Annotated in this window: 859 protein-coding genes, 9 tRNA genes, 1 other RNA gene, 14 pseudogenes and 2 riboswitches (2 of these 885 running past the window's edge); of the genes and pseudogenes, 536 read left to right on the top strand and 347 right to left on the bottom strand. The window is 72.7% G+C overall.

Features of this window, described 5'->3' with window-relative positions:
* On the bottom strand, positions 1-226 hold the beginning of the coding sequence (locus ACN26Y_RS05990; RefSeq protein WP_422734447.1) for a hypothetical protein. Its footprint begins 1,082 nt before the window's first position; the window shows 226 of its 1,308 coding nt (coding positions 1-226); its start codon is at positions 224-226; its stop codon lies beyond the left edge, outside the window.
* Between the two features lie 132 nt (positions 227-358).
* Positions 359-1,969 (bottom strand): C40 family peptidase, encoded by a 1,611-nt coding sequence (locus ACN26Y_RS05985; protein WP_155329322.1) that lies wholly within the window; start codon positions 1,967-1,969, stop codon positions 359-361.
* Between the two features lie 240 nt (positions 1,970-2,209).
* On the opposite strand from ACN26Y_RS05985, the gene mqnE reads away from it, so the two are divergent.
* From mqnE to ACN26Y_RS05970, 3 genes are read left to right on the top strand one after another with little or no spacing between them, the layout of a single operon-like run.
* Positions 2,210-3,379 (top strand): aminofutalosine synthase MqnE, encoded by a 1,170-nt coding sequence (mqnE, locus tag ACN26Y_RS05980; RefSeq protein WP_422734446.1) that lies wholly within the window; start codon positions 2,210-2,212, stop codon positions 3,377-3,379.
* Between the two features lie 23 nt (positions 3,380-3,402).
* Positions 3,403-3,825, top strand: coding sequence for a hypothetical protein (locus tag ACN26Y_RS05975; RefSeq protein WP_155329320.1), 423 nt, complete (start codon positions 3,403-3,405; stop codon positions 3,823-3,825).
* Positions 3,826-3,864: 39 nt separating this feature from the next.
* Positions 3,865-4,131, top strand: coding sequence for a DUF4229 domain-containing protein (locus ACN26Y_RS05970; RefSeq protein ID WP_155329319.1), 267 nt, complete (start codon positions 3,865-3,867; stop codon positions 4,129-4,131).
* Positions 4,132-4,167: 36 nt separating this feature from the next.
* Here the strand turns inward: ACN26Y_RS05970 and ACN26Y_RS05965 are convergent, their stop codons facing one another.
* Positions 4,168-5,520 carry a C39 family peptidase gene (locus tag ACN26Y_RS05965; RefSeq protein WP_422734445.1) on the bottom strand — a complete coding sequence of 451 codons (1,353 nt, stop codon included), beginning with the start codon at positions 5,518-5,520 and terminating at the stop codon, positions 4,168-4,170.
* Positions 5,521-5,736: 216 nt separating this feature from the next.
* Between ACN26Y_RS05965 and ACN26Y_RS05960 the strand changes: the two genes are divergently transcribed.
* The 4 genes from ACN26Y_RS05960 (at position 5,737) to ACN26Y_RS05945 (ending at position 10,844) form a co-directional block, all read left to right on the top strand.
* Positions 5,737-7,614 carry a M14 family zinc carboxypeptidase gene (locus ACN26Y_RS05960; RefSeq protein ID WP_422734444.1) on the top strand — a complete coding sequence of 626 codons (1,878 nt, stop codon included), beginning with the start codon at positions 5,737-5,739 and terminating at the stop codon, positions 7,612-7,614.
* A 170-nt stretch (positions 7,615-7,784) separates the two neighbouring features.
* Positions 7,785-7,846: riboswitch (cobalamin riboswitch) on the top strand.
* 111 nt (positions 7,847-7,957) lie between these two features.
* On the top strand, positions 7,958-8,896 hold the full coding sequence (locus tag ACN26Y_RS05955; RefSeq protein ID WP_155329316.1) for an ABC transporter substrate-binding protein: 939 nt from the start codon (positions 7,958-7,960) through the stop codon (positions 8,894-8,896).
* A gap of 32 nt (positions 8,897-8,928) precedes the next feature.
* The gene (locus ACN26Y_RS05950; protein WP_155329315.1) at positions 8,929-10,032 is read left to right on the top strand and encodes a FecCD family ABC transporter permease; all 1,104 of its coding nucleotides are present in this window, start codon (positions 8,929-8,931) and stop codon (positions 10,030-10,032) included.
* Complete coding sequence (locus tag ACN26Y_RS05945; protein WP_422734443.1) at positions 10,029-10,844, top strand: ABC transporter ATP-binding protein; 816 nt, start codon at positions 10,029-10,031, stop codon at positions 10,842-10,844. Before ACN26Y_RS05950 ends, ACN26Y_RS05945 begins: the two co-directional genes overlap by 4 nt.
* Before the next feature lie 8 nt (positions 10,845-10,852).
* Here the strand turns inward: ACN26Y_RS05945 and ACN26Y_RS05940 are convergent, their stop codons facing one another.
* Positions 10,853-11,623: a VOC family protein gene (locus ACN26Y_RS05940; RefSeq protein ID WP_155329313.1), complete on the bottom strand. Its 771-nt coding sequence runs from the start codon at positions 11,621-11,623 to the stop codon at positions 10,853-10,855.
* A gap of 192 nt (positions 11,624-11,815) precedes the next feature.
* Positions 11,816-13,582, bottom strand: a complete 1,767-nt coding sequence (locus ACN26Y_RS05935; protein WP_230689143.1) for a HelD family protein — start codon at positions 13,580-13,582, stop codon at positions 11,816-11,818.
* Positions 13,583-14,113: 531 nt separating this feature from the next.
* On the opposite strand from ACN26Y_RS05935, the gene ACN26Y_RS05930 reads away from it, so the two are divergent.
* Positions 14,114-14,965, top strand: a complete 852-nt coding sequence (locus tag ACN26Y_RS05930; protein ID WP_155329311.1) for a menaquinone biosynthetic enzyme MqnA/MqnD family protein — start codon at positions 14,114-14,116, stop codon at positions 14,963-14,965.
* A gap of 31 nt (positions 14,966-14,996) precedes the next feature.
* On the opposite strand, the gene ACN26Y_RS05925 is transcribed toward ACN26Y_RS05930, so the two are convergent.
* A complete protein-coding gene (locus ACN26Y_RS05925) occupies positions 14,997-15,935 on the bottom strand; it encodes a hypothetical protein (protein WP_155329310.1) in 939 nt (312 codons plus the stop codon).
* The gene (locus tag ACN26Y_RS05920; protein ID WP_422734442.1) at positions 15,935-16,891 is read right to left on the bottom strand and encodes a hypothetical protein; all 957 of its coding nucleotides are present in this window, start codon (positions 16,889-16,891) and stop codon (positions 15,935-15,937) included. The genes ACN26Y_RS05925 and ACN26Y_RS05920 overlap by 1 nt, the downstream gene beginning before the upstream one ends.
* 352 nt (positions 16,892-17,243) lie before the next feature.
* Here ACN26Y_RS05920 and paaA point away from each other — a divergent pair, with 352 nt between their 5' ends.
* The 26 genes from paaA (at position 17,244) to ACN26Y_RS05790 (ending at position 45,613) form a co-directional block, all read left to right on the top strand.
* Positions 17,244-18,305, top strand: a complete 1,062-nt coding sequence (paaA, locus tag ACN26Y_RS05915; RefSeq protein ID WP_155329308.1) for a 1,2-phenylacetyl-CoA epoxidase subunit PaaA — start codon at positions 17,244-17,246, stop codon at positions 18,303-18,305.
* Positions 18,302-18,592, top strand: a complete 291-nt coding sequence (gene paaB, locus ACN26Y_RS05910) for a 1,2-phenylacetyl-CoA epoxidase subunit PaaB (RefSeq protein WP_155329307.1) — start codon at positions 18,302-18,304, stop codon at positions 18,590-18,592. The genes paaA and paaB overlap by 4 nt, the downstream gene beginning before the upstream one ends.
* The gene (paaC, locus tag ACN26Y_RS05905) at positions 18,589-19,314 is read left to right on the top strand and encodes a 1,2-phenylacetyl-CoA epoxidase subunit PaaC (RefSeq protein ID WP_155329306.1); all 726 of its coding nucleotides are present in this window, start codon (positions 18,589-18,591) and stop codon (positions 19,312-19,314) included. The genes paaB and paaC overlap by 4 nt, the downstream gene beginning before the upstream one ends.
* A 55-nt stretch (positions 19,315-19,369) precedes the next feature.
* Positions 19,370-19,846 carry a 1,2-phenylacetyl-CoA epoxidase subunit PaaD gene (gene paaD / locus ACN26Y_RS05900; protein WP_155329305.1) on the top strand — a complete coding sequence of 159 codons (477 nt, stop codon included), beginning with the start codon at positions 19,370-19,372 and terminating at the stop codon, positions 19,844-19,846.
* Positions 19,843-20,952, top strand: a complete 1,110-nt coding sequence (paaE, locus tag ACN26Y_RS05895) for a 1,2-phenylacetyl-CoA epoxidase subunit PaaE (RefSeq protein ID WP_155329304.1) — start codon at positions 19,843-19,845, stop codon at positions 20,950-20,952. The genes paaD and paaE overlap by 4 nt, the downstream gene beginning before the upstream one ends.
* A gap of 162 nt (positions 20,953-21,114) precedes the next feature.
* Complete coding sequence (gene mqnC, locus ACN26Y_RS05890) at positions 21,115-22,305, top strand: cyclic dehypoxanthinyl futalosine synthase (protein WP_155329303.1); 1,191 nt, start codon at positions 21,115-21,117, stop codon at positions 22,303-22,305.
* A gap of 296 nt (positions 22,306-22,601) precedes the next feature.
* Complete coding sequence (locus tag ACN26Y_RS05885; protein WP_422734441.1) at positions 22,602-23,777, top strand: hypothetical protein; 1,176 nt, start codon at positions 22,602-22,604, stop codon at positions 23,775-23,777.
* A gap of 195 nt (positions 23,778-23,972) precedes the next feature.
* A complete protein-coding gene (locus ACN26Y_RS05880) occupies positions 23,973-25,241 on the top strand; it encodes an LPXTG cell wall anchor domain-containing protein (RefSeq protein WP_422734440.1) in 1,269 nt (422 codons plus the stop codon).
* Positions 25,242-25,406: 165 nt separating this feature from the next.
* The gene (locus tag ACN26Y_RS05875; RefSeq protein ID WP_155329300.1) at positions 25,407-26,117 is read left to right on the top strand and encodes a demethylmenaquinone methyltransferase; all 711 of its coding nucleotides are present in this window, start codon (positions 25,407-25,409) and stop codon (positions 26,115-26,117) included.
* A gap of 62 nt (positions 26,118-26,179) precedes the next feature.
* Entirely contained in the window at positions 26,180-26,407 is a 228-nt protein-coding gene (locus ACN26Y_RS05870; protein WP_155329299.1) for a hypothetical protein, read from the top strand.
* Between the two features lie 177 nt (positions 26,408-26,584).
* Complete coding sequence (locus ACN26Y_RS05865) at positions 26,585-27,859, top strand: geranylgeranyl reductase family protein (RefSeq protein ID WP_155329298.1); 1,275 nt, start codon at positions 26,585-26,587, stop codon at positions 27,857-27,859.
* Between the two features lie 131 nt (positions 27,860-27,990).
* Complete coding sequence (locus ACN26Y_RS05860) at positions 27,991-28,356, top strand: NADH-quinone oxidoreductase subunit A (RefSeq protein ID WP_155329297.1); 366 nt, start codon at positions 27,991-27,993, stop codon at positions 28,354-28,356.
* A gap of 14 nt (positions 28,357-28,370) precedes the next feature.
* Positions 28,371-29,051 carry a NuoB/complex I 20 kDa subunit family protein gene (locus ACN26Y_RS05855; protein WP_155329296.1) on the top strand — a complete coding sequence of 227 codons (681 nt, stop codon included), beginning with the start codon at positions 28,371-28,373 and terminating at the stop codon, positions 29,049-29,051.
* A complete protein-coding gene (locus tag ACN26Y_RS05850; RefSeq protein ID WP_155329295.1) occupies positions 29,048-29,785 on the top strand; it encodes an NADH-quinone oxidoreductase subunit C in 738 nt (245 codons plus the stop codon). The genes ACN26Y_RS05855 and ACN26Y_RS05850 overlap by 4 nt, the downstream gene beginning before the upstream one ends.
* Entirely contained in the window at positions 29,782-31,107 is a 1,326-nt protein-coding gene (locus ACN26Y_RS05845; RefSeq protein WP_155329294.1) for an NADH-quinone oxidoreductase subunit D, read from the top strand. The genes ACN26Y_RS05850 and ACN26Y_RS05845 overlap by 4 nt, the downstream gene beginning before the upstream one ends.
* 44 nt (positions 31,108-31,151) lie before the next feature.
* Positions 31,152-32,279, top strand: coding sequence for an NADH-quinone oxidoreductase subunit NuoE (nuoE, locus tag ACN26Y_RS05840; RefSeq protein ID WP_155329293.1), 1,128 nt, complete (start codon positions 31,152-31,154; stop codon positions 32,277-32,279).
* Positions 32,276-33,592 (top strand): NADH-quinone oxidoreductase subunit NuoF, encoded by a 1,317-nt coding sequence (gene nuoF / locus ACN26Y_RS05835; protein WP_155329292.1) that lies wholly within the window; start codon positions 32,276-32,278, stop codon positions 33,590-33,592. The genes nuoE and nuoF overlap by 4 nt, the downstream gene beginning before the upstream one ends.
* Positions 33,592-36,108, top strand: coding sequence for an NADH-quinone oxidoreductase subunit G (locus ACN26Y_RS05830; protein ID WP_422734439.1), 2,517 nt, complete (start codon positions 33,592-33,594; stop codon positions 36,106-36,108). Before nuoF ends, ACN26Y_RS05830 begins: the two co-directional genes overlap by 1 nt.
* A gap of 61 nt (positions 36,109-36,169) precedes the next feature.
* On the top strand, positions 36,170-37,516 hold the full coding sequence (gene nuoH, locus ACN26Y_RS05825; protein WP_422734438.1) for an NADH-quinone oxidoreductase subunit NuoH: 1,347 nt from the start codon (positions 36,170-36,172) through the stop codon (positions 37,514-37,516).
* A gap of 1 nt (position 37,517) precedes the next feature.
* Complete coding sequence (gene nuoI, locus ACN26Y_RS05820) at positions 37,518-38,153, top strand: NADH-quinone oxidoreductase subunit NuoI (RefSeq protein WP_422734437.1); 636 nt, start codon at positions 37,518-37,520, stop codon at positions 38,151-38,153.
* Positions 38,150-38,920, top strand: a complete 771-nt coding sequence (locus ACN26Y_RS05815; protein WP_155329288.1) for an NADH-quinone oxidoreductase subunit J — start codon at positions 38,150-38,152, stop codon at positions 38,918-38,920. The genes nuoI and ACN26Y_RS05815 overlap by 4 nt, the downstream gene beginning before the upstream one ends.
* A complete protein-coding gene (nuoK, locus tag ACN26Y_RS05810) occupies positions 38,917-39,234 on the top strand; it encodes an NADH-quinone oxidoreductase subunit NuoK (RefSeq protein WP_155329287.1) in 318 nt (105 codons plus the stop codon). Before ACN26Y_RS05815 ends, nuoK begins: the two co-directional genes overlap by 4 nt.
* Positions 39,235-39,247: 13 nt before the next feature.
* Positions 39,248-41,203, top strand: a complete 1,956-nt coding sequence (nuoL, locus tag ACN26Y_RS05805) for an NADH-quinone oxidoreductase subunit L (RefSeq protein WP_422734902.1) — start codon at positions 39,248-39,250, stop codon at positions 41,201-41,203.
* A 79-nt stretch (positions 41,204-41,282) separates the two neighbouring features.
* Entirely contained in the window at positions 41,283-42,815 is a 1,533-nt protein-coding gene (locus ACN26Y_RS05800; protein ID WP_422734436.1) for an NADH-quinone oxidoreductase subunit M, read from the top strand.
* 55 nt (positions 42,816-42,870) lie between these two features.
* Complete coding sequence (gene nuoN / locus ACN26Y_RS05795) at positions 42,871-44,424, top strand: NADH-quinone oxidoreductase subunit NuoN (protein ID WP_155329285.1); 1,554 nt, start codon at positions 42,871-42,873, stop codon at positions 44,422-44,424.
* 103 nt (positions 44,425-44,527) lie between these two features.
* Entirely contained in the window at positions 44,528-45,613 is a 1,086-nt protein-coding gene (locus ACN26Y_RS05790) for a polyprenyl synthetase family protein (RefSeq protein WP_155329284.1), read from the top strand.
* Positions 45,614-45,693: 80 nt separating this feature from the next.
* Here ACN26Y_RS05790 and ACN26Y_RS05785 read toward each other — a convergent pair whose 3' ends face one another.
* Positions 45,694-46,890, bottom strand: coding sequence for an MFS transporter (locus tag ACN26Y_RS05785; protein WP_422734435.1), 1,197 nt, complete (start codon positions 46,888-46,890; stop codon positions 45,694-45,696).
* 154 nt (positions 46,891-47,044) lie between these two features.
* Between ACN26Y_RS05785 and ACN26Y_RS05780 the strand changes: the two genes are divergently transcribed.
* Complete coding sequence (locus tag ACN26Y_RS05780) at positions 47,045-47,827, top strand: IclR family transcriptional regulator (RefSeq protein ID WP_155329282.1); 783 nt, start codon at positions 47,045-47,047, stop codon at positions 47,825-47,827.
* Positions 47,828-47,946: 119 nt separating this feature from the next.
* Here ACN26Y_RS05780 and ACN26Y_RS05775 read toward each other — a convergent pair whose 3' ends face one another.
* A complete protein-coding gene (locus ACN26Y_RS05775; RefSeq protein ID WP_155329281.1) occupies positions 47,947-50,076 on the bottom strand; it encodes a PhoX family protein in 2,130 nt (709 codons plus the stop codon).
* 250 nt (positions 50,077-50,326) lie between these two features.
* Between ACN26Y_RS05775 and ACN26Y_RS05770 the strand changes: the two genes are divergently transcribed.
* Both ACN26Y_RS05770 and ACN26Y_RS05765 read left to right on the top strand, forming a co-directional pair.
* Positions 50,327-50,821: a sigma-70 family RNA polymerase sigma factor gene (locus ACN26Y_RS05770; RefSeq protein WP_230689141.1), complete on the top strand. Its 495-nt coding sequence runs from the start codon at positions 50,327-50,329 to the stop codon at positions 50,819-50,821.
* The gene (locus tag ACN26Y_RS05765) at positions 50,818-51,501 is read left to right on the top strand and encodes an anti-sigma factor family protein (RefSeq protein ID WP_155329279.1); all 684 of its coding nucleotides are present in this window, start codon (positions 50,818-50,820) and stop codon (positions 51,499-51,501) included. The genes ACN26Y_RS05770 and ACN26Y_RS05765 overlap by 4 nt, the downstream gene beginning before the upstream one ends.
* Before the next feature lie 12 nt (positions 51,502-51,513).
* Here ACN26Y_RS05765 and rarD read toward each other — a convergent pair whose 3' ends face one another.
* From rarD to eccE, 4 genes are all read right to left on the bottom strand, one after another.
* Positions 51,514-52,509 (bottom strand): EamA family transporter RarD, encoded by a 996-nt coding sequence (rarD, locus tag ACN26Y_RS05760; RefSeq protein WP_422734434.1) that lies wholly within the window; start codon positions 52,507-52,509, stop codon positions 51,514-51,516.
* A complete protein-coding gene (locus ACN26Y_RS05755) occupies positions 52,506-52,997 on the bottom strand; it encodes a GNAT family N-acetyltransferase (protein ID WP_155329277.1) in 492 nt (163 codons plus the stop codon). The genes rarD and ACN26Y_RS05755 overlap by 4 nt, the downstream gene beginning before the upstream one ends.
* A 73-nt stretch (positions 52,998-53,070) precedes the next feature.
* Entirely contained in the window at positions 53,071-53,457 is a 387-nt protein-coding gene (locus ACN26Y_RS05750) for a phage holin family protein (protein WP_155329276.1), read from the bottom strand.
* An 82-nt stretch (positions 53,458-53,539) separates the two neighbouring features.
* Positions 53,540-55,444 carry a type VII secretion protein EccE gene (eccE, locus tag ACN26Y_RS05745; protein WP_422734433.1) on the bottom strand — a complete coding sequence of 635 codons (1,905 nt, stop codon included), beginning with the start codon at positions 55,442-55,444 and terminating at the stop codon, positions 53,540-53,542.
* A gap of 259 nt (positions 55,445-55,703) precedes the next feature.
* Between eccE and ACN26Y_RS05740 the strand changes: the two genes are divergently transcribed.
* Both ACN26Y_RS05740 and ACN26Y_RS05735 read left to right on the top strand, forming a co-directional pair.
* On the top strand, positions 55,704-56,024 hold the full coding sequence (locus ACN26Y_RS05740; RefSeq protein WP_155333948.1) for a WXG100 family type VII secretion target: 321 nt from the start codon (positions 55,704-55,706) through the stop codon (positions 56,022-56,024).
* Between the two features lie 27 nt (positions 56,025-56,051).
* On the top strand, positions 56,052-56,345 hold the full coding sequence (locus tag ACN26Y_RS05735; protein WP_155329275.1) for a WXG100 family type VII secretion target: 294 nt from the start codon (positions 56,052-56,054) through the stop codon (positions 56,343-56,345).
* A 131-nt stretch (positions 56,346-56,476) separates the two neighbouring features.
* Here the strand turns inward: ACN26Y_RS05735 and mycP (ACN26Y_RS05730) are convergent, their stop codons facing one another.
* A complete protein-coding gene (gene mycP, locus ACN26Y_RS05730) occupies positions 56,477-57,754 on the bottom strand; it encodes a type VII secretion-associated serine protease mycosin (RefSeq protein ID WP_155329274.1) in 1,278 nt (425 codons plus the stop codon).
* A gap of 152 nt (positions 57,755-57,906) precedes the next feature.
* Between mycP (ACN26Y_RS05730) and ACN26Y_RS05725 the strand changes: the two genes are divergently transcribed.
* Positions 57,907-60,708, top strand: coding sequence for an SseB family protein (locus ACN26Y_RS05725; protein ID WP_155329273.1), 2,802 nt, complete (start codon positions 57,907-57,909; stop codon positions 60,706-60,708).
* Complete coding sequence (locus ACN26Y_RS05720; protein ID WP_155329272.1) at positions 60,705-61,070, top strand: hypothetical protein; 366 nt, start codon at positions 60,705-60,707, stop codon at positions 61,068-61,070. The genes ACN26Y_RS05725 and ACN26Y_RS05720 overlap by 4 nt, the downstream gene beginning before the upstream one ends.
* A 39-nt stretch (positions 61,071-61,109) precedes the next feature.
* On the opposite strand, the gene ACN26Y_RS05715 is transcribed toward ACN26Y_RS05720, so the two are convergent.
* The 5 genes from ACN26Y_RS05715 to acs all read right to left on the bottom strand — a co-directional run bounded on the left by ACN26Y_RS05715 (position 61,110) and on the right by acs (position 70,610).
* Positions 61,110-62,042: an alpha/beta fold hydrolase gene (locus ACN26Y_RS05715; RefSeq protein WP_155329271.1), complete on the bottom strand. Its 933-nt coding sequence runs from the start codon at positions 62,040-62,042 to the stop codon at positions 61,110-61,112.
* A gap of 109 nt (positions 62,043-62,151) precedes the next feature.
* Entirely contained in the window at positions 62,152-62,628 is a 477-nt protein-coding gene (locus ACN26Y_RS05710; protein WP_155329270.1) for a hypothetical protein, read from the bottom strand.
* Between the two features lie 127 nt (positions 62,629-62,755).
* Complete coding sequence (locus ACN26Y_RS05705) at positions 62,756-65,176, bottom strand: immune inhibitor A domain-containing protein (protein ID WP_422734901.1); 2,421 nt, start codon at positions 65,174-65,176, stop codon at positions 62,756-62,758.
* A gap of 388 nt (positions 65,177-65,564) precedes the next feature.
* Positions 65,565-68,267 carry an immune inhibitor A domain-containing protein gene (locus ACN26Y_RS05700; protein WP_422734432.1) on the bottom strand — a complete coding sequence of 901 codons (2,703 nt, stop codon included), beginning with the start codon at positions 68,265-68,267 and terminating at the stop codon, positions 65,565-65,567.
* Between the two features lie 354 nt (positions 68,268-68,621).
* Positions 68,622-70,610, bottom strand: coding sequence for an acetate--CoA ligase (gene acs, locus ACN26Y_RS05695; protein ID WP_422734431.1), 1,989 nt, complete (start codon positions 70,608-70,610; stop codon positions 68,622-68,624).
* A gap of 264 nt (positions 70,611-70,874) precedes the next feature.
* Here acs and ACN26Y_RS05690 point away from each other — a divergent pair, with 264 nt between their 5' ends.
* Positions 70,875-71,621, top strand: coding sequence for an oxidoreductase (locus tag ACN26Y_RS05690; RefSeq protein WP_155329267.1), 747 nt, complete (start codon positions 70,875-70,877; stop codon positions 71,619-71,621).
* A gap of 8 nt (positions 71,622-71,629) precedes the next feature.
* Here ACN26Y_RS05690 and ACN26Y_RS05685 read toward each other — a convergent pair whose 3' ends face one another.
* From ACN26Y_RS05685 to ACN26Y_RS05665, 5 genes and pseudogenes are all read right to left on the bottom strand, one after another.
* Positions 71,630-72,259: a TetR/AcrR family transcriptional regulator gene (locus ACN26Y_RS05685; protein WP_155329266.1), complete on the bottom strand. Its 630-nt coding sequence runs from the start codon at positions 72,257-72,259 to the stop codon at positions 71,630-71,632.
* Positions 72,160-72,429, bottom strand: a pseudogene (locus ACN26Y_RS05680) (isoprenylcysteine carboxylmethyltransferase family protein); the annotation flags it as partial. The pseudogene ACN26Y_RS05680 and the gene ACN26Y_RS05685, both read right to left, overlap by 100 nt.
* Before the next feature lie 134 nt (positions 72,430-72,563).
* Positions 72,564-73,367 carry an HAD family hydrolase gene (locus tag ACN26Y_RS05675; protein ID WP_155329265.1) on the bottom strand — a complete coding sequence of 268 codons (804 nt, stop codon included), beginning with the start codon at positions 73,365-73,367 and terminating at the stop codon, positions 72,564-72,566.
* Positions 73,368-73,896: 529 nt separating this feature from the next.
* Complete coding sequence (locus ACN26Y_RS05670; RefSeq protein ID WP_422734430.1) at positions 73,897-75,012, bottom strand: hypothetical protein; 1,116 nt, start codon at positions 75,010-75,012, stop codon at positions 73,897-73,899.
* Between the two features lie 198 nt (positions 75,013-75,210).
* A complete protein-coding gene (locus tag ACN26Y_RS05665; RefSeq protein WP_230689139.1) occupies positions 75,211-76,269 on the bottom strand; it encodes a hypothetical protein in 1,059 nt (352 codons plus the stop codon).
* A 399-nt stretch (positions 76,270-76,668) separates the two neighbouring features.
* Here ACN26Y_RS05665 and ssd point away from each other — a divergent pair, with 399 nt between their 5' ends.
* The 7 genes from ssd to ACN26Y_RS05630 all read left to right on the top strand — a co-directional run bounded on the left by ssd (position 76,669) and on the right by ACN26Y_RS05630 (position 82,014).
* A complete protein-coding gene (ssd, locus tag ACN26Y_RS05660; RefSeq protein WP_155329257.1) occupies positions 76,669-77,772 on the top strand; it encodes a septum site-determining protein Ssd in 1,104 nt (367 codons plus the stop codon).
* Positions 77,769-78,980 (top strand): TadA family conjugal transfer-associated ATPase, encoded by a 1,212-nt coding sequence (locus tag ACN26Y_RS05655; RefSeq protein ID WP_155329256.1) that lies wholly within the window; start codon positions 77,769-77,771, stop codon positions 78,978-78,980. Before ssd ends, ACN26Y_RS05655 begins: the two co-directional genes overlap by 4 nt.
* The gene (locus tag ACN26Y_RS05650; protein WP_370463299.1) at positions 78,977-80,200 is read left to right on the top strand and encodes a hypothetical protein; all 1,224 of its coding nucleotides are present in this window, start codon (positions 78,977-78,979) and stop codon (positions 80,198-80,200) included. The genes ACN26Y_RS05655 and ACN26Y_RS05650 overlap by 4 nt, the downstream gene beginning before the upstream one ends.
* A complete protein-coding gene (locus ACN26Y_RS05645) occupies positions 80,200-80,973 on the top strand; it encodes a type II secretion system F family protein (protein WP_422734429.1) in 774 nt (257 codons plus the stop codon). Before ACN26Y_RS05650 ends, ACN26Y_RS05645 begins: the two co-directional genes overlap by 1 nt.
* A 25-nt stretch (positions 80,974-80,998) precedes the next feature.
* The gene (locus ACN26Y_RS05640) at positions 80,999-81,166 is read left to right on the top strand and encodes a DUF4244 domain-containing protein (RefSeq protein WP_120727603.1); all 168 of its coding nucleotides are present in this window, start codon (positions 80,999-81,001) and stop codon (positions 81,164-81,166) included.
* Positions 81,163-81,525: a TadE family type IV pilus minor pilin gene (locus ACN26Y_RS05635; RefSeq protein WP_422734428.1), complete on the top strand. Its 363-nt coding sequence runs from the start codon at positions 81,163-81,165 to the stop codon at positions 81,523-81,525. The genes ACN26Y_RS05640 and ACN26Y_RS05635 overlap by 4 nt, the downstream gene beginning before the upstream one ends.
* Positions 81,526-81,612: 87 nt before the next feature.
* Positions 81,613-82,014, top strand: coding sequence for an Rv3654c family TadE-like protein (locus tag ACN26Y_RS05630; RefSeq protein WP_230688891.1), 402 nt, complete (start codon positions 81,613-81,615; stop codon positions 82,012-82,014).
* 121 nt (positions 82,015-82,135) lie between these two features.
* Here the strand turns inward: ACN26Y_RS05630 and ACN26Y_RS05625 are convergent, their stop codons facing one another.
* The 3 genes from ACN26Y_RS05625 to ACN26Y_RS05615 all read right to left on the bottom strand — a co-directional run bounded on the left by ACN26Y_RS05625 (position 82,136) and on the right by ACN26Y_RS05615 (position 85,569).
* On the bottom strand, positions 82,136-82,714 hold the full coding sequence (locus ACN26Y_RS05625; protein ID WP_155329252.1) for a hypothetical protein: 579 nt from the start codon (positions 82,712-82,714) through the stop codon (positions 82,136-82,138).
* An 82-nt stretch (positions 82,715-82,796) separates the two neighbouring features.
* Entirely contained in the window at positions 82,797-83,003 is a 207-nt protein-coding gene (locus tag ACN26Y_RS05620) for a hypothetical protein (protein ID WP_155329251.1), read from the bottom strand.
* 100 nt (positions 83,004-83,103) lie between these two features.
* Positions 83,104-85,569 carry a DEAD/DEAH box helicase gene (locus tag ACN26Y_RS05615; RefSeq protein WP_230688890.1) on the bottom strand — a complete coding sequence of 822 codons (2,466 nt, stop codon included), beginning with the start codon at positions 85,567-85,569 and terminating at the stop codon, positions 83,104-83,106.
* Positions 85,570-85,633: 64 nt separating this feature from the next.
* Between ACN26Y_RS05615 and ACN26Y_RS05610 the strand changes: the two genes are divergently transcribed.
* The 6 genes from ACN26Y_RS05610 to topA all read left to right on the top strand — a co-directional run bounded on the left by ACN26Y_RS05610 (position 85,634) and on the right by topA (position 93,696).
* Positions 85,634-85,969 (top strand): STAS domain-containing protein, encoded by a 336-nt coding sequence (locus tag ACN26Y_RS05610; RefSeq protein ID WP_155329250.1) that lies wholly within the window; start codon positions 85,634-85,636, stop codon positions 85,967-85,969.
* Positions 85,969-86,403, top strand: coding sequence for an ATP-binding protein (locus ACN26Y_RS05605; protein WP_155329249.1), 435 nt, complete (start codon positions 85,969-85,971; stop codon positions 86,401-86,403). The genes ACN26Y_RS05610 and ACN26Y_RS05605 overlap by 1 nt, the downstream gene beginning before the upstream one ends.
* Positions 86,404-86,724: 321 nt before the next feature.
* Positions 86,725-89,079 (top strand): sodium-translocating pyrophosphatase, encoded by a 2,355-nt coding sequence (locus ACN26Y_RS05600; RefSeq protein WP_155329248.1) that lies wholly within the window; start codon positions 86,725-86,727, stop codon positions 89,077-89,079.
* Positions 89,080-89,250: 171 nt separating this feature from the next.
* On the top strand, positions 89,251-89,793 hold the full coding sequence (locus tag ACN26Y_RS05595) for a hypothetical protein (RefSeq protein WP_155329247.1): 543 nt from the start codon (positions 89,251-89,253) through the stop codon (positions 89,791-89,793).
* A complete protein-coding gene (locus ACN26Y_RS05590) occupies positions 89,784-90,611 on the top strand; it encodes a hypothetical protein (RefSeq protein WP_155329246.1) in 828 nt (275 codons plus the stop codon). The genes ACN26Y_RS05595 and ACN26Y_RS05590 overlap by 10 nt, the downstream gene beginning before the upstream one ends.
* 274 nt (positions 90,612-90,885) lie before the next feature.
* On the top strand, positions 90,886-93,696 hold the full coding sequence (gene topA / locus ACN26Y_RS05585) for a type I DNA topoisomerase (protein ID WP_155329245.1): 2,811 nt from the start codon (positions 90,886-90,888) through the stop codon (positions 93,694-93,696).
* Between the two features lie 164 nt (positions 93,697-93,860).
* Here topA and ACN26Y_RS05580 read toward each other — a convergent pair whose 3' ends face one another.
* Positions 93,861-95,177 carry a D-arabinono-1,4-lactone oxidase gene (locus tag ACN26Y_RS05580; protein ID WP_155329244.1) on the bottom strand — a complete coding sequence of 439 codons (1,317 nt, stop codon included), beginning with the start codon at positions 95,175-95,177 and terminating at the stop codon, positions 93,861-93,863.
* Positions 95,178-95,403: 226 nt separating this feature from the next.
* Between ACN26Y_RS05580 and ACN26Y_RS05575 the strand changes: the two genes are divergently transcribed.
* Positions 95,404-95,997: a TetR family transcriptional regulator gene (locus ACN26Y_RS05575; RefSeq protein ID WP_155333944.1), complete on the top strand. Its 594-nt coding sequence runs from the start codon at positions 95,404-95,406 to the stop codon at positions 95,995-95,997.
* Between the two features lie 84 nt (positions 95,998-96,081).
* On the opposite strand, the gene ACN26Y_RS05570 is transcribed toward ACN26Y_RS05575, so the two are convergent.
* On the bottom strand, positions 96,082-97,290 hold the full coding sequence (locus tag ACN26Y_RS05570) for an alanine racemase (RefSeq protein WP_155329243.1): 1,209 nt from the start codon (positions 97,288-97,290) through the stop codon (positions 96,082-96,084).
* 218 nt (positions 97,291-97,508) lie between these two features.
* Here ACN26Y_RS05570 and tmk point away from each other — a divergent pair, with 218 nt between their 5' ends.
* From tmk to ACN26Y_RS05540, 6 genes are all read left to right on the top strand, one after another.
* Entirely contained in the window at positions 97,509-99,722 is a 2,214-nt protein-coding gene (tmk, locus tag ACN26Y_RS05565; protein WP_370463298.1) for a dTMP kinase, read from the top strand.
* The gene (locus tag ACN26Y_RS05560; protein WP_422734427.1) at positions 99,722-100,996 is read left to right on the top strand and encodes a DNA polymerase III subunit delta'; all 1,275 of its coding nucleotides are present in this window, start codon (positions 99,722-99,724) and stop codon (positions 100,994-100,996) included. Before tmk ends, ACN26Y_RS05560 begins: the two co-directional genes overlap by 1 nt.
* A gap of 146 nt (positions 100,997-101,142) precedes the next feature.
* Positions 101,143-101,472 (top strand): YbaB/EbfC family nucleoid-associated protein, encoded by a 330-nt coding sequence (locus ACN26Y_RS05555; protein ID WP_155329239.1) that lies wholly within the window; start codon positions 101,143-101,145, stop codon positions 101,470-101,472.
* A 1-nt stretch (position 101,473) separates the two neighbouring features.
* On the top strand, positions 101,474-101,779 hold the full coding sequence (locus tag ACN26Y_RS05550) for a hypothetical protein (RefSeq protein WP_155329238.1): 306 nt from the start codon (positions 101,474-101,476) through the stop codon (positions 101,777-101,779).
* Positions 101,779-102,456, top strand: coding sequence for a hypothetical protein (locus tag ACN26Y_RS05545; RefSeq protein ID WP_155329237.1), 678 nt, complete (start codon positions 101,779-101,781; stop codon positions 102,454-102,456). The genes ACN26Y_RS05550 and ACN26Y_RS05545 overlap by 1 nt, the downstream gene beginning before the upstream one ends.
* A 295-nt stretch (positions 102,457-102,751) precedes the next feature.
* A complete protein-coding gene (locus tag ACN26Y_RS05540; protein WP_155329236.1) occupies positions 102,752-103,588 on the top strand; it encodes a PSP1 domain-containing protein in 837 nt (278 codons plus the stop codon).
* Between the two features lie 112 nt (positions 103,589-103,700).
* Here the strand turns inward: ACN26Y_RS05540 and ACN26Y_RS05535 are convergent, their stop codons facing one another.
* Positions 103,701-105,485: a metallophosphoesterase family protein gene (locus ACN26Y_RS05535; RefSeq protein ID WP_155329235.1), complete on the bottom strand. Its 1,785-nt coding sequence runs from the start codon at positions 105,483-105,485 to the stop codon at positions 103,701-103,703.
* Between the two features lie 134 nt (positions 105,486-105,619).
* Here ACN26Y_RS05535 and ACN26Y_RS05530 point away from each other — a divergent pair.
* Positions 105,620-105,693, top strand: a tRNA-Thr gene (locus ACN26Y_RS05530).
* 17 nt (positions 105,694-105,710) lie between these two features.
* Here ACN26Y_RS05530 and ACN26Y_RS05525 read toward each other — a convergent pair.
* Positions 105,711-106,118, bottom strand: coding sequence for a tyrosine-type recombinase/integrase (locus ACN26Y_RS05525; protein ID WP_155329234.1), 408 nt, complete (start codon positions 106,116-106,118; stop codon positions 105,711-105,713).
* 38 nt (positions 106,119-106,156) lie between these two features.
* Here ACN26Y_RS05525 and ACN26Y_RS05520 point away from each other — a divergent pair, with 38 nt between their 5' ends.
* Complete coding sequence (locus tag ACN26Y_RS05520; protein ID WP_422734426.1) at positions 106,157-106,858, top strand: hypothetical protein; 702 nt, start codon at positions 106,157-106,159, stop codon at positions 106,856-106,858.
* A gap of 159 nt (positions 106,859-107,017) precedes the next feature.
* Here the strand turns inward: ACN26Y_RS05520 and ACN26Y_RS05515 are convergent, their stop codons facing one another.
* From ACN26Y_RS05515 to ACN26Y_RS05505, 3 genes are all read right to left on the bottom strand, one after another.
* The gene (locus ACN26Y_RS05515; protein WP_422734425.1) at positions 107,018-107,557 is read right to left on the bottom strand and encodes a hypothetical protein; all 540 of its coding nucleotides are present in this window, start codon (positions 107,555-107,557) and stop codon (positions 107,018-107,020) included.
* Positions 107,558-107,576: 19 nt separating this feature from the next.
* Positions 107,577-108,038 carry a hypothetical protein gene (locus ACN26Y_RS05510; protein ID WP_155329232.1) on the bottom strand — a complete coding sequence of 154 codons (462 nt, stop codon included), beginning with the start codon at positions 108,036-108,038 and terminating at the stop codon, positions 107,577-107,579.
* A 1,086-nt stretch (positions 108,039-109,124) separates the two neighbouring features.
* The gene (locus ACN26Y_RS05505) at positions 109,125-109,532 is read right to left on the bottom strand and encodes a hypothetical protein (protein WP_155329231.1); all 408 of its coding nucleotides are present in this window, start codon (positions 109,530-109,532) and stop codon (positions 109,125-109,127) included.
* A 121-nt stretch (positions 109,533-109,653) separates the two neighbouring features.
* On the opposite strand from ACN26Y_RS05505, the gene ACN26Y_RS05500 reads away from it, so the two are divergent.
* Both ACN26Y_RS05500 and ACN26Y_RS05495 read left to right on the top strand, forming a co-directional pair.
* Complete coding sequence (locus ACN26Y_RS05500) at positions 109,654-109,962, top strand: hypothetical protein (protein WP_422734424.1); 309 nt, start codon at positions 109,654-109,656, stop codon at positions 109,960-109,962.
* Positions 109,963-110,041: 79 nt separating this feature from the next.
* Complete coding sequence (locus tag ACN26Y_RS05495; protein WP_422734423.1) at positions 110,042-110,218, top strand: hypothetical protein; 177 nt, start codon at positions 110,042-110,044, stop codon at positions 110,216-110,218.
* Positions 110,219-110,335: 117 nt separating this feature from the next.
* Here the strand turns inward: ACN26Y_RS05495 and ACN26Y_RS05490 are convergent, their stop codons facing one another.
* Positions 110,336-110,632, bottom strand: a complete 297-nt coding sequence (locus ACN26Y_RS05490; protein ID WP_422734422.1) for a hypothetical protein — start codon at positions 110,630-110,632, stop codon at positions 110,336-110,338.
* A 93-nt stretch (positions 110,633-110,725) separates the two neighbouring features.
* A complete protein-coding gene (locus ACN26Y_RS05485; protein WP_422734421.1) occupies positions 110,726-111,373 on the bottom strand; it encodes a class I SAM-dependent DNA methyltransferase in 648 nt (215 codons plus the stop codon).
* Positions 111,374-111,469: 96 nt separating this feature from the next.
* Between ACN26Y_RS05485 and ACN26Y_RS05480 the strand changes: the two genes are divergently transcribed.
* Both ACN26Y_RS05480 and ACN26Y_RS05475 read left to right on the top strand, forming a co-directional pair.
* Entirely contained in the window at positions 111,470-112,069 is a 600-nt protein-coding gene (locus ACN26Y_RS05480) for a TetR/AcrR family transcriptional regulator (protein ID WP_422734420.1), read from the top strand.
* Positions 112,066-113,706: an isovaleryl-CoA dehydrogenase gene (locus tag ACN26Y_RS05475; RefSeq protein WP_155329227.1), complete on the top strand. Its 1,641-nt coding sequence runs from the start codon at positions 112,066-112,068 to the stop codon at positions 113,704-113,706. Before ACN26Y_RS05480 ends, ACN26Y_RS05475 begins: the two co-directional genes overlap by 4 nt.
* Positions 113,707-114,188: 482 nt before the next feature.
* Here the strand turns inward: ACN26Y_RS05475 and ACN26Y_RS05470 are convergent.
* Positions 114,189-114,638 (bottom strand): annotated as a pseudogene (locus tag ACN26Y_RS05470) (SRPBCC family protein); the annotation flags it as partial.
* 63 nt (positions 114,639-114,701) lie between these two features.
* The gene (locus ACN26Y_RS05465; RefSeq protein WP_155329225.1) at positions 114,702-115,319 is read right to left on the bottom strand and encodes a pyridoxamine 5'-phosphate oxidase family protein; all 618 of its coding nucleotides are present in this window, start codon (positions 115,317-115,319) and stop codon (positions 114,702-114,704) included.
* 147 nt (positions 115,320-115,466) lie between these two features.
* On the opposite strand from ACN26Y_RS05465, the gene ACN26Y_RS05460 reads away from it, so the two are divergent.
* The 3 genes from ACN26Y_RS05460 to ACN26Y_RS05450 are packed head-to-tail and all read left to right on the top strand — an operon-like array spanning position 115,467 to position 117,629.
* The gene (locus ACN26Y_RS05460; RefSeq protein ID WP_155329224.1) at positions 115,467-115,973 is read left to right on the top strand and encodes a DUF2231 domain-containing protein; all 507 of its coding nucleotides are present in this window, start codon (positions 115,467-115,469) and stop codon (positions 115,971-115,973) included.
* On the top strand, positions 115,970-116,515 hold the full coding sequence (locus ACN26Y_RS05455) for an Hsp20/alpha crystallin family protein (RefSeq protein WP_155329223.1): 546 nt from the start codon (positions 115,970-115,972) through the stop codon (positions 116,513-116,515). The genes ACN26Y_RS05460 and ACN26Y_RS05455 overlap by 4 nt, the downstream gene beginning before the upstream one ends.
* A gap of 7 nt (positions 116,516-116,522) precedes the next feature.
* Positions 116,523-117,629: a glycosyltransferase family 9 protein gene (locus ACN26Y_RS05450; protein WP_155329222.1), complete on the top strand. Its 1,107-nt coding sequence runs from the start codon at positions 116,523-116,525 to the stop codon at positions 117,627-117,629.
* A 53-nt stretch (positions 117,630-117,682) separates the two neighbouring features.
* Here ACN26Y_RS05450 and ACN26Y_RS05445 read toward each other — a convergent pair whose 3' ends face one another.
* Positions 117,683-118,561 carry a glycosyltransferase gene (locus ACN26Y_RS05445; RefSeq protein WP_155329221.1) on the bottom strand — a complete coding sequence of 293 codons (879 nt, stop codon included), beginning with the start codon at positions 118,559-118,561 and terminating at the stop codon, positions 117,683-117,685.
* Positions 118,558-120,321 carry a D-glycero-beta-D-manno-heptose 1-phosphate adenylyltransferase gene (gene rfaE2 / locus ACN26Y_RS05440; protein WP_422734419.1) on the bottom strand — a complete coding sequence of 588 codons (1,764 nt, stop codon included), beginning with the start codon at positions 120,319-120,321 and terminating at the stop codon, positions 118,558-118,560. Before rfaE2 ends, ACN26Y_RS05445 begins: the two co-directional genes overlap by 4 nt.
* Before the next feature lie 124 nt (positions 120,322-120,445).
* Between rfaE2 and ACN26Y_RS05435 the strand changes: the two genes are divergently transcribed.
* Positions 120,446-120,997: a type 1 glutamine amidotransferase domain-containing protein gene (locus ACN26Y_RS05435; protein ID WP_155329219.1), complete on the top strand. Its 552-nt coding sequence runs from the start codon at positions 120,446-120,448 to the stop codon at positions 120,995-120,997.
* 149 nt (positions 120,998-121,146) lie between these two features.
* The gene (locus ACN26Y_RS05430) at positions 121,147-122,814 is read left to right on the top strand and encodes an MDR family MFS transporter (protein ID WP_155329218.1); all 1,668 of its coding nucleotides are present in this window, start codon (positions 121,147-121,149) and stop codon (positions 122,812-122,814) included.
* Position 122,815: 1 nt separating this feature from the next.
* Here the strand turns inward: ACN26Y_RS05430 and ACN26Y_RS05425 are convergent, their stop codons facing one another.
* The gene (locus ACN26Y_RS05425) at positions 122,816-123,307 is read right to left on the bottom strand and encodes an NUDIX domain-containing protein (protein WP_155329217.1); all 492 of its coding nucleotides are present in this window, start codon (positions 123,305-123,307) and stop codon (positions 122,816-122,818) included.
* An 83-nt stretch (positions 123,308-123,390) separates the two neighbouring features.
* Between ACN26Y_RS05425 and ACN26Y_RS05420 the strand changes: the two genes are divergently transcribed.
* Positions 123,391-125,040 (top strand): fatty acid--CoA ligase, encoded by a 1,650-nt coding sequence (locus ACN26Y_RS05420; RefSeq protein WP_155329216.1) that lies wholly within the window; start codon positions 123,391-123,393, stop codon positions 125,038-125,040.
* A 176-nt stretch (positions 125,041-125,216) separates the two neighbouring features.
* On the opposite strand, the gene ACN26Y_RS05415 is transcribed toward ACN26Y_RS05420, so the two are convergent.
* On the bottom strand, positions 125,217-126,242 hold the full coding sequence (locus tag ACN26Y_RS05415; RefSeq protein WP_366601410.1) for an NADPH:quinone reductase: 1,026 nt from the start codon (positions 126,240-126,242) through the stop codon (positions 125,217-125,219).
* Positions 126,243-126,438: 196 nt separating this feature from the next.
* Here ACN26Y_RS05415 and ACN26Y_RS05410 point away from each other — a divergent pair, with 196 nt between their 5' ends.
* Positions 126,439-126,618, top strand: coding sequence for a hypothetical protein (locus ACN26Y_RS05410; protein WP_155329215.1), 180 nt, complete (start codon positions 126,439-126,441; stop codon positions 126,616-126,618).
* 53 nt (positions 126,619-126,671) lie between these two features.
* On the opposite strand, the gene ACN26Y_RS05405 is transcribed toward ACN26Y_RS05410, so the two are convergent.
* The 3 genes from ACN26Y_RS05405 to ACN26Y_RS05395 all read right to left on the bottom strand — a co-directional run bounded on the left by ACN26Y_RS05405 (position 126,672) and on the right by ACN26Y_RS05395 (position 129,154).
* Positions 126,672-127,325 (bottom strand): HAD family hydrolase, encoded by a 654-nt coding sequence (locus ACN26Y_RS05405; RefSeq protein ID WP_155329214.1) that lies wholly within the window; start codon positions 127,323-127,325, stop codon positions 126,672-126,674.
* A 124-nt stretch (positions 127,326-127,449) separates the two neighbouring features.
* Entirely contained in the window at positions 127,450-128,307 is an 858-nt protein-coding gene (locus tag ACN26Y_RS05400; RefSeq protein WP_155329213.1) for an SCO6745 family protein, read from the bottom strand.
* Positions 128,308-128,452: 145 nt separating this feature from the next.
* Positions 128,453-129,154, bottom strand: coding sequence for an FKBP-type peptidyl-prolyl cis-trans isomerase (locus ACN26Y_RS05395; RefSeq protein WP_230688887.1), 702 nt, complete (start codon positions 129,152-129,154; stop codon positions 128,453-128,455).
* Between the two features lie 89 nt (positions 129,155-129,243).
* Between ACN26Y_RS05395 and ACN26Y_RS05390 the strand changes: the two genes are divergently transcribed.
* Positions 129,244-129,636, top strand: a complete 393-nt coding sequence (locus ACN26Y_RS05390; protein ID WP_155329211.1) for a PPOX class F420-dependent oxidoreductase — start codon at positions 129,244-129,246, stop codon at positions 129,634-129,636.
* Positions 129,637-129,726: 90 nt separating this feature from the next.
* Here ACN26Y_RS05390 and ACN26Y_RS05385 read toward each other — a convergent pair whose 3' ends face one another.
* Entirely contained in the window at positions 129,727-130,740 is a 1,014-nt protein-coding gene (locus ACN26Y_RS05385; RefSeq protein WP_155329210.1) for a Ku protein, read from the bottom strand.
* An 85-nt stretch (positions 130,741-130,825) separates the two neighbouring features.
* On the opposite strand from ACN26Y_RS05385, the gene ligD (ACN26Y_RS05380) reads away from it, so the two are divergent.
* The gene (ligD, locus tag ACN26Y_RS05380) at positions 130,826-131,767 is read left to right on the top strand and encodes a non-homologous end-joining DNA ligase (protein WP_155329209.1); all 942 of its coding nucleotides are present in this window, start codon (positions 130,826-130,828) and stop codon (positions 131,765-131,767) included.
* Positions 131,757-132,668, top strand: coding sequence for a non-homologous end-joining DNA ligase (gene ligD, locus ACN26Y_RS05375; RefSeq protein ID WP_155329208.1), 912 nt, complete (start codon positions 131,757-131,759; stop codon positions 132,666-132,668). Before ligD (ACN26Y_RS05380) ends, ligD (ACN26Y_RS05375) begins: the two co-directional genes overlap by 11 nt.
* Before the next feature lie 64 nt (positions 132,669-132,732).
* On the opposite strand, the gene ACN26Y_RS05370 is transcribed toward ligD (ACN26Y_RS05375), so the two are convergent.
* Positions 132,733-133,869 (bottom strand): hypothetical protein, encoded by a 1,137-nt coding sequence (locus ACN26Y_RS05370; RefSeq protein ID WP_422734418.1) that lies wholly within the window; start codon positions 133,867-133,869, stop codon positions 132,733-132,735.
* A gap of 129 nt (positions 133,870-133,998) precedes the next feature.
* Between ACN26Y_RS05370 and ACN26Y_RS05365 the strand changes: the two genes are divergently transcribed.
* Positions 133,999-134,757 carry a TIGR03089 family protein gene (locus tag ACN26Y_RS05365; RefSeq protein ID WP_155329205.1) on the top strand — a complete coding sequence of 253 codons (759 nt, stop codon included), beginning with the start codon at positions 133,999-134,001 and terminating at the stop codon, positions 134,755-134,757.
* Positions 134,758-134,762: 5 nt separating this feature from the next.
* Here ACN26Y_RS05365 and ACN26Y_RS05360 read toward each other — a convergent pair whose 3' ends face one another.
* Positions 134,763-134,888 (bottom strand): hypothetical protein, encoded by a 126-nt coding sequence (locus ACN26Y_RS05360; protein WP_255456152.1) that lies wholly within the window; start codon positions 134,886-134,888, stop codon positions 134,763-134,765.
* Positions 134,889-135,139: 251 nt separating this feature from the next.
* On the opposite strand from ACN26Y_RS05360, the gene ACN26Y_RS05355 reads away from it, so the two are divergent.
* Positions 135,140-136,105, top strand: coding sequence for a zinc metalloprotease (locus ACN26Y_RS05355; protein WP_422734417.1), 966 nt, complete (start codon positions 135,140-135,142; stop codon positions 136,103-136,105).
* Between the two features lie 178 nt (positions 136,106-136,283).
* On the opposite strand, the gene ACN26Y_RS05350 is transcribed toward ACN26Y_RS05355, so the two are convergent.
* Complete coding sequence (locus ACN26Y_RS05350; protein ID WP_366601318.1) at positions 136,284-136,547, bottom strand: hypothetical protein; 264 nt, start codon at positions 136,545-136,547, stop codon at positions 136,284-136,286.
* Positions 136,544-136,792 carry a DivIVA domain-containing protein gene (locus ACN26Y_RS05345; RefSeq protein WP_422734416.1) on the bottom strand — a complete coding sequence of 83 codons (249 nt, stop codon included), beginning with the start codon at positions 136,790-136,792 and terminating at the stop codon, positions 136,544-136,546. Before ACN26Y_RS05345 ends, ACN26Y_RS05350 begins: the two co-directional genes overlap by 4 nt.
* Positions 136,793-137,193: 401 nt before the next feature.
* Here ACN26Y_RS05345 and ACN26Y_RS05340 point away from each other — a divergent pair, with 401 nt between their 5' ends.
* Both ACN26Y_RS05340 and ACN26Y_RS05335 read left to right on the top strand, forming a co-directional pair.
* On the top strand, positions 137,194-137,421 hold the full coding sequence (locus ACN26Y_RS05340) for a winged helix-turn-helix domain-containing protein (protein WP_196255787.1): 228 nt from the start codon (positions 137,194-137,196) through the stop codon (positions 137,419-137,421).
* Between the two features lie 14 nt (positions 137,422-137,435).
* Positions 137,436-138,239: an inositol monophosphatase family protein gene (locus ACN26Y_RS05335; RefSeq protein WP_422734415.1), complete on the top strand. Its 804-nt coding sequence runs from the start codon at positions 137,436-137,438 to the stop codon at positions 138,237-138,239.
* A gap of 68 nt (positions 138,240-138,307) precedes the next feature.
* On the opposite strand, the gene ACN26Y_RS05330 is transcribed toward ACN26Y_RS05335, so the two are convergent.
* The 3 genes from ACN26Y_RS05330 to ACN26Y_RS05320 form a co-directional block, all read right to left on the bottom strand.
* Positions 138,308-138,721, bottom strand: a complete 414-nt coding sequence (locus ACN26Y_RS05330) for a type II toxin-antitoxin system VapC family toxin (protein ID WP_422734414.1) — start codon at positions 138,719-138,721, stop codon at positions 138,308-138,310.
* The gene (locus ACN26Y_RS05325; protein ID WP_155329201.1) at positions 138,703-138,957 is read right to left on the bottom strand and encodes a FitA-like ribbon-helix-helix domain-containing protein; all 255 of its coding nucleotides are present in this window, start codon (positions 138,955-138,957) and stop codon (positions 138,703-138,705) included. The genes ACN26Y_RS05330 and ACN26Y_RS05325 overlap by 19 nt, the downstream gene beginning before the upstream one ends.
* Before the next feature lie 225 nt (positions 138,958-139,182).
* The gene (locus tag ACN26Y_RS05320; RefSeq protein WP_155329200.1) at positions 139,183-140,862 is read right to left on the bottom strand and encodes a DNA repair helicase XPB; all 1,680 of its coding nucleotides are present in this window, start codon (positions 140,860-140,862) and stop codon (positions 139,183-139,185) included.
* Between the two features lie 178 nt (positions 140,863-141,040).
* Here ACN26Y_RS05320 and ACN26Y_RS05315 point away from each other — a divergent pair, with 178 nt between their 5' ends.
* From ACN26Y_RS05315 to ACN26Y_RS05305, 3 genes are all read left to right on the top strand, one after another.
* Positions 141,041-141,913 carry a L,D-transpeptidase family protein gene (locus ACN26Y_RS05315; RefSeq protein ID WP_422734413.1) on the top strand — a complete coding sequence of 291 codons (873 nt, stop codon included), beginning with the start codon at positions 141,041-141,043 and terminating at the stop codon, positions 141,911-141,913.
* Positions 141,914-142,469: 556 nt separating this feature from the next.
* Complete coding sequence (locus ACN26Y_RS05310) at positions 142,470-142,850, top strand: hypothetical protein (RefSeq protein ID WP_155329198.1); 381 nt, start codon at positions 142,470-142,472, stop codon at positions 142,848-142,850.
* A gap of 94 nt (positions 142,851-142,944) precedes the next feature.
* On the top strand, positions 142,945-143,190 hold the full coding sequence (locus tag ACN26Y_RS05305; RefSeq protein ID WP_155329197.1) for a hypothetical protein: 246 nt from the start codon (positions 142,945-142,947) through the stop codon (positions 143,188-143,190).
* Positions 143,191-143,218: 28 nt separating this feature from the next.
* Here the strand turns inward: ACN26Y_RS05305 and ACN26Y_RS05300 are convergent, their stop codons facing one another.
* Positions 143,219-145,693 carry a helicase-associated domain-containing protein gene (locus ACN26Y_RS05300; RefSeq protein WP_422734412.1) on the bottom strand — a complete coding sequence of 825 codons (2,475 nt, stop codon included), beginning with the start codon at positions 145,691-145,693 and terminating at the stop codon, positions 143,219-143,221.
* Positions 145,694-145,777: 84 nt separating this feature from the next.
* Between ACN26Y_RS05300 and ACN26Y_RS05295 the strand changes: the two genes are divergently transcribed.
* Both ACN26Y_RS05295 and ACN26Y_RS05290 read left to right on the top strand, forming a co-directional pair.
* Positions 145,778-146,404: an HAD family hydrolase gene (locus ACN26Y_RS05295; RefSeq protein ID WP_155329195.1), complete on the top strand. Its 627-nt coding sequence runs from the start codon at positions 145,778-145,780 to the stop codon at positions 146,402-146,404.
* 28 nt (positions 146,405-146,432) lie between these two features.
* Positions 146,433-146,819 (top strand): cold-shock protein, encoded by a 387-nt coding sequence (locus ACN26Y_RS05290; protein ID WP_155329194.1) that lies wholly within the window; start codon positions 146,433-146,435, stop codon positions 146,817-146,819.
* On the opposite strand, the gene ACN26Y_RS05285 is transcribed toward ACN26Y_RS05290, so the two are convergent.
* Positions 146,780-147,652, bottom strand: a complete 873-nt coding sequence (locus ACN26Y_RS05285; protein WP_155329193.1) for a 1,4-dihydroxy-6-naphthoate synthase — start codon at positions 147,650-147,652, stop codon at positions 146,780-146,782. The genes ACN26Y_RS05290 and ACN26Y_RS05285 overlap by 40 nt on opposite strands.
* 950 nt (positions 147,653-148,602) lie before the next feature.
* Between ACN26Y_RS05285 and ACN26Y_RS05280 the strand changes: the two genes are divergently transcribed.
* Positions 148,603-149,421 carry a GNAT family N-acetyltransferase gene (locus ACN26Y_RS05280; RefSeq protein WP_155329192.1) on the top strand — a complete coding sequence of 273 codons (819 nt, stop codon included), beginning with the start codon at positions 148,603-148,605 and terminating at the stop codon, positions 149,419-149,421.
* Here the strand turns inward: ACN26Y_RS05280 and ACN26Y_RS05275 are convergent.
* Positions 149,415-150,134, bottom strand: coding sequence for a futalosine hydrolase (locus ACN26Y_RS05275; protein ID WP_422734411.1), 720 nt, complete (start codon positions 150,132-150,134; stop codon positions 149,415-149,417). The genes ACN26Y_RS05280 and ACN26Y_RS05275 overlap by 7 nt on opposite strands.
* A complete protein-coding gene (locus ACN26Y_RS05270; RefSeq protein WP_155329190.1) occupies positions 150,131-151,747 on the bottom strand; it encodes an MFS transporter in 1,617 nt (538 codons plus the stop codon). Before ACN26Y_RS05270 ends, ACN26Y_RS05275 begins: the two co-directional genes overlap by 4 nt.
* Positions 151,748-151,833: 86 nt before the next feature.
* Between ACN26Y_RS05270 and ACN26Y_RS05265 the strand changes: the two genes are divergently transcribed.
* Positions 151,834-152,673, top strand: coding sequence for a DUF3027 domain-containing protein (locus tag ACN26Y_RS05265; protein ID WP_155329189.1), 840 nt, complete (start codon positions 151,834-151,836; stop codon positions 152,671-152,673).
* 19 nt (positions 152,674-152,692) lie between these two features.
* Here the strand turns inward: ACN26Y_RS05265 and ACN26Y_RS05260 are convergent, their stop codons facing one another.
* A complete protein-coding gene (locus tag ACN26Y_RS05260) occupies positions 152,693-152,938 on the bottom strand; it encodes a DUF2530 domain-containing protein (protein WP_155329188.1) in 246 nt (81 codons plus the stop codon).
* An 88-nt stretch (positions 152,939-153,026) separates the two neighbouring features.
* On the opposite strand from ACN26Y_RS05260, the gene ACN26Y_RS05255 reads away from it, so the two are divergent.
* From ACN26Y_RS05255 to thpR, 5 genes are all read left to right on the top strand, one after another.
* Positions 153,027-154,499, top strand: a complete 1,473-nt coding sequence (locus tag ACN26Y_RS05255) for an NCS2 family permease (protein WP_155333937.1) — start codon at positions 153,027-153,029, stop codon at positions 154,497-154,499.
* Positions 154,500-154,618: 119 nt separating this feature from the next.
* Complete coding sequence (locus ACN26Y_RS05250; RefSeq protein ID WP_196255786.1) at positions 154,619-155,068, top strand: MarR family winged helix-turn-helix transcriptional regulator; 450 nt, start codon at positions 154,619-154,621, stop codon at positions 155,066-155,068.
* 68 nt (positions 155,069-155,136) lie between these two features.
* Complete coding sequence (locus ACN26Y_RS05245) at positions 155,137-156,417, top strand: MFS transporter (RefSeq protein ID WP_155329187.1); 1,281 nt, start codon at positions 155,137-155,139, stop codon at positions 156,415-156,417.
* A 103-nt stretch (positions 156,418-156,520) separates the two neighbouring features.
* Positions 156,521-157,030 carry a hypothetical protein gene (locus tag ACN26Y_RS05240; protein WP_155329186.1) on the top strand — a complete coding sequence of 170 codons (510 nt, stop codon included), beginning with the start codon at positions 156,521-156,523 and terminating at the stop codon, positions 157,028-157,030.
* Between the two features lie 10 nt (positions 157,031-157,040).
* Positions 157,041-157,619 carry an RNA 2',3'-cyclic phosphodiesterase gene (gene thpR / locus ACN26Y_RS05235; RefSeq protein ID WP_155329185.1) on the top strand — a complete coding sequence of 193 codons (579 nt, stop codon included), beginning with the start codon at positions 157,041-157,043 and terminating at the stop codon, positions 157,617-157,619.
* A 37-nt stretch (positions 157,620-157,656) separates the two neighbouring features.
* Here thpR and ACN26Y_RS05230 read toward each other — a convergent pair whose 3' ends face one another.
* The 4 genes from ACN26Y_RS05230 to ACN26Y_RS05215 form a co-directional block, all read right to left on the bottom strand.
* Complete coding sequence (locus ACN26Y_RS05230) at positions 157,657-158,643, bottom strand: aldo/keto reductase (protein WP_155329184.1); 987 nt, start codon at positions 158,641-158,643, stop codon at positions 157,657-157,659.
* 111 nt (positions 158,644-158,754) lie between these two features.
* Positions 158,755-159,831 (bottom strand): septation protein SepH, encoded by a 1,077-nt coding sequence (gene sepH / locus ACN26Y_RS05225; protein WP_155329183.1) that lies wholly within the window; start codon positions 159,829-159,831, stop codon positions 158,755-158,757.
* A 184-nt stretch (positions 159,832-160,015) separates the two neighbouring features.
* Positions 160,016-161,143 carry a phosphoserine transaminase gene (gene serC / locus ACN26Y_RS05220; protein WP_422734410.1) on the bottom strand — a complete coding sequence of 376 codons (1,128 nt, stop codon included), beginning with the start codon at positions 161,141-161,143 and terminating at the stop codon, positions 160,016-160,018.
* Between the two features lie 307 nt (positions 161,144-161,450).
* Positions 161,451-162,557, bottom strand: a complete 1,107-nt coding sequence (locus ACN26Y_RS05215; protein WP_155329181.1) for a citrate synthase 2 — start codon at positions 162,555-162,557, stop codon at positions 161,451-161,453.
* A 287-nt stretch (positions 162,558-162,844) separates the two neighbouring features.
* Here ACN26Y_RS05215 and pdxH point away from each other — a divergent pair, with 287 nt between their 5' ends.
* From pdxH to ACN26Y_RS05180, 7 genes are all read left to right on the top strand, one after another.
* Positions 162,845-163,471 carry a pyridoxamine 5'-phosphate oxidase gene (pdxH, locus tag ACN26Y_RS05210; RefSeq protein ID WP_230689137.1) on the top strand — a complete coding sequence of 209 codons (627 nt, stop codon included), beginning with the start codon at positions 162,845-162,847 and terminating at the stop codon, positions 163,469-163,471.
* A complete protein-coding gene (locus ACN26Y_RS05205; RefSeq protein ID WP_155329179.1) occupies positions 163,468-164,763 on the top strand; it encodes an MFS transporter in 1,296 nt (431 codons plus the stop codon). The genes pdxH and ACN26Y_RS05205 overlap by 4 nt, the downstream gene beginning before the upstream one ends.
* 18 nt (positions 164,764-164,781) lie before the next feature.
* Positions 164,782-165,714 (top strand): aldose 1-epimerase family protein, encoded by a 933-nt coding sequence (locus ACN26Y_RS05200; RefSeq protein ID WP_155329178.1) that lies wholly within the window; start codon positions 164,782-164,784, stop codon positions 165,712-165,714.
* 13 nt (positions 165,715-165,727) lie between these two features.
* The gene (locus tag ACN26Y_RS05195) at positions 165,728-166,357 is read left to right on the top strand and encodes a nitroreductase family protein (RefSeq protein WP_155329177.1); all 630 of its coding nucleotides are present in this window, start codon (positions 165,728-165,730) and stop codon (positions 166,355-166,357) included.
* A 162-nt stretch (positions 166,358-166,519) separates the two neighbouring features.
* Complete coding sequence (locus ACN26Y_RS05190; RefSeq protein WP_091593012.1) at positions 166,520-166,825, top strand: type II toxin-antitoxin system VapB family antitoxin; 306 nt, start codon at positions 166,520-166,522, stop codon at positions 166,823-166,825.
* Between the two features lie 21 nt (positions 166,826-166,846).
* Positions 166,847-168,007, top strand: a complete 1,161-nt coding sequence (locus ACN26Y_RS05185; RefSeq protein ID WP_155329176.1) for an acyl-CoA dehydrogenase family protein — start codon at positions 166,847-166,849, stop codon at positions 168,005-168,007.
* Positions 168,008-168,129: 122 nt separating this feature from the next.
* Positions 168,130-168,888, top strand: coding sequence for a DUF4230 domain-containing protein (locus ACN26Y_RS05180; RefSeq protein WP_155329175.1), 759 nt, complete (start codon positions 168,130-168,132; stop codon positions 168,886-168,888).
* A gap of 193 nt (positions 168,889-169,081) precedes the next feature.
* Here the strand turns inward: ACN26Y_RS05180 and ACN26Y_RS05175 are convergent, their stop codons facing one another.
* Positions 169,082-169,285, bottom strand: a complete 204-nt coding sequence (locus ACN26Y_RS05175) for a PspC domain-containing protein (RefSeq protein WP_155329174.1) — start codon at positions 169,283-169,285, stop codon at positions 169,082-169,084.
* A gap of 402 nt (positions 169,286-169,687) precedes the next feature.
* On the opposite strand from ACN26Y_RS05175, the gene ACN26Y_RS05170 reads away from it, so the two are divergent.
* From ACN26Y_RS05170 to ACN26Y_RS05145, 6 genes are all read left to right on the top strand, one after another.
* On the top strand, positions 169,688-171,094 hold the full coding sequence (locus tag ACN26Y_RS05170) for an L-serine ammonia-lyase (protein WP_155329173.1): 1,407 nt from the start codon (positions 169,688-169,690) through the stop codon (positions 171,092-171,094).
* Positions 171,095-171,125: 31 nt separating this feature from the next.
* On the top strand, positions 171,126-171,953 hold the full coding sequence (locus ACN26Y_RS05165; RefSeq protein WP_155329172.1) for an ABC transporter permease: 828 nt from the start codon (positions 171,126-171,128) through the stop codon (positions 171,951-171,953).
* Complete coding sequence (locus ACN26Y_RS05160; RefSeq protein WP_155329171.1) at positions 171,954-172,703, top strand: ABC transporter ATP-binding protein; 750 nt, start codon at positions 171,954-171,956, stop codon at positions 172,701-172,703.
* Positions 172,700-174,667, top strand: a complete 1,968-nt coding sequence (locus ACN26Y_RS05155) for a DUF5941 domain-containing protein (protein ID WP_155329170.1) — start codon at positions 172,700-172,702, stop codon at positions 174,665-174,667. The genes ACN26Y_RS05160 and ACN26Y_RS05155 overlap by 4 nt, the downstream gene beginning before the upstream one ends.
* Positions 174,668-174,869: 202 nt before the next feature.
* Entirely contained in the window at positions 174,870-176,180 is a 1,311-nt protein-coding gene (locus tag ACN26Y_RS05150; protein ID WP_155329169.1) for an ABC transporter ATP-binding protein, read from the top strand.
* Between the two features lie 157 nt (positions 176,181-176,337).
* Positions 176,338-176,802, top strand: a complete 465-nt coding sequence (locus ACN26Y_RS05145) for a DUF4442 domain-containing protein (RefSeq protein ID WP_155329168.1) — start codon at positions 176,338-176,340, stop codon at positions 176,800-176,802.
* Positions 176,803-176,920: 118 nt separating this feature from the next.
* On the opposite strand, the gene ACN26Y_RS05140 is transcribed toward ACN26Y_RS05145, so the two are convergent.
* Positions 176,921-177,331: a hypothetical protein gene (locus ACN26Y_RS05140; protein WP_422734409.1), complete on the bottom strand. Its 411-nt coding sequence runs from the start codon at positions 177,329-177,331 to the stop codon at positions 176,921-176,923.
* A 114-nt stretch (positions 177,332-177,445) separates the two neighbouring features.
* Here ACN26Y_RS05140 and ACN26Y_RS05135 point away from each other — a divergent pair, with 114 nt between their 5' ends.
* Complete coding sequence (locus ACN26Y_RS05135; protein ID WP_422734408.1) at positions 177,446-178,276, top strand: HAD-IA family hydrolase; 831 nt, start codon at positions 177,446-177,448, stop codon at positions 178,274-178,276.
* Complete coding sequence (locus ACN26Y_RS05130) at positions 178,273-180,648, top strand: glycoside hydrolase family 65 protein (protein ID WP_155329165.1); 2,376 nt, start codon at positions 178,273-178,275, stop codon at positions 180,646-180,648. Before ACN26Y_RS05135 ends, ACN26Y_RS05130 begins: the two co-directional genes overlap by 4 nt.
* 72 nt (positions 180,649-180,720) lie before the next feature.
* Here ACN26Y_RS05130 and ACN26Y_RS05125 read toward each other — a convergent pair whose 3' ends face one another.
* Positions 180,721-180,900 carry a hypothetical protein gene (locus ACN26Y_RS05125; RefSeq protein ID WP_155329164.1) on the bottom strand — a complete coding sequence of 60 codons (180 nt, stop codon included), beginning with the start codon at positions 180,898-180,900 and terminating at the stop codon, positions 180,721-180,723.
* A gap of 203 nt (positions 180,901-181,103) precedes the next feature.
* On the opposite strand from ACN26Y_RS05125, the gene ACN26Y_RS05120 reads away from it, so the two are divergent.
* The gene (locus ACN26Y_RS05120) at positions 181,104-181,754 is read left to right on the top strand and encodes a dienelactone hydrolase family protein (RefSeq protein WP_155329163.1); all 651 of its coding nucleotides are present in this window, start codon (positions 181,104-181,106) and stop codon (positions 181,752-181,754) included.
* On the opposite strand, the gene ACN26Y_RS05115 is transcribed toward ACN26Y_RS05120, so the two are convergent.
* A complete protein-coding gene (locus ACN26Y_RS05115) occupies positions 181,746-182,855 on the bottom strand; it encodes an AI-2E family transporter (RefSeq protein WP_422734407.1) in 1,110 nt (369 codons plus the stop codon). The two genes, ACN26Y_RS05120 and ACN26Y_RS05115, sit on opposite strands and share 9 nt — an antisense overlap.
* A 244-nt stretch (positions 182,856-183,099) precedes the next feature.
* Between ACN26Y_RS05115 and ACN26Y_RS05110 the strand changes: the two genes are divergently transcribed.
* A complete protein-coding gene (locus ACN26Y_RS05110; RefSeq protein ID WP_155329161.1) occupies positions 183,100-183,282 on the top strand; it encodes an antitoxin in 183 nt (60 codons plus the stop codon).
* Positions 183,283-183,337: 55 nt separating this feature from the next.
* Here ACN26Y_RS05110 and ACN26Y_RS05105 read toward each other — a convergent pair whose 3' ends face one another.
* Positions 183,338-183,937 (bottom strand): hemerythrin domain-containing protein, encoded by a 600-nt coding sequence (locus ACN26Y_RS05105; RefSeq protein WP_155329160.1) that lies wholly within the window; start codon positions 183,935-183,937, stop codon positions 183,338-183,340.
* 157 nt (positions 183,938-184,094) lie between these two features.
* On the opposite strand from ACN26Y_RS05105, the gene ACN26Y_RS05100 reads away from it, so the two are divergent.
* The 7 genes from ACN26Y_RS05100 (at position 184,095) to ACN26Y_RS05070 (ending at position 191,924) form a co-directional block, all read left to right on the top strand.
* Positions 184,095-185,348: a cyanophycinase gene (locus ACN26Y_RS05100; RefSeq protein ID WP_155329159.1), complete on the top strand. Its 1,254-nt coding sequence runs from the start codon at positions 184,095-184,097 to the stop codon at positions 185,346-185,348.
* Between the two features lie 147 nt (positions 185,349-185,495).
* Positions 185,496-186,932: a pre-peptidase C-terminal domain-containing protein gene (locus tag ACN26Y_RS05095; RefSeq protein WP_155329158.1), complete on the top strand. Its 1,437-nt coding sequence runs from the start codon at positions 185,496-185,498 to the stop codon at positions 186,930-186,932.
* 73 nt (positions 186,933-187,005) lie between these two features.
* Complete coding sequence (locus ACN26Y_RS05090) at positions 187,006-187,926, top strand: MurR/RpiR family transcriptional regulator (protein ID WP_230688884.1); 921 nt, start codon at positions 187,006-187,008, stop codon at positions 187,924-187,926.
* Positions 187,927-188,017: 91 nt separating this feature from the next.
* Positions 188,018-188,962 (top strand): ABC transporter substrate-binding protein, encoded by a 945-nt coding sequence (locus ACN26Y_RS05085; RefSeq protein ID WP_155329157.1) that lies wholly within the window; start codon positions 188,018-188,020, stop codon positions 188,960-188,962.
* A 117-nt stretch (positions 188,963-189,079) separates the two neighbouring features.
* The gene (locus ACN26Y_RS05080; RefSeq protein WP_155329156.1) at positions 189,080-189,934 is read left to right on the top strand and encodes an amino acid ABC transporter permease; all 855 of its coding nucleotides are present in this window, start codon (positions 189,080-189,082) and stop codon (positions 189,932-189,934) included.
* The gene (locus tag ACN26Y_RS05075) at positions 189,931-190,725 is read left to right on the top strand and encodes an amino acid ABC transporter ATP-binding protein (RefSeq protein WP_305070150.1); all 795 of its coding nucleotides are present in this window, start codon (positions 189,931-189,933) and stop codon (positions 190,723-190,725) included. The genes ACN26Y_RS05080 and ACN26Y_RS05075 overlap by 4 nt, the downstream gene beginning before the upstream one ends.
* Positions 190,722-191,924, top strand: a complete 1,203-nt coding sequence (locus ACN26Y_RS05070; RefSeq protein ID WP_155329155.1) for a M20/M25/M40 family metallo-hydrolase — start codon at positions 190,722-190,724, stop codon at positions 191,922-191,924. Before ACN26Y_RS05075 ends, ACN26Y_RS05070 begins: the two co-directional genes overlap by 4 nt.
* A gap of 121 nt (positions 191,925-192,045) precedes the next feature.
* On the opposite strand, the gene ACN26Y_RS05065 is transcribed toward ACN26Y_RS05070, so the two are convergent.
* Entirely contained in the window at positions 192,046-192,720 is a 675-nt protein-coding gene (locus ACN26Y_RS05065; RefSeq protein WP_155329154.1) for a C39 family peptidase, read from the bottom strand.
* Between the two features lie 310 nt (positions 192,721-193,030).
* Complete coding sequence (locus ACN26Y_RS05060; protein WP_230688883.1) at positions 193,031-193,420, bottom strand: pyridoxamine 5'-phosphate oxidase family protein; 390 nt, start codon at positions 193,418-193,420, stop codon at positions 193,031-193,033.
* A gap of 217 nt (positions 193,421-193,637) precedes the next feature.
* Here ACN26Y_RS05060 and ACN26Y_RS05055 point away from each other — a divergent pair, with 217 nt between their 5' ends.
* A complete protein-coding gene (locus ACN26Y_RS05055) occupies positions 193,638-193,973 on the top strand; it encodes a YkvA family protein (protein WP_155329152.1) in 336 nt (111 codons plus the stop codon).
* Between the two features lie 120 nt (positions 193,974-194,093).
* Here ACN26Y_RS05055 and ACN26Y_RS05050 read toward each other — a convergent pair whose 3' ends face one another.
* The 5 genes from ACN26Y_RS05050 to eccB form a co-directional block, all read right to left on the bottom strand.
* Positions 194,094-194,903 (bottom strand): hypothetical protein, encoded by an 810-nt coding sequence (locus tag ACN26Y_RS05050; protein WP_155329151.1) that lies wholly within the window; start codon positions 194,901-194,903, stop codon positions 194,094-194,096.
* 164 nt (positions 194,904-195,067) lie between these two features.
* Positions 195,068-195,481, bottom strand: a complete 414-nt coding sequence (locus ACN26Y_RS05045) for a hypothetical protein (protein WP_422734406.1) — start codon at positions 195,479-195,481, stop codon at positions 195,068-195,070.
* Between the two features lie 245 nt (positions 195,482-195,726).
* On the bottom strand, positions 195,727-197,052 hold the full coding sequence (locus ACN26Y_RS05040) for a WXG100 family type VII secretion target (protein WP_155329149.1): 1,326 nt from the start codon (positions 197,050-197,052) through the stop codon (positions 195,727-195,729).
* Entirely contained in the window at positions 197,045-197,413 is a 369-nt protein-coding gene (locus ACN26Y_RS05035) for a hypothetical protein (protein ID WP_155329148.1), read from the bottom strand. The genes ACN26Y_RS05040 and ACN26Y_RS05035 overlap by 8 nt, the downstream gene beginning before the upstream one ends.
* A gap of 97 nt (positions 197,414-197,510) precedes the next feature.
* Positions 197,511-198,968, bottom strand: coding sequence for a type VII secretion protein EccB (eccB, locus tag ACN26Y_RS05030; protein WP_155329147.1), 1,458 nt, complete (start codon positions 198,966-198,968; stop codon positions 197,511-197,513).
* 152 nt (positions 198,969-199,120) lie between these two features.
* Between eccB and ACN26Y_RS05025 the strand changes: the two genes are divergently transcribed.
* Positions 199,121-200,305, top strand: coding sequence for a type VII secretion protein EccE (locus tag ACN26Y_RS05025; RefSeq protein ID WP_155329146.1), 1,185 nt, complete (start codon positions 199,121-199,123; stop codon positions 200,303-200,305).
* 42 nt (positions 200,306-200,347) lie between these two features.
* Here the strand turns inward: ACN26Y_RS05025 and eccD are convergent, their stop codons facing one another.
* Positions 200,348-201,745: a type VII secretion integral membrane protein EccD gene (eccD, locus tag ACN26Y_RS05020; protein ID WP_155329145.1), complete on the bottom strand. Its 1,398-nt coding sequence runs from the start codon at positions 201,743-201,745 to the stop codon at positions 200,348-200,350.
* Positions 201,746-201,897: 152 nt separating this feature from the next.
* On the opposite strand from eccD, the gene eccCa reads away from it, so the two are divergent.
* From eccCa to ACN26Y_RS04990, 6 genes are all read left to right on the top strand, one after another.
* Entirely contained in the window at positions 201,898-205,860 is a 3,963-nt protein-coding gene (gene eccCa / locus ACN26Y_RS05015) for a type VII secretion protein EccCa (RefSeq protein WP_155329144.1), read from the top strand.
* A gap of 218 nt (positions 205,861-206,078) precedes the next feature.
* Entirely contained in the window at positions 206,079-206,387 is a 309-nt protein-coding gene (locus ACN26Y_RS05010) for a WXG100 family type VII secretion target (protein ID WP_155329143.1), read from the top strand.
* Positions 206,388-206,415: 28 nt separating this feature from the next.
* Positions 206,416-206,694, top strand: a complete 279-nt coding sequence (locus ACN26Y_RS05005; protein WP_155329142.1) for a WXG100 family type VII secretion target — start codon at positions 206,416-206,418, stop codon at positions 206,692-206,694.
* Between the two features lie 82 nt (positions 206,695-206,776).
* Positions 206,777-208,258, top strand: coding sequence for a S8 family serine peptidase (locus ACN26Y_RS05000; RefSeq protein ID WP_422734405.1), 1,482 nt, complete (start codon positions 206,777-206,779; stop codon positions 208,256-208,258).
* A gap of 31 nt (positions 208,259-208,289) precedes the next feature.
* Entirely contained in the window at positions 208,290-208,832 is a 543-nt protein-coding gene (locus ACN26Y_RS04995) for a hypothetical protein (protein ID WP_155329140.1), read from the top strand.
* Positions 208,833-208,847: 15 nt separating this feature from the next.
* The gene (locus ACN26Y_RS04990; protein ID WP_155329139.1) at positions 208,848-210,206 is read left to right on the top strand and encodes a WXG100 family type VII secretion target; all 1,359 of its coding nucleotides are present in this window, start codon (positions 208,848-208,850) and stop codon (positions 210,204-210,206) included.
* A 69-nt stretch (positions 210,207-210,275) separates the two neighbouring features.
* Here the strand turns inward: ACN26Y_RS04990 and mycP (ACN26Y_RS04985) are convergent, their stop codons facing one another.
* Together mycP (ACN26Y_RS04985) and ACN26Y_RS04980 are read right to left on the bottom strand one after the other, a co-directional pair.
* Positions 210,276-211,511, bottom strand: coding sequence for a type VII secretion-associated serine protease mycosin (gene mycP, locus ACN26Y_RS04985; protein ID WP_422734404.1), 1,236 nt, complete (start codon positions 211,509-211,511; stop codon positions 210,276-210,278).
* 9 nt (positions 211,512-211,520) lie between these two features.
* Positions 211,521-211,883, bottom strand: a complete 363-nt coding sequence (locus ACN26Y_RS04980; protein WP_155329138.1) for a helix-turn-helix transcriptional regulator — start codon at positions 211,881-211,883, stop codon at positions 211,521-211,523.
* Between the two features lie 207 nt (positions 211,884-212,090).
* Between ACN26Y_RS04980 and ACN26Y_RS04975 the strand changes: the two genes are divergently transcribed.
* Entirely contained in the window at positions 212,091-212,816 is a 726-nt protein-coding gene (locus ACN26Y_RS04975; RefSeq protein WP_155329137.1) for a carbonic anhydrase, read from the top strand.
* A 104-nt stretch (positions 212,817-212,920) separates the two neighbouring features.
* Here the strand turns inward: ACN26Y_RS04975 and ACN26Y_RS04970 are convergent, their stop codons facing one another.
* Together ACN26Y_RS04970 and ACN26Y_RS04965 are read right to left on the bottom strand one after the other, a co-directional pair.
* Complete coding sequence (locus ACN26Y_RS04970) at positions 212,921-213,937, bottom strand: coiled-coil domain-containing protein (RefSeq protein ID WP_422734403.1); 1,017 nt, start codon at positions 213,935-213,937, stop codon at positions 212,921-212,923.
* 4 nt (positions 213,938-213,941) lie between these two features.
* A riboswitch (cyclic di-AMP (ydaO/yuaA leader) is annotated at positions 213,942-214,072 on the bottom strand.
* Between the two features lie 166 nt (positions 214,073-214,238).
* Positions 214,239-215,585, bottom strand: a complete 1,347-nt coding sequence (locus ACN26Y_RS04965; RefSeq protein ID WP_422734402.1) for a YibE/F family protein — start codon at positions 215,583-215,585, stop codon at positions 214,239-214,241.
* A gap of 326 nt (positions 215,586-215,911) precedes the next feature.
* Between ACN26Y_RS04965 and ACN26Y_RS04960 the strand changes: the two genes are divergently transcribed.
* Entirely contained in the window at positions 215,912-218,083 is a 2,172-nt protein-coding gene (locus ACN26Y_RS04960; protein ID WP_422734401.1) for a heavy metal translocating P-type ATPase, read from the top strand.
* 20 nt (positions 218,084-218,103) lie between these two features.
* Here the strand turns inward: ACN26Y_RS04960 and ACN26Y_RS04955 are convergent, their stop codons facing one another.
* Entirely contained in the window at positions 218,104-218,406 is a 303-nt protein-coding gene (locus ACN26Y_RS04955) for a metal-sensitive transcriptional regulator (RefSeq protein ID WP_155329133.1), read from the bottom strand.
* 93 nt (positions 218,407-218,499) lie between these two features.
* Between ACN26Y_RS04955 and ACN26Y_RS04950 the strand changes: the two genes are divergently transcribed.
* From ACN26Y_RS04950 to ACN26Y_RS04930, 5 genes are all read left to right on the top strand, one after another.
* Entirely contained in the window at positions 218,500-218,709 is a 210-nt protein-coding gene (locus ACN26Y_RS04950; RefSeq protein ID WP_155329132.1) for a heavy-metal-associated domain-containing protein, read from the top strand.
* A 28-nt stretch (positions 218,710-218,737) separates the two neighbouring features.
* Positions 218,738-219,730: a hypothetical protein gene (locus ACN26Y_RS04945; RefSeq protein ID WP_155329131.1), complete on the top strand. Its 993-nt coding sequence runs from the start codon at positions 218,738-218,740 to the stop codon at positions 219,728-219,730.
* A gap of 11 nt (positions 219,731-219,741) precedes the next feature.
* Complete coding sequence (locus ACN26Y_RS04940) at positions 219,742-222,000, top strand: heavy metal translocating P-type ATPase (protein WP_422734400.1); 2,259 nt, start codon at positions 219,742-219,744, stop codon at positions 221,998-222,000.
* 67 nt (positions 222,001-222,067) lie between these two features.
* Entirely contained in the window at positions 222,068-222,241 is a 174-nt protein-coding gene (locus ACN26Y_RS04935) for a CsbD family protein (protein WP_155329129.1), read from the top strand.
* A 148-nt stretch (positions 222,242-222,389) separates the two neighbouring features.
* The gene (locus ACN26Y_RS04930; protein WP_196255966.1) at positions 222,390-222,533 is read left to right on the top strand and encodes a hypothetical protein; all 144 of its coding nucleotides are present in this window, start codon (positions 222,390-222,392) and stop codon (positions 222,531-222,533) included.
* Between the two features lie 50 nt (positions 222,534-222,583).
* On the opposite strand, the gene ACN26Y_RS04925 is transcribed toward ACN26Y_RS04930, so the two are convergent.
* Complete coding sequence (locus tag ACN26Y_RS04925; protein WP_422734899.1) at positions 222,584-222,766, bottom strand: DUF397 domain-containing protein; 183 nt, start codon at positions 222,764-222,766, stop codon at positions 222,584-222,586.
* Positions 222,767-222,800: 34 nt separating this feature from the next.
* On the bottom strand, positions 222,801-223,868 hold the full coding sequence (locus ACN26Y_RS04920; protein WP_155329127.1) for a helix-turn-helix domain-containing protein: 1,068 nt from the start codon (positions 223,866-223,868) through the stop codon (positions 222,801-222,803).
* Between the two features lie 357 nt (positions 223,869-224,225).
* Here ACN26Y_RS04920 and ACN26Y_RS04915 point away from each other — a divergent pair, with 357 nt between their 5' ends.
* Both ACN26Y_RS04915 and ACN26Y_RS04910 read left to right on the top strand, forming a co-directional pair.
* Positions 224,226-224,462 (top strand): hypothetical protein, encoded by a 237-nt coding sequence (locus ACN26Y_RS04915; protein ID WP_155329126.1) that lies wholly within the window; start codon positions 224,226-224,228, stop codon positions 224,460-224,462.
* Positions 224,459-224,707, top strand: coding sequence for a flavin reductase (locus ACN26Y_RS04910; protein ID WP_155329125.1), 249 nt, complete (start codon positions 224,459-224,461; stop codon positions 224,705-224,707). Before ACN26Y_RS04915 ends, ACN26Y_RS04910 begins: the two co-directional genes overlap by 4 nt.
* 72 nt (positions 224,708-224,779) lie before the next feature.
* Here ACN26Y_RS04910 and ACN26Y_RS04905 read toward each other — a convergent pair whose 3' ends face one another.
* Together ACN26Y_RS04905 and ACN26Y_RS04900 are read right to left on the bottom strand one after the other, a co-directional pair.
* A complete protein-coding gene (locus ACN26Y_RS04905; RefSeq protein ID WP_422734399.1) occupies positions 224,780-225,283 on the bottom strand; it encodes a GNAT family N-acetyltransferase in 504 nt (167 codons plus the stop codon).
* The gene (locus ACN26Y_RS04900) at positions 225,280-225,657 is read right to left on the bottom strand and encodes an ArsR/SmtB family transcription factor (RefSeq protein WP_422734398.1); all 378 of its coding nucleotides are present in this window, start codon (positions 225,655-225,657) and stop codon (positions 225,280-225,282) included. The genes ACN26Y_RS04905 and ACN26Y_RS04900 overlap by 4 nt, the downstream gene beginning before the upstream one ends.
* Positions 225,658-225,737: 80 nt before the next feature.
* Between ACN26Y_RS04900 and ACN26Y_RS04895 the strand changes: the two genes are divergently transcribed.
* The gene (locus ACN26Y_RS04895) at positions 225,738-226,223 is read left to right on the top strand and encodes an ArsI/CadI family heavy metal resistance metalloenzyme (RefSeq protein WP_155329122.1); all 486 of its coding nucleotides are present in this window, start codon (positions 225,738-225,740) and stop codon (positions 226,221-226,223) included.
* 167 nt (positions 226,224-226,390) lie between these two features.
* Here ACN26Y_RS04895 and ACN26Y_RS04890 read toward each other — a convergent pair whose 3' ends face one another.
* The 5 genes from ACN26Y_RS04890 to ACN26Y_RS04870 form a co-directional block, all read right to left on the bottom strand.
* On the bottom strand, positions 226,391-227,026 hold the full coding sequence (locus ACN26Y_RS04890) for a dihydrofolate reductase family protein (protein ID WP_422734397.1): 636 nt from the start codon (positions 227,024-227,026) through the stop codon (positions 226,391-226,393).
* A gap of 29 nt (positions 227,027-227,055) precedes the next feature.
* Positions 227,056-228,282, bottom strand: a complete 1,227-nt coding sequence (locus tag ACN26Y_RS04885) for a DUF2786 domain-containing protein (RefSeq protein WP_422734396.1) — start codon at positions 228,280-228,282, stop codon at positions 227,056-227,058.
* 269 nt (positions 228,283-228,551) lie between these two features.
* Complete coding sequence (locus ACN26Y_RS04880; RefSeq protein WP_155329119.1) at positions 228,552-229,514, bottom strand: sensor histidine kinase; 963 nt, start codon at positions 229,512-229,514, stop codon at positions 228,552-228,554.
* Positions 229,511-230,323, bottom strand: coding sequence for an MEDS domain-containing protein (locus ACN26Y_RS04875; protein WP_155329118.1), 813 nt, complete (start codon positions 230,321-230,323; stop codon positions 229,511-229,513). Before ACN26Y_RS04875 ends, ACN26Y_RS04880 begins: the two co-directional genes overlap by 4 nt.
* Before the next feature lie 75 nt (positions 230,324-230,398).
* Positions 230,399-230,827 (bottom strand): ATP-binding protein, encoded by a 429-nt coding sequence (locus ACN26Y_RS04870; RefSeq protein WP_155329117.1) that lies wholly within the window; start codon positions 230,825-230,827, stop codon positions 230,399-230,401.
* 240 nt (positions 230,828-231,067) lie between these two features.
* Between ACN26Y_RS04870 and ACN26Y_RS04865 the strand changes: the two genes are divergently transcribed.
* Positions 231,068-232,102 carry a PHB depolymerase family esterase gene (locus ACN26Y_RS04865; RefSeq protein ID WP_155329116.1) on the top strand — a complete coding sequence of 345 codons (1,035 nt, stop codon included), beginning with the start codon at positions 231,068-231,070 and terminating at the stop codon, positions 232,100-232,102.
* Positions 232,103-232,160: 58 nt separating this feature from the next.
* On the opposite strand, the gene ACN26Y_RS04860 is transcribed toward ACN26Y_RS04865, so the two are convergent.
* Entirely contained in the window at positions 232,161-233,204 is a 1,044-nt protein-coding gene (locus tag ACN26Y_RS04860) for a sodium:calcium antiporter (protein WP_155329115.1), read from the bottom strand.
* Between the two features lie 57 nt (positions 233,205-233,261).
* Positions 233,262-236,384 (bottom strand): isoleucine--tRNA ligase, encoded by a 3,123-nt coding sequence (gene ileS / locus ACN26Y_RS04855; protein WP_155329114.1) that lies wholly within the window; start codon positions 236,382-236,384, stop codon positions 233,262-233,264.
* 83 nt (positions 236,385-236,467) lie between these two features.
* Here ileS and ACN26Y_RS04850 point away from each other — a divergent pair, with 83 nt between their 5' ends.
* Positions 236,468-239,557 carry a BTAD domain-containing putative transcriptional regulator gene (locus tag ACN26Y_RS04850; protein WP_155329113.1) on the top strand — a complete coding sequence of 1,030 codons (3,090 nt, stop codon included), beginning with the start codon at positions 236,468-236,470 and terminating at the stop codon, positions 239,555-239,557.
* Here ACN26Y_RS04850 and ACN26Y_RS04845 read toward each other — a convergent pair.
* On the bottom strand, positions 239,547-240,098 hold the full coding sequence (locus ACN26Y_RS04845; RefSeq protein ID WP_155329112.1) for a dihydrofolate reductase family protein: 552 nt from the start codon (positions 240,096-240,098) through the stop codon (positions 239,547-239,549). The two genes, ACN26Y_RS04850 and ACN26Y_RS04845, sit on opposite strands and share 11 nt — an antisense overlap.
* A gap of 181 nt (positions 240,099-240,279) precedes the next feature.
* On the opposite strand from ACN26Y_RS04845, the gene ACN26Y_RS04840 reads away from it, so the two are divergent.
* From ACN26Y_RS04840 to corA, 10 genes are all read left to right on the top strand, one after another.
* Complete coding sequence (locus ACN26Y_RS04840) at positions 240,280-242,358, top strand: amino acid transporter (RefSeq protein ID WP_422734394.1); 2,079 nt, start codon at positions 240,280-240,282, stop codon at positions 242,356-242,358.
* 73 nt (positions 242,359-242,431) lie between these two features.
* The gene (locus ACN26Y_RS04835; RefSeq protein ID WP_422734393.1) at positions 242,432-243,643 is read left to right on the top strand and encodes an FUSC family protein; all 1,212 of its coding nucleotides are present in this window, start codon (positions 242,432-242,434) and stop codon (positions 243,641-243,643) included.
* A complete protein-coding gene (locus tag ACN26Y_RS04830; protein ID WP_422734392.1) occupies positions 243,636-243,893 on the top strand; it encodes a hypothetical protein in 258 nt (85 codons plus the stop codon). The genes ACN26Y_RS04835 and ACN26Y_RS04830 overlap by 8 nt, the downstream gene beginning before the upstream one ends.
* Positions 243,890-243,979 (top strand): K(+)-transporting ATPase subunit F, encoded by a 90-nt coding sequence (kdpF, locus tag ACN26Y_RS04825; protein ID WP_155329109.1) that lies wholly within the window; start codon positions 243,890-243,892, stop codon positions 243,977-243,979. Before ACN26Y_RS04830 ends, kdpF begins: the two co-directional genes overlap by 4 nt.
* A complete protein-coding gene (gene kdpA, locus ACN26Y_RS04820) occupies positions 243,979-245,634 on the top strand; it encodes a potassium-transporting ATPase subunit KdpA (RefSeq protein ID WP_422734391.1) in 1,656 nt (551 codons plus the stop codon). Before kdpF ends, kdpA begins: the two co-directional genes overlap by 1 nt.
* Positions 245,635-245,654: 20 nt before the next feature.
* Positions 245,655-247,850 carry a potassium-transporting ATPase subunit KdpB gene (gene kdpB / locus ACN26Y_RS04815; protein WP_155329107.1) on the top strand — a complete coding sequence of 732 codons (2,196 nt, stop codon included), beginning with the start codon at positions 245,655-245,657 and terminating at the stop codon, positions 247,848-247,850.
* Complete coding sequence (locus tag ACN26Y_RS04810; RefSeq protein WP_422734390.1) at positions 247,850-248,731, top strand: potassium-transporting ATPase subunit C; 882 nt, start codon at positions 247,850-247,852, stop codon at positions 248,729-248,731. The genes kdpB and ACN26Y_RS04810 overlap by 1 nt, the downstream gene beginning before the upstream one ends.
* A 73-nt stretch (positions 248,732-248,804) precedes the next feature.
* Positions 248,805-251,360, top strand: a complete 2,556-nt coding sequence (locus ACN26Y_RS04805) for a DUF4118 domain-containing protein (protein WP_155329105.1) — start codon at positions 248,805-248,807, stop codon at positions 251,358-251,360.
* Positions 251,357-252,040: a response regulator gene (locus tag ACN26Y_RS04800; RefSeq protein WP_155329104.1), complete on the top strand. Its 684-nt coding sequence runs from the start codon at positions 251,357-251,359 to the stop codon at positions 252,038-252,040. Before ACN26Y_RS04805 ends, ACN26Y_RS04800 begins: the two co-directional genes overlap by 4 nt.
* Positions 252,041-252,109: 69 nt before the next feature.
* Positions 252,110-253,216 (top strand): magnesium/cobalt transporter CorA, encoded by a 1,107-nt coding sequence (gene corA / locus ACN26Y_RS04795; protein ID WP_155329103.1) that lies wholly within the window; start codon positions 252,110-252,112, stop codon positions 253,214-253,216.
* A gap of 70 nt (positions 253,217-253,286) precedes the next feature.
* Here the strand turns inward: corA and ACN26Y_RS04790 are convergent, their stop codons facing one another.
* Positions 253,287-254,366, bottom strand: a complete 1,080-nt coding sequence (locus tag ACN26Y_RS04790; protein WP_155329102.1) for a glycoside hydrolase family 19 protein — start codon at positions 254,364-254,366, stop codon at positions 253,287-253,289.
* 186 nt (positions 254,367-254,552) lie between these two features.
* On the opposite strand from ACN26Y_RS04790, the gene ACN26Y_RS04785 reads away from it, so the two are divergent.
* From ACN26Y_RS04785 to ACN26Y_RS04760, 6 genes are all read left to right on the top strand, one after another.
* A complete protein-coding gene (locus ACN26Y_RS04785) occupies positions 254,553-255,578 on the top strand; it encodes a LacI family DNA-binding transcriptional regulator (protein ID WP_155329101.1) in 1,026 nt (341 codons plus the stop codon).
* A 388-nt stretch (positions 255,579-255,966) separates the two neighbouring features.
* The gene (locus tag ACN26Y_RS04780; RefSeq protein WP_422734389.1) at positions 255,967-257,346 is read left to right on the top strand and encodes an ABC transporter substrate-binding protein; all 1,380 of its coding nucleotides are present in this window, start codon (positions 255,967-255,969) and stop codon (positions 257,344-257,346) included.
* Between the two features lie 80 nt (positions 257,347-257,426).
* A complete protein-coding gene (locus tag ACN26Y_RS04775; protein WP_370463295.1) occupies positions 257,427-258,383 on the top strand; it encodes a carbohydrate ABC transporter permease in 957 nt (318 codons plus the stop codon).
* 12 nt (positions 258,384-258,395) lie between these two features.
* Complete coding sequence (locus tag ACN26Y_RS04770; RefSeq protein WP_422734388.1) at positions 258,396-259,283, top strand: carbohydrate ABC transporter permease; 888 nt, start codon at positions 258,396-258,398, stop codon at positions 259,281-259,283.
* Between the two features lie 83 nt (positions 259,284-259,366).
* Positions 259,367-260,968, top strand: a complete 1,602-nt coding sequence (locus ACN26Y_RS04765; RefSeq protein WP_230688880.1) for a glycoside hydrolase family 13 protein — start codon at positions 259,367-259,369, stop codon at positions 260,966-260,968.
* Positions 260,969-260,997: 29 nt separating this feature from the next.
* Positions 260,998-261,273 (top strand): hypothetical protein, encoded by a 276-nt coding sequence (locus tag ACN26Y_RS04760; RefSeq protein ID WP_155329097.1) that lies wholly within the window; start codon positions 260,998-261,000, stop codon positions 261,271-261,273.
* Here ACN26Y_RS04760 and ACN26Y_RS04755 read toward each other — a convergent pair.
* The 3 genes from ACN26Y_RS04755 to ACN26Y_RS04745 are packed head-to-tail and all read right to left on the bottom strand — an operon-like array spanning position 261,233 to position 264,701.
* Positions 261,233-263,050, bottom strand: a complete 1,818-nt coding sequence (locus tag ACN26Y_RS04755; protein WP_422734387.1) for a hypothetical protein — start codon at positions 263,048-263,050, stop codon at positions 261,233-261,235. The genes ACN26Y_RS04760 and ACN26Y_RS04755 overlap by 41 nt on opposite strands.
* Positions 263,047-264,093, bottom strand: a complete 1,047-nt coding sequence (locus ACN26Y_RS04750) for a macro domain-containing protein (RefSeq protein WP_155329095.1) — start codon at positions 264,091-264,093, stop codon at positions 263,047-263,049. The genes ACN26Y_RS04755 and ACN26Y_RS04750 overlap by 4 nt, the downstream gene beginning before the upstream one ends.
* Positions 264,090-264,701, bottom strand: coding sequence for an NUDIX domain-containing protein (locus tag ACN26Y_RS04745; protein WP_155329094.1), 612 nt, complete (start codon positions 264,699-264,701; stop codon positions 264,090-264,092). The genes ACN26Y_RS04750 and ACN26Y_RS04745 overlap by 4 nt, the downstream gene beginning before the upstream one ends.
* A gap of 130 nt (positions 264,702-264,831) precedes the next feature.
* Here ACN26Y_RS04745 and ACN26Y_RS04740 point away from each other — a divergent pair, with 130 nt between their 5' ends.
* Positions 264,832-266,961 (top strand): TIR domain-containing protein, encoded by a 2,130-nt coding sequence (locus ACN26Y_RS04740; RefSeq protein WP_422734386.1) that lies wholly within the window; start codon positions 264,832-264,834, stop codon positions 266,959-266,961.
* A complete protein-coding gene (locus tag ACN26Y_RS04735; protein ID WP_155329092.1) occupies positions 266,939-267,226 on the top strand; it encodes a RyR domain-containing protein in 288 nt (95 codons plus the stop codon). The genes ACN26Y_RS04740 and ACN26Y_RS04735 overlap by 23 nt, the downstream gene beginning before the upstream one ends.
* Positions 267,227-267,652: 426 nt before the next feature.
* Here ACN26Y_RS04735 and ACN26Y_RS04730 read toward each other — a convergent pair whose 3' ends face one another.
* From ACN26Y_RS04730 to ACN26Y_RS04700, 7 genes are all read right to left on the bottom strand, one after another.
* Positions 267,653-268,117, bottom strand: a complete 465-nt coding sequence (locus ACN26Y_RS04730) for a hypothetical protein (RefSeq protein ID WP_422734385.1) — start codon at positions 268,115-268,117, stop codon at positions 267,653-267,655.
* 11 nt (positions 268,118-268,128) lie between these two features.
* Positions 268,129-269,361, bottom strand: a complete 1,233-nt coding sequence (locus ACN26Y_RS04725; protein ID WP_155329090.1) for an ABC transporter permease — start codon at positions 269,359-269,361, stop codon at positions 268,129-268,131.
* Entirely contained in the window at positions 269,358-270,101 is a 744-nt protein-coding gene (locus tag ACN26Y_RS04720; protein ID WP_155329089.1) for an ABC transporter ATP-binding protein, read from the bottom strand. Before ACN26Y_RS04720 ends, ACN26Y_RS04725 begins: the two co-directional genes overlap by 4 nt.
* A complete protein-coding gene (locus ACN26Y_RS04715) occupies positions 270,098-271,264 on the bottom strand; it encodes an efflux RND transporter periplasmic adaptor subunit (protein ID WP_155329088.1) in 1,167 nt (388 codons plus the stop codon). Before ACN26Y_RS04715 ends, ACN26Y_RS04720 begins: the two co-directional genes overlap by 4 nt.
* A gap of 147 nt (positions 271,265-271,411) precedes the next feature.
* The gene (locus ACN26Y_RS04710) at positions 271,412-272,980 is read right to left on the bottom strand and encodes an ATP-binding protein (protein WP_422734898.1); all 1,569 of its coding nucleotides are present in this window, start codon (positions 272,978-272,980) and stop codon (positions 271,412-271,414) included.
* Positions 272,981-272,982: 2 nt separating this feature from the next.
* Positions 272,983-273,693: a response regulator transcription factor gene (locus ACN26Y_RS04705; protein ID WP_370463294.1), complete on the bottom strand. Its 711-nt coding sequence runs from the start codon at positions 273,691-273,693 to the stop codon at positions 272,983-272,985.
* Positions 273,694-273,760: 67 nt separating this feature from the next.
* Positions 273,761-275,098 carry an efflux RND transporter periplasmic adaptor subunit gene (locus tag ACN26Y_RS04700; protein WP_422734383.1) on the bottom strand — a complete coding sequence of 446 codons (1,338 nt, stop codon included), beginning with the start codon at positions 275,096-275,098 and terminating at the stop codon, positions 273,761-273,763.
* Positions 275,099-275,309: 211 nt separating this feature from the next.
* Here ACN26Y_RS04700 and ACN26Y_RS04695 point away from each other — a divergent pair, with 211 nt between their 5' ends.
* Both ACN26Y_RS04695 and ACN26Y_RS04690 read left to right on the top strand, forming a co-directional pair.
* A complete protein-coding gene (locus ACN26Y_RS04695) occupies positions 275,310-275,678 on the top strand; it encodes a hypothetical protein (RefSeq protein ID WP_422734897.1) in 369 nt (122 codons plus the stop codon).
* 150 nt (positions 275,679-275,828) lie between these two features.
* Positions 275,829-277,052, top strand: a complete 1,224-nt coding sequence (locus ACN26Y_RS04690; RefSeq protein ID WP_422734382.1) for a carbohydrate-binding protein — start codon at positions 275,829-275,831, stop codon at positions 277,050-277,052.
* A gap of 62 nt (positions 277,053-277,114) precedes the next feature.
* Here ACN26Y_RS04690 and ACN26Y_RS04685 read toward each other — a convergent pair whose 3' ends face one another.
* Entirely contained in the window at positions 277,115-277,633 is a 519-nt protein-coding gene (locus tag ACN26Y_RS04685; RefSeq protein WP_196255784.1) for an RNA polymerase sigma factor, read from the bottom strand.
* Positions 277,634-277,811: 178 nt separating this feature from the next.
* Between ACN26Y_RS04685 and ACN26Y_RS04680 the strand changes: the two genes are divergently transcribed.
* The 3 genes and pseudogenes from ACN26Y_RS04680 (at position 277,812) to ACN26Y_RS04670 (ending at position 279,238) form a co-directional block, all read left to right on the top strand.
* Positions 277,812-278,597, top strand: a complete 786-nt coding sequence (locus ACN26Y_RS04680) for a GerMN domain-containing protein (protein WP_155329085.1) — start codon at positions 277,812-277,814, stop codon at positions 278,595-278,597.
* 42 nt (positions 278,598-278,639) lie between these two features.
* A pseudogene (locus ACN26Y_RS04675) lies at positions 278,640-278,696 on the top strand (hypothetical protein); the annotation flags it as partial.
* 32 nt (positions 278,697-278,728) lie between these two features.
* Positions 278,729-279,238, top strand: a complete 510-nt coding sequence (locus tag ACN26Y_RS04670; protein WP_422734381.1) for a lytic polysaccharide monooxygenase — start codon at positions 278,729-278,731, stop codon at positions 279,236-279,238.
* 77 nt (positions 279,239-279,315) lie between these two features.
* Here the strand turns inward: ACN26Y_RS04670 and ACN26Y_RS04665 are convergent, their stop codons facing one another.
* A complete protein-coding gene (locus ACN26Y_RS04665; RefSeq protein ID WP_422734380.1) occupies positions 279,316-280,614 on the bottom strand; it encodes a hypothetical protein in 1,299 nt (432 codons plus the stop codon).
* A 615-nt stretch (positions 280,615-281,229) separates the two neighbouring features.
* Here ACN26Y_RS04665 and ACN26Y_RS04660 point away from each other — a divergent pair.
* Positions 281,230-281,305 (top strand) — tRNA-Arg (locus ACN26Y_RS04660).
* A gap of 256 nt (positions 281,306-281,561) precedes the next feature.
* Here the strand turns inward: ACN26Y_RS04660 and ACN26Y_RS04655 are convergent.
* Positions 281,562-281,837, bottom strand: coding sequence for a hypothetical protein (locus ACN26Y_RS04655; RefSeq protein WP_422734379.1), 276 nt, complete (start codon positions 281,835-281,837; stop codon positions 281,562-281,564).
* Between the two features lie 128 nt (positions 281,838-281,965).
* On the opposite strand from ACN26Y_RS04655, the gene ACN26Y_RS04650 reads away from it, so the two are divergent.
* A complete protein-coding gene (locus tag ACN26Y_RS04650) occupies positions 281,966-282,307 on the top strand; it encodes a hypothetical protein (RefSeq protein ID WP_155329069.1) in 342 nt (113 codons plus the stop codon).
* Between the two features lie 237 nt (positions 282,308-282,544).
* Here ACN26Y_RS04650 and ACN26Y_RS04645 read toward each other — a convergent pair whose 3' ends face one another.
* The 4 genes from ACN26Y_RS04645 to ACN26Y_RS04630 all read right to left on the bottom strand — a co-directional run bounded on the left by ACN26Y_RS04645 (position 282,545) and on the right by ACN26Y_RS04630 (position 284,630).
* Entirely contained in the window at positions 282,545-282,931 is a 387-nt protein-coding gene (locus tag ACN26Y_RS04645; protein ID WP_422734378.1) for a hypothetical protein, read from the bottom strand.
* Positions 282,932-283,007: 76 nt separating this feature from the next.
* Positions 283,008-283,397: a hypothetical protein gene (locus ACN26Y_RS04640; RefSeq protein ID WP_155329067.1), complete on the bottom strand. Its 390-nt coding sequence runs from the start codon at positions 283,395-283,397 to the stop codon at positions 283,008-283,010.
* A 118-nt stretch (positions 283,398-283,515) separates the two neighbouring features.
* Complete coding sequence (locus tag ACN26Y_RS04635; RefSeq protein ID WP_155329066.1) at positions 283,516-283,809, bottom strand: hypothetical protein; 294 nt, start codon at positions 283,807-283,809, stop codon at positions 283,516-283,518.
* Between the two features lie 203 nt (positions 283,810-284,012).
* Entirely contained in the window at positions 284,013-284,630 is a 618-nt protein-coding gene (locus ACN26Y_RS04630) for a hypothetical protein (RefSeq protein WP_230688871.1), read from the bottom strand.
* A gap of 135 nt (positions 284,631-284,765) precedes the next feature.
* Between ACN26Y_RS04630 and ACN26Y_RS04625 the strand changes: the two genes are divergently transcribed.
* The gene (locus tag ACN26Y_RS04625; RefSeq protein WP_422734377.1) at positions 284,766-285,743 is read left to right on the top strand and encodes a zinc-binding dehydrogenase; all 978 of its coding nucleotides are present in this window, start codon (positions 284,766-284,768) and stop codon (positions 285,741-285,743) included.
* Positions 285,744-286,126: 383 nt separating this feature from the next.
* Here ACN26Y_RS04625 and ACN26Y_RS04620 read toward each other — a convergent pair whose 3' ends face one another.
* Positions 286,127-286,714 (bottom strand): ClpP family protease, encoded by a 588-nt coding sequence (locus ACN26Y_RS04620; RefSeq protein ID WP_422734376.1) that lies wholly within the window; start codon positions 286,712-286,714, stop codon positions 286,127-286,129.
* Between the two features lie 169 nt (positions 286,715-286,883).
* Positions 286,884-287,504, bottom strand: coding sequence for a helix-turn-helix domain-containing protein (locus ACN26Y_RS04615; RefSeq protein ID WP_155329062.1), 621 nt, complete (start codon positions 287,502-287,504; stop codon positions 286,884-286,886).
* A gap of 154 nt (positions 287,505-287,658) precedes the next feature.
* Here ACN26Y_RS04615 and ACN26Y_RS04610 point away from each other — a divergent pair, with 154 nt between their 5' ends.
* Positions 287,659-288,675, top strand: coding sequence for a potassium channel family protein (locus tag ACN26Y_RS04610; protein WP_155329061.1), 1,017 nt, complete (start codon positions 287,659-287,661; stop codon positions 288,673-288,675).
* Position 288,676: 1 nt separating this feature from the next.
* Here ACN26Y_RS04610 and ACN26Y_RS04605 read toward each other — a convergent pair whose 3' ends face one another.
* Entirely contained in the window at positions 288,677-289,150 is a 474-nt protein-coding gene (locus ACN26Y_RS04605) for a MarR family winged helix-turn-helix transcriptional regulator (RefSeq protein WP_155329060.1), read from the bottom strand.
* An 82-nt stretch (positions 289,151-289,232) separates the two neighbouring features.
* Between ACN26Y_RS04605 and ACN26Y_RS04600 the strand changes: the two genes are divergently transcribed.
* Positions 289,233-289,880 carry an FMN-dependent NADH-azoreductase gene (locus tag ACN26Y_RS04600; RefSeq protein WP_155329059.1) on the top strand — a complete coding sequence of 216 codons (648 nt, stop codon included), beginning with the start codon at positions 289,233-289,235 and terminating at the stop codon, positions 289,878-289,880.
* A 70-nt stretch (positions 289,881-289,950) separates the two neighbouring features.
* On the opposite strand, the gene ACN26Y_RS04595 is transcribed toward ACN26Y_RS04600, so the two are convergent.
* Both ACN26Y_RS04595 and ACN26Y_RS04590 read right to left on the bottom strand, forming a co-directional pair.
* Complete coding sequence (locus ACN26Y_RS04595) at positions 289,951-290,985, bottom strand: 2-oxoacid:ferredoxin oxidoreductase subunit beta (RefSeq protein WP_155329058.1); 1,035 nt, start codon at positions 290,983-290,985, stop codon at positions 289,951-289,953.
* The gene (locus ACN26Y_RS04590) at positions 290,978-292,825 is read right to left on the bottom strand and encodes a 2-oxoacid:acceptor oxidoreductase subunit alpha (protein ID WP_155329057.1); all 1,848 of its coding nucleotides are present in this window, start codon (positions 292,823-292,825) and stop codon (positions 290,978-290,980) included. Before ACN26Y_RS04590 ends, ACN26Y_RS04595 begins: the two co-directional genes overlap by 8 nt.
* A 778-nt stretch (positions 292,826-293,603) precedes the next feature.
* Here ACN26Y_RS04590 and ACN26Y_RS04585 point away from each other — a divergent pair.
* A complete protein-coding gene (locus ACN26Y_RS04585) occupies positions 293,604-294,260 on the top strand; it encodes a C39 family peptidase (protein ID WP_155329056.1) in 657 nt (218 codons plus the stop codon).
* A 64-nt stretch (positions 294,261-294,324) separates the two neighbouring features.
* On the opposite strand, the gene ACN26Y_RS04580 is transcribed toward ACN26Y_RS04585, so the two are convergent.
* The gene (locus tag ACN26Y_RS04580) at positions 294,325-295,752 is read right to left on the bottom strand and encodes a hypothetical protein (RefSeq protein ID WP_422734375.1); all 1,428 of its coding nucleotides are present in this window, start codon (positions 295,750-295,752) and stop codon (positions 294,325-294,327) included.
* Positions 295,753-295,882: 130 nt separating this feature from the next.
* On the opposite strand from ACN26Y_RS04580, the gene ndhC reads away from it, so the two are divergent.
* The gene (gene ndhC / locus ACN26Y_RS04575) at positions 295,883-296,260 is read left to right on the top strand and encodes an NADH-quinone oxidoreductase subunit A (protein ID WP_155329054.1); all 378 of its coding nucleotides are present in this window, start codon (positions 295,883-295,885) and stop codon (positions 296,258-296,260) included.
* 47 nt (positions 296,261-296,307) lie between these two features.
* Here ndhC and folP read toward each other — a convergent pair whose 3' ends face one another.
* Positions 296,308-297,177, bottom strand: a complete 870-nt coding sequence (folP, locus tag ACN26Y_RS04570) for a dihydropteroate synthase (protein ID WP_155329053.1) — start codon at positions 297,175-297,177, stop codon at positions 296,308-296,310.
* A gap of 186 nt (positions 297,178-297,363) precedes the next feature.
* Here folP and ACN26Y_RS04565 point away from each other — a divergent pair, with 186 nt between their 5' ends.
* The gene (locus ACN26Y_RS04565; RefSeq protein WP_230688870.1) at positions 297,364-297,924 is read left to right on the top strand and encodes a DivIVA domain-containing protein; all 561 of its coding nucleotides are present in this window, start codon (positions 297,364-297,366) and stop codon (positions 297,922-297,924) included.
* Positions 297,921-298,418, top strand: coding sequence for an SRPBCC family protein (locus ACN26Y_RS04560; protein ID WP_155329052.1), 498 nt, complete (start codon positions 297,921-297,923; stop codon positions 298,416-298,418). Before ACN26Y_RS04565 ends, ACN26Y_RS04560 begins: the two co-directional genes overlap by 4 nt.
* Positions 298,419-298,589: 171 nt before the next feature.
* Here the strand turns inward: ACN26Y_RS04560 and ACN26Y_RS04555 are convergent, their stop codons facing one another.
* A complete protein-coding gene (locus tag ACN26Y_RS04555; protein WP_422734374.1) occupies positions 298,590-299,495 on the bottom strand; it encodes a sterol desaturase family protein in 906 nt (301 codons plus the stop codon).
* A 125-nt stretch (positions 299,496-299,620) separates the two neighbouring features.
* Between ACN26Y_RS04555 and ACN26Y_RS04550 the strand changes: the two genes are divergently transcribed.
* Both ACN26Y_RS04550 and ACN26Y_RS04545 read left to right on the top strand, forming a co-directional pair.
* A complete protein-coding gene (locus ACN26Y_RS04550; protein ID WP_155329050.1) occupies positions 299,621-300,202 on the top strand; it encodes a DNA-3-methyladenine glycosylase I in 582 nt (193 codons plus the stop codon).
* Between the two features lie 13 nt (positions 300,203-300,215).
* Positions 300,216-300,839, top strand: coding sequence for a hypothetical protein (locus ACN26Y_RS04545; RefSeq protein WP_155329049.1), 624 nt, complete (start codon positions 300,216-300,218; stop codon positions 300,837-300,839).
* Between the two features lie 33 nt (positions 300,840-300,872).
* Here ACN26Y_RS04545 and ACN26Y_RS04540 read toward each other — a convergent pair whose 3' ends face one another.
* Both ACN26Y_RS04540 and ACN26Y_RS04535 read right to left on the bottom strand, forming a co-directional pair.
* Complete coding sequence (locus tag ACN26Y_RS04540; RefSeq protein ID WP_155329048.1) at positions 300,873-301,664, bottom strand: enoyl-CoA hydratase-related protein; 792 nt, start codon at positions 301,662-301,664, stop codon at positions 300,873-300,875.
* Between the two features lie 4 nt (positions 301,665-301,668).
* Positions 301,669-302,487: a PaaX family transcriptional regulator C-terminal domain-containing protein gene (locus ACN26Y_RS04535; RefSeq protein WP_155329047.1), complete on the bottom strand. Its 819-nt coding sequence runs from the start codon at positions 302,485-302,487 to the stop codon at positions 301,669-301,671.
* 190 nt (positions 302,488-302,677) lie between these two features.
* Between ACN26Y_RS04535 and ACN26Y_RS04530 the strand changes: the two genes are divergently transcribed.
* Together ACN26Y_RS04530 and ACN26Y_RS04525 are read left to right on the top strand one after the other, a co-directional pair.
* Positions 302,678-302,845: a DUF3117 domain-containing protein gene (locus ACN26Y_RS04530; protein ID WP_007455245.1), complete on the top strand. Its 168-nt coding sequence runs from the start codon at positions 302,678-302,680 to the stop codon at positions 302,843-302,845.
* A 149-nt stretch (positions 302,846-302,994) separates the two neighbouring features.
* Positions 302,995-304,470, top strand: coding sequence for a leucyl aminopeptidase family protein (locus tag ACN26Y_RS04525; protein ID WP_155329046.1), 1,476 nt, complete (start codon positions 302,995-302,997; stop codon positions 304,468-304,470).
* Positions 304,471-304,557: 87 nt separating this feature from the next.
* Here the strand turns inward: ACN26Y_RS04525 and ACN26Y_RS04520 are convergent, their stop codons facing one another.
* On the bottom strand, positions 304,558-305,145 hold the full coding sequence (locus ACN26Y_RS04520; protein ID WP_422734373.1) for an O-methyltransferase: 588 nt from the start codon (positions 305,143-305,145) through the stop codon (positions 304,558-304,560).
* Between the two features lie 288 nt (positions 305,146-305,433).
* Here ACN26Y_RS04520 and ACN26Y_RS04515 point away from each other — a divergent pair, with 288 nt between their 5' ends.
* Together ACN26Y_RS04515 and ACN26Y_RS04510 are read left to right on the top strand one after the other, a co-directional pair.
* Complete coding sequence (locus ACN26Y_RS04515; RefSeq protein WP_366602566.1) at positions 305,434-306,747, top strand: S1C family serine protease; 1,314 nt, start codon at positions 305,434-305,436, stop codon at positions 306,745-306,747.
* A gap of 72 nt (positions 306,748-306,819) precedes the next feature.
* Positions 306,820-307,245, top strand: a complete 426-nt coding sequence (locus tag ACN26Y_RS04510) for a preprotein translocase subunit TatB (RefSeq protein ID WP_155329043.1) — start codon at positions 306,820-306,822, stop codon at positions 307,243-307,245.
* Between the two features lie 125 nt (positions 307,246-307,370).
* On the opposite strand, the gene ACN26Y_RS04505 is transcribed toward ACN26Y_RS04510, so the two are convergent.
* From ACN26Y_RS04505 to ACN26Y_RS04495, 3 genes are all read right to left on the bottom strand, one after another.
* Positions 307,371-308,519 carry an Mrp/NBP35 family ATP-binding protein gene (locus ACN26Y_RS04505; protein WP_366602568.1) on the bottom strand — a complete coding sequence of 383 codons (1,149 nt, stop codon included), beginning with the start codon at positions 308,517-308,519 and terminating at the stop codon, positions 307,371-307,373.
* 153 nt (positions 308,520-308,672) lie between these two features.
* On the bottom strand, positions 308,673-309,257 hold the full coding sequence (locus ACN26Y_RS04500; RefSeq protein WP_155329041.1) for a DUF1003 domain-containing protein: 585 nt from the start codon (positions 309,255-309,257) through the stop codon (positions 308,673-308,675).
* On the bottom strand, positions 309,250-310,539 hold the full coding sequence (locus tag ACN26Y_RS04495; protein WP_155329040.1) for a magnesium transporter MgtE N-terminal domain-containing protein: 1,290 nt from the start codon (positions 310,537-310,539) through the stop codon (positions 309,250-309,252). The genes ACN26Y_RS04500 and ACN26Y_RS04495 overlap by 8 nt, the downstream gene beginning before the upstream one ends.
* 92 nt (positions 310,540-310,631) lie before the next feature.
* On the opposite strand from ACN26Y_RS04495, the gene ACN26Y_RS04490 reads away from it, so the two are divergent.
* Positions 310,632-311,501 carry a PhzF family phenazine biosynthesis protein gene (locus ACN26Y_RS04490; protein WP_155329039.1) on the top strand — a complete coding sequence of 290 codons (870 nt, stop codon included), beginning with the start codon at positions 310,632-310,634 and terminating at the stop codon, positions 311,499-311,501.
* Between the two features lie 113 nt (positions 311,502-311,614).
* A complete protein-coding gene (locus ACN26Y_RS04485) occupies positions 311,615-312,124 on the top strand; it encodes a hypothetical protein (RefSeq protein ID WP_155329038.1) in 510 nt (169 codons plus the stop codon).
* A 63-nt stretch (positions 312,125-312,187) separates the two neighbouring features.
* Here ACN26Y_RS04485 and ACN26Y_RS04480 read toward each other — a convergent pair whose 3' ends face one another.
* On the bottom strand, positions 312,188-312,901 hold the full coding sequence (locus ACN26Y_RS04480; RefSeq protein WP_155329037.1) for an HAD family hydrolase: 714 nt from the start codon (positions 312,899-312,901) through the stop codon (positions 312,188-312,190).
* 106 nt (positions 312,902-313,007) lie between these two features.
* On the opposite strand from ACN26Y_RS04480, the gene ACN26Y_RS04475 reads away from it, so the two are divergent.
* Entirely contained in the window at positions 313,008-313,973 is a 966-nt protein-coding gene (locus ACN26Y_RS04475; protein ID WP_155329036.1) for a DMT family transporter, read from the top strand.
* Positions 313,974-314,067: 94 nt separating this feature from the next.
* Here the strand turns inward: ACN26Y_RS04475 and ACN26Y_RS04470 are convergent, their stop codons facing one another.
* Both ACN26Y_RS04470 and ACN26Y_RS04465 read right to left on the bottom strand, forming a co-directional pair.
* On the bottom strand, positions 314,068-314,787 hold the full coding sequence (locus ACN26Y_RS04470) for a GNAT family N-acetyltransferase (protein ID WP_422734372.1): 720 nt from the start codon (positions 314,785-314,787) through the stop codon (positions 314,068-314,070).
* 148 nt (positions 314,788-314,935) lie between these two features.
* Positions 314,936-315,760, bottom strand: coding sequence for an SDR family NAD(P)-dependent oxidoreductase (locus ACN26Y_RS04465; protein ID WP_155329034.1), 825 nt, complete (start codon positions 315,758-315,760; stop codon positions 314,936-314,938).
* A 130-nt stretch (positions 315,761-315,890) separates the two neighbouring features.
* On the opposite strand from ACN26Y_RS04465, the gene ACN26Y_RS04460 reads away from it, so the two are divergent.
* Positions 315,891-316,847 (top strand): HpcH/HpaI aldolase/citrate lyase family protein, encoded by a 957-nt coding sequence (locus ACN26Y_RS04460; RefSeq protein WP_155329033.1) that lies wholly within the window; start codon positions 315,891-315,893, stop codon positions 316,845-316,847.
* 61 nt (positions 316,848-316,908) lie between these two features.
* Here ACN26Y_RS04460 and ACN26Y_RS04455 read toward each other — a convergent pair whose 3' ends face one another.
* The gene (locus ACN26Y_RS04455) at positions 316,909-317,451 is read right to left on the bottom strand and encodes a DUF4190 domain-containing protein (protein WP_155329032.1); all 543 of its coding nucleotides are present in this window, start codon (positions 317,449-317,451) and stop codon (positions 316,909-316,911) included.
* Between the two features lie 119 nt (positions 317,452-317,570).
* Between ACN26Y_RS04455 and ACN26Y_RS04450 the strand changes: the two genes are divergently transcribed.
* A complete protein-coding gene (locus ACN26Y_RS04450) occupies positions 317,571-318,458 on the top strand; it encodes an SDR family NAD(P)-dependent oxidoreductase (RefSeq protein ID WP_155329031.1) in 888 nt (295 codons plus the stop codon).
* A 69-nt stretch (positions 318,459-318,527) separates the two neighbouring features.
* Here the strand turns inward: ACN26Y_RS04450 and ACN26Y_RS04445 are convergent, their stop codons facing one another.
* A complete protein-coding gene (locus ACN26Y_RS04445; RefSeq protein ID WP_155329030.1) occupies positions 318,528-319,001 on the bottom strand; it encodes a DUF4190 domain-containing protein in 474 nt (157 codons plus the stop codon).
* A 172-nt stretch (positions 319,002-319,173) separates the two neighbouring features.
* Here ACN26Y_RS04445 and ACN26Y_RS04440 point away from each other — a divergent pair, with 172 nt between their 5' ends.
* Positions 319,174-320,370: an acyl-CoA dehydrogenase family protein gene (locus tag ACN26Y_RS04440; RefSeq protein ID WP_155329029.1), complete on the top strand. Its 1,197-nt coding sequence runs from the start codon at positions 319,174-319,176 to the stop codon at positions 320,368-320,370.
* Between the two features lie 52 nt (positions 320,371-320,422).
* Here ACN26Y_RS04440 and ACN26Y_RS04435 read toward each other — a convergent pair whose 3' ends face one another.
* The 3 genes from ACN26Y_RS04435 to ACN26Y_RS04425 form a co-directional block, all read right to left on the bottom strand.
* The gene (locus tag ACN26Y_RS04435; protein WP_155329028.1) at positions 320,423-320,836 is read right to left on the bottom strand and encodes a CoA-binding protein; all 414 of its coding nucleotides are present in this window, start codon (positions 320,834-320,836) and stop codon (positions 320,423-320,425) included.
* A 22-nt stretch (positions 320,837-320,858) separates the two neighbouring features.
* On the bottom strand, positions 320,859-321,581 hold the full coding sequence (locus ACN26Y_RS04430; RefSeq protein ID WP_155329027.1) for a hypothetical protein: 723 nt from the start codon (positions 321,579-321,581) through the stop codon (positions 320,859-320,861).
* A gap of 108 nt (positions 321,582-321,689) precedes the next feature.
* On the bottom strand, positions 321,690-321,860 hold the full coding sequence (locus ACN26Y_RS04425) for a type II toxin-antitoxin system prevent-host-death family antitoxin (RefSeq protein ID WP_155329026.1): 171 nt from the start codon (positions 321,858-321,860) through the stop codon (positions 321,690-321,692).
* A gap of 35 nt (positions 321,861-321,895) precedes the next feature.
* Between ACN26Y_RS04425 and ACN26Y_RS04420 the strand changes: the two genes are divergently transcribed.
* Together ACN26Y_RS04420 and ACN26Y_RS04415 are read left to right on the top strand one after the other, a co-directional pair.
* Positions 321,896-322,990 (top strand): transposase, encoded by a 1,095-nt coding sequence (locus ACN26Y_RS04420; RefSeq protein ID WP_230688869.1) that lies wholly within the window; start codon positions 321,896-321,898, stop codon positions 322,988-322,990.
* On the top strand, positions 322,885-323,139 hold the full coding sequence (locus ACN26Y_RS04415) for a zinc ribbon domain-containing protein (RefSeq protein ID WP_370463292.1): 255 nt from the start codon (positions 322,885-322,887) through the stop codon (positions 323,137-323,139). Before ACN26Y_RS04420 ends, ACN26Y_RS04415 begins: the two co-directional genes overlap by 106 nt.
* A gap of 13 nt (positions 323,140-323,152) precedes the next feature.
* Here ACN26Y_RS04415 and ACN26Y_RS04410 read toward each other — a convergent pair whose 3' ends face one another.
* From ACN26Y_RS04410 to ACN26Y_RS04385, 6 genes are all read right to left on the bottom strand, one after another.
* Positions 323,153-325,018 (bottom strand): intein-containing Rv2578c family radical SAM protein, encoded by a 1,866-nt coding sequence (locus tag ACN26Y_RS04410; RefSeq protein ID WP_155329025.1) that lies wholly within the window; start codon positions 325,016-325,018, stop codon positions 323,153-323,155.
* A gap of 44 nt (positions 325,019-325,062) precedes the next feature.
* On the bottom strand, positions 325,063-325,758 hold the full coding sequence (locus tag ACN26Y_RS04405; protein ID WP_155329024.1) for a cellulose binding domain-containing protein: 696 nt from the start codon (positions 325,756-325,758) through the stop codon (positions 325,063-325,065).
* A gap of 101 nt (positions 325,759-325,859) precedes the next feature.
* A complete protein-coding gene (locus ACN26Y_RS04400) occupies positions 325,860-326,237 on the bottom strand; it encodes a DUF742 domain-containing protein (RefSeq protein ID WP_155329023.1) in 378 nt (125 codons plus the stop codon).
* Positions 326,215-328,095 carry a nitrate- and nitrite sensing domain-containing protein gene (locus ACN26Y_RS04395; protein WP_155329022.1) on the bottom strand — a complete coding sequence of 627 codons (1,881 nt, stop codon included), beginning with the start codon at positions 328,093-328,095 and terminating at the stop codon, positions 326,215-326,217. The genes ACN26Y_RS04400 and ACN26Y_RS04395 overlap by 23 nt, the downstream gene beginning before the upstream one ends.
* Entirely contained in the window at positions 328,092-330,638 is a 2,547-nt protein-coding gene (locus ACN26Y_RS04390) for a helix-turn-helix transcriptional regulator (protein WP_155329021.1), read from the bottom strand. Before ACN26Y_RS04390 ends, ACN26Y_RS04395 begins: the two co-directional genes overlap by 4 nt.
* A gap of 11 nt (positions 330,639-330,649) precedes the next feature.
* On the bottom strand, positions 330,650-331,912 hold the full coding sequence (locus tag ACN26Y_RS04385; RefSeq protein WP_422734371.1) for an Hsp70 family protein: 1,263 nt from the start codon (positions 331,910-331,912) through the stop codon (positions 330,650-330,652).
* A 294-nt stretch (positions 331,913-332,206) separates the two neighbouring features.
* Between ACN26Y_RS04385 and ACN26Y_RS04380 the strand changes: the two genes are divergently transcribed.
* The 3 genes from ACN26Y_RS04380 to ACN26Y_RS04370 all read left to right on the top strand — a co-directional run bounded on the left by ACN26Y_RS04380 (position 332,207) and on the right by ACN26Y_RS04370 (position 336,542).
* Entirely contained in the window at positions 332,207-333,109 is a 903-nt protein-coding gene (locus ACN26Y_RS04380) for an IniB N-terminal domain-containing protein (RefSeq protein ID WP_422734370.1), read from the top strand.
* Positions 333,110-333,222: 113 nt separating this feature from the next.
* The gene (locus ACN26Y_RS04375) at positions 333,223-335,076 is read left to right on the top strand and encodes a dynamin family protein (RefSeq protein ID WP_422734369.1); all 1,854 of its coding nucleotides are present in this window, start codon (positions 333,223-333,225) and stop codon (positions 335,074-335,076) included.
* Positions 335,073-336,542: a GTPase domain-containing protein gene (locus ACN26Y_RS04370; protein WP_155329017.1), complete on the top strand. Its 1,470-nt coding sequence runs from the start codon at positions 335,073-335,075 to the stop codon at positions 336,540-336,542. Before ACN26Y_RS04375 ends, ACN26Y_RS04370 begins: the two co-directional genes overlap by 4 nt.
* 64 nt (positions 336,543-336,606) lie before the next feature.
* Here the strand turns inward: ACN26Y_RS04370 and trxA are convergent, their stop codons facing one another.
* A complete protein-coding gene (trxA, locus tag ACN26Y_RS04365; RefSeq protein ID WP_155329016.1) occupies positions 336,607-336,969 on the bottom strand; it encodes a thioredoxin in 363 nt (120 codons plus the stop codon).
* 551 nt (positions 336,970-337,520) lie between these two features.
* On the opposite strand from trxA, the gene ACN26Y_RS04360 reads away from it, so the two are divergent.
* The 11 genes from ACN26Y_RS04360 (at position 337,521) to ACN26Y_RS04310 (ending at position 345,916) form a co-directional block, all read left to right on the top strand.
* A complete protein-coding gene (locus ACN26Y_RS04360) occupies positions 337,521-338,036 on the top strand; it encodes a MaoC family dehydratase (protein WP_155329015.1) in 516 nt (171 codons plus the stop codon).
* A 135-nt stretch (positions 338,037-338,171) separates the two neighbouring features.
* Positions 338,172-338,738 (top strand): hypothetical protein, encoded by a 567-nt coding sequence (locus ACN26Y_RS04355; protein WP_422734896.1) that lies wholly within the window; start codon positions 338,172-338,174, stop codon positions 338,736-338,738.
* 34 nt (positions 338,739-338,772) lie between these two features.
* Positions 338,773-339,396 (top strand): TrmH family RNA methyltransferase, encoded by a 624-nt coding sequence (locus ACN26Y_RS04350; RefSeq protein WP_155329013.1) that lies wholly within the window; start codon positions 338,773-338,775, stop codon positions 339,394-339,396.
* A gap of 72 nt (positions 339,397-339,468) precedes the next feature.
* Positions 339,469-340,167, top strand: coding sequence for a DUF6758 family protein (locus ACN26Y_RS04345; protein ID WP_370463291.1), 699 nt, complete (start codon positions 339,469-339,471; stop codon positions 340,165-340,167).
* Positions 340,168-340,282: 115 nt separating this feature from the next.
* Positions 340,283-340,441 carry a hypothetical protein gene (locus ACN26Y_RS04340; RefSeq protein ID WP_168004014.1) on the top strand — a complete coding sequence of 53 codons (159 nt, stop codon included), beginning with the start codon at positions 340,283-340,285 and terminating at the stop codon, positions 340,439-340,441.
* A gap of 6 nt (positions 340,442-340,447) precedes the next feature.
* On the top strand, positions 340,448-341,323 hold the full coding sequence (locus ACN26Y_RS04335; protein ID WP_155329012.1) for a PH domain-containing protein: 876 nt from the start codon (positions 340,448-340,450) through the stop codon (positions 341,321-341,323).
* An 82-nt stretch (positions 341,324-341,405) separates the two neighbouring features.
* On the top strand, positions 341,406-342,188 hold the full coding sequence (locus tag ACN26Y_RS04330) for a SigE family RNA polymerase sigma factor (protein WP_422734366.1): 783 nt from the start codon (positions 341,406-341,408) through the stop codon (positions 342,186-342,188).
* 53 nt (positions 342,189-342,241) lie between these two features.
* Entirely contained in the window at positions 342,242-343,432 is a 1,191-nt protein-coding gene (locus tag ACN26Y_RS04325; protein WP_422734365.1) for a hypothetical protein, read from the top strand.
* Positions 343,433-343,466: 34 nt separating this feature from the next.
* Positions 343,467-344,321, top strand: a complete 855-nt coding sequence (locus ACN26Y_RS04320; RefSeq protein WP_155329010.1) for a PHP domain-containing protein — start codon at positions 343,467-343,469, stop codon at positions 344,319-344,321.
* Positions 344,322-344,361: 40 nt separating this feature from the next.
* Entirely contained in the window at positions 344,362-344,976 is a 615-nt protein-coding gene (locus ACN26Y_RS04315) for a MarC family protein (protein ID WP_155329009.1), read from the top strand.
* Positions 344,977-345,007: 31 nt separating this feature from the next.
* Complete coding sequence (locus tag ACN26Y_RS04310) at positions 345,008-345,916, top strand: RecB family exonuclease (protein WP_155329008.1); 909 nt, start codon at positions 345,008-345,010, stop codon at positions 345,914-345,916.
* Between the two features lie 185 nt (positions 345,917-346,101).
* On the opposite strand, the gene ACN26Y_RS04305 is transcribed toward ACN26Y_RS04310, so the two are convergent.
* Both ACN26Y_RS04305 and ACN26Y_RS04300 read right to left on the bottom strand, forming a co-directional pair.
* Positions 346,102-346,965, bottom strand: coding sequence for an oxygenase MpaB family protein (locus ACN26Y_RS04305; RefSeq protein WP_155329007.1), 864 nt, complete (start codon positions 346,963-346,965; stop codon positions 346,102-346,104).
* Positions 346,966-347,009: 44 nt separating this feature from the next.
* The gene (locus ACN26Y_RS04300; RefSeq protein ID WP_155329006.1) at positions 347,010-347,438 is read right to left on the bottom strand and encodes a Fur family transcriptional regulator; all 429 of its coding nucleotides are present in this window, start codon (positions 347,436-347,438) and stop codon (positions 347,010-347,012) included.
* A 197-nt stretch (positions 347,439-347,635) separates the two neighbouring features.
* Between ACN26Y_RS04300 and ACN26Y_RS04295 the strand changes: the two genes are divergently transcribed.
* Entirely contained in the window at positions 347,636-348,118 is a 483-nt protein-coding gene (locus ACN26Y_RS04295; RefSeq protein ID WP_155329005.1) for a DUF2231 domain-containing protein, read from the top strand.
* A 95-nt stretch (positions 348,119-348,213) separates the two neighbouring features.
* Here ACN26Y_RS04295 and ACN26Y_RS04290 read toward each other — a convergent pair whose 3' ends face one another.
* Positions 348,214-348,546 (bottom strand): hypothetical protein, encoded by a 333-nt coding sequence (locus tag ACN26Y_RS04290; protein ID WP_155329004.1) that lies wholly within the window; start codon positions 348,544-348,546, stop codon positions 348,214-348,216.
* Between the two features lie 270 nt (positions 348,547-348,816).
* Between ACN26Y_RS04290 and ACN26Y_RS04285 the strand changes: the two genes are divergently transcribed.
* Positions 348,817-348,993, top strand: coding sequence for a hypothetical protein (locus ACN26Y_RS04285; protein ID WP_196255778.1), 177 nt, complete (start codon positions 348,817-348,819; stop codon positions 348,991-348,993).
* A 66-nt stretch (positions 348,994-349,059) separates the two neighbouring features.
* Here the strand turns inward: ACN26Y_RS04285 and ACN26Y_RS04280 are convergent, their stop codons facing one another.
* Both ACN26Y_RS04280 and ACN26Y_RS04275 read right to left on the bottom strand, forming a co-directional pair.
* On the bottom strand, positions 349,060-349,404 hold the full coding sequence (locus ACN26Y_RS04280) for an FmdB family zinc ribbon protein (protein WP_155329003.1): 345 nt from the start codon (positions 349,402-349,404) through the stop codon (positions 349,060-349,062).
* 118 nt (positions 349,405-349,522) lie between these two features.
* Positions 349,523-350,152: a 5-formyltetrahydrofolate cyclo-ligase gene (locus ACN26Y_RS04275; RefSeq protein ID WP_155329002.1), complete on the bottom strand. Its 630-nt coding sequence runs from the start codon at positions 350,150-350,152 to the stop codon at positions 349,523-349,525.
* Positions 350,153-350,237: 85 nt separating this feature from the next.
* Between ACN26Y_RS04275 and ACN26Y_RS04270 the strand changes: the two genes are divergently transcribed.
* The 6 genes from ACN26Y_RS04270 to ACN26Y_RS04245 all read left to right on the top strand — a co-directional run bounded on the left by ACN26Y_RS04270 (position 350,238) and on the right by ACN26Y_RS04245 (position 356,716).
* Complete coding sequence (locus ACN26Y_RS04270) at positions 350,238-352,439, top strand: GGDEF domain-containing protein (protein ID WP_155329001.1); 2,202 nt, start codon at positions 350,238-350,240, stop codon at positions 352,437-352,439.
* A 9-nt stretch (positions 352,440-352,448) separates the two neighbouring features.
* Positions 352,449-353,405: a UTP--glucose-1-phosphate uridylyltransferase gene (locus tag ACN26Y_RS04265; protein WP_155329000.1), complete on the top strand. Its 957-nt coding sequence runs from the start codon at positions 352,449-352,451 to the stop codon at positions 353,403-353,405.
* Positions 353,402-354,715, top strand: coding sequence for a gephyrin-like molybdotransferase Glp (gene glp, locus ACN26Y_RS04260; protein ID WP_155328999.1), 1,314 nt, complete (start codon positions 353,402-353,404; stop codon positions 354,713-354,715). The genes ACN26Y_RS04265 and glp overlap by 4 nt, the downstream gene beginning before the upstream one ends.
* Positions 354,716-354,758: 43 nt before the next feature.
* The gene (locus ACN26Y_RS04255; RefSeq protein ID WP_155328998.1) at positions 354,759-355,406 is read left to right on the top strand and encodes a GNAT family N-acetyltransferase; all 648 of its coding nucleotides are present in this window, start codon (positions 354,759-354,761) and stop codon (positions 355,404-355,406) included.
* Positions 355,407-355,584: 178 nt separating this feature from the next.
* The gene (locus ACN26Y_RS04250) at positions 355,585-356,388 is read left to right on the top strand and encodes a hypothetical protein (RefSeq protein ID WP_196255777.1); all 804 of its coding nucleotides are present in this window, start codon (positions 355,585-355,587) and stop codon (positions 356,386-356,388) included.
* A gap of 254 nt (positions 356,389-356,642) precedes the next feature.
* Positions 356,643-356,716, top strand: a tRNA-Ala gene (locus tag ACN26Y_RS04245).
* A gap of 130 nt (positions 356,717-356,846) precedes the next feature.
* Here the strand turns inward: ACN26Y_RS04245 and ACN26Y_RS04240 are convergent.
* The 3 genes from ACN26Y_RS04240 to ACN26Y_RS04230 form a co-directional block, all read right to left on the bottom strand.
* The gene (locus ACN26Y_RS04240; RefSeq protein WP_422734364.1) at positions 356,847-357,464 is read right to left on the bottom strand and encodes a DUF6461 domain-containing protein; all 618 of its coding nucleotides are present in this window, start codon (positions 357,462-357,464) and stop codon (positions 356,847-356,849) included.
* A gap of 92 nt (positions 357,465-357,556) precedes the next feature.
* A complete protein-coding gene (locus ACN26Y_RS04235) occupies positions 357,557-357,787 on the bottom strand; it encodes a DUF2188 domain-containing protein (protein ID WP_155328995.1) in 231 nt (76 codons plus the stop codon).
* Positions 357,788-357,930: 143 nt separating this feature from the next.
* A complete protein-coding gene (locus ACN26Y_RS04230; RefSeq protein WP_155328994.1) occupies positions 357,931-358,122 on the bottom strand; it encodes a general stress protein CsbD in 192 nt (63 codons plus the stop codon).
* A 206-nt stretch (positions 358,123-358,328) separates the two neighbouring features.
* Here ACN26Y_RS04230 and ACN26Y_RS04225 point away from each other — a divergent pair, with 206 nt between their 5' ends.
* Positions 358,329-358,808, top strand: a complete 480-nt coding sequence (locus ACN26Y_RS04225; RefSeq protein WP_155328993.1) for a molybdenum cofactor biosysynthesis protein — start codon at positions 358,329-358,331, stop codon at positions 358,806-358,808.
* 8 nt (positions 358,809-358,816) lie between these two features.
* On the opposite strand, the gene ACN26Y_RS04220 is transcribed toward ACN26Y_RS04225, so the two are convergent.
* A complete protein-coding gene (locus ACN26Y_RS04220; protein WP_155328992.1) occupies positions 358,817-359,473 on the bottom strand; it encodes a 4'-phosphopantetheinyl transferase family protein in 657 nt (218 codons plus the stop codon).
* Positions 359,474-359,687: 214 nt separating this feature from the next.
* Here ACN26Y_RS04220 and ACN26Y_RS04215 point away from each other — a divergent pair, with 214 nt between their 5' ends.
* Entirely contained in the window at positions 359,688-359,957 is a 270-nt protein-coding gene (locus tag ACN26Y_RS04215) for a hypothetical protein (RefSeq protein WP_155328991.1), read from the top strand.
* A gap of 68 nt (positions 359,958-360,025) precedes the next feature.
* Here ACN26Y_RS04215 and ACN26Y_RS04210 read toward each other — a convergent pair whose 3' ends face one another.
* The 3 genes from ACN26Y_RS04210 to ACN26Y_RS04200 all read right to left on the bottom strand — a co-directional run bounded on the left by ACN26Y_RS04210 (position 360,026) and on the right by ACN26Y_RS04200 (position 363,212).
* Positions 360,026-360,403: an MmcQ/YjbR family DNA-binding protein gene (locus tag ACN26Y_RS04210; RefSeq protein WP_155328990.1), complete on the bottom strand. Its 378-nt coding sequence runs from the start codon at positions 360,401-360,403 to the stop codon at positions 360,026-360,028.
* Between the two features lie 18 nt (positions 360,404-360,421).
* A complete protein-coding gene (locus ACN26Y_RS04205; RefSeq protein WP_155328989.1) occupies positions 360,422-361,075 on the bottom strand; it encodes an HNH endonuclease family protein in 654 nt (217 codons plus the stop codon).
* A gap of 448 nt (positions 361,076-361,523) precedes the next feature.
* Entirely contained in the window at positions 361,524-363,212 is a 1,689-nt protein-coding gene (locus tag ACN26Y_RS04200) for a dolichyl-phosphate-mannose--protein mannosyltransferase (RefSeq protein ID WP_155328988.1), read from the bottom strand.
* 92 nt (positions 363,213-363,304) lie between these two features.
* Between ACN26Y_RS04200 and rsmI the strand changes: the two genes are divergently transcribed.
* On the top strand, positions 363,305-364,144 hold the full coding sequence (rsmI, locus tag ACN26Y_RS04195) for a 16S rRNA (cytidine(1402)-2'-O)-methyltransferase (RefSeq protein WP_422734895.1): 840 nt from the start codon (positions 363,305-363,307) through the stop codon (positions 364,142-364,144).
* Positions 364,145-364,204: 60 nt separating this feature from the next.
* On the opposite strand, the gene ACN26Y_RS04190 is transcribed toward rsmI, so the two are convergent.
* Positions 364,205-365,092 (bottom strand): hypothetical protein, encoded by an 888-nt coding sequence (locus tag ACN26Y_RS04190; protein WP_230688865.1) that lies wholly within the window; start codon positions 365,090-365,092, stop codon positions 364,205-364,207.
* Positions 365,093-365,282: 190 nt separating this feature from the next.
* On the opposite strand from ACN26Y_RS04190, the gene metG reads away from it, so the two are divergent.
* Positions 365,283-367,085 carry a methionine--tRNA ligase gene (gene metG, locus ACN26Y_RS04185; protein WP_155328986.1) on the top strand — a complete coding sequence of 601 codons (1,803 nt, stop codon included), beginning with the start codon at positions 365,283-365,285 and terminating at the stop codon, positions 367,083-367,085.
* A gap of 85 nt (positions 367,086-367,170) precedes the next feature.
* Here metG and ACN26Y_RS04180 read toward each other — a convergent pair whose 3' ends face one another.
* On the bottom strand, positions 367,171-368,022 hold the full coding sequence (locus tag ACN26Y_RS04180) for an alpha/beta fold hydrolase (protein WP_155328985.1): 852 nt from the start codon (positions 368,020-368,022) through the stop codon (positions 367,171-367,173).
* Between the two features lie 88 nt (positions 368,023-368,110).
* On the bottom strand, positions 368,111-369,358 hold the full coding sequence (locus ACN26Y_RS04175) for a hypothetical protein (RefSeq protein WP_422734363.1): 1,248 nt from the start codon (positions 369,356-369,358) through the stop codon (positions 368,111-368,113).
* Positions 369,359-369,557: 199 nt separating this feature from the next.
* Here ACN26Y_RS04175 and ACN26Y_RS04170 point away from each other — a divergent pair, with 199 nt between their 5' ends.
* From ACN26Y_RS04170 to ACN26Y_RS04145, 6 genes are all read left to right on the top strand, one after another.
* Positions 369,558-370,466 carry a TatD family hydrolase gene (locus ACN26Y_RS04170; RefSeq protein ID WP_422734362.1) on the top strand — a complete coding sequence of 303 codons (909 nt, stop codon included), beginning with the start codon at positions 369,558-369,560 and terminating at the stop codon, positions 370,464-370,466.
* Between the two features lie 82 nt (positions 370,467-370,548).
* Entirely contained in the window at positions 370,549-371,418 is an 870-nt protein-coding gene (rsmA, locus tag ACN26Y_RS04165; protein WP_422734361.1) for a 16S rRNA (adenine(1518)-N(6)/adenine(1519)-N(6))-dimethyltransferase RsmA, read from the top strand.
* A 124-nt stretch (positions 371,419-371,542) separates the two neighbouring features.
* Positions 371,543-372,490 carry a 4-(cytidine 5'-diphospho)-2-C-methyl-D-erythritol kinase gene (locus ACN26Y_RS04160; protein WP_155328981.1) on the top strand — a complete coding sequence of 316 codons (948 nt, stop codon included), beginning with the start codon at positions 371,543-371,545 and terminating at the stop codon, positions 372,488-372,490.
* A gap of 295 nt (positions 372,491-372,785) precedes the next feature.
* Positions 372,786-374,588, top strand: coding sequence for an ABC-F family ATP-binding cassette domain-containing protein (locus ACN26Y_RS04155; protein WP_155328980.1), 1,803 nt, complete (start codon positions 372,786-372,788; stop codon positions 374,586-374,588).
* A 103-nt stretch (positions 374,589-374,691) separates the two neighbouring features.
* Positions 374,692-375,147 carry a DUF4383 domain-containing protein gene (locus ACN26Y_RS04150; RefSeq protein WP_155328979.1) on the top strand — a complete coding sequence of 152 codons (456 nt, stop codon included), beginning with the start codon at positions 374,692-374,694 and terminating at the stop codon, positions 375,145-375,147.
* Between the two features lie 311 nt (positions 375,148-375,458).
* The gene (locus tag ACN26Y_RS04145) at positions 375,459-375,932 is read left to right on the top strand and encodes a DUF4383 domain-containing protein (RefSeq protein WP_155328978.1); all 474 of its coding nucleotides are present in this window, start codon (positions 375,459-375,461) and stop codon (positions 375,930-375,932) included.
* A 1-nt stretch (position 375,933) separates the two neighbouring features.
* Here the strand turns inward: ACN26Y_RS04145 and ACN26Y_RS04140 are convergent, their stop codons facing one another.
* Together ACN26Y_RS04140 and ACN26Y_RS04135 are read right to left on the bottom strand one after the other, a co-directional pair.
* On the bottom strand, positions 375,934-376,617 hold the full coding sequence (locus tag ACN26Y_RS04140) for a TetR/AcrR family transcriptional regulator (protein WP_155328977.1): 684 nt from the start codon (positions 376,615-376,617) through the stop codon (positions 375,934-375,936).
* 94 nt (positions 376,618-376,711) lie between these two features.
* Positions 376,712-377,671: an acyl-CoA desaturase gene (locus ACN26Y_RS04135; RefSeq protein ID WP_155328976.1), complete on the bottom strand. Its 960-nt coding sequence runs from the start codon at positions 377,669-377,671 to the stop codon at positions 376,712-376,714.
* A 131-nt stretch (positions 377,672-377,802) separates the two neighbouring features.
* Between ACN26Y_RS04135 and ACN26Y_RS04130 the strand changes: the two genes are divergently transcribed.
* The 9 genes from ACN26Y_RS04130 to ACN26Y_RS04090 all read left to right on the top strand — a co-directional run bounded on the left by ACN26Y_RS04130 (position 377,803) and on the right by ACN26Y_RS04090 (position 386,347).
* Complete coding sequence (locus tag ACN26Y_RS04130; protein ID WP_155328975.1) at positions 377,803-378,663, top strand: helix-turn-helix domain-containing protein; 861 nt, start codon at positions 377,803-377,805, stop codon at positions 378,661-378,663.
* Between the two features lie 14 nt (positions 378,664-378,677).
* Positions 378,678-378,749, top strand: a tRNA-Gln gene (locus tag ACN26Y_RS04125).
* Positions 378,750-378,849: 100 nt separating this feature from the next.
* Positions 378,850-380,388 (top strand): bifunctional UDP-N-acetylglucosamine diphosphorylase/glucosamine-1-phosphate N-acetyltransferase GlmU, encoded by a 1,539-nt coding sequence (gene glmU, locus ACN26Y_RS04120; RefSeq protein ID WP_155328974.1) that lies wholly within the window; start codon positions 378,850-378,852, stop codon positions 380,386-380,388.
* 57 nt (positions 380,389-380,445) lie between these two features.
* On the top strand, positions 380,446-381,426 hold the full coding sequence (locus tag ACN26Y_RS04115; protein ID WP_155328973.1) for a ribose-phosphate diphosphokinase: 981 nt from the start codon (positions 380,446-380,448) through the stop codon (positions 381,424-381,426).
* Between the two features lie 260 nt (positions 381,427-381,686).
* Entirely contained in the window at positions 381,687-382,388 is a 702-nt protein-coding gene (locus ACN26Y_RS04110) for a 50S ribosomal protein L25/general stress protein Ctc (protein ID WP_422734360.1), read from the top strand.
* A gap of 112 nt (positions 382,389-382,500) precedes the next feature.
* Positions 382,501-383,091, top strand: a complete 591-nt coding sequence (gene pth / locus ACN26Y_RS04105) for an aminoacyl-tRNA hydrolase (RefSeq protein WP_422734359.1) — start codon at positions 382,501-382,503, stop codon at positions 383,089-383,091.
* 136 nt (positions 383,092-383,227) lie between these two features.
* Positions 383,228-384,061, top strand: coding sequence for an inositol monophosphatase family protein (locus tag ACN26Y_RS04100; protein WP_155328970.1), 834 nt, complete (start codon positions 383,228-383,230; stop codon positions 384,059-384,061).
* 70 nt (positions 384,062-384,131) lie between these two features.
* Positions 384,132-385,043 carry a sulfate adenylyltransferase subunit CysD gene (cysD, locus tag ACN26Y_RS04095; protein ID WP_422734358.1) on the top strand — a complete coding sequence of 304 codons (912 nt, stop codon included), beginning with the start codon at positions 384,132-384,134 and terminating at the stop codon, positions 385,041-385,043.
* Entirely contained in the window at positions 385,043-386,347 is a 1,305-nt protein-coding gene (locus ACN26Y_RS04090; RefSeq protein ID WP_155328968.1) for a sulfate adenylyltransferase subunit 1, read from the top strand. Before cysD ends, ACN26Y_RS04090 begins: the two co-directional genes overlap by 1 nt.
* A 59-nt stretch (positions 386,348-386,406) precedes the next feature.
* Here ACN26Y_RS04090 and galK read toward each other — a convergent pair whose 3' ends face one another.
* Together galK and galE are read right to left on the bottom strand one after the other, a co-directional pair.
* On the bottom strand, positions 386,407-387,642 hold the full coding sequence (gene galK, locus ACN26Y_RS04085; RefSeq protein ID WP_422734357.1) for a galactokinase: 1,236 nt from the start codon (positions 387,640-387,642) through the stop codon (positions 386,407-386,409).
* Positions 387,639-388,622, bottom strand: coding sequence for a UDP-glucose 4-epimerase GalE (galE, locus tag ACN26Y_RS04080; RefSeq protein WP_422734356.1), 984 nt, complete (start codon positions 388,620-388,622; stop codon positions 387,639-387,641). The genes galK and galE overlap by 4 nt, the downstream gene beginning before the upstream one ends.
* A gap of 175 nt (positions 388,623-388,797) precedes the next feature.
* On the opposite strand from galE, the gene ACN26Y_RS04075 reads away from it, so the two are divergent.
* From ACN26Y_RS04075 to ACN26Y_RS04045, 7 genes are all read left to right on the top strand, one after another.
* On the top strand, positions 388,798-389,820 hold the full coding sequence (locus ACN26Y_RS04075) for a hemolysin family protein (RefSeq protein WP_422734355.1): 1,023 nt from the start codon (positions 388,798-388,800) through the stop codon (positions 389,818-389,820).
* Positions 389,821-389,853: 33 nt separating this feature from the next.
* On the top strand, positions 389,854-390,879 hold the full coding sequence (gene trpS / locus ACN26Y_RS04070; protein ID WP_422734354.1) for a tryptophan--tRNA ligase: 1,026 nt from the start codon (positions 389,854-389,856) through the stop codon (positions 390,877-390,879).
* Between the two features lie 28 nt (positions 390,880-390,907).
* Positions 390,908-391,483 carry a 2'-5' RNA ligase family protein gene (locus ACN26Y_RS04065; RefSeq protein WP_155328963.1) on the top strand — a complete coding sequence of 192 codons (576 nt, stop codon included), beginning with the start codon at positions 390,908-390,910 and terminating at the stop codon, positions 391,481-391,483.
* A gap of 54 nt (positions 391,484-391,537) precedes the next feature.
* The gene (locus tag ACN26Y_RS04060; RefSeq protein ID WP_155328962.1) at positions 391,538-392,467 is read left to right on the top strand and encodes a YihY/virulence factor BrkB family protein; all 930 of its coding nucleotides are present in this window, start codon (positions 391,538-391,540) and stop codon (positions 392,465-392,467) included.
* A 20-nt stretch (positions 392,468-392,487) separates the two neighbouring features.
* Positions 392,488-392,853, top strand: coding sequence for a GntR family transcriptional regulator (locus tag ACN26Y_RS04055; protein WP_155328961.1), 366 nt, complete (start codon positions 392,488-392,490; stop codon positions 392,851-392,853).
* An 18-nt stretch (positions 392,854-392,871) separates the two neighbouring features.
* Entirely contained in the window at positions 392,872-393,525 is a 654-nt protein-coding gene (locus ACN26Y_RS04050; protein ID WP_155328960.1) for an SRPBCC family protein, read from the top strand.
* A 188-nt stretch (positions 393,526-393,713) separates the two neighbouring features.
* On the top strand, positions 393,714-394,157 hold the full coding sequence (locus ACN26Y_RS04045; protein ID WP_155328959.1) for a hypothetical protein: 444 nt from the start codon (positions 393,714-393,716) through the stop codon (positions 394,155-394,157).
* A gap of 147 nt (positions 394,158-394,304) precedes the next feature.
* Here ACN26Y_RS04045 and ACN26Y_RS04040 read toward each other — a convergent pair whose 3' ends face one another.
* Both ACN26Y_RS04040 and ACN26Y_RS04035 read right to left on the bottom strand, forming a co-directional pair.
* Complete coding sequence (locus ACN26Y_RS04040) at positions 394,305-395,939, bottom strand: glycoside hydrolase family 13 protein (RefSeq protein ID WP_155328958.1); 1,635 nt, start codon at positions 395,937-395,939, stop codon at positions 394,305-394,307.
* 215 nt (positions 395,940-396,154) lie between these two features.
* Entirely contained in the window at positions 396,155-397,228 is a 1,074-nt protein-coding gene (locus ACN26Y_RS04035) for a LacI family DNA-binding transcriptional regulator (RefSeq protein ID WP_196255776.1), read from the bottom strand.
* A gap of 351 nt (positions 397,229-397,579) precedes the next feature.
* Here ACN26Y_RS04035 and ACN26Y_RS04030 point away from each other — a divergent pair, with 351 nt between their 5' ends.
* The 3 genes from ACN26Y_RS04030 (at position 397,580) to ACN26Y_RS04020 (ending at position 400,919) form a co-directional block, all read left to right on the top strand.
* Positions 397,580-398,881: an extracellular solute-binding protein gene (locus ACN26Y_RS04030; RefSeq protein WP_422734353.1), complete on the top strand. Its 1,302-nt coding sequence runs from the start codon at positions 397,580-397,582 to the stop codon at positions 398,879-398,881.
* A 111-nt stretch (positions 398,882-398,992) separates the two neighbouring features.
* A complete protein-coding gene (locus ACN26Y_RS04025) occupies positions 398,993-400,012 on the top strand; it encodes a carbohydrate ABC transporter permease (protein ID WP_155328955.1) in 1,020 nt (339 codons plus the stop codon).
* 1 nt (position 400,013) lies between these two features.
* Positions 400,014-400,919 (top strand): sugar ABC transporter permease, encoded by a 906-nt coding sequence (locus tag ACN26Y_RS04020; protein ID WP_422734352.1) that lies wholly within the window; start codon positions 400,014-400,016, stop codon positions 400,917-400,919.
* Positions 400,920-400,988: 69 nt separating this feature from the next.
* On the opposite strand, the gene ACN26Y_RS04015 is transcribed toward ACN26Y_RS04020, so the two are convergent.
* Positions 400,989-401,585 (bottom strand): TetR/AcrR family transcriptional regulator, encoded by a 597-nt coding sequence (locus ACN26Y_RS04015; protein WP_196255775.1) that lies wholly within the window; start codon positions 401,583-401,585, stop codon positions 400,989-400,991.
* Between the two features lie 98 nt (positions 401,586-401,683).
* On the opposite strand from ACN26Y_RS04015, the gene ACN26Y_RS04010 reads away from it, so the two are divergent.
* From ACN26Y_RS04010 to ACN26Y_RS03970, 9 genes are all read left to right on the top strand, one after another.
* The gene (locus ACN26Y_RS04010) at positions 401,684-402,691 is read left to right on the top strand and encodes a hypothetical protein (protein WP_422734351.1); all 1,008 of its coding nucleotides are present in this window, start codon (positions 401,684-401,686) and stop codon (positions 402,689-402,691) included.
* A 120-nt stretch (positions 402,692-402,811) separates the two neighbouring features.
* On the top strand, positions 402,812-403,153 hold the full coding sequence (locus ACN26Y_RS04005; protein ID WP_155328951.1) for a hypothetical protein: 342 nt from the start codon (positions 402,812-402,814) through the stop codon (positions 403,151-403,153).
* Positions 403,154-403,429: 276 nt separating this feature from the next.
* Positions 403,430-404,494 (top strand): BMP family lipoprotein, encoded by a 1,065-nt coding sequence (locus ACN26Y_RS04000; protein WP_196255880.1) that lies wholly within the window; start codon positions 403,430-403,432, stop codon positions 404,492-404,494.
* A gap of 149 nt (positions 404,495-404,643) precedes the next feature.
* A complete protein-coding gene (locus tag ACN26Y_RS03995) occupies positions 404,644-406,317 on the top strand; it encodes an ABC transporter ATP-binding protein (protein ID WP_155328949.1) in 1,674 nt (557 codons plus the stop codon).
* Complete coding sequence (locus tag ACN26Y_RS03990; protein WP_422734350.1) at positions 406,314-407,642, top strand: ABC transporter permease; 1,329 nt, start codon at positions 406,314-406,316, stop codon at positions 407,640-407,642. The genes ACN26Y_RS03995 and ACN26Y_RS03990 overlap by 4 nt, the downstream gene beginning before the upstream one ends.
* A gap of 3 nt (positions 407,643-407,645) precedes the next feature.
* On the top strand, positions 407,646-408,926 hold the full coding sequence (locus ACN26Y_RS03985) for an ABC transporter permease (RefSeq protein ID WP_155328947.1): 1,281 nt from the start codon (positions 407,646-407,648) through the stop codon (positions 408,924-408,926).
* 14 nt (positions 408,927-408,940) lie between these two features.
* A complete protein-coding gene (locus ACN26Y_RS03980) occupies positions 408,941-409,645 on the top strand; it encodes a cytidine deaminase (protein WP_155328946.1) in 705 nt (234 codons plus the stop codon).
* Positions 409,646-409,649: 4 nt separating this feature from the next.
* Positions 409,650-410,930 carry a thymidine phosphorylase gene (locus ACN26Y_RS03975; RefSeq protein ID WP_155328945.1) on the top strand — a complete coding sequence of 427 codons (1,281 nt, stop codon included), beginning with the start codon at positions 409,650-409,652 and terminating at the stop codon, positions 410,928-410,930.
* Between the two features lie 102 nt (positions 410,931-411,032).
* The gene (locus tag ACN26Y_RS03970) at positions 411,033-411,713 is read left to right on the top strand and encodes a DUF4272 domain-containing protein (protein WP_155328944.1); all 681 of its coding nucleotides are present in this window, start codon (positions 411,033-411,035) and stop codon (positions 411,711-411,713) included.
* A gap of 7 nt (positions 411,714-411,720) precedes the next feature.
* On the opposite strand, the pseudogene ACN26Y_RS03965 reads toward ACN26Y_RS03970, so the two are convergent.
* Positions 411,721-412,332, bottom strand: a pseudogene (locus ACN26Y_RS03965) (methyltransferase domain-containing protein); the annotation flags it as partial.
* A 102-nt stretch (positions 412,333-412,434) separates the two neighbouring features.
* A pseudogene (locus ACN26Y_RS03960) lies at positions 412,435-412,722 on the bottom strand (putative RNA methyltransferase); the annotation flags it as partial.
* A gap of 133 nt (positions 412,723-412,855) precedes the next feature.
* Here ACN26Y_RS03960 and ACN26Y_RS03955 point away from each other — a divergent pair.
* Positions 412,856-413,935 carry an adenosine deaminase gene (locus tag ACN26Y_RS03955; RefSeq protein ID WP_422734349.1) on the top strand — a complete coding sequence of 360 codons (1,080 nt, stop codon included), beginning with the start codon at positions 412,856-412,858 and terminating at the stop codon, positions 413,933-413,935.
* A 19-nt stretch (positions 413,936-413,954) separates the two neighbouring features.
* Here the strand turns inward: ACN26Y_RS03955 and ACN26Y_RS03950 are convergent, their stop codons facing one another.
* Positions 413,955-414,560 (bottom strand): ATP-binding protein, encoded by a 606-nt coding sequence (locus ACN26Y_RS03950; RefSeq protein ID WP_422734348.1) that lies wholly within the window; start codon positions 414,558-414,560, stop codon positions 413,955-413,957.
* A gap of 193 nt (positions 414,561-414,753) precedes the next feature.
* On the opposite strand from ACN26Y_RS03950, the gene ACN26Y_RS03945 reads away from it, so the two are divergent.
* From ACN26Y_RS03945 to ACN26Y_RS03930, 4 genes are all read left to right on the top strand, one after another.
* A complete protein-coding gene (locus ACN26Y_RS03945) occupies positions 414,754-418,320 on the top strand; it encodes a nitrate- and nitrite sensing domain-containing protein (protein WP_422734347.1) in 3,567 nt (1,188 codons plus the stop codon).
* Positions 418,317-418,721 carry a roadblock/LC7 domain-containing protein gene (locus tag ACN26Y_RS03940; RefSeq protein WP_155328939.1) on the top strand — a complete coding sequence of 135 codons (405 nt, stop codon included), beginning with the start codon at positions 418,317-418,319 and terminating at the stop codon, positions 418,719-418,721. The genes ACN26Y_RS03945 and ACN26Y_RS03940 overlap by 4 nt, the downstream gene beginning before the upstream one ends.
* 92 nt (positions 418,722-418,813) lie before the next feature.
* A complete protein-coding gene (locus ACN26Y_RS03935) occupies positions 418,814-419,191 on the top strand; it encodes a DUF742 domain-containing protein (protein ID WP_155328938.1) in 378 nt (125 codons plus the stop codon).
* Position 419,192: 1 nt separating this feature from the next.
* Positions 419,193-419,783 (top strand): GTP-binding protein, encoded by a 591-nt coding sequence (locus ACN26Y_RS03930; RefSeq protein WP_155328937.1) that lies wholly within the window; start codon positions 419,193-419,195, stop codon positions 419,781-419,783.
* Between the two features lie 298 nt (positions 419,784-420,081).
* On the opposite strand, the gene ACN26Y_RS03925 is transcribed toward ACN26Y_RS03930, so the two are convergent.
* Both ACN26Y_RS03925 and ACN26Y_RS03920 read right to left on the bottom strand, forming a co-directional pair.
* Positions 420,082-422,409, bottom strand: a complete 2,328-nt coding sequence (locus ACN26Y_RS03925; protein WP_422734346.1) for a transposase — start codon at positions 422,407-422,409, stop codon at positions 420,082-420,084.
* A gap of 40 nt (positions 422,410-422,449) precedes the next feature.
* Positions 422,450-423,388 (bottom strand): DNA primase, encoded by a 939-nt coding sequence (locus tag ACN26Y_RS03920; protein ID WP_155328935.1) that lies wholly within the window; start codon positions 423,386-423,388, stop codon positions 422,450-422,452.
* Positions 423,389-423,503: 115 nt separating this feature from the next.
* Here ACN26Y_RS03920 and ACN26Y_RS03915 point away from each other — a divergent pair, with 115 nt between their 5' ends.
* Positions 423,504-423,845, top strand: coding sequence for a PadR family transcriptional regulator (locus ACN26Y_RS03915; protein ID WP_155328934.1), 342 nt, complete (start codon positions 423,504-423,506; stop codon positions 423,843-423,845).
* Positions 423,846-423,867: 22 nt separating this feature from the next.
* Here the strand turns inward: ACN26Y_RS03915 and ACN26Y_RS03910 are convergent, their stop codons facing one another.
* The 10 genes and pseudogenes from ACN26Y_RS03910 to deoC all read right to left on the bottom strand — a co-directional run bounded on the left by ACN26Y_RS03910 (position 423,868) and on the right by deoC (position 435,125).
* Positions 423,868-424,524: a permease prefix domain 1-containing protein gene (locus ACN26Y_RS03910; RefSeq protein ID WP_422734344.1), complete on the bottom strand. Its 657-nt coding sequence runs from the start codon at positions 424,522-424,524 to the stop codon at positions 423,868-423,870.
* 82 nt (positions 424,525-424,606) lie between these two features.
* Positions 424,607-426,355, bottom strand: a pseudogene (gene cydC, locus ACN26Y_RS03905) (thiol reductant ABC exporter subunit CydC); the annotation flags it as partial.
* A gap of 2 nt (positions 426,356-426,357) precedes the next feature.
* Entirely contained in the window at positions 426,358-428,034 is a 1,677-nt protein-coding gene (cydD, locus tag ACN26Y_RS03900; protein ID WP_155328931.1) for a thiol reductant ABC exporter subunit CydD, read from the bottom strand.
* Complete coding sequence (locus ACN26Y_RS03895) at positions 428,031-429,038, bottom strand: cytochrome d ubiquinol oxidase subunit II (protein WP_422734343.1); 1,008 nt, start codon at positions 429,036-429,038, stop codon at positions 428,031-428,033. The genes cydD and ACN26Y_RS03895 overlap by 4 nt, the downstream gene beginning before the upstream one ends.
* Before the next feature lie 11 nt (positions 429,039-429,049).
* A complete protein-coding gene (locus tag ACN26Y_RS03890; protein ID WP_155328929.1) occupies positions 429,050-430,300 on the bottom strand; it encodes a cytochrome ubiquinol oxidase subunit I in 1,251 nt (416 codons plus the stop codon).
* Between the two features lie 155 nt (positions 430,301-430,455).
* Positions 430,456-431,361 carry a M56 family metallopeptidase gene (locus tag ACN26Y_RS03885; RefSeq protein ID WP_155328928.1) on the bottom strand — a complete coding sequence of 302 codons (906 nt, stop codon included), beginning with the start codon at positions 431,359-431,361 and terminating at the stop codon, positions 430,456-430,458.
* Positions 431,362-431,371: 10 nt separating this feature from the next.
* Positions 431,372-431,866, bottom strand: a complete 495-nt coding sequence (locus ACN26Y_RS03880) for a BlaI/MecI/CopY family transcriptional regulator (RefSeq protein ID WP_366602246.1) — start codon at positions 431,864-431,866, stop codon at positions 431,372-431,374.
* Positions 431,867-431,912: 46 nt separating this feature from the next.
* On the bottom strand, positions 431,913-432,737 hold the full coding sequence (locus tag ACN26Y_RS03875) for an aldehyde dehydrogenase family protein (protein ID WP_155328926.1): 825 nt from the start codon (positions 432,735-432,737) through the stop codon (positions 431,913-431,915).
* Complete coding sequence (locus ACN26Y_RS03870) at positions 432,730-434,160, bottom strand: aldehyde dehydrogenase family protein (protein WP_155328925.1); 1,431 nt, start codon at positions 434,158-434,160, stop codon at positions 432,730-432,732. Before ACN26Y_RS03870 ends, ACN26Y_RS03875 begins: the two co-directional genes overlap by 8 nt.
* A 5-nt stretch (positions 434,161-434,165) precedes the next feature.
* Positions 434,166-435,125 carry a deoxyribose-phosphate aldolase gene (deoC, locus tag ACN26Y_RS03865; protein ID WP_422734342.1) on the bottom strand — a complete coding sequence of 320 codons (960 nt, stop codon included), beginning with the start codon at positions 435,123-435,125 and terminating at the stop codon, positions 434,166-434,168.
* A gap of 124 nt (positions 435,126-435,249) precedes the next feature.
* On the opposite strand from deoC, the gene upp reads away from it, so the two are divergent.
* On the top strand, positions 435,250-435,882 hold the full coding sequence (gene upp, locus ACN26Y_RS03860; RefSeq protein WP_155328923.1) for a uracil phosphoribosyltransferase: 633 nt from the start codon (positions 435,250-435,252) through the stop codon (positions 435,880-435,882).
* A gap of 63 nt (positions 435,883-435,945) precedes the next feature.
* Positions 435,946-436,623 carry a GOLPH3/VPS74 family protein gene (locus tag ACN26Y_RS03855; protein ID WP_155328922.1) on the top strand — a complete coding sequence of 226 codons (678 nt, stop codon included), beginning with the start codon at positions 435,946-435,948 and terminating at the stop codon, positions 436,621-436,623.
* An 86-nt stretch (positions 436,624-436,709) separates the two neighbouring features.
* Here the strand turns inward: ACN26Y_RS03855 and ACN26Y_RS03850 are convergent, their stop codons facing one another.
* Positions 436,710-438,431 carry a phospho-sugar mutase gene (locus ACN26Y_RS03850; protein WP_155328921.1) on the bottom strand — a complete coding sequence of 574 codons (1,722 nt, stop codon included), beginning with the start codon at positions 438,429-438,431 and terminating at the stop codon, positions 436,710-436,712.
* Positions 438,432-438,479: 48 nt separating this feature from the next.
* Entirely contained in the window at positions 438,480-440,483 is a 2,004-nt protein-coding gene (locus tag ACN26Y_RS03845; RefSeq protein WP_422734341.1) for a protein kinase domain-containing protein, read from the bottom strand.
* Positions 440,484-440,687: 204 nt separating this feature from the next.
* Between ACN26Y_RS03845 and ACN26Y_RS03840 the strand changes: the two genes are divergently transcribed.
* Positions 440,688-442,271, top strand: a complete 1,584-nt coding sequence (locus ACN26Y_RS03840) for an acyl-CoA mutase large subunit family protein (RefSeq protein ID WP_422734340.1) — start codon at positions 440,688-440,690, stop codon at positions 442,269-442,271.
* 656 nt (positions 442,272-442,927) lie between these two features.
* Positions 442,928-444,187, top strand: coding sequence for an amidohydrolase (locus ACN26Y_RS03835; RefSeq protein WP_155328918.1), 1,260 nt, complete (start codon positions 442,928-442,930; stop codon positions 444,185-444,187).
* Here the strand turns inward: ACN26Y_RS03835 and ACN26Y_RS03830 are convergent.
* Positions 444,144-445,184 (bottom strand): DUF4349 domain-containing protein, encoded by a 1,041-nt coding sequence (locus tag ACN26Y_RS03830; RefSeq protein WP_422734339.1) that lies wholly within the window; start codon positions 445,182-445,184, stop codon positions 444,144-444,146. The genes ACN26Y_RS03835 and ACN26Y_RS03830 overlap by 44 nt on opposite strands.
* 154 nt (positions 445,185-445,338) lie before the next feature.
* Here ACN26Y_RS03830 and ACN26Y_RS03825 point away from each other — a divergent pair, with 154 nt between their 5' ends.
* Genes ACN26Y_RS03825 through ACN26Y_RS03810 form a run of 4 tightly spaced genes read left to right on the top strand, consistent with a single transcriptional unit; the run spans position 445,339 to position 448,707 of the window.
* Positions 445,339-445,968, top strand: a complete 630-nt coding sequence (locus tag ACN26Y_RS03825) for an MBL fold metallo-hydrolase (RefSeq protein WP_155328916.1) — start codon at positions 445,339-445,341, stop codon at positions 445,966-445,968.
* A 6-nt stretch (positions 445,969-445,974) separates the two neighbouring features.
* Positions 445,975-446,910 (top strand): hypothetical protein, encoded by a 936-nt coding sequence (locus ACN26Y_RS03820; RefSeq protein WP_155328915.1) that lies wholly within the window; start codon positions 445,975-445,977, stop codon positions 446,908-446,910.
* A gap of 38 nt (positions 446,911-446,948) precedes the next feature.
* A complete protein-coding gene (locus tag ACN26Y_RS03815) occupies positions 446,949-447,689 on the top strand; it encodes an SCO6745 family protein (protein ID WP_155328914.1) in 741 nt (246 codons plus the stop codon).
* A 55-nt stretch (positions 447,690-447,744) separates the two neighbouring features.
* Positions 447,745-448,707, top strand: coding sequence for a GNAT family N-acetyltransferase (locus ACN26Y_RS03810; RefSeq protein WP_155328913.1), 963 nt, complete (start codon positions 447,745-447,747; stop codon positions 448,705-448,707).
* A gap of 73 nt (positions 448,708-448,780) precedes the next feature.
* Here the strand turns inward: ACN26Y_RS03810 and ACN26Y_RS03805 are convergent, their stop codons facing one another.
* Entirely contained in the window at positions 448,781-449,236 is a 456-nt protein-coding gene (locus ACN26Y_RS03805; RefSeq protein ID WP_155328912.1) for a gamma-glutamylcyclotransferase, read from the bottom strand.
* Positions 449,237-449,342: 106 nt separating this feature from the next.
* Between ACN26Y_RS03805 and ACN26Y_RS03800 the strand changes: the two genes are divergently transcribed.
* On the top strand, positions 449,343-450,746 hold the full coding sequence (locus tag ACN26Y_RS03800; RefSeq protein WP_155328911.1) for an NAD(P)H-quinone dehydrogenase: 1,404 nt from the start codon (positions 449,343-449,345) through the stop codon (positions 450,744-450,746).
* Here the strand turns inward: ACN26Y_RS03800 and ACN26Y_RS03795 are convergent.
* Together ACN26Y_RS03795 and ACN26Y_RS03790 are read right to left on the bottom strand one after the other, a co-directional pair.
* Positions 450,703-451,320, bottom strand: a complete 618-nt coding sequence (locus ACN26Y_RS03795) for a DUF998 domain-containing protein (protein ID WP_155328910.1) — start codon at positions 451,318-451,320, stop codon at positions 450,703-450,705. The two genes, ACN26Y_RS03800 and ACN26Y_RS03795, sit on opposite strands and share 44 nt — an antisense overlap.
* 149 nt (positions 451,321-451,469) lie before the next feature.
* A complete protein-coding gene (locus ACN26Y_RS03790; protein WP_422734338.1) occupies positions 451,470-452,108 on the bottom strand; it encodes a DedA family protein in 639 nt (212 codons plus the stop codon).
* A gap of 583 nt (positions 452,109-452,691) precedes the next feature.
* On the opposite strand from ACN26Y_RS03790, the gene thrS reads away from it, so the two are divergent.
* Positions 452,692-453,909 (top strand): threonine--tRNA ligase, encoded by a 1,218-nt coding sequence (thrS, locus tag ACN26Y_RS03785; protein ID WP_155328908.1) that lies wholly within the window; start codon positions 452,692-452,694, stop codon positions 453,907-453,909.
* Positions 453,910-453,959: 50 nt separating this feature from the next.
* On the opposite strand, the gene ACN26Y_RS03780 is transcribed toward thrS, so the two are convergent.
* The 4 genes from ACN26Y_RS03780 to ACN26Y_RS03765 form a co-directional block, all read right to left on the bottom strand.
* On the bottom strand, positions 453,960-455,867 hold the full coding sequence (locus ACN26Y_RS03780; protein WP_422734337.1) for an ABC transporter ATP-binding protein: 1,908 nt from the start codon (positions 455,865-455,867) through the stop codon (positions 453,960-453,962).
* 164 nt (positions 455,868-456,031) lie between these two features.
* Entirely contained in the window at positions 456,032-457,765 is a 1,734-nt protein-coding gene (locus ACN26Y_RS03775; protein WP_155328906.1) for an ABC transporter ATP-binding protein, read from the bottom strand.
* Positions 457,759-458,223 carry a MarR family winged helix-turn-helix transcriptional regulator gene (locus ACN26Y_RS03770; protein WP_155328905.1) on the bottom strand — a complete coding sequence of 155 codons (465 nt, stop codon included), beginning with the start codon at positions 458,221-458,223 and terminating at the stop codon, positions 457,759-457,761. The genes ACN26Y_RS03775 and ACN26Y_RS03770 overlap by 7 nt, the downstream gene beginning before the upstream one ends.
* 25 nt (positions 458,224-458,248) lie before the next feature.
* Positions 458,249-458,695 carry a DoxX family protein gene (locus ACN26Y_RS03765; protein ID WP_155328904.1) on the bottom strand — a complete coding sequence of 149 codons (447 nt, stop codon included), beginning with the start codon at positions 458,693-458,695 and terminating at the stop codon, positions 458,249-458,251.
* Between the two features lie 82 nt (positions 458,696-458,777).
* On the opposite strand from ACN26Y_RS03765, the gene ACN26Y_RS03760 reads away from it, so the two are divergent.
* Positions 458,778-459,347 carry a TetR/AcrR family transcriptional regulator gene (locus ACN26Y_RS03760; RefSeq protein ID WP_366600167.1) on the top strand — a complete coding sequence of 190 codons (570 nt, stop codon included), beginning with the start codon at positions 458,778-458,780 and terminating at the stop codon, positions 459,345-459,347.
* A gap of 1 nt (position 459,348) precedes the next feature.
* Here the strand turns inward: ACN26Y_RS03760 and ACN26Y_RS03755 are convergent, their stop codons facing one another.
* Complete coding sequence (locus ACN26Y_RS03755) at positions 459,349-459,876, bottom strand: MarR family winged helix-turn-helix transcriptional regulator (protein WP_155328902.1); 528 nt, start codon at positions 459,874-459,876, stop codon at positions 459,349-459,351.
* Positions 459,877-459,930: 54 nt separating this feature from the next.
* Here ACN26Y_RS03755 and ACN26Y_RS03750 point away from each other — a divergent pair, with 54 nt between their 5' ends.
* Positions 459,931-461,556 (top strand): DHA2 family efflux MFS transporter permease subunit, encoded by a 1,626-nt coding sequence (locus ACN26Y_RS03750; protein ID WP_155328901.1) that lies wholly within the window; start codon positions 459,931-459,933, stop codon positions 461,554-461,556.
* A gap of 57 nt (positions 461,557-461,613) precedes the next feature.
* On the opposite strand, the gene ACN26Y_RS03745 is transcribed toward ACN26Y_RS03750, so the two are convergent.
* Together ACN26Y_RS03745 and ACN26Y_RS03740 are read right to left on the bottom strand one after the other, a co-directional pair.
* The gene (locus tag ACN26Y_RS03745; RefSeq protein WP_155328900.1) at positions 461,614-463,053 is read right to left on the bottom strand and encodes a GuaB1 family IMP dehydrogenase-related protein; all 1,440 of its coding nucleotides are present in this window, start codon (positions 463,051-463,053) and stop codon (positions 461,614-461,616) included.
* A gap of 133 nt (positions 463,054-463,186) precedes the next feature.
* Positions 463,187-463,783, bottom strand: a complete 597-nt coding sequence (locus ACN26Y_RS03740) for a LysE/ArgO family amino acid transporter (protein WP_155328899.1) — start codon at positions 463,781-463,783, stop codon at positions 463,187-463,189.
* A gap of 70 nt (positions 463,784-463,853) precedes the next feature.
* Between ACN26Y_RS03740 and ACN26Y_RS03735 the strand changes: the two genes are divergently transcribed.
* A complete protein-coding gene (locus ACN26Y_RS03735) occupies positions 463,854-464,744 on the top strand; it encodes a LysR family transcriptional regulator ArgP (protein WP_155328898.1) in 891 nt (296 codons plus the stop codon).
* Positions 464,745-464,818: 74 nt separating this feature from the next.
* Here ACN26Y_RS03735 and ACN26Y_RS03730 read toward each other — a convergent pair whose 3' ends face one another.
* Entirely contained in the window at positions 464,819-466,570 is a 1,752-nt protein-coding gene (locus ACN26Y_RS03730) for an acetyl/propionyl/methylcrotonyl-CoA carboxylase subunit alpha (RefSeq protein ID WP_155328896.1), read from the bottom strand.
* Between the two features lie 186 nt (positions 466,571-466,756).
* On the opposite strand from ACN26Y_RS03730, the gene ACN26Y_RS03725 reads away from it, so the two are divergent.
* Positions 466,757-467,983 carry an MFS transporter gene (locus ACN26Y_RS03725; RefSeq protein WP_422734336.1) on the top strand — a complete coding sequence of 409 codons (1,227 nt, stop codon included), beginning with the start codon at positions 466,757-466,759 and terminating at the stop codon, positions 467,981-467,983.
* 116 nt (positions 467,984-468,099) lie between these two features.
* Here the strand turns inward: ACN26Y_RS03725 and ACN26Y_RS03720 are convergent, their stop codons facing one another.
* Both ACN26Y_RS03720 and ACN26Y_RS03715 read right to left on the bottom strand, forming a co-directional pair.
* Positions 468,100-468,753, bottom strand: coding sequence for an O-methyltransferase (locus ACN26Y_RS03720; RefSeq protein WP_155328894.1), 654 nt, complete (start codon positions 468,751-468,753; stop codon positions 468,100-468,102).
* Positions 468,754-468,775: 22 nt separating this feature from the next.
* Entirely contained in the window at positions 468,776-469,432 is a 657-nt protein-coding gene (locus ACN26Y_RS03715; RefSeq protein WP_155328893.1) for a Maf family protein, read from the bottom strand.
* 116 nt (positions 469,433-469,548) lie between these two features.
* Between ACN26Y_RS03715 and ACN26Y_RS03710 the strand changes: the two genes are divergently transcribed.
* The 3 genes from ACN26Y_RS03710 (at position 469,549) to ACN26Y_RS03700 (ending at position 471,423) form a co-directional block, all read left to right on the top strand.
* Positions 469,549-469,764: a type II toxin-antitoxin system VapB family antitoxin gene (locus ACN26Y_RS03710; protein WP_230688863.1), complete on the top strand. Its 216-nt coding sequence runs from the start codon at positions 469,549-469,551 to the stop codon at positions 469,762-469,764.
* Positions 469,761-470,186, top strand: coding sequence for a PIN domain nuclease (locus tag ACN26Y_RS03705; RefSeq protein ID WP_422734335.1), 426 nt, complete (start codon positions 469,761-469,763; stop codon positions 470,184-470,186). The genes ACN26Y_RS03710 and ACN26Y_RS03705 overlap by 4 nt, the downstream gene beginning before the upstream one ends.
* 118 nt (positions 470,187-470,304) lie before the next feature.
* Positions 470,305-471,423 carry an IS630 family transposase gene (locus ACN26Y_RS03700; protein WP_422734334.1) on the top strand — a complete coding sequence of 373 codons (1,119 nt, stop codon included), beginning with the start codon at positions 470,305-470,307 and terminating at the stop codon, positions 471,421-471,423.
* A 37-nt stretch (positions 471,424-471,460) separates the two neighbouring features.
* Here the strand turns inward: ACN26Y_RS03700 and mycP (ACN26Y_RS03695) are convergent, their stop codons facing one another.
* Positions 471,461-472,624: a type VII secretion-associated serine protease mycosin gene (mycP, locus tag ACN26Y_RS03695; RefSeq protein ID WP_422734333.1), complete on the bottom strand. Its 1,164-nt coding sequence runs from the start codon at positions 472,622-472,624 to the stop codon at positions 471,461-471,463.
* 900 nt (positions 472,625-473,524) lie between these two features.
* Between mycP (ACN26Y_RS03695) and ACN26Y_RS03690 the strand changes: the two genes are divergently transcribed.
* Positions 473,525-473,692 carry a hypothetical protein gene (locus ACN26Y_RS03690; RefSeq protein ID WP_155328891.1) on the top strand — a complete coding sequence of 56 codons (168 nt, stop codon included), beginning with the start codon at positions 473,525-473,527 and terminating at the stop codon, positions 473,690-473,692.
* 292 nt (positions 473,693-473,984) lie between these two features.
* On the opposite strand, the gene ACN26Y_RS03685 is transcribed toward ACN26Y_RS03690, so the two are convergent.
* The gene (locus ACN26Y_RS03685; protein WP_422734332.1) at positions 473,985-474,449 is read right to left on the bottom strand and encodes a hypothetical protein; all 465 of its coding nucleotides are present in this window, start codon (positions 474,447-474,449) and stop codon (positions 473,985-473,987) included.
* A 143-nt stretch (positions 474,450-474,592) separates the two neighbouring features.
* The gene (locus ACN26Y_RS03680; protein WP_422734331.1) at positions 474,593-474,805 is read right to left on the bottom strand and encodes an acyl-CoA carboxylase subunit epsilon; all 213 of its coding nucleotides are present in this window, start codon (positions 474,803-474,805) and stop codon (positions 474,593-474,595) included.
* 91 nt (positions 474,806-474,896) lie between these two features.
* On the opposite strand from ACN26Y_RS03680, the gene ACN26Y_RS03675 reads away from it, so the two are divergent.
* Together ACN26Y_RS03675 and ACN26Y_RS03670 are read left to right on the top strand one after the other, a co-directional pair.
* Positions 474,897-476,810, top strand: coding sequence for a serine/threonine-protein kinase (locus ACN26Y_RS03675; protein ID WP_422734330.1), 1,914 nt, complete (start codon positions 474,897-474,899; stop codon positions 476,808-476,810).
* An 89-nt stretch (positions 476,811-476,899) separates the two neighbouring features.
* Positions 476,900-477,130, top strand: a complete 231-nt coding sequence (locus ACN26Y_RS03670; protein WP_422734329.1) for a hypothetical protein — start codon at positions 476,900-476,902, stop codon at positions 477,128-477,130.
* Between the two features lie 102 nt (positions 477,131-477,232).
* Here ACN26Y_RS03670 and ACN26Y_RS03665 read toward each other — a convergent pair whose 3' ends face one another.
* Positions 477,233-477,985: a GH25 family lysozyme gene (locus ACN26Y_RS03665; protein WP_422734328.1), complete on the bottom strand. Its 753-nt coding sequence runs from the start codon at positions 477,983-477,985 to the stop codon at positions 477,233-477,235.
* A 171-nt stretch (positions 477,986-478,156) separates the two neighbouring features.
* Between ACN26Y_RS03665 and ACN26Y_RS03660 the strand changes: the two genes are divergently transcribed.
* The 4 genes from ACN26Y_RS03660 to ACN26Y_RS03645 all read left to right on the top strand — a co-directional run bounded on the left by ACN26Y_RS03660 (position 478,157) and on the right by ACN26Y_RS03645 (position 481,426).
* Complete coding sequence (locus ACN26Y_RS03660; RefSeq protein WP_155328885.1) at positions 478,157-478,900, top strand: M50 family metallopeptidase; 744 nt, start codon at positions 478,157-478,159, stop codon at positions 478,898-478,900.
* A 34-nt stretch (positions 478,901-478,934) separates the two neighbouring features.
* A complete protein-coding gene (locus tag ACN26Y_RS03655) occupies positions 478,935-479,918 on the top strand; it encodes a ketopantoate reductase family protein (RefSeq protein WP_155328884.1) in 984 nt (327 codons plus the stop codon).
* A 151-nt stretch (positions 479,919-480,069) separates the two neighbouring features.
* A complete protein-coding gene (locus ACN26Y_RS03650; protein ID WP_155328883.1) occupies positions 480,070-480,570 on the top strand; it encodes a SigE family RNA polymerase sigma factor in 501 nt (166 codons plus the stop codon).
* Positions 480,563-481,426, top strand: a complete 864-nt coding sequence (locus ACN26Y_RS03645) for a hypothetical protein (RefSeq protein WP_155328882.1) — start codon at positions 480,563-480,565, stop codon at positions 481,424-481,426. The genes ACN26Y_RS03650 and ACN26Y_RS03645 overlap by 8 nt, the downstream gene beginning before the upstream one ends.
* Before the next feature lie 123 nt (positions 481,427-481,549).
* Here ACN26Y_RS03645 and ACN26Y_RS03640 read toward each other — a convergent pair whose 3' ends face one another.
* Positions 481,550-483,133, bottom strand: coding sequence for an acyl-CoA carboxylase subunit beta (locus ACN26Y_RS03640; RefSeq protein ID WP_155328881.1), 1,584 nt, complete (start codon positions 483,131-483,133; stop codon positions 481,550-481,552).
* Positions 483,134-483,219: 86 nt separating this feature from the next.
* Here ACN26Y_RS03640 and ACN26Y_RS03635 point away from each other — a divergent pair, with 86 nt between their 5' ends.
* Both ACN26Y_RS03635 and ACN26Y_RS03630 read left to right on the top strand, forming a co-directional pair.
* Positions 483,220-484,095: a biotin--[acetyl-CoA-carboxylase] ligase gene (locus ACN26Y_RS03635; RefSeq protein ID WP_155328880.1), complete on the top strand. Its 876-nt coding sequence runs from the start codon at positions 483,220-483,222 to the stop codon at positions 484,093-484,095.
* Positions 484,096-484,176: 81 nt separating this feature from the next.
* Complete coding sequence (locus ACN26Y_RS03630) at positions 484,177-484,746, top strand: PH domain-containing protein (RefSeq protein WP_155333916.1); 570 nt, start codon at positions 484,177-484,179, stop codon at positions 484,744-484,746.
* 56 nt (positions 484,747-484,802) lie between these two features.
* On the opposite strand, the gene ACN26Y_RS03625 is transcribed toward ACN26Y_RS03630, so the two are convergent.
* The 3 genes and pseudogenes from ACN26Y_RS03625 to ACN26Y_RS03615 all read right to left on the bottom strand — a co-directional run.
* Positions 484,803-485,498 (bottom strand): GtrA family protein, encoded by a 696-nt coding sequence (locus ACN26Y_RS03625; protein ID WP_155328879.1) that lies wholly within the window; start codon positions 485,496-485,498, stop codon positions 484,803-484,805.
* A gap of 63 nt (positions 485,499-485,561) precedes the next feature.
* On the bottom strand, positions 485,562-486,092 hold the full coding sequence (locus ACN26Y_RS03620) for a GtrA family protein (protein WP_155333915.1): 531 nt from the start codon (positions 486,090-486,092) through the stop codon (positions 485,562-485,564).
* A 199-nt stretch (positions 486,093-486,291) separates the two neighbouring features.
* Positions 486,292-486,376 (bottom strand): annotated as a pseudogene (locus ACN26Y_RS03615) (GtrA family protein); the annotation flags it as partial.
* 136 nt (positions 486,377-486,512) lie between these two features.
* On the opposite strand from ACN26Y_RS03615, the gene ACN26Y_RS03610 reads away from it, so the two are divergent.
* The 4 genes from ACN26Y_RS03610 (at position 486,513) to ACN26Y_RS03595 (ending at position 491,537) form a co-directional block, all read left to right on the top strand.
* Positions 486,513-488,357 (top strand): phosphoenolpyruvate carboxykinase (GTP), encoded by a 1,845-nt coding sequence (locus ACN26Y_RS03610; RefSeq protein WP_155328878.1) that lies wholly within the window; start codon positions 486,513-486,515, stop codon positions 488,355-488,357.
* Between the two features lie 37 nt (positions 488,358-488,394).
* Positions 488,395-489,261 (top strand): hypothetical protein, encoded by an 867-nt coding sequence (locus tag ACN26Y_RS03605; protein ID WP_422734327.1) that lies wholly within the window; start codon positions 488,395-488,397, stop codon positions 489,259-489,261.
* Positions 489,262-489,592: 331 nt separating this feature from the next.
* On the top strand, positions 489,593-490,735 hold the full coding sequence (locus ACN26Y_RS03600) for a geranylgeranyl reductase family protein (RefSeq protein WP_230688860.1): 1,143 nt from the start codon (positions 489,593-489,595) through the stop codon (positions 490,733-490,735).
* Between the two features lie 31 nt (positions 490,736-490,766).
* Positions 490,767-491,537, top strand: coding sequence for an isoprenyl transferase (locus tag ACN26Y_RS03595; RefSeq protein ID WP_155328875.1), 771 nt, complete (start codon positions 490,767-490,769; stop codon positions 491,535-491,537).
* Positions 491,538-491,578: 41 nt separating this feature from the next.
* Here ACN26Y_RS03595 and otsB read toward each other — a convergent pair whose 3' ends face one another.
* The 3 genes from otsB to ACN26Y_RS03580 form a co-directional block, all read right to left on the bottom strand.
* A complete protein-coding gene (gene otsB / locus ACN26Y_RS03590) occupies positions 491,579-492,403 on the bottom strand; it encodes a trehalose-phosphatase (RefSeq protein WP_155328874.1) in 825 nt (274 codons plus the stop codon).
* Between the two features lie 103 nt (positions 492,404-492,506).
* On the bottom strand, positions 492,507-492,860 hold the full coding sequence (locus ACN26Y_RS03585) for a hypothetical protein (protein WP_155328873.1): 354 nt from the start codon (positions 492,858-492,860) through the stop codon (positions 492,507-492,509).
* 162 nt (positions 492,861-493,022) lie between these two features.
* Entirely contained in the window at positions 493,023-493,463 is a 441-nt protein-coding gene (locus ACN26Y_RS03580; RefSeq protein WP_155328872.1) for a helix-turn-helix domain-containing protein, read from the bottom strand.
* Between the two features lie 264 nt (positions 493,464-493,727).
* On the opposite strand from ACN26Y_RS03580, the gene ACN26Y_RS03575 reads away from it, so the two are divergent.
* The 7 genes from ACN26Y_RS03575 (at position 493,728) to ACN26Y_RS03545 (ending at position 499,416) form a co-directional block, all read left to right on the top strand.
* Positions 493,728-494,072, top strand: a complete 345-nt coding sequence (locus ACN26Y_RS03575) for a hypothetical protein (RefSeq protein WP_422734326.1) — start codon at positions 493,728-493,730, stop codon at positions 494,070-494,072.
* Between the two features lie 31 nt (positions 494,073-494,103).
* Positions 494,104-494,451, top strand: a complete 348-nt coding sequence (locus ACN26Y_RS03570; protein WP_155328870.1) for a hypothetical protein — start codon at positions 494,104-494,106, stop codon at positions 494,449-494,451.
* Between the two features lie 435 nt (positions 494,452-494,886).
* Positions 494,887-496,299 (top strand): PhoH family protein, encoded by a 1,413-nt coding sequence (locus ACN26Y_RS03565; protein ID WP_155328869.1) that lies wholly within the window; start codon positions 494,887-494,889, stop codon positions 496,297-496,299.
* A 279-nt stretch (positions 496,300-496,578) separates the two neighbouring features.
* Complete coding sequence (locus ACN26Y_RS03560; RefSeq protein ID WP_155328868.1) at positions 496,579-497,253, top strand: lytic transglycosylase domain-containing protein; 675 nt, start codon at positions 496,579-496,581, stop codon at positions 497,251-497,253.
* 109 nt (positions 497,254-497,362) lie between these two features.
* Positions 497,363-498,013, top strand: a complete 651-nt coding sequence (locus ACN26Y_RS03555; RefSeq protein WP_155328867.1) for a rhomboid family intramembrane serine protease — start codon at positions 497,363-497,365, stop codon at positions 498,011-498,013.
* Between the two features lie 117 nt (positions 498,014-498,130).
* On the top strand, positions 498,131-499,099 hold the full coding sequence (locus tag ACN26Y_RS03550) for an NAD(P)/FAD-dependent oxidoreductase (RefSeq protein ID WP_422734325.1): 969 nt from the start codon (positions 498,131-498,133) through the stop codon (positions 499,097-499,099).
* A gap of 113 nt (positions 499,100-499,212) precedes the next feature.
* Positions 499,213-499,416, top strand: coding sequence for a hypothetical protein (locus ACN26Y_RS03545; protein WP_422734324.1), 204 nt, complete (start codon positions 499,213-499,215; stop codon positions 499,414-499,416).
* Between the two features lie 20 nt (positions 499,417-499,436).
* On the opposite strand, the gene ACN26Y_RS03540 is transcribed toward ACN26Y_RS03545, so the two are convergent.
* A complete protein-coding gene (locus tag ACN26Y_RS03540) occupies positions 499,437-500,129 on the bottom strand; it encodes a TetR/AcrR family transcriptional regulator (RefSeq protein ID WP_155328864.1) in 693 nt (230 codons plus the stop codon).
* Between the two features lie 141 nt (positions 500,130-500,270).
* Between ACN26Y_RS03540 and ACN26Y_RS03535 the strand changes: the two genes are divergently transcribed.
* Positions 500,271-501,203, top strand: coding sequence for an NAD-dependent epimerase/dehydratase family protein (locus tag ACN26Y_RS03535; protein ID WP_155328863.1), 933 nt, complete (start codon positions 500,271-500,273; stop codon positions 501,201-501,203).
* Positions 501,204-501,248: 45 nt separating this feature from the next.
* Here the strand turns inward: ACN26Y_RS03535 and ACN26Y_RS03530 are convergent, their stop codons facing one another.
* Both ACN26Y_RS03530 and glpX read right to left on the bottom strand, forming a co-directional pair.
* A complete protein-coding gene (locus ACN26Y_RS03530) occupies positions 501,249-502,205 on the bottom strand; it encodes a DMT family transporter (protein WP_422734323.1) in 957 nt (318 codons plus the stop codon).
* Positions 502,202-503,233, bottom strand: coding sequence for a class II fructose-bisphosphatase (gene glpX / locus ACN26Y_RS03525; protein WP_155328861.1), 1,032 nt, complete (start codon positions 503,231-503,233; stop codon positions 502,202-502,204). Before glpX ends, ACN26Y_RS03530 begins: the two co-directional genes overlap by 4 nt.
* Before the next feature lie 157 nt (positions 503,234-503,390).
* Between glpX and ACN26Y_RS03520 the strand changes: the two genes are divergently transcribed.
* The 3 genes from ACN26Y_RS03520 to ACN26Y_RS03510 all read left to right on the top strand — a co-directional run bounded on the left by ACN26Y_RS03520 (position 503,391) and on the right by ACN26Y_RS03510 (position 506,137).
* On the top strand, positions 503,391-504,104 hold the full coding sequence (locus tag ACN26Y_RS03520; RefSeq protein ID WP_155328860.1) for a DUF4245 domain-containing protein: 714 nt from the start codon (positions 503,391-503,393) through the stop codon (positions 504,102-504,104).
* A gap of 95 nt (positions 504,105-504,199) precedes the next feature.
* Complete coding sequence (locus tag ACN26Y_RS03515) at positions 504,200-505,009, top strand: hypothetical protein (RefSeq protein ID WP_155328859.1); 810 nt, start codon at positions 504,200-504,202, stop codon at positions 505,007-505,009.
* A 285-nt stretch (positions 505,010-505,294) separates the two neighbouring features.
* The gene (locus tag ACN26Y_RS03510) at positions 505,295-506,137 is read left to right on the top strand and encodes a hypothetical protein (protein WP_155328858.1); all 843 of its coding nucleotides are present in this window, start codon (positions 505,295-505,297) and stop codon (positions 506,135-506,137) included.
* A 133-nt stretch (positions 506,138-506,270) separates the two neighbouring features.
* On the opposite strand, the gene ACN26Y_RS03505 is transcribed toward ACN26Y_RS03510, so the two are convergent.
* Positions 506,271-506,486 (bottom strand): exodeoxyribonuclease VII small subunit, encoded by a 216-nt coding sequence (locus tag ACN26Y_RS03505; protein ID WP_155328857.1) that lies wholly within the window; start codon positions 506,484-506,486, stop codon positions 506,271-506,273.
* A gap of 36 nt (positions 506,487-506,522) precedes the next feature.
* A complete protein-coding gene (gene xseA, locus ACN26Y_RS03500) occupies positions 506,523-507,689 on the bottom strand; it encodes an exodeoxyribonuclease VII large subunit (RefSeq protein WP_370463378.1) in 1,167 nt (388 codons plus the stop codon).
* A 225-nt stretch (positions 507,690-507,914) separates the two neighbouring features.
* On the opposite strand from xseA, the gene ACN26Y_RS03495 reads away from it, so the two are divergent.
* Both ACN26Y_RS03495 and ACN26Y_RS03490 read left to right on the top strand, forming a co-directional pair.
* Positions 507,915-508,904, top strand: coding sequence for a 4-hydroxy-3-methylbut-2-enyl diphosphate reductase (locus ACN26Y_RS03495; RefSeq protein WP_155328855.1), 990 nt, complete (start codon positions 507,915-507,917; stop codon positions 508,902-508,904).
* 39 nt (positions 508,905-508,943) lie between these two features.
* Positions 508,944-509,393 carry a hypothetical protein gene (locus ACN26Y_RS03490; protein ID WP_155328854.1) on the top strand — a complete coding sequence of 150 codons (450 nt, stop codon included), beginning with the start codon at positions 508,944-508,946 and terminating at the stop codon, positions 509,391-509,393.
* Between the two features lie 108 nt (positions 509,394-509,501).
* Here ACN26Y_RS03490 and ACN26Y_RS03485 read toward each other — a convergent pair whose 3' ends face one another.
* Together ACN26Y_RS03485 and ACN26Y_RS03480 are read right to left on the bottom strand one after the other, a co-directional pair.
* Positions 509,502-512,756, bottom strand: a complete 3,255-nt coding sequence (locus ACN26Y_RS03485; RefSeq protein WP_422734322.1) for a S8 family serine peptidase — start codon at positions 512,754-512,756, stop codon at positions 509,502-509,504.
* Positions 512,757-512,931: 175 nt separating this feature from the next.
* Entirely contained in the window at positions 512,932-514,077 is a 1,146-nt protein-coding gene (locus ACN26Y_RS03480; RefSeq protein ID WP_155328852.1) for a DNA recombination protein RmuC, read from the bottom strand.
* A gap of 54 nt (positions 514,078-514,131) precedes the next feature.
* Here ACN26Y_RS03480 and ACN26Y_RS03475 point away from each other — a divergent pair, with 54 nt between their 5' ends.
* Positions 514,132-514,905 (top strand): hypothetical protein, encoded by a 774-nt coding sequence (locus tag ACN26Y_RS03475; protein ID WP_155328851.1) that lies wholly within the window; start codon positions 514,132-514,134, stop codon positions 514,903-514,905.
* Positions 514,906-515,007: 102 nt separating this feature from the next.
* Here ACN26Y_RS03475 and ppc read toward each other — a convergent pair whose 3' ends face one another.
* Positions 515,008-517,794 (bottom strand): phosphoenolpyruvate carboxylase, encoded by a 2,787-nt coding sequence (gene ppc / locus ACN26Y_RS03470; protein WP_422734321.1) that lies wholly within the window; start codon positions 517,792-517,794, stop codon positions 515,008-515,010.
* A 302-nt stretch (positions 517,795-518,096) separates the two neighbouring features.
* Here ppc and ACN26Y_RS03465 point away from each other — a divergent pair, with 302 nt between their 5' ends.
* Positions 518,097-519,137 carry a S66 family peptidase gene (locus tag ACN26Y_RS03465; RefSeq protein ID WP_422734320.1) on the top strand — a complete coding sequence of 347 codons (1,041 nt, stop codon included), beginning with the start codon at positions 518,097-518,099 and terminating at the stop codon, positions 519,135-519,137.
* Positions 519,138-519,248: 111 nt separating this feature from the next.
* Here the strand turns inward: ACN26Y_RS03465 and ACN26Y_RS03460 are convergent, their stop codons facing one another.
* On the bottom strand, positions 519,249-520,163 hold the full coding sequence (locus tag ACN26Y_RS03460; protein WP_422734319.1) for a cyclase family protein: 915 nt from the start codon (positions 520,161-520,163) through the stop codon (positions 519,249-519,251).
* 404 nt (positions 520,164-520,567) lie between these two features.
* On the opposite strand from ACN26Y_RS03460, the gene mfd reads away from it, so the two are divergent.
* From mfd to ACN26Y_RS03440, 4 genes are all read left to right on the top strand, one after another.
* Positions 520,568-524,203 (top strand): transcription-repair coupling factor, encoded by a 3,636-nt coding sequence (gene mfd, locus ACN26Y_RS03455; RefSeq protein WP_422734318.1) that lies wholly within the window; start codon positions 520,568-520,570, stop codon positions 524,201-524,203.
* A gap of 50 nt (positions 524,204-524,253) precedes the next feature.
* Positions 524,254-525,027 carry a hypothetical protein gene (locus ACN26Y_RS03450; protein WP_422734317.1) on the top strand — a complete coding sequence of 258 codons (774 nt, stop codon included), beginning with the start codon at positions 524,254-524,256 and terminating at the stop codon, positions 525,025-525,027.
* A gap of 2 nt (positions 525,028-525,029) precedes the next feature.
* Positions 525,030-526,013: a nucleoside triphosphate pyrophosphohydrolase gene (locus tag ACN26Y_RS03445; RefSeq protein ID WP_155328845.1), complete on the top strand. Its 984-nt coding sequence runs from the start codon at positions 525,030-525,032 to the stop codon at positions 526,011-526,013.
* A 109-nt stretch (positions 526,014-526,122) separates the two neighbouring features.
* Entirely contained in the window at positions 526,123-527,742 is a 1,620-nt protein-coding gene (locus ACN26Y_RS03440) for a DUF885 domain-containing protein (RefSeq protein ID WP_422734316.1), read from the top strand.
* A 66-nt stretch (positions 527,743-527,808) separates the two neighbouring features.
* Here the strand turns inward: ACN26Y_RS03440 and nudC are convergent, their stop codons facing one another.
* Together nudC and ACN26Y_RS03430 are read right to left on the bottom strand one after the other, a co-directional pair.
* On the bottom strand, positions 527,809-528,831 hold the full coding sequence (gene nudC, locus ACN26Y_RS03435; RefSeq protein ID WP_422734315.1) for an NAD(+) diphosphatase: 1,023 nt from the start codon (positions 528,829-528,831) through the stop codon (positions 527,809-527,811).
* The gene (locus ACN26Y_RS03430; protein ID WP_155328843.1) at positions 528,828-529,520 is read right to left on the bottom strand and encodes a hypothetical protein; all 693 of its coding nucleotides are present in this window, start codon (positions 529,518-529,520) and stop codon (positions 528,828-528,830) included. The genes nudC and ACN26Y_RS03430 overlap by 4 nt, the downstream gene beginning before the upstream one ends.
* Before the next feature lie 245 nt (positions 529,521-529,765).
* Here ACN26Y_RS03430 and eno point away from each other — a divergent pair, with 245 nt between their 5' ends.
* The 16 genes from eno (at position 529,766) to ACN26Y_RS03350 (ending at position 543,344) form a co-directional block, all read left to right on the top strand.
* Entirely contained in the window at positions 529,766-531,049 is a 1,284-nt protein-coding gene (eno, locus tag ACN26Y_RS03425; RefSeq protein ID WP_155328842.1) for a phosphopyruvate hydratase, read from the top strand.
* A 32-nt stretch (positions 531,050-531,081) separates the two neighbouring features.
* A complete protein-coding gene (locus tag ACN26Y_RS03420) occupies positions 531,082-531,711 on the top strand; it encodes an FtsB family cell division protein (protein WP_155333913.1) in 630 nt (209 codons plus the stop codon).
* A 40-nt stretch (positions 531,712-531,751) separates the two neighbouring features.
* Positions 531,752-532,309 (top strand): DUF501 domain-containing protein, encoded by a 558-nt coding sequence (locus tag ACN26Y_RS03415; protein WP_155333912.1) that lies wholly within the window; start codon positions 531,752-531,754, stop codon positions 532,307-532,309.
* A gap of 1 nt (position 532,310) precedes the next feature.
* On the top strand, positions 532,311-532,823 hold the full coding sequence (locus ACN26Y_RS03410; RefSeq protein ID WP_155328841.1) for an amino-acid N-acetyltransferase: 513 nt from the start codon (positions 532,311-532,313) through the stop codon (positions 532,821-532,823).
* Between the two features lie 150 nt (positions 532,824-532,973).
* Positions 532,974-533,906 carry a Ppx/GppA phosphatase family protein gene (locus ACN26Y_RS03405; RefSeq protein ID WP_155333911.1) on the top strand — a complete coding sequence of 311 codons (933 nt, stop codon included), beginning with the start codon at positions 532,974-532,976 and terminating at the stop codon, positions 533,904-533,906.
* A 66-nt stretch (positions 533,907-533,972) separates the two neighbouring features.
* A complete protein-coding gene (locus ACN26Y_RS03400; protein WP_366600112.1) occupies positions 533,973-534,305 on the top strand; it encodes a PadR family transcriptional regulator in 333 nt (110 codons plus the stop codon).
* Entirely contained in the window at positions 534,302-535,312 is a 1,011-nt protein-coding gene (locus ACN26Y_RS03395; protein ID WP_422734314.1) for an HAAS signaling domain-containing protein, read from the top strand. The genes ACN26Y_RS03400 and ACN26Y_RS03395 overlap by 4 nt, the downstream gene beginning before the upstream one ends.
* 156 nt (positions 535,313-535,468) lie before the next feature.
* A complete protein-coding gene (locus ACN26Y_RS03390; RefSeq protein WP_422734313.1) occupies positions 535,469-535,951 on the top strand; it encodes an LppU/SCO3897 family protein in 483 nt (160 codons plus the stop codon).
* A gap of 199 nt (positions 535,952-536,150) precedes the next feature.
* The gene (locus tag ACN26Y_RS03385) at positions 536,151-536,837 is read left to right on the top strand and encodes a dienelactone hydrolase family protein (protein WP_422734312.1); all 687 of its coding nucleotides are present in this window, start codon (positions 536,151-536,153) and stop codon (positions 536,835-536,837) included.
* On the top strand, positions 536,830-537,570 hold the full coding sequence (locus ACN26Y_RS03380) for a uracil-DNA glycosylase (RefSeq protein ID WP_366600109.1): 741 nt from the start codon (positions 536,830-536,832) through the stop codon (positions 537,568-537,570). Before ACN26Y_RS03385 ends, ACN26Y_RS03380 begins: the two co-directional genes overlap by 8 nt.
* Before the next feature lie 19 nt (positions 537,571-537,589).
* Positions 537,590-538,360: a DUF4129 domain-containing protein gene (locus ACN26Y_RS03375; RefSeq protein ID WP_422734311.1), complete on the top strand. Its 771-nt coding sequence runs from the start codon at positions 537,590-537,592 to the stop codon at positions 538,358-538,360.
* A complete protein-coding gene (locus tag ACN26Y_RS03370) occupies positions 538,357-538,929 on the top strand; it encodes a hypothetical protein (RefSeq protein ID WP_422734310.1) in 573 nt (190 codons plus the stop codon). The genes ACN26Y_RS03375 and ACN26Y_RS03370 overlap by 4 nt, the downstream gene beginning before the upstream one ends.
* On the top strand, positions 538,926-539,933 hold the full coding sequence (locus ACN26Y_RS03365) for an AAA family ATPase (protein WP_422734309.1): 1,008 nt from the start codon (positions 538,926-538,928) through the stop codon (positions 539,931-539,933). The genes ACN26Y_RS03370 and ACN26Y_RS03365 overlap by 4 nt, the downstream gene beginning before the upstream one ends.
* Positions 539,933-541,354 (top strand): DUF58 domain-containing protein, encoded by a 1,422-nt coding sequence (locus ACN26Y_RS03360; RefSeq protein ID WP_422734308.1) that lies wholly within the window; start codon positions 539,933-539,935, stop codon positions 541,352-541,354. The genes ACN26Y_RS03365 and ACN26Y_RS03360 overlap by 1 nt, the downstream gene beginning before the upstream one ends.
* Complete coding sequence (locus tag ACN26Y_RS03355) at positions 541,351-541,911, top strand: hypothetical protein (RefSeq protein WP_422734307.1); 561 nt, start codon at positions 541,351-541,353, stop codon at positions 541,909-541,911. Before ACN26Y_RS03360 ends, ACN26Y_RS03355 begins: the two co-directional genes overlap by 4 nt.
* 101 nt (positions 541,912-542,012) lie before the next feature.
* Entirely contained in the window at positions 542,013-543,344 is a 1,332-nt protein-coding gene (locus tag ACN26Y_RS03350) for an NAD(P)/FAD-dependent oxidoreductase (protein ID WP_422734306.1), read from the top strand.
* A gap of 72 nt (positions 543,345-543,416) precedes the next feature.
* On the opposite strand, the gene ACN26Y_RS03345 is transcribed toward ACN26Y_RS03350, so the two are convergent.
* Positions 543,417-545,315, bottom strand: coding sequence for a hypothetical protein (locus tag ACN26Y_RS03345; protein ID WP_422734304.1), 1,899 nt, complete (start codon positions 545,313-545,315; stop codon positions 543,417-543,419).
* Positions 545,316-545,464: 149 nt separating this feature from the next.
* Here ACN26Y_RS03345 and ACN26Y_RS03340 point away from each other — a divergent pair.
* From ACN26Y_RS03340 to ACN26Y_RS03330, 3 genes are all read left to right on the top strand, one after another.
* Positions 545,465-545,545, top strand: a tRNA-Leu gene (locus ACN26Y_RS03340).
* 103 nt (positions 545,546-545,648) lie between these two features.
* Positions 545,649-546,464 (top strand): Bax inhibitor-1/YccA family protein, encoded by an 816-nt coding sequence (locus tag ACN26Y_RS03335; RefSeq protein ID WP_366600100.1) that lies wholly within the window; start codon positions 545,649-545,651, stop codon positions 546,462-546,464.
* 200 nt (positions 546,465-546,664) lie between these two features.
* A complete protein-coding gene (locus ACN26Y_RS03330; RefSeq protein ID WP_422734303.1) occupies positions 546,665-546,991 on the top strand; it encodes a hypothetical protein in 327 nt (108 codons plus the stop codon).
* A gap of 188 nt (positions 546,992-547,179) precedes the next feature.
* On the opposite strand, the gene ACN26Y_RS03325 is transcribed toward ACN26Y_RS03330, so the two are convergent.
* The 3 genes and pseudogenes from ACN26Y_RS03325 to ACN26Y_RS03315 form a co-directional block, all read right to left on the bottom strand.
* Complete coding sequence (locus ACN26Y_RS03325; protein WP_422734302.1) at positions 547,180-548,442, bottom strand: acetyl-CoA C-acetyltransferase; 1,263 nt, start codon at positions 548,440-548,442, stop codon at positions 547,180-547,182.
* Between the two features lie 111 nt (positions 548,443-548,553).
* On the bottom strand, positions 548,554-549,357 hold the full coding sequence (locus ACN26Y_RS03320; RefSeq protein WP_422734301.1) for an SGNH/GDSL hydrolase family protein: 804 nt from the start codon (positions 549,355-549,357) through the stop codon (positions 548,554-548,556).
* Positions 549,354-550,444: pseudogene (locus ACN26Y_RS03315) on the bottom strand (SGNH/GDSL hydrolase family protein). Before ACN26Y_RS03315 ends, ACN26Y_RS03320 begins: the two are co-directional and overlap by 4 nt.
* A gap of 150 nt (positions 550,445-550,594) precedes the next feature.
* Between ACN26Y_RS03315 and ACN26Y_RS03310 the strand changes: the two are divergent.
* On the top strand, positions 550,595-550,951 hold the full coding sequence (locus ACN26Y_RS03310) for a YkvA family protein (protein WP_422734300.1): 357 nt from the start codon (positions 550,595-550,597) through the stop codon (positions 550,949-550,951).
* Positions 550,952-551,028: 77 nt separating this feature from the next.
* Complete coding sequence (locus tag ACN26Y_RS03305) at positions 551,029-552,399, top strand: cystathionine beta-synthase (RefSeq protein WP_366600092.1); 1,371 nt, start codon at positions 551,029-551,031, stop codon at positions 552,397-552,399.
* Positions 552,400-552,464: 65 nt separating this feature from the next.
* Here the strand turns inward: ACN26Y_RS03305 and ACN26Y_RS03300 are convergent, their stop codons facing one another.
* From ACN26Y_RS03300 to ACN26Y_RS03290, 3 genes are all read right to left on the bottom strand, one after another.
* A complete protein-coding gene (locus ACN26Y_RS03300; RefSeq protein ID WP_422734299.1) occupies positions 552,465-553,421 on the bottom strand; it encodes a S1C family serine protease in 957 nt (318 codons plus the stop codon).
* 119 nt (positions 553,422-553,540) lie between these two features.
* Positions 553,541-554,050, bottom strand: coding sequence for a GNAT family N-acetyltransferase (locus ACN26Y_RS03295; RefSeq protein ID WP_422734298.1), 510 nt, complete (start codon positions 554,048-554,050; stop codon positions 553,541-553,543).
* Positions 554,047-554,976 (bottom strand): ribonuclease Z, encoded by a 930-nt coding sequence (locus ACN26Y_RS03290; RefSeq protein ID WP_422734297.1) that lies wholly within the window; start codon positions 554,974-554,976, stop codon positions 554,047-554,049. The genes ACN26Y_RS03295 and ACN26Y_RS03290 overlap by 4 nt, the downstream gene beginning before the upstream one ends.
* Before the next feature lie 401 nt (positions 554,977-555,377).
* On the opposite strand from ACN26Y_RS03290, the gene ACN26Y_RS03285 reads away from it, so the two are divergent.
* Positions 555,378-555,683, top strand: coding sequence for a hypothetical protein (locus ACN26Y_RS03285; protein WP_422734296.1), 306 nt, complete (start codon positions 555,378-555,380; stop codon positions 555,681-555,683).
* Between the two features lie 101 nt (positions 555,684-555,784).
* The gene (locus ACN26Y_RS03280; RefSeq protein ID WP_422734295.1) at positions 555,785-556,489 is read left to right on the top strand and encodes a hypothetical protein; all 705 of its coding nucleotides are present in this window, start codon (positions 555,785-555,787) and stop codon (positions 556,487-556,489) included.
* Here ACN26Y_RS03280 and ACN26Y_RS03275 read toward each other — a convergent pair.
* The 3 genes from ACN26Y_RS03275 to ACN26Y_RS03265 are packed head-to-tail and all read right to left on the bottom strand — an operon-like array spanning position 556,429 to position 561,232.
* A complete protein-coding gene (locus tag ACN26Y_RS03275; protein WP_422734294.1) occupies positions 556,429-557,622 on the bottom strand; it encodes an osmoprotectant NAGGN system M42 family peptidase in 1,194 nt (397 codons plus the stop codon). The two genes, ACN26Y_RS03280 and ACN26Y_RS03275, sit on opposite strands and share 61 nt — an antisense overlap.
* A complete protein-coding gene (gene ngg, locus ACN26Y_RS03270; protein WP_422734293.1) occupies positions 557,619-559,445 on the bottom strand; it encodes an N-acetylglutaminylglutamine synthetase in 1,827 nt (608 codons plus the stop codon). The genes ACN26Y_RS03275 and ngg overlap by 4 nt, the downstream gene beginning before the upstream one ends.
* A gap of 2 nt (positions 559,446-559,447) precedes the next feature.
* Positions 559,448-561,232: an N-acetylglutaminylglutamine amidotransferase gene (locus ACN26Y_RS03265; protein WP_422734292.1), complete on the bottom strand. Its 1,785-nt coding sequence runs from the start codon at positions 561,230-561,232 to the stop codon at positions 559,448-559,450.
* A gap of 439 nt (positions 561,233-561,671) precedes the next feature.
* On the opposite strand from ACN26Y_RS03265, the gene ACN26Y_RS03260 reads away from it, so the two are divergent.
* Positions 561,672-562,007, top strand: coding sequence for a hypothetical protein (locus tag ACN26Y_RS03260; protein WP_422734291.1), 336 nt, complete (start codon positions 561,672-561,674; stop codon positions 562,005-562,007).
* Between the two features lie 131 nt (positions 562,008-562,138).
* Here ACN26Y_RS03260 and msrA read toward each other — a convergent pair whose 3' ends face one another.
* Both msrA and ACN26Y_RS03250 read right to left on the bottom strand, forming a co-directional pair.
* The gene (gene msrA / locus ACN26Y_RS03255) at positions 562,139-562,801 is read right to left on the bottom strand and encodes a peptide-methionine (S)-S-oxide reductase MsrA (protein ID WP_422734290.1); all 663 of its coding nucleotides are present in this window, start codon (positions 562,799-562,801) and stop codon (positions 562,139-562,141) included.
* 75 nt (positions 562,802-562,876) lie between these two features.
* Complete coding sequence (locus ACN26Y_RS03250) at positions 562,877-563,836, bottom strand: Fic family protein (RefSeq protein ID WP_422734289.1); 960 nt, start codon at positions 563,834-563,836, stop codon at positions 562,877-562,879.
* A gap of 257 nt (positions 563,837-564,093) precedes the next feature.
* Here ACN26Y_RS03250 and ACN26Y_RS03245 point away from each other — a divergent pair, with 257 nt between their 5' ends.
* The 3 genes from ACN26Y_RS03245 to ACN26Y_RS03235 are packed head-to-tail and all read left to right on the top strand — an operon-like array spanning position 564,094 to position 565,042.
* Positions 564,094-564,282, top strand: a complete 189-nt coding sequence (locus ACN26Y_RS03245; RefSeq protein ID WP_422734288.1) for a Scr1 family TA system antitoxin-like transcriptional regulator — start codon at positions 564,094-564,096, stop codon at positions 564,280-564,282.
* Positions 564,273-564,461: a DUF397 domain-containing protein gene (locus ACN26Y_RS03240; RefSeq protein WP_422734287.1), complete on the top strand. Its 189-nt coding sequence runs from the start codon at positions 564,273-564,275 to the stop codon at positions 564,459-564,461. The genes ACN26Y_RS03245 and ACN26Y_RS03240 overlap by 10 nt, the downstream gene beginning before the upstream one ends.
* Positions 564,458-565,042 (top strand): GNAT family N-acetyltransferase, encoded by a 585-nt coding sequence (locus tag ACN26Y_RS03235; protein ID WP_422734286.1) that lies wholly within the window; start codon positions 564,458-564,460, stop codon positions 565,040-565,042. Before ACN26Y_RS03240 ends, ACN26Y_RS03235 begins: the two co-directional genes overlap by 4 nt.
* 73 nt (positions 565,043-565,115) lie before the next feature.
* Here the strand turns inward: ACN26Y_RS03235 and ACN26Y_RS03230 are convergent, their stop codons facing one another.
* From ACN26Y_RS03230 to ACN26Y_RS03220, 3 genes are read right to left on the bottom strand one after another with little or no spacing between them, the layout of a single operon-like run.
* Entirely contained in the window at positions 565,116-565,526 is a 411-nt protein-coding gene (locus ACN26Y_RS03230) for an HIT family protein (protein WP_422734285.1), read from the bottom strand.
* Positions 565,527-565,561: 35 nt separating this feature from the next.
* Positions 565,562-566,257, bottom strand: coding sequence for a nucleotidyl transferase AbiEii/AbiGii toxin family protein (locus ACN26Y_RS03225; protein WP_422734284.1), 696 nt, complete (start codon positions 566,255-566,257; stop codon positions 565,562-565,564).
* A complete protein-coding gene (locus ACN26Y_RS03220) occupies positions 566,254-566,580 on the bottom strand; it encodes a hypothetical protein (RefSeq protein WP_422734283.1) in 327 nt (108 codons plus the stop codon). Before ACN26Y_RS03220 ends, ACN26Y_RS03225 begins: the two co-directional genes overlap by 4 nt.
* Before the next feature lie 98 nt (positions 566,581-566,678).
* Here ACN26Y_RS03220 and ACN26Y_RS03215 point away from each other — a divergent pair, with 98 nt between their 5' ends.
* The 3 genes from ACN26Y_RS03215 to ilvA all read left to right on the top strand — a co-directional run bounded on the left by ACN26Y_RS03215 (position 566,679) and on the right by ilvA (position 570,623).
* On the top strand, positions 566,679-567,821 hold the full coding sequence (locus ACN26Y_RS03215) for a cystathionine gamma-synthase (RefSeq protein ID WP_366600073.1): 1,143 nt from the start codon (positions 566,679-566,681) through the stop codon (positions 567,819-567,821).
* Between the two features lie 16 nt (positions 567,822-567,837).
* Positions 567,838-569,247: an amidase gene (locus ACN26Y_RS03210; RefSeq protein ID WP_366600072.1), complete on the top strand. Its 1,410-nt coding sequence runs from the start codon at positions 567,838-567,840 to the stop codon at positions 569,245-569,247.
* A 155-nt stretch (positions 569,248-569,402) separates the two neighbouring features.
* Entirely contained in the window at positions 569,403-570,623 is a 1,221-nt protein-coding gene (gene ilvA, locus ACN26Y_RS03205; protein WP_422734282.1) for a threonine ammonia-lyase, read from the top strand.
* Between the two features lie 214 nt (positions 570,624-570,837).
* On the opposite strand, the gene greA is transcribed toward ilvA, so the two are convergent.
* Positions 570,838-571,335 carry a transcription elongation factor GreA gene (gene greA, locus ACN26Y_RS03200; RefSeq protein WP_366600070.1) on the bottom strand — a complete coding sequence of 166 codons (498 nt, stop codon included), beginning with the start codon at positions 571,333-571,335 and terminating at the stop codon, positions 570,838-570,840.
* Positions 571,336-571,496: 161 nt separating this feature from the next.
* Positions 571,497-571,931 (bottom strand): DUF4307 domain-containing protein, encoded by a 435-nt coding sequence (locus tag ACN26Y_RS03195; RefSeq protein ID WP_366600069.1) that lies wholly within the window; start codon positions 571,929-571,931, stop codon positions 571,497-571,499.
* A gap of 190 nt (positions 571,932-572,121) precedes the next feature.
* On the opposite strand from ACN26Y_RS03195, the gene mca reads away from it, so the two are divergent.
* The 3 genes from mca to ACN26Y_RS03180 all read left to right on the top strand — a co-directional run bounded on the left by mca (position 572,122) and on the right by ACN26Y_RS03180 (position 576,086).
* Entirely contained in the window at positions 572,122-573,003 is an 882-nt protein-coding gene (gene mca, locus ACN26Y_RS03190; RefSeq protein WP_422734281.1) for a mycothiol conjugate amidase Mca, read from the top strand.
* Between the two features lie 82 nt (positions 573,004-573,085).
* Positions 573,086-573,379: a hypothetical protein gene (locus tag ACN26Y_RS03185; protein ID WP_422734280.1), complete on the top strand. Its 294-nt coding sequence runs from the start codon at positions 573,086-573,088 to the stop codon at positions 573,377-573,379.
* 178 nt (positions 573,380-573,557) lie between these two features.
* Positions 573,558-576,086, top strand: a complete 2,529-nt coding sequence (locus ACN26Y_RS03180) for a putative bifunctional diguanylate cyclase/phosphodiesterase (RefSeq protein WP_422734279.1) — start codon at positions 573,558-573,560, stop codon at positions 576,084-576,086.
* A 95-nt stretch (positions 576,087-576,181) separates the two neighbouring features.
* Here the strand turns inward: ACN26Y_RS03180 and ACN26Y_RS03175 are convergent, their stop codons facing one another.
* Positions 576,182-577,210 (bottom strand): phosphatidylinositol-specific phospholipase C domain-containing protein, encoded by a 1,029-nt coding sequence (locus tag ACN26Y_RS03175; RefSeq protein WP_422734278.1) that lies wholly within the window; start codon positions 577,208-577,210, stop codon positions 576,182-576,184.
* A 118-nt stretch (positions 577,211-577,328) separates the two neighbouring features.
* Between ACN26Y_RS03175 and ACN26Y_RS03170 the strand changes: the two genes are divergently transcribed.
* The 3 genes from ACN26Y_RS03170 (at position 577,329) to purE (ending at position 581,175) form a co-directional block, all read left to right on the top strand.
* Positions 577,329-579,374, top strand: a complete 2,046-nt coding sequence (locus ACN26Y_RS03170; RefSeq protein WP_422734277.1) for a thioredoxin domain-containing protein — start codon at positions 577,329-577,331, stop codon at positions 579,372-579,374.
* A gap of 131 nt (positions 579,375-579,505) precedes the next feature.
* Entirely contained in the window at positions 579,506-580,687 is a 1,182-nt protein-coding gene (locus ACN26Y_RS03165) for a 5-(carboxyamino)imidazole ribonucleotide synthase (RefSeq protein ID WP_422734276.1), read from the top strand.
* On the top strand, positions 580,684-581,175 hold the full coding sequence (gene purE, locus ACN26Y_RS03160; RefSeq protein ID WP_422734275.1) for a 5-(carboxyamino)imidazole ribonucleotide mutase: 492 nt from the start codon (positions 580,684-580,686) through the stop codon (positions 581,173-581,175). The genes ACN26Y_RS03165 and purE overlap by 4 nt, the downstream gene beginning before the upstream one ends.
* An 80-nt stretch (positions 581,176-581,255) precedes the next feature.
* On the opposite strand, the gene ACN26Y_RS03155 is transcribed toward purE, so the two are convergent.
* On the bottom strand, positions 581,256-586,190 hold the full coding sequence (locus ACN26Y_RS03155; RefSeq protein ID WP_422734273.1) for an SCO7613 C-terminal domain-containing membrane protein: 4,935 nt from the start codon (positions 586,188-586,190) through the stop codon (positions 581,256-581,258).
* Between the two features lie 168 nt (positions 586,191-586,358).
* Entirely contained in the window at positions 586,359-587,786 is a 1,428-nt protein-coding gene (locus ACN26Y_RS03150) for a UDP-glucose dehydrogenase family protein (RefSeq protein WP_422734272.1), read from the bottom strand.
* 253 nt (positions 587,787-588,039) lie between these two features.
* Between ACN26Y_RS03150 and ACN26Y_RS03145 the strand changes: the two genes are divergently transcribed.
* Positions 588,040-589,203: an acyl-CoA dehydrogenase family protein gene (locus ACN26Y_RS03145; protein WP_422734271.1), complete on the top strand. Its 1,164-nt coding sequence runs from the start codon at positions 588,040-588,042 to the stop codon at positions 589,201-589,203.
* 40 nt (positions 589,204-589,243) lie between these two features.
* Here ACN26Y_RS03145 and ACN26Y_RS03140 read toward each other — a convergent pair whose 3' ends face one another.
* The gene (locus ACN26Y_RS03140) at positions 589,244-589,897 is read right to left on the bottom strand and encodes a hypothetical protein (protein ID WP_422734270.1); all 654 of its coding nucleotides are present in this window, start codon (positions 589,895-589,897) and stop codon (positions 589,244-589,246) included.
* Between the two features lie 23 nt (positions 589,898-589,920).
* Here ACN26Y_RS03140 and ACN26Y_RS03135 point away from each other — a divergent pair, with 23 nt between their 5' ends.
* Both ACN26Y_RS03135 and ACN26Y_RS03130 read left to right on the top strand, forming a co-directional pair.
* The gene (locus ACN26Y_RS03135) at positions 589,921-590,439 is read left to right on the top strand and encodes an acyl-CoA thioesterase (protein WP_422734269.1); all 519 of its coding nucleotides are present in this window, start codon (positions 589,921-589,923) and stop codon (positions 590,437-590,439) included.
* 218 nt (positions 590,440-590,657) lie between these two features.
* Positions 590,658-592,706, top strand: coding sequence for an acetoacetate--CoA ligase (locus tag ACN26Y_RS03130; protein WP_422734268.1), 2,049 nt, complete (start codon positions 590,658-590,660; stop codon positions 592,704-592,706).
* A gap of 6 nt (positions 592,707-592,712) precedes the next feature.
* Here ACN26Y_RS03130 and ACN26Y_RS03125 read toward each other — a convergent pair whose 3' ends face one another.
* The gene (locus ACN26Y_RS03125; RefSeq protein ID WP_366600053.1) at positions 592,713-593,399 is read right to left on the bottom strand and encodes a TIGR03089 family protein; all 687 of its coding nucleotides are present in this window, start codon (positions 593,397-593,399) and stop codon (positions 592,713-592,715) included.
* Between the two features lie 191 nt (positions 593,400-593,590).
* Here ACN26Y_RS03125 and ACN26Y_RS03120 point away from each other — a divergent pair, with 191 nt between their 5' ends.
* Together ACN26Y_RS03120 and ACN26Y_RS03115 are read left to right on the top strand one after the other, a co-directional pair.
* Positions 593,591-594,736, top strand: a complete 1,146-nt coding sequence (locus tag ACN26Y_RS03120; RefSeq protein WP_422734267.1) for a glycosyltransferase family 4 protein — start codon at positions 593,591-593,593, stop codon at positions 594,734-594,736.
* Between the two features lie 61 nt (positions 594,737-594,797).
* Positions 594,798-595,889 carry a mannose-1-phosphate guanylyltransferase gene (locus tag ACN26Y_RS03115; RefSeq protein WP_422734266.1) on the top strand — a complete coding sequence of 364 codons (1,092 nt, stop codon included), beginning with the start codon at positions 594,798-594,800 and terminating at the stop codon, positions 595,887-595,889.
* On the opposite strand, the gene ACN26Y_RS03110 is transcribed toward ACN26Y_RS03115, so the two are convergent.
* Positions 595,858-596,457, bottom strand: a complete 600-nt coding sequence (locus ACN26Y_RS03110) for an NUDIX hydrolase (protein WP_422734894.1) — start codon at positions 596,455-596,457, stop codon at positions 595,858-595,860. The genes ACN26Y_RS03115 and ACN26Y_RS03110 overlap by 32 nt on opposite strands.
* A gap of 66 nt (positions 596,458-596,523) precedes the next feature.
* Here ACN26Y_RS03110 and ACN26Y_RS03105 point away from each other — a divergent pair, with 66 nt between their 5' ends.
* The gene (locus tag ACN26Y_RS03105; protein WP_422734265.1) at positions 596,524-597,558 is read left to right on the top strand and encodes a hypothetical protein; all 1,035 of its coding nucleotides are present in this window, start codon (positions 596,524-596,526) and stop codon (positions 597,556-597,558) included.
* A 313-nt stretch (positions 597,559-597,871) separates the two neighbouring features.
* Positions 597,872-598,867: a transcriptional regulator gene (locus ACN26Y_RS03100; RefSeq protein WP_422734264.1), complete on the top strand. Its 996-nt coding sequence runs from the start codon at positions 597,872-597,874 to the stop codon at positions 598,865-598,867.
* Between the two features lie 25 nt (positions 598,868-598,892).
* Here the strand turns inward: ACN26Y_RS03100 and ACN26Y_RS03095 are convergent, their stop codons facing one another.
* Both ACN26Y_RS03095 and cofD read right to left on the bottom strand, forming a co-directional pair.
* A complete protein-coding gene (locus ACN26Y_RS03095; protein ID WP_422734263.1) occupies positions 598,893-599,981 on the bottom strand; it encodes a coenzyme F420-0:L-glutamate ligase in 1,089 nt (362 codons plus the stop codon).
* On the bottom strand, positions 599,978-600,925 hold the full coding sequence (gene cofD, locus ACN26Y_RS03090; RefSeq protein ID WP_422734262.1) for a 2-phospho-L-lactate transferase: 948 nt from the start codon (positions 600,923-600,925) through the stop codon (positions 599,978-599,980). Before cofD ends, ACN26Y_RS03095 begins: the two co-directional genes overlap by 4 nt.
* Positions 600,926-601,025: 100 nt before the next feature.
* Between cofD and ACN26Y_RS03085 the strand changes: the two genes are divergently transcribed.
* The 6 genes from ACN26Y_RS03085 (at position 601,026) to ACN26Y_RS03060 (ending at position 607,625) form a co-directional block, all read left to right on the top strand.
* A complete protein-coding gene (locus tag ACN26Y_RS03085; RefSeq protein WP_422734261.1) occupies positions 601,026-601,919 on the top strand; it encodes a hypothetical protein in 894 nt (297 codons plus the stop codon).
* A gap of 172 nt (positions 601,920-602,091) precedes the next feature.
* Positions 602,092-604,602 (top strand): bifunctional FO biosynthesis protein CofGH, encoded by a 2,511-nt coding sequence (locus ACN26Y_RS03080; protein ID WP_422734260.1) that lies wholly within the window; start codon positions 602,092-602,094, stop codon positions 604,600-604,602.
* Positions 604,603-604,759: 157 nt separating this feature from the next.
* On the top strand, positions 604,760-605,047 hold the full coding sequence (locus ACN26Y_RS03075) for a hypothetical protein (protein ID WP_422734259.1): 288 nt from the start codon (positions 604,760-604,762) through the stop codon (positions 605,045-605,047).
* 119 nt (positions 605,048-605,166) lie between these two features.
* Complete coding sequence (locus ACN26Y_RS03070; protein WP_422734258.1) at positions 605,167-606,567, top strand: DUF4331 domain-containing protein; 1,401 nt, start codon at positions 605,167-605,169, stop codon at positions 606,565-606,567.
* Between the two features lie 17 nt (positions 606,568-606,584).
* Complete coding sequence (locus ACN26Y_RS03065) at positions 606,585-606,920, top strand: phospholipase (RefSeq protein ID WP_422734257.1); 336 nt, start codon at positions 606,585-606,587, stop codon at positions 606,918-606,920.
* Between the two features lie 447 nt (positions 606,921-607,367).
* The gene (locus ACN26Y_RS03060; protein ID WP_013731688.1) at positions 607,368-607,625 is read left to right on the top strand and encodes a WhiB family transcriptional regulator; all 258 of its coding nucleotides are present in this window, start codon (positions 607,368-607,370) and stop codon (positions 607,623-607,625) included.
* A gap of 60 nt (positions 607,626-607,685) precedes the next feature.
* Here ACN26Y_RS03060 and ACN26Y_RS03055 read toward each other — a convergent pair whose 3' ends face one another.
* On the bottom strand, positions 607,686-608,135 hold the full coding sequence (locus ACN26Y_RS03055) for a metallopeptidase family protein (protein WP_366600036.1): 450 nt from the start codon (positions 608,133-608,135) through the stop codon (positions 607,686-607,688).
* Positions 608,136-608,288: 153 nt separating this feature from the next.
* Between ACN26Y_RS03055 and ACN26Y_RS03050 the strand changes: the two genes are divergently transcribed.
* The 4 genes from ACN26Y_RS03050 to ACN26Y_RS03035 all read left to right on the top strand — a co-directional run bounded on the left by ACN26Y_RS03050 (position 608,289) and on the right by ACN26Y_RS03035 (position 610,978).
* A complete protein-coding gene (locus tag ACN26Y_RS03050) occupies positions 608,289-608,660 on the top strand; it encodes a DUF3499 domain-containing protein (RefSeq protein ID WP_422734256.1) in 372 nt (123 codons plus the stop codon).
* Positions 608,661-608,791: 131 nt separating this feature from the next.
* On the top strand, positions 608,792-610,048 hold the full coding sequence (locus ACN26Y_RS03045) for a GNAT family N-acetyltransferase (protein ID WP_422734255.1): 1,257 nt from the start codon (positions 608,792-608,794) through the stop codon (positions 610,046-610,048).
* Complete coding sequence (locus tag ACN26Y_RS03040; RefSeq protein ID WP_422734254.1) at positions 610,026-610,307, top strand: anti-sigma factor family protein; 282 nt, start codon at positions 610,026-610,028, stop codon at positions 610,305-610,307. Before ACN26Y_RS03045 ends, ACN26Y_RS03040 begins: the two co-directional genes overlap by 23 nt.
* Positions 610,304-610,978: a hypothetical protein gene (locus ACN26Y_RS03035; protein WP_422734253.1), complete on the top strand. Its 675-nt coding sequence runs from the start codon at positions 610,304-610,306 to the stop codon at positions 610,976-610,978. Before ACN26Y_RS03040 ends, ACN26Y_RS03035 begins: the two co-directional genes overlap by 4 nt.
* Here the strand turns inward: ACN26Y_RS03035 and ACN26Y_RS03030 are convergent.
* The 4 genes from ACN26Y_RS03030 to ACN26Y_RS03015 form a co-directional block, all read right to left on the bottom strand.
* Positions 610,967-613,969, bottom strand: coding sequence for a hypothetical protein (locus ACN26Y_RS03030; RefSeq protein ID WP_422734252.1), 3,003 nt, complete (start codon positions 613,967-613,969; stop codon positions 610,967-610,969). The two genes, ACN26Y_RS03035 and ACN26Y_RS03030, sit on opposite strands and share 12 nt — an antisense overlap.
* A gap of 99 nt (positions 613,970-614,068) precedes the next feature.
* A complete protein-coding gene (locus ACN26Y_RS03025; protein WP_422734251.1) occupies positions 614,069-614,443 on the bottom strand; it encodes a DUF779 domain-containing protein in 375 nt (124 codons plus the stop codon).
* Positions 614,443-615,948 (bottom strand): aldehyde dehydrogenase, encoded by a 1,506-nt coding sequence (gene adh, locus ACN26Y_RS03020; RefSeq protein WP_422734250.1) that lies wholly within the window; start codon positions 615,946-615,948, stop codon positions 614,443-614,445. The genes ACN26Y_RS03025 and adh overlap by 1 nt, the downstream gene beginning before the upstream one ends.
* A 40-nt stretch (positions 615,949-615,988) precedes the next feature.
* A complete protein-coding gene (locus ACN26Y_RS03015; RefSeq protein WP_422734249.1) occupies positions 615,989-617,272 on the bottom strand; it encodes a GAF domain-containing protein in 1,284 nt (427 codons plus the stop codon).
* Between the two features lie 171 nt (positions 617,273-617,443).
* Here ACN26Y_RS03015 and ACN26Y_RS03010 point away from each other — a divergent pair, with 171 nt between their 5' ends.
* Positions 617,444-618,130, top strand: a complete 687-nt coding sequence (locus tag ACN26Y_RS03010; RefSeq protein WP_422734248.1) for a hypothetical protein — start codon at positions 617,444-617,446, stop codon at positions 618,128-618,130.
* Between the two features lie 102 nt (positions 618,131-618,232).
* Entirely contained in the window at positions 618,233-619,672 is a 1,440-nt protein-coding gene (locus ACN26Y_RS03005; protein ID WP_422734247.1) for an aldehyde dehydrogenase family protein, read from the top strand.
* A 61-nt stretch (positions 619,673-619,733) separates the two neighbouring features.
* Here ACN26Y_RS03005 and ACN26Y_RS03000 read toward each other — a convergent pair whose 3' ends face one another.
* Positions 619,734-620,966 carry an SUKH-3 domain-containing protein gene (locus tag ACN26Y_RS03000; RefSeq protein ID WP_422734246.1) on the bottom strand — a complete coding sequence of 411 codons (1,233 nt, stop codon included), beginning with the start codon at positions 620,964-620,966 and terminating at the stop codon, positions 619,734-619,736.
* 75 nt (positions 620,967-621,041) lie between these two features.
* Here ACN26Y_RS03000 and ACN26Y_RS02995 point away from each other — a divergent pair, with 75 nt between their 5' ends.
* The 5 genes from ACN26Y_RS02995 to ACN26Y_RS02975 all read left to right on the top strand — a co-directional run bounded on the left by ACN26Y_RS02995 (position 621,042) and on the right by ACN26Y_RS02975 (position 627,527).
* Positions 621,042-621,461 (top strand): YbaB/EbfC family nucleoid-associated protein, encoded by a 420-nt coding sequence (locus ACN26Y_RS02995; RefSeq protein WP_422734245.1) that lies wholly within the window; start codon positions 621,042-621,044, stop codon positions 621,459-621,461.
* On the top strand, positions 621,461-621,790 hold the full coding sequence (locus ACN26Y_RS02990; protein ID WP_422734244.1) for a hypothetical protein: 330 nt from the start codon (positions 621,461-621,463) through the stop codon (positions 621,788-621,790). Before ACN26Y_RS02995 ends, ACN26Y_RS02990 begins: the two co-directional genes overlap by 1 nt.
* 17 nt (positions 621,791-621,807) lie before the next feature.
* Entirely contained in the window at positions 621,808-625,878 is a 4,071-nt protein-coding gene (locus tag ACN26Y_RS02985; protein WP_422734243.1) for a toxin glutamine deamidase domain-containing protein, read from the top strand.
* Positions 625,871-626,200 (top strand): hypothetical protein, encoded by a 330-nt coding sequence (locus ACN26Y_RS02980; RefSeq protein WP_422734242.1) that lies wholly within the window; start codon positions 625,871-625,873, stop codon positions 626,198-626,200. Before ACN26Y_RS02985 ends, ACN26Y_RS02980 begins: the two co-directional genes overlap by 8 nt.
* 223 nt (positions 626,201-626,423) lie before the next feature.
* The gene (locus ACN26Y_RS02975; protein WP_422734241.1) at positions 626,424-627,527 is read left to right on the top strand and encodes a hypothetical protein; all 1,104 of its coding nucleotides are present in this window, start codon (positions 626,424-626,426) and stop codon (positions 627,525-627,527) included.
* A gap of 83 nt (positions 627,528-627,610) precedes the next feature.
* On the opposite strand, the gene ACN26Y_RS02970 is transcribed toward ACN26Y_RS02975, so the two are convergent.
* On the bottom strand, positions 627,611-628,081 hold the full coding sequence (locus ACN26Y_RS02970; protein WP_422734240.1) for a hypothetical protein: 471 nt from the start codon (positions 628,079-628,081) through the stop codon (positions 627,611-627,613).
* Between the two features lie 270 nt (positions 628,082-628,351).
* Between ACN26Y_RS02970 and ACN26Y_RS02965 the strand changes: the two genes are divergently transcribed.
* The 11 genes from ACN26Y_RS02965 to hpf all read left to right on the top strand — a co-directional run bounded on the left by ACN26Y_RS02965 (position 628,352) and on the right by hpf (position 641,382).
* Complete coding sequence (locus ACN26Y_RS02965; RefSeq protein ID WP_422734239.1) at positions 628,352-629,737, top strand: phosphomannomutase/phosphoglucomutase; 1,386 nt, start codon at positions 628,352-628,354, stop codon at positions 629,735-629,737.
* A 62-nt stretch (positions 629,738-629,799) separates the two neighbouring features.
* The gene (locus ACN26Y_RS02960; protein ID WP_366600016.1) at positions 629,800-629,985 is read left to right on the top strand and encodes a Trm112 family protein; all 186 of its coding nucleotides are present in this window, start codon (positions 629,800-629,802) and stop codon (positions 629,983-629,985) included.
* Positions 629,982-631,178 carry an SIS domain-containing protein gene (locus ACN26Y_RS02955; protein WP_422734238.1) on the top strand — a complete coding sequence of 399 codons (1,197 nt, stop codon included), beginning with the start codon at positions 629,982-629,984 and terminating at the stop codon, positions 631,176-631,178. Before ACN26Y_RS02960 ends, ACN26Y_RS02955 begins: the two co-directional genes overlap by 4 nt.
* Positions 631,179-631,215: 37 nt before the next feature.
* Complete coding sequence (locus ACN26Y_RS02950; protein ID WP_422734237.1) at positions 631,216-632,202, top strand: cation diffusion facilitator family transporter; 987 nt, start codon at positions 631,216-631,218, stop codon at positions 632,200-632,202.
* A gap of 3 nt (positions 632,203-632,205) precedes the next feature.
* Positions 632,206-633,369: a mannose-6-phosphate isomerase, class I gene (manA, locus tag ACN26Y_RS02945; RefSeq protein WP_422734236.1), complete on the top strand. Its 1,164-nt coding sequence runs from the start codon at positions 632,206-632,208 to the stop codon at positions 633,367-633,369.
* Positions 633,370-633,650: 281 nt separating this feature from the next.
* Positions 633,651-635,141, top strand: a complete 1,491-nt coding sequence (ahcY, locus tag ACN26Y_RS02940) for an adenosylhomocysteinase (RefSeq protein WP_422734235.1) — start codon at positions 633,651-633,653, stop codon at positions 635,139-635,141.
* A 413-nt stretch (positions 635,142-635,554) separates the two neighbouring features.
* The gene (mtrA, locus tag ACN26Y_RS02935; protein WP_350653182.1) at positions 635,555-636,244 is read left to right on the top strand and encodes an MtrAB system response regulator MtrA; all 690 of its coding nucleotides are present in this window, start codon (positions 635,555-635,557) and stop codon (positions 636,242-636,244) included.
* A 90-nt stretch (positions 636,245-636,334) separates the two neighbouring features.
* Positions 636,335-638,011, top strand: coding sequence for an MtrAB system histidine kinase MtrB (gene mtrB / locus ACN26Y_RS02930; protein ID WP_366598576.1), 1,677 nt, complete (start codon positions 636,335-636,337; stop codon positions 638,009-638,011).
* Positions 638,008-639,789: an LpqB family beta-propeller domain-containing protein gene (locus ACN26Y_RS02925; RefSeq protein WP_422734234.1), complete on the top strand. Its 1,782-nt coding sequence runs from the start codon at positions 638,008-638,010 to the stop codon at positions 639,787-639,789. The genes mtrB and ACN26Y_RS02925 overlap by 4 nt, the downstream gene beginning before the upstream one ends.
* A gap of 47 nt (positions 639,790-639,836) precedes the next feature.
* On the top strand, positions 639,837-640,499 hold the full coding sequence (locus tag ACN26Y_RS02920) for a ComF family protein (RefSeq protein ID WP_422734893.1): 663 nt from the start codon (positions 639,837-639,839) through the stop codon (positions 640,497-640,499).
* Between the two features lie 247 nt (positions 640,500-640,746).
* A complete protein-coding gene (gene hpf, locus ACN26Y_RS02915) occupies positions 640,747-641,382 on the top strand; it encodes a ribosome hibernation-promoting factor, HPF/YfiA family (RefSeq protein ID WP_366598558.1) in 636 nt (211 codons plus the stop codon).
* A 54-nt stretch (positions 641,383-641,436) separates the two neighbouring features.
* Here the strand turns inward: hpf and ACN26Y_RS02910 are convergent, their stop codons facing one another.
* Complete coding sequence (locus ACN26Y_RS02910; protein WP_422734233.1) at positions 641,437-642,546, bottom strand: GNAT family N-acetyltransferase; 1,110 nt, start codon at positions 642,544-642,546, stop codon at positions 641,437-641,439.
* On the bottom strand, positions 642,543-643,703 hold the full coding sequence (locus ACN26Y_RS02905; protein WP_366598556.1) for a GNAT family N-acetyltransferase: 1,161 nt from the start codon (positions 643,701-643,703) through the stop codon (positions 642,543-642,545). Before ACN26Y_RS02905 ends, ACN26Y_RS02910 begins: the two co-directional genes overlap by 4 nt.
* A gap of 160 nt (positions 643,704-643,863) precedes the next feature.
* On the opposite strand from ACN26Y_RS02905, the gene secA reads away from it, so the two are divergent.
* Positions 643,864-646,779: a preprotein translocase subunit SecA gene (secA, locus tag ACN26Y_RS02900; RefSeq protein WP_422734232.1), complete on the top strand. Its 2,916-nt coding sequence runs from the start codon at positions 643,864-643,866 to the stop codon at positions 646,777-646,779.
* Between the two features lie 162 nt (positions 646,780-646,941).
* On the opposite strand, the gene ACN26Y_RS02895 is transcribed toward secA, so the two are convergent.
* Complete coding sequence (locus ACN26Y_RS02895; protein ID WP_422734231.1) at positions 646,942-647,526, bottom strand: Rv3235 family protein; 585 nt, start codon at positions 647,524-647,526, stop codon at positions 646,942-646,944.
* Positions 647,527-647,629: 103 nt separating this feature from the next.
* Entirely contained in the window at positions 647,630-647,860 is a 231-nt protein-coding gene (locus tag ACN26Y_RS02890; protein WP_366598552.1) for a helix-turn-helix domain-containing protein, read from the bottom strand.
* A gap of 218 nt (positions 647,861-648,078) precedes the next feature.
* Here ACN26Y_RS02890 and ACN26Y_RS02885 point away from each other — a divergent pair, with 218 nt between their 5' ends.
* Positions 648,079-648,585: a DUF6912 family protein gene (locus ACN26Y_RS02885; protein WP_366598551.1), complete on the top strand. Its 507-nt coding sequence runs from the start codon at positions 648,079-648,081 to the stop codon at positions 648,583-648,585.
* Between the two features lie 21 nt (positions 648,586-648,606).
* Here ACN26Y_RS02885 and ACN26Y_RS02880 read toward each other — a convergent pair whose 3' ends face one another.
* Positions 648,607-649,641 (bottom strand): hypothetical protein, encoded by a 1,035-nt coding sequence (locus ACN26Y_RS02880; protein WP_422734230.1) that lies wholly within the window; start codon positions 649,639-649,641, stop codon positions 648,607-648,609.
* 272 nt (positions 649,642-649,913) lie between these two features.
* Here ACN26Y_RS02880 and pruA point away from each other — a divergent pair, with 272 nt between their 5' ends.
* The 9 genes from pruA to ACN26Y_RS02835 all read left to right on the top strand — a co-directional run bounded on the left by pruA (position 649,914) and on the right by ACN26Y_RS02835 (position 657,971).
* On the top strand, positions 649,914-651,542 hold the full coding sequence (gene pruA, locus ACN26Y_RS02875) for an L-glutamate gamma-semialdehyde dehydrogenase (protein WP_422734229.1): 1,629 nt from the start codon (positions 649,914-649,916) through the stop codon (positions 651,540-651,542).
* 200 nt (positions 651,543-651,742) lie between these two features.
* On the top strand, positions 651,743-652,258 hold the full coding sequence (locus tag ACN26Y_RS02870; protein WP_366598549.1) for a PadR family transcriptional regulator: 516 nt from the start codon (positions 651,743-651,745) through the stop codon (positions 652,256-652,258).
* A gap of 19 nt (positions 652,259-652,277) precedes the next feature.
* The gene (gene prfB, locus ACN26Y_RS02865) at positions 652,278-653,399 is read left to right on the top strand and encodes a peptide chain release factor 2 (RefSeq protein WP_422734228.1); all 1,122 of its coding nucleotides are present in this window, start codon (positions 652,278-652,280) and stop codon (positions 653,397-653,399) included.
* Between the two features lie 118 nt (positions 653,400-653,517).
* Positions 653,518-654,198, top strand: a complete 681-nt coding sequence (gene ftsE, locus ACN26Y_RS02860) for a cell division ATP-binding protein FtsE (protein ID WP_109802316.1) — start codon at positions 653,518-653,520, stop codon at positions 654,196-654,198.
* A gap of 58 nt (positions 654,199-654,256) precedes the next feature.
* Positions 654,257-655,132, top strand: a complete 876-nt coding sequence (ftsX, locus tag ACN26Y_RS02855; protein ID WP_366598547.1) for a permease-like cell division protein FtsX — start codon at positions 654,257-654,259, stop codon at positions 655,130-655,132.
* Between the two features lie 183 nt (positions 655,133-655,315).
* Positions 655,316-655,795, top strand: a complete 480-nt coding sequence (gene smpB, locus ACN26Y_RS02850) for an SsrA-binding protein SmpB (protein WP_366598546.1) — start codon at positions 655,316-655,318, stop codon at positions 655,793-655,795.
* Positions 655,796-655,901: 106 nt separating this feature from the next.
* Positions 655,902-656,277, top strand: a transfer-messenger RNA (tmRNA) gene (ssrA, locus tag ACN26Y_RS02845).
* A gap of 138 nt (positions 656,278-656,415) precedes the next feature.
* Positions 656,416-656,925, top strand: coding sequence for a hypothetical protein (locus ACN26Y_RS02840; protein ID WP_422734227.1), 510 nt, complete (start codon positions 656,416-656,418; stop codon positions 656,923-656,925).
* Positions 656,926-657,026: 101 nt separating this feature from the next.
* Entirely contained in the window at positions 657,027-657,971 is a 945-nt protein-coding gene (locus ACN26Y_RS02835) for a hypothetical protein (protein ID WP_422734226.1), read from the top strand.
* A 75-nt stretch (positions 657,972-658,046) separates the two neighbouring features.
* Here the strand turns inward: ACN26Y_RS02835 and mdlC are convergent, their stop codons facing one another.
* Together mdlC and ACN26Y_RS02825 are read right to left on the bottom strand one after the other, a co-directional pair.
* Positions 658,047-659,642, bottom strand: coding sequence for a benzoylformate decarboxylase (gene mdlC / locus ACN26Y_RS02830; protein WP_422734225.1), 1,596 nt, complete (start codon positions 659,640-659,642; stop codon positions 658,047-658,049).
* Between the two features lie 53 nt (positions 659,643-659,695).
* A complete protein-coding gene (locus ACN26Y_RS02825) occupies positions 659,696-660,499 on the bottom strand; it encodes an S-methyl-5'-thioadenosine phosphorylase (protein WP_422734224.1) in 804 nt (267 codons plus the stop codon).
* Between the two features lie 171 nt (positions 660,500-660,670).
* On the opposite strand from ACN26Y_RS02825, the gene ACN26Y_RS02820 reads away from it, so the two are divergent.
* Both ACN26Y_RS02820 and ACN26Y_RS02815 read left to right on the top strand, forming a co-directional pair.
* Positions 660,671-661,261: a YqgE/AlgH family protein gene (locus ACN26Y_RS02820; RefSeq protein WP_422734223.1), complete on the top strand. Its 591-nt coding sequence runs from the start codon at positions 660,671-660,673 to the stop codon at positions 661,259-661,261.
* 88 nt (positions 661,262-661,349) lie between these two features.
* Positions 661,350-661,422: transfer RNA gene (locus ACN26Y_RS02815), tRNA-Ala, on the top strand.
* Between the two features lie 94 nt (positions 661,423-661,516).
* On the opposite strand, the gene ACN26Y_RS02810 is transcribed toward ACN26Y_RS02815, so the two are convergent.
* Together ACN26Y_RS02810 and ACN26Y_RS02805 are read right to left on the bottom strand one after the other, a co-directional pair.
* Positions 661,517-661,612, bottom strand: a complete 96-nt coding sequence (locus tag ACN26Y_RS02810) for an integrase (protein ID WP_422734222.1) — start codon at positions 661,610-661,612, stop codon at positions 661,517-661,519.
* A gap of 239 nt (positions 661,613-661,851) precedes the next feature.
* A complete protein-coding gene (locus ACN26Y_RS02805; protein WP_422734221.1) occupies positions 661,852-663,012 on the bottom strand; it encodes a low temperature requirement protein A in 1,161 nt (386 codons plus the stop codon).
* Between the two features lie 344 nt (positions 663,013-663,356).
* Here ACN26Y_RS02805 and ACN26Y_RS02800 point away from each other — a divergent pair.
* The 3 genes and pseudogenes from ACN26Y_RS02800 to ACN26Y_RS02790 form a co-directional block, all read left to right on the top strand.
* Positions 663,357-663,467: pseudogene (locus tag ACN26Y_RS02800) on the top strand (NADP-dependent oxidoreductase); the annotation flags it as partial.
* Between the two features lie 172 nt (positions 663,468-663,639).
* Positions 663,640-663,810, top strand: coding sequence for a hypothetical protein (locus ACN26Y_RS02795; RefSeq protein ID WP_422734220.1), 171 nt, complete (start codon positions 663,640-663,642; stop codon positions 663,808-663,810).
* Positions 663,811-663,841: 31 nt separating this feature from the next.
* Positions 663,842-664,069, top strand: a complete 228-nt coding sequence (locus ACN26Y_RS02790) for a hypothetical protein (protein ID WP_422734219.1) — start codon at positions 663,842-663,844, stop codon at positions 664,067-664,069.
* Between the two features lie 13 nt (positions 664,070-664,082).
* Here the strand turns inward: ACN26Y_RS02790 and ACN26Y_RS02785 are convergent, their stop codons facing one another.
* Complete coding sequence (locus ACN26Y_RS02785; RefSeq protein WP_422734218.1) at positions 664,083-665,540, bottom strand: MFS transporter; 1,458 nt, start codon at positions 665,538-665,540, stop codon at positions 664,083-664,085.
* Between the two features lie 85 nt (positions 665,541-665,625).
* Positions 665,626-667,053: an aldehyde dehydrogenase family protein gene (locus tag ACN26Y_RS02780; RefSeq protein ID WP_422734217.1), complete on the bottom strand. Its 1,428-nt coding sequence runs from the start codon at positions 667,051-667,053 to the stop codon at positions 665,626-665,628.
* A 148-nt stretch (positions 667,054-667,201) separates the two neighbouring features.
* Here ACN26Y_RS02780 and ACN26Y_RS02775 point away from each other — a divergent pair, with 148 nt between their 5' ends.
* The 3 genes from ACN26Y_RS02775 (at position 667,202) to ACN26Y_RS02765 (ending at position 669,329) form a co-directional block, all read left to right on the top strand.
* Positions 667,202-668,131: an SDR family oxidoreductase gene (locus ACN26Y_RS02775; RefSeq protein ID WP_422734216.1), complete on the top strand. Its 930-nt coding sequence runs from the start codon at positions 667,202-667,204 to the stop codon at positions 668,129-668,131.
* Between the two features lie 60 nt (positions 668,132-668,191).
* Positions 668,192-669,028 carry a helix-turn-helix transcriptional regulator gene (locus ACN26Y_RS02770; RefSeq protein WP_422734215.1) on the top strand — a complete coding sequence of 279 codons (837 nt, stop codon included), beginning with the start codon at positions 668,192-668,194 and terminating at the stop codon, positions 669,026-669,028.
* A 70-nt stretch (positions 669,029-669,098) separates the two neighbouring features.
* Positions 669,099-669,329 carry a hypothetical protein gene (locus tag ACN26Y_RS02765; RefSeq protein WP_422734214.1) on the top strand — a complete coding sequence of 77 codons (231 nt, stop codon included), beginning with the start codon at positions 669,099-669,101 and terminating at the stop codon, positions 669,327-669,329.
* Between the two features lie 562 nt (positions 669,330-669,891).
* On the opposite strand, the gene ACN26Y_RS02760 is transcribed toward ACN26Y_RS02765, so the two are convergent.
* Positions 669,892-670,269: a DUF2637 domain-containing protein gene (locus tag ACN26Y_RS02760; protein WP_422734213.1), complete on the bottom strand. Its 378-nt coding sequence runs from the start codon at positions 670,267-670,269 to the stop codon at positions 669,892-669,894.
* Positions 670,266-670,458 (bottom strand): annotated as a pseudogene (locus ACN26Y_RS02755) (hypothetical protein). The gene ACN26Y_RS02760 and the pseudogene ACN26Y_RS02755 overlap by 4 nt, the downstream one beginning before the upstream one ends.
* Before the next feature lie 205 nt (positions 670,459-670,663).
* On the opposite strand from ACN26Y_RS02755, the gene ACN26Y_RS02750 reads away from it, so the two are divergent.
* Together ACN26Y_RS02750 and ACN26Y_RS02745 are read left to right on the top strand one after the other, a co-directional pair.
* Complete coding sequence (locus tag ACN26Y_RS02750; RefSeq protein ID WP_422734212.1) at positions 670,664-671,245, top strand: helix-turn-helix domain-containing protein; 582 nt, start codon at positions 670,664-670,666, stop codon at positions 671,243-671,245.
* The gene (locus tag ACN26Y_RS02745) at positions 671,242-671,637 is read left to right on the top strand and encodes a RidA family protein (RefSeq protein ID WP_422734211.1); all 396 of its coding nucleotides are present in this window, start codon (positions 671,242-671,244) and stop codon (positions 671,635-671,637) included. The genes ACN26Y_RS02750 and ACN26Y_RS02745 overlap by 4 nt, the downstream gene beginning before the upstream one ends.
* Positions 671,638-671,666: 29 nt before the next feature.
* Here the strand turns inward: ACN26Y_RS02745 and ACN26Y_RS02740 are convergent, their stop codons facing one another.
* Together ACN26Y_RS02740 and ACN26Y_RS02735 are read right to left on the bottom strand one after the other, a co-directional pair.
* On the bottom strand, positions 671,667-672,878 hold the full coding sequence (locus tag ACN26Y_RS02740; RefSeq protein WP_422734210.1) for a PP2C family protein-serine/threonine phosphatase: 1,212 nt from the start codon (positions 672,876-672,878) through the stop codon (positions 671,667-671,669).
* A 101-nt stretch (positions 672,879-672,979) separates the two neighbouring features.
* Positions 672,980-673,834: a helix-turn-helix transcriptional regulator gene (locus tag ACN26Y_RS02735; protein WP_422734209.1), complete on the bottom strand. Its 855-nt coding sequence runs from the start codon at positions 673,832-673,834 to the stop codon at positions 672,980-672,982.
* A 99-nt stretch (positions 673,835-673,933) separates the two neighbouring features.
* Between ACN26Y_RS02735 and ACN26Y_RS02730 the strand changes: the two genes are divergently transcribed.
* Both ACN26Y_RS02730 and ACN26Y_RS02725 read left to right on the top strand, forming a co-directional pair.
* Positions 673,934-674,698 carry an SDR family oxidoreductase gene (locus ACN26Y_RS02730; RefSeq protein WP_422734208.1) on the top strand — a complete coding sequence of 255 codons (765 nt, stop codon included), beginning with the start codon at positions 673,934-673,936 and terminating at the stop codon, positions 674,696-674,698.
* 94 nt (positions 674,699-674,792) lie between these two features.
* Complete coding sequence (locus ACN26Y_RS02725; RefSeq protein WP_422734207.1) at positions 674,793-675,749, top strand: lytic polysaccharide monooxygenase auxiliary activity family 9 protein; 957 nt, start codon at positions 674,793-674,795, stop codon at positions 675,747-675,749.
* Between the two features lie 9 nt (positions 675,750-675,758).
* On the opposite strand, the gene mgrA is transcribed toward ACN26Y_RS02725, so the two are convergent.
* The gene (gene mgrA / locus ACN26Y_RS02720) at positions 675,759-676,754 is read right to left on the bottom strand and encodes an L-glyceraldehyde 3-phosphate reductase (RefSeq protein ID WP_155333908.1); all 996 of its coding nucleotides are present in this window, start codon (positions 676,752-676,754) and stop codon (positions 675,759-675,761) included.
* Between the two features lie 101 nt (positions 676,755-676,855).
* Here mgrA and ACN26Y_RS02715 point away from each other — a divergent pair, with 101 nt between their 5' ends.
* The 3 genes from ACN26Y_RS02715 (at position 676,856) to ACN26Y_RS02705 (ending at position 679,900) form a co-directional block, all read left to right on the top strand.
* Positions 676,856-678,100 (top strand): sensor histidine kinase, encoded by a 1,245-nt coding sequence (locus ACN26Y_RS02715; RefSeq protein WP_422734206.1) that lies wholly within the window; start codon positions 676,856-676,858, stop codon positions 678,098-678,100.
* Positions 678,097-678,750: a response regulator transcription factor gene (locus ACN26Y_RS02710; RefSeq protein ID WP_422734205.1), complete on the top strand. Its 654-nt coding sequence runs from the start codon at positions 678,097-678,099 to the stop codon at positions 678,748-678,750. Before ACN26Y_RS02715 ends, ACN26Y_RS02710 begins: the two co-directional genes overlap by 4 nt.
* 76 nt (positions 678,751-678,826) lie before the next feature.
* Positions 678,827-679,900 carry a hypothetical protein gene (locus ACN26Y_RS02705; protein ID WP_422734204.1) on the top strand — a complete coding sequence of 358 codons (1,074 nt, stop codon included), beginning with the start codon at positions 678,827-678,829 and terminating at the stop codon, positions 679,898-679,900.
* Positions 679,901-679,962: 62 nt separating this feature from the next.
* Here ACN26Y_RS02705 and ACN26Y_RS02700 read toward each other — a convergent pair whose 3' ends face one another.
* A complete protein-coding gene (locus ACN26Y_RS02700) occupies positions 679,963-680,427 on the bottom strand; it encodes a GNAT family N-acetyltransferase (protein ID WP_422734203.1) in 465 nt (154 codons plus the stop codon).
* Between the two features lie 76 nt (positions 680,428-680,503).
* Here ACN26Y_RS02700 and ACN26Y_RS02695 point away from each other — a divergent pair, with 76 nt between their 5' ends.
* The 5 genes from ACN26Y_RS02695 (at position 680,504) to ACN26Y_RS02675 (ending at position 685,770) form a co-directional block, all read left to right on the top strand.
* The gene (locus tag ACN26Y_RS02695) at positions 680,504-681,097 is read left to right on the top strand and encodes a TetR/AcrR family transcriptional regulator (RefSeq protein ID WP_422734202.1); all 594 of its coding nucleotides are present in this window, start codon (positions 680,504-680,506) and stop codon (positions 681,095-681,097) included.
* A 54-nt stretch (positions 681,098-681,151) separates the two neighbouring features.
* The gene (locus ACN26Y_RS02690) at positions 681,152-682,657 is read left to right on the top strand and encodes a magnesium chelatase (protein WP_422735003.1); all 1,506 of its coding nucleotides are present in this window, start codon (positions 681,152-681,154) and stop codon (positions 682,655-682,657) included.
* Between the two features lie 2 nt (positions 682,658-682,659).
* Positions 682,660-684,612 (top strand): VWA domain-containing protein, encoded by a 1,953-nt coding sequence (locus ACN26Y_RS02685; RefSeq protein WP_155333902.1) that lies wholly within the window; start codon positions 682,660-682,662, stop codon positions 684,610-684,612.
* Positions 684,613-684,714: 102 nt separating this feature from the next.
* A complete protein-coding gene (locus tag ACN26Y_RS02680; protein WP_155333901.1) occupies positions 684,715-685,182 on the top strand; it encodes a hypothetical protein in 468 nt (155 codons plus the stop codon).
* 30 nt (positions 685,183-685,212) lie between these two features.
* Entirely contained in the window at positions 685,213-685,770 is a 558-nt protein-coding gene (locus ACN26Y_RS02675; protein ID WP_422734201.1) for a hypothetical protein, read from the top strand.
* Between the two features lie 28 nt (positions 685,771-685,798).
* Here ACN26Y_RS02675 and ACN26Y_RS02670 read toward each other — a convergent pair whose 3' ends face one another.
* On the bottom strand, positions 685,799-686,815 hold the full coding sequence (locus ACN26Y_RS02670) for a GlxA family transcriptional regulator (RefSeq protein ID WP_422734200.1): 1,017 nt from the start codon (positions 686,813-686,815) through the stop codon (positions 685,799-685,801).
* A gap of 125 nt (positions 686,816-686,940) precedes the next feature.
* Between ACN26Y_RS02670 and ACN26Y_RS02665 the strand changes: the two genes are divergently transcribed.
* Entirely contained in the window at positions 686,941-688,218 is a 1,278-nt protein-coding gene (locus ACN26Y_RS02665; protein WP_422735002.1) for an MFS transporter, read from the top strand.
* 16 nt (positions 688,219-688,234) lie between these two features.
* Here the strand turns inward: ACN26Y_RS02665 and ACN26Y_RS02660 are convergent, their stop codons facing one another.
* Positions 688,235-688,954, bottom strand: a complete 720-nt coding sequence (locus tag ACN26Y_RS02660) for an RICIN domain-containing protein (RefSeq protein WP_422734199.1) — start codon at positions 688,952-688,954, stop codon at positions 688,235-688,237.
* Positions 688,955-689,001: 47 nt separating this feature from the next.
* Positions 689,002-689,286, bottom strand: coding sequence for a DUF427 domain-containing protein (locus ACN26Y_RS02655; protein ID WP_155333897.1), 285 nt, complete (start codon positions 689,284-689,286; stop codon positions 689,002-689,004).
* Between the two features lie 120 nt (positions 689,287-689,406).
* Between ACN26Y_RS02655 and ACN26Y_RS02650 the strand changes: the two genes are divergently transcribed.
* The 8 genes from ACN26Y_RS02650 to ACN26Y_RS02615 all read left to right on the top strand — a co-directional run bounded on the left by ACN26Y_RS02650 (position 689,407) and on the right by ACN26Y_RS02615 (position 697,705).
* Complete coding sequence (locus ACN26Y_RS02650; RefSeq protein ID WP_422734198.1) at positions 689,407-690,789, top strand: FAD-binding oxidoreductase; 1,383 nt, start codon at positions 689,407-689,409, stop codon at positions 690,787-690,789.
* Positions 690,786-692,129 carry a class I SAM-dependent methyltransferase gene (locus ACN26Y_RS02645; protein ID WP_422734197.1) on the top strand — a complete coding sequence of 448 codons (1,344 nt, stop codon included), beginning with the start codon at positions 690,786-690,788 and terminating at the stop codon, positions 692,127-692,129. The genes ACN26Y_RS02650 and ACN26Y_RS02645 overlap by 4 nt, the downstream gene beginning before the upstream one ends.
* A gap of 99 nt (positions 692,130-692,228) precedes the next feature.
* Complete coding sequence (locus ACN26Y_RS02640) at positions 692,229-692,786, top strand: winged helix-turn-helix domain-containing protein (protein WP_155333894.1); 558 nt, start codon at positions 692,229-692,231, stop codon at positions 692,784-692,786.
* Positions 692,779-693,651, top strand: coding sequence for an SRPBCC domain-containing protein (locus ACN26Y_RS02635; RefSeq protein ID WP_155333893.1), 873 nt, complete (start codon positions 692,779-692,781; stop codon positions 693,649-693,651). Before ACN26Y_RS02640 ends, ACN26Y_RS02635 begins: the two co-directional genes overlap by 8 nt.
* Before the next feature lie 295 nt (positions 693,652-693,946).
* Positions 693,947-694,804 carry a CHRD domain-containing protein gene (locus tag ACN26Y_RS02630; RefSeq protein ID WP_155333892.1) on the top strand — a complete coding sequence of 286 codons (858 nt, stop codon included), beginning with the start codon at positions 693,947-693,949 and terminating at the stop codon, positions 694,802-694,804.
* A 137-nt stretch (positions 694,805-694,941) separates the two neighbouring features.
* On the top strand, positions 694,942-695,220 hold the full coding sequence (locus ACN26Y_RS02625; protein ID WP_230688857.1) for a zinc-ribbon domain-containing protein: 279 nt from the start codon (positions 694,942-694,944) through the stop codon (positions 695,218-695,220).
* A gap of 226 nt (positions 695,221-695,446) precedes the next feature.
* Complete coding sequence (locus tag ACN26Y_RS02620; RefSeq protein WP_422734196.1) at positions 695,447-696,841, top strand: MFS transporter; 1,395 nt, start codon at positions 695,447-695,449, stop codon at positions 696,839-696,841.
* Between the two features lie 105 nt (positions 696,842-696,946).
* The gene (locus tag ACN26Y_RS02615; RefSeq protein ID WP_155333890.1) at positions 696,947-697,705 is read left to right on the top strand and encodes a MerR family transcriptional regulator; all 759 of its coding nucleotides are present in this window, start codon (positions 696,947-696,949) and stop codon (positions 697,703-697,705) included.
* 42 nt (positions 697,706-697,747) lie between these two features.
* On the opposite strand, the gene ACN26Y_RS02610 is transcribed toward ACN26Y_RS02615, so the two are convergent.
* On the bottom strand, positions 697,748-700,081 hold the full coding sequence (locus ACN26Y_RS02610) for a VPS10 domain-containing protein (RefSeq protein WP_422734195.1): 2,334 nt from the start codon (positions 700,079-700,081) through the stop codon (positions 697,748-697,750).
* A gap of 120 nt (positions 700,082-700,201) precedes the next feature.
* Here ACN26Y_RS02610 and ACN26Y_RS02605 point away from each other — a divergent pair, with 120 nt between their 5' ends.
* Positions 700,202-700,486, top strand: a complete 285-nt coding sequence (locus ACN26Y_RS02605) for a putative quinol monooxygenase (RefSeq protein ID WP_422734194.1) — start codon at positions 700,202-700,204, stop codon at positions 700,484-700,486.
* Between the two features lie 124 nt (positions 700,487-700,610).
* On the opposite strand, the gene ACN26Y_RS02600 is transcribed toward ACN26Y_RS02605, so the two are convergent.
* Positions 700,611-702,158, bottom strand: coding sequence for a gluconokinase (locus ACN26Y_RS02600; protein WP_155333887.1), 1,548 nt, complete (start codon positions 702,156-702,158; stop codon positions 700,611-700,613).
* A 312-nt stretch (positions 702,159-702,470) separates the two neighbouring features.
* On the opposite strand from ACN26Y_RS02600, the gene ACN26Y_RS02595 reads away from it, so the two are divergent.
* From ACN26Y_RS02595 to ACN26Y_RS02585, 3 genes are read left to right on the top strand one after another with little or no spacing between them, the layout of a single operon-like run.
* Positions 702,471-703,619 (top strand): hypothetical protein, encoded by a 1,149-nt coding sequence (locus tag ACN26Y_RS02595; RefSeq protein ID WP_155333886.1) that lies wholly within the window; start codon positions 702,471-702,473, stop codon positions 703,617-703,619.
* A gap of 16 nt (positions 703,620-703,635) precedes the next feature.
* A complete protein-coding gene (gene yidD, locus ACN26Y_RS02590) occupies positions 703,636-703,899 on the top strand; it encodes a membrane protein insertion efficiency factor YidD (protein ID WP_422734193.1) in 264 nt (87 codons plus the stop codon).
* Between the two features lie 45 nt (positions 703,900-703,944).
* Positions 703,945-704,898, top strand: a complete 954-nt coding sequence (locus ACN26Y_RS02585; RefSeq protein WP_155333885.1) for a hypothetical protein — start codon at positions 703,945-703,947, stop codon at positions 704,896-704,898.
* Positions 704,899-704,969: 71 nt separating this feature from the next.
* Here the strand turns inward: ACN26Y_RS02585 and ACN26Y_RS02580 are convergent, their stop codons facing one another.
* On the bottom strand, positions 704,970-705,338 hold the full coding sequence (locus ACN26Y_RS02580; protein ID WP_155333884.1) for a VOC family protein: 369 nt from the start codon (positions 705,336-705,338) through the stop codon (positions 704,970-704,972).
* Between the two features lie 40 nt (positions 705,339-705,378).
* Positions 705,379-706,905, bottom strand: coding sequence for a GGDEF domain-containing protein (locus ACN26Y_RS02575; RefSeq protein ID WP_155333883.1), 1,527 nt, complete (start codon positions 706,903-706,905; stop codon positions 705,379-705,381).
* A 201-nt stretch (positions 706,906-707,106) separates the two neighbouring features.
* Here ACN26Y_RS02575 and ACN26Y_RS02570 point away from each other — a divergent pair, with 201 nt between their 5' ends.
* From ACN26Y_RS02570 to ACN26Y_RS02550, 5 genes are all read left to right on the top strand, one after another.
* The gene (locus ACN26Y_RS02570) at positions 707,107-707,604 is read left to right on the top strand and encodes a hypothetical protein (RefSeq protein ID WP_422734192.1); all 498 of its coding nucleotides are present in this window, start codon (positions 707,107-707,109) and stop codon (positions 707,602-707,604) included.
* 31 nt (positions 707,605-707,635) lie between these two features.
* On the top strand, positions 707,636-708,052 hold the full coding sequence (locus ACN26Y_RS02565) for a YunG family protein (protein WP_422734191.1): 417 nt from the start codon (positions 707,636-707,638) through the stop codon (positions 708,050-708,052).
* Positions 708,053-708,124: 72 nt separating this feature from the next.
* The gene (locus tag ACN26Y_RS02560) at positions 708,125-708,538 is read left to right on the top strand and encodes a GntR family transcriptional regulator (protein ID WP_422734190.1); all 414 of its coding nucleotides are present in this window, start codon (positions 708,125-708,127) and stop codon (positions 708,536-708,538) included.
* Positions 708,539-708,549: 11 nt separating this feature from the next.
* Positions 708,550-709,440 carry an ABC transporter ATP-binding protein gene (locus ACN26Y_RS02555; RefSeq protein WP_422734189.1) on the top strand — a complete coding sequence of 297 codons (891 nt, stop codon included), beginning with the start codon at positions 708,550-708,552 and terminating at the stop codon, positions 709,438-709,440.
* Positions 709,437-710,429 carry an ABC transporter permease gene (locus tag ACN26Y_RS02550; RefSeq protein WP_155333880.1) on the top strand — a complete coding sequence of 331 codons (993 nt, stop codon included), beginning with the start codon at positions 709,437-709,439 and terminating at the stop codon, positions 710,427-710,429. The genes ACN26Y_RS02555 and ACN26Y_RS02550 overlap by 4 nt, the downstream gene beginning before the upstream one ends.
* 78 nt (positions 710,430-710,507) lie before the next feature.
* Here the strand turns inward: ACN26Y_RS02550 and ACN26Y_RS02545 are convergent, their stop codons facing one another.
* Positions 710,508-711,185, bottom strand: coding sequence for a hypothetical protein (locus tag ACN26Y_RS02545; RefSeq protein ID WP_422734188.1), 678 nt, complete (start codon positions 711,183-711,185; stop codon positions 710,508-710,510).
* Between the two features lie 183 nt (positions 711,186-711,368).
* Between ACN26Y_RS02545 and ACN26Y_RS02540 the strand changes: the two genes are divergently transcribed.
* Positions 711,369-712,646, top strand: a complete 1,278-nt coding sequence (locus ACN26Y_RS02540; RefSeq protein ID WP_422734187.1) for an RNA polymerase sigma factor — start codon at positions 711,369-711,371, stop codon at positions 712,644-712,646.
* Between the two features lie 94 nt (positions 712,647-712,740).
* Entirely contained in the window at positions 712,741-713,109 is a 369-nt protein-coding gene (locus ACN26Y_RS02535) for a YciI family protein (protein ID WP_155333878.1), read from the top strand.
* Between the two features lie 37 nt (positions 713,110-713,146).
* On the opposite strand, the gene ACN26Y_RS02530 is transcribed toward ACN26Y_RS02535, so the two are convergent.
* The gene (locus tag ACN26Y_RS02530) at positions 713,147-713,419 is read right to left on the bottom strand and encodes a hypothetical protein (protein ID WP_155333877.1); all 273 of its coding nucleotides are present in this window, start codon (positions 713,417-713,419) and stop codon (positions 713,147-713,149) included.
* Positions 713,420-713,561: 142 nt separating this feature from the next.
* On the opposite strand from ACN26Y_RS02530, the gene ACN26Y_RS02525 reads away from it, so the two are divergent.
* Positions 713,562-714,200 (top strand): DUF998 domain-containing protein, encoded by a 639-nt coding sequence (locus tag ACN26Y_RS02525; protein WP_155333876.1) that lies wholly within the window; start codon positions 713,562-713,564, stop codon positions 714,198-714,200.
* A 14-nt stretch (positions 714,201-714,214) separates the two neighbouring features.
* On the top strand, positions 714,215-714,400 hold the full coding sequence (locus ACN26Y_RS02520) for a YciI family protein (protein ID WP_155333875.1): 186 nt from the start codon (positions 714,215-714,217) through the stop codon (positions 714,398-714,400).
* A 48-nt stretch (positions 714,401-714,448) separates the two neighbouring features.
* Here the strand turns inward: ACN26Y_RS02520 and ACN26Y_RS02515 are convergent, their stop codons facing one another.
* Both ACN26Y_RS02515 and ACN26Y_RS02510 read right to left on the bottom strand, forming a co-directional pair.
* A complete protein-coding gene (locus ACN26Y_RS02515; protein WP_155333874.1) occupies positions 714,449-714,967 on the bottom strand; it encodes a hypothetical protein in 519 nt (172 codons plus the stop codon).
* A 106-nt stretch (positions 714,968-715,073) separates the two neighbouring features.
* Entirely contained in the window at positions 715,074-716,114 is a 1,041-nt protein-coding gene (locus tag ACN26Y_RS02510; protein ID WP_155333873.1) for a saccharopine dehydrogenase NADP-binding domain-containing protein, read from the bottom strand.
* Positions 716,115-716,184: 70 nt separating this feature from the next.
* Between ACN26Y_RS02510 and ACN26Y_RS02505 the strand changes: the two genes are divergently transcribed.
* A complete protein-coding gene (locus ACN26Y_RS02505) occupies positions 716,185-717,147 on the top strand; it encodes a GlxA family transcriptional regulator (protein WP_422734186.1) in 963 nt (320 codons plus the stop codon).
* Between the two features lie 49 nt (positions 717,148-717,196).
* Here ACN26Y_RS02505 and ACN26Y_RS02500 read toward each other — a convergent pair whose 3' ends face one another.
* Entirely contained in the window at positions 717,197-719,311 is a 2,115-nt protein-coding gene (locus ACN26Y_RS02500) for an MMPL family transporter (RefSeq protein WP_422734185.1), read from the bottom strand.
* A 101-nt stretch (positions 719,312-719,412) separates the two neighbouring features.
* Here ACN26Y_RS02500 and ACN26Y_RS02495 point away from each other — a divergent pair, with 101 nt between their 5' ends.
* The 5 genes from ACN26Y_RS02495 (at position 719,413) to ACN26Y_RS02475 (ending at position 725,063) form a co-directional block, all read left to right on the top strand.
* Positions 719,413-720,726 (top strand): histidine kinase, encoded by a 1,314-nt coding sequence (locus ACN26Y_RS02495; RefSeq protein WP_422734184.1) that lies wholly within the window; start codon positions 719,413-719,415, stop codon positions 720,724-720,726.
* A complete protein-coding gene (locus ACN26Y_RS02490; protein WP_422734183.1) occupies positions 720,678-721,322 on the top strand; it encodes a LuxR C-terminal-related transcriptional regulator in 645 nt (214 codons plus the stop codon). The genes ACN26Y_RS02495 and ACN26Y_RS02490 overlap by 49 nt, the downstream gene beginning before the upstream one ends.
* Before the next feature lie 74 nt (positions 721,323-721,396).
* Positions 721,397-722,383, top strand: coding sequence for a hypothetical protein (locus ACN26Y_RS02485; protein WP_422734182.1), 987 nt, complete (start codon positions 721,397-721,399; stop codon positions 722,381-722,383).
* A complete protein-coding gene (locus ACN26Y_RS02480; RefSeq protein ID WP_422734181.1) occupies positions 722,380-722,838 on the top strand; it encodes a hypothetical protein in 459 nt (152 codons plus the stop codon). Before ACN26Y_RS02485 ends, ACN26Y_RS02480 begins: the two co-directional genes overlap by 4 nt.
* Positions 722,839-722,915: 77 nt before the next feature.
* On the top strand, positions 722,916-725,063 hold the full coding sequence (locus ACN26Y_RS02475) for an MMPL family transporter (protein WP_422734180.1): 2,148 nt from the start codon (positions 722,916-722,918) through the stop codon (positions 725,061-725,063).
* A 178-nt stretch (positions 725,064-725,241) separates the two neighbouring features.
* Here ACN26Y_RS02475 and ACN26Y_RS02470 read toward each other — a convergent pair whose 3' ends face one another.
* From ACN26Y_RS02470 to ACN26Y_RS02460, 3 genes are all read right to left on the bottom strand, one after another.
* Positions 725,242-725,433, bottom strand: coding sequence for a hypothetical protein (locus tag ACN26Y_RS02470; protein WP_422734178.1), 192 nt, complete (start codon positions 725,431-725,433; stop codon positions 725,242-725,244).
* A 229-nt stretch (positions 725,434-725,662) separates the two neighbouring features.
* Complete coding sequence (locus ACN26Y_RS02465) at positions 725,663-726,067, bottom strand: hypothetical protein (RefSeq protein WP_422734177.1); 405 nt, start codon at positions 726,065-726,067, stop codon at positions 725,663-725,665.
* On the bottom strand, positions 726,064-728,550 hold the full coding sequence (locus ACN26Y_RS02460; protein WP_422734176.1) for an AAA family ATPase: 2,487 nt from the start codon (positions 728,548-728,550) through the stop codon (positions 726,064-726,066). The genes ACN26Y_RS02465 and ACN26Y_RS02460 overlap by 4 nt, the downstream gene beginning before the upstream one ends.
* 70 nt (positions 728,551-728,620) lie before the next feature.
* Between ACN26Y_RS02460 and ACN26Y_RS02455 the strand changes: the two genes are divergently transcribed.
* The 5 genes from ACN26Y_RS02455 to ACN26Y_RS02435 all read left to right on the top strand — a co-directional run bounded on the left by ACN26Y_RS02455 (position 728,621) and on the right by ACN26Y_RS02435 (position 735,813).
* On the top strand, positions 728,621-729,427 hold the full coding sequence (locus tag ACN26Y_RS02455) for a hypothetical protein (RefSeq protein WP_230688853.1): 807 nt from the start codon (positions 728,621-728,623) through the stop codon (positions 729,425-729,427).
* Complete coding sequence (locus tag ACN26Y_RS02450) at positions 729,424-730,554, top strand: hypothetical protein (protein WP_422734175.1); 1,131 nt, start codon at positions 729,424-729,426, stop codon at positions 730,552-730,554. The genes ACN26Y_RS02455 and ACN26Y_RS02450 overlap by 4 nt, the downstream gene beginning before the upstream one ends.
* Complete coding sequence (locus tag ACN26Y_RS02445; RefSeq protein WP_155333862.1) at positions 730,551-732,065, top strand: hypothetical protein; 1,515 nt, start codon at positions 730,551-730,553, stop codon at positions 732,063-732,065. Before ACN26Y_RS02450 ends, ACN26Y_RS02445 begins: the two co-directional genes overlap by 4 nt.
* A 62-nt stretch (positions 732,066-732,127) precedes the next feature.
* On the top strand, positions 732,128-734,458 hold the full coding sequence (locus tag ACN26Y_RS02440) for a GmrSD restriction endonuclease domain-containing protein (RefSeq protein ID WP_155333861.1): 2,331 nt from the start codon (positions 732,128-732,130) through the stop codon (positions 734,456-734,458).
* A gap of 5 nt (positions 734,459-734,463) precedes the next feature.
* On the top strand, positions 734,464-735,813 hold the full coding sequence (locus ACN26Y_RS02435) for an AAA domain-containing protein (protein ID WP_155333860.1): 1,350 nt from the start codon (positions 734,464-734,466) through the stop codon (positions 735,811-735,813).
* A 57-nt stretch (positions 735,814-735,870) separates the two neighbouring features.
* On the opposite strand, the gene ACN26Y_RS02430 is transcribed toward ACN26Y_RS02435, so the two are convergent.
* Positions 735,871-736,401: a GNAT family N-acetyltransferase gene (locus tag ACN26Y_RS02430; protein WP_155333859.1), complete on the bottom strand. Its 531-nt coding sequence runs from the start codon at positions 736,399-736,401 to the stop codon at positions 735,871-735,873.
* A 422-nt stretch (positions 736,402-736,823) separates the two neighbouring features.
* Here ACN26Y_RS02430 and ACN26Y_RS02425 point away from each other — a divergent pair, with 422 nt between their 5' ends.
* Positions 736,824-737,273 (top strand): hypothetical protein, encoded by a 450-nt coding sequence (locus tag ACN26Y_RS02425; RefSeq protein ID WP_155333858.1) that lies wholly within the window; start codon positions 736,824-736,826, stop codon positions 737,271-737,273.
* A 32-nt stretch (positions 737,274-737,305) separates the two neighbouring features.
* Here ACN26Y_RS02425 and ACN26Y_RS02420 read toward each other — a convergent pair whose 3' ends face one another.
* The gene (locus tag ACN26Y_RS02420; RefSeq protein ID WP_155333857.1) at positions 737,306-737,836 is read right to left on the bottom strand and encodes an NUDIX domain-containing protein; all 531 of its coding nucleotides are present in this window, start codon (positions 737,834-737,836) and stop codon (positions 737,306-737,308) included.
* Positions 737,826-739,202, bottom strand: a complete 1,377-nt coding sequence (locus ACN26Y_RS02415) for a DNA-binding protein (protein WP_155333856.1) — start codon at positions 739,200-739,202, stop codon at positions 737,826-737,828. Before ACN26Y_RS02415 ends, ACN26Y_RS02420 begins: the two co-directional genes overlap by 11 nt.
* 228 nt (positions 739,203-739,430) lie before the next feature.
* Here ACN26Y_RS02415 and ACN26Y_RS02410 point away from each other — a divergent pair, with 228 nt between their 5' ends.
* The 6 genes and pseudogenes from ACN26Y_RS02410 to ACN26Y_RS02385 all read left to right on the top strand — a co-directional run bounded on the left by ACN26Y_RS02410 (position 739,431) and on the right by ACN26Y_RS02385 (position 742,088).
* Entirely contained in the window at positions 739,431-739,685 is a 255-nt protein-coding gene (locus ACN26Y_RS02410) for a hypothetical protein (protein WP_155333855.1), read from the top strand.
* Positions 739,682-739,945: a DivIVA domain-containing protein gene (locus tag ACN26Y_RS02405; protein ID WP_422734174.1), complete on the top strand. Its 264-nt coding sequence runs from the start codon at positions 739,682-739,684 to the stop codon at positions 739,943-739,945. The genes ACN26Y_RS02410 and ACN26Y_RS02405 overlap by 4 nt, the downstream gene beginning before the upstream one ends.
* Positions 739,942-740,181, top strand: a pseudogene (locus tag ACN26Y_RS02400) (hypothetical protein); the annotation flags it as partial. The gene ACN26Y_RS02405 and the pseudogene ACN26Y_RS02400, both read left to right, overlap by 4 nt.
* A gap of 21 nt (positions 740,182-740,202) precedes the next feature.
* A complete protein-coding gene (locus ACN26Y_RS02395; RefSeq protein ID WP_155333852.1) occupies positions 740,203-740,592 on the top strand; it encodes a GIY-YIG nuclease family protein in 390 nt (129 codons plus the stop codon).
* A gap of 103 nt (positions 740,593-740,695) precedes the next feature.
* The gene (locus tag ACN26Y_RS02390) at positions 740,696-741,460 is read left to right on the top strand and encodes a DUF427 domain-containing protein (protein WP_422734173.1); all 765 of its coding nucleotides are present in this window, start codon (positions 740,696-740,698) and stop codon (positions 741,458-741,460) included.
* Positions 741,461-741,539: 79 nt separating this feature from the next.
* A complete protein-coding gene (locus tag ACN26Y_RS02385; protein ID WP_422734172.1) occupies positions 741,540-742,088 on the top strand; it encodes a hypothetical protein in 549 nt (182 codons plus the stop codon).
* A 90-nt stretch (positions 742,089-742,178) separates the two neighbouring features.
* Here the strand turns inward: ACN26Y_RS02385 and ACN26Y_RS02380 are convergent, their stop codons facing one another.
* Positions 742,179-742,457, bottom strand: a complete 279-nt coding sequence (locus ACN26Y_RS02380; protein ID WP_422735001.1) for a GYD domain-containing protein — start codon at positions 742,455-742,457, stop codon at positions 742,179-742,181.
* A gap of 123 nt (positions 742,458-742,580) precedes the next feature.
* Positions 742,581-743,411, bottom strand: a complete 831-nt coding sequence (locus ACN26Y_RS02375) for an alpha/beta fold hydrolase (RefSeq protein ID WP_422734171.1) — start codon at positions 743,409-743,411, stop codon at positions 742,581-742,583.
* Positions 743,412-743,540: 129 nt separating this feature from the next.
* Here ACN26Y_RS02375 and ACN26Y_RS02370 point away from each other — a divergent pair, with 129 nt between their 5' ends.
* A complete protein-coding gene (locus ACN26Y_RS02370) occupies positions 743,541-744,518 on the top strand; it encodes a sigma-70 family RNA polymerase sigma factor (protein WP_422734170.1) in 978 nt (325 codons plus the stop codon).
* On the opposite strand, the gene ACN26Y_RS02365 is transcribed toward ACN26Y_RS02370, so the two are convergent.
* Positions 744,432-744,788 carry an STAS domain-containing protein gene (locus ACN26Y_RS02365; protein ID WP_366598464.1) on the bottom strand — a complete coding sequence of 119 codons (357 nt, stop codon included), beginning with the start codon at positions 744,786-744,788 and terminating at the stop codon, positions 744,432-744,434. The two genes, ACN26Y_RS02370 and ACN26Y_RS02365, sit on opposite strands and share 87 nt — an antisense overlap.
* A 79-nt stretch (positions 744,789-744,867) precedes the next feature.
* On the opposite strand from ACN26Y_RS02365, the gene ACN26Y_RS02360 reads away from it, so the two are divergent.
* From ACN26Y_RS02360 to ACN26Y_RS02350, 3 genes are all read left to right on the top strand, one after another.
* Positions 744,868-746,115 carry an FAD-binding oxidoreductase gene (locus tag ACN26Y_RS02360; RefSeq protein ID WP_422734169.1) on the top strand — a complete coding sequence of 416 codons (1,248 nt, stop codon included), beginning with the start codon at positions 744,868-744,870 and terminating at the stop codon, positions 746,113-746,115.
* A 72-nt stretch (positions 746,116-746,187) separates the two neighbouring features.
* Positions 746,188-746,796 carry a hypothetical protein gene (locus ACN26Y_RS02355; RefSeq protein WP_366598463.1) on the top strand — a complete coding sequence of 203 codons (609 nt, stop codon included), beginning with the start codon at positions 746,188-746,190 and terminating at the stop codon, positions 746,794-746,796.
* 258 nt (positions 746,797-747,054) lie between these two features.
* On the top strand, positions 747,055-748,662 hold the full coding sequence (locus tag ACN26Y_RS02350; protein WP_155333844.1) for a DHA2 family efflux MFS transporter permease subunit: 1,608 nt from the start codon (positions 747,055-747,057) through the stop codon (positions 748,660-748,662).
* Positions 748,663-748,750: 88 nt separating this feature from the next.
* Here ACN26Y_RS02350 and ACN26Y_RS02345 read toward each other — a convergent pair whose 3' ends face one another.
* The 3 genes from ACN26Y_RS02345 to ACN26Y_RS02335 all read right to left on the bottom strand — a co-directional run bounded on the left by ACN26Y_RS02345 (position 748,751) and on the right by ACN26Y_RS02335 (position 750,240).
* Positions 748,751-749,071: a GYD domain-containing protein gene (locus ACN26Y_RS02345; protein ID WP_155333843.1), complete on the bottom strand. Its 321-nt coding sequence runs from the start codon at positions 749,069-749,071 to the stop codon at positions 748,751-748,753.
* A 370-nt stretch (positions 749,072-749,441) separates the two neighbouring features.
* Positions 749,442-749,810, bottom strand: coding sequence for a DUF4180 domain-containing protein (locus ACN26Y_RS02340; protein ID WP_155333842.1), 369 nt, complete (start codon positions 749,808-749,810; stop codon positions 749,442-749,444).
* Positions 749,803-750,240: a helix-turn-helix domain-containing protein gene (locus ACN26Y_RS02335; RefSeq protein WP_422734168.1), complete on the bottom strand. Its 438-nt coding sequence runs from the start codon at positions 750,238-750,240 to the stop codon at positions 749,803-749,805. Before ACN26Y_RS02335 ends, ACN26Y_RS02340 begins: the two co-directional genes overlap by 8 nt.
* Before the next feature lie 162 nt (positions 750,241-750,402).
* Here ACN26Y_RS02335 and ACN26Y_RS02330 point away from each other — a divergent pair, with 162 nt between their 5' ends.
* Complete coding sequence (locus ACN26Y_RS02330) at positions 750,403-751,083, top strand: hypothetical protein (RefSeq protein WP_422734167.1); 681 nt, start codon at positions 750,403-750,405, stop codon at positions 751,081-751,083.
* 346 nt (positions 751,084-751,429) lie between these two features.
* On the top strand, positions 751,430-754,822 hold the full coding sequence (locus tag ACN26Y_RS02325) for an ATP-binding protein (protein WP_155333840.1): 3,393 nt from the start codon (positions 751,430-751,432) through the stop codon (positions 754,820-754,822).
* 127 nt (positions 754,823-754,949) lie between these two features.
* On the opposite strand, the gene ACN26Y_RS02320 is transcribed toward ACN26Y_RS02325, so the two are convergent.
* Genes ACN26Y_RS02320 through ACN26Y_RS02310 form a run of 3 tightly spaced genes read right to left on the bottom strand, consistent with a single transcriptional unit; the run spans position 754,950 to position 757,397 of the window.
* Positions 754,950-755,807 (bottom strand): ABC transporter permease, encoded by an 858-nt coding sequence (locus tag ACN26Y_RS02320; protein WP_155333839.1) that lies wholly within the window; start codon positions 755,805-755,807, stop codon positions 754,950-754,952.
* Complete coding sequence (locus tag ACN26Y_RS02315) at positions 755,804-756,817, bottom strand: ATP-binding cassette domain-containing protein (RefSeq protein WP_155333838.1); 1,014 nt, start codon at positions 756,815-756,817, stop codon at positions 755,804-755,806. Before ACN26Y_RS02315 ends, ACN26Y_RS02320 begins: the two co-directional genes overlap by 4 nt.
* 25 nt (positions 756,818-756,842) lie before the next feature.
* A complete protein-coding gene (locus ACN26Y_RS02310) occupies positions 756,843-757,397 on the bottom strand; it encodes an NADPH-dependent FMN reductase (RefSeq protein ID WP_422734166.1) in 555 nt (184 codons plus the stop codon).
* 102 nt (positions 757,398-757,499) lie between these two features.
* Here ACN26Y_RS02310 and ACN26Y_RS02305 point away from each other — a divergent pair, with 102 nt between their 5' ends.
* Positions 757,500-758,057 (top strand): GNAT family N-acetyltransferase, encoded by a 558-nt coding sequence (locus ACN26Y_RS02305; RefSeq protein WP_422735000.1) that lies wholly within the window; start codon positions 757,500-757,502, stop codon positions 758,055-758,057.
* Here the strand turns inward: ACN26Y_RS02305 and ACN26Y_RS02300 are convergent.
* Complete coding sequence (locus ACN26Y_RS02300) at positions 757,960-758,892, bottom strand: aldo/keto reductase (protein WP_422734165.1); 933 nt, start codon at positions 758,890-758,892, stop codon at positions 757,960-757,962. The two genes, ACN26Y_RS02305 and ACN26Y_RS02300, sit on opposite strands and share 98 nt — an antisense overlap.
* Positions 758,893-759,060: 168 nt before the next feature.
* Positions 759,061-759,597, bottom strand: coding sequence for a DUF1697 domain-containing protein (locus ACN26Y_RS02295; protein WP_155334388.1), 537 nt, complete (start codon positions 759,595-759,597; stop codon positions 759,061-759,063).
* A 211-nt stretch (positions 759,598-759,808) separates the two neighbouring features.
* Between ACN26Y_RS02295 and ACN26Y_RS02290 the strand changes: the two genes are divergently transcribed.
* The 5 genes from ACN26Y_RS02290 to ACN26Y_RS02270 are packed head-to-tail and all read left to right on the top strand — an operon-like array spanning position 759,809 to position 763,725.
* Entirely contained in the window at positions 759,809-761,455 is a 1,647-nt protein-coding gene (locus ACN26Y_RS02290; protein WP_155333835.1) for an AAA family ATPase, read from the top strand.
* Positions 761,456-761,486: 31 nt separating this feature from the next.
* A complete protein-coding gene (locus ACN26Y_RS02285) occupies positions 761,487-761,942 on the top strand; it encodes a hypothetical protein (protein ID WP_155333834.1) in 456 nt (151 codons plus the stop codon).
* Positions 761,939-762,151: a DUF2997 domain-containing protein gene (locus tag ACN26Y_RS02280; RefSeq protein WP_155333833.1), complete on the top strand. Its 213-nt coding sequence runs from the start codon at positions 761,939-761,941 to the stop codon at positions 762,149-762,151. Before ACN26Y_RS02285 ends, ACN26Y_RS02280 begins: the two co-directional genes overlap by 4 nt.
* Positions 762,135-763,040 carry a ComEA family DNA-binding protein gene (locus tag ACN26Y_RS02275; protein ID WP_196255766.1) on the top strand — a complete coding sequence of 302 codons (906 nt, stop codon included), beginning with the start codon at positions 762,135-762,137 and terminating at the stop codon, positions 763,038-763,040. The genes ACN26Y_RS02280 and ACN26Y_RS02275 overlap by 17 nt, the downstream gene beginning before the upstream one ends.
* Entirely contained in the window at positions 763,033-763,725 is a 693-nt protein-coding gene (locus tag ACN26Y_RS02270) for a 4Fe-4S single cluster domain-containing protein (RefSeq protein WP_422734164.1), read from the top strand. The genes ACN26Y_RS02275 and ACN26Y_RS02270 overlap by 8 nt, the downstream gene beginning before the upstream one ends.
* A gap of 78 nt (positions 763,726-763,803) precedes the next feature.
* On the opposite strand, the gene ACN26Y_RS02265 is transcribed toward ACN26Y_RS02270, so the two are convergent.
* From ACN26Y_RS02265 to ACN26Y_RS02250, 4 genes are all read right to left on the bottom strand, one after another.
* Positions 763,804-765,246, bottom strand: a complete 1,443-nt coding sequence (locus ACN26Y_RS02265) for an amino acid permease (protein ID WP_155333830.1) — start codon at positions 765,244-765,246, stop codon at positions 763,804-763,806.
* 86 nt (positions 765,247-765,332) lie between these two features.
* Positions 765,333-766,055, bottom strand: coding sequence for a YqeB family protein (locus ACN26Y_RS02260; protein ID WP_155333829.1), 723 nt, complete (start codon positions 766,053-766,055; stop codon positions 765,333-765,335).
* Positions 766,052-766,849, bottom strand: coding sequence for an ABC transporter permease (locus tag ACN26Y_RS02255; protein WP_155333828.1), 798 nt, complete (start codon positions 766,847-766,849; stop codon positions 766,052-766,054). Before ACN26Y_RS02255 ends, ACN26Y_RS02260 begins: the two co-directional genes overlap by 4 nt.
* Positions 766,846-767,745: an ABC transporter ATP-binding protein gene (locus ACN26Y_RS02250; protein ID WP_155333827.1), complete on the bottom strand. Its 900-nt coding sequence runs from the start codon at positions 767,743-767,745 to the stop codon at positions 766,846-766,848. Before ACN26Y_RS02250 ends, ACN26Y_RS02255 begins: the two co-directional genes overlap by 4 nt.
* A 131-nt stretch (positions 767,746-767,876) precedes the next feature.
* Between ACN26Y_RS02250 and ACN26Y_RS02245 the strand changes: the two genes are divergently transcribed.
* The 3 genes from ACN26Y_RS02245 (at position 767,877) to ACN26Y_RS02235 (ending at position 770,441) form a co-directional block, all read left to right on the top strand.
* Positions 767,877-769,124, top strand: a complete 1,248-nt coding sequence (locus tag ACN26Y_RS02245) for a sensor histidine kinase (RefSeq protein WP_155333826.1) — start codon at positions 767,877-767,879, stop codon at positions 769,122-769,124.
* Positions 769,103-769,819: a response regulator gene (locus ACN26Y_RS02240; RefSeq protein ID WP_370463289.1), complete on the top strand. Its 717-nt coding sequence runs from the start codon at positions 769,103-769,105 to the stop codon at positions 769,817-769,819. Before ACN26Y_RS02245 ends, ACN26Y_RS02240 begins: the two co-directional genes overlap by 22 nt.
* Positions 769,820-769,931: 112 nt before the next feature.
* Positions 769,932-770,441: a hypothetical protein gene (locus ACN26Y_RS02235; RefSeq protein ID WP_155333824.1), complete on the top strand. Its 510-nt coding sequence runs from the start codon at positions 769,932-769,934 to the stop codon at positions 770,439-770,441.
* A 97-nt stretch (positions 770,442-770,538) separates the two neighbouring features.
* Here the strand turns inward: ACN26Y_RS02235 and ACN26Y_RS02230 are convergent, their stop codons facing one another.
* Positions 770,539-771,315 (bottom strand): D-Ala-D-Ala carboxypeptidase family metallohydrolase, encoded by a 777-nt coding sequence (locus tag ACN26Y_RS02230; RefSeq protein ID WP_422734163.1) that lies wholly within the window; start codon positions 771,313-771,315, stop codon positions 770,539-770,541.
* Positions 771,316-771,611: 296 nt separating this feature from the next.
* Here ACN26Y_RS02230 and ACN26Y_RS02225 point away from each other — a divergent pair, with 296 nt between their 5' ends.
* Complete coding sequence (locus ACN26Y_RS02225) at positions 771,612-772,259, top strand: DUF6642 family protein (protein WP_155333822.1); 648 nt, start codon at positions 771,612-771,614, stop codon at positions 772,257-772,259.
* Positions 772,260-772,353: 94 nt separating this feature from the next.
* Positions 772,354-772,818, top strand: coding sequence for a PPOX class F420-dependent oxidoreductase (locus ACN26Y_RS02220; protein ID WP_155333821.1), 465 nt, complete (start codon positions 772,354-772,356; stop codon positions 772,816-772,818).
* Here the strand turns inward: ACN26Y_RS02220 and ACN26Y_RS02215 are convergent, their stop codons facing one another.
* Positions 772,819-773,460, bottom strand: coding sequence for an NAD(P)-dependent oxidoreductase (locus ACN26Y_RS02215; RefSeq protein WP_155333820.1), 642 nt, complete (start codon positions 773,458-773,460; stop codon positions 772,819-772,821).
* A gap of 44 nt (positions 773,461-773,504) precedes the next feature.
* Positions 773,505-774,737 (bottom strand): serine hydrolase domain-containing protein, encoded by a 1,233-nt coding sequence (locus tag ACN26Y_RS02210; RefSeq protein ID WP_155333819.1) that lies wholly within the window; start codon positions 774,735-774,737, stop codon positions 773,505-773,507.
* Positions 774,738-774,819: 82 nt separating this feature from the next.
* Here ACN26Y_RS02210 and ACN26Y_RS02205 point away from each other — a divergent pair, with 82 nt between their 5' ends.
* From ACN26Y_RS02205 to ACN26Y_RS02195, 3 genes are all read left to right on the top strand, one after another.
* A complete protein-coding gene (locus ACN26Y_RS02205; RefSeq protein ID WP_155333818.1) occupies positions 774,820-775,413 on the top strand; it encodes a pentapeptide repeat-containing protein in 594 nt (197 codons plus the stop codon).
* 208 nt (positions 775,414-775,621) lie between these two features.
* Entirely contained in the window at positions 775,622-776,563 is a 942-nt protein-coding gene (locus ACN26Y_RS02200; protein ID WP_422734162.1) for a hypothetical protein, read from the top strand.
* A 73-nt stretch (positions 776,564-776,636) separates the two neighbouring features.
* A complete protein-coding gene (locus ACN26Y_RS02195) occupies positions 776,637-776,984 on the top strand; it encodes a DUF1330 domain-containing protein (RefSeq protein ID WP_155333816.1) in 348 nt (115 codons plus the stop codon).
* 92 nt (positions 776,985-777,076) lie between these two features.
* On the opposite strand, the gene dacB is transcribed toward ACN26Y_RS02195, so the two are convergent.
* Positions 777,077-778,660 (bottom strand): D-alanyl-D-alanine carboxypeptidase/D-alanyl-D-alanine endopeptidase, encoded by a 1,584-nt coding sequence (gene dacB, locus ACN26Y_RS02190; RefSeq protein ID WP_155333815.1) that lies wholly within the window; start codon positions 778,658-778,660, stop codon positions 777,077-777,079.
* Positions 778,661-778,938: 278 nt separating this feature from the next.
* On the opposite strand from dacB, the gene ACN26Y_RS02185 reads away from it, so the two are divergent.
* A complete protein-coding gene (locus ACN26Y_RS02185) occupies positions 778,939-779,220 on the top strand; it encodes an adhesin (RefSeq protein ID WP_155333814.1) in 282 nt (93 codons plus the stop codon).
* A 7-nt stretch (positions 779,221-779,227) separates the two neighbouring features.
* Here ACN26Y_RS02185 and ACN26Y_RS02180 read toward each other — a convergent pair whose 3' ends face one another.
* The gene (locus tag ACN26Y_RS02180) at positions 779,228-780,325 is read right to left on the bottom strand and encodes a beta family protein (RefSeq protein ID WP_196255765.1); all 1,098 of its coding nucleotides are present in this window, start codon (positions 780,323-780,325) and stop codon (positions 779,228-779,230) included.
* A gap of 375 nt (positions 780,326-780,700) precedes the next feature.
* Here ACN26Y_RS02180 and ACN26Y_RS02175 point away from each other — a divergent pair, with 375 nt between their 5' ends.
* Complete coding sequence (locus tag ACN26Y_RS02175) at positions 780,701-781,093, top strand: cupin domain-containing protein (RefSeq protein ID WP_155333813.1); 393 nt, start codon at positions 780,701-780,703, stop codon at positions 781,091-781,093.
* Between the two features lie 49 nt (positions 781,094-781,142).
* Complete coding sequence (locus ACN26Y_RS02170; RefSeq protein ID WP_422734160.1) at positions 781,143-782,930, top strand: glycoside hydrolase family 15 protein; 1,788 nt, start codon at positions 781,143-781,145, stop codon at positions 782,928-782,930.
* 60 nt (positions 782,931-782,990) lie between these two features.
* Here ACN26Y_RS02170 and ACN26Y_RS02165 read toward each other — a convergent pair whose 3' ends face one another.
* Positions 782,991-784,184 (bottom strand): threonine synthase, encoded by a 1,194-nt coding sequence (locus ACN26Y_RS02165; protein WP_155333811.1) that lies wholly within the window; start codon positions 784,182-784,184, stop codon positions 782,991-782,993.
* A gap of 27 nt (positions 784,185-784,211) precedes the next feature.
* Positions 784,212-785,255, bottom strand: a complete 1,044-nt coding sequence (locus ACN26Y_RS02160) for a DNA polymerase ligase N-terminal domain-containing protein (protein WP_155333810.1) — start codon at positions 785,253-785,255, stop codon at positions 784,212-784,214.
* A 109-nt stretch (positions 785,256-785,364) separates the two neighbouring features.
* On the opposite strand from ACN26Y_RS02160, the gene ACN26Y_RS02155 reads away from it, so the two are divergent.
* From ACN26Y_RS02155 to ACN26Y_RS02145, 3 genes are all read left to right on the top strand, one after another.
* Positions 785,365-786,150: an aldo/keto reductase gene (locus ACN26Y_RS02155; protein ID WP_155333809.1), complete on the top strand. Its 786-nt coding sequence runs from the start codon at positions 785,365-785,367 to the stop codon at positions 786,148-786,150.
* Positions 786,151-786,304: 154 nt separating this feature from the next.
* Complete coding sequence (locus ACN26Y_RS02150) at positions 786,305-786,466, top strand: hypothetical protein (protein ID WP_196255764.1); 162 nt, start codon at positions 786,305-786,307, stop codon at positions 786,464-786,466.
* Positions 786,466-787,431: an N-acetylmuramoyl-L-alanine amidase gene (locus ACN26Y_RS02145; RefSeq protein WP_422734159.1), complete on the top strand. Its 966-nt coding sequence runs from the start codon at positions 786,466-786,468 to the stop codon at positions 787,429-787,431. The genes ACN26Y_RS02150 and ACN26Y_RS02145 overlap by 1 nt, the downstream gene beginning before the upstream one ends.
* Positions 787,432-787,523: 92 nt before the next feature.
* Here the strand turns inward: ACN26Y_RS02145 and ACN26Y_RS02140 are convergent, their stop codons facing one another.
* On the bottom strand, positions 787,524-788,675 hold the full coding sequence (locus ACN26Y_RS02140; protein ID WP_422734158.1) for a GH12 family glycosyl hydrolase domain-containing protein: 1,152 nt from the start codon (positions 788,673-788,675) through the stop codon (positions 787,524-787,526).
* Between the two features lie 305 nt (positions 788,676-788,980).
* Between ACN26Y_RS02140 and ACN26Y_RS02135 the strand changes: the two genes are divergently transcribed.
* Entirely contained in the window at positions 788,981-790,087 is a 1,107-nt protein-coding gene (locus ACN26Y_RS02135) for an FAD-dependent monooxygenase (protein ID WP_155333806.1), read from the top strand.
* 175 nt (positions 790,088-790,262) lie between these two features.
* Positions 790,263-792,023, top strand: coding sequence for a cytochrome c oxidase subunit I (ctaD, locus tag ACN26Y_RS02130; protein ID WP_422734157.1), 1,761 nt, complete (start codon positions 790,263-790,265; stop codon positions 792,021-792,023).
* Positions 792,024-792,443: 420 nt separating this feature from the next.
* Here ctaD and ACN26Y_RS02125 read toward each other — a convergent pair whose 3' ends face one another.
* The 4 genes from ACN26Y_RS02125 to ACN26Y_RS02110 are packed head-to-tail and all read right to left on the bottom strand — an operon-like array spanning position 792,444 to position 798,320.
* Positions 792,444-793,697 (bottom strand): MFS transporter, encoded by a 1,254-nt coding sequence (locus ACN26Y_RS02125; RefSeq protein ID WP_422734156.1) that lies wholly within the window; start codon positions 793,695-793,697, stop codon positions 792,444-792,446.
* A gap of 40 nt (positions 793,698-793,737) precedes the next feature.
* On the bottom strand, positions 793,738-794,319 hold the full coding sequence (locus ACN26Y_RS02120) for an isochorismatase family protein (protein WP_155333803.1): 582 nt from the start codon (positions 794,317-794,319) through the stop codon (positions 793,738-793,740).
* A gap of 19 nt (positions 794,320-794,338) precedes the next feature.
* Positions 794,339-795,625, bottom strand: coding sequence for a nicotinate phosphoribosyltransferase (locus tag ACN26Y_RS02115; RefSeq protein ID WP_155333802.1), 1,287 nt, complete (start codon positions 795,623-795,625; stop codon positions 794,339-794,341).
* Positions 795,626-795,629: 4 nt separating this feature from the next.
* Complete coding sequence (locus ACN26Y_RS02110; protein ID WP_155333801.1) at positions 795,630-798,320, bottom strand: helix-turn-helix transcriptional regulator; 2,691 nt, start codon at positions 798,318-798,320, stop codon at positions 795,630-795,632.
* A gap of 199 nt (positions 798,321-798,519) precedes the next feature.
* On the opposite strand from ACN26Y_RS02110, the gene ACN26Y_RS02105 reads away from it, so the two are divergent.
* The 11 genes from ACN26Y_RS02105 (at position 798,520) to rdgB (ending at position 807,840) form a co-directional block, all read left to right on the top strand.
* On the top strand, positions 798,520-800,076 hold the full coding sequence (locus tag ACN26Y_RS02105; protein ID WP_230688849.1) for a hypothetical protein: 1,557 nt from the start codon (positions 798,520-798,522) through the stop codon (positions 800,074-800,076).
* 115 nt (positions 800,077-800,191) lie between these two features.
* Positions 800,192-800,482 (top strand): ATP-dependent Clp protease adapter ClpS, encoded by a 291-nt coding sequence (gene clpS / locus ACN26Y_RS02100; protein WP_155333799.1) that lies wholly within the window; start codon positions 800,192-800,194, stop codon positions 800,480-800,482.
* A gap of 2 nt (positions 800,483-800,484) precedes the next feature.
* Entirely contained in the window at positions 800,485-800,979 is a 495-nt protein-coding gene (locus ACN26Y_RS02095; protein WP_196255962.1) for a DUF2017 domain-containing protein, read from the top strand.
* Between the two features lie 55 nt (positions 800,980-801,034).
* A complete protein-coding gene (locus ACN26Y_RS02090) occupies positions 801,035-801,523 on the top strand; it encodes a Mov34/MPN/PAD-1 family protein (RefSeq protein WP_155333797.1) in 489 nt (162 codons plus the stop codon).
* Positions 801,524-801,592: 69 nt separating this feature from the next.
* Entirely contained in the window at positions 801,593-801,991 is a 399-nt protein-coding gene (locus tag ACN26Y_RS02085) for a MoaD family protein (RefSeq protein WP_155333796.1), read from the top strand.
* Positions 801,992-802,002: 11 nt separating this feature from the next.
* On the top strand, positions 802,003-802,968 hold the full coding sequence (locus ACN26Y_RS02080; protein ID WP_155333795.1) for a PLP-dependent cysteine synthase family protein: 966 nt from the start codon (positions 802,003-802,005) through the stop codon (positions 802,966-802,968).
* A gap of 266 nt (positions 802,969-803,234) precedes the next feature.
* The gene (locus ACN26Y_RS02075; RefSeq protein WP_155333794.1) at positions 803,235-803,981 is read left to right on the top strand and encodes an MBL fold metallo-hydrolase; all 747 of its coding nucleotides are present in this window, start codon (positions 803,235-803,237) and stop codon (positions 803,979-803,981) included.
* A 92-nt stretch (positions 803,982-804,073) separates the two neighbouring features.
* Entirely contained in the window at positions 804,074-805,219 is a 1,146-nt protein-coding gene (locus tag ACN26Y_RS02070; protein WP_155333793.1) for a glycosyltransferase family 4 protein, read from the top strand.
* A gap of 52 nt (positions 805,220-805,271) precedes the next feature.
* Positions 805,272-806,390 (top strand): glycosyltransferase, encoded by a 1,119-nt coding sequence (locus ACN26Y_RS02065; RefSeq protein ID WP_422734999.1) that lies wholly within the window; start codon positions 805,272-805,274, stop codon positions 806,388-806,390.
* Positions 806,391-806,447: 57 nt separating this feature from the next.
* Positions 806,448-807,173, top strand: coding sequence for a ribonuclease PH (gene rph / locus ACN26Y_RS02060; protein ID WP_155333791.1), 726 nt, complete (start codon positions 806,448-806,450; stop codon positions 807,171-807,173).
* Positions 807,174-807,225: 52 nt separating this feature from the next.
* Positions 807,226-807,840, top strand: coding sequence for an RdgB/HAM1 family non-canonical purine NTP pyrophosphatase (gene rdgB / locus ACN26Y_RS02055; protein WP_155333790.1), 615 nt, complete (start codon positions 807,226-807,228; stop codon positions 807,838-807,840).
* Between the two features lie 8 nt (positions 807,841-807,848).
* On the opposite strand, the gene hutH is transcribed toward rdgB, so the two are convergent.
* From hutH to ACN26Y_RS02025, 6 genes are read right to left on the bottom strand one after another with little or no spacing between them, the layout of a single operon-like run.
* Positions 807,849-809,384: a histidine ammonia-lyase gene (hutH, locus tag ACN26Y_RS02050; RefSeq protein WP_155333789.1), complete on the bottom strand. Its 1,536-nt coding sequence runs from the start codon at positions 809,382-809,384 to the stop codon at positions 807,849-807,851.
* Entirely contained in the window at positions 809,381-810,583 is a 1,203-nt protein-coding gene (hutI, locus tag ACN26Y_RS02045; RefSeq protein ID WP_155333788.1) for an imidazolonepropionase, read from the bottom strand. Before hutI ends, hutH begins: the two co-directional genes overlap by 4 nt.
* Entirely contained in the window at positions 810,580-811,932 is a 1,353-nt protein-coding gene (locus tag ACN26Y_RS02040; protein WP_155333787.1) for a formimidoylglutamate deiminase, read from the bottom strand. The genes hutI and ACN26Y_RS02040 overlap by 4 nt, the downstream gene beginning before the upstream one ends.
* Positions 811,929-813,143: an allantoate amidohydrolase gene (locus tag ACN26Y_RS02035; protein WP_155333786.1), complete on the bottom strand. Its 1,215-nt coding sequence runs from the start codon at positions 813,141-813,143 to the stop codon at positions 811,929-811,931. The genes ACN26Y_RS02040 and ACN26Y_RS02035 overlap by 4 nt, the downstream gene beginning before the upstream one ends.
* A gap of 11 nt (positions 813,144-813,154) precedes the next feature.
* Complete coding sequence (gene hutU, locus ACN26Y_RS02030; RefSeq protein WP_155333785.1) at positions 813,155-814,804, bottom strand: urocanate hydratase; 1,650 nt, start codon at positions 814,802-814,804, stop codon at positions 813,155-813,157.
* A gap of 13 nt (positions 814,805-814,817) precedes the next feature.
* Positions 814,818-815,669 carry a MurR/RpiR family transcriptional regulator gene (locus ACN26Y_RS02025; protein ID WP_155333784.1) on the bottom strand — a complete coding sequence of 284 codons (852 nt, stop codon included), beginning with the start codon at positions 815,667-815,669 and terminating at the stop codon, positions 814,818-814,820.
* 133 nt (positions 815,670-815,802) lie between these two features.
* On the opposite strand from ACN26Y_RS02025, the gene ACN26Y_RS02020 reads away from it, so the two are divergent.
* The 8 genes from ACN26Y_RS02020 (at position 815,803) to ACN26Y_RS01985 (ending at position 828,584) form a co-directional block, all read left to right on the top strand.
* The gene (locus tag ACN26Y_RS02020; protein WP_422734155.1) at positions 815,803-817,134 is read left to right on the top strand and encodes a hypothetical protein; all 1,332 of its coding nucleotides are present in this window, start codon (positions 815,803-815,805) and stop codon (positions 817,132-817,134) included.
* 34 nt (positions 817,135-817,168) lie between these two features.
* Positions 817,169-818,707, top strand: a complete 1,539-nt coding sequence (locus ACN26Y_RS02015; protein WP_422734154.1) for a S1 family peptidase — start codon at positions 817,169-817,171, stop codon at positions 818,705-818,707.
* A complete protein-coding gene (locus tag ACN26Y_RS02010) occupies positions 818,694-820,820 on the top strand; it encodes an acyltransferase family protein (protein WP_155333781.1) in 2,127 nt (708 codons plus the stop codon). The genes ACN26Y_RS02015 and ACN26Y_RS02010 overlap by 14 nt, the downstream gene beginning before the upstream one ends.
* Positions 820,821-821,027: 207 nt before the next feature.
* Positions 821,028-822,086, top strand: a complete 1,059-nt coding sequence (locus ACN26Y_RS02005) for a glycosyltransferase (protein WP_230688848.1) — start codon at positions 821,028-821,030, stop codon at positions 822,084-822,086.
* A gap of 4 nt (positions 822,087-822,090) precedes the next feature.
* Positions 822,091-824,775 carry a glycosyltransferase gene (locus tag ACN26Y_RS02000; protein ID WP_196255763.1) on the top strand — a complete coding sequence of 895 codons (2,685 nt, stop codon included), beginning with the start codon at positions 822,091-822,093 and terminating at the stop codon, positions 824,773-824,775.
* A 77-nt stretch (positions 824,776-824,852) separates the two neighbouring features.
* Positions 824,853-826,028, top strand: coding sequence for a hypothetical protein (locus tag ACN26Y_RS01995; protein WP_155333778.1), 1,176 nt, complete (start codon positions 824,853-824,855; stop codon positions 826,026-826,028).
* A gap of 28 nt (positions 826,029-826,056) precedes the next feature.
* Positions 826,057-827,325 (top strand): DUF1800 domain-containing protein, encoded by a 1,269-nt coding sequence (locus ACN26Y_RS01990; RefSeq protein WP_422734153.1) that lies wholly within the window; start codon positions 826,057-826,059, stop codon positions 827,323-827,325.
* A 2-nt stretch (positions 827,326-827,327) separates the two neighbouring features.
* A complete protein-coding gene (locus ACN26Y_RS01985; RefSeq protein WP_155334386.1) occupies positions 827,328-828,584 on the top strand; it encodes a DUF1501 domain-containing protein in 1,257 nt (418 codons plus the stop codon).
* 12 nt (positions 828,585-828,596) lie between these two features.
* Here ACN26Y_RS01985 and ACN26Y_RS01980 read toward each other — a convergent pair whose 3' ends face one another.
* Both ACN26Y_RS01980 and ACN26Y_RS01975 read right to left on the bottom strand, forming a co-directional pair.
* Positions 828,597-830,084 (bottom strand): sugar transferase, encoded by a 1,488-nt coding sequence (locus tag ACN26Y_RS01980; protein ID WP_155333776.1) that lies wholly within the window; start codon positions 830,082-830,084, stop codon positions 828,597-828,599.
* A gap of 167 nt (positions 830,085-830,251) precedes the next feature.
* Complete coding sequence (locus tag ACN26Y_RS01975) at positions 830,252-831,319, bottom strand: LCP family protein (protein ID WP_155333775.1); 1,068 nt, start codon at positions 831,317-831,319, stop codon at positions 830,252-830,254.
* Between the two features lie 117 nt (positions 831,320-831,436).
* Here ACN26Y_RS01975 and ACN26Y_RS01970 point away from each other — a divergent pair, with 117 nt between their 5' ends.
* Together ACN26Y_RS01970 and ACN26Y_RS01965 are read left to right on the top strand one after the other, a co-directional pair.
* On the top strand, positions 831,437-832,270 hold the full coding sequence (locus ACN26Y_RS01970) for a class I SAM-dependent methyltransferase (RefSeq protein ID WP_155333774.1): 834 nt from the start codon (positions 831,437-831,439) through the stop codon (positions 832,268-832,270).
* A gap of 4 nt (positions 832,271-832,274) precedes the next feature.
* A complete protein-coding gene (locus ACN26Y_RS01965; RefSeq protein WP_422734152.1) occupies positions 832,275-833,093 on the top strand; it encodes an MOSC domain-containing protein in 819 nt (272 codons plus the stop codon).
* 15 nt (positions 833,094-833,108) lie between these two features.
* Here ACN26Y_RS01965 and ACN26Y_RS01960 read toward each other — a convergent pair whose 3' ends face one another.
* The 3 genes from ACN26Y_RS01960 to bcp all read right to left on the bottom strand — a co-directional run bounded on the left by ACN26Y_RS01960 (position 833,109) and on the right by bcp (position 834,411).
* Complete coding sequence (locus ACN26Y_RS01960; RefSeq protein WP_155333772.1) at positions 833,109-833,657, bottom strand: GNAT family N-acetyltransferase; 549 nt, start codon at positions 833,655-833,657, stop codon at positions 833,109-833,111.
* An 88-nt stretch (positions 833,658-833,745) separates the two neighbouring features.
* Positions 833,746-833,820 (bottom strand) — tRNA-Leu (locus ACN26Y_RS01955).
* A 114-nt stretch (positions 833,821-833,934) separates the two neighbouring features.
* Complete coding sequence (bcp, locus tag ACN26Y_RS01950) at positions 833,935-834,411, bottom strand: thioredoxin-dependent thiol peroxidase (protein ID WP_155333771.1); 477 nt, start codon at positions 834,409-834,411, stop codon at positions 833,935-833,937.
* Positions 834,412-834,590: 179 nt separating this feature from the next.
* Here bcp and ACN26Y_RS01945 point away from each other — a divergent pair, with 179 nt between their 5' ends.
* Genes ACN26Y_RS01945 through ACN26Y_RS01930 form a run of 4 tightly spaced genes read left to right on the top strand, consistent with a single transcriptional unit; the run spans position 834,591 to position 837,280 of the window.
* A complete protein-coding gene (locus ACN26Y_RS01945) occupies positions 834,591-835,307 on the top strand; it encodes an energy-coupling factor ABC transporter permease (RefSeq protein WP_155333770.1) in 717 nt (238 codons plus the stop codon).
* Positions 835,304-835,732: a PDGLE domain-containing protein gene (locus tag ACN26Y_RS01940; protein ID WP_155333769.1), complete on the top strand. Its 429-nt coding sequence runs from the start codon at positions 835,304-835,306 to the stop codon at positions 835,730-835,732. Before ACN26Y_RS01945 ends, ACN26Y_RS01940 begins: the two co-directional genes overlap by 4 nt.
* 10 nt (positions 835,733-835,742) lie before the next feature.
* Positions 835,743-836,513: a cobalt ECF transporter T component CbiQ gene (gene cbiQ, locus ACN26Y_RS01935; RefSeq protein ID WP_155333768.1), complete on the top strand. Its 771-nt coding sequence runs from the start codon at positions 835,743-835,745 to the stop codon at positions 836,511-836,513.
* Positions 836,510-837,280, top strand: coding sequence for an energy-coupling factor ABC transporter ATP-binding protein (locus tag ACN26Y_RS01930; RefSeq protein ID WP_155333767.1), 771 nt, complete (start codon positions 836,510-836,512; stop codon positions 837,278-837,280). Before cbiQ ends, ACN26Y_RS01930 begins: the two co-directional genes overlap by 4 nt.
* 37 nt (positions 837,281-837,317) lie before the next feature.
* Here ACN26Y_RS01930 and ACN26Y_RS01925 read toward each other — a convergent pair whose 3' ends face one another.
* Genes ACN26Y_RS01925 through ACN26Y_RS01910 form a run of 4 tightly spaced genes read right to left on the bottom strand, consistent with a single transcriptional unit; the run spans position 837,318 to position 840,337 of the window.
* Positions 837,318-838,472: a hypothetical protein gene (locus ACN26Y_RS01925; RefSeq protein ID WP_230688847.1), complete on the bottom strand. Its 1,155-nt coding sequence runs from the start codon at positions 838,470-838,472 to the stop codon at positions 837,318-837,320.
* Entirely contained in the window at positions 838,469-839,182 is a 714-nt protein-coding gene (locus tag ACN26Y_RS01920) for a DsbA family protein (protein WP_422734151.1), read from the bottom strand. Before ACN26Y_RS01920 ends, ACN26Y_RS01925 begins: the two co-directional genes overlap by 4 nt.
* Positions 839,175-839,693 carry a MauE/DoxX family redox-associated membrane protein gene (locus tag ACN26Y_RS01915; RefSeq protein ID WP_155333765.1) on the bottom strand — a complete coding sequence of 173 codons (519 nt, stop codon included), beginning with the start codon at positions 839,691-839,693 and terminating at the stop codon, positions 839,175-839,177. Before ACN26Y_RS01915 ends, ACN26Y_RS01920 begins: the two co-directional genes overlap by 8 nt.
* 59 nt (positions 839,694-839,752) lie before the next feature.
* Positions 839,753-840,337 (bottom strand): sigma-70 family RNA polymerase sigma factor, encoded by a 585-nt coding sequence (locus ACN26Y_RS01910; protein WP_422734150.1) that lies wholly within the window; start codon positions 840,335-840,337, stop codon positions 839,753-839,755.
* Between the two features lie 107 nt (positions 840,338-840,444).
* Between ACN26Y_RS01910 and ACN26Y_RS01905 the strand changes: the two genes are divergently transcribed.
* From ACN26Y_RS01905 to ACN26Y_RS01890, 4 genes and pseudogenes are all read left to right on the top strand, one after another.
* Positions 840,445-841,086, top strand: a complete 642-nt coding sequence (locus ACN26Y_RS01905) for a zf-HC2 domain-containing protein (protein WP_422734149.1) — start codon at positions 840,445-840,447, stop codon at positions 841,084-841,086.
* Between the two features lie 61 nt (positions 841,087-841,147).
* Positions 841,148-842,812 carry a copper resistance CopC/CopD family protein gene (locus ACN26Y_RS01900; protein ID WP_155333762.1) on the top strand — a complete coding sequence of 555 codons (1,665 nt, stop codon included), beginning with the start codon at positions 841,148-841,150 and terminating at the stop codon, positions 842,810-842,812.
* A 17-nt stretch (positions 842,813-842,829) separates the two neighbouring features.
* The gene (locus ACN26Y_RS01895; protein WP_422734148.1) at positions 842,830-843,567 is read left to right on the top strand and encodes a YcnI family protein; all 738 of its coding nucleotides are present in this window, start codon (positions 842,830-842,832) and stop codon (positions 843,565-843,567) included.
* A gap of 143 nt (positions 843,568-843,710) precedes the next feature.
* Positions 843,711-844,148: pseudogene (locus ACN26Y_RS01890) on the top strand (hypothetical protein); the annotation flags it as partial.
* Between the two features lie 538 nt (positions 844,149-844,686).
* On the opposite strand, the gene ACN26Y_RS01885 reads toward ACN26Y_RS01890, so the two are convergent.
* Positions 844,687-845,952: a glycosyltransferase family 87 protein gene (locus tag ACN26Y_RS01885; protein WP_422734147.1), complete on the bottom strand. Its 1,266-nt coding sequence runs from the start codon at positions 845,950-845,952 to the stop codon at positions 844,687-844,689.
* A gap of 68 nt (positions 845,953-846,020) precedes the next feature.
* Here ACN26Y_RS01885 and orn point away from each other — a divergent pair, with 68 nt between their 5' ends.
* Together orn and ACN26Y_RS01875 are read left to right on the top strand one after the other, a co-directional pair.
* Positions 846,021-846,617 (top strand): oligoribonuclease, encoded by a 597-nt coding sequence (orn, locus tag ACN26Y_RS01880; protein WP_155333759.1) that lies wholly within the window; start codon positions 846,021-846,023, stop codon positions 846,615-846,617.
* A 96-nt stretch (positions 846,618-846,713) separates the two neighbouring features.
* A tRNA-His gene (locus tag ACN26Y_RS01875) sits at positions 846,714-846,786 on the top strand.
* A 45-nt stretch (positions 846,787-846,831) separates the two neighbouring features.
* Here the strand turns inward: ACN26Y_RS01875 and ACN26Y_RS01870 are convergent.
* Complete coding sequence (locus tag ACN26Y_RS01870; RefSeq protein WP_422734146.1) at positions 846,832-848,103, bottom strand: Ig-like domain-containing protein; 1,272 nt, start codon at positions 848,101-848,103, stop codon at positions 846,832-846,834.
* Between the two features lie 130 nt (positions 848,104-848,233).
* Entirely contained in the window at positions 848,234-849,481 is a 1,248-nt protein-coding gene (locus ACN26Y_RS01865) for a L,D-transpeptidase (RefSeq protein ID WP_155333757.1), read from the bottom strand.
* Between the two features lie 187 nt (positions 849,482-849,668).
* On the opposite strand from ACN26Y_RS01865, the gene ACN26Y_RS01860 reads away from it, so the two are divergent.
* Positions 849,669-849,744: transfer RNA gene (locus ACN26Y_RS01860), tRNA-Lys, on the top strand.
* A gap of 1,005 nt (positions 849,745-850,749) precedes the next feature.
* Here ACN26Y_RS01860 and ACN26Y_RS01855 read toward each other — a convergent pair.
* Entirely contained in the window at positions 850,750-851,160 is a 411-nt protein-coding gene (locus ACN26Y_RS01855; protein ID WP_422734145.1) for a helix-turn-helix domain-containing protein, read from the bottom strand.
* A gap of 100 nt (positions 851,161-851,260) precedes the next feature.
* Between ACN26Y_RS01855 and ACN26Y_RS01850 the strand changes: the two genes are divergently transcribed.
* Genes ACN26Y_RS01850 through ACN26Y_RS01830 form a run of 5 tightly spaced genes read left to right on the top strand, consistent with a single transcriptional unit; the run spans position 851,261 to position 854,971 of the window.
* Positions 851,261-852,166 (top strand): AAA family ATPase, encoded by a 906-nt coding sequence (locus tag ACN26Y_RS01850; RefSeq protein WP_422734144.1) that lies wholly within the window; start codon positions 851,261-851,263, stop codon positions 852,164-852,166.
* Between the two features lie 58 nt (positions 852,167-852,224).
* Positions 852,225-852,644, top strand: coding sequence for a hypothetical protein (locus tag ACN26Y_RS01845; RefSeq protein ID WP_422734143.1), 420 nt, complete (start codon positions 852,225-852,227; stop codon positions 852,642-852,644).
* Positions 852,641-853,150, top strand: coding sequence for a hypothetical protein (locus tag ACN26Y_RS01840; protein ID WP_357145008.1), 510 nt, complete (start codon positions 852,641-852,643; stop codon positions 853,148-853,150). The genes ACN26Y_RS01845 and ACN26Y_RS01840 overlap by 4 nt, the downstream gene beginning before the upstream one ends.
* Positions 853,151-853,177: 27 nt before the next feature.
* Positions 853,178-854,035: a CBASS oligonucleotide cyclase gene (locus tag ACN26Y_RS01835; RefSeq protein WP_422734142.1), complete on the top strand. Its 858-nt coding sequence runs from the start codon at positions 853,178-853,180 to the stop codon at positions 854,033-854,035.
* A gap of 33 nt (positions 854,036-854,068) precedes the next feature.
* Positions 854,069-854,971, top strand: coding sequence for an S-4TM family putative pore-forming effector (locus ACN26Y_RS01830; protein ID WP_422734141.1), 903 nt, complete (start codon positions 854,069-854,071; stop codon positions 854,969-854,971).
* A gap of 127 nt (positions 854,972-855,098) precedes the next feature.
* Here the strand turns inward: ACN26Y_RS01830 and ACN26Y_RS01825 are convergent, their stop codons facing one another.
* On the bottom strand, positions 855,099-855,596 hold the full coding sequence (locus ACN26Y_RS01825) for an NUDIX domain-containing protein (protein WP_422734140.1): 498 nt from the start codon (positions 855,594-855,596) through the stop codon (positions 855,099-855,101).
* Positions 855,597-856,066: 470 nt separating this feature from the next.
* Between ACN26Y_RS01825 and ACN26Y_RS01820 the strand changes: the two genes are divergently transcribed.
* Complete coding sequence (locus tag ACN26Y_RS01820) at positions 856,067-856,864, top strand: DeoR family transcriptional regulator (protein WP_422734139.1); 798 nt, start codon at positions 856,067-856,069, stop codon at positions 856,862-856,864.
* Between the two features lie 146 nt (positions 856,865-857,010).
* A complete protein-coding gene (locus tag ACN26Y_RS01815; RefSeq protein ID WP_422734138.1) occupies positions 857,011-857,691 on the top strand; it encodes a YdcF family protein in 681 nt (226 codons plus the stop codon).
* Positions 857,692-857,697: 6 nt separating this feature from the next.
* Here the strand turns inward: ACN26Y_RS01815 and ACN26Y_RS01810 are convergent, their stop codons facing one another.
* The gene (locus ACN26Y_RS01810; protein ID WP_422734137.1) at positions 857,698-858,924 is read right to left on the bottom strand and encodes a helix-turn-helix domain-containing protein; all 1,227 of its coding nucleotides are present in this window, start codon (positions 858,922-858,924) and stop codon (positions 857,698-857,700) included.
* A 369-nt stretch (positions 858,925-859,293) separates the two neighbouring features.
* Here ACN26Y_RS01810 and amcA (ACN26Y_RS01805) point away from each other — a divergent pair, with 369 nt between their 5' ends.
* Genes amcA (ACN26Y_RS01805) through ACN26Y_RS01780 form a run of 6 tightly spaced genes read left to right on the top strand, consistent with a single transcriptional unit; the run spans position 859,294 to position 862,422 of the window.
* Positions 859,294-859,458: a multiple cyclophane-containing RiPP AmcA gene (gene amcA / locus ACN26Y_RS01805; protein WP_422734136.1), complete on the top strand. Its 165-nt coding sequence runs from the start codon at positions 859,294-859,296 to the stop codon at positions 859,456-859,458.
* Complete coding sequence (locus tag ACN26Y_RS01800) at positions 859,455-859,802, top strand: hypothetical protein (protein WP_422734135.1); 348 nt, start codon at positions 859,455-859,457, stop codon at positions 859,800-859,802. Before amcA (ACN26Y_RS01805) ends, ACN26Y_RS01800 begins: the two co-directional genes overlap by 4 nt.
* A complete protein-coding gene (amcB, locus tag ACN26Y_RS01795; protein ID WP_422734134.1) occupies positions 859,799-860,935 on the top strand; it encodes a cyclophane-forming radical SAM peptide maturase AmcB in 1,137 nt (378 codons plus the stop codon). The genes ACN26Y_RS01800 and amcB overlap by 4 nt, the downstream gene beginning before the upstream one ends.
* Complete coding sequence (gene amcA, locus ACN26Y_RS01790) at positions 860,932-861,114, top strand: multiple cyclophane-containing RiPP AmcA (protein ID WP_422734133.1); 183 nt, start codon at positions 860,932-860,934, stop codon at positions 861,112-861,114. Before amcB ends, amcA (ACN26Y_RS01790) begins: the two co-directional genes overlap by 4 nt.
* Before the next feature lie 60 nt (positions 861,115-861,174).
* A complete protein-coding gene (locus ACN26Y_RS01785; protein WP_422734132.1) occupies positions 861,175-861,837 on the top strand; it encodes a pentapeptide repeat-containing protein in 663 nt (220 codons plus the stop codon).
* 15 nt (positions 861,838-861,852) lie between these two features.
* On the top strand, positions 861,853-862,422 hold the full coding sequence (locus ACN26Y_RS01780) for a kinase (RefSeq protein ID WP_422734131.1): 570 nt from the start codon (positions 861,853-861,855) through the stop codon (positions 862,420-862,422).
* A 209-nt stretch (positions 862,423-862,631) separates the two neighbouring features.
* On the opposite strand, the pseudogene ACN26Y_RS01775 reads toward ACN26Y_RS01780, so the two are convergent.
* A pseudogene (locus ACN26Y_RS01775) lies at positions 862,632-863,045 on the bottom strand (HAD domain-containing protein); the annotation flags it as partial.
* 486 nt (positions 863,046-863,531) lie between these two features.
* Between ACN26Y_RS01775 and ACN26Y_RS01770 the strand changes: the two are divergent.
* The 8 genes from ACN26Y_RS01770 (at position 863,532) to ACN26Y_RS01735 (ending at position 876,896) form a co-directional block, all read left to right on the top strand.
* Positions 863,532-864,419 (top strand): replication-relaxation family protein, encoded by an 888-nt coding sequence (locus tag ACN26Y_RS01770; protein WP_422734130.1) that lies wholly within the window; start codon positions 863,532-863,534, stop codon positions 864,417-864,419.
* 353 nt (positions 864,420-864,772) lie between these two features.
* Positions 864,773-865,720 (top strand): DUF2637 domain-containing protein, encoded by a 948-nt coding sequence (locus tag ACN26Y_RS01765; RefSeq protein ID WP_422734129.1) that lies wholly within the window; start codon positions 864,773-864,775, stop codon positions 865,718-865,720.
* Entirely contained in the window at positions 865,695-866,105 is a 411-nt protein-coding gene (locus ACN26Y_RS01760; protein ID WP_422734128.1) for a helix-turn-helix transcriptional regulator, read from the top strand. The genes ACN26Y_RS01765 and ACN26Y_RS01760 overlap by 26 nt, the downstream gene beginning before the upstream one ends.
* On the top strand, positions 866,102-867,574 hold the full coding sequence (locus ACN26Y_RS01755; protein ID WP_422734126.1) for a tyrosine-type recombinase/integrase: 1,473 nt from the start codon (positions 866,102-866,104) through the stop codon (positions 867,572-867,574). The genes ACN26Y_RS01760 and ACN26Y_RS01755 overlap by 4 nt, the downstream gene beginning before the upstream one ends.
* A 224-nt stretch (positions 867,575-867,798) precedes the next feature.
* Positions 867,799-870,975, top strand: a complete 3,177-nt coding sequence (locus ACN26Y_RS01750; protein WP_422734124.1) for a helicase-related protein — start codon at positions 867,799-867,801, stop codon at positions 870,973-870,975.
* Positions 870,972-871,754: a DUF4391 domain-containing protein gene (locus tag ACN26Y_RS01745; protein WP_422734123.1), complete on the top strand. Its 783-nt coding sequence runs from the start codon at positions 870,972-870,974 to the stop codon at positions 871,752-871,754. The genes ACN26Y_RS01750 and ACN26Y_RS01745 overlap by 4 nt, the downstream gene beginning before the upstream one ends.
* A gap of 48 nt (positions 871,755-871,802) precedes the next feature.
* On the top strand, positions 871,803-873,794 hold the full coding sequence (locus ACN26Y_RS01740; RefSeq protein WP_422734122.1) for a site-specific DNA-methyltransferase: 1,992 nt from the start codon (positions 871,803-871,805) through the stop codon (positions 873,792-873,794).
* On the top strand, positions 873,795-876,896 hold the full coding sequence (locus ACN26Y_RS01735; protein ID WP_422734121.1) for a DEAD/DEAH box helicase family protein: 3,102 nt from the start codon (positions 873,795-873,797) through the stop codon (positions 876,894-876,896).
* A 148-nt stretch (positions 876,897-877,044) separates the two neighbouring features.
* Here ACN26Y_RS01735 and ACN26Y_RS01730 read toward each other — a convergent pair whose 3' ends face one another.
* The 4 genes from ACN26Y_RS01730 to ACN26Y_RS01715 form a co-directional block, all read right to left on the bottom strand.
* The gene (locus ACN26Y_RS01730; RefSeq protein ID WP_422734120.1) at positions 877,045-878,127 is read right to left on the bottom strand and encodes a phospholipase D-like domain-containing protein; all 1,083 of its coding nucleotides are present in this window, start codon (positions 878,125-878,127) and stop codon (positions 877,045-877,047) included.
* 891 nt (positions 878,128-879,018) lie between these two features.
* Positions 879,019-879,534 (bottom strand): topology modulation protein, encoded by a 516-nt coding sequence (locus tag ACN26Y_RS01725; protein WP_155333756.1) that lies wholly within the window; start codon positions 879,532-879,534, stop codon positions 879,019-879,021.
* Positions 879,535-879,599: 65 nt separating this feature from the next.
* Complete coding sequence (locus tag ACN26Y_RS01720; protein ID WP_155333755.1) at positions 879,600-880,175, bottom strand: flavoprotein; 576 nt, start codon at positions 880,173-880,175, stop codon at positions 879,600-879,602.
* A complete protein-coding gene (locus ACN26Y_RS01715) occupies positions 880,172-881,509 on the bottom strand; it encodes a hypothetical protein (protein WP_422734119.1) in 1,338 nt (445 codons plus the stop codon). The genes ACN26Y_RS01720 and ACN26Y_RS01715 overlap by 4 nt, the downstream gene beginning before the upstream one ends.
* Positions 881,510-881,933: 424 nt before the next feature.
* Between ACN26Y_RS01715 and amcA (ACN26Y_RS01710) the strand changes: the two genes are divergently transcribed.
* From amcA (ACN26Y_RS01710) to ACN26Y_RS01700, 3 genes are all read left to right on the top strand, one after another.
* A complete protein-coding gene (gene amcA / locus ACN26Y_RS01710) occupies positions 881,934-882,095 on the top strand; it encodes a multiple cyclophane-containing RiPP AmcA (RefSeq protein WP_422734118.1) in 162 nt (53 codons plus the stop codon).
* Between the two features lie 53 nt (positions 882,096-882,148).
* A complete protein-coding gene (locus tag ACN26Y_RS01705) occupies positions 882,149-882,409 on the top strand; it encodes a hypothetical protein (protein ID WP_422734117.1) in 261 nt (86 codons plus the stop codon).
* Between the two features lie 95 nt (positions 882,410-882,504).
* Complete coding sequence (locus tag ACN26Y_RS01700; protein WP_422734116.1) at positions 882,505-884,535, top strand: B12-binding domain-containing radical SAM protein; 2,031 nt, start codon at positions 882,505-882,507, stop codon at positions 884,533-884,535.
* On the opposite strand, the gene ACN26Y_RS01695 is transcribed toward ACN26Y_RS01700, so the two are convergent.
* Entirely contained in the window at positions 884,519-885,007 is a 489-nt protein-coding gene (locus tag ACN26Y_RS01695; protein WP_370463377.1) for an HAD domain-containing protein, read from the bottom strand. The two genes, ACN26Y_RS01700 and ACN26Y_RS01695, sit on opposite strands and share 17 nt — an antisense overlap.
* 493 nt (positions 885,008-885,500) lie before the next feature.
* Here ACN26Y_RS01695 and amcA (ACN26Y_RS01690) point away from each other — a divergent pair, with 493 nt between their 5' ends.
* Together amcA (ACN26Y_RS01690) and ACN26Y_RS01685 are read left to right on the top strand one after the other, a co-directional pair.
* The gene (gene amcA, locus ACN26Y_RS01690; RefSeq protein WP_422734115.1) at positions 885,501-885,683 is read left to right on the top strand and encodes a multiple cyclophane-containing RiPP AmcA; all 183 of its coding nucleotides are present in this window, start codon (positions 885,501-885,503) and stop codon (positions 885,681-885,683) included.
* Between the two features lie 62 nt (positions 885,684-885,745).
* Positions 885,746-886,408, top strand: a complete 663-nt coding sequence (locus ACN26Y_RS01685) for a pentapeptide repeat-containing protein (RefSeq protein WP_422734114.1) — start codon at positions 885,746-885,748, stop codon at positions 886,406-886,408.
* 70 nt (positions 886,409-886,478) lie between these two features.
* Here the strand turns inward: ACN26Y_RS01685 and ACN26Y_RS01680 are convergent, their stop codons facing one another.
* Complete coding sequence (locus ACN26Y_RS01680; protein WP_155333750.1) at positions 886,479-887,207, bottom strand: hypothetical protein; 729 nt, start codon at positions 887,205-887,207, stop codon at positions 886,479-886,481.
* A 175-nt stretch (positions 887,208-887,382) separates the two neighbouring features.
* Between ACN26Y_RS01680 and ACN26Y_RS01675 the strand changes: the two genes are divergently transcribed.
* Positions 887,383-888,468: a DNA glycosylase AlkZ-like family protein gene (locus ACN26Y_RS01675; protein ID WP_155333749.1), complete on the top strand. Its 1,086-nt coding sequence runs from the start codon at positions 887,383-887,385 to the stop codon at positions 888,466-888,468.
* Positions 888,469-888,480: 12 nt separating this feature from the next.
* Here the strand turns inward: ACN26Y_RS01675 and ACN26Y_RS01670 are convergent, their stop codons facing one another.
* Positions 888,481-889,308: a DUF72 domain-containing protein gene (locus ACN26Y_RS01670; RefSeq protein ID WP_230688846.1), complete on the bottom strand. Its 828-nt coding sequence runs from the start codon at positions 889,306-889,308 to the stop codon at positions 888,481-888,483.
* Between the two features lie 169 nt (positions 889,309-889,477).
* Here ACN26Y_RS01670 and ACN26Y_RS01665 point away from each other — a divergent pair, with 169 nt between their 5' ends.
* The 3 genes from ACN26Y_RS01665 (at position 889,478) to ACN26Y_RS01655 (ending at position 892,071) form a co-directional block, all read left to right on the top strand.
* Positions 889,478-889,996, top strand: coding sequence for a SigE family RNA polymerase sigma factor (locus tag ACN26Y_RS01665; RefSeq protein WP_155333748.1), 519 nt, complete (start codon positions 889,478-889,480; stop codon positions 889,994-889,996).
* Entirely contained in the window at positions 889,993-891,267 is a 1,275-nt protein-coding gene (locus ACN26Y_RS01660) for a hypothetical protein (protein WP_155333747.1), read from the top strand. Before ACN26Y_RS01665 ends, ACN26Y_RS01660 begins: the two co-directional genes overlap by 4 nt.
* Before the next feature lie 63 nt (positions 891,268-891,330).
* Positions 891,331-892,071 carry a Clp protease N-terminal domain-containing protein gene (locus ACN26Y_RS01655; protein WP_155333746.1) on the top strand — a complete coding sequence of 247 codons (741 nt, stop codon included), beginning with the start codon at positions 891,331-891,333 and terminating at the stop codon, positions 892,069-892,071.
* Between the two features lie 7 nt (positions 892,072-892,078).
* Here ACN26Y_RS01655 and ACN26Y_RS01650 read toward each other — a convergent pair whose 3' ends face one another.
* The 5 genes from ACN26Y_RS01650 to ACN26Y_RS01630 all read right to left on the bottom strand — a co-directional run bounded on the left by ACN26Y_RS01650 (position 892,079) and on the right by ACN26Y_RS01630 (position 894,847).
* The gene (locus ACN26Y_RS01650; protein ID WP_155333745.1) at positions 892,079-892,591 is read right to left on the bottom strand and encodes a hypothetical protein; all 513 of its coding nucleotides are present in this window, start codon (positions 892,589-892,591) and stop codon (positions 892,079-892,081) included.
* A gap of 93 nt (positions 892,592-892,684) precedes the next feature.
* A complete protein-coding gene (locus ACN26Y_RS01645) occupies positions 892,685-892,867 on the bottom strand; it encodes a hypothetical protein (protein WP_155333744.1) in 183 nt (60 codons plus the stop codon).
* A gap of 30 nt (positions 892,868-892,897) precedes the next feature.
* Entirely contained in the window at positions 892,898-893,959 is a 1,062-nt protein-coding gene (locus ACN26Y_RS01640) for a sensor histidine kinase (RefSeq protein WP_155333743.1), read from the bottom strand.
* Complete coding sequence (locus ACN26Y_RS01635; protein ID WP_155333742.1) at positions 893,952-894,647, bottom strand: response regulator transcription factor; 696 nt, start codon at positions 894,645-894,647, stop codon at positions 893,952-893,954. Before ACN26Y_RS01635 ends, ACN26Y_RS01640 begins: the two co-directional genes overlap by 8 nt.
* A gap of 62 nt (positions 894,648-894,709) precedes the next feature.
* Positions 894,710-894,847: a hypothetical protein gene (locus tag ACN26Y_RS01630; protein WP_155333741.1), complete on the bottom strand. Its 138-nt coding sequence runs from the start codon at positions 894,845-894,847 to the stop codon at positions 894,710-894,712.
* Between the two features lie 138 nt (positions 894,848-894,985).
* Here ACN26Y_RS01630 and ACN26Y_RS01625 point away from each other — a divergent pair, with 138 nt between their 5' ends.
* Together ACN26Y_RS01625 and ACN26Y_RS01620 are read left to right on the top strand one after the other, a co-directional pair.
* A complete protein-coding gene (locus tag ACN26Y_RS01625; RefSeq protein WP_155333740.1) occupies positions 894,986-895,648 on the top strand; it encodes a GNAT family N-acetyltransferase in 663 nt (220 codons plus the stop codon).
* A gap of 332 nt (positions 895,649-895,980) precedes the next feature.
* Positions 895,981-896,340 (top strand): STAS domain-containing protein, encoded by a 360-nt coding sequence (locus ACN26Y_RS01620; RefSeq protein ID WP_422734113.1) that lies wholly within the window; start codon positions 895,981-895,983, stop codon positions 896,338-896,340.
* 8 nt (positions 896,341-896,348) lie between these two features.
* Here ACN26Y_RS01620 and ACN26Y_RS01615 read toward each other — a convergent pair whose 3' ends face one another.
* Both ACN26Y_RS01615 and ACN26Y_RS01610 read right to left on the bottom strand, forming a co-directional pair.
* Positions 896,349-897,551, bottom strand: a complete 1,203-nt coding sequence (locus ACN26Y_RS01615; protein WP_155333738.1) for a PP2C family protein-serine/threonine phosphatase — start codon at positions 897,549-897,551, stop codon at positions 896,349-896,351.
* Between the two features lie 114 nt (positions 897,552-897,665).
* Positions 897,666-899,117 carry a glycoside hydrolase family 3 N-terminal domain-containing protein gene (locus ACN26Y_RS01610; RefSeq protein ID WP_422734111.1) on the bottom strand — a complete coding sequence of 484 codons (1,452 nt, stop codon included), beginning with the start codon at positions 899,115-899,117 and terminating at the stop codon, positions 897,666-897,668.
* Between the two features lie 165 nt (positions 899,118-899,282).
* Between ACN26Y_RS01610 and ACN26Y_RS01605 the strand changes: the two genes are divergently transcribed.
* Entirely contained in the window at positions 899,283-900,458 is a 1,176-nt protein-coding gene (locus ACN26Y_RS01605; protein WP_155333736.1) for an ROK family transcriptional regulator, read from the top strand.
* Positions 900,459-900,554: 96 nt separating this feature from the next.
* On the opposite strand, the gene ACN26Y_RS01600 is transcribed toward ACN26Y_RS01605, so the two are convergent.
* Positions 900,555-901,571: an ABC transporter permease subunit gene (locus tag ACN26Y_RS01600; RefSeq protein WP_155333735.1), complete on the bottom strand. Its 1,017-nt coding sequence runs from the start codon at positions 901,569-901,571 to the stop codon at positions 900,555-900,557.
* Positions 901,568-902,578, bottom strand: coding sequence for an ABC transporter ATP-binding protein (locus tag ACN26Y_RS01595; protein WP_155333734.1), 1,011 nt, complete (start codon positions 902,576-902,578; stop codon positions 901,568-901,570). The genes ACN26Y_RS01600 and ACN26Y_RS01595 overlap by 4 nt, the downstream gene beginning before the upstream one ends.
* Positions 902,579-902,701: 123 nt before the next feature.
* Between ACN26Y_RS01595 and ACN26Y_RS01590 the strand changes: the two are divergent.
* Positions 902,702-903,553 (top strand): annotated as a pseudogene (locus tag ACN26Y_RS01590) (ABC transporter ATP-binding protein); the annotation flags it as partial.
* Between the two features lie 4 nt (positions 903,554-903,557).
* On the opposite strand, the gene ftrA reads toward ACN26Y_RS01590, so the two are convergent.
* Positions 903,558-904,556 carry a transcriptional regulator FtrA gene (gene ftrA / locus ACN26Y_RS01585; protein WP_155333732.1) on the bottom strand — a complete coding sequence of 333 codons (999 nt, stop codon included), beginning with the start codon at positions 904,554-904,556 and terminating at the stop codon, positions 903,558-903,560.
* A gap of 72 nt (positions 904,557-904,628) precedes the next feature.
* Here ftrA and ACN26Y_RS01580 point away from each other — a divergent pair, with 72 nt between their 5' ends.
* On the top strand, positions 904,629-904,708 hold the start of the coding sequence (locus ACN26Y_RS01580) for a rhodanese-like domain-containing protein (RefSeq protein WP_155333731.1). It continues 379 nt past the right edge of the window; 80 of the gene's 459 nt are visible here — the first part of the coding sequence; its start codon is at positions 904,629-904,631; its stop codon lies beyond the right edge, outside the window.

Here is a 904,708-nt window from a genome sequence, read left to right as displayed (position 1 = left end):
GGGCCACGCCGCCCGGAGGCGGGGCGACCGCGGTGGCGACGCTGACCCGCCCACGCGTGGCGGCGGACGCCGCCGACCAGGGTGGGGCCTCGTCTGCGTCGGGGGTCGGGAGGTCACCGGCGGAGTCGGGCACGGAGGTCGTTCCCGGGACGTCGCCGCCCGGCTCGGCGGACCGGCCGGTGAGGTCGGGGGCGGACGGGTCCACCGGGACGTTCTGCTCGGCCATGCTCGCCCTCCGCGCCACGCTCGCACCCGGATCCGTGACGGCGGACCGGGCGTGCCTGAGTCTCACCGTGCCACATTCCGACCCGACCGCACAGCCGGAGTCGGTACCGGACGGCGACCCGTACGCGTCGCGTCAGCTGCCGGTGCTCGCCGACGTGCTGGCCGAGGCGCTGGTCGACGGCGTCGAACTGCTCGCCGCCGTGGTCGGGACGGCGCGGCTGGTCGTCGTCCCCGGCGACGGTGACGAGGGCTCGCTCGCGGGACTCGACGGGGCGCCGGGCTGCGGGGTGGGCGTGCTGCGCGTCGGCGACGGCGTCGGCGAGACCGACCCGGACTGGGTCGCCGACGGCGAGGTGGACGGCGAGGTGGACGGCGAGGTGGACGGCGAGGTGGACGGCGAGGTGGACGGCGAGGTGGACGGCGACGGGGACGTGCTGGGCGACGTCGTGGTCGACGGGGTCGGCCTGGGCGTGGCCGGCGGCGTCGGGGAGGCCGGTGTGGTCGGCGTGGGGGGCGGTGTGGTCGGCGCGGGGACCCCGCCGACGACCCGGGTGGCCGCGTAGAGGCGGGACCAGCGCACCGTCGAGATCTTGACCACGTCGCCGGTGCTCGGGGCGTGGATCATCTTGCCGCCGCCCACGTACATCCCGATGTGGTGGATGCTGGTCCAGCTCGACCCCGAGGCGAAGAAGAGCAGGTCGCCGGGGAGCAGGGCGGTGCGGGCCACCGACCGGTGCCGGGTCGCGAAGTACTGGTCGCGGGAGACCCGCGGGAGGTCGTAGTAGCCGGCCGACCGGTACGCGGCCCAGATGAGGCCCGAGCAGTCGAACCGGTCCGGACCCTCGGCGGCCCACAGGTACGGGTCGCCGAGCTGTGCCTTGGCGTACGCGAGCGCCTTGACCGCGACCGGGTGCGCGGCCAGCCCGTTCGCCGTCTCGTCGGCGATGTAGCCGGCGCCGAGGGCCTGCTCCGCGGCCTCCTGTTGGCGCTCCAGCTCGATCAGCTGCGCCGCGTTGTCCGTGCGCAGCTTGGCGAGCTTCGCCTCCTCGGCGCGCAGCGCCTGCTCGCCCGCCGTGTACGCCGTGCGGGCACCCTGCACCCGGCTCTGCGCGGCCGCGAGGGCCTGCTGGGCGGCCTGCTCGCCGGTGCGGGCCCGGTTGAGCTCGCGGGTCGCGGCGGTGGTGTCCCCGCCCTCGACCTCCTCGCCACGGGTGATCCGGGAGAGCTGGCTCAGGTCGTGCAGGTCGGTCGCGAACTCGGCGGGCGGCAGCGCCGCGGCGGCCTTGATCGCGTCGGCGACGGCGCTGTCGGCCCGCTCCTGGGCCCGGGCCAGCGCGTCCCGCGCCAGGGCGAGGTCCCGCTCGGCGGTGACGAGCTGCGCCTCGCCCTCGGTGCGCTTCTGCCGCAACAGGAGCAGCTCGTCGCCGAGCTGGCCGACGCGCGCCTCGGCGGCGTAGATCTGCGCGGCGAGCGGGCCGTTGACGAGGTTGGTGACAGGCGTGCCGACGGCACCGGGCGTGGGGACGAGCGGCACGCCGCCGGGCAGGCTGAGCGGGCCGGACACGACCGGGCGGGCGCCCGCGTCCGGCACGGTGGTGGGCAGGGCCGGCTCGGCGTAGGCGGGGGTGCACAGCACGGCGGCGGCGACGGCCCCGAGGAGGGCGGACCAGAGCTTCGGCCGGAGCACCGGTGAGATCACCGGACTCCGTCGACCCGGCCGTCGTCCGTACCTGCTGTCGGCCATTCCGCTCCCTGTCCGGTGCTTTGCCGCGCTTGGTGCGCGTGGCGCCAGGACGCTACCAGTGGTGTGTGTCGCGCCCCACCCTGTCTTACCGCACGCGGGCAGCGATGTCGATGTGTCGCCGGGTTACGGGTCGCTGAGAACGCGGTGAAGTGCGTCGCTGCCCGCCGACCGCGCTGCCGCCGGTTCGGCCGGCCGACGTAGGCTCGATCGGGACCGCAGGTGGAAGGGACGTGGCTGGACATGGACGCCGGACTCAAGCGTGAGCTCGAAGCGAAGGTGTACGCCGGCGAGCGGCTGACCCGGGAGGACGGGATCGCGCTCTACGAGAGCGACGACCTCGCCTGGCTGGGCCGGCTGGCGCACCACCGCCGCACCGAGCTGAACGGCGACCGGGTGATGTTCAACGTCAACCGGCACCTCAACCTGACCAACGTGTGCAGCGCGAGCTGCGCGTACTGCTCGTTCCAGCGCAAGCCGGGTGAGAAGGACGCGTACACGATGCGCATCGACGAGGCGGTCCGCAAGGCCAAGGAGATGGAGGACGAGCAGCTCACCGAGCTGCACATCGTCAACGGCCTGCACCCGACGCTGCCCTGGCGCTACTACCCGAAGGTGCTGCGCGAGCTGAAGGGCGCCCTGCCGAACGTCAAGCTGAAGGCGTTCACCGCGACCGAGGTGCAGTGGTTCGAGAAGATCAGCGGCCTCTCCGCCGACGAGATCCTCGACGAGCTGATGGACGCCGGCCTGGAGTCGCTGACCGGTGGCGGCGCGGAGATCTTCGACTGGGAGGTCCGGCAGCACATCGTCGACCACGCCTGCCACTGGGAGGACTGGTCGCGGATCCACCGGCTGGCGCACAGCAAGGGCATGAAGACGCCGTCGACCATGCTGTACGGGCACATCGAGGAACCCCGGCACCGGGTCGACCACGTGCTGCGGCTGCGCGAGCTCCAGGACGAGACCGGCGGCTTCGTGGTCTTCATCCCGCTGCGCTACCAGCACGACTTCGTCGACTCGGCGGACGGCAAGATCCGCAACCGGATCCAGGCCCGCACGACGATGGCGTCGCCGGCCGAGTCGCTGAAGACCTTCGCCGTCTCCCGGCTGCTCTTCGACAACGTCCCGCACGTGAAGTGCTTCTGGGTGATGCACGGCCTGTCGGTCGCCCAGCTCTCGCTGAACTTCGGGGTGGACGACCTGGACGGCTCGGTCGTGGAATACAAGATCACCCACGACGCCGACGCGTACGGCACGCCGAACACCATGCACCGCGACGACCTGCTGCACCTGATCTGGGACGCCGGCTTCCGCCCGGTCGAGCGGAACACCCGCTACGAGGTGGTGCGCGAATACGACGCCGCGCCGACGCTGGCCGAGCGGCGTGCCGAGCCGCAGCAGGTCTGGGCCTGAGCGCCGCGTACCCTCTTAGGGCCATGACCGAGCAGCAGAGCGGCTTTCCCCGGCGCGACGCCGACGGGCGCATCCTGACCCTGGGCGATCTGCTCGGGGTCAGTCTGGCCGGCCTGGTCGTCGGGCTGCTGGCGGTGGTGCTCTTCGACTGGGCCTTCGCCTCGTTCGGCGCCGGGGAGTTCGGCCGGGCCAACGGGTGGCTGGCGGTGATCCTGCCGGTGTGGCTCTACTGGGAGGACTTCCGCGCCTGGGAGTTCGGCGCCGCCCGGATCGTGACCGCGCTGGCCGCCGGCGCGGTGGCGGTGACGGCGGGGCTGGTGGTGGCCGGCCTGGCCGCCGGGCTGCCGCCGCTGCTGTCCGGCGCGCTGGGCGCGGCGGCCTTCACCGTCGCGTACGCGGTGGTGTGGTTCCCCGGCGTGCGGTGGCTGGCCCGCCGGACGGGCTGAGGCCGCCGCCCGACCGGCGGCGGAGAACGGAGTACGCAGATGAGCGCGGCGGTCAAGTACACGCTGGGCCGGATCGGGCTGTTCGTCATCGTGCTGGCGGCCCTCTGGTTCGTCGAGATGAACCTGTTCCTCAAGCTGATGCTGGCCCTGGTGTTCTCGGCGGCCGCCTCCTTCTTCCTGCTGAGGGGCTGGCGGGACGAGATGGCCGAGGAGATGGCCGCCGCCGCCGAGCGGCGCCGCTCCGAGAAGGAACGCCTCCGGTCCGCCCTGGCCGGCGAGGACGAGGAGCCGAGGAACAACCCCTGACCGGGAGGGCGCCGGTGCCCTCCCGGGCGGGGTCCGTCACCAGTTGGTGCTGCCCGGCACGTGCGGCCAGGGCAGACGTTCGGGCTTGATCAGGTAGGCCACCCCGCCGGAGCCGCCGGAGACGCCGCCGCTGGCGTTGATCCGCTTGGTCCGCAGCCAGATCTGCTCGAACTGCTCCCGCTGGTAGACGTTGCGGACCTCGTCGTTGCTGGACGAGGCGGGGTCGTTGACGATCACGTCACCGTCGGCGGTGAACCCGACCACCACGAACAGGTGCCCGGACGTGCCGTAGTTGGCCCCGTCCAGTTCGCTGGCGAGGAACGACTGGCTGGTCACCACCGGGATGCCGGCGGCGATGAAGCGCTCCACCTCGTCCAGGGAGTGCAGCCGGGTGACCCGCCCCTCCAGGCCCGGGAAGCTGGCGGCGTACGCGGTGTTGAACGGCCAGTTCCCGGCGCCGTCGTAGGTGTGGTCGTAGACCATCCGGGCGGCGTGGTTGACCGTCGGGTCCGGGTATGTCGGGTCCACCCAGGCGGTGTCCTCCTCGGACGCCTTCCGGCCCCAGTACTCGATCACCATGGTGGTGGAGGTGGGGGAGCACCAGGCCTGGCCGCCGCCGTCGTACTCCGGGTAGTGGCCGGTGTGGACGTTCTGCGAGTAGCGCGGCACCGGCAGTTCGACACCCCAGGCGATGCCGCCGGCGCTCGGCGTGACGGTGAACCGGTCCGGGACGAAGGAGCTCATCGCGCCGAGCGTGCGCACCAGCGGCGTGGCCTGCTGGCCGGGCGCCCGGTAGAGGGTGAGCCGCAGCTGGTACGAGCGCAGCAGCACCCCGGCGTCGGCGTCGTCGATGCTGAAGGTGTCGGTCCAGATGGTCGACCAGGGGTCACCCTGCCGGTTCACGCTGGTGCGCTTGATGTCGGCGTCGCCGGAGGCCCACCGGCCCATGACGTACCAGGGGGTCTGCCCACCGGTGTTGTACGTGCCCTGCAGCTCGATCTGGATCCAGGTGCCGGCCGGGGTGTCCGCGTTCCACGAGGCGACGAGTTCGCTGGCGTCGAAGCCGACCCGCGTCGACGGGGAGGTCCAGGTCGCGTACTCCCAGGTGCGGGTGACGCCGGTGTGCGGGTCGGTGTACTGCGTGGTGCCGGCCGGGCGGGCCAGGGTGAGGCCGGGGCGTGCGCCGGGCACGGCCCGGGTTCCGGCGTGGCTGCCCCGACGCCAGTCCGGGTACCGCGACCACTCGTGGAAGGTGATCTGCTCGTCGTGGACGGCCGGCCGGCCGGCCGGTGCCGCGACCGGCGTCGCGTGGGCGGGTGTCGTCGTGCCGAGGAGGGCGAGCGCCGTGAGGCCGGCGAGTGCGGCGGCGCGGAGGCGTGGTCTGGGCATCGGTACTCCACGGGAGAGGTGGGCATCGTTGCCGGTCAGTGTCCCGCCCGGAAGTAAGTTTCGCCATAGGTTGGTGGATAGAAAATCCTTGCCGGAATGAGGATCCGGCTGACATGGAAAGTAGAGATGGACGGATGTTGATATGACCATGTGGCGGGTGGTGGAGTGTGCTCCACCGAGCGGGAAAGATCTCCCGCGCCTCCCAGGAGGTTGTCCATGGCCTTCCGCACCCCCACCCTCCGCCGCCGCCTCGCCCTCGCCATCGCCGCGGGGCTCGGCCTGCTCACCCTCGCCGCGCCGCCGGTCTCCGCGGAACCGGCCCCGGACCGCTCCGGAGAACCGGCCGCCGTGCCCTACCGGGTGCTCGGCCCGCGTACGCTCGCCGACCGCAGCGCGGTCGCCCGCACCGGCGCCTCGATCGACTACTCCGAACACGGCGTCCTGCACGTCTCGGCCACCCGCGCCGAGGCTGCCGCCATCACCCGGCTCGGCTTCCGGTTGGAGGCGGTCGCGGCACTGCCCACCGACCGGGGCGCCGCCGACGGGGAGATCGGCACCCTCGACTTCCCGCCCGCCGACTCCAACTACCACAACTACGCCGAGCTGACGGCGGCCGTGAACAAGGTCGTGGCCGACCACCCGACCATCGCCCGGAAGATCAGCATCGGCAGCTCGTACGAGGGCCGCGACCTGATGGCGGTGAAGATCTCCGACAACGTCGCCACCGACGAGGACGAGCCGGAGATCCTCATCAACGCGCAGCAGCACGCCCGGGAGCACCTCACCGTCGAGATGGCGATCTACCTGCTCAACCTGTTCACCGACAGCTACGGCACCGACTCCCGGGTCACCAACGTGGTCAACAGCCGCGAACTCTGGATCGTGCCCACGGTGAACCCGGACGGCAGCGAGTACGACGTCGCCACCGGCTCGTACCGCTCCTGGCGGAAGAACCGGCAGCCGAACAGCGGCTCGTCGTACGTCGGGACCGACCTCAACCGCAACTGGTCCTACCAGTGGGGCTGCTGCGGCGGCTCCTCCGGCTCCACCTCGTCGGACACCTACCGGGGCCCGTCGCCGTTCTCGGCGCCGGAGACAAGCGCGCTCCGCAACTTCGTCAACGGCCGGGTCGTCGGCGGCGTGCAGCAGATCAAGGCCAACATCGACTTCCACACCTACTCCCAGCTGGTGCTGTGGCCGTTCGGCTACACGTACAACAACACCGCCCCGGGCATGACCACCGACCAGTACAACACCTTCGCCACCATCGGCCAGCAGATGGCGGCCACCAACGGCTACACCCCGGAGCAGTCCAGCGACCTCTACATCGCCGACGGCACCAGCATCGACTGGATGTGGGGGCAGCACGGCATCTGGGCGTACACCTTCGAGATGTACCCGGGCTCGGCCTCCGGTGGCGGCTTCTACCCGCCCGACGAGGTAATCGGGCGGGAGACCTCGCGCAACCGCGACGCGGTGCTGATCCTCGCCGAGTACGCCGACTGCCCGTACCGGGCGATCAACAAGCAGGCGCAGTACTGCGGCGGCGGTGGCGGCACCACGGTCTGGTCGGACACCTTCGAGACCGCGACCGGCTGGACGATCAACCCGAACGGGACCGACACCGCCACCACGGGCCAGTGGGAGCGGGGCGCCGCACAGGCCACCACCTCCAGCGGGGCCAAGCAGCTCACCCCGTACGCGGGCAGCAACGACCTGGTCACCGGCCGGCTGGCCGGCACCGGGGCGGGCGACTACGACATCGACGGCGGTGTCACCAGCGCCCGCTCCCCGGCGGTGACCCTGCCGTCGAGCGGCACGCTGACGCTGTCGCTGGCCTGGTACCTGGCACACGGCTCGAACGCGTCCTCCGCGGACTACCTGCGGGTCAGCGTCGTGCACAACGGCGGCACCACCACCCTGCTCAACCAGGCCGGCGCGGCTACCAACCGCAACGGCTCCTGGGCGGTGGCGAACCTCAACCTGACCCCGTACGCCGGCCAGTCCGTCCGCATCCACGTGGAGGCGGCGGACGCCTCCGGGGCGAGCCTCGTCGAGGCGGCCGTGGACAACCTCACCATCACCGCCTCCTGAGAACGGATCGGGGCCCCGTCCCGCCCCCCGGCGGGGCCCCGACCCCCTCTCGTCACAGGCCCGCGGCCAGCGGCGAGAGCGGTCCGGAGCGTGCGCTACCGTGCTAGTGCCTGTCCTCCCACGTGCCACCCGGCCCGTGCGGACCGGCACTACGACCACCCCGCAGCGAAGCCGGTGGGAAACCGGCGCTGTCCCGCAACTGTGATGCCCCGAGATCCGGGGACGAGCCAGGTCGCCTGCGCTGGGGGTCGCGAATCGCGCTCTCGAGGAAGGGCGCCTCGCGGACGGGCGCACCCGCTCCCTGTCGGCGAAGCACCACGCTCCTCGACCGACAGGAGGACCGATGTCCAGACGTACCCCCCGGCTCTTCGCCGCGACCCTCGCGGTGGCCGCGCTCGCCCTCGGCGCCTGCGCCGAGAAGACCTCCGACACCCCCGCGGCCGGCGGCAGCCCGTCGGCCGCCGCCTCGTACCCGGTGACGGTCGGCTCGCTCACCCTCGACCAGCGGCCGGAGAAGATCGTCTCGCTGTCGCCCACCGCCACCGAGATGCTCTTCGCGGTCGGTGCCGGCAAGCAGGTGACCGCCGTCGACGACAACTCCAACTATCCGGCCGAGGCACCGAAGACCGACCTGTCCGGCTTCCAGCCGAACGCCGAGGCCATCGCCGCCAAGAGCCCCGACCTGGTGGTGCTCTCCGACGACCGCAACAAGGTCGTCGAGCAGCTGGCCAAGCTGAAGATCCCGGTCTTCCTCACCCCGGCCGCGACCACCCTCGACGACACCTACCGCCAGATCACCGAGCTGGGCACCCTCACCGGGCACCCGGCCGAGGCCGCCGACGTGGTCAAGCGGATGAAGGACGACATCGCGAAGCTGGTCGCCGACCTGCCCAAGCGGTCCGAGAAGCTCACCTACTTCCACGAGCTGGGACCGGAGCTGTACACGGCCACCAGCAGGACCTTCATCGGCTCGCTCTACACCCTCGCCGGGCTGGAGAACATCGCCGACCCCGCCGACCCGGACGGCAAGAGCGGCGGCTACCCGCAGCTCTCCCAGGAGGTCATCGTCAAGGCGAACCCGGACTTCGTCTTCCTCGCCGACACCAAGTGCTGCCAGCAGAGCGCGGACACGGTCAAGGCCCGGCCCGGCTGGGCCGCGATCACGGCGGTGAAGAACAACCAGGTCGTCGCGCTGGACGACGACATCGCCTCGCGCTGGGGCCCGCGCGTCGTCGACCTGCTGCGCACGATCATCGACGCGACTGCCAAGGTGCCTGCGTGACGCTCTCGCGGCGTTAACAGGGGACCCTTTCCATGCAGCAGGCGTTAACAAGGGGCCCTTCCTTCCGGCCGGCCGGGGCGCCGCAGGTGTCCCGGCCGGCCGGGCTGCGGGCGCGGTGGGTCGTGGCTGGCGTGGCCGCGGTGGTGGTCGCGCTGGTCGCGGGCGTGTCGCTCGGCCCGGTCAGCCTGCCGCCGGGCAGCGTCGCGGTCGAGCTGCTCAACCTTCTTCCCGGGGTACGCCTCGACAGCGGGCTGACCGAGCGGGAGATCGCCATCGTCACCGAGCTGCGGCTGCCCCGGGCCGTGCTCGGCCTGCTGGTCGGGGGACTGCTCGCCCTGGCCGGCGGCGCCTACCAGGGCGTGTTCCGCAACCCCCTCGCCGACCCGTACCTGCTCGGCGCAGCCGCCGGGGCCGGTCTCGCGGTCACCGTCGTGATCACCGCCGGGGTGGGTGCCGGCGGTGCGCTGACCGGGCTGCCGGTCACCGTCCCGCTGGCCGCGTTCGTCGGCGCGATCGGGGCGGTCGTCATGACGTACCTGCTCGGCGCCGCCGGCGGCCGGAGCCGTTCCCCGGCGGCGCTGATCCTGGCCGGGGTGGCCGTCTCCGCGTTCCTCTCCGCCGGGCAGACGTACCTGCTGCAACAGAACTCGGACAACATCCAGCAGGTCTACTCGTGGCTGCTCGGGCGGCTCGCCACCGCCGGCTGGCACGACGTCCGGCTGGTCCTGCCGTACTTCCTGCTCACCGCCGTGGTGGTGCTGATGCACCGCCGTGAGCTGGACGTGCTCTCCGTCGGCGACGACGAGGCGACCGGCCTGGGCCTGCACCCGCAACGGTCCCGGTACCTGCTGATCGTCGCCGCCTCGCTCGGCACCGCCGCTGCGGTCTCCGCGTCCGGGCTGATCGGTTTCGTCGGGATCATCGTCCCGCACACCGTACGGCTGCTCGCCGGCTCCAGCTACCGGGTGATCCTGCCGCTGTCGCTGCTCTTCGGCGGGGCGTTCCTGGCGCTGACCGACGTGGTGGCCCGGACGGCCGCCGCCCCGGAGGAGATTCCCATCGGTGTGGTCACCGCCCTGCTGGGCGGCCCGTTCTTCGTCCTGGTCCTGCGCACCACGCGACGGATGCTCGGATGACCGGCCCACCGCGCGGCTCCGACCTGCCCGCCGGCGCCGGGGCGCCCGCCGTCGAGGTGCGTGACCTGCACGTCCGTCTGGACGGCGTGCCGATCCTCGGCGGTGTCGACCTGACCGTCGCCGCCGGCGAGTGGGTCACCGTGATCGGCCCCAACGGCGCCGGCAAGTCGACCCTGCTGCGGGCCGTCGGCGGCCTGCTGCCCGCCCCGGGCGCGGTCACCCTCTTCGGTACGCCCATCCAGGCGATGCGCCGCCGTGACCGGGCCCGGGTGGTGGCCACCGTGGCGCAGTCCCCGGTGGTGCCGCCCGGCATGTCGGTGCTGGACTACGTGCTGCTCGGCCGTACCCCCTACATCCCGCCGCTGGGCCGGGAGTCCGCCGCCGACGTGGCCGCCGCGCACGACGTCCTCGACCGGCTGGACCTGGCCGGCTTCCACACCCGGGAGCTGGCCACCCTCTCCGGCGGCGAGCGGCAGCGGGTCTTCCTGGCCCGGGCGCTCGCCCAGGGCGCCACCCTGCTGCTGCTGGACGAGCCGACCAGCGCCCTGGACATCGGCCACCAGCAGGAGGTCCTCGAACTGGTCGACCAGCTCCGGCGCGAGCACGGCCTGACCGTGCTCGCCACCATGCACGACCTCTCCATCGCCGGCGAGTACGCCGACCGCATGGTGCTCCTCGCCGACGGCCGCGTCGCCGCCACCGGCACCCCCCGCGACGTCCTGACCGAAAAGCTGCTGTCCCGCCACTACCGCGCCACGGTCAAGGTCGTCGAGGGCGACCACGGCCCGCTGGTCGTCCCCGTCCGCCGCTGACGCCACGGTCAGGGTCGCGGCGGCAGGGCTATCGCGTTGAAGAGGGCTCCCTGGGGGTCGCGGAGGGCGGTGTAGCGGCCGGCCGGGATGTCGCGCGGGGGCACCAGGACCGAGCCGCCCAGGGCGGCGGCGCGGGCGGCCGCCGCGTCGGCGTCGGCCACCCCGAAGTAGACCGACCAGTACGCGGGCGTGTCGGCCGGGAAGTCACCCAGCGGCACGGTCATCCCGGCCACGATCCGGGCGCCGAGCCGCCAGGCGGTGTGGGCGGCGGCCGACTCCCCCGCCTGACCGTCCGGATGCCAGCCGAAGACCAGCTCGTAGAAGACCTTCGCGCCGTCCGGGTCCGGGGTGACCAGCTCGGTCCAGCTCATCGCGCCGGGGACACCGAAGACCTCCCCGCCCGGCATCGCCATCGGCTGCCACACGCTGAAGGTCGCGCCCGCCGGGTCGCTGAACACCGCCATCCGGCCCCGGTCCAACACCTCGAAGGGTGGCACCACCACCTGCCCACCGGCCCGCTCGACGCGCCCGGCCACCAGGTCGGCGTCGTCGGTGGCGACGTACACCGACCAGATGGGCACCTGGTCGGGGATCGCCGGTGGCCCCGCCCCGGCCACCGCCCGGCCGTCCAGGAGGAAGACCGTGTAGCCGCCCGCCTCCGGCTCCGGCGCGATCTGTCCGGTCCAGCCGAACAGCTCCGGGTAGAAGCGCCGCGCGTCGGCGAGATCCGGCGTGGCAAGGTCGGTCCAGCACGGCGTACCCGACGGGACGGTGCTCACGTCGACCCCTCTCGGCCCGGGGACGGCCACCGGCGGCGCGCCCTGTCGGCATCGTGGCACCGCCGGTGCCCGGTCCGGCGTACGAACGGGCGAAACGTCCACTGAACCGGCGACCCGCGCACGTCCGCTTCGCCCCGCCCGACGCGGTCCGGGGCGGCGCCGGCGCCGGCCGGCACCGCCCCGGTGAACGCCCTAGTCGCCCAGCAGCGGTGCGGGCAGGGGCGCGGTGTGCAGCACCGCCAGCCGGGACACCGCCCGGGTGAGCACCACGTAGAGGCGGTGCAGGCCGCGTGGCTCCGCCGCGACGATGGCCGCCGGCTCGACGACGATGACGTGGTCGTACTCGAGGCCCTTCACCACCGTCGCGGGCACCACCGTGACGCGCGCGGCGGCCGTCGGGTCGTCGGCGGTCGCGGTCTCGATCCCGGCGCCGGCGAGCGCCGCCCGCAGCCCGTCGACCGCGGTGTCCGCCGCGATCACGGCCACCGAGCCGTCGTGCGCGAGCGCCGCCCGTACCTCGGCCACCGTCGCCGCCGGCAGTTCCCCGACGGTACGCACCTCCAGCGTGCCATCCCGACGCAGCGACTCGGCCGGGGGTACGTCGACCGCGAGCGACGGCAGCAGCCGGTTGGCGAACGCGACCACGGCGGCGGGCACCCGGAAGCCGACGGTCAGCGGCACCACCACCGCGTCCGGCTTGCCCAGGTGCCGCAGCGTCTCCCGCCAGTCCCGGGCGGCCCACGGCGCGGTGCCCTGGGCGAGGTCGCCGAGCAGGGTGATCGAGCCGTGCTCGCTGCGCCGCGCGATGGCCCGGCACTGCATCGGGGAGAGGTCCTGCGCCTCGTCCACCACCACGTGCCCGTAGCCGGCCGGCCGCTCGATCAGGCCGGCGGCCTCGTCGACGAGGACCGCGTCGGCGGCCGTCCAGCGCGTAGCCCTCGCCGTGCGGCCCACCCTGGTCCCGGACGCCGCCAGCAGGGCCTGCTCCTCGGCGCTGAGCAGGCCGTCGGCGGCGATGGCCAGGCGCTGCGGGTCGGCGTACAGCTCGTGCAGCAGCCCGTCCGGGGTGAGCGCCGGCCAGACCTCGTCGAGGAAGGCGGTCACCGGCCGGGATCTCGCCGTCCGGCGCAGCCAGGCGTCGCTCGGTGACTCGGCCCGCCGGGCCTCCGCCTGCCGTTGCAGCAGGCCCACCACCCGGGCGCGGACCCGCTCCCGGCCGACCGCGTACGGCAGCCCCTCCCGGCGGGTCTCCCCGATCACCCGGTGCAGCGGCTCCAGCCCGATCCGCCAGCGGAACGAGCCGTCCGAGACCACGATCGGCTCGGTCGGCTCGCCGACGTGCGCGGCCACCGCCCGGCGCAGCACGTCGGCCATCCGCGCGTCGTGCTTGACGGCCGCGACGGCCGGGTCGTCGACCGCGCGGACCGGCACCCGTTCGACCAGGTCCTCCACCGTGGCCTGCTCGACCTCCACCTCACCGAGGGCCGGCAGGACCGCCGCGATGTACGACAGGAAGGCCCGGTTCGGCCCCACGATCAGCACACCGGAGCGCCGCAGCCGCTCCCGGTGCAGGTAGAGCAGGTACGCGGCCCGGTGCAGGCCGACGGCGGTCTTCCCGGTGCCCGGTGCCCCCTGCACGCAGATGGAGTCGGCCAGGTCGGCCCGGACCAGTTCGTCCTGCTCGGGCTGGATGGTGGCGACGATGTCCCGCATCGGCCCGACGCGGGGGCGTTCGATCTCGGCGGTGAGGATCCGGCTGGCCGTGCCCAGCTCCTCGCCACGGTCCAGGTGCTCGTCCTCGAAGCTGGTCAGCACCCCGCTGTTGAACCCGAACCGTCTGCGTACCGCCACGCCCTGCGGGTCCCGCGCGCTGGCCCGGTAGAAAGACCGGGACACCGGGGCGCGCCAGTCCAGCACCAGCGGCTCGCCGCGGTCGTCGGTCACGTGGCGCCGCCCCACGTGGTAGCGCCGCCCGGCGTGGTCCCGGTCGGCGTCCCCGAAGTCGAGCCGGCCGAAGAACAGCGGCGTGGTCGGGTCGTCGGCCAGCTCGGCGACCCGCCGGGCCAGGTGCCGGCCGAGCTGCTCGGCCGTGTACGCGTCGCCGGCGACGCTGTCACCGGTGGCGAAGAGCGCCTCGGCGCGTTCGCGCATCCGCCGCAGGGCGGCGCGGGAGGTGTCCAGGTGTTCGCGCTCCGCGGCGAGGTCCTGGTCGAGAGCGAGGTCGGCTGCGGTCACGGTGACTTCCCTTGCGGTCATCGCTGATCGCTCGCGTGTCCGGGGGCGGATGGCCGGCGCCCGGCGCGGGGACGTCCGGTGCGGTGCGAAGCTCACCTCGGCCGTCAAGCGGCCTGCAAGCCTACGCCGCACGACCGGGGCGCTCCATCGAATTACGGACTCGCCGGCCGGTAGCGGGCGGCCGGTGGCTGCGGTCTTGGCCACTCCCACCCCGCCCGGCGCGCCGGTCCAGGTGGTGGGGGATACGGTCAGGTAATGGTCGAGCACGTCGCGCGCCCCCGGGTCGGGCACATCCAGTTCCTCAACTGCCTGCCGATCTACTGGGGGCTGATGCGCTCCGGCGCCCTGATCGACGTCGACCTGCACAAGGACTCGCCGGACCGGCTGAGCGCCGCCCTGGTCGCCGGCGACCTGGACATCGGCCCGATCACGCTGGTGGAGTACCTGAAGCACGCCGACGACCTGCTGCTCCTGCCCGATCTGGCGGTGGGCAGCGACGGTCCGGTGCTGTCGGTCAACATCGTGTCCACCCGGCCGCTGGCCGACCTCGACCACGGCCGGGTCGCGCTCGGGTCGACGTCGCGGACCGGCGTGCTGCTGGCGCAGTTGTTGCTGGCCGAGCGGTACGGGGTGAACCCGGAGTACTTCCGCTGCCCGCCCGACCTGACCCAGATGTTGCTGGAGGCGGACGCGGGCGTGCTGATCGGGGACGTGGCGTTGCGCGCCATGTACGAGGCCCCCCGCGGTGGCCTCACGGTCACCGACCTCGGGCAGGCCTGGCGCGAGTGGACCGGGCTGCCGATGGTGTTCGCCGTCTGGGCGGTACGCCGGGACTTCGCCGCGGCCCATCCGGGCCTGGTGAAGGAGGTCCACGAGGCGTTCCTGCGGTCCCGGGACCTCTGTCTCGGAGAGTTGGACCAGGTCGCCGAGGCCGGCGCCCGCTGGGAGCCCTTCGACGCGGCGACCCTGGCCACCTACTTCCGCGTCCTCGACTTCAGCCTGGGTGACCGGCAGGTTGCCGGTGTCCGCGAGTTCGCCCGCCGCGCCGCCGCCAGCGGGGCCACCCCCGAACTTCCCGCCACCGGCCCGGCCTTCTTCACGGGCTGAGGCTCCCGGCGGGGCTGAGAACCTCGGCGCGCTACGGGCGGACCAGAAGGGCTGCCGTGATCTTCTGGCAGTTCTGCATGCCGTACTCGTAGCCCTTCTCGATCGGGTAGCGCAGCATCACGCCCATCGTCCAGGTGTCGCCGATGGCGAGGCAGTTGACGTGGTTCTCCTGCTCGCGGGTGCGGTCGACCCAGCCGTTCTTGATCGCGATGGTCGTGCGCTCGGCCGCCGGGAACGCCTTGCGGATGCCGAAGTCGCCGGTGCCGCGGACCAGCCGCATCTCGTCGAGCAGCCACTCCGTCCACTCCGGCCCGGCGGCGCGGCCGTCGGCGATGCACGCCCCGAGGCGGGCGGTGTCGCGGGGCGAGAGGTTCGTCCGGCTCCAGCCGCCGTCACTGGCGACGCTGCTGTCGGTCAGCTCGCAGGTGGACAGCAGCCGCTTGATCGAGGCCGACCCGTCGAGGCTGTTGTAGAACTTCTGCGTACGCGTGTTGTCGCTGTCCCGGATGATCTTCGTGGCGTCGGCTAGCTTCGCGTCGCTCGGCGTGTCGCCCGCCTCGGCGGTGCGCCGCAGGTAGTCGGCCACGATCCAGGACTTGATCAGCGACGCGGTGGTGCTGGTCTCGTCCATGTTGTCCGAGCCGATGATCTCGCCGGTACGCCGGTCCAGCACGCTCCAGGAGTACCAGCCCTCGATGCCGAGATCGTCGAGATCCTGTGCCGCGAAGGGGAGCGGCTCCAGGGAGGGGCTGGGCGACGGCGGGGGCCGGTCGCGGCGGTCGGTGGACGCACCGGTCCCGCGGTCCGCCGGTACGGTCGGCTCGCCCCACCGGGCGGCTGCCCGGGACTCGAACGGCGAGCCGGGCAGCAGGCGCAGCGACACGACCACGAGTCCGATCAGGACGACCGCGACCAGGATCAGCCCTCCGACCGGCCCTGCGCCGCGCTTTCTGCGGCGCTGACGGGACATCAGAGCTTCCCGGCCGGCTGTTGCGGCACCTTGAGAGCGGCGCCGGGCTGCGGGGTGACGAGCTGGGCGGCGACGGTCGCGCAGACCTGCGAACCGTAGTCGAGCCCGCTCTTCCGGGGGTAGCGCAGCATGACGGCGAGGCTCCACCGGTCGGTCAGGGCGAGGCAGTTGACGTGCCAGTTGCCGTCGTAGTTGAGCTCCGTCCACCCGTTTTTCATGCTGACCGGGCCCTGGCTGGTGATCGAATCGGGCAGGCCGTCGATGATGCCCCACCGGCCGCCGCCGGAGCGGGTCTTCTGGTCCTTGGCGGCGGTCGTGCCGCGGACCTTGCTCATCTCGTCGAGCAGGTACGTCGTCCACTTCGGCCCGGCGGCCTTGCCGTCGCCGAGGCAGTCGCCGAGCCGGACCGCGTCGCGGGGCGACATCTGGGTGAAGCTCCACCAGCCGACGTATCCCGGCACCTTGCCCGGCTTGGTGTCGGTGAGGCCGCAGGTCTTGATCATCCGGCTGATGGTGGCCGACTTCCCGACCGCCGCGTAGAGGGCGTTCGCCGCGTCGTCGTTGCTGTCCCGGATGGCGGTGGTGATGTTCTTCTTCATCGCCGCCGAGGGCGCCTTCTCGCCGAGTTGATTCAGGTAGTCCGCGGCGAACCACGCCTTGATCATCGACTCGGTCGAGCTGGTGGCGGTCATGTTCCTCGCGCCGGAGATCGTGCCGCTCTCGCGGTCCATCAGGGCCCAGGAGAAGAACTCGCCCTTGAAGGCCACCGACACCGGCGCGGCCGCCAGGGTGGGCGGTGGCGGCGTGGTGGGGGCGGGGGCCGCGACGCTTCCGGCGCCGCCGCCCGCGCCGCCGCCGTCGCCGTCGGAGAGCCGGGCGTACGCGGCGGGCACGAGCAGGGCACCACCGAGGAGGACCGCCACGACGGCGAGCACCAGGGTCACGCGGGATCGCATGAGTGGGTGAGCTCCAGATGTCAGGGCCGGGGGGACCGGCTGCGTTGTCCGGACGGATCGGGTCGCCGAGGCCGGGGGTGGCGGCCTCTCGGGTGACCGTCGGGAACCGATCGCTGTGCCGGGGGAAGTCTACGTCCGGATCCGCGACCCGCCGAGATGTGACACCTGGCAACTTGCCATGAAGGCGGGGTGTTCGGACGGTTTTGCGACTTTTGGGCAGATTCATGGTCCCGCAGTGACTCAACTCACATCCGCCCAGAGTTACGAGTCGCCTTCGTTGGGTAGGGCCCGGACTCCGGCAACCCTGTTACACCCCCTAGAGTTTTCAGGGGTGAGCTGTAACACTTGAGGCATGTATGGCAATGACTTCCCGGCCGACGACGGCCCCGGCGGCGGTCTCCTCGGCGAGGTCGAGGCGGCCGAGGCGGCGCTGCGGGAGGCCGCCGAGCGGGGCCGGCGCGGCGCCACCGCCGGCGAGGACCTCGCCGCCTACTTCGCCGAGGTCATCGACGCCGACCAGAAGATCGAGCCGCGGGACTGGATGCCGGAGGCGTACCGGAAGACCCTGATCCGGCAGATCGCCCAGCACGCCCACTCCGAGATCATCGGGATGCAGCCCGAGGGCAACTGGATCAGCCGGGCGCCCTCGCTCAAGCGCAAGGCGATCCTGCTCGCGAAGGTGCAGGACGAGGCCGGGCACGGCCTCTACCTCTACGCCGCCGCGGAGACCCTGGGCGTCAGCCGGGACGAGCTGGTCGACCTGCTCCTGAGCGGCCGGCAGAAGTACAGCTCGATCTTCAACTACCCGACCCTCACCTGGGCCGACGTGGGCGCGATCGGCTGGCTGGTGGACGGCGCGGCGATCGTCAACCAGGTGCCGCTGTGCCGCTGCTCGTACGGGCCGTACGCGCGGGCCATGATCCGCGTCTGCAAGGAGGAGTCGTTCCACCAGCGGCAGGGGTACGAGATCCTGCACACCCTCGCCCACGGCACCCCGGCCCAGCAGGCGATGGCTCAGGACGCGGTGGACCGGTGGTGGTACCCGTCCCTCGCCATGTTCGGCCCGCCGGACACCGACTCCACCCACTCCGCGCAGTCGATGGCCTGGAAGATCAAGCGTTTCTCCAACGACGAGCTGCGCCAGCGTTTCGTCGACATGTGCGTGCAGCAGGCCGAGGTGCTCGGCCTGAGCATCCCCGACCCGGACCTGCGCTGGAACGACGAGCGGCAGGCGTACGACTTCACCCAGCCCGACTACGACGAGCTGATGCGGGTGATCAAGGGCGAGGGCCCGTGCAACCGGCAGCGGATGGAACACCGCCGCCGGGCCCACGCCGAGGGAGCCTGGGTCCGCGAGGCCGCCGCGGCGTACGCGGCCAAGCAGGCAGCGAAGAAGGAGAAGGTGGCCGCGTGAGCAGCCAGGAACACACCCCACTGTGGGAGGTCTTCGTCCGGGCCCGGCGCGGGCTGTCGCACACCCACGTCGGCAGCCTCCACGCGCCCGACGCGGAGCTGGCCCTGCGCAACGCCCGGGACCTCTACACCCGCCGCCAGGAGGGGGTGTCGATCTGGGTGGTGCCGGCGAGCGCCATCACCGCGTCCAGCCCGGACGAGAAGGACGCCTTCTTCGACCCGGCGGCCGACAAGGTCTACCGTCACCCCACCTTCTACCAGGTGCCGGACGGGGTGGCGCACCTGTGAACGGCCCGTTCGACTTCACGCTGCGCCTCGGCGACGACGCGCTGATCGCGGCACAGCGGCTCGCCGAGTGGTCCACCCGCGCGCCGGAGATGGAGGAGGACATCGCGCTCGCCAACATCGCCCTCGACCAGCTCGGCGCCGCCCGCCTGCTGCTGACGTACGCGGGCGAGCTGGAGGGCGCCGGGCGGGACGAGGACGCGCTGGCGTACCTGCGCGACGACCGTGAGTTCCGCAACTGCCTCCTCGTCGAGCTGCCCAACGGCGACTTCGCGGTGACCATGGCGAAGCTGCTCCTCCTGTCGGCGTACCAGTTGCCGCTCTACACCGCGCTGGCCGGGTGCGCCGACGAGCGGCTGGCCGCGATCGGCGCCAAGGCCCGCAAGGAGTCGGCGTACCACCTCGACCACGCCTCGCTCTGGGTGCGCCGGCTCGGCGACGGCACCGAGGAGTCGCACCGGCGGATGCAGGCGGCGGTCGACGAGGTCTGGCCGTACACGCACGAGCTGTTCACCCCGGATCCGGCCGCGCCGGTCGACCCGGCCAGCCTGCGGGCCGACGTCGACGCGACCGTGACGGCGGTGCTCGACGAGGCGACGCTGACGCTCCCGCGGACCGGCTGGGCGCCCGCCGGTGGCCGGGACGGCGTGCACACCGAGCACCTGTCGTACCTGCTCGCCGAGATGCAGGTGCTGCACCGCGCCCATCCCGGAGCGAGCTGGTGAGCGCGAGGAGTGCAGCGCAGCGGAGCCCCGCAGTCGCGAACGGAAGGTGGCACTGGTGACCAGCCCGAGGGAGGCCGTGGCGGCGGTGGTGGACCCGGAGATCCGGGTGGTCACCATCGACGAGCTGGGCATCCTGCGGTCGGTCGACGAGGACCCGGCCACCGGCCGGGTCCTCGTCACCATCACCCCCACCTACACCGGCTGCCCGGCGATGGACGTCATCCGCACCGACATCCGCCGCGCCCTGGCCGCCGCCGGTCACCCCGACGCCGAGGTCCGCACGGTCTACGCGCCAGCGTGGAGCACCGACTGGATCTCGGCGGACGGGCGGGCGAAGCTCGCCGCCGCCGGCATCGCCCCGCCCGGGCCGGCCCGGCGTGAGGGCGCGGTGCCGCTGACCCTCGCCGTCCGGTGCCCGCGCTGCGGCTCGCCGGAGACCGAGCAGGTCAGCCGCTTCGGCTCCACCGCGTGCAAGGCGCTCTGGCGCTGCCGGTCCTGCTCCGAACCCTTCGACCACCTGAAGGCACTGTGACTGTCACGATCACCCGACCGGTCCGCCGCCGGCCGGTCTTCCACCCGCTCCCCGTCGCCGCCGTCGACCGGCTCACCGCCGACTCGGTGGCGGTCACCTTCGCCGTGCCGGAGGAGCTGCGCGAGACCTTCGCGTTCGCCGCCGGTCAGCACCTCACCGTCCGACGTATCGGCGACGACGGGGAGGACGTGCGGCGGTCGTACTCGATCTGCTCCACCCCGGACGAGCTGGCGCGGCACGGCCGGCTGCGGATCGGTGTCCGGGAGATCCCCGGCGGCGCCTTCTCGGCGTACGCCTGCGGCGCCCTGCGCGGCGGCGACACCGTGGACGTGCTGCCGCCGCTCGGCCACTTCACCACGGCGTTCGTGCCGGACCGGGTGCGCCACTACGGCGCGGTGGTCGCGGGGTCCGGCATCACCCCGGTGCTGTCGCTGGTCGCGACGGCCCTGGCCGTCGAGCCCGCCAGCACCTTCACCGTGGTGTACGGCAACCGCACGGCCAACACCGTGATGTTCGCCGAGGAGCTCGCGGACCTGAAGGACCGCTACCCCACCCGGCTGCACCTGGTACACGTCCTCTCCCGCGAACAGGGCGAGTCGCCGCTGCTGTCCGGACGGATCGACGCCGACCGGCTGGGCCGGCTGCTCGACACCATCGTGCCGGGCGACACGATCGACGAGTGGTTCCTCTGCGGGCCGTACGGGATGGTGGTCGACGCCCGCGAGGTGCTGACCGCGCGGGGGACGCCGGAGTCGGCGGTGCGCACGGAGCTGTTCCACGTCGACGCGCCGCCGGAGCCGGTGCGGCGCCCGGGTGACGAGCCCGGCGCCGGAGCGGAGGTGACGATCGTGCTGGACGGCCGCTCCTCGACCTTCAGCATGGGCCGTGACGAGCGGGTGCTGGACGCGGCGCTGAAGGTACGCGGCGAACTGCCGTACGCCTGCAAGGGCGGCGTCTGCTCGACCTGCAAGGCGAAGGTCGTCGACGGCGAGGTCACGATGGCCCGCAACTACGCCCTGGAACCCGACGAGGTGGCGGCGGGCTACGTCCTGACCTGCCAGTCCAGCCCGACGACCGACCGCCTCACGGTCGACTACGACGCGTAACCCCCCTCGCCCCCCGCGATCTTGCGATTCCTGCCCCGACATATGCCGCCATCCGGGCAAACCGAGGGCACAAAGTGCAAGATCGCGGGAGGTGGCGTGGGGTGGGCGACAGAAGGGGGCGGTCCGGTGGCGGTGGTTCGCGGGGGACGTAGGCTCGGGGGCGTGACGGTGAGCCGGGAGATCGACGACATCCTGCAGCGCGGCGCGGACGGCGGGCGGATCACGCCCGAGGAGGCCCTGCTGCTCTACACCGACGCGCCCTTCCACGCGCTGGGCGAGGCGGCGGACGCGGTACGCCGGCGGCGGTACCCGGACAACATCGTCACGTACCTGATCGACCGCAACATCAACTACACCAACGTCTGCGTGACGGCGTGCAAGTTCTGCGCCTTCTACCGCGCGCCGAAACACAAGGAGGGGTGGACGCACCCCACCGAGGAGATCCTGCGCCGGTGCGGCGAGGCGGTCGAGCTGGGCGCCACCCAGGTCATGCTCCAGGGCGGGCACCACCCGGACTACGGCGTCGAGTACTACGAGGAGTTGTTCTCCTCGGTGAAGAAGGCGTACCCCAAGCTCGCCATCCACTCGATCGGCCCCAGCGAGATCCTGCACATGGCGAAGGTCTCCGGCGTGAGCCTGGACGAGGCCATCGCCCGCATCAAGGCCGCCGGGCTGGACTCGATCGCCGGCGCCGGAGCGGAGATGCTGCCCGAGCGTCCCCGCCGGGCGATCGCCCCGTTGAAGGAGTCCGGCGAGCGTTGGCTCGAGGTCATGGAGCTGGCCCACCGTCAAGGCGTCGAGTCGACCGCGACGATGATGATGGGCACCGGCGAGACCGCCGCCGAGCGGATCGAGCACCTGCGGATGATCCGCGACGTGCAGGACCGGACGCGCGGCTTCCGGGCGTTCATCCCGTGGACGTACCAGCCGGAGAACAACCACCTGAAGGGCCGCACCCAGGCGACCGCCCTGGAGTACCTGCGGCTGGTCGCGGTGGCGCGGCTCTTCTTCGAGACCGTGCCGCACCTCCAGGCGTCCTGGCTCACCACCGGCAAGGACGTCGGGCAGCTCGCCCTGCACATGGGAGTGGACGACCTCGGCTCGATCATGCTGGAGGAGAACGTCATCTCCTCGGCCGGCGCACGGCACCGCTCCAACCTGCACGAGCTGATCGGCATGATCCGGTCCGCCGACCGGATCCCCGCCCAGCGGGACACCCTCTACAACCGCCTCGCCGTGCACTGGACGCCGGCCGACGACCCGACCGACGAGCGGGTGGTCTCGCACTTCTCCTCGATCGCCCTGCCGGGCGGTGGCGCGGGGAAGTCGCTGCCGCTGGTCGACGCCCGCTGACGGACCGCCCCGCGCGTCCGTCACCGGGGGCGGGTCCATCACCGTGCGGGCACGGCCCGTGACGTGGGGTCGGTTGGCCGAACGGCCGATGTGGTCGACCGGAGATATCGATTCGGTGACCGTTCCACCGAAGCGTGTCCACAGTCGTCGATGACAACCCCCATGAATCCGGACAATCCTTAGGTCACGCTTAGGTGACCAGGCCAAACACCCGTTCCAGAGGGCTGGCGAGGTCGATCGCCGCCCGCTAACGTCCCCGCCCGTATGTTTCCTTCACCCCACGGGGGGACGCTTCCATGATCTTCCGTAACCGGCCGCTCGCGCGGCTCGGCGCGGCCGCGCTGCTGGCCGCCGGCGGGCTCGCCGTGGCGGCGACGCCGGCGCACGCCGAAGACACCAAGGCCGACCTCGCGGTGACCGTCGCCGGCACCACGCTGGCCGAGGGCGCCACCGAGAAGATCGGCTGGCTCAAGGTCAAGAACAACGGCCCGGGCACCCCGACCGCCCTGACCGTCGGCGTGGACTACTCCGGCTGGAACGACCAGCCCGTCGACGTCCTCCCGCTCGGCGAGGACTGCAAGGGCGACGGAATCTTCAGCATCCTGTGCACCGTGCCCGCGGAGCGGATCCCTGGCCCGGGCGAGGAACTCGAGTTCCCGATCGTCACCTTCAAGTACGAGCCCGATGGCATCACCAGCGGTTTCAGCGCCCGCTTCTTCCTGCAGTCGTCCGACGACACCACGCCGGACAACAACGACAAGAGGGTCCTGATCGAGTACGAGGGCGTGCCGGGCGTCGACCTCGGCGTGGTCGTGCCGGACGTCAAGACCCGGGCCGACGGGAAGGCGATCCACCCCGGCGACGAGGCACTCGTCTTCGGCGAGATCGTCAACCAGGGCGACACCTTCGCCGAGGGCGTCGAGATCAAGCTCCGGCTGCCGAAGGACGTCACCTTCACCGAGCAGTACGAGGGCTGCGAGTACTCGGCCGACGCGCGCACCGCGACGTGCCGCGACGACACCCTGGTGGTGGACAACGAGACGATCCTGCTGATCCAGTTCCCGGTCAAGGTCGCCGACGGCGTCCAGGCCCCGGCCACCCTGCCGGCCGGTTCGCTGACCGCCGACGCGCTCGGCATGGTGAAGCCGGACTCCCCGGAGGCCCGTGCCGCCCGGAAGACCAGCCTCGATAACGCCCGCCTGGTGAACAAGGGCGAGCGGATCACCGACGTCGACCCGACGGACAACGTGGACGGCTTCGCGGTCGTCGTGGCCGCCAAGGGCGGTGCCGGCGGTGGCGGCGAGGGTGACGGCGACGGCGACGGTCCCGGACTGCCGGTGACCGGGCCGCAGGCCGGCCTGATGGGCGGAATCGGTGTCGCGGTGCTGCTCGCGGGTGGTGTGATGTTCCTGGTCGCGCGGCGCCGCCGGATCGTCCTGGTGAGCCCTGGCGACGAGAAGCCGACCGCCTGACGGTCGTCCTCCATCGACCCGCGAGGGTCGTTCACATAACGCACGGCAGCGGAGGCGGGATGGTCCACCATCCCGCCTCCGCTGTGTCCACCGTCCGAGTGGGACGGCCGACATTCACCGCCGTGCCTCTGGCGTGCCGCGACGTCGCTCCGGTACCGTCCGCTCGTTCCGTACGTCCCTTACCCCGGGGGATCCATGACCTTCCTCCAGCGCTCCAGCCTGGCGCGGGCGGGTGCCGCAACCCTGCTCGCCGCCGGGCTGACCGCCGTCGGCACGCCCGCGCGGGCCGCCGACGCACCCGACCTCGTGCTGATTCCGATCAGCACGAGCCTGGCCAAGGGCGTCGACGAGGCCCAGGCCAAGCCGTTCAAGTTCACGGTCACCAACACCGGCACGGCCACCGCGAAGGACGTCAGCGTCCGGGTGAAGGTCGACCGGCTCAAGCTCAACCGCGTCGGCTATGTGATGCCCGACGGCTGCGTACGGGTCAGCGGCTCGACGATGTACCAGTGCCTCCTCGGCGACCTGCCCGCCGGCACCAGCGAGGACTTCGGCGTCCCGCTGTTCAGCACCGGCGGGAAGGGCAACGGCGGCGTGCTGACCGTCGGGGTCGCCACCGCCACCCCGCAGCCGAACGTCGCCGACGAGGGCGTCGACGTGCCGGTCGAGGTGACCCGCCCGGGCTACGACCTCACCGCCTGGGCACAGGACATCCAGGACAACGTCGTGGTCGACGGCGCCCTGCAGAACGAGCCCGACCTCAAGCCGGTGCGGCGCGGGGTCACCGTGCCGCTCGACTGGGCCGTCTACAACGACGGGAGCCGCAAGGCGACGGGCGTCTTCTACGGTCTCACCCTGCCCCGCGGCGTCAACTTCGTGCAGACCCCGGCGGGCTGCGTCCAGCAGGAGATCCTCGGCAAGGCCCAACTGCTCTGCGAGGACTCCGGCGTCGTCGTACGTCCCGGCGAGTACTACACCGCCGACGTGACGGTCCGGGTGGGCGCCGACGTCACCGAGCCGGTGCTGCACGAGGGTGACCTCTTCGCGTACGGGCTGGACGCGGCCGAGGGCGAGCCCGAGGAGGAGCCGAAGGTGGCCGACCCGGCCCAGCGGCGTGCCTTCGCCGAGGTCGACGAGTTGGACAACCACACGGTCTTCGAGGCGTTCGTCGACCTGTCGGCTCAGCCCAGCCCGAGCCCGAGCGGCACGCCGAGCCCCACCCCGACGGCGACTCCGACGGCCGGGCCGAGCCCGAGCGGCCAGCCGAGCGGCACGCCGACCCCGGGTGGCGGCGACGGCGGCGGCTCCGGCGACGGCGGTGGCCTGCCGGTCACCGGCGTGCAGGTCGGCCTGATCGCCGGCATCGGCGCGGCCGTGCTGGTGGCCGGCGGCGCGCTGCTGCTGCTGTCGCGGCGGCGGAAGGTCGTCCTGGTCGGCCCTGACGACGAGAAGCAGACCGACTGACCGTCGTGACCGCTACGGGGGCGGGGTGGCCACTGGCCATCCCGCCCTCGTCGCCTGTCAGCGCTGGTCGGGAACTCAGCGTTAACAAGGGTCCCCTTCTCTACCGGAGGCGTTGACAAGGGGCCCTTCCTTCAGCCCCCCGTGGGGGCTGGCAGAGTGGGGGGGGTGAGTAGTACACCCCGGGGTCAGCGCGCCAGTCTGGACAAGCAGCCGCACGAGGTCGCCGCGATGTTCGACGGTGTGGCCGCCCGCTACGACCTGACCAACACCGTCCTCTCGTTCGGGCAGGACCGGTCCTGGCGGCGGGCGACCCGGGCCGCGCTCGACCTGCGGCCCGGTGAGCGGGTGCTCGACGTGGGTGCCGGCACCGGCGTCTCGACGGAGGAACTGGCCCACTCGGGGGCGTACGCGGTCGGAGCCGACCTCTCCCTCGGCATGCTGTACGCCGGCAAGCGGGCCCGCCCGGCCGTGCCCCTGCTGGCCGGTGACGCGCTGCGGCTGCCGTTCGCGGACGCGAGCTTCGACGCGGTGACCATCTCCTTCGCGCTGCGCAACGTCAACGACACCGACGCGGCGCTGCGCGAGCTGGCCCGGGTCACGAAGCCGGGTGGCCGCCTGGTGGTGTGCGAGTTCAGCACGCCGGTGAACCCCGCGTTCCGGACGGTCTACCTGTCGTACCTCATGCGGTCGCTCCCGGCGGTGGCGCGTGCGGTCTCCAGCAATCCGGACGCCTACGTGTACCTCGCCGAGTCGATCCGGGCCTGGCCGGACCAGGCGGCGCTGGCGGCGCGGATCGGGGCGGCCGGGTGGGGCCGGGTGGCCTGGCGCAACATGAGCGGCGGCATCGTGGCCCTGCACCGGGCGACCCGGGCCTGACTGGCCAACCAGCTTTTCGTGAATATGGGGATATAGTCCATTTTGCCCCGTAGGCTCGCCCCATGACGGGACCCGATCGGGCGGACGCCACGGCACCCACCGACGACGACGCCGCCGAACTCATCGCCCAGCTCAAGGAACTGGCCGGCGCGGATCCCGCCGACGTGCGCCAGGTGGTGGCCGAGGTGCTGGCCGCGCTGGATCGGGCGGCCGGCGGGGCGTTGCGCGAACACCTCCCGGCGACCATCCGCGCCGAGGCCGGGCTCGACGCCGCGCCGGCCCGCCGCTGACCCGCCCGCGCGCCCGGCTCGCACCGAAACGGCGCCGACGCCCGGCTCGGCCCGCCGCTGAGCGGCCTGTTTCCGGCAAGTTAGGTACCCCTCACCAGGCGCGGGTGTAACGCCGGTCATAGACTCCACACCGTCTGGCTTGTGAAGCATTTCACGAGCACGCGGGAGGAGGCGCGGATGACCACGGTGGAGAACGACGCCGAGGTGATCGTCGTGGGCGCCGGTCCCGGTGGGTCGGCGACCGCGTACCACCTGGCTCGGCACGGCGTACGGGTGCTGCTGCTGGAGAAGACCGAGTTCCCCCGGGAGAAGGTCTGCGGTGACGGGCTGACCCCACGCGCCGTGCGGCAGCTGATCCGCATGGGCGTGGACACCTCGACCGAGGCCGGCTGGCTGCACAACCGGGGCCTGCGGGTGATCGGCGGCGGTGTCCGGCTCGAACTGGACTGGCCCGACCTGGCCAGCTTCCCCAACTACGGCCTGGTGCGCACCCGGCTGGACTTCGACGACCTGCTCGCCCAGCGGGCCGTGGCCGCCGGCGCCAAGCTGCGCACGAGCGTGAACGTCATCGGCCCGGTGCTCGACGGCGACGGCCGGGTGGTCGGTGTCGAGGCCGAGGTGGGGCCCGAGAAGGAGCCGGTCACCTACCGCGCACCCCTGGTGGTCGCCGCGGACGGCGTCTCCGGTCGACTTCCCCTCGCTCTCGGGCTGGCGAAGCGGGAGGACCGGCCGATCGGCGTGGCCGTCCGGCGGTACTACCGCTGCGAGGTGAAGCACGACGACGACTACCTGGAGTCCTGGTTGGAGCTGCGCAGCAAGGGCAGCGACGCCCTGCTGCCGGGCTACGGCTGGATCTTCGGGCTGGGCGACGGCCGGGTCAACGTCGGCCTCGGCGTCCTCAACTCGTCGTCGGCCTTCGGCAAGACGAACTACCGGCGGCTGCTGACCGACTGGCTCGCCAACACCCCCGAGGAGTGGGGGATGACCGACGAGGCGAACGCCGAGGGGCCGATCCTCGGCGCGGCGTTGCCGATGGGCTTCAACCGGGTGCCCCACTACACCCGGGGGATGCTGCTCGTCGGTGACTCCGGCGGCATGGTCAACCCGTTCAACGGCGAGGGCATCGCGTACGCGATGGAGTCGGGCGAGCTGGCCGCGGAGATCGCGGTGCAGGCCCTCGCCCGTCCGGCCGGCGCGGAGCGGGAGCGGGCGCTGATGGCGTACCCGACGGAGCTGAAGGCGCGGCTCGGCGGCTACTACCGGCTCGGCGGCATCTTCGTGAAGCTGATCGGCCGCCCGGAGGTCATGCGGGCCGCCACGAGGTACGGCATGCCCCACCCGACGCTCATGCGCTTCGTGCTCAAGCTGCTGGCCAACCTGACCGATCCGCGGGGCGGGGACGCGATGGACCGGGTCATCAACGCGATGTCGAAGGCGGCACCCGCCGTCTAGCGGGCGCCCGGGGCCGGCGACGTCCCCGGGCGTGACAAAGATCGACCCCCCGCCGGAAGGTGCGGCGAGGGACGTGAATAGTGTGATTTTCGTCAAGCACCGAGGGCAGGGAAGGACGAGCAGGAGAAACGATGTCGCTCTCGCCTTACGTACCGATCATCGGGCTGTTCGCCCTCGCCGCGGGGTTCGCCCTGTTCTCCGTGGCGGCCGCCCGCCTCGCCGGCCCTCGCCGCTACAACAAGGCCAAACTCGAGGCGTACGAGTGCGGCATCGAGCCCAGCCCGCAGCCGGTCGGCGGCGGCCGGTTCCCGATCAAGTTCTACCTGACGGCGATGCTCTTCATCGTCTTCGACATCGAGATCATCTTCCTCTACCCCTGGGCGGTCTCGTTCGACGCCCTGCCGATCTTCGGCTTCGTGGAGATGGTCCTGTTCATCGTCGCGGTCTTCGTCGCGTACGCCTACGTGTGGCGGCGCGGCGGCCTGGACTGGGACTGAGGGAGGAACCTCACATGGGTATCGAGGAGAAGCTCCCCGCCGGCGTCCTGCTCACCTCGGTGGAGAAGCTGGTCAACTGGTCGCGCAAGTCGTCGGTCTGGGGCGCCACGTTCGGCCTCGCCTGCTGCGCCATCGAGATGATGGCCGCCGGTGGCCCCCACTACGACATGGGCCGCTGGGGCATGGAGGTCTTCCGGGCCTCGCCGCGGCAGGCGGACCTGATGATCGTGGCCGGCCGGGTGAGCCAGAAGATGGCCCCGGTGCTGCGCCAGATCTACGACCAGATGGCCGAGCCCCGCTGGGTGCTGTCGATGGGCGTGTGCGCCAGCAGCGGCGGCATGTTCAACAACTACGCGATCGTCCAGGGCGTCGACCACGTGGTCCCGGTCGACATGTACCTGCCCGGCTGCCCGCCCCGGCCGGAGATGCTCATCGACGCGATCCTCAAGCTCCGCGAGAAGATCATGCACGAGCCGCTGGGCGCGAACGGCCGCAAGATGCTGGAGGCCCGCCAGGCCCGCGGTGACGTGCCGGTGGTCCCGTACGGCTCGATGCCGTCGTCGTACCGCAGCGACAAGGCCCGGCGGGCCGAGTGGACGAAGGCCGTCCGCGAGGGCCGCGAGGAGCAGCTGCGGATCGAGAACTGGATGAAGGCCCAGAACCACCTGCACCAGCACGGGGGTGTCCAGAAGTGACCGCGCCCAACGACAGGCTCGACGACGGCGGCGTACCGGTGCCGGTGACCCCGGCCGGCGCCTCCAGCACCGCCCCCGCCGAGTACCCGCCGGCCAGCCCGGCCGGCCGGGGCATGTTCGGCAACCAGGGCACCGGCGACGTGTCCGGCTACGGCGGCCTGGTCCGCCCGCGCCGGCCGGTCGAGTCGGCGTCGCGGCCGTACGGCGGCTACTTCGACGAGGTCACCGACGCGCTGGAGGAGGCGTACCCGGGCTTCGCCGACGCTATCGAGAAGGTCGTGGTGGACCGGGGCGAGCTGACCCTGCACGTCCGCCCCGAGCGGATCGCCGAGGTCTGCCAGGTCATGCGGGACGACCTCGCGCTCCGTTTCGAGCTGTGCTCCTCGGTGTCCGGGGTGGACTACCTCGGTGCCGACGAACGCCGGCTGCACGTGGTCTACCAGCTCACCTCGATGACGTACCGGCGGCGGGTCCGGCTGGAGGCCGCGGTCTCCGTCGAGGATCCGCACCTGCCCAGCGTGACCAGCGTCTACCCGACGGCCGACTGGCAGGAGCGGGAGACGTACGACATGTTCGGCATCGTCTTCGACGGCCACCCCAACCTGACCCGGATCCTGATGCCGGACGACTGGGAGGGCCACCCGCAGCGCAAGGACTACCCCCTCGGCGGCGTGCCCGTCGAGTACAAGGGCGCCGAGATCCCGCCGCCGGACCGGAGGAGGTCGTACCAGTGACCGCGTCCAACTACGCCACCGAGCGCGAGACCACCGAGGGCAAGGTCTTCACCGTCACCGGTGGGGACTGGGACGACGTCGTCTCCGGCACCGACCCGATCAACGACGAGCGGATCGTCGTCAACATGGGCCCGCAGCACCCGTCGACGCACGGCGTGCTGCGGCTGATCCTGGAGCTGGAGGGCGAGACGGTCCGCGAGGCCCGCTCGGTCGTCGGCTACCTGCACACCGGCATCGAGAAGAACCTGGAGTACCGCAACTGGGTCCAGGGCTCGACCTTCGTGACCCGGATGGACTACCTGTCGCCGCTGTTCAACGAGACGGCGTACGCGCTGGCGGTGGAGAAGCTGCTCGGCATCGAGGAGCAGATCACCGAGCGGGCGACCACCATCCGGGTCCTGATGATGGAGCTGAACCGGATCTCCTCGCACCTGGTCTGGGTGGCCACCACCGCCATGGAGCTGGGCGCGGTCAACATGATGCTGTACGGCTTCCGCGAGCGGGAGTACATCCTCGAGATCTTCGAGATGGTCACCGGCCTGCGGATGAACCACGCGTACGTCCGGCCGGGCGGCGTGGCGCAGGACGTGCCGGACGAGGCGATCGTCAAGATCCGCGAGTTCCTGAAGCTGATGCCGAAGAAGCTCAAGGAGTACGAGAACCTGCTCTCCGGCCAGCCGATCTGGCTGGAGCGGACGCAGAACGTGGCGGTGCTCGACGTGACCGGCTGCCTCGCGCTGGGCGTGACCGGCCCGGTGCTGCGCTCCGCCGGCCTGGCCTGGGACCTGCGCAAGACCATGCCGTACTGCGGCTACGAGACGTACGAGTTCGACGTGCCGACGCACACCGACGGCGACGTGTGGGGCCGCTACCTGGTCCGGCTCGCCGAGATCCGGGAGTCGCTGAAGCTGGTCGAGCAGGCGTTGGACCGGCTCGAGCCGGGCCCGGTGATGGTGGCCGACCGGAAGATCGCCTGGCCGGCGCAGCTCGCCATCGGCGTCGACGGCATGGGCAACTCGCTGGAGCACGTCGCCAAGATCATGGGTCAGTCGATGGAGTCGCTGATCCACCACTTCAAGCTCGTCACCGAGGGCTTCCGGGTTCCGCCGGGCCAGGTCTACATCGCGGTCGAGTCGCCGCGCGGGGAGCTGGGCGTGCACGCGGTCTCCGACGGCGGCACCCGGCCGTACCGGGTGCACTACCGGGAGCCGAGCTTCGTCAACCTCCAGGCCCTCCCGGCGATGGCGGAGGGCGGCCTGATCGCCGACGTGATCGCCGGTGGCGCCTCGCTGGACCCGGTCATGGGCGGGTGTGACAGGTGAGCGAGCTTGCGAGCCCCGCAGTCGCGAACGGAAAGGCGACTCCGATGAGCACGACCTTCAGTGAAGAGACCCGGGCGCGGGCGCGGGAGATCATCGCCCGGTACCCGGCCGACCGGTCCCGCTCGGCCCTGCTGCCGCTGCTGCACCTGGTGCAGTCCGAGGAGGGGTACGTCTCCCCGGCCGGCATCGCGTTCTGCGCCGAGGTGCTGGGGCTGAACAAGGCCCAGGTCGGCGCGGTCGCCTCCTTCTACACGATGTACAAGCGCCGCCCGACCGGTGACTGGCTGGTCAGCGTCTGCACCAACACCATGTGCAACGTGCTCGGCGGCCAGCAGGTCTACGACACGCTCGCCGAGCACCTCGGCGTCGGGCACGACGAGACCACCGCCGACGGGACGATCACTCTGGAGCACGCCGAGTGCCTGGCGGCGTGCGACTACGGCCCGGTGATGACGGTCAACTACGACTTCTTCGACAACGTGGACCCGCACACCGCGGTCGGCGTGGTCGACGAGCTGCGCGGCGGCGGCCGGCCGGTGCCGAGCCGGGGGGCCCGGCTCTGCACGCTGAAGGAGATGTCGGTGCAGCTCGCCGGGTTCGCCGACGAGCGTGAGGGCGCGGTCGCCGACGGCGTCCCGGGCGATCCGACCCTGCGCGGGCTACGGCTGGCGCAGGAGCACGGCATCGCCGTGTCGGGCTTCGACCCGAACACGCCCATCCGCAGCAAGGCGGAGGCCGACGAGGCCGCCGAGAAGGCGAAGGCCGAGGCGGCCGAGAAGGCACCGCCGGCCGCGGGCAACGGCGCCCGACCGGCCGGCAACGCCGGTGCGGGCGAGCCGGCCCCGCCGGCCGCGGCGGCCGGCAGCACCACCCGGGACGTCAAGGCGCCGGACGACAAGTCGCCCGAGGTGCGGGCGGCCGAGACCCGGCAGCCGGACGCGAAGACGGCGGTCCCCGACGCGCCGGGCACGAAGGTTCCGGTGGACGGCGTACCCCCGTCGCCCCGCGACGCCCGGGAGGCCGAGGCCGCGGGCGCGGCGGCGAACCCGCCGGCCGGTGACGGCAAGCCCGCCGGCGACGAGGCCGGTACGCAGGAGCGCAACCTCAGGGAGGCGGAGGCGGGGGCCGGTACGCGCTCCCCCAACGCGAGCGACAGGGGGGCCCAGAAGTGACCACTCCTCGGCCGGAGACGCTGGCCAAGCTCACGCCGGTGCTCACGAAGCGCTGGCTGTCGCCGGACGCCTGGCGGGTCGGCACCTACGAGAAGCTCGACGGGTACGCGGCGCTGCGCAAGGCGCTCAAGGCCCACCCGGACGACCTGATCCAGCTCATCAAGGACTCCGGGCTGCGCGGTCGCGGCGGCGCGGGCTTCCCGACCGGTCTCAAGTGGGGGTTCATCCCGCAGGGCGACGGCAAGCCGCACTATCTCGTGGTCAACGCCGACGAGGGCGAGCCGGGCACCTGCAAGGACCTGCCGCTGATGACGCACGACCCGCACTCGCTGGTCGAGGGCGTGATCATCGCGTCGTACGCGATCCGCGCGAACCGCGCCTACATCTACATCCGGGGCGAGGCCGTGCACGCCGCGCGCCGGCTGCGCAACGCGGTGCAGGAGGCGTACGCGAAGGGCTACCTCGGGCGGAACATCCTCGGCTCCCGGTTCGACCTGGACCTGGTGGTGCACTCGGGCGCCGGTGCGTACATCTGCGGCGAGGAGACCGCGCTGCTGGACTCGCTGGAGGGTTTCCGGGGGCAGCCGCGGCTGCGCCCGCCGTTCCCGGCGACCCACGGCCTGTACGCCAGCCCGACCGTGGTGAACAACGTCGGCACCGTCGCCAGCGTCCCGTACATCGTGCTCGGCGGCGCGGACTGGTGGCGGACCATGGGCACCGAGAAGTCGTCGGGTCCGATGATCTACTCGCTCTCCGGCCGGATCGCCAACCCCGGCCAGTACGAGTGCTCGATGGGCATCACGCTCCGCGAGCTGATCGAGCTGGCCGGCGGCATGCAGCCCGGCCACAACCTGAAGTTCTGGACGCCGGGCGGCTCGTCGACGCCGCTGCTCACCGCCGAGCACCTGGACGTGCCGCTGGACTTCGAGGGGGTGGCGGCGGCCGGGTCGATCCTCGGCACCACGGCGACGCAGATCTTCTCCGACCAGGACTGCCCGGTGTACGCGACCTACCGGTGGCTGGAGTTCTACCACCACGAGTCGTGCGGCAAGTGCACCCCGTGCCGTGAGGGCAACTACTGGATGGTCCGCGTCTACCGCCGGATCCTCTCCGGCCAGGGCACCCACGAGGACCTGGACACCCTGCTGGACACCTGCGACAACATCCTCGGGCGCTCGTTCTGCGGCCTGGGTGACGGTGCGACCAGCCCGGTCACCTCGTCGCTGAAGTACTTCAAGCAGGACTACCTCGACTACATCGAGGGACGTACCGCTCCGAAGCTCTCCGACAAGCAGCTGGTGGGAGCCCACTGATGACCGATGTAGCCAAGCAGACCGAGACGGTCACGCTGACCGTCGACGGGATCCAGGTCACCGCCCCGAAGGGGACGCTGCTGATCCGGGTCGCCGAGCAGATGGGCATCGAGATCCCGCGGTTCTGCGACCACCCGCTGCTGGCCCCGGCCGGCGCCTGCCGCCAGTGCCTGGTCGAGGTGGAGGGGCAGCGCAAGCCGGTCGCCTCCTGCACCCAGACCGTCGCCGACGGCATGGTCGTGCAGACGCAGCTCACCTCCCCGGTCGCCAAGAAGGCGCAGGAGGGGATCATGGAGCTGCTGCTGGTGAACCACCCGCTCGACTGCCCGATGTGTGACAAGGGCGGCGAGTGCCCGCTGCAGAACCAGGCCATGTCGACCGGCCGTACCGACTCCCGGTTCCACGAGCACAAGCGGGAGTACGAGAAGCCGGTGGAGATCAGCACCCAGGTGCTGCTCGACCGCGAGCGCTGCGTCCTCTGCCAGCGTTGCACCCGGTTCTCCGAGGAGATCGCCGGCGACAAGTTCATCGACCTGATGAACCGGTCGTCCGCCGAGGAGATCAACATCTACCGGGACGAGGCGTACGGCACCGAGGGCGACGACGGGGACGTCCCGTTCAACTCGTACTTCTCCGGCAACACCGTCCAGATCTGTCCGGTGGGCGCGCTGACCGGCGCGCAGTACCGGTTCCGGGCCCGCCCCTTCGACCTCGTCTCCAGCCCCAGCGTCTGCGAGCACTGCTCGGCCGGCTGCGCCCAGCGCACCGACTGGCGGCGCGGCAAGGTGCTGCGGCGGCTGGCCGGCGACGACCCGGCGGTCAACGAGGAGTGGAACTGCGACAAGGGACGGTGGGGCTTCCAGTACACCCGCGCCTTCGACCGGCTCACCACCCCGCTGGTGCGGGACGCGGGCACCGGTGAGCTGCGCGAAGCGTCGTGGAGCGAGGCGCTGACCGTCGCCGCCGAGGGCCTCCGCGCGGCGCGCGACGGCGGGCAGGGCACGGCCGTGCTCACCGGCGGCCGGCTGACCGTCGAGGACGCGTACGCGTACGCGAAGTTCGCCCGGGTCGCGCTGCACACCAACGACATCGACTTCCGGGCCCGCCCGGTCTCCCGCGAGGAGGCCGAGTTCCTGGCCAGCACGGTCGCCGGGGTCACCGACGTCACGTACCCGGACGTCGAGAAGGCACCGGCGGTGGTGCTGGTCGGCCTGGAGCCGGAGGAGGAGTGCCCGATCCTCTTCCTGCGGCTGCGCAAGGCGTACCTGAAGAAGACCTTGACGGTGTACGCCATCGCGCCGTTCGCGACGCGCGGCCTGGAGAAGCTCGGTGCCAAGCTGGCCCGGGTGGTGCCGGGCGAGGAGGCGAGCGTGCTCGCCGAGCACGCCACGGTCGCCGAGGCGCTGAGCCAGCCGGGGGCGATCCTGATCGTCGGCGAGCGGCTGGGCTCGGTTCCCGGTGGCCTCTCCGCCGCAGCGGACGTCGCCCGGCGTACCGGCGCGAAGCTGGCCTGGGTGCCGCGGCGCGCCGGTGACCGCGGCGCGGTCGACGCGGGTTGCCTGCCGAACCTGCTTCCCGGTGGCCGGCTGGTCACCGAGCCGGCCGCGCGGGCCGAACTGGGCGAGGCGTGGGACATCCCGGCCGGGGTCATCCCCAGCCAGGCCGGCCGCGACACCGACGGCATCCTCGCCGCGGCGACCGCCGGTCAGCTCGGGGCGCTGGTGGTGGCCGGGGTCGACCCGGCCGACCTGGCCGACCCGCGCCAGGCCGAGGCGGCGCTCGACGCGGTGCCGTTCCTGGTCAGCCTGGAGCTGCGGAACAGCGCGGTGGCCCGGCGGGCCGACGTGGTCTTCCCGGTCGCCCCGGCGGTCGAGAAGGCGGGCAGCTTCCTGGACTGGGAAGGACGGCTGCGGACGTTCGAGGCGGTCCTGCACACCGCCGCGATGACCGACGGCCGGGTGCTGGACGCGCTCGCCGCGCACCTCGACGTGCGGCTCGGCACCGCTGACGTGCCGACCGTCCGCCGGGAGCTGGGCGGCCTGCCGCGTACCCGCACCACCCGGCCGGCCGCGCCGTCGGTGGCCCCGGCGGCGGTGCCGCAGCCGGGCGCCGGCGAGGCGGTGCTCGCCACCTGGCACCAGCTGATCGACCTGGGCAGCCTGACCGACGGCGACGAGCACCTCGCGGGTACGGCCCGGCCGCCGGTGGTCCGGCTGGGCAAGGGCACCGCGGAGGCGATCGGCGTGGCCGACGGCGAGGCGGTGACCGTGGGCACCGACCGGGGCGCGCTCACGCTCCCGGCCGCGGTGACCGAGATGCCGGACGGCGTCGTCTGGCTGCCGACCAACTCGCCCGGCTCGACGGTCCGCCGCAGCCTGGGCGTCACGTCCGGCGCGGTCGTGCGGGTCTCCGCCGGCGCGAGCGCGCCGGCCGTTCCCCAGCAGGCCGACGCGCCGGTCGCCGCCGACGCCGCCGGCCGTCCCGGCCCGCTCCTCAACTCCGGGGGTGTCCAGTGAGCGCGAGGAGTGAACGAGCGCAGCGAGTGAGCCCCGCAGTCGCGAACGAAAGGTGGGCACAGTGACCTTCCTCGCGCAGGACCCGACGCTGGCGGACTTCGGCCGGGATCCGTGGTGGCTGATCCTCGGCAAGATCGTCTTCGCGTTCGCCTTCGGTCTGCTCGCCACCCTGCTCGGGGTCTGGTTCGAGCGGCGGGTCGTCGGTCGCATGGCGGTCCGGCCGGGCCCGAACCAGGTCGGCCCGTTCGGCCTGCTCCAGACCCTCGCCGACGGCCTGAAGATGGCCTTCAAGGAGGACATCCTCCCGAAGGCCGCGGACAAGGTCGTCTACTTCTTCGCGCCGGTCATCTCGGTGGTCTGTGCGGTCACCGCGCTGTCGGTGATTCCGTTCGGCCCGATGGTCAGCATCTTCGGGCACTGGACGCCGTTGCAGGTCACCGACGTGCCGGTGGCGGTACTCGTGGTGCTGGCCTGCTCCTCGCTGGCCGTCTACGGCGTCGTGCTGGGCGGGTGGGCCTCCGGCTCGACGTACCCGCTGCTCGGTGGTCTGCGCTCCACCGCCCAGATGATCTCGTACGAGGTCGCGATGGGCCTGAGCATCGTCGCGGTGTTCATGACCGCCGGCACGATGTCGACCAGCGGGATCGTCGCCGAGCAGGGTGACGCCACCCGGCTGACCGTGTTCGGCACCGAGATCTCGGCGCCCGGCTGGTACGCGATCCTGCTGCTGCCGAGCTTCATCATCTTCTTCATCGCCACGGTCGGCGAGACCAACCGGGCGCCGTTCGACCTGCCGGAGGCGGAGTCCGAACTGGTCGCGGGCTTCATGACCGAGTACAGCTCGCTGAAGTTCGCGCTCTTCATGCTCAGCGAGTACGTGGCGATGGTGACGATGTCCGCGGTCACCGTGACGCTCTTCCTCGGCGGCTGGCACGCGCCCTGGCCGATCACCATCTGGGAGGGCGCGAACTCCGGCTGGTGGCCGATGCTGTGGTTCTTCGGCAAGGTCGTCGGCCTGGTCTTCGTCTTCGTCTGGCTGCGGGGCACGCTGCCCCGGCTGCGCTACGACCAGTTCATGCGCTTCGGCTGGAAGGTCCTGCTCCCGATCAACCTGGTCTGGATCCTGGTGCTGGCCGGCCTGCGGTCGATCGAGGACTGGGACAGCCGCAGCAAGCTGATCGCCGTCGGCATCCCCGCCGGCCTGCTCCTGCTCGCCACGCTGTTCTGGCCGACCCGCAAGCCGGCACCGAAGCCGACGCTCGCCGAGCAGGTCAACAACCGTCCACCGGGCAGCTTCCCGCTGCCCCCGCTGGACCTTCAGGTGCCACCGAGCCCGCGGACCCGGCGCGTCGTCGCCGAGCGGGAGCCGGCCAACATCGCCGCCGGCACGGATTCCAGGGAGGTGTGACGTGGGCGCGATCACCGGAACGTTCAAGGGCTTCGGGGTCACCTTCTCGCACATGTTCAAGAAGGTCGTCACCACCGACTACCCGTTCAAGCCGCCGGTCTCGGCGCCGCGCTACCACGGGCGGCACATCCTCAACCGGCATCCGGACGGCCTGGAGAAGTGCATCGGTTGCGAGCTGTGCGCCTGGGCCTGCCCGGCGGACGCGATCTACGTCGAGGGTGGCGACAACACCGAGGAGCAGCGCTTCTCCCCGGGTGAGCGGTACGCCAGCGTCTACCAGATCAACTACGCGCGCTGCATCTTCTGCGGGCTCTGCATCGAGGCCTGCCCGACCCGCTCGCTCACCATGAGCAACGAGTACGAGCTGGCCCGGGACAACCGGCAGGACCTGATCTTCACCAAGGAGCAGCTGCTGGCGCCGCTGCTCCCGGGCATGGAGCAGCCGCCGCACCCGATGCGGCTGGGTGACAGCGAGAAGGACTACTACGTCGGCGCGCTGGAGAACCCGGGCACCTCCGCCGGTGCGGAGCACTCGCCGATGGGCCCCGGCCGCTACCAGCTCGAGGAGCACCCCGGGGTGACGTTCCCCGGTGCCGAGCAGGCCGCGCAGCGGGCCGGCAAGGGAGACGGAGCATGACCACGCAGACGGTGCTCGCCGCGGCGGGCTCGGTGTCCGGCGGCGAGGCGGTCACCTTCTGGATCCTGGCGCCGCTGGCGCTGCTCGGCGCGGTCGGCATGGTCGTCGCCCGCAACGCGGTGCACTCGGCGCTCTGGCTGGTGCTGACGATGCTCTGCCTGGGCGTGTTCTACGTGCTCCAGGCCGGGCCGTTCATCGGCATGGTGCAGATCATCGTCTACACCGGCGCGATCATGATGCTCTTCCTGTTCGTGCTGATGCTGGTGGGCCGTGACGCGTCCGACTCGCTGATCGAGACGCTGCGCGGGCAGCGGGTCGCGGCGATCCTCCTCGGGCTCGGCTTCGCCGGCCTGGTGGGCACCGGGGTGTACCGGGCGCTGGACGGCGGCACCGCCGCCGGGCTGACGGCGGCCAACACCGAGGGCAACGTGCAGGGCATCGCCCGGCTGCTGTTCACCAAGTACGTCTTCGCGTTCGAGCTGACCTCGGCGCTGCTCATCACCGCCGCGGTCGGCGCGATGGTGCTCGCGCACATCGAGCGCCGCAAGGAGGACCGGCTGGACCAGGTCGCCACCATGAAGGCGCGGTTCCGCCCCGGCAACTACCCCGGCCCGAAGCCCGGCCCGGGTGTCTTCGCCACCTCCTCGTCGGTCGCCACCCCGGCCCGCCTGCCCGACGGCCGGCTGACCGAGCGGAGCACCCCGGACATCCTGCCGGTGCGTGAGCTGACCGCCGAGGAGACCTCGCTGAAGGGGACCGACAAGTGAACGAGTTCTTCTCGGTCGAACCGAACTACTACCTGGTCCTCGCCGCGGTGCTGTTCACCATCGGCGCCGCCGGGGTGCTGATCCGGCGGAACGCGATCGTGCTGTTCATGTGCGTCGAGCTGATGCTCAACGCGGCCAACCTGACCCTGGTCACCTTCAGCCGGATCAACGGTGACCTCAACGGCCAGATCATGGCGTTCTTCGTGATGGTGGTGGCCGCGGCCGAGGTCGTGGTCGGACTCGCGATCATCATGGCGATCTTCCGGACCCGACGCTCGGCGAGCGTCGACGACGCCAACCTGCTGAAGTACTGAGGGGCCTGCGGTGATGGAGATTCTGGCGAACGCTCCGGTCGAGCCGGTGGGCGCCGTCACGTACGCGCCGGCCGACGGGCTGCTGGGCAGCGTCTGGCTGCTCGTCGCGATCCCGCTGGTCAGCGCCGCGATCCTGCTGCTGCTCGGCCGGCGGGCCGACCGGTGGGGGCACTGGCTCGGCGTCGCGTCGATCGGCGTCGCGTTCGTGCTCGGCCTGACCTACTTCTTTGAGCTGCGCGGCCTGGAGAACCGGTCCGTCGAGCTGAGCCTGTGGGAGTTCATCGCCGTCGGTGACCTGCACGTGGACTTCGGCCTGCTCTTCGACCCGCTGGCCGCGGTCTTCGTCCTGCTGATCACCGGGGTGGGCTTCCTGATCCACCTGTACGCGGTGGAGTACATGGCGCACGACGCCGGCCGCCGGCGATTCTTCGGGTACTTCAACCTGTTCGTCGCCGCCATGCTCCTGCTGGTGCTCGGCAACAACTACGTGATGCTCTACTTCGGCTGGGAGGGCGTCGGTCTGGCGTCGTACCTGCTGATCTCCTTCTGGTACGAGCGGCCGAGCGCCGCCACGGCCGGCAAGAAGGCGTTCCTGATGAACCGGGTCGGCGACGCCGGCCTGGCGATCGGCATCTTCATCATGTTCGCCACCCTCGGCACCACCCAGTACGACGAGGTCTTCAGCGGGGTCGGCGCGCTGACCTCGACCACGGTCCTCCTGCTCGGCCTGCTCCTGCTGCTCGGCGCGACCGGCAAGTCCGGCCAGTTCCCGCTCCAGGCGTGGCTCCCGGACGCGATGGAGGGCCCGACCCCGGTCTCCGCGCTCATTCACGCGGCCACCATGGTCACCGCGGGCGTCTACCTGATCGCCCGGTCGAACCCGATCTTCTCGGCCAACTCGACGCTCCAGCTGGTCGTGGTGAGCGTCGGCGCGCTGACCCTGCTGATCGGCTGCGTCATCGGCGCGGCCAAGGACGACATCAAGCGGGTGCTCGCCTGGTCGACCGTCAGCCAGATCGGCTACATGTTCCTCGGTGTCGGCCTCGGCGGTGCGGCGTACGCGCTGGCCATCGTCCACCTGCTGGCGCACGGCTTCTTCAAGGCCAACATGTTCCTCGGCGCCGGCTCGGTCATGCACGGCATGAACGACCAGGTCGACATCCGCCGCTTCGGCGGGCTGTCGAAGTACATGAAGATCACCTGGCTGACCTTCATGACGGGCTGGCTGGCCATCATCGGCCTGCCGCCGTTCTCCGGCTTCTTCTCCAAGGAGCCGATCATCGTGGCCGCGTTCGAGCGGGAGGGTTGGACGGCCTGGCTGTTCGGCACGGCGGCCCTGCTCGGTGCCGGCCTGACCGCGTTCTACATGACCCGGCTGTTCGTGCTCACCTTCCACGGCCCGGCCCGCTGGACCGAGGACATCGAGCACCCGCACGAGTCGCCGAAGCTCATGACCATCCCGCTGGTCCTGCTCGCCGTCGGCTCGCTCGCGGCGGGCGCGCTGATGGCCGGGCCGGTCCCGGAGTGGCTGGAGGCCACCGCCGGGCTGGGCGGCCAGACGGAGGCGCACGAGGCGGTGCTGTCGCACCTCGCGATCACGATCCTGTCCATCCTGGTCACCGTGGCCGGCGCCGGCCTGGCCTGGTTCCTGTTCCGGGCCGGCACGGCCACCGAGCCGCAGCCGGCCGGGGTGCTGGTCACCGCCGCCCGGAAGAACCTCTACACCGACGCCTTCAACGAGGCGGTCTTCGAGAAGCCGGGCATCTTCCTCACCCGGGCGCTGGTCTACCTGGACAACCGCGGCATCGACGGGCTGGTCAACGGCCTCGCCGCCGGGGTGGGTGGCGGCTCGGGCCGCCTCCGGCGGCTGCAGACCGGCTTCGTCCGGTCGTACGCCACCTCGATCCTGGCCGGCGCTCTGCTGGTGGTGGCGGCCTTCCTGGCCGTCGAGGCGGGGTGGCTGGCGTGATCGACCTCAAGAGGCTGTCCGCCTCGTACGCGGCCGTCGCCGGCGGACCGCGCAGTGACGACGGAGGTAAGGCCGCGTAATGTCCGACTTTCCGTTCCTCTCCGTGCTCACGGTGGCGCCGCTCGTCGGCGCCCTCGTGGTCGCCCTCCTGCCCCGTCACCGGCCGGAACTGGCCAAGCAGGTGGCGCTCGGCTGGTCGTTGCTGGTGCTGGCGCTCTCGGTGGTCATGTGGGTGACCTGGCAGACCGGCGGTGAGCGGTTCCAGTTCCGCGAGTCGTACCCGTGGATTCCCAACTGGGGCGTCAGCTTCACCTTCGCCGCCGACGGCATCGCGCTGGTCATGCTGATGCTGATCGCGGTCCTGGTGCCGCTGGTGATCCTGGCGAGCTGGCACGACGCGGAGGCGTCCAAGCGGTCCGTGCCGGTGTACTTCGCGCTGCTGCTCGTCCTCGAGTGCACGATGATCGGCGTCTTCGCGGCCGCCGACGTCTTCCTGTTCTACGTGTTCTTCGAGGTCATGCTCGTGCCGATGTACTTCCTCATCGGCAGCTACGGCGGCCACCAGCGGCAGTACGCGGCGGTGAAGTTCTTCCTCTACTCCCTGGTCGGCGGTCTGTTCATGCTCGCCGCCGTGATCGGCCTGTGGGTGGTCGGCGGGAAGACCTTCGACTGGGCGGCGCTGAGCCAGGTGGACATCTCCACCGGTACCGAGCGCTGGCTGTTCCTCGGGTTCTTCCTCGCGTTCGCGATCAAGGCACCGTTCTTCCCGTTCCACACCTGGCTGCCGGACGCCGGTGGCGCGGCGCCCGCCGGTGCGGCCGCCCTGCTGGTCGGCGTGCTGGACAAGGTCGGCACGTTCGGCATCCTGCGCTACTGCCTGCCGCTGTTCCCGGACGCGGCCAAGTGGTTCGCCCCGTGGGCGCTGGCGCTGGGCCTGATCGGCATCATCTACGCGGCGCTGCTCGCGGTCGGCCAGAACGACCTCAAGCGGCTCGTGTCTTACACGTCGATCGCCCACTTCGGCTTCATCGGGGTCGGCATCTTCGCCTTCACCAGCCAGGCGGCCACCGGCGCGGTGCTGTACATGGTCAACCACGGCCTCGCCACCGGCCTGCTCTTCCTGGTCGTCGGCATGCTGATCGCCCGGCGCGGCTCCGCCCTGATCAGCGACTTCGGCGGCGCCGGCAAGCTGGTGCCGGTCCTGGCCGGGGTGCTCTTCTTCGCCGGTCTCGCCTCGCTGGCGCTGCCCGGCACCGCGCCGTTCATCTCCGAGTTCCTGGTGCTGATCGGCACCTTCACGGTGAACAAGCCGGTGGCGGTGATCGCCACGCTCGGCATCATCCTGGCCGCCGCGTACGTGCTGTGGATGGTGCAGCGCACCACCCAGGGCACCCTCAACCCGGCGCTGACCGAGGTCGACGGCATGAAGCGTGACCTCAACCTGCGCGAGAAGGTCGTGGTGGCCCCGCTGATCGCGCTGATCGTGCTGCTCGGCTTCTACCCGAAGCCGGTCACCGACGTGATCAACCCGGCCGTGCAGGCCACCATGCAGGACATCGGCAGGACCGACCCGGCCCCGTCGGCCGGCGACGTCCAGGAGGCATCGCGGTGACCGCGAGACGTGAGCTCGCGAGCCCCGCAGTCGCGAACGAAAGGCGGCTCCGAAAGTGACCGAGCTGAAACTGCCGTCGATCGACTACGCGGCGCTCGCGCCGACGCTCATCATGCTGGGTGCCGCGCTGGTCGGTGTCCTGGTCGAGGCGTTCGTGCCGCGGCGGCTGCGGCACGTGGTCCAGCTGTCGGTGGCGCTGCTGGCGGTGCTCGCCGCGCTGACCATGGTGGTGCTGAACGCCGACGACCGCCTCATCACCATCGGTGGGGCGATCGCGGTGGACGGGCCGACGCTGTTCCTCCAGGGCGCGATCCTCGTGCTCGCCGCGATGGCGCTGCTGCTCATCGGTGAGCGCACCGTCGAGCGGGGCGGGGCGTTCGTGGCCCAGGCGGCGGTGACCGCCGAGTCGGCCGACGACCGGCGGCAGGCCGACGGGGCCAACGGCCTCACCGAGGTGTACCCGCTGACCACGTTCGCGATCGGCGGCATGCTGATCTTCGTGGCGGCGAACGACCTGCTGACCATGTTCATCGCGCTGGAGGTCTTCTCGCTGCCGCTCTACCTGCTCTGCGCGCTGGCCCGCCGCCGGCGGCTGCTGAGCCAGGAGGCGGCGCTGAAGTACTTCATGCTCGGGGCGTACGCCTCGGCGTTCTTCCTGTTCGGCGTCGCCCTGGTGTACGGCTTCACCGCCGGCATCCCGGGCCGCCCGGCCGGGGTGGACTTCGCCACCGTCCACGCCGCCGTCGCCGACAGCCCGGCCAGCCCGGTGCTGCTCTTCGCCGGCATGGCGCTGATCGCCATCGGCCTGCTGTTCAAGGCCGCCGCCGCGCCGTTCCACGTGTGGACGCCGGACGTCTACCAGGGCGCGCCCACGCCGATCACCGGCTTCATGGCCGCCTGCACGAAGGTCGCCGCGTTCGGCGCCCTGCTGCGGGTCTTCCACGTGGCGTTCGAGGGGGCACGGTGGGACTTCACCCCGGTCCTCGGCGTGGTGGCGGTGCTGACCATGCTGGTCGGTGCGGTGCTGGCGGTCACGCAGACCGACATCAAGCGGCTGCTCGCGTACTCGTCGATCGCGAACGCCGGCTACCTGCTCGTCGGCGTGCTCGCGCCGAGCAGGGAGGGCGTCTCCGGGACGATGTTCTACCTGGTGGCGTACGGCTTTTCGGTGCTGGCCGCGTTCGCCGTGGTGACCCTGGTCCGGGACGCGGACGGGGAGGCGACCCACCTGTCCCGGTGGGCGGGCCTGGGCCGCCGCTCGCCGTTCTACGCCGCGCTGTTCACCTTCATCCTGCTCGCGTTCGCCGGTATCCCGCTGACCAGCGGCTTCACCAGCAAGTTCGCGGTCTTCGGGCCGGCGCTGGACGGCGGGCAGGCGTGGCTGGTGGTCGCCGGTGTGCTGACCAGCATGGTGCTGGCCTTCCCGTACCTGCGGGTGGTCGTCATGATGTGGCTCTCCGAGCCCGGTGAGTCGACCCCGGCGGTCACCGTCCCGGGCGGGCTCACCTCCGCCGCGCTGATGATCGGCGTGATCGCCACCCTGGTCCTCGGCGTCGCCCCGGCACCGCTGCTCGACCTCGCCACGGGAGCCGCCGAGTTCGTGCGGTGACACCGCTGCCCCGCGGGGGCCGGTACGCGTTCGCGTACCGGCCCCCGCGGCGTCCGCGGAGCCGCGGCCATCCCCGGCCCGGGGCTGGTCGAACGGGTGTGGCATGGTTGGAGACGTGGTGAATCCGGGTGGCGAGCGTTCAGGTGCCACCGGCGCGGGTGGCCGTCCGCGCCGGCACGGCGCGGGTCAGTTCGGCGCGCTCGGCCTGCACCTCGCCGATCCCCGCGTCGAGGAGTCGGTGCTGGGTGTGCTGGAGAGGGTCGAGACCGAGCTGCGGGCCGGCGTGGAGAGCGCCGACCCGTTCGTCACCGAGGCGGCCCGGCATCTCGTCGAGGCGGGCGGCAAGCGGTTCCGGCCTTTGCTGGTGGCACTCGGCGCCCAGTTCGGCGACCCGACCGGCCCGCAGGTGGTGCCCGCGGCGGTGGTGATGGAGCTCACCCACCTGGCGACGCTCTACCACGACGACGTCATGGACGAGGCGCCCGTGCGCCGGGGCGCCCCGAGCGCCAACTCCCGCTGGACGAACTCGGTCGCCATCCTGGTGGGCGACTACCTCTTCGCCCGGGCCGCGGACATCGCGGCCGACCTGGGCACGGAGGCCGTCCGCCTCCAGGCCCGGACGTTCGCGCGCCTGGTGCACGGCCAGATCGCGGAGACCGTGGGGCCGCGGCCGGGCGACGACCCGGTGGCGCACTACCTGAACGTCATCGCGGAGAAGACCGGGTCGCTGATCGCCACCTCGGCGCGTTTCGGGGGCATGTTCGGCGGCGCCAGCCCGGAGCACACCGAGGCCCTCGCCGGCTACGGCGAGACCATCGGCGTGGCGTTCCAGCTCTCCGACGACCTGCTCGACATCGCCAGCGAGTCGGTGCAGTCGGGCAAGACGCCCGGCACCGACCTGCGTGAGGGCGTCCCGACCCTGCCGGTGCTGTACGCGCTCGCCTCCGACGACGCGGACGCCTCGTCACTGCGGCTGCGGGAGATCCTGGCGACCGGCGCGCTCACCGACGACGACCTGCACGCCGAGGCCCTCGGCCTGCTCCGGGAGAGCCCGGCCCTGAAGCGGGCCCGGGAGACGGTCCGCAGCTACGCCGAGGACGCCCGTGCCCGGCTGGCTCCCCTGCCGAGGACCCCGGCCCGCCGGGCCCTCGAATCCCTCTGCGACTACATCGCCGACCGCACCAGCTGACCCACCCCACCCCACCCCACCCGACGCCGCGTTGATCATGGGATTGGCGGGTGAGTTGATCTCGATATCACCCGCCACCTTCATGATCGACGGTGTTCGGCCGGTGGGGTGGACAGGAGGCGGCTGCCGGTCAGCATCAGGGCGGCGGCCAGCAGCATCGAGACGGCCGCCGTGGTCCACATCGCCGAGTAGCCCGCGTGGGCTGCGAGGGGGCCGAGGGACAGGGGGCCGAGGCAGCCGCCCGCGTACACGCCGGTCTGGGTGATCGAGGTGGCGGAGGCCGGAGCCTGCGGGTGGAGCCGGACCACGGCGAAGTTCATCAGCCCGGGCCACGCCCAGCCCAGACCGAAGCCGAGCACCACGCCGACCACCAGCGGGACCGGTCCGGTCATCGCGAGCAGACCGAGCCCGCCGGCCCCCACCACCAGCATCGCGGCGATGACCGCCAGGTGACCGCTCGCCCGGCGATCGGCGAGCCAGCCGGCGCCGACCCGGGCGGCGACGCAGACGGCGCTGCCGAGGGTCAGTGTCAGGCCGGCCAGCGCGGGAGCCAGGCCCCGGGTGGCGGCGGAGTCCACCACGAAGGTGCCGAGGGCGTTCGCCGAGGCGGCGGCGAGGGTCGCGGCCACCCCGACGACGACCAGGGCCCCGGTGGCGCGCCCACTCCGGGCCCGGGTGGTCGTCCGGATCGGGCGCGGCTCCCGCGCGGACACGGCCGGCAACACGGCCAGGGCGGCACCGGCGGCCACCACGAACGCCCAGCGCCACCCGACGGTCAGCGCCACGGTCGGCACCGCCACCCCGGCCAGCAGCGTGGAGACCGGGATGGCGGCCTGCTTCACCCCGAAGGACAGCCCCTGACACCGGACCGGGACGTGCCGGGCCAGTGCGGCGTTGCTGGCGAGCTGACCCAGGGCGTTGGCCGTGCCGGCCAGCGCGAGCAGGCCGACCAGCACCGGGTACGACCGGGCGAGCCCGGCCACGGCCAGCATGGCGCCCGCCGACACCAGGATGCCGGCCCGGGCCACGACGGCCGGGCCGTACCGCTCGGCGAGCGTGCCGGAGGGCACCGACGCCAGCGCGCCGACGCCGAAGTAGACCGCCACGACCACCCCGAGGCCGGCCGGGGAGAAGCCCAGCTCGTCGCCCATCTGCACGGCGAGCCCGCCGACCAGGAAGACCGGCAGGACGCAGGCGATGGTGACGGCGATGGCGCCGGCGGCGGCCCGTACGGGCCGGGTCGGGGCGTCGGGGGACTGGAGCGCGCTGTCGACCATGATCTGAACAACCTACGCGAGACGTTCTCGACCCACGCTTCGTGGCCGGACGGGTACGGCGGGTGGGTGACGATCTGGCATCCTCCACCCGATCAGGCATTTCGCGCCGGGCACGTATTTCATATGGTGTAAGTCCCCGGCTGCGGAGGTGGTTGTGCGCGACCCCTTGGCGGAACCCTCGGACCTGATCCGGAGCGTGTCCCGTGCGCTGCGAGTGCTCGAGTCGGTCGGCCGTGCCCCGAAGGGGCTGACCGTCAAGCAGATCGCGCGTCGGTGCGAGCTGACCGTGGCGACCACCTACCACCTGGTCCGGACCCTGGCGTACGAGGGCTACGTGATCCGCCGCGAGGACGGCACGTACATCGTGGGCCTGGAGGTGGCCGACCGCTACCGCGAGCTGGTCACGGCGTTCCGGGGGCCGCAGGCGGTCGGGGAGTGCCTTCGCCGCGCCGCCGCCGACACCGGCTACAGCCACTACCTCGGCAAGTTCGTCGGCGGGCAGGTGGCGATCACGGCGGTCGCCGAGGGCGCGCGCTCGCCGTACCTGGAGGACCTCGTCCCCGGCTTCGACGAGGGGGCGCACGCCACCGCGCTGGGGAAGGCGCTGCTCGCGACACTCACCGCCGAGCAGCGGTTCCGCTACCTCCGCGAGTACGGCATGCGTCCGTTCACCTCCGCCACGCTGACCACCGTGGAGGCGTTCGAGGCCGACCTGGCGGCGGGGGAGCGGCGGGGCATGCAGATGGAGCTGGGGCAGTACCGGCAGGGCGTGGCCTGCGCGGCGGTGCTGGTGACCCCCGACAAGGACATGGAGCGCCGGGTGGTGCTCGCCTGCGCGCTGCCGGCCAGCGAGATGATGACGTCCGCCCGGGTGGTCCGCGCGAAGCTGCTCACCACCGCCCGCACCATCGCGGACAGTCTCGCCGCCGAAAGTTGACGGGCGGCCCGGTTCCCCGGCCGCGGGCGGGTGACGTCCGGACGCGAACGGGCCCTCTCCCCGGATGGGAGAGGGCCCGTCCCGGCGGTCCAGCGTCGAACCGCCTTCGAGGGGAGCTGTCAGCTGCCGATCGGGCCGCCGTCCAGGCGCCACGTGACCACGACGCCCGGCTTGGCGTAGTCGCCGTCCGGCCAGTTGGAGGCGGGGTTCTCGACGGAGGCGCCGGAGATCTCACCGGGGTGCTGCACGGCCACGAAGACCGACCGGTTGTCGCCGGTGATGAACGGGCCGCAGGCCTCGGCGCCGAGCGGCACGGTGAGGAACTGCTTGAGGTGACCGCGCTCCGGGCCCTCGATGGCGGTCGCGAAGAGGCCGTCGTTGCTGCCCAGCGCGTTGCCGTCGGTGGAGATCCAGAGGTTGCCGGTGGCGTCGAACGCGACGTTGTCCGGGCACGAGATCGGCGACACCTTCGTCTTGTCGTACCCGGCGAAGTAGGTCGACGGGTCGGTCGGGTCGCCCGCCACGATCGGGACCGACCAGGCGAAGGTCTCGGCCGCGTTGTCGTTGCGGTCCTCGACCAGTTCCAGCACGTGACCGTGCTTGTTGGCGGTACGCGGGTTCGCCTCGTCCGCCGTCGGGTTGCCGCCGACACCACGGTTGGTGTTGTTGGTCAGCGCCACGTACACCTTGCCGGTGAGCAGGCTCGGCTCGACGTCCTCCGGCCGGTCCATCTTGGTCGCGCCGACCTTGTCACCGGCGATCCGGGTGAAGGTGAGCACGTCCGCCGCGGTCATCCCCTCGACGTACGACCGGTTGCCGCTGACCAGCTTGATCCACGTGCCGCGGCCGTTGAACGCGCCGTCGGCGGGGAGCTTGCCCGAGCCGTCGATCTCGGCCGCGCTGGTGTAGTCCAGCTTGGCGACGTAGAGGGTGCCGGACTCCAGCAGGGTCAGGTTGTGGTTCCGGGCGACCCAGGAGTTGCCCTTCATGAACTTCTTGTCCGACACGAACTTGTAGAGGTAGTCGAACCGCTCGTCGTCACCCATGTACGCCACGACGTGGCCGCTCCTGGCGACGATGACGTTCGCGCCCTCGTGCTTGAACCGGCCGAGCGCGGTGTGCTTGCGCGGGCGGCTCTCCGGGTCGTACGGGTCGATCTCGACGATCCAGCCGAACCGGTGCGCCTCGTTCGGGTGCCTGGCCAGGTCGAAGCGCTCGTCCGCACGCTCCCACTTGCGGTTGCCGCTCGGGTAGCGGCTGGTGGTGCTGATGCCGTAGCGGGCCAGCTTCGGCTTCAGCTCCTCCGGGGCACCGTCGCCGCCGACGAAGTACTGGTTGAAGTTCTCCTCGCCGGAGAGGACCGTGCCCCACGGGGTCACGCCGCCGGCGCAGTTGTTCAGCGTGCCGATGACCGTGCGGCCCTTGGGGTCGGCGGCGGTCTTCAGCCAGGCCGAGCCGGCGGCCGGGCCGGTCAGCTCGAACTTGGTGGTGTTGGCGGTGACCCGCCGGTTGTACTGCCGCCGGCCGGACTTCACCGGGCGCCACTCGCCGCTGCCGCCGACCCGCTCCAGCTCCACGACGGACATGCCGTGCGCGGCCATGGCGACCTTCAGCTGCTCCACGGACAGCGCGTCCAGGCTGGTGAAGCCGGGGAACATCAGGTCCTCGTTGGTGTACTCGTGGTTCACCACGAGCAGGGCCCGGTTCCGGCTCAGCGGCAGCACGCCGACGAAGTCGTTGTTGTAGCCGAACTGCTTCGCCTGCGCGGCGGCGGTCTGGCGGTGCAGGTCGAACTCGGGCGCCCCCGGGACCACCTCGTCACCCCAGCGGATGATGACGGTGTGGTCGTAGCCGTTGGGGACGATGAAGCTGTCCAGCTTGTTCGGCGGGACCGGCTTGAAGGTCAGGGCGCCGCTGCCGATACCGCCGCTGGGGCGGCCGAAGCCGGCGGCGTCCGGCGCCGCCGGGGCGGCGGGGGCGGCGGGGGCGGCCGAGGCGGCGCCGGCGCCGGCCAGCGCACCGGCCGCCGCGCCGCCGAAGCCGAGAACCAGCGCGCCGACCGCGCCGGCACGGACCACGCCACGGCGGGAGACCTCGGCGTCCACCAGGTCCCCGAAGTACGCGTTGTCGGAGGTGTTCGGCACCGGGTGGTCGCAGGCGTTGCCGCACCGGTAGAGACAGGTCATGGCGTCGCGGCTGCCGTGGCGGGTGGAGCCCAGCAGCGGGAGCAGCCGAGGACGGTCGCTCATGTGGAGGAGCCTCCTGAGTGGGATGGCGCACGACGGAGTCGGTCGAAGACGTGCGTACCCGCCGGACGCTAGGAGGGGCCGGTGGCCGCTCGTCAGCCTCGATATGAACCAGGTATGAACAACTCGCCCGGGGCAACGGTGATGACCTGCGGCTGAACCGATCGCGACGGCCGCACGTATGTCCGTGCGAAAGGCCTGCCGGACTCGCGCCGAGAGCGAGGAGACCGCCATCAGCGACCACGACGCCCACCTGCTCCGCGCCCTGCACGACGAGCACGCGGAGGCGCTGTACGCGCACGCCCTGCGCCTGGTCAACGGGGACCGGCAGCGGGCCGAGGACCTGGTGCAGGAGACCCTGCTGCGCGCCTGGCGGCACCCGGAGTCGCTCGACCCGCGCCGCGGCTCGGTCCGTGGCTGGCTCTTCACGACCGCCCGCAACCTGGCGATCGACGCCTGGCGCCGCCGGTCCACGAGAGTCGGGGAGGTCTACACCGACGAACTGCCCGAGCCGCCGGAGACGGTCGACGAGGCGGAGCGCGCGGTGGAGGCGTGGACCGTCGCCGAGGCCCTGAACCGACTCAGCCCCACCCATCGTGAAGTCCTGGTGGAGTGCTTCTACCAGGGCCGGTCGGTGGCGGAGGCCGCCGCGCGGCTCGGGGTGCCGCCGGGCACCGTCAAGTCCCGGACGCACTACGCCCTGCGCTCACTACGGTTGGTCCTTGCCGAGATGGGGGTGACCGGATGACCCGGTGCGAGTTCGCGCACGACGACGGCGCGTACGTGCTGGGTGCGCTGGCGCCGGCCGAGCGGACGGCGTACGAGCGGCACCTCGCCGGCTGCGCCGAGTGCCGCCAGGCGGTCGCGGAGATCGCCGTGCTCCCCGGCCTGCTCGGGCGGCTCGACCCGGCCGGCCTGGAGCAGTTCCTGCCGCCGCCGGAGGATTCCCGGCTGCCCGACCTGCTCTCCGCCGCGCGGGACCGCCGGCGCCGGGAACGGCTGGCCACCCGTCGCCGGTACGCCCTCACCACGCTCGCCGCCGCGGCGCTGGCGCTGGTCGTCGGCCTCGGCACAGCCGCCGTGCTACCCGGTACGGACCCGCGCGGAAGAGCGGACATGGTCGCCATGCAGCCGGTCGCCGGCACGGTGCCGGTGCACGCCGAGATCGGGCTGACCGGCACCGAGTGGGGCACCGAGGTGACGATGCGGTGCGGGTACGACTCCTCCGTCGGCTACCGCAAGGCGTCCGCCTTCCGGCTGGTCGCGCGCAGCGCCGACGGCACCAGCGAGCAGATCGGCTCGTGGCTCGCCGGCCCGGGCGACGACCTGCGGATCAGCGCCGCCACCCGGTTCACCGACGCGGAACTGGTCCGGCTGGAACTGGTCCGCGCCGACGGGACCCCGGTCCTGGCCTACGACGTCCGCTAGTGCCCCCCGCCGTTACCCGCGATCGGGCAGCTTCCGCCCGGACGGAGGCGGTGAACCGGGCGAAGCGGCGACCGAAACTGCGAGATCGCGGGAAGCGGGTGCCGGCCCAGCACGACGGTTGCGGACGCGGCGCTGGCGGTGGGCCGAGCGGACGGCGTCCGTCGTGAAGATGGCCAGGGCCAGCCACACCAGGGCGAAGCCGGCCAGGCGGGCCGGCGGCATCGGCTCGTGGAAGACGAGGACACCGCAGGCGAGCTGGAGGATCGGGGCGAGGTACTGGATCATCCCCAGGCTGGTGAGCGGCAGCCGGTTGGCCGCGCCGGCGAACATCAGCAGCGGGATCGCGGTGGCCGCGCCGGCCGCGACCAGCAGCGCGGTGTGCCCGGCCGCCACCGCACCGAAGGCGGCCCCGCCGACGCCGCCCAACCACAGCAGGTACCCCAGCGCGGGCAGGGCCAGCACCGCCGACTCGACGAAGAGCCCCTCGGCGGCGGGCAGCCCGAGCCGCTTCTTGACCAGGCCGTACCCGGCGAAGCTGAACGCCAGGACCAGGGCGAGGTACGGCAGCCGGCCGTAGTCGACGGTCAGCACCGCCACCGCCGCACCGCCCACGCCCAGCGCCACCCACTGCGCGGGGCGTAGCCGCTCGCGCAGCACGAACACCCCGAGCAGCACGACCACGAGCGGGTTGATGAAGTAACCGAGGGCGGTCTCCACCACCCGGTCGGAGTTCACCCCGTGGATGTAGGTGCCCCAGTTGAGGGCGATCAGCGCGGCGGCCGCTCCGATCCCGGCGAGGGCGCGGGGCCGGCGGAGCAGCGCACGCAGGAAGCCGACGTTGCGCAGCGCGGCCAGCACCAGCGCGACGAAGACCACCGACCAGACGATCCGGTGGGCCAGGATCTCCAGCGGGCCGGCCGGCTGGAGCAGCTTCAGGTAGAGCGGGAAGAAGCCCCAGAGCAGGTACGCGCCGATGCCGTACAGGTAGCCGAGCCGACGAGGCGTCACGCCTCCACCGTAAGGGGCGTATCCGGCTGCTGCTCCTTGCTGGTGACCGGGTTCACCCGCTGGTCCAGCTGCATCCACCGCTCCGGCTGCTCCAGCGGGGCGAAGCCGACCTTCGCGTACACGCCGTGGGCGTCGTTGGTGCCCAGCAGGATCCGGCGTACGCCGATCTCGGCGAGGTGGTCGCGGACCGCGGCGGCCAGCCAGGTGCCCAGCCCGCGCCCGCGTTCGGAGCGGTCGACGTACACGTCGCAGAGCCAGGCGAAGGTGGCGTGGTCGGTCACCGCCCGCGCCACCGCCACCTGGTGGCCGTCGCCCGGCCGGTACACCCCGAAGCCGATCGAGCCGGCGAAGGCGCGCGCCACCGTCGCCCGGTCCCGCCCGACGGCCCAGTACGCGTCGGTGCTGAGCCAGCGGTGCACCCGGTTGAGGTCGAGGCGCTCGGGGTCGGTGCTGATCAGGTAGCCGTCGTCACGGGTAAGGATGAACACCGCTCCGACGCTAGTCGCCGGCTCCGGTGGCCTCAGCAGCCAATTCCCGCGATCTGGACCCGCGCCGCCGCCGTCAGTCGCGGTCGAGGATGGCGCCGAGGATCCAGGTGACCACGCTGACGAAGAGCGCACCGAGCACGGCGGCCGGCCAGAAGCCGTCCACATCGAACGGCAGCCCGGCCTGGCCGGCGATCCAGCTGGTCAGCAGGAACAGCAGCCCGTTGACGACCAGCGCGATCAGTCCGAGGGTCAGCAGGTAGAAGCCGCAGCCCACGGTCTTGATGATCGGCTGTAGCACCGCGTTGACGACACCGAAGATCACGGCCACGAGAACCAGCGTCGTGACCGTCTCGGTGGCCGAGTTCGAGTCCAGCGTGATCCCGGGGATCAGCAACGTGGCCAGCCAGAAGGCCAGTGCCGTGACGGCCAGCCGGATCAGGAGCCCTTTCAGGAAACCCATGGCGGAAGATGCTGCCACGGACCGATCATCGGCGAAACCCTTCCGGCGCATGATCCGCCCGCTGCTGCCGGCCGGATGTCGGTCACCGGCGCGTCGGGCGGCCCACCAGTTGCGCCTCGATCGGGGACGGAATGAGCCGGGCCCACCGCAGGGCCCGTCGGTTGACCACCGCCACCATGTCCTCCCGGATCCGGGTGAGCCATCCGGCGGAGGCGCCGAGCCCCAGCGCGCCCCCGGCGAGCGCCGCCTCGGCGGGATCGAGCGGCTGGAGGAGCGCCAGGTCGGCGCGGCCCAGCGTCACGACGTCGGCCGCCGTCAGTTCGTCGCGGAGGAGCAGGGTGGCCTGCCACGGTGGCCCGGGCTCGGGATCGGGCGGGACCGGGCCGGCGTCGACGACCAGCAGCAGCGGGCGCAGGGGGGACCCCGGCTCGCCGCCGGGCGGACGGCCGGGTGGCAGCAGCGGGATCGTGCCGCCCGGCGCACCGACGCCCCGGACGAACGGCTCCCACGCGCGGGGGCGGGCGGTCTGCACCACGACCCGGGCGCCGAGTGCCATCGCGCGCAGAGCGATCAACTGGCCGGCGCGGAGCCCCCCGACGAGCACGACCCGGGTGCTCTCCGGACGGAACAGCCGGACGGTCAGGGCCGCTCCGTGCCGGTTCGCGCCGAGCATCAGGCCCGCGTCGCCGACGGTCAGTTCCACGGCGGCCGGCCCGGACGGGCCGGTACCGGGCAGGGCCAGCGGCACGGTCGCGGCCAGCCCGGCCAACTGCTCCCCGTCGAGCCGCCGCACCGCACCGCCCGGCCCGGTCACCGCGCGGTGCAGCGCCCGCTCCGCCGCCGCAAGCTCGGCCGGTGACCCGGCCGCGAGGCGTACGGCGAGCTCGGACGGGGCGGCCTCCGGGGCCCCGGCCCACGGCCCGGTGCTGAGGGAGACCGTGATCGCGGTGGCGGGCAGGGCGAGCAGCCGCACCACCAGGCCCCGGGCGGCCTCGGTGCGCGGGTCCGGCCACCGGTCGAGCTGGAAGGTCGCCTGCCACAGGTCGCCGGACCGGAGCGCGGGCCAGGTCTCCCGCGCCGGCCCGGCGTCGTGGTGAGCCAGCTCGGCCAGGACCCGCAGCGCGGCGTGCTCGCCCAGCGGCCGGGCGGCCACCGGGGCGAGCCGGCGGAGAATCCGGCGCACCGTGCCGTGCAGGGCCCGGCGCAGCTCGTCCGGGGCCACGCCGTCGACGCGGAGCACCCGGACGGCGAGCACCGCCCGCTCGCGGCCGGGCAGCCGGCCCTCGGTGAGTTGCCGGTACGAAGTGGCGACCGTGCCGCCGCCGAGCGCGACGGCGGGCGCCGGCACCCCGGCCAGCAGGAGCTGGATCCGCACCGGCGGGCCACCGGGTGGGGCGGCGGAGAGCAGGGCGGCCGGGGACGGCAGCGCCCGTGACCCGTCGCCGATCAGCTCCGCGGGGTCGACGATCTCCAGCAGGGCGACCATGCCGGTGGCGTCGTCCAGCGCGGCGGCCGGTGCGCCGGCCAGCTCGGCCGGCCGCAGCGCGGTGCCCGGGTCGACCAGCTCCAGCAGGGCGGCCGGCTCGGCCTCAGCCGGCAGGGCGCGCCGGCGGAGGGCGTACGCCAGGGCCGTCCCCAGCCACTCGAAGAGCCAGCGGCCGCGCAGGCGTGCTCCGGCCAGCACCACGAGCAGTGCGGCGAACGCCACGCCCGCCAGTGCCGTCGCCGCGCCCCGCCCGAGGGCGACGACCACGACCGCCACCGCGACCTGCCCGGCGACCACCTGGCCGGCCCGGACGTGCCGGGCCGACCGGCGCGGGCGGAGGCTCCACTGTGGCGGCAGGACGCTGCGGGCGCCAACGGTCGGGGCGGGGGCGCCAACGGTCGGGGCGGGGGCGGGCCGGTCGGCGCGGCCCGGCTCGCGTGGGGCGGGTGGCGTGTGCCCGGGTGGCGACGAGGGCAGGCTCGCCGTGGTGGTCACCGGCACCGCACCTCCTCATCGATCACGCGCTGCGACGCGACTGCCGCCCATCGTAAGCGTCCCGGCGTCGTGGCGGGAGCCGGCGGTTGTCCACAGGGGACGGGAACGGGGTAGCAGAACCGCGATCGTACGGCTACCGTCAGCGACGAGTTGAACGCTGACCCGCGCCCGCCGTGCTCGACGTCCCGGGCGGCGCGAGCGGCGCGCTCCCCGAGCGGGCGTGTCGACGGCCAGCCACGACGCAGGAGACGAGGTGACGTCCGGAGTGTCCGAGACCCAGGCGGAAGCCGCGGTGATGCAGCAGACCGCCGCGAAGTTCGAGCAGGTCGACCAGTCGTTGCAGTCGATGCTGAGCAGCCTGATGGCCGAGCTGGAGGTGTTGCAGCAGGCCTGGCGCGGCGCCGGTGGGCGCTCGTTCGAGCAGGTCAAGCAGCAGTGGGCGCAGGACCAGGCGGCGCTGCAGCGGGCTCTGCGGGAGACCGCCACGGCCATCCGCACCGCCGGCCAGCAGTACGACGTGTCGGACACCGACGCCGCGAGCCGGGTGTCCACGACCAACCGCGGCGGCATCCAACTGCCGCTGTAGACCCGGAACCGGGGGAGGAGACAAACGATGGAGCACGGTGTGCTGGTCGTCAACTTCGCGGCGCTGCAACAGGCTGGCGCGGACATCCAGAAGGCGCTGAGCACGCTCGACGCGCAGCTCGGTCAGCTCGAGCGGGACGCCGCCCCGCTGGTCGCGAGTTGGTCGGGCGAGGCCCGCGCGGCGTACGAGCAGCGGCAGGCCCGCTGGCGGTCCGCCTCGCAGGACCTCCAGGTGATGTTGCGCGACATCAAGGTCGCGGTGGACGACTCCGCCGCCGACTACCTCGACACGGAGAAGCGGAACGCCAACCTGTTCCAGTGACACCCGCGGGACGGACGCCGGCCGACCGGGTGGGCGCCTCGTCCCGCACGCCCGCCCCGCGCGCGACCGGTCACCGTCCCCGGGCGGTCGATCGCTCCCGCGCGGTCACCGCCGGACCCGGCCTTCCCCTCTCAGGCCGGGTCCGGCGGACGCCACCGGCGGCGGGCGCCCCGGGGCAGCACGAGGGCCAGCAGCACTGCCGCGGTGACCGTCCCACCGCCGATCGCGGCCACCAGCAGCGCCCGGTCCCGGGACGCCGCCCGCCTCGCCTGCTGGGCCAGTAGCGCCGGGTCGGCCCGCTCGTCGAGCAGGGCGGCGGCCGGCCGGGTGCGGGCCGGACCGCCGCCGCTCTCGGTCAGCGCCCGGTACGGGTTCAGCACACCCGCGCCGTACCCCGCCCCGGGAGCCGGATCGGTGGTGGCCAGAATCCGCTCCGCCACCTCGGTCGCGTCCAGGTCCGGCCGGTACTGCCGGAGCAGGGCGGCGGTGGCGGCCACGAAGGGCACGGCGTAGCTGGTGCCCTCCGCCCGGTGGTGTCCCTGCCCGGGGGCGGCGGTCACCACGTCGCTCCCCGGCGCGACCAGGTCGACGTACGGGCCGACCTGGGAGAACGAGGAGCGCACCCCGTCCACGCCGATCGCCCCCACCCCGAGCACACCGGCGTACGCGGCCGGGTAGGGCCGGGGATCACCGCTCTCGTGCAGGTTGCCGGCAGCGGCCACGACGACGACGTCGCGCGCGAGCGCGTGGGCGACCGCGTCCCGCACGGCGGGATTGTCCACGTACAGCACCACGGAGAGGTTGAGCACCTCGGCGCCGTTGTCGACCGCCCATCGGATCGCCCGGGCGAAGTCGCGGGCGCTGACCGTACGCCCCGATTCCCGGCCGTCGACCACCTGCTGCTCGCTGACCCGGACGGGCAGGATCCGAGCCTGGGGGGCGAGGCCGTGGAAGGCCACCCCGTCCTGGCGTGCGGCGACGATGACGCTCGCGACTCCGGTGCCGTGGCCGGCGCAGTCCCGGGTGCCGTCGCCGCCGGGGTCGAGCAGGTCGGTACCGGCGCGGACCCGCCCGGCGAGTTGCGGGTGCCGGGAGTCCACGCCGGAGTCGACCACTCCCACCGTCACGCCCGCGCCGGTGGCGAGCGGAGCCAGCCGCTCCGGGGCGTACCGCTGCTGCGGCCACGGCACCGTCGTGATGGGCCGTGCGGGCGCGAGAGGCGCCGCGCACGCCGGAGCGGCCCGACCGGCGAGGCCGGGACCGGCCGGTGCGCGGCGGCCGGCACCTTCCGGCTCGGTCGCCGCGACACCGGGAGGGGATGCCGCGGGGGGCGGCGCGGCGACGGCAACCAGGGTCGCCGCCGTCACCGCCAGAGCGGCGAGCAGCGGCCGCGCGGAACTCCGGGACATCGACCGCCTCCGTATCGTGTCGACTCCGGAACGCGATGTTATCTCCGGGTGCCGTTGCCGGCCGCCCCGGCGCGGTCAGCCGTTGTGATCTTGCTACTACCTTGTAGGTTGTACGCGATACCTGTGACCTGTTGCCGGGAGGAGGGGTGGCCGTGACCGAATGGGAGCCGGCCACCGAGGCCGAAGCCGCCCTTCGCGACGCGCTGCGCGCCAACGACCAGCCGCTCTACTTCCGCATCCTGTCGCGGACGGACCTGTTCCTCCCGGTCTCCGCGCAGGCGCTCGCCGGCCAGGCGCCGATGAACTGGGGCACCTGGACCACCGGCGGTCGCACCCACGTGCTGGCCTTCACCTCCGCCGCCGCGATGCGGGCCTGCCTCGGCGAGCACGCCGGCGCGAGCCGGCGCAGCACGTACGACGAGCTGGCCAGCCAGTGGCCGAATCATGACTGGTGGCTCGCGGTCAACCCGGGCCTGCCCATCGAGAGTTATCTGCCCGCCTGGTACGTCGCGCAGCTCTCCCGCGGTGACGTCCGGCTGCCCGGGCGCACGATCGGGGCGCGGGCGCGCCTGGAGCGGGCCGAGACGCTCGCCCGCGTCCGGGCGACGGAGAGCGGTCCGGGCAGCGGGGAGGGCCAGCCGACCACCGGTCCGCAGGGCCGCGAGCCCAGCGCCGGTCACGCACCCGAGGGCACGGTCCCGCTGCGACCGGCTCCCGCGCCCGTCCCGCCCCCGGGCACGCCGTTGCGGAGCCCGGCCGAGCTGCGTGCCGCCGCCCTGCGGCGACCCCTGGCCGACGCCGGCCGGGTGCCCGCGCCCGGGGACACGGACGCCCGGTGGCCGGCGCCGCCCGGGGGCGACCGTCCCGGCCGGCGTCCCGCCGAGGCACCCACGAACGGCCGCCCGGGCGGCGAGCCGGAGCGGCCGAACCGTCGATCGTTCTTCGAACCCGCTTCCGGCCGCGCCGGCCGGGACGAGCGGGCCGTCCCGCCGCCCCGATTCGCCCGCGGCTCCCAACCGTTCCCGCGCCGCCGGCCGCCCACCGACCCGGCGTCCGGGAGCCCCGCCCAGGCGTTCGCCGTCGGCGACGCGACCCGTACCGACCGGGATTCCCCGCCGGCCTTCGGGCCTCCCGCCGGGGAGACGTCCCGGACGCCGCAGCCACGGGCGGCCGAAGCGGAGAGCCGGACGGCCCGCTTCCCGGTGCCCGATCCGGCGACCCTCCAGGCGTACGCACGCCGCACGACGGACGACGAGGCCACGCAGGCGCTCCCGCGGCGTCACCCCACGCCGCCGCCCCCGGACCCGGAACCGGCGTCGATCGCGGAACCGGTCTCCGGGCCGCCGGCGCCCCGCCGGGGCTTCACGCCGATCGTCATCGAGGGCACGATCATCGAGTCGCGGGACCTCACCGACCCGGTCGCCGCCGCCGGGCTCCGCGACGACCCCGCCCCGGGTGCCGGAGCCGGTGCCACCGGTCTGCTCGCCGGGAGCCGGGGTGCCGGGGCCGGGGGCACCGGGCTGGCCGACGAGCGGGCCGCTGGCGGGCCGGCGCCGGCCGCCGACCCGCTCCCGCAGCGTCCCGCCGTCGCGGAGACCGCCCGGACGGCGGGCGGGTGGCAGCCCACCGGTCCGGAGGCCGGCCACCCGCAGCCCGGGCCGGCTCTGCGTCCAATGGATGGCCAGGAGGAGGTCACCGCTCCGATCCCGGCCCCGCGGTCCCAGCTGCCCGAGCCGGCCGCTGCGGCACCGGACGTGACCGTCCCGGCTGCGGAAGACCCGGCTCGCGCCGTCGCGGCGGGCACGATCACCACGGATCCGTCCGCCGCAGTGGGCACACCCGCCCCGGATCCCGTCGGCGTACCGGGTACCGCCGGCCCGGACATCACCGGCGCGTCGGCCGCCGGTCCGGCGGACATCACCGGCGCGTCGGCCGCGACTCCGGCGGACGCCGCCTCCCCACCGGCGGTCCCCGTCCCGGCGGACTTCGATCCGGCGAACGAGGTCGAGGAGGACCTGCTCGACGCGACCGGCGCGGGGAGCACCGACACCTTCCTGTCGACGCTCCTGCTCGCCCGCGTGCTGCTGCCGGTGGCGCCCGACTCGGCACCCGGCAGCCGGCCCGGCGAGCCGGGATTCGTCTGGCGTACGGAGGAGTTGGACGGCGAGACGTTCGTCGTCGTGTACACCTCCCCGGAGCGGCTCGCCGACCACACGGACGCCGCCGTCGAGACGGTCCGGGTGCGGTTCGTGCAGCTCATCCACCGTTGGCCGGACGAGTCGTGGTCCTTCGTCGTCAACCCCGGCAGCCCCATCGGCGCCAAGCTGCCCGGTGAGCAGATCATCGGGCTCGCCAACTGGGCGGCCGAGGTGGGCCTCGGTGCCGACACCGGCGCCGAGCCGGAGGCGTCACCGGCCGCGGAGGACCCCGCCGACCGGCCGCGCTACGAGCCGCCCGCCCCGGACCCGACCCGGCCGATCGTCATGCAGAAGGCCGTGGCGCCGAGCCAGCTCGCGTACTACCTGGAGCGGGGCTACGACCGGGTCTCCGGCTTCGTGCACCGGGCGGGCGAACTGGCCCACCTGACCACCCCGGCGCAGCTGTTCGACGCGCTCGGCCTCGGCTATCCCGCCACGCCGTTCGACCGGGCCGCCGAGGAGATCTACGTGCTGCGCTGGCCCGCGTACCGGCCGAGCCTCTACCGCATTCCCTACGGCGGCCAGAACGAGACCGCCATGCGGGCCATGGAGGGCTGGGTCATCGAGCGGTCCCCGTTCCGGGGCAACGGTTTCGCGCCGGGGGAGAGCAGCGACGTCGTGGCGGAGTTCAAGGTGGACAGCGCCCGGCTGCCGCACGGCGCGCAGCTGTGGCGGATCGGCGCGGACGGCAGCGAGCGCGTGGTGGCCACGCTGGACGCCGACGCGCTGCTGTGGCGGGAGGTGGACGAGGCGTGACCCGCGACGGGTACGTGGCCCGCTGGCAGGGCCGTGAGTACCAGGCCAGCCCGGACGGCGACGACGTCCGGCTCTACCAGCCCGGCCCGGGAGAGGGCTTCACCGAGGTGCGCCCCGGCCGGTACGTGCGGGTGGTGCCGGCGGCCGAGGTCGACGACCTGGTGTACGTCCGCACGACCTGCACCTGGCAGGGGGAGCCGTTCATCGTGCTCGGCGAGCACGACGGCTGGTTGCGGGTGGAGTACACGGGTGGGCGGTGGCCGGTCGCGCAGGCGATGGGCCTCGAGGTCTTCGACTTCGGCGTCTACCAGGGCTGGGCGCCCGCCGTCGAGGTCACCGACCTGCACGAGCAGCGGGTCTAGGCCGCGTCCGCGGTCCCGGCCCGGACCCGCCGGGACGGCCTACGACTTCGTCCAGCGCAGGATCTCGCCGAGCACCACGTCCCGGGCCTCCACGTGCGGGAAGTGCCCGACGTGGTCGAGCAGCCGCCACTCGTACGGGGCCACGACGTACCGGCCGGAGCCCTGAGCGGTACGCGGCAGGGCGGCGCGGTCGAGGGCGCCGTGCAGTTGCAGGGTCGGGGTGACCAGGGGCTTCTGCATGAGCCGCACGAACCGGTACCCGTGCAGCCGGAGCACCGACCGGAACGCCCAGCGGTAGCCCTCCAGCGCGCAGAACGCCGCCTGCGGGATGCGCATGGCCTCCCGGCACCGTGCGGCGTACGCGGGGAAGCCCGGGCTGTTCACCCACCGCGGCCCGCCCCAGCGGCGCAGCATCTCCTCCACCGCCGCCGCGTCGTCGCGGGTCAGCACGTGTTCGTAGCGGGGAAGTTGAAACTTCAACGTCGGTGTGGAGGCGGCGAACTGGCCGCGCGGGTCGGCGAAGATGGCGGCCCGCAGCCGCAGCGGGTGCGGCGCTCCGAGCACCACCAGCCGCCGGACCAGGGACGGGTGGAACGACGCCACCGTCCAGCCGATCAGGCCGCCGGCACCGCTGCCCACCACGGTCGCCGACCGCTCGCCCAGCGCCCGGATCAGCCCGGCGACGTCGGCGGCCAGCGTGTAGCCGTCGTACCCCCGGGGTGGCTTGTCGCTCGCGCCGTAGCCCCGCAGGTCGACCGCGACGGCCCGGAACCCCGCGTCGGCGACCGCCGGCAGCATCTCGTGCCAGGCCCACCAGTGCTCGGGAAAGCCGTGCAGGAACAGGACCATCGGGCCGGCACCGGCCTCCACGACGTGGAACCGGCTGCCGTTGGCGCCGACGAACCGGTGCGTCCACGGTCCCTCAGGGAGGACGCAGGACTCGTCGACGGGCCCGCCACGCTGCTCGGTCATGGGCACAGCCTAGGTCCTGGGTGCCGGGCGGCCCGCCGGCCGACCCGTCGGGTGGCCCGCGTCGCTCCCGTGGCGGCTGTCCGGGATCCCCGCATCTCCCGGCCGCCGCTCAACCGACCGGGCTGATCTTCACGATGGTGGCCGGGATGCCCGCCCCGCAGTCGACTCCGGGGGTGGCGGGGCCGATGGTCACCCGGACCCAGGTGCCGGTGGCGAAGGTTCCCACGCCCGCGCCGTGCAGTGCGTACTCCCGGCCGTCGTCGGTGGTCAGGCCGTAACAGGGTCCGTCGCCGCCCCGGGTGATCCGGCCGGCGAGCACGTTCGCCCGGTACGGGTCGGTCGGCCGTTTCGGGGGCGCGGTCGGCGGCCCCATGGTCGGCAGCGTCGTGGACGAGAGCGCGGGGCCGGTACGGGCCGGCGACCCGGCGCTGGCCGACGGCGGCGGGCTGTCGCTTCCGCCGGCCGGGGCCGGGGTGTGCTCCGCGGGCATGGGCGCTTCCTTTTCCGGGCCGGTGCAGCCGCTCGACAGTACGGCCACGGCGAGCGCGGTGGCCAGGGCCGCGGCGGGCAGTCCGGCGCCGCTCACGATGGGCACGGGAATCTGACGCGCAGCCTCCCGCTCCGGTTCCGAAACCGTGGGCCGGCGGGGCCGCCGAACGGGCGATGCCCGGGCAGGTGACCTGCCCGGGCATCGCGTCGTGCGGTTCGGCGGCTCAGAAGAAGCGGACCTTGATGGAGGTGCCCTTCTGCTCCAGCACCTTGATCTTCGTGCCGGTGGCGGGGAGCTTGACGCCGTGGTTCGGCAACTCCTCGTACCAGTACTTCTTGGTGTCGTCGAACAGCGGCTCCGCGGCCTGACCACGGATGTACTGCGGCCGGCTGTCGATGTGCAGCGTGAACGAGTCCGCCTTCTTGAGGCTGAACGGCGCGTCGTACACCTGGACCCGGGCCCGCCACGGCTGGCCGGTCAGGTTGTAGATCGGCCGCGGGCGCGCGTCGATGTAGAGGTTGCGGCCCTCGCCCGGGTGCGCGAACGTGTCGTTGTCCGCCCAGCGCGTGTTCCAGTAGGAGATGAGCAGGCCCTCCTGGTACGCGTAGTGGTCCACCCAGTCCGGGCGGGTGTTCGCGTACCCGAAGTAGTACGGCCCGGTCTTCAGGTACTTGTCGTACGAGACGTACGACCGGTGGCCGGCGATGTAGTAGTTGTCGAAGAGCCGGGTGTAGGTCTCCTCGGCGATGGTCCAACCGCCCAGCGTCCAGTCGCCGGCGCCGTTCTCGGCGCCGTCGCTGAGCACGGTCTCGCCGTCGGCGGTCACGGTGATCGCGTCACCGTAGAAGCCACCCTCGGAGACACCACCGTCGGTCTGGTAGCGCAGCCGGAACTGGACCACCTTGCCGGCGGCGGCGTCCATCGGGATGGTGATGTCGACCCACTTGCCGTCGCTGCTGCCGTCCAGGGCGAAGCGCCCCGGGGAGATTTCCTTGAGCGGCTTGCCGTCGGCGGTGCCGGGCAGCGGCGTCCACGTCTCGCCACCGTCGAGCGAGGCCTCGAAGAACAGGTAGTCGTAGTCGGCCTCGATGTTGTAGCGACCCTTCATCGACAGGGAGGCCGACGACTTCCCGGTGAAGTCCAGGGTCCGGGTCATCGTGTTGTTGAGGTCGTCCTCGTTGCCGGAGAAGAACTGCCTGGTGCCCTCGAACGGCTTGCCGTTGTCGAAGGTGTACTCGCGCTGCGGGAGCACGACCACGGCGGCCTGCGGCTTGGCGGAGTTGTACTCCTGCGGGCCGAGGGTCATGGTGCGCTTCTGCCCCGCGACGACCACCTCGTAGTCGAGCCAGCCGAGCTGGAGCTTGTTCCAGGCGCCGAGGTCACCACCGCGCTCGCCGATGCCGCCGTCGTTCTTGCCGCCGAGGCGGCTCTGCGCCATCAGGGTCCAGTGCTCGTTGTTGTTGTCTCCACCGTTGACGACGTTGTAGTCGTCCGGCAGGCCCAGGTCGTGGCCGTACTCGTGGTAGAAGACGCTGCGGCCGCCGTTCTCCGGCTGGATGGTGTAGTCACCGATCCAGATGCCGGTGCTGCCGATCTGGGTACCACCGGCCGGGAAGTTCGGCGGGCCGGTGCGCCCCTGGTCGGAGGCGAAGGCGTACCAGCGGTGGCTCCAGATGGCGTCCTCACCCTGGTTCGGGTCACCGTCGGCCATGTCGCCGCCGGCGTGGACGATCTGGAAGTGGTCGATGTACCCGTCCGACTCGTTGAAGTTGCCGTCGGAGTCGTGGTCGTACCGATCCCACTGGTCCATCGCCTTGACGTCCGCGGCGATCTGGGCATCGGTGCGGCCGGCGGCCTTCTGGTCGGCGACCCACTGGTCGGCGGCGTCGCGTACCAGCGCCCAGACGTTGGTGCAGACGTTGCTGCCGCACACCGCCGGGTCGTCGCCGTTGGCGTCGTCGGGGTCGTCCCCGGAACGGCCGTAGCGGGCCTCGTTGTACTTGACCTTCACCCAGTCGGTGACGGTGCCGTCGACGCTGTAGCGGCCCGAGGACTGGGCCTCGTAGTACTGCTTCAGCGACTCGTCTCCGGGCTTGGTGCCGAAGTACAGCGTCCGGTAGTGGTCGGCGCTGTAGTCCGGCTGCCAGACGGTGGAGTTGTCCACCGCGCGGTTCGGCTCCGGGATCTCGTTGTGCAGCGGCCCGTCGAAGCGCGCCGGCCCCGGCCAGGCCGGGTCGGTGTCCTTGTCGGGGTAGGACGGGTGCCGCTCGTTGCCGAACTCGGCCAGGATCACGAAGATCCGGTCGGTCTTCTCCCGGGAGAGCTCGACGTACTGGTCCTTCTTGCCGTCGCGGGCACGAGCCGCGCGGTCCGTGGCGGGGGCGCCGCCGGCCGTCTCACCGACCTTGACGACGGTGCTGCCGTTGATCCGCTGCGCCTTCGCCTTGCCGGAGAGGACCTCGCTCAGGCCCTCCTGGCGCAGTGCCCGCCGCTTCTCCTCCAGCGGGTTGGGCAGGTCGTGGTCAACGTGGGCGGGCTCGGCGACTGACGGTGCGGACGTCGGCAGCTTCGGTTGCGGCGCCGCGAAGGCGGACGGTCCGACCGCCAGCCCCGTCGCCGTCAACGAGAGCCCGAGCAGACCCACTGCGGCTTTGCGCACGTGGTACCTCCGGGTGTGAGGGACCGGCCCAACGGGGGTACGGGCCGGTGAAGATCGATCCCACGGGTGGGACCAATGGTGAACATAGACACTCGTGTGGCGGGTGTGAAGATGATCGCGTCGATTTATTGCAAAGAGTTGTTGGGAATGCTTTTCACTGTCACACCCCGACCGGTAACCCGACCCGTGTGACCTGCCCCGATGTCCGCCTGCCGCGTCGCCGTCAGTCGCGTTGATCACGACATCGACGCCGAACGGCGTGGGGCCGATGACGTTTTCCGCCACCGGCCCCACTGGAAACTGAATTGTCAGTTGTTGACCTCGACCACCATCTGGCCGGTCGGGTCGAACCGCCCCGGAGGGCGGTGGTTGATCACGGAGTCGCGGGGGTCACGTACACCGTGGCGTACGAGTTGTCCTTCGCGGCCCGCTTGATGGTGATGGAGACGCCGTACGCGGCGCCCGCGTCACCGGGGTTGCCCGAGCCGAGCACGGTGAACCCGAGGTCCGTGCCGTACAGGCTGGTGGCCGGGGTGCCGTCCGCGTTGGTGATGCGGGTCGTGTAGGGCACGTTGCCCTTCGACGGGATCACCACGGACGCGTCGACGTCCCGGGCGAACAGCGACGAACCGCGCACCTCGATGCCCGGGTACCAGCCCTTGGCGTCGGTGAACGTCGACACCGCCGGCTGGGAACCGAAGTTCGTGCAGTACTCGCTGTACGGCTCGCCCGCCGCCTCCAGGCACTCCTTGAAGGGGTACGTGGGGTTGAGCGAGAAGGCCGCGTTCGCGGACTGCGGACGGCTGGGCAGGTTGTCCAGCGTTGACGGGTCCTTGACGGCCGCCTCACCCTGCCGGCGGTACGGGTCGAAGTGCGAGTCCACGATCAGCAGGCCGCCCTTCGAGCCGTAGCTCGGCAGCGCGGTCGACTGCGCCGTCACGTGGTTGACGTTGCCGAGCGCGGTGTCCCGGTACCAGACCAGCATGCCCGGGGCGTTGTACGCGATCTTGTCGACCTTCCAGGCGTCCCGCGAGTAGACCGTGTCGTACGCGTACTTCAGGCCCTCGTCGAAGCCGTCGAAGTTGCGCCACTCGGCCAGGTAGTAGTGCGCCTGAGTGGAGGTGCCGCTGTCGATGTGCCAGCCGGCGCCGGTGGTGTCGACGAAGGTGCCGCCGGTCGCGGTCCAGCCCGCCGTACCGTTCTCGACGTCGTCGCTCCACGTGGTGGCGCCGCCACCGGTGACTGAGAAGTCGTCGGCGAACCAGCCCTTCTCCAGGAACGCCTCGTCGGTGGCGTACCGGAGGCGGACCTGTACGGTCTGACCGGCGTACGCCGACAGGTCGACGTAGTCGTGCCGCCACCCGTGGGTGTCACCGGTGAGCCCGTACTTCTTGTTGCCGAAGTCGACCATTCGGCCGTTCGGGTCGGCGTAGCCGTCGTCGGTGGTGACCAGCTTGCCGGTCGCGTCGTAGACCTTCTGCTCGGCCCAGGTCGCGCCGCCGTCGGTCGAGACCTCGACGAAGCCGTAGTCCCAGTCCGCCTCGATGACGAAGTTGTTCCACATCCAGAACTTCGCGTCGGCCGCCGCCGGCACCGCCACCTGGCGGGCGATCTTGACGTCTGCCCAGTCCTGGTCGGCGCCGGAGTACCACATGTTCGCGCCGCTGTGCGGCTCCGCGAGGGTGATCACCTTGTTCGGCAGGTTGATCTTGATGCCGTCCTTGGTGCCCACCGGGGTCCGCGAATTCTGGCCCAGCTGGACGCTCCGCGGGTCCTCGCCCGGGTTGATCTGCAGCGGGTCGGCCCAGCCGAGGATCCACTTGTCCCAGAGACCCATGTGGGTCGGCAGTGCCTGGAAGATCTCGCCGGAGTGCGAACCCGACGACATCAGGTCCCAGAAGTCGACGTCCGAGTCGGCGTTGCCGGAGGTGTCGTAGAGGTCGGGCAGGCCGAGGTCGTGGCCGTACTCGTGGGCGAACACGCCGAGGCCGGCATCCTCCGGCTGCACGATGTAGTTCGACACCTTGAGCTGGGTGCCCGGGATGGTGTGGCCGCCGGCCACCGACGACGAGTGCGCCCAGACGGCGTAGGTGCCCTGCGCGCCACCGCCGGCCGACTTGCCCTTACCGGCGTGCACCAGCACCAGGTGGTCAATCACGCCGTCCGGCTCGAAGAAGTTGCCGTCACCGTCCCGGTCGGCCTGGTCCTCGATGTCGTAGTCCGCCCACGGGAAGTTCGGGTCCATCTTCGCGAGCGTGTCGATCGCGTCGGTGGCCAGCCGCCCCGCACCCTGCGGGTTGTCCGGGTGGCCGTTCATCGACTGCTGCCGACCGGCGACCCAGTTGCCGTTCTCGTCCTGGAAGCAACGGGAGGCCGCGTACCAGCCCTCGGAGTGCGGCACCTTGATCCACGGGCTGGCCTGCCCGTCGACCGTGTACGCGCCCTTGGACATCTCCAGGTACATGTTGCGCATCGTCCGGCCGGCCAGGCTGACGCCCGGCTTGCCGTCCGGCCCGGTCAGGTCGGTGCGGACCCGCTCGGTGATGCCCTCCGAGGTGTAGAGCATCTTGTCGTAGTGCGCCGGCGAGAAGTCCGGCACCCACATCGAGTTGTTGTCCAGCTTCGGCAGGCTGGCCGGGTTCGGGATGTTGTTGTGCAGCGGTCCGTTCTGCACGGTGCCGAGGACACAGCTCCGGTCCTCGAAGACCGTCTTGGGGACCATCACGTCGGTGAAGTCGTCGTTGGCGTTCTCGTTGAACTCCACCAGCAGGGTCAGCAGCTTGGCGGTCTGCGTACCCTTCGCCTGCTTGATCTGGCGCGGGCTCTTCCCGGTCTTGATCGCCTCGGCCTCGGTCTTCGCCAGCTGGCGCGCCGTCACCGGGTTGCCGCGGGCGAACTTGCGGTCGTACGCCCGAGCCTCGTCGACGGCGGGGGCGTGCAGGCCGCCCTTGCCCTTGACCTCGCGGCCCTCGGTGTCCGGCTGCACCGCCGGCTCGGCGTAGTTTATGTAGAACTCGTCCGCCCCGATGGTGGCCGGGGCCGGACCGGACTGGGCCGACGCCGCCGAACCCGTCACGGTCAGTGACGTGGCCGCGAGGGCGATTACGGGCAGCGCGACGAGTAGGCGTCTGCGCGACCCAGGTTGGGGATTTTTGTTCATGCCGCTCCGTTCTCGGGCATGGGGAGAGAGGGAAATCGGCCGGTGCCGCTCATCGATGTGATGTCGATCGAACCGGTCCGACCTGCGTGAACCTAAATCAGAAACATGTCGAACGACAAGGCTGAGGGCTGCCTGTGTCCGTTCAGCTTCTCCCGCCTCCCCCGACCGACCGATGTGACAGTTGTCGGCCCGCCCCGCCGGAGCGCGTCAGAGACGGCGGTGGGGTGGCGGTCCGCGCGGACCGCCACCCCACCCGGAGTACGCCTGTCGTCAGTCCTCGTCGGACTTGCCGCCGCCCATGCCCGTGGAGATCAGGTCCATCACGGACGAGTCCTGGAGCGTCGTCACGTCGCCGAGCGACCGGTGCTCCGCCACGTCCCGCAGCAGCCGCCGCATGATCTTGCCCGAGCGGGTCTTCGGCAGCTCCGGAACCAGCATGATCTGCCGCGGCTTGGCGATCGGACCCAACGTACGGGCGACGTGGTTGCGCAGGTCGGCGATGAGCTGCTCGCCCGCCTCACCGGCGGTGTCCGCGTTGCCGCGCGGGATGGCGAACGCGACGATCGCCTGCCCGGTGGTCGGGTCGGTCGCGCCGACGACCGCCGCCTCGGCCACCGACGGGTGCGACACGAGCGCCGACTCCACCTCCGTGGTGGAGATGTTGTGCCCCGACACCAGCATCACGTCGTCGACCCGGCCGAGCAGCCAGATGTGCCCGTCGTCGTCCTTCTTCGCGCCGTCACCGGCGAAGTAGACCCAGTCGTCGCCGGTGTTGGCGCCGGCGCCGAAGCGCGACCAGTACGTCTCCAGGAAGCGGTTGTCGTCGCCCCAGATCGTGCGGAGCATCGACGGCCACGGCTCGGTGAGCACCAGGTAGCCGCCGCCCCCATTCGGCACCGGCTGGCCCTGGTCGTCGACGACATCCGCCTTGATCCCCGGCAGCGGGGTCATCGCCGAGCCGGGCTTGGCCTCGGTCACGCCGGGCAGCGGCGAGATCATCATGGCGCCGGTCTCGGTCTGCCACCAGGTGTCCACGATGGGCAGCTCGCCCCGGCCGACGTGCTGCCTGTACCACATCCACGCCTCGGGGTTGATCGGCTCGCCGACGCTGCCCAGCAGCCGCAGCGACGTGAGCTCGAAGCCGGCGGGGATGTCCTCGCCCCACTTCATCATCGTGCGGATCAGCGTGGGCGCGGTGTACAGGATGGTGACCCGGTACCTGTTTACGATCTCCCAGAAGCGGCCCCTGTGCGGGGTGTCCGGGGTGCCCTCGTACATGACCTGCGTCGCGCCGTTGGAGAGCGGGCCGTACACGATGTAGGAGTGGCCGGTGACCCAGCCGATGTCGGCGGTGCACCAGTAGACGTCGGTGTCCGGCTTCAGGTCGAAGACGGCGTGGGTGGTGTACGACGCCTGGGTCAGGTATCCGCCCGTGGTGTGCAGGATGCCCTTCGGGCGGGCGGTGGTGCCGCTGGTGTAGAGGATGAACAGCGGGTGCTCGGCGTCGAACGCCTGCGGGGCGTGCTCCGTCGACGCCGTCTCCACCGTCTCGTGCCACCAGTGGTCCTTCTCCGACCAGGCGACCTCCTCGCCGGTGCGGCGGACCACGAGCACGTGCTCGACCGACGGGCACTGCGCCACCGCCTCGTCGACGGTCGGCTTGAGCGCGGACGGCTTGCCGCGCCGGTAGCCGCCGTCGGCGGTGATGACCACCTTCGCCGTGGCGTCCTGGATCCGGTTGGTCAGGGCGTCGGCCGAGAAGCCGCCGAAGACCACGCTGTGCGTGGCGCCGATCCGCGCGCACGCCAGCATCGCCACCGCGGCCTCCGGAACCATGGGCAGGTAGATCGCCACCCGGTCACCGGCCGTCACCCCCAGGCCGGTCAGCGCGTTCGCCGCCTGGCAGGTCAGCTCGTGCAGCTCGGCGTACGTGATGGTGCGGGTGTCGCCCGGCTCGCCCTCCCAGTGGATGGCGACCTTGTCGCCCCGCCCGGCCTCGACGTGCCGGTCGAGGCAGTTGTACGCCACGTTGAGCCGCCCACCGACGAACCACTTGGCGAACGGCGGCTTCGACCAGTCGAGCACCTCGTCCCAGCGCTTCGCCCAGGTGAGCCGGTCCGCCTGCTTCGCCCAGAAGGCCAGTCGGTCGGCGTCCGCCTCGCCGTACGCCTCGGCGGTGACGTTGGCGTTCGCGGCGAGTTCGGCCGGCGGCGGGAACTGGCGTGTCTCGTTCAGCAGATTGGCCAATGCCTCGCTCATGCCGTACTCCCTCGTCGCTCGGGGTGACCTGCGTCTCTCGGTGCAGAGGTTAGCCGGGCAGAGCGTTCGCAGGCGACCGCCGAGCGCCGAGCGGCCACTGAGGCGCGCCGGGCGGTGGCGGTGCAAGGAAGGGCCCCTTGTTAACGCTTCCGGTAGCGGAAGGGTCCCTTGTTAACACTCCAGCGGCGGTGCCGGCGAGTGGCGGCGGTCGCGTTCCGGGCGGCTCGCCCGCGGGGCGTACCGGGCGGTGGATAGCGTGACGGGGTGACCGACGACCCGCTCGCCCCGCTGCTCGCGCTCGCCGACGTCGCGCCCGCCGTGGAGCGGGCCCGCGAGCGTTTCGACCAGGCGCTCCGGCACCGCGCCTTGCGCCGGCACGGCGGCCAGGTCGCGGCCGAGGTCAGCCTCCGGTCCGCCGTGGCCAGCGCCGCCCTGGAGGGGTACGCGCACGAGCGCGAGGAGGTCCGCGCCGGGACGGTCACCGAGCCGGCGCTCCAGGGCGCGCTACGGGTCGCCGGGGCGCTGCCGGGGCTGACCGACCTGTGGCCGAAGGCGCCCCGGCAGGCCCTCGCGAAGCTGCACGTCCTCGCCGCGCGCGACGTGGTCGCCGAGGCGGAGCTGGGCCGGCCGGTGAACGACGTGGTGGTGGCCGCCCGCCTGGACGGGCTGGCCGGCCTCGCGGCGGGCGGTACGAGGGTTCCGCCCCTGCTGCTGGCCGCCGTGGTCCACGGCGAACTGCTGAACCTGCGGCCCTTCGCCGGCCCGTCCGGGGTGGTCGCCCGCGGCGCCGCCCGGCTGGTGCTGATGTCCTCCGGCTTCGACCCCCGTGGGCTGCTCGCCGTCGACGTGGGCCACCGGGAGCGGGAACCGGAGTACGTCGGGTCGGCGGGTGCCTTCGCCACCGGCACGCCGGACGGGCTGCGGTCGTGGCTGCGGCACTACATGAGCGCCGTCGAGGTCGGGGCCGACCAGCTCACCCGGATCGGCGACGAGGTGCTCGCGGCGGCGTAGTGCCCTGGTCAGCGCCGGGCCGCTTTGCTGATCTTGCTCTGGAGGGCTCGGCGGGCGATCGGGCCGAGGTCGTCCACGATCTCGATCAGCACGGCCAGCTGATCCAGCGCCGCCATCGCGCGTTCGGCGGCGGGCCGGTCGACCCCGTCGTACAGCTCCAGGCCGACGAACGCGGCCGACACCGCCCGGGCGAGCCCCGGGACGTCGGCGACCTCGGCGAACGGCGACCCACCGAGCAGCCGGCGCAGGACCCACTCGATCTCGTCCACCCAGAGCTGCAACGCCTCGGCGGTGGGGGCGGCGAGCCGTTCGTCGGTCTGGGCGCCCGCGAGCATCTGCGCCAGGACCGACACGTTGCCCAGCACACGCTCCTCCTCGTGGAGCGCCCGACCGACGTCGAGGAGTTCCCGCAGCGATCGGACCTTGCGAAGCCGCGCCGACCAGTGGGCGACGCGCTCTGCGGTTCCGGTACGGCACGCCGCCGCCAGCAACTCGTCGACGGTCCCGAAGTGGTAGAAGACCAACGCCTGGTTGACGCCGGCGGCGGCGGCGATGGTGCGGGCCGAGACGCCGGCGATGCCGTGCTGCCGGATCGCGGCGAGTGTGCCGTCGAGCAGTCGTCGCTTGGTGTCCGACATCGCTTCCCTCCCGGCAGGTGTGGCGACTGCGATCATCGCACCGGTCGTGGGCCGGGCCAGCGAGGTCACGCCGGGCGGCCGCAGGCTCCGGCCGGCCCGGGCGCCGGTGCGGTGTGCGAGTCGCGCGGACGACGGCGGCCGCCCCCCGGTGTCGTGTGACCGTCGCCGCCCGCGCACTCCTTGAGCGTTCGCTCAGGAACAGGGTAGGTTGATTTGAGCGTCCGCTCAATATCGCGGTCGCGCCGGGAGGCCCGGGGGCGAGAGGCCCAGGCGGGTGGGGCAAGGGGGGTGGGGTGCGGATGGGTCAGGCGGCCGGGGCGGTACGGGTGCGACGGTGCCGGCCGTACCAGGCGATGCCGATCGCCACACCCACCCCGACGCCGAGTGCGGCGGCCGCCACCGGGACGGCGGGGCGTTCGCGAAGCCGCCGGCCCAGCGGCACCGGGTGCCGGAACTCCAACACCGGCCAGGAGTTCTCCAGTGCGAGTTTCCGCAGCTGGCGGTCCGGGTTCACCGCGGTCGGGTGCCCCACGCACTCGAGCAGGGGCCGGTCGCTGTACGAGTCGGAGTACGCGTACGAGTCGGCGAGGTCGTACCCCCGCTTGAGTGCCAGTTCGCCGACCGCGTCGACCTTGCTCGGGCCGGCCGCGTAGAACTCGACCACCCCGCTGTAGCGACCGTCGACCACGCCCATCCGCGTGGCGATCACGTCGGTGACGCCGAGCAGTACGCCGATCGGCCGGACCATCTCCTCGCCCGAGGCGGAGACCAGGACGACGTCCCGCCCCGCCGCCTGGTGCTCCTCGATCAGGGCGGCGGCTTCCGCGTACACGTAGGGGTTGATCAGTTCGTGGAGCGTCTCCGCGACGATCTGGCGGACCTGCTCCACCGGCCAGCCCTTGCAGAGCGCGGCGAGGTAGTCCCGGGTGCGGGCCATGGTCTGCTCGTCGGTGCCGCCCAGCCGGAACATCAACTGCGCGTACGCCGACTTGACGACGTCACGCCGAGTGATCAGGCCGTCCCGGTAGAACGGCCGACCGAACGCCAGGGCACTCGACTTGGCGATGACGGTCTTGTCCAGATCGAAGAAAGCGGCGCTTCGGCCCACGGCGCGAAAGTCTAGTCGGATGGTCTATGGTCTGCGGGTGCCCGGGGGTCGCCGAGCCCCCGGACCTGCGGACCGGGCGACATCACGTTAGCTGTGCGTGACCGCGATCACACCCAGCGAACATGAATTCGCAGGGAGTGGAGGCTACACCACTCGACGTAGCCAGGTTCGCTCAGGCAGACTGTCGGCACGACGAGCGTTCATGTCTCGGACAACCAACAGACCCTCGGCGGTTGCACCCCCCGTGACCGCTGAGTGGTTCGGCTCGACCCCCCCGGAGCCGAACCTCCGACGACCCCCGTCTCCCCCCGACGGGGGTCGTCCCTTTCCCGGTCAAATGCTCCGCAGCAGGTAGCGCCCTTCCTCACCCTCGCCGAACCCCGGCGTCCAACGGCCTCCCTGCGCCGGACGAATGCGGCCAGAATGCGGGCGCCGGCGTAGCCGTCTGGCGTGTGCGTATAACGATTCAGCGTCGTCCACGCCTGTTCGCGGCCCATGACCTGCTGCACGAGGTTGGGGTTCCGCACGGTCACTGGGATGGTGCGGAACCGAAGAGCCGTTCTGCAGACCGGCGTGTCCGCCCGATTCCGATCTTGCTGCAGAAGGCCAGATAGGTCGTGACGAGAGCGGTATCCCACGTGCCGTCCTGTCGCAGTCGTTCGAAGACCTGACCAGGGTCGGCGTCGACGAACTGGAGCTTTCCTTCCCAGCGATCTTTTGCGTGGATCGAATGCAGGCGGGCGATCTGTTCAGAGGTGTGGCCAAGGTTGGCTAGACCGAAGAAGTTCCACTGGTAGAACCTCATGTCCACACCGAACGCGAGGAACTTGAAGTCTTCGGCGGACGCCCTGACGCCGAGTTCCTCCCAACAACCTCTTATCGCGGTGTTGAGGATGCTGAGTCGACCGCCGCCAATTGAATCGTGGTCTGAGTGAATCCCTTCAACGATGCTGAGATCGCGCTGGCCTGGGCGGGCGCGTGCGGTAGGGCGGCGCTGTGCGAGGATGACCTTGGCGTCGTCGGTGAATGCCAGAATTGTTACACCGATGCCGTTGGCGAGTGCCGGGATTGGGCGATGGATGGCACTTGCCACGCTGTCCTGGTTCGGAAAGTATTCACGGCGGAGGGTCGTGCGCGCCAGGTTTCCCGAGGCGTCAGGCCGCTCGAACTCCGAGTCCAACGACAGCGCTGTCGCCATGAAGGTGGCGTAGTCCGTTGCCAACCCTTCCAGGCGCAAGGTCACATCCTCCCAGGGAGCCGTCCGAGAGGTGTGGTAGCGCGACAGGGCCACCAGGGAGGTGCTGTTCCAGTTCGCCACTCCGCCCTGGGTGTTCGACTTTTCGCGTGCCAGCTGCCGGATTGCGCGATGCCTGGCACGGGCGATAGCCGGTGGAAGATCAGCGCGGACCTGGCGGAAATTTACCGCGATGTTGTCCGGCTCGAAGACGGTCTGTCCATCACCTTCGATCAAATGCACTTCCGTCGTGTAGCGCCCGATCGAAACGGCGCCGTCTGCCGCCTGGGTGTCATGGATCGCACTGGCCAAGCGGTTCCGGCGTCGTCGTGCCAGCCAACTTTTCCAACTGTCCTGCCAGTAGACGGTCATTGCCAGGCCGGCAGCCGCTCCGACCACTGCTCCAATCACCAGGAGCAGGATGTCCTTTACCACAACGGCGCCCCGCCTCCGCCGGAGCCCTTACCGCGCGCTGCGGTCTCCATAGCCACGTGCACATCCTGCCGTCAGGTGCTGACGGATGGAAGGTGCGAAATCCGGCTGCCCGGTGAGTGAGGTTCTGGTCCGGAGTTGCAGGGCCACGCCCTCAACGAGCGGTCATCCGTACGGCTACTGGTTCCGGCCGTGACTGTCCTGGGCTTCTTCCCGGCTGCCCGATTCCTCGGCCTTCCGGATCGCGGCCGCCGACGCCTGCCGGCACAGCCGGCGGTACTCGGCCGTCACCACCGCGAGCAGGAAAAGGTCCACGCCGAGCGCGGCGAGCGCCCCGAACTGGTTGACGGTGAAGCTGAAGATCTGCCCGAACAGCAGGTCGACCAGGAGCGCGAGCTTGAACAGCCGGAAGGCCCGCACCTGGTCGGTCGGGAGCAGCAAAGCCCCACGGATCCCGAGCACCGCCGTGATCAGCGCGGAGAGCGCGACCCCGAGCACGGCGCCCCATTCCCGCTGGTCGGGCAACTGGCCGGTGACCGCGTCCTCGAGGACTCTGAGCACCACGACGAAGGGCTCGCCGACGAGATACAGAACCACCAGCGACACCACCCACCGGTGGGTGGTCACCCAGGTCAGTGCCCGGCGGCCCCGGTCGAGCCAGGGCTGCCAGAACCGGGTGCCGGGTGGCTCCCGTCGGGGCACCGCGTCGAGCAGCCGGGCCACCGCCTCCTCCACCTCCGGGCCGCAACCGCGGACCAGCCGCGTCACCGCCGCACGGCGCCGAGGGGTGAGGCCGGTGCCGAGCCCGCCGACCACCGTGTACAGGGCGTTCGCCGTCCGCTCCTGGTCGGTGAGCCGGGTCCGGTCACGGATCGCCTGGGTGATCACCACCAGCACCGCGAACGAACCGTAGATGATGCCGGCGGCGGGGGCATAGAAGTAGTCGGTGCCGGCGGTGACGAACTTGCCGACCTCGTCGACGAAGAGGCCGAAGCCCGTCCCGCCCAGGATCGCGCCGAGGATGCGCGCCGCACTGCCGAGGAAGACCAGGGCAACGCCCAGACCCGCGGTCATCAGCAGGCCACCCCAGAGCACGTGCGCGATGTGGAGCCCGCCGCCGCCCAGCCTCGGGTAGCCGGCCGCCTGGAGGAAGGCCCGCGTGACCAGCACCGTCACCACCCCGGAGAGGACGAACGCCTGCAGGTACGACGGTGCCTCGAGGACCCGGGGCGGCATCGACCAGCGGGACGAACGAGCCGGCATGGTCCCGACGCTAGTAGGGGCGTCCCGTGCCCTGGGCCGGTTCGTCGGAAAGGTCGCGCCGTCGATCGCTCCGCCGGGGCGACCGCTCCCGGTCAATCGTCCGCTCCCCCGGGGTCGACTCCGGCGGCCGCTTTTCCGCGGCCGGGTGCCACCACCGGTCTCCGCCCTGTGCGGTCAGGCGGCGTCAGCAGGCACGGCCACCTCGACGGACGCGCTCCTACCGGACGGCGGGCATAGCAGATCAACTGCCGTTTCGGGCGTTGTCCACAGGTGGCTCCGTCGTCCACAGGCGCCGTCCGAGGGGCGGCGCGGCGGGGGCGGAGCGAGCAGGGTTCCGAACCAGCGAATCCGAGCCGACCGCTGGAGGCCGTGATGCCACCCCGCACCTCCGTACCACCCCCTCGGCGCCTGCCCCTGCTCGTCACGTCCGACAGTGACCTGCTCGACGACCTGCTGCGGCTCGCCGCAGCCGGCGGCGTCGAGGTGGACCTCGCGCCGGATCCGGCGGCCGCCCGGTCCCGCTGGGCGCCCGCCCCGCTGGTGCTCGTCGGCACCGACCAGGCCCAGCAGTGCCTGCGGGCGCGCCTGCCGTACCGGCGTCGCCTGGTGCTGGTCGGTCGCTCCGGCGACCTTGAGCCCGGCTGGGAGGTCGCCGATCTGATGGGAGCCGAGCACGTCGCCACCCTGCCCGCCGCCGAGCCCTGGCTGGTGGACCGGTTCGCCGAGTGCGGCCCGGACCAGCCGGTCCCCGGCGGGGCCCGGGCCGTGGCCGTCCTGGGCGGTCGTGGTGGGGCCGGCGCGAGCATCCTCGCCGGCGGTCTCGCCGTCACGGCCGCCCGGTCCCGACTCCGCACGCTCCTCGTCGACGCCGATCCCCTCGGCGGCGGACTGGATCTCGTGCTGGGCTGGGAACAGCTGGACGGGCTGCGCTGGCCGGCGCTGACCGACGCCGAGGGACGGGTCGACGCGCCGGCTCTGGTGCGTGCCCTGCCGAGCCGGGGCGACCTGGTGGTGCTCTCGTGGGACCGGGGCGATCTCCTGCCGCTGCCCGCCCCGGCGATGGCGGCGACCCTCGACGCCGCCCGGCGTGGTCGGGACGTCGTCGTGGTCGACCTGCCGCGGCATCTCGACGACGCGGCGGTGACCGCTCTCCAGGCCGTCGACCGGGCGTTCCTCGTCGTCCCCGCCGAGCTGCGGGCCACGGCCGCGGCCGCCCGGGTGGTCGCCGCCGTCGCGCCGCACTGCGCCGACCTGTCGCTGATCGTCCGGGGGCCGGCGCCGGGCCGGCTCAAGGCCGCCGAGGTCGCGCGCGCACTCGGGCTCCCGCTCGCCGGGACGTTGCGCCCCGAGCCCGGGCTCTGCCGGGGCCTGGAACGCGGCGAAGCCCCAGCCGCCGACGGTCGGGGTTCGCTGGCGGCCCTGTGCCAACGGATCGTCGGCGAGCTGACCGGAGCGCCCGCGGCGGGTGCGGCGTGACCGGGCCCACCGACGGGGACGCGCTCGCCGCCCGCGTCCGGCAGCGGATCGCATCCTCGTCCGCGCCGGTCACCCCGGCCGCGATCGTCTCCGCCGTACGCGCCGAACCGACCGCCGCCGTGCTCGGCGACACCACGCTGCTCCGCCTGGCCGACCGGGTGCACGACGACCTGGTGGGCGCCGGCCCGCTCGCTCCGCTGCTGGCGGACCCCGAGGTGACCGACGTGCTCGTCAACGGCGTCCGGGTGTGGATCGACCGGGGGCAGGGCCTCCAACAGGTCCCGGTGCCGGTGGGCTCGGTGGACGACGTCCGCCGGCTGGCGCAGCGGCTCGCGGCGGGCGCCGGGCGCCGGCTGGACGACGGCTCCCCGTACGTGGACGCGCGGCTCGCGGACGGCACCCGCCTGCACGCGGTGCTGCCCCCGGTGGCGACGGACGGGCCGTACCTGTCCCTGCGGACCTTCCGGCAGCGGCCGTTCACCCTCGACGAGCTGGTCCGCCAGGGCACCGTGCCGCGTCCGGTGGCCCCGGTGCTGTCCGCGGTGGTGGCGGCCCGGCTCGCGTACCTGGTCGTGGGCGGCACGGGCTCCGGAAAGACGACACTGCTCAACACGATGCTCGGTCTCGTCCCGGCCACGGAACGGATCGTGCTCGTCGAGGACGCCGCCGAGCTGCACCCGAACCACCCGCACGTGGTGGGCCTGCAGGCCCGGACCGCCAACGTGGAGGGCTCGGGCGCCATCGGCCTGACCGACCTGGTACGCCAGGCGTTGCGGATGCGACCGGACCGGCTGGTGGTGGGTGAGTGCCGCGGGCCGGAGGTCGTCGACCTGCTGGCCGCACTCAACACGGGCCACGAGGGCGGCGCCGGGACGCTGCACGCCAACACCCCGTCGGACGTGCCCGCCCGGCTGGAGGCGCTCGGTCTGCTGGGCGGCCTGCCCCGGCCCGCGCTGCACGCGCAGGTGGCGGCGGCGCTCCAGGTGGTGCTGCACGTCCGGCGGCTGACGCGCGGACGGGTGCTGGAGTCCGTCTGCCTGCTCCTGCCGGAGGGGCCCGACCGGCTGGTCAGCGCCGTGCCGGCGTGGGTCCGCGGTGGCGGCCCGGCGTCCGCCGCCCGACGGCTGGCGGAGTTGCTGAAGGGGCGGAACGTCGCGGTCCCCCCGATCCTGCACGGGCCCTGGCCCGGATCGGCGGGGCCGGCATGATCCCGCCGTACCTGCTGCTGACGCTGGTCCTGGTGACCCTGACGGCCGTCGCGTGCCGGCCGCTGCTGGTCATCCGTCGACGTGCGCCCGGTGCCGGCACTACGCCGGTCGTCGAGGATCCCCTGGTCGCGTGGGTGACCAGCCTGCGGCGCGACTTTCCCGCGCCGGTCGGTGGCGCGCGACCGGACCGGGACGAGACCTCGACATCGACTCCCGGCGACCTGCCCGCGGCCGGGCCGGCGACGAAGGTGGCGCGGATCCCGATCTCCCGGTCGAGGGTGGACACGCCGCAGGGCGAGCCGTCGCCGGCCGATCCGGGCCGGGCGTCGGTGGCGGGCCCGACCGGAGTGGGTGAGTGGTCGCCGGTTCCGGTCGGCCGGCCGGCCCGCTTGTCACGTGCGCCAGCGGCGGCCGACCTGCGCACGTCGCCTGGTACGCCGGGCACGCGTGGCCCGGGCCGCACCGGACCGCCGCCTCGGCGGGATTCCCGACGGCCGGGCGGGTCACCTCCGCCTGCCGGCGACGGCCGTCGGGCATCAACCTTCCGCACGGCGGTCGCCGGCTCGGGCCGGCCCGGAGCGACGGGCATGGCGGGTCGGCGTTGGTGGCCGGCTCCGGCGGCGTCGCCGAGGCGCGCCCTGCTGGTGGTCGGTGTGGTGACGGCAGCCCTGGGTGCCCTGGTGGGCGGTCCGGTGGCGGCGGTCGCCGCCGGGGCGTACGGCACGGTGGGAGTCCGCGCACTGCTGCGACGGGAGGCGTCGCGTAACGCCCGACGAGCCCGGAAGCAGCGGCTGGACCAGCTCTGTGACCTCGCCGCCGACCTGCGGGCCGGCCTGCCGGTGGCCCAGGCGGTCGCACTGTCGGCAGCCGTGACCGACGGATCGGGAGGTTCGCTGGCCCGGACCGCCGTGCACCTCGCCGACCGGACCGGCGCCCCGCTGGCGGAGCTGCTGGAGCGGATCGACGTGGACGCCCGCTCGGCCGACCGGGGCGTCGCCGCCGCGGCAGCCCAGGCGGCCGGCGCGCGGGCGACCGCCTGGCTCCTCGCGGCACTGCCGCTCGGGGGAATGGGCCTCGGGTACGGCATCGGCGTCGACCCGGTCGCCGTGCTCCTGCACACCCCCGTCGGCGGGGGTTGTGCCGTCCTGGCCGTCGCCCTACAGGTCGCCGGGCTGCTCTGGGCCGAACGGCTCACGTCGATCCCCGTGCGAGACGCGTGATGGTCCGGACGGTCCTGACCGTGGGCTGCCTGTCCGCGGGTGTGCTGCTGGCGTCGGCCCTGTGGACGAGCCGTCGCCCGGTACGTCGCCTACGGGACCTGCGGCGCGCCCCGGCCGCCCCGCGACGGATCCGTTCAGGGACCCCGGCGGACGCGTCCAGCCGGCAGCGGCGCCGGCTCCGGCCGGACAGGATCCGGCTCGTCGCGGCGTTCGTCGGCGTGGCCATCGTCGTGGTGGTCGGCGGCTGGCCGGGGCTCCTCGGCGCGCCGGTCGCCACCGTGGTGCTGGACCGGGCGCTGCGGCGGATCGAGTCGCCGGCCGTACGCGAGCGGCGCCGCCGGGAAGCGGAGGACCTCCCGCTCGCCGCGGATCTCCTGGCCTCGGCGATGCGCGCGGGCGCCCCGGTCGACCGTTCGGTGCTGGCCGTGGCGGAGGCGTTCGAGAGCCCGCTCGGGGAGCGTCTCGCCCGGGTCGGCCGGCTCCTTCGGCTCGGGGCCGACCCGGCGGAGGCGTGGGCGTCACTCGAACCGGTGCCCGGCGCCGAGCGGCTGATCGCGGCGGCGCTCCGCTCGGCGACCAGCGGTGCCGCCCTGGCCGGCGCGCTGACCCGCCTCGCCGGCGACCTGCGGGCCGACCGGGCCACGGCGGCCGAGGCGGCTGCCCGTCGGGCCGGGGTGCTGATCGTGCTGCCGTTGGGGCTCTGCTTCCTGCCGGCCTTCATTCTCGCCGGTCTGGTGCCGGTGATCGTCGCCATCCTCGGTGACGTGCTCTGACCGCCTTCGAGAAAGGACAACGCACATGCGCAGACTCATCGCCCGCCTTCGCGGGGACGCCGGGATGAACACCGCCGAGTACGCCGTCGGCACGCTCGCCGCGGTCGCCTTCGCCGGCATCCTGCTCAAGGTGCTGACCTCCGGCAACGTGCAGTCCGCGTTGACGGCCGTCATCGACCGGGCACTCAAGTGACGCGGCGCCGGTGGGCCGGCCGTGACCGCGGATCCTTCACCGCCGAACTGGCGGCCGGGCTTCCGGCGCTGCTGCTGTTCCTGTTCACGGGCCTGACCGCGGTCCACGCGGTGGGCACGAAGGGCGAATGCGTGCACGCGGCCCGGGAGGCGGCGATCGCCGCCTCCCGGGGCGACGACGGACGGGCCGCCGCTGACCGGGTCGCCCCACCCGGGGCGGAGGTGTCCATCACCGTGGACGGGGACCGGGTACGCGCGACGGTCCGGGCCCCGGTCCGTGCTCTGGGTGCTCGGCTTCCCCGGCTCACGGTCGCCGCGACCGTTGTGGCCGCCGTCGAGCCCGGCGCCCATCTCCCGTGATCCGCAGATCGCCATCGGACACCTCCGCCCCAGGCGTGAGCGTCGATTTGCCGCGCTGAAATGACGTATCCGCTCGGGGGGAACGACATGAGGGCCGACGTGGACGAAGACCGGGGTGGCGCGAGCGTGCTCCTGCTCGCCGTCGGGATCGCGTTCGTCCTGTTCGGTACGGCCGGCGCGGCGGTGGCGGCCGCCCGGGTCGCGCGGCAGCACGCCGGTGTCGCGGCGGACCTCGGTGCCCTGGCCGGTGCCGGTGACGCCGTCCGGGGCGGTGCGGCGGCGTGTGCGTCGGCCGCCAGCGTCGTCTCGGACAACGGGGGACGGCTGGTCTACTGCCGGCTCGACGGGCTGGACGTCCTGATCACGGCGGAGGTGACGGTGACACCGATGCCGGGCCTGACCCGAGTGGCGACCGCCCGAGCCCGGGCCGGCCCGGTCCGAGCCGGGGCGGCGACGAACGGCGCGGGCGGCGGGGCGAGTCCGAGTTGACCCGGCGACGGCGCCCGCCCGAGCCGAAACCCGGGCCGAAACCGGGCCGGATCCCGGGCCGAGACCGGGCCGGTACCCGGCGACGGCGACGGCGACTTCGGCCCGGGCCGAAGGCTCGATGTCAGCGGGCCTGGAGGGCGTCCAGGGCGATGGCCATCGCGATCACCAGCCGGCGGTCGATCTCCGGGTGCTGGATCTGGACGACGTACCGGTCGCGGAGACCCCACTGCTTGACGACGGAGAAGACCGGCTGGCCGTCCGCGACGAAGTCGAAGTGGTACGGCAGCCAGGACAGCGAGTCGACGAAGCGCCGGAGCAGGGCCACCGGCAGGGACCGTTCCTGCCCGGTCACCTGGGGCAACCCGGCCTGCTCGACGTGCCAGGTCGAGCGGAGCAGGGACTGCGCGAAGTCCTTACGGAACGCCCCGATCGGGTTGCCGGCGTGGTCGGTGACGTCGTACGTGGCACCGAGGTCGAGACGCTGCCGCGCCTTGAAGCCGAGCAACGGCTGCTGCTTCGAGTCGTCGGTGTAGATCGTCACCTGCTCCTTGAAGGCGAGCCGCTTCTGCTGCGCGAAGGCCAACAGGCCGCCTTCGGAGCCGTCGGGGGCGACGGCGTGGACCTCGTACTGGTTGACCATCAACCGGATCCGCTGCCGGATGTGGAACTGCTGCTGAGCCTGCACATTGTCGGGTTGCATGAGATCTCCTTCAGAGGGTGGGGCGGAGTCTCGCACAGCCAGGGCCCCGCCGCCTGCCTCTTGAGCCCCGGACGGCCAAGTGTCAGCAGCGGCCGTCGGCCGTCGTGCGCAGGGCCCAGGTCTGGAGGATCTGGTGGATGGCGTGCAGCCGTTCGTTGATCTGGTCCAGCCGCTCGGCCTGGGCGAGCGTCGCGAGGGCGGTGCCGAGCGCGATCTGCTGGTCGGGAGTGAGGTTGTCCTGGTCGATCGTGTAGAGCAGGTCGACGGTCTCGGCGATGGTGTCGGCCATGATCCCTCCGTTGGCAGGGAGAAACAGATCCATGGAAGCGCTCCCAATAATGCCCCGGCGCGCGACGTTCCATGCCCGGCGGGCACCTGGTGGGACGCGCTCACGCCGGAAGGTTGGCCAGCACCACGTCGAGGACCCGGACGGCGTCCGGCTTGGAGAGCGGGTTGTTGCCGTTGCCGCACTTCGGGGACTGGACGCACGACGGGCAGCCGGACTCGCAGGCGCACTCCGCGATCGCGTCCCGGGTCGCGCGCAGCCAGGCCGACGCCGTCCCGTACGCGCGCTCGGCGAAACCGGCCCCACCCGGGTGCCCGTCGTACACGAAGACCGTCGGCGCCTCGGTGTCCGGGTGCACCGCCGTGGAGAGTCCGCCGATGTCCCACCGGTCGCAGGTGGCCATCAGCGGCAACAGCCCGATCGCGGCGTGCTCGGCGGCGTGCAGCGCGCCCGGCACGTCGGCCGGGTCGACCCCGGCCGCCGTGAGGGACTCCGGCGAGAGGGTGAACCAGACCGCCACGGTGCGCAGCTCACGGGCGGGAAGGTCCAGCGGGCGGGTGTCGATGACCTCGCCGGTGGCGATCCGCCGGCGCTGGTACGACACCACCTGGCTGGTCACGTCGACCTCGCCGAGGAAGAGCCCGACCGGCCCGGCGTCCACGTACGACCGCACCGACACCACCGACAGCGACGTGACGTCCCGGGCATGGGTGGACCAGTCCGGCTCCTCGGGGTGCACCAGCGCGCACCCGTCGGCGAGGTCGAGGGTGTCGACGACGTACGACACGCCCTGGTGCAGGTAGACCGCCCCGGTGTGGAGCAGGAAGTGCGACGACCCGCCGTCGACCGTGCCGAGCAGGCGGCCGGTCGCGGCCTCCACCACGCAGACCGGCGCGCCGTCCTCGCCGCGCAGGTCGACCTCGGGGCGCTCCCGGTGCCGCCAGTACCAGCCGGTCGGCCGTTGCCGCAGCGCGCCGGCCTCCACCAGCGCGTCGACGGCCTCCTTCGCCCCGTTGCCGAACAGTTCCAGGTCGGCCGGGGTGAGCGGCGCCTCGGCCGCCGCGCACGCCAACTGCGGCCCGAGGACGTACGGGTTGGCCGGGTCGAGCACGGTCGCCTCGACGGGCGCCCCGAAGACCGCCTCCGGGTGGTGGACGAGATAGGTGTCGAGCGGGTCGTCCCGGGCCACCAGCACGGCCAGCGCCTCCTGGCCGGAGCGCCCGGCCCGGCCGGCCTGCTGCCAGAGCGACGCCCGCGTGCCCGGGTAACCGCAGATCAGCACCGCGTCCAGCCCGACCAGGTCGACCCCCAGTTCCAGCGCGTTCGTCGAGGCCAGCCCGAGCAGGTCGCCGTGCAGCAGCGCCCGCTCCAGTTCACGCCGCTCCTCGCGCAGGTAGCCGGCCCGGTAGGCGGCCACCCGCGCACCGAGCCCGGGCATCGCGTCGTCCAGGGCGCGCCGGGCGTTCGCGGCCACCACCTCGGCGCCCCGCCGGGATCGGACGAACGCCAACGTGCGGACCCCCGACGCGACCGTGTCGGCGAGCAGGTCCGCGGTCTCCCGCAGTGCGGACCGTCGGACCGGCGCGAGATCGACGTCGTCGGGGGAGGCGCTGGCCGCGGGCAGCAGCGGCGGTTCCCACATCGCGAAGGTCACCCCGCCGCGCGGCGACGTGTCCTCGGTGACGGCCGTCACCGGCAGGCCGGTGAGCCGCCCGGCCGCCGCGGCCGGGTCACCCGACGTGGCCGAGGCCAGCACGAAGACGGGGGTACGCCCGTAGCGCGCGCACTGCCGCCGCAACCGGCGCAGCACGTGGGCGACGTGCGAGCCGAACACCCCCCGGTAGGTGTGGCACTCGTCGACCACCACGTACGCGAGCCGACGCAGGAAGCCCGACCACTGCGCGTGCCCGGGCAGGATGCCGTGGTGGAGCATGTCGGGATTGGTCAACACGAACCGGGAGTGCCGCCGGATCCACTCCCGCTCGGCGCGCGGGGTGTCCCCGTCGTAGCAGGCGGGGCGTACCCCCTCCAACTCCAGGTCGGCGACGGCGCGCACCTGGTCGGCGGCGAGCGCCTTGGTCGGCGCGAGATAGAGCACGGTGGCCCGGGGGTCGGCGAGCAGGGTGGCCAGTGCGGGCAGCTGGTACGCCAGCGACTTGCCGGAGGCCGTGCCGGTGGCGACGACGACGTGCGTCCCGGCGTACGCGAGATCGGCCGCCTCGGCCTGGTGCCGCCACGGCGCGACCACGCCCCGGCGGGCGAACGCCGCTCGCAGCTCGGCCGGGGCCCAGTCGGGCCAGGGCGCGGGCGTGCCGGGGCGGGCCGGCACCCGCTCCACGTGCGTGACCGGGTCGGCTTCGCCACGGGCGCGCAACCGGGCCAGCAGGTCGGCCGGCGCGGGGCCGGGGCCGGCGCTCGGCGTGGCGGCGACCGACGGCTTCAGGTCGTGGCGCGGCGTCGGACGCGCCGAGCTGAAGCTGTCGACAGTCACGTCCTGCACTCTCGCACGGGTGTTCGGAGATGAAAAGCAGGGGCCCGGGGTAAGAGGTGGGCCGCCGCCGGTGACCATCAGGGCATCCGGCGGTAGTGGTTGAATGCCCTGGAGAGTTTACGGCTCTTGCGAGGAGGGACCGATGGAGCTGTCACTGGCGACCCGCACCGTGGGCGAGCACACGGTGCTCGAGGTCGGCGGTGAGGTGGACGTCTACACCGCCCCCCGGCTGCGCGAACGGCTCCTCGAACTGATCGACGGCGGCGCCCGGCACGTCGTGGTCGACCTCGGCCGGGTGGACTTCCTCGACTCCACCGGGCTCGGCGTACTGGTGGGCGCCCTCAAACGGCTGCGCACCGCGGGCGGCACGTTCGCCCTCGTGTGCGACAAGGAGCCACTGCTGAAGATCTTCCGGATCACCGCACTCGACCAGGTCTTCCCGCTCCACCCGACGGTCGACGCGGCGACCGGCGCGTGATGGCCACCGTCCGCCTCTCGTTCTCGCCGGCACCGGTGCACGTCCGCACCGCCCGACTGGTCGGGGTCGCGGTCGCCCGGCGGGCGGGCGTCCGGGAGGACCTGCTCGACGAGGTGCGGCTCGCGATCGGTGAGGCGTGCACCCGGGCGGTCGCCCTGCACCGGCAGTACGGCCTGCCCGACCCGGTGCTGGTGGAGATGTCCGACTCGGGGGCGTACGCCGTGCGGGTCGTCGACCGGGCGCCGATCGAGGCCGGGATCGGCCTGGCCGCGCTGCCGCCGGACGAGTTGGCCAAGGAGTCGCTCAGCGAGGACGCCCTGACCACCGGCGTCGGCTTCGCGCTGCTCGCCGGCTTCGTCGAGGACCTCCAGGTGCGTCCGGTGGACGAGGGTGTCGGCACCGAGGTGCGGATGGTGTGGCCGGTCGCCCGCTGACCTGATCTTTCTTGCCGCAGGCCGCGTCCCGATCAGGGGGCGCGGCCTGATCGTCATGGACGCCCTCCTATATCAGATTTCTCCTCATAACACAGCGACGAAGATCATCCGGACACGGTGGCCCCTCGGTGTGACCTCCGACACTGCGGAGGGCTACAGTACCCGGGTTGTCAGCAAGTGATCCATCCCGCACCCAGCGGGAACGGTGTTCATCGCTGGTCCGCTCGGGGTGGGTTGGCGCGTGCTTGCGACACCGCATCCAGGCGCCGGCCGGTGCGTCTCCACCGGTCGGGCGCGAGCGTTCGGTACAGGAGGACACAGATGTCCGACACCTTGGCCGCAGACAGCGGCGGGATCTCCCTCACCGGGGACAATGTCACGTACGTGGTTCTCGCCGCCGTGATCGCGGCCGTGGCGCTGGTCTTCGCCGCCACGTTGACGAGGACCGTGCTGGCGGCCGGCAGAGGCACCACCAACATGCAGGAGATCTCGGGGGCGGTGCAGGAGGGCGCCTCGGCGTACCTGCTCCGGCAGTTCCGCACCCTGGCGATCTTCGTGGTCGTCGCCGTGGTGCTGCTCTTCCTGCTGCCGGTGCACGACACCGACGGCAGCGAGACGGCGGTGAAGATCGGCCGATCGGCCTTCTTCGTCGTCGGCGCGCTGTTCAGCGCGTTCATCGGTGGCGCCGGAATGTGGCTGGCCACCCGGGCCAACCTGCGGGTCGCCGCAGCCGCCCGCGAGCGTGAGGGCGGCCGCGAGGCGGCCATGCGGATCGCGTTCCGCACCGGTGGCGTGGTCGGCTTCCTCACCGTCGGCCTCGGTCTCCTCGGTGCCGCGCTGGTCGTCCTGTTCTTCAAGGGTGACGCCCCGACCGTGCTGGAGGGCTTCGGCTTCGGCGCCGCGCTGCTCGCCATGTTCATGCGGGTCGGCGGCGGCATCTTCACCAAGGCCGCCGACGTCGGCGCCGACCTGGTCGGCAAGGTCGAACAGGGTATCCCCGAGGACGACCCGCGAAACGCCGCCACCATCGCCGACAACGTGGGTGACAACGTCGGCGACTGCGCCGGCATGGCCGCCGACCTGTTCGAGTCGTACGCGGTCACCCTGGTCGCCGCGCTGATCCTCGGCCGCGCCGCCTTCGGCGAGCAGGGCCTGGTCTTCCCGCTGATCATCTCCACCATCGGTGTGCTCGTCGCGATCATCGGCGTCTTCATCACCCGGCTGCGCGCCTCGGACCGCTCCGGCCTGACCGCCATCAACCGGGCCTTCTACATCTCGGCGCTGCTCTCCGCGGTGCTGGTCGCCGCCGCCACCTGGGCGTACCTGCCGGCGACCTTCGCCGAGCTGGAGGGCGGCCTGACCGACGTGGACGAGAACCCGCGCGTGGTCGCCATCGGCGCGGTCGTCATCGGCATCGTGCTGGCGGCGGCGATCCAGGCGCTGACCGGCTACTTCACCGAGACGAACCGCCGCCCGGTGCAGGACATCGGCAAGAGCAGCCAGACCGGCCCGGCGACCGTCATCCTCGCCGGCATCAGCGTCGGCCTGGAGTCGGCGGTCTACTCGGCGCTGCTGATCGCCGCGGGCGTCTTCGGCGCGTTCCTGCTCGGCGGCAGCTCCATCACGCTGTCGCTGTTCGCCGTCGCGCTGGCCGGCACCGGCCTGCTCACCACGGTCGGCGTGATCGTCGCCATGGACACCTTCGGCCCGATCTCCGACAACGCGCAGGGCGTGGCGGAGATGTCCGGTGACATCGACGAGCACGGCGCCCGGACGCTGACCGAGCTGGACGCCGTCGGCAACACCACCAAGGCGATCACCAAGGGCATCGCGATCGCCACGGCGGTGCTCGCCGCCACCGCGCTGTTCGGTTCGTACACCGACACGCTGCGCACCGCGTACTCGGACGCGGGTGTCGCCGACGTCGGCGCCGAGATCCTCAACTCGCTGAACGTGGCGAATCCGCGCAACCTGGTCGGCCTCATCATCGGCGCGGCGGTGGTCTTCCTCTTCTCCGGGCTGGCCATCAACGCGGTGTCCCGCTCGGCGGGCGCCGTCGTGATGGAGGTCCGCCGGCAGTTCCGCGAGCTGCCCGGGATCATGGACCGCACGCAGCGCCCCGAGTACGGCAAGGTCGTCGACATCTGCACCCGGGACGCGCAGCGCGAGCTGATGACCCCCGGCCTGCTGGCGATCATGGCGCCGATCGCGGTCGGCTTCGGCCTCGGGCCGGGCGCTCTGGCGTCGTACCTGGCCGGCGCCATCGGTGCCGGCACGCTGATGGCGGTGTTCCTGGCCAACTCCGGTGGCGCCTGGGACAACAGCAAGAAGATGGTCGAGGACGGCGCGTACGGCGGCAAGGGCTCCGAGGCGCACGCCGCGACGGTCATCGGCGACACCGTCGGCGACCCGTTCAAGGACACCGCCGGTCCGGCGATCAACCCGCTGATCAAGGTGATGAACCTGGTCTCGCTGCTGATCGCCCCGGCCGTGGTGGCCTGGAGCGTGGGCGACGACCGCAACACCGGCCTGCGGATCACCATCGCGGTGGTGGCGACGCTGGTCGTCGTCGCGGCGGTCGTGTTCAGCAAGCGCAAGGGCGTGGCGATGGCGGACTCCGGCACCGGCACCGGCGCCGGCAACCCCGACCAGCGACCGGAGACGGTCAACGCCTGAACCCGACCCGGTCCCCGGCCGGCGTGGCCGGCCGGGGACCGGCGGGCCGACATCGACCGGGGACCGGCGGGCCGAGCGCAGGACCGGCGGGTCGGGCCTGACCGGCCGGGGACCGCACACCGGCCAACCTGACCGGTGTGCGGCGGGACGCGACGCCGTACGCTGCAACGCATGCGTACGTGCCGGGCGGCAGCCGCCGGAAAGCTGACGGCGCTGCTGGCCACGGTCGTCCTGCTGGGCGCGGGCTGCGCCGGCGGGCCGAGCCCCCGGGCCTGGGCGGCGTCGGTCTGTTCGGCCCTGACACCCTGGCGCGCCGAGATCAGCAAGCTCACCAGCAGCACCGACCAGCAGATGACCGCCCAGACCACACCGGCGCAGGCCAAGGAGAACCTGGTGCGGCTCTTCGACGGCGCGGAGCAGGCCAGCGAGACCGCGCGCCGCAAGGTCGAGCAGGCCGGCATTCCGGACGCCGAGAAGGGGGCCGAGGTGTCGGAGGGCTTTCGGACGTCGCTGGCGCGGATGCGCGACGCGTACGGCAAGGCGCGCGACGTCATCGACGGCCTGAGCACCAGCCAACCCACCGTCTTCTACGACGGGGTGCGGGCCGCGGTGGAGACGCTGAACCGGGAGTACGACGCCAGCGCGCTGGACACCACCCGGCTCAACTCGGAGGAGTTGAAGCGCGCCTTCGCCGAGGTCCCCGAGTGTCGTTGAGCGGTGCCGCCGGATCGTCGGACGCGGAGTCGCTGCCGACGCTCTTCCCGGTGCCCGAGCCGGCCGTGCCGGCTCCCGCGCGACCCGCTCGCCGGCGGCGTCCCGCCCCGCCCGTCGATCCGCCGGCCGTCGGCGCGGCGGACCCGGCCGCCGGGGCGGATTCCGGCACCGCCGAGGCGGACGAGGGCCCGGGGCGGAGCGGCGGGTCCCGCCCCGCCGGCCATCCGCCGGGCCCGGACGATCCCCGCCGGCAGTTGGCCTTCTTCGGCGCCGAGGCCACCGACCCGTCCGTCGCCGACCTGGCCGGCCTGCTCGCCGGGCCCGCCGACGTGTCGGTCATGGGCGGCACCGCCCGGCTGGCGGTGGTGGTCGACGCCGCGTGGCGGGTGCACGTGCTCGTCGCCGAACTGGCCGCCCGGGGCCTGCGAGCGAGCTGGGCGGAGACCGGGGACGGGCGGCACGCGGTGCGGACGTCGTACACCCGGCTCCTGAAGCCGCTCGCGGCGGCGTGGCTGGACGGCCCGGCGAAGCGCCCGCCGGACGGCTTCCACCTGAACGGCCGGCGACTGCGGCTGTGGCTCGCGGCCGCCGGGTCGGTGGAGCCGCCGGACGTCCTGCTGCGCCTCGGCGCCGCCGCCGACGCGCACCTGGCGGCGGTCGGCGCCGCCCTGGCCGCGGCCGGCCTGCCCAACGCCGTGCTCGACCCCGATGTCCCCGCCTACCGCGTCACCGGTCGCCGCGACCTGACCCGCCTGACCGAGCTGATCGGCGACCCCCCGCCGCGCACCCCACCGGGATCCTGGCCCATCCGCCCCTGACGACGAGGGGCGAGGGTGGGGGCGGCGAACGGGTGGGGACGGGTCGGCTACAGGGCTTGTTCGTCACGGGAGACCACTCGGCGGGCCACGGGCGGTGTACGGTGGCGCCGTCCGGCCCCGCCGGCCGCGAGAGGGAGTGGTTTGTCGCCCGCGAAACCCGAATCGCGGGCGACGCGTTACGTTGGACATCCGGACCGCCGGGCCCGGAGGGGTCGAGTGCGGCCCGAACCGGGCGGCCGGGCGGTCACGAACAGGAGTGAGGTCGGAGAGAGACGTGCCGAGCAACGCTGGAACCACCCGTCTGGTCATCGTCGAGTCACCGGCGAAGGCCAAGACGATCTCGGGCTACCTCGGCCCGGGGTACGTCGTGGAGGCCAGCTTCGGGCACGTCCGCGACCTGCCGCGCAACGCCGCCGACGTGCCGGCGAAGTACAAGGGCGAGCCGTGGGCGCGGCTCGGCGTCGACGTCGACAACGGCTTCCACGCCCTCTACGTGGTCTCGCCGGACCGCAAGCAGCAGATCAGCAAGCTGACCAAGCTGGCCAAGGAGGTCGACGAGATTCTCCTGGCGACGGACGAGGACCGCGAGGGCGAGGCGATCGCCTGGCACCTGGTGGAGACGCTCAAGCCCAAGGTGCCGGTCAAGCGGATGGTCTTCCACGAGATCACCAAGCCGGCCATCCAGGCCGCGGTGGCCAACCCCCGGGAGATCGACCGGGACCTGGTCGACGCGCAGGAGGCCCGCCGCATCCTCGACCGCCTCTACGGCTACGAGGTCTCGCCGGTGCTGTGGAAGAAGGTCATGCCGAAGCTGTCGGCGGGGCGGGTGCAGTCGGTGGCGACCCGCATCGTCGTCGAGCGGGAGCGCCAGCGGATGGCGTTCCGCACCGCCGAGTACTGGGACATCCTCGCGACCCTCGCGGTCGCCCGGGCCGGCGAGGGGCCGCGCACCTTCAACGCCACGCTGATCGCGCTGAACGGCGACCGGATCGCCACCGGCAAGGACTTCGAGCCGACCACCGGCCGGGTGAAGGCCGGCGCGGGTGTCGTCCACCTGGACGAGGGCGGGGCGCGCGGGCTGGCGGCCCGGCTGGAGGGCCGGCCGTTCACGGTCACCCGGGTGGAGGAGAAGCCCTACCGCCGGCGGCCGTACGCGCCGTTCATCACGTCCACCCTCCAGCAGGAGGCGGCCCGTAAGCTGCGGTTCTCGTCGCAGCAGACGATGCGTACCGCGCAGCGGCTCTACGAGAACGGCTACATCACCTACATGCGTACCGACTCGGTGAACCTGTCGGAGACCGCCATCGCGGCGGCCCGCCGGCAGATCGTCGAGCTGTACGGCGAGCGCAGCGTGCCGCCGGAGCCGCGCCGCTACACCGGCAAGGTGAAGAACGCGCAGGAGGCGCACGAGGCGATCCGCCCGGCGGGCGACAACTTCCGCACCCCGGGTGAGGTGGCCAAGGAGCTGTCCGCCGAGGAGTTCAAGCTCTACGAGCTGATCTGGCGGCGCACGATCGCCTCGCAGATGACCGACGCGGTCGGCTCCAGCGTGTCGGTGCGCATCCGGGCGACCACGGCCGGCGGCGAGGAGGCCGACTTCGGCGCCACCGGCAAGACCATCACCGACCCGGGCTTCCTGCGCGCGTACGTCGAGTCCAGCGACGACGAGAACGCCGAGGCGGAGGACGCCGAGCGCCGCCTGCCCACGCTGGTGAAGGACCAGCCGCTCACCGCCGACGAACTGGCCGCGCAGGGCCACCACACCCAGCCGCCGGCCCGCTACACCGAGGCGTCCCTGGTCAAGGCCCTGGAGGAGCTGGGCATCGGCCGCCCGTCGACGTACGCGTCGATCATGCAGACCATCCAGGACCGGGGGTACGTCTTCAAGCGCGGGCAGGCGATGATCCCGTCGTTCCTGGCGTTCGCGGTGGTCGGGCTGATGGAGCGGCACTACCCGCGCCTGATCGACTACGACTTCACCGCCAGCATGGAGAACGAGCTGGACGAGATCGCCGGTGGCGACCACGCGGCGGTCGACTTCCTCACCGCGTTCTACTTCGGCAGCGCCAACGGCGCCGGCGACCAGGACATCGCCCGTTCCGGTGGCCTGAAGAAGCTGGTCACCGAGAACCTGAGCGACATCGACGCCCGCAGCGTCAACTCGATCCCGCTGTTCACCGACGACGAGGGGCGCGAGGTCGTGGTGCGGGTCGGCCGGTTCGGGCCGTACCTCCAGCGGGCGATTCCCGGCGAGGTGCCGCCGCCGAAGGCGGAGGGCGAGGAGGGCGGCGCCCCGGGCGACCGCGCGCCGATCCCGGAGGGGCTGGCACCGGACGAGCTGACGCCGGAGAAGGTGCACGAGCTGTTCCTCGGCGGTGGGGGCGAGCGCAAGCTCGGTGACGACCCGGCCACCGGCGAGCCGATCCTGCTCAAGTCCGGCCGGTACGGCCCGTACGTGGCCAGCGGCGAACGCAAGTCGTCGCTGCTGCGTTCCCAGTCGCCGGACTCGCTGACCTTCGAGGAGGCGCTCAAGCTGCTCAGCCTGCCCCGGCTGGTCGGCGTCGACCCGGAGGGCAACGAGGTCTTCGCCAACAACGGCCGCTACGGGCCGTACGTCAAGCGGGGCGAGGAGTTCCGGTCGCTGGACTCCGAGGACAGGATGTTCACGGTCACCCTCGACGAGGCGCTGGCCCTGCTCGCCGCCCCGAAAGCCCGCCAGCGCCGGGCGGCCGCGCCGCCGCTGCGGGAGATGGGCGTCGACCCGCTGACCGAGAAGCCGCTGGTCATCAAGGACGGGCGGTTCGGGCCGTACGTGACCGACGGGGAGACCAACGCGTCGCTGCGGCGCGGCCAGACGCCGGAGGCGCTGACCATGGAGGAGGCGTCGGAGATGCTCGCCGAGAAGCGGGCGAAGGGTCCGGCGCCCCGCAAGAAGGCGGCGAAGAAGGCCGCGCCGGCCAAGAAGACCGCGGCGAAGAAGACCGCCGCGGCCACCAAGGCGACGGCGGCGAAGAAGGCGACGACCGCGAAGGCCACCCCGGCCAAGAAGGCCGCCCCGAAGAAGGCCACGACGTCGACGGAGTGACGCCGCCTCGGGCCGCGCGGTGTCATGGCGGCCGCGACCCTGCTCGGCGCCCTTTGCTCTGCTTCAACGGACGCAACGCTTTCTGAGCGGAACCGGTGCGTGGAGTGAAGCAGAGCAAAGGGGCCGGACCGGTCACCCGAGCCCGGCGGCGGGGACGTCCGGCGTCAGGAGCCGAGGACCCGGTCCAGGTGGGGCGACGCGAAGACACGGTCGGGGTCGAGGCGGTCGCGGACCTGCTGGAAGGCCTGCCAGCGCGGGTACGCGGACGCCAGCGACGCCGCGTCGCGCCAATGCAGCTTGCCCCAGTGCGGCCGGCCGCCCAACCCGGCCGCCACCTCCTCGAAGGCCCGGAAGTACGGCTCGTACGGCATGCCCACGTACTGGTGGACCGCGATGTACGCGGAGTCCCGGCCGTGACCGTGGGACAGCCAGACGTCGTCGGCGGCGGTGAACCGCACCTCCACCGGGAACAGCACCTTGAACGGCAGCCCGTCGACGATCCCGCGCAGGGCGTCCAGGGCCGGTTCGAGGGCGTCGCGCGGCAGCGCGTACTCCATCTCCACGAAACGGACCCGGCGCGGGGTGCAGAAGACCGTGTCGGAGCGGCCGGTGTAGCGGCGTTCGGTGAGCGCCCGCGCGGAGACCGCGCTGATGGTCGGCGCGAGCGCCGGCACGGCGCGGCCCAGCCGACAGGCCCCGGCGAAGACGGTGTTGGCGAGGAACTCGTCGTCAAGCCAGCCCCGCCAGCGGGGCAGCGGCCGGTCGTCGACGGGCACCCGGTCGTTGGTCTTGACCTGCACCCGGTCGGTGTACGGGAACCAGTAGAACTCGACGTGGTCGTGGCGGCCCAGCAGGGCCGGCAGGTCGGCCAGCACATCGGCTAGCGGCGCCGGGCGCTCGTGCGCGAGCAGCACGAACGCGTCCACGCAGCGCAGCGTCACGTCGACCAGCACGCCGAGCGCGCCCAGCGAGACCCGGGCGGCGGCGAACACGTCGGGCTGCTCGTCGGCGGAGCAGTGCAGCACCTCGCCGGTGCCGGTGACCAGGGTGAGCGACTCGACGAACGTGGACAGGCAGCCGTACCCGGCGCCGGTGCCGTGCGTGCCGGTCGAGATCGCGCCGGCGACGGTCTGCGCGTCGATGTCGCCGAGGTTGGGCAGGGCCAGCCCGTGCTCGGCGAGGAGCCGGTTGAGCGCCCGCAGCGTGATCCCGGCGGGTACGGTGACCAGTCGACGGTCGACGTCGACGCGGACGCCGGTGTCCAGGTCGGAGAGTTCCATCCGGTGCCCGTCGGTCAGCGCGACGGCGGCGAAGGAGTGGCCGCTGCCGACCGCCCGGATCCGCTCGCCCGCTGTGGCGGCGGCCCGGACGGCGTCGGCGACGTCGTCGACGGACCTGGGACGCAGGACGGCCGTGGCGGTGCCACGCTGATTGCCGGCCCAGTTCGACCAGGCGGTTACGGAGGGTGCGGTGGCGACCATGGGACACTCCTCGACATGAATATGAACTGACTTCATATCAGGAACGTTCTACCTGGTAAATACCGCAATCGAGGTCCGCTCGTTGTACCGGTAGTCACGGACTCGTGACGTGCAGATATGTTCATCCGTCGAAGGGGGGTGGCGCCGAGTGTCCACACCAGCCGCCACGACCGGGCCGCTGCGCCGCGTACCGGTGCAGGGTCGAAGTGTCGCGCGGGTCCAGCGGATGCTGGACGCCTGTGCCGAGCTCGTCGACGAGGTGGGGTACGAGGGGCTGACCACGACTCTGCTCGCCGAGCGTGCCGAGGTGGCGATCGGGTCGGTCTACCAGTTCTTTCCGGACAAGCGGGCGATCGTGCAGGCGCTGACCCTGCGCACGATGGAGTCCTACCTCCAGCGGCTCGACGAGAGGTTCGCCTCGGACGACCTGACCCACTGGTGGGACGGTGTCGACGCGGCGATCGACGAGTACATCACGATGCACCGTACTGTCCCGGGGTTCCGTACCCTGCACTTCGGCGACGTGGTCGACCTGCACCTGCTCGATGAGCAGCGGGACAACAACGGGGTGATCGCCGATCAGCTCGCCCGCGTGCTCACCGAACGCTTCGGGCTGACCGACGTACCGGACCTCCGGTTCCACCTGGAGATCGCGGTCGAGGCCTCCGACGCGCTCATCAAGCTGGCGTTCCGCCGGCAGCCGGAGGGCGACGCCCGGGTGCTGACCGAGGCCAAGGCGCTCATCCGGGAGTACCTGCACCGCCAGGTCGACGCCCGGGAGAGCGCGGGCCAGCCGGCGGAGGTGGCCCAGCCGGCCTGACCGCCGTACGACCTGCCCGGACCGCCCGCAACCGGCCCGGTCGGCGGCGACGCGACCACGCGGGCGCGTCGCCTCGCCGGCGGCTCACAGGAAGGCCCGGCCCTCACCGCGGTACGTCGGGACGGTCGCCACCGCGGTGTCGCCGTCGACCAGGTGCAGCTCGTTGACGTGCTCGGCGAGCTCGCCGGCCTTGGCGTGCCGGAACCACACCCGGTCGCCGACCCGCAGCGTCGCGGCGGCTGTGCCGGTCAGCGGGGTCTGCACCTCGCCGGCCCCCTCGGTGCCGACCAGCTCCAGCCCGACCGGGAGGACCGGCCGGGGGAGCCGGCTGCGCTCGGCGGGGCCGGAGGCGATCCAGCCGCCGCCGAGCACGGTGGCGTAGCCGGGGGCGGGACGGCGGACCACCGCGCAGGCGAAGAACGCCGCCGGGGTGGGGCGCCAGGCCCGGTAGGCGTCGAACAACGTCGGCCCGTACAGGCCCGATCCCGCGGTGACCTCGGTGACCGCGGGATCGGCGCTGGTGGCGGCCACGCTGCCGGTGCCGCCGCCGTTGACGAATTCCAGGTCGGCGTGCTCGCGGACGGCGGCCACCGCCGCGCTGCGGCGGGCCAGCAGCTCGCGGTACGACCCGCGCTGGGCCAGCCGGATCGCCGCGCCGAGCGCCGCCCGCCCCGGCGGCGCGTCGCCCAGGCCGGCGATCTGCGCCTCGTACGCCATGAGGCCGACCAGCCGGAAGCCGGCGCGGGCCGTGACGGTGGCGGCGAGCGCGCCGGCCGCCCGGGCGCTGTGCACCGGTGAGCGGCGGACGCCGACGTGCACCCGCCCGCCCAGTAGCCGCCACGACGCGTCCAGGTCGAGGCATACCCGCAGCTCGGACCGTCGATCGGGGGCGGCGACCGAGTCCACCAGGTCGAGCTGGTCGGTGCCGTCGACCATCAGCGTCACCGCGGCGGCGAGCGCCGGGTCGGCCGCCAGTTCGGCGAGCGCGGACCGGTCGGCCGTGGGGTACGCCACCAGCGCGTCGTCGGTCACGCCGGAGCGGACCAGCCAGAGTGCCTCGGGCAGGGTGAACGCCATCACGCCCCGCCAGCCCGGGTTCGCCAGGGTGCGGGAGATCAGGTCCCGGCTGCGGACGGACTTGCTGGCGACGCGGACCGGCTTACCTGCCGCGCGGTCCACCAGGGCGGCGGCGTTGGCGTCGAACGCGGCGAGGTCGACGACCGCGTACGGCGGGTCGAGGTGCGCGGTGGCGCGGTCGAGTCGATCGCGGAGGTCGTGCCTGTCGGTGGCCACGTGGTGCACGCTAACCGTCCCGGGCTCAATGCGAAATACCCTCGCGTCTGTCCGGGCTGCGGTGGGTGGTCGCGTCGGCCTACGCTCGGCGAGCAGGGGAATGTCGCGGTGGGGAGGGTCCCCACCGGGTCTAGAGTGTTGCACCGGGACCGCCCAGCGATGGGCCGCCACGTGGAGGTACGGCCATCGAAAGCCAGCAGAACGGCGAGTCGCCCGGCGTGTCGCCGTCCGGAGCGCAGCCCGACTCGACCGGCGCCCAGCCGGGACCGTCCACGTCCGGAGCCAAGACCGCCGCGCAGCCCGACCACTCGGGCTACGCCGCCATCCGCTCGGTGCTGCGCATCCGCCCGTTCCGGCGGCTCTGGATCGTGCTCGGCGCCGCCTCGTTCGGCGACTGGTTCGGCCTGCTCGCCACGTCCGTCTTCGCGGCCTCCCAGGTGGAGGGGAGCACCGCGAAGGGCGCGGCCTTCGGCGGCGTGATCGCCGTCCGCCTGCTGCCCGCCCTCGTGCTCGGTCCGATCGCCGGCGTGCTCGCCGACCGGTTCGACCGGCGGTGGACGATGGTCATCTGCGACGTGCTGCGGTTCCTGCTGTTCGCCTCGATCCCGCTGGTCGCGCTGCTCGGCGCGAGCGGGCCGGTGGTGGTCGGCTGGGCGGCGGTCGCCACCTTCCTGATCGAGTCGGTCACCCTGCTCTGGATCCCGGCCAAGGAGGCGGCGGTCCCCAACCTGATCCCCCGGGCGCGACTCGAGGCCGCCAACCAGCTCACGCTCATCACCACGTACGGCATCACGCCGGTGCTCGCCGCGATCGTCGCGGCGGTGCTGGACCGCAGCGTGCGGACCGTCACCGGCGGGGACCTCCCGTCCTGGGCGGAACCGGCCCAGCTCGCGCTCTGGATCAACGCGTTCTCCCGGCTGGCGACCGCCCTGGTCGTCGCGTTCGGCATCCGCGAGATCAGCCAGGCGCGGCCCGGCGAGCGGGAGCGCACCGAGCAGACCATGCTCCGCCAGTTCACCGAGGGCTGGCGGTTCATCGGCAAGACCCCGCTGGTGCGGGGCCTGGTGCTCGGCATCTTCGGCGCCTTCGCCGGCGGCGGCATCGTGATCGGCACCGCCCAGTTCTTCGCCACCTCGCTGAACGCCGGCGACGCGGCCTTCTTCCTGCTCTTCGGCGCCATCTTCATCGGCCTGGCGGTCGGCATCGGCCTCGGGCCGATGATCGTGAAGGAGATGTCCCGCCGCCGCTGGTTCGGCATGAGCATCGTGCTGGCCAGCGCGGCGGTGATGACCCTGGCCTTCGCCATCCACCTGTCCATGGCGATGGTCGGCGCGATCCTGGTCGGCGCCGGAGCCGGCATGGCCTTCCTCTCCGGCGTCACCCTCCTCGGCGGCGAGATCGCCGACGAGGTCCGCGGCCGGGTGTTCGCCGTCGTGCAGATCGGCACCCGGCTGGTGCTGATCCTCGCCATCGCGCTGGGCAGCCTCCTCGCCGGTCTGGGCGGCTCCCGCACCCTCGACGTCGCCGGCGCCGAGTTCTCGGTCTCGTCGACCCGGCTGCTGCTGCTCGTCGCCGGCGCCGCCGGCATCTTCGCCGGAATCAGCGCGTTCGGGCAGATGGACGACAAGAAGGGCGTCCCGGTCCTGGCCGACCTATGGGGCTCGGTACGCGGGCGCCCGCTGATGCCGGCCGAGCCGTTCGTCTCCACCGGGCTGTTCGTGGTGTTCGAGGGCGGCGAGGGAGCCGGCAAGTCCACCCAGCTCGGTCTCCTCGCCGACCGGCTGCGGGAGCAGGGGCGGGACGTGGTGGTGACCCGCGAGCCCGGCGCCACCCCGGTCGGCGAGCGGATCCGGTCCCTCCTGCTCGGCCAGCCCGGCTCCGACGTGCCGTCGCCGCGCGCCGAGGCGCTGCTCTACGCCGCCGACCGGGCCCACCACGTGGCCACCGTCGTCCGGCCGGCACTGGCCCGGGGCGGCGTCGTGATCAGCGACCGTTACGTCGACTCGTCGCTCGCGTACCAGGGCGCCGGGCGGACGCTGCCGGTCGACGAGGTCTCCTGGCTCTCCTCCTGGGCCACCGGTGGGCTCAAGCCCGACCTGGTGGTGCTCCTCGACGTGGATCCGCGTACCGGCCTGTCCCGGGTGGCCAGCCGTGGCGAGGACCGCGACCACCTGGAGGCGGAGTCGGTGAGCTTCCACGAGCGGGTCCGGTACGCGTTCCTCGACCTCGCCGCCGCCGACCCGAAGCGCTACCTGGTGCTGGACGCCTCCCGCCCGGTGACGGAGATCGCCGAGTCGGTGGCCCGGCGGATCGACGAGATGGCGGGTGCGCCGGGCGGCATCGCGCACCCGCGCCCGGCGAGTGGCCCGGACACCTCCGTGCAGCCGGAGTTATCCGACGCGGAGCTGGTGACGATGGAGCATCGGACCTGATGCCGGACGTCTTCGCCGACCTGGTCGGCCAGGACGAGGCGGTCGACACCCTGCGCCGGGCCGCCGCGGCGGCCGCCGCCGTGCTGCGCGCCGCCGCGCACCGGCCGGACGAGGCCGACGAGTTGGCCGCCCTCGTCGAGGAGGTCGAGGTGGCGTCGGGCGCGAGTGGCGTGTCGCCGGGCGACCCGGGGGCGGGCATGACCCACGCCTGGATCTTCACCGGGCCGCCCGGCTCCGGCCGCTCGGTCGCCGCGCGGGCCTTCGCCGCCGCGCTGCAGTGCGTCCACGGCACCGGCTGCGGCACCTGCCCCGGCTGCCACACGACGCTCGCCGGCACCCACGCCGACGTGCGGCTGGTGGTGCCGGAGGGGCTCTCCATCGGCGTCAGCGAGATGCGGGCCCTGGTGCTGCGCGCCGCCAGCACCCCGTCCGGCGGGCGCTGGCAGGTGGTGGTCATCGAGGACGCGGACCGGCTCACCGAGGCGGCCGGCAACGCGCTGCTCAAGGCCGTCGAGGAGCCCCCGCCGCGCACCGTCTTCCTGCTCTGCGCCCCGTCCACGCACCCGGACGACATCTCCGTGACGATCCGGTCGCGGTGCCGCGTCGTACCGCTGCGGCAGCCGCCGCCGGACGCGGTGGCCGAGGTGCTGGCCCGGCGGGACGGGATCGCGCCCGACGTGGCACGGTGGGCCGCGGCGGCCGCGCAGGGGCACGTCGGGCGGGCTCGGCGGCTGGCCCGCGACCCCGAGGCGCGCAAGCGGCGGGACGCGGTGCTGGCGGTGCCTCGCCGGCTGACCGGGGTGGGTGCCGCCTTCGACGCGGCCTCCGCGCTGATCGAGGCGGCCGAGGCGGAGGCCGAGGCGTCGGTGGCGGAGACGGACGCCGCCGAGCGCGCCGCGCTGGAGACCGCCCTCGGCGCGGGTGGTACCGGCCGCGGCGCGGCCGGCGCCATCCGGGGTGCCGCCGGGCAGCTCAAGGAGCTGGAGAAACGGCAGAAGTCCCGGGCCACCCGGGCGCAGCGGGACGCGCTGGACCGGGCCCTGGTGGACCTGGCCGGCTTCTACCGGGACGCGCTCACCATGGCGCTGCGCGCCTCCGTCGCGCCCGTGCACACCGACACCGCCTCCCTCGCCGAGGCCGGAGCGCGGAAGTGGGACGCCGAGGGCGCGCTGCGCCGCCTGGAGGCGGTGCTGGCCTGCCGTGCGGCGATCGAGGCGAACGTGAAGCCTCGCATCGCCGTCGAGGCGATGATGCTCGCCCTCTGGAAGGGCTGACAGCCGCCGACAGCTCCCACCGGCCGGACCGGTCGTCCACAGGGCATCGACAGGCGCGATTGCTGTGCGGTACGGTCCGGTGTGCCATGCACGGTGACCATGACGCCACGCTGAGTGAGGTCCGGGTCCGTCCGGGAGGAGCGCGGATGCCGCGGGGGGAGATCGACGAGGCCTGGATCGAGGAGGCGGTGCGGCGCTACCGCCGCGTCGAGTCCCTCCAGGCCGAGTTCGACCAGGCGGTCACGACGGTCGAGGTCACCGTCCGCTCGCCGGACGGGCTGGTCGAGGTGGTGGTGACCGCCGGCGGCCGGATCACCGACGTGCGTTTCCTCGGCCCCCTGCACAACCGGCACCCACGCGACGTCGCCGGCTCCGTCCAGGCCGCGGTCGCGGCGGCCGCCGACGCCGCTCAGTGGGCCCGGGAGAAGCTGCACAACGAGACGTTCGCCGCCTACCGTCCGCTCGCGGGGGCCTGACATGGACGTGCTGCGCGCCCTCGCCGCCCGGCTGGACGCGGCGAGCGAGACGCTGGCCGGCCTGTCCCGCGCGGTCACCGCCGGCGACCCGGCGCAGGTCGCCTTCGGCGGCGACGCGGCGGGCCGGCCCGGCGAGATCGGGCGGGCCCTGCACCGGCAGTGGACGGCGGCCACCGGTGACCGGGCCCGGGAGGCCCACGCCGCCGCGCTGCGCCTCGCCGCCGCCGCGGCCGCTGTCCGGGACGCCGCCGACCGCTACGCCGACGTCGACCGGGCCGCCGGCCGCCGGCTCGCCGGGGAGGCGTGATGGATCCGCTGGACCGGCTCGCCGAGCCCGGCCTCGACCTGCTGCGCCGCGTCGACACGCTGCTCGCCGCCGGTGCGCCCGAGGGGCACCGGGTCTGGCCGCTGCTGCGCCGCATGCAGGTGCTCCCCGGCGAGGCCGTCCGGAGCTTCCTGCACCTGCACCCCGCGCCGCTGGCCGGTGCCGGCCGGTCGGTGCGCCGGCTCGTTCCGGCGTACGACGAGGTCTCCGCCGCGCTCACCGACCCGGTGCTCTGGTCCGGCGCGGCCGCCGGCGCGTACGGCGAGTCCCGCGCGGCGCTGCTGCGCCACCTCGACGAGGGGCCGGAGAGCCTGGTGGGGCGGTTGGAGTCGACCGCCGGGTACGCCGACGCCCTCGCCGACTGGGTGGAGGGTAGCCGGCTGACGCTCGCCCGGGCCCTGGCCGACGTGCTGCGGTCCACCGAGGCGGTGGCGGTCGTCGCCGCGACGTCGGTGCCACTCGCCGTGTCCACCCCGCGCGCCTCGGCCGGGCTGGAGGCCGCCGAGATCGCGGCGCGGGTGCTGGCGGTGCTCTGCGTCGCGTACGACGGCGCGGAGACGCTCCTGCGGCAGTGGGGGCCGAGCCTGGCTGAAACCCGGTGGCGCGCACCGGTCAGCGGTGACCCCCGTTACGACGCCTCGACGCGGGTGGGCCGGTGACACCTGCCGGCGCCTTCGACATGGCGCACGGCGTCGCGCACGTGAGCCGTCCCCGGCTCCCGGCGCCGACGCCGTGGCCTTCCCCTGCACCCCCCGCAGGTCTGCCTTCCACTCAACGCCCCGGGCCGTGATTTGTCCCGCTGGTTGCGACGGAATCAGCCGTCCGGTCGAGGATCATCGGCCCGGCGGGACGGTCCGTGGATCGGCCGATTCGATCGACATGAATGGCTGCACGGTGTAGTCGTCCCGCGACGCCGGCCGGGCCGGGACGGCCCGAAGAACGTAGGGTGAGGGCATGGGCATGCTGTGCGCGGTCAGCTTCCACCGGTACGGGCGCCTCTACTACCTGGACCCGGGCGAGTTCCGTCCACAGGTCGGCGACAAGGTGCTGGTGCCGACGGACGACGGGCCCGAGGTGGCCGAGTGCGTCTGGGCCGCCCAGTGGGTGGCCGACGACACCGACGGGTTCCCCAGGCTGGCCGGGCTGGCGCAGGAGGAGGACCTGCGCCGCGACGAGGCGCTGCGCCGGCGCAAGGCGGAGGCCAAGGTCGCGGCGAAGCGCCTGATCCGGGAGCACGGCCTGCCGATGAAGGTGGTCGCCGTGGATCATGTGCTCGGCGGCGGGGAGGGCGGCGAGCGCAGCACCATCTACTTCACCGCTCCGCACCGGGTGGACTTCCGGTCGCTGGTCCGGGATCTCGGCGCGACCCTGCACTGCCGGGTCGAGCTGCGCCAACTCTCCGCGCGTGACTCGGCCCGGGTGCAGGGCGGCATCGGTTCCTGCGGTCGGGACCTGTGCTGCGCCACCTTCCTCACCGACTTCGAGCCGGTGACCATCCGGATGGCGAAGGACCAGGACCTGCCGCTCAACCCGCTGCGCATCTCCGGCGCGTGCGGCCGGCTGATGTGCTGCCTGAAGTACGAGCACCCGCTCTACCAGCGCTTCCAGGAGTCCGCCCCGGCGATCGGCGCCCGGGTGAGCACCCCGGAGGGGCAGGGCCGGGTCGTGGGCCACAGTGTTCCCCGGGACGCGGTGACGGTCCGCCTCGACGCCGACGGCTCCCGCTGTTCCTGCAGCCGCGCCTCCGTCTGCACCCCCCGCCAAACCCACGACGCCCACTACAACCCCTAACCCCACCCCCACCCCCACCCCCACCCCGGGTTTCGCCGTGTTGATCATGAAGTTAGCGGGTGTTTTCGCGATCAACTCACCCGCTAACCTCATGATCAACGTGGGTCGGTGGTCAGGTCACGGTGATCGGGGGTTCGGACAGGCGGGGGGTTAGTGGGGTCGTCGGGATCAGCCAGGAGGACTCGGGGGACTGGTCGGGGTTGATCCGCCAGTCGCGGGCCACCCGGTCGACGCCGATCGCGTAGATCGTCAGGGTGCCCTCCGGGCTGATGTGGAGCCGGACGAAGCCCTTCGAGTCCTCGATGCCCTGGCCGGCGAAGAGTTCGTTGACGTTGACCCCGAACGCGCCGGCCACCAGCAGGTACGCGGCCACCACCTGGCTCGCCAGCAGACCGATCACCGGGCCGTACAGCACCACGGCGGCCACCGCCGGCAGCGGCCAGGGCCAGTCGTGGAAGGGCAGCGCCAACCAGGCCCACGTGCCGGCCGCCGCCAGCCCGAGGTGGGTCACCCCGTGCCCCACACCGAGGATCCAGTGCCGTACGTGCCGCTTACCCCCGGAGGAGGGCGGCTTGGCGAAGAACGCCGCCCCGAGCAGCGTCACGAGCAGCATCGCCACCAGCGGCACGCTGAACAGCCGCTGCTCCGTCCCGCCGCGGTTCGTCGCGACACCGGCCATCGCCAGCATCAGCAACGTGTGCAGGGTGCCGAGCAGCGTGGTGAAGCCCGGGTTGCGGAACGGCAGCCGGGGGAAGATCCCCCAGGCGTACCGCCGGGACCGCGCCGCGTCGGGGTAGCGGCCCGCCAACTCGTACGTCTGGGACGCGCTCGCCCGGCGGGCCAGGGTGTCCCGCGGCGGGACCTCGATCCGCTCCGGCAGCTTGTGCGTGGGGTAGAGGTACGCGCCACCGCCGCCGCACGTGACCAGCTGGCGGTCCGGGCCGGCGTACCGCGCGTAGTGGTGCAGGTCGCCGGAGATGATCAGCTTCACCTGCGCCCCGGTGGGCGCGACGATGGTGCGGATGAAGTAGTCGATCGAGTCGTACGCCGTGGGGTGGTCGACGGCCTTGACCCACGTCGGCGCCGGCACGGCCAGGATCACCCGGCTCTCCGGCCCCAGCCGCTCCGCCACCGCGTCGAAGTAGGTGAGCTGCGGGTCGTCCAGGTACGAACCGGACTGGTCGTCGAGGCCGAGCAGCCACCAGTCGGCCGGCAGTTCGATCGCGAAGTACGACCGTGACTGGCCGGTGCCCCAACCGCCGAAGTGCCGGTCCCGGGACCGGACGAACAGGCGCAGAAAGGCGGTGAGGCCGTCGTACCAGTCGTGGTTGCCGGGGACCGCGAACAGGGTCGGCCGCTCGGGCGGGGTGACCGGCAGCGCCGCCTGGTAGGGGCCCTTGCACCGGTCCTCGTACGCCTCGAAGGCCGCCGACGGGTAGACCTGGTCGCCGCCCATCACGAGGGTCTGCGCCCGGGGCAGGCGGTGCCCGTCCACGACCAGCTCGCGCTGGGCGAGCAGGTACGCGACCGAGTAGGTGGCGTTGAAACCGTCGCCCAGGTCGGCGACGTAGTCCAGCCACAGCCCGCCGTCCGGCCCGACCTGCTTGGCGACCTTGGCGTCGAGGGCGTTCTGGAGTTCACGCTTGTCCAGGTACGCCCCGAAGAGCATCGCCAGCAGCGTACGGATGCCGGTGCTGACCAGCAGGAACGGCGCGAGCCACGGCACCGGCTTGCGCGGGGTGAAACCCAACTCGAGCGGGTCGGTGCTGGTCGGGCGGCGCGCGGGCCGACCACCGGCCGCCTCGCTGGCGTGTGGGCCCCCTGGTGGCGGGGTGGCCACGGGTTCGTGCGGCACGCTCTGGTCGTCCGGCGATCCGGAGGGATGATCGTCCGTCATCCGCCGGAGCGTAGTGCCGGTCGGCGCGCGGCGCTGTCCGGTGGACGTCCGAATGGACCTCGGTTTCGGGCCGGCGGTGTGGTGGGGATCCCGTTCGGCGGTGCCGGAGGGGTGGCGTACACTTGACGCTCGTTGCCGCCTTAGCTCAGTCGGCTAGAGCGACGCACTCGTAATGCGTAGGTCGACGGTTCGATTCCGTCAGGCGGCTCGGTGAGAAAGCCCAGGTCAACGGCCTGGGCTTCGCCGTTTCCCAAGGTCGACAACCACACCGCCGGCCGTGCCAGTCCGCAAATAGTCCGCATCCCGCGCCGCGACCGCCTCGTCCAGCCGGGTGGCAACGGCGTCCAGGTCGTCCCCGAACAGGCCCGCGTACACGTCCAACGTCATCGACGCCGACGCGTGCCCGAGCATCCGCTGCACCGCCTTGACGTTCGCCCCGGCTGCCACGGCCAGACTCGCCGCCGTGTGCCGCAGGTCGTGCGGAGTGAGCCCGGCGAGTCCCACCGACGCCGCCGCCGGCCCGAAGACCCGCGTCCGGAAGTTCGTGTTGCGCAGCGGCCCGCCGTTCGGGGCGGTGAACACCAGCTCGTCCTGGCGCTTCCCGGCGACGTGCCGGCGAAGCGAATCCCGCACGCCGTGCGGCGTTGTACTGGCGCTCTACACTCCGGCTCGTGCTGATTCGCAATTTCCGGCTGGTGAATCAGCTCGGTGCGGCGTATCTGGCCGTGTTGACCGTCGTGTCGGCACTCGGCGGCGCACTGGTCGCGCCCACGTGGATCCGCACCGACGTGGCGACCGTGCCGGGCACGATCGTGTGGTGCCTCGCCTTGGTGGCGGCGGTGCTCGTGACCGCTCCCGCACAGCCTCCCCGCATGGGCCTGCTGTGCCTGGCATGGCTCTTGTCCGGGCTGCTCTTGTTCGCCAGCGCGATGGGCCTTTACACCACCGTCCTCGAAGCGCGCGGCGAGCGGGTCGAGGCCACCGTGACGCAGGTACGCGACGGTACCGAGAAGGGGCGCCACCTCTACTACGCGCTGGCGGATCCGGAGGGGACACACATTCCCGGCGAGCTGGGCGCGTGGCCGGGCGCGGAGATCGGTGCGAGCCACAATCCCGAAGGCGAGGTCGGCGCGCGGGTCACGGTGATACGGGACCCGGAGGGCCTGGTCGATCCACGCCTGCCGGACGACGTCGATGGTCCTTCCGCGATGTTCATCTGGCTCGTGGCCTTCACCATGACCGCCGTGGCCTGCATGCTCGCGGGACGACCGCTGAAGCCCAGGGTCGTGGTGCGCCAGCCGCGCGAGACTTCCGAGACCGGACGTAGTCGAGCCCGGCGGCGACGGCGTAAGCGACGCCTCCGTCGGTCCTGACCTCGCCAGGCGGTGTACCGTCAGGCGGCTCCACGGAAGGGCCCAGGTCAGCGGCGTGATCGCCGATCATGACCGGGGCCTTCTCCATCCGATGAAGGGGCATGGAGGCGATCGAGACCCTCGGCCGTCTGCCAGGTCCGACGTCATCTGGCGGGTGGATCATCGTACGACGAAGCCGCCGTGGCTGACCGTCTGTCTCAGCCAGTCGATCCAGGCCGCCCACAGGTCATCTCCCTCCAACGCTGCCCGCAAAATCGGTGACGACGCCTGGTAGCAGTCGAGCGCCTGCTCGATCTCCCTCGCACCTACCAGCCAAGGGCCGTTACTCGACAGCTTGAACTCTGGGATGCCGACCATTCCGGGGACCGTCTGGGCCGAGGCCGCCTGTTCGGCTTCCTTGTACGCGTCACGCCGACGCTGATCAGCGGAATGCCAGTCGTCGATGCCATCGAAGGGCCAGGCGGGAAAAGGCTGCGGGGTTGCCTGGTAGGTCATGCCCGTGCGGCGCATACCGCCACGGCAGAAGGCCATGCCGACGATGTTCAGATGGAACTGGTAGGCAGCGGCAAGCGTCTCGTATTCGCCCAGACATGGGGGAGCGTGTACGCACAGGTCTCCCAGGTCAGAGCACGCCTCGAGGCGAGAACGAGCAGCGGCAGCAGATGCGGGTAGGTCAGCCCACTCGAGGTCGTAACTCATTGGACCCCTTCGCTCGTGATCAGTGCTGCGGGCGGAAATCCGGACCGTCGGCGGTCGTGACCAGTTCCCAGCCGAAGGCTTCCAGTGTGATGTCTGTCCGGGCGCCGAAGGCTTCGAACAGTGCGGCGACCGGGCCATCCGGAAGACTGTCGGCGACATCGCCGAACACCGCAGCCGGGGACGCCCCGAGCTGCCGCGCAACGATCCACGGCAATGCCAGGCCCACCATGAGGTCCCGGCCGTCATCGGGTTCCAGACACCCGGCGAGCCCTGTTGCAAGCAATGAACGACGCAGTAGGTCGGGACGGTTCTGCCTCAGCGCCAGTGTGGCGAGGCGCGCGCCGTACCGCCCGAGGGCGAGCGAAGCAGAGGGATCGAGGGAGCTGATGAACCTCTGATCCATGCGTTGCGGCGCGCGGGCGAGGATCGCCTCCGCCTGCCGGTCCTGCTTCCCCGGGATTCGCTCCAGGTTGGGCTTCACCGCGCCAGGATGACAGAACCCGACCAGTTCGACTGCCCCGGCACGAGGCCCAAGGCCGAGCCGCTCCGCGGTCGCCTACGGCGAGCCTTGACACGGCCGGGGACCTCGCGCAGGGGCGAGCCTGCCTGACCGAGGAGATCCCGCAGACGCGCCCGGAGCACGCCCCATGACCACCTTCACCGGAGAGGAAGTCGCACTACTGCGCAGCCTCGTAGATGAGTTCTACGTGGGCGACGACGTTCAGTTTGACGAGGACCAGCAGTTCCACGGACGTCGGCAGGTGCCGTCGAGCGGTGGCATGTTGCGTGAGCACCGGGCTTGTTCTCCGGCGATACGTTGGCCTCGTGCAGTGGGTGAACACCTACAAGGACTTGCTAGGCGTGGTGATCGCGACCCTCGCCGTGGCGTTATCGCTCAGCACAGTCCTTGTGCAGCGGGCCCAACAACGGCGCGACGCCTACCGGTACATGCACGAACAGTTGATCTCCCCAGAACTACAGCAGGGGCGACGGCTGTTGTTCGACGCCGGTAGGTCCGGGCAGCTCCCCGATGATCGTTCGCAGGACTTCTACCTCATGAACCGCGCCGTCGGCATGTACGACACCCTCGGCCTGTACGTCCGGCGCAAAGTGGTGCCCCGACGTTGGGTACTAGAGGTGTGGCATCACTCGCTACGCGACTCACGCGCCGGCACTGAACTGCTCGCCGCCCACCGAAGGGCGAGCCATCACTCCTGGTCGCCGTGGCCACATCTATGGCCGCTGTTGTCCCAGGCTGAGCGGTACAGGAGCGGTCTGCCTTGTTGTGTGCCCGCCCCGACGTCCCAGCCGCTCGTGCCAAGGTCACGCGGGAATCTTGCCGGAGAATCCTTGAAGCAGCCCAGCGAGCAGTTGAACCGGCGCGCGTCAGCGAACGAGCGCGGACCGGCACAGCCAGGTGGGTGCAGCTCTCGCGACCAGGAGCAGGAGGCAGAGACCGACTCGTAATGGTGTAGGTCGACGGTTCGACTCCGTCAGGCGGCGGTGCAGAATGCCGCAGGTATTACTGGCATCACGGCCGGTTGAGCGCGCTGTTCCAAACTGAAGCTCATCTTCGTCGGCGTAGCGCTCGGGACAGCCGATCGAGGCAGGCCTCGTTGTGCGCCGCGACGGCCGGAAGCACCCGCCCGATCTCCATGAACATGATCGGCGGTGTGTGGACGTCGCGCCCCGAGGGGCGCTGCCACCGCAGGGAGGGTAGGGACGTGAGTGCCACGACATCCGCGCGGCGGATGGTTCGCGAGCTCCGCAGTCCCCGCACGGTGATGTGCTCACCTGTTATCACCACCGACATGCGGTAGCCACGCACCGCCAGGAACACACCGGCCGCCATCGGAGCCAAGCAGGCGAACCACCTGCCTGCCGGAACCGCATGGAGCAGCCAGGCCAGCGTGGCGAGGGCGACTCCGGGCGCGGTATTGGCAATGCGCGTCATCAGCAGCGGGCGGAGGACCACCAGCCAATGGTCCGGTGCGACGGTTATCTGAGACAATGATCATCGTGATGGCTCGCGGAGCGCGTCGACGCCGTGGCTGTACAGCCATCTGTGATTCGGTGACCCGCGCCGGGGAGGTCGGATGGAGACATGGCGCTTCGTGGCCGCTGTCATGACGAGTCTGACCATGGGCCTCATCGGTGTCGCCCTGGCCACCAACTTACGAGGCGTGACGGAGTGGCACGTGCGGCGGTCGATGGCCACCGCGGGCGTGCTACGGCGAGTTCCGCCATGGCGTCGGCTACCGGATGCCCGGTACGACAAACGCCTGGCGCGTTTCGTTCTGCTGGAACGGGTGATTGGTGTGGTCTTCGCTGCGGCCGGCGTCATGTTCTTGATTGTTCTCGGCTACGGCATCCTGTCCGGCGAACCCATTCGGCCGAGCCGATGAGGAAGCCGCAGGCGTCCGGCCCTGCCCGGCGAGCGGTCCGCATCCGCGGTTCATGGCGGTCGCTTCCTACACTCGCGTCATGACCGAGCCCCAGCTTTCTTGCCCGCTCTGCCGAGGCACCGAGTTCAAGCAGGAGACGGCACGTCAGGACAGCCGGTGGGGGTTGACGAGCCACCGCATGACCTTGATGATCTGCCGTCGCTGCAGGTACGTGCTGCACTTCTATGACCGGCACAGCATCTTTGATTTCGACTGACGGCATTCCTTTGGCGTTCCGGGCCGTCGTGGCCACCGGCGAAGACGTCGATGCCATTTACCCTCGCACGAAACTCGCACTGCCGGATTCGGCCTCTCGGAGATGGCGTGGAAATGCCTACGTGCCGTGTCTGCCTGTCTCGATCAGCCCAGCGCCACGCTGCTCGACCTGCTCTGCGACCTTCGCCATGAACCAGCGCATGACCTCGTACGGGATGTCGCGTTCACCGGTGCTGCCAACGTGGATCACCGGCTCGGGATACGTGTCCTCGTCCGGTACCACCGCGACGAGGAAGGCCGGACCTGGCAGACGGGTAACAGCGTTCGCCTCGGTCAGTTCCATGCACCAAGCGTCCACGTCATACGCAAACTGAACCGAGTACGGAACCCCGGCATGTTCGAACTCCTCTGCCACGGCAAGACCGTACAGCCATCCATGCGGCAAGGTCCGGCGCGCCGCCGAGCCGCAGCGGGACCGCCCGGGCAGCCAACCGAACAACGGGCTGCGCTACGAGGGCCTGCGCGCCAAGAGGCAGGCCTGCTGCCGCTTCAGCCTTTCGCCCGGCTCCTGCACGAGCCGGGCGACGACGCCCAGTCCGGCGCGGCTCAGCAACTTGGCCACGTGGTCGGGCGGCAACAGGTGGGTGTCGTAGGACACCGGGTGGCCGTACGCGTGCGTCGGGCGCAGGCGCTCGGCCCCGACGTGGAACCCGACCAGGAGGTGGCCGCCCGGGGCGAGTGCCCGGTGGAACTCCGCGAACACCGCCGGCAGTTCCTCCGGCGGCAGGTGGTGAACGGACCACCAGGCGACGATGCCGCCGAGCGTCCCGTCGGGGACGGCCAGCGCGGTCATCGAGCCCACGTCGAAGCGGAGGTTCGGGTACGTCCGCCGGGCGACCTCCACCATCTTCGGTGACAGGTCGACGCCGGACACGGACACACCCAGCGACGCCAGGTGGGCGGTGACATGGCCCGGACCGCACCCGAGGTCGGCGACCGGCTGCCCGCCGTCGGCCCGGACGAGCTCGGCGAACGCCCCGAGCATCCCGCGTCCCAACGGGTCCGCCGCGAACCGCGGCGGCACCAGCTTCGCGTAGTCCTCGGCGACGGTGTCGTACGACTCCCGTACGGCGTCCAGGCGGGACGGTTCGGTCATACCGAGACGGTAAAGCCGGTGTGATCGCCCCCAGACCGTGGCGGCCAGCCGGTTCACCCCTTGCCGGCAAGAAGTGAACGGTGGTTCAATTCTTGCGTGGCGTACCGGACGACCGAGCGGGTCAGGGCTCGGCTCAGCGCGTCCCGCGAGCGGACGATCGCCGCGGCACTGGAGATCATGGCCGAACACGGGTACGCCGGCTGCACCGTCGCCGCCGTCGCCGACCGCGCCGGCATCGCCACCGGTAGCGTCTACCGCCACTTCCCGACCAAGGCGGACCTGTTCGCCGAGGTGTTCCGGACGGCGTCGCAACGCGAGATCGACGCGGTCACCCGTGCCGCGGCGCGGGAGCGTACGGCGGCGGCGCGGCTCGCGGCCGTCGTCGCCACGTTCGCCGGTCGGGCGTTGCAGGCGCCACGGCTGGCGTACGCGCTGCTGGCCGAACCCGTGGACCCGGCGGTCGACGCGCAGCGGCTCGTCTTCCGCCGCGCCCACGCCGACCTGATCGCGGGGTACGTGGCGGTAGGCGTGTCCTCCGGTGAGCTGCCCCCGCAGGATCCGGAGCTGACCGCGACCGCGCTGGTCGGGGCGCTCGCCGAGGCCATGGTCGGCCCGCTGGCCGCCGGGGTCGCCGGCCCGGACACCATCCCCGGACTGACCCGATTCATCCACCGCGCGCTGGGAGTGTCACCGTGACGACGCACGAGGTGTTCAACCAGGTACCACCGCTGGTCGGCTACGACGCGGCGGACGACCCCGCCCTGCTGGAGGGCCTCGACCGGGAAGGGGCCGGTTGGGCGGCCGCCGAGCTGCACGAGCTCGGCCGGCTCGGCGGCGGCGCGGAGGCGATCGAACACGGTCGGCTGGCCAACGAGTACCCGCCGGTGCTGCGTACCCACGACCGGTACGGTCACCGCGTCGACGAGGTGGAGTTCCACCCGTCCTGGCACGAGCTGATGCGGACCGCGGTGGGTCACGGCCTGCACGCCGCGCCGTGGGCCGACGACCGGGCGGGCGCGCACGTCGCCCGCGCCGCGAAGTTCTACACCTGGCGGCCGGACGCCGGGCACGGCTGCCCGATCTCGATGACGTACGCGGCGGTCCCGGCGCTCCGGCACGCCCCGGAGCTGGCCGCGCGGTACGAGCCGCTGCTGACCGCCTCGACGTACGACCCGGGGCTGCGCCCGCCGCTCGGCAAACGGGGACTGCTCGCCGGCATGTCGATGACGGAGAAGCAGGGCGGGTCCGACGTGCGCGCGAACACCACCACCGCGCGGCCCGAGCCGGACGGCAGCTACCGGCTCGTCGGGCACAAGTGGTTCACGTCCGCGCCGATGTGCGACCTGTTCCTCACGCTCGCCCAGGCCCCCGGCGGGCTCACCTGCTTCCTGGTCCCCCGGGTGCTGCCCGACGGCACGCGCAACCCGATGCGCCTGATGCGGCTCAAGGAGAAGCTCGGCAACCGGTCCAACGCGTCGTCGGAGATCGAGTACGAGCACGCGGTGGCCTGGCGGGTGGGGGACGAGGGCCGGGGGGTCCGCACGATCATCGACATGGTCAACCTGACCCGGCTCGACTGCCTGATCGGCGCGGCGGCCGGGATGCGCCAGGGAGTGATCACCGCCGTCCACCACGCGGCGCACCGCCGGGCCTTCGACCGCTACCTGGTCGACCAGCCGCTGATGCGCAACGTGCTGGCCGACCTGGCGGTGGAGTCCGAGGCGGCGACCGTACTCATGCTGCGGCTGGCAGGCGCGACGGACCGTTCGGCGCGCGGCGACGCCGGCGAGACCGCCTTCAAGCGGCTGGCCGTCGCCGTCGGCAAGTACTGGGTGTGCAAACGCTGGCCCGGGCACGCCGCCGAGGCCCTCGAATGCCTGGGCGGCAACGGGTACGTCGAGGAGTCGGGCCTGCCCCGGCTGTTCCGCGAGTCGCCGCTGAACTCGATCTGGGAGGGGTCGGGCAACGTGGCCGCGCTGGACGTGCTGCGCGCCCTCACCCGGGAGCCGCAGGTGCTGGCGGCGTTCGAGGCGGAGGTGGACGCCGCCGCGGGCGCCGATTCCCGGCTCGACGCGGCGGTGCGGCGGCTGCGTACCGAACTGGCCGACCCGGGTGAGGTGGAACTGCGGGCCCGGCACGTGGTGGAGCGGCTCGCGCTCGTGCTTCAGGGATCGCTGCTGGTGCGCCACGGCCACCCGGCCGTCGCCGACGCCTTCTGCGCGTCCCGGCTCGGCGGCGAACACGGCTACGCGTACGGGACCCTGCCGGCGGGCGTCGACCACGCGGCGATCATCGACCGGGCCACCCCGAAGGTCGGCTCACCGGAGGCGTGAGCCGGCGCGACCGTCGATGAGTTTCGGAGTGCCGACCGGTCCGTGATGCGAAGGGCCCGGACCCCAACCCTGGGGGTACGCGGGCACGTTCGCCGACCCCGACGGTCACCTGTGGATGGTGACGACGGTCCAGCCGCGGGCGGCCTGACGGCATGGGCCCGGTGGCACCTCGCCAGCGGGAGCTACCGGGCCCGTCGGGCGACGACCGGTCAGACGTCCCGCCGGGGCGCGGGCGGGTAGTTGGCGACGCCGCTCTCGGGGACATCCGTCACCACGTACTCCGTCTCGGTGGTGGGCGTCGGCGTGTCGTCCTCGTCGCCGTCGGCGCGGTGCCGGGCCGCCGCGGTCGCCGCCCCGGCGACCGCCGCGCCCGCCACCGCCGCTCCGGCGGCCACCGCCGTGCCGGAGACACCGGCCTTGCCGCTGTCGCCCCGGGTGCCCGCGGCGTACTCGACGCCCGGCGTGCCGACGCCGGCACCGGTGTCGACCGTGCCGCGCCAGGCCCCGGTCTCGGCGCCCCGGCTCTCGATGAACGACTTGAACCTCTCCAGGTCGGACTCGGCCTGCCGCTCGACGACGTTCAGCTTGTCGCCGGTCTTCTCGACCAGCCCCTCAGGCTCGTACTCCAGGTGCAGCCGGACCATCGTGCGGTCCGTGTCGACCGGCTGGAAGTAGACCGCGCCGGCGTTCGTCGCGCCCTCGGTCGCCGCCCAGGCCACCTTGCGGTCCGGCACCTGCTCGAGGATCGTCGCGTCCCACTCGCGCCGGACCCCGGCGATCTCGGCGACCCAGTGCATCCGCCGGTCGTCGAGCTGGCGTACCTCGCGGACACCGCCCATGAACTTCGGGAACTCCTCGAACTGGGTCCACTGGTTGTACGCGGTGCGTACCGGCACCTGTACCTCGATGGACTTCTCCACGGTCGTGGTCATGATGATTCCTCCTCGTCGGCCGTCCTCGTCGACCCCGAGGAATCAGTACCCTCGCCCGTCGGCTCAAACGTAGAGGCGGCGGGCGTACTCCGGGCCGTAGTGGCGTTCCAGGTCGGCCAGGTTCTCCGCCGGCGCCTCCACCTCCTTCACCAGCCGGGCCCGGGACGGCAGCACCTCCGGCGACCAGGTCTCCGGCCGCCACAGGTCCGACCGGAGGAACGCCTTCGCGCAGTGGTAGAAGATCTGCTCGATCTCGACCACGACGGCGAGCACCGGACGGTGCCCGCTGACCACCATGGAGTCGAAGAACGGCGCGTCGCGCAGCAACCGGGCCCGCCCGTTGATCCGTAGCGTGTCGGTGCGCCCGGGGATCAGGAAGATCAGCCCGACGTGCGGGTTGTCGAGGATGTTGCGGTAGCCGTCGGCACGCTTGTTGCCGGGCCGCTCGGGAATGGCGATGGTCGTGTCGTCGAGCACGAGGGCGAAGCCGGGCGGGTCACCCTTCGGCGACACGTCGCAGGTGCCGTCCGCCCCCGCCGTGGCGACCAGGCAGAACGGGGACGCCGCCAGCCACTGGCGGTCCCGCTCGTGCAGACGCGTCCGCTCCTTCGCGGCGGCTCGGGGCGCCGGCGTGCCCAGCAGCTCCCGCAGTTCCTCGTGGGTCGTGATCTCCACCGTCACGTGACCGTCCCCCGTCCGTTGACCATGGTGGCGACGTACCACCACCCGACAGCCTAGGCGGCCCTCACCAGGGCGAGGTTTGCCCGCCGGAGGCAGGGGTACCGCCTCACCCGACCCGCCGGCAGGACCCGAGCAGGAGGCCCGGTCATGGAGAGCCGACTCAAGGTGCTGGGCCACCCCGTCCACCCGATGCTGGTGATGTTCCCGGTCGCCCTGCTCGTCACCGCGGTGCTCTTCGACATCGTCGACACCGTGGGCGGTCCCGACTTCCTCGGCGAGGTCGCGTACTGGAACATCACCGTCGGACTGGTCGGCGGCCTGCTGGCCGCGGCGGCCGGGACGTTCGACCTGCTCGCCATCCCCACCGGCACCCGCGCCAAGCGGGTGGCGCTCCTCCACGCCGCCGCGAACGTGGCGGTGATCCTGCTCTTCGCCGCCGTCTGGGCGGTCCGGCTGAACGCCGAGTCCCGGGCCGCCGGCGGCGCGCTCATCGCGATCGAGGTCGTCGCCCTGGCCCTCCTCGGCATCAGCGCCTGGCTCGGTGGGGAACTGGTCGACCGGCTCGGCGTCGGCGTCGACCGCGACGCCAACCTGGACGCGCCCAGCTCGCTGCGGTCCCCGGCGGCCACCCAGCGGATCGGAGAGGTGAGATGAGCGAACACAGCGGTGGCGGTTTCGGCCGGGGTTGGCGCGGACGGCAGCAGGGCTGGGACCCGATGGGCGAGTTGCAGTCGCTGCGCGCCGAGCTGAGCCGGCTGGTCGGCGGTCGCTCCGGCTCGCCCGACCTGGAGCTGACCGAGACCGCCGACGGCTGGGAGGTCGTCGTGCGGCTGCCCGGCGTGGCCCCCGAGGAGGTGGCGGTCGAGTTGGACGACCGCGAGCTGTGCGTACGGGCCCGGTCGGAGGCCGAGGTCAACGCCGACCACGGCATCCCGGGCGGCTTCGAGACCCGCGGCTTCGAGTACCGGGTGGACCTGCCGTCCCGGGTGGACCCGGACGCCATCGACGCGGTGATGGACCACGGCCTGCTCCGGGTCCGGCTGCCCCGGGCCGCACGACCCGCGCCGCGCACCATCACCGTCGGCCGCACCGGCACGCGGGACGTCTCCGGGCGTACGCCGAAGCCGGTCGACCCGGCCGCGGACCGGGAACTCCACCACCCGGACACCGCCGCCGGCGACATCGACCGGCCGTAGGGGTCACGTGGTCGCCCCGAACCTGCTCGGCCCGACCGCCGAGCGCGTGCCCGACGTCGAGCGGATCGCCGTGCTCCGGGCCAACGCGCTCGGCGACTTCATCTTCCTCCTGCCCGCGCTGGACGCGGTGCGGGCCGCGTACCCGGAGTCGGAGATCGTGCTGCTCGGCGCGCCGTGGCACGCGAAGCTCTGGCGCGACCGGCCCGGCCCGGTGGACCGCGTCCTGGTGGTGCCACCCGCGCCCGGCATCCGCGCCCCGGACCTGGGCGAGCCGGAGTCGGCGATGGACGACTTCCTCGCGGCGGCCCGCAAGGAACGCTTCGACCTGGCGTTGCAGGTCCACGGCGGCGGCGCCAACTCCAACCCGGTCGTCGCCGCCCTCGGCGCGCGGGTGACGGCCGGCCTGCGTGCCGAGGACGCGCCGCCGCTGGACCGCTGGCTCCGCTACGTCTACTACCAGCACGAGGTGATCCGCTACCTGGAAGTCGCGGCGCTGGTCGGGGCCCCGGCCACCACCATCGTGCCGACGCTCGCGGTGACCGACGCCGACCGGGCCGAGGCGGCCGAGGTGCTCGGCCCGGTCGAGCGGCCCCGGGTGGCGCTGCACCCGGGCGCCACCGACACCCGGCGGCGCTGGCCGCCGGAACGCTTCGCCGAGGTGGCGCGCGAGCTGCACGGCGACGGGTACGAGGTCCTCGTCACCGGCACGCCCGCCGAGCAGGAGGTGGTGGACCGGGTGGTCGCGGCGGCCGGGGTGCCGGTGCGGCCGCTGGTCGGCGCGCTCAGCCTGGGCGGCCTGGCCGGCTGCTACGCCGGCTGCGCCCTGGTCGTCTCCAACGACACCGGCCCCCTGCACCTGGCCGCGGCCGTCGGCACCGCCACGGTCGGCGTCTTCTGGGTCGGCAACCTCATCAACACGGCGACCCCGCTGCGCGGCCGGCACCGCCCGATCAGCTCCTGGACCGTGCACTGCCCGGTCTGCGGCGTCGACTGCACCCCGGGCATCTACCCGCACCGCCCCGGCGACGGCGAGTGCCCGCACCGCGACTCCTTCGTGACCGACATCCCCACCGCGGAGGTCACGGAAGCCGCCCGCGAACTGCTGACGACGTAAGGAAGGGCCCCTCCTTAACGCCTCCGGTAGTGGAAGGGCCCCCTCCTAACACCTCACGCCGGTTGCGGGGCGTCCTCCTCGGCGAGGACCACCTCCCACGCCTCCACCTCGCGCTCGGTGACCGTGGTCGGGGACTCCAGGTGGTACGCGCCGCTGGGCAGGACTCCGGCGCCGCCGTGGCGCGCCAGCACGGCGAGCTGGGCGGCGACGTCCTCGCCCTGGTGCTTCTCCTGCACGCGCCGCCAGAAATCGAAGCCGCCCGCGTCGACCAGCTTCGCCCGGTCGTACAGCACGCAGCCGCCGATCCAGGACACCTTGTACGCCCGCCACGCCCCCGCCGGCAGGTCCAGTTTCGCCGTCACGTGCAGCAGGTTCGCCGCCGGATGGATCGACGCGCGCTGCCACTCCGGGGTGCCCGGACGGATCCGCTCCGGCACCGGCGGCCCGTCCCACTCCTCGTAGTGCCGGTGCGTCTCCGGGCGTACGTCGTCGACGTACGACAGGCCGTGCACCGCGTTGCCCACGAAACCGCAGCCCAACTCCTCCATGGCGGTGACCAGCCGGCGCAGCGCACCCGGTTCCAGCCACACGTCGTCGTCGAGGCAGAGCACGTACCGGGCGGCCGAGGCGGCCAGCAGCGACGCCCGGTGCTCCGCGAGACCGCGGCGCGGCAGCCGGCGGGTGAGCAGCACCGGGTGCCCCCGGTGGCGCAGCGCCCGGACCATCGTGGCCGCCGCCGGGTGCGCGTACGCGGGCTCCCCGTCGGACTGGTCGCTGACCACCACCCCGAAGCCGGGGACGCCCTCCTGCGCGGCCAGCCCGGACAGGGTGACCGCCAGCTCGGCCGGCCGGTTCCGGGTGGGGATCAGCACGTCGAGCAGCCGCGCGGCGCGGAACTCCCCGGGCGTACCGAGGTCGAGCGGTCGGTTCACGCCTGACCCGCCGCCGCGTCGGTGGTCACGTCCCGGCCGTGCGCGCGGATCCGGTCGATTATCGCCGAGGTGGACCGGTCCGGCACGTACCCGAGGGTGCGGACCTGCCCGCCGAGGCGGCGCACCAGCGGTGCCTCCGGCACCATCTCCGGCGGGTAGTCACCACCCTTGACGTACACGTCCGGGCGGACGGCCTCGATGAGCCGGGCCGGCGAGTCCTCCTCGAAGACGACCACGTGGTCCACACAGGCCAGTGCGGCCAGCAGGGCCACCCGGTCCTCGACCGGGTTCACCGGCCGGTCCGCGCCCTTGAGCCGGCGGACGCTGTCGTCGGAGTTGACCGCCACCACCAGCAGGTCGCCGAGCGCGCGGGCCTGCTCCAGGTACCGGACGTGTCCCCGGTGCAGCACGTCGAAGCAGCCGTTGGTGAAGACGACCGAACGGCCGTCGCGCCGGTGCTCGTCGGCGATCGTCGCCAGTGCGTCGGCGTCCACCAGGGTCAGCCGGCCGGCGTCCTCGGCCGGCTGGTCGAGCGCGCCGAGCAGGTCCTCGCGGCGGCACACACACGTGCCGGTGTCCGAGACGGTGATGGTCGCCGCGAGCTGGGCCAGCTGCGCGGCGGTCGGCAGCGGCGCGTCGGCGGCCAGCGCGAGCGTCATGGCCGCGAGGTACGCGTCCCCGGCCCCCACCGCGTGGCTGGCCGGCACCGGGGTGCTGTGGCTGCGGCGGTGCTCCCCGTCGGGCCCGCCGACCACCGCGCCGTCGGTGTCCAGCGTCACCGCCACGACGTCGGCGCCGGTGTGCGCCCGCAGCTCGGCGAGGCGGGACTCGGCCAGCACCGCCCGGTCCACGCCCTCCCCGGCGGTCGCGTTGACGGTGACGCCGGTGCCGGTGACGGTGAGGCCGTCCCCGGTCATCGCCACCCGGTCCTCGCCGGGTCCCGGTTCGCCGGTCGGGCCGAGCCGGGCGGAGGAGCCGTCACCGGGCGCCACGCCCACGGTCAGCTCGGACGGGCCGTCGGACGGGTCGCCGTCGGGGTGGTCCAGGTGCAGGTCGTTGGTGCTGGGCCGGGCTGCCGCGCGGGCGAGCAGCCGGCTCGCCTCGGCGAAGCTCGGGGTCACCACGGTCGGGGCGAGGCCCCGCCAGTCGGCGAGGTCGTGCGCGTCGAGCGCGACCGTCGCGTACCGCTCCCGGTTGGCCACCAGCCAGGCGCGGACCGGCGCGGGCAGCGCGCCCAGCGCGTAGTCGCAGACCACCAGGGTGGGCGCCTCGCCGGCGGCGACCGCCCGCAGCTCCTCCGTGGCGCAGTCGAGCGCGGTGAGCAGCCGGGCCACGCCGTCGTCGTCGAGGGTGTCCTCGGGGTCGCCGGAGTCCTCCCGGAGCAGGATCTGGTTGCCGGCCAGCATTCGCCGCTTCACGGGCGTCGGGCGGCCCGGCTGGTTGACCGTCCGGTCCCAGACGGCGGCCCGGTCCAGGCAGTCGTGCAGCTCGTCGCCGGCCACGTCCGCGCCGACCGGGGCCACCAGCGCCGCCCGGCCGCCGAGCGCGGCCACGTTCACGGCGGTGTTCGCCGCACCACCGGCGGCGGAGATCCGCCGCCGCAGCGTGAGGATCGGGGCGGGTGCCTCCCGGCAGAGCCGTTCGGACTCGGCGAACCGCCACTCGTCGAGCATCGCGTCCCCGACGACCAGAACGGGGCGCCCGAGCCAGCTCTCCACCACGGCGGCGAGCCGGCGCTGTTCCGCTGCTGCTCCTGCCATGCCTTCCCGGGTCCCCCCGGGCCGCCGGGTCAAACCTGCGCCCGTCCGGGGTGACGGTGGCCGCGTTTCGGGCCTGCGGCGGCGGGAACCGACGAGACATACCCCGGAGAGGAGTGGTAACGACATGGCAGCGACGACACTTCACGGCAAGCGGGTCGCCTTCCTGGCCGCCGACGGTGTGGAGGAGGTCGAGTACGTCCAGCCCCGCGAGGCGGTGGAGCAGGCCGGGGCGACCGTCGAGCTGGTCTCGCTCAAGCCGGGTGAGATCCAGTCCTTCAACCACCTGGACCAGTCGAAGACGTACCCGGTGGACGTGACCGCCGCCGACGCGGACGCCGGCCGGTACGACGCGCTGGTGCTGCCGGGCGGCGTGGCGAACCCGGACTTCCTGCGGACCGACCCGGACGCGGTCCGGTTCGTGAAGGCGTTCTTCGAGGCCGGCAAGCCGGTCGGGGTGATCTGCCACGGTCCGTGGACGCTGGTCGAGGCGGACGTGGTGCGGGGCCGCCGGATGACGAGCTGGCCGAGCCTGCGCACCGACCTGACGAACGCGGGCGCGAACTGGGTCGACGAGCCGGTGGTGACGGACAACGGCCTGGTCAGCAGCCGCAAGCCGGCCGACCTCCCAGCCTTCTGCACGAAGATCGTGGAAGAGTTCGCCGAAGGCCCCCACTGACCCCCACCCGCTGTCCCTTTCGGGTTGATCATGAAGTTGGCGGGTGGTTTGATCTCCGATTCACCCGCCAACGTCATGATCAACCCGGAGGTCGACGGGAAGGGGGTCGGCCGGGGGCATGTTCGGGACAGGGCGGGAAAAGACGCGGAATGACGACGCAGACCCCGGCGTTGAGCGCGCGCCAGATCCGGTTGCTGATGGTCGGTCTGATGACCGGCATGCTGCTGGCCGCACTCGACCAGACGATCGTGGGAACAGCCCTACCGACGATCGTCGGGGAACTGGGCGGGATCAACCACTACTCGTGGGTGGTGACCGCGTACCTGCTCGCGTCGACCGCCTCCACCCCGCTGTACGGGAAGATGGCCGACCTGTACGGCCGGCGACCGGTCTTCCTCTTCTCGATCGGGGCGTTCCTGGTCGGCTCGCTGCTCGCCGGCCTCTCCCAGGACATGACCCAGCTGATCGTCACCCGGGGCGTGCAGGGCCTGGGCGCGGGCGGTCTGATGACCCTCGCGTTCACGATCATCTCGGACGTCGTGCCACCCCGGGAGCGGGGCCGCTACCAGGGCCTCTTCGGGGCGGTCTTCGGGATCTCCTCGGTGGCCGGCCCGCTGGTGGGCGGTTACTTCGCCGAGACGGACTGGCGGTGGATCTTCTACATCAACGTGCCGCTGGCGATCCTCGCCATCGTGGTCTGCTCCCGGGTGCTGCGCCTGGTGCCGTTCACCCGCCGGCAGCACGCGATCGACTGGCTGGGCGCGGCGCTGCTGGTCGCCGGGGTGAGTTCCCTGCTGCTCGCGTTGAGCTGGGGCGGTAACGAGTACGCCTGGGGCTCCGGCGTCATCATCGGGCTGTTCGCGGCCGGGGCGGTGCTGGGCGTGCTCTTCGTGGTCCAGGAGGCCCGGGTCGCCGAGCCGATCCTGCCGCTGCGGCTGTTCCGCAGCGCCACCTTCGCCCTGTCGAACGCGGCGGGCTTCGTGCTCGGTCTGGTGATGTTCGGCTCGATCATCTTCATCCCGCTCTACCTGCAGATCGTCAAGGGCGCCTCGCCCACCCGCAGCGGTCTGCTGATGCTGCCGATGATGGCCGGCATCATCGTCACCTCGGTGCTCACCGGGCGGGCGATGAGCCAGCTCGGCCGGTACAAGTGGTTCCCGGTGGCGGGTTCGGCGGTGCTGGTGGTCGGGATGCTGCTCTTCACCCGGCTGGAGGTCCGCACCTCGCTGTGGCTCGCCTTCTTCTTCATGGTGGTGATCGGCATCGGACTCGGCCTGTGCATGCAGTCGCTGATCCTCGCCGTGCAGAACGCCGTGTCGACGCGGGACCTGGGCGCCGGTACCTCCTCGGCCACCTTCTTCCGGTCGCTTGGCGGGTCGTTCGGCGTGGCGATCCTCGGCGCGGTGCTCTCGTCCCGGCTCACGTCGGAGCTGGCCGGCCGGCTGCCCGGCGCGATCGCCCAGCTGCCGCCCGAGCAGCGGGCCGCCGTCGCGGCCGGTGGCGGTGCCGACGTGTCGGTCAACGACCCGGCGACGATCCTCGCCCTGCCGGGGCCGGTCCGGGCGGCCGTGCAGACGTCGTTCGTGGAGGCGCTGGACCTGGTGTTCCTCACCGCCGGGCTGATCGCGATCGTGGCGGTGCTGGTCACCCTGGCGCTGCCCGACGAGAAGCTGCGGGGGGCCGGCCCGGAGGGCGCGACCGGCGGCACGGACGGGCTCGGCGGCGACGCCCCGGCCCCCGGCGGCAAGCCCCTGGCGAAGGAGTCGAAGGAGGAGGCCGCCGCCGAGATGGAGGCCAAGTCCCAGACGCTGCTCTGAGCTACTTGAGGATCAGGCGGTTGGTCTGCTCGAAGACGTCCAGGTCGGCGAGGGTCTCCGGGACGCTGGCCGACAACGGGCTGGGCAGGTGGGTGCGGTTGAAGAAGCCGGCGTCGGTGGTCTCGTCGGTGATCCGGGCCAGCTCGCCGTCCCACTCCTCCACCCGGAACGCGGTGGTGAAGATCTGGTAGGTGTGCCCGTACATGTTGGTGTGGGTGCGGTCCGGGCCGGTGTAGAGGGCGAACGCGCTGACCCGCAGCGCCCGGAGCCCGGTCTCCTCCCGGACCTCACGGACGGCGCAGTCGGCGATCGACTCGCCCAGCTCCATCGCCCCGGCCGGCATGGCCCACTGGCCGTTGTCGGAGCGCCGGATCAGCAGGACACGGCCGGCGTTGTCCCGGACCACCGCGCGGGCGCCGACGAACATCAGCGTGCGGTCGCCGGCGAGGGCGCGCAGTTGCCCGACGTACGACTCTGCCCAGGAGATGCTCACCCGGACAATCTACGCAGCGACGCCGGAGCGGTCCGGAGATCCGGGGTTCCCAAGCTGTGACCGCCGACACTAGCTTGTTACTCATGCGTAGCACGATGATGGACGCCCCCCTCCAGATCTCCCGGATCCTCGACCACGGCTCCACCGTGCACGGCGCGGCCGAGGTGGTCACCTGGACCGGCGCCGAACCCCGCCGGATGACGTACGCCGAGGTGGGCCGCCAGGCGGCCCGGTTGGCCCACGCCCTGCGCGACGAGTGCGGCGTGACCGGCGACGAGCGCGTCGCCACCTTCATGTGGAACAACGCCGAGCACCTCGTGGCGTACTTCGCCGTGCCCAGCATGGGGGCGGTGCTGCACACCCTCAACATCCGCCTCTTCCCCGACCAGGTCGCGTACATCGCCAACCACGCCGAGGACCGGGTGGTGCTGGTCGACTCGACGCTGATCCCCCTGCTCGCGAAGGTCATCGGCGAGATGACCACCCTCCGGCACGTGGTGGTGGTCGGCGGCGGCGACCCGGCGCCGCTCGTGGCGGCGGCCGGGGACCGGATCTCCGTACACCACTGGGACGCCCTGCTGGACGGCCGGCCGGACACCTACGACTGGCCCGAGGTGGAGGAGCGTGACGCCGCCGCTCTCTGCTACACCTCCGGGACCACCGGCAACCCCAAGGGGGTCGCCTACTCGCACCGCTCCATCTACCTGCACTCCCTCCAGGTCTGCATGCCGGAGTCCTTCGGGCTCGGGCCGCGCGACCGGGTCCTGGCGATCGTGCCGATGTTCCACGCCATGTCGTGGGGCCTGCCGTACGCGGCGTTCCTCTCTGGCGCGTCAATGGTCATGCCGGACCGGTTCCTCCAGGCCGCCCCGATCGCCGAGATGCTCACCGTCGAGCAGCCCACCCTGGCCGGTGCCGTGCCGACCATCTGGACCGATCTGCTGGCGTACCTGGACAGCCACGACGTCGACACCGCCTCGCTGGCCGAGGTGATCGTCGGCGGCTCGGCGTGCCCGCCCGCGCTGATGCACGCGTTCGAGGAGCGCCACGGCATCCGCGTCATCCACGCCTGGGGGATGACCGAGACGTCGCCGCTCGGCTCGGTGGCCCGCCCGCCGGCCGGGGCGAGCGGCGAGGACGCGTGGCGGTACCGCTACACCCAGGGCCGGGTCCCCGCGGGGGTCGAGGCGCGGATCGTGGGTCCGCTGGGCGAGCCGCTGGCCGCCGACGGGACGTCCGTGGGCGAGCTGGAGGTCCGCGGGCCGTGGGTGACCGGCCGGTACGTCGGTGACGAGGTGCCGGACGAGGAGAAGTTCCGCGACGGCTGGCTGCGGACGGGGGACGTCGGCACCCTCTCGCCGGACGGTTTCATCACGCTGACCGACCGCGCCAAGGACGTCATCAAGTCCGGCGGTGAGTGGATCTCCTCGGTGGAGCTGGAGAACGCGTTGATGGCCCACCCGGACGTCGTCGAGGCCTGCGTGGTGGGCGTGCCGGACGAGCGGTGGGGCGAGCGCCCCCTGGCCACGGTGGTGCTCCGCGAGGGCGCGACCGCCGGCGCGCAGGAGCTGCGGGACTACCTCGCCGGGTCGGTGGCGCGCTGGCAGCTGCCCGAGCGGTGGGCCGTGATCGACGCTGTGCCGAAGACCAGCGTGGGCAAGTTCGACAAGAAGGTCGTCCGGTCCCGGTACGCCGAGGGCGGCCTGGAGGTTCGCGAGCTGGCGGCGCCGTAACGTTTCGAGGCGCACCGTCGCCTCTTGGGGTAGGGCTCTTTGGAGACATCCCTCCCCTAAGGGCGGCCCCGGCGTTCGCACCGCGCCGGGGCCGCCCGTCCATGCGGGGGTGACCCGCACCGTCATTCTTGCGAAACTTGTTCGCCTCTGTCCCGGCTATGGATAAAAGCGCCAGCTCACCCGGGTTGTTCGTCCCCGGCAGCGGTGATCAACACCTTGCCGACCGCACCATCCTCCACCGCCTTCTGCGCCGCCGGAGCCGCGGCCAGCGAGTAGTGGTGCAGCGGGAGCCCCGCCTCCGCACCCACCCGGACACCGCCCTGCGCGACCGCCGCCGACACGTCCGTGACCGCCTGCGCCTTCGCCGCCTTCGGCTCGGTGTAGACCAGCACGAACTGCCAGCGGGCATTCGGCACCATGAGCGGCCGGATCGGCAGGGTCACCTCCTCGCCGCCGTCGTCGGCGTACACGCACACCGCGCCGCCGGGCCGCAGCAACTGGACGTCGGCCGGGGCGTTACGCGCGGCGGACACCTCGACGATCGTGTGCACCCCGTCGGGCGCGATCTTGCGGACCTCCTCGACCACGTCCTGCTCGCGGTAGTTGACCACGAAGTCCGCCCCGGCCGCCGCCGCGAGCTGCGCCTTCTCGGCACTGCTCACCGTCGCGACCACACACGCGTCGGCCCAACGGGCGAGCTGGATCGCCGCGTTCCCGACCGCGCCCGCGCCACCCTGCACCAGCACCGTGTGATCACTCAGCGCACCCGCGTGCAGCTTGTCCGGCATGTACTCGCCGGCGGTCAGGCAGCGGTGCGCCGTCAGGAAGGGGATGCCCAGGCACGCGCCCAGGTCGAAGGAGGCGCTGCCGAGGCGTACCGCCTGGCGGGCCGGGACCACCGTGTACTCGGCGGCGGTGCCCCACGGCCGCTGCCAGGCCGCCTCCCACAACCAGACGCGCTCGCCGATCCGGATCTGGTCGACGCCCTCACCGACCGCCTCGATCACCCCCGCGCCGTCCTGCCCGGGAATCTGCCAGCCGGCCGGCAACGGCCACTGCCGGCGCGCCTTCCAGTCCGTCGGGTTGACCCCGGAGATCGCCACCCGGACCAGCACCTCACCGGGGCCGGGCTCCGGCACCGGCCGGTCGATCAGTTGCAGCACCGAGGCGTCGCCGGTGCGCTCGTACACGATCGCCTTCATCCCCGTCTCCTCACCCGCGCGTCCGCCGTCGGCTGCCGTACCCGACCGATCCCCGCTCATGCCGGCACCTCCGGACGCGGCCCGTGCGGGGCGCGGCACGCCGGTTCACGAACTCGCCGGCACCCGAGCCCACGGACACCGATCCCCGGAGCCCCGGAAACCGTACAACGGGGTAGTTGGCGGGAGGGATGGGGCCATGCGACACGAGGTGCTGGAGAAGGACGCGGAACCCGCCTGTACCGGGCGGCCGGCGGACCGGGACGCGGGACGCGGTGGCACGCCGGCGGCGACCATCATCGACGAGCCGGGCCGGTGGGACGCCGGCCGCCCGCCACGCCGGTTCCTGCCCCGGTCGAGCCGCAGCCGTTCGGTCTGACCTGCCGGCACCACGTCCCCTACGCCGACCCGATGGCGGCCACGGGGCCCCGGTCAGCCGAGCCGCGCGACAACCTCCGGCGTCAACTCGCCGATCGACCCCAGCGCCAACGCCGCGAGCCGCTCCGCGTCCGGATCCAGCGGGTACGCCCCGTGCGGCACCGCCACCACCGCCATGCCGGCCGCCGCCGCCGACCGCACCCCGTTGGACGAGTCCTCCACCGCGACGCAGCGGGCCGGATCGACGCCCAGCCGTTCGGCGACCGCCAGGTACACGTCCGGCGCCGGCTTCCCCCGCGCGGTCTCCTCCGTCGACAGCGTCGCGCCGAACACGTCGGTGAGGCCCGTCGCGGCGAGCGCCGCCGCGATCAGCCGGGTCGGGGACGAGCTGGCCAACCCCAGCGGCCACCGCCCGGCCACCCGGCGCACGACCTGGTCGGCCCCGTCGATCAGCGGTACGCGCTCCGCGTACCGCCGGGTCATCTCCTCGACCACCTCGGCGGCGACCTGCTCAGGCGTCCGGTCGACGCCCAGTTCCCCGCTGAGGTGGCGGGACCACTCGCCGGTGCTCATGCCCATCAACCGGCGCTGCGTGTCCGCCTGCCAGGTGCCGCCGTGCGCCGCCACGTACGCCCGCCGTACCTCCTCCCAGACCGGCTCCGAGTCCACGATCACGCCGTCCAGGTCGAAGATCACCGCATCCGCCACGTACCCATCCTGCCGGACGGGCGGTCGCGGCGCCCGCGCCCCGGCCGGGGTGGCCGCCGGCTGCGCGGCGGGTCGCCGGGGCCGGCTCCGCGTGGCGGGTCGCCGGGTCGGCTCCGCCGTGACCTCAGGCCTGGAGTGCGGGCAGACCGATCGGGCTGCCCGCCGGGATGACGGTGTGCGCGGCGCGGGCGATCGGGTCGAGCAGCTCGCGCAGCCGCTCGGTGCGCTCCGGGCCGAGCGCCCGCCACGGGCGGGCGGCGGCGTCGTCGGTGGCGTCCTCGACGGCGCGGAAACCCGCACGGCCGTGCTCGGTCGGCTCGCCGTCCGGCGTCAGCCAGCCCCGCTCGGCGAGCCGGCCGCGCGCCGCCGCCCACTGCTCCTCGCTCCACCCCCGGCCCAGCAGGTTGACCGGGGACATGTCCACGGCCACCCGCCAGGCCAGCGTCTCCACCGGGTCGAGGTCGGCGGCGACCAACGCGCCGATGTGCCCGTCGCCCCGGTGCTCCCGCAGCGTGGTGGCGGCCTGCCAGAGCCGGGCGAGCGGGTACTCGCCGCGGGGCAGCGCCGCGTTGGCCGCCCCCAGCACCCGGCCGGCCACCTCGACCTCGGCCGCGGCGGCCTCCAGCAGGTCGGCGGCCTCGGCGAGATGCGACTCGGGCAGCTCGTACGTCAGCTCCGCGAGCGCCTGCACGGCCCCGGTCAGCCGGGCCCGCAGCGCCTCCGCCGGGGTGGCCAGTTTCCACACCGCCGGCAGGGCGCGCTGCACCATGTGCGGGGCGAAGCTGTAGAACGCGGCGACCACCGGCGCCGGCTCGGTGGGGCCGAGCGGGGCGGCCCGCCCGGCGAAGTAGCCCCGCCAGTAGCCGCGCAGCCCGACCGCCTCGTACGCCGCCCGGGCGCGCGGATGGAAGTAGGTGACGGCATGCGCCGGCTCGAAGTGGGTCCACATCAAGCGGGCGGTCCGCCTCGCGTCGTCCGTCACGTGCACCTCCGCGGTCCGGTGGTCACCCCGGGGACGGCCGACGCCCCAGGGTGACGCCGAACCTACTGCCGGGGGGTGACGGGCCGGAAGCCCTCTGTGGGCAACTGCATCACCCCGGGGCGACATCCCGGACGATCCGCCCGGGTCACTGGGCGGCCAGCACGTCCACGACGAAGCGCAGCGGGCCGGTCGGCGCGCCGGCCGGCGGGTTGGCGCCGTACGCCAGCTCGGTGGGAATGTCGAGCTGCACCCGGCTGCCCACGGTCACGCCGACCAGGCCCTTGTCCCAACCGGGGATGACCTGCCCGACGCCGATCGCGAAGCTCGCCGGCTCCCCCCGCTTCCACGAGGAGTCGAACTCGCGGCCGTCGGCGTAGAAGACGCCCACGTAGTTGGTGGTGATGGTCTGCCCGGTCTTCACCTCGGGGCCGGTGCCCTTGATCAGCGGGGTGACGACCAGTTTCGTGAGGTCGCCCTTGCCCGCCTCCACGACCGGCTTGGTGTTCAGCGCCGGGTCGGCGCCGGCCGGCAGCGGGGCGCCCGCACCAACGGCGGCCGGCGCGGAGGCGCTCGCCGACGGGGTGCCGGCAGCCTGGTCCGCTTCGTCCCCACCACGCCCGACGATCACGAACACGGTGATCAGCACCGCCACCACGGCGATACCGGCGAGACCGCCGGCCCAGGCCTGCCGGCGACGCTTCTTCTCGGCCGCCTTCTGCGCGGCGAGCTGGGCGGCCAGCCGCCGTTCCGACTTCTGGGACCGGTTCTGCGTGCGCTCGCTCACGGCGTCGACTCCCTGCTCGAAGTGGTGGCCGGCACCGCGTGCCGGGGGTAGGCCGACGCACACGGTACCCGCCTGGCTCCCTGGTGTGCAGGCGTCAGGTGCGCGGGACGATCACCGGGCCGCGACCGGCGGTCGCCGGTAACGTCACCGATATGGCGATCCTCACCGACGAAGACGTTGCCCTGCTCGCCGAGCCGCAGCTCGCCCACGTCGCGACCGTCGAGGTCGACGGCACCCCGCACGTCACACCCGTCTGGATCGACACCGACGGGGAGCACATCATCTTCAACACCGCCAAGGGCCGGGTGAAGTACGACAACATCCGGCGCAACCCGGCGGTCGCGGTGTCGGTGGCCGACAAGGAGAACGACTTCCGGACCCTCTGGGTGAAGGGCACCGCCGAGCTGGTCGAGGAGGGTGCCGACGAGCACATCGACCGGATGGCGCAGAAGTACCTGGGGGAGGAGACGTACCCGTTCCGCCAGCCCGGCGAGGAACGGGTGATCGTGAAGATCCGCCCGACCCACAAGCTCGGCCGCGGCTGAGACCGAAGGAAGGGCCCCTTGTTAACGCCCACCGTTAAGAAGGGTCCCCTCCTCTACCGCTGGCGTTAACAGGGGGCCCTTCCTTACACCTCAGGCGGTCTTGCGGGCGGCCTTCTTCGGGGCGGCCTTCTTGGCCGGGGCCTTCTTCGCCGGTTCGGCCTTCTTCGCCGCCGTCTTCTTGGCGGCGGCCTTCTTCGGCGCCGCCTTCTTCTCGGCCGCCTTCTTCGCCGGGGCCTTCGCGGCCTTCTTCTCGGCCGCCTTCTTCTGCGCCGAGCGGGCCGCCGAGATCGGCGTCGGCTCACCCGCGCCGCGGGCCGGCGCCTCGCCGCGGGCCGCCCGGGCCCGCTCGACGGACGCCTTCAGCGCGGCCATCAGGTCCACCGCCGCCGCCGGGGCCTCCTCGACCTCCTCCGGCTGGACGACCTCCCGGCCCTCCACCTTCGCGTCGATGACCTCCTGCAACGCGGCCCGGTAGTCGTCGGTGAAGACGTCCGGCTGGAAGTCGCCGGCCATCGAGTCGATCAGTGAGCTGGCCATCGCCAGCTCCGGCGGCCGGACCTTCAGGTCCTCGTCGAGGAAGCCGAAGTCCGGCGTACGGATCTCGTCGGGCCACAGCATGGTGTTGAGCAGCAGCACCCCCTGGTGGACGCGCAGCGTCGCGAGCTGCTCCCGCTGGCGGATCGCCACCTTGACGATGGCCACCCGCTCCGAGTCGACGAGCGCGTCCCGCAGCAGCACGTACGGCTTGGTGGCCGAGCCCTCCGGCTCCAGGAAGTACGACTTGGCGTAGAGGATCGGGTCGACCTGCTCGGCGGGGACGAACTCCAGCACGTCGATCGCCCGCGAGGTGCTCAGCGGCAGCTCGGCGAAGTCCTCGTCGGTGAGGATGACCATCTCGCCGCCGCCGATGTCGTACCCCTTGGCGATGTCGTCGTAGCTGACCTCCTCGCCGCAGACCTGGCAGGTGCGCTTGTAGCGGATCCGGCCGCCGTCGTCGCGGTGGACCTGGTGGAAACGGATGTCCTTCTCCTCGGTGGCGGAGTACAGCTTCACCCCGATGGAGACCAGGCCGAACGACACGGCTCCCTTCCAGATGGCCCGCATCCTGCGCTCCCTTCCCCGGTATCGACCATGCTCCCATCCGATCGAACCGGACGCGAGGCGTTCCGCGTGCCACTACAGTCGGGTCGTGCCCGGCGCGCCGATCAAGCCGATGCTCGCGATGACCGGGCAGCTCCCGGCGGGTGGCGGCTGGGCGTACGAGTTCAAGTGGGACGGGGTGCGGGCCCTCGCCGACATCTCCGGCGGCCGGCAGCACCTGTACGCCCGCTCCGGCGTCGAGATCACCGCCGCGTACCCGGAACTCGCCACCCTGCACCGGCAGGTCGACGACGCGCTGCTCGACGGCGAGGTGGTGCTGCTCGGCGAGACCGGGCAGCCCTCGTTCACCGCGCTCGCCGAGCGGATGCACGTCCGGGACCGGAACAAGGCCGCGCGGCTGGCGGCGGTCATGCCCGTCACGTACATGATCTTCGACCTGTTGCGGCTCGACGGCGTCGACCTGACCGGCCGGCCCTGGGAGGAGCGGCGCGCGACCCTCGACGGGCTCGGCCTGGGCGGCGCGCGCTGGGCCGTGCCACCGGTCTTTCCCGACGGTCCGGCCACCTACCAGGCCGCGGGGGAGCACGGCCTGGAGGGGGTGATGGCGAAGCGGGCCGACTCGGTCTACCGGCCGGGCGTGCGCTCGCCGGACTGGCTGAAGGTCAAGCTGGAGGTCACCGGCGACTTCGTCGTGGGCGGCTGGCGGCCGGGGGCGCGGAAGATCGGTGGGCTGCTGGTCGGGGTGCCCCGGCCGGACGGGCGGCTCACCTACCGAGGCCGGGTCGGCGGCGGGATCGGCGCGGCCCTGGAGCGCGAGCTGCTGCGCGAACTGGAGCCGCTGCGCGACGGCGGGTCGCCGTTCGCGGGCGACGTGCCGCGCGAGGATGCCCGGGGCGCGATCTGGGTAACTCCCCGGGTCGTGGTGGAGGTGAAGTACGGCCAGCGCACCCCGGACGGGCGGCTGCGCTTCCCCCGGGTGCTGCGGCTGCGGCCCGACAAGCCCGCCGAGGAGGTCGAGGATGCCGGCTGAGCGGTTCCGCGTCGAGGTCGAGGGGCGCACGTTAGAGCTGTCTAACCTGGACAAGGTGCTCTACCCGGCGGCCGGGTTCACCAAGGGCGAGGTGATCGACTACTACACGCGGATCGCGCCCGTGCTGCTCCCGCACCTCGAGGACCGGGCGCTCACCCGGATCCGCTTCCCCAACGGGGTCGACGGCGGCTCCTTCTTCGAGAAGAACGCCCCGGCCGCCACGCCCGGCTGGGTGCGGACCGAGACGCTGCCCGTGCCCGGGTCCAGCAAGGGGCGGGAGACGATCGACTACGTGGTCGCCGACGACCTGCCCACCCTGGTGTGGCTCGCCAACCTCGCCGCGCTGGAGCTGCACACCCCTCAGTGGAAGGTGGGCGAGCATCCGGACATGATGGTCGTCGACCTGGACCCGGGCGCGCCGGCGGCGCTGAAGCAGTGCTGCGAGGTGGCGTTGCTGATGCGCGACCGGCTCGCCGACGACGGCATCGAGTCGTACCCGAAGACGTCGGGCAAGAAGGGCATGCAGCTGTGCTGCCCGATCGCCGGCACCCAGGACTCCGATCTCGTCTCCGGCTACGCCAAGCGCATCGCGCAGGAGCTGGAGAAGGCGCACCCGAAGCTGATCGTGTCGAAGATGGCGAAGAACCTGCGGCCAGGCAAGGTCTTCATCGACTGGAGCCAGAACAACGCGGCGAAGACCACGGTCGCGCCGTACTCGCTGCGGGCCCAGTCGGTGCCGTCGGTGTCCACCCCGCTGACCTGGGAGGAGGTTTCCGCCGGCGCGGCCGGCAAGCGGCCGTCGACCAAGCCGTACACGGCGACCGAGGTGCTCAAGCGGGTGGAGAAGCAGGGCGACCTCCTAACCCCCCTCCTATCCGGCGGCCCCCAGCTCCCGGTGTAAGGAAGGGCCCCCTGTTAACGCCTCCGGTAGAGGAAGGGTCCCTTCTTAACACCCGCCGCCGACGTCACACTGCCGGCCAGGTGGTGTACGAGACGCGGGCGTTCAGGTTGGCCGGCACGCCCCGCCAGGCGTAGCAGTTGACCCGGACGGACGTGTCCGTCGTGCCGGAACGCCCCCAGCCGGCCAGGACGCAGTGCCCCCGGCTCGGCTGGCTGGGGGAGGACGGCCCGTGGGCGTTGACGAAGGCGGTGCCGAACGCCGTCCCGGTGCCCCGGAACGTCACCTGGTAGCGGCCGGTGCCGAGCAGCGTCTTCACGGCGCCGCCGTACGTGCCCAGGGTCGAGTTGTAGCTGTCGCCGCCGAGCACCCCGTCGCCCGCGTACTCGCCGTAGAGCGTGCCGCTCGCGAAGCGGGGGCCGGCCGAGTGGCCGAGCAGGTCGACCCGGACGCCGTAGGTGACCGCGAAGCGGGCGTCGACCGGGGTGCCGACCGCGTTGGCGCAGCGGACCTCCCAGGAGTCCGGCCAGGCGATCTGGCAGTTCACCGCGGCGGTGCCGAGGGCGGTGACGTGGGCCATCGGGAAGTACGGGTGCCCGTGCTCGCTGGCCGGGTTGGGGTTCATGCGGAAGCGGTAGTGACCGGTGGCCAGCCGCTCGTACGCGATCGTCCCACCCGTGGAGTCGTACCGGTAGGTGCTGGCCAGGGTGCGCAGCCCGCTGGGCGCCGCCTGGTCGGTGACGAACCAGGCGAGCCGGCCCTGGTGGATCTGCCGGCGGTTGGTGAAGGTCGCCACGAAGCGGCTGTCGACGGCCGCGCCGGTCGCCGCGAAGCAGCGCACCTGGATCAGCAGGTCGTCGCCACCGAGCAGGGTCCGGTACCACCCGGCCACCGTGCAGTGCGCCGGCCCGCCGCCGTACGCCACCACGTGCGCGACGCCGCCGCTCGTCGCCGCGCCCTCCAGAACCACCGTGTACGCCCCGGTGCCCGTACGCCGGACGACCACGTCCCCCTCGGTGGAGTTCGCGGTGTAGGAGTTGGTCACCGGGTACTCGGCGGTGGTCGGCTGGTCCGCCCAGACGGTGGCGGTGACGATCGGGTCGATCTCGGGGATCGGGTCCGCTCCGGCCGGCCCCGGCACGGCCAGCGCCGCGCCGAGCAGCAGCGCGCTGATTCCCGCCGCGACCCATCCTCCAGCTCGCATGACAGCAGCCCTCCCGCCCGGCCGGGCCGGTCCGTGGACATCGGACACTCGACCCGCCCACGAGTCTGGCAACCGCCGTCAACGTGGGTCCGTAGGCTGGGGCGGAGCCTGTCGGAGGGAAGGTGTGCGATGGCACGGGTCGACGCGACGATGCCGGACGCGAGTACCGGGACCGTGGGCGCGATCCGCGAACCCGCGCTGCTCACCTGGCTCGACGGCGCGACCGGTGAGCGTGTCGACCTGACCGCGCCGGAGCTGGGTCGGTGGGCGGCCCGGTCGGCCGGCCTGCTGCGGGACGGGTGCGGGCTGGCCCCGGGCAGCCGGGTCGCGGTGCTGCTGCCGCCGCACTGGCGTACCGCCGCCGTGCTCCTGGGCGCGTGGGCGGTCGGGATGGCGGTGTCGTTCCGGCCGCGGGCCACCGCCGGGCTGCCGGTGCTCGAACCGGGCGCCGACCGGCCGTACGACGCGGTCTTCGTCACGCCGGAACGGCTCGACGACTGGCTGGAGGACGTACCGGAGGGTCTGCACCGGTACGTGGTGGGTCCCGGACCGTTGGCCGAGGTGCCCGCCGGCTGGCTCGACTGGTCCGTCGAGGTGCTGCGGCACCCGGACGCCCCGCCCGACCACGCGACGATCCGCGCGTCGGATCCGGCCAGCGCGGACGGCACCAGCTACGGGGAGTGGGGTGCGATCGCGGAGGCGGTGGCCGACCAACTCGACCTGCGGGCCGGCGACCGGCTGCTGGTGGACGTGGCCGAGCACGAGCAGCCGCTGAAGTGGCTGCTCGCCCCGCTGTCAGCCGGCGCCTCGGTGGTGCTCTGCGCCAATCTCGATGCGGCCCGCCGGGACGCCCTGGTCACAGCCGAGGGCGTCACGCGGCTGCTCTGACGGGCTCACTGGAAGAGCCGGCCCGGCCGCTTGGAGCGGCTCGGCTTGGCGACCAGGGCATCCCTGCGCCGGCGGCGCACCATGAGTGCACCCGTGCTCTTCTTCAGCCCCTTGATGAGTCTGTCCTTCATCGGATGCTCTCCTCCCGCGTACGCCAGATCGGAGATGTCGATTCCGGTATCTCCGCTCGCGTACCCCGGGAGGCGGCGGCCATGCGCGGCCGGGCTGCTCCCCGGCAGCGTCCGGTCCGGCGTTTCGTCTGCTCAGGGTCTGTTGCCGGACGGCAACCGCGTGTTCTCATACCGGAACGACGACGTCATCGACCTGGTCATGGCAACCCCGCGTCGGTCCGCACCGGTTCCATCCCCTGAAAGGTGCAACGATGCACAGGAGACCAACTTTCCGAGCGGCGGTCCTCGCCGCCACCGCCGTCACGTTCCTGGCGGGCGGCGGCGCCTCCGGCGCGGTGGCCTCGGCAGCGCCGACGACCGCCTCCCCGGGTGTCGAGGCCTGCGAGCCGGATGACCACGGCCACAGCGCGGCGCGGGTTGCCGAGGGCGCCACCGTCAAAGAGCCGGAGCTGTACTCGAAGAACGAGGCGAACGCCTACGGCGTGATCAAGGACTCGCCGCGGCTGGCCAACGGCAGCGTCACCGTCCCCACGGTCTTCCACATGATCTCCGACCACCCGCTCACCGCAACTGAGACGGCGCGTTGGAACACCATGATCGCGGACCAGATGGAGGTGCTCAACGACTCCTTCTCGGGCAGCACGGCGCCGGACGCCTCCGACACGCCGTTCCGGTTCGACCTCGTCGACACGAACTGGGTGGTGAACAGCGACTGGTACACGGTCGTGCCCGGCAAGAACGAGCGGGACATGAAGAAGGCGCTGTACACGGGTGACGCCCGCACCCTCAACGTATACGCGGCGAACATCGGCGGCGGCCTGCTCGGCTGGGCGTACTTCCCGAAGGGCTACAACAACGGCCGGGACTACATCGACGGCGTCGTGATCCTGGACGAGTCGATGCCGGGCGGCACGGCCGGCAAGTATGCGCTGGGTGACACGCTGACCCACGAGGTGGGGCACTGGCTGATGCTGGAGCACACCTTCGCGCACGGCTGCTCCGCCTCCGGCGACTTCGTGGCGGACACGCCGCGCGAGGCGCACCCGCAGTTCAACTGCCCGGTCGGCGCGGACACCTGCGCCGCACCCGGGCTGGACCCGATCCACAACTTCATGGACTACACGCAGGACTCCTGCATGAACATGTTCACCCCGGGCCAGGCGGACCGGATGAGCGACGCCTGGGTGGCGTTCCGCTCGGGTGGCACCAAGAACTGACCGGCACGTATCGGATGGGCGGGCCGCACGAGCGGCCCGCCCATCCCGCATCGGAGGTAGATCGACTCGACATCATTGAAGTCGGGCTGAAAACGCTCCGTGGATGCCCCGACTCCAGTGATGTCGAGTCGATCAAATGTGCCCGAGCCTGCCGTCGTCGCCGGGCCGGCTCCCCGGCTCAGCCGACGCGCGGCGGTAGCCGACGCGAGCACGGCGGCAGGTGGTCGGCTGGCAGCGCACACCGCGCGCCGCCGGGCAGTGGCCGGTCGCAGAAGACCCAGTGGCGTACGCACTGCTGGTCCTCGGCCGACACGGTCACCCCACCCGGCTCGACGCGGGCGCTGAGCCGGGCCAGCACCCGGGCGGCGGTACGGGCGAAGATCCGCGCGCGGTGCAGATCGGGCGCGGTGACCGGCAGGTGGATCACCCAACGGTCGGTCATCGGTGGCGGTGGTTGGCCGACTGGGCGCTCTGCCACGCACGCAGCGCGTTCTTGATCCGTACGTTCTCCTCCTGCACCGCGACCAGGGCGGCCTGGGCGACGGTGAGTTCGTCGGCCACCTGGTGCAGGAAGGCGCGGATCTCGACCGGATCGAGGCCGCGCCGGCGTACGTTGAAGCACCGCTCGCGGATCTGCCAGGGCCGTAGTCGCTGGAGTGGGCGGACTGCTGCCGGACGTGGTTCCACGCGTCGGCACGTCAGCCGGCGGATCAGGTTGCGCACGGTCGCCGCCCTTCGTCGGATCGGGCCAGAGTGGAGGGGGCGGTCTCCGCCGGTCGGGACGGCGGAGACCGCCCCGCCCTGCCACCGCAGCCTCGATCGGCGGTACGACGGCAGGGCCGCGCCGGGGGAGCGCGGAGGGTGAGGTCTCGGCGGCGATGCGAGACCGGTACGAGAGGCGCCAACCGACCGCAGCGGAACCGCATCACCGAGAGCGACGCTACCGATACCTCTCACCTCTGTCAACGCTCTCTTACCTGTCGAATCTGGCTAGCGCCTGCCTGCCTGCTGCACCTCTTTCAGTTGTTGCCGCTCTTTCACCTGGTGCTCGATACTGGGAGGGCCAACCGACTGCAAGGGGCCTTCACGTGCCGATTCCGCCGACCATGGACGAGTTGATCGAGGATCTGCTGAGGCGGATCGAGGTGGGCGAGTTTCAGCCCGGGTCGCAGATTCCATCCACACAGGAGCTGTCTGACCACTACGACGTGTCGGTGTCGACCATCCACCGTGCGGTGGCGAGGCTGCGGGGGCAGGGTGTGTTGGTCGGCCGACCGGGGCGCGGCGTCTTCGTCGCGGATTCGAGGCAGCGCTGACTCGGTCGACGAGGGTGGGCCCGGGAATCAACGCGCCCCCGCCCGATCGAGAGCTGCTGGACTTCGCGGTCGGGCTGGCCGAGCGAGCAGGGAGACTGGCCGCCGAGCGGTTCTTCGCGGCTGACTTCGCGATGACGCTCAAGGCGGACGGAACCGAGGTCACCGATGCCGACGTTGCCGTCGAGGCGCTGATCCGTACCGAGCTGGCGGAGCGGTTTCCGGCTGACGGCGTGTACGGCGAGGAGACCGGGGACACGGTTGGCAGCTCCGGCCGGCGATGGATCATCGACCCGATCGACGGCACGAAGTACTTCGCGTACCGCATCCCCGTCTTCGGCACCAACCTTGCCCTTGAGGACGAGCATGGCCCCGCTCTCGCCGTGATCAACCAGCCCGTCGCCCGGCAGTTGATCTACGCGGCGCGCGGCTGCGGTTGCCGTGTCCGCACCGACGGCAGGGATCTGGAGCCGGTGCTGCGGGATACCCCGGACCTGGCCGCCACCCGAGTGGAGCTGGTCAACCCGGCCGGCTGGCCCGCTGACGTGTTACTCGCGCTGCATCAGCACACGCGGATCACCGGTCATCTGGGCGGGATCGGGGGTCTGCTCACCGGACTGGTGGATGCGATCGTGATCGCCGGCCCGGAAATGGGGTACGAAGACCTCGCACCGCTACCGCTGATCGTCCAGGAGGCCGGCGGGAGGGCGACCGATCTTCGCGGTCGCCCGCTGCTCGCCGGGGACGGAACCGCGCTGCTCAGTACCGGCCGCCACCACGACGCCCTGTTGGACCTGCTGGCGCCGGTCCTGCCCACCTGATCAACTCCATGCCGGGGGCATCGGGGTTTCGGAGCTACCCGGATGCCGCCACGTCGCCGGCATCGAGGTTAGGCCGCGGTCAGCTGGATCTCACAACGGACGCCGCTGGCTTTGGCGAGGCGACCATCACCGGTCACGAGTGGGCAGGCCATCAGTTCCGCAACCGCGACATACGCCGCGTCGTAGGCCGACAGGTTGCCGCGCAATTGCCACATCCGATCGAGCAGCATCGAGGTGCTGACCTCGTCGATGACCAGCGACGGGAGTGTTTCGATCGCTTCCTGCGCCCGGGCAAGGCCGAGCTTGTTGCCGAGCACCTTGCCCCTGATCACGGACATGACCTCGACCAGGAGGTGGGCGGGGGCAGCCCAGTGCGGATCTCCGGTCAGCGCCGCCCGCGCCGCGTCGCCGATGGGGCCGTCGTCGACGAGAGCGTCGGCAAGTGCTGACGCGTCAACCACGATCACGCCGCATCTCCCCACGGCCCCCGCTGCTCCCGCTGCTCGGTCAGCTCAGCGGCACTCTCTCCAGGCAGGGAACGCGCACCGTCCGAGCGGCCGCCGAAGCGATCAAGGGCCGCCGTGTTGCGGAGACGTCGAGCCTGCGTCTCCACCAACTCCAACAGGTACGCCTGAAGTGACTGTCCGCGCGCCTTTGCCTGGGCTGCCAAGGCATCCCGCACTTCCTCCGGCACGTCGCGGATCTGGATAGCAACCATGCATTCATTATGCATGCAGAGGCGCCCGTGCTGCAGTTCGTTGCCGAATCGGGAATGCGCTGACGACTGAGTCATTCACGACATCAGCTCCAAAGCGACCGCGAGAAACGCTCGGACCGGCGGTCTATTGCTCCCGCACAGTGATCGACTCGGCTTCCCGGAAGTCGGGGTGTCCGACCAGCTCGAACGGCCCGACTTCCGGTAAGTCGAGTTGGTCGATCCTGGTCAGTCGACCGATGGCAGTTTCGGGCCGAGGACGTCGTCGGCGTCGACGATGGTGTACGCGTACCCCTGCTCGGCGAGGAAGCGCTGCCGGTGCGCCGCGTACTCGGTGTCGATCGTGTCCCGGGCGACCACCGTGTAGAAGTGCGCCTGCCGGCCGTCGGCCTTCGGGCGGAGCACCCGGCCGAGGCGCTGCGCCTCCTCCTGCCGTGACCCGAAGGTGCCGGACACCTGGATCGCCACCGCCGCCTCCGGCAGGTCGATGGAGAAGTTCCCGACCTTCGAGATGACCAGGGTGCGCAGCTCACCCGACCGGAAGGCGTCGAACAGCCGCTCGCGCTCCTTGTTCGTGGTCGACCCCTGCACGATCGGCGCGTCCAGGTACTCGCCGAGCTGGTGCAGCTGGTCGATGTACGCGCCGATCACCAGCGTCTGCTCGCCCGGGTGCCGCTCCACCAGCGCGCGAACCACCGGTAGCTTCGTGCGCGCCGTCGCCGCCATCCGGTAGCGCTCCTCGGCCTCCGCGGTCGCGTACGCCATCCGCTCCGCGTCGGTCAGCGTCACCCGCACCTCGGTGCACTCGGCCGGGGCGATCCAGCCCTGCGCCTCGATGTCCTTCCACGGCGCGTCGTACCGCTTGGGGCCGATCAGGCTGAACACGTCGCCCTCCCGGCCGTCCTCGCGTACCAGAGTCGCCGTGAGGCCCAGCCGGCGGCGGGCCTGGAGGTCCGCCGTGAAGCGGAAGATCGGCGCGGGCAGCAGGTGCACCTCGTCGTAGACGACCAGGCCCCAGTCGCGGGCCCCGAACAGGTCCAGGTGGGTGAACGCGCCGCCGCGCCGCGAGGTGAGCACCTGGTACGTGGCGATGGTGACCGGGCGGATCTCCTTGCGCTCACCCGAGTACTCGCCGATCTCCTCCTCGGTCAGCGACGTGCGGGCGATCAGCTCCCGCTTCCACTGCCGCCCGGCGACCGTGTTGGTGACCAGGATCAGCGTGGTCGCCTTCGCCTCGGCCATCGCCGCCGCGCCGACCAGCGTCTTGCCCGCCCCGCAGGGCAGCACCACGACGCCCGAACCGCCGGCCCAGAACGCCTCCACCGCCTCCCGCTGGTACGACCGCAGCGTCCACGGCTTCCGGCCGTCCTTGCCGGCCTCCGCCAGCTCGATCGGGTGGGCCTCGCCGTCGACGTAACCGGCCAGGTCCTCCGCCGGCCAGCCCAGCTTGAGCAGCGCCTGCTTGAGCCGGCCCCGCTCGGACGGGTGCACGGCGATCGTGTCGTCGTCGATCTTGTTGCCGAGCATGCCGGCGAGCTTCTTGCTCTTGGCGACCTCGACCAGGACCACCCGGTCCAGCGCCCGCAGGACCAGACCGTGGGCCGGGTCGTTGGCGAGCTGGAGCCGGCCGTACCGGTCCATCGTCTCCGCCACGTCGACCAGCAGCGCGTGCGGCACCGGGTAGCGGCTGTACTTGATCAGCGCGTCGACCACGGCCTCGGCGTCGTGGCCGGCGGCCCGCGCGTTCCACAGGCCCAGCGGCGTCAGCCGGTACGTGTGGACGTGCTCGGGGGAGCGCTCCAGCTCGGCGAACGGGGCGATCGCCATCCGGCAGGCCTGCGCGTCGGGGTGGTCGATCTCCAGCAGCAGGGTCTTGTCCGACTGCACGATCAGGGGTCCACCACTCACGGGAAGCGCCTCTCCTCGATCTCGGGTCGTCGGCCGCCGGGTGCGGACGTGACCTGCCGCGGGCCGACCATCCAGTGTTGCACGCGCTCACCGGACGTCAGGAAAACGTGCACCGGGTGCAACCGTTGCGCCCATGCCGTACGTCTGTAGGGCAGACGACCGTCCCAGGGGAGGCGCCATGATCAGGACCCGGCTCGCCACCCGGCTCCTCGCCGTGGCGGTTGTCACGCTGGTCGGCGCCGGTGCGTGCGCGTTCGATCCGCAGGCCGAGGGCGGTGGGGGCGGAGGGCCCGTGCCGGTCGGAGCGGCGGAGCAGTCAACGGGGGCGAGCGGCACGCCCGGGCCGGACCGGCCCGCACCGGCGACGTCGTCGCCGAAGCCGACGACCGCCCGGTCGAGCCCGACCGCCGAGCCGAAACCCAGCCGCACCGCACCCCGGCCGAGCGGTTCGCCGTCACCCGCCGGCTGCCCGCAGGGCGAGCACCAGCGCCAGGTCGAGACGTACCTCACCCGGCTGGGCGGCTTCGGCACGGTGACCGTGGACGGCCGCCAGTCCGCCGCCGACTGCGCCGCCATCAAACGCTTCCAGCGCAGGTACGACATCCGCCCCGCCCACGGCCGGGCCGGCCCCACCACGTACGACGTGGCGAAGCGGCTCGCCACCACCGACACCGACGTGTGCGGCGACCGCCCCGGGCTCACCTTCTGCGTCGACCTGACCCGGCAGACCACGTGGGTGAAGCGCGACGGCCGAGTGATCGTCAAGCCGACGGTGACCCGCACCGGCATGGCCGGCTTCCGCACCCCGGCCGGCACGTTCACCATCGACCGCCGCAACGTGAAGGAGTGGTCCAACCCGTACGAGGTGTGGCTGCCGTACTGGCAGCACTTCACCCGCGGCATGGGCTTCCACGAGACCACGACCTACCTGCACGACGGGTCGATCGGCTCGCACGGATGCGTCAACCTGCTGCACTCCGACGCCGTCCGCTACTGGGAGCTGGGCCGGGTCGGCAGCCGCGTGGTGCTGGTCGGCAGCCGTTCCGGGTGACACGCGAGGACGGATCGGGGATCGCCGAGCCAGGTCGGGCTGGCCCGTCCCCTACTGGCGGCTTGTCGTGTTGATGTAGTTGATTCCGTTCTTGTAGAAGCCGTCAACGGCGCGCGCTCAACTACGGCCTCGCCTGGTTGAGCAAGCGGGTGGGCGGGCGGCTGGACCCGGTGCAGCACGTCCTGGTGATGGACGCCGACACGGAACTGCACCACAAGTTCATCGAACGGGCCCGCAACGTCATCACCGCGGATCCCAAGATCGGCGGCGTCAGCGCCGTCTGTCTGGGCCGCACCGGGCTGTGGCGCAACCCCTGGCACCATGTCGGGAGCCGGGTCGTTCTACCGGGGCGTGGCGCTGCAATCGGTCATCGACAAGCGCGGCGCGGTGTTCTGGGAGGACCACCGCAACCTCGTCGAGGACTACGAGACGACGCTGACGCTCAAGGAATGCGGCTGGAAGGTGACCGCGAACCAGCTGTGCATCGCCTACACCGATCTCATGCCCACGCTTCGTGAGCTGCTGCAGCAAACGTCAGCGCTGGGTTCGCGGCACTGTGGATGCCCTGCGCGCCCGTGGCTGGACCAAGTTCACCTGGCACTCGATCGCGACGATGATCCTCGGGTTGCTGGGCGTCGTGTACCTCATCGGCTGGGGGGCCACCCAACTGGCCGCCGCCGTCGCGAACGGCTTCGCGCAACAGCCCATCTTCTGGTTGCTGTTCGCGTTCTGGGTCATCTACCCCGCGGTGATGGTACGCAACCTCGGCTGGAAGGCGATGCTGGTCGAGGCCCTGATCATTCCCGAACTGGTCTACACGATCGTACGCATGTACTGGCTCCTGTCGTCCCTCCTCAAGTCCTATTTCACGCCCGTGTCGGCATACCTGCTCTCGCGTCAGCGATACCGCAGGGACCGCCGGATCGCCGGCGACTGATCGCACACCCCGTGCGGCCGGGGACATAACCCCTGTCGCTTCCGCTCCGGCGGTGTCACGCTGGACGGCAGGGTGGGACACGCGGGGAGGCGCAATGACGGTTGAGCGGGATGCGATCCGTGAACAGCGGGCCGAGCCGACCGAGTCACCCACCGCCGTCACCACCGCCACCGTGGTCGCGTACGCGGCCGCCGGGGTGCTTCTCTTCGGCTGGTTTCTCTTCGGCTGGCTGGTGCAGCGCCAGGGCTTCGTCGCCTCGGTCGGTGAGACCGCCGGCACGGCGTTCGGCCTGCTCCTGCTGATCGCGGTCGTCGGCACGGTCCGCCGCGGCCGGCGCTGACCCGACGCCGCCCCGCGCCCGGCCGCGGTCAGTCCTCCAAGACCGCCGCCGTGATCCGGTGCAGGGCGAACGTGTGCAGCATCTCCGTCCGCTCGTCCTCGGCCCGCAGGTAGCCCGCCCCGATCGACACCGGCCGCACCAGCCGCGACGCGGTCGCCCCGTGCGCGTCGACGTACCCCACCCAGACCAGCGCCTTGTCCCGTACCGCCTGCTGCAGGACCGCCAGCGCGTCGCTGTGGCTGTGCACCGGCACCGGGCCGGTGGGGACCTGACCGCGCACCACCGCCGGTGCCCGCCGGGCCGCCCGGGCGGCGGCGTCGCCACGCCGGATCTGCTCGACCACGCCGAGCAGGCGGGGCATCGGCAACTTCGGGGCGGTGAGCGGGTCGACGGTCCGCGCGGCGACCGACACGCGCGCCGGAGCCCGGCGAGCCTTGGGCCGGGTGAGCACCGCCGCCCCGGTGGCGTCCTCCGGCACCGGCGCGTACCCCGCCTCACGCAACATCGTGAGCATCCGGCCCACCTGGTACGGGGTGGCCAGCACGGTCGGCGCGAGCCGGCGCAGCGCCAACGCCTCCAGCCGCCGGTCCGCCACCACCTCGGTGAGCAGCGCCTCGTCGTCGCTGCGCACGTACGCCCCCGCCGAGCCCACCCGCAGGCCGCCGTGCCGGCGGGCGATGTCGTCCACCAGGTACGTGAGCCCCTGCGGCACCGGGGTGCGGGAGCGCCGCCGGAACAGCCCGTGCAGGTCGTCGGCGGAGTAACCGGCGTCCAGCGCCCGGCGCACGCTCGCCGGGGTGACCCGGTGCACGCTGGCGCCGCCGGCCGACTCGTGCTCGGCCACCACGTCGAGTTCCGCCGCGAGCGTCGGGTCGGGCGGACCGGGCACCACGACGGTCAGGTCGGCCTGGACGAGGAAGTGGTCGACGGGGGCGGGCAGCAGCGCGTCCAGGGCGCGGACCGCTGTGGACGGCTCGCCCTCGGCGTCGGCCCGCAGCCCCAGCGGGTCGTCCGCGCCCCGCTCGTCGCCCGACGTCACGTCGGCGAGCAGCAGCCGCCCGTACGAGGTGAGCGCCCCCAGCCCGGTCACGCCCAGCGCGGCCGCCTCGGCCAGCACCTCCCGGTGCGCCGCCTCCCGTCCCCGGCTGCGCCGCGGCGCCCGCCAGTCGAGCAGGGCCAACACCTCCTCCGGGGTGGGCGCGGTGGCCGGCTCCAGATCCGCGAGGACCTGGAGCACCGCCCGCCGGACGGTTGGCGCCCCGGCCCGCTCCGCCTCCGGGGAGAGCACCGTGATCGGCCGGTCCCGGTCGTCGCGTTGACCGACCAGCCCCGGCTGCCGGGTCATCGTCAGCCACGCCCGGGCCAGCTGCTCCCACCGCTGGGCCAACGACCCGGCCCGCCACACCTCGAACCCGGCGCTCGGCACCACCTGCTGGTCGGCGCCGTGCCGGGTGGTCACCGCCCCGGGCAGCTCCAGCTCGCCGGTCAGCCCCGCCGCGTACGACGCCTCCAGCAGCAGGGCGGCCTTCGACTCGTCCAGCCCGACGGCACGAGCCAACCGGCGCAGGTCGCGGACACCGAGGCCACCGGAGCGCAGGACCGGGGCGGGCTCGGCGGCGAGCTGTTCGAGCAGCGACTCCGTCTGGCGTACCACCTCCATGGTCTGCCCGGCCCCGGCCGAGTCGACGGCCTTGGGCTCGCGGGGCGCGGCCGACACCGGCGGCGGGCTGGTGCGCAGCGGGCCGAGCGGGCCGGTGTCCCGGCGCAGCAGCAGCCCGATCTCCCGGGGCAGCTCCACCGTGCCGGGCCCGCCGCTCCGGCCGGTCGTGACGGGCACCAGCAGCCGGTGGTCGACCAGCCAGCGCACCGGTGAGCCGGTCGGCGCCCCGCCGTTCGTCAGGTCGGGCGGCAGGTCGTCCTCCGCGCCGACCGGTGGGGCCTGCAGGGCGCCCGGCGGCACGCTCCCGACCGGCGGCCCGGCGGCCAGCCGGTCCAGGATCGCCCGCGCCGAGGGCGGTGCCGCCAGCAGCGTGCGCCGCAGCTTCGCCGGGTCCGCGCAGAGCGCCGCCGTCCGCAGGTCCAGCTCCGCGGCCGGCCGGCCCAGCCCCGCCGGGTACGGGGAGATCTCGTCGACGCCACCGACCAGGTGGAGCCGGTCGTCGGGGCCGTACAGCAGCAGGAGGGACCGGAGCCGCTCCACCGCCGCCCGTACGGTGGCCGGGGCGGGCGGCTGCGCCCCGGCGGTCGCCATGGCGAGTACGGCGTCGACGCTGGTGGTGCCGTCCGACGGCTCCCGGGTGAGGCGGGCGGCGTCCAGGATCTGGAGCGTGAACTGGTCCAGGCCGTCCAGGGCGCGGGCCACCGACACCCGGGACTGGGCGCGGATGGCGAGCGCGGCGATGTCGGCCGGCACGGGCACGACGAGGTCGGGCCGCTGCTGGAGCAGGGCCGCGAGTGACTCGTCGGGCAGCGCGCGCAGGTGGTCGGCGAGTGAGGTGCTCATCGTCGTTCCACGCTAGCCCGGCCGGAGGCCCTCCCGCCCGCCGGACGTCCGGCTCGCCCGGCGGGGACGGGTACGGTCTGCGGCATGCCTTCGCCGCCGACGGTCGGTTTCGACCTCGACATGACCCTGGTCGACTCCCGCCCCGGGATCGCCGCCGCGTACCGGGCGCTGACCGCCCGGACCGGCGTGCACGTGGACGCCGACGCGGCCGTGTCCCGGCTCGGGCCGCCGCTGCGGACCGAGATCGCCCGGTGGTTCCCGCCGGAGCAGGTCGAGGACGCGGTCCGCACCTACCGCGAGCTCTACCCGGCGTACGCGATCACACCGACCGTCCCGCTGCCCGGCGCGCGGGCGGCGATCGAGGCGGTCCGCGCCCGCGGGGGTCGGGTGCTCGTCGTCACGTCGAAGCTGGGCCGCCTGGCCCGGCTGCATCTGGACCACCTGGGCCTGCTGGTCGACGAGGTGGCCGGTGACCTGTTCGCCGAGGAGAAGGCGACCGCCCTGCGGGAGCACGGCGCCACCCACTACGTCGGCGACCACGTGGCGGACATGGTGGCCGCCCGGACCGCCGGGGTGCCCGGGATCGCGGTGGCCACCGGTCCCTGCACCGCCGACGAGCTGCGTGCGGCCGGCGCCGATCTGGTACTGGATGATCTCACCGGATTCCCGGCGGCGCTGGACCGCATGATCCGGCTAGCCTTGAGGCAGTAGACGTCTTGAGCGAAGCAGAGGTTCTCAGGTGCCGACGGGCCGAGTGAAGTGGTACGACGCGACCAAGGGATACGGGTTCGTCACCAGTGACGAGGGTGGCGACGTGTTCCTGCCCAAGGCCGCGCTACCGGCGGGTGTCACCGACCTCAAGGGCGGTCAGCGGATCGACTTCAGTGTGGTCGACAGCCGTCGGGGCGCCCAGGCGATGGGGGTCAAGCTGCTGGAGGCCCCGCCCTCGGTGGCGGAGCTGCGCCGCCGGCCGGCCGAGGAGCTGCACGGCCTCGTCGAAGACATGATCAAGGTGCTCGAGGCGAAGGTCCAGCCGGACCTGCGCCGGGGCCGCTTCCCGGACCGGAAGACCGCGCAGAAGATCGCTCAGCTGGTCCACGCGGTCGCCCGCGAGCTGGAGGTCTGAGGCACCAGCCCGGCGTCGGCGGCCCGGCCGAGCAGCGCCTCGACGGCGGCGAACCCGGCCTCACCCAGGTCGGCGGTGAACTCGTTGACGTAGAGGCCGATGTGCCGGTCCACCACGTCGGGCTCCATCTCCTGCGCGTGCGTCAGCACGTACTCCCGGCTGGCCGCCGGGTCCGCCCAGGCCCGGCGGACCGACTCCCGGATCCACTCCGCGGCGGCCGCCGGGTCCACCGTGCCGCGCCGGGCCAGGATCGCGCCGAGCGGGATCGGGAGGCCGGTGTCGGCCTCCCACCACTCACCGAGGTCGACCAGGGCGGTCAGACCGTGTCGCGGATAGGTGAACCGCGCCTCGTGGATCACCAGGCCGGCGTCGTACCGTCCGGCCGCGACCCCCGGCATGATCTCGTGGAACGGCACCACCTCGATCCGGGCCGGCGGCCGGCCGGCCGACCACAGCCGGAACAGCAGGTACGCCGTGGTCCGGTCCCCCGGCACGGCCACCGTGGCGCCGGTCAGGTCCGCGAGGCTGGCGTGGCTGGCGCGGGCGGCTCGGCTGGCGGGGGCGCGGTCGGGTCGGGTCAGCACCAGCGGGCCGCAGCCCCGGCCGAGCGCGCCGCCGCAGGGCAGCAGGTGGTAGTCGTCGAGCAGCCACGGCAGCGCCGCGTAGCTCACCTTGACCAGGTCGAACGCCCCGCGTTCGGCGGCGGTGTTGGTGACGTCCACGTCCGCGTAGGTCACCTCGACCGGCGGTGCCCCCGGCACCTGCCCGTGCACGAGAGCGTGGAAGACGAACGTGTCGTTGGGGCAGGGCGAGATCGCCAGCGAGAGCGCCACGCCCCCACCGTAGCCCCGCCCCCGGCCCGCATCCTGGCCGGTGCTGCCGGTGCTGCCGGTGCTGCCGGTGCCGGTGCTCGGCGGAGAGATTCGTCGCTGCCTGTCCCCGGCTTGCAGCGGATGTAGAGCCGGTCGGCGAGCGGGTCCAGTAGCTCGCCAGGTGGCGTCGAGCCGCCGGGTAGCGAGACGCGGTCTGGCGTCCTTTGGAGCTGATGTCGTGGATGCATCAGGGGTCACACTCGCGTCCGTCGGCGGCGGCCGCGGCCACCTGGGCGGCGGCGACGTGGCGGGTCGCCAGAGCCGGGACGGGGGGCGGCTCCGCCTCGGGGCGGGGTGGCGTCACCGGAGCCAGTGCGGGGGACGGCTCCGCCCCGGAGGGCTTCGGCTTGGGGTGCGATCGCGTTCGCCGGTGCCGGTGCCGGTGCCGGTGCCGGTGCCGGGGCCGGTGCCGGGGCCGAGGCCGAGGCCGAGGGTGGGGGTGGGGCCGAGGGTGGGGGTGGGGCCGAGGGTGGGGGTGGGGCCGAGGGTGGGGGTGGGGCCGAGGGTGGAGCCGGGGCCGGGGCCGGGCCGGGCCGGGGGTGGGGCCGGGGCGGGGGGCTTCGGCTCGGAGGTGCGGTCGGGTCGCCGGACAAGCAGGCGGCAGAATCGCCGGCTTCCGCAGGTCGGACCACGCCAGCCTGGACCGGGCGGCGCGATGACGTGAACGAATCAGCTCCAAAGGACGCCAGACCGCGTATCGCTGGCAGGTCGGCCCGGTTTTCCACAGGTTTTCCACAAGCAGCGGGTGCCTGTTGAAACAGCTGGGGATACGTGGGGAGCATGAGGTCGTGGACGGATCGACGGGGAACGAGCTGCCAGGTGGCGGCGGGCCAGGCGGTGGCGGGCCAGATGGTGGCGGGCCAGATGGTGGCGGGCCAGATGGTGGCGGGCCAGGCGGTGGGTCGACGGATGTGGTGAAACTCGGTGCCCTGCTCCGAGCGCTTCGTCGCGCGGCAGATCTGAGCCAGCGGGAGCTGGCGGAGAAGTCCGGCGTGCCGCAGGCGACCCTGGCGCGCATCGAGGCGGAGCGTACGACGAATCCACGGTTCCGGACGGTGGAGCGGTTGGTGCGGGCGGCCGGCGGCGTGGTGGTCGCAGGGCTGCCGGGCTCCGCGGCGCATGTGGTGCCTCCACCGCCGGTGCCGCACGACGAGTGGACGGACGAGGCGGGGCGTCGCTACCCGGCGCACCTTGACGCCTGGGAGGTCCGCGAGCCGAGAGACTGGCCGGGTGCCTGGTGGGCGGAGTGGTACCGGCTGCCGCCGGAGCGGTACCCGCTCAAGGTTCCGGCGTTCGCGTACGAGGTGAACCGCCAATACCGGGACCAACGTCGGCGGGCCGAGGAGATCCGCCGGACCTTCCGGGTGCGGCGCGTGACCGGTGCCGGGCTGCCGGAGACCTCGTGGCGGTTCGTCGCCGAACTGCCGGACGGCGAGCTGATCGGTGAACTACGCGCCCACGAGCGCAGCCCGCACCTCCGTAACGGTGACGAGCCGCGTGGCGAGCGGGAAGTCGTGCTGGATGGGGTGCTGGTAGCCGCCTGGTACCGGCGCCTGGGCGTGGGCCGGCGCCTGGTCGAGCGCCTCGTGGAGGAGATGGACCGGGCGGGAGTCAGGACGTCGTGGGCGCTCGCCGACGTTGCCGAGTCCCGTCTGCTGTTCGCCTGTGGGTACCGGGCCGAGAGGCGAGCGTGGACGTTGCGGTTGGATCGCCCGCCCGTTGCCTACTGAGCGGCCAGGGCCAGGAGGGCCGGGGCGGCCTCGGTGAGGGCGGCGAGCGCCTCGCGCAGGCGCCAGGCGTCGCGTTCGCGCGGGCCGACCGGGTTGGAGACCGTACGCAGCTCCACGAAGGGCAGGTCGGCGTGCGCGGCGGCGACGGCAACCCCGTACCCCTCCATGGCCTCGGCCACGGCGTCGGGATGCCGGCGGCGTAGCGCGTCGGTGCTGGCGGCGGTGCCGGTGACCGTGCTGACGGTCAGCACCGGGCCCACGGCGGCGGCCGGGAGGGCGGTCCGGAGGGCGGCCACCAGCGCCGGGTCGGCGGTGACGGTGGTGCCGCCGCCGAGCAGCTCCGCCGGCATGCCGAGCTGGTCGACCGGGATGAAACCCGCCGGGGAATCGGCGCCCAGGTCGGCGGCGATCGCGCTGGTGCCGACGACCGCACCGCCGACCGCGACCTTGCCGGGGAAGCCGCCCGCGACGCCGGCGCTGACGACCGCCGCGTACGGCTGCCCGGCGGCCTCCGCCAGTGCCAGCAGCCGGGCCGTGGCGGCAGCCGCGACCGCCGGACCGACACCGACCGACGCCACGGTCGGAACCTGATCCGGGGCACCCGCGGTGCCCGGGCCCGACCCGGCGGGCGGGGTGGAGAGAACCGCGGCGAGGCCGGCCCGGACCGCGTCGGCCTCCGCGGGCACCGCCGTGACCACCAGCAGACGCGTCACGTGAGCGGCCCCCGGGGCTCCCGGCGGGTCTCCTCGTCGGTGCCGCCCGGGCCGGCGACCGCCGACGACGGGCGGTAGATGTGGTAGCCCGGTGGGGCCAGACCGTCGTCGTCCACCGGCCCGCTCCGGGTGGGAGCGGGGGAGGTGGGGGTGGCGTCCTCGACGGTGCGGCCCAGGTGCCCGGGCTCGTCGGGGGCCGACTCGTCCTCGGTGAGCTCGTCGTCGGCGAGCGGCCGGCCGGCCAGCTTCTCGGCGCGCAGCCGGCCCGCGACCACGACGCCGCGCGCGGTGGCGAGCGCCGCCACGCCCGCGGCGACCGCGATGCCGAGCCGACCGTCGAACGGGACGAGCCCCAGGCCGCCGCCGGCCACGAACGCGAGCATCAGGACGGTCTCCGAGTGGGCGAACGAACTGGCCCGCAGCCGCTCCGGGATGCGTTCCTGGATCGACGCGTCGACCGCGAGTTTCGCGATGCCGCTCATCAGGGCGGCGACCAGGCAGAGCAGCGCGACCATCGGGAGCGAGAACTTCAGCGCGGCGAGGACGGCCACGCCGGCGACCACGACCATCCCGCTGGACTGGAGTGCCGTCGGCCGGTGGATGCGCAGCCGGGTGCCGATCGCGGTGGCGAGGAAGCTGCCGACCGCCAGGGCGCCGCCGACCAGGCCCAGGGCCGCCTCGTCGCTGAGGGTCCGGCCGAAGAAGGTGGTGGTGAGGTCACCGGCCTTGATCGCGAAGGCGAGGAAGAGCAGGAGGAAGCCGTAGACGGCGCGCAAGGTGGCGGCGCCGACGAGGGTGGCGATCACGAGCCGGCCGTGCGGACGGCCCCGGCCCAACGGCCGATCCCCGGTACGCCGCCCCAGCGCCCGCAGCGGGCGCGGCACCCGCTCCGGCGGCTCCGAATCCGCCTTCGGTGGCAGGCGCAGCGAGATGACCATGCCGACCAGGAAGATCACCGAGGCGACCCGTAGCGGCCACTGCGGCCCGAACCAGAAGGCGGCCAGGCCGATCGGGGCGACCAGGGCCCCGGCGACCGTGCCGTAGACGCTGGCCCGGGCCCCGGCCTGGGACAGCCCGATGCCCTCCGGGAGCAGCCGCGGCACGGCGGCCGAGCGGGCCACCCCGTACGCGCGGGAGAGTGCCAGGACGCCGAAGGCCGCCGGATAGAGGCCGAAGCCGTGGATGTAGTCGGAGATCAGCCAGGCCAGGAAGGCCCGCCCGAGCATGGTGGCGGCCAGCGCGTACCGGCGACCGTGCCGGAAGTGGTCGAGCAGCGGGCCGACCACCGGCGCCAGCATGGCGAACGGCACCATCGTCACCAGCAGGTAGAGCGCGACCTTGCTGCGTGCCTCGCCGAGCGGGACGTTGAAGAAGATCGTCCCGGCGAGGCCGATCGCGATGAGCGTGTCCCCGGCGCAGGAGATCGCGTGCAGGTCGAACAGGCGGACCATGCCGACCTCGCCGCCGGCACCCCGCGCCCGGGCGCGCCCCGCCGAGCGGGTCACCCAGCGGCTGCTGCTGACCGAGCCGCGGAACAGCAGACGGACGGCCTTGATGCCCGTGCCGACGGTCCGCCCGAGGACGGAACGCTCGGACCGGGAGAACAACGGCATGAGCACCATCCTCGCCCATCCGCCCGGCGTACGCGCCACCACCGCCGCAGATGGTTCCGGGGAGTGCCTGTCAGGCAGCCGTCCGCATGGGGAACAATGGTGGGGTGACCAGGCCCGCCTCCGCTCGTGCCGCCCGCCTCGACCAGGTCTGCGCCGCCGCCGTCGAGTTGGCGCGCGACGCCATCACCGAGGTCGACCCATCGGACGTCGGCGACCACATCCAGGCCGTCGCGGACGGCGACCGCCTCGTCACGCACTACTTCGAGTGCCGGTTGGCCGGCTACCGCGGCTGGCGCTGGGCGGTCACCGTCACCCGGGTGCCCCGGAGCCGGACCGTGACCATCTGCGAGACCGTGCTGCTGCCCGGCCCGGACGCGCTGCTCGCTCCCGGCTGGCTGCCCTGGCAGGAGCGCCTGAAGCCGGGCGACCTCGGCCCCGGGGACCTGCTGCCCACCCCGCCGGAGGACGAGCGCCTCCAGCCCGGTTACCTGCTCTCCGACGACCCGGCGGTCGAGGAGACCGCGTGGGAGCTGGGCCTCGGCCGGGCGCGGGTGCTGTCCCGGGAGGGGCGCGGTGAGGCCGCCCAGCGGTGGTACGACAGCGACCACGGGCCCGCCGCGCCGATCTCCACCGCGGCCCCCGCCGCCGCCCGCTGCGGCACCTGCGGCTTCTACCTGCCGCTGGCCGGCGCCATGCGGCAGGCCTTCGGCGCCTGCGGCAACTTCTACGCGCCGGACGACGGCCGGGTGGTCAGCTCCGACCACGGCTGCGGCGCCCACTCGGAGATCCTCGTCGAGACCCCGGAGACGCCGGTCGAGGAGATGCCGACCGTCTACGACGACAGCGCGGTCGAGGCCGTCTCGGTCAGCCGGGCGCACGGGTCGGTGGAGGCCGCCGAGCCGGCCGAGCCGTACGGGCACCCGTAAGGTGACCCGCCGCTGCTGATCAGCGGCCGGCGCGGCGGCGGCGACGGTTCGCGTCGTGCCGCATCATCACGGCGAGACCGGGGAACCCCCACAGAAAACCGGCCAGGCAGGTCCACAGCCAGTTCTCGTGCCCGTTATCGATCAGCCGGTCGCGGAAGAGCAGCAGCACGACCCCGGCGACCGCCCAGGCGGCCATCCCGGCGAGGGCGAACGGCACCATCGGCGGGTCGAGCGGCTCGGGCCGCGGTGGCTGCTCCTTCGGCACGCGGCAAGCGTACGGGATGAACTTTCCCGCCCGGCCGGTGATCTGGGACGATGCGGCGCGACAACGGAAGATCACCTGCGAGGACCCGATGGCAGTAGCCCCGCCCGACAACGGCACACCGTCCGCAGAGCCGCGGAACGGTTTCGACCGCTACTTCGAGATCTCCGCCCGTGGCTCGACGATGAGCCGCGAGGTCCGCGGTGGCCTGGCCACCTTCTTCACGATGGCGTACATCGTGGTGCTCAACCCGCTCATCCTCGGCTCCGCCGTCGACGGTGACGGCCAGAAGCTGCCGATCCCCGCCCTCGCCGCGGCGACCGCCCTGATCGCCGGCCTGATGACGATCCTGATGGGCGTGGTCGGCCGGTTCCCGCTGGCGCTCGCCGCCGGCCTCGGCGTCAACGCGCTGGTCGCGTACGAGATCGCACCGGAGATGACCTGGGCGGACGCGATGGGCTTGGTGGTGATCGAGGGTCTGATCATCGCGGTGCTGGTGCTCACCGGTCTGCGTACGGCGGTGTTCCGCTCGGTGCCCACGCAGATGAAGACCGCGATCGGCGTCGGCATCGGCCTCTTCCTGACCATCATCGGCCTGGTCGACGCGGGCTTCGTGCGGCGGATCCCGGACGAGGCGAACACCACCGTCCCGGTCGGCCTGGGCATCGGCGGCAAGCTGGTCAGCTGGCCGATGCTGGTGTTCGTGGTGGGTCTGCTGGTGACCCTGGTGCTGGTGGTGCGCCGGGTCAAGGGCGCGATCCTCATCGGCATCCTCGCCTCGACCGCGCTGGCGATGATCGTCGAGGCGCTGGGGAACATCGGCCCGTCCTTCGTCGACGGTGTGTCGAACCCCAAGGGCTGGTCGCTGAACGTGCCGGAGCTGCCGAGCACGATCGTCGACGTGCCGGACCTGTCGCTGCTCGGCAACTTCAACGTGCTCGACTCGTGGAGCCGCGCCGGCTGGCTGGTCGTGCTGATGTTCGTCTTCACCCTGCTGATCACCGACTTCTTCGACACGATGGGCACGATGGTCGCGGTCGGCCAGGAGGGGAGCATGCTCGACGAGCGGGGCACCCCGCCGCGGGCGCGGGAGATCCTGCTGGTCGACTCGATCGCCGCGGCCAGCGGTGGCGCGGCGAGCGTGTCCAGCAACACGTCGTACATCGAGAGCGCCGCCGGTGTCGCGGAGGGTGCCCGGACCGGCGTGGCCAACCTGGTCACCGGCGTGCTGTTCCTGCTGGCGATGTTCCTGGCGCCGCTGGTGGTGGTCGTGCCGTTCGAGGCGGCGTCGACCGCGCTCGTCGTGGTCGGCTTCCTGATGATGACGGCGGTCCGGACGATCGACTGGACGGACTACGAGATCGCGATCCCGGCGTTCCTCACGATCGTGCTGATGCCGTTCACGTACTCGATCTCCAACGGGATCGGCGCCGGCCTGATCACGTACGTGGTGGTGAAGCTCGCGAAGGGCAAGGCGCGGGAGATCCACCCGTTGCTCTACGGCGTCGCCGCTCTGTTCGTGCTGTACTTCCTGCGCGGGCCCATCGAGTCCGTGCTGCAGTGACGTCCCGTTCCGGGCCGGGTGCTCCACATCGGACTCCCGGCCCGGAGCAGGGCAAACCTCCCCGTGAGCCTGGTCATATCGCATGTCGTTAGCCAGGCTCATTAGTTAGGCTAACTATCGTGACGGAGCGGACGGTGACGGCGAAGAGCATGCCACCGGCGCAACTGGCGGTTCAGTTGCGTGATGCGATCACCCGGCTCAACCGACGGGTCCGGCAGGCCCGGCCGGTCGGCGACCTCACGGTCACCCAGCTCTCCGCGCTCACCAGCCTCCGGCTGGCGGGCGCGCTGACGCCCCGGGAACTGGCCGATGTCGAACGGGTCCAGCCGCCGACGATGACCAAGATCGTCGCGAAGCTGGAGGAGCGTGGCCTCGTGCAGCGCACACCCCACCCGACCGACGGCCGGCAGGTGATCCTCGCAGCGACCGAGGGGGGCCGGGCGGTGCTCGACCAGTTCGAGCGTGCCCGGGACGAGTGGCTGGCCCACCGGCTGGCCGAACTGAGCGAGGAGGAACAGGACACGCTGCGCCAGGCGGCGGAGATCCTGCACCAGCTCGCCCGCGCCTGAGGCTTCGAGCCACCCGCGACCGCGCCGTCCGACGGTGATGACGCGTACGCGAGGGAGGCGCACCTAGAGTGCAGTCGAAGCTGAGCACGATGTTCCAGTCCCTGCAGGTCCGTAACTACCGGCTCTTCGCATCCGGGCAACTGATCAAGCTGATCGGCGTCTGGATGATGTTCATCGCCCAGGACTGGCTCGTCCTCGAGCTCTCCGACAACTCGGCCACCGCCCTCGGCGTCGTCACCGCCCTCCAGTTCACCCCCGTCCTGCTGCTCACGCTGATCTCCGGACGGCTCGCCGACCGGTACGACAAGCGCATGCTGCTCTTCGTCGCCAACGCGTTCTGGACGGTGCTGGCGCTGGCCATGAGCCTGCTGGTCATCACGGGGCTGGTGGAGCTCTGGCACGTCTTCGCCTTCGCCGCCCTGCTCGGCGTCGCCAACGCCGTGGAGACCCCGGTCCGGCAGGCCTTCGTGTCGGAGCTGGTCGGTACCCCGCTGCTGCCGAACGCCCTCTCCCTCAACGCGGCGACGTTCAACGCCGCGCGGATCGTCGGCCCGGCCCTCGCCGGCCTCGCCATCGCCGCCTTCGACGTCGGGCCGGTCTTCCTGGTCACCGCCCTCAGCTCGATCGCCCCGCTGGTGAACGTGGTCCGGATGCGACCGGCCGAGCTGCACCGCGAGGCGCTGCCGCCCCGCGAGGAGCGGGCGTCGGCCAAGGTCGTCGACGGGTTGCGCTACGTCTGGGGCCGACCCGACCTGCTCCTGCCGATGGTGATGATCCTGGTGATCGCCACCTCGATGTTCAACTTCCAGCTCACCCTCGCCGCGCTGGCCAAGACCGTCTTCAACACCGGCGCCGCGTCGTTCGGCCTGTTCAGCAGCGCCCTCGCCGTGGGAGCGCTGATCGGGGCGCTGGCCGGCACCGGGCGGCGCAGCCGGCCGTCCGTGTGGCTGGTGCTGGGTGCCGCCATCGCCTGCTCCTCCTTCGGCACGCTGGTCGGGCTGGCGTCCACGTACTGGCTGGTGGTCGCGCTGCTCCTGCCGACCGGGTTCTTCATGGTCTTCTTCGCGCAGGCGTGCAACCAGCGCATCCAGCTCGGCACCGACGCCGCCTTCCGGGGCCGGGTCATGGCGCTCTGGGTGCTGGTGTTCCTCGGCACCAACCCGGTCGGCGCGCCGGTCATCGGCTGGCTCGCCGAGACGTACGGCGCCGGCGCGAGCATCTGGATCGGCGGCCTCGTCTCACTCGTCACCGCTCTGCTGTCGCTCGCCTGGCAGCTGCGCCGCTCCGGGGCCCGGCTGCGGTTCCGGATCCTCCCGATGCCCCGCTTCTACGTCACCGAGCGGCTGTAAGGGCCCCCTGTTAACGCCTCCGGTAGTGGAAGGGTCCCTTCTTAACGCCGCGGATGCGGCCAATCCGGTGGCGGGGCGGCACCGGGCGGCTTAGCGTCGGTTCGTGGAGCTGGGACGCGCACTGTTGCTGACCCTGATGGTCGGCGCGGTGGTGTGCCTGCCCGTGGTGATCGCGCTGTTATTCTGCGCCGACGAGCTGGTCGACCGGCTGGCATGCGGCCTCGCGGAATGGCGGGAGCGGCGGCGGGAAAGGCGCACCATCGCCCGGCTGGATCGGGCGGTCGAGGCCGACGCGCTCACCCGCGACCTGGACCTGAGCGGGTTCGACCGGCCGGACCGGCGCCCGCTGGAGCAGCTCGCCGCCGACCTCCGGCGCCTCGGCGGCCAGCGGATCGGCGCGAGCGGACGGTCCGCGGTCTGGCACGGCGCGGTGCTCCAGGCGTACGACGAGCGGCTGCGGCGGGCCTGCGCGGCCCTCGGCGTCGTCGAACACCTCGACGAGCTGACCGGGGTCGACCGGGAAATCGAACGGGTACGGGTCGAAGGCGTCCTGCACCGGGCCGGGCTGATCCTCCCCGCCGCCCGGGCCGAGCACCACCAGCGCCACCGCTGAGAGGCCGGGCTTGAGGCTCTTCGCCGCCGTCTACCCGCCGCCCGCCGCCGTGGAGCACCTCAGCGCACAGGTCACCCGCCTGCGCGTCGGTGCGGCGGCCGCCGGCGGGATAAACGTCCGCCTCGCCGATCCCGCCCACAAGCACGTCACGCTCGCCTTCCTCGGTGAGGTGGAGGCGGACCGGCTGACCGCGGTGGAGAGCGCGCTCGGGCTGGCCGCCGAGTGGTCCCGGGACGGGCGGGAGGTCCCGCCCCGACTCCGGCTCGGCGGCGGCGGGACGTTCGGGCGGGGCCGCTTCACGGTGCTCTGGGTGGACCTGCTCGGCGACGTCGAGGCGCTGACCGTGCTGTCCCGGCTCATCCGGTCCCGCCTGCGCAACAACCGCCTGCCGTACGACGAGAAGCCGTTCCGCCCGCACCTGACGATCGCCCGCCCCGGCGACCGGGTGCCCGAAGCCGACGTGGCGGCCGACGTCGAGACCCTGCACGCGTACGAGGGCCCGGAGTGGCCGGCCAGCGAACTGGTGCTGATGCGCAGCCACCCGGGCCCCCGCCCGACCTACGACCGCGTCGCCGCCTGGCCGCTCTGACCGGGGCGGTCCGTCCGCGTCACCCGTCCGTCCCGCGTCACCAGGCCCAGGCCTCCGGGCCGGGGCCGCCGTTGCCGACCGGCGGGAACAGCTCGTCGAGCCGGGTCAGCGTGGCGTCGTCGAGTGCCACGTCGAGGGCGCCGAGAGACCGGTCGAGCTGCTCGACGGTGCGCGGCCCGATGATCGGGGCGGTCACCCCGGGCCGGGTGAGCAGCCAGCCGAGGGCCACATCCGCCGGGTCGTGCCCCAGGTCGGCGCAGAGCTTCTCGTACGCCTCGATGGTCGGCCGGTGCTCGGCGAGCGCGTCGGCGGCGCGGCCGGTGGTGCCGCGGGCCGCCCCGCCCTCGGCCATCTTGCGTAGCACGCCCGCGAGGAGCCCGCCGTGCAGCGGCGACCACGGGATGATGCCGAGGCCGTGGTGCTGCGCGGCCGGGACGACCTCCAACTCGACGTGCCGGGTGAGCAGGTTGTAGATGCACTGCTCCGCGACGAGACCGAGGAAGTTGCGGCGGCCGGCCGCCTCCTGCGCCACCGAGATGTGCCATCCGGCGAAGTTGGACGACCCGACGTAGACCACCTTGCCCTGGGCGACCAGGGTCTCCATCGCCTGCCAGATCTCCTCCCACGGGGTGGACCGGGAGATGTGGTGCATCTGGTAGAGGTCGATGGTGTCGGTCTGCAGCCGGCGCAGCGAGTCCTCACAGGCCCGGATGATGTGCCGGGCGGAGAGACCCTGCTCGTTGGGCCAGTCGCCCATCTTGCCGTACACCTTGGTGGCGAGCACGACCTTGTCCCGCCGGCCGCCGCCCTGCGCCAGCCAGCGGCCGATGATGTGCTCGGTGACCCCCTCGCCGAGCTTCCAGCCGTACACGTTGGCGGTGTCGAAGAAGTTGATCCCGTGCTCCAGGGCGCGGTCCATGATGGCGAAACTGTCCGGCTCGCCTGTCTGCGGGCCGAAGTTCATCGTGCCGAGGCAGAGACGGCTGACCGACAGGCCGGTGCGACCCAGGTTCGTGTACTCCATGGGCCAACCCTGCCACGGCCGCCGCCGGTCCGCCGCCCGCCGCCGGAGCTGAACCGGGAGGCAGCGCCTGCCGGCGACGTCCCTGGCCGACCAGGGACGTCGCCGCCGGTCCTAGGAGGACTCGCGGGCCGCCGGGCCGCTGCCGAAGAGCACGTCGTCCCAGCTCGGGAGCCGCTTGCGCGGCTTTCCGGTGTCGGTCGACTCGCCACCGGCGACCGCCGACGCGCCCGTCCGGCGCGGCCGCAGCACGGCCAGCGACGGGACGGCCGGGACCTCCTTCGGCGCGTCCGAGTCGTCGTCGAAGGCGGAACCGGGACCGCCGCCGAGCAGGGCCGCCGCCCCACCGCCGACCGGGCGCTGCCGCGGCGCGTCCGACCCGGCCAGGGCGGCCGGGGTACGCGGTTCGAGACCGCGGCCGGTCCCGCCCAGCGGCCGGTCGAGGGAGGCGAGCAGGGCGTCGCGGCCGGCGCGGATCGGGTCGCGGCCCGGGCGCGCGTGCTCGGCCGGTGCCGGCAGGCCGTGCCCGCCCCGGCCGGGCTCGCCGCGGGACGGGCCGGGCAGCGCGTGGCCGCCACGCTCGGGCGCCGGCTCCTGGCCGAGGATCGGCGTGGGACGCTCGGCGCACAGGTACTGTGCCATGTCGTCGTGCGGCGTGACGGACTGCCGGGTCTTGTCCAGATCCCAGACGGCCTGCGCGGTGGCCTTGCCGGACGGCCAGGTGGCCACGATCCGCCAGGTGCCGTCGTCGCGACGCCACGCGTCCCACGAGATCTTCTCGGTGTCGATCCCGTGCTGGGCCAGGCGACCGTTGACCACCTCGGCGAGCGGCGTGGGCTTCTCCGCGCCCTTGAGACGCGTGCGGCGGGCGTGCTGCGCGAGCATCGCCCGCTCCTGGAGCACCGGACCGGCGTAGCGCAGCACCCGGTCGACCGGGACGCCGGCGATGCGGGCCACGTCCTCAGCGGACTCACCCGAGCGGATCCGCGCCTGGATGTCGCGCGGCGACAGGGAGGGCGTCGGCTCGGCGGCGGGAGCCGGGGCGACCGCGAGCGGGGGGGCGCCGGGCTCGGCGTGCAACGCGGTGGCGACGCGCTCGTCGAGGGGCAGGGCGAGCAGACGCCCCACCTCGTCGGCGAGCACCAGGGCCTGGCCGTCCTCGGAGAGGGCGACGAAGCGTACTGGGCGCATAGCGTTGCCTCCGTCCCGCTTCGCTGGCCGCACGCCACAGGTCGGCCACCCGGGCGTCTCGCACCACCGTACGCTCATCTGCCCAGAGGTGGGGGATGCGACACCCGCATGTCGTGACTGAGCTGCGGTGATGATCACGGTGGGTGGCCGGGGCGGCCTCGCTGGCCACCCACCGTGACGATCGTCAGAGCCGCTCGACGACGTAGTCGATCGACGCGGTCAGCGCCTCGACGTCGGCCGGCTCGACGGCCGGGAAGAGTGCGATCCGCAGCTGGTTGCGGCCCAGCTTCCGGTAGGGCTCGGTGTCCACGATGCCGTTGGCGCGCAGCGCCTTCGCGATCGCGGTGGCGTCCACCTCGTCCGCGAAGTCGACCGTCGCGACCACGGTGGACCGCAGCGCCGGATCGGTGACGAACGGGGTGGCCACCGCCGAGCGCTCCGCCCAGCCGTACACGATGCTGGCGCTCTCCGCCGTGCGCTTGGCCGCCCACGCCAGGCCGCCCTGCGAGTTCATCCAGTCGGTCTGCTCCGCGGCCAGGAAGATCGTGGCCAGCGCGGGGGTGTTGTACGTCTGCTCCAGCCGCGAGTTGTCGATCGCGGTGACCAGGTCGAGGAAGGCCGGGATGTAGCGGCCGGACGCCTTGATCTCGGCGGCCCGGTTCAGCGCGGCCGGCGACATCAGGGCGAGCCAGAGGCCGCCGTCGGAGCCGAAGCACTTCTGCGGGGCGAAGTAGTAGACGTCGGTCTCGCCGACGTTGACCTCCAGGCCGCCGGCGCCGGAGGTGGCGTCCACCAGGAGCAGCGAACCCTGGTCCGCGCCCGGCACCCGGCTGATCGGCGCGGCGACGCCGGTCGAGGTCTCGTTGTGCGGGGTGGCGTAGACGTCGACCCCGGCCTCGGCCACCAGCGTCGGTGCCGTGCCCGCCTCCGACTTGCGGATCGTCGGCTCGCCGAGGAACGGCGCGTCCTTGACGGCCTTGGCGAACTTGGCGCCGAACTCCCCGAAGCTCGCGAACTGGGCCCGGTCCCGGATCAGGCCGAACGTGGCGACCTCCCAGAACGCGGTGGTGCCGCCGTTGCCGAGGACGACCTCGTAGCCGTCCGGCAGGGAGAAGAACTCGGCGATGCCCCGGCGCAGCCGCGCGACCTGGTCGCGGACCGTCTTCTGCCGGTGCGAGGTGCCCAGGTAGCTGGTCGCCACGTCGGCGAGGGCGGAGACCGCCGCCGGACGGACCTTGGACGGCCCGCAGCCGAACCGCCCGTCGGCGGGCTTGATGTCGTCGGGAATCCGGATGGTCGGTGCGTCAGCCACGGTTTTGGAGATCCTTCCGCATGGGCGAGGGCGGGCCCGTATCAGGTCGGGCGCGGATCGACGGCAAACGCGTGCGGGAGCGCACGGCTCGGCCGGGATCCGTACCCGGTCCGGCGACACTGCCGGCCCTCATCCTCCCACCTGCTGCCCGCCGGCCGGCCGCCGGTCCCGGCAGCGGCACTGAGTCGTGCGCCACAGCGGGCCCGGGGTACGCCGAAGGCCCCGGCCGGACGGGCGGCCGGGGCCTTCGAAGGCGTTAACAAGGGGCCCCTCCTCTACCGGAGGCGTTAACAGGGGGCCCTTCCTTTCAGACGCCGTGCGGGACCTGGTCCCAGCCGTCGACCTCGTGCGGCTTGCGGGGGGCCGGGCCGACGTAGCGGGCGGAGGGGCGGACGAGCCGCTGGAGCTTCTTCTGCTCCAGGATGTGGGCGCTCCAGCCACCCATCCGGGCGCAGGTGAACATCGAGGTGAACATGTGCGCCGGCACCTCGGCGAAGTCCAGCACGACGGCCGACCAGAACTCGACGTTCGTGGCGAGCACCCGGTCCGGGCGGCGGGCCTGCAGCTCCGCGAGAGCGGCCTTCTCCAGTGCCTCGGCGATCTCGAAGCGGGGGGCACCCAGCTCCTTCGCGGTGCGGCGGAGCACCCGGGCGCGCGGGTCCTCCGCGCGGTAGACCCGGTGGCCGAAGCCCATCAGCCGCTCGCCGCGGTCGAGGACGCCCTTGACGTACCCCTCGGCGTCGCCGCTGCGCTCGACGGCCTCCAGCATGCTGAGCACCCGCGACGGGGCGCCGCCGTGCAGCGGGCCGGAGAGCGCGCCGATGCCGGAGGAGATGCAGGCGGCGGCGTCCGCGCCGGTGGAGGCGACGATCCGGGCGGTGAACGTGGAGGCGTTCAGGCCGTGCTCGGCGGCCGAGATGAAGTACGCGTCGACGGCCTTGACGTGCCGCGGGTCGGGCTCACCCCGCCAGCGCTTCATGAAGCGCTCGACGATGGTGGACGCCTTGTCGATCTCCTTCTGCGGGACCGCCGGCAGCCCGAGGCCGCGGGCGGACTGGGCGACGAAGGAGAGCGCGGTCACCGACACCCGGGCCAGGTCCTCGCGGGCCTGCTCGTCGGAGATGTCGAGAAGCTGGTTGAGCCCCCAGTACGGGGCGAGCATCGCCACCGCGGACTGCACGTCGACGCGGATGTCACCGGAGTGCACCGGCACCGGGAACGGCTCGGCCGGCGGCAGGCCCGGGCCGAAGCGCCCGTCCACCAGCAGCGCCCAGACGTTGCCGAACGAGACCTGGCCGATGAGATCCTCGATGTCGACACCGCGATAGCGCAGCGCGCCGCCCTCACGGTCGGGTTCGGCGATCTCGGTCTCGAAGGCTACGACGCCCTCCAGTCCGGGTTTGAAATCGGCCATGTCGCTCTCTCCTGGATCTGCTCGGTGCGCCCGCCCGGGGCTCCGGCCCCGGCCCAGCCGGGCGAGCGCCTTAGGCGACCCTCAGGGATGTGTTCGTGTCATCTTGCCTGCTGGTTACGGAAGTGCGCGACCCGCGACCGCTGTGCTACACGCGACATCCCCGGCCAGGCGCGGTCCGGCCGGGTCGGTGAGACTGTGCGATGGGGGCTGGCCTGCGCGGCAGGGCGTCCATCGGCCGGACGGGGAGGGGAGACGACGTGACGGGCGACACAGTGCCGCCAGCGGACATGCGTAACGAGTACGCGGCGGACCTGGGCCTGATCGAGGCGGACCTGGCGGCTGACTGGCACACCCAGTTCGACCGCTGGTTCGCCGACGCGGTCGCGGCGGGGCTGCCCGAGCCGAACGCGATGGTGCTGGGCACGGCCGACGCCGACGGCCGGCCGAGCGGCCGGACCGTGCTGCTCAAGGGGTACGACCCGGACGGCTTCGTCCTGTTCACCAACTACGGGTCACGCAAGGGCGCCGAACTGGGCACGAACCCGTACGCCAGCCTCGTCTTCCCCTGGTTCCCCATGCACCGCCAGGTGGTGGTGACGGGCCGGGCGGAGCGGCTGGACCGGGCCGAGACCGAGGCGTACTTCGCCAGCCGGCCGCGCGGCTCGCAGCTCGGTGCGTGGGCCAGCGACCAGTCGCGGGTGCTGCCGGACCGGGCGGCGCTGGACGACGCGTACCGGGCGGCGGCGGAGCGGTTCGCCGACGTCGACCCGATCCCCGCGCCGCCGCACTGGGGCGGGCTGCGGATCCGCCCGGACTGCGTGGAGTTCTGGCAGGGGCGGGCGAGCCGGCTGCACGACCGGCTGCGGTTCCGGCGTACCGGCGCCGGCTGGGTCGTCGAGCGGCTGGCACCGTGACCGGCGTGCAGCAGGCCCGGCCGCGTGGAGCGCGCCGCTGGGCGATCGACCTGCGTCCCCTGGGGGTGCCGGCGTTCCGCCGGATGTGGCTCGGCAACACGCTGGCGATGTTCGGATTCCAGGTCACGGCGGTCGCCGTCCCGGTGGAGATGTACGCGCTGACCGAGGACTCGTTCTGGGTCGGCCTGCTCGGGGTCGCGGGCTTCGTACCCCTGCTGGTGTTCGGGCTCTGGGGCGGCGCGGTGGCCGACGCCCGGGACCGGCGGCGCGTGCTGCTGGGCGGGTCGGCGCTGCTCTGGGCGTCGATGCTCGGCCTGCTGGTGCACGCCGTGTCCGGGGTCGGCAGCCCGGTGCTGCTGCTGGCGCTGGTCACGGTTCACTCGATCGCGTTCGCGATCAGCTCGCCGGCGCGTTCGGCGATCCTGCCCCGGCTGCTGCCGCCGGAGCTGGTGCCGGCCGGCACGACGCTGAACTACACCACCTTCACGGCGGCCTCGGTGGTCGGCCCGCTCGCCGCCGGCCTGATCCTCGCGGTGTTCGGCACGGAACGTGGCCTGCCGGTCGCGTACGCGGTGGACGCTCTCCTCTTCACCGGCCTGGTGGTCGCCACCCTCCGGCTTCCCGCGATGCCCCCCGAACCGCCCGCCGACGGCGAGGCCCGGCGGGGCGGGCTGGCCGGGATCGTCGACGGCTTCCGGTACCTCGCCACCACGCCGGTGCTGCTGCTGTCCTTCGCGATCGACCTGATCGCGATGATCCTGGCCATGCCGCGGGCGCTGTTCCCGGAGGTGGCGCAGGAGCGGTTCGGCGGCGGCGCGGCGGTCGGCTGGCTCTTCAGTGCCATCGCGATCGGCGCGATGCTGGGCGGGCTCACCTCCGGCTGGATCGGCCGGATGCGCCGGCAGGGCCTCGGCCTGGTGGTCGCCGTGGTGGGCTGGGGGCTGGCCATCGCCGCGGCGGGGCTGGCCCGGCAGCTGTGGCTGATGGTCCTGCTGCTCGCGGTGGCCGGTGCGGCCGACCTGGTGAGCGCGGTGCTGCGCCAGTCGATGCTGCTGGTCTACGCGCCCGACCGGATGCGGGGCCGGCTCCAGGGCGTGAACACCGTGGTCGTGGCGGGCGGCCCGCGCCTGGGCGACCTGCGGGCGGGCGCGACGGCGGCCGGCCTCGGCACCGGGGTGGCCTGGGTCGGCGGCGGCCTGCTCTCCGCCGTCCTCGCGCTCGGGCTGGCGCTGGCGTTTCCCGCGCTGGTCCGCTACCGGGCGGCGGCCGGGTCGAGCGGAGAGCGGAGTTGACCGGTTAAGGTCCCCCGCATGGACACCCCCGAGCAGCGTCCCCCCTCCGGCGCGCAGTGGACCATCGCCGCCGCCGGCCACGAGGCCGTCATCGTCGAGGTGGGCGGCGGGGTCCGGACGTACCGGCACGACGGCGTGGACCTCCTCGACGGGTACGCGGCCGACGAGCTCTGCCCCGGCAGCGCCGGGCAGGTGCTCGCGCCGTGGCCGAACCGGATCCGGGACGGGCGGTACACGTTCGGCGACCGGCACCTGCAGCTGTCGATCAGCGAGCCGGAGCGCGACGTGGCCCTCCACGGGCTGGTCAACTGGGCCCCGTGGCGGCTGCTGGAGCGGTCGACCGACGCGGTGACCGTCGGGTACGACCTGCCGCCGACCCCCGGCTACCCCTGGTCCCTGCGGCTGCACAGCCGGTGGAGCGTGGGCCCCGACGGGCTGCGCGCGGAGCACGAGGTCACCAACACCGCGGCGGAGCCGGCGCCGTTCGGCTTCGCGGTCCACCCGTACCTGCGACTGCCCGGCGTGGCGGTCGACGACCTGACGATGCGGCTGCCGGCCCGCAGCCGCCTCCAGGTGGACGCGCGGCGGCTGCTGCCGATCGCCGTCACGCCGGTGAGCGGAACCGAGTGCGACTGGACCGGCGGGCGCCGCATCGGCCGGGCGACGCTGGACCACACGTTCGGTGACGTGATCCGTGACGACGACGGCGGCTCGGCCGTCGACCTGACCGCTCCGGACGGCTCGGCCGGCGTACGCATCTGGGCGGACCGGCAGTTCGGCTGGTGGCAGGTCTTCACCGGCGACTCGCTGACCGGGGAGCGGCACCGGCGGTCGGTGGCGGTCGAGCCGATGACCTGCCCGCCGGACGCGTTCCGCTCCGGTCGGGACCTGATCACACTGAAGCCCGGCGACACCTGGCGGGGTGTCTGGGGCATCCGGCCCGGGGCGTGAGAGGCGAGGCGGCATGGAGTTCGGCGAGGTGGTCCGGCGGCGCCGGATGGTCCGCAACTACGACCCGGACCGGCCGGTCCCGCCGGACGTGGTGGAGCGCCTGCTCGACCACGCGATCCGGGCGCCCTCGGCCGGGTTCTCCCAGGGTTGGGGCTTCCTGGTGCTGGACAGCGCCGAGGACCGGGAGCGGTTCTGGACGGCGGCCACCCCGGGCGGCGGCGGCCGGGACCGCTGGCTGAGCGGTATGCGGCGGGCGCCGCTGATCATCGTCCCGCACGCGAACCGGTCGGCGTACCTGGACCGGTACGCGGAGCCGGACAAGGGCTGGGCGGACCGCTCGACCGAGCGCTGGCCGGTGCCGTACTGGTACATCGACACCGGCTTCGCCGCGCTGCTGATGCTGTTGACCGCCGTCGACGAGGGTCTGGGTGCGTGTTTCTTCGGCATTCCACCGCACCGCCTCGACGACTTCCGGTCCGCGTTCGGGGTGCCGGCGGAGTACGACCCGGTCGGCGCGATCACCATCGGTTACCGTGCTCCCGACCATCGGTCACCATCCCTGCGTCGCGGACGCCGTCCGGTCGAGGAAGTGGTCCACCGTGGCCGGTGGGGGTCGTCCGACTCGCCGGATCTGTCCGGTTGAGAACCGGACGGCGCGGTAGCGAAACTGACATCAGGGAGCAGAACGCGACGTGACGTGGCGGGCTAGGCTGGCACGGTCATCGGTGCCGCTGGTCGCGGTGCCGCGCCGCGACCCGGCCCGGTGTCGCGGGTCGGCCCGGTGCGGGGAGGGGAGCGTGCCGTCGTGATCTTCAGAGCGGTCCGGGACGGGCGTCCCTACCCCGAGCACAACCTGACGCTCAAGCAGTGGGCCGAGATTCCGCCGCGCCCGCTGCGCCTGGACCAGTTGATCACCACCAAGCGCGAGCTGGCCCTCGACAAGCTGCTCGCCGAGGATTCGACCTTCTACGGCGACCTCTTCCCGCACGTGGTGCAGTGGAACGGCGGGCTCTACCTGGAAGACGGCCTGCACCGCGCGCTGCGGGCCGCGTTGCAGCAGCGCAACCAGATCCACGCCCGGGTGCTCGTGCTCTCCGAGGCGGTGGAGTGAGCCTTCGTTAAGGTGGCCCCCATGACGCCTCTCGACCTGCTGGACATCGACTCGTCGCTCAGCGATGAGGAGCGGCAGATCCGCGCCGTCGTGCGCCAGCTCGTCGACGACCGGGTCCGCCCGCACGTCGCCGGCTGGTACGAGGAGGGTCAGGTGCCCGCCCGCGAGCTGGCCCGCGAGTTCGGCAAGCTGGGCCTGCTCGGCATGCACCTGACCGGGTACGGCTGCGCCGGGTCCTCGGCCGTCGCGTACGGGCTGGCCTGCCTGGAGCTGGAGGCCGGCGACTCCGGCGTCCGGTCCCTGGTGTCGGTGCAGGGATCGCTCGCCATGTACGCCATCTGGCGCTACGGCAGCGAGGAACAGAAGCAGCGCTGGCTGCCGGCGATGGCCACCGGCGAGGCGATCGGCTGCTTCGGGCTGACCGAGCCGGATCACGGCTCCGACCCGGCGTCGATGTCCACCCGGGCCCGCCGGGACGGCGACGACTGGGTGCTGCACGGCACCAAGATGTGGATCACCAACGCGCCCGTCGCGGACGTCGCGGTGATCTGGGCGCGCACCGACGAGGGGGTACGCGGCTTCGCCGTACCCATGGACACGCCCGGGGTGACGGCGCGGGAGATCCGGCGCAAGATGTCACTGCGCGCGTCGGTGACCGGCGAGGTGTCCCTCGACGACGTGCGGCTCCCGGCGGACGCGCAACTGCCCGGGGCGACCGGGTTGAAGGCCCCGCTGAGCTGCCTCACCGAGGCCCGGCACGGCATCGTCTGGGGCGCGCTGGGCGCGGCCCGCGAGTGCCTGGAGACGGCCCTGGGGTACGCGACCACCCGCACGCAGTTCGGCAAGCCGCTCGCCGCGTTCCAGCTCACCCAGGCCAAGCTCGCCGACATGGCCGTCGAGTGGAACAAGGGGTACCTGCTGGCCCTGCACCTGGGCCGGCTCGCCGACGCCGGGAAGCTCCGCCCCGAACAGGTGAGCGTCGGCAAGCTGAACAACGTCCGGGAGGCGCTCGCGATCGCCCGGCAGTGCCGCACGATCCTCGGCGCGAACGGCGTGTCCGGCGAGTACCCGGTGATGCGGCACGCCAACAACCTGGAGAGCGTGCTGACCTACGAGGGCACGTCGGAGATCCACCAGCTGGTCGTCGGGCAGAAGCTGACCGGCGTCTCCGCCTTCGCCTGACCGGCGTCGCCGCCTTCCCCTGGCCGGGGCCGTCACCCGATCGGGTCGCTCGCCGCGCGGGTGTCGTACGAGGGCCGTAACGTTTTCCTCAGACGACGCGTCTGACGAGGACGGTGACGGCGATGGCCCGCGACGGTGACATCAACCAGCCCACCCGGGAGTTCCCGGGCTACCCGACCACCGACACGCTGAAGGCCCGGTCCGACGACGCACCGGAGCCGCCCGCGCCGACCCCGGGCGGCGGGCCGGTCCACCGCCTGCTGCTGGTGCTCGGCGCGGCGGCGCTGGCGGTGGTGGTGCTGCTCGGCGTGCAAGCCACCGGCATCCTGCCCGAGTTTCGCAACCCGTTCGCCAAGGAACAGACCGACCGCAGCCAGCCCGCGCTGCTCAAGTCGATCCAGGATCTGAGCCGCTACGTCGCCGCCGAGGGCAACTTCCAGGTCGTGGTCGACCTCCAGACCGACCGGCGCAACGTCCCGGACTGGCTGCTCAACCAGCGCACGCTCTTCGTGGGTGCGGGCAGCGTCGAGGCCTACGTCGACTTCGCGAAGATCTCCGAGGGCGCGATCGTCGAGTCCGCCGACGGGAAGTCCGTCGAGATCAAGCTGCCCGCGCCGCAGCTCGCGAAGACCAACCTCGACCTGGAGAAGAGCTACGTCTTCGCCGAGGAGCGCGGGCTGCTCAACCGGATCGGCGACCTGGTCGAGGGCGATCCCAACCGGCAGCAGCAGGTCTACCAGCTCGCCGAGGAACGGATCACCGCCGCCGCCCGGGACAGCGGCCTGACCCAGCGCGCCGAGGAGAACACCCGCAAGATGCTGGAGGGCCTGCTCCGCTCCCTCGGCTACGAGCGGGTCACCGTGACGTACACGGCTCCCTGACCGAGCCGCGGCCCCGGCGACGCCGACGGCGCCCGCCCACCCGGGCGGGCGCCGTCGCGCATCCGGGCGGGCGCCGTCACGCGTCCCTGGCCGCTGCGAGGCAGCACTTTCCCCGAAGTCGCGGCCTCACGTCCCGGGGGAGGCAGCACCTTCCCCGAAGGTGCCGCCTCCTCGCGCGGCCCACCCCGGTGGATCAGTAGGTGGTGACGTAGCGGTCCTCGTTCGGCATCAGGATCCACAGGATCGCGTAGACGATCACCTGGGTGCCGGGCAGCAGCAGCGACAGCAGGAACAGCAGCCGGACGAACCCGGCCGACCAACCGAACCGCTGCGCCAGGCCGGCGCACACGCCGGCGATCATGCGCCCCTGACGGGGCCGGACCAGTCTGCGACTCATCGTCGTACTCCCACTCTGCGGCGTTCCGCCGCCTCTGAGTCAACGGTAGAAAGGGGGCACCACCGCGCCCTCGGTCCCGAGGAGGATCGGCGGCCCGCTGACCCGTAAGTGCTTACCCGCCCGCCCGTGGTCCGACGCCCCCGACCCGAGACGCCGCCCCGCCGGTCAAGATCGCGCTCGATCCTGGAAGTACTCCCCCTCCGAGGGCTGCGACACCACTACTTCACGGATCGAGCGTGATCATGCGCGGGGGCGGGCGTCGCCGGGTGGCGCGTGACCTGGGCGGGTAGGCTGGCCGGTCGGGCGCCCACACCTCCGGGTGCCCGCCGACGGCCCCCGGACCGGGCGGCCACCAGCGGACCGGAGCCCGCACGACGGGCGCGGCGGCGAGGAAGTGCAGCCATGATCAGCGTCTTCGACCTCTTCAGCGTCGGCATCGGGCCGTCCAGCTCGCACACGGTCGGGCCGATGCGCGCCGCCCGGACCTTCGTCACCGGGCTGAAGGCGGACGGGCTGCTCGCCGACACCGTACGGATCCGCGCCGAGCTGTTCGGCTCGCTGGGCGCCACCGGGCACGGCCACGGCAGCGACCGGGCGGTCCTGCTCGGGCTGGCCGGCGAGGCGCCCGAGACGGTGGACACCGACAGCGTGGAGCCGCGGGTCACCGCGATCCGCGCCGACCGGCGGATCGCGCTGCTCGACGCCCACGAGATCGACTTCGACCCGGACCGGGACCTGGTGCTGCACCGCCGCCGGTCGCTGCCGTACCACCCGAACGGGATGACGTTCGCCGCCTACGACGGCGACGGCGCGGAACTGCGGGCCCGGACGTACTACTCGGTCGGCGGCGGGTTCGTCGTCGACGAGGCGGCCGCCGGGGCGGACCGGATCAAGCCGGACACCACCGCCGTACGCTACCCCTTCTCGACCGGTGCGGAACTGCTCGCGGTGACCCGCGAGACCGGGCTGTCGATCAGCGAGGTGATGCTCGCCAACGAGCTGTCCTGGCGCAGCGAGCGGGAGGTGCGCGCCGGCCTGCTGGAGATCTGGCGGGTGATGCGCGAGTGCGTGGCGAGCGGCTGCGAGCGGGACGGCGTACTCCCGGGTGGGTTGAAGGTCCGGCGGCGCGCGGCCGAGCTGTACCGCGGTCTCATGGCGGACGCGGACCCGGTGCGGTCGGCGGCGGGCGCGGCGGGCCGGGGGGCGGCGGACCCGCTGCGGGCGATGGACTGGGTCACCCTGTTCGCCCTCGCCGTCAACGAGGAGAACGCGGCCGGCGGTCGCGTCGTCACCGCGCCCACCAACGGCGCGGCCGGCATCATCCCGGCGGTGCTGCACTACTACGACCGGTTCGTGGCGGGCGCCTCGGCGGACGGCGTGGTGCGGTTCCTGCTGGCGGCGGGCGCGATCGGCGTGCTGTTCAAGGAGAACGCCTCGATCTCCGGTGCCGAGGTCGGCTGCCAGGGCGAGGTGGGGTCGGCCTGCTCAATGGCGGCGGCCGGGCTCGCGGAGGCCCTGGGCGGCACCCCGGAACAGGTGGAGAACGCGGCCGAGATCGGTATGGAGCACAACCTCGGCCTGACCTGCGACCCGGTCGGCGGCCTGGTGCAGATCCCCTGCATCGAGCGGAACGCGGTGGCTAGCATCAAGGCGATCACCGCCGCCCGGCTCGCGCTGCGGGGCGACGGGGTGCACCACGTCTCGCTCGACAAGGTCATCAAGACGATGCGCGAGACCGGGGCCGACATGAAGGTCAAGTACAAGGAGACGGCACGGGGCGGCCTGGCCGTCAACGTGATCGAGTGCTGAGCTTCGTCCGTCTCGCGGGCGGGAGGCGGCGGTGACCTCTGGCGTGGGCGCGCTCTGGTCGCACCGCGACGCGCTGCGCATCCTCGTCCGCCGCGACCTGGCGGTGAAGTACCAACAGTCCGTGCTCGGGTACCTCTGGTCGCTGATCGAGCCGCTCGGCACCGGCGCGATCTACTGGTTCGTGTTCGGTGTGCTGTACGCCCGGGACACCACCCGTCACCTGGGCGAGGCGGCCGGCTCGTACCCGCTGTTCCTGATCACCGGCGTGTTCGCCTGGAGCTGGACCAGCTCGGCCATCAGCGAGGCGGCCAACGCGCTGACCGGCCAGTCCCGGCTGATCACCACGATGAACATCCCCCGCCAGGTCTTCCCGATCGGCCGGGTCGTCGGCCGGGTCGCCGAGTACGCGGCGGGCCTGCCCATCCTGGTCGGCGTGGCGGTGGCGTACGTGGTGGCGGACCGGATCGACCTCGGCTGGTCGGTGCTCGCCCTGCCGCTGGCCGTGACCGTCCAGGGCGTGCTGCTCGTCGGGTTGGCGCTGCTGCTCTCCGCGGCCAACGTGCTGATGCGCGACGTCGAGCGGTTCATGCGGCTGGCCGTACGGGTGCTCTTCTACGCCACGCCGATCATCTACCCGCTCAGCCTCGTCCGGGACTCCGGCCTGCCCGACTGGGTGAAGGTCGCGTACGAGCTGAACCCGCTGGTCGGCATCTTCCAGCTGCACCACGCGGTGTGGTACCCGGACGAGTTCCCCGGCACCCGGCTGCTCGCCACCACCGTCGCCGGCAGCCTGCTCGTGCTCGCCGCCGGGTGGTGGACGTTCCGCCGCCTCGAACCGGCCGTGCTGAAGGAACTGTGAATGGCCGACCCGCTCATCGAGGCGGACGGGCTGGGCATCCAGTTCGTCCGCAACCGCCGCCGGCAACTGCGCCTCCGGGACCTCGTCATCCACCGGGGCCGGCGCGGCGGTATCTCCGACGGCCGGTTCTGGCCGCTGCGTGACCTGTCGTTCTCGATCGCGGCCGGGGACACGGTCGGCGTGATCGGCCGCAACGGCACCGGCAAGAGCACCCTGCTGCGGCTGATCGCGGGCGTGCTCATCCCCGACGAGGGGCGGATCAGCGTCCGAGGTGACGTGGCGCCGCTGCTGGAGCTGTCCGCCGGCTTCTCGAACGAGCTGACCGGCCGGGAGAACCTGTACCTGGTCGGCGGCCTGCACGGCCTGTCGGCCCGCTACCTGCGCCGCCACTTCGACGACATCGTGACGTTCGCGGGCGAGCAGGTGGAGAAGGCCATCGACACGTCGGTGCGGCACTATTCGTCCGGCATGAAGGTCCGGCTAGGGTTCGCCATCATCTCCCACCTGCCGCACCCGATCCTGCTCATGGACGAGGTGACCGCGGTCGGGGACGCGGAGTTCCGCCGAAAGTGCTATGCGACGATCGAACGTCTGCTCGGGGAGGGGCGCACTCTGGTGCTGGTGTCACACAACGAACAGGATCTGACCCGGTTCTGCCGTCGCGGTTTCTACCTGGACGCGGGCCGGATGACCGTCGACGGGACGATCGACGAGGCGCTGGCCGCGTACCGCCGGGCGGTGCCGCGGTGACGCTCGCGATCGTGCTGACCGCCGACGCGCCCGCCGGCGGGGTTCTCGCGGAGCGGCTGGCCACGCAGTGCCGCCGCGCCGGAGCCGACGAGGTCCACGTCGTCGGTGACCTGCGTGAGTTGGCCGACCTGGTCGAGGCGACCGCCGAACCGGTGCTCCTCACCGGGGCCGACCTGGTCGCGCACACCGCCGTCCTCCGGCACCTCGCCACCAGCCCGGTCGGGCCGACCGTCGCGCTGGTGCTCACCGACCCGCCCGCGCCGGGCCGCACCGCCGTCCGGGAGGACCGCGGCCAGGTCGTCGCCGCCGGGTCGCCCGACGAGGTGCAGGGCGCCACCGGGACGTTCGGCGGGGCACTGCGGGTCGGCACCGCCGACCTGCCGGCCCTCGCCGCCGCCGCGCGGTCCGTCGCGGCCGGGGTGGTGCCGGTCGGTCCCGCGCCGGCCTTCGGCACCGTGGTCGAGGGGCCCGCGGTGGACCGGCTCTTCGCCGACCTCGCGGCCCGGGGCGCGCTGACCTTCGTCCACCGGGTACGCCTGCTCGTCGCGCACCGCGTCGGCGACGCCGCCGAACTGGCCGCCGCCGAGGCGGCGGTCGCCGCGGTGGACGAGGACCGGGCGGAGCTCCGGCTGTCCGTGAAGGAGCGGGACGACTTCTTCACCACGTTCTTCGTCAGCACCTGGTCCCCGTACGTGACGAAGGCCGCCGCGCGACTGCGCCTGACCCCCACCTCCGTCACGATGATCTCGGTGGCGTTCGCGGTGGCCGCCGCGCTGCTCTTCGGCGCGGGTGGCCGGCCGGCGCTGGTCACCGGGGCGGTGCTGCTCTACCTGGGCTTCGTGCTGGACTGTGTGGACGGCCAGCTCGCCCGCTACACCCGCACGTTCAGCGCCTGGGGTGGCTGGCTCGACACCATGGCCGACCGGGCCAAGGAGTACGTGGTCTACGCCGGCCTCGGCTACGGGGCGACCCAGGCCGGCTTCCGGTACGGCTGGGCTCTCGCCATCGCCGCGATGACCCTGCAGACCGTGCGGCACATGACCGACACCTGGTACGGCGCCCTGCACGACGAGGCGGCGCGCCGCCCGAAGGCCGCCGGTGGTGGTGGCGGGATCGGCGACCGGCTCAGCGCCGCCTCGAACCGGGTGCAGGCGGACACCGGCTCGGTCACGTACTGGCTGAAGCGGACGGTGGTCTTCCCGATCGGGGAGCGGTGGGCGCTCGTCGCGCTCGTCGTGGCGCTGTTCGACCAGCGGGCCGCGCTGGTCGCGGTGCTGACGTGGGGGGTGCTGGCGTTCGCGTACACCGGTGCGCTGCGGACGCTGCGCGCCCGCTCGATGCGGGTGGGTGTGCTCGACACGGTCGACGCCACCCTGCACCGCGACGACGGCCGGTTGGCCCGCCGCTCGCCGGCGACGCGGCGGCCGGGGCCGCTGGTCCTGGCGGTGCTCGCCGCGCTGGTGGCGACGCTGATGCTCGGGGCGGCGATCCTCGACGACGTGCCGTCGTCGACACTGGTGCTCGCCCTGCTCGGCCTGCTGCTGGCCGCACAGGGCGCGCGGGCACGGCACGGCGGCGCGCTGGACTGGCTGGTGCCGGCGGCGCTGCGGGCGGCGGAGTACCTGTTCGCCATCGCGGTCGGCGTGGTCGGTGGCGTTCCGGCCTGGGTGATCTTCGGGTACGTCTTCGTGCTGACCCTGCACCACTACGACCTGACCGCCCGCCTGGAGAAGCGGAAGTCGGCCCCGCCGCTGCACGACGCCACGCTGGGCTGGGAGGGGCGCTCCGCGGTCCTGACCCTGGCGGCGATCGTCGGAATTGCCGAGATCGGACTGATTACACTCGGAACGTACCTTCTCGTGGTTTTCGTGGTGAGCGTCGCCCTCGCCTGGGTGGTTCTGCCCGCCCGCGCCGCGCGGGCGGCGGCCGGTCCCGTCAGCGCCGGAGGTGGCTCACCGGGCTGATGGAGGTCCGCCCCGCAACGCGGGGCGGACCCTCGCGCACCCCGCTGACGTGCCGGGTGTCCGGATTGCCGCATTGTCTTGGCTCGATGGCGCGTAATAGGACTGTCACGGGTAAAACATGGCACGTTCACCCGATGTGCGGTCGGGGTGCTCCTCGTCACAGTCATTCGGGGTTCGGCCGACCGAGCTGGGGGAGGAGACGGTGACCACCGTCGCGCTCAAGGATGTGACCAAGGTCTTCAAGGACGGCACGCTCGCCGTCGACAGCGTGAACCTGGACGTCAACGACGGCGAGTTCATGGTGCTGCTGGGTCCGTCCGGCTGCGGCAAGTCGACCGTCCTGCGGATGGTCGCCGGCCTGGAGGACCCGACCTCCGGCGCGGTGCTGCTCGGCGGGGAACTGGCCAACGACCTGCCGCCCCGGGAGCGCGGGGTGGCGATGGTCTTCCAGGACTTCGCCCTCTACCCGCACATGACGGTCGGCGACAACATCGCCTTCCCGCTCCGGCTGGCCGGCCTCGAACCGGACCGGCGGGGTGAGCGGGTCGCCGACGTGGCCGGCGCGCTCGGCATCGGCGACGTCCTCGCCCGCCGGCCCGGCCAGCTCTCCGGCGGCCAGCGGCAGCGGGTGGCCATGGGCCGTGCGATAGTGCGCCGGCCCGGCCTGTTCCTCATGGACGAGCCGTTGTCCAACCTCGACAGCGGCCTGCGCGCCGAACTGCGCGCGGAGATCTCCGGCCTGACCCGCGAACTGGGCGTCACCACGATCTACGTCACCCACGACCAGGCCGAGGCGCTGACCATGGCCGACCGGGTCGCCATCATGCGCAAGGGCGTCCTCCAGGACGTCGGCACGCCCACCCAGGTGTACGGCCGCCCGGCCACCCTGTACGTCGCCGCCTTCCTCGGCAGCCCCCGGATGAACCTGCTGGAGGCCTCCGTCTACGTGCACCTCGACCGGTACGTGACGCTCACCCTCGGGGAGCAGGCGCTCTACCTGCCGTGGGACGACATCCGTACCCGCGCCGTCGCCCACTACCACGGCGAGCGGATCGTGGTCGGCATGCGGGCCGAGGCGCTGACGCCGGTCACCCCGGACACCCAGGGCGACGTGCTGTACGGCCGGATCCGCTACCTGGAGCACCACGGCCACGAGTCGCTCGCCTTCCTCGACATCGGCGCCACCGCCGTGGTGGTGGACGAGATGGGCGCCCCGGTCGACCGGCCCGCCCCCGGCGAGCGCGGCCTGCGCCGGTTCAACCAGGTCGTGCAGCGCATCACCGGCCGCGCGGGGGAGCCTGCGTTGGACGAGGAGGTGACGCCGACGGCCGGCACCCGCACCAGCGTCCTCCCCGACCCGGGCCGGCACCACCGCCGCCCGGCCGAGCTGGCGGTCCGGCTGGCGCCGTACCCGGCGGTGTCCCCGGGTCACCCGCTCGCCGTGTCGGTCCGCATGGACGCCCTGCACTTCTTCGACGAGCGCGGCGACCGCATCGACGTCGGCTGGCGCTGAGGTGCAAGGAAGGGCCCCCTGTTAACGCCTCCGGTAGAGGAAGGGACCCTTGTTAACGCTCCGGCGGTGCCGGACGGCGGCAGCGGCCCCGGATGCCGCAGCCCGAGCCCAGCAATCGGGCCTTGCCCCAAAAGTTACCCACGGGTAACGTACGGGCATGACGATCGACTCTCGCCTGGTGGCGACCGCCATGCTCGAGGCCGTCCCGTTCGCCCGCACGCTCGACATCGAATTCGTCGAGGTGGCCCCGGAGGCCGACGGTGGGGTCCGCGCGGTCGTCCGGCTGCCCGACTCGCCGGCCACCCACAACCACGTCGGCGGGCCGCACGCCGGCGCCATGTTCACCCTCGGCGAGACCGCCTCCGGCGCGGTCGTCATGGCCGCGTTCGGGCACCTGCTCGACCGGGCCACGCCGCTCGCCGTGCGGGCGGACATCGCGTACCGGAAGCTCGCCATGGGCCCGGTGCGCGCGACCGCGCGGCTCGGCCGCCCGGCCGCCGAAGTGATCGCGGAGCTGGAGGCCGGCCAGCGGCCGGAGTTCCCGGTGCCCGTCGAGATCGCCACCGAAGAGGGCAAGGTGACCGGCGAGATGACCGTGATCTGGACGCTGCGCCCGCACTGACAACGGACCTCGGCGGTGCAGCCACCCGGCGGCACCGCCGATCGGCGGCGGCAGAGCCTGCCGTCAGCGCCGACGCAGGAGGTACACCAGCGCCCCGACCACAGGACGTCCGCGCGGCTCAGCCCTCGACCGTCCCGCCCTGGGTGGACCCGGACACCGGGCCGCGGCGGCCCAACTGCCGCATCCGGACGGCCACGGCGACCACGGCGTAGAGGGCGATGGCCAGCACGACGCCACCCACCACGTACGCGGTGACGTTCCCGTCGGCGTCGAGCAGGAAGACGACCGCCCCTACCGCCAGCGCGGCGAACCCGACGGCGGCGACCGCCCCCGCCACCCTGCTCGACCCCGCCGGCTGGCCGGCCCCGGCGGGCCGTCGACGGGCGACCACCAGCCCCATGATCCCGGCCAGGAAGGCGAAGCCCGCCAGGTACGGCCGGTCGACGGCGATCGCGTACACCGCACCGAGGAGGCATACCACCGACAGGGAGATCCGGTACCACGCCGGCCAGTAGTCGTCCTTCGCCATGCGATGGTCTTTCCCTGACCGGCCCGGGAGCCAAACGCGGAACCGGGGCCAGGTGCCGCGGCGGCTTCGGCCGAACCGGGTTTCCCCGGCCGAAGGTCTGGATAGATTCGTACCGTGCTGGGCCTACCTGCTCACGTGACCGCCTGTCTCTTCGATCTGGACGGTGTGCTCACGCAGACCGCCCGCGTCCACAACGCCGCCTGGACCGCCACGTTCGACGAGTTCCTGCGCCGTCGCGCGGCGGCCAGCGGTGAGCCGTTCCGGCCGTTCGACCCGGGCGACGACTACAACCGGTACGTCGACGGCCGGCCCCGCTACGACGGGGTGCGCACGTTCCTCGCCTCGCGCGGCATCGTGCTGCCCGAGGGAGAGTCGGGCGACCCCCCGGGAGTCGACACGGTGCACGGCGTCGGCAACCGCAAGAACGTGCTGCTGCTCGAGACGCTGCGTACCTCCGGGGTGGACGTCTATCCCGGCTCGGTGGCGTACCTGAAGGCGGCGGCCGTCGCCGGGTTGCGCCGCGCGGTCGTCACGGCGAGCGCCAACGGCCGCGAGGTGGTCGCGGCGGCCGGCCTGGAACCGCTGCTCGAGGTGCGGGTCGACGGCCTCGTCGCCCGCGCCGAGGGGCTGCGCGGCAAGCCGGAGCCGGACACCTTCCTCGCCGGCGCGCGGCTGCTCGGCGTGGAGCCGGCCAACGCCGCGGTCTTCGAGGACGCGCTCGCCGGGGTCGCCGCCGGACGGGCCGGCGGGTTCGGGTACGTGGTGGGTGTCGACCGGGTCGGCCAGGCCGAGGAACTGCTGGCGAACGGCGCCGACGTGGTCGTCGAGGATCTCGCCGACCTGCTCGACCCGGATCCGGCCGGTCCGGGCCGGGTGGCGGCCCCGCGGGAGTCGAGCCGGCTCGACCGCGGGCCCGTCGTGCGGGACCGGGAGCCCGGCGCATGATCCGGGAACGGGCGTACCCCGTCGAGCCGTGGCACGTGCGGGAGACCCGCCTCGACATGGACGTGCTGGCCCAGTCCGAGTCGGTCTTCGCCCTGTCCAACGGGCACGTCGGGCTGCGCGGCAACCTGGACGAGGGGGAGCCGCACGGCCTGCCCGGCACGTACCTGAACTCGTTCTACGAACTGCGCCCGCTGCCGTACGCGGAAGCCGGTTTCGGTTTCCCCGAGTCCGGCCAGACGATCGTCAACGTCACCAACGGCAAGCTCATCCGGCTGCTCGTCGACGACGAGCCGCTCGACGTGCGCTACGGCGAACTCCTCTCCCACGAGCGGGTGCTCGACCTGCGGGAGGGCACCCTGCACCGGTCCGTGCACTGGCGCTCGCCAGCCGGCCGGGAGGTGCGGGTCCGCAGCACCCGGCTGGTGTCGTTCCGGCAGCGGGCGGCCGCCGCCATCAACTACGAGGTGGAGGTCGCCGACGACAAGCCGCTGCGCCTGATCATCCAGTCGGAGTTGGTGGCCAACGAGACGCTGCCGCCGCAGAGCAAGGACCCGCGGGTCGCGGCGGTGCTGGAGTCGCCGCTGCTCGCCGAGGAGGAGTTGACCACGGACGACGGCGGCCTGCTCATCCACCGCACCAAGGTCTCCGGGCTGCGGGTCGCCGCCGCGATGGAGCACGAGGTGCAGACCGAGGCGCGGACCAGCGTCGAGTCCGAGGGGTACCAGGACTGGGTGCGTACCACGATCGCCTGCGTCCTCAAGCCCGGCCAGACGCTGCGGGTCGTCAAGTACCTGGTGTACGGGTGGTCGAGCCGCCGCTCGCTGCCGGCGCTGCGCGACCAGGTGGGGGCGGCGCTCGCCGCCGCCCGCCTGGACGGCTGGGAAGGGCTGCTGCGGGAGCAGCGTGAGTACCTCGACGACTTCTGGAACTCCGCCGACGTGCTGGTGGAGGGCGACCCGGAGGTGCAGCAGGCGGTCCGCTTCGGGCTCTTCCACGTGCTCCAGGCCGGCGCGCGGGCGGAACGCCGGTCGATCGCCGCCAAGGGCCTGACCGGACCGGGGTACGACGGGCACGCGTTCTGGGACACCGAGATGTTCGTGCTGCCGGTGCTCACGTACACCCATCCGCCCGCCGTGCACGACGCCCTCTACTGGCGGCACCGCACCCTGCCGACCGCGCAGGAGCGGGCTCGTACGCTCAACCTGGAGGGCGCGGCCTTCCCGTGGCGGACCATCGAGGGGATGGAGTCGTCCGGGTACTGGCCGGCCGGCACCGCCGCGTTCCACATCGCCGCCGCCGTCGCCGACGCGGTACGCCGGTACGTGCTGGCCACCTGCGACACCGACCTGGAGCGGGAGATCGGCCTGGAGTTGCTGGTGGAGACCGCGCGGCTGTGGCGGTCGCTGGGCCACCACGACCGGCACGGGCAGTTCCACATCGACGGGGTGACCGGCCCGGACGAGTACACGGCCGTCAAGAACGACAACATCTACACGAACCTGATGGCCCAGCGGAACCTGATCAGCGCGGCGGACGCGGTGATGCGGTACCGGGACGAGGCGTTCCACCTCGGCGTCACCGACGAGGAGGCGGCCGCCTGGCGGGACGCGGCGGCGTCGATGCACATCCCGTACGACGAGGAGATCGACGTCCATGAACAGGTGGAGGGCTTCACCCGGCTCCAGGAGTGGGACTTCGCCCACACACCGCAGGAGAAGTACCCGCTGCTGCTGCACTACCCGTACTTCGACCTGTACCGGAAGCAGGTGGTCAAACAGTCCGACCTGGTGCTCGCGATGCACTGGCGGGGGGACGCGTTCACGCCGGACCAGAAGCTGCGCAACTTCCTGTACTACGAGCGCCGTACGGTCCGGGACTCGTCGCTGTCGGCCTGCACGCAGGCGGTGCTCGCGGCCGAGGTCGGCCACCCCGAACTGGCGCACCTGTACCTGCGCGAGGCCGCGCTGATGGACCTGCACGACCTGAACGAGAACACCCGGGACGGCGTGCACATGGCGTCCCTGGCGGGCGCGTGGATCGCCCTGGTCGCCGGGTTCGGCGGGCTGCGCGACCACGACGGCCTGCTCTCGTTCGCGCCCCGGCTCTCCAGCCGGCTGAGCCGCCTGGAGTTCTCACTCCAGTGGCGGGGGATGCGGCTGCGGGTCGACGTGCGACCGCACCGGACCACGTACGCCCTGCGGAACGGCGACTCCGGCGAGACGATGGAGCTGCGGCACCACGGGCGGCGGATCCAGGTCACCTGCGCCGAGCCGGTGACCGTGCCGATCCCCCCGCCCGAGGTGTCCGGCCCCACCCCGGAGCAGCCGCCCGGCCGCGGCCCCCTGCTGCGCCTGCCCGAACGCGCGCCCTAGCGGGATGCAAGGAAGGGGCCCCTGTTAACGCCTCCGGTAGAGGAAGGGCCCCTTCTTAACACACGTGCCGGGTCAGAGCGCTCTGCCCTGCGACGGGCGACCCGCCGCGTCGCGGGGCGCCATCGCCCGCGGATCGTCAGCGGTACGCGCCTGCGCCGCCTCGTCCGCCCAGTCCCGGTTGCGCTCGGCGTCCTGTTCCCGTCGGTCCCGCTCGGCCGGCTGCTGCCGGGACCCTCGCTGCTGCTGCGCCATGGCGATCCTCGCGATCCGTCGGGGGCGCGGTGCGCGCCGGTACGGTCTGCGGTCGCCCACCGCCTTCCCGGCGCGCCGACGGGCAAACGCGCAGGCGGCTCCCGGCGGGCGGGTGTTAACAAGGGGCCCTTCCTCTACCGGAGGCGTTAACAAGGGGCCCTTCCTTGCACGCATGGCGGTGGGGTGGGTGGGAATGTGGGGGTATGGATGTGGGGAGCAGCGAGGTGACGATCCCGGCGGGGGAGGCCCGCCTCACGGCGGACCTGCTGGTGCCGGCGGAACCGGTGGGAGTGGTGGCCTTCGCGCACGGCAGCGGAAGCTCCCGGCACAGTCCGCGCAACGTGGCGGTGGCTCACGTGCTCAACCGGAGCGCCCTCGGCACCGTCCTGGTGGACCTGCTGACCCCCGCCGAGGACGCGGTCGACGCCCGTACCGCCGAGCTGCGCTTCGACATCGGCCTGCTCGCCCGCCGGCTGGCGGCGATCGTCGACTGGCTCGCCGCCGAGCGGCCGTTCGGTGCGGTGCCGATCGGGCTGTTCGGCGCCAGTACGGGTGCGGCCGCGGCGCTCGTGGCCGCCGCCGAGCGCCCCGACCTGGTCGGGGCCGTGGTGTCCCGGGGCGGCCGGCCGGACCTCGCGGGCCCGGCGCTCGGGACGGTCCGCGCCCCGACCCTGCTGCTGGTGGGTGGCCTCGACGAGCAGGTGATCGCCCTGAACGAGCAGGCCCAGGACGCGCTCCCGGAGACGGCCGAGCTGACGATCGTCCCCGGCGCCACCCACCTCTTCGAGGAGCCCGGTGCCCTGGAACAGGTCGCCCACGAGGCGGCGACCTGGTTCACCACCCACCTACGCTGACGCCCCGGACGAGGGGGCGGCGCGGTGCTGTTGGACGGTGTCGATCACCCGCCAGAGCACCGCCGTGATCGGGACGGCCACGAAGGCGCCGGCGATGCCGGCGATCAGGGTGCCGGCGGTGACCGCGACCAGGATGACGACCGGGTGCAGGTTCACCTGTCGCTTCATGATCAGCGGTTCCAGCAGGTTGCCCTCGATCTGCTGCACCGCGATCACGGCGGCCAGCACCAGCAGGGCGGTGACCGGGCCATTGGCCGCGAGCGCCACCAGTACCGCCATCGCGCCGGTCACCGTCGCGCCGATGATCGGGATGAACGCGCCGAAGAAGACGATCAGCGCGAGCGGGAACGCCAGCGGCACCCCGAGCAGCACCAGGGCGAGCCCGATGCCGATGGCGTCGATCGCCGCGATCATCAGCGTGCCCCGGCTGTACGCGCCGAGCGTGTGCCAGCCGTTCCGGCCGGCCTCGGCGGTGACCGTCCGGTTCGGCCCGGTCATCCGGTCGAGCACCCACCGCCACATCGAGCGGCCGTCCTTGAGCAGGAAGAAGAGCAGCACCAGCGCGAGCAGGGCGGATCCGAGCACCTCGGCGGCGGTGCGCGCGCCGGACACCGGGTCGAGGCCGCCCCCTCCGCCGAGGGCCCGCCGGGCCTGGTCGATCAGCCGGTCGAGCTGCTGGTCGGTGACCGGCAGGGTGCGGGTCACGAAGTTCCGCGTCTCCTGCACGCCCCGGATCAGCTCGCCGCTCAGCTTGTCGAACTGCTCCGCCGTCAGGTTCCACACCAGAGCCCCGACACCGACGAGGGCACCGAGCAGCAGCACCACCGTCAGCAGCGCGGCGAGGGATCCCGGCAGTCGCAGCCGGCGCAGCAGCCGTTGCACCGGGTCGAGCATCGCGGTCAGGAAGAGGGTGGCCGCCACCGCGATGGCGAGCGGCGCCAGCAGCACCGCGATCCGGCCCAGCAGGTACAGCCCGGCGGCCACCACCACCAGGCACACGCTCCACAGCACCGCGGAGCGAACCAACCAGGGCAGGCCGGCCCACGCTGCCCGGGGCCCCCGGTCCCTCGACTCCTCAGTCGTCCGTCCGTCGTCGACCACGTCGGCCCTCCTCGATCTCCGGGCGAGTCGGTACCCGGACAGCGCTCCCGCGACACCCACGCTAGGCCCTCGGCCGGCGTCGCGACGCGAGTCGCGGCGCGACCGGGCGGTGACGTCGCCGCCGGCCCCGGGGGCGACGCCCGACACGTGGAGCAGTGGGGCCGGCGCGGTACCGCACGTCCGCGTTTGTGCCATCCGCCCCAGGGAACGCGGAGGACCGAACCCCGATCGAGGAGGATCCGCCGTGAGCGACTTCATGGACAAGGCCAAGGACTTCGCGGACAAGCACGACAAGCAGGTCGACCAGGGGCTGGAGAAGGCCGGCGAACAGGCCGACCAGCGCACCGGCGGCAAGTACGACGAGCAGACCGACAAGGGCGTGGACATGGCCCAGGCACGTACCGGCCAGGGCGACCAGGCCCGCTGACCGGCGTACCCGATCCCGGGCCGTCCCCCTGCGGGGCGGCCCGGGACCGTCTGCGTCAGCTTTCCTTGTCGCGCAGCTCCGTCCTCGTGGTCGGGCGACCGCTCAGCGCGTCCCGCACCCGGTCCACGAGGCCGGTGCCCGGGGCGAGCAGCTTGTTCGCCGGGGGCCGGTCCGGAGCGGCCGGGTGTGGCCGGGTCGGCGCGGCCTTCTTGGCCGCCTCGACCTTGCCGGCCAGCTCCATCAGTTCCTCGTGGGCCATCGCGGCCCGCAGCCGGGGGAAGAGGTCGGACTCCTCGTCCTGCACGTGGTGCCGGATCGTGCGGGTGAGGTGGGTGAGCAGTTCGTCGAACCGGGGGTCGCTGGGGTCCGCCGACTCCAGGTCCTTCATGGTCCGCTCGGCGTCGGAGTGCTCGGCGATCTCGTGTTCGGCGATCTGGTCGCCGTCCGGCAGCGCCTTGCGGGCGGCCGGGTAGACGTACATCTCCTCGGCGACCGCGTGGCGGACCAGCTCGGCGATCACCACGTCGGCCAGGTGCCGGCGGTGCTCGGGGGTGCCCTGCCGGTTCTCCAGCTCGACGAAGAGGACCTCGACCTCGCGGTGGTCGGTGATGAGGACGTCGAGAACGTCGGGTCCCGTCGTCTGGGTGTCGGTCATGTCGTGCCCCTTACCGGTTGCGGAATCGGTGCGGGCCCTCCTACCCCGGGGTCGCCGGTCGAACCCACCGCCGTCGTCCGCGCGCCCGTTGTCATCGCCGTCCGGGCTGCCGTACGCTCGGCGCGGCCCGCCCTCACGGTCCCTGTGAGGAGCAGCCATGCCCTTGAATCGTCTGCTGGCCCTTGGGGTCGGTGCTGTCACGGCGGTCGCGCTGAGCGTCCCCCCGGCCCCGGCCGCCGCCGCGGCCGGCCCGTCCCACCACCGCACGGGCGGCAGCCTGGTGCTGGTCGGTGGCGCCCTCGCCGACGACAACACCGCCATCTACGGCGGTATCGTCCGGCTCGCCGGTGGCCCCGGCAAGGCTCGGATCGGGATCTTCACCGCGGCGGCTCCGGTGCCGTCGGAGGACCCGGACGCCGGCACCCCCGACTGCAACAACAGCGTCTGCAACGGCGAGTACTACGCGAAGATCCTCAAGAGCTTCGGCGCCGCCGACGCGCAGTGGATCCCGATCGACCTGGACCATCCCGAGAAGGCCGACGACCCCGCCGTGGTCGCCCAGATCGACTCGATGACCGGCTTCTTCTTCGGCGGCGGCGACCAGTACCGGTACGTCACCACGATGACCCGGGGTGCGGCCCAGCGGGACTCGGCGGCGCTGGCCGCGGTCCGCCGCAAGTTGCGGCAGGGCGCGGTGGTCGCCGGCACGAGCGCCGGTGCCCAGATCATGGCCGGTCGCGACATGATCACCGGCGGCTCGGTCGACCCGGGACTGCGCGACGGCGCCAGGCCGGGGTACTTCGAGGATTCGAGCATCCTCGGTTACCTCCCCAAGGGCGGGTTCGGGTTCTTCACCGACGGCCTTCTGGACACGCACTTCTCCCGGCGGGGCCGGGAGGCCCGGTCGATCCGGCTCGCGTCGGACACCCGCAACCACCGGGTCTTCGGCCTCGACGAGAACACCGCTCTGGTGGTGACCGGCGTCGGCTCGCGGCGTCAGCAGTTGCGGGTCGTCGGCCAGCATGGCGTGACCGTGCTGGACCTGCGCCGGGCGCGGGTGACCGGTACCCCGGTGTGGGGCGTCGAGGGCGTGCGGTGGACGCGGCTGACCGGGGGCGACGGGTACCGCGCCGACCGCTGGCAGCCGGTCTTCGGTCCGGGCAAGCAGCGGGTGACCGGCGCGGACACCTGCGACGTGACGCCCTCCGGGGACGTCTTCTGGAATTACGGCCTGGTCAACCTCGCCGAAGGGCTGGTCGTCAACGCCGGCTGCGCGTCGGTGTCCGACGTGTCGTGGGAGAACGACCCGCAGTGGGAGGCGACGCTGACCCGGGGCCGCGGCTTCGTCGCGTACCGGGCCGGTGGGTCGACGGCGTTCGCCGACGTCGTGATCGGCATCGGCGCGAAGTGAGCACCGGAGGGCCCCCGGGTGTGCCGGGGGCCCTCCTTCCGCTACGCCCGGGCTCGTCATGCGCGTGTAACAACGGTTACTTATTGAGGTTAAAGATTAATGGATGTAACTTCTGTTTCATCGATCCGTGGCCCCCCGGAGGTGCCCATGTCCCGTGCCCGCCACAACCCCGTCCGCACCCGCACGGCGGTCCTCGCCGCCGTCAGCCTCGCCGCCACCATCGCGCCGATCGGCGTGACCGCGGCCCACGCCCAGGTCATCCGCGACCGGCAGGGCAGCTCGACCGACGTCAGCCGGGCGTCGTGGTCCGGCCCGGCCTACACGTTCAACGGATCCGGCGGCGTGGTGGCCGCCACGATGACCCAGGCGATCAACGCGATCCGTGGCGGCGCCGGATCGATCGACGTGGCCGTGCTGGCCGGCTCGGACGGCGGCACGCCCGAGTGCGACGACATCATGGGTCTGTCCGGCGTGAACTCGTGCACCACGCTGACCCTGACGAGTTCGAACGACGGCAACAACAGCCAGGTCAACGCGGACGTCCGCAACGCCGAGTTCGTCTACTTCGCCGGTGGCGACCAGTGCCGCTACGCCGCGTGGAAGGGGACTCTGCTGGAGGCGTCCGTCGAATCCGTCGTGGCCAAGGGCGGCGGCGTCGGCGGTGGCAGCGCCGGCCACCACATCAACAGCGACATCGTGTACGACGCATGCGGTGGCAGCGCCACCTCGTCGATCGCGTTGGACAACCCGTACGACCGGTCGATGACCTTCACCACCGGCATGTTCCGCTGGCCGAACTTCGCCAACACGATCAACGACTCGCACTTCGTCGCGCGGGACCGGATGGGCCGGACGATGGCCTTCGTGGCCCGGGCCATCAAGGACGGACGCACCAGTGGCGGTGCCGCCTGGGGCGTCGGCGTCGAGGAGGGCGGTTCGCTGTTCGTCGACCGGAACGGGCGGGCGACGCTGAGCGGCACCAGCGCGTACGTGGTCCTCGGCGACCACCAGCCGGAGGTGGCCGTCGCCGGGCAGCCGTTGACGTTCTCGAACTTCAAGATCTGGCGGCTGTCCAACGGGCAGACCTACGATTTCGCGAACCGCCCGACCTGCGGCTACTACCTGAAGAGCGTGACCAACGGGGTCCCGAGCGGCAACCTCTACAGTGGCACCCCGGTCACCGACTGCTCGACGCCGCCGCCACCCGGTGGCGGATCCAGCTACGCCGAGGTGGAGCCGAACGACACGCGCAACGCCGCCAACGACGTCACCGGCAACAGCTACCCGCTGACCGTCACCGGTGACATGAAGAGCAGCAGCGACCGCGACTACTTCAAGGTGAGCCTCGCCAGCGGACAGACGATCGGCGTGAGCTGCGCCGTTCCGTCCGCGTACGACGCCGACCTGTACCTGCTGACCTCCAACGGGAGCACGGTGGTCCGCTCGGTGAACGACGGCGCGGGGGTGGACGAGTCGGCCTCCTTCACCCGGACGTCCTCGGGGTCGGCCACCTACTACGTCGAGGTCGAGGCGTACTCCGGCTCCGGTACCGCCGACTACACCTGCACCGTGTCCAAGTCCTGATCCTATTCGAACCGGGCGCGGCGCCCGGCGGCCGTGAGGAGGCCGGACGCCGGTCGGCGGTTACGCTCAGCGCGTGTCGACCTCCGATCTTGCCGGCGATCCCGGCCGTCCGGCCGACGACCAGGCCGCCACCGGTCCGGATCATCCGGGGGTGGCGGCCCTGATCCGGCAGCGCCTCGGTGAGTGCAGCCCGGCGGAACGGCGAGTGGCGCGGGCGTTGCTGGCGTCGTACCCGGCCGCCGGGTTGGGCACGGTGGCCTCGCTCGCCGAGCGGGCCGAGGTGAGCGCGCCGACGGTCCTGCGCTTCCTGAGCCGACTCGGCTTCGGCGGCTATCCGGAGTTCCAGCGCGCCCTGCGGGACGAACTGGCCGAGCGGGAGACCTCGCCGTTGACCGCGTACCGCGCGGCGGAGCGTACCGGCGTCCCGCTGGCCGGAGCGCGGTCCCGGGCCGCGGCCAGCCTGCCGGACGCGGTCGCCGGCACCCTGGCCGAGTTGCCGCAGGGCGAACTGGACGCCGCCGTCCGCCTCTTCGCCGACCAGCAGCTGCGGATCACCGCCGCCGGTGGCCGGTTCTCCGGCCTGCTCGCGCACTACCTGGTGCTGCACCTGATGCAGGTGCGGGGCAACAGCCGCCTGCTCCCGGCCACCCCCGTCGAACGGACCGACATGATGGTCGACGTGGGCCGGCGGGATCTCTTCGCGCTGTTCGACTTCCGCCGCTACGAGGAGCCGACCCTCGCCCTCGCCCGCGAGGTCACCGCCCGCGGCGCCCGGATAGTCCTGTTTACCGACCGGTGGCTCTCCCCGGTGGCCGGTCTGGCCGAGGTGGTCCTGCCCAGCCGGGTCGAGTCGCCGTCGCCGTACGACAGCTTCGTGCCGACCTTGGCGCTGGTGGAGACGCTGGTGGCCGCTCTGATGGACCGGCTCGGGCCGATCGCCGGCAAGCGCCTGAAAGCGATGGAGCAGGCGCAGCAGACGTTCGAGGAGAGCTGACTTCGCGTTACAGAAACTTGAAACTTCACAGCGCTCGTAATGAGCGTTACAGTCCGGGGGCTGGTTCGTCTGGCCCCCGGAAGGACACCCCATGCGCATCCGTCAGTTCGCCCTGGCCGCCGCGGCCACGGCCCTCCTCGCCGGCACCGCCGGCTGCGGTGGTGAAACCTCCACCGCAGCGGCCGGCGAGGACGTCACGACCGTCACCGTCACCATCGAGGGTGTCGGCGAGGTCACCACCGACACCGAGCTCGCCGAGAAGGTCCCCGCCGACGTCCGCGGCCGGGGCACCCTCACCGTCGCCACCAACGCCCCCTACCAGCCCTTCATCGACTTCAAGACCGAGGGCCGCACCGACGAGTTCATGGGCCTGGACTACGACCTGTTCATGGCCGCCTCCGCCCGGCTGGGCGTCAAGGCCACCTTCAGCCAGCAGCCGTTCGACGGCCTGGTGCCGGGTCTGCAGGCCGCCAGGTACGACGCGATCGTCGGCGGCATCACCGACAAGAAGGAGCGCCAGCAGGTGGCGACCTTCGTCGACTACTCGGCCTCCGGCACCGGCTTCCTGGTCAGGACGGGCAACCCGCTGGGCGTGAAGACCGTCGCCGACCTGTGCGGCCGCAAGGTCGCCGTGCAGAAGGCCAGCAACCAGGCGAAGAACCTCGCCGAGTACAGCAAGGCCAGCTGCGCCGGTAAGGCCGTCGACGTCAAGGAGTACCCGGAGAACCCGCAGGCGGTGCAGGCGCTGATCGCCGGCAACGTCGACGTGGTCGCCGCCACCAAGGTCAACCTGGTGGACGTCGCCCCCACCCTGACCGGCAAGGCCGAGCTGGTCGACGACCCGTCCGCCCCGAACGGGTGGCTGGCCAGCCCCAACGGCTTCGGCTTCCTCAAGGCGAAGAAGGAGCTGGCCGAGGCGTACCGGGCCGCCGTGCAGTCGCTGATCGACGACGGCACGTACACCAAGATCCTCGCCCGGTGGAAGCAGGAGCCGATCGCCGTCAAGCAGGCCACGATCGACCAGGCCATCGACTGAGCACGGCGGAGGCGACCCCCTGAACCGCGGTCGCCGGGCGCCCTTCCGACTCCGTGAGGGCGGGCCCGGAAGGCGCGCCCGGCGACCGCCGCACCCGTCCCCGCTGGAGGCACCTCAATGACGAGCGACACCGAGACCGTACGGGTCGTCCCCGTCCGGCACTACGGTCGCTGGCTGACCGCGATCCTCGTGGCCGGCGTGGCGGCCCTCTTCCTCCGGGCGCTGCTGGACAGCCCCAACCTCGAACCCGCCACCATCGGCGCGTACCTCTTCAAGGACTACATCCTCGACGGCGTCGTCACGACGCTCTGGCTGACCCTGCTGGCGATGCTGCTCGGCACGGCCGGCGGCGTCCTGCTCGCGGTGATGCGGCTGTCGGCCAATCCCGTGCTGCGCGGTGTCTCCTGGGCCTTCATCTGGGTGTTCCGCGGCACGCCACTGCTGGTGCAGATCATCTTCTTCGGCTTCCTCGGGGCGCTCTTCCCCCGGCTCACGCTGAGCGTGCCGTTCACCGGCACGGTGCTCTTCGACCAGCCGACCAGCGTGGTCGTCACCGGCACCGTCGCCGCCGTGCTGGCCCTGTCGCTCAACGAGATGGCGTACGCCGCCGAGGTCATCCGCGGCGGCATCCTCGCCGTCGACGCCGGCCAGAGCGAGGCCGCCGCCGCCCTCGGCATGAGCCCGGCCCTGACCCTGCGCCGGGTGGTGCTGCCCCAGGCGATGCGGGTCATCATCCCGCCGATGGGCAACGAGACCATCACCATGCTGAAGTCCACCGCGCTGGTCTCGATCATCGCCGGTCGCGACCTGATGACCGCCGTGCAGACCGTCTACCAGGGCAACTACAAGGTGATCCCGCTGCTCGTGGTGGCGGCGATCTGGTACCTCGCACTGGTCAGCCTGCTCTCGGCCGGCCAGTGGTTGATCGAGCGCCGGTTCGGGCGCGGCTTCGCCCGGGGAGGAGTCCGATGACGGCGACCGACGGGACGGTGGCTACGGCGACCCGTCCGATGGTGAAGGCCGAGGGCGTCACCAAGCGGTTCGGCCACGTCGAGGTGCTCAAGGGCATCGACCTCACCGTCGCGCCCGGCGAGGTCGCCTGCCTGCTCGGCCCCTCCGGCTCCGGCAAGTCCACCTTCCTACGCTGCGTCAACCACCTCGAACGCATCGACGGCGGGCAGCTCTGGGTCGACGGCGAGCTGGTCGGCTACCGCCGGCAGGGCGACAAGCTCTACGAGCTGAAGGCCCGCGAGGTCGCCCGCCGCCGACGCGACATCGGCATGGTGTTCCAGCGGTTCAACCTCTTCCCCCACCTGACCGCACTGGGCAACGTCATGGAGGCGCCGCTGCGCGTCCTCGGCGTCCCGCGCGAGAAGGCCCGCGCCGAGGCGCTCGCCCTGCTGGAACGCGTCGGCCTGGCGGAGAAGGCGACCGCCTACCCGGCCCAGCTCTCCGGCGGCCAGCAGCAGCGGGTGGCCATCGCCCGGGCGCTGGCCATGCACCCGAAGCTGATGCTCTTCGACGAGCCGACGTCGGCCCTCGACCCGGAACTCGTCGGCGACGTGCTCGATGTCATGAAGAGCCTCGCCGCCGACGGCATGACCATGGTCGTGGTGACCCACGAGATGGGCTTCGCCCGCGAAGTCGCCGACACCGTCGCGTTCCTCGACGGCGGGGTCGTGGTGGAGGCCGGCCCGCCCGACGAGGTGCTGGGCGACCCGAGGCACGCCCGCACCCGCGCGTTCCTGGACAAGGTCCTGTGAGCGTCCACAACCCGGTGGTGGAGAGCGCCGAGCTGCTCGCCGCGGCCGGCGACCGGCTCGCGTCGTACCACCAGCGGCTCGCCCAACTCGTCGCCGTCGACTCCGGATCCGGTCACGTGGACGGTCTGCGCCAGGTCGCCGACCTGGTGCAGACCTGGTGCCTCGCGGCCGGCCTGGCGGTCGAGCGTGAGCCGGTCACCCACCGGGGCGGCGCGCCCCTCGGCGACGTGCTGGTCGGCCGCCGACGTGGGCGCGGTGACCGGCGGATCCTGCTCGTCGGTCACCTGGACACCGTGTTCCCACCGGGGACCGCCGCCGCCCGCCCGTTCCGCGTGCAGGACGGCCGGGCGTACGGGCCGGGGGTCAGCGACGACAAGGGCGGCGTGCTCGCCGGCCTGGCCGCCGTCGAGGTGCTGGCCCACCTCGGCCTCGACGGGTACGGCGAGCTGCTGCTCGTCTGCACCCCGGACGAGGAGATCGGCTCCCCGGGGAGCCGGCCGCTGCTGCGTACCCTCGGCGCCGAGGCCGACGTGGCGCTCTGCCTGGAGTGCGCCCGTGACAACGGCGACCTGGTCTCCGCCCGCAAGGGCGTCGCCGACCTGGAGGTGACCCTCCGGGGCCGTGCCGCGCACGCCGGCATCGAACCGGAGCGGGGCGCGAACGCCCTGGTCGCCGCCGCGCGGTTGGCCGTCGCGCTGGACGCCCTCAACGGTCGATGGCCCGGGGTGACGATCAACGTCGGGCACCTCGCCTCGGGAGACCGGCCCAACGTGGTCCCCGACCGTGCGCGGATGCTGGTCGACCTACGGGCGTGGCACACCCGCGAGTACGAGGCCGCCCTCGCCGAGATCCGCCGCCTGGTCAGTGAGCCGCAAGTCGCCGGCGTACGCGCCGACCTGGCGGTGCACGCGCCCACCCCGCCGTGGGAGCACGGGCCGGCCGGCCACCGGTTGGCCGAGCTGGCCGCCAAGGTGGGTGCCGGGCTGGGTGTACCGGTGTCGCACACCGCCACCGGCGGCTGCGCCGACGCGAACCTGCTGGCCGAGGCCGGCGCGGCGGTGCTCGACGGGCTGGGCCCGGTCGGCGGAGCCGACCACAGCCCGGCCGAGTGGCTGGACCTGGACTCCGTCGTCCCCCGCACCGCGCTGCTCGCCGGGCTGGTCCACGAGGTCAGCCGGGGGTGGACCGTCACCCGTTGACCGGCGGGCGCCGGCATCCCGAGCGCGGCGACGGCCGGCGCCGGCTGGGCGACGCGGCCACCGTCCCCGGAGACGCCGACGGGCCGACCTCCCCGGTGAGGGGAGGCCGGCCCGTGACCGGTCAGGAGGAGTAGCCGCGCTCCGCGATCCAGTTCGCGACCTTCTCCAGGGTCATCCAGTACTCGCCCTGCGGCGCGGCCGGGTCGGCGATGCGGACGAGGTCACCGCCGTCGCGGTAGCCCACCAGGGTCAGGTAGTGGCCGCCCTCGTACGAGTGCGGGGCGCCGTCGGTGTCGACGGCCGTGCCCTTGACGTTCGCCACGACCGGACGCCCGGCGTCCACCGCGTCGAGCATGTCCTTCCGCAGCCGGTCGACCTCCTCCGGCTTGGCCAGCGGGCCCCGGATCTCGGTGGTCCGGTACTTCCCACCGGTCAGCTCGTTGAGCACCCGGGTGGTGTCCAGCGCCGAGTCGGTACCGGCCTCGGTGGTGCCCAGCATCTTCGCGACCTCGTCCTGCGGCAGCGCCTTGCCCTGCGCCGACAGCGCGATCCGGGTCGCGGCCGGGCCGCAGTAGTAGAAGTTGGGCTGGGCCTCGTACTCGATGCCCAGCATGCGCTCGGCCCGCTTGTCCCGGCCCGGCTTGTCGTTCCGGTCACCCTTGTCGGCCCGGACCGACGTGACCGGGTCGGTGCCGGCCGGGGCGGCGTGGGCGCTGGCGGTCGGCCCGACGACGCACCCGCCGGCGACGAGCAGGCAGGCGACGGACAGGCCACTCTTCTTCGCGATGAGACTCATAAGTCGGGCTCCATTCGGGGGGTCTGACGCCTCCGGCGGGCCGGAGACGGCAAGCACCAGGAAAGGCGCTCGGCTCAGCTACGTGAAAGCCCGGGGCGGGACGGCCCGCGGGCACACCGGTTCTGCAACGGGCCGGCCCGGACGCGATTCGCGTCGGGTTCGACCACCGGAGAAGACAACAGCAGGGGAAGGGCGGGGATTCCGGGGTACGGGTGGCGCCGGTCACGCGGTACGCCTGTGCTCGGGGTGCGGCGACGGGGGCCAGGCGGCTCGTGCGCCCCACTGGGCGCGGCCGAATCCGGTCAGCCGGTCACAGGCTTCCCAGCAGGCGCGTCACGGTGATCTCGATGACGACCCGGGCCGGATTGGGGCGCGGGGTGCGGTAGCGCTCGGCGTACCGGCGCTCGGCCTCGGCCACCGCCGCCGGGTCGGATCGCACGACCGCCCGGCCCTCGATGGTGAGCCAGCGCCGGCCGTCCACCTGGCACACCGCCACCGAAGCGCCCTCGGCGCCCGCGGCGGCCACGTGCCGGGCCTTGAGGGACGTCCCGCTGGTGATGACACGGGCCAGACCGGCGGCCGGGTCGAGCGTGACCCCCACCGGTACGACGTGCGGGGTGCCGTCGGCGCGCAGCGTGGTCAACGTGGCGAGGTGCCGCTCCCGGCTGAACTCGACAACCCGCTGATCCCGCAGCTCCACCCGCTTCCCCCTCCTCCCGGCCGGTCCGATCCTCGCACGCCGCCCGTCCGGTCGATCATCGACCCGTGGTGGGCGGTCTGTCATGGCATGCCGGATTCGCCCGGCACCGCCACTCCGGCACCGCAACTTCAGGATCACGGCGAGCGGTGCCGGCCACGGGGCAGCAGCGGCAGCGTGCGCCGGGCGAGGGTGGCCGGGTTGGGCTAGCGTGACTGGTGTGTCGCGGGAGGCCTGGCTGATCCTCGGCGTCGTGGCGGTCGCCACGCTCGTCGGCGCCGTGCTGCTGGCCATCCGGGTGTTCCGCATGCGTCGCATGCTCGGCGACCTCGGCGTGGGAGGCCGGGTCGCCTTCTACGGCGCGCTGATCTACACGATCCTGCCGGTCGACGTGCTGCCCGACCCGATCTACCTGGACGACATGGCCGTGCTGGCCGGCACCCTGCTCTACCTGGGCCGTCTCGTGCGCCAACGGCGGGCCGTCCACCGCGGCGACGCCGGGCTGCCCGGCCAGCCGACCCCACCAGCCGTCACCCGCCGGCCGGGCGGCCGGTAGGCGGGGACGGCCCGGACGGCTGCGCGGCCGGTAGGCCGGGACGGTCGGCAGGCCGGGACGGTCGGCAGGCCGGGACGGTCGGCAGGCCGGGACGGCTGCGCGGCCGGTAGGCCGGGACCGTCAGTAGGCCGGAATGGCCGCGTGGCCTCGGGCCACCGCCGCCGTCGGCGTCACCGCCGGAATCTCCCGGGTCTGCTCCGGCTCGCGCCCGCCGATCAACGCGAGCACCGACGGCTGCTCCTCGGGGCGGCGGCGGGTCGCCGCGTACGCCTCGGTGCGCAGGGCGCGTGCCGCCTCGGCGGCGCGCTCGGCGGCCCGCCACGCCGCCTGCTCCCGCTCCCGGGCCGCACAGTGGCGGGCGGCGAGGTTGTCGCGGGCCGCCCGGCGCAGCACCAGCTCCTGCTCGACCGGGTGCAGCCGGGGATCCCACCCGTCCTGATGGGCGAGGACGGCGGTGAGCTGCTCCACCGACAGTTCACCTCGCTCGTACGCGCCCCGCGCGGCCCGGTGCAGGAACCGCTCCCGCTCGGCGTACTCCGCCGGGGTCCGGACCGTACGCGGCAGAGGCAGCGCCGCGGCCGTGGTCAACCGGTGCACCTCGGCCTCCGCCTCCTGGTACGCCGTCCAGGCCGACTCGACCGCTTCCTGCGCGGTCAGCCACTCGGTACGCAGCCGGCGGGCGGTGGTCGCCGCCCGGTCCGCGGCGACGCCGACCTCCCCGGCGTACCGGCTCAACTCCCGTTCCTCCGCCGCCCGTTCCAACTCGCTCGGCATCGCGGCACGGTGGATCCGGGCGCCGACGCCGAGGCGCAGCCGGCCGGGCCGCAGCAGCAGGGCGGCAACGGTGACGGCGACCACCGCGAGCAGGCTGAGCCAGATCACGGCGGCACGGGGAACGTCGAGGAGAACGGCGGAGAGCACGGTCTGCATCAGGTGACACCTTGCGGTCGGAGGACGAACTCGACTGTGGTGGCCCGGTGACGGGCAGGAGATCGGTGTGCCGGCGGGATCCGGGAACGGTGCGCCCCTCGCGGGGCTTGTTCCCTTCCAACACGCGAAAGGAGGAGCGCGCGTCGCGCGTCAGGGGCGCCGGATCAGGCGGTGGGCGGGCCCCGGCGGGTGGTTCCACCCTCGCCCGGCTCGCCCGCCGGCTCGTGCCGGCCGTCGGTGACCACACCGCGGCTCACGGTCAGCTCGCCGAGCGGCCGGACGACGGCTCCGCCGGCCGGCGTGGACCCGTCCCACGTCGCGGGCACGGCGGCCCACGTCGCGACGGTCCGCAGGGCGGGCGAGTCGGTCGGCCCGGACGCCGCCACGGGATCGGCGTCGATCACGATGCCCGGTCGGGCCGCCTCGACGACCGCCGGCGGCGGTGCGGCGGTGGCGGTGGCCGGGGCGCCACCGAACCCGGCGCCGAGCGCCAGCGCGACGACCGCCAGCCGTGTCACCTCGCGCAGCGACCGCAGCACGGCGCCCCACAGCGGGCGGGCGGGCGCGACGGACGACACCCGACAAACCTATCGCCGGACGGCGGCCGGCGCAGCCTTCGGCGGGCACGAAGCGGGTGACCGCGACCACGTGTGCGATGTGGACCAGTGCGGGGCCGGCGTAGGTGTGCCGGCGTCCGCCGAGCACGCGCCTTCCGGTGGGCGTCACCCACGATCAATCCCACGGCACCACGCACCCGACGGTGTTCGAGAGACGCGGAAGGGGCCACCGACCGGGTGGCCCTTTCCCGGGGGTGCCTGTCGAATCAGTTGCCGAGCACCGGCGGCGCGCCCTCCGGGCCGTCCCGCCAGACCATCTCGTCCTCGGTGAGCCAGGTCAGCCGCCCGTCGGACGGCTCGTCGTCGCTGCCACGGCCGGCGCCGAGCAGGCCCGGGCGGGCGCCGGCGGCGGTCGTGCGGCCCGCGTCCGTACGCCCGATGCCGCTGACCGCCCGGTCACCCGGCACCCGGCTGGCGGCCGTGCCCTGGCGGGGGGCGGCGTCCCGGCCGGAGCCCTCACCGCGGCGGCCGTCGACGCTGCGGCCGATTCCGGTCGCGGACCGGCTGTCCGGTGTGGCGGTGCCGCCGGCGGGCCGGGCCGAGGTGGGTGCGGCGCCGCTGGAGCCGGCCAGCGCGCCGGTGCCGACGATTCCGCCGGCCGGGGTGCCGCCCGGAGTGCCGAACGTCAGGCCGGGGCCGGTGCCCGGGGTCGCCGTCGCGCCGCCGCCCCGGCCCAGCGCGGCCAGGCCGGCGACGGCACCACCGGCCAGCGCGCCGCCGAGCAACGGATCGGCGCCGGCGAGCGAGGTGCCGCCGACGGGTGCGGCGCCGAGCGTCCCGGTGCCCGCAGCGCCGCCCCCGGCCGGGTTCGCCGTGCCCCCGGTGCCGGACGTGGGCCCGCCCGACGCCCGGTCTTGCGTCGAGACCGTCGCCCCGCCCGTGCGGGCGGACAGCCCGCTCGCGGTCGGCGCGGCCGTCGGCGTGCCGACCGCCGGGCCGCTGCGCGGCGCCGTGCCGTCACGGTCGACCGAACCCGGCGTGTCCGGTGGTGGCGGCGGTGGGGGCACTAGCCGCCCGTACGCGGAGAGGTCGTAGCCGGCGGCCAGCTCGGAGACCACGTTGACCATCCGCTGGTGCGCCTTCTCCTGCTCGGCCTTGTCCTGCTGGTGGCCGAGCAGCCCGCCGACGACCATGCCGGGCACACCGAAGACCGCACCCTTCGCCGCGCCGGATATCGCCTGGTCGTGGTCGTCGGTCTCGGCCGGGCTCTCGGCCTGCTCCCGGGCGGTACGCAGGTGGTCGGCCATCAGGATCAGCCCGCGGCTCACGTCGGCCATGCCCTCGCCCAGCGACTCCGCGTACGCGGCGACGAAGCCCAGCCGGCGCTGGAACTCCTGGCCCGCCTCGCCCGTCCACGTGTTGGCCAGCTTCTCCAGATCGCCGTTGAGCTCGCGGCGGAGGTCGTCGACGATGCCCTTCAGCGTCGTCCACTGTGCGGCGACGCCCTCGATCTGACCGGGCTGACCGGCCATCACACCGTCGTAGAGGGCCTGGTGGCTCTCGGGCTGGTAGCGCTGGGTGTACTCAGACACGCGGCTCCTCCTTCCGGGTGATCGCCTCGTCGACCCCGGCGAGGGCGGCGGCGATGTCGGCGGAGTTGGCGGAGTTGCGGGCCTCGGCCGTGCGGTAGCGGGCCAGGATCGTGGCGGTTGCGCTCTGCGCCGCCTCGACGGCGGTGCGCAGCCGGGCGACGTGCTGGGAGTAGGCCAGGTGGATGTCGCTGTACCGTCGGGCGTTGTCGGTCGCGTCGGCGAACGTGCCCAGTGCCGGCGGCCGGCACTGCATCTCGGTGTCGAGCTTCCGCACCGCCCGCTCCGCCTCGGCCAGCCGGTTGGCGAGCTTCCGGTGGAAGTCCTCAAGGGACATCAGGTCGACTGTCGTGCGCCCGGTCATGGCAGTATCCCCGTACGTCGTGAGTCGATAACCGTTGGCGACGCTCAGGTTAGTCGACCGGGGCGACGCCGGGCGACCCGCCGACGGCCGGGTCCCGTCATTCGGCGGCCGGCGAGCCGGTCGCGGCCGGCGCCGCGGGCGGGGACGGGTCGGCCGGCGCGTACCGCGTCAGCGCGTCCTCCCGGTCCAGAGTGGGGCCGGTGGGGATGAGCGCCAGCAGCGAGGCCGGTACGACCAGCGGAGTCACTCCCTCGTACCCGAGCGCGGTCTGCGCGCCGGGACCGAGGGGGTGGCGGAGCCCCTGGGGGGTGACCAGGTGCACGGTGGCGCCGGGTGCGGGTGCGCCGCTCTCCCCGGAGCCGGTCGCGGCCTGGACCAGCACGCCCTTGCCGCCGGGAAGCAGCACGGTCTCCGCCGTGCGTACGCCGTCCCGGGAGGACTGCCGGAGCGGCAGCGGGCCCTCCCGGTCGGCGGACAGCTCGGCCGGGGCCCGGTCGAACACCTCGATGGTGGTGGTGGGCGGCCCGCCGTCCGCGCCCGCGCGGTACGTCGCGCAGAGCACCGACCGGCCCGGCGCGACCGGGTGCAGCGCGGGCAGGGTCTGCGGGAGGCCCTCCGCCTCCACGCGCTGATCGGTCAGCAGCCGCCCCGCCTCATCCGGAGTGATGTCGGTCACTGTCCCGCCGGCCCGCAGCAGCAGGAGTGCGCTCACCTCACCGATCGAGGCCAGCCCCTCGCGGGTGAGGACGTAGTGCCGGCCCGCCGCCCGGAAGACCTGACCGATCCGGGCCTCCGAGCCGCCCACCCGGACCCGGCCCGGTTCGTCGTCCCCCGGGATGGACGGCTCGCGCAGGGTCGGGCCGGCGGGCACCGCGTTGAGCAACTGCTGGCCGACGGCGACCGTGGGCGCCCCGGCCATCCGGAGGGCGGCGATCGCCGCGTCACCGCCAACCACCTGCAGCCGGGCGTCGCCGGTGAGCAGATGGCGCTGGCCGTCGACCTGGACCAGCACCGCCCGGTCGCCGAGCGGCGTGCCGCCGGGCAGCGCCCGGTCGATCACCAGGCGGGTGGCCGAGCGGCCGGCGCCGGCCGGGTCCGGCACGTCGCAGACCGACCAGGGCAGTCCGGTGAGGGACTTCCGGTCCGGCAGGGCGTCGGGGGCGCCGACGATGCCGACCGTACGGCCGCGCGGCCGGTCCCGGATCGACGCCTGCGACATCGTGCGGATCTCGGGGTCGGCCTCGCCGAGGATCAGGCGGGCCGAGGCGTAGTTGAGCGTGGGATGCAACTGGCCGTCGAGGAAGACGTACGTCGCGCCGGTCTCCCGCTCGATCACCAGCGTGTTCTGCTCCAGCGGGGCCGTGTTGCCGGTGAGCTGCCCGTACGCGCCGACGCCGCCGAGCACCACCGCCGCGGCGATCACGCTGCCGAAGACCGCCATGCCGAGCCGCCGCATCGGCAGGTTGTTCGTCTCCGGGTCGCCCGACAGCAGCGCCGAGACGATCCGACGGGTGACGAAGCGGTACGCCTGCACCTGGTCGCGGCGGGTCCGCATGGCTAACCTCCGGCGGGGGTGGGTCCGCGACGATCGGGTCCGTGTCGGCGCCGCGGGCTTCCCTACGATAAGGGGCCGTCGGCGGGCCACCGGGACCGCCGCCCGCGCCGGTGACGACGCCGCCGCGGTCCGTCCAGGAAGGACTGCCACCGATGACGCAGGTTCAGGCGCCTCCGGGCCGCCCCCCGCAGACCGGCGCACCGGCCCGGGCGGAGCGGCCGGCCACCGCCCCGTCCGGTCCGGCGCCCCGACGGGGTCGGCTCGGGCCCGTCGCGGTGGGGCAGCTCGTCGTCCTGGAGCTGTGCGCCCTCGCGGTCGCGGCGACGCTGGGCGGGCCGACCTGGCTCGCCCCGATCGTCGCCGTGCTCGCCGCCCTGGTCGTGGTCGCCGTGCTCGCCCGCCGGGGCGGCCGCTGGTGGTACGAGGACCTGCTGCTGCGCCGCCGCCTGCGCCGGCGCGCCGAGCGGGCGCGGAGCAGCGTCAAGGCGGGCACCGCGGTCGACCCCCGCCTGGCCCCGCTGGCGCCCGAGCTGACCGTCGTCGAGTTGACCGACCGGGGTACCCGGCTCGGTGTCGGACAGGACGCCCAGGGCTGGTTCGCCGCCGTGGCGGTGCAGGGCCGGTCCGGGCCCGGACCGGTCGAGGCCGCGGTGGTGGACCGGGCGGTCCGCGTCCTCACCGAGTTCAGCGGTCCGGTGACCCGCGCCCAGGTGGTGTCGCACACCCTGGTCTGGTACCCGGCGCCCGGCGCGCCCCCGGCCGCCCACCGGACGGTCTGGGTGGCGCTGCGGCTGTCGGTGCGCGACGCCCGGGTGGAGTCGGTCAGCCGCGGCGGCGGGATGCCCGGGGTGCACCGCACGCTCTCGGCGGGTGTCGGCCGGCTGGGCAAGGCGCTGACCGCGGCCGGCCTCGCCCACCGCCCGCTCGGCCGGGACGAACTGCGCGCCGCGGTTCTCTCGGCGGCCGGGCTGGACCTGGCGCCCGCCCCGCCCACCGAGACCTGGACCGGGCTGCGCGGCTTCGGCTGGACGCAGCGTTGCCTCACCCTCCGGCCCCGCGCCGAGGCGTCGTACGCCACGCTCGTGGACGCGGTCACCGCGACCTCCGCACCGTCGCACACGCTCGCTGTCGGGGTGCTGCCGGGCGGCCGGCTGGCAGCGCCGCTGCTACGCGTCGCGGCGCTCGACAACCACGTCGAGGCGCTGGTGAAGGTCGTCCGGGACGTCGCCCGCAAGTGCGGTGCGCCGTCCCGCCCGGTGGACGGCCAGCACGCGCCCGGCGTCTACGCCACCGCACCGGTGGCTGCAAGCGTCGACACCCTCGCCCCGACCGCCTGAGCGCGAGCCGGTGCCCCGTCCGCGCGGGCAGCTCCCCGCGGGTCAGGGGCGGAGGTTGACGATCCAGCCGTAGAGGCCGACGACCCAGACGGCCAGCGGTACCAGCGCGATGATGAGCAGGATCTCCACGATGTCGAGCAGCCGACCCCACACCGGGGAGATCCGCTTGCCGGCCACCGTGAGGCCGTAGATCAGGCTCACCACGGCGGCGAGCAGCAGGCCGCCGAGGATGAGACCGAGCCGCAGCGCCACGGATCCGTCCGTGAAGGCGGCCGCGGCCGCCAGGCCGAGCCCGGCGGTCCCCGCGAACAGCACCGGCGTCCGCTGCGCCCGGCCGAGGAACGGCCGCGCCCGCAGCAGGGAGAGCAGGGCCAGGACGAGGCAGAGCAGGACGGCCGGCAGCCGCCCGTCCAGCGCGAGCACCAGCTCGGCGCCCAGGACCAGCAACGAGACCGTCCACACCAGACCGGTGAGGAACTCGTCCGCGCGTTCGCTGAGCTGGAGCACCCGCCGCCCGTCCACGGACTCGCTGTCGGTCTTCAGGTCCTCCGGGCCGGTGGGGATGGACGGGACGGGCAGCCGGGCCAGTCGGTACGCGGCCATGGGCAGCGCCGGGACGGCCCCGAACGCCACGGCGGCCACGACCGCCGCGGCAGCCGCCGGGCCGATGCCGAACGCCAGGCAGAGCAGCGCGCCGACCGCGGTGGCCGCGCCGACCGCGACCGCGCCGAAGAACACCGGCAGCCGGTCCCCCACGGCCAGCGCCGCCACGGCCGCGCCGAGCACGACCGCCGTGGCGGCGAGCAGCACGTGCGGGGCGGCCAGCTCGGTCAGCGTACGGTCGCCGGCCAGCAGCAGCAGGCCGCCGACGGCCGCGTACCCCAGACCGGCCAGGGCGAGCGCCGACCCGGTTGCGCTGTCGGCGGCGGCCCGGGACAGCACCGCGGCGCCGACCAGCAGCGCGACCGCGACGAGCAGCGCGGCGAGTGCGCCGGGGAGCTGCGGTGGGCCGGTGAACAGCGCGGCCAGGGCGCCGCCGCCGAGTGCCACCGCCGCGAAGAGCACCGCGAAGGCGCGCGTGGTGCCGACCTGCCAGGCCCCCGGACGCTGGTTGGTGGCGGTCGCCACCGCGTCGACCACGTCGTCGAAGACGATCTCCGGCGCGGCCGAGGTGCGCGGGTTGAAGTAGAGGACCTCGCCGTCGCGGATGCCGAGCTGCGCGGCCGTCCGTCCCCCGTCCAGCGGCGGCCCGCCGAGCCGCGCCAGGCGCCAGCCGCCGTGCCGGACGCCCTCGTCCGCCAAGTCCTCGCCGGCGTAGCGCAGCAGCGTGGGCAGCAGGTCCGCCAGGGGTACGTCGGACGGCAGCGCCAGGTCCATCCGGGTGCGCGGCGCCACGATGGTGATCCGGCTCAGCCCACCGGTCGCCGTCTTCGTCGCCACAGTGGCCTCCTCGCTCGTCCTCCGGCCGGCCGGGCCCGCGCCGCACGGGTCCGTGACGCCCACGGGAGATTACCTACGATGGCGGGCGCGTACGATGCCCACCCGACGACCCGGGCCGCCCGCGCGATCGTCTCAGGGGGAAGGGGACAACCGTGAGCACGGTGGTTTTCCGCCGACCGCCACGCCAGGCGGGCCCGGCCCTGCCGCGGGGCGAGGTCCTGCTGGAGTCGCCGCCGGAACTGCCGGAGCCGACGCCGCGCGGGATGGGTCAGCTGCTGATGATCCTGCCGATGGTCTGCGGCGTCGGCGCGATGGCGTTCCTCTACGCCGGACGTGGCGGCGGCATGATGACGTACGTCGCCGGTGGTCTCTTCGGCATCTCGATGCTGGGGATGGCGATCGGCTCGCTGAGCCACGGCAACAACGACAAGGCGGAGCTCAACGCCGACCGCCGCGACTACATGCGGTACCTGGCGCAGATGCGCAAGCGCACCCGGCGCGCCGCCGAGCAGCAGCGGGCCGCGATGGCGTGGCGCCACCCGGAGCCGGACGCCCTGTGGTCGGTCGCCGCGTCGCGCCGGCTGTGGGAGCGGCGGATCACCGAGGACGACTTCGGCGAGACCCGCATCGCCACCGGCCCGCAGCGCCTCGCGGTGGAGATCGTGCCGCCCGAGACCAAACCGGTCGAGGACCTGGAGCCGATGAGCGCGATCGCGTTGCGCCGGTTCGTGCGCGCCCACTCGACCGTGCCGGACCTGCCGACCGCGCTGTCGGTGCGCGCGTTCAGCCGGGTGGTGCTGCGCGGCGACCGCGAGCCGGTGCTGGACCTGGCCCGTGCCGCCCTCGGCCAACTCGCGACCTTCCACGCGCCGGACGACCTGGTCGTCGCGGTGGTGGCGGCCCCCGACCGCCAGGGCGCCTGGGACTGGGTGAAGTGGTTGCCGCACGCCCACCACAGTGGACGAAGTGACGCGGCGGGTGCGCGCCGGCTGGTGTTCCCGAGCCTGGCCGAGGCGGAGGAGTCGCTCGCCGGCGAGCTGGCCGGCCGGCCCCGCTTCGCCCCGGAGGCGAAGCCGCTCACGACGCTGCCGCACCTGGTGGTGGTGATCGACGGCGGCGAGGTCTCGGCGACCTGCCAGCTGATGGGGGCGGGCCTGCTCGGTGCCACCGTCATCGACCTCTCCGGCGCCGTGCCGCGCGACGCCGGCCGCTGGCTGCTCTGCCTCGACGTGGGCGACGGCACCTCGCTGGAACTGGTCCGTGGCACCACGTCGTCCCGGCTCGGCACTCCCGACCGGCTGAGCGCCTCCGCCGCCGAGGGGCTGGCGCGGCAGCTGGCCCCGTTCCGGCTCTCCCAGCAGCAGGCCACCGCCGACGAGCCGCTGGCCCGCAGCATGGAGCTGCCCGACCTGCTCGGTGTCGGCGACGCCGCCACGCTGGACGTCCACCAGACCTGGCGGCCACGCAGCCACCGGGACCGGCTGCGCATCCCGCTCGGCGTCGGGCCGGACGGCAACGTGGTGGAGCTGGACTTCAAGGAGTCCGCGCACGAGGGCATGGGCCCGCACGGTCTGGTCATCGGGGCCACCGGTTCCGGCAAGAGCGAGCTGCTGCGGACGATCGTCGGCGCGCTCGCCGTCACCCACTCCTCGGAGGAGCTGAACTTCGTCCTGGTCGACTTCAAGGGCGGCGCGACCTTCGCCTCCCTGGAGGCGCTGCCCCACACCAGCGCGGTGATCACCAACCTCGCCGACGAGCTGCCACTGGTCGACCGGATGCGGGACGCGCTCGCCGGCGAGATGACCCGGCGGCAGGAGGTGCTGCGTGCGGCCGGCAACTACGTCTCGCGGTACGACTACGAGAAGGCCCGGGCGGCCGGCGAGCCGCTGGAGCCGATGCCGAGCCTGCTCATCATCTGTGACGAGTTCAGCGAGCTGCTCGCCGCGAAGCCCGACTTCATCGACCTCTTCGTGATGATCGGCCGGCTGGGCCGCTCGCTCGGGGTGCACCTGCTGCTGGCCAGCCAGCGCCTGGAGGAGGGCAAGCTGCGCGGTCTGGACACGCACCTGTCGTACCGGATCGGTCTGCGCACCTTCTCCGCGGTGGAGAGCCGGATCGTGCTCGGCGTGCCGGACGCGTACGAGCTGCCGAACGCCCCGGGCCACGGTTACCTGAAGACCGACACCAGCACGATGCTCCGGTTCCGGGCCGCGTACGTCTCCGGGCCGTACCGGGCGCCGGGGCAGGTGGCCGCGGCCTCACAGGCGATGGTCCAGCGGCGGATCGTGCCGTACGGAGTGGACTACCTCCCGGTGCGGGACCCGCAGGTTCCGGTGCCGGCCACCCCGGAACCGGAGCAGCCGGCCGAGGGCAAGGCCGTGGCGATGCTCGACGTGCTGATCGACCGGATCACGGGGCAGGGCCGCCCGGCGCACCAGGTCTGGCTGCCGCCGCTGGCCGACCCGCCCGGCCTCGGCGAGCTGCTGCCGGCGCTCAGCGCCCATCCGACGTACGGGCTCTGCACGGCAGACTGGGGAGGCCGCGGCCAGCTCACCGTCCCGGTGGGCGTGGTGGACCGCCCGTACGAGCAGCGCCGCGACCCGTTGCTGGTGGAGCTGGGTGGCGCCGGCGGCAACGTGGTGATCGTCGGCGCCTCGCTCAGCGGCAAGAGCACCATGCTGCGGACGCTGCTGGCGTCGCTCGCGCTGACCCACACCCCGCGCGAGGTGCAGTTCTTCTGCCTCGACTTCGGCGGTGGCGCGTTGCGCAGCCTGGACGGGCTGCCGCACACGGCCGGCGTCGCCGGCCGGCGGGACACCGAGGCGGTCCGGCGGACCGTGGCCGAGGTGGTGGCGGTCCTGGACGACCGGGAGACCCGGTTCGCCCAGTACGGCATCGACTCGGTGGCGAGCTACCGCCGCCGCCGGGCCGCCGGTGAGTTCGCCGACGACCCGTTCGGTGACGTCTTCCTCGTGGTCGACGGCTGGAACACGCTGCGCCAGGAGTACGAGGAGCTGGAGCAGACCATCACGAACCTGGCCAACCGCGGGCTGGGCTTCGGCGTACACGTGATCCTGACCGCCGTCCGGTGGGCGGAGATCCGGATCAACATGCGGGACCTGCTCGGCACGAAGCTGGAACTTCGCCTCGGCGACCCGAACGAGTCGGAGATCGACCGGCGGGCCGCCGCGAACGTCCCGACCGGCTCACCTGGTCGGGGCCTGACTCGCGACAAGCTGCACTTTCTCACCGGGGTCTCGCGGATCGACGGTCGCCGGAGCATCGAGGACCTGACCGAGGCGTCGGTCGCCCTCGCCCGGCACGTCGCGGCCGCCTGGCCCGGCCGGCCGGCGCCGAAGGTACGCCTGCTGCCGCGCAAGCTGCCCGTCACGGAGCTGGCCCGGATCATCGACCGCTCGGCGCCCGGCCTGCCGATCGGTGTCAACGAGTCGGCGCTCGCCCCCGTCTACCTGGACCTGGCCAACGAACCGCACCTGACGGTGTTCGGCGACGCGGAGTGCGGCAAGACGAACCTGCTGCGCCTGATCGCCCGGGGGATCACCGAGCGGTACACGCCGGCCCAGGCCCGCCTGGTCATCGCCGACTACCGGCGCGGGCTGCTCGGCGCGGTCGAGGGGGACCACCTGCTCGACTACGCCCCCTCGAACCAGGTGTTCGCGCAGGGGCTGGCCTCGATCCGCAGCGCGCTGTCGAACCGGCTGCCCGGCCCGGACGTCACCACGGCCCAGCTGCGCGACCGTAGCTGGTGGAAGGGCCCGGACCTCTACATCCTGGTGGACGACTACGACCTGGTGGCCTCGGGCGGGAGCAACCCGCTCAGCGCGCTGCACGAGCTGTTGCCGCAGGCCCGCGACATCGGCCTGCACCTGATCGTCACGCGGCGGGTCGGCGGTGTGGCCCGGGCCCTGTACGAGCCGGTGCTGCAACGTCTCCGGGAGCTGGACTCCCCGGGCCTGCTCATGTCCGGCAACCGGGAGGAGGGCGCGGTCTTCGGCACTCTGCGGCCCAGTCCGCAACCGCCGGGGCGCGGCACGCTGGTCCGGCGGCGGGACGGTCAGCAGCTTATCCAGACCGCCTGGGCGGAGCCGGCCTGAGCGGTGTCCGATATGGACGCCGGTGCTGTCGGAGTCGACATTTGCGCCAGCAACGAACGCGTCACCGTCCGTCACATTTGAGGCCGGGCGGGGCTGCGCCGCGTTGCTCCGTTCCGCTACGGTCTTCTGAGGAGTGTCCGTCGGTGGGGTTGTGTGCCTTGCCGCGGGGGAGGGGCGCGGCAGATCCGCCGCCACAAGAAGACGGAGGGGTGTGAAGCATGGCGTTCGAGGTCGAAGCAGCGACTCTACATACCGCCGCGAGTGACGTGCGGTCCACGCGCAGCGAGGTCGACGGTGAGCTCAAGAAGCTGTGGAACGTGGTCGACGATCTGGCGATCGCGTGGAAGGGCCAGGCGTCCACCGGGTTCCAGACGCTCATGCAGAACTGGAACGACAACACCGCCAAGCTGCTGACGGCGATGGACAACATCGCCGACCTGCTCGACAAGTCGGGCACGACGCACCAGGTCAACGACGAAGAGCAGCAGCAGATGCTGGACAAGTTCCACTCTGCTCTCAACCCGTGATCCGACGAGACGAGCAGGGGAGGAACTCATGAGCATCAAGGTCGATTACGCGGTCCTCGAGAACGCGAACCAGCAGATGCAGACCATCTCGCGGACCATCGACGAGAAGCTGGACACGCTGCGCTCGATGCTGTCGAAGCTCCAGTGGGACGGCCAGGACCGGGCCGCCTACGAGCAGCACCAGGCCCAGTGGGACTCGGCGGTGCGCGACATCAACCGCATCCTCAACGAGATCGGTGGCGCCGTGGGCATCGCCCGCGAGAACTACGTCAACACCGAGATGAGCAACGCCAAGGTGTGGGGCTGATCCGAACGCCGACGCGGCTCCGGTCCGGTCAGACCGGGCCGGAGCCGCGCCGTGTTCGCAGCCGAGTGTTCCTGGGGGAGTCATGGGTACGGGGAATCGTTTCCGGCCACTGCTGGCGCTGAGCGCCGCCGTCGTGGCCCTGGCCGTCGGGGCCGGTTCGCTGGTCGCGCCCGCCCCGGCCCGGGCCGCCGACACGATCCGCGGGCTCCAGTGGTATCTGGACTCGCTCAAGATCGCGCAGGCGCACCAGATCACCAAGGGGCGCGGCGTGACGGTGGCCGTCGTCGACAGCGGCGTCGATCCGACCGTCCCCGAGTTGCGCGGCCAGGTGCTCAAGGGGACCGGCGTCGGGAACGCCAGCGGCTCCGACGGCCGCCGCGACGACGACAAGGAGAAGGCGCACGGCACCTCCATGTCGGGCCTCGTCGCGTCGCGTGGCGGCGGCGAGATGCGGCACCTCGGCATCGCACCCGAGGCCAGGATCCTGCCGGTCGCGGTGGGTCGGCCGTTCGACACGGACGACGTCGCCGAGGGGATCCGCTGGGCCGCCGACAACGGGGCCGACGTGATCAACGTCTCCTCCGGCGAGAAGGGTCCGCTCCCGGTGACCGCGGGCCCGGAACGCGAGCGACTGGTGCAGGCGGTGCGCCACGCCCTCGACAAGGACGCGGTCGTGGTGGCCAGCGCCGGCAACCGGAAGCAGGGTGCCACGCGGGTGAACAGCCCCGCCAACATCCCCGGCGTCATCGCCGTGACCGGCCTGACCAAGCGCGGCACCGCGTTCGCCGAGAGCGTGCACGGGCCGGAGGCGGTGCTGGCCGCGCCGATGGAGGACATCATCTCTCCGCGTCCCCGGTCGGTGTCGCCCAACGGGTACGGCATCGCGAGCGGCACCAGCGACGCCGCCGCGATCGTCTCCGGCGTGACGGCTCTGGTCCGAGCACGGTACCCGGATCTCGACGCGGCCAACGTGATCAACCTGATGATCCGCACCGCCCGCGACGGGGGCGGGCCCGGGCGCGACGACCAGTACGGCTTCGGGGCCGTCGACCCGGTCGCCGCGCTCACCCGTTCGGTGCCGGCCGTCCGGTCGAACCCGTTGCTGACGTCCCCGGCCGACGCCTCGGCCGCCCCGACGCGTACGGCGGTGGCCGACGAGGACGACGGACCGGCCGTAGCCATCACCTTCAAGAAGGGCCCCGGCGCCTGGATCAGCGGCGCGTTCTGTCTCGCCGTGCCGATCGGCCTCGTGGTTCTCGTCGTGGTGCTGATCCGGCGCTCCCGCCGCCGGCCACCGGTGGGCCCGCCCGGTCTCCGGCCACCGGGCTACCCGCCGCCCGGCGCCGGCCATCCGGTGCCGCCGGGCTTCCCGCCGGGCCAGCCGGGCTTCCCGCCGGGCCAGGGCGGCCAGCCGGGCTTCCCGCCGGGCCAGCCGGTCGGGCCGGGATCGGTGCCGGGGCAGACGTATCCACCGCCGACCGGCCAGTCCGGGTTCGCGTCCGGCCCCGCGGCGTCCGGCGCGCCCACGCCGCCTCCGCCCGCACCCGGTGCGCACCAGCAGTAAGTCACATCCAGTCGGCTAGGGGGAGGAACCGATGACGGAGGACCGGGCCCAGCAGCCGGAGGAGATCCGGCTGGACAATCCGATACCGGTGCCGATCACACCGTTGGTGCCCACGATGCACCTCGACGGCGTCACGATGGACAACGTCAACCGGGCGGATCGGCCGACGGCGCTGATGCCCGGGGCGAACGAGGCCGGTGCGCGGACGGAGTGGGACGCCACCAGCCTGGAGGAGGCCATCCGGTGGCTGGAGTCGCACGCCGACTTCCTGCACAAGCAGTCGTACCAGATGGTGGAGATCCAGGACCGGATGGGCGGCAACGCCACCGCCGGCATGCCGACCGACACCAGCCCGCTCGGCACGTTCCCGAGGGCGCAGGACCTGGCGACGAAGCACTCCTCGCTCTTCACCACCACCCAGCAGAACGTCCGCAACCTCGCCGCGGACCTGTACCAGGCGGCGAACGCGCTGCGCGAGGTCAAGGAGAACTACGAGACGGCCGAGCGGGCCAACGCGATGTCCGCCGCCGAGATGGAGCGCGTCTTCAGCGACGCCTCCAAGCAGAAGGCCTGACGGGGAGGGGGAGCGGTGCCGAGCTGGGAAGAGATGTGCCAGCAGGTGGTGGTCGCGGGCCGGCCGGGTGACGTGGCCACCGCCGCCTCGCTCTGGGAGCAGCTGCTGAAGAACGTGACGGCGGTCAAGGAGAGCCTGGACAAGAACGTCAAGGATCTCGGCGAGGTCTGGAAGGGCGAGGCGTACGAGGCCTTCAAGACAAAGGTCACCGGAATGGCGACAAGAGCCGAGAAGATCGTCCAGGACGCCGAGGGCCACGACGGCATCGTCCAGTCGCTGCGGAACGCGGCGGACCGGCTGACCGCCGCGCAGTCGGCGTTCCCGGTCCCGGCGAGCTGCGTCAACGACGTCCTGGAGGCGCGCAACGGGCGGCTCGTCATCGACACGGGCCTGTTCGAGATGCGGGTGAAGCCCGACTTCATGGGTCTGCTCGACCCGTTGACCGGCCTCTACGACTGGATCAACGACAAGTCCGAGGAGGCGGCGAAGGTCTACGGCGACGTCAGCGGCGACTACGTCGCGGTTGACCAGGGGATGCCGGGATCGAGCCCGCAACAGGTCGACACGTCGCCGGACATGCGTACGCCGGACCTCGGCACCGGCCCGGGCGGCGCGGGCGGGCTCGGCGGCGCGCCGAGCGCCGGCGGGATGCCCTCCACGGGCGGCATCGGCGGCGGCGGACCCTCGCTCGGCGCCGGTGGTATGCCCGGTACCGGCTCCCCGGGCATCGGCTCCGGCGCCCACCCCGACCTGGCCGGCGGTGGCGGTTACGGCTCCGGCGGCGGGTACACGCCGGGCACCGGCAGTCTCGCCGACGACTACGGCAGCGGTCTGGCCGGTGCCGGCACCGCCACCGCGCCCGGTCTCGGCGGGGGCGGCCTGCCCGGCACCACCGGTCTCGGAGCCGGCGGCGGTGCCGGTGGCGGTGCGGGGCTGGCCGGCGGCGGCATGATCCCGGGTGGCGGTGCGCTGGGCCGCCCGGTGACCCCGGGCATGGCCCCGATGATGGGTGGCGGTATGGCCGGCGCGGGCCGCGGTGGCGGCCGCGGTGCCGGCGGCCGGCTCGGCGGGGCCGGCAAGCTCGGTGCGGGTGCTGGGATGGCGCCGATGATGGGCGGCGGTGCGGCCGGTGCCGGCCGGGGCGCGGGTGGCCGGGGTGCCGGCCGGGGAGTGCCGGGTGCCGGCGCGGCCGGCGTCGGGGGCGCCGCCGGCCGGGGTGCCGGTGCGCGTGGTGGTGTCGGCGGCGTCGCCGGAATGGGTGGCCACGGCGGGGCGGGGTACGGCGACGAGGAGGTTCCCCGCAACACCTGGCTCGAAGAGGACGAGGACGTCTGGGGCGCGGACGGCGGCGGCGCGCCCGGCGTGCTGCGCTGATCCGACGTCACGCCACCGCCCGCACCGCCCCCCGGACCAGGGAGCGGGTGCGGGCGGTGGCGCGTCCGGTCAGGTGGTCGTGCTGGGGTCGGCCGGGCGGCGGCCCGGTCGCCAGCCGCGCCGACGGCCCCGATCCAGGATCGGCTTGACGGCCAGGAGCAGCACCGCCACCAGCGCGCCGGTGGCGGCAACCCAGAGCGCCACGTCGCGTTGCCAGGCCAGCGGGTCCTCGGGCGCGGCCGGAGCGGCCAACGCGTCGGGCGGCGGGTCGCTCCGGTGCCCGAGCAGGGCGGACACCGCCCGGTACGGGTTGACCACACCGTGCCCGACCTCGGCGTTGTGGCCGTCGGGCGGGCTGTCCGCCGTCCGGGCGAGCCGGTCGGCCACCTGCTCCGGGTCGAGGTCCGGGTACGCGGCGCGCACCAGAGCCACCACACCGGACACGTACGCGGCGGCGAAGCTGGTGCCGCCCTGCGGTTCGGCGAGGTACCCGTCGCCGCCCGGGGCGGGGCCGACGATGTTCAGGCCCGGGGCGGCGATGTCGACGTACTCGCCGCTCACCGAACTGCCCACGTGGCCGCCCTGCTCGTCCACACCGGCGACCGCGATGACGCCCGGGTACGCGGCCGGGTACGCGGGCAGGTCCTGCTGATTTTCCTGCCGGTTGCCGGCCGCCGCGACCACCACGACGCCCTCGTCCAGCGCGTACCGCACCGCGTCGGCGAGGTCCGGCCGGTCCAGGGTGACCAGCGACAGGTTGACCACGTCGGCGTCGTTGTCCACCGCCCAGCGGATCGCCCGCGCGATCTCACCCGGCAGCCCTTCGTCCACTGTGGTGCGGGTGTTCGGCAGTACGCGCACCGGAAGGATCCGGGCCTGCGGCGCGATGCCACTGAACGGGACCCCGGTCCCCTCCCGGCCGGCGATGATGCCCGCCACGATCGTGCCGTGCCCGGCCAGGTCGCACTGGCCCTGCTCCTGGGGAAGGCTGTTGAAGTCGCGCCCCGCGCGCACCTGGCCCCGCAGGGTGGGGTGGGTGGCGGAGACCCCGGAGTCGATGACCGCCACGGTGACCCCGGCACCCCGCGAGAGGCGCCAGGCCGACGCCGGTTCCAGCCGGCGCAGCGGCCACGGCGTCTCGGTGGGCGCCGCCGTGCCCGGCGGCCCGCAGCGGGGCGCCGCCACGGCCGGAGCGGGCGCGACGACGACGGTGCCGAGCAGGAGGAGGGCGACTCCACTCAGGAGGACCCGTGCCCCGGCCCGGCGGGCGAAAGCGGGCCGGCCCGGTCGGAAGCTCTCGCGCACGCGGTGAGACTACCGCCGCCCGTCGCCGGCGCGGGTGCCGCCCGTCGCGCCGTCGTCCGCCGGTTCGTCGGTGAAGAGCGCCAGGAGAGCGCCGACCTGGCGGTCGGCCTCGGCGGGGTGCCGGAAGCGGCCGGCGGGGTTCAGCGTGTACTCGTTGCGCCGGCCCACCCGCGTGCGTTGGAGGTAACCACCCGCCTCGAGGTCGGCGACGATCGCCTGCGCGGCCCGCTCGGTGACGCCCACCTCGTCGGCCACGTCCCGCAGCCGGGCCGTGGGGTTGCGGGCGATGGCGAGCAGCACGTGCCCGTGGTTGGTGAGGAACGTCCAGTTCCGGGTGCTCCCCTGAGCTCCTGTTGTCGCCATGCCCGACATCGTATTTCCGTCGTTCCGGTTCGTGGCACGCCCGACCCGCGGCTCTCGGGGTGATCAACAGGGCGACTGCAAGGGGCCGACGACATATGAAGCACATATCACGCATATCTTGACGTGCGTTGTGCTGCGTGTGACGGTGGGTGACAGCCCGCGTCCAGCGCCGGTCCGGGTCCCACCAGGTTCGCCCACCCAGGACGAGGTGAGGGGATGAGTCGTCCCGGAACGCCCGGCACGCAGCCGGGCCCGGATCGGAAAGCCGCCGGCCCTACGAGCGGGGCTGCCGCCGTCGCTGGTCCAGCCGGGCCCGAGCAGGCGCTCGCCGAGCTGTACGCCGGCAACCGGCGGTTCGTGACCGGTGAGCCGCGCCACCCCAACCAGGACGCCGGACGTCGGGCGGCGGTGGCGGACGGGCAGCAGCCGTTCGCCGTGATCGTCGGCTGCTCCGACTCCCGCCTCGCCGCCGAGATCATCTTCGATCGTGGCCTCGGTGACCTGTTCGTGGTCCGGACCGCGGGGCACACCCTCGGCCCGGAGGTGCTCGGCAGCGTCGAGTACGCGGTCACCGTGCTCGGTACGCCGCTGGTGGTCGTGCTCGGCCACGACTCCTGCGGCGCGGTCCAGGCGGCCCGTCAGGCGGACGCGACCGGCACCCGGCCACCCGGGCACCTCGGGGCCGTGGTGGACGCCGTGGTGCCCAGCCTGCGCCGGGCCGACGCCGAGGGTGTCACCGACCTCGACGGTATCGTCGACGTCCATATCGCGCAGACCGTCGAGGCGATGCCGGAGCAGTCGGAGGCGCTCGCCGCGGCCGTGGCCGCCGGCCGGTGCGCGATCGCCGGCATGTCGTACCGTCTCGCCGCCGGTGAGGTGCGGACGGTGGCCGGGATCGGTGACCTGCCCGCCGCGGACCCGGCCGCCCACGCCGCCGCCTGACCCTCGCCGCCCGCACGGCCGCGCCGCCGGACGACACCCGCCGCCGACCGACCTACGCGAAGGGCCGCCCCGCACATCGCGGGGCGGCCCTTTCCCGTCGTCGGCTACAGCAACGAGACGTGCACGTGGTCGGTGTGGTTGGACGGCCCGCTGTACGACTTCCAGCCGGTCGCCGGGAACCAGATCTGCCGGTTCCAGATCACGTAGTAGATGCCGAGCCGGTCGGCGTTGCGGACCAGGAACGCGGTCAGGTCGTTGCCGTACCGGCGCATGTCGTTGTTGTGCCACGAGCTGAACCCGCTGTTCTGCAACGACCAGTCGCAGGCACGTCCCTTGGGGTGCTCGAAGGGGCCGCCGGAGCGGTGGCAGCCGACGAACCGTTTGAAACCGGCCCGTCGCACCTCGTTGTACATGTGCAGGGTCCGGGGGGTGACGCAGCCGGCGGTGGTCGGGTCGTTCTCGCTGCACGACTCGGACCGCCAGTCGCCGTCCGCGGTGCGGCCCGGGGCGATCCGGGCGACCGGGGACTCGGCGCTGACCAGGCCGCCGGTGAGCCCCTGCCCGCCGACCAGGCGGAGGGCCTTCTCGGCCTCGGTCTTGCCACGCTTCAGGTCGTTGGCAAGCTTCTGCTGTTCGCGGACCTCGGCGTCGAGGGCCAGCTTGGCCTGCTGGGCGCGGTTCCGCACCGCGTTGACCACGGCGAGGCGCTTGTCGTTGACGAGGTTCAGCTCGTCCAGGGCCGACGCGCGGGCGATGAACGAGTCGGGGGTTTTCGCGCCGAGCAGCATCGACATCGCGCCGATCCGGCCGGTGCGGTACGACTGGGCGGCGATCTCGTTCACCTGGGGGGCCAGGGCGTCGAGGTCGGCCTGTGCGCGCCGGAGTTCCAGTTCGAGGGCGAGGCGACGCTCCTGGGACTTCTTCAGCTGCGCCTGGGCCTTGACGAATTCGCGGTTCCGGGCCTCGATGAGGTCGCCGAGCAGCTTCGGCTCCGCGTCGTGCCCGGAGGGCTTGGGGGGTGCCGTGGGGGCGGCCGAGGCCGGTACGGGCCCGGCGAACACGGCCAGCGCGGCGAGCACGGCCACCACGGGTGTCGACCAGCGGCGTAGGGGTGCCGTCACAGTGTTCCCTTCCGTCGACCGCCGACCGGGTTAGCTGACGGGTTCGGGACGGAAGCGGCCCCTACCGCTGGCGCGGATTCACCCCACGTACCTGGTTCCCCGGCTCGCCTCGCGGCGATTGGGCGGTGGCCCCGCTGGCGCCGGTGCGCGCGTTCGGCGGTGACCGGCAGCGAGGTTACCTGACAGGAGTGCTGGGGATCTACGTCCGGAAGCCGACCAAATGCGCTATTTCGTATGTGCGCTGCGTGATCAGTGACGCGTTCATCAGACGGGTGGGACGGCGTCGTCACCGTGCGGAGTGTCACCATCCGGCGTCCGTACTCCTGTCTCGGTCGGGCCACCCACCAGGGGTGGCGGGGGCGGTGGTGCCGGCGCGCGGCGTGCTCAGCGCCTCCAGGGCGTCCGTCCGTCCGGCGGCCGGGCGGGGCGCCGGAGTGGGGGCGTCCGCGCCCGCTCTCCCGCCACCGCGCCGCCCGGCGGTGGTGACCAGGGCGGCGAGCGCGGTGGTGAGCGGAACCGCGGCGATCAGGCCGAGCGTCGCGACGGCGCTGCGGACGATCTCCTGGGCGAGGAATTCGCTGGTGAGGATCTGCGTCGCGGCCCGCGAGTCGGCGGTCAGCAGGAGCAGCACGGGCAGCGAGGCACCCGCGTACGCCAGCACGATCGTGTTGACCGTGGAGGCGATGTGTGCCCGGCCGACCCGGGTCGCGGACCGGTAGAGCTGCCCCCGGGTCAGCCCCGGGTTGGCGTGGGCCAGCTCGGTGACGGTGGCCGCCTGGGTGACGGTGACGTCGTCGAGCACGCCGAGGGAGCCGATGACGATGCCGGCCAGCAGAAGGCCGTGCAGGTCGACGTCGGCCTGGAACATCGACAGGGTGGTGGCCTCCTCGCTGCCGTACCCGGTCAGGTGCGTGGCCGCGGTGGCGAGCGTGCCGAGCACGCCGGTGAGCACCAGGCTGCCGAGCGTGCCGAGGACCGCCACCGACGTCTGTGCGGTGACGCCGTGCGTGAGGTACAGCACCACGAACATGATCAGTGCGGCGCCCACCACCGCGACCAGCAGCGGCGGCCGGCCGGCGCTGATCCCCGGCAGGACGAACGTCAGCAGGATGGCGAAGCTCGCGGCCAGGCCGGCGAGCGCGGCGAGGCCACGCCACCGGCCGAACGCGACGATCGCCGCGGCGAAGAGCGCCACCAGCCAGACCAGCGGTTCACCGCGCTGGTGCTCGGCGATGTTGTACGCGCTGGCCGACGGATCGGCCGGATCGGTCAGCTCGACCAGGATGATCTCGTCGCCGACCGCGACCTCGGGCGCACCCGGCCCGGCCGGTACCGGAGTCTCGACCTGCTGCCCCGAGTCCGGCCCCTGCTCGACCCGGACCGTCACCGTGCCGCACGGGCCGTCACCCGTCGCCGGGCCGCCCCCGGGTGCCTCCGGCGTGGGCGGGCACGGCTCGGTCACCACCTTCGTGACGGTGCCGTGGTAGCGGGGCGGCTCGGTGCCCGCGTCGGCCTCCCGGGTGTCCCGAGGCCAGAGCACCAGGGCGGCGACCAGGGTGGCGAGGAAGAGGGGGACCACCGTCGCGATGAGGATCCGCCGCACCCCGGGCGGGGTGGGCGGAGCGGGACGGGTGTGGTCGGCGCCCATCGAGTGTCTCCCAACGAATCCAGGGCGGGGTACGGGCCGGCGGGTCGAACGGTTCAGCGGCTCCCGGAACTCCTCATGAGGGGTGTCCGAGGGTGGTTCCGTGGCCACGTACCGTGCCGGCCGTGCCGGGCCGGACGCGACCCCGCGCGGTCGTCGGCGGCGTCGGAGCCCCGGCGCGGAGGCGGGCCGGGTGGTGCGGAATCCGTAGGGCCATCGGCCGAATGGTAGCCAGCGCGCTCCTTCGACGCAGGTCGTGTGCCGTGGTGTCGGCGGTCGGACCTGAGGGTTGGGGCCCGCGGGCGGGCGCGGGAAGGCATGTTGGGGGCATGGTTCGGCACGGGAAGCCCGGCGGGGACCGCCCGCACGGCGACCCCGCCTCGGGCGACCAACCGCACGGCGAGCACCCGCCGGGCGGCGGCGCCCGCGGTGGGCACCCGCACGGCGGGCACGACAAGCACGGCGGGCACGACAAGCACGCGGGGCACGACCCGGAGATGTTCCGCCGCCGGTTCTGGGTCTGCCTGGTGCTCACGCTGCCGGTGGTGGTGGCCAGTCAGATGGTCATGGAGTGGTTCGGCTACCAGTTGGAGTTCCCGGGCCGGTCGCTGGTCGGACCGGTGCTCGGGTCGGTGGTGTTCTGGTGGGGCGGCTGGCCGTTCCTGGTCGGCGCCGTCCGGGAGGTCCGCGACCGCGCGCCGGGCATGATGCTGCTCGTCGCCATGGCGATCACGGTCGCGTACGCCGCCTCCCTCGCCACCAGCCTCGGCGTCTTCGACCTGGACTTCTGGTGGGAGCTGGCCGCCCTGGTCACCGTCATGCTGCTGGGTCACTGGCAGGAGATGAAGGCGATCGGGCAGGCGCGCGGCGCGCTCACCGCGCTGGCCGCGCTGCTGCCGGACGACACCGAGCGGGTGGGCCCCGACGGGAGCGTCACCCGGGTGCCGGTGAGCGAGCTGCGGGTCGGAGAGGTGGTGCTGGTGCGGCCGGGCGGGCGGGTGCCGGCGGACGGGCGGATCACCGACGGGGCCGCCGAACTGGACGAGTCGATGATCACCGGGGAGTCCCGGCCGGTCACCCGGTCGGTGGGGGACCGGGTGGTGGCCGGCACCGTCGCCACCGACTCCGCCATCCGCGTCGAGGTGGCGGCGATCGGCGAGGAGACCACGCTCGCGGGCATCCAGCGGATGGTGGCGCAGGCCCAGCAGTCCAGCGGGCGGGCCCAGGTCCTGGCGGACCGCTTCGCCGCCGGGCTGTTCTACGTCGCCACCGTCACCGCCGTGGTGACCGTGGCGGCCTGGAGCGCACTCGGCGACGCCGACCAGGCGGTGGTCCGGACGGTCACCGTCCTGGTCATCGCGTGTCCGCACGCGCTGGGCCTGGCCATCCCGCTGGTGATCGCCCTGTCCACCGCGCTCGCGGCCCGCCGCGGGATCCTGGTGAAGAACCGGCTGGCGCTGGAGCGGATGCGGACGGTGGACGCGGTGCTGTTCGACAAGACCGGCACGCTGACGCGTGGCGAGCACGTCGTCAGCGACGTGGCCGCCGCGCCGGACGTCGACGAGGGCGAGGTGCTGCGGATCGCCGCCGGTGTCGAATCCGACAGCGAGCACCCGCTGGCCCGGGCGATCGTCGTCGCCGCCGGCCGCCAGGGCGGGCCCGCCGCCGCGAGCGGCTTCCGGTCGCTGCCGGGCCGCGGGGTGCGGGCCACGGTCGAGGGCCGGGAGTACGCGGTGGGCGGCCCCGCCCTGCTGCGCGAACTCGACGTACGGCTCCCGGGCGCGCTCGCGGCGGCGAGCGACCAGTGGTCGGACCGGGGTGCCGCCGTGCTGCACCTGGTACGCCTGCCGGACACCGTGCTCGGTGCGCTGGCGCTGACCGACGAGGTACGCCCCGAGGCGCGCCAGGCCATCGCGGAGCTGCGGGCGGAGGGCGTCCACACCATCGCCATGATCACCGGGGACGCCCGGCCGGTCGCCGAGGCGGTCGCCGCCGACCTCGGGTTCCGCCCGGGAGTGGACGAGGTGTTCGCCGAGGTGCTGCCCGCGGAGAAGGACGGCAAGGTCACCGAGCTGCAACGGCGGGGCCTGACCGTGGCCATGGTCGGTGACGGCGTGAACGACGCGCCCGCCCTGGCCCGGGCGGACGTCGGCATCGCGATCGGTGCCGGTACGGACGTGGCGATCGAGTCCGCAGGTGTGGTGCTCGCCTCGTCCGACCCGCGCGGCGTGAGCGCGGTGGTCCGGCTCTCCCGGGCCTCGTACCGGAAGATGCGGCAGAACCTGGGCTGGGCGGCCGGCTACAACGTGGTGGCCCTGCCGCTGGCGGCCGGCGTGTTCGCGTGGGCCGGCCTGGCGTTGAGCCCGGCCCTGGCCGCGGTGCTGATGTCCGCCTCGACGATCGTGGTGGCGCTCAACGCCCAGTTGCTGCGCCGCGTGCGGCTGGACAGCAAGGAAGGGCCCCCTGTTAACGCCTCGCGTGGTGAAAGGGGCCCTTCTTAACGCGCGCCGCCCCTTCGGCGTCAGCCGCGCTTCATCAGCCGGCCGACGGCGGCCATCATCTCGCTGGCCATCTCGTCGGCCCGGCCCTCGGCGGCCCCCTCGTGCATGCAGTGCCGCGCGTGCCCGTCGAGCAGGCCGAGGGCGACCTTGTCCAGGGCGGCCTGGATCGCGGAGATCTGGGTGAGGACGTCGATGCAGTACCGGTCCTCGTCGACCATCTTCTCGATGCCCCGGACCTGACCCTCGACGCGGCGCAGCCGCGCGAGCAGCTGGTCCTTCGTGGCGGTGTAGCCCCGGATCGGGGCGGGCGTGGGTGTGGTCATGCCGGCAAGGATAGCGTACCCCTGGGGGGTATGTTAGTGTCCTCGGCAGTTACCCCCTGGGGGTATCGTTGGTGACGGAGAAGGAGAGGTTCCATGGTCACCACCACGTACCAGGTGCAGGGCATGACCTGCGGGCACTGCGTGAGCTCGGTCAGCGCCGAGGTCAGCGCGATCAAGGGCGTCGGCGACGTCCAGGTGGATCTGGCCACCGGCCAGGTCACCGTCACCAGTGAGAGCCCGTTGGACATCGAGACCGTGCGCGCCGCCGTCGACGAGGCCGGCTACGACCTCGTCGGCGCCTGACGGCGACACGGGGAGACCGAGGCACCCCATGAACACGGCGACGAAGCTGAGCGGTTTCGCGCTCGGGCTCGCGGCGGTGTTCGGCGCGGCGTACGGGGTCGGTCAGGTGACCGGCCCCGTCGCCCCGACCGCCGAGACCCGCCACGACGACACCGGGCACGCCGGCGAGACCTCGCACGGCGACGGAACGGGGCACGCCGACGAGGCGGCCCACCTGCCCGGCGGCCTGCTGGTGTCCGAGCGAGGCCACACCCTCCGGCCGGTCGCGGCACCCGCCGGCCAGTTCGCCTTCCAGATCACCGGGCCGCTCGGCACGCCGGTGACCGCGTACGAGGTGGCGCACGACAAGCGGATGCACCTGATCGTCGCGCGCCGTGACCTTAGCGGGTTCCGGCACGTGCACCCCGAGATGTCCCCGGACGGCACCTGGCGGGTCGACTCACCGCTGGCCGGGCCGGGAGTGTGGCGGGTCTTCGCCGACTTCACACCGGGCGGCGGGGAGTCGCTGACCCTCGGCGTGGACGTGACCGTCCCCGGCATGCTGACCGACCGGCCGCTGCCGGCGCCGGCGACCAGCACCACCGTCGACGGCTACACGGTCACCCTGGCCGGAACGCCGCAGCCGGGCCGGACCAGCGAGCTGACCCTGACGGTGAGCCGGGACGGCGTACCGGTCACCGACCTGGAGCCCTACCTGGGCGCGTACGGGCACCTGGTCGCGCTGCGCCAGGGCGACCTCGCGTACCTGCACGTCCACCCGGACGGCGCGCCGGGTGACGGGCGGACCAGGCCCGGCCCCGACGTGACCTTCTTCGCCGAGGTGCCCTCCGCCGGCACCTACCGGCTCTTCCTGGACTTCCAGCACGGCGGTGTGGTCCGCACCGCCGAGTTCACCATCGTCGCCGGGGCGGCCGGCGGGACGGCCACCGCCGTCCCGGCAGCGCCGACGCCGACCGGCACGAGCGCTCCCGCCCCGACCGGCGCCGCCGACCACGGCACGCCCGGTCACGGGCACGACTGACGGGAGGCGTGATGACCACCACGAGCAAGCAGCCCCTGCCGATGGCGCCGCACCGGATCGAGCTGGCGATCGGCGGGATGACCTGCGCCTCCTGCGCCGCCCGCATCGAGAAGAAGCTCAACCGGATGCCGGGCGTCACCGCCACCGTCAACTACGCCACCGAGAAGGCCACCGTCGCGTACGCCGACGACGTGACCCCGGGCGACCTGATCGCCACGGTCGAGAAGACCGGCTACACGGCCGTCGTGCCGCCCCCGCCGGTCCAGGCCGGTGGTGAGCCGGCCGCCGAGCCGGTGGACGAGCTACGCGGTCTGCGTACGCGGCTGTGGGCGTCGATCGTGCTGACCGTGCCGGTGATCGTGCTGGCGATGGTGCCGGCGTGGCAGTTCACGTACTGGCAGTGGCTGTCGCTGACCCTGGCCGCCCCGGTGGTGGTCTGGGGCGGCCTGCCGTTCCACCGGGCCGCCTGGGTCAATCTGCGGCACGGCGCGGCGACCATGGACACGCTGGTGTCGCTGGGCACCCTCGCCGCGTTCGGCTGGTCGATGTGGGCGCTGTTCCTCGGCACCGCCGGCACGCCGGGGATGACCCACCCGTTCAGCTTCGACATCGTGCGCGGCGACGGTGCGGGCAACATCTACCTGGAGGCGGCGGCCGGCGTCACCACGTTCATCCTCGCCGGCCGGTACTTCGAGGCACGGTCCAAGCGCACCGCCGGGGCGGCCCTGCGGGCCCTGCTCGAGCTGGGCGCCAAGAACGTGGCGGTGCTGCGCGACGGCGTCGAGACCCGCATCCCGGTCGACCAGCTCGCGGTGGGGGACCGGTTCGTCGTCCGTCCCGGCGAAAAGGTCGCCACCGACGGCGTCGTCGACGAGGGCACCTCGGCGGTCGACGCGAGCATGCTGACCGGGGAGTCCGTTCCGGTCGAGGTGGCCCCCGGCGACACCGTGGTCGGCGCGACCGTCAACGCCGGTGGGCGGCTGGTCGTCCGGGCCACCCGGGTCGGCGGCGACACGCAGCTCGCCCAGATGGCGCGCCTGGTCGAGGCCGCGCAGACCGGCAAGGCGGCCGTGCAGCGGCTCGCCGACCGGATCTCCGGCGTCTTCGTCCCGATCGTGATCGCCCTCGCCGCCGGCACGCTGGGCTGGTGGCTGGGCAGCGGGGCGGGTCCGACGGCCGCGTTCACCGCTGCCGTGGCGGTGCTCATCATCGCCTGCCCGTGCGCCCTCGGCCTGGCCACGCCGACCGCCCTGCTGGTCGGCACCGGCCGGGGCGCCCAGCTCGGCATCCTGATCAAGGGGCCGGAGGTGCTGGAGTCCACCCGGCGGGTCGACACGGTGGTGCTGGACAAGACCGGCACCGTCACCACCGGCCGGATGGCCCTGGTCGACGTGCTCCCGGCGACCGGCGAGGACCGGGCGGAGGTGCTCCGGATCGCCGGCGCCCTCGAAGCCGCCTCCGAGCACCCGATCGCCCGGGCCGTCGCCGCGGGCGCGGCCGAGGCCGGCGGGCTGTCACCGGTGACCGGCTTCGCCAACCTCGAAGGGCTGGGCGTGAGCGGCTCCGTGGAGGGCCGCGAGGTGCTGGTCGGCCGGCCCCGGCTGCTGCGGGAGCGGGGTGTGGACGTAACCGGGGAGGTCTCGGCGGCGGTGACCACCGCGGAGGCTGCCGGGCGGACGGCGGTCCTGGTCGGCTGGGACGGGCGGGCCCGCGGCGTGCTGGCGGTGGCCGACGTGGCCAAACCGACCAGCGCGAGCGCCGTCGCGCGGCTCCGCGACCTCGGACTCAGCCCGGTGCTGCTGACGGGCGACAACGAGACCGTCGCCCGGGCGGTCGCGACCGAGGTCGGGATCGCCGAGGTGATCGCCGAGGTGCTGCCCGCGGAGAAGGTGGACGTGGTCCGGCGGCTCCAGGGTGAGGGCCGGGTCGTGGCGATGGTCGGCGACGGGATCAACGACGCCGCCGCGCTCGCCCAGGCCGACCTGGGACTGGCCATGGGCACCGGGACCGACGTGGCGATCGAGGCCTCCGACCTGACCCTGGTACGGGGTGACCTGACCGCCGCCGTGGACGCGATCCGGCTCTCCCGGCGCACCCTCGCGATCATCAAGGGCAACCTGTTCTGGGCCTTCGCCTACAACGTCGCGGCGCTCCCGCTGGCCGCGGCCGGGCTGCTCAACCCGATGATCGCCGGTGCCGCGATGGCGTTCTCGTCGGTCTTCGTGGTGGCCAACAGCCTCCGACTCCGGGGTTTCCGCCCGGTCGGGTGACGGTTGGCGGCGGTTTCCCGGGGTACATCGGGAGGCAAGCGGCACCCCCGGATCCCTGGAGGTTGACATGGGTATCGAAGACAAGGTCAACAACACCGCCGAGAACGCCGCGGGCAAGCTCAAGGAGGGCGCCGGGCGCGCCACCGACAACGAGCGGCTCGAGGCCGAGGGCCGGAACGACCAGGCCAGCGCCAGCCTCAAGCAGGCCGGCGAGAAGATCAAGGACGTCTTCAAGAGCTGATCACGGTGTACGCGTCACCGCCGGGCCGGCCCCGCCGCCCCGGCGGTGACGTGTCCCGCCGACGAGTCCACTCGTTGCCAGGACGACGCCGTTCGCGGCGTCATCGGCGTCCACAGGGGACGTGGTGGTGCAGAACGGGGGTGAGCCGATGTCCCGGACCGTCGTGCTCGCGCGGCGTGCCGCCGCCATCGCGGCCCTGGCCGTGCTGGTCCTCGGGGCGCACGACGAGCGCCGGGGCGAGGCCGGAGCCCCGCCACCGCCGCCTTCCGCCCCGGCCAGCGCCACCCCCTGACGGGCCGGCGTTTGGAGACCTTGGATTTCTGCCCCTCGGGGGCCGTTTCCTCAGCCCCGCTCGGCGACCTGGGCGACGAACGCCCGCCAGGCGCTGGAAGCGAAGGTCAGCGCCGGCCCGGCCGGGTCCTTCGAGTCGCGTACGGCGACCACGCCGGGGAGGTTGTCGGCGACCTCGACGCAGTTGCCGCCGTTGCCGCTGCTCTTGCGCCACCGCGCGCCGTTCAGGTCCATGATTCCGCCACGTCCCTTCGTTGACATCGCCCCGTCATGCTCGCTCGACCTCGCGGAGCATCAGAGCGAGGCTCTGTGAGCGCCGCTCGGCCGCGAGGGCATCCCACGCCCGTCGCGCGTACGCGACACCGCCCGCCTTGTCGCCGGCCTTCGCCATGGTGAGCCCCCGGTGCAGTTCGATGTGCGTCGCGAAGCGCGGTAGACCCTCGGGCCGGGTTCGGTCGGCCTCCTCCTGCGCTTCGGTGCCGGGGCCGGGCATCCCGAGTCGGGCGTACAGCATGCTGCGGAAGGTCGCCATCCGCCACGGCGGGACGGCGGTGTCGGAGACCTCGCTGTCGGGTGAGGCAACGTGATCGAAGACCCGGCGCGCCTCGGTGTCGAGGGCGACCGCCCCCGCCTTGTCGCCACGTCCCGCCGCGACGTGTGCCCTTGCCATGAGTGCCTGGACGCGACCGGGTGACGGCTGGTCGGACAGCGCAATCGCCTGGTCCGCATATCGTCGCGCCGTCGGAAGCGCCGCCCCCTCGTAGGCGAGGGCGATCGCGGCGCGGCCCCGTACCCACACCCGGACGGTCAGGTCCTCGGAACGGTCGGCGGCAGTGGTCGCCAAGTCGTACCACCGGATCGCCTCGACCGGGTCCGGGGTGGTCTTCCCGTAGGTGACCAGCGCCCTTGCCGCGTGCGACCACATGGGCGGCGTGTCGAGGTGCTGTTGCAGGATCACCAGGTCGCCTGCGAGGCGCGTCTGAAGTACCGCTGCTCCGACCGCCATGTAGTCGCGCCCGTACTGGTCGACCCGCTCGCGCCAGTCCTCCTCAGCGGCACGGCCTTGAAGCGCGGCGCTGAAACCGGCCCGGATGAGTTCACCGGCCACGACCGGGCCGACGACACCCGCCGCCAGGCCGAGCACTTGCCGTCGGTTCACGTCGCCCTCCCCGAGCGCCCGCGCGTAGGCGAGCACGATGTCAGGGGTCGCCGCTCGCCGTCCAGCCTCGACGTTGCTCAGGTGCGATGCCGAGTAGCACGTCCGCGCAGCGACCGAGGCGAGCGTGACGCCGGCCTCGGTACGAGCCTGCCGCAGTTGTGCGCCGAGATGATCCACCGGTCCTCCTGCTGAAAGCCGCTGAAAGCATCGACCTCCTTCCGAGCGTAGTCCCACGATCGCACTCTGAAAGGCACGGTGCGGCCGGTGGAGGTGACCGGAACCCGGCGGCTGCGCTGGTCACGGGGCCGCCTCGACATGAAGGCGAGGCGGCCCCATCCATGACACGAAGGAGGTCCACCCCTTGCGACTCAGATCTTGGCGATGCGAGCCTGTGCCGCCGCTTCCCCGGCGCATCCGCGGGGCCAACCTGCCGGCGGCGCTGTTCGCGCCCACCCGGCCACTACCCGCAGTCCAGCCGGGCCGCCCCGGAAACCTCACCCCGGCGCAGCAGTGGCGTGCGAACGGAGGCCGCTGGTGAGTCTCGTCGTCGGCCACACCATCCGTGTCCCCGAGGACGGCTACAAGTTCGGCACCGGTCCGCTGACCCTGCACATCTCCGAGGTGATCGGCCGCAGTGAGATCGACGGGGTGGTCTGGGCCGAACTGAGGGGCCGGGAGGTTCGCCCCGACGGTTCGGTCGCCGTCCGCGAGCGGTACGCCCTCGTCCGCGTCGACCGGGTCCGCGAGGTGGACGGGGTGCGGGGCCGGTGAGCCGGCGTCCCGTCGACCACCGTCCCTCGCGGCCGACCTGGCGCTGCGCGGCGTGCGGGATCGCCTGGCCGTGCTCGCCGGCGAAGCTGCGCCTGCTGGGCGAGTACCGCAACGACCGCGCCGCCCTGCTGGTCTACCTGGCGACGCTGCAGGCCGAGGCCGTCGAACACCTCACGGGGCTCGATCCCGGTACGCCGCCAGCCGACCTGGCCGACCGCTTCACCACGTGGGCCCGCGCCCGGTAGCGGGGCGTCGCACCGATCTTGGAGGATTTCGGCCCCTCCGGGGGCGTTTCCTTCCAAGATCTGGGCGCGGCCTCAGGTGACGACCGGGCTGCGGCGTTCGATGAGGGTGACGTCGCGCCAGACCCCGTGGTGGCGGCCGACCCGTTCCCGGGTGCCGACGGTACGGAAGCCGCAGGCGGCGTGGAGGGCGAGGCTGGCGGTGTTCTCGGGGAAGACGCCCGACTGGATGGTCCAGATCCCGGCCCGCTCGGTGGAGGCGATCAGCCCGGTCAGCAGGGCGCGGCCGACGCCTCGGCCCCGCGTGTCGGGGTGGACGTAGACGGAGTGCTCGACGACCCCGGCGTAGACGCACCGGTCGGACACCGCCGAGCAGGCGACCCAGCCCAGTACGCGATCGCTCGCGTCGACGGCGACCCACCGGTGGCCGGGCAGGCGGGTGGCGGTGAAGGCGGACCAGGTGGGCGGTTCGGTCTCGAAGGTGGCGTCACCGGAGGCGATGCCGAGCCGGTAGATGTCCAGGACCGCGTCGGCGTGCTGGTCGCCCATGGCGGTGATCGTGATGCCGACCGGGCTCATCGGGTCTCCGCGGACGTGGCGGCGGCCCCGGCGGCCGCGGGCAGTTCCAGCAGTGCGCCGAGCTGGCGGAACGCCTCCGGACGGACCCTGTACCACACCCACGTGCCGCGACGCTCGGAGTCGACCAGGCCGGCCTCCCGCAGCACCTTCAGGTGGTGGGAGATGGTCGGCCCGGACAGGTCGAACGCCGGGGTCAGGTCGCACACGCACATCTCCGGCACCGAGGCGATCATCGACATCAGCCGCAGCCGGACCGGATCGCCGAGGGCCTTGAACATCGGCGCGACCACCGACGCCTGCTCGGCGTCCAACGGGCGCACCGCCAGCGGAGGGCAGCAGGCCACCGCGTGAAGGTCCAGCGACTGTTTCGACATGCCTCTAGGTTGACAGATGTCAAAACAGGGTGCAACAGTGGGTGCGTTGCTTCGATAAGCATCTAGACAAGGAGAACCTCATGTCCCGTGTCCAGCTCGCCCTACGCGTCTCCGACCTGGAAGGCTCCGTCGCCTTCTACGCCAAGCTGTTCGGCGTCGAGCCGGCCAAGCGCCGCCCCGGTTACGCCAACTTCGCGATCGAGAACCCACCCCTGAAGCTCGTCCTGCTCGAAGGCGAGCCCGACCGGCCCACCGTCCTGGACCACCTCGGCGTCGAGGTGTTCAGCACCGACGAGGTCGGCGCCGCCACCCGGCGCCTCACCGACGCCGGCCTGATCACCCTGGAGGAGAGCGACACCGAGTGCTGTTACGCCCTCCAGGACAAGGTCTGGGTGCGCGGCCCCGGGCAGGAGCCCTGGGAGGTCTACACCGTCAAGGCCGACTCCCCCCAGCTGGAGAAGCCCACCGACAGCACCTGCTGCACCCCGTCCACCACGACCACCGCCACCACCACGACCGCCGATCCGACCCCGGCCACCACCGGCACCCGCGCGTCCTGCTGCTGACCGTCGATCTTGCACTTACTGCCCCGACATTCTTCGCATCCAGGGCAAAGCGAGGGCACAAAGTGCAAGATCGCGGGGGCAGTTCCCCGGCGCGGCTCGGCCGCGCCGGGGCAGGGCCCGGCGCGGCGCGCGCCCCCGTGTCGCGCGCCGCGCCGGGCCGGGGGCAGTCAGGGCAGGACGCGGTACGTCACGTGCGCGACGGTGGGGCCGGCGACCACCCGGGTCTGCTTCAGGCGCAGGTCGGCGAGGCCGTCGAAGAGGGGTTCGCCCGCGCCCAGCACGATCGGCACCACGTGCAGTTGGAGAGTGTCGACGAGACCCGCCGCCAGGTACTGCCGGACGGTGCTCGCGCCGCCCGCGATCGCGACCTCCCGGTCACCGGCCACCTTCCGGGCCTGCTCCAGCGCCGAGTGGATCCCGTCGGTGACGAAGTGGAAATCGGCGCCGCCGGCCATCGGCTGCGACGGACGGGGATGGTGGGTCAACACGAAGACCGGCACGCCGAACGGGGGCTCCTCGCCCCACCAGCCCCGCCACGTCATGTCCCACGGGCCGTCGCCGCCGCCGAACATGCGCCGGCCCATCACGCACGCGCCGACGTTCCGGGTCATCTCGTCGACGACCTGGGAATCCACACCGAACTCGCCCCCGGCCTGCCCGTGCTGCTCCCGCCACCGGCCGGCGGCGAAGAGCCACTCGTGCAGGCGCAGGCCGCCCCGGCCCAGCGGATCCTGGAGGCTCTGGTCCGGCCCCGCCACGTACCCGTCCAGAGAGATCGAGATCTGACACGTCACGGTAGTCATACGGGGTGGACGTCCGGGGCGTACCGAACTCATCGGTCGCGGCGCCGGACGCCGCGGACCGGCCGGGCCGGGCGGCCCGGCGTGGCGCCCAGCGACGCCCGGTCGGCGGCGGCGGTGCCCGACGTCCAGCCCTCGGCGTCGCGGACGGTGAGCCGGGCCCGGGTGACGCCCGGGAACAGGGCGTCGAGGTGCTGCCGCACCGCCTCGTTGCGTGCGGCGAGCACCGGCAGCAGCCGGTCCGGGCCGGCCTCCTCGGTGGCCGCCCCGGTCGCCGCCCGCAGGCGCTCGCCGATACGCAGGGCGAACGCGTTGAGGAACGACTCGTCGTAGCCACGGGTCCGCCGGCCGCCCGACTGCCGCCGCTCGCCCCGCCCCCGCAGCATGGCCGCGGTGGCCTGCACGAGCAGCGACGTGTAGAGCAGCTCCACCGCCTCCAGATCGGTCGGCCATCCGAGCACCGTGCTGAACCCCAGGTCGTCCGACCACACGGCCTCGCACCGGTTGGCCGCCGCGACCTCCTGCACCAGCAACGCCTTCGCCCCCGCGTACGGGGAATCGGTGCCGAGGCGCACCCCGGTGGGCAGGTCGGCCGGGTCCGGCGCGGCCAGCAGGGCCGCCTCGATGCTGTGCCGGGCCATCAGCTCCTGCGCCTTCGCCGTCAGGGCCTCCGCCTCCGCCGGGAAGGTGGTCGACTCGGCCTTGGCCAGTAGGGCCCGGACCCGGTCGAGCATCCGGGAACCACCGGGCGCCGGACGGGTCGTGGCCGCCGCCGGCGCGCCCGGCGGCGGCCGGAGCACCGCGATCGGCGGCAACCCCTCGACCAGCGCCAGCGCGTCGACGGCCGCGCGCAGGGCCGTGAAGCGGTCCGAGCCGGTGCGGGCCGACCAGCCGGCGAGGTGGCGGTCGTCCGCGTCCCACCACACCGTCGCGGCCAGCTCGCGAAGCTGCGCCTCCCACCAGTCGGGCACCGGATCGGCCAGGTCCCGGCGGTGCGCGGCGAGCGCGTCCACCACCAGTCCGGCGTCGCGCGGGCCCAGCCGGCGGGTCGCGATCCGGGCCAGGTCGACCGGCTGCCAGCCACGCGGCACGAGACGCCCGACGGTCCGCACCAGCCGCCGGAAGAGGGCGGCGTCCACTGCTCGCCCGCCGTCCGCGCCGCCGATCATCAGCCGGTCCAGCTGCCGCTCCGCGAGGCGTACGTCGGTGCCGCGCACCGCCGCCAGCGCATCGCTGACCAGCTCCTCGGCGTCCGGCACGGCCGCTTCCCCCTCGACAGGTCGGGCGCCCGACGAGGCCGGCCGCCAGCCGACCGTACCTCCGGTCGTCCGTGCGGCCCGGTCGCTCGTGACAGCCGCCACGTCCGCCCTCGTGCAGGAGCCCCGGGGCACGGCATGTGCGGCCCTCTCGCCGCGCGGCTCCGCCGGCGCTCACCGGGAGGCGCGATCCGACCCGGCGCCGTGGCCTGCGGGAAGCCACCGCGCCGTCGCGTGCCCGCGGCGCGACGGATCAACGCGCGGCGCGACGGTCAGCGCGCGGTGTACGGGGCGCCGGCGGTCAGCCGGAGGGTGAAGCCGTCCGGGCCGTCGTGCCGGCTGACGTGGTTGCACGACTGGTACGTGATCCACAGGCCCAGCCCGCCCGGGTTGCCGTTCGCAGTCGGCAGCAGCCCGACGTACGGGTTGGCCGGGCCGGTGCCGGTGTCGCTGACCGTGACGACGATGCGGTCGGGAGCGGCCCACAGGCGCATCCGGACCGGTGCCCGGCCGTGGCGCAGCGCGTTGGTGACGGTCTCGCTGACCGCGACCACCAGGTCCTCGAGGTCGTCGACCGGCAGCCGGCCCTGGTCGGCCCAGTGGACGGCGGCGCGGGCGTCCGCCGCCGTGGGGTCGCGCAGGTCGACGATCGGCGGGGTCGCCTGGATCGGGTCCGGCGTGACGGGCAGGTCCTCGCGAAGGAAGACCTCCGGCGGGGTCCAGGTCGGGCTGGGCACGTGCCCGCCGTCCGGGGTGGCGAACCGGGGATGGGTCCGGGCCACGTCCGCCAGCACCGCGGGCGGGACGATCCGGGTGTCGTACGCGCACATGCTCCAGAGCGGGAAGTCGTCGTACGCGTGGTTGATGGCCGACTCGTAGCGGGCCCACCAGTCCCACATGGCGCCGAGCGCCACCTCGGGGACCTCGCCGATGATCCGGATCTGCTTCGCGCCCCCGGCCACCTGCTCGGCGAGGAGCTGCCGGTAGGACCGGATGGCGGCGGCGGGTCGCGCGTACATGTCGCCGCCCGGTAGATAGTCCACGGCCGCTCCGGTGGGCAGTGCCGTCCGCACCAGCTTGGCGTTGCGCTCGCCCAGCGCCACGAACGTCGGCTCGCCCGCCTCGACACCGCCGAGCAGGAACGGCACCACGACCGCCAGCAGCTCGTCGTCGGTGTCGTAGCGGATCGCCTCGTGGTAGTAGCCCGGGTGCCCGGCCGCCGCCCCCGTTCTCATCGCACCATCTCCACGTGGATGCCGGTCAGCCCGAGCAGGTCGGCCAGCCGGGCCGGGGTCGGGCGGGACGTCCGCAGGACCACGGTGGCGTCCCGACGTCGCGCGTACGCCTGGAGGGCGATGAGCGTGCGGTGGTCGAGGAAGCGCAGCCCGGTGGCCTGGAGCACCAGCCGCCCGTCGGTCGGGCGCAGGTCGGCCCACTCCAGTGCGTCGCGGAACAGCTCGTGGTTCGACGGATCGAGCTCACCGGTGAGGGCCGCGTGCCCGTCGGCGGGAGCGGTGGCGAACAGGTGGAACAGCGGGTCGGTCTGGTTGCTCTCGGGATGCATGCAGGCCAGCGCGGCGACGGTCGCGTCGCCCAGCGCGGACCGGTCGTAGGCGCACATCGCGGCGAACGGCCCGGTGCGCATCCAGCGGTCGATCTGGTGCTCGTAGCGGGTGAACGCGTCGAGCTGCTTCGCGGTGCGGACCATGTCGGTCGCCTCCGCGACGACCCGCAGGCCGGTGAAGCCGGCGGCCAGGGCCGCCTCGGTGGCAGCGGCGTACGCCGCGACCTGGGTGGGCGGGTCGACGACCGCACCGGAGGTGTAGGTCTCGCCGAGCGGCACCACGGCGGCGGCGCCCCGGTCGACCGCCTCGGCGAAGCCGGGCAGGCCGGCCAGCCGCTCCGCCACCGGCCCGGTCGGCGTCGGCGTGACGAACCAGACCCGCTCGCCGCCGGCGAGGCCCGCCGCGACGTGGCGCTCCGCCTCGTCGGCGAAGACCTCCTGGTCGTCGTACGACCAGCAGAGGTGGCCATGCGGTGGCATCGGGTCCGTCACGTTGCTTGCCTCATGGCATCAGTCTATGCCGGGTCCCGTGACCGGCCACTCGGCCCGACCTGCTCACGTCCGGGGGAACGTCGCCCAGATGTTCTTCGTGGTGTCGGTCGCGTACCAGCCCACGTCCAGGGAGAGCTTCTGCGCGATCTGGAGGCCCCGCCCGCCGGAGCCGACCGGCCGGGTGTCGGCGAGCTCCGGGACGGTGCTCAGGTCGTGGTCGGCGACGTCGAGGACGAGGCAGTCGTCGGTGGCGAGCAGCCGAACGATGGTCGGCGGGATGCCGTGGCGCAGCGCGTTGGTGGCGAGCTCCGTCGCGATCAGCGCGATCAGCTCGGGCACCTCGTCCAGGGCGGCGCCCTCGGCGAGCACGGTGCCGGTCAGTTCCTCGTGCAGGGACGCGCGGAGCCCGCGCAGGTCCGTCGCGTCGGACAGCGTCCACCGCCGCAGCTCGGTGGCACGTGGGGGTGGTGGCGAGGTGCTCAGGCGGCCCATGGCCCTGTTGTACCCCGCCTTCGCCACCGCCACGCCCGCCGTGTCGGGGCGCACGGATGGCTGCCGGCGACATGGCGACGGACGCGTGGGTGTCGGCGCCGAGGATATCTGCTGTGGCCTATGTCACGCTACGGTCTCGGCACGCCGGCACCCGTCCCGCCGGTGTGGCACCCGGCACCGTCCGGCCGGCGTGGCGCGCCGTTACCCGTCCCGCCGGCGTACGCGGACAGGAGAGCCGTCATGAGGAGACCGCTGAGACTCGCCGCCACCCTCGCCACCGTCCTGCTGCTGGTGCTGTCGTCCCCCGCCCCCGTCGCCGCCGCCGCGGACCCGTACACGAAGACACCCGTGTCGGGGTCACTCGGCCGGTACAACATCTCCGCCGTCCACGTCGCCGGCGTCTCCTCCGGCGGCTACCTGGCCACCCAGCTCCAGGTCGCCTACTCGGCGCGGATCCGGGGCGCGGCCGTCTTCGCCGCCGGGCCCTACTACTGCGCGCAGAACAACGTCGCCCAGGCGCTGTACGGCTGCGGCGACAACCGCTACCCCACCAACCTGCCCAGCCTCACCAGTTACACCCGCACGTGGGCGTCGTACGGCTGGGTCGACGGGGTCGGCAACCTCGGCGGCCAGCCCGTGTACGTCTTCCACGGCGGGAACGACAACACCGTGAAGCGGTCGGTCACCGACGACCTGGTCCGCTACTACCAGCACTTCGGTGCCAGCGTGCAGTACGACTCGGGCAGCGCCGCCGGGCACGCCTGGGTGACCCCGTACGGGACCGTCGGCTGCACGGCCACCGCCGCCCCGTTCCTCAACGACTGCGGCACCGACCCGCAGGGTGCCTTCCTGCGCAAGCTGCTCGGCAGCGTGGCGGCCCCCAACACGGGACCGCTCGGCGGGACGCTCGTCCGGTTCGGCCAGAACACGTACGCCGTCAACGGCTGGGCCAACGGGCTGAGCATGGACAGCTCCGGTTTCGTGTACGTCCCGGCGTCCTGCGCGGCCGGGCAGTCGTGCCGGCTGCTCGTCGCGCTGCACGGCTGCCTCCAGGGCTACGGCCGGGTCGGCACCGCCTTCGTGGACCGGGCCAACCTCAACCAGTACGCGGACACCAACCGGCTCGTGGTGCTCTACCCGCAGGCGACCACGTCGGCGGCCAACCCGAACGGCTGCTGGGACTGGTGGGGTTACCTCGGCGCCACCAACTACCCGATCAAGGGCGGGGCGCAGATCGAGACGATCATGAACATGGTCCGCCGCCTCGACGGCTGAGCCGGCTCCGGGCGGCACCGGGCGCGACGCTGCCGCCCGGTGCCGCCCACCCCGTCGGTCACACCGCGAGGATGATCGTCATGGCGGCGTAGCCGGACAGCAGCAGGACGCCCTCGAAGCCGAGCCGCCCCCAGCCGCAGGCCTGCCGGACGAGCAGGCCGCCGAGCAGGACCGCCGTCATGAACAGGGCGCTGGCGGTGACGAACAGCTCGTCGGGCCCGGCGGTGTGGTAGATCGAGCCGCCGCGGTAGAAGGCGTCGCCGACGATCAGGTTGAGGGCGTCGAGGCTGTTGCCGCCGAGGACGGCGGCGATGGCCAGGGTGGGCGCGCCCCGGCGGACCGCCGCCACGGCGGTGACCGTCTCCGGCAGGGCGTTCACCGCGCCCATGAGGATCGCCCCGACGAAGCCCGCGCTGAGACCGGTGACCATGACCAGGCTCTCGGCGGCCCGTGCGATGGCCCAGCCGCCCACCGAGACCAGCAGGCCGACCGCGGCGAACCGGACCCAGAGCCCGGTCGCGCTGGTCCGGTCGAGGCGGCCGTGATCGTGCGGGACGTCCGGCAGCGTCTCGGTGGTGGCCACGGCCTCCCACAGCGGATTCGTTCCCGAACGGCGGATCAGGTGCAGCCCGCCGAGGTAGGCGCCGGCCATGGCGAAGGAGGCCGGGTGCAGGCCGCCGACGGTGACGTCCGGGGCGAAACTCCCGAGCAGGGCCAGCGCGAGCAGCGCGATGAGCAGGGCACCGAACAGCACGTTCGACAGCGAAGCCGCGGCGTGCTCCAGGTTGACCCGGCGGTGGAAGGCGTCCGCCACGGCGACGGCGGTGGTCTGGGCCGCGATACCGCCTACGGAGTTGCCGTACGCGAGTTGCGGTTGCTCGGCGACGGCGCTCACGGCGGTCATCACGATGCCGGACAGCGAGGTCGCCAGGCCGAAGAAGACCGCGCCGAAGAACGCCTCGCCCCAGCCGGTCCGGTCGGCGAGGGTGTCGCCCAGGGTGACCAGGCGGATGCTCCCGACCACCGTGAGCGCGCCGGCGACGCCGAACACCGCGATGCTGAGCCCCGGTGGCCAGGGCAGACTGGTCAGAAGCCCCGGCACCGGCCGGGGGTTCCCACAACTACCCGGCCGAATCCCGGTTGACCGGAAATGTCCGGCCTAGGCTCGGGTGAGCCAGAAGGTCAGGCCGAGCGCGTCGTCGGTGAACGGCACGTCATCCGGCCAGGCCGGCTCGCCCTCGGCGCAGTCGGCCGCCAGCACCTCCTCGGCGACCAGGTCGCGGTGCTCCGCGAGGGCCAGCGCCGTCTCCTCCCGGTCGGCCCGGTACCGCAGCCGGATCCGGTCGGTCACCTCCAGGCCGCTGCTCTTGCGGGCCTCCTGGATCAGCCGGACGGCCTCGCGGGCCGCCCCCGCCCGGCGCAACTCGGGCGTGAGGTGCAGGTCCAGGGCCAACGTCGCCCCCGCCTCACCGGCCACCGCCCAGCCGGCGCGGGGAGTCTCGGTCACCACGACATCGTCGGGGCTGAGTGTCACCGGCTCGCCGTCCACCACGACCGTCGCCGTACCGCTCTCCCGGAGGGACTCCTTGAGCGCATTCGGGTCGACGGCGGCGATGACCGCGGCCACCTGCTGCACCGCCTTGCCGAACCGCCGGCCCAGCGTTCGGAAGTTCGCCTTCGCGGTCGTGTCGACCAGTGAGTCGCCCGCCCCGCCCAGCGCGGCGACCGACCCGACGTTCAGCTCGGCCGCGATCTCCGCCAGCAGGTCCGGCGGCAGCTCCGCGAAGCCGGGGGCCGAGGCGAGCGCCCGGGACAGCGGCTGGCGCACCTTCATCCCGGAGTCGGCCCGGGCCGCCCGGCCCAACTCGACCAGCCGGCGGGCCAGGGCCATCCGCGTCGACAGCACCGGATCGACCAGCGCCTCGTCGACCACCGGGTACGCGGCCAGGTGCACCGATGGCGCGGCGTCCGGGCTGACCGGCACCACCAGGTCCTGCCAGACCCGCTCGGCGACGAACGGGGTGAGCGGCGCCAGCAGCAGGGTGAGGGTGGACAGCGCCTCGTGCAGGGTGGCGAGGGCCGCCCGGTCGCCCCGCCAGAAGCGCCGCCGGCTGCGCCGGACGTACCAGTTCGACAGGTCGTCGATGAAGCCCGCCAGCAGCCGGCCGGCCTGCTGGGTGTCGAACCCCGCCATCGCGGCGTCGACCTGCCGGACCAGGATGTTCAGCTCGGAGAGCAGCCACCGGTCGAGGACCGGCCGGTCGGTGGGTGCCGGGTCGGCGGCCGACGGGGACCACCCGGCGGTACGGCCGTACAGGGCCTGGAAGGCCACCGTGTTCCAGTAGGTCAGCAGGATCTTCCGGACCACCTCCTGGAGGGCCGTGTGCCCGACCCGGCGGGCCGACCACGGCGACCCGACCGACGCCATGAACCAGCGCACGGCGTCGGCGCCGTGCCGGTCCAGCAGCGGGATCGGCTCCAGGATGTTGCCGAGGTGCTTGGACATCTTCCGGCCGTCCTCGGCCAGGATGTGGCCCAGGCAGACCACGGTCTCGTACGGCGAGCGGTCGAAGACCAGCGTCCCCACCGCCATGAGCGTGTAGAACCAGCCGCGCGTCTGGTCGATGGCCTCCGAGATGAACTGCGCCGGGTACCGCTCGGCGAACGTGTCGGCACCCCGGTACGGGTGGCCGAACTGCGCGAACGGCATGGCGCCCGAGTCGTACCAGGCGTCGATGACCTCCTCCACCCGGCGGGCGGTCGCACCGCACCGGCACCCGAAGGTCACCTCGTCGATGTACGGCCGGTGCGGGTCCAGCCCGGTCAGGTCGGTGCCGGTCAGCTCGCCCAGCTCGGCCAGCGAGCCGACGCAGGTCAGGTGCCCCTCCGGGCACCGCCAGATCGGCAGCGGCGTGCCCCAGTAGCGGCGCCGGGACAGCGCCCAGTCGACGTTGTTGGCGAGCCAGTCGCCGTACCGGCCGTGCTTCACCGTCGCCGGGTGCCACCTGGTCCGCTCGTTCTCCCGCAGCAGCGCGTCCCGGACCGCCGTGGTCCGGATGTACCAGGACGGCTGGGCGTAGTAGATGAGCGCCGTGTGGCAGCGCCAGCAGTGCGGGTAGCTGTGCTCGTACGGGACCTCCCGGAACAGCAGCCCCCGGGCCGCGAGGTCCTCGACCAGCGGCCGGTCGGCCGCCTTGAAGAACAGCCCGCCGACCAGCGGCAGGTCCGGCTGGAAGCGGCCGTCTGGGCGGACCGGGTTGACCATCGGCAGGCCGTACGCGCGGCTGGTGGCCAGGTCGTCCGCGCCGAAGGCGGGCGCCTGGTGGACCAGGCCGGTGCCGCTGTCCGTCGTCACGTACGACGCCAGGACGACGATGTGCGCGTCCGGGACGTCGACCAGCGTGAACGGCGGCCGGTAGGTCCACCGGTCCAGCTCCTTGCCGCGGAAGGACTCCCCGGTGAGGTCCCACCCGTCGCCGAGCGCGGACGCGAGCAGCGGCTCGGCGACGACGAGCTGCTCCTCGCCGTCGGTCGCGACGACGTAACGGACGTCGGGATGCACCGCCACCGCGACGTTCGACGGCAGGGTCCACGGGGTGGTGGTCCACACCAGCAGCGACGCGCGGTCGGCGAGCGGGCCGGAGGTCAGCGGGAAACGGACGAAGACCGACGGGTCGACCACCGTCTCGTACCCCTGGGCCAGCTCGTGGTCCGACAGGCCGGTCTCGTCGCGGGGGCACCACGGCGCGACCCGGAAGTCCTCGACCAGCAGGCCCTTGTCGAAGATCTGCTTGAGCGACCACCAGACCGACTCGATGTACTCCGGGTCCATGGTCCGGTACGCGTCGGCCAGGTCGACCCAGTAGCCCATCCGCTCGGTGAGCTCGGCGAAGGCGTCCGTGTGCCGGGTGACCGACTCCCGGCAGCGGGCGTTGAACTCGGCGACGCCGTACGCCTCGATGTCCCGTTTGCCGGTGAAGCCCAGCTCCCGCTCGACGGCCAGCTCCACGGGCAGGCCGTGGCAGTCCCAGCCCGCCTTGCGGGCGACGTGGAAGCCCTTCATCGTGCGGTAGCGGGGGAACACGTCCTTGAAGACCCGCGCCTCGATGTGGTGGGCGCCCGGCATCCCGTTGGCGGTCGGCGGCCCCTCGTAGAACACCCACTCCGGGCGGCCCCGCGACTGCTCCAGGCTGCGCGCGAAGACGTCGTTCTCCCGCCAGAAGCGCAGGATCTCGTGGTCGAGCGCGGGCAGGTCGACCTGGCTCGGGACGCTGCGGTACATGAGTCCGGAGACTATCGCCGGGAATCGTTCCCCGCGCCGGTAATTCCGGGGGCGCGCCGGGCACCCCCGGTAGGGTGGCCGGCATGCGGTTCGGCGTCCTCGGGCCGCTCGCCGTCACCACCGACGCGGGCGACCCCGTCACCGTGCCGGGCGCCAAGGTCCGGGCGCTCCTCGCCGACCTGCTCGCCAACCGCAACCGGGTCGTCTCGACCGACCGGCTGATCGACGACGTCTGGGGTGACGCGCCACCGGCGAACCCGGCCGGGGCGTTGCAGGTGCGCGTCTCGCAGCTGCGCAAGGCGCTCGACGACGCCGAGCCCGGCGCGCGGGACCTGGTCGAGTCGCGGGCGCCGGGGTACGTGCTGCGCACCGGGGCCGTCGACGTGGACCGGTTCGTCGAGCTCGCCGCCGCCGACGACGCGGCGAGCCTCACCGAGGCGCTGCGGCTGTGGCGGGGTGAACCGTACGCGGACGTCGCCGACGAGGAGTGGGTACGGGCCGAGGCCACCCGCCTCGCCGAGGCCCGGCTGGTGGTGCAGGAGAAGCTGGCGGCGGCCCGGCTGGCCGGCGGCGAGCACGCGCTGGTCGCCGCCGACCTGGCGGAGCTGGTCGCCCGGCACCCGCTGCGCGAGCGCCTGCGGGCGCTGCACATCCGCGCCCTGTACGCGGCCGGCCGCCAGTCGGAGGCCCTGGAGAGCTACGCCGACCTGCGTCGTCGCCTCGCCGACGAACTGGGCCTCGACCCCGGGCCGGAGCTGGTGGCGCTGCACCGGCGGGTCCTCGACCAGGATCCGACGCTGACCTCCGCGCCGGCCGACGCCCACCCGGCCGCGCCGGGGCCCGCCGGCCTGCCCGCGCCGGTTTACGCCGGCCTGTCCGCGCCGCTGGACGAGCTGGTCGGCCGCGCCGGTGCGCTCGCCGAGCTACGGGAGCTGGTGACCGGCCGGCGGCTCGTCACGCTCGTCGGGCCGGGCGGCGTCGGCAAGACCCGGCTGGCCACCGAGGTCGCCCGGGGGCAGTCGTTCCCCGACGGCACGCACCTGGTCGACCTGACCGCGCTACGCCCCGGTGGGCCCGGCGTCGCCGACCTGGTCCGCGCGACGCTCGACGTACGCGAGATCGCCGGGGCCAGCGTGGCGGCCGACGACCACCTGGTGACGGCGCTCCGGCACCGGCGGGCGCTGCTGGTGCTCGACAACTGCGAGCACGTGATCGAGGCGGCGGCCGCGCTGGTGGCCCGCCTGCTGCGCGAGGCCGGCGGCGTGCGCGTGCTGGCGACCAGCCGCGAACCGCTCGGGCTGGCCGGGGAGACGCTGTGGGAGGTACGCCCCCTGCCGGTCCCGGCCGGGGACACCGACCTGGAGACGGTCCGGCGATCCGCCGCGGCCCGGCTGTTCGCGGCCCGCGCCGCCGCCCGGCAGCGCGACTTCCGGCTGGACGAGCGGACCGCGCCCGCCGTCGCGCAACTGTGCCGCCGCCTCGACGGGCTGCCGCTGGCCCTGGAGCTGGCCGCGACGCGGGTGCGCGCGCTCGGCGTGGACGGCCTGGTGGCGCGGCTGGACGACCGCTTCCGGCTGCTCAGCACCGCCCAGCGGGACGTGCCGGAGCGGCAGCGCACCCTCACCGCCGTGATCGGCTGGAGCTGGGACCTGCTGGCCGAGGACGAACGGGCGGTGCTCGCGCGCCTCGCCGTCCACCACGACGGGTGCACGCTGGAGGCGGCCGAGGCGGTCTGCGACGCCGACGTCGACGTGCTGACCCGGCTGGTCGACCGCTCGCTCGTGGTGCTCGACGAGTCCGGCGTCGAGCCGCGCTACCGGCTGCTGGAGTCGGTCGCCGCGTTCGCGCTGGCCCGCCTCGACGACGCCGACGCCGTCCGGGCGCGGCACGCGGCGTACCACACCGAGCTGGCCGAGCGCGCCGACCCGCTGCTACGCGGCGCCGGCCAGCGGGAGTGGCTGGCCCGGCTCGACGCCGAGGGCGCCAACCTGCGGGCGGCGCTGGCGCACGGCGGTGGCCTGCGCCTCGCCAACGCCCTGACCTGGTACTGGTTCCTGCGCGGCCGGCTGTCCGAGGCGCGCCGCGCGCTGACGCTGGACGGCGACGCCGCCGCCCGCGCCGAGGCCGCGGTGTGGCGGGTGGGGTTCGCGTTGCTGCAGGGCGATCCCGTCCCGCCCGCCGACGTCGGGGCGGCCCTCGACGGGTACGCCGACAGCCGCGCCACCTGGTTCGTGGCCGCCGCCCTGGTCGAGCGCAGCGAGCTGGCCGCCGCCGAGGCGTTGCTGGACCGGGCCGGCGCCGCCGGCGACGACCCGTGGGTCGACGCGGCCGTCCACGTGACGCGCGCCCGGCTGGCCCACGTCGCGAGCGACCTCGTCGCGCTGGAACGCGAGGGCAGCCGCGCCGCGGCCAGCTTCGCCGAGCTGGGCGACGCGTGGGGCCGGTTGCAGGCCACCGACTGGGTGGGCGGCCGGGCCGAACTGCTCGGGGAGTACGAGCGCGCCGCCGCGCTGCACCGCGAGGGGCTGCGGTGGGCCGAGGAACTGGCCTTGTGGCCGGAGGTCGGCAGCAAGCTGTCCTGGCTGGCGTGGATCGCGACGCAGACCCGTGACCACCAGCAGGCGCGGGAACTGGCCGAGCGGGCCCACCGGCTCGCCGTCGAGCAGGGGTCACCGGCGGCCCGCGTCTTCGCCGAGCTGTGCCTCGGCATCGCCGCGCGCCGCGACGGCAAGCTCGACCTGGCCGTCACGCACCTGGAACGCCTGGTCGAGGACGGTGGCGACGACGCGGTCTTCCTGCCGATGGTGCTGACCGAGCTGGGGCGCGCCGTCGCGGACGACGAGCCGGAGCGGGCGCTCACGCTGCACGCCCGCGCGTACGACCTGGCCGTGACGATCGCCGCGCCGCTCGACGTGGTCGGCGCCCTCGACGGGCTGGCCTCGGCGGTGCCGGAGCCGACGGTGGCGGCGCGCATCCTCGGGGCGGCGGCGGCCGCGCGGGCGGCCTCCGGCGTGCCGGTCGCGCCGGCGGAGCGGGACGACACCGACCGGCTGACCGCCCGCCTCGTCGCCGTGCTCGGTGCGGCCGGCTTCGCCGCCGCGTACCGGGCCGGGCACGACCTGAGCCCGGGCGAGGCCCGGGCCCTGGTCGTCGCGCCCGTCGTCAGCCCTTGACCGGCCGGTACGAGGCGATGATGACGCCGCTCTTCATGACCCGGCTGTCGGCCAGGGTGAACGTCGTCGGCAGCTGCCCCAGCGGGGCACTCACCGACACGCCGCCCTGGAACACCGGGTGGATCCAGAACCGGACCTCGTCCACCAGACCCGCCTGGACCAGGGCATGGGTGACCACGCCGTAGCCGTACATCAGGATGTCCCGGCCCTCGGTGGCCTTCAGCCGGGTGACCGCCTCGATCAGGTCGCCCTCCAGCACCTCGGTGTTGTTCCACTCCGGGTCGGTGAGCGTGGTCGAGGCGACGTACTTCTTCACGCTGTTGAAGTACTTCGCGCCGGTGGTGGGGTCGCTCTCGTCCATGTTCGGCCAGGCGGCGGCGAAGCCGTCGTACGTGTGGCGGCCCATGAGCAGGGCGTCGGCCGCGTCGGTCTGCTCACCGGCGAAGGCGGAGGCCTCGTCGTCGAAGTACGGCATGGTCCACGCCGGGTTCTCGATGACGCCGTCGAGGGTGAGGTAGGTCGAGTTGATGATCCGGCGCATGGTGTTTCCTCCTGGCTTCGGTGCCTTCTCTCTGGTGACACCCGGAACAGTGCCAGAGCCCGCTTACGATCCGCTTCAGGTGCACTTTCGGCTGCGTACCGGGTGCGGGGGGCCGGCGGTGCCGTCCGCGTACCGGACCGGGGGCGCCCCAGGACGTCGGCGGAACGGGACGGAGGCGTGGATGAACCCCGGTGACGAGCCGACCGCGCCGTCGTCCCGTGAGCGGCCGGCGGCGGAGGGGCCGATGGTTCCGGTGGCCGGCGCCGGCCGGCGCTCCCGGACCGGCCCGCTGCGGCTGCCGGCCTGCGTGGACACGCCGCGGGGCGCGGCGCCGGCCGCCAGCCGGCTCGGCCGGTGGCTGCTGGAACACCAGGTCCAGCCGGCGGGTCCGGAGACCGGCGAGTCGCACGCCCGGCCCCACGCCTGGTGGAAGGTGATGTGCCTGACCGGTGTCGACTACTACTCGACCCTGTCGTACCTGCCGGCCATCGCGGCCCTCGCGGCCGGGGCGCTGTCCCCGCTGGCGACCCTGCTGATCGTGGCGTTGACGCTGCTCGGGGTCCTGCCGATGTACCGGCGGGTGGCGCGGGAGAGCCCGCACGGGCAGGGCTCGGTGGCGATGCTGGAACGGCTGCTGCCGTTCTGGAAGGGCAAGGTCTTCGTCCTGGTGCTGCTGGGCTTCGTGGCCACGTCGTGGATCATCACGATCACCCTGTCCTCGGCGGACGCGACGGTGCATCTGCTGGAGAATCCGATCCTCCCCGACGGGTTCCCGCACGGCACCACCGCTGCCGTGCTCGTCACGGTGGTCCTCCTGCTGATCCTGGGCGGCGTGTTCCTGCTCGGGTTCAGCGAGGCGGTCGGCGTGGCCATCCCGCTGGTGGCGGCCTTCCTGCTGCTGAACGCGATCATCGTGGCCGTCGGGTTGGCGGAGGTGGTGCGCGATCCGGCCCTGCTCGCGGGCTGGACCGACACGTTGACCGCCGGTACCGGGGGGATCGGCGGCGTGCTCGGTCCGGCGCTGCTGGCGTTCCCGCTGCTCGTGCTCGGCCTGTCCGGCTTCGAGACCGGGGTGAGCATGATGCCGCTGGTGCGGGGGGACGGCCCGGACGAGCGGACCCGGCTGGAGGCGCGGATCCGCAACACCAGGAAGCTGTTGACCACCGCCGCGCTCATCATGAGCGCGTACCTGGTGACGACCACGTTCGTCACCACGGTGCTGATCCCCGCCGACGAGTTCCGGCCCGGAGGGGAGGCCAACGGCCGGGCGCTGGCGTACGTGGCGCACGAGTACGTGGGCGAGGCCTTCGGCACCGTCTACGACATCAGCAGCGTGCTGATCCTGTGGTTCGCCGGCGCGTCGGCCATGGCCGGGCTGGTCAACATCGTGCCGCGCTACCTGCCCTCGTACGGGATGGCACCGGAGTGGGGCCGCGCGGTGCGGCCCGTGGTGATGGTCTACACCCTGGTCAGTATCGCGATCACGGTCGTGTTCCGCGCGGACGTCAACGCGCAGGCCGGCGCGTACGCCACCGGCATCCTCGCGATGATGGTCTCCGCCGCCGTCGCGGTGACCATCTCCGCCGCCCGCCGGCGCCAGCGCGTCGCCGCCGCCGGGTTCGGGCTGCTCACCCTCGTCCTGCTGTACGCGCTCGTCGAGAACGTGATCGAGAAACCGGACGGCATCACCATCTCCGGGATGTTCATCGCCGGCATCGTCGTGGTGTCGCTCGTGTCCCGGGTGTCCCGGACCACCGAGCTGCGCGCCGAGCGGATCGAGTTCGACGGGCCGGCCCGCCGCTTCGTCACCGAGTCGATCGAGTTCGACGGTCGCCTCGACCTGATCGCCCACCGGCCGGACGTGGTCAGCGGAGCGGTGTACCACAGCAAGGAACGCACCCAGCGGGGCATCAACCCCGTACCCGGCGCCGCCGACGTCCTGTTCCTCGAGGTGGAGGTCATCGACCCGTCGGAGTTCAGCGACGTCCTGCGGGTGCGCGGCCTGACGGTCGGCGGGCACCGGGTGCTCCGGGTGCAGAGTCCCGCCGTGCCCAACGCCATCGCGGCGATCCTGCTGGCACTGCGCGACGCCACCGGCGTCCGGCCGCACGCGCACTTCGAGTGGTCCGAGGGCAACCCCGTCGCCCACCTGCTGCGGTACCTGATCCTCGGTCGCGGCGACACCCCGCCGGTGGTCCGGGAGATCCTCCGCAAGGTGGAGCACGACCCGGCCCGCCGTCCCGGCATCCACGTCGGCTGACCCCCGTCGCCGAGCCACCGGGAATGGGCCCACCGCGGGGGATTGCGCGGCCGGGGACGGGGTAGGCGCGGCCATGCCCGACGCCGGTCCGCCGAGAGGAGGCAGCGGCCCGGAGCCCACCGACCGTGACGCCCCGGCGGTGGCCCGCGTGTTCCACCACTCGGTCGCGGCGGTCCCGGAGCGGCTGCGCCGGGTCCGCGCCGGCCTCGGCCTGGCCACCCAGGCCGGGTTGGCCGCCGGCCTGTCCTGGTGGGTCGCCGACGACCTCCTGCACATCCCGCAGCCGCTGTTCGCACCGATCTCCGCGGTCGTCACGCTGGCCGCCTCGGTGGGCCAGCGGCTGCGCCGCACGATCGAGCTGGTCCTCGCGGTGGCCATCGGCATTCTCGTCGGCGACGCCCTGCTCTACCTGGTCGGCACCGGGCCGTGGCAGCTCGCCCTGATCGTCGTCCTGGCCATCATGGTCGCCGGGTTCCTCGGTCGGAGCCCGGCCTTCGTGGTGCAGGCGGCGGCCACGGCGGTGCTGATCGGCACCCTCACGCCGTCGGTGCCGGACCTGGAACTGCCCCGCTTCTACGCCGCACTGATCGGCGGCGCCGTGGCGCTGGTGGTCACCACCGTGCTGCTGCCGCTGAATCCGCTGCGGGTGATCAACCGGGCCGGCGGGCCGGCACTGGACCTGCTCGCCGAGCAGCTCGACGCCACCACGACCGCGCTTCGCGAACGGGACGCCGGCCGCGCCCAGGCCGCCCTGGACCGGCTGCGTGACAACAAGCAGGAGATCGGCGCGTTCACCGAGGCGGCGCAGGCGGCGAGGGAGGCGAGCAGCCTCTCGCCCGTGCGCTGGGGCAGGCGGGACGGTCCGATCGACCGGTACGTCCACGCCGTGGAACCGGTCGACCGCGCGATGCGCAACAGCGGAACCCTGATCCGGCGCAGCGTGACCCTGATCGAGGACGGGGAGTCGATCCCCGAGGCCATGCCGCCCGCGGTCGCCTCGCTCGCCGAGGCCGTGCGGGTCCTGCGCCGCGAATTCACCCGTGGCGCGGAGCCCCAGCGGGCCCGGGAGCAGTTGGTGCGGGCGGTCGGCGAGGCGGGCAAGGCCTACCGGGCCGGCGTGGGCTTCTCCGGAGCCGTCGTGGTGGCGCAGGTCCGCACCACGGTGAGCGACCTGCTGGTCGCCACCGGCCTGAAGCAGGAGGAGGCGAACCGCCTGGTCCGCCGCGCCTTCGGTCCGATGCGGCCGACCGCCGGGTCCGGGCGACCCTCCCGCGCCGGTGCGTGACCCGCTTCACGTGATCAGCGGTGGGCGTCAAAACCGCGTCAAGAAATCCCGTACCTCCGTCATGGTCGCGTTATGGACCGTGCCGGCGCGGTCCACCCGGCGTTGGAATGGCTCGGCGCGGCCGGAAGGCGGCCGTGACGATTCGTTCCGCGATGAGGAGTCAGACGTGTCTGACGTGGTGTTCGTGCTGGTGACGATGGCGCTGTTCGTGGCGCTCGCCCTGGTGGTGAGGGGCGTGGAGAAGCTGTGAACGTCGTCAACGCCGTCGGCCTGGTGCTGGCGATCGGCCTGGCCGTGTTCCTGGTGGTCGCCCTGCTGTTCCCGGAGCGCTTCTGATGACCATGACGACAGCCGGTGTGCTGTTCATCCTCTCGCTCGCGGTGGCGCTGGTCGCCGTCCACAAGCCGTTCGGCGACTACATGTACCGCGTGGTCTCCGGCGAGCGGCAGTCCCGCGTCGAGCGGGGCGTCTACCGCCTGGTCGGGGTCGACCCGGCCGCCGAGCAGACCTGGGGCGTGTACGCCCGCAGCGTGCTCGCCTTCTCCGCCGTCTCCATCCTGTTCCTGTACGGGTTCATGCGGTTGCAGAACCATTTGTGGCTGTCGCTCGGCTTCGACCCGGTGATGACCCACGGCGCGTGGAACACCGCCGTGTCGTTCGTGACCAACACGAACTGGCAGTGGTACTCGGGTGAGTCGACCATGGGCCACCTGGTCCAGATGGCCGGTCTCGCGGTGCAGAACTTCGTGTCCGCCGCGGTGGGCATCGCGGTGGCCGTCGCGCTGGTCCGCGGGTTCGCCCGCCGCCGTACCGGTGACCTCGGCAACTTCTGGGTCGACCTGACCCGGATCACGCTGCGGATCCTGCTGCCCATCGCGGTGCTCGGCGCCCTCGCCCTGATGATCGGCGGCGCCGTGCAGAACCTCTCCGCCGGTACCGAGGTCACCACCCTGACCGGGGGCAGCCAGACCATCACCGGTGGCCCGGTGGCCAGCCAGGAGGTCATCAAGGAACTCGGTACGAACGGCGGCGGCTTCTACAACGTCAACAGCGCCCACCCGTTCGAGAACCCGACGAGGTGGACGAACTGGCTGGAGATCTTCCTGATCCTGCTGATCCCGTTCAGCCTGCCCCGCGTCTTCGGCCGGATGGTCGGCCAGAACCGGCAGGGCTACGCGATCGCCGCGGTGATGGCGATCCTGGCGATCGCCAGCATCGCCCTGACCAACGCCTTCGAGTTGGCCGGCAACGGCACCGTCCCGCAGGCGGTCGGCGCGGCGCTGGAGGGCAAGGAGGTCCGGTTCGACGTGTCCAACTCGGCCACCTTCGCCGCCTCGACCACGCTCACCTCCACCGGCGCGGTGAACTCGTTCCACGACTCGTACACCGCGCTCGGCGGCATGATGCCGCTGATCAACATGATGCTCGGCGAGGTGGCGCCCGGTGGCGTCGGCGCCGGCCTCTACGGTCTGCTGATCCTCGCCGTGATCACCGTGTTCGTCGCCGGCCTGATGGTCGGCCGGACGCCGGAGTACATCGGCAAGAAGATCGGCTCGCGGGAGATCAAACTCGCGTCGCTGTACTTCCTCGTCACCCCGGCCCTGGTGCTGATCGGCGCGGCGGCGGCCTTCGCCATTGGCAACAACTCCACCGCGCTCAACGTGGGTCCGCACGGCCTCTCCGAGGTGCTCTACGCGTTCACCTCGGCGAGCAACAACAACGGCTCCGCGTTCGCCGGCATCACGGTCAACACGCCGTGGTGGAACACCGCGCTGGGCCTGTGCATGCTGCTCGGCCGGTTCCTGCCGATCATCTTCGTGCTCGCTCTCGCCGGCTCGCTGGCCCGCCAGCAGCCGGTACCCGCCTCCGAGGGCACCCTGCCGACCCACCGGCCGCTCTTCGTCGGGATGGTCGTCGGCGTCACCGTGATCCTCGTCGCGCTGACCTTCCTGCCCGCGCTCGCGCTCGGCCCCCTGGCTGAGGGGCTGTGACCATCATGAGAGAGAAGGACATGACCACCTCCACGCCGGCACCGCACGGCACCGCCGACGCGGCGACCGCCGGCACGCCGGCCACCCACGGCGACCGGGCCGGCGGCGGCCTGCTCGACCCGAAGCAGATGATCAAGTCGCTGCCGGACGCCCTGCGCAAGCTGGACCCGCGCACCCTGTGGCGCAACCCGGTGATGCTGATCGTCGAGATCGGCGCCGTCTTCACCACGGTGCTCGCGGTGACCGACCCGTCGGTGTTCGCGATCGCCATCACCGTCTGGCTCTGGCTGACCGTGCTCTTCGCCAACCTCGCGGAGGCGGTCGCCGAGGGCCGGGGCAAGGCGCAGGCCGCCGCGCTGCGCAAGGCGAAGACGGACACCATCGCCACCCGGCTGATCGGTTGGACGCCGGGCGCTCGGGCCAACGGTTACCGGGAGGAGGCCGTCCCCGCGCCCGACCTCAGGCAGGGCGACATCGTCCTGGTGGAGGCCGGCGACATCATCCCCGGTGACGGCGACGTGGTCGAGGGCATCGCCAGCGTCGACGAGTCCGCCATCACCGGTGAATCCGCTCCGGTGATCCGGGAGTCCGGCGGCGACCGGAGCGCGGTCACCGGCGGCACGAAGGTGCTCTCCGACCGGATCGTCGTGAAGATCACGCAGAAGCCGGGCGAGAGCTTCATCGACCGGATGATCAATCTGGTGGAGGGGGCCAACCGGCAGAAGACCCCGAACGAGATCGCGCTGAACATCCTGCTCGCCGCGCTCACGATCATCTTCCTGCTGGCCGTGGTGACCCTCCAGCCCCTCGCGATCTTCTCGAAGGACTACCAGGGCGCGTCCCCCGACACCCAGGCGATCACCGACGCCGGTGTCAGCGGCATCGTGCTGGTGTCCCTGCTGGTCTGCCTGATCCCCACCACGATCGGGGCGCTGCTCTCGGCCATCGGCATCGCCGGCATGGACCGCCTCGTGCAGCGCAACGTCCTCGCCATGAGCGGCCGGGCGGTCGAGGCCGCCGGTGACGTCAACACCCTGCTGCTGGACAAGACCGGCACCATCACCCTGGGCAACCGGCAGGCCGCCGAGTTCGTCCCGGTCGAGGGCGTGGACGCGGCCACCGTCGCCGACGCCGCGCAGCTGTCCAGCCTCGCCGACGAGACCCCCGAGGGGCGCTCCGTGGTCGTGCTCGCCAAGAACGAGTTCGGCCTGCGCGAGCGCGAACCGGGCCTGATCCCGCACGCCACCTTCGTGCCGTTCACCGCCCAGACCCGGATGAGCGGCGTCGACCTCGCAGCCGGGAGCGTCGACGGCGGTGTCCGCCGGATCCGCAAGGGCGCCGCCGCGGCGGTCATGAAGTGGGTCCGCGAGCACGGCGGCCACCCCACCGAGCAGGTCGGCCAGCTCGTCGACGAGATCAGCGGCATCGGCGGCACCCCGCTGGTTGTCGCCGAGCACTCCGCCGGCCAGCCGGCCCGCGCCCTCGGCGTCATCCACCTCAAGGACGTGGTGAAGGCCGGCATGCGGGAGCGGTTCGACGAGATGCGCCGGATGGGCATCCGGACCGTGATGATCACCGGTGACAACCCGCGTACCGCCCGGGCGATCGCGGACGAGGCGGGCGTCGACGACTTCCTCGCCGAGGCCACCCCGGAGGACAAGCTCGCGCTGATCCGCAAGGAGCAGGAGGGCGGCCGGCTGGTCGCGATGACCGGCGACGGCACCAACGACGCGCCGGCGCTCGCCCAGGCCGACGTCGGCGTCGCCATGAACACCGGTACGTCGGCCGCCAAGGAGGCCGGCAACATGGTCGACCTCGACTCCGACCCGACCAAGCTGATCGAGATCGTGGAGATCGGCAAGCAGTTGCTGATCACCCGGGGTGCGCTGACCACCTTCTCCATCGCCAACGACATCGCGAAGTACTTCGCGATCATCCCGGCCATGTTCGCCGGCATCTACCCGAGCCTGGACGCGCTGAACATCATGCGGCTGTCCAGCCCGGAGTCGGCGATCCTTGCGGCGGTCATCTTCAACGCGATCGTCATCGTCGCGCTGATCCCGCTGGCCCTGCGCGGCGTCCGGTACCGGCCGGCGTCCGCGTCGAAGCTGCTCAGCCGCAACCTGCTGGTCTACGGCCTCGGCGGCATCGTGGTGCCGTTCGTCGGCATCAAGCTCATCGACCTGCTCATCCAGTTCATCCCAGGGATCTCGTGATGCGCCTCCCCACCTGGCTCGCCCAACACCTCGCCGCCCTGCGCGCGCTGCTCGTCTTCACCGTGCTGCTCGGGCTGGCGTACCCGCTGGCCCTCGTCGCCGCCGGACGGATTCCCGGCCTCGCCGACAAGGCGGACGGGTCGCTCGTCTCCGCCGACGGGCGGATTGTCGGCAGCGCGCTGATCGGCCAGTCCTTCACCGACGCGGACGGCAACCCCGTCCCGCGCTACTTCCAGTCCCGCCCCTCGGCGGCCGGCGACGGGTACGACCCCACCGCCACCGCCGCCAGCAACCTCGGCCCGGAGAGCGTGGTCGACACCGTCGCCACCGACCCGGAGGAGTCGACGCAGAGCCTGCTCACCCAGGTGTGCCAGCGCAGCAAGGTCGTCGGCGAGCTGAACGGTGTCGACGGGCGGCGCCCGTACTGCACCAGTGACGGGGTCGGGGCGGTGCTGGCGGTGTTCCGCCGGGACGGCCTGACCGGTCCGGTCACCCGGGTGGTCAGCGTCAACCAGGTCGCGCCCGCCGCTCCGTTCGTCACCCGCTACGAGGGCGTGCCGGTGGAGCCGGCCCGGCCCGGCGAGGACTACGTCGCCACCGGTGGGCTGGTCACCCCGATCCGGGGTGACGCTCCGGCCGAACCGGCGGTGCCGGCCGACGCGGTCACCGCCAGCGGCAGCGGACTCGACCCGCACATCTCCCCGGCGTACGCGGAGATCCAGGTCGAGCGGGTGGCCCGGGAGCGCGGCGCGGACCCGGCGGCGGTCCGGCGTCTCGTCGAGGCGCACACCACCGGCCGGTCGCTCGGCTTCATGGGCGAGCCCGGGGTGAACGTCCTGGAGCTCAACCTGGCGCTGGACCGCGAGTTCCCCGCCCGTTGATGTGATTGGAAGGGCCCCTTGTTATACAAAAGGCGATAACAAGGGGCCCTTCCTTCGGAAGGGGAGGGTTGCGATGGCGCGAGGGGAACTCCGCATCTACCTCGGCGCCGCCCCCGGCGTCGGGAAGACGTACGCGATGCTGGAGGAGGCGCAGCGGCGCGTCGAACGCGGCACCGACGTGGTGATCGGGTTCGTCGAGACCCACGGGCGCCGGCACACGGCGGCGATGATCGGCGACCTGGAGCAGGTGCCCCGGCGCACGATGACCCACCGGGGCGCCGAGTTCACCGAGATGGACCTGGACGCGGTGCTCGCCCGGCGACCCGAGGTGGCGGTCGTCGACGAGCTGGCGCACACCAACGTGCCCGGATCCCGCAACGAGAAGCGCTGGCAGGACATCCAGGAACTGCTGGACGCCGGGATCACCGTCCTCTCCACGGTCAACATCCAGCACCTGGAGTCGCTCAACGACGTCGTCGCCCAGATCACCGGCACCACCCAGCGGGAGACCGTTCCGGACGCCGTCGTCCGCGCCGCCGAGCAGGTCGAACTGGTCGACATGACGCCGGAGGCGCTGCGCCGGCGGATGGCGCACGGCAACATCTACCGCCCCGACCGGATCGACGCCGCGCTCGGCAACTACTTCCGCGTCGGCAACCTCACCGCGCTGCGCGAGCTGGCCCTGCTCTGGCTCGCCGACAAGGTCGACGAGCAGCTCGACGCGTACCGCGCCCAGCAGGGCATCTCGGCCACCTGGGAGGCGCGGGAGCGGGTGGTCGTGGCGCTCACCGGGGGGCCGGAGGGGGAGACCCTGATCCGGCGGGCCGCGCGCGTCGCCGCCCGCAGCAAGGGTTCGGACCTGCTGGCCGTGCACGTCGCCCGCAGCGACGGGCTGGCCGGCGCGGACCCGGCCCAGCTCGCCCGGCAGCGGGTGCTCGTGGAGAGCCTCGGCGGCACGTACCACCAGGTTCTCGGCACCGACATCCCGGCCGCGCTGTTGGACTTCGCACGGGGCGTCAACGCCACCCAGCTCGTGCTCGGCGCCAGCCGCCGCGGTCGGTTCGCCCAGATCTTCTCCCGCGGTGTCGGCGTCACCACGACCGCGCTGTCCGGGGCGATCGACGTCCACCTGGTGACCCACGCCGAGGCCGGCCGGGGCCGGCGTGCGGCGGGGGTGCCGGCGGCGCTGTCCCGGCGGCGACGGATGCTCGGCTTCGCGCTGGCCGGACTGGGCATGCCGCTGCTGACGCTGCTGCTCTGGGCGCTGCCGGACATCACCCTCGCCAACGACATCCTGATCTTCCTCGCCGCCGTCGTCGGTGTCGCGCTGGTCGGCGGGCTGTGGCCGGCGCTGATCGCCGCGCTCGGGAGTTCCCTGCTGCTCAACTGGTTCTTCACCTCGCCCGTCTACACCCTGACCATTGCCGAGGTGGACAATCTGCTCGCCCTCGGCGTCTTCGTCGGTGTGGCCATCGCGGTCAGCTGGATCGTCGACGTGGCCGCCCGGCGTACCCGGGAGGCGGCCCGCGCGTCCGCCGACGCGCAGACCCTCGCCACCGTGGCCGGCAGTGTGCTGCGCGGCGAGCGGCCGTTGATCGCCCTGCTGGACCGGCTGCGGGAGACGTTCGCGCTGCGCTCGGTCAGCGTCCTCGAGTCGGTGGAGGCCGCCGAGGGCCGGCCCGGCCGGGCCCGCGAGGAGGGTGCCTGGCGGGTCGTCGCGAGCGTCGGCGAGGCACCCGCGACGAGCCCCGGCGCGGGCGAGACCGCCGTGCCGGTGGACGACCGGCTCACCGTCGTGCTCTGCGGCCGCCGGCTGGAGGCCGCCGACCGGCGGATCGTGGAGGCGTTCGCCGCGCAGGCCGCCGTCGCCCTGCGGCAGGAGCGGCTGGCCGAGGAGGCCGCCGCCGCCCGGCCGCTCGCCGAGGCCGACCGGATGCGGACCGCGCTGCTCGCCGCGGTCAGCCACGACCTGCGTACGCCGCTGGCCTCGGCGAAGGCGGCGGTGACCAGCCTGCGCAGCCCCGACGTGGAGTTCGACGAGGCGGACCGGGCGGAGCTGCTCGCCACCGCCGAGGAGTCCCTGGACCGGCTGGCCCGCCTGGTGTCGAACCTGCTGGACATGAGCCGCCTCCAGGCCGGTGCCCTCGGCGTCCGCCCGGTCGCCGTCGGGCTGGAGGACGCCGTCCCCCGGGCGCTGGACGAGCTCGGGCCCGTGGCCGCCGACGTGGTGACCGACATCCCGGCCCACCTGCCCGCCGCGCTCGCCGACCCCGGCCTGCTCGAACGCGTCCTGGTCAACCTCGTGGCCAACGCCCTGCGGCACAGCCCGCCCGGCCAGCCACCCACGATCACCGGCAGCGCCCACGCCGGGCAGGTCGAGCTGCGGGTCATCGACACCGGTTCCGGCATTCCCGAGGACCAGTGGGAGCACGTCTTCCTGCCGTTCCAGCGGCTCGGCGACCGGGACAACCAGACGGGCGTCGGCCTCGGACTCGCGCTGTCCCGGGGTCTCGCCGAGGCGATGCGTGGCAGCATCACCCCGGAGACCACGCCCGGAGGGGGACTCACCATGGTGCTGCGGCTGCCGGCCGCCACCGACACCGGCACGTCCGGAGGGCCACCGGAATGACCCGCATCCTGGTCGTCGACGACGAACCCCAGATCCTGCGCGCGCTGCACATCAACCTGCGCGCCCGCCGGTACGACGTCGAGGTGGCCGCCACCGGCACCGCAGCGCTGAAGGCCGCCGCCAGCCATCCGCCCGACCTGGTCGTGCTCGACCTCGGCCTGCCCGACCTGGACGGCATCGAGGTCATCCGCGGCCTCCGCGGCTGGACCACCGTGCCGATCATCGTGCTCTCCGGCCGCGCCGGCAGCGAGGACAAGGTGGCCGCGCTCGACGCCGGCGCCGACGACTACGTCACCAAGCCGTTCGGGGTGGACGAGCTGTTGGCGCGGATCCGTGCCGTCACCCGGCGGCTCGGTGCCGGCGCCGAGTCGGCCAGCGCCAGCGTGCGGGTCGGCCGGCACACCGTCGACCTGGCCGACCACGCGGTGACCAGTGACGACGGCACGGAGGTCAAGCTCACCCCCACCCAGTGGGGTGTGCTGGAGAAGCTGCTCCGCAACCCCGGCAAGCTGGTCAGCCAGCGGCAGCTCCTGCACGACGTGTGGGGGCCGGAATACCAGAACGAGACGAACTACCTGCGCCAGTACATGGCCCAGCTGCGGCGCAAGCTGGAGGACGACCCGGCCCGCCCCCGGCACCTCATCACCGAACCCGGCATGGGCTACCGGTTCCGGCCCTGACCACGCCCGGTTTGAGTGGTCCCGGAGCGGGGATCCCCGGCCGGTCGGGGCGGGACATCCGGGAGGGGCATGGGCGGGAACGGATGGTCCCGTTCGACCGGGGGGTTCGGGCGGCGTCTCGACGAGCACGAGCCCGGCCGTGAGACGCCCGGCCGGGGCGGCCTCGTCGACAGCGCCGTGTACCTCCAGGGTCGCCGCCACGCCACGCCGGCGAACCTCGCCGACACGTACCGGTGCCTGCAGGAACTCGGCGACGCGATGGCCTGGATCGGGCTCTACCGGCCCGGCCGGGGTCAGATCCACTCGCTGGCCCACGAGTTCCAACTCCACGAACTGGCCGTCGAGGACGCCATCAACGCGCACCAGCGGCCCAAGCTGGAGCGCTACGGCGACACCTTGTTCGTCGTGCTCCGCGCCGCCCGCTACGTCGACGTCCGGGAGGAGGTGGAGTTCAGTGAGCTGCACCTGTTCATCGGGCCGGGCTTCGTCATCACCGTCCGGCACGGCGAGGCGCCCGACCTGGTCGCGGTCCGCCGGCGGATGGAGGCCGAGCCGCAGGTCCTCACGCTCGGGCCGGAAGCGGTCCTCTACGCCGTACTCGACCAGGTCGTCGACGGGTACGCCCCGGTCGTCGCGGGACTGGAGAACGACATCGACGAGATCGAGACCCAGGTGTTCGGCGGCGACCCCAACGCCAGCCGCCGCATCTACGGGCTGAGCCGGGAGGTCGTCGTGTTCCAGCGGGCGGCCCGGCCGTTGCTCGGCGTCCTCGACGCGCTCATCGCCGGGTTCGACCAGTACGGCACCGACGAGGAACTGCGCCGGCGGCTGCGCGACGTGGCCGACCATCTCACCCAGGTGGTCGAACGCGTCGACGGCTTCCGGCACCTGTTGCAGAACATCCTCACGGTCAACGCCACCCTGGTCACGCAGGCGCAGAACGAGGAGATGCGCAGCCTGACCGCCGCCAGCTACGAGCAGAACGAGGAACTGAAGCGGGTGTCCGCCTGGGCGGCCATCCTGTTCGCGCCGACCCTCATCGGCACCGTCTACGGCATGAACTTCGCGGTCATGCCCGAACTCGACTGGCGGTACGGGTACCCGTTCGCCCTCGGGCTGATGGTGCTGGTCTGCGTCACCCTGTACCTGGTCTTCAAGCGTCGCAACTGGCTGTGACCCACCGGGGCCGGGCGGGTACGGGCCCCGCCGCCGAAGGGGTGCGGTGCGGCGGGGCCCGGATCGCTGGTCAGCAGTACAGGTTCGCTCCGGCGGGTACGCCGAGGACGCCGACGAACTGCTGGTACCGGTTGACGCGGCTCTGCACCTGGGCGGGGTTGCCGCCGTTGCACTCGATCGCGCCGTTGATGCTGCGGATGGTCTCGCCGAACCCGGCGCCGGTGACCATCGCGGTGTGGGCGGTCATCCGGCCGGGCCCGTTCTGGGTCATCCAGTACCAGATGGCGGTCTTCCAGGCCACCGCCGCGTCGTTCTGCACCAGCCACGGGTTGGTCAGCAGGGGCAGCCCGAGGGCGTTGCCGGCGGCGTTGTAGTTGAAGTTCCAGCTCAGCTGGATCGGCCCGCGCCCGTAGTAGGCGGCCTGGCCGGCGGGGCAGCCGTACGGCTGGCTCCGGTCGCAGTAGTGCGGGTAGTTGTTCGTGTTCTGCTCGACGATGTGGACGAGCCCGCCCGTCTCGTGGTGCACGTTCGCCAGGAACGCCGCGGCCTCCTGCCGTTGCACGGTGGTGCTGCCGGTCTTCGTGAACGCCGGGTAGGCGCTCAGGGCGGCGACGAGGCCGGAGTACGTGTAGAACGGGTTCCGACCCGGGAACATCTGGTTGAACTGGGCCTCGGTGACCACGAAGCCGCCGGGGTTGGGGGGCGGCGGGCTGCCGGTGGGCGGCTGGCTGCCGCAGGTGTACGGGTTCCAGTACCAGGTGCTGATGGTGGGGTCGTAGCCCGGGTTGTCGTGCTCGGCGATGTAGTACTGCCCGTTGGTGTACCGGACGATGCTGCCGGCGGGGTACCAGGTGCCGGCGACCCAGTTCGGGTGGTTGCAGGTCCCGCCCGGCGGTGGCGTGGAGCCGCCGCAGGTGCCCAGGTCCTGCCAGACGCCGGTGGTGCCCGGCGGGGCCTCGTTCTGGGTCCACCACTTCGCCTGGTAGTTGCGGCCGTTGTGGGACACCTGCATGCCACCGGTGTAGACGGCCGAGGACTGCCAGGGGGTCGCGCAGGCGGCGGCGGACGCCGCGGTCGACGGGACGATCGCCGCCAGTCCACCTGCGACGGTGAGCGCCGCCACCGCGAGTAGGGCGCGCAGTCTCGACATGTGATCGCTCCTTCCTGAGGATCCACGGGGTCGACGACGCGGAGCGCGCATCGACGACGCTCACTGTAGCATTACTGTTCACAAACTTTCCTATTAAGTTGCGCGGCGGACCGGCCCGGCTCGGCCGGTGCCGCTGCCGAGATCCCCCGTTCGAATCTTTCGGCTGTTTGCCGTAGCCTTTCAGCGGTGACGAAGCGGCTGACCGATGTGGCCCGGAAGGCGGGCGTGAGTGAGGCGACCGTCAGCCGGGTGCTGAACGGTCGTGGAGGCGTGTCCGAGGCGACCCGGACGGCCGTGCTGACCGCCCTCGACGTGCTCGGCTACGAACGCCCCACCAAGCTGCGCGGAGAGCGGGCCCGGCTCGTGGGGCTGGTGCTCCCCGAACTGCAGAATCCGATCTTCCCGGCGCTGGCCGAGGTGGTCACCGGCTCGCTGGCCCAGCGCGGCTTCACCCCGGCGCTCTGCGCGCGCACCATCGGCGGTGTCTCCGAGTCGGACTACGTCGACATGCTGCTGGACCACCAGGTCTCCGGGATCATCTTCGCCGGCGGGTCGTACGCGCTGGGCGACGCGTCGCACGAGCACTACCGGCGGCTGACCGACCGGAAGCTACCGGTCGTGCTGGTCAACGCGGGCGTGGAAGAGCTGACCTTCCCCCGCGTGTCGACCGACGACGCGGTGGCGGTGGAGCAGGCGCACGGCCATCTCCGCTCGCTGGGCCACGAGCGGATCGGCATGGTGCTGGGCCCGGAGGACCATGTCCCGTCGCAGCGCAAGTTGGCCGCGATGGCGCGGATCGCCCGCTGGACCGACGGGGGCCAGGAAGTGGAGCGGACCAGCTTCTCGATGGAGGGCGCCCGGGTCGCGGCCACCAAGCTGGTGCGCCGTGGGGTCACCGGGGTCATCTGTGCCAGCGACGTGCTGGCGTTGGGCACCGTCCGTGCCGTGCGCCGGCTCGGCTGCGCGGTCCCGGGCGACGTCTCCGTGGTGGGCTTCGACGACTCCGCGTTCATGACCTGCACCGACCCGCCGCTGACCACGGTGCGGCAGCCGATCGAGATGATGGGTCAGGCGGCTGTCGACCTGCTGGTCACCCAGATCGAGGGCGGCGGAGTGCTCGCCGACGAGCTGCTCTTCGAGCCCGAGCTGGTGGTGCGCGGCTCCACCGCGCCGGTCCCCGGCGGGGGCCCGGGCCGGTCCCGGTCTCGCTGACCGCACTTCCCGGCGCGGCCGCCGGTCGCCGCGCCGATCCCTGACCGGCACCCGGCGGAGACCGCCTCCCCGCCGCTGAACGACGCTCCGGCCGTCGACCGCTGCTCGTGGTCGGCGGCCGTTTCGTCGTGGTCCGACGAGGAACGGCCCACTTCCATGCCCCCGTCGCACGCTCTCTGGTTGCAGTCGCATCTTTTCAGTGTCAGATCGAAATCTTGCTGGAATGAGTTCGCCTCGCTACAGTGACTCCACTCACATCGGGCCCTGGAGCGGTTACCGGGCGTCAGGGCGCATGGCGGAACCGATCAGTAGCAGGGCACACGGCGGTGGCGATCACCGCGGATCAGCGAACTTCACGGAGACACCTCGTTCCCGAAGGGATGGACAGATGTCCGTACCGCAGTACCGGAAGGCTGCGGCGTTGGCGCTCGCGGCCGGCCTGGGGCTCGCCCTCACCGCCTGCTCCACGAAGAGCGACGACGCGACCGACGATGCGAGCGGCAAGGTCACCATCACCGTCGACTGCCAGCCGGTCGGCGCCCAGAAAGAGCTGCTTCAGAACTGGAACGAGGACGTCGCCGAGTTCCAGCGGCAGAACCCCGACATCGTCATCAAGAGCGTCAGCGTCGGCGAGCAGTGCAACAACCCGCCGGACTTCACCGCCCGCCTGGCCGGCGGCACGGTGACCGACGTGTTCTACGGCTACATGACCGACCTCCAGCAGGTGCTGGACTCCGGCCAGGCGATGGACATCACCGGGTACGCCACCAAGGACACGATCCCCACCTGGGACAGCGTCGACCCGGCGCTCAAGGAGGTGTTCAGCGACGGCGGCAAGCTCTACGCCGTCCCGGTGAAGAACTACTCGATGGGGCTGGTCTACAACAAGGTCCTGTTCCAGCAGGCGGGGCTCGACGTGAACAACCCGCCCAAGACGTGGCCCGAGGTCCGGGAGGCCGCCAAGAAGATCGCCGCGATCGGCAACGGCATCGCCGGGTACGCCGAGTACAGCGCCGGCAACACCGGGGGCTGGCACTTCACCTCGCTGCTCTACTCCCAGGGCGGTCAGGTGCTGACGCCGGACGGCAAGAAGGCCGACTTCAACAACGCCATGGGCAGGCAGGTCCTGCAGAACCTCAAGGACATGCGGTACGGCGACAACAGCATGGGCAGCCGCCAGCTGCTCCAGTGGGGTGACCTGCTGACCAACGCCGCCGCGGGCAAGGTGGGCATGTTCATCGGCGCGCCGGACACCACCCAGGCGATCGTCAGCCAGTTCCAGGGCAAGTTCCAGGACTGGGCGATGGGGCCGCTGCCCGGCCAGGACGGCCCGGCGAAGGCGACCCTCGGCGGTGGCGAGGGCTACTTCTTCAAGAAGGGCCTCTCCCCGGAGCAGGTCAAGGCCGGTCTCAAGTGGATTGCGTACCAGAAGCTGACGCCGGGCACGGGCCAGTTCGACTACGTCCGGGCCAAGCCGCAGAACTACCCCGTCGGGCTGCCCCAGCCACTGCTCTTCGCGGCCGGTAGCGACGCGCAGAAGCAGGAGCTCGACCTGCGCAAGGCGAACGCGAACGTCGACACCACGAACTTCGCGATCTTCGAGGCGAACCCGGTGCCGATCAAGGGTGAGCCGCGCAACGCGCAGGCGATCTACGCGGTGCTCGACGCGGCGATGTCCGGGGTGCTGACGAACCCGAACGCCGACATCGACGCGTTGCTCAAGACGGCTGAGGACAAGGTCAACCAGCTCCTCGCCGCCGAGAGCTGATTCGCTCGGGTGGGGGCCGGAGCGCCGGCCCCCACACCGTCCGCGCCGCATTGTCGGTCACCGACCCACCAGGAGTTGCCTTGGCGATCACCTCCGCTCCGGGGACCGTCGGAACAGCGGCTCGTCCCGCGCCGCCGTCCCCGGCCGGGCCTCGGCGTACGAGCCTCGGCCGCAAGCTGCGGGACAACCTCACCGGGCACGCGTTCCTGATCGGTGCGGTGCTCTGCTTCGCGGTCTTCGCCTGGTATCCGATGGTCCGCGGCGTCATCATGAGCTTCCAGCGCACCCGACGGGGCGAGACGACCTGGGTCGGCTGGGACAACTACGTCCGGATCCTCGACGACCCCAGTTTCTGGACCGCCTGGAAGAACACGTTCCACTTCACGATCCTCGCGCTCGTCCTCGGGTACGCGGTGCCGTTCTTCGTGGCGATCCTGCTGAACGAGCTCCGTCACGCCAAGGGGTACCTGCGGATCCTGGTCTACCTGCCGGTGATGCTGCCGCCCGCCTCGGCGCTCTACCTCTTCAAGTTCTACGCGTACGACCCCAGCGACGCGGGGCTCTTCAACGCGATCCTCAAGGCCCTGCACCTGCCGACGTCGCAGTGGATGCAGTCACCGGAGATGACCATGCCGGCAATGGTGATCGCGTCGACCTGGATGAACATGGGCGGCGCCGTGCTGATCTACCTGGCGGCGCTGCAGAACATCCCCGGCGAACTCTACGAGGCGGCAGAGCTCGACGGTGCCGGGATCTGGCGCCGGATCCGGCACGTGACCATCCCGCAGACCCGGCTGATCCTCGCGCTCCTGGCGTTGCTCCAGATCGTCGCCACCATGCAGCTCTTCATCGAGCCACTGATCCTCGCCAACGGCGCGGGTGCGGAGGACTCGGCCACCTCGGTGGCGTACCTGATCTACCAGCACGGGTTCTTCCAGAACGACCTCAACGGCGCCGCGGCGCTCGGCGTGATCATGCTCGTGGTGCTGGCCGGCTTCTCCGCCGGCTACCTGCGACTGACCGCGAAACAGGACTAGGACGGACGACCCATGGCACAGGACTCCGGCACCCGTACCCTCATCTCCCAGGCCCAGCTCCGACGCGGGCGCGGCCGGGCGATCTACTGGACGCTGCTCGCCGTCGTGATCATCGGGTTCACGCTCGTCTTCCTCGGGCCGCTCTACTGGATGGTCACCGGCGCGCTCAAGTCCGGCCAGGAGATCGCGCAGACCCCGCCGTCGCTGTTCCCGCAGGACCCGCAGTGGCGGAACTACGCCGACGCGTGGAACAACCTGGACCTCGCCAAGCTCCTGTTCAACACCTTCTACTACGCGGCCGGGGCGGTGCTGTTCCAACTCGTCCTCGACACCGCCGCGGCGTACTCCCTGTCGAAGCTGCGACCGATGTTCGGCAACGCGATCCTCGGCCTGATGCTGGCGACGTTGATGATCCCGGCGATGGTCCTCATCGTCCCGCAGTACGTGACCGTGATCGACCTGCCGATCCTGCACCTCAGCCTGCTCGACTCGCCGTTCGCGATCTGGCTGCCGCTGGTCGCCAACGCGTTCAACATCTTCCTGCTGAAGCGGTTCTTCGATTCGATCCCGGAGGACCTGATGGCGGCGGCTCTCATGGACGGGGCGACACCGCTGCGCACGCTCTGGTCGATCATCCTGCCGATGTCGCGCCCGATCCTCGGCGTGGTCTCGATCTTCGCCGTGACCGCGGTCTGGAAGGACTTCCTCTGGCCGAAGCTGGTCATGCCGTCGCCCGAGACGCGGACGGTCAGCGTCGGCATCTACGCCTTCGCCGGTGGCACGCCCATGAACGTGGTGATCGCCGCGTCCGTGATCGCCGCGATACCGACCGTCATCCTCTTCCTGCTCTTCCAACGCAACATCATGTCCGGCCTGACCACCGGCGGCCTCAAGGGATAGCCCCGGCGAACCCGCCGACGTACCGACGCAGAAAGCAGGTGCCCGTGTCCGCAGCAGACAGTGGTCCGTGGTGGCGTGAAGCCGTGATCTACCAGGTGTACCCACGTAGCTTCGCCGACGGCAACGGTGACGGCATCGGCGACATCGCCGGCATCCGGTCCCGGCTGGGCTACCTGTCCGCGCTCGGCGTCGACGCGATCTGGTTCAGCCCCTGGTACCCCTCCCCGATGGCGGACGCCGGCTACGACGTGGCCGACTACCGCGACATCGATCCGGTGTTCGGCACCCTCGCCGAGGTCGAGGCGCTGATCGCGGAGGCGCACGCGCTGGGCATCAGGACCATCGTCGACGTGGTCCCGAACCACTGCTCCGCCGCGCACCCCTGGTTCCAGGCGGCTCTGGCCAGCCCGGACGCGCCGGAACGGGAGCTGTTCTGGTTCCACCCCGGCCGGGGCCCGGACGGCGCGCGGAAGCCCACCGACTGGGTTTCCCCGTTCGCCGGCGACACCTGGACCCGGACCACCAACCCGGACGGCACGCCGGGCGACTGGTACCTGCACCTCTTCGCCCCCGAGCAGCCGGACTTCAACTGGGACCACCCCCGGGTACGCGCCGAGTTCGAGGACATCCTGCGGTTCTGGCTCGACCGGGGCGTGGACGGCATCCGGATCGACTCGGCGGCGATGCTGGCCAAGGACCCGACGCTGCCGGAGGCGACGCCGGACGGCCCGAGCCCGTTCGTCGACGTGGACGCCGTGCACGACATCTACCGGAGCTGGCGGCGGATCACCGACAGCTACCCCGGCGACCGGGCGCTGATCGGCGAGGTGTGGCTCCCCGACCACCGGCGGTTCGCCAACTATCTGCGCCCCGACGAGTTGCACGCCGCGTTCAACTTCGACTTCCTCGGCTGCGCCTGGGACGCGGACGCGCTGCGCGCCTGCATCGACACGACGCTGACCGCCCACGCCCTGGTGGACGCCCCGGCCACCTGGGTGCTCTCCAACCACGACGTCACCCGGCACGTCACCCGGTACGGCCGGGAGGACACCACGTTCAGCTTCGCCACCAAGCGCGAGGGAGTTCCGAGCGATCTGGAACTCGGCACCCGCCGCGCCCGGGCGGCGGCCCTGCTCTCCCTCTCCCTGCCCGGCGCCGCCTACGTCTACCAGGGCGAGGAACTGGGCCTGTGGGAGGTCGAGGACATCCCGCACGACCTGCGGCAGGACCCGATGCACGTCCGCTCCGGCGGGGTCGACCCGGGCCGGGACGGCTGTCGGGTCCCGATCCCCTGGTCGGGCGAGACGCCGCCGTTCGGCTTCAGCCCCGACAACGCCACCGCGACGCCGTGGCTGCCGCAGCCGGCGGACTGGAAGGACCGGACCGCCGCCGCGCAGGCCGGCGACGGGCAGTCGATGTTGGAGCTGTACCGGGCCGCCATCGCCACCCGCCGGGCCGAGCGGGCGCTCGGCGACGGCGGGATGACCTGGCTGCCCGCCCCGGACGGAGTGCTCGCGTTCCGGCGCGACCCCGGCTTCACCTGCGTGGTCAACCTCTCCACGACGGCGGTGCCGCTGCCGCCGTACACCGGGCGGCTGCTCGCCAGCGGGCCGCTCGACGACGACCTGCTGCCGCCCGACACCGCCGTCTGGCTGCGGACGCCGGAGACGACGCCGGCGACCTGACCCCCCACGTCCACTACTCCAAGCAGCGGGTGACGGAACTCGTGCCGGGGGAGCGGGTCGTGTGGCGCGTGGTCGACGCGAAGCTCACCTTCGCCAGCAACCCCAGCGAGTGGACCGGCACGGAGATCAGCTTCGACATCGCGGAACAGGGAGACCAGACGGTGGTCCGGTTCGCCCACGAGGGCCTCGTGCCCCGCTTCGAATGCTTCGACAACTGCTCCAACGCCTGGAGCTTCTACCTCAACGGCAGCCTGCGCCGCCTGATCACGACCGGGGAGGGGCCCACCCCGCCTCCCTGGGCCTGATCCGGGACCGGACCCGGTCGAGCAGGAGGCGACCGAGCAGGCGCACCCGGTGCCAGGCGCCGAACTGCACGGCAGCCCACCCGACGACCGCCTCACGCAGCGTGAACACCTCCCCGGCCCGAGGGAGCAGGAGCACCCGCCAGGACGCCGCCGTGGAGCCGAGGATCTCGGCCCGGCGCCGCTGCGCGCGGTAGAGCCCGCCCAGCTCGGCGACGAGCGTCTCGACGCGATGATTGTCCCGCAGACGCCGGTGCTGGTAGGAGAGGGCCGCGTGGACGTTGCCGGCCTCCAGGAACCACTCTTGGGTCTCGGCCGCCTCGGACTCCGGCCGAGGGGTGGCTGCCGTGGAGTGCCTCAGGCTTCCGGAGACGTCGGCGAGTCGCCGGAATTCGTGCAGCCCGTCCTGCTGGCGGGGCGCCGGCAACCAGCGGACGGCGTTGCGGCCCAGGCGGCGGCCCAGCCAGCGCAGGTCGGGCACCAGCCTCATGTGCTCGATGACCCGGGCCTCGGTCTCGGCGATCAGCCGCAGCTCCGCTTCATTCGAGGCGCGCCGCCGGTGCCACGTCAGCCACGCGTAGGCGGGCAGCAACCGGCCCTGGGCCCAGAGCGTCGCCCCGATGCGTTCGGTGCGGCGAAGCGACGGTGGCTGCCGCCGCCACCAGCGGCGCAGGTCGGCGTACCGGCCCTCCTCCCACATGAGGTCGGATCGAGCCAGGATCAACTCCTCGGCGGCAACGTCCGGCTCCTCCGGAAGAAGCCGACGGACCTCGGGAACGAGACCGACCGCGCGGAAGAACAGGAAGGTACCGGCCAGCCGGCGTCGGTCGTCCACGACGACGCTGACGGCGCGCGGTGGCCGCAGGACCGGCGGCGGCACCGGGTCGCAACCCCAGCAGGCGGCGAGCCCGTCGAGGAGTTCGGTGGTCGGCCCGCAGAGAAACGCGACGGTGGCCCCGGCTCTCCGCAGATGCCCGGCCAGGGCGGGCAGGGTACCGCCCGGGTTGCCGTGCTCAACCCCGAAGACGGCGGTGGACCGCTGCGGGACCGGCCGGTGCCAGGCGCAGGACGAGTGGTTGACCCAGTGGACGGTCCGGCCTTCCAGCGCGCCCGGCGGGAGGTCGGCGACCGCCACGTCCACGTCGAAGAAGTCGCTGCCGCTGTAGCCGACGATGACGATCCGGCGAGCCGGCCCCCGCAGTCGGTCGACGAGCGCCGCCCGGTCGTTGTCGTCGAAGCCGCGTTCGATGCGCGCGAGGGTGGCGCCCAGGCGGGCCGGATTCGACCCGTCGGAGAAGGCGTTGTGGAAGTGGTGGATCTGCCCGGGACGCGGCGACCGCCCCTGCCGTTCGTGGAATGCGCGTTCGACGCACAGGTCGAAGTTGGCGGTGAGCTGCCGTCCGCCCGCGTGCAGGTGAGCGGCGAGGAACCTGTGCGCCGGGTTGGGCCGGGCGTCCCGCACGTCGGCGAGGATCTCCCCAACCAGGTCGGGGCTCTGCTGCGCGCCGGCGCCGAGCACGGTCTCCAGCCGGGGCACCCGGGTCCCTGCCGGCTCGGCCGGACAGATGGACCCACGCCGCCAGCCCAGCAGTTCGTGGTACGCGAGGACGGTGTCCAGGGTGAACGGGCGGAACAGCGCCGAGAAGGTGCGCTCGGTGAGCTGCCAACCGGTCGGCAGGCAGCTCGGCGCGCCCCGGGAGATGCCGGCCCCGGTCCAGAAGAGGACACCCGCCGGGCCGGCCTCCGCGATCGTCTCGACCGCGTCGGCGAGCACGGTCATGCCGACTCGAGACCGCTGATGTCGCGGTGTTCGGTCAGCACCAGGCGGACGATCCGCTCCTCCAGGTCCGTGAAGGCGAGCAGATAGACGGTGCGTATCCGGCTGGTGGGGTGCGCCCGGAAGTAGTCCAGCGCGGCCTCGACCATGATCTGGGCGGTCCGCTCCAGATCACCACCGCCGTTACCGGTGCCGAGCAGCGGCAGGACGACCGTACGCAGCTGGTCGCCGCCGGCGTTAAGGCGGTCCATCTCGGCCAGCACGTTGCGCATGCAGCCGCCGATGTCGGCGACCTGCCGGTAGCCGGTGCCCGGTGAGCCGTCCACCGAGGCGACGTGCAGGACCCGCTTGACGCCGTTGTCCACCGCGAGCGTGCCGGAGGAGGTGGTGAAGACCGTGGCGGGGGCGACCGGGGTGCGCAGCGCCACCTCGCGCAGCTCGTTGTAGATCAGGTCGTCGACCAGGTTGCCGGCCGGGTCACGGCGGCCGCCCCGGTAACGGATCGTGCCGGAGATGGTCGGCTCCGTCGGGCGGGCCATCTCCATCTGGGTGTTCTCGGCGTTCACCCAGACGTCGACGCCGGTGACGTTGGCGATGTTGCCGGTGATGATTCCGAGCCGGTGCCGGCGGTCCTGCCGGATGAACGCCACGGTCCGGGTCGTGCGTTGCAGGCGTTGGGGCTGCTTTGCGGCCTCCACGATGGTGAGCCGCAGCTTCAGCTGCTCGACCTCCTGCCCGGCGCGGCGGACTTCGGCTTCGAGCGCGTCGCGCTTGCCGGCGCGGGCCAACCACTGGAAGGAGAGGGTGGTGAAGACCAGGACGAACGCCGCGGCGCCGCCGATGCTGAAACCGAGGGCGCGACCGTCGGCGTACGATTCCGGGAAGATCGAGAACATCAGCAGCGAGACCGCGACCGCATAGAGCAGCACCGACGGCAGTTGCATCGCGGCCTGCCGGCCGGCGCGCCGTGGGTCGGAGAACCAGATCTGCAGCAGGATTCCGATCAGCACCAGGGCGCCGGTGACGCCCAGCAGCAGCGGGTTCACGACCGTGACCTTTTCAGGTGCAGCCAGAGCAGCCCGGCCAGGGTTTTCGCGTCCTGGATCGTGCCGCTGTCGATCAGCGCCGGGAGATCGCCGAGCGGCACCGCGCGGCGGGCGATGTTCTCCGCCTCGTCGGCGCGACCGCCACCCTCATTCACCTGCAGACTGTCGTCGATCTCCGCGTAGAAGAGAATAACGCGTTCCGAAGATCCTCCGGGCGAGGGATAGAACGTCGCAATCCTTTCCAGAGCGCACACGTCGTACCCGATCTCCTCTTGGATCTCGCGGCGGATGGCGGTCTCCGGCGCTTCGTCGGCGTCGACCATTCCGGCCACCAGCTCGACCAACCACCCCGATCCGTGTCCCAGGGTCGGGAACCGGAATTGCTCGACGAGAACGAGCTCGTCGCGCGTGGTGTCCACGACGACCGCTGCCACGGAGTCGCCGCGGTCGGCGTTGACGAGGGTGACCGCCCTGCTCCAGTCGCCGGACAACGAGCGGTCCGCGCCATAGGTGCGGTAACGGAGTTCGGCTTCCCGGATGGTGAAGATCCGGGTTGTGAGGAGCACCTGCTCGGAGAGGATTTCGACGTTCCGCTGGCGATCGGGCACGTTGCCGCTCCTTGATCAAAAACGCGCGCGTTCCTCAGAAAGCGCGGCGGTTAACCTAAGCATAACTCCGATTCCAGCGTCGTTGATGTTGGGACGATCTGTCGGATTATGGCGTCACAGGAGACCAGAGATGCTCGACGAGCGCCCGGCGGCCTACTTCAGCCACAGCTACGACGTCCTGGACCGGCGGGTGACCGACTTCTTTCTGGAGGCGCTGTCGGAACGGTTCGCGCTCGCCGTCGACCCGCGCTCGGCGACCCTGTCCACGATGCACCTTGAATTGATGATGCGGCGAACCGCCTGTTTCGTCGCTGTGGTCACCCGTCGGGAAAACCAGCCGCAGTACCGCTGCTCGCCGTTCGCGGTGCACGAGTACGGGATGGCGGTACTGGCGAACCGGCCGAGGCTGGTAATCCCGGAGATCAACATTCCGGCGCGCCATTTCATCGGCGCGGACCTAGCCCGTCCGTTCAACCGCAACCGGCTCGCCGCGTACCGGATGCCCCTGGACGCTCTCGACGAGCTGGTGGCCCGCGCCCGGGAGCACACGGACGAGGTGGACCGCCCCTTGGGCGCCGCCGCGCTGATGCTCCCACCGACCCCCGAGTACGCGGCGGCCGAACCGGAGCTGCGCCGGCTCATCTCCCAGGCCGGTTGGCAGGTGGACAACATCTCCGAGGCCCTGCTGCGCGACGAGGTCGACGCCGCGGGCGCGGCGACCCTGCTGGACCGGTACGACTTCGTCCTCCTCGACGTCCTGGACCCACGGACACCGTCCTGGGTGCTGCCGTTCCTCCAGGCCCGTGGCGTGCCGACGGTCCGGCTGGTGTGCCACCGCGCCGACGACACCGCGATCCGGCAACTGCCCCGGCTCGCGGTCAGCCACGCGCTGCAGGCGTCCAGCGCGGTCAACCGGCACGCCATCTGGTGGTCCGACCTGGACGTGCTGCTGCCGGAGCTGGGCCGGGAGATCGGCCGGCTGCAGATGCCCCGGCTCCAGTTCGCCGGCTTGGAGGAGGCCCGCCGGTACGTGTGGAGTCTCGGCCGCGACCAGGGCCCCGTCTTCCTCAGCAGCGCCCAGGGCGACAACGACCTCGCGCAGCTCATCGCCCAGGAACTGGACCTGCGCAACGTCGAGCACTTCCACTACCTGTTCAACAGTGACCTACCGCGTGGCAAGGCGTGGGAGCACCGCCTGCTCGCCAAGGTGGGTGAGTGCCGGATCTTCGTGCCGCTGGTGAGCCGGCACTACCTGAACAGCATGTGGTGCAGGAAGGAGATGGACATCGCGCTGGAGCTGAGCGGTCAGCGGCGCATGCGGGTCCTGCCGTACTTCCTCGACCACGACGCCGGTGCCACGGTCCCGATCCAGGGCACCTCGATGATGCACCTGAGCGACACGGCACGGGTGCGGCGCATCGTCGACGACGTGGACCGGGCGCTCACCGACCTGACCGACCGGCGGCGCCGCCCCCGCATCGAGATCACCGTGGCTGGCGGGCGGACGGCGCCGGACGTGGACGTGATCGTGCTCGCCACCGGCCCGACGGAGTACGCAGCGGCGGCCCGCATGCTGCGCGAGCCGTCCCCGGTGGTCGGCACGGCCGAGCACCCCAACCGCTTCGACTGGCTCGGTGGCACGGTGTCCCGTCAGCAGGGCAGCGGCTACCAACTGGTGCTCTGCCGGGCCGGCGCGGACGGCGGCCGGGAAGCGTTGCGCGCGGCCGTCGAGGCGTTCGGGCCCGAGCACGTCGTGCTGCTCGGCACCGCGTCGGCCGTGGTGCCGGCCGGCGTGGTGGTGGCGGACCGGATCTGCGGCTTCCACCGGTTCAGCGTGGACAGCTCGTTCGTGCCCAGTCTGCACCGGGACTACCCGACCGATCCGGGTGTCGCGGCATCGGCGGAGGGGCTGCCATCGGTGGTACGGGGGACACTGACCGTCGGTGACGAGGTGGTGCACGCGCCGGACGCCCCCGCCTTCGCCCCAGTGCTGGACACGTGGCCCGACGCGGTAGCGGTGGGCGTGCTGTCGGTGGACACGGTCGAGCAGTTGGAGGACTTCCGGACGTACGGGCGGATCAGCCACTTCAGCGCGGTCGTCGGTGTCGCGTCGCCCGACGCGGACGATACGGCCCGGGGGACGGCGGCAGAGCGGGCGTTCACCGTCGTCAGCCGGCTAGTCTCGGCGCACTGGCCGCGACCGCCGCGCACGGACGCGGCAGACGAGGGGGCATTCGGTGTGGCAGCCGCAGCCGATTGACACCAGCGGAATCGAGGTGCCGCAGGCGGTGCGCAAGGAACAGGAGACGCTCTCCCGCCAGGCGCACGACATCTGGGCCGCGAAACGGCTCGCGGACGGCTGGAGGTACGGCGAGGTTCGGAACGACATCGAGAAGACCCACCCGAACCTCGTCGCCTACGAGGAACTGGACGACGACGACAAGTCCTACGACCGGGATCTCATCGAGGGGACCATCCGGCTCCTGATCAAGCTGGGTTTCCGGATCGAACGCGACCCCACCTGAGGACGTCCCGTCACCCGGCGACGGTCCATCCTGACCGGGTCGGGGCGCTGGTGACCGCGACGCCGCACGCCTTCTACGGTCGGGGCTACCCCGATGCCACACCACTCCTCGAATGCCAGACAGATCCGCAACGACTCGGCTGGTCGCGGCGGCGGCACGCCAGCACCTGCAAAGGGCGGGACTGCACCGGCCGGCGACCGCGGCAGGCGGGCGCTGCCGTGTCCGCTGGGCCGGGAGTGGAATGGCTGTGTTCTCCAGCAGATGTCCACCAGGGTGAACTCGTGCCAGCGCGGGTCACCGTGGCCGACCGCCGGGCGAATGCCACAACGGCGACGTGTGGCGGCATCCGGGCCGCCCGGTACTGCTGCGCTCGCTTGCTGAAGATCAGCAGAATGACCGAACGCCTGCCAGATGTGCATCTCGGCGCTACTTCTGTTGGGTGATCGTGGCGGCTGCGATCTCGCCGCTCTGCATGTTCCCGGTCACCACGACGGTGTCGCCGGTCCGGAGGTCCTTGAGCGCGCCGGGCAGCCGGACCTGCGTACGGTCGTCCGTCTGCACGGTGACCACCTCGCCGGACTCGCGCCGGATCTTCATCACATCTCCGTCGATGTCGGTGACGGTGCCGGTGGTGGCCGGGGTGGCGGTGGCGGCCGGGGGAGCGGCGCCACCGCCACGGGCACCGCCGCCGCGGGCCCCACCGGCGGGTCCGTCGATCGCTGCCCCGCGCCCCGCCGGTGCGGCTGCGGGGTCCGGCCCGTACGCCCGCTGCGCCTGCGCGCCGCCGGCGAAGCCGCCGACGAGTAGCAGCGCTGCCGCGAGCCACGGGGTGGCCCGGCTCCGCCAGGGGCGGGGTCTGGCGGCGAGAGCGGTGTCCAGGTCGGTCGTCATGTCTTCACCTGTCATTCGTAGCGGAGTGCGTCGATGGGGCGCAGGCCGGCGGCGCGGCTGGCGGGGACACTGCCGAAGAACAGCCCGATCGCGACGGAGACGCCCAGGGCCAGTGCGACGGAGCTGGGCACGATCACCGGTTGCACGCCGACGATGGTGAACCGGCTGCCGATGAGCGCGGCGGCCACGCCGAGGCCGCCGCCGAGGACGCTGAGCATGGTCGCTTCGGCGAGGAACTGGGTGAGGATGGTGCGTCGGGGTGCGCCGAGGGCCTTGCGGATGCCGATTTCCCGGGTTCGCTCGGTGACGGTCACCAGCATGATGTTGGTGATGCCGATGCCGCCGACGAGCAGGCTGATGCCGGCGACGGTGCCGAGCAGGACGGTGAAGGTCTGTGCGGTCTCGGTGCGGGTGGCGAGGAGTTGGGCGGCGTTCTGGATCCGGTACGGCGCGGCACCCGCACCACCACCGCCGCGTCCGGTGGCGGTGGTGCCGGTCGGCAGCTTGAGGCGTTGGTTGAGGATCTGGGTGACCTGTTGCTGGGCGGCGTTGACGCGGTCCGGGCCGGTGGCCTCGACGAGGATGGAGTTGACCGGGCCGTACCCGGTGATGGTCTGCTGCACGGCGGTGAGCGGGGCGACGGCGAGGTCGTTCGGGTCGGAGAAGCCGGACGCGGAACTTCTCTCGGCGAGAACGCCGACGACGGTGAACAGGGCGCCCCCGACGGTGACCTGCTGCCCGACCGGGTCGATGTCGGCGAACAGTTCGGTGGCGACGGTCCGCCCGAGCACGACCACCCGCCGACCCTGGGCCACGTCCTGGTCGGTGAAGGCCGCGCCGGCGGCGAGTGGGCTGTTCGACGAGCCGAAGTAGGTCGGGTGGGTACCGAGAAACTGCGCCACCGGGTGCTCCGTCCCGGCGTGGGTCATCGTCGGGGCGGTGCTGACCACCGGTGAGACCGCCCGGACGTCGGGGGCGAGTGCCGGGTCGTGCAAGGACTGCGCGATGTCGACCGTGAGTGCCGACGGCGCCGTTCCGCCGCGGGCGGTGCTGGACACGGTGATGGTGTTGGTGCCCAGCGCCTCGATGCTGCGGTTGACGGCCTGCGCGGAGCCGTTGCCGACGGCGACCAGCAGGATGACTGCGGCGACGCCGATGAGGATGCCGAGCATGGTCAGCGCCGAGCGCAGCTTGTTGGCGGCGACGCCGCGGCCGGCGAAGCGGAGGATCTCCAGCAGGCTCACCGGGCACCGTCCTGTCGTACGTCGGTGGTGATCCGCCCGTCGAAGAGGGTGACCAGCCGGCGGGCGCGGGCGGCCACCTCCGTCTCGTGAGTGATCATGACGATGGTGCGGCCGGCGGTGTGCAACTGGTCGAGGATGGCCAGCACCTCCTCGGTGGAGCGGCTGTCGAGGTTGCCGGTGGGTTCGTCGGCGAGGATCAGTGCGGGCTCGGTGACCAGGGCGCGGGCGACGGCGACGCGTTGCTGCTGGCCGCCGGAGAGCTGGTTTGGCTCGTGGTCGGCCCGGCCGGCGAGACCCACCATGTCCAGGGCCGCGAGGGCCCGCCAGCGTCGCTCGGCCGGCTTGACGCCGGCGTACGCCAGGGGCAGCTCGACGTTGGCCACCGCCGAGGTGCGGGGGATGAGGTTGAACGACTGGAAGACGAACCCGATGCGCCGGTTGCGGACGAGGGCCAGCCGGGCGTCGTCGAGTCGGCTGACGTCGACCCCGTCCAGGCGGTAGGTGCCGGCGCTGGGTACGTCGAGGCAGCCGAGGATGTTCATCAGCGTCGACTTGCCGGATCCTGAGGAACCCATGATGGCCACGTAGTCGCCGGCCGTGACGGTCAGCGACACGCCGCGCAGCGCGTGCACGGTCGCCTCGCCCTGCCCGTACACCTTGGTCAGGTCACGAACGTCGAGCACCGGACGGTTCTGGCTCTCGGTGGTGCGGTGAGCTCCGTCGACCAGGTAGAGGGTCACCGGTTGCCCCGCCCGCCGCCACCGGTCAGTCCGCCGCCCGCCGGCCCACCGCGCCCGCCGCCGGTGCTCGGGTCGGCGCCGCCGGTGCTGGGCAGCACGACCCGGTCGCCTTCGGTCAGGCCGGAGGTGATCTCGACGAGTTGGTCGCCCCGCAGGCCCACCTCGACCGGGCGGACGACCGGGGTGCCGTTGTCCAGGACGGTCACGGTGTGCCGGTTGCCGGCGCTGGTGACCGCGAGAGCTGATACCGCGACGACGTTCTCGGCCGTGTCGAGGGTGACGGTGACCTGCACGCTCTGGCCGGGCCGGGCGGCGTCGGGACGGTCCTTGAGGCTCAGGGTGACGCCGTAGGTCACCACGTCGTTGGCGGTGGTGGCGTTCGGGTCGATCGCGGCGAGCGTCGCCTCGGCGGTGGTGCCGGGCAGCGCGTTCCAGCTGACCGTGGCGGGCATGCCCGCCTTGAGCCGGGTCGCGTCGGCCTCGGGGACCGCGGCGGTGACCTCCAGCCGGGTCAGGTCGGCGATCTGCACGAGTCCCTCGCCTCCCGAACCGGATGCGGTACTGCCGGCCCCGGAGGCGCCGCTCCCGGTCGCGCCGCCGGTGGCCGCGCCGCCCGCCGAGGTGCCGGGATCCCCGACGCTGCCGTTGACGGCCACCACGGTGCCCGCGATCGGCGCGGTCAGGGTGGCGCCGTCGAGCTTCTCCCGCGCTGCGGCGACCTTCAGCTCCGCCTGGGTCACCGCGGCCTCCGACTGGACGGTCGAATCGTCTGCTCCTGCCGCCCGGTCCGCCGCATCCTGCGCCGCGTCCAGGTCGGCCTCGGCCGCCGTGAGCTCCCGCTTCGCGGCCGAGGCGTCGACCCGGGCGAGCACCTGGCCCTTCTTCACCGAGTCGCCGACGGCGACGGTGATCTCCGTGATCGGCCCGGCGGTGGCGAAGCTCGCGCTCGCGGTCGCCGCGCTGCGCACCGAACCGGGTACGGACACCGCGGACGTCACCGTCGCCCGGCTCACCGGCACCGTCCGGGCCTCGCCGGCAGCCGCCGTCTCCGGTCCGGTGAACGCGGTGTACGCCCACCCGCCCGCGATCAGCACCGCCACGGCGAGGCCGGTGTTGACGAGCAGGGACGGGCCGCGGGCAGGGATGAGTCGTCGCACACGCATGTCCGACAGCCTGGGGATGGCGGCTCGGAGCGGACCCGGCGCAACCTCGGAGCCGGCTGGGAGTCGGGCGGCGGTCAACTGTCGGCGAGGAGGTCCTCGATCGCGGGCTCCGGGTCCGCTGGACGTTTCCGGACAGTCGCCGGTGGGTCAGCTGTGCATGGTGCGCAGCAGGTCGACCAGTTCGTCGCGGTCGGCGTCGGGCACCGAGGGCAGCAGGACCCGGAAGGTGGCCCCCCGGCCGGGGGCGGTGAGCAGTTCGACCCGGCCCTGGTGTCCCCGCACGAGGGCCGCCACGATGGACAGGCCGAGGCCGGACCCGCCGCTGCCGCGGTTCCGGCTCGGGTCGGCGCGGTAGAGCCGTTCGAAGACCCGTACGGCCTGGTCGGCGGGGAGGCCCGGCCCGTCGTCGGTCACCTCCAGCACCGCTACCGGCGTTGCGGCGGGCAGCGGGTCTCCCACGGCCGTGACGGGCGGCCCTACCGGCGTACGGCGTAGCCGCCCGGCGCGGACCGTCACGCGGGCCTGCGGCGGCGTGTGCTGCAGGGCGTTGGTGAGCAGGTTGGCGGCCACCTGGCGCAGCCGGTGCTCGTCGCCGGTGACCATGACCGGTTCGAACCCGTCGTTGTCGTCGAGGGCGGCCAGGCGGATCCGCCGCTGGGGTGCGCGGGCGTGCGCGTCGCGGACGCTGTCGGCGGCGACGGCCAGCAGGTCGACCGGTCGGCGTCGCAGGGGGCGTTCGTGGTCGAGCCGGGCGAGCAGCAGCAGGTCCTCGACGAGCAGGCCCATCCGGGCGGCTTCGGCCTCGATCCGGGACATCGTCTCGTCCAGTTCCGGTCCCGGTGGCGTCCCGCCACGGCGGTAGAGCTCGGCGAACCCGCGGATGGAGGTCAGCGGCGTGCGCAGCTCGTGCGAGGCGTCGGCGATGAACTGCCGTAGCCGCCGCTCCGACTCGCGGCGGGCGGCGACCTCGGTGGAGATCCGGTCCAGCATCAGGTTGAGCGCTCCGCCGAGCCGGCCCGGCTCGGTGTGCGGATCGGCGTCGGGCACCCGGCGGGACAGGTTCCCCCCGGTGATCTGGGCCGTGGTCTGCTCCATCCGGGTCAGCGGCCGAAGGCCGAGCCGGACCACCATCGCGGCGAGCGACGCCAGCAGCATCAGGACGACCACGATCACGACCGCGTCGATCAGCAGCAGTAGGTCGGTGGTCTCCTCGACCTCGCGTAGCGACACCGCCAGCACCGCGATGCCCCGGTCGTCGCCGCGCTCGACCACCAGGACCCGCCAGGCGGCTGTGCCGTCGGTGGCCTCGACGGTGTACGGGCGGGTGTCGGTGGCACGGGCGACGAGCCGGTCGTACGGCTCGACCACCGGCACCGTGGTCGACTCGTCGGAACGCCGGACGTCCTCCAGGCTGCCGTCCGGGCCGTACAGCAGCACCACCTGCTCCGGGCCGAGCCGGGCGCGCGGCAGCACGCGGGTGCGCTCGCGCGGGTCGTAGGGCGGGACGGTGTCCCGGGTGAACGGCCGGCTGACCGCGGTGAGCTGGTCGTCGATCCGGTCGGTGAGGGTCCGGCGCAGCAGCACCAGCCCGGCCGTGTTCGCCACCACCAACGCCAGCGCGGTCAGCGCCGCCACGACCACGACCAGCCGGGCCCGTAGGGTCCACCGCCCCCAGCGGCGCAGTCGCCATCCTCGGGCGGCACGGCGGCGTCCCACCGTCACCCGCCCTCGGTGCGGGGTACCCGTAGCGTGTAGCCGACGCCCCGCACGGTGTGGACCAGCGGCGGGGCCTGCATGTCGATCTTCTTGCGCAGGTAGTAGATGTACGACTCGACGATCCGTCCGTCGCCGCCGAAGTCGTAGTTCCACACCCGATCGAGGATCTGCGCCTTGCTGACCACTCGGCCGGCGTTGACCATCAGGTAACGCAGCAGGTTGAACTCCGTCGGCGACAGTTCGACGATCCGGCCGCCACGGCGGACCTCGTGGGCGTCCTCGTCCAGCTCCAGGTCCGCGTAGCGCAGCACACCGTCCGGCGCCGGCGCGTCGTCGGCGCGGCTGCGGCGCAGGATCGCCCGGATCCGCAGCACCACCTCCTCCAGGCTGAACGGCTTGGTGACGTAGTCGTCCGCCCCGACGGTCAACCCGGAGATGCGGTCCTCCACCGTGCCCCGCGCGGTGAGGAACAGCACCGGCACCCCGGCTCCCGTGCCGCGCAGCCGCCGGGCAACCTGGAAGCCGTCGAGGTCGGGCAGCATCACGTCGAGCACCACCAGGTCCGGATCGAACTCCTCGGCCAGGGCCAACGCCTCATGGCCTCCGCCGGCCACCCGGACGTCGAACTCGACCAGCCGCAGCGTCGCCGACAGCAGGGCACGGATGTTCTCCTCGTCGTCGACGACGAGCACACGGGTCCGGCGATCAGACACGGTTGCCAGGTCTATCCGTAGAACCTCGGAGTGAGCTGGGAGCGACCTGTCCCGGAGCTGAGCGAGATCATCCGGCAGCGAGAAGCAGGTCGCCCTCGGCGAGGCCGGACCTGATCTCCACGAACTGGTCTCCCCGGACACCGATCACGACGGCGCGTGTTTCAACCGCCCCGGCGAGCAGTACGGTGCCCGAACCGTCGGGCCGAAACTCGACCGCGCCCGCCGGGACCCGCAGCACGTCCGCGACGGTGGCGATCCGGATCCGCACGGCGGCGCTCTGACCGATCAGCAGATCGTCCGGAGCGTCGTCCAGCGCGAGCCGGACCCCGAACCGGACCACCTGACCGTCGCTGGTGCCGACCGGGTCCAGCTGGACCACCTCGGCGTCCAGTTCGGTGTCGGACCGTCCGGCCGGGGTCACCGTGGCGGTCTGCCCCACCGCGATCTGCCCGGCGTCGGCTTCCGGGAAGGTCGCCGTGACCTGCATCCCGTCGACGACCGCCAGTTCGACGAAGCGCACACCCGCCGCCGCCCGGGTGCCCACCGGTCCGGCCACCGACAGCACCCGGCCGGCGACCGGCGCGGTGATGGTCGTACCGGCCAGCCGGTCCTGCGCCTCGGCCAGGGCCAGCTGCGCGGCGGTCACCTGCTGGTGCGCCCGCAGCAGCGGGTCGGTGCCGACGGCGTTCCCGCCCGGCCCGGAGCCACCCGGCTCCGTCGGGCAGCCTCGCGGGCCTGCCGGCGCCGGGGTCGTCGCGGTGACCGCCGGCCCCTTCCCGGTTCCGCTCGGCGAGGGCTTGGCGGGGGAGGCCGACGAACCCGTGGGAGTCGGTGTGGCCGACGGTGTGGGGGAGGGCGAGGACTGGTCGGGGTCGGGTCTCGGTGTGGGTGACCCCGTGTCGCCCGATGGCGTCGTCCGGACGGTGCCGCCGGCCGCACCTCCCGCGCCGTCTCCCCGCGCGGCCGAAACGGGCGACGTGGCGCACGCGAGAGCGTCCGGCTCCTCCTCCACCTCGAGGTCGTCGAGCGCGGCGCGCGCGTCGGCCAGCGCCTGCTCCGCGCGCGTCACCTCGGCGTGGGCCTCGCCGTCGTCAAGCACCGCGAGCACCTGCCCGACGGTGACGTCGGCGCCCGGGCGGACCCGGACCTCGGTCACGGTGCCGGCCGCGGTGAACGCCAGTCCACGGCTCGCCGCGGGCCGTACCGAGCCGGTCGCGGCGACCGCCGAGGTCACCTCACCCCGATCCACCCGTACGGTCGCCGCCGGCGCTGCGGTCCGGTCGGCGTCGCCCGAGAACGCGGACGCGCCCGCCGCGACAGTGACCGCGACCAGCGTGGCGGTGGCGGCGACGGTGGGTGCCGGCCGGCGCCGGACCGCCCGCCACACGTGCAGGTGGATGCCCATGGCTGCCGATCGTCGACCCACTTCCTGACAGGGGGCTCGGCCGCACCTCGGAGTTACCTCACAGCCCGGCATTCCGAGGCGACTCCCAGTTCCGTCGGAGCGACGCCGGAGGTTGATCGTCTCTGCTGACCCCGTCGCGCGGGCGTGGGCCCGCACCCCGAGATCCGAGGAGAGCCAGATGCCCCGCATCCTTCGACGACCGGCCCTGACCGTGGCGGTCGGCACCGCCCTGCTCGCACTCGCTGCCGGCTGCGGCGGCGAGCCGGCGGCCGAGCAGTCGGAACCGACCCAGCCGGCGTCCGGTGGGCTGGCCGCGTACGCGGCGTGCCTGCGCGAGCAGGGCATCGACGTACCCGAGGACCTGCCCTCGGCCCGACCCGGCCGCAGCGGGCAGGCGGACCGGACAGCCCGACCGACCACCCGGCCCACCGCCAGGCCCTCCGGACAGCCGGGCGAAGGGAACCGCCAGGGCGGGCAGGAGGCGCTACGGCCGGCCGATGTCGACGACGCCACCTGGGCACGCGCCCAGCAGGCATGCGAGGACTCACGTCCGCAGGGCGGCCGGCGCGGCGACGGCTGACCCGAGGCGGGACGCCGGGGCAGATGACCCGTGGTGGCGGCGAAACCTCCAACCGCGGGGCGGGGTGTCTGTCTTCGAGCCGCCCGACCGGGGCCGACAGTACCCGGTCCCGGCCGGGCGGCGACCACCCCTCGTACCGGAAGGACCTCCATGTCACGGATCACCCGTCCCGGCCTCACCGCTGCGACCTGCGCCCTCGCGCTCGGCGCCACGGTCGCACTGACCGGGCAGCCCGCGCAGGCCGCCCCGCCCGCCCTCGACTTCGGCTGTCAGCGGATCGCCTGGAGCTCGGACGGCAACTACCACGACCGCGACGACATCGGCGCGTCCGCCATGGCGCTGGCGCTGCTCGCCGAGAAGGGCCAGCAGTCCCGGCTCGTGCACTGGGACTACAACTCGCACCTGGGCAGCTCCACCGCGAGCTGGGAGCGGGACATGGTCACCGCCACCGAGGGCGTCGCAGGGCAGTTCGGCTACGACGTGGCCGGCATCTTCCGCAACAGCCAGACGAACCTCAACGCCGCGGTAACCCACCTCCGCGCGGCCGTCAACGCCTCCACCGCCACCAACACCCTCTGCCTCGTCGGTGCCGGCCCGATGGGTGTCGTGTACCGGGCGTTGCAGGGCTCGAACACCGCCGCGCGTCAGCACGTCACGCTGATCTCGCACTCGGACTGGAACAACAAGCACGACGACGACGACAACAGGTGGAACCTCGCCGACGTCCGCCGCGACTTCCCGCAGGTCAAGTACACGCGGATCCCGGACCAGAACGCCGGTCTGGGCACCGGCGGCGGCGAGGAGAAGTGGGCCTGGATGGCCAACAACGCCGACCAGCGGCTGCGCTACGTGCACAACGTGGTCAACAACATCATGAACAAGAAGGGCGACGTCTCCGACGCCGGAATGATGTACTACCTGATCACCGGCGACGACTCCGGTAACGCCAACAAGCTGCGTACCTTCCTCACCGCTCCGGGGGGCGGTGGAAGTTCCGCGGAGACGGTGCAGGGTGAGTCGTACACGTCGCACTCCGGCGTCCAGTTGGCGTTCCACAGCGCGGCGCAGGGCGGTGCCACGGCGGGCTACCTGCACGACGGCGACTGGGCCGGCTACGCCCAGGTGTCCACGACCGGCCGGACCGAGTTCTCCGCAAGGGTGGCCTCCGGCACCTCCGGCGGCACCATCGAGGTACGGGCCGGCTCGGCGACCGGCCCGCTGCTCGGCACGGTCGACGTGCCCACCACCGACGGCTGGACGACCTACCGGACCGTCTCGACGTCGCTGTCGGGCACCGGAACCGGGCCGCTGCACCTGGTCTACACCGGCGGCCCCGGCTTCCTCTTCGACGTGGACAGCCTCACCGTGAGCTAGGCACGGCCATGCCCTTTCCAGGGTGGGGTGCGGCGCTGAGGCCGCACCCCACCCAGCTCCGCTCAGGGGCGAAGGTGAGCGAGGAGGTCCTCGGTCCCGGTCGCCTCGTCCACCCGGAGCGCCGCCTGCAACTGCTGCCTGCCCCGCCGCAGCCACGTCTTGACGGTGTTCTCCGGAACGCCCAGCTCGACAGCCACGTCCCGCACGGAAAGGTCGACGACATAGTGCAGCACCAACGCCTGCCGGTGCCGTACCGGCACCGCCCGCAGCGCCTCGGCGACGGCGACACCGTCAGTGCTGTCGCCGTCGTGGACCCGGTCGCTGCCGAGCCGCAGCAGCGCGGCCGCGCCGCGCAGCGCCTTGCGGCGCCGGGAGAACGCGAGGTTGAAGGCGACCCGGCGGACCCACGCCTCCGGCGCCTCGTACCCGCTGATCTTCGCCCACCGGGGCAGCGCACGGGAGAACGCCTCCTGGGCAAGCTCCTCGGCGTCGTGGCGGTTGCCGGTCAGCACGAACAGCTGGCCCACCAGCCGACGGTACGTCGCCAGGTAGAACTCGGTGAACTCCCGATCTGTCGACACCGGACCTCTCGACACCTGTCGCAACGCGCGCATCCCCGATTCGGGCGCTTACCGTGCGGCGACCATCCGACCTGGACGCTGTCGTACTCATCCGCTTAAATAACGATCGCACCGTATGTGAATAATGTGGCAGCGTCAAACGGTAGAGTGGCGACGGCTACGCCCAGGGGAGATGACGGTGACTGACGGAATTCCGGACGCGGAGGCGACGCGTGACGCGCTGCGCCGGATAGCCGGGACCGCCGCCGACACCGCACATCCGCCGGATCTGGGCGACCTGCGCCACCGTGCACGCCGTCGCCGCGTCCGCTCCGTCGCCGCAGCCGGCCTGATCGCCGCGGCGATGGTGGCCGTACCCGTCGTCACGGCCGTGGTGGTCACACCAGCCGGTGAGCCACAGGTCGCCGCTCCCGTGCCGACGGCTCCCACCATCCCGGCGCCCGCATCGTCGGCCACGCCGCCCCGCCCGTCCGATGTCCCGTCCACCGCGACGGCGAGCGCCCAGGCGACGGAGACCGGCGGCCCGATCCAACCGGCGACCGAGCCGACCACCGGCACCCGCCGGGTCAAGCTGTTCCTGCTGCGTGAGCAGGCCGGCCAGCGCTGCCCGGAGGTCGTCACGGTGACCCGGGAGGTCCCGGCCCGCAGCGTCGCCAAGGAGGCCCTGCGGGCGCTGCTCGACGGCCCCACCCCGGCCGATCGCGCGGCCGGCCTGACCAGCGCCTTCGACGGCGACGCCCACCGCTTCCGCTATCTCAAGCTGGACGGGACGAACGCGCGGGCGGACTTCACCGACCTCGACGGCATCCTTGCCCCGGACGACAGCTGCGAGAAGACCAAGCTGCTGGAGCCGATGCGCCGCACCCTGGAACAGTTCGGCTGGATCGAGCAGGCACGGTTCTCCATCCGTGGCGACCAGCGAGCCTTCTACGTCGACGTGCTGCACGACCGGGTTCCCGACTGACGACCCTGCCTGACCGCATCCCGTGACGGCTGCGCTCGACGCGTGAAGAACACCGGCACCACCGCGACCGACAGTTGGCGGGTCACCTGGACCAACCCGGCCGGGACCGCGATCTCGGTGTGGAACGGACAGTGGATCGCATCCGGCGGGAGGAGGTGTACGTCACGAAGGACGGCTACGACCCGACCAAGCCCCTCGCCTGGTCGGACCTGGCGCCCGCCCCCTTCTCCACGGTGACCAACCCCTCGATCGTCAACGGCGCGTACCAGTGGGACGCCGTCCTGCCCGCCAACAAGACGGGGCGACATGTCATCTACTCCATCTGGCAACGCTCGGACAGTCCGGAGGCCTTCTTCAACTGCTTCGACGTGGTCTTCGGCGACGACGGTGGCAGCGGCCCGGGTACCGACGGGAAGTGTTCCGCGTCGGTGACCGTGGACCAGCGGTGGCCGGGCGGGTTGCAGGCGTCGATGACCATCCGCAACGACGGGCAGACGGCCGCGGGTTCGCGGCGACCCGTCTGGGCACTGAACCAGGTGCCCGGACGGGTCGCCGTCGTCTCATCTTCGAAGTGCCGGTGCGTTCTTGCGGCAGGGCCACCTCTCCCCGCGTGGCCGATCCGACGATCAGCTCGATCTTGACGGCGGCGGAGAACTCGTGCTCCGGTGCTTCCGTGGCGGAGCCGGCCGGGTGCCCCGGCTCCGCCACAGACATGCCGTCACCTGCAGCCGGTGACGACAACCTTGTTGCCGGAGGTGTTGGCACCCTGGAACGTGTTGGCGGAGGTGCTGCGCACCACCGAGCAGTCGCCGCCCTCGACACGGATGGTCTTGTTCTTCACACCGTCCTTGAACGCGTAGAGCGGCGCCTCGACCATGCCCGGATTGACCTTGCGGACGAATCCCGCACCGACGATCCTGATCGTCCGGGTGTCGGCCTTCGTGCCGCCGGCCCAGGAGAAGACGCCCTGGTTGTAGCCGTTGGGTGAGTTGGAGATGACGGTCAGCCCGTCCAGGCTCGCGGTGCCCTGCCCGTAGTCGCCCCAGGCCATCTGGATCGGCGCGCCGTTGCGGTTGTGCACGATCGTGGTGTCCCGGATGGTGAGGTCGCCGGTGTAGAGCTTGGCGGAGTCGTCCCAGGTGTCGATAAGGGTGTTCTCGATCAGCGAGTCGTCGCCGCCGCTGAAGCCGTCGGAGTTGTTGCTGCCCACGTCGCGGTTGTCGATGTAGCGCATGCCGGACATGACCACCTGCGCGTTCTTGGCCCACATGTGGTAGAAGCGCGGGTTCACCGAGGTGTAGTTGCGCAGGGTCAGCTTGATCTTCGCTTCGGTCGTCACGCCGGCCCGGGCGTAGTCCTTGGCGTGCGGGCCGTCACCGGTCAACTGGGACGTCTGCTTGTTCCGGCCGGTGATCGTCAACGCCTTCCTGCGGTTGGCGGGGATGAAGAAGTTGCCCTTCAGGGTCACCCCCGCGCCGATCACGATCTCCGTCCACGAGTCCGGTACAGAGAGCTTGCCGATGGTCTTGTTCGCGGTGAACGTCGCCACCCCGTTGCTGACCGACGGGTTCGCCGTACTCGCGTTGCCGCCGGTCGTCGGCGTCGGCGCCGGCTCGCCGGCCTGCTGGCCGACCGTGAACCGTACCGTCTGCTGGGAGGTGCCGCCGGGGCCGATCGCCCGCACCGCCAGCGCGTACGCGCCGTCCGGCGCGGAAGCCGCGTTCCAGCCCGGCGCGGTCGTGCCGTTGTTGCCCAGGAAGTAGTAGGGCGTCTGTCGCTCGGTCCAGGTCGCCGTGCTCGCGCCCGAAAGCGAGAACTCCACCCGGTCGACCGTGCCGCTGGTGCGCGCCTCGATCCGGGCCGTGCCGCTCAGCGTGGCGCCCTCGGTGACACCGGCGAGCTGCGTGATGCGGGGGGCGTCGTCGGCGGAGGCGGTCGGGGCCACCGCCCACGCCCCACCACCCGCAGCCACTACCAGGCCGGCAAGTGCCAGCTGACGCCAGGATCGTCGTGGCATCGTCGGGTCTCCTTGTGACTACTTGGGCTTCCGCTGATCGGCGGAAGCGCCGATCGACAGGGGACACTCCGCGTCACCGGCTCAGGTTTCGTCGAGGGAACGTCGGAAACGGCGCTGCCGCGACGAAACCGTCCACGACGCGTCTCACCCTCACCTTCGAGGGCGACGGCGACTACTTGCTCAACCTGGACCTTCTCGACATCGTCCGGCGCTGACGGCAACGCGCACCAGGTGTTCCGCCAGGCAGGACCCGGTCAGGCGGAACGCCGCCGCTGCCGAGAACAAATACGGAAGTCCGCCGCGAGATGATCATCATCATGGGCGTCACCGACAGAGAGAGTTGGCTGATCATGGTGCCAGCGCCCCGTCATCTCTCACCTCGCGGGCGGGCTGGGTTGAACGGGTGCGGCACCGACAGCCGTAGACCCTGATGCCCGGGAGGCGGTGGGTATGGCTGCGTGTGTTTCGCCGATTGCTTGGCTAACGGTAGGAGTCTCCATGTGACTCCGGGTGTGGTCCTGGGCTGGGCGAACACGGGTCCGGATGACGTGGGTGAACGTGGGCCACTCCCTGCCACCCCAGGTGAACCCCCAGGTCGCTAGACTAGGCCCTCGCGCCCTCGTAGCTCAGGGGATAGAGCATCGGTTTCCTAAACCGTGTGTCGCAGGTTCGAATCCTGCCGGGGGCACCAGGTCAGAGCCTTGATCGCGCCAGGCCCCTCGGGCAGCGTCGCCAGATGCTCGCGGAGCAGTTGGACGACGATCGCCAGCGCTTCCCCGATTCGCAGCCCGCCGTCGCCCTGGTAATGCGCTTCCAGATCAATCTGACGCTGCACGTTGCAGAGGGCCGGCGCAGAACATCAGCGCCAAGCTCACTCCCAGGAGCGCCAGCACGGGTAGTGGGCTGAAGCCGCTGCCGATTGCCATCACTGTCCCAAGTGCCAGTGCCTAGAGGATCAACCCCATTGATCCGCCAAGCATCAGTTGCCGCGCCGACTGTGGGTCTGGTCTCCCACGCCAATCACGATGCTTGATCCGCCAAGAGGTCAAGCCGAGCACCACCAGCAGGATCGGAATCACCACGCCGGCCCAACCGATCGCCGGCCACAGGAGCAGGCCGAGGAACCCGGACAGGGAGAACAGCGACAGGAACAAGAGAACGGGGGCGAGGGTCGCCACGTGGGACGAGAACCGAGGCTGATGGGGCTTCACGTAGTTGTGCACCCTGCTACGCATCTCCTGGTGCCAGCCCTGACGGTCTTCATTGTCCGAGTGTCCGGCGTGCCGGTACCTTCCTCAACTCAGACGGCCGCCGCACAGCCATGCGTACAACGGGGTGCCAGGATCGCTACATGTCGCTGTGGGAGATCATCTGGCGCATCGGGCAACCGCTGCTGGTCGTCTGCTGCGCCGCAACCGCCGTATCCATCGCGGTCTCCGACCCGCCCGACAAATTCTCCCGGCCACGCGGCTGGCAGTGGGCGTGGTTGGGGGTATGGCTGCTGATGGCTGGTGAGGCGGCGTTCGGCGACGACCGACCGTGGTTCGAGCGTGCCTGGAAGGGCACCGCCGCGCTGCTCGTTGCCGTGGCCGCTGCAGTCGCGGCGTGGCGCCACTACCGGTGGCGGAGGAATTCCCGGCTTGCGGGTGGCTCCCCTCGGCCCATCACCCGGCCGCCTCGGTCGGACTCGTAGTTCACAAGTGATCTGGTGGGCCGGCTAGCCGGCCGGGCCGCGCGGCCACAGGTCCGCGCGATGTAGCGGAGCGCACGCCGGCCGCCTCGGCGAGCTGGCGTTGCGGTCGCCCGACCCACCAGCGTCCGAACCTACGTCAAGGTTCGATTGACATGGCGGCCGGGCGGCGGCCCGCTCCCACGAGGAGAGCCGATGGCAGACGGGGTGGCAGGGGCGAGCGAGGTGCCCATCGGGCAATCACAATTCCCGCCACTCTGGCCACCGAGGCCAGGTGTCTGAGGTCAGGGCATCGAGCATGACGTGTTCCACCTGGTCCGGGGTTAGCTGGGGATGCTTCTGCGGGAGGCTGCTTCCCGGGCGGGCCGCGTACCACATCCGGTCACCGTCGCTCATCATGATGTCAGTCGGGGCACGTCCCTCGGCGACCACGCAGATCGATCCCCAAGGCCGATGGATGATCACCGTTTGGTTTCGCTCGTCATGGAGTTCGCGCAGCCACCGTACGACCGTATCCCGCTCGCCGAGGCCCACGGTGTCGCCGGTCACCACCTTCCGGAACAACCCTCGCCGCCTGGTCGTCAGACGCTCGACGACATCCATCGGTGCCGCATTCTCCTCGCCCATGTGCGCCCCTCACCTTCGCTTGCTGCAAAGCTAGGCCCTGAGCCCCTGGTCAAAGTGGTCGAGGGTAGTGGGCGGTCTACTCCCCATCCTCGTCGAGGCCGAACACATCGATCCGGACGGTTCGGGATGAGCGGTCGTCGAGCCACTGTGCGGTCAAGGCTTCGCCGCGATAGTGGAACCTGTTGTCGGCCCAGTCGGGCAGCTCGTCGTCGAGGTCGTCAACGTCGACGATGAAGTCGTCGAACACGCCGGCCTGCATCAGCACGAAACCGTGGACCTGCTCTTTCGCTTCGGACCAGGTCCGCCACCACAGACGCCCGCCTGGCTGCCACCAACACGTCTCCACGCGCAGGTACAGCGTCGCGACCGGCTCACCGTTGCGAACCAGACGCGCCGCACGCTCCCGGAAGGGATCGAGCCGCGGGTCACGCCGCGTCGGCCCGTTGGTCCGGCGATGCCATGACACGCGACCATGGTGCGTCACGGCAAAGCGTGTGCGAAATGATCAAGTGCAGACCAGTTCCCGCCGGGGGTGAGCACCTCCACGGCGACCAGCCGGTGCGTCGGTAGGGTGATGGGATCCGCTACAGTTCCTCGGTCATGTGTTCCCGCTCCGGGTGAAACGTTCGATCGCCCAGCGGGTGCCCGGGCACGGAGATGCAGTTCTGTCCGGGGTGGCTGCCGCAGACCGGACAATCAAGCATCTCCGCCGCTTCCAGGCAAGGCTGCCCGCGACCGCGTCTCACCGCGCACACTGTCCGGCTGATGTCTTGTGCCGCCTGGTGCAGTTCCTCGTCACCATGCCGCACGGCACCTTCACGGACCCGTCTGATGGCGTCCCGGAAGATCGCCAACAGCTCCGCGTTCTCCTCGGCCACAGTCTCGAGACTAGATGCCCGGAGTCTCGCCCTTGGCCGATTCGCCAGCCATCCGTACAGCCGGAGCCGCTCGCGGAGGCCGTCCCGTCGGCGTGGGAGCCGAGAGTCAACGACGGTCAGCGTTGAGAGGCCGCCAGCGACCAGCCGGAGATCAGCCTCAGGTCGCCGGACCCGCGCAGCAGCGGATCGTCGATCACCGTTGGTCAGCCGGACAGGCGCTGCGCCCAGTACACCTGCCCGTCGGGCCCCAGGTAGGCCAGGGCCAGCAGGAGGTCCGACATCGCCACCGGAGCAGTGGCCACAAGCGTCTCCTGGTCCGGCGCCTCCAGATGCGGGAACCGCGCGACGAACGTCAGGGGCGACGCGGCCTCGTCGAACACGCCCACCCGGTTGCCGCTGCCACGCCATGTGCCGTCTCCGACCGGGACATCGCCAGCCCCGCGTAGCCAGGGGTAGCGCTCCGGGATCCGGTTCTCGGCGCCGTGGCTGCCGATGCTGAGCGCCTGCGGCCGAGGCGCGGACAGGCCGAACACCCCGGGGCGGCGGTCGTTCCGCTTGTCGATGAGGAAGATCGCGAACCAGCCGCCGTCGAGCGGCTTCGGCGGCGCCTGCCAGGAGACCCGTCCGAGCACCAGCTGGTCCCCGTCGTTGGCCGCCGGTGCGTGGACCTGTGCGCCGAGCGCCGCTTGGGCCTCCTGGTACGTGACGAACGTCAGTGACGATCGCAGGGCCAGTGCTTCCGGGCCGTACGGTGGGCGGTTGTGCCACCAGCGCCATCCGGCGAGCGCCGCGACGACCGCCACGACCGCCACGACCGCCACGACCGGCCGGCTCCTTCGCCACCTCATGTGGGACAGTGAAGCACCCGGCTGCTCGCCGGCCGGGCGGTCAGCGTGAGGTGGCTGACCGCGGGACCCCCTTGACCTCAACTGTGGTTGAGGTTGTCGGATCGGATCATGCACGCGATCCGGCTCCACGAATTCGGTCCCGCCGGGAACCTCGTCCTGGACGAGCTGCCTGACCTCACACCCGGCCCGGGCGAGGTGCGCATCGCCGTCGAGGCGAGCGGCGTACACCTGCTCGACACCGCGCTGCGGCGCGGCGAGGCCGGCGGCCCGCTTCCGCTGCCCGAGCTGCCCACCGTCCCGGGCCGTGAGGTCGCCGGGATCGTCGACGCCCTCGGGCCCGGCGTCGACGACGACTGGTCGGGCCGGCGGGTCGTGGCCCACCTCGGCATGGTCCCCGGCGGGTACGCCGAGCAGGCGGTGACCGCTGTGGGGGCGCTGTTCCCCGTACCCGAGGGGCTGAGCTTCGCCGAGGCGGTGGCCGCGGTCGGCACGGGCCGCACCGCCCTCGGCATCGTCGAGCTGGAACGGCCGGCGGCGGGCGACGTGGTCCTCGTTCCGTCGGCCGCCGGCGGTGTCGGGTGGCTGCTGGCGCAGGCCGCGCGGCACGCCGGGGCGACGGTGGTGGCGGCCGCGCGGGGCGCGGAGCGTACGGCGGCGCTGGACGGCCTCGGCGCGCACCTCGTGGTGGACTACGGGCGCCCGGACTGGGCGGACCGGGTACGCGAGCGGTTCGGCGGCGTGACCCTGGTGTACGACGGGGTCGGCGGCCCGGTCGGTCGGAGCGCCCTCGAACTGCTGGACCCGGGCGGCCGGTTCATGATGTTCGGCTGGTCGGCCGGTGAGGCGACGCGGGTGGAGACCGCCGACCTGATCGGGCGCGGCCTCACCGTCGGGTGGCTCGGGCAGCGGATGCGCGCCCTGCCGGGCGGTATCCCGGGCCTCGCCGCCCGATCGCTGGAGCTGACCGGTCGTGGCTGGTGGCGGCCGCTGGTCACGACGTACCCCCTGGCCGACGCGGCCCGGGCGCACGCCGACCTGGAGGGACGCCGCGCGCTCGGCAAGGTGGTCCTGACCGGGTCGCGGTAGGACGATGGTGTTGTTAAGAGGGGTCCCTTGTACAACGCGAGGCGTTAACAAGGGGCCCTTCCTTACGCCCGCTACGGCGCGCGTCGGTTGCCGGGGGCAAGGATGTAACGAATTTGCTTCGAAAGGCGCTGCGCGCGCTCGCCGCGCGGAGTCCCGTGCGGCGGGAATAGGCTCCGACGTAACGACGGCGCGGCACATATTGCCGGAGACCGTCACAGGTGCGGAGGTCGGACGCGATCGAGGGGGCGCGTCCGACGTCGGTACGCACGCTGCGGAGGGGTCGGCGCACGCGCTGGTCCAGCTCTTGGACACAGGGACGCGGCGGGCGGCCGACGGGACCATCGCCGGCCGCCCGCCGCGCGTCCAGTTCGGACCGCCGCGGCTCAGCCCGACGTGAGCTGCGCGGCCCGGCTGATCACGTGGTCGACGAGGCCGTACTCGCGGGCCTGGTCGGCGGTGAACCACCGGTCCCGGTCCCAGTCCTGCTGGATCTCGTCCACGCTGTGCCCGCTGTGCCGGGCGATCAGCTCCTGCATGGTCCGCTTCACGTGCAGCATGTTCTGCGCCTGGATGGTGATGTCGGCCGCGGTGCCGCCCATGCCACCGGATGGCTGGTGCATCATGATCCGCGCGTGCGGCAGCGCGTACCGCTTGCCCGCCGTCCCCGCGCAGAGCAGGAACTGGCCCATCGAGCCGGCCATGCCCAGCGCCAGCGTGGCCACATCGTTGCGGACGAACCGCATCGTGTCGTACACCGCCATTCCCGCGCTCACCGAGCCGCCCGGCGAGTTGATGTAGAGGTTGATGTCCCGGTCCGGGTCCTCGGCGGCCAACAGCAGGATCTGCGCGCAGATGCGGTTGGCCGACTCGTCGGTCACCTCGGTGCCGAGGAAGACGATCCGTTCCTTCAGCAGCCGCTCGAACACCTGGTCGCCGAAACCCCGCTGCCCGTCGTCCAACATCCTGATCATCACGTGCGACCTCCACCGTGCCGGCGGGCGACCGCACCGCCCGGGGGACCGGCGCTTCCAGCCTGCGCGGGCCGGTGGTCGGGCTCCGAGCGTTTCTGCCGGCGGCAGATCGGCTCAGGGCAGAAGCGGCCGGTCGTTGCCCGGCCGCGCCCGGACGTCGGCGCCGGCGTTATCGCGCGGAGAGCCGGCGCCGGCCCGTGCGGGCCCGCCGTCGCGCCAGGATCCTGGCGGTACGCGCACCGGGGCGACCGGCCGGCGCGGAGGGGATCAACCGGACCCGCAGCCCGGACGCGGTGAGCGGGGTGCCGGCCCAGCCCGCCGGACCGCCGGTGCGGTCGGATCCGATCGTTCCCGGGGTGCCGGCGACGTGGAGCAGCCGCTCGGGCGCCCTCGCCGGGAGGGGGAGGCTCACGCCACCGGCCGTCACCGGACGGGCCGCGTACGCCGTCGGGCCGTCGGCGTGGAAACCGATCCGCACGCGCGGGCCGGCGGACTCGGCCCGCGAGAGCGGCACCCGGTCGAAGCGGGCCGGCGCGGACCCCACCGGCTCGTGCCGTTCCACGCGACGCAGATCGTCGCGGGCCTCCTCCAGCAGGTCGGACAGGCGGATGCCCAGCGCCCGGCAGATCGCCGCGAGCACCTCGGACGACGCCTCCTTGCGCCCGCGCTCGATCTCCGACAGGTACGGCATCGAGACCCCGGCGGCCTGGGCCACGTCGCGCAGCGTGCGGCCCTGCCGCTGGCGCAGCCGGCGCAGCACGCCGCCGATCACTCGTCGCAGCAAGGACATGCTCCGCCTCGCTCTCGCGGTCGTCGTCCGGGGACACTCCCATCATGCCCGGCCGGCCGCCGTCACGGCGTCCCACCGCCCCGGCGTGCGGATCACCGCTCACCCGATATGTTGTGGGCGTGCAGGCGACAGCGGAGTCCGGGCAGGGCGAACGGTGATCCATTTTCCCGCGCAACGGCGCGATCCGCTGAGCGCGCTGAGCCTGCGGCTGGCCGGTGCCCTGGGGCTCATCCTCACCACCGTCGCGGTTGTCTGGTTCGACCGGGACGGGTACCGGGACGTCAACGAGGACGGTCTGACCCTCCTCGACTGCTTCTACTACGTGGTGGTCTCCCTCTCCACCACCGGGTACGGCGACATCACCCCGGTCAGCCCGTCCGCCCGGCTGGTCAACGTCCTCTACATCACCCCCGCCCGGGTGATCTTCCTGATCATCCTGGTCGGCACCACCCTGGAAGTCCTGACCGAGCAGTACCGGACCGGCCGTCGCCTGTCGCGGTGGAGGAGAACCGTGAAGGACCACGTCATCATCTGCGGCTACGGCACCAAGGGCCGCAGCGCGGTCTCCGCGCTGCTGGAGAACGGGTTCGACAAGTCCCGGATCGTCGTGGTCGAGCGCAGCGGTGGCGCGCTCCGGCAGGCCACGGCGGCCGGCCTGGTGGCGATCGAGGGGTCGGCGACCCGCTCGGCGACCCTGAACGAGGCGCACGTCCGTACGGCCAAGGCGGTGATCATCGCGACCGACAGCGACGACGCGTCGGTCCTGGTGGCGCTGACCGTCCGGCAGTTGACCGCCGGCCAGGTACGGATCATCGCGGCCGCCCGGGAGGCGGAGAACGCCCCGCTGCTGAAGCAGAGCGGCGCGCACCACGTGATCGTGTCGTCGGCGACCGCCGGGCGCCTGCTGGGCCTGTCCACGTCGGCGCCGCCGCTGATCGACGTCGTGGAGGACCTGCTCACGCCGGGCCAGGGCATGGCGCTCGCGATGCGGTCGGCCGAACGGCACGAGGTCGGCAAGTCTCCGCGCGAGCTGGACACCCTGGTCATCGCCCTGGTCCGGCGGGGCAAGGTGGTCACCCTGGCCGATCGGGCGGGCGCGGTGATCGAGACCGGTGACATGCTGGTGCACGTCCGCGACGACCGCCCGACGTCGGCCACGCCGGTCCCGTGACTCAGCGGTCGGCGTCGTCCTTGAGTGCGTCGGCGCAGGTGCCGGCTGCCCCGGTGGCGCGCTTGAGCAGGTCGTAGAGCGTCTCCCGCTCGGCCGGCGCCAGCCCGCTCAGCACCTCGGCCTCCGCCGTGGCCAGGGCGCATTCCGCCTCGCCGAGGCGTTCCGCGCCGGTCGGGGTCAATACCACGGCGTGCCGGCGTCGGTCGTCGAGACAGCGTCGCCGCTCGACCAGGCCGACCGCCTCCAGTTCGTTGAGCAGCCCGACGAGGTTCGTGCCGTCCATCTCCAGGGTGCCGGCGAGGGCCTGCTGCGTGCTGCCGCCGCTGTCCCGGAGCACGGTGAGGGCCACCAGGTGGCGCGGCCGCAGGCCGAGCGGGGCCAGCACCGACTCCGACCGGAGCCGCATCCGCCGGGCCAGGTGCTCGAGCAGCGCACCACACCGGTGCTTCGACTGGTCGAATGCTGTCCCTGGCATGTGACCGAGTTTACCCGGGTCACCGAACATCCCTCTGCTATAAATGGTTTGCGTTACACAAACCATCTGTGGAGGATAAGCAATGCCGCACCTGCTGCACATCGACTCCAGCATCCGGGGTGAGCACTCCGTCAGCCGGCGGCTCACCGCCCGCGCCGTCGCCGCCTGGCGTGCCGCCCACCCGGACGGCACGGTCACCTACCGCGACCTCGGTAAGGAGCCGCTGCCGCACCTCGACGAGGCGGGCGGCATGGCCCGGATGGTGCCGGCGGACCAGCACACGCCGGAGCAACGCAAGTCCTGGGAGCTGACCGAGGAACTGGTCAGCGAGGTGAAGCGGGCGCACACCGTCCTGCTCGGCCTCCCGCTCTACAACTACGGCGCGCCGAGCAGCGTGAAGACCTGGGTCGACCACCTCATCGCGCCCGGCCTGGCGTTCGACCCGGCCACCGGCACCGGCCTGCTCGGTGACCGCGAGTTCATCGTGCTGACCACCCGTGGCGGCGGCTACGGCGCGGGTACCCCGCGGGAGGGCTGGGACCACGCCGAGCCCTGGCTGCCGCACGGCATCTCGCGCACCGGCCTGGAGCCGCGGTTCATCGCCGCCGAGCTCACGCTCGCCCCGCAGATGCCGGCCATGGCCGAGCTGATCCCGCTGCACGAGCAGAGCCTCGCGGCGGCCGAGCGTGCCATCGACGAGCTGTGGGCGTCCGCCTCGGCCGCGGCCTGACGCGCCGGTCACGAGAGGGCGGGCCGTTCCCCCGGAACGGCCCGCCCTTCCGCGTGTCAGTGCGTACGCGTCAGACGATCGTCCAGGTGTCGCCGCTGCCCAGGAGGCCGGCGAGCTGCTGCTCCGGCGTCTCGGTGACCTTCGCCCGCGCGGCGTCGAGCTGGCCCTGCACCACGCTGTCGTACGACGGGCGCCCGACCGAGCGGAACACGCCGATCGGGGTGTTCCGCAGGTCCAGGCCGGGCAGCCGGGACAGCGCGAACGCGTACGCCGGGTCGGTGACCGTGGCGTCGTGCACCACGATCTCCTCGGCCGGGGTGGCCGCCGTCTCGCGCACCTCGAGGCCGAAGCCGCCGGGCGGGTGGACGACGCAGAACTGCCCGTCCTTGCCGAACGTGATCGGCTGGCCGTGCTCCAGCCGGATCAGGTAGTCGTCCCGGGTGGCCGGCTCCTTGAGCTGGTCGAAGGCGCCGTCGTTGAAGATGTTGCAGTTCTGGTAGATCTCCACGAACGCGGAGCCCTGGTGCTCGGCGGCGGCCCGCAGCACCGACTGGAGGTGCTTGCGGTCGGAGTCGATCGTGCGGGCGACGAAGGTCGCCTCCGCGCCGAGCGCCAGCGAGAGCGGGTTGAACGGGGCATCGGCCGAGCCGACCGGCGTCGACTTGGTGATCTTGCCGACCTCGGACGTCGGCGAGTACTGCCCCTTCGTCAGGCCGTAGATCCGGTTGTTGAACAGCAGGATCTTGAGGTTGACGTTGCGGCGCAGGGCGTGGATCAGGTGGTTGCCGCCGATCGACAGCGCGTCGCCGTCCCCGGTCACCACCCAGACCGACAGGTCGGGACGCGTCGCGGACAGGCCGGTGGCGATCGCCGGCGCGCGGCCGTGGATCGAGTGCATGCCGTACGTGTTCATGTAGTACGGGAAGCGCGACGAGCAGCCGATCCCGGAGACGAAGACGATCCGCTCGCGGGGGATGTTCAGCTCCGGCATGAAGCCCTGCACGGCCGCGAGGATCGCGTAGTCACCGCAGCCGGGGCACCAGCGCACCTCCTGGTCGGACTTGAAGTCCTTCGCGGTGAGCTTGAGGGCGACGGGCTCAGACATTCTTCAGGACCTCTTCCAGCGTCGTCTCCAGCTCGTTGGCCGTGAACGGCAGGCCGCGCACCTGGTTGTAGCCGATCGCGTCGACCAGGTACCTGGCGCGGATCACGTGCGCGAGCTGGCCGAGATTCATCTCGGGGATGACCACCCGGTCGTAGGAGCGCAGCACCTCGCCGAGGTTCGCCGGCATCGGGGCGAGGTGGCGCAGGTGCGCCTGCGCGATCGAGTGACCCCGCTGGCGCAGACCCCGGCAGGCCGCACCGATCGGGCCGTACGTCGAGCCCCAGCCGAGCACGAGCACCCGGGCGTCGCCGTCCGGGTCCTCGACCTCGACGTCCGGCACCGGGATCGTCTCGATCCGCGCGGCCCGGGTGCGCACCATGAAGTCGTGGTTCGCCGGGTCGTACGAGATGTCGCCGGTCCGGTCGGCCTTCTCCAGGCCGCCGATCCGGTGCTCCAGGCCCGGAGTGCCGGGGATGGCCCACGGTCGGGCCAGGGTCTCCGGGTCGCGCAGGTACGGCAGGAACGTGCTGCCGTCCTCGCCGTTGGGTCGCGTGGCGAACTCGACCCGCAGGTCCGGCAGCGCCTCGACGTCGGGCAGCAGCCACGGCTCGGAGCCGTTGGCGACGTAGTTGTCCGACAGCAGGATCACCGGGGTGCGGTAGGTCAGCGCGATCCGGGCCGCCTCCAGCGCCGCGTAGAAGCAGTCCGCGGGGGACTTCGGCGCGATCACCGCGACCGGGGCCTCACCGTGCCGGCCGTAGAGCGCCATGTTGAGGTCGGCCTGCTCGGTCTTGGTGGGCATACCGGTCGACGGCCCGGCCCGCTGCACGTCGACGATGAGCAGCGGCAGCTCCAGGGCCACGGCGAGGGAGATCGTCTCGCTCTTCAGCGCCACGCCCGGGCCGCTGGTGGTGGTGACGCCGAGCGCCCCACCGTACGAGGCGCCCAGCGCCGCGCCGACCGCGGCGATCTCGTCCTCGGCCTGCATGGTCAGCACGCCGAACCGCTTGTGCTTGCTCAGCTCGTGCAGGATGTCCGACGCCGGCGTGATCGGGTACGCCCCGAGGAACACCGGCAGCCCGGAGCGGACGCCGGCGGCCACCAGCCCGAGCGACAGCGCCATGTTGCCGGTGATGTTCCGGTAGGTGCCCGGCTGCATCTTCGCCGGCTTGACCTCGTACCGGACCGCGAAGTCCTCGGTGGTCTCGCCGAAGTTCCAGCCGGCCTTGAACGCGGCGACGTTGGCCGCGACGAGCTCCGGCCGAGCCGCGAACTTGCGCTCCAGGAAGCGCAGCGTCGACTCGTACGGCCGGGAGTACATCCAGCTCAGCAGGCCGAGCGCGAACATGTTCTTGGCGCGCTCGGCGTCCTTCTTGGACACCTCGTGCTCGGCGAGGGCGCCGACGGTCATCGAGGTCAGCGCCACCGGGTGGACCACGTACCCGGCGAGCGAGTCGTCATCGAGCGGGCTCGTCTGGTAGCCGACCTTGGACAGGTTGCGCTTGGTGAACTCGTCGGTGTTGACGATGATGTCCGCCCCGCGCGGCAGGTCGGAAAGGTTGGCCTTGAGGGCCGCCGGGTTCATCGCCACCAGCACGTTCGGCGCGTCGCCCGGAGTCAGGATGTCGTAGTCGGCGAAGTGCACCTGGAAACTCGACACGCCCGGGAGGGTGCCGGCGGGTGCGCGGATCTCGGCCGGGAAGTTGGGCAACGTGGAGATGTCGTTGCCGAGCTGGGCCGTTTCCGAGGTGAACCGGTCACCGGTCAGCTGCATGCCGTCGCCGGAGTCGCCGGCGAACCGGATGACCACCCGGTCCAGTTGACGGATCTGCTTGGTCACGCCTGCACCTCGCTTCGGTCGGCGCGGTCACCCGGGCCGCCAAACCTGATCATGACCTCGCCCTGCCCGGCCACGTGACCTCCTCGGCGCACCGCCGTACCCCACCGTCGTGGTTGTCCGGCCCGCTGTCGTTTCTCACTTGAGAGCCTACGTCGGATCACCTCGTCAACCTCTCGAGAGGTCCGCCGACTGGGACCGGGAAAGGCGTGCTTTCGGCCGGATTGGTGTCGTATTGCCCCGCACGCCGTAATCCAGATCACCGGCGCCGGGCGGTGCCTGACGCCGCCACCTGGACAGGTGGCGGGCCGTGCCGCGGAGATCGCGCGACGTCTGACCTCTTCAGGGTTGCCGTTTCCGTCCCAAGACCCGGCGGTCCGGTCATGCGCCATGGTGACATCCGCGCGGTCTGGGCGCGGCGTCCGGTTCCGGCTGGGCGGGCTGGTGCCTGCGTCCGGTTTCGGGCCCTTTGCGCGGTGGTCGGGGGCGCTCTGGTCGTGGAATGGGTGGGTGGGTCGGGTCGTTGTACATGCCGTGACCGCGGGTGCTCCGGCGCCTGGTCGGGATCCCTGAGCCGCCCCCCGGGTGCGTTGGCGGTCGGCCGGAATGGTCCGGGGTCCGGGTTGGTTACATCCCCTGGTCGCCCGAGCAGCAGGCCGGGTTGATCCTGTCGGACCCCCTCGAGCACCCCCTGCCGGGCTGGTCCACCTTTCCCGAGCGCGTGCCGGCATCCCCCCTTTTCGCCGGTCGTGTTTCCCCCGATCGAAAGGGTTTGATCATCATGCGTAGCAACCTTCTGCGGAGCACTGTTCTGACCGCTGCCGGGCTGGCGTTCACCGGTGGTGCCGTCGCGGGGCCGGTCACCGGTGCCCTCGCCGCGGACAAGCCGGGCGCTCAGGTCGAGCGCAAGGCCGAGCGCAAGGGTGAGAAGAAGCGTGAGCTGGACGTGCGCTACGAGGCGCAGGACACGTTCTTCTACTGCGGTCCGGCGGCGGCCCGTAACGCCCTGTCGGTGCAGGGCAAGGACATCGATCAGCACGACATGGCCGAGCGGATGGGCACCACCGAGGCCGGCACCGACTCGATCAACGACATCACGCCGGTGCTGAACAAGGAGACCGGCCGCGATGTCTACCGCAGTGTCGAGATCTCCGGCCGTAAGGCCGACGCCGAGCAGACCGACAAGCTGCGTGACGATGTGATCCGTAGCGTCGACGACGGTCGGGCGCTGGTGGCCAACATCGCCGGTACCGCCATCGACACCGGCGGTGGGGTGCACTCCTTCGAGGGCGGCCACTACATCAGCGTGGTGGGCTACCGCGACGGCGGCGAGCAGGTGAAGATCGCCGACTCGGCCAACCCGGACACCGCCTCGTACTGGATGACCACCGAGGCCCTGGCCGACTGGATCGCCACCCGCGGCTACGCCACCTCCTGACCCACACACGACAAGGGCCGGCCCCCACCCGGGGGCCGGCCCTTGCGTCGTCATCCCCCGACGCCTACTCCCGCCCGACGGGCGGCACCGGACCGGTGACCGGCTCGGCCATCCGACGCCGCAGCGAGGTGGTCGCGAGAGCGAGGGCCGCCACCACGAGCAGGCTGGAGACGGCGATCAGGATCATGGCGGTGCGCTGCACCGAGTTCATCCCGTCGGTGGTGTCGTCCGACGCGCTGACGGCCCGGACGCCCTGGGAATGCTCCGGCCCGGGCGGTGACGCCACCGGCGTGGCCAGGGCCGCGGCGGCGACGATCCGGAAACTCAACCGGACCTGCCGGGCCTTGCCGCTGCGCGGGTCGAGCTCCCCGACGACCGCGCCGGCGAGCGGCGCGTCCCGCTGGGCCTCAGGCGTGGCCGTCACCGGCAGCCGCAGGTCGGACGTGCGGCCGGCGCGGACGATGCCGACGGTGCACCGCGTGCGGGTGGGGTCGACGGCGACGCAGCCGGGCGGCTGCGTCGGCACGGTCACCCCGGCCGGGAGGACCACCTCCACGCGCCCGCTGGCATCCACCGAACCGGTGTTGCCGAGCCGCACCTGGAGTGCACTCGCCGCGCCGCTCATGTCGAAGGCGACCTCGTCCGCCTCCAACTTGATGCCGGCGGCCGGCGGGCCGGACGGGAAGAGGACGGCGAAGCCCTGGTTGTCGCTCACCGGCGCGGCACCCGGCGCGGCACCCGGCGCGGTAGCCGTGACCTGCACCGAACCGCTCAGCGGCATCCGCCGCCAGGCGTCCCGGCTCACCCGCAGCCGCAGGTCGGTGCTGAACCGGGAGCCCGGCGCGCTGGTCCACGCGCCGCACTGGTGCCCACCGCCGCCCGTGGCGGCACAGCCCGCCGTGCCGGCGTCGGTGATCCCGGCCGGCAGGGTGTACGCGAGGCCGATCCGCTCGGAGACGCCGCCGGTGTTGGTGATGGTGACCCGGAGGGTCGTCACGGTGGATCGGGCGTTCCAGTACGCGGACGTGAGAACGACGTCGCCGGTGCTGACGGTCACGCCGAGCGGCGCGGCCTCGCCCGGCGGGGTGGGCTTGACCGGCGGGGGCGGGGGTGGCGGAGCCGCGGTCGTCGGGGCGGCCGTGGTCGGCGCGGTGGTGGCCGGGGCGGGATCCGGTGGCCGGGTGGTGGTCGGCGCGGGGTCGCCGGTCGGGGCGGTCGACGTCGGCTCCGCCGTCGTGGGCGGCGGGCTGGTCGGCACCGGGCCGGTCGAGGTCGGGTCGCCGGTCGGCGTCTCCCCGCCCGGCTCGGTCGCACCTTCACCGGGCTCGGTCGGCTCGGTGGTCGCGACGGCGACGCGGTCGAGGACCGGGGCAGCGGTGGCCCACCCCGGCATCGCGGCGACCGTCAGCGCGACCGCCAACGAGGCGGCCAGCCGGTACGCCGTACGCGGGTCGCGCGCGCGGCGTCCGGCGGATTGGTCCACGCGGGCCATCAGTCCTCCGTGAGGATCAGTGAAGAGTCAATACTCGGTAATCGTTGCCTGGAGGCACTAGTCCCACGGGGAAACAAATCCGTAACGTGTTCGGTGCGGGTCCCTGGGCGGACCGGTAGGCTGACCCACCGTGACCGGTTACCTGGGCTCGTACGCGACGCTCGGGCTGCTGCTCCTCGCCAGCCTCATCTTTTTTGTTACTGCGTTCTCAGCCAATCGGGTGTTACGTCCTGCCCGTCCGGCCGAGCCGGCGGGCAAGCGGGCCACCTACGAGTGCGGGCTGGACCCGGTCGGCGCCGACTGGGCGCAGGTGCAGATCCGTTACTACGTGTACGCGTACCTCTACGTGTTGTTCGCCGTGGAGGCCGTGTTCCTCTTCCCCTGGGCGGTCGTGTTCGACCGGCCCGGGTTCGGCCTGGTCACCGTCGTCGAGATGGCGGTGTTCGTGGCGGTGCTGGCGCTGGGCATCCTCTACGCCTGGCGGAAGAACATCCTGCGCTGGACCTGACGCCGGCCCGTCCGGGCGGCCGGCGTGGGTGTGGCGCCGGGCGGCTGTCAGGCCAGCCCGCGCCGCGTCAGCGTCGGCGGGCGGTCCCCCCGGATCGACGCCACCATGTCGAGGACGCGGCGCGTCGGCCGGACCTGATGGGCGCGGAACACCCGGGCGCCCAGCCAGGCCGAGATCGCGGTGGCGGCGAGCGTCCCCTCCAGCCGCTCGGCGACCGGCAGGTCCAGCGTCTCGCCCACGAAGTCCTTGTTCGACAGGGCGACCAGCAGCGGCCAGCCCGTGTCGGTCAGCTCGTCCAGCCGGCGGGTGATCTCCAGCGAGTGACGGGTGTTCTTGCCGAAGTCGTGCGCGGGGTCGATGAGGATGCCGTCCCGCCGCACCCCCAGCGTGACCGCGCGCTCGGCGAGCCCGGTCACCGTCGCGACCACGTCGGCCACCACGTCGTCGAAGGCGGCCCGGTGCGGCCGGGTCCGCGGCGTCAGCCCGCCCGCGTGGGAGCAGACCAGTCCCGCGCCGGTCTCGGCCGCGACCCGGGCCAGCGCCGGGTCGGCGCCCGACCACGTGTCGTTCAGCAGGTCCGCGCCCGCGGCGACCGCCTCCACCGCCACCTCCGCGCGCCAGGTGTCGATCGAGATCACCACGTCGGGGAAGGCGGCTCGCACGGCGGCGATGGTGTCGACGGTACGGCGGATCTCCTCCGTCGCGTCCACCTCGGCGCCCGGGCCGGCCTTGACCCCGCCGATGTCGATGATGTCGGCGCCGTCGGCGACCGCACGCTCGACCGCGCGCAGCGCGCTGTCCAGGGCGAAGGTCGCCCCCCGGTCGAAGAACGAGTCCGGTGTGCGGTTGACGATCGCCATGACCACCAGGTCACCGGGGCCGAACGTCCGCCCGCCGAGCCGAAGCGCGCCCGCCATCCCGCCTCCCGAGGATCTTCGCCGCCGGCCGTCCGGCCGACCACGACGCTAGCCGGTGCCCGGCCGGCCACGACGCTAGCCGGTGCCCGGGCGGGCCGGACCGACCGGTCGCCCTCGTCGCCGCAGGTGAGGAGTCGCTGGGGTGGTGGGGTCGCCCCGGTCCGTTCGACATGCCACGATCTGTGCATGGGTCAGGTTCTGCTCCTGCTGGTCGTGGCGCTGACCGTCGCGGCGGTCGTGTTCGGGGTGACGGTGCTGGTCACCGGTCGGGATCCGGGCCTCGCGCCGGCCGAGCCGGACGGGAAGGCCGTCCCCCTGCCCGGCACCCGCCCGCTGCGCGAGTCCGACATCGGGGAGGTCCGGTTCGACACGGCCCTGCGCGGGTACCGGATGGCCCAGGTCGACCAGGCGATGCGCCGGGCGGCGTACGACATCGGCTACAAGTCGGAGTTGATCGGCGTGCTGGAGGCGGAGGTCGCGGCGTTGCGCGAGGGGCGCACCGCCGAGGCCGACGCGCTGCGCAGCGCCCGTGAGAAGGCGGCCGGCGCGCAGCCGGCGCCGCCCGACGCCGCGGCTCTCCCGCCCGCCGACCCGGCCGACCGCACCGGCGCTCCGGCCGCCGCGGCGGTGGCCGGCGCCAACGGCGCCGCCCCGCCGCCCGGCGGTGGGTCCGGGCCGGACGCCGACGCGGCCGGTACGGGCCAGCTCGGCGAGCACGGCCCGGTGGTGCGCTCGGAGTCGGCGTGAGAGCCGAGGACGGCGCGGAGAACCTTCGCGAGGCGGCGCAACCCGGCGCCGCCGAGGTCACCGCCACCGTGATCGTCAGGGCGCCCGCGGAACGGGTCTTCGCGGCCCTGACCGCCTGGGAACGCCAGTCGGACTGGATCCCGTTCACCCGGGTGCGGGTGGTCGAGGGCGACGGGGGCGAGGGCAGCCTGGTGGAGGCGGTCACCGCGGTCGGGCCGGCCGCGCTCCGCGACGAGATGCGGGTGGTCCGGGTGGACGCGCCGTACGAGGTCGGCGTGGTGCACTGCGGGAAGCTGCTGCGGGGCCCGGGCGTGCTGCGCTGCACGCCGCTGGCCGGGGACCGGACGCAGGTCGTCTGGCACGAGTGGTTCCACCTGCCCGGCGGTGCCGCCGGACGGGTCGTCTGGCCGCTGCTGTGGCCCGGGTCGAAGGTCGGCCTCACCCAGGCGCTGAAGCGCTTCGGCCGGATGGTCGAGCAGGGCCGCCTCCCCTGACCATCGAGATCCGCCGCGCCCCGCCGTCCGTCAGCCGTGTCCCGGCGGCCGGACCGCCGCGCAGCCGGCGCACTCCCGCCCGGCCCCCTTTGCTCTGCTTCAACGGGCGCAACGGTCTCGCGCCGAAATCATTGCGTGGGTTGAAGCAGAGCAAAGGCGGCGACCGGGTGGTCAGCGGGTCGTCGCGGGCGCGGGCGGCGTGGCCGACGCCGGTGCGGTGACCGCCGGGTCCTGCGCCGCGACCGCCGGCTCCGGCTGCCAGCCGGGCGTACCGAACAGGTGCCCCGCCCGGTTCCGCCAACTCGTCGCCGCGCGCACGTCACGGGCGATCGCGGCGTACTCGTGGAAGGCCACCCGAACCGGGTTGTAGGTGGCGATGTTCTTGGTGAGCCCGTAGACGCACCGCTCCCGCTCCGGCGCGAACGTGCCGAACAGCCGGTCCCAGACGATCAGGATGCCGCCGAAGTTGCGGTCCAGGTAGCCGCCCTGGGAGGCGTGGTGGACCCGATGGTGCGACGGGGTGTTGAAGACGAACTCGTACCAGCGGGGCAGCCGGTCGATCCGTTCGGTGTGGATCCAGAACTGGTAGAGCAGGTTGAGCGAACCGCAGAACGCCAGCACGGCCGGGTGGACGCCGGCGAGGATCAGCGGGATGTAGAAGACCCAACTGGTGAGGCCCGTCCAGGGCTGGCGCAGCGCGGTGGAGAGGTTGAACCGCTGCGACGAGTGGTGCACCACGTGCGACGCCCACAGGATGCGGATGACGTGATGCCCCCGGTGCGACCAGTAGTAGCAGAAGTCCTGACCCAGCAGGATCAGCGGCCAGGTCCACCACATCTCGTCGAGCCGCAGCGGGGTGAGCGTGTAGAGCAGCGCGTACGCGGCGGCGACCGGAACCTTCCAGAGCAGGTCGGTGAAGACGCTGCCCAGCCCCATGGCGAGGCTGGTGGCCGTGTCGGCGGCGCCGTAGCCCACCTCGTCGTCGTCGCGGTGGATCAGGTACGAGATCCGCTCCAGCACGATGAGCAGCAGGAAGGCCGGGATCGACCAGGTGATGACGTCCGGGAAATCCTTCATCTCGGCGGCCTCCCCGTGCCGTTCCTGTGCCGACCGTCACAGCTACCGCTTGGTAACGAGCACCATAGGCAGCGGGCGGGCCGCCAGGCAATGGGTGCGTCGGTGGGCTGCCCTAGCGTTGACGCGTGACTGACCTGGTGATCGGCGCCGACGGGCTGCCGCGCTGCGCCTGGGGGGCGAGCACCCCCGACTACGCCGTCTACCACGACACCGAGTGGGGCCGGCCGGTGCGCGGCGACGACGCGCTCTACGAGCGGATGACGTTGGAGGCGTTCCAGTCGGGCCTGTCCTGGCTCACCATCCTGCGGAAGCGTCCGGCGTTCCGGCAGGCCTTCGACGGGTTCCGGATCGAGTCGGTGGCCGCCTTCACCGAGGCGGACGTCGCCCGCCTCCTCGCCGACGCGGGCATCGTCCGCAACCGCGCCAAGATCGAGGCGGCGGTCGCCAACGCGCGCGCCGCGCTGGACCTGCCGGACGGGCTCTCCGCCCTGCTGTGGTCCTTCGTCCCGCCGCCCCGGTCGGCACGCCCGACCTCGTTCGCCGAGGTTCCGGCGCTGACCGCCGAATCCACCGCGATGGCCAAGGCGCTCAAGAAGCGGGGCTTCCGCTTCGTCGGCCCGACCACGGCGTACGCGCTGATGCAGGCCACCGGCATGGTGGACGACCATCTCGCCGGCTGCCACGTGTCCGCTCCGGAGGCGACGTGATGGGATGGGGAGCATGACGACCGACGCCGCGTACCGGACCGACCGGACGACCCACGCCGACGGCACGGGCACCTGGGCCGTGCTGCTGCCGCCCGACCGGTACGAGGCCGAGCGGCTCGTCCACCACGACACCCTGGAACTCACCGGGCTCGACGACGAGCCCCGGCCCCGCCTCGGCGACCGGATCGCGGTGCTCGCCGACGAGCCGCTCCGGCTGGTCGCGCTGGGCCGGGTCACCGACGCCGGCGACCGCCGCCCGGAGGTGCCGGAGGACCCGCTGTCCGACCGCGTCGGGCCGCGGCTCGTGGTCGCGTACACCCGGCGGGCCTTCGACGGGCCGGTGCTCGTCGACGCGCTGGAGCTGGCCGGGCCGCTCACCGCGCTGGCCCCGGCCGCCTTCCGGGACCTGGCCGACCGGCTCGGCCCGCCCCCGCCACGGCGCACCTGGCTGGTCAGCCTGGACCTGCCGATCGAGGCCGCGTCGCCGGCGGAGGCGGTCGGGCTGTTCTGGTCGTACGTGCAGGAGTTGGGCCCCCGCGAACTGCCCGCGTTCGTCTCGCCGTCCGGCGACGAGCTGGCGATGCAGGCGTTCGTCCTCGGCGAGGAGGCCAACCAGGACCCGGAGGAGGACGACTGACCGGAGGGCCGCCCCTGACCGGAGCGGTTCGCGTCAGTGGCCCTCGAAGACCGGCTTCTGCTTGTTGACGAACGCCATGGTGGCCGAGCGGTGGTCGGCGGTGGCCCCGCAGATCGACTGCGCCTGCGCCTCGGCGGCGAGGGCGTCGGCGAGGGTGCCCGCGTCGGCGATGGAGAGCTGCCGCTTGATGGCCCCGTACGCGACCGTCGGGCCGGCGGCGAGCCGGGCAGCCAGCTCCTGGGCGGTCGGCAGCACCTCCTCGTCGTCGGCGACCAGCCGGTTGAGCAGGCCCAGCTGGCAGGCCGCCTCGGCGCGGACCGGCTCGGCGAGCATCAGCAGCTCGACGGCCTTGGCGTGACCGACCAGCCGCGGCAGCGTCCAGGACGCGCCGGTGTCGGCGGCGAGCCCGACCTTGGCGAACGCCATCAGGAAGCTGGTCGAGGGCCCGCCGATGCGGATGTCGGCGAGGAAGGCCAGCGAGGCGCCCGCGCCGGCGGCCATGCCCCGCACGGCGGCGACGACCGGCTTGGGCAGGTTCGCCAGCCGGGCGGCGATCGGGTTGTAGTGCGCCCGGACGGTGTCGAGCGGGTTGCCCTCGGTCGACTCCAGGGTCTTCACGTGCTCGCGCAGGTCCTGACCGGCGGAGAACGAGCCGCCCGCCCCGGCCAGCACCACCGCCCGGCAGGTCCGGTCGCTCTCCAGCTCGGCGAGGGTGTCCCGCAGGGCCTCCTTGAGCGCCACGTCGAGCGCGTTCATGGCCGTCGGCCGGTTCAGCGTCAGGGTGACGACGGCGTCGGTGCGGTCGACGAGCAGCGGCTCGGTCACGGTGTCAACGACCCTTCTGTCGGGCGATGCGGTTGCCGGCGTCGAGGCAGTGCTCGACGTACCGGTCGGCGGCCGGCCGCAGCCGGGCCGCGTGCCGGTCGAAGAAGCTGGCCGCCGCGGTGCCCGGCCAACGCTCGGGGAGCAGTGCTGGCGGCAGCTGCGGGTCCCGGAACAGGAAGGTACGCCACGCGTGCACGAGCCGGAACCGGGCCGCGTACGCCTCCTCGTCGGGGCTGCGGACGGTGACGCCGGACAGCAGCGGCCGCTGCTCGGCGACGAACTGCTCGTACGCCCGGCCGATCTCGGCCAGGTCCCACGCCCGGCGGACGACACCCATTGCTCCCGGTGTGCCGGCGGAGTGGGCGGCGGTGAACCGCTCGTAGCGCACCCCCGCCTCCTCCAGCAGCAGGTCCACGTCCTCGCCGGGACGGGTCGCCACCCAGGTGCACTCGTCGAGGGTGCCGTAGCCGAGGAAGCTCAGGTTGGCGGCGAGGCGTTGCCGCTCGCGCCGGGAGGCCGGCGCCTCCAGGACGAGCAGGTCGAACCGCCCGTCCCAGGTGATCCGGCCGGTGCGGTAGATGCGCGCCGCCGCCTCGTCGAGCCGGCGGGCGGCTTTTGGTGTGATGGCGTAGCCCGGCCCGGAGGCCATCCGGAGCGGCTCCAGCCATCCCTGGCGCACCATGCGCGAGACCGCCGTCCGCACCGCGGGCGGCGCGATGCCGAGCGGCGCCAGCAGCTTGACCAGGGCGGCGACCGGCGCCCGGCCGCCCCGGGGCCGGAGGTAGTCACCGTACAGGTCGAAGAGTGCCGACCGTGCCTGCATGACCGCACATTGTGACAGGCCTTCTCAAGATAAGCTAGATGCTGTTACATCAATGCTGCCTCGGTTTGGGTCCGGCGGTGTTCATCAGGGAAAATCGTTGGTCGACACCTCCGCACAGGTTGCGGATGGTCGTGGCGAAGTGGCTGTGGGGCAACCCACCGACCCTGGTTCAGGTCTGAGGGGAGACAACATGGCGGCGATGAAGCCGCGGACGGGCGACGGTCCGCTGGAAGTCACCAAGGAGGGCCGGGGCATCGTCATGCGGGTCCCGCTGGAGGGCGGTGGCCGGCTCGTCGTCGAGATGACTCCCGACGAGGCCAACGCGCTCGGTGACGCGCTGAAGGCGGCCGCCGGCTGATCAAGGAGCGGTTTGGGCGGCGTCCGCCGCCCGGACGGTTCGTCATACCCTGAGCCACCGGCCCGGCCGGTGGCTCAGGGTTTCACCGGCGTGGGGCGCCCGGGTCACTCCCGCTCCGCGCGATCTCAGTCCTGGAGGTACGGTCCCGCGTGCTCGCCATCCGTCTGGTCGCCGAGCCTGAGCGCCTCGACACGCTCGTCCTGCCCCTTTGTCCGGGCGGGGAGGGGGCGGGCGACGACGCACCGGCCGTGCCCGTACCGACCGCGGTGACGCTGCCCGACGGCGTCGCCGACGAGGCCGCCGCGCTGGCCCCGGCCGCCCGCTCCACCGGCCGCGCCGGTGAGGTCCGCACCCAGTTCCGCCCGGGGCGGACCCCCGGCGTGCTGGTCCTGCTCGGGATCGGTGACGGCGAGGAGGGAAGCTGGCGGCGGGCCGGCGCCGCGCTGGTCCGCGCCGTCGCGGATGAGACGCACGTCACGATCGCGCTGCCGCCGGACGCGTCGCCGGCCGCCGTCCGGGGCATCTACGAGGGGCTGCTACTGGCGTCGTACCGGTTCCGGCTGACCGACGCCGGCGGTGTGCCCGCGCTCACCGGGGTCGACCTGCTGGTGGCCGACCCGGACCGCTACGCCGCCGTGGTCGAGACGGCCCGGACCACCGCCCGGCTGACCCGGTGGGCCCGCGACCTGACCAACACCCCGTCGTCGGTGAAGAACCCCGAGTGGTTCGCCGGACAGGTGGCCGCCCACGCCGCCGGGGCGCCGGACCTGCACCTGCGGGTACGCGAGCCGGCCGAACTGGCCGCCGAGGGCTTCGGCGGCATTCTCGCCGTGGGCGGCGGCTCGGCCCACGGCCCGCGCCTGGTCGAGTTGGACTGGCGGCCGGCCGACGCCCGCACCCACGTGGTGCTGGTCGGCAAGGGCATCACCTTCGACACCGGCGGCATCTCGATCAAGCCGGTGCCGGCGATGAAGCTGATGCGCAAGGACATGGCCGGGGCGGCCGCGGTGGTGGCGGCCACCGTCGGCGCCGCGGCGCTGCGGCTGCCGGTGCGGGTCACCGCGCTCGCGCCGTTGGCCGAGAACATGGTCAGCGGCTCGGCGTTCCGGCCGGGCGACATCGTCCACCACTACGGCGGCCTGACCAGCGAGACCACCAACTCCGACGCCGAGGGACGACTGGTCCTCGCCGACGCCCTCGCGTACGCGGTCCGTGAGCTGCGACCGGACGTGCTGGTCGACCTGGCCACGCTGACCGGGGCGAACGCGGTGGCGCTCGGCAAGCGGACCGGCGCCCTCTACAGCGAGAACGACCGGCTCGCCGGCGACGTGCTGGCGGCGGTCGAGGCGGCCGGCGAGGCGGCGTGGCGGATGCCGCTGCCCGCCGACTACGTCGAGTACCTGGGCAGCGACCTCGCCGACCTGTACAGTGCGCCGAACCAGGGCGCCGGGTCGGTGGTGGCGGCCCTGTACCTGCGCGAGTTCACCGGCGAGCTGCGCGACCGGTGGGTGCACGTGGACATGTCCGCGCCGTCCTGGGCGGACGGCGACGACGCGGAGCTGACCAGGGGCGCGACCGGTTGGGGCGTACGCTCGCTGCTGCGCTGGCTGGACACGCTGCGCTGAGCCGCCCGACGGCGCCGACCGGCCCCGGACCGACGGGGGCCGGGCCGACGCCGGACGGGCTGTCGTGCCGGGCCGGCGGCGGCGCGCTCAGCAGCGCACGGCGGCGAGCAGGCCGTGGCCGACCGGCAGCAGGGCGGGGATCCAGTGCTCCGACTCGCGGATCGCCTTGACCGTCTCCCGGATCGTCACCGTCTCCATGTCCCGGGCCGCCGGGTCGCCGATCCGGCCGCCGGCCAGCGTGCCGTTGAGCGCGAGCACCCCGCCCGGGCGCAGCAGCCGCTGGGCGGCGTCCACGCAGGCGGCGAAGCCGGTCGACTCGGCGTCGACGAAGACCAGGTCGTACGCCCCGTCGGCGAGGCGGGGGAGGACATCCAGCGCCCGGCCGGTGATGATCCGCGTCCGGCCGGCGGGGAAGCCGGCCTCGGCGAAGATCCGGCGGGCGATCCGCTGATGCTCCACCTCGACGTCGATGGTGGTGAGCACGCCGTCGGGGCGCATTCCGCGCAGCAGCCAGAGGCCGCTGACGCCGGTTCCGGTGCCGATCTCCACGACCGCGCGCGCGTTCCCCGCGGCGGCCAGCAGCCGCAGCGCCGCGCCGGCGCCGGGCGTCACCGCGTCGAGGCCGACCTCACGGGCGAGACTGCGGGCCGTGCGGAGCACGAGATCCTCGGTCACGTACGACTCGGCGAACTGCAGGGCCTGAGCCGTCGACGGACCGGAACCGGCGACCGTGGCGATGGGACACCTCCGGGCGGCACATGTGGTACGGGTCGAGTGGGCACTGTGAGCCTAGATGTGACACGTGACGGGCGCAGCCGGGCGTCCCGGCATCGACGATCACGCGCGGCAACCGCTGACCCCACTCACGGCATCCGTGTAATCCTGGAAGCGGCGTCCGTCCGATCGGACGGGGCGGCCCGAGGGCCGCGTGGACGGGCCCGGGGACGAGTGGGAGGCAACGACGTGACCGACGGCTGGGACTGGCGCCAGCCCGGGACGAGCCCCGGACCGGCGGGCCCGCCACCGCCCGCGCACCCGCCGGCGGTGTCGCCGCCGGGCGGCACCGGTGGCACGGCCTCACCCTGGTGGTCCGACGCGCTCGCCGACCCGTGGCGTGACCCGGCGGCGCCCGCGGCGGTGGTGGTGCCCGCGGCGCCGGCCGCCGCCGGCGAGCCGGAGCCGGTGACCGACCCGGACGCCCCCGGTCGGCCGGCGCTGCGGCACCTGCTCCTCATCCCGCTGATCACCGCCCTGCTCGCGGGCGCGCTGGGCGGTGCCCTCGGGTACGCGTTCGCCGTTCGCGGCGGCGGTGGCGCGGGGTCCGTGCTCGGTGCTGGCCCGGTGCAACCGCCGGAGTTGGCGCAGCGGAAGCCGGAGTCGCTGGCCGGGGTGGCGGAACGGGTCCTGCCGAGCGTGGTCACGGTCCGCGTGGCCAGTCTCGGCGGGACGAGCGAGGGCTCCGGGTTCATCGTCAGCGCCGACGGCCACGTGATCACCAACGACCACGTGGTGGCGGGTGCGACCGGCCGGGCCTCCGTGGTCTTCAACGACGGCAGCACGGCCCCGGCCACCGTCGTCGGGCAGGACCCGGAATCCGACATCGCGGTCATCAAGGTCGCCAGGAGCGGCCTGCGGCCGGTGGAGTTCGGCGACTCCGACGCGCTTGCCGTGGGCGACCCGGTGCTCGCCATTGGCTCGCCGCTCTCGCTGGCCAACACGGTCACCGCGGGCATCATCAGTGCCCTCGACCGCACCATGCAGGCGGGTGAGCCGGGCGGCCCGACCCGCTACTACGCGGCGATCCAGACCGACGCGGCGGTCAACCACGGCAACTCCGGCGGTCCACTGATCGACGGCGCCGGCCGGGTGATCGGCGTCAACTCCACGATCAAGTCACTTGTCGCGGACGGGCAGGAGGCGGGCAACATCGGGCTCGCCTTCGCCATTCCCATCAACCAGGCCAAACGGATCACCCAGGACATCATCGGCACCGGCAAGGCCCGGCGTACGGTGATCGGCGCCCAGGTCGGTGGCCCCGGCCTGGGCGCGGGTGCCGGCGTACGGCTGAACTCGGTGGAGCCGTCCGGCCCCGCGGCGGGCGCCGGGCTGAAGGCCGGCGACGTGATCCTCAAGCTCAACGGGCGTCCGATGACCGAGCCCACCGACCTGATCGCCCTGGTCCGCAAGTTCGCGCCTGGATCCGTGGTGACCGTCGAGTACCGTCGGGGCACGTCCCAGCAGAACGCCTCGGTGACGCTCGCCGCAGACGTGAAGTGACGCCCGCACCCCCTCCCCGGGTGGCCTACGACGTGCGTAGGCTTGCGGTGACGCCGAGAGGAGGCCCGCGCAGTGTTCGACAACCTGAACTGGTGGGAGATCGGTGCGCTGCTGCTCCTGGCGCTGCTGATCTTCGGTGATCGGCTGCCCGCCGTCATCAACGACGGTCTCCGGATGGTGCGCAACCTCCGCCGGATGGCGACCAGCGCCACCAGCGACCTGAGCCGCGAGCTGGGCACCGACATCCAGCTGGAGGACCTGCACCCCAAGGCGTTCATCCGCAAGCACCTGCTCAGCGAGGAGGACGAGGCGGCCATCCGGAAGCCGTTGCAGGGTGTCTACGACAACCTGCGCGCCGACGTCACCGGCGTGCACAACGAGCTGAAGGACGTGGCCGCCGCCGCGGACGTGCGGTCGAACGGGAGCCGGCCGACCACGGCCACCGGCAGCACCCCCACCGCCCCGGCCCCCCGCGTCAGCTACGACGACGCGACCTGACCGCCGCCGTACCCGGCCGCGCCGCAAGATCGACTCGACCTACCGCACATCGCGGCGTCCCGGCACCGGGACACCGCGATTCACCGCACCTCGAATTCGCTCGGTAAGCCCGCGCCGGTCGGCCGTCAGCGGCCGGCGGGCTTGAGGCCCAGCGGCTTGCCGAGCAGGGACTCCCGCCGGACGGCGAGCCGGTCGGCGACCTGTCCCAGGGCCTTGGCGGCCGGCGACTCCGGCTCGGCCAGCACGATCGGGGTGCCCTCGTCACCGGCCTCGCGGACCCGCGTGTCGAGCGGAATCTGACCCAGCAGCGGCACCTGTGCGCCGATCGTCCGGGTCAGCGACTCGGCGACGGTCTGGCCGCCGCCCGCCCCGAAGACCTCCATCCGGGAACCGTCCGGCAGCTCCAGCCACGACATGTTCTCGATGACGCCGACGATCCGCTGGTGGGTCTGCAGCGCGATCGCGCCGGCCCGCTCCGCCACCTCGGCGGCGGCGGCCTGCGGCGTGGTGACCACCAGGATCTCCGAGTTGGGCAGCAGTTGGGCCAGGGAGATGGCCACGTCGCCGGTGCCCGGCGGCAGGTCGAGCAGGAGCACGTCCAGGTCGCCCCAGTACACGTCGGCGAGGAACTGCTGCAACGCCCGGTGCAGCATCGGGCCGCGCCAGACGACGGCGGCGTTGCCGGCGGTGAACATGCCGATCGAGATGACCTTCACGCCGTGCGACTCCGGCGGCATGATCATGTCCTCGACGCGGGTGGGGCGGCCGTCGGCGCCGAGCATCCGGGGCACCGAGTGGCCGTAGATGTCGGCGTCGACCACGCCGACGGAGAGCCCGCGGGCGGCCAGCGCCGCCGCCAGGTTGACCGTCACGCTGGACTTGCCGACGCCGCCCTTGCCGCTGGCGACCGCGTATACCCGGGTGCGGGACCCCGGCTGGGCGAACGGGATCACCGGCTCCTCGCTGGCGGCACCGCCGCGCAGCGTCGCCTGGAGCTCCTTGCGCTGCTCCGGGCTCATCACGCCGAACTCGATCTCCACGCCGGCGACGCCCGGCACCGCGCCCACGGCGGCGGTGATGTCGGTGCGCAGCTTGTCCTTCAGCGGGCAACCGGCCACGGTGAGCAGCAGCTCGACCCGGACGACACCGTCGTCCCCGACCGTGGCGGAGCGGACCATGCCCAGCTCGGTGATGGGCCGGCGGATCTCCGGGTCGTTGACGGTGGCCAGGGCGGCCTGGATCGCGTCGGAGACGGTGCTGACGGGTGCTGACATGCCCGCAATGCTACGTCGGCGGAAATCCGCCACCGCCGCTGACGGGGGCCGGTGTGAGCGATTCGATGGCCGGCGGTGTCTGGACGGGATCCGGCGGAAATGCGACGATCCGAGGCGAACGCCGCTCGCCTGGCCCCTTGAGGCAAGCGGCGTTCAACGCGTCTCCGGGCGGCCGTCGCGGGCGTAGTCGGTGTCCCGGTCGTCCCGGGGCTCGTCCAGCCCGTCCCCGCCGCCCGGCCGCCCCCGCCGCTGCCGGCGCTCGGCGGCGTCGTCCAACTCCTCGGCGAGCCGGGCCAGCTCCGAGCGGAGGAAGTCCCGGGTGGCGACCTCGCCCATCGCGTTGCGCAGCGCGGCGATCTCCCGGGCCAGGTACTCGGTGTCCGCCTTCTGCGCCGTCGCCCGGCGTCGGTCCTCCTCCAACGCCAGCCGGTCCCGGTCCGTCTGCCGGTTCTGCGCCAGCAGGATCAGCGGCGCCGCGTAGCTGGCCTGCAACGACAGCATCAGGGTCAGGAACGTGAAGGTGTACGGGTCGAAGCGCAGGTTCGCCGGCGCGAGGGTGTTCCAGGCGAACCACGCCATGATGACCAGCGTCATGTAGACGATGAAGTTCGCCGTACCCATGCCCCGGGCGATCCCCTCCGACCAGCGGCCGAAGGCCTCCGGGTCGAAGCGGGGCAGGGACACCCGCCGGGGTTCGCGGGGTTGGTCCAGCCGCTGCGGCCGTCGCTGCTCAACCATCCGTGCCGTCCGGTGCCTCGTCGTCGGCGGCGGCCGGGCCGGCGGGAACGGCGTCCCGCTCCCGCCAGTCCGGGGGCAGCAGGTGATCGAGCACGTCGTCGACGGTGACCGCGCCCACCAGCCGGTTGTTCCGGTCGATCACCGGCATGGCCACCAGGTCGTACGTGGCCATCCGGCGGGTGATCTCAGGCAGCGGGGTGGTCGGGCGCAGCGGGTCGATGTCGTTGACCACCACGCCGCCCAGCATGTCCGCGGGTGGCTCGCGCAGCAGCCGCTGGAAATGGACCATCCCGAGGTAACGGCCGGTCGGCGTGGTCATCGGCGCCCGGGCCACGAAGACCTGGGCGGCCACGGCGGGGGAGAGTTGGGGCTCCCGGACCCGGGCCAGCGCCTCGGCGACCGTGGCGTCCGGCGGCAGGATCACCGGTTCCGAGGTCATCACGCTGCCCGCCGTGCCCGGCGTGTACTTGAGCAGCTGCCGCACCGGGTCGGCCTCGTCCGGCTCCATCAGGTCGAGCAGCACGTCCTGTTCCGGCGGCGGCAGCTCGCCCAGCAGGTCGGCGGCGTCGTCCGGGTCCATCAGCTCCAGCACGTCAGCGGCGCGCTCCCGGTTCAGCGCGGCCAGGATCTCCACCTGGTCGTGCTCCGGCAACTCGCTCAGCACATCGGCGAGACGCGCGTCGTCCAACGCCGCCGCGACCTCGTTGCGCCGCGCGTCGGGCAGGTCCTGCAGGGCGTTGGCCAGGTCGGCCGGGCGCATGTCCTCCAGTACGGCCAGCAGGTTGGCGGTGCCCCGGGTGTCCGCGATCCCGCTCAACCCGCGGACCCGGTCCCACTCGACCTGGTGCAGGTGACCCCGGCGGGAGAGCCGGCCGGTCTGCTCCCGTACCGCGACCCGGGTGAGCGACCACTCGCCGCGGGTCGACTCCATCGCCACGTCCACCACCGTGCCCGCCTGCCCGCCCGGGTCGATCTGCACCCGGCGGTCCAGCAGTTCCTGGAGCACGAGCAGCTCGTTGGGGCGCTTCTCGAAGCGACGCAGGTTGAGCGTGCCGCTGCCCAGCACCACGGCGTCGGCGTCGATCGAGGTGATCCGGTTGATGGAGAGGAAGATCCGCCGGCGCATCGGCATCTCGGCGACCAGACCGACGACCTCCGGCGGACGCTTCGTGGGCCGCAGCCGGGCCACCGCGTCACGTACGCGGCCGACCTGGTCGCCGTTGGGGTCGTAGACGGCGACGCCGGCGAGGCGGGCGATGTAGACCCGGGTCGGCGAGCTCACGCGCACCAGCCTAGGGCCTGTCCTGGCGTCCCGGTCCGGCGCGGCCGGGCTGGAACGTCGATACCGGCCGGCAGCGCCTAGTGTTTATCACCATGTCGACCCTGGCCTACGAGATCGTGGACGTGTTCACGGACCGCCCCTTCGCCGGCAACCCGCTGGCGGTGGTGTTCGGTGCCGACGGGCTGGCCACCGAGCAGATGCAGGCGCTCGCACTCGAGTTCAACCTCTCCGAGACCGTGTTCGTGCTCCCGCCCACCCAGGCCGGCGCCACCTACCGGGCGCGGATCTTCACGCCCGTCGACGAGTTGCCGTTCGCCGGGCATCCGAGCGTCGGAGCGGCGGTCACCGCGAGCCGGCGGGGGCTGTTCGGCGCCGGCCCGGTCCTGCAGGAGTGCGGGGCCGGCGTCCTGCCGATCGAGGTCACCGCGACGGGCGCGACGCTGACCGGCGGCATGCCCACCCTCGGCCCCGAACTGGACCCGGACCCGCTGCTGGAGATGGCCGGGCTCACCGCGGACGACCACGTCGGCCCGGCGCCCCGGGTGGCCGGCTGCGGCCTCGAGTTCCCGTACCTCCCGGTGCGTGCGGACGCGGTGGCCCGCGCGCGGGTCAACGCGGCGGCGGCGCAGCGGTACGGGGTGGAGCACGTCAGCGTCTTCTCCTGGGACGCCGACTCGCAAACCGCCCACGCGCGGGTCTTCGTTCCCGGGCTGGGCGTGCCGGAGGATCCGGCCACCGGCTCCGCCGCCCTCGGGCTCGGGGTGTGGCTCGTGGCGAGCGGGCTGCTCCCCGGGGAGGGCCGGTCGAGCTACGCCGTACGCCAGGGCGTCGAGCTCAACCGCCCGTCGTCGCTGGCCTGCACGGTGACCGCGGCCGGGGGCACCGCGGTCGGCGCCACCGTCTCGGGTCAGGTGATGCCGGTGGCCCGCGGCGAGATCCTGGTCCCACCCTTCATCGGCTGACCCGCGCTGAGGTGCAAGGAAGGGCCCCTTCTTAACGCCTGCGGTAGGGAAAGGGTCCCTTGTTAACGCCGCCTGGCCGCGCGAGCCGGGTACGCGTACGGGAGGATGCGGGAGTGACGGACGCAGAGCGGACCACCACGCCCCTCGTCGACGAGGCGACGAAGAAGGCCGCTGTGGCCTGGGTCGCCGTGCCCGGCGGCCCGGCCCTCGCCCTCTGGTGCTTCCCCCTGGAGGGGGCGCTGTTGGTGGTGAGCGGGCCGGGCGAGCAGTCCGCGCCGGGGCTCGCCGACGCCACCCACGCGCAGGTCACCCTGCGGGGCGACCACGGCGGCCGGATCGTCACCTGGACGGCCGACGTGTCCCGGGTGGCCCCGGGCAGCGAGGACTGGGAGACTGTCGCGCCGTTGGTCGCGGCGAAGCGGCTGAACGCGCCCGGCCCGACCGCCGACCTCGTGGCGCGCTGGGCGGCTGACGGCTGCGCCCTCAACCGGCTGACGCCCGCCGGCGAGCCGTTGGCCGGCGCCGCGCTGCCCGCCGACTCGCTGGCCGAGGTGCCGCGCGAGGCGCCGGTTGTCCGGGCCACCCGCAAGCCGTTCCGCCTGCACCGGGTCCGGCGCCGCTGAGCGGTTGCGCCGTTAACAGGGGTCCCTTCCACTACCGCAGGCGTTAAGAAGGGGCCCTTCCTTTCACCCGCGGCGTGTCGCGGCGGTGGGTGCTGGCTCGTCAACCAGGTTCACCACCTCGGTTAGGGAGAGCAGCTCGGGGCCGGTCCAGGCGTCGTCGCGGTTGAACGCCATGTGGCCCGCGAGGTCGGGGGCGACCAGGCGGACGGCGGTCAGCCCGGCTCGCTCCGCCCCGGTCAGCTCCTGGCTGCCGCCGTCGCCGACGTACAGGCACTCGGCCGGTGCCACGCCGAGCCGGCGGCACGCCGTCCGGTACAGCTCCGGGGCCGGCTTGCAGCGGCCGACCTGTACGGAGAAGACGCGGACGTCGAGCAGCGGGTCGATCGGCAGGTGCGGCAGGAAGGCCGGCAGCTCGTGGGTGCAGTCGCTGACCAGCCCGGTCCGCACACCCCGCCGGCGCAGCGCGGCCAGGGTCGGCACCGCCTCCTCACGGAGCCGGGTGTCGGCCCGGACGGCGTCGTGCCGGGCGGCCACCGCCGACCGCACCGCCGTGTCGGAGGGGCGGACACCGGCCTGCTCGCAGACCCAGCGCAGGGTGGCCTCGGCGGTGCCCAGGCGGCCGGTGGCGCGCTGGTAGTAGGTGCGGTCGAGCACGTCGACGAGGACGTCGGGCGGGCATCCGAGCAGGTCGGCGGTCGTCCGGTGTGCCGCGCCGCGCTGCACCGAACGGGTCAGCGTGCCGAAGAAGTCGAACAGCACCGCCTGGAACATGGGCATGGGGGAGGGCCTCCGGGCGGTCGAGGGGGGTCGCCGACGGACGGCCTGGATCGTAACCGGGCGCTGACCGTCGGTTGTTACCGAAGTTGTGTGACTATTTCTCCCCGTGTCCTCCGCACCGCACCGCCCGGCACCGGACCCGCTGACGTTCGGGGCGCTCGCGCTCGCCGTGGTGGCCGTGTCGTCGTCCGCGCCCCTGGTCGCCTTCGCGGCCGCGCCGGCCCTCGCGATCGCCTTCTGGCGCAACCTGCTCTCGACGGCCCTACTCGGTCCGGTCGCACTGGTGCGGCGGCGGGCGGAGTTTCGGGCGTTGACCGCGCGTGGCGGCCGGCGCGAGGGCTGGTACTGCGTACTCTCCGGTGTCGCGCTCGCCGCGCACTTCGCCACGTGGATGCCGAGCGCGCAGCTCACCTCGGTCGCGGCGGCCACCACGCTGGTCGCGACCCAGCCCGTCTGGCAGGGACTGATCGCCCGGGCGCAGGGGCGCCGGCTGCCGGTGACGGTGTGGATCGGCATCGGTGTGTCGGTCGCCGGCGCCGCCCTGGCCACCGGGGCGGACTTCGCCGTGTCCGGCCCCGCCTTCGCCGGTGACCTGCTCGCCGTGACGGGCGGCATGTTCGCGGCGGTCTACACCGCGCTCGGCGAGCGCGCCCGTACGGCGGTGAGCACCACCACGTACACGACCATCTGCTACGGGGTGTGTGCGGCGTTGCTGCTGGTGGTGTGTCTGGTCGGCGGCGTGCCGGTGACCGGCTTCGACGCCACCACCTGGCTCGTCGTGCTGGCCCTGGTGGCCGGCGCCCAACTGCTCGGGCACTCGATGTTCAACTACGCCCTGCGCCGGGTGTCGGCGACCACGGTCAGCGTGCTGATCCTGCTGGAGGCCCCCGGGGCCGCGCTCATCGGCTGGGTGTGGCTGGATCAGCTGCCGCGTACCCTCGCGCTGCCCGGCCTGGCCCTGCTCCTGGCCGGGGTCGCGGTGGTGATCCTCGGTGGGGCCCGGACCCGCCGCATCCGGGCCACCTCGGCCGCGCCCACCGTCCCCGCGGACGCCGCTCCCGTACCGGACTGACGTCCGTCCGGCGGCGCCGTTCCCGCCGCTTCGGCTGCCCGGCTCGGCCCGTCCGTGACGGTGCGGGGGTCGCGAGCCACCTCACCGGTTGCGGTCAGACCTCCTCGACCTCGAGGACCCGGGTCGTCGGGGCGGCGTCGCCGAGGGCGGCCCGCAGCGCGAGCCGCTCCGGGTCGGCCAGGGCGGACTCGTAGCCCGCCCGCGTGTCGAACCGGATGACGTGCACCTCGGTACGCCCGTCACCGGTGCGCAGCCGGCGCTCCACCCGCCCGCCGTGCCGCCCCAGCAGGCCGAGCACCCGGTCCTCGTACGCCCGGCCTTCCTCGACCGCGCCGGGGGGCAGCTCCACCAGCGCGACCAGGCGCACCGCGGCGGCCGGGTCGGTCACCAGCGACTTCCAGAAGTGGTGGTCGACGTTCCCGCCGGGGATGCCCTCGCGGCGCCCGGTGTCCAGGTAGCCGTGCCGGCGGTAGAACTCCGGCGCCTGGAACGAGAACGACGACACCGACATCTGGGTGCAGCCGCGCCGGCGGGCCTCCTCCTCGGCGGCGCGCAGCAGCCGGCCGCCCCAGCCCTCGCTCCGGCGGTCCTCGCGGACCCAGACCATGTTGATCCCGGCGCAGTCGCCCCAGCTCCAGCCGGTCAACCCGGCGACCAGTTCACCGTCGGCGTCGGTCACCCGGACCGACAGGTCGGTCTCGTCCGCCGCCCCGGTCGCCCGGTTGTTGAACGCGGTCAGTTCCGCGCTGAGCCGCTCCTCCAGCTCCTTGTCCGCACCGAGCACCTGGATCGTGTCGCTCCCCGGGAAAGTCATGCGGCGGAGCATCGCAGCGCCGGCGCGACGCGGCAACCCGCCAAGGCCTGTCGCGCCGGTCATCTGTCGGCTCGCGGCGGGCCCGGACGACGCCCGGGGGAGCTGGAGCTTCGTCCGGGTACAACACCGGGCTGGGACGTCGGGCCGCCTACTCGCCGACGCCGACAGCCTTGGCGCTGGCCGTCCAGAGCCGGGCGGCGAGCTGCGGGTCGGCCGCCTTGGGTAGCGGGCGGCGCAGCCGGCGGTCCATGTAGTACGCGCCGCTGCGCAGCCGGTCCGGGTCCTGGTTGGCGAGCCAGACCAGGGTCTCCGCGCCCTTCTCCGGGCTGCGGAACGGCAGCAGGCGCATGCCGAGCGCGACCATCCGGCTGTCGTTGCCGAACCGCGTCCGCACCACGCCCGGGTGGAAGCAGTACGCCGGGATGTCCGGCCAGCGCCGTGCCGCTTCGGCGGTGAAGAGGATGTTGGCCTGCTTGCTGGTGCCGTAGGCGTTCATCGGGCGGTAGCGGCGCAGCGGCCGGTTGAGATCGTCGGGGTCGAGCGAGCCGCTGCGGTGCGCGCCCGAGGCGGTGACGACGATCCGGCCGACCCGGTCGCGCAGGAGGTTCGTCAGCAGGAACGGCGCGAGGTGGTTCGCCTGGATCGACAGTTCGTACCCGTCGACGGTGGTGATCGGCTGGAGCACGATCGCCCCGGCGTTGTTCGCCAGGACGTCGATGCGGTCGTACGCGGCGCGCAGCCGTTCGGCCAGCCCTCGCACGTCGTCGAGGACCGCGAAGTCGGCCCGGAACAGCTCGGGACGCTCGCCGGCGGCGTCCCGCACCTGCTCGGCGGCGGCTTGGAGGCGGGCGGGGTCGCGCCCGACGAGCACCACCTGGTCGCCCCGGGCGGCCAGGTCGACGGCGGCTGCGAGGCCGATGCCGGAGCTCGCCCCGGTCACCACCACCAGCCGACGCCCAGTGAGATCTTCCACAGGTCCATTCACCCCGGTCACGGCACGAGGTTACCGTGGCGTCACAACGCCCTTTGGGATCGTTAAGTTCTCGGAATCTCACGTTCAGGTGGCGTCGGCGTGCCCGCCGCACGCTGGAAGGAGCGCATCCATGGCCGCAGTCGGTCGCCCCCGCCGGTCCTGCCTCGCGGTACCGGGTTCCAGCGTCAAGATGCTGGGCAAGGCTCAGGGCCTCCCCGCTGACCAGGTCTTCCTGGACCTGGAGGACGCGGTCGCCCCGCTCGCGAAGCCGGACGCCCGCAAGAACATCGTCGCCGCGCTCAACGAGGGCGACTGGGCCGGAAAGACCCGCGTGGTCCGGGTGAACGACCTGACCACGCCGTGGACGTACCGGGACGTCATCGACATCGTCGAGGGCGCCGGCGCCAACCTCGACTGCATCATGCTGCCCAAGGTGCAGAACGCCGCCCAGGTGCAGTGGCTGGACATGACCCTCACCCAGTTGGAGAAGACGCTCGGCCTCGAGGTCGGCCGGATCGGCATCGAGGCGCAGATCGAGAATGCGGCCGGTCTGGTGAACGTCGACGCGATCGCCGCCGCGTCGCCCCGGGTGGAGACCATCATCTTCGGCCCCGCCGACTTCATGGCCTCGATCAACATGAAGTCGCTGGTGGTGGGCGCGCTGATCCCGGACTACCCGGGCGACCCCTACCACTACATCCTGATGCGCATCCTGATGGCCGCCCGCATGCACGACAAGCAGGCCATCGACGGCCCGTTCCTGCAGATCCGGGACGTCGACGCCTTCCGTGAGGTGGCCAAGCGCTCGGCCGCGCTGGGCTTCGACGGCAAGTGGGTGCTGCACCCGGGCCAGATCGACGCGGCCAACGACGTCTACTCGCCGGCCCAGGCCGACTACGACCACGCGGAGCTCATCCTCGACGCGTACGAGCACTACACCTCGGAGGCGGGCGGCAGGCTCGGCGCGGTGATGCTCGGCGACGAGATGATCGACGAGGCGTCCCGCAAGATGGCGCTGGTGATCGCGGCGAAGGGCCGAGCGGCCGGGATGAGCCGCACCTCGACGTTCACCCCGCCCTCGGAGTAGTCGCTTCCGTCCGCGTGCCGCCCCGGTGTCCACCGGGGCGGCACGCTGCTTTCCGTGCCGCTCAGAAGCTGCTACCGCTGCTGCCGCCCTCGGAGGCGATGGCAAAGATGATCACCACCACGTAGAAGGCGATCAGCAGCACCAGGAGACCGGTCAGGATCCAGCCGACGATGATGGCGGCCTTCGCCATGCCCTCGCCGCCCTCGCCGGTCTGCCGGATCTGCTTGCGCGCCACGTGGCCGAGGATGGCCCCGATCGGCGCGGTGATGCAGGACGCGATACCCACGAGCGACAGCACCAGCGCCACGATGGCCATGGTGTTCGTCCGTTGTGGCGGGTAGCCGTAGCCGGGGTGCGCCGGCGGCGGGTAACCGCCGGGGGCGTACGGGCCCGGCGCGGGCTGGCCCGAGGTCTGCTTGACGCCCGCGTACGGGTCGCCGGGCATGCCCGGGTACGGGTTAGTCGGCGCGTACGGGTCGCCGCCGGTCGGCTGGGTGGGAATGGGCTGACCGCTCACCGGGAGGGTCGGGTCGGCCGGAGGCGTCGGCTGCTGACCGGACCACGCCGGGTCCTGCCAGCCGCCGGACGGCGGGGGATAGCTCATCGTCTGCTCTCCATCGAGGTGCGGGTGAGCCGTCAGAGTAATCAGCCGGACGCAAATGCGAGGACGCCGCCACCGGGTGCCGCGTTGCCCGGACCCCGGTGACCGGGCAGGATCCTGGCATGGCGATTGACGCGAGAGCCGGCAGCCGACCGAGACGGGACGCGAGCCGTCCCGGCCTGGCCCGCCGCAGCCGGCTGGCGACCGGCCCAGCCGACCACGACGAGCCGGCTGCCCTGCCGGAGCCGGTCACGATGCGGCTCGACGGCAAGGTCGCGCTGGTCACCGGGGCCGGCAGCCCGGACGGCATCGGGTACGCGACCGCCCGTCGCCTCGCCGACCTGGGCGCCCGGGTCGCCATCGTCTCCACCACGCGGCGGATCCACGAGCGGGCCGGCGAGCTGGGGGTCACCGGCTTCGTCGCGGACCTCACCGACGAGTCGGAGGTCGGTGCGCTGGCGGACGCCGTCGCCGAGCAGCTCGGTGACGTGGAGGTGCTGGTCAACAACGCGGGCCTGGCCAGCCGGGCGAGCCCGGAGGTGCTGCGGCCGGTCGCCCAGCTCAGCTACGACGAGTGGCGGGGCGAGATCGACCGCAACCTCACCACGGCCTTCCTGTGCAGCCGGGCGTTCATCGGCGGGATGGCGGAGCGGGGCTGGGGCCGGATCGTCAACCTGGCGGCGACGGCCGGGCCGGTCAACGCCCTGCCGACCGAGGCCGCGTACGCGGCGGCGAAGGCCGGTGTCGTCGGGCTGACCCGGGCGCTGGCGATGGAGATGATCGCCGACGGGGTGACCGTGAACGCCGTCGCCCCCGGCACCATCCACACCGCCGCGTCGACGATGGCGGAGATCAAGCAGGGCCTGGGCACTCCGGTCGGCCGTCCCGGCACGCCGGACGAGGTGGCGGCGGCGATCGCCTTCCTCTGCTCGCCGGCTGCCTCGTACATCACCGGCCAGATGCTGGTGGTGGACGGCGGCAACAGCGTCCGCGAGGCGCAGTTCCGCTGACCGTGCCGGAGCCGTCGTCGGCGCGGCCCGCCCAGCCGGCCGGGCCGCAGCCCGATGGCGGCTCCGGCGTCAGTACGTCATCCCGTCGTTGCCGGCGATGGCGAACAGCGCGATCCATCCGCAGCAGACGAGCACGCCGAGCCCGGTGAAGATGTAGCTGAGGATGAGCCCCCAGGTGGCCAGCTGGTCGCCCTCCTCGCCGCTGGTGCTGATCTGCCGCTTCGCCAGGTGGCCGAGCACGATTCCGGCGGGCGCGAACACGAAGGCGAACACCAGCGAGAGAACGGCCAGGACGTTCATCCCCCGGCCCCCGCCGGGGGGCGGCCCGTAGCCGCCGTGTGGCGCGCCCCACTGCTGCCCGTACGGCTGGCCGCCCGGAGGAGGCCCGTAGGACGGTGGCGGCTGGTAGGGGTCGTACCCGGGTGGCGGTGGCGGTGGGGGCGGCTGGTTGGGGTCGTACCCCTGGGGCGACTCCGGGCCCGGCGCGGGCTGCTCCCAGGGCGACGGCGGCCGGTCGGGATCCGGGGGCGGCGGTTGGCTCACGGTCTCCTCCTCCTGCCGGATCACGTCCCTATTGCCGGACGCTACCCCGAGCGGTGAACCTTTTCACAGCGGTTGTGTGGACTGGTCACCTTGGCGGCGCCGCCCGCGCCGCCGATACTGACCCAGCGTTCAGTTACCCATGAGTAATGCGCCGATCCCCCCGGAGGCTGAGATGGCCCGACTCGCCCAGACACCCGGCCTGACCGACGTGCAGCGGTCGATCCTGGAAACCGTCCGGGAGTTCGCGGACAAGGAGATCATCCCGCACGCCCAGCGGCTGGAGCACGCCGACGAGTACCCGACCGACATCCTCGACGGGATGCGGGAGATGGGCCTGTTCGGCCTGACCATCGACGAGGAGTACGGCGGCCTGGGCGAGTCCCTGCTCACCTACGCCCTGGTGGTCGAGGAGCTGTCGCGGGGCTGGATGTCGATCTCCGGCATCGTCAACACCCACTTCATCGTGGCGTACCTGATCTCCCAGCACGGCTCGGCGGAGCAGAAGGCCCGGCTGCTGCCGAAGATGGCGACCGGCGAGGTGCGCGGCGCCTTCTCGATGTCCGAGCCGGAGTGCGGCTCCGACGTCTCCGCGATCAAGTCGAAGGCGGTCCGCCAGGGCGACAACTTCGTCATCAACGGCCAGAAGATGTGGCTGACCAACGGGGCGTACTCCTCGGTGGTGGCCACGCTGGTCAAGACCGACACCGGGGCCGACTCGGTCTACGGCAACATGAGTACCTTCCTGCTGGAGAAGGAGCCGGGCTTCGGCGAGACCGCCCCCGGCCTCACCATCCCCGGCAAGATCGACAAGATGGGCTACAAGGGCGTCGAGACCACCGAGATGGTGCTCGACGGCGTGACCGTTCCCGGCTCCGCCGTGCTCGGCGGGGAGGAGAAGGTCGGCCGCGGCTTCTACCAGATGATGGACGGCATCGAGGTCGGCCGGGTCAACGTGGCCGCCCGCGCCTGCGGCATCTCGATCCGGGCGTTCGAGCTGGCCGTCGCGTACGCCCAGCAGCGCCGCACCTTCGGCCAGCCCCTCGCGAAGCACCAGGCGGTCGCGTTCAAGCTCGCCGAGATGGGTACGAAGATCGAGGCGGCGCACGCGCTCATGGTCAACGCCGCCCGGCTCAAGGACGCCGGCCAGCGCAACGACGTCGAGGCCGGCATGGCCAAGCTGCTCGCCTCCGAGTACTGCGCCGAGGTGGTGCAGGAGGCGTTCCGCATCCACGGCGGCTACGGCTACTCCAAGGAGTACGAGATCGAGCGCCTGATGCGGGAGGCGCCGTTCCTGCTCATCGGCGAGGGCACCTCGGAGATCCAGAAGACCATCATCTCCCGCGGCCTCCTGAAGGAGTACAAGCTCTGAGGTGAAAGGAAGGGCCCCTTCTCAACGCCTCCGGTAGAGGAGGGGTCCCTTCTTAACGCGGCGGCTGACGGTTCAGGCCGGCGGCGGCGCGTTCCACGACCAGGCAGCGGTCCTCGACGTAGTCGACGCCGGCCTCCTCCGCGACCCGGCGCGCCTCCGGGCTCACGATGCCGAGCTGCAACCAGACCGCCGGGACGCCGATCGCCACCGCCTCCCGGACGACCTCCACCGCGTCCTCGGCCGGCCGGAACACGTCCACCAGGTCGACCGGGTGCGGGATGTCGGCCAGCGAACGGTAGACCCGCTCGCCGAACAACTCGTCAGCCGTCGGGTTGACCGGGATGATGCGCCAGCCGTACCGCTGCATCTGTAACGGGACGCTGTGCGCGGCCTTGCGCGGGTCGCGGGACGCGCCCACGACGGCGATCACGGCGGAGTCGGCGAGGATCTGCTGAGGAGAGCGCACCCGCCGACTCTAACTCCGACGGTCAGGACGCGCCGCCGAGCGCACGACGCAGCCGCGCGTACTCCTCCGGCGTCCCGATCGCCGCGCGGTGTTCGGGGTGGCGCAGGTAATGGTTGATCGCGGCGGCCAGGTGCGGTGGTGCCACGTCGAGGTCGCGCAGCCACACCCGCTCCTCGGCCCGCCGACGGCGGCGTCGGGTCGCCTGCTCGGGGCGGGCGAGGGGCAGGCGGAGCTCGCTGTCGTGCTCCGTCGCCGGCGGCGGCCCGAGGGGGTCCAGCGCCGACCAGGGTACGACCATGGCGCGCTGCGGCCCGTCGGAGGCGACGCCGTCGGGGGTGATCCGGAGCATCGGGAGCCGTGTCCATTGCCGGTGCCCGAACACGGCGATGGCGGCCACCGAGCCCAGCAGGAACATCCACCCGAAGGCGTCCCGCTCCCACCGGCTGCCGTACCAGGCGAGTTGAAAGGGCAGCCACGCGAGGAACACGGACACGAACGTCACCGCACCGCGCGGCGGCGCGTAGAACGCGGACCGGTCGGGTGCCTGTCGTAGCCCGGCCCGGCTCGGCCGACGGAAGAATCCGTAGTAGGCGAACAGCGCGGCCAGCGGGGCGGCCGTCGGCAGGAGCCGGGCCGGGTCGTCCTTCCACAACAGGCAGAGAAGCCCGAGGAGGGCGCCGAGGATCACGGCGCCCGTGGCGGCGCGGCGCTGTCGCCGCAGGGCGGCGTCGATGATCTCCCGCACGCCGGCAGCGTAGCGGCGGTCCGCTACCAGGAGGCGGCCAGTGCTCCGCGCTTCAGGGCGGGGGGTGTAGGCCCGGGTGGGGAGGGTCGTCAAGGCTCGGGCCGTGCCTTAGACCGGTGGCTTCTCGATCTGCTCGGCCGCGGGCACGGGGACGAGTGCGGCGATCCGGCGGCCGTTGCGGGTCACATAGACGATGCGGCCGTGCACGGCGACGTCGTTCAGCATGTCAGCCAGGTTCTGTCGAAGGTCGCTCGCGCGGACCTCGGTCGTGTCGCTCATGACCAGCGATCGTACTCCGCTGTACTCTGCTGTACGTGCAGCTGCGGCTTCGATACAACTACCGCGTCTACCCGGCGCTCGGGCAACAGGAAGCGTTGGCGAGGGCGTTCGGGTGCGCGCGGGTGGCGTTCAACGACGGGCTGCGCGCACGTCAGGAGGCCCGAAAGAACGGTGAGCCGTACCTGTCGGACGGCGAGCTGTCGAAGCGGGTCATCACCGAGGCCAAGCGCACCCCCGAGCGGGCGTGGCTGGGTGAGGTGTCGGCGGTGGTGTTGCAGCAAGCTATGGCGGATCTGAACAGCGCGTACCGCAACTTCTTCAACTCGGTCATGGGCAAGCGCAAGGGCCGCAAGGTGGCTGCGCCACGGTTCCGCTCCCGAAAGGACAACCGGCAGGCCATCCGCTTCACCCGTAACGCCCGGTTCGCGGTGCTCGACAACGGCCGCCTTCGGTTGCCGAAGATCGGCGACGTACCGGTCCGCTGGTCGCGCAACCTCCCGGCCGAACCGTCGTCCGTGACAGTGATCCGGGATGCGGCGGGCCGGTACTTTGCGTCGTTCGTTGTGCAGACCGCCGAGGACGAGACATTGCCGTCAAACGAGGCGGAGGTCGGTATCGACCTGGGCCTGACGCACTTCGCGGTGCTGTCGGACGGCACGAAGATCGCCGCACCGAAGTTCCTGCGCCGCGCGGCCCGCAAGCTGCGCCGGTTGCAGCAAGACCTGTCCCGCAAGCAGCGGGGTAGCAACAACCGTCAGAAAGGCTGTCGTCAAGGTGGCGAAGGCACATGCGAAGGTGGCCGACACCCGGCGGGACTGGCAGCACAAGCTGTCCACGGCGATCATCCGCGACAACCAAGCGGTGTACGTCGAGGACCTGTGCGTGGCCGGTCTCGGCCGGACCCGACTCGCCAAGTCGGTACACGATGCGGGCTGGGCCCGCTTCATCGCCATGCTGGAGTACAAGGCCACCCGGTACAGGCGCACCTTCGCCCGGGTGGACCGGTTCTTCCCGTCCCACCCGCATGTGCTCCGACTGCGGCCGGATCACCGATAAGTTGGATCTGTCGACCCGGTCGTGGGACTGCACGTGCGGAGCGGCCCACGACCGAGACGTCAACGCGGCCATGAACGTGCTCGCGGCGGGACGCGCCGAGAGCCTAAACGACCGTGGAGCGCGGGTCAGACCATCAGCGATGGTGGCACCGCGCGGCGAAGCGGTAATCCACCCAGACGCCGCGTGTTCCACGCGCAGCGTGGAGGGAATCTCGGTCCTTTAGGGCAGAGAGAACGTCAAAGCAGCGACAGTTGCTCGGGTGCCGGCGGCGGTGCCGGGTCGGGACGTTGGCGGTTGTCGCCGCGTTCGCCCCGGTGCAGGCCGTGCCGGCGTGCCGCGATCCGCACCCGGGCGGTGAGTTCCCGCTGGTACGACTGCGGGGCGTACGCGCCGGACCGGAAGAGCTCCCGGTAGCGGGGCACCAGGTGGGGGAACTCGCGGCCGAGCCAGCGCGCATACCACTCCCGGGCGCCGGGGCGCAGGTGCAGCGCCAGCGGCGTCACGCTGGCGGCGCCGGCGGCGGCGATCGCCGACACGGTCGCGTCGATCGACTCGTCGTCGTCGCTGAGCCCGGGGAGGATCGGCGCCATCAGCACCCCGACGGCGAAGCCGGCGTCGGTGAGCCGGCGGACCGCGTCCAGCCGGCGGCGGGGGCTCGGCGTGCCCGGCTCGACCGCCCGCCACAGGCGTTCGTCGACGAAGCCGACCGAGTACGAGATGCCGACCCGGGTCACCTCGGCGGCCTGGCGCAGCAGGGACAGGTCGCGCAGGATCAGGGTGCCCTTGGTGAGGATCGAGAACGGGTTGGCGAAGTCCCGCAGGGCGCCGATGATCTGCGGCATGAGCTGGTAGCGGCCCTCGGCGCGCTGGTAGCAGTCCACGTTGGTGCCCATCGCGACGTGCGCGCCGCGCCAGCGCGGCGCGGCCAGCTCGCGACGGACCAGCTCACCCGCGTTGACCTTGACGATCACCTTGCGGTCGAAGTCCGCGCCCGCGTCCAGGTCGAGGTAGGTGTGGGTGTTGCGGGCGAAGCAGTTGTGGCTGACCACCCCGTTGGCGATGAAGTCCCCGGTGCCGGTGGTGATGTCGAACAGGGGCAACTCCACACCGAGCGGCTCGACGGCGGTCACGCGCGGCGCCGTGACGCGGGGCACCGGCGCCCCCTCGACCAGACGGCCCGACGAGGCCCCCGTCAGGTGCAGGAACCGCAGGCGCTCGCGGAGCCCGCCGGTCAACCGGAGCTGGCGGGGCCCACCGGGAAGGTTGTGGTCCTCCCGGACGAACGTGAAGCCGAAGTGCTCGAGAGCCGCGGTGACGTCGTGGAACAGGTCGCCGTCCGGCAGGCCGATGCGCAGCGCGCCGCTGTTGGACCGGCCGGCCCGGTCGTACGCCCCGGCCAGCAGCCCCAGGAGCCACTCGTCGGTCGGCGCGTCCGGCTTCTCGGCCCGGTCACCGGCTCGGCCCGGAGGAGGTGGCCGGCCGGCCGACGTCGCATGGTGGTGCCCGCGGTCGTGGTCCGCCGAGTCCTTGTGGCCCTCGGCGAACGAGCCGGTGCCGAGCAGCCGCTCGCCCGGGACCAGCCGTCGCCGGCGACCCGCGCCCGGGGCGACGTACCGCCAGCCCTCGTCGGAGAGGAACCGGTGGTCGCCGCTCGCCACCAGGGTCGTGCCGTCGTCGAGCGTCAACCGGTACGCCGGCTTGACGGTGGACCACTTGGCGCGCACGGTCGTGACGACGTAGCGGCGACGCCCGCCCCGGCGCTCGGTGCCGAAGATCCGGTCGCCGATCTCCACGTCGCGAAGCTGCCGCTGCCGGCCGTCGGCCATGAGGATCGGGGTGTCGCCCGACACGCAGTAGACACACGCGTGGCTGCAGCCACGGTACGGGTTGATCGTCCACTCGAAGGGAACGCGGGAGGCGCCGGGCACTCGATTGATGATCGACTTGGCCCGCACCTCGTAGAAGGTCATGCCGGCGAAACCGGGCGTGTCGAAGGTGCGGGCGACCGCGCCGGGCAGCGCCAGCGGCAGGGGTGGCGTCGCTGGCGCTGGCCCGTCGGGACGCCCCTCGTCCGGGGGAGCGGAGAGGTTGTCCCAGCGCATGCCCTATTCGAACACGTGTACGAGCCGTACGCAAGGACCGCCGGTCAGTCGGAGAGCCCGGTGCAGGCTGCGCCGTCGATCGTGCAGGCCGTCGGCAACGAGCTGACGGAGGAGCCGCTCACCCGGAACGACACACGTAGGGAGCCCTGGCCGGGCACCTGCCCGCCGGGTCCGTCCGGTACGAACGTCCAGTTCGCGCCGTCGCGGCTCGCCCGCGCGCCCTCGACGGCCGTGACGTGGAGCGACTCCTCCGGCAGCGTGATCACCAGCGTCCAGCCCGGCACCGGACCGCTGCCCGGGTTGCCGATCGTCACCGCGGCCCGGTAGCTGAGCAGGGCGGTGTCCGTGACGGCGAACGCCGCGGTCAGCGCGACGGGTGCCGGGGGAGCGGCCGGCGCCGAGGACGGCGCCGGCGTGGCCGAAGGGCTGGCCGGTGGCGGCGTGCGGGAGGGGCCGCTCCAGGTCGGTGCCGGCCGGGTCGAGGCGGGGCTCGCCCTCCGCCCGGGCGTCCCGGCCGGCGGCGGCTCGACGACGGTCACGTCCGGCGGTGGGTCGAGCGCCACCGGCGCCAGTCGCTCCGGCGCGCGCAGCACCAGGACGACCGACACCACCGTCGCCGCCATGACGCCCAGCGCCGCGCCGACGGCGACCCACCCGGCACGGGAGCCGTCCCGGCCGCCCAGGGCGCGCGCGACGGATCCGGCCGTGGCCATGAGCCAGTCGAGAATGATGATGGCCACGGTCCGCCGTGGCTCGCGCGGTGATGCCGGCAAGTCCTTACCCTTCAGTTCTCCGCCGGAGGCGTCCCACCCACCCGGGCCGGCTCCGTCGTCGTCCGCGGTCACAGGGAGCGAAGTCCGGCGAGCAGCGCGGTGAGCAGTTCCATGGACGGCCGTTCGCCGGGCGAGGACGGTTCCCGCGTCTCGACCAGGCCGGCCTCCACCAGGTCACCGAGCAGTACCCGGACGGCGCCGACCGGCAGGTCGAGCGCCGCGCCCACCTCCGCCACCGAGAGGGGCTGCCGGCAGCGCCGCAGGATCTCCCGGTGTTCCGGGAAGAGCCCGCCCGGCACGACCGCACCGGGCCGGGTCACGACCAGGGCGATCAGATCGAACCGTCCCACCGGCGCGGTCCGGCCGCGGGTCACCGTGTACGGGCGCGCGACCGGCCCGGCGTCGTCGTCGTACCACGCCTCCTCACGGTCTCCGGAGTGGTCCACCGGTCTCTCCGTTCGTGGCCGCGGGAGCCGGCGCGACGTACGCCGGGTTGGTCGGTCCGCCCGCCGTCGCGGCGGGGATCTCGACGGTCGCGGGCCCGGCCGACGGCTGCTCGGACGGCTGGACCCGACCCGGCGGCTGGTCCGGCGCGCCGACCCGGTCGGCCGGGCGCGGTACGCGTCCGTTCGACCCGGCGGGTGCGCCGACCAGCGTCACCAGGGACGCGGGGAGGCCTACGACGGCCTCGGTGCCCCCGCGTCGGCCGGGGCGCAGGGAGATCGTGGCGCCGCAGCGGGCGGCGAGGCGGGCGGCGGCGTACAGACCCGCCCGTCCGGGTGGGACGTCCGGCGGGGGATCGGCCAGCAGGCCCTCCAGTTCCGCCCGCAGCTCGGGCGGCAGGCCCGGCCCGTCGTCGGCGACGACGACCTGGCAACCCGGGCCGGCGGGGACGCCGGTGACCCGTACCGTGGTGTTCGCGGGCGAGAAGGCGAGGGCGTTCTCGATCAGTTCGGCCAGCAGGTGCACGACGTCGGTGGCGGCCGGTCCCGCCAGTTCCCACGGCCAGTGCGGCGCGACCAGCACCCGCTCGTAGTCGGGCACCTCGGCCATCGCGCCCCGCGCCACGTCCAGCAGCGGCACCGGCCGCCGCCACCGCCGGGCCGGCGTCCCACCGGCCAGGGTGACCAGCTTCTCCACGTTCCGCCGGATCCGGGTCGCGAGGTGGTCCAGGCGGAAGAGGTCGGCCGAGTCCTCCGGGGCGCGATCACGTCGCTCCATCTCGTCGAGCAGGTCGAGCTGCGCCCGCAGGAGGGCCTGGTTGCGCCGGGTGAGCTGGAGGAACAGCTCCCCGGGGGCCGCGGCCACGCCGGACGCGGGCCGGGTCAGCGGGCGTACGGCCCGGGCCCAGCCCCAGAGCACGCCGAGCACGGTGATCAGCCCGAGCCCCACCACGGCACCGGCCCACCCGAGCGCGACGGCGGCGTCCACGCCGGCCCGCTCGACGCTGCGCCGGGCCGTGCTCCGCGCCAGCTCGTCGAGCCCGCCGAGAGCCGGCTCGACGCCGGACCGCCAGGCCTCCTCGGTGGGCGGCGCGCCGGCACCGGTCAGCCGGTCCTCCGCCAGCAGTAGGCCGAGGAACCGCGGGCTCTCCACCAGCCGCCGGTAGTCGTCCCGCCCGTCGGCGGGAAGGTGTGCGGCCGCCTCGGCGCGGGCGTGCCGCTGGACGGCCACGAGCCCGGCCAGGTGCCGGCGGTCCTCGGGGGAGAGCCCGCCGGCCAGCGCGCCGGTGAGCACGGCGTCCTGCCGGGCGAGCAGTTCGCGGGCACGGGCCAGGGCGACCACGGCACGGGTCTCGGCCGCCAGGTTGCTGTCCCGCGTGCTCCACACCGGCCCGTAGACCGCGAACGCGGCGTCGACCAGTCCGTCGTAGCCGGCGGCCGCGTCGGCCCACCGGACCCGTCCGGCATCGATCCGGGACCGGAGGTCGGCCAGGTCGCGCAGCCGGCCGGCGAGGTCGCCGGCCCGGTCCCGGGCCTCGCCGCCGCCGAGCAGCCGGAGGCTGAGCGTGTCCCGACCGGTCTCCACCCCGGTGACCGCCCGGTCCGTGCCGGCGCGGACGTCGGCGAGGGTGACCGGTGGCTCGCCACGGGCGATCGCGCCGACGGTGAGCCGGCGCTCGGCCTGCAGGGCGAGGATCAGCCGGTCGGCCGGCTGCCCGAGGCCCCCGGCGAGGGCCCGGACCCGGAGCATGTCGGCGGTGTCCCGGCTGGTCAGGTAGGCGGCGTACGACCAGAGGACGAGCAGCACGGCCGCCAGGGCGAGCAGGCGCGTACGGATCGCGCGGTCCTGGGTCGGGCTCATCGCGTCCTCCGCTCCGGCCAGAACCCGGCGCCGGCGCTGCTCGACCGGTCCGCCACGGCGGTCCGCAGCAGAGCCAGCAGTTCGGCGCGGCTCGCGCAGTTCAGCCGGGACCGCATCCGGGCCACGTGATGCTCCACGGTCTTGGCCGAGATGAAGAGCCGGTCCCCGATCTCGCGGTAGGTCAACCCGGCGACCACGAGCTCCGCCACCTCCTGTTCGCGTTCGCTGAGGCGGTGCCGCGGGCCGGCGGTGCCGCCCTCCGCGTCCGTCCCGCCACCCGTCGCCGACGGCTGCCCGCCCCGCTGGGTGGGCGGCCGTTCCTGGAACATCCGGGCGCAGTCCAGCAGCGTCGTCATCGCCCTCCGGTCGGCGGTGCGGATCGCCGCCTGGCCGGCCAGCCGGGCGGCGTCCCAGCGGAGTCCCACGTCGTGCAACCCGCGGGCGGCCGCCTCCACGCGCACCGGGTCGACCGACCCGCGCAGCACCTCGACCCAGCTCGCCCCGGCGGCGGCGACCACCGCCGCGTACCGGCTGCGGTCAGCCGTGGCGAGCAGCGCGGCGACGTGCTCGTCGGCGACCGCGGGCTGGTCGGCGAGGATCGCCGCGTGCAGCCCGCTCCAGTGCAGCGGTGTGCTCCACAGTGGCGGCTCACCCAGCCGGCCGAGCAGCTCGCGGGCCTCCCGCAGGTACGGCTCCAGCCGGGGCAGGTCCCCGAGCCGGGCGGCGACCACGGCCAGCTCGCCGAGGGGCAGGAGGGTGAACAGGTCGACCGGGTGCCGGACGACCGCCTCCAGCGCGCGTCCCCAGCCCCGCTGGAGGCCGGCGAGGTCGCTGTTGCGCCGCGCGACGCCCAGTTCCAGGGCGGTGGCGAAGAGTAGATCCCTCGACTCCAGGACCCGACCGGCCCCGATCTCGGCCAGCGCGCCGCCGGCGGCGACCGTACGGCCCCGGAGCATCGCGATCCACGCCTGCAGGAGTCGGTGCCGGGGGACCATCAGGGGCCCACCGACGCCGCTGGCCACCGCACGGTGCAGGACGCCCTCCGCGATGTCCAGCTCACCGCAGTGCATCCCGGTCAACGCCGCGAGTGCCGCCGGGCTGTCCGGCAGGAGGACCGCCCGGCCGTCCGGTTCCAGCAGCGCGGCGGCCTGCACGAGCGTGGAGAGGGCGGCGGTGGGCGGGCCGTCGACGCTGGCGCGTACCCCCTCGGCCAGCAACCGGGCGGCGCTGCCGTGCAGGGTGGGTGGCGCGCCGGTGTCGCCGGACGTCGGCGCGTCGGCGTCGGGGTGCCCGGTGGCCAGCGCGCCGACGGCGGCGAACGCGGCCGACGGCGGGCTCCCCGACCAGCGGTACAGCTCGACGCTGCGGCGCGCCTGGCCCCGGTGGGCCAGCGCGGTGGCGGCGACCAGCGCCGCCTCCGCGCGCTCGGTGGGGGCGGCGGTCGCCAGCAGCCGGTCGGCCAGCCGGAGGGCGGCGTCGAGGTCGCCGGCGAGGGCGGCGGCGAGCGCCTGCCGGGCGGCGGCGGGATGCCCGGCCGCCGTGGCCGACGCGTACAGCTCGGCGGCGAGGGCGGGCTCCCCGGCGAGGGCCTCCTCCGCTGCGGCGATCAGCACCGGCGCCGGGCACGCCGCCGTGCCGCCGGCGGGGGCGATGGCGCGGACCAGGGGAAGCAGCGGGCCGCCCCGCGCGAGCTGCGACTCGGCCAGGCGGCGCCACACCGCCGCCCGGTCGGCGGTGGGGGAGAGCGCGACGACCGCCCGCCGGACGAGGGGCGTGATCTGCTGGTCCGCGCCGAGGAGCCCGGCGGCCACGGTCTCGGCGACCAGCTCGTCCACCGCATCCGGCCCACGGTCGAGCAGGTCGCCCAGCAGGTCCACCGGCAGGGTGACGCCCGCGGCGAGAGCCAGCAGGAGCCGGCGGGCGTCGGCGCTCACGCCGGCCAGGTCGGGGCCGAGTTCCAGGAGGACGGACCGCGGCGGCTGGCTGGGGACGTCCGGTCCCCGCTCCCCGTCGGCCAGGGCGCGGCGCAGCCGCACCACGTCCCGCGGCACACCCCCGGTCTGCCGGTGCACGAAGTCGGCGAGGTCGGGCCGCCGGTCCAGCCCGGGCTCGACGCCGAGGCAGGCGGCGGTCTGGTCCGGCGTGAACGGCAGGAGCGGAGCCGCCGGCCGTCGGAGCGTGCCGGTGAGCCGGAGCAGCTCGGCGCGGCGCGGCCAGGGCCGGTGGGCGACCACCAGGCGGTGGCCCGCGACGGCGAGGTCCCGCAGCCGGTGCACCCGGGGCGCGTCGAGGAGGTGGGCGTCGTCGATCAGGAGCATCGCCTCCGGCTCGACCGGGGTGTCCGCGTCGGGCACGGACGTCAGCACCGGGAGACCGGCCTGCCGGTGGATCCGGGCCAGTTCCTGGAGGAGGAAGGTCTTGCCGTGGCCGGCCGGGGCGCTCAGCGCGAGCGCCAGCGGCCCGTCGGGATCCGCGGTGACCGTCTCGAGCAGGGCGTGCGGGGCGGTGCCCGGGACCGGCCGCGAGGGGCGGGTGCTGCTCATGATCATCATGGTCATCCTTCGCGTCCGCGTGCCCTGATCCGGGTGAGCCGGGACGCCTTCGGCAGGTCCAGCGGGGCGGTCCGGACCGGGGGGCGCGGTGGTGGTTCGTCCGGCACCGCCGGGTGGCGGTCATCGCGCCGGGGTCCGACGGCCTCGGCGGCGTACCGGGTGGCGGCGGGAGGGGTCTCCCGTGGCGTGGGGGGCCGCGGCGACGGCGAGATCACCTGACACGCGGCGAGTGCCGCCCCGACGGCGGTCGTGTGGTGGGGATCCGGTTCCACCTCGACCGGGATCCCGAGGGCGGCGGTGAGCAGGTCGGCGATCAGCGGGACCCGGGCGGAGCCCCCGGCTAGCAGGACACCGTCGAGCTGGGCCGGGGTCGGTCCGGCGGAGTGGACGGCGTGGAGCAGCAGGTCGACCGTCGCCCGGACGGCCGGCCGGATCATGGTCTCGAACTGCGGGCGGGTCACCGGCACCCGGCGGGTGCCGCCGGGTAGGGCCAGCAGCACGTCCACCTCGTCGCCCAGGCTGAGGCCACGCCTGGCCAGTTCGCACTGCGGCAGCAGGGTACGCAGGACCACCGGCGCGTCGAGCGGGTCGACGGCGGCGAGGTCCCGGGCGAGCACGGTCCGTACGTGCTCGGCGAGCGCCTCGTCGAAGTCGACGCCGCCGACCGTGTCCAGCGCCTGCGGGCGGCCGAACGTCTCGTACGTGCCGTACGGCGTCCGCCGCACCAGCGCCGCTTCGAACGTCTCGCCGCCGAGGGCGTAGACGGCGGCCGTCCCGTCCACGACGCCGCGGGCGGCGTGGCTCTCCGCCACGGTCACCGCGCGGGGCAGCAACGTCACGTGGTGCAGGCCGACCTCCCGCAGCGCCCACTGCAGCAGGTCCCGTCGGTGCGGGCCCCAGCTCGACGGGTGGCTGAACACCAGCGCCTCCGCGGGCCCGCCCTCCGCGCCGGCCACCTGGTCGACCACCCACGCCGCGAGCGCGGCGGTCAGCGTGTGCGGGGGCCACGCCTCGCCGCCGAGGAGCAGGGGCACCTCGTCGCCGACCCGGCGCAGGAAACACCGTGCGGTGCGGCCGGGGTCCGGCGGGTCGGGTTCACCGACGGTGAGCGTTCCGTCGACCGACACGTGCAGCACCGACGGCACGGTCGTCGACCTGCCGTCCAGGACGACCGTCTCCGGGCGGGCCCACGTCGCGCCCTGCCGCCGGGCGACCGCGGCGACTGTGTTCGTGTTTCCGATGTCTATCCCCAGGACGTACGACATTCGCTTCTTTCCGGCGCGAGCTGGCCCGGCCGACAGCGACGGTGCCCGTGCACCGGACGGCCCACCCCGGTGACCTCCCGGGGGCTCCTACGTTCGTACCAGAGATCACTCCGGCGTCGAGACCCTAACTCTGGCCGTCCCGGATCCCCCATTCCCCCTAACGGAGGAGCGTCGGCGCCCCCCGCGCCGCGGGCCCGGTTGCGGGCCGGTCCCCGATGTGCCACGCCGGCTTCCGTCCATATCGTCGCTGCCGGCGAACGATCGCTGGACCGCTACGTCGAGGAGAACGGGCCCATGGACTCGCACCAGACCCTGCACGATTTCGTACTCAACCTGCTCACCGACCCCGACGCCCGGGCGGCCTTCGACCTGGACCCGGAGGGTGCGCTGCAGGCTGCGGGCCTCACCGACATCACCGCCGCCGACGTCCAGGACGTGGTGCCGCTGGTGGTGGACTACGCCCCGGTGCAGGGTCTGGTGCCGCTCGCGACGACGACCGAGCAGCTCGGGGTCGACCCGCTGGTGACCGACGCGACCGACGTGGTCGGCCAGTTGCAGGCCGTGACGCAGCAGATCAGCGTCGGCACCTCGTACAACGGCGTGGACGTCAAGGCGGGTGTCCTCGGCGCCATCGCGGTCGACCCGGCCACCGTGTCCGCCGGCGTGAACGTGCTGCCCGGGATCGGCCTGGGCGTGGGGCCGACCGGCCTCACCACCGACCTGACCGGCGTGCACGACGTGACGCACACCCTGGACGCCGACGTCGTCGGCGCCGTGGACACCGTCGCGGACCCGGTCGTCGGGGACGCCACGGGCACCGTGGGCGGCGTCGACGGCACTCTCGGCACCGCCGAGTACGGGCAGTACGGCGACGGGCTGCTCGGCGGCGACCTGGGCGTCCTTCCCGGCACCCAGGCGCAGATCGACGGCGTCGTCGGGTCGCTCGGCGTCGACGACACCCTGGAGGGGCTCGGCGTGGACCGCGCCGTGTCCGGCGTGGTGTCGTCGGTCGACGTTCCGTCCACCGTGGGCGGTGTCGCACAGCCGGTGGACGGTGTCCTGTTTGGGGCCACCGGCACCGTGGGTGGCGTGACCGACGGTGTCGGCCTGAACCTGCGGAGTGACGGGGACGCGACCGGCGGCGCGAGCGCCTCCGGCAACGGCGGCCTGCTGGACATCACCGGTGGGCTGCTCTGACCGCACCTCGCGGGAGGGGAACGGAGGGCCGGGTCACCCATCCCGGCCCGGCCCTCCACCCGGCCCTATCCGATCCCTCTTGATAATTACGTTTAAATCAGCACACTTGTTGCGTGGTCGCGGGGATCTGGCTGGACATCCTGGACGAGATCGGCCGTACGTGTCAGGCGTACGGCCGGGGTGACCTGCTCCAGACGGTGCGCCGGAAGCGGGTCCAGTTGCTGGATCCGACGCTCCGCGTGCTGGTCGTCGGTGAGCCGAAGCAGGGCAAGAGCCAACTCGTCAACGCCATCGTCAACGCTCCGGTGTGCCCCGTCGGCGACGGTGCCACGACCGTCCTGCCGACCGTGGTGGGGTACGCGGAGGCGCCGGTGGCGACGGTGGTCGAGGATCCCACCCCCGTGCGGCCGGCGGTCGGTCCCGTACCGGCGAACGCCGAGCGGACGCCGGTGCCGCTGGACCGGATCGCCGCCGGGGTTGCCGGCACGTTCGGCCGGCACGCCGGAAGCGGGCCCGCGCACGTCGAGATCGGACTGCCGCGCGCCCTGCTCAAGGCGGGACTGGTGCTGGTGGACACGCCCGGCACCGACGAGGTGACCGCGATCGGCGCGGGCGTCCCGGCTGCCACGCTGGCCCGGGCCGACACCGTGCTCCTGGTCTCCGACTCGACCCGGGAGCTGTCCGTCGCCGAACTCAACATGCTGCTGCACGTCACCCGGTCGCATCCGAACGTGGTGGTGATCCAGACCCGGACGGATCTGGTGCCGGACTGGCGTGCCGTCGCCGAGCGGAACCGGAAGCACCTGGCGGAGGCCGGCGTCCCGGCGCCGCTGATCCCCGTCTCGGCCGCGTTGCGCCTGCGGGCCGCCGCCACCGACGACCACGCCCTCAACGCCGAGTCCGGCTTTCCGGCGCTGATCGCCCGGCTGCGACGGGACCTGGCCGGCAAGCCGGACCCGCTGGCCCGCGCGGCGGTCGGCCTGACCGCGCGTACGGTCCTGGAACAGCTCGCCGCGCCGCTGCGCGCGGAACTGGAGAGCCGGGAGGCCGAGAAGGACACCGGGCCGATCTCCCGGCTGCACGCCGCCCAGCGTGAGGTGGACGAGCTGCGCCGGTGCTCCGCGCGATGGCAGAACACGCTCGCCGACGAGATGACCGATCTCATCTCCGACCTCGAGTACGACCTGCGTGACCGCACCCGCGAAATCCTGCGTACGGTCGACGAGGCGTTCGACTCCGCCGACCCCCTGACCGCCTGGGACACCTTCCAGGAGTGGCTGGACCGCAGCCTCGTCGAGGCGGCGGAGTCGAACCGGGAGTGGCTCGTCCAGCGCTGCGACTGGGTCGCCCGCCGCGTGGCGGCCCACTTCGCCCGGTACGGCCACGACGTTCTGCCGCCCTGGTCCGCCGTGGTGCCGGAGCACCTCGCGGAACGGCTCCCCGAGATGGAGCGTCCCCGGGTCGACCGGTTCACCGCCACCCAGAAGGTCATGACGGGGATGAAGGGCTCGTACGGCGGCCTGCTGATGTTCGGCCTGGCGTTGACGCTGGCCGGGATGCCGATGATCAACCCGGTTTCGATCGGCGCCGGTGCGCTGTTCGGTGGCAAGAGCATCCACGACGAGAGCCGGCAACTGCTCCGCCGCCGCCAGTCCACCGTCAAGGCCGCCGTGCAGCGGCACGTCGACGACTTCTTCGTCCGCGCCACCCGGGACCGCCGCGACACCGCCCGCCAGGTGCAGCGGATGCTGCGGGACCACTTCGCCGTCCTGACCGAGGAGCTCCAGGAGGGAATCATCCGCTCGCTTCGGAGCGCCAAGGCGGCGGCCGACACCGACGCGGCGGCCCGCGACCAGCGGCAGCGCGAGATCCGGCTGAAGATCACCCGGCTGGCCGCGCTCTACGAGCAGGCCCAGCAGCTCGCCGTGGGGCGGCCGGCCTCCGTACCACTGGAAAACCTGACGTGACGGCCGCGACCACCCTGGTGGAGGAGGTGTGGGGTCTCCTGCACCGCGCGCTCCAGCTCTACCGGGACGACCCCCGGGCAACCGGCCGCCTGCGCGGCGAGCTGGCCCGGTTGGAGCAGCCGTTGCGGGTGGCGATCGCCGGGCCGTGGCGGTCCGGCCGGTCCACGCTCCTCAACGCGATCATGGGCGAGGAGGTCGCGCCCGTTGAGGGAGCGGACGGCGACACCTTCTTCACCTGGTACGAGGACGGCGACCGCCCGCGCGCCACCGCGTACCCGACCGGCCATCCGCCGCGGGACCTGACCGTCGTCAAGTCCGCGACCGGGATGCGGGTGGACCTGGTCGGCTGGCGGGCGGGGGAGCTGCGGGACATCGTGGTCCGCTGGCCCACCCGGGCGCTGCGGCAGCTCACCCTGATCGACACGCCGCCGGTAACCGGTCCGGACGAGCACGGTCGGGCGACGGTGCTGGACCGGGTGCTGCGCGACGCCGACGCGGTGCTCTACCTGACCCGCGACGGGCGCGCCTCCGACCTGCGCGTGCTGACCGCCGCCCGGGAGAGCGCCACCGGGCAGGTCGCCCCGGTGAACATGATGCTGGTGCTGTCCCGTGCCGACGAGGTCGGCGGCGGACGCGTCGACGCGTTGCTGACCGCCCGCCAGCTGGCCCGGCGGATGCACCGGGACCCGGCGGTCGGGGCGCTGTCCCTGACCGTGCTGGCCTGCAGCGGTCTGGTCGGGCTGGCCGGGCGGCTGCTCACCGGGTCCGAGTTCGCCGCGCTGGCGGAGTTGGCCCGCGTTCCACGGCCCGAGCTGGAGGCGTACCTGCTCTCCGCCGAGCGGTTCCTCCGCGGGGAGCCGCCGGCACGCGTGGACGCCGCGCAGCGCGCCGCGCTGCTGGACCGCTTGGGGCTCTTCGGGGTCCGGCTGGCGACGACCCTGGTACGTACGGGTTGCGACAGCCGGACCAAGCTGTCCGGGGAGCTGATCCGGCGTAGCGGCCTGACCGAGCTGCGGGAGTCCGTGAGCCGGCTCTTCATCGACCGGCAGGAGACGCTGAAGGCGCGCTCGGCGCTGGTCGGGCTGGAGGAGGTGCTGCGGGACGAGCCGGGTCCCGGTACCGCTGAGCTGCTCGGCTCGACCGAGCGGATTCTCGCCGGGGCGCACGAGTTCCAGGAGTTGCGCCTGCTCGCGGCGCTGCGCGGCGCCGGGCTCGGCTTCGACACGGAACTGGCCGCGGAGGCGCGTCGGCTGGTGGGCGGCGACGGAGTCGGGCTGGCCGCCCGGCTCGGCTTCGAGCACGACGCACCGGCCCACCAGCTCTGGCAGGCCGCGGCCGACGCGCAGTGGCGATGGCGGGACCGGGCGGAGGATCCGCTGCTCCGCCTGCCGCAGCGGCGTGGCGCCGAGGTCGTCGTACGGAGCTGCGAGGGGATGTTGGCGACCCTGGCCGCCGGCGGCCGGTGATCCTCGCCTGGCGTGACGAGGAACGGCCGGGCCCATGCGGGCCCGGCCGTCGTCGGTGCGTGGATCAGTGCTTGTGCTCGGCGAGCTTCTTGCGGACGTCGTCCATGTCGAGCCCCTCGACCTGCTCGATCAGGTTCTCCAGGGCCGACTCGGGGAGCGCACCCGGCTGCGCGAAGACGATGACGCCGTCGCGGATCGCCATGATGGTCGGGATGGACCGGATGTCGAACTTCGCGGCCAGCTCCTGCTGGGCCTCGGTGTCGACCTTCCCGAAGACGAGGTCGGGGTGCTTGTCCGAGGAGCGCTCGTAGACCGGGGCGAACCGCTTGCAGGGGCCGCACCAGTCGGCCCAGAAGTCGACCAGCACGATGCCGTCGCGGCTGGTCACCTCGTCGAAGTTTGCCGTGGTCAGCTCAACGGTTGCCATGGGAATCTCTCCGATCACCGCGGAATAGCTACGTCTGGTGGAACCAGGGCGTACCTCGTCGAATTCCCGGTCCAGAGGGGCTGAAACGGCTCGGGAAGGCGCGGGCGGGGTGGATCACCATCATCGACCGCCGTCGGTGGCGGGTGAGTGTGCGGAGCGCAAGTGCATGCCGCACTTGCGTGACGAGGGGTAATGGGAGCGTTTCCATGGAGATCGCGGCCGGTGGCTGTTACGAATCGGTAACTTGAGGCCTGACATGCTGGTACCCAGCGCCAGAGATCGCTCCCACAACTGATCTCGATGACCGAGAGTAGTGTTACAAAAGGATAAATGTGATCCCCGTCTCTGTCCGTTGGATGGTCGGGTGGGGCAGAATCTCTCGCATCAGAGCGTGGGCGGCGGGTGCCGGGGAGGGCCCCGCCGCTCATTGCGTCTCCCCCCAGGTCGCCGCCGTGTGACATTTCCCGGCCGCCACCGCCCCGCTCCTCGCCTTAACACCCGATAAGGCATGCTGTGCCGAACTCCATCGCCGCCCGTCGAAGGGGACAAGGATGCAGTTCGGCCGCTACTACGAGGAGTTCGAGGTCGGCGCGGTCTACCGGCACTGGCCGGGCAAGACGGTCACCGAGTACGACGACCACCTCTTCTGCCTGCTCACCATGAACCACCACCCGCTGCACATGGACGCCCACTACGCCGAGACGTCCAGCCAGTTCAAGCGGAACGTGGTGGTGGGCAATTACATCTACTCGCTCCTCCTCGGCATGTCGGTCCCGGACGTCAGCGGCAAGGCGATCGCGAACCTGGAGATCGAGTCCCTGCGCCACGTGGCCCCCACGTTCCACGGCGACACGATCTACGGCGAGACCACCGTGCTGGACAAGCGGGAGTCGTCCTCCAAGCCGGACCGCGGCGTGGTGGCCGTGGAGACCCGCGGCTACAACCAGGACGGCACGCTGGTGTGCGTCTTCCGGCGCAAGGTCATGGTGCCGAAGAAGGAGTACGCCGCGGCCGCGGTACCCGAGGGCGTCGACCCGGAGCGGCCGAGCTTCCCCGAGCCGCGCTGAGACAGGCGGCCGAGCTTCCCCGAGCCGTGCTGAGACAGGCGTACCGGGTCGGGCCGGGCGCGTGACGCCGCCCGGCCCGGCGGCCTATTCCGGCGTTTGCGCATGGAAGGGGCCCTGTCCGGTGAACCGGGGCATATGCTGACGCCGGAGGTCCCCATGAGCCACTCCGTCGCCGGAGAGCCGTCCTCTGCCGGCCGTCGTGCCGTACCGCTGACCACCGCCGTCTACTCCACCGCCGAGTGGGAGCTGCTCACCACCCTGCCCGGCCGCGTCGTGGTAGCCGCCGCCGCCCCGGGCCCGGGGCGCCCGGGACGCGGGGTCACCGCCGGGCTGGCCGGGCTCGACGCCGTCGCGGCCGGTCGGGCGTTCGACAGCGACCTGGTCCGTGCCGTGGTGGCCGCGATCTACGCCCGCCACGACGGCGCGTCGCCGTCGGCCGGCCGGTTCGCCGACCTGGGGTCCTTGTCGACGGCGCCGCCCGGGGCGACGACGCAGGCCCTGGTGGACCTGCTGGCCGCCGCCCGGGCCGCGGCCCGGGTGCTCCAGCGGCGCGCCGACCCGGCCGACTCGGCCGCGTACCGCCAGTGGGTGCAGTCGGTCGCGGCCCGCGTGTGCCGGGCGGAGCCGGGCGGGGACCGCTTCCCCGGTCCCGCCGACCGCCGGTTCCTCGACCGGCTCGGCGACGCGCTGGGCCTGCGCTGACCCGTCCCGGCGGTGGTCGTAACGTCTTATGACCGTGACCGGTGAACAGCTCGACGTCGGTGTGGGCCCGTGGGAGGGCGACCCGCCGGACGACCCGCGGTACGACCCGGAACTGCTCGCCACCGGCGACCGGCGCAACGTGGTCGACCGGTACCGCTACTGGCGGCGGGAGGCGGTGGTGGCGGACCTCGACCGGCGCCGGCACGACTTCCATGTGGCGATCGAGAACTGGCAGCACGACCTCAACATCGGCACGGTGGTCCGCAACGCCAACGCGTTCCTCGCCGCCGAGGTCCACATCGTCGGCCGGCGCCGGTGGAACCGGCGGGGCGCGATGGTGACCGACCGCTACCAGCACGTACGGCACCACGAGACGATCGAGGACTTCGTGGCCTGGGCGGCCGGCGAGGGGCTGCCCGTGGTGGGCATCGACAACCTGCCCGGATCCCGGCCACTGGAGACCACGACGCTGCCCCGGCGCTGCGTACTGCTGTTCGGCCAGGAGGGGCCGGGTCTCTCCGACGCCGCCCGCGCAGCCTGTGACGAGCTCTTCTCGATCGCCCAGTACGGCTCTACCCGGTCGATCAACGCCGGCGTGGCCAGCGGCATCGCCATGCACGCCTGGGTCCGCGCGTACGGCGGACCGCCGCCAGCCTGAGCGGTCGGCACCAGGTGAACGGAAATGCCCGCTCCGCTTGACGGGGTCGCTCCACGGGGTGACCGTGGGGTGGTGAGCGTCGCGGTGAGTTGTCCCCGGTGCGGCGGCGAGGTCCGGCCGCCGGACCTCATGCACTCCGAGTCGCGATGCCTCCTGTGCGGGCCGGTCCCGCCGCTGCACGTGCCGGAGCACATCGGGGCGGAGATCGTCGCCAGCGTCGTCGACCGCGTCACCGCCGCCGCCGACCCGCCGCAACGGCCGGCGGTCCCGCTCTGGTGCCCGTGGCCGCTGCCACCGGGATGGACGATGACCGGTGTGGCGTACGCCGGTGACGACCGGACCGGGGTGCGCGCCACGGCGATCGCCTGCGCCGGGCCCGAGCCGCTCGGCGGCGGCCCGGCGGACCTGGTCTTCGTGGCCGAGGAGCCGGGCGTCGGGCTGGGGACACGCTTCGCCGGCATCACCGGGCCCGACCCGGGTCCGCAGCTCGCGGAGGCGCTGACCGATCCGGGGCCGGGGCATCCGGAGCACCACGGCCAGGCCAGGATCCGGGTGGGCGGCCACCCCACTCCACTGTGGCTGGTGAGCTCGCCGACAGATCGAAGCGCGTACGCCGGCGAAGCTCGGGGAATGTGGCTGCATGCGATAGCCTGGCCGGCGAGTGCGGGTCATCTGCTCGCCGAGGACGTCATCCTGTGCGACCTCACCGAGTGGATGCCACCCGAACTCGTCTACGGCGCACCATCTCCGTATCTGCACGGGAAGGCTTGACAAGTCACCCGGAATGTCGGAGAACGGACGCAGGAATAACTGTACGACACGACGCTGATACTCTGAGTGCCGCTTCGGTAGACGGACCCGGCGCCGCGCGAGAGGATGGCCCGCCATGGTCAAGAAGGTCCTCACCTGGGCTGGTATCGCATTCTTGATCTTCTTCATCGCCTACCGGCCAAACTCCGCCGCCGACGTCTTCAAGTCCCTGGGCGGCGGCATCGTGGACATCGCCCAGGGGTTCGGCGACTTCTTCACCAACCTCGTCGCCTAGCCGTCGATGGGCAGCCCCTCCGGTCCCCCCTTCGACCCCGACGACCCAGACCGGGAGCGCCGGGAGCGAGACACGGAGCCCATCCCCCGCATCGGCCCGGACGACGGGCCGGGCTACGGCTCCGGTCCGGGCCTGTCCGACGGCCCTTCCCTTTCGGACGACGCCGGCTTCGGTGACGGTCCGGGCTACGCGGGTGAGGGGCGGTCGGGCCGGGCGTGGATCCGTGATCCCGAGGCCGGCTACCAGCCGCCCCAGATCTCCGAGGACGAGCTGGCCGGTCTGCGGGCGGACGCGGCCGGCATGGCACCGCGCCGGGTGCTGCCCCTGGAGGACGAGCCGAGTTCCCTCGTCGCCCGCTACCTGTTCCCCACCGAGCGGTACCGGGGCGAGTGGAAGCGGCACTGGATCCACCTCGCGACGCCGCTGCTCATCGGCATCGCCGCCACCTTCGTGCTCGGCTACCTCTCCGGCTTCCTCGCCGGGCAGGACGTGGGCGCCCTCACCACCGTCGCGGTGCTGCTCTGGTTCGCGGTGATGGGCTGGGTGGCGTGGAAGGTCGCCGACTGGTGGTACGACCGCTTCATCCTGACCAACAAGCGGGTGATGGTGGTCAACGGCATCATCACCCGGCGGGTGGCCATGATGCCCCTGGTCCGGGTCACCGACATGAAGTACGAGCAGACGCCGGCCGGGCGTGCGCTCAACTACGGCACGTTCGTGCTGGAGTCCGCCGGCCAGGAGCAGGCGCTGCGCGAGATCAAGAACCTGCCCAACCCGAACGAGCTCTACCTGCGTGTCGTCGAGGAGATGTACGAGCCGCAGGCGGTCGAGGCGCGGCTGGGCAAGGAAGCGGACGAGGCCAAGGCCGACGACGGCGCCTGAAAGTTTTTGTCCGAACATCGGATCAACGGCACACCATTTTCCGTGGGAGCCTGCCAGGCAGGACGGGGTACGGAGGTGGACGGTGGCGAGCAGGGACCCGCGGGAGGAGGAGTTCCGCGAGTTCGTCGCGGCCCGCTCGGGCGCGCTGCTGCGGACCGCGTACCTGCTCGCCGGTGACTGGGCCACCGCGGAGGATTTGCTCCAGACCGCGCTGACCAAGACGTACCTGGCCTGGAAGCGGCTGGGCGGGATCGAGGCCGTCGAACCGTACGCCCGGCGCGTGATGATCAACACCTCGACCAGCTGGTGGCGGCGGCGGTGGCACGGTGAACGCCCGACCGATGTGCTGCCCGAGCGGGCCGGGGTCGACGAGATCGAGCGGCAGCTTGACCGGGACCTGCTCTGGCGGCACCTGAGCGCCCTCCCGGCCCGGCAGCGCGCGGTGCTGGTGCTGCGGTTCTACGAGGACATGTCCGAGGCCCAGACCGCCGCCCTGCTCGACATCTCGCCCGGCACGGTCAAGAGCCAGACCTCCCGTGCCCTGACGACCCTGCGGCGGCGGATGGGAGTCGACGCCGCCGACCTTCCCGCCGAGCCGGCGTCGCTGCGGCAGCGGTCCACCCGTACCCCGGCACCTGTCGGCGTGCCGGCCCCGCGCACCGGCGTGCCGGCCCCGCGCACCGGCGTGCCGGCCCCGCGCACCGGCGTGCCGGCCCGTCCGGTCGACGAGCGGCCGGGTGAGCCGACGGTCATCGGCGGGACAGCACCCGTCCCGCCAGCGGTGACCGAGGAGCCGCCGGTGCCGGTGGGAGCACCGACCGGCCGCCGTGCGGGCGCCGGCGCGCCGCGCACGGAGGACCGGTGAGCGCAGCCCGTCCTCGTGACAACCGGACCGCGCCCCCGGCGCGTCCAACAGGCGTGACGCGGGACGAGCTGGAGCAGGCGGTGCGGGAGACCCTCACCCGGCAGGTCGCCGAGCCGCGCCTGCTCGGCGCCGACCACGCCGACGTCGCCATCCGGCGGGCCCGGCGGGCGCAGCGCCGCCGCACGGCCGTCGGCCTCGCCCTCGCCGCGGTCACCACGGTGACCGCCAGCGCGGGGCTGACGCAGCTCGCCCGCGATCCCTCCGTCCCCGGTCCCGCCGTCGTCGTCCTGGGTGATCCCGAGGACTCCGGGCGGTCCGCCCCGACCCCCGCGCTCCCGCTCCCCGCCCCGGCCGAGCCGGCGGCGGTCGACCTGATCGTCGACGACGTGCTCGTCACGACCGCCGCGCGGCAGGTGAGGCTGACCGGGGTGGGAGCCGTCGAGCGTGCCCAACGCTCGCCCGACGCCGGGTGGCTGCTCGTCGGGACCCCGACGCCGGCCGGCCGCTCGCTGTGGGTCGTGCGGCCGAACGGGGTCGCGCAGGTGCTGCTGGCCGGCGCGGCCGAGATCGCGCTGTCCCGGGACGCGCGCCTGGTCGCCTGGCGGGAGGGCGGCGAGCTGGTCAAGGGAAGCATCGTCAACAACCAGGTCATGACCGTGGCCCGGCACTCCCTGCCGGCCGGGGCGGCGCCGGTCGGCTTCGTCGGCGACGAGGTCCTGCTGCGGCTGCACGCGCAGCGCGGCGGCCACGGCGTCTGGGACCCGGTGACCGGCGAGACGACGACGGAGGCCGGCGCGGGCGCGCGCCACATCTACGGCGTACGCCCGGACGGGCTGGTCGTCGGGCAGGTTCTCGCCGGTACGCCCGGCCGCCCCTGTCTCGCGCTGCTCGACCCGGCCAGGGCGCTGACCGTGGTGCGAAGCGGCTGCGGTCCCGCGCTCGCCGGCGACGGCCGTGGCACGGTGTCCCCCGACGGGCGCTGGTTGCTGGTGAACGGCGAGGCCACCGCCCTCCTGGTGGACCTGGACCGGATGGAAGGCGCGCCGGTGACCCGTCCGGCCGGGCCGCCCCTGACCGGGCCCGCCGTCTGGACAGCGGACGTGGCCGTCCACGTGGTCGACGGCAACCGCCTCGCCCGGGTCGATCCCGAGCCGGTCCTGGCCGGGCAGGCGGTGCCGACCCAACCGCTGGCCGGCGTACCCGCCGACGTCCGTCCGCTGCCGGTCGCCGGCACCGGCTTCTGAGCGGACCGATCCGCTCGCCCGGTAGCTTCAGGCGATGAGCACGCGGATCGACCTGCACGCCCACTCCACCGCCAGCGACGGCACCCTCACCCCCGCCGAGCTGGTCCGCGCGGCGGCGGACGCCGGCCTCGACGTGCTCGCGATCACCGACCACGACACCACCGCCGGCTGGGAGCCCGCCGTCCGCGCGCTGCCGCCCGGGCTGCGCCTGGTTCGCGGCGCGGAGCTGTCCTGCCGGTGGTACGGCGAGGAGCCCGCCGTGCCGCTGCACCTGCTCGCGTACCTCTTCGACCCGGACCACCCGGACCTGGTCGCGGAGCTGGCCCGGGTACGCCTCGCCCGGGAGGAGCGCGGCGAGCGGATCGTCCGCCTGCTCCAGGCCGACGGCATCGAGGTGAGCTGGTCCGAGATTCTCGCCGGGGCGGGCGGCGGGACGGTCGGCCGGCCGCACATCGCCCAGGCGCTCATCCGGGCCGGGCTGGTCGCGACCACGACCGAGGCGTTCGGCCCGGACTGGTTGGGCGAGCGGTACCGGCTGCCGAAGGAGGACATCGAGGTCTTCGACGCGGTCCGGCTGGTGCTCGCGGCCGGGGGCGTCCCGGTCTTCGCCCACCCGCGCGCCACCCGGCGGGGACGGATCGTGCCCGACGAGCTGATCGCGGATCTCGCCGCGGCCGGACTGGTGGGGCTGGAGGCCGACCACGAGGACCACTCGCCGGCGGAGCGGGCGCACGTCCGCGCCCTCGCCGCCGAGCTGGGCCTGCTGGTCACCGGATCGTCGGACTTCCACGGCAGCCACAAGACGGTCCGGCTGGGCGCGTTCACCACCGACGTCGAGGCGTACGAGCGGATCGCCGCCGCCGGAGTGACGGCGGTCGCTTCCGGCTGATCCGCGTTTCCGCTCCGGACGGCGCGGCTAGGTTGGTCGGGTGGATCTCAAGCTCTTCGGCGAGGTCTTCGTGACCCTGCTGGTGATCGTCGACCCGCCGGGCATGATGCCCATCTTCCTCGCGCTGACCGGGCCGCTGCCGGCCCGGGACCGGAACCGGGCGGCCTGGCAGGCCGTGGCGCTGGCGCTCGGCGTGATCGTGATCTTCGCGGTGGCCGGACAGACCCTGCTCGACTACCTGCACGTGGACCTGCCCGCGCTCCAGGCCGCCGGCGGCCTGCTGCTCGTGCTCGTCGCCCTGGAGCTGCTGACCGGCAAGGCGGACGACCCCAGCCAGCAGGTCACCTCCAACATCGCCCTGGTGCCGCTGGGCACCCCGCTCCTCGCCGGCCCCGGCGCGATCGTGGCCACGATGCTCTTCGTCCAGCAGGCCGAGGGCACGGCCGACCACACCGCCATCGCGGCCGCCATCGTCGCGGTGATGCTCGCGGTCTGGGTGGTGCTGCGCTTCTCCGGCGGAATTGTCAAGATCCTGCGCCCCGGCGGCATCGAGGTGCTGACCCGCATCGCCGGCCTGCTGCTGGCCGCGATCGCGGTGCAGCTCATCGCCGACGCGGTGGCCGCGTTCGTCAGCCAGTACACGACCATGGCCTGATCCTGTCGGGGCGGGGTGGCAGGATCGCGGTGTGCGACGACCCGGCCGACCTTCCACCTCCCCGCCGCGCCCCCGGGGCGCCGAGCCCGAGCAGCTCGGCTTCGAGGGCATGCCCGAGCGGCTGTTCGTCTGCACGCCCAGCAAGCTCGGGGCGTACGCCGACTGTCCCCGGCGCTACCGCTACTCCTACGTGGACCGGCCGGCCCCGCCGAAGGGGCCACCCTGGGCGCACAACTCGCTCGGCGCCAGTGTCCACACCGCACTGAAGAACTGGTACGCGCTGCCCGCCGAGCGCCGCCACCCGGAGGTGCTGGCCACGCTGCTCAAGGGCACCTGGGTCCGCGACGGCTACCGGGACGACGAGCAGGAACGGGCCGCCTACCGACGGGCGCTGGGCTGGCTCGAGGCGTACGTGGCGACGCTCGACCCCGACACCGACCCGATCGGTGTGGAACGGGTGGTCGCCGTGAAGACCGGCGTGCTGGCGTTCAACGGCCGCGCCGACCGCATCGACTCCCGCCCGGGGCCGGCCGGCCCGGAGCTGGTCATCGTGGACTACAAGACCGGCCGCGCCGGGCTGGACGCCGACGACGCGCGCGGCTCGCAGGCGCTGGCGCTCTACGCGTACGCGGCCGAGCGGACCTTCCGCCGCCCCTGCCACCGGGTGGAGCTGCACCACCTGCCGACCGGCACGGTCGCCGCGCACGAGCACACCACGGAGTCGCTCGCCCGGCAGGTCGGCCGCGCCGAGGAGACCGCCCGGGACATCATGGCCGCCGAGCGTGCGGTGGCCGACGGCGGCGACCCGGACGAGGCCTTCCCCACCACGCCGGGGCCGCGCTGCGGCTGGTGCGACTACCGACGCACCTGCCCGGTCGGGGCGGAGACGCCGGGCAAGGACCCCTGGGCCGCCGTCGAGAGCGGCGTCGGCCAGTCCTGACGCCCCGCCGCGGGTCGGGGCGCCGTCAACGGCGGGGCCTGTCGCGGGTCACGGCGAAGTGCGGTGTCCCGGCTTCGGGAAGCCCGCGGTCTGCCGCATCCCGAGTCGGGGACGTGCCGAGCCGGCCGTCCCCGTGCTCGCGACCCCGTCCGGCCGGCCCAGGCCGCCCCGGACCGGGCAGCGGATCAGCCCGGCAGCGGTGCGCCGGCCAGCCGGGCGGCCCGCTCCCTGGCGGCCTGCGGCATCGGCCCCTCCCGCCACCGGCGGGGCACCGCCGCCAACGCCAGCCGCAGCGCGCGTACGGTCAGGTCGGCGGAGAGCGCGGTGGTCGGCAGGCCCAGCCCGCCGTACATCCGCCGGGCCCAGGCCGGCAACAGCGCGAGCGCCGTCCCGGCGATGCCGAGGTACGCCCAGCGGGGCGGCCCCAGGGTGAGCCCGAGCCGGGCCGGCAGGCTGAGCTTCCACGGCAGCGGCGGGGCGGTGAGGAACAAGGCGGTCTCGGCCGCCTCGCGGGTCATCCGCAGCTCGGGCCGGACCGTGCGGTAATACGCGGCCACCTCGGCCGCCGTCCCCGGAACGGTCTCCGGGGCAAGCCCCACCAGGGCGGCCGCCCGCCGCTGCTCGGTGTAGTACCCGTCGATCTCCCCGGCGCTCAACGGCACCCCGGCCCGGCGTGCGGTGTCGAGGAACGACTCCACCTCGGTGACGTGCACCCACCGCAGCAGGTCGGGGTCGTCGATCCGGAACTCCTCACCGGTCAGCGGGTCGGTGGCGCGCATCCGGTCGTGCAGTCGGCGCAGCCGCCGCCCGGCCTCCTCCGCCTCGGCGGTCGTGCCGTAGATCGTGGTCCCCACGTAGGTGGCGGTGCGGACCAGGCGGCCCCAGGCGTCCGAGCGGTAGTTGCTGTTCTGCGCCACCCCGGCCATCGCCCTCGGGTGCAGGGCCTGCAGGTAGAGCGAGCGCAGGCCGGCGACGATCAGGACCGGCTCCTCGTGCACCTTCCAGGTGACCGAACCCGGGCCGAAGAGGCCTACGTCGTCGGAGTCCACGGATCAAGAGTGCCACGACCGGGAGCGCCCGGCCGGGCGTGCGGTCACTCGTCCGCGGAGCGCCGGGCCTGGCAGGAGGGGCAGAGACCCCAGAAGGTCACTTCCGCCTCGTCCACCTCGAAGCCGTGGGCGGTGTGCGGGTCGAGGCAGGGGGCGCTGCCGACGGTGCAGTCGACGTCGGCGATCTCGCCGCAGCCCCGGCAGACCACGTGGTGGTGGTTGTCGCCGACGCGCGCCTCGTAGCGGGCGGGGCTGCCGGCGGGCTCGATCCGGCGGGACAGCCCGGCCCGGGACAGCGCACCCAGCACGTCGTACACCGCCTGGGTGGAGACGGAGTCGAGGCGCTCCCGGACCCGCCGGGTGATCTCGTCCACCTCCAGGTGGCCGCCGGCGGCGAGCACGTCGAGGACGGCGAGGCGCGGCCGGGTGACCCGAAGGCCCTTCGACCGGAGCAGCTCCTCACCAGCGGACATGTGCCAATGACAGCACGCGGCAGGTGAGTCGACAACCGAGCCCGGAGCCGGGTGGCCCCGACCACAGCCGGGAAGTTTCCGGAAACACTGTGAACCGGTCGGACGAGGCGCGCGTGTAGCCCCGGTGAGAGTCCTGGGCGGGCGGACCGGTGCACCGTAGGCTGGCGTCCCGCGATCGCTCCCTGCCGGAGGTGCCGATGTTCAAGGAGATCCTGGGTCTACCGGCGCATGCGCTGGTGGTGCACGCGGTGGTCGTGTTCGTACCCCTGCTCGCGCTGCTGTCGATCGCGTACGTGGCGCTGCCCCGGTTCCGGTCCCGCATCGACTGGGCGATCGTGCTGCTGGCGGTGGCGGCGCCGATCACCGCGTGGGTGGCGGTGCAATCCGGCGAGGAGTTGACCGACGTGTTCGTGGCCCGCGGGCTCCAGGGGCCGATCGTCGACCAGATCTTCGAGCACTCCCGGTACGGCGACCTCACGTTCCGGTACGTGCTGCCGCTGGCCATCGCCGCCGTCGTGCTGCTCGTGGTGACCAGCGGCCACCCGCGCGTCCCGAAACTACCGTTCTGGGTGACGCCGGCGCTGTCGGTGGTGGTGGTCGTGCTGGCCGGCGCGAGCCTCGTGTACGTCTACCTCACCGGGCACAGCGGCGCCGAGGCCGTCTGGGGCAACACGCTCTGACGCCCCTCGCACCCGGCACGCGCTGACACGGCTCCGCCCGGACCTGGCACGCGCTGACACGGCTCCGCCCGCGGACCCGGCACGCCGACGTGGCGTCAGAGGACCAGCCGCGAGCAGAGCAGGCACATCAGCACCAGGAGCAGCACCCCGGCCACGGCACCCACCGCCCAGGTGAGTCGCTGCGCCCGCTGCTCGGCGAGGTCGAGCTCGGCCATGTCCTGCGGGGGCAGCCGCCGGGGCGGTGGTGGCTGCACGTGCAGGGGCGGCCGCCAGCCGCTCGGGGGCGGGGTGGTGGGCGGGGGACCGGCGTACCCGCCGGCCGGTGCCGGCTGCTGCGGTGCCGGGCCGGTCTGGTCCGGGGGCGGACCGTCGGCGCCCGGGCCGGGCCGCCGCCAGTAGTCGTCCGGGGAGCTGCCGGGGGTCGTCACGCCGTCCGACGCTACCAACGCACCGGCCGTCCGACGCCCGGCGCGCGCGGTCGCCCCCGGATCGGCACACGGACGCCGTACGGCCCGGCCGGCGCACCGCCGCGCGCCGTCGCCCTCCGGATCGTGCACGGGGCCCGGCCTCCGGGTCGGCGCACGGGGGCCTGGCCTTTGGGTCTGGGCGCACGGGCCCCCGCCTCCGGATCGTGCACGGGCCCGGCCTCCGGGTCGGCGCACCGGCGGGGACACCCCGCTGCGCTAGTCTTGCCGCTCGTGAGCACCGAGGACCCCGCGACGCGCGGCGACGACGACCGGCTCGTCGACCTGAGCGACGACGACTTCGTGATGCTGCCCGAGCAGACCACCGACGACACGGACCGCGGCTGGGGCGAGCGCTCCGGCGGCAACGACGACTGGCTGCTGGAGCAGCGCCCGCCGCACTGGGACTGACCGTCAGGCGTTAAGAAGGGCCCCCTGTACAACGCGAGGCGTTAACAGGGGGCCCTTCCTTACATCTCAGGAGGAGCTGGCGCTGCTCGCGGCCGGGGCCTTGGTGGTGCTGCCGGAGGAGCCGTTCGACGACGAGGACGTCGACGTGGACGTGGACGAGCTGGACGACGAGCCCGAGTCGCTGCCCGCGGCGGGCTTGCTGGCGGAGGTGCCGCTGCCCGGGTCGGAGCCGGACGAGCGGGAGTCGGTGCGGTAGAAGCCCGAGCCCTTGAACACGATGCCGACGGAGTTGAACAGCTTCCGCAGCCGACCCTCGCACGTCGGGCACTCGGTCAACGGCTCGTCAGAGAAGGACTGCACCGCCTCGAGCTGGTGACCGCACGCGGTGCAGGCGTACTGGTACGTGGGCACGTTCTCCTCCGGTTCTGGCGCGGCCGGTTGGCACTCGACGTCTTCGAGTGCCAATGGTGCGTCATCGCCCCGGATTCGTCCAGCGGAAGTGTGGGGCGCGACACCCGCCCGCGCCCGGTCACGCCGGCGGGGCGGCGTCCAGCGTACGCAGGCCGCCGACCGGGGTGACCACCGCGCGGACCGGGCGGTCGTGCGCCTCGGCGGGCAACTCGTCGACCAGTTCGCCGTCGTGCAGTGGCACCACGGTCAACGCGGTCGACGGGACGCGGGCGAGAGCGCGGTCGTACGAGCCGCCGCCCCGGCCCAGCCGCACGCCCCGCCGGTCCACCGCCAGCGCCGGCACCACCACCAGCTCGGCCTCGGCCACGGCGGTCACGCCCAGCCGGGGCCAGGTCGGCTCCCGCATCCCCCGCCCGGCGGCCACCAGCGCGTCCGGCCCGGCCCACGGCGCCCAGTCCAGGTCGAGGTCGTCGCGTAGCACCGGCAGCAGCAGTTCGGCGCCCGTCGGCAGCGCCGCCTGCAGCACCGCCGGCAGGTCCGGGCCACCCGGCTCGGAGGCCACCGGCACGTACGCGGTCATCCGGCGCGGGCGCAGCCGGCGTACCAGGGCCACCAGCTCGGCCTGGACGCGCCCGGCGGCGGCGATCAGCTCCGGATCGGTCAGCGTCCGGCGGCGGGTGAGCAGCGCGGCCCGCGCCTCGCGCTTCGCATCAGGGGTCACTTCCGCTCCATCAGAAAAATCCGGCACGCAACACTCCTGACGCAACGCTGGTCATGTGGTGGCTCTGTGTCAGCATCGCAAGCATCGGCCGGCGAAGTTCCGGGGGGACCGAGTGACACTGCGCGGGCGCCTGACCGCAGCCTTCCTGACGGTGGTGCTCGGCCCGGTCCTGGTCGGGGCGTTCTTCGTGGGGTCGGCCGTGGCGGCGGTCGACCGCAGCCGGTCCACCGAGCGGCTCGCCGTGGCCGCCGCCGCCGTACGCACGTCGGTGGACGCCCTCTGTCAGCAGCTCCGCGCCGCCGCCGACGCGGTGGCCCTCACCGAGGACCGCGCCGCCGCGGCCGGTCAGGTGGTCAGCCGCGGGCTGGCCGCCGCCGTGCTGGTCGCCGACGTCGCGGGCGGTGTCGTCCACGCCACCCCGGGTGCCCCGCCGACCCCCTGGCGGGACTGCTCGGCCGGCGTCCCGGCGGCCGGGCCGCCACGGGCCCTCGCCGCCCGGGTGGACCTGCGGGACGCGGCCGGGGCGCCGCTGGGCACGGTCACCGCCGCGCAGCCGGTCGACCCGGCGTTCGTGGCGCGGCTCGCGGCGGTCACCGGGGTGGCGGTCACGTTGCTGGACGGGCCCGAGTCGCCGGTCCGGCTCCGCCACACCACCGAGTCGGCCGGGGTACGCGACGCGGTGCTCGCCGCCGCCGGCGGGCTGGACGGCGAACGGGTCGTCGGCACCGCCGACGGCCGGTACGTGCGCCGCGTCGGCCCGTCCGAGGGGCAGCCGCTACCGCTGGTGCTGTCCGTCCCCAGCGACCAGCCGCCCGGCCTGTACGCCGCCCTGGTCACCGCCGTGCTGCTCGCCGCCCTGCTGGCGGTGGCCGCCGCGTGGCGGCTGGCCCGGGTCACGACCCGGCCGCTGGTGGAGTTGGCGGGCGCGGTCGACCGGGTCGCCCGGGGCGATCTGACCGCGCGGGTGCCGGTGCGCAGCCGCGACGAACTCGGGCGGCTGGCCGGGGCGTTCAACCGGATGACCCGGGAGACGGGCACGTACGTGGCCGCCCTGACCAGCAGCCGGGACCAGCTGCGCGGGCACCTGGCCGTGCTGGGCGACACCCTGGCCAGCACCCACGACCTGCAACGCATCCTGCGGGTGATCCTGCACAGCGCGATCGCCGCCACCGGGGCCCGGGCCGGGGCGGTACTGCTGGTGGACGCGGGCGGGTCGCTGGTCGCGCAGGCCACGGAGGGGTTGGCCGGCCCCGACGACCCGCCCGGGCCGGTGCGGGTGCCGCTGGGCGGCGGTGTGGTGGGTGCGGTCGCGGTGACCGGGGAGCCGCGACGCGGCCGGGTGGAGCCGTCCGCCGTACCGCCGGGCGAGCCGCGTTGCCGCACGTACATCGCGGTGCCGTTCGCGGCCCCCGGGGAGGGCGGGGTCGCGCGTCCCGACGGCGCGGCCGCCCGGTCCGCCGTGGACGGGCCCGCGACCGCGCTCGGTGTGCTGGCCCTCTACGACCGGCTCGGCGGCGACGAGTTCGACGACGACGACCTGGTCACGCTGCGCACCTTCGCCGGCCACGCGGCCGTGGCGGTGGACAACGTGCGGGTGCACGAGGAGGCCCAGCGGCTGTCGCTGACCGACCCGCTCACCGGCCTGTGGAACTACCGCTACCTGCGGGAGTCGATCCGCCGGGAGGTGGAGCGGGCCAGCCGGTTCGGCCGGATGCTCAGCGTCCTCGCCCTCGACCTGGACCTGTTCAAACACGTCAACGACACCTACGGGCACACCGCCGGGGACACGGTGCTCGCCGAGTTCGCCCGCCGGGTACGCGACGAGATCCGCGAGGTGGACCTCGCCTTCCGGCAGGGCGGTGAGGAGTTCGTCGTGCTGCTGCCGGAGACCGACGCCCGCGGCGCCACCATCGTGGCGGAGCGGCTCGGCACCGCGATCCGGGGTACGCCGATCACCGTGGACGGGTCGGACACGCCGATCCTGGTGCCGGTGACCGTCTCCATCGGCGTCGCCGTCTACCCGGACCACGGCAGCACCGGCCAGCAGGTGCTCGACGCCGCCGACGAGGCGCTGTACGCGGCGAAGGCCGGCGGGCGGGACACGTGGCGGGTCGCCGCCGTGGCCCGCGCCGCCCCGCCGGTCCGGGAGATCCCGGTACCGGCGGGCGCGGTCACCCCGGACGACGGCCTGCCCCGGGCTGGTGCCCACCGTGAACTGCCGGCCGTCGACGGCGCGCCCGAGCCGGGGTCGCCCGCTCCCGGCGGCGGCGCGTCTTCCGGTCCTCACCCGCCACGGCAGAGCCGTGGCCGATAGTCTCGCGACATGTCGGAGCACTCAGCGAACCCCTCAACGACGGCCGCCGCGACCGGTCGTTCCCGCGCGGTCAAGGCCGTCATCCCGGCCGCCGGACTCGCCACCAGGTTCCTGCCGGCCACCAAGGCCGTGCCCAAGGAGCTGCTCCCGGTGGTCGACCGGCCGGTGCTGCAGTACATCGTCGAGGAGGCCACCCAGGCCGGCCTCAGCGACGTCCTGCTGATCACCGGGCGGGGCAAGACGTCGATGGTGGACCACTTCGACCGCCGCCCCGACCTGGAGGAACGGCTCGCGAAGAAGCCGGAGCTGCTGGCCGCCGTCAAGCGGACCGAGGAACTGGCCGCCATCTACACCTGCCGGCAGCCGGAACAGCTCGGCCTCGGGCACGCCGTCGGGTACGCCGAGTCCCACGTCGGCGACCAGCCGTTCGCGGTGCTGCTCGGCGACGAGTTCGTCAAGCAGTCCGAGCCGCTGCTGCCGGCCATGCTGGAGCTGCAGGCCCGCACCGGCGGCGTCGTGCTGGCCTTCTTCGAGGTCGACCCGGCCGAGACCACGCGGTACGGCATCGCGTCCGTCGAGCCGGCCGAGGCGGAGCTGACCGACATCGGTGAGGTCGTCAAGGTGACCGGCATGGTGGAGAAGCCCAAGCCGGAGGACGCCCCGAGCAACCTCGCCGTGCTCGGGCGCTACGTCCTGCCCGGCCGGATCTTCGACGCGATCCGCCGCACCGAGCCGGGCAGCGGCGGCGAGATCCAGCTGACCGACGCGATGGAGCTGCTGCGCACCGAGGGGGTGCCGGTCCACGCGATCGTCTACCGGGGCACCCGCTACGACACCGGCATGCCGCTGGGTTACCTCCAGACCGTCGTGCAGATCGCCGTCGAGCGCGACGACCTGGGTGCCGAGTTCCGCAAGTGGCTCGCCGAGTTCGTCAACTCCGACGCGTCGGGCGGTCCGAATACATGACCGCGACGGCCGACGCCGAGGCGGCCGCGAACGAGTTGACGCCGCTCGCCGACTACCTGGGCAGTGTGCTGCGCAGGTTACGCGCGCTGCCTCCGCTCGACCTCGACCTCACCCAGGCGTACGGCAACGTCCTCGCCGAGGACGTCGTCGCGCCGCACTCGTATCCCGCCTTCGACCAGGCCGCGGTGGACGGGTACGCGGCGCGCTGGGAGGACATCGCCGGTGGTGGCCGGGGGGTGGGCTACGTCCCGGCCCAGGCCGGTTCGCCGGGCGGGCGCGCCGTCCGGCTCAACGTGGTCGGTGACCTGGGCGCCGCGAGCTGGCGCCCGGTCCGGCTCACCCCCGGGGCCTGCTTCTCCGTCGCCGCCGGGGCGCCCCTGCCGATCGGCGCGGACGTGGTGGTCCCGGTGGAGTGGACCGACCAAGGCATGGCCGCGGTGGAGATCCACCGCGCCCCCAAGCGGGGGTACGGCGTCCGCAAGGCCGGTGAGGAACTGTCCGCCGGCACCCCGCTCGCCCGCGCCGGAACGTACGTCTCACCGGCGCTGGTGGCGGTGCTCGCCGCCACCGGCATCGGGCACGTGGTGGTCCGCCCCAGCCCCCGGGTGGTCATCGTGGCCACCGGCGACGAACTGGTGGAGGTGGGCCGGGGCAGCCAGCCCGGCCAGGTCGTCGACGTCAACTCGCACGCGCTGACCGCCGCCGCCGCCGAGGTGGGGGCACTCGCGTACCGGGTGGGCATCTGCGACGACGACCCGGAGGGGCTGCGCGGCCTGCTGGAGGACCAGACGCTGCGCGCCGACCTCATCATCACCACCGGCGGCACCGGCACGGGACCGGGCGACATGGTCCGGCGGATCCTGTCCCGGAGGGAGGGCAGCCGGGCGGGGCCGGTGACGTTCACCGAGGTGGCGCTCTACCCGGGCACCGCCCTCGGCTTCGGCACGGTCGGCCCCGAGGAGGTGCCGGTGGTCTGCCTGCCCGGCGAGCCGGGTGCCGCGCTGATCGGCTTCGAGGTGCTGGCCCGGCCCGCGATCAACCTGCTCGCCGGAGCGGAGCCGGTGTTCCGGCCCAGCGTCCGGGCGCACCTGCTGGAGACCATCTCCTCCCCGGCCGGGCTGCGCGAGTTCCGCCCGGCGCACGTCGCCGAGCGGCGCGGCGGCGGCTACACGGTCCAGCCGCTGCGCGGCGGGCCGCTGACGCTCTCCGGGCTGGCCGAGGCGAACGGCCTGATGGTGCTCGGCGAGCGGGTCACCACCGCCGCCGCCGGGTCCACGGTGGACGTGCTTCTGTTGGACCGACGTCGATGAGTCTGCTTGCCCTGGGCCGCGTCCCCGGCGGAGGATCGGCCGGGTGAGCCTTCTGGGACGCCGTACGCCCGGCTGGCCGGTCGTACTCGCGGACGGTCCGGTGCTGCTGAGACCGTACCGGCGCTCCGACGCCGCACCCTGGTCGGAGGTACGCCGAGCCAACGAGGCCTGGCTGGCGCCCTGGGAGTCGTCCCTGCCCGGCAGCTGGCACGAGCTGAACTCGCCCGCCGCCTTCCGCTGGGTTCACCGCGACCAGCGCCGCTCCGCCCGCCTCGGCGAGAGCATGCCGTTCGCGGTCTGCCTGCGCGAAAGCGGCCGGGAGAACCTCGTCGGGCATCTCAACATCGGCAGCATCGTGCGCCGGGCGTTCTGCTCCGGCTACGCCGGCTACTGGGTGGACTCCCGGGTGGCCGGCCGTGGCGTCGTCCCGACCGCGCTGGCCCTCGCCGTCGACCACGCGTTCGGCCCCGGCGGGCTGCACCGGGTCGAGGTCAACATCCGCCCGGAGAACCGGCCGTCCCGCCGGGTGGTCGAGAAGCTGGGGTTCCGCGAGGAGGCGTACCACGTGCGCTACATGCACATCGACGGTGCGTGGCGTGACCACATCGGGTACGCGATGACCAGCGAGGAGGTCGCCGCCGAGGGCGGGTTGCTGGCCCGCTGGCAGCGGCTGCGCGCCGCAACCGGGTGAACCGTCCCACCCGTGACGATCGGCGCGGCGTGTCACCATCAGGCACGACCGCCCGTAACCTCAGGTAACTGCAAGCTGCGGCAAGCGCGGCCCGCCCGTACGATCCTCGCCCCCGAGGCTGATCGGTGAAAGATCCTGCGGTCGGGTGGCGGTTGCTCCGAACTCGGTGACGGGAGGGGTGAGGGTGCCGACCTCGGTGCTCCTCGCCGTCCTCGCCGCCGCCGGCCTGCTCGCCCTCGCGCCGGCGCTGGTCCGCCGGTACGACGCCACCGAGCGGCTGGCGGCGGAGCGGGCGCAGTCGACGGCGCGGGTGCTCCAGCGCCGCCGACGGCGTCGTACTGTCCCGGGTCGCCGCCCGGTGAACCCTCCGCGTACCCTCATCGTCACGCTGAGTGAGGGGACTGGTTCGGGGGGCCGCTCCGCACCCGTCTCCGCCCCGCCCGGCCCGTCCCGTCGGTCGGACCGGCTGCGGACGGTCCCGCCGGCCGGTCGCGGCTCCGGGGCCGCCCGCCGTCGCCCACCCCGCCACCGCCACCACACCCCGGCCGTCTACCGGCGCCGCCGGGTGCTCGCCGCGCTGCTGCTGCTCAACACGGTCGAGTTGGTCGGCGTGCTGGTCGTGGGCCCCGGCTTCTGGATCGGCTTCGCGGTCACCGGCACGCTCCTCATCGTGTACGTCGTACACCTCCGCTCCCGCGCGCTCGCCGACCAGCGGCGCCGGCGCGCGCAGGCCCGCGAGGCCGCCTGGCTGGCCGCCCGGCAGGCCGAGGTCCGTCGCGAGCAGGCCCGCCGGGCGGCGGCCCGCCGGGAGGCGCAGCGCCGGCTGGCGGCCCAGCGGGAGGCCGTCCGGCGTACGGCGATGGGCCTGGACCGGCCGGCCGACCTGCCGGCGGTGGCGAACGGCGGCACGGTCTCCTACCGGCGCACGGGCGGCCTCCGCGGCCGCCCCTACCAGTCCGGCCGCGGCACCCACTCGGCCTGACCGCCGGGTGGCCGGCCGCGGTGAGCGCGCAACGTCCGGGAGATCGGGGTGTCGCGGTCGGGGTGAGCGCGCAACTTCCGGGAAGGTGCGGTGTCCGAGTCCGCTGGATGCCGCAACTTCCCGGAAGTCGTGTGGATCTTGGTGTGACCCCGGCGCGCCGGGGGTGATTCGCGGGGAGGGTCGGTGACCTGTTAGCCTTGTCGCCGGCCCGCCCGGTGAATGCCGGGTGGGACCGACGCCGGCACGCCGGCGGAGGGGCTGTGGCGCAGACCGGTAGCGCACCTCGTTCGCATCGAGGGGGTCAGGGGTTCAAATCCCCTCAGCTCCACCCAGCTCAAAGGCCGTTTCCCGTGGTGGGAGACGGCCTTTTTCGATCCTGTGCAGCGGCGGTAGAGCAGCCCCTGCTACGAGTCCCGGCACGGCGGCGTCTCAGGTGGAGCCGGGCGGGCGAGCCGCGATCAGTACCTGCCCGGTACGGCAGCGGCGCCGCACACGAATGTCGCTGACTGGAGGAGCTCCGGAGTCAGCCGGACGCCGGTGAGGTGTTCCGCGAGGGCGAACGCCGCCTCGATGTGGAGCTCGTAGCTGGCGTCGTCGTCCTCGCTGAGGTCGAAACCGACCTGCCGCATCACGTCCACCAGGCCGTCGGGGTCGCTGCCGTCCCGGCCGGCGGGAAACAGCGGCTCGAAATGCAGCCGCAGGTCCCCGTCGTCCAGCCAGAAGAAGTGGTCGACGGCGTTGACGTTGCGGAAGTGGGACACGAGCCGGGTGCCCTTCGACAGCGGGACGATCACCTCGTCGAGGGTGCCGAGGTAGCCGTTGGGTTCGACGGCGAGCGCCCAGTCGCCGAACGCGGTCGCGCCGACGAACAGCCGGTCAGCCTGGTGCTCCTCCCATGCCTCGTACGCCGGCTCGATCAGGTTCTCGGCACCGGTCACGCGGCACTCCTCCCGCGCGCCCAGCCGGTCCAGCAGCCCAGTGGGGGTCAGACCCTTGACCAGGGTCAGGCAGTAGGCCTCCAGCAGGCCGGGGAAGCGGTCGGAAAACCACGTGTAGTCCGAGGCGGTCGTGCTCATGTCCGGATCTTCGCAGGAGCCACCGACACCCACCCCGTACCGCAGAGGCCGCCTTCCCCACGGGTAGACGGCCTCTGCCGTACGTGCGCGGCTCAGCCGGGGATCTCTCGGGGGTCGCGGCTGCGCGGGTACGTGTTCTTCTCGCCGATCGTGCCGTCCTGCTTCTTGATCACGTGCTCGGCGTCGCGCTGCTTGGCCATCTCCCGGCCGGTGGCCTCCGCTTCCGCCTTGGTGTCGTGCACGCTGCTGGCGCGCTGGTTGCCCTCGGGGCGGTTCTTCCACTGGCCGTCCTGCGGGTACGTGTCGATGTCGCCCTTAGCCATGGTCGTGGCCTCCCTGGTCTGCATGGTCGGTCACGAATATCTGCCCCAACCGGGCGCCTCCTGAAACGTCCACACATGCCGCCACGTCAGGACCGAAGGCCGCCCCCGCGCACGGAGGCGGCCTTCCCAGAGAAAGAAAGCGATCAGGTGGTGAAGTTGTCCGGGGTGTCCCGGGCGTCCTCCTGGACGTGCTCGCCGGGCCGCTGACCGTGGATCTCGTCGTGTTTCCGTACCCGTTCCGCCTCGGACCGCTCGTTCCGGTTCAAGTCGCCCATCCGGGCCCGAGCCGGGCCGGCGAGTTGCTCGATGTTGTCGGTCGCCCGCTCCACGCTCATGTCGCCTCCCCTGTCGGCGCGGCGGACAGGGTAGTTCCCCGCCCTGTGGTAGGCGTCCCCGTCAGCGGGGAGGTGAAACGGGCTGGCCTCGTCCGTCCCGGCGCACCCGGTACGCGAGGTGGTGACGTCGGTGCCTCGACGACCCGGAGGGGGCCTTCCAGCCGAACGCCGAGGCCGTGCCGGGATCCCTTCGTAGACTCGACGGCGTGCCCGAGATCGTCCAGTTGCTGGCGTCACCCGTGCACCGCTACGTGGGCCGGCCGGCGGACGGCGCGGCGCCCGCGCCGCCCGGCGAACTCGTCGACGAGGTGCACCTCCGGGCCGGCCTGGGCATCGTGGGTGATCGCTACTTCGGCAAGCCGGCGCACCGCAACGCGAGCGTCACGGTGATCGCCCGGGAGTCGCTGCCGCCGGGCGCCGACCTGGTGCAGGTACGGCGGAACATCCTCACCGCCGGCATCGCGGTGGACGACCTGGTCGGCTCGGTGCTCACCCTCGACTCGGGTGACGGGCCGGTCCGGCTCCAGGTGAACCGGCCGGCGAATCCCTGCGCGTGGATGGACGTCGCGATCGGCGCGGGCGCGTTCCGGGCGCTGCGCCGCCGGGGCGGCGTCCGCTGCACACCCCTGGACGACGGCGTCCTCCGCGTCGGCCCGGTCGCCGTCGCCGTCGCCCACACCGGGTGAAGGGGCGGTTACTCCGGAAGGAGGACGGCTGCGGTACGCACCAGCGCCGGCTCGACGGCGAAGCGGCCGGTGATGACGGTCGGCGGGTCGGCCACCGGGGCGGCGGCCACCCGGGCGGGGGCGATGCGGGCGGTGAACGTCCCGGCCTCCGGGTCGAGCTGCACGTGCGCGTCGTGGAAGTCCAGCCAGGTGCCGACCATCGGGTTCCACACCTTGTAGACCGTCTCCTTGGCGCTGAACACGACCGCCGGCCAGGAAACACCCCCCGGCAGCCGCGCCAGGTGGTCCTCCTCCTCGCCGAGGAGGATCGCCCGGCGTACCCCCGGGTTGAGGTCCTTGTGCTGCTCGGCGTCGAGGCCGACGGACCGGACCTCCGCGGCGCGGGCCACCGCGGCGGCGCAGTAGCCGCGGGTGTGGGTGATCGCGCCGACCACCCCGGCCGGCCAGACCGGCGCGCGGTCGGCGGCGGCCGGCACCGCGATCGGCGGCAGGCCCAGCGCGGCGATGGCGCGCCGGGCGCAGACCCGGCCGGCGGTGAAGTCACGCCGCCGGCTCTCCACCGCCCGTTCGCCGAGGCAGGCCAGCTCGGCCGGCAGCAGGGCGCCCGTCCAGTCCGCGAGGTCGGCCACCACGACCGCGACCGCCGGTGGAACCAGGTCACGCATCCGGGTTCCTCGAGGGGTACGACGCGACGGGTGCCCGCCCGGCAGGTGCCCGGTGCACCGTCAGCGTGTCGACGACCATGGTCGATCAACGTACCGCAGTCATGTAACGTCTGGGCGTTTCACGACGCTGTAGGGCCGACACCCCGGTGGCCATCCACTGTCGACCGTGACTGGCCTGAACCGGGTCGAGGTGCGAGCTGCGAGAGGTAGCGCGATGACCGGTGCTGCGGAACCCCCGTTGTCCACGACGGGAGAACATGCCCCGTCTGCCCCGGAGTGGACCTGCGGGACCTGTGGCGCCGACTGGCCGTGCGAGCCGAAGCGCGACCTCCTGCTGCGGGAGTACCGGCTGGATCGCGCCATGCTCACCGTCTACCTCGGGTCCTGCCTCGCCGCCGCCACCCAGGATCTGCCGTCGCCGGCCGGTGCGTCGCTGCAGGAGCGGTTCATCGGCTGGCTGCCCCGGCAACCCAGGACCAGCTGATCGCGCCCCCACGGCGGTGACGCCGGAGCGGGCGACGCCGGCGTGCTCAGCGCCCGACGGTCACCCGTTCACCGCCGGTCGGTCGCGCCGCCGTCGAGCAGGGCGACGAGGCGGCGTGGGGCGATCACCCGGTACGCGTCCTCGCACAGCTCGGCGATCTCCGGCCAGTCTACCGGCCCGTCCAGGCGTACGCCGAGCCAACCGCGACCGCCCACATAGGGCGGCCGGAAGAAGCGGCCGGGCTCGGCGGCGGTCAGGGCCTCCTGGGCGCCCGGCGGGGCGGCGCACCACAGGTGCGGGAAGTCGTTGGCGTGGTGGCCGTCGGCGTGCAGCGTGACGAAGACGCTCTTTCCCCGGACGAACCAGGTCGGCGAGCCGTGGCTGGGCCGCTCGGTGACCTCGGGCAGGGCGAGGCAGATTGCGCGTACGCGCTCCAGCGGGCTCATCCGCCTCGCCCCTCTCGGTCAGTACGCGTGGGTCACGGTGACCGTAACGTTCGAGCAGGAGTTGGCAACGCTGGTCAGCGTGTTCTTCTCGCCGCTGTCCACGGTCAGCCGCCAGCGGGTCTTCACCGCCGCCCACTCGCGGACGTAGCGGCACCGCTCGTACGTCGGCAGCCAGGTCGCCGGGTCCTGGTCACCCTTGGCCTGGTTGACGTTGTCGGTCACCGCCACCAGCGAGCGGGCGTCGCCGAGGTCGTTGGCGAACGACTGCCGGCGGGAGGTGGTCCAGTTGCGGGCCCCCGAGTCCCACGCCTCGGCGAGCGGCACCAGGTGGTCGATGTCGAGGTCGGACGGGTTGGTCCAGTAGGCGGCGTCGTAGTAGGAGTACCAGCGACCGCCGGAGAGGTAGCAGCCGGAGCCGACCGAGGGCTTGGTGGTGGCCTCGGCGATCAGCACCTCGTACCGGGTGTTGCAGCCGTCCCCGTCGGCGTCGATCCAGTGCGGGAACAGGTCACGGGAGTATCCGGTGCGCACCTCGGAGGCGACGGGCAGGTCGGCGACGAGGGTGCGCAGCGGCACCGAGATCGTCGCCGCGCGCGCCGGGGCGGCGAGGCCGAGGGTCGAGAGAGTGGCGGCGGCCAGGAGGCCACCGAACCAGCGGAGGGTGCGGGTCATCGCGTACTCATCCGATCGGTCGGGGGGTCGGCCGACAGTGCAGTCGTGCCGGGTGCCGGTGGACCCCACGGGGGATGACGAGGATGTTAAATCCGTCGATACGCTGCGGGAATCCGCTGCACCTCGGCCGATCGGTCCGATTCACGCCGGTCTACCGTTAACCGTCTCGTAACGTCCCCATTGGCTGACGGACCGTCAGCTGTCGGATGTAAACCAACTGTCCGGCGTGGCTCCGGTCGGAAATCTGACCCGAGTCGACCCGTTGTGCCGCTGCTCCGGGCTGGTTAAGCTCTCACTGCGCGCTCCAATCGCCCGCTTCCCCCGTGGCAGGCGATCGGGGCGCGCATCTATGTGGAAAGGGCCCGCACGCGCTGCGTGCGGGCCCTTTCCGTCATCCGGCCGTCGGTGTCGTGGCGGCAGCCGGCCGCCGCCACGACACCGACGCAGATCAAATCCAGCGGCCGTCCAGCCACATCCGGTCGGACCAGTCGGCGTACGGGATCGTCTCGCCGACGAAGAGCGGATGGAAGTACGCGAAGCAGAGCGCGACCAGCAGCACGTACGCCCCGACGATGACCCCGCCGACGAGCCGGCGGTCGCGGCTGGCCTCCCGTGCCGCGGCGTCCCCGGGCGGGTCCGGCGGGCCGACGATCGCGCCCAGCACGTACGTCACCGCCAGCACCAGGAACGGCAGCGTCGGCGCGGTGTAGAAGGAGAACATCGTGCGCCCGCCGTCGACGGCGAACCAGAACCACGGCAGCAGACCGGCGGCCACGCAGAGCAGGATCGCCCCGGCACGCCAGTCCCGCCGGGCCAGACCCAGCCAGGCCAGCGCGACCAGGGCCGGCAGGAACGACCACCAGAGCAGGGGAGTGCCGAGCAGCAGGACCTCGGAGGCGCAGCTCGCCGCCCCGCAGGACCCGTCACCGGACCAGTAGAAGGCGACCGGCCGGCCCAGCAGCAGCCACTGCCACGGCCACGACTGGTACTTGTGGGGGTCGTCCAGCTGGGCGTGGAAGCCGTACGCGGCCTTGTGGTACTCGATCAGGTTGGCGAGCGCCCCGATCACCGGGGTGTCGCTCAGCGGGGCGTTCGGCCACCGCTGCGCGTCGACCACCCGGTAGTAGCCCTCGTCGCCCAGCAGCCAGCCGGACCAGGTGGCCACGTAGGTGACCACCATCAGCAGCCCGGCCAGCACCAGCCAGGGTGCCTCGTCCAGCACGGTGTCCCGCCAGGGCCGCCGTGCGCCGGCGGAGCGGCGGACACCGACCTCCCAGAGGATCACCAGGAGCGCGAACGCCGGCAGGAAGTACAGGGCGCTCCACTTCACGGCGCAGGCGCAGCCGAACAGCACCCCGGCCGCCAGCCGCCACCACGGCCAGTTCCGCCAGCCACCCGGGGGCCGGCCGGCGCGACCGGGCCGGCTCGGGTCGAGCCCGGCCTCCAGCGCCCGGGCCCAGCGCCGCCGGCGGGCGTCCCGGTCGAGCACCAGCGCGCCGAAGGTGGCCAGCACGAAGAAGAGCAGGAAGATGTCGAGCAGCGCGGTGCGCGACAGCACCAGGTGGAACCCGTCGAGGGCGAGCAGCAGGCCGGCGGCGCAGGCCAGCACGGTCGACCGGAACAGTCGCCGCGCGATCCGTACCAGCAGCAGCACGGACAGCGTCCCGACCAGCGCCGCCGAGAACCGCCAGGCGAACTCCGGGGCGGTGGTGACCAGGTGGCCGGCGGCCGAGACGCCGTGCTCGGCGTCGGAGTACCCGAAGGCCCACTCGCCGAGCCCGATCAGCCACTTGCCCAGCGGCGGGTGGACCACGTACGACGGGCCGCCGTCCTTGTAGTTCCACTCGACGCCCTTGTCGACCAGCCCCCACGCGTCGCGGGCGTAGTAGACCTCGTCGAAGACCTTGCCCGGCGGGTGGCTGAGATTGAGGAAACGCAGGATCGCCGCGATCGCGACGATCACCGCGGTCGCCAGCCAGGACCGCCCGTCGAGGTGGGCGTCGACGGTGGCGAGCCGGCGCCGGACCACACCGGAGAGGCCGCCGCTGCGGTCGCCGGGAGGCCGGTCCCGGTCCTCGGGAACCGCGTGCTCCGGCTCGGCTTGGCCGGCGGGGTGCGCTGTCGACGCCTGAGTCACCCCGCGATCGTAGGCTGCCAAGGTGGCCGGTGGCGGCCGTCCTCTCCACAATCCCTACCGCCGTCGATGAAGGAGCACCATTCGTGGGAGAAATGTCCGATCCCGGACGCCTGATCCTCCTCGGCGCGCCGCTCGGGAACCCGGCCGACGCGTCCGCGCGCTTCCGCGAGGTGCTCGCCGCCGCCGACGTGGTGGCCGCCGAGGACACCCGGCGGCTCACCCGACTCGCCCGAGACCTGGACGTGACCGTGCCCGGGCGGATCGTCTCGTACTTCGAGGGCAACGAGGAGCGGCGTACGCCGGAACTGGTCGACGTGCTCGCCGCCGGGTACGTGGTCGCCCTCGTGACCGACGGGGGCATGCCGAGCGTGTCGGACCCGGGGTACCGGCTGGTCCGGGCGGCGCTGGACGCCGGGGTTCCGGTCACCGCCGCACCCGGTCCCAGCGCGGTCACCACGGCGCTGGCCCTCTCCGGGCTGCCCAGCGACCGGTTCTGCTTCGAGGGCTTCCTGCCGCGTACCCCCGCCGCCCGGCGGTCCCGGCTCCGCGCGCTCGCCACCGAGGAGCGGACCCTGGTCTTCTTCGAGGCGCCGCACCGGATCACCGGCGCTCTCGCCGATTTCGCCGCCGCGTTCGGGGCCGACCGGCCGGCCGCGCTGTGCCGCGAACTGACCAAGACGTACGAGGAGGTGCTCCGACGCCCGCTGGGCCAGTTGGCCGAGTGGGCCGCCGAGGGGGAGCCCCGCGGCGAGATCACGCTGGTGGTGGCCGGTGCGCCGCCGGTCGCCGCCGAGCGGCCGGACGACGACACGCTGCGCGCCGCGGTCGCCGAGCGGGAGGCGGCCGGCAGGTCCCGCCGCGACGCGGTCACCGAGGTCGCCGCCGAGTACGGCCTGCGCCGCCGCGAGGTCTACGACGTGGTCCACCGCTGAGGTGCAAGGAAGGGACCCTTTCAGTGCACCAGGCGTTAACAGGGGGCCCTTCCTCGCACCTCACCAGGCGGCGGCGAGGAAGCCGACCGTGATGAGGAACGGCCCGGCGGCCGAGGCGGCGATCGCCCAGCGGCGGGCGCGGCGGTCGGCCAGCCGGGTGGCCCCGGCCCAGCGGGCGATCCCGGCGCCGCAGCCCACCACCGTCAGCAGGCCGAGCAGCCAGCGCAGGTGCCCGGCGGCCCCGCCGTCGACGTACGCGGTGCTGGCGTCCGGGCCGGTCATCCGGGCCGCCACCCAACTGCCGGGCGTAGCCCGCTCCGCCGGCACGCCGCTCACCGTCACCCCGTGCGCGACCCACCGGGCCTCGGTGGCGAGGAAGTTGCCCCGACAGCGCTGGGTGAGCCCGCCGCCGGTGCAGTCGTCGATCACCACGCGGCCGGCCGTGGAGTGCCCGACGGCGATCCACAGCGGGGCCGCGCTCACCCAGGCGAAGAACGCCGCCACCAGGCTGAGGGCAACCAGTGTGGCCAGCCCGGGCAGCGGGTCGGGCGGGTACGCGGACCGGCGGACCCGTCGCCGCCACCACTCGAACCGGGCCGACCGGGTGCGCTCGGGCTCCGGTTCCGTCTTGACCGGCGTGCCGTCCCAGTGCACCTCCTCGATCGGCGCCCACGCCTCGTCGCCGTCCGGCGTACCCCCGGCCCGGGAACGACCACGGCGCAGTCGGCGGGGCTGACGGACCGGGACCCGGCGGGGCAGGGCGTCGACCGGCGCCCCGGTGGTCGGCTCGACCTCGACGGCCGGCTCTGCCTCCGGCGGTGCGGAAGGGACCGGCCGCGGGTGCGGCGCCACGGCGTTCCCGCGTGGCGGTCCGGCGGGGTCGTGGCGGCCGCCGGCCGGCGGGCCGGACGGACGCTCGTCGGCTCGTCTGCCACTCACGGTGTCCATTGCACACCGCTGCGTGCATCCGGCCCGGCACGTCGGACCGCGTGTCGGCGACAAATCGGACGGGCTGCCCCGTCGGGGTCGCCGGACCGGCCCGCCGACCGGCCGGTCGCCGGCGGCCCGCGCACCGGGTGACCGACTCGCGCCCTATTGGTTCGCAGCCGTCCGGCGCGGGTCACTAGGCTTGCTGGTCATGAGTCACGTTCTCGCCGCGGTTGCCTGGCCCTACGCCAACGGCCCGCGCCACATCGGCCATGTCTCCGGTTTCGGCGTTCCCTCCGACGTCTTCGCCCGGTACATGCGCATGGCCGGCCACGACGTGCTCATGGTCTCCGGCACCGACGAGCACGGCACGCCGATCCAGGTGCAGGCCGACGCCGAGCAGGTCACCCCCCGCGAGCTCGCCGACCGCTACAACCGGGTGATCGTCGAGGACCTGCACGGCCTCGGCCTGTCGTACGACCTGTTCACCCGCACCACCACCCGCAACCACTACGCGGTGGTGCAGCAGCTGTTCGAGGGGATGCACCGCAACGGCTACATCGTGCCGAAGACCACCATGGGCGCGATCTCGCCGTCCACCGGCCGGACGCTGCCCGACCGCTACATCGAGGGCACCTGCCCGATCTGCGGCTACGAGAGCGCCCGCGGCGACCAGTGCGACAACTGCGGCAACCAGCTCGACCCGATCGACCTGATCAACCCCCGGTCGAAGATCAACGGGGAGACGCCGAAGTTCGTCGAGACCGAGCACTTCTTCCTGGACCTGCCGGCCCTGGCCGAGGCGCTGCGGCAGTGGCTGGACACCCGCGAGGGCTGGCGGCCCAACGTGCTGCGCTTCTCGAAGAACCTGCTCGACGACCTCCAGCCCCGGGCCATCACCCGCGACCTCGAATGGGGCGTCCCGATCCCGCTCGACGGCTGGCGGGACCGGCCGGACAAGCGCATCTACGTCTGGTTCGACGCGGTGATCGGCTACCTGTCCGCCTCGATCGAGTGGGCCCGCCGGTCCGGCGACCCGGAAGCGTGGCGCAGGTGGTGGTCCGCCGACGGGGAGGGCAAGGACGCCCGGGGCTACTACTTCATGGGCAAGGACAACATCGTCTTCCACTCGGTGATCTGGCCCGCGCTGCTGTCCGGCTACTCCGGTGAGGGCGCGCGCGACGGGCAGCCCGGCGAGCTGGGCCGGCTGAACCTGCCGACCGAGGTGGTCTCCAGTGAGTTCCTGACCATGGAGGGGCGAAAGTTCTCCTCGTCGCGCAAGGTGGTCATCTACGTCCGGGACTTCCTCGACCGGTACGACGCCGACGCGCTGCGTTACTTCATCGCCGTCGCCGGCCCGGAGAGCAACGACACCGACTTCACCTGGGCCGAGTTCCTCCGCCGCAACAATGACGAGCTCGTCGCCGGGTGGGGCAACCTGGTCAACCGGTCCGTCTCGATGGCCGCGAAGAACTTCGGCGCGATCCCGCCGGTCGACCCGGCCGGGCTCACCGAGGCCGACGAGGCGCTGCTCGCGGTGGCCCGCGGCGGCTTCGCGACGGTCGGCGAGCTGATCGGCAAGCACCGGCAGAAGCAGGCCATCGGCGAGGCGATGAAGGTGGTCGCCGAGGCCAACCGCTACCTGTCCGAGCAGGCGCCGTGGAAGCTCAAGGACGAGGCCGACAAGCCCCGCATGGGCACCATCCTGCACGTCGCCCTCCAGGTGGTCAGCGACGCGAACACGCTGCTCACCCCGTTCCTGCCGCACTCGGCGCAGAAGATCCACGAGCTACTGGGCGGCGCCGGCGTGCACGCTCCGATGCCGGTGATCGAGGAGGTCGAGGACCTCGACGGCGGGCCGGCGTACCCGGTGCTGACCGGTGACTACACGGTCGGCGCGCGCTGGGAGTCGGTGCCGCTGGAGGTGGGCCGCCCGCTCGCCGCGCCCAAGCCGGTGTTCCGCAAGCTCGACCCGTCGATCGTCGACGAGGAGTTGGCCCGGCTGGGCGGCTGACCCGCCACGGCCCCGGGGCCTCGTGAGCCCCGGGGCCTTCGACGCGGGCCGCGGTCTGCGCACGCCCGCCGCGTCGCGCGCCCGCTCAGGCGCGGGCCATCGTCGGCGCGCCGATGAACTCCATGATCGCCCGGTTCACCTCGGGCGCGTTGGTCCACGGGGTGCCGTGCGGGGCGCCCTTCAGCGTGACCAACTGGCTGCCCGGCAGCATCGGCTGGAGTCGCGCACCGGTCTTCGGGTACGGCAGCACGGCATCCTTGTCACCCTGGACGATCAGCACCGGCACGTCGATGTTCGGCAGGTCACCGCGGAAGTCGGTCTGCCAGGCGTCCACGCAGTCGTGGGTGCCCTTCGCCGAGGCCCGCGCGCCGATCTCCCAGTGCCCCCGGAACGCCTCCTCGCTGACCAGCTTCCCCTTGTTCTCCTGGTAGTTGAAGAACGCGTTGCAGAACTGGGTCAGGTACGCGAACCGGTCCTCGATGATCGCCTTCTGGAAGCCCTCGAACAGGCTCTTCTCGACGCCCTCCGGATTGTCGGCGGTCTGCAACAGGAACGGCGCCAACGGTGCGAGCAACACCGCCCGCTCGACCCGGTCCGAGCCGTACGCGCCCAGGTAGCGGGTCACCTCGCCGGTGCCCATCGAGTGACCCACCAGGATCGCGTTCCGCAGGTCCAACTCCGTCATCAGCACGTCCAGGTCGGCGGCGAACGTGTCGTAGTCGTACCCGAACGCCGGCTGCGCCGAGTTGCCGAAACCGCGCCGGTCGTACGTGATCGTCCGGTATCCGGCGGCCAGCAGCGGGCCGGTCTGTTTCTCCCACGTCGCGCCGTTGAACGGGAACCCGTGGATCAGCACGACCGGCTGACCGGAGCCGTGGTCCTCGTAGTACAGGTCGATGGGGGCGGAGTTCTCCGTCCCCACGGTGATGAACGGCATGCTCTCTCCCCGAGGTCGTGCACCCTCATCGGTCCCCGCGCGCATTCCCGACCCGGGATCCGGTATGCGCCGACGCCCGATCGGGACCTCAGAGCGGGTACGGGTGGTCCACCACCTGGTCGTCGGTCACCTCGGCGCCCGGCGCCCACGCCTCGTAGACGCCCCGCTCGTGGCACTGCGCGCCGGTCGCCACGACCGCCTCCGGGCCCGGTCGGCACAGCCGCATCCGCAACCAGCCGGCCTCCTCCCGCAGCACCAGGCACGGCACCCCCCGCCACCGCGCGAACCGCACCCGGCGGGCCGCCGAGTCGACCGGATACCGGGCCGCCCGGGTCATCGCCAGCACCCGGAAGCCGCCGGGCATGTCGGCGACCGCCTCGTAGTCGCCCCCGCCGTAGCTGCCGACCAACTGGGTGGAGCGGGGCGCCTCCCCGGTCGGGACGTACTCCTGGTCCGGCGACACACCCGGCACCGCGGCCAGCAGGTGCCGCCACTGCGGGCCCACCATCCGCAGCCACCCCCGCTGCTCCGCCTGGTACGTGTACAGCACCACCTCGCTGCCGTCCGCCGGGTACGCGAGCAGGGTCGCGTTCGCCGGCATCGGCAGGTCCGCGAAGTCCCGGGTGATGAACTCCGGCACCAACTGGTTGCTGCTGGGCACGAACCCGGTGCCGAGCACCGCCGCGCCCAACCGGTCCCGGGGCGCCAGCGCGGTCAGCCCCCGGTGCTCGACGCCCACCGGCACGTCGTAGTCGGAGGGGTCGGCCGCCCGCCAGCGCAGCGCGTACGTGATGTCGACGCCGTCCTGCGTCCCCGCACCGTCGCCGCGCAGCACCGCCGTGGCCGCCGGGGTGCGCAGGTGCGCGACGTCGTACTCCCGGTAGCAGAAGCCGTGCGGCAGCCAGCCCCGCACGTACCCGGCGAGCTGCCGGGCTGACAGGATCTTCACCATCCGGGTGCCGCGCCGGATCACCGCGGACCCCCGCACCGCCGCGAGCAGCGGGTCGTCGGCCGCCTGCGGCTGCTGCGAGAGGTGGTGCACGGACGCCCACCCCCGCTCGCGGTGCAGCGGCACCAGCAGCGGCGCCTCCGGCTCCTCGGCCGGCTCGGGGGCGCCGTGGACCGCCGCCACCTCGGTGGCGTGCACGAACCGGCGCCACGGCAGCGCCGACCCCGGCCGGGGCGCCCACTCGAAGCCGGTCACCTCGTCCGCGCTGAACAGCTCGTACGCCGCGCCGCGGGCGATCTCCTCGGCGGGGTACACCGCACCGCCGTAGGCGACGCGCAGCCCGGTCCGTTCCCCGGCGGCTCCGCTGGCCTGGGGGGTGATGCTCACGCCGTCACCTCGCTCCGCTCGGCGGCGACGCGCGGCGCCGGGCTGCCGGCCCGTCGGCGTCGCCCGACATGATCGCTCACGGTGTCATCTCCCGTACGCGACGCTCACTCACCCGGCGACGCTAAGCGCGTACGGCGTAGTCGAGGTGAACATCGGGTGGCGGCCGGGTGGACCACTTCGGTGTGTGATCCTTTGGGTGATGAACGAGCCGACCGAACAGACGACCGAGCCGACCGAATCGCGCCGGAATCGGGCCGCCCGGCGCGCCGGTGAGTTCCCTCCGCCACCCGAGCCGCTGCCCCGCCCGGTGCTGGACAGCCACACCCACCTCGACATCACGGTCAGCGAGGCCGGCGTGCCCGGCGGCGGCCCGGTCGACGACCCGGTCACGCGGGCGATCGAGGTGGCCGCGGCCGTCGGCGTCGACCGGCTGGTGCAGGTGGGCGTCGACGTCGAGTCGTCCCGGTGGGGCGCGGAGGTCGCCCAGAAGTACCCGGCGGTCGTCGCCACCGTCGCACTGCACCCCAACGAGGCGCCCCGCCTGTCCGACCTGGACGAGGCGCTGCGCGCGATCGAGACCCTCGCGGCCCGGGACCGGGTACGCGGCATCGGCGAGACCGGCATGGACTTCTACCGCACCGGCGACGAGGGCCGCGCCGCGCAGGAGGAGAGCTTCCGCGCGCACATCGCCATCGCGAAGCGGTACGGCAAGACCCTGGTCATCCACGACCGGGAGGCACACGCCGACGTGCTGCGGATCCTCGACGAGGAGGGTGCTCCCGACACGGTGGTGCTGCACTGCTTCTCCGGCGACGCGGACTTCGCCCGCGAGTGCGTCCGCCGCGGCTACCTGCTCAGCTTCGCCGGCACCGTCACCTTCGGCAGTTCCGCGGCGCTCCGCGAGGCCGCCGCGCTCACCCCGCTGGACCAGATCCTCGTGGAGACCGACGCGCCGTACCTCACCCCGATGCCGCACCGCGGCCGGCCGAACGCCTCGTACCTGATCCCGCTCACCGTCCGCTCCCTCGCCACGACCATGGGCGCGGACCTGGACGACCTGTGCGCCGCCATCTCCACGACCGGTGACCGCGCCTTCGGACCGTGGTGAAAGGAGGGGCCCCTTATTAACGCCTCCGGTAGGTGAAGGGTCCCTTCCAATCACCGCGGCCAGCCCGCATACGCTACGGGGCGTGACCGGTCTCCTCGGCCCGGCGGAGATCCGGGACCTCGCCGCCCGTCTCGGCGTGGCGCCAACCAAGAAGCTCGGCCAGAACTTCGTGCACGACCCCAACACCGTGCGCCGGATCGTCACCACCGCCGGGCTGGCCCCCGACGACGTGGCGCTGGAGGTCGGACCCGGACTCGGCTCCCTCACCCTCGCGCTGCTGCCCGTCGCCGCGCACGTGTACGCCGTGGAGATCGATCGCACGCTGGCCGGCGCGCTGCCGGAGACCGCCGCCCGGTACGCCGGCCCCGCCGCGGACCGGCTCACCGTGCACCACGCCGACGCGCTGCGGGTCACCGGCGCCGACCTCGCCGAGCCGGCACCGACCGCCCTGGTGGCCAACCTGCCGTACAACGTCGCCGTGCCGGTGGTGCTGCACCTGCTCGCCGAACTGCCCACCCTGCGGCACGGCCTCGTCATGGTGCAGAAGGAGGTCGCCGACCGGCTCGTCGCCGGTCCCGGCTCCAAGGTGTACGGCGTTCCGTCGGTCAAGCTCGCCTGGTACGCCCGTGCCCGCGCCGCCGGGAAGGTCCCACCCAACGTGTTCTGGCCGGTGCCGAACGTCGACTCCGGCCTCGTCGCCTTCACCCGCCGCGAGCCGCCCCGCCCCGACGTACCCCGGGAGCGGGTCTTCGCCGTGGTGGACGCGGCGTTCGCGCAGCGTCGCAAGACCCTCCGCGCGGCCCTGGCCGGCTGGGCCGGCGGCGCCGACCGTGCCACCGAGGCCCTCACCGCCGCCGGAGTGGACCCGGGCGCACGCGGGGAGTCACTCACCGTCGAGCAGTTCGCCGCCATCGCCGCGTCGGCCCCGGCCGCCGCACCCGCCGCCCGCTAGGCTGGCGCCGGACCCGCCCCGGGCCCACCTGAACGCGTACGCCGCCCCAACCGGCCGACTCCGCCGAGGAGCTGATCGTGACCAAGCCGTTCGACATCCGGCCGCACGTCGGGGACCTGATCCCGTGACCGAGGCCTGGCGACCGGACGACGACGAGCCGCGCGGTGCCAGCGGGCCGGTACGCGTGAAGGTGCCCGCCAAGGTCAACCTGCACCTCGGGGTCGGGCCGCTGCGCCGCGACGGCTTCCACGAGCTGAACACCGTCTACCACGCGATCTCCATCCACGACGAGCTGACCGCCCGGCGCGGCGACACCCTCACCCTGACCATGGAGGGTGAGGGCACCGGTGAGCTGGCCCTGGACGACACCAACCTGGTCATCCGGGCCGCGCACGCCCTCGCCGGCTACGCGGGCGTCCTCCCGCACGCCCGGCTGCACCTGCGCAAGCACATCCCGCTCGCCGGGGGCCTGGCCGGTGGCAGCGCCGACGCCGCCGCCGCGCTGGTCGCCTGCGACGCGCTGTGGGGCACCGGGTTGTCCCGCGACGAGTTGGCCGGCATCGCCGCCGACCTCGGCTCCGACGTGCCGTTCCTGATCCATGGCGGCACCGCGCTCGGCACCGGCCGGGGCGAGGCGGTCAGCCCGGTGCTGGCCCGCCCCACCTCCTGGCACTGGGTGGTCGCGATCGCCGACGGCGGCCTGTCCACCCCCGCCGCGTACCGGGAACTCGACCGGCTCCGCGACGCCGGGACCGCCAACCCGCCGCTCGGCAGCACCGACGGGCTGCTCGCCGCGCTGCGCCAGCGCGACCCCCGGGTGCTCGCCGCCGCCCTCGGCAACGACCTCCAGGACGCCGCCCTCTCCCTGCGCCCGTCCCTGGCCGCCACGCTCAAGGCGGGCGAGGCGGCGGGCGCGCTCGCCGGCCTCGTCTCCGGGTCCGGGCCCACCTGCGTCTTCCTCGCCGTCGACGAGGCCCACGCCGTCCGCGTCGCCGCCGAGCTGGCCGCCGCCGGGGTGTGCCGGGAAGCCCGCACCGCGCACGGGCCCGTCGCCGGCGCCCGGATCGTCTAAACGGACCCGCCGTCGGACGGTGATCGACTCGATGCCGCCGGCATCGCGGCCTCCCGGGCGTCCGGACCCCCGATGCCGGCGATCTGGAGTTGATCGAGGGAACAGGGCCGGTCCGTCGGGTCGTTGACCTGCGTCGGGCCGGCGGCTGCGCCGCTCGACGGGTGCGGCCCAAAGCGAGCACCGCTGTCAGCGTCACGGCGCGGCGGGCGGGCCGGCCGCTCCGCGTACCCTGGGAGGCCAGGCGTCCCCAGGTGCCCACCGGCACCGGGACGCCTTGATCATGAGAGGTGGGATAGTGGCCAACATCGTCAACCTGGACCGGGTGTCCAAGGGCTACGGCGCCGCCGGGCCGCTGCTCACCGACGTCTCACTCGGCCTCGACGACGCCGACCGGATCGGTGTCGTCGGCCTCAACGGCGCCGGCAAGTCGACCCTGCTGCGGCTGCTCACCCGGCAGGAGGAGCCGGACGACGGCCGCGTCACCCACCGACGCGACCTGCGGGTGGCCTGGCTCCCGCAGACTCTCCAACTGGCGCCGGACGCCACCGTCCGGGACCTCGTCCTCGGCACCGCCTGGCTCGGCGAGAGCATGGGGGCCGAGCACGAGTGGGCCGGCGACGCCGGCGTCCGCGCCATCCTCGACGGCCTCGGCATGCCCCACCTCGGCCTCGACGCGCCGGTCGGCCCGATGTCCGGCGGCGAGCGCCGCCGGGTGGCCCTCGCGGCGCTGCTCGTCCGCGACTCCGACCTGCTCGTCCTCGACGAGCCCACCAACCACCTCGACGTCGGCGGCGTCGACTGGCTGGCCCGGCACCTCCTCGGCCGCAAGGGCGCGCTCGTCGTGGTCACCCACGACCGGTGGTTCCTCGACGCCGTCTGCACCACCACCTGGGAGGTCGCCGACCAGGCCGTCCGCGCGTACGAGGGCGGCTTCGCCGCCTGGACCCTCGCCCGCGCCGAACGCGAGCGGGTCGCCGCCGCCACCGAGGCCCGCCGGCAGAACCTGCTCCGCAAGGAGATCGCCTGGCTGCGCCGCGGCGCCCCCGCCCGCACCTCCAAGCCCAAGTTCCGCATCGACGCGGCCAACACGCTCATCGCCGACGTTCCGCCGCCGCGCGACACCATGTCGCTGCAACGCCTCGCCACCGCGCGGCTCGGCAAGCAGGTGTACGACCTGGAGCACGTCCGCCTCCACGCCGGCCCCAAGGAGATCCTGCACGACCTCACCTGGCAGGTCGGCCCCGGCGACCGCATCGCCGTCCTCGGCCGCAACGGCGCCGGCAAGACCACCCTGCTGCGGATGCTCGCCGGTGTCACCCACCCCGACGGCGGCCGGTTCGCCGCCGGCTCCACCGTCCGCCCGGCGTTCCTCTCCCAGGAACTCGCCGAACTCCCCGGCCACCTGCGCGTCCTCGAAGCCGTCGAGGAGGTCGCCCGGCGCGTCCGCCTCGGCGACCGGGAGATCTCCGCCGCCCAGCTCGCCGAGGTCTTCGGCTTCGACGACCGGCGGCTCTGGACCCCCGTCTCCGACCTCTCCGGAGGCGAACGACGCCGGCTCCAGATGCTCCGGCTGCTCGCCGGCGAGCCGAACGTCCTCCTGCTCGACGAGCCCACCAACGACCTCGACACCGACACCCTGGCCGCCCTCGAGGACCTGCTCGACTCCTGGCCCGGCACGATCGTCGTGGCCAGCCACGACCGGTACCTCATCGAGCGGGTGACCGACTCCGCGTACGGGATGTTCGGCGACGGCCGGCTGGTGCACCTGCCCGGCGGAGTCGACGAGTACCTGGCCCGGGCCGCCGAGGGGGCGGCGGCCCCCGCGCCCGCGTCGTCGGCCGGGGCGCCCGCCGCGCCGGCGGCGGAGGGGATGTCCGCCGCCGAGGTACGCCAGGCCCGCAAGGAACTCGCGAAGCTGGAGCGGCAGGTCGGCAAGCTGGAGCAGAAGGAGGCGGACCTGCTCGACCGGCTCGCCGCCAACGCCACCGACTACGCCACGGTCGCCGACCTCGACGCCCAGCTCAAGGACGTCCGCGCCGAACGGGAGCAGGTCGAGGAGGCCTGGCTGGCCCTGGCCGACCGGCTCCCCGCCGCCTGACGGTCGCCCCGGCACGACCGGCGGGGGCCGTGTGCGGCGTCACACCGGGACATGCGGGAGAATCACCGGCGACCCTCTTCCGTTCGTCGTTGGAGACTCAGAGATGGCGCACACCCCCGTCAACCACCCCGCGCGGCCGATCTACCGGGCGATCGGCGGGCTGACCGGTCTGTACCTGGTCGCCTTCGGCGTGCTCGGCCTCATCGCCAGCGCCGGCAACGAGGTCCTCGCCCAGGACGACACCACCGTCATCGGCCAGGGCACGAACGTCGGCTTCTCGCTGCTCAGCCTGCTGCTCGGCGGTGCCGTGCTGGCCGGCACGGTCATCGGTCGCAACCTCGACGTGGTGATCAACCAGTGGCTGGCGTACGTCATCATGGCGCTCAGCCTGGCCGGGCTCGCGTTCATCCGGACCGAGGCGAACATCTTCAACTTCAGCGTCGCCACCGTCATCGTGCTGATGGTGGTCGGCCTCGTCCTCCTCATGGTCGGCATGTACGGCAAGGTCGGGACGGACGAGGAGAAGGAGGCGTGGCAGAAGGCTCGGCTGGTGCTCTGAGGCTGCGGCGTTCTCGCCGGAGCATTGGTCGCGGTGGGGGTTCTCGCCGGAGCCCGACCCGCTCCGGGCGGTCAGGCTTGATCCCTCCGCGGGTCGGGCTCCGGCGAGAACCTGTCGTGGTGCCGGTCCGGGCGCACCCGCCGGGTTGGGTGGGATTCCACGTGGTTGCGGTCCATGGGTCGGTGCGGGCTCAGGTGGTTGCGATCCGTTGGTTGGTGCCGGCTCTGGCGTCCCTGCTGGTGATTCGGGGTACGTGGGGCGCTCGTGCGGGTGACAATCCTCCTGAATGTCGTCATTCTCGTGGAGGGGTCATGGCGCACTTTCCGGTCAATCATCCGGCGCGGCCGATCTACCGGGTCCTCTCCGGGCTGATCGGGCTCTACATCCTGGTCTTCGGTGTCTGGGGCACCGCGTCGACGCTGGGCGACCCGCTCTTCGAACAGAACGGCGACTGGGTGCTCGGCCTGCGTACCAACCTCGCGTTCTCACTGGTCTCCGTCGTCTTCGGCGCCTTCCTGCTGGTGGGCGCGTCCCGGCGCGGCAACCTGGGCCACTACATGAACCTCACCGCCGGGATCGTCTTCCTCGTCACCAGCATCCTCATGATGTCGGTGATGCAGACTTCGGCCAACTTCCTCAACTTCTCGATGTCGACCGTCATCGTCTCGATGATCTTCGGGCTGATCCTGCTCGGGACGGGCCTCTACGACAAGGTCGGCCCCCCGGAGCACGCCGACGAGGCACGGCGCCACCGCAACCACCCGATCGGCGCCCCGCGCCCCTGACTCACCGCCCCCGTACGGTGATCAGGCCCGGCTTCGCCTCCAGGTGTGACAGGCCGTTCCAGGCCAGGTTCACCAGGTGTGCGGCCACCGTCTCCTTGCGCGGTTTGCGTACCTCCAGCCACCACCGGCCGGTCAGCGCCACCATCCCCACCAGCGCCTGTGAGTAGAGTTCGGCGAGCTTCGGGTCGTACCCCCGGCTGGAGAACTCGGCGCCCAGGATGTGCTCCACCTGGTGGGCGACGTCGTTCAGCACACTGCTGAAGTTTCCCGTGGCCGACATCAGCGGCGACTCCCGGACCAGCACCCGGAACCCGCTGGTCTCCTCTTCGATGTACGTGAGCAGGGTCAACGCCGCCTGCTCCAGCAGCTCGCGCGGGTGGCCGGCGGTCAACGCGGTGGTGATCCGGTCCAGCAGGCTGCGGACCTCCCGGTCCACGACCACCGCGTACAGGCCCTCCTTGCCGCCGAAGTGCTCGTACACCACCGGCTTGGAGACCTTGGCCCGCGACGCCACCTCCTCGATCGACGTGGCGTCGAACCCGCGCTCGGCGAAGATCTGCCGGGCGATCGAGATCAACTGCTCGCGCCGCTGCGTTGCGGACATGCGTACGCGGGAGGTCTTGCCGGCCGCCGGCACCGCCCGGCGGCGGCCCGCGGTGCCGTCGCCGCCCGCGGCATCCGTCATGTCGTCACCTCGTCGGCGCTCGGTGACGCCCTGTCGTGGGATGGAGCCGGTCACCCGGCCATACTGCCAGGTAACGTCGGGCGCTACCGACCACTTACCGCTCGGTGTCCGCCCTCACCAGCTTGGCCGCGATCCGCTCGGGCTTCGGCCACCGGACGTCCCGGGCGGCGCCCAGCTTCTCGAACAGCCAGATCACCCGGGCCGAGATGTCCACCTGGCCGGGCAGCACGCCGTGCCGGGCGCTGGTCGGGTCGGCGTGGTGCAGGTTGTGCCAGCTCTCGCCGAAGGACAGAATCGCCAGCGGCCAGAAGTTCGCCGCCCGGTCGCCCTGGCGCATCGCGAACGGGCGCTCGCCGTACACGTGGCAGACCGAGTTGATCGACCACGTGACGTGGTGCAGCAGCGCGATGCGCACCAGGCCGCCCCAGAAGAACGCGGTCATCGCGCCCTGCCACGACCAGGTGAGCAGCCCGCCCATCACGGCCGGACCGAGCACCGACACCGCCACCAGCGCCGGGAAGGACCGGTCGACGCGGTTGATGTCCCGGTCGGCGACGAGATCCGGTGCGAAGCGCTTCCGGTTGGACAGTTCCCGGTTGAACAGCCAGCCGACGTGGGCGTGGAACAGCCCCTTCGTCAACCCGCGGACGGTGGCGCCGAACCGCCACGGCGAGTGCGGGTCACCCTCCAGGTCGGAGAAGGCGTGGTGGCGCCGGTGGTCGGCCACCCACTGGATGATCTCGCCCTGCACCGCCAGCGAACCCGCGACGGCGAGGCCGACCCGCAGCGCCCGCGTGGCCTTGAAGGAGCCGTGCGTGAAGTAGCGGTGGTAGCCGACCGTGATGCCGAGCCCGGAGGCCACGTACCAGAATCCGGCGACCGCCACGTCCGTCCAGGTCAACCAGCCGCCCCAGGCGACCGGCACGGCGGCCACCAGGGCCACGAACGGAACGACCACGAACACCCAGAGGGCGATGAGGATGCCGCGGGACTGGGCGCCGTCGGTGAGGGGCTTCGGGCCGGTCGGGGCGGGTTCGACGAGAGCGGTCGACATGGCACCTCGCAGAGGGGACGGAGGTCACGAGCTACGCTTACGTCACCGTAACTTGGGCGGGCCGGGCGCGCACCGGACAGAGTCGCGAATGAATGGCTGCTTTTGTCGTACGCCCGTTCTAATGTGCCGGCATGACCGATCCGCTCGCCGCTGAAGTGCGCCGGCTTCGCGCCGTCGAAGGCTTGTCCGTCCGCGAGATCCGGGCCCGCACGGGCATCGGGCGCAACCGGGTGTACGAGATGCTGCGCGGCGTCCCTGTGCCTGCCCGCGTCCGCCGGCCCAACGCCAAGGACGACCTCCGGATCGAGGCGGTGGCCCTGCGTTCCCGCGGGTGCCCGGTGCCCGAGATCGTGGAACGGTTGGGCGTGAGCCGGTCGACCGCGTACCTCTGGGTCCGGCATCTGCCGCTCGTCCAGGACGACGAGGCCGCGCGGACGCGCCGCAAGGCGCACTCGAAGGCGATGACGGACGCCCGGTGGGCGGCGCACCGCGAGGCGCGCGATGCCGCTCAGGCGGCGGAGCACGCGCGAGCGGCCAGGGTGGTCGAGCAGCTCGACGAGCGCGACTTGCTGCTGCTCGGCGCGGCGATCTACTGGTGTGAGGGCGCGAAGTCCAAGCCATGGCGGCGTGCCGACCACGTCCAGTTCATCAACAGCGACCCCGGGCTGCTCGCGCTGTTCATACGTTTCCTCGAGGTCTGTGGCATCGAACGAGGTGTTCCGCGATACCGGGTCAGCATTCACGAGACAGCGGACGTGCAGGCCGCGGAGGAGTGGTGGGCGCGAGAGTTGAAGCTGCCTCCTGACCGGTTCGGCCGGGCGACTCTGAAGAAGCACAACCCAGCCACCGTCCGTCTGAACACGGGCAGTGACTATCGTGGTTGTCTGGTGATCAACGTGCCACGTAGTCGAACGTTGTATTGGCGGATCGAGGGTATGATCGCTGAGCTGTTCCGGATCACCGGCCGTACGGGCGATTTTGAAGGCCCGTAGGCTTGACATTTCCATGGGGTGTGGGGTAATGGCAACCCGCAGGCCTTTGGAGCCTTGAGCTCCTGGTTCGAGTCCAGGCACCCCAGCTCCTACCACTTCCGGCATTGCGGCGGTCATGCCAATGACACCTCGGTGTCTGGTTAGCATGGCCGCGAGACTGTCGCCGTCCCGACGGGAGCCCACGTCGTGTCCCAGCAGCCCCACCTCCGCACCGTCGTCGTGCTCGCCGCCGGTGAGGGAAAGCGGATGAAGTCCGCGCTGCCGAAGGTGCTGCACCCGCTGCTCGGCCGTACGCTCGTCGGCCACGTGCTGAGCGCGGCCGCACCGCTCGCCGCGGACCGCACGGTGGTCGTGGTGGGCCACGGCGCCGACCAGGTCCGCGCGCACCTGGCCGAGATCGCCCCGCAGGCCACGCCCGTGCTCCAGGCCGAGCAGCTCGGCACCGGGCACGCCGTCCGGATCGCGCTGGACGCCGTTCCGGACGCCGCCGGCACCGTGGTGGTGATCAACGGCGACGTGCCGCTGCTGCGCCCGGAGACGGTCGGCGCGCTCGTCGAGGCGCACGAGCGGGAGGGCGCCGCGGCGACGGTGCTCGCCGCGGAGGTGCCCGACCCGACGGGGCTCGGCCGGATCGTGCGTGACGCCGACGGGCGGCTCCAGCAGATCGTGGAGCAGCGGGACGCCACCCCCGCCCAGCGGGAGATCCGGGAGATCAACGCGGGCATCTACGCGTTCGACGTGGTGCGGCTGCGGGACGCGCTCGGCAAGCTCTCCACGGACAACGACCAGGGCGAGGAGTACCTGACCGACGTCTTCGGCCTGCTGCGGTCGGCCGGTGAGCCGGTGGCCGTGCACCTGGCGGCGGATCACGTGGAGACGCTGGGCTGCAACGACCGGGTCGAGCTGGCCGCGCTGCGGCGGCTGCTGCGCGACCGGGTGAACGAGGCCTGGATGCGCAGCGGGGTCAGCCTGCTCGATCCGGAGACCACGTGGATCGACGTGACCGTGGCGCTGGACCGGGACGCGGTGATCGACCAGAACACGCAGCTGCAGGGCGCGACGGTGGTCGGCTCCGGTGCGGTGGTCGGGCCGGACGTCACGCTGGTGGACACGGTGGTCGGGCAGGGCGCGACGGTGGTGCGCAGCCACGCGGTGGGGGCGGAGGTCGGCCCGCGGGCCAGTGTCGGCCCGTACGCGTACCTGCGGCCGGCGGCGCGGCTGGCGGAGAAGGCCAAGGTCGGCACGTTCGTCGAGGTGAAGAACTCGGAGATCGGCGCCGGGTCGAAGGTGCCGCACCTGACGTACGTCGGGGACGCCTCGATCGGCGAGCAGAGCAACATCGGCGCAGCGACCGTCTTCGTGAACTACGACGGTGTGCGCAAGCACCGCACGGTCATCGGCAGTCACGCCCGTACCGGTGCGGACAACATGTTCGTCGCGCCGGTCGTGGTGGGCGACGGCGCGTACACGGCGGCCGGTTCGGTGATCATCGACGACGTGCCCGCCGGCGCGATGGGTGTGGCCCGGGCACGGCAGCGCAACATCGAGGGCTGGGTGCTCAAGCGGCGGGCCGGGACGGCGGCCGCGGAGGCCGCCGAGCGCGCCCGGCGCGGCGGTGAGGGTGCGGTGGCGCCCGGTTTGCCGGCAAGTGAAGGTGAGGCAATCCACGGGGATGCCGAGCCGGTGGGCGGGGCGTCCGGCGCGGGAGATACTGCAACCGACTAGTCCCCGGCCCGCCATCCACCGCGCCGGGCACCACCGACCTACGGGAGCAGACGGGCCATGGGCAGCATCGTCGCCGAAAACCGCAAGAGCCTGATGCTCTTCTCCGGGCGGGGCTTTCCGGAGTTGGCGAAGGAGATCGGTGAGGTGCTCGGCGTCGCGCCGACGCCGGCCGACGCGTACGACTTCGCCAACGGTGAGATCTTCGTACGCTACAAGGACTCGGTGCGCGGTTCGGACGCCTTCGTGGTGCAGTCCGTGACGCACGGGGTCAACACGTGGGTCATGGAGACCCTGATCATGGTCGACGCGCTGAAGCGTGGTTCGGCCAAGCGGATCACCGTGGTCCTGCCGTTCTATCCGTACTCGCGGCAGGACAAGAAGCACCGGGGTCGGGAGCCGATCTCGGCCCGGCTCATCGCGGACCTGCTGAAGACGGCGGGTGCGAACCGGATCCTGACCGTCGACCTGCACACCGCCCAGATCCAGGGCTTCTTCGACGGGCCGGTGGACCACCTGTTCGCGATGGACGTCCTGGCGGAGTACGTGGAGCGCCGGTACGCGGGTCGGCCGATGACGGTGGTGGCGCCGGATTCGGGCCGGGTGCGGGTGGCCGAGCGGTGGACCGACCGGCTGGGTGGCTGCCCGCTGGCGTTCATCCACAAGACCCGGGATCCCTCCAAGCCGAACCAGGTGGTGGCGAACCGGGTGGTCGGCGAGGTCGAGGGTCGGGTCTGCCTGATCGTCGACGACATGATCGACACCGGTGGCACGATCACGAAGGCGGCCGACATCCTCCAGGAGTCGGGCGCGGCGGAGATCATCGTGGCGTCCACCCACGCGCTGCTGTCGGACCCGGCGACCGAGCGGTTGAAGAACAGCCCGATCAGCGAGGTCGTGGTGACCAACACGCTGCCGCTGCCGCCGGAGAAGCAGCTCGACAAGCTCACCGTCCTGTCGATCGCGCCGCTGCTGGCGCGGGCGATCCGTGAGGTGTTCGACGACGGCTCGGTGACCACCCTTTTCGGTGGTTTGAGCTGAACCACGGCGCTTTCCCCGCCGTCGTTCGCGGCGGCGGGAACGCTGACGAGGGGACTGCCGGAGAGGGCAGAATCCGCTCGGGTAGACTGGTGCGGTTGCCACGGCGAGGGTGCCCTGCGGGCCGCTGACTCAGTACCGCACGGAGCGCCGTCATCGACGCGGTGCTCCGGGCAGTCGTTCATGACGCATGAGCCCCAGCGAGCCCCTCGCCCAGCACCGCCAGACGACAAGCGCAGCAGCGAAGCATCAGGAGTTTCCCCGTGTCCGAGGTAAAGATCAGCGCCGAGCCCCGTACCGAGTTCGGCAAGGGTGGTGCCCGTCGTACCCGCCGGGCCGGCAAGGTGCCCGCCGTGCTGTACGGCCACGGCGAGAAGCCCAAGCACATCGCGCTCCCGGCGCGTGAGTTCGCGGCCGCGATCCGCAAGGGCGGTGCGAACCAGCTCTTTGCGATCGAGGTGAGTGACGGCACCCAGGTGCTGGCGCTGCCGAAGGCGATCCAGCGTGACCCGATCAAGGACACCTTCGAGCACGTCGACCTGCTGCTCGTCCGCCGTGGCGAGAAGGTCACCGTCGAGGTCCCGGTCCAGCTGGTCGGCGAGGCCGCGAAGGACACCCTGATCGTGCACGACCACGACACCCTCTCGGTGACCGCCGACGCCACCAAGGTGCCGGACCACCTCGAGGCGTCCATCGAGGGCCTGGAGGCGGGCACCCAGGTGACCGCGTCCGACGTCGAGCTGCCGGCCGGCGTCGAGCTGGCCGCCGACCCGGAGCTGCCGGTCGCCGCGGTGACCGCCGCCCCGACCGCCGAGCAGCTCGAGGCCACGCTGCCCGAGGTCGAGGAGGCCGCCGAGGAGGCCGAGGCTGAGGTCGGCGAAGAGACCGAGTCCTCCGAGGGCGCCGAGGGCGGCGCTCCGGCCGCCGAGGGCGAGGAGAACGCCGAGGCGAAGGCCGAGGCCTGATCGGTCCGCTGCGCAGCGACAGGCGTCCCCGTTCCTCGGGGGCGCCTGTCGGCGTATCGGGGCGGCGAGGAGCGGCGGTGGTCCGCCGGACGAGAGCGGGAAGGAACGGGCGGTGACGGACGAGACGGGGCCGTGGCTGGTGGTCGGCCTGGGTAACCCGGGTCGGGAGTACGCCGGCAACCGGCACAACGTCGGTTTCATGGCGGCCGACCTGCTCGCGGGGCGGGTGGGGGCGAAGTTCGGGCGGCACAAGCGGGCGGTGGCGGAGGTCGCCGAGGGGCGGCTGGGGTTCGGCGGCCCGCGGCTGGTGCTGGTCAAGCCGTTGACGTACATGAACCTGTCGGGCGGGCCGGTGGCGAGCCTGGCGCAGTTCTACAAGGTGCCGCCGGCGCAGGTGATCGCCGTCCACGACGAGCTGGACATCGCGTACGGCCAGGTGCGGGTGAAGTGCGGCGGTGGCGAGGGCGGGCACAACGGCCTGCGGTCGATGACGAAGTCGCTGGGCACGAAGGAGTACGTCCGGGTGCGGTTCGGGATCGGCCGGCCGCCGGGGCGGCAGGATCCGGCGGACTTCGTCCTGTCGGATTTCGGCGCGGTCGAGCGCAAGGAGCTGGATTTCCTGGTGGACCGGGCCGCGGACGTGGTGGAGTCGGTCATCGTCCGGGGTGTGGAGCCCACGCAGAACCTGTACCACGGCGGATAGCCCCGAGGCTTTCGTGCGGCGCGGGGCCGGCGTGCGGGTCGGGGCGGGTAGTCTGCGCCCTTTGGGGCGTGGCGCGGCGGCTGGCGGGGTTCGCTCGGGCGACGCGGATCGTGGGTGCGGCGACGGGAGCAGGGTGATGGGCAGTCCTCCGATGATCGACGGGGCGTTCGCCCGATGGCTGGCCGGCCGGGCCGGGCAGGCGCTGCTCGGTCTGCGGGCCGAGATGGGGTTCGCCGACGCGGGCGCGTTGAAGTCGGCCGGGGACAAGGTCTCGCACGACCTGATCCGTACGGAGCTGGCGAAGTGGCGGCCCGGTGACGCGGTCCTGTCGGAGGAGGACGAGGGGTCACGGCTGGCGTGGGCGGCGGAGGTCAGCGAGGGGGCGGTGTCCCGGCTGACGGCCGACCGGGTGTGGATCATCGATCCGCTGGACGGCACCCGCGAGTTCGCCGAGGAGGGGCGCTCGGACTGGGCGGTGCACGTGGCGCTCTGGGCGCGGAACGCGCCCGCCCCGCACGGGCTCGTGGCGGGCGCGGTCGGGCTGCCGGCGCAGCACCGGGTGCTGGGGACGGACTACCCACCGGCGTACCCGCCGATGACGCTGGAGGCGGCCACCGCGGGTGGCGCGCGGACGATCCGGCTGGCGGCGAGCCGGAGCCGGCCGCCGGTGTTCCTGACCGACCTGGCCGAGGAGGTCGGCGCGCACCTGGTGCCGATGGGATCGGCGGGCGCGAAGATCGCGGCGGTGGTCACCGGTGAGGTGGACGCGTACATCCACGCGGGCGGCCAGTACGAGTGGGACTCGGCGGCGCCGGTGGCTGTGGCGACGGCCACCGGACTGCACGCTTCCCGGATCGACGGATCTGCGCTGAAATACAACGAGGCCGACCCGCGGCTGCCGGACCTGCTGGTCTGCCGTAAGGATCTCGCCAGTCGGTTGCTTGCAGCGTTGCAGCGGCATTCCGGGTAGCCTGAGCGCCTGTTCTTCCCATGTCCGACCGGAAAGGTCTGGAAATGAGCGTGCGAATCGAGTCGGTGTCATGACCACCACGGCCGCGTACCAGGTTTCCCACCTCGACGCGCTGGAGGCCGAGAGCATCTTCGTGATGCGCGAGGTGGTCGCCGAGATGGAGCGCCCGGTGCTGCTCTTCTCCGGCGGCAAGGATTCGATCGTCATGCTGCGGCTGGCGCAGAAGGCGTTCGCGCCGGCCAACATCCCCTTCCCGGTCATGCACGTCGACACCGGGCACAACTTCCCCGAGGTGCTGGAGTACCGGGACCGGCGGGTCGAGGAGTTGGGCCTGCAACTCGTCGTGGCGAGCGTGCCGGAGGCACTGACCAGCGGCCTGGTGCGGGAGTCCGCCGACGGGATGCGCAACCGGATCCAGACCCCGGTGCTGCTGGACGCGGTCGAGAAGCACCGCTTCGACGCGCTCTTCGGCGGGGCCCGCCGGGACGAGGAGAAGGCCCGGGCCAAGGAGCGGGTGTTCAGCTTCCGCGACGAGTTCGGCCAGTGGGATCCGAAGAACCAGCGTCCGGAGCTGTGGGCGCTCTACAACGGGCGGCACCACCCGGGCGAGTCGATCCGGGTGTTCCCGCTGTCCAACTGGACCGAGCTGGACGTGTGGCACTACATCGCCCGGGAGCGGATCGAGCTGCCGTCGATCTACTACGCGCACGAGCGCGAGGTGATCGAACGCGACGGGATGCTGTACGCGGTCAACGAGTTCTTCCGCCCCCGGGCGGGGGAGGAGCGGTTCAAGGCGCGGGTGCGCTACCGGACGGTGGGCGACGCGTCCTGCACGGCGGCGGTCCGCTCGGACGCCGACACGGTGGAGAAGGTCATCGAGGAGGTGGCGGCCACCCGGATCACCGAGCGTGGCGCGACCCGCGGTGACGACCGGGTCAGTGAGGCCGCGATGGAGGACCGCAAGCGGGAGGGCTACTTCTGATGACCACCGAGACGATCGCGCCGGCCGGGTCCGACGCGTCCGCCCGCCCGATGGACCTGCTGCGGTTCGCCACCGCCGGCAGCGTGGACGACGGCAAGTCGACCCTGATCGGCCGGCTGCTGTACGACACCAAGTCGCTCTTCACCGACCAGCTCGCCGCGGTCGAGGCGGTCAGCGCGGCCCGGGGCGACGAGTACACGAACCTCGCGTTGCTCACCGACGGCCTGCGGGCGGAGCGGGAGCAGGGCATCACCATCGACGTGGCGTACCGCTACTTCGCCACCCCGCGGCGGAAGTTCATCATCGCCGACACCCCCGGGCACATCCAGTACACGCGGAACATGGTCACCGGGGCGTCCACGGCCGACCTGGCGCTGATCCTGGTCGACGCCCGCAAGGGTCTGGTCGAGCAGTCCCGCCGACACGCGTTCCTCTGCTCGCTGCTGCGGGTGCCGCACCTGGTCCTCTGCGTCAACAAGATGGACCTGGTGGACTGGTCGCAGGACGTGTTCGAGCGGATCGCCGACGAGTTCACCGCGTTCGCCGCGAAGCTCGAGGTGCCCGACCTGACCGTGGTGCCGATCTCCGCCCTGAAGGGCGACAACATCGTCTCCCGCTCGGAGAACATGCCCTGGTACGACGGGCCGTCGTTGCTGCACCACCTGGAGCGGGTGCACATCGCCAGCGACCGCAACCTGGTCGACGTGCGCTTCCCGGTGCAGTACGTGATCCGCCCGCAGTCGACCACCGTCACGGACTACCGGGGGTACGCCGGCCAGGTCGCCTCGGGCGTGCTCAAGCCGGGCGACGAGGTGATGGTGCTGCCGTCGGGCTTCACCAGCCGGATCGCCGCGGTGGAGACCGCTGACGGGCCGGTCGCGGAGGCGTTCCCGCCGATGTCGGTGACCGTACGCCTGACCGACGAGATCGACATCTCCCGGGGCGACATGATCTGCCGGCCGAACAACGCCCCGGCCGTCGCCCAGGACATCGAGGCGATGGTCTGCTGGATGGACGAGACCCGCCCGCTCCAGGTCGGCGGCAGGTACGCGATCAAGCACACGACCCGCTCGGCGCGGGCGATCGTCCGGGGTCTGCACTACCGGCTGGACATCAACTCGCTGCACCGCGACGAGTCGGCGGGGGAGTTGAAGCTCAACGAGATCGGTCGGGTCCGGCTGCGGACGACGGTGCCGCTGCTCGCCGACGAGTACCGCCGCAACCGCACCACCGGCGGCTTCGTGATCATCGACGAGACGACGAACCGGACGGTCGGCGCCGGCATGATCGTCGAGGCGGGCTGAGGCGGATGTTAAGAAGGGACCCCTCCTCTACCTGAGGCGTTAAGAAGGGGCCCTTCCTTTCACCCCAGGCGGGTGGCGCCGGTGGTGGGGAGGACGGTTGTCGTGTGGGGGGCGGTGAAGGCGCGCTCGGCGTACGCGTGCCGGACGGCGTCGGCGACGGCGACGGCGCGATCGGCGTCGACCAGGGCGAGGACGCAGCCGCCGAAGCCGCCGCCCGTCATCCGGGCACCCAGCGCCCCGGCGGCGAGGGCGGTCTCCACCGCGGTGTCGATCTCCGGGACGGTGATCTCGAAGTCGTCCCGCATGGACGCGTGCGAGGCGGTGAGCAGCGGCCCGATCTCGCGGACCCGACCGGCACGCAGCAACGTGACCGTGTCGAGCACCCGCTGGTCCTCGGTGACGACGTGGCGTACCCGGCGGCGGGTCTCGTCGTCGGGCAGCCGGTCGAGTGCGGCGTCGAGGTCGGCCATGGCCACGTCGCGCAGGGCGGGCACCCCGAGCGCCGCGGCGGCCCGTTCGCACGAGCGCCGGCGGGACGCGTACTCCCCGTCGGCGTGCCGGTGCGGCGCCCGGCTGTCGACCACGAGCACGGCCAGGCCGGCCTCGTCGAGGTCGAACGGGATGTGCTCGACCGACTCGTCGCGGCAGTCGAGGAACAGCGCGTGCCCGGCCCGGCAGCGGACCGCGGCCGACTGGTCCATGATCCCGGTCGGTGCGCCGACGTAGTGGTTCTCGGCCCGCTGCGCGAGCCGGGGCTGCTTCTCGGCGGGCAGGTCGAGGCCGCCCAGGTCGACGAGGGCCGCCAGCACGGCGGCCTCCAGGGCCGCCGAGGAGGAGAGCCCGGAGCCGAGCGGCACGTCGGAGGCGATCGCCAGGCGGGCGCCGGGCACGGCGTACCCGGCGTCGCGCAGCGCCCACACCACCCCCGCCACGTACGCGGCCCAGCCGGTCACCCGGCCCGGCTCGTCGACCGCCTCGGGCCCGAACTCCACCGGGTGGTCGGCGAGCTCCGACCAGACCGTCCAGCCCTGGTCCTCCCGCGCCGCGGCGGCGACCACGGTACGCAGCGGCAGCGCGAAGGGGAGCACGTAGCCGTCGTTGTAGTCGGTGTGCTCGCCGATCAGGTTGACCCGGCCGGGAGCCGCCCAGCGGCCCGCCGGCTCGGCGGCGTACCGGGAGCAGAAGCCGGCGGTGGCACGGGCCGCGACGTCGGCGGTGACGCCGGTGGTCGTGCCGGCCGTGCCGTCGCCGGCGTCGGCGTCGGCGTGGGCTTCCGAGACGGACCGGCCGGTCACGCCCCCTCCAGGACGTGGGTGCGGTAGAACGCCCAGGCGTCGTGGACCATGTCGTGCAGCGTCGGCTTGGCCGGCACCCAGCCCAGCTCCGCCCGGGCCAGGTCGGAGGCGGCGACCAGCTCGGCGGGGTCGCCCTCGCGGCGCGGCGCGACCTCGACCGGGACCGGGTGACCGGTGACCTCACGGACCACCTCGACCACCTGGCGGTTGGTGAAGCCGTTGCCGTTGCCCAGGTTGTAGATGCGGTGCTGGCCGGGGACCGCCGCGTCGAGCGCCAGCAGGTGGGCGCGGGCCAGGTCGGCGACGTGGATGTAGTCGCGGACGCAGGTGCCGTCGACGGTGGGGTAGTCGTCGCCGAAGAGCTGGAGCTTCTCCCGCCGGCCGGCGGCCACGTCGAGGGCGATGGGGATGAGGTGGGTCTCCGGGTCGTGCCGCTCGCCGAGGGCCACGTCGCCGTCGAGGTGCGCGCCGGCGACGTTGAAGTAGCGCAGCGAGACGGCGGCGAGGCCGTGCCCGGCCGCCTCGGAGGTGAGCGCCATGTCGACGGTGAGCTTGGTGGCCCCGTACGTGTTGGTGGGCGCGGTGACCGCGGTCTCCGGGATCGGCAGGTCGGTCGGGTTGCCGTAGACGGCGGCGGTGGAGGAGAAGACCAGCTTCGGCACTCCGGCGGTGCGCACCGCGTCGATCAGGGCGAGCGAGCCGATGACGTTGTTGTGCCAGTACAGCTCGGGCTTGACCATCGACTCGCCGGCGGCGATCAGGGCGGCGAAGTGCAGCACCCCGTCGAAGCCCGCGTCGGGGGTCAGCACCCGGGCCACGTCGTGGAGCGCGACGTCGACGTGCGTGGCCTCGGGCGCGAGCGCCTCGCGGTGGCCCGTCCGGAGGTCGTCCAGGACGACGACCTCGTGGCCGGCGTCGAGCAGCATCCGGGTCACCACGCTGCCGATGAAGCCGGCGCCGCCGGTGACGAGCAGTTTCACGTCGGTCTCCTCCTGCCTGGCCGCCGTGCCGGTGGCCGTTCGGTGATCACCCTACGGCTGCCGGCGGTGGGCGTGCTGCACCCCGGGCTCTCCGCCATTCCATCATAATCTTTCATGATTGAGCAGAGTCGAACATGGGCCGTTTCCCGCGGCCCCGGTGTCTACCATCCTTCTCATGCGGGAAGCGGGCGGTCCCGGGCTCCGGCGTCGAGCGCGGGGGCGGCCCCGCCGCGAACCCGGGCCCGTCGCCCGGGCGGTCGCCCGCGTCGTGGTCCGCGTCGCCACGGGCGCGACCCGGCTGGTCACCGACCTGCTCGGGGCCAGCCCCGCGTCCGGTCGGGAACGGATCAGCGAGGACGAGCTGCGCGACCTGGTCGCCGCGGCCACCGTGCTGGACCCGGTGGAGCGGCGGATCATCGACGAGGTGCTGGTGGCCGGCGCGAGCCTGGTCCGCGAGGTGATGATGCCGCGCACCGAGGTGGTCTTCCTCTCCGCCGCGCTCACCATCGCCGAGGCGGAACGGCTGGTGCGGCTCGAGACCCACACCCGCTACCCGGTGGTCGACGGCACCCACGACGACGTGGTCGGCTTCGTGCACCTGCGCGACGTGCTGCTGCGGCCGGACCAGGACCCGTGCACCACCGTCGGCGAGCTGACCCGGGAGGTCAAACGGCTGCCCGGCAGCAAGCGCGTGCTCCCGGCCCTGACCGAGATGCGCCGCGAGGGGCACCACCTCGCGGTGGTGGTCGACGAGTACGGCGGCACCGCCGGCATCGTCACCTGCGAGGACCTGATCGAGGAACTGGTCGGTGAGCTCCACGACGAGTACGACACCCCGCCCGAGCCCACGACCTACGGGCTACCCGCGATGGTGGACGGCCGGCTGAACCTCGCCGACTTCGCCGAACGCACCGGGGTGACCCTGCCGACCGGCCCGTACGAGACGGTCGGCGGGTTCGTGATGGCGGCGCTGGGCCGGTTGCCGGTGGTCGGCGACGAGGTGCCGGTGACCGCCGAGCCGGCCGGCGGCGGGCCCGCCAACGACCAGCCGGGTGCCGGCTGGTCGTTGCGGGTGCTCGCGCTCGACGGGCGCCGCGTCGCCCGGGTCGCCGTCTCCGTCGCGCGCCTGCCCGAGCCCCGGCGCGCCGTCACCGCCCCCACGCCGGCCGGGCACGCGCGACCCGCCGGCCCGTCATGACGGACGCCGGGTGTTGCTGACAGAATTGCCGGCATGTCCGACGTACCCGCCCGCCCGCGTGTCTTCTCCGGCATCCAGCCGACGGCCGACTCGTTCCACCTCGGCAACTACCTGGGCGCGGTACGGCACTGGGTGGCGTTGCAGGAGACCCACGACGCGTTCTACTGCGTGGTGGACCTGCACGCGATCACCGCCGGGCACGACCCGAAGGAGTTGCCGCAGCGGTCCCGGATGGCGGCCGCGCAGTTGCTCGCGGTCGGTCTGGACCCGGAGCGCTGCACGCTCTTCGTGCAGTCCCAGGTGCCCGAGCACGCCCAGCTGGCGTGGGTGCTGGGGTGCATCACCGGGTTCGGCGAGGCGAGCCGGATGACCCAGTTCAAGGACAAGTCGCAGAAGCAGGGCAACGAGCGGGCCAGTGTCGGCCTGTTCACGTACCCGATCCTCCAGGCCGCCGACATCCTTCTCTACCAGGCGCACGCCGTGCCGGTCGGCGAGGACCAGCGGCAGCACCTGGAGCTCTCCCGCGACCTGGCGCAGCGATTCAACACGCTGTTCGGGCCGACCTTCACGGTGCCCGCACCGCACATCGTCAAGGACACCGCGAAGATCACCGACCTGCAGGACCCGACTGCCAAGATGTCGAAGTCGTCCTCGTCGCCGGCCGGCATCGTCAACCTCCTGGAGGACCCGGCCCGGTCGGCCAAGAAGATCCGCTCGGCCGTCACCGACACCGGCCGGGAGATCGTCTTCGACGCCGACACCAAGCCGGGCATCTCCAATCTCCTCACCATCTACGCCGCGCTCTCCGGCCGGAGCATCGACGACCTGGTCGCCGCGTACGCCGGCAAGGGCTACGGCGACCTCAAGAAGGACCTCGGCGAGGTCGTCCGCGAGTTCGTCGGCCCGGTCCAGGAACGCACCCGGGCCTACCTGGACGACCCCGCCCAGCTGGACAAGCTGCTCGCCACCGGAGCGGAGAAGGCGCGGGCCGCGGCGGCGCCGACGCTGCGGGCCGCGTACGAGCGGGTGGGCTTCTTCCCGCCGGTGCGCGGCGAGTAGCGTCGCCGCGCGACGGTACGAGTGGGTCGTGGAGTCGGTGGCCGGAGGGGTGGCGCGGAGCGTGGATCAACGGGACGTGCCGGCGTCCGGCGACACCATCCAGATCGGCATCGCCGTGGACATCCCCGAGCCGTGGGGCGGCATGCTCACCCGGCGCCGGGTGGAGGCGGGTGACCCGCAGGCCGTACCGGCGCACGTGACGCTGCTCGGGCCGACCGAGATCCCGGTCGTCACGCTCCCGGCCGTCGAACGGCACCTGGACGCGGTCGCCGCCGCCCACCTTCCGTTCACGCTGCACCTGCGGGGCACCGGCACGTTCCGGCCGGTCACCCAGGTGGTGTTCGTGGCGGTGGCCGCCGGGATCAGCGAGTGCGAGCTGCTCGCCGCCGCGATCCGCGCCGCGCCGGAGCTGCACCGCGAGACCCGCTTCCCGTACCACCCGCACGTCACGGTCGCGCAGGACGTCGCGCCGGAGGCGCTGGACAAGGTGTACGAGGACCTGGCCGACTTCTCGGCGATGTTCGAGGTGGAGGCGTTCACCCTCTTCTCGCACAGCGGGCAGGCGCGGTGGCAGCCGCGCCGGGACTTCCGGCTCGGCGGCTGACACGGCGGCGTTCGGATCACCCCGCACGGGCCGGAGATCGGCGAGGATGACGGTGTGAACGTGTTCGGGCGCGTCGAGGCGACCATCGGTGCGCGCATCGACGCCGCCCGCCGTCGCTCCGGCACCTTCGACCACGTGTGGCGGGCCGGCGTGCTCTACAACGACCTGCTCGGTGGCCGGCTGGCCGCCGCGATCGCCTACTACGGCTTCTTCGCGGTGTTCGCGCTCGCCCTGGTCGCGTACTCCGTCTTCGGCGCGATCCTCGAGGACAACGACGAGGTCAGCGCGGCGGCGGCCGATTTCCTGCGGGAGAACCTGCCGTTCCTCGACCCGGTGCAGATCGCCGAGGACAGCGGTACGGTCGGGGTGGTCGGCCTGGTGATCCTCGCGTTCACCGGCATCGGCTGGGTGGAGGCGATCCGCTCGTCGCAGCGGCTCATGTACGGCATCAACCAGCAACCGGGCAACCTGGTCGTCCGCCGGCTGGTCGACCTGGGCGTGCTGCTGATCGTCTTCGTGCTGCTCGGCGTCTCGGTGGCCGCCGTCGACGCGCTGGAGGCCCTCCTGCGTTTCCTGCTGCGCAGCACCGGCTCGCTCGGCCTGACCACCGTCAGCGCGGTGCTCAGCGTCCTGGTGAACATGGTGCTCGCCACCCTGCTGCTGGTGGCGGTGCCGCGGCTGCGGATCAGCCGGGACCGGCTGCGCCCGGTGGTGCTGCTGGTGGCGGTCGGCATCACGCTGCTCAACACCGTGGGGCGCTACTACGTGGTGCGGACCGAGCGGAACCCCGCGTACACGGTCGTGGCCGGCGCGGTGGGCCTGCTCCTCTACCTGTACCTGCTCAACCAGCTCGTGCTCTTCGGGGCGGCCCTGGCCGCGACCAGTCAGCGGGGGCGGGTGGTGGACCTGGCGGAGGGGCCGGCGCCGGTGGACGTGGACGTGGACGAGGAGATCGAGCCGGGAACCCCGGGTGGGGCCGGCTGAACGGGGGAAGGGAGGCACACGTGCGGATCCTGATCGACCCGCGCTCGTCGGTGCCGCCGTACGAGCAGGTGCGGGCGCGGATCGCGGAGCAGGTGGGGGACGGCCGGCTGCCGGTCGGCACGCGGCTGCCGCCGGTACGCCAGCTCGCCGCGGACCTCGGCCTGGCCGTCAACACGGTGGCCCGGGCGTACCGGGAGCTGGAGGCGGCGGGGTTGGTGGAGACCCGGGGCCGGCACGGCACGGTTGTCGCACCCGGCCGCGATGATGCGACGGACCGGTTGCAGCGGGCCGCGGGCGAGTACGCGGCGGAGGCGGCCCGGCTGGGTGTGGCGCCGGAGACGGCGGTCGCCCTGGTCCGGGCCGCGGTCGAGGCGCGCACCGGCTGACGAGGCAGGAGGGCATCGATGACCGACTCGGACGGCACCGTGGTCGAGACGAGCGTGCAGGCACCACCGGAGCGGGTCTGGTCGGCGCTGACCGTGCCGGCGGAGATCCGGCAGTGGTTCGGCTGGGAGTACGACGGGCTCGACGAGGAGATCCGGTTCATCTTCGTCGACCACGCGGAACCGGCGCCGCCGGACCGGATCGCCATGTCCGACGGCTCCGAGCTGCGGCTCGACTCCGACGGCGACGGGACGCGGCTGAGCGCGGTGCTGCCGGCCCCGGCCGACGCCGCGGCGGCCGCCGAGCAGCGGGTGATCGCGGAGGGCTGGCGCACGTTCTTCGCCCAGCTGCGCTTCCTGCTGGAGCGCCGGCCGGAGGGTGCGCGCCGGACGGTGTTCCTGAGCGGCACCGGGACCGGCCGGGAGCTGCTGGCGGCGCTGGGCACGGCCGGCTCGACCGACGAGTGGTTCCACAGCCCGCGGCAGCGGATCGTGGTCGACCCGGACGGGCGGCTGCTGGCGGCGACCGCCGAGCGGCCGTTGGACGATCCGGAGCCGGGCACGGTCAACCTCACGGTGAGCGCCTTCGGCATCGACGACGCCGAGGCCGCCCGCCTGGAGCGGGTCTGGGCCGCCCGCTGGGCGCCGCTCGCCTCCGGCGAGGCGTCCGCGTGACCGACCGCCCGCCCGGCCGCTGGTCCGGACGAGGGTGATCGGTTCCGCCGCCGGCGGCCTGGCGGTGCCCGAGCGACGGGGGCCGCGCGCTGCCGGCGGCACCGGGGGTCGATCATGTGACACCCGAACAAGCGATGATGCCGGCGAACCGGGCACGTCGCGCCCTCTGCGGGGACGATGATGGGCGGGTGGGCGCTCTCGTGACACTCGACCTGCCGGACGACTCGCCGATGTTCGACCTGCCGTGGATCATCACCTTCGGCCCGCTGGGGGACGCTGACGAGTGGGAGCCGGTGGTCTGCGGCCCGTACGAGCGGGCGCACGCGTTGACCCTCGCCGAGGCGGTCGTCTCGGAGGAGCAGCTGATGGCGGTGGTCGAGCCGCTGCTGCCGGCGGTTTCGGTCGACGAGATCCGCAGCGAGATCGCCGCCGCCCAGATCGCCGCCGAGGACGAGGCGGCGCAGGTCGACAGCGCCGACCTGTACGGCGACTACGAGGACACCATCGACGAGGAACTGGAGGCGGCGGCCGAGCGGGACCGGCGTACCGGTCCGGCGGTGCCGCCGACCGAGGCCGAGCTGCGGGCCGGCTTCGGCCGCATCGCGGCCCGGCTGCCCGGCGCCGGCGGCTGACCAGGGACGGTGGATGGACACCGGCGCCCCGGGACCGAGATCCCGAGGCGCCGGCGCCACCTCACCCCCCACCACAAGGGGTCGGTTGCCCAGTCGCCCGGCGGCGCGGAGCACGACGGACGACCAGGTCGATGTGGGCTTACCCGCTCAGCGCCGTTCGAACCAGGCGGCGGCGTCGACCGGGAGCACGTGGGCGGAGCCCTGACGGGTGAGCGTCTCGCTGGCGACGAGCGGGTCGCCGTACCCGTCGATCACGGCCGGCGCGCCGCTGATGTTGACCACACAGGTCAGCACGGTGTCGCCGGCGGTGCGGCTGAAGGCGAGCACGCCCGGCTCGGTCTCCAGCCAGGTGATCCCGGACGCCGAGGCGGACAGCGCCGGGTGCGTCCGGCGGATCCGCAGCGCCGCGCGGTACAGCTCCAGCGTCGAGCCGGGTACGCCGGCCTGGGCGGCGACCGACAGCTCCCGCCAGGTGGCGGGGGCCGGCAGCCAGCTCAGCTCGCAGCCCTCCGGCCCGAAGCCGTACGGGGCCAGCTCGCCGCTCCACGGGATCGGCACCCGGCAGCCGTCCCGGCTCTCGCCGGTCCGCAGGAACGCGGGGTCCTGGCGCAGCTCGTCCGGCAGGTCGAGCACCTCCGGCAGGCCCAGCTCCTCGCCCTGGTAGACGTACGCGCAGCCGGGCAGCGCCAGCATCAGCAGCGTCGCCGCGCGGGCGCGGCGCAGCCCCTCGGGGCCGTCGCCGTAGCGGGTGACGTGCCGCTGCTTGTCATGGTTGGACAGCACCCAGGTGGTCGGAGCGCCGACGATGGTCGACTCGGCCAGCGCCGTGTCGACCACCTTGCGGAACGAGTCGGCCGACCAGGTGGCGTCGAGGAAGTCGAAGCTGAACGCCTGGTGCAGCTCGTCCGGGCCGATGTAGCGGGCCAGCCGCTGCGGCGTCTCGGCCCAGGCCTCCGCGACCGCCATCCGGCCGCCGGGGTAGCTGTCCAGGATCGGGCGCCAGGCGCGGTAGATGTCGTGGACCTCGTCCTGGTCGAAGTACGGCAGGCGGCCCTTGCCGAGCAGCTCGACCTGACGCTGGCCGGTGGTCATGCTGCTGAACCCGACGTCCGGCAGCCCTTCGGCCTTGATCATCCCGTGGGCGACGTCGATCCGGAAGCCGTCGACCCCGCGGTCCAGCCAGAACCGGAGCACGTCCTCGAACTCGGCGCGGACCTCCGGGTGGCGCCAGTTCAGGTCGGGCTGGGCCGGGTCGAACAGGTGCACGTACCACTGGCCGTCCGCGACCCGCGTCCAGGCGGGGCCGCCGAAGATGCTCTCCCAGTCGTTCGGGGGCAGCTCGCCGTGCTCGCCCCTGCCCTCGGCGAACAGGTAGCGCTCGCGTTCCGGGGAGCCGGGACCGGCGGCCAGCGCGGCCTGGAACCAGACGTGCTGGCTGGAGGTGTGGTTCGGAACCAGGTCGACGATGATCCGCAGGCCCAGCGTGTGGGCGTCGGCGATCATCTCGTCGAAGTCGGTGAGGGTGCCGAACATCGGGTCGACGTCCCGGTAGTCGGCGACGTCGTACCCGCCGTCGACCATCGGCGAGGTGTAGAAGGGCGTCAGCCAGAGCGCGTCCACCCCGAGGTCGCGCAGGTACGGCAGGCGCTGCCGGATGCCCTGCAGGTCGCCGATTCCGTCGCCGTCGGAGTCGGCGAAGCTGCGGACGTAGACCTGGTAGACGACCGCGGAGCGCCACCAGTCGTCGTCGGAGGTCAGCGGCGTGGGGTTGCTGGGGGTCATCGAGGAGTTCCCCGTTCTGTGGCGCGGGACGGCGGGGTCCGCGCGGGGGCATGGGAGCGCGGACGTCCGTCAAGGGTGCCGCTCTCCGACTGCAAGAGTCAAGCATTCCTTGCGCAAGAGATGACGGCGATCACGTCGCACCATGGGCCGGCGGCGAGCCGACGGCACGGCGACGGCCGGACCGTGCTGAACGGTCCGGCCGGGAGGGTGACAGGTCAGGCCGAGACGGCGAGGGCGGACGGCGCCGGGCGTTGCCGCTTGGGGCCGTCGGCGGAGGCCGTCCGGGCCACGGCGGTCGAGCCGCGGACCACCAGCTCGGGGCGGAACAGGTACTCCGAGTGGGGTGCGGCGTGCCCGTTGATCTCGTCGACCATGGCCCGCACGGCGGCCACCGCCATCGCGGCCACCGGCTGGCGCATGGTGGTCAGCGGGGGGTCGGTGAACGCCATCAGCGGGGAGTCGTCGTACCCGACGACGGACAGGTCGTCCGGAACGGACAGGCCCCGCTGCCGGGCGGCCCGGATCGCGCCGAGCGCCATCAGGTCGGAGCCGCAGACGATGCCGGTGACGCCGCGGTCGAGCAGCCGCGCGGCGGCGGCCTCGCCGCCCTCCACCCCGAAGAGGGAGAGCTCGGTCAGCTCGGCCAGCTCGGCGTCGGACACGTCGAGGCGCTTCATCGCGGCCTTGTAGCCGGTGACCTTGCGCTGCACGGGGACGAACCGGTCCGGGCCGGTGATCAGGCCGATCCGCCGGTGCCCCAGGGCGGCCAGGTGTGCGACGGCCAGCTCGGCGGCCTCGCGGTCGTCGCAGGAGACGAAGGGCGCCTGGATGCCCGAGGCGTACCCGTTGATCATGACCACCGGCAGCGGCCGGGCGGTCAGCGCGCGGTACCGGTCGTGGTCGGCGGCGGTGTCGGCGTGCAGGCCGGAGACGAAGATGATGCCGGAGACCTGGCGGTCCAGCAGCATCTCCACGTACTCGTCCTCGCGGACGCCGCCGGGGGTCTGCGTGCACAGCACCGGGGTGTATCCGGTGGGGGCGAGCGCGGACTCGATGATCTGCGCGAAGGCCGGGAAGATCGGGTTGTCGAGCTCCGGGACGACCAGGCCGACCAGGCCGGCGCTGCGCTTGCGCAGCCGGGCCGGGCGCTCGTAGCCGAGGACGTCGAGGGCGGTCAGGACGGCCTGCCGGGTCTCGGGGGCCACCCCGGGGCGGTCGTTGAGCACCCGCGACACCGTGGCCTCGCTGACTTCGGCCTGCTGGGCGATGTCGGACAGTCGAGCGCGCATGGCGGCACTGTAGCTCACTGAGTGGTTCTTGCGCAGTGGCCCGCAAGTTCTTGCAGGTTCGAGCAGTGACGATCTTCCGCCCGCTGCCGTCGCCCGGCGCGGCAGCGCCACCGCGGGCGCCCCGTCGGGTGCCGAGGGGAACGCGCAGGTGACGCAGGGTCCTGCGACGGTCACCGAGATGGGATCTGGGACACCTTCGGCCGCTGTTGGTTTGTCCCAAAGGCCCCAACCGAGGGATCGTCAGATGACAAGACGGGATCGGTTGTTGCAAGGGCGTTCGCAAGGGGTTTCTAATCCGGAAACTTCTTGCTACTGTCCCGCCGATACCCGGCAGGCAATCTAGGAGCGAACATGCGTCGCACAGCCAAGGGGATCGCCGTTCTCGCCTCCACCACCCTTGCTCTCGCCCTCGCCGCCTGCGGCGGGGAGGACAAGACGACGGAGGAGCAGCCGAAGGCGGATCCCGCAGCCCTCAAGGCCGAACTGACCTGGTGGGACACGTCCGACCCGAAGAACGAGGGTCCGGCGTTCCAGGAGCTGATCGCCAAGTTCAACCAGACCTACCCGAACGTCAAGATCAGCTACCAGTCGGTCCCGTTCGGTGAGGCCCAGAACAAGTTCAAGACCGCCGCGCAGGCCAAGACGGGCGCGCCGGACATCCTCCGGGCCGAGGTGGCCTGGGTGCCGGAGTTCGCCTCCCTCGGTCACCTCTACGCTCTGGACGGCTCCGAGCTGCTCGCCGACGAGTCGGACTTCCTGGAGACCCCGCTCGCGTCGAACAAGTACGACGGCAAGACGTACGGCGTCCCGCAGGTGACCGACACGCTGTCGCTCATGTACAACAAGGAGCTGCTGACCAAGGCCGGCATCTCCACCCCGCCGAAGACCTGGGCCGAGCTGAAGACCGCTGCCCAGACCATCAAGCAGAAGACCGACGCCGAGGGCCTCTACGTCAACCCGGCCGGCTACTTCATGCTGCCGTTCATGTACGGCGAGGGCGGCGACCTGGTCGACGTCCAGTCCAAGAAGATCACCGTCAGCTCGGACCAGAACGTCGCCGGGCTGAAGATCGCCAAGGACCTCATCGACAGCGGCGCGGCCGCCAAGCCGTCCGCCAACGACTCCTACGGCACCATGATGACCCTCTTCAAGGAGAAGAAGGTCGCCATGATCATCAACGGCCCGTGGGAGGTCAACAACGTCAAGTCGGCGCCGACCTTCGGTGGCCTGGAGAACCTGGGCATCGCCCCGGTTCCGGGTGGCTCGGCCAAGGCCGGCGGCCCGGTCGGCGGCCACAACTACACGATCTGGTCCGGCATGCCGCAGGAGAAGGTCGACGCGGCCGTCGCCTTCGTGAAGTTCATGAGCTCCGCCGAGTCGCAGGCCTTCCTCTCCGAGAAGCTCGGCCTGCTGCCGACCCGCAAGTCGGCGTACAACCTCGACGCGGTGAAGAACAACCCGATCGTGGCCGCGTACCAGCCGGCCGTCGAGGCCGCCATCGGCCGTCCGTGGATCCCCGAGGCCGGCCAGTTCTTCGGCCCGCTGGACCAGATGGCCACCGAGGTCCTGATCCAGAACAAGGACCCGAAGGCCGCGCTCGACACCGTCGCCAAGAAGTACAAGGCAGAGGTCGTCACCTCGTACGGTCTCTGATCCGACCGTCGGCGCTGGCAGCGGCCGGCGACCACTTCGGCACCCGGCAGGGCCGCGCGACCGTCCCCGGTCGCCGGCCCTGCCGGCTCACTCCCCTGGAGCACAGCTGATATGCGCACTGTGACAGCCGAGCCGGCGCCAGCGTCCGCGCCGTCCGGCCGCCGCTCCGCACCACCGTCCCGGCTGCGGCGCAGCTGGGACAAGCACTGGTACGCCTGGGCCATGGTCCTGCCCGTGGTCATCGTCCTGGCGGTTCTGATCTTCTACCCGCTCTTCCGCGGGGTCTGGCTCTCCCTCACCAACCTCACCGAGGCCAACCAGGTGGCGGAGATCTGCACCAGGTCGATCACCGGCAGCGAGGTATGCAAGGACAACCCCAACAAGTGGGAGTTCGTCGGCCTCGACAACTACGTCAACGTCCTGAGCGGCAACGTCGGTCAGTTCTGGCAGTGGACCGGCATCACGTTGATCTGGACCGTCGGATGCGTTGTGTTCCACTACGGTCTGGGCCTCGGCCTGGCCGTGATGCTCAACCGCCCGATGTGGGGCCGCGGCCTCTACCGGGTGCTGCTGGTGCTGCCCTGGGCGGTCCCGGCGTTCGTGAGCGCGTTCGCCTGGAAGTTCATCTTCAACGAGCGCTTCGGCCTGGCGAACTCAGTGCTCTCCTCGCTCGGCATCGACCCCGTGGACTGGTTCTCCAACCAGTGGACCTCGCTGTTCACCGCGATCGTCACCAACATCTGGCTCGGCGTGCCGTTCATGATGGTCGCCCTGTTGGGCGGCATGCAGACCATTCCCGGTGAGCTGTACGAGGCCGCCGAGATCGACGGCGCCTCGCCGTGGCAGCGGTTCCGCAACATCACGCTGCCGGGCCTGCGCTCGGTCAGCATGACGGTGATCCTGCTCGGCACCATCTGGACGTTCAACATGTTCCCGATCATCTTCCTGGTGACCGAGGGGCAGCCGGCTGGCGAGACCGAGATCCTGGTGACCGGCGCCTTCCGGGCGGCGTTCGAGGGCATCCGCAACTACTCGCTCGCGTCCACGTACGGGGTGCTGATCCTGTCGATCCTGCTGGTCTTCTCGGTGTTCTACCGGCGGGTGCTGCGCAAGCAAGGCGAGGTGTGGTGACATGACCCAGCTGACCACTCCCGCGGCGGCGACTCCCGCCGCGGCCGCCCCCGCTCGGAGCCCGGGGCGGCCCGGCCGCACCCGGCGCAGCCCGGCGAAGTCGCTGCTGCTGCACGGCACGCTGATCCTCGCGTCGCTGATCGCGATCGGCCCGATCGCCTGGGTGCTGCTGTCCTCCTTCAAGCCCGGGTATGCGGTGCAGAGCAGCGACCTGACCCTGGTCAAGGAACCGACCCTGGCCAACTACAGCTACGTGCTGTTCGACACCAACTTCCCGAAGTGGCTGTTGAACTCGGTGATCGTGGCGGCGTTCACCATGCTCATCGGCATCTTCCTCTCGGCCACCACCGGCTATGCGGTGTCCCGGTTCAACTTCCCGGGCCGCCGTTCGCTGATGCTGGTCTTCCTGGTCACCCAGATGTTCCCGGCGGCCATCCTGATCGTGCCGATCTACACGATCATGGCGCGGCTCGGCCTGATCAACACCCTGCCGGCATTGATCATCGCGTACCTGACCATCGCCGTGCCGTTCTGCGCCTGGATGCTGAAGGGCTACTTCGACTCCATCCCCACCTCGCTCGACGAGGCGGCGGCGCTGGACGGGTGCGGTCCGTTCGCCATCTTCTGGAAGGTGGTGCTGCCGCTGGCCCGCCCGGCCATCGCGGTCACCGCCTTCTACACCTTCCTCACCGCGTGGGGCGAGGTGATGTACGCGTCGGCCTTCATCCAGACCGACAACAAGTTCACCCTGGCGTACGGGCTCCAGCAGTTCGTGCCGCAGTTCAACCCGCAGTGGGAGTACCTCACGGCGGCGGCGGTCCTGGTGACCGTGCCGGCGGGCCTGGTGTTCATGTTCGCCCAGCGCCACCTGGTGTCGGGGCTGACCGCGGGCGGCACGAAGGGCTGACGCGGGGCCGGATTCGCGAAGGGCGGGCGTCGTTCGACGCCCGCCCTTCGTCGTCACCCCGGGAACCGCTCATCCGCCGGGGCGCAGGAGGGCGCGTACCCCGGCGAGATAGGTCGCCCGGTCCGGCCGGCCGGTGAGGATGCACTGGAGGAACCAGCCGGGGACCAGGGCGAAGAGGGCTGCCCCGACCGCCTCCGGGTCGGCGTCCGGTGGCACCTCGCCGGTGCGCTGCGCCCGCCGGGCGAGGGTCTCGAAGTTGCTCCGGATGCCGTCGTACGTCCGGGCCACGAAGGCTGCCAGGGCCGGCTCCCGCTGGGCCTCACCCCAGACCTGGATCGCGATCCGCACGACGCCGTCGTCGCCCATCTGGGTCTCGACGTACTCCAGCGCGCGGTCGAGGGCGTCCAGCAGCGGTGGCGGCGGGTCGCGGCGGATCAGGTCGGCGAGGATTTCCCCGACGCCGCCGACGGCCTCTTCCGCGATGGCGTTGATGAGGTCTGCCTTGCTCGGGAAGTAGCGGTAGACCGCACCGACCGACAGCCCCGCCTCGGCGATCACGTCCTGCATCGTCGTGCGGTGGAAGCCGTCCCGGACGAAACAGCGGCGGGCGGCGTCGACGATCTGACGACGACGGGCGGCGAGGTGTTGTTCCGAGACACGTGGCACGGGATACAGCGTAAAGCGAACGTTCGTTCTTGACAGTCGGCCTGCGGCCGGAGCACGCTGAGCCTAAAGAAGAACGAGCGTTCGTTTTGGGAGTAGCCATGTCGTCCCGTGTCCGGTCACCCCTGTCGCTCGCCGTGCTGCTCGCCGCTGTCCTGGTGGGTCTGCAGGCGCTGCTCGTACCCCTGTTCGCGGCTCCCGCCGCCAACCTGGCACCGCGGGACCTGCCGATCGCCGTCGCGGGGCCGGCGCCGGTCGCCGACCAGGTCGCCGCGCGGCTCACCGCCGCCCGTCCCGGGGCCTTCGAGGTCGCCACCCTGCCCGACGCGGCCGCCGCCGACCGGGCCCTGCGGGACCGGGAGGTCTACGCCGCCTTCGTCGTCCGGCCCGACGGACTCGCCCTGCACACCGCGCCGGCGGCGAGCCCGACCGTCGGCCTGCTGCTCACCGAGGCGGCGGACCAGGTCGCCGCCGGCCGGCCCGTGCCCCTGGTCGAGGTGGTCCCCGGCGATCCCGACGACGTACGAGGCGCGGGGTTCGCGGCGGGTTTCCTCCCGTTGGCCCTCACCGGCCTGCTCGCCGGAGCGCTGGTCGTCCTGCTGGTGTCGGGCCGCCTCGCGCGGATGACCGGCCTGGCTCTCTTCGGGGTGCTCGCCGGCGCGGTCGGCGTCGGGGTGCTGCACGGTTGGCTCGGTGTCATCGACGGCGACGGCCTCGCCGAGGCGGGGGCGATCGGTCTCTTCGCGCTCGCGGCGTCGGCGACGGTGGCCGGGCTCGGCGCCGTGCTCGGCCGCCCCGGCCTGGCGTTGGGGGCCGTGCTGGTGTTCCTGGTCGGCAACCCGCTGTCGGCGGTCAGCGCCGCGCCGGAGCTGCTGCCCCAGCCGTGGGGCGAGGTGGGGCAGTGGTTGCCGGTCGGCGCGGGCGGGACGCTGCTGCGCTCGGTGGCCTTCTTCGACGGCGCGGCGGCGGGCCGACCGCTCGCGGTGCTGGCCGGGTACGCGCTGGTCGGGCTCACCCTGGTGGCGCTCGCGCGCACCGGGACAGCCGGTGCCTCGGCGGGCGGAGCCGCCGCTGTCGTGCCGGATGAGACCGTGGCCGCCGGGCGCTGACGCGCCGCGCGCGGGCAGGGGCGGGCGGGCGCCGGTGGGTGCCCGCCCGTCGGCGTGGCGACGCGCGACGCGCCCGACCCCCTCTACTACAAAACGTCGTTGATGCGAGAGGATGGGGACGTGGAAGCTCTTCGACTCATCCTCCGGTACATCCACCTCATCGGCTTCGCGCTGCTGCTCGGCGGTGCGATCGTGCAGTACGTGACCGGCCGGATCCGGATCAATCAGCCCATGCTCTGGGGCGCGTGGACCATGCTGCTGACCGGAATCGCCCTTTCCGCGCCGCTTCGCGACGGGGACGAGCCGGCACCCGCGAAACTTGTTACCAAACTGGTGCTCGCACTGCTGATCTTTGTCATGGTCTTCTTCTCCCGCAAGCGGGACGTGGTCAACCGCGGCCACTTCCTCGCGATCATCGGGTTGACCCTGGTCAACGCAGCGGTGGCGGTCTTCTGGCGGTAACGTCCGACAGAGGCAGAGCCATCCGGGAACAGGACGTTCGCGCGCCCCAGCGCCCACTTACCGATACTGAGCGTGATTTGGCCCACCCACGGGTTACGTAGGGGTAACAGGCGCTCAACAGTCGTGCACGATTGTCGGCCGGTGGAGGGGCGTGGGCGTACGCTCTGCGTCCGTAACGTGGGACGCCGGCGGCACAGCGCAAGCCGGTTGACAAAGGGCTGCCACCGCGTGCAGCGGTGAGCAATGGAAGGAGACGTCTTGCGCTCGGTGCGTGGGATGCGGATCGCCTCGGTCTTCGCGGTGGGTGGCCTCGTGCTGGCCGCCGCCGCGTGTGGTGAGGCTCCGGAGGAGAACAACGGCGCCGGTGACGGCGGCAAGAAGTACAGCGCCTGCATGGTGACCGACGTCGGCGGCATCGACGACAAGTCGTTCAACACCTCGGCCTGGAAGGGCCTGCAGGAGGCCAAGGCCGAGAACGACAACATCGACATCAAGTACGTCGCGTCGAAGGCCGAGGCCGACTACGAGGTCAACCTGACCCAGTACGTCAACCAGGACTGCGACTTCATCCTGGCCGTCGGCGGACTGATGGAGAACGCCACCAAGAAGATCGCGCAGGCCAACCCGGACCAGCAGTTCGGCATCGTCGACTCCAAGCCGGGTGTGGGCAACATCTACCCGATGCAGTTCGACACCGCCCAGGCGGCCTTCCTGGCCGGTTACCTGGCCGCCGGCATGACCAAGACCGGTGCGGTGGGCACCTACGGCGGCCTGCCGATCCCGCCGGTGACCATCTTCATGGACGGCTACGCCGACGGCGTTGCGCACTACAACAAGACCAAGGGCAAGAACGTCCGCGTCCTCGGTTGGGACAAGGCGACCCAGAAGGGCTCCTTCACCAACGACTTCGTCAAGCAGGACGAGGGCAAGAAGGTCAGCGACGCGCTGGTCGCCCAGGGCGCCGACATCGTCATGCCGGTCGCCGGCGGCGCCGGCCTCGGCACCACCGGCGCCGCGAAGGCCTCGGGCGGCAAGTACAACACCATCTGGGTGGACGTCGACGGCTGCGAGAGCACCCCGGACTGCCCGGCGATCATCACCACCGTGGTGAAGAACATCCCGGACGCCGTGAAGGAGGCCGTGCTCAAGGCGGCCGGCGGCGAGAAGCTCGAGGCGGAGCCGGGCTTCCTGGGCACGCTGGCGAACAACGGCGTGTCGCTCGCCCCGTACCACGAGTTCGACAGCAAGATCCCGGCCGAGCTCAAGGCCGAGGTCGACAAGTTGAAGGCGGACATCGCCGCCGGGACCATCAAGGTCGAGTCGAAGGCCCAGCCGAAGTGACGCGTCGCCGGCCGCCGACGGTGGGATGATCACCGCAGGCGGCCGGCGAGCGGCAAGCACGACGATCGGCCGCTCCGGCGACACCGGGACACCTCCCCGGCGCCGGGGCGGCCGATCGGTTCCCACCCCGCCCGAGCCCGGCGGCTACCCTGCACGATCGCTTCGCACTCCAGGAGGTTGCGCTGAGACTCGAACTGCGCGGCATCACTAAGCGGTTCGGTGAGCTGGTCGCCAACGACCACATCGACCTGACGGTGGAGCCTGGAGAGATCCACGCCCTGCTCGGCGAGAACGGTGCCGGCAAGTCGACCCTGATGAACGTGCTCTACGGGCTGTACCAGCCTGACGAGGGCGAGATCCTGGTCGACGGCGAGCCGTTGAAGCTGCGGGGCCCGTCCGACGCGATCGCGGCCGGGATCGGCATGGTGCACCAGCACTTCATGCTGGTGCCCGTGTTCACCGTCGCGGAGAACATCATGCTCGGCGCCGAGCAGGTCCGCGGCGGCATCGCCGGCTTCCTGGACCGGCGGCGTGCCCGGCGCGAGGTCGCCGAGGTGTCCGCCCGCTACAACCTCCGGGTCGACCCGGACGCGATCGTCGAGGACCTGCCGGTCGGCATCCAGCAGCGGGTCGAGATCGTCAAGGCGCTCACCCGCGACGTCGACCTGCTGATCTTGGACGAGCCGACCGCCGTGCTCACCCCGCAGGAGACCGAGGAACTGCTCACCGTCATGCGGTCGCTCAAGGCCGCCGGAAAGTCGATCGTCTTCATCACCCACAAGCTCGGCGAGGTCAAGGCCATCGCCGACCGGATCACCGTGATCCGGCGCGGGAAGACCGTCGGCACCGCGTCCCCCGAGGCGAGCCGCGACGAGCTGGCCGCCCTGATGGTCGGCCGCAGCGTCCGCCTGACCGTGGAGAAGCAGCCCGCCACCCCGGGCAAGCCGGTCCTGGAGGTCGCCGGCCTCGTGGTCGACGACGACCGGCAGGTACGCGCGGTCGACGGCGTCGACCTGACGGTGCACGCCGGTGAGGTGCTCGGCATCGCCGGCGTGCAGGGCAACGGCCAGACCGAGCTGATCGAGGCGATCATGGGTCTGCGCCCGGTGCTCGCCGGCTCGGTGAGCCTCGGCGGCGAGCGGATCGACGGCTGGTCGACCAAGAAGGTGCTCCGGGCGGGCGTCGGCTACGTCCCCGAGGACCGCAGCGTCGACGGGCTGGTCAAGGAGTTCAGCGTCGCGGAGAACCTGGTGCTGGACATCTACGACCGGCCGCCGTTCGGCAAGGGCCTCGCGCTGAAGCCGGACCAGATCACGAAGTCGGCGAAGGAGCGGATCGCCCAGTTCGACGTCCGCACCTCGTCGGCGGAGGCGCCGGTGGGCACGCTGTCCGGCGGCAACCAGCAGAAGGTGATCGTGGCCCGGGAGCTGTCCCGGCCGCTGAAGCTCTTCATCGCCGCCCAGCCCACCCGCGGCGTCGACGTCGGCTCGATCGAGTTCATCCACAGCCGGGTCATCCGGGAGCGGGACGTCGGGACCGCCGTCCTGGTGGTCTCCAGCGAACTCGACGAGGTGATCGGGCTGGCCGACCGGATCGCGGTGATGTACCGCGGGCGGGTCATCGGCATCGTCGGCCCGGACACCCGGCGCGAGGAGATCGGCCTGCTGATGGCCGGTATCACCCCCGACAGCGCGTCGACCGGCACCGACGGGGCGCCGGCCACCGGTCCGGCCGGGACCGGCAGCGCGACGGCCACCGGTCCGGTCGCCACCGACGGCGCGGCTCCGGCCCCCGAGGGCCCCGGCAGCGAGGACAAGGCATGACCAACGTGAGCCCCGGTTCTCCGGACAAGGAGCCGGCGACCGAGGAGCAGGCCGCGCAGACGGCGCTCGGCAACACCGAGCGGGCCGAGACGGCGACCAGCCCGACGGCCGCGCCGGCACCGCAGGCCCGGCCGTCGCTCGGGCGGCTCTTCCTGGACAACCTCTGGGCCGCCAACACCTTCACGGTGACGGTGCTGTCGCTGGTGCTGGCGATGGTGGTCGGCGCGATCCTGATGATCGTCTCCGACCCGGAGGTCCTCGCCACCTACAGCTACATCACCGCCCGGCCGTCGGACGCGATCAACTCGAGCTGGACCCTGGTCAGCGAGGCGTACGGGAACCTGTTCAAGGGCGCCGTCTTCGACCCGGACGCGGTCGGCTTCACGGCTGCGCTGAGCCCCATCTCGGAGACGCTGACCTACACCGCGCCGCTGGTGTTCACCGGCCTGTCCGTGGCGCTCGCCTTCCGTGGCGGCCTGTTCAACATCGGCGCCCAGGGCCAGGCCACCATGGGCGTCATCCTGGCCGCGCTGGCCGGTTTCCTGCTGCCGCTGCCGCCGGGGCTGCACCTGCTCGTCGCGCTGCTCGCCGGCGCGCTCGGCGGGGCGATCTGGGGTTTCATCCCCGGCATCCTCAAGGCGCGCACCGGCGCCCACGAGGTGATCAACACGATCATGCTCAACTACATCGCCACGTACTTCCTGACCTGGATCATCGTGCAGAACGGCGTCCAGGACCCGAACCGGACCGACGCGATCAGCAAGCCGGTCGACGCGTCCGCGCAACTGCCCCGGCTGCTCGGCGACAACCTGCGGGTGCACGCCGGCATCATCCTCGCCGTGCTGGCCACCTGGGCGGTCGCCTGGCTGCTCAACCGCTCCACGCTCGGCTTCGAGCTGCGGGCGGTGGGCGCCAACCCGGACGCGTCCCGCACCGCCGGTATCAGCGTGACCCGGACGTACGTCCTGATCATGGTCTTCGCCGGGGCCCTGGCCGGCCTCGGTGGCTCGCAGATGGTGCTCGGCACCACCGCCGCCGCGCTGACCCCGCTGGTGGTCGCCCAGATCGGCTTCGACGGCATCCTGGTGGCGCTGCTCGGGCGGGTGAAACCGTGGGGCGTGGCGCTGGCGGCGCTGCTCTTCGGCGCGCTCCAGGCCGGTGGCAACCGGATGCAGTCGTACTCGGGGATCTCGCTGGAGCTGGTCACCGTGCTCCAGGCGCTGATCGTCATCTTCATCGCCGCGCCGGCCCTGGTGAAGGCGATCTTCCAGCTCCGGGCCGCGCGGGCCGCCCGGCTCCAGACGAGCCTCGCGAAGGGCTGGTGACCCGTGTCCACCATGGCTGTCGAGAACGTCGCGGTCGCCCCGGTCGACGAGGGGTTCTGGACGCGTACCCGAAAGGTCGGCCTGGTGCTGGCCGCGCTCGGCCTGCTGTCGGCGGTGCTCTTCGGGGCGCTCGCCACCGACCAGCAGGCGCGGTTCACGCTCAGCGAGGACGCGGCCGGTGCCGCCCTCGCGGTGAACGGCACGCTCGGCGCGATCCTCTTCGGGGTGGTCGCCCTCGCCGCCGGCGTGGCGATGCTCGCCGGGCTGCCGAAGCGCTGGTTCACGCTGGTGCTCACCGCGGGGCTGGTCGGGTTCGTGCTGAGCTTCCTGTGCTGGCAGGTCTCCGCCGCCCCGGCCGGGCAGAACTTCATGCCGCTGGTCAACGTCGTGCGGGGCACGTTCATCCTGGCCCTGCCACTGATCTTCGGCGCGCTGGCCGGTGTGCTCTGCGAGCGCTCCGGCGTGGTCAACGTGGCGATCGAGGGTCAACTGCTGATGGGCGCCTTCAGCGGCGCCCTGTTCGGCAGCATCACCGGCAGCGTCTGGGTGGGTCTGGTGGCCGCGGCCATCGGCGGGGCGTTCATCTCGCTGCTGCTCGCCGTGTTCGCGATCCGCTACCTGGTCGACCAGGTGGTCATGGGCATCGTGCTCAACCTGCTCGCGGTGGGCGTCACCGGCTTCCTCTACGAGCGGCTGATGCAGACCGACGCGGAGCGGTACAACAGCGCGCCGCGCTTCAGCAACTGGGAGATCCCGCTGCTGTCGGACATCCCGTTGATCGGGCCGGCGCTGTTCCGCGGCAACATCTTCCTCTACCTCGGCCTGCTGCTGGTGCTGGTGATCCACATCGCGCTGTTCCGCACCCGGTGGGGCCTGCGGACCCGCTCCGTCGGCGAGCACCCGACGGCCGCCGACACGCTGGGCGTCCGGGTGCTGGGGCTGCGCTACCGCAACGTGCTGCTGGCCGGCGTGGTCGCCGGCATCGGCGGCGCGTCGTACACGCTGGCGCTCTTCTCGTTCACCAAGAACATGATCGGTGGCAAGGGCTTCATCGCCCTGGCGGCGCTGATCTTCGGACGGTGGAGCCCCACCGGCGCGCTCCTCGCGGCGTTGTTCTTCGGGTTCGCCGACCAGCTCGCCACCTACCTGGGCGCGATCAACAGCACGATCCCGAGCCAGTTCCTGGCCATGCTGCCGTACCTGGCGACGATCCTGGCGGTGGCCGGGCTGGTCGGCAAGGTCCGGGCGCCGGCCGCCGACGGCAAGCCGTACATCAAGGGCTGACGGGGGAGCACCGGATGGAGATCGACTGGGGGCGGCTGCGCGCCGCCGCGACCGAGGTGATGCGGCACGCGTACGTGCCGTACTCGAAGTTCCCGGTGGGGGCGGCCGCCCTGGTCGACGACGGCCGTGTCGTGGTCGGCTGCAACGTGGAGAACGCCGCGTACGGCGTGGTGCTCTGCGCCGAGTGCGGCGTGGTCTCCTCGCTGCACGCCACCGGCGGCGGGCGGATCGTGGCGCTGTCCTGCGTCGACGCCACCGGCGAGCCGCTGATGCCCTGCGGGCGCTGCCGGCAGCTGCTCTGGGAGCAGGGCGGCCCGGAGTGCCTCATCGAGGCGAAGGGTGGCCCGCTGCGGATGGCGGAGCTGCTGCCGCACGCCTTCGGTGTGGAGGACCTGGAGGCGGTGACCGGGGAGACCCGGTTGCCGGTGGTGCCGGAGCGGCTGGCCGCCTGGCGCGGGCGCGGCACGGTGTTCGTGCATCCCGACCTGTCCGCCGGTCAGCAGGTGTGGACGGCGTACTGGGAGCGGTCGGCCGGGGACACCGAGGGCGCCGAGACCGGCGTGCTGGAGGAGGGCCCGAGCTGGGACGACCCGGCCGAGGCGATCACCTGGGGGCTGGCGCGGACACCCCGGGTCGTCGTGGTGGACGCGTCCGGCACGATCTTCTGGGCGGGGGAGGGCGAACCGCCTCTCGAGATCCCCGAGCGTTGGGATGGTTGAGCTGATGAGCGCATTTGCGGCGGTTGACGTCATCCGGGCGAAGCGGGACGGGGGTGTGCTCTCCGACGCGCAGATCGACTGGGTCGTCGACGCGTACACCAGGGGTGTGGTCGCCGACGAGCAGATGTCCGCGCTGGCCATGGCGATCCTGCTCAACGGGATGACCGGCCCGGAGATCGCCCGGTGGACCGCTGCGATGATCGCCAGCGGCGAGCGGCTGGACCTGTCCGCGGTCGACCGGCCGACTGTCGACAAGCACTCGACCGGCGGCGTCGGCGACAAGATCACCCTGCCGCTCACCCCGCTCGTGGCGGCCTGCGGCGCTGCCGTGCCGCAGCTGTCCGGCCGCGGCCTCGGGCACACCGGCGGCACGCTCGACAAGCTGGAGTCGGTGCCGGGCTGGCGGGCGGCGCTGAGCAACGAGGAGTTCATCGCCCAGCTTCGCGACGTCGGCGCGGTGATCTGCGCGGCGGGGCCGGGACTCGCGCCGGCCGACCGCAAGCTGTACGCGCTGCGCGACGTGACCGGCACCGTCGAGGCGATCCCGCTGATCGCCAGCTCGATCATGAGCAAGAAGATCGCCGAGGGGACCGGTGCCCTGGTCCTGGACGTCAAGGTCGGCTCGGGCGCGTTCATGAAGTCCGTCGACCAGGCCCGCGAGCTGGCCCGCACGATGGTCGAGCTGGGCGGTGCGCACGGCGTCCGGACGGTCGCGCTGCTCACCGACATGTCCACCCCGCTGGGGCTGGCCATCGGCAACGCGGTCGAGGTGACGGAGTCGGTCGAGGTGCTGTCCGGCGGCGGCCCGGCCGACGTGGTCGACCTGACCCTGGCCCTGGCCCGGGAGATGCTCGACGCGGCCGGCCTGCCGGACGCCGACCCGGAGGCCGCGCTGCGCGACGGCCGGGCGATGGACGTCTGGCGGTCGATGATCCGGGCGCAGGGCGGTGACCCGGACGCCCCGATGCCCACCGCGCCGGAGATCGAGGTGGTGTGCGCCGACGCCGACGGCTTCGTCGCGGAGGTCGACGCGTACGCGATGGGGGTGGCCGCGTGGCGGCTCGGCGCGGGGCGCGCCCGCAAGGAGGACCCGGTGTCCGTGCCCGCGGGTGTGGTGCTGCGCAAGCGCCCGGGCGACCCGGTCCGGGCCGGCGAGCCCCTCTACGAGCTGCGCGCCGAGGACGCGAGCCGGATCCCGGCGGCGCGGGACGAGGCCGCCCGGGCGGTGCGGATCACGCCCGCCGCGCCCGACCCGACGCCGCTGGTGATCGAGCGGATCGACTGATCGCCCCCGGCGTTCCGATGCTCGGGACGGTGGGGCTATCCTCCCAGGCCAGGGGGGACGACCCGGCGTCGAGCCGGCACGAGCAGACGAGGATGATCCGTCGTGGCCGTACCTGCCCCCGATCCCCGCGCGGTACGTGAGGCGAGCCTGGACGAGCTGGCCCGGCTGGGCCTGCCGCTGCCGCCGTCGCAGTTCCCTCTCGTGTGGGAGCCCGGGGACGAGATCGAGCTGCGCCCGACCGGCGAGATCGAGGCGCGGATCGCGGTGCTGCACCTCATCCTGGCCCGTTGCTTCGGCATGCCGCCCCAGGCGGCGATGAGCTGGCTGCTCACCTCGCACCTGATGGAGATGGTCACGCCGCCGGAGTGGCAGTTCGTCACCGGCGGCAAGGGCGACCACCGCTCGTTCGTGCTGCACCACGACGCGCTGTTCGCACTGGCCTGGGTGCTCGGCCTGACCAAGCAGCTGGATCCCACGCTGCCGGTGGACGAGCGGCTGGTGGAGCGGATGCCGAACATCGCCGCCGGTGAGACGTTCGGGCGCTGGCGGACCCGGATCCTCGCCGCGCCGCAGCATCCCGCCGACGCGGCGGCCCTGCTCGACCTCCACTACTGCCTGGACTGGGCGTACCTGGAGGTGGAGCAGGCCGGTCGGGTGCCGCCCGGGCTGGTCGACGCGAACGCGATCGGGCAGCGCCGGTGGGCGCTGGAGTGGGCGGTGATCCTGCGCGGGCCGTACCACGACGAGCCCCCGGGCTGGGAAGAGGTGGACCTGTCCACCTGAGCGGAGCTCAGCGCGGCCGGTGGACGCCGAGCCGCACGGACACGGTCACCGGTACCGGTTCGGGCAGTGCGGTGATCCGGGCGGCGAGCCCGGCCGGGTCGGTGTGCCAGGCGCTGGGGCCCATGCCGACCAGCGTGGCCACCTCGGTGCGGGTCAGCGTCAACCGGGCCCGGTGCGCGGTGCCGGACTCCTCGACGAAGTGCCCGCCGAGGCTCTCGGCGACCCGTTCCGCCTTGGCCGGGTCCACCCGGAGCAGGTCGAGCGGGTCGACCAGTTCGGCGAGGTGGTCGGCGGCCGGGGTGACCACCAGCAGCGCGCCGGCCGGGTCGAGGACCCGGTGGAACTCGGCGCCGTTGCGCGGCGCGAACACGTTCAGCAGCACGGCGGTGGACGCGTCGGCCAGCGGCAGCCGTTGCCAGGTGTCGGCCAGGGCTGCCGCCGCGCGTTCGTGGGCGCGCGCCGCGCGGCGCAGCGCCGGCTTCGACACGTCGAGCGCCAGGCCGACGGCGTCCGGCAGCGCCGCCAGCGCCGCGGCGAGGTACCGGCCGGTCCCCGCCCCGGCGTCCACCAGCAGGGGGTACGACGTCGAGCCGGACCCGGGTGCCGCGCCGGGTCGGGATGCCGCGTCCGGCCCCTTTGCTCTGCTTACCCCCACGCAACGGCTTTCGGTAGAAACCGGCGCGTCGGTTGAAGCAGAGCAAAGGGGTTGGGCGGGGGTGCCGTGGGCAGCGCGGTAACGGGCGACGGCTGCGGTGGCAGCGCCGGCCAGGGCGGCGGAGATGAGGTCGTAGTGGCCGGCGGCGAGGAAGTCGGCGCGGGCGGCGACCATCTCGGCGGTGTCCCCGGCGTGCGGCGCCCGGCCGGCGAGCAGGTTCACGTAGCCCTGTCGGGCCAGGTCGAAGCTGTGCCGGCGGGGACAGCGCAGCGCGCGGGCGGTGCCGGCGGTGACCTGCGTGAGCGGCTCGCCGCAGACCGGGCAGCGCAGCCGGTCCAGGATGCGGGGATCCACGTCAGGCGCCGGCCCGGCTCGGGTGGTGGGAGAGCCGGCTGCCGGACCGGCGTGGTACACCCATGGCACCGATCCTATCGCCGGCCAGGGCGTGGTCGGGCTGTGACGTCGACCCATGCCCTAGGGTCTGACCATGGTCGCGACTATCCGGTACGAGGACATCGTCAAGGTCCCGAAGGCGCTGCTGCACGACCACCTCGACGGTGGCCTGCGGCCGGCGACCATCGTCGAGCTGGCCGCCGAGGTGGGGCACGAACTGCCCACCACGGACCCGGAAGCGCTCGGCCGCTGGTTCGTCGACGCTGCCGACTCCGGTTCCCTGGAGCGGTACCTGGAGACGTTCGCCCACACCGTCGCGGTCATGCAGACCGCCTCGTCGCTGCGGCGGGTGGCCCGCGAGTGCGCGCTCGACCTGGCCGCCGACGGCGTGGTCTACGCGGAGGTCCGCTTCGCCCCCGAGCAGCACCTGGAGCGGAACCTCACGCTGGACGAGGTGGTGGAGGCCGTCGTCGCTGGCTTCGAGGAGGGGAGCGCCCTCGCCGCCGAGGCGGGTACGCCGATCCGCGTCGGCACCCTGCTCACCGCCATGCGGCACGCCGCGCGGTCGCAGGAGATCGCCGAACTGGCCGTCCGGCACCGGGACACCGGCGTGGTGGGCTTCGACATCGCGGGAGCCGAGGCCGGGTTCCCGCCCACCCGGCACCTGGACGCGTTCGAATACCTCCAGCGGGAGAACTTCCACTTCACCATCCACGCTGGCGAGGCGTTCGGCCTGCCGTCGATCTGGCAGGCGATCCAGTGGTGCGGCGCCGACCGGCTCGGCCACGGCGTACGGATCGTGGACGACATCACCGCCGGCCCCGAGCCGGTGCTCGGCCGGCTGGCCGCGTACGTGCGGGACAAGCGGATCCCGCTGGAGCTGTGCCCGTCGTCGAACGTCCAGACCGGCGCCGCCGACTCGATCTCCGACCACCCGATCGGGCTCCTGCGGGACCTGCGCTTCCGGGTCACCGTCAACACCGACAACCGGCTGATGAGCGGCACCTGCATGTCGCGCGAGATGGCGCTGCTGGTGGACGCCTTCGGCTACGGCTGGCGCGAACTCCAGTGGTTCACGATCAACGCGATGAAGAGCGCCTTCATCCCGTTCGACCAGCGACTGCGGATCATCGACGAAGTGATCAAGCCGGCGTACGCGAAGCTGATCGGCTGACCGGTCGCGCGCCCGGCGGTCAGGAACGGTGCGGGTGGCCGGCGAGCAGTCCGGCCACCCGGCGCAGCACCTCGCCCGCGCGGGCGGCCTCCGCGCCGAGGCCGGTCTGCCGGCGCAGCACCGCCGGCTCGGCGCGGAGCAGGGCCACACCGCGCCGGACCAGGACCCTGGGTGCCTTGCGCTGCTCGGCGAGGTCGCGGCTGAGCCGGCGGACGAAGGTCGCGCCCCGCGGCCGGCGGAGGGCGTACGCGCCGGCGAGCACCCCGCGGCGGCGGCACTCCGCGACGATCTCGGCGGCGAAAATCCCTTCGGCGATGAAGAGTGGCGATCCGGCTAGATCGAATGGCCGTGTGGCCACCTTGCGATCCTCCCCGATGGCATAGATCGGGACGTCCGCCCGACCCTCCCGGGCCAGCCGGACAATCGTCTCCACGGCTGCCCCGGCGTCCCACGAAGCGGGCGATTCCCAGTCGACCTGGCCGTTCAGGCGCGGCAACGTAGGGTCATCGCCGTTCTTGTAGAAGTCGTCCAGGCAGAGCACCGGCAGCCCAGTTCGTCGGGCTATGTGCGACTTTCCGGAGCCGGAAGGGCCGGCGAGCAGGACAACGCGGTACGGGTGTTCCATTACCTTCAGTTACTCCGGCCAGACGGATTGCTATCAGATCGCAAGAACATCTCATCACACCCTCCGCGACGGCCAACCTGGGCTTTCCGTTTCCGAGACGGCGTGATGGAATCTCGGATGGTCCGACCCGCCGGGTCGGCCGCTGGGCGTTGCCCGAGGGTAACGCGGACGCTGCAAACGCGAGGGCGGTGACGTGAGCAAACGGCCAAAGACGGCAGGCTCTTTCCTGTCGCGTCTGCGCCGGCCGGCCGGTCGGCTCCGCGACATGCCGATCTGGTCCAAGCTCGGTCTCATCATGATCGTGCCGACCATCGCCACGGTCGTCGTGGGTACCAGTGGTCTGGTCGACCACCTGCAGACGCTCAACAACGCCAACCGGGCGGGTGACCTCACCAGCCTGGTCGGCCACTCGGGCGAGCTGGTCAACCGGCTGCAGGACGAGCGCAACAACGCCATCCGGCTCGTGGGCTCGCCGAGGAGCGCCACCGACGGGTTCCGGAAGGCGTACGAGCAGGCGTCCGTCGGTGTCGAGGAGGCCAAGGGGCCGTACTCGCGGCAGCGCGCCGAGGTCGAGGACCTGCCGAACAGCTTCGAGAACGAGCTGCGCTTCATCGACCGCGCCCTGACCGACCTGCCCGGCATCCGGAGCCAGGTCCTCAACCGCAAGCTCGACACCGCCCAGACGCAGCAGCAGTACGACGACCTGATCGCCAACCTGCTCAACGTGCGGGACTCGGCGACCCAGCTCGCCGGGGACCTCGAGCTGAGCGACCAGATGCGCGCCGCCACCGCGCTCGCCCGGCACAAGGAGTTCCACTCGCAGGAACGCTACGTGGTGCACATCTCGCTGAACCAGCGCCAGCTCACGCCGAACCTGCGCGACATCTACATCTCCACGTTCACCGGTCAGCGCCAGTGGCTGGAGACCTTCAACACGGTCGCCGGCCGGCCCGCGCGGGAGCTCTACCAGCAGACCGTGGCGGGCGCCGACCTGCGCGAGGCCCAGGGCTACCGGAGCAACCTGAGGGGCCTCTCCAGCGCGCGTGATCTGACCCAGGCCGGCTTCAACGCCAACCAGTGGGACAGCGCGATGGTGGCCGAGGCCGGCCTGATCCGGAAGGTCGAGGCGAGGATCGACGCCGACGCGGTCCGGCTCGCCGACGACATCCGGTCGGACGTGCAACGCCAGGTGTTCCTGGAGACCGGCCTGCTGCTCAGCATGCTGCTGCTGGCCATTCTCTTCGCGTACCTGGTCGCCCGCTCGATGGCCCGGTCGCTGCGCGACCTGCGTCAGGGCGCCCTCTCCATCGCCCAGTACGGGCTGCCCCAGGCCGTCGCCCGGCTGCGTGACCCGCAGGTGACCGGCCAGCTCACCCCGGTGCAGCTGGCCAACCAGATCGCCGAGCCGCTGCCGGTGCGCAGCAAGGACGAGTTCGGCCAGGTGACCGAGGCGTTCAACGCGGTCCACCTGGAAGCCGTCCGCACCGCCGCCGAGCAGGCCGCCCTGCGGGCGTCCGTCGCGACCATGTTCGTCAACCTGGCCCGCCGGTCGCAGATCCTGGTCGACCGGCTGATCGGTCACCTCGACCGGCTGGAGCGCGGCGAGGAGGACCCGGACCGGCTGGCCGAGCTGTTCCAGCTCGACCACCTGGCCACCCGGATGCGCCGCAACGACGAGAACCTGCTGGTGCTCGCCGGTGCCGACTCGACCCGTGTGCAGCGTGAGCCGGCCGCCCTGATCGACGTGCTCCGGGCCGCCCAGTCCGAGGTCGAGCACTACACGCGGATCGAGTTCGGGATCATCGACCGGGACATCGAGGTCGCGGCGCACGCCGTCAACGACCTGGTGCACCTCGTCGCCGAGCTGTTCGACAACGCCACGGCGTTCTCCCCGCCGGACTCGCAGGTCGTCGTCGAGGCCCGCCGGGTCGGCGACCGCGCTTCGCTCTACGTCGAGGACCGCGGCATCGGCATCAGCCCGGACCAGCTCCGCGAGCTGAACGACAAGCTCGCCACGCCGCCGCAGGTGGACGTGGCCGTCTCCCGGATGATGGGTCTGGTCGTGGTCGCCCGGCTGGCGTCCCGGCACGGCGTCAAGGTGGAGCTGCGGCCCGGTGCCGAGCGGGGGACCGTCGCGGACGTGACCCTGCCGACCGCGGTGCTGGTGCCCCGGGCACTGGCGGGCCGGATGCAGCCGTCGTCCGCGCTGCCGCCGGCCGCCACCGGCCCGGCCCCGACCTTCGGCGGCCCCGCCCCGGCCTTCGGTGCCCTGCCGGCGCTCGGGAACGGCCCGGCCGCGCCGGTGCCCGGCCCGCGCCCCGGCGAGTCCGGCAACCAGGTGACGCTCGGCGGCCGCCCGTTCGACCCGGCGCACCGCAACGGTGCCGGCACGCCCGCGGCCGCGGGCGCGGCCCGGGGGATGCCGGCCTGGTCGGACCTCACCGGGGCCACCCCGGTCGTCAACGGGGCCAACGGCGGTGACGCGTTCGCTCCGCGTACCACCAACGGCCAGCCGATCGACCCGCTGCCGCAGCGCCGCAACCAGGCGGACCCGGGCACCACCGGGCAGCAGCCGGCGATCCCGCGGCAACTGCCCAGCAGCCCGGAGACCCGCCCGTACTCGGCGCCGACGGTCCCGCCGGTGTCGGCCCCGCCGATTCCGTACTCCGCGCCGCCCGTCTCCAGCCCGCCGACCTCGGGCATGCCGATCTCCGCCTCCCCGCTGTCGGCCTCGCCGGTCTCCGGGCAGCCGATCTCGGCCGCCCCGGCGTCCGGTCAGCCGTACCCCACGCCGCTGCCCCAGCGTCCGGTCTCGTCGACGCCGGCCCCGAGCGCCTCCGCCCCGCCGGCCTGGCCGCCGGTGCCGGGTTCGACCCGCGACGCCGCGACCCCGGCGGTGCCGGAGCGGCTCGCCGCGGCGCTGGACATGACCACCGAGCTGCCCCGGGTGGCGCGCCCGGCAGCCGAACCGTCGGCGAACCCGACGCCGCAGCAGTCCGCGCCGGTGCCGCCGCAGGCCGGTCCCGCCGTCACGCCGTCGGCCCCGGTCACCCGACCGGCTCCGGCCACGCCGCCCGCAGTGGCGCGGCCGACCACGCCGCAGCCGGCCCAGAACCGGCAGCGGTACGCGGACGAGACGATGGAGCTGCCGATCTTTCGGGAGCTGGAGTCGGCCTGGTTCCGTACCCGTCGTCCGGGCCCGGAGGAGGCCGCCAAGGCGGCCGTGCCGAACGGCGGCGCCACGACCCAGCAGTTCGCCAGGGTCGAGGCACCGCCGCAGCAGACACGACCCGCAACGACAGGTAACGCACCGATGGCAGAGACCCCGACGTCCGGCGGCGCTCCGCGCCAGAACGGCTCGACGGCGAACGGGAACCGCACTCCCGCCGAGGGGCTGCCGCAGCGGCCTACGCCGCCGACCAGCGGCGGCTGGCAGACCGCCGCCGACGACGGTTGGCGGGCCGCCTCGGCGGCCAGCGAGGTGCCGGTGGGGTCGACCACCCCCACCGGGCTCCCGAAGCGCACGCCGATGGCGCAACTCGTGCCCGGCGCGGTGGAGAAGCCCACGACGTCGGTGCAGCGGCGCACTCCCGAATCGGTCCGTGGCCTGCTGTCGGCCTACCACCGCGGTGTTCAGCGTGGGCGGAGCAACCCCTCCGACGGCAACTCGACCACCCCGGGGGAGACTCCGGGTGGGCAGTCCTCGCAGTCTGGCTCTGGCCCGGTGGCCGGGAGCGGGCAGAAGGAGCAAGAAGGATGACAACTACGCAGGATCTCGGTTGGCTGCTCGCCAACTTCGCCGACCGGGTGCCCGGAGTCGCGCACGCGGTCGCCGTGTCGGCGGACGGCCTGCTCCTCGCGGCCTCGCGGGACCTTCCGCGGGACCGGGCCGACCAGTTGGCCGCTATCTCCTCCGGCCTGGTCAGCCTCACCCAGGGTGCGGCCCGCTGCTTCGAGGGCGGTGCCGTTCTCCAGACGGTGGTCGAGATGGACAACGGCTTCCTGTTCCTGATGTCCATCTCGGACGGCTCGTCGTTCGCCGTGCTCGCCGCCCGCAGCTGCGACGTCGGCCAGGTGGGCTACGAGATGGCCCTGCTGGTCGACCGGGTGGGCGACGCGTTGACCCCGCAGCCGCGTGCGGCCGCGGGCATGCTGGGCTGACGTTCCGCTGACCGTGCGGTCGGCGGGGCAACGACAACGAGGGGTTCGACCGGCGCCAGCCGGTCCGGGGTACGAAGGAGGTGAGCGGGGACATGGCCGATCGTGACGAACCGACCGGCGCGTTGGTCCGTCCATACGCCGTGACCCGTGGTCGTACCCGCCCTCGACTCGACATCGCGATGGAAGCGCTCGTCGAGACGACGGTGCGCGGCCGGGCCGCTGCCAACGGCAACGGCGGTCATGGCCGCGAGCACCAGTACATCGCCGCGCTGTGTGACGGACGCGTGCAGTCGCTAGCCGAGATCGCGGCGCGGATGCAGCTACCGCTCGGTGTGGCCCGGGTGCTCATCGCCGACATGGCGACGGATGGCCTGGTCGCGGTCCACGAGCCGACCATTCTGGACGACTCGGACGACGCGGTGGGCACTGAACTGCTGGAGAGGGTGCTGAGTGGACTTCGCAGGCTCTGACATGTCGCGCCCGCCGACCGCGAGCGGGCGCGTGACGTCGGCGAAGATCGTTATCGCCGGTGGATTCGGCGTCGGTAAGACGACGCTGGTCGGCTCGGTCTCGGAGATCACGCCGTTGACCACGGAGGCGATCATGACCTCCGCGAGCGTGGGCGTCGACGACAACCGGCAGGTGCCGGGGAAGACGACGACCACGGTGGCCATGGACTTCGGTCGTATCACGATCGACCGTGACCTGATCCTGTACCTGTTCGGTACGCCCGGTCAGACCCGGTTCTGGTTCATGTGGGACGAGCTGGTCCGCGGTGCCATCGGCGCGGTCGTGCTGGTCGACACCCGCCGGCTCGCCGACTGCTTCGCGGCGATCGACTTCTTCGAGCACCGGCGGCTGCCGTACCTGGTGGCGATCAACTGCTTCGACGGCATGCAGTACCACGACCCGCAGGACGTCCGGGACGCGCTGGCCATCTCCAGCGACGTGCCGGTGGTGGCGTGCGACGCCCGGAACCGGGAGTCGACCAAGCACGTGCTGATCTCGCTGGTCGAGTACGTGCTCACCATGCGCCGGTCGCGGGCCGTCGCCCGGGCCTGACGTTCGCCCGTCCGCGCGCGGTGGTGGCTTCGGCCGCCACCGGGCGCGACGTGCTGTCCGGGTACGGCCGACCGGACCGGGTGGCCGGCGGCACGGCGCCGAACGCTGACCGTCCCGCACCCGGCTGCTCACGTCCACCCGGGCGCGACCACGCGCACTCCAGGCCTCGCGTGCGGCCTTGCGGACACCCGACGCGGCCCCGGCTCTGCCCGGCACACTCGGCCCCCGGTCAGGCCCGTGGACACACGACGAGGCCCCCGGGCTCTGCCCGGGGGCCTGCTGCGTCGTCAGTGTCCGGTCAGGACCGGTAGCCGGCGGACCGGTACTCGTACTCCCGGTCGTCGTCGCGGTCGCCGGTGTCGCGGCTGAAGTCCCAGCCGCCGGCGGCCTCCCGGCCCGGGCGCCCGCCCACCGCGAAGCCGCCGATCTCCTGCCCGCGACGCCAGCCGCGGAAGTAGCCGGTGGTGTTCTCGGCGAGGCTGGCGGCGTCGCGCACGATCCGCAGTGGACGCTCGTCGCGCAGCGGCGAGCCGGGGACGAGGTTCGCCTGCGGCACCCGCTTCGGCAGGCCGGCGGTGGTCTCGGAGCCGATCGCGGGCTTGGCGGCCTGCTCCGCCGCCTGCCAGCCGCTGTCGTCCAGTGAGGACCAGTTGAACTCGGTCGACTCACCGTGACCCACGAACCACGCCGACTTCGCCTGGGCGAAGATCAGCAGGTCACCGTCGCCGTCGTCGGACACCGGCGGGGGCCGGTGCTCCACCGGGGGCGCCGGCCGGTGCTCCACCGCCGGCGTACGCGGAGCGGGCCGTCCGTTGCGGGGCTCGTCGCGGTCGACGAGCCGCAGCGGCGGCGTCTCCAGGCCCGGGCCGGCCGCCGGGCCCTGCCCGTTGCGCAGGGCCCGGTCGGCCAGCGGCGGCGGCTCGACCAGGCGCAGCATCGGCGGTTCCTGGGGGAGGTCGTCGGCGAGCCAGGGCGGGGTGACCCGACGCTCCGTGCCCGGGTCGGTGGGGGCGTCGACGCCGCGCCCGCCGTACGAGCCGACCACCGGGTTCCGCGCCGAACTGTCGCCCGGGTCCTGCGGGTTGTTGACCAGCGGCCAGTTGGCCCGGGAGCCCGGGGTGGCCGGTTCCTGGCCGGGACGCGGCGTGGGCACCGGCACGCTGAGGTCGGTGGCGCTGAAGCCGCCGGCCGGGGCGGGCGGCTCGGTCGTGGTCTTCGGCCGGGGCGGGATGACCGTGCGCTGCCGCTCGGCGCGCGCGTTCTGGATCGCCGCCGTGGTCAGCGTCGGCCGGAACGGTTCGCCGGCCTCGGCCGGAGGCACCGAACCCCGCTGCGTCGGGGCGATGGGCGTGATGCCGGGAGGCGGGGGCGGCGGCGCCGAGATCGGCCGGTTCGTCGGGCCGTCGATACGGCTGGGCGACGCCTCGGGGCGGGCGGGCGGTGCGGAGACCGGCGGGCCCGCGAACGCGGCGGGGGCGACCGGTGCCGGAGCCACCGGCGGCGGCGCCACCGGTGCCGGCGCGACGGGGGGCGGACCGAGCGGCCGGGGAGACGGGGGCGGGGTCGCGCCGGAGACCGGTTCCGGGCGGGCCCGGCGGGCGCCGGTGGCCGGGCGGGCGGGCTCGGCCGGGCGCACCGCGCGCAGCGTGGCGCCGCTGGCGGCCGGGGTCAGCTCGCCGACCGGCTCGCCACGGCGGGCGGCGGCGCGACGGCCGGGCGTCGGAGGGCTCACCCGGTCGTCGAGCGCGCCGACCAGCGCGTCGCACCCGAGGTCACACGCGCGTACGGAGGCGACGGCCTGCCGGACCGTCTCGGCCACCGCGGCGGTGAGGGCCCGGTTGACCGTCGCCCGGCGGGGCGACTCGGAGATGGCGACCCGCAGGGCGGTCACCGCCGCCTCGATCTGGTCGGTGTCGGCGACACCGTCGGCGGCGAGGTCCGCCGCGACGCGGTCGGCCGTGTCGTCCCGGCTGCGGCCGACGGCGGTCAGTAGCCCCGGCTCGGGAAGGGCGTCCAGGACCGCGAGTGCGACCGGCTCGGCCGGGTCGGGGTACGCGCGCAGCGCGGCCGGGTACAGCTCGCGCAGCACCTCCCGCAGGGCCACCGCCGCAGAGTGCCGGCCGTTGGCGAGCGCGGCGTGCGCCGCGAGCACCTGCTTGTAGCCGGCAAGGTCCCGGGGGGCGGGCAGGGTGACGGCGGAGAGCGCTCCGGCCTGGAGGGCACGGGCCAGGCCGACGGCCCGCCGCTCCGCCGGGGGCGACTGCATCTCCTCCAGGGAGTCGTCGTCGGCGAACCGCTCGGCGAAGTCGTCCACCGAGTCGTCGTCGGCGATGGCGAGGGGTCGGCCTGCCGCGCTGAGCAGCGAGGTGACCGTGTGGTCGTCGCTGTCGGCGGCGATCGCCGCACCGCTCGGCCCGCCCGACCGCTCCACGAGCAGCGTGACCAGCCGGGCGTAGCCGGCGGGGTCGTCGCTGATCTCGCAGACATGCAGCAGACGGCCTGCGTCATCGACCACAGCGGACGTCAGCGTCGAACCGGCTGAAGCCGGTCGGTCGGCCGGATCCGCCGAGGCCAAACCGCAGTACACGCGCACGAGCGCCACGGCGTCGTCCTCCTCCCGGGACACAAGGTCTTCTCTGCCAGAGACTGATGCTCCCTGGTACGGGTCAGTCGCGCCAGTCCACGACAGCAGAGATCTTGCCGACAATGGTGCGCCAACCCAAACTTGCGGTTTGTGCCCCGATTTTCTTCAACCGACGCCGGCCGAGGAATCCGCCGATCCCCCCGTTGACAGAGGCCCGCAGTGCCTCGTCCAGATCGTCGAGGCTGGACCCGGCGGAGAGCATGTCCAGCACGGCCGGTAGCCGCAGTGCGTACGAGATGTCACGAGCGATCTCGCCGGCTTCGATGAGCAGCGTGGGATCCCAGGCGTCGTGCCCGCCGCGCAGGTTCTCCACCACCAGGTCGAGCTCGTAGATGTCCTCGTCGAGCGGGGCGATGTCGGCCGGTTCCACCCGTTCGGACAGTTCATGCCAGCTGTCCAGTTGAGACAGGTCGTTGGGCGCACCGGACCGGACGAAGCTGACCAGTGACTCCGGGGTCTTGAAGAGCAGCAGCCGGCCCTTGTGGCTGAGGAAGACCGGCACCTCCTCGTCGTCCGCCTCCTCCTCGGCCGCCTCGGCCTCGGCCTCGTCCTCCGTCTCACCCTTGCCGCCGCGGCGGGCCTCCCGGGCCTCCTCCTCGTCGCTCTCGGCGAACTCCTGGGCGACCTCCTCGTCGAGGATGACGACGCTCTCGTCGTCCTCGTCCTCTTCCGTCACCACCTGACGGCGGGCGAGGAAGGGGTCGTCCTGGTCCCGCTCCTCGACGTCGGTCGGGGTCAGCTCCCGGGCCGGCCGGTACGCCCGAAGGGTGTAGCCGGTGCCGGCGGGCAGGGCGATCTCGACCGGGTCGATCCGCAGTTCCTCCCAGAGTGCGCGGGCGGCCTCGGCGGACTCGGTTGCGGTGCCGGACTCGGCCGGGCCGTCGAGATCGGGCTCGTCGGCGTCGGACCGGTGAGGCGACTGGCGGGCCACGCTGACCTCCGTGTGCTTCGGGCTGCCCACCCGCCGGGCTCCTCCGGCGAGTGACTACGCGCACATACCCTAGTGGGCGACCCGGGCGTCCCGGTGTCCGCACCCCGGTGGCGGTCCGGCCGGACGACAAGTAGCGTTGCTACGTATGAAGGCCCAGGCGCTGCACGGACACCTCGACGCACTGCTCCTGGCGGTGCTCGAACAGGGACCACTGCACGGCTACGCCATCATCGAGGCGCTCCGCAGCCGGAGCGACGGCCACCTCGATCTGCCGACCGGCACCATCTATCCCGCGCTGCGCCGACTGGAGCGGGCCGGCCACGTCGCGAGCACCTGGAGCACCGTCAACGGCCGGGAGCGGCGGACGTACCAGTTGACCGACGCGGGCCGCCGGGCGCTGGCCGGTGAGCGGTCCGGCTGGCGCGAGTTCAGCTCCACCGTCGGCCGGTTCCTCGACGCGGACGCGCCACCCACCACACCCGCCTGAGGAGCGCCCTTCCCGGCGGCGGTCAGCGGACGGCGTGCACCCAGCCCCGGGCGGCGCGACCCAGCCAGAGGAAGCCGGCGGCCACCAGCACCGCACCGATGATCATCGGCGGCCAGGTGAGCGCGCCGTCCCAGAGCCCGACCGACCAGCCGAAGAGGGCAGCGCCGGCGAGCCCGCCGAGGGCGAGCAGACCGGTCAGGCCGGCGCCGACCAGCCGGTCGACGACGGGACTGCGCCGGCGTGCGCCGGCCACCAGGACGCCCAGCCCGCCGAGCACCGCGGCGGTGAACCAGAGCCAGTCCATCGACGCCGACAGCAGCAGGTAGCCCGCCGGAGGCCGGGGGCCGTCGCTCCAGCTCGCGCCGCGCCAGGTGAGGTCACCGGCGGCGATGCCGGCGGCGGCCACCGCGAGCACCCGCCAGGCCAGGCCGCGCAGCGCGCCGACGGCCAGCTCGGCCTGGTACGCCGGGGCGAGCTGCGCCGGCGTGCCGAACTCGGCCACCGCCCGGCGGCGGGCCTCCGCCGCCGGCAGCCCGTCCTCCCGGTACGCCTCGACGGCGTCCAGCAGCCCGTGCCGCGCCTCGGTCAGCAGATCGGCCTTCAGCCTGCTCGGCCCACGCAGCCGCTCCTCCAGCGCCCGCAGCCGCTCCTCAACAAGCACCTCGTCGCCGCCCCGCATGCCACCACCCTGCCACGACCGGCCGCCCCGTGCCGTCCGGGACATCCCTGGGCCGACCCGGATCCGACGTGTGCGGGGACGGTCAGGGAAGGGGGCCGAGGGCGAGGTAGCCGCGCTCGGCGGCCTCCTGGAGGAGCCACTGGTCCCGGTACCAGCCGGGCAGCGCGACCAGGTCGGCGTGCCGGCCGCGCTGCGCCACCCGGCCGGAGTCCAGCACCAGGATCTCGTCGAACCCGTCGAGTCCGCGCAGGCGGTGGCTGATCAGCAGCACGGAGTGCCCCGCCGGGGTGGCGGCCAGGACGGAGTCGAGCACCGCGTCCGCCGCCGTCGGGTCGAGCCCCTCGGTCGGCTCGTCGAGCACCAGCACCGGGGGCGCGGCGAGCAGCGCCCGTGCCAGGGCCAGGCGCTGCCGCTGGCCGCCGGAGAGTTGGCCGCCCTCCTCGCCCACCACGGTGTCCCAGCCGTCCGGCTGTGCGCGTACCCAGTCCAGGAGGCCGGCCGCGGCGGTGGCCGCGGCCAGGTCGTCCTCGCCCGCGCCGGGCCGCCCCAGCAGCAGGTTCTCCCGGACGGTGGCGTGGAAGACGTACGCCTCGGCGAGCAGACCCCCGACGAGCCGGGGCAGCGCCTCGGCGGGGTACGCCGACAGGTCGCGCCCGTCCAGGTCGACCCGACCCGAGGTGGGCCGCACCGAGCCGGTCAGGACGGCGGCGAGGGTGCTCTTGCCCGCGCCGCTGGGCCCGACGACGGCGATCCGCCGACCGGGCGGCAGGTGCAGGTGGAAATCGTGCAGGGCGGGCGCGGCCGCGGCGCGGTACCGGACGGTCACGTCCTCGAACCGGACGTCGGGGGCGGCGGCCGGGGTGGGCGTGGTCGGTGTCGGGGCCGGGGACGCCACGTCCTCGCTCTCGTCGAGCAGGGCGGCGACGCGGCTCAGGCCGGCTCGCAGACCGGTCCACTGGCGCGCCGCGCCGACCAGGGCGAGCGCGATCTCGACGGCGGCGAGCGTGCCGACGGCCAGCACACCGACCAGCACGCCGTCCACTCCGGCCGCCAGCGCCACCAGCACGACCGCGCCGGCGGTCAGCCCGGCCACCAGCACACCCGCCGCGTCGACGGCGAACCCGGTCGCGGCCAGCCGCCGTTCGAGCCGGGCCAGCCGCCGGGCCCGGTCCGCGGCCACCCCCAGCGCCTGCCCGGTGGCGCCGAAGGCGGCGAGGTCGGCGGCGCCGTGGGTCAGGTCGACCGCGTCGGCGGCCAGGGCACCGCGCAGCGGCGCCAGCTCGGCGGCGGCGTGCCGGGTGAGCGCGGTGGCCAGGGCCGGCAACGCGACACCGGCGAGCAGCAGGCCGGCCGCGAGCGCCCCGGCGGCGGCCGGGGAGACGAGGGCCGCCGCACCGACGGCGACCACGCCCACCAGGCCCGCGGCGGCGGCCGGTACGACGACCCGCAGCAGCAGGTCCTGTACGGCCTCGACGTCGGAGACCAGCCGGCTCAGGGCGTCGCCGGAGCGCTGCCCGGCGCTGTCCCGGCGGGCGGCCAGGGCGGCGAACACCCGGGCGCGGACGTCGGTGACCAGCCGCAGCACCGCGTCGTGCCCGGCCAGGCGTTCGGTGTAGCGGAGCACGCCGCGCCCGATGGCCAGTGCCCGGACGGCGACGATGGCGACGGTCAAACGGTCCAGCGGTGGCCGCTCGGCGGCGGACATCAGCAGCCACGTCGCCGTGGCCATCAGGGCCAGGGCGGCGAACTCGGTGGCGGCGGCGAGCAGGCCCGCGCCGACCAGCCGGTAGAGGTACGGGCGGGCCAGGCGCAGCACGGTGCGCTCCGGCGCGTTCACGGTGTCACCTTCCCGGCCGGGGCCGGGGTGAGCTCGGTGACCCGCCCGTCGGCGATCCGCAGGATGCGGTCGGCGTCGGCGAGCAGCGCCGGGCGGTGCGCGACCAGCAGCGCCGTCCGGCCGGAGATCAGGGCGCGGGTGGCGTCGAGGACGGCTGCCTCGCTGGCCGAGTCGAGTCGTGCGGTGGGCTCGTCGAGCAGCACCACGGGTGCGTCCCGCAGGAACGCGCGGGCCAGTGCCACCCGCTGCCGCTGGCCGCTGGAGAGGCCGTGCCCGCGCTCGCCGAGCATGGTGGCCAGACCGTCGGGCAGTGCGGCGACGACGTCGTCCAGCGCGGCGTCGCGGACCGCGCCGGCCAGTGCGGCGTCCGGGACGTCGGAGGAGCCGAGCCGGATGTTGTCGGCCAGCGAGGCGGCGAAGAGGTGGGCCCGCTGCGGCACCCAGGCCAGGTGCCGGCGCCAGGCGTCCAGGTCGGCGCCGGCCAGGTCCGTTCCGCCGACGGTGACCCGGCCGGCGGTCGGCGTCACGAAGCCGAGCAGGAGGCCCAGCAGGGTGCTCTTGCCGGCGCCGCTCGGCCCGACGACGGCGATCCGCTCGCCGGGCCGGATGGTCAGCGTGACGTCGCGCAGGGCGATGGTGCGGTCGTACGCGACGGTCACCCCCTCGAACCGGATCTCACCGCGCCCGTCCGGCACGGCCGCGCCCGCCCGGGGCCCGCCGGCCGGCGCGCCCTCGGCGAGCGTGAGCGCCTCGTCCAGTGCGGTGAGCCCTTCCATGCTGGCGTGGAAGCGGCTGCCGGCGGCCCGTAGCGGCAGGTACGCCTCCGGGGTGAGCAGCAGCACCAGCAGCGCGGTCTGGAGGGTGAGCCCACCGCCGAGCAGCCGGATGCCCACCGGCACCGCGACCAGCGCCACCGAGAGGGTGGCGACGAGTTCCAGAACCAGCGCGGAGAGGAACGCGATGCGCAGGGTCTTCATGGTCGCCGTGCGGTGCCCGTCGGCCATCCGGCGGACCACCTCGGTCTGCGCCCGCGCCCGCCCGAAGGCCCGCAGCGTGGGAAGCCCGGCCACCATGTCCAGGAAGTGGCCGCCGAGCAGGGAGAGTCGTCGCCACTGCCGCTCGGTCGCCGCCTGGGCCTGCCAGCCGAGCAGGGCGCCGAAGATCGGGATGAGCGGCAGCGTGACCGCGATGATGAGAGCGGAACTCCAGTCGGCGAGGAAGATCCGGGCGAGCACCGCCACCGGCACCGTCACGCTCAGGACGAGTTGGGGCAGGTAACCGGTGAAGTAGGCGTCCAGCGCATCCAGGCCGCGGCCGGTGAGCGTGGCGAGCTGGCCGGCGCGCTGCCCGGCCACCCAGGTCGGGCCGTGCCGCCCGACCGCGTCGAGCAGGTCGACCCGCAGCTCGGCCTTGACCGTCGCCGCGGCCCGTGCCGAGACCGTGCCCTGCGCCCAGACCAGCAGCGACCGGGCGGCGACCGCCGCGACGAACCCGGCCAGCGCCGGCCGGTCCAACCGTCCCTCGAAGGCGGTGGCGAGCAGCGCCGCGAGCGCGGTCGCCTGCGCCACCACCAGACCCGCGGCGAGCACGCCGAGCAGTGCGAGCACGGCGAGGTCGCGCCGGGCCGCGGGGACCCGGCGCAGCAGACGCGGGTCGAAGGGACGGCGGTTCACCAGTACACCGGTGCCCTGCCGTCGGTCCGTCCCCGGAACACCCACCAGCACATCGCCTGAAAGCCTAGTAGGGCCGGCAGGAGCGGCACCGTCAGCCAGCCCAGCAGGCGCAGGGTGGGCCCGCTGGCCGCCGCGTCGGTCACGGTCAGCGACGCGCCGGGATCGACGGTGGAGACCAGCGCGTACGGCCAGAGCGTCGCCCCGACCAGCACCACCGGCACCGCGAGGGCCGTGGCGGTGGCGGCGAACGCCACCCCGGGCCGCCGCCGGGCGAGCGCGAGCCGGGCGGTCAGCAGGGCCGCGACCAGCAGCGCCAGCAGGAGTACGCCCACCGCCGGCTGTTGCGCGGCGGCGCGTACCCGGTCCGAGAGCAGGCCCACGACGGCGGCGGTGCCGACGGCGGCGAGGGCCACCGGGACCAGCCCGCGGGCCAGCCGGGCCAGCGGCTCGGCGTCGGTGGCCGGCAGGCGGAGAGTGAGGAAGGTCGCGCCGTGCACCGCGACCAGGGCGACCACCGCGAGCCCGACGGCGGCCACGAACGGGGTGAAGAGGTGGGTCACCCCGGCGACGTGGCCGTCGGCGTGCAGCGGTACGCCCTGGAGCAGCCCGGCGAGCACGGCGCCCCAGCCCAGCGCGGCGAGCAGGCTGCCGACGAGCACCACCCGGTCCCACGTGGCGCGGGCGCGGTCACCGGCCGGACGGCTGCGCAGCTGCACTCCGGCGGTCACCAGGATCACGCCGGCCAGCGCCCCGACCACGGCCGGGTAGAGGCCGGCGAGCAGTTCTCCCTCCAGCAGCGGGAACGCGCCGAACAGGATGCCGACGGCCGCGACCAGCCAGACCTCGTTGCCGAGGAAGAACGGGCCGACGGCGTTGAGGGCGGCGCGCCGGCTCGCCGGCCCGGTGCGCCGGGCGAGCAGCAGCCCGACTCCGTAGTCGTAGCCGCCGAGCACGAGGTAGGCGGCGAAGAAGGCACCGAGCAGCGCGTACCAGGCGAGTTCCACGGTCGTCTCCCTCAGGCGAAGGCGGGTTCGGGGCGGGGGTCGGCCGGCGGTTGCTCCGGCCGGCGGCCGAGAGCGGGATCGACGGCGCCACCGGCGGCGTGCCTCGCCAGCAGCACCCAGTTGGTGACGGTGAGCGTGCCGAGGAGCAACGTGAAGCCGATGAGGGAGGCGAGCATCACCCCGGGGCCGACACCGGAGACGGCCTGGTCCGTGGGGAGCAGCCCGTACGCCACCCAGGGCTGCCGGCCGACCTCGCGGGCGATCCAGCCGAGGATCGCCGCGACGAAGGGCAGCGGCAGGGCGAGCAGCAGCAGCCAGAGCGGGAAGCGGAGCCGGATGATCCAGTCCCGCCAGAGCAGCGGCAACAGCAGCCAGAGCGTGCCGAGGCCGAAGCCGATGAGGATCATGAACCCGAGCCCGACGCTGGCCAGCGCCGGCGGGGTGTAGTCGCCGGGGCCGAACCGGGCGGTCCACTCGGCCACCAGCGCGTCCGCGCCCGGGCCGCCGCCGAACTTGGTCGGCTGCACCTCGCCGACCGGCCCGAACTGGGCGAACCCGAAGCCCTGCACCAGGGTGATCGACAGCGCGGCGGTGACCAGGCCGATCCGCAGGGCGGTGCGGTGGAGCGCGAAGTCGGGGGTGCGCCGCAGGAGGTGCCCGGCGCTCACCGCGGCCATCAGCATCCCGCCGACGAGCAGGGACGCCGCGATCACGTGCCCGAGCGCCATGCCGAGGCTCGGGTTGGTGAGCAGGGCGGTGAAGTCGGTGAGGTGCGCGATGCCGTCCCGGACCTCGTACCCGACCGGGTTCTGGAGCCAGGAGTTGGCGACCATGATCCAGAACGCGGACGCGTACGCGGTGATCGCCACACCGTAGAGCAGTGCCAGGTGGACGCCCCGGCGGAGCCGGTGCCAGCCGAAGATCCACATGCCGAGGAAGGTCGACTCCAGGAAGAAGGCGACCAGGGTCTCGATGGCGAGGGGCGCGCCGAAGACGTTGCCCACGTAGCGCGACAGCCCGCTCCAGTTCAGCCCGAACTGGAACTCCATCACGATGCCGGTGGCGATGCCGAGCACGTAGTTGATCACGTAGAGCTGGCCCCAGAAGCGGGTCAGCCGCTCGTAGACCGGCTTGTCGGTGAGCACCCAGGCGGTCTGCAGGCCGACCAGCAGCGTGACCAGCCCGAGCGTCACCACCACGAAGAGGAAGTGGATCGACGTCGTCGTGGCGAACTGGAGGCGGGCGAGGAGCAGCGTGTCCATGGTCGGCCCTCCCGATGATCGGCTGCTGTCGTAGAGAGCCTACACGTAGTCTGGCTACCTATAGCCGCTACTACGTAATGTCGTAGGGAACTCTACGACATTACGTAGTAATCGTGGGGGTCGGTCGGCCGGTCGAGACCGCCGGCGCGCCAGGCTCAGCTGAGGAAGAGGGAGACCGGCAGGGCGGCCAGGGTCGACGCCACGCTGAGCGCCGCCGCCCCGATCAGCCGGGACGGCCGGCCCGAATCCAGCAGGCGCTGCACCCGGACGTCCAGGTCCCGGTCGCCCATGCCGAGCGTGCCGGCCGGCGTGATCCGGGCGCCGGCGGCCGCGAAGCGGCGCAGCGCACCCGCCAGGGGCGCCTCGTCGTGCAGCTCACGGGCCTTGTCGTCGGCGCGCATCTCGACCAGCAGGGCGACCCGCTCGTGCGCGTCACGCACCCACCCGACCCACGGCAGCGCCCGGCAGAGCGCGGTGAACGGCAGCAGCACGAGGTCGTGCCGCTCCTGGGCGTGCGCCCGCTCGTGGGTGAGCACAGCCGCCAGCTCGGCCCGGTCCAGCAGGTCGAGGGTGCCGGCGCTCACCACCACGCGGGGCCGCACCCCCGGCAGGCAGTACGCCGCAGCGCTGGGGTGGTCGAGCACCAGCGCCCCCGGCACGGTCGGGTCCCGGCGGGCGACCAGCGTCAGCAGGTCGCGGTGACGGCGCTGGGCGCGGACGGCGGCATGCACGCTGCGGACGGTCGTGGTCAGCAGCACCGCCCCGATGCCGAAACCCACGCCGACCAGCCCCAGATGGATCGCGCCCACCCCGACCGGCAGGGTGCCGTCGCCCAGGTCCGTGGCGAGCGCCCACAGGGCGCTGCCGGTCGGCCGGTCGTACGCCGCCAGGCCCAGGGCGATCGGCAGGCCCATCGCGGAGAGGCCGACGGCCAGCCCGACCGCCTGCCAGCAGAGGATCGCGACCCGGGGGCTGTGCCACGTCCACCTCGAGCCCGCCAGCACCTGCGCGGTGAGCCAGCAGGCCAGCACCGAGACGCCGAAGTGCACCGCGTAGGACATGGCCCCGCCCCTACCGGTCCGCCGCCTCGTCGGCCAGGCGTACCCGCCCGGCCCGGTCGGTCGTGGGAGTCTCGACCCGCTGGGTGAGCGGCCCGGCGTCAGCCGGCCCGGTGCCCTCCGCCGGGGTGGCGGTGTCGCTCCGACCGGCCTCGGCGCCGAGCGCCGCGCGCAGCACGTCGGCCTCGGTGCCGGTGACCGAGCGGGCGAAGCGCACCAGCGCCGCGTCCCGGCTGCCGCCGAGGTCCAGCGCGTCGAGCATGAGCTGGGCGATGTGCGCCTCGCGGCTCCCGGCGGCCCGGTACCGCCAGGCCCGCCCCTCGCGCTCGCGCCGCACCATGCCCTTGCCCGCGAGCCGGTCCAGCACCGTCATCACGGTCGTGTACGCCAGCTCCCGCCCGGCCAGGGCGTCAGCCACCTCGCGCACGGTGACGCCGTCCGACGTGGCGGGGACCGAGTCCCACAGCACGTCCATCACCGCACGTTCGAGATCACCGAGCCGAGTCACGCCACAATCCTACCCCGCGTAGTAGAGCTTCCCCCGACGGGACGGATCAGACTCCCTTCGGGTGCCAGACCGTCTTCGTCTCCAGGAGGGTGGTCATCCGGGTGACGCCCGGGTCGGCGAACCAGTCGTGGTCGGCCGGAGCCGGCCGGAGCACCCGCTTGAGGTTCTCCGCCGCCTTGACCTCCAGGTCGGCGGCGAGCCCGGCGTCGGCCACCCCGGTCAGGTCGATCGCGTTGACGTCCATGTGGCTGGCCAGCGTCGGCACCGTCTCGGCGAGGCGACCGGTGAGGATGTTCACCACACCGCCGGGCAGGTCGGAGGTGGCCAGCACCTCGGCCAGGGTCACCGCCGCGAGCGGCGCCGACGGCGACGCCGCCACCACGACCGTGTTGCCGGTGACGATCGCCGGGGCGATCACGCTGACCAGGCCCAGCAGCGCCGGAGCCTCCGGCGCCACCACGGCCACCACGCCGGTCGGCTCCGGAGCCGACAGGTTGAAGTACGGACCGGCGACCGGGTTGGCGCCCCCGTACACCTGGGGGAGCTTGTCGGACCAGCCGGCGTACCAGACCCAGCGGTCGATCGCGGCGTACACCTCCTCGTCGCGAAGACCCAGGGCGCCGAACTGCTCGCGGCGGCCCTCCAGCATCTCGGCGACCCGGTAGAGGATCTGACCCCGGTTGTACGCGGTCGCCCCGGCCCACCCCTTCACGGCGGCGCGGGCGGCGACCACCGCGTCCCGCGCGTCCTTGCGGGAGGAGAGGGCGACGTTGGCGTCCTGCACGATGTACGACCGTCCCGACTCGCTGCGCGGGAACTTCCCGCCGATGAAGAGCTTGTACGTCTTGCGTACCGCGACCCGCTCAGACATTCAGGTAGCCCTCCAGCCCGTGCCGGCCGCCCTCGCGACCGTAGCCCGACTCCTTGTACCCGCCGAACGGCGAGGTCGGGTCGAACTTGTTGAACGTGTTGGCCCAGACCACGCCGGCGCGGAGCCGGTCGGCCATCCACAGGATCCGGGAGCCCTTGTCGGTCCAGATCCCGGCCGACAGCCCGTACGGGGTGTTGTTGGCCTTCTCGACGGCCTCGGCCGGGGTGCGGAAGGTCAGCACCGACAGCACCGGCCCGAAGATCTCCTCCCGGGCGATCCGGTGGGCCTGGGTGACCCCGGTGAAGATCGTGGGCGCGAACCAGAAGCCGCGGTCGGGCAGCTCGCACGGCGGCGACCAGCGCTCGGCGCCCTCGGCCGCGCCGGCGTCGGAGAGATCCCTGATGCGGGCGAGCTGCGCGGCCGAGTTGATCGCGCCGATGTCGGTGTTCTTGTCCAGCGGGTCGCCGACCCGCAGCTGAGCCATCCGGCGCTTCAGCGACTCCAGCACCCGGTCGGCGACGGACTCCTGGATCAGCAGCCGGGACCCGGCACAGCAGACGTGCCCCTGGTTGAAGAAGATGCCGTTGACGATCCCCTCGACGGCCTGGTCCACCGGCGCGTCGTCGAAGACGATGTTGGCGGCCTTGCCGCCCAGCTCCAGGGTGACCTTCTTGCGGGTGCCGGCCACCGCGCGGGCGATGGCCTTGCCCACCTCGGTGGAGCCGGTGAAGGCCACCTTGTCCACGCCCGGGTGCTCGACCAGCGCCCGGCCGGTGTCGCCGGCCCCGGTGACGATGTTGACCACGCCGGCCGGCAGGTCGGCCTGCTGGCAGATCTCCGCGAAGAGCAGGGCGGTGAGCGGGGTGGTCTCGGCGGGCTTGAGCACCACCGTGTTACCCGCCGCGAGCGCCGGGGCGATCTTCCAGGCCAGCATGAGCAGCGGGAAGTTCCACGGGATGACCTGCGCGGCCACGCCGAGCGGCTTGGGGTCGGGGCCGAAGCCCGCGTACGGCAGCTTGTCGGCCCAGCCGGCGTAGTAGAAGAAGTGCGCGGCGACCAGCGGGATGTCGACGTCGCGGGACTCCTTGATCGGCTTGCCGTTGTCCAGCGACTCCAGGACGGCCAGCTCGCGCGAGCGCTCCTGGATGATCCGGGCGATGCGGAACAGGTACTTGGCCCGGTCCCGGCCCGGCATCGGCCCCCAGACCTTCTCGTACGCCGTCCGCGCCGCGCGGACCGCACGGTCGACGTCGCCGGCGCCGCCCTCGGCGACCTCGGCGAGGACCTCCTCGGTGGCCGGGTTGACCGACTTGAACGTGCCGCCGTCGGTGGGGTCGACGAACTCGCCGTCGATGAACAGCCCGTACGAGGGCTTGATGTCCACCACCGAGCGCGACTCGGGGGCGGGTGCGTATTCGAACATCGCGCTCAGTCCAGGGTGAAGTAGTCGGGACCGGAGTACACGCCGGTCTTCAGCTTGGTGCGCTGCATCAGCAGGTCGTTCAGGAGGGTGGAGGCGCCGAAGCGGAACCAGTCCGGGTCCAGCCAGTCCGGGCCGACCGTCTCGTTGACCATGACCAGGTACTTGATGGCGTCCTTGCTGGTCCGGATGCCGCCGGCGGGCTTCACGCCGACCTGCCGGCCGGTGGCGGCGCGGAAGTCGCGGACCGCCTCCAGCATCACCAGCGTCACCGGTGGGGTGGCCGCCACCGGGACCTTGCCGGTCGAGGTCTTGATGAAGTCGCCGCCGGCCAGCATCGCCAGCCAGGAGGCGCGGCGCACGTTGTCGTACGTGGCCAGCTCACCGGTCTCCAGGATCACCTTCAGGTGGGCGTCCCCGCAGGCCTCCTTGGTGGCCACGATCTCGTCGTAGACCTCCTGGTAGCGGCCGGCCAGGAACGCGCCCCGGCTGATCACCATGTCGATCTCGTCGGCACCGGCCTCGACGGCCGCCCGGGTGTCGGCGAGCTTGACCTCCAGCGGCGCCTGCCCGGACGGGAAGGCGGTCGCCACGCTGGCCAGGTGCACGCCGCTGCCCTGGAGCACCTCGGCCACGTAGGGGACCATCGCGGGGTAGACGCAGACCGCGCCGACGTGCGGGCAGGACGGGTCGGCCGGGTCGGGGCGCAGGGCCTTCGCGGCGAGCGCCCGCACCTTGCCGGGGGTGTCGGCCCCTTCGAGCGTGGTCAGGTCGACCATCCGGATCGCCAGGTCGATCGCCTGGGCCTTGGCCGTGGTCTTGATGGAGCGGGTGCCGAGCTGGGCCGCCCGCTGCTCCGCGCCGACCTGGTCCACGCCGGGCAGGCCGTGCAGGAAGGTCCGCAGAGCGGTCTCGGATCGTCCCAGCTCGGAGAGGTCCGACCGGGCCGACGTCGCTGTCGCCGTCATGACCCGAAGTCTACGCACGTCACCGGTACGTGATCTTGGCCACGGCGGGGGTTCGGGTGAGCGCCGTCGCTGGTCCGGCCACACCGGCGGTGCCCGTCGCGGCGGGCGGGTAGGTTGAGCGACCGTGGACGTACTCGTCATTGACCACCCGCTCGCCCAGTCGCGGCTGACCGCGATGCGCGACGCCCGGACCGACTCCGCCTCGTTCCGGGCCGCGCTGCACGAACTCACCACCATGCTGGTGTACGAGGCCGCGCGCTCCTTCCCCGTCGAGCGGTACCCGGTGCAGACCCCGGTCACGGCCACCGAGGGCACCCGGCTGGCCAACCCGCCGCTGCTGGTGCCGGTGCTGCGGGCGGGTCTCGGCATGGCCGACGCGGCGCTCGGCCTGCTGCCGGAGTCGTCGATGGGCTTCGTCGGCCTGGCTCGGGACGAGGAGACCTTCGAGCCGCGCGCGTACATGGAGTCGCTGCCGCGGGACCTGAGCGGCCGGCCGGTGCTGGTCCTCGAGCCGATGGTGGCCACCGGCGGCTCGCTGGAGCACTGCTGCCGGCTGCTGGCCGACCGGGGCTGCACCGACATCACCGTGCTCTGTGTGCTGGCCGCCCCCATGGCCATCGAGCGGCTGGAGCGCTCCGGCCTGCCGCTGCGCCTGGTGACGGCATCGGTCGACGAGGGCCTCAACGACCGCATGTTCATCGTCCCCGGCCTCGGCGACGCGGGCGACCGCCAGTTCGGCGGCATGCCCCGCTTCTGAGCGCTCCGGCGTCGGGCGCGTCCCGGCGCACGGGGGTGCGGACAGGCGCTAGCGTTCCTGGCCATGACTGGTGTTGCGCTCGCCGAGGAGTTGCTCCTCCTCGCGTACGACGACGAGACCGGCAAGGCGACCATGCCCCGGATCAGCCTCGACCTGGGCATGGCCGCCGCCGTGCTCATCGAGTTGGCCCTGGCCGGACGGATCGCGTACGCCGACGGCAACCTCGCGGTGGTCGACCCGACGCCGACCGGCGAGCCGGTCGCCGACCAGGTGCTCGCCAAGATCGGGGCGGACACCCCGCACAGCCCCTCGTCCTGGGTGCAACGGCTCCGGCACGGGCTGCGCGACCGGATCCTCGGTGACCTGTGCCGCCAGGGCGTCGTCCGCGACGTCGACGAGACCGAGCTGGGCTTCATCCACGTGCACCGCTACCCGGTGGTCGACCCGAGCGTGGAGGCGGACACCCGCCGCCGGCTCGCGGAGGCGCTGACCGGCTCCGCCGCCCCCGACGAGCGGACCGCCGCGCTGGCCACGCTGGTCGCGGTGCTCCGGATGGAGCCGGCGCTCGGCGTCGACGGCGGGACCGCCGCCGACGCCCGCCGTCGGCTGACGGAGATCGCCAGCGGGGCCGGGTTCTCCGGCGACGTCAGTCTCGAGGACTCGGTGGTCCGTCCGTCCGTGGCGCTGGTCGTGACCGCCCTCGGCCATGCCGTCGACGCCGCCCTCGGCCCCCGCCGCTGAGCTGTAAGGAAGGGCCCCTTGTTAACACCCTTGGCTGTTAACAAGGGGCCCTTCCTCTACCGCAGGCGTTAAGAAGGGGCCCTTCCTTACACCCCCAGCGCGGTGGCCACCTCGGTGCGTAGCGTCGCGACGGCGGCCGCCGCCCGGGTCCGGGCCGCGGCGACGTCGCCGCCCGCGACCGGCTCCACCACCTCCAGGTACGCCTTGAGCTTCGGCTCGGTCCCGGAGGGCCGGATCACCACCCGGGCGGCGGCGCTGCGCAGGATGACGACGTCCGCCTCGGGCAGCAGGTCCCGGGATTCGGTGACCGGCTGGCCGAGCAGGGTGTCCGGGGTGGCGGCCCGGATCCGGTCCATCATCACGGCGATCACCCGCAGGTCGTCGACGCGTACCGAGAGCTGGTCGGTGTGGTGCACGCCGAACTCGGCGGCCAGTTCGTCGAGCCGGTCGGTGAGCGTCCGCCCCTGGGCCTTGAGGCCGGCGGCCAGCTCGGCCACGGTCAGCGCGGCGGTGATGCCGTCCTTGTCGCGGACCATGTCCGGGGCGACGCAGTAGCCGAGCGCCTCCTCGTAGCCGAAGACCAGCGGCGCCGACCCGCCACCGGCCCGCACGATCCACTTGAATCCGGTCAGCGTCTCGTCGTACGGCAGGTTCCGGGCGGTGCACATCGCGCGCAGCAGCGACGACGAGACGATGGTGGTGGCGTAGAGGCCGGTGACGCCGCGTCGCATCAGGTGGTCGGCGAGGAGCACACCCACCTCGTCACCGCGCAGCATCCGCCAGCCCGGTGCCCCTCCGCCCGCCCCTGGACCGGCCACCTCGGCGCGGGCGCTCGTCGCCGGGTCGGTCTCCCGCACCACCACCGCGCAGCGGTCCGCGTCCGGGTCGTTGGCGATGGCGAGGTCCGCGCCGGTCGACCCGGCCAGGGCGGTCAGCCGGTCGACCGCGCCGGGCTCCTCCGGGTTCGGGAACGACACGGTGGGGAACGCCGGATCCGGCTCGGCCTGGTCGGGCACCATACCGGGGACGGCGAACCCGGCCCGCGCGAACGCCGCCGTGAGCACCGCCGCCCCGACCCCGTGCAGCGGGGTGTACGCCACCGTCAGGTCGCGGGGCCCGTCCGGCGCCACCACCGCGGCGGCCCGCTCGACGTACGACGTCACCAGGTCGTCGCCGAGCACCTGCCCGGGCGGGCCCAGCGGGACCTCGGCCAGCGGGCCGACCGCCCGGATGGCCGCCTCGATACCGGCGTCCGCCGGAGGCACGATCTGCGCGCCGGCGCCCAGCTCACCGCCCAGCTCCGCGCCGAGGTAGACCTTGTAGCCGTTGTCCTGCGGCGGGTTGTGGCTGGCCGTCACCATCACCCCGGCGACCCCGCCGAGCCGGCGCACCGCGTACGCGAGGACCGGCGTGGGCAGCGGCCGGGGGAGCAGCAGGGCCGGCCGGCCGGCGCCGGTGGCGACCTGGGCGGTCCGTTCGGCGAAGGCACGGGAGCCGTGCCGGGCGTCGTACCCGATCACCAGCGGACCGGAGCCGCCCTGGGCCGCGAGCCAGGCGACCAGCCCGGCGGCGGCCTGGGTGACCACCGCGAGGTTCATCCCGTTCGGGCCGGCACGAAGCGGGCCGCGCAGGCCCGCCGTGCCGAAGGTCAGCGGGCCGGCGAAGCGGTCGGCCAGCTCGGGCGCGCTGACCGGCAGCCGGTCGAGCACCGCCTGGAGTTCCGCGCGGCTGGCCGGGTCCGGGTCGTCGTCGAGCCAGCGCCGGGCTTGCTCGCGAATGTCGTCGATGTCAGTGGTGTCCGCCGGCATGCCTCTTGATAGCACGCCGGCGGATCATCACGTGGGCTCGCCCTCGGCTCAGCCGGCGTCGGTGAGCTGGAACGAGTTCGCCATCGCCTCGAAGATCGGCCGGCTCTCCTCGAACTTCGCGTCCGTCGAGGTCAGGTAGAACGAGTACGCCTTGCCATCGTGGGCCACTCCCCGCCACACGCCGTGCCGCATGGTGTCGCCCTCACCGCACGTGTACTCGAATTCGGCGGCGGGCTTGCCGCCCAGCTGGGCGCCCATGTCCGAGGTGACCTGGCTGTACGGCTTGACGCAGGACGTGGAGCGAGTCTTCAGCCCGTTCTCCGCGGTCTCCGCCCACCGCTCCGAGGTGGTGGTCCACTTCTCGGTGATGATGCGGACCTTGCGGCCGCTGTCCTCCGGGTCGATGTAGTCCGTGTACGACCCGCCGGTGGCCTTCTTCCAGCCCTTGGGTACGAGCACCCGGACGCCGCGGGCCGAGTGTTCCGCCATCTCCGGCACCCCGGCGGCCGGAGCCGCCGAGGTGGGTGCCGCCTGCGGAGTGCCCGGCGGCCTGTCGTCGCCGCCGGACAGGGCGATGACGCCGAGCAGGAGCACCACGGCGAGCCCGCCGGCGGCGGCCAGCTGGACCTTGCGCGGCCAGCCCTTGACCCGGCCGACGAGCTGGCCACCGGTGCCGCGCACCCGGCCGACGAGTCCACCGCCGGCCGGGGTGGCCGGCGGCGCCCACGCCTGGCCGGTGCCCGGCACCGACCACTGGGCACCGCCCAGCTGCTGGGTGACGTGCGGCGGGCCGCCGTAGCCGCCGGCGGCGATGTGCTGGGTGGCGTCGGGCGCGCCGCCGTAGCCGCCGACCCGTTGGGTGGTGTCGGCGCCGTAGGTCCGGCCCGGTGCGGGCATCGCGCCGGTGGGCGTGTGCAGCGGCCCGGCGAGCGCGTCGGCGCTGGTGTCGTCCATCGCGGCGGCCTTGCCGGCACCGACCGCCGGGCGTCCGCCCCGGCGTAACGCCGCCAGCCGGTCGGTGAGCGACTCGCCCGGCGCGAGCATCGCGCGCCCGCCGATCTGGCCGCTCGGCTTCGGCTGCTCCGGCTGGACGGCCGGCGCGGGTGGCAACGGCCGCTGCTGGACGGGGACCACCGAGTACGGGTCGGTCACCGAGTGGACCGCGGCGGCGGTGCTGGTCAGCGGGCCGGCGAGCAGCTCACGCAGCATGGCCCGGGCGGTGTGCACGTCCAGCCGGCGGGCCGGGTCCTTCTCCAGCAGGCCCATCAGCACGGGGACCAGCGGGCCGCTGCGCTGCGGTGGGGCGGGCGGGTCCTCGACGACGGCGTGCATCGTCTCGATCGGGTCGCCCTTGTCGAACGGTGGCCGCCCCTCGACCGCCGTGTAGAGCGTCACCCCGAGGGAGAACAGGTCGCTGGGCGGGCCGAAATCCTGGCCCATGGCCCGCTCGGGCGAGATGAAGTGCGGCGAGCCGAGCACCATGCCGGGCGTGGTGAGCTGCACGTCGGTGGGCATCCGGGCCACGCCGAAGTCGGTCAGCACGCAGCGGCCGTCCGAGCAGATCAGCACGTTGGCCGGCTTGACGTCGCGGTGCAGCACGCCGATCGCGTGTGCCACCTCCAGCGCGCCGAGCAGCGCGATGCCGATCTTCGCGACCACCCGCTGCGCGACCGGCCCGTCCTCGATCACCATGTCGGCGAGGCTGCGGGCGTCGAGCAGCTCCATCACGATCCACGGCCGGCCGCCCTCGGTGACCACGTCGTAGACCTGGACCACGGCCGGGTGCTGGATCGCGGCGGCGGCCCGCGCCTCGCGCAGGGTGCGCTCGTACATCGCGTCACGGTCGCTGGGGGCCAGCCCCGGAGGCAGCACGACCTCCTTGACGGCCACGTCCCGGCGCAGCAGCGTGTCTGTCGCACGCCAGACCGTGCCCATTCCGCCGTTGCCCACCGCCGAGCGCAACGAATAGCGCCCGCCGATGGTGGTGCCGGATGTCGCGCGGCCGCTGGGGGGACTGACTGGTCCGCCGCTCCACGTCGGGATCTGAGTCACTGAAGAGCCACCGGGGGATATCGAGGGGGCTGGGACACAACCCCCCTATCTTGCTGGTTCCGGGGCCCGATGCGAAAGCCGACGCGGCGGACGTTTGGTGAACTGACGGTACGTGCCCGACCCTTCACCTCTGGTCGACCGTCCGGGACGGAGTGTGCGGAATCCCTCACCCGGGGCCCGGCCAGCTCGTCCTACCATCCGGGGATGAGCGAACGGCGGTCAAGCGAGTCCGGTTTCCCGATCAAGGGCGTGTACACGGCGGCCGACCTCCCCGGGGACCTGGACTCCCGGCTGGGCGGCCCGGGCGAGTACCCGTACACCCGCGGGGTCTACCCCACCATGTACACGTCGCGCCCCTGGACGATGCGCCAGTACGCCGGCTTCGGCACCGCCACCGAGTCCAACGCGCGGTACCACCAGCTGCTGCGGGCCGGCACGATGGGCCTGTCCGTCGCCTTCGACCTGCCGACCCAGATGGGGTACGACTCGGACGACCCGATCGCGCACGGTGAGGTCGGCAAGGTCGGTGTCGCCATCGACTCCATCGAGGACATGCGGCTGCTCTTCGACGGCATCCCGCTGGACAAGGTCTCCACCTCGATGACCATCAACGCCCCCGGCTCGGTGCTGCTCCTGCTCTACCAACTGGTCGCCGAGGAGAACGGCGTGCCCGGCTCGGCGCTGAACGGCACGATCCAGAACGACATCCTCAAGGAGTACATCGCCCGGGGCACGTACATCTTCCCGCCGAAGCCGTCGCTGCGCCTGGTCGCGGACACCTTCGCGTACTGCCGCAAGGAGGTGCCGAAGTGGAACACCATCTCCATCTCCGGCTACCACATGGCGGAGGCCGGCGCGTCGCCCGTGCAGGAGATCGCGTTCACCCTGGCCAACGGCGTCGAGTACGTGCGCGCCGCGGTGGCCGCCGGGCTCGCCGTCGACGACTTCGCCCCCCGGCTGTCGTTCTTCTTCGTCGCCCGTACGACGCTGCTGGAGGAGGTGGCGAAGTTCCGCGCCGCCCGGCGGATCTGGGCCCGGCTGATGCGGGACGAGTTCGGCGCGAAGAACCCGAAGTCGATGATGCTGCGGTTCCACACCCAGACCGCGGGGGTGCAGCTCACCGCCCAGCAGCCGGAGGTGAACCTGGTCCGGGTGGCGGTGCAGGGGCTCGGCGCGGTGCTCGGCGGCACCCAGTCGCTGCACACCAACAGCTTCGACGAGGCGATCGCGCTGCCGACCGAGAAGGCCGCCCGGCTCGCGCTGCGGACCCAGCAGGTGCTCGCGTACGAGACGGATCTGACCGCCACCGTCGACCCGTTCGCCGGGTCGTACGTGGTGGAGGCCATGACCGACGAGATCGAGACCGCCGCGGACGCGTTGATGCAGCGGGTCTTCGAGCACGGGTCGGCGGTCGACGCCATCGAGGCCGGCTTCCAGAAGCGTGAGATCGAGCAGTCCGCGTACCGGATCGCGCAGGAGATCGACTCCGGCGAGCGGGTCGTGGTGGGCCTCAACCGGTTCGCGATCGACGAGGAGGAGCCGTACGAGCCGCTGCGCGTCGATCCGGCGATCGAGGCGGCCCAGGCGGAGCGGCTGGCGAAGCTCCGTGCGGAGCGGGACAACGACGCCGTCGAGCGGGCCCTGGCGGAGCTGCGCGCCGCCGCCGAGGGCGGCGACAACGTGCTCTACCCGATGAAGGAGGCGCTGCGGACGCGCGCCACCGTGGGGGAGGTCTGCGGCACGCTGCGCCAGGTGTGGGGTCTCTACCGGCCGTCGGACCGCTTCTGACGGCACGCGTCGCGCGCTCGTCGAGATCTCGTCGAGGCGCCACCCGGAGACTTGTCCGGGTGGCGCCTCGTGTTGTCGTACGGGCGGCGCAGGTCGGCGGGGGTGTGATCGACGGCGTACAGTTGTCGCCACCTCCCCGCCGCCCGTCGGCGGCGCAGACGCGGAGAGGGGCGCGCGCGACGACGCCGGCGCCCGCTCCCGCCCCCGGGGCGGCGCGGCCCACCGGTCGCGGCGTGTGCCGGAGACCTTTTCCGGGTAACCCGGCCGGGTGATCGGGGACGCACACCGTGTGCGGTCGGGTGCAGCCCGAACGTGTGAACGTCTGCGGGGCCTCGTCGCCGAGCGTGGTCGGGTAGTTGTCGGAGTGTCAGTTAACACATCCGACTAATGCCACAATTCGGAAAGACGGCTCGGAGCCGGTGACGATTTCGTGACCCGCGAAACGGTTACGCGTTGTAGGAGGTGTGGGGCAGATGACGGCGTTCGACCGCGATCTACCTGCTGTCCCGCTGATTTACGAGCGCCCCGAGCAGGGTGTTCGTGACGCAGCGCGCTCCGACCGCTACCGGAACGAGGTTGCGCAGCGTCACCGCCGGAGGTCTAGGCTGTCTGCTGTTCCTGAAGATCCATCCATTTCTAGTGATCGAGAATTCGACGTGACGAGTGCGTTGACGCTGCCGACCGGCAGCCAGCTGGCGTCGTCCTGGATTGAGGCGCCGACCGGGTCCCAGCCCCTGCCCTTCGAGCTGGACCACCTGCTCGCCCTCCGGGTACCCGGGTTGATCGCCACCCGCCGTCACATCCACTCGCACCCGGAACTCTCCGGCGAGGAGTTCGAGACCGCCGCCCTGGTCGCCCGTGAGCTGTCCCTCGCCGGGCTGCGCCCGCGAATGCTGCCCAAGGGCAACGGCGTCATCTGCGACATCGACGGTCGCCCCGACGGCCCGGTGATCGCGCTCCGCGCCGACATCGACGCGCTGCCGTTGACCGACACCAAGGACGTGCCGTACCGCTCCACGGTCGACGGGGTCTGCCACGCCTGCGGCCACGACGTGCACACCACGATCCTGCTCGGTGTGGGCATGCTCCTCGCCCAGCTCGCCGACCTCGGGGAGCTGCCCGGCCGGGTGCGCCTGATCTTCCAGCCGGCCGAGGAGATCCTGCCCTGCGGCTCGCTCGAGGTCATCGAGGCCGGTGGTCTCGACGACGTCGCGCAGATCTTCGCGCTGCACTGCGACCCGAACCTGCCGGTGGGCAAGGTCGGCCTGCGGGTCGGGCCGATCACCGCGGCCGCCGACAACGTGACCGTCCGCCTCACCGGCCCGGGCGGGCACACCGCCCGACCGCACCTCACCGTCGACCTGGTGGACGCGCTGGGCCGGCTCATCACCGAGGTCCCCGCCCTCGTCGCCCGGCGGGTGCCGGCCAACAGCGGGCTGCTGCTGGTGTTCGGCCACGCCTCGGCCGGCACCCGGTACAACGTCATCCCGTCGGAGGCCTGCGCGGCCGGCACGCTGCGGGTGATGGACCGCGACACGTGGGAACTGGCCCCGAAGGTGGTCGGTCAGGTCGTGCGGGACGTGATCGCGCCGACCGGGGCGACGGTGGACCTGGAGTACCTGCGCGGCCGGCCCCCGGTCAGCAACGACTCCCGGGCCATCCAGATCCTCACCGCGGCCACCGCCGCCGCGCTCGGCCCGGAGGGCATCGCCGAGACCCCGCAGAGCATGGGCGGCGAGGACTTCTCCTGGTACCTGGAGTACGTCCCCGGCGCCCTCGCCCGCCTCGGCGTCGGCCGCTCCGGCCCGAACGTCGACCTGCACCGCGCGTCGTTCGACGTGGACGAGCGGGCCATCCCGGCCGGCGTCCGGGTCATGGTGCAGACCGCGCTCCGGGCACTGGCGGTGGCGAGCTGATCCCGCCCGGGTTCCCGACGCCCTGACCCGCCGTCTCCGGCGCCGCGGTGGCGGTGGCCGGGCCGGCGGTGGCGGTGGCCGGCATCGCGGCGACCAGCGCCGGCTGCGGCCGGCGGCGGCGCACCAGCCACACCAGCAGGCCCACCGGTACGCCCACCGTGACCAGCCACGGAAGCAGCGCCCCGAGGACGGTCAGCAGCACGGTCAGCGAGGCCAGGAAGACCTTCCACCCGGCGTCGAGCCCGGCCAGGAAGCCCACCCGTTCCTCCCCGTCGACCGGGCGGGCCTCCGGCCCGACCAGCGACACCGTGATCGTGGAGAGGGCGGTGAGATCGGCGAGCCGGCGCTTCTTCGCCTCGAGCGAGGCCAGGTCGGCCTCGCGGCGGGCCAGCTCGTTCTCCAGCGACACCAGGTCGGTGATCGAGGTGGCCCGGGCCAGCAGTCGCCGGCCGTTCTCGACCCGGGCCCGCTGGGTGGCGATCCGGGCGTCCAGGTCGACCGTCTCCTCGGTCACGTCCTCGGTGCTGATCTCCTGGCGTTGCCGCGTGCCCAGCTTGGCGATCTCGTCCACCACCGTGGTGAACTTCGCGGCCGGCACCCGCAGCGTCAGCTCGGCGGTGGCGTCCCCGTCGGCGCTGCGCCGCTGGTCGCCGCCGACGAAACCGCCGGCCGTCGTGGTCAGTGCGATCGCGTCCCGGGCGGCCCGGTCCACGTCCTGCACCTGTACCCGCATCGAGCCGGTGTAGACGATGGCGCGCTGGTCGACCCGCAGGTCCGCCGGTGCGCCGCCCGCCGCCGTCCCGGGCTGCCCGGCCCCGGCCTGCGCGTCGGCGGCCGCCGGCCCGCCCCGGTCCGCGCCGCCCTCCACGCCGGTGACCGGCTGCTCCGCCGCGCTGTCGTGCCCGCCGCTCCCGCCGCCGCAGCCGCCGGCGGCGAGTACCGCCACCAGCGCTGCCGCGAGCACCACACCCCGCCGGCGTGGTCCGATTCCGCCCATCCCCGCTCCGATCGTCGGCGGCCGGCCTCCGGGCCGGCCCGCGCCTTGTCCGCAGCCCCGTGACCGGGGCGATCGGTCAGACGGGACGCGGTGCCGCGTCCGTTCCGGCAGACTGCGCTGAGGACGTCACGATTCGATAATCGAGGAGTCACGAATGCGGCTGACCAAGTACGGCCACTCCTGCGTACGCGTCGAGCACGACGGCGGGGTCCTGGTCGTCGACCCGGGGATCGTCAGCGAGCGGGCCGCGCTGGACGGCGCGGACGCCGTACTGATCACCCACGAGCACCCCGACCACGTCGATGTGGCGGCCCTGGTCGAGCAGCACGACCGCCGCCCGTTCGCCGTGTACGGCCCGGCCTCGCTCGCCGCCACACTGGACGGTCTCGCCGACGTGCTCACGCCGGTCGAGGCGGGTGGCCGGTTCACCGCGGCCGGCGTCCCGGTCCGCACCTACGGCGGGCGGCACGCCGTGATCCACCCCGACATCCCGGTGGTGGAGAACCTGGCGTACCTGATCGACGAGCGGGTCTACCACCCGGGCGACTCCCTCGTCGTCCCCGACGACATCGAGGTGGACACGCTCTTCCTGCCGATCCACGCCCCGTGGACCAAGTTCTCCGAATCGCTGGACTTCCTCCGCGCGGTGGCGCCGCGCCGGGCGTACGCGCTGCACGACGGTTACCTCAACGACAACGGGCTGGGCGTGCTGAACGGCAACTTCAGCCGGCTCTTCGAGGGGGATTACCGGCGGCTCGAACCGGGCACCCGGGTCGACGCCTGAGCGGCGATGCCGGATCCGCCCCGGGAGCTGGTGCGCCAGCTCTACCGCACGCCCCCCGACAAGTTCGTCGCCGCGCGGGACGCGGCGGTCGCCGAGGCCCGGCGTGCCGGCGACGCGCGAACCGCCCGGGAGATCGCCCGGCTGCGCCGCCCCACGGTGGCCGCCTGGCTGGTCAACCTGCTCGCGCTGGAGCGGCCGGAGCTGGTCGCCGACCTCGGCCAGCTCGCCGAGTCACTGCGGGCCGCCCAGCGCGAGCTGCGCGGGGCCAAGCTGCGCGAGCTGTCGGCCCAGCGTCGCGCGGTCGTCGGTGCGCTGCTCGGCGAGGTGCGCAAGCTGGCGGCCGGGGTCGAGGGCGCCCCGCCGGCCGGGAAGCTCCCGCTGGGCGAGGTGGAGGCGACCCTCAACGCCGCGCTCTCCGACGCCGAGGTCGCCGAGCAGGTGCGCTCCGGGCGCCTGCTGCGGGCCGCCACGTACGCCGGGTTCGGTGAGGTGCCCCGGCCGCAGCTGCGCCTGGTCACCGGCGGCGAGGAGGAGGTCGCCGAGCCGCCGCCCCGGCCCCGCGGGGCGGACCGGTCGGCGATGCGGGCCGAGCAGGCGGAACGGGCCGCCCGGGCCGAGCGGGCCCGCCGCCGCCGCGCGTTGGAGAAGGAGCTGGCGAAGGCGCGTACCGACCAGGAACGGGCCGAGGCGGAGCTGACCGGCGCGACGGAGGCCGAGCGCGACGGCGCTGCCGCCCTCGACGCGATCGAAACTGAGCTGGCCGAGCTGGAGCGGCGGCGGGCCGTCGTGGAGCAGGACCTGAGCCGGGCCAAGCTGGCCCGGCGGGCCGCCGAGCGGACGCTCACCGCCGCCCGTCGCCGCACCGGCGAGGTCGAGGCGGCCGTGGAGGCGCTCGACGCCGAAGCGGAGGATGCCGGCACCCGCGGCGGCACGGCAGACTGACCCCTTGTGGACGGACGGGTGGTGCGGGGAGCGGGGGCGTGACCCCGGAGCAGGTGGCGGCCGGGTGCAAGCCGGCGGTGCTGGAGCTCGGGGACGCGTTCACCCGCTGCCCGGTCACCCTGCGCCAGGCCCGCCTGCTCGGCATCTCCGGGTGGGCGTTCTACATCGCCGGGCGGGCCGGCGCGCTCGGTGACGTACGCGCGGAGACGGTGGCCGCCGCGCTCGGGTTCATCGCACCGGAGGCGGTCGCCGACGGCTGGGACGCGGCCCTGCGGACCGTCCGGCCGATGCGGGTGGCGACCGCGACGCTGGCGGAGTGCTGCCGGTGGGGCGACGAGAACCTCGACTCCGTGTCCGGTGCCGGGCGGCTCGCCGTGCTGCTGGGCCGGGCGGTCGACGCCGCGGACGCCACCGGCATGCCGCTGTTCGCCGCGTGGCGGGCGATGCCGGTGCCGGAGCGGACCGCCGGCGCCCGGGTGGCGGTGAGCCTGCGCCTGCTGCGGGAGCACTTCGCCGGGGCGCACCTGCTCGCCGTACGCGCCGCCGGCATGACGCCGCTGGAAGCGGTGCTCGCCGGGCCGGAGGGCGAGGCCGGTGCCGTGGCGTGCGGCTGGCCGCCGCCGTACCCCCCGGTGGGCCCACTGGTCCGGCGGCGGCTGTGGGCGGAGGCGGTGACCGACCGGTTGGCCGCGCCGGCGTTCGCGGCGCTCGGCCCGGCCGACGGTGCCGAACTGGTGGATCTCCTGGCCGCCTTCCGCGCGCACCGGCGCCGCCCCTGACTGGCGCGCCAAAAATCGGCGGCGCTCCGGCCGGCGGTTTGCCAGGATCGGCCCCGTGACCCTCCCCGCCGGTTGGACCGCCCGCCGACCCACCCTCGACGACGTCCCCGCGATCCTCGCCGTGGTCCACGCCGCCGACGTCTTCGCCGTCGGCTACCCGGACTTCGACGCCGAGGACGTCAAGGCCGCCCTCACCGCACCCTTCACCGATCCGACCCGGGACTCCTGGGTGGTCAGCGATCCGGAGGGCAGGCTCGTCGCCTGGGCGACCGTGGACAACCCGACCGGGGTGGGCCGGGAGTTCGTGGAGGTCTACGTCGACCCGGAGCACGGCGACGACCTGCGTGCCCCGCTGCTCGCCCGGATGCTCGACCGGGTGGGCGAGCGGGCCGCCGAGCGGGGCGTGCCGGCGCTGACCGCCCGCGTGTCCGTCTTCGCTCCGGAGGTCCGGTGGGCGGCGGAGGTCGCCGAGGCCGGCTTCACCCTCGCCAAGCGGTACGTGGGGATGCGCCGGAGCCTGGCCGACCTGCCCGCCGAGCCGCCGCCCCCGCCCGGGGTCACCGTCCGCCCGCTGCGCGGCGACGACGAGTCGGACCTGCGGGAGTTCTACCGGATCTTCGACGTCGCCTTCCGGGACACGCCGGACTACGAGCCGGTCGGCTTCGAGCGGTGGCGGGAGCAGCTCCGCCTGTACGGCACCACCTGGGACGAGTGGTTCGTCGCCGAGGTCGACGGCGTACCGGCCGGCGTGCTGCAATCCTCCGACCAGGGGTTGGAGCAGAACGAGGGGTGGGTGCGGAGCCTGTCCGTGCTGCCCGCGTACCGGCGGCGCGGGGTCGGTGCGGCGCTGCTGTGGCGGGCCTTCTCGGCCTACGCGGCGAAGGGCCGGGAGTGGGCCGGCCTCGGTGTCGATCTGACCAACCCGACCGTGCCGGTCACCCTCTACGAGTCGGTGGGGCTCCGTGAGGTGCGCTGGACCGACATGTACGAGCTGGTCGTACCCGCCACCGGTGTGTGATTGACGACCTCCGGCGGGCCCGGCTCACGTCCCCGGCGTGACCAGTAGCAGACTGGAGGCCGTGCGACAGTCCCTAGGCCGAGGCGGTGCCGGTGGGGCGGGAGCGCAGGCCCGTGACGTAGTCGTCCGGCGCGCCCGCCTTCTCGGCGGCGTTCGCGATCTCCGACAGATACCACGAGGTCGGCAGGCCGCCCTCGTACCCGTCGAAGACGTAGATCCACGCCGTGACGTCGCCGTCCAGGGTCGAGACCCGCACGTGCAGCTTCCGGTACGTGCCGGCGGTGACGCCCTCGATCTCGTCGAGCTGCGCCGCGTCGTACGGGTGGATGTCGTAGAGCGCCACGAACACCCGGTCGCCGGGAGACTCGACGACCGTGCTGACCGCCCCCTCCCAGCCGATCACGCCCTCGCCCGCGAAGGTGAGCCGCCAGCCCTCGAGCCAGCCGGTGCCCACCATCGGCGAATGCGGACAGTAGGCGCGCATCCGGGCAGGGTCGAGGTTTGAGCCGTAGGCGGCGTAATGACGCACGGCGATGACGATAGCCGGGTCGGCCGGTGGGGGAGAATACGACGGTGCGTGTCGGACGCGTTCGGGAGAAGAAAGTCACTGTGAGCATGGACGAGGGGCGAGCGCTGTGAGCCGGATCGTGATCATCGGCGGGGGGCCGGCCGGCTACGAGGCGGCCCTGGTCGCCGCCCAGCTGGACGCCGACGTCACCGTGGTGGAGGCCGAGGGCGCGGGCGGCGCGTGCGTGCTGTCCGACTGCGTGCCGTCGAAGACCTTCATCGCCAGCTCGCAGGTGGTGACCGGCTACCGGGACACCGAGGAGTTCGGGGTGCACTCCGACGGCCTGGAGGCGGTCACGGTCGACGCGCCGGCCGTCCACGGGCGGGTCAAGCGGCTCGCTCTCGCCCAGTCCGCCGACATCCACGCGAAGCTCGTGAAGGCGGGCGTGACCTTCGTGGCCGGCAGCGCCCGGCTCGGTGAGGACACGCTCGGTCACACCCACCGGGTGGTGGTCACGCCCGGTGACGGCGGCGCGGAGTACTCGATCGACGCCTCCACCGTCCTGATCGCCACCGGCGCGACGCCGCGCCAGCTCCCCACCGCCGTGCCGGACGGCGAGCGCATCCTGACCTGGCGCCAGGTGTACGACCTCACCGAGCTGCCCCGGCACCTGATCGTGGTCGGTTCCGGCGTGACCGGCGCGGAGTTCGCCAGCGCGTACCTGGCGATGGGCATCGAGGTCACCCTGGTCTCCAGCCGGGACCGGGTGATGCCGCACGAGGACGCCGACGCCGCGATGGCCATCGAGCGGGTGTTCCGCAGCCGGGGCATGAGCATCCTCAACAACTCCCGTGCCGACGCGGTCCGCCGTACCGGGGACGGCGTCGAGGTCGAGCTCTCCGACGGCCGCAAGGTGCACGGCTCGCACGCGCTGATCGCGGTCGGTTCCATCCCGAACACGGCGAACCTCGGCCTGGCCGAGTACGGCGTCGGGCTGGCCCGTGGCGGATACGTCACGGTCGACCGGGTCTCCCGGACCAACGTGCCGGGCATCTACGCGGCCGGCGACTGCACCGGCGTGCTGCCGCTGGCCAGCGTCGCCGCCATGCAGGGCCGCATCGCGATGTGGCACGCGCTCGGCGAGGCGGTCCGGCCGCTGCGCCTGCGGACCGTCGCGGCGAACGTCTTCACCGACCCGGAGCTGGCCACCGTCGGCGTCTCACAGGACGAGGTCGACGCCGGCAAGGTCCCCGCCCGCCAGGTGATGCTGCCGCTCGCCGGCAACGCCCGGGCGAAGATGGACGAGGTCTCCGACGGCTTCGTCAAGCTCTTCTGCCGTCCCGCCAGCGGCCAGGTCATCGGCGGCGTGGTGGTGGCTCCCAAGGCGAGCGAGCTGATCCTGCCGATCACGATGGCCGTGGAGAACAACCTGACGGTCAACGAGCTGGCCCAGACCATCACGATCTACCCGAGCCTCTCCGGCTCGATCACCGAAGCGGCCCGCCAGCTGATGCTCCACGAGCTGGAGTGACCGTCGTCAGCGTGGCGGCGACGGTCGCCAGGAGGGCGACCTCGGCGAGGATCAGCAGGCGCTCCACGAGGCCGAGCAGCACCCGGTCCCCAGGGTAGGCCGACCAGACCATCGCGGCGGCGAGCAGGAGACTGGCGACGGCGAACCGGCGTACCCAGCGGGCGGTGCCGGCGGGCAGCCGGTCGGCGAGGAGCCAACCGCCGACCGGCAGCGCCAGGAACGCCGCGACGGAGGCGTACCGGTGCACGTACGCGGCGGTGTCCATCGGCAGGCCCGGCTCGTTGGTCGGCACGGCCGCGGCCAGCAGGAGACCGCCGATCCAGGCCGCCAGCAGCACCTCCGCCACCCGGGGTCGCCGCAGCCGCCGGAGAGCGGGAAGCAGGACGGCCGTGGCCACGGCGAGGACGACCATGGCGTAGTCGATGACGCCGCCCCGATCGGAGACGGCGAAGTCGCTGACCGTCAGCGACCAGGGGTCGAGGTCGTCCACGCCGAGGTGGCCGACCACGGCGAGCAGCGCCGCGAGGGCGATCCCACCGAGTGCGAGCAGTCCACTGTTCCGGCTTGCGGGCATGCCTCAGCCTGCCGCCGGAGCCGCCCGAGACGGATCCGGGCGACCCACCGACATCGATCCCGGGGTCAGCCCTTAGGTGCCGCTCACCCGGTGAGATCCTGGAAGATTTCGGCCCCTCCGGAGGCCGTTTCCTTCCAGGTTCCGAGTGTTCAGTCTGCTGGGAGGTCGGCGGGGCGGGTGGTGCGGGTGGTCAGGAGGGTCATCGCCCAGCCGGCCGCCGCGAAGCCGAGGGCCGCCGCTCCGGCGATGATCGCCAGGCGCCAGGCCGAGCCGGTCAGGGCGGCGCCGCCCAGGTGGCCGACCAGCGCGCCGTACGACGCCCAGCCCAGGGCGGCCAGCGACTCGTACAGCAGGAACAGCCGGTAGGGGTAGCGGCGACGGCCCGCCGCGAAGCACGCCGCCATCCGGCCACCGGGCACGAACCGGCACACCATGATCACCATCGGCCCGGGCCGGCTGAGCCCCCGCGCGACCCGCCCCGCGACGCGCCGGGCCGCACCGGGCTCGCGCGACCGCCGCGCCGCACGGCTGGCCCGCAGCGTGGCGGCGATCCGGGAGGACGGCGTGCCCCGGCCGAGCAGGTAGCACGCCAGGTCGCCGGCGAAGACGCCCGCCGCGCCGACCGCGATGGTGACGGGCAGGCTGAGGCCGCCGTAGACGGTCAGCGCGCCGGACGTGATCATGATGGCCTGGGTGGGGATCACCGGGATGAAGGCGTCGGCGATCAGCAGGCCGAGCAGCGCGATGTACGCCAGCGTCGGCGACGCGACCTCACTCAGTTCGGGCACGGCTGTCACCTCGCCGGACGGGCCGATCGGATGTCGGTGAGCCTGACGGAACGACCGGCGTCACCCGGGACGGGCCTCCTCGGTCGTGATCGCCGACACGGCAGGCCCATAGGGGTTCAACGGGCAGGTGGATGCGGTGGTGACGGCCTTCGCGGGAATTCCGGAGAGCCGGGGCGCTCGCGGGATCGGCGTCGATCGGCGTACCGTTGTCGGCGCGCGGCCCCGTCGGGTCCCCCGTTCCTGACGAGCAGGCCGCCGCGGGCCGCCGGCAGGTCCCGTGCCGGCGGCCCGCCCCCGTCCCGCCGCCGCCCGCACGACGGTCCCGGCCCGCGCCCGCAGCGCCGCCGCCCGCCCGACACCCGGTGCCGCCGCCCGCACCCCGGCCGGAAATGCACGTGCCCGTCGGTGGCGGCTCCGCGTACCCTTGCCGCATGAATCGTGCGGTCCGCACCACGACGCCGGGAAACCCCGGCGCGCCGCACTGACACGTCTGTCCACGAGGCCCCGGGGCGATCCGCCCCGGGGCCTCGTGCTGTTCCGGGCACCGGTCGCCTCCGGGCCGTACCCGAACCAGGAGCGCGACATGATCGACCACCGCAGGCTCGGCCGTGAGCTGGGCCTCTTCGTCTCCGACCCGCTGGCCGGCGCCGGCCTGCCGCTCTGGCTGCCGGCCGGGGCCGCCGCCCGCCACGCCGTCGAGGAGTACGTCCGCGACCTCGAACGCCGGGCCGGCTACCGGCACGTGGTCACCCCGCCGCTGGGCAAGCGGGAACTCTTCCAGCTCTCCGGGCATCTCGGCTACTTCGCGGACGACATGTTCCCGCCGATGCGGCTCTCCGCCGACGACGAGTTCGTGCTGCGGCCGGCGCTCTGCCCGCACCACGCGCTGGTGTACCGGGCGCGGGGCCGCTCCTGGCGGGACCTGCCGCTGCGGTTCGCCGAGCTGGGCGGCATGTACCGGGCCGAGCGCTCCGGCGTGCTGGGCGGGCTGGCCCGGGTACGCGCCATCTCGCTGAACGACGCGCACAACTTCTGCGCGCTGGAGCAGGTCGGCGAGGAGGTGGCGGAGATCCTGCGGCTGATCCGCGAGGCGCACGCCGCGCTCGGCGTCCGGCCGGCGGGGTTCCGGCTGTCGCTGCGCGGGCCGGGGGAGAAGTACGTCGGCGACGACGCCCGGTGGGCGCGGGCCGAGGACCTGCTGCGCGCCGCGCTCGACGGGGTGGAGTACGCGGAGGGTCCGGGCGAGGCGGCCTTCTACGGCCCGAAGATCGACGTCCAGATCGTCGACGCGGCCGGCCGGGAGTCGACCATCTCGACCGTCCAGCTCGACTTCGACAAGCCGGAGCGCTTCGACCTGTCGTACACCGACTCGGGCGGGGCGCGGCGGCGGCCGGTGATGGTGCACCGCAGCCTGGTCGGGAGCATGGAGCGGCTGTTCGCGTACCTGATCGAGGTGCACCAGGGCGCCTTCCCGCCCTGGTACGCCCCGGTGCAGTTGGTCGTCCTGCCGGTCGACGCCGGGCAGGACGCGGCGGCCGAGCGCCTCGCCGCCGACGCGCTCGCTGCCGGGCTGCGCGTCGAGGTGGAACAGGCCGGGTCGCTGGGCGCCCGGATCCGGGACGCCGCCCGCGCCCGCGTCCCGTACGCGGCGGTGATCGGCCCACGCGAGGCGGCCGACGGACGCGTCTCGCTGCGCCTGCGGGACGGCCGTGCCCTGGCCCCGGTGCCCGCCGCCGAGGCGCTCGGGCTGGTCGGACGGGTGGTCGCCGCCCGCTCGGCGGACCTGCTGCTGGCCGGCTGAGCGGCCCTCCGGTCCCCGCGCGTCGTGCGCGGGGACCGAACCGGCGGCGTTCACCGCGCCACCGCCGGCTCGGGCTCGCCCGCCGTCGCCCGGCTGAACTGGGCCCGATGGAGACGCGCGTACGCCCCGTCGGCGGCGAGTAGATCGTCGTGCGTGCCCTGCTCGACGATCCGGCCGTCCTCCATCATCAGGATCAGGTCGGCGTCGCGGATCGTGGACAGCCGGTGCGCGATGACGAAGCTGGTGCGGTCCGACCGCAGCGCCGCCATCGCCCGCTGGAGCAGCACCTCCGTCCTCGTGTCCACCGAGCTGGTCGCCTCGTCGAGGATCAGCAGGGACGGCTCGGCCAGGAACGCGCGGGCGATGGTGATGAGCTGCTTCTCACCGGCGCTGACGTTGCTTCCGTCCTCGTCGATGACGGTGTCGCAGCCGTCCGGGAGGCTGCGGACGAAGCGGTCGACGAACGTCGCCCGTGCCGCCGCCAGGATCTCCGCCTCGGTGGCGCCCGGTCGCCCGTACGCGATGTTGTCGCGGATCGTCCCGCCGAAGAGCCACGTGTCCTGGAGCACCATGCCGACCCGACCGCGCAGGTCGTCGCGGGTGAGCCGGGTGGTGTCCACCCCGTCGAGGGTGATCCGCCCGGCGTCCAGTTCGTAGAAGCGCATGATCAGGTTGACCAGGGTGGTCTTGCCGGCGCCGGTGGGCCCGACGATGGCCACCGTCTGCCCGGGTTCGGCGACCAGCGACAGGTCCTCGATCAGCGGCTTCTCCGGGGCGTACCGGAAGGAGACGTGCTTGAACTCGACCCGTCCGCGCGGGTCGGTGACCCGGGTCGGCACGGCCGGGTCCGGGGTCTGCTCGTCGGCGTCGAGCACCGCGAACACCCGCTCGGCGGAGGCCACCCCGGACTGGAGCAGGTTCGCCATCGACGCGACCTGGGTGAGCGGCTGGGTGAACTGGCGGGAGTACTGGATGAACGCCTGCACGTCGCCCAGGGTCATCGTCCCCGACGCCACCCGCAGGCCGCCGACCACGGCGATCGCCACGTAGCTGAGGTTCCCGATGAACATCATCGCCGGCATGATGATCCCGGAGATGAACTGGGCACCGAAGCTGGCCCGGAACAGCTCCTCGTTCTTCGCGGCGAAGGCCGCCTGCACCTCGCGCTGCCGGCCGAAGACCTTGACCAGCTCGTGGCCGGTGAACGCCTCCTCGACCTGCCCGTTCAGCTCGCCGGTGTGGGTCCACTGGGCGATGAACTGGCCCTGCGACCGCTTCGCGATCCGCTGGGTGACCACGACCGACAGCGGCACCGCGACCAGCGCGACCAGGGCCAGCAGCGGCGAGATCCAGAACATCATGGCGAGTACGCCGACGACGGTGAGCAGCGAGGTGAGCAGCTGGCTCAGCGTCTGCTGGAGGCTGATGGAGATGTTGTCGATGTCGTTGGTGACCCGGCTGAGCAGTTCCCCGCGCGGCTGCCGGTCGAAGTACGGCAGCGGCAGCCGGTTGAGCTTCGCCTCCACGTCCTCGCGCAGCCGGTGCACGGTCCGCTGCACGACGCCGGTGAGCAGCCACCCCTGCCACCAGGTCAGGGCGGCCGCCGCCACGTAGAGGCCGAGGGCCAGCAGCAGCACCCGGGCCAGCGCCGAGGTGTCGATCCCCGCGCCGGGCACCACGCCCATCCGGGTGATCAGGTCGGCGAAGCTGTCGTCGCCCGCCGCCCGGGCCGCCGCCGCGGCCTGCTCGGTCGTCGTACCCGGCGGCAGCCGCAGGCCCAGCACCCCGGCGAAGATCAGGTCGGTGGCGTGCCCGAGCACCTTCGGCCCGACCACGCTGAGCCCGACGCCGAGCACCGCGAGCCCGATCACCCCGACCAACTGGGGGCGGTGCGGTCGCAGCCGCCCGAGCAGCCGCCGGGCCGACGGCCCGAAGGCCATCGACCGTTCGGCGGGCATCCCGGCCCCCATCCACGGCGGACCGCCGCGCTGGCCGCCGGGCGGCAGCCGCCGGGGTGCCGCCCCGTCGGTAGCCGGCCTTCCCTTCGGTACGACCGGAGCCGGTCGGTCGCCCACGCCGCCGTGGGGCGTCCTCGCGCGGTGCCCGCCGGTCCGCTCGCCGCTCACGCCGTCACCCCCGTGGTCTGCTGGGACGCGACGATCTCGGCGTACGTGGGGCAGTCCGCCAGCAGTTCCGCGTGCCGACCGACCCCGACCACCGACCCGCCCTCCAGGACGACGATCTGGTCGGCGTCGACGATCGTGGAGACCCGCTGCGCCACGATGACGACCGCCGCGTCCTCGGTGACCGGCCGCAACGCCGCCCGCAGCCGCGCGTCGGTGCCCAGGTCGAGCGCCGAGAACGAGTCGTCGAACAGGTAGATCTCCGGCCGGCGTACCAGGGCCCGGGCGATCGCCAGCCGCTGCCGCTGGCCGCCGGAGACGTTGGTGCCGCCCTGCGCGATCGGCGCGTCCAGCCCTTCGGGCATCGCCTCGACGAAGTCGCGCGCCTGCGCCACCTCCAGCGCCGCCCACAGCTCGGCCTCGGTCGCGTCCGGGTTGCCGAGCCGGAGGTTGCTCGCCACCGTGCCGCTGAACAGGTAGGGGCGCTGCGGCACCAGGCCGATCCGCCGCCACAGCTCGTCGGGCGCAAGGTCCCGGACGTCCACCCCGTTCACCAGCACCGCGCCGGAGGTCACGTCGACGAGCCGCGGGGCCAGGGAGAGCAGGGTGGTCTTACCGGCGCCGGTGCCGCCGACGACCGCCGTGGTCGTGCCCGGCGCCACCCGGAACGAGACGTCCCGCAGCACCGGCTCGGCCGCGCCCGGGTACTGGAAGCGCACGTCCCGCAGCTCCAGCTCGGCCCGCCGCGGCAGCTCGGTGACCGGGCGCGCCGGGGGCGTCACCGAGGAGTCGGTGTCCAGCACCTCGACGACGCGCTCGGCGCAGACCGCCGCCCGCGGCACCATCATCAGCATGAAGGTGGCCATCATGACGGCCATCAGGATCTGCATCAGGTACTGCAGGAAGGCGGTGAGCGCGCCGACCTCGATCGCGCCGGCGCCCACCCGCTGGGCGCCGAACCACAGCACCGCGACGCTGGAGACGTTGAGCACCAGCATCACGACGGGGAAGATCAGGGCACCCAGCCGGCCGGTCCGCAGGGCCGTCGCGGTCAGGTCGGTGTTGGCGACGGCGAAACGTGCCGTCTCGTACGGCTCCCGGACGAACGCCCGGACGACGCGGATGCCGGTGATCTGCTCGCGCAGTACCCGGTTCACCGTGTCGATGCGGGTCTGCATGAGGCGGAACCCGGGCACCATCCGCCGGATCACCAGGCCCAGGCCGACGGCCAGCACCGGCACGCTGACGAGCATCAGCCAGGACAGCCCGACGTCCTCGCGCAGCGCCATCACCACGCCGCCGACGCTCATGATCGGCGCGGCCACCAGCGCGATGGCGCTCATCAGCACGAGCACCTGCACCTGCTGCACGTCGTTGGTGTTGCGGGTGATCAGCGACGGGGCGCCGAACCGGGCGACCTCGCGGGCGGAGAAGCGGTTCACGTGCGCGAAGACCGCCGCCCGGACGTCCCGGCCGAAGGCTGCCGCGGTGCGGGCGCCGAGGTAGACGGCGGCGATCGCACAGACGATCTGGACCAGGCTGACCGCGAGCATCCAGCCGCCGGTCCGGACGATGTAGCCGGTGTCGCCCCGGGCGATGCCGAGGTCGATGATGTCGGCGTTGAGGCTCGGCAGGTAGAGCGAGGCCATCGTGCCGACGAACTGGAGGGCCACCACCGCGGCCAACGGGCGGCGGTACGGGCGCAGGTGCGTGCGCAGCAGCCGGATCAGCACGTCGGACCGCCCTCCGGCATGGCGGCGTCCGCGCTGCCGATGACCGCGAGCAGGAATTCCCGGACCACCGCCGCCTTCGCCGGGTCGGCGTCGACCGGGGTGAGTGGACGGTCGGAGCGCATCATCGCCCGGAGCGCGTCGGCGCGGGCCCGCCCGGTGGGGGTGAGCGCCAGTTTGACGCTGCGCCGGTCGGTGGCGTGCCGCTGCCGCTCGACCAGGCCGTCGCGTTCCAGGGTGTCGACGATGCCGGTCAGGGTGGCCGGCTTGACGAAGCACCGCTCGGCCACCGCGCGGTGCGGCAGCTCGCCGTGCTCGGCCAGGGTCAGCAGGGTGACCATGCCGGCCTGGGTGAGGCCGTGCTCCTCGGCGAGCCAGCGGTTCCACCGCTGGCTGGTGAGGTGCCCGGCCACCACCAGCAGCCGCCCGAGTGGGACGTCGTCGAGGCGGATCAGGTCCATGAGCGCCAGGTTAGCGGCCTGACAGTCAGGGGCCAAACGAAATTGCGACGGCGGTGGCGACGAAGAGCACCTGGAGAGCCGAGCGGACGCCGATCGGCGTCACCGGGCGGCCCGCCAGGGTGAGGCGACGCCGGGCCGCCGACACGTTCGCCGGGAACATGGCGACCATCAGCACCGCCAGGCCGGCGGCGGCCCACCGGGCGGTGGCCGGGACGAGCAGCGCCACGGCTCCGAGCAGTTCGAGCACCCCGGTCAGCGTGACCAGGAGTTCGGGGCGCGGGAGTCGGGGCGGCACCATCGCCACGAGGTCGGCCCGGCGTCGCGGGCCGAAGTGGGCCGCGCCGGTCAGGACGAACATGAGGGCCAGCCCCACCCGCAGGGCCGGCTGCCACCCGTCGACCGCGTCCACGCCGGCCAGGCCGGCCAGTCGGGCCACGGCGGCTCCGGCCACCAGGGCGATCAGTGGAATCAACAGGACCTCCTCGGCATATCTTGTCGACGTCAAGATTTCCCCCGCCGATGGCATCTTGTCAATGGAAAGATAGGATCGGCACATGACTGGCACCGGGAGCTACCACCACGGCGATCTGCGGCGCACCCTGCTCACCGCGGCGGCCGAGGTGATCGAGGAGTCCGGGCCGGCGGCGCTGAGCCTGCGCGACCTCGCCCGGCGGGCCGGCGTGTCGCACGCGGCGCCCGCGCACCACTTCGGCGACAAGGCCGGCCTGCTCACCGCGCTCGCGGTGGAGGGCTTCGACCTGCTCGCCGAGGCGCTGCACGCTGCCGACGGCGGTCTGGTGGAAGCCGGGGTGGCCTACGTGGACTTCGCGGTGCGGCACCGGGCGCACTTCGAGGTGATGTTCCGCCCCGACCTCTACCGGGCGGACGCGCCGGAGTTGGCAGCCGCGAGGGAGCGGTCGGGGGCGGCTCTGCACGCGGGAGTCGCGGAACTCCCGCCGGGCCACGGCACGGCGGGCGACGCCGCCGGGGACGCCCTCGCCGCCTGGTCGATCGTGCACGGCTTCGCCACGCTCTGGAACGCTGGCGCCCTGCCGCCAGACACCGGCGACGACCCGCGGGCGGCGGCGCGGGCCGTCATCCGCCGCCTTTTCGGGCCCCGCTGACTCAGTCCGCCGTCGACCGCCTGCCCGGGTCGTCGGGGGCGGTGTCGACGTACTCCCGCATCACGGCCGCCACCTCCCGCAGGAAGGCGCTCGTCGCCGCCGCCTGCTCGGGTGTGAGCCGGGCGACCGCCTGCTCGATTCCGGCCAGCATCGGCCGTAGTGCCGCCAGCACCTCGTCGTACGCCTGGTCGGTGACCTGGAGCGCCAGCCGGCGCCGGTCCTGCGGGTGCGGCGTGCGCTCGACGTGGCCGGCCCGCACCAACCGGTCGACCAGGGTGGTGGCCGAGGCCGAGCGGATTCCGAGCCGGTTGCCCAGTTCCACCGGGCCGAGGGCGTCCGGGCTGGAGACGAGGTGGTCGATGGCGGCGGCGTCGGTCGCCCCGATCCCGAGGCGGCGGGCCAGGGCGCCCCGGGTGTCACCGGCGGCCCGGATCACCTCGCGCAGCGCCCGGGCGGTCTCGCTCGTCGAGGGGGCCTCGCCGTACGGTCCGCGGGGCGCGCCGCCGGTGGTTGACGGAGGAGGTTCCATGGGTGAAAGCTAGCATCTCACGTAGCTAGAGAAACTAGCGATCGGAGGCGGGGTATGCCGGAGCAGGGACGCGCACGCTGGTGGGGACTCCTCGCGATCAGCCTCGGAGTCGCGACGATCATCGTCGACGCCACCATCGTCAACGTGGCCGTGCCCGCGATCATCCGGGACCTCGGCATCACCGCCACGGACGCGCAGTGGGTGCAGGAGGCGTACACCCTCGTCTTCGCCGCCCTGCTGCTGGTCGCCGGCCGATTCGCCGACCGCGCCGGCCGGCGGCGGACGTTCGTCACCGGCGTCGTGGTCTTCGTCGCGGCCAGCGTGCTCGCCGCGGTGGCCGGGTCCGGCGAGGCGCTGATCGGCGCCCGGGTGCTCCAAGGGCTCGGCGGTGCCATGATCCTGCCCACCTCGCTGTCCCTGTTGAACGCCACGTTCACCGGACGGGAGAAAGGGGTCGCGTTCGCGATCTGGGGCTCCACCATCGGCGGGGCCGCCGCCCTCGGCCCGCTCCTCGGCGGCTGGCTCACCACCGAGCTGTCGTGGCGGTGGGCGTTCGGCATCAACGTGCCGGTCGGCGCGCTCGTGGTGGCCGCCACGCTCGTGCTGGTACGCGAATCGCGGGACGAGCGCGCGGAGCGGGGGCTCGACTGGCTGGGCGCCCTGCTCTCGGTCGTCGGCCTGACCGGTGTCGTCTTCGCGCTCATCGAGGGGCGCACCTACGGCTGGTGGGAGCGGGAGAAACCGTTCAGCCTGTTCGGGGCGGACTGGACGGCCGCGATCTCGCCGGTGCCGGTCGCCGCGCTGGTCGGGCTGGTCACCCTCGCCGGCTTCGTCGCCCACCAGGTCCGCCGCGACCGGGCCGGCCGGGCGGCCCTGCTAGACCTGTCGCTGTTCCGGATCGGCTCGTTCCGCAACGCCGTCGTCGCCGCCGCGATCGTCAGCCTCGGCGAGTTCGGCCTGCTCTTCGCCCTCCCGCTGTGGTACCAGAACGTCCTCGGCTACAGCGCGTTCGACACCGGCCTCGCCCTGCTGCCCCTCGCCGTCGGCAGTTTCCTGGCCAGTGGTCTCGGCGCACCTCTGGTCCAGCGGTGGGGCGCCACCCGCGTCGTCCAGCTCGGGGTCGCCGCCGAACTCGCCGGCATCGCCGGCCTCGGCACGGTCGTCGCCCCCGACACGTCCTGGTGGGCGCCGCTCGGCTACCTGTTCCTCTACGGCGTCGGCGTCGGCCTGGCCACCGCCCAACTCACCGGGGTGTCGCTGCGAGAGGTGCCGGTCCGGCAGAGCGGCCAGGGATCCGGCGTGCAGAGCACCGCCCGGCAGCTGGGGTCGGCACTCGGCATCGCGGTGCTCGGCACCGTGCTCTTCGCCGGCCTGGGTGGGACCCTCGGCGACCGGCTCGCCGGCCAGCCCGGCGTCGATCCCGCCCAGCGGGAGCAGATCGTGGCCGCCGTCCGGGAGAGCGCCGGCGCGGCGATCGGCGGTCTCGCCGCCGATCCGCGTACGGCGCCGATCGCGCAGGAGGCGAAGGCCGCCCTCTCCGACGCCACCCGGTACGCGGCCTTCTGCGCCGCCGGCTTCCTCCTGATCGGCCTGCTCGCCTGCGCCCGGCTGCCCCGGGACCGCCCCGAGCCGTCGCCGCCGTCCCGGCGGCCGGCGCCGGCGACGACGTCGGGCGGCTGAGCCGGCCACCGACGCCGGGCGGCCGGGCCGGTCACCGAGGCCGCCCGGTTCAGCCGGTCACCAGCTCGTCGGCAGCGGCATCCCCTCGGTGTAGCCGGCCGCGCTCTGCACGCCGACCAGCGCCCGCTCGTGGAACTCCGCGAGATTGTGCGCCCCGGCGTAGGTGAAGGCGCTGCGTACCCCGGAGATGATCTCGTCGATCAGGTCCTCGACGCCGGGCCGGTTCGGGTCGAGGTACATCCGTGCCGAGGAGATGCCCTCCTCGAAGATCGCCTTCCGGGCGCGGTCGTACGCGGAATCCTCCGCCGTCCGGGCGCTCACCGCGCGGGCCGAGGCCATGCCGAAGCTCTCCTTGTAGCGCCGGCCGTCCGCCTCGACGTAGAGGTCGCCGGGCGACTCGTACGTGCCGGCGAACCACGAGCCGATCATCACGTTCGAGGCGCCCGCCGCCAGCGCCAGCGCCACGTCACGCGGATGCCGGACCCCACCGTCGGCCCACACGTGCCGGCCCAGCTCGCGTGCCGCCGCGGCGCAGTCCAGCACGGCCGAGAACTGGGGCCGGCCCACCCCGGTCATCATCCGGGTGGTGCACATCGCGCCCGGGCCGACGCCCACCTTCACGATGTCGGCGCCCGCCTCGACGAGATCGCGTACCCCGTCGGCGGTGACCACGTTGCCGGCCGCGACCGGGACGGCCGGGTCGACCTTGCGCACCGTCCGCAGGGCGGAGATCATCCGCTCCTGGTGGCCGTGCGCGGTGTCCACGACCAGCGTGTCGACCCCGGCCTCCAGCAGCGCCTTGGCCTTGCCGGCGACGTCGCCGTTGATGCCGACCGCCGCGGCGATCCGGAGCCGGCCCCGGTCGTCGACGGCCGGCTTGTACAGCGTCGCGCGCAGTGCGCCCTGCCGGGTCAGCACCCCGACCAGCCGTCCCTGCGCGTCCACCACGGGAGCGAGCCGGCGGCGGCCCGCCGAGAGCCGGTCGAAGCCGGTACGCGGGTCCGCGTCCGCCGGCACGGTGTGCAGCTCGGTCGACATCACGTGCCGCAACTGCGCGAACCGGTCCACACCCACCGTGTCCGCCTCGGTCACCACGCCGACCGGCCGGCCCGCCTCGTCGACCACGATCACCGCGCCGTGCGCCCGCTTCGGCAGGAGGTGGATCGCGTCACCGACAGTGTCGGTCGGGCCGAGTGTGATCGCCGTGTCATGCACCAGGTGCCGCTGCTTGACCCAGGCGACGACGTTCGCGACCACCTCGATCGGGATGTCCTGGGGGATCACCGCGATGGCACCGCGCCGGGCGACCGTCTCCGCCATCCGCCGGCCGGACACCGCGGTCATGTTCGACACCACCAGCGGGATGGTGGTGCCCGTCCCGTCGCTGGTCGCAAGGTCGACGTCGAGGCGGGACGCGACCTCGGAGCGGGCCGGCGCCATGAAGACGTCGTTGTAGGTCAGGTCGTGCGCGGGGACCGCGCCGTGAAGGAACTGCACCCGGCCATCATGACCTCCCACCGCCCCCTCCGCCGCCGAGGGGCAAGGAAGGGCCCCTTGTTAACGCCTGCGGTAGAGGAAGGGCCCCTTCTTAACAGCCGCAGTCGGCAGGCGGTCGCGCAGAAAATCACAGTCAGGCCAGCAGCAGCGCCGCCGCCAGCCCGGCCATCACCACGGCGATCACGCCGTCGAGCACCCGCCACACCGCGGTACGCGCGAGCACCGGCCCGAGCCGGTACGCGCCCGCCCCGAGCGCCGTGAACCAGGCGAGGCTGGCCGTGGCCGCTCCCACCCCGAACACCCACCGGTGCGGGTGCTGCTGGGCGACGCCGCCGAGCAGCAGCACGGTGTCCAGGTAGACGTGCGGGTTGAGGTAGGTGAAGGCGAGGCACGCCAGCAGGGTGGTCCGCAGGCGGGCCGGCGGACGGTCGGCGGGTCGCAACGCGTCCGGACGCCACGCGCGGCGGGCGGCGAGCACCGCGTAGCACAGCAGGAACGCGGCGCCGCCCCACCGTACGGCGGTGAGCAGGCCGGGCCGGTCCGCCACCAGGGCACCCACCCCGGCGATGCCGGCGCCGATCAGCAGGGCGTCGGAGAACGCGCAGGTGAGGACGACCGGTACGACGTGCTCGCGGCGCAGCCCCTGACGCAGGACGAACGCGTTCTGCGCGCCGATGGCGACGATCAGGGCGACGGAGAGCGAGAACCCGGCGAGGGCGGAGGCGATCACCCCATCGACGGTAGGCGGACCCGCTTCATGCGGTCCAGCTAAAGATTTTGATGTTCCGTAAGATTTCCTCATGCTCGACGCCGTTCAGCTCCGGACGCTCGCCGCCGTGGTCGCCGAGGGGAGCTTCGACGCTGCCGCCCGGCTGCTGCACGTGACGCCGTCCGCGGTGAGCCAGCGGATCAAGACCCTGGAGGAGACCGTCGGCCAGGTCCTGGTGCGACGGCACCGCCCGTGCCGGCCCACCGAGGCGGGGGAGCCGCTGCTGCGCCTCGCCGGCCAGCTCGCCCTCCTTGAGCAGGAGGCACTGGCGGAGGCGCGGGGGCCGCTGGGCGGTGGCCGGGGGCGTACGCGGGTCGCGGTGGTGGTGAACGCCGACTCCCTGGGCACCTGGTTTCCCGCCGCGCTGGCCCGGGTGCCGGAGCCGCTCGACCTCTCCTTCGACATCCGGCAGGACGACCAGGAGCACACCGCCGAGTTGCTCCGCGACGGATCGGTGACGGCGGCGGTGACCGCCCAGCGGGAGCCGGTGCAGGGGTGCCGGGTGCAGCCGCTCGGCGCCATGCGCTACCGGGCGCTGGCGTCTCCGGCGTACGTCGGGCGGTGGTTGCCCGAGGGCGCCACCCCGGCCGCGCTGGCGGAGGCGCCGGTGATGGTGTTCGACCGGAAGGACCGGTTGCAGCACCGCTTCCTGCGGTCGGTCACCGGTCGGGCCCTGGACCCGCCGGCGCACTACCTGCCGTCGGTGCCGGCGTTCAGCGAGGCGATCCGGCTGGGGCTCGGCTGGGCGCTGGTGCCCGAGCAGATCGCCGACGCCGACCTGGCGTCCGGGCGCTGCGTCGACATCGCCCCCGGTCGCACGGCGGACGTCCCGCTGTACTGGCAGCACTGGCGGCTGGAGTCGACGGCGCTGACGGCGCTCACGGCCGCCGTCCGCGCGGTGGCCGCCGAAACCCTCCGCTGACGAGCCCCGGAACGGTTGTTAGGAAGGGACCCTTTTACTACCGCAGGCGTTAACAAGGGGCCCTTCCTTACACCTCAGGCGATGGTGCAGATCGCGGCGCCGGCGGTGATGACCGCGCCGACCTCGGCGCCGAGGCCGCTGATCGTGCCCGCCTTGTGGGCGTGCAGCGGCTGCTCCATCTTCATGGCCTCCAGCACCACGACCAGGTCGCCCTCGGCCACGGTGTCACCGTCGGCGACCGCGATCTTCACGATGGTGCCCTGCATCGGCGAGGTGAGCGCGTCACCGCTGACCGCGGCGCCGGCCTTGGCGCCACCGCCCCGCCGGGCCGGCTTCTTCGCGACGGGCGACACGGTGGCCGCACCCCCGCCGAAGCCGGCCGGGAGGCTGACCTCCAGCCGCTTGCCGCCCACCTCGACCACGACGGTCTCGCGCTCGGCCGGGCCCTCGACGGCGCCGGCGGGCGCGGTGAACGCCGGGACGGTGTTGTCGAACTCGGTCTCGATCCACCGGGTGTGCACGGTGAACGGCTCGGCGGTGAACGCCTCGTCCCGGACCACCAGGCGGTGGAACGGCAGCGCGGTGGCCATGCCCTCGACGACCATCTCGTCCAGCGCGCGGCGGGCCCGCTCGATCGCCTCGGCGCGCGTCTCACCGGTGATGATGACCTTGGCGAGCAGCGAGTCGAAGTTGCCGCCGATCACGTCACCGGCGGAGATACCGGTGTCCACCCGGACGCCCGGGCCGGTGGGCAGGCGCAGCGCGGTGATCGTGCCCGGCGCGGGCAGGAAGTTGCGGCCCGGGTCCTCACCGTTGATCCGGAACTCGATGGAGTGCCCGCGCGGCGTCGGGTCCTCCGTGAAGCGCAACTTCTCGCCGTCGGCGATGCGGAACTGCTCGCGGACCAGGTCGATGCCGGCGGTCTCCTCGGTCACCGGGTGCTCGACCTGGAGCCGGGTGTTGACCTCCAGGAAGGAGATCGTGCCGTCGGCGCCGACCAGGTACTCGACCGTGCCCGCGCCGTGGTAGCCGGCCTCGCGGCAGATCGCCTTGGCGGACTCGTGGATCTGCGTCCGCTGCGCCTCGGTGAGGAACGGCGCCGGGGCCTCCTCGACCAGCTTCTGGTGGCGGCGCTGGAGGGAGCAGTCCCGGGTGCCGACCACGATCACGTTGCCGTGCTGGTCGGCGAGGACCTGGGCCTCGACGTGGCGGGGCTTGTCCAGGTACCGCTCGACGAAGCACTCACCCCGGCCGAACGCGGCGACCGCCTCGCGGGTGGCCGACTCGAACAGGTGCGGGATCTCCTCCATCGTGCGGGCCACCTTGAGACCGCGCCCGCCGCCGCCGAAGGCCGCCTTGATGGCGACCGGCAGGCCGTGGTCCACGGCGAAGGCCATCACCTCGTCGGCGCTGCCGACCGGGTCCGGCGTGCCGGGGACCAGGGGCGCGCCGGCACGCTGGGCGATGTGCCGGGCGGTGACCTTGTCACCGAGGTCGCGGATCGCCTGCGGAGTGGGGCCGACCCAGGTCAGCCCGGCGTCGATGACCGCCTGGGCGAAGTCGGCGTTCTCCGAGAGGAAGCCGTAGCCGGGGTGCACGGCGTCGGCCCCCGACTTGCCCGCGACGTCGATCAGCTTGTCGATCCGCAGGTAGCTGTCGGCTGCGGTGTCACCGCCGAGGGCGTACGCCTCGTCGGCCAGGGTGGCGTGCAGGGCGTCCCGGTCCGAGTCGGCGTAGACGGCGACGCTGCCCAGGCCGGCGTCGCGGCAGGCGCGGATGACGCGGACGGCGATCTCGCCGCGGTTGGCGATGAGTACCTTGCGCACCTTGGTGGCTCCTCCCGGGAGGTCGTTGACCGGGAGTGTATCGGCCACTCTGACGCACCTAACGATCGCTCAGTGTGGGATGCCGCACTGTGCCGCCGCCCGCCAGTTCACCGGTGGGGCCCGGGGAAAGAGAGCTGTCTCTCATCCGGAGCGGGGCGACGGTGGGGCGCTTGTAGCGTGAGGCCAGTGCCGCGCCTCACCCGTGACCGGACCACCTGGCTCGCCTACGCCCAGCTCGGCCTGTGGGGCTTCTTCCTCTACGGCTTCGGCCCGGTGGTGCCGCTGCTCCGCGACGAACAGGGCACCTCGGCCGCGGTCGCCGGCCTGCACAGCACCGGCATCGCCGTCGGCGCGCTGCTCGGCGGGGCGCTCTTCGCGCCGCTGGCCCGCCGCGTCGGCCGCAGTCCCGCGATCTGGACCGGCCTGGCCGGGGTCGCACTCGGCATCACCGCCCTGGCAACTCTGCACGCCCTGCCCGCCACCATCACCGCCATGGCGGTGATCGCCACCTTCGGCATGATGGTGATCAGCGGCGTGACCGTGGTGCTCACCGCCCGGCACGGCGTCGCCGCGCCGGCCGCGCTGAGCGAGGCCAACGCCGCCTGCGCCGGCATGGGCGTCCTCGCTCCGCTGGTCATCGGCGCCAGCGTGGACGCGGGGTGGGGCTGGCGGCCGGCGATGGCCGCCGAGGTCGGCCTGATCGCGTTGGTCGCGCTCGCCGCCCTGACCTTCCGGGTACGCGGACCGCTGGCCGACCCCGCTGCCGCGGCTGCCGGTGCCCGGCCGGCGGTGCCCGCCTCCGGCACGGCGGTCTCTCGGCGGCTGCCGCAGGCGTACTGGGTCGCCTGGGTCCTCATGGCGGTGACCGGTTCGATCGAGGTGTGCCTGTCGCTCTGGACCGCCGACGTGCTCCGTACGCACGCCGGGCTCGGCGCGGGCGCCGCCTCGGCCGCCGTGGCCGCGATCGTCGGCGGGATGTTCGCCGGGCGCGTGGTCGGCGGCCGTATCGCCCTGCGGTACCGGCCCGTCCCGCTGCTGCTCGCTGCGCTGGGACTCTCCCTGGCCGGTTTCGCCCTGTTCTGGGCCACCCCGGTCGGGGGCCTCGCGGTCGCCGGACTGCTTCTGCTCGGCCTCGGCAACGCACTGCACTACCCCTTGGCGATCTCGATCGCGCTCGCCGTCGCGGGGCCCGCCGCGGACAGGGCGGCCGGTTGGGCGTCGTACTCGATGGGGGTGGGTTTCGGGATCGCGCCGGTCGCCCTCGGCTGGGTGGCCGACGAGGTCGGCCCGCACCTGGCGTTTCTGCTCCTGCCCGCCTTCATCGGGGTGGCCGCGCTGCTCGCCGTCCGCCTCGGCCGGGCCCTCCGCGCCCCGACCCCGGAGGCCGCCCGGACCCCGGTCGGCGCTGCCTAAAACCGGCGGTCCTTGCCCGTCGCCAGCGGCGGTGCTTGGCCGTCGCGGCCTGCGGCCGTCGCCGGACGCGGCGATGCTTGGTCGTCGCCTCGGCCCGCCGCAGGTCGGCGCAGGCCCTACAGCACCCGGGCCAGCGTGAGTCCGTCAGCGACGGGGAGCATGACCGCCTCGACCCGGACGTCGGCCAGGACCTCGTCGTTGAACGCCGCGATCGCCCGGTCCGCCGCGTCCTGCGGTGCGATGACCCGGCCGCCACGCAGGACGTTGTCCACCGCGATCACTCCGCCGGGGCGCATCCGTGGCACCAGCTCCGACCAGTAGATCGGGTACCCGGTCTTGTCCGCGTCGATGAAGGCGAAATCGAGGTGACGGTCGTGCGGCATCTCGTGCAGCGTGTCGGCGGCCGGCCCGATCCGCAGGTCGATCCGGTCCGCCACGCCCGCGCGGGCCCAGTACCGCCGGGCGATGCCCGTGTACTCCTCGGAGATGTCCAGGCAGGTCAGCCGCCCACCCTGGGCCAGGCCACGGGCGATCGCCAGCGCGGACAGCCCGGTGAAGGTGCCCACCTCGACCGCCTGCCGCACGCCCAGGAGCCGGGTCAGGAAGGTCAGGAACGCGGCCTGCTCCGGGGCCACCTGCATCTGCGCGTCGTCCGGCAACGCCGCGCGCGTCTCGTCGATCAGGTCCCGCATCACGTCGTCCGGCGGTGAGCCGTGCGCCACGAGGTACGCGTGCAGCTCCGGCGTGAGCGGGATGGACTTCGTGGTCATCGTGCCTCTTCTCGTACCGGCGTCAGGCGAGCGGCTCGACCGACTGGTTGCCCGGCGTGACCTTCGTCCACAGGTCGGTGATCCGCAGGTCCAGTTCGGCCAGGAGCCGACGAAGCAGGGGTAGGGACAGGCCCACCACGGTGCCCGGGTCGCCGTCGATCCGTTCCACGAACGGCCCGCCCAGCCCGTCGATCGTGAACGCACCGGCCACCGCCAGCGGCTCGCCCGTGGCGACGTACGTCGCGACTTCGTCGTCGCTGATGTCGGCGAAGTGCACGGTCGTCGAGGCGACCGCCTCGGCCCGGCGACCCGCCACGATGTCGACGAGGCAGTGCCCGCTGTGCAGGACGCCGCTGCGCCCCCGCATCCGCTTCCACCGGCGTACGGCCTCCGCCGCGTCGGCCGGCTTGCCGAAGATCCCGCCGTCGAACTCCAGCACCGAGTCGCACCCGATCACCAGCGTCCGCTGGTCGTCGGACGGCCGCAGCCGGGTCAGGACAGCCTGTGCCTTGAGCCGTGCCAGTTCGAGGCAGAGCTCCTCCGCCCGGTCCGTCACCACCAACGATTCGTCGACGCCGCTGACCAGCACGTCCGGCTCGATGCCGGCGGCCTGGAGGGTCTTGCGGCGGGCGGGGCTGGCCGAGGCGAGCACGAGACGGAGCGGCAGAGATCGGGACACCCCGCCGACGTTACCGGGCGCCGTGGACAGCTGGGGCACGACGGGCCGCAGAGCGCCGAACGGCCCGATTCGGGACCGCGCTGAAGATATACTGGAAGCCTTCACGGTATATAGGGATGGCCATGACCAAGATACTGGTGGATGTGGACGACGAGGCCCTGGCCGATGCCGCCGAGGCCTTCGGGACCAAGACCAAGAAGGAAACGGTGAATGTGGCACTCCGGGAGGGCGCGGCGAGGCTCCGTCGCGCCAGGGCGCTCGCCGAACTCGCCAACCGCGCTGAGGCCGGTGACTTCGATGAACTGCTCGACAAGGGCGCCTACCGGCCGTGAGGCTTGCTGACTACCTGGTCGACACCAGCGCACTGGTTCGTCTGCTGCGCAACGCTGAACTGCGCGCCCGGTGGGAGTCGCCCCTGACGGCCGGTCTGATCGCCGTCTGTCCCGTCGTCGAGTTGGAGTTCCTGTACACCGCCCGGTCCGCCGCAGACCGCGAGTGGCTTCAGCATCAACTCCGAACGGTGTTCGGCTGGGTGATGATGCCGGACCGCGGCTACGAGCGGGCTGCCGAGATCCAGCACGACCTCACATTGCGGGGCGTGCATCGCTCCGCCGGCGCGGTGGATCTGCTCATCGCGGCAACGGCCGAGTACCACGGTCTGTCCCTGCTGCACTACGACCGCGACTTCGATCAGATCGCGAACGTGACCGGGCAGCCCGCCACGTGGGTGGCTCGCGCGGGTTCGATCAAGTAGTCGCGGGCCCGGGTGCTCTTGATCGCCTCTAGTGCCGTGACCACGAACGTTCACGGTGTTGGATGACACGCCGTCCGGCCTGTCGGCCGGGCGGCGTTGTGGCGGTCAGGCTGTGGCGGTGGCAGAACCCGTTCGCGTTCGGCGGCTCAGTGACCAGGAGGGTCAGCAGCTGCTGAGGATCACTCGTAGAGGTACCGGCTCGCCGATCCGGTTACGGCGGGCCATGGTCGTGCTCGCCTCGGCCGGTGGGAACACGGTGCCGGCCATCGCCCGTCTCGTGCAGGCCGATGAGGACACGATCCGGCAGGTCATCCACCGGTTCAACGAGATGGGGATGGCCAGCCTGGACCCTCAGTGGGCGGGTGGCCGTCCCCGCCAGATCAGTAGCGACGAGGAACAGTTCATCGTCGAGACGGCCAACACCCGACCCGAGAAACTGGGGCGGCCGTTCATCCGCTGGAGCATCCGCAAGCTCGCCGACCACCTGCGCCTGCATGCCACCCGGCGGGTCCGGATCGGGCGGGAACGGCTGCGGCAGCTCCTGCACCGGCACCGGATCACCTTCCAGCGGACCAAGACGTGGAAGGAGTCCACCGACCCTGACCGGGACGTCAAGCTCGCCCGGATCGAGTACGTCAGCAGCCACTTCCCGCAGCGGACGTTCGCCTTCGACGAGTTCGGGCCCTTGGTGATCCGCCCTCAGGCCGGCACAGGGTGGGCGCCCGCCGGCCATCCGCACCGGCTGCCCGCGAACTACCACAAGCTGTACGGAGTCCGGCAGTTCCACGGCTGCTACAGCGTCGGCGACGACCAACTCTGGGGCGTCGTCCGCAGGCGCAAGAGCGCCGCGAACACCCTCGCCGCCTTGAAGTCGATCCGCGCCGCACGGCCGGACGGCGCGCCGATCTACGTCATCCTGGACAACCTGTCCGCGCACAAAGGCCTCAAGATCCGCAGGTGGGCGGCCCGGAACAAGGTCGAGCTCTGCTTCACCCCGACCTACGCCTCCTGGGCCAACCCGATCGAGGCCCAGTTCGGGCCGCTACGCACCTTCGTCATCGCCGGCTCGAACCACCCCAACCACACCGTGCTGACCCGGCGGCTGCAGGCCTACCTGCGGTGGCGCAACGCCAACGCCCGCCACCCCGACGTCCTGGCCGCCCAACGCCGCGAACGCGCCCGCATCCGCAGCGAACGACAACGACGCTGGGGCCAACCCACCACCCGCGCAGCCTGACCCCACACCGTCAACGTTCGTGGTCACGGCACTAGCCTCACCGGCTGATGCGGGGCGGTGGATCATCGCTGCGCCGGCGGCGCCTGGCGATGAAGGCCCACGCACCGCCCGCTGCCACGATGACTCCCAACGTGACGAGGCCACGAGTTGTCGCTGCCCGGTCGCTGTCAGACCGCTCCGCCTCGGCTTCCGTCGGTCGGGCGGCTGGCGCGGCAGCGGTTGCAGATTCGAAGCCGAGCGGCGGTACGTCGGCAGTGAGCGCAGCGACGATGTCGATCACGCCATAGCCGTACTGGTCGTCCCGCCCAGGCGGTCCCTTGTCGACAGCCGTCGCAGTCAACCGATGCACCACCTCATCCGCCGGCAGATGCGGATACTTTGCCCGGATCAAAGCAACCGCCCCAGCAACAATGGCAGCTGAATCGGAGGTTCCAGTCCCTTTGCGGTACTTGTTGTCCATGCTAGTGCTGTAGATGTCTACCGCAGGCGCGACGACATCAATCTGCGCCCCAGCGACTGCCACCGCTGCATGATTTCCGTTACGGTCGATGCCTCCTACAGCAATGACACCGGGACCTGTTGCTGGATACATGATGCCGGGGTCCTCAGGGCGGTTACCTGCGGACGCAACGACGAGCACGTTGGCCGTACGCGCATCTTCGAGTGCGCGGGAGAGGCGTGGACTAAAACCGCCAGCGGCTGAGATGCTGATTACGTCCGCGCCAGATGAGATTGCATATTCAACGGCGGCCGCTAGATGGTCGGCCTCGGCGCCTCGCTCGCTGTCGAAGATTTTGATTGGCAGAACCCTAGCCTTCGGGGCGATACCCAACGCTCCGATGCTTCCACGCCGGCCATGTGCGGCAATTATCCCGGCCATGCCCGTTCCGTGGCCGTTTTGATCTTCCCGGCCGTCTCCTCCACCAGCGACTACGTCGGTTCCTGGAAGCAAATTCGCTGACAGATCGGGATGAGGGTCAACGCCGCTATCTGGCACGGCGACAATTACCCCCTCGCCCTGGCTCACTTGGTGTGCCTTCTGAACGTTGAGGTAGCGCAGATGCCACTGGTCGCCGCGCACGCGCTCAACACCGTCAATATGAGCCGCATCACTGCCGTAGGCAGGCGCGGTCGCACCTACCAAGAGTGCCGCGGCGAGCGTTAGTAGGCCGCCGAGTTCGCGTTTTCCACAGACCGTCACCTGGTGAAACCGATGGCTGGGCCGGGATCGATCGGCCCGTCGTCCTTCGGAGGCCGAACTACCGGGTCTACCCCTGTATCGATTTCCCATGGATGATCTGGATCCCAGGTGCGCTGCTCCTCATCTGTCCGATCGCCTCGGCTAGGGCGGCCAGGCGCTGTGGCCGCGTGCGGGGTGCCGGACATACCGGAGGCCGCGCCGAACGGCGGTATGCCGTGGACGCCGGGGAAGCCTCTTGCACCTCCAGGGCGTGAGCCAGCTCCGCCGGTTGGAGCGGTACCAGCACCGCCACCTCCGATCACGCCGCCGATCGGGTTGATCCGACGAGGCTGGGTGTTGCCGGAAACCGGCTGGCTCAGTCCAGCGCCGGGCAGGCCGCCGATAATGCCTCCGGGTGGCATGGCACGTGGGGAGGCCGGGACCATAGGCGAGGGGCCCTTTGCGCCTCCAGCGACTGGCGGTCTGAGATGACTGACGCTGGGGTTGGTGGGCCTACTAGCCGTACCGACCGGAGGAGTTGTTGGGGTGCCGAGCCCCGGCGTTGCAGGGTGACTGGGCGGGCTCGCGGGACCCGGCGGAACGGGGGTTGCCTTGGCGGGAGCGAGGCCAGTGCCCGTACCGCCGAGCACGGGTCCGACGGCTGGAGTAGGGGGAGCTGGCACAGGTCGTGCGGCCGATTTTCGATGGGTTACCGCCGATGGCATTGCTGCTGGTATAGGCACGATCGGAGGAATGATCGGGCTCGGCGAACTGGCGTATGCCTCTGGGCTCGTGGGGTCTCGACGTGTAAACGCCGGAGGTGGGGGTTGGCGTAGGGCTACTTGGGCTTGTTGGAGTTCGCTGCTGAGGCCGTACATGATGCCGCGCGCCTGGACGTTCAGCCGTTCCAGGTCCGCGTCGGTGACCGGCGGTTCGGAGACGCGGCTGCCGGCGACCGCCTTCGGGTCCGCGGCGGTGGCCTCGTACGACCGCTTCTGTTGGAGCTTCACCGCGTACTCGTCGTGGATCTTCTCCAGGGCGGTGCGGGTGCTGCCGATGGCCTGGGTGGCGGCGGCGAGCGCGGTGTAGTTCGCCGCCGCCGCGTCGTGGGTGTGCTGCACCCTGTCGATGAGCTGGTCGAGTTCGGCGAGGTACGTGCGGGCGGCGGCGTTGGTGTCCGGCGGCCACGCCTCGGCGAGACCCCGGCGGTACGCCTGCAACCGGCCGAGGTGCGCCTGGGCCAGGTCGCAGACCTTGCGCCAGCCGGCGACGTGCCGCCACTGGTTGGTGGTGTCCTGGTCCTTGAGGCAGGCCCACATGCTGGCCACATCCATCAGGTGCCAGTCGGTGAGGCCGCCCGAGCGGCCGACTCCGGGCTCGTTCACGGCCGCACCACCGGGCCGGGCCGGGTCTCCTCCGGGCCGGTCGGGTCAGGCAGCATCACGGGCGACCCGGTCGGCGCGACGGCGGTCGGGGCGGCGAGGGCCCGTTCGACGTCGACCACGCGGGCGGACGAGAAGGCGTCGGAGTCGCGGTAGCGGTCGGCGACGGTGCCGGCCGCGGCGGCCAGGTGCCCGGTCGCCCCGCCGACGCTCCAGACCAGGTCGGCGGTGGCCTGCTGGGTCTCCCAGTGGGCGTGCAGGAACTGCACCAGCTCGATGAACGCGTCCGCCGGGTTGGGCACGGCGGCGGTCATGTCCGCCTTGATGTACGACAGGTGCGGCGTGTACTGGCGCTCCACCTCGGCCTGGAGCTTCTCGGCGAACTCCTGTAACTGGCGGATGTCGGCCTCGATGCCGCCGTAGCCACGGAGCCAGGCCGCTGGGCGGTCCTCCTCGGGGATCATTGTCCCTCCCTACGCGTCACCGCACCGTTTCCGAGAGTGAGGTTAACGGGTGGCGGCTGGGAGTTGCAGCCCCAGAGTGGTGCACACCGGGCGACTCGCCGTCGACGTAGCCGCGAAGACCTGCGCTGATGCGTACGAAAAAGTCAGCGCGGCAGGCCGGACGCGCGCCATGCGCCGGGACCGGCCGTGCGGGCCGCGCCGGCGGGGCGGGCGCTTTGCGCCCAGGCGGACACCGGGGTGGGGGCGGGCGCGGCGGCCGGGCGGGACCGGACGACGATCGCGCCCACCAGGGCGGCCAGCTCGTCGGCGGTCGGTACGCCGCGGACGATCCGGAACAGCGGCTCTTCGGCTGACATGGCGTCAGGGTACGCGGTCGGAACTTGACCTTCGCCGCACAGTGGCGTGCCGGCGGTGTGACTGTCGTCGCCGCCGGGTACCGTCTCAGCGATGTCGAACGCGCTTCCCCAACTCGTCGCTGACCGATACCGGCTCATTTCGCCGCTCGGTCAGGGTGGCATGGGTCGGGTGTGGAAGGCGCGCGACGAGGTGCTGCACCGCGACGTGGCGATCAAGGAGTTGGTGCCGCCGCCCAGCCTCACCGACGAGGAGCGCCGCGAGATGCGGGAGCGCTCGCTGCGGGAGGCGCGGGCCATCGCCCGGCTCAACCACATCAACGTCGTCCGCATCTTCGACGTGCTGCGCACGGACGGCGATCCGTGGATCGTCATGGAGTACGTGCCGTCGAAGTCCCTCCAGGACACCATCGCCGAGGAGGGGCCGGTGTCGCCGGCCCGGGCGGTGGAGATCGGGCTCGGCGTGCTCGCCGCCCTGAAGGCGGCGCACAAGGCGGGCGTCATGCACCGCGACATCAAGCCCGGCAACGTGCTGCTGGGCAACGACGGCCGCGTCGTGCTGACCGATTTCGGCCTCGCGACGATCCCCGGCGACCCCAACGTCACCCGCACCGGCATGGTGCTCGGTTCGCCCGCGTACATCGCGCCGGAGCGGGCCCGGGACGGCACCGCCGGTCCGGAGGCCGATCTCTGGTCGCTGGGCGCGACCCTGTACGCGGCGGTCGAGGGCAAGTCGCCGTACGCGCGGCCGTCGGCGATCGCCACCCTGGCGGCGCTCGCCACCGAACCGCTGCCGCCGCCGAAGAACGCCGGCCCGCTCCGGCCGGTGCTCAACGGGCTCCTCCGCAAGGACCCGAACGAGCGGATCACCGCCGAGGTGGCGGAGAAATTGCTGCGCCGCGCCGGCGGGAAGCGGTCCCGCACGATCCCGCTGCTCGACGGTGTCCGCCGGCCCGGGCCGAACGGCAGACGCGAGCCCCGCCCGCCGGTCGTGCCGTCGCCGCGCCCGGCGGAGCAGGAGTCCGACAAGCCCGTCGCCCCGCCCGCGCCCCGCCAACCGGCGGCCGGTGCGGTCGCGGCCGCAGGTGCGGACGCGCCCGCGCAGGTGACCCCGACCACCTCGGATGCCGCCCCGACCGCCAAGGTCACGCCCCCGCCGTCCACTCCGGAAGCCGGTCCGGCGACGAAAGCCACCGAGCCCGCGCCGCCGCCCGCGCCCGACGACACGAAGGGCGAGCCCGCCGCGACGTCCGTCCTGCCCCGCCCGGCTCCCGCGCCGGCCGGGCGCGCGCCGGTTCCGCCGTCCGACGGTACGAGACGCGACACGACCCGCCGGAACCTGCTGATCGGTGTCGTGGTGGCCGTGCTGCTGCTCGGTCTCGCCGTGGTCGTGCCGCTGCTCGCCAACGACGACGACGGTGGCGACCCCTCGGGAGCCGGTGCGACGAGTGGCGCACCCACGTCGGCGGCGGCGCCGACGTCGGCGCCCGCCCCGGCCGACCCCGCGCCGAGCAGCGCCGCACCGACCACGCCACCGGCCAGCCCTACCGGGGATCCGAACGCCCTGCCGGCCGGCTGGAAGCTGCATGAGGACCAGGCGGGCTTCGCCCTGCCCATCCCGGAGGGCTGGGTGCGCCGCAGCGGCGGGGCGAACACGGTCGTCTTCGACGAACCCAACGGCGTGCGTGAGCTGCTCGTCCAGTGGACCGACCGGCCGAAGGCGGACGCCTACGAGGACTGGCAGAACCTCGAGCCGGCCCGTAAGAACCTCGTGCGCGACTACGAGTTGCTGAGCATCAGGCGCTGCGACTACGGGCGCACCTGCGCGGACTGGGAGTGGCTGGAGACCCGGGACAACACCCGGATCCACGTCCGCAACCGGGGGTTCGCCACCGCAAGCAACCGCGGATACGCGCTGCGCTGGGAGGTCCCCGACGAGGACTGGGCGGCGGGCCAGCGGGACTTCGACGTGATCATGAAGGGCTTCGTGCCGGACCGCCAGGACTGACGCGTGGGATTCGTGCCGGTGCGAAGCTGATCCGCATGACCTTCCGTCGTACGGGGTATCTGACTGCCCACGACGGAAGGAGGTACGAGATGAGTTACCGACGGAAGGACACCCGGCCCCGGGTGGCACTGTGGATGCTCGTCGCGCTCGGCGACGTCGTCCTGCTCCTCGCCAGCGCCGGCCTGCCGGTCCTGGTCGCGCTGCTCACTGTCGGCACCGTCACCGTCGCCGGGGTGGTGGTCTGGCGACTGTTCCGCCGGGCTACCCTCACCCGGACCGACGCGGTGACCGTCCCGGTGGCGGCACGGCGGCGGGCCTGACGACCCGCCGCGAGGATGGCGTGGCGGCAGCCGGACCAGTTGTCGACCGTACGGTGACAGCCGATCCCGCTGCCGCCAACTACCTCCCCAGGGTGGTGTGGCTCAGGTGTTGTTGGCGAGCGCGATCAGCCGGCTGCGGTCGCCGTTCCAGTAGTTCCGGTCGACGTTGCCGCTGATGCCGGCGACCCGGCCGGTGCTGGTGTACTGCCAGAAGCTCCAGAACGGCGCCCCGGGCGGCAGGGCGCCCGGCGAGCTCGCCCAGCGGGCGATCCAGAGCGGGTGGTTGCCCCACGGGCCGCTCCAACTGCCGGTGCACGTGTTCCAGAAGCTGGTGGTGGTGTAGATGACGGCGTACCGGCCGGTGCGGGAGCGGTAGGTGTTCAGGAAGTCCTGCACCCAGTTCCGCATCCCGGTCGTGCTCAGGCCGTAGCAGTACCCACCGCTGTACGGGTTCGCTTCGAGGTCCAGCGCGGCGGGCAGCGTGCGGCTGTCCGCCGACCAGGCGCCGCCGTTCGAGGCCAGGTAGTTCGCCTGCACCCCGCCGGAGGAGATGTTCGGCCGGGCGAAGTGGTACGCCCCGCGGATCACCCCGGCGTTGTAGGCGGCGACGTAGTTGGTGTTGAACCGCGGGTCCTTGTAGCTCGTCCCCTCGGTGGCCTTGATGAAGGCGAACTGGATGCCCGCGTTGCGGACGCTGGTCCAGTTGATGGCCCCCTGGTAGTGGGAGACGTCGATGCCGGGAACGGTGGCCGCGGACGCGGGGGTGGCGGTCGCGACGAGGGCCGCGGCCGCGGTGGCGACCGTGGTGAGAGCGGCGGCGATCAGCCGGCGCAGCGGTGATCTGGTACGGGCCATGGATGCCTCCAAAGACGCCGATCGATTGACTGACATCATTGAAGACGGGTGCCGCCCGAGGCAACACATGTTGAGGAAAAGTTTCACCGCCGACGGGTGAACGCCTGCCGCGTCGGTTCAGCGCAACCGGCCCGGGATCAACACGGGACGAGGGCGGTAGGCTCCCCGCCCATGGTGGCGATCGACGGCCTGACCGACCTGTGGGAGACGCTGCTCAGCGCGCAGCCGGACCCGCCCCCGCTGCTGGTGCTGCTCACCGGCCTCATCGGGTTGGTGGTGGTCTCCACCCGGGTGCCCTGGCGGATCGGCCGCAACGCGATCACCATCGCCCACGAGGGCGGGCACGCCCTCGCCGCCCTGCTCACCGGCCGGAGGCTGCACGGCATCCGGCTGCACTCCGACACGTCGGGGCTCACCCTGTCCGCCGGCCGGCCCACCGGCCCGGGCATGGTCCTGACCCTGCTCGCCGGCTACGTCGCCCCGCCGCTGGTCGGCCTTGCCGGCGCGTGGATCCTCGGCGGCAACCGGATCACGCTGCTGCTGTGGATCGCCGTGGTGCTGCTGCTCGCCATGCTGATCATGATCCGGAACGTCTTCGGCGTGCTGTCGCTCCTGGTCACCGGTGGGATCGTGCTCGCCGTCTCCTGGTACACGAGCCCGCAGGTGCAGGCGGCGTTCGCGTACACCGGGGTGTGGTTCCTGCTGCTCGGCGGGATCCGTCCGGTGGTGGAGCTGCAACGGCTGCGCGCCCGGGGTCGGATGCCCGCCTCCGACGCCGACCAGCTCGCCGGCATCACCCCGTTCCCGCCGTTCTTCTGGGTCACGCTGTTCGCCCTGGTCAACCTGGTGGTCCTCGTCGCGGGTGCGCTGCTGCTCGCCGGCCCGATCCTCACCGAGGCCGGTCTGGCGCCCTGAGCCCCGCCGGGCCGCGCCCGGGCAGAATGGGGCCGTGCGTTACGTGATCATCGGTGCGGGGGCGGTCGGGGGAACCATCGGCGTGCAGCTCGGGGCAGCCGGGCGGGACGTGACCCTGGCCGCCCGTGGCGCGCACCTGGCGGCCATCCGGGAACGGGGTCTGACGCTGCGTCGGCCGGACGGGGAGACGACGTGGCACGGGCCGGCCGTCGACGGGCCGGGGGAGCGGCCACTGCCGGCGGACACCGTCCTCGTCCTCACCGTGAAGTCGCAGGACACCGCGTCCGCGCTCGCCGCCTGGGCGGACGCGCCGGTCGCCGGCGGCGGGACGGCGGCCGAGCGCCTACCGCTGGTCACCGCGCAGAACGGGGTGGCCAACGAGCCCGCCGCGCTCCGGCTCTTCGCCGCCGTGCACGCCGTCTGCGTCTGGCTCCCCGCGACCCACCTCGAACCCGGCGTCGTCGTCGCCAACGGCCACCCGCACCCGGGGATGCTGCACCTCGGGCGGTACCCGTCCGGATCGGACGACACCGACCGGGCCGTGGCCGCCGACCTGACCGCGGCCGGCTTCGTCGCGCCGGTCCGCGACGACGTGATGCGGTGGAAGTACGGCAAACTCCTCGCCAACCTCGGCAACGGGCTCCAGGCGCTGCTCGGTGCGGACGTCCCGGACGACCTGTCGGACCGGGTACGCGCCGAGGGCGAGGCCGTGCTCGCGGCGGCCGGCATCCCGCACACCGACCGGGCGGAGGAGGTGGCCGAACGGGGCGACCTCGTCGGGCACCGGCCGGTCGGCGGCGAGCACCGGTCCGGCAGCTCCACCTGGCAGAGCCTCGCCCGGGGCGCCGGGTCCGCCGAGGCCGACCACCTCAACGGTGAGATCGTCCTGCTCGGCCGCCTGCACGGCGTGCCGACCCCGGTGAACGCGGCCGTGCAGCTCGGCATGCGGCGGGCCGTGCGGGAACGGATCCCGGCCGGCACGTTTCCGCGCGTGGACCTGGAGCGGCTGCTGGGCTGAGCTCCGCCGTACGGTCCGGGTGGCGCTGCGGCTGTCCGTGCGCGGCGCGGGTGGCGTCGGTCGGTCGGCGGGAGAAAGCGGGGGCTCCGCGGCAACCGGCGGGGTTCGCTGGTGCGTGTCCTCTGCGACCCACCACGGGGAGGTAGCAGAGGTGACCGACGCCGAGGGCTTCGACGACTTCTACCGCGGCAGCCGGCAGCGGCTGCTCGGGTTCGTCTACGTGCTGACCGGGGACGTCGCCGAAGCCCAGGACGCCGTGCAGGAGGCCTACATCCGGGCGTGGCAGCGCTGGTCGACGGTGAGCGCGTACGACGATCCGGAGGCGTGGGTACGGGTGGTGGCCAGCCGGATCGCCGTCAGCCGGTGGCGCAGCCTGCGTAGCCGCGCCCGGGCGTACCTGCGGCACGGCGCGTCGGAGACCGTTCCCGGCCCGGGCATCGAGACGGTCGAGGTGGTCGAGGCGCTGCGCCGGCTGCCCGAGGCGCAGCGGATCGCGATCGCGCTGCACTACCTCGTTGGTCTGCCGGTCGCCGAGGTCGCCCGGCAGACCAACGCGCCCGTGGGCACGGTCAAGGCCCGGCTCTCGCGGGGACGCGCCGCGCTGGCCGGTCTGCTCGCCGTCGCTGACCTGGAGGAGGTGGCCGATGCGTGACGAGATGAGCTTCGTCGAGCGGGTGCAGCGCGACCTGAGCGACGTCCGCTGGCCGGAGCCCGCGGAGATCCGGGCGCGTGCCCGACGGCGCAACCGGCGTACCACTTTGGTGGCGGCCGTGCTCGTGGTGGCCACCACGTCGACCGTCGCCCTGCTGGCCGGTCGGTTGGTGCCCGCGCCGACCACCACCAGCGCGATGGAGACGACTCCGACGCCGGTACGCAACGAGATCGCCTGGGAGACGCTGCTGCAACCGGGGGATCTGGGCGTCGAGACCGACCCGCCACTGACTCAGGCCGAGATCGGGGCCCCGGTCCGGGTCGCCGACCTGTTGCTCGTCTGCCACGAGTCGCAGGGCCGAACGGCGGCCTGGGAGACGTCCCGGTACTCCCGATCCCAGACGCTCCTCCGGCAACGGCCGCCCGGCTTCGACCACCCCCCGAGCGATGTGCTGCTCAGCCAGGACGTGTACCGGTTGGCGCCGGAGGCGGCCGGACGGTTCTTCCAGAGCGTGGGAACCCTGATCGCGCCGTGCGTCGCGTGGCGGTCGGTCGGTCCGACGCAGTGGGGAAGTCGGGTCGTCCAGGCCGAGGCCATCCACAGCTGGGAGGCGGTGGAGCGTGACTTCACCGGTGACGAGTCACTGCTCCTGCGGCACACCGTCACCCGCGCGCGGAACCTCGAGACGGGCGAGTTCGCCGGTGCCGCGCCGAAGCCCACGACGGTTGCGGTGGTCCGGGTGGGTGACCTGGTCACGGTGCTCAGCCAGGGCCGCGACGGCACGGAGCCGGATCTGCGTCGCCTCGCCACGCTTGCCGCCCGGCGTCTGTGTGTCGCCGCCAACCCGCCCTGCTGACAACCTCGCTGACGACCTGCGGATGACCCGAGCAACTTCGGGGAAAGAGTGGCCTCCCAGTGCGGGGAGGGGACTCTTCCCCCGAAGTTGCGCGGATCTTGCGCCGAGCGTGCGGCACGCCGGCTACAGCGGGATGTTGCCGTGCTTCTTCGGGGGGAGGGTCTCGCGCTTGGTGCGCAGCACCCGCAGGGCGCGGACGATCTGCGCCCGGGTCTCGTGCGGCGGGATGACCGAGTCGACGTACCCGCGCTCCGCCGCGATGTACGGGTTGGCGAGCGTGTCCTCGTACTCGGTGATCAGCTCGGCGCGCAGCGCCGCCTGGTCCTCGGCGGCGGCCAGTTCCTGCCGGTAGAGGATGTTCACCGCGCCCTGGGCGCCCATCACCGCGATCTGGGCGGTCGGCCACGCGAAGTTCAGGTCCGCGCCGAGGTGCTTGGAGCCCATGACGTCGTACGCCCCGCCGTAGGCCTTGCGGGTGATGACGGTGACCTTCGGGACGGTCGCCTCGGCGTACGCGTAGATGAGCTTCGCGCCGCGGCGGATGATGCCGTCCCACTCCTGGCCGGTGCCGGGGAGGAAGCCGGGAACGTCCACGAAGGTCAGCACCGGGATGTTGAACGCGTCGCAGGTGCGGACGAACCGGGCGGCCTTCTCGGACGCGGCGATGTCCAGCGTCCCGGCGAAGTGCATGGGCTGGTTGGCGACCACGCCGACCGGGCGCCCCTCGACGCGGCCGTAGCCGATGATGAGGTTCTGCGCGTACAGCGGCTGCACCTCGAGGAACTCGCCGTCGTCGAGGACGTGCTCGATGACGCGGTGCATGTCGTACGGCTGGTTGGCCGAGTCCGGGATCAGGGTGTCCAGCTCCCGGTCCTCGTCGGAGATGTCGAGGTCGACGGGGGCGTCGTAGACCACCGGCTCGTCGAGGTTGTTCGACGGCAGGTACGACAGCAGCGCCTTCACGTACTCGATCGCGTCCTCCTCGTCGGTGGCGAGGTAGTGCGCGTTGCCGCTGCGCGAGTTGTGGGTGCGGGCGCCGCCCAGCTCCTCCATCGCCACGTCCTCACCGGTGACCGTCTTGATGACGTCCGGGCCGGTGATGAACATGTGGGAGGTCTGGTCGACCATCACCGTGAAGTCGGTGACCGCCGGGGAGTAGACCGCGCCGCCGGCGCACGGGCCCATGATGAGCGAGATCTGCGGGATGACGCCGCTCGCCCGGACGTTGCGGAAGAAGATCTCGCCGTAGAGGCCGAGCGAGGCGACGCCCTCCTGGATCCGGGCGCCGCCGGAGTCGTTGATGCCGATGACGGGGCAGCCGATCTTCATGGCCAGGTCCATCACCTTGACGATCTTCTCGCCGAAGACCTCGCCGAGCGAGCCGCCGAAGACCGTGAAGTCCTGCGCGAAGACGCACACCTGGCGGCCGTCGATGGTGCCGTAGCCGGTGATCACGCCGTCGCCGTACGGGCGGCTCTTCTCCAGCCCGAAGTTGGTCGACCGGTGTCGGGCCAGCTCGTCCAGCTCGACGAAGGAGCCCTCGTCGAGCAGCATCTCGATCCGCTCGCGCGCGGTCTTCTTGCCCCTCGCGTGCTGCTTCTCCACGGCGCGCGCCGACCCGGCGTGCACCGCCTCGTCGACCCGACGCTCCAGGTCCGCCAGCTTGCCCGCGGTGCTGTGGATGTTGATCCCGGTCTCGGTAGTCACCCAGGGAATATAACGATGGTTCAGGCGGATGCCGCTGTGCAGTACACCTCACTACCCTCCGTCCGCGCGGCCCGTAGGCTGGCGGGATGCCGGGCTCCCCGTACACCGATCTGGACCGCCCGCCGTTGTCGGCGGCGCGGCTGCGGCGGGCGCTGGTCGCGCCGCACGGCCCGTGGGCCCGGCTGGAGTTGCGCGCGGAGACCGCCTCGACCAACGCCGACGTCGCGGAGGCGGCCCGCACCGGCGAGCCGGAGGGCCTCGTGGTGGTCGCGGAGCGGCAGACCGCCGGCCGCGGGCGGCGGGGCCGCGCCTGGCAGTCGCCGGCCCGGGCGGGCATCGCGACGAGCGTCCTGCTCCGGCCGGGCGAGGCCGTCGCCGACCGCGGCTGGCCGCCGGCGCCTTCGTCGGCGTACGGATGGCTGCCCCTGCTCGCCGGCGTCGCGCTGGTCGAGGCGGTGGCCCGGCTGGCCGAGCTGGAGGCCACCCTGAAGTGGCCGAACGACCTGCTCCTCGGCGACGCGAAGTGCGCCGGGATCCTCGCCGAGACGGTGACCGGAGCGACCCCGGCGGCGCCGCCGGCGGTCGTGCTTGGCATCGGCCTGAACGTCACTCTCCGCGCCGACGAGCTGCCGGAGAACCCGACCGGCCTGCCGGCCACCTCGCTGCAACTGGCCGGTGCCGCCGCCACCGACCGGGATCCGCTGCTGCGCGCCCTGCTCCGCTCGCTCGCCGACTGGTACGGCCGCTGGCGTGCCGCCGGCGGCAGCGCCGTCGAAAGCGGCCTGCACGCCGCCTACCTCGACGCGTGCGCCACGGTCGGCCGCCAGGTGCGGGTCCTGCTTCCCGGCGGCGGCGAACTGACCGGCACCGCAACCGGCGTCGACCCCGACGGCCACCTCGTGGTGACCGCACCCGACGGCGACCACCGCCTGACCGCAGGCGACGTCCTCCACCTCCGCTGACGCGGCGTCCGCGCGGCTGATCCCCCGGCGGCGTCCGAGCGGTTAGCGTCTGCGCGTCCCGTTCTGGTCATGGAGGTGTCTGTGGCGTTTCCCGAGGACGTGCTCACCGAGGACGAGCACGTCGTGCTGCACCTGCACCCGCATTGGAAGGCCCTGGTCCGGCCGGTGGCGGTGGTGGTGCTCGCCGTCGCCGCGGTGCTGGCGGCCCTGATTCTGCTGCCGTCGGGCGGAGGCGGGACCGCGGCGCTGGCCGTGATCGGCGGGCTGGCGCTGCTGGCGGTGCTCTGGTTCGCGTTCTGGCCGTTCCTGGTCTGGCGCACCACCCACTACCTGTTCACGAACGAGCGCGTGCTCATCCAGCAGGGTGTGCTCTCCCGGGACCGCCGGGACATCCCCCTGACCCGGGTGAACGACCACGCGATGAACCAGCGGTTCAGCGAGCGCCTGTTCGGTTGCGGCACTCTCACCATCGAGTCGGCGGGCGAGCGCGGCCAGTCGGTGCTGCACGACGTGCCGCAGGTCGAGCGGGTCCAGACCACGCTGTACGAGCTGGTGGAGGCGCACCACGACAAGCACTCCCTGGGCGACGCCGAGATGCGCGACATGCTCGCCGACGTCCAGGACGGCAAGCCGCTCCGCGAACCGAGCTGACGGCCACGCGAAACGGCCGCGTCACCCGACGGGGTGACGCGGCCGTCGTCGCGCGGTCAGGGTTGGCGGCTCCGGCGGGTGCTCGCCTGGAGTTCGGCGGCGAGCTCCGCCTCCAGCTCCCGGTCGAGGGTGAGCCCGACATCCTGCGGGATCCCCCGGCCCTGGAGCGGGGTCCCGGCCGCCCGCCGGGTGCCCGGTGGCGGCTCGGCCTCCTCCAGTTCGGAGACGGACTCCGCCAGCTCGGCCACCGGGTCCATCTCGGCCATCGTGTCCCACTCGTCCCGGGGGATGGTGTGCCAGGTGTCCGCCGCGTGCGCGGGAGCAGGTTGGAAGACGAACGTCCGGTACGACCAGAAGCGGAAGAGCGTGGCGAGCCCGACGCCGCAGGTCTTGGCGACGTTCAGCGCGAGGAGGCTGGTCACTCCGAAGCCGTACTTGGCGGCGGCCAGCACGCCCAGTTCGATCAGGAGGCCGACGCCGTTGAAAAGGAAGAACAGGGCGTATTCGCGACGCATCGCCGATTTTGGGCGGTCACGGTACGTCCAGTGACGATTCATCAGATATGACGTGATCGTGGCTACGACGGTCGCGATGACCGTGGCCTTCAACTGACCGTCCCGGAAAACGGTGAGTGCCAGGGCATTGAACACCGCGTAATTGATGACGGTGTTGACGCCCCCGACGACGCCGAATTTGAGCGCCTCGCGGACGAACTTCTGCCAGCGCTCAGGCAGGAGACGGACAAGACGCATGCGGAACACCTTAGAAGAGTTGACAGGGCCGGAACGTCCCGGCCGGGCGGGATGGGCGCCAGGTCACGCCGCGTGTCGGTCGTGCGTCACTTCCCGAACGGACGGGGTTCCCGCTTCCGGGAAGACGAACCGCCGGTAGGACCAGAAGCGGAAGAGCGTCCCGAGCCCGGTCCCGACGATGTAGCCGGAGATGTTGTCGGCCAGCGGCGTCCGGAAGATCTCCGGCCAGACGCTGCCCAGCCCGTAGCGGCTGATCGCCATGCAGGACACCGCGATCGCCAGCCCCACGCCGTTGAAGAGGAAGAAGAGCGCGTATTCGCGGGCCGGGTTGGAGCGCTGGCGGTGCCGCCAGGTCCAGAAGCGGTTGCCGAGGAAGGCGACGGTCGCGGCGATGACGGTGGAGATGACCCGCGCGGTCACCGGCTCGACGCCCAGGGCCAGCGTGAGGTAGTTGAAGATGGTGAGGTCGACCAGGAAGGCGACCCCACCCACGGTGGCGAACTTGCTCAGCTCCTGGACGAGGTGACCGAACCGGTCGAGCAGGGAGCGGAACAGACCCGGGTCGGTCTGTCGGGAGCCCGGCCCCCCGATCATTGTCGCGGCCACTCCGCGAGCCTACCGGCTGTGGACCCGCCGTACTGGTAGCAACGGCGAGCAGGGTGGCTGGCGGCGACGGCGATGAGCGGAGCGTAACCGGCCCGGTGCCGGCGCGGTGGTCGTTCCGCGAACCCCGGTGGCGACCCTCGGCATCGGACGGCGGTTGGTCTCCGTCGGGCCCTCGTTCCGAGGTTCCCCGCAGGATTTGCGTGAAACTGCGCGTGAAAGCGGGTATCAGCTCGTGATGCCGCAGCGTGGCCGTACCTTGTGCAGTTCTTCACAACCAGTCCCACTGACTGGCGACGCAACCCGGTTTACGCTGAGGCCAATCCCAGGTTTCCACGAAGGCGACGCATAGCGCCGTCAAGACTCGTGCATCCCATAGACCGGTCAGCGTCGACCACAAGGAGATGTGTCATGGTTGCTCCGGCCACTGTTCGGGGTATCGATCAGGCCCCGACGTCCCACCCCAAACTGCTCGCCTGGGTCCGTGAGGTCGCGGAACTGACCACCCCCGACCGGGTCGTCTGGGTTGACGGGTCCGACGAGGAGTGGCGTCGTCTCACCGACGAGCTCGTCGACGCCGGCACCCTGATCCGGCTCAACCCGGAGAAGAAGCCAAACTCGTTCTACGCGCGTACCGACCCGACGGACGTCGCCCGGGTCGAGGAGCGCACCTTCATCTGCTCCGTCGACGAGGCGGACGCCGGCCCCACCAACAACTGGATGGCGCCGGCGGAGATGAAGCGGACGATGACGCAGCTGTACCGCGGCTGCATGCGCGGGCGCACCATGTACGTCATCCCGTTCTGCATGGGCCCGGTCGAGGCCGAGAGCCCCATGTTCGGCGTCGAGATCACCGACAGCCCGTACGTGGTGGCCTCGATGCGGATCATGACCCGGATGGGGTCGAAGATCCTGGAGGCCATGGGCGACGACGCCGACTTCGTGCACGCGCTGCACTCGATCGGCGCCCCGCTCGCGCCCGGCCAGCAGGACGTGGCGTGGCCGTGCAACGAGACGAAGTACATCTCCCACTTCCCGGAGACCCGGGAGATCTGGTCCTTCGGCTCCGGCTACGGCGGCAACTCGCTGCTCGGCAAGAAGTGCTACTCGCTGCGTATCGCCAGCGTGATGGGCCGCGACGAGGGCTGGCTCGCCGAGCACATGCTGATCCTCAAGATCACGTCGCCGGAGGGCAAGGTCTACCACATCGCCGGCGCCTTCCCGTCGGCGTGTGGCAAGACCAACCTCGCCATGCTTGAGCCGACCATCCCGGGCTGGAAGGTCGAGACCATCGGTGACGACATCGCCTGGATGCGGTTCGGCCCGGACGGTCGCCTCTACGCGATCAACCCGGAGTACGGCCTGTTCGGCGTCGCGCCCGGCACCGACTGGAAGACCAACGCCAACGCGATGCGGACGCTGGAGCGGGGCAACTCCGTCTTCACCAACGTGGCCCTGACCGACGACGGGGACATCTGGTGGGAGGGCATGGGGGAGCCCCCGGCGCACCTGATCGACTGGAAGGGCAACGACTGGACGCCGGAGAGCGACAGCCTCTCCTCCCACGCGAACAGCCGGTTCTGCACCCCGATCACCCAGTGCCCCATCCTCGCCGAGGACTACTACGACCCGAACGGCGTGCCGATCGACGCGATCCTGTTCGGCGGCCGCCGCCGGGACACCGTCCCGCTGGTCACCGAGGCGCGCGACTGGGTGCACGGCGTCTACATGGGCGCGACGCTCTCCTCGGAGACCACGGCCGCCGCGTCCGGCGCGGTCGGCGTCGTCCGCCGCGACCCGATGGCCATGCTGCCGTTCATCGGCTACCACGCCGGTGACTACTTCCGGCACTGGATCGAGATGGGCAAGGGCGCCGACGGCGACGAGTCGAAGCTGCCCAAGATCTACTACGTCAACTGGTTCCGCAAGGACCCGGAGGGCAACTTCCTCTGGCCCGGGTTCGGCGAGAACTCGCGCGTGCTCAAGTGGATCGTCGAGCGGATCGAGGGTGGCGCCGAGGCCGTCGAGACCCCGATCGGGATGGTTCCGGCGCAGGACGCGCTGGACGTCGAGGGCCTGGACATGACCCCGGAGGACGTCCGGATCGCCCTGAAGGTCGACCCCGACGAGTGGCGCGACGAGCTGCCGCTGGTCACCGAGTGGTTCGAGAAGTTCGGTGACAAGCTGCCCGGCGTGCTCTGGGCCGAGCTGGACGCGCTGCGCGCCCGCCTCGACGCGGAACAGCCGCAGAAGTAGGTGTGATCCCCGCGCCCGTGGGGCACCACCGGATCCCATGAGGACGGCCGCCGAGACCACCGAGGTCCGGCGGCCGTCCGCCGTCCGGGCGCTCACCACCCTGCTCGCCGTGACGGCGGCGGCGACCGTCGTGGTCGAGCTGCTCAATTTCTGGTACGCCCCGGAGCAGGGCTTCGGTCTCGCCGTCCGGACCGGGTGGGCGCTGCTGCGGTCGCTCGGCTTCCTGCTGCTCATCGGGCACGTCCGGCGGGGCCGGACCGTCGCCCGACCGTTCGGGCTGATCCTCGCTGTCACCACCGTCTTCGCCGTCGGACGGCTGATCGTGCCCCGGCAGGGCGTGCCGGCACTGCCCGGGCTGCTCGGCTTCGCGCTGCTCACGACGCTCTGCGCGGCGGTCGTGTGGCTGCTGTACCGCTCGCCGGCGCTGGCCGGGCACCTGGTGCGACACCGGCCCCGGCTGGTCGTCGACCGCCGTGGCGTCCGCCTGCGGGAGATCCCTCCGCGCCGGCCGGAGGTCAGCGGCTGGCTGCTCACCGGACGGGTGGCCGCGTTCACCTACAGCCCGCTCATGCTCGTCCCCGCCCTGGTCGCGTGCGGTGCGGTGCTCGACGGCCGGTTGGCGGCGATGCCCGCCGTGCTGCTCTGGTTCGCCGCGGGGATCCTCACCAGCTACGCGGTGCTGTTCTGCACCGCCTTCCTGCTGCGCGGCATGCACTGGGCCCGCACGCTGCTCGTCGTGGTCACGTTCGCCGTCCTCGCCGTCGACCTGCCGTTGTGCTGGTGGCTGCTGGGCGTCGACGGACTGGTCCGGGACGGCGGCCCGCTGGTCGCCGCCGCTGCCCTGACCCTGTACGCCCTCCACCGCGCCACCCTGGCCGAACACTCCGGCACGCGCGCCTCCTGACCGACCGGCCCGCGACATCGGCGGAGCGCTCGCTCTCCGGGGCCGGCCGGTCGCCGCTAGCACCGATCCGGCTGTCGACCGTCGCTGGGGGCGGATGTGCACATCCGGTCCTTTGGAGCTGATGTCGTGGACGGATCACTGCCATGAGGCGTGCCGGTGTGGGCGTTTCGGTCGGCGCGGTGGCGTGATGTCGTGGACGAGTCACCTCCAAAGGCGGTCCCCAGTGTCCTGCCGGCCGAAGGGTTCGGGTGGCCGGTGCGGTGCGGCATCGACGGTGGTGCCGTGCGTCGGGGCAGGATGGCGGTGGGGAGCCGGGCACGGAAGGGGCGCCGTGGACGACGAGTTCGACGTGGTGGTGGTCGGGGCGGGACCGGCCGGGGCGGCCGCTGCCCTCGCGGCGCGGCGTGCGGGAGCGCACGTGCTCCTGGTGGACAGGTCCGACTTCCCGCGGGACAAGCCCTGCGGCGACGGTATCGCCGCCCACGCGCTCGACGTGCTCGCCGAGTTGGGCGTGCCGGACGCCGTGGCCGGGTACGCGCCGCTGCCCGCGCTGCGCCTGGTCGGTCCGGGAGGCGGATCGGTGGCGCGGGCGCTGCCCCGGCCGGCGTACACCGTGCCCCGGACGGTCTTCGACGCCCGGCTGGTCGCGGCGGCGGTCGCGGCGGGCGCCCGGCTGCGCCGGCACGCGGTCCGCCGAGTCGAGGTGCGCTCCGACCGGGTGGTGCTCGACGGACGGATCGCCGGGCGTGCCGTGGTGGGCGCGGACGGCGCCGGCTCCGTCGTCCGCCGCGCCCTCGGGCACCGCCCGAACCCGGACCGCCACCTGGCCCTGGCCCTGCGGGGCTACGCGCCCGCGCTGCCCGGCCCGCCCGAACAGCTCATCGTCACGTCGGCGCCGCGCTGGCCGGCGTACGCCTGGTCGTTCCCGATCGGCGACGGGCGCGCGAACGTCGGGTACGGGGAGGTGCTGCGGGGCGAGCCGCTGACCCGTGCCCACCTCGTCGAGCGGCTCGGCGCGCTGCTGCCCGGCACGGACCCGGCCGCGGTAACCGACCTGCGTGCCCACCATCTGCCGCTGTCCACCCGTCGACCCACGCCGGGGCGGGGGCGGGTGGTGCTGGCCGGGGACGCGCTCTCGCTGATCAACCCGTTCACCGGGGAGGGGATCTTCTACGCCCTGCTGTCCGGGGCGCTGGCGGGTGCGGCGGCCGCCGGCGCCCCGGAGCACGCGGCCCGGCGGTACACCGAGGCGCTGCGGCGCCGGCTCGGCGTACACCTACGGCACAGCTCGGTGGCGGCCTGGCTGGCCCGGCGGCGCCCCGTCGTGGACGCGGCGGTCCGGGCGGCCACCCGGGACGACCGCGTCTACCGGACGGTGGTCGAGCTGGGGCTCGGTGACGGCCGCCTGGACGCCCGCACGCTCGGCCTGATCGGCCGCGGCCTCGTGACGCCGGAACGGCATCCCGTCCCCTGATCCGTCGCTCCGGTCGCTACCCTGGCAGGTGATGACTCTGCGGGATCTTGTCTATTCGGTGTACGAGCGCCGGCTCACGGCCAAGCTCGCGGGCAAGCCGGTGCCCCGGCACGTCGGCGTCATGTGCGACGGCAACCGCAGGTGGGCCAAGGAGATGGGCTTCGTCGACCCGAACGACGGCCACCGGGTCGGCGCCGAGCGCATCAAGGAGCTGCTGCGCTGGTGCGACGCGGCCGGCGTCGGGCACGTGACGCTGTGGCTGCTCTCCACCGACAACCTCTCCCGGCCGGCCGCCCAGCTGGATCCGCTGCTCCAGATCATCGAGGACCTGACGACCGAGCTGGCCGAGGAGGGCAACCCCTGGCGGCTACGCATGGTCGGCGCTCTCGACGTGCTGCCGGCGCACCACGCGGCGGCGCTCAAGGCGGCCGAGGAGCGCACCCGGGAGCGCACCGGCGGCGCGCAGGTCAACATCGCGGTCGGATACGGCGGCCGGCGGGAGATCGCCGACGCGGTGCGCTCGCTGCTCCACGAGCACGCGAAGGCCGGCACCAGCATCGAGCAGCTGGCCGAGGCGCTCGACGTCGAGCACATCGCCGAGCACCTCTACACCCGGGGCCTGCCCGACCCGGATCTGATCATCCGGACCAGCGGCGAGCAGCGCCTCTCGGGCTTCATGCTCTGGCAGTCCGTGCACTCGGAGTTCTACTTCTGCGAGCTCAACTGGCCGGATTTCCGCCGCGTCGACTTCCTCCGCGCGCTCCGCTCGTACGCCAACCGTCAGCGGCGCTTCGGCGCCTGAACCCGGGCCCGGCGCCCGCCGGACGTTCGCGCGGCGGGACGTCAGGTGATCCGGCGGACGGCGTCGGTGAGGAAGTCGCCGAGGGCGGCGGGGGAGTCGATCGTCAGGTCGGCGGCGTCGGCGACCTCCTGACCGGTCTCCGGGTTCGCCACGGCGACGCAGACCCCAAAGAAGTGCGGGTCGGCGGCGGCGCGGGCGCGCAGCGCCGCGAAGGCCTTGATGTCCGAGACGTCGTCGCCGAAGTACCAGGCGCCCTCCGCGTCCCGGACCAGCTCGTCGATGACCATGCCCTTGTCGCGGTCGACCGGAGGTTTCAACTCGAGGACCATCCGACCGGCCTGGACCCGCAGGCCGAGCTGCTCGGCCCGGGCGCGGCCCCACTCCTCCACCGTCGCCCCGAGCTGCGGGGCGGTACGCCAGTGCAGCGCCACCGAGAGCCGCTTGTACTCCACCAGCGCACCGGCGGGCAACTCGGCACGGGCCTGGTCGGCGACGTCCGCCATGGTGGGCACCCAGGGCAGCGCGGCCGGCTCGGTCACCGTCTCGCCGCCGGAGTGGCTGTGCTCCAACCCGTACAGGCCGTAGAGGTCGACTCCGGCGAGCCCGCCGAGGTGGTCACGGAGGAACTCGACCGGGCGCGCGGAGACGATCGCCACCCGGCGTACGACGGGGGCGAGCGCCTCGATGGCGGCCAGCACCTTCGGCGCCGGCTGGACGGCGGTCGGGTCGTCGTCGACCGGCGCGAGCGTGCCGTCGAAGTCGAAGAAGAGGACTGTTCCGGCCGCCCGGGCGGCGGTCGTGCGCCAGGCCAGGTCGGCGTTCAACGGGGTCTTCGGCTGCTGCTTGCCCAGATTCAACGGCGGCACGCGCGTCAGCGTACCCCGGGTGTGGCGGCTCATTCCCGGCCGTGACGTACCCCTCCGCCCGGCCTCACGGTGGGCGGCCGCGTGGGGCCGGCGGATGCGCGGGTCAGCGTTCGGCGGCTCCCCGTCCCCGGCGTCCGAACGGCACGACGGCCGCCTCCTGGCTGTGGCTGAGCAGGTACCCCTCCACGAACCCGGTGTTCCGGTCACCGGTGCTGGTCTCGATCTCGTTGAGCCGGGCCACCAGGAACTCGGTCAGCGCGCTGACCCGGTCGTTGAGCCGGTCGTGCAGTTCGGCCACGACGGCCAGGACGACCGCGGTGCCGGTGGCGGTGAGCGTGAGGAGGTTGACGAGCAGGGGAAGCTGCCCGCCGTTCACCGCAAGGATCACCGCGTTCCCGGTCAGGCACAGTGTCAGCGACACGGTGGCGACCATGACTGCCAACCACTTCAGGGTCATGGACAGACCCCTCCTTCTGTCCCGCAGGGCTGGATTCGGCCTTGTCCCGTCCCCCCGCCGACGACGAGCCCAAGCAGTACGAATACGGACGCTAGCGCGCCGAATCCGGCCCCGGAGCGAAACGAATGAGTCTGACCAGCCGTTCTTTCGCCATCTGAGGAACTACCCGGCCTGTTTACCTCGTTTTCGGACGTCGACCGGGAGAGTCGGGCGATATGCGAGGTACCGGATGGTCTCCCGGATGTGGAACTTCTCCGCATCCGACACGGTGGGGTCGACCAGCCGGCGCAGCAGCGCCTCCACGTCGGGATCCATCGGCGGCGGTGCCGGGGCGGTCCGCGGGGTGGCCCGCCGGTCCCAGCCCAGCGCGGCGAACGCGGTGGCCGGGTTGAGGCCCAGGCCCTCGCAGAAGGCCACGACGCGTTCGGCCTCCGGGTCGCTGGCCCAGTCGCCCCGGACCCACCGGTTGATCGTCTGGCGGGAGACGCCGGTGCGTCGGGAGACCTCGGTCCCGCTCCACGCTCGGGTGGCACGTGCCTCGTCGAGGGCGCGGCGGACGAAGGTGGCGAAGGCGATCTTCCGTGCGTTGGCGGTCTCGGTCACCCGGTGACCGTACGACCAGCCGGTCGTCGCCGCCTCGCCCGGCACGCGCTTGTCACGCGAACGTGACGGCATGTTCGGATTCCCGGTAAACGATCCGGGTGCGCTTCTGAGGGGTGTCACCTGGGCAGAATAGATAACCGTATGTGCGGGGGTAATCAGACGAAAAGCTGATACTGTCACGTCCATGGGACAACCTACCGTGTGTCACGTGCAGGAGACGATGAGTGCTCACATGCGTGACATCTCCGGCACGAGGGGGACACGGTGACCGAACTCGCCACCCGTGCGCAGGCCTTCGGTCTGATCGCCGACGGTGTCGCCGCCGGCCTGACCGCGCCCTGGCGCCTCTACCTGGCCCGGGGCTGCCGCTACCTCTCCCTCAGTGTCGGCGACCGTGCAGAGTGGAACGCCTGGCGTACCCACCTCGGCTGCCCCGAACTCAGCGTCCGGGTCTACGACGCCGGCGGCGAGATCCGCCGCGCGTCGGTGGCGGAGGTCGTGCTGGACGGGTGCCGGATCAGCGTCGAGCTGGTGGAGGAGGTCAGCACCGACGACCTCGACCGGCTGCTGGTCGTCGATTCCACCCCGGCCGAGCCGGAGGAGCGATGAGCACACAGGTACGGCACGCCGGAGCGGCCGGATGAGTCCGTTCCTCGCCGTCTTCCTCGTCCTCGTCCTCGCGGCCACCAGTTATGCCGCGGGCCGCCTGCACGGTCAGCTGAGCTACCGGATCGGCTACCGGTTCGGATACCGGCAGGGCTACTTCGACGGTGACCGGGGTGCCTGGAACCGGCGCCGGCGGGACGCCCAGGCGGCCATCGCCTCCGCGCTCGCCGGGCCGCCGCCGGCCGACAACGCCGCCCGGACCCGGGTCACCGGCACGGTGGTCCGCCCCGGCACCACGTACACCGGCTCGTCGTTCACCACGCCGGCCGCGCCGGTCACCGGACGACACCCGACCGGCACGCTGGTACGACGGGCCACCTGAGCCCGGCCGGCGGGGACCCGAGACCCGCCGGCCGGTACGTGAGGGCACGGTGCGTCGTCCGCGGCGGACACGCACCGTCGGGGTCAGGTCAGACCGGTGACGCTGACCCCACCGGCCGGGATGCGCGCAGGGGGCATGCATCCCGGCCGGTTCCGCCGCGTGGCCGGCGCTACCCGCCCCGGTCCGGCTCGGCGCGTTGGCGGCCCTCGGGTGCCGACCCTGTTCACCCCCCCGGTCGGTGGAAGATCCACGTGGCCCTCTAGCCGGGACGGTCCGGCGCCGCTAGCGTCTAGGCATGGCGCGGGGTTGTCCCGGGCCAGCCGGCAAGCCCGGATCTGCGACCTCGCGCACGGGGCCCGCATCCGACCCCGTGTCCCCGGGCACCGGAGGAGGCGGAACGCGGGTGGCCGGGTGCCCATCCGCCGGAGCAGGCCTGTGACGACTCGCCGTACGACCGCCGGTGCCGACCAGACCCCGGCCGCGACTGCCACGACCCGCCGCGCCACCCGGAGCCGCCGCCCCGCGGCCGTCCCGGCCGGCAACGAGGAGCCCCGACCATCCGGCCAGGCGTTCGTCCTGGACACCTCGGTGCTGCTCTCCGACCCGGCGGCGTTCCACCGGTTCGCCGAGCACGAGGTGGTGCTTCCGCTGGTGGTCATCTCCGAACTGGAAGGCAAGCGACACCACCCGGAGCTGGGCTGGTTCGCGCGCCAGTCGCTGCGACTGCTGGACGAGCTGCGCGTGCGGCATGGCCGGCTGGACCGGCCGGTGCCGGCCAACGACCACGGCGGCACGCTGCGCGTCGAGCTGAACCACAGCGACGACGGGGTACTGCCTCCGGGCTTCCGCACCGAGTCCAACGACGCCCGCATCCTCTCCGTGGCGTTGAACCTCGCCGCCGAGGGACGTGCGGTCACGCTGGTCAGCAAGGACATGCCCCTGCGCGTCAAGGCGGCGTCGGTGGGCCTGCGGGCCGACGAGTACCGGCACGGCCAGGCCAGCGACCCCACCTGGACGGGGATGTCCGAGCTGGAGCTGACCGAGGACCAGATCAGCCGCCTGTACGCGGGCGAGTCGCTGGACGTGGACGAGGCGGCCGGGCTGCCCTGTCACACCGGTCTGGTGCTGCACTCGACCCGGGGCTCGGCGCTCGGCCGGGTGCTGCCCGACAAGACCGTCCGGCTGGTCCGGGGGGACCGCGAGGCGTTCGGCCTGCACGGCCGCTCCGCGGAGCAGCGCATCGCGCTCGACCTGCTGCTGGACGACTCGGTGGGCATCGTGTCGCTCGGCGGCCGGGCCGGCACCGGCAAGTCCGCCCTGGCGCTCTGCGCCGGCCTGGAGGCGGTGATGGAGCGCCGCCGGCACAGGAAGGTGGTCGTGTTCCGCCCGCTGTACGCCGTCGGCGGGCAGGAGCTCGGCTACCTGCCGGGTTCGGAGTCGGAGAAGATGTCGCCGTGGGCGCAGGCGGTGTTCGACACCCTCGGCGCCGTGGTCCACGAGAACGTCCTCGACGAGGTCACCTCCCGCGGGCTGCTGGAGGTGCTGCCGTTGACCCACATCCGGGGGCGCAGCCTGCACGACGCCTTCGTCATCGTGGACGAGGCGCAGTCGCTGGAGCGGGGCGTGCTGTTGACGGTGCTGTCCCGCATCGGCCAAGGCTCCCGTGTCGTGCTGACCCACGACGTGGCCCAGCGGGACAACCTTCGGGTCGGACGGCACGACGGGGTGACCGCGGTGATCGAGGCGCTGAAGGGCCATCCGCTCTTCGCGCATGTCACGCTCAGCCGATCGGAGCGGTCGCCGATCGCCGCCATGGTGACGGATCTTCTGGAGGACAACCCGCTCTGACGTCCGATTTCGGTATCTTTGTCCACATAATCTGTGTGGCACAAGTCACAATCGGGCCTGGTGGTTTCCCATCAGCCTCACTGTGCGCGATGGTGTCCCACGAGCGCTCGCGCACCACGAAGATCGTCGGTGATCGTTCGCCCGCTCCGGCGGGACGACGTCGACGACCCCGGGGTGGGTCGACCGCGACCGTTGGGTCGGGGCGCTCGCGGCGCGGATCCCCGCCCATCCGTGGTGCGGTACGCGTCGTGTCCTTGCACCCGACGAAGGGACCACTTCGTGAGTCGGCTGTGGAGCCGGTTGGGCGCCCGTACGGCCGCTGTCGCGCTGCTCTCCGTGGGCGTCGCCGGTGGCTTCTACCTGGGCGGCGACCGGGATCAGGGCCAGAGCGCGCAGGTCGGCGTCGCGGTCGAACAGGCCGCGCTGCAGCAGGCCCGCCAGGTGCACTCCGCGAAGGAGCGGACCACCGAGTACCAGGAGAAGCTGCGGGCGGCCGCGGCCGCCGAGGCGGTCGCCGAGCGGAAGCGCCGGGCGGAGGCCGCCGCGGCGTCGCGGAAGAAGGCCCGCGAGGCCGCCGCCAAGGCCGCCGCCGAGACGAAGGCCGCCGAGAGCAAGCCGTACGACGGACCGATCCCGTCCTCCTGCGAGGAGTTCAGCGGAAACCGGAAGATCGGTTGCGCGTTGATGATCGACGCGGGCTTCGGGATCGACCAGTTTCCCTGCCTGAACAAGCTCTGGGACAAGGAGAGCGGCTGGAACCACAAGGCCCGCAACCCCTCGTCCGGGGCGTACGGCATCCCGCAGGCGCTGCCCGGCAGCAAGATGGGCTCGGTGGCGGACGACTGGCAGACCAACCCGGCCACCCAGATCAAGTGGGGCCTCGGATACATCAAGGGCCGGTACGACACCCCGTGCGGGGCGTGGGCCCACTCCCAGGACGTGGGCTGGTACTGACCGGTCACCGGTGGCGGGGTGTGGTCGACCACATCCCGCCACCGGTGTTTCCGCCGTCGGACACCCGCTCGGGTGGCGGCTGTGGCCGTCACCTGATAGCTGTTGACAGGTGACCCTCCTTCCGGGAAGCGGCGACCCCCACCGGTTCGGCACCGAGGCGTTCTACGCCGCGCTCGGCCGGGCCTTCGTCGCCATGTGCGCGGTGGTGCCGTTCCTGTTCCTCATCGAGGCCGTCGACCAGGGCCTGGCGTTCGGGCTCGACCCGGCGGCCGGCATCATCCCGAAGCGGATCGACGGCCTCGACGGGGTCTTCTTCTCACCGTTCCTGCACCACGGCTTCGACCACCTCTACAGCAACAGCATCCCGCTGATCCTGCTCGGCACCTTCGTGCTCGCCGCCGGCGCCCGCCGCTTCCTCTGGTCCACCCTGATCATCGTGCTGGTGAGCGGCCTCGGCGTCTGGTTCACCGGCTCGTCCAACTCGGTGGTGGTCGGCGCGAGCGGCGTCATCTTCGGCTACCTCGGCATCCTGCTCACCCGTGGCATCGTCGAGCGGAGCTGGTGGAACTTCGCGGTCTTCCTCCTCGTCGGCCTGCTCTACGGCTGGCAGCTCGTCGGCATCCTCCCCACCGACGAGCGCATCTCCTGGCAGGGCCACCTCTTCGGGCTGCTCGGCGGGATCGTCGCCGCGATCATTTTCCGGCGTCGCCGGCCGGACCTCGGTCCGTACCACTCCGAGTCGACGCTCACCCTGCCCTGAGCTGCGGCGACGCGACGCGCCGCCGCACCTGGGACACCCTTGCCTGACCGTCGCGCCGCCTCTACCGTCGAGAGATCAGCACCCGTTGATCCGTGAGCGGAAAGCGACGGTACGCCCATGCGCGAGGTCGATGTCGCGGTGATCGGAGCCGGGCCCGCCGGCCTCTTCGCGGCGTACTACGCCGGGTTCCGGGGGCTCTCGGTCGCGGTGATCGACGCACTGCCGGAGCCCGGCGGCCAGATCACCGCGATGTACCCGGAGAAGCTGATCCTCGACGTCGCCGGGTTCCCCGCTGTCAAGGGGCGGGACCTGGTGGCCAACCTGGTCGCCCAGGCCGCCCCCTTCGGGCCGCGCTACCTGCTCGGCACCCGGGCGGAGAAGCTCTCGTACGCCGACGGCCGGCCGGTGCTCGGTCTCGCCGGGGGCGAGCAACTGGCCTGCGGAGCCGTCCTCATCACCGGTGGCCTGGGCAGCTTCACGCCCCGGCCGCTGCCGGTCGCGGAGCACTTCGTCGGCGGCGGGATCGTCTACTTCGTACCGCAGCCGGCCGACCTCGCCGACCAGGACGTCCTCATCGTCGGCGGGGGCGACTCCGCCTTCGACTGGGCACTGACGCTTCAGCCGCTGGCCCGCTCGGTGACCCTCGTCCACCGCCGGGAGAAGTTCCGGGCGCACGCCGCCACCGTCGCCCGCGTGCTCGGCATGCCGGTTCGGGTGATCGTCAACGCCGAGGTGACGAGGCTGCACGGGGACGGCACGGTGACCGGCGCCGAGATCACCGTCCGGGGCGGCGCGGCGGAGGTGCTGCCGGTCGACACCGTCGTCGCGGCGCTGGGTTTCACCGCCGACCTCGGGCCGCTGGCCGAGTGGGGGCTCCGCCTGAACCGCCGGCACGTCGTGGTCGACAGCACGATGGCCACCAACCTGCCCCGGGTGTTCGCCGCCGGCGACATCACCGAGTACCCGGGCAAGGTCCGGCTGATCGCCACCGGCTTCGGAGAGGCCGCCACGGCGGTGAACAACGCGGCCGTGGTGATCGACCCGAGCGCCCACCTCTTCCCCGGGCACTCCTCCGACGGCACCTGATCTTCGCCCGGTCGTGGCCGGAATGAGACCCGTCACTGCAGCGGGAGGCGCTGGCCGGCCGGTACCCGGAGCCCGGGGACGTCGACCGGCACTTCTCCTCGCCGGAACTGGTCGTGTTCGGCGCCGAGGGCGGCCACGGCGTCCTCGCCGCCAACGGCCGGGACGGGTTCGCGTTCCGACACCCGGACGGCCGGTGGGAGCGGGTGGGTTCGCTCCACGTCGACTGGGAGAACGACACCGCCGAATGGGCGGCCCGGCTGGCCGATCCGGCGCGGCCCCACGCGGCGGACCCGTCGCACCCGGCCGGGCAGGCCTGACGGACTAGACCGGACGGGGCTCAGGCCGGCAGGCCGATCAGGTCGGCCATCAGGGCAATCTGGTGGTCGAAGTACTCGTCGCGGTGGGGCAGGGCGCGGTTGATCCGACCGAACAGTTCGAAACTGATCAGCCCGAAGAGCTGCGTCCACCCGGCCATCCCCCGGGCGAGCAGCGCCTCCGGCATTCCCGGGAAGTACGCCGCCGCGATCTCGGCCAGGTCGGCACGGACCGGCTCGGGCAGCTCGTCGGTCGGCGGCGGGGTGAGCTGCCCGGCGGCCAGGCCGTCCCGCAGGATGCCGACCAGCGTCAGCGGAGGGCGCTGCGCGGGCTCGATGGTGTCGTCGGGCGCCGTGTAGCCGGGGACCGGGCTGCCGTAGAGCAGCGCGTACTCGGCCGGGTGGGCGAGCGCCCAGCCCCGGGCCGCCCGGCACACCCCGTGCCAGCGGCCGCGCAGGTCGGTCGGGTCGGCGGCGGCGTCCGCCGCCTCGACCGCGTCGCCGAGCGCGTCGTACGCCTCGAGGATGAGCGCGGTGAGCAGGTCGTCGCGGCTCGGGAAGTAACGGTAGATCGCGGACGAGACCATGCCGAGGTCCCGGGCGACCGCGCGCAGCGACAGGTTGGCCCCGTCGGTGGCCAGGTGGCGGCGGGCCACGGACTTGATCTCCTCGATCATCCCGGCGCGCACCCGGGCCCGGAAGGTGTTGGCGACCATGGGCCCACTCTGCCACGAGTGAGAGCGCCAATCAAAACCGAGAGCACTGCTCTTGACGGAGTCGCGCGGGTCCGGCATGCTGGACACGCCGCCGAGAGCAGTGCTCTCGGATTGGATCCCCGATTCGAAAGGTGACCTCTGATGTCGCTCCACGTGATCGTCGGCGCCGGACCCGTCGGCACCGCCACCGCCCGCCTGCTCGCCGAGCGCGGCGAGCGGGTGCGGGTGGTGAGCCGCCGGGGCGCCGGCCCCGACCACCCGGCCGTCGAGCGGGTCGCCGCCGACGCCACCGACGCCGACCGCCTCACCGCCCTGACCACGGGCGCCGCCGCCCTGTACAACTGCGCCAACCCCGCGTACCACCGGTGGCCGGTCGACTGGCCGCCGCTCGCCGCCGCCCTGCTCAACGCCGCCGAGCGCACCGGCGCCGTGCTCGCCACAGTCGGCAACCTCTACGGGTACGGACCGGTCGACGCGCCGATGACCGAGGCCACCCCGCTCGCGGCGACCGGCACCAAGGGGCGGGTCCGCAACCGCATGTGGGCCGACGCGCTGGCCGCCCACCAGGCGGGCCGGGTCCGGGTGACCGAGGTCCGCGGCTCCGACTACCTCGGCGCCGGCACCACATCCCTCACCACGATGGTGCTGCCGGCCGTGCTCGCCGGCCGCCGGGTGGTCGTCCCGGCCGACGTCGACGCCCCGCACACGTTCACGTACGTGGGCGACGTGGCCCGCACCGTGGTCGCCGCCGCCACAAGCGAGCGGGCCTGGGGGCGGGCGTGGCACGTGCCGAGCCCGCCCGCGGTGACCGTGCGCGACCTGGCCACCCGCGCCGCGACCCTGGCCGGCGTACCCGCGCCGAGAATGACCCGCCTGCCGTACGCGGCGGTGTGGCTGGGCGGACTGGTCAACCCGTTCGCCCGGGAACTGCGGGAGACGGCGTACCAGTTCGACCGCCCGTACCTGATGGACTCGACGGCCGCCGAGCGGGCGCTCGGGATCGCGCCGACCCCGCTCGACGAGGCGCTCGCCGAGACGATCGGTGCGCTGCGGGCGGGCGCCGCCAAGCGTTAGGAAGGGACCCTTTTACTACACGAGGCGTTAATAAGGGGCCCTTCCTTACCGCGCGGCGGCGACGAGCACGGCGAGCAGGGCCAGCGCCGCACCGAGCAGGGTGGTCGGGCCGGGTTGCGAGGCCGCGGTGGGCAGGACCAGGTCCAGCGCGACCGCACCGATCACCTGGCCGGCGATGGTGGCCAGGCCGAGCAGCAGGACACCGGTGAAGCGGACGATGGCGGCGGCGATCGCGATGAAGACGATCCCGATCAGGCCACCCAGGTACAGCCACGGCTCGGTGGGCAGCGCACCGGCGGGACGGCCGCGTACCGCCACGTCGACCGCGAACACGACCAACAGGGCCACCGTGCCGACGGTGAAGTTGACCAGGGTGGCGGTCAACGCGCTGCCGGCCGCCCGGCCGACCCGCCCGTTGACCGCCTGCTGCCAGGCGATGCCCACCCCGGCGAGCAGCGGCAGCAGGGCCAGCGCCAGGGCGTCCGGGTCGCCGATCCGGTCGCCGACCGCCAGCACGACCGCGACCACCGTGAGCCCCGCCCCGGCCAGGCGTCGGGCGGTCAGCGGCTGCCGGCCGGTCGGGCCGATGCCGGCCCGGTCGACCGCGAGGCTGCTGCCGGACTGGCCGGCGACCACCGCCACGGTGAAGACGGCGACGCCCAGGGTGCCGATCGTGAGGCCCTGCGTCGCCACCAGGAACGCCCCGCACACCCCGCCGAGGCACTGCCACGGACGCAACGTCCGTGCCGCCAGCGCCCCGCGCAGGGCGGCCAGGCCCCGCCGCCCGCGCGGGGTGGCGGGGACAAGCACCAGCAGCACCAGCAGGCCCCCGCCGAACGAGATCACCGCCGCGGCGATCCCGTCGGCCAGGCGTACGCCCAACTCACCGTTGATCCGGGACTGCACGGCCACGGCCAGCCCGGAGGCGGTCGCGAGGCCCACGCCGGTGATCCGGCGGGTCGCCGACGGGGTCGGCCGGACCAGCGTCCCGGCGGAACTCACTCCTGCTCGGCCAGGGGACGGCCGTCGAAGTCCACCGCCGAGTACAGCGCCAACTTCTCCAGCCGGTGGTACGAGTCGATCACCCGGATCGTGCCGCTCTTGGATCGCATCACGATCGACTGCGTGTACGCCCCGCCCGCCTTGTACCGCACGCCGCGCAGCAGGTCGCCGGAGGTGACCCCGGTGGCGACGAAGAAGCAGTTGTCGCCGGTCACCAGGTCGTCGGTGGTGAGCACGCGGTCCAGGTCGTGCCCGGCCGCGATCGCCTTCTCCCGCTCCTCGTCGTCGCGCGGCCACAGCTTGGCCTGCATGGCGCCGCCCATGCACTTGAGGGCGCAGGCGGCGGTGATCCCCTCGGGCGTGCCGCCGATGCCCATCAGCACGTCGACGTCGGATTCGCCCCGGGCGGCGGCGATGGCGCCCGCGATGTCACCGTCGGAGATGAAGCGGATGCCCGCCCCGGTGCGCCGGATCTGGGCGACCAGGTTGTCGTGGCGGGACCGGTCCAGGACGCAGACCGTGACCTCGGAGACGTCCGTGCCCTTGACCTTGGCGATGCGCCGCAGGTTGTCCGCGACGCCGGCGTTGATGTCCACCACGTCGGCGTAGACCGGGCCGACCGCGAGCTTCTCCATGTAGAAGACGGCGCTGGGGTCGAACATCGCGCCGCGCTCGGCCACCGCCAGCACGGCGAGGGCGTTCGGCATGCCCTTGCTCATCAGCGTGGTGCCGTCGATCGGGTCGACCGCCACGTCGACCTCCGGGCCGGTGCCGTCACCGACCTCCTCGCCGTTGAAGAGCATCGGGGCGTTGTCCTTCTCGCCCTCGCCGATCACCACGACGCCGCGCATCGGGATCGAGTTGATCAGCTTGCGCATGGCGTCGACGGCGGCCCCGTCGCCGCCCTCCTTGTCGCCCCGGCCGACCCAGCGGCCGGCGGCCATCGCTGCGGCCTCGGTGACCCGGACCAGGTCGAGGGCGAGGTTGCGGTCGAGGTCCTGTGGGGTCCGCGTCCTGGTGTTCGTCATGACGGCTCCTCCTCGCGACGGTGCGGGGTGGACCGGCAGGGCGCGGCGTCGCCGCTGCCGGCTTTGTGGCTGATCCTCACACGATCCCGGGTGGCGTGTGGTGGCGGGGCGGTGATGGGTTGGATACGTCTCGTCGGGCGGCTGCGAAGATGTCGGGGTGGAACCCGCACAGCCTGCCGACCGCGTACCCGCCGACCGCACTCCGCCGGAGGGCCAGCCGCCGGTCGACCCCGCGTCCGCCGGAGCCGTACCCCCGGGGGAGCCGGCCCTGGTGGAGCCCGTCGGTGCCCCGGCGACGCCGCCCACCGTGGGCGCGGCGGAGACCGGGGAGCTTCCGGCCCCGCCACCCGCCGCGGACGTGCGTCGCTCGGAGCGCTCACCGAAGGACATGGCGATCTCGCTGCTCGTGCTGCTGATCCCCATCGCCCTGCTGCTCGCCTTCTACCGGGGTTTCCTCGGCGGCGACCAGCCCACCGTGGTCGACCCGGCACCCGCGCTCGCCTCGGCGCGGGCGGCGAACGCCTTCCCGGTCAGCCAACCGGAGGGCCTGGGCGAGGGGTGGCGCCCGGTCAACGCCTCCTTCCAGCAGGTCGAGGGCGGTGCGACGCTGCGCCTGGGGTACCTGACGCCGGAGGGCCGGGGCGTCCAGGTGGTGCAGAGCAACGTGCCGGCGGAGCGGCTGCTGCCCGCCGAGCTGACCGACCAGGGCCAACCTCAGGGGCAGACCGACCTCGGGGGGCGTACCTGGCAGCGGTACACGGCCCGGGGCAACGAGCAGGCGCTGGTGCTGCTGGAACCGGCCCGTACGGTGATCGTCGTCGGTGACGCGCGGGACAACGAGCTACGGGCGCTGGCCGGGTCGCTGAGCTGAGCGTGCCCCCCACGGGTCGGGAAGATCGGCTAATCTGCCTCGGCTCGATGCCCGGCGGATTCGTCCCGCCGGGTGCCGTCCTGTTTCGAAGAGAGATGATTGTGAACATTCGACGGTGGACCGTCGGCGTCCTCGCCGCCACCCTTTTCGTTCCCGGCCTGGCCGCCTGCAACTCCGGCTCCACCGAGCCGACCAGCGGCGCGAGCCCGGTCGTGCCGGCCGACCCGAAGGAGGCGCTCCTCGCCTCGACCAAGGAGATCGAGAAGGGCAACTTCAACTTCACGCTCACCGGCGACGGGCTGACCGGGCAGGGCCTGGTGCACAAGCCCAGCAACAGCGCTCAGTTCACCGTGACCTTCGACGAGGACTCCGAAGCGGCCGGGATGTCCATGGAGTTGATCTACATCCAGTCGGACAGCTGGATGAAGCTCGATCTCGGCGCGCTGGCCGAGAGCCTTCCCCCGCAGATGACCGCCCAGCAGGACAAGTACCAGCACCTCGACCGGTCCCGCATCAAGGACTCCGAGGCGCTCGCCTTCGACCTGGAGGACGTCGACCCGGCCGGCGCCGACGTGCTGTTCAAGGCGGTGACCGACGTGCAGAAGACCGGCGAGGGCGCGTACGCCGGCAAGCTGGACGCCACCGCCGCCACCGATGCGGAAGCCCTGGACGCCGATGTGCTGAAGGCCCTGGGTGACCAGGCCAAGGCGCTGCCGTTCACCGCGAAGCTGGACACCGAGGGCCGGCTCACCGAGCTGGTCATCTCCGTGCCCGCCGCCGGCGACACCAAGGCGCACGACATCAAGGTCACCTACGCCGACTACGGCGCCGCCAAGGGCGCGCAGAAGCCGCCGGCGAACCAGGTCGTCGAGGCTCCCGAGTCGACCTACGAGATGCTCAGCTAGACCGATCCGACGGACGAGGGGCTACTTTCCGACGCCCTGCTCGGGCCTGTGTCGACGTCACCGCGGACGCCGGCGCAGGCCCGTTCCGCGTTCTGCGGCCGGGTCGTCCGGGCGGGGATCCGGAGACGCCGGTGATTGCGTGACGCGACGGCAGGGAACAGACAGGGGTGCGACCTGGCCGGCTCCGGCAGCCGGACGTGGCTCGCGCGGCGCGGCCGGCGGTGGCGCGCGCCGCCCGGTACCGGCCGCCGCGAGGCGTGCCGGGTGACCCACCTGGAGACACGCATGACTGTTCGACGTCTGAGCGCCGGCCTGATGGCCGCCGCGTTGTTCGCACCCGGTCTCGCCGCCTGCAACGCCGACGGGACCCCGCAGGGCGGCTCGTCCGGCACGCCGACGGCCACCGCGTCCGGACCGGCTCCCGCCACCGGCGTCCCCGCCGACGCCAAGCAGGCGCTGCTGGACTCGACGCGGGAGATCAGCAACGGCAACTTCCGCTTCACCATGTCCGGTAGCGGGTCCACCGCCGAGGGGCAGGTGCACGAGCCCAGCCAGAGCGCGCAGATGAAGGTGGTGCTCGGCAAGCCGACCGACGACCTGTCGATGACCCTCGACCTCGTCCACATCAAGCCGGACAGCTGGGTGAAGCTGGATCTCGGCGGCCGGACCGCCAGCAGCGTGCCCGGCGTGCAGAAGCTCAACCTCGGCAAGTACCAGCACCTCGACCAGTCCCGGATCCAGGGGAACCGGAACCTGGGCTTCGACTTCGACCAGGTCGACCCGGCCGGCAGCACGGTGCTCACGCAGGGCATCACCGAGGTACGGAAGACCGGCGAGGGCACGTACGCCGGCACGCTGGACGCGTCGAAGGCCGCCGACGCCGGGTCGGTCGACCCCGCCGTGATCACCGCGCTCGGTCCGCAGGCGCGTACGGTGCCCTTCACCGCCAAGCTGGACCTGCAGGGCCGGCTCAGTGAACTGGTCCTTCAGATCCCGGCCGCCGGCCAGTCGGCCGCGCAGGAGATCCGGATGGCGTACTCCGACTACGGCAACGCCACGCCGGCCCAGCAGCCGCCGGCCGACCAGGTGGTCGAGGCGCCCGCCGAGTTCTACAACCTGTTCACGTGACGGGCGGCGCGGGCGGCCTCCGGCCGCCCGCGCCGGGACGCACTCCGGCGGCCCCGCCGCCGCCTCGTGGGTTTTGCAGGAATGCGGCCCCTCCGGGGGGCGGATCCTTCCCGGGATCTGGCGACCGGGGCGGTCAGGACTCGGCGGCCTCCTGGCGGGCGGCGTCGAGGCGGGCGCGGGCGCCGTCCAGCCACGCCTGGCAGACGCCGGCCAGCTTCTCGCCGCGCTCCCAGAGCGCCAGCGACTCCTCCAGCGTGGTGCCGCCGGCCTCCAGCCGCTCGACCACCGACGCCAGCTCGGCGCGGGCCTGCTCGTAGCTGAGCCGCTCGTCCTTGGTTTCCTCGCTCATCGACCCCATCCCATCACACCCGCCGGACGGACGGTGTCAGCCGTCCACGGTCGCGGCCAGCTCGCCGTCGGCGAGGCGTACCCGAAGCGGATCCCCCTTGGCGACCTCGGACGCCGCGCGGACGACGTGGCCGTCGGCGCGCTGCACGATGGCGTACCCGCGGTCGAGGGTGGCGGCGGGGGACAGGGCGCGCAGGCGGGCCAGCGTGTGCCGCAGGTCGTCGTCGGCGGCGGCCAGCCGGTGGTCGAGGCAGCGCAGAGCCCGCTGGCGCAGCCCGGTCACGTCGGTCGCCCGCTGCTCGACCATCACCTGCGGCCGGGCCAGCACCGGCCGCGACCGGAGCAGGTCGAGGCGGTGCGACTCCCGGTCGACGAGGTTGCGGACCGCCCGCTCCAGCCGGGACCGGGCCTGCCCGATGAGGCGGACCTCCTCGGCGAGGTCGGGAACCACGCGCTTGGCCGCGTCGGTCGGGGTGGACGCGCGGACGTCGGCGACGTAGTCGAGCAGCGGCGCGTCGGTCTCGTGGCCGATCGCGCTGACGACCGGCGTACGGCAGGCGAACACGGCCCGGCACAGCGCCTCGTCGGAGAAGGGGAGCAGGTCCTCGATGCTGCCGCCGCCCCGGGCGATGACGATCACGTCGATGCTCGGGTCGGCGTCCAGCACCTTGAGCGCGTCGACGATCTGCGGCACGGCGCTCGGCCCCTGCACGGCCACGTTGACGGTGCGGAACGCCACCGCCGGCCAGCGCCGGCGGGCGTTGGTCAGCACGTCGCGCTCGGCGGCGCTCGCCCGCCCGGTGATCAGCCCGATCCGGTTGGGCAGGAACGGCGGGCGGCGCTTGCGCGCCCGGTCGAAGAGGCCCTCGGCGGCCAGCAGCTTCTTCAGCTTCTCCAGCCGGGCCAGCAGCTCGCCGAGGCCCACCTGACGGATCTCGTCGGCGCGCAGGCTCAGGGTGCCCCGGGCCGCGTAGAACTCGGGCTTGGCGTGCAGCACCACGCGGGCGCCCTCGCGCAGCTCCGGCGCGCCGGAGTCCAGCACGTCCCGGTTGGTGGTGACGGTCAGGCTGAGGTCGGCGGACGGGTCCCGCAGGGTGAGGAAGACGGTGGTGGCGCCGGGGCGGCGGCTGATCTGCGCGACCTGCCCGTCCACCCACACCCAGCCCAGCCGCGCGATCCACGCGCCGATCTTCTGGCTGACCACCCGGACCGGCCACGGCTCCTCGGAGCTGCTCCGCGGGATCTCCGCTCCCGTACCCACCCGCCCACCCTAGTTCCCACCCCCGACCACGCCCGCGTCGATCATGAGGTTGACGGGTGCCGAAAAGATCGAACCACCCGTCAACTTCATGATCAAAGGGTCGGGCAGGGGGCTGTGGTACGGGTCGCAGGCGCTGCCGGTGGAGAAGCCGGCACGTACGATGGGCGGGTGACTGAGGCTGAAGCGACGTCCCGGACCGGCAAGCGCGTGATCCTGGCGAAGCCCCGCGGCTACTGCGCGGGCGTCGACCGGGCGGTGCAGACCGTCGAGGAGGCGCTTAAGCTCTACGGCGCGCCGATCTACGTGCGCAAGCAGATCGTGCACAACAAGCACGTGGTCCGCACCCTGGAGGCCCAGGGCGCGATCTTCGTGGAGGAGAACGAGGAGGTGCCGGAGGGCGCCACCGTCATCTTCTCCGCCCACGGCGTCGCCCCCGAGGTGTACGAACAGGCGAAGGCGCGCTCGCTGAAGGCGATCGACGCGACGTGTCCCCTGGTCACCAAGGTGCACCAGGAGGCGAAGCGGTTCGCCGCCGAGGACTACGACATCCTGCTGATCGGCCACGAGGGGCACGAGGAGGTCGTCGGCACCTCCGGTGAGGCCCCCGAGCACATCCAGCTGGTCGACGGGCCGGAGGGCGCCGACCGAATCACCGTCCGCGACCCGAACAAGGTCGTCTGGCTCTCGCAGACCACGCTGTCGGTGGACGAGACGATGGAGACGGTGGCGCGCCTGAAGAAGCGGCTGCCGATGCTCCAGTCCCCGCCGAGCGACGACATCTGCTACGCGACCAGCAACCGGCAGCACGTGGTCAAGGAGATCGCGCCGGACTGCGACGTCGTGATCGTCGTCGGCTCGAAGAACTCCTCCAACTCGGTCCGCCTGGTCGAGGTGGCCCTCGACGCCGGCGCCCGCGCCGGTCACCTGGTCGACTTCGCGCACGAGATCGACGACGCCTGGCTGGAGGGCGCGACGACGGTCGGCCTGACCTCGGGCGCCAGCGTTCCCGAGGAGCTGGTCCAGGACGTGCTGGCCCACCTCGCCGCGCGCGGCTTCGCCGACGTCGAGGAGGTCGTGACCGCCAACGAGCGGCTGACCTTCTCCCTGCCGCAGGAACTCAAGCGGGACATGAAGGCCGCCGCGGCGGCCCGGGGTTAGCGTGGAACGCCGGCGGCCGCCGGTACGTCAGATACCGGTATGAGGACCCTTCGGCTCGCCGTCCCGGCGCTGGCCGTCTGCCTGGCGCTCGGCGCCTGCGGCGGCCAGGGTACGGGCGACGGCACCCCCACCCCGACGGGAGCATCGCCCGTGACCGACTCGCCGATCCCGGAGCCGACCACCCCCGGCGCCGTCCCGCCGACCTCGCCGGCCGCCCCCACGCAGCCGGTGCCGACGGTCAGCCCCAAGCAGCCGGGCGGGCCGACCAAGCCACCGCCGGTCGGGGCCGCCACATTGACCGGGAAGGTCGAGTCCGGTGTCGAGCCCGGCTGCCTGCTGCTCGACGGGTACCTGCTGATCGGCGGCCCGCGCGACGTGCTGACCGCCGGCGCCACGGTGACGGTGACCGGGAAGATCCAGCCGGACATGATGACCACCTGCCAGCAGGGCATCCCCTTCCTGGTGGAGACCGCCTCCCGGCGGGGCTGACGCGCCGGACGCCGAGGAGGCCCTCCGGGGCTTCCGAGACCTCGCGACACGTGACAGGAGCCCGCCCCCGGCGAACCGGGGACGGGCTCCTGCCGTGTTACGGAAGGGTCAGTTCACCGCGCCGATGGCGACGGCGCCGCGGCCGACGACCGCGCCCTCCGACGTCACCACGGCCAGCTCACCGTGCAGCTCCCGGCCGGCGGCCGGGGTGGACTGGGCGGTCACCGTACCCGTGAGGGAACCGGTGGCGCCGTGCGCCAGGGTGAGCGGGGCCGACGACGCCGACAGGGTGCCGAGCGCCGGGGCGGAGAACGAGTCCCGGTAGTCGTACGCCGTGCTTCCGCCGGCACCGTCCACCGCGTACCCCTCGACGACCACCCGGTAGGTGCCCGCCGTCGGGTTGGTGAGGGTGACCGCCTCCTCGGAGTCACCGTCGGCGGCGAAGCCGACCCGGGTAGCGCCGAGGAACACGTACAGGTCCAGGTCGGCGGCGGCGTTGGCCGGGTTGCCGATCCGGGCCGTGAACTGCGTCGCCCCGGCCGGCACCTCGACGAGGAACTCCTGCGAGGCGCCCTCGGCGATGGTCGGCCGCTCGGTGTTGACGCTGGAGAGCGGGCCGCCCTGGCCGGTCACGGTGACCGGGCCGAAGGTGTTGGTCAGGCCCCAGGTGACCGGGGTCGCCGCACCGGCCTCGACCGACGGCAGCTCGACCACGGCCGGCTCGACCGCGACGCCCTGGATCCGCGCCGTGAGCTGGAACGGGTTGTTCAGCGACGGCGAGGTACGACGCGACTCCACCTCGATCTCCCAGATGCCCGGGATCGGGTTCTGGTAGTCCCGCTCCTGCGGCTTGCAGGCGTTGGCGTCGGAGAAGTTGGTGTAGCAGGCCAGGCTGGAGGTGCTCTCCACCGGAACGCCGTACGGGTTGAACGCGATGAACCGCGTCTGCGAGCCGGTGGCGATGCCGGCGAGGTTCACCTGGAGCGCGCCGGCCCCCGGCGGCACGGTCACGAAGTACGACGTGAAGCCGTTCCGGTCCACCGAGCCCTCGGCCGAGAACGAGAAGTTCGGCTTCCGGGTGTCGGTGGACGCGACGACCACGAGGGAGACCTCGAAGTCGATCGTGTTGGTGGCCGGGTCGTCCACCGTCATGATCGCCCCGTGCGCACCGGCACCCGGCTTGGCGGTGACGGTGACGGTGACGGTCTTGTTCAGCGGCAGCGAGACGGTCTTCGGTGCCTTGAAGGTGCCGTCGTTGCCGCGCAGCCCGATGGTGTGCTTGACGCTGCCGGCCGGGCCGCTGGTCCGGGTGAGCTTGACCTGGTAGGTCTTGGTCTGGCCGATCCGGTGGCCACCCTCCGCGGAGGCGCACCGGTTGTACAGGCCGGTGCCCCGGTTCGGGTTGGCGAGCTGCTCGGAGAGCACGGTGCAGACCGGCGCCTCCGACGTGTACGAGCGGGTCTCGACGCCCTGGCGCAGCAGCTTCCAGGCACCCGGCACGTCGAACATGCCGAAGCCCTGACCGTACGTCGGGACGCCCTTGATCGGCTTGGCCGAGCTGACGAGCGCCCGGCGCAGCATCGCCGGGGTGACGCCCTTGTCGGTCGCGCGTGCGGCCGACAGCAGCAGCGCGGCGCCGCCGGCGGCCTGCGGGGAGGCCATCGAGGTGCCGTTGAACATGCCGTAGCCCGGCGGGAGGGCGTAACCGGCCTCGGCGACCGGCGCGCCGGCCTGCCAGACCGGGATCGTGGAGATCGCGGAACCCGGCGCGGCGATGGTGGGCTTGACCCCGCCGTCCTCACGCGGACCGCGCGAGGAGAAGTTGAACAGGGCGTTCTTCGTCCGCACCACCGAGCCGTAGTTCGCCAGCCAGGTGTCCTTGCTGATGCTGGCCGCGACGCTGACCACGTTGGCCGACACCGACGGGTCGCCGATGGTGTTCAGGCCCGGGCCGGAGTTGCCGGCCGAGATGAACATCTGCACGCCGTACGTGTTGATCAGGTTGTTGTACAGCTCGGCGCGGGCGTTGTTGCCGTCGTTCAGCGCGGGCAGGCCGCCGATCGACATGTTGATGACATCGACGCCACGGTTGATGACCAGGTCCGCCATTCCGGTGGTGAGGGCGGCGTAGGTGCAGCCGCCGCCCCACGTGCAGGCGCGGGCGGAGACCAGCTTCGCACCGGGCGCGGCGCCGTCGAACGCGTCGTTGCCGAGCATGTCGTTGGCGGCGGTGATGCCGGCGACGTGGCTGCCGTGCGCGTCCTCGACGATGCCGATGTTGACGTAGTCGACCAGGCCGGGACCGCCCACCGGCGCGGTGTCGACGTCCTCGCGGTACTCGACCACGAACGGCATCTGTTCGCGGACCGCGGTCGACGGGTTGTCGGTGCCGAAGTGCCCGACGTCGAACTTCTCCTTGTACGGCCGCATCGCGGCCTCGTCGGTGAAGTCCCGGTCGAGGTCGGCGTCCACCCAGATGTCGTGGGTGGTCGGGTTGTAGAGCACGCCGAACACGTCGGTCTGGTCGCCGTCGCGGTTGACGTCGCCGCCCGGCTCGCTGGCCGCCGTGATCGACTCGCGGAAGGTGTTGAAGCGGTAGGTGCCCGCCGGAGCCGTCCAGGTGGCACCGGCCGCACTGAAGGACGGGCCGGTCACCTCGGTGATCATCGGTCGCCACGTGGCGTCCTCGAACGGATCCGTCGCGGTGATCCAGTCGACGATCTTGCGCTCGCCGGTGGTGGTCTGCTGAAGCGCCGGGTGGTCCAGGTCCACACCGGAGTCCATGATGCCGATCGTCACACCGCGCCCGTCCCACTCCGGGTGCTGCGAGATGAACCGCACGGCGCCGATCTCGTTGGTCGGCATGTAGGGGTTGGCGGCACGGGTGTCGGCGCCGGGGCCGCTCAGCGTCGCGCCCTGCTTGGCCGCCTTCTGGCCGGAAGGTGCGGCTTCCGGACTCGGCTCGGGACGCTGGATCGTCTCGTCCAGGTCGACACCGGAGACGCCGGGCAGCGTGGCGGCCTTGACCACCTTGTCGGTGGGGACCTTCGCCAGGACGTACCCGATCGTGTCGTACCGCTCGGTTACCGCGGCGCCGAGACCCTTCAGGTCGTCGGCGACGTCCTTGGCCTCGCCCTTCTCCGTCGCCACGATCAGGGTGACGGTGGGGGCCTTCTCCGCCTCTGCCTCCGCGAGCAGCTTGGCGTCGTGGGCGCCCAGCACCTCGACGGGGGTCGCGTCGGGTGCGGCCGGTGCGGCGCTCGCGGTGGCGGCGCCGCCCGCGACGGTCACGGCACTGGCCGCGATGACCGACGCGAAGAGCGCGGCGGAGGTACGCCGGCTCAGATTTCGGGGTTTGCTCACGTTCTCTTTCCTCCAGAGAACAGGGCCCTCAGATGCAGGGCACGCGTGAGCGAAATCCTTCGCGGTATCGACGTCCGGTGTCACTACCAGCCAGTTCGTTGTGACCATCTCGTGACATGCGTGGACACGCATTGTCACATCCACCGCTTGATGTGGACGGACGGTGAACGTCCACTCAGGCGCCCGGCTCCAGCAGCTCCGGCGCCTGGGGCTGACGTGGAGTGACCTCGACCTGAGCCGGCGCCGCCAGCTCGTCGTCGGACACGCCCAACTCGGCGAGCTTACGGGCACTGACCAGCACGCGCGCCTCCAGCGAACCCACCGCACGGTTGTACGCGGTGACCGCCCCACCGAGCGACGCCCCCAGCTTCCCGACGTGGTCGCCCAGGGTGGACAGCCGCCCGTACAGCTCGCGGGCCAGGGAATGCACCGCCACCGCGTTGCGGGCCAACGCCTCCTGCCGCCACGAGTAGGCGACCGTGCGCAGCAGCGCGACCAGGGTGGCGGGGGTCGCGAGCACCACGTTGCGGGCGAACGCGTGCTCCAGCAGCGTCGGGTCGCGCTGCAACGCGACGTCGAGGAACGGGTCGGCCGGCACGAACAGCACCACGAACTCGGGTGCCTGGTCGAACGCCGCCCAGTACGTCTTGGCCGCCAGCGCGTCCACGTGGGCGCGCAGGTGCTTCGCGTGCGCGTCGAGGTGGCCGTCCCGGCCACGCTCGTCGCGGGCCTCCATCGCGGTCAGGTACGCCTCGAACGGCGCCTTCGCGTCGACCACCACCGACCGGCCGCCGTGCAGACGCACCACCAGGTCGGGTCGGACCCCCTGATGGTCGGTCGCGGCGGTGACCTGCTCGGCGAAGTCGCAGTGCTCCAACATGCCGGCCGCCTCGACGATGCGACGCAGCTGGTGCTCGCCCCACCGGCCGCGCACCTGGGGTGCCCGCAGCGCCGCCACGAGCTGCTTGGTTTCCGTGCGCAGCTCACCGGAGACCGTGCTCATCGTGCGGACCTGTTCGCGCAGCTCGGCGTACGCGTCGACCCGGTCGCGTTCCAGCTCGGCGACCCGCAGCTCGTACCGCCGGAGGGTCTCGTGCAGCGGCGCCACCGCGCGGGCCACCGCCTCCTGGGACTGGGCGGTGGCCTCGTAGCTGAGCGCGCGCATGGACTGCTCCAGGCGGCCCTCGCCCTCCCGGGTGGCCGCGAGCGTGGCCTCCAGCCGGGCGATCTCGGTGGCGGACCGGACGCGGGCGGCGTACCAGCCCACCGCGCCGCCCGCGGCGAGGCAGACGACCACCACGGCCAGCGTCGGAAAGTCCATGCCGCCGAGCTTGCCAAACGGGTACGACCGGGCGCGCGTGGGTAGGTACGCGTCATGGAACTTCTGCTGTGCCTCGGCATCGTGGCTCTCGGCGCGGTGATCGCCTTCGCGGTCGCCCGTGCCCAGGCGGGCGCGCGCCGCGGTGACGAGCTGGCCGACGCGCGGGCGGAGGCGCAGCGCTGGTACGAGCGACTCGGCGGGCAGCTGATGAACCTCCACGGGGAGGAACCCGCGGTCCGGCAGGCGCTGGCCGACGCCGGGGAGCGGTACAACGCGGCCGGCTCCCAGCTGGAACAGGCGCGGACACCGCACCAGTTCGCGCTCGCCCGGGAGACGGCGCTGGAGGGACTGGCGTACATCCGGGCGGCCCGGACCGCGATGGGCATCGACCCCGGGCCCGACCTGCCGCCGCTCGCCGCGGCCAGAGGTGCCGGGCAGCTCACCCGGGACCGCGAGGTGGACGTGCAGGGGCAGACCTTCAAGGCCGGCCCGCAGCCCAGCCGGGACACGCCCTACTACTACCCGGGTGGGCGGTTCCAGGGCCGGCCGGTGCCCGCCGGTTGGTACTCGACGCCGTGGTGGAAGACCGCGCTGGGCGCCGGCGCGGGCGTGGTCGGCGGCCTGCTCATCGCCGACGCGCTCTTCTCCCCGATGTGGGGCGATCCCGGGTACGGCTACGGCACCGGCTACGAGGAGGGCTTCCAGGACGGGGCCGACCAGGGCGACGCCGGCGCTGCGGGCGGCGGTGACGTGGGCGGCGAGGGCAGCGGCGGCGCGGGCGCCGGCGACTTCGGCGGCGGCGACGATTTCGGCGGCGGCGACTTCTGAACCGCCGCCGAGCGGTAAGGAGGGGTCCCCTGTTAACAGCCGACTGTTAACAGGGGACCCCTCCTCTACCTCAGGCGTTAATAGGGGGCCCTTCCTTACGCCTCAGCCGGTGTTGCGCATGCCGGCGGCGATGCCGTTGACGGTGGTGAGCAGGGCGCGCTCCAACGCCGTGCCGTCACTCGGCGCGCGCCGGCCGCCCGGCGCGGTGGCCACCGCACGACCCGCCGCGCCCGATTCCCGGTACTGCCGCAGCAGCGCCACCTGGAGGTGGTGCAGCGGCTCCAGGTAAGTGTCCCGCACGGCGAGGGTGCGCTGGAGCACCGGCGAGCTCTCCAGCAGGGCCGGCGAGGCGGTCACCGCGAGCACCTCGCGCTTGGTCAGCTCGTACTCCTGCTCGATCTTGTGGAAGATCGGGTGCAGCTTCTTCGGTACCAGCGTCTCCACGTACCGGCGGGCGATCGTCAGATCCGTCTTGGTCAGCATCATCTCGACGTTCGACAGGAACGTCCGGAAGAAGTGCCAGCTGCGGTGCATCTCGGCGAGCACGTCCGCGTGCCCGGCCTCGCGGGCGGCGGCCAGGCCGGAGCCCACCCCGAACCAGCCGGGGACGATCTGCCGGGTCTGGGTCCAGCCGAACACCCACGGGATGGCCCGCAGACCGGCCAGCCCGGCGCCGGTGTTCGGGCGCTTCGCCGGCCGGGAGCCGATGTTCAGCGCGCCCAGCAGCTCGGTCGGGGTCGACGCCCAGAAGTACGCGGGCAGGTCCGGGTCCTCGACCAGCGACCGGTACGACCGGAACGCCGCCTCGCTGACCACGTCCATCGTCGCGTCCCACCGCTCCAGCATCTCCGCGGGCTGCCGGGGCGCGGTGTGCAGCAGCGTCGCCTGGAGCACGGCGGCCATGGTCAGCTCCAGGTTCTCCCGGGCCAGCGCGGGCAGCGTGTACTTGTCCGAGATCACCTCGCCCTGCTCGGTCACCTTGATCGCGCCGTCGAGCGTCCCGTACGGCTGGGCCAGGATCGCGTCGTGCGTGGGCCCGCCGCCCCGGCCGACCGTGCCGCCGCGGCCGTGGAAGAGCCGCAGGTGCACGCCGTGCCGGGCGGCGACGTCGCGCAGCGCGCGCTGCGCCCGGTGGATGGACCACTGGCTGGTGGTGATGCCGGCCTCCTTGTTGGAGTCGGAGTAGCCCAGCATCACCTCCTGCACGTCACCGCGGGCCGCGACCAGCGCCCGGTACGCCGGCAGCGACAAGAGCTCGTCCAGCAGCTCACCGCCGGCGTTCAGCTCGGCGGGGGTCTCCAGCAGCGGCACGAAGCCGATCCGCGCCCGGCCGCTGTGTACGTCGATCAGGCCGGCTTCGCGGGCCAGCACGACCGCGGCGAGCACGTCGTCCACGCCGAGGGTCATCGAGATGATGTACGACTCGATCACTTCGGTGCCGAACCGGTCCTGCGCCTCCCGGATCGTGCCGAACACGTCGAACGTCTTGCGGGCGGACTCGGTGAGCGGCGTGTCGAGGGTGGACAGCGGCCGCCGGCCGGTCAGCTCGTCGGCGAGCAGCTTGGTGCGCTCCAGCCGGCTCAGCGACGGGTAGTCCTCCACCTCGCCCACCGCGCCGTACAGCTGGGCCAGCACCTCGTGGTGCTTCTCGGCGTGCTCGCGGACGTCCATGGTGGCGAGGTGCAGGCCGAACGCGGACACCGTACGGATGGTCGACGCGAGCCGGCCCACGGCGGTGAGCTGGCCGGAGTTGCGGGCCAGCGAGGCGCGCAGCAACTCCAGGTCGGCGATCAGCTCGCCGGACCCCCGGTAGTCCCGCCCCGGCACGTGGGCGGTGCCCTGCCGCAGCCGGTGCCGGGTGTTGGCGAGCTTCGCCTTCACGCAGCGGGCCTTCAGCCGGTACGGCTCCTCGGCGTTGACCCGGCGGAACCGGGGTGCCACCTCGGGCAGCGCGTCGAGGTCGGCGGCCAGGCTGGCCGAGAGGTCCAGCGAGACGCCGCGTAGCCGGCGGGAGACCGACACCTCGTTGATGAGCTGGTCCATCGCCTTCTCGGTGGCCGCGATGCCGTGCTCGTGCTGGATGATCAGCACTTCGCGGGTCACCGTGGGGGTGACGAACGGGTTGCCGTCCCGGTCGCCGCCGATCCAGGTGCCGAAGGTCAGCGGCCGGGCGGTCGGCGAGGTCTCCACCCCGAGCATGCGCAGCGTGTCGGCGAGGTCGTCGAGCACCTGCGGCGCCGCCTCGGCGTACAGGTCGCGCAGGTAGTAGATGGCGTTGCGGGCCTCGTCCGTCGGGTCGGGCCGGTCCAGCCGCAGCTCGTCGGTCTGCCACATGAGGTCGAGCAGTTCGGCGAGGCGGCGGTTGGCGGGGCCCTCGTCGCTGGCCCCGTACAGGATCGCGTTGCTGGTCTCGGTGTCCAGTTCGTCGGCGATCGCGCGGAGCTTCGACAGGATCGACCGGCGGGCGGCCTCGGTGGGGTGGGCGGTGAAGACCGGGCGCACCGCGAGGCGGCGGGCCACCGCGGCGATCTCCTCGGCGGGCACCCCGCGCTCGGCGATCATCTTGGCCGCCTGGTCCAGCCAGCCGCCCTGGATGGCGCGGCGGCGGCGCAGGTCGCGGGCGCGGTGGACCTGCTCGGTGATGTTGGCCAGGTGGAAGTACGTGGAGAACGCGCGGGCCAGCTTGGTGCCCGTGGTGACGTCCAGCCCGGCGAGCCGCTGGGCGGCGGCCGGGGCGTCGGTGCGGACCTGGGCGCGGATGTCCTCGACGAGGTCGAGCAGGGGGCGGCCCTCCTGGCGGGCGAGGGTCTGCCCGAGCAGGGTGCCGAGGCGGCGGATGTCGGCGCGCAGCGCGGCGTCGGGGCCGTCGTGGTCGTGCTGGTCGGTCACGGTGCGCTCCTTACGTGAGTACGAAGGACAGCGCTGTCCGACTCCCTGGATGGTATCCGCGCGGACCAGGGTGTAAGGAGGGGCCCCTTGTTAACGCCTTCTGTTGTGGAAGGGTCCCTTCCTAACATCTCAGGCATTCGCGCAGCTCCCGGCCGGTGCCACGGCACGGACGCCGGGCCGTGGCGGCGGAGCAGGGTGTCGCCGATCACTCCGCCAGCCTAGAGTCCGGTTCGAACGGGTACGCCGTTTCGCCCCGGCTCCGGCGCGGATGCCCACTGGCGGGCGTCGGTAGCGTTCGGATCGTGCCGACGTTGCGCTATCCACCAAAGCCGCGCCCCGGCGACCGGGTCGCGGTCGTCTCCCCGTCCGCCGGCCTGCCGGGCCTCTTCCCGCACGTGTACGAGCTGGGCCTGCGCCGGCTGCGCGAGGACCTCGGCCTGGATCCGGTCGAGTACCCGACCACGTGTGTCATGGACGCCGACCCGCGCGACCGGGCGCGGGACCTGACCGCCGCCTTCGCCGACCCCACGGTCACCGCCGTGCTGGCCACCGTCGGCGGGGAGGACCTGATCACGGTCACGCCGCACCTCGACGACGCGGTGCTGCGGGCGAACCCGAAGCCGTACTTCGGCTACTCGGACAACACCAACATGCTGAACCACCTGCACCGGCTGGGGACGGTCGGCTACCACGGCGGGTCGGTGTTGGTGCACCTCGGCCGGCCCGGTGCGCCGCACCCGCTCACGTTCGACTCGCTGCGCGCCGCGCTCTTCACCACCGGCTGGTACGACCTGACCCCGGCCACCGAGTGGGGCGACCAGCCGAACGACTGGAACGACCCCGCCACGCTGGCCCGCGAGCCGGTGATGTTCCCGGCCTCGGGCTGGACCTGGGCCGGGGCGCAGCGGGTGGTCGAGGGCCGGATCTGGGGCGGCAACCTGGAGGTGCTGCACTGGCTGCTCGCCGCCGACCGGGTCGCCCCCGTGGCGGAGCTGGCCGGGTCGGTCTTCGTGCTGGAAACCTCCGAGGAGCTGCCGTCGGCCACCGAGGTCTTCCGGATGTTGCGCAACCTGGGGGAGCGGGGCCTGCTCGGGACGTTCCCCGCCGTGCTGGTCGGCCGGCCGAAGGCGTGGGAGTTCAGCCGGCCGCTCGGCCCGGCGGAGAAGGTGGCGTACGCGGCGGAGCAGCGGGCCGCGGTGACCCGGGCGCTGGCGACGTACAACCCGTACGCGGTGGTCGTCTTCGATCTGGACATCGGGCACACCGACCCGCAGCTGATCCTCCCGTACGGCGGTGACGTCCGCGTCGACGCCGCCGACCGCCGCATCTCGGTGCGCTACTGATCGGTGAGCGGCCAGGAAGATCCACTCGATGCCCCGGGCATCGCGGTGTCCAACACGGTGCGATGCCGCGATGCCCGGGATCCCGTGTCGATCTTGCCGGTGCCGGCGCGATCAGCTCACGACGGCGAAGGCGCGGACCGGGAAGGTGCCCATGCCGGCCACCCGTGGTGGCGCGGCGGTGAACCGGAATCCGGACGGGGGAAGGGCCTCCAGCCCGGTCAGGTGCTCCACGATCGGGATCCCGGCCGCCAGCAGGCCGCTGTGCGCGGGGCGCTCGCCGGCCGCGGCCGGGCTCATGTCGTCGATGTTGATCGAGTCGATGCCGACCAGGGCGGCGCCCGCCTCGACCAGCGCGCCGGCGCCGTCGCCGGTGAGGTACGGGGCCTCGGGTGCGCCGTACCGGTCGGTGCCGAAGTGCGCCGACCAGCCGGTGTGCAGCAGCACCGCCTTGCCGGCGACGTCGTACGGGGCCAGCAGCAGCCGGTCCACCGCGCGGGTGTCGGCGGGCACCCGGACCACGACGCCGGGCAGGTCGGCGAGCCGGTCGAGCGGTGTGCCGGTGAGATCGGCACCGTCGGCGTAGCGGTGCGCGGGGGTGTCCACGTACGTGCCCGTGTTGGCGATCATGTCGATCCGGGCGACGTGGAACTCGGTGCCCGGGGCGTAGTTCGCGCGGGACGCCTCCCGGGTCAGCCAGTCGGTGATCCGCGGCGCCGGCCAGCCCGGAAGTGTGACCATCCCGTCGGTGACCGGGTGGCTCAACTCGACCAGCCGGCGGCCCGGCGCATCCTCGCCGGTCCCGGAAACGCCGCGCCCGCCCTTGTGCGGCTCCTCGATGATCGTCTTGTTCGTGATGCGGACGTCGGCCACCATCAGCAGCCCGAGGTGCCGGACGAAGAGCGCGGCCAGGTCCGCGTCGTCGATCTCCCGACCGGGGATGTCCAGCCGGAATCCCTCGGTTCGCAGCCCACCACCGTTGGCGAAGGTGACCTCCGCGTCGAACTGCACGCGCCACTGTCCGCTCATGGGTTCAGCCGACCATGACGGCGCGGCCGGGTCAAGATCCACCTCATGGGACGGGACCGGCGCAACTTCGGGGAAGGTGCTGCCTCCGGGCTTCGGAAGGCAGCGCCTTCCCCGAAGTTGTCCGGATCTTGAGCGCGCGAACGCCGACGCGGATCGCGGATCGCGGATCGCGGATCGCGGGAGCGGGGGCGGGGGCGGGAGCGGGGGCGGGGCGGCGCGAGGCGGGGGTGGCGGCGGCGCGAGGCGGGGGTGGGGCGGCGCGGGGCGGGGTGAGGCGGCGGGCGACGGTGGCGGGAAGCGGGCAGAACGTCGGGGGACGGAGATAGGCTGGCAGGCGTGCACCCCCCGTCCCGCCGGACGAGGGGCTTTAGTCGTGTGCCGACGCCCCCTGGAAGTGATCACACATGCTCACCGGACTCTTCGCCGCCGCCCTGGCCGACCCGGCCCTCGCCCGGGCCCGTGACCTGGCGCGATCCGGTGCTGCCCGCCTCGACGGGCTCGACCTGACCGCCCCGCCGTCGCTGCGGCCGTTCGCCGTCGCCGCTGTCGCGGCCGACGAGCCGGTGGGAGGCGCGGGCCGGCCGGTGCTGGCGGTCACCGCCACCAGCCGGGAGGCCGACGACCTCGCCTCGGCGCTGGGCAGCCTGCTCCCGGCAGAGCAGGTGGCGGTCTTCCCCTCCTGGGAGACGCTCCCGCACGAGCGGCTGTCACCGCGTTCGGACACGGTGGGCCGGCGGCTGGCCGTGCTCCGCCGGCTGGCCCACCCCGACTCGGCCGACGCGCACGGCCGCACCGGCCCGCTGCGGGTGGTGGTCGCCCCGGTCCGGTCCCTGCTGCAACCGCAGCTGAAGGGCCTCGGCGACCTGGAACCGGTGCGGCTGGCCGCCGGCGACGAGGCCGACCTGGAGGAGGTCGCGCGCCGGCTCACCGACATGGCGTACGCGCGGGTCGACCTGGTCACCAAGCGCGGCGAGTTCGCCGTACGCGGCGGCATCCTCGACGTGTTCCCGCCCACCGACGAGCACCCGTCCCGGGTCGAGTTCTGGGGCGACGAGGTGGAGGAGATCCGCACCTTCGCGGTGGCCGACCAGCGCACGATCGAGGCGGTTCCCCAGCTCTGGGCCCCGCCCTGCCGGGAGCTGCTGCTGACCCCGTCGGTGCGGAAACGGGCCGCCGCCCTCGCCGAGGAGCACCCGGAGCTGGCGGAGATCCTCGACAAGCTGGCCGAGGGCATCCCGGTCGAGGGCATGGAGTCGCTCGCCCCGGCGCTGATCGGTGCCGATTCGATGGAGCTGCTGCTCGACACCATGCCGGCCGGCACCCACGTGCTGCTCTGTGACCCGGAGCGCATCCGCACCCGGGCGCACGACCTGGTGCGTACCGCAGACGAATTTCTCCGAGCGAGCTGGGAGGCGGCCTCGAGCGGCGCACAAAGGCCGATTGACCTCGGTGCCGCCGCCTTCCGGACCCTCGCGGACGTCCGGGCGGCCGCCCGCGTCCAGGGCCAGCCCTGGTGGACGGTCTCGCCGTTCGGGCTGGCCGAACCGGCCGCGGCCCCCGCGCGACAGCCCTGGGAGGACGAGCCGGTCGAGGTGGACGTCACCCCGGACGACGCGATCGCGGTGACCCTCGCGGCCCAGCCCGCCCCGCTCTACCACGGCGAGACCGCCCGCGTGGTCGACGACCTCAAGCGCTGGGCGGGCGAGGGGTGGTCGATCGCGCTGGTCTTCGCGGGGCACGGTCCCGCCCAGCGGGCCGTCGAGGTGCTGCGCGACGCCGGCCTGGGCGCGCGGATGACCGAGGAGGTGCCGACCGCGCCCGCCCCTGGGGAGCTGCTGGTCACCTGCGGGTCGCTGATCGGCGGTTTCGTCGACGAGGCGTCCCGGTTCGTGCTGCTCACCGGGGACGACCTGACCGGCGGCCGGGGCACCTCGACCCGGGACATGCGCAAAATGCCGAGCCGGCGGCGTAACACCATCGACCCGCTGGAGCTCAAGGCCGGCGACTTCGTCGTGCACGAGCAGCACGGCATCGGCCGGTACGTCGAGCTGGTGCAGCGGACGGTCAACGGCGCCAGCCGGGAGTACCTGGTCATCGAGTACGCCCCGAGCAAGCGCGGCCAGCCCGGCGACCGGTTGTTCGTCCCCACCGACCAGCTCGACCAGCTCTCCCGCTACGTCGGCGGTGAGCAGCCCACCCTGCACAAGATGGGCGGCTCGGACTGGCAGAAGTCGAAGGCCCGCGCCCGCAAGGCGGTCCGGGAGATCGCCGCCCAGCTGATCCAGCTCTACGCCGCTCGGAAGGCGTCCAAGGGGCACAACTTCGGGCCGGACACCCCGTGGCAGCGGGAGCTGGAGGACGCCTTCCCCTGGCAGGAGACGCCGGACCAGCTCGCCGCCATCGAGGAGGTCAAGCGGGACATGGAGCAGACGGTCCCGATGGACCGGCTGATCAGCGGCGACGTCGGGTACGGCAAGACCGAGATCGCCGTCCGAGCCGCGTTCAAGGCGGTGCAGGACGGCAAGCAGGTGGCGGTGCTCGTGCCGACGACGCTGCTCGTGCAGCAGCACTACAACACGTTCGCCGAGCGGATGAGCCAGTTCCCGGTGACGATCCGGCAGCTGTCCCGCTTCCAGACGCCGAAGGAGGCCGAGCAGACCCTGGCCATGGTCGCCGACGGCACCGCCGACATCGTCATCGGCACCCACCGGCTGCTCCAGGCGTCCACCCGGTTCAAGTCCCTCGGCCTGGTCATCGTCGACGAGGAGCAGCGCTTCGGCGTCGAGCACAAGGAGCACCTGAAGGCCATGCGGGCCGCGGTCGACGTGCTCAGCATGTCGGCCACCCCGATCCCGCGGACGCTGGAGATGGCGATCACCGGCATCCGGGAGATGTCCACCATCGCCACCCCGCCGGAGGAGCGGCACCCCGTGCTCACCGCCGTCGGGGCGTACGACGAGCGGCAGGTGGCCGCCGCCATCCACCGTGAGCTGCTCCGCGACGGTCAGGTCTTCTACCTGCACAACCGGGTCGAGTCGATCGAGCGGGCGGCGCGGAAGCTGCGTGAGCTGGTGCCCGAGGCGCGGGTCGCGGTGGCGCACGGCCAGCTGGGCGAGGAGGCCCTGGAGAAGGTCATGGTCGGCTTCTGGGAGAAGGAGTTCGACGTCCTGGTCTGCACCACGATCGTGGAGTCCGGCATCGACATCCCGAACGCCAACACCCTGATCGTGGAACGCGCCGACCTGCTCGGCCTGGCCCAGCTGCACCAGATCCGCGGCCGGGTCGGCCGGGGCCGGGAGCGGGCGTACGCGTACTTCCTCTACCCGCCGGACAAGCCGCTCACCGAGCACGCCCACGAGCGGCTGGCCACGATCGCGCAGCACACCGAGCTGGGCGCCGGCATGTACGTGGCGATGAAGGACCTGGAGATCCGGGGCGCCGGCAACCTGCTCGGCGGCGAGCAGTCCGGCCACATCGAGGGCGTCGGCTTCGACCTGTACGTGCGCATGGTCGGCGAGGCGGTGCAGGCGTTCAAGGGGGAACGTCCGGAGGAGGAGGTCGAGGTCAAGGTCGACCTTCCGGTGGACGCGCACCTGCCGCACGACTACGTCGGCGTGGAGCGGCTGCGCCTGGAGATGTACCGCAAGCTGGCCGAGGCCCGCGACGAGGAGCGGCTGCGCGAGGTGGTCGCCGAGATGACCGACCGGTACGGCGAGCCGCCCGCGCCGGTGCAGAACCTGGTGGCGGTGGCGCGGTTCCGGCTGCTCGCCCGCCGCTACGGCCTCACCGACGTCAGCATGCAGGGCAAGCACATCCGGTTCGGTCCGCTGCCGCTGCCGGACTCGAAGCAGCTGCGGCTCAAGCGGTACCACCCGGACGCCGTCTACAAGGCGGCGCTCGACCAGGTCAGCGTGCCGCGGCCGAGCACCCGCCGGGTCGGCGGCGAGCCGCTGCGCGACCAGGCGCTGCTGGAGTGGTGCGCCCAGCTCCTCTCCGACGTGCTCGGCGAGCCGGCGGCCCTCGCGGGGGCGGCCCGGTGAGGCGTGGGGGCCGTCACACCGCGCCGGGACGGCGTGAGAGAGTGACCGGCATGCGTGCTCGCCGTCTTGTCGCCGTCGCCAGCGTGGCGGTCGGCCTCGTCGCCCTCGCCGGATGCCGTACCGAGCCGGGTGTCGCCGCGTACGTCGGTGACCAGCGGATCACCGAGGAGGCCGTGAACGGAATCCTCGACGAGCTGCGGGCACAGACCGCCGCCCCGACGGCCGCGCCGGACGCGCCGGAGGCGGCCCAGCCGGCGCCGCCGCTGCCCGGCCGGGCCCAGATCGTCGGCACGCTCGTGCTGGGCGAGGTGTGCGAGCGGGTGTCCGCCGACAAGGGCTACCGCCCGCAGGGCCGGGCGGAGCCGGCCCAGGTCGCCCGCCAGCTCGGCCTCGCCCCGGAGACGGAGTACGTGCGCGAGGTCGCCACCCTCTACACCTGCCTCTCCGGCATCCCCACCGGCGCGCCGGCCGCGCCGACCGAGCAGGAGCTGGCCGACCTCATCGCCGCCGGCCGCAAGGCGGGCGTGATCCCGGCGGACGTTCCCGACGACGCCGCCGCCGGGCAGCTCGACGGCGACCAGCTGCGGCTGGCCCTCGCCACCCGCCGGTCGCTTGCCGAGGCCGTCGAGGGGTACGACGTGACGGTCAACCCCCGCTACCGGCCGCTGGAGTTCCCGGTGCTCAGCTTCGCCGGCGACGCGCCCGCGGTGAGCGTGCCGCTGGGTGAGCCGGGCTCCGACGCGGTCACCGACATCTCCACCCCGGAGCCGCTGCCGACGGTCGAGCCGACCGGCGCCGAGGCGACCGAGCCGGTCGCCAGCTGAGCATGTCGGCGCGGATCGTCCTGCTGGTCACCTCGCCCCGGCTGCCGGCCGGGCTGCTCACGGCGGCCGCCTGGGACGTCGTACGCCGGCACCCGGTGCTCGCCGGGGCGGAAAGCGCGACGGCGGCGGCGGTCCGCGCGGCGGGCGCCGAGGTGACCGTGGTCGACGGTCCGGCCACCCAGGCGCTGCTGGACACGGTCGCCGCCCACGGCACGGCGGTGTGGCTCGCCGGCCCGGCCGGCGACGAGTCCCTCGCCCGTGAGCTGGGTCTGCGCCTGGCCCGGGAGCCGGGCCTCGCCGAGCTGGAGCTGATGTACGGCTCGTGGGACCCGCCGGGTGCCCGGCTGCTCGACGCGGTGGCGGTGATGGACCGCCTCGTCTCGCCCGGCGGCGACCCGTGGAAGCGGGCGCAGACCCATCGGAGCCTCGCCCGTTTCCTGCTGGAGGAGTGCTACGAGGCGTACGACGCGATCAGCGCCGGGGACACCGACGCGCTGCGCGAGGAGTTGGGGGACGTGCTGCTCCAGGTGGTGCTGCACGCCCGGCTCGCCGAGGAGCTGCCCGAGGACGAGCGGTGGACCGTCGACGACGTGGCCGGTGGCCTGGTCGACAAGATGGTCCGGCGTAACCCGCACGTCTTCGCCGACGGCCGGGCGGCGTCGATCGAGGAGATCGAGGCGAGCTGGGAGCGGATCAAGCGGGCCGAGAAGGCGCGCGACTCGGTTCTCGACGGCATCGCCATGAGCCAGCCCGCTCTCGCTCTGGCGGCGAAGATCCTCGAGCGCGCCGCCCGCATCGGCCTGGCCGTCCCACCCCCGCTGGCGGACACCCAGGTGGACCCGGAGGCAAGACTCGGCGCAGGTCTCCTGACCACGGTCGCCGCCGCGCGGGAAGCCGACCTGGACCCGGAAGCGGCCCTCCGCCGCGCCACCCTGGCCTACGCGGAAGCCGTCCGCACCGCCGAAGGCGCCGCCCCGCAAAGCTGATCATGAAGTTGGCGGGTGCGTACGAGATCGAACCACCCGCCAGCGTCATGATCAACGCCGATCGGCGCCAGGCGGGTGCGGGTGCTGGGTGATCGGTAGGGTGCTTCCCATGCAGGAGTTCGGGCCGCTGGCTGAGCGGATCGTCGACGCGTTGCTGGAGAGCCGGCCCGGACTGGCCGCCACGGCGGGGGATCACCGGCACGACGACCGGTTGCCGGACTGGTCCGCCGACGCGCTGGCCGCCGATCGGGCGATGCTGCGGGACGCGGCCGACGCGCTGTCCGAGGTGGACGGTGACGCGCTCGACGTGGACGACCAGGTGGACCACGCCCTGCTGACCGCCCTCGTCGACCGGGAGCTGTTCGAACGGGACGAGATCCGCGCACACGAGTGGGACCCGCTCCGGCACAACCCCGGCGGGCTGCTGCACGCGCTGGTCGCCCGCCCGTACGCCCCGGTCGAGGTCCGGCTGGACAGCCTCGCCGGCCGGCTGGAGGCCCTGCCCGACGCCCTCGCCACCGCGCGTGCGACGCTGCGCGACATGCCGCGGATCCACGCCGAGACGGCGGTCGGGCAGTTCACCGGCACCGCGGCGCTGATCCGCGACGAGGTGCCGGCGCTGCTCGACGCGGCACCCGCGCGGCACGACCGCGTCGCGCCCGCCGCGGCCACGGCCATCGCGGCGATCGAGGAGTTCGTGGCGTGGCTGCGCACCGGCCTCGCCGCCGACGCCGGGCCGGGCCGCGACCCGCGCCTGGGGCGCCGCCGGTGGGAGGCGCGGCTGTGGCACACGCTCGACACCGAGCTGGGCGCCGCCGAGATCCAGTGGCGGGCCTGGGCCAACCTGGACCGGGTCACCGAGGAGATCCGTGCGGCGGCCGTCGAGCTGGTCGGTGGGCCGGCCGACGACGAGACGGTACGCCGGGCGCTGGACCTGCTCGCCGCCGAGCACCCGGACGACCACACCATCGTCGACCTCGCCTCGACGACGCTCGACGAGGCGAGCGACTTCGTCCGCGCCCACGACCTGGTGACCCTGGTCGACGACCCGTGCGTGATCCAGGTGATGCCGGAGTTCGCGCGCGGCGTGGCGGTCGCGTACTGCGACTCGCCGGGGCCGCTGGAGACGGCCGACGTGCCGACGTTCTACTGCATCGCGCCCACCCCGGCGGACTGGCCGGCGCACCGGGTCGAGTCGTTCTACCGGGAGTACAACGACCACATGATCCGCAACCTCACGGTGCACGAGGCGATGCCCGGGCACTTCCTCCAACTCGCGCACGCCCGCCGGCACGTCGGTGGCACCCGGGTGCGGGCCCTCGCCCGGTCCGGGCCGTTCATCGAGGGCTGGGCGGTGCACGCCGAGGAGGTGATGGCCGGGCGCGGTTTCGGGGGTGTGCCGGTGCGGTTGCAGCAGCTCAAGATGCAGCTGCGGATGACGATCAACGCCCTGCTCGACCAGTTGGTGCACTGCGAGGGGATGACCGAGACGGACGCGATGGCGCTGATGACCGAGCGTGGCTTCCAGGAGGAGGGCGAGGCCGCCGGCAAGTGGCGGCGGGCGCTGCTCACGTCGACGCAGCTGTCCACGTACTTCGTCGGGTACACCGAGGTCGCCGAGATCGCCGCCGCCCGCCCCGACGGGGTGTCCGTCCGGGACTGGCACGACGCGATGCTCGCCCACGACTGCCCGCCCCCACGCCACCTGCGCACCCTGCTCGGGGTGTAAGGAAGGGCCCCCTGTTAACGCCCGCGGTAGAGGAAGGGCCCCTTCTTAACGCTGATGCTCGGCGCGTCAGCGCCGCCCGCCGGTCGCGGCGGCGTCGATCAGCCAGCGGGAGATCGAGTACGCGGGCGGCAACTCCGCCGGCAGCCGGTCGAGCGGGAACCAGCGCGCCTCGGTCAGCTCCGTCCCGTCGACCACCGGCTCGGCCGGCGGGCCGGCGGCTCGGGCGGCGAAACCGGTCAGCAGCGTCCCCGGCCCGGACATCGCCCACGGCTGGCTGCCGAAGTACGCCACCTGGGCGACGGTCAACCCGACCTCCTCGCCCACCTCCCGGTGGACGGCCGCCTCCAGCGTCTCGCCGGCCTCCACGAAGCCCGCGACCAGCGCCCACAGCCCGGTCGGCCCGTACGCGTGCCGCACGAGCAGTAGCTCGTCGGGGCCACCGTCGGGGCCGGTTCGGGTGATCGCCACCAGGACGGCGGCGGAGAGCTGCATCGGCACGTACAGCTCGCAGCCGGGGCAGCGCCGCGCCATCTCGCCGGGCACGTCGGCGAGCTCCGCCCGGCAGGCCCCGCACCAGCGGTGCGTCCGCCGCCAGGTGACGACGGCCAGTGCCCGCCCGGCGAGCGTCGCGTACGGCTCGGGGACCAGGGCGGCGAGGGACGGCCAGCTGTGCCACCGGCCGGGCAGGCTCTCCGCCACCGGCGCGTCGACGGCCCACACCGGGCGGCCGTCGAGCGTGCCGAGCGGCACCCACGGGCTGTCGGCGGGCAGGTCGGCGACCCGGAGGAAGCTGCCGTCCGCGCCGGTGAGCAGCTTCCGCCCGGCCACCGGCAGCGCCAGGTCCCCGGCGTCGGGTGTGCCGGCGGCACCGGCTCCGGAGACGAAACCGGGGGCAGCGACGGGACCGGTCCCGCCGCCGGACGCGGAGGGACGAGCCGCGCCCGGGCCCTCCGCCGGGGGCGGGCCGACCCTGCGGTTCCCGTCCGCCGTGTCGTTCCCGGCCGTCCGGTCGTTCGCGTCCGCCGTGCCGTTTCCGGCCGTCCGGTCGTTCCCGTCCGCCGTGCCGTTCCCGGTCGTCCGGTCGGTCACGACCCGGCCGGCCGGCGGTCGACCACGCCCGCGCCGGGCGGCAGCTCGAACGCCATGCTGTCGACGGCCTCCCGGTAGCGGGTGAGGGCCAGCTCGACCGGCTTGCCGTCCACCTGGCCGGTGAAGCTGGCCAGCGCCCCTTCCGTGGTGACGCAGGCGCTGAAGTCGTCGGCCGTCTCCCGGACCTCGACGCAGGTGGCGTGCCGCCCGGCGAGGGTGGTGTCACTGTTCGTGATGACCGCGTCCGGGTCGAGGGCGGCGGCGGTCAACAGGCCCACCACCACCGGCGGGGTGACCAGTCCCTGCCGCTTGGCCTCGGCGAACACGGTGACCGACGGCTTTGTGGTGGCGACCGGCGGCGGCTCCAGCGTGCAGACCGTCTGACCGCCGGACGTCTCGCACCTCGTGGTCGCCTCCTCCGTAACCGTCAGCTTGCCCCCGGGCCACGTGTACGCCGACCGCGCCGGCTCCTGGTCCTGGGCGATCGTCGCGGTCTTGCCGGCGGGGAGCTGGTAGTCGGCCGAGTAGGTCAGCGTCAGAGCCCGGTCCAGCCGGGTCGCGAGATCGTTGACCAGGTCGGAGCGGCCGATGGCCCGGCCGGCGTCGTCGAGGGTCTGACAGCCGGTGACCGTGAGCGACGCGACGACCGAGACGGCGAGCAGGCGGAGCGGGGTCGAGGGGGCGGCCATGGCGACCAGCCTTGCCGATCGGGTCAAGCGCGCGCAAACCCGTTGTCGGTTGACGTACGAGAATCCGGGAATGTCCGTAGCGCGGGCGACAGCCGGACACACAGCGTGACCGGCGGGCCGTCCGCCGGTACGCCGGGCGACGCGGTGCGGCACCGGGACGCCCGATACGCTGCGTGGCAACACCTGCCTCAGCCGCACCGTCGCGGCCCATACCGGACCGGCACACACAAACGAGGAGCGACTCAGTGGCAACCATCGAGGGAATCGTCGCCCGGGAGATCCTCGACTCGCGGGGCAACCCGACGGTCGAGGTCGAGGTCGGGCTCGACGACGGCACGATCGCCCGCGCCGCGGTCCCGTCCGGCGCCTCGACCGGCGCCTTCGAGGCGATCGAGCTGCGCGACGGTGACAAGGACCGCTACCTGGGCAAGGGCGTGGAGAACGCCGTCTCGAACATCGAGGACAAGATCGTCGACGAGCTGATCGGGTACGAGGCCAGCGAGCAGCGCCTGATCGACCAGAAGATGCTCGACATCGACGGCACCGACAACAAGAGCGAGCTGGGCGCGAACGCGATCCTGGGCGTCTCCCTGGCGGTGGCGAAGGCGGCCGCCGGCAGCGCCGAGCTGAGCCTGTTCCGCTACCTCGGCGGGCCGAACGCGCACCTGCTGCCGGTCCCGATGATGAACATCCTCAACGGTGGCGCCCACGCGGACTCCAACGTCGACATCCAGGAGTTCATGATCGCGCCGATCGGCGCGCCCAGCTTCCGCGAGGCGCTGCGCTCCGGCGCGGAGGTCTACCACGCGCTCAAGTCGGTGCTGAAGAAGCAGAACCTGTCCACCGGCCTCGGTGACGAGGGCGGCTTCGCGCCGAACCTGCCCACCAACGCCGCCGCCCTGGACCTCATCGCGGAGGCCGTCGAGAAGGCCGGCTACCGGCTCGGCACCGACATCGTCTTCGCGCTGGACGTGGCGGCCACGGAGTTCTTCGAGAACGGCACCTACACCTTCGAGGGCGCCACGAAGACCGCCGAGGAGATGAGCACCTACTACACCAAGCTCGCCGACCAGTACCCGATCGTGTCCATCGAGGACCCGCTGGCGGAGGACGACTGGTCCGGCTGGCAGACGCTGACCGCGTCCATCGGCGACCGCATCCAGATCGTCGGCGACGACCTGTTCGTCACCAACCCGCAGCGCATCGCCCGCGGCATCGCCGAGAACGCCGCCAACGCCGTCCTCGTGAAGGTCAACCAGATCGGTTCGCTCACCGAGACCCTGGACGCGGTGGACCTGGCCCACCGGGCCGGTTTCAAGTGCATGATGAGCCACCGCTCCGGCGAGACCGAGGACACCACCATCGCCGACCTGGCGGTGGCCACCGGCTGCGGCCAGATCAAGACCGGCGCCCCGGCCCGGTCGGACCGCGTCGCCAAGTACAACCAGCTGCTGCGGATCGAGGAGGAGCTGGCCGACGCGGCGCGGTACGCCGGGGCGGGCGCCTTCCCGCGCTACCGTTCGGCCTGAGGGTCGCGAAGCCTCGGGGGAGGGGTGTGACGATGCAGCAGCGCCGCACGCCGGGTGGTCAGCGTCCGGCCCGCCGGCCGGGTCAGACCGGCCGGCCGGGCGGGGCTCGCGGTGCCCGGCCGGTCCGGGACGGCGGCGTCCGCGCGGAGCCGCGGTCGACCGACGGTCGCGCGTCGGCCCGCGCCACCGACGGAGTACGCTCCGCGAACCGCCCGGCCGCCCGGCGGGCGGCTGCCGGCGGCAGCGTCAAGCGGCTCGTCGCACCCCACCCCCGACGTTTCACCGGGCGGGCCACCGTGCTGTTCGCGGTGCTGATCGCGCTCGCCCTCGGCTACACCTACCCGGTCCGGGTCTACCTGGACCAGCAGGCCGACATCGCCCGCATGGAGGCCGCCCAGGCGGAGCAGCGGGAGACGATCAAGGAGCTCTCCGAGCGGGCCGCCAAGTGGCAGGACCCGAAGTACATCGAGGCCAAGGCGCGGGAACGGTTCTTCATGGTCCGCCCGGACGAGAACATCATGGTGGTGCTGCGCGACCCCGAGGGCGCCGCCCGGGACGCCGGCCGTCAGGCCGGCCCGGCCGGGCCGGCAGCCCCCGACGCCTGGTACGACACGCTCTGGTCGAGCGTGGAGGCGGCCAACGGCGAACGGCCCGCCGCCTGAGCACCGGATCAGCACCCCGCACGAACGAGGAATGAGCAGCGTGACAGTCGTACCACCGCAGGAGCCGGCGGCGGCCTCCGTACCCCTGCCGCAGCGCGAGCCGGCCACCGAGGCCGACCTGGCCGCGGTGGCCGCGCAGCTCGGCCGCGCGCCGCGCGGCACGCGGGCGGTGGCCCACCGGTGTCCGTGCGGCCTGCCCGACGTGGTGGAGACGACGCCGCGCCTGGCCGACGGCACTCCCTTCCCGACGCTGTTCTACCTGACCTGCCCCCGCGCGACCGCCGCGTGCAGCCGGCTGGAGTCGGCCGGGCTGATGAAGGAGATGGCCGACCGGCTCGCGGAGGATCCGGAGCTGGCCGCGCACTACCGGGCGGCGCACGAGGACTACCTGGCCCGGCGGGAGGCGATCGGTCACGTGCCGGAGATCGCCGGCATCTCGGCCGGCGGGATGCCGGGCCGGGTGAAGTGCCTGCACGTGCACCTCGGGCACGCGCTCGGCGCCGGCCCGGGGGTGAACCCGTTCGGTGACGAGACGCTCGGCCTGGTCGAGCAGTGGTGGGCCGCCGGGCCGTGTGTGGACGTGCCGGCGGGCGAGTGAGATGACCGCCGTCGACGAGATTCTTGTGCGGCGTGCCCGGACGGCCGACGTCCGGGGCATCCGCCGCCTGGTCGACACGTACACGGACGACCGGCGGCTGCTCAGCAAGGCGACGGTCACGCTCTACGAGGACGTGCAGGAGTTCCGGGTCGCGGTCACGCCGGACGGCACCGTGGTCGGGTGTGGGGCGCTGCACGTCATGTGGGAGGACCTGGCCGAGATCCGTACGGTGGCGGTCGACCCGGCGTGCCGCGGCCGCAAGATCGGCCACCGGATCGTCGGCGAGCTGATCGACGCGGCCCGGGAGCTGGGCGTGGCGCGGATCTTCGTGCTGACCTTCGAGACCCGGTTCTTCGCCTCGTTCGGCTTCACCGAGATCGACGGCGCGCCGGTGCCGCACCCCGTGTACGAGCAGTTGCTGCGTTCGTACGACGAGGGCGTCGCCGAGTTCCTCGACCTGGAGCGGGTCAAGCCGAACACCCTCGGCAACACCCGGATGCTGCTCCGGCTCTGACCCCTTGATCCACTCCTTGTCGCCGGCATCATGGGGTTGGGGACCTGCGGATACCGCGATGCCGGTGGCACGGAGTCGATCACGCGACGGGCTGCGGTGTCGCGGCCCGGGCAGCCGACCTGCCGTAGGGTTGCGGGCGTGACGACGCGCGTGGCCGCCATCGACTGCGGGACCAACTCGATCCGCCTGCTGGTCGCCGACCTGCCCGACCCGGCGGCGGGCCCCACCGCGCCGCTGGCCGACGTGAGCCGCCGGATGGAGATCGTCCGGCTGGGCCAGGGCGTCGACAGGACCGGCCGGCTGGCCCCGGAGGCGATCGAGCGGACCCGGGTGGCGCTCGCCGACTACGCCGCCGAGATCGAGAAGCTGGGCGCCGAGCGGGTCCGGATGTGCGCCACCTCGGCGAGCCGGGACGCGGAGAACGCCGCCGACTTCCGGGCCATGGTGCAGGAGACCCTCGGCGTGCCTCCGGAGGTGGTGACCGGGGACGAGGAGGCGCGGCTGTCGTTCACCGGGGCGGTGCGCGGGCTGCCCGCGGACGCGCGGGAGCCGTACCTGGTGGTCGACATCGGCGGCGGCTCGACCGAGTTCGTCGTCGGCACCCGCGCCGACGGCGTCGACGCCGCGATCTCCATGGACATCGGGTGCGTCCGGATGACCGAGCGGCACCTGCACGGCGACCCGCCGGGCCTGGACGAGATCGCCGCCGCGCAGGCCGACATCGCGGTCGCGGTGGACCGCGCGCTCGACGTGGTGCCGGGCCGGGAGGCCGCCACGCTGGTCGGGCTCGCCGGGTCGGTGACGACCGTCGTCGCGATCGCCCAGGGCCTCACCGAGTACGACCCGGAGCGCATCCACCACGCCCGGGTGTCGTACGACGCGGTGGCCGACGTGACCGCCGACCTGCTGGCGAAGAGCCGGGGCGAGCGGCTGGCGATCCCGGTGATGCACCCGGGCCGGGCCGACGTGATCGGGGCCGGCGCCCTGGTGCTCCGCGTGATCATGGAACGCGCCGGCATGGACTCCGTCGTCGCCTCCGAGCACGACATCCTCGACGGCATCGCCTGGTCCCTCCAGCGGTAGCCGACGGAACCGTGCCTCGGCGCGTTTCGTTGACGCTACTTCGCAATGCGCACTAGTGTGCAATGCGTGGACACCACACAACTCTTGAAGGGTGTGCTGGACCTCGCGGTCCTCGCCGTCCTCCGCGACGAGGACGGCTACGGCTACGACATCCTGCGCCGCCTGCGCGAGGCCGGCCTGGACGAGGTCGGTGACGCCTCCGTGTACGGCACGCTGCGCCGCCTCTTCGCCGCCGGCCTGCTCACCACGTACGTCGTGCCCAGCGAAGCCGGACCGCACCGCAAGTACTACGCACTCAACGCCGCCGGCCGCGACCAGCTGACCCGGTCCGGCAAGCTCTGGCGTTCCTTCGCCACCACCATGGACACACTGCTCGACGATCGGGGGAGGGCGGCATGACCGTCTCGGAGCAGGAGATCACCGACTACGTCGCCCGGGTCCGGGCCGCGCTGGCCGACCTGCCACCGCCGGTCCGCGACGAGCTGACCGAGGACCTCGCGGAGCACCTGGCCGAGGTCGCCGCCGAGGCCGGCGGGTCGCTGGTCGAGCGGCTGGGCGAGCCCGAGGCGTACGCCGCCGAGCTGCGCGGGGCGGCCGGCGTCGGCGTCGCGGGCGGCGGGCGCCGCTTCGGCCGCCGGTTCGGCGCCGCCGGGGACCGGCTCCGCGCCCGGGTACGGCGGTGGGACGTCCAGCTCGGACCACCCCTGGGGTACGCCACGGCGAGCGAGTTCCTCCGGCTGCTCAACCCGGCCTGGTGGGTGCTGCGCGGCTACCTCGCGGCCATGCTGGTCACGGTGATCACCACCGGTGATTCGTTCGGCCTGGTGCCGAGCCTCAACGGCAGTGAACTCGCCGGGCTGGTCCTGCTGGGCGGTAGCGTGCTCGCCTCGATCTGGCTGGGTCACCACACGGCCGGGCTGAGCCGGCCGAAGCGCCGGCTGCTGTTCGCCGGGCACGCCGTGCTGGTGGTCTTCGCCCTGGTCGGCCTGGCCAGCGTGGACGACCGTGCCCGCTGGAACGACTACGGCGGCTACGAGCAGATCTCCATCGACGGCCGGTACGACCACATCCGGGACGTCTTCGTGTACGACAGCGAGGGGCGGTTGGTGCAGAACGCCCGGCTCTTCGACCAGAACGGCGACCCGATCCGGCTGGGCTATCCGGACTGTCCTGACCTCGGTGACCCGACCGGCCGGGGCAACCCGCTGCTGCGCCCCTACCCGTACTGCCCGGACGCGGCGCCGTTCGCGCCGCGGTTGAACCCGACGCCGCCCCAGCCGGTGCTCCCGCCGCTGCCCACGGCCACGCCCGGGCCGACCGCCACAGCCGCGCCCACGGCGACTCCTGCCCCGACGGGGTCCGCTTCGCCGACTGCGCTGTCGCCGAGCGCGGAGCCCACCGGCTGAGTGTTAAGAAGGGGCCCCTTCACCTCGCCAGGCGTTAAGAAGGGGCCCTTCCTTGTTCCTGGGAAATGGCTGAAAGGATGAGGCTCACGGGGCGGCGGGCGGCGCTGATGATCGCTACGGTTTCGTCCGCACATTCACCCCTCGGAAGGAATCCCCGTGTCAGAGCAGGTCGCACCGCCCCCCGCACCGGACGCCGCCCAGCCCCAGCCCGGCGTTCAGGCGCCGCCGCCGGTGGAGGAGCCGGCCAAGAAGTCCGGTGGCAAGAAGGTGCTCGGCATCGTCGGCGCGATCGTCGTCGCCCTGGTGATCGCCGGTCTCAAGTTCGGCGTCGGTTCGGCGATCGGAGGCTTTTTCAACAAGGACGAGACCGCCGACGCGAAGGCCGGTGACTGCATCGCCGAGCTGCCCGAGGTGACCGGCTCCGAGCAGGAGGAGGTCGACGGCGCCAAGGTGGTCGAGTGCACCTCCACCGACGCCGCGTACACGGTGGTCGGTCGGGTCGACGGCCAGACCGAGGCGCAGGCCCGCACCGGTGCGGCCTGCGACCAGTTCTTCAAGGAGGGCCAGGAGGGCTACGTCTTCTCCGCCATCGAGCCGGGCAAGACGGGCTACCTGCTCTGCCTGACCAAGAAGGCCTGACCGGCCCGACCGGAGGAACCGACGGCGGCGCGGCTCACCACCGCGCCGCCGTCGCCGTGCCCGGGCCACCGACGAGCGAACGGGAGGTGAATGCCACTTCTCCGGCGTCTTCCCGGCACGGTCGCGGCGTGGCAGGCTACCGGCACGTAGGACCACTGGGCGACCAGCCAACGATGACTGACCGCTAGGAGGACGGCCGATGGGCGAGATGGTGACGTACCGGAGCAACGGGGGTACGGGCGAGGGGTATCTCGCGATACCGTCCGGCGGTGCGGCCAGCCCGGCGGTCATCGTGATCCAGGACTGGTGGGGCCTCGTACCCCACGTCCGGGCGGTCGTCGACCGGTTCGCCGAGGCCGGTTTCGTGGCCCTCGCCCCGGACTTCCGGCACGGCGGGCCGGCCAGCAAGCCGGACGAGCCCCGCCAGATCCTGAACAGCACGCAGATGGACGAGGCCGCCGCCGACATCGCGGTCGCGGCCGACTACCTCGCCGGCCGCCTCGAGGTCGCCGGCAAGATCGGCTGTGCGGGGTTCTGCGCCGGGGCGAGCCTGGCCCTGTGGGCCGCCACCCGCACCGAGCGCATCGTGGCGACCGCCGCGTTCTACCCCCGCCTGCCGTGGGAGGGGATGCGTCCGGAGTGGAGCGACTACGCGGGCAAGGCCGCGGTCATCCACTGCTCCGAGGCCGACGGCACCTCGGCGGCCGACGGCGTCCAGACGGTCCGCCGGGCCATCGAGAACGCCGGCGGCACCTGCCAGACGTACGACTACCCGGGCACCGCGCACGCGTTCTTCAACGAGGACCGGCCGGAGAACTACGACCAGCGGGCCGCCGCCACCGCCTGGGCCCGCACCCTCGAACTCTTCCGGGCGAAGCTTGGCTGAGGCACGTACGGCCGAGGAGGTCGTCGCCCGCGCCGCGCGGGCGACCGACCTGGCCGACCTCGACGGCGCGGTGAGCGACTGCTTCGCCTGCCCTCGGTTGGTCGACTGGCGGGAGGAGGTCGCCCGCACCCGCCGGGCGGCGTTCCGCGACCAGGAGTACTGGGGCCGCCCGGTGCCCGGCTTCGGCGACCCGACCGCCCGCATCGCGATCCTCGGCCTCGCTCCCGCCGCTCACGGCGGCAACCGCACCGGCCGCATCTTCACCGGTGACCGCTCGGGCGACGTCCTCTTCGCCGCCCTGCACCGGGCGGGGCTCGCGAACCAGCCGACCAGCGTCGCCGCCGACGACGGGCTGGCGCTCCGGGACACCCGGATCTTCGCGGCGGTGCGCTGCGCGCCGCCGGACAACAAGCCCACCCCGGTCGAGCGGGACACGTGCGCGCCGTGGCTGCACCGGGAGGTCGCGCTGATCCGGCCGACGCTGCGCGTCGTGGTCACGCTCGGTGCGTTCGCCTGGGCCGCGTGGTGGCCGACGCTGCGTCAGGTGTACGGCGTGCGCCCGCCCAGCCCGCGACCGGCGTTCACGCATGGGGCACACTGGTCCGGAACGGCCGTACCGGAAGTTCTCGGCTGCTACCACGTCAGCCAGCAGAACACCTTCACGGGACGGCTGACACCAGGGATGCTGGACGACGTGTTCACCCGGGCGAAGCGGCTGGCCGGGGTGGAGTAGAGGCTGCGGGGCGGTGGCGATGACGGACGGTACGCGCCGGCCCCCGACGGCGGCGGGGGTGGACCTCGGCGTGCTGCGCAGGTGGTGGCCGGTCGCCCTGGTCGCCGCCCTGCTCGCCGTCGCCACGGTCACGGCCGCGCACTCGTCGCTCGGCGCGAGCCGCATCCCGCCGGTCGCGGAGGACCTGCCCCTGGTTCCGGAGTACCCGACCGCCGAGCCGGTGCCCTCGATCCCCGTCGAGCCTCGCGAGTCGGCTGACGAGACCCGCACCCGCATCCCGCCGTGGATCGCCACGACGGCGTTGGTGCTCTTCGGCCTGGCGCTGCTCGGGGCGTTCGGCTACCTCGCCGTGACACTGGTCCGCGGCGCGGTGCGCCGGGCCACCCGGCGGCTCCCCGCGCACCGCCCCCGGCGCACGTCGCAGGGCACCGCGCAGGAGGTCGTGGCGGCCCTCGACGCCGGCCTGGTGGATCTGGACGACGCCGACACCGACCCGCGCACGGCGGTCATCGCCTGCTGGGTACGCCTCGAGGAGGCCGCCGCCGGAGCCGGCGTGCCCCGGCTCGCCGGGGACACCCCCACCGACCTGGTCACCCGACTGCTGCGCGGCGATCCCGCGGCGGGTGTCCCGGCCATCGCCAGCGCGGACGTGCTGGCGGAGTTCGCGCACGTCTTCCGTGCGGCCCGGTACGCGACGCGGCCGGTGGACGAGAGCACCCGCGACCAGGCCCGGGCCGCCCTGCGCCGGTTGCGCGGCGAACTGACCGCCGTGGCGGGGACGACGGCATGAGCAGCACCAGCATCGACGACCTGCTCAGCGCCGAGGAGGACCGGCCGCCCCGCCGGCCGCGCTCCGGGGGCCGGGCCGGGCAGGTGCTGCGGACCCTCGTCGCGGTGGCCGCCGTCGTGGTCGTCCTGGTCGCCGCTCTCCGGGCCGTGGGCCTGCGGGTGTCGCTGCTGGTCCTGGTGGCCGGGGTGGTCGCCCTGTTCGCGGTACGCCGGATCGTCTCCTCCCTGGCGCCGCCGGCACAAGCGCGTCCCGCCGCTCGCCGGGTCGCACCGGACGAGGGGGCGACCCCCGGCGGAGACGCGCTGCGCACCGCGATCAACGGGTGGGAACGGCCGCTGGACTGGGCGTCGGGCAACCGTGACCGGTTCGCCGAACGGATCCTGCCCCGCCTCGGTGAGCTCGCCGACGAGCGCCTGCGCCAGCGCCACGGCCTGACCCGGGAGTCCGATCCCGCCCGGGCCCGCGCCCTGCTGGGTGACCCGCTGTGGACGTTCCTCGCCGCGCCCTCCCGCCGCCCCCCGTCGCCGCGTGACCTCGCGGCGGTCGTCGCCGAACTGGAGAAGATATGAACGACGTGGCCCGGACCATGCCCCCCACCGAGGTCGGTCACCTCGCCCGGGCGGTGCTGGACGCGGTCGGCGAGGTCGTGGTCGGCAAGCGGGAGTCGCTGGAACTGGTGCTCGCCGGCATCCTCGCCGGCGGCCACGTGCTCCTGGAGGACCTGCCCGGCCTGGGCAAGACGCTGACCGCCCGCACCTTCGCGCAGGCGCTCGGGCTGGACTTCCGCCGCCTCCAGTTCACCCCCGACCTGCTGCCGGCGGACGTGACCGGCTCTTTCCTCTACGACCAGCGCAGCGGCGACTTCGCCTTCCGCGCCGGCCCGGTCTTCACCAACCTGCTCCTCGCCGACGAGATCAACCGCACCCCGCCGAAGACCCAGTCGGCGCTGCTGGAGGCCATGCAGGAGAAGCAGGTCTCGGTGGAGGGCGTCACGTACCGGCTGGACGAGCCGTTCCACGTGCTCGCCACGGCGAACCCGGTGGAGTACGAGGGCACGTACCCGCTGCCGGAGGCGCAGCTGGACCGCTTCCTGCTCCGGGTCTCCTTCGGGTACCCGGACCACGGGGAGGAGTGGGAGGTGCTGCGTCGCCGGATGGCCCGCCGCCGCGAGGAGGCCGAGATCAAGCCGGTCGTCGACTCGGCGACGCTGCGCGCCATGCAGGCCGCGCTGGAGGACGTGGCCGTGGAGGACTCGGTCGGCCGGTACATCGTGGCCCTGACCGCGGCCACCCGGGAGCACCCGTCGGTGCTGGTCGGCGCCTCGCCGCGGGGCTCGCTGGCGCTGCTCCTGCTGGCCCGTGTCCGCGCGGTGATGGCCGGCCGCGACTACGTCGTGCCCGAGGACGTCAAGGACGTGGCGGTGCCGGCGCTCGCGCACCGCATCACGCTGCGCCCGGAGATGTGGCTGCGCCGGGTCGACCCGTCCTTCGTGGTCGGCGAGGTGCTCGCCGGCACTCCGGCCCCCGCCAGCGGCGCCCTGCCCAGCTACGCCGCCGGCCGGCCCGGGCTCTGATGGCACTGCCCGCCCCGCCCCCGTACGCGACGGCCGAGCCGGAAGCCGTGCCGCCGCCGGCCGAGCCGGAGACCGGCTGGGTGCCGACCCCGGCGCTGGGCCGGGCCGTGCTGCTCACCGGGCTGCTGCTGATCGCCGCCGTCCTGCTGGGCCGGGTCGACCTCATCGTGCTGGCCGCGCCGATCGCGCTGGGCACCGCGTACGCCCTGCGCCGCCGGCCCGCCACGGCGCCGCAGGTGTGGATCACCGCCGCCGACGGTCACCTCGTCGAGGGTGGGGAGTTGAGCGGCACGGTCAGCGTGGGCAACCCGGACCCGGTGGGGTACGACGTGGCGGTCCTGCGTACCCGGGTGTCACCCTGGCTGCGGGTCGAGCGGGCCACGCTCGCCGGCGCCACCACCGCGACCGCCTCCGAGCGGGTCCCCTCGGTGGTGGACCGCCCGTTCGCGACGTCGGTGCCGCCGGACGCGGCGGTCGACCTGGAGCTGACCGGCACGGCCCGGCGGTGGGGCCGGCACCCGCTCGGCCCGGCCGGTGCCCGGGTTGCCGCCGCGCAGGGCCTGCTCGTCTCCCGGGCGGTGATCGTCGAACCGGCCCGGGTGCGGGTCTACCCGGTCACCGAACCCTTTGACGCGGTCGAGGCGATGCCCCGGGCCGCCGGGCTGGTCGGCGCCCACCACTCCCGCCGGCCCGGCGAGGGCGGCGAACTGGCCGGTGTCCGGGTCTTCGCCCCCGGTGACCGGCTGCGCCGGATCGACTGGCGGGTCTCCCTGCGCACCCGGCAACTGCACGTGGCAGCGACCCTTTCCGACCGGGACGCCGAGGTCGTGGTGCTGCTGGACGTGCTGGCCGAGGCGGGCGCGTCGGGCGGGGTCAACGGAACGGCGTCGGTCCTGGACACCACCGTCCGGGCCGCCGCGGCGATCGCCGAGCACTACCTGCACCGCGGGGACCGGGTCGCCCTGCAGGAGTACGGCCCGGCGGCGCGGCGGCTGCGGCCCGGCACCGGCCGGCGCCACTACCTGACCGTGCTGGAGTGGCTGCTGGACGTGCAGGCCGGCAGCTCCCCGCACGAGCCGTCCGAGTTCGCGTTCGGCACGCAGATGATCTCCCCGGACGCGCTGGTGGTCGTCCTCACGCCGCTGCTCGACGAGCGGGCCGCGCAGATGCTCGCGCGGCTCGCCCGCTCCGGCCGGTTCGTGGTGGCGGTGGACACCCTGCCCGCCGACCTGCCGCCGCCGAAGGAGCGGGGCTGGGCCGAGGTGGCGTACCGGCTGTGGCGGCTGGACCGGGACACGATGATCGAGCAGTTGCGCGAGCACGGCGTGCCGGTGGTGCGCTGGGCCGGCGCGGGCAGCCTCGACCAGGTGCTGCGGGACGTGGCCCGGCTGGCCACCGCCCCGAGGGCGGGGACCAGATGATCAACGTGGTTGCGCGGGTTCGCGCCACCCGGGCCGCCGCCGCCCGGATCGGCCCGGTGCCGCTGCTGGTGCGGGCCGGGATCTTCCTCAGCGCCCTGCTCGGGCTGGTGCTCGCGTACCCGGCGGAGGTGCTGCTCGGTCGCCCGCTGGCGGCGCTGCTGCTGGTGGCGCTGCTGCCGGCGCTCTCGCCGCGCCGCGTCTGGCCGACGCTCGCGGCGCTGGTCACGGTGGCGGGCTGGCTGGTCGCCACCGACGGGTACGGCCGCCCGATCGCCCTCTGGCGGCTGCTCGCCGTGGCGGCGCTGCTCTACCTCACGCACACCATGTGCGCGCTGGCCGCCGTGCTGCCGTACGACGCGGTGGTGGACCCGGACCTGGTCCTGCGCTGGCTGCTGCGGGCCGGCGCGGTGGTCCTCGGCGCCGCGGTGCTGGGTGTGCTCCTGGTGGAGCTGGCGGGGGCCGGCGGGGAGAGCGGTCTCCAGGCCGCGACGGTGGCCGGCCTGGCCGTGGCGGCGGCGGTGACGGCGTTGCTGGGGTGGCTGCTGCGCCGCCCCTGACTCGCGGGAAACAGGGTTACGCAGGTCACAGGGGTTGTGCTCCGTCACAACGAAGGGCCGCGCGCGGGATTAGCGGAGCCGCCCGGGGAAAGATAGATGACGTGAATCCGAAGCGGATCCTTGTAGTGGGGGCCGGACACGTCGGCCTGTACGCGGCGCTGCGCCTGTCGAAGAAGCTCAGCCCGCGTGAGGCTGAGGTCATCGTGGTGGACCCCCAGCCCCACATGACCTACCAGCCGTTCCTGCCGGAGGCGGCGGCCGGCAACATCTCGCCCCGGCACTCCGTGGTGCCGCTGCGACGCGAGCTGCGCAAGTGCAAGGTCCTCGCCGGCGCGGTGACCCGGATCGACCACGCCACCAGGACCGCGGTGGTGCAGCCGATCGTCGGCCCGACCCGCGAGATCCGGTACGACCACGTCGTGGTCGCCCCGGGCTCGGTCTCCCGGACGCTGCCGATCCCCGGCCTGCACGAGCACGGCATCGGCTTCAAGACCATCGGTGAGGCCATCTACCTGCGCAACCACGTGCTGGACCGGCTGGACGTCGCCGCCGCCACCCCGGACCCGGAGGTCCGCCGGAGCGCCCTGACGTTCACCTTCGTCGGCGGCGGGTACGCCGGCATCGAGGCGCTCGCCGAGATGGAGGACATGGCGCGGGACGCCCTGCGCTACTACCCGGAGCTGAAGCCGGAGGACATGCGCTGGGTGCTGGTCGAGGCGACCCAGCGGGTGCTGCCCGAGGTCGACCGGGACATGGGCGCCTACACGGTGCAGCAGTTGCTCAAGCGGAACATGGACATCCGGCTGGACACCCGCCTGGAGTCCTGCGTCGACGGGGTGGTGAAGCTCTCCGACGGCGACACGTTCCGTTCCGACACGATCGTCTGGACGGCCGGCGTGAAGCCCTCGCCGATGCTGGACCGCACCGACTTCCCGCGCGACGAGCGGCGCCGCATCACCTGCCTGCCCACGCTCCAGGTCGTCGACGGCGACCGGGTCGTGGAGGGTGCGTGGAGCGCCGGTGACTGCGCGGCGGTGCCGGACCTGACGAAGGAGCCGGGCAACTACTGCTCGCCGAGCGCCCAGCACGCGGTGCGCCAGGCGGCCCGGATGGCCGACAACATCGTCAACGTCGTTCGCGGCCGGGAGCCGGTGGACTACAAGCACAAGCACGCCGGCAGCGTGGCGAGCCTCGGCCTGCACAAGGGCGTCGCCCAGGTGTACGGCGTGAAGATGAAGGGCTGGCCCGCCTGGTTCATGCACCGGACGTACCACATGAGCCGGATCCCGTCGTTCAACCGCAAGGTCCGGGTCGTGGTCGACTGGTCGCTGGCGTTCTTCCTCAAGCGTGAGGTGGTCGCCCTCGGCCAGCTGCACGACCCGCGCGAGGAGTTCGCGGAGGCCTCCCAGCCGGTCGGTGCCGGCGCCCGCTGACAACGTAAGGAAGGGCCCCTTCTTACCGCCTGCGGTAGAGGAAGGGGCCCTTCTTAACGTTCCGGGCGGGGGTCAGACCCGCCAGATCCAGGCGTCGGCGATCCGCGTCGAGGGTCCGTAGAGCTGCTCCAGCGTTCCGCGCAGGCTGTCCGCGTGCCGGGTGTCGACGGCCAGAGCCACGCACGAGGCGCCCCAGAAGTCGACATCCTGGGCGGCCTGCCGCCGCTGCTCCTCGCCGACGATCGGCTGGACCCCCCGCTTCCACACCTGGTCGAGAAGGACCGAGGTGGGCCGCCGGGCGGTACCCATCGCCGCCGTTCCGTCCCGGCCGTACGGCCCGATGAAGAACCCCTCGGGCATGCCGAACCCGGCGTCGGCGCTGGTCGCCCAGCGCATCGGCCACGGTTCGCGGGGCGTGGCGAGCGGCACCGGGACCAGTACGCCGCCGGGCGGCACACACTGCCGCCAGTGACCGGCCGTGATGAACTCGGGCACGGCCGGTCGGGCGGCGGTGGGCAGCGGAAGCGGGAACAGCGGCAGTAGCGCCGCGCCGACCGCCGCCGGCACCCACGCCCGGGCCCGGCCGCCACGGCGCAGCGCGCGGTCGAGCGCCAGCACCAGCACCGTGCCGATCAGCGGGAGCACCGGGAGCGCGAACCGCATCGGCAGCGCGCCGTCCACCACCGGCAGGCCGGAGATGAGGGCGTACGGCCCGGGAAGGGCGGTGCGGCTTCCGTCGAGCACCACCCGCGGGCCGAGCGACAGCGCACCCATCACGAGTGTCGCGACCACACACGCCACCACGAGCGGGCGGCGACCGAGCCAGAGCGCGCAGGCGGCGGCGACCAGCAGCAGCGGCCAGCCGAGGAAGGTGTTGTACTCCGCCGGGCCGGTGGTCAGCCGGGCCGAGGAGTCGGTGCCGAGGAGCGACAGCGGCGACACCGCCCACCAGCTGCGCAGGTCGGCCGAGAAGTAGTGCGGGCTGAACATCCCGTCGGCGACGCCCTGCGGCCCGGCGAACTGGAACCACAGCGGCCACACCAGCACGAGCAGGGCGGTCCCGGTGGCGAGCAGCATCCCGCCGGCGAAGCCGGACAGCGCGCGGCGGGCGAGGTCCCGGTCCGTCACCGCGTACGTGACGGCCATCACCAGCAGTGTGAGCGCGGTGAGGAAGAGCACCTCCTCGCCGATGAACACCTGGACGCTGACCGCCGCCGCCAGACCCAGCGCGGGCCCGATCACGCGCCGCCGGTCCGGCCCGGCGACTGCCGGGCGTACGCCGTTCCTGGCGGCCGGGTTCGGGGCGGCCGGGTCGGCGGTGGCCGACGTCACGGCGGGCCCCGGGTCGGCGGCGCGGAGCAGGCGGACCACCAACCAGACGATCACCGGGACCAGCCACTGCGCCGTCATGTGCAGGTGGCTGTTGGCCTGCGACACGATGCCGGGGCCGAACCCGCAGAGGGCGGCGCCCACCGCGGCGGCGGCCGGCCGGACCCGCAGCGTACGCGTGTAGAGCAGGTACCAGGCGGTCGCTGTGCCCGCCAGGTTCGCCGCCGCCAGCAGGGCGAACGTGACCGGCGCTCCGAGCAGGAGGGTGACCGGGGCCAGCAGCACCCCCAGGGCGATCACCGTCGTGTTGGCCATCATGTTCACGCCGTCGGGGGCGTTCAGCCGATCGGTGAGCAGGCCGAAGTCGCCGAGCAGCGCCCGCGCGTCGACGGCGAGGAACCACTCGTAGAGGGCCTGGTCCGCGGGGTTGAGCAACAGGACGCGCGCCCCCGGATCGGGCCAGAGACCGTGGGTGAGCCATCCGGCCAGCGCCAGGAACGACAGTGTGACGGCGAGGTCGACGCGGCGCCGGGCGAGCGCGGCCGGCAGCCGGGCCGGCCAGTGCCGGAGCGAGAGCCTGTTTGCGGGGCGGACAGCCTGGTCGGCGGCGGCGTCGGGGGCCGGAGGGGCTGCGCTGCTCACGGCCTCGACCCTAGTGCCGGCCGGGCGTCGGGGTACGCCGGGTCGCCAAGGAACCGCTACGGTGACACTGCACCAGGCGTGTGGACGGGCTGGTGGCGCACGCGGCGCCGCAGCGTCCGGGTCCGTCCGTCGACGCGCCGGTGGCACCGGCCCGGGTGGTGGAACGGCAGACACGGCCGCCTTAAAAGCGGCTGCCGCAAGGCGTGCGGGTTCGACCCCCGCCCCGGGCACTTTCAGTCATCGCTCAGCTTTGCGATCTCCGCGGGATGGCGGGGCCGTCTATCCTTGAGTCTGCACGTTGACGTGCAACGACCCCCTGAGGGAGGCCAGACAGTGAAGACCTCGAACCCGGTGCTCGCCCGGCTCGGCCAGGCGGCCGAGCGTGAGCGCGCCGCCGGGTACGCCCCGACCGGGCCCTACGGGCAGCCCGGCTATCCCCAGCAGTACCCGACGGAGGCCGGTTACCCGGCCGCGCCGCCCACCGCCAACACCATGTCGGTCGACGACGTGGTCGTGAAGACCGTCACCCTGCTCGGCATCCTCGGCGTCTCCGCCGCGGCCGCGTGGGCGCTGATTCCGAACCAGCTGCTCGGTGCTGCGTGGATCGGCGCCGCGATGGTCGGCCTGGTGCTCGGCCTGATCATCTCGTTCTCCCGGATGGCGAACCCGGCGCTGGTCGTCGCGTACGCCGTCGTGGAGGGCGTCCTCGTCGGTGCGGTCAGCAAGTTCTTCGAGTCCCTGTACGACGGCATCGTCCTCCAGGCGGTCGTCGCCACGTTCGGCGTCTTCTTCCTGATGGCCATGCTCTACAAGGCCAAGGTCATCCGCGCTACGCCGAAGTTCGTCAAGGGCATGATCGCGGTGATGGCCGGCCTGTTCGCGGTCATCATGATCAACCTCGTGCTGTCGCTCTTCGGCATCAACACCGGCCTGCGGGACGGCAGCCCGCTGGCGATCGGCTTCAGCCTGGTCGTCATCGTCGTCGCCGCGCTCAGTTTCGTGCTGAGCTTCAAGGAGGTCGAGGACGGTGTCCGGATGGGCCTGCCGCAGCGCTACTCCTGGGTCGCCGCGTTCGGCATCCTGGTGAGCCTCGTCTGGCTCTACATCGAGATCCTGCGCCTGCTCAGCTACTTCCAGGGCGACGACTGACCGCCCGCCGCGCTGACGGCGACGCCCGGCCCCGCTCCGCGGGGCCGGGCGTCGCCGTTCCCGCCGTGTCTCGGCTCGCCGCCGTCCCGGCCGCTCTTCGCGATCTCGCACGTTCCGCCTGGGCAGAGGCGCCCGGAGCGGACGAATTGGGGCCTGGAAGTGCAAGATCGCGGTAGGAGTGGGGGCGTAGACTCCGCCGGGTGGGTGATCCGGAGGAGCGGCTGACGCGGGCCGTCGAGCTGCTCGTACGGCAGGTGGGGCACTGGCAGCAGCCGCGGTGGGCTGCCGTGGCCGCCGGCGGGAATGTCTCCCGGGCGGATCTGGTGCACCGGCTGGTGCAGGAGATCGCGAACCTCGCCGCGGGCGCCGAGGGCGCCTCCCGCCGCACGGTGCCCCGCCTCGCCAACGACCTGGTCCTGCCGGACCAGCTCCGGGTGGTCGCCGCGGATCTCGTCGCCGCCCGCCCCTCCGCCGAGACACTGGCCCGGGCCGTCGACGAGGTGGCCGCGACCCGTACCGCGCTCTGACCCGAGCCGGCCGCACCGCCGCTACCCGCCCGACGCGGAGTGGATGCTCGTCGAGCCGGCAGCCGGGGAGGGCGGCTACTCGTCGACGACTGGCTGCTCGCCGTGCCGTCCGGCCGGCCCGGTGCGCCGCGCCTTCCGACGCGGCGGCCCGCCGACCCGGGCGGGTCGGCGGGCCGGACGCGGGTCGGTCAGCTCAGGCGCTCGAGGACCATGGCCATCCCCTGGCCGCCCCCGACGCACATGGTCTCCAGGCCGATGCTCTTGTCGTGCCACTCCAGCGCGTTGAGCAGCGTGCCGGTGATCCGGGCGCCGGTCATGCCGAACGGGTGGCCGACGGCGATCGCGCCGCCCATCACGTTCAGCTTCTCGACCGGGATGCCCAGCTGCCGGTACGAGGGGATCACCTGCGCGGCGAACGCCTCGTTGATCTCGACCAGGTCGACGTCGTCGATGGTCATGCCGGCCCGCTTGAGGGCCTGCTTCGACGCCTCGACCGGGCCCAGGCCCATGATCTCGGGGGAGAGCGCGGTGACGCCGGTGGAGACGATCCGGGCCAGCGGGGTGATCCCGAGGTCCCTCGCCCGCTGGGCGCTCATGACGACCACGGCGGCGGCGCCGTCGTTGAGCGGACAGCAGTTGCCGGCGGTGATCCGGCCGTCGGGACGGAAGACCGGCTTCAGGCCGGAGACGGCCTCCAGGGTGACACCCGGGCGGGGGCCGTCGTCGGTGCTGACCGCGGTGCCGTCCGGCGTGGTGACGGGGGTGATCTCGCGGGCCCAGAAGCCGTCGGCGATCGCCTTCTCGGCGAGGTTCTGGCTTCGTACGCCGAACTCGTCCATGTCGGCGCGGGTCACGTCGTACACCTGGGCCAGGTTCTCCGCGGTCTGCCCCATGGTCAGGTAGATGTCCGGCAGCTCGCCGGACTCGCGCGGGTCGGTCCACACCTCGGCGCCGCCCTGCGCGCGGGCCTTCGAGCGCTGCTGCGCGGCGGCGAAGCGCGGGTTCTCCCAGCCGCCGCCGACCAGCGCCTGCGCCTCCGGGGGCAGGCCGTCGGAGCTTCCCCGGGCGTACCGGGAGACGGTTTCGACACCGGCGGAGATGAAGACGTCCCCCTCGCCCGCCCGGATCGCGTGCATCGCCATCCGGGTGGTCTGGAGCGAGGACGCGCAGTAGCGGGTCAGGGTGGCGCCGGGCAGGCCGTCCAGCCCCATCAGGGTGGCGACCACGCGGGCCATGTTGAAGCCCTGCTCACCGCCGGGCAGACCGCACCCCAGGTAGAGGTCGTCGATCTCGGTCGGGTCGAGCTGGGGGATCTTGTCGAGGGCGGCCTGCACGATGGTCGCGGCGAGGTCGTCCGGGCGGACGTCGCGCAGGGACCCCTTGTGCGCCCGGCCGATGGGGGAGCGGGCGGTGGCGACGATGACGGCGTCGCGAGACGACTCAGTCGGCATGAACCCACGTTAACCCGCCAGTAACATCGGGCGGAAGCCGCGCGGGCGGCGGGAAATGTCACCCCGCGCGCGGTCGGCGTCGTTCCGGCGCGGGGCGCGGGCCGCTCCGGGTCAGTGACGGGTGGCGACCGCGGCGGCGGCCGCGACCGCCGGGAGCAGGGCGTGGGCCCACACCCGGTAGCCGTCGGCGGACGGGTGGAACCCGTCGTGACAGAGGGTGCCGGCGTCGGCCCGGAAGACCGGCCCGGTCTCGGTCGCCAGGTCGACCACCGTGCCGCCAGCGTCCAGCACCGCGACGATCTGCGCCCGGGCGACCCGCCGACCCGACCAGCCGACCAGGTGCCGCAGCGGCGGCGCGATCGCGCGGACCGCGCCGAGGTCGGGGCAGGTGCCCACGACGACCTCCACGCGGGCCTCGCGGAGCCGGTGCACGGCCGCCCCGAGGTACGCGGCGGCGTCGGTCGGCCGGCGCATCGTGGTCGCGTCGTTGGCACCGATGAGGATCACCGCCACGTCGGGACGTTCGCCGAGCAGCGCCCGGGCGACCTGCGTGGCCAGGTCCGTCGAGCGGGAACCGGAGACGCCCACGCTGGACAGGTGCACGAGCCGCCCGGTCGGGCCCTCGGCGAGCAGGTTGGCCAGCTGGCCGCCGATGGTGTCCTCGAGCCGGTCGACGCCGACGCCGAGCGCCGACGAGTCACCGAGCAGCACGAGCCGCAACGGCGGCGCGCCGGCCCGCCCGATCGTGGCCCGCAGGGCCAGGCCGAGCTCCGGCTCAGCGTACGGGCGGTGCCGCGCGGCGAAGGCCTGACCGGCCAGGACGGCTGCGCCGCCCACCGCCCCCGCCGCCAGCGAGAGCGCCGCCGCGCGGCCCAGCCGGCCGGCGAGGCGCGACGGGAGGAGGTGGCCGGTCACGACGACACCGGCCGGGGGGCGACGATTCGCTCGGTCATGCCAGTCCCTCCACTGTGGGTGAGTCCGCGGCCGGACCGGGTTGTGGCACGGCGCCGACACCGAACAAGGCCCGTCGGCGAAGCTGCGCCCACCGACCGGCCGGGCCGCGGTCGCGACCCCGGACCTGGGCGCCGCTGACCTCGGTCCCCGCGTGCCGCGCCGCCTCCTGGGCGGCCTCCGGCAGCGACCGTACGCCCTCACCCCGGGTCGGCGCAGCCCTGCGTTCCTGACCGGCGCCCAGGGCGGAGAGGAGCGTCGGCAGCAGCGCGGCGGCGGCCACGGCGTACCCCTCGGCGGACGGGTGGAACCGGTCCCAGGCGAACATCCGGCCCGGCTCGGCGACGAACCGGGGGCCGAGCAGGTCACCGAGGGAGACCGTCCAGCCGCCGGCCTCGACCACGGCCACCGTCTGGGCGGCGGCGAGCTGCCGGCTCCACCGGCGGGCCAGCCAGCGCAGCGGCGGCTGGATGGGCCGGATCGCGCCGAGGTCCGGGCAGGTGCCGACGACCACCTCGCAGCCGGCGGCGCGCAGCGCGGTGACCGCCTCGACCAGGTAGCGCACGGCGAGCGCGGGCGGGGTGCGGTTGGTGACGTCGTTGCCGCCGACCAGGATCACGGCGATGTCGGGGTGGCAGTCCAGTGCGGCCTCGACCTGGTGCCGCAGCCCGGCGGAGAGAGCGCCGACCACGGCGAACCGGTGCAACCGGACCGGCCGTTGCAGCCGCCGGGACAGGCCGGTGGCGAGCAGCGCGCCCGGCGTCTCGCGGCGGCGGTGCACGCCGTACCCGGCGGCGGAGGAGTCGCCGAGGACGACCATGGTGATCGCGGGGCCGGGCAGCTTGGCGCCGTACACCCCGTCGCAGCGCGGCGGCGGGGCTTCGGCCATCGGAATGGTGCGGCGGGCCTGCCGGGCCTGGCCGATGAGCACCCCGCCGGTGGCGACGGCGGCCGCCGCGGTCGCGCCCGTGCCGAGTGCGACCAGCCGGGCGACGCGCTGGACGTTGCGCCAGCGCGGACCGGCCGGAACGACGGAACCAGCGACCCCCATGCACCGACATTATCGCGACCTTGCGACACGCCGCTGTCACCGTCACGGCACGCCGGTGCCTGGAAATCGACGTGTCCGGGTACCTGTTCCCACGACCGCCGCCCGGGTTGCGCCGGGGCGGCACGCTGGCGTGCGGGAGGGAGCGACGAGATGGGGAAGACACTGCAACGGCGGGCGGCGTTCACCGCGCTGGCCCGTGCGCTGATGGCCGGGGCCCGGGGCGGGCCGTCACTCGGGGCCCGGCTGGCCGCGCTGCCCCGGATGATCCGGGCGACGGCCCGCGGGGAGTACGACGGCGGCCTGCGGCTGGCCCTGATGACGGCGGCCACGGCGTACATCGTCTCGCCGGTCGACCTGCTACCGGAGATCCCGTTGGCGATCTTCGGGCTGGCCGACGACGCGGTCATGGTCACCTGGCTGGCCGGCAGCGTGCTCGCGGAGACCGAGCGGTTCCTGGAGTGGGAGAAGCGCCGCTCGTCCGTCGTCCCGGGCGAGGTGGTCGGCTGACGGCACGTAGGCTGGGCGCGGGTATTCGTCTGCCCGGCCGCCCACCCGGCGGCGCCGGAGGAGAAGGGCACAACCAGGTGCAGTACTACGACAACGTCGTCGAGTTGATCGGCAACACCCCGCTGGTACGGCTGCGCAACGTCACCGAGGGCATCCAGGCGACCGTCCTGGCGAAGGTGGAGTACCTGAACCCCGGCGGGTCGGTCAAGGACCGGATCGCCCTGCGCATGGTGGAGGACGCCGAGAAGGCGGGCATCCTCAAGCCGGGCGGCACGATCGTCGAGCCGACCAGCGGCAACACCGGCGTCGGGCTGGCGCTGGTGGCCCAGCTCAAGGGCTACCGGTGCGTGTTCGTCTGCCCGGACAAGGTCAGCCAGGACAAGCAGGACGTGCTGCGCGCGTACGGGGCCGAGGTCGTGGTCTGCCCGACCGCCGTCGCTCCGGAGGACCCGCGTTCCTACTACAACGTGTCCGACCGGCTGGCCCGGGAGATCCCCGGAGCCTGGAAGCCCAACCAGTACGCGAACCCGGCGAACCCCCGCTCGCACTACGAGACCACCGGGCCGGAGCTGTGGAAGCAGACCGAGGGCCGGATCACCCACTTCGTCGCGGGCGTCGGCACCGGCGGCACGATCTCCGGCATCGGCCGCTACCTGAAGGAGGCGTCCGAGGGGCGGGTCCGGATCGTCGGCGCGGACCCGGAGGGCTCGGTCTACTCCGGTGGCACCGGCCGCCCGTACCTGGTCGAGGGCGTCGGCGAGGACTTCTGGCCGGAGACGTACGACCGGGGTGTCGCCGACGAGATCATCGAGGTCTCCGACAAGGCGTCGTTCGAGCTGACCCGCCGCCTGGCCCGCGAGGAGGGGCTGCTGGTCGGCGGCTCGTGCGGCATGGCGGTCGTCGCCGCGCTGGAGGTGGCCCGCAAGGCCGGCCCGGACGACGTGGTCGTGGTGCTGCTGCCGGACGGCGGCCGGGGCTACCTGTCCAAAATCTTCAATGACGCCTGGATGGCCCGGTACGGCTTCCTGGACAACTCGGGCTCGGAGCCGACGGTGGCCGACGCGCTCGCCGCCAAGCCGGGGGCTCTGCCCGAGCTGGTGCACGTGCACCCGACCGAGACGGTCCGGGACGCGATCGACTACATGCGCGAGTACGGCGTCTCCCAGCTGCCGGTGCTGAAGGCGGAGCCGCCGGTGGTGACCGGCGAGGTGGCCGGCTCGATCGCGGAGAAGGACCTGCTCGACGCGCTCTTCACCGGGCAGGCCCACCTGCACGACACCATCGAGCGGCACATGGCCGACCCGCTGCCGATGATCGGCGGCGGTCAGCCGGTCAGCGAGGCGGTGGCGCTGCTGGAGAAGTCCGACGCGGCCCTGGTGCTGGTCGACGGCAAGCCCAGGGGTGTCCTCACCCGCCAGGACCTGCTCGCCCACCTCGGCGCCCGCTGAGCTGTAAGGAAGGGCCCCTTGTTAACGCCTGGCGTAGAACAAGGGGCCCTTCTTAACGCCGGCGGTCAGCGATTCAGCTCGGTGGGCACCGCCACCACGTCCACCAGGGCGCCCTTGCGGAGCACGGTCACCGGCAGTCGGCTGCCGATCGCGTCGCCCAGCATCAGCCGTTGCAGCCCCTGGCCGTCGCTGACCGGCCGGCCGCCGGCCGAGAGGATCACGTCGCCCAGGTAGATGCCGGCCAACCCGGCGGGGCTGCCCGGCACCACCTCCACCACCCGCAGGCCGCGCCGCTGGCCGGTGCGTACGGCGATCTCCGGTGGCAGCGGCACCGGCACGCTCGCCACGCCCAGCCAGGCCCGGCGTACCCGCCCGTGGGCCGTGAGGTCGCCGATGATCTGCCGGGTGGTGGCGTTGATGGGCACGGCCAGGCCCAGCCCGTACCCGGCGACCGCGGTGTTCACCCCGACCACCCGGCCGGCGGAGTCGGCGAGCGCGCCGCCGGAGTTGCCCGGGTTGAGCGCCGCGTCGGTCTGGATGACGTCCTCGATGAGGCGGGTGACCCGGCCGTCCCGCGCCGGCAGCGACCGGCCGAGCCCGGAGACGACCCCGGCGGTGACCGAGCCGGCCAGCCCCATCGGGTTGCCGACGGCCACGACGAGCTGGCCGATGCGCAGCCCGTCGGCGTCGCCCAGCTCGACCGGCGGCACGGTGGCCTCCTCGACGCGCAGCACCGCGAGGTCCGAGAGCGGGTCGGCGCCCACGACGCGGAACCGCTTCTCGGTGCCGTCGCCGAACGTCGCCGAGCCGTCCAGCGTGCCCTGCACCACGTGGGCGCTGGTCAGCAGCAGTCCGTCCGTGCCGACGGTGACGGCGGAGCCGGCGCCGCCGCCGCGGGCGGTCCGCACCGACAGGGCGGCCACGCTGGGCAGCACGCGCGCCGCGACGGTCGTGACGACCTGGGAGTACGCGTCCAGCGCGGCCTCCTCGGCCGAGCCGGAGGCGGTGCGATCGGTGTCCATACCGCTGCCAACGCCGCCGGATCGACGCCCATGCCCCGATCCGCTCAGAGCGAACGCCGCGCCCTCAGGGTTGATAAGGGACCCCTCCTCTACCGCAGGCGTTAAGAGGGGGCCCTTCCTTACACCTCGCGCGTGTAGCGGAGTTGCGGCGTCCGCGTGGAACCGATGCGGTCCTCGCGTTCCGTGCCGGTCTCCACCCAGCCGCCCCGCTCGTAGAAGCGCCGTGCGTGCGCGTTCTCGCGCAGCACCCAGAGCGCGGCGTGAACCCAGCCGCGCGCCCGCATCGCGGCCAGCGCGTCGACCATCAGCTCGCGTCCCACGCCGCGTCCCTGCTCCGCCGGCTCCAGATGGAGTGCGTACAGCAGGCCGGTGGCGGGGTCGCCCTCGTCGTCGGGGCCGACGTAGCTGAAGCCGGCCAGCTCGCCGTCCCGCTCGGCGAGCGTCATCCGGTGGCTGTCCCGCTCCCAGCCCCACCGCTCGGCCCAGTACCGCCCCATCTCCTCGCCGGTGGGCGCGGCCAGGGACTCGGGCGGCAGGAACGACGAGTACGCGGCGACCCGGGACCGCTGGTGCAGCGCACCCACCGCCATCAGGTCATCGGCGGTCGCCGGACGGAGCGTGATCGTCACCCGGCCGAGGCTACCCGCCGGGGCGGGACCGGCACGGTCGTCAGGTCCTCGGCGATCACCAGGTCGCCGTCGAAGTGCTTCCGGGCCTCGTCGGCGAAGCGGTTCGCGTCCGCGTACCGCTGGGAGAAGTGGGTGAGCACGAGCCGGCGTACCCCGCACTCGCTGGCCACCCGCGCGGCCTGCGCCGCCGTGAGGTGGCCGACCTCGGCGGCGAGCGCGGACTCCGACTCCAGGAACGTCGACTCGATGACCAGCAGGTCGGCGTGCTCGGCCAGGGCGTACACCCCGTCGCAGAGGCCGGTGTCCATCACGAAGGCGAACCGCTGCCCCGGCCGGGGGACGCTCACCTCGTCCCGGGTGACGCGACGCCCGTCGACGTCCAGGTGACCGACGCGGAGCAGCTCACCGACGGCCGGGCCGGCGATGCCGTACGCGGACAGCTTCTCGGGCATCATCCGGCATCCGTCCGGCTCGACCAGCCGGTAGCCGTACGTCTCGATGGGGTGCCGCAGCCGGCGCGCCTCCAGCGTGCCGCCGCGCAGGGCGATCCGCTGACCGTCGGCGTCGATCGGTTCGACGGCCAGTTCGGCGGTCTCGTAGAAGCTCGACGCGTGTCGCAGCCGGTTGAAGTACTCGGCGCCGCCGGCCGGGAAGTGCACGGCCACCCGGTGCGGCACCCGGTCGAGGGAGAGGCGCTGGATCATGCCGGGCAGCCCCAGGCAGTGGTCGCCGTGGAAGTGGGTGACGCAGATCCGGGTCAGGTCGGTGGCGGTGACCGTGCTCTGCACCAGTTGCCGCTGGCTGCCCTCGCCGGGGTCGAACAGGATCACCTCGTCGTCCCAGCGCAGCACGTACCCGTTGTGGTTGCGCGTCCGGGTCGGCGCCTGGCTGGCCGTCCCGAGCACCACCAGCTCGCGCATCGACACGGTGATCTCCCCGGAGATGAAACGACCCCCGGGGCTTCCGCGCTCGCGCGCGGGCCGGCTGGACTGGGCCGGCACCCCGGGGGTCGGGTGGCTGTCGTGGATTCGCCGCACCGCTGCCACACGGTCTCGACGATTTTGCCGGTGCCCACCCCTCGCGGGGCGGACGGGATCACTGTCGAGGACAGCGGCTAGCGGACAGCCACCTCACGAGTCCGATTGCTATACAAGTCTGGACCACCTCCTTTCCCGTGTACCGCCACGCTATCCAGAGCCCGGCGGCCGGGCAACGGATTTCGATCACAGGCACCACCGGGAATGCCGGCCCGGTGTTCACCGCCCGGCCAGCTGCCCGTCATCCGGAAACGCCTGTGTATCGGCTGGTCGCGGGTCATCATCGGCTCATGGCGACGAGCGAGGCGGGAGCCGGACCGCGGCGACGGACGCCGGGTGGGCGCCGCAGGGCGGTCCTCGGCTGGGGCGGCTGGGCCGCCGCGGTGGCCGTGCTGTCGATGCTCGGGCGCTGGATCGGCGGGGCCGCCGAGCCGGAGTGGGCCGAGGAGGTCGCGCTGGTCCTCGTGATCGGCCTGGCCAGTGTGGCCGCGCCACCGGTGCTCGACCGGCTGTCCGCCGGGTCGCCGGAACCGGGCGAACGCGCTCGGGATGCGGCGCGGCCAGCCGCAGCGTCAGCCGGCCCTCCTCGACCGTGAGCCGGCGGGTGCCGGACCGAGCCGGCACCGGCCGCCCCGCCCCAGCGCGGCACCGAATCGCAGGCTGCCCCTACTTGCTCCGGTAGGGCAGGATCCGGGGGATGAGCGACGACGATGGCCGGCGGGATTGGCTGCGCGAGGTCGCGAGGTTCGCCGCCACCTTCGCGCTGTTCGTCGCCATCGACGAGTGGCGGGGTGGAAACGGCATGGACGACGACTTCCCGACGCTGCTGGCCGAGATCCTGGCTGCCGCCCTCCTCGTCAGCCTGCTCGTTCGGACCTCCCGCTGGCTCCGCCAGGCCGTGCGGGCGCGGCGGGCCGGCCGGCGCGGCGCACCGGCGCCGCCCCGGCCACCCGGCTCACCCCGGTTCCCGCTGCTCGTCGTGCTGGTGGGGCTGCCGGTGCTGGTCGGCCTGCTAATTCTCGGTGCCCGGCTGTGGAGTGCCGGCTGGGCGCCCGCCGTGGAGCGGACCGTCACCTCGCCGTACTCGTGGATCATCGTGGTGGTCTACCTGGGTCATGCGCTCGCCCCGGGCCGTACCGAGCCGGCCAAGCAGCGCCGGTGGCCGATGTGGCGCCTGGCGGAGAACGTTGTGGCCGCGTTCCTCTGGGTGGGCCTGGTCAGCGGCGACCTGCTGCCGGACCGGTGGTACGGCACGCTGGGCGAGACCGTACTCGCGTTGCTCGCCGCGACGGCTGCGGGGGACGTCGCCCTGCGGGTGTTCGGTGCGCCGGCCGGCCCCGATCAGGAGGCGGCGGTGATCCCGATGGGACCCTCACGCGGGCCCTCCTCGTTGGCGGGCTGAACGGCCAGCGACGGGAAGTCCGCGAGGTCGCCGGCCGGCTCCGCGTCCCACTCCGGGAAGACCAGGTCGCTCTGGAGGTAGAGGCAGAGCAACTGGGTCAGGTGACGCAGCCCGTCCAGGTGGGTGCGTTCGTGGCCGTGGGTGGCGTCCACCCCGAAGCCGAGCAGCGCCACCCGAGCGTGGGCGCCCGCCTCGACGGCCGCCGCCACGTCCGAGCGGTAGTAGTCGAACACGTCGCGGACCAGGTCGACGCCGTGCTCGCGGGCGATCGACGCCAGGTTGCGGGTGAGGTGGTAGTCGAACGGGCCCACCCCGTCGCCCATGGCCAGCGTCGCCGCGTCCTCCCGGGACTGCTGACCGGGGGCCACCACGGCGGCGTCCACCGAGACGATCTCCGCCACGTCGGGGTCCAGGCCGTGCGAGGCGCCGTGGCCGATCTCCTCGGTCACCGTGATCAGCAGGTGGGCGGTGACCGCCGGGGTGACGCCCGCGTCGACCATCGCCTTGCACGCGGTCAGCACGGCCGCGACCCCGGCCTTGTCGTCGAGGTGCCGGGACTTCACGTACCCGGACGGGGTGATCTGCGGGTTGGGCAGCAGCGCCACGAAGTCGCCCGCGTCGACGCCCAGCGCGCGCAGGCCGGCGATGTCGTCGACCGGCTCGTCCACCCGTACCTCGACCAGTTCCCAGCCGATGCCCTGGGAGTCGACGGCCTCGTTGTAGCGGTGGCCGCTCGCCTTCAGCGGGAGCACCTGCCCGGTGATCACCCGGTCCAGGTCGTCGGTGAAGATCCGGACGTGGGCACCCTCGGCGAACCGGGCGCTGTGCGTACCGATCGGCTTCAGCTCCAGCCGGCCGTTCTCCTTGAGCCGCTTCACCATGCCGCCGATGGTGTCCGTGTGCACCACGACCGCCCGGTCCGCCCCCGTGGTACGGGGACCGGGCAGGCAGGCGCTGAGCGCGCCGCGCCGGGTCAGCGTCGACGGGATCCCGAGCGCCGCCAGCCGTTCGCCCACGTACTGCTGCACGTGGTCGGTACGCCCCGACGGGCTGGGGATCTCCAGCAGCTCCAGCAGCACCTGGCGCAGGTAGTCGAGGTCGAGGGGGAGCGGAGCGGGCTTGTTCGCGGTCATGCCCCTGAGCTTGCCGCACCTGCCGGGGACCACAGTCGTTGAGGGGCCCGGGTGCCGGGGAAGAGCAGGTCGACGAAGCGCTCGGCGGTCGGCTGCGGTTCGTGGTTGGCCAGGCCGGGGCGCTCGTTGGCTTCGATGAAGACGTGCTCGGGTCGGTCCGGAGCGGGCACCAGCAGGTCCAGCCCGGTCACCGGGATGTCCAGTGCCCGGCTCGCGGTCACGCACGCCTCGGCGATCGCCGGGTGCAGTTCGGCGGTGACGTCGTGGATCGTGCCGCCGGTGTGCAGGTTGGCGGTGCGCCGGACGGCGAGCACCTGCCCCTCCGGCAGCACGTCGTCGAGGCCGTACCCGGCCTCGGCCACCACCTCGCGGGTCATGTCGTCCAGCGGGATGCGGGACTCGCCGCCGGTCGCGGCCGCCCGGCGGCGGCTCTGCCGCTCGATCAGCTCGGCGATGTCGTGCACCCCGTCGCCGGTGATCGACGCCGGCCGGCGTACCGCCGCGGCCACCACCTCGTGGTCGATCACCACGACCCGCAGGTCCTCGCCCGTGCACAGCTCCTCCAGCAGCACCTCGGGGCAGAACCGGGTGGCCAGCTCGACGGCGGTCCGCAGCGCCTCGGGCGTCGTCACCCCGACCGTGATGCCGTTGCCCTGCTCGCCTCGGGCCGGCTTGACGACCACCTGGCCCACCTCGGCGAGGAACGCCGCGTCGGCCTGGCCACCGACGGCGGTCCGGCCGCGCGGCACCGAGAGCCCGGACCGGGCGAGGATCCGCCGGGTGACGCGCTTGTCGTCGCAGCGGCTCATCGCCACGGCCGAGGTCAGCTCGGACAGCGACTCACGGGTGAGGATGGTCCGGCCGCCGCTGCTCAGCCGCAGCTCGCCCCAGGCCGGGTCGGTCACCTCGACCCGGATGCCGCGGCGCATCGCCTCGTCCGCGACGATCTTCGCGTACGGGTTGAGCCGGTCGTACCCCTCGGGCATGGCGGGCAGGAAGAGGCGCTCGTTGATCGGGTTCTTCCGCTTCACGCAGAGCGTGGTGGTCCGGTAGAAGCCGATCCGTTCGTAGAGCCGGATCGCCCCGGCGTTCTCGGCGAGCACGGACAGGTCGACGTACGCCCGGCCCCGCTCGACCAGCCGGGCCGCCAGCTCGGTGATCAGCGCCTGGCCGGTGCCCGGCGGCGCGGCGTTGAAGTCCACGGTCAGGCACCACAGGCTGGCGCCGTTGTCCGGGTCGTCGAAGACCGCCACGTGGTCGACGCCGGTGATGGTGCCGACGATCTCGCCGGCCGCGTCCTCGGCGACGAGGTGCAGGAAGCGGTCGTCGTCCGCGTTGGCGACCAGCACCTTCACCGGGGCGGTGACCATGCTGTTGGCCGCGTAGATCCGGTTGACGTCGTCGGCGTCGTCCGCGTCGCGCAGCGGCCGGATCCGCAGCCCGGGGATCTCGGGGGCGTCGGGCTGCCCGCCGTCCAGCGGCAGCCGGTAGGTCAGCGACGGGTCGATGAACAGCTCGTCCGGCAGTCGGGAGACCAGCACGTGCGGGTCGCGCAGGTAGATGCAGATGTCCCGGGCGCCGGCCGCCTCCGAGCGCAGCACGTCGGCGACGGCTGCCTGGTCGGTGAACGTCTGGCCGAAGACCAGCCGGCCCCAGCCGCAGTCCAGCACCACGCCGTCGGCGCGCCCGCCGTCGGTGCCGTCCTCGGCCGGACCGGCGTTCGCCGCCACCGGGTCGCCGCCCGGCCCGACCCGCTCGTACCGCCGGCTCCGGCCGCGCACCTGGTCCGCGAGGGCCACCCCGGTCGCGAGGGTGTCCGACACGGTCAGTCGATTCCGTGGCTCTGGAGCCACATTTCCAGGAGTCCGAGTTGCCACAGCTTGTTTCCGTTCAACGGGGTCAGTTCGGCGTTCGGGTCAGCGAGCAGCGCGTCGACGTAGTCGGCGCGGTACAGGTCGCGGCGGCGGGCCGCCGGTGCGGTGAGGGCGTCGCGTACCCGGTCGAGGAGCTTGCCCTCCAGGTGGGTGAGGCCGGGGACGGGGAAGTAGCCCTTCGGCCGGTCGATGACCTCGTGCGGGAGGACCCGGCGGCCGATCTCCTTGAGCACGCCCTTGCCGCCCTGCGCCAGCTTCAGTTCCGGCGGGCAGCTCGCGGCGAGCTCCACGAACTCGTGGTCCAGGAACGGCACCCGGGCCTCCAGCCCGTGCGCCATGGTCATGTTGTCGACCCGCTTCACCGGGTCGTCGGTCAGCATCACCTGGGTGTCGATGCGCAGGCCGGCGTCGACCGCGGTCGCCGCGCCCGCCCGCGCCAGGTGTGCGGCCACGAACTCCCGCGCCGGGTCGCCGTCGGCCAGCCACCCTGGGTTGAGTACGCGGGCCAGCCCGGCCGCGTCCCGGTCGAAGAACGCCCTCGCGTACGTGTCGAGCGCGTCCTCCCGGGCCACCCGGGCCAGCGGCGGGTACCAGTGGTAGCCGCCCAGGATCTCGTCCGCGCCCTGGCCGGACTGCACGACCTTGACGTGCCGGGCGACCTCCTGGCTGAGCAGGAAGAACGCGACGCAGTCGTGGCTGACCATCGGCTCGCTCATCGCGGCGACGGCCGCCTCCAGCGGCGGCACCAGGTCGCCGGTCGGCACCTTGATCTGGTGGTGGTCGGTGTCGAACGTCTTCGCCACCAGGTCGGAGTAGCGGAACTCGTCGCCCTCCCGGCCGCCCACGGCGTCGAAGCCGATGGAGAACGTGGACAGCCCCCGCTGGCCCTCGCCGGCGAGCAGGGCCACCACCAGGCTGGAGTCCAGGCCGCCGGAGAGCAGCACGCCGACCGGCACGTCGGCGACCATTCGCCGGCGCACGGCGGTGGTCAGCGACTCCAGCAGGGCGTCCTGCCAGTCCTTTTCGGACCAGCCGGCGTGGTCGGCGTTCCGGGTGAACGACGGGTTCCAGTAGATCCGCTCGTGCGTACGGCCGTCCGGCTGGTAGACCCGGATGGTGGCCGGGGGCAGCTTCGCCACACCGCGCAGGATGGTCCGCGGCGGCGGCACGATGCTGTGGAAGCTCAGGTAGTGCGCGAGCGCGACCGGGTCGATGGAGGTGTCGACCCCGCCGCCGGCCAGCAGCGCGGGCAGGGTGCTGGCGAAGCGTACGACGCCCGGCGACTCGGCCACGTACAGCGGCTTGATGCCGAGCCGGTCCCGGGCCAGCACCAGCCGGCCGGTGTCCCGCTCACTGATCGCGACGGCGAACATGCCGATCAGGTGGTCGACGAAGTCCAGGCCCCACTCGGCGTACGCCTTGAGCACGACCTCGCTGTCGCCGGAGGAGAAGAACCGGTGCCCCTTGGCCTGGAGCTCGGCGCGCAGCTCCCGGTAGTTGTAGATGCAGCCGTTGAAGACGCCGGTGAGCCCGGCGGCGGCGTCGACGAGAGGCTGCCCGCTCGCGGCGGACAGGTCGATGATCTTCAGGCGGCGGTGCCCCAGGGCGGTCGGCCCCTGCGCCCACACGCCGCTGTCGTCCGGCCCTCGGTCACTCATCGTGGCCGCCATGCGCTCCACCGCGCCGACATCGGCACGCGAACCGTCACGACGGAACTCTCCCGCAAGTCCGCACATGCCGGCCCATGCTGCCAGAGGATGTTGCGATTCGCCTGTTGAGATGATGACGGTCGTGTAAAGGGTTGCTAGGATTCGCGCCCCTCGGTCGCAGAGCGTGACGGTGGGCGGGGGGCCGTGGCGGTTCGTGTCTGGGGCCGTCACCCTGGGCGGATCTCGAGCGCCCGCTGGCTGTGATAATCACCGCACCTCCGGTGCGGCTGGTCGATTGTCTCGGCGTCGGCCACGGCGTCGCCCGATTCGGGATGCCTCCCACCCGGCGGCGCGAGTTGCCCAGATGGGTCGCCTAAGGGCCGGTCGGCCCAAAGCCGAAAAAACTACACTTATCATCTGCAAGCCGGTTTGCCGCAGAAACCCGGAAACTGGCACGAGAGAACATGAATCCTCCTTACGTTTGGCGTGGCTCATCTTCCCGAGCCGTCCGGAAGGGAGAGGAAACATGTCGAAGAGGTTCGTGACCAAGCTCGCCGGCGCGGCCGCACTGGGCGGTGCCGCCCTGCTGCTCGGTACGCCCACGGCCGCAATGGCCTACGGCGGCGAGGACTCGTCGGACAAAAACGTCTGCGGCACCATCGAGCAGTCCAACGAAGCGCTCGCCGCCAGCGTCTTCGAGAAGAACTTCATCGAGGACAGCGACGTCGACGTCGACGTCAACCAGAACATCGAACAGCAGAACAGTACGGAATTCGGTCCAGACAACAAGATCATCACTGTCTGCATCAACGACGTGGAGGTGGAACTGGAGCTGGGACGGTCGCTGCCCGTCCCGCGCTAGGGCGCGAGTGTCGGGCATCAGCTAGCCCGTGCGCCAGCGTCCCGGACACCTCGCGGTGCCCACCGTGGCCGGAGGTGCGGTCGTCACGATCAAGGTCAGGAGGCCCCGGCTGAGCCGGGGCCTCCTCCGCGTCAGCCGGCGGTGCGGGCGATGCCGACCGGGCAGCTCAGCCCGTTGGGGCCATGGTTGCAGTAGCCGTTCGGGTTCTTGGTCGGGGCGAGGTACTGCTGGTGGTAGTCCTCGGCCAGGTAGTAGTCACCGAGCCGGCCGATCTCCGTGGTGATCTCGCCCTTGCCCGCGCGGGCCACGATCGGCGCGAACGCGTCCCGGGACGCCTGGGCGGTGGCGAGCTGCTCGTCGGTGGTCGCGTAGATCGCCGACCGGTACTGGGTGCCCACGTCGTTGCCCTGGCGCATGCCCTGGGTCGGGTCGTGGTTCTCCCAGAAGACCTTGAGCAGGTCCTCGTACGTGATCAGCTCCGGGTCGTACACGACCTGGACGACCTCGGCGTGGCCGGTACGGCCCGAGCAGACCTCCTCGTACGTCGGGTTCGGCGTGTAGCCGCCCGCGTAACCGGCGGAGGTGGTGAACACGCCGGGCAGCGTCCAGAACAGGCGCTCGGCGCCCCAGAAACAGCCCATCCCGAACACGGCGACCCGCGATCCCTCGGGGAACGGGGGCTTCAACGGGGTGCCGAGCACCTCGTGGCGGTCGGCGACGGGCATCGCGATCAGGCGGCCGGGCAGGGCCTGCTCCGGGGTGATCATTTCGGCCTTCATGCGGCGCAGGAACACGGTGGGGACTCCTCTCGTACCCTTCGCAGCCTGCAACGCCCGTAGACCCGTATTCCTTACCCGTCCCACCCACTGTCAGGCGCGGTTACGCCGCCATCGCGTCTGTGCGTACTCATCCACCCAGCTCCTGCTGCTCCGCCAGGCGCCGTCGTCTCCCTTCACCGCCCGCAAGCGCCCCCGGTTGGCAGCGACACGCAGTGCGGCCTCCGACAGGTCCGGCGACGCGAGAGCCGGCAACGGGACGAGTTGTGCCGGCTCGGCCACGGCCGGCATCAGGAAGCGGTAGATGTTCGTCGTGACGCTACGGGCAATCAACTCGCCAAGAGGGCCCGGGTCGCCACGGTCCGCTCTCTGCATCGCCCGAAGGTACGCAGCGCGGTCGCGCTTGTAGATGATCGCCGGTGGGTAGCCGAGTCTGCCCAGCAGGAGACTGAGGACAAGCCGGCCTGCGCGTCCGTTGCCGTCCAGAAAGGGATGAACGACCTCGAAGCGGTGATGGACGACGGCCAGGCGTTCGGCGAGAGGTGTCTCGCCGTTCTTGCGCAACTCGTCGGTCGCGTCGACCCAACTCCGCATCAGGGAGTCCACCTCAGGCCAGGGGGGCGGCTTCATCCCCCCGGGGAACCTGGCGATCTCATGCCGGCGGAAGTTTCCCGGAGTCTCACTGTCGAGAGCGTGCGGGTGGGGAGCCACTGTCCAGACCGGGGTCATGGCGAGGTGATGAATGTGCCGGAGCTCCTGCAACGACACGAGTGAGCCGTCCTGCCAGTCGCCGGGCTCCAGTGCTTGGCCGTAGACCCATCGCGCCGCCTCCGCGTACCCCTGAACTTCCAGGTAGTCGCGGAGAGCCTTGGCGCCGACCGCCCGGCCCTCGTCGAGGAGCTTCTCGACCTCGGACAGCACGAGTATGTTGCCCTCGATGGCGGTACTGTGGTGCGCCTCCTGGTGCCAGATGTCCGACCAGATGTCGGCGGCGTCCCGCGGAGAGGGCAACCCTCCCATCTGGTCACGCAGCTCCCGGACGGCCTCCTCCATCCGCTGATGGACCGCTGCCCGGCTGGGACGTCCTGGTCCCGGCATGGGGACCCCTCCAAGATTTTGTTCGCTAGGGCCAAACTAATTGTACCGAACAGTTTCGGTATTTGTTCGCAAGCGGCTCAAGAGCTTGAACGAACAAATCTGGCTCCGGCTGTGCATCTCCGCGGGCGGGGCTGGTGTCTGCCCCCACATCGCGGGTTGTGCGGGTCGCGACGCTTCCCGTGCGGGTGATCGAGTCACTACTTTCTGCACTGGTGGGCGGCGATGTCGCCCGGACAGCGGGTGATGTGGCCTATCTGGACAACCAGCTCCAGGGGCACGTGGTCTCGCACGGACCGGACGTACCATCGCTGCTGCGGACCTGGGAGTCGGTGCGCGCCGAGGCGCTGTCCGCCCGGCAGAGCACCGAGCTGATCGAGGAGGCGGCACAGGCATGGACCTGACCGGGGCGGTCTGGGTGAAGAGCACGCGCAGCAGCGGCAACTCCGGTGACTGCGTCGAGGTCGCCGGCAACCTGCCCGGGGTCGTCGCCGTGCGGGACAGCAAGGACCGGCAGGGTCCCGTGCTGACCTTCCCGCCCGCCGCCTGGCGCGCCTTCGTCACCACGCCGCCCACCCGGTGACCGTTCCGCCCCTCTCCACCGGCCCGAAGCAGCCGACGATCACCGCGATCCGGCCGGACGCCGACGAGGCGTTGGCCCGGTCGGTGCTCGCGGTGCAGCACGCCGCGTACGCGGTCGAGGCCGCCCTGATCGGCGACGACCGCATCCCGCCGCTGCACGAGACGGTGACCGACCTGCGCGCGGCGCCCCTGCGCTGGCTCGCCGCGTTCGCCGCCGACCTGCCCGGCGACGGCCCCGGCGTGCAACCCGGTGCCGGGCCTCCCGCCTCGGCCGCCGACCTGCCGGGCGACGGTGCCAGCGTGAATACCGGTGCGCCTCGACTGGCTGGCGCGATCGCCTGGACCGAGGACGACGCGACCGTGGACATCGACCGCCTGGTGGTCGACCCGGCCGCGCACCGGCGGGGCGTCGGGCGCGCTCTGGTCGGCGCCGTGCTGGCCCGAGCCGGTGCCCGTCGCGTCGTCGTCGCCACCGGCCGGGCCAACCAGCCGGCCCGCCGCCTCTACGAGTCGCTCGGGTTCACCGCGATCGGGGACGAAGAGGTCATCCCGAACCTCTGGATCTCGCGCTACGTGCGGTAGCCCTGAAGATCTTGGAAGGAAGCGGCCCCTGGAGGGGCCGAAATCTTCCAAGAACTCGCCCGGTCCAGTCCGCTCAGAGCGCCGCGCGGATGCGGTCGGCGTGGTCGGTCGCGTCGGCGTCGTCGGCGTAGCGCGTGCGGGGCCAGAAGAAGCCGCGCAGGCCGTCGCCCTTCGTCCGGGGCACCACGTGGGTGTGCAGGTGCGGCACGGACTGGGAGACCTTGTTGTTCATCGCCACGAACGTGCCGCCGGCGCCCAGGCCGGCCTCGACCGCGATCGCGAGCCGCCGTACCAGCCCGAAGTAGCCGGCCAGCGCCTCGGGCGGCAGGTCGGCCAGCGTGACGAGGTGCGTACGCGGCACCACGAGCACGTGCCCCTTGAACACCGGCCGGGTGTCCAGGAACGCCACCCCGTCCGCCTCGTCCACGACCCGGAACGCCGGCACCTCGCCCGCCACGATCCCGCAGAACACGCACCCCGCCATCGCCCCCACGCTAGTGCCATCCGTGCCGGCGGGACTCAGGCCGGATCGAGATAGGCGTCCCACTCGTCGTCCGCCACCCCGATCGGGCCGGTCTCGCCGTTCGCCAGGCGCGACCGGATGTCCGACTCCCATGCGAGCGCCCACCGACACAGAACCTCGATCGCAGCCTCATTCAACCCGTAGGACAGGAAGGTGCGAGGGTCACGTTCGACGACGCCGCCGAGGCGGTCGGCCAACTCCTCAAGGGAGAAACCGGCGGTGTGCCGGGCCCCCAGGTGCTCCATCTCCATCCACGTCAGCCGGGCATTGGCTGCCCTGATGTCGATGTAGTCGCGGTGGGCGGCACGGTCATGCAGCGCTCGCATCTTCAGACCTACCGCGTCCTCGAAGGCGACAACCGGCCCGATCGCCAGCCGGGCCGGGGGCCCGAGCCCTTCCTTGAGGAGATCGACTTCGCACGACGCGGTTGTGTCGGAGACGACCATGCGGGCCATCCGCGGGGTGACCTCAACGACCTTCGTCTCGTAGCCGGCGTCACGGTAGGCGCGGGCCAGCCGATCGACGACGGTGATCAGTGGCAACGCGGTGGCGGTAGCGAAGTCGATGTCCTGCGAGGGGCGGTCGAGCAGCTCATGGGCGGACATCGCGTAGCCACCCGCCAGCATGAGACCCAGCTCGTCGCCGGCATTGAAGCCGATCACGAGCAGCCGCTGGTGCAGGGCGTCGATCATGCGGCTGACAGGTCGGGAAGCCGGCGTTCCCAGAGGGCAGTGAGACGACGGGCGGTAAGCCGACGGATCCGTGGCCAGTCACGTCGCAGCAGCACCGGGTTCACGTAGCGGACGACGTCGTCACGTTGCCCGCAGTCGATAAGCAGGCAGTAGAGCGTCAGCCGCTCGCGCGGGTCGGTGACGTCGAACTCGGTCAGGCCGGACCAGGCCAGTCGCACCGGCAGGGCGACGCGGCCGTGATCGGGGCCGGCCATCATGTCCAGCGAGGCGGGAATGCGGTCGGCCGCGCCGATCAGGCGGGACGGCAGGGCGGTCGAACTCACTCGGCCAGTATCGCCCACCGCCCTGACACTCCGCTTCCACCGACCCGCGGGGGTGGGTTCCATGGGCTGGGAAGGACTGGACGACTAACGTCTCGGGAATGAGTCACGGCTTCGAGACGCTCGCCATCCACGCCGGCCAGGACCCCGAGGCCCGCACCGGCGCGGTGATCCCACCGATCTACCAGACCAGCACGTACGCGCAGGACGCCGTCGGCGCGCCCCGGCTGGGCTACGAGTACAGCCGCTCCGGCAACCCGACCCGCGACGCGCTCCAGGAGTGCCTCGCCGCGCTGGAGGGCGGCACCGTCGGGCTCGCCTTCGCCAGCGGCCTCGCCGCCGAGGACACCCTGCTGCGTACCGTCTGCAAGCCGGGCGACCACGTGGTCATCCCCGACGACGCGTACGGCGGCACCTACCGGCTCTTCGCGAAGGTGGTCGAGCGGTGGGGGCTGCGCTACACCCCCGCCAAGGTGTCCGACCCGGCCGCGATCCGGGCCGCGATCGAGCCCGGCCGGACGAAGATCGTCTGGGTGGAGACGCCCACCAACCCGCTGCTCGGCATCGCCGACATCGCGGCCCTCGCGGCCGTGGCGCACGACGCGGACGCGCTCCTGGTCGTGGACAACACGTTCGCCTCGCCGTACCTCCAGCAGCCGCTCGCGCTCGGCGCGGACGTCGTCGTCCACTCGACGACGAAGTACATCGGCGGGCACTCCGACGTGGTCGGTGGCGCGCTGATCGCCGGCGACGCCGGGCTCGGCGAGGACCTGCGTTACCACCAGAACGCGATGGGCGCGATCAACGGGCCGTTCGACGCGTGGCTCACGCTGCGCGGCATCAAGACCCTCGGCGTACGCATGGACCGGCACTGCGACAACGCCGAGCGGATCGCCGCGTACCTCGACGGGCACGCCAAGGTGGGTCAGGTGATCTACCCGGGCCTGCCGTCGCACCCGGGTCACGAGGTGGCCGCGAAGCAGATGCGCCGCTTCGGCGGGATGATCTCCTTCCGGGCGGCCGGCGGCGAGGAGCACGCCGTCGAGATCTGCAACCGGGCGAAGCTCTTCGTGCTCGCCGAGTCGCTCGGCGGCGTGGAGTCGCTCATCGAGCACCCGGGCCGGATGACACACGCAAGTGCCGCCGGCTCGCCGCTTGAAGTTCCCGGCGATCTCGTGCGACTGTCTGTCGGCATCGAGACGGTCGACGACCTGCTCGCCGATCTGGAGCAGGCGCTGGGCTGACCGCGGGCTGGGGAGGGTGGCCGTGCAGGACATCATGCCGACCTGGGTGGGGGCGACCGCCAAGCAGATCGCCCGGGGCGTACGCCGGGGTGACGTCTCCGCCACCCAGGTGGTGGCCGACCACCTCGACCACATCGCCCGCGCCGACGCCGAGCTGGCCGCGTTCCGTGCGGTCCGCGGCGGTGAGGCGGTCACCGAGGCGGAGAAGGTCGACGAGCAGGAGGACCTGGCCAACCTCCCCCTGGCCGGCGTGCCGGTGGCGGTCAAGGAGAACACCGCCGTCGCCGGGCTGCCCACCTGGAACGGGTCGGCCGCCGTGCGTACCCCGGTGGCGGAGGCCGACCACGAGGTGGTCCGGCGGCTGCGCGGCGCCGGCGCGGTGATCCTCGGGGTGACCCGGATGCCGGAGCTGGGCCTGTGGGGCGTCACCGACGACGAGACCGGGGTGACCCGCAACCCGTGGGACCTCGGGCGTACCCCCGGCGGCTCCTCCGGTGGCTCGGCCGCCGCGGTGGCCGCCGGCCTGGTGCCGATCGCCCACGCCAACGACGGCCTCGGGTCGATCCGGATCCCGGCGGCCTGTTGCGGCCTGATCGGCCTCAAGCCCGGGCGCGGGGTGGTGCCGTGCCAGCTCGGCGCGGACGACTGGTTCGGCCTCACCGAGCACGGCGTGCTGACCACCACGGTGGCCGACGCCGCGGTCGGCTTCCAGGTGCTCGCCGGCCGTCGGCAGGAGAAGCTGGTGCCGCCGCAGCGGCTGCGGGTCGGGGTGTCGCTGCGTTCCCCGGTGCGCGGGGTCTCGCCGGACGCCCCGAACCGGGACGCGGTCGCCGCCGCCGGCCGGCTCCTCGCCGCCGCCGGGCACGACACGGTGCCGGCGGACCCGGTCTATCCGACCGCGCTGGGCCTGCAGGGCATCGCGACCTGGTTCGCCGCGGCCGCCGCCGACGTGCGGGCCGCCGGCCTGGACCGGCGGATCCTGCAGCGGCGCAGCCGCCGGCACGTCGCCTTCGGGGAGTGGGCGGAGCGCCGGGGGTACGTGCGGGAGGCCGACCGGGCCGCCTGGCGCGAGCGCTCGATCGGGTTCTTCGCGGACCACTCGGTCGACCTGCTGCTCACCCCGGCGCTGGCCACCGTGCCGCCGGAGGCGGCGAGCTGGTCGGCCCGTTCCTGGCGGGCGAACATGGTGGCCAGCATCCGGTACGCCCCGTACGCCGCCCCGTGGAACATCGCCGGCCTGCCCGCGCTGGTGGTGCCGGTCGGCCGCCGCCCGGACGGCCTGCCGGTCGCGGTCCAGCTCGTCGGCCCGCCCGGCTCGGAACTCCTGCTGCTCGGCGTGGCCGGCCAGTTCGAGATGCAGGCGCCCTGGACCCGCCACGCTCCCGGCTACCCCCGCGTCGGAACGGGGTCGCCGGCCCCCGCCTGATCCAGCCCCGCGGTCGGGCCGGGCACCGACAGACGCGATCTTGCACCTATCAGCCCTGGCGAAGTGGGTCGGAAGCCGCGTACCGGCGACGGAAAGCGCATGATCGCGGGGAGGGGCGCGGGTCGGGGGCGGGGCGCGGGTGCGACGATCGGCGTATGACGGAACTGGTCAGCCTGGACGACGTACGGGCCGCGCGGGAACTGCTCGCCGGTGTCGTCCGCACCACCCCTTTGGAGCCCTCCCGGCCGCTCAGCGCGGCGCTCGGCGGGCCGGCCTGGCTCAAGTGCGAGAACCTGCAGCGCGCCGGCTCGTACAAGGTGCGCGGGGCGTACGTGCGGATTTCCCGGCTGTCCGAGGCGGAGCGGGCCAACGGCGTGGTCGCGGCGAGCGCCGGCAACCACGCGCAGGGTGTCGCGCTCGCCGCCGGGCTGGTCGGCACGCACGCCACCGTCTTCATGCCGGTGAACGCGCCGCTGCCGAAGGTGGCCGCCACCAAGGGGTACGGGGCTCAGGTCGAACTCGTCGGCAACACCGTCGACGAGTCGTTGGTGGCCGCGCAGACGTACGCCGAGCGCACCGGGGCGACGCTGATCCACCCCTTCGACCACAAGGACGTGATCGCCGGGCAGGGCACGGTGGCGCTGGAGATCCTCGAACAGTGCCCGGACGTGAAGACGATCGTCACCGGGGTGGGCGGCGGCGGTCTGGTCTCCGGGATGGCGGTCGCGGCGAAGGCGCTGCGGCCGGACGTCCGGGTGATCGGCGTGCAGGCGGCCAGCGCCGCCGCGTTCCCGCCCTCGCTGCTGGCCGGCGAGCCGGTACGCCTCCCGTCGTTCAGCACCATCGCCGACGGCATCGCCGTGGGGCGCCCGGGCGAGTTGACCTTCCTGCACGTTCGCAAGCTGGTCGACGAGGTGGTGACGGTCTCCGAGGAGGACATCTCCCGCGCGCTGCTCATGCTGCTCGAACGGGGCAAGCAGGTGGTCGAGCCGGCCGGCGCGGTGGGGGTGGCGGCGCTGCTGACCAGGGCGGTCGAGGTGGAGGCCCCGGTGGTGGCGGTGCTGTCCGGCGGAAACATCGACCCGTTGCTGATGCTGCGGGTGATCGAGCACGGCCTGGCGGCGGCTGGCCGCTACCTGCGGGTCACCGTCCGGTGCACCGACCGGCCCGGCCAGCTCGCGTCGCTGCTCAGCGAGATCGCCGAGCACCGGGCGAACGTCGTCGACGTCGAGCACCAGCGGGCCAACCCGCACCTGCGCCTCGGCGAGGTGGAGGTCGCGCTGTCGGTGGAGACCCGGGGTGTGGAGCACTCGGACACGCTGATCAGCGCGCTACGGGCCAGCGGCTACCAGGTGGTCTTCGCGGGCGAGGGCTGACGCCGGCTCGTGGCGGGCCGGCGTGCGTGACGCGCGCGGCTCAGGCCGGGCCGGCGTGCGTGACGCGCGCGGCTCAGGCCGGGCCGGCGTGCGTGACGCGGGCGGCTCACGTCGGGTCGGCCTGCGTGACGCGGGCGGCTCACGTCGGGTCGGCCTTCGGAAAACGCGACGCGCCGGTGCCCAGCCGGGCGCCGGCGCGTCGGGACGGTTTCGCTCAGCCGGAGAACGGCTCGAAGGCGACCACGGTCACCTTGATGTCGGCGCCGCTCGGGGCCGTGTAGGTGCACGTCTGGCCGGGGCGGCAACCCAGGATCGCCTTGCCGATGGCGGACTCGGGACTGTAGACCGTCAGGTCCGTGGTCGACGCGATCTCGCGGGAGCCGAGAAGGAAGCGCTCGGTGTCGTCCTTGTCGTCGTCGAAGTAGATCGTGACGACCATGCCGGGCGCGACCGTGTCGGCGGTGGGCGCCTCGCCCACCTGCGCGGTGCGCAGCAGCTCCTTCAGGTAGAGAATGCGCCCCTCGGCCTTGCTCTGCTCCTCGCGGGCAGCGTGGTAGCCGCCGTTCTCCCGCAGGTCGCCTTCCTCGCGCCGGGCGTTGATCTCGGCGGCGATGACCGGTCGGTTGGCGATGAGCTCGTCGAGCTCGGCCTGGAGGCGGTCGTGCGCCTCCTGCGACAGCCAGGTGGCGGGCGCCTCGTTGCCGTTGGACACAGGCGATCTCCTCAGTCGTGCGTGCTGGCTGACAGTGAACTTCCAAGTTACCAGTGACCACCGACAAGGGGTGTCGACGATCACTCACGGCCGCTCGGCGGGCGGTCACGCCAGCACCGGCGACCGCCTTCCGGCGCCGGTGGGATCGGGATCGGCGCCGGTCAGGCCGGCGGTCGGCAGCGCAGCACCTCGCCGATGAAGGCGCGGCCGCTGGTCACCAGCCGGTGCTGCTGCGTCACGTGCCGTTTCCCGGGCTGCGCGGTCACGGTGACCTGCTCCCGGGCGACCTCCGCGCCGGCCCGGTCGCGGGCGCGCAGCACGCAGACCGCGGACCCGCCCGGCGGCACGGTGACCCGGAAGTCGACCAGTACCTGGGTGTCCGTGATCCCGGTGTAGGTGATCACCGTGGCGTCGTACTCGGGGTCGCCGTACTGCTGGTAGAGGCGGACCGTGACCAGGCCGAGGACGGCGGCGAGGCCGAGCGCCAGCAGCCCGGCCAGCAACGGCCGGCGGCGGCCGGGCTCGCGGCGGCGCCCGTACCGGCCGGGCGGGAAGACCGGCGCGCCGGACGGAATTGTGGCGTGCGTCTCGCTCACCGGCGGGTAACTCCTGGCGTCGTTGTCGGGGGCATCGGCAAGAATGGCAGAGTTCATTCTCCCAGCCCGGTCCTGTCGTCCAGCATGACAGGTCGGCGCCGGCGGGTTCCGGCACGGGGGGAGCATTCCGGCAGGTCAGCCGGGCGGCCCGAGGGGCGGACCGCCGGGGCAGAGACGAGGAGCGCCGACGTTGGCAGAGCGACTGCGGCTCATGGCCGTCCACGCACACCCGGACGACGAGTCGAGCAAGGGCGCGGCGACCACCGCGAAGTACGTGGCCGAGGGCGTGGACGTCCTGGTCGTGACGTGCACCGGCGGCGAGCGCGGCAGCGTGCTCAACCCGAAGATGGACCGGCCGGACGTCTGGGCCAACATCGCCGAGATCCGCCGGGCCGAGATGGACGCCGCCCGCGCGATCCTCGGGGTCGAGCAGGCCTGGTTGGGCTTCGTGGATTCGGGCCTGCCCGAGGGTGACCCGCTGCCGCCGCTCCCCGAGGGCTGCTTCGCCCTGCAGGACGTGGCCGAGGCGGCGGGGCCGCTGGTGCGCCTGATGCGGGAGTTCCGTCCGCACGTCGTCACGACGTACGACGAGGAGGGTGGCTACCCGCACCCGGACCACATCATGACCCACAAGATCAGCATGGCCGCGTTCGAGGCCGCCGGTGACCCGGAGCGCTACCCGGAACTGGGCGCACCGTGGCAGCCGTTCAAGCTCTACTACGACATCGGCTTCTCCAAGGGCAAGATCCTCGCCCTGCACGAGGCCATGCTCGCCGCCGGCCTCGAGTCGCCGTACGAGGAGTGGATCAAGCGCTGGGAGGACCGGGAGGACAAGGGCCCGCGCATCACCACCCGGGTCGAGTGCGCTGACTACTTCCCGGTGCGGGACGACGCGCTGCGGGCCCACGCGACCCAGATCGACCCGGACGGCTTCTGGTTCCACGTGCCGATGGAGCTCCAGCGGCAGGCCTGGCCCACCGAGGACTTCCAGTTGGTCCGGTCGCTGGTCGACAGCCCGCTGCCCGAGTCGGACCTGTTCGCCGGGGTGCGCGAGACGGCGCACGCCGGCTAGCCGTGGTCCCGCCGCTACTCGACGGACGCCCTGATCCGACACGGGGCTACGCTGGGTACCAACCGCTCATCGGAGGAACGCCATGCTGACCGCTGCCCAGGTGCTCGCCCAGAACAACTTCGGGGACACCCGCACGGGTGGCCTGGCGGGCCCGATGGGTCTCCTGCTGATCCTGGTGCTGGCCACCGCCACCGTCCTGCTGATCCGCAACATGAACGCGCGGCTGCGCCGGCTGCCCGACCGGTTCCCGCAGCAGGCCGGGCCGGCCGACGCGGCCCGGGCGGACGCCGCAGTCGTTGATCCGACAGACGGCACGGGAGCGCAGGATTCATCGGCGAACCCGCCCAACGGGCCCCAGCAGCGCCAAAACGGCTAGTCCCCGCATGATTCACGTCCGAGCAGGTCGTCACCCCCTGTTGCGGTCACCGGTATTGGCTTAGCCTTCCGCCGGGGGGACCGTCAGTCTCTTCGGCCGTGCGGGAGGGGGCGCCGATGACCAGCACAGCAGCGGCTGCCCGTCGCACCTCCGCCCGGCCCGTCGCCGGAGGGGGTCGGTGACCTCCGCCCCGGCGGGGGAGTCGCGGGTCGAGACCCGCGACTCATCTCCGCGGCTGCTCGTGCTCACGGTTGCGGTGGCGGTGACCGCCCTGGTCGCGGCGGTGGTGGGCCTCACCCTGCCGGTCGGCCTGCCGGCCGACGATCCCTTCGGCGGGGCCGCCCGCTTCGGGTTCGCCGTCGCCCTCTTCGCGATCGCCCAACTGGCCCGGCTCCGGTTCCGGGCCGCCGCCGGCGCGGTCAGCATCACCTGGGGTGAGGCCGCGCTCATCGTCTGCCTGCACCAGGTGCCGTCCGGGTGGCTCCCGGCGGCCACCCTTCTCGGTGTCGGGCTCGCCTGGACCGGCATGTCGCTGCTCGGGGACCGCCGGCCGGTGCTGGAGATCGTCCGGATCGCGTCGTCCCTGGCCGCGGCGACCGCACTGGCCGTGGCGGTCACCACGGCCCTGGGCCGGCCACTGCTGGCCACACCGACGCCGGCCCTCGCGCTCGCGGTGGGCGCCGGCGCGGTCGTCTACCTTCTCGCCAGCGCCTGGCTGGGCGGCGTCAGCCTCACGTTGCGGAACGGCACGTCGCTCGGCGCGGTGCTGCTCGCGGCGCTGCGCGGCAAGCTGCTGATGTTCGTCGGCAACGTCGTGGTGGGTCTGGTCGTGGTGGCTCTCGTGGACCTGGATCCACGCTGGTTGCTGCTGTTGCCTCCGCCGCTCTGGCTGCTCCAGCAGACCTACCGGCACCGGCTGCGCGCCGACCAGGAGCGGCGTTCCTGGCGAGCCTTCGCGGAGGCGACGGCTGCGCTCAACCAGCTCGACGAGCGGGGCGTGGCGAGCGCGGCGGTGTCCGGCGCGTTGACGCTCTTCCAGGCCGAACTGGTCGACGTGGACGTCGCCCGGGGCGACGGGCGCTGGCGGCGCTACCGGGGTGACGCGGGCGGGCAGATCGTGGAGCGGGAGGTCGGTGTCCCCGAGCCCGACGAGGCGGACGACCACCGCCTGGTCCGGGCGCTCACGGTCGGGGACACGCAGGTGGGCCACCTTCGGGTCCGGTTCCCGCCCTCCGCGCCGCCCGGCGACCGCGAGCGGGATGCGGTCGCCGCGTACGGGGACGCTCTCGCGGCGGCGCTGCACGACGCGGCCACCCACCGCGAGCTGCGCCTGGTCACGGCGCGGTCGTCGTACGAGGCGGTGCACGACGCGCTGACCGGCCTGGTCAACCGGGCGGCGATGCTGAGCAGGGGCGACCAGGCGCTCCGGCAGCTCGCACACGACCACCCGGTGGCACTGCTCCTGCTGGACGTCAACCAGTTCAAAGAGGTCAACGACACCCTCGGGCACGCCGCCGGCGACCAGTTGCTGCGGCTGACCGCCAACCGGCTGGGTGCGCTGGCCCGCGGCGGGGACCTGCTCGGCCGCCTCGGCGGCGACGAGTTCGCCGTCCTGCTGACGTCGGTCCCGGTCATCGGGGACCGCGCGGCCCCGATGGCGTACGCGCTGCGCCAGGCCCGGGAGATCGCCGAGCGGCTCGCCGCGCCCACCGAGGTGGCCGGCGTACGGATGTCGGTGGAGGTCGCGGTCGGGGTGGTGGTGGCCGACGCGGGCACCGCCGACATGACGGAGCTGCTGCGCCGCGCCGACATCGCCATGTACCAGGCCAAGGAGGGCGGTGGCAGCGTCGCCGCTTACGACTCGACCCGGGACGCCGCCAGCACCGACCAGCTCGCCCTGCTGGCCGAGCTGCGGGAGGCGCTGGCGACCGACGACCAGCTGGTGCTGGCCCTGCAACCGGCGGTCGACCTGGCCACCGGTGCGCCGACCGGCGTGGAGGCGCTCATCCGCTGGCGGCACCCGCGCCGCGGCTGGCTGAGCCCGCACGACTTCATCCGCCCGGTGGAGAACAGCGAGCAGCTGGGCACGTTCACCCGGTACGTGCTGGACAAGGCGCTCGCCGTGGCGGCGCAGTGGGCCCGGGAGGGCCTCGACGTGCCGATCTCGGTGAACCTGTCGGCTCGCAGCCTGCTCGACCCCCGGCTGCCGGCGGAGATCGCGGACGCGCTGCGCCGCCACCAGGTGCCGGCGCACCGCCTGGTCCTGGAGATCACCGAGACGGTGGTGATGAGCGAGCTGGAGGTCATCGACGAGGTGCTCGCCACGCTGCGCACGATGGGCGTGCAGCTCGCGGTCGACGACTTCGGCACCGGCTTCTCGTCGCTGACCTTCCTCACCCGGATCGCGGTCGACGAGTTGAAGGTGGACCGGTCCTTCGTGATCCGGATGGCGGATTCGCCGGAGGCGGCGGCGATCGTGCGGACCACCGTCGGGCTGGCCCAGGAGTTGGGGCTGCGGGTGGTCGCCGAGGGCGTGGAGACTGCTGAGCAGCGCAGCGCGCTCGCCGCGCTGGGCTGCACCGCCGCGCAGGGCTACCACTTCTTCAAGCCGATGCCCGCCGACAAGATCGGCGCCGTCCTCGGCACCCTGCTGGACGAGGCCCGCCCCCACCTCTTCCCCCTCCGCACCGCCGACGACGCCTCCTAACCCCCACCCGGCCACCCAGATCGATCATGGAGGTGGCGGGCTGTAAGGAGATCAAACCGCCCGCCAACTCCATGATCAACGGGTGTGGTGGCGGGTCAGGCGCGGGGAAGGACCAGGGGGAGCACGGTGGGGAACCCTGCCCAGTCGGCGCTGGCGATGCTGGCGTGGTGGGCGGCCAGTTCCGCCACTCTTGCGCGGGCGGCGTCCGGGTCCGTGCCGACCGCGGGGGGCACGTGCTGGGCGTCGGTCATGATCAGCAGGTAGTTGTTGGTCGAGTACCAGGCGGTGTCGATGCCGCCGGTGACGTACGCCGTCGCGTCCCCGTCGAAGACCACGAACCAGGGGCGCAAGCTGGTGTCGGCGTACCGGCTGCGGGGATCACCGGCCTGTGCCCGGTGCACGGCCGGGAACGCCTGGGCCCGGGCCAGCGTGCCGGCGCCGGCGAGGGCGGCCAGGTGGCGGGCGTACTCCACGTCGGTCCAGAGCACGTCGGTCGGGTTGCTCTCCTCCACCGTGCCGGGGATCAGCTCGACGATCACCTTCCCGGCGAGCTGCGCCCGGGTCGGCCAGGCGTCCGCGCGGGCGGCGGCGTCCAGGGAGGGGTACGCCCCGCGCAGCTGGGCGGGGGTGAACACGCGGTCGCCCAGCCGGGCGGCGAGCACCGCGTCGAGTTGGGCCGGCCCCTGCCCGGTGCGGCTGCTGAAGCCGGTCTTCAGCTCCAACTTGAGGATCAGCGGTCCGGCGTCCGGGTGGGCGGCCAGCCACAGCCGGATGTTGTCCAGGCAGTGCTCCAGGTTCCGGTTCCGGTTTCCCGTGTAGAGCTGGGCGGCGCTGGTCGCGGCCACGCAGTTGTTGTCGTTGCCGAGCGGGTTGGAGTGGCTGACCCGCCACTGCCGGACGAAGATGTCCGGCCAGACGTCCAGCTCGATCAACCCCGGGCGGGCGTCGAGCGCCTGCGCGAGGTAGGTGTACGTCGACTTCTCGTACGCGTTGTGGGTGCCGACGGCGGTGGCCGCCGAGACGTGCGTGGCCGGGTCGACCGCCGCCTGCGCGGGGGCGGGGGTGAGCAGCGCCGCGGCGACCGTGCCGGCGGCGAGGGCGGACAGGAGCGGGAGTCTGCGCATCGGCGGTGTCTCCTCGGGTCGGGGATGCCTGCACAGATCCAAATAGATAAATGTGAACGGCGGAAGGCGTGCCGCTGACCGCGGAGCGGGCAGCGCCGGGGCTGGTTATGGTCGTCGGGTGAACCGACTCGCTGACGCCACCAGCCCGTACCTGCTCCAGCACAAGGACAACCCGGTCGACTGGTGGCCGTGGTGCGACGAGGCGTTCGCCGAGGCGAAGCGGCGGGACGTCCCGGTCGTCATCTCGGTCGGTTACGCGGCCTGCCACTGGTGCCACGTCATGGCGCACGAGTCGTTCGAGGACGAGCAGGTCGGCGCCCTGATGAACGAGAACTTCGTGTCCATCAAGGTGGACCGCGAGGAGCGCCCGGACGTCGACGCCGTCTACATGACGGCCACGCAGGCCATGACCGGGCAGGGCGGCTGGCCGATGACGGTCTTCGCCACCCCGGACGGCACCCCGTTCTTCTGCGGCACGTACTTCCCGCAACCCAACTTCATCCGGCTGCTCCAGTCGGTCACCACCGCCTGGCGGGACCAGCGGGACGCCGTACTCCGGCAGGGGGCCGCGGTGGTCGAGGCGATCGGCGGCGCCCAGGCCGTCGGGGGGCCGTCCACCCCACTCACCGCCGACCTGCTCGACGCCGCCGCCGACCAGCTCGCCAAGGAGTACGACGGGACGCACGGCGGTTTCGGCGGGGCGCCCAAGTTCCCGCCGCACATGAACCTGCTCTTCCTGCTGCGGCACCACCAGCGCACCGGCTCCGACCAGAGCCTGGAACTGGTCCGGCACACCTGCGAGGCGATGGCCCGCGGTGGCATCCACGACCAGCTCGCCGGGGGCTTCGCCCGCTACTCGGTGGACGCGCACTGGACCGTGCCGCACTTCGAGAAGATGCTCTACGACAACGCGCTGCTGCTGCGCGTCTACACGCACCTGTGGCGGCTGACCGGCGACCCGATGGCGCGGCGGGTCGCCCGGGACACGGCCCGTTTCCTCGCCGACGAGCTGCACCGGCCGGGCGAGGGCTTCGCGTCCGCGCTGGACGCCGACACCGAGGGCGTCGAGGGCCGCACGTACGTCTGGACGCCCGCCCAGTTGGCCGACGTCCTCGGGGAGGAGGACGGCCGCTGGGCCGCCGACCTGTTCGACGTCACCGAGTCCGGCAACTTTGAGCACGGCACGAGCGTGCTGCGGCTGGCCCGGGACGTCGACGACGCCGCGCCGGAGATCCGGCAGCGCTGGCAGGACGTCGTGAGCCGGCTGCTGGTCGCCCGCGACGCGCGCCCGCAACCGGCCCGCGACGACAAGGTGGTGGCCGCGTGGAACGGCCTCGCGATCACCGCCATAGCCGAGTTCCAGCAGGTCGCCGCCGGGTACGCGCAGGACGCCCCGGGCGACGACGCCAACCTGATGGAGGGCGTCACGATCGTCGCCGACGGGGCGATGCGGGACGCGGCCGAGCACCTGGCGCGCGTACACCTCGTGGACGGGCGGCTCCGGCGGACCTCGCGGGACGGCCGGGTCGGCGAGTCCGCCGGGGTTCTGGAGGACTACGGCTGCGTCGCCGAGGCGTTCTGCGCCATGCACCAGCTCACCGGGGAGGCGCGGTGGCTCGCCCTGGCCGGCCAGCTCCTCGACGTGGCGCTGGAGCGGTTCGGCGCTCCCGACGGCGGGTTCTACGACACCGCCGACGACGCGGAACGCCTCGTCACCCGGCCGGCCGACCCGACCGACAACGCCACCCCGTCCGGCCGCTCGGCGATCGTCGCGGCGCTGGTCGCGTACACGGCGCTGACCGGGGAGAGCCGGTACCGGGAGGCGGCGGAGGCGGCGCTCGCCACCGTGGCGCCGATCGTGGCCCGGCACGCCCGTTTCACCGGGTACGCGGCGACCGTCGGCGAGGCGCTGCTCTCCGGGCCGTACGAGGTGGCCGTGGTCACCGACGACCCGGCCGGCGAGCCACTGGTCCTGGCGGCGCACCGGCACGCCCCGCCCGGTGCGGTGATCGTGGCCGGCCGGCCGGACCAGCCCGGGGTGCCGCTGCTCGCCGACCGGCCGATGGTCGACGGGCGGCCCACCGCGTACGCCTGCCGGGGTTTCGTCTGCGAACGCCCGGTGACCCAGGTCGGCGACCTGGTGGCGCAGCTCACCGCCCGGTAGGTCCGGTGGCGGCCGGTGTGTCCGGCGGAGCGGAACCGGGCGGTGTCCCGGGCTACCCGCCGGGCGGCGGGTGGCCGGTAGGGCCGGGCGGCGGCGGGACGGAACGGCAGGCCGGATAGGCTGGCGCCGCTATGGATTCCCGTACCGGTCTGCCTGTTGTCGGCATGGTGGGCGGCGGCCAGCTGGCCCGGATGACCCACCAGGCCGCGATCGCCCTCGGCCAGTCCCTGCGCGTGCTCGCGCTCGCCCCCGACGACGGCGCCGCCCTGGTGGCCGCCGACGTGCAGTACGGCGACCACACCGACCTCGCGGCGCTGCGCACCTTCGCCAAGGGCTGCGACGTGGTCACGTTTGACCACGAGCACGTCCCCACCGAGCACATCGCGACCCTGGCGGGCGAGGGCGTGAAGCTCTTCCCGCCGGGCGAGGCGCTGGTGCACGCGCAGGACAAGCAGGTCATGCGGGAGCGGCTGGGCTCACTCGGCGCGCCGAACCCGGCCTGGCGGCCGGTGGCGGCCCCCGCCGACCTGGTCGCCTTCGGTGACGAGGTCGGCTGGCCGGTGGTGCTCAAGGCCGCCCGGGGCGGGTACGACGGCCGCGGCGTGTGGCTGGTGGACGACGAGGCGCAGGCGGCCGAGCTGGCCGCCACGCTGCTCGCGGGCGGGACGCGGCTGATCGTCGAGGAGCGGGTTACGCTGTGCCGGGAGCTGGCCGTGCAGGTGGCCCGGTCGCCGTTCGGGCAGGTCGCCGCGTACCCGGTGGTGGAGACCGTCCAGCGGGACGGGATCTGCGTCGAGGTGCTGGCCCCCGCGCCGGACCTGCCCGAGGAGCTGGCGGTCGGTGCGCAGCAGCTCGCCATCGACCTCGCCACGGCGCTCGGTGTGGTGGGCCTGCTGGCGGTGGAGCTGTTCGAGGTGGCCGACTCCTCCGCGCCCACCGGCAGCCGCATCGTCGTCAACGAGCTGGCGATGCGTCCCCACAACTCGGGGCACTGGACGATCGAGGGGGCCCGGACGTCGCAGTTCGAGCAGCACCTGCGGGCGGTCCTCGACTACCCGATGGGCGACACCTCGCTGACCGCGCCGGTCGTGGTGATGGCGAACGTGCTCGGCGGCGAGCCGGGCGGCATGTCGATCGACGAGCGGCTGCACCACCTCTTCGCGGCCGAGCCGGGCGCCAAGGTGCACCTGTACGGCAAGCAGGTACGCCCCGGCCGCAAGATCGGGCACGTGACGGTGCTCGGCGACGACCTGGACGACGTACGGACGCGGGCGGCGCGCGCCGCCCGCTGGCTGCGGGAGGGGCGCTCGTGAGCACGGTCGGTCTGATCATGGGCAGCGACTCGGACTGGCCGACGATGAAGGCCGCCGCCGAGGCGCTGGACGAGTTCGAGGTGCCGTACGAGGTCGGCGTCGTCTCCGCCCACCGCACGCCGGTCAAGATGATCGAGTACGCGCGTACCGCCGCGGACCGGGGCCTCAAGGTGATCATCGCCGGGGCGGGCGGTGCCGCCCACCTGCCGGGCATGGTCGCCTCGGTGACGCCGCTGCCGGTGATCGGCGTGCCGGTGCCGCTGAAGTACCTGGACGGGATGGATTCGCTGCTGTCCATCGTGCAGATGCCGGCCGGCGTGCCGGTGGCCACGGTGTCGATCGGCAACGCCCGTAACGCCGGCCTGCTCGCCGTCCGCATCCTCGCCGCCGCCGACCGCACGTTGCTCGACCGCATGTCGGCCTACCAGGCCGGCCTGGAGCAGCTCGTCGCCGACAAGGACGCCGCCCTCCGCGCCTCCCTCAGCTGACGGCCCGCCCGCTCCGGAAGGGTGGGTGCGGCGCCGGCACGCTCTGCTCGACCTCGACGAGGATCCAATGACCCTCGAATTCACCGCATGCCGCGGAGGGCGGTCTGGAGGCGTTCCTGGGCGCGGCGGCGCCGTTCGTTGCTGGCCCCCAGGATCAGCAGCAGGATCCCGACCGGGATCAGCGCCAGCCACGGGCCGAGGCTGAACAGCGCGTGGATGGCCGTGATCGCGGTGACCGTCGCACCCACGATCACCGGCGCCTGCTGCTGGCTCATCGAGCCGAAGATCAGTACGGCGACCGCGCCGAGCAGCAGGAGCACCTGCCGCAGCGTGCTCGTGTCGGTGGCCAGCACGATCGCCAGCGTGGGGACGAAGGCGGCCACCAGCGCCGGCCCGTACGCCACCCAGCTGCTGATCTCGGCGTGCTGGCGCAGCTCCAACACCCCGACGAGCAGGGCCAACGCGGCGAACGGCAGAGTGTACGCCTCGGGCAGCGCGACCTCGGCGACCCGCATGAGGATCCACCAGGCGGCGATCTCGCAGACCACGACCGCCCAGAACAGGATCCGGCGTTCCACCGGCCGACGGCCGGGTCGCGCCGCCGCCACCCCGAGGACCGCGCCCCAGGCGGCGAGCAGCGCGGCGATGTGCCGGGGTGAGTCGTACGCGAGAGCCAGGGCGATCAGTGCGGCGGCGTGGCCGCTCCACTCGACGGTGGCCGCCTCGCGCTGCGCCTCCGGGCGGCGCAGGCGGGGCAGCGTCGCCGCGAACACCTGGAGGGCCGCGCCGACGGCCAGGACGCCGAACGCGGACCACACCGCCGCGAGACCGGCGACCAGGCCGGCGGTGAGCACGAAGAGCTGCGCCATCAGCGAGGCGAACAGCCAGCCGAGGATGCGGGCCCGCTGCGTGGCGCCGAAGATCGCCGCCACCGTACCGACGCCCACGGCACCGCCCAGCGTGAACAGGGTCAGCTCCCGGGTGGCGAGGCTGCCGGCGAGCCCGGCACCGCCGGCGGCCAGCCCGATCACGAAGACGAGCACCCGGGCCAGGCGGAGCGAGCGGGCCCGCTCGACCAGCGCCGGCGGCGGCGTGAGGGCCAACCCCAGCATCGAGATCGTGAAGACCGCCAGCCCGGCGAGGGTGGTCGCCCGCCAGCCGATGCCCAGGGCCACGGGTGTGATGAGCAGGGTCACCGCGGCACCCGGCAGCACCACCGGCACCGCCCGGCTCCGGCGGCCGCCGCTGAAGCCGACCGCGGCCAGCGCGGCGGTCGCGGTCAGCAGCAGCGCGGTGAGCACGTGGGTCGGGTCCACCGCGGCGGGCGGCGGGGTGAGCAGCTCCGGCGGCGGCCCCTGCCAGATCCGGCTGAGGGTGCGTTGCGGCTCGACCAGCGCCACGTACAGCGCTGGTGCCAGCGACACCAGGGCCAGCACCGTCGGCAGCGCGGCCGCGGCGAGGGCGCCGGCGGCCGGGTTGACCCGCCAGCGCCGTGTGCCGGTCTCGGGGAAGCGCCGGAGAGCGCCGTCGAGGAGCACCGACCACCGGCGCACCGGCGCCGCCGAGCCGGCGGGCGGCTCGGTGGCGCCGCGGACCAGCTCGGCGAGCACCCCGAGGAGGGTCGCGGCGGCGGCGTACACCCCGACCGGGAGACCGGTCGGGGCGGCGGCGAGGGCACTGACCGTCGCGCCGCCGACCACCGCGACACTCACCCAGGGCAGGTACTGCGGCACCTGCCGGCGGACGGCGGCCACGGCGGCCAGACCGAGACTGGACGCGGCCAGCGCGGCGGTCAGCACCACCTGCGGCGAGCGACCGAACTCGGCGGCCAGGGCGGCCACGGCGCCGGGTAGCGCGAGCAGTGCGGCGCCCGTCGCGGCGCCGCCGATCTGGGCGAGGTGCGACGGCATCCCCTCGACGTCGATGTCGTCCACCTCGGGCGTCGCGAGGGTGCGGGCCAGCGCCGCCACCACGACGCCGATCAGCACGATGCTGCCGAGCGCCAGCGCGGTCGTCCACGGCCGGACCAGCCCGGCGCCGGCCGCGTGCAGCGCCACCACACCGGCCACGACGGCCCGGGAGACGGCGGCGCGCGGGTCGACGGAGGCCACGGCGGCCATGCCGTACACGGTGGCGACCGTCGCGCCGACCAGCACCGGCGACCACCACTCCAGCGCGAACGCGGCCGGAGCGCCGATGGTGGCCAGGACGACGGCGGCGCCGGAGACGTCGTACCGCCACGGCGGCGGCAGCAGGACCGCCGCGGCGACGGCCAGCAGCAGCAGTGCGACCGGTGCCTGCCAGGTGGAGCCACCGGTCGGGGCGGCCGGCCAACCCGTCAGGTCACCGGCCCAGATCGGCCCCGGGGTGGCGAGCACGCCCAGGCCACCGCGCAGGGCGGACCAGCCGGCCAGCAACCCGATGAGCACGCCGCCGACGGCGAGACCGAGGGTCGGCCCGCGCCGCCACTCCTCGGGCAGGGCGCGGGCGGCCATGGCGACGACCAGCACCAGCCCCGCCGCCACCGCCAGCTGCCCGCCGGGGGCGATGACAGCGGCGATCCGGAGCAGGGTGGCGATCAGCGCGGCGGTCACCGCCGCGGCAGCCAGGTCGGATCCGTCCAGGGTGAGGTCGGAGCGCCGGCCGGCGTCGATGGACGGCGCGAGGAACAGCAGGACGGCGGCGACCAGCAGCAGCGCACCGACCCACGCGTCGGCGGCGGTGGTGCCCGGTGCCCCGAAGCCGGCGGCGGCCACCGCCAGGGCGCCCAGACCGGTGCCCACCGCCAACGGGACCGGAAGGTGCCGCTGCGACACCTGCACGATGGCGGCGTACCCGAGCGTGACGCAGACGGCGAGGAAGCTGGCGGCCAGCACCGGCACGGTCACCTCGCGCACGCCGGCCGGCGTGAGGGTCGGGCCGGCCGGCGCGGTGGCGGCGACGAAGGCGGCCACGGCACCCGGTAGCGCGAACGCCGCGCCGCCCGCGGCCCACGCCGACACGGTGTCCGCCGGGGCCGGAGCGAGGCGGACCCGGGGTGCCGCGGCGACCAGCACCCCCGCCGCGAACAGCGTGAGCAGGACAGCGGCGGTCAGCGCGGGCCGGGCCAGGCCGGCCCCCGCACCGAACAGCCCCACCCCGGCGGCGGTGGCGGCGTGTGCCAGCGCGGCCCGCTCCGTCCGCGCCGACAGGCCAAGCACCCCGATGACGATCGCGGCGAGCACCATCGGCCACGGCGCCGCCGCCCACCCGAGCCCGAACGACGCCGGTACGGCGAGCGCGGTCAACGCCCCACCCACCACCGCGAACTCCCGGCGGATCTCGGACGGCAGGGCCACCACGGCGGCGACGGTCAACAGCAGGGCGCTCGCGGCGAGCTGCCCGGTGACCGGGCCGGCCGCGGCGGCCAACTCGGTCGCGTACCGGTCGAGGTCGGCCGCCCACGCCGGCTGCGCGGCCCGGACCGCGGCCACCCCGGCGCGCAGGGCGCCGCCGGCCACCACCACACCGCTGACCGTCAGCGCGATGGCGGAGGCGAACTGCGGCCCGCGCCGGGCCGCCTCCGGAACGGCACGGACGGCCACGCCGGTGATCGCGATGACGGCGGCGATCAGCAGCAGCGACTGACCGGGCAGCGCCACCGAGACGACCCGGCCCACCGCGCCGATCACGGCGAGGGTGACGATGCCGGCCCCGACGTCGGGCAGCGGAGGCCGGCCCAACCCGAGCGTGCCGGCGAGGCAGACGACCGCGGCGAACAGCAGCGCGACACCCGCGCCGGTCGCGGCCGGCACGGTGGTCGCGCGCAGCAGCGCGGTGACGGCGTACGCGAGGGCGACCGCCACCGCGACGGCGTGCAGCCCCCAGGCCACCTCCCGCAGCCACGGCACCGGGCGGGCGGCCGGGGCGTCGGCGCCCGCCACGGGGCCGCCGAGCACCTCCTCCGCCTCCTCGGGGGCGCCCTCGGGCCGCCCGGTGCCCTGGCGCTGCCGCGGCGCGACCGGGGTGCCGTCCGGCCGCCCGGTCGTGGCTTCCGGTGCGGCGGTCGCGGGCGCCTCGGGCACGTCCCGGCGGACCGGTCGCTCCACGGTGACCGGTGAGCGGGCCAGCCAGAGGTCGAGGACAGCGACCAGGGTGAGCAGCACCGCCCAGCCCCCGGGCCCGGTGACCCGGTCGTACGCGAGCAGCGGCAGCACGGGTTGGGCGGCCAGCACGGTGGCGAACCGGGGGGCGCGCAGCCCGGTCCAGCCGGCGTACGCGAACGACACCCCGGCGGTCACCGCGAAGATCACGCCGGCGAAGACCGCGCCGGAGGCACCGCCGTTGCCGATCCGGTCCACGGCCCACAGCGCGTACCCGGCGAGTGGCACCAGGAGCAGCCCCACGGCGGCGATGGTCTCGGCGGTGGAGGTCAGCCCACGCCGGGCCAGCACCGGCGGTGCGAGCAGCATCAACACCGTCGCGAGGAGCAGCACGCCCAGCCGGGCGAGCGCGTCCATCGAACTGGTGGCGACCGCGGCGAAGACCACCGCGGCGACCCCGAGCAGCAGCGCGCCGAGGCCGAGCGGGATGTTCTGCACCTCACGGCTGGACGCCTCCGGCGGGTGTTCCGGGTTGTCGGCGTCCAGCCAGGCGGCCGGCGGAGGTGGTGGCGGCGCGTCGTCCGACCCCGGGGGCGTGCCCTGGCGGGGCACCCGCGGCGGCGCGCCGGTGGCGGCGGTCGGCGGGCGTCGGCCGGGCCGGCGGCGCAGCACCCGGCGCGGGCGGGTGGCCTGCTTGGTCCGTTCCTCGCCGGCGTGGGCGAGGATGTCCCGCTGGAACAGCGCGGCCTGCATCTTGGCGGCGATCTGCCGCTGCTCGCGGGCGATCTCGGCGTCCCGCGCCTTCATCTCCGCGATGGACCGCTCGATCTCCGCCAGGTGTTCCAGCCACTGTGGCTGCTCCGCGCCGCAGTGCGGGCAGCGGACGGCCGGCTTGATCTCACGGCCGCACGAGGAGCACTGAAAGCTCGCCACGACACCCCTCCACCCGCACTGTGGACCTCCACTGTCGCAGCATGCCCAAAGCTGGCGTGGATTTCGACCGTTGTCGGCGGGTCCGGGGTGACGACCGTCGGCGTACCCGATGACGGCCGGCCGCGGCAGAGCCCGCGCGACCGGCCGTCAGGCGAGGTCAGGCAGGTGTCAGGGCCGGCCCATGCCGCGGTACTCCCAGCCGGCCTGCGTCCACAGTGTCGGGTCGAGGCAGTTGCGGCCGTCGACCACCTTGCGGCCGGCGACCAGCTCGCCGAGAGCCACCGGGTCGGCGTTGCGGAAGTCGGCCCACTCGGTCAGGACGCAGACCAGGTCGGCGCCGGTCACCGCCTCGCTGACGCCCGGCTCGTAGGTCAGCTCGGGCGCCACCGCGCGGGCGCGCTCCATGCCCTGCGGGTCGTAGACGTGCACGTCGGCGCCGGCCTTGCGGAGCAGCGACGCCACCGCGAGGGCGGGCGCGTCGCGGACGTCGTCGGTGTTGGGCTTGAAGGTCGCACCCAGCACCCCGATCCTCGTGCCGGACAGGTCGGGGCCGGCCGGGCCGGAGCGGCGGCCGAGCAGGTCCGCGGCGAGCTGCACGACGCGGGTGCGGCGGCGCAGGTTGATCAGGTCGACCTCGTGCAGGAAGCGCAGCGCCTCGCCGGCGCCCAGCTCCTGCGCCCGGGCCTGGAAGGCCCGGATGTCCTTGGGCAGGCAGGCGCCGCCGAAGCCGAGACCGGCCTGGAGGAACCGGTTGCCGATCCGGGGGTCGAAGCCGATCGCCCGGGCGAGGTGGGTCACGTCGCCGCCGGACGCCTCGCAGACCTCGGCCATCGCGTTGATGAACGAGATCTTGGTGGCGAGGAAGGCGTTCGCGGCGACCTTCACCAGCTCGGCGGTGGCGAAGTCGGTGACCACCAGGGGCACCTCGCGGTCCTCGGTCGCGGCCAGGTCGAAGACGCCCTTGTGGGCGGCGTAGAGCATGCCGTTGGCCCACTCGCTCTTGACGCCCACCACGATCCGGTTGGGTCGCAGCACGTCGTCGACGGCGAAGCCCTCCTGGAGGAACTCGGGGCTCCACGCCACCTCGACGCCGAGGTCAGCCGGTGTGTGCTTGCTCACGAGCTGCTCGACCCACTCGGCCGTGCCGACCGGCACGGTCGACTTGCCGACGATCAGCGCCTTGCGGGTGAGGTGCTGGGCCAGGCTGGTGACGGCGGCCTCGACGTACGACAGGTCGGCGCCCATGCCGTCGGCGCGCTGGGGGGTGCCCACGCAGATGAAGTGCACGTCGCCGAAGTCGGCGGTCTCGGCCATGTCGGTGCTGAACCGCAGCCGCCCGGCCGCGAGGTTGCGCTTGAGCAGCTCGTCGAGGCCCGGCTCGTGGATCGGCACCTCGCCCGCGTTGAGCATGGCGATCTTGTCGGCGTCGACGTCGAAGCCGAGCACGTCGTACCCCAGTTCGGCGTAACAGATGGCGTACGTCGCGCCGAGATAGCCGGTGCCGAGGAAGGTCACCCGGGGACGGGCGGCGCCCGAGGGCGGCGTCACCGCGCCGATGGGAGGCATCGGCTGGCTGTTCGGGTAGGGGATCGTCACGCCTGTCTTCTCCGCTCGCACTGGCGCCGCTCGTAGCGTCGCATCCTGCTGCGGCGCCTGCCAGGGCACCGGAGGTGGTAGTGGTATTCGTCCTGTCCTGTCATGGTCGCCGGCAGGTCGGAGGTGTGGAAGACCCCAGCCCTACGCGGCGGTAACATCGCCCGGACCGTGGTCGCTATCCTTCAGTCTGCGCTGTCCGCGGCCGTGTGACGCTACAGACTGCGCATGATAGCCGTGAAGGGGAGGGGCCGACATGGCCGCAGAGCAATCATTCGACGTCTACCGGCTTACCGACGAGTACCAGGCGGTCCGGGAGGCGGTCCGTGAGGTCTGTGCCGCCAAGGTGGCTCCGCACGCCGCCGAGGCCGACGAGACCGGCGAGTTCCCGAAGGCGTCGTACGACGCCCTGCGGGCGGCCGACTTCCACGCACCGCACATCCCGGTCGAGTACGGCGGCGCCGGGGCGGACGCCCTGGCCACCGCCATCGTGATCGAGGAGGTCGCCCGTGCCTGCGGCTCGTCCTCGCTCATCCCGGCGGTCAACAAGCTCGGCACCATGCCGCTGATCCTGGCCGGCTCCGAGGAGCTCAAGCGGAAGTACCTGACCCAGGTCGCGTCCGGCGACGCGATGTTCTCGTACTGCCTTTCCGAGCCGGAGGCCGGCAGCGACGCCGCCTCGATGACCACCCGGGCGGTCCGCGACGGCGACCACTGGGTGCTCAACGGCGTGAAGCGGTGGATCACCAACGCCGGGGTGTCCGAGTTCTACACGGTCTTCGCCGTCACCGACCCGTCCGCGCGGTCCCGGGGCATCTCGGCCTTCGTCGTCGAGAAGTCGGACTCCGGGGTCAGCTTCGGTGCGCCGGAGAAGAAGCTCGGCATCAAGGGGTCGCCGACCCGCGAGGTGTACCTGGACAACGTCCGCATCCCGGCCGACCGCATGATCGGCGCGGAGGGCACCGGCTTCGCCACCGCCATGAAGACCCTGGACCACACCCGGGTCACCATCGCCGCCCAGGCCGTCGGCATCGCCCAGGGCGCGCTCGACTACGCCCTGGGGTACGTCCAGGAGCGCAAGCAGTTCGGCAAGCCGGTCGCCGACTTCCAGGGCATCCAGTTCATGATCGCCGACATGGGCATGAAGCTGGAGGCGGCGCGGCAGCTGACGTACACGGCGGCCGGCAAGTCCGAGCGGGGCGACGCCGACCTGACGTACTTCGGCGCGGCGGCCAAGTGCTTCGCCTCCGACGCCGCCATGGAGATCACCACCGACGCCGTCCAGCTGCTGGGCGGGTACGGCTACACCCGGGACTACCCGGTCGAGCGGATGATGCGCGACGCGAAGATCACCCAGATCTACGAGGGCACCAACCAGGTGCAGCGCATCGTGATGGCCCGCCAGCTGCTCAAGGGCTGACGGTCGGGGGCGGGCCGGTCGTCCCGGCCCGCCCGCACGGTCAGCGCAGTTCGGTGGTCGTGTCGTCCGGCCGGCTCGCGCCGCGCGGCGGAGCCGACCACGGCGACTCGCCGCTCGCCCGGCGGGGCAGCGGCTCCGTCGGCGTCGGGTCGGGGTAGCCGAGCGTCATCGGGGCCGTGTCCCGCTCCGACGTCGTCGGCCAGTCGCTGAGGGTGAAGTTCGTCCGCTGCGGGCCGTCCACCGGGGTCAGCTCCGCCCCGGCCTCCGGCCGTGGCCACTGCCGCCAGCGCTGCCCGCTGAAGGCGGCCATCATCAGCATCAGGCCGAGGAGGAAGAGCGTCCCGTTCTCCACCGGCAGCCGCAGCGGGAGCGGGTCACCGAGGACCTTCCACCCGTCTGGGATCCGGTCGCGCACGGTGAACGGTGCGACGAACGTCCCCACGTACGGGGCGGCGAGCAGCAGCCCCGCGACCAGCGGGCCGACCGGCGAGACCCGCAGGGTGCCGAGCAGCCCGAGCAGGATGCCGCCCACGGCCAGCCAGACGGCCGGCTCGATGAGGTTGGCCGAGTTGAAACTACCGATCTCCACCCAGCGGGCGACGGTGCGGGCCGAACCGTCCTGCCCGAGGGTGACCAGGACCCAGGTGACGGGCGCCACCACCAACCCGGCGAGGAAGCTCCAGAGATGTCGCATCCGCGCACCGTACCGTTTCCGTCATGACCGAGCACCCCTCCACCACGCCGCCAGGGAAGCCGACCTCGTACTCCCGGGTGACCCTGAGCCGGATCATGACCGCCGTCGACGTGAACCTCTACGGCACGGTGCACGGCGGCGTGCTGATGAAGTTCGTCGACGACGTGGCGGGGGCCGCGGCGGCGCGGCACAGCGGCGGGACGGCGGTGACCGCGGCCATCGACGAGATCGTCTTCTCGGAAGCGGTGCGGGTGGGTGACCTCGTGCACGCGTACGCCCAGGTCAACTGGACCGGGCAGACCTCGATGGAGGTCGGCGTACGGGTCACCGCCGAGCGGTGGGACTCGGCCGAGGACCAGGCGGTCCGGGTCGCGACGGCGTACCTGGTGTTCGTCGGCGTCGACGTCGGCGGCACACCGCGGATGATCCCGCCAGTGCTGCCGGAGACCGTCGAGGACGAGCGGCGCTTCCGGGAGGCGGAGATCCGCCGCGCCCACCGGCTCGCCCGCCGCCGCGCCATCCAAGCCCACCGCGCCGGCTGAGGTGCAAGGAAGGGCCCCTTGTTAACGCCGCCGGTAGAGGAGGGGCCCCTTGTTAACACCTGTAGGCCGCGCGACCCACACAGGGTGGCACTCGGGCATGTGGGCCCGGCACGTGCGCCGGCCGGGGCCGGGTGCGGAGAATGGCGCTGCGAGGTAGGGCAAGATGGCGCCACGGCCCATGCACAGCGTCGTGCCGGGGCCCGAGGGAGGGTGGAGCAGTGGGTGACGTGCTGTGGACGCCGCCGGCGGACGTCCGTGAGCGGTCCCGGATCGGGAACTACCTGCGCTGGCTGCGCGAGCACCGGGGGCTCGACTTCGCCGACTACGACGCGCTGTGGCAGTGGTCGGTCACCGACCTGCCCGCCTTCTGGCAGTCGATCTGGGACCACTTCGAGGTGGTGGCACACACCCCGCCCAGCGCCACGCTCGCCGACCGGGGCATGCCCGGCGCGCGCTGGTTCCCCGACGCCACCCTCAACTACGCCGAGAACGTGCTGCGCATGCCCGGCCGCGCGGACGACGACCCGGTGGTGATCGCGCACGGGCAGACCCGGTCGCCCGCCACGCTCACCGCCGCCGGGCTGCGGGAGCAGGTCCGCCGGGTCGCCGCCGGGCTGCGCCGGCTCGGCGTCGGCACCGGCGACCGGGTGGCCGCGTACGCGCCGAACATCCCCGAGACGTACGTGCTGCTGCTGGCCACCGCCAGCCTCGGCGCCGTCTTCTCCTCGTGCGCGCCCGAGTTCGGCACCCGCAGCGTCACCGACCGCTGGCAGCAGATCGAGCCGAAGGTCCTGGTCGCCGTGGACGGCTACCGCTACGGCGACAAGCCGGTGGACCGGCGCGCCGAGGTGGCCGCCATCCGCGCCGCGCTGCCGTCACTGCGGCACACCGTCGGCATCGCGTACCTGAATCCGGCCGGCGCAGACGGCCATGATGCGGCCTCCGCGCCGCTCGACGGCGCTGCGGACCGGATGACGACCGCGCCCGAGGGCGCGCTCACCTGGGCGGACCTGGCCGCCGAGACCGACGAGCCGCTGACCTTCACGCCGGTGCCGTTCGACCACCCGCTCTACGTGCTCTACTCCTCCGGCACCACCGGCCTGCCCAAGCCGATCGTGCACGGCCACGGGGGCATCCTGCTGGAGCACCTGAAGATGCTCGCGCTGCACCACGACCTCGGCCCGGCCGACCGGTTCTTCTGGTTCACCACGACCGGCTGGATGATGTGGAACTTCCTGGTGTCCGGGCCGGCGGTGGGCGCGGCGATCGTGCTCTTCGACGGCAACCCCGGCCACCCCGACCTCGGGGCGCTGTGGCGACTCGCGGCGGACACCGGCACCACGTACCTCGGCACCTCGGCCCCGTTCCTGCTGGCCTGCCGCAAGGCCGGGCTGGCCCCGAAGGAGATCGCCGACCTGTCCGCGCTGCGCGGCCTCGGCTCGACCGGTGCGCCGCTGCCCGCCGAGGGCTTCACCTGGGTGTACGAGCACGTCGGCGACCACCTCCAGCTCCAGTCGCTCTCCGGCGGCACCGACGTCTGTACCGGCTTCGTCGGCGGCGTGCCGCTGCTGCCGGTGTACGCGGGCGAGATCGCCTGCCGGGCGCTCGGGGCGAAGGTGGAGGCCCGCTCGGGCGACGGCACCCCGGTCATCGGGGAGTTGGGTGAGCTGGTCATCACCGAGCCGATGCCGAGCATGCCGGTGGGTTTCTGGAACGACCCCGACGGCAGCCGCTACCGCGAGGCGTACTTCGACGTCTACCCCGGGGTCTGGCGGCACGGCGACTGGATCACGATCAACGAGCGCGGCGGCTGCGTGATCACCGGCCGCTCCGACGCCACCTTGAACCGGGGCGGCGTCCGCCTCGGCACCGCCGAGTTCTACTCGGTGGTGGAAGGGCTGGACGAGGTCGTCGACTCGGTCGTCGTCCACCTGGAGGACGACGAGGGTGGCGCCGGCGAACTGCTGCTCTTCGTGGTGCTCGCGGAGGGGCTCGACCTGGACGACGCGCTTCGCGCGAAGATCTGCCGCGAGCTGCGTACCGCCCTGTCGCCCCGGCACGTGCCCGACGAGATCCACCAGGTCCGGGCCGTCCCGCGCACCCTGTCGGCGAAGAAGCTGGAGGTCCCGGTCAAGAAGATCCTCACGGGTACCCCGGTCGACAGCGCCGCCGCGAAGGGCGCCCTGGCGAACCCGGAGTCCCTGACGGCGTTCGCCGCCCTGGCGACCCAACGCCGCGCCGAGCACGACCAGTCCACCCCGGCCTGACCAGGCTCAGGTCCGGCCGACGGTGCGGGTGACCTGCTCCGCCGCAGCGCGGGACTCGACGCGGGCGGGGTCGAGGTTGGCGCAGAGGACCGTGCTGGCGCCGGCCGCCAGCGGGGCGAGCAGCCAGTCGACCGGATCGGGGTACGCCCCCGTGTCGATCAGGACGCGGTCGTCGCGGGCGATGCCGAGTTCGTCCGCGCGTCGCCGCGCGCGCTCCACCGGCTCCTCCCCGCCGGCGGCGTACGGGGTGAAGTGGTCGCCGTGCACGCGTACCTCGGACACGAAGTCGGCGAAGCCTGGCGGGACCTGCCGCATCGGCAGGGCGAACGGGTCCAGGGCGAGGACGTAGCGGTCGCCGGCGGACCACGCGTCCGCCTCGGCCAGCCGGCCGGCGGCGACGAAGAGGACGTCCACGTCGCCCGGATCCCCGGCCACGCCCAGGCCGGCCGACCAGGTGCCGAGCAGGACGGCGGCGGTCTGCCAGTGCGGCGGCAGCAGCACCGCGGCCGTGTCGCCGGGCCCGAGGCCCAGCCCGTCGACGAGCAGGTTCGCCGTCTTGGCCACCCAGTTCGCGCAGGTCGCTCCGGAGAGCTCGGTCCGTTCACCGGTCGCGTCGTCGTACCAGGTCAGCAGCGGTCGGGTCGGGTCGGGCGCGGTCGCGGCGGCGAACACCCGGGCAATGTTGTCGGCCATCGGCGCGAACGATACGCCCCCGCCGGCCGTAGAAGATGGCGACGACCGAGAGACTGCCGGCGTGCGGCTACCCGACACTCTCCAGGTCGGCGTACCGTCGGGTCGCAGTCATTGCCCACCGGGGGGCCCGGCGTAGGCTTGCCCCCGGAGTGTTGTTCCCCACAGGCCCGCCAGTTTCAAGGAGTCGCCCCGTGACCGCCGGCCGACCGCCCCGCGTGCTCATCGACGCCACGAGTGTCCCCGCCGACCGCGGCGGCGTCGGTAGATACGTCGACGGCCTGCTCGGTGCGCTCGGCAAGGTGTGCGGGTCGGGCGTGGACCTGGCGGTGGTCAGTCTCCGCACCGATCTCGAGCGCTACACCCGCATGCTGCCCGGCGCGGAGATCATCCCGGCGCCGGCCGCCGTCGCGCACCGCCCCGCCCGGCTCGCCTGGGAGCAGACCGGCCTGCCGCTGCTCGCCCAGCAGGTCGGCGCGCAGGTGCTGCACTCGCCCTTCTACACCTGCCCGCTGCGTGCCGGTTGTCCGGTCACGGTGACCGTGCACGACGCGACGTTCTTCACCGAGCCGGAGCACTACGACAAGAGTCGCCGCACCTTCTTCCGCAGCGCGATCAAGACCTCGCTGCGCCGGGCCGACCGGGTGATCGTGCCGAGCAAGGCCACCCGGGACGAGCTGATCCGGCTGCTGGACGCCGACCCGACCCGCATCGACGTCGCGTACCACGGTGTGGACCACGCCGCGTTCCACGCGCCGGGCGAGGAGGAGAAGGCCCGGGTCCGGGCCCGGCTGGGGCTCGGCAGCCAGAGCTACATCGCCTTCCTCGGGGCGAAGGAGCCCCGCAAGAACGTCCCCAACCTGATCCGGGGTTGGGCCCGCGCCGTCGCCGACCGGGAGAACCCGCCCGCCCTGGTGATCGCCGGCGGTCAGGGCCACGACGACGACATCGACCGCGCGGTGGCCGAGGTTCCGTCGCACCTGCGGCTGCTCCGCCCCGGCTACCTGCGGTACGCCGACCTGCCGGGCTTCCTCGGCGGGGCGCTCGTCGCGGCCTACCCGTCGTACGGCGAGGGCTTCGGCCTGCCGATCCTGGAGGCGATGGCGTGCGCCGCGCCGGTGCTCACCACCCCCCGGCTCTCGCTGCCGGAGGTGGGTGGCGACGCGGTCGCGTACACCAGCGAGGCGCCGGACCAGATCGCGACCGACCTGGCCGCGCTGCTCGACGACGAGCCGCGCCGGCTGGCGCTCGCGAAGGCCGGCTTCGACCGGGCCAAGGAGTTCACCTGGGAGTCCAGCGCCGAGGTGCACATCGCGGCCTGGTCCCGGGCGCGGGCGTGAGCGCGGGTTCCGTGGGGGTGACCGCCCGACCCCCGCTTGCGGCGTCGGGCATGATGTCCCGGTGATTTACGCCGTCATCCCGGCGGGAGGCAGCGGCACCAGGCTGTGGCCGCTGTCCCGCGCCGGGCACCCGAAGTTCCTCCACCCGCTCACCGGCACCGCCGCGTCGCTGCTCCAGGCGACCGTGGATCGGCTCGGTCCGTTGACCACGCCGGAGCGCACGCTCGTGGTGACGGGGGCGGCGCACGTCACCGCGGTGGCGCGTCAGCTGTCCGTGCTGCCGGAGGAGAACATCCTGGTCGAACCGTCGCCGCGGGACTCGTGCGCGGCGATCGCCCTGGCCGCCGCGGTGATCGCGCGGCGGGAGCCGACGGCGGTGATGGGGTCGTTCGCGGCCGACCACCTGATCGGCGACCCGGAGCGGTGGCGGGAGACCGTCCGCCAGGCGGTCCGCGGCGCCGAGCAGGGGCTGCTGATGACGGTGGGGATCACCCCCACCCGCGCGGAGACTGGCTACGGCTACCTGGAGACCGGGGAGCCGGCCGGTGACGGGCCGCTGCGGCCGGTGGCCGAGTTCAAGGAGAAGCCGGGCGCCGACGTGGCCGAGGCGTACCTGCGGTCCGGGCGGCACCTCTGGAACGCCAGCATGTTCGTCTGGCGGGTCGACGTCTTCCTCGCCGAGCTGGCCCGCCAGCAGCCGGCCCTGCACGCGGGCATCGCCGCGATCGCCGGGGCGTGGGGCACCGAGGACCAGGACGACGTGCTGGGCACGGTCTGGCCGACGCTGCCGAAGATCTCGGTGGACTACGCGGTGATGGAGGGCGCGGCGACGGCCGGCAAGGTGGCGACCGTGCCCGGCGACTTCGGGTGGAACGACGTCGGCGACTTCCACACGCTCGGCGAGGTGCTGCCGGCCGACCAGGACGGCAACGTCGTGCTCGGCGGAGACGCGAAGCCGGGTGTTCTCCTGCGGGACAGCGCGAACCTGGTGGTCGTTCCGTACTCCGGTCGCCTCGTCGCCACCGTCGGGGTGCGCGACCTGATCGTGGTCGACACCCCGGACGCGCTGCTGGTGTGCCCGCGCGACCGGGCCCAGGACGTCAAGAAGATCGTCGACGAGCTCAAGGAACGGGGCGAAGAGGGGCTCGTCTGAGTGCCGCCAGCGCGGGCGCGATCAACTGGGTGGTGCCGCCGGCCAGCGGCTCCGGCAGCCGGTCCGGCGGGAACCAGCCCAGGTCCTCGGACTCCTCGCTGACCCGGGCCTGCGCGCCGGGCGGCGCGAGGACGGCGAAGCGTACGTCGTGGTGGAACGAGCCGCCCTGACAGCCGACCGGGTGGACGTCCACGTCGATCGGCACCGGGTCGATCCGAAGACCGGCCAGTCCGGACTCCTCGGTCGCCTCGCGCAGGGCGGCGGCGGCCAGCGTACGGTCGCCGGGCTCGCAGTGCCCACCGAGCTGCACCCACCGTTGGAACTTGCCGTGCAGGCAGAGCAGCACCCGCTCGCCGGTGGCGTCCAGCACGAGCGCGCTCGCCGTGACGTGCCCGGCCCGGTGTTCGCGGCTCATCGCGACCGGCCCGGCGGCCAGCAGGTCGAGGGTGCGGTCCCGGGCGTCCGCGGCGGCGGCCGAGGTGGGTGTCCAGCCGCGCAGCACAGCGACGGCGTCGGCGTGCAGCTCCGTGTTAGGAAGGGACCCTTTTACTACGTCAGGCGTTAACAAGGGGCCCTTCCTTTCATCCGCGGGCACCTGGACACCTTACGTGCGGGGTCTTCGTACGCTGGCGCGGTGACGTTGCGACTCCTGGAGTTCGTGGTGGCCGGTAACGAGGCCAGCGACCTGCTCCCCGTGCACTCCACGGCCCTGCTGCGGGCGCACGGCGCCCGGCGCGGCTTCTGGACCGTCCTCGACGAGGGCCCGGTCGAGCACTGCCTGGCTCTGCTCCTCGAACTCGACGACGGCACCTGGACGGCGCACCACGTGGCCGCCGACGCCGGGCCGGAGAACGGCCGCACCGAGGACGGCGAGGCCCTCGCCCACCACGACGGCTGGGTGTACGTCTTCGGCTCGCACTTCGGTTCCAAGGCCGGTCCGCTGCGCCCGCGCCGGGCGTTCGTGGCCCGGTTCCGGGAGGACGACGCGGTGGGTGGCCGGCTGCCGGTGCAGGTGGTGCGCAACCGGTTCCGGGTCCACCGGGCGGTCAACGACGCCCTGCTCAAGGCGCCGTTCACCCCGCTCCCGTCGGGGGAGCGGGTCCGGTCCCGGTTCATCGGCGAGACCGTGGCCCGGGGCACCGCCCGGTCCAAGGGCTGGGTCGACCGGCTGGTCCCCGACGACCTGCCGCTGAACGTGGAGGCCGTCGCGTTCACCCCGGCCGGTACGGCGCTGCTCGGGCTGCGGTTCCCGGTCACCGCCGCCGGCGAGCCGATCCTCGTCGAGCTGGCCGGGGTGCCGGGCATGTTCGACGCCGCGCCGGTCTGGCCGGAGGCCCTCGGCGCGTACGTCCTCACCGGCGTGACGCCGCCCGGCGCGCTGACCGGGTTCCGGGCGGTCGCGCCCACCGCCGACGGCGGGTACGCGGCGGTGATCGGTTCGATCGACGCGCTCGGCAAGGGATCGGTGCTGCTGGAGGACCACCCGGCCGGCGGTGACGTCACCTCCCGGCACGTCCGCTTCCGCCTGCCGGGTGCGGGCCACCTGGTCACCGGCGAACTGGTCGCGGACCTGGCGCCGTTCCACCATGTGGAGGGGCTCGCGGAGCTGGACGGGAGCTGCTTCTACGTCACGGACGAGGACCACCGGGTCGCGCTCTGGGTAGGCTGACCGGGCGGTGGCCGCGAACCAGTCGGCGGCCGGGCGGTGGCCGCGAACACGTCGGCGGCCGGGCGGCACCTCTGCGGACGTGCGGCCCGCAGACCCTCGTGGTGCCACCCGGTCGCCGATCGGTTCCCGGCCCCCGGGTTGCCCGGCCACACCCCGCCGTGCGGCGTGTCGTGCCCGGGCAGTGGAAGCATGCCCAACCCGCCGGGGAGGCGTCGAGGATTTTCAGTTCAGGCTTAAAGGTGGTGATAACTGCCGCCCAGGTAGAGTGCGAAAAGCCGTCGGTGCCCCCTCCGCCGCCGGCACGGGAGTGCCCATGCTGAGGATCTACTTCACCGGAGAGGACATTCTCCGCACCCGGGTGGCGCTGGCACCGGACCCGCTCTGGGAACTGGTCCTGAGCCTGCATCTGCTTCAGGGCCGCAGCCGTGACCCGCTCATGTCGACCTGGCGGCGCAGCGTCACCCGACGGCTCAGCCAGGACACCGCCGCCGACCAGATGCGGCTGCTCTTCGCCCTCAACCCGCCGCGCGGCTACTTCCCCGACTTCCTGACCCCGTACGAGAGCGTGTCGGGCTTCGACGCCGGGCTCGACGCGGTTCGCAGCACTCCCGCGCCCATGCTCCGGCGGGACGTCGCCCTGCTCGCCGGCGCCAACCCTCTGCCGGCCTCGGCGTCCGCGCTGGCGCGGGGCGAGACCGAGGTGCTCGCGCAGCTGACCCGGTCCATGGAGCAGTACCGCGACCTGGCGATCAGCCCGTACTGGCCGCGGATCCAGGCCGCGGTGGAGGCCGACCGCAACCGGCGGGCCCGGGCCCTGCTCGACGGCGGCGTGGAGGGGTTGCTCGCCAGCCTGCGCCCCGCGATGCGGTGGGCGTCGGGCGTGCTGGAGGTCCGCGACTACCCGCACAGCCGGGAACTGCACCTCGAGGGCCGGGGGCTGCTGCTGGTGCCGTCGTTCTTCTGTGCGCGTACGCCGGTGGCGCTGCTCGACCCGGCGCTGCCCCCGGTGCTGGTCTATCCGGTCGACCGGCTGGGCGGGCTCGCACCGGCCGCCGGTGGGGACGGCGTGCCGGCCGCCGGGCGAGACGCCTTGGCGGCGCTGCTCGGGCGTACCCGGGCCGCGGTGCTCGAGGCGAGCACCGGCGGCTGCACCACCGGGGAGGTGGCCCGCCGCCTGGACATCTCGGCCGCCGCCGCGAGCCAGCACGCGACCGTGCTCCGCAACGCCGGCCTGCTGGTGAGCCAGCGCGACCGAAACACCGTCCTGCACACCATCACCCCGCTGGGCCGCGCGGTCCTGAACGCCTGACCGGCCCCACGGGTGCGGGCGCGGGTCAGAGCGCCAGGGCTGCTGTCGCGGGGGTGCCGGGTGGGGGTGGCAGGAGGGTCGATCGGAGGCCCTCGGCGGCCAGGGCGGCGCGGAGGCGGTGCACGTCCGCCCCGAACCGCACCAGACCGAAGGGATCGACCGGGGTCGCCGGGGAGCCGAGCACCAGCGTCGTGGCCCCGGCGGGCCAGTCGGGAACGGTGGCGACGAGCCGTCCGCGTACCTCCGGATCGGTGACGTGGGTGAAGACCGTGCCGGGCGCGACCGCGTGGGCCACCGCGGCGATCGCCCGGTCGACCGCGGCCGGGTCGGGCGGCGCGGTCGCGGTGCCGTCGGCGAGGCCCGCGGCGTCGGCCAGCCCCGCGGCCCGGGCCTCGGCGGTGCCGAGCGAGAACAGGTCGAGCGACGAGTCCCGGACCAGCGCCTTCGCGCCGGCTCCGTCGTCCGCACCCGGGGTGGCCAGGTAGCCGCGGACCACCGCCACCGGCACCTGGTCGCACTTGCCCTTGATCAGCTCGCCGGCGCCGGCCAGTTCGTCGACCACCGCCATCTCGGTGAGTTCGAGCTCGTTGCCGTACGGGTCGACCTCGCCCCGGTGGTCCCGGATGGCGTCCATCCCGGCCACACCGAGCGCCACGTCGGTGAGCCCGTTGCGCCAGGGCCGCCCCATCGTGTCGCTGATGATCACCGCCACGTCCAGGTCGTACCGCTCGCGGAGCGCGGCGCGCAGCACCCGGGCCGACGCGTCCGGGTCGACCGGCAGCAGCACCAGCCGGGTCTTGTCCACGTTGGAGGCGTCGATGCCGGCCGAGGCCATGACGAAGCCGTGGTGCGTCTGCACGATGCGCGTCGCGCCCCGGGTGGCGACCACCCGTGCGGTCTCCGCGGCCAGGACGTCGGCCCGGGCGGCGAGCCGCTCCGGACCGTCCGCCGGGACGTCGACGAGGCGCCCCTCCGCCTTCGAGACGATCTTGCTGGTCACCACCAGCACGTCCCCGTCGCGCAGCCAGGGCGCGGCGGTCGTGATCATGGCGGCCAGGTCGTCGCCCTCGGACACGTGGCCGATGCCGAGCACCGGCAGGATCTCCAGCCTCACGTCAACTCCACCGCGGCGCGGACCATGGCCGCCGTCGCCGCCTCGTCGGTCATCCGCAGCGGCACCGCGCGGACGGTCACTCCCGGCACCGTCGTCTCCGCGTCCTCCGGCGCGACCAGCCAGCCGTCGAGCAGGCCGCCGTCCGGGCGTCCGCCGTAGAGCCGGCCGACGCCGGCCGCGCTGCACTCGACGCCGAGGACGGCCAGGCAACGGTCGGCCATCCCGCGCACCGGGGCGGCGCCGATGATCGGCGACACGCCGACCACCGGGGCGGGACCGTCGGTGACCGCTTCCCGCAGCCCGGGCACGGCGAGGATCGGCGCGATGCTCACCACCGGGTTGCTGGGCGCGATCAGCACCACGTCGGCGCCGGCGATCGCCTCGCTCACCCCGGGGGCCGGCTTCGCGGTCTCCGCGCCGACGAAGACGAACCGGTGCGTGGGCAGGTCCGCCCGGTACCGGATCCACCACTCCTGGAAGTGGATGGCCCGCTGGCCGCCGTCCACGTCCACGACGACGTGGGTCTCCAGGCGGTCGTCGGTGGCCGGCAGCAGGCGCACGCCGGGCTCCCAGCGGCTGGCCAGCGCCGCGGTGACCTGGTGCAACGGGTACCCGCCGTCGATCATCGTGGTGCGGACCAGGTGCGTGGCGACGTCCTTGTCGCCGAGGCCGAACCAGGTGGGCTCCGCCCCGTACGCGGCCAGTTCCTCCTTCACCGTCCAGCTCTCGTCGACGCGGCCCCAGCCGCGCTCGGGATCGGCGCCTCCGCCCAGCGTGTACATGACGCTGTCCAGGTCGGGGCAGACCTTGAGCCCGTGCAGATAGAGGTCGTCGCCCACGTTCACCACGGCGGTCACCTCGGCGCCGACCTCCCGGGCGTACGCCCGGACGCCGAGCAGGAACCGGGCGCCGCCGATGCCGCCGGTCAGAACCACGATGCGCATGTCGACCATCCTCGCGTACGCGCCGCCTCCGGGGCCCCGCCCATCCGGGAGACTAGGCTCACGTCGGCATCTGTCCGCTTCCGCCCCGAAGGGGGACTTCTTGACCAGCCCCGCCGAGCCGGCGTCGACCGATCCGACGCCGGCCAGCCAGCTGACCCGGCCGCTGCGTGAACCGGCCGCGTTCGTGCTCCTCGGCGCGAACGCCGTCTTCCTGTTCGTCGGCCTGATCCGACTGCTGACGCCGACCGGGTACGGCACCTTCACCGGGCGCGCGGGCAGCGCGTTCTTCGCCTTCGCCGGGATCGAGGCGGTGGTCCTGCCCCTGCTGGCGGTGCTGCTCGCCACGCACCTGCGGCCGGTCCTGCCCAGGGCGAAACTGATCACCCAGGTGGCGGTCGGGGAGTACGCGGTCAGCACCGCCCTCGGCGGGCTGACCTTCCTGATCTGGTCGTTCGGTCGTCTCGCCGAGGGTGAGGTGACGGACGCCTTCCTCGGCGTGCTGGCCCGGCTGGCCGGGCTGGCCCTCCTGGTGACCGCCGGGTACGCCGTGTACCGGATCTGGCGCACGCTCTACTACGTGCCGAAGCCCAAGCCGCAGCCGGGCGTCTACGGCAAGCCGCAGTCCGGGTGGCCCGGCGGCCACCCCGGCCACCCCGGCGGGCACCCCGGCCAGCCCGGCCAGCCTGGCCAGCCCAACCACCCTGGCCAGCCCGGCCAGCCGGGCTGGCCCGGCACCGGCCAGTCCGGCGGCTGGACGGCCCCGACGCAGTACGGCGCCCCGTACGGCCAGCCGGCCCCGCCGTTCCCGGCCGCACCGCACCCGGCCCCGCCGGCGAACCCGGCGCCCCACCCGGCCCCGCCGGCCGGGCCCCCGTTCGGGCAGCCGCCCTCGGCCGATCCCACCCAGGCGATCCCCCGCCAGCCGGCCGAACCTCCGGCGCCGCCGCACGACGAGTCCCACCGCACGCAGCGCATCAACCCCGCCGACGAGTGACCGGCCCCGCAGTCGAGCGGTGATCAAGAGGTTTTCGTCCCGGTAGCACCCGCACCGCACCGAAAACCTCTTGATCAATGCGGTGGAGGCGCCGGGGGCGGGGACGCGTGGGGTTTGCCACCGCGCGGATCGGGTCGAGCGAGCCTCCGTGCCGACCGCCTACGCTGAGCGGATGGTTGATCGCACGGAGCCGAGGCCCACCGACGCGAGCGTGCGGCGGGCACTGCGCCGGGCCGCGTCCGGCCGGGCGCTCGACGCCGACGAGGCCACCGCGCTGCTCGGCGCGCGGGGCGACGCGCTGGACGAACTGCTGCGGGTCGCCGGGGCGATCCGCGACGCCGGGCTGCGCGAGGCGGGGCGGCCGGGCGTCGTCACGTACTCGAAGAAGGTCTTCATCCCGCTCACCCGGCTCTGCCGGGACCGGTGCCACTACTGCACCTTCGCCACCGTGCCGCACCGGCTCCCGGCGGCGTTCCTCGACCGCGAGGAGGTCCTGGCGATCGCCCGGCAGGGCGCGGAGCTGGGCTGCAAGGAGGCGCTGTTCACCCTCGGCGACCGGCCGGAGGAGCGCTGGCCGGCGGCCCGGCAGTGGCTGGACGAGCGCGGGTACGACTCCACGCTCGACTACCTGCGCTCCTGCGCGGTGGCCGTGCTGGAGGAGACCGGCCTGTTGCCGCACCTCAACCCCGGCGTGCTGACCTGGTCCGAGCTGCAACGGCTCAAGCCGGTCGCGCCGAGCATGGGGATGATGCTGGAGACGACGGCCACCCGCCTGTGGGCGGAGCCGGGCGGCCCGCACTACGGCTCGCCGGACAAGGAGCCCGCCGTCCGGCTGCGCGTGCTCGACGACGCCGGCCGGGTGAACGTGCCGTTCACCACCGGGCTCCTCATCGGCATCGGCGAGACGCCGGCCGAGCGGGTCGACGCGCTGTTCGCGATCCGCCGCGCGCACCGGGAGTACGGCCACCTCCAGGAGGTGATCGTGCAGAACTTCCGCGCGAAGCCGGACACGGCGATGCGCGGGATGCCGGACGCGGAGCTGCGCGATCTCGCCGCCACCGTCGCGGTGGCCCGGGTGCTGCTCGGCCCGAAGGCCCGCATCCAGGCCCCGCCGAACCTCATCGCCGGCGAGTACGACCTGCTGCTGCGCGCCGGCATCGACGACTGGGGTGGCGTGTCCCCGCTGACCCCGGACCATGTGAACCCGGAGCGTCCCTGGCCGCAGATCGACGAGCTGGCCCGGCACACCGAGAAGGCCGGTTTCACGCTGCGGGAGCGGTTGACCATCTACCCGGAGTACGTCCGGGCCGGCGATCCGTGGCTCGACCCGCGCCTGCTGCCGCACGTCGACGCCCTGGCCGACCCGGCCACCGGTCTCGCGGTGGAGGAGGCCCGGCCGGTGGGCCGGCCGTGGCAGGAGCCGGACGAGACGTACGGCGGGCGGACGGACCTGCACGCCACCATCGACACGACCGGCCGTACGGCGGACCGGCGCGGCGACTTCGACCACGTCTACGGCGACTGGTCGGCGGTGGCCGGCAAGGTGAGCGCCGGCGCGACGACCGGCTCCGGCGACCACGACCTGCGGGCCGGCCTGCGGCTCGCCGCCGCCGATCCGGCGGTGCTGCTGGAACCCCGGCACGCGGAGGCGGCCCTGGCGCTGTTCGCCGCCGACGGTCCGGCGTTGGCCGAGCTGTGCCGGATCGCCGACGACGTCCGCCGCGACACCGTCGGCGACGACGTGACGTACGTGGTCAACCGCAACATCAACTTCAGCAACGTCTGCTACGTGGGGTGCCGGTTCTGTGCCTTCGCCCAGCGTGAGCGCGACGCCGACGCGTACCGGCTCTCGGTGGACCAGGTCGCCGACCGGGCCGAGGAGGCGTGGTCGGCCGGCGCCAGCGAGGTCTGCCTCCAGGGCGGCATCGACCCGAAGCTGCCGGTGACCGTCTACGCCGACCTGGTGCGCGCGATCAAGGCGCGGGTGCCCGGCATGCACGTGCACGCGTTCTCCCCGATGGAGATCGTCACCGCCGCGGCGAAGGCGGGCGTGTCCGTCCGTGAGTGGCTGACCGGGCTGCGGGAGGCCGGGCTCGACACCATCCCCGGCACCGCGGCCGAGATTCTCGACGACGACGTGCGCTGGGTGCTCACCAAGGGCAAGCTGCCGGCCGCCGCCTGGGTCGAGGTGGTGGGCACGGCCCACGAGCTGGGCATCCGGTCCAGCTCCACGATGATGTACGGGCACGTCGACCACCCGGCCCAGTGGCTCGCGCACTTCCGGGTGCTGGCCGGGGTGCAGGACCGCACCGGCGGGTTCACCGAGTTCGTGGCGCTGCCGTTCGTGCACACCAACGCCCCGATCTACCTCGCCGGCATCGCCCGCCCGGGGCCGACGTGGCGGGAGAACCGGGTGGTGCACGCGATGTCCCGCCTGCTCCTGCACGGGCGCATCGACAACATCCAGTGCTCGTGGGTCAAGCTGGGGGACGAGGGCACGGCCGAGATGCTCCGCAGCGGCTGCAACGACCTGGGCGGCACCCTGATGGAGGAGACCATCTCCCGGATGGCCGGCTCCGGCAACGGTTCGGCGCGTACCGAGGAACAGTTGATCGCGATCGCGGCGGCTGCCGGGCGCCCGGCGCGCAAGCGGACCACCGCGTACGGTCACGTCTCCTCGTAGTTTCGAACCTTTCCCCGCCGCCGGCCGTACCAGAGCGTGCCGGCGGCGGTTACGGCGAGGACCGCCGCCGGCGACCCCCTCCGCGGGGCGGGCACCGCCGGCCGGGCCCCGCGTCCGTCACCGCGGGCGCACCGTCCCGCCGCCGGAAAGGTTGCCCATGCCCAGCGATCAGCTTGATCAGCCGAAGCGGCCCTGGCCGCGACTGACCCGCCGGCAGACGTTGACCGCGGCCGCGAGCGCCACGCTCGGCGCCGCCGCGCTCACCGTGCCGGGTCTGTCCGCGGCACAGAACGCGCCGGGTGCCGCGGCGAACGCGGACGACCCGATCGTCGTCCACCTGCGCGACGCCGCCACCGGCACCATGGACGTCTTCGTCGGCACGTCCCGCATCGAGGTACGCGACCGCGGCCTGGCGGACCGGCTGCGGCGCGCCGCACGGCGCTGAGCCGTACCCCGTGGCGCTGAGCCGCCGCACGGCCGTTCGGCACGTCCCGGCCGGGCGCGGGCTCCCGGCGCCCGGCCGTCCGTAACTCCCCTTCCCCGCACAGTGAGGTTTGGTCCGCCATGTCTTCGCACCGCGAGGCACCGGAGATCGCCAAGGATCCGGTCGCCGACAGCTCCGACCTGTACGCGTTCGTCAGCCCCGACCGGCCCGACTCGGTGACGGTCATCGCGAACTACGTTCCGCTGCAACTGCCGTCCGGCGGCCCGAACTTCTTCGAGTTCGGCGACGACGTGCGCTACGAGATCAACATCGACAACGACGGTGACGGTCAGGCCGACGTCACCTACCGGTTCGAATTCACCACCGAGATCACGAATCCGAACAGCTTCCTCTACAACACCGGGCCGATCGACTCCCTGGACAGTCCGAACTGGAACCGCCGGCAGTTCTACAGCCTGACCCGCGTCGCGGACGGCCGGGAGCACCGCCTGGCGCACAAGCTTCCGTGCCCGCCCTGCAACGTGGGCCCGCTCTCCACCCCGAAGTACGCCGACCTCGCGCGGCAGGCCACGTACACGCTCTCCACCGGGGAGCGGGTGTTCGCCGGGCAGCGGGCCGACGGGTTCTTCGTCGACCTGGGCGCCATCTTCGACCTGGGGACGCTGCGCCCGTTCCAGCAGCTCCACGTGGCCGGGAAGAAGATCTTCAAGGCCGAGGGGGAACCGGTCAACGCCACCGACCGGATGAACGTGCACAGCATCGCTCTCCAGATCCCCTTCACCAAGGTGCGCCGGCGCGCCAACCGGTACGGCGTCGGCGACCGCGCCTCGGTCATCGGGGTGTGGACGGCGGCGTCCCGCCGGCAGGTCCGGGTGCTCGGCGACCGGGGCGCGGCGGACATCCCCGCCGGCCCCTTCACGCAGGTCTCCCGCCTCGGCAATCCGTTGTTCAACGAGGTGATCGTGCCGATGGCGCAGAAGGACGTCTGGAACTCGCTGCCGCCCACCGAGGACAAGCGGTTCGCGAAGTTCGTGGAGCGGCCGGAGTTGGCCGCCCTGCTGCCGGCGCTCTACCCCGACGTCTTCCCGAACCTCGACCGGCTCAACAAGGCGAAGAAGGCCCGCGCCGACCTGGTGGCGATCCTGCTGACCGGTGTCCCGGAGGGCCTGATCGAGGGCTTCACCAACAACACCGGCGAGATCCAGGCCGACATGCTGCGGCTGAACACGGCGATCCCGCCGAACCGCACACCGGACCGCTTCGGTGTCCTGGGTGGAGACGTGGCCGGGTTCCCGAACGGCCGCCGGGTCACCGACGACGTGGTGAGCATCTCGCTGCGGGCCATCGCCGGCCTGACCGTGCCGCTGGTCGACCGGGCGTTCCAGCCGGACGCGGCGGCTGCCGCGGTGACGCCGGGGCTGAGCGCCGCCGACGTGACCGCTCCGTTCCTCGCCAACTTTCCCTACCTGGGTACGCCGTACGACGGCTTCAACAATCCGCCGGCCGACTCGGCCGCCTGACCGGACCGGGAGCGCTGATGCACACGCACGAGCACGCGTACGGGCCGTCGGAACGGGGGAGCGTCGTCCTCGACCTGGGCGGCGACACCGGGGCCCTGATCATCTACACCGGACAGGACGAGCGTGGCCGGGAGATCGAGGTCAGCCGGCCGGACACCCCCCGGACGCACTCGGCCGTGCGGGAGCGTCGGGTCCAGGACGGCACGTTCCACAGTGCCGTCTACCCGGATCTGCCGGCCGGTCGCTATACCGTCTGGTGGGACGAGCGTACGCCCGCCGGGACGGTCGACGTCCTGGGGGGAGCGATTGCCGAATTCGTCTGGCCGACCAGCGCTCGAGGGGTGGTGGGCTGACCCTCCGCCCCGTTCCGGCCGCTGCGCCCTGTCCACCATGTGGACAGGGCGCTTGCGGCGTTCACCGGCTCGACGGGCGGTCGGCGCGCAGTCGCGTTAACCTGACCCTCACCAAGATCAACGATCCCCGGGGCGGAGGCGGTCCACCGGACCGGCGGGGGCGCCACGGGAGAAAACTCCGGCAACTCGCCGGAGAGGGCGTTACTCGGTCGGGGTCTGAATCGATAGGGCAGGTTGCGAGGCCGGGTGGCCGGATGGCCGTCCGGAGGGTGTCGGGAGGGCGACTCCATTATCAAGTTTGGCTTGACGGCGCACGCATTACACGCGTGTAATTTGAATGGGGTTGTTCGCGCGGAACGCTACAAATCGGTACCGGACGGACAAGCACGCCTTTCGCGTGGGGGGTTGCAGCGGCGATGACGCCGGTGCGCGACAAGGAGGCAATTGATGGACGGCCAGCTTGAGGCGGCCGACCTGCTCGGAAACGCGCCGGAGTGGCAGGAGCGGGCGCTGTGCTCGCAGACCGACCCGGAGGCGTTCTTCCCCGAGAAGGGCGGCTCGACCCGTGAGGCGAAGCGGATCTGCTCGCGTTGCGAGGTCAAGACCGAGTGCCTCGAATACGCTCTCGGCCACGACGAGCGGTTCGGCATCTGGGGCGGCCTCTCCGAGCGTGAGCGCCGCAAGCTCAAGCGCCGGGCCGCCTGACGCAGCGACGGATCCGGGGTGGTGGGGGCCGCTCCGGATCCGGTCCGCGCGTCGACCGTCTCAGGCCAGCTCGTCCGGATCGACGCCGAGCAGGTTCGCCACCTGCTCGATGATGACGTCGTGGACGAGGTCCGCGAGGTCATCCCGGTCCATTGCGCGGAACTCCAGCGGCCGACGGTAGAGCACGATCCGCGGGGGCACCTCCTGCCGGCCCGGCCGGCCGGGCAGCAGGCGGGCGAGCGGCACCTCGCCGTCCTCCAGCACGTCGGAGTCGTAGACGTTCAGATCCGGGGGCACGTCCTCGACGGCGAACTCGACGCCCGCCAGCTCCTTGGCGAACCGCCGTTCGAGGGTCTCCACGGTGTCCAGCACCAGGTCGTCGAAGATCTCCGCCTTGGTGCGTGCCAGCGGCACGGTGGCCGGAACCAGGCGCCCGCGCAGGCCGCGTCCGTGCCGGTCGCGGCGGGTGCGCCGGCCGGAGCCGGGGCGGCGGTGTTCCGGGCTTCCCATGACGCACAGGGTAGCCCCCGACCTGGGCCGGCCTGCGGCAGCGCCGCCCATCTGGCGCGGCGGGAGCCGACCGGCCGAATTGTGATCACCAAGACGGGCGTGTCGTAACGCGAACCGGTGCGCCGGAGCCGGTAATGGAGATACCCTGCCGCCGTGAGGTCACCACGGCGCTGCTCCCGAAACGGCTGCCCCCGGCAAGCGGTCGCCACATTGACCTATGTCTACAACGAGTCGACCGCCGTGGTGGGCCCGCTGGCCGCCTTCGCCGAGCCGCACACGTACGACCTCTGCGAGCCGCACGCCCGTAGCCTGACCGCCCCGCGTGGCTGGGACGTGGTCCGGCACGAGGGCGAGTTCGAGCCGCCCCCGCCCACCACGGACGACCTGGTCGCCCTGGCCGAAGCGGTCCGCGAGGCCGCCCGCCCGGTCGCCCCCCGCCCCCCGGAGGACGACCACGGCCCGGCCCCGGCCGCACCCCCCACGGGCCGCCGCGGCCACCTCCGCGTGATCCCCCCAACCCACTGACCCACCCCACCCCAGACCCTCCGTGTCGATCATGGAGTTAGCGGGTGGATTGATCTCCAAATCGCCCGCCAACTCCATGATCGACGGGGGCGAGGCTTGCGGGTGACGTGCCGGGGGCTGAGGATATGGGGATGATGCCGCCGACCGCCGATGCGGCCACCGGGCGGATCCAACTGCGTGACCTGTCCAGGGAGCCCGAGCCCGCCCTGCTGCGGCAGGCGTACCACGAGATCCTCGCGCCCAGCTTCACGCCGGACCAGTTGGTGAGCTTCGATTCCATTGCCGAGTCCGACACGACGTACGTCGGTGTCGCGCTGCACGACGGGTCTCCCGTCGGCGCTATCGTGTCCGATCCTTTCGACCGAGTGCTGCTGCTGAGCTACCTGGCGGTTCGTCCAGGAATCCGCGGTGGCGGGGTCGGTGGTGCGCTGCTCAGCCACCTGCTGCCGGCTTGGCGGCGCCGCTCGGGATGCGATGTGGTGTTCGCCGAGGTCGAGGACCCCCGCGTGCACCCTGCCGGTGAGTTCGGCGACCCCGCAGCCCGGCTACGTTTCTACCAGCGGGCAGGGTTCGGCCTGCTGCCGATCCCCTTCGTCCAGCCGCGGGTGAGCAGCGACGCCGAACGGGAACGCGGCATGTTCCTCGCCGTGCACCCGAGTGGCGAGGCGGTACCGCAGGAACTGGTCAGGTCGTTCGTCGTCGACTACTACGAAGAAGCCGAGGGGCAGGGCGTACACGACGATCCTGAGTTCGCTGCCCTGCTGGCGGCCGTCGATCGGCAGCCGCCCGCGCTGACCCCGCTCACCCCCGACCGGTACGCGGACATACCCACCCTGGACGTGCCGGCCGAGTTGCTCCGTCGGGACTACCCGGCGACTGCCGCTGCGCTGGACCTGCTGGCCACCGACGACCGCGCCGGAGCGGTGCTCGACACCGCCTGGGCGCGCGTGCTGGTCCGGTTGGCCCGAGGGGAACGGCTGCCCCGGCCACGGGTCGCCGTACTGACCGAACTGCTCGACGCGCTGTCGCACGACGGACTGCTCTTCGTGTCGGCGGAACCCGCCGACGCGGCCGTGCTCCAGTGGTGGTTCGCCGGCGAGGACGACCCGTGGGCCGGATGGTGGCGCAAGGACCCGCCGGAGTGGACCGACGAGATGCCGCTCCAGCAGTTGGTCGCGCAGGCCGTCCGGCGGTTGCCTCCGTTGCCCCGGGTCACGCTCATCCTTGCCGACGTACTCGGCGTTGCGCCCGCCGAGGCGGCGGCCGTCCTGGGTCAGGGCGAGGAGGAGTACCAGGAGCTGGTCGGAGCCGCTCGCGCCGAGGTGGTCGCACTCATCGACCAACGACTCGACGAGGAGGGGACCGGTGGACGCCTTCCTGCGCTGTGACAGCGTGGTGGCACTGACCGCTCGCCTGGCCGACGGCACCGTGGCCGCGGACCGGCGGGAACTGGTGGAGATGCACCTGCTGGCCTGCCCATCCTGCCTCCAGCACGTCCGCAAGGTACAGCTCATGCGGAGCAGCCTCACCGCGCTGCCGGGCCGGCACGCCCCGGAACACCTGGTCACCCTGATGCAGGGGACCGCTCCGGCGGGGTCCACAGCCGGGACGGGCGAGGGCGAGCTGGCGGAGGGCACTCCATCGTGAGGTACTACAAGTTCCTCGGCGCGGGCCAGGTCGCACCCTTCTCCGGCCAGGCGTGGTCGACCAGCTGGCTGGAGGTGCCGGAGGTGTCTCCGTGCGAGCGCGGGCTGCATGCGTGCCGGGTCGAGGACCTGCCCTACTGGTTGCACGACGAACTGTGGTTGATCGAATTCGATGGCCCGGTCACCGCCGTGGGCCACAAGGTGGTCGGCCGGCGCGGCCGGTTGTCGGCTCGGGTGTCCCGGTGGAACACCGTCACCTCGGCTGCGTTCGCCCGGGCATGCGTCGGGCGGACGGCGGCGCATGCCGCCGCCGAGTGTGGCGACCTCGACGACGGTTCCCTGACCGAGGTGGCCGAACGGCTGCTGGCGCCGGCGGCCGGAGATGGTGCCACCGTCGCGGGCCTCGACCCGTTCACTGGTGTGCGTGAGCTGGCTCTGCGCCGGCAGGAGGCGGCGGCGCGGTCCGCTCGGCGAACGGCCGCCCTGGTCTGCGGCTACCTGGCCGACGCTGTCGAGATGGCCACGGTCTACCCGGTGCCGGCGCTCAGCTATGTCGCGGCCCGGGCGGCTCAGGCCCGCCGCCCCGACCCGGCCGGTGACCGCCACGACGTTGAGCGGCGCTGGCAGGCTGGCTGGCTGGTCGACCGTCTGGGGTTGAATTCAGGCGACTGACTCATCGGCAAGTGCGTCGGCGAGCTGGTCGACGCGGTCTAGCTCGGCCCCGGCGTCCAGGTCGAGTCGGTCCACGAGGTCCCCCCAGTAGTCCGTGAAGGGGCCTCTGCGCTGGTGCAGCTCGTTCGGCAGGGGCCCACGCGGGAAGAGCGTGGCCGCCAGCGCTGCGGCGTCGGTGCCCGCATCGCCGCCCGAGCCGAGGACCTCGACGTCCGGCACCGTGCCGGCGGTCGCTTCGACCAGGGCCGCCAGGATGGCCCTACAGTGGACGTGCCCGGCCCACTCGGCCATCCGGTTGGCCGCTCGGGTGGTCATCTCGTCGTAGAACTGGCTGGTGTACTCGTCGGGAGCGCTGATGGCGGGATCGAGCGAGTTGTCCATGCGGTGGAACACGAACGCCCGCTTGACAGCTTGCCCGTACTGCTGCGCGGCGACGACCGGGTCGGTGTCGTGCAGCAGGTCGCCCAGCAGTCGGTGCACGTAGGCCAGCAACTCCGATTCGACCTCCCCCGCTTCGGCCAGCCGTCGGATCAGCGCGCTCGACCGTCGGCAGCGGGCTGCGGCCGAGCTGCGGTCACCTGCCCCGAGCGCGACCTCCGCCCACTCGAAGTAGAGCCAGGCGAGCATCCATTCGTCGTCGAGGTCGAGGAACTCTGGTTCCAGCTGACGGTAGGCGTCCTCGGCCTCGGCGAACCGGCGGTCGTACCAGTAGGTGTGGGCGGTGAACAGGCGCAGGTAGAGCCATGCCCGACGGTGGACCTCCGCAGCCTCCGACGAGCGTCCCGGAGCCCGCCAGCCGTGGCGGATGCCGCACAGCTCACCGACCGTACGCAGCGCGTGCCGCGCCTCGGTCCAGTGTGCGCCCGCCGGCTTGTCCGGCCCGGTCGGGTAGTTGCGGTGGAAGCGGCGCATCTCGTCGAGCAGGTCTCTGTCGTGTTGGGTCCGGACCGCCCGCTGCCAACTCTCCAGCAGTTGGTGACAGAACGAGAAGTCCACGTACAGACCCCACCACCAGAACGCCTCCAGGAACAGCACGACGATCTGCGCCCGGGTCAGGTCCCGATCGTCGGACAGTTGCGCCGAGTGGAACATCCATTCGGTCTCGTGCATCTGCCAGACGGCGTCCTCGTACTTGAACCAGGACCCGTACACGCTCGCCGTCTTCGCCTCGATCGTGGTTATCCGGCGGTAGTAGTAGGCGGCCGCCCGCCGGTGGATGTGCGTCCACCTGTCCGGCGTGAACCTCCGTACCGCCTCGGCCATCGCGGGTCGGATGAAGTCGTGCAGGCGGAACCGTCCGGCGACCGACAGCGGGTCGAGCAGACCGAGTCGCTCGACCTGCCGTACGGCGTTGCTCACCTGCTCCGGGTCGGCCCCCAACTCGTCGCCGTCGAGCAGGTCGAGCAACATCGGCACGTCGAAGCTGTTCAGGAGCGATGCCACCTCGGCCACCCGCCACACGTTCGGGTGCCGGTCCGGTCGGATAACCTCCCGGACCAGCCGGTCGAGCCGCGGATCGCCGCCGTCGGAAAGGTGGATCAGCATCTCCCACAGCCGGTCCGCGTTCAGTGCGTCGTCGATGTGGGCGTGGATGAACTGCACGACGAGCTTGAGCCCGTACGGATGGCCGCCGGTGAACTTCGTGACGACCTGCGCGAGGCGGACCCCGGCCCGGTCGCCGAAGTGGTAGGTCAGGTAGGCATGCGCCTCGGCCACGGTGAACCGCGGCAGTTCCTCGACGAGATCCGGGTCCAGCACCCGGCGGCCGTGCTCGGCGTACTCCCGCGGTACCAGGGACAGCACCACCGCGGTGTCCGGCAGGCGTCGGGCGAGCTTCACGAACCACTGGCCCACCGCGTCGTCGATGAGCGTCTCGAATCCGTCGAGGATCAGGATCGCCCGCCGACCGGCCAGAAAGGTGCGCCAATCGGCGAGGAATGCGTCGTCGATGCGTCGTTGGGCCCGGCTCAGCCGTTCGATCGCGCTCTCCGCCGGGGTCTTCACGTTCACGTCGAACTGGGCGTTGGAGAGGGTGCTCCAGGATTTCGCGACCAACGTGTTGTGCATCGTGACGGCGGTCGCGCGCGGGGCCCCCTCCTTGGCGACGACGAACCCGCTGAACTGCTCTACCACGTCCTGCACCAGGTCGCCGAGGAGCTGTGTCGACTTGTCCAGGAGCAGGGCCGCGACAGCGGGGGTGGTGGCGGAACCGTACTGGCCGCTGTACGCGTCGCTGAGCCCGTACAACTCCGGTGACTCATGCGGCCGCATCGGCATCAGCACCGCGTCCGGGAACTCCCGCCGGACGGCGTCGCGCAGCATGTTCAGGAACGAGGTCTTGCCCATGCCGTGCCCGCCGACCACCGCGAAGGTTCCCCGGCCGGTCTCACGGATGCCGGTCAGCACCGTGCGTAGTTGGTCGTCGCGGTCGATCAAGCCGTCGACCACGTGAATGACGGGTTCGGGGCCGGTCCTGCCGGATGCGCTCGCCACGCCGGCCGGCCCCGCCTCGGTGACGGCGACGACTCCGTGCGCCGGGGCGGCGGTTACCGCCGTCCCACGCGCCGATCCTGCACCTCGTTCCGACCTCGGGTCGTCCAGGTGCGGTGGTTCCGGCCGGGCGGGCGGCGTCGGCGCGACCGGCGGTGCCGGCGCGATCGGCGGTGCCGGCGCCGCCGGCCCGGCCGCCTGGATGTCCTCGATGACGCCGCCGGTCCCGGCGTGGAAGGTGCTGCCGCCCTCGCTGGGGAGGACCACCCTGCGGATCTTCCCGCCGAGCCGAGCGGTGAGACGGTGGCCCACTTGGCGGGAAAGTGCGCCGCCGGTGCCGGAGGCGAAGAATGCCACTGTTGCCACGAAGCTGCCGAAGCCGGCCAGCCAGCTGACCACCTCCACGCCGCGCAGACCCCAGAAGACCGCGACAACCGTGAGGACGAGCGCCGAAACGGCGGCGGCCAGGGCGCGCAGCTTCTGCGACGTCGTTGATGGCATCTTGCCATTGTGGACAGAATAGTCAAACGTCTCGATCAGATATCTGGATGCTTCGCGTCAATTGAACGGCCAACTGTTCGGCTGAACGTGCATGTTCTGTCAGTTATCCGATACTGCCTCCTCGACGGGCCCGGCGAGGTGGGAGCGGATGAGGAAGCGGACTCCCTCCGGGGCTTCGAGGGAGAAGCCGCCGCCTCGGCCGGGGACCACGTCGACCGTCAGCCTCGTGTGTCTCCACAGCTCCCACTGCGATCGGGACATCCAGAAGTCGACCGGCTCCGGCACGCCCTCGACGGTGAGCGACGCGAGCAGGACGTCCGACGATCCGGTCCGGAACTCGCCGGCGGGGTAGCACATCGGGGCACTGCCGTCGCAGCAGCCGCCGGACTGGTGGAACATCAGCGGTCCGTGCCGCCCCCGCAGCGACCGGATCAGCCCGGCCGCCGCGGGGGTCACCGTCACGACATCGGCCATCAGAAGAAACCCAGCTTCTTCGGGGAGTAGCTGACCAGCAGGTTCTTGGTCTGCTGGTAGTGATCCAGCATCATCTTGTGGTTCTCCCGGCCGATGCCGGACTGCTTGTACCCGCCGAACGCGGCGTGCGCCGGGTACGCGTGGTAGCAGTTCGTCCAGACCCGCCCGGCCTGGATGGCCCGCCCGGCCCGGTACGCGGTGTTGATGTCCCGCGTCCACACGCCGGCGCCCAGCCCGTACAGGGTGTCGTTGGCGATCTTCACGGCGTCGTCGAGGTCGGCGAACGAGGTCACCGAGACGACCGGTCCGAAGATCTCCTCCTGGAAGATCCGCATCGAGTTGTCCCCCTCGAAGATGGTCGGCTCGACGTAGTACCCGCCGGAAAGCTCGCCCCCGAGGTCGGCCCGGGCGCCGCCGGTGAGCACGCGAGCGCCCTCCTGGCGGCCGATGTCCAGGTAGGACAGGATCTTCTCCAACTGGTCGTTCGACGCCTGGGCGCCGATCATGGTGTCGGTGTCCAGCGGGTGCCCCTGCACGACGGCGCGGGTCCGTTCCACGGCCGCCGCCAGGAAGTCCGAGTAGTGCCCCTGCTGGATCAGCGCCCGGGACGGGCAGGTGCACACCTCGCCCTGGTTGAGGGCGAACATGGTGAAGCCTTCGAGGGCCTTGTCGAAGAAGTCGTCGCGGGAGGCGCTGACGTCGTCGAAGAAGATGTTCGGGCTCTTGCCGCCCAGTTCCAGGGTGACCGGCCTGATGTTCTCGCTGGCGTACTGCATGATCAGCCGCCCGGTGGTCGTCTCGCCGGTGAACGCCACCTTCGCCACTCTCGGCGAGGACGCGAGCGGCTTGCCCGCCTCGACGCCGAAGCCGTTGACGACGTTGACCACGCCGGGCGGCAGCAGGTCCGCCACCAGGGACAGCCAGTAGTGGATCGACGCGGGCGTCTGCTCGGCCGGCTTGAGCACCACCGCGTTACCGGCGGCGAGCGCCGGGGCGAGCTTCCAGGTGGCCATGAGCAGCGGGAAGTTCCACGGGATGATCTGGCCGACCACGCCGAGCGGCTCGTGGAAGTGGTACGCGACGGTGTCGTCGTCGAGTTCGCCGAGGGACCCCTCCTGGGCTCGGATCGCCCCGGCGAAGTACCGGAAGTGGTCGATGGCGAGCGGGATGTCGGCGGCCAGCGTCTCGCGTACCGGCTTGCCGTTCTCCCAGGTCTCGGCGATCGCCAGGGATTCCAGGTTGTCCTGCATGCGGTCGGCGATCCGGTTGAGGATCAGCGACCGCTCGGCGACCGGCGTGCGGCCCCACGCGTCGGCCGCGCCGTGCGCGGCGTCGAGGGCCTTCTCGACGTCCTCGGCGGTGCCCCGGGCCACCTCGGTGAAGGTCTGTCCGGTGACCGGGGTCGGGTTCTCGAAGTACTGCCCGCCGTGCGGCTTCACGTACTCGCCGCCGATGAAGTGGTCGTAGCGGGACTGCCAGTGGGTGGGCGCGTCGTAGCGCGTCATGGGGACCTCCGCCGTCTACAGGTGGTGGACGGCGGTGACGCTAGTTCCGGGTACGTTGCAGCGACGTTGCGCGGCCCACGTCGTACTCCTCGGCGAGCTGGCGGATGCGTGTGACCGCGAGGGGCCGGCGGGGCGCTCCCGGCGGTAGTGCCCGCGCCAGGGCCTCCCAGGCGGCCAGGTCGTCGGCGCCGGCGGGCGTCGCGGTCCAGACCGCGAGCAGCGCCGGGTCCGCGGTGGCCAGCACGGCCGCGCGCAGCTGGCCGTCGACCAGCCGGCGCAGCCGCGTCACTCCCGGCGCGTCGGAGCCGGGCAGCAGAATCCCGGGGTACGCGTCGAGCGCGCCCGCCGGGTCGCCGCGCTCCAGCAGGTCGGTGACGGTACGGAAGTCGGCGCGCACCCGCCCGCGCAACCGGTACGGGCGGGAGTCGAGCAGGTCGCGGCCGAGCACCCGGCGCAGGCGGGAGAGTTCGGCGCGCAGGGTGACGGGGTGCAGCCGGTCGTCGCCGTAGAGGTCGAGGCCGAGTTGCTCGCCGGTGCGCCCCTCAGGGTGGTCGACGAGCAGGACCAGCAGTTCGCTGTGTCGGCGGCCGAGCCGGATCCGGCTCCCGCCGACGCGCAGCTCCGCCTCGTCCCGGCCGAGTGCGGACACGTGGACCACGTCCGGCTCGACGGGCGCCGCGCCGGCCAGGAACGCCTCGGCGGCCCGGGCGGTGGCCCGGACCAGCGCCAGGCTCTGCGGGTTGGCCAGGTGGTCGCCGCCGGTGATGTCGACCGCGCCGAGCAGCCGGCCGGTCGCCGGGTCGTGGATCGGGGCGGCCGCGCAGGTCCACCGCTGTACGCGGCGGCTGAAGTGTTCGGTGGCGAAGATCTGCACGCTGTGGTCGACGGCGAGGGCGGTGCCGGGGGCGTTCGTGCCGGCGTGCGGCTCGTCCCAGCGGGCGCCGGGCACGAAGTTCATCCGCTCGGCGTGCCGCAACACCCCCGGGTGCCCCTCCACCCAGAGCAGCCGCCCGTACGCGTCGCAGACCGCCATCAGGTGCGCGCCGTCCTGCGCGATGCCGCCGAGCAGGTCGCGGAAGAGCGGCAGCACCCGGGACAGCGGGTGGGCGGCCCGGTAGCGCTTCAGCGCGTCGTCGGTCAGCTCGACCGGGGGCGTGGTCTCCGGGTCGAGCAGCGCCGACCGCTCCCAGGACCGGCGGACCACCTCGCGTACCCGGTGCGGTGCGGCCCCGGCGGTGAGGAACGCCTCGTGGGCGGCGCCGACCTGCGCGATCCGCTCCGCGGGATCCGCGCCGAACTCCAGAGCCAGCCACGGGTCAGCCATCGGCGACCTCCTCCGCCCCATCGTGACGCAGCTCACCCCCGATCGCCAAGGCGGATCGGGGGCCGGTTCATTCGCAGGTTTGTTTTCGATAGATGTCACAGCGCTGAACTGATCCGCGCTCCCACGCCGTACCCGCCCGCGACACGGCACCACCGGACGAGGAGGAACGACGTGAAGGTGCAGCGGAAGCACGTACTGGCGGCGGGCGTGGCGGTGGTAGCCGCGGCAGCGGTGGCGGTGGGAACCGGACTCGGGTTCGCGGACACCAACTCCACCCGGGCGTCGGTCTGCCAGGGGTCGGTGACCTTCTCGGCCGACGGTGGCGCGCCGGCCGCGACCAGCAACCGGTTTCCGGCCGGCACCCGGCTGCGGGTGACCAACCTGGACAACAACCGGTCGGCCGAGGTGACCGTGACCGGACCGTCGGGCAGCTGCGTCCTGCTCAACGCGGCGGCGATGGAGCTCGTGCGCGAGCCGGGCAAGAACGTGGTCCGGCGCAACGTCGTCGAGGTGGTCGGCGGCGGCGCGGCGCAGTCGGGGGCGGGTGCGACGCCTCCGGACGCCGGCACGATACGGCCCGGTGCGGCCTCGCCCGGGGCGTCCGGCCCGGCCCCGGTGTCGGCCTGCCAGGGGGCGCTCACCTTCTCCGGTGAGGCCGGTGCGCCGGCGGCGACCAGCAACCGGTTCCCGGTCGGGACGCGGCTGCGGGTGACGAACCTGGACAACGGCAAGGCGGTGACGGTGAGCGTCACCGGCCCGTCGGGCAGTTGCGCGCTGCTGAACCTGTCGGCCATGGACGCGATCCGCGAGCCCGGCAAGAACCTGGTCCGCCGCAACACCGTCGAGGTGCTCCGCTAGCCGGGCGTGCAAGGAAGGGCCCCTTGTTAAGAGGCGTCTGTTAACAAGGGGCCCTTCCTTGCACCCGCGGGTCTGGTCGGCGTCCCGTCTAGGCTGCTCAGCGTGGAGTCCGTAGCGTTCTATGTCGCCTCCCGGCCCGCCCACGGCGAGGGCGAGCTGACCGTCCACCACCCGTACGACGGCCGCGCCGTCAGGCGTACCACCCTCGCCACGCCGGACCAGGTCGAGGCCGCGATCGGGGCAGCCGCCGGGGTGGCCGCGGCGGCCGCGGCCCTGCCCGCGCACGTGCGCGCGGCGGCCCTGGACCACGTCTCCCGGCGGCTCGCCGAGCGGGCCGACGAGGTCGCGGCGCTGATCACCGCCGAGAACGGCAAGCCGGTCAAGTGGGCCTGCGCCGAGGTCGGCCGGGCGGTCTCCACGTTCCGCTGGGCGGCCGAGGAGGCGCGGCGCTTCTCCGGCGAGCTGCAACGACTCGACACCGATTCGGCCGGCACCGGGCGGATCGCGCTGGTCCGCCGGGTGCCGCGAGGCCCGGTCCTGGGCATCGCACCGTTCAACTTCCCGCTCAACCTGGTGGCACACAAGGTCGCCCCGGCCATCGCCGTCGGCGCCCCGATCATCGTCAAGCCGGCCCCGGCCACCCCGCTGTCGGCGCTGCTGCTCGGTGAACTCCTGGCCGAGACGGACCTGCCGGCGGGCATGTTCTCGGTGCTGCCGCTGCCCAACGAGCGCGCCGCCGACCTGGTGACCGACCCGCGGCTGCCGGTGGTGTCGTTCACCGGCTCCGGGCCGGTCGGCGCGGCCATCCGCCGGTCCGTGCCGGACAAGCACGTGACCCTGGAACTGGGCGGCAACGCGGCGACGGTGATCTGCGAGGACTGGAACTCCGACGACGACCTCAGCTTCGCCGCGCGGCGGATCGCGCTCTTCTCCAACTACCAGGCCGGGCAGTCGTGCATCGCGGTGCAACGGGTGTACGTGCACGAGTGGCTCTACGACGGCTTCCTACCCCGGCTGGTCGCCGCCGTGCAGGAGTTGCGCACCGGTGACCCGACCGACCCGGCGACCGACGTCGGGCCGCTGGTCTCCGAGGACGCGGCGCTCCGGGTCGAGGCGTGGGTGGACGAGGCCGTCGCGGCCGGCGCGACGATCGAGGTCGGCGGCCGGCGCGAGGGCGCCAGCTACCCGCCGACCGTCCTGTCCGGCGTGCCGAAGGACGCCAGGGTCAGCACCGAGGAGGTCTTCGGCCCGGTGCTGGTGGTCGCCCGGGTGGAGACCGACGACGCCGCGTTCGCGGCGGTCAACGACTCGGCGTACGGGTTGCAGGCGGGCGTCTTCACCCACCGTCTGGACACGGCCTTCCGCGCCGGCCGGGTCCTCGAGGTCGGTGGGGTGATCGTCGGGGACGTGCCGTCGTACCGGGCCGACCAGATGCCGTACGGGGGGATGAAGGGCAGCGGCGTCGGCCGCGAGGGCGTCCGCAGCGCGATGGACGACTACACCGAGCCGCGCGTCGTGGTCCTCACCCGCGTGGCGCTGTAAGGAAGGGCCCCCTGTTAACGCCTGGCGTACTGAAAGGGTCCCTTCCTAACACCTGCCGGGCTCACCAGGTGCCGTCGTCGCGGACGCGGGCCGGGCTGCGGCCGAGGACGAGGGCCGTCAGGGCGGTGTCCACGTCTTCGCCGAGGAACCACTCGCCCGCCTGGTCGAGTGCGAAGACCCGGCCGTGCTCGTCCACGGCGAAGACGCTCTCGCCGAACTCGGAGCCGAACGGGAACAGGCGCGCCCCGATCACCGCGCCGAGGTCGGCCAGGATGTCGGCCGAGTGGGCGCCGTGCAGCGGGTTGGTGGTGAACCGGCTGATCCACACCGTCTCGCCGGGGCCGCGGCGGCTGCTCACCACGGCGGGAAAGGCCGTGAGGGCCCGCCGGGCGGCGGGGAACGGCTCGTGGCGGTGCGTCCGGCCCGGCACCTCGCACGTCTCCCGGATCGCGCCGTTCGCGAGAGCCGGATTGAACTCGCTGTCCTCCCAGCCGCCCTCCATCAGCGCGTCGGCGACCTCGGTCGGGAACCGGCCCGGGTGGTGCGGCACCTGCGGGTCGGGCCGCCACTCGGCGGTGAAGGCCAGCTCCGACCAGGGCAGGACGTTGAAGTGCACCAGGAAGTTCAGGCACGAGTCGCAGCTGCGCTCGGCCCGCCCCGCGTAGCGGTCGCCCGGCTCGCGGACCCGGAACACCTCGAAACGGGCGCGCGCCAGCAGCGTCTCCGCGTCCGGCATGGCCATCGGCTCGATGCCCTCGGCGGCGCGGCGGTGGTCGTACTCGTGCAGGACGTCCGAGACGACCACCAGTTCCGCGTGCCGCTCCCCACCGCGGACCAGATGACCCGGGGGCAGCTCCTCCAGGTAGGCCCGGACGAGTGGGTGGTGGTTCAGCTCGACGTCACCCTTGGCGCCCTGCGCGCGGAACAGTTGCCCGTCGACGCTGAGGTGCGCGGCGGTGGCCGGCGTCGGTATCCGCCGGATCTCGCGGAGCAGCTGACCCGCCGGATCGACGGTGCGCGGCGCGGGCGGCCCATCCGGCCGGTTCCGCCGGTACATCCGCTCGACCTGTTCGACCGGCACGCGAGGCCACGTGGTCACCTCGCCGGTCTGCTTGTCGACCACCGTGGTCGGCAGGTCGCCCGGGACCGTGCGGACCTCGGCGGCCACAGTGGACCGGATCACGAACCCGAGGTCGAACTCGTCGACGATCGGATGGCACTCGTGGCCGAGACGCTGTGAGTCGCGGCGGGCCCACACGGCGGCGAGCTGCTCGGCCTGCTGGCGGTCGATCACGCCTCTGAAACTACCGGACCCCACGGTTTCGTGGCGCCCGGTATGGTTCGCCCTACCGACAGTGACCGGGGGAGGGTGACGTTGGGCGAGAACGCGGACCGGGACGCCAATCGCGCGCTGCGGGCGCGGTTCGACGAGGTGTACGGCCAGTACCAGCGGTTACGGTCCGGAGTGGACGACCTGCAGCGGAAGCTGGCCGAGCTGCGTGTCACCGAACGCTCGGACGACGGACGGGTGACCGTGGTGGTCGGCGCCCGCGGGGACCTGGTCTCGGTGGACCTGGATCCCGCGATCTACCGGGACCGGGACGCGAAGGGGCTGGCCCGGACGATCACCGAGACGGCGCAGCGCGCCGCGGCCGCGGCCGGGAAGGCCACCCGCGACCTCACCGCCGGCTACCTCCCGGAGGACACCGGGGCGGCCGGCTTCCTGCGTACCGGCGATCTGTCGGCCCTGCTCGGGCGGGCCGACGCCGCACTGCACCGGGACGCGTGATGGGCGATCAGCTCTGGCTCGACCCGCACCGGGCGCGGCGCGGCGGCGCGGACCTGGCGCACGCCGGCGCGGAGGTCACCCACCGGCGCCGGCAGGTCGGCGGCGAGATCGCGGCGGCGAGCGCGGGGCGGCCCTGGGGCCGCGACGACATCGGTGCCGCGTTCGAACGCGGCTACCGGGGGTTCGAGCAGACCGTGCTCCGGGTCTGGGAGGGCGTGGGCCGCCACCTGGAGGGTCTCGGCGCGGACGTGGTCCGGTCCGTCGACGCCACGGTACGGACCGACGCGGCGAACGCGGGCCGGATCGACCGCGTGGCCGACGGGCGCTGACCGGCGAGGAGGTCCCGATGACCCTGTTGCCGAGTCCGATTCCGCACCCGCTCGACTACTCGCCCTGGGAGCTGCCCGGCTGGATGTACGACGCCCTGGACTGGGTCGTGGGTGTGCAGTGGCCGGACGGCGACGAACGTGCCGTGTGGGACCTGGCCGACCAGTGGTACGCGGTCGCCGCCGTCCTCGCCGGCCCGCACGCCGACGCGGCCGCCGCCGCCGCGGAGGTACGCACCGGGTACGGCGGGGTGGGCGCGGTCGCCGCGGCCTTCGACGGCGCCTGGCGACGCGTGGCCGAGGGCGACGACGCCCCGCTGCCGCTGCTCCTGACGGTCAGCACCGACCTGGGTCGTCTCGTCGAGGAGTGCGGCTGCGACATCGAGGCGGCCAAGCTGGAGGTCTGGATCGAGCTGGGCATCCTCGTCGTGGAGCTGGTCGGCCTCGCGGTCGTCACCGTGCTGACCGCCGGCGCGGCCTCACCCGCGGCCGCCGCCGCGATCACCGCCACCCGCGTCATCGTCCAGCAGATCTTCAAACGACTCCTGGCGCAGCTCGCCCGCAAGACCCTCCGGCAGGGGCTGAAGGAGGCCGGCGAGCGCGCCGCCAAGGACGTCGGCAAGGGCGGCGTCCGCGGCTTCGCCCGGCGGGCCGCCGTCGGCGGTCTGGCCGAGGCGGGCGAGGAGACCGGCGTCACCCTCGCCACCCAGGCGTACCAGAACTCCACCGGCCGGCGGGACGGCCTCGACCTGGCCGAGCTGGGCACCTCCGCCGTCGGCGGGCTGGCCGGCGGCGCGGTGGCGCCGCTGGCCGGGCTGGGGCGGCACGCGACCGGACGGGGCGCCCGCGTCGGTGAACACGTGGCCCGCGAGATGACCGGCGAGGTGCTCGCCGAGCAGGCCGCGAGCCTCGCCACCGGCCAGGGGCCGACCTCCCTGGAGGAGGCCGCGCGGGCGGCCGTCTCGGGTGCCCGCGGCTCGGCCACCACCCAGGCGGACGCCGCGCTCCAGGCCCGCCTCGACGGCCGGCTCAGCGCCCTCGCCGGCACGAACCTGCCGCCGTCCGTGCTCGCCCCGCCCGTCGCCGCCGGCACGGACGCGCCGTCGACGGGCGGTGCCCTGCCCGGCACGGACGCGGGAGGGGCATCCGGATCGGGCGGCACGGACGCGGGTGGGGCATCCGGATCGGGCGGCACGGGTGCGGGTGGGGCATCCGGTGGGATCGCGCCTACGCCGAGCGTTCTGGCCGGCCCCGCCGTCCCGCCGGTGGCGGTCGGGTCTGCCGAGGCCGCCGGTGCCGCGACGACTGCCGGGCCGGCCGAGGCCGCAGCTCGTGTGCCGGCTGACGGGCCCGACACCGCGAGCCCCGCGGCAGCGTCGAACCCGGTGGTGTCCGCGGCTGCGGGACCGGTGGAGCCGCCGCAGGTGCGGGCCGAGCCGCCCGTCGCCGCCCCGTCCCGGCCGCTCGACGTGCCGTCCCTGCAGGTCGACGCGTCGCCGTCGCTGGCCGGGACGCCGACGCTCTCCTCGGTGGCCAACGGGCCGCTGCCCTCGGCCGGGCTGGCCGGTGCCGACGGTCCGCCGGTAGCCGCACCACCGGTCTCCGCGGGACGGTCACCGGTCACCGCCGGCCCGGTGGCGCAGTCCGCCGCCGCGCCCCTCGCCGGCTCGGTCGCCGCCGTCTCGGTTGGCCCGGTGCCCCAGACCGGCGCGGCGACGCCGTCGCTTGCCGGCCCGATGCCGCCGGTCGTCGGCTCGACGCCGCCGGTCGTCGGCTCGACGCCCGCCGTCACGGACGGCCCGGCGGCGCGGTCGGGTGCCGCGCCACCGCCGCTCGCCGGTCCGACGCCGCCCGTCACCACCGATCCGGTGGCCCGGTCCGGTGCTGTGGCGCCGCCGCTCACCGGCCTGAACACGCCGGCACCGGATGACGCGGTGACGCGGTCCGGGAGCGCGCCGCCGCTGGCCGGGCCGGACACCCGGCACGGCACCGGCTTCGCGCCACCTCTCCCGCCTACGCCACCACCGTCCCTCCGGCCGTCGGACGCCCCGTTGGTGGTCGGACCGGAAGCGCTCCGGCCCCGCACCCCCGAGTGGTACGCCGCGCGGTGGGCCGCCGACCACGAGGCCTTCGAACGGCGCCGCTACCGGGGACACTTCGAGCACCAGCGGAACAACCACGAGGAGAACCGCCGCCGGGACCGCGCCGACCACCTGCGCCAGGCGGCGGACCGCGCGTACGACGAGGCGCGCTGGCTGATCGGCGAGAGCCGGCGACTGGCCCGGGCCGGCTACCGGGCGGTGTCAGAGCGGATCTTCGCCGAGGGCCGCGAGCGTGAGAGTTGGTGCCACCGGCAGCGGGATGTCGCGGACGCGGTCCTGGCCGGGACGCGGGCGCCGGGCGTCGTCGCTGTCGTCGGCGACGACTTCGAGCGCATCAACGACGACGTGGGGGACCTGGCGCACGGCGCGGTCGGGACCAGTGACCGTTCGGCGCTGACCGGCGACGACCATCCGCCGCCGATCGACCGCACCCGGCGGTACCACCGTCGAGGTGGCCTGCGCCCGCCGCTGGCGCTGCACCAGCGCGACGTGGAGCGGCGGATGCCGAGACGGTCCGACGGCACCGTGACCCGTACGGCGGACCCGCGCGTCGGCGGGTGGTTCGGGCTGGTCAACGACGGCGGGCCGCAGGCCGACCCGACGCGCGGCATCAACTGCGTCGACTGCACCCTGTCCCTCTTCGACACCTGGGTGCACGGGCGTCCCCGGGTCTCGGCACCCCGCACCTTCGACGCGTACGCCCTCGGCGACGTCACCCGGCCCCTCAACGGTGAGGCGGACGGTCCGGGACGGATCGAGGACGTCACCGGCGGGCGCTTCCAGCGCCTCTGCGAGACGCCGACGGAGATGCCGCCGGCCGAGCGGGCGCGCGTTCTCGACACCGGGTACCGGAACCTGCGCGACCAGTTGCTCGTCGGCGGCCACGGCAGCTTCGCGTTCGTCATCAACCAGTGGGAGGGCGGCGGCTCCCACATCTGGGTGGCGTTGAACCAGAACGGGACCGTCCTCTACCTCGACCCGCAGTCCGGCGAGATCGCCGACGAGCCGATGGGCCACCACCGGGGTGCCCCACACCCGTACAACGCCGTCGACGCGGACGTCCTCATCCTCGCCGGTGACGGCGAACCGATGCCGCTGGCGGGGCTGCGGCGTGGCCTGTTCAGCCAACGACCGGACCTGCCGGCGTACCCACCGGCGACCGAGCATCAGGGGTACGGCGAGCCGTACCTCAACCGCGTCCATCTCCTCGCCACCCCCGGCTCAGCAGACCCTGAATCTGCCCGTCCCGGAGGAGAACAACCGGGACGAGGCCAGGGCGAGAGCGGGGGTCAAGGGCACTGGGAACCCGTGCGAGGGCTCCTCCCGTCGGATGACTCTGGGTATCGAATTTCGCCACGGGACTGCGAATTCCTCGGCATCACACCGGAGGCGGTAGCGATGTGGGCCGAGAGGATCGCGCCCCTCGGCTTGACGCCAGAGGAGTTCGATCGGCTCTCCAAGGACCTCTTCCGTGCGCTCGAGGCAGATGGTATCGAGGCGAATCAGGTCGATGTTCGCCTCAAAGGCTCCTCGTCCGCTTTCTTTTCCGGTCCTCATAAGCGGCTGCCGGCAAAGGAAGAGTTGGCCGAACGTCCGGAAGCCGCGGCGCGGCTGGACGCGTGGCGGGGAGACGGTGACCTACCCGTACGGCGGCCGTTCGACTCTATGCACAAGCTGGGCCTGGAGGATCCGAGCGACTATGACTTCCAGCTTTCGTCGGACCTGATGGTGGACCGAGCGCGGGAGTTGGGTGCCCAGCATTTTCCGGATGTGCCGGTCGTCAACAAGACATACGGCTTCGTGACGAAGAAGATCGCCCGGCTGTGCTTCCCTGCCCTGTTTACATGGGCCGGCGAGTACACGCGACTCCTTGGCCGGGACGTTGTGCCGGCGATCTTCACGGGTGCCGGGCCGCCGGACCGCTCACACCTAGGCGTATCGTCCCATTTCAGAGACTCCGACTGGCGAATCGAGGGCGGCCGTGATTAACAGTTGGGCCGTCAGGCTCGGCGAGAAACTTGACCAGTCGAGCCTCGATGAACTCAGGTCGAAGCTGGGCATGCGCGCGTCGGGCAGGCTGACGGACGACTGGGACGAGTTGTTCGGCGAAGGCACGAGGGCGATCGGCGACAAGTCGGTCCAAGTCGAACTGTGGCGGGACGTTGACACGTCAGAGTGGCGCCTCGATATCGAGATGCCCTCGGAACTGTCTGAGGCTCAGGCAGCAAGGGTTCTGGCTGAGGTCCAAGAGGCCGCAGCATCCATGGGCCTGACGATCGTGTCGAGCCTCAGACGGCCAAGCAGGCGTTGACCTGCAAGCGCGCCGGGCGGGGCCCGGGCGGGCGGCACGAGACGGGCGAACGGGTGGGGCGGGCGGCACGAGACGGGCGGATGCGTGCGGGTGCAGCTCCGAGTGGAGGGCGGTCCAGCAGGGTAATGCGGGGCACATCCGGGGCGCTCTATGACCGGGCGTTGTCCACCCCCGGTAGTAGCCTGACCGGCGGACCCCCGTCCCCCGGGGGAGGAACGGCGAGGTGATCATGTCGGTTCGGCGGCACGCGGCGCGGCTCGCCGCGGTCTGCGCGGTGGTGGGCGGCCTCGTCGCCCTCGGTGCGACCCCGGCGATCGCCGACCAGGACTCGGTCCGGGTGGGCGCCGCCGGGCGCTTCACGGCCGGTGGCTCGGCTGGGGGCGTCGCCGTGGAGGTGCGCAAGCGTACGGACGGCTGTGTCCTGCTGCGCACCGCGCTCGCCCTTCGTCTGGACGGGCTCCGGGCCGACCAGGTCCGGGTGGAGGTCAACGCGGGCGGACGCTGGTTCCCGGTGGCGCTGTCCGGGGGTGGGGGCGGTGTCAGCACCGCGGCCACCTCCCCGGCGAACCCGCGGCTGTGCAAGGGCAAGAGCATCACCGTGCGGTACCGGGTGGCGTTCGCCGCCGGCGCACCGGACGGCCGGTTGACCGTCGTCGGCGAGGCGACCAACGCGGTCGGCCAGGTGCTGGGCCGAGGGTCGGACGCCTCCCGCGTGGATGGTGGCCGGGTCTCCGCCTCGCCCACGCCGTCGCGGTCGCGGACCCCGTCACCGACCCCCAGCGCGGCCGTGACGGAGGCTGCCGCCGAGGACGGGGCGTCCGTCGAGGCCCTCGCCAATCCCGCGGGTGGGGCGGCCAGCCCGGTGGCGGCCGAGGAGTCCGGCGGGTCCCCGATCATGTTCTTCGGCCTGGCCATGGTCGCGGTCGGGATCGTGCTGATCGTCCTGCTGGTCCGCCGCTTCCGGGAGGACAAGGAGGAGCCGGGGAGCGGTGCCCCGACCTCCGGTGGCAGCACCTACCGCTCGGCGCAGGGCCCGCCGGTCCTGCCCGGCCAGCCCGGTCAGGTGTATGGGCAGCCGGCCACCGGCCGTCCGGCCACGCCCGGCCTGTACGGAGCCCCGCCCGCCCAGCGTTCCGCCGGCCTCTACGGCACCCCGCCGGACGCGACCCAGGCGATGCCGGGTGCGCCCACCCCTCGGGACCCCTACGGCACCCCGCCACCGTCGACTCCTCCCGTACCCGGGCAGCACGGCACGCCGGCTTCCGGAACGCCCGGAGGCGCCGGGGATGAGGACCGCACCCGGTTCATGCCCCGGATGCCCGACTGACTCCGGGCGGACGGCGCAGCGCGCCGCCCGCCCGGGTGGAACCGTGCAGGGCGCCGGTGATTCGGCCGGGCGCCTGCTGCCGGTCAGCAGTGACCGGACACGGTGGTGCTCTTGATGTCCTTGACCTCGATGCCCGGACCAAAACGGGTGTCGTACAGCTTCGCGATCGCGTGGTATTTCTTCTTCGGATCGACGTCAGAACACGGCTCGGAGGTCGAGAGATACGTGTAACCCGAGGCGTGGAAGCCCTTGTACCGGCTGGCGACGGAGGTGTTGCCGTGCCAGTCGTCGCGATAGATGGAGATGCGAATAGCGAAGTGTTCCTTCTTCCGGCAGTTCACGTCCGCCCGGGCGTACATCGAGCCCGGGTCTTTGCTGATCTTCACGCTGAGGCTGCAGTCGTGCGGCCGCGCTGCGGCGGGGGAGGCTGGTAGCAGCGCTCCCGCAGCGGCCAGGGACGTGGCGGCCACGGACATCGCGGCGAGCCGGAGAAGTCGCTTCCTTCGTGCCAAGGTTGCTCCCATTTCCATAGCGCCTGCATTGCGGTACGCCACGTCCCGACACCGATAAAGGTGCCCGGACCGGGGATTGGCGCGGATGCTGTTCGGCAGCATTCCTCAGGCGCTGGAACAGAGGCTATTGCGCGTTAAGGAATCCCTGCAACCCCGCATACACAAATCTAATTATTCTGGGAATTGCGGACGTGGCCCGTCAACGGGTGGCCGCACGAGTTCACCTCCCGGCTCCGCGCCTGAGCCCAAGCGCGGAGCCGCCCTCCGATACGCTCAGGCCGTTGACGACCTGCAGCCCGAGGAGCGGAACCGGTGTCTGATCTGTCCCAGATCGTGAAGGCCTACGACATTCGTGGGACGGTGCCGGACCAGTGGGACGAGCGCACGGCGGAGGCGCTGGGCGTGGCCTTCACCCAGGTCCTCAACGCCTCCGGTGAGCCCGGCGAGGCGGTGCTGGTCGCCCACGACATGCGCGCCACCGGCCCCGGCCTCGCCGCGGCCTTCGCCGCCGGCGTCCGCACCGAGGGTCGTACGGTCATCGAGCTGGGCCTGGCCTCCACCGACATGCTCTACTACGCCTCCGGATCGCTCGACCTGCCCGGGGCGATGTTCACCGCCAGCCACAACCCGGCGCAGTACAACGGCATCAAGATGTGCCGTTCCGGGGCCCGGCCGATCGGCCAGGACAGCGGCCTGGCCGAGATCCGCGACCGGGCGCAGGCTCTGCTGGACTCAGGCGAGGCGCGGCCCGCCGGCGACCCGACCGCGCCGGCGCAGCAGCGCAACCTGCTCGCCGACTACGCGGCGTACCTGCGCAAGCTGGTCGACCTCTCCCGGATCCGGCCGCTGAAGGTCGTGGTGGACGCGGGGAACGGCATGGGCGGGTACACCGTCCCGACCGTGCTCGGTGACGCCGCGCTGCCGGCCCTGCCACTGGAGATCGTGCCGCTCTACTTCGAGCTGGACGGCACGTTCCCCAACCACGAGGCGAACCCGCTCGACCCGAAGAACCTGGTCGACCTCCAGCGGGCCGTGCTCGAGCACGGCGCGGAGATCGGCCTGGCCTTCGACGGCGACGCGGACCGGTGCTTCGTGGTGGACGAGCGTGGGGAGCCGGTCTCGCCGTCCGCGATCACCGCGATGGTCGCCGCCCGTGAGCTGGCCAAGCACCCCGGCTCGACGGTGATCCACAACCTCATCACGTCCAGCGCGGTGCCCGAGATCATCCGGGAGAACGGCGGCCAGCCGGTCGTCTCCCGGGTGGGGCACTCGTTCATCAAGGCGGAGATGGCCCGGACCAACGCGGTCTTCGGTGGTGAGCACTCCGCCCACTACTACTTCCGGGACTTCTGGTTCGCCGACACCGGCATGCTCGCGGCGATGCACACCCTGGCCGCGTTGGGCGAGCAGTCGCTGCCACTGTCGGTGCTGGCCGGCGAGTACGAGCGGTACGTCGCCTCCGGCGAGATCAACTCCACCGTGGCCGACCAGGCGGCGAAGATCGGCGAGGTGCGCGACGCGTACCCCGACGCGGAGGCGGACGAGCTGGACGGCCTCACCCTGCGTTTCCCCGACGGCGCCTGGTTCAACCTGCGGGCCTCGAACACCGAGCCGCTGCTGCGGCTCAACGTCGAGGCGCCGACCCGGCAGCGGATGACCTCGCTCCGCGACGAGGTGCTCGACCGGGTTCGCCGATAAGATCGCGTGCGCCGGTCGGCACCGCCGTCCGGTGAAGCCGCACACGTGGAAGGAGCCGTGCCATGGCCCTGGATCCGCAGTTGCTCGAGATCCTCGCCTGCCCGGACACGCACCACGCCCCGCTGGACTACGACGCCCAGGCGCAGACGCTGACCTGCACGGAGTGCGGCCGGATCTTCGAGGTCCGCGACGACGTGCCGGTACTGCTGCTCGACGAGGCGCGCGGCGGCCCCGCGGAGCGGTCGTGATCGACGGTACGGCCGGAGTGAGCGGCCACCGCAACGCCGACGAGGCCCTGCTCGACGACCCGGACGCGCTCGCCGAGCGGGACCCGGGCGGAATGCTACGGCACATCGCCTCGGCGGGTGCGCAGGTCCGCGAGTCGGCGGCACTCGCCGCCGAGGCCAACCTCGCCGTGCTCGGTGACGAGGGGCGGCCACGCGCGGTCGTCATCGCCGGCATCGGCACCGCCGGGCGGACCGGTGACGTCCTCGCCACGGTCGCCGGCCCGCGCTGCCCGGTCCCGGTGATCCCGCACCGCAGCGCCGGCGTGCCCGGCTGGGTCGGCGCCGCCGACGTGGTCATCGCGGTCAGTGCCTCCGGCCGGAGCCCTGAGGCGCTCGGCGCGGCCGAGGCGGCTCACCGGCGCGGTGCCCGCCTGGTCGCGGTCGGCGCCCCGGACTCGCAGCTCCAGTCCGTGGCCGAGCGCGCCCGCGCGCCGTTCATCCCGGTGCCCCGCCGCGCGCCGGCCCGGGCCAGCCTCTGGGCGCTCACCGTGCCGGTTCTGCTCGCCGCCCGTACGCTCGGCCTCGTGAAGGTGAACGAGGCGGACCTGGCCGAGACCGCGGCCCGGCTCGACGCCGACGCCGACCGCTGCCGCCCGACGGCCGAGTCCTTCGTCAACCCGGCGAAGTCGCTCGCGCTCGGCCTGGCCGGCTCCGTTCCCATCGTCTGGGGCTCGTCACCGCTGGCGACCGTCGCGGCCCGCCGGTTCGGCGACACGCTGTCGGCGAACGCCCGCTACCCGGTCGTGTCCGGGGCGCTCGGCGAGGCCGGCCGGGGCCGCGTCGGCCTCCTCGACGGTGTCTTCGGCGGCCTGGTCGAGGGGGAGCGGGACATCTTCGCCGACCCGGACGAGGAACGACCCGCCGGCACGCGGCTGCGGCTGGTGCTGCTGCGGGACGGCGGGCTCAACCCCGAGGAGGACGCCGACGAGCCCCTCGCGGTCGAGGAGCGGCGGGCGGAGGCCGTCCAGACGCTCGCCGAACGGCGGGGCGTGCGCTGCGACGTGGTCACCGCCGAGGGCGGTTCCGCGTTGGAGCGGCTCGCCTCTCTGGTCGCGGTCCCGGACTTCGCCTCGATCTACCTTGCCCTGGCACACGGGCTGGACCCCATGGCCGTCCCGGCCATCACGGAGATGAAGGAGCTGGCGAACCAGTGAGCGAACGCAAGACGGCGCGGCGGAGCGAGGCGGCGGCGTGAGTGCCGACGGTGGTACGAAGGCGATCGTCGCCGCGCTGCTGGCCAACGTCGGCATCGCCATCACCAAGTTCATCGCGTTCCTGCTGACCGGCCTCTCGTCGATGCTGGCCGAGTCGATCCACTCGGTCGCCGACTCCGGCAACCAGGCGCTGCTGCTGCTCGGCGGCAAGCGGGCCAAGCGCGCCGCCACCCCGCAGCACCCGTTCGGGTACGGGCGGGAGCGCTACATCTACGCGTTCATCGTGTCCATCGTGCTGTTCACCGTCGGTGGCCTCTTCGCCCTCTACGAGGCGTACCACAAGTGGTCCCACCCCGAGACTCCGGACAAGTGGCAGTGGGTCCCGGTGGCCGTGCTGGTGGTGGCGATCGTGATGGAGTCGTTCTCCTTCCGCACCGCGATCGTGGAGTCGAACCGCGTTCGGGGCAACCAGTCCTGGGTGCGCTTCGTGCGGCGGGCCAAGGCCCCCGAGCTTCCGGTGGTGCTGCTGGAGGACCTCGGCGCGCTGCTCGGTCTGGTCTTCGCGCTCTTCGGCGTGAGCATGACGCTGATCACGGACAATTCGCGGTGGGACGCCGCCGGCACCGCCATGATCGGTGTGCTGTTGGTGGTCATCGCCATCATCCTGGCCATCGAGACCAAGAGCCTGCTGCTCGGTGAGGGTGCCGAGGCGCATGACGTGACGGCCATCGAGAAGGCGATCACGGCCGGCCCGGAGATCGAGCGGATCATCCACATGAAGACGCTCTACCTGGGCCCGGATGAGCTGATGGTGGCGGCGAAGATCGGCGTCCGCACCTGGCACAGCGCCGAGGAGCTGGCCGGTGGCATCAACGCGGTCGAGGCGCGGATCCGCACGGCCGTTCCCGCCGCCCGGGTCATCTACCTGGAGCCGGACATCTACCACGCCGGCGCGGACCGGGCCGACTCCGGCGCCGCCGGCCACACCGGGCCCGGAGAAACCGCCGGGCGGTCCGGGGGCTGACGGGTGGAGCTGCTGTACGGGCCGATCCGGAACTACGCCTGGGGGTCCCGGTCGGCGATCGCCACTCTGCAGGGGCGGCCGGTGCCGAGCGACGAGCCGGAGGCGGAGCTGTGGCTGGGCGCCCACCCGGGCGCTCCGGCCACGGTGGACCGGGACGGCGACCGCGTCAGCCTGGTCGACCTGTTGCTCGCCGAGCCGGGGCACTGGCTCGGCGAGCAGGTGGTCGACCGGTTCGGCACCCGGCTGCCGTTCCTGCTCAAGGTGCTCGCCGCCGACGCGCCGCTCAGCCTCCAGGCGCACCCGGACCCGGACCAGGCCCGCGCCGGGCACGCCGCTGACGCGGCGCGTCCCGAGGCGCAACGTAACTACGTGGATCCGCACCACAAGCCCGAGCTGCTGGTGGCGCTGTCGTCGATGGAGGCGCTCTGCGGCTTCCGTGATCCGGCGGTGTCGGCGGAGGTGCTCGCCGCGTTCGGCGTACCGTCACTGGAGCCGGTGCTGACCGCGTTGCGCGCCGGGCCGGCGGGCCTGTCCGACGCCGTGCGCCTGCTGCTGACCTGGCCCGCCGCCGAGCGGGACGCGCTGGTGTCCGCCGTGGCGTCGGCGCCGGGCGGCGGGCTCGACGCCGAGTTGGCGCGCGACCTGGCGGCGGCCTATCCGGGTGATCCCGGGGTGTTGGTGGCGCTGCTGCTCAATCGCGTGCGGATCGCGCCGGGAGAGGCGATCTGGATGCCGGCCGGCAACCTGCACGCCTACCTGCGTGGCACGGGCGTGGAGATCATGGCCGCGAGTGACAACGTGCTGCGCGGTGGCCTCACCCCGAAGCGTGTGGACGTGGACGAGCTGCTCCGGGTGCTGCGGTTCGAGGTGCTGCACGACCCGGTGGTGCGTGCCCGCGACGTCGCGCCCGGGGTGGTCTGCTGGCCGGTGCCGGTGGACGACTTCGCACTGCACCGGGTGCGGGTGGGCGCGGACCTGCCCGAGGTGACGCTGCCGCTGGCCGGGCCCCGGGTGGTGCTCTGCGGGGCCGGCGGGCTCATGGTCGATGACGGGACCGGCAAGGTGGCGCTCGCGCCGGGGCAGGCCGCCGTGGGCCCGGCTGCCGCGGGTGACCTGCACCTCTCGGGTGCGGGTGAGGCGTACGTCGCGAGCTGCGGCCTGCGCTGAGCGGGGCGGGTCCTGCCGAACGCGCAAGTCCGACTTTCCCGGAATGGCTTGACGCGGTATCAGCGCAGTGTGACTCTATGGGTACGCAGCGTTATCGCGACGACGGTCCCGAGAACGCGCGGGGAACCAAACCGGGGGGATGCACGGGGCGGCCGGCCCGTGGGCGGAAAGTCCGTCCACCACCGACCGCCCCGTGCGCTGTTCACCGACCGGGCGGTGGTCCGTCGGGATGCGCGCGTAAGGTGGATGGTCGCGCTGCACATCGTCCGACAGGAGCTTTCATGACCAGCACCCTCCCGGCGTCCGCCAGCGGAACGCCCCGGCCGAGCACCCTCGCCGAGGGCGACTACAAGGTGGCGGATCTGTCGCTTGCTGAGTTTGGGCGTAAGGAGATCCGGCTCGCGGAGCATGAGATGCCGGGTTTGATGGCGATCCGTGGTGAGTTCGCCGGGGCGCAGCCGTTGGCGGGTGCGCGGATCACGGGTTCTTTGCATATGACGATTCAGACCGCCGTGTTGATTGAGACGTTGGTGGCGTTGGGTGCGCAGGTGCGGTGGGCGTCGTGCAACATCTTCTCCACCCAGGACCATGCGGCGGCGGCGGTCGTGGTCGGTCCGGACGGTACGCCGGACAGCCCGGCGGGTGTGCCGGTGTATGCGTGGAAGGGTGAGAGCCTTCAGGAGTACTGGTGGTGCACGGAGCAGGTGTTGGCGTGGCCGGATGGTGGGGGTCCGAACATGATCCTCGATGACGGTGGGGACGCCACGTTGTTGGTGCACAAGGGTGTGGAGTTTGAGAGGGCGGGTGTGGTGCCGCCGGTGGAGTCGGCCGACAGTGAGGAGTACGCGGTCATCCTGGGTCTGCTGCACCGTTCGTTGGCCGAGGATGGTCAGCGGTGGACGCGGATCGCGGCGGGGATCAGGGGTGTGACGGAGGAGACCACCACGGGGGTGCACCGGTTGTATGAGATGCACCGGGCGGGCATGTTGTTGTTCCCGGCGATCAACGTCAACGATTCGGTGACGAAGAGCAAGTTCGACAACAAGTACGGGTGTCGGCATTCGCTGATCGACGGGATCAATCGGGCCACCGATGTGCTGATCGGTGGGAAGATGGCGGTGGTCCTGGGTTACGGGGATGTGGGTAAGGGGTGTGCGGAGTCGCTGCGGGGGCAGGGTGCCCGGGTGGTGGTGACCGAGGTGGACCCGATCTGCGCGTTGCAGGCGGCGATGGACGGCTATCAGGTGGCCACGTTGGATGACGTGGTCGAGGTCGCGGACATCTTCATCACCGCGACGGGTTGTTTCGATGTGATCACGAATGAGCACATGGCGCGGATGAAGCACCAGGCGATCGTGGGGAACATCGGGCACTTCGACAACGAGATCGACATGGCCGGGTTGGCGAAGCGGCCGGATGTGTCCCGGGAGAACATCAAGCCGCAGGTCGACCTGTGGCGGTTCGATGACGGGCACGCGGTCATCGTGTTGTCCGAGGGTCGCTTGTTGAACCTGGGTAACGCCACCGGGCATCCCAGCTTCGTGATGTCGAACAGTTTCGCCAACCAGACGATCGCGCAGATCGAGTTGTACGCGAAGACCGACCAGTACCCGGTCGGGGTGTACGTGCTGCCCAAGCACCTCGACGAGAAGGTCGCCCGGCTGCATTTGGCCGCCCTCGGCGCGAAACTGTCCACCCTGACCAAGGAACAGGCCGCCTACCTCGGAATCTCCCCCGAGGGCCCGTTCAAACCCGACCACTACCGCTACTGAGTCACGAACTGCCGGGCCGTCGCTGACCACCAGCGGCGGCCCGGCGGTCTCAGTCCGGCTCGCGGCGGCGCCGGGCAGGTCGGACCCACGTCCATCCGCACCACGCGAGCCAGGCGAGCGAGACCGCCGCGGCTCGGGCCGCCGAACACCGCCGGATTCGGCAGGGAGTGGGGTCGCCACCGGGATACGGCTGCTGTCGCCCGTCCGGCGACCGGTGTGACAGGTGTGGCGGCGGTGGTGGCGCGGACCGGCACACGCAGGGATCATGGTGACACGCGGGATCCGATCGGACGGCCCCGTGGGCCCGGCGGCGACGTCGCGGGCGCGGGTTGCTGGGCTACGGCGGCCGACGGCAGTACCGTGCCGGAGGACGCGGATCCCACCGAAGGAAATGGGGATGGAAAATTAATCCCATGAGAGCCCGGGTACTGGTGGTCGACGACGACCCCGCGCTCGCGGAGATGCTCGGCATCGTCCTGCGCAGCGAGGGGTTCCTGCCTTCGTTCGTGGCCGACGGGGAACGCGCCCTGGCCGCGTTCCGGGAGAACCGGCCGGACATCGTCCTGCTCGACCTCATGCTGCCCGGCATGAGCGGCATCGACGTGGCGCGGTCGATCCGGGCCGAGTCGGGCGTGCCGATCGTCATGCTCACCGCCAAGAGCGACACGGTTGACGTCGTGCTGGGGCTGGAGTCCGGGGCCGACGACTACGTGGTCAAGCCGTTCAAGCCGAAGGAGCTCGTGGCCCGGATGCGGGCCCGGCTGCGGCGCGGTGAGGACGTGGCCCCCGAACTGCTCACCATCGGCCCGCCCGGCAACCAGATCACCATCGACGTGCCCGCCCACACCGTCAGCCGCAACGGCGAGGAGGTGAAGCTGACGCCGCTGGAGTTCGACCTCCTGGTCGCGCTCGCCCGCAAGCCGCGGCAGGTCTTCACCCGGGAGGTGCTGCTGGAGCAGGTCTGGGGTTACCGGCACGCCGCCGACACCCGGCTCGTCAACGTGCACGTCCAGCGGCTGCGGGCCAAGATCGAGCCGGATCCCGAGCGGCCGGAAATCATCCTCACCGTGCGGGGCGTGGGCTACAAGGCGGGTACCGGATAACCTGGTCACACTGTGGCCAGCCCCCCGATCTCCGACCTCGCGACGGCAGCCTCCCAGCGGCGTGGCGCCGCCTGGGAGCTGTGGCGTGCGCTGAGCGGGCGGGGTGCGCGGCTGTTGGCGGGGCTGCACCAGACCTGGCGCCGCTCGCTGCAGGTGCGCGTGGTGACGATCACACTGCTGGCGTCCAGCCTGCTGGTCGGGGGCTTCGCGTACCTGATCGCTGACAAGATCACCAACATCCTGCTGGAGAACGCCAGGAACGACGTGGAGACCCGCCTGGACAGCGGCGCGGGGTACGCGGCAAAGCAGTTCGGCCTCTACAACCAGCCGCAGGAGGCGCAGTTCCAGGAGACCGTCGACGGGACGGTCAACTACCTGGCCGGCGGTGACCCGCAGCAGACCAACGGCGTGGTGGTCGCCCTCACCGCCGACAACTTCAGCGGTGTCATCCAGTCGCGCACGTCCCCGGCGGTCGGCAACCTCAACTCGGTCGTCAGCCCCGAGCTGCGCGCCACCGTCGCCGGGGGCAGCGTCGCCAGCCAGATCCGCACCGGCCGGCTCGGCGAGGAACGGACGAAGTACCTGGTCTACGGCTCGCCGGTGCCCACCCGGTTCGGTCAGGTCGAGCTGTACTACCTGGTTCCGCTGACCCGGCAGGACGCCGCCGCCACCGAGGCCCGGGCCACCGTGGTCGCCACCGGAGCCGCCCTGGTGCTGCTGCTCGGCCTGCTCGCCGCCCTGGTGACCCGCCTGGTCGTGACGCCGGTACGGGTGGCCGCCCGAACGGCCCAGCGCCTCTCCGCCGGCCTGCTCGACCAGCGGATGGTCGTCAACGGGGAGGACGACCTGGCGCTGCTCGCCGCCTCCTTCAACCAGATGGCGACGAACCTGCAACGGCAGATCCTCCGGCTGGAGGAGATGTCCCGCCTGCAACGACGCTTCACCTCGGACGTCTCGCACGAGTTGCGGACGCCGCTGACGACGGTCCGGATGGCCGCCGACCTGATCTTCGCCGAGCGGGACGAGTTCGACCCGGCGGTCGCCCGCAGCGCCGAGCTGCTCCAGGCCGAGCTGGACCGGTTCGAGGAGCTGCTGACCGACCTGCTGGAGATCAGCCGCTTCGACGCCGGCTTCGCCGCTCTCGACGCCGAGCCGACCGACCTGGTGCCGGTGGTGCACCGCGTCGCCGACCGGTTGTCCTGCCTCGCCGAACGGGTCGGGGTCACGATCGAGCTGGACGTGCCGAGCGGTCCGGTGATCGCCGAGATCGACCCGCGACGCGTCGAGCGGGTGCTGCGCAACCTGGTCGGCAACGCCGTGGAGCACGGCGAGGGCAAGCCGGTGCGGATCACCCTCGGCATGGACGACACGGCGGTGGCGCTCACCGTGCGCGACCACGGGGTCGGCCTCAAGCCGGGCGAGGAGAAGCTGGTCTTCAACCGGTTCTGGCGGGCCGACCCGTCCCGCGCCCGGCAGACCGGCGGCACCGGGCTCGGCCTGTCGATCAGCCTGGAGGACGCCCGGCTGCACGGCGGGTGGCTCGAGGCGTGGGGGGCGCCGGGCCAGGGTGCGCAGTTCCGCCTCACCCTGCCGGCTCGTGCCGGTGACCGCCTGACCACCTCGCCGCTCCGGCTCGTCCCCGCCGACGCGTCGCTGCCGTTCGGCGGCCCCCGCGACGGTGGCCTGCTGGCCATCGGCCCGGGCACCGCGGGCGCGTTGGCGGTCGGGCCGGCGCCGGCGGTGGAGCGCGCGGAGTCGCGGCCGTGAGCCGGCGACAGGTTCTGGGCGGCCTGCTCGCCGTGCTGCTGCTCGGTCCGGTCGGCTGCGGCATCCCGGCGAACACGGAGGTCCGCGTCGAAGGGCCGGGTCCGGCGGCGGAGGCGGGTGCCAGCAGCGGCGGCCGGGTCGAGCCGCCGACCCGGACCGCCAGCGACAGCCCGGAGGAGTTCGTCCTCAACTTCCTCTCCGCGGCGGCCGGTGAGCCGGACGGGTCGTACGACCGGGTCCGCCAGTTCGTCGACAGCGCCGACCGGGCCCGTCTCAAGGAGAAGCAGGGCAGCGCGGTCTCGCTGACCGTCGTCCGGCTGATCGCGCCCCCACGGATCGTCACCTCGCCCGACCAGAGCCGGGTCACGCTGCGGGTCCAGCAGGTCGGGCAGTTGCGGGCCGACGGCGTCCTGGAACCGCCGGAGGTGACCGCGACGTCGTACGAGTTCGGGCTGCGCCCGACCGTGCAGGACTCCGGCATCGAGACGGACTGGTACGTGGTCGACCCGCCGGCCGTGCTCCTGCTCAGCGTCGAGGCGCTGGAGCGCTACTACTCGCCCCGGCCGGTCTACTTCTGGAGTTCGGACCGCAGTCGCCTGGTGCCCGACGAGCGCTACCTGCCCCTGGCCGTGCCCAGGGACCGGCTGGTCAGCGAGGTGGTGCGGTGGCTCACCGGTGGCCCCTCGGACTGGCTGCGCAAGGGTGTCAGCCTCCTACCGGACCGCACCGAGTTGATCAACAACGCCACCCGGACGGACGGCCGCTGGGAGGTCAACCTGAACATGTCCGGTGCCGACCGCACCCAGCTCGATCAGTTGGGTACCCAGCTCGCGTGGTCGCTTCCGGAACTGGAAGGTCCGGTCGACCTGAAGATCAACAATCAGTCCCGGTTGACCATCGAGGACGTCGCGCAGCGTCGCCGGGCGTTCCCGGCCCACTCCGTTGACGACGCCCCGCAGCGGTTCTGCGTCTACGAGGGCGCGGTCCACTCCCTCGCGTACCCGGGCGAGCCGAGCGGCCCGGTGCCGGTGGCCGCGCCGGCGAACACCCGGGTGGTCGCGGCCGGGCTCAGCCGCCACGAACGGGGCATCCTCGCCGCGCTCGTGGTGACGAGCGAGAACAGCCGGCAGCACCTGTCGGTGGGGGTCGGCGCCGAGCCGGTGACCACCTTCACCCGCAGCCGGGGCACGGGCTTCGGCACGATGGGGCGGCCGGTCTGGCTGCGCTCGGCCGATCCGCCGTCCGGCCTGGTCGTCGCCGACAAGCGGCTGTTCCGCTTCGACGCCCAGGCCAGGCTGAGCCCGGTGCCGTTGGGTGTCGCGGGGGACGTGACGGCGGTGGCCGCCTCCCCGGACGGTCACCGGCTCGCGGTGATCGTGAACGGTGGCCTGTACGTGCTGGCACTGAACCACGACGGCGGCGTGCTCGACGCCGGGTCTCCCCGCCGGTTGTTCACCTCGCTCACCAACCTCTCGGCCGTCGACTGGTACGGCGAGAACAGCCTGGTGGTGGGTGGGTCGGCGGGCCAGCCGGCGATCTACGAGATCAGCGTGGACGGCGCCCGGGAGAGCGCGTTGCGGGACTCCACCGGGGCCGCCGTGACGCACCTGTCGGCGTACCCGGCCAACCCGGCGGCCCAGTTCAGCGGCAAGGTGATGTACGAGGCCAACAGTGTGGCCTACCGTGGCGTCCCCTTCGAGCGGATCCAGCGGGAGCAGGTGCAGGAAGCGGCCGGTGTCCGGGCCGGCAACCCGACCGCCCCCTTCTTCCTGTACTGATCGCCGTGCGGGACGTCGGCCGGCTCGTCGCGGACCTGGGCGACCTGGTGCTGCCGGTGGAGTGCGCCGGATGCCGGGAACGCCGTGCGGGGCTGCGGGGCGGCGTGTGCGCCGGCTGCGTCGCCGCGCTCGACGGCCTGCGCCCCCGCCCGGTGCGCCCGACGCCCGCACCGGCCGGTCTGCCGCCCTGCGTCGCGCTCGGCCCGTACGCCGGCCCGCTGCGGGAGGTGCTGCTGGCGTACAAGGACCACGGCCGCCACGGGCTGGCCCGGCCGCTCGGCGCGCTGCTCGCCGAGGTGGTGGCCGTCGCGGTCGGCGACGTACGCCCGGTGCTGCTGGTGCCGGTGCCGGACACCGCGGCGGCGGCCCGCGCACGCTACGGGGACCACCTGGGCCGGCTGGCCCGGCACTGTGCGGGCCGGCTGCGCCGGGCCGGCTGGCCGGTCGAGGTCCGCCGGGCGGTACGCGCGCTGCCCCGCCCCGACTCGGTGACGCTGGACAGCGCCGGCCGCGCCGCGGCGGCCGAGTCGGCCTTCCGGGTGCGGGACCGCCGGGCGCCGGTCCCGGCGGGCGCGGCGGTTGTCGTGCTGGACGACATCGTGACGACCGGCTCCACTCTCGCCGCGGTCAGCCGTGCGCTGAGCGCGACCGGTAGCTCACCGGCCGTCGCGGCCGTGCTCGCCGCGACGGAGAAGCGCGCTCCGGTGTAACCGTTCGTGTTTCCGTTTCACCCGTTGGTGTATGAGCTGTGAAAATTCCTGGGCGGTCTCGGCAACCAGGGGTGACTGCCGGGCGAACAGGAGTTAGCGTTCTGCTGTCGGGGGTAGGAGGCTTCCCATCCACTCCCGGTGGTGAGAGGAGGCGTAGCCGTACTGACCGGTCGACGCCGAGTGGGGCCGCCCCGAGGACGCGCGACCGGGTAACGCATCGAACGACCGTCCGATCGAGGGAGGTCACGTGGACATCGTGGTCAAGGGCCGAAATGTCGAAGTGCCGGACCATTACCGGGTGCACGTAGCGGAGAAACTCGCAAAAATCGAACGCTACGACCACAAGCTTATCCGTGTCGATGTCGAGTTGTTCCACGAGCGCAATCCGCGCCAGTCGGACCACTGCCAGCGGGTGGAGATCACCTGCGTGTCCCGGGGCCCGGTGATCCGGGCCGAGGCCTGCACGAACGACTTCTACAGCGCGCTGGACTCGGCCATCGCCAAGCTCGACACCCGGCTGCGCCGGGCAGCCGACCGCCGCCGGGTCCACCGGGGCCGGCACGCACCCATCTCCGTCGCGGCCGCCACCGCCGGCCTGCCGGTCACCGACCTCGTCGCCTCGTCGCTCAACGGCGACGGCGCCTCCGCCGGTACGGCCACCGCCGTCGCGGAACGGGTCGAGGAGGAGTACGACGACCAGCCCTGGCACATCGCGCGGGAGAAGGTGCACCCCGCCGAGCCGATGACCGTCGACGACGCCCTGTTCCAGATGGAACTGGTCGGGCACGACTTCTACCTGTTCCAGGACAAGGAGTCCGGTCGGCCCAGCGTCGTCTACCGGCGGCACGCCTACGACTACGGGATCATCTCCCTGGACATCTGAGCCGGCGCGTGCCGGGGGCCGGGTCGGGAGGACCGATCCGGCCCCGGCCGGCCGTCAGTCGGTCAGATCCTCGGGCAGGAGCCCGTAGACCGCGTCGTCGATCCGGGCGCCGTCGAGCCCCGGGACCGCGCCGCGGATCAGTCCCTCCCGGCGGAAGCCCACCCTCTCCAGCACCCGCTGCGACGCGGTGTTGTCGGTCAGGGTCGTGGCGGACAGCCGGGCCATCCCCACGGTGCCGAACGCCCATCCGGCGAGCAGCCGGACCGTCCGGGTGGCGTACCCGCGTCCGCGCCACGCCGGCAACAGCGCGTACCCGACGGTGCCCTCCCCGGCCGCGTCGTCGTACGACAGCCCGGTGCTGCCGGCCGGGTCCCCGGTGGCGGCGTCGAGGATCAGCATCCGGGCGATGCTGCCGGTGAGCCAGGCGCTGCCGGACAGCGCACAGCGCCGGTCGACCGCCGCGCGGGTCGGCGGCACCGGGGGCGCCTGGTTCGCCACCACCTCGGGGCGGGTGTGCAGGGCGTACATGAGGTCCGCGTCGTGCGGGCCGAGTGGGCGCAACGTCACCGTGCCGTCGGTGAGCCGGCCGTCGGGCAGGTCGGGCAGCAGCCGCGGCGTGGGGCCCGTCGGGTCGTCGGCGAGGCGTACCCACGCCAGCAGGTCGTGTCGCCCGCCGCCGCGGGTGGGGTTCGCGTCCCGGCGTACGCCCTCGTGCCGGAAGCCGGCCGCCAGCGCCACCCGCTGGCTGCCGACGTTCTCGCCGCTGGTGAGCAGTTCCAGCCGGGCGGTTCCGGTGGCGAACGCCCGGTCGGCGAGCGCGCGGGTCGCGGCGGTGGCGACCCCCCGGCCCCGCGCCCAGGGGGCGACCCAGTAGCCGATCTCCGCCTGGTTGCGGGTCGGGACGGGGTTGCTCAACCCGATTCCGCCGAGCAGCCGGTCGCTGGTCCGGTCCGCGATCGCGTACGCGGCGCCGCCGGTGGCCCAGGCCGCCGGCGCGCCCTCGGTGATCCACCAGCGGGCGTCCGCCTCGGTGTACGGCGAGGGCAGGCCGGAGATGAACCGTTGCGTCTGCGGGTCCGCGCAGGCGGCGGCGGTGTCGGCGGCGTCCTCGGGGCGGAACAGGCGCAGCCGCACCCCGTACGCCTCGATGGTCTCGGGGGTCATGCCAGGTCCTCGGCGAGCAGCGCGCCGACCCACGCGTCGGTGCGGGTGCCACGGTGGTTCAGCGCCGCGCGGGCCGTGCCCTCGACGGTGAAGCCGGCCTTCTCGGCGGCCCGCCGGGACGCGGTGTTGCCGACGTTGGCCCGCCACTCGATCCGCGCCAGGCCCAGCGTGGTGAAGCCCCAGGCGGCCAGCGCGGCCAGCGCGGCGGGCAGGTAGCCGCGGCCCCGGGCGTGCGGAGCGGTCATGAAGCCGACGCTGGCCTGGAGCGGGTCGGCGGCGGAGAGCCGCAGGTCGATCGCGCCGGCGAACCGGTCGTCGGCGCCGGCGATCGCGTAGCAGGCGCTCGTGCCGGCCGCCCATGCCTGCCGGGCGTACGCCAGGTAGTCCTCGGCGTCGGGACGGTCGTAGGGGTCGGGGACGGTGGTCCAGCGGATCGTGTCGGCGTCACGGCAGGTGACCACGATGGCGTCGACGTCCCGTGCCTCCATCGGGCGCAGCCGCACCTCGCCCTCGCCCGCCGTGGCGAACAGGACCGGCTGGGGCCGGCCGAAGACGGTGGCCCGGCGGGCGTCGAGCGTGCCCGGGCCGGCCGGCCCGACCTCGTCCGGTGCGGGCACCTCACCGGGCAGCAGGGAGCCGAACCACTCGTGGGTGCCGTACTCGGGGTCGGCGGCGCGGAGTCGGCCCTCGATCTGGAACCCGGTCCGGAGCGCGACGAGCCGGGAGGCGTGGTTGCCGACGAGCGCCCCCCAGAGCAGTCGGCGCAGCTTCAGCTCGTCGAACGACCACCGGGCGAGGGCCCGGGCGGCACGGACGGCGACCCCGCGCCCGCGCGCCCAGGGTGCGGTCCAGTAGCCGATCTCGCTGGCCTGGTGGGCGGTCCGGTCGATCGTGACGAGCCCGCAGGCGCCGAGCAACTCGCCGGTCGCCGGGTCGCAGACCGCGAACGGCGCTCCGGTGCCGCTCTCCCACTGCCGGGTGGAGAACTCGGTGACGAACCCGCGGGCGTGTTCCGGCAGGTACGGGCGGGGAACGGTCGTCCAGCGCTGGATGTCCGGGTCCTGGCAGGCCCGGTGCACGGCGCCGGCGTCGGCGGCGCGCCACGGTCGCAGCAGCAGGCCGGCCTCGGTGATCTCGACGGGCTCCACCCGTGCCATCGTGCCGGATCTTTCGCCCACGGCGTAACCGGATATCGCGCCACTCGCGACCCAACCGACCCTTATGTCGGTTTCGCCCGTTCGGACCACCGCCACCAGTGACCATCGCGCCGATGGAGCGCCTACGATGGTTCGAGACCGTCTAGGGGAGCGTTGATCCGTGTCGATTCTGGAAAGGGTCCTCCGCGCTGGCGAGGGCCGCATGCTGCGTCGGCTCAAGGCCATCGCGGCCGCCGTCAACTCGATCGAGGACGACTACGTCAACCTCACGGACGACGAGCTGCGGGGGATGACCGAGCAGTTCAAGGACCGGCTGGCCGACGGCGAGACCCTCGACGACCTGCTGCCCGAGGCGTTCGCGGTCTGCCGGGAGGCGGCCGCCCGCGTCCTCGGCCAGCGCCCGTACGACGTCCAGGTGATGGGTGGCGCCGCGCTGCACTTCGGCAACATCGCCGAGATGAAGACCGGTGAGGGCAAGACCCTGACCTCGGTCATGCCGGTCTACCTCAACGCGCTCTCCGGCAAGGGCGTGCACGTGATCACCGTCAACGACTACCTGGCCCAGCGCGACGCCGCCTGGATGGGCCGGGTACATGAGTTCCTCGGCCTCACCGTCGGCGTGGTGCTGCCCAACCGGCCCGCCGCCGAGCACCGGGCCGCGTACGAGTGCGACATCACGTACGGCACCAACAACGAGTTCGGTTTCGACTACCTGCGCGACAACATGGCCTGGTCGAAGGACGAGCTGGTCCAGCGTGGGCACAACTTCGCGGTCGTCGACGAGGTCGACTCGATCCTCATCGACGAGGCCCGCACCCCGCTGATCATCTCCGGTCCGGCCGAGCACTCCGCCCGGTGGTACGGCGAGTTCGCCGCCGTCGTCGCCCGGCTCCAGCCCGGCAAGGACGGCGAGGGCGACTACGAGGTCGACTACGCCAAGCGGACGATCGCGGTGACCGAGCGCGGCGTCGCCAAGGTCGAGGACCGGCTCGGCATCGACAACCTGTACGAGTCGGTCAACACCCCGCTCGTCGGCTACCTGAACAACGCGATCAAGGCCAAGGAGCTCTACAAGCGCGACAAGGACTACATCGTCTCCGAGGGCGAGGTCCTGATCGTCGACGAGTTCACCGGCCGCATCCTCCACGGGCGCCGCTACAACGAGGGCATGCACCAGGCGATCGAGGCCAAGGAGGGGGTGGAGATCAAGCAGGAGAACCAGACCCTCGCCACGATCACCCTCCAGAACTACTTCCGCCTGTACGAGAAGCTCTCCGGCATGACCGGCACCGCCCAGACCGAGGCGGGTGAGTTCAACAAGGTCTACAAGGTCGGCGTCGTGACCATCCCGACCCACCGGCCGATGGTCCGGGAGGACCGCCCCGACGTCATCTACAAGACCGAGAAGGCCAAGTTCAACGCGGTCGTGGAGGACATCGCCGAGCGGCACCACGCCGGCCAGCCGGTGCTGGTCGGCACGGTCTCGGTGGAGAATTCCGAGATCCTCTCCCAGCTCCTGCGCCGCCGCGGCATCCCGCACTCGGTGCTGAACGCCAAGTTCCACGCCCGCGAGGCGGAGATCGTCGCCCAGGCCGGCCGCAAGGGCGCGGTGACCGTCGCCACCAACATGGCCGGCCGTGGCACCGACATCCTCCTCGGCGGCAACGCCGAGTTCCTCGCCGCGAGCGAACTCCGCCAGCGCGGGCTCGACCCGATCGAGCACGAGGAGGAGTACGCCAAGGCGCTGGAGGAGGTCCTGCCCAAGTGGAAGCAGGCCTGCGAAGCCGAGGCGGAGGAGGTCGCCGGCGCCGGCGGTCTCTACGTGCTGGGCACCGAGCGGCACGAGTCGCGGCGCATCGACAACCAGCTGCGCGGCCGGTCGGGCCGGCAGGGCGACCCGGGTGAGTCCCGCTTCTACCTCTCCCTCCAGGACGAGCTGATGAAGCGGTTCCGCTCCGGGGCGGTCGAGGCCGTCATGGAGCGCTTCAACATCCCCGAGGACGTGCCCATCGAGTCGAAGATGGTCACCCGCCAGATCAAGAGCGCCCAGGCGCAGATCGAGGCCCAGAACGCCGAGATCCGCAAGAACGTCCTCAAGTACGACGAGGTGCTCAACAAGCAGCGCCAGGTGATCTACGCCGAGCGGCTGCGCGTGCTCAACGGCGAGGACCTGTCCGACCAGGTCCGCAACATGATCGACGACGTCGTCGAGGCGTACGTGCGGGGTGCCACGGCCGAGGGGTACGCGGAGGACTGGGACCTGGAGCAGCTCTGGTCCAACCTCAAGCAGCTCTACCCGGTGGGGATCACCATCGAGGAGCTGGAGGAGGAGGCCGGCGGCTCGCGGGCCAGCATCGACGTCGACTTCCTGCTCAGCCGCCTCAAGGAGGACGCGCACGCCGCCTACGACCGGCGCGAGGAGCAGCTCGGCGAGGACGGCACGCGTCAGCTGGAGCGCATGGTCCTGCTCCAGGTGATCGACCGGAAGTGGCGCGAGCACCTCTACGAGATGGACTACCTCCAGGAGGGCATCAGCCTCCGGGCGTACGCCCAGCGCGACCCGGTGGTGGAGTACCAGCGCGAGGGCTTCGACATGTTCGCCACCATGATGGACGGCATCAAGGAGGAGACGGTCGGCTTCCTCTACAACCTGGACGTGCAGGTCCAGGAGCCGGAGCCGGCCGCCGACGAGGTGCAGTTGCTGGAGAAGCCGGTCGAGATCCGGGCCAAGGGCCTGGGCCGCGCGCCGCAGCAGCAGGGTCTCCAGTACTCCGCGCCGACCCTGGACGGCGAGGCGGGCGCCGGTGCCGTGGCTCTGGAGACTCCCGACGAGGCCGCGCCGACGGCGGGCCGGCCCGCTCCGGCCGCTCCGGCGGCCCCCGGGCGGACGGCCCCGACGGCTCCCCAGCGGCCGGCGAGCGGGTTGCGCGGGCCGGTCGTCCCGGCCGGTGCCGCTCGCCGGGCGGCACCGGGGCAGGCGGAGGCCGGCAACGGTCCGTCCCGCAACGCACCGTGCCCGTGCGGCTCCGGCCGCAAGTACAAGCGCTGCCACGGCGCGCCCAACGGCGGCGCCTGACGGTGATTCCGGCGGGCCCGCCCGCCGGTCCGCTTCGATCCGGGCCGCGGTCCCTCCGGGGGCCGCGGCCCGATCCGTCTCCGGGCGCGCGGGCGTCGCTGTGGTTCGGTCGGCCCGGTGCGGGTCGCGCGGGCGGTCGCCGCGGTTCGCGCCGGCCCCCGGTCAGAGGACCTGGAGGGCGGTGCACAGCCAGGTGCCGCGGCGGTGTTCGAGGCGGAACGCCATCGCCCACACCCGGCCCGCCGGCCCGGCCAGCACCGCGGCCGCCTCGACCGCCCCGCCTCGTGGCTCGCACACCCGCAGCCGGCGCAGGTGCACCAACGGGCGGGTGGACCGGCGGCGCGCCGGACCGGAGCGACCGGTCGCCCGGCCCACCTCGGGCAGCAGGTCGGCTGCCCGGGCCGGGTCGAGCAACGGCCGGAGCTGGCCGGGTGGCCGGTAACCGTTGACGACCTCCAGGCAGGTGGCGACGAAGCGGTGGGCGGCCCGGGACGCCTCGGCAGTGGCGGTGACCAGGGCGCCGGGCGGCACCGGACGGCCCGGCCGTCCGGGCGCGGGGCCGGGCCGGCGACGCCGGTCCGGCGGGCGGGCCGTCCCGCGCCGGGCCGCCTCGAACAGGTCGAGCGCGAGTTGACCGTGGACCGGCCAGCCGGCCGGGTCGTCCTCGACACAGGGCGGGTCGAAGGACGGGGCCGGGCGGAGCCGGACGGGAGGTCGGACCGGACCGGGGCGGCGCGAGTCGGCCATCATGATCTCCCGTTGTTCTTACGTTTGCCTTCGTTTGCCTCCGACTGACGTCATTCTCGGGTATGAGAGAGCCCAGGGTCAATGCCTCGCCGCACTCGCCGGCTCACTCCGGGTCGCGGTCGGCGAGCGGGTTGCCGCGCACCCACTCGGCGGTCTCCGCGTACTTCCGCTCGATGTACTCCTCCAGCCGCGCGCGCTCGACGCGCCACTGGCCGCGCCCACCGATCTTGATCGCGGGCAGTTCGCCGCTGCGCACCATGTGGTAGACCTGCGAATCCGACACGTTCAACTCGGTGGCCACGTCGGACAGGAGCAGGAACCTGGGCTCCGCCACGGAGACTCCCTCGGTTGACGGCGTTTGGTTCAGTTTGCCACCACCGCCTGACCCCGCCCAGGGACGGATCCCCGAGCGCTCACGAACTCGCCGGAGGACACTGCGGTGGAGAACTTCCACGTTCGCGGGTGCGAGGTGTATGACGGTCACGGCGTACGGCATGATCGGCGCCCGGGCCGGCACCCGCCGGTGGAGGACCTGAGCAGGGGAGACGAGCGGTGACCGACGAGCTTGTCCGGGTGTACGTGCCGGCGACCGTCCCGATGCTGACCCTGCTGCGCGCCGACGGCCTGCCGGCGGCGTCCGCGCACGCGGTCACCCCGGCGCTGCGGGAGTGGTACGCGGAGGGCGACGAGGAGGAGTTGGAGTACGTCGCCTTCACCCGCGCCGCCCAGGACGCGTTGCAGCTGCTCCGAGCCGATCCGGCCGCGCCCCGCCGCCGCGTCGTCGTGTCGGCGGACGTGCCGGCCGCCCTGGTCGGGCGCGGTGGCGGTGACCTCGGGTCCAGCACGGTGGAGCTGACCCGGGCGGTACCGGTGTCGGCGGTGGCCGCGATCCACGTCGACGGGACGGACGCGGTCGAGGACGTCGCCGCGGCGGCCGAGGTGGTGACCGAGGCGCTCGCCGGCGACCCCGACGCCCAGTTCACGGTCGACGGTGCCGAGGACCACGAGCTGGAGTGGTACGACGCCTCCGAGCTGGACCAGCTCCTCGACGCCGGCTGACGGCCGGGTGCCGGCGTGACCTCAGTCGGCCGGCTCGGTCTCGTCCTCGTCGCGCGGCGCCGGCCCGAGCGTGCGGCCGAAGGCGACCATCGCGGTCAGCGCGCCCACGAAGAGCACCCAGATGGCGTTGTCCACGCGTGAGGTGCCCAGCGAGGTCTGCGCCACGGCGTCCGCCTCGCTCAGCGCGCTCGCCAGGTCGAGCAGCTTCCGGCCGCCGGTGCGGAGGATCACCTCGGCGACGAGCAGCAGCAGGCCGGGGCCGGCGCCGGCGAGCAGGTACGCCGGCCAGCGCAGGGCGGGCGCGGCCGGATCCCGCCGGGCGGTCCGGCGCCGGGCCCAGGTGAGGTAGCCGAAGGCGAGCAGCCCGGCCACCAGGCCGGCGAGCAGGGACTCGGTCCGGGAGACCCACGTGGCCGCGTTGAGCAGTGACTCCTGCGTCTCGCCCGCGCCGAAGAGGTCGAAGAGCGGGTCCCGGGCCCGGCTGAACGCCACCACGAAGATCAGCGTGCCGAGCGCGGCGGCCACGACCGCGCCGACCACCGGCGCGGTGCGGGCACCGGCGACGGCCCCGCCGATGATCGCGGCCGCGGCGGTCGTGCCGGCGATCACGTTGGTGGTGGCGTTGTCGGCGTACGTCAGGTTGACGGCGAACGCGGCGGCCAGCCCGACCAGCAGGCCGGTGGCGACCGCCGCCACGAAGCGGAGGGTGGCCCGCTCCCGGCCCCGCCGGGCGAGCAGGTCCACGCCGAACAGCGCGAAGGCGGCCCCGGCGACCAGCGCGGCCGAGATCACGCCGGGAAGTGCGAAGGCGGAGAGGCTGATCGCGGTGACGCCGGCGGCCGCCGAGTGGATCGCCTCGCGGGTCGACCAGAGCATCGCGGCCAGCCAGCCGAGGGCCAGCAGCGCCAGGGCGGGCGCTCCGGGAGCGGGCGGCGGACCGGGCGAGCCGTCGTCGGGGGCCGTCTCCGGCCGGTCCGGGGTCACGGGTGCCTCGTCGGTGACCGGGCTCGGCTGCTCCGACTCCGCGGCGGAGGAGCCGCCGGGCTGCTTGGTCATCGTCTTCCCTTCGACGGACACCCGGCCTCCAGCGGGGCCGGCGTTCACCGGTCACCCAGGGTACGCGCCCACGGCCGACGGCTCCGAGGGCGCGTCGACCAGCCTGCGGAGGCCGGGCGGTGGTGATGGGGCGGGGCGCCCGCCGTGGGAGAATCGGCCGAGGTCCCGCCGCCGTGACCGGCTCTGCCGTCCGGCGCCCGGCACCCGGTCGTCCGGCCGGTGCCCGCGGGTCCGATTTCGCCACCGCTGTCGAGATCGCACAGGAGCCTGTGATGGACGCCGTGTTCTCCGTACCCGAGCCGCGCAACGAGCCGGTACGCACCTACGAGCCGGGGAGCGCCGACCGGGAGCGGCTCCAGCGGCGGCTGACCGAGCTGGCCGCCGAGCGGATCGACCTGCCGATGACCATCGCCGGTGAGCAGCGCATGGCCAGCGGCAAATCGATCGACGTCGTGCAGCCGCACCGGCACGCGCACGTGCTCGGCGTCACCGCCCACGCCACCCACGACGACGCCCGCGCCGCCGTGAAGGCCGCGAAGGACGCGGCACCGATGTGGCGGGCCCTGCCGTTCGAGGAGCGGGCCGCGATCTTCCTGCGGGCCGCCGAGCTGCTGGCCGGCCCCTGGCGGGACACGCTGAACGCCGCCACGATGCTCGGCCAGTCGAAGACCGTGGTCCAGGCCGAGATCGACTCGGCCTGCGAGTTCATCGACTTCCTCCGGTTCAATGTGCACTTCGCCCGCAAGCTCCTCGCCGAGCAGCCGATGTCGTCCCCCGGCGTGTGGAACCGGTTCGACCACCGGCCCCTCGAAGGCTTCGTCTACGCGATCACCCCGTTCAACTTCACCGCGATCGCCGGCAACCTGCCCTCGGCGCCGGCCCTGCTGGGCAACACCGTGGTCTGGAAGCCGGGCCCCACGCAGCAGTTCGCGGCGCACTTCACCATGCGCCTGTTCGAGGCGGCCGGGCTGCCCCCGGGCGTGATCAACATGGTCACCGGGCGGGGTGAGGAGGTCTCCGACGTCGTGCTCGCCGACCCGGACCTGGCCGGCATCCACTTCACCGGCTCGACCAAGGTGTTCCAGCACCTGTGGCGGACCGTCGGGGAGAACATCGCCCGCTACCGGGGGTACCCGCGGCTGGTCGGTGAGACCGGCGGCAAGGACTTCGTGGTCGCCCACTCCAGCGCCGACGTGGACGCGCTGCACACCGCCCTGATCCGGGGTGCCTACGAGTACCAGGGCCAGAAGTGCTCGGCCGCCTCCCGCGCGTACGTTCCCCGGTCGATCTGGGAGGGTGGCCTGCGCGACCGGCTCGCCGCCACCGCGGAGGGCCTCGCCTACGGCGACGTGACCGACTTCCGCAACTTCGGCGGGGCCGTCATCGACAACAAGGCGTTCTCCCGGCACACCGCGGCGCTGGAGCTGATCTCGGACGACGACACCTGCCGGATCCTCGCCGGCGGCACCGCCGACGACTCCGTCGGGTACTTCGTCCGGCCCACCCTCTTCGAGTGCAGCGACCCGGCCCACGAGACGTTCACCACCGAGTACTTCGGTCCGATCCTCGGCGTGCACGTCTTCGACGACGGTCGCTTCGACGAGGTGGTCGCCCAGGCCGAGTCGATCGCGCCGTACGCCCTGACCGGGTCGATCTTCGCGACCGACCGCCAGGTGGTCGACGCGGTGGCGGAGAAGATGCGGTACGCGGCCGGCAACTTCTACATCAACGACAAGCCGACCGGCGCGGTGGTCGGGCAGCAGCCCTTCGGCGGCGCCCGGGCCAGCGGCACCAACGACAAGGCCGGCTCCTGGCACAACCTCATCCGGTGGATGTCGCCCCGGACCATCAAGGAGACCTTCGTCCCGCCGACCGACCACACCTACCCCCACATGGGATGAGTTGCAAGGAGGGGCCCCTTCTTAACGCCTCGTGTAGAGCAGGGGCCCCTTCTTAACACCCGAGACGGGTGGGACAGCGGATGCCACCGGTGGCGACCCTGCGCACTGTCGCCGGCCGACAGTGCACATAGGAAGTCCCAACGGGTGGCGAAACTGTGAAATCCTGGACGCCACGTCGGCAAAGTGGCAGCGTGAGGGGCATGGCGGATTCCGGAGTCAACCCCACGGCGGCGGCCCTGCTCGGGCTGCTCCATGAGGGCCCCATGACAGGTGGCCAGTTGATGGCCGCCGCCGAGCGCCGGCTGGCGCCGTACTGGTCGATGACCCGCAGCCAGGTCTACCGCGAACTGCCCGTCCTGGCCGAGAAGGGACTGGTCCGGCTGGGCAAGCCGGGGCCGCGGATGAGTCAGCCGTACGCGATCACGGCGTCCGGCAAGCGGACGTTCTCCAAGTGGCTGGCGGAGGACCCGGGCCGGGACACCATCCGCAACCCGATCGCCCTGCGGATCGCCTTCGGCAACCTGCATTCGGCCAGCCAGCTCAAGAGCCTCCAGGCCGCCGCGAACGAGTACCACACCGAAGCCCTGGCGCGGGTCCGGGAGCAGGTCAAGAGCGCGAAGAAGGAAGGCGACCCGTACGACGCCAGCGCGCTGGAGTTCGCCGTCGCCTACCACAAGGCCGCGCTCTCCTGGCTGAAGTCCGCCCCGGTCGGGTGACGCAGTACGCTTGTCTGTCGTGACCGCTGCCGACTACGCCGAACAGCTCAAGGACCTCGACGCCACCCTGCGCAACATCGAGTCGGTGCTCGACATCGACAAGCTGCGGGCGGACAAGGCTCGCCTGGAGGAGGAGGCCTCCGCCCCCGACCTGTGGGACGACCAGGCCAAGGCACAGGAGGTCACCTCCCAGTTGTCGTACGTCAACGGCGAGATCAGCAAGCTCTCCGGCCTCCGCTCCCGCCTCGACGACGCCCAGGTGCTGCTGGAGCTGGCCGAGGCCGAGTCCGACCCGGGTGTCCTCTCCGAGGTCGAGTCGGAGATCACCGGGCTGTCCAAGGCCATCGAGGAGATGGAGGTCCGCACCCTGCTCTCCGGCGAGTACGACTCCCGGGAGGCGCTGGTCGCCATCCGGGCCGGCGCCGGTGGCGTGGACGCGGCGGACTTCGCCGAGATGCTGCTCCGCATGTACCTGCGCTGGGCCGAGCGGCACGGCTACCCGACCGAGGTCTACGAGACCTCGTACGCCGAGGAGGCGGGCCTCAAGTCGGCCACCTTCACGGTCAAGGTGCCGTACGCGTACGGGACGCTCAGCGTGGAGTCGGGTACCCACCGGCTGGTCCGGATCAGCCCGTTCGACAACCAGGGCCGCCGGCAGACCAGCTTCGCCGGCGTCGAGGTGCTGCCGGTGGTGGAGCAGACCGACCACATCGACATCCCCGAGAACGAGATGCGGATCGACGTGTACCGGTCGTCCGGCCCGGGCGGGCAGAGCGTCAACACGACCGACTCGGCGGTCCGGATCACCCACATCCCGACCGGCATCGTGGTCACCTGCCAGAACGAGAAGTCCCAACTTCAGAACAAGGCGTCCGCGCTGCGCGTCCTCCAGGCCCGGCTGCTGGAGCGTAAGCGTCAGGAGGAGCAGGCCAAGCTCCAGGGCCTGAAGACGGACGCCGCCGGCTCCTGGGGTGACCAGATGCGCTCGTACGTCCTGCACCCGTATCAGATGGTGAAGGATCTCCGAACCGAGCAGGAGACCGGCAACCCGTCGTCGGTGTTCGACGGCGAACTGGACGCCTTCATCGAGGCGGGCATCCGCTGGCGCAAGCAGCAGCAGCTCGCCGGCGACAGCGCGTGACCGATCGTGGGCGCAGCGCGTCGTCGATGTCCACGATCCCCAGTTAATCGATGACTCGTCCCGCAACCGTGGGGCGTGGGACTTGGCTCTCCGGTTACACCGCGTAGACTCACCACCCGTGATTCAGCTTGAGCAAGTGACGAAGACGTACCCGAAGGCGTCCCGGCCTTCGCTCGACAACGTGTCCGTCTCGATCGAGAAGGGCGAGTTCGTCTTCTTCATCGGCCCATCCGGCTCCGGCAAGTCCACGATCATCAAGATGCTGCTCCACGAGGTCAGCCCCAACAAGGGTCGGGTCGTCGTGAACGGCAAGGACGTGACGTCGATGCGCTCCTGGAAGCGACCGCACTTCCGGCGCTCGATCGGCTGCGTCTTCCAGGACTTCCGTCTCCTGCCGAACCGCACCGCGTACGAGAACGTGGCGTTCGCCCTCGAGGTGATCGGCAAGACCAAGGCGGTCGCCCGCCGGGTCGTGCCCGAGGTGCTGGAGCTGGTCGGGCTCGGTGGCAAGGAGCACCGGTACCCGCATGAGCTCTCCGGTGGTGAGCAGCAGCGGGTGGCCGTCGCCCGGGCGTTCGTGAACCGTCCGCTGATCCTGCTGGCGGACGAGCCGACGGGGAACCTCGACCCCGACACCTCGATCGAGATCATGCGCCTGTTGGACCGGATCAACCGCACCGGCACGACCGTGGTCATGGTCACCCACGACTCCAACATCGTGAACCAGATGCGCCGCCGGGTCGTCGAGATCGAGAGCGGCCGGATCGTGCGTGACCAGGCCCGCGGCGTCTACGGGTGAGCCGGCGCTCCACCCCGCCTGACGACGAAGACATGCCGGAGACCCGGAGGAATCCCCGATGCGCGTGAAATACGTCCTGTCCGAGGTACTGGTCGGACTGTGGCGCAACGTGACCATGACCATCGCGATGATCATCACGATGGCGGTCTCGCTGACCATGCTCGGTGCCAGCGGTCTTATCTACACCAAGGTCGCCGACATGAAGGAGCTGTACTTCGAGAAGATCGAGGTCTCCATCTTCCTCGACAACGAGGTGACCGATCAGCAGAAGGCGGACATCCAGGCCAAGCTCGACGCCGACCCGCTGGTCCAGGAGGTCACCCTCGTCACCAAGGACGAGGCGTACAAGCGCTTCCAGGAGATGTTCCGCGATTCGCCCGACCTGCTGAGCGCCGTCAAGCCCGACGTGCTGCCCGAGTCGTACCGGCTCAAGCTGGTCGACCCGCAGCAGTACACGGCGGTCAGCGACCAGTACACCAACGTCGAGGGCGTCGACCAGGTCGTCGACCAGAGCCGCGTGCTGGACAAGATCTTCAACCTGTTCACCGCCGGCCAGAACATCGCCCTCTTCGCGGCGATCGCGATGGCCGTCGCCGCACTGCTCCTGGTCGCCAACACGATCCAGGTCGCCGCGTACAGCAAGCGGCGTGAGGTCGCGGTCATGAAGCTCGTCGGTGCCTCGAACTGGTTCATCCAGGCACCGTTCGTCCTGGAGGCCGTGGTCGCCGGTCTGATCGGTTCGGTGCTCGCCCTCGGCGCCCTCATCGGCCTGAAGATCTTCCTCTTCGACGGCGCGCTCAGCGCGCTCCAGGGCCTCTTCGCGCCGGTCAGCTGGGGCGAGGTCTTCCTGACCTTCCCGGCGATGGCTGCCGTCGGCGGCTTGATCAGCGCCGTCACCGCCTGGGTCACCCTCCGCTTCTACCTGCGGGTCTAGTCGCCGTACGGGTGCCGAACGCCGTTCGCGCGGACTTCGAGGTTCGTAAGCTCACTCCTCGTTCGCGCTGGCGAGGGCCCTTCCGTGCCGGAATAAACGGCGCGGAAGGGCTCTTGTTGTTCGGGTAGCATGATCTCCGCTCTCCGGACGGCCGGGAGCGACCAGGAAGGGAGGTGGCGCCGAATGCCACGGGAAAAGGGACGGAAGGTCGTCGCCTCCAACCGCAAGGCCCGGCACGACTACTCGATCCTCGACACGTACGAGGCGGGGATGGCGTTGACCGGCACCGAGGTCAAGTCGCTGCGGGCCGGGCGGGCGTCGCTGGTCGACGCGTTCGCTCAGGAGCGCAACGGCGAGCTGTACCTGCACGGGATGCACATCCCGGAGTACACGCAGGGGACGTGGACCAACCACGAGCCCCGGCGTACCCGCAAGCTGCTGCTCAAGCGGCTGGAGATCGACCGGCTGATCGGCAAGACCCGGGAGAGCGGGCTCACGCTGGTGCCGTTGCAGGTCTACTTCTCGGACGGCTGGGCCAAGGTCGAGATCGGCCTGGCCAAGGGCAAGAAGGCGTACGACAAGCGGCAGGACCTCGCCAAGCGGGACGCGGACCGGGAGATCGCCCGGGTCGCCGGCCGGCGCGGCAAGGGGATGGATGACTGATTTGTCTGCCTTGTCCGGGCCGGCGCGCCGTCCCGGGGGCTCGGGATGAAACCCGTTGCGGCAGGCGTTAGGCTTGACGGTGCCGCCGAAAGGGGCGGCCTGTCGAGGGGGTGACTGGTTTCGACTTCGTACGTTGCGGCAGGGGAAGCGAGCCGAGGAAGCCGACGTCGTCTCGTGAATCGGTCGTCGGAAACCAATAAGCGCCAAGAACAATCGCGCTGACTTCGCTCTCGCCGCCTGAGGCGAGTAGCGAGTCTGTCGGCCTGGGAGCGCCTTCGACCCAGTTAGCCGGCATCAGCTAGAAGGCTGGCCAATCGGACCCGGTCGCGGGGTCCGTGCGGCGAGATCAATCAGCGACTGGGCCCGTCACACCGACTCGCTCGCGTGATCGGAGGGGCCGAGTAGAGGCACAGCGAGCTGCGCTCGGAGAAGCCCTGACAAGGCGGCGAAGGACCCGGGTTCGATTCCCGGCACCTCCACCACCTGACCTGTGCGCCCCGGTCCACCGGACCGGGGCGCACAGTCGTCTCCGGGCCCTTCGCCGGGACGGATGTGACCGCCGGTGCCGGTGGGACGGATGGGGTGACTGTGGCGGGCGCCGGCCCTGGACAGGCCGGCCGGTGAGGTTCACCATCGGCGTACGCGGTCAGCAGCGCTGGGAGGTGCCCATGGTCACCGGTCCGATCCAGCAACCGTCCGTCGCCCCCACGTCGGCCCGGCCCACACCGGCCCGCCGACCCCGGGCCAACCTGCTTCCCGGCCCCCATGCGTTGAGTCGGGCGCTCGACACCGAGCCGTACTGGCGGGAGCGGCTCCTGCGCCGCCTCGGACCGGTGCGACAGGAGTTCGCCGAGCACGTCCGGCTCACCGAGGGCCCCGCCGGCAGGTACGCGGAACTGCTCCACCACGCACCCCGGCTGCAGCACGGCGTAACGCGCCTGGTGCGGGAGCACAGCGTCATCGTCGCCGCCCTCGACGCGCTGCGGCAGGCCGCCGAGCGTCCGGGCGTCGCCGCCGAGGAACTCCGCCGCGCCACCGAGCACCTGGTGTGGGCGCTCGCGCGGCACCGGCAGCGCGGCGCGGACCTGCTCTGGCAGGCGTACCAGACGGATCTCGGCGGCGAGGACTGATCTCCCGGCGGTGCGGGGGCACTCGCGCCGGGCGCACCCGCATCGTCGAGGCGAACAAGTGGTGACGGAACCGGCGCATGCGTTGTCGCGTCCAAGCGGGTATGCGTCGAATGGTCACCCTGCTGAGCCTGTCCCTGCTGGTCGCCGCGGGTTGCGCGCCGGCCGGCTCCGAGCCGGACGTCGCCCTGCCCTCGCGCGACACGTGGCCGGCGTTCGACGAGCGGGCCGCCCAGGTCGCCGAGGCGTGGCGGCCCGACCCGCGGTGGAAGAGCGGGTACGTGCCGCTCCAGGAACCCACCGTGCTGGTCGGGAAACCCGGCTTCAGCCCCGACACCGAAACCGCCTTCCGGGCGGGGTGGTACCGGGACCAGATTCCACTGCCGACCGCCCGGCGCGCCGACGGCACGATCCGGTTCCCGGACGGCACGCTCAGCGTGCCGCTGGTCGCCGCCGCCGAGGCGTACCGGCAGCTCGACCAGGGGGACCCGCCACCCTGCGACGGGCGCCCGAAGGATCCCGGCACGCCGCCCCCGGCGACACCGGGTGGGCCGGACGGCGCGGTGAGCAGCGCCCCGCAGACCGCGTGCGTCCCGCTGACCGTGACCGCGGTGGAGCTGGGCACCGTGCCGGTCCGCACCAGCCGTGGCGAGGCGCAGGTGCCGGCGTGGCTGTTCACCGTCGACGAGTTGACCGCCCGGGTGGCCCGGCTCGCGGTCGCCCCGGCCGCCGTCGGCGCGGTGCCGCAGCCGACCCTCCCGCCGGCGCCCGCCCCGGAGGGGGTGGTCGGCGCCCAGGACCTGCGCGCGGTGGACGGCGCCACGCTGACCGTGCGGCTGGGGCTCGGCGCCTGCGACACCGGTACGACCCCGCTGGTGCTCGAACGTGACGACGTGGTGGTGGTCGGCGGCGGTGTGATCCGGTCCACCGGCGTCTGCACCGACCAACTCGTGCTGGAGCCGGTGACTGTCCGGTTGGCCGCGCCGCTGGGGGAGCGGCCCGTGCTCGACGTGCTCACCGGCGCGCCGCTGCGAATCACCACCGGCTGACGCGGCTGCGGACCGCCCCGAGCCACCACCGCTCACCGGGTGCGCCCGGCTCCGGAACCCCGGGGCCGGAGCGGCTCAGAGCAGCCCGGGTACCTCGGTGCGGATCGGCACCGGCAGCACCGTGGGGCGGTCCGCCCGCAGGCCGGCGGCCAGCGCCTCGCCGAGCTGGTCCGGCGTCTCGACGGTCGCCGTCGCGCAGCCGTAGCCCCGGGCCAGGGCGGCGATGTCGAGGCCGGGCAGGTCGAGGCCGGGTACCCCGGGCGTCTGCTTGAAGTCGGCGAACGCCTTGAGGATCGCGTACTGCTGGTTGACCGGAACCACGACGACGAGCGGCAGGCGCAGCTGCGCGGCGGTCCACAGCGCCTGTATGGAGTAGTGGAACGACCCGTCACCGATCACCGCGACCACCGGCCGGCCCCGGCCGGTGTCCCGCTGCGCCAGGGTGACACCCACCGCCGCCGGGAGACCGTAACCGAGCCCGCCGCTGGCCATGGTGAAGTACGACGCCGGCCGGGTGATCGGCAGCCGGCGGCGCAGGGCGGACAGGTTCGACGGCGATTCCTGCACCAGGATCCCGTCGGCCGGCCAGTGCCCGGCCAACGCGGCGAACAGCGCGTCCGGACTGAGCGGCGTCCCGTCCTCGGGCGGAGCCGGCGCGGGCCGGGGCCGGGGCGGCGGGCGGTCACCCGGCGGGAGCAGGTCCAACAGATCGGCCAGGGTCAGGCCGGCGTCCCCCAGCAGGCTGTCGCCGACCGGGGCCCGGGCGGCCTCGTCCGGGTCGTCGGTGACGTGCAGCAGGCGAACCCCCTCGGGCAGGTGGTCGCCGGGGACGTGCGGGTAGTAGCGGAACACGGGTGCGCCCACGACGAGCACGGTGTCGTGGGTCCGCAGCTTCTCGGCCAGCGGCGCGATCGCGTACGGCAGGACGCCCTGGAAGTGCGGGTGGTCCTCGGGGAAGGTCGCCCGCTCCGGGGCGGGCGCCGTCCACACCGGGGCGCCGAGCCGCTCGGCGAGCGCGACGGCCGCCGGCCAGGCGCCGGCCCGGTCCACCCCGGCCCCGAACACGAGCGCCGGCGTGCGGCTGGCGGCCAGCACCGCGGCGAACTCGCCCAGCCGGTACGGGTCCGGCGCGATGCGGGTGGAAACCGTACGCGGCGGCCGGTACGGGTCGGCGGGCTGACCCCAGTCGTCCAGCGGCAGCGACAGGAACACCGGCCCGGCCGGAGGCTGCACGGCGGTGGCGTACGCCCGCATGAGCGCCGCCGGGACGTCCTGCGCCCGCACCGGCTCGTGGCTCCACTTCACGTACGGCTGGGGCAGCTCGGTGGCGCGGCGGTTCGTCAGCCGGGGCTCGATGAGCAGCATCTCCCGGGTCTGCTGGCCGGCGGTGACGATCAGCGGAGCCCGGTTGTGCCAGGCGGTCACCAGGTTGCCCATGGCGTTGCCGGTCCCCGGCGCGGTGTGCAGGTTGACGTGCGCCGGGCGGCCGGTGACCTGCGCGTACCCGTCGGCCATGCCGACCGCCGACGCCTCTTGCAGAGCGAGGACGTACTGGAAGTCGTCCGGGAAGGCGGCGAGGAACGGCTCCTCGGTCGAACCGGGATTGCCGAACACGGTCGTCATGCCGAGGTCGCGCAGCAGGTCGTAGGTGGTGTCGCGGACCGTGGCCATCGCACCTAACGTATCGGGGCGGGCCGGGTGGGAGGGGTTGTTTCGGTCAGCCGCTACGGCAGTGCGAACGGCAGTTTGATGCCGTCCAGCGCCCGGCCGCAGTCGCAGTCCCGCCCGGCCGGCAGCGCCCGCACCGCCTCCAGCAGCAACCCGCGCAGCCGGTCGGTGTTCTCGCCGAAGACGCGGAACACCTCCTCCTGCGTCACCGAGCCGCCGCCCGCCACCCCCGCGTCGTGGTCGGTGACCAGCGCGATCGACGAGTAGCAGAGGGCCAGTTCCCGGGCCAGCACCGCCTCGGGATGACCGGTCATGTTGACCACCGTCCCGCCGATCGACGCGAACCAGCGTGACTCGGCGCGGGTGGAGAAGCGCGGACCCTCCACCACCACCACCGTCCCGCCGTCCACCGCCGGCACGTCCCGTCGCTGCGCGGCGGCGAGCAGCGTACGGCGGCCGACCGGGCAGTACGGGTCGGCGAAGGAGACGTGCACGGCGCCCCGGTCGTAGTAGGTCTGCACCCGACCGCTGGTGCGGTCGATCAGCTGGTCCGGCACCACGAACGTGCCCGGACCCAGCTCGGGGAGCAGACCGCCGACCGCGCACGGGGCGAGCACCTGGCGGACGCCGAGCGAGCGCAGCGCCCACAGGTTCGCCCGGTAGGGGATCTTGTGCGGCGGGTGCCGGTGGTCCCGGCCGTGCCGGGGCAGGAACGCCACCCGCCGGCCGCCCAGGTCGGCGATGGTGACCGGGTCCGAGGGCGGCCCGAACGGGGTGTCGACCCGGTGCTCGGTGGCGTTGTCGAGCAGGGCGTAGAGGCCCGAGCCGCCGATCACCGCCAGTTCCGCAGTGGCACCCATCGGTCCTCCCTCACGTCTGTCGATCACCCGACGGTCAGACCTTAGCCACCGGCCCGGGTGCAGGCTATGGTGCCAGGCATGGTGTTAGGGCTTGTTGCGGAGGCGCTGACGGCGCGGCTGACACCGGTGCCCCCGACCGCACCGGCGCGGTCGGTCTGACGGGTGTCCGGCATGCAGGGAGAGGGGCAGGCGATCGGCGGGCGGGCGACGGAGTCGATGGCCGGGCGGCTGCTGGTCGCGACACCGACCCTGAAGGATCCGAACTTCGACCGTACGGTCGTGCTGTTGGTCGCCCACGAGCCCGGCGGCGCCCTGGGGGTCGTCCTCAACCGGGCCACCGAGGTGCCGGTGGCGGACGTGCTCGGCGACTGGGGCGAGCTGGCCGGGCACCCGGCGGTGCTCTTCGAGGGCGGCCCGGTGCAGCCGGACTCGGCGATCTGCCTCGCCCGGATGCGCCAGCCGATCAAGCGGGTCAAGGGTTTCCACCAGGTCTCCGGCGCGGTCGGCACCCTCGACCTGTCGGTCGACCCGGACCGGCTGCGGGAGAGCATCGGCGGGATCCGGGTCTTCGCGGGCTACTCCGGCTGGGGTTCCGGTCAGGTGGAGCAGGAGATCGAGGAGGGCTCCTGGTTCGTGCTGGACGCGCTGCCCGGCGACGCCTTCGTCGACCGTCCCGACGACCTGTGGCCGATGGTGCTGCGGCGGCAGGGCGGCATGATGGCGGCGGTGGCCCACTTTCCGCCGGACGTGGCGCTCAACTGACCCCCGCGCGGTCGGACCCCCGCGATGTGACCATGCCGGATGACGTGTGTATAGTTCTCCCGTGCCCGGGCGACCGGCACGACACCACGGGGCCGTGGCGCAGCTGGTAGCGCACCACACTGGCAGTGTGGGGGTCAGGGGTTCGAGTCCCCTCGGCTCCACCCGTGAGAACGCCCTGATGAGGGATCGAATCCCCCATCAGGGCGTTTGTTGGTTCTGGCCTCATCAGATGCTACGTGCCAGAGCCGTGCCAGATCAGGCGCCGATCTTGCCTCGCGCCTCCTCGATCAGGGCGTCCAGGGTGGCAGCGATGGCATGATCCCGGTCACGGGTTGCGTGTTGGTAGATCATGGCGGCGCGCGTGAGGGTACGCGCCTTTGAGGCAACACCCTGAACGTGAGCCCACCGGCGAGGCAACGTCCCTGAAAGGTTCTGCCGGCAGACCTCAATAGGCCCACGAGACGAGCGACATGCACAGACCATAGCGCCGTCTGTGCCTGGCCAATACTCCTTATCCGGCCGCTGCCGGCCCAAAATGTCGGGTCTCATGACCTGCGTGACAGCTCAGTCTCGGGACGTGGGTGACGCGTCTAGCCAGGTGGTGACGGCCGTTCGGGTGGGCGTCCTCGGGCGCGGGCTGCGTCGGCGGCGGCGATCCCGGCAAGGACTGCGGTGACGGCGATGGCGGCAGGGAGTGGTGACCCGACGAGCATTACCGGAGTCAGGGCCGCGAGCACGAGAATCCCGATCGGCCGGGTCCAGGACACCCGTGCAAAAACGGTGTACTCGAAGCCCGCGCGGCCGGCCAGAAACAGTGCGGGTCCGCCGAAAATGGCAACGCTCCAGGCCGGTGTCGTTGGCCCGAGCGGGTGCTCGATGACGAGTACTTGACCGACGGTGGTGACAACGACGCCGGCCACCATGACCAGGTGAACGTATACCTCCCAGCGGGCAACGCGGGTTGACGACTCGGCCTCGGAGAAGGCTGCGGGGAGAAGTTCGCCGGCGCGATAGATGTAGATCCGCCACAACAGTGTGGTGGCGGCGATCGACACCACGAACGCCGCCGTCTTGTCGAGCGTGAAGCCGCTGGCACTGAGCGCCAGCCCGCTGAGCAGGATCAGCTCGCCGAGGGCGATGATGAAGACCTGTCGGTAACGCTCGGCCATATGCTCGGCGGCAGGTGGCGGAGCCGACGCTGGCTTGCGGCCACCCCCCGGCCTGCGATAGGCGAGGGTGTGTCCGGCGTAGTCGGCAGCTACCGCAAGAGTCCACAGGACACCGCGGGTGATGCCGTGCGTGAACCCTCCCACGATCCACGGCAGAGCGGACACACCACACCACAACAAGCCTCGTAGGGCGGTTCGCTCAAGTTCGTGCCCGCGCATGATGACCATCACGAAGGTGATGCGACCGAGCTGGGTGGCGACATAGACGCCCGCGAAGATCAGGCCGTGTTTGCCGAACGCTTCCGGAACCGCGGCGGCTAGAGTGGCGCTGCCGAGCAGGCTCACCATGACCAGTAGCTGCACGGGTGCCCAGTGCTGGTCCAACCGGTCGGTGATCCAGGTTGTGCCGGTCCAGTTCAACCACACGGCCAGCAGCAAGACCATGGTCTGGGCCGCGCCGCTCCAGGTCAGATGATCGAGCAGCAGGTGCGAGAGTTGGGCGAGCGCCAAGACGAACGCCAGGTCGAAGAACAGTTCCAGAAACGTCGCCTGCTGCGGGGCCTCGGGCCGGCGCAGCGGCACAGCCGCCCGCCTCGTCGCCATCGACTCGCCCGTTCTGTCAGCTGACCCTGTAAAGGCAGTCGTACCACGCGGCCGCGCTGTTGGATGCGGATGTGCCGCCGTGGCCCATGGCCCGAGCGGCTCCGGTACGCGGACGGGCGACGGTAGAGGTCCGAGTCCATCCCAAAGCCATCGCGACGAACGCCCCCACCGCTAGGACCACGAAGCGATCGCCCGACTCATGCGCCTGCCGTCGGCGACGCCAGCCGCGCCACGGGCGGGAGCGGCGAGACATCCGGGGAGGCTTGGAATGCCGCGATGGCGAGCGCGGCGAAGCGCCGGGCGGCGGCGACCTGAGCCGTCGGACCACGCTGCTGATCGAGGACGCGGCTGGCGGGGTCGGTACGACCGCGATCCAACTCGCCGTCGCCCGCGGCGCGGCCGTCATCGGCACGGCCAGCGAGCGCAACCACGAGGCGGCGCCACTGCGCGCTGTGTCCGGCGGCGAAGGCATCCAGATCCACGTTGGCTCCCAGATGGGCGACGGCGGCGGGCGGTTGGCGATCCACCCCGTTCGCCGGACGCCGCCGAGCGTACCGGTCGGGGAGACCCACGAGACCGCCGTCGTCGCCGCCCGATTCGTCACCGGTGACGCGGTCCGGCTCGACCTGCCCGGTGGCCCGACTCGGCTCCCGCATGCTGGCCCGGCTGCTGGACACGCTGCTCCAGATCATGCTCTACGTCGTCGGGTGGACCGCCGCCGTCGCGGTCGTCGGGCTCGTCGGCGCCAGTGGCGCACTGGTCGTCGGCTCCGCCTGATGCGGGGCATCGCCATCACGGTCCTGCGACGATGGTGCTCGGCTACCCGGTCGCCATGGAGGCGCTCGCCGGCGGCCGGACCATCGGCAAGATGCTGCCAGGTTTGCGGGTCGTCCGGGACGACGGCGGGCCGATCCAGTGCCGCTCCGCCGCGGTCTGGCCGGACCTGCCACAGCCGGAGCCGCCGGGGGCGACCACGTCGCCGCTGCCGCGCTCCCCGGTGCCGCCTACCATACGGCCGGCCAGCCCGCCCCGGTGAGGACTGCGCGACGTCAGCGCGGTCCGTCTCGGGAGGGAAGACCCGCCGGCGCGTCCACGACCGGCGCCTCGGCGGCTCGGTGCCGGTTGCCGGGGCCGCCCGGAATCAGCACGCCGACGAGTACGGCGGCGAGGCTCGCGAGGCCGGCGACCAGGAACGCACGGGCGTATCCGGAGGCGGCGGGCAGCCCGCCCGAGACCGCGCTAGCGGCCGTGATGGTCGCGGCGACCTGGGCGCCCAGCGAGGAGCCAACGGAGCGGACCAGCGTGTTGACCCCGGTGGCCTGGCCGGTCCGGTCGGCCGGGACGGCCTCGATGACGAGGTTGGGCATGGCGGCTTGGGCCAGCCCGATCCCCGCGAAGACGATCAGGCTGTAGCCGAGCAGAGCGGCCCGGGAGTCGAAGTCGCGGGCCAGGGCGAACAGTCCGGCCGCGGTGACGAGCGCACCGAGGATCAGGGCACCCTTCGCGCCGTACCGTCTGCTCAACGCCCCGGCGAGCGGGCCGGTCAGCAGCATCACCAGGCTTCCCGGCAGCAGCAGCAGGCCCGCTCCGGTAGCGGTCACGCCGAGCCCGTACCCGGTGGCCGGTGGGGCCTGGGCGAGCTGGGGCAGCAGGACGAACGCCCCGAACATCCCGAGGGCGATGAAGACGGTTGCGACGTTGGTCAGCAGGACCGTGGGCCGGGCGAGTGTCGGGATGTGGACCAGGGGATCCGCGGTGCGCCGCTCGATCCGGACCCAGCTGGCGAGGGTGAGCGCGCCCACGGCCAGCAGGCCGACCGTACGGGCGTCGCCCCAGCCCCAGCGGTTCCCCTGGCCGATCGCGACGAGCGGCGCCGCCAGGCCGAGGCCGAGCACGGCAGCGCCCAGCACGTCGACCCGTCCGCCACCGGCCACGCGCGACCTCGGCAGGAGGAACCGGACGGCGACCGTCGACAGTGTCCCGGCGCCGGCACCGAGCCAGAAGATCCATCGGTACGGGGCGTGGTCGGTGAGCACTCCCCCGATGACCAGACCGAGGCCGGCGCCGAGGCCGGAGAGCGCGGCGAGCAGGCCGATCGATCCCGCGACCCGCCGGGGCGGCAACTCGTCGCGGAGGATGGCGAAGCCGAGCGGGAAGACGCCGCCACCGACACCCTGGATGATCCGTCCCGCCACCACTGATGGCAGGTCGGGGCCGGCCGCGGAGACGACCGCGCCGACGGTGAAGCAGAGCAGGGCGAGGGTCAGCAGCCGGCGCTTGCCGAACATGTCGCCGAGCCGCCCCATCAGCGGGGTGAAGATGGCCGCCGCGATGAGGTGTGCGCTCAGCGTCCAGGTCACGTCCACGGCGGAGGCGCCGAGCGTGCGGGCCATGGCGCCGAGCGACGGGACGACCGCGGTCTGCGCCGCGGCGAAGGCGAGCGTCGCGCCGGCGATCACGGCGATGGTACGCCCCGCCCCCGGGCCAGGCGCGATGTGCGTTGTCATCGAGAGGGGATCCCTTCCGCCGACCGGCCACGCCCCGCGAACCGCCCGCCGCACAGGCTCGTGGTTCGCGGGGCGTGGACTGGCGTCATCGCTGGATCGACTTGGTCTCCAGGAACTCCTCGAGACCGAGGCGGCCGAACTCGCGGCCGTTGCCGGACTGCTTGTAGCCACCGAACGGGGCGAGCGGATTCCACTGCGCGCCGTTGATGTCGACCTGTCCGGCGCGCAGCCGCCGGGCGACCGCGAGGGCGTGCTCGGGCTCGCCGAAGACGCCGCTGGTGAGGCCGTACACGGTGCTGTTGGCGATCTCGACGGCCTCGTCCTCGTCCGCGTACGGAATGATCGTCAGGACCGGGCCGAAGATCTCCTCCTGGGCGATGGCAGAGTTCGGGTCCACGTTCGCGAAGATCGTGGGGCGGACGTAGGCGCCCTTCTCCAGACCCTCCGGCTTACCGGGCCCACCGAAGACCAGCGTCGCGCCGTCGGCGATGCCGCGCTCGATGTAGCCGTTGACCTTCTCCCGGTGCGCCTCGGACGACATCGGGCCGATCCGGGTGGCCTCGTCCGTCGGGTCGCCCACGGTGTACGCCGCGGCGGTCGCGACCGCCAACGCCACGATCTCGTCCTGCCGCGAGGCGGGTACGAGCATCCGCGGCCACGCGCCGCAGACCTGGCCCCCATTGCTGAACGCCATCATCACTCCGGTCTCGACGGCCTTGGGCAGGTCGGCGTCGTCGAGGATGAGGTTGGCGCCCTTGCCGCCGAGTTCGAGCGCGAGCCGCTTGACCGTCTCGGCGGCGACGGCGGAGATCCGCCGGCCGGCGCGGGTGGAGCCGGTGAACGAGATCATGTCGATGTCCGGGTGCGCGGAGATCGCCTCGCCCACCACCGGGCCGGTGCCGTACACGACGTTGAAGACGCCGGCCGGCAGGCCCGCCTCGGCGGTGACCTCGGCGAGGATCCGCGCGGTCAGCGGGGCGACCTCGGACGGCTTGAACACCACGGTGTTCCCCGCGATCAGGGCGGGCGCCAGCTTCGACACGATCTGCTGCAGCGGGAAGTTCCACGGCGTGATCGCCCCGACGACGCCGATCGGCTCGCGGACGACGAGCGAGTTCCCGATCTCTTCGGTCCAGCCGAAGTCCGCGGCGAGCGCGGCGAAGGACTGCGCGACCGCGACCGGGAAGCCGATCTGGGCGGTCCGGGACAGGCTGAGCGGGGCGCCCATCTCGGCGGTGATCGCGGTGGCGATCTCCTCGCTGTGGGCCTGGATGCCCTCGCCGATGCGGCGTACCACGGCGGCGCGGTCGGCCGGCGGGGTCGCGGCCCAGCCGGGGAAGGCGGCGCGGGCGGCGGCGACCGCCCGGTCGACGTCGGCGGCGGTGCCGGTGGGCACCTCCGCGACGATCTCCCCGTTGGCCGGGTTGACGACGGTAATGGTTTCGGCGGATCCGGCGGGGACGACCTCGCCGTTGATCCAGTGGCCAGTTGCGGTGTGGGTTTGTTCGGTCATGGATCCGAGTGTTGGCGCGCCTGATCAGGGCAGCCAGGGACAGCCGATCCGCGGACACGGGTAGCCAGGGACTGTCGATCCCTGGTCACCCGTCGTCCCCGGTGTGACTGTTGCACCCGCCGGAAACACCGTCTACCAGGGAGTTGTTATGAAGAGCGTGACCGTGCCCAAGCTGACCGGGAAGCTGACCGTGGTGACCGGCGGCAGCGACGGTCTCGGCCTCGGACTCGCGAGGCGGCTGGCCCAGGCTGTCGCCGAGGTGGTGCTGCCGGTACGGAATCCGGACAAGGGCGCCGCCGCGGCCGCAGAAGTACGGGCGGCGGTGCCGGGCGCCAGCATCTCCACCCGGAACCTCGACCTCGCCGCACTCGGCTCGATCCGGGCGTTCTCCGACATGATGCGCGACGAGGGACGCCCGGTCCACATCCTGGTCAACAACGCCGGGGTGATGACCCCGCCGACCCGGCATGCCACCGCCGACGGCCTCGAACTGCAGTTCGGAACCAACCACATCGGCCACGTGGCGCTCACGGCCGGCCTGCTGCCGCTGCTGCGGGCCGGGCAGGCGCGGGTGACCACCATGTCGAGCAGCGCCGCCCGCTACGCGAAGCTCGACTGGGACGATCTCCAGAGCGAGCGGAGGTACTCGCCGGTCCGCGCGTACAACCGGTCGAAGCTGGCCACCCGGCACTTCGGTCTCGAACTGGACCGGCGCAGCCGGGCGGCCGGCTGGGGTGTCACCAGCAACGTCGCCCACCCGGGCACGACCATGACCAATCTGTACGCCGCCGGCCCGAACCTGGGCCGCTCCCGACCGTCGGCGCACGAGGCCATGATGCGGCGGCTGCTGCGGTGGGGTCTGTTCGTGCAGACCGTCGAGGCCGGCTTGCTGCCCGCCCTGTACGCGGCGACCAGCCCCGACGCGCAGGGGGGCCGGTTCTACGGGCCGGACGGGTTCGGCCAGTTCACCGGTGGCCCGACCGAGCTCGCCATCTACCGGTCGGCCAGCGACACCGCGGACGCGGCCCGGCTCTGGACCGTCTCGCAAGAGTTGGCCGGCGTCGAGTTCGGCGGGTGAGGGCGCGAGGTTGCCGTGCGGCCCCCTCGACCGGGGCGCCGCGAATCGAAAGGAGTCAGTATGGACCGCGCCCGTCTCGCCGAGTTCCTCCGGACCCGGCGCGAGGCGCTGCAGCCCGAGGACGTCGGGCTGCCCCGTGGGCAGCGGCGGCGGCGCACCGGCGGGCTGCGGCGCGAGGAGGTCGCCGCCCTCAGCGACATGTCGACCGACTACTACAGCCGGATCGAGCAGCAGCGCGGCCCGCATCCGTCCGAGCAGATGCTCGCGGCGATCGCCCGTGGCCTGCGGCTCTCCCTAGAGGAGCGGGACCACCTCTTTCAGCTCGGCGGCTATCCCACACCCCGGCGGGCGCCCCGCACCGACCACATCAACCCCGGCATGATGCGCATCTTCGATGGCCTCGGCGACGCTGCCGCGCAGGTGGTGAGTAGCCTCGGCGAGACGCTGATCCAGACTCGGCTGGCGAGCGCCCTGCTGGGCGACGAGACCGGATACACCGGCCTCGCGCGCAGCCTGCACTACCGGTGGTTCGCCGACCCGGTTTCCCGGCGCGTCTATCCCGTGGAGGAACACCCGAGGCAGAGTCGTCTCATCGCCGCCGACCTGCATCGCGCGTACACCCGGGACGGGCGGGACTCGCGGGCCGGACAGATCGTCGACGCGCTGCTGGCGCGCAGCCCGGAGTTCGCCGCGCTCTGGCGCGAGCACCCGGTGCCGGGGCCGTACTGCGGTCCGAAGAGCATTCAGCACCCGCAGCTCGGGTTCCTCGAACTGCACTGCCAGATCCTCGTCGACCCCGACCAGTCCCAGGCACTGCAGGTCTTCACCGCCACCCCGGGCAGCGAGAGCCACGAGAAGCTCCAGCTCCTGTCGGTCGTCGCCGGCCAGGGCCTCTGACCGGCGCCGGTCAGCTACGCAGGAAGGCGAGCAGCAGGAGACGATCAAGGGCTGGCTCTAGAGCCAGCCCTTGATCAACTACCAGCCGACGATACGGTTCGCGTACACCGGATACCCGTGGCTCGCACGACACCGGGAAGCTGTCGGGCGTGAGTTCGTGACCGCAGCCGTCACCCTTGCCGAGGCCCTCGCCGACCGACCCGCCGAAGCCAGGGCCGTCCTCGACATCGCCGCCCGCCACCACCCGGCTGACGAACTCCTCGCCACGGCTGCTGCGGGGATCCTCGATCAGGCGAGCTGACCGTCGCCCTACCGGTGAGGCTGTCGCAGCAAACCAGAGGCTCCCTACCCCCCAAACCGGCTCCTGTCAGATTCTGCGAACGCCCCACATTCGTGATCTTGTGAGATTCACCCGAAAAGGCTGATGGCCAAAAGCTTCGAAAGGCGAGCAAAGTCGACATCGACGGGATCGACTCACCGGGCCACCACACCGTCAAGAACGAGCTGCTCGTTGTTCCGCCTTCCCGGACTTGTTGGTAACAAGGCGTCGGACATGACGTTCGGACACGCCGGCCGCCAAGGCCAACTCCGCCAGGCTGGCCTGCGGGCGCTCGGCACGCAGCCGAGCCACGATATCCGCCGTCCGCTCCACGCGCCCTGTCGTCCGGATCGGCCGTGTGGTCGACCGCCGCCCACGTGCCGATACTGGCCTCGTCGCCGGACCCTCGGCGACCGCGGTCGGCTGTGCTTCCCCCACCGCCTCGGACAACGAGATGTCCGATGGGTGCGACCCCACCGGCAGGGGCGCGGTGCCGGAGACCGGCGACTCGCGCGGCGGGCGAGCGGTCTCGGACGTGCGGTGGTTATTGCGTGCCGTCGGTTGCGATCTGGTCAGCATCTTCACGACCAGCAGCAGCGCGACCGCCGGCCAGGCAGCGACAACTCGCGCTCCGGGGCTCGGTTCGGCGGCAGCGATGTTCGCCGCCACGCTGGCCGCCACCCCCCGCTGCGAACGCGATCCGGGCAGACCAGCGCACCTTCCGGCCGGCGCGTTTGTCCTCCATCATCGCCGCCGAGGCGACAACGAGCATCCCGTCGACCGACAGCGGCAGTACGTAGGCGACCTCGGGACGCTCGCCGAACCTCAACGCCACAGCGACCATATGGCTCCAGGACGACCAGGCAGCGATGCCGGCCACCGCCACCGTGCTCACGTCCCGGGCGATCCGGGTCGGCGTCATCGATCGACCCCCGAATCGAGCCGCTGCGCGATGGCCCGGACCTCGGCGGGGTCCAGCGCCGGACGTCCTCCGATGTCCAGCCGCGTCTGGACATCGGTCCACCGCCGCCACCGTCCGAGCGACGGCATGGTCATGAAGATCGAGAAGGAGTTGGAACGGGTTGATCTCTTCGGCATCGGCGAACCGCACCGGCGGTTCGGTCGGTCGGGCCGGGTGCTCCGGGCACCACCGGCCGCTCTTGAGCTGGGCAAACTCAGTGGTAGCGGGTCACCGGCGAGCGTAGCGGTGTGGGAGGGATTCGATCCCCATCAGGGCGTTTCTGTTTCTGGCCTGGCACCTGCTGCCCGAGCCGAACCCCTCCGCTTCAGCGGAAAAGTTCCGCTATTGTCGTCGGGTGGATCTCGACGGACTCGGCTTGCGACTGCGCAGCCAGCGTCAACGACGGAGACTCAGCCTCGACGCGCTGGCCACCATCAGCGGCGTCAGTAGGAGCACGATCTCCGACATCGAGCGCGGCGCGAAGTCGCCCACCGTACTGGTTCTTGCCCGGGTCGCCACCGCGCTCGGCGTCACTGTCTCCCGCCTGCTCGGCGAGGACCAGCCCGAGCGGGTGATCACCCTCCGCCACGATGACCAGCCGGTCATCACCGACGCCGATGGCTGGCAGCGGCGGATTCTCTCCCCCAATCTGCCCGGCGTCGAGTTCGAGTTCATCCGTACCACCGTCCCGGCTGGCGTGGTGGTCGGAACGTTCGCGGCCCACGCACCCGGCTCCCGTGAGTACGTCGCGGTCGAGGTGGGGCACCTCACTGTGACCCTCAACGGCGTCCCCCACACCCTCGACGCAGGCGATGCCCTCTACTACGCGGGCGACTGCACTCACGCCTTCGCCAATCCCGGAGACATCGAGTGCGTCTACTACACCGCCATGCACGTCACCATCGACCACCACCGTTCGGCGCTGGAGGGCACGTGAGCACCTTCGACATTCAACAGCTCAACCCGGCGATCCTGCCCGAAGCGACCGGCAACTACACGCACGGCACCGTGGTCACCGGCGCTCGACGCATGCTCTTCGTCAGCGGCCAGGTGCCTTGGGCGGAAGAGGGGAAGGTCCCGGAGGACTTCGAGAGCCAATGCCGGCTCACCTGGCGCAACGTGCTCGCGGTGCTGGCCGAAGCCGGCATGGTCGTGCGGAATCTGGCCAAGGTGACAATCTATCTTTCTGACCGGAAGTACCGCGAGGCGAACGGCCGGATCCGCGCCGAAATCCTCGGCGAGCACAAACCGGCACTGACCATCATCATCACTGACATCTACAGCGAGGACTGGCTGCTGGAGATCGAGGCGGTCGCCTTCGACGGTTGAGTCGAGCCCTTCGGGGACCGGGCGTCCGCTCACGTGAGCCGGCGGATGGCCAGCAGAGCGATGTCGTCGGCCGGGCGCTCGGCGTCGAGGGTCGCCATGATGGTCGTGGCGACGGTGTCGACGGGAGCCAGCGGTACGGCTTCCGTCAGGCGGGCGAGCCCGGTGTCGAACAGCTCACCGCGGCGCTCGATGAGCCCGTCGGTGTAGGCGACCAGGACCGCGCCGCGTGGGACGTCGACCGTCGTGGTGTGCCGCTGCGGGCGCCGGCGGCCGGTGCCGAGGGGAGGGTCGACGCGCGCGGGCAGGACGACGTTCGGCCGGTCCGGCGCGGCCATCACGGGCCGGGGGTGCCCGGCCAGGGACAGGTGCATCGTGGCGTTGTCCGGGGAGATCATCGCGTACAGCGCGGTGGTCAGGCTGCCGGCCTCGAAGTGGACCACCTTACGGTCGAGGAGGGTCAGCGCCTCCGCCGGGTCGTCGCAGATCAGGGCGTACGCGCGCAGCGCACTGCGGACCCGGCCCATGACCACCGCCGACTGCAGCCCGTGGCCCGACACGTCCCCGACGACCACCCCCAACCAGCCGGAGGGCAGGGTGAAGACGTCGTACCAGTCCCCACCGACGCCGGAGGCGTGGCCGGGGATGTACCGGCCCGCCATCTCCAACCCCGGCACCTCGGGCAGGTCGGTGGGGATGAGGCTGCGTTGCAGGGCCAGGGCCGCCGTCTGATCCAGGGTGTTCGCGCGGGCCCGGCTGGCGAGGCTGACCCGGTCGGCGACGAGTTCCAGCAGCCGGACGTCGTCGGGGGTGAACCGGCGGGGCGTGAGGGTGCCGACGTGCAGCACGCCGACCAGATCACCGTGTGCGGTGATCGGCACGCCGAGGAGGGACCGGACGCCGGTCTGCAACAGGACCGGGTTGACCACGTTCTCCGAGGTCACCTCCTGGAGGATCACCGGCTGCCTGGTGAGGGCGACCTGGCCGGCGAACCCCCGACCGATCGACACGCGGAAACCCTGGCGGACCTCCTCCTCCAGGCCTCTCGCCGCGGTGGCCACCAGCTGCTGGGCGCGTACGTCGAGCAGGAGGATGGCGGCGGTGTCGACCCGGAGCAGGTCGCGTACGCGGTCGAGCAGTTCGTCGAAGAGGTCGGCGACGTCGAGCCGGGACAGGGTTGCGTCGGTGACCGCCTCGATGCGGCGCAACCACTGCTCATCTCCGACCACGTCAACCGGGACCACCCCCGGATCCTAGTTGCGCAGGAGCAACTTCCGCTCCTGCCGGCCCTGGGGATATCGGCCGTGGCCAGGAACCCGGGCTCCGCCGTGCGTCGGGACGCGGCCTAGCCGAGCCGTACGTCGGTCGGGAAGCGTTCGTGCCCCAGTACGCCGAGCAGCCGCAGCTTCTCGTACCCCTCGGAACGAGGGGGAGCGGTGAGCACGAGCAGCGCCTGGGACTGGTCCTCGGTGAACAGGGCCTGGCAGTCGAGCTCGATCGGGCCGAGCTGGGGATGGATGAGGACCTTGTGGTCGGCGAACCGCGTCCCCACCTCGTGCCGGTCCCACAGCTCGGCGAACTCCGGGCTCGCCTTCTGCAACGCGCGGACCAGCTCGCCGGCCCGCGACCGTGGCCCCATCGAGCCGTAGGCGGCGCGCAGGTTCGCCACCTGGGCCCGGCTCTGCCGGTCGCGGTCGTCCTCGGGGTAGCGCAGCCGCTCCTCCGGCATGGTGAACCAGCGGTAGATCTCGCTGCGCGCCAGGCCCGTGTAGCCGGACCGGTCGCCGAAGAGCGCCTCGGCCATCCGGTTCTGCACAAGCGTCTCCCCGAGGTTGGACAGGACCAGCGCCGGGGTGTCGTCGAGGCGGTCCAGCACCCGCAGCAGCGCGGGAGCGACGTGCGTGGCCGCCGACGCGGATGCGGGAGCGTTTCTCCCGGCCACCTGGAACAGGTAGTCGCGCTCGCCGTCGGTCAGTCGCAGCGCCCGGGCGAGCGACGCGAGCATCTGCTCGCTCGGCTGCGGCCCACGCTCCTGTTCCAACCGGGTGTAGTAGTCGGTCGACATCGCGGCGAGCGCGGCGACCTCCTCCCGCCGGAGCCCTGCCGCCCGGCGGCGGGCGCCCACCGGCAGCCCGACGTCCTCCGGCCGCAACGCCTCCCGCCGACGACGCAGGAAGGACGCCAGTGCTGCTCGGTCCATGACTCCAGTATCCGCCGGTTCCCGGCGCGAACCAGGGACTGCGGATCCCCCGACAAGCGCTCTCTGCCCCTGCCCCGGCGGACCGGCGAGGCTCAACGCATGAACATTTCCGGAAACACCGTCTTCATCCCCGGCTCCACGAGCGGCATCGGTCTCGCCCTCGCCCTCGCGCTGAAGGCCCGGGGGAACACCGTGATCGTCGGGGGCCGGCGGGCCGACCTGCTGGAGCGGATCGTCGCGGAGCACCCCGGTCTCGACACCGTGCGGATCGACACGACGGACCCCGCGAGCATCGACTCCGCCGCCCGGGAGGTGCTGGCGCGGCACCCCGACCTGAACGTCCTGGTCACGATGGCCGGCATCATGCGCGTCGAGGACTGGCACGAGCCGGACGGGTTCCTCGCCTCCGCCGAGGAGGTGGTGACGACGAACGTGCTCGGCCCGATCCGCCTCATCGCCGCGTTCGTCGAGCACCTGCGGACGCGGCCGGACGCCACGATCATGACCGTCTCCTCGGGCCTCGCGTTCGCGCCGCTCAAGGCCACCCCCAGCTACAACGCCTCGAAGGCCGCGATCCACATGCTCAGCGAGTCGATCCGGCTGCAACTCGCGGACACGACCGTCAAGGTGGTGGAACTCGAGCCGCCGTCCGTGCGTACGTCGCTGCTGCCCGGTCAGGAGCACAGCGACTTCGCCATGCCGCTCGACGAGTTCGTGGCGGAGGTCGTCGAGCTGGTCGAGACGCAGCCCGACGCGACGGAGATCCAGGTCGAGCGCGTCAAGTTCCTGCGGTACGGCGAGGCGCGCGGCGACTACGACCAGGTCGTCGCGACGCTCAACGCCGCCGACCCGCACGGAAAGTAGGGGGAGCAACGCCTGCCGCCACCAGTACGGCGATCGCTGATCCGTCGAACTCTTCGGCGATCGCGCCCGTACCAGTGTGCGGGAGGTGGACGCCATGCCCGTACGCCGAGTCGTCGCCGCGGCGCTGGCCGCGGTGGCCGCCGTACCGGTCGTCGGCACGCCGGCCCACGCGCACGGCGCGCCGACCAGCCCGCTGAGCCGCGCCGCGGCCTGCGGCCCCGAAGGCGGGCAGGCGGACAGTCCGGCCTGCCAGGCGGCCATCGCCGCCGGCGCGGCGCTGCGGGAGTGGGACAACATCCGCGTCTTCGGGGTCGACGGGAAGGACCGGGAGCGCATCCCGGACGGCGAGCTGTGCAGCGGTGGACTGTCCGCGTACCGGGGACTGGACCTGGCCCGGGACGACTGGCCGGCGACGGAGCTGACCGCCGGTGCGCGGTTCACCTTCCGGTACCGGGCGACCATCCCGCACGAGGGCACCTTCCGGCTCTACCTGACCCGGTCGGACTACGACCCGTCGAAGCGGCTGCGCTGGGCGGACCTGGAGCGGGCGCCGTTCGTCCGGGTGACCGACCCGCCACTGCGGGACGGGGCGTACCAGTTCGCGGGGCGGTTGCCGCAGCGGACCGGGCGGCACCTGATCTACACGGTGTGGCAGAACTCCGACTCGCGGGACACCTACTACTCCTGCTCCGACGTGGTGTTCAAGGAGCCCGTCGGGCGAGCCGGCCTGGGTGGGCCCGGCCGGTCGCCGTCGCCGGCCGCCGAGGTTCCGGTGGCGGAGGGCGCCACGAAGGCGGGTCCGGTAGCCGCCGGAGGCGGAGGGCCCGCGGGTGCGCGTACCTCATCGGAGAGCGTGACCGACGGCGTGCCGGTGGCCTCGGTGACGGACCTGGACCGTGCCGGCTGGCCGGTGGTCGGCGGCGCCGGCGCGGCCCTGACGCTGCTGCTGGCCGTGGTGGTCGCGGCGCGCCTGCGCCGCGCGGGCGCCGTCCCGGTCGGCCGGCGGTGCGAGGTACGCAACCACCGGGCCGGCCGGCGACGGGAATGGTGAGCCGGCGCCCTAGGCGAGGTGGCCCTCGATCTCGGCCAGCTCCTCGGCGGTGAAGTCGAGGTTGGCCAGGGCGCCGATGTTCGCCTCCAACTGCGGGACGCTGCTCGCGCCGATGATGAGGCTGGTCATGCGCGGGTCCCGCAGGGCCCAGGCGAGGGCGAGCTGCGCGAGGGACTGGCCGCGCCGCTCGGCGATCGCGCCGAGCGCCCGGACCTGCACCAGGTGCTTCTCGCTCACGTCGCTCTCGTCCAGGAAGATGCTGGTGCGGACCCGGGAGTCCTCCGGGATGCCGCCCAGGTAGCGGTCGGTGAGCAGGCCCTGGGCGAGCGGGCTGTAGGCGATGCAGCCGGCACCGACCCGCTCCAGCGTGTCGAGCAGGCCGTCGGCCTCCGTCCACCGGTTGAGCATCGAGTACGACGGCTGGTTGATCAGAAGCGGCGTGCCGAGGTCGCGCAGGATCGCGGCGGCCCGCTCGGTCTGCTCCGAGTCGTAGTTGGAGACACCGACGTGGAGCGCCTTGCCGGAGCGCACGACGGCGTCGAGCGCGCCCATCGTCTCCTCCAGCGGGGTGTCCGGGTCGAACCGGTGCGAGTAGAAGATGTCCACGTAGTCGAGGCCGAGCCGGCGCAGCGACTGGTCCAGCGACGAGATCAGGTACTTGCGGGAGCCCCACTCGCCGTACGGGCCGGGCCACATCAGGTACCCCGCCTTGCTGGAGACGACCAGCTCGTCCCGGTACGGCTTCAGGTCGGTGGCGAGCATCCGGCCGAAGTTCTCCTCGGCCGCGCCGGGCGGCGGGCCGTAGTTGTTCGCCAGGTCGAAGTGGGTGACGCCGAGGTCGAAGGCGCGCCGGACGATGTCCCGCTGCCGCTCGTACGGCCGGTCCGGGCCGAAGTTGTGCCACAGGCCGAGCGAGATCGCGGGCAGCCGCAGCCCGCTGCGCCCGCTGCGCCGGTAGGTCATCGTGTCGTAGCGCTCATCGGCGGCGAGGTAGGTCACGATCATGAGCCTACTCGCGCCGCCGGCCGGCGGGACGGGGTGCGCCGGGCCCGACCTCCCCGACGTGGGGGAGTCGCCGCGTGGCGGGTCGGCGGCAGAATGAGCCGGTGAAACCCCCCGCGGTCCTCGCTCCGCTGCTGGCCGCCAGCACCTGGCGGCGTGGCGTGTTCCTGCTGCTCGGTGGGGTGCTGGCGCTGCCGTACGCGCTGCTGGCGGTGACCTTCGCGCAGTTGCTCACGCAGCAGGCGGTTCCCCGGGCGCTGGTGCTGGCGCTCCTGGCCGTGGCGGCCGGCATCGCCGCCGTGCCGGTGTTCCTCGACGGGCCGCGCGCCCTGGAGATCGCCGCGGCCCGCTCCCTGCTCGGCGTCGACCTGCCCGATCCCGCACCCGGCCACAGCACCGACCGGGAGACTCGGCTCCGGTCCGCGCTCTGGGTCGCGCTGCACCTGGCCAGCGGCGGCCTGGTGGTGGCGGCCCTGTTCAGTGCTGTGCCGATGGCGCTGGCGTTCATCGCACACCAGGCCGGTCTCGACACCGGACTGACCGCCGACGACCGGTTCGGACCGTTCGACGGGCGGGACACGGGTTGGCTCAGCGTCGCCGGCGTCGTCGTACTGGTCGCTCTCGGCTACGCCGTGGCCGGGCTCGGGGCCCTCGCCGCGTCGATGGCGCCGGTGCTGCTGGGGCCGGCCGAGTCGGAACGCGTCGCCGCGCTGGAGGCCCGCGCCGCCCGGCTGGCCGAGCGCAACCGGCTGGCCCGGGAGCTACACGACTCCGTGGGACACGCGCTGACCGTGACCACGCTCCAGGCGGGGGCCGCCCGGCAGGTGCTGGACCGGGACCCGGAGTTCGTCCGGCGGGCGCTCACCGCGATCGAGGAGGTGGGGCGGACCGCCATGGACGACCTGGACCACGTGCTGGGGCTGCTGCGGGAGACCGGCGGCGGTACGGCCGTGCCGGCGCCGCAGCGTACGCTCGCCGACCTGGACCGGCTCCTCGCGGAGACCCGCGCGGCCGGGCTGCCGGTCGAGGCGCGGCACAGCGGCGACCTGGTCGACCTGCCGGCGGTGGTCTCCCGGGAGGGGTACCGGATCGTCCAGGAGGGGCTGACCAACGCGGCGCGGTACGGGCGAGGGCCGGTGACCGTACGTGTCGACGCCGGGCCGGACGCCCTGGAGCTGGAGCTGGTCAACGCGCTGGGCCCGGTGCGCCGGTCCGGGCTCGGCCGGGGCGGCCGGGGGCTGGACGGAATGCGGGAGCGGGTGCTGCTGCTCGGTGGCCGGCTGACGGCCGGGCCGGACGCCGACCGGTGGCGGATCCGGGCCCGACTGCCGCTGGAGGGAACCCGGTGACGCCCATCGGCGTGCTGATCGTCGACGACGACGAGCTGGTCCGCGTCGGCCTGCGGGCCATCCTCGACGCCCAGCCCGACCTGCGGGTGGTTGGCGAGGCGGCGGACGGTTCGGCGGTGCCGTCGCTGGTCGCCCGGCTGCGCCCGCAGGTGGTGCTGATGGACGTACGGATGCCGGAGATCGACGGCATCCAGGCCACCCGGCGGCTGCTCGCCGACTCCGCCGACCCGCCCGGGGTGCTGGTGATCACCACGTTCGCCAACGACGAGTACGTCTACGACGCGCTGCGCGCCGGTGCGAGCGGGTTCCTGCTCAAGCGCGCCCGGCCGGCGGAGGTGGTGGAGGCGGTACGGGTGGTGGCCCGGGGCGAGTCCCTGCTCTTCCCGGCCGCGATCCGCCGGCTCGCCGGCGCGTACGGGAGCCGGGGCGCCGACCGGCTCGCGGCCGCCCGGCTGACCGAGCGGGAGGCCGAGGTGCTGCGGCTGATGGCCGCCGGACTGTCCAACCCGGAGATCGCCGACCGGCTGGTGGTCGGTGTGGAGACGGTGAAGACACACGTCGGGAACGTGCTGGCCAAGCTCGGCGTACGGGACCGTACGCAGGCGGTGATCGCCGCGTACGAGTCGGGGTTCGTCACCCCCGCCGGCTGATCGCTCCCCCGGGCGGGGGAGCGGGTTCCCCCTCGGCCGGGAGGGTTTCCGGGGCGCTCCGGACGAGGCTGAGGACATGACGACGACTGCCGCACGCCCCCACTCCCGGACGTCCCGCTGGCCCGACCGGCTCGCCCCGCTCGCTGCCGGGTGGCTAGGGCTCTGGGGCGTCCTGGCCCTGCTCGCCACGATCACCGGCGCCGGCTACCCGTTCGGCGCGAACGACCCGGCCGGCAGCGAGAACAACCTGCTGCGGCTGGTGCCCGCCGAGGCCGGGCCGCCGCTGTTCGCCGTGCTGCTGCTCACCGCCGCGGTGGCCGCGCTCACCATGACCGGCGCGGCCCGTCCGGCCGGCTTCCTGCGGGCGGTTCTGCTCGGCTACGGCTGGGCGGTCGCCTTCGTGCTGGCCGTCGTGGTGCCGGACGCCCGGGTGCTGGTCCTCCTCGGCTACGCGCCCATGCTGATCGTCGGCGCGCCGTTCGGCTGGCCGCCGGTGGACTACTCCGAGGTCTTCACCTGGGCGCTCTTCGCGCGGATCGCCGCGCTGGCGGGTGGCGTGCTGCTCGCCGGGGCGGTGCTCGCCTGGCAGCGGCGTACCGCCGGCGCCTGCGTGGCGTGCGGCCGCGGCGGCACCGACCGGGGCTGGGCCACGGCGGCGGCCGCGACCCGCTGGGGCCGCTGGACGGCCTGGACCGCCGCGGTCATCCCGTTCGGGTACGCGCTGACCCGGTTCGCCTGGGCGGCCGGCGTTCCGCTCGGCATCTCGCCGGACATGCTCGACGAGCTGAAGGAGACCGGCGCGGTCTGGGCCGGTGCCGGGCTGGGCGCGTTCGCGACCGCCGGCGCGATCCTCACCCTCGGGCTGGTGCAGCGCTGGGGGGAGCGGTTCCCGCGCTGGCTGCCGGGGCTTGCCGGCCGGCCGGTGCCGGTGAAGCTCGCCGTGGTCCCGGCGACCCTCGTCGCGCTCGCCGTCACCGCCGCCACTCTCGGCCTGCTGAGCACCCCGGACTTCTGGCGGCTCGGCGGGAGCTTCAGCATGGCGTCGGCGCCGATGCTGCTCTGGCCGCTGTGGGGCGTTGCGCTCGGCGCGGCCACGTACGCGTACCACCTGCGGCGGCGGGGGACGTGCCGAGCGTGCGGGCGCGGCTGACTGTGCCCGGACGGTCCGGTCCCGCCGTGGTGGGACCGGACCGCTGGGGTGCGGCGGCAGGGTCAGGGAAGGTCTCGGGCGTAGCAGACGGACAGCGGCTCGCCCTGGTAGACACCGAAGTTGGGGATGCGCCGGTAACCCTCGCGCTCGTAGAAGCGCATCGCGTCCGGCTGGGCGGTGCCGGTCTCCAGCAGCAGGGTGCGTACGCCCGCCGCGCGGGCCGCGTCCTCCAGGGCGCGCAGGATGGCCGTCGCGACGCCGGTGCCACGGGCGGACGGGTCGACGTACATCCGCTTGACCTCGGCCTCGCGGTCGCCGAGGAACCGTAGGCCGCCGCAGCCCAGCGCGGTGCCGTCGGCGTCCCGGGCGACCAGGAAGACGCTGACCGTCTCGCCGGTCGGCGGCTCGCCCGGCTCGTGATCGTCGTTGCCGTAGCGGGCGTCCAGCTCGGCGCGCTGGGCGGCGCGCAGCCGGGTGGCGTCGGCCGACTCCCACGGCTCCCGGTCCACCGAGACGGTGCGGATCATGCTGCCCTCGTTTCCGTAACAAGCGTTACCGTAACGCATGTTACGGTACGCGGGCGGTCGGCGGAAAGGGGCAGCGGTGGCGCGACGGCGGGACCTGACCGGGCAGCGGGAGCGGCTCTCGGCGGCGACCTGGTCGGTGCTGGCCGACCACGGCCTCGCCGGCCTCACCCTGCGGGCGGTCGCCGAGCGCGCCGGCTGCACGACCGGCATGGTGCTGCACACCTTCGCCGACAAGCGTGCCCTGCTCGTGCACGCCCGCGAACTGCTGCACCAGCGGACCGGCGAGCGCGCCGACGCCGCCGCGTCCGCCGGCGGTGACCCGTCCGACGCGCTGCGGGCGGTGCTCCTCCAGGCCGCCTCCACCACCGAGGAGAAGCGGGAGGAGGCTCGCGTCTGGATCGGCTTCCTGGCCGCCGCGCTGGCCGACCCGGCCCTCGCCGAGCTGCACCGGCGCTACAACCGCTCCTTCGTGGACCGGATCCGGCGGCTCGTCGCCGCCGCCCGCCCCGACTGGGACCCGGCGGCCTGCGCGGCGACCGCCACGACCCTGGTCGCGCTCGTCGAGGGGCTGAACACCCTCGCCGCCGTCGATCCGGACACCTACCGCGACGAGGCGCAACGCTCCGCCATCGACGCCGCGCTCGCGCCGGTCCGGCTGAACGCTCCGTGAACAGGGGGCTGAAGCTCGTCGGCGCGCCCGCCACGGTGGGAGTGCCGAGATAGCCTGGGTCGGGTGACTGCGCCTTCCCCGGTTACCCCGGTCCCGCCCGCCGACCTGCCCGGCACACTCGGTGAGCTGCGCGCGGCGGGCCACCGGTACCGCACCGTCAAGCAGGAACTCCGAGACAACCTCCTGGCCCGGATGCGCTCCGGCGCCGACCGGTTCCCCGGCATCGTCGGGTACGACGACACCGTGCTGCCCGAGGTCGAGCGGGCGCTGCTCGCCGGCCACGACATGGTGCTGCTCGGCGAGCGCGGCCAGGGCAAGACCCGGCTGATCCGGTCGCTGGTCGGGCTCCTCGACGAGTGGACCCCGGCGATCGCCGGTTCGGTGCTCAACGAGCACCCGCTGCACCCGATCACCCCGGCCTCCCGGGCACTCGTCGCCGAGGCCGGCGACGACCTCCCGGTGGGCTGGCTGCACCGTTCGATGCGGTACGGCGAGAAGCTCGCCACCCCGGACACCAGCGTGGGCGACCTGATCGGCGACGTGGACCCGATCCGGATCGCCCAGGGGCGTACGCTCGGCGACCCGGAGACCATCCACTTCGGACTCGTACCCCGGACCAACCGCGGCGTCTTCGCCGTCAACGAGCTGCCCGACCTGGCCGAGCGGATCCAGGTGGCGCTGCTCAACGTGCTGGAGGAGCGGGACATCCAGGTCCGCGGCTACCAGCTGCGGCTGCCGCTGGACCTGTTCCTCGTGGCCAGCGCCAACCCGGAGGACTACACCAACCGGGGCCGGATCATCACCCCGCTCAAGGACCGGTTCGGCGCCGAGATCCGTACCCACTACCCGCTCGACCTGGACCTGGAGCTGGACCTGATCCGCCAGGAGGCGGATCTGGTCGCCGAGGTGCCCGAGCACGTCCTGGAGGTGCTGGCCCGGTTCGCCCGCGCGGTCCGCGAGTCGCCCTCGGTGGACCCGCGCTCCGGGGTGTCCGCGCGGTTCGCCATCGCCGCCGCTGAGACGGTCGCCGCCGCGGCGCTGCGCCGTGCCGGCCTGCTCGCCGCCGGCACGCAACCCGCCGAGGCGTTAGGAAGGGACCCTTATACAACCGGAGGCGATAACAAGGGTCCCTTCCTTACACCGGTGGCGCGGGTGGGGGATGCGGTTTCGGTGACGAGCACGCTGCGGGGGAAGGTCGAGTTCGAGAGCGGTGAGGAGGGGCGCGAGATCGAGATCCTCGGGCACCTGCTGCGGACCGCCACCGCGGAGACGTTCCGGGCCCGGCTGGCCGGGCTGGACCTCTCCGGCTTCACCGCCCTCGTCGACGACGACCGGGTGATCGAGACCGGTGAACTGGTCAGCTCGGCGGAGCTGCTCCGGCAGGTCGGCACGGTCCCCGGCCTGGCCAAGGTGCTCGACCGGCTCGGTCTCGGCGACGCGCCCAGCCCCGAGCAGGCCGCCGCCGGCGTCGAGTTCGTGCTCGAGGGGCTGCACCTGACCCGCCGGCTCGGCAAGGACGTCACCGACTCCGGCCGGACCCGCTACGGCGGCCGGGACTGACCATGGCCGGCGACCGGTTCCGGTACGGGCAGTGGCGCGGCGGCCCCGACCCGCTCGCGCCCCCGTACGACGTGCGGGCGGCCGTCGACGACGTCGGCGCCGAGGTGCTCGCCGGCGGCAGCCTCCGGGAGGCGCTGCGTAACCTGCTGCGACGCGGTCCGCAGGGACGGGGCGGCCTCGACGACCTGGCCGCGCGGGCGCGCCGGCTGCGGCGGGAGGCGCTGCGCCGGGGCGACCTGGACGGCGCGGTGACCCGCGCGCGGGCGCTGCTCGACCAGGCGCTCGCCGCCGAGCGGGACGAGCTCCGTGGTCGCGACGACGAGGGCGCGCGGTTCGCCGAGGCGGTGCTGGACAACCTGCCCCGCTCGACGGCCCGGGCGGTGGAGGAGCTGGCCGGCTACGAGTGGGCCAGCGCGGAGGCCCGGGCGACGTACCAGCGCATCCTCGACGGGCTGCGCGACGACGTGCTCGGGCAACGCTTCGCCGGGCTGCGCGACGCCGTCCGGGCGTCCGCGGACCCGGCCGCGCAGCAGCGGCTGGCCGAGCTGATGCGCGACCTGAACGAGCTGCTGGCCCGGCACGCCCGGGCCGAGGACACCACCGACGCGTTCGCCGAGTTCATGCGCCGGCACGGCGAGTTCTTCCCCGAGCAGCCGCGCGACACCGACGAGCTGGTCGACGTCCTGGCCCGCCGGGCGGCGGCCGGGCAGCGGCTGATGAACTCGCTCTCCGACCGGCAGCGCGAGGAGCTGGCCGGGCTGATGCGCCAGTCGCTGGGCGACCGGCTGGCCGGCGAGCTGGCCTCGCTCGACGCGAACCTGCGGGCGCTCCGGCCCGACCTGCGCTGGGGTCGCGGGGAGCGGGTCCGGGGCGAGCAACCCCTCGGGTACGCGGACGCGGCCGGCGCGCTCGACGAGATCGGCGAGCTGGACGACCTGCTCGACGCCCTCGAGCAGGAGCACCCGGGCGCCACCCTGGACGACGTCGACGTCGACGCGGTGGCCCGGACGCTCGGGCGGGACGCCGCCGACGACGTACGCCGGCTGCGGGAGCTGGAGCGGGAGCTGCGCCGGCAGGGCTGGGTGAACCGGGACGCGGAGGGGTTGACCCTCAGCCCGAAGGCGCTGCGCCGGCTCGGTGGGACCGCGTTGCGGCGGGTCTTCGCCGACCTGACCGCCGGGCCGCGCGGTCAGCACGACCTGCGCTCGGCCGGCGCCGCCGGCGAGGTTAGCGGCGGGTCCCGGCCCTGGGAATACGGCGACGAGCAGCCGCTGGACGTCGTGCGTACCCTGACCCGGGCCGTCCGGCGTTCCGGCACCGGGGTGCCGGTGCAGCTCGCCGTCGAGGACTTCGAGGTGGTGGAGACCGAGCGGCGGGCGTCGGCGGCGGTGGTGCTCTGCGTCGACCTGTCGTACTCGATGATCTCGCAGGGCCGGTGGGGCCCGATGAAGCAGACGGCGCTGGCGCTGGCGCACCTGATGGCCACCCGCTTCCCGCAGGACGCGCTCCAGATCGTCGGCTTCGGCCGGGAGGCGCTGCCGCTGACCCAGCAGGAGCTGGCGGCGGTCGAACCGGACCTGCAGCAGGGCACCAACCTCCAGCACGCGCTGCGGCTGGCCGGCCGGCACCTGCGCCGGCACCCGGACGCGGAGCCGGTGGTCCTGGTGGTGACCGACGGGGAGCCGACCGCCCATCTCGACCCGGACGACGGGGAGGCGCTGTTCCACTGGCCGCCGCTGCCGGAGACGGTCGAGGCGACGATCCGGGAGGTGGACCGGCTGAGCCGGTACGGCGCGACGCTCAACCTGTTCCTGCTCGGGGACGACCCGGGCCTGCGCCGCTTCATGGCCGCCGTGGCCCGCCGCTCGAAGGGCCGCCTGTTCACCCCCGACCCGGAGGACCTGGGCGAGTACGTGGTGTCCGACTACCTCCGCGCCCGCCACGGCCGCCGCTGAGCGCGTCGATCATGGGATGGTGGTGGATCACAGCCGCCCATCCGGGTGAACCGGGCACCACAACTCCATGATCGGCGGGGCGGGGCGGGGTTGACTGACCGCATGGACAGCACCGCGCTACGGCGGGCTTACGAGGAGGTGCTCGCCGAGGTCGACGTCGGCGAGTTCGGGGGGCCGCCGGAGGGGCAGCTCAGCGCCGAGCAGATCGTGGCGCACCTCGCGGCCAACGACGAGCTGATGAGTGAGGCGACCGAGGCGGTGCTCGCCGGCACGCCGTACGCGTACTACGACCTGGCGGGGGTGCACCGGCCGGACCTCGACGCCCTGGCCGCTGGATGCGGCGGCCTGGCCGGCCTGGCGACCCTGCTGCGCGCCACCAGCCAGAAGCTGGTGGCCCTGGTCGACCGGCTCGGCCCGGCGGCCGACACCCCCGTCGAGACGCACCTGCGCGAGGGCTTCGACCTGATCGTGGACGAGCCCCTGCCCTGGGCCCGGGTGCTCGACCTGCACACCCGCGTCCACCTGCCGAAACACCTCGCCCAGCTGCGGATGCTGCGCACCGTGACCTGATGCTGGCGTGGGCGATCTACCGTCGTCGGCATGTCAAGCGTGCGGCGGGCGCTCGTGCGGCGGGTCGACCATGTGTGGGACCTAGGCTGGCTCAATCTGATCGGGCTCGCGGCCGTCGCCTTCTTTCTCCTGTGCGCGTCGTTCCCGTTGCGGGACGGGATCGACAACCTCCGAGCCGAGAAGTCGGGGATCGGCGGGACGCTGACGCTGACCCGGTGTGCCCTCGACGAGTGGGCCAAGGGCGACCCGTGGTGGTGCCACGGCACGTTCGTCTCCGCCGACGACGCGGTGCGGATCATCGACGTCCGCTACGGCTTCTCCTTCGGCGACGACCCGCTAGCCGCCGGTGAGCCGGTCACACTTGACGTCCGGGTCGCCGAGCCGGGCTCGGCGGAGGCCTGGCCGCCGGGAGACGAGTGGCAGCCCTCGCTGATCACCGGGGTCTTCGTCCTCGTCCTGGCCGGGATCGTCCTCGCGTGGTGGACCAACCCGGGTGAGGAGGGAGCCGTCTCCGCACCCGCCGGCCGTCGCCGCCCCAGGTCCGCTCGGCGGGTGCGCAGGTGGGGCGGCCGGCGCCGAAGGCGGTGAGGCGTACCCGGTCCTGACCCGGGCGGCGTCAGTGGCGTGCCGACCCGGTCGACTCCGGGCTTCCGCGGAAGGCGCGGCGGTACGTCGACGGGGAGACGCCGACGCGGTGGTGGAGGTGTTGGCGGAGGGACGCTGCCGTGGTGAAGCCGCTACGGCGGGCGACCTGGTCCACCGACAGGTCGGTCGTCTCCAGCAGCAGCCGGGCGTGGTCGGTGCGCTGCTGGAGCAGCCACTGCGCCGGGCTCAGCCCGGTCTCCGACCGGAACCGCCGGGTGAAGGTCCGGACGCTCATCCGCGCCTGGTCGGCCAGGTCGCGCAGGCTGACCGGCTCGTGCAGCCGCTGCCGGGCCCACTCCCGGGCCCCGGCGGTGCTCGCGTCGGCCACCCTCGGCACCGGGCGCTCGATGAACTGGGCCTGACCGCCGTCGCGCCAGGGCGGCACCACGCAGCGGCGGGCCGCCCGGTTGGCCACCTCGCTGCCGTGGTCGGTGCGGACGACGTGCAGGCACAGGTCGATCCCGGCGGCCACCCCGGCCGAGGTGAGGACCCGGTCGTCGGCGACGAAGAGGACGTCCGGGTCGAGATCCACGTCGGGGTACCGGGCCCGGAAGCGGTCCGCGTACGCCCAGTGGGTGGTGGCGCGGCGGCCGTCCAGCAGCCCGGCGGCGGCCAGGGCGAACGCGCCGGTGCAGATCGACATGATCCGAGCGCCCCGGTCGTACGCGGCGCGCAGCGCGTCGGCCACCCCGGCAGCGAGGAGCCGGTCCGGCGTGAGGGCGTCACCGTGCACGCCCGGGACGATCACCGTGTCGGCGGTCTCCAGCAGCTCCAGACCGTGGTCGGGGAGCACCTGGTAGCCGGCGGTGCTGCGGACCGGCCGCCCGCCCGGCGTGCAGACCTCGATCGTGTATAGCCGGACGCCGGCGGGGGTTCGGGCGGTGCCGAAGACCTGGGCCGGCGTGCCGAGGTCGAGGCCCACGACGTCGTCGAGAGCGAGGACGGCGATCCGGTGCGGGGCGGCGACCATGGCCCGATTATTGCGCATGATGGCTTTCCGGCCACTCGTCGGCGATCCACTCACCGCCGAGACTCGACACCGTGACCCGTACGACCACGGGCCCGGCCGCGCCGGGCCGCACGCGACCCGGCCGCCCGGGCCGTACCCGCCGCCTGCACCCCGCCTGGACGGTCGCCGCCGTCGCCTTCGTCGCGCTGGTCGGCGCCGCCGGGTTCCGCGCCACCCCGTCGGTGCTGCTGCACCCGCTGCACGCCGAGTTCCGCTGGCCACTGGCCACGATCTCGGCGGCTGTCTCGGTCAACCTGCTCCTCTACGGGCTCACCGCGCCGTTCGCCGCCGCGCTGATGGACCGGTTCGGTATCCGGCGGGTGGTGGCCGTGGCGCTGCTGCTGGTGGCCGCCGGCAGCGGGCTGACAGTGTTCATGACCGCGAGTTGGCAGCTCGTCCTCTGCTGGGGCGTACTGGTCGGGCTGGGCACCGGCTCGATGGCGCTGGCGTTCGTGGCGACCGTCACCGGCCGCTGGTTCGTCCACCGCCGTGGGCTGGTCACCGGTGTGCTCACCGCCGGTGGGGCCGCCGGTCAGCTGGTCTTCCTGCCCCTGATGGCGGTGCTGGTCGCCGAACACGGCTGGCGGGTGGCGGCACTCGTCGTGGCCGCGGCGGCGCTGGCGGTCGTACCCCTGGTGGTGTGGCTGCTGCGCGAGCACCCGGCGGACGTCGGGCTGCCCGCGTACGGCGCGGCCGAGGTCGTACCCCCGTCGCCGCCGGCCGGCGGGGCGGCGGCGCGCGCGGTCTCGGTGCTCGCCCAGGCGGCGCGGACCCGGCCGTTCTGGCTGCTCGCCGGCGGGTTCGCGATCTGCGGCGCGACCACCAACGGGCTGGTCGGCACGCACTTCGTGCCGGCGGCGCACGACCACGGCATGCCGCAGACCACGGCCGCCGGGCTGCTTGCCCTGGTCGGCCTCTTCGACATCGCCGGCACGATCGCCTCGGGCTGGCTGACCGACCGGGTCGACGGCCGGGTGCTGCTCGGCGTCTACTACGCGCTGCGCGGCGGCTCGCTGCTGGTGCTGCCGGGGCTCTTCGCCGCCACCGCCGAACCGAGCATGCTGGTGTTCGTCATCTTCTACGGGCTGGACTGGGTCGCCACGGTCCCGCCCACGGTGGCGCTGTGCCGGGAGTACTTCGGCGACTCCGGCGCGGTGGTCTTCGGCTGGGTGTTCGCCGCGCACCAGGTCGGTGCGGCGATCGCCGCCACCGGGGCGGGCCTGGTCCGCGACCAGCTCGGGAGCTACGCCCTGGCCTGGTACGTCGCCGGGGCGTTGTCGATCGGCGCGGCGGTGCTGTCACTGCTGCTGCGCCGCCGGCGGGTGGCGCCGCCGGTGCCGGCCGTCACGGCGGCGCCACGGGCCTGGAGCTACCGGGGCTAGGGCACCGCGCCCGGGATCACCCGAGCCGCCACTGCTGCTCGGGTGCGCTCGTGCAGGTCACCTGCTCGATGTCGGTGCCGGCGTCGGTGTCCGCGTCGTCGGCCTGGGCGCAGCGACCGCTGTGCAGCGCCGCGAGCAGCACCCGCCCGCCGCCGACGGGCACCAACCGCCACTGCTGGTTGGCCTGGCCGTGGCAGCCGTACTGCTGGAGCTTCGCGCCGTCGTCGCCGCTGGCGCCCTCCACGTCGAGGCACATCCCGGTCGCCGCGTTGGTCAGCGTCACCAGGTCCGCTCCGACCGGATTGGCGACCCACCGCTGCTCGGGGCCGCCGGTGCAGTCGGCGAGCTGGGCGACCGCCTTCTCGCCGCCGCCGTCGAGCCCGAGGCAACGGTTCGCGGCGACGCCACGGAACACCTTCGGCCCGGTGAGCGGGACCGGCGCGACACTCGGGGTGGCGCTGGGAGTGGGCGGCGGCGCGGCCGGTGTGGTCGGGGCGGGCTCGCTGGCCGGCGCGGTGGCCTCGGCCGTCGAGGGCGTGCCGGCCGCCGCCGGCACCACCGGCGCGTCGGCACCGCCGCCCAGGACACCGGTGGCGAAGAACGCCCCCAGCAGGACGCCGACCACGCCGACGACGACCGCGACCCGCAGCAGCGGATCGCGGGGCAGCCCGCGGCGGGGGGCGCGGCGGCCGTAGACCGTGCCGGATGGGTCGGGACGTTCAGCGGGGACCGACATACCGGCATCCTGACCCACCCGGCCGGTCCACTGCCAGCCGGCCCGGCTCAGTCGACGACCCGGACGTCCTTCCAGAACGCCACCCGGTCGCGGACCATCTCCGCCTCCGGCTTCGGGTCGGGGTAGTACCAGACCGCGTCCGGGCTGGTCCTTCCCCCGTGGTCGAGGGTGTAGTAGGAGGCGGTGCCCTTCCACGGGCACACGGTGTGGGTGTCGGACTCGCGGACCAGGTCGTCCCGCAGCGCCGAGCGCGGGAAGTAGTGGTTCCCCTCGACCAGCACGGTGTCGTCGCTCTCGGCGACGACGATGTCGTTCCACATGGCCTTCGGCATGTCCCCACGCTAGGCCGTGTCCGGTGCGGACGGCCACCGGAACCGTGCGGAAGCGCTCGATGCGAAGTGGCCACGGTGGACATCCCACCTGACCGGGCGTCGACAGCGTAAGGTGATCTCATGTACGCCGTGCGTGATCATGACCAGGCGGTGGCCCGGCTCCGGCGGTCGTACGCGGCGGTGCCGCCCGACCAGCCGGTCCGCCTCGCCAAACGCACCTCCAACCTGTTCCGCCCCCGCAACGCCCCCCGGGCACCCGGCCTGGACGTGAGCGGCCTCGGCGGGGTCCTGCGCGTCGACCCGGCGGCCCGCACCGCCGACGTGCAGGGCATGTGCGCGTACGAGGACCTCGTCGACGCCACCCTGCCGCACGGCCTGATGCCGCTGGTGGTGCCGCAGCTGCGCACCATCACGCTGGGCGGGGCGGTGACCGGCCTCGGCATCGAGTCGACCTCGTTCCGCAACGGCCTGCCGCACGAGTCGGTGATCGAGCTGGACGTGCTCACCGGGGCGGGCGAGATCGTCACCGCCCGCCCGGAGGGGGAGCACGCCGACCTGTTCACCGCGTTCCCCAACTCGCTGGGCAGCCTCGGGTACGCGACCCGGCTGCGCATCGAGCTGCAACCGGTCGGCCGGCGCGTGGCCCTGCGCAACGTCCGGTTCACGCGGCTGGAGGAGCTGACCGACGCGATCGGGGAGGTGAGCGCCACCCGGTCGTGGGCCGGCGAGACGGTGGACGCGATGGACGGGGTGATGTTCAGCCCCGGCGAGGCGTACCTGGTGCTCGCCACGTTCACCGACGAGGCCGGGCCGGTCAGCGACTACACGGGCCAGGACATCTACTACCGGTCGGTGCGCCGGCGGACCCGCGACGCGCTGACCGCGTACGACTACCTGTGGCGCTGGGACACCGACTGGTTCTGGTGCTCGGCGGCGTTCGGGGTGCAGCACCCCGTGGTACGGCGGGTCTGGCCGGCGCGCTGGCGGCGCAGCGACGTGTACCACCGGCTGGTCCGGCTGGAACACCGGCACCAGGTGGCCGCGCGCATCGACCGGTGGCGCGGCCAACCGGCGCGGGAGCGGGTCGTGCAGGACGTGGAGATCCCGTTGGACGGCACGGCCGACTTCCTGCGCTGGTTCGACAAGGCCGTGGGGATGACCCCGGTCTGGCTCTGCCCGTTGCGGCTGCGGGAGCCGTCCGGCCCGGGGTCGGCGCGGGCCTGGCCGCTGTATCCGCTTCGGCCGGGGCAGGACTACGTGAACATCGGTTTCTGGGGGAGCGTGCCGATCCTCCCGGGCGCCGCCGACGGCGACGTGAACCGGGCGATCGAACGCGAGGTGTCGGAGCTCGGCGGGCACAAGTCGCTGTACTCCGACGCGTACTACGACCGGGAGGTGTTCGACCGGCTCTACGGCGGCGACACCTGGCGTGCGGTCAAGGACCGCTACGACCCGGACCACCGGCTCACCGGACTGTACGAGAAGGCGGTAGCACGACAATGAGCCTCATCGATCGAGACCAGGGGGCGGCAAGCGCTCCCGCGACACCGCCGGCGGGGGGCCGGCGCCCGCGGCCGACCGTGGCCGACGTCGTCCGGGCGTTGACCACCGGGGCCCTGCCGGTCCGGGTCGCCGGGTACGACGGCAGCGCCCTCGGCCCGGCCGACGCCGGGATCACCCTCGCCATCCGTTCCGAGCGCGGCCTGTCGTACCTGTTGACGGCCCCCGGCGACCTGGGCATGGCCCGGGCCTACGTGAGCGGCGACCTCGGGCTGGAGGGGGTGCACCCGGGCGACCCGTACGAGGCGCTGCGGGTGCTGAAGGACGAGGTGCGGCTGCGCGTCCCACCCGTGGCCGAGGCGCTGTCCCTGGCGCGGGCGCTCGGCTGGGAGCGGCTGCTGCCGCCGCCGCCCCCGCCGCAGGAGGCGCTGCCCCGCTGGAAGCGGGTGGTGAACGGGCTGCGGCACTCCCGCACCCGGGACAGCAGCGCGATCTCGCACCACTACGACGTGTCGAACGCCTTCTACGAGAAGGTGCTCGGCGAGTCGATGACGTACACGTGCGCGGTGTTCCGCTCCCCGGACGACAGCCTGGAGACGGCGCAGGCCGCGAAGTACGACCTGGTCGCGCAGAAGCTCGCGCTCAAGGCGGGGATGCGGCTGCTCGACGTGGGCTGCGGCTGGGGCGGCATGGTCCGGCACGCGGCCCGGGAGTACGGCGTGCAGGCGCTGGGCGTGACCCTGTCGCGGGCGCAGGCGCAGTGGGCCCAGGCCGCGATCGAGCGGGAGGGGCTGACCGGTCTCGCCGAGGTGCGCCACCTCGACTACCGGGACGCCCCGCCTGAGCAGTTCGACGCGGTCTCCTCGATCGGGCTGACCGAGCACATCGGGGTGCGCAACTATCCCGCGTACTTCGGTTTCCTGCGGAACCGGCTGCGTCCGGGCGGACGGCTGCTGAACCACTGCATCACGCGCGCGGACAACCGGGCGCCGCACCGCTCGGGCGCGTTCATCGACCGGTACGTGTTCCCCGACGGCGAGCTGGCCGGGCCCGGCCGGATCATCTCGGAGATCCACGACGCCGGTCTCGAGGTGCACCACGAGGAGAACCTGCGGCAGCACTACGCCCTGACCCTCGCCGCGTGGTGTCGCAACCTCGTGGCGAACTGGGACTTCTGCGTGTCGGAGGTCGGCGCCGGCACGGCCCGGGTGTGGGGCCTCTACATGGCCGGTTCACGGATGGCGTTCGAGCGCAACGGGATCCAACTGCACCAGGTGCTCGCGACCCGCACCGGCCCGGCCGGCGAGACGACCTACCCCCTGCGCCCTGACTGGCTGCCCTGACCGCCGTTCGACACCGGCACGAAGGCCGCGCCGTGGGTCGGCGCGGCCTTCGTCGTAGCCATTGACAAAGAAGTTTTGTACGTACAAACTGATTTTGCCATGAGAGATGTCCTGTACCTGGAGCAGCTTGAGCAGGCCGAGGTCCTGCTCAAGCCGCAGCGCGTCGAGATCCTGCGGCAGCTGGCCGAGCCGCGCACCTGCACCGAGGTGGCCGCGCGGCTCGACCAGACGCCGCAGCGCGTCTACTACCACGTCAAGCAACTCGTGGCCGCCGGCCTGGTGACGCAGGTCAGCGAGCGCAAGGTGCGGGGTATCAGCGAGGGCATCTACCAGGCCGCCGCCCGGTCGTACTGGCTGTCGCCCCGGCTCGTCGGGCACATCGGCCTGCGCCGGGCCCGCGACGAGCTGAGCCTCGGCTACCTGCTCGACCTCATGGAGGAGGTCCAGGCCGACATCGCGGCGCTGGACCGCGCCGCCCCCGAGCTCCCCTCGGTCGGGGTCTCCGGCGAGATCCGCGTGCCCGCGGAGCAACGCCAGCAGTTCCTGCACGACCTGCAGGCGACCCTGCAGGACCTGTTCACGCGCTACGGCGGCGCCGAGGGTGACGCCTTCAAGCTCGCCGTGGCCGTCTATCCGAAGGGAACAGACCGTGAGTGAACCGATGAAGCTGACCGTCCTCCTCGCCGCTCCGGTCGAGGTCGTCCGCCGCGCCCTCACCGACCCGGCCGAGCTGCGTGTCTGGCTCACCGAGCACGCCCGTGTCGAGCTGCCGACGACGTACGAGTTCTGGGGTCGGCACACGCCCGAGGGCGACGCCCCGCACCAGCGGCTGCTGCACGTCGACGACGACACACTGCGCTTCGCCTGGCTGCTGGACGGGGTGGAGACCACCACCGAGATCTCGCTGCGTCCGGAGGGTCCGGCCGCCACCGTGCTGACCCTCGCGCAGAGCCACGTCACCTTCGCCGAGGCCATCAGCGGCGGCACCATCCGGGGGGTGCTCCAGACCTGGTGGAGCCTGGCGCTGGCCAATCTCGACGCGCACCTGGCCGGGCAGCCGCTGCTGCCGAAGGTCGACTTCACCTCCGCCGAGATGCGCGGCGAGCTGCTCATCGCCGCCCCGATGGCGAAGGTCTGGGAGTCGCTGACCGACTCGGAGCAGGCCAGCGCCTGGTTCGGGTACCCGATCGGCATCGAGCCCTGGGTCGGCGGCCGGTACGCGATGGGCGGCTTCGAGGCCGGCCACGCCGCCACGGTGGTCGACGTGGAGCCGGGGCGGCGGATGTCCGTCGACTGGGGTCCCATCGGCGTCACCACGTGGGAGCTGGCCGAGTCCGCGGGGAAGACGAAGCTGACCTTTGTGCAGAGTGGCTTCGACGAGCAGAACCCGCCGTACTCGGGCTGGGCCGGGTCGGTCTCGGGGCTCGCCGAGCTGCGCCGCTACCACGAGATGGCCGAGTGGCGGCCGATCTGGCTCTCCGCCGAGGTGCCGGGCATGGAGCCCGCGCCAGCGGCCGGCTGAGCATCCCCGGCAGGAAGAAAGGAGCCCGACCGCGCCGGTCGGGCTCCTTTCGTGGTAAATGTCCCCCAATAGCGGTACGTCCGGGAGATACCCGAAGGCCAAATCAGTAAGCTCTTCATCTCTTGCGCGGCGAATGTGTAACTATTTCGCTATAGGCGCCTGGTCAGGATGAGTGGCGTAGATCCTCACACTCTGCCCCTGACTGAACGGTGCCTCCGCCTGTGTCCTCAAACGAATGGATGACCTATCCGTCGATGAGTCTGGCCAGGCAAGACCTAGGTGAGGAGCAGCAGTGATGATGGGACGTACCCGACTGTGGGCAGTGGCGCTGGCGGCCGGCGCGGCGGTGGCGGCCACCGCTGCGGGCGGCGTGGCCATGGGCGGCGGCAAGGACGACGCCGGCGACCGCCGCGACTGGAGTGACTCCCGGGACCGGGATGACGCCAAGGGCGAGCGGTTCGACGTGCGGGCGAAGCTCGACGGCTACCAGGAGGACCCGCTCACGATCTCGACACCGGGCAACGGCCGGTTCGATGCGCACGTCGACGAGCGGAAGAAGGAGATCGAGTTCCGGCTCAGCTACGAGGACCTCGAGGGGAAGGTGAACGCGGCGCACATCCACTTCGGTGGGCGGCACCAGAGCGGGGGGATCATCGCCTTCCTCTGCGGCACCCCGTCGAAGGACGGGAAGGGCGGCGCGCCGAAGGGCACCAAGGAGTGCCCGGCGTCTCCCGCCAAGGTCGAGGGAACGATCAAGCCCGCCGACGTCATCGGCCCGCAGGAGCAGGGCATCAAGCCCGGCGAGTTCGACGAGCTGGTCGACGCGATCAAGGCCGGCGTCACGTACGTCAACGTGCACACCGACAAGTACCCGAACGGTGAGATCCGGGGCCAGATCAAGAAGGAAGACCGCAAGAAGGACGACCGCAAGAAGGACGACGAGAAGCCGGACTGGAGCAGCAAGGACGACGAGAAGCCGGACTGGGACTGGAGCAAGGACGACGAGAAGCCGGACTGGGACTGGAGCAGCAAGGACGACGAGAAGTCCGACTGGAGCGGCAAGGACGACGAGAAGTCGGACCGCGACGGTGAGCACGGCAAGGACGAGCACTCGGACGAGAAGGACTGGGGCTCGGAGCACCGCGAAGGCTGAGAGCTTCCCGTCGTGCCGGCTGATGCCGTGCGGCATCGCCGACCTGCGTGCGGACCGGACCCGAAGGGGCAGCCCCTGGTGGGATGCCCCTTCGGGGTGGGCCGGCACCCGCACGCACGACGCGGGGAAGATCGTGCGTGGGCCGAGGTGATTACGGCGGTTCCGGTGGGTACTGGCGGGCGATGTTCTTCATCTTCGGCCTGCGTACCAAGGTCAGCCAGTCCGGCGTGGTGCGGCAGGTGTGCCGCCACTGCGGCAACCACGCCGCCCAGGTGATCACCCGCCGGTCGACGAAGTTCACCCTGTTCTTCATCCCGCTCGTCCCGGTCCGCACGCGGTACGTGCAGCAGTGCACCTTCTGCGGTGCCCAGTACGAGATCTCCCGGTCCGACGCGCAGCGGCTCGCGGTCGGCTGAGCGCGTGGTGCGCTTCCTCTGCTGGCTGATCGGACGGGAACCGGTCGCACCCGCCCCGCCCCCCGCGCACACCGCCTCCCGCCCGCCCTGCACTGCCGGGCGGCGGCACGGTCGCCGGAAGCGCCGGCCGTTGGCCGGGACCGTCCTGCCCCGCTCGCCCTGGAACCGCTCCGCCGGCCGCTGACCCCGACCTCTAGTCTGAACCGTTCCGAGGAACGGGGGAACGTTGCGCAACCACCGGGCCGTCGTGCTGGTCGCCGTCCTGCTGTCCACCTTCTCGCTGCCGGTTTCGCTGACCGGGGCCTCGGTCGCGCTGCCCGACATCGGGCGGGACCTCGACGCCGGTCTCGCCTCCGTTCAGTGGGTGGTCAACGGCTACAACGCGACCTTCGCGAGCTTCATGCTCGCCACCGGCGCGCTCGCCGACCTCGTCGGCCGGCGGCGCGTCTTCGCCGGCGGGGTGGCGCTGTTCGCGGTGTCCGGCCTGCTCGCCGCGGTCGCCGGCGACATCCTGCTGCTGGACGTCGCCCGCGCGGTCGCGGGCGTCGGGGCCGCAGCGGCCGCCACCAGCGCCTCCGCGCTCCTCGCGGGCGCCTTCCAGGGGCCGGCCCGAGCCCGCGCGTTCAGCGTCTTCGGTACGACGATCGGCGCCGGCCTGGCCTTCGGCCCGTCGGTCGCCGGGCTGCTGATCGACACGCTGGGGTGGCGGGCGGTGTTCGCCGCGCCGGCCCTGGCGGGCGCGGCGGTGCTGCTGCTCACCCCGTGGCTGCCGGAGTCGCGCCAGCCGCACGCCGGCCGGATCGACTGGCCGGGCACCGGGTCGTTCACCGCCGCCCTGCTGTTGCTGATCTTCGGCTTCGTGCAGGGTCCCGAGTACGGCTGGGACGACGTGCGGATCGTCGGCGCCTTCGGGGTGGCGCTGGCGCTGCTCGTGGTGTTCGCCCGCGTGGAGCGGTCCCGTCCCGATCCGATGTTCGACCTGGCCCTGCTGGCGAACCCCCGGTTCGTCGGCATCTGCCTGGCGGCGGCCACCATCGTCGCCGTCATGGTGCCGCTGCTGGTCTACCTGCCGTCGTACTTCACGACCGTGGTCGGGCTGACGCCCGCCGCGGCGGGCGCGACGCTGATCCTGCTCACCGCGCCGACCCTGGTGCTTCCGCTGCTCGCCGGGGCGCTGATCCGGCGGGTGCCGGCTCCGGCGGTGATCGTCGCGTCGGTGGCGGTGGTCGCGGTGGGTGCGGCCTGGGCGACCGTGCTGGGCCCGACCAGCGACGCGGCCGTGCTGGCCGGTCCGCTGCTGACCATGGGCGCCGGGATCGGGCTGTCCATCGGCCTGCTGGACGCGCTGGCGATCGGCAGTGTCGGCCCGCACCGGGCGGCCACCGGGGCCGGCATGATCAACACCGCCCGGCTGGCCAGTGAGACGATCGCCATCGCGGTCGTCGGCGCGGTGCTCGCGAGCACCACGGCGGGCCGGCTCGCCGACCCCGGCTTCACCGGCGGCCTGCGGGCCGTGCTGTGGACGATGGCCGCCCTGGCGGCGCTCGCCGCGGTGGCCGTCGCGGCGCTGCTCCGCTCGGGCGCCCGGAGTCGCGAGCCGGTCGCGCAGCCGAGCCGTTAACAGGGGACCCTTCTTCTACCGGAGGCGTTAAAAAGGGGCCCTTCCTTCCCCTTGACCCTCACGTTGCGGGAGGCGGGAGCCTGGATCGCGGAAGGGAGGGAGACCATGGCGTACACGGTGGGGCAGGTGGCGAAGGCGGCCGGCGTGACGGTCCGGACGCTGCACCACTACGACGAGATCGGCCTGCTGTCGCCGAGCGGTCGCAGCAGCACCGGCTACCGGCGCTACGACGATGCGGACCTGGAGCGGTTGCAGCTCATCCGCTACTACCGGGAGCTCGGTTTCCCGCTGGAGGAGATCGCCGCGATCCTCGACGACCCGGCGAGCGACCCGGCCGAGCACCTGCGCCGGCAGCACGAGCTGCTGAGCGCGCGGATCGGCAAGCTGCAGGACATGGTCGCGGCGATCGAGATCGCGATGGAGGCACGGAAGATGAACATCCCGCTGACGCCGGAGGAGCGGTTCGAGGTCTTCGGCGACTTCGACCCGGACGCGCACGCCGAGGAGGCGGAACGCCGCTGGGGCGGCACCGAGGCGTACCGGGAGTCGGCCCGGCGCACCGCCGGCTACTCGAAGGAAGACTGGCTGCGCAACAAGGCCGAGAACGAGGACTGGGGGCGCCGGTTCGCCGAGGTGATGGCCGCCGGCGCGCCGGCGGACAGCCCGGCGGCGACGGACCTGGCCGAGGAGCACCGGCAGCTCATCAGCCGGTGGTTCTACGACTGCTCGTACGAGATCCACACCGGTCTGGCCGACATGTACGTCGGTGACCCACGGTTCACCGAGTACTTCGAGAAGATCCGCCCGGGGATGGCCGCGTACCTGGCGGAGGCCATCCACGCCAACGCGATCAGCCGGGCGTGACGCCGACCGTGGCCCCGGGGAAGCCCGGGGCCACGGTCCCGGTCAGTCGCCGATCGTCGCGTGCAGGATGCCGCGGCCGAACGTCGCTGCGAACAGCGTCTTCGACCCGGCGTGGAAGTGCACGTCCATGACGGGCACGGCGGGGAACGTCGCGCCGACCTTGAGCCAGGTACGGCCCAGGTTCGGGGTGAAGAAGACACCCATGTCGGTGCCGACGTACAGCCACTGGCGGTGCTTCGGGTGCCGGATCACGTCGTTCACCGGCGCCTGCGGCAGGTTGCCGGAGATGTCCCGCCAGGTCGCCCCGCCGTCGGTGGTCATCAGCACGTGCGGCTGGGTCTCGCTCTCCCAGCGGAAGCCGGAGTACGTGACCCAGGCCGTCCGCGCGTCCGCCGGGTCCACGGTCACCCGGGTGACCCACCGGTCGGGCAGGTCGGGGTCGGTCAGCCGGGTCCAGGTGCCACCGCCGTCCCGGGTGACCCACAGGTAGCCGTCGTCGGTGCCGACGTACACCACGTCCTCGTCGGTCCGGGCGATGCCGATCGCGGTGATGGTCGCGTACGACGTGGCGTTGCGCGGCGTCGGCCCGCCGGTCAGGTCGGGGCTGACCGCCCGCCAGGTGCGTCCCCGGTCGTCGGAGCGGTTGAGCACGTTGGAGCCGAAGTAGACGGTGTCCGGCGTGCCGGGGGCGATCTCCAACGGCGACACCCAGTTGAACCGGGTGCCGGCGAACCGGGCCCGGATCGAGGTCATCGTGTCGCCGCCGTTGTCGGAGCGGGCGCAGCCGCCGTTCTGCGAGCAGGCGTACACGTTGTCGAGGTCGACCGGGTTGATCCGGTTCATCATCCCGTCGCCACCCCGGTACAGGTTCCAGTCGGTCCCGCCCCAGGACCGCAGCGAGCCGTTGTCCTGGGTGCCGCCGGAGGCCCGGCGCACGTCCTGCGCGCTCACGTCCATGGCGTAGAACTGCATGTACGGCTGGACGGACGCGGCGTTCCACGGGCCGACCACGTCGCCACCCTGGTCCGACCAGTAGAGGCCGCCGTCGTTGCCCACGTACACCCGGCCCGGCGTGTGCGGGTCCCATGCCATCGCGTGCTGGTCGACGTGGATGCCCCGGCCGGTCACCCAGGTCAGGCCGCCGTCGCGCGACTCCATCATCGGTACCCCGGCGGAGAAGACGTGGTTCGCGTCGGCGGGGTCGACCCAGAGCCGGCCGAACCACCAGGCGAACCCGCCGTCGGCGGCGTCGAGCGCCGGCTCGCCGGTCATCGGCTGGGTCCAGGTGGCGCCCGCGTCGTCGGAGACGAAGAAGCCGGTCAGGTTGCCGATCCGGTCGTTGGTGATCGCGTACGCGCGGTTCGGGTCGCCAGGTGCGAACGCGACGCCGATGCGGCCGGGGTCGCTGGTCGAGGCGGGCAGGGGTGCGCCGAGCCGGGTCCAGGTGGCGCCGCCGTCGGCGGAGCGGTACAGGCCGGATCCGGGGCCGCCGTACTCGCGCCCGTCGGGGTAGCGCAGCTTGTCCCACATGGCCGCGAGCAGGATGTCCGGGTCGGTCGGGTTGATCGCGACGTCGATCGCGCCGGTGGAGTCGTTGAGGCCGTCGAGCAGCTGCTTCCACGTCTCCCCGCCGTCGGTGGTGAGGTAGACGCCGCGGTCGCCGCCGGTGTCGAACAGCCGGCCCTGCGCGGCGACGACGATCCGGCGCGGGTCGGTGGGGTCGATGCGGATCCGCCCGATCGCGCCGGTGTCGGTCAGCCCGAGGCTCTCCCAGGTCGCGCCGCCGTCGGTGGAGCGGTAGACGCCGGTGCCGTAGTACGACCCGCCGCCGCCGTGGTCCGGCTCGCCGGTGCCCGCGTACAGGGTGCCGTCGGGCGCGATCGCGAGCGCGCCCATGGACTGCGGCAGGTCGTCGGCCCAGGCGCTGGTCAGCGTGGCGCCGCCGTCGACGCTCTTCCACACCCCGCCGGTGCCGGCGGCGACGTAGACCGTGCCGGGCGTGGTCGGGTGGACCACCACGTCGATGAGTCGCCCGCCGATGTTGGTCGGGCCGAGCAGGTTCCACGTGACGTCGGACAGGTTCGGCGCGCCGCGCCGCGTGGCGTTCTCCAGCGTCCGCGACTGGGCCAGCGCCTCCTGGTAGGCGGTGGCCGGGATCGAGCCGTCCGGGTTGGCCCGCTGCGCCCACATCCATTCGGCGGGCGCGGCCGGATTCTCCTCCTCCTGAAGGGCGACCGGGCGCGGTGGATCACCGGCCAGGTGCACCAGGGTCGTCGCGACCGTGAGCGCGGCCGCCACCACCCCCGCGCCGATCAACCGGAACCGTGTCCGCCTCGACAGCACCGACCGCATGGGTTCACCGGCCTTCCGCAGCATCGTCGCCGCTCGATGTGGCGGTCAGCGTACGCGGGTATCGACGTCTGTGGAAGGTGGCTTCGACTGTCGTAGGACTGTGAGACTGTCGCGTCAGGATCGCACACATCGGAGGTTCGACAGGTGTTCATCGTCGCCGGAAGCCTGTACGTCGACCCGGAGGACCGGGACGACTACCTCGCCGGTTGCGTCGAGGTGGTGGAAGCCGCCCGCAAGGCGCCCGGGTGCGTCGACTTCACCATCAGCGGGGACCTGGTCGAGCCGGGCCGGGTCAACGTCTACGAGCGGTGGGAGTCCGAGGAGGAGCTGCTGGCGTTCCGGGGCTCCGGCCCGACGGAGGAGCAGCAGGTGGCGATCCGCGGCGCGGAGGTCCACCGGTACCTGATCTCCGGCGTCGAGGCCCCCTGACGGGTCGCTCGCTGACCGCCTCCGGCGCGGGCGCGGTCAGGTAGTCGTGGACCGTCCGGGCCATCCGGGCGTACCACCTCGTCGCCGGTGGCGATCGGGCCGCCGGTCAGGAACGCGGGCGGGGTCACTTCGGCGGCGCCGCCGGCGGAGGCTCCGGCGGCAGGCTGGGCGCGAGCCGGCGCAGCGTGAAGAAGGCCGGCACCAGCGCCTCGTACAGCTCCGAGAAGAGCGGCAGCAGCGTCGCGTACGTGGCGGCGGCGGCCGGGTCGGGCCGGACGGCCTCGTCGATGTCGACCAGTTCGGCCGCGACGTCGATGGACGCGACCAGGCCCAACGCCTCCATGCCCAGCAGCGCGGCCCCGAAGCCGGACCCCCCGCGGCCCGCGGGGAAGCGCACCGGCATGCCGAGCACGTCGGCGAGCATCTGCCGCCACAGCGGACTGCGGGCGAAGCCGCCGCTGGCCCGGACCTCGTGGACCTCGTTGCCGGCCGCCCGGATCGCGCCGAGCACCAGCGCGAGCTGCTGGCAGACCCCCTCCAGGGCGGCCCGGACCAGGTGCCGGCGGCGGTGCCCGTGGGTCAGCCCCACGTACGCGCCGCGCGGCAACGCCGACCAGTTCGGGGCCCGCTCGCTCAGCAGGTACGGCAGCATGAGCAGCCCGCCGGAGCCGACCGGCGCCCGGGCGGCCTCGGCGAGCAGTTTCTCCTCGGCGTCGGGGCCCAGCTCGGGAGCGAGCGCTTCGCCGGCCCAGTCGAGCACGATGCCGCCGTTGTTGATGGCGCCGCCGACCGCCCAGCGCTGCTCGGTCAACGCGTAGCAGAACACCCCGCCCAGCGGGTCGACGCCGGGCCGTTCGACCATCACCCGCATCGCGCCGCTCGCGCCGATCGAGCAGGCCGCCATCCCCGGGGCGACCACGCCGAGCCCCAGGTTCGCCAGCGGCCCGTCCCCGGCGCCGACCACCACCGGCGTGTCCCGGGGCAGCCCGGTCGCCGCGGCCACCTCGGCGGTGACGCCCGGCAGGACGTGGGTGGTGGGGACCAGCTCGGGCAGCTGCATCGGCGTGATCCCGGCGATACCGAGGGCCTCGGAATCCCAGGCCAGCTGGTGGATGTCCAGCAGGCCGGTCGCCGAGGCCATCGAGTGGTCGGTGACCAGCGCGTCACAGAGCCGCAGCAGCAGCCAGTCCTTGATGCCCACCCAGTACGCCATCCGGCCGAAGAGTTCCGGCTCCATCTCGGCGTACCAGAGCAGCTTCGGCAGTGGCGCCATCGGGTGGATCGGGGTGCCGGTGCGCTGGTGCAGGGCCAGCCCGGACGGCACCGCCCGCAGCCGCTCGGCCTGTCGGGCGGACCGCGAGTCGGCCCAGGTGATCGAGGGCGTGATCGGGGCGCCGGTGGCGTCGAGCCCGATCAGGCTGTGCATCGCGCTGCAGAGGGAGAGGGCGGTGACCGGTCGGTCGAGTCCGGCCACCGCGCCCCGGACCGCCTCGATCACCGCCGCGTGGATGCGGTGCGGATCCTGCTCGGCGTATCCGGGGTGGGGCTCGTCGAGCGGGTACCCGGCGGAGTGGTGGGCGACCAGCCGGCCACGGGTGTCGTACGCGGCGGCCTTCGTGCTGGTGGTGCCGACGTCGACGCCGATCACGACGCCCAGGGCCCTGTCGGTCACCGGCCCCACCCCCTCGCCGTGCGCGGCCCCCGGCCGCCGCTGACGTTACCGAGCCGAAGGCGGGCGGGACGGCGAATCCGGTTGCGCGCGCGGTTCGGCGTGCGGTCGCGCCGCGTGTCGTGCGGGCCCGCCGCCGGACCTCGGGTCGCGCGACACGCCCGCACGGCATGAATCGACGCAGCGAAACCGCCCTATCGTCCGGGTTGCTCCACCGATCGGGCAATTTGCACCCGGCAACCCGTCCCCGAGCGGGCCCCACCACGGTTAACAGATGTGACACCCCGGTTGGTGGCCCAGGGCCTAGGAGTCGGCGTGGCAATGACTGATTCGACCGGTTCGACGTGGCGGTACCGGTGGGCATACCGGCAGAACGAACGGCGGCAGCGGGTCTTCCGCGACGCCGACGAGGCGTGGCGGCGGCGCGACGAGGAACTGCGCCGGCTGCGTACCCTCGCCGAGGAGTTCGAGGGCTCGACCGACGCGGGTTCCGGCCTCCCCCTGGAGCTCACCCCCGGCGAGGTGGTCTTCTGGGCCTGGCCCGCCGCCCAACTGGTCGAGGTCCGGCACACCGCGGTGCTGCCCGCGCCCGACCTCACCGTCACGCCGCGGCCGACGTCGCTGCGCAACCGCCGGCCCGACGGCATCCGGGTCGCCGACGCCGGCATGGCGGTGATCACCAACCGCCGGCTGGTACTGCTCGGCGGGCGCGGCCGGCGCGACTGGACGTACGGGAAGATGACCGGCCTGGCCCACGACGCGACCGCGCCGGTCACGCTGATCCAGGTGCTCGACCGGCGCCGCGCCTCCGGGCTGCTGCTCCCGGTCGACGTGGCGGCCGACTTCCGGTTCACGCTGACGCTGGCGTTCGCCGACGCGATCGAGCAGCGCGGCGCGGTCATCGCCCAGCTCGACGAGGCGATCGCCGAGCACGAGCAGCTCAAGCCGTTTCGGCCGGCCATCGCCACGCCCGCCCAGGCGCGGCTGAGCGGATTCGTGCCCGGCGGCCGGCGGACCGTGGCCATCGCCGCCGGCATCGCGCTGCTGGTGCCGGTGGCGCTGCTGGAGACCGACCCGTCGGATCCGGGCCGCTCCGAGGTCGCGGTCGCCGCCACGCCGGCACCCACCATGACCACCGCCGCGCCGGTCGAGGCCGCCGTGTCGCCGACGCCGCGCCGCGAGGACCCGTCGCCCGCGCGTTCGTCACCGCCCGCTCCCTCGTCACCGCCGTCGGACGACGAGCTGTGCGGGGCGCCGGCCAACCCGATGGGGTACGGCTTCTGCAGCGGCACCCGCATCCGCCGGCCCGCGGCCGAGGTGTGCGACTGGTTCGACTGCGTGCCCGAGTTCTGGGCCGGACGCGGGTACCTCGTGCAGTGCCGGGACGGGTCGGTCAGCCTCGCCGGCGGCAGCCCTCGGGCGTGCCGCGCGTACGGCGGCGTCCGCCGTACCTTCCGGCGCTGATCCGCCGGGAGGTGGCGTGCCCGCGACCGCTCCCATACACGGCGCTGCCGGCCGGCCACTGTCGCTGGTGGACCGGGCGGGGCGGGCGGCGATCCTCGGGTACCGGCGCTGGCCGTCGCACCGCTGGCCCGGGCAGTGCCGCTACACCCCGACGTGCAGCGCGTACGGGCTGGCCGCGGTCGAGCGGCACGGCCTCGCCGTGGGCGGGCGGATGGCGGCCGACCGGCTGCGGCGCTGCCGACCCGACGTCCCGTGCGGCACCCACGACCCGGTCCGCTGACCGGCCGGGGCGTGTCCGGGCGGGATGTGAAACGTTGTACTGTGCGTGACGGCGACCTCACCCCCTGCTGCGCCGCGACCGCCGTGGCGGGTCCGGTGGGCTGAGCGGGAGAACGACCGGCGGCGGCGGGCCCACGCCGGTGACGCCGAGGCGTGGCGTCGCCGCGCCGACGAGCTGACCCGGCTGCGGGTCGAGGCGACCTGCTTCCTCGGGTGCAGCCTGCCGCCGGACGCGCCCGTCGTGCACCTGGGCCGCGGCGAGGTCGTCTACCGCGTACTCCCGAAGGTGGAACTGGTCGAGGTCACGGCCCGCAACCTCGCCGGCCTGCCCGCACCCGGCCTGGCCGTCGACCCGGCCGGCACCGACGCGCCGGGCCGCCCCCTGCCGCCGGGCCTCCGGGTGGTCGACGCCGGCACCGCCGTGGTCACCGACCGCCGGGTGGTGTTCCTCGGGCGGCACCGCCAGCGGATCTGGTGGTACGCGGACCTGGCCGGCCCGGCGCACCACCCGCGCGCCCCGCTGACCCTGCTGCACACGAAGGACGGGACCCCGCTGGCGGGGCTGCTCGCGCCGCCGCCGGCCGCGCTGAACCTGCGCTTCTACCTCACTCTCGCCTTCGCCGACGGCCTCGGCAACCGCGACGCCGTCGCCGCCTGCCTCGACGACCTGGTCGCCGCCCACCTGCGCGCCCGACCGGTCGCGCCGCCGCTCGCCGCACCCGCCGAGGCACCGGTGACCGCCCGCCTGCACGACCGCCGGCTCGCCGCCGCCGCGGCGGCGCTGGCCGCGTCGGCGGTCGTCGCCGTCACGTTCGCCGTCGGCCGGACGCTCACCCCGACCGTCCCGGCCGGGACACCGAGCCCGGTCGTGGTCAGCGACGTGACCGGCCCGGTCGACGGCTCGCCGACGCCGACGTCGTCGCCCGGGCCGGTCGAGCGTCCGCCGACGCCGACCACGCTCACGCCTCAGCCGGGCCGGCGGTCGCCGTCGACGCGCTAGTCGGTGTCCAGGAACGTCCGCCGCGACACCGGCGGCGTTCCTGGCCGCCGCACCGGCGGGGGAGACCCGCCCTACTCCGGCTTGTGGCAGACCGCTTCGACGTTGTTGCCGTCCGGGTCGCGCACGAACGCGCCGAAGTAGGTCGCGTGGTACTCCGGCCAGAGCTTCGGGGCGTGCAGCACCTCGGCGCCGGCCGCCACGGCCGCGTCGTGGAACGCCTGCACCGCCGCGCGGTCCGCCGCGGTGAACGCGATGTGCGCCTCGACGCCCTGCGCCTCGCCGTCCAGCGGGCTGAGCCAGAAGTCGGGGGCGCTGCTGCCATACCCGACCGCTCCCGGGAACTCCATCATGCGGCGGGCCCCGAGCGGGGCCAGGACGGCGTCGTAGAAGGCGAGGCTGGCGGGCAGGTCACGCACCTGGATCCCGAGATGGTCGAGCATGACGGCTCCTCGTCGGCGATGGGACTTTGACGGGCGCACGCTACGACCGGGGTGTGACACGCTCCGACGTGGCGAGGCAGATCTGCAGGCCGGGGCCGGCGCGCCGGTCCTGCTTCGCGGTGTACATCGCGGCGTCCGCGCGCCGGATCAGCCGCTCGCCGTCCTCGGGCCGGTCGTTCCACGCCACGCCGATGCTCGCGCCCAGGCGCACCGGCCCACCGGCGACGATGAACGGCGGGCGGAAGACCCGCTCGATCCGCCGGCACAACTCCGTCGCGTCGTCCCGCTGCGCGTCCAGGCCGAGGATGACGAACTCGTCGCCGCCGAACCGGCTCACCGTGTCGCCGGGGCGGACGCAGCCGCGCAGCCGCCCGGCCATGTCCACCAGCACCTGGTCGCCCGTGGCGTGGCCGTACCGGTCGTTGACGGTCTTGAACCCGTCCAGGTCGCAGAAGAGCACCACCACCCGGCGACCCGCCGCCAGGGCGGCGTCCAGGCGTCGGAGGAACTCCGCCCGGTTCGGCAGGTTGGTGACCGGGTCGACGCTCGCCTGGTAGCGCAGGACGCGTACCCGCTCCGACCACACGTTCCAGATCCGCAGCATGACCAGCGGTGTCACGGCGGCGGTGTTGACCGCGAGCAGCGCCGTGTCGACGTCCCGGCCGAGCAGTTCGCTGGCGCTGCCCACGGCGGGCATGGCGCACAGCGCGAGCCCGAGGAAGATCAACCGCTCCTTGCTCAGCTCGTCGGTCGGCGCCGGCCCGGGCTGGAGCAGGCGGACGACCGACCGGGCGAGGGCCGTCAACCCGACCGCCGTGTAGCCCGCCAGGTACGCCATGTCCGTGTACGCCGGCCGGTCGCTCGACCCGGGGACGACGACCAGCGCGACGCTGACCACCCCGACGAGGGAGAACCCCATCGCCGTGAGCAGGAACCACAGCGCCGGGATGAACTCCCGGGCGGTCAGCAGCAGCCGGACCAGGCACCCGAAGATGCCGGTCAGCATGAAGACCATCACGCAGGTCGAGATCTGCGTCATGGCCGGGGCGTCGACGTCCCGCAGGTGCGGCAGGAGCAGGAAGTTCCACAGCACCCCACCGGCCACCATGGACACGATCGTGGCGTCGATCAGCCCGCCCACGTCGTCGCGCCCGCGCCGTACGACGATCGTGATCGCCCCGGCGAACATGAACACCTGCGCCAGCGCCGCGAAGATCCCCACGACCGTGCCGTCACCGCTCGGGAGGCGCATCGCGAAGACGTACCAGTACCAGGCCACGTTGCTGGCGTTGAAGCTGACCAGGGCGGCGAGCAGGAACCAGAAGGGCTTCCGGTGCCCGGCGGGCGTCCGGTTCAGCCCGATCATCACCGCGGGCACCGTCGCGAAGGACAGCAGCAGGAAGTCGACCATCTTCTGCACGTCGGACAGGTACGGGTACCCGACGATGCCGACGCCGCAGAAGATCAGGTAGCCGACGCTCAACCCCAGCCCGCCCGGCTCCTGGTGCAGGCCGCGGTACCGGCCCGCCCGGCGCGCCGCCCAGTTCACCTCGTCGAAGACGTTCACGATCGACACGGTAGGGAGCTGGGCCGCCGTGCGGTAGCTGTGGCGCACATGGTGGACGGTGGCGGTTCGGCCGGCCACTGCCCGGCGGCGCCGGTCCCGGATGCCGGTTCACGCGTGGCGAGGGGACACCGGTCTTAGTACCGTACGCGGGACGAGCGGGTCGTGCCGGACGGTCCCGGGCCCGTGTTTGGTGAGGACGAGGTGACCGGTTCCACCGATGACAGCCGCCCCGGCTGGGACGGGGCAGGGGTTCGTGCCGGCCAGTGCCCGGGCTGCGGCCGGTCCACGGCCGACGACGTGTGCCTGCACTGCGCCGCCGAGGACCACTTCCGCAGCGCCTCGCTGGTCCGGGGCTTCGTCGCCTTCCCCGGCCGCGACCCCGGCCAGCCGGCTTCCGGCCCGCCGGCAGCGTCCGGGCTCGGCGACCGGGTACGCCGACCGCCGGGCAGCGGCGTCGCCGGGCCCTCGTTCGTGCGGACACCGCCCCGGCCCGCGCCCACCCGGTCCGCCGCCGGCACCCGTACCCGCCGGCGGAACGAGGGCGGCGGTCGGGGGCCGCGGAAGATCCTCCTGAGCGTCGCCATCGCGCTCGGCGCGATCCTGCTCGCCGCGCTGGTCGGCATCGTGGGCGCCGTGATGACCGGTCCGGTGAGCGGCCCGGGCGCTGACGCCACCCCGACCGCTGACCGGCCGGGCTGAGCCTGTCGTACCCGCCTGGCAGCATCGCGCCATGGTTCTGACGTCCCTGGCCGAGGTCGAGCGCGCGATCCGGGCGGCGTGGTCGCCGGACACCTGCGACCCGGTGGATCTGCCGGACTGGTCGCCCGCCAACCCGGCGCGCGGGCAGTGCGGCGTGACCGCCCTGGTCCTGCGGGAACTGGTCGGCGGGGAGCTCCTGCTCGGGCCGGTCCTGCGGCGCGACGGGACGCGGCAGGGCGTGCACTACTGGAACCGCCTCGACGGCGGGATCGAGGTCGACCTCACCCGTGAGCAGTTCAGCGCCGACGAGATCGTGCAGGAGCCGGTGGTCGTCGATCCGCCACCGGGTGCCCCGGCGCGGTTGCGCGAGCAGTACCTGCTGCTGCGCGGTCGGGTGCACCACGCGCTCGGCATCGCCGTCCGGCTGACCGTCGGCCGTGGAGCTTGACAACCGACCCGGTCGTGCCCACGCTGTCCTATAGTCCTACTTGCGTAGGACAATAGGGGAGGGTCGCGGCGAGTGATCGAGTTCGTGTTGGACAGCCGGTCGAAGGTGAACACCTACGTGCAGCTCGTGCAGCAGGTCAAGCAGGCCCTGCGGGTGGGCCTGCTGAGCCCGGGCGACCAGTTGCCGAAGGTGCGCGACGTGGCGCAGTCCCTGGCCATCAACCCGAACACGGTCCTCAAGGCGTACCGCGAACTGGAGATCGAGGGCCTGGCGGAGGGGCGCCCCGGGGTGGGCACCTTCGTCACCCGCAGCCTCGCCGGTGCGTCCCTGCCCAACCAGGCCGAACTCCGCGCGGACCTGGTGGCCTGGCTGGACCGGGCGCAGGCCGCCGGGCTGACACCCGAGGACATCACCGCCCTGGTGGAGACGACGCTGCGGGCGTCGCTCCCACTCGAACCACCACAGCAGACCGCGTCGGCACGATGAGAGGACACGCCATGCAGGCAGCGGTGGAGACCGACCAACTCGGCAAACGGTACGGCCGACAATGGGCGCTGCGGGACTGCTCGCTGCACCTGCCGGCCGGCCGCATCGCCGCCCTGGTCGGGCCCAACGGAGCGGGCAAGAGCACCCTGCTCCACCTGGCGGTCGGGCTGTCCCGCCCGGACGCCGGCGCGGTGCGGATCTTCGGCGAGACCCCGTACCGGAACCCCGCGGCCCTCGCCGGGATCGGCTTCGTCGCCCAGGACACCCCGCTCTACCGGGACTTCACCGCCGCCGAACTGATCACGATGGGCGGCAAGCTGAACCGGCGGTGGGACGCCGCGCTCGCCCGCGCCCGCCTGGCCGACCTCGGCATCCCGCCGGACAAGCCGGTCGGCCGGCTCTCCGGCGGGCAGCGCGCCAAGGTCGCGCTCGCCCTGGCCCTGGCCAAGCGGCCCCGGCTGCTGCTGCTCGACGAACCGGTGGCCAGCCTCGACCCGCTCGCCCGGCGGGAGTTCCTCCAGACCCTGATGGGCAGCGTCGCCGACACCGGCACCAGCGTGCTGCTCTCCTCGCACCTGCTGGCCGACGTGGAGCGGGTCTGCGACTACGTGATCGTGCTGAACGCGGCCCAGGTGCGGCTCGCCGGCCCGGTCGACGACCTGGTCGTCGCGCACCGGCGGCTGGTCGGCCCCCGACACGACGGGTCCCCGGTCGCCGGTGTCGCGGAGATCGTCCGGGCCAGCCACACCGACCGGCAGTCCACCCTGCTGGTCCGCATCGACGGGCCGGTCACCGATCCGCGGTGGACGGAGCGCGACGTGACCCTGGAGGACGTCATCCTGGCGCACCTCGCCGACGGCGACACGAAGGCCAGCCACGAGGCGTGGGGGGTGCCGGCATGATCTGGCTGACCTGGCGGCAGCACCGCCGAGAGGCGTTCTTCGCCGTGGCCGCGCTCGCGGTCCTCGGGGCGTTCATGGCCGCCACCGGGCTGGCCATGCGCAACGCCTACGACGACTACGGGCTGCCCGACTGCGTGACCCGCTTCCGGGAGATCGGCGCCGGACCCGGCCTCGGCGAGACCTGCCACCGGGCCTTCAACCAGTTCTACGACCAGTACGACATCCTCAACCTGGTCGGCGTGCTGTTCCTGGCCCTACCGCTGATCGTCGGCCTGTTCTGGGGTGCCCCGCTGGTCGCCCGTGAGGTCGAGCAGGGTACGCACCGCCTCGTCTGGACCCAGGGCGTCAGCCGGCGGCACTGGGCGCTGGTCAAGTTCGGGCTCGTCGGCACCGCCGCGCTGATCGCGTCCGTGGCGTACGGCCTCGGCGTGGTCTGGTGGATGGTCCCGCTCAACCAGGGGTGGGAGCAGGGCCGGTTCGACGCCTTCTTCTTCGACATGCAGGGCGTGGCGCCGATCGGGTACACCCTCTTCGCCGTCGCGCTGGGCGTCTTCGCCGGCACCGTCTGGCCCCGCATGCTCCCCGCGATGGCCGCGACGCTGGTCGGCTTCGTCGGCGTACGCGTCGCCGTGGGCGTGCTGGCGCGGCCCCGCTACCTGCCCGCCGAGGAGCTCACCTTCCCCGTGCGGGGCGCCACCGGCGAACCGGGCCGGATCAACGGGGACTGGCTCCTCGCCAACGGTGTCCGCGATGCCTCCGGCAAGCTGGTCGCGCCCAACGCGCAGGTGTTCTGCCCGCCGGGCGCCACCGGCCCGGACGGCCGGGCCTGCGGCGCCGACCTCGGGCTCGGGCCGGGCGCGTACAACTGGCAGCTCTACCAGCCGGGCAGCCGCTACTGGCTGTTCCAGACCATCGAGACGGGCATCTTCGTCGCCCTCGCGGCGCTGCTGATCGTCCTCGCCGTCCGCCGGATCCGTCGCCTCGCCTAACGACGACGGGGGTGCGGGCCCCGATGCCCGCACCCCCGTCCCAGCCGCTGACTCTGGATGAATCGCGCCGTCAGCGGCTCATGGGGAGGGTTGGCGCGTCCAGTTCGGGGACCCGGCCGGCCTGCCCCTGGCGTCGTCCGAGAGCAGGTGGGACCAGTCGGAGCGACCGGCCCAGCCCGGACCACCGGCCGGAACCGGCTCGGGTGCCGGTTCCGGTGCCCGGCCAGGTTGGCCCAGGCCGAGACCGTCCACGCCCACCGGGCGGTCCTTGTCGGGCACGGCCGGGATGATCTCGTCCGGGGTCAGCGTCGCGGGTGCGTCGGCGGCCGGCTCCGGCCAGCGCCGCCAGCGGCGGATGCTCACGACGCCGACGAGGAGCAGCGAGCCCACCAGCAGTGACGTGCCGTTCCGTACCGGAGCCATCAGATCCACCTGGTAGCCGGCCAGGGTCAGCGTGTGGTCGAACACGGTCGTCACCAGGCCCGGGCTGACCAGCAGGACCAGGTAGCTCGCCGAGTAGATCAACCCGGCCAGCGCCGCGCCCAGCGGGGAGATCCGGAGCGTGGCGATGAGCCCGAGCAGGATCCCGGCGGCCGCCAGTACCAGCAGGGGGCGGAGGAGGTCGCCACCGTCCGGCACGCCGCCGTCGGCCGCCTCCGCGAACGCCCGGGCCGACCGGTCCTGGCCGGCGGCGAACAGGAGCCACGACAGCGGGCCCACGAGAATTGCGGCGATCACGGTTCTGAGGTGTCGCATCCGGGCAAGGTACCGATCTTCCCCAGCTGTGGGCAGGCTCGCTAAGCGAAACTTAAATCGCCGCGAGGCAACCATTCCGGTCCTTTCGCCAGCGGCCGGACGGTCCGCTTCCGAGTGATCGCTGACAGCCGACGCGCCGGGGGATGGTGGCGGCACGGTGGCCCCGACTGCTGTCATGTGCGGATGAGCGAGTCCGAGGTACGGCGCACCGTCGAGGCGGTGTGGCGGTTGGAGGCCGGGCGGGTGGTCGCCGGCATCGCCGCGATCGTCCGCGATGTCGGCCAGGCCGAGGAGTTGGCCCAGGACGCGCTGGTCGCCGCACTCGAATCGTGGCCGCGCGAGGGCGTACCCGCCAATCCCGGCGCGTGGTTGACGACCGTGGGGAAGCGGCGGGCGATCGACGCGGTGCGCCGCCGGCAGACCGGGGAGCGGGTGGTGGCCGCGCTCGGCCGGGACCTCGACGAGCAGGTCACCCCCGACTTCGACGCCGCGCTCGAGGACCGCATCGAGGACGACCTGCTCCGGCTGATCTTCGTGGCCTGCCATCCGGTGCTCTCGCCGATCGCGCGGGCCGCGCTCACCCTGCGGCTCGTCGGCGGCCTCACCACCGGCGAGATCGCCCGCGCCTTCCTCACCACCGAGTCCACCGTCGGCCAGCGGATCACCCGAGCCAAGGCCACCCTCGCCGCCGCTCGCGTTCCCTTCGAGGTCCCCGGACCGGCCGAGCGCGCCGAGCGGCTCGGCTCGGTGCTGGAGGTCGTCTACCTGATCTTCAACGAGGGGTACGCGGCCACCGCCGGCGACGACTGGATGCGCCCCACCCTCGTGCAGGAGGCCCTGCGCCTGGCCCGGCAACTCCAGGGGCTGATGCCCGACGAACCCGAGGTGCACGGCCTCGCCGCGCTGCTGGAGATCCAGGCGTCCCGCGTCCACGCCCGCACCGGCCCCGACGGCGAGCCCATCCTCCTCAACGACCAGGACCGCACCCGCTGGGACCAGTTGCTCATCCGCCGCGGGCTCGCCGCCCTCGACCGGGCCCGCTCGCCCGGCACCGGCACCGTCGGCGGCGCGCCCGACCAGCCCGGCCCGTACACGATCCAGGCCGAGGTCGCGGCGTGTCACGCGCGGGCGCGTACCCCCGGGGAGACGGACTGGGCGCGGATCGCGACCCTCTACGCGGAGCTGGCCCGGCTGGTGCCCTCGCCGGTCGTGGAGCTGAACCGGGCGGTCGCCGTCGCCCAGGCCGACGGGCCCGCCGCCGGCCTGGAGATCGCCCGGGCGCTGGCGGACGAGCCGGCGCTGGCGCAGTACCACCTGCTGCCGAGCGTGCTCGGCGACCTGCTCGCCAAGCTGGGACGGCGGGACGAGGCGCGGCGGGAGTTCGAGCGCGCGGCCTCGCTCGCCGGCAACGCCCGGGAGCGGGCGCTGCTGCTCGACCGGGCCGCCGCGTGCGGCTCGTAAAAAATCTTGGCAGCGGATGTCGGATCCGGCCCGACCCGATCGACGCGTCAGTGACAGCCCGAGATGGTGTCCGAGACCTGGAAGGAATCCTGAGATGCGCTACATGCTGATGCACAAGCTCGACGAGAACGAGCCCCTCGCCTTCGACCCGAGTCCCCAGTTCATCGAGCGGATGGGCGCCTTCATCGAGGAGGCGCAGAAGGCCGGCGTGTTCCTCGCCGGTGAGGGCCTGGAGAAGAGCAGCAAGGAGTCCGGCCGGATCACCGCCGACAAGGGCAAGGTGACCGTCACCGACGGGCCGTTCACCGAGACCAAGGAGCTGATCGCCGGGTTCGCGCTGCTGGAGGTACGCGACAAGAACGAGGCGATGGAGTGGGGGCGGCGGTTCGTCAACCTCTTCATCGAGGAGGGTGTCTACGTCGAGGTCGACGTCCGCCGGGTCTTCGAGTTCCCGGAGGGCTGATCGTGCAGGGGTGCGGACGGTCGCGTCCGCACCCCTGTCACGAGTCGGGCAGAAGATGCCCGAGTACGGCCGAGAGCCGCTCCAACATCCCGTCGACCTGACCGCGGTCATATCCCCTCAGAGCCAAGGGCAGTTTGCCGCGCTCGCGGTCCAATTCCGTCTTGGCCTGCTCGATACGCGATGCCTGGTCGGAGTTCAGCGCGTCCACGCATCGCCCGATCAGCTCGTCCACCCGGCGCTTGTCGTACCCACGCAATCCGCTTGTGAAGGTCGGTGTCTCGAACACCGGTCGGTCCAGGGGCGGTTCCACGCGCGTACCTCGATTCCTGAGGGGCCGTCGTGGGAAGCATGGCACGGCGGCACAAGGGCGCCGAAGAATCTTGAGGAGGGATGTCGGATCCCGCTCGGCCTGATCGACGCGTCAGTGAGGACCCACCGACGAGGAGCTCGAGATGACCAGTACGACGTTGACGTCGACCCGGGCCGGCGTACCGACCCCGGCCCTGCTCGCCGCCGGCATGGCGGCCGGGCCGTTCTTCCTGGCCGTGTCGTTCGCCCAGGTGTTCACCCGGGACGGCTTCGATTTCAGCCGGCAACCGCTCAGCCTGCTCGCTCTCGGCGACCACGGCTGGATCCAGATCGCCAACTTCGTCCTCGCCGGGCTGCTGACCCTCGCCGGTGCCGCCGGCCTGCGCCGGGCCCTGCGCGGCCGCCCGGGCGGCACGTGGGGCCCGGCGCTGGTGGCGGTGGCCGGCGTCGGCATGGTCGTGGCCGGGGTGTTGACCGCCGACCCGAGCATGGGCTGGCCGGCGGGCGCTCCCGAAGGCTCGCCCGACACGATGAGCTGGCACTCGGTCGGGCACGGCGTCGGGGCGATGCTGTCCTTCGGGTCGCTCACCATCGCCTGCCTGGTCCTGGGTCCCCGCCTCGGCCGTCGCTGGGCGGTCTTCTCGGTGCTGGTGGCGCTGGCCACCGTCGTCGTGATGGCCTGGCCCGACCAGGGCAGCATCAGCGTCCGGATGGCCGCCGGTTCGGCCCTCATCTTCGGCTGGCTCACGGCCGTGTCCGCCCGCCTCCGCGACCTGTCCTGAGAGGAATCTCCGAGATGCGCTACACCGACGGGCCGTTCACCGAGACGAAGGAACTGATAGCCGGCTTCGCCCTGCTGGAGGTGCGGTCGAAGGATGAGGCGGTGGAGTGGTCGAAGCGGTTCGCCGGCATCTTCACCGACTTCGGGCTGGACGTCGAGGTCGACGTCCGCCGGGCGTACGAGGGACCGAAGGCGGTCTGACAAGGGCGTACGCGGGGGAGCCGGATGTGATGGCCGGCTCCCCCTGCCCTACTGGGCCTCGGTACCCTCGCGCGCCCGGCGGAGCTGCCGCGCATCCGTGAACCGGCCTCCGGCGAAGCGGGCCAGGGCTGTCGCCACCTCGTCCGCCGGCTCACGGACCCGGTTGAGGCCGAGCAGGACCAGAGCCCTCCGCCCGTCCAGCGGGCTCGTGCCGTCCAGCGGACGATCGATGGTCGACCCGGCCGGTACCAGCAGCAACGTCGGGGATGCCGGCTTGTCGTGACCGGCGGCCGGCACCGGCACGTCGAGAATGATCGCGTCGATCTCGGCCCAGGACACCAGCCGGTTGACCCCGGAGACTCGCAGGGTCAGCCCCTCCGCGCCGATGTGGAACCGGAACGGCCTGAGCTCGCGGACGGCGATCGCGCCGCTGATCACCAGCCCGAGGCCGCCGAGGATCGCCGCGGTGCCGGACCCGGCGGCGGAGCCGCACACCAGCACGAGCACGCTGCATGCCGCGAACCAGCCGCCCATGACCAGCAGATCGCGGCTTCTGTGCAGCTCCACGCCCGTACCTCGATCCTCGTGAGGGGTCGCTGTGGAGAATCGCATGACGGTGCGAGCGTGTCTGTCGGATCCTGGCGGCGAACGACGTGTCACGTCGCATGGTGCGTCAAACAGCGGACGTGTCACCGACCGCGATGCGGAGCGGGCCGGCGGCGAGGACGGCCAGCACCTCCCCGGCGTCGAAGATCTCACCGGGGGCGGCCACGCCGGTCGTGAGCGTACGACCGGTGAGGAGCCGGACGACGCCTTCGACGACGATGGGTGCGGTGACGGCGTAGATGTCGCGGCCGGACGCGGCGATCCTCCGCTCCTGGCCACCCCGGCGCACGACCACCTCGACGGCGAACCGCTGGGCGGACCGTCCCGACTCGTCGGTGGCCACCGGTGCCGGTGTCGCCGGGTCCCGCAGGTCGCTGAGCGAGGCGGTGTTGAGGTAGGAGGTCAGGTCACCCACCGGTAGGTGACGGGCGATGGTGACGACCTCAGAGAACGGCAGGCCGACCATGCGCTGCTCCCCGAACGGCTCCGGGAACCGCCAGGTGCTCTCCGGCGCCGGCTCGGCGAGGGGCGCGAGCCGCCCGTCGTTCACGACCAGGCGACGGACGGTGTTGCGCCGGCCGGTCGCGCGAGTGCCCTCGGTCGGCCACCACCTGTCCAGCGCGATCGCGACCGTGATCTCGTCCACCGGCGCGGAATCGTGGGCCGAACCGCCCGTGGCGACCGTGGCGAGCAGGTCGGCGAGACCGCCGTAGAACGCCATCGCGGGCACCACACCGACCCCCGCCGAGCGGGCGGGATCGGCCAACTCGCGGTACACCGCCTGCACCGCCGCCTGCTCGGCCGTCACGTCCAGGTAGTGCGCACCCGCCGCCACCGCCGCGGTCGCCACCGGCAGGGCGGTGTCCAGGAAGGGCCCGGCGCAGTTGACGACCACATCGATGTCGTCGAGCGCCGGCGGTGGCGCACCGTCCGCCAGCGGCCACGATCGCCATTCGAGCCCACCGTGCGCACGGGCGAGCGCCTCCAGTGCCGGCGCGCTGCGACCTGAGAGCACCGGCGTCAGGCCGCGGCGGAGAAGTTCGTCGACCACGAAGCGGCCGGTGTGACCGTTGGCGCCGTAGACCAGCACCCGTCCCATCTCGTTCATGTCTCCATGGTCAACACTTGTGCCGGGTGCCACCAGCGTCCGATCTGACGGCTGCCGTACAGTTTCGGACATGCACCGGGTCGCGCTCGTCCTGCACGAGACCACGATGCTCTACGAGGCGGCCATCGCCGCCGAGATCTTCGGCGTGGACCGGTCCGAGCTCTCACCGGCCGGTGACTGGTACGACCTGGTCGTGTGCACCCCGGACGGGCGGCCGAACCGGTGGCTCCCGGACGCGCGGACCGCGCGCTTCGACGAACTGGTCCGCGCCGACAGCGTCGTCGTCCCCTCCACCGACGACCCCGACGCACCACCGGACCCGGGCCTGCTGGAGGCGTTGGCCCGGGCGCACCGGCGCGGTGTGCGGATCGCCTCGCTCTGCACCGGCGCCTTCGTGCTCGCCGCCGCCGGCCTGCTCGACGGTCGCAGCGCCACCACCCACTGGATGCACGCCGACGACCTCGCCCGGCAGCATCCCCTGGTCGACGTGCGCGCCGACGTCCTCTACACCGACGACGGGCAGGTGCTCACCTCCGCCGGCAAGACGGCGGCCCTGGACCTGTGCCTCCACCTGGTCCGCCGCGACTTCGGCACCGCGGCCGCCAACAACCTCGCCCGGCGGATGGTCGTACCCGCACACCGGGCCGGCGGCCAGGCGCAGTTCATCGCCCCACCGGCCGCGCCCGACAACCCGGACCGGCTCGGCGCCATGCTGGAATGGGCCCGCAGCCGTCTGGACCAGCCGCTCACCGTGCCGGACCTGGCCCGCGAGGCCGGGCTCAGCAGCCGCCACCTCGCCCGCCGGATGCGGGCCGAACTCCGGCTCAGCCCGCTCGCCTGGCTGCACCAGCAGCGGATCGCCCGGGCGCAGGAACTTCTCGAACGTAGCGACGCGTCGGTCGAGCAGATCGCGACCCGCTGTGGCCTGGGCACCGCGACCACCCTGCGTCGGCACTTCCACAAGCACGTGGGCGTGAGCCCCACCGCCTACCGGACCGCGTTCCACTCCCTGGCTGCCGAACAGCACAGGTAGGAGCGGCGCCGGCCGTACCTCTGCGGTACGGCCGGCGCTGCCGTGAGCCTTACGACTCCGCCGGCACCCGCTCGACCGGCGGGGCGGCGACCGGCCGGAACGCCGGTCGGGCCAGGGTGCTCGGCCACCAGGTGCGCGGGCCGAGGTCCAGGGCCAGCGCGGGGACGAGCAGGCTCCGGACGAGGAACGTGTCGAGCAGCACGCCGACGCTGATGATGACCGCAGTCTGCACGGACGGCACCAGCGGCAGCACGCTCAGCGCCCCGAACGTGGCGGCCAGCACCACGCCCGCGCTGGTGATCACCCCACCGGTGACGGTCAGTGCGTGCAGCACGCCCGGCCGGTGCCCGAGCCGCGCTGTCTCCTCGCGCGCCCGGGTGGCGAGGAAGATGGTGTAGTCCACGCCGAGGGCGACGAGGAACAGGAACGTCTGCAACGGGATCCCGACGAACAGCTTCGGGTAGCCCATCGCGTCCAGGATCAGCCCGGCCGCGCCCATCGCGGCCACATAGGACAGCACCACGCTGGCCAGCAACAGCAGCGGTGCGACCAGCGCGCGCAGCAGCAGCACCAGGATGACGAAGACGACCGCCAGGACCAGCGGCACCACGATCCGGTTGTCGCGGCCGACCGTCCGCTCCTCGTCGATCAGGTACGCGGTGTCCCCGCCGACGAGGGCCTGCGCACCGGGCACGGCGTGCACCGCGTCGCGCAGCCGATCGACGGTGGCCAGCGCCGCGTCGCTGTCCGGCGGGTGGGTCAGGACCGCGGCGACGCGTACCCACCGGCCGTCCGGGGAGGGTTCCGGCTCGCCGACCTCGGCCACCCCCGGCACGGTACGGGCGGCGGCCACCACCTGGTCGGCCGAGCGGGCGGCGGCCAGGACCTCGGCCGGTGCGACGGTTCCGCCCGGGTAGTGCGCCTCGATCATCCGCTGGCCGGTGATCGAGCCGACCTCCGTCGTGAAGGTCTCGTCGCCGGGCAGGCCGATGCTCAGGTTGCCGATGCCGAAGCTCAGGGCCACCAGCGCCGCGGCCGTACCCAGCCACACCGGGCGGGGCCGCCGGCCGACGAACCCGGCGATCCGCCGCCACACGCCGTGCTCGGCCGCCACGTCGAGCTTCACCGCGTCCGGCGAGTAGCGCGGGACGAACGGCCAGAACAGCCACCGCCCGAAGATGACCAGCACGGCCGGCAGCAGCGTGGTCATGGCGAGGAACGCCGCGGCGATGCCGACCGCGCCGACCGGCCCGAGGCCCCGGGTGGACGGCAGGTCCGCCGCGAGCAGGCAGAGCAGGCCGATCGCGACGGTCGCCGCGGAGGCGCCGATCGCACCGTACGACCGGCGCAGCGCGACGGCCATCGCCGCGTGCCGGTCGGCGTGCCGGCGCAGCTCCTCCCGGTAGCGGGCGATGAGCAGCAGGGCGTAGTCCACGCCGACCCCGAAGACGAGGACGGTCAGGATGCTCTGGCTCTGGAAGTCCACGGCCAGGCCGGCGTGCCTGGCCAGCAGGTACACCACCGCACTGGCGAGCTGGTTGGCCAGCGCGACCGTGACGAGCGGGATCAACCACAGGACCGGGCTGCGGTACGTGACGAGCAGCAGCAGCGCGACGGTGGCGGCGGTGGCCAGCAGCAGCGTGGCGTCCATGCCGGCGAACGCGTCGAAGACGTCGTCCTCGGCGGCGGCCGGACCGGTCAACGCTGTTCGCAGTCCGGCGGGTGCGTTCTCCAGTTGGGCCTTGATGTCCGCGACCGCGTCGGCCCGCTGGCCGGCGTCCCCGGCGACGGGGAAGGAGACCAGCAGCGCCTGCCCGTCCTCGCTGGGCACCGGCGGGGGCACCTGGCCGCTGTCGGCGTACCCCAGGAAGGCCGTGCGGTCGGCCTCGGCCTTGGCGCGGTCGGCGTCGGTGAGCCCGCCCGCGCGGACGTAGACCGCGACGGCCAGGGGCTGCTGCGAGTCGGGCAACGCCTCCTCCGCGCGCTGCAACGCCCGGCTGGCCTCGGCGGTGGCGGGCAGCGCGCCGAGGGTGTCGTTGTCCTGCACCTCGGTCAGCTTGACGGCGAGGGGCCCGGCCGCCGCGATGAGGACGAGCCAGAAGACGAGCATCGCGTACTTGCTGCGGCGGCCTGGTGCCAGGCCGGTTCTCTTGTTCCTGGTCATGCCCTCGATCCTTCGAGCGGACCGGGTCGAGGACAGGAGTGCCAGGCCCCGTTCGGAGGTGGTGGTAGCACCACCGAAATCCGTGGCACCGGGGGCGGAGAATGAGCGCCGTGGACAGCTCCGTACGCGCCGTGGTGTGGCAGTTGGTGCGGCCCGGCGCGGTCGCCGCCGGGCAGGGACTGGCCGTGGCGCTGCTGAGCCTCGTCACGAACACGGTGCTGTTCGTGCTGTCGGTGGTGTCGCTCGCCCTCATTCCCGTGTTCGGGATCGGGTTCGCGCTCTTCCCGGCGGTGACCGTGCTGGTGCGGCTGTCGGTGGGGCTGCAACGCCGGCTGAGCCGCTGGAGCCGGGCGCCGATCGCGTCGCCGTACCAGCCGGTCCCGGCCGGCGCGTCGCTCGGGACCTGGAAGCGGTTCCGCTGGGTGGTGTCGGATGCGGCAACGTGGCGGGACTTCGCCTGGCTGATCCCGGGCGCGATCACCGGCGGCGCGTGCCTGCTGGCGTTCGCGCTGCCGGTGTACGGCCTCGAAGGCGTCCTGCTCGTGCCGCTGCTGCTGTACCTCACCGTCGACTGGTACGGCTACGGCGTGTTCTGGCCGATGGACAACTTCCTGGAGGCGTGGCTGTCCATGCCGCAGGGCTGGCTGCTCCTCGGCGGCGGGCTGGCCGTCGCGCCCTGGCTGGTGTGGCTGCACTTCCGCTTCGCCGGCTTCTTCCTCGCGCCCACCCAGGCCCAGGAGTTGGCGCTGCGGGTACGGCACCTCGCCGCCACCCGCGCCGACACCATCGACAGCCAGGCCGCCGAGCTGCGCCGCATCGAACGCGACCTGCACGACGGAGCGCAGGCCCGGCTGGTCGCGCTGCGGATGAGCATCGGCCTGGCCGAGGAACTCCTCGCCGACGACCCGGCGAAGGCGGCGCGGCTGCTCAGCGAGGCCCAGGAGGCCAGCGGCCAGGCGCTGGTCGAGCTGCGTGACCTCGTACGCGGGATCTACCCGCCGGTGCTCGCCGAGCGCGGCCTGGACGGCGCGGTGCAGGCCTTCGCCCTCACCGTCACGCCGCCCGTGGACGTCGAGGTACACCTGCCCGGCAGCCCGCCGGCGGCGGTCGAGTCCGCGGCGTATTTCGCGGTGGCCGAGCTGCTGACGAATGTCAGCAAGCACAGTGGCGCTTCGCGGGCCTGGGTGTCTCTCCTACACCGGGAGGGTGTGCTGCGCTGCGAGGTCGGCGACGACGGGCGTGGTGGCGCTTCGCCGGATGCGGGGAGCGGCCTGGCGGGTGTGCGACGCCGGCTGGCAGCCTTCGATGGCACGATGACCGTCACGAGTCCGCCCGGCGGACCGACCGTCGTGACCATGGAGCTGCCGTGCGCGTTGTCATCGCGGAGGATCTCGCCCTCCTCCGGGACGGGCTGACCCGCATCCTCGACGCGTACGGCTTCCGGGTCGTGGAGGCGGTCGCGGACGGGCCGTCGGTGCTGCCGGCGCTCACCCGGCACCGGCCCGACGTCGCGGTCCTCGACGTACGCCTGCCGCCCACCTTCACCGACGAGGGCCTGCAAGCGGCGCTCGCAGCTCGTCGGGAGCTGCCCGGGCTGCCCATCCTCGTGCTGTCGCAGCACGTCGAGCAGCTGTACGCGCGGGAACTGCTCGCCGATCGCGGTGGGGGAGTCGGCTACCTGCTCAAGGATCGGGTGTCGAACGTCGGGCAGTTCATCGACGCTGTCCGCCGGGTCGCTGAGGGCGGCATGGTGATGGACCCGGACGTGGTGTCCCAGCTGCTGGCGCGTCATTCGGGCACCGATCGGTTGGGGGAGTTGACCGCCCGGGAGCGGGAGGTGCTGGGGCTGATGGCGGAGGGCCGGTCGAACGCGGCGATCGCGGGGCGGCTGTTCGTGACCGAGAAGGCGGTCAGCAAGCACATCAACAACATCTTCAGCAAGCTGGGGATGCCGCCGTCGGACGACGACAACCGCCGGGTGCTGGCGGTGCTCGCGTACCTGAACGGCTGATTCGCCGGCCAACAGGGTGTATAAGTATTACTCATGGAGGCCAGGTAACGCTTATATCGACGTTTGTGTGGCGCATGCTGACCGAAGCTGGCGTCGCGCTCATCCCACGCGGTGCCGACCGCGTCGAGCTGAGCTACGCCGACGCCCGCGCCACCTTGACTGTCGTCGCGTCTCCGACCCCGCTGAGTCCTCGTGACATCGCTGCTCTGATCAGCCGCCATCCAGAACCTTGTTTGATCATCGTTCCGGCGGCTACGCCCGCCGTTCAAGAGACGGTCGAGGCGGCGGGCTGGTCGTGGCTGGCCGAAAGCGGGCAGGCAGTCACGGGTGGCCTGCGCATCGACGGGGAACGAATCGCGCTGCAGCCTCAGGTAGAAGCGGCTGAGCGACCTGCCAAGCGCGGCCCGGTGCCGTGGGGAACCTTCACCCTGCTTCGTCGGATGGTCCAGCGCCCGTACGCCACCCAGCAGGAACTGGCCGTCCTCGTTGGCGTCTCCCAGCCGCGGGTGTCCCAGGCCTTGCGCACGCTCGCCGATCAAGACGTCGTGCAGCGCACGTCGAGCGGGTGGACGCTCCGGAACCTCGATGAGGCGATCCGGTGGTGGCTGGAGAACTACCCGGGAACGGGAGGCATCAGCACGTACTGGTATGGCTTGGCGCCAGCGGTCGAGCAGGCCCGGACGGTCGTCGAGATGGTGGCGGCAGCCGACCCGCATGGCGTCGCGGTCTCCGGAGATGTCGCGGCCGACATCGTCGCTCCCTGGCGTGCCCCGACCCGCGCCATCCTCTATGCCAGCACCGGCGTGAACCTGGCCGATGCGGGCTTCATCCCCGCCGGCGCGGAGGAGGCAACGCTCGAATTCACCGTGCCGAGAGACCCGGGTCTGTGGCAGCCGTCCGGTATGGCGGTACCCGCCATACCGGACGGTCTTCCCCTCGCCGACCCGATCCAGATCCTCTGGGACGTGCGGCGTTCGCCGGGCTCAGACAGCGAGGACGCGGCGCAGCGTGTGTGGGACCTGCTGCGCCGCGATCACCGTGATCGGGGGTACGCGGCATGACCAGGCCGATGCCAGCGAGTCCGGTCCCGGCCGAGCCGCGACCTGTCTCGCTCATCTCCACCAGCCGGGCCGCAGACGCCGGATTTCTGACGCTTGCCGACCTGGCGCAGATCACCACCACTCTTGACCTGGACTACCGGATCGTCGGTGGGCACATGGTCACCCTGCTCGTGGCGCTGCACGGGGTCTCCGCGCAGGTGCCACTGCGCGAGACCGCTGATGCGGACTTCGCCGCGTTGCCCACCGTCATCGCGGACCCTCGTCTGCCAGCCGCCCTCATCGAGCGCGGCTACCGGTCTCGAAAAACAGCCAACCGATTCACGCGTGACACCGACGATCACCGTTGGCCGTCTTCACCGCCGCCTGCCACCCTGACGGCTGATACCCGCCCGACCCGCTGTTCCTCCGGCGTCCGAAAAGGATTGCCCGGCGGCGGTAGGCTGCACAGCGGGTAGCGAAGGATGCCCGGCAGCGTGACGAGCGGGCGCCCAAGGGGCCCGAACGTCGATTGGGCCGAAACACGGGGGATTCCATGTTCGAGCGGCTGGGCAGATTCGTCGTGCGCAGGGCGTGGTGGGTGATCGCCGGCTGGTTGCTCGCGGCGCTCGCCATCATCTTCACCGCACCGTCGCTGGGCGACATCACCTCCGCCGACCAGGAGAGCTTCCTGCCCCGCTCCTACGAGTCGGTGCAGGCCACCGAACTCGGCCAGAAGGCATTCCCGCAGGCGGCCACGGCGACGGCGATCATCGTGGTCAAGCGCGCCGACGGGCAGCCGCTCACCCCGGCGGACCAGGCGAAGGTGGGCCAGCTCGCCCAGTCGCTCAAGGCCGAGAACATCCCGCACACGTCCGGCTACCTGACCGGCCCGCAGGCGGTCGCGCCGGACAGGTCCGTGCAGGTGATCAACGTCGGGCTCGACGCCCCCGCCCCGGACGACCCGGCCCTGCTCGACGCCGTACGCGACCTGCGGGCCGCCATCGGGCCGGAGCTTCAGGGCAGCGGGCTGACCGCGGGCGTGGCCGGCGACGTGGCGAGCTTCGTCGACAACGAGGAGACCTTCAACGACGCCTTCTCCGTGGTCGGCATCGCGACGATCATCCTGATCATCGGGCTGATCCTGATCATCTTCCGCAGCCCCATCGCCGCGCTGCTGCCCATCGTGGTGATCAGCGTGGTCATGAGCGTCACCACCGGGCTCGTCGCCGCCGCCGGCAAGGCCTTCGACCTGAACGTCAGCCAGGACCTGCAGACGATCCTGCTGATCGTGCTGTTCGGCATCGGCACCGACTACATCCTGTTCCTGCTCTTCCGCTACCGCGAGCGGCTGCGCGCCGGTGACGACAAGCGCACCGCGATGGTCGTCTCCGTCCAGCGGGTCGGCGAGGTCATCACGTCGGCCGCCGGAGTGGTCATCGTCGCGTTCCTCGTGCTGCTCCTCGCCTCGCTGGGCTTCTTCGGCTCCCTCGGCCCGGCGCTCGCGATCGGCGTCGGCGTCATGCTGGTCACCTCGCTCACGCTCATCCCGGCGGTCGTCTCGCTGCTCGGCCGGTACGTCTTCTGGCCGTCCAAGGCATGGCAGCGTCCCCCCAAGGCGACCATCTCGCACCGGCTCGGAACGGTCATCGGGCGCCGGCCGGCGCTCGTCGCGGCGGCCTCCGGTGCCCTGCTGGTCGCGCTCGCCGCGGGCGTGCTGGGCTACAAGGCCGACTACGACTTCAGCGCCGGCTTCCCGCAGGACACCGAGTCGGCGAGGGCCGCGCAGGACCTGCAGAGCGGGTTCGCCGCCGGTGCGCTCGCCCCCACCGAGGTCTACCTGACCACCGGCAACGGGACGCCGCTCACCGACCAACAGGTCACCGACTTCGCGGCGGCCGCGGCGAACGCCCCGGGTGTGGGTCAGGCACAGCCCCCGGAGCGCGGCAGCGACCCGAGCGTGGTCCGGATCAGCCTGCTGCTCAACGAGAACCCGGTCTCCAACGAGGCGATCACACTCGTCCGCGACGACCTGCGCGACGCCCTGCACGCCGCCGCCCCACCCGGCACCCGGGCGCTGGTCGGCGGGACCACCGCGATCTTCGCGGACATCAACTCGGCGAACAACCGCGACCTGTCGGTGATCCTGCCGGTGGCGGCCGGCCTGATCGCGCTCATCCTCGCGCTGCTGCTGCGCAGCCTGGTCGCGCCGATCTACCTCGTGATCGCGGTGCTGCTCAACTTCGCCGCCACCCTGGGCGCCACGGTCTACGTCTTCCAGGGACTACAGGACCAGCCCGGCGTGACCTTCCAACTGCCGATCATCCTGTACCTCTTCGTGGTGGCGATCGGGACCGACTACAACATCCTGATGATCGCCCGGCTGCGGGAGGAGGCGCGGGAGGGCAACGAGCCGCACCAGGCGGCGGCCATCGGCGTGGAGCATGCGGGGCCGACGGTGGCCGCAGCGGGACTGATTCTCGCCGGGACGTTCGCGGTGCTGATGTTGGCGCCGATCTCGTTCCTGCAGCAGATGGGCTTTGCTGTGGCAATCGGCATTGTGCTGTCGGCGTTCGTCATGTCGATGTTCTTCGTGCCGGCGTTGACGGCGCTGATCGGGCACAAGGCGTGGTGGCCGGGGCATGGGGACGAGCGGCCAGCGCCGCACACCCCGCCGGCGCCGGCGAGCGTGACGCAGGCATAGCGGCGGTGGACCGGTCATGCCTCAACCGGTAGTGACCGAGCTTGCGCCCCTTAGGCGGCGATGGCGCGGGCGGCGGCGTAGTGACATCCCCGGAGATGCAAAGTGAGACGCCCCGGGCGGGTCACCGTCCTAACGGATCACAGATCAGCGATAGGACGGGCGCCCTCGGAGGATCGAACTACATTCGGACGGAGTTGCTCGCGCCGCTCTTGCGCATCGCGAGGAACGGGGCGATGAACAGCCACAGGCCGCCCGTGATGAAGAACATGAAGATGTGGAAGCCCAGCCCGCGACGTCGCCGGCCGCCGATGTTCACGGCGTTCTGAACGATGATCGTCGGTTGTTGCGCTTGCTGCGGTTGCTGGCTCATGTCCCGCCTGTTCCAGGTAAGTGGGGTTGACGACGGATCAAGTTAGCCGGGCCAAACGCGTACTCGCCTCGCACAAGTAGCTGAAACTCGTGACCTTGGGGTTGAGTCGCGTGGGCTGGTCGAGCCTGTCGGCGTCACCTACTGGTCGCCCGGGTGTGCGGCTCGCTGGGTGGTAAACAGGGGTGCGGTAGTAAGCCCCCTGTTACCGCAGGTCATAGACCGCCGCGTCTCAAGGGTCGACTTCGGATGGCGGCGCTGGTCGTTCCAGGGCAGCGAGGTCGCCGATCACTGTCGCCACCGTCTCCCGGAGCCGTCGAAGCTCCGCTGCGGTGAGGCCGAGCTCGTAGCAGTGGTGGTGTCCGGCGCGTGACAGCGCCGACCAGGCGTATCCCGCCCGGGCGGCAACGTGCCGGCCAGCGTAGCGGTCCAGGATCAGGAACTGCGGCGTCCTGGCGCGCAGCGCGGCGACCTCAGGATGGCACCGTTGCCAGTAGTCGTCCATGGCTGCCTCGACTGCGAGCCGCAGCAGCCAGGCACAGGCGCGGGGCCATGCGCCGCGGGTGCCGCGTACGACGCTGGTCAGCAGCTTGTCGGCGGCGGCGAGGCAGTCTTGCGGCGAAGCGGTTGTCGTCATCGCAGTTCCTCGGCGAGTCGGCGGCTGTCGCGGACCAGCACCGCGAGGTCGAACATCCCAGGCCTGTGGACGCCCTGCTTGCACGCCTGGAACACGTCACCGGCCCATCCGCCGAACCTGTTGAGCCGGCCGAGCACCTTGCCGCCCTGGTGCATGTCGCCGAACAGTGCGAGCGCGGCGACCTGGTTGAGCGTCAGCGCCTTCTCGATGAGCTCCTCGACGTCGCCGTGCCGCTCACCCCGCGCGATGCGTTCCCGCCGGATCCGCTCATGGCAGGCGGCTTCGAGCGCCGACCGGCAGAAGCCGGAAACCAGCGGGTAGCGGGCATTGTCCGCCAGTTCCTCGGCCTTGAGGATCGCGGTGGCGTCGGCGAGGTACCGGTCGACCGGGTCGCTGTTCTTGCGGATCTCGACCTCCGACCCGTCGCGGCGGGTGACCGCCCAGATGGTGGCCTCGATGCGCAGCCGGCGTACCGCCTCGGGCAGCCGGTTGTCGTGCGTGAAGACCACGACCTGCCGGGTCTCCGCGAGGCTGGCGAGCACCTGTGCCAGGCCGTCGACCTTCGACGGGTCCATGCTCTGGACCGGGTCGTCGATGATGACGAACCGGAACGGGCTGTCGTCGGCGCACGCGCGGGGCAGGAACACCGACAGGCCGAGGGCCTGCAGTTCCCCCTGGCTCATCACGGCCATCGCCGAGGTGTCGGTGCCGTCGACCTTGGCCGGGAAGGAGATCTTCCGGCGGGTGTTGGTGCCGTCGAGCCGCATCCCGCTCAGCTCGACGTTGCTCTCCTGCCGGAGTTCCTCCCAGATCTGCTGCGAGCGCTGGGCGAACGGCTCGAACCGCTGGTCGCGAAGAGCGGACAGCGCGGTTTTCAGCCAGTCGCGGGCGGCACTGACCAGCTTGAGCTTCGCATCGTTCTCGACGCCGGCCCGCGCCTGGCTGAGCCAGCCCTGCAGCGCGACGGCGTGCTCGCGCCAGGCGTCGTGCCGCTGCCGCAGCCACGCGCTTGTCAGCTCCTGCAGCTCGGTGAAGGCGTCGAGCAGCGGCAGGTAGGTGGTGCGTAGGCGCGCCGCGAGCTGATCGGGAGGAAGCGAAGCGGCGTCGGCACACAGGTCGTCGACCCTGGCCCGGTACCGCTTCACCGCCTCCGGCTGGTCGAGCACGCCGGCCATCGCCTCCAGGTCGTGGACGCTGATCCGCCGGTCCAGGTCGAGCAGCCGTACGGCTCGGGCCTGCGCCTCCCGCAGCCGCCGGTGCGCTCCCTCGGCCGCCACGGTGTCGCGCTGCAGCCGATCCAGCGTCGATTCCGCGCGACCGCGCCAGGCGGCGTCGAGCGTCCCGGCGCCGCACACCGGGCAGCTGCCGTCGCCGTGGTCGTCGTGGAAGGCGACCGCCATCCGCAGCAACTGTGCTGCCTGGTCGGCGGTGCCGGCACGGGTGGTGGCGAGGCCGGCGACCTGCGCCGTGGCGGCCGCGAGTTCGTCCGCCACCTCGGTGGCGTACCCGGCGTCGGGGAGGGCGGCGGCGACCAGGCGCCGGGCGGCGACCGCCGCCGGATCGGTGGTGTCGCTGCCGGCGTCGGCGAGCAACTGGTCGAGAGCGTCGAGGTCGACGGTCCGCTTCGCCAGGAGCGCGGACGCAGCCCGGGCCCGCTGGTCGTCGACGAGGCTCAGCGCGTCCCGCAGGGCGGCGCGGGCCGTCTTGACCGTGCTGATCTGGTCGTTCAGCGTTCGGCGGACCCGCATCAGGCGGTCGTCGGCGTCGACGAGCGGGTCCATGCCGAGGATCGGTGCGAGCGCGTCGAAGAGACCGCTGGGCTTGGAGGTGATGAGCCGGCCCAGGTCGCTCGCGGTGAGGAACGGCCGGTACGCGTCCAAGGACTTGCGCCAGCCCAGCTCCGTCGTCCCGGTGTAGCGCTGCCCGTCGTCGGCCAGGACGCTGCCGATGCCCTGGCTGGCGTCGGTGTGGTCGTCGCGCCAGGTTCGGCGTACCCGGATGGGTTTGCTGGCCCCCTCGGCGCGGACCTGGACCTCGATCTCGCAGGGCGACCCGTGGTGGAGGTTGCGCCAGCCGTCCTTGAAGACGCTGTTGCGGTCGGCCCAGCGTGCGCTGTCGCCGGTGAGGGCGAGCTCGACGGCCTCGGCGAAGCTGGACTTGCCGGAGCCGTTGCGGCCGACGACGAGGGTGAGGCCGGCGTGCGGCTGCAGCCGGACGCTCTGCTGTGGACCGACGCCGCGGAAGCCGGCGACGGTAATGGATTCCAGGTAGAGCGGCTGCGGGCGGGGCCGCTGGGTCGGGTCCCGCTCGGGCAGGTCGACGGACTCGCCGGCGAGGACGCCGCCGAGCGCCTCGTCGCCCACGTAGGCCGCGAGCACAAGGTCGATCACCGCATCGGACACGTCGTCTTCGGCCAACCGGTCGAAAACCTGGTCGAGTAGAGACTGGTCCCAGCCCATCCGGGTCTCCCTTCCAGGCGTCACCGTAAGTAGTGTTCCGCTTATCAACAATCCTGGTTACGGGGGATTGCTGGGAAACACTGGAACTTGTAGCATGCTCGTCGTGGCGGAGTCCATAGAAGACATCGAAGGTCGGATAGACGACCTGCGGGCGGCGGTCCGACGAGCGGTGGTGGCGCGGGACGCGGCTCGTGTCAAGGCGTTGCGTGCCGAACTGCGGGACGCCGAGCGGGAGTGGGAGCGGGCCATCACCGACCTCGCCGACCGCACAGAGGCGGACAACCGGCCCGCACGTGTCGAGGCGCCCCTGGTGTCGATGCGCGACCAGGTCCACCACGCCCTCACCCTGCTCTCCGCCCCGGCCGCACCGAAGCTGATCGCCGAGGTGCACAACGCCTTCTTCGGCACCGCCAGTCCCGGCCTCGTCCCCGGCAAGCTGACCCACCTGCGCCGGGACGAGGAGCGCTCGTTCCGCACCGCCCCGCGCTCCCGGCCGTACCATCTCTGCTCCGCCCTGACCGCCGAGCACCTCGCGCCGGCCCGCGGCCTGCTCGCGGTCTCGACCTGGCCGCTGGAGCGGCGCATCATCGGGCCGCTGAGCCCTCGTGTCGACTTTCTGACAGCCACCATCAAGGTCGCGGAGCAGGCTGCTCGGATGCCGGAGCAGAACCTCACGGTGGCGCGCCTGCTCCGCCGGTTCGCCACCAGCATCCCCGGAGCCGTCGACGGCTACGAAGCCGTCGACCCGGCGATCGTCATCAAAGCCGCCCAGGCCGAGCTGGCCGTGCACGCCGACGCCGACCGGGCCGACCGCGCCGCGGCGGCCGATCGCGCCCGCCGGCTGGACGAGGCGGAGCAGCTCTACGGCAGCCGCCTGCGCGTCATCCGGGGGTCGGCATGACCGACCTCGCCCAGCGCCTGGCCACCATCCGCGGCGGCGTCGCCCCGGCCCGGCACAACGCCCGCACCATCGCGGTCCTCACCAGCAACCCGGGCTGCGCCCGCCGGGCCGTGCTGGACTGCGCCGGCGTCGACAAGCAGCGCCTCGCCGCGTACATCGACCACCCGGCCCGGTTCGGCCAGTCCCGGTTCGCCATCACCCGCGGCAACGCGTTCGAGGCGCAGGTCAAGGCCAACGGCTGCGCCGAACTGCTGCGGCTGCTGCGCGAGCTGCTCGACCTGGAGATCCAGGAGGTCGCCTACGACGACCTGGAGTCGGTCGCCGGCCACCCAGGCAACGACGTCCGGTACGCCCGCGCCCGCACCCTGCTCACCCGCGCCGCCGCCGAACCCGAGCGGGCCGGCACGCTCTTCGACCACCCGCTGCTGCGGCTCGACGTCGCCGGCCAGCAGGCCTACCTCGAACCGGACCTGATCGCGTTCCAGCACGCCGGCCGGTTCCACGTCGTCGAGATCAAGAGCTTCGCCGTCATCGACGGCCAGGCCGACCCCGGCAAGGTGGCCGCCGCCGCGATCCAGTCCGCCGTGTACGTGCTGGCCATGCGCAAGCTGCTCGAAGACGCCGGCCACGACCCGGAGATCGTCTCGCACGACGTCGTGCTGGTCTGCCCCCGCGACTTCTCCAACCAGCCGATGGCGGTCCTGGTCGACGTCCGCAAGCAACTCGCCGTGCTGCGCCGGCAACTGTCCCGGATGACCCGGATCGACGCGCTGCTCGCGGAGCTGCCGGCCACGCTGAGCTTCGACCTGGCGGCCGACGACACGGGCGTACCCACCCGCTCCCCGCAGTCGCTGATCGACGCCCTGCACGAGGTCGAGGCCCGGTACTCGCCCGAGTGCCTGGCCACCTGCGAGCTGGCGTACTTCTGCCGGCACGAAGCCCGCGGCTGCACCGCCGCCCTCGGCAAGACCGTGCGCGAGGAACTGGGCGGCATCGAGCGGGTGGAGACGGCGCTGGCCATCGCCCGCGACGAGCGGGCGCCCGCCGAGGACCAGCAGGAGGCCGCGGAGCTGTTGCGCGCCGCCGCCCGGCTGCGGGCCGAGCTGCTCAGCGGGGTGGCCGGATGAGTACGCTCACCAGCCTCGCCCGCGCCGAAGCCGTCGTCACGGAACGCGCGCAGCGGATCACCCTGGTCCGGCACCTGCACGTCGCCGACCGTCCGCTCGTGTTCATCCCGCTCACCATGGCCGGCGAGGCCAACGCACCGCTCGCCGCGCTGGTCGGCGACAACCCGGACGACCCGACGCTGCTGATCGTGCCGCAGCCCCGGAACCGCGACCAGCGCTTCGCCTTCGCCGCTTCGCTGGCCGCCGTGGTCCTGCCGTACGTCGAGAGCTTCCGCGGTGACGTGGAGGCGGTGTCGGCGAACCGGGGCAAGGAGATCCGGGTCCGGTACACGAACGCGCCCCAGCTGCTCGTACCGAACCGCGGCGGAGTCGCCTTCACTCGGCTCTTCGGCCGCTCCACCCGGTTCCGGCGCACCGACGGCGACTACCCGGTGCACCCGACGGTGCCGCTGCTCGGCCGCTGGCTCACCTGGTTCGCCGACCGGGCCGAACACCCGGGATCCTCGGCGGTGCTGGCGATGACCGAAGCGCTCGGCCTGCACTGGGCCACCGGCCAGAGCCCCCTCGAAGACGCCCAGCTCGCCGCCCTCATGGCGTGGATCGCCCCGCCGGACGGGATGACCGGCCCGGAGGCGGCCGCTCTCGCGGAGGATCCGGTCGCCTCGCCGCCGGCCGGCCCGGCCACCGACCCGAGCTTCGACAACGAGGTCCTCGCGCCGGCGATGGCCGCGTACGACCGGGCGGTCGCCGCCGACTCGCTGGTCGACCGGCGGCGCGCCGAACTCGAGGACATCCTGCGTGGGCAGCTCGACCCGACCTGGCGGCTGATGTGGCAGGCCGTCGCGCTGCTGCACGACCTGCCGGCCGGGTCGCGGGTTGCCGGCCGCTGGGCCGAGGACCGGGACGCCTACACCAACTACTGCTCGTACCTCGACGACGGCGGCCTGCCGCAGCCCCGCCGCGACGGAGCCGTGGCCGCCGCGCAGCGGCTGCACCGGCTGGAACGGGCACAAGCCTCGTACGACGTGCAGCGCGCCTACGACGACCCGATGGTGATGGCCGACTACCGGCTCACCGGCGAGGCGTTCGTCGGCGAGGTGACGGCCGCCGACCCGACCCGGGTGGACCACAGCGGGAAGCGCCGCGTCCTGCGCCCCTGGATCACGGTGACCACGGCCGACCCGGTGCTGGTCACCCCGGGCACAACGCTGTACTCACCCGACCGGCCCAGCAACCAGAAGGCCAAGGTCGTGTCGGTCGCCCGCGACGACGACGGAACCAGCGAGGTGGTGCTGGAGCTGACCGGCGGCATGGGGTCGTCGCTGACGCCGCCGCCGGGCAGCGTGCCGGAGGTGGGGGATCGGCTCTGCTACACCACGCTGACCGACTCCTTCTTCCCGGCCGGCGCCTTCCCGACGCGGGAGGAGACGCCGTGGACCCACGGCGGCCCGCCCGCGCCTTTCGATGATGGTGCTCCGACCGCCGAAGATGCCCGCGAAGAGTGGTCCTGACCCAACCTGATCCACCGCAGCACAACAAACAACCAGACGTTCAGATCCGTGGGGGAGCTGACATGAGCAAGTTGGGCACGATCCTCGACCAGATCGACTCGGGCACGGTGCTGCTGCCCGAGTTCCAGCGCGGCTACGTGTGGAACCGCGACCAGGTCCGCGGCCTGATGCGCTCGCTCTACCTCGGCTATCCGGTCGGCGCCCTGCTCGTTTGGGAGACCGAAGCCGACCATGGGTCGGTGCGGGGCAGCAGCAAGGCTGGTGGCGGGATCAAGCAGCTGCTCCTGGACGGTCAGCAGCGGATCACCTCCCTCTACGGGGTGGTGCGCGGCAAGCCTCCGGCGTTCTTCGAGGGCGACCCGGCGGCCTTCACCGGCCTGCGCTTCAACGTCGAAGAGGAGACCTTCGAGTTCTACGCGCCGGCCAAGATGAAGGACGACCCGACGTGGGTCGACGTCACCGAGCTTTTCGTCGACGGCATCGAGCCGCACATCGGCAAGCTCTCGGCCGACCCGGCCACCATGCCGCACTTCGCCACGTACATGGGTCGGCTCATCCGGCTGCGTAACATCCTCGAGCGCGAGTTCCACCAGGAGAAGATCACCGGCGCGGACAAGGGCGTCGAGGTCGTCGTCGACATCTTCAACCGCGTCAACTCCGGCGGCACCAAGCTCTCCAAGGGCGACCTGGCGCTGGCAAAGATCTGCGCCGACTGGCCCGAGGCGCGCTCGACCATGCGCAAGCACCTCAGCACGTGGTCGACGGCCGGATTCCAGTTCAACCTCGACTGGCTGCTGCGCAACGTCAATGCGGTAGCGACCGGCCGGGCCCAGTTCGAGTTCCTGGAGGGGGTCGGCTCGGCCGACTTCGCCCAGGCGCTGACCTCCAGCGAGCACTACATCAGCGGCTTCCTCGACGTGATCTCGGGGCGGCTCGGCCTGGACCACGACCGGGTGCTGATGGGTCGCTACGCCTTCCCGGTGGTCTCCCGCTTCCTGCACCTCAACGGCGGCTCGTTCGCCGACGCCACCCAGCGCGATCGGATGCTCTTCTGGTACATCCACGCCGCGCTGTGGGGACGCTTCGCCGGCTCCACCGAGACGATCCTGACTCAGGACTACGAAACCGTCGCCCGCACCGGCATCAACGGCCTGATCACCAGCCTCAGCCGCTGGCGCGGCGGCAACCTCGTCATCGACGGACAGGACTTCGAGGGATTCGGCCGCGGCTCGCGCTTCTACCCGCTGCTCTATCTGCTCACCCGCGTGCTCGGCGCCCGCGATTTCGGCTCCGGGCTCGAGCTCAGAGCCGAGATGCTCGGCTACCTCACCTCGCTGCAGGTGCACCACATCTTCCCGAAGGCGCTGCTCTACAAGCACGGCTACGGTCGCTCCGAGGTCAACGCCGTCGCGAACTTCTCCTTCCTGACCCAGCAGACCAACCTGGCGATCGGCAAGCGGGCGCCGGAGGACTACTTCGCCGAGACCCAGCAGAAGCACCCGGGCGCGCTCGAGTCGCAGTGGATCCCCACCGACCCGCAGCTCTGGCGTCTCGATCGCTACCGCGAGTTCCTGGCCGCCCGCCGGGAGCTGTTGGCCGAGGCCGCCAACGGATTCCTCGCCAGCCTGCGTGACGGAACCAAGCCGGCGGCCGAGCCGCTGCGACCGGTGGTCGTGGTGGCCGAGGAGGACGACGACGTCCGCGCCCGCCAGATCAAGGCGCTGGTCGACGAGCTGACCGCAGCCGGCTGTGCCGAACCCGCGCTGGACAGCGAAATCGCCGATCCTGCCACGGGACGTGTCCTGGGGGTGGCCGAGGCGTACTGGCCGGACGGCCTCCAGCCGGGTCTCGGCAACCCGGTGGTGTTGGAACTCGACGCCAACCCCGACCTGCCGCGCATGGAGGAACTCGGGTACGAGGTGTTCACCTCGGTGGACGCGCTCCTCGGCTACGTGGCCCGCCGCAACGAGCAGGCAGCCGGACCGTCGGAGGACGACGACCACGTCGGCCCGGACGAGTCGACCGTCGAGGACGCGGCGCTGGCGGCCGGCCCGCCGTCCGCGACCGTGCCGGCGCAGGCCGCGGTTGGCGGCACGGGCGCCGACTTCGACCGGGCGATGCGGCAGCTGTACGTGGCGGCGCGCGACGAGGCCGGCTACAACGCCACGCTCTTCCTCAGCATGCTCGCCGAGCACGGAAGCATCTCCACCGCGAAGAAGCTGCTCGCCAGCTCCGTGGTGTCCGACGGCTTCGTCGCGCTGTGGGAGCGGGGCCGGCTCGACCTGACGGTCGAGGCTCTGGTGACCAGGCCGGAGTTCGAGTGGCTGTTCGATCCCGCCGAGCTGGAGGTCGCGCGCACCCGCCTGCAGCAGTTCGAGTACGAGGCGCGGTGATGTCCATGGCCGTCAGCAACCTGCTGCTTCCGCGACAGCCGGCGGTATCGCCGTCGGCTCAGGCCGAGCAGGTCATCACCGAGGTGCTGGCCGACCTGCACTCCCGCGAGCACCGGGGCGTGGTGGTCGACTCGCCTCCCGGCGCCGGCAAGTCGACCCTGGTCGTCCGCGCCGCCATCGAGCTGGCCCGCGCCGGCGAGCCACTGATCGTCATCGCCCAGACCAACGAGCAGGTCGACGACCTGATCGACCGGCTTGCCCGGCAGGCGCCCGACCTGCACATCGGCCGCCTCTCGGCGAACGACTACAGCGCCACCGAGCGGATCAAGCGGTACGCCACCGTCCGGGTCGCCGCCAAGGTCGCCGACCTCGGCGGTCCGTCGATCACTATCGGTACGGCCGCAAAGTGGTCGATGGTGTCGGAGGGCTGCTGGCCCTGGGCGATCGTCGACGAGGCCTACCAGATGCGGTCGGACGCGCTGCTGCGGGTGGCCGGCCGGTTCGAGCGGGCGCTCTTCGTCGGCGACCCCGGCCAGCTCGACCCGTTCTCCACCGTCGAAACCGAACGCTGGGTCGGCCTCACCTGGGATCCGATGCAGTCCGCGGTCGCCGCGCTGCTGCGACACAACCCGGACCTGCCGGTGCACCGGCTGCCGGTGTCGTGGCGGCTGCCGCCGTCGGCGGTGCCGGTGGTCGCCGAGGCGTTCTACCCGTTCACCGGGTTCGAGGCCGGGACGACGCCTGGCGAGCGGTCGCTGTCGTTCAGCACCGCCGGGTTCGGGGGCGGTCTGGTCGACGCGGCGTTGGAGACGGCGGCGGCGAGCGGGTGGGCGCTCTATGAGTTGCCCGCCCGGCACACGGCGCGCACCGATGCCGAGGCTGCTGCGGCGTGTGCCGCCCTGGCGCGCCGGCTGCTGGAGCGTGGGGCCGTCGCAGTTTCGGAACGCGAGCCCGGTGGGGCGCCCGTCACGGCCGATCGGATCGCGATTGGCGCTGCGCATCGGGACCAGGTCGCCGCCATCCGTGCTCACCTCGGCGAGGCCGAGTCCGGCGTCACCGTCGACACCGCCAACCGGCTTCAAGGCCGGGAGTACGACGTGACGATCGTGTTGCACCCGCTTTCGGGCCGGCGGGACGCGACCGCGTTCCACCTGGAGTCGGGGCGGCTCTGCGTGCTCACGTCCCGACATCGGCAGGCGTGCGTCGTGGTGGCTCGGGCGGGGATCGCCGAGCTGCTCGACGCCCACCCGAGCACTGAGCCGGTGCACCTGAACGTGCCGGTCAAGTTCCCCGACGGTTGGGAGGCCAACCAGTCCGTCCTGGCTCATTTGCTGGCACATGGAGTAAGGAGCTGACGGTGGCGAGCCGTTGCAAAAGGTCGCGGGCGGGAAGACCCCCAATCGAGACGTGACCTAGCGAACGAAGACCATGAACATCGGAGCGCCCTCCCACGCTGGCTTGAGCCGTGCTACGCATTGCCACCCCCAGGAGTCGTAGGCGCGACGCGCACCGACGTTGTCGGGCCGGACGAGCAGAGTGGCGCGCTCCTCGGTCCGGCTGCGCATCAGATCGTCATGTAGGGCTCGGGCTATGCCTCGTCGCTGCCACGCGCTGCGTACCAACAACTCGCTGACGGCAAAGGTTCGTTGGTCAGTTTCCTCGGTGAAGCCGGCCGGCACAGGTTCCTGGATGCCATCCCACCACCGGGTGTCCGGCGCCAGCGGGAATCCGTAGATGTAACCCACCAACTGGTCGTCGACCGTCGCTGCCACCAGCGACCAGCCTGGGCGTGGCATGTGCGCGGCGAGCTGCTTCCCGTATCGCTCGGTGTTGTAGAGCGGCCCGTCGTTCGCATGGGCGTCCAGGTAGACGTCGATGAGCTGGTCAACCAACGTCTGGGCCTCCTCAGCCGTGTAGTGCCGCAGCCGCAGGTCTTTCTGCATCAGGCCGGTGTCCCGTCGTAAGCGTCGTTGAACTCCCGGACGTGGGGGAGCGAAGTGCCTGCACCCGCAAGATCGGATCGTACTTCGGCCAGCAGCGCGCTTATTCGTCCCGACCGCACCCGCCCCATTTCCGGCAGCGGTTCGCAGGTGTCACCGGCAACCTCGCCGTTCGCGGGTGGCTGTGCCCATTGCGCTCTGTCGAGCCTAACCCAAACCGTTGCCAGGGTTCGCGGTATACGCCCCACGTATATCGACCATCCTCGCGCCGCCATCTCGGTCGCCGCCGGTCCTGCCCGACGTGGTGCCTCGCCTTCGCCGGAAGTCGAGGCGGAGGGCTGGCTGCTCCTCGGGTTCGAGTACGCCGCCGGCCGCCACCCCGACCTGACCCCGGATCGCCCGATCTGCTTCCGGTGGTGCAACTGTTGAGCGGACTGAGCTGTCAGCTGACTCCGGCTCCGCCCATTCCGCTGCAGCGATTCGCCGACCGTTGGCGGGACCTCATCGCCGCCGAACTGGTCGACGGCGACACGCTCCTGCACACCGACATGATGCCGCGGAACTTCCTCCTCGCCGACCGGCTGCGACTTGTCCACTGGTCCAGCCCGGCGCACGGAGCGGCGTGGATCGACACCGCGTTCCTGCTGGTACGCCTCATCCGCGCCGGCCACGAACCGGCCGCCGCCGAGGCGTGCGCCCGGCAGGTCCCGGCGTGGGCGCACGCATCCGGCGAGGCGGTGAACGCCTTCGCCGACGGGCTGGGTGCGCCTCTGGGAACGCAAGCAGCAGACCGCGCCCGGTCCCCACCCGCGGACCGATGCTGGACGCAGTGTCCGCGTTGGCGGACCTACCGGAGCGCTATCAGCCGGCGATAGCAGATTGTGACAGCGAATCTCGCAGCCCGGGTTCAGCGGTTTGAAGGATCAGTGCCGTTAAGTAGATATCGCGGTGCTGCGGCTTGGGCGGCGAGGAGTGCTTGCGTCAACCGGTTGTGAACGTATGGGCGGAGGAGTCCTCGTGCCGCCCCCAGTGGGTAGAACTTGCACGCCAGCAGTTCGTCGTCCATTGGTCGGAGCGCGGCGAGCTGGCGGTTGTTCAGGACGCCGCCGTCGAAGATGAACATGAGGCTGTCGTCCCATGCGCCGTGGGGCGCCACCCAGTCCACCACGAGCATGGTCCGGATCCGGAGGTCGAGGCCGAGCTCTTCGCGAAGCTCTCGCTCAGCGGCCTCGTGCGGAGGCTCGTTCGCCTCGGCCATTCCGCCGGGCAGGTCCCAGTCGGGCTTGTATCGCGGGTTGACCAGCAAGATTTCACCCTGCTCGTTGCGGATCAGGACGTCCGCGCCGACCCGCTTGCGGGGCTGCTTCGCGTTGCCTTCAGCTAGATGGACCCGCCATGCTTCTGGATCGCGCTCGTAGAGCGGACGGTCATCGCGCATGCGCCTGACCTGCACTAATCACCGAGTGAAGTCCTCCCATGATGCCGATCCACGCATTCTCGCGGATGGCCTCGCCGATCCGCACCATCGTCGCCTGCGCTTCGGTGGAGCGCGAGGCGTGCGGCTTGAGCAGCATCTCCACGTGCCGGAGGTGTTCCACGACCACAGCCGAGCTTAGGCCGGTGGTGAGTTCCAGCACGCGGTGGGTGACGACACACGCTTCATCGAGCAGTCCCCGTCCCAGTAGCGCCGTCACGAGCATGAGCTGGGCGAGTAATCGGCTCCGCACCCTCTCACTGGCACGCGCAGTAAGCGCATCTTCCAAGCGTCTGTGCGCCTCGGCGAGATCACCCATGCGGAGGAAACAGCGTGCAGCTTCGATGGCGAAGGAGGTCTCGTCGAAAGGGCTCAGCCACTTGGAGACGACGACCGTTTCCTCGGACAGGGCGCGTTCGGCGTCTTCAAGCACGCTCATCGCCTCGGCCGGTTTCCCGGCGATGGCCAGGCTGCGGGCCTGTATGGCCAGTAGCCGTGCCTTGAGTAGACCGTGCGAAGGCGCCGTCCGCGCCGCCTCCAATCCGCTGATCGAGTACGTCAACGCGTCATTGGCATTGCCCTGATAACTGGCGAGGTGGCTGAGGCTTGCGAATACCTGCGCCTTGAGCTGCTGGTCGCCGCTATCGCGGGCCAGGTAGCTTGCGGCCATCAGATGTTCTCTGGCGGTCGGCGCGGCGCCAGCGTCGTGCGCCATCCAACCCGCCATCTCGTGCAGGGAAGCCGTGGCCGCGAGGAACGCCGGAGATGCGGCGGCTCGGGCTCCGTGCCTCGTCAGCGAACTTCCGTGCTCGGCGAGATAGCTGCTCACGGTCGCGTAGAGGTGCCCGCCGCCCACCCGCCGGTCCGCTGAACGAAGCGAGCGGAGCAGGCGCAGGTCCGGCTCACGCGGTGCGGCCGGGGAATCGCCGGCTGGGCTTCCCGCGGGTAAGGCGAACCACAGCAGTTGCTGGGGCATACCGAGCAGCGCTGCCCAGGCGGCGAGTCGATCAAGGTCGCGCAGGGGCAGGCCGTTCTCCAGCCGGCTGAGCTGCGCCTGCGTCTGCCCCATCCAACCTGCGACGACTTCTTGCGGCAGCGGACGCATTCCGTGGTGCGGATGATGCCGGTACGCCCTTATGACGCGTCCGATGTGGCGGTCAGCGAAGGCGGCCTGTAGCTCGGACGTATCCCAGAACCCGGTCGGCAGGGTGGGTGGCGTCAGCAGGCGTGCGCTCTGTCGCCGGTAGCAACTGCTGCACTGGTTCGTCCGGTTGTCCCGTGCCAAACCTGCGCCACAGGAACAGCGGCGTGATGCCCGGTTGGTCTGCACTCAACACCTCAGGCGTCATGTCCGTCAGCATGGGAATCGTTGAGGTTGTGGGAGCTATGAGCGATCCGTATACGCCTCATCGACCGTCGGTCATTCTGCCTCCTTCGAATCGCCGACACCATCCCTACACGGCCCGGGGCGGGTGCTGGGCTCCGATCGGTGCAGGCGCGCGCGACCGTACCGGTCGTCCCCGCCCGCCTCGGCGCCCTACCAGAGCGAGGGAGGGACATGGATTCGATCGACGAGGTGCTCGGAGAGCTGCCGCTGCCGCCGTACGTCACCGTCGAGAACGTCGGCTTCGCCGTCAAGGCGCTGACCGTGCACGCGCCCGAGCAGTGGCCGGACGGCCCGCGCTGCCGCAACGACCGCGCCCCGCATCCGTGTCGGCTGCACCGCTGGGGCCAGCGCGTCCTGGACCAGCGCGGCCTCACTGACCGGCAGGTCCAGGCGCTAATCGCCGAGCAGGAGGCACCGCAGCGATGATCTACGTGACCGGCGAGCGCCTGCAGGCGCACCACGTCCGCGCCGCCACCTTCGACATCCGCTGGCGCGGCCTCGACCCGAACCAGGTCTACGACTACCTCCACCGGATCGCCGACGAACTCGACCGCCTCCACCGGGAGTTGGCCACCGCGAACACCGAAGCCGAGCGCATCCGCCAGGCCCTACGCCAGTGGCAGTCCCGCCACACCGGCTGCCGCCACACCGCACCCGGTTCACCGAACAGTAGGTGGCCGCGATGACCGCACCCCGCTGGGTCATCCACCTGCCCACGACGCTGACCAGCCTCGACGAGACGACGAGACTGGCGGCAGCACTGCGCGAATCCCTCGGCCACGTCACCGCCATCGACTTCGGCGAGACCACCCTCAGCGAGGAGGACCGCCAGTTCCTGCGTACCCGAGTGTGGTGTGACGCCAGGCTCGACGGCGCCGGCCGCTGCCGACGTCGCAACGACCACGACGGCCCGTGCGGGAGCACGGGGGAGTAGCCTCCGGGCATGCCCGACCCCTTGATCGACGACCTGTTGGCCGCCTTCACGCCTCCCGCGCCGTACACGATGGAGGCCGCCGCCGACGCTCCCCGCGCGCCCGGCGTGCACGTGGTCCTCGACGGCGGCACGGTCATCTACGTCGGCCGGACCGGGAACCTGCGCAACCGCCTCCGGCAGCACCTGACCGGCAACCGCGGGTCGTCGGTGCTGCACGAGCAGGTCGGCCAGCTCCTCGACAAGCAGGGCCCGGTGGCGACAGCGCAGGACATCGCCGGCTGGCTGGGCAAGCGCGAGGTCCGCTGGCAGGAGACCGACAACCCGGAGGGTACGAAGGAGAGCCTGGTCCTGGCCTTCAAGCCTCGCTTCAACCGGCAGGTGCCGAAGCCGCGCCGCTAATGCTCGCGGCGGGCAGGGCCACCCGGAAAGAGCGAGCGTCGACTTCCGCTGGGCAGCACTGATCGTTAGATCGGTACCCGATCTGCGAGACGAGGAGGACACGGTGCCGGACTTTCCGAAGGCCATCGCCATGGTCGACCGTATGGAGCCGGTGCCCCGCCGGATCCGCGCCTTCCTCGCCGGGGAGCAGGTGCTGGACACCACGCGGGCGCGGTACGTGTGGGAATGGCCGTTCTACCCCCAGTACTACATCCCGGTCGCCGACGTGAATCGCAGCCTGCTGGTTGATGAGCAGTGCACGGAGGAGTCGCGGCGCGGCGCTGCGCGGCTGCACGGGCTGCGGGTGGGGGAGACGGTCCGTCGTTCGTGCGGGCGGTGGTACGGCGAGGACGCGCCGGCGGGGCTGGCGGACACGATCCGGTTCGACTGGGACGCCATGGACAGTTGGTTTGAGGAGGACGAGCAGGTCTTCGTGCACCCCCGCAACCCGTATGCCCGGGTCGATGCGCTGCGGTCCACCCGGCGCGTACGGGTGGAACTGGACGGGGTCGTCCTGGCCGAGTCGACGTCGCCCGTGCTCGTCTTCGAGACCGGTCTTCCGACGCGCTACTACCTCAACCGCACCGACGTGAACTTCGGCCACCTCGTGCCGTCCGCGACGACGACCGCCTGCCCGTACAAGGGCCGGACCAGCGACTACTGGTCGGTCCGTGTCGACGGCACCGACCACCCGGACCTGGCCTGGTCGTACGCCTTCCCCACCGCGGCGCTCCTGCCGATCGCCGGCCTGATCGCCTTCTACAACGAGAAGGTCGACCTGATCGTCGGCGGCGAGCGGCTCAACCGACCGAAGACGCACTTCTCCTGACCGGCGCCGCGCCGGTTCTGGGCTGCCGGACCGGTGCGGTGGTCCATGGCGGCGGCCGTACGGGCGTAGGGTCGGTGCCGTGGACGGGGAAGGGCGTCGATACCGGTACGTCGGCCCGGCCGACGTGCGGGCATCAGTCGCCGACGCTCCCGAGGGCTGGCCCATCCGGTCACCGGTCGACCTCGACAGCTACCTGGCGGCCGCAGATCCACGCGACCGTGACGAGCCGTTCACCTACGTCGTCGACACCGGCGGTACGTTGCGGCTCGCGCCGAGACGCAGCGAGCACGTCGCCTGCGCCGGCGGCGGAGAAGTCCTCGGCGCGGGGGAGATCGCCTTCGCTGGCGGGCGGGACGGCTGGGTCGTGACCGAGGTGACCAACCAGTCCACCGGCTACTGCCCCGATCCCACCTCATGGGTGGCGGTGGCGGGCGCCCTCGACCGGGCAGGTATCGACCGCCCGGAAGGCTTCACCGTGACGGTCATCTTCCGGCGCTGCCTCGACTGCGGCGAACGCAACCTCGTCCGCGACGACGACTACGTCTGCGCGCTCTGCGGTGCTGAGCTGCCGGAGGATGTGGAACCTCGGCTGACGGCCAAGCCGTCGACCAGTCAGCGTTTGCGCTGACACCCGAGCCTGAGGGCGAACCCCGACCAGTCTCGTGGCGATCGACCGCCGCAGCCACCGCCATCGGGCTGATCGCCGCCGGCCTCACCGTCACCGGCCCGGCGGCTGGTACATGACCGGGAGCTGGGCCGCGGCGTCGATCTCCTCCGGGGTGATCAGCGGGACGACCCGCGCGTCCACCCCGCCCGCCGCGCGGACGGCGATGCCCAGGGCGGCGGCGGTCACGGTGTCCGGCAGGTCGCCCACCACGTACAGGTCGTAATCGCCGAGCGCGAAGTACAGGCTCTCCACCCGGCCGCCGGTGTTCTCGATGAGAGCCCGGACGACCTCGGCGCGCGCGGTCCCGCCCTCCCTGCCCAGCCCCGCCATCCCCTGACTGGTGTAGGTCGCCTTGACCAGGAACTTCGCCACGCTGGCACCACCTTCCCCCACGCTCCCCGCAGCCCGGCCGCGCGCGCCGCGCGTACCCGCTTCCCGCCCGACTACGCCTGGTCAGCCTTCCTGGTCGAGGAAGGCGAGGGTGACCGCGGCGAAGAGCGGCGAGGAGAAGAGGTTGTAGTGGGTCAGCCCGGGCAGGATGGCCAGGGCGTGGCCGCCCTTGGGCCGGCCCTCGCCCGCCCAGCCGCCGTCGCGCAGTCCGCCGTCGAGCAGCTCGAAGACCTCGACGAAGTGGCTCGGGGGTTGCATGTCGGCGTCGGCGGCGACAACCAGCGTCGGCACCCGCAGGCCGCGGACCTGCTCGGTGAAGTCGAAGTCCTTCGCCATCGCCTTGCCGATCTTGTCCAGCAGCCGGGGGAAGTCCTCCGGACGCGGCGCCACCCGCTGGTAGAGCTCGTACATCGGGGTTTCCTTCATGAACTCGGCGGCCGCGCCGGTGACCTGGCCCTGCTGCGCGAGGATCTCCGGGTACGTGGCGTCGCGGCGGATGCCCGCCGACGCCGACACCAGGCGGCCCACCTTGTCGGGGTGGCGGATGGCGACCAGGAGCGCGACGCCGCCGCCGAGGGAGTAGCCGACGACGTCCGGCTTCTCCAGCCCGAGGTGGTCGATGAGGGCCGCGACGTCGTCGGCCATCAGCGCGATGTCGAGCGGCCGGTCGATGTCGGCGGTCCGGCCGTGCCCCTGCAGGTCGACCAGGATGACCTGGTGGCCGCCGGCCAGGGTGGGCAGGATCGGCCCGAACATCTCGCCGGAGCCGAGGCCGCCGTGCAGCAGGACCATCGGGCGGCCCTGCCCGTGCGTCTCGTAGTACAGGTTGATGCCGTTGACGTCGGCGTACCGGCCGGTGGTGGTGGGCTCGGCGGTCCACTGCGTGGTGGTCATGACGGTGCTCCCTCGCGTCGTGTGCTGAGCTGACGTCCTGGTGACCAGGCGAACGCCGGAGACTCATCGGTGCGGGAGACACGAATTTCGGGCCTGGGATTGTCGGGGGAGAGGGTTAGATTGGCCGGCGTGAGTGACGTGGCGACCGGCACCTCCATCGAGTCGCACCTGGAGCCGTACCGTTCGGAGTTGACCGGCTACTGCTACCGGATGCTGGGCTCGGCCTTCGAGGCCGAGGACGCCGTGCAGGACACCTTCGTGCGGGCGTGGCGCAACTTCGAGCGGTTCGAGGGCCGGTCGGCACTGCGGACCTGGCTGTACCGGATCGCGACCAACGTCTGCCTGACCATGCTCACCAGCGCGCAGCGCCGGGTCCGGCCGATGGACCTCGGGCCCGCCGGGTCGGGCGACGCCACGCACGCCGGTGAGCCGCGTCCCGACGAGATCTGGGTCGGCCCGGTGCCGGACAGCCGGGTGCTGCCGGAGGGCAGCGACCCGGCCGAGGTGATCGCCGGCCGCGAGTCCGTGCGGTTGGCGTTCGTCGCCGCGCTGCAGCACCTGCCGCCGCGGCAGCGGTCCGTGCTCATCCTGCGGGAGGTGCTGGCCTGGTCCGCCCAGGAGGTGGCCGATCTCCTCGGCACCACGGTGGCGAGCGTCAACAGCGCCCTGCAACGGGCGCGGGCCACCCTCGCCGCCGCCGACACCACCACCGACGTCTACCGGCCGCTCGACGAGGAGCAGAAGGCGCTGCTCGCGCGGTACGTGAAAGCGTTCGAAGCGTACGACCTGACCGCCCTCACGACGCTGCTGCACGAGGACGCCACGCTGTCGATGCCGCCGCTGCCGCTGTGGATGCGCGGCCACGGCGACATCCTCACCTGGATGGGCGGCACGGGCTGCGGGTGCCGCGGCTCCCGGCTGGTGCCGGTGGTGGCGAGCGGACTGCCGGCGTTCGGGCAGTACCGCCCCAGCCTCTGCGGCTCCGGGCACGACCCGTGGGCGTTGATCGTGCTGGAGATCTCAGGCGGGCGGATCGCGGGCGTCAACAACTTCCTCGACACCGCCCGCCTGTTCCCGCTGTTCGGGTTGCCGGGCCGGCTGGAATAGCGCGTCGGTCAGGCCGAGCAGGTCGGCGAGCTCCAGCAGGCCGGCGCCGGCGCCGCTGACCACCAGCCGCCAGCCGTGCCGCCGCGCGGTCACCCGCAACCGGGCCAGGGCCTCGATCGTGACCACGTCCGGGCGGGCCCGGCTCACGTCGCAGACCACCACGCCACCGTCGTTGCCGCGCAGCACCTCGGCCAGGTCATCGCAGCGGGCGGGGATGTCCGCGCGGGTCAGCGTCGCGCCGACGGCGAAGGAGATCGCGGGGGGCGTCACCCGGATAGGACCGCCGGGCGCTGGGAAACTCACCGCACCCGGACCGATGAATCCCGTACGACCCGGTGGTCTGACCGGCATGACGATCAAGCGGACACTCCGAATCGACGGCCGGGTCCTCCTGCCCGGCGACGAGGGCTACGACACACACCGCAAGCCCCTCAACCCGGCGCTCGACCCCCGCCCCGCCGTGGTGGTGCGGGCCGCCGGCACGGCCGACGTACGGCGGGCGGTGCTCGCCGCCCGTCACCACAAGCTGCCGTTCGCCGTCCAGGCCACCGGTCACGGGACCCACGTGGCGCACGACGGCGCGCTGCTGCTGCGTACCGGTGCGATGGCGGCGGTCCTCGTCGACCCGGACCGGCGGGTGGCCCGCGTGGGTCCCGGCGCCCGGTGGGGTGACGTCCTGGCGGCGGCCGCGCCGTTCGGGCTCGCGCCGCTGTCCGGCTCCTCACCCGACGTGGGCGTGGTCGGCTACACGCTGGGCGGCGGCCTGGGCTGGCTCGCCCGGGAGCACGGCCTGGCAGCCGACAGCGTGCTGCGCGCCCAGGTGGTCACCGCCGCCGGCACGGTGGAGACGGCCGGCCCCGACCGCAACCCCGACCTGTTCTGGGCGCTCCGCGGCGGCGGAGGCTCGTACGGCGTGGTCACCGCGCTCGAGTTCCTCCTGCACCCGGTCAGCCGGGTGTACGCCGGCGCGGTCACCTTCGGCCGGGACCGGGCCGCCGAGACGATCGCCCACTACCGGCACTGGATCGAGCGGGTGCCCGACGCGCTCAGCTCCGCGCTGCTGCTCACCCGTGACGGGTCGCTCGTCGTGAAGGCCATGTACACGGGCGACCCCGACCGTGGCTGTGCGCTGCTGGAACCGCTGTGGAAGGTCGCCGGGCCGGTCGTCGACGACGGCATGCGGGTCGTCGAGTACGCGCACGCGGCGATGGGCGGCACCTTCGCCCGTACCTTCGACCAGGTCCGTGTCCTCGACGACGACCTCGTGGCCGCGCTGGTGGCCGAGCCGGACACCACCGTCGAGATCCGCCACTGGGGTGGCCGCATCGCGCGCGACTCGGGTGCCGCCGCCCACCGCGACGCGCCCCTGTCGGTCGTGCTCGACACCGTCCCGTCGCCGCGCACCGAGGCGGCGCTGCGCCGTGCCGGCCTCGGCAGCAGCTTCCTCAACTTCCTGCCCGACCCGTCCCGGACGTCGGCGGCGTTCACCGCCGGGAACTGGACGGCGCTGCGGCGGATCAAGGCGACGTACGACCCGGACAACGTCTTCGGCGCGGGCCTCGCCGTCCCACCCGCGCGGATGACCGTCTCCGCCTGACCGGCGTGCTCGCATAGACCATGTTGACTGCGGCTGGTAGACCGGGAGGGGACGCGCGCGAAGGAGTTGCCTGTGAGTGGGGAGATGCCGGACCGAGCCCTGACGGCGGCCCTGGCCGACGCCGCGGCGATCCGCGGCACCATCGAACGCAAGGCGACCCACAACCAGAACGTCATCGGCCTGCACCTCACCGTCGTCGCGGCGGTCGCCGGGTTCATCCTCGCCGAGAAGGCCGACCTGCGCCTGCTCCTCATCCTGCCGCTCGTCAGCGCCGCGCTGGGCTTGAACGTCGTCTCGCAGTACCGGGACATCCGCATCGCGGGCGACTACATCGAGCAGGTGCTGCGCCCGGCCATCGCCCAGTACACCGGCAACGGAACCCTCTTCGGCTGGGAGGCGTTCTACTGGAAGCGGAAGCACGACGGGCACCTGGCGCAGGCGGCGGCCATGGGTCTGATCTTCCCGGGCGTCTCCACGCTCGCCCTGGCGATCACCCTCCCCGCGGTGCGGACCCTGGCCGATCGGCTGGCCTGGGTCGTCGGGGCGGGGATGCTGGTGCTCCTGCTCGCCTCCTGGACGAACCGGCTGTCGGAGATGGCCCGTGCCCGGCGCGTGCGGCTCCTGCGGCGGCGGATGCCACCGGCGGCCGACACGAGGGAGGCGGAGCCGGCGGCCGGTTGACGCGCGGCCCGCGACGCCGCCGGATCAGGAGCGTTCGACCGGCGGGTGACGACGAAGCGCGCCGCCGCCAGCGCCGCAGCAGTGCTGCCGTGGCCGTCCTCACAGCTCTGCTGCCCGCAAATCCAAAGGCGGAGTGTCGGTGGCGAGGGCTAATCTTCCTGCGAGCGTTCACCCCTCGCAGGTCGCGCCGGCCCGCCGGCAGGCGCCGCGCCGCCACCACCGCTCACCCGTTCGGTTGATCCGACTTCAGGAGATTTCGTGACACAGCAATCCGTCGCGGCACCGCAGCCTGTCCCGACATCGGACAAGCTCGACGCCGCGGTCCTCAAGGTGGCCGGTGTCGTCGTGCTCGGTGCGATCATGTCGATCCTCGACGTGACGGTGGTCAGCGTCGCGCTGCCGACGTTCCAGAACGAGTTCGACGCGTCGTACGCCCGCGTGGCGTGGACGATGACCGGCTACACCCTCGCGCTGGCCACGGTGATCCCGCTCAGCGGGTGGGCCGCCGACCGGTTCGGCACGAAACGCCTCTACATGATCGCGTTGGCGTTGTTCACGATCGGGTCGGGTCTGTGCGCCACCGCCGACACGATCGGCGAGTTGATCGGCTACCGGGTGCTGCAGGGCCTGGGCGGGGGCATGCTCATGCCGATCGGCATGACGATCATGACCCGGGCGGCCGGGCCGAACCGGATCGGCCGGCTGATGGCCGTCCTCGGCATCCCGATGCTGCTCGGCCCGATCGGCGGCCCGATCCTCGGCGGCTGGCTGATCGACGTGGCGAGCTGGCACTGGATCTTCCTGATCAACCTGCCGATCGGCGTCATCGCGCTCGTCTACGCGCAGCTGGCCCTGCCGAAGGACAACCCCGAGCCGTCCGAGTCGTTCGACTTCCTCGGCATGCTGATGCTCTCGCCGGGTCTCGCCCTGTTCCTCTACGGCGTCTCCACGCTGCCCGAGACCGGCACGTTCGCCGATTCCGAGGTGTGGGGGCCCATGCTGGTCGGGGCCGCGCTGGTGGTGGCGTTCGTCCTCTACTCGTTCAAGCCCCAGCACCCGCTGCTCGACCTGCGGCTGTTCCGCAACCGCCGGCTGACCATCGCGGCGGTGACCCTGTTCGTCTTCATCATCGCGTTCATGGGCGCCGGCCTGCTGTTCCCGAGCTACTTCCTGCAGATCCGCGGCGAGTCGACGCTGCACGCCGGCCTGCTGATGGCGCCGCAGGGCCTCGGTGCGATGGTCACCATGCCGATCGCCGGCATGCTGGCCGACAAGGTGCCGGTCGGGCGTACGGTGCCGTTCGCGCTGCTGCTGATCGTCGCCGGGTTCTTCACCTTCACCCAGGTCGACCCGAACACGTCGTACGTGCTGCTCTGCGGCTCGCTGTTCGTCATGGGCCTGGGCATGGGCGGCACGATGATGCCGATCATGACCTCCGCGCTGAAGACGCTCACCGGCCACGAGGTGGCGCGCGGCTCCACCCTGGTGAACATCCTCCAGCAGATCGGCGGCTCCGTCGGCGCCGCGGTGATGTCGGTGATCCTCACCAACGAGCTGAACGGCTCCCGGGTGGTCCCCGGCGTGACCGGCCCGAACGGCGAGCCGGTCACCGAGGCGGGGCTGGCGATCGCCGCCCAGCAGCGCCCCGAGCTGGCCCAGCAGGTCCCGGATCCGTCGCTCATCGAGCGGGGGCTCGACTACGCCGCCGACTCCTTCGGCACGACGTTCTGGGTGGCGTTCGCGCTGGTGCTGGCGACGTTCATCCCGGCCGCGTTGCTGCCGCGCCGGCGTGAGCGGTCGCACCTGCTCGACGACCAGCCCGGCGAGCCGGGCGAGCAGCCGAAGACGCCCGTCGTCGTCCACTGAGCCGACCGTCGAGGGCCGCCGGGCACGTCCCGGCGGCCCTCGCGCGGCCCGCTCGAACGTGGTCGCGGCCGAAGCAGGACCGGCGCGATCAGATGCCCGGGGGTGTGTACTCGACCTTCTCCCGGGTCGCCTCGTCGACCTCCTGCGGCGTCAGCACCGGCGTGACCCGGGTGTCCAGGCCGCCCGCCGCCCGGATGTCGATCGCCAGTCCGGCGGCGGTCTTGTGGTCCGGCAGGTCACACACCACGTACGTGTCGTCCGCGCCGAACCCGAAGTACATCGACTCCATCGTCCCGCCGACGTTCTCGACCATCGTGCGTACGACGTCGGCACGCTTGGTGCCGCCGTCCTTGCTCAGGCCCTTCATCCCGTCGACCGTGTAGGTCGACCTCAGCAGGAACTTCGCCATCTCGGCACCTCCCCAGACGCTGCGGCAGCCGGGCTCAGCCCGTACCCTGCCGTTGGACGCGCTCGCGGCCCTCGACCTTCGCGCGGCCCTGGTCCCGCTCGCTGCCGGAGCTTCCGGTCGCCGTGCGCAGGTGCCGGGCCTTCGGCGAATGCTCGACCGGAGAACCCTGGTGTCCGCGTGCCCCGCTGCCGGGATGACGGCGCCCGCGCGCCGACTCGCCGCCGGGATCATGCTTGTTCGGCTTGTGGCTACCCATGGGCCGCGCGTACCCGGTACGGCGGCCACTACGCCTCCCGTCGATGAGCCGATCGCGACGGGGATGGCCCGATATCCCGTTCCAGGGCGGCGGTGTGGCGCGGCGCGCGGGGTGTCAGGCCGCCTCGCGCAGCCGCTCGTCCAGCGCGTCGAGGTCGGGCACGAACCAGACGTGCCCGCCCTGGTTCGACTCGTGGACGAGGGCCCGCAACGCCGACGATTCCGCCAGGTACGCCGAGATGTCGCCGACGATCGCGAGCCGCAGCCGGTAGTTCACGAACTTCTGCATGATCTCGCCGGCGAACCGGGTGCCCAGCGAGAAGAAGCGCGCGTCGAGCCGGCTCGCCGGCACGGCCACCACCTGCGCGCCGAGGAACGCCGACCCGATGAGGTCGAGCGCGTCCTGCTCGGTGGCGATCACCGGCCCGGCCGGGTCGAGCACCAGCACCGGTACGCCGGCCCGCTGCTGGAAGTCGTCAGTCACGGCCGAGCACCCCGTCCAACACGGAGTCGACCAGGCGCAGCAGGTCCGCGGTGGCGGTCGGGTCGCCGAGGATCACGAGGGTCATCCGGTTCCGTTCGTCGTCGTACATGGTCTGGAGCCGCAGCGGGGGGCCCGGGTCGTGGCGGGTGGCCGCCCCCGCCTGGACGAGGGTGCCGAGCCGGTCGGCGGCGCCCCGGTCGACGCCGTCGATGCGGACGATGCTGGACACCTCCACCGGCCCGGCGGGCGGCACCGGGGCGGCCGGTGCGGCGGAACCGGTCAGCGCGGCCAGGTCGCGGGCGGCGATCCGGTACTGCTTGCCGATCCGCGCCGCCCGCAGTTGTCCGGACCGGATGTAGCCGCGCACCGTCCGCACGTGCAGGCCGAGCCGCTCCGCCACCTGCTCGACCGAGTACATTTCTTCCGTCATCGTTCCCTAAGCGTAGCCGATAGGGAAGGTTGGAGAATGATGAGGGTGGAGCTGTGGGGTGGACGGTCAGGCTGACCGCCGGTGTGCCGAGTCCGGGGTGACCGGCCCGAGCGGGGCGGCGCGGCGAAGCGCGGACGGCTACTGTGGCGGACCGTGACTCCGATGACACTGCGTCGCGCCGGCCGCGCCGGACTGGTGCTCCTCGCCCTCACCGCCTTCGTGCAGTTCCTCCTGCCGTGGTTCGCCGGCGACGACGGCGAGGTGGTCATCGGCCTCGACCTGACGTACGTGGAGGCCGAGTTGCCGGAGCCGGCCAACCCGTTGACGCAGTACTTCCTCGAGGTGGCGCCGCTGCCGGCGTACGTGGCACTGCTGCTCGCCGGCACCGTGGCGGCGCGGCGGCGCTGGGCCCGGATCGTGGCGGTGGTCGTGGTCGTGCTGGCGGCGGCGCTGGCCGTGGTGGCGGCAGTCGGCCTGCTGTCCGCCGTGGAGGACTACTGGGAGCCGTACGAGGCGGTTCGGTTCCAGATCTACGCGGTCGTGACCGGCGGGCTGGCCGTGCTGCTACTGGCGGGTGCCGGCGTGCTCGCGGCCGGGCTGCGGCGCGCGTACGACGGTCTCGTCGCCGGGTTGCTCGTCGCCTTCGCCGCGTTCCAGATGGTCGGGGTCGGGCTGCTCGCCGGGGAGGGAGTGGGTGCCTCGATGACGGCCGTGCCGTGGCTGGCCGGCGCCGCGTACCTCGCCGCCGCCGTCTGCGCGGTCCTGGCGGCGGTCGGCTCCGCGTCCGGGGACCGGACCGACGACGCCGCACCCGCGCCGCCACCGCCGCTGGTCCGGGCCTGACGCCGCGGCGGCGACCCGATCATCGCCCCTTCGGGGCCTCCGCGCCCTCCAGCAGCCGGCCCAGGCCGGTGACGCCGGGGCCGATCCGCTTGACCTGGCTGTCGAAGAGCAGGTGGATCGTGCCCTCGGCATCCATCGCGAGGCTGGCGTGGCCGTCGTACTCCTCGCCCAGCGGGTAGCACTCGCCGGCCGCGGCCAGGCTGTCGAACCATGTCTTCCGGCCGCGTCACAGCGCCTCCCTGAGGTCGAAATCGTTCCGCCACTGTTGCAGCGGAGGTCGTGTGCGCCGTGGTCGGGGGAAAGTCCGGCGCGCCGTGTCGGTGGCTTCGACTACCGTGCGGAGGTCATGGAGCCGCGGCGCGTCGAGGCCATCATCGGGCGGGAGCACCCCGCGGGCCTGCTGCGCGCGGAGCTCGACCGGGCCCTCGCCAGCCACGGCGGTCTCGTCCTGGTGACCGGGGAGCCGGGCATCGGCAAGACCACGCTGGTCACCGCGCTGGCCGAGGAGGCCCGCCAGCGCGGCGCGCTGGTGCTCGGCGCCGCCTGCTGGGATTCCGACAGCGCCCCCGGCCACTGGCCCTGGGTCCAGGTCGTCCGGGGCCTGCGCCGCTCGGCGGACGACTGGGCGGTCGCCCGGGCCGCCGCCGAGCCCGGCCTCGCCGCCCTGCTCGGCGAGACGCCGGCGGTGCGGGGCGACGGGGCGGATTCGTCGGCGGCGGGCGGGACCGGGACGGCCGCCTCCGGCGCGGACGGCGGGGACGAGGAGGCGTTCGCCCTCTACGACGCGGTGACGACCGCGCTGGTCGCCGTCTCGCAGCGCCGGCCGGTCGTGGTCGTCCTCGACGACCTGCACTGGGCCGACCCGGCCTCGATGCGGCTGCTGGCGTTCGCCGCCCAGCACACGTGGTTCGAGCGGCTGCTGCTCATCGGCACGTACCGCGACGCCGAGGTCGAGGCGGCCGACCACCCGCTGCGCCCGCTGCTGATGCCGCTGGTGACGAAGGCGACCACGGTCACGCTCGACGGCCTCAGCCGGGACGAGGTCGGGGCGCTCATGACGCGGACGGCCGGCCGGGAGCCGGACGCCGCCCTCCTCGACGAGGTGCACCGGCGCACCGGCGGCAACCCGTTCTTCGTCGAGCAGACCGCGCGGCTCTGGCGGGTCGATGGCGCGGTCGACCTGATCGCCCCGGGTGTCCGCGAGGCCGTGCGTCGCCGGCTCGCCCAGCTTCCCGACGTGGTGGTCGACGCGCTCACCGTCGCCGCCGTACTGGGGCGGCAGTTCCACCGGTCCGTCCTCGCCGCCTGCGCGGGCACCCCGGCGGCCCAGGTCGACCGCCTCCTCGACCGTGCCGTGACGGCCCGGCTCGTGGTCGCCCGCGGCGGCGGGCGGTTCGCGTTCGCCCACGACCTGGTGCGGGAGACGCTCTACGACGGGCTGGACGAGGCCGAGCGCCGGGACCGGCACGCGGCGGTCGTCCGGGCCGTCGACCGCGAGCCGGCGCTCACCGAGCGGCTCATCCCCGCCGACCTGGCCCGCCACGCCTGGCTCGGCGCCGGGCTGCTCGACCCGTCCCGGGTCGCCGACCTGCTCGTCGCCGCCGCGCGGGACGCCAGCGGGCGGATGGCCCTGGAGGAGTCGACCGTCCACTACCGCCGGGCCCTGGAGATCGTCGGGGACCCGCCCCGCCGGGTCCGGATCCTGACCGAGCTGGGGGAGCAGCTGTCGCACTCCGGCGGCCGGGAGGAGGCGCGACGGCTCCTCGCCGAGGCGGCGGAACTGGCCCTCGAGATCGACGACCCCGCGCTGCTCGCCCGCGCCGCGCTCACCGTTTACCGGCACGGCTGGACGCCCGTCGGGCAGGTGGTCGAGACGGACGCGCTGCTGCGTGAGGCGTACCGGCGGCTCATCGGCGAGCCCGACGACACCCTGCCGGCGGCCACGGTGGTGACCGACCTGATCACCGCCACCGAGACGCTCGCCCGCCGAGGCCGGGACGACGAGGCGCTCACCTTCAGCCTCTGGGCCCGACACCACACCACCTGGGGCCTCGGCAGCGCCGCCGACCGCGCCACGATCACCGCCGAGATCCGCGAGGTCGCCCGCCGCAGCGGCGACCGCGAGACCGAGATGTGGGCGACCAGCCTGCGCTGGGTGGCGCTGCTCGAGCTCGGGGATCCCCGCTACACACAGGAGCACGCCGCGTTCGTCGCGGCGGGCCGCGGGTCCGACGTCGACCGGCACCGGATGGCCGGTGCCATCGACGGCGGCATCATCGCCGCCTGCCGGGGCGACTTCGCCCGGGCCGACGCCCTCTTCGGCGAGCTGGTCGGGTTCGGCGAGTGGGACCAGTCCGAGCACGGCTACCTCGTGCACCACCTACGCTGGTCGCTGCTGCTGCTCCAGGGCCGGTACGACGAGATCGACACGCTGCTGCACGGGCTCGACCCGACCGACCACACCTACCTGGAACTGGTCCGCGGCATCACCGCCGCCGAACGCGGCGACGTGGCGACCGCCGTCCGCCTGGTCACCGAGATCGAGGCCGCCGGCGCCCCGTACCCCCGGCCCGTCTCGCCGCTGTGGCTGCGCCTGCGTGCCCAGGTCGCCGCCCGCACCGGCGACGCGCGGCGCTGCGCCGAGGCGCGGGAGGCGCTGGAACCGTACCGGGGGCAATGGCTCGCGGCCCTGTTCGGATGCGACGTCAGCGGGCCCGTCGACCACTGGCTCGCGCTCGTCGACCTGGCTCAGCAGCGGTGGGACGACGCGGTCGCCGGCTTCGGCGCCGCCCGCGAATCAGCCGACCGGATGGGCGCCCGGCCCTGGTCGCTGCTCGCCCGCGCCGGTCTGGTCGTCGCGCTGACCGGGCGTGACAAGCCCGGTGACGCGAGCGCCGCCGCCGAGCTGCGCGCCGAGACGGTACGCGAAGCCGCCGCGCTCGGCATGGCCCAGGTGCTCCAACGCCTCGGCGAGACACCGGCGTCCACACCCGGGTCCGGACCGTCGACCACCGAGCCGGCCGTCCCGGAGCCCGGCTCGTCGACAACACCGGCAGAACCGGGCTCGCCGAGGGCGGGCGCGCGGGGATGTTCCGCCATGGCGACGATGATCGGGCCGGACTGGATGGCGCCGCTGCCGTGGTCGCCCCCCGGCGCAACGCCGCCCGTGCCGCAGGACCGCCCGCCGACGGAGGTCCACGAGTTCCGGCGCGACGGTGACGTGTGGCGGCTGGTCTACGGCGGCGTGGTGGCGCATCTTCCGGACGCCAAGGGGCTTCAGGATCTGCACCTGCTGCTCAGCCGTCCCGGTGTGGACGTCGCCGCGGTCGAGTTGCTCGACCCGGCTGCCGGGCCCGACCTGGTAGCCGCGCACCGGCTCGGTGCAGACCCGGTCCTGGACGACGAGGCCAAGGCCCGCTACCGGCGCCACCTGGAGCGGCTCGACGACGAGATCGACCGGGCCGCCGCCCGTGGCGACGAGCGCAAGGTCGCCGCCCTCGACGCCGAGCGTGCCGCCCTGCTCGACGAGTTGCGGGCGGCGGCGGGCCTGGCGGGACGCACCCGGCGCCTGGGTGACCAGGCCGAACGCGCCCGCAAGGCGGTCACCGCCCGGATCCGCGACACGCTCCGTCGCCTCGATGACCGGCATCCGGCCCTCGCGGCGCACCTGCGCGAGACGGTCTCCACCGGCGGCTCCTGCCGCTACCTCCCGCCCGACCCCCCGCGCTGGCACCTGTAACACCCGTGAACCACGAGATCTTGGAAGGAAACGGCCCTCCCGAGGGCCGTTTCCTTCCAAGATCTCGGGAAGCACGCCGCCGGGCGGGCGCCGCCACGAAGGTGGCGGCGCCCGCACCGGTCCGCGGTCAGCGGCGGTTGTAGCGGTACATGGTCAGGGTGCCGAAGACGGCCACGAAACCGGCGCTCCACAGCAGCAGCCACATCGTGTTCGTTGCGTCCGGCGAGCCGGCCATCACCCCGCGGACCGCGGCCACCAGGTGCGTGATCGGGTTGACCTTGACGAACGCCTGGAGCCAGCCGGGCATCGTGGCCGGCTCGACGAAGACGTTGCTGAGGAAGGTCAGCGGGAACAGCACCATCATGCTGACCCCCATCACCGACTTCTCGCTGCGCAGGACCAGGCCGAAGAACGTCCAGACCCAGGAGAACGCGAACGAGAAGACCACCAGCAGGCCGATCCCGGCGACCACACCGAGCACGCCGCCGTCGGGGCGGAAGCCCAGGACGAGGCCGACGCCGAGGATCACCACGGCGGCGAGGACGTAGCGCAGCACGTCGCCGAAGATCATCCCGACCAGGGCGGCCGGCCGCCACACCGGGAGCGTACGGATGCGGTCGAAGACGCCCTTCTCGATGTCGTTGTTGAGACCGAGACCCGTGTACATGGTGATCATGACGACGCTGGTCACCATGATGCCGGGCAGGAAGAACTGCAGGTAGGCACGGGGGCTGTCGGCGAGGGCGCCGCCGAACAGGTACGTGAACATCAGCACCATGATGATCGGGAACGCGGTCACGTCGAACAGCTGCTCGGGGACGTGCTTGATCTTCAGCAGCGCCCGCCAGCCGAACGTCAGCGACGCCGACAGCGCGCCCGGCCTCGGCGGTCGCTCGCCGGGCGCGAGGACCGTGGCCAGCGCCTCGGTCGACGGGACGTAGACGGACGGGGCCCGCCCGGTCGTGGTGGTGGCGGTGTCGCTCATCGGGCTGCCTCCAGCTGCTCGTCCCGCTCGTCCGTCGGGGTCGCGGGGTGGTCGGTCAGGGCCAGGAAGACCTCGTCCAGGCTCGGCTGGCCGAGGGAGAAGTCGTCGACGACGATGCCGGCGCGGGCCAGGTCGGCCAGAGCGCGGGCGGCCTGCTCGCTCGCCGCCAGGTCGGAGCCCTCGCCGCCGACGCGGGCGGTGAGCGCGACCGGGTCCGGCTCCAGCTGCACCGGGACGCCGAGCGCCGCGTGCAGCACCTTCTCGGCCTCGGGCCGCTGCCCGGCGTCGCGCAGGCGCAGGTGGACGGTGCCGGAGCCGACGGACGACTTCAGCTCGCCCGGGGTGCCCTCCGCGATCACCCGGCCGTGGTCGACCACCGCGATGCGGCCGGCGAGCTGGTCGGCCTCGTCCAGGTACTGCGTGGTCAGCAGCACCGTGGTGCCGTGCGCCACGACCGCGCGGACGATCTCCCACACCTGGTTGCGGCTGCGCGGGTCCAGCCCGGTCGTCGGCTCGTCGAGGAAGAGCAGATCCGGCGTGTTGAGGATGCTGGCGGCGATGTCGAGGCGCCGGCGCATGCCACCGGAGTACTTCTTCACCTGCCGACCCGCGGCCTCGGTCAACCCGAACGCGGCCAGCAGGCTCTCCGCCCGATCGCGGGCGGCCGGCTTGCGCAGCCCGAGCAGGCGGCCCAGGAGCACCAGATTCTCCATGCCGGTCAGGTCCTCGTCGACCGAGGCGTACTGGCCGGTCAGGCTGACCCGGGAGCGGACCGCGTCGGCCTGGTCGACCACGTCGTGGCCGAAGACCCGGGCCCGACCACCGTCGGGACGCAGCAGGGTGGCCAGCACCCGGACGGCGGTGGTCTTGCCCGCCCCGTTCGGGCCGAGCAGGCCGTAGACGGTGCCCGCCGGGACCTGCAGGTCGAGGCCGTCGAGCGCCCGGGTCGACCCGAACGCCTTGCGGAGGCCCTCGGCCTCCACGGCCGGGCCGGTGGTGCGCGTACTCATGATCTCTACCTCTCTTCGGGGAACTTCAGGAGACGTACGGGCGGGCTGCCCGGGCGTCCCGCAGTGCCTGGCCCCACCAGGCGAGCTGGTCGAGCAGGACCGCGGCGTCCCGGCTCAGCCGGTCCTCGGCGAGCGGGGTGGGCCCGCCGCAGAGCAGGTCGACGCCGACGACGTCCCGGACGGTCATGGCGTGCAGCGCGGTGAAGACCGTGCGGAGCTGGTCGACCGCGTGCAGACCCAGGGAACCGCACCCGTACGACACGAAACCGACGGGCTTCGCCTGCCACTCGTCGTACGCGTAGTCGATCGCCTGTTTCAACGACGCCGGAAAGCTGTGGTTGTACTCGGGGGTGACCACGACGAACGCCTCCGCGCGGCCCACCTCACCGGCGAAGGAGCGCATCGCCGGCGTCGCCTCGGCGGGCCAGGTGGCCGGGAAGTCGTAGTCGGCGAGGTCGAGGACGGAGACGGTGAGCTGGGCGCGCCGCCGGGCCTGCGCGACGAACCAGCGCGCGACCTCCTCGCCGGCCCGCCCCTCCCGCGTGCTGCCGATGATCACGGTGAGCCGCAGCGGCGTCATGACTCCACCTCCTCTCACCGGGAGGGCGCCAGACGGTCCGCCAGATCCGATCTGGCGGACCGGACCGTCGGTGGCGGGTGGTCCACTGGACGCGTGAGCGACATGCGCATCATCCCCTGGCAGGCGGACGACCTCGACCTGCTGCGGCAGCTGAACGCCCCGGAGATCCGGCGGCACACCGGGGGGCCGGAGACCGACGAGCAGGTGGTGGCCCGCAACGCACGGTACGCCGGGTTCGGCGCCACCGGCGGCGGCTGCATGTACACGATCGCGCTGCCCGACGGGACGAAGGTCGGCAGCGTCGGGTACTGGGAACGCGAGTGGCGCGGCGAGCAGGTCTACGAGATGGGGTGGGCGGTGCTGTCCGCGTACCAGGGGCGGGGGCTGGCCTCGGCCGCGGTGCGCGCGGTGCTCGACGTGGCCCGCGCCCGGCGGACCCGGCGGCACGCGCACGCCTACCCGTCGGTGGACAACCCGGCCTCCAACGCCGTGTGCCGGCGGGCCGGGTTCGTGCTGCTCGGGGCGACGGACTTCGAGTACCCGCCGGGCCACACCATGCGCGTCAACGACTGGCGGGCCGACCTGGGCGACCAGCACCGGGTCCGCCCGGCCGGCGCGGGTCGCGCCGGTCGCCGGACGGCAGGTCAGGCCGGCACGTAGTCGAACGTGTCCGGGTTGGGGCCCTGCCGGCCCGCCTCCCCCGGTCGAGCCCGGTGATCCGCCCCATCGTCGCGTCGTCCAGCTCGAAGTCGAAGATCCGGACGTTCTCCTCGATCCGGGAGGGCGTGGTCGACTTCGGGAAGACGACGTCGCCGCGCTGCACGTGCCAGCGCAGCACGACCTGCGCCGGCGTACGCCCCACCTGCGCGGCGGTGTCGATCACGGTCGGGTCGTCGAGCACCTTCCCCTGCGCGATCGGCGACCACGCCTCGGTCACGATGCCGTGCCCGTGGTCGTACCCGCGCACCTCCTCGTTACCGAAGTACGGGTGCACCTCGACCTGGTTCACCGCCGGCACCGTGCCGGTCTCGGCGGCGAGCCGCTCCAGGTGCGCGACCTGGAAGTTCGACACTCCGATCGAGCGGGCCCGGCCGTCGCGCCGGAACTCCTCCAGCGTCCTCCACGTCGACACGTAGTCGCCGTCGTAAAGGGTGGGCAGCGGCCAGTGGATGAGGAAGAGATCGATGTAGTCCATCTTCAGGGCGGCGAGCGTGGAGTCGAAGGCCCGCCGCGCGACGTCCGGCCGGTGGAAGCCGTTGTTGAGCTTGCTCGTGACGAAGACCTCCCGGCGGTCCAGCCCCGACTCGCGGACCGCCTGGCCCACCTCGGCCTCGTTGCCGTACATCTCGGCGGTGTCGATGTGCCGGTAGCCGACGTCCAGGGCGGTGCGCACCGCCCGCACGGTGTCCTTCGGGGCGATCTGGAACACCCCGAAGCCGAGCTGCGGGATGGTGTTGCCGTCGTTCAAGCTGATGTTCGGGATCGGGTAGGCCATTCGTGCCGCATACCCGCCGAACGTGCCCGGCTCACCGGCACCGGCCGGGGAACCGGGCGACATCTCAGGTCAGGTCGGCCGGTATCCGGTGCCGGACGAGGTCCTCGTCGGGCCGGTAGCCGCTCGCGCTGTGGATCCATCCACCGGTCGTCACCCGTGGCCGAACCGTTACGCCGCCAGCTCGGCGAGCGTGCGCACCGACCGCCAGTTGCGGGTGGTCGCGACGACGCCGAGCTTCTTCTCCAGGTACGTGTTGGTGAACTTCGACCGGCCGTAGCCGCCGTCCGGGTAGTGCAGGAACACCTCCCGCCCGGTGACCGTGAACGCCACGGTCTCGCCGCCCGGCACGGTGAGCCCGGCCACCGCCGACGTCGCCGGCGTGGCGGCGAGGAAGGCCACCAGCAGCCGCGTCGGGTCGTCCTCCCGGTCGGCGTACGGGTTGCCGCCGGCCACCGCCGCCATCTCCCGGCCGCTGCGGACCAGCACCGGCACGGTGAGCTTCAGCTCGTCGGCGAGCGCCCGCTCGATGCCGCGGGCCAGGGCGTCGGCGTCGCGGACGGTGCTGCCGAAGACCACGTTGCCGCTCTGGAGGTAGGTCTGCACGTCCTGGTGACCGAGGTCGGCGACGAGGCGGCGCAGATCCGCCATCGCGAGGCGGACGCCGCCGACGTTGACCCCGCGCAGCAGGCCCACCCAACGGGTCATCGACACCGCCCCCTCCGCTCGCCACGCAGCCTAACGCCGGCATCCGACAGTCACCCGTGGCACGCTCCTCCGCAGTTGGAGCGACCGAACAGTGGCCCCGCCGCCGGACGTTCGGTGGCGACCATCGGCCATTCGGCAGCCTGCGTTCTGATCTTGTCGACTGCTAGAGTCCGCGCTGGTCGGATGCGCTCTGCGGGGGGAGGAACCGACGGTGGCGACGGCGTTCCGAGACGCACTGGCACAGATGCTCAAGGCCCGCTTCCCGATTCTCTACGTCGAGTCGTCCGAGGAGCAGCGGGTCATCGCCGAGGTCAGCGCCGTGGCGCGGGACGCCGCCCTGGTCCGTACGCCTCGCGCCGTCTGGACCTGGTCGCTGACCACCGGGCTCGTGCAGCCCGACGGCACCGCCCGAAAGGGCACCACCGAAGCCGAGGACGCCCTCGACGCCGCGCTCCGGGTCGACCAGCCGAGCGTCCTGATCTTCAAGGACCTGCACCCGGCCCATGGTGGTGGCGACCGGCCGGGCAGTCCCGCGGTGGTCCGCCGGCTGCGGGACCTGGTGGCGGCGTTCAAGTCCGGCCCGGTGCCGCGCACCCTCGTCCTGGTCTCGCCCGTGCTGCACATCCCGGCCGACCTGGAGAAGGACGTGACGATCGTCGACTTTCCGCTGCCCACCGAGGCGGAGATCCGGCAGGTACTGGACGGAATCATCGCCGCCAACTCCGCCAGCGGCCGGATCCGGATGGCGCTGGACGACCGCGGCCGGGAACGGTTCGCGAAGGCGGCGCTCGGGCTCACCCTGCACGAAGCGGAGAACGCCTTCGCCCGCGCCATGGTGAACGACGGGGTGCTCGACGCCCGCGACCTCGACGTGGTGCACGAGGAGAAGCGGCAGACCGTCCGCAAGTCGGGGCTGCTGGAGTTCGTCGACGCCGCGGTCGACCTCGGCGACGTCGGCGGGCTGGAGAACCTGAAGCGGTGGCTGGCCAAGCGGGACGGGTCCTGGCTGGCCGAGGCGGCGGCGTACGGGCTGCCCGCGCCCCGGGGCGTCCTGATCACCGGCGTGCCGGGCTGCGGCAAGTCGCTGACCGCGAAGGCGATCGCCGCGGCGTGGGGCCTGCCGCTGCTACGGCTGGACGTCGGCCGCGTCTTCGCCGGGCTCGTCGGATCCAGCGAGCAGAACATGCGCACCGCCATCCGGACGGCCGAGGCGACCGCACCCTGCGTGCTCTGGGTGGATGAGATCGAGAAGGGCTTCTCCGGTAGCGCCTCCGGCGACTCTGGCACCTCCGCCCGGGTCTTCGGTTCCTTCCTGACCTGGATGCAGGAGAAGACCCGCCCCGTCTTCGTCATCGCGACCGCCAACGACATCGAGGCGCTTCCTCCGGAACTGCTCCGCAAGGGACGCTTCGACGAGATCTTCTTCGTGGACCTGCCGACCCGCGTGGAGCGGGCGTCGATCTGGCGGGTCCACCTCGCCCGGCGGCTGCGCAACCCGGCCGTGGCCGGCGAACTCGCCCTCGACGACGCGCTGCTCGCCGAACTCGCCGGGTTCAGCGAGGGCTACTCCGGGGCCGAGATCGAACAGGCCGTCGTCGCCGGGCTCTTCGACGCGTTCTCCGAACGCCGCCCGCTGCGCCGCGACGACCTGGTCCGGGCCCTGGCCAGCATGGTCCCGCTCAGCGTCACCCAGGCCGAGCGGATCGACGCCGTACGCTCCTGGGCCGACACCCGCGCCGTCGCCGCCACCGCAGCGGAGGACTGGGATCTCGGCGGCCGTCCCGGCGCCACGGGTGCGGCAGCCCGTCCCGGCGCGCCGCCGCAGCGGCGGCAGGGCGGGCGGGCGGTCGAGTTCTAGGGTGTGCGTCAACGACGGGAAGAGGGACCGGATGAGCGTCTCACTGATACTGCTGCCACTGGCCATCGCCGCCGTGGCCGCGACACACGGTGCGACCGCCGGGCGGGACGCCGACGGTCGCGTCGTCTGTCAGGTGCGGACACGGATGCGGGACGAGACCCTGCTCGCGGCCGCGCTGCACGACACCGCGGCCGTGGTCACGACCGAGCCGGACGTGATCATCGCGGACTGGGCGGGCGTACGGGCGAGTTTCCAGCGCGGCGCGGACGGCATCTGGTCGGCGCACTTCACCGGCGAGGCCGACGAGCAGCGGGCCGTCGAGATCGTGCGGGCCGTCGACGCGGCCTACGGGCGGCAGGTACAGCGCGCGGTGCTGGCGCGGCTGCGCGACCAGGCCCCGGCAGCCGGCCTCCGCCTCGAGTCCGAGCAGGTCACGGAGGACGCGAGCGTCCGCCTCGTGTTCGCGGTCGAGGGCAGGACGTCGTGAGCGGGCAGCCGCGGATCGTCGTGACCGTCACCAGCGAGGGCGTGGTCAGCGCGGAGACCCGGGACGTGCTCGGCGACGGCTGCCTGGACTACGTCACCGTGCTGGAGGACCTGCTGGCGGCCCGGACGGTGCAGAGCGCCTACACCGCCGACCACACCCGCGCGACCGTGCTGGAGCACCAGGAGGAACATGATGTCGAGCGCGCCTGACCCGGGATGGCCGCATCCGCCCGCCGGGCCTCCGGCCGCGAGCCTGAGTTGGCGGGTCCTGCACAGTTGGTGGCTGCTGCTGCCCATCCTCGGCCTCAGCTGCCTCGGCGGCTTCGGATTCCTCTACGTGGGGCTCCGCGCCCGGCGCCCGGCGTGGTGGATCTCCGGCATCGTCTACACCCTGGTGGGGTGGGCGGCCTTCCTCGTCAGCGGCGAATTCGAGCAGGGCAGCACCGGCAACAACTGGGCCATCGGTACGGCGATCGCGGTCTGGGCGGCCACCATCCTGCACGGCGCGCTGATCAACTCCGCGTGGCTGCGCTGGCGTGCCGGCTACCGCCCCTGGTACGCGCAGTCGGCCGCCGCGGCGCCGTGGTCCGGTGGCGCCTACCCGCCGGGTCCGCTCGCCCCGCCGCCCGGCGGTCCCGGCCACCCGGTTGCCGCACCGGCCGGCCCGTACCCGCCGACGTATCCGCCCGCGGCACCGGCGTACGCCCCGGGCTCGCCGGCCTTTCCACCCACGGCGCCGGCGTTCCCGCCGCCGTCGCCCGAGCCGACGATGGCGACGCAGCCGCCCGGCGGCTACGTCAACCCCGGCCCGGTCGCCGCGCCGGTGCCGAGCCAGGCGGCGCGGCCCGGCGGGCCGGTCGACGTCAACACGGCTCGGATGGAGGAGTTCGCGGCGCTGCCGGGCTTCGACCCGCAGCGGGCCCGGCACGTGCTGGACGAACGGCACCGGCGGGGCGGATTCGGCAGCCTGGCCGAGTTCGCCGCCACCGCCAACCTGGCTCCCCACGAGTACGCGCGGCTGCGGGATGTCCTGGTCTGTGCCCCGCCCACCCCGCCCGGCCCCGGCCCGTCGCCGCACGGGCGCGTCCTGGATGTCTGACGGCGGGCCGGCACCCCGGCCGGCCACCGGTGTGGAGACGGTGGCGGTGGCCCGCTTCCTCGCCGCAACCCGGGCCGAGGGCCCCGGTGAGCGGACCGCCGTCTGGGTGCAGGGCTGCACCGTCCGTTGCCCCGGGTGCTTCAACCCGCACATGTGGAGCTACCGGGGCGGGCAGCGGATCGGCCCCGCCGACCTCGCCCGCCGGGTGCTGGACGCGGGGACCGAGGGACTGACGCTGCTGGGCGGCGAGCCGTTCGACCAGGCGGGCCCGCTGGCGACGGTCGCCGCCGCGGTACGGGCCGCCGGCCGCTCGGTGATGACCTTCACCGGCTACCCGTACGCCGGCCTGCGGCGCGCGGTCGACGCCGGGCGGGACGACGTGGCCGCCCTGCTCGACCAGACCGACCTGCTCGTGGCCGGGCCGTTCGAGCAGGACCGGCTCGACACCACCCGACCCTGGGTGGGCTCGACGAACCAGGAGTTCCTGCTGCTCAACGATCGCTTCCCGAGGTTGCTCGACGAGCTGGCGCAGACCCCCGACCGGGTCGAGGTCACCGTGGACGCCGCCGGGCGGATCGCGGTCAACGGCTGGGCCGACGTGGACGCCCTCGACGAGCTGCTGGCGTCGGTGGGCCGTCCGCAGCCACGCCCGCTGGTGGCGGACGGGACCGGCGCGCACGGCTAGCGTGCCGGGAAGACTGCCGCACACCTCGCCGGACTGTCCGCGGCCTTCGCCCGCGCCGGCGGCCCGTACACACCGCCCCTACCGGGCCGAGCCGGTGGGGCCGGAGGATTCGTCGCGGCCGGCCAGCTTCGAGCGGCGGTAGCCGTAGAAGGCGTAGATCAGGACGCCGATCAGGAACCACACCGCGAACCGCAGCCACGTCTCCGGGGCGAGGAAGGTGATCAGCCAGACCGAGAAGATCGCACCCAGCGCCGGCACCACCGGCATGCCCGGGAGGCGGAAGGTGCGCGGGGCGTCTGGCCGGCGGTAGCGCAGCACGATCACCGCGATGCAGACCACCACGAAGGCGAGCAGGATGCCGATGTTGGTCAGCTCGGCCGCCTCCCGGATCGGCAGGAAGCCGGCGATCAGCGCCGACCCGACGCCGACGATCCAGGTGACCCGGCTCGGCACGCGGCGCACCGGGTGCAGCTTGGCGAACCAGGCCGGCAGCAGGCCGTCCCGGCTCATCGAGAACCACACCCGGGTGACCCCGAGCATGAAGGTGAACATCACGGTCAGGATGCCGATGATCGCGCCGGCCGCGATGACGGACGCCAGGCCGGAGAGACCGACCGAGGCGAACGCCGAGGAGAAGCCGCTCTCCGAGTCGATCTGGGTGTAGTTCTGCATGCCGGTCAGCACCAGGGTCGCCAGCACGTAGAGCACCATCGACAGGGCCAGCGAGTAGATGATCGCCCTCGGCAGGTGGCGACGCGCGTCCCTCGACTCCTCGGCGGCGGTGCTCATCGCGTCGTACCCGAAGACGGCGAAGAAGACGGTGGCCGCACCCGTGATCGCCCCGCCGACACCGAACGGGAAGAACGGCGAGTAGTTCTCGGTCTTGACGTAGAAGAAGCCGACCACGATGACCAGCAGCACCACCGCGACCTTCAGCCCGACGACGAGCGTCTCGAACCGGGCGGCCGTCTTGATGCCCTGGTTGAGCAGGTACGCGATGAACAGGCAGAGGAGCACCGCGAACAGGTCGACCACGTGACCGTCGCCGGTGCCCGGCGCGCCGAGCATCCAGGCGGGCAGTTCCAGCCCCAGTTCGCCGACGAGGAAGGCGAAGTAACCGGAGATGCCGATCGCCACCACCGCCACGATGGCCGTGTACTCCAGCAGCAGGTCCCAGCCGATGAACCAGCCCACGGCCTCGCCGAGCACCGCGTACCCGTAGGTGTAGGCCGAGCCGGCCTTCGGGATCATGCCGGCGAACTCGGCGTACGACAGGGCCGCCGCGGCGCTCGCCAGGCCGGCGATCAGGAACGAGACCAGCACCGCCGGCCCGGCGGTCTCCCTCGCCACCGCACCGGCCAGGGCGAAGATGCCCGCGCCGATGATGCCCCCCACGCCGATGGAGGTGAGCTGCCAGAGCCCGAGCGACCGCGACAGCTGCTCCTCGCTGGTGTCGGCGATCTCCTCGACCGGCTTGCGGCGGAAGATGCCGCTGCCCGTGACGCGTCCCGCGGAGGTCATCGTCGTCCCCCTTCTCCGATCCCGGGTACGGACAGCGTGGTCCGGCCGCAGGGTCACCGCAACGCTACCGTCCGGAACGGTTCGGCTCAGGAGAAGTCGCGTCCCTGCTCCGGCGCCGGCCGGGTGAGCCGCCAGTACTGCCGTCGCCCGTCGTCGCGGACGACGACTCCGGAGCGGGCCAGCTCGCCCCGCAACTCCCGGGCCTCCCCGTCCCGGCTGGCGTCGAGCGCCCCCTGCCGGGCCCGCAGCAACGCGTCCGCCTCCGCCGGCAGGCCGGGCAGCCCCGGCACCCACCGCCGGTACGCGTCCCGGTGCGGGTCCGCGTCCCGCCACGGCCAGCCGTGGGACCGGAACGCCTCCGCGAGCCGCCCGGCCGGCAGGTCGGACCGTTCCCGCGCCAGCTCGCCCTCGTCCGGGCCGAGCAGTACCAGCGCCTTCCCGTCGACGAACACGGCGCGGGTGTCCCGCCGGGCCACCTCCCGGGCGGGGCCACCGGGCCGGCGTAGCCGGACCCGCTCCCGGCCGACGGCGACGGCGAGCCGCTCGGCGGTGGCGATGCCCGCCACCACCAACCCGGCGAGCGTCCCGAGCGCCACGCCGCCGGCCGTCGCGTACGCGTCGGGCAGTCGGGCGGCCAGTTCGAACAGCCCCTGGACCGGCACCCAGGCCTGCCCGGCGAGCCAGTCGGAGGCGGCGGCGAGCGCCGCGCCCGCCGCCGCCCCGACCAGCGGGAAGCCGCCCCAGAACAGCACCAGCTCCGCCCGGCCGCCGTCGACGACGGTGGGGCCGTCGAGACCGTGCACCGTCACGCCGCCTCGCGCCGCAGGGTCCGAACCAGGCCGGCCGCCAGGGGTACGACCATCCACACCAGCAGCGACACCGCCAGCCGGGCCCACTGACCGGCGGTCACGTCGGGAGTGAACAGCGGCTCCATCGTGCGGGCGGTGTCCAGCCAGCCCGCCGGTTCCCGCAGCGGCCGGATCAGCCCGCCGAGCACCGACCAGAGCGTCGGCAGCAGCAGGAAGGTCACGATCGCCAGCGGCGTGTTGAGCAGCAGCAGGCCGAAGCCGGCACCCATCAGCACGTTCGCGACCTGGAGGACGGCGGCGTGCAGGATCAGGGAACCCTCGATCCGCCAGGTTCCGGCGCCGCCGGTCGCCCCCGCGACGGCGGTGCCGACGGCGGCGGTGGCCAGGCTCGTCAGCAGCGAGGCGAGCGCCGCCAGCACCACGGCCGACAGCTTCGCGGCGATGACGCGTTCGCGGCGGGGCACCAGGGCGAACGTGGTCAGCGCGGTGCGCTGCGACCACTCGGCGGTGATGGACAGGATGCCGAGCACCGGCAGCAGCAGGCCCACCGGCAGCAGCGACGAGGTGAAGAACCCGACGAAGGTCTGCTCGGCGTCCGGAGCCCAGATCAGCTGCGCGGCGACCAGCGCGGCGGTGAGCAGTCCGATCGTGACGAGCAGCCAGAGCCCGGCCCGGGTGTCGGCGAGTTTGCGCAGCTCCACACCGGTGAGCCGGAGCAGGGACGGCCCGGGTACGTCCCGGTGGGCGCGCGGGCTGGTGGTCTCTTCGCCGGGTGCGGTGGCGGTGCTGGTCATCGGACGGCCTCCCGGGTCGTCTGGTCGGCGGTGAGGGTGAGGAAGAGCTGCTCCAGGCCGCCCCCGTCGGCGGGACGCAGCTCGGTGAGCGGTACGCCGCCGTCGGCGGCGGCCTGGCCGACCGCCTCGGCGGGGGCGGGCACCAGCAGCGCCCCGTCGGTGCCGGTGGTCGCCGCCAGGCCGGCCGCGTCCAGCGCGCGGCGCAGGGCGGCCGTGTCCCGGGCCCGGACCACCGTCCGGTCACCGGCCAGCAACTCGTCCTTGCCGCCCTGGGCCACGATCCGGCCGCCCCCGATCACGACCAGCCGGTCCGCGACGGCCTCCACCTCGCGCAGCAGGTGGGAGGAGAGCAGCACGGTGCCGCCCCGGTCGGCGAAGTCGCGCAGCAGGCCGCGCATCCAGAAGATCCCCTCCGGGTCCAAGCCGTTGGCCGGCTCGTCGAGGATCAGCACCCGGGGGTCGCCCAGCAGCGCGTGCGCGAGGCCGAGCCGCTGCCGCATCCCCAACGAGTACGCCCGCACCCGGCGCTTCGCGGCCGTGCCGTCCAGCCCGACCAGGTCGAGCTTCGCCACCACCTCGCGCCGGTCCACCCCCATCGTGGCGGCGGCGACGGCCAGGGCCTCCCGCCCGGTGCGGCCGGCGTGCTGCGCCGACGCGTCGAGCAGCACCCCGACCTCCCGGCCTGGGTTGGGCAGCTGCCGGTACGGCCGCCCGCTCACCGTGGCCGCGCCGGCGCTGGGCGGGGTGAGGCCGCAGATCATGCGCATGGTGGTGGACTTGCCGGCCCCGTTCGGCCCCAGGAACCCGGTCACGGTGCCGGGCTCGCAGCGGAACGACACGTCGTCGACGGCGGTGTGCCGCCCGTACCGTTTGGTGAGGTGTTCCACGGTGATCATGCGGTCCAGGCTGCCCGCGCCGACCGGTGGTCCGCAGCGGCCGGCGGTCGCCGCCGGGTCGACCAAGGTCGCCTCCGGACGTCGACTTCGGTAGCTGGTCGAGTGCTCCGACGGCTGCCTAGGCTGGTGGGGTGACCAGCGCCGTCGTACCGGATCATCCCTGGCTGCTGCCGGGCTCGCTGGCCACCGGGGAGCGGGCCGGCCGTGCCCCCCGCCGCACCACCCGGGACTGGGTGGTCGACGTCCTCGCGTTCCTGCTCTCCCTCGTCTGGGTGCTCTGGGCCACCGCGGACGCGACCCTGCCCGACCCGGAGTTCGCCGCGCCGCTGGAGCAGCGCTGGCTGATCCCGGTCGACGCGGTCATCGGTCTCGTCTGCTGCGGCCTGCTCTGGGTGCGCCGTCGCTGGCCGCTCGGGCTCGCCGTCGCCACGCTGCCGTTGACGGCGTTCTCGATGGCGGCGGCGATCCCGCTGCTGATCATCTATTTCACGGTGATCGTGCACCGCCGTACGGCCGTCGCGCTGGCGGTCACCGCCGGCGGACTGGTGACCAACTTCGTCTTCACCTACCTGCGTCCGGATTCCGACCTGTCCTACTGGGCGACCACCGCGTGGGGGGTGGCCATCTCGGCCATCGTGCTGGCGTGGGGGATGTTCGTCCGGGCGCGGCGGCAGTTGGTCGTCTCGCTGCGGGAGCGCGTCGAGCGGGCCGAGGCGGAGCAGCAGCTACGGGTGGCGCAGGCCCGGCAACTGGAGCGCACCCGCATCGCCCGGGAGATGCACGACGTGCTCGCGCACCGGATCTCCCTGCTCAGCCTGCACGCCGGGGCGTTGGAGTTCCGGCCGGACGCCCCGCCGGACGAGGTGGCGCGGGCCGCCGGGGTGATCCGCGCCAGCGCGCACGCGGCGCTCCAGGACCTGCGGGAGGTGATCGGTGTGCTGCGGGCCGAGGGGCCGGCCGCCGAGGGCCCGGAGCGGCCCCAGCCGACCCTGGCCGACCTGCCCGCGCTGATCGAGGAGTCCCGGACGGCGGGGGTACGGGTCGACACCGTCGACCGGGTGACCGCGCCGGACCGGGTGCCGGCGGCGGTCGGCCGCAGCGCGTACCGGATCGTGCAGGAGGGGCTGACCAACGCACGCAGGCACGCCGCCGGTGCCGCGGTCGCCGTCGAGCTGGCCGGCGCGCCGGGGGAGGGGCTGGCCGTGGAGGTCCGCAACCGCTGGCCGGTCGGCGGGGTCGACGCCCCGGACCTGCCCGGCACCGGCACCGGCCTGGTCGGCATCGCGGAGCGGGTCAGCCTGGCCGGCGGCCGGCTGGAGTACGGGCGGGACGACGCCGGGGACTTCCGGCTCGCCGCGTGGCTGCCGTGGCCGGCGTGACGCCTCCGCCGGAAGCGACGCCGACGGCGTCCCCGGAACGTCCGGTACGCGTCCTGATCGTCGACGACGACCCGCTGGTCCGGGCCGCCCTGACGATGATCATCAGTGGTGCGCCGGGGTTGACCGTGGTGGGCGAGGCCGCCGACGGCACCGAGGTCCCGGCGGCCGTCGCCGCGTACGCGCCGGACGTCGTGCTGATGGACATCCGGATGCCCCGGCTCGACGGGTTGGCCGCGACCGAGGCGCTGCGGGCCGCGCCCGCCCCGCCCGAGGTGCTGGTGCTGACCACGTTCGACGCAGACGAGCAGGTGCTGCGGGCGCTGCGGGCCGGGGCGGGTGGCTTCCTGCTCAAGGACACTCCGCCGGCCGAGATCGTGCGGGCCGTCCACCGGGTGGCGGCGGGTGAGGCGACGCTCTCTCCGACGGTGACCCGCCAGCTCATCGCGCACGTGACCGGCCTCGGCGGCGCGGACCCGCGCCGGGAGCGGGCGCGCCGGCAGCTCGCCACGCTCAGCGAACGGGAACGGGAGGTCGCCGTCGCCCTCGGCCGGGGCCGCAGCAACGCCGAGATCGCGGCGGAGCTGTTCATGAGCGTGGCGACGGTCAAGGCGTACGTGTCGCGGCTGCTGGTGAAGCTGGACCTCAACAACCGGGTGCAGGTGGCCCTCCTGGTCCACGACGCCGGCCTCGTCTAGGCTGCTGGCCGCGTACCGGGATTGAACCTTCCGGGGGTGGGCGACGTACTCCCGGCCGAGGATGTGGTGCGGCGCTCAGCCGCCCCGCTACCCAAGCTGCGGGAGGCCTACCGTGCGAGTTGGTGAGCAGTCGACGGATCCCATCGATCAGGTACTGGGCGAGGTGCCGGTCCCGGTGCCGCTGACCCCCGAGGACGTCCGGCTCGCGGTCCGGGCGGTGGTCGTGCACGCGGCGGAGGAGTGGCCGTCGGGGCCGCTGTGCCGCAACGACGGTGCGACCTATCCGTGCCGGTTGCACCGCTGGGGCCGGCGGGTGCTGTTGACACACGGTCTCAACGAGCGCCAGGTTGACGCGCTGGTGCGGCACGGCAACCCGTTCGTGCACGTGCCGTTCCCGTTCACCGTGAACGGGCCCGCGCCGGTGCGCACGTCGGTGCCGGCCCGTCCCGGGGCCGCCGTGCCGCCCCGGACACCGGCCGCTGTGCCGGCGCGTCCCGCGTACCCGGTGCGTGGCCAGGCGGCCGCCCGGGTGGTCGCGCCCGGCGCGCGGCCCGCGGTCCGACCTGCCGGCCATGGCCGCACGAGCCCGGCGGCCACGCCGCGCTGGCCCCGGGCGAGCTGAGCGGAGGTACGCCCGCGAGGCTCGGGGCGCACGACGCCGGCCCGGTCGGGGGGATTTCCCCACCCCTGACCGGGCCGGCGTCGTCGTGGTGCGGTCGTCAGCGGACCCCGCAGTCGGGGGCCGACCAGCTGGTGGTGTTGGCGGTGTCGTCCCGGTTGTTCTCGCGCCGGGAGTCCACGTGCACGTGGTCGCCGTGGTCCGGCGCGCCGGGGCCGAGGATGCCGCTGAAGCCGCGGTTGCGGGCGTCGCGGGCCACGTCGCACAGCGACCGGCTGCGGGACACCACGTCGGCGGCGTTGCCGTAGAGGTGCTGGCTGTCCCGCGCCCCGCCGACCTGGTCGTTGCACGCCCGGCTGCGGAAGCCGCTGGTGACGTAGAGCGGCTGGTCGCCGAGGCTGTGGCGCATCGCCTCCAGCTTCCACATCGTGCGCAGGGCGTTCCCCCGCGTCTCCGCCGGGGAGAGCGGGCCGCCGGTCCAGCCACCCCGGCCGCAGCCGTCGTCCATCTCGCTCCAGCTGAAGTGGCGGGGTGTGCAGTCGTCGTCCTGCAGCTCGTAGATCTTGCCGTAGGTCTGCGGCCCGGCCACACCGTCGACCCGCAGCCCGTACGCGGCCTGGAACCGCCGGACCGCCGCGGCGGTCTTCGGGCCGTACCGGCCGTCGAGTTCCACGATGTCACGGTTGCCGGCCCAGCCGGCGACGCGGAGCTGCAACTGGCGGACGTCGTCGCCGGATCTCCCCTGGTAGAGGTTGCGTGTCCAGGTGTAGCAGCCGTCCGCGTGGGCGACTGGGGCGGCGACCACGGTGGCGATCGCGGCTCCGGGCAGCGCCAGAGCGAGGGCGACCACGGCCCGTTTCAGGGTCTTCGTGCGCACAGAAGTCCTCCCGGTAGGAAGAGCGAATGGAGTAGGACATCGACCGGGACGTCCCGTGATTTCCACCCTGACACTGATCGGTCAGTTAGGAGGGGATAAACGAGAATCGTCCTCAGATTCTGCGCTTCCTGAGTCCTGGCTGAGAATGCGACGATTTGCGAATTGCTCATTCCGTCTTGACCCGCTCAACGGCATGGGAACGGGCACGGAAGGTCGCGTCCCGCCACACCCTGGGTGATGTCTCCGCCGTCAGGAGAGCCGGTAACGTCAGCGTCCGGGTGAGGGGAGGTGGGCCCGTGGCGCGCGGTGGGGTCTTCTGTGTCGAGGGTCAGTGGCACCGCGATCTCAACGAGCGTGGCTCGGTCCTGCCCACCCTGGAGCTGCTGGAGCGCCTCGGGAAGATCCGGTTTATCCACAAGGACGCGGCGACGAGGGACGAGCTGTTCTACTTCGTCGACCGCTGGCTGCTCAAGCAGTACGCCGACTACCGCGTCGGGTTCTTCGCGATGCACGGCGAGCCGAGCCGGCTCTGCCTCACCGACTGGGAATCGGTGGCCCTGGCCGACGTGGCCGACCTGATGGCCGGCCGTTGCGAGGGCCGGCGGCTCTACTTCGGCAGCTGTTCGGTGCTGCGCGCCTCCGACGCCGTGCTCCGCGACTTCCTGCACACCACGGGAGCGGCGCTGATCTGCGGTTTCACCCGGGAAGTCGACTGGGTCGAATCGGCCGCGTTCGAAACCGTGCTGCTCGACGTGCTCGCCAACGGGCAGCGGCACAACGCCGCCGAACTGCGAATGGGCTCGGCGCACTGGGCGCCGCTCGCGTCGTACCTCGGCTTCCGGGTGATCTACGCCAACGGCCGAGCGTGGCGACCGCCGGTCCGGCCCCGCGTCCCCGCCCAGCCCGCCGGCGCGTCCCGCGTCGCCGTCCCGCCCGAGGCGTGATCAACGCGAGGTGCGGACGGTCGCGGCGCCTCCTGCCGGCACACCCGACATCCTGGAACCGGAGTCGGTCCCGCAAGCCTGGTAGAAACGAGCGGTGGCACGAAGCATCGCGACGAACACCCGGGTCGACCGCGCCGAGCTGATCGAGTTCCTCCGGCCCCGGCACAGGGTCCTCCTCATGACCACCCGCGCCGACGGGCGGCCCCAGTCGTCCCCGGTCTCCGCCGGTGTCGACGCCGAGGGACGCCTGGTCGTCTCGACCTACCCCGAGCGGGCCAAGGTCACCAACATCCGCCGTGACCCCCGGGTCTCCGCCTGCGTGCTCTCCGACGACTGGAACGGCCCGTGGGCGCAGGTCGACGGCACCGCCGAGGTGCTGGACCTGCCGGACGCGCTGGAGCCGCTGGTCGGGTACTACCGCAGCATCTCCGGCGAGCACCCGGACTGGGCCGAGTACCGGGCGGCGATGGTGCGCCAGGGCAAGTCGCTGATCCGGGTGAGGATCGACTCGTGGGGTCCGATCGCCACCGGCGGCTTCCCCGCCCGCCTCGCCGACTGATCAGTACGCGGCGGTGAAGCGGGAGTTCTCGTGGCGCGGGTTCTCGATCTCGTCCACGATCACCACCGCCATGTCCTGGTAGCTGAGCACCGAGCGGCCCTCGTGGTCGGTCACCGGGTGGTCGTCGCCGGTGCGGTACCGCCCGGTCCGCTCGCCCGGATGGAACTCCAGCGGCGGCGGGGAGACATAGGTCCAGCTCACGCCGTCGGCGGAGGAGCGGTAGAAGTCCAAGGCCTCGGCCTGGCCGATCGCCGCGTCGCGATACTCCTCGGGGAAGTCCGGCTCGTCGAGGATCCGGGTGCCCTTCCGGGTGAGCAGGGTGGCACCGCCGCCCAGGTGGATGATCCGAGGCGTGGCCGGCATCTCGCGCAGCGTGCCGACCAGCGTCCGGGCCGCGTTCAGCCAGAGACCGCGCTGGTCACCGCCGATCGCGACCACCAACGCGTCCGCCTCCGGCGCCAGTTCCCGTACGCTGCGCTCGCTGGTCGCGTCCCCGGTGACGACCTGGACGCCCGCCGGCAGGTACGACGTGGCCTCCGGCCGGCGTACCGCGGCGGTGACCCGGTGCCCCCGGTTGAACGCCTCGGTGGTGATCCGGGAACCCGCGGTCCCGCCCGCCCCGAACACGACGATGTTGCTCACGCCCCCAGGCTAGGGACGGCGCGGCCCCGCCGCCGGGGAACGCGTCAGTCGACCAGCGCCGAGTAGACCAGTTGGCGCAGCTGCGGCCGGATCGGCCAGGTGCTCGACGGGAGCAGCTGGGTGAAGAACAGCGCGGTGATCTCCTCGGCCGGGTCGACCCAGAAGGCCGTGCTCGCCACCCCGCCCCAGTAGTACTCGCCGACGCTGCTCGGCACCCGGGACGGGATCGGGTCGTCCACGACGGCGAACCCGAGCCCGAAGCCGACTCCTTCCAGCGTGGTCTCGGCGAAGCCGCCGGTGGACAGCGTCTCCAGGTCGCTGCCGCCAGGGAGGTGGTTGCGGGTCATGAACCGCACCGTGCGCGGTCCGAGCAGGCGTACGCCGTCCACCTCGCCGCCGCGCAGCAGCATCTGGGTGAAGCGGTGGTAGTCGGCGGCGCTGGAGAGCAGCCCGCCGCCGCCGGAGAGCAGGGTCGGCTTCTCGTACGCCAGGGCGCCGAGCTTGTCGTAGCGGAACGCGCGGCCGGTACGCGGATCCGGCGCGTACAGCGCGGCCAGCCGCGTCGCCGTGTCGCCCTCCACCCACCAGTGCGTGTCGGTCATGCCCAGCGGGCGGAAGATCCGGTCGGCGAGGAACGCGTCCAGGCTCTGCCCGGAGATCACCTCGACCAGCCGGCCGAGCACGTCGGTGGCGACCGAGTAGCCCCACGCGGTGCCGGGCTGGAAGAGCAGCGGCAGCTCGCCGAAGGCCGCGCAGGCGGTGGCGAGGTCGACGTCGGCCGGCGGGTACAGGTCGTACCCGGCGGCCCGGTAGAGACCGTCGACGACCGAGGTCTGCATGAACCCGTACGTCAGGCCGGCGGTGTGGGTGAGCAGGTGCCAGACCCGGATCGGCTCGACGGCGGGCACCGTGTACGGCTTGAGCGTCGACCCCTTCGAGTAGACCCGGATGTCGGCGAACTCCGGCAGCCAGCGGCTGATCGGGTCGGTCAGCTCGAACCGGCTCTCCTCCCAAAGCATCATCGCGGCGACGGAGGTGACCGGCTTGGTCATCGAGTAGATGCGCCAGAGCGTGTCCGCCTCCACCGGGAGCCGGGCCTCGGCGTCGCGCAGCCCGTACGTCGAGGAGTGCGCCACCTCGCCGCGGCGGGTGACCACCACCTGGAAGCCGGCGAGCCGCCCGTCGTCGACGTACCTGCCGAAGTGCTCGTCGAGCCGCGCGAGGCGGGTGGGGTCGAAGCCGATCTGGTCCGGGTCGATGCTGCGTGCCACGCTCACACCGGCGAACCTACCCGGCGGTACGCCGCAGCCGGAAGGGCGGCCGGCCACACCTGTCGGTGCCGGTCAGTAGCCTGGGCCGATGCCGGAGCTGACCGAGGGCACCACCTTCCGCGACGACGACTGGTACGGGGAGGAGATCACCGACCGGCACTTCGTCGGCTGCGAGTTCCACCGGGTGGACCTGACCGAGGCGGTCACCCGGGGCGCGGTCTTCACCGGCTGCACGTTCGGCAACGTCCACTTCAACGCCTCCCGGCACGTCGACTCGGCCTTCACCCGGTGTGTGTTCCGCCGCTGCAACTTCTTCGAGGCCGAGTTCACCGGCTGCAAGCTGGTCGGCAGCACCTTCGCCGAGTGCGACCTGCGACCGCTGACCGTCGACGGTGGGGACTGGTCGTTCGTCGCGCTCCCCGGCGCCGACCTGCGCGGCGTGCGGATCACCGGGGTACGCATGCGGGAGGCCGATCTGACCGGAGCCGACCTGACCGGCGCGACCGTGACCGGGGTGGACCTGTCCGGCGCGACGCTGAGCCGCACCCGCCTGGCCCGCGTCGACCTGCGCGGCAGCGACCTGACCGCGCTCGACCCGACGCAGGTCGAGCGGGCGGGAGCGGTCATCGACGCCGAGCAGGCGCTGGTGATCGCGCAGACGCTCGGCTTCCACCTCGGCTGAGCCATGATCCAGTGACGTTCGTGACTACCCCCTGAACGCGGGAGGTGGACGGAGCTGGGAACGCTACCAACGGGTAACGAAGTGGGCACACGGAACGGGCGCGGACTGGCGGGAAGTCCGATCTGATGCAAACGTGAAACCCCTCGGACGGCGTAACGTTTACGCCGCTTCGGGCGCTGCGTGCGCAACCGTGGGGAGTGGAGGGTCGGTGCCGGAGGAGGACGTGACGCCGCCGGGCACCCAGGGGCCTCGGCGCGGCAGGCATCCGGGCGCCCGGCACCGGTCGTCGAGCGGCGCGGATCGGGCCCGCTGCGCCCTTCGCCGACTGTCCCGGCCCGGGCGGCGCCGGCGCTGGGCGGTCGCGGTCGTCACCGCGCCCGCGTGCCTGGCCGCCCTGCTCGCGTACCTGAACTGGGGCTCCGGGCCGGCACCGGAGGAACCACCGGTGGCGGGCAGCGTGCCGGCCGGGGTCGGCCGGCCGAGCGGTCCCCCCGGCACGCAGCCGGCCGCCGGTCCGGCGTCGCCCGGCCTGCGCCCCCGGCAGCGGCCGCCGAGCCCGTCGCCGACGGCGACGCCTGCACCCCCGACGCCGACGCCCGCGCCGCCACCGGTGCTCACCCTGACCCGGAACGACGTGCCCGCGGAGGTGGACCTGACCGCCGTGGGCACCCGGGACTGGATCCACTGGGGACTGCGCGGCGACGACTCGACCGTGCGCAAGCGCGGCGGCTCCGGCGAGATCCGCGACGACGGCGGCAGCGGCCGCCGGGGTTCCTGGGACGGCAACCAGGAGACCTTCCGATGGCGGGGCGGCACTCCGGTGGAGTCGACCGACGGCACTCCGCACGGGGTCTACACCTGCGGCGTCGGCCGCGGCTTCACGCTCGCAGTGGCCGGGAGCGGCCAGCCGCGGACCGTCCACGTCTACGCCGGGACCTGGATGGCCCGGGGCCGGTTCGACGCCCGGCTCTCCACCGGCGGCCCGACCCGCACCCTGCGCATGGAGGACCCGCACACCAGCCGGTCCGCCGAGTTCGTCGTGCGCTTCCAGGCCCCGGAGGGTGCCCAGCTCGTGCTGACCTGGACCGCCGAGCACGCCTTCACCGACGACTGCGCCGGCGTCAACCTCCAGGCGGCGGCGTTGCGGTGATCGCGGGCCGGAGTAGCGTGGTGCCGCCGACCGTGCTGGACGGATCGGCCCGTCGCGCACCCAGGGGAGGGCCATGACCGCGTTCGCCGTCGCACACCTGCGTACCCCGAACTTCGACCACGAGGACATCCACCGTTACCTGGAGCTGATCCAGGCCACTCTGGACCCGTTCGGCGGGCGGTTCCGGGTGCACGGGCCGCAGATCGAGGTGATCGAGGGGGAGTGGCCGGGCACAATCGTCATCATCGAGTTCCCGGACCGGGAATCGGTCCGCGCCTGGTACGACTCCCCGGCGTACCGGGAGATCCTGCCGCTGCGGACCCGGCACGTCGAGGGGTCCGCGATCATCGTCGACGGGGTGCCGCCCGACTACGACGCGGCCCGCACCGCGGCGTACCTCCGCGCCCAGGCGGCGAGCTGAGTGGACAGTGGGCCCCCGGTGCGACGCCGACGTCGTACCGGGGGCCCTGACGAACGGGCCTCCGCCGGAGCCCCCCGCCCGCTCGTCCGTCCTCAGCAGGCGATGGGCTTCACCCACGAGCACTCGCGGTCCTCGGGCGCGGCCGGAGGTTCGGCCACGGCCGGTGGCGCGGTCCGCGCGGCGCTCGCGCCCTGCTCGGTGTACGACGCCAGCGCGACGGCGATCTGGTCCTCCAGCCCCTTCACCGAGGAGGCGAGGTAGTTGTTGAGCAGGATGGAGAAGGCCAGCAGCCGGCCGTCGGCGTCGGTGACGTAGCCGGACAGGCCGGAGACGCCGGTCAGGCTCCCGGTCTTGGCGTGCACGTTGCCCGCGGCCGGTGTGCCCCGCATCCGGCTGCGCAGCGTCCCGCCCACGAAGCGCTCCGCCTCACCGGCCACCGGCAGGGCCGCGTACCAGGCGGGGAACCAGGGCTCGGCGCGGACGGCGGCGAGCAGGTCGACGAACTCGGTCGCGGGGACCAGGTTGCGCCGGGAGAGTCCGGAGCCGTCCCGCTGGCGGAAGGTCGTCGGGTCCATGCCGGCGCCGGCCACGTACCCGTTGATCGCGGCGATCCCGGCCGGCCAGGTGCCGGACCCGGCGAGCACCCGGCCGATCTCCTTGGTGAGGACCTCGGCGTGCCCGTTGTTGGAGAGCTTGAGGAACGGGACCATCAACTCCGCCAGGGTCATCGAGTCGTGCCGGGCCACCTCGACCGCCGCGGCGGGCGTGGGCCGGCCGAGGACGGTACGGCCCAGCACCCGTACGCCGTGCCGGCGCAGCGCCGAACGGAAGACGTCGGCCGCGTACCCGGTCGGTTCCCAGACCGTGACCCAGTCGCTGGCCGGCGCGTCCCCGACGGCGATCTGGCCGGTGACCACGACGGTGTTGCCACCGTGGACGCGCTCGAAGGAGATCGACGTGTCACCGTCCGCGACGGTCGTCGCGCGGTTGTCGATCCGGAGGTATCCGGTGGCCGGCGTGGTGGTGACCACCGGCCGGCCGCCGGGCGTGACCGCCGGGGCGGCGTGCACGATGACGGTGCCCGCGTCGTAGTCGGTGTCCGGCGCCACGGTCAGCGCGGAGACCTGCGCCGCGTAGTAGTACGGCTCGTCGTCCCACGTCCAGTCCGGACCGAGCCGGGTGTCGTCGTAGCGGGTGTCGTCGGCGACCAGGTTCCCGGTCACCACCCGGATGCCGGACCCGGCCACCTTCGCGGCCAGCGCGTCGTAGTCCGCGGCGAGCATCGTCGGGTCACCCCCGCCACGCAGGTGGAGGTCGCCGGCGACGACGGTGCCGCGGCGCGGCCCGCCGGCGAGCACGCCGGTGTGGAAGCGGTGGTCCGGGCCCAGCAGTTCCAGCGCGGCGGCCGAGGTCAGCAGCTTGGTGTTGGACGCGGGGACGAGGCGGCGGTCGCCGTTGCGGTGGTAGACCGTCTCACCGCTGGCGGCGTCCTTGACCACGACGGAGGCCTGGGCGCCGGCGAGGCGGGAGTCGGCGAGGATCGCGTCGATCGTGGCGTCGAGCCGGGTCGCGGCGGGGGTCGGCGACTCGGCCGTCGCGGTGGGTGCGCCGGTGGTGGCCGCGGCGGCGACGACGGCCACCAGCGCGAGCGTCCGGGGGAAGAGACGACGATGCATGCGGTGATGCTGTCACGGAGATATCTGCCAGGAAAGAGCATAGAGCGAAGAAAATCTTCGTCGGCTAGCACGGATCGGACCGAAGGCTGGCCCGTTCGCCGGTTTTCACCCGATCGGGTACGCGCTGGCGGGCCGGTTGACGGACGGGCGGGTAGCGGGCACCGTAGGCCCTGAGGGGCCCGGTCGTGGGCCCCGAGCCGCGACGGGCGACGTCCCTGTCGCCCCGGCCCGCCGTCGGTGGCCGGTCGCGTATCCCAGGAATCACGAGGAGTTCCGCCATGCTCACCATGACCGACAACGCCGTGCTGGTGATCCGAGACCTCGCCAACCAGCAGGACGTCGCGGAGGACGGCGGCGTCCGGATCGCCGCCGACCCGGAGGCGGGCTCGCTCACCGTCGAGCTGGTCGAGCGGCCGGTCGACGGCGACCACGTGGTCGACAACCAGGGGGCACGCATCTTCCTCGACTCGGACGCGGCCGAACTGCTCGGGGACGCCTCCGTGGACGCCACCGTCGACGACGAGGGCATCGTGCAGTTCGGGTTCACCGAGAAGCAGTGAGCCAGAATCAACCGGCCCGTCGGGCGGTTCCGCCGCGGTTCGGCCGGGCGGGCCGACCGGGGATCGGCTGACCGGGCGGCATCCGTCCCGGCCGGGCGTCCCGCGCGGAGGCCCGCAGGGCCGTCAGCACGTGGGCGAGGTGATGGGACGTGCACCACGCCGCCCAGGTGCTGGTCGAGCCCGCTCCACCGGACCGCCGGGCACGGCGGACGATCTCGTGGTCGCCCCACGAGTACGCCCCACCCGCCGCCGGCCAGTACGGGGCCGCGACCAGGGTGCGGCACAGGTCCGCGAACCGGTCGTCGCCCCGGCCGCCCCGCCGCGACCAGCGGTAGATCCACCACGCTCCGTCGGCCGTGTAACGCATCGTGGGCAGCCGGTCGCCCGCCTGGTCGGTGTCACGCGCCGCCGGGTGGACGCCGTAGTCGCCGTAGCCGACACCCAGATTCGCCAGCTCCTGCCACAGCAGCCAGTCCCACCGGTCGAGCCGGACCGGCTCGTCGGTGGGCAGGCGGGACAGGGCGGGCGGCATCCCGCCGGCCGCCACGCTGATCGAGCGCCAGGCGTGCCGGCGGGCCCAGTCCAGCAGGCGGCGGACCCGGGGCTCCGCCACCCGCACGTCGGCCCGGCAGCACACGTCCGCCGCGTCGACCAGCAGGTCACACTGCTCCGGGTCCAGCCCGGTCCACCGCCAGACCCGTTCCACCGCCGCGGTGGCCGCGTCCGGCCCGGCCCGGTCCGTGCCGATGCGCAACCGGACCAGCGCCCGCCGGGCGTGGGCCCGGGCCGCGGCGCCGTGCGCGACGAGCCGCCGCTCGCTCTCGGCGAGCCCGATCACCGGCACCAGCGGTACGCCCCAGCGCGCCAGTTCCGTCTCAGGCGCGTCGGGCAGGGCGGAGACGTCGACCGCGGGGAGCAGCGCCGCCGGCAGTCGACCGAGGACGTCCACGGTGAAGGAGTCCAGGAGGGACACGTCGATGACCGGAGCGAGCAGCGGCGCCAGGCTCGGGTCGAGGTGGCTGAGTGCCTCCAGCTCACCGCGCCGGTTGGCAAGGATGGGGCGGTAGACCGGTTCCGCCTCCCGGCCCCCGTGGGCGGGCACCATACTTCAGCCTAGCCACGGCACTCGTGGCGGTCACCGCAAACCCCGATCCCCGGTCCGCTCCGCCGCAGGTCAGGGCCGCTCGCTGGCGGCTGCACTGTCCACGATCGGACACTTCCGGCCCCCGTTGGCGCGCCGAGACGCACACGAGCGCACGGCGCCGCCCGACTCCTGGTCGGAACGTCGCCGCGCTCTGGCCGTCTCCCACCACCGCAGCCGTACGGCGGTACGCCAGCGGGGACCTGGCTCGACCGGACCCGTGGGCCGGTCGTGGTGTCGATCCCCGTCCAGCCGGGATCCAAACCTTCACGACGTGGGGAATTCCACCATTTGCGAGTCCCGGCGTGGCGCACGGCCGGAGCGGGTAAGGGGTGCGACATGGAGCATTTCACGATCGCGACGGTCGCCGAGAAGAGCCCGGACTTCCGGCGGGTGCTGTGGACCGGGCAGCACAGCCAGCTGGTCATCATGACGATCCCGCCGGGCGGTGAGATCGGCGAGGAGGTCCACGAGGACGTCGATCAGATCCTCACCTTCGTCAGCGGGACGGGCGAGGCACGGGTGGCGGGGGAGAAGCGCGGGATCGCCCAGGGCGACCTGGTGGTGGTGCCGGCCGGCACGAAGCACAACTTCGTCAACACCGGCCCGAACCCGCTGGTGCTCTACACCGTGTACGGCCCGCCGGAGCACGCCGACCAGGTGGTGCACCGCACCAAGGAGGAGGCGGACGCGGCCGAGGCGGCCGGCGAGGACCAGCCCCCCACGTCCTGACCTGGCGGATCGCCGGTCTGACACCGGTGGATCGGGGTACCCGCAGCGGGTGGACCAGCCGGCGATCTCCGACTACGGGTTCCTCTCCGACTGCCGCTCCGGTGCGCTGGTCGGCCGGGACGGCTCGGTCGACTGGTGGTGCCCGGACCGGTTCGACGGTCCCGCGGTGTTCGGGCGGCTGCTCGACCCCGACGCCGGGCACTGGTGCCTGGCCCCGGTCGGTGCGGGCCGTCCCGGACACCGCGTGGAGCGCGCGTACCGGCCGGACACGCTGGTGCTGCGGACCGTGCACCACACCCCGGAGGGAAGCGTCGCGGTCACCGACGCGCTCGCCGCCGAGCTGGGCGCCCGGGGGCACCGGCTGGGCATGAACTCGCCGGCGGTGCTGCTGCGCACCGTCGAGGGCCTGTCCGGGCGCGTACGGATAGCGTCGGACTTCGCGCCGCGGCCCGACCACGGCCTGCTCACCCCGTTCCTGCACGACCAGCCGGACGGCGCGGTGCTCGCGGTGGCCGGGGCGACGGTGCTGGAGCTGCGCTCGGACGGCCCGCCGCTGCACGCTGGCCCGGACCGGGTCCGCACCGAGTTCGAGGTCGCCGCCGGTGACACCGTCGGCCTCACCGCCGGGTACGGGCGCACGTACGGCGAGCGGCCGGCCCGGCTCGACCCGGCGACCATGCTGGCCGAGACGGTGCAGGCGTGGGAGGCGTACCGCGAGACCCACCAGTACGAAGGGCGCTACCAGGACCTGGTACGGCACAGCGCGGTCGTCCTCACCGGCCTCACCTACACCCGCAGCGGGGCGGTCGCCGCCGCGCTCACCACGTCGCTGCCGGAACGGATCGGCGGCGACCGGAACTACGACTACCGGTTCGCCTGGCTGCGCGACTTCTCGATGACACTGCACGCCCTCTGGGTGGCCGCCTGCCCCACCGAGGCGTCCCGGCTCTTCCAGTGGGCGGCCCGCTCGATCGGCCGCCCCGGCCCGGAGCCGGTGCCGGTGCTCTTCGGTCTGGAGGGCGAGCGGGACATCTCCGAGCACGCCTCGACACACATGCGCGGGTACGCCGGCAGCCAGCCGGTGCGCTTCGGCAACGACGCCTGGCGGCAGCGGCAGCTCGACGTGCCCGGCGAGATGATCTCGGCGGTGTGGCGGCTGCACCACCTGCTCGCCGACCCGTTCGACGAGGAGCTGCGCGAGATGGTGATCGGCCTGACCGAGCAGGTGGCCGACACCTGGCACCTGCCGGACCGGGGCATGTGGGAGACCCGGGACACCGACCGGCACTACGTGTCGTCGAAGGTGCTCTGCTGGGTGGCGATGGACAAGGCGGTCGCGCTGGCACCCCGGCTCGGTGAGCGCGCGGACCCCCGCCGCTGGGCGGCGATCCGGGACGAGATCCGGAGCAGCGTGCTGCGTGCGGGGTGGAACGAGAGCGTCGGGGCGTACACCGGCTCCTTCGGGGCCAGCGAGATGGACGCCTCCGTGCTGTTCCTGCCGGTGGCGGGGTTCCTCCCGGCCACCGACCCGCGGATGCGCGCCACCATCGAGGTCGTCGAGCGCGATCTCACCACCCACGGCGGGCTGGTACGGCGCTGGGACGGCGATCCCGCCGGGTTCCTGCTCTGTTCGTTCTGGCTGGTGGAGTGCCTGGTGCTGGCGGGGGAGCGGGAGCGCGCCGCAGCGCTGTTCGAGCGGGTGGTGGGGCACGCCAACGACGTCGGCCTGCTCAGCGAGCAGATCGACCTGCACACCGGCGCTCAGCTCGGCAACACCCCGCAGGCCCTCTCGCACATCGGCCTGATCAACGCCGCGTGGCGCCTCACCTCGGAGTAAGGAAGGGCCCCCTGTTAACGCCTCCGGTAGTAAAAGGGTCCCTTCCTAACACATGTGCGGTCAGGCCGGCAGCACCGGCAACCCGCCGACGCCCACCGTCTCCGGGTACTTCAGGCCGGCGCCGGTGTTCAGCACCACGACCCGCTCGCCGGCCCGGATCCAGCCGCCCGCCCGCAGCTGCCGCGCCGCCGTCAGGCAGGCCGCTCCCTCCGGGCAGAGCAGCAACCCCTCCCGCGCGGCGAAGCCCCGCAGGTCGGCCAGGAGGTCCCCGTCCGCCACGGCGACGGCGGTGCCCGCGCTCTCCCGCAACGCGGCCAGGATCAGCTCGTCGCCGAGCGGCGCCGGCACGGTGATGCCGAACGCGACGGTGCGCGCGTCGGCCCACGGTTCGGCCCGCTCGGCGCCGGCGGCGAAGGCCCGGACGATCGGCGCGCAGCCGGTCGACTGCACGGCCACCAGGCGGGGCAGCCGGTCGGTGATCCAGCCCAGCTCGCGCAGCTCGTGCAGCGCCTTGTGGATGCCGATCAGGCCGACGCCGCCCCCGGTCGGGTAGATGATCACGTCGGGCACCTGCCACCCGAGCTGCTCGACGATCTCGTACCCCATGGTCTTCTTGCCCTCGAGCCGGTACGGCTCACGCAGCGTGCCCGCGTCGAAGACCGCGCCGTCGGCGGCGGCGACCAGTCGTGCGACGTGCCGGCCGGCGTCGCTGATCAGCCCGTCGACCAGCCGCAGGTCGGCTCCGGCGGCGACGCACTCGCGGCGGCAGATGGCGGGTGCGTCCCGGGGCATGACGATGGTCGCGCCCAGCCCCGCCCGGGTCGCGTACGTGGCCCAGGCCGCGCCCGCGTTGCCGTTGGTCGGCATGGCGATCCGCTCGACGCCCAGCTCGCGGGCGCGGCTCACCCCCACGGCCGCGCCGCGCGCCTTGAACGACCCGGTCGGGGCCAGACCCTCGTCCTTGACCAGCAGGTCCGGGACGCCGATCTCGGCGCCGTACGCCGGGGCGCGCCACAGCGGCGTCCAGCCCTCGCCCAGCGTGGTGACGTACCCGGGATCGGCCACCGGCAGCAGCTCCCGGTACCGCCACAGGTCGGCCGGCCGGAGCCCGAACCGCTCCGGCGTGACCACCTCGGCGACCGCCGCCAGGTCGTAGCGGGCCAGCAGCGGGGACCCGCACCCGCACAGGTTCTGCGGCTTGCCGGCGTCGTGCTCCCGGCCGCAGCGCGGACACTCCAGGTGGGTCAGGTACACGGCGCTCCTCGCATCGTCCGCGGTCGGTCAGCTCGTGTCGATGCTCAGCCAGTGGCGGCTGCGCCGGCCCGGCTCGTACGCCGAGTCGAGGCGCTTGGCCACCACACCCGGCAACCCCTGCTCACCGGCTGTCCGCAGGGCCTCGGCGCCGGTGCCGGGGAACCAGGGCGGAGTCTGCCAGTGGGGCCCGCCCAGCGCCAGCCCGTCGAGCAGTTCCCGGCGCTGCGCGTACGGCAGCCCGACGCTGGTCACGCCCTCCAACCAGAGCAGGTCGAAGAGCAGGAACTGGGCGTCGGCGGTGGCGCGCCCGCCACGGGCCGGGCGTACCCGACCCGCCTTGTCGATGCGGACCAGGACGCCGTCGAGCACGGCCTCCGTCGGCGCCAGCGCCTCGGCCATGTCCCGCAACCAGGGGTACGTCCCGGTGATCTCCTCGTCGGTCTCCGACAGCAGCCGCAGCCGGCCGCCGGAGACGTACGCGACCGCCCGCACGCCGTCCCAGCGCAGCTCGTACCCCCACTTGTCGGCGTCGCGGGGCAGCTTCCGCGCGGGCGTGGGGTGCATCGGGCGGACCAGTTCCGGCATGGCCTCCCAGCCGTCCGGCGGCGGGTCGGTGCGCCGGACCATCCAGTCCCGTCCGTCGCGGCCCCCGGCGGCGAAGAGCACGTACCGGCCGCTGGTCCGCTCCCCGTGGAGCGTCACGACGACCTCGTCGTCGCGCCACTTCTCGCAGCGGTAGGTGCCCTGGTCGTGGATCGTCATCCGGCCGCCGCCGTACTCGCCGGCGGGGATCTCGCCCGCGAAGTCGAGGTACTCCATCGGGTGGTCCTCGGTGTGCACGGCGAGGTGGTTGCGGCCGGTGTCCCGGGGCAGCCCGCGCGGCACCGCCCAGGAGGCGAGGACGCCGTCGTGCTCCAGCCGCAGGTCCCAGTGCAGGCTGCGGGCGTGGTGCTGCTGGATGACGAAGCGGGCGCCGTCCGGGCCACCCGCCTCCGGGGCCCGCTCCGGCACCGGTTCGGGGGTACGCGCAGCGTCCCGTTTGCGCCGGTACTCCGCCAGCCGGTCAGCCACATCCGCATTCTCCGGCACCGGGGCGGATTCCGCCCGGGGTCGGCCCGGTCGGGGGGTGTGGGTCCGGTTGGCCGGTGTGTCGGGGGCGATCACGGGTAGAACCGTCGGTATGGATCTCGACCAGCCCACCGTTCTGCTCTCCGGCGACGTGCGGATACCGCTGCTCGGCTTCGGCACCTGGCAGATCACCGGAACGGCGGCGTACGAGGCGGTGCTGGCCGCCCTCGACGCGGGTTACCGGCACGTCGACACCGCCACCATGTACGGCAACGAGGCGGAGATCGGTCGGGCGGTCGCCGAGAGCGGCCTGCGCCGGGAGGACGTCTTCATCACCACGAAGCTGCCGCCGGACCGGGTGGGCCGGGAACAGGAGACGATCGAGGCGAGCCTGCGCGCGCTCGGCACGGACCACGTCGACCTGTGGCTGGTGCACGCGCCGCCGTCGAACCCGGCGGACAGCATCCCGGTGTGGCGGGAGATGCTCGCCGCCCGGGACGAGGGCCTGGCCCGTACGGTCGGGGTCAGCAACTTCAGCACCGCGCAGATCGACGAGCTGATCCAGGCCACCGAGGAGACCCCGGCGGTCAACCAGATCCGGTGGAGCCCGTCGCTGTACGACCGGCAGCGTCACCGGGACCACCGGGACCGGGGCGTCGTGCTGGAGGGTTACAGCCCGTTCAAGACCAGCGACCTGTCGGACCCGGTGCTGGTCCGGATCGCGGCCGCGCACGACGTCTCACCGGCCCAGGTGGTGCTCCGCTGGCACGTCGACCACGAGATCGTGGCGATCCCGAAGAGCGTGACGCCGGAGCGAATCCGTTCCAACGCCGACATCTTCACCTTCTCCCTCACCGCCGAGGAGATGCGCGACATCGACGCGCTCGGCAGCGCCTGATCTCCCCCAGCGCCTCGGCTGGTCGACCGGGGCGCGCCTGGCATGGCGAAAACTTTCATCCCAAACAAGGGTGCCGAAGGGTATCGACATTGACGAACGTGACAGGGTAGCGTCACGGCCATTAATCGATCCTCGTAGTTCTCTGGAGGACGCCATGGCCCCTGCCCGTCCCGTCCGTCTGCGCCGCCGAGGTCTGCTCGGCGTGCCGGCGCTGGTGGCCGCCGCCGCGGTCGCCGTCGCCGCCCGGCCGGCACCCGCGGTCGCCGCGACCGCCGCGCCGAAGGAGTGCCTCGCCGACCTGCTCCAGGAGTCGTGATGGCCACCATCCCCTGGTTGGTGGACGTGCTGCGGGGCGCCGGCGTCCAGGTCGTGACCCACGGCGACTGGCTCAACCGCATGCGGCCGGGCAGCTTCAACCCGATCGGCGTGCTCTGGCACCACACGGCCGCGACCTCGAGCGCCACCAACCCGCACCCGGCGCTCAACATCTGCATCAACGGCCGGTCCGACCTGCCCGGCCCGCTCTGCCAGGCGCTGGTGGACTACCACGGCGTCTTCCACGTCATCTCCGCCGGCCGCTGCAACCACGCCGGCACCGCCCGCGCGAGCGGACCGATCCCCGCCGGGGACGGCAACACGATGCTGATCGGCTGGGAGATCGACTACAACGGGGTCAACCAGCAGATGACGGCGGCGCAGTACAACGCCTCGGTCGCCGCCACGGCCGCCGTGCTCAAGCAACTGGGCAAGGACGCCAGCTACGCCCGCGGGCACCGGGAGACCAGCACCACGGGCAAGATCGACCCGTCCTTCATCGACCTGAACGTGATGCGCTCCGACGTCGCCGCGAAGATGGCCGGTGGCGGCACGGCCTGGAGCGCGATCGTCGACAACTCCACCGCCGGTCGGTTCAGCGCGAGCGCCAACTGGGGCGTCTCCACGTACTCCGCCCAGCGGTACGGGGCCGACTACCGGTACGCCGACCCCGTCGCGGCCAGCGACGCGGCCTGGTACAAGTTCAACGTCCCGGCGACCGCGAGCTACCGGGTGGAGGCGTGGTGGCCGGCGGTCTCCGGCTACAACGCCAGCACGCCGTACATCATCGCGACGACGACCGGCAACCAGACCGTCTACGTCGACCAGCGGGTGAACGGCGGGCAGTGGCGCAACCTCGGCACCTTCGCCCTCCCGGCCGGCGACGCCAACCGGGTGGCGGTGAGCCGGTGGAGCGGTTCCGCCGGGTACGTCATCGCCGACGCCGTCCGGCTGACCCGCGTCTGACCAGCGTGGTCCCGGCGCGGCCGGGCTGTGACGTCGAGACGCGACCTCGCCGGGGTGCCGCGCCACAACGACGCGGCACCCCGACGCAGCCGTCAGGAGCGGGTGCAGGCGGCTCCGTTGAGGGTGAAGCTGGTCGGGGAGGAGTACGCCCCGCTCAGCGTCCCCTGGTAGCCGAAGCTGGCCGTGCCGCCCGGCGCGATCGAGCCGTTCCAGCTCACGTTCCGCGCGGTCACCGACGACCCGCTCTGGGTCACCGTGGCGTTCCAGGAGTTGGTCACCGTCTGCCCGGCGGGCAGCGTGTACGCCAGCGTCCAGCCGTTGATCGCGCTCGACCCAGTGTTGGTGATCTGCACGTCGGCGGTGAAGCCGCTGCCCCACGAGTTCGGCGTGTACTTCACCGCGCACCCGCTGCCGCCCGGCGGTGGCGTGGTCGGCGGGGGCGTGGTGGGCGGTGGGGTGCTCGGCGGTGGGGTGGTCGGGTTGCCGCCGCCGTTGACCGAGGCGGAGAAGTTGGTGACGGCCAGCCCGACACCGCCCTGCCACGGCTCGAACCCGGCCTGGATGCTGGTCAGGTACCAGGAGTTGGTGATCGCGCCCCGGTTGCGGACGTCGTTGATGAAGTCCAGCACGCTGAAGCTCAGGCTCGTGATGGCCGACGGGGCCACGTACGAGATGACGTTGTTGGAGCCGTTGCTGCCGCGCCAGACCTCCCAGGTGCGCCCGGCGAGGCTGGCGGTGCCGACCGGCGAGCCGATGGGCTGGATCGAGCCCTGCCGGTTGAGCCAGATCATGATCTCCATCTGGTTCACCCCGTCCCGCTTGGGTGAGGGGTCGAGCCAGATGTCGTACGAGGCGTTGTAGGTCGCTCCGCTGACGTAGCGGTACGTGATGCTGCTGTTGGCGCTGCTGATCTGGCTGACCTGGATGGGCAGGTTGGTGCCGGGGGAGCAGTTCGTGTAGTGGCAGCCGATGAAGATCGACGGGTACGCGGTCGGCGCGCCGTTGGTGGGGTTGCTGCCGTCCTGCCTGGTGATCTCGAAGCCGGTGTCGGTGACGTTGATGCACTGCTGGGCGCTGGTGCCCCAGCGGTTGTTCTGCACCACGTACCGGCCCTGGATGGTGGTCGAGCCGTACTGCTCGCAGATCTGGGTGTCGGCGGAGGCGGTGCCGCCGAGGGCCACGGCGACGATCGACCCGGCGGCGAGCAGGGCCGCGGCCGCGATGGCGCGGAGTGGACGTTTCATGGTGCTCCTCAGTCACCGGCGCCGCGTGGCGCCGGACGGTCGGTGGTGGAGGTTCGGGAGCGCTCCCACGCTAGTCGACACATTTACATCTCTGAAACCCTCGCGCAACAAGACGGCAGTAATGAGATGGAAAGTGAGGTTTGTCACGTGAGCGACGGGCGGCCCGCTGGTGGTCGTCCAGGAACCGGCGCGGCGCGGAAAGGGGTTGCCCCGAGGGGACCGATTGACTCTGGTGTGCGTCGATTGCGCCGAGTAGTGTCTTGCCTCCAACGCGTGCCGAACCCCCTCCGGAGGCGTACACCACCATGGGTGGCTCCCCCCTGCGCATCCTCGTCGTCGGCGCGGGCATCGCCGGCCTCGCCGTGGCCCGGGCGCTGCGGATGGCGGGCTTCCGGCCCGACGTCACCGAGAAGCTCCCCGCCGGCGAGCTCCCGGAGACCGGCCTCTACCTGCCCGGCAACGCCGCGCGGGCGCTGCGCCGGCTCGACCTCGACGGGCCGGTCCGCCCCCTCGGCCAGGTGATCCACCGGCAGTACTTCCTCGACGCCGCGGGCGCGCCGCTCTGCGAGGTCGACCTCGACGCGCTGTGGACCGGCGTCGGAGAGTGCCGGGCGCTGCTCCGGGCCGAACTGCACCGGGTGCTGCTCACCGGCGCCGGGGGTGCCGTGCGGCACGGCGCCGAGGTCCGCAGCATCGACCTGCTGCCGCGCGGCGTCGGCGTCACGTTCGTCGACGGCACCGCCACCGAGTACGACCTGGTGATCGGCGCGGACGGGCCACGCTCCTCGATCCGTACGCTCGCCTCCCTCGGTGGCCCGCCACGCCCCACCGGGCAGGTGGTCTACCGCAGCGTGGTGCGGGACGCGCCGCCCGTCCGCGAGTGGACCGCGCTGCTCGGGCAGCGGGCCGGGTTCCTGATCGTCCCCATCGGGGCCGGACGGCTGCACTGCTACGCGGACGAGACGGGCACCCAGCCGCCGGTCGACCCGGTGGCCCGGCTGCGGGAACTCTTCGGCGACTACGGCGGCCCGGTGCCCGAGGTGCTGGACTGCCTGGACCACGTGCACGTCGGCGCCACGGACGAGGTCGAGCTGGGCCGCTGGCACCGGGGGCGGGTGCTGCTCGTCGGTGACGCCGCGCACGCCACCGCGCCGACCCTCTCCCAGGGCGCGGCGATGGCCCTGGAAGACGCCGTCGTGCTCGCCGAGTCGCTCACGGCCGCCGGCAGCGTCGAGGCGGCCCTGACGGCGTACGAGAGTCGTCGTCGCCCGCGTACCCGATGGGTGCGGGACCGGACCCGGGACCGCAACCGGACCCGCGACGTGCCGCCGGCGCTGCGCGATCCGCTGCTGCGCGGGCGCGGCGGACGCATCTTCGGCGAGCACTACCGGCTGCTGTTGGGTCCGCTCTGACGGTGGCCGGGGCCGACGGCGGCGGGCGCGGGCGCGGTCCGGGGTGCCGGGTGGCGCAGGTTACCCGACCACCCCACGCGGCGCTGCCACCTGCCGGGGACTATCCTCCTTGCGGATGACGGCCCGCAGACAACAACGCGTGCCGAGCGGGACAACCCAGAACCGGAGGCCACTCGTGACCACCGTCGCACCCAAGCCGGTCGTGACCCGGCCCTGGCCGGTCCGAGCGCCGGTCAAGGGGTCGGCCATCGCGCGGCTGCTGCGGACCACGGACGCGAAGCAGATCGGGATCATGTACATGGTCACCGCGTTCGCGTTCTTCATGATCGGCGGCCTGATGGCCCTGATCATGCGGGCCGAGCTGGCCCGGCCCGGGCTGCAGTTCCTGTCGCCCGAGCAGTACAACCAGCTCTTCACCATGCACGGCACGATCATGCTGCTGTTCTTCGCGACGCCGATCGTGTTCGCCTTCGCGAACTACATCGTGCCGATCCAGATCGGCGCGCCGGACGTGTCCTTCCCCCGGCTGAACAGCTTCGCCTACTGGCTCTACCTGTTCGGTGGGTCGCTGGCCACGCTGGGCTTCATCACGCCGGGCGGCGCCGCCGACTTCGGCTGGTTCGCGTACACCCCGCTGAGCAGCGTCGAGCACTCGCCGGGCGTCGGCGCCAACATGTGGATCGTCGGCCTGGCCATCTCCGGTCTGGGCACCATCCTCGGCGCGGTCAACATGATCACCACGATCCTGACCCTGCGCGCGCCCGGCATGACGATGTTCCGGATGCCGATCTTCACCTGGAACATCCTGGTCACCAGCCTCCTGGCGATCCTGGTCTTCCCGCTGCTGGCCGCCGCGCTGTTCGCGCTCGCCGCCGACCGCCTGATGGGCGCCCACGTGTACGACCCCGCGACCGGCGGGCCGATGCTGTGGCAGCACCTGTTCTGGTTCTTCGGCCACCCCGAGGTGTACATCGTCGCGCTGCCGTTCTTCGGCATCGTCTCCGAGGTCATCCCGGTCTTCTCCCGCAAGCCGATCTTCGGCTACAAGGGTCTGGTCGCCGCGACCATCGCCATCGCCGCCCTGTCGATGAGCGTCTGGGCGCACCACATGTTCGCCACCGGCCAGGTGCTGCTGCCGTTCTTCAGCTTCCTGAGCTTCCTGATCGCCGTCCCCACCGGCATGAAGTTCTTCAACTGGATCGGCACCATGTGGCGGGGCCAGATCAGCTTCGAGTCGCCGATGCTGTTCTCGATCGGCTTCCTCGTCACGTTCCTCTTCGGCGGTCTCACCGGCGTGCTGCTGGCCAGCCCCCCGCTGGACTTCCACGTGTCCGACTCGTACTTCGTGGTGGCCCACTTCCACTACGTGCTCTTCGGCACGATCGTGTTCGCGGTGTTCGCCGGCATTTACTTCTGGTTCCCGAAGATGTTCGGCCGGATGCTCGACGAGCGCCTCGCCAAGATTCACTTCTGGCTGACCATGATCGGCTTCCACACCACGTTCCTGGTGCAGCACTGGCTGGGCAACGAGGGCATGCCCCGGCGGTACGCGGACTACCTGCCGACCGACGGCTTCACCACGCTGAACATGATCTCCACGATCGGCGCGTTCATCACCGGTATCTCGACGCTGCCGTTCATCTACAACTGCTGGAAGTCGTACAAGGCCGGCCCGGTGGTCGAGGTCGAGGACCCGTGGGGCCACGGCAACTCGCTGGAGTGGGCGACCACCTCGCCGCCTCCGCTGCGGAACTTCGACCGGATGCCGCGGATCCGCTCCGAGCGGCCGGCGTTCGACCACAAGTTCCCCGAGCTGGCCGCCGGTGGCCAGTCGCTGGCCGGCCCGCCGGAGGGCGGCGCCAAGCCGCTGACCAGCGAGTCCGACGGTGGTGCCAGCTACCAGGAGGACGTCGCGAGCGACATCGACCGCCGCTGACGGTCCACGTCCCGCACGACGGGCGCCGTTCCCCTCCGGGGAGCGGCGCCCGTCGCCGTTCGGCCGTGGTGACCGGCGCGCCGGCTACGGCAACCGGCACGGGTGACCCGGCCGGCGCGGGTGGCGGCGGTGCGTGCGAGCCAGGCTGGATCCACTCCATGCCGGCGGCATCGCGTGCTCTGGGACTGGACGACCCTGCGACGCCGGCGGCATGGAGTTGACCTTGCGGGCCGCCCCGGCCCGTTCAGCCCGGCCCGGCCAAGTCGGGCCAGCCCGGCCAGGTCTACCCGCGGCCCGGCCCGGCCTCGGCTCGGCCCCAGCGCCGGCCCGGCCTCGGCTCGGCCCCAGCGCCGGCCCGGCCTCGGCTCGGGCCGGCTGGGTCGGCGGGGCCGGGTGCGGTCGGGTCGAGGTCGGGATGCTCTAGGCGGCGGGTGCGAGTTCGGGCTCGGGCTCGGGCTCGGGGGCCAGCTCCACAGCCGGCACGGCCCGGCGGCGGCGCAGCTCGACCGGGAGCACAGCCAGGGCGACCAGCGCGCCGATCGCGCCGGTGACCGCGAAGCCCCAGGCGGGCGCGGACGCGTCGATGACCGCCCCGGCCAGCGGGGCACCGACCGCGATGCCGATCGTGATGGCCGAACCGTGCAGGCCCATCGCCTCGCCGCGGGCCTCGGCGGGTGCCAGCCGGCTGACCTCGTCGGAGGTGGCGGCGATGGTCGGCGCGCAGAGCAGGCCGGCCGGGATCAGCGCCAGGCAGAGCAGCCACCAGTGGGAGCCGCCCAGCCCCACCGGGATCGTGGCGACGCTGAGCGCCGCCATCAGCACGAGCGGGGACCAGGAGCGGGTGACCGCCCCGTACGCGAAGCCGCCGACCAGCGAGGCGGCCGCCCACATGGCGAGCACCACCCCGGTGTAGCCGACCTCGCCGCCGTCCCGCAGCACCGCGATCACGGCCACGTCGGTGCCGCCCAGCACGAGGGTGGCGGCGGTGCTCGCGGCGAGCACGGCGAGCATCCGCGGGGTGAGCCATTCGCGCCGGGCCACCTTCCGCTGCGGCCCGACCGGCTCACCGGCGCCGCGTACCGGAGGGTTGAGCAGCCAGAGCCCGGCGCCGGCGGCGACGATGCCGGCGCCGACCAGGTAGAGGGTCGTCCGGGCGGAGATGGCGGTGACGGCGACCGTGGCGAGCGCGGGGCCGACCATGAACGACAGCTCCACGGACATCGAGTCGAGCGCGTACGCGGGGCGGCGCCGGGCCGGCGGGACCATGGCCGCGATGGACTGCCGGATCACCGAGAAGATCGGCAGCGCCAGTGAGCCGGCGAGGAAGGCGGCCGGCAGGAGCAGCGCGTACGACAGCATCGGCGCCGTGGACCAGAAGACCGCCTCGGCGACGCCGGTCAGCACGAGCACCGGGCGCAGGCCCCGCCGGTCCACCAGACGGCCGAGCAGCGGGCCGCCGATGGCCGCGCCGACGGTGATCGCGGCACCGACCAGCCCGGCGGCGCCGTACCCCCGGCCGAGATCCTCGACGACGAAGAAGGTGAGTGTCACCCCGGTCGCGGTGAGCGGGACCCGGGCGAGGACCGCCACCAGCAGCAGCGACCGGAGACCGGGCAGGGCGAGTGCCTCCCGGTAAGCCTTGATGTTCACGACGGTCCGTACCTCCGCGGACATCCTCAGCCGGGAGTACGACAACCGCCAAAGATTTACCGGGTCATGCGGCCCTGATCACAGGCTTTCCCCGGGTGGTGATCCCCGCGCCCTCGAACGCGCGGAGCGCCACGTCGGTCGTGTCCGGGGCGACACCGGCGGTCAGGTCCAGCAGCACGGTGGTGTCGAACCCCTCCTCGAAGGCGTCCAGGGCGGTGGCGCGGACGCAGTGGTCGGTGGCGATGCCGACGATCTCCACCTGGTCGACGTCGTGCCGTCGCAGCCAGTCGGCGAGGCACTCGCCGCCGTCGGTGTGCCCCTCGAAGCCCGAGTACGCGGCCGCGTGCTCGCCCTTGTGGAAGATCGCCGCTATCCGGTCGGTGGCCAGGTCGGGGTGGAACTCCGAGCCGGGGGTGCCCACCACGCAGTGCCGGGGCCACGAGTCGACGAAGTCCGGCGGATCGCCGAAGTGGGGGCCCGGGTCGACGTGGTAGTCCTTCGTGGCGACCACGTGGTCCCAGCGGCCCGGATCGGCGGCGAGCAGCCGGCTGACGCCGGCCGCGACGGCGGCGCCGCCACCGACGGCCAGCGAGCCGCCCTCGCAGAAGTCGTTCTGCACGTCCACGATGATCAACGCCTTGCCCATGTGACGTCCCTCCAGAGACTCAGTCCGCCGGAACGACGGTGACCGGGATGGCCGGGTCACCCGCCGAAAGCTTCAACCCCTCCCAGGGAATCGAGATCAGGCACTGCCGCAGGTGTTCCCGGGACTCGTCCAGCGTCGGCTGGTCGACCGGCTCCCCGCCCACCACGTACGACCGCTGGAGCAGCCGGTCGTGCGGCCGCCGGTCCGGCACGCCCTGCGGCACGATCACCTCCTCGGTGGCGGTGCCCGTCGGCTTGTGCCGGCGCACCGCCACCTTGCGTCCCCCGATGGTGGCCTTCTGCTCGGAACGCTTGACCACCGGGCGGCCGTCGACCTCGACGAGCTTGTAGACGAGGCCGGCCGTGGGGGCGCCGGAGCCGGTGACCACGGCGGTGCCGGCCCCGTACATGTCCACCGGTTCCGCGGCGAGCGCGGCGATGGCGTACTCGTCGAGGTCGCCGGACACGATGATCTTCGTCTCGGTGGCGCCGAGCGAGTCGAGCAGCTCGCGGGACTGCTGCGCCATCACGGCCAGGTCGCCGGAGTCGATCCGGACGGCGCGCAGGTCCGGCCCGGCCACCGCGATGGCGTTGCGGATGCCCTGGCTGATGTCGTACGTGTCGACCAACAGCGTGGTGTCCTTGCCCAGCGTGGCCACCTGCGAGGCGAACGCCGCCCGCTCGTCGTCGTGCAGCAGGGTGAACGCGTGCGCGGCGGTGCCCGCGGTGGGGATCCCGTAGCGCTGCCCGGCCGCCAGGTTGGAGGTGAACCGGAACCCGGCCAGGTACGCCGCCCGCGCCGCCGCGACGGCCGCCTCCTCGTGCGCCCGGCGGGAGCCCATCTCGATGAGGGTGCGCCCGCGGGCCGCGGTGACCATCCGCGCGGCCGCTGCGGCGACGGCGCAGTCGTGGTTGAGCACCGACAGGACCAGCGTCTCCAGCACCACGCACTCGGCGAAGGTGCCCGAGACGGTGAGGATCGGCGAGCCGGGGAAGGACAGCTCACCCTCGGCGTACCCGTCGACGTCGCCGGTGAAGCGGTAGTTGGTGAGCCACCGCGCCGCGGCCTCGTCCACGACGCCGGTGCGCCGCAGGAAGTCGACCTCGTCGGCGTCGAAGCGGAAGTCGCGGATCATCTCGACCAGCCGGCCCGTCCCGGCGACCACGCCGTAGCGGCGGCCCATCGGCAACCGGCGGTTGAACACCTCGAACACGCAGTGGCGGTCGGCGGTGCCGTCGCGCAGGGCGGCGCTGACCATCGTCAGCTCGTAGTGGTCGGTCAGCAGCGCGGGGCGAAGGGTGGTCACCGCCTCAGCCTAGAGTTTGGTCCGGGTGCCCGCCGTCGTGGCCCGGGATCGCCCGCAGCGCCGCCCCCAGCTCCGCCCGCCCGGTCACCCCGAGCTTGCTGTAGATGCGCTGGAGGTGGTTCTCCACGGTGCGCGCGGAGAGGTAGAGCTGCTGGGCGATGACGCGGCTGGTGGCGCCGGTGGCCGCGAGCCGGGCCACCTGCCACTCCCGGTGGCTCAGGGTCGGTGTACCGGCGCGCAGCGCGGGGGTGTCGACCTGGCCGCACCGCCCGAGCAGGGCGGCCAGCCGCTCCCGGGCGGTGCTGGCCGCGGGCGACCGCCGCTGCCGCAGGAGGTGCAGCGCCGTGGCGGTGGCCTCGGCGGCCCAGACGGTCAGGTCCAGCTCGGCGAAGGCCTCGGCGACGCCGAGCAGGTCCTCCGCGGCGCCGTCGGCCGCCGCCCGGGCGTGCCGGGCCAGCAGCGGCGGCAGCACCCCGTCGACCTGCTCGGACAGCTCGGCCAGGCGCTGGGCGACGGTGCGTCGGCTCCCGTCGGAGCAGGTCGGCCCGAGCGGTGCGGTGGCCTGGTCCAGGCGGACCAGGTCGTGGAGCGCGTGGACCTCGTGTCCGGCGAAGCCGTCGGCGCGGAGCCGCTCGGCCAGCTCCGCGAGGTGCTTGACGGCGCCGGGCAGGTCGCCGCCGGCCGCCAGGACCGCCCCGCGGGCCTGCTCCAGCCACGGGTAGAGCACCGCCATTCCCCGCGCGTGGGTGCGGTCGGCCTCCGCCATCGCCTCCGCGGCCTGCTCCGCGTCGCCGCGCAGCGCCGCGGCCTGGGCCCGCTCGGCCTGTGCCAGACCGGCGTAGACCCGGCTGGTGGCCAGGACCGCGCACGCGCCGAGGCTGGTCCGCAGCGCGGTGTCGGTCTCGCCGCGCAGCCGGGCCGCGTACGCCTGGAGGATCGCCAGGTAGCCGGTGCCGAGCCGGAAGTCCCCGGCGCCGGCCAGGTCGGCGAACTCGTCGGCCACGATGGCGTCGATGCCGAGCAGGTCCCCGGCGAGCGCGAGCCGGGTGCCACGGGCCAGCTCCAGTGCGAGTTGCAGGTACGGCATGTCCGCCCGCCAGTGCCCGGCCGCCGCCTGGACCAGCTCGATGGCCACGGCGCTGCGGCGCAGCTGCCCCTGCGCGGTGTGCAGGTAGGCGATGGTGCACCGGGCCAGTTCCCGCGCGGCGACGCTGGCGGCGGGCCGGTCCAGCACGGTCTGCCCGAGCCGGAGCGCGGCGGCGGTGTCCATGAGTTGCAGTCGCATGATCGCCTCGAAGGCGAGGACGCGGGCCTGGGCGGCGGAGTCCTTCAGCTCGGCGCCGCGGGCGGCGAGTTCCTCCACGGTGGATTCCCGGCTGAGCCCCCAGTAGCTGACCATGCCGCGCACGGTGAGCCACCGGCTGCGCCGGTGGTCGTCGGCCAGGTCGGCCGCGACGGCGTCGAGCACCTCGATCGCCTCGTCCGGCCGGTCGGCGAACATGAGGATGGTGGCCAGCAGCTCCGCGGCGTCGAACCCTCCGCCGGTGTCGAGCGCCGCCCGGGCGAGCCGCGTCGCCAGCGGCACGTCGTAGCGGGTGAACGCCTGCACCGCGGCGCCGAGCAGCATCCGCTCGTCCTGCGCGGTGCCCGACTCCAGCCGCCAGACGGCGACCCGCAGCAGGTCGTCCCGGCGGCGGGTGCCGACCTCCTCGAGCAGTTGCGCGAGGCGGGCCTGCAGGCGGCGGGTGCGGCTGACCGGGCACTGCCGGCGCATCACCTCCCCGTACATCGGGTGGGCCAGGCGTACGTCGAGCCGCCGGTCGTCGCGGACCACGGTGATGAGGCCGCGTTCCTCGGCGGTCTCCACGTCGGCCGGTTCGACCGCCTGCCCGAGCAGCTGCAGGCCGAGCGGTTCGCCGAACGCGACCAGCTCGACCACCGCCCGGACGCCGGGAGTGAGCTGACCGATCCGGGTGTCGATCAGGTCGGTCAGGCTCGGCGCCAGCTCCAGCCGGCCGGTCCACGTCCACACCCCGTACGTGCTGGTCAGCTCCCCGGTGCCGGAGGCGGCGTGGACGAGTTCGCGGAGCAGCAGCGGGTTGCCGGCGGAGAGCCGCCAGAGCCGGTCGGCGGAGCCGGCGTCGACCGGCCCGTCCAGGATCGCGGCGAGGAGCCCGGCGGTGTCGGCCGGGTCCATCGGGCTCAGCTCGGCGCGGTCGACCAGGTCGTCGGTCCACAGTGCGCGGATCGGCAGCGGGATCTGCTCGCCCTCGCGCAGGGTGCCGATGACGGTGGCGTTCTCGGATCGGGCGATGAGGTGCACCAGCGCTGCGGACGGCGGGTCCAGCAGGTGCGCGTCGTCGACGGCGAGCACGATGCGGCGGCCGGCCGCCTGCTGTTGCAGCACGTCCACGGCCCAGCGCAGGACACCGGCCGGTGACAGGCCCTGCGGCTGGTCGGCGGGGAGGACCTGGACCAGCCCGCCGAACGGGAGCGCGGCGGTGGTGGCGCTCGCCGCGACGTACCAGACCGCGTACCGGTCGCGGGGCAGCCCGTCCACGCACTCGCGGAGCAGCCGGCTCTTGCCGATGCCGGCGCTGCCGCTGATGAACAGCCCTCGCCCGTCGAGGCCCGTCACCGCCGACAACAGACGGTCGAGCTCGTGTCTGCGACCGACGAATCTCCACCGACTCATCCGCGCAGCATATCGACGTGATTCCGTATGCAACTAGTCCGTCACGCACCGAAGTTGAGTAACCTCGTCGTTACCGCTGAGTAGACTGGGTGTTCCGACTCGGTCCCGGGTCGCCCGTACTCTTCCGGCATCCGGTCAACTACCGGACAGTTCCGCGTGGCCGGCACCGCCGGTCACCAGCACTGGGAGGCCGCCTGTGATGCCGGGTCCGCTCCCCGCGGTCGACATGTCGGGCGATCCGGCCGGCGCCGCCGACCTGCCCCGCGGCCGGCCGCTGCCCAGCCGGAACGCGCCCGCGCCCGGTGCGGACGAGCCGCTGGCGGTGGTGGCCGCCGGTCCCGCCGGCGCGGGTCGGGTCGAGGTGCTCGCCACGCTGCTCCGGCTGGACCCCGCCATGCTCGCGGTCCCCGCCGGCAGTTGGCTGGTCGTCCGCCACGCGCAGGTTCCGAGTCGGGCCGCGTACGTGCCCGGCTACCGCCAGCCGCACTCGTACGGCGCCGACCGGCTGGCCGCCGGGCCGGCGCTCGCCCGACCGCCGCGCCGGGTCGAGCTGTCCGTGTCGGAGCCGCTGCTGAGGCACTTCGCCCTGGTCGACACCCCGGACACCGGCAGCCTCGGTGTGCCCGGTAACCGGGTGCTGCTGGACGCGGCGGGCCGCGCCGGCGCGGTGCTCTTCGTCATCGCCGCCGACCAGGCGTTCACCGCCGCCGAGCTGCATCTGCTGGCCGACCTCGCCGCCGCGCGGGTCGAGGTCTTCTTCGCCGTGACGCCCGGTGCGGGTGGCTGGTGCCCGCCCGACGGCGGGTCGACGACGGAGGACACGGGGGCGTCCGTCGGCACGGCCGACGCCGGGTCCACCGGGCCGTCGGCGGTCACCCCGGTGGACCCGGCCGCCGTGACCGTGGCGGCGCACCGGGCGGCCCTGCTCGCCGCGGTCCCCGACCTCGCCCGTGCCCGGTGGTTCCCGGTCAGCCCGGGCGGCGCCGACGACCTGCGTCGGGGGCTGGTGGGCTGGGCCGCCGACGAGGGGCTGCGAAGGGCGAGCGCCACGCCGCCGGTGCTGCCCGGGGCGCACGGCCGGGTGCCGGTGCTGCCCGAGCCCGGCCCGTGGTCCGACGAGCTGGACCGGCGGGCCCGCTCGGTCGCGCGGCGCATCCGCCAGCACCTGGCCCTGGAACTCGCGAACGTCCACCTGCGGGTGGTGCAGGAGATCGTCTTCGGGGTCGGCTGCACCGGCCTCCCGCACCTGCTCGACCGCGAGATGGAGGCCCTCTCGCTGCTGGCCACCGCGCAGTGCGACCAGGCCGTCCGCAACCTGGTCGACGAGGCGGCCGGGCGGGTGTTCGGCGCTCCGCTGGCACCGGGCGTCCGCCGGCGGATCGCCAACGCGGTCCGGTGGGGCCTGGCCGACCACCGCTCCGGCGAGGAACTGGAGCGGGTTCTCCTGGTGACCAGCACCGGTGGGGTGGCCGGCCTGACCGGCGCCGGCGCGATCGACGCAATGACCGGCTATTCCGGAGCCGCACGGGAGGACATTCTCCCGCCGGTGGCGGTGGCCCTCTCCGGTGGCTGCTGGCAGCACTGGCGCAGCCCCGGCAACAACGACCCGAACGCGGCGCGGGCGTGGGCCCAACGCGCGCTGCGGGAGGTCGAGCTGGAGCTGACCCGCGAGGTGTCCCGACGCTTCGAGGTGATCCGCCTCTCGCTGGACGCGGTGCTCTCCGATGCGGTCGACCACGGCATCCTGCTCGCCTGACGGGGGTGCCGACGCGTCGCGTCCGCGTGGCTCCGCAGGCGGTCACGGCGCCGATCCGGGACCGGCCGGCGTTCCGGTTCCTCGGTTCGCCGGATCCGGTGGCACGATGGGGGGCATGGCGGCTCCGCAGGTTGCACCGGTCGAGACGCCGGACACCGACGAGGTGCCGGCGCCCGACCGGCCGTGGGTGACGATCGTGTGGGACGACCCGGTCAACCTGATGACGTACGTGACCTGGGTCTTCCAGAAGCTCTTCGGGTACAGCCGGGAGAAGGCCGAGCAGCTCATGCTGGACGTGCACCACAAGGGCAAGGCGGTCGTCTCCAGCGGCGCCCGCGAGCGCATGGAGCACGACGCGTCGCAGCTGCACGCGTACGGTCTCTGGGCGACGGTGGATCGGGCGTGAGCATGTTCCGGCGCCAGGGCGACCGCTACGTCGCCATCTTCGCCGTGGACGAGGTCCGGGTGTTGCGCAAGGTCGCCTCCGAGGTGGTCGGGCTGCTCACCGACGGGTTCGACCACTCCGACCCGGTGGTCGGGCGGCTGTTCCCGGAGGTCTACCCGGAGGACGCCGCGGGGACGGCCGAGTTCCGCCGGTACACCGAGGGCGACCTGAAGACCGCGAAGATCGACCAGGCCGGCGCGATCCTCGCGGCGCTGCCCGACGAGGCGGGCGGCGAGGTGCGTCTCGACGCCGAGGCGGCCGAGGCGTGGCTGCGGGCGCTCAACGACGCCCGCCTGGCGATGGGCGTCCGGTTGGAGATCAAGGACGGCACCGACCTCGGCGCCGAGCTGGACGATGCGGTGGCCGAGGACCCGACGTCCAGCCGGGTGTTCCAACTGTCGGTCTACGCCTACCTGGGCTACCTCCAGGAATCCCTGCTCAACGCCCTGATCGACTGATTCGTGACCGCCGCCACCTCGCCGGGCCGCGCGGGCAGGCGTTAGGCTGGTCGGCGTGCTGAGCATCGACCGGTCGATCGTCGACGCGATCGTCGCCCACGCGCGTCGGGACCACCCCGACGAGGCGTGCGGCGTGGTCGCCGGCCCCGCCGGCAGCGACACCCCGGCCCGGCACATCCCGATGGAGAACGCCGCCCGCTCCATGACCTTCTACGAGTTCGACTCGATGGAGCAGTTGCGCGTGTGGCGGGAGATGGACGACCGGGACGAGGAGCCCGTCGTCATCTACCACTCGCACACCGCGACCGAGGCGTACCCGTCGCGTACCGACATCTCCTTCGCCGGCGAGCCCAATGCGCACTATCTGCTCGTCTCCACCCGTGAGCCCGACACCGAGGAGATCCGCTCCTTCCGGATCGTCGACGGCGTGGTCACCGAGGAGCCGGTCCGCATCTTGGAGCCGGGGGTGGACCCGCACGCCGTGCAGTCCTACATGTTCGGGCAGAGCCCGGCGACGGTCGACTACGAGTGTTCCGGCCGCTGAATCCAGCGCCGTAACACCCTGTCTCGTCCCGTCACCATTTCGGCACACCCGACCAAGGAGCACGACATCATGGCCATCGAGGTTCGCATCCCCACCATCCTGCGCAGCTACACCGGCGGCGCGAAGGTCGTCGAGGGCGCCGGCGACACGCTGGGCGACCTGCTCGCCGACCTGGACTCCCGGCACGCCGGCCTGAAGGCCCGGCTGGTCACCGAGACCGGCGCGCTGCACCGCTTCGTCAACGTCTACGTCAACGACGAGGACGTCCGTTTCCTCGGCTCGCTGGACGCCAAGCTCAACGACGGTGACAGCGTGACGATCCTGCCGGCCGTGGCGGGCGGCGCCTTCGGCTTCGCCGCCGCCGCGGCGATCGCGCAGCACGGTGCCGCCGCCGCGGCGATCGCGCAGCACGGTGCGGCGGCGGGCGCGTCGGCCGCGGCCCGGCGCGCCTCGGTCGCCGCCCGCTGAGGGCGGTCGTCATGGCGCGGTACGACAGCCTTCTCGACGCCTGTGGCGGCACGCCCCTGGTCGGGCTGCCCCGGTTGTCGCCGACGGTGCCCGACGGGGCACCGCCGGTGCGGTTGTGGGCCAAGCTGGAGGACCGGAACCCGACCGGCAGCATCAAGGACCGGGCGTCCCTGTTCATGGTCCGGGCGGCCGAGGAGGCCGGCCGGCTGCGGCCGGGCGACACCATCCTCGAACCGACCAGCGGCAACACCGGGATCTCGCTGGCCATGGTGGCGAAGCTGCGCGGGTACCGGCTGGTCTGCGTGATGCCGGAGAACGTGTCCACCGAACGGGTCCAGCTGCTGCGCATGTACGGGGCGGAGATCATCTTTTCGCCGGCGGCGGGTGGCTCCAACCAGGCGGTCGCCACCGCCAAGCAGATCGCCGCGGAGCATCCCGACTGGGTGATGCTGTACCAGTACGGCAACGAGGCGAACGCCCGTGCGCACTACGAGACCACGGGTCCCGAGCTGCTGCACGACCTGCCCACGATCACCCACTTCGTGGCCGGTCTGGGCACCACCGGCACGCTGATGGGCACCGGGCGCTACCTGCGCGAGAAGGTCGAGGGCATCCAGGTCGTCGCGGCCGAGCCGCGCTACGGCGAGCTGGTCTACGGACTGCGCAACATCGACGAGGGCTACGTCCCGGAGCTGTACGACGCGACCGTGCTCACCCGGCGCTTCTCCGTCGGGACGCGGGACGCGGTGCTGCGGACGCGCCAGCTGGTGGAGGTGGAGGGCATCTTCGCCGGGTTCTCGACCGGCGCGATCCTGCACGCCGCCCTGGCGGTGGCGCACGAGGCGGTCCGCGAGGGGCGCCGCGCCGACGTGGCCTTCGTGGTGGCCGACGGCGGCTGGAAGTACCTGTCGACCGGGGCGTACGGGGGCACCCTCGGGGACGCGGAGGACGCCCTGGAGGGCCAGCTCTGGGCCTGACCGGACGAGCAGCGCGGACGGGGCGCCGGCCGGTGCCGGGGCCCCCGCCGGGCCCGCGTGTGCACAGGGCGTGGTCGTGCCGGTCGGTCGCGTCGGGGCGGGCACCGGGAGCGGGTGTCACGTTCGTGACATCTTCCTGCGGATGATTCATGCGTTCGCGTACGCGAGCGTAGGCTGCGCAGCGTGGCGTACGCGTCGGTAGAGATCATGCTCCGCGGAGAGACGGCCGGCGCGGCAGCTACCCAGCGTGACAGCGAGACAACTCGATGCGACTGACCGTCCTGGGCTGCGCGGGGAGTTTTCCCGGCCCCGAGGCCCCCTGCTCGGCGTACCTGGTCGAGGCCGAGGGTTTCAAGCTCCTGGTGGACTTCGGGTCCGGGTCGCTGTCCACGCTCCAGCGGTACGCGGGGCTGCACGCCCCCGACGCCATCCTCCTCACCCACCTGCACTGCGACCACATCCTCGACGCCGCGTCGTACGTGGTCGTGCGCCGGTACGCCCCCGACGGCCCCTACCCACCGCTGCCGGTGTACGCCCCGGCCGGCGCGCCGGACCGGCTCGCCGCCGCGTACGGGCAGGAGGACGCCACCGTCGAGGACGTCTACCAGTTCTACGCCCTCCAGCCGGGGACCTTCCCGATCGGCCCGCTGACCGTCACCGTCGACCGGGTGAACCACCCGATCGAGACGTACGGGGTGCGGGTGGAGCACGGCGGGCGGGTCCTCTGCTACTCGTCGGACACGGCGCCGTGCGACGCCCTGCTGCGGCTGGCCCAGGACGCCGACGTGTTCCTCTGCGAGGCGAGCTACCTCGACGGCGTGGACAACCCACCGGACCTGCACCTCACCGGCCGGGAGGCGGGCGAGGCGGCCACCAAGGCGGGCGTCGGCCGACTGCTGCTGACCCACCTGGTGGCGGCCTGGGGCAGCGAGGCGCACACCGTCGCGTCCGCCGCCGCCGCGTACGCCGGCCCGCTCGAGGTCGTCCGGCCCGGCGCCAGCTACGAGGTCTGACGCCCACCCGCGCGGCGGCTCTTGCCGAACTGTTCGCCGGGCGGTCAATGTCCCGTCGTCTGGCGCACCCGTGGCACCCGCACGGTGAGGGCATGCGCATCGCCATCGTCACCGAGTCGTTCCCGCCGGACGTGAACGGTGTCGCACACTCGGTGGTCCGGGCGGCGGAACACCTCGTCGCCCGCGGCCACGAGCCGGTGGTCGTCGCGCCGGCGCCGCCCGGGTCGCACCGGCACGACACCGACCGGTACCCGTACCCGGTGGTCCGGATCCCGAGCGTGCCCCTGCCGCGCTACCAGGGCTTCCGGCTGGGCGTACCCACGCCGGCCCGGTTGGCCGGCGCGCTGCTCTCGTACGCCCCCGACGTCGTCCACCTGGCCAGTCCGTTCGTCCTCGGGGCGCGGGCCGCGGCACTGGCCGTGCGGCACGGCCTCCCGACCGTCGCCGTCTACCAGACCGACGTCGCCTCGTACGCCCGCGCGTACCGGGTCGGCTGGGGCGAGGCGGCGGCCTGGCGCCGGCTGCGGGAGATCCACAACTCCGTCAACCGCACGCTCGCGCCCTCCACCCGGGCCGCCGCCGACCTCATCGCGAACGGTGTGCAGCGGATCTGGCTGTGGCGCCGCGGCGTCGACGCCGAGCGGTTCCAGCCGGCGAAGCGGTGCGCGGACCTGCGGCGCACTCTCGCGCCCCACGGCGAACTGCTGGTCGGGTACGTCGGCCGGCTCGCCCCGGAGAAGCGGGTCGACCTGCTCGCGGCCACCGCCGCCCTGCCCGGCGTACGGGTCGTGGTGGCCGGGGACGGCCCGGCGCGGCGGCAACTGGAGAAGGCCCTGCCCGACGTGACGTTCCTCGGGGTGCGGCACGGCGACGACCTCGCCCGCCTGTACGCGAGCCTCGACGTCTTCGTGCACACCGGACCGCACGAGACCTTCGGCCAGACGATCCAGGAGGCGCTGGCCAGCGGCGTACCCGTGGTGGCCCCGGCGGCCGGCGGGCCGGTCGACCTGGTGGAGACGGGGGTGACCGGGACGCTGGTGCCGCCCGACGACACCGACGCGCTGGCCGGCGCCGTCGCGGCGCTCGCCGCTGACGGGTCGCGCCGGCTGGCGTACGGGCAGGCGGCCCGCGCGGCGGTGAGCCGCCGGAGCTGGACGGCGGTCGGGGACGAGCTGATCGGCCACTACCAGGCGGTGCGGGCGGGCGCGTCGGCGCTCGACCTGCCGGCGGCGTCGTGACCGGGCGACGTGCCGCCCGGTGGCGCGGCCGGACGGTGCCGTCGTGAGCGGCCTGCGGATCGTCCGGCTGGCGAACTTCGTCACCGGCCGCTCCGGCGGGCTCCGGACGGCGCTGCGCCACCTCGGCACGGGCTACCTGGCGGCCGGACACGACCCGGTGCTGGTGGTGCCGGGACGGCGGGACGCCGACGAGCGGCACCCGTGGGGGCGGGTGATCACCCTCGCCGGCCCTGAGGTGCCCCGGACCGGCGGGTACCGCCTGCTGACCGACCGCCGGCGGGTCGCCCGCGTGCTGGCCGGGCTGGGCCCGGACCGGCTGGAGGTGTCCGACCGCTCGACCCTCCGCTGGACCGGCGCGTGGGCGCGGGCGCACGGGGTGCCGTCGCTGATGGTCTCCCACGAGTCCCTCACCGGGCTGCTCGGCGAGTGGCGGGTGCCGCACGCGCTGCGGCGCCGGGCCGCCGACCGGCTCAACCGGGAGACCGCGGGGTCGTACGACCGGATCGTCTGCACCACCCGGTGGGCGGCCGAGGAGTTCGACCGGATCGCCGCGCCGGTCGAGCTGGTGCCGCTCGGGGTGGACCTGGACACGTTCCGGCCGGACCGGGCGGACGCGGCGCTGCGCGAGCGGTACGCGGACGCGACCGAGGTGCTGCTGGTGCACTGCGCACGGATGTCGGTGGAGAAAAGGCCGGAGCTGGCGGTGGACGCGCTCGCGGAGCTGCGCCGCGCCGGCGTGCCCGCCGTCCTGGTGATGGTGGGGGACGGGCCGCTGCGCCCGGCGCTGGCCCGGCGCGCCGAGGGGCTGCCGGTGGAGTTCACCGGCTTCCTACCCGACCGGGGGATGGTCGCGGCTCTGCTCGCCAGCGCCGACGTGGTGCTGGCACCCGGTCCGGTGGAGACGTTCGGCCTGGCCGGGCTGGAGGCGCTGGCCTGCGGCACCCCGGTCGTGGTGAACGCCGCCAGCGCCCTGCCGGAGGTGGTCGGCTCCGCCGGGCTCGCCGCGTACGGCTCGGCGGCGTCGCTGGCCGAGGCGGTGAACCGGCTGCTCGCCCGGCCGGCGGCGGAGCGGCGGCGGGCGGCGCGTGCCCGGGCCGAGGAGTTCGGCTGGCCGGCGTCGGTGGCCGGTTTCCTGCGGGTGCACGGCGCGCCCGTACCTGCCGCCGCCTGACGGCGGGTCGGGACACCCCGGGGCGCTTCGATCACGGCACCACATAGGGTGCAGGGCATGGCGCGACCTGACGGGCGGCTGCCCGACCAACTCCGACCGGTGACCCTGACCCGAGGCTGGAGCACACACCCGGAGGGTTCCGTGCTCGTGGAGTTCGGTGCCACCCGGGTGCTGTGCACCGCGAGCGTCACCGAGGGGGTGCCGCGCTGGCGCAAGGGCTCCGGGCTCGGCTGGGTCACCGCCGAGTACGCGATGCTGCCCCGCGCCACCAACACCCGGTCGGACCGGGAGAGCGTGAAGGGGAAGGTCGGTGGGCGGACGCACGAGATCTCCCGCCTGATCGGTCGCAGCCTGCGGGCGTCCATCGACCTCAAGGCGCTCGGCGAGAACTCCGTCGTGCTCGACTGCGACGTCCTCCAGGCCGACGGCGGCACCCGCACCGCCGCGATCACCGGCGCCTACGTGGCGCTGCACGACGCGGTCACCTGGCTCGGCGAGCGGAAGGCCCTCGCCGGCAAGCCGGAGAAGGTGATGCACCGGTCGGTGGCGGCGGTCAGTGTCGGCGTCATCGCCGGCGAGCCGCGGCTCGACCTCAACTACGACGAGGACGTGGCCGCCGAGGTCGACATGAACGTCGTCTGCACCGGCAGCGGCGAGTTCGTCGAGGTGCAGGGCACCGGTGAGGCGGGCGTGTTCGCCCGCGAGCAGCTGGACGCCCTGCTCGACCTGGCCGTCGCCGGCTGCGTGGAACTGGCCGAGGCCCAGCGGAAGGCACTCTCGTGAGCGCGAGGAGCGAGCTTGCGAGCCCCGCAGTCGCGAACAGAGGTGTTTCAGCATGAACAAGGTCCTGCTCGCCACCCGTAACCGCAAGAAGCTCACCGAGCTCCAGCGCATCCTCGACGGCGCGCTGGGCGCCCACCGGGTCGCCCTGCTCGGCCTCGACGACGTCGAGGAGTACCCGGAGCTGCCGGAGACCGGCCTCACCTTCGGCGAGAACGCGTTGATTAAGGCGCGGGAGGGCTGCCGCCGCACCGGCCTGCCGACGATCGCCGACGACTCGGGCCTGGCAGTGGACGCCCTCAACGGCATGCCGGGGGTCTTCAGCGCCCGCTGGGCCGGGCGGCACGGTGACGACCAGGCCAACCTCCAGCTGGTGCTGGACCAGATCGCCGACCTGCCGGACGAGCACCGGGCAGCCTCGTTCGTCTGCACGGTGGCCCTGGTGCTGCCCGGCGGCAAGGAGCACCTGGTCGACGGCCGGCAATCCGGCCGCCTGCTGCGGGCGCCCCGTGGCGACGGCGGCTTCGGCTACGACCCGATCTTCCTGGGCGACGGGCAGGACCGCACCAACGCCGAGCTGACGCCGGAGGAGAAGGACGCGATCAGCCACCGGGGCAAGGCGCTCCGCGAGCTGGCCAAGCTGGTCGCCAAGGTCCTCCCACCGGCCTGACGTCGCGGTCAGGCGAGGGCGCCGACCTCCCGCTCGATCGCGGCGCGCAGGTCGGGGCCGGCCACCACCGCGCGGGCCGCCTCCATCACCGGGGCGAGGAACACGTCCGGGCCCGGTTCGCCGGCGGCCCCGCCCAGCGCGGCGATCGCGGCCCGACCCGCCGGGGACGGCTCCAGCGGCGCCCGCAGCTGAAGTCCGCGCACCGCGGCGAGCAGTTCCACCGCGAGCAGGCTGGTCAGGTTGTCCAGGACCGTACGCAGCTTCTTCGTCGCCGCCCAGCCCATCGACACGTGGTCCTCCTGCATGCCACTGGTGGGCAGCGAGTCCACCGAGGCGGGCGCGGCGAGGCGGCGGTTCTCCGCGACGATCCCGGCGGCCGTGTACTGGGCGATCATCAGCCCGGAGTTCACCCCGGCGTCCGGGGAGAGGAACGCGGGCAGCTCCCGGGACCGGGTCACGTCGAGCAGCCGGTCCACCCGCCGCTCGGCGATCGCCCCGACCTCCGCCGCCGCGACCGCCAGGAAGTCCGCGGCGAAGCCCAGCGGCGCGCCGTGGAAGTTCCCGGTCGACTCGACCCGGCCGTCCGGCAGCACCACCGGGTTGTCCACGACCGAGACCAGTTCCCGGTCGGCCACCTGGCGGACGAAGTCGAGGGTGTCGCGGGCGGCGCCGGCGACCTGGGGAGCGCACCGCATCGAGTACGCGTCCTGCACGGCGTGCGCCAGGTCGTCGCGGTGCGAGTCCATCACCCCCGAGCTCTGGAGCAGCCGGTGGATGTTGGCCGCCGCGGCGGCCTGCCCCGGGTGCGGGCGGATGGCGTGCAGCTCCGGCAGGAAGGGCCGCTCCGAGCCGAGCATCGCCTCGATGGCCAGGGCGGCGGTGACGTCCGCCATGGTGAACAGGTGCGCGGCGTCGTGGATCGCCAGCAGCAGCATGCCCAGCATCCCGTCGGTGCCGTTGATCAGCGCCAGCCCCTCCTTGGCGGCCAGCTCGATCGGCGCCAGGCCGGCCCGGCGCAGGGCCTCGTCGGCGGGGACGCGCTCCCCCGACGGACCCAGCACCCACCCCTCCCCGAGCAGCACCAGGGCACAGTGGGCGAGGGGCGCCAGGTCACCGGAGGCGCCCAGCGAGCCGTGCTCCGGCACCCACGGCGTCACCTCGTGGTTGAGCAGGTCGACCAGCGCCTCGGCGACCAGCGGCCGGACGCCGGAACGGCCGAGCGCGAGGGAGCGTACGCGCAGCAGCATCATCGCCCGCACGACCTCGCGCGGCATCGGCGCGCCGACACCGGCGGCGTGCGAGCGGATCAGCGCGTGCTGGAGTTCGGCGCGGCGCTCGGGCGCGACGAAGGTGTTGGCGAGCGCCCCGAAGCCGGTGCTGACGCCGTAGACCGGCCGGCCGGCGGCCTCGATGCCGTCCACGATGGACCGGCTGGTGGCCATCGCGTCGATCGCCGCCGGGTCGAGGACGACCTTGGCGGTGCCGCGGGCCACGGCGAGCACGTCGGCGGGGGAGACCCCGGTGGGCTGGATGACTACGGTCATAGCGGTACTCCGTTGTGCAGGACCTGGCGGATCAGTGGGACTCCCGGCCGGTAGGCCAGGTGCAGATGGGACGGGGCGTCGAGGATCATCAGGTCGGCCCGCGCGCCGGGCCGCAACCGCCCGATGTCGTCGCGGCGCAGCGCCCGCGCGCCGCCGGCGGTCGCGGCCCAGACCGCCTCCGCCGGGGTCATCCGCATCTCGCGTACGGCGAGGGCGATGCAGAACGGCATCGACGACGTGTACGACGACCCGGGGTTGCAGTCCGTGGCGAGTGCGACGGTGACACCGGCGTCGAGCAGCCGACGGGCGTCCGGGTAGGGCGACCGGGTGGAGAACTCGGCCCCGGGCAGCAGGGTGGCCACGGTGGTCGTGTGCCCGCCCTCGGCGCACATGCAGTCGGACCGCGTCGACGCCAGCGCGTCGACGTCGGCGTCGGTGAGGTGGGTGCAGTGGTCGACGCTGGCAGCGCCCAGCTCGACGCCGAGCCGCACACCGGGCCCGGGACCGAGTTGGTTGGCGTGCACCCGCACACCGAGCCCGACCGCCTGCCCGCAGGCGAGGATCGCCCGGGCGTGGTCCACGTCGAAGGCGCCCCGCTCGCAGAAGACGTCGATCCAGCGGGCGTACGGTGCCGCGGCGGCGAGCATCGGCCCGCAGACCAGGCCCACGTAGTCGTCGGGGCGGTCGGCGTACTCGGCTGGGACGACGTGCGCCCCGAGGAACGTGGTCTCCCCGCTCACCTCGGCGGCGATCCGCAGGGAGCGGGCCTCGTCGGCGACGGTCAGGCCGTACCCGCTCTTGATCTCGATGGTGGTGGTGCCCTGCCGCAGCGCCTCGCCGCGCAGCCGGCGTACGGTGGCCCGCAGCTCGTCGTCGGAGGCGGCGCGGGTCGCGCCGACGGTGGTGCGGATGCCGCCCCCGGTGTACGGTTCGCCGGCCATCCGGGCGGCGAACTCGGCGGCCCGGTCGCCGGCGAAGACCAGGTGGGCGTGGCTGTCCACGAAGCCGGGCAGGACGGCCGCCCCCTCGGCGTCGATCCGCCGGTCGGCGGCCGGCGCGTCCCGGGCCGGCCCGATCCAGGCCACCAGGCCGTCCTCGACCAGCAGCGCGGCATTCCGGCGGAGGCCGAGCGCCCCGGCGCCGCCCTCGGAGTTGTTGGTGACCAGCTCCCCGATGTTGTCGACCAGCAGGCTGCTCACGAGGTCACCTCCGCGATGGCGGTGCGCAGTTCGGTGGGGACGTCCACGGTCAGGTGCCGGCCGTCGCGCACCACCACCCGGCCGTCCACCACGACCTGGGTGACGTCCGCGGCGCTCGCCGCGAAGAACGCCCCCACCGGCGGTACGCCGGCGGTGCGGGCGCTGTCCAGTCGCACGGTGACCAGGTCGGCCCGGTCCCCGATGGACAGCCGCCCGGCGTCGCCCCAGCCGAGCGCGGCGTGCCCGGCGACGGTGGCGGCGGTGACCAGGTCGGCGGCGGCGAAGTGACCCCGCTTGCGGGTGCGCAGCCGTTCGTCCAGCTCCACGGCGCGCGCCTCCTCGAAGAGGTCGACCACGGCGTGGCTGTCGCTGCCGAGGCTGAGTGGGCTGCCCGCGTCGGCCATCCGGTGTGCCGGCCCGATCCCGTCGGCGAGGTCCCGTTCGGTGGTGGGGCAGAGGCAGATCCCGGTCCCGCTGTCCCCGAGCAGCGTGACGTCGGCGCTGGTGGGATGCGTGGCGTGCACGGCGGTCGTGTGCCGGCCGAGGACCCCGCGGTCGGCGAGGAGGCGGGTCGGTGAGCAGCCGTGGACGGCCCGGCAGGCGTCGTTCTCGGCGGGCTGCTCGGAGAGGTGCACGTGCAGCGGCGCGCCCCGGCGGTCCGCCCAGCCGGCCACGGTGGCCAGCTGGTCGGCCGGCACCGCGCGGACCGAGTGGATCGCCGCGCCGACCCGCGCGTGCGTGTTGTCCGGCGTGAACGCGTCCACCCGCTGCGCCCAGCGCAGCGCGTCGCCGTCGCCGAACCGCCGCTGCGGGCCGACCAGCGGCTGCCCGTCCACCGTCGCGGTCAGGTACGCGGTGTCCAGGAGGGTGAGCCGGATGCCGGCGTGCGCGGCCGCCTCGACCAGCGCCGCACCCATCGCGTTCGGATCGTCGTAGGGCTCGCCGCCCGGCCCGTGGTGCAGGTAGTGGAACTCGCCGACGCAGGTGATCCCGGCCAGCGCCATCTCGGCGTAGACGGCCCGGGCCAGGGCCAGGTACGAGTCGGGGTCCAGCCGGGCCGCGACCGTGTACATGACGTCGCGCCAGGTCCAGAAGTCGCCGCGCCCGCCGTGCGTCCGCCCGCGCAGGGCCCGGTGGAAGGCGTGCGAGTGGGCGTTGGCCAGGCCGGGCAGGGTGAGCCCGGGCAGCCGTACCGCGTCGGTCAGGACCTCGACCCCGGCCGTCGGCCGGCCTCCGGCGGTCAGCGGGGTGACCCCGGTGATCCGCCCGCCGTCGGTCTCGATCAGCACGTCGGGCGTCGGCTCGGCGTGGTCCGGCAGCCAGGCGTACTCGGCGAGCCACCGGGTCATGTCAGCTCCTCCAGCACCCGCGCGAGGGCGGTCACGCCGGCGGCGCAGTCGTCGTCGGCGGCCGACTCGGCGGGGGAGTGCGAGATCCCGGTCGGGTTGCGCACGAAGAGCATCGCCGTCGGCAGGTGCCCGGCGAGCACACCCGCGTCGTGGCCCGCTCCGGTCGGCAGCACCGGCGCGTCGAGCAGCGTCGCGAGCCGGCCGGCCAGCCCGCCGTCGAACGCGACCAGCGGTGTCGCCGACTCCTCGGTCAGCGCCACCTCGGTGCCGTCGCGCCGGGCCCGCTCGGCGGCCTTGCCGTGGACGGCCTCCACCAGCCCGGCGAGGGTTTCCGGCTCCGCCGCACGGGCGTCCAGCCAGCCGGTCACCTTCGACGGGATCGCGTTGGTGGCGTTCGGCTCGACGGACACCCGGCCCACGGTGGCGTGGGCGCCGCGCAGCCGGGCCTCCTTGTTGGCGGCGAGGACCGTGAACGCGTACGTGAGCATGGGGTCGCGGCGGTCGCCCATCCGGGTCGTACCCGCGTGGTTGCCCTCGCCGGTGAAGTCGAAGCGCCAGCGGCCGTGCGGCCAGATCGCGCTGGCGACCGCGACCGGCGCGTCCTGGTCGACCAGCGCGCGGCCCTGCTCGACGTGCAGCTCGACGAACGCCGCGAACCGGCCGAGCAGCTCCGGCCGGGCGCCCGCCGGTCGGGCGCCCAACGCCTCGGCGAAGCTCACCCCGGCCGCGTCCCGCAGGCCGGCCGCGCGGTCGGCCGCCAGCGCCCCGGTGAGCAGCCGCGACCCCAGGCAGGGTACGCCGAACCGCGCCCCCTCCTCCTCGACGAACGCCGCCACGGCGACCGGCCGGGTGGGTGTGACGCCCGCCGCGCGCAGTTCGTCCACCGCGAGGAAGGCGCTGACGATGCCGAGCGGGCCGTCGTACGCCCCGCCGTGCGGCACCGAGTCGAAGTGGCTCCCGGTCAGCACCGCGTCCCCGGCCTCCGGGTCGCCCCACCAGGCGAACAGGTTGCCGTTGCCGTCCTCGGTCACCGGCATGCGGCGCCGCTCGGCCTGCCCGCGGAACCACTCCCGCAGGCGCAGTTCCGGCTCGGTGAGCGCGTACCGCAGGTACCCGCCGCTGCCGGCGTCCCGCCCGATCGGCGCGATCTCGTCCCACAGCTCGCGGAACCGGTTTGGAAGGGACCCTTTCACTACCGGATGCGTTAACAAGGGGCCCTTCCTTACGCCTCGGTCATCGGTACGCGTACGCCGGTGCGGGTGGCGACCTCGCGCGCGTCGTCGTAGCCGGCGTCGACGTGACGGATGACGCCCATCGCGGGGTCGTTGGTGAGCACCCGCTCGATCTTCTGCCCGGCGAGCGCGGTGCCGTCGGCGACGCAGACCTGCCCGGCGTGGATGGACCGGCCGATCCCGACGCCGCCGCCGTGGTGGATGGACACCCAGGACGCGCCGCTGGCGGTGTTGACCAGTGCGTTGAGCAGCGGCCAGTCGGCGATCGCGTCGGAGCCGTCGGCCATCGCCTCGGTCTCCCGGTACGGGCTGGCGACGCTGCCGCAGTCCAGGTGGTCCCGGCCGATCACCACCGGCGCGGACAGCTCACCGGAGGCGACCATCTCGTTGAACCGCACACCGGCCTTGTCCCGCTCGCCGTAGCCGAGCCAGCAGATCCGGGCCGGCAGGCCCTGGAAGGCGACCCGCTCGCCGGCCATCCGGATCCACCGCGCGAGGGACTCGTTCTTCGGGAACAGGTCGAGGATCGCCCGGTCGGTGGCGGCGATGTCGGCGGGGTCGCCGGAGAGCGCGGCCCACCGGAACGGGCCCTTGCCCTCGCAGAACAGCGGCCGGATGTACGCGGGCACGAAACCGGGGAAGTCGAACGCCCGCTCGTAGCCGCCGAGCTTCGCCTCGCCCCGGATCGAGTTGCCGTAGTCGAAGACCTCGGCGCCCGCGTCGAGGAAACCGACCATCGCCTCGACGTGCTTCGCCATCGACGCCCGGGCCCGGTCGGTGAACTCGGCGGGCTTGGCCGCCGCGTAGTCGCGGGCGTCGGCCAGCTCGACGCCCTCCGGCAGGTACGACAGCGGGTCGTGGGCGCTGGTCTGGTCGGTGACGATGTCGATCGCGACGCCGCGCCGGAGCAGTTCCGGGAAGACGGTGGCGGCGTTGCCGACCACGCCGACGCTCAGGGCCCGGCGGTCCCGCTTCGCGGCCAGCACCCGCTCCACGGCGTCGTCGAGGGAGTCCGCGATCTCGTCCAGGTAGCGGTCGTGCACGCGCCGCTCCAGCCGGGTGCGGTCCACGTCGACGATCAGGCAGACGCCGCCGTTCATGGTGACGGCGAGGGGCTGCGCCCCGCCCATCCCGCCGCAGCCGCCGGTCAGCGTCAGCGTCCCGGCCAGCGACCCGGCGAACCGCTTGGCCGCCACCGCGGCGAACGTCTCGTACGTGCCCTGGAGGATGCCCTGCGTGCCGATGTAGATCCAGGACCCGGCGGTCATCTGCCCGTACATGGTCAGGCCGAGCTGTTCGAGGCGGCGGAACTCCGGCCAGGTCGCCCAGTCGCCCACCAGGTTCGAGTTGGCCAGCAGCACCCGCGGCGCCCACTCGTGGGTGCGCATGACCCCGACCGGCCGGCCGGACTGCACCAGCATCGTCTCGTCGTCGCGCAGGTCGGTGAGTGTCCGCACCAGGGCGTGGTACGACGGCCAGTCCCGCGCGGCCTTCCCGGTGCCCCCGTAGACCACCAGGTCCTCGGGGCGCTCGGCCACCTCGGGGTCGAGGTTGTTCATCAGCATCCGCAGCGCGGCCTCCTGCGGCCAACCACGGGCGGTGCGCTCGGTGCCGCGCGCGGCGCGGACGGGCTGCGTCATGGGGAACCTCCTCCTAACCGAGGAACAACTGACGACGGGCGGCGGAGGCTTCGAAGGCCTCCAGCCGGCGTTGGGTTTCGGCGGGCGCGGCGTCGCAGATCGCCTGGAGCAGCACCATGGCCAGGGTCATCGGGGCGGTGTGCAGGTCGAACACGAGCTGGGCGCCGACGGCGGCGGGGAGAACCACGTCGGCGTGCTCGGCGGCCGGGCTGACCGGCGAGTCGGTGATGGCGACGACGCGCAGGCCGGCGTCCCGGGCGTCCCGCAGCGCCTCCAGCGTCTCCCGCGGGTAGCGGGGGAGCACGAAGGCGAGCAGGGCGCTCGCCCCGGCCTCGGCGGCCTGTTCCAGGCGGTCGGCGAGCAGGCTGCCGCCGTCGTCGAGTACCCGTACGTCCGGGTGCACCTTCGCCGCGAAGTACGCGAAGTACGCGGCGAGGGGTGCGGCGGCGCGCAGGCCGAGCACCGGCAGCGGGCGGCTCGCGGCGAGCAGCCGCCCGGTGTCGGCGATCCGGTCCCGGTCGGCGAGCTGGCCGGCGAGCCGGTCCAGGTTCCCGATCTCGGCGCGTACCGCCTGCTGGAGTTCGTTGCCCGCGTCGCCGCGTCCGCCGGCTGAGTCGACGGTCAGCTCGCGGAGGCGGCGGCGCAGGGCGGGGTAGCCGTCGTGGCCGAGCGCCATCGCGAACCGGGTGACCGACGGCTGGCTGACCCCGGCCAGTTCGGCCACCTCGGCGGCCGACAGGTACGCCACGGCCGGGCCGTGCTGCACGAGGCAGTGCGCGATCCGGCGTTGGGTGGGGGTGAGCCGGACCCCCTGGAACAGGTCGAGCACCCGGTCCTCGGGTGCTACGACAGCTCCGTCATTCATGTGCTGACTCTATGCATGAAAACTTTCACAAAGCAACCGGCGGTCCGGTCCGTGAGTGCGGGCCGGCCGGGGCGGGTCGCGCTGGACGCCGGTCGGTAGTATCCGCACGGCGGTTCGACGGAGGAGTGCGCGCATGCAGCCGGAAGGCCCGTACAGGTTCACCCACGCGCTGGGCGGGTCTCCGGTGGGAAAGGCCTGGGCGGCGATCGACGACCAAGGCCGCTTCGTCACCGTGGCGGTGCTGGACGCCGCCGCGGCCGCCGCGCCGGGTTGGCGGGAGGCCTTCGCCGGCATCGCGAACTCGCTGGCGCAGGCACCGGACCCGCTGCCCTACACGTACGCCGACTTCGCGGCCGACTCGCCCTGGGTCGCGTATCCGGCTGATGCGGGACCGGGTGCGGAGCGGCTCTTCCGGGCGCTCGGGGTGGAGTACACGCCGGTTCCGACGGTCGTACCGCCCACCTCCGCCCCGCCGGTGTCCGCCCCGCCGGTGTCGGCCCCGCCGGTGTCCGGCCCGCCGCAGCCGGTGTCCGGAGCGCCTGAACCGGTGTCCGGCATGCCGCAGACACCGTGGGCCGTGCAGGCGACCCCGATCCCCGGCCAGCCGGTATCCGCGTCCCCGCACCCGATCTCGGGCGCACCCGCCTCGCCGGCGGCCCCGGATGCGTCCACCCACGGCCACGTCCACCCGTCGGGCGCGTACGCCTCGCCGACTGCCGTGCCGCCCCGCGATCCGTTCGCCTCGCCGGTCCGCCGCATCACGCCCTCCGCGCCGCGCCGGCGCCGGACGGGGCTCTGGGTCGGGATCGCCGCGCTGGTCCTAGTGGTGCTCGCCGGGGCGGGTGGCATCTTCGTCTGGACGGGTTCAGACGGCAGCGACCAGCCGGAGAACGTGGGGGCCGGTGTCAACGCCGTGCCACCGCCAGTTCCGACGTCGCCACCGCAGTCGCCCGGCATCGAGCCGCCGCAGGCGGGCTCGTGGCCGAAGGACTGGCCGAAATTCACTCCGCAGGACAACGTTCGGACGCTCTCCGATCTGGACGGGCTGGGCTTCACGGTCAAGGTGCCGGCGGACTGGCAGTGCACGCCGGCCGGCCGCGCTGAAGGCTTCGTCAAGTACAACTGCGGCGTCTCCGAAAGCGGAAAGCCGCAGATCGGCGGCGAGTTGATCGTGCGGGACTGCCCGCTCCCGTGCAACGAGGAGCGGCAGGCCACCATGCGGCGGTCCGAGGACGCCTGGGGCCTGCAGTGGATGCGTGGTAGCCAGTTCTCCTCGTACGCCGAATCCAGCCGACTGGAGCTCGACGGTGAGCGCCGGTACGGCCTCGTCGTCGTCGCGTACTGGCGCGGTGGTGACAGCGGCCGAGTCGACCGTCAGCTCGTCCTCCGCATGACGTCGCCGATCGACGGTGCCGGCCGACTGCGGCGGGTCGGCAACCATCTCCGTGACACGCTCATCTTCTGACCGGGCCACCATCCCTTGCCGCGCGGAGACCGACATGCTCTCTGGTAACGCCCTGGCGCGTCGGTCCGCCGTCCTGCTCGGCGTCATCGCGGTCGTGATCGGCGCGGCCCTCCCGGCGGCGGCGGTGCCTGCCTACGACCGGAACGAGCCAGCCACCGCGGTCGCCAGTCCGTCGACGGTCTACCTCGAGTCGACATACACGGGCTACCTCCGCGACGCGAGGGCCGGCACCATGTTCAGCCGGGAGCCCGTGGTGGTCACACGCCGGTGCAGTGGTGTGGTGGTTAGTCCCGACGGGTACGCGGTGACCACCACCGTCTGCGTCCAGCCAAGCAGCGAGGTTCTGCTCGTCAACGCCCTGTATCGGCTGGGTCGCACCCTCGTGCAGGAAGAGAGGCTGGCCGCCGACGAACTGGACGCGTACGTCGCCCGGCTCAAGGACTCGTCGGCGTTCACCGGTCGGAGCCGCGGCACAGCACCGACCCGGACACTGGTCGGACAGTTGGACGTGGCCATCCCGGAAGCCAAGTCGGCTCCGGCCGTCACCGCCGCCGTCACGACGGCGCTGACACCTGTCGACGGCAACGTGGCTCTGGTGAAACTGCGGCGCGCCGGGCTTCCCGCCGTCGAGATCGCCACTGCCTCGGACCTGCTCCCCGGCGCGCCGGCGGTGATCCTCGGATACGGCCGCGACGAGACGGACGACGGTGCTGTCCGCTACGTGGTGCGGACGAGAGCGGTCGAGATTGTCGGGCGTAGCGGGACGAACCGCATCGGCGTCAACGGTCAGATCGGTCCTGACTCGCGCGGTGGCCCGGTCGTGGACGAGTCGGGACGCCTCGTCGCGGTCCTCGACACCGACACGTCCGCCCCCGGCGAACCGGTCCGCGACCTGATCACCGCGGCCACCATCGGCCGGCTTCTCGAGCAGGGCGGTGTGGAGGCCCGACTGGGCGGGGCGGACCGCGCCTTCCGCGGCGCCCTGGGTGACTACTTCGGGGGTCGGTACTCCCAGGCAGTCCGTGGGTTCGACGACGTCCTCGAACAGGATCCCGCCCGTTCCTCGGCACGGATTTACCGGAAGCGCGCCCAGGAACGGCTCCGGCTCGACGGCGACGTGCGGGAGAACGCGGCGGACTGGATGCTGTACCTCCTGTCCGCGGCCAGCGGAGCGTTGATCATCGGCGGGACGAATCTCGCGCAGCGCCTGGCGGTCCGCCCGGCCCAGCCGGCTTCGAAACCCGCCGGAGGCGAATCCGGCCGAGGTACGCACGACCGGCGCCCGCCGGAACGCACGACGCCCCTCGCGGCATCGCCGGCCCCGACGACCCGACCGGCCCCGCCGGCGGCGCCGCCGGCGGGGCCGGTCCGACGGCCGCCCGTCGACGACGACGCGACCGTGGTGCTCTCCCTGGACGCAACGGTCATCCTCCCCCTGGACCGGACGGTCATCCTGCCCCGGATCGAGAGCGCGTCGGAACCTCAGCCGGCACGGCGGCGGACGGCTCGCCCCGCGCCGGCCCCTCCGGACGGCCGACACCTGGATTGGCGAGGACACCATGACGGTCGATGACGTCCAGACGAGACACCGACCGGCACCCTCGCCGGCACGGCGTCCCGCCGTCGGCGGGAGCGAGCGGCCGCCGGACGCCGGCCGGGCGCAGAGCGCCTTCCGGGCCGACATCGAGGGCCTGCGCGCCATCGCCGTGTTGCTGGTCGTGCTGTGGCACGCCGACGTCCCGTTCATCTCCGGCGGGTTCGTCGGCGTGGACGTCTTCTTCGTCATCTCCGGATACCTGATCACCCGAGGAATGGCGGCGGAGGTGGCGTCCCGCGGGCGCCTGTCACTCAGCCGGTTCTACGCCCGGCGGGCGAAGCGGCTGCTCCCCAGCGCCGCGCTCGTCCTGCTCGCCGCTCTGCCTCTCACGTACGTCTTCCTGCCGGACATCCGGTGGCGGGACACAGCGTGGGACGTGGTGAGCAGCGCGCTCTACCTGATCAACTGGCGGCTCGCCGACCAAGCCGTCGACTACCTCGCCGCCGAGCAGGCCCCGAGCATCGTCCAGCACTACTGGTCGCTCGCGGTCGAGGAGCAGTTCTACCTGCTGTGGCCGTTGCTGCTGGCCGGCGTCGCCTGGTGGGCCCGGCGGAGGACCGGCACCCGACCGCGCTTCGGCGCTCTCGCGGTCGCAATGGTGGCCGTCGTGGGGCTCGCTTCCTTTGCGTGGTCGGTGTTGCTGGTCGAGACGGACCCCGGCCGCGCCTACTTCGTCACCACCGGGCGGATCTGGGAACTCGCGATCGGCGCGCTGCTGGCGCTGGTTCCTCTGCGACTCCCCGGCGCCGTGGCGTCCGCCCTGGGCTGGATCGGCATCGCCGCCATCGCCGGCTCCGCGGTGGTGCTGGACACCTCGACGCCCTTCCCCGGCGTGCTGGCGGTGCCCGCGACCATCGGGACCGCCCTGGTCATCGCAGCCGGTACGGCCGCTCGGCACGGGCCGGTGACCGTCCTGCGCCTGACGCCGCTGCAGTTCGTCGGCGGCATCTCGTACACCCTCTATCTGTGGCACTGGCCGCTGCTCGTGGTGCTGACCGCCAGCACAGAAGAGTCGGGTTTCACGGCACGGGCAGTCGCGGTGGCGCTGTCGGTCCTGCTCGCGTACCTGACCAGTCGGTTGGTTGAACGGCCGGTCTGGCACTCCCGCAAGCTGTCAGTGCGGCCCCGGGCCGCGCTCGCGGTGGGCCTGGCGTGCACACTGCTGGTGGTCTACGCCGGTGTGGTCTTCAACTTCGCGACCGCGCCGTCGCGGGCCGGGGCGGCAGCCGTGTGGGGCGCGCCCGGCGCAGCCGCTCTCGCGGCGGGCAACGGCACGACCGCCGGCGATCCCGTCGATCACGCTTCAGTCATCGTGCCTGACCCTTCCGTGGCTCGGGACGATCTGCCCTCGGTGTACGCCGACAACTGCCACGCCGACAAGCCGGACACCGAGATCCGCAAGTGCACCTATGGCGGCCCCGCCCCCACGAGCACCGTCGTGCTGATCGGTGACTCGCACGCCGCGCAGTGGGTGCCGGCCCTCCGCACCGTCGCGGAGCGGCGGAACTGGAAGCTCGTGACCTACACCAAGTCCCAGTGCCCCTTTCTTGACGCCCAGGTGGCAGACGGCAGGAACGTGAACCGGAGCTGTGCGACCTGGAACCAGGGGGTCCGGCGCGCGCTGGCCGACGACCGCCCGGATTTGATCTTCACGAGCAGTTTCAACTACTCGGTGCATCGGGACGGGGCAGTGCTGAAGGGGACGGAGAACCGGACGGCGCTGGTGGAGTCGATGCGCCAGACTTGGCAGGGGCTTACCGAGGTGGCGCCCGTGGTGGTCCTGCGGGACAGTCCGGCGCCGCGCATCGACATCGCCGACTGTGTTTCCGGCAATCGGAACCAGCTGACCCGCTGCGCGGTCGCCCGGGACGAAGCCCTGGCCGGCATCGGGCCGCTCCAGGTCGAAGCCGCGGAGGGTGCACCGGAGGTGCATCTGGTCGACCTCACCGACGCCATCTGTCCGGCATCTCGCTGCGCGGCGGTGATCGGCGGCGTGCTGGTCTACCGGGACGCCAACCACTTGACGGCGACCTACGTGCAGACGCTGGCGCCGCAGCTGGACGAACAGCTGGCGGCAGCCGTGGGGTGATCGCTTCACGACGCCGGGGGGCCGTCCTCAGATGTGTTGACATGGTCGACCCGAGCGGCTTTATTGATACGGCCCTGACACGTCCCGTCGCCGACTACCTGGGCGACGGTCTTTTCCGAGCAGAGGAAGTGAACGGCCATCACCGAGGTCTCTCCTGCCGTCCGGAGCGAACTTGCTCCCCTGCTGGCAGGCAAGTCGGTTGCCCTGGTGCACGAGTGGTTCGGTGCGACGGGTGGTTCAGAGAACGTCTTCCTGGCGCTGCGCGAGGTGCTGCCGGACTCGACAGGTTTCGTGCTGTGGCGCGACCGCGACGCCCGACGCGGCCTCGATCTGAGGGAGTCGTGGCTCGCGCGTACACCGCTGCGGCGGTCGAAGGCGCTGGCGTTACCGGTCATGCCCCTGGCGTGGCGCACGCTGACCCGCGAGCGGTTCGACGTCGTCCTCTCGTCGAGCCACGCGTTCGCACACACGGTGAAGATTCCCGCTTCGCCGGACACGCGTTATCTCAGCTACATCCACTCGCCGGCCCGCTACCTCTGGAGCCCCGACTTCGACGGCCGGGGGTCCGGAGGTCTGCTGTCCGCGCCCCGCGCCGTGCTCCGTGCGGCCGACGTCCGGTTCAGCCGGCACGTCAACAGCTACGCCGCGAACTCGCGGGAGGTGCAGTCCCGTATCCAGCGGTTCTGGAAACGTGACGCCCGGATCATTCACCCACCCGTCGACGTGGACTACTTCACGACGGTTCCGGAGCAGCAGCGTCGGCAGGACCGCGCATACCTGTTGGGTGTCGGTCGTTGGATCCCGTACAAGAAGTTCGACCTGATGATCGACATTGCGGACGCGGCGGGGCTGCCGCTGGTCATCGCGGGTTCCGGGCCGGAGGAGGAGTCGCTGCGTCGCCGGGCGGCGGCGGCCAGCGTTCCTGTCGTCTTCGAGGTCCAGCCGTCGCGGGAACGGCTTCGCGAGCTGTACTGGGGCGCGAAGTGCCTGCTCTTCCCCACCCACGAGGACTTCGGCATCATCCCCGTGGAGGCCATGGCGTGCGGCACGCCCGTGCTCGGGCTTCGCCGGGGCGGTGTGCTGGAGACGGTGGTCGACGGGGAAACCGGCTTCCTGGTGGATTCGAGCGACCCGCGGGAGTACGCCGGGGTGCTCCGGCACGTGGACCAGCTGAACCGTGAGCGGGTCCAGGCCCATGCCTCGGTGTTTTCCGCCTCGGTCTTCCGCGCGAAGGTGACGGCCTGGGTCTCCGATGAGACGTCCTGACGCCGTGCCGCCTGACGGTACGTGGGCACCCCGCTCACGTGCCGTCACCCCGGCGGCGGTCGTCGGGTGGCTCGCGATCATCGCTGCCCTCGGTGTCACCACGGTGCTTCCCCGCCCCACGGTCGCGGGGTTCCTCGGTCTAGTCGCGGTCGCGGTATGTCTTGCGGCTCTCTACCAAACCACACTGTCCGGAACGTTCACCCCGGTCGCCGTGACGTTCTGGGCCTTCGTCGCGGTGTGGGTTGGCTTCGCGCCGCTGCTTCAGATCCGGGATCGGCGTCTGCCGTGGCCCGATCTCCCCCTCGACCAGCACTACGTCAGTGCGCAGGTCATCCTGCTCTTCGCGGTCGTGGCATGGTGGGTGGGCAACACCCGTCGGGTCCCCGCCCCGCGTCCATCGACATCCCGGCGTACCCGCCTCACGATCGAGAAGGCCGTCGTCGTGACCGGGCTCGCGGTCGTCCTGGCCGTCGTCTGCCTGCCGATGACCGGCGGGCTGGCCGTCCGGTTCACCAGCCGCGACGATCTCCAGCGCGCGATCGCCGAAGAGGGTCTGAAGAGCCAGCAGGACCTGGCGCTGCTCGGCCTGCTCAGCACGTTCCCGGCCGCCGTCAGCGCCGTCGCCCTCGTGCTCTGCCTGGTCTGCTGGCGCAGTCAGAACTGGGCTGACCGGCGGGGGCGGTCGATGGTGCTGACCGCCACCGGCACCGCCGTCGTCCTCAACCTGATCTACAACAACCCTCTGTCCGCCAACCGCTTTGCGGCCTTCGGGGTCCTGCTCGCCGCCGGCCTTGCGATCGTGCGGTTCGACCGGCAGATCTGGCGGACGCTGTTCTCGATCGGGATGCTCCTTGGCCTCGCCGTCATCTACCCCCTGGCGAACCTGTTCCGAAACGAGCGGTCCCGCGGCAATCTCCGACTGGGCTTGGACGCCTACTACACCTGGGACTTCGACGGCTTCCAGCAGACGGTCAACGCCGTCCACCACGTGGGGGTGGGCGGCCACACGTGGGGCCACCATTTCATCTCGGCGCTGCTGTTCTGGGTGCCCCGGTCCGTCTGGGAGGGCAAAGCGATCCCGGCAGGCAACGCCGTGGCCGCCAGCCGGGGCTACGAGTTCCAGAACCTGGCCCTACCGTTCTGGGCCGAGACGTACCTGGAGTTCAGCTTCGTCGGCGTGGTGGTGCTGTTCTTCTTCTACGGGAAGCTCGCGCGGCGACTCGACATCGCATTGACCGGCCCGGCGGCCAGCCTGGGCACCGCCCTCACCGTGATGTTCGCCGCATTGCAGATCGGCCTCCTACGCGGGCCTCTCGGCGCGCAGATCCCGTTTGTTGGTGCTGCCTTCGTGGTGCTCGTCGTCGGGGTCGCGGCGTGGGCCGGCCCGCAGTGGGGCCTCACCCGCACGCCCACGCCTGTGGACGACCGCCCACCGGCCGACGACCCGACCGGCAGAGTAGTGGAGAAGCCCTGGATGAGTGACCCCTTGCCCAAAGTCGCTGTCCTGGCCGACTGGTGGTGGCCGAACGACGTTGGCGGTGCGGAGCGGTCGGCTCGCGAGGCGGCGTTGGAACTGGCCCGATCCGCCCAGGTGTCGGTCTTCGTTCCGGCCGCCGTGGAGACGTCCTACACCGACGGCCCCCTGTCCGTGCACGCCGTACGCCGGCCCTTCGCGCGCCGGGTTCACGCGGACACCCGGGTCCGCCGGGGTCTGGAGTTCATCAGCGCCTGGCTGGTCCCCTGGACCGCGTCCCGCCTGGCGCGCCGGATCCGGGCCTTTCACCCCGACGTCGTCGTCGCAACGAACGTCTCACGTACCGGACCGTGGCTGCTGCGCTCCGTGAAAGCGGACGGGCTGCGGTACGTCCGGGTCTTCCACGACCTGAGCGACACCTGCTGGCGCCGATCGCGGCTCAAGGGGGCGCGCAGCTGCGAAACCGTCTGCGGTGAGTGCCAGGTCAAGGCGCGGATCATGCGCAATGCCACCCCACGTGACGCGGTGAGCGTCTGCGTCTCCGGCTTCGTCCGAGACGAGCTGGTCGCTTCGGGCCTCGTCAACCCGGCGGAGAGCCTGGTCGGTTATCCGCTGATCGGCCCGGCCGAGCCGGTCCGGGTGCCGCGTCGGAACGGGGACGGACTGGTCATCGGATACATCGGCCGAGTCAGCCCGGTGAAGGGCATCGAGTCGGCGATCCGTACCGCGGCTGCCTACCAGCGCCGCACCGGCATCACCGTCACCGTGCTGGTCGCCGGCACCGGGCAGGCCGCCTATGTCAGGGCGCTGGTCGAGCTTGCCCGGGCCGAGGGCGTCGATATCCGCGTTCCGGGGCACCTGCCCGTTGACGAGTTCTGCCGGTTGGTCGACGTCGTGCTGATTCCGTCCCGGTGGATGGAGCCCTTCGGCCGGGTCGCCGTCGAGGTCGGGCGCGCCGGGAAGCCCATGCTGGTCTCACCACTGGGCGGCCTGCCCGAAGCCGCCGCCGTCTCCGGCGGAGACTACGCGTTCGCGGACTTCCAGGACCCCCAGGCGGCTGCCGTCGCGCTGGCTGGCCTGCTCGACGGGTCGGCACGCAAGACCCCGTCGGCGGCGTCTGCGACGACGGCAGGCACGCTCAAGGAAGGCGTTGTCGCCGCTGCCCGGCATGTGCTCTCAGGCGCCGTCGAGATGACCGCGGGACGGCAGCGGTGACTCACACGACGAACAAGTCTCGGTCCGGCGGACGGAACTGGGCGCGGCTCGCCCTGACGCTGGGACAGTTCGCCCTCATGGGCACGAGCCTGATCTTCAGTCTCTCGCTCGCCTACGCGGGTGATCTGTCCGCGGTCGGCGCCGTGGCGCCTGCCATGCTGGTCTTCCAGCTGACCTGCGGTGTCCTGCAGCGGGCGCTCGCCGAGGCGACGCTGCTGAGTTCGGCGAACGCCGAGCAGGCGGCGGAGCGGTTGGACTGTCAGCGGTCGGTGGCCGGCGCATTGGCCGGCGGCGTCGTCGGAGCCGTCGTGGCGGTGGGGTCGGCGCTCATGGTGCCCGGAGCGCCGATCGAACTCGCGGTCGCCTACGCGGCGGGAATCCCCTTCGCGATTGCGCTGGATATCGGCCGCTCCGCCGGCGTTGCCGCCGGGGCCGCGCGGTCCGTCTTCGGGGAGACGGCTATCTGGTTGGCGGCGCAACTCGCGCTGATGGTCGCCTTCGCCGCCGTGCGTTCACCGCTGGGCGTCTGCCTGTCCTGGGCGGTCGTGAACGTCGTCTTCTTCCTGGCCTCCGCTCGTCACCCCGACCGGCGCCCACTCGTGGCCGGCCTGGGCGCGTGGGTCCGGTCACGGCGGGGGGTGATGGGCCCCGCCTCGATCGACGCCTTCCTCGTCGGACTTACGCCGCTGCTCGCCGTGCAGGTCACCGCCTTCGTCGCAGGGGCGGCCACGCTCGGCGTCATCCGGATCGTCCAGCAGCTGTTCGCGCCGCTGGCGTTCGTGTCGATCACGTTCCGCCGGGTGCTTGTCTACCAGCGCAAGGCTGATGTCGGTACGACGCGACGGCAGGACTTCCGGGACGGCGTGGTGGCCCTGTCGCTGATGGCCGCCGGCGCGGCCGTCCTCGGGGTGGCGGTCGTCGTCGGCCGCGAACTCGTGCCGGCGCTGTCCTTCATTCCCGTGGGGTACGTGCTGGTCGCGGCCGGCCTGGAAAAGGCCGCACTCGGCTTCTCCTACGGCTGTTCGCTGAGCCGGTTCGTGCGCGGCGAGTTCACGCAGCTCCTGCGCGCCCGTTACGTCATGCTCGGCCTGACGGTGATCGTCGCACCGCTGCTGACCGCCGGGTTCGGTGCGCCCGGGTACCTGGTCGGCTCGGCCCTCGGAATGCTCGTCTACTCGGTCGTCGTCCTCGCCCTGCCCACCGGTCAGCGGCCGCCGGTGACGCTCGTGCGTGCGGGTGCCCAGGTTTCGTGATGCGACCTTCTCCTCTAGGTTGTCGTCCATGAGCGACAGTATCGGCCTGCTGCTGTGGCGCGCCGGCTTTGGTGCGACGGCCGTGGAGCTCGCCGCCGCCCGTCAGGCCGGCTACGACGCCGCGCTGTCGGCGGTGGTCGCTCCTCCGGGGCCGGACGTCGGCGCGACCAGGGCACCTGTCCCCGACCTGGGGCCGGATGCCTACGCGGGCAAGCGTGACTTGACCTATGAGGAGAAGGTCAGGCTGGAGAGCCTCCGGACGGCCCAGACTGAGCAGCTCACCCAGTGGTGGCTCGACCGGATGACGGTGGCCAGCCACCAGGCCGTGGAGAAGCTGGTGTTCTTCTGGCACGGGCACTGGGCCACGTCGGTGAAGAAGGTGCGCAGCCCGCAGCTGATGCTCAAGCAGCACCGGACCCTACGCACCGCTCCCGACTTCAGGACGATGGCGCGGCTGATGGTCGTCGACGCCGCGCTGAACCACTATCTGGACGGCCAGCTCAACATCAGAGACGCGCCCAACGAGAACCTTGCCCGCGAACTGTTCGAGCTGTTCACGTTGGGCATCGGCCATTACTCCGAAAAGGACGTCAAGGAGGCAGGACGGGCACTCACCGGATGGCGGTTCAGCCTGACGAAGGGCGCGTCGGTCTTCGACCCCGCCGCCCATGACGGAGGCAGCAAGACCATCCTCGGCCGGACGGGGGCGTTCACGGCGAGCAGCCTCGTCGAGCTGTTGCTGGAACAGCCGGCCTGCCCCCGGTTCATCGCCTCCCGCCTCTGGTTCCGCTACGGATCGTCCGCCACCCCCGTTCCTCAGCAACTGATGGAGAAGATGGCCCAGGCGTTCCCGGCACCTATGGCCATGCTCCGGGTGCTGTTCGAGGACGAGGCGTTCCGGGCGACCGCCGGTTCGATGGTGAAGCAGCCGGTCGAATGGCTCGTCGGGGCCATGCGTCAACTGGGGCTGCGGTTCGCCGGCCTCCCCGCCGAGACCCGCGCGGCCGTCGTCCGTGACCTGGAGAGCCTGGGTCAGCTGCCGTTCGCCCCACCCAACGTGGGCGGCTGGCCCGCCGGTGGTGCCTGGCTCACGTCGGCCGCGGCCCAGGTGCGGCTGCGGCTCGCCGGACGGCTCGTCGACCATGTTTCGGTCGGGACGCTGACGCCGGAGAGTGTGGCGTACCTCCTCTGCGTTGAACGTTGGACGAACCGGACGTACGCCGTGCTGCGCGGCGCGCAGGACCGGCGACAGTTGTTGATACTTGGGTTGGTGAGCCCGGAGTACCTGCTGACATGACCATGGACACATTGACACGACGTCGTTTCCTCCTCGCCTCGGGGGTCACCGCCGGAGCGGCTCTCGCCGCCGGCGCGGGCGGCCTCGGGTTCGCCGAGCTGCTACGGACCGCGGAGGCCGATCCGACCGCCGCGGCGCGGACGAAGAAGCTCGTCCTAGTGACGCTCTACGGCGGCAACGATGGGCTCAACACCGTCGTCCCGTACGCCGACCCCGCGTACCACGACGCCCGGCCACAGTTGGCGTACGACCCGGAGAAGGTTCTCCACCTGGACGACACGCTGGGTCTGAACCCACGCATGCGGGGCATGAAGCGGCTCTGGGACGAGAAGAGGCTGGCGGTCGTGCTCGGAGTGGGGTATCCGAAGCCGGACCGTAGCCACTTCCGCTCCATGGACATCTGGCAGACCGCCTCGCCGCAGGAGGCCGTGTCCACGGGCTGGATAGGTCGTTGGCTGGACGGAACGCAGGCCGTGCCGGAAGCCGCAGTCAGCTTCGAGCCGGTGCTGCCGCCGGTGCTCGCAGGACAGACTCGGGCTGGCTCCTGTGTCGGGGTCGCGGGGCTTGAGCTTCCCCCTGGGATCACACCCGCGGCGGTCTCGGCGCTGGGGCAACCTGAGCCGGGCGAACCCGAGCTTCAGGCCCGCGCAGCCGCGGCGTACCGGGACCTGCTGCGGGTCGAAGGGCTGGTACGTGGCGCGGAGCAGCAGCACAACGCCGCGCCGGGCGGAGCGGAGGAGGAGATTCTCGCGACGGGGCCGGGCAGCCGCAGCGTACTGGAAACTCAGTTGGGTCTGGTGGCCCGCTGCGTCGAGGCCGGCGTACCGACCCGGGTCTACTCGGTGAGCCTCGACGGGTTCGACACCCACGCGAAGGAACTGGCCGGCCACGAAAGCCTGCTGAGCCGCCTCGACCGGGCACTGTCGGCCTTCCTCGCGCGGATGGCACGGACCGAGTCGGGGCGCCAGGTGACCGTGGTCGTCTACAGCGAGTTCGGCCGGCGCGTCCGCGCCAACGCCTCGCAGGGGACCGACCACGGGACGGCCGGGCCGTTGTTCGTGCTGGGCCCGCAGGTGGCCGGCGGGTTCTACGGTGAGCAGCCGAGCCTGACCAACCTGGACGAAGGCGATCTCAAGGCGACGACGGATTTCCGTGACGTCTTTGGCGCCGTCCTGGCCTCGGTGCTTGAGGCCGACCCCGACCGGTACCTCGGCGTCGGGTACCGGTCGAAGCCGCTGCCGTTGTTCACCGCGGACTGAGTTGTCGGCCGCTCAGCGGCCGCCGCCGCGGAACACCTCCGCCACCGTCCGGAGCACCACCTTGACGTCCAGCCAGAGCGACCAGTTCTCGATGTAGTAGTTGTCGAACCGGGCGCGGTCGGAGATCGGCGTGTCGCCTCGCAGGCCACTGACCTGTGCGAGCCCGGTGAGTCCGACAGGGACGCGGTGACGCGACGCGTAGTTGGGGTACTCCGCCGAGAACTTCTCGACGAAGTACGGCCGCTCCGGCCGGGGTCCGACGACGCTCATGTCACCCCGCAGGATGTTCCACAGCTGCGGCAGTTCATCCAGTGACGTCCGGCGCATGAATCGCCCGATGGGACCGACCCGATTGTCGTGCGCGATCGACCAGTTCGTCTGCGACTCCTGCTCGTTCACCGGCCGCATCGACCGGAACTTGACCACCTTGAAGGGCTTGCCGTACCGGCCGATCCGCTCCTGGTAGAAGAAGATGCCTGGACCCCCGTCGATGAAGGTGGCGATGGCGCAGAGTAGCAACACCGGGCTCAACGCGAGCAGCGCCGTCGCGGCTACCAGTACGTCGGACGCCCGCTTGATGGCCCACCGCGGACCGGAGAGCGAGATGTCACCGATCTTGAGGATCGGAATGGCGCCGATGTGGTCGGGATATCCGCCCTGAGAGCGAGAGCCCCACAGGCGCGGCACCGCCCAGAGGTCGCAGCGTGAGCTGCGGGGCCGGAGCAGGGTCTCCATGAGAGTGGACTCGAGGCAATCCGGATCGGCGATGACCAGGACCTCGCACTCCAGCAGCCGGACGAGGTGTTCGAGGTCGTCGAGGGTGCCGCTCGGCGGTAGTGCCCCGCTGCCCTGGCGCGACGGGGCATCGACGCAACCGACGAACCGCAGGCCGTACTGCGGGTAACGACGCAGCAACCGCGCGAGCTCGACGCCGATGGGACCGCTGCCGATGATGATGGCGTTGTGCTCCACCCATCGACGCTTCCGCAGGAGGATGGTGAGCGCCCGGCTGACCGCACGGCCGAGGATCACGAGCCCGGCCGAGAGCGCGACACCGCGCATGAACCCGCCCACGTAGGCCACCGAGGCGTGACGCTCCGCCGCGATGATGGCCACCACCGCGGCGGAGGCGAGCAGCCGCCCGGAGAGGATCGGCAGCTCGTCGAGGATGCTCACGTGCCGGCGGGGCCGGTAGAGCCCGCCGGCCGCGAAGAAGGCCACCGTGAGGGCGGCGTTGGCAAGCGTCCCGCGCCAGTGGTCCTGGGACAGCAGCAGCGGGGCGACCAGCGCGGCGACGTCGATCGGAACCGTCATCATCCACGCTCGCAGCCACCGGGTGCTGGACGAGGCGCGGGACTTCGCGTACGGCAGGACGGCGGTGGTGTCGAGACCAGCCCGCGCCGAGTCGGTAGGTTCGGTCGGAACCGGAACGGACGGGAGCGCGGCCAGGAGGCCCGCGCCACCCGCGGCGTCATGCTGCGACGGCAACGTCTGCTGCATCATCCCTTCCAAGCGCGGCGAGGGCGCAGAAGGGCTCGTCGTCGGCTGGCTGGACATGGGCGGTCCTTTCCCCGTGGATGCCCTGGGTCACGAGACGACTCAAAGGGCGACCGCAGGATATGACCGGGCCGGACCCGTCGCCATAGCCGGCAAGACAGTTCACATTCCTACTTTGCGGTGGACAGGATCTCCGGCACCGCGTCGCGCCGGACCGCGTCGAACAGACGCTTCGCCTTCTCCGTGTCGACCAGGACGACGCTCTCGTTGCCGATCCGGCCGGTCCCCTTCGTGGGACAGGTGAAGAACCCGAGGTTGCCGCTGCGAAGGTGGCGGAGTTCCATCGCCAGGTCCAGCAGGGACATCGACTCGTCCACCGCCACGGCGTCCGCCGTTGCTCGCACGAACGAGTTCAGCTTGGCGGGGTTGGCGAGAACGCCGCCAGAGGCCGCCTTGTCCAGGATCGCCTTGATGACCTGCTGCTGGTGCTTGATGCGGGTGAAGTCGCCGTTGGCGAAGGCGTAGCGCTCGCGGGCGTAGTCCAGCGCGGCGGACCCATCCATGGTCTGCCGGCCCGCGACGAACTCCCGCCGCCCGCCGGGATTCAGCGAGTGCGTCGAGGTGAAACCCTTGTCGACGGTGATCTCGATACCGCCGAGAGCGTCGACGATCTCCTTGAAACCCGCGAAGTCGACCATCGTGACGTGGTCGACGCGGACGCCGGTGAACTCCTCGACCGTCTGGACCATCAGCGGAACGCCACCCCACGCGTACGATGCGTTGATCTTCGCGTTCCGGCCGCCCCGCCCCTCCGGCGACTTCGGCACGTTCACCCAGGTGTCCCGGGGGATCGAGATGAGCTGGGCGCTCGACCGGTCCGCGGGAAGGTGGGCCAGGATGATCGTGTCGGTCCGGGAACCGGAACTGTTGTCCGGGTCGCGGGAGTCGCTGCCCAGCATCATGATGTTCATGGCGCCCTTTGCCACGACCTGCGGCCGGGACTCCTCGGGCACGCCTCCGAAGGCGTCGACACGTTCGATGCCGGATTCGACTGAGCGGAGGTACAACCCACCCGCGATCATGCCGCCGCCGCCGACCAACGCCAGCACGAGGAAGGTGATCAGAGCGACCTTTTGCCACCGCGGACGCCGCCGGCGGGTGGTGTTGGTCGGCTCCGGTTCCCGATGGAGGTCGAAAAGCTGAGTCTCGGGCTCCGCGTACGACTGGCGCTCTCGCATGGCGTGATGCTACTGAGTCGGGCTCGCGACCGCGTACCCCCGTCCGGGCGCGGCGGGTGGCGTCATGAATGAAAACTTTCATCCCAACGGGCGGGCCACGGCTGGTAGAACGCTCCCGTGGATCGAATCAAGCTCCGGCGGGCCATCGCCCGCACCCGGCTCGCCCCCGTCGCCGCCTTCCCCAAGCGCCTCCGGGCGGTCGCCCGCTACGACGCGAAGGTGCTGAGCACCTCGGCACGCTGGCTGGTCCAGTCCCGCGAGCATCACAACTACACGTACGACCTGACCCCGCTGAGCCGCAACCACCTCGCCTGGTTCGTCAGCGTCGTCTGCGACATCCCGGTCAAGCAGGTCCGGGCGTACCTCGACGAGATCGAGGCCGACGACAACCTGCGGCAGCACCTCCAGCAGGCGATCGCCGGTGCCGAGCGCCGCGGCCTCGCCGACAAGCAGATCCGGTACGCCCGCCGCATCGGCTGGTACGCGATCGTGCGCGCCGCCAAGCCGAAGCACATCGTGGAGACCGGCGTCGACAAGGGCCTGGGCAGCGTCGTGCTCGCCGCCGCCCTGCTGCGCAACGCCGCCGAGGGGCACCCCGGCCGGGTCACCTCGCTGGACATCAACCCCGAGGCCGGCTACCTGGCCAAGGTGGAGCCCTGGTCCGAGGTGGTGGACCTGGTGATCGGCGACTCGCTCGCCTCGATCGCCGCCCTGGACCGGCCGGTCGACCTCTTCCTCCACGACAGCGACCACAGCACCGCCCATGAGCGGCGCGAGTTCACCGCCGTCGAGCCGAAGCTCGCCCCCGGTGCCCTCCTGCTCACCGACAACGTGACGATCACCAACGTCCTCGCCGAGCACGCCGAGCGCACCGGCCGGAAGTTCCTCGCCTACCGCGAGACGCCCGCCAACCACTGGTACCCGGGGGACGGTATCGGCGTGGCATGGTAGGGCGGTGCAACTGAGCGCGATCCACACGTACCCCGTCAAGGGGTGTCACCGGCTCGACCACGACGGCGCGCAGGTGCGGCCGTGGGGCCTGGCCGGCGACCGGCGTTGGATGGTCGTCGACGCCGCCGGCGTCGGCGTCACCCAGCGCGAGGTCGCCGGCCTGGTCGCGGTGCGGGCGGAGGCCCGCGACGGCGGACTGACCCTGCGTGCCCACGGTCATCGCGACCTCGACGTCCCGGAGCCGTCCGACGGTGAGCCGGTCGCGGTCCGCACCTTCCGCAGCCGGAAGCTGCCGGTGCCCGCGCTCCCGGCTGGGCCGGCGGCGGACGCGTGGTTCAGCGCCCTGCTCGACCGGCCGGTCCGCCTGGTCTGGCTGGCCCGGCCGACCCGCCACATCCCCGCCGAGGACCGGGAGCACGACACCGGCGACCAGGTCAGCTTCGCCGACGCCTACCCGCTGCTGCTGGCCAACGCGGCCTCGCTCGACGCGCTCAACGGGTGGCTCGCCGACGCCGGCGAGCCACCGGTGCCGATGACCCGCTTCCGCCCCAACCTCGTGGTCGAGGGCGTCACCGCCTGGGCCGAGGACGAATGGGTCGGGCGGCCGCTGCGCATCGGCGGCGTGCGCTTCCGCGCCGCCGGGCCGTGCGACCGCTGCGTGGTAACCACCACCGACCAGGAGACCGGCGTACGCGGCAAGGAGCCGCTGCGCACCTTGGGGCGGTACCGCAACGTGCGGCAGAAGCTCCTCTTCGGACTGAACCTGGTACCCGTGACGACCGGCCGCGTCGCCGTGGGCGACGAGGTGGTCGTGGACGGGTGACCGTTCCCGGTGGGCTCACGCCGGGGCCGTGACAGCCCCGGTCAGGTCCAGCCACATGAAGATCTCGTCGCGGTCGTCCCCGGGTGCCACCCGGAGCGCGCCGGGCAGCCGGCCGACCTCGCGGTACCCGAGCCGCCGGTAGAACCGATCCAGGCCCAACCCGTCACGGACGGTGACCTGCAGCGCCTGGAAGCCCAGCCGGCGGCCCACCCGCTCGGCCTCGCGCATCAGGTCGAGGCCACAACCGTGGCCCTGCGTGTCGGGGTGGACCATCACCCGGGTCAGCACCCGGTAGTGGGTCTTCAGGTGGAACCGGTTGTCGGTGAAGATCGCCATGGCTGCCAGCCGCTCGCCCGCGTACCCGACCAGCAGCCGATCCGGGCCGTCGGCGATTCCCGCGAGGGTCGGATCGGCGATGGTGCGGACGTCGGTGGCGGTGACCGGCGCGACGAAGCCGACCGCACCGCCGGCGTTGGTGACGTCGACCCAGAGCGCGACGATCTCCTCCCGCAGCTCGGGCGTCAGGTCAGGGTCGAGGACGAAGCGCAGAGTCACGCCGGCCATCCTGACCTGGGCGCCGGGACCCGTACCCGTGATGGTGACGCGTCTGACACCCGCCCTCGACGAGTGACAGCGCGCGACGTGGAGAAAGTAGGGCCGGCGGGACTCGAACCCGCACTGGTGCGGACCTAAACCGCATGCCTCCTGCCAGTTGGGCTACGGCCCCTTCACCGCGCACATCCTCATTCTCCACGACCTTCGCAGCGGGCGAGGAACCAGCCGTCCGGTCGAGCGAGGCTGCGACGTGGCCTCCGGATCGTAGACCACCGCTCGCGCACCCTCAGTCGAGGCCGAGGTCGCGGCGCAGCTTGGCGACGTGGCCGGTGGCCTTGACGTTGTAGAGCGCCCGCTCGATCTTCCCGTCGGCGTCGATGACGAACGTCGAGCGGATCACACCGGTGACCGTCCTGCCGTACATCTGCTTCTCGCCGTACGCCCCGTACGCGGTCAGCACCGCCTTGTCGGTGTCGGCGACGAGCGGGAAGGTGATGGCGTCGCGGTCGCGGAACTTCGCCAGCTTCTCCGGCTTGTCCGGCGAGATGCCGACGACCTCGTAGCCGGCGGCCTGGAGCGAGGCGAGCGAGTCACGGAAGTCGCAGGCCTGCTTGGTGCAGCCGGGGGTCATCGCGGCCGGGTAGGCGTACAGCACGACCTTGCGGCCGCGCAGGTCGGCCAGCGACAGCGTGTCACCGGTGTCGGTGGGGAGGCGGAACTCGGGGGCGGGGTCGCCGGGGGAGAGGCGGGCGGGCGCGGTCATGGCCCCGACCCTACCGCCGCGCCGGCTCGGCCTCCCGCTCGCGACGCGCGGCGGCCGGACAGCCGGCGAGCTTCGTGATCAACGCCATCCCTTGTTGCCAGATACTGGCAACAGCGATCGACGGCCAATAGGCTGACAGGCGCCGGCGCGGACGGGCCCGCCGACGCGTGGGAGGTCGCGTGGAAACCCTGGCGATGCACATCTCGAACGGGATCATCAACGGTCCCGTCGCCGCGGCCTTCGCGGCGGTCGCACTTGCCGCGATGGCGTTTTGCGTGCTGCGCGGCCGGCAGGACCTGGACGACCGGTTGGCGCCGATGGCCGGCCTGGTCGCCGCGTTCATCTTCGCCGTCCAGATGCTCAACTTCCCGATCTTCACCGCCGGGGTCAGCGGCCACCTGCTCGGCGGCGCGCTCGCCGCGCTGCTGGTCGGCCCCTGGGTGGGCGCGCTCTGCGTGGCGGTCGTCCTCGTCGTGCAGGCGCTGGTCTTCGGCGACGGTGGCGTCGCCATGCTCGGCCTCAACATCACCAACATGGCGGTCCTCGGCACCGCCGCCGCGTACCTGCTGATCGCCGCGCTGCTGCGGGTCCTGCCGCGGACGCCGACCGGGCTCGCCGTGACGGCGTTCGTGTCCGCGCTGGTCAGCGTCGTGGTGGCCGCGATGGGCTTCGTCGTGCAGTACCAGCTCGGCGGCACCGCCGACCTCGGCGGCAACCTCGCCGCCCTGGCCGGCACGATGGCCGTCTCGCACCTGCTGATCGGCATCGGCGAGGGCCTGATCACCGCGACGACGGTGGTGACCGTCGCGAAGGTCCGGCCCGATCTCGTGTACGCGCTGCGCGCCCTCAAGCCGGCCACGCCGGCGTCCGTCACCGTTGTCGGAGGTGTCCGGTGAAGAAGCGGTCCTGGGGTTTCGTCATCGGTGGGCTGCTGGCCGCCCTGCTGCTGGCCGGCGTGGTGAGCAACTTCGCCTCGTCGCACCCGGACGGGCTGGACTCGTCGCTGCGGGAGGGCTGCACCTTCGACGCCGACGACAACATCACCGGCGGCAGTTGCCCGGCGCAGCAGGAGAAGCAGCACGAGATCGGCGGTCCGCTGGCCGACTACGACATCGCGGGGATCGACAACGAGTTCCTCTCCACCGGCCTCTCCGGCGTGCTCGGCGTCCTGCTGACCTTCGCCGTGGCCGGCGGTGCGTTCTGGCTGGTCCGCCGCCGTGGCGCGCCGGCCGCCGACAGCGGAGCCGCCGGCAGCGGGGCCGAGGGCAGCGGGGCCGAGGGCGCGAAGCCGGCGCAGGCACCCGCCGGCCGGGCCGGCTGAGGGTACGACGTTGGGCGCCGGCCACACCCACCCGCTCTACCGGGCGTCCGGCTCGCCGGTGCACCGCCTCCCGCCCGAGGTGAAGATCGCGGCGATGGTGACCTTCACCCTCGCCGTGGTCGCCACGCCCCGGGAGGCGCTCTGGGCCTTCGGGGCGTACGCACTGCTGGTCGCCGCGGTCGCGGCGGCCGCGCGGGTCGGGCCCGGCTGGCTGCTGCGCCGGTCGCTGATCGAGCTGCCGTTCGTCCTGTTCGCCTTCGCCCTGCCGTTCCTCGGCGCGGGCGAGCGGGTCGAGGTCCTCGGCCTGCGGCTGTCGGAGGACGGCCTGTACGGGGCGTGGAACATCCTCGCCAAGGGCACCCTGGGGGTGCTCGCGTCGCTGCTGCTCGCCGCGACCACGACGACCCGGGACCTGATCGTCGGCCTGGACCGGCTGCGCTGCCCGCAGATCCTCACCCAGATCGCCACGTTCATGCTGCGGTACCTCGAGGTGCTGGTCGGCGAGGCCCGCCGGATGCGGGTGGCCCGGATGTCCCGGGGTGACGACCCGCGCTTCGTGTGGCAGCTGCGCGGCTTCGCCGCCGGTGTCGGCGCGCTGTTCCTGCGCGCGTACGAGCGGGGCGAGCGGGTGTACCTGGCGATGCTGTCGCGTGGCTACTCCGGGCGGATGCCGGTCGTGTGGCAGGGCGGGGGCGCGGCGACCGCTGGTCAGTGGGCGGTGGCGGCCACCGTGCCGGCGCTGGCGGCCGCCGTCGCCGCCACCGCGCTCGCCCTGACATGATCGGAGGCGTGCAGCCCACGACTCCGAGCCTCCACGTCCAGGGTGTGCGGTACGCGTACCCGGACGGGCACGTCGCGCTGCACGGGGTCGACCTGACGGTGCCGCGCGGCGACCGGGTGGCGCTGCTCGGCCCGAACGGCGCCGGCAAGACCACCCTGGTGCTGCACCTCAACGGCATCCTCACCGCCACCGAGGGCAGCGTGTCGGTGGGCGGGTTGACGGTCGGTCCGGACCGGGCGACGCTCGCGGAGGTGCGCCGCCGGGTCGGCATCGTCTTCCAGGACCCGGACGACCAGCTCTTCCTGCCGACCGTGGCGGAGGACGTGGCGTTCGGCCCGGCCAACCTGGGGCTGCGCGGCGCCGAGCTGGCCGCCCGGGTGGACGAGGCGCTCGCCGCGGTGGGGATGAGCGAGCACCGGGACCGCGCGCCGCACCACCTGTCGTTCGGGCAGCGCCGCCGGGTGGCGGTGGCCACCGTGCTCGCCATGCACCCGGAGATCCTGGTGCTCGACGAGCCCTCGTCCAACCTGGACCCGGCCGCCCGGCGCGAGCTGGCCGACATCCTGCGCGCCCTGCCGGTGACCCTGCTGATGGTCACCCACGACCTGCCGTACGCGCTGGAGCTGTGCGACCGCTCGGTGATCCTGGACGCCGGCCGGATCGTCGCCGACGCCCCCACGGTCGACATCCTGGCCGACGAGGAGCTGCTGTCCCGCCACCGCCTGGAACTTCCCTACGGTTTCACTCCCCGCCCCACCCCCCGCTGACCCCACCGGGTCGATCCCGCTCGGGGCGAGCACGGAGTCATGGCGCCCGGTTGGCGCTTCTCTCGTCCGTCTCGTCTGCCACCACAACTCCATGGTCCGCGGCGGAGGGCAGGGGCGGTGGGGTTGCGGGGCGGGCGGCCCGGGCGGCGGCGTGGAGGCGCAGGGCGCCGGCCGCCAGCGCGCCGGCCCCCGTGACCAGGGTGGCCGTGACCAGCAGCCGCGCGATGGTCGGCGGCCACGGGACCGGGGCGACCGAGCGGGCGAACACCGCCGCGTTCGCCACACCGGCGAACAGGGCCAGGCACGCCCCCGCGAGCGCGACCGCGAAGTCCGCCGCGGGGCGGCGGGCCAGCGCGTACGCCCCGGCGGCGATCGCGCCGAGCCCGGTGAGCAGCGGCCACACCTGACCGCCGAGCAGCCCCAGCAGCAGCGCGCCGGGCCCGTCCGCCCCGGCGTCGAGCTCCCGGCCGACGCTGTAGGTCACACCGGCGGCCCCACCGGCGACGAGGAGCCCGCCCAGCACCGCGAGGGCCCGCCCGCCCGGTGTCGAGCCGGCCGGGAGCAGCCCCAGCGCGCCCACCGCGAGCAGGCCGAGCGTCGCGGCCACCCACCAGGTGTACGGATCCGGCGGCGGCACCCAGTCGAGCGTGCCGCGGATCTCCAGGGGCTCCCCGTCGACGCGCAGCGGCACCACCCAGTCGCGGACCCGGTGCTCCCGGTCCGGGGCGGCGCGCACCTGCGGCGGCGGCGTGGACTCCCGCCACAGCGCCCGCTGGTCGTGCCAGCGCACCGTCGTCGAGCCGTCGACCCGCCGCCAGTCCGGCGGGGCGGCCGGGTCCGCCTCGGCGGGGATGCGGGTGTCCCCGGCGAGGGTGCGGTTCAGGTACGTGGCGGGGGAGCGCCGGTTCTCGTACACGCCGTCGGGGCCGACCCGCAGGTACGGCTCGCCGGAGTAACCGATCACCTCGACCGGCTGGTCCCCGGTGTTGGTCAGCTCCAAGCGCGCGCCGGCCTCCACGGCCCGGACGGTGAGCCCGGCCCGGGCGGGGGTGACGGTGCCGACCTCGGTGCGGTAGTCGGTGCCGTCCGGGGCGTCCGCCCCGTGCGCCGCGGCCGGGGCGGCGAGCGCGAGCGTCGCGGCGACGGTACCGGCGAGCACCAGGCCGGCGCGGGTGACGAGGGTACGGATCACCCGGCGGCCTCCACCGCCGCCCGGATGCCCTCGGGCGAGCGGTCGGCGACCGGCTGCCCGTTCACCAGGATGGTCGGGGTGCCCGTGATGCCGGCCTCGCTGGCCTCCTCGGTGACGTGCTCGGTCCACGCGTGGTACGTGTCGTCGCGGACGCAGGAGCCGAACGTGTCCCGGTCGAGCCCGACCTCCACCCCGATGTCGACCAGCTGGTCGTCGCTCAGCCCGGGGCCACCCTCCGGCGGCTGCCGCTCGAACAGCGCCTCGGTGAACTCGCGGAACTTCCCACCCGCCGCGGCGCAGCCGGAGGCGGCCGAGGCGCGGGTCGGGTACTCGGTGGTGGAGAAGCGGTTGAGGTAGGCGACCGGGTGGAAGACCACCCGGGCCTTGCCCTCGTCGGCGAGCTGGTCGATCGTCTCGCCGCTGACCTCCTCGAACTGCCTGCAGGCGGGACAGAGATAGTCCTCGTACAGGTCGATGGTGACCGGCCCGGAGCCGTACACGATGCCGGTGCCGGCGTCGTTGGCGCCCGGCGGCGCGGTGTACTCGTCGGCGCGCTGGCTGGAGTAGACACTCCACCCGATCAGGCCGGCGACGACCAGGACGGCGACGGCGGCCACGGACACCCACAGCGTCCGCTTGCGCCGGCGTTCCCGGGCCATCTGCTCCCGGACGACGCGGGCCGCGTCCCGGCGGGCCTTGCCACTACTCATCCTCGTCCTCCACCGCGGGTTCGCCCGTCAGCCAGCCGTCCACTGAGAACGGGGTGCGGGGCCAGATCAGCAGGAAGCCGGCCAGCGCCAGGAATCCCAGGTCCCGGAGGATCTCCGGGAGGTAGCTCGGGGCCTGCCCCTCGGCGAGCTGGCCGCCGCTGCCGAAGCAGCCGCAGTCGATGGCGAGGTCGCGCGACCAGGCCGAGACGATGCCGGCGACGAAGACCACCAGCAGCGCCACGGACACCCCGGCGGACAGCCGCGTGGCGAGCCCGAGCAGCAGGAGTACGCCGAGCGCCAGCTCGACGAAGGGCAGCGCGGCGCCGATCACCGTCGCCACGTCGTACGGGAAGATCTGGTACGCGTTGACCGCCCGGCCGGAGGCGGCCAGGTCACCGACCTTGGAGGCGCCGGCGAGGAGCCAGACCGCGGCCAGGCCGAGCCGGGCGGCGACGCCCACCCAGGGGCGTACGGCGGGCCAGCGGCCGGTGCGCGGTGTGATCACGGTCATTGGTCGTTCCTCGTCCGGCGGAAGTTCCCGTCCCGGGGCGGGTGACGTCGACACCGGCCCTACCCGGCCCGCGCTTCGTCGACCGCCTCGACCAGGTCGGCGCGCGCCCGGGCCACCCGGGACCGGATGGTGCCGACGGGTACCCCCTCCACGGCGGCGGCCTCGGCGTAGGACAGGCCGAGCAGTTGGGTGAGCACGAAGGCGCCCCGCCGCTCGGCGGGCAGCCGGCGGAGCAGGTCGGCGGCGCCGAGCTGGCCGGCGGGGTCGGGCTGCGGTCGGTCGGTCCACGCGTCGGCGGTGAGCCGGGCGTCGAGCCGGCGCCGCCGGACGACCGTGCGCAGGTGGTCGGCGCAGGCCCGGCGGGCGATGCCGAGCAGCCAGGTCCGCGCCGAGGAGCGCCCTTCGAAGCCGGGCAGCGCCCGAAATGCCCGCAGGTAGGTCTCCTGGGTGAGGTCGTCCGCGGTGTCCGGGTCGACGAGGGCCGCGACGAACCGCCACACCTCGGCCTGGGTGAGCCGGACGAACGCGGCCTGGGCGACCGGATCCCCGTCGCGGGCGGCGAGCGCCCACTCGGTGGCCCGCGCAGGCCCGCCGGTGGCGTCGGCCGGACCGGCGGCGGCGGTGTGGCGCTGGGCGGGGATCACGACAGTCCAGGTTACGCGGAGCGCCCCGCGCCGGGAGGGCCCTTCGGCCCTTCCATGGTCTGCGCCACGTCGGGAACTTTTCCGGTGCACCGCCCGACTACCCCCTCATGAACTGCGACGACGTACGCGTGGCGCTGTCGGCGCGGCTGGACGGGGAGGACCCGCAGGCGGCGCCGGCGGTGCTCGACGCACACACTGAGGGCTGCCGGGCGTGCCGGGCGTGGCTGGCCCGCGCCGAGCAGGTGACCCGGCTGGTCCGGGTCCAGCCGGTGGCCGTGCCGGACCTGACCGCCCCGGTTCTCGCGGCGGTCGCCGCCGACGCGGCGCGTACCGCCCCGGCGGCCGTGCGGCGGGCCCGCCGCCAGGTCCTGCGGGTGGCGGTCGCGGTCGCGGCGGTCGCGCAGTTGTCGATCGCGCTGCCGGTCCTGCTGGCCGGCCTCGGCGTGGCGCAGGACCCGCACACCAGCCGGGAGTTGGCGTCCTTCGACGTCGCCCTCGCCGTCGGGTTCGCGCTCGCGGCGTGGCGGCCCGAGCGGGCCCGTGCGTTCGTCCCGGTGGCGCTCGTGCTCGCGGTGTGCCTGGCCGGCACGAGCGCGGTCGACGTCGCCAACTCCACCACCGCCCTCGTGCACGAGGTGGGCCACCTCGCGGCGGTGGTGCAGGCGGGGCTGCTGTGGGCGCTGGGTCGGGTGAGTGGTGACACCGACCACCGCCCGTTCCTGCCGGCGGTCGCCGCGGGGCGCGGATGAGGGCCGCCGGTTTGCTGCCGCGGCGACCCGGGCTGGGCGCGGCGGGGTGGTCTGGGCGAGCATGACCGACATGACTGCCGCCCTCCGCCGCTGGTTCGGCCGGCTCAGCGCCACCGCCGGTCTCCTGTTCGTCCTCGTCGCCCTGCTGGTCGCCCCGGCCGGCCCCGCCAGTGCCCACGCGGTGCTGGTGAGCAGCAGCCCGATCGCGTCGGCCGTGGTGCCGAACGCGCCGGCCGAGGTCGTCCTCACGTTCAGCGAGTCCGTCCGCAAGGTGCCCGGCAAGATCCGCGTCCTCGCACCGGACGGCTCGCGCGCCGACCGCGGCGAGCCCGACTTCGACGGGGGCGTCGTCACGATCCCCGTCGATCCGGCCGGCGACCGGGGCACCTACCTGGTCAGCTACCGGGTGATCTCGGCCGACAGCCACCCGGTCTCCGGGGCGTTCACGTACTCGGTCGGCGCCCCCTCGCCGCCACCGGTCGACACCGGCGACGACAACCGGGCCGACCCGTTCGTGGGCGCCGCGGTCAAGGTCGCCAAGTACGTCGGCTACGCCGGCCTGCTGCTCCTGGTCGGCCCGGCGCTGGTCCTCGCCGCGCTCTGGCCGCGGCGGCTGTCCCGCCGGGGGCCCACCCGCCTCGCCTGGACCGGCCTGGGCCTGGTGGTGGTGTCCACCCTCGCGACGCTGTGGCTCCAGGTGCCCTACACCGCCGGGGGCGGCGTGTTCGACGTCACCGGGGAGGGGTTCAGCGGGGTGCTGGGCAGCATGTTCGGCGCGGCCCACCTGGTCCGGCTGGGCCTGCTGGCGGCCGCCGCGTTCCTGCTCCGGCCGCTGCTGGCCGGGCCGGTCGGCGGCACCGACGTGGTGATCCTGGGCATCCTCGGCGGTGCGGCGCTGCTGACCTGGCCGCTGGCCGGCCACCCGGCCGCGTCACCCGCCCCGGCGGTCTCCGTCGTGGTGGACGCCGTGCACCTCGGCAGCATGGCGGTGTGGCTGGGCGGGCTGGTCATGCTCGCGGTCTTCCTGCTGCGCCGGGCCGACGAGCGGGAGCTGGGGGCGATCCTGCCGATCTGGTCCCGCTGGGCCGCGCTGGCCGTGTCCGCGCTGCTGCTCGCCGGCGTCGTCCAGGCGCTGATCGAGGTCGCCACCCCGAGCGCCCTCGTCGGCACCACGTACGGCCGGCTCCTGCTCGGCAAGATCGGGCTGTTCGTGCTGGTGATCGTGGTGGCCGCGTACTCCCGGGCGCTGGTGCGCCGGCGGACCGCCGCCGGCCGGCCGGCGCTGGTGCGGCGGGCGATCTGGGCCGAGCTGGCGATCACCGCGGTGGTGCTCGGCGTCACCGCCACGCTGGTGCAGACCACCCCGGCCCGCACCGCCGCCGCCGACACCGCCGGCACTGCCAGCGGCTACTTCTCGACCACGCTGTCCAGCTCGCTGGGCTCGCTCCAGGTCGAGGTGGACCCGGCCGAGCGGGGCAACAACAGCGTCCACTTCTACGCGTACACCCCGGAGAACCGGCCCCAGCCGGTGGTGGAGTGGCGGGCCACCGCCGCCCTGCCGTCCGCGGGAATCGAGCCGATCGAGGTGCCGTTGCTGCCACTGACCGACAACCACGTGACCGGCGAGATCAACCTGCCGGCGTCGGGGGAGTGGCAGCTTCGCGTCACCGTCCGTACGTCCGACATCGACCAGGCCACGGTGACCGCCACCGTGCCCGTCCGGTAGAGAAAGGTGTCCATTCCATGATCCGTCTCCGGCGTACCGCAACCGGCGCCGCCACCCTCGCCCTCGGTGCCGTCGCCGCCGCCGTTCTCGGCTTCGCCGCGCCCGCGTCCGCGCACGTCACGGTCAACGCGGAGGAGGCGATTCAGGGCGGCTACGCCCGGCTCGCGTTCCGGGTGCCGAACGAGAGCGACACCGCGTCGACGACGAAGGTCGAGGTGGTGTTGCCGGAGAACGCGCCGGTCGGCTCGGTCTCGACGATGCCGGTCCCCGGCTGGACCGTGGCGGTGGAGAAGCGCAAGCTCGACCAGCCGGTGGAGGTGCACGGCAGCCAGCTCACCGAGGCGGTGTCGAAGCTGACCTGGACCGCCGCCCCGGACGCCGTGATCAAGCCGGGTACGTTCCAGGAGTTCCCGGTCTCGATGGGCCCGCTGCCCAAGATCGACCAGATGGTCTTCAAGTCGCTCCAGACGTACTCGGACGGCACCGTCGTGCGCTGGATCGAGGAGCCGACCGCCGGCGGTGAGGAGCCGGAGAGCCCGGCGCCGGTGCTGAAGCTGACCGCCGCCTCGCCGTCCGCCGCGCCGGCGGCCGACCCCGCCGGGGAGAGCGAGGTCGAGGCGGACGACGACGAGGCCGAGGGCACCGGGCTGGCCACCGGCCTCGGCGCCGCCGGCCTGGTCGCCGGTCTGGCCGGCCTGGCGCTCGGCGGGCTGGCGTTCGCCCGGACCCGGCGGGAGCCCGCGCCGAAGGCGTGACCGTACGCACCGCCGTGCCGGCCCGTCGGATCCCTCCGGCGGGCCGGCGCCTTTCCGGGACCGGTGCCGTGGATATCCCCTGATCGGACGGTCCGTCTCGGTAAGGTCGGCCGGGTGTCCGGCTACGGAGGGGGACGAGGCCAATGCGGATCGTGCGGGTGTTCACCGGGGTGCTGCTGCTGACCGTCGGGATTCCGGCGCTGCTCGCCGGCGCCGTGCTCGGGGCGGATCTGACCCTGGACCTGCGCGCCGAGCTACGCGCGGGCTGGACCGCCCCGGTGACCGCCGGCCTGCTGGCCGGTGGGGTGCTGTTCGTGGCGTCGGCCCTGCTCCTGCTGCTGCGGCCGGTACGCCCCCGCGAAGTGGTCTTCGTCGTCGAGCCGGACCAGGTGCCCGTGCTGGCCGGCCGGCTCGGAGTGACGTCCCTGAGCGGGCTCGGCGTCCAGCCGACGCGGGACGGTGACCGCGCGGTCGCGCCGGCCCGCCAACTGGCGTCCGTCGGTGCGCCCCTCGACCGGCCCCGGCCGGCGCTGGGCCCGGTGCCGACGTGCCGTACCGCCGCCGGTCCGGTGCCCGCCGGTCGCCCGGCGACGCTGGCCGACCTCGTGGAGCGGCCGGACGGCGGGCCGGAGGTGTCCGGTGCGGGGCCGTCGAGCGGCGACCGGCGCGGCCGGTCGGGCCGGGACGGCACCCGCTGTGTCGCGCCGCTGCGGCCGTCCGAGGTGGACCTGTCGCTCGCCTGGCCACCCGCCACCCGCACGGATGTCGCCCCGCCGGCGCCCACGTCGCGGACGGAGCCGGTCCGACCGGCCGGGCGGGCCGATCCCGTTCCGCCGGGTTCGCCGTCGCGGCCGGCGCGCGCCGCGCGGCCCGAACACCCGTCGCGGCCCGAATCCCGGTCACGGCCCGAACGCCCGTCGCGGGTCGAACCCGAGTCGCGGCAGGAGCCGTCCGCGGGGCCGCTGCGTCCGGCCGTCCCGGTCGATCCGACCTCCTGAGCGACGGCAGGTCGCCCGGGGCGGTGGACGCGGACGGCCCTCCGTGCTGCCGACACGGAGGGCCGTCCTCACCGGGGGATTCGGTGCTACCGCAGCGTCGTCTGTGGTAGTTGAGACCAGATTAGCGCCGGACGGGGCTTCTCGGGAAGTCTGTCCGTTTGGACGTGGGCTCCATGCCCTCCCGCACCGGCAGCCCCACCAGCAGCAGCAGGCTGATCAGCACGTACGCGTTGCGGACCAGGAACTCGCCCACCGAGTCGGTGGGCACCTGGGCGGTGCCCCAGTCCTGGAACGACACCACCCCGTAGACGATGACGACGGTCGTGCCGACGGCGGCCGTCAGCAGTCGGCGGCGCTCGCCCCCCGACGTGGCGAGGGCCGCGTCGACCAGCACCACCACCGCCGGGACGAACCAGTAGATGTGGTGGGTCCAGGTGATCGGGCTGACCAGCGCGCCGACCAGGCCGGTGAGGGTGAGGCCGGTGAGCGCGTCCCCGGCGCGGGCCGCCCGCGCCGCCCGCCACAGCCCGTACCCGGCCACCAGGACGACGAGGGCCAGCCAGATCAGGCGCTCCGGCTCCTGCGGCGCGGTGAGGCGGCTCAGCAGCCCGAACAGCGACTGGTTGCCGGTGTAGTCGGTGCGGCCGACCCGCTCGGTGGTCCACAGCTCGTGGGTCCAGAACCGCCAGGAGTCGCGGGGCGCGAACGCCGCCGCGAGCAGTGTCGCGACCGCCGCCGTCGCGCTGGCCACGGCCGCCGCCCACCACCGCCGGCAGACCAGCAGGTAGACGATGAAGATGCCGGGAAACAGCTTGAGCGCCGTCGCCAGCCCCACGGCCACGCCGGCCCAGCGCCTGTTCCGGGGTACGGCGAACAGCAGGTCCGCCAGGATCAGCACCACCAGCAGCATGTTGATCTGCCCGAAGGTGATCGTCTCCCGGGTGCTCTCGACGGCGAGGACCAGCAGCACCGCCACCGTGAGCGCGAACACCCGCGGCAGGTGGTGCCGGGCGATCACCGGCTCGACCAGCCAGCGGGTGGTCACCACCACCGCCAGACCGGTCAGCGCGGTGAAGATCGCCACGGTGGCGCCCAGCGGCAGCATCGCGAACGGGCGTAGCAGCAGCGCGCTGAACGGCGGGTACGTGAAGTAGAGGGCACCCTGGACCCGGTCCGGCTGGACGTAGTCGTAGAGCGGATTCCCCGCCGCCCACCAGTCCATCGCCCGCATGTAGATCTTCAGGTCGAAGAAGTCGTGCACCAGCCCGGGCAGGTAGAGCGCCGGCAGCACGGCGGCCAGCGCCAGCACGGCGACGATGCGACGGACCGTACGGCCACCGGGTTCGTCGTCGGTGACAGCGGGCGGTGCGACGGATTCGGCTGGCACGGGGAAACCCTAACGGTCGCCCCGCAGAGCGGTGCGCGGCGCGCGGGCCGCTGGGCTGCGCGTAGGCTGTGCCGGTGGCAGATCTTCTCGTCTGGATCGACTGTGAGATGACCGGCCTGGACCTCGGCAAGGACAAGCTGATCGAGGTCGCCGCGCTCGTCACCGACCCGGATCTCAACGTGCTCGGCGAGGGGGTCGACGTGGTGATCCACGCCGACGACGCGGCGCTGGACGCGATGCCCGAGATCGTCGCGACGATGCACGCCAAGTCGGGGCTGACCGACGAGGTACGGCGGTCGACGGTGACGCTGGCCGAGGCGGAGCAGTTGGTCCTCGACTACGTCACCAGCCACGTGAAGGATCCGCGCACCGCGCCGCTGTGCGGCAACTCCATCGCCACCGACCGGGGCTTCATCACCCGGGACATGCCCCGGCTCGACGCCCACCTGCACTACCGCATGATCGACGTCTCGTCGATCAAGGAACTGTGCCGGCGCTGGTACCCGCGGGTGTACTTCGGGCAGCCGCAGAAGGGCCTCGCGCACCGGGCGCTGGCCGACATCCGGGAGAGCATCCGGGAGTTGGAGTACTACCGGCGGACCATCTTCGTACCCCTGCCCGGGCCGGACGTGGAGAGCGCGAAGGCCGTCGCCGCGCAGCTCTGAGCGCCCGGTTCCGTCCCGGCGAACCCGCTGGACGGGGTGGGCCGGGGTGGGGCTATTATTGGTCCGCACCGCCCGGGTGACCGGCGCGGCGGCATGGTGGCTGTAGCTCAGTTGGCAGAGCACCGGGTTGTGGTCCCGGTTGTCGTGGGTTCAATTCCCATCAGTCACCCGGCATGACGAAGGCCCCCTCCGCGGAGGGGGCCTTCGTCATTGCTCAGGGGGTCGGGGTGACGTCCGGGTCGGCGCTCTCGGCCGCCGCCGGCTCGTACGGCACGGCGCTGCCCTTGACGTACTCCTCCCAGCTCATGTTCCAGTCGGTCCAGCCGTTGCCGTTCTGGAGCTTGCGCTCGGTGCCCTTGACCGTGATCGGGTCACCGATCCGGGTGTTGGCGAAGAGCCACGCGCCGTTGGCCATCGACACGTTCACGCAGCCGTGGGAGACGTTGACGCTGCCCTGCTGCCCCTCCGACCAGGGAGCGGCGTGGATGAACTCGCCGCCCCAGGTGAGGCGCTGCGCGTAGTCGATCTTCGTGCGGTAGCCGTCCTCGGGGCCGAGCTCCTCGTACGTGTCGAAGACCGTCTTCCGGAGCTTCTCGATGACGACCATCGTGCCGCTCGACGACGGCGTGGACTTCTTGCCGAGGCTCACCGGGATGGTCTTGACCACCTTGCCGTCCTTCGCGACGGTCATCCGCTTGGTCCTGTTGTCCACGGTCATGACCAGCGACGGGCCGATCTTGACGTCGACGGTCAGGTCGGACCGGCCGTACCAGCCGTCGCCGAGCGGCAGTCCGCCGGCCTGGACCCGGTACGACACGGTGCTGTTCGCCTTCCAAAACTCCTTCGGGCGGTACCGGACCTCGGTCGGGCTGACCCAGTGCCAGATGCCCTCCTGCGCCGGGGTGGCGGTGACGGTCATCCGGCGCTGCAGGTCGTCCCGGTGGTCCTCCGGGATGGCCCGGCCGAACTTCACGATCAGCGGCATCCCGACGCCCACCACCTGGCCGTCACCGAGGAAGCTGCTGATCCGGACCTGCTTCTCGGGCTTGGCCATGGTGGTGAAGGTGCTGGTCGCCGTGGCGGGCCGGCCGTCGTCCCCGGTCGCGGTGACGGTCGCCGTGTACGTCGCGCCGTACTCCAGGGCGCCGCTCGGCAGCCAGCTCCCGCCGTCGGCGGCGAGCGTCCCCTCGACGGCCGCGCCCGAGGGGTCCTTCAGTTCGACGGTGGTCTCCCGGGACTCCTTCGCGGTGAAGGTGATGCCGGTCGAGGCCGGTACGTCCTTCGCGTCGGCGGCCGGTTCGACGATGGTGACGGCGGCCTTCGGGGCGGGCGCGGCGTTCCCGTCGCCGTCGCGCCACCCGGACGATCCGTCGTCGCCACCGGAGGTGCACCCGGCGGTGAGCGTCAGCGCCGCGGCGAGAAGCCCGGCCGCGAGCGCACGGCGTCGCCCACCGCGCCGGGTCGGCTGGTCCTGGACAGCTCGCATGGTCGCCTCACAGTCGTCGTGCCGATTGCCCATCCTCTCTCAGAGGACGCACCAGACCTGATACCCGTTGCACCGGGTGAACCGAAACACACGGGCTGAGCTGTCCGAACGTGGACAGCTCCGGTGCTGGTCAGAACGGTGAGCCGGCACCGCCCTCGGGCACCGGCAGGGCGCTGCCCTTGACGAACTCCGACCAGCTCAGGCTCCACGCCGTCCAGCCGTTGCCGGCCGTCAGCCGCCGTTCGGTGCCGGTCACGGTGATCGGGTCGCCGATCTTCGTCTTGCCGAACAGCCAACGGGCGTGGGCCGTCGACACGTTCACGCAGCCGTGCGAGACGTTCTGGCGCCCCTGCACGTGCTCCGACCAGGGTGCCGCGTGGATGTACTCACCGCCCCAGGTGAGCCGCTGCGCGAAGTCGATCTCGGTGACGTAGCGGTTGTCCGGGTCCGGGTCGTCGCGGGTGTCGAAGACGGTGGACTCCTTCTTCTCCATCACCACCATCGTGCCGCTGGAGGACGGGGTCTTCTTCTTGCCGAGGCTCACCGGCAGGGTACGGACCACCTGGCCGTCCTCGTACACGGTCATCCGCTTGGTCGAGTTGTCGACCTTCATCTCGAAGGCGCGGCCGATCTTCGCGGTCGCGACCCGGTCGACGTTGCCGTACTTGCCGTTGCTCAGCGGGATGCCGGCCAACGCGATGCGGACGCTGAGCGTCGTGCCCGGCTTCCAGTACTCCGGTGCGCGGTAGTAGGCCTGGGTGCCGCCGTCGATCCAGTGCCACGCGCCGGGCTGCGGCGGGTCGGTCTGGACGAACATGCGCTTCTGCACCGCCGCCCGGTCCTTCTTCGGGATGCCGGGGCTGAACTCGACGACCACCGGCATCGCGACGCCGTACTCCTTGTCGTCGAACAGGTAGAGGCCGGAGCCGATCATCGACTTCGGCTTCGCCATCGTCGTGAACGTGCTGCGCCCCTCGCGGGTGCCGCCGTCGGCCGCGGTCGCGGTGACCGTCGCCGAGTAGCGGGTGCCGTACTTCAACGGGGCTGACGGCACCCACGACGAGCCGTCGGCGCGGAGCCGGCCCGCGACCGCCTTGCCGTCGGCCGCCGTCAGGGTGACGGCAGACACCTTCACGCCGTCCGGCAGGGTGGCGCCGATCTCGGCGCTGACCGGCCGGTCCGTCGACCCGTCGGCCGGCGCGACCGGCAACGGCGGGCCGTTCGCCGCCGCCGGCTCGGCCGGGGTGGCGCTCGCGGTCGGGCCGCTGCCCGCCACGAACTTTGCCTGCTCCGGATCGCCGCCGCACCCCGCCAGCGCCAGCGACGCCACCAGACCGAGGGCCCCCAGCGCCGCCCCGGCCCGCGTGAACATGCCCATCCCCACCTCTGTCCTCGCGTACCTGGCGGACATCGTGCCGCATCACCGCTAATCCGTACGTGCCCTCGCGCTCAGGCGAAGGCCGTTTGGCCGCTTTTACCCCATAAGCTCGACCGAAGGGGGGAGCCGGGGATCGGATTGGAACCCGGCTGAGAGGGCGTGCTAAGGTTCTCCCCGTTGCCAACGAGCGCCGCTAGCTCAACTGGCAGAGCAGCGGACTCTTAATCCGCGGGTTCGGGGTTCGAGTCCCTGGCGGCGCACCAACGATCAAGGCCCTGACCTGGTGGTATACACCGGGTCAGGGCCTTTTCGTATGCGGCGGTGGCGGGTGGTCGCTCGGTGGGTGCTCGGGAGCCGTTGGACCGGTTGGGCGCCAGTGGGATGTGGCGGAGCGTTCAGGGATGCCATCGGTGTCGGGTGGCCTGGGGTGGAGCCTGTTGGTGGTTGCCGGATCGGCTGCGGTGGTTCCCGGATGGGTTCGGTGCCGGGGATGGGCCGATCTTGTTAAGGTTGTGGTTTGTCGGTTTTGCGTCCTATGTCGTCGCTCTTCGGTGAACAGTGCTGGTAGAAGACGTCGTGCACGTCGATCCGGGCCAGTCGGTGAGGTGATCGCCGAACGCGAGCAGTTCACCGCTGGCCTCGGCGGGGTCCTTGCTGGTTATCGGCCTACCGCCCGGGTCGTGCCGGTCGACGTAGTGCTGGTTACGCGCAGCATGCCGCCGGGAGAAACCTGCTGACGGACCTGGTGACCGGGCCTTTGCGCGCGCCGGTCGGGGTACCACCACCGTCGACCTCCTGCACCCGCACTGGCCGCATCGGCAGGTGTGGATGGTGCTGGCAAGGGGGCCGCGCGTCACCGGCTAATCGACCTGCCCGATGCGGCTGCCGGTGGCGCCGATGGCTCGAACGTAGGCAGGGATTCGGAGTGGCTAGTCAAGCCGCATGTTCCGCTGCCGATCATGGCCAAACCGGATGGAACACGGCGAGGGGACCGAGGTCAAGACGGAGTTCGCCGAGCGCGGATACGCCGCCACGGAAGAATCCTGCGAAGCCTCGGGGGGCACCAGGATCATCGGGACCCACGGGTTCGCACTGACGGTTCGTCCCGGCCTGGATCAAGATGCCGCTTGAAGCCCTTGGTGCGCTTGCACCTAACTTCGCGAGCCGTGTCAGCCCGCCGCTCACCGCCACGGCTGCCCGAGGCCAGGCGTCCGGCGGCCCCGGGCATCGGATCCGTCTCGTGCCTCCCGCCTCCTGGGTGCCGGTGGTCACGTCCGGTCGCTGTGGCTGAGTTGTTCCAGCAGGCCAACGGCGCGCAGCTTCTGGTCCGCGCTGAGGTTGAGGATCATGGAAATAAGTCTCTTAGTGACGTCGCCGGCGGCGCTGTCCTGGGCTTCGGTCAGGCCCAGCCATTGCGCCAGCAGTGTGAAATCCAGGTCGTACAGCTGGGCCAGTTCCCAGATCACCGCGGGGTCAGGCTGGCGGATGACGCCGCGCTCGATCTGTGAGAGATAGGCATTGGGGCGCCCGGTGCGGCGTTCGACCTCCCGCAGACTCCACTGGCGGTACTGCCGGGCCCGTCGCAGCGTTTCACCGACCGATTCCGGTGCGCCGTCCGCTGGCGGTGACGCGTCTGAATTTGTCGGACCGCTCGGGGAGGATGGGATGCCGCGTGCCATGGACCCAGCCTAGGGCCTTCGACACGCCCGGCAGGCAAAGCAAGTTGCAAAGTCGCTTCGCACTGTTGCAGAGTAGCTTCGCACGGCGGAGGGAGATCGAGTGAACGTCGCTGAGACCGTGACCAACAACGTGGTGCTGCCCCATGCGCGCTACGCGAGGACCTGGGATTCCATCATCGTGGACCAGCAGGTCAAGGACCGGCTGCTGCGGTGGGCAGTGCTGAGTTTGCGCCTGCGTGGACAGTTGCCGTTCGAGGCCACCGCGCTGCACGGGCTGATGCTGCTGTACGGGCCGCCGGGCACGGGCAAGACCACCCTCGCGCGAGGTCTGGCGCAGCAGTTGGCTCCGGTGATGGTCACCGGCAGGGCGCGGCTTATCGAGCTGAACCCGCACGGGCTGATGAGCGCCGAGCACGGGCAGTCTCAGCAAAAGGTGACCGAGCTGCTGACCGGGCACGTTCCTGCTCTGGCCGACGACGGCCTGCCGACGGTGGTCCTGCTCGACGAGGTGGAGTCGATGGCCGTGGCGCGCAGTGAGGCGTCGTTGTCGGCGAACCCGGCCGATGTTCACCGGGCGACCGACGCGGTGCTCACTGCGCTGGACGACAACGCCGCCCGGTATCCGCATCTGCTGGTCGTGGCCACCTCCAACTTCACCGGCGCCTTGGACGCGGCGTTCCTGTCGCGGGCCGACGTCGCGGTCGAGGTTCCCCCGCCGGACGCCGAGGCCGCCCTGGCGATCCTGGCGGGCACGCTGCGCGACATGGCCCCGGCGTTCCCCGCCCTGGGTGAGGTGGCCGACGACCCGGCGCTGAAGGAAGTGGCGAGTCTCCTCGCCGGCACCGACGGCCGACAGATCCGCAAGTCAGTGACCGAGGCGATGGCTGGCCGGCTCGAAACCGTCCAGCGGCCCGACCGGCTGACCGTCGACGACCTGCGGCAGACCGCCGAACGGGTCGCCTCGGCCCGGCGCGCCACCGGAAAGGGAGCTCATGCAGCGTTCTAGGACTATCGCGGGTCCGCCGCAGCGGACCGCGACGGCAGCGTGGGAGAGTGTCGCGACGTTGATCAGCGACACCCTCACCGTCTCCGGTCGGATCTCCGCCGGCATGGTAACGGCGGCGCTGGCGCCGCTGCGCGGGATCGGCCCGGCACTCATCGCCGCCGGTCATCTCGAAACGGGTTCGGCCGTGCTGGTCACCGGGCCGTTGCACGTCAGCATCACGGTGCTCACCGGTGCCGCCGTCACCGCAGTGGAAGAAAACCTCAACCCGGTGCCGGGCGGCGCGAACGCCACCGCGGACTGGATGCTGTACCTGCCGAACCCGGCCGGCTTCGCCGCAGCGCTGGCCGCCGCCGTCAAGCAATCGGGCCACCTGTCGGTCGCGGCGCCACCCGACGACACCGACATCTCCGCGACCGCGAGCGGGCACCCGAACCTGGTCAACCTGGCCGCCCTGGACACCCTGGGACGTTCGTCGTGAGCACCTCGACCTCGACCAGTACCTGGACGATCGTTCACACCGCCACCCATCTGGCGGATGTCATCCTCGGCTCGATCGCGGACATTCTCGGTCACCTCGGCATCGACGCGACCCGGCTGTTCTCCACCTGGGCCCAGGACGAGAGCGCGATCAGCGCCTGGATCGCCGAACAATCTCTGGACACGGTGGTGCTCGAGTGCCACCGGCCCAGCGGCGTGGTCGACCCAATTCTGGAGTTCCCCGTCACTTACACCAGCACCGGCGTGGCCGACAAGACCTTCACCGCAGACCGCGCCAGCCTGGCCAGGTACCTTGCCAAGCTCGGCACCGTGCCCCGCGGCACCACCTACCGGCTTTTCGTGACGTTCCGCACCGCTCGCACCCCGCAGCCCGGCTGGTCACCCGGCAGCCGAGCCGGCACCGACGGCATGCGTTCGTCCAGTTTCGGGACGCTCGCCGGAGCACCGCACGGCAGCGCGGGCCTGCGCTATCTCACCAGCAAGTAGACCTCACGATCGGAGCCGACCACTGTAATGGGTTACATCGATGACGCCTTCGACGGGCTCAAAGAAAAACTGGAGATCGGTCCTGCCGAGCAGGACCTCGCCAAGTCGCGCCACCGGCTGATCCGCGATCACGTCAAGAGTGTTTGGACGACCACCGGTGACTTTCTCACCGGCAGCTACGACCGGCACACCAAGACCAAGAAGCTCAAAGACGTCGACATCTTCATCGTCATCGACCGCGACGGTCCGCAAGGCCACCTCGCCGACGGTACGGGCACCGCCGCCGTGAACGCGTTGTGTCAGGTTCTGCGGACCCGTTGGTCCAACGTCACCGGCGACGACTACGTCGCCCTGGTCGAGTACGCCGGCGAGGACGTCGCCTCTTACGAGATCGCACCGGTCTTCGCCCGTGCGGGTGGCGGCTACCTCATGCCGTCCGGCAGCGGCTGGATGGCCACCGATCCGAACATCCACGCCGAGATGGTGACCGCGAAGAACAAGGACTGCGGCGGCAAGTTCGTGCCGTTCGTCAAGATGGTCAAGGGCATCAACCGCGAGGCCGGCGACCCGATCGCCCCGGCCTTCCTCATCGAGGTGATGGCCCTGGAACTGGTACGACCGCCATTCGGCCGCTACCGCGACGAGATCCGCTGGTTCCTCGCCTCGGCTGCCGAGCAGATCACCGACGACTGGCCAGACCCGGCCGGCCTCGGCCCCGACGTCAACAGCGCCCTAAACCACGCCGACCGGCAGCAGCTGGCCGCCACCCTGCAAGGCTGGCAACACACCTGCGAGGAAGCCATCCTGCTGGAGAACGCAGGTAAGGACCGCTCCGCCGTCGAAACCTGGAAAACCCTCTTCGGTTGGCGCATGCCCCGGCCCTAGCAGCGCGCCGACGATCTTTAAGGACGAGAGCAGATGACCGCCGCGAACTCGAGTATCACCAACGCCCAGAACAGTGAGCGGGCACTGACTCTGCTGGCCGCCCAGCGACGGCTCTACTCCGACGCCAAGACTATCCAGGGGACCCGTCTTCTCATCACCGCGGTCGGCGCCGTCGGCGGCGTTGCCGCCGCGCTCGCTCTTCCTCCCTGGCGCACGTCGATCGGCATCATCACCGGCCTCGTTCTGCTGTCAGTCAGCGTCTTGGGCGGTGCCCGCGAGAAGCGCAAAATCAAAGAGGCGTCCTCGGTCCAGGAAGAACTCGACGTGATGCTGTTCGGCCTGAACTGGAACGAACTTTGTGTCGACCGGCCCACCACGACCATCATCGCCACCGCAGCGACCCGCCACAAAAGCGACCGCAGTGACCTTCGGGACTGGTATCCCGACACCGGTACCGTGCCGTACCCGATGAACGTCCTAATTTGCCAGAACAGCAACCTCGGCTGGGGATCAACCGCACATCGCGCATGGGCCGCCACTCTGACCGGGGCGATCGTCGTCCTACTCTGCGTATCCACAATCATCGCGGTCGTCGGCCGGATGGGCGTCGTGGAAGCGCTCATCGCGGTCCTCGTCCCTCAGCTGTCCCTGATCAAAGAACTCTACGAGATGACTCGGTCCAACCTTGATACCGCTACCAGCAAGTCCAGCGCCGAGGGGAAGGTCATGAGCCTGTGGCGGCGAGGGCTCACTAACCCCGCTGCCGTCACGATCGGTGACTGCCGCGCCGTGCAGGACAAGATTCTGCAGTTCCGGCAGAGCGGTGCCTCGATCCCGGACTGGTTCCACAACCGGGTACGCCCGCACCAGGAGGCCACAATGCGCGCCACGGCCGCGCACTTGGTCAGCGAAGCCCGAGCGCACGGCATTGCTTGACGGACACGGACACGGACACGGACACGGACACGGATACGACCGGCTACCGCAATTCGAGGTGTCCGGCCGAGAGGGGTCACTTCGGCTGGGCGCGCCCCGTGCCTTGCCGACGATTCGATGCGGCTCGCTATGCGGAGGTAGGCACGGTTCCGTCTTCGAGGTAGACGCCACCCCGCCCAATCGCGGCGACCGCCGCGGCAAACCGCCGAGCCAACCGGGGGATCAACACTTCGCCCAGGCGCTCCGGCTCGACGAACTCGAAGCCGTCGAGTTCGTCCGGGCACAGGCGCATCGCCGCGATCTGGTCCGCTGTCAGTACCCCGCCGTCGAACACGAACATGAGCCCTCCGTCCCACGGCGGGCTCACCGGCACCCAGTCGACGCACAGCAGCGCCCCTGCGGGTATCGACAGGCCCAGCTCCTCCCGGATCTCGCGCGTGCAGGCGTCCGCGGGGGACTCGTCCGGCTCCACCGTTCCGCCCGGGAACTTCCACACGTCCTTGTAGGCCGGGTGCACCAGCAGCACCCGGCCGGTCTGATCGCGGAGGAGTACACCGGCCGCCGCGCGGACCCGCGTCACGCTGGCGATGTAGGAGAGGTCCGGTTCGGTCTGCGTCTCGGCCACGCGACCGACCCTACGGGCTCGCCCTCGGCGCATAGCCCGTTCCTGAAGCAAGACGCGGCAACGATCCCTCTAGTGTCGTTACTGAAGGTAATCATCCGATTGGTGCGTGGCGTGTTATCGCCGAATCGGGACGGGCTTGTCGCGCGCCTCCGAAGGGTCAGCGCTGCAGTGCGGTGCCGATCGTGGAGATCAACTAATGGCGGCCCGATTTGACCGTGTCGCGCTTTCTGTCCTCAGCTCTTCGGCTGATTCACTGAACAGTGATCTCCAAAATCGGCCCCAAAACCACGGTTTGGGTATGCGGGTGCTCGCACGGGCCGCCGACGCCTCGCCCAACGGCTCACGCCGAACGCTGTCTCCGGTCACGGCGATCCCGGCTACCGATCTCCCAGCCGGAACATCGACCACTTTCTGTCACGACTGCGGGAAACAGGATGTTGGACTGTCGGGGCCGGAGGGATCATCGGAGAATGGGTGACCAGGGTGCCACGCGGCGATTGTCCCCGCGGCGGTGGCGGATCCTGTCGTACCTGGCGCAGCACGGCTCCGCGTCGACGCTGGACGTGGCGCTTGTCTGCGCGGTGTCGCGGTTGACGGGTCACCGGGATCTGGTGTGGCTGCACGAGACGGGACTGGTGCGCCGCGAGCGCTCGCCGGAGGACCGGACCCACACCTGGTGGTACGGGGTCACCCCCGAGGGGACAGAGGTGCTCCGGCGCGCCTTGACGGCGTCGGGGCGGCCGGTTCCGTTGCGGTTGGGTCAGCGGCCTCCCGGCGCGGCGGATGCTCTGCTGTTTCTGCCGTTGGTGGAGGTGTCACGACGCGACCCGGGGCGGTGCGAGCTGTTCCAGTGGCTGGCGACGATGGAGACCTCGGCGTGGTTGCGCCAGCACGACCTGGCGCAGTTGCGGGCCGACGGCTACGGCGTCTGGCTGCAGGACGGGCGTTGCCTGCGGTTCCTGGTACACGTCGACCGTGGCCCAATCGGCGACGTTGTCGCCGAGCACGAGCGGCCAGCGTCAGGGCTGGGTGGACTGTTGGCCGGCTATCGGCGTGCGGGCAGGCTGGTGCCGGTCGGGGCGGTTCTTCTGATCGCTCAGGACGCCGAGCGGGAGGAACGACTGCGGGCCGACCTGCTCCACGAGCCACTGCGGAACGCATTCGCCACGACCACGCAGCAGTTGTTGTATCGCCACTGGCCGGACGAGCAGGTATGGCAGGTCCCGGGCGAAACCGGCAGGCGTCGCCTCGTCGAGCTCGGATCCTGACCGCACCACCTCACGAGAGCCCGACCGTCGCCAACCTCCTGATCCTTAGCAGGCCAGCGGCGTGGTGCTGGAGTCAGCGGTGTCGTGCTGCGCTGCTACCCCTACGCTGGCGGCATGAGGGAACCCAGCGCGGACCGAACTGGTAGGTGCTGATGAACCGGCATGCGGCGGTACCTGCCGAGGCGATTTCCGACGCTATCCGGGCGGACGTGGAGACGCTCTGGCGCTACCACGACATGCGCCACGAGTTGCGCCCGTGCGACGTGGGGATCGGGTTGGGCAGTCATGACCTCGGCGTGGCTGTCATCGCGACGCGCTTGTTCCGCGAGGGCCTGTTCCCACGGATCGTGTTCACCGGCGCGAACGCCCCGACGACCGTCGAGCGGTTCCCGCGTGGAGAAGCAGTGCACTACCGCGAGTACGCCATCGAGCAGGGCGTACCTGTGGAAGCGATTCTCGTGGAGCCACGTGCCACGAACACCGCCCAGAATCTGGAGTACTCGCGTCAGCTCCTGACCGAACACCGGATCCCGGTGAAGTCGGTGCTGATCATGTCGCGGCCCTACCAGCAGCGTCGGGCCTACGCCACCTGCAGGCTGATGTGGCCCGAGGTCGATGTGGTGTGCGCCTCGAACCCACTCGAACTGGACGACTACGTGCGCAGCATCGGTGACGCGCGGCGGGTGGTGGACATGCTGGTAGGCGACACGCAGCGGATCGAGGTGTACGCGGAGCGCGGGTTCGCGATCCCGCAGGAGATTCCGGACGAGGTGCGGGCGGCGTTCGAGCGCCTGGTGGCGGCTGGCTACACGAGCCGGCTGATCTGAGCCCGGCTACCAGCGCGGCCCTCCCGACCGGACGCCCATCCGGTCGCTGAGTTCGACGGCCAGTCGTGGTGGTCGGGGGCGGGTGAGGATGTCCCGGACGAGGTCGCGGGAGAGCTGGTGGTAGCGCACCTGGTCGGGGCCGATGACTTCGGCGTCCAGGAGTGCGGTGAGCGCGTCGTCGATGCGGTTCCAGCGGGCGAGGGCTCGGGCGGTTTCGATGGCGTGGCGAACCTGCCGCTCGACGGGCACGGTGCTGGTGTCGAGTGAGGCGCCGATGGCGATGGCGCGTTGCACGTCGCCGAGTTCCATCGCCACGGTCGTCTTGTGGATCGACACGTTGGTCGGCCCGAACGCGGTCCACACGTGGTTGCCATCGGCGCCGAGCCGCTGCGCGGCGGCATCGGCCTCGGCGATGTGGGTGTCAGCGGAGGCGCGGTCGTCGTCTCGGGCGGCGGCCAGCGCGCAGACGAGGTGCAGGCTCCCGTAGACCGACAGCAGCTGCGGAGTCGGCTTGACGAGCCGTGGTTCCAGGAACTGCGCTGCCGTGGCGGCGAGGCCGCGGGCTTGGGTGTACTCGCCGATGGATGCCAGCGAGTGCGCGGCGGAGCGGCTGAGTGAGCCGATGACGACGTGATCGTGGCTGGCGTTGGCGGCGGCCAGACCTCGGCTGGCGGCGGTCCACGCGAGGTCACCTTCGCCGAGCTTGGTGAGGAACAACGCGGCGAGCTGGTGGGCGTAGGCGGTCATCGCGTGCGCGCGCTGGCCGTCGTGTCCGTCGTACGCCTCGGTGGCGGTGAGGCAGTCGTGGATGAGGTAGGGCAGTCGGCGGGCGAGGGTGCCGTACCGCGAGTGCTGGTAGGCGGTCCAGATCTCGGCGACGTCGTTCTCGATCTCGCGCAGGGCGGGGGCCTCGACGTCCCCCGTGCTGGCCAGCGTCGGCGCGAGGTGGCGGTAGTCGTGGAGCGCGGCCCGCAAGGCCGGGATGGTTTCGCGTCCGGAGTCGTCCGACCACTCGAACAGGCTCGGGGCGCCGATCAGGTCGCCGAGGGACACGTCGAGGGCCTTGGCGATGGCGCGTATGACCGACAGCCGGTCCAGGTCGGCCCGGTTCGTCTCGACCTTGCGTAGCCACTCCTGCGTCTTGCCGACCAGACCGGCCAGCACCTCCTGGGATAGCCCTCGTCGACGCCGGTAGAAGGCGACGCGCTGGCCGATCGTCATGTCGTCCGTCATCCCTCGCACACCATCACCCTGCCCGCTGAAGCCTGCCGGACCCGGTACGGATTTTCCCGGTCCTCCGGACGGACCGCCCCTACGTTCAGTTCACCTCGGATCACCGGCGCGTGTCGATGCCGGTGTCGGGATGACTGACAGGGAGCTGCAGATGGAGGGATCGATGAGCGGCGCACCACACCACGGCTGGGGCCGCTGGCTCGGCCCGTCCGGGAGCGACCTGTCTCGACGCTTTCCCCGCCTGCGTACCGCCATGAGGGCTGCGTGGGTGGGTGATCGGCGGTCTGCTCCCAGCCGCCGCGGTGCGGCGGCGGGCTCGCCCTTCCCCCGGCGAGCCCGCCGCTCATCGTCCCTGGTGGGGGTGGCGGCATGACGGTGTACGTCTCGCGTAACGCCATGGCCGGCCAGTCCCGGTGCCCAGAGCCGAGGCGGACGACCTCGCCGGGGCAGGTGTGGCCCGCTGATCCGCCGCTGCTGACCTTCGTGTGGCGTCGGCTGTTCGAGCAGCAAGCCCGCGAGGGCGGTCGCCGGTGACCGGGCCACAGCGCCGTTTCGCGGCGAACCGGCTCGCGCCGGCCGAGGTGGAACATCTGCCGATGCGTCCGTTGTGGCTGTGCCGCCGGTGCGGGCAGCCGTGGCCCTGCGGCGCGGCGAAGCTCGCGCTCCTGGCCGAGTACCGAGAAGTGCCGGTGAGCCTGTTCCTCTACCTGGCCAGCTGCCTGCACGACGCGATCGACGACCTGCACCGGCTCAACCCGAGCGTCACGGGCAGCGCCGCCGACATGTTCGACCGATTCCTCGGCTGGCCCGCCCGCCACACCCACGCCTACCGCGTCAGCACCACCACGGCCGCCAGCATCGAGGAGGCCTCCTCGTGAACGGCATCGGCCTCATCAACGCCACCGGCCAGCCGGCGGTCGCCGGCAGTTTCCACACCCTGGTCGTGCAGCCGACGAGCTTCTGCAACCTTGACTGCACCTACTGCTACCTGCCCGACCGACGATCCCTCCGCCTCATGAGCGGCGCGGTCGCGCAGGCCTGTGCCGAGTCGATCGCGCAGCAGCACAGCGGTCATCCGGTGAGTGTCGTGTGGCACGGGGGCGAGCCCACCGCCACACCCATCGGGGTGTTCCGGGATCTGCTGGCCCCGTTCGAGGAGCTGCGGCGCGCGGGGATGGTGCGTCACGAGATCCAGACCAACGCGACGCTGATCAACCGACAGTGGTGCGAGCTGTTCGCCGCTTACGGGTTCGAGGTCGGGGTCAGCATCGACGGACCGGGTGCGTTGAACCGGAACCGCCTCGACCGGGCCGGCAACCCGACCGATGCCCGAACCCTGCGCGGCATGCAGACCCTGGCCCATGCAGGGCTGAGTTACTCGGTGATCTGTGTGGTCACACCGGAAACCATCGATTACGCGGAATCCCTCGTCAACTTCTTCACCGGCCTGCCCGGCTGTGAGTCGGTGGGCTTCAACATCGAAGAGCAGGAGGGCGCCGACCGGGCGCCGGTGTCCGAGGATGCCGCGTACCGGTTCTGGCAGCGCCTCATCGCACGTCGCGTCGGCGGCAGCCCGCTGCGGATCCGCGACATGGACCGGCTGGCCGACTACCTTGCCGCCACCCGAGCCGGACACGTCGACCACGCCCCGTACGAGCCGATCCCGACCGTCTCGTGGGAAGGGCAGGTGGCCCTGCTGTCACCGGAGCTGCTCGGTATCACCGAGCCGCGATACGGCGACTTCATCGCCGGCAACGTCCTCCACCAGCCGATCACCGCCATGCTCGCCCGCGCCGGGGACCTGGACTACGTCGCCGAGTTCGTAACAGCCCTCAACGACTGCGCCGACCACTGCGCCTTCTACGACTTCTGCCGTGGCGCTCAGGCCGGCAACCGCTACTTCGAGCACGCGACGTTCACCGCCCGGGAAACGACCTACTGCCGAACCACCCGACAGGCCCTCGTCCGCGCCGCTGCAGAGCACTTCACCCCTCAAGGAGGAGCACCATGACCAACGCCCTCGCGACCCTCATCAACGCTGCACCCGAGCAACTCGCCCGCCTCGGCGTCGACCCGGAACGGTCGGTAGCGTCAATCGACGCGGCGAAGTTCGACAACCGCCCCACCTGGGACAACCGCGGAAAGTTCGATAGCCGACCCGGCTGGGACAACTGGAACAAGAAGAAGTAGCCCGCACCAGGGACGCGCGGGGTGGCGTGCCCACCCCGCGCCCACACAGGTTGAGGACACATGCGCACCACCACGATCGGCGACGTGAAGGTCCTGCTGCCGGACCTCGAACCGGACGACCTCGACACCACCATGGACCTCGCCGACCGCCTCACCGAGGCCCTCATCGAAGGCGCCGCGTGGCGCGGCTCGCACCTTGAGGACAACAGCATCCGCAGCAGCATGATCACCGGCGCGGACCTGAGCGAGAGCACCTGGGAAGCCGGCAGCCTCTACGGCTGCGAGATCACCCGCACCGACTTCTCCGGCGCGACCCTGACCGGCATCACCATCGAACGGTGCGCGATCACCGGCTCCCGGTTCACCGGCACCAGACTCACCGACGTGCGCCTGAAGGATGTCCTGTTCGACGGCTGCCGCTTCGACTACGCCACCCTTCAGCGTGTCACCGCTGCCGGCTCGGTCGCGTTCACCGACTGCACTCTTACCAACGGCGCGTGGTCGTCCTGCCGACTACCGCGCGTCGCGCTGCGGTCATGTGGCCTCGCCGGACTGGAATTGGACTCCTGCCACCTCGACGGCACCGACCTGCGGGGCAGCCGGCTCCACGGTCTCAAGACGCCGCTGGACAACCTGCGCGGCGTCACCCTCGGCGAGGACCAACTTCCTGACCTCACCCAGCTGGCCGTCGCCGCCCTCAGCCTCACCGTCCATAGAAAGTGAATCCGAGGAGGGATCGTGTTCGCTGAACCCACTGGCAGCCCGGACACGATCCTCGTCTGCATCCGGGGCAACTCCGGCTCCGGCAAGAGCAGCATCGCCCGCGAGCTACGACGCCGACACGGCCGGGGCTGCGCCCTGGTCGAGCAGGACTACCTGCGCCGCATCCTGCTGCGCGAACGGGACCTGCCCGGCGGCATCGCGCCTGCGCTGATCGCGCAGACCGTCCGGTTCGCGCTGGACCACGGCTACCACGTAGTGCTGGACGGCATCATGCACACCAGCCGATACCGCAGCGCGCTGACCGCCATGCGGGACGACCACCGCGGCCGGTCGCTGTTCTGCTACCTCGATGTGTCCCTGGCCGAGACCCTGCGCCGGCACCTCACCCGCCCGCAGGCCAGCGAGTTCACCGCCGAGAACATGAGCGGCTGGTACGCCGCCCAAGACGTCCTGGGCTGGCCCGACGAACTCGTCCTACCCGAGACCACCGGACTGAACGAGGCCGTCAAGGCCATCGCCGCTGCCGCTGGGCTACCCCAGACCGGACGCGACGACGACCTGCTACCGAACGTTCCGTCCCCGTAGAGCAGCTCAGTCAGCTCCCGGTCGCCGTTCCGGCGCACCGCTTCCCAGCGTTGGTCCTGAGGGGCCAGACAGTCCCCCCAGCACGGCGACTGCGACGACGTGCAGCTCGCTCTACCGCGCCCGCCTGAGCCAGCTCTCGATGACTGTAAGTCGTGCTCGGTCAGCCCGCGACGTGGGTCGACCCGATGCAGCAGCGCCGGACCGGGGTGATGAGTCGACACCCACTGTTGATCGGCGTGGGAGATCTCGTCGTCGACCCAGACAAAGGGGCGTCCCTGCGCCCACTCGACCAGCCAACGGGTCTTCCAGTGCAGGACGCCCACCTCGTCGGAGTCGGGCCAGTCCACGACGGGCAGAGGCGGCAGCCCGAGCAGGGGTGCGAGTACATCGTTTGCGTCGCTCATCCAGGTCGTCGCCCACACGAGATCGCACGGGAGGGCCTCCAGTCGGCGGCCGTGTTCTGGATTGACCTTGTGCAGCAGGGGATGGGCGTCGGCCGTTAGGGCCGGTGCCGGGGTGTGACCATGCGGCATGCCCGGCTGAGCCGCCGTGGGTGTTCCGAGCGGGATGAGGGTGCCGTCCACGTCGAGGAACAGCAAGGGACGCGGCGCAGGGTCGGACATGACCCAAGAGGCTAGCCCCCACCCCGCCACCGGCTACCTCCGCGCTTTCCAAAGGCCATTCGTCTCGCCGGTGCTCCCGGTGGCCGGCAGGCGTGCGCCGCTGACGGCGACCACGGCAGGGGCGGCGCCGGGATGCATCTCACCGGTGCCTTTCCGCTCCGGCGGCGCTGTGGTGACCCGACCACCCCATCAGCACCACATCCACACCTCAACCAAGGAGTTCTCGTGCTTCCGTCGACACCTCCAACAACTGCCGTAGGCATTGGCAGTAATGAGTTCCGGCTTGATCCCCGTTCGGGGGTCGGGCTTGGCGTCAGCGTTGACGTCAGTCTTCAGCCGGACCCCCGAACCGACCCCCTGTTTCCTCTCACACCGCAGGTCAGCCCGTCTGTCAGCGCTGGAGCCTTGTCCTGCGACAGACCCTGCCTGGTCTCGGGTCTCTCCCCCTGGGGCTGGCATTCCATACCGGGAAGGAGGTGGTAGCCGGTGGATGATCCGGTCCTTCGGGTCCAGTCCCAACTGACCGGCCGTGACCGTGTGCTGCTGAGCTGGTTGTACGACCACGGCGTGCTGACGTCGTTCCAGCTCGCGAACGCTCTGTTCCCGTCGTTGGACTTCTGTCAGCGGCGGCTGCGGACGCTGTACCGGTTGCGCCTCGTCGCTCGGTTCCGGCCGCAGCGGGCCGACGGCGGCTCGTACCCGTACCACTACGTCATCGACCAACTCGGTGCCGAGGTCGTCGCGGCCAGCCGGGACGAACGCCCACCCCGGCGCGACCATGCCCGGGTGGAGCGGCGGCGCTGGACCTCGACCCGCAGCCTCACCCACCGCCTCGGAGTGAACGGGTTCTTCACCGACCTGGCCGGGCGCGCCCGCACCCACCCGGGCACCGGCCTGCTGGAGTGGCTGCCGGAGGTGGTGTGCCAGCGCGCCGGTACCTTCACCAGCCGGAAGGATCCGGGGCTGGTGCGGGCGTATCAGCCGAGGGTTCGCCCGGACGGCTACGGCCGGTGGGTCGAGAACGATGTCGAGGTGCCGTTCTTCGTCGAGTACGACACCGGGGCCGAGCAGTTGTCGATCCTCGCCGGCAAGGTGGACGGCTATCAGGAGCTGTTCGGCACGATCGAGCGGGCGTGGCCGGTGCTGTTCTGGCTGCCCTCGGCCGCCCGCGAGCGCAACCTACGCCGCGTGCTGGCCGACGTGCCGCTGGCGGTGCCGGTCGCCACCGGGGCCCGCGACCACGCCGCGACGGCCGGCCTGGGCCCAGCAGAGGCGGTGTGGGCCATGGCCGGCCGGGAAGGGCAGCGGCTGCGGCTAGCGGATCTGGCCGGGTATGCCGTTGATGTCTCCAGCCGCGCGGGTGAGGCCGCGTGATCGGCGACGGCACGACGGCCGTGGGCAGTACCTCCACTGCGCAGCGGACATCAACGGCCGGCGTCTGTCACGGATCTGTCGTGAGCAGCGCGGTCGGCGCTGACAGATCCGTGAGAGCACCAGTCGTCCGCTCCCACAGCGGCGGACCACTTCTCGGTCCGGCGTCCGCGTTGGGCGGTCCGCGACCGGTGTCCGGTCCCCGTCCCGACTGTTGTCCGACGCCGGGTCGGTCCGTTGCTCGGTTCTGCCGCCTACCGCTGGCGGACGGACCGGAACGCCGGTCAGGGTTGAGGAGGTGATGGGCCACGACAGCACCGGTCCCTGACCCGGACGGCAGTCCGCGCGGCAGCCGCGTGGAGGGCGTCGTCCAGGTCGTCATCATGCTGGCCATCGGCGGCGCGGCCGGGGCGGCCAGCTTCACCCACGTCCACAACGTGGCCGCCGCGCACGACCAGCCCGGTTGGCTGGCCTGGGCCGACGCGATCGTCCTGGAACTGATGTCCATCGCCTCTGGACTGGAACTGCGCCGCCGCAAACGCGCCCACACCTCCACGGTCATCCCGGCCACAGTGCTGGCGTGCGCGGTCACCCTGTCCCTGGCGGCGCAGGTCGTCGAGGCCGAACCCTCGATCATCGGCTGGGTCGCCGCCGCCGTACCCGCGCTCGGATTCCTCGTCATGGTCAAGATCGCCCTCGGCCGCACCAGCACCACCACGCCCGCCCCTGCCGTGGCGGTGCTGGGATACCAGCCGGGTGAGTCAGGGCGGACCGTGGCGGACGGCGGACCAGGCGAGGCGACCCGGTCCGCCCTCACGACGGAGGAGCGGTCCAGCATCAACCGGACCGTCCGCGTAGCAGATGCGGGCCGTAGACGTGGCGGACGGGACCGGCAGCGGCGAGCGGACCGGGGACCGTCCGCGCAGCAGCCCGGCGACGTGGCCGAGCTGCTGCCGGCGGCGCGCAACATTCGGAACCGGCTCACCGCGGACGGGCAGGCACTGACCCGGGCGGCGCTCGCCGAAGCCCTCCGCGCAGCCGGTCACACCGTGTCCAACACACGAGTGTCCGAACTCCTGAAGACCCTCAAGGTCGAGTCGTCGGCACCACCCGAGCTGATCGTGAGCCCGGCCGTGCCGACCAACCCGACGCCACCGCTTCTGTCACCGGAGCGGCGCAACGGTGGCGGAGCAGCCACCCCTGCGCCGGTCGACCCCGACGGGGCTACCCCGCTCCTACCGCACACCCATCCATCTCATAACCAGGAGAACCCTGATCATGAACAGCCCAACGAATCACGCTGACCAGACCACCCGCACCACGACTGACAGCACCACCACCGCGCCCTGCGTCGGGGAGGTGTGGACGATCGAGCGCATCCGTGCCCTCGGCGTGACCACCACCCTGGCCACCACCGCATCGGTGCTCGGGATCAGCCGATCCCAGGCGTACCGGCTCGCGGCCACCGACCAGTTCCCCGTACCGCTGATCCGGGCCGGCAGCCGCATCATCGTCCCGGTTGCCAGCCTTCTTCAGCTCCTGCTGGTCGGGGACCCCGCTTCGACCGACGACCACCGACGACTTGATGCCGACGCGAAGGTGAGCGTGGATGCGATGACCCCGCCACCAGCGGATTCCACCCGGTACCGCTGGCGGCACCATACGAAGCATCCAGGAGACGATGAGTGAAGGGATCCACCTTCAAACGCTGCGGCTGCCGCGACAGCGTCACGGGCCGGCGACTGGGACGCTCCTGTCCCCAGCTTCGCCGGCCCGGCGGCGGCTGGTCCCGCACCCACGGCCACTGGCACTGGCAGATCGAAGTCCCCGCCCGCGCCGACGGCACCCGACGCCCACTACGCCACGGCCCCTACGCCACCCAGGCCGACGCCGACGCCGTCCTGGACCGCATCCGCGCGGTGCTCGCCGTCCCCGACCCCACCGACCCGCACACCACCGTCAAGACCGGAGACCTGATCGAAACCGCCGTCAAGACCGGCGCGCCCATGCCCACCCCGGACCAGATCCGGCGGGCGCTGCACCTGGACATCACCCCCACCGAGCTGCCGACCATGCAGGCGTACCTGACCGACTGGCTCGCCGGGCGCAAGAACATCAAGACCGGCACCCTGCGCTCCTACGAAGGGCACATCCGGCTGTACCTCATCCCGCACCTCGGCCACCTACGCATCGACCGGCTCCGCCCCGGCCACATCGACGCCATGTACGACGCCATCGCCGAACGCAACACCACCATCGCCACCCTGCGCGCCAGCCGTGACCCCGCCAAACGCGACCAGGTCAAGAACCAGCGGATCGTCGGCAACCGGACCCTGCACGTCATCCACGCCACCCTGCGCAAAGCCCTCAACGACGCGATGCGCCGCCACCGCTACATCGACACCAACCCCGCCCTCATGATCGAACTACCAACAGCCCGACCACCCAAGCCCACCATCTGGACCGACCAACGCATCCGCACCTGGCGCGACACCGGCAAAACCCCCAGCCCCGTCATGATCTGGACCCCCGAACACACCGGCAGATTCCTCGACCACGCCCACGACGCGAACGACCGGCTCTACGCCCTCTACCACCTCATCACCTTCACAGGGCTACGCCGAGGCGAAGCATGCGGCCTGCACTGGGACGACCTCGACCTCGACGCAGCCGCCCTTACCGTCCGCTGGCAACTCGTCCAGCACGGCTGGGCCACCGCTATCGATACACCGAAAACCACCGACAGTGAGGCCGCGGTCGCTCTCGACACCGAGACCGTCGCGGTGCTACGCGCCCACCGCATCAGCCATAACCGCGAACGCCTCGCCGCCGGTGCTGCCTGGACCACCACCGGGCTCGTGTTCACCACGCCCACCGGTGGTCGGCTCCACCCTGCCGACGTCACCGACCACTTCCACCACCTCGCCACGCAAGCCGGGCTACCACTGATCCGACTTCACGACCTCCGCCACGGCGCCGCCACCATGGGACTCGCCGCCGGCGTCCAGATGAAGATCATCTCTAACCGACTCCGCCACTCCAGCCCCCACTTCACCGCCAAGTACTACGGGGACGTCCTGCCCGAGCTGTCACACGCTGCTGCCGAAGCAACCGCATCTGTCGTCCCGCGTCGACGTGGTACAGCAAGGCTGGCGTAACTCGCAGGGTCAGCCAGCGGCGTCGCCAGCGGGTACTGCAACGAGCCTGTTCGTTGCGATCTGCGAGGTACTCCGGCATTGACCCCGCACGGCCGACCCTGCCGACCGTCGATTTCAGCCGCCTCGGGCGGCTACCGTGTGACCGGCCAGCCACACGGCGTCGATAGGGTCGGCGTCACTCGTGGCCCGCCAGACAACGAACACACCCCGGAGGTTCAGCCTTCATGGTTCCCAGCGACGCAGGCCATGCGATCGTCCGTTTGCGTAAGCACCTGACCGGCGCCACGCGGCTGGACTCGCTGTCGGAGTCGCTCTCCCTCTTCGTCTACGAGGCGCTCCAAGACGAGCTGGCCGACGTCGACCTGCGTCTGCTTTTGCACGGACATAGTCTCGATGAGTTTCCGCTCAACGGGCTTGAGGAAGAGAACCTCAAGCGTGCACGGCTGGACCAGCACCGCATCGCCCACGCCTTCGTGAGGTGGGCCGAAGAACATCTTCAGGCAAGAGCGCTCAAGCGCCGTACTCGTGGTACCTGGACGAGCGTCAATGGCCCTTTCCCCTATGTAGTCGACGGCGCAGGTCTCGAGGCCGAGAGCCTGGGCCTGGTGGCATCCCAGGACCTGTATTTCCCCCTCGAGACCACGGACGCAGACAAGGTGGCGCAGGCCGTCGTCAACTTCGAGCGGATGTGGTACGACGACGCGACCACCCGCACCGTCCAGGAGGAGTTCCTCGACGCGGCCCGAGCTCTCTTTGAGGACAGGGCCCCCGAGTCCGTTTACCTGCGTGTCCTGACCTCCTTATTCAAGGACTTCATCGAGGAATCCGGCGAGGAGACTGCCGGACGCGGCAAGACCGGCTTCTACGACTCAGTCGTGTGGAACAAGCTCTACAAGTTCCAGCGCGACGGTGTACTCGGTGCGATCGAGAAGCTTGAGCGCCACAACGGGTGCATAATCGCCGACAGCGTGGGCCTGGGGAAGACCTTCGAGGCCCTCGCGGTCATCAAGTACTACGAGTTGCGTAACGATCGCGTCCTCGTCCTGGCCCCCAAGCGGCTGCGAGAGAACTGGACTATCTATCGCAGCAACGACAACCGCAACCCGCTGGCAAAGGATCGCTTTAACTACGATGTCCTCAACCACACCGACCTCAGCCGTGCCAGCGGGCTGTCCGGGAACATAGACCTGGCGAACATCAACTGGGGAAACTACGACCTCGTCGTAATCGACGAGTCCCACAACTTCCGCAACAACCCGCAGGTCAAGGGCCGGACGACCCGGTATGAGCGCCTTATGAACGAGGTTTTCAAGACCGGTGCCAAGACCAAGGTCCTCATGCTCAGCGCCACGCCCGTGAACACCCGTTTGGCCGATCTAAAGAACCAGGTCCTGTTCGCTACCGAGGGCGACGACCAGGCTCTGGCCGCAGATGGGATTAAGAGCATCGAGGCGACCCTGGCCAAGGCGCAGAAGCACTTCAACGACTGGCAGCGGACGCCCGCGGCCACCCGCAGTACGAAGTCATTGGTCGGCACACTCGGCATGGACTACATCCGCCTGCTAGACCTGGTTACGATCGCCCGTTCGCGCAAGCATATTCAGAAGTATTACGGGACCAAGGACGTGGGGAAGTTCCCCGACCGCCTGGCCCCAATCAACCTCACTCCGCCCATCGACTCGGCCCGCACGATGATCCCGCTGGAGCAGATCAACCGGTCGATCCTTCGCCTGAACCTGGCAGCCTACAAGCCCACTTCCTACGTGAGCACCAAGTACGAGAGCAAGTACGCCGCCATGTACGACCAAAAGGTGCGCACGGGCGGTCAGCGTGTGTGGAAGCAGACCGACCGCGAGAACAACGTGGTCCATCTGCTGCGAGTAGGGCTACTCAAGCGCTTGGAGTCGTCGGTTAACTCCTTGGGCAAGACCCTCAACAAGATTCTCGCCACGATCGACAGCGCGATCGCCAGCATCGACGCCTACGAGGCGACCGGGACCGAGGGAACTTCCATCGACAGCCTCGCCGACCTGGAGAACATCGACCTGGACGACCCCCTGTTCGAGGACACCGTCGGCGGCAGTGTCAAGGTCTTCCTCGCCGACATCGATCGGATTAGGTGGAGGCAAGAACTCCAGCAGGACCGGGACACCATGGCAGCACTGCTAGCCGAGGTGAGGGTGGTCGACGCCACGCGCGACGCCAAGCTGGCCCAGCTCAAGCAGTTCCTGCGCAACAAAGCCGAGCACCCCACCAACGACGGAAACCGCAAGGCCCTGGTCTTCACCGCGTTCAGCGACACCGCTGACTACCTCTATAATCACGTGGCCCGCTGGGCCAACGACAATCTGGGCGTGCACGTCGCCCTGATCACCGGACAGACCACCCGGACTACGCTCCCGATGAAGCCCACCCGCATGATCGACGTGCTTACCGCCTTCTCCCCGCGCTCCAAGGGCGGTGATCTGGCTTCTCCGCAGATCGACATCGTGATTGCCACCGACACGATTTCGGAAGGCCAGAATCTTCAGGACTGCGACACGGTGATCAACTACGACATCCACTGGAACCCTGTGCGTATCGTCCAGCGTTTTGGACGCGTGGACCGCCTGGGTACCACCAACACTAGCGTCCAGCTTGTCAACTTCTGGCCGAACATGGACCTGGATGCCTACATCAACCTCGAGACGCGCGTGTCCAGCCGCATGACCCTCTTGGACGTCTCCGCGACCGGCGAGGAGAACATACTGGACGTCACGTCCGGTGGTATGAACGACCTCGACTACCGGCGCAGGCAGCTGCAGCAGATGCAGAACGCCGCTCCCACAATGGAAGACCTAGCTGGCGGCCTGAGCATCACCGACCTGACCCTCTCCGACTTCCGCATGGACGCCGCTGCACGCCCGCGCGAAGAGATTCGGGAGATCACCGGGTGGCCCCTGGCCCTGTTCGGCGTCACCCGCTTCGACAAGACCCTGGCCGACGACGGGCTCGCGCCCGGAGCGGTCTTCCTCCTGCGAGTGCGAGACGACGCATTCACCTTCGCCAAGTCCTACCCGCTGGCCCCGTACGCGCTCATCTACGTGACCGACGACGGCAGGCTTGCCCACGCGATCGAGGAACCTAAGTTAGCCCTCGACGTCCTGCGCCACCACTGCCTGGGCAGCACCCAACCTGATGCCGCTGTCCTCGCCGACTTTGACAAGGCAACCAGGTCGGGCAGATCCATGAAGCATTACCGCAACCTGCTGGACATGGCGGTCCGAGCGGCTTCAGGCAAAGCCGAGGAGAGTATGGTGGCCTCCCTGTTCTCTGCCGGCCCCTCTGAGCTGGGCACGGACGCTACCGCGCCTGGCCTGGAAGCCGTAGACCTGGTCGCCTGGGTGGTGCTCTTTCCATGACCGTGATCGACATACCCCACGAGCACAACGGTGTCAGCCTGCTTGGTCTGCCCGACGGGGCACGCCAGCAGCACCGCATCACCAAGAAGATGCTTGCTGCCCAGTTCGAGGAGCAGGCACCGGGGGATGCACGTCTGATCACCAAGGCGCTGGCCTCAGCGCAGCTGGTCGGGATCTTACGCCCCGAGACCATCCAGGTACCCAAGTACGAGGACGCGGAACGTGCCGTCGTCGACGTCCCGGTCCTGGAGGTCGTCCTGGCCGACAAGACATCATCGGCCGACCGCACCCGAGTGACCCAGCTCGTTCACCGCAGCATGGCCAAGCCCGTAGTGCTTTTCGTGCACATTTCTGACTACCCCACGATGCTCTCCCTGGCGCTCAGCCATGTGAGCCGCACGGACCCCACCCAGTCGACATCGGTGATCGACGCGCACGTCATGGTGCCAGTCGGGCAGATCGAACCAGGCGCCCTGCACCTGGACCGGCTCGACCGCACAGACATGTGGGCGCTGTACCGCGACCTCGTACGCACCACCGCCGCCGACGGGCGCCTCGCCAGCACAGTTCTGCAAGCAGCCGAGGCCATCGCACTGCGCCGGCGGCTGACCGACCTAACGACCGAACTGACCACCGTCGTGCGGGACGCCAAACAGGCGAAGAGCCAGCAACGACGCATCGACCTCAACACGAAAGCACGGACGTTGCGCGGGGAGATTGGGCGTGTCAGAGACACCCTTTACAGTGCCGACCACGATGACGCTCACGGTGCCACCTGACGAAACGGCTCCTGGCTCCGTTCCCCGCTGCAGAAGAAAGACATCCCTGTGACCCTGGACTTCGAACCAGTCAACGGCCTGACCGGACCCGGCGAGGCCAAGTCGAACATCGGCCTTCTGGCCCGTCTCTTCCCCGACGCCGTCGTCGATGGCACCGTCGACATCGATGTGCTCCGTGACCTGCTGGGGGACAATGCCGACGCCCCCAACACCGCCGAGGCCTTCGGCCTGCGCTGGCCCGGCATGGCCGAGGCCCGCCGCCTGTCCACCCTCCCCGCGACGGGCACCCTCCTGCCTGAGCCCGAGGAGTCCGTTGACTGGGACACCACATCCAACATCGTGATCGAGGGCGACAACCTTGAGGTTCTGCGCCTGCTGCGGCGCGGATACACCAAGAAGGTCGATGTGATCTACATCGACCCGCCCTACAACACCGGCAACGACTTTGTCTACGACGACAAGCGCACCACCTCCCAGGCCGAGCACGAGACGGCAGCCGGCCAGCGAGACGACGAAGGCGCACTCCAAACCGGCGAAGGCTCCGACCGTGCCCAGGACCGCAAGTCGGCCGCCTCCAAGCACACCGCCTGGCTGTCGATGATGTATCCGCGTCTGCTCGTGGCCCACCACCTGCTCAAGGAGACGGGCGTCATCATCGTGGCCATCGACGATGTGGAGCACGCACGTCTCAAGCTTCTGATGGACCGAGTCTTCGGTGCAGAAAACTTCATTGCCAATGTGACCTGGCAAGGCGCCGTCAAGAGTGATGCAAGGTTCATTGGCGGAGGTCACGACTACATGCTCGTTTATGCTCTGAACGTTCAGTCGCTCATCGCCGCTGACATGAAATGGAGATTTCCGAAGGAAGGCCTTGATGAGGTCCTTGAGCGAGGTGCCTCCTTTTGGGAAGAGTCAGGGCATGATGCCGAGAAGGCGACGCGGATGCTCAGCAAGTGGTGGTCTCAGAATAAGGGTCGGTTCGACCCAGGGCTTGCTGACAATGTCAAAGTGGACACTGATGGGACTTTGATCAAGGTCGACAACATTTCGTGGCCCGGTGGGGGCGGGCCGCGGTATGATGTCCTTCACCCTGTAACGGGCCAGCCCGTAGTGGTACCTGGGCGTGGATGGATCTATTCGGATCCTCGGAAAATGCAGCGCGAGATCGACGAGGGTAGGGTTCTTTTTGGGCCGGACCACACTAGCGGAATCCGCCGAAAGATTCCCCTTGCTCGCATGACGCACCAGGCTATCAAGCCGACCTTTTACAAAGACCGCCGGGCGGCAACCAGGAACCTTGCGAAACTCTTCGACGGTGTGGCGCCTTTTGAGTTTCCCAAGGATGCTGAGGTCATCGGACGTTGGATCAACGTTGTCACCGGCGAAAACCGTGATGCGCTTGTCCTCGACTTTTTCGCAGGTTCTGGGTCTACGGGCCACGCCGTCATGGACCTCAACGCAGCCGATGGGGGAAACCGCCGCTACATCTTGGTCCAGCTTGACGAGCCCGTCGACAAGGACGGCTACGACACGATCGCAGACATCACCCGTGAGCGGCTGCGCCGTGCGGGCAAGCAGATCGTCTCAAAGCTGACCCTCGGTGCTGCAAATATCGACACCGGCTTCCGGTCCTACCGCCTAGCCTCCAGCAATGTTAAGGCCTGGGACGGTACGCCTGACCAGCTCAACCTGCTCGAAGCCGTGGATAACCTCGTCCCCGGGCGCACCACGGATGACCTGCTGGTCGAGATGATGCTGCGCATGGGCGTGGACCTGACCACACCGCTGAAGACGCGCGAGCTCGCTGGCAGTTGGCTGTACAACCTGGCCGGTACGCTGTTTGCCTACTTCGGCACGGGTATGACGGTGGAGCGCGCGAACGAGGTTGCCAAGGCTCTGGTGGCCTGGCGTGACGAGGACCCGGGCGACGCCGACACCACGGTCGTGGTTCGTGACACGGGCTTCGTCGACTCTGCCGCCAAGCTCAACTTCGCCGCTGCTCTTGAGCAGGCTGGCTTTACCACGCTGCGGAGCATCTAAGTGAAATTCTCGTTCGACGCGGACCTCGAATACCAGCGTCAGGCGATCGACGCGGTCACGGGCCTGTTCAGGGGCCAGGAGGTCATGGCCTCCCAGTTCACCGTGCACGCCCATCCGGCCGCCCACGCCGGCTTCGAAGGGTTCTCCGATCGGGGCTACGGCAACATACTTCGCTTGGACCCGGAGACGATCCTGACCAACCTGCACGAGGTGCAGAACCGCGCCGGTCTTACTCCGGAGCCGTCGTTGGACACAATGAACTTCACCATCGAGATGGAGACTGGCACCGGCAAGACGTACGTTTACCTGCGCACCATCTACGAGCTCAACCAGCTCTACGGGTTCACCAAGTTCATGGTGGTGGTGCCATCGGTGGCTATCAAGGAGGGCGTCGAGACGTCCATCCGGATGCTGCGCGAGCACTTCGGAGCCCTGTACGGCAACCCTCCGGTGAACTTCTTCCAGTTTGACGGCAGCAACCTCTCTCGCGTGCGCTCGTTCGCCACCTCGCCGAGTATCGAGATCATGATCGCCACGGTCGCGGCGATCAATAAGAAGACCAACAAGATCTACCAGCCGGCCGAGGACCTCGACTTTGAGGTGCCCGCTGACTTGATCCGGGCCACGAAACCGATCATCGTCGTCGACGAGCCGCAGAGCGTGTACGGCGATACCGGTACCGGCAAGAAGAAGGGTGCAGGTCGCAGCGCGCTGGAGGACTTTAACGCCCTGGCCACCCTGCGCTACTCGGCCACCCACGCCAAGGGTGATAGGGCCAACCTCGTCTACCGCCTAGACGCCATCGCCGCCTACGAAAAGCAGCTGGTCAAGCAAATCGAGGTCGACTCCCTGGTCACATCCGCCAGCGGGACAACCCCGTACATCAAGCTGCTCGGAGTGACGCGAGGCAGGGGTGGAGCGATCACGGCACGCGTCGAGGCGGACGTCGAGCAGGGCAACGAGATCAAACGCAAGACTGTCACTGTGGACACCACGTCACGCAAAAATCTCGCGGACGTGACCGGCCGTGACCTGTATAAGAATCTCACCGTGGTCGCCATCAACGCGGCCGAGGGACATGAGAGCATTTCCTTCGACACCGTTGCGCAGCCGTTGAACGTTGGCGATAGCGTTGGCGCCGAGGTTAGCATCGCTGAGCGATCCCGCCAGATGATCGCCCAGACCATCCGGCAGCACCTGCTTAAGGAGCAGGAGTTCGCGAGCCACGGGCGCGACATCAAGGTGCTTAGCCTTTTCTTCGTTGACTCCGTGGCCAAGTACCGCGAGTACGGCCCCGACGGTGAGGCGCATCCCGGTGAGTACGCGCGGATCTTCGAGGAGGAGTACGCGCGCATCGCCTGTGAGCCGGAGTTCAACACCCTGCTGGGCGGCAGCGCTGCCGACAAGGTTGCGAAGGAGGCCCACCAGGGGTATTTCTCCGTGGACCGTCGCGTGGGAGGTGCCGAGGTGTTGGTGGACACCAAAGAGACCACCGACAAGGGACGCCAGCAGGCTGGTCTGGCCTACGAGCAGATCATGCGAGACAAGGTGGGGCTGACCACTCCGGGCACCCCCCTCCGGTTCATCTTCAGCCACTCCGCGCTGCAGGAAGGTTGGGACAACCCCAACGTCTTCCAAATCTGCGTCCTGAGAAACATGGGCACCGAGCGGTGGAGGCGCCAGTCCATTGGTCGTGGCCTGCGCCTGTGTGTAGACGGGTCCGGTAACCGTGTGCACGGCTTCGACATCAACCGCCTTACTGTGATCGCGAACGAGTCCTACGAGGAGTTCGCCGAACGTCTCCAGCGCGAGATGGCCGACGACCTGGACATTCAGTTCGGCGTCATCACCGTGGACGGCTTCGCGCGACTGTCCTTCAAGGCAGAGAACGGGAACGTCGTTTCGGTCGGCTCGGCCGCCGCGCACCTGCTGTACCAGGCCCTGTTGTCCGAGGGGTACGTCGACCTTAGGGGAAAGGTGCAGGACAGCCTGCGCCAGGCCGTGCAGACCGGCGACGCGAATCTCGCGAAGGTAGTCAGCGAATCCGTGGATTCCGAGGCCGCGACCAAGGCAGTGCTCGGACTCATTAAACGCCTGACCAAGCCGATCGACGTCAAAAAGGCCGGCAAACGCGTTTCAGTGCCCCTCGTCCAGGAACGCCTGGAGAGCCCCGAGTTCCAGGAACTGTGGGACCGTATCCAGCACCGCACGGAGTACCGAGTCGTGGTTGATGAAGCCGATCTGCGTGCCGCAATGGTCAGGGCGCTGCGCGGCATGCTTCCAGTGCCCAAGCGTCGGGGAGAGTGGGTCACGCATCGTGTGGAGCGTATTGACCAAGGTGGCATGACCGCGGAAGCCGCCGCAGCGCGCCGTACGGACGTCACCTACGCCGACAGCGAGGACCTGCCCGACATTCTGTCTGTTCTTGCAGACCGAACCCAGCTGACCCGTGCCACGCTCGCTCACGTCCTTACCGAGTCCGGCACGCTCGGGCAGTTCCGCGACAACCCGCAGGCCTACATCGATCAGGTAGCCCGCCAACTCAACATCACCAAGGCTGACTTCTTGGTCAAGGGACTGCGCTACGAACTGGTGGACTCCTCCCGTCCCGAAGCAGACCGCCGGTACGCGCTCAGCCTGCTTCGCGAGGCCGAGGTCGCCGGGTACACCGGCTCCGGAGGTAACATCGTCTCCGACGCGGAGGGCAATGCGATCTCGTTCGAGAGGAATTCCGTCTACCGGTACCTGGTCGTCGACTCGAACAGGGAGAAGGACTTCGCGCTTGCGCTGCTGCGGCGCTCCGAGGTCAAGGCCTTCGTGAAGCTGCCATCCTCATTCACGATCCCGACCCCCCTGGGACGCTACAACCCTGACTGGGCGCTGACCGTTGAACGCACCGATGGCAATCGCTACATCATCTTCGAGACCAAGGGCGTCAACGAGATCGCATTGCTCCGTCCCACAGAGCAGGGAAAGGTCGTTTGCGCCCGCATCCACTTCGACGCGGTCAAGCGCGGCATCGGGATCAATGACCTCGAGTACGAGGTCGTCAACGGCATTGACGCAGCGAACGCCGTCATGGAACGAGACACTCCTCCGTAACCCCGGTGGTCGCGGGCGGGATGCCAGGAGCGGGCCGCAGGTAGGCTCGTCTCACAATGCGACAAACGGTCCGCCCCCGAGCAAGGATTGCTGAGCGACCGAAGCAGCTGTCCAGCACCTTATTGCAGAGCCGACATGAATGGGGCCTCTAGATAAGCCCGCATAAGCGACTTGAATTCTGACCAAGTCGAAAAATTTGCTCAGTTGCCACCGACTCCCGTTGCCAGGCCCTAGCGGCACCGCTGTCCGGATGGGCAGCCGTTACGATGAAGACTCCGCTGGCGGCACGCTGGAACAGCACGACGGTGTTCGCCCACTCAAGGCTCCCGACACCGGCCTCGGCAAGCATCCGCGGCGTGGGTAAATTGATCCGCTCCATGCCGTTATCACCGTGCCAGGCAAGTGATCGCGTCCATGGTGAGGAATTGTCGACCACAAGGCCAATTTCTCCGATAGTTTGCTGGTTTCGGTTGTAGCGGCGGAAGTCAAATCCGAAGAATCGAGACGCATATCTGGGAAGCTCTAGCTGCGAGTGCGAGCTGCTAGAACTCATACTGCCGGCGTCCAGCCAAAGCGCACTGAAGTCGGCTGGGCGGACCTCCCCGTCAAGGACGGCATCGCTGAAGAGGCGCAGGTCATCGAGATGAGGTGCTCCGTCAGGGGCGGCTGCTTCAACTGGTTCCGGTACTTGAGGTGCACGCGTTCGCTCGTAAGCCCTAAGCGACGGCTCGTCTAGAAGTTCTGACGTCGCAAATAACTGTTCCCACGCGGTGTCAAGCTCTCCACTCACTGGCGCCTTGACGACCACACCCATTTCCGTGTTGACCGTGAGGGCACGGCGGCTGAGGTTCGCAGAGCCAACGAACGCTCTCCTCTTTTTCGGTGTGCAGACGATGTACGTTTTCGGATGCCACGACGTGGCGTCTGACCGTCGCTCCGATGTGTGCAATCCGAGAATTGCGACTCTTACTTCAAAGCCATGCCGTAACAGCAAGCGGAGGGCGTCGGGCTCGGTTCGCCCGTAGTCAAACGTTGTGATCAGTGTCTTCTCGGCTGCTCTCCAAGTAGGACCACCCGCAGCCGTTGCGATATCGCCAATCAAGGCTTTTACCCCTGCCGTTGTTACGTAGGCTACTGCGATGCGTAATGCCGTTACGTGGTTGTCGACGAGCTCGGTTATCGCCCGCAGCACCGCGTGTGGCCGGAGCGGGTCCTGGAAGATCACAGTCACTGGTGTGGTGTATCACAGCAAGCGAGGAAGTGATAGGGGTATCCGGGGCTCGCTGGCTTGGCGCGAGACATCATTTCGTCGCGCCTGGTCGCATGACAGTAAATTGGTCCAAACCCGACCGTCTGGCCCATTTTGCAACGGATGGCTCGTACGCGACCGCGCCGGGGGCCGGATGGGAGCAGACCGTCCGACCCGCCCATGCTCCCTGATCGGGCCGACGGGGTCATCGGAACCCAGATGGCTGACGACCAGCAGCGGGAAGCATGGTGCGCTTTCCACGCCGAGCGTGCCAACCTGCGTGTGGTGTCAATCCAGGCGAACCTTGTCGTTGCTGCGGCGTGGCCAAAAAACGCGCCACGGGCGGCGTCGAAGATCGGGCATGATATTCGCAGCGTCACGAGAATCGGGACGACAGTGCAGCCAAGCAGTTACTGGTCAGGACGAGCGCCGAATTTCCGGAGGAACCACCAACCCGCCTGTACCCAACCCTCGCAGCCCGACGAGCAGTGAGTGATGCGCCATGGCAGCTCCATCTACGGGCGGGTGTTGGTGCTCGACGGGTGCTCGGGTGCCATGGACGGACCCATGGTCGGGTGGACTGATTGGGGCGTTGACCCGACTGAGTCAAGCCACAACCGCGAACAGATGGATTCGCGCGACTTGGTTGGACCCAACGACTAGACAGAGACAATCTCTTAATCCGCGGGTTCGGGGTTCGAGTCCCTGGCGGCGCACCAACGAGCAAGGCCCTGACCTGGTAGTTCCCTGCCGGTCGGGGCCTTTTTCGCGTACGCCGGTGGTGGGTGGTCGCTCGGTGGGTGCTCGGGAGCCGTTGGACCTGTTCGGTGTCGGTTGGACGCGGTCGGCTCCTCGTGGAAGCCCGAGGCCAGGTCACCGGTTTGTCTCCCGTTTGATTCGGTCGATGAGCCGGTTGGTGTGCCGCCGGCTGGTGAGAGTGATGAGCCGGACCTGCACTCCATGTTCTTGAAGCAGGTGACGGATGCGGGGGCGCATGGTGCGCCGGTAGCCGAGGATGTAGCGGACGAAGTTCCAGGTGATCCGGTCGTAGACGCCGTCGGTGGGGTGTTGGCCGCCGTGGTAGCGCCACCGGCGTTCAGCGATGCCCCACAGGCATGTCCTGGCTGGCAGGTCGAGAAAGATCACGGTGTCGGCGGCGGCGAGCCGGATCGGCAGGGTGCCGGCGTAGTTGCCTTCGATGATCCACCGCTCGCCGGTGACGAGTTTCTCCTGCTGGACGGCGAACTCGTCCTTGGGTACGGGATTCCACTGCTCGTCGTAATAGAGCGCGTCGAGGTGGATGAGCGGCGCGTCGAGGATCTGCGCGAGTTGCCGGGCGACGGTGGACTTGCCGCTGCCACCGCAGCCGATGATGGCGATTCGGTCCACGGCTTTCAACGCTAGCGGCGAGACGCACCGAGCCTGGCGCGACACGGTGGCTGACTCGTTTGCGGTCAGGCGTGGCCGGAAGCGGCCGGTCGAGACCCGTGGGCGAGCTGGGCGGCTGTCTCGAAAGCCACCGTCCAGGGGAAGGCTTTCTGCCGCTCGTTGCCGCTGCCGGGCGGGTGCGGTTCCCACTGGTCTTCGGGGCCGAGCAGGACACGTACCCCCTCGTCGCGGAGGCTGGCGACGGCGTGCCGGGACGGTGTCCGGGCGGCGAGGGCGGCGTTGACGAACGGGACGATGACGGTCGGCACCTGTCTGCCGATCAGCTCGGCGACCAAGGTCATGGCGTAGTTGTCGGCCAAGCCGAGAGCGATCTTGTTGACCGAGTTGTAGGTCGCAGGAGCGATGACCAATGCGTCGGTTGCGGGAAGCGACCGGCGGATGCCGGGCGACGACTGGTAGGTCGAACGGACCGGATGACCAGTGAGGCTCTCGAGCGGCTGCGGGTCGATGAAGCCCATCGCGCTCGGTGTGGCCGTGACCGCCGCTGTCCAGGATCGCCGCTGTGCAGCCTTGACGAGCTGGGTCACATCGGCGGCCGGACCGGCACCGCAGACGACGATCTGGAGGTGACCGCCGGTCACAACCGGATCCCGGCGTTGCGGGCGAAGCCGGCAGCGGCGGTGCGGACGGAACCGTTGGCGAGCATGGCGAGGTCGCCGGCGATGCGTTGGACCGCCGGGCGGCAGCGGATCTCCTCGGGTGCCACCTCGTACGCGGTGCGCAGTGCGTTGAGGCCGTGCTCGTAGCGGCCCCACTGCGTGTAGGCGCGTGCCACGTCGACATACAGAGACGCCCGGCGCTCGGCCAGCGTCACCTTGTCCAGCGGCACCGTGCGGGCGATCGCGATGGCCGTTCCGGCGTCGCCGAGGGTCAGTGCGATGTTGACCCGGTGCAGCAGGACGTTGGTGGCCCCGAAGCCGGTCCACCGGTCGTTGCCGTCGTAGCCGAGGCGGGTCGCGGCGCGGGTTGCCTCATCGAGCATCGCGTGCGCGGTGCCCCGGTCGTCTCGGCGGGCGGCGGCGATGGCCCCTCGGAGGACGAGGGCGCCGTGGACGGCCACCGCATCGGACGACGTGAGGCCGGTGTCCCGGTCGAGCGAGTCGGCGGCGTTGCCGGCGAGGGTCATCGCTTGGGCGTCGTGGCCGTTGCTCATGAGCGCGTGGGTCATGATCCGGGCGCTCGCGGCGATCGCCACCGGATCCTGGCTCATGGCAGCCGCCTGAGTGCTCCGTTCGGCCGCCACCAGGGCCATCCCGCGATCGTCCAGCTTCAGCAGGACGCTGCCGACGACGTGGTACAGGTCGGCGGCCAGCACCTCGACCTGCGAGCGCTGTTCGCCCGTTACGCCGGACCGCACCGCATCGAGGGACGGCAGTAGCGCCACCAGCCGATCGAGTACGTGCGCGTACCGGCATGCCTGATAGTCGGTTTTGGCACTGGCGACAGCTCGGGATAGCTGCGGTACGGACAGTGTCCCACCGTCGGGGTGCGCTGGCGTGACGAGGGCGTCGAGCAACGACGCCACGTTGGGCGCGGCGGCGACGCCAATCGCCGCTCCGCTTAGAAGCTGCCTGCGCCGCACGTCGCCATCCGAGCCTGAGTCACCGTCTCCGTTATCGTCAGTATCCGCATCCCGGCCGGTGTCCGGCCCACCCGCACCCACAAGTGCACCGTCGGTGCCGGCCACGCGCAACGCGTCGAAGCGTTCCCGTACCTCAGGTGTGGCGCGGGACAGCACGGTGTCCAGCGCGGCCTGCATGTCCGCGCGGGGGAGCACCTTGTCGCCCTGGCTGCTCCACTTGGCCACGGTCCGCCGCGCCGCGCCGAGGTGCTCGGCGAAGGCGATCACGCTCATCCGCAACGCATGGCGGAGCGCGTTCGCGTCCTGGCCGGTCCAGGTCGTCACCGTAGCCATCGCACGTCCTTCCGGAACGGACAGTCACCGGTGGAGCTGATGGTAACCGCACACGCGGTGACCGCAGGTGCACCGCCGGTGCACCGGCGAGACATTCCGTCGGTCCACCGCCCAAGCCAGCCTGGATGTGCCGACGCGTCGATCCCAGCGGTGCGGCGGTGGGCCAGCGGCAATCTCACGGCAGGGAGACCCAGATGGACGTGCCGATCGGCAATAGGTCGGAGCGCGACCTGACGCACCGGCTGGCACTTACGCCGGGCACTTCGTCGACCGCACGGGTGACTCTCCGTTCGCGTACCGTCAGCAGGGCTGCGTGGGCGGATGAGGTGCGGTGTGCTCCCAGCCGCTGGCCGACGCCGGTGGGCTTGCCGGGACGCCGGCAAGCCCACCGCGCACAGGGGTCAGCACCGGCCGGAGACCGGCCATGACTGTGTACATGTCGCGGTACGCCGTGACCGGCGAGCTGACGACAGAACGCGCAGCAGTTCCGGCGTCGGCGGAACCAGATTCGACCGACCTACCGCTGTTGACACACGTCTGGCGGGTCTTGTTCGAGCAACAGGCGCGGAAGCGCCGCGGCCGATGAATACGAACGGAACCGGTGCAGCCGCGTAGGAGCGGCCGTTACCGGCAGAGCACTTGCCGCTGCGTCCGCTCTGGCTGTGCCGCCGCTGCGGGCAGCCCTGGCCCTGCGGACGGGCACGGCTCGCCCTGCTGGCCGAATACCGCGACAACCGGGTCGGCCTCTTCGTCTACCTGGCCGGTCTTCTCCATGAGGCCATCGAGGACCTGCATCGGCTCAACCCGAGCACTACTGGCGACGTCACGGACCTGTTCGACCGCTTCCTCGGCTGGCCCGCCCGGCACCACGGCGGGGCCGGATCCACCACGCCGCGCTGACCGGGATCTCTCGCCCTCTCACCGCTCTCTCCTGCTGCCGCTGCCGCAGGGGCGGCGACGCACGCCCATGCCCAACCCCGTCACGGAGGTGTTCCATGCGTGACCTGCCATCGTCCGTCCACGACCGGCTGTTGTACGCCTGCGCGCACGCCACCGACTGCACCCCGCCCCGTCCCGAGCCGTTGGCGGCGGTGCCGTTGGAGGATCCGTACGCCCTACGCGCCGCTTTGAGCTTGGCAATGAGGAAGGAGCGGACGGTAGTGGTGACCGGAACCCTGGACCGCAGGCTGGTCCTCATCCAACAACCGCCAGGACAATGGACGGCCGCCGATCTTTCCGGGCAGCCACACCGCAGCCGGGAATGGCCCACGTGGACCGCCGACCACCTGAGGGTGGTCGACCCGGACAGTTGGCTGTCCGCCGCGCAGCTCACTCCAGAGGGCCAGCGACGGCTGCTACGGCCGAGGCTGCTGTTGACGTCGCTTTACCACCCGGAACACTTCCCACTTCCTCGGTTTCCGTTGGCGATCTCCGACCTGGCCCGAGCTGCCCGGTCGACCCTGCTCGGGCAGGTCGAACTGATGGATATGCAGCTCGGTTCCGGGCTGGAAGACATCGTCGATCGGGTCCGCGACGGGGTGGAGGTGCTGGGCGTGTCGGTGACTTTCGGCCAGCATGACCTCGCCGTCCGCCTCTTGGACGCGGTCACGGCCCTCGACCGGCCGCCCCTGGTGGTCGCCGGTGGCTCGCTGACCGTGCGTAACGAGCGGATCTTGCTGGACCGCTATCCGAACCTGCTCATCTGCAGGGGAGCGGGAGAGCCGACGATCGCCGACGTGCTGGCTCACTGGCATGGCGATCTGGACGTCGAGCAGATACGCGGCTTCGGTTTCCGGGGCACCAGGCGGTCGCGCACCGTGCTGCCGGTCAACCTTTCCCGCAGGACCGCGACCGTGGCGAACCGGTCGCAGACCGACATGTGGCCGGAACTGGATCTGCTTGACCGTACTTTTGCGCACCGTGGGGTCGCACAACTCGAGTCGTCGAGGGGCTGCACCAACTACTGCTCGTTCTGCCCCCGCGGGCACAAGGGGCAATGGGCGGGGGCGCGTCCCGACGCGTTGCCCTGGCTCCTGCGTCAGATGGGGGCGGTGTTCGACCGGCACCCGGATCTGAACAGGACGATCTACCTGGTCGACGAGGAGTTCATCGGACGCGGCGATGACGCTGTCACCCGCGCCCTGCAGGTCGCGGACACCCTCGCCCAGGCGGGCTTCACCTGGGAGACGAGCTGCCGGGTCGACCAGGTCGTCCGTCCCGACCGTGACCGAGCCTGGCACCTCGACCGCGGTCACCTCTGGCGGGGCCTGGTTGAGCGGAAGTTGCGGCGTTGCCTGTTCGGCGTGGAGTCGGGGGTGACCTCGATCCTGGACCGCTTCAACAAGGAGACCACCGGCGACCAGAACGCTCTGGCCATCCGCACCCTTACCGCATTGGGCGTTCCGCCGCGATTCACCTACATCACCTTCGACCAGTTGATGACCGCAGCCGAGCTACGTCAGACGTACGCCTTCCAGGGCCGCACCGACCTGTTGCTGCAACCACAACCCCAGCTGAGTGTCGCCGAGATCATCGATGGGATCCACGACGAGCGGTGGGTGGCCGCCCACACCTCAGGACGCCCCTTCTACACGGGCATCAGCTATCTGCTCGTGGGCATGGAATGCCTGATCGGTGCCGCCTACACCCGCCGTGCTGAAGCGGCCGGACTCACCGGACGCGCCGACCCGTCGATGGGAAGGGTCGAGGCCCGCTACGCGGACTGGCGCATCGGGGTCCTCGCCCGCCGCTCCCAGCTGTGGATCGACCGAAACTTCGCGCTGGACTACACCCTCAAGTCGTTGGAGAAGATCCTCACCGGCCGGCCGTACGCCATTGTCCGCGACCTGCGTCGGCTGCTGAAGGACGCCGCCTACCGATTGTTGGGCACGATGCTCGACGAACTCTTCCGCACCGATCCGAGCGCTAGGGACGACGGTGATCTCGACGCGCGATGCCAGGACGCGGCCGACGCTCTCCTGATCCAGCTGCGCAGCGATGAAGCTCGCCCTACGGCGCCTGCATGAGCCAGCTCTCGATGGCAGTGAAGTCGTGCTCGGTCAGCCCGCGACGTTGGTCAACCCGCTGTAGCAGGGCCGGGCCATGGTGATGAGTCAGTACCCACTGCTGATCGGTGTGGGAGATCTCGTCGTCGACCCAGACGAAGGGGCGTCCCTGCGCCCACTCGACAAGTCCACGGGTCTTCCAGTGCAGGACGCCCACCTCGTCGGAGTCGGGCCAGTCCACGACGGGCAGGGTCGGCAGCCCGAGCAGCGGCGCGAGCACATCGTTCGCGTCGCTCATCCAGGTCGTCGCCCACACAAGGTCACACGGCAGGGCCCCCAGTCGGCGGCCGTGTTCCGGATTGACCTTGTGCAGCAGGGGATGGGCGTCGGCCGGTAAGTCTGGTGCCTCGGTGTGGCCACCCGGCATGCCCGGCTGAGCCGCCGTGGGTGTTCCGAACGGGATGAGGGTGTCGTCCACGTCAAGGAATAGCAATGGACGCGGCGCAGGGTCGGACATGACCCAAGAGGCTAACCCTCACCCCGCCGCCAACTACCTCCGCGCCCTTCCCACGCTCATTCGTCTCGCCGCGTTCCCGGCGGCCGGCAGGCGGGCGCCGCTGACGGTGACCACGGCAGGAGCGGTGCCGGGATGACGCTCACCGGGACCTTCCGCTCCGGCGGCGCTGTCGTGCCCGGCCACGCCACCAGCATTACATCCCACACCTCAACCAAAGGAGTTCTCGTGCTTCCAACGACACCGTCACCTACTGCCGTAGGCATTGGCAGTGATGAGTTCCGGCTTGATCCCCGTTCGGGGGTCGGGCTCGACGTCAGCGTTGACGTCAGTCTTCAGCCGGACCCCCGAACGGACCCCCTCTTCCCTCTCACACAGCAGGTCAGCCCCTCTGTCAGCGCTGGAGACTTGTCCTGCGATAGACCCTGCCTGGTCTCGGGTCTCTCCCCCTCACCCCTCAAGGAGGAGCACCATGACCAACGCTCTCGCGGTCCTCGTCAACGCCGCACCCGAGCAACTCGCCCGCCTCGGCGTCAACCCGCAGCGGTCGGTAGCGTCGATCGACGCGGCGAAGTTCGACAACCGCCCCACCTGGGATAACAAGGGTAAGTTCGACAGCCGACCCGGCTGGGACAACTGGAACAAGAAGAAGTAGCAACCACCACGGGGACGAGCGGGTTGGCGTGCCCACCCCGCGCCCACACAGGTTGAGGACACATGCGTACCACCACGATCGGCGACGTGAAGGTCCTGTTGCCGGACCTCGAACCGGACGACCTCGACACCACCACGGACCTCGCCGGCGGCCTCACCGAGGCCCTCGTCGAGGGCGCAGCGTGGCACGGCTCGCGCCTTGAGGACGTCAGCATCCGTAGCAGCCTTATCACCGGCGTGGACCTGAGCGAGAGCACCTGGGAGGCGGGCAGCCTCTTCGGCTGCGAGTTCACCCGCACCGACTTCTCCGGCGCGACCCTGACCGGCATCACCATCGAACGGTGCGCCATCACCGGCTCCCGGTTCACTCGCACCAGACTCACCGACGTACGCCTCAAGGACGTCCTGTTCGACGGCTGCCGCTTCGACTACGCCACCTTCCACCGCGTCACCGCCGCCGGCTCGGTCGCGTTCACCGACTGCACTCTCACCAACGGCGCGTGGTCATCCTGCCGACTACCGCGCATCGCACTGCGGTCGTGTGACCTCGCTGGCCTGGAACTGGACTCCTGCCACCTCGACGGCACCGACCTGAGAGGCAGCCGGCTCCACGGTCTCAAGACGTCCCTCGACAACCTGCGCGGCGTCACCCTCGGCCAGGACCAACTGCCTGACCTCACCCAGCTGGCCGTCGCCGCCCTTCACCTCACCGTACGCAGGGAATGAGTCTGGAGAGGCATCGTGCTCGCTGGACGCAGAGTCGTATTCGTCCACCTCCGCACAGGCTGGTGTGGGCTCACAGCGTTGGCGGCGGGCACCGGTCGGGAAGCGTGACCTGCCCTGGCAGGTGCCGGAACGTGTCCATCGTGAACCACTCGTCCAGCGCGGGATCGTAGAGGTTCTGGATGCCGAAGTGCAGCACCTGCCGCCACCGGCTCGGGTCCCGCTGGTCGACGTAGACGTCACCGAGCGCGAGCGGGATCCGGGGAAACGCGCCCGGCTGGGTGGAGCCCGCGACGACACCGACCCGCCAGTGATGGACGTGCCGGTCGTGGTGCCCCTGCAGGATCTCCGGTCCGACGAATCGGGCGGTCTTCAGCAGGTCGTTGAACATGTGGCGGTTGAAGAATCCCACCCGGTGGCAGGGCTGCGGCGGCTCCAGCGGGATGTTCGGCCACTTGTAGGTGAGCGTGTAGAGCGTGTCGCGGTAGATCAGGTTGGTGAACCAGATCGGGTGCTGTGGGCCCCCGGCGATCATCTGACTGTCGCCGTTTCTCCCCTCCCAGGTGAAGGGGACGTCGATGCCGAGGTCGCGGACGATGTACCGCCCCGCGCCCTGGAAGTCCGCCGGGAGTCGCGGGGGACGTGGCTCTTCCGGCGCGGCGGACGTGGCGTCTTCAGCCGCAGCCGCAGCCGCAGCCGTGCCGGGATGGGCGAGGGCCATGGCTGGTGCGGTCGCGGCGATGGCGACCAAGCCGCCGACAGCCGCCGAAACGAGTGCCCGAAGTGCTCGATTCGGTGCCATGTCCCCTCCGCAAGCGTGGAACGGTTCGATGGCGCTGCCGCTCCGACAGCGCTGCTCCTGCGAGCGTAAAGTCGGCGAATCCGAGCCAGGTTGAATCGGAGAGAAAGTCGTCTTTCGGGTCGGATGGGACGGGCGGGCGTTCCCCGTCAAACTGCGGCGCCACTAGGGTCGTCGCATGGCCGCCCATCGTCTGGACCGGGACGAAGCCCGCCGGATCGCGATCCACGCCCAACTGCTCGACGCCCCGCGCCCGACCGACCTCGTCGGCGTCGTCGACCGCCTGACCGTCCTGCAGATCGACCCCACCGCGGCCATCGCTCCCAGCGCCGACCTCGTCCTGTGGAGCCGGCTCGGGTCGACCTACGACCCGGCCGACCTGACCAGGGCCATCGAGCGCGACCGCACCCTCGTCGAGACCGTCGCCTACGTCCGGGTGCCGCGCGACCTTCCCGCCGTGATCGCCGAGGTGCGGGACGGGGCACATCCGTCCACGGTGGCATGGCTAAAGAAGAACGAGCCGTTCCGGCGCGACATCGTCGCGCTGCTGGAGAAGAACGGCCCGCTGCTGTCCCGCGACATTCCCGACACCAGCGTCGAGCCCTGGCCGTCCTCGGGTTGGACCAACAACCGGAACGTCACGAAGATGCTCGAGTGCCTCGCCCTCCGCGGGCAGGTCGCGATCTCCGGTCGCAAGGGGCGGCAGCGCTACTGGGACCTTCCCCAGCGCGTGTTCCCCGCGGACCTGCCGACGTTGGACCGGGCGGCCGCCGCCCGGCACCGCGACGAACGCCGGCTCGCGGCGCTCGGCATCGCCCGGTCGGGCGGGCCGCAGATGCCGGGCGAGTCGCCGTACGTCGGCGACGCCGGTGAGGAGGCCGTCGTCGACGGTACGCCGGGGACGTGGCGGGTCCACCCGGCGTACCTGGACCTGCCGTTCACCGGGCGTACGGCGCTGCTGTCGCCGTTCGACCGGCTCGTGCACGACCGTGTCCGCGCGGAGCAGCTCTTCGACTTCGAGTACGTCCTCGAGATGTACAAGCCCAGGGAGAAGCGGCGGTGGGGCTACTTCGCGCTCCCGATCCTTCACGAGGACCGGCTCGTCGGGAAACTCGACGCGACCGCGGACCGCAGGGCCGGCACCCTCGTCGTCAACGCGATCCACCAGGACGTCCCCTTCACCGAGGCGGTGACCGCCGCCGTCCGCGCCGAGATCGCGGACCTTGCCGGGTGGCTCGGACTGGAGGCCACCGGCGGCTTCTGAGCGCCGACCGGGTCAGAAGAGGGTCAGGGGTTCGACCGGGATCGGCTCCGGCAGCGGTTCGAGTTCCGGTACACGGGCGCGTACCTCGTCGTGGAAGCGGCGCGCCAGCACGGGCGCGTCGGCGTTGTCCGGGGTGTGGACGAACACCGTCGGCGAGCGCCCCTCGCGCAGCAACCCGGCGACGACGTCCACCCAGTGCTGCCAGCCCTCGATCGTCCGCGCGACGTCGTCGCGGCCGAGGTACCGGACGATCGGCCGGTCGGTGAGCGCGACCGACCGGCGCGGCACGCGGGGTTTCTTCGTCCAGGCGTCCCGCTCCGCGTCGCTGGTCGGCGGGCTGTCGAAGAAGGCGGTGGTGTCGAACGGGATCCACTCGGCGGCGACGGGGGCGAGAGCCTCCTCGAGGAGCCGCGTGGCGTGTGCGTCGGCGAAGAACGCCGGGTGGCGGACCTCGACGGCGTACCGGTGGGACGCGGGGAGCCGGCGCAGGAAACGGGCGAGCACGGGGACGTCGGCGGGCGCGAAGGACCCCGGCAACTGGATCCAGAGGGCGTGGGCCCGCGGCCCGAGCGGCTCGATCGCGTCCAGGAAGATCCGGAGCGGCTCGTCGACGTCACCGAGACGGCGTTCGTGCGTGACGACCTTCGGCAGTTTGAGTACGAACCGGAAGTCGGGGTCGGTCTGCTGTGCCCACGACGCGACCGTGTCGCGGGCCGGTGTCGCGTAGAACGTGGTGTTGCCCTCGACCGCGGTGCACCAGGCGGCGTAGTGCCGCAGCCGTTCGTGGGACGGCAGCGGATGCGCCAGCAGACGCCCCTGCCACGACCTGTGCGTCCACATCGCGCATCCCACGTGAAGCCGCATGCCGTTCGACATGCGTAGCTCCTACGTCACCTCGCCCGTCGAACGCAAGTCGGGGTGGTGCCACAGGTTTCCCCAGAGCGGATACAACCGGACGGACCACCGGGCCCGTCTGAGGGTGGGACGTCACCGGTTGGAGGAGCGGCGAATGGCAGACGGCGACGACGAGTACGTCGAGTACGTCACGGCGCGGATACCCGCGCTGCGACGGCTCGGTTGTCTCCTCACCGGGGACGAACACCGGGCCGACGACCTGGTCCAGCAGACCATCACCACGCTGTACGTGAAGTGGGCGCGCGCCCGCGCCGCCGACGACCTCGACCGGTACGTGCGCGCGATGCTCGTGCGTGCCTTCATCGACGAGCGGCGGCGGGCGTGGTCCCGGGTACGGCTGTTCGCGGCGCCGCCCGAGCCGCCGCCGGTGCAGAACGCCGGCGCCGAGGACCGGGAGGTCCTCCGCTCCGCGCTGGCCCGCGTGCCGCGCCGGCAGCAGGCCGTGCTGGTGCTGCGGTTCATCTGCGACCTGCCGGTGAACGAGGTGGCGGAGATCCTGGACTGCTCGCCCGGAACGGTGAAGAGCCAGACCTCGCACGGTCTGGCCGCCCTGCGCCGCCTGCTCGGTGAGCGGGCGCCTGTCGCGGCGACGAGAGAGAGGTACGCGGGATGACCGAGCGCGACGACGACCTGGGGCTGCTGCGGTTGGACCGCGAGCCGACCAGCAGGACCACGGTGGACGTGCGGCGGGCGATGACCGACGGCCGGCGGCGGCGCCGGTTGCGGCGCGCCTTCACGTACGCCGGTGCGGGCGGGATGTGCCTCGCCGTGGTGGCCGGCGGCACGCTGGCGGTGCCCGCGCTGCGGACCGACCAGCCCGGCAGGTCGGCGAGCGGGCCCGCCGCGGGACCGCGTGCGTCGGCCGGCGCCGAGCCGACGGCGAGCCCGTCGAGCCGGCCCGGCACGGCTCCGTCGGTCGCCGCGGCGCCCCCGCCGCCGACCCGCTGCGCGATCTCGGCGCTCCCCGTGCCGGACGGGGTGACGATGGCCCTGGTGACCGGGGCCGACCCGACCGGGCGGATCCTGCTCGGCCGCTCGTACCCGCGGAACGGCGAGTACCAGGTCCTCGTGTGGACGGCGGGCAGGGCGACCAAGGTGCCCATGCGGGGGGCCGACCAGACGCTGCAGGACGTCACGACGGGCGGGCTCGCGGTGGGGGCGGCCCACCAGCGGCTGGCGCCCGGCGACGCGGGGTCCGGGCCGGTTCCGTACGCGTACTCGGACGGCAGGCTGACCCGGCTGCGTGGGGTGACCTTCGGCTCGCCCCGCGCCGTCAACGAGGCCGGGAAGATCGTCGGGGTGGGCGAGTCCCTCCGCCCGCTGGTGTGGGCGTCCCCGGCGAGCGAGGCGACCGAGCTGCCGCTGCCCGCAGGGGCGTCCGGCGGCGAGGCGCACGACGTCGACGAGGACGGCACGGTGGTCGGCACGGTCGTCACCGACGGTCGTCGGGCCGAGCGGCCGTACGTGTGGTTCCCCGACGGGTCGCACCGGGAACTGCCGCTGCCGAAGGTCGACGGGGCGACCGGCGCCCGGGCCTTCACGGTCCGCAACGGATGGGCGACCGGTGCGCTCACCGGTGGGGGCGCCGGCGCGGCGTCGGCGGTGCGGTGGAACGTCCGCACCGGTGAGGCGCGGCTGTTCCCCGCGTTCGCCACCCGGGCCAGCACGGCGAACGTGCACGGCTGGCAGGTCGGGACCGACCGACAGGGGCGGGGCCTGTTCCTCTCCGACGCGGGACCGGTGACGCTGCCCGACCTGGCGAAGCACGAGCCGGGCGCGCTGACCAACATCGCGGAGACGGTCAGCGACGACGGTCGCACGATCGGCGGCCAGGCCGACGACGCTTCCGGGACGATCCGGGCGGTGGTCTGGCGCTGCACCTGATCTCGGCCGGGGTGTCGTCAACCCGTGGTTGACGACACCCCGGCGTCAACCTATGGTTGACGCATGACCGAGCCCGTGCAGATGACCAGTCCCGTACGCCTCGACGACCTGATCGGGGCCATCAAGAAGGTCCACCCGGACGCACTTGAACAGCTCGCCAGTGCGGTCGCCGCGGCCGACCACCTCGGCGAGCTCGCCGACCACCTGATCGGGCACTTCGTCGACCAGGCCCGCCGCTCCGGCGCCTCCTGGACGGAGATCGGCCGGAGCATGGGAGTGAGCAAGCAGGCCGCGCAGAAGCGGTTCGTGCCGAAGTCGACCGATGCGCCGCTGGACCCGCAGCAGGGCTTCAACCGGTTCACCGTCCGGGCCCGCAACGTCGTCATGGCCTCGCAGAACGAGGCCCGGGGCACCGGACACACCGAGATCCGCCCCGAGCACATCGTGCTGGGGCTGCTGGCCGAGCCGGAGGCACTCGCGGCGCAGGCGATCGTCGCGCAGGGCGTACCCCTGGAGCGGGTGCGCGAGGCCGCGACGGCCGCACTCCCGCCGACGCCCGGCGGTGAGCTGTCCCCGCTGCTCCCGTTCGACGCGCAGAGCAAGAAGGTGCTGGAGCTGACGTTCCGCGAGGCGCTGCGGCTCGGGCACAACTACATCGGGACCGAGCACATCCTGCTCGCGGTGCTGGAGCAGGAGGACGGCAGTGGTGTGCTGTCCGGGCTCGGTGTCGACAAGGCCGCCGCCGAGGCCCACCTCACGGCCGCGCTCGCCGCGTTGACGAAGCAGGCGCCGACCGGCGAGTGAGGGATGCTCAGGCGGGGAAGCCGTACCGTGCGGCGTGCTCCGGGTCGGCCGGGTCGATCTGGCGCAGACCGGCGTCGGCGAGGCGCTTGTTGACCTCGTCGAGCCGCTCGCGCACCAGTCGGGCCTCCTCCTCGGTGACCCGGCCCCGGTGCGGCCTGCCCGCGTGCTCGATGGTGCCGTGGTCGACCTTTTCGGCGGCCCGGCGCGTCTTCGGCGGGCGGACCCGCTCGGCCGTCTTCAGCAGCTGCGCCATCGGCACGTCGGTGGCCATCGCGTCGAACTCGCTGGCGGTCAGCACCACCCGGCGCGGCTCGCCGCCGCCGTGCCGGTCGTGGATCTCGACGACCGCGACGTCCAGGGCGGCGTCGTCGATGCTCTCCACCTCGACCGGGGTGGCGTCCAACTGCACGGGCCCGGCCACCAGGTCAGGGTGGTCCAGGACGACGACGCGGACGACCTCGTCGTCGGGCTGGAGCACCGTGCCGCTGAAGTCGGAGACGTGGATCGTCTTCTTGCCCATGCGCGGAGCTTCTCCTGTCGTAGGCCGGTCGAAGGACCAGAAGACGTTACCCGACAGGTGTGCGAAAGCCCGCGCTGGCTCGCCGCGGTGGGGTCAGCGGGTGTTGAGGTTGCGGGTGGAGGTGCCGGCGGGCAGGCGGTTCAGCTCACCCCAGGTGAGCGTGGCCGCGCGGTTGCCCCGGTACGGCGGCTGGGCCGGGAACCGTTCCGCGACCCCGCTGTCCGGCCAGAGCAGCTCGGGGTCGTGTTGGTAACGGTCATTCGGCTGATTCGGCATGACCCTACCGTCCCAAAGAATGTTGTCCGTCTATGGAAATAGATATGACGGTCGATCGATACCCTCGGTTCCGGCGAGCGGCAACCGGATCTCGAATCGACATCCGTCCGTGATGTTCCGGACTTGTACCCGCCCGCCGTGGGCCTCAACCAATCCGCGCACGATCGCCAGCCCCAGACCGCCGGAACTGGCGGGTGCGCCGTCGCCCGGGCGCGGGGTGCGCGCCGGCTCGCCCCGGAAGGCGACGTCGAAGACCCGGGGCAGGTCCTCGTCCGGAATGCCGCCGCAGGTGTCCGCCACGGCGAGCCAGGCGCTGTCCGTGTCGCACCCGGCGTCCACCCGGACCGTGCCGTCCGACGGCGTGTAGCGGACCGCGTTGAGCAACAGGTTGCCCACCACCCGGGCCAGTTCCGGCTCGCTGGCCAGCACCGTGGGCCAGCCCGAGTCGGGGGCCTCCAGGCGGACCCGGCGGGCGGCGGCCAGCGGCGCGGTGCCGGCGAGCGCATCGGAGACCACGTCGCCCAGCGGCACCGCCGACAGCGTCAGCCGCAGCGCGCCGGCGTTGATGCGGGAGAGCTCGAACAGGTCGTCCACCAGGCGCGTCATCCGGTCGGTCTCCACCCGGATCCGGCGGTGATACTCGCCCACCGTCGCCGGGTCGTCGACCACCCGGTCCTCCAGCGCCTCGGCCATCGCCCGCAGCCCGGCGAGGGGGGTCCGCAGGTCGTGTGAGACCCAGGCGACGAGATCGCGCCGTCCCTGCTCGATCCGGCGTTCCCGCTGCCGGGCCTGATCGGCCCAGACCGCCGCGGCGGCCAGGCGTCGCCCGAACAGCCAGCCCACCACGAGGCTCACGACGGCCGCCGCGGCCACGGTTATCAGCACCACGTCCCGGTCGTGGGCGGAGAGGAACATCGCCTCGGCGACCACCGCGACGCCGGCCACCACCGCGGTCACCGTGACCGCCAGCAGGGCGACGATGTGGACGGTGACGGACCGGCCGCGCAGCAGGCGGAGGACGAGCGCGCCGACCGCGCCCACGCCGAGTGCCGCCAGGAGCGCGAACGCGAAGATCAGCGCGAGATCACGCATCGCCGGGCTCGTAGCGGTAGCCGACGCCCCACACGGTCACGATCCGCCGGGGGGTCGCCGGGTCGGCCTCGACCTTCTCGCGCAGTCGCCGGACGTGCACGGTGACCGTCGACTGGTCGCCGAAGCTCCAGCCCCACACCCGTTCCAGCAGCTCGGCCCGGCGGAACGCCCGCGTCGGATGCCGCATCAGGTGCACCAGCAGGTCGAACTCCCGTACGGTCAGGGTCAGCTCGGTGCCGTGCAGCCGGGCCACCCGGGGGCCGGTCTCGACCACCAGGGCGCCGTCGCGCAGCACGTCCGGCGGCGCGGTGACCGGCTCGCCGCCGGTCCGTCGCAGCACGGACCGCACCCGCAGCACCAACTCGCGGGGGGAGAAGGGCTTGCCCAGGTAGTCGTCGGCCCCCACTTGCAGGCCGAGGATCCGGTCGGCCTCGTCGCCGCGCGCGGTGAGCATGATGATGGGTACGCCGTCCGGCCGCGCGCGCAGCCGCCGGCAGACCTCCAGGCCGTCGACCCCCGGCAGCATCAGATCGAGCACCACGAGATGCGGTGGCTCGGTCGCCACGGCGGCGAGCGCCGAGACGCCGTCGCCCACGTGCGTCACGTCGTAGCCGGCGTGCTCCAGATAGCGGCAGACCACGTCGCTGACCGTCCGGTCGTCATCGACGACCAGCACCCGCTGCGTCACCGGACCTCCCTCGTGTCCGCACAGCCTAGCCATGCGCGGGCGGCGCGATCCTTGCGAGCCGCTTACGGGTCGGGCCCGCGGTCGCGGTGACGCACCGGCACCACCACGACGCCGACCACGCGGCCGGCGCCGACCACCACGCCGAGCACCCGGGCCACGCCGGTCAGACCGGCCACCGCGGGCACGGGCACGTCGCCCACGGCCGGCACTGAGCCCGATCGGGTCGGCCGCCCGGCCCGGCCGGCGGTCCCGGCCGGCGGTCCGTACGGCGCCCCCGCACCGGGCGGTCGGCGTACGGTGATCACCGGAGTGACCACCGGGGCCGGAGGGAGGAGCCGATGCGCGACCGGCTGCTCCACCTGCACCTGGCCACGTGGCTCGGCCAGTGGCCCGCCGGCCCCGGTCTGCACGTCGTCGGGTCCCACCGCCGGGCGCAGCCCGCCTGGGACGGCCGGCTCCGCCCGGCGGTCGCCGTCTCCGCCGCGGCGAGCACCGTGCTGTCCGTGGCGCCGGACCGGGTGACCGCCGTCCGCGACCTGGCCCGGGGCTCCGTGCGGCGGCTGCTGTCCGGCCTGCCGGCGGCGGTCGGCCATCCGGGGTGGGCCGTGCACGACGACGTGTTCCGGTGGAGCCTCGCCCCGGCGCCGTTGCCCGACGCCGGGGACTGGGTCTCGCCGGCCACACCGGGCCTGCCGCCCTGGCTGCGGCTGTTCGACCGGCCGGTGCTGGTGGTGCGGGACGAACGGGGACGGTACCTGTCGGGCGTGGGGATCAAGCGGCACGACGCGTACGGCCACGAGCTGGCGGTGGGGACCGTGCCGGCGGCGCGCGGGCGCGGCCTGGCGCGGCGGCTGGTCGCCCAGGCGGCCCGCCGGGTGCTCGACGAGGGGGCCGTGCCGACGTACCTGCACAACCGGCGCAACACCGCCTCCGCCCGGGTCGCCGAGGCGGCCGGCTTCGCCGACCGGGGCTGGCGGTCGTTCGGCGTCTACCCGAGCTGACCCGTCGGCAGGGCGCGGACCGGAGTTCCCGGGCCGGATCCCCGGTCCGCGCCCTTCCCCCCAGGCCCCGTGCGGCATCCGGCGGGCGGGCCGGAAACCGTGTGTATCGATCACGCTACGTATTCATCGGGCTGACGGCAAGGGTGGTGCGTGCGGGTCGGAGTGTCGAGAAACAGACTCTGACCTGGGCGGGAACGGTCCAGCGCTGATGTGGGGCGGTGATGCGTTGTGTGACGGACGCTGCCGACAGGTCCGCCGTGCGCGTGCTGCCGGTTGCGGTGGCGGTCGGTATGGTCGGTGGGCGGACGATGTCGGGCGGAGGTGAGGGCTTGGTGGAGCGTTCCCCGGGTGCCGAGTCCGGTGAGGCCCCCGGCCGGGTCACCCTGCGTCCCGCCGGGGAGCTCGACATCTCGACGGTGGGCACCCTCGAAGCCGCGCTCACCGACGCGCTGGCCCGCCCGGGCGTGCGCGAGATCGTGGTCGACCTGGCCGAGGTGCGCTTCCTCGACTCCAGCGGCGTACGCGTGCTCGTCCTGGCCGCCACCGCCGCCCGGAAGAGGGACGCCGTCCTGCGGGTGACCGATCCGCAGCCGGTGGTGGCCCGCGTCCTGCGGATCACCGCGGTGGGCCCGCTGCTCGGCCTGACCGACCCGGTTCCCGCCGACGGTCCCACCTGGCGTCGCCTGACCTGACCCGGCGGTCAGGGTTCGGTGTCGGCCGCGGCCCGCTCGGACCACTGCAGGAGCAGCAGCGTGGCGTCGTCACCGGTCCACCCGGCCTGATGGTCACGGACGGCGTGGCTGATCCGCCGCAGTGTCTCCGGTGCGGGCAGGCCGGAGCGGATGTGCCGTTCGGCGAGGTCGGCGAGGCGCGGCAGGCCGAACAGGACACCCGCCGCGTCGCGGGCCTCGGTCACCCCGTCGGTGTGCAGCAGCAGCCGGTCGCCGGGCTCCAGGCGGACGTGCGCCACGTCCGCACGGTCGTCCGGAAGGCCCAGCGGGAGGCGCCGCCCCTCGGCGAGGGTCCGCACGGCCCGCCCCCGGCGCAGCAGGACCGGCGGTGGATGGCCCGCGTTGACGTAGCGGAGCGCTCCGGTGTCGGTGTCGACCTCGGCGAGGACGGCGGTCACGAAGCGGGCGTCGGTCCACTGGCCGGCGATGGCGGCGTCGACCGCCCGGGCCAGCCCGGTCAGGTCGGCGCCGGCCCGCCGGGCCGAGCGCAGCGCGGACAGCGCCACCGAGGTGGTGAGCACCGCCGGCAGGCCGTGCCCCACGCCGTCGAGGAGCGCCAGTGACACCGTCGCACCGTTCAGGGCGTAGTCGAAGGCGTCGCCGCCGACCTCGTAACAGGGTTCCAGCAGAGCGCTGATCGTGGTGTTCGCGGTGGCGAAGGTGAGTGGCGGAAGGAGTTGCCACAGCAGTTCGGCGGAGACAGCCATCGGCTGGCTGCGGCGCGCGCGGTGCAGGCCGTCGCCGTACCCGATCTTGCTCGTCACCAGGTGGCCGACCAGGCCGGCGATCAGGCGGAGACCGTCGTGCAGGGCCTCGTCGGCCAGGTCGGCATCCGCCGGGGGAAACACCTCCAGCAGTCCCAGCCGGTCGGTGCCGTCCACGATCGGCAGCCAGAGCCGAGGCGGCGGGCCCTGCCCGGCATGCACCACCACCTGGGTGAAGGCCCGCCCGGCGAGGCTGGTGTCGATCGGCAGGGGCTCCGGCGTCGGGCGGCCGGGCTCGGGCAGCGGGCGCAGGTCGCACTGCTCCGCGTCGACGAGGTAGACGGTCGCCGAGGCCCGCAGCGGCCGGAGAACGGCGTTCACCGCGACCGGCAGGTCGTCGGGCGGCAGCCGGTGCGACCGGTGGGCGAGGTCGGCGAGCGCCCGGAGCCAGGATTCGGTCGCGGTCATCCGACCCGCATACCCGTAGCCGCCCGGTCCGATGCACGGCGCCGGCCGGGTGGACGCGCCCGCGCCCGTCCCCGGCCGGATCCCGGCGGCCGGAAACGGGCCGGCCCGCTCAGCTCAGCCGGCCAGGCCGAGGGCCTCGGCGGCGGCGCGCCCGTTGGCGTGGCTCGCCCCGTACGTGGTGACGAAGGCGCGGACGCCGGCCGGCCGCCACTGCGCGGGCCAGCCCATCTCGACCACCGCCACCGGATGCCGTGCGGCCAGCGCGGTGACCAGGTCGGCGGCGCCCGGCAACCGGTGCAGGTGTCGGCCGACCAGGACGATCGGCCGGTCGCCGGCGAGCCCGAGCAGGGTCGCCGGTTCGGTCTCGGCGGCCACCACGCGCAGTTCCTCCGCCCCGGCGAGGTGCGGGCCGAGGCCCCACGGCACCCGTCCCTCGGCGATCGTGGAGGTCGAGTGCAGTTGCACCACGAGGGGCTTCTCCAGCCCGGTCAGCACGCCCTCCACCCGTACGGCGCGCCGCGCGGCCGCGTACCCCAGGCCGGTGGGCGCGGCCTCGACGGTGCCGGCGGCCCGGGTCCAGGCGGCGAGGTCAGCGGCGCGGCCGGCCGCCTCCTCGACGCGTACCCGGTCCAGCCGGCCGTCGCCGAGCGCGGTGACGATCTCCGCCGCGACGTGCTCCACCAGGTCGGCGTCGACCTTGGCGCCGATGCAGAGCAGGTCCGCCCCGGCGGCGAGGGCCCGGACGGCGGCGGGGCCCACGCCGCCCGCAGCGACGGCGGCGCCCTTCATCTCCAGGGCGTCGGTGACGATCGCGCCGGTGAAGCCGTACTCGCCCCGGAGCAGGTCGACCAGGACCGCGCGGCTGAAGGTGGCTGGGCCCTCCCCGGTCAGCACCGGGACCCGGATGTGCGCGGTCATCACCGCCCGCACCCCGGCGGCGACGACCGCGGCGAACGGCGGCAGGTCCCGTTCGCGGAGCACGTCCACGGGCACGTCGACGGTGGGCAGTTCGTAGTGGGAGTCGGCGACGGTCGCGCCGTGGCCGGGGAAGTGCTTGGCGCAGGCGGCGACGCCGGCGGCCTGGAGGCCGGCCACCGCGGCGGCGGCGTGCGCCGCCACCTTGACCGGGTCGGCGCCGAACGACCGGGTGCCGATCACCGGGTTGTCGTCGGCGCTGTTCACGTCGACGGTCGGGGCGAGGTTGACGGTGATGCCGAGGGTGGCGAGTTCGGCGCCGATCGCCTCGTGGACGCGTCGGGTCAGCGCCACGTCGCCGATCGCGCCGAGCGCGGCGTTGCCGGGGTACGGGCTACCGGTGGCGTGGGCGAGCCGGGTGACGTCCCCGCCCTCCTCGTCGATCGCGATCAGCACGTCCGACCGGGCGGCGCGCAGCGTGGCGGTGCTCGCCGCCACCTGCGCCGGGTCGTGGACGTTGGTGCCGAACAGGGTGTGCCCGGCGAGCCCCTCGCCGACCAGGTCGACGGCCCAGTCCGGCGGAACCGGGCCCGGGTAGGCGGCGAGCAGCGTGCCCAGCGCGAGCCGGCGGAGTCCTGGATCCAGCCCCACTGATCTTCCCCTTTCGGTGCCCGGTGGCACGGACGTCGTACCGGAGGTGGTCCCCGGCGTGCCGGGTCGGGCGAACACTCCGGCCGCGGGTGGCCGTTACGCTACGGCTACCCGTTCGCAGGTCGGTTTACAGTTAGCAAACTTTACATATTTCGAGGACGTGGCATGAGTGCGACCCGGCTCCCCGGCACCCCCCGTCTGTTGCGGGCGCTCAACGACCGCGCGGCACTGGAACTGCTGCTGGAGCGCGGCCCGCTGACCCGGGCCCGACTGGGAGAGCTGACCGGGCTCTCCAAGGTCACCGCGTCCCAGCTGGTCGAGCGCCTGGAGGAGCGCGGGCTGGTCACCCGGGTCGGCGAGCAGGCCGGCGGGCGGGGCCCGAACGCCCAGCTCTACGCCGTCCGTCCCGGCAGCGCCCACGTGGTGGGCGTGGACGTCGGGGCGGACCGGGTGGTCGCCGCCTGCGCCGACATCACCGGGGCGGTGATCGGCCGGGTCGAGCAGTCGACGCGGGACACCGACGACCCGGTGGGCGTGGTGCACAACGCCGTCGTCCAGGTGGCGAGCAGCGCGCAGGCGCAGCTGTCGAGCGTACGGCGGATCGTGCTGGGCACCCCGGGCCTGGTCGACCCGGGCAGCGGCGACATCACCTTCGCGTTCAACCTGCCGCGCTGGCACGCCGGCCTGCTCGCCGCTCTCCGGGAGGACCTGCACACCCCGGTGGTCTTCGAGAACGACGTGAACCTGGCCGCGATGGCCGAGGCGCAGTCCGGCGCGGCGCAGGGCGTCCCCGACTTCGTGCTGGTCTGGGTCGGCGCCGGCGTGGGTCTGGCGATCATGCTGGGTGGCCGCCTGCACCACGGCACCAGCGGCGCCGCGGGTGAGATCGGCTACCTGCCGGTGCCCGGGGCGCCCATCCCGCGCGACGTCTCCCGCCGGGCGAAGCCGGCCTTCCAGCAGCTTGTCGGCGGCGACGCGGTCCGCGCGCTGGCCCACGAGCACGGGTACGCGGACGACACGGCGGCCGGTGCGGTGCGCGCGGCGATCGCCGACGGCGCGGCCGGCGGCCCGATGCTCGACGAGCTGGCCCGCCGGCTCGCCCTGGGCGTGGCGAGCACCTGTGTGGTGCTGGACCCGCCGCTGGTGGTGCTCGCCGGCGAGGTCGGGCAGGCCGGCGGGACGGCGTTGGCCGAGCGGGTGCAGCACGAGGTCGCCGCTATCACGCTGGTCCGCCCCATGGTGGTGCCGACCGGGCTGACCGAGGAGCCGATCCTGCGGGGCGCCCTGCACACCGCCCTGGAGGCCGTCCGGGACGAGGTGTTCGGCTCCACGGTCGGCTGACCGGGTGTCACCGCCGTCCGCCATGTGAAGGAATATTTCACCCCTGGTCGGCAGGCTGCAAGGTCTTGCCGCAGCCCGCCGGCCAGCGGACGTGCCTCAGATGAGGTCGCGGCGGCGGAACACCACGAAGGCCGCCGCGGCCAGCCCGCCGGCGAGCAGCAGCAGGACCGCGAGGCCCGACGGCCAGGTCAGCGTGTAGGTACCGTCGCAGAACCCGCCGAAGGAGTCCGTGCAGGCGTTCCGGTCCCAGAACTCGGCCCGCCCGGCCAGCCAGGCACCCAGATAGCTGGAGAGCATCAGCTGGTCCGGTCGGGACACCTCCAGGATCTCCAGCACCAGCCGGGCGCCCAGTTCCCAGACCACCGCGTACGCGGCGACCGCGCCCAGCGCCGCCGAGGTGTGCCGGCCCAGCGTGGCGACGGCGAAGCCGATCACGGTGGCCAGCAGCACGACGACCAGGCCGCGCCCCCAGACGGCGCCCAGGTCGGACCAGAAGTCCGCGTCCACCGGGCCGACGTAGCCGTCGACGAGGGCGATCATCCAGAACGTGGCGAGGTACGCGATCGTGGCCAGCAGGGACAGCAGCAGCGCCGCCGCCATCAGCGTGCCGAGCTTCGCGCCGAGCACGGTTGTCCGGCGGGGTCGCCACAGCAGCAGGTTCACCACCCCGCCCGAGTTCAGGTCGGCCCCGATGTAGGAGGCCCCGACCAGGAATCCGAAGAGCACGAGGAAGGCGATCAGGAAGTACAGCAGGGGGCGGGTGTCGTGGCTGAAGGTGAAGACCCCGACGAGCTTGTCGGCGGCCACCGGCAACCGCTCGCGCAGGCCGGGATCCACGATGCTGCAGTCGGAGGGGAAGTAGCCACTGTCGAAGTCCTCGGGCGGCAGCTCGCCCCGCTGCCGGGCCAGGCACCGCTCGTGGTGGAGTTCCATCTCGCGCCGCTCGCTGTCGGCCTTCTGCTGGGCGACCGCCAGCTCGCCCGGGGTCGGCCGGTGGGAGATGGCCACGTTCGTCAGGGCGGTGACGCCGAACGCCAGCACCAGCAGCACGAGCATCAGCTGGACGAAGCGCCGCGACCCGAGGCGCCCCAGCTCGGCACGGACCAGGTTCACGCGTCCACTCCCTTGCGGTCCAGGTCGATCACGTCGTCGCGGACGTCCGCGCCCGATTCCGTCGAGCCGTCCACCTGCCGGGGCACCCCGGGGTGCGCGACCGGCCCGGTCAGCTCGAGGAACACGCTCTCGAGATCCGGCCGCAGCGGTGTCAGTTCGCGGACCCAGGCGCCCTGCTCACCCAGGGTTCGGCTGATGGTGGCGGCGTCGTCCACCCCGTGCACCACCAGATGGTCGGGGTGCTCGGTGACCGTGAGGCCGGCGCCGCGCAGCAGCTCCGTCGCCCGGTCCGGCTCGTCCACCCGGACCAGCACCTCGTGCCGGTCGAAGCCGGCCAGCACCTCGTCCACGCGTCCCGCGGCGACCCGTCGGCCCCGCGAGATGATCGTCACGTGGTCGCAGATCAGCTGGATCTCGGCCAGGATGTGGCTGGAGACCAGCACGGTCACGCCCGAGTCGGCCAGCGTCCGCATCAGGTCCCGCATCTCCCGGATGCCGGCCGGGTCCAACCCGTTCGCCGGCTCGTCGAGGATCAGCAGCTCCGGGCTCTTGAGCAGGGCGGACGCCACCGCGAGGCGCTGCTTCATGCCCAGGGAGTAGCCCTTCACCCGCTCGTGGCCCCGATCGCGCAGACCCACCTGGTCCAGCACCTCGTCGATCCGGGACGTCGGGACGCCGCCGGCGCGGGCCAGCAGCCGGAGTGTCCGGTGAGCGGTGAAGTTGCCGAAGAACTGCGGGCTCTCCACGATCGCGCCCACCCGCCCGGCGACCCGGGGCAGGTGCTCCGGAGCCTGCTCGCCGAGCACCCGCATCCGGCCGTCGTCGGCCCGCACCAGCCCGAGCAGGGCGCGCAGCGTGGTCGTCTTGCCCGACCCGTTCGGCCCCAGGAACCCGTGCACCTGGCCGGCCTCCACGAGCAGGTCGAACCCGTCGACCGCCACCCGGCGCCCGCGCCGCACGCTGTGGAACGTCTTGCGCAGACCCTCGATCTCGATGACCGCGCTCATCCGCGCAGCTCCGTGCTCCGAACGGGCATCGGCCGTCCTCCGGTGGGGGTGATCAATGACACGGCGACTCAGCCTAGGCCCGGCACGCCGCCCGTGGGGGGCGCCGCGGCGGTGCGTGGTTGGATGGGCCTCGTGACTGGTGACCTGATCCCCGGCGCTTCCGGCGCCGCTGCCGCCCCCTCGCCCGTGGACGCGGATCTGGTGGTCAGCCTCGACGGCGTCGGCGTGCGCCGCTCCGGCACGGCCCTCCTGCACGACCTCGACTGGCGGGTCGAGTTGGACGAGCGGTGGGTGGTCCTCGGCCCCAACGGCGCCGGCAAGACCACCCTGCTCAATCTCGCCGCCGGACGGCTGCACCCCACCACCGGCACCGCCCACGTGCTCGGCGAGCGGATCGGCCGCACCGACGTGACCGAACTGCGGACCCGCATCGGGCTCTCCACCGCCGCCCTCGCCGAGCGGATCCCCGCCGACGAACGCGTCGCCGACGTGGTGGTCACCGCCGCGTGGTCGGTCGTCGGCCGGTGGCGGGAGAGCTATGACAGCGGCGACGAGGCCCGCGCACGGTCCCTGCTCTCGCAACTCGGGGTCGGCGCGCTGGCCGATCGCCCGTACGGCACCCTCTCCGAGGGTGAGCGGAAGCGGGTGCAGATCGCCCGCGCGCTGATGACCGACCCGGAGCTGCTGCTGCTCGACGAGCCCGCCGCCGGGCTGGACCTGGGTGGCCGCGAGGACCTGGTCGCCCGGCTCGCGGAGCTGGCGTACGACCCGGACGCCCCGGCGCTGGTGCTGGTCACCCACCACGTGGAGGAGGTCCCGCCCGGCTTCACGCACGCGCTCCTGCTGCGCGAGGGCGGCGTGGTGGCGCAGGGGCTGCTCGGCGACACGCTGACCGGGGACAACCTCTCCAAGACCTTCGGCCTGCCCCTGCTGGTCGAGCGGCACGGCGACCGGTACACCGCCCGCGCCGCCTGAGGCGTCAGGAAGGGCTCCGCGTACCGCCCGCCGTCCCGGTGCGGAAGGCCCGGCGGTACGCCGACGGCGACGTCCGCATCGCCCGGGCGAAGTGGTGCCGGTACGTGACCGGGGCGTCGAAGCCGACCGCGCCGGCGACCTCCTCGACCGGGACGTCGGTCGTCTCCAGCAGCGCCAGGCTGGCCCGGATCCGCTGGTCCACCAGCCACCGGATCGGGCTGGTCCCGGTGGCCCGCGCGAAGTGCCGCAGGTACGTGCGGGACGACATGTGCGCCTGCGCGGCCAGCCGCGCCACGGTGAGCGGTTCGGCGAGGTGCGCCAGGGCCCACGCCATGCTGCCGGCGATCCGGTGGTCGTCCGGGTCGGCCGCCACCGGCGCCTCGATGAACTGCGCCTGCCCGCCGTCGCGGTGCGGCGGGATCACCAGGCGGCGGGCGACCGCGTTGGCGACCGCCGCGCCGTGGTCGCGGCGGACCACGTGGACGCACAGGTCCAGACCGGCGGCGCTGCCCGCACTGGTGAGGATGTCGCCGTCGTCCAGGTAGAGCACGTCCGGGTCGACCGTGACGCGGGGATGCCGGCGGGCCAGCCGGTCGGCGTACCGCCAGTGGGTGGTGGCGCGCCGCCCATCGAGCAGGCCGGCGCCGGCGAGGGCGAACGCACCGGAGCAGATCGACATGATGCGGGCACCGGACCGGTGCGCCCGGCGCAGCGCGGCGACCAGCTCCGGCGACGGGTCGGCGGTCACGTCGGCCACCCCCGGCACGATCACGGTCGCGGCGGCGGCCAGCTCGTCCAGGCCGTACGGGGTGTGCAGGGTGGCGCCGCCGACCAGCGGCACCGGCCCCGGCCGCTCCGCGCACACCGTGAGCGCGTACCAGTCGACGTCGAACTCGGGCCGGGGCAGCCCGAACACCTCGGTGACGATGCCCGTCTCGAAGACCGACATCCCGGGGTACGCGAGGACGGCGACACTGCGGTCGCGGGGGGCTCGGAGCGGCATGGCGGGATGTTAGCGGAGAACGGCGTACGCGCCACTCGTCCGGCCGCCCCGGCCGGTCCGACGATCGACGGCATGACCCACGCCTTCGCCGTACCGGCCGCCACGCCGGCCGTCGCCGCAGCTCACTTCCTCGCCCGCCTCGCCGTCGAGAC

Source organism: Micromonospora sp. WMMD558 (genome assembly GCF_049315255.1).
Lineage (GTDB): Bacteria > Actinomycetota > Actinomycetes > Mycobacteriales > Micromonosporaceae > Micromonospora.
Note: the sequence above shows the minus strand (reverse complement) of the source record. Positions and strands in the feature narration are given on the sequence as shown.

Excerpts from the sequence above, each read along its gene's own strand:
- ACN26Y_RS02785 (WP_422734218.1), bottom strand. The coding sequence starts at position 665,540 with ATGACAACGCACATCGCGCCTGGCCCGGGGGCGGGGCGTACCATCGCC.
- pruA (WP_422734229.1), top strand. The coding sequence starts at position 649,914 with ATGGACGCCGTGTTCTCCGTACCCGAGCCGCGCAACGAGCCGGTACGC.
- ACN26Y_RS02085 (WP_155333796.1), top strand. The coding sequence starts at position 801,593 with ATGGCCATCGAGGTTCGCATCCCCACCATCCTGCGCAGCTACACCGGC.
- ACN26Y_RS01865 (WP_155333757.1), bottom strand. The coding sequence starts at position 849,481 with ATGGGCATGTTCACGCGGGCCGGGGCGGCGCTGGGGGCCCTCGGTCTG.
- ACN26Y_RS03100 (WP_422734264.1), top strand. The coding sequence starts at position 597,872 with ATGCTGAGGATCTACTTCACCGGAGAGGACATTCTCCGCACCCGGGTG.
- ACN26Y_RS05025 (WP_155329146.1), top strand. The coding sequence starts at position 199,121 with ATGACGCAGGTTCAGGCGCCTCCGGGCCGCCCCCCGCAGACCGGCGCA.
- ACN26Y_RS05365 (WP_155329205.1), top strand. The coding sequence starts at position 133,999 with ATGGCACGGGTCGACGCGACGATGCCGGACGCGAGTACCGGGACCGTG.
- ACN26Y_RS01665 (WP_155333748.1), top strand. The coding sequence starts at position 889,478 with ATGGCAGACGGCGACGACGAGTACGTCGAGTACGTCACGGCGCGGATA.
- ACN26Y_RS03250 (WP_422734289.1), bottom strand. The coding sequence starts at position 563,836 with ATGGAGGAGGCCGTCCGGGAGCTGCGTGACCAGATGGGAGGGTTGCCC.
- ACN26Y_RS04440 (WP_155329029.1), top strand. The coding sequence starts at position 319,174 with ATGGCCCGACTCGCCCAGACACCCGGCCTGACCGACGTGCAGCGGTCG.
- ACN26Y_RS04835 (WP_422734393.1), top strand. The coding sequence starts at position 242,432 with ATGCCCGACGCCGGTCCGCCGAGAGGAGGCAGCGGCCCGGAGCCCACC.
- ACN26Y_RS05685 (WP_155329266.1), bottom strand. The coding sequence starts at position 72,259 with ATGTCGGACACCAAGCGACGACTGCTCGACGGCACACTCGCCGCGATC.
- ACN26Y_RS05050 (WP_155329151.1), bottom strand. The coding sequence starts at position 194,903 with ATGCAGACCGTGCTCTCCGCCGTTCTCCTCGACGTTCCCCGTGCCGCC.
- ACN26Y_RS05595 (WP_155329247.1), top strand. The coding sequence starts at position 89,251 with ATGCGTACGTGCCGGGCGGCAGCCGCCGGAAAGCTGACGGCGCTGCTG.
- ACN26Y_RS02185 (WP_155333814.1), top strand. The coding sequence starts at position 778,939 with ATGCTCACCATGACCGACAACGCCGTGCTGGTGATCCGAGACCTCGCC.
- ACN26Y_RS05785 (WP_422734435.1), bottom strand. The coding sequence starts at position 46,890 with ATGGTCGACAGCGCGCTCCAGTCCCCCGACGCCCCGACCCGGCCCGTA.
- ACN26Y_RS04715 (WP_155329088.1), bottom strand. The coding sequence starts at position 271,264 with ATGCGTGTGCGACGACTCATCCCTGCCCGCGGCCCGTCCCTGCTCGTC.
- glp (WP_155328999.1), top strand. The coding sequence starts at position 353,402 with ATGACCGCGACGGCCGACGCCGAGGCGGCCGCGAACGAGTTGACGCCG.
- ACN26Y_RS05460 (WP_155329224.1), top strand. The coding sequence starts at position 115,467 with ATGGAGAGCCGACTCAAGGTGCTGGGCCACCCCGTCCACCCGATGCTG.
- ACN26Y_RS05575 (WP_155333944.1), top strand. The coding sequence starts at position 95,404 with ATGCTGGACGCCTGTGCCGAGCTCGTCGACGAGGTGGGGTACGAGGGG.
- ACN26Y_RS04545 (WP_155329049.1), top strand. The coding sequence starts at position 300,216 with ATGACGACCGACGCCGCGTACCGGACCGACCGGACGACCCACGCCGAC.
- ACN26Y_RS03420 (WP_155333913.1), top strand. The coding sequence starts at position 531,082 with ATGCAGCAGCGCCGCACGCCGGGTGGTCAGCGTCCGGCCCGCCGGCCG.
- ACN26Y_RS01920 (WP_422734151.1), bottom strand. The coding sequence starts at position 839,182 with ATGAGTAGTGGCAAGGCCCGCCGGGACGCGGCCCGCGTCGTCCGGGAG.
- nuoE (WP_155329293.1), top strand. The coding sequence starts at position 31,152 with ATGAGCACGACCTTCAGTGAAGAGACCCGGGCGCGGGCGCGGGAGATC.
- ACN26Y_RS01700 (WP_422734116.1), top strand. The coding sequence starts at position 882,505 with ATGCGTGACCTGCCATCGTCCGTCCACGACCGGCTGTTGTACGCCTGC.
- ACN26Y_RS02015 (WP_422734154.1), top strand. The coding sequence starts at position 817,169 with ATGCTCTCTGGTAACGCCCTGGCGCGTCGGTCCGCCGTCCTGCTCGGC.
- ACN26Y_RS02335 (WP_422734168.1), bottom strand. The coding sequence starts at position 750,240 with ATGACGGAAGAAATGTACTCGGTCGAGCAGGTGGCGGAGCGGCTCGGC.
- ACN26Y_RS03260 (WP_422734291.1), top strand. The coding sequence starts at position 561,672 with ATGTCGAAGAGGTTCGTGACCAAGCTCGCCGGCGCGGCCGCACTGGGC.
- clpS (WP_155333799.1), top strand. The coding sequence starts at position 800,192 with ATGGCGGCTCCGCAGGTTGCACCGGTCGAGACGCCGGACACCGACGAG.
- ACN26Y_RS05830 (WP_422734439.1), top strand. The coding sequence starts at position 33,592 with ATGACCGATGTAGCCAAGCAGACCGAGACGGTCACGCTGACCGTCGAC.
- ACN26Y_RS02125 (WP_422734156.1), bottom strand. The coding sequence starts at position 793,697 with ATGTCCGCGGAGGTACGGACCGTCGTGAACATCAAGGCTTACCGGGAG.
- ACN26Y_RS03935 (WP_155328938.1), top strand. The coding sequence starts at position 418,814 with ATGGCCGATCGTGACGAACCGACCGGCGCGTTGGTCCGTCCATACGCC.
- ACN26Y_RS04900 (WP_422734398.1), bottom strand. The coding sequence starts at position 225,657 with ATGTCGAAACAGTCGCTGGACCTTCACGCGGTGGCCTGCTGCCCTCCG.
- ACN26Y_RS04020 (WP_422734352.1), top strand. The coding sequence starts at position 400,014 with ATGACCCAGCTGACCACTCCCGCGGCGGCGACTCCCGCCGCGGCCGCC.
- ACN26Y_RS02140 (WP_422734158.1), bottom strand. The coding sequence starts at position 788,675 with ATGAAACGTCCACTCCGCGCCATCGCGGCCGCGGCCCTGCTCGCCGCC.
- ACN26Y_RS05065 (WP_155329154.1), bottom strand. The coding sequence starts at position 192,720 with ATGAGTCTCATCGCGAAGAAGAGTGGCCTGTCCGTCGCCTGCCTGCTC.
- ACN26Y_RS02775 (WP_422734216.1), top strand. The coding sequence starts at position 667,202 with ATGAAGAGCGTGACCGTGCCCAAGCTGACCGGGAAGCTGACCGTGGTG.
- ACN26Y_RS02835 (WP_422734226.1), top strand. The coding sequence starts at position 657,027 with ATGCGTCGAATGGTCACCCTGCTGAGCCTGTCCCTGCTGGTCGCCGCG.
- ACN26Y_RS05085 (WP_155329157.1), top strand. The coding sequence starts at position 188,018 with ATGCGCATCCGTCAGTTCGCCCTGGCCGCCGCGGCCACGGCCCTCCTC.
- ACN26Y_RS04935 (WP_155329129.1), top strand. The coding sequence starts at position 222,068 with ATGGGTATCGAAGACAAGGTCAACAACACCGCCGAGAACGCCGCGGGC.
- ACN26Y_RS04215 (WP_155328991.1), top strand. The coding sequence starts at position 359,688 with ATGACCGGTGCTGCGGAACCCCCGTTGTCCACGACGGGAGAACATGCC.
- ACN26Y_RS04505 (WP_366602568.1), bottom strand. The coding sequence starts at position 308,519 with ATGTCAGCACCCGTCAGCACCGTCTCCGACGCGATCCAGGCCGCCCTG.
- ACN26Y_RS04335 (WP_155329012.1), top strand. The coding sequence starts at position 340,448 with ATGGGCAGCCCCTCCGGTCCCCCCTTCGACCCCGACGACCCAGACCGG.
- ACN26Y_RS05130 (WP_155329165.1), top strand. The coding sequence starts at position 178,273 with ATGATCCGGGAACGGGCGTACCCCGTCGAGCCGTGGCACGTGCGGGAG.
- ACN26Y_RS01760 (WP_422734128.1), top strand. The coding sequence starts at position 865,695 with ATGAACAGCCCAACGAATCACGCTGACCAGACCACCCGCACCACGACT.
- mdlC (WP_422734225.1), bottom strand. The coding sequence starts at position 659,642 with ATGGCCACGGTCCGCGACACCACCTACGACCTGCTGCGCGACCTCGGC.
- ACN26Y_RS04500 (WP_155329041.1), bottom strand. The coding sequence starts at position 309,257 with ATGGTTGAGCAGCGACGGCCGCAGCGGCTGGACCAACCCCGCGAACCC.
- ACN26Y_RS03975 (WP_155328945.1), top strand. The coding sequence starts at position 409,650 with ATGAGCGCATTTGCGGCGGTTGACGTCATCCGGGCGAAGCGGGACGGG.
- ACN26Y_RS04595 (WP_155329058.1), bottom strand. The coding sequence starts at position 290,985 with ATGTCTGAGCCCGTCGCCCTCAAGCTCACCGCGAAGGACTTCAAGTCC.
- ACN26Y_RS03145 (WP_422734271.1), top strand. The coding sequence starts at position 588,040 with ATGGCCGCAGAGCAATCATTCGACGTCTACCGGCTTACCGACGAGTAC.
- ACN26Y_RS02820 (WP_422734223.1), top strand. The coding sequence starts at position 660,671 with ATGCAGGGAGAGGGGCAGGCGATCGGCGGGCGGGCGACGGAGTCGATG.
- ACN26Y_RS04700 (WP_422734383.1), bottom strand. The coding sequence starts at position 275,098 with ATGGGCATCCACCTGCACGTGTGGCGGGCGGTCCGGCGCCGGCCGGCA.
- ACN26Y_RS04205 (WP_155328989.1), bottom strand. The coding sequence starts at position 361,075 with ATGACCCGCACCCTCCGCTGGTTCGGTGGCCTCCTGGCCGCCGCCACT.
- ACN26Y_RS04220 (WP_155328992.1), bottom strand. The coding sequence starts at position 359,473 with ATGCGTGACCTGGTTCCACCGGCGGTCGCGGTCGTGGTGGCCGACCTC.
- ACN26Y_RS05515 (WP_422734425.1), bottom strand. The coding sequence starts at position 107,557 with ATGAGTTACGACCTCGAGTGGGCTGACCTACCCGCATCTGCTGCCGCT.
- ACN26Y_RS02610 (WP_422734195.1), bottom strand. The coding sequence starts at position 700,081 with ATGCTGCGGAAGGCCGGTGAACCCATGCGGTCGGTGCTGTCGAGGCGG.
- ACN26Y_RS01650 (WP_155333745.1), bottom strand. The coding sequence starts at position 892,591 with ATGGGCAAGAAGACGATCCACGTCTCCGACTTCAGCGGCACGGTGCTC.
- ACN26Y_RS05175 (WP_155329174.1), bottom strand. The coding sequence starts at position 169,285 with ATGAGTCGCAGACTGGTCCGGCCCCGTCAGGGGCGCATGATCGCCGGC.
- ACN26Y_RS02760 (WP_422734213.1), bottom strand. The coding sequence starts at position 670,269 with ATGACGCCGACCCGGATCGCCCGGGACGTGAGCACGGTGGCGGTGGCC.
- ACN26Y_RS02880 (WP_422734230.1), bottom strand. The coding sequence starts at position 649,641 with ATGACCAAGCAGCCCGGCGGCTCCTCCGCCGCGGAGTCGGAGCAGCCG.
- smpB (WP_366598546.1), top strand. The coding sequence starts at position 655,316 with ATGCCACGGGAAAAGGGACGGAAGGTCGTCGCCTCCAACCGCAAGGCC.
- ACN26Y_RS04940 (WP_422734400.1), top strand. The coding sequence starts at position 219,742 with ATGACCACCACGAGCAAGCAGCCCCTGCCGATGGCGCCGCACCGGATC.
- ACN26Y_RS03055 (WP_366600036.1), bottom strand. The coding sequence starts at position 608,135 with ATGGGAAGCCCGGAACACCGCCGCCCCGGCTCCGGCCGGCGCACCCGC.
- ACN26Y_RS01675 (WP_155333749.1), top strand. The coding sequence starts at position 887,383 with ATGGCCGCCCATCGTCTGGACCGGGACGAAGCCCGCCGGATCGCGATC.
- ACN26Y_RS02725 (WP_422734207.1), top strand. The coding sequence starts at position 674,793 with ATGCCCGTACGCCGAGTCGTCGCCGCGGCGCTGGCCGCGGTGGCCGCC.
- ACN26Y_RS02550 (WP_155333880.1), top strand. The coding sequence starts at position 709,437 with ATGATCTGGCTGACCTGGCGGCAGCACCGCCGAGAGGCGTTCTTCGCC.
- ACN26Y_RS04380 (WP_422734370.1), top strand. The coding sequence starts at position 332,207 with ATGGACTCGCACCAGACCCTGCACGATTTCGTACTCAACCTGCTCACC.
- ACN26Y_RS04645 (WP_422734378.1), bottom strand. The coding sequence starts at position 282,931 with ATGGGCGAGGAGAATGCGGCACCGATGGATGTCGTCGAGCGTCTGACG.
- ACN26Y_RS05410 (WP_155329215.1), top strand. The coding sequence starts at position 126,439 with ATGCGACACGAGGTGCTGGAGAAGGACGCGGAACCCGCCTGTACCGGG.
- ACN26Y_RS03480 (WP_155328852.1), bottom strand. The coding sequence starts at position 514,077 with ATGGACTTTCCGACGCTGGCCGTGGTGGTCGTCTGCCTCGCCGCGGGC.
- ACN26Y_RS02525 (WP_155333876.1), top strand. The coding sequence starts at position 713,562 with ATGACCAGTACGACGTTGACGTCGACCCGGGCCGGCGTACCGACCCCG.
- ACN26Y_RS05735 (WP_155329275.1), top strand. The coding sequence starts at position 56,052 with ATGGAGCACGGTGTGCTGGTCGTCAACTTCGCGGCGCTGCAACAGGCT.
- ACN26Y_RS01830 (WP_422734141.1), top strand. The coding sequence starts at position 854,069 with ATGACCGCCGCGAACTCGAGTATCACCAACGCCCAGAACAGTGAGCGG.
- ACN26Y_RS04470 (WP_422734372.1), bottom strand. The coding sequence starts at position 314,787 with ATGACTTTCCCGGGGAGCGACACGATCCAGGTGCTCGGTGCGGACAAG.
- amcA (WP_422734136.1), top strand. The coding sequence starts at position 859,294 with ATGACGGTGTACGTCTCGCGTAACGCCATGGCCGGCCAGTCCCGGTGC.
- ACN26Y_RS04145 (WP_155328978.1), top strand. The coding sequence starts at position 375,459 with ATGGCGCACTTTCCGGTCAATCATCCGGCGCGGCCGATCTACCGGGTC.
- ACN26Y_RS02580 (WP_155333884.1), bottom strand. The coding sequence starts at position 705,338 with ATGCTCGACCATCTCGGGATCCAGGTGCGTGACCTGCCCGCCAGCCTC.
- ACN26Y_RS02285 (WP_155333834.1), top strand. The coding sequence starts at position 761,487 with ATGAGCGTCTCACTGATACTGCTGCCACTGGCCATCGCCGCCGTGGCC.
- ahcY (WP_422734235.1), top strand. The coding sequence starts at position 633,651 with ATGACCAGCACCCTCCCGGCGTCCGCCAGCGGAACGCCCCGGCCGAGC.
- ACN26Y_RS02505 (WP_422734186.1), top strand. The coding sequence starts at position 716,185 with ATGCACCGGGTCGCGCTCGTCCTGCACGAGACCACGATGCTCTACGAG.
- ACN26Y_RS02990 (WP_422734244.1), top strand. The coding sequence starts at position 621,461 with ATGGGCGATCAGCTCTGGCTCGACCCGCACCGGGCGCGGCGCGGCGGC.
- ACN26Y_RS05665 (WP_230689139.1), bottom strand. The coding sequence starts at position 76,269 with ATGCCGCCCCGGGTCCTCGAGGCACCGTCGTACCTGCAGGCGTTCGTC.
- folP (WP_155329053.1), bottom strand. The coding sequence starts at position 297,177 with ATGGCGGGCGCGCTTCGGCTCGGCGGGCGGACGTTCGGCCCCGGTGAC.
- ACN26Y_RS03950 (WP_422734348.1), bottom strand. The coding sequence starts at position 414,560 with ATGGAACACCCGTACCGCGTTGTCCTGCTCGCCGGCCCTTCCGGCTCC.
- ACN26Y_RS02790 (WP_422734219.1), top strand. The coding sequence starts at position 663,842 with ATGGTGCTCGGCTACCCGGTCGCCATGGAGGCGCTCGCCGGCGGCCGG.
- ACN26Y_RS05960 (WP_422734444.1), top strand. The coding sequence starts at position 5,737 with ATGGCCTTCCGCACCCCCACCCTCCGCCGCCGCCTCGCCCTCGCCATC.
- ACN26Y_RS05930 (WP_155329311.1), top strand. The coding sequence starts at position 14,114 with ATGGTCGAGCACGTCGCGCGCCCCCGGGTCGGGCACATCCAGTTCCTC.
- ACN26Y_RS01750 (WP_422734124.1), top strand. The coding sequence starts at position 867,799 with ATGGTTCCCAGCGACGCAGGCCATGCGATCGTCCGTTTGCGTAAGCAC.
- ACN26Y_RS01905 (WP_422734149.1), top strand. The coding sequence starts at position 840,445 with ATGAACTGCGACGACGTACGCGTGGCGCTGTCGGCGCGGCTGGACGGG.
- ACN26Y_RS03385 (WP_422734312.1), top strand. The coding sequence starts at position 536,151 with ATGGGCGAGATGGTGACGTACCGGAGCAACGGGGGTACGGGCGAGGGG.
- ACN26Y_RS02565 (WP_422734191.1), top strand. The coding sequence starts at position 707,636 with ATGGTTCTGACGTCCCTGGCCGAGGTCGAGCGCGCGATCCGGGCGGCG.
- ACN26Y_RS05620 (WP_155329251.1), bottom strand. The coding sequence starts at position 83,003 with ATGGCCGACACCATCGCCGAGACCGTCGACCTGCTCTACACGATCGAC.
- ACN26Y_RS04740 (WP_422734386.1), top strand. The coding sequence starts at position 264,832 with ATGCTCGACGAGCGCCCGGCGGCCTACTTCAGCCACAGCTACGACGTC.
- ACN26Y_RS03300 (WP_422734299.1), bottom strand. The coding sequence starts at position 553,421 with ATGGACACCGATCGCACCGCCTCCGGCTCGGCCGAGGAGGCCGCGCTG.
- deoC (WP_422734342.1), bottom strand. The coding sequence starts at position 435,125 with ATGACGGCGACAGCGACGTCGGCCCGGTCGGACCTCTCCGAGCTGGGA.
- ACN26Y_RS03660 (WP_155328885.1), top strand. The coding sequence starts at position 478,157 with ATGGTGGCGATCGACGGCCTGACCGACCTGTGGGAGACGCTGCTCAGC.
- ACN26Y_RS03940 (WP_155328939.1), top strand. The coding sequence starts at position 418,317 with ATGACAACTACGCAGGATCTCGGTTGGCTGCTCGCCAACTTCGCCGAC.
- ACN26Y_RS05625 (WP_155329252.1), bottom strand. The coding sequence starts at position 82,714 with ATGCAACCCGACAATGTGCAGGCTCAGCAGCAGTTCCACATCCGGCAG.
- ACN26Y_RS05145 (WP_155329168.1), top strand. The coding sequence starts at position 176,338 with ATGACGATCGACTCTCGCCTGGTGGCGACCGCCATGCTCGAGGCCGTC.
- ACN26Y_RS05200 (WP_155329178.1), top strand. The coding sequence starts at position 164,782 with ATGGACACCCCCGAGCAGCGTCCCCCCTCCGGCGCGCAGTGGACCATC.
- ACN26Y_RS04490 (WP_155329039.1), top strand. The coding sequence starts at position 310,632 with ATGTCGACCCTGGCCTACGAGATCGTGGACGTGTTCACGGACCGCCCC.
- ACN26Y_RS04385 (WP_422734371.1), bottom strand. The coding sequence starts at position 331,912 with ATGTCGTACGTCCTGGGGATAGACATCGGAAACACGAACACAGTCGCC.
- hutU (WP_155333785.1), bottom strand. The coding sequence starts at position 814,804 with ATGACGCAGCCCGTCCGCGCCGCGCGCGGCACCGAGCGCACCGCCCGT.
- ACN26Y_RS02105 (WP_230688849.1), top strand. The coding sequence starts at position 798,520 with ATGCCGGGTCCGCTCCCCGCGGTCGACATGTCGGGCGATCCGGCCGGC.
- ACN26Y_RS05765 (WP_155329279.1), top strand. The coding sequence starts at position 50,818 with ATGACCCGGTGCGAGTTCGCGCACGACGACGGCGCGTACGTGCTGGGT.
- ACN26Y_RS02325 (WP_155333840.1), top strand. The coding sequence starts at position 751,430 with ATGGAGCCGCGGCGCGTCGAGGCCATCATCGGGCGGGAGCACCCCGCG.
- ACN26Y_RS04300 (WP_155329006.1), bottom strand. The coding sequence starts at position 347,438 with ATGTCCGCTGGTGAGGAGCTGCTCCGGTCGAAGGGCCTTCGGGTCACC.
- ACN26Y_RS03175 (WP_422734278.1), bottom strand. The coding sequence starts at position 577,210 with ATGCGCAGACTCCCGCTCCTGTCCGCCCTCGCCGCCGGCACGGTCGCC.
- ACN26Y_RS05005 (WP_155329142.1), top strand. The coding sequence starts at position 206,416 with ATGAGCATCAAGGTCGATTACGCGGTCCTCGAGAACGCGAACCAGCAG.
- ACN26Y_RS05125 (WP_155329164.1), bottom strand. The coding sequence starts at position 180,900 with ATGGCGCAGCAGCAGCGAGGGTCCCGGCAGCAGCCGGCCGAGCGGGAC.
- ACN26Y_RS05140 (WP_422734409.1), bottom strand. The coding sequence starts at position 177,331 with ATGGCGAAGGACGACTACTGGCCGGCGTGGTACCGGATCTCCCTGTCG.
- ACN26Y_RS02255 (WP_155333828.1), bottom strand. The coding sequence starts at position 766,849 with ATGACCAGCACCGCCACCGCACCCGGCGAAGAGACCACCAGCCCGCGC.
- cofD (WP_422734262.1), bottom strand. The coding sequence starts at position 600,925 with ATGCGCATCGTGGTTCTGACCGGCGGCATCGGCGGCGCCCGGTTCCTG.
- ACN26Y_RS02070 (WP_155333793.1), top strand. The coding sequence starts at position 804,074 with ATGCGCATCGCCATCGTCACCGAGTCGTTCCCGCCGGACGTGAACGGT.
- ACN26Y_RS01895 (WP_422734148.1), top strand. The coding sequence starts at position 842,830 with ATGATCCGTCTCCGGCGTACCGCAACCGGCGCCGCCACCCTCGCCCTC.
- ACN26Y_RS05270 (WP_155329190.1), bottom strand. The coding sequence starts at position 151,747 with ATGCCGTTGTTCTCCCGGTCCGAGCGTTCCGTCCTCGGGCGGACCGTC.
- ACN26Y_RS05415 (WP_366601410.1), bottom strand. The coding sequence starts at position 126,242 with ATGAAGGCGATCGTGTACGAGCGCACCGGCGACGCCTCGGTGCTGCAA.
- ACN26Y_RS04955 (WP_155329133.1), bottom strand. The coding sequence starts at position 218,406 with ATGACCACACCCACGCCCGCCCCGATCCGGGGCTACACCGCCACGAAG.
- ACN26Y_RS05815 (WP_155329288.1), top strand. The coding sequence starts at position 38,150 with ATGACCACGCAGACGGTGCTCGCCGCGGCGGGCTCGGTGTCCGGCGGC.
- ACN26Y_RS02510 (WP_155333873.1), bottom strand. The coding sequence starts at position 716,114 with ATGAACGAGATGGGACGGGTGCTGGTCTACGGCGCCAACGGTCACACC.
- ACN26Y_RS04090 (WP_155328968.1), top strand. The coding sequence starts at position 385,043 with ATGACCACCGAGACGATCGCGCCGGCCGGGTCCGACGCGTCCGCCCGC.
- ACN26Y_RS05985 (WP_155329322.1), bottom strand. The coding sequence starts at position 1,969 with ATGGCCGACAGCAGGTACGGACGACGGCCGGGTCGACGGAGTCCGGTG.
- ACN26Y_RS02540 (WP_422734187.1), top strand. The coding sequence starts at position 711,369 with ATGAGCGAGTCCGAGGTACGGCGCACCGTCGAGGCGGTGTGGCGGTTG.
- ACN26Y_RS05870 (WP_155329299.1), top strand. The coding sequence starts at position 26,180 with ATGACGGGACCCGATCGGGCGGACGCCACGGCACCCACCGACGACGAC.
- trpS (WP_422734354.1), top strand. The coding sequence starts at position 389,854 with ATGTCCGACGTACCCGCCCGCCCGCGTGTCTTCTCCGGCATCCAGCCG.
- ACN26Y_RS04395 (WP_155329022.1), bottom strand. The coding sequence starts at position 328,095 with ATGAGCCCGACCCAGGACCGCGCGATCCGTACGCGCCTGCTCGCCCTG.
- ACN26Y_RS05000 (WP_422734405.1), top strand. The coding sequence starts at position 206,777 with ATGGGTACGGGGAATCGTTTCCGGCCACTGCTGGCGCTGAGCGCCGCC.
- ACN26Y_RS02480 (WP_422734181.1), top strand. The coding sequence starts at position 722,380 with ATGACCAGGCCGATGCCAGCGAGTCCGGTCCCGGCCGAGCCGCGACCT.
- eccB (WP_155329147.1), bottom strand. The coding sequence starts at position 198,968 with ATGCGGACCCGCCGCGACCAGGTGCAGGCGTACCGCTTCGTCACCCGT.
- ACN26Y_RS02410 (WP_155333855.1), top strand. The coding sequence starts at position 739,431 with ATGGATTCGATCGACGAGGTGCTCGGAGAGCTGCCGCTGCCGCCGTAC.
- ACN26Y_RS03635 (WP_155328880.1), top strand. The coding sequence starts at position 483,220 with ATGCCGGGCTCCCCGTACACCGATCTGGACCGCCCGCCGTTGTCGGCG.
- ACN26Y_RS05430 (WP_155329218.1), top strand. The coding sequence starts at position 121,147 with ATGACGACGCAGACCCCGGCGTTGAGCGCGCGCCAGATCCGGTTGCTG.
- ACN26Y_RS04150 (WP_155328979.1), top strand. The coding sequence starts at position 374,692 with ATGGCGCACACCCCCGTCAACCACCCCGCGCGGCCGATCTACCGGGCG.
- ACN26Y_RS03225 (WP_422734284.1), bottom strand. The coding sequence starts at position 566,257 with ATGATCGACGCCCTGCACCAGCGGCTGCTCGTGATCGGCTTCAATGCC.
- pdxH (WP_230689137.1), top strand. The coding sequence starts at position 162,845 with ATGCGTAACGAGTACGCGGCGGACCTGGGCCTGATCGAGGCGGACCTG.
- ACN26Y_RS03075 (WP_422734259.1), top strand. The coding sequence starts at position 604,760 with ATGCCCAGCGATCAGCTTGATCAGCCGAAGCGGCCCTGGCCGCGACTG.
- ACN26Y_RS05315 (WP_422734413.1), top strand. The coding sequence starts at position 141,041 with ATGATCAGGACCCGGCTCGCCACCCGGCTCCTCGCCGTGGCGGTTGTC.
- ACN26Y_RS03610 (WP_155328878.1), top strand. The coding sequence starts at position 486,513 with ATGGTTGCTCCGGCCACTGTTCGGGGTATCGATCAGGCCCCGACGTCC.
- ACN26Y_RS02395 (WP_155333852.1), top strand. The coding sequence starts at position 740,203 with ATGCCCGACCCCTTGATCGACGACCTGTTGGCCGCCTTCACGCCTCCC.
- ACN26Y_RS04460 (WP_155329033.1), top strand. The coding sequence starts at position 315,891 with ATGGCCGCAGTCGGTCGCCCCCGCCGGTCCTGCCTCGCGGTACCGGGT.
- ACN26Y_RS04620 (WP_422734376.1), bottom strand. The coding sequence starts at position 286,714 with ATGATCAGGATGTTGGACGACGGGCAGCGGGGTTTCGGCGACCAGGTG.
- ACN26Y_RS02305 (WP_422735000.1), top strand. The coding sequence starts at position 757,500 with ATGCGCATCATCCCCTGGCAGGCGGACGACCTCGACCTGCTGCGGCAG.
- ACN26Y_RS05555 (WP_155329239.1), top strand. The coding sequence starts at position 101,143 with ATGCCGCGGGGGGAGATCGACGAGGCCTGGATCGAGGAGGCGGTGCGG.
- ACN26Y_RS05355 (WP_422734417.1), top strand. The coding sequence starts at position 135,140 with ATGCACAGGAGACCAACTTTCCGAGCGGCGGTCCTCGCCGCCACCGCC.
- ACN26Y_RS03370 (WP_422734310.1), top strand. The coding sequence starts at position 538,357 with ATGAGCAGCACCAGCATCGACGACCTGCTCAGCGCCGAGGAGGACCGG.
- ACN26Y_RS03710 (WP_230688863.1), top strand. The coding sequence starts at position 469,549 with ATGGCCATGACCAAGATACTGGTGGATGTGGACGACGAGGCCCTGGCC.
- ACN26Y_RS03675 (WP_422734330.1), top strand. The coding sequence starts at position 474,897 with ATGTCGAACGCGCTTCCCCAACTCGTCGCTGACCGATACCGGCTCATT.
- ACN26Y_RS04355 (WP_422734896.1), top strand. The coding sequence starts at position 338,172 with ATGCTGACGCCGGAGGTCCCCATGAGCCACTCCGTCGCCGGAGAGCCG.
- ACN26Y_RS05500 (WP_422734424.1), top strand. The coding sequence starts at position 109,654 with ATGGAGACATGGCGCTTCGTGGCCGCTGTCATGACGAGTCTGACCATG.
- ACN26Y_RS03540 (WP_155328864.1), bottom strand. The coding sequence starts at position 500,129 with ATGGTCGCCAACACCTTCCGGGCCCGGGTGCGCGCCGGGATGATCGAG.
- ACN26Y_RS05230 (WP_155329184.1), bottom strand. The coding sequence starts at position 158,643 with ATGGAGTACACGAACCTGGGTCGCACCGGCCTGTCGGTCAGCCGTCTC.
- ACN26Y_RS04050 (WP_155328960.1), top strand. The coding sequence starts at position 392,872 with ATGACCGACTCGGACGGCACCGTGGTCGAGACGAGCGTGCAGGCACCA.
- ACN26Y_RS05775 (WP_155329281.1), bottom strand. The coding sequence starts at position 50,076 with ATGAGCGACCGTCCTCGGCTGCTCCCGCTGCTGGGCTCCACCCGCCAC.
- ACN26Y_RS02535 (WP_155333878.1), top strand. The coding sequence starts at position 712,741 with ATGCGCTACATGCTGATGCACAAGCTCGACGAGAACGAGCCCCTCGCC.
- ACN26Y_RS02250 (WP_155333827.1), bottom strand. The coding sequence starts at position 767,745 with ATGATCACCGTGGAACACCTCACCAAACGGTACGGGCGGCACACCGCC.
- mfd (WP_422734318.1), top strand. The coding sequence starts at position 520,568 with ATGCTCACCGGACTCTTCGCCGCCGCCCTGGCCGACCCGGCCCTCGCC.
- ACN26Y_RS02520 (WP_155333875.1), top strand. The coding sequence starts at position 714,215 with ATGCGCTACACCGACGGGCCGTTCACCGAGACGAAGGAACTGATAGCC.
- ACN26Y_RS05185 (WP_155329176.1), top strand. The coding sequence starts at position 166,847 with ATGACGCCTCTCGACCTGCTGGACATCGACTCGTCGCTCAGCGATGAG.
- ACN26Y_RS04580 (WP_422734375.1), bottom strand. The coding sequence starts at position 295,752 with ATGGCCCGCGTGGACCAATCCGCCGGACGCCGCGCGCGCGACCCGCGT.
- ACN26Y_RS04665 (WP_422734380.1), bottom strand. The coding sequence starts at position 280,614 with ATGCCACGACGATCCTGGCGTCAGCTGGCACTTGCCGGCCTGGTAGTG.
- ACN26Y_RS03230 (WP_422734285.1), bottom strand. The coding sequence starts at position 565,526 with ATGGCGGGGTGCGTGTTCTGCGGGATCGTGGCGGGCGAGGTGCCGGCG.
- ACN26Y_RS04615 (WP_155329062.1), bottom strand. The coding sequence starts at position 287,504 with ATGTCCTTGCTGCGACGAGTGATCGGCGGCGTGCTGCGCCGGCTGCGC.
- ACN26Y_RS02345 (WP_155333843.1), bottom strand. The coding sequence starts at position 749,071 with ATGGCGAAGTTCCTGCTGAGGTCGACCTACACGGTCGACGGGATGAAG.
- ACN26Y_RS02675 (WP_422734201.1), top strand. The coding sequence starts at position 685,213 with ATGTCAAGCGTGCGGCGGGCGCTCGTGCGGCGGGTCGACCATGTGTGG.
- ACN26Y_RS04390 (WP_155329021.1), bottom strand. The coding sequence starts at position 330,638 with ATGAGCAGCACCCGCCCCTCGCGGCCGGTCCCGGGCACCGCCCCGCAC.
- ACN26Y_RS05295 (WP_155329195.1), top strand. The coding sequence starts at position 145,778 with ATGCCTTCGCCGCCGACGGTCGGTTTCGACCTCGACATGACCCTGGTC.
- ACN26Y_RS03015 (WP_422734249.1), bottom strand. The coding sequence starts at position 617,272 with ATGGCTGACCCGTGGCTGGCTCTGGAGTTCGGCGCGGATCCCGCGGAG.
- ACN26Y_RS05580 (WP_155329244.1), bottom strand. The coding sequence starts at position 95,177 with ATGGTCGCCACCGCACCCTCCGTAACCGCCTGGTCGAACTGGGCCGGC.
- ACN26Y_RS05560 (WP_422734427.1), top strand. The coding sequence starts at position 99,722 with ATGCCGGACGTCTTCGCCGACCTGGTCGGCCAGGACGAGGCGGTCGAC.
- ACN26Y_RS03685 (WP_422734332.1), bottom strand. The coding sequence starts at position 474,449 with ATGATCCCCGAGGAGGACCGCCCAGCGGCCTGGCTCCGTGGCTACGGC.
- ACN26Y_RS04625 (WP_422734377.1), top strand. The coding sequence starts at position 284,766 with ATGCACGCGATCCGGCTCCACGAATTCGGTCCCGCCGGGAACCTCGTC.
- ACN26Y_RS02095 (WP_196255962.1), top strand. The coding sequence starts at position 800,485 with ATGTTCCGGCGCCAGGGCGACCGCTACGTCGCCATCTTCGCCGTGGAC.
- ACN26Y_RS04360 (WP_155329015.1), top strand. The coding sequence starts at position 337,521 with ATGCAGTTCGGCCGCTACTACGAGGAGTTCGAGGTCGGCGCGGTCTAC.
- ACN26Y_RS04190 (WP_230688865.1), bottom strand. The coding sequence starts at position 365,092 with ATGGACACCGTGAGTGGCAGACGAGCCGACGAGCGTCCGTCCGGCCCG.
- ACN26Y_RS03410 (WP_155328841.1), top strand. The coding sequence starts at position 532,311 with ATGACCGCCGTCGACGAGATTCTTGTGCGGCGTGCCCGGACGGCCGAC.
- ACN26Y_RS01680 (WP_155333750.1), bottom strand. The coding sequence starts at position 887,207 with ATGGCACCGAATCGAGCACTTCGGGCACTCGTTTCGGCGGCTGTCGGC.
- ACN26Y_RS01810 (WP_422734137.1), bottom strand. The coding sequence starts at position 858,924 with ATGACGGACGACATGACGATCGGCCAGCGCGTCGCCTTCTACCGGCGT.
- ACN26Y_RS02025 (WP_155333784.1), bottom strand. The coding sequence starts at position 815,669 with ATGAATGACGGAGCTGTCGTAGCACCCGAGGACCGGGTGCTCGACCTG.
- ACN26Y_RS04800 (WP_155329104.1), top strand. The coding sequence starts at position 251,357 with ATGACCCGCATCCTGGTCGTCGACGACGAACCCCAGATCCTGCGCGCG.
- ACN26Y_RS03450 (WP_422734317.1), top strand. The coding sequence starts at position 524,254 with ATGCGTGCTCGCCGTCTTGTCGCCGTCGCCAGCGTGGCGGTCGGCCTC.
- ACN26Y_RS02180 (WP_196255765.1), bottom strand. The coding sequence starts at position 780,325 with ATGGTGCCCGCCCACGGGGGCCGGGAGGCGGAACCGGTCTACCGCCCC.
- ACN26Y_RS02420 (WP_155333857.1), bottom strand. The coding sequence starts at position 737,836 with ATGCGCGATGACCGTCCGCTCTACGAGCGCGATCCAGAAGCATGGCGG.
- ACN26Y_RS03910 (WP_422734344.1), bottom strand. The coding sequence starts at position 424,524 with ATGCGGGGCGGCGACGAGGTGCTTGTTGAGGAGCGGCTGCGGGCGCTG.
- ACN26Y_RS02145 (WP_422734159.1), top strand. The coding sequence starts at position 786,466 with ATGGCCACCATCCCCTGGTTGGTGGACGTGCTGCGGGGCGCCGGCGTC.
- ACN26Y_RS05010 (WP_155329143.1), top strand. The coding sequence starts at position 206,079 with ATGGCGTTCGAGGTCGAAGCAGCGACTCTACATACCGCCGCGAGTGAC.
- ACN26Y_RS03770 (WP_155328905.1), bottom strand. The coding sequence starts at position 458,223 with ATGGACCTGATCCGCCTCGACGACGTCCCACTCGGGCGGCTGCTGGTG.
- ACN26Y_RS05035 (WP_155329148.1), bottom strand. The coding sequence starts at position 197,413 with ATGACCGGGCGCACGACAGTCGACCTGATGTCCCTTGAGGACTTCCAC.
- ACN26Y_RS03375 (WP_422734311.1), top strand. The coding sequence starts at position 537,590 with ATGACGGACGGTACGCGCCGGCCCCCGACGGCGGCGGGGGTGGACCTC.
- ACN26Y_RS05640 (WP_120727603.1), top strand. The coding sequence starts at position 80,999 with ATGCGCAGACTCATCGCCCGCCTTCGCGGGGACGCCGGGATGAACACC.
- ACN26Y_RS02360 (WP_422734169.1), top strand. The coding sequence starts at position 744,868 with ATGACGATCAAGCGGACACTCCGAATCGACGGCCGGGTCCTCCTGCCC.
- ACN26Y_RS05195 (WP_155329177.1), top strand. The coding sequence starts at position 165,728 with ATGGAGTTCGGCGAGGTGGTCCGGCGGCGCCGGATGGTCCGCAACTAC.
- ACN26Y_RS02300 (WP_422734165.1), bottom strand. The coding sequence starts at position 758,892 with ATGGCCTACCCGATCCCGAACATCAGCTTGAACGACGGCAACACCATC.
- ACN26Y_RS02870 (WP_366598549.1), top strand. The coding sequence starts at position 651,743 with ATGGCGGATTCCGGAGTCAACCCCACGGCGGCGGCCCTGCTCGGGCTG.
- ACN26Y_RS02040 (WP_155333787.1), bottom strand. The coding sequence starts at position 811,932 with ATGACCCGGTGGCTCGCCGAGTACGCCTGGCTGCCGGACCACGCCGAG.
- ACN26Y_RS03665 (WP_422734328.1), bottom strand. The coding sequence starts at position 477,985 with ATGGCCCGTACCAGATCACCGCTGCGCCGGCTGATCGCCGCCGCTCTC.
- ACN26Y_RS03070 (WP_422734258.1), top strand. The coding sequence starts at position 605,167 with ATGTCTTCGCACCGCGAGGCACCGGAGATCGCCAAGGATCCGGTCGCC.
- ACN26Y_RS04890 (WP_422734397.1), bottom strand. The coding sequence starts at position 227,026 with ATGACTACCGTGACGTGTCAGATCTCGATCTCTCTGGACGGGTACGTG.
- ACN26Y_RS02960 (WP_366600016.1), top strand. The coding sequence starts at position 629,800 with ATGGCCCTGGATCCGCAGTTGCTCGAGATCCTCGCCTGCCCGGACACG.
- ACN26Y_RS05950 (WP_155329315.1), top strand. The coding sequence starts at position 8,929 with ATGCAGCAGGCGTTAACAAGGGGCCCTTCCTTCCGGCCGGCCGGGGCG.
- ACN26Y_RS02780 (WP_422734217.1), bottom strand. The coding sequence starts at position 667,053 with ATGACCGAACAAACCCACACCGCAACTGGCCACTGGATCAACGGCGAG.
- ACN26Y_RS05180 (WP_155329175.1), top strand. The coding sequence starts at position 168,130 with ATGGCCCGCGACGGTGACATCAACCAGCCCACCCGGGAGTTCCCGGGC.
- ACN26Y_RS04945 (WP_155329131.1), top strand. The coding sequence starts at position 218,738 with ATGAACACGGCGACGAAGCTGAGCGGTTTCGCGCTCGGGCTCGCGGCG.
- ACN26Y_RS02310 (WP_422734166.1), bottom strand. The coding sequence starts at position 757,397 with ATGACGCCGCTGCGGCTCACCGTGATCATCGGCAGCACGCGGGAGGGG.
- ACN26Y_RS05855 (WP_155329296.1), top strand. The coding sequence starts at position 28,371 with ATGGGTATCGAGGAGAAGCTCCCCGCCGGCGTCCTGCTCACCTCGGTG.
- ACN26Y_RS04010 (WP_422734351.1), top strand. The coding sequence starts at position 401,684 with ATGTCGTCCCGTGTCCGGTCACCCCTGTCGCTCGCCGTGCTGCTCGCC.
- ACN26Y_RS04340 (WP_168004014.1), top strand. The coding sequence starts at position 340,283 with ATGGTCAAGAAGGTCCTCACCTGGGCTGGTATCGCATTCTTGATCTTC.
- ACN26Y_RS05955 (WP_155329316.1), top strand. The coding sequence starts at position 7,958 with ATGTCCAGACGTACCCCCCGGCTCTTCGCCGCGACCCTCGCGGTGGCC.
- ACN26Y_RS02375 (WP_422734171.1), bottom strand. The coding sequence starts at position 743,411 with ATGACCACCACGCAGTGGACCGCCGAGCCCACCACCACCGGCCGGTAC.
- ACN26Y_RS04320 (WP_155329010.1), top strand. The coding sequence starts at position 343,467 with ATGAGCACGCGGATCGACCTGCACGCCCACTCCACCGCCAGCGACGGC.
- ACN26Y_RS04040 (WP_155328958.1), bottom strand. The coding sequence starts at position 395,939 with ATGACCCCCAGCAACCCCACGCCGCTGACCTCCGACGACGACTGGTGG.
- ACN26Y_RS03780 (WP_422734337.1), bottom strand. The coding sequence starts at position 455,867 with ATGCCCGCCGAACGGTCGATGGCCTTCGGGCCGTCGGCCCGGCGGCTG.
- ACN26Y_RS04135 (WP_155328976.1), bottom strand. The coding sequence starts at position 377,671 with ATGTCGACCGCTCTCGTCGAACCCGCCCCGACCGGCCCGAAGCCCCTC.
- ACN26Y_RS03275 (WP_422734294.1), bottom strand. The coding sequence starts at position 557,622 with ATGACCGCGAACAAGCCCGCTCCGCTCCCCCTCGACCTCGACTACCTG.
- ACN26Y_RS05945 (WP_422734443.1), top strand. The coding sequence starts at position 10,029 with ATGACCGGCCCACCGCGCGGCTCCGACCTGCCCGCCGGCGCCGGGGCG.
- ACN26Y_RS03755 (WP_155328902.1), bottom strand. The coding sequence starts at position 459,876 with ATGGAACCTCCTCCGTCAACCACCGGCGGCGCGCCCCGCGGACCGTAC.
- ACN26Y_RS03550 (WP_422734325.1), top strand. The coding sequence starts at position 498,131 with ATGCGCGAGGTCGATGTCGCGGTGATCGGAGCCGGGCCCGCCGGCCTC.
- ACN26Y_RS04880 (WP_155329119.1), bottom strand. The coding sequence starts at position 229,514 with ATGAGAACGGGGGCGGCGGCCGGGCACCCGGGCTACTACCACGAGGCG.
- ACN26Y_RS04790 (WP_155329102.1), bottom strand. The coding sequence starts at position 254,366 with ATGTCGAGACTGCGCGCCCTACTCGCGGTGGCGGCGCTCACCGTCGCA.
- ACN26Y_RS02380 (WP_422735001.1), bottom strand. The coding sequence starts at position 742,457 with ATGGCGGGGCTGGGCAGGGAGGGCGGGACCGCGCGCGCCGAGGTCGTC.
- ACN26Y_RS04170 (WP_422734362.1), top strand. The coding sequence starts at position 369,558 with ATGAACGAGCCGACCGAACAGACGACCGAGCCGACCGAATCGCGCCGG.
- ACN26Y_RS03125 (WP_366600053.1), bottom strand. The coding sequence starts at position 593,399 with ATGGCCGACAACATTGCCCGGGTGTTCGCCGCCGCGACCGCGCCCGAC.
- ACN26Y_RS05630 (WP_230688891.1), top strand. The coding sequence starts at position 81,613 with ATGAGGGCCGACGTGGACGAAGACCGGGGTGGCGCGAGCGTGCTCCTG.
- ACN26Y_RS04030 (WP_422734353.1), top strand. The coding sequence starts at position 397,580 with ATGCGTCGCACAGCCAAGGGGATCGCCGTTCTCGCCTCCACCACCCTT.
- ACN26Y_RS05435 (WP_155329219.1), top strand. The coding sequence starts at position 120,446 with ATGGCAGCGACGACACTTCACGGCAAGCGGGTCGCCTTCCTGGCCGCC.
- ACN26Y_RS03840 (WP_422734340.1), top strand. The coding sequence starts at position 440,688 with ATGAGCGAACGGCGGTCAAGCGAGTCCGGTTTCCCGATCAAGGGCGTG.
- ACN26Y_RS01980 (WP_155333776.1), bottom strand. The coding sequence starts at position 830,084 with ATGCAGCAGACGTTGCCGTCGCAGCATGACGCCGCGGGTGGCGCGGGC.
- ACN26Y_RS04480 (WP_155329037.1), bottom strand. The coding sequence starts at position 312,901 with ATGCCCATGTTCCAGGCGGTGCTGTTCGACTTCTTCGGCACGCTGACC.
- ACN26Y_RS03990 (WP_422734350.1), top strand. The coding sequence starts at position 406,314 with ATGACCAACGTGAGCCCCGGTTCTCCGGACAAGGAGCCGGCGACCGAG.
- ssd (WP_155329257.1), top strand. The coding sequence starts at position 76,669 with ATGCCACCCCGCACCTCCGTACCACCCCCTCGGCGCCTGCCCCTGCTC.
- ACN26Y_RS03490 (WP_155328854.1), top strand. The coding sequence starts at position 508,944 with ATGAGGACCCTTCGGCTCGCCGTCCCGGCGCTGGCCGTCTGCCTGGCG.
- ACN26Y_RS03585 (WP_155328873.1), bottom strand. The coding sequence starts at position 492,860 with ATGACCCTGAAGTGGTTGGCAGTCATGGTCGCCACCGTGTCGCTGACA.
- ACN26Y_RS01685 (WP_422734114.1), top strand. The coding sequence starts at position 885,746 with ATGCGTACCACCACGATCGGCGACGTGAAGGTCCTGTTGCCGGACCTC.
- ACN26Y_RS05550 (WP_155329238.1), top strand. The coding sequence starts at position 101,474 with ATGGACGTGCTGCGCGCCCTCGCCGCCCGGCTGGACGCGGCGAGCGAG.
- kdpB (WP_155329107.1), top strand. The coding sequence starts at position 245,655 with ATGACCACCTCCACGCCGGCACCGCACGGCACCGCCGACGCGGCGACC.
- ACN26Y_RS03760 (WP_366600167.1), top strand. The coding sequence starts at position 458,778 with ATGACTGGCACCGGGAGCTACCACCACGGCGATCTGCGGCGCACCCTG.
- ACN26Y_RS02175 (WP_155333813.1), top strand. The coding sequence starts at position 780,701 with ATGGAGCATTTCACGATCGCGACGGTCGCCGAGAAGAGCCCGGACTTC.
- ACN26Y_RS02545 (WP_422734188.1), bottom strand. The coding sequence starts at position 711,185 with ATGCGACACCTCAGAACCGTGATCGCCGCAATTCTCGTGGGCCCGCTG.
- ACN26Y_RS02445 (WP_155333862.1), top strand. The coding sequence starts at position 730,551 with ATGAGTACGCTCACCAGCCTCGCCCGCGCCGAAGCCGTCGTCACGGAA.
- ACN26Y_RS05615 (WP_230688890.1), bottom strand. The coding sequence starts at position 85,569 with ATGGTCACCGGCGGCGGCCCACCTCTTACCCCGGGCCCCTGCTTTTCA.
- ACN26Y_RS01820 (WP_422734139.1), top strand. The coding sequence starts at position 856,067 with ATGGGTGACCAGGGTGCCACGCGGCGATTGTCCCCGCGGCGGTGGCGG.
- ACN26Y_RS01835 (WP_422734142.1), top strand. The coding sequence starts at position 853,178 with ATGGGTTACATCGATGACGCCTTCGACGGGCTCAAAGAAAAACTGGAG.
- ACN26Y_RS02555 (WP_422734189.1), top strand. The coding sequence starts at position 708,550 with ATGCAGGCAGCGGTGGAGACCGACCAACTCGGCAAACGGTACGGCCGA.
- ACN26Y_RS03140 (WP_422734270.1), bottom strand. The coding sequence starts at position 589,897 with ATGCGACATCTCTGGAGCTTCCTCGCCGGGTTGGTGGTGGCGCCCGTC.
- ACN26Y_RS02495 (WP_422734184.1), top strand. The coding sequence starts at position 719,413 with ATGAGCGCCGTGGACAGCTCCGTACGCGCCGTGGTGTGGCAGTTGGTG.
- ACN26Y_RS05650 (WP_370463299.1), top strand. The coding sequence starts at position 78,977 with ATGATCCCGCCGTACCTGCTGCTGACGCTGGTCCTGGTGACCCTGACG.
- ACN26Y_RS05925 (WP_155329310.1), bottom strand. The coding sequence starts at position 15,935 with ATGTCCCGTCAGCGCCGCAGAAAGCGCGGCGCAGGGCCGGTCGGAGGG.
- mycP (WP_155329274.1), bottom strand. The coding sequence starts at position 57,754 with ATGTCCCGGAGTTCCGCGCGGCCGCTGCTCGCCGCTCTGGCGGTGACG.
- ACN26Y_RS01640 (WP_155333743.1), bottom strand. The coding sequence starts at position 893,959 with ATGCGTGATCTCGCGCTGATCTTCGCGTTCGCGCTCCTGGCGGCACTC.
- ACN26Y_RS03065 (WP_422734257.1), top strand. The coding sequence starts at position 606,585 with ATGCACACGCACGAGCACGCGTACGGGCCGTCGGAACGGGGGAGCGTC.
- ACN26Y_RS02615 (WP_155333890.1), top strand. The coding sequence starts at position 696,947 with ATGGCGTACACGGTGGGGCAGGTGGCGAAGGCGGCCGGCGTGACGGTC.
- mtrA (WP_350653182.1), top strand. The coding sequence starts at position 635,555 with ATGAGAGCCCGGGTACTGGTGGTCGACGACGACCCCGCGCTCGCGGAG.
- ACN26Y_RS02080 (WP_155333795.1), top strand. The coding sequence starts at position 802,003 with ATGGCGCGGTACGACAGCCTTCTCGACGCCTGTGGCGGCACGCCCCTG.
- ilvA (WP_422734282.1), top strand. The coding sequence starts at position 569,403 with ATGACGGAACTGGTCAGCCTGGACGACGTACGGGCCGCGCGGGAACTG.
- ACN26Y_RS01745 (WP_422734123.1), top strand. The coding sequence starts at position 870,972 with ATGACCGTGATCGACATACCCCACGAGCACAACGGTGTCAGCCTGCTT.
- ACN26Y_RS05255 (WP_155333937.1), top strand. The coding sequence starts at position 153,027 with ATGGCAGTAGCCCCGCCCGACAACGGCACACCGTCCGCAGAGCCGCGG.
- ACN26Y_RS03430 (WP_155328843.1), bottom strand. The coding sequence starts at position 529,520 with ATGGCCGCCCCCTCGACCCCGCTCCGCCTGCTCGCCGTCTCGGTCGTC.
- bcp (WP_155333771.1), bottom strand. The coding sequence starts at position 834,411 with ATGACCGCGCCCGCCCGCCTCTCCCCCGGCGACCCCGCCCCCGAGTTC.
- cysD (WP_422734358.1), top strand. The coding sequence starts at position 384,132 with ATGACCACCACGGCCGCGTACCAGGTTTCCCACCTCGACGCGCTGGAG.
- mqnE (WP_422734446.1), top strand. The coding sequence starts at position 2,210 with ATGGACGCCGGACTCAAGCGTGAGCTCGAAGCGAAGGTGTACGCCGGC.
- ACN26Y_RS04450 (WP_155329031.1), top strand. The coding sequence starts at position 317,571 with ATGGCGATTGACGCGAGAGCCGGCAGCCGACCGAGACGGGACGCGAGC.
- ACN26Y_RS03680 (WP_422734331.1), bottom strand. The coding sequence starts at position 474,805 with ATGTCAGCCGAAGAGCCGCTGTTCCGGATCGTCCGCGGCGTACCGACC.
- ACN26Y_RS04035 (WP_196255776.1), bottom strand. The coding sequence starts at position 397,228 with ATGCGCGCTCGACTGTCCGACATCGCCCAGCAGGCCGAAGTCAGCGAG.
- ACN26Y_RS05420 (WP_155329216.1), top strand. The coding sequence starts at position 123,391 with ATGCGTAGCACGATGATGGACGCCCCCCTCCAGATCTCCCGGATCCTC.
- ACN26Y_RS02825 (WP_422734224.1), bottom strand. The coding sequence starts at position 660,499 with ATGGGTGCCACTGCGGAACTGGCGGTGATCGGCGGCTCGGGCCTCTAC.
- ACN26Y_RS02440 (WP_155333861.1), top strand. The coding sequence starts at position 732,128 with ATGAGCAAGTTGGGCACGATCCTCGACCAGATCGACTCGGGCACGGTG.
- ACN26Y_RS03445 (WP_155328845.1), top strand. The coding sequence starts at position 525,030 with ATGTCGGCGCGGATCGTCCTGCTGGTCACCTCGCCCCGGCTGCCGGCC.
- ACN26Y_RS04605 (WP_155329060.1), bottom strand. The coding sequence starts at position 289,150 with ATGCCAGGGACAGCATTCGACCAGTCGAAGCACCGGTGTGGTGCGCTG.
- ACN26Y_RS04075 (WP_422734355.1), top strand. The coding sequence starts at position 388,798 with ATGCGGGAAGCGGGCGGTCCCGGGCTCCGGCGTCGAGCGCGGGGGCGG.
- ACN26Y_RS05485 (WP_422734421.1), bottom strand. The coding sequence starts at position 111,373 with ATGACCGAACCGTCCCGCCTGGACGCCGTACGGGAGTCGTACGACACC.
- ACN26Y_RS05390 (WP_155329211.1), top strand. The coding sequence starts at position 129,244 with ATGGCGATCCTCACCGACGAAGACGTTGCCCTGCTCGCCGAGCCGCAG.
- amcA (WP_422734118.1), top strand. The coding sequence starts at position 881,934 with ATGACTGTGTACATGTCGCGGTACGCCGTGACCGGCGAGCTGACGACA.
- ACN26Y_RS02135 (WP_155333806.1), top strand. The coding sequence starts at position 788,981 with ATGGGTGGCTCCCCCCTGCGCATCCTCGTCGTCGGCGCGGGCATCGCC.
- ACN26Y_RS04180 (WP_155328985.1), bottom strand. The coding sequence starts at position 368,022 with ATGCCGTTCATCACCGTGGGGACGGAGAACTCCGCCCCCATCGACCTG.
- rdgB (WP_155333790.1), top strand. The coding sequence starts at position 807,226 with ATGAACAAGGTCCTGCTCGCCACCCGTAACCGCAAGAAGCTCACCGAG.
- rph (WP_155333791.1), top strand. The coding sequence starts at position 806,448 with ATGGCGCGACCTGACGGGCGGCTGCCCGACCAACTCCGACCGGTGACC.
- ACN26Y_RS03750 (WP_155328901.1), top strand. The coding sequence starts at position 459,931 with ATGCCGGAGCAGGGACGCGCACGCTGGTGGGGACTCCTCGCGATCAGC.
- ACN26Y_RS02275 (WP_196255766.1), top strand. The coding sequence starts at position 762,135 with ATGTCGAGCGCGCCTGACCCGGGATGGCCGCATCCGCCCGCCGGGCCT.
- ACN26Y_RS02655 (WP_155333897.1), bottom strand. The coding sequence starts at position 689,286 with ATGCCGAAGGCCATGTGGAACGACATCGTCGTCGCCGAGAGCGACGAC.
- ACN26Y_RS01915 (WP_155333765.1), bottom strand. The coding sequence starts at position 839,693 with ATGACCGTGATCACACCGCGCACCGGCCGCTGGCCCGCCGTACGCCCC.
- ACN26Y_RS03325 (WP_422734302.1), bottom strand. The coding sequence starts at position 548,442 with ATGCCGACTGAGTCGTCTCGCGACGCCGTCATCGTCGCCACCGCCCGC.
- ACN26Y_RS03135 (WP_422734269.1), top strand. The coding sequence starts at position 589,921 with ATGACCGAGCACCCCTCCACCACGCCGCCAGGGAAGCCGACCTCGTAC.
- ACN26Y_RS03735 (WP_155328898.1), top strand. The coding sequence starts at position 463,854 with ATGCTCGACGCCGTTCAGCTCCGGACGCTCGCCGCCGTGGTCGCCGAG.
- ACN26Y_RS02770 (WP_422734215.1), top strand. The coding sequence starts at position 668,192 with ATGGACCGCGCCCGTCTCGCCGAGTTCCTCCGGACCCGGCGCGAGGCG.
- ACN26Y_RS02500 (WP_422734185.1), bottom strand. The coding sequence starts at position 719,311 with ATGACCAGGAACAAGAGAACCGGCCTGGCACCAGGCCGCCGCAGCAAG.
- ACN26Y_RS02895 (WP_422734231.1), bottom strand. The coding sequence starts at position 647,526 with ATGGCCGACTCGCGCCGCCCCGGTCCGGTCCGACCTCCCGTCCGGCTC.
- ACN26Y_RS05880 (WP_422734440.1), top strand. The coding sequence starts at position 23,973 with ATGACCTTCCTCCAGCGCTCCAGCCTGGCGCGGGCGGGTGCCGCAACC.
- amcA (WP_422734115.1), top strand. The coding sequence starts at position 885,501 with ATGACCAACGCTCTCGCGGTCCTCGTCAACGCCGCACCCGAGCAACTC.
- ACN26Y_RS04805 (WP_155329105.1), top strand. The coding sequence starts at position 248,805 with ATGGCGCGAGGGGAACTCCGCATCTACCTCGGCGCCGCCCCCGGCGTC.
- ACN26Y_RS03395 (WP_422734314.1), top strand. The coding sequence starts at position 534,302 with ATGACCGTCTCGGAGCAGGAGATCACCGACTACGTCGCCCGGGTCCGG.
- ACN26Y_RS03720 (WP_155328894.1), bottom strand. The coding sequence starts at position 468,753 with ATGACCACGAAGTCCATCCCGCTCACGCCGGAGCTGCACGCGTACCTC.
- ACN26Y_RS01645 (WP_155333744.1), bottom strand. The coding sequence starts at position 892,867 with ATGCCGAATCAGCCGAATGACCGTTACCAACACGACCCCGAGCTGCTC.
- ACN26Y_RS05265 (WP_155329189.1), top strand. The coding sequence starts at position 151,834 with ATGGGGAACAATGGTGGGGTGACCAGGCCCGCCTCCGCTCGTGCCGCC.
- ACN26Y_RS05750 (WP_155329276.1), bottom strand. The coding sequence starts at position 53,457 with ATGGGTTTCCTGAAAGGGCTCCTGATCCGGCTGGCCGTCACGGCACTG.
- ACN26Y_RS05715 (WP_155329271.1), bottom strand. The coding sequence starts at position 62,042 with ATGACCGAGCAGCGTGGCGGGCCCGTCGACGAGTCCTGCGTCCTCCCT.
- ACN26Y_RS05860 (WP_155329297.1), top strand. The coding sequence starts at position 27,991 with ATGTCGCTCTCGCCTTACGTACCGATCATCGGGCTGTTCGCCCTCGCC.
- ACN26Y_RS02405 (WP_422734174.1), top strand. The coding sequence starts at position 739,682 with ATGATCTACGTGACCGGCGAGCGCCTGCAGGCGCACCACGTCCGCGCC.
- ACN26Y_RS05305 (WP_155329197.1), top strand. The coding sequence starts at position 142,945 with ATGACGGTTGAGCGGGATGCGATCCGTGAACAGCGGGCCGAGCCGACC.
- ACN26Y_RS05160 (WP_155329171.1), top strand. The coding sequence starts at position 171,954 with ATGGCCGACCCGCTCATCGAGGCGGACGGGCTGGGCATCCAGTTCGTC.
- ACN26Y_RS02705 (WP_422734204.1), top strand. The coding sequence starts at position 678,827 with ATGACGACGACTGCCGCACGCCCCCACTCCCGGACGTCCCGCTGGCCC.
- ACN26Y_RS05370 (WP_422734418.1), bottom strand. The coding sequence starts at position 133,869 with ATGCGAGCTGGAGGATGGGTCGCGGCGGGAATCAGCGCGCTGCTGCTC.
- ACN26Y_RS04235 (WP_155328995.1), bottom strand. The coding sequence starts at position 357,787 with ATGGCTAAGGGCGACATCGACACGTACCCGCAGGACGGCCAGTGGAAG.
- ACN26Y_RS03505 (WP_155328857.1), bottom strand. The coding sequence starts at position 506,486 with ATGAGCGAGGAAACCAAGGACGAGCGGCTCAGCTACGAGCAGGCCCGC.
- ACN26Y_RS03625 (WP_155328879.1), bottom strand. The coding sequence starts at position 485,498 with ATGCGTCTTGTCCGTCTCCTGCCTGAGCGCTGGCAGAAGTTCGTCCGC.
- ACN26Y_RS04100 (WP_155328970.1), top strand. The coding sequence starts at position 383,228 with ATGGGCAGTCCTCCGATGATCGACGGGGCGTTCGCCCGATGGCTGGCC.
- ACN26Y_RS05105 (WP_155329160.1), bottom strand. The coding sequence starts at position 183,937 with ATGACCGACACCCAGACGACGGGACCCGACGTTCTCGACGTCCTCATC.
- ACN26Y_RS05600 (WP_155329248.1), top strand. The coding sequence starts at position 86,725 with ATGTCCGACACCTTGGCCGCAGACAGCGGCGGGATCTCCCTCACCGGG.
- ACN26Y_RS02485 (WP_422734182.1), top strand. The coding sequence starts at position 721,397 with ATGCTGACCGAAGCTGGCGTCGCGCTCATCCCACGCGGTGCCGACCGC.
- ACN26Y_RS01930 (WP_155333767.1), top strand. The coding sequence starts at position 836,510 with ATGATCGGAGGCGTGCAGCCCACGACTCCGAGCCTCCACGTCCAGGGT.
- ACN26Y_RS05350 (WP_366601318.1), bottom strand. The coding sequence starts at position 136,547 with ATGACCGACCGTTGGGTGATCCACCTGCCGGTCACCGCGCCCGATCTG.
- ACN26Y_RS03310 (WP_422734300.1), top strand. The coding sequence starts at position 550,595 with ATGGGGAAGACACTGCAACGGCGGGCGGCGTTCACCGCGCTGGCCCGT.
- ACN26Y_RS03820 (WP_155328915.1), top strand. The coding sequence starts at position 445,975 with ATGCCGGATCCGCCCCGGGAGCTGGTGCGCCAGCTCTACCGCACGCCC.
- ACN26Y_RS02110 (WP_155333801.1), bottom strand. The coding sequence starts at position 798,320 with ATGAGTCGGTGGAGATTCGTCGGTCGCAGACACGAGCTCGACCGTCTG.
- ACN26Y_RS02810 (WP_422734222.1), bottom strand. The coding sequence starts at position 661,612 with ATGATCTACCAACACGCAACCCGTGACCGGGATCATGCCATCGCTGCC.
- dacB (WP_155333815.1), bottom strand. The coding sequence starts at position 778,660 with ATGCATCGTCGTCTCTTCCCCCGGACGCTCGCGCTGGTGGCCGTCGTC.
- adh (WP_422734250.1), bottom strand. The coding sequence starts at position 615,948 with ATGACGCGCTACGACGCGCCCACCCACTGGCAGTCCCGCTACGACCAC.
- ACN26Y_RS02315 (WP_155333838.1), bottom strand. The coding sequence starts at position 756,817 with ATGAGTACGCGCACCACCGGCCCGGCCGTGGAGGCCGAGGGCCTCCGC.
- ACN26Y_RS02735 (WP_422734209.1), bottom strand. The coding sequence starts at position 673,834 with ATGGACCGAGCAGCACTGGCGTCCTTCCTGCGTCGTCGGCGGGAGGCG.
- ACN26Y_RS05610 (WP_155329250.1), top strand. The coding sequence starts at position 85,634 with ATGGAGCTGTCACTGGCGACCCGCACCGTGGGCGAGCACACGGTGCTC.
- metG (WP_155328986.1), top strand. The coding sequence starts at position 365,283 with ATGAGTCACGTTCTCGCCGCGGTTGCCTGGCCCTACGCCAACGGCCCG.
- rsmI (WP_422734895.1), top strand. The coding sequence starts at position 363,305 with ATGTCCGATCCCGGACGCCTGATCCTCCTCGGCGCGCCGCTCGGGAAC.
- ACN26Y_RS03955 (WP_422734349.1), top strand. The coding sequence starts at position 412,856 with ATGGTCGCGACTATCCGGTACGAGGACATCGTCAAGGTCCCGAAGGCG.
- ACN26Y_RS04690 (WP_422734382.1), top strand. The coding sequence starts at position 275,829 with ATGTCACGGATCACCCGTCCCGGCCTCACCGCTGCGACCTGCGCCCTC.
- ACN26Y_RS01715 (WP_422734119.1), bottom strand. The coding sequence starts at position 881,509 with ATGGCTACGGTGACGACCTGGACCGGCCAGGACGCGAACGCGCTCCGC.
- ACN26Y_RS05075 (WP_305070150.1), top strand. The coding sequence starts at position 189,931 with ATGACGGCGACCGACGGGACGGTGGCTACGGCGACCCGTCCGATGGTG.
- ACN26Y_RS03605 (WP_422734327.1), top strand. The coding sequence starts at position 488,395 with ATGAGGACGGCCGCCGAGACCACCGAGGTCCGGCGGCCGTCCGCCGTC.
- rfaE2 (WP_422734419.1), bottom strand. The coding sequence starts at position 120,321 with ATGGCAGGAGCAGCAGCGGAACAGCGCCGGCTCGCCGCCGTGGTGGAG.
- ACN26Y_RS03030 (WP_422734252.1), bottom strand. The coding sequence starts at position 613,969 with ATGCCATCAACGACGTCGCAGAAGCTGCGCGCCCTGGCCGCCGCCGTT.
- ACN26Y_RS02120 (WP_155333803.1), bottom strand. The coding sequence starts at position 794,319 with ATGGGCAAGGCGTTGATCATCGTGGACGTGCAGAACGACTTCTGCGAG.
- ACN26Y_RS02640 (WP_155333894.1), top strand. The coding sequence starts at position 692,229 with ATGAGAGATGTCCTGTACCTGGAGCAGCTTGAGCAGGCCGAGGTCCTG.
- ACN26Y_RS05120 (WP_155329163.1), top strand. The coding sequence starts at position 181,104 with ATGGATGTGGGGAGCAGCGAGGTGACGATCCCGGCGGGGGAGGCCCGC.
- mgrA (WP_155333908.1), bottom strand. The coding sequence starts at position 676,754 with ATGATCGTGACCTACCTCGCCGCCGATGAGCGCTACGACACGATGACC.
- ACN26Y_RS04995 (WP_155329140.1), top strand. The coding sequence starts at position 208,290 with ATGACGGAGGACCGGGCCCAGCAGCCGGAGGAGATCCGGCTGGACAAT.
- ACN26Y_RS03890 (WP_155328929.1), bottom strand. The coding sequence starts at position 430,300 with ATGGACACGCTGCTCCTCGCCCGCCTCCAGTTCGCCACGACGACGTCG.
- kdpA (WP_422734391.1), top strand. The coding sequence starts at position 243,979 with ATGACCATGACGACAGCCGGTGTGCTGTTCATCCTCTCGCTCGCGGTG.
- ACN26Y_RS05300 (WP_422734412.1), bottom strand. The coding sequence starts at position 145,693 with ATGAGCACCTCACTCGCCGACCACCTGCGCGCGCTGCCCGACGAGTCA.
- ACN26Y_RS04415 (WP_370463292.1), top strand. The coding sequence starts at position 322,885 with ATGTGCTCCGACTGCGGCCGGATCACCGATAAGTTGGATCTGTCGACC.
- ACN26Y_RS01870 (WP_422734146.1), bottom strand. The coding sequence starts at position 848,103 with ATGCGAGCTGTCCAGGACCAGCCGACCCGGCGCGGTGGGCGACGCCGT.
- ACN26Y_RS02330 (WP_422734167.1), top strand. The coding sequence starts at position 750,403 with ATGACACTGCGTCGCGCCGGCCGCGCCGGACTGGTGCTCCTCGCCCTC.
- ACN26Y_RS02905 (WP_366598556.1), bottom strand. The coding sequence starts at position 643,703 with ATGGCACGGGTGGAGCCCGTCGAGATCACCGAGGCCGGCCTGCTGCTG.
- ACN26Y_RS04240 (WP_422734364.1), bottom strand. The coding sequence starts at position 357,464 with ATGAGCACGACCGCCTCGGACTACACGTGGTTTTCCGACCGCTTCCCC.
- ACN26Y_RS04730 (WP_422734385.1), bottom strand. The coding sequence starts at position 268,117 with ATGACGACCGACCTGGACACCGCTCTCGCCGCCAGACCCCGCCCCTGG.
- ACN26Y_RS04925 (WP_422734899.1), bottom strand. The coding sequence starts at position 222,766 with ATGGACCTGAACGGCGCGCGGTGGCGCAAGAGCAGCGGCAACGGCGGC.
- ileS (WP_155329114.1), bottom strand. The coding sequence starts at position 236,384 with ATGTACCGCAGCGTCCCGAGCCAGGTCGACCTGCCCGCGCTCGACCAC.
- ACN26Y_RS03280 (WP_422734295.1), top strand. The coding sequence starts at position 555,785 with ATGAGCGACGACGATGGCCGGCGGGATTGGCTGCGCGAGGTCGCGAGG.
- ACN26Y_RS02320 (WP_155333839.1), bottom strand. The coding sequence starts at position 755,807 with ATGAGCGACACCGCCACCACCACGACCGGGCGGGCCCCGTCCGTCTAC.
- ACN26Y_RS03515 (WP_155328859.1), top strand. The coding sequence starts at position 504,200 with ATGATTGTGAACATTCGACGGTGGACCGTCGGCGTCCTCGCCGCCACC.
- ACN26Y_RS03060 (WP_013731688.1), top strand. The coding sequence starts at position 607,368 with ATGGACGGCCAGCTTGAGGCGGCCGACCTGCTCGGAAACGCGCCGGAG.
- ACN26Y_RS03360 (WP_422734308.1), top strand. The coding sequence starts at position 539,933 with ATGGCACTGCCCGCCCCGCCCCCGTACGCGACGGCCGAGCCGGAAGCC.
- ACN26Y_RS05975 (WP_155329320.1), top strand. The coding sequence starts at position 3,403 with ATGACCGAGCAGCAGAGCGGCTTTCCCCGGCGCGACGCCGACGGGCGC.
- ACN26Y_RS02670 (WP_422734200.1), bottom strand. The coding sequence starts at position 686,815 with ATGCGCAATAATCGGGCCATGGTCGCCGCCCCGCACCGGATCGCCGTC.
- ACN26Y_RS03620 (WP_155333915.1), bottom strand. The coding sequence starts at position 486,092 with ATGATCGGGGGGCCGGGCTCCCGACAGACCGACCCGGGTCTGTTCCGC.
- ACN26Y_RS04115 (WP_155328973.1), top strand. The coding sequence starts at position 380,446 with ATGGGCAGCATCGTCGCCGAAAACCGCAAGAGCCTGATGCTCTTCTCC.
- ACN26Y_RS03885 (WP_155328928.1), bottom strand. The coding sequence starts at position 431,361 with ATGTCCTACGCGGTGCACTTCGGCGTCTCGGTGCTGGCCTGCTGGCTC.
- ACN26Y_RS04930 (WP_196255966.1), top strand. The coding sequence starts at position 222,390 with ATGTCCCGGACCGTCGTGCTCGCGCGGCGTGCCGCCGCCATCGCGGCC.
- ACN26Y_RS02270 (WP_422734164.1), top strand. The coding sequence starts at position 763,033 with ATGTCTGACGGCGGGCCGGCACCCCGGCCGGCCACCGGTGTGGAGACG.
- ACN26Y_RS02010 (WP_155333781.1), top strand. The coding sequence starts at position 818,694 with ATGACGGTCGATGACGTCCAGACGAGACACCGACCGGCACCCTCGCCG.
- ACN26Y_RS05605 (WP_155329249.1), top strand. The coding sequence starts at position 85,969 with ATGGCCACCGTCCGCCTCTCGTTCTCGCCGGCACCGGTGCACGTCCGC.
- ACN26Y_RS03475 (WP_155328851.1), top strand. The coding sequence starts at position 514,132 with ATGGAACTTCTGCTGTGCCTCGGCATCGTGGCTCTCGGCGCGGTGATC.
- ACN26Y_RS03285 (WP_422734296.1), top strand. The coding sequence starts at position 555,378 with ATGGCGACGAGCGAGGCGGGAGCCGGACCGCGGCGACGGACGCCGGGT.
- amcA (WP_422734133.1), top strand. The coding sequence starts at position 860,932 with ATGACCAACGCCCTCGCGACCCTCATCAACGCTGCACCCGAGCAACTC.
- ACN26Y_RS01625 (WP_155333740.1), top strand. The coding sequence starts at position 894,986 with ATGCGCGACCGGCTGCTCCACCTGCACCTGGCCACGTGGCTCGGCCAG.
- ACN26Y_RS05885 (WP_422734441.1), top strand. The coding sequence starts at position 22,602 with ATGATCTTCCGTAACCGGCCGCTCGCGCGGCTCGGCGCGGCCGCGCTG.
- ACN26Y_RS04265 (WP_155329000.1), top strand. The coding sequence starts at position 352,449 with ATGTCGGAGCACTCAGCGAACCCCTCAACGACGGCCGCCGCGACCGGT.
- ACN26Y_RS01985 (WP_155334386.1), top strand. The coding sequence starts at position 827,328 with ATGGACACATTGACACGACGTCGTTTCCTCCTCGCCTCGGGGGTCACC.
- ACN26Y_RS02155 (WP_155333809.1), top strand. The coding sequence starts at position 785,365 with ATGGATCTCGACCAGCCCACCGTTCTGCTCTCCGGCGACGTGCGGATA.
- ACN26Y_RS04960 (WP_422734401.1), top strand. The coding sequence starts at position 215,912 with ATGGTTCGGCACGGGAAGCCCGGCGGGGACCGCCCGCACGGCGACCCC.
- ACN26Y_RS02645 (WP_422734197.1), top strand. The coding sequence starts at position 690,786 with ATGAGCCTCATCGATCGAGACCAGGGGGCGGCAAGCGCTCCCGCGACA.
- glpX (WP_155328861.1), bottom strand. The coding sequence starts at position 503,233 with ATGACGAACACCAGGACGCGGACCCCACAGGACCTCGACCGCAACCTC.
- ACN26Y_RS03980 (WP_155328946.1), top strand. The coding sequence starts at position 408,941 with ATGGAGATCGACTGGGGGCGGCTGCGCGCCGCCGCGACCGAGGTGATG.
- ACN26Y_RS01785 (WP_422734132.1), top strand. The coding sequence starts at position 861,175 with ATGCGCACCACCACGATCGGCGACGTGAAGGTCCTGCTGCCGGACCTC.
- ACN26Y_RS02910 (WP_422734233.1), bottom strand. The coding sequence starts at position 642,546 with ATGACCCCCGAGACCATCGAGGCGTACGGGGTGCGGCTGCGCCTGTTC.
- ACN26Y_RS03825 (WP_155328916.1), top strand. The coding sequence starts at position 445,339 with ATGCGGCTGACCAAGTACGGCCACTCCTGCGTACGCGTCGAGCACGAC.
- ACN26Y_RS01960 (WP_155333772.1), bottom strand. The coding sequence starts at position 833,657 with ATGGCCGGCGTGACTCTGCGCTTCGTCCTCGACCCTGACCTGACGCCC.
- ACN26Y_RS04410 (WP_155329025.1), bottom strand. The coding sequence starts at position 325,018 with ATGCGCTGGGACAACCTCTCCGCTCCCCCGGACGAGGGGCGTCCCGAC.
- ACN26Y_RS03570 (WP_155328870.1), top strand. The coding sequence starts at position 494,104 with ATGAGTCCGTTCCTCGCCGTCTTCCTCGTCCTCGTCCTCGCGGCCACC.
- ACN26Y_RS03645 (WP_155328882.1), top strand. The coding sequence starts at position 480,563 with ATGCGTGACGAGATGAGCTTCGTCGAGCGGGTGCAGCGCGACCTGAGC.
- ACN26Y_RS02150 (WP_196255764.1), top strand. The coding sequence starts at position 786,305 with ATGGCCCCTGCCCGTCCCGTCCGTCTGCGCCGCCGAGGTCTGCTCGGC.
- ACN26Y_RS03080 (WP_422734260.1), top strand. The coding sequence starts at position 602,092 with ATGGTTGATCGCACGGAGCCGAGGCCCACCGACGCGAGCGTGCGGCGG.
- ACN26Y_RS02195 (WP_155333816.1), top strand. The coding sequence starts at position 776,637 with ATGACCGCGTTCGCCGTCGCACACCTGCGTACCCCGAACTTCGACCAC.
- ACN26Y_RS05095 (WP_155329158.1), top strand. The coding sequence starts at position 185,496 with ATGTCCCGTGCCCGCCACAACCCCGTCCGCACCCGCACGGCGGTCCTC.
- ACN26Y_RS04770 (WP_422734388.1), top strand. The coding sequence starts at position 258,396 with ATGGCACAGGACTCCGGCACCCGTACCCTCATCTCCCAGGCCCAGCTC.
- ACN26Y_RS02470 (WP_422734178.1), bottom strand. The coding sequence starts at position 725,433 with ATGAGCCAGCAACCGCAGCAAGCGCAACAACCGACGATCATCGTTCAG.
- ACN26Y_RS02650 (WP_422734198.1), top strand. The coding sequence starts at position 689,407 with ATGTACGCCGTGCGTGATCATGACCAGGCGGTGGCCCGGCTCCGGCGG.
- ACN26Y_RS03930 (WP_155328937.1), top strand. The coding sequence starts at position 419,193 with ATGTCGCGCCCGCCGACCGCGAGCGGGCGCGTGACGTCGGCGAAGATC.
- ACN26Y_RS04210 (WP_155328990.1), bottom strand. The coding sequence starts at position 360,403 with ATGAGCCCGCTGGAGCGCGTACGCGCAATCTGCCTCGCCCTGCCCGAG.
- ACN26Y_RS04585 (WP_155329056.1), top strand. The coding sequence starts at position 293,604 with ATGCGTAGCAACCTTCTGCGGAGCACTGTTCTGACCGCTGCCGGGCTG.
- ACN26Y_RS02660 (WP_422734199.1), bottom strand. The coding sequence starts at position 688,954 with ATGTCGGTCCCCGCTGAACGTCCCGACCCATCCGGCACGGTCTACGGC.
- ACN26Y_RS05360 (WP_255456152.1), bottom strand. The coding sequence starts at position 134,888 with ATGAAGGACAGACTCATCAAGGGGCTGAAGAAGAGCACGGGTGCACTC.
- ACN26Y_RS04845 (WP_155329112.1), bottom strand. The coding sequence starts at position 240,098 with ATGCGCCGGATCATCAACTCGACCTACCTCACCCTCGACGGCGTCATC.
- ACN26Y_RS02205 (WP_155333818.1), top strand. The coding sequence starts at position 774,820 with ATGCCGGAGCTGACCGAGGGCACCACCTTCCGCGACGACGACTGGTAC.
- ACN26Y_RS02455 (WP_230688853.1), top strand. The coding sequence starts at position 728,621 with ATGCTCGTCGTGGCGGAGTCCATAGAAGACATCGAAGGTCGGATAGAC.
- ACN26Y_RS04810 (WP_422734390.1), top strand. The coding sequence starts at position 247,850 with ATGCGCCTCCCCACCTGGCTCGCCCAACACCTCGCCGCCCTGCGCGCG.
- ACN26Y_RS01615 (WP_155333738.1), bottom strand. The coding sequence starts at position 897,551 with ATGACCGCGACCGAATCCTGGCTCCGGGCGCTCGCCGACCTCGCCCAC.
- ACN26Y_RS03795 (WP_155328910.1), bottom strand. The coding sequence starts at position 451,320 with ATGCCCGCAAGCCGGAACAGTGGACTGCTCGCACTCGGTGGGATCGCC.
- thrS (WP_155328908.1), top strand. The coding sequence starts at position 452,692 with ATGATCGACCACCGCAGGCTCGGCCGTGAGCTGGGCCTCTTCGTCTCC.
- ACN26Y_RS04865 (WP_155329116.1), top strand. The coding sequence starts at position 231,068 with ATGAGGAGACCGCTGAGACTCGCCGCCACCCTCGCCACCGTCCTGCTG.
- ACN26Y_RS01595 (WP_155333734.1), bottom strand. The coding sequence starts at position 902,578 with ATGAGCGCGGTCATCGAGATCGAGGGTCTGCGCAAGACGTTCCACAGC.
- ftsX (WP_366598547.1), top strand. The coding sequence starts at position 654,257 with ATGCGCGTGAAATACGTCCTGTCCGAGGTACTGGTCGGACTGTGGCGC.
- ACN26Y_RS03670 (WP_422734329.1), top strand. The coding sequence starts at position 476,900 with ATGAGTTACCGACGGAAGGACACCCGGCCCCGGGTGGCACTGTGGATG.
- ACN26Y_RS01900 (WP_155333762.1), top strand. The coding sequence starts at position 841,148 with ATGACCGACATGACTGCCGCCCTCCGCCGCTGGTTCGGCCGGCTCAGC.
- ftrA (WP_155333732.1), bottom strand. The coding sequence starts at position 904,556 with ATGCCGCTCCGAGCCCCCCGCGACCGCAGTGTCGCCGTCCTCGCGTAC.
- ACN26Y_RS02680 (WP_155333901.1), top strand. The coding sequence starts at position 684,715 with ATGGACAGCACCGCGCTACGGCGGGCTTACGAGGAGGTGCTCGCCGAG.
- ACN26Y_RS04850 (WP_155329113.1), top strand. The coding sequence starts at position 236,468 with ATGCGGTTCGGCGTCCTCGGGCCGCTCGCCGTCACCACCGACGCGGGC.
- ACN26Y_RS04025 (WP_155328955.1), top strand. The coding sequence starts at position 398,993 with ATGCGCACTGTGACAGCCGAGCCGGCGCCAGCGTCCGCGCCGTCCGGC.
- ACN26Y_RS05790 (WP_155329284.1), top strand. The coding sequence starts at position 44,528 with ATGGTTGGAGACGTGGTGAATCCGGGTGGCGAGCGTTCAGGTGCCACC.
- ACN26Y_RS04780 (WP_422734389.1), top strand. The coding sequence starts at position 255,967 with ATGTCCGTACCGCAGTACCGGAAGGCTGCGGCGTTGGCGCTCGCGGCC.
- ACN26Y_RS04950 (WP_155329132.1), top strand. The coding sequence starts at position 218,500 with ATGGTCACCACCACGTACCAGGTGCAGGGCATGACCTGCGGGCACTGC.
- ACN26Y_RS01655 (WP_155333746.1), top strand. The coding sequence starts at position 891,331 with ATGACCGAGCCCGTGCAGATGACCAGTCCCGTACGCCTCGACGACCTG.
- ACN26Y_RS03850 (WP_155328921.1), bottom strand. The coding sequence starts at position 438,431 with ATGCCGGCGGACACCACTGACATCGACGACATTCGCGAGCAAGCCCGG.
- ACN26Y_RS05920 (WP_422734442.1), bottom strand. The coding sequence starts at position 16,891 with ATGCGATCCCGCGTGACCCTGGTGCTCGCCGTCGTGGCGGTCCTCCTC.
- ACN26Y_RS02430 (WP_155333859.1), bottom strand. The coding sequence starts at position 736,401 with ATGCAGAAAGACCTGCGGCTGCGGCACTACACGGCTGAGGAGGCCCAG.
- ACN26Y_RS04980 (WP_155329138.1), bottom strand. The coding sequence starts at position 211,883 with ATGTCGGGCATGGCGACAACAGGAGCTCAGGGGAGCACCCGGAACTGG.
- trxA (WP_155329016.1), bottom strand. The coding sequence starts at position 336,969 with ATGGCAACCGTTGAGCTGACCACGGCAAACTTCGACGAGGTGACCAGC.
- ACN26Y_RS05970 (WP_155329319.1), top strand. The coding sequence starts at position 3,865 with ATGAGCGCGGCGGTCAAGTACACGCTGGGCCGGATCGGGCTGTTCGTC.
- ACN26Y_RS01605 (WP_155333736.1), top strand. The coding sequence starts at position 899,283 with ATGAGTGCGACCCGGCTCCCCGGCACCCCCCGTCTGTTGCGGGCGCTC.
- ACN26Y_RS02630 (WP_155333892.1), top strand. The coding sequence starts at position 693,947 with ATGATGGGACGTACCCGACTGTGGGCAGTGGCGCTGGCGGCCGGCGCG.
- hutH (WP_155333789.1), bottom strand. The coding sequence starts at position 809,384 with ATGACCGTAGTCATCCAGCCCACCGGGGTCTCCCCCGCCGACGTGCTC.
- ACN26Y_RS04905 (WP_422734399.1), bottom strand. The coding sequence starts at position 225,283 with ATGAGCCCGGTCGGCATCACGATCACCGCCATGGGCGACCAGCACGCC.
- ACN26Y_RS05170 (WP_155329173.1), top strand. The coding sequence starts at position 169,688 with ATGATCAGCGTCTTCGACCTCTTCAGCGTCGGCATCGGGCCGTCCAGC.
- ACN26Y_RS03855 (WP_155328922.1), top strand. The coding sequence starts at position 435,946 with ATGACTGGTGTTGCGCTCGCCGAGGAGTTGCTCCTCCTCGCGTACGAC.
- ACN26Y_RS04230 (WP_155328994.1), bottom strand. The coding sequence starts at position 358,122 with ATGAGCGTGGAGCGGGCGACCGACAACATCGAGCAACTCGCCGGCCCG.
- paaA (WP_155329308.1), top strand. The coding sequence starts at position 17,244 with ATGTATGGCAATGACTTCCCGGCCGACGACGGCCCCGGCGGCGGTCTC.
- ACN26Y_RS05645 (WP_422734429.1), top strand. The coding sequence starts at position 80,200 with ATGGTCCGGACGGTCCTGACCGTGGGCTGCCTGTCCGCGGGTGTGCTG.
- ACN26Y_RS02700 (WP_422734203.1), bottom strand. The coding sequence starts at position 680,427 with ATGATCCGCACCGTCTCGGTGGACCGGGAGCCGTGGGAGTCGGCCGAC.
- ACN26Y_RS04650 (WP_155329069.1), top strand. The coding sequence starts at position 281,966 with ATGTCGCTGTGGGAGATCATCTGGCGCATCGGGCAACCGCTGCTGGTC.
- ACN26Y_RS03265 (WP_422734292.1), bottom strand. The coding sequence starts at position 561,232 with ATGTGCGGACTTGCGGGAGAGTTCCGTCGTGACGGTTCGCGTGCCGAT.
- ACN26Y_RS02075 (WP_155333794.1), top strand. The coding sequence starts at position 803,235 with ATGCGACTGACCGTCCTGGGCTGCGCGGGGAGTTTTCCCGGCCCCGAG.
- ACN26Y_RS01995 (WP_155333778.1), top strand. The coding sequence starts at position 824,853 with ATGGGCACGAGCCTGATCTTCAGTCTCTCGCTCGCCTACGCGGGTGAT.
- ACN26Y_RS05865 (WP_155329298.1), top strand. The coding sequence starts at position 26,585 with ATGACCACGGTGGAGAACGACGCCGAGGTGATCGTCGTGGGCGCCGGT.
- ACN26Y_RS03045 (WP_422734255.1), top strand. The coding sequence starts at position 608,792 with ATGATGCCGCCGACCGCCGATGCGGCCACCGGGCGGATCCAACTGCGT.
- acs (WP_422734431.1), bottom strand. The coding sequence starts at position 70,610 with ATGAGCGAGGCATTGGCCAATCTGCTGAACGAGACACGCCAGTTCCCG.
- ACN26Y_RS02465 (WP_422734177.1), bottom strand. The coding sequence starts at position 726,067 with ATGACGACAACCGCTTCGCCGCAAGACTGCCTCGCCGCCGCCGACAAG.
- ACN26Y_RS03165 (WP_422734276.1), top strand. The coding sequence starts at position 579,506 with ATGGATTCCCGTACCGGTCTGCCTGTTGTCGGCATGGTGGGCGGCGGC.
- ACN26Y_RS01855 (WP_422734145.1), bottom strand. The coding sequence starts at position 851,160 with ATGGCACGCGGCATCCCATCCTCCCCGAGCGGTCCGACAAATTCAGAC.
- corA (WP_155329103.1), top strand. The coding sequence starts at position 252,110 with ATGGGCGGGAACGGATGGTCCCGTTCGACCGGGGGGTTCGGGCGGCGT.
- ACN26Y_RS02450 (WP_422734175.1), top strand. The coding sequence starts at position 729,424 with ATGACCGACCTCGCCCAGCGCCTGGCCACCATCCGCGGCGGCGTCGCC.
- ACN26Y_RS02730 (WP_422734208.1), top strand. The coding sequence starts at position 673,934 with ATGAACATTTCCGGAAACACCGTCTTCATCCCCGGCTCCACGAGCGGC.
- ACN26Y_RS03870 (WP_155328925.1), bottom strand. The coding sequence starts at position 434,160 with ATGTTCGAATACGCACCCGCCCCCGAGTCGCGCTCGGTGGTGGACATC.
- ACN26Y_RS04965 (WP_422734402.1), bottom strand. The coding sequence starts at position 215,585 with ATGGGCGCCGACCACACCCGTCCCGCTCCGCCCACCCCGCCCGGGGTG.
- ACN26Y_RS03355 (WP_422734307.1), top strand. The coding sequence starts at position 541,351 with ATGATCAACGTGGTTGCGCGGGTTCGCGCCACCCGGGCCGCCGCCGCC.
- ACN26Y_RS04530 (WP_007455245.1), top strand. The coding sequence starts at position 302,678 with ATGGCGGCGATGAAGCCGCGGACGGGCGACGGTCCGCTGGAAGTCACC.
- ACN26Y_RS05455 (WP_155329223.1), top strand. The coding sequence starts at position 115,970 with ATGAGCGAACACAGCGGTGGCGGTTTCGGCCGGGGTTGGCGCGGACGG.
- ACN26Y_RS03915 (WP_155328934.1), top strand. The coding sequence starts at position 423,504 with ATGAAGGCCCAGGCGCTGCACGGACACCTCGACGCACTGCTCCTGGCG.
- ACN26Y_RS01660 (WP_155333747.1), top strand. The coding sequence starts at position 889,993 with ATGACCGAGCGCGACGACGACCTGGGGCTGCTGCGGTTGGACCGCGAG.
- ACN26Y_RS04565 (WP_230688870.1), top strand. The coding sequence starts at position 297,364 with ATGGGTCAGGTTCTGCTCCTGCTGGTCGTGGCGCTGACCGTCGCGGCG.
- ACN26Y_RS02020 (WP_422734155.1), top strand. The coding sequence starts at position 815,803 with ATGCAGCCGGAAGGCCCGTACAGGTTCACCCACGCGCTGGGCGGGTCT.
- ACN26Y_RS04755 (WP_422734387.1), bottom strand. The coding sequence starts at position 263,050 with ATGACCGTGCTCGCCGACGCGGTCGAGACGATCGCGGAGGCCGGCCCG.
- ACN26Y_RS05535 (WP_155329235.1), bottom strand. The coding sequence starts at position 105,485 with ATGACGGACGATCATCCCTCCGGATCGCCGGACGACCAGAGCGTGCCG.
- ACN26Y_RS04295 (WP_155329005.1), top strand. The coding sequence starts at position 347,636 with ATGTTCAAGGAGATCCTGGGTCTACCGGCGCATGCGCTGGTGGTGCAC.
- ACN26Y_RS04425 (WP_155329026.1), bottom strand. The coding sequence starts at position 321,860 with ATGAGCGACACGACCGAGGTCCGCGCGAGCGACCTTCGACAGAACCTG.
- ACN26Y_RS05325 (WP_155329201.1), bottom strand. The coding sequence starts at position 138,957 with ATGGTTGCTATCCAGATCCGCGACGTGCCGGAGGAAGTGCGGGATGCC.
- ACN26Y_RS04000 (WP_196255880.1), top strand. The coding sequence starts at position 403,430 with ATGCGGATCGCCTCGGTCTTCGCGGTGGGTGGCCTCGTGCTGGCCGCC.
- ACN26Y_RS05495 (WP_422734423.1), top strand. The coding sequence starts at position 110,042 with ATGACCGAGCCCCAGCTTTCTTGCCCGCTCTGCCGAGGCACCGAGTTC.
- ACN26Y_RS03510 (WP_155328858.1), top strand. The coding sequence starts at position 505,295 with ATGACTGTTCGACGTCTGAGCGCCGGCCTGATGGCCGCCGCGTTGTTC.
- ACN26Y_RS01975 (WP_155333775.1), bottom strand. The coding sequence starts at position 831,319 with ATGCGAGAGCGCCAGTCGTACGCGGAGCCCGAGACTCAGCTTTTCGAC.
- ACN26Y_RS02435 (WP_155333860.1), top strand. The coding sequence starts at position 734,464 with ATGGCCGTCAGCAACCTGCTGCTTCCGCGACAGCCGGCGGTATCGCCG.
- ACN26Y_RS05800 (WP_422734436.1), top strand. The coding sequence starts at position 41,283 with ATGTCCGACTTTCCGTTCCTCTCCGTGCTCACGGTGGCGCCGCTCGTC.
- ACN26Y_RS05080 (WP_155329156.1), top strand. The coding sequence starts at position 189,080 with ATGACGAGCGACACCGAGACCGTACGGGTCGTCCCCGTCCGGCACTAC.
- ACN26Y_RS03535 (WP_155328863.1), top strand. The coding sequence starts at position 500,271 with ATGTCGCTCCACGTGATCGTCGGCGCCGGACCCGTCGGCACCGCCACC.
- ACN26Y_RS05545 (WP_155329237.1), top strand. The coding sequence starts at position 101,779 with ATGGATCCGCTGGACCGGCTCGCCGAGCCCGGCCTCGACCTGCTGCGC.
- sepH (WP_155329183.1), bottom strand. The coding sequence starts at position 159,831 with ATGCGCCCAGTACGCTTCGTCGCCCTCTCCGAGGACGGCCAGGCCCTG.
- ACN26Y_RS02475 (WP_422734180.1), top strand. The coding sequence starts at position 722,916 with ATGTTCGAGCGGCTGGGCAGATTCGTCGTGCGCAGGGCGTGGTGGGTG.
- ligD (WP_155329208.1), top strand. The coding sequence starts at position 131,757 with ATGCCGGCTGAGCGGTTCCGCGTCGAGGTCGAGGGGCGCACGTTAGAG.
- ACN26Y_RS02295 (WP_155334388.1), bottom strand. The coding sequence starts at position 759,597 with ATGACCCGTTGGGTGGGCCTGCTGCGCGGGGTCAACGTCGGCGGCGTC.
- ACN26Y_RS04455 (WP_155329032.1), bottom strand. The coding sequence starts at position 317,451 with ATGAGCTATCCCCCGCCGTCCGGCGGCTGGCAGGACCCGGCGTGGTCC.
- ACN26Y_RS03830 (WP_422734339.1), bottom strand. The coding sequence starts at position 445,184 with ATGGGCGGAATCGGACCACGCCGGCGGGGTGTGGTGCTCGCGGCAGCG.
- ACN26Y_RS04875 (WP_155329118.1), bottom strand. The coding sequence starts at position 230,323 with ATGCCACCGCATGGCCACCTCTGCTGGTCGTACGACGACCAGGAGGTC.
- ACN26Y_RS04975 (WP_155329137.1), top strand. The coding sequence starts at position 212,091 with ATGAGTCGTCCCGGAACGCCCGGCACGCAGCCGGGCCCGGATCGGAAA.
- ACN26Y_RS04140 (WP_155328977.1), bottom strand. The coding sequence starts at position 376,617 with ATGACGGATGCCGCGGGCGGCGACGGCACCGCGGGCCGCCGCCGGGCG.
- ACN26Y_RS05100 (WP_155329159.1), top strand. The coding sequence starts at position 184,095 with ATGCCCTTGAATCGTCTGCTGGCCCTTGGGGTCGGTGCTGTCACGGCG.
- ACN26Y_RS04535 (WP_155329047.1), bottom strand. The coding sequence starts at position 302,487 with ATGCAGGCACGGTCGGCACTCTTCGACCTGTACGGTGACTACCTCCGG.
- ACN26Y_RS01990 (WP_422734153.1), top strand. The coding sequence starts at position 826,057 with ATGAGCGACAGTATCGGCCTGCTGCTGTGGCGCGCCGGCTTTGGTGCG.
- ACN26Y_RS02265 (WP_155333830.1), bottom strand. The coding sequence starts at position 765,246 with ATGACCTCCGCGGGACGCGTCACGGGCAGCGGCATCTTCCGCCGCAAG.
- ACN26Y_RS02985 (WP_422734243.1), top strand. The coding sequence starts at position 621,808 with ATGACCCTGTTGCCGAGTCCGATTCCGCACCCGCTCGACTACTCGCCC.
- ACN26Y_RS03875 (WP_155328926.1), bottom strand. The coding sequence starts at position 432,737 with ATGTCTGAGCGGGTCGCGGTACGCAAGACGTACAAGCTCTTCATCGGC.
- ACN26Y_RS04895 (WP_155329122.1), top strand. The coding sequence starts at position 225,738 with ATGTCCCGTGTCCAGCTCGCCCTACGCGTCTCCGACCTGGAAGGCTCC.
- ACN26Y_RS01670 (WP_230688846.1), bottom strand. The coding sequence starts at position 889,308 with ATGTGGACGCACAGGTCGTGGCAGGGGCGTCTGCTGGCGCATCCGCTG.
- nuoL (WP_422734902.1), top strand. The coding sequence starts at position 39,248 with ATGGAGATTCTGGCGAACGCTCCGGTCGAGCCGGTGGGCGCCGTCACG.
- ACN26Y_RS05385 (WP_155329210.1), bottom strand. The coding sequence starts at position 130,740 with ATGCGGGCCATCTGGAAGGGAGCCGTGTCGTTCGGCCTGGTCTCCATC.
- ACN26Y_RS03595 (WP_155328875.1), top strand. The coding sequence starts at position 490,767 with ATGACTCTGCGGGATCTTGTCTATTCGGTGTACGAGCGCCGGCTCACG.
- ACN26Y_RS05965 (WP_422734445.1), bottom strand. The coding sequence starts at position 5,520 with ATGCCCAGACCACGCCTCCGCGCCGCCGCACTCGCCGGCCTCACGGCG.
- ACN26Y_RS03185 (WP_422734280.1), top strand. The coding sequence starts at position 573,086 with ATGCTGACCGCTGCCCAGGTGCTCGCCCAGAACAACTTCGGGGACACC.
- ACN26Y_RS04130 (WP_155328975.1), top strand. The coding sequence starts at position 377,803 with ATGACCGATCCGCTCGCCGCTGAAGTGCGCCGGCTTCGCGCCGTCGAA.
- ACN26Y_RS03215 (WP_366600073.1), top strand. The coding sequence starts at position 566,679 with ATGAGTCACGGCTTCGAGACGCTCGCCATCCACGCCGGCCAGGACCCC.
- ACN26Y_RS03025 (WP_422734251.1), bottom strand. The coding sequence starts at position 614,443 with ATGGCCGATGTCGTGACGGTGACCCCCGCGGCGGCCGGGCTGATCCGG.
- ACN26Y_RS02685 (WP_155333902.1), top strand. The coding sequence starts at position 682,660 with ATGGCCGGCGACCGGTTCCGGTACGGGCAGTGGCGCGGCGGCCCCGAC.
- ACN26Y_RS03440 (WP_422734316.1), top strand. The coding sequence starts at position 526,123 with ATGCAGGAGTTCGGGCCGCTGGCTGAGCGGATCGTCGACGCGTTGCTG.
- ACN26Y_RS05215 (WP_155329181.1), bottom strand. The coding sequence starts at position 162,557 with ATGGCCGATTTCAAACCCGGACTGGAGGGCGTCGTAGCCTTCGAGACC.
- ACN26Y_RS05540 (WP_155329236.1), top strand. The coding sequence starts at position 102,752 with ATGGGCATGCTGTGCGCGGTCAGCTTCCACCGGTACGGGCGCCTCTAC.
- ACN26Y_RS03365 (WP_422734309.1), top strand. The coding sequence starts at position 538,926 with ATGAACGACGTGGCCCGGACCATGCCCCCCACCGAGGTCGGTCACCTC.
- ACN26Y_RS04840 (WP_422734394.1), top strand. The coding sequence starts at position 240,280 with ATGAACCCCGGTGACGAGCCGACCGCGCCGTCGTCCCGTGAGCGGCCG.
- ACN26Y_RS04555 (WP_422734374.1), bottom strand. The coding sequence starts at position 299,495 with ATGAAGGATTTCCCGGACGTCATCACCTGGTCGATCCCGGCCTTCCTG.
- ACN26Y_RS04870 (WP_155329117.1), bottom strand. The coding sequence starts at position 230,827 with ATGGGCCGCCTGAGCACCTCGCCACCACCCCCACGTGCCACCGAGCTG.
- ACN26Y_RS03240 (WP_422734287.1), top strand. The coding sequence starts at position 564,273 with ATGGACCTGACCGGGGCGGTCTGGGTGAAGAGCACGCGCAGCAGCGGC.
- ACN26Y_RS03460 (WP_422734319.1), bottom strand. The coding sequence starts at position 520,163 with ATGAGCGGACAGTGGCGCGTGCAGTTCGACGCGGAGGTCACCTTCGCC.
- ACN26Y_RS04600 (WP_155329059.1), top strand. The coding sequence starts at position 289,233 with ATGCCGCACCTGCTGCACATCGACTCCAGCATCCGGGGTGAGCACTCC.